Source organism: Bacillus sp. FSL K6-0994 (assembly GCF_038630815.1).
GTDB classification, from domain to species: Bacteria; Bacillota; Bacilli; order Bacillales; family Bacillaceae; genus Bacillus; species Bacillus safensis.
Map to the genome: position 1 here is coordinate 2,467,279 of NZ_CP152043.1, position 922,746 is coordinate 3,390,024.

Below are 922,746 nucleotides of genomic sequence, written 5' to 3' on the forward strand. Positions count from 1 at the left end.
AGGTAAGAACATATTTTTTTCTTCTCTTCTTATATTATTATCTATATCATTTTTGAATTCATTTGTTTGGAAATACGAAGGTCACAAAATTTCATCAATAACTCCTAAAGAATACAAACAATTAAAAGAAGGAATGACACCAGAAGAAGTTAAAAAAATCGTTGGTGGTTCCGCTATGTCAGAAGAAATAGATGGTGATAATGATTTTAATTGGGGATACGAAGGAGAAAATGGAATTGAAAATGATTCGTCAGCTCGCTTATATTTCGAAGATGACCAGCTAAGCTTTAAAATTGAAAGTGGTTTGCTGACAAAACACAATGAAACAGATTCCGAAGAAACAGAAGCAGCAGATGAAGAAGATGAATTAGAATCTTTGAAGAGTGATGCTGAATATGAAATTGAATCTATTATAGAAGATAATTACACTACTGCTTCAATTGAAAAAATTGAAATTAATGAAGATATGGGTGCGGATGAGCCGAATAAATTAATTGCTCTTGTTCACTTGTCATTTGATGCAAAGAATTCTGCTCAAACATCTTATAATATGACGGAAATGTTTAGTGAAGATTTAGCTGCTAAGATTGGATCGGATAATGACTCAATTTCGCAGTTATCCGTATTCTGGAAAGTGCCATACATAAGTGATAAGAACGCATCCAAATTCTCCTATGAACGATCAGAGGATAACATGATAATTAAAAGTAAATCAACCATTCTAAAATAGTCCTTCGACTTGAAGGGCTATTTATTCCCGTTTATAATCGAACGTATATTCTTATTTCAGGAGGGTATACCATGACGGATCTTGAAAGGAAGTTATACCGAATCATTTATAATATGAGCCGATTTCGCAAGAACCCTTCGATGGATGACCTTAAAAGGAAAACGGGGAAGGATGAGCCAGCAATCCGTAAGGCGGTTAAGAACCTTATATCAAGAAATGAACTTGAATGGGATAAGGAGAAGAAGGAATGGCGGTTTAAATAAGAACATTTCACAATTTCGTCACAAACGGCGGGATTTTCATTTAGTCTATTTTTACCATTTTTATAAAAAGTATGGAAAATAAAACCTGTTAATTGTTACCATACGGGTGTAGGACAATACTTTTAGGGGGAGGATGTTTAGTATGAACGGTTTATTGCGCAAGCTAAATGTAAAACTTACACTTGTATTAACACTTATTGTGACTCTTGGAATCACTTCTGCTTTTGGGCAGGCATCAGCCAAAGAACAATGGGACCCTCAAAAACAACAAAGAATTGCACAGGCTATTTTTGAAGCTGCTACATACAATGAAGTAGATAAAACTTTTTCCTTTGATGAATCCAAAGTGATCAATGTTGGTTTACCAAAGGATATTTCATTAGAGATCAAAAATCATTTAGAATCATTGGCCGGAACTGATGCTGAAAAAGTGTATCAAGATCAATTAGTTGCACAGAAAAAAGGCGAAATTACAACTATGGTTGCTCCGCTAGTGATATGGGCGGCCAAAGTATTGGCTGGCGCAGGTCTAGCATGGTTAGGTAAAAAGCTTTTAGATATGGGCGGCCATGAATTTTGCAAACGTTACAAGAATGAAAATAAAACAACCAAGTATGTTTGCAAATTCCTTTAATTTTTGAAAGGAAGTGGTTTAATTGAAAAAAACAAATTGGTTTCTGTCTGTGTTTATAACTGCTTTAATCTCCTTTGTAATTCAATCGGGATTAAGTAAATTTGGTGTTATTAACATGTCCAATATTTGGGCAGACTTAGTTAGTTGGATTATAATTTTCTTTGTCGTTTTCATTGGCGTTGAAGCATCTTTTAGGACGATCAATAAAATGAAGCATCGAACTGAATAAAGACAAACAAAAAAAGCCCCTCCAATGGGACTGACCCCTGTTTTTGAGACAGGGATCAAAACACCTTTATACAGCCAATTGCCGATAGTTTATCGGTGATTGGTTGTTTAGTTTCGTTTGAATACGAATGTTGTTATAATAATAAATGTATTCTTTGACAGTGCGTTCTACGATGGTGGTTGTAGTGCGATCAATCCTGTTAAGATAGAACGTTTCAGACTTTAGTGAGGAATGAAACGATTCGATGGAGGCATTATCAGCGGGTGTCCCTTTACGGGACATGCTCATGGTAATGCCTTTTATATGAACAGCTTTCTGATACTCGTAAGATGTATACACAGAACCTTGATCGCTATGTAACACGCAATTCTCAGGCAGTGCTGGGAGCTGATTAAGTGTGTTTAAGATAAAGTCTGTGTCCTGCTTATCACCAATCGTAAAAGCAATCACTTCTCCATTATATAAATCCAATATACTGGAAAGGTACAATTGTTTCTGTCCATAAGGCAAATACGTGATGTCCGTGACTAGTTTTTCAAGAGGGCGATCAGACTGAAAATTCCGATCCAGTATATTACCGGCTACGGCATAAGGCTGCCCATTCTTCTTACGCTTTTTCATTTTAACCCGGCATTGCCACTGGTTTTTCTGCATGATACGTTGAACAGTTTTATGGTTAATACGCATTTTCATTTTTAGTATGGCTGTGATTTTCCGATAACCATATCGATATTTGTGCTTTCGGCACAACGTGCCGACCTGTTTCTCTAGTTGTCTTTTAGAATGATTCTGATTCTGAGTCAGATTCTTTTTCCATCTATAATACGAAGTACGTAAGATGCCTAAATGGACACAGATGTCCTGTACCGTCATCGTTTTGCACAATTCTTCTACCAGTTTGATTGACGTTTCCTTATCAACTTCCTTTCCAATTCGTTGTACTTTTTTAAAACCTCATTCTGTTGACTCAAATAGCGATTTTCTGCCTGTAGTCTCTCTAATTCAGAAGAGTACTCGGGACCCTTTCCATAGGTATATTGTTTTCCAACAGGTTGTTCGAACCTGTGTGTATCCCCAGTTTTATGCCATCTCACCCATGTCTGAACCTGCGTCTTATTCTTGATATTCAATTCCTGCATGATCTCTTTCATAGGTACGCCTGCCAATCTCATTTCCACAGCCTTCTGTTTGACTTCAACCGGATAACTCACTCTTGTCCCCATAGAAAAAACACCTCCATGTTTTATTTCGGATCACAACGATCCGTTTTCAAACTTGAAGGTGTTTTTTATTTGTCTCATCTTAGGGGGTCAGTCCCAATATAAAGGAAGGGCTTTTTCATTTTACTTTTGTTTTACCTGAACATATTTTGTGGCAGCTGTGATATAAAGACCTGATTTAAGCTTATACATTTTTGCCCCGTTGACCGTAACGGTCTTATCAATCGTAAATGCTTCACCCGGCTTTACTTTTTTGTGCTTTGCTGACCAATTCGGCTTATCATAGACCCATAGCCACCCATCAGCATTCGGCTTCACTACGGCCATTTTAACACCCTTTGGTGTCGTTTCTTTTTTAGGGCTTGTTTTAGATGATGATGAAACCTTTTTTAAACCGACGGCTGCCGCGATCCCTTCTGCGTGTCCCTCAGCCAACAAGTCAAGGAAAGATTCTTGTTTGAGCAGCGCAGCATCTTCTTTACGGTCGATGAAAAGGTTCTCTGTTAGGACTGCTGGCATTTTTGTCTCGCGCAATACTGCAAGATCCTTAGACTTGGTTCCGCGGTTCCCTGCTTTACCTTTAATTTTTCTATAGATCGCATCATGTACGATTTTTTGCTGCTTGCCAGTCCCGGATGATGCAGATAATTCGACGTAACGAAACGACTCAAAGCCTGTGCCACCAGCTGCATTGATATGGATAGATGCAAAATAATCAGCGCCCCAATTATTTGCTAGTCTCGATCTTTGGGACAAATCAATATAAACATCAGTTGATCGTGTGAGCTTAACGGATGCCCCATACACCTTTTCAAGAATCGCTTTAGTTTTCTTAGCGATCTTTAATACAAGATCCTTCTCTTTCAGACCATTTTCTACTGCGCCCGGATCGTGCCCACCGTGTCCCGGATCAAGCATAATTTTCTTTGTCATGTTCATCTACTCCTTAATTTGTTTTTATATAGAAAAAGCCGCCGATTACTCAGCAGCTTTCTTTTCCTCTTCTTCTTTTTGGCTGTCAGACTCGATCACATGGAGACGGTCTGTGATAGAAGCTGGAATTTTCACGCCGATCTGTGCAAGGTTTTCTGTGATAGAAAGCCCTTCGTTTGCGATGTAAAACAACACTGTCCCGAAGGTCAGCACTCCATTTAAGCCCATGATCTGGTCAATGATGTTAGCAACAATCACGACAACAAAACTAAGCATTTTCCTTACGTAGCCAAACCATGCCGTACGGCTGCGTAGTTTGCCAACTTTCCACGCTTTGATGATACCCGTCAGAACGTCAATAACACTTAGCAGCAAGAGCAAGTCCAAAAATTTCACTCCGCCAAATAAATAAGTCTTCGCTAAATCTAAAGTTTCAAAGTTAATAAACACTATCGTTTCCTCCATTTCTTTAATCACCTCCTTTCGAAGGCAAAATAAAAAGCACCTGTTAAGATGCTGTTGTTCCTAAATCTACTGAGACAGCAGGCTTGTCGAACTTCAAACCTGTGATCTCTTCAAATTCTGTTTTAGTGATAACTTTCAACGAAACATACTCCCTCATGATTTCAGGCGTATACACGCCCCAATTCCAAAATACTTTGATATCGTCAGCCGTCGGGTATATCATGATGACCCGCCTCTCTGCAGCTGCGAAAATTGTAATGTAAGAAGAGCCACTTGTTTTTTAAGCATCATTACATCATCTGGCGGCCGCGGATCAGGCTGCAAACTATCAATGTATTCTTGAGATGCCGCCTCGAACCACTCTTCTTTTTTGGGATCATACTTTGCAATAAATAACCCATCAGGTGGCTGTTTATCTGTATAGCCTTTGGGGATTTCCTCTCCGTTTTCTACATCTATTAAGATGTCTTTGTCTGCTTGCCAAATGTAGTTTTCATCATATTTATACACCCAAATCATGTCCGCACCTCCCACGTTTACTTTGCTTTAAAACGGACCCCAAACGTAATAAATTCATTTGGGTTTACCGTATTAGAACAAGATTGAACACAAACTCGACCATCAGTACCTATATAGGTTCGGTGATATTGTGGTACACCCGGTGTCCCCAAACTGGATGCTACACCAATAAAGTGAAATGACTGCAAAGGAAAAAACCCTTCAAGTAATGTAAACGCCTCGACATCATTACCAATCACACCACCAGTAATAGACCCGATGATCTCCACCACTCCCGAAGCATCTTTTGAATAGCGTAACGTGTGCGGAAATCCATCTGATGATACATATTGCTTCCATCCTTTGGACAATGAAGGTGTTTTCCAAATGACTGCAGCATCTCCGTCTGTTATGAGACGTTTCCAACCTCGAAAGCCTTGTGCATGGAACGTGCCAATCCAAGTCATATTATCAAATGATCTCGTGGCAATAATCCTTTTGTAATTAATTTCATTTTGGACATATGATGTTTCTAAAACTTCAATGTAATAGAAACTGGAATCATTCTCTACAGGCAGATTTAACAGATTTGCTCCCATATAAAAACCCGTTGGCAGTAAAAAAATATCAGTACCGTTTGGCAACCTTGCAACTTTACCGTCGTTAGGTGTAAGCCTGTGCAGCTGGCCGTTATTCCAGTTACTTTTTTCTGATTCTGTTACGTGAATCTTTTTGTTTTCAAGGTGCGGATCGACGTATTCTTTTGCCGCTTCCAGAGCCGCTGCTACTTTATCTTTTGCACCTGCAGGTGTTTCCGCGTGATCATCCGTGTATTTTTTAGCTGCCGCAAGTGCTGCATCTACTTTAGACTGCGCACCCTGTTTTGTTTCGATCTTTTCCAAGTCCTCAAACTTGTCTCTCAGATCATTAATCGTTTGTATAGATTCTTCATACAACGCGTTTATTTTCTCTCTTAGTGCCTCGAACTCATCCACATAATACTCAGTGATCGGCACAATATCTTGATCTATAAGAGACATAGATATATGGAAAGAGAATTGATGTACGGACATAGATTGATCATTTGCATAATACAAATTCAGCTCAGCTTGTACACTTCCATAATGCTTAATCTCTTGATCAGACAAGATGTATTCCGCTTGCCCCTCCACTCGATCAATAATATTTATGTCTCGAATAAATCGGCTGCCATCAGACATAACTAATACAAGTTTCCCTGTGACAGCTGCTAGAGGCAAAGGGACTCCATCTTTCGTGAGTTTGAATACGAGCCTTGCTGTCTGACGGTCCTGCGTCCAAAAATTTATGCTGGTTGATACACTTGAACTGGTATATGCGTTTACATCAAAATCAAGTGGACCGTTTTTGCGAATCATGTTATCACCTCTCTCATGTTACATTCTCAATCGTTTTAATTGGATCGACACTATTATCTTTCAAGCTGCCTTCTGCACCAGCACCTTTAAGTCTGTTTCCAAAATGCTGAATCCTTGAACACTTGCTAGTCATATACATCGCGTATCTGCATTTCTTTCCGCGCACTTTGTTGAATCTTGCTGCTGAATCCGTGACTCCATCCATGAAGATAATTCCGTAATAGGGATTAGATGTGGAAGTTCTTTTTCCCGCATTTTCGATGTCACTAAAATCAACGTTAATATTTTCAGAATCACCTGAAACAGAAATCCCTGAATATCCCACTTCTCGTAAAGATGTGTTTGTGACATCAATATTTTTACAACCTAATTCCACACGCACCCCGTTTCCTTCGATGTCTCGTCCTACGTTTAGATCAGCTTTACCATTGCTGCAGCGTGTTAAGAGTACCCCGTGATGCTTGATGTCTCTAAATTGATTGCGAGACACCAAAAAGCCATCCACATCTGATAAATGGATAGCATGCTTGACCTTTACGCCATTGATTTTATTGTCGGAAACGTCCACGTCATCAATTTTTTGAATCCCTTTACGGCCATATACCTGAATGGCATGACGCTCTTTAATGTTTGTGAAAGTGTTATCTTTGACTGAAAGACGTTTTACTTTGTTAACCCTGTTTGTAGGATTGCCGTTTGCGTCTTGCGTGTAGACAGATTCTACGCTAGGAATCATTAGCCTTACACCGGATGCACAATCCTTAAATCTGTTCCCTTCTATCAGAACATCTTCCCATTTGTTGCCTGACACCGCATATTCCAATGTGTCCTCAAAATCATTATTAATAATGCGGATGTCACTATACCAAAAACCGTCAGTGCTCGTGTGTGAATCTACACCGCGTGCATACCCTCTTAGATTCTCTGATCTGCTGAAATAGCAGTCTCGAATAGTGACATGCTTGCTGACGGTTTGATCATACGCTCCAAATGCGCCGAAGTTGCCCGCCGATCTCATCAAGTCAAGTTGAATTGCAGCAGAAAACCACCTGTCTCCTTTATAATCAGCGAAACCTTTAAACCAGACATTTTCTATTAAGACATGCTTATTGCCTGCACAGTCAAAGGCATGACCACCGCATACATCCTTGATAGTGATGTCCCGTATGATAATACGCTCAGCATGAGCGAATCCCAAAACTGAACATTGTTCTTTGATTTCACCACCTGCGCTATCAAACATGCCCTGCCCATCAATCAGTATGTTCCCGTGGCCGTTATAACCTTTTGTCTGATCGTCTTTATCTCCATTTACAAGCATTGATCCTACAAAGCCACGTTTAATAAAGGCACCAGCTTGTAAGGTCAAATGAGTATTTTTATAAATACGGGCTGTCTCCATCAGCTTGTATTTACCGGGAGGCACGACAATATGCACCGGATATAATTTCGCAAGACTTAGTGCTGCCTTAAAGCCCGCTGTGAAGCTCCCATATTTCTTGATGAATTTTTTGAGATTGAGAGAAACTGCAGAATCTTCAATTTCTTGCTCAAGAATTTGAAAGTCATAATCGAGACGATCTTTTGCAGTGGGATGAATGGATGCATCCCTAGCAACACGAATATCTACGACTTCCTTTACGTCTTTTCCATCATGATTCAATACAAGATTGATAATCCTAGACCATAAGTTGTCTATACGATTCGCGACTGAATGCAAGCCGTGTTTGATTTGATTTGACGTATGAGCAATATCGCTTGTTTTATGTCGTTTCAAATCATCTTCATTCTGATTCAAATGATTTTCTATAGACTGCATATCTTCTCGAAGCTGCTCTGCGTATTTCGAGTTTCGTCTAGTGTCATAGTCCTTTCTAAGCCTCACCATGTTCTCACTCTCCTTTTTTGGCGAAAATAAAAAGACCCTATCTAAGCGTCTTGAGCATGTCGTTTATATATCGTTGTAAATTTTTCACTTGTTTTACTTGATCTACTGTTATTCGTTGTATGTCCTTGCGATAATTCGCAAATGTTATCGTTGGGCTACTATACGGATTGAGAGGGTTATGCTGAATTGATACCACCCTCAGATCGTCCTCAAAGGTTATTCCGTCTGCAGTGTCGGCAATGACATGAATTGTATCACCTAACCAAAAATCTTGTTCGATTTCAAGCAGCTTCGGTTCATAGATTTTTTGGAATTCAACTTCTACAGTCATTTCAGGATAAGGATTTACATGCTTCTTTAAGGCCGAAATGATGCTGCTAGATTTTTTGTACCTCTCATCTTTAATCGGCTCTGCCCAACGTGGTTTTCCTTCAATGAGAAATTTATCTTCATCAGGATGAATATAAAGAACTGGATCAAATACATACTCAGGCTCTTTCTCTTCATCTTTTGTCGCTGCTTTTTCATCTTCTGTTGTTTTGTCATCCTTTGATTGAGAGACGGACTCTGTTTCTTTTTGTGCGCCGTATCCCCACGCACGAGTGGTACAATTCTGGGAATCAGTCGTAATAGTAATGCCGGGCATGTTATAGCGACTATCAAGCACAAAGTCTATTTCTCGGCCCATCTTTTTGTAAACATGGATTTTGTAATTATCTACATCTAACTCTATGTCATAATCTTCAATGATTTCATCCATAAGCTCTGTGGAATTTTTTTCACCGAAGTTTTCTTGTTCCGCAGAAGAAATTTCACCATCTTTTGCATGAATGACATATTTGAAATCAGTTCCTTTGAGGGCAATATCAAGCGCTTCTTTAATGCTTAACTTCTTAGAAACTGTTTTTTCAATCCTGTTATTAATCAACAGGACGGAGAAGATATGTGCAGCAGTAACCGTTTTTGTTAGCATTCCATTTTCTTGATGAAGACTCACGTTGGTAATGTAGTATTTTTGATGATTATATTTCTTTTCATCAAGATATAAAATGTTGTCCACAACCAATAACTCAAACTCTGCGGCATTTTCCTGCGTACGCGGCAATGTGAAACTGAATGATTTTTTACCTGTTGGATCGGCCGTAAAATCAACAGACACACCCGTTATCTCTATGACTTCCTTTCCGTCCTTGCTCGAAACATGAAGCTGTGGAAAATCCACATCGGACGGTAAATTTTGATTGAGTGGCATGTCTTTCCCATCGTATTCCTTGCTTGGATAATCAGGACCAGTTGGTGTTTCTGGTTCACTCGGTTCTTCTGGTAGATCATCCAAATTATCATATTGTGTGAGTTTGTAAGTAAAAATGATGCTGTTTAATTTTGTAGCATAATTGATATCAGTCGCATAACCACCCTTTGCAACAGCAGCTGTAGCTTTTTGGTAGTCTTTTTCACCGACCACTGCCTTATAACGACTGAGCCTAGTATATAGGCTCCCCAAATCTTCTAGGCTTTCCGCAAATGAAGGATACTTCCTAAATGGAGCTTTCACTCTGGTTTCGTTACCGTGCTTATCCTGTTCTTTGGTCCACATCAGGACATACTTTCCTTTGTATGACCCTTTCACTCCAAATAGATTATAGGCTTGCTGTGACAGGTCACTTGCTCCAAAACCACTTTCAAGGCACCCTTGAGCGATGACAAGACTTGCAAGGACATTATATTTTTTGTAGACTTTTTTCGCTCCAGGTGCTAGTTTTTTGATAAAGTCAACCGCAGCCATGTCATCCCTCCCTATGCATAATAGAACCTTGTGTCAAACACAATTTCAATATCGCTCGCGTTTTGGATTTCGAAATCGTTTCGGCCAATATCAAGTGAGGGAAGCCTACCAGATGTCTTGAGACGCTTCTTGTTAGCAATGGTGTATTGTTTGACAAAAGAAACTTCCCTTGATTTAGTTAATTCATCTTCAATTTTCAAACGCTCACCTGTCGTATGATTGATGATGGTTACACCTTTTCCCTTGGCTTTCAACGTCACTTGGTAATCATGTCTAAGTGGATTGATCCTAAAGTCTCCAATGTTATATATGCTGAATGTTTTTTTATTCTTGAATGAATACTCTAGGTCGTCACGCATCTCAATATTCATTCCGGGACTCCATCGTTCACCCTCAAACGATTGACGATTTAATGATGTACTTTTCGATTCAGCAGCACCCAAAACGTCGATAAATTCAACGCTAAAAACAGCATGATTCTTTTCTTTTTCCTTTGGAATTGAAAAATTCCCATCACAAGTCACTAGAAAGCGCCTGTTTGGGAATAAATCGCAAGCAATATAGTATGGATACGGTTTAACTAATAAAGCATAAAGCTCACTTCTATAGCTGTAGAAATTTTCAGCAATGATTGAGTTCATATATATTTCAAGCTGAATCTGTCTCTCTTTGTACTTCACATCCCGTGGATGTTGCGGCAGTACAATACCGTTAATTCGTGGCAATGACACTGTCTCAAATTCAACAATTGGTGAGGCAGGTGTCAGACTCAACGGATGGAAATGAGGAAGCAAGTCATTTAGACTTTGTTCACCCAATCCATTGTTAAAATCAATATATAATTCCATCTACCTCACCCCACTCATAAATGCTTCTTTTCTAAAACGTTCACCTGTCGTTTGATCAAGCTTTCGACCGTCCATGTAGTTGTTGCTATCTTTTGAAATTAATTGTTCAAAGCCTTTTTGCAGCATCATTAATCCTTGAGACAGCAGGTCTATTTGTTGAGCCATGAGACCAATTTGTTTGTTTTGATTCTCAATCATCTGTCTCATGTCAGATCCATCTTGCTGCCTGCTCTGAGGCTTGTCTCCTTTGTTACTAATGCGCTCAAGCATCTGTAAAGCCTTGGAGATCATGCCATCCCCGAAACTAGGCACTCCAAGCTCTTTGCCAAGGTTAGAATACAACTGTAAAGAGCGTTTACGATACTTTGGCTCAGTAGTAATTGCATATTCGCGCCAGCCGTTTTCTCCTAACTGTGCAATTTGGTGGCTGTCGATAACACCACCAGATGCATAACCGATATAAGGGCCACCGCGCGCCATAGATTTTAATCCCGGATGATTATAGATGCCGCCATAACGCTTGTTAAGATAGTTAATCGCAGCAACAATTTGGTGTACTGGATGTTTGATGTTTCCATATCCGGGCTTTTTGTATGCTGCGAATGTTGTCGGAATAAACTGCATGAGTCCTTGTGATGGATGTCCCGCCTTCCAGTTACTATCCCACCTGTTAACTAATGTCGGGTTTCCGCTTGATTCCTTCATGGCAATGGTTTCTAATGCTTTTGCATAGGATGGAGAAATCCCAGTGATGCTGATAGCTTGTGCAACCCACTTTTTGACCGCAGCACTACCACCTACACCTTTAAATGATCCGCCATCTCCTCCAAAATCACCTAACGATTTTGTAAGAAATCCTAAAGCACCTTTTTGAATCGTTTTTAAAATACCTGTCCCAAGCCCGTCTATTCCTTTACCAGTTTTAAATGGGATAAGACCACCGAATATATTGCTGATAATTTTCTTTGGTCCGGCCATCACAAGGTCAAAAATATCTGATCCAAAATCTTTCACCTTGCCGACTACTTCACCAGCTTTTTTAACGCCTTTTTTGACGCCTTTTTTGAAGAAATCACCAACGCCGCCAGCATAACCCGGTAAGCCCTGTGAAGTGATTTTTTTGGTCTGATCATGAGGAAGAACCGATGTTCCACGCGGTAGATCCCAAATCTGAGGACCACCAACGCCAACCATATATGTTCCAATACCCGGAGTATGAGCAAGCTCATATCCTTCCTCACCGACCAATGCACGACCGCCCGGATGGTAGTCAGTTCCTTTTGCATATGCCATGCCGGGGGCAACATTCATGGCTTTTTTCTTCCCATTGTGTCCGCTTGGTTTCCATTCTGGGATTGTCGGCATATTCATGAATTTTAGTACTTCATTGATACCGCCCGTAATGGTGTTAACTACACCTGCTAAATCAACAAGTAATGTATTAAATCCATCTAACACTTCGCCAGTCTCCCAATCAACTTGATCAATGTGTCCTTGTGCTTGTTTCTTTGCTTCTTCAACAACACCTTTATGAGTTTTTTCAGCTTGCTCTATTGTTTTTTCTTTTTGATCTTTTGCAGCTTTAACTGTCGCATCATGTTCTTCTTGGCTAATAGTGCCTTTGACGTAACACTGGTCATCTGCAGCTTTCACAACTGCATTGTATTGTTCTTCAGCATCACTAATAACTTTGTCTTTTGCTGATTTACTATTTTTCACCGTTGCGGCAGCCTGCTTCGCAGACAAATTGGACGATTCAGCTTTTAGCTTTTTGGAGATGAGTGTTTGTTCATCCTTGCTTTTTGTAAGAGCCGTTTCAATTTCTTTATTCATTGCTTGTGTATGTTCTTTGACTTCTTTCCATTCTTCTTTAGTTAATTCACGGTGTTCTTTAGCTGCTTTTTCATAGATTTTTTTTACTTTATTCTCGTGTTCCTCTATTGCCTTTTGCTTTTTCTGATTACCTTTTTCGATGCTCTTAAGAATTCCCTGCTCGTCTTTATCTTTAAGGGCATCATTTTCCGCATAGAATTTACCCAAAACATCTAAGGCTTTATCAGCACTGTCTTGGTAACCTTTTTTCAACATGCCTGCCATCTCTGAGAATTTATCTGTCATATCTTTGGCTAGATCATCTGTGATCTTTGTTTGATTTCGATAAAGGCTGTCTAATTTTGCATTGGATTTTGTCTCCATGTCTTTATATGCATTTACAGCTTTCGAAGTGGATTCAGACACTTTATCACCAAAATCTATTGTTGCTGGTAAGACGCGTTTTTTTAGGTTGTCATAATATTTAAACCCTGCTTCGCCTAGAAGCGTGACACCCGTTATTAACATGCCTACAGGACCACCAAGCACAGATAGTCCGCCTCGGAGTAAACTTACAACACCTGCACCTTTTTTAAGGATGTTAAACAGGCAAAAGCCGCCCTTTGCAAGTTTCATAAAACCGCCTGCGCTTTTCACGGCGTTTATCCCAGTCATAACAATACCTTTACCGAATTTAAGTATCTCAGGAAGAAAAGAGAGTGCAAGACCCCCAATCATACCCATAGGCCCACCAAACATCATTAAACCACCGCCAGCAATACGAGACGTACCGCCAAGTCCACGCATTGTCCTTGATGTTCTTGTGGCAGTTTGATTTAGACGGCCCATGCGTGTAGTCGCTAGACCAGTGTTTTGTTGTAAACGTCCCATACGAGTAGACATAACGGCCGTTGAGGCTGCAGCTGTGTTAATGCCAGTCGCCGCAGTTCTTGAAGCGACACCCGCAGCTGTAACTTGTGTCGAGTATACGCCTAGACTTGCTGATGATCCTCTGACAGTGCCTGTCAGATACGTGCCAGCAGTACGAAGCACTCTCCATCCCTCGGCCATTCTAGGAATGACACTCATTAATAATAAAGAAGCCCCGCCTAAAAGACTGAAAGCAGTAACGGCAGCACCAGTCACGGCAATTGTTTGCATAACAGAAGGAGGCAGGTGATCAAACCAATTCACAACTTTTGTTAACACATCTGTTGTGGATCGAATCACTGGAATAAATTGATTTCCTAATGAAATGACAGCGTTATTTGCTGCGGATTTGAGGTACTCCATTGACCCAGCAAGGTTGTCCATTTGACCTTTTGCCACTTTTTCAGCGACACCGCCACTGTTTTCTATCTGTTTGGTGAATTTGTCGATCTTATCACCGCCCGCATGAAGCAAAGTGATAAAACCAGATAAGGCATGCTGACCAGCCAATTGCTTTGCGATACGGATTTTTTCGGTTTCCGTATAGTTTTTCGTCTTTTCGTTAATCTGATCTATGATGTTTGATAAAGGTTTCATGCGGCCGTTTGCGTCAGTAATACTCAGGCCAAGCTCATGTATTGCGTTACCAGCTGGCTTTGGAGGTGCCGCAAGCCTTGTTAATGTGGATCGTAATGCAGTACCTGCCATATCTGCCTTGATTCCACTGTTCGCCATGATACCTGTTGCGGCCGCTAACTCTTCCATGCTGACACCTGCAGTTTTTGCCGCAGGGCCAGCGTATTTCATTGTCTGTCCAATCTGTTGGAGTGTGGCGTTTGAATTGGTGAACGTGTAGGTCATTGCATCTGCTACCCGGTTTGTATCTTCTGCAGCAATATGAAACTCTGTGAGGATGTCAGATACAATATCTGCTGTTACACCTAAATCTGTTTGCCCTGCTGCCGCAGTAGCAAGCAAGCCCGGCATGGCACCAATGATGTTATTTGTTTTATAACCAGCCATTGCAAGGTACTGCATTCCTTCGGCAACTTGTCCGTCTGTAAATTGTGTCGTAGCCCCCAAATGACGCGCCGTTTCTGTAAGACGGCCCATCTCGTCATTCGATGCATTCGCCACAGCACCGACCCTGCTCATAGCCTTTTCAAAGTCTGCGGCCACTTTAACCGCGCCGCCAATTGCAACGGTGCCTGCTACACCGATTCCTGTTAATGCCTTCCCTGCCATTCCCGCAGCAGAGTAGACAGATTGTAACTCTTCTGATACTTCCCCAGCGTTCTTCTTAAAAACAGAAAAAACACCAGCTGCTTTATTGCCGGTGCTTTGCAAATGCTCAAATTCTTTAGATACATCTCGTAATTCTTTTTCTAGCTTTTGATGAACAGCGATAGAGTCATTCAGTTTGCGGGCATGTATTTGTGTTTCTCGCGCATCACGGCCCTTTTCCCTGACAAGCTGTTCATATCGTTTTCGGTGTTCTTGAACAATTCGCCCTTGAAGACGATATTTGTTGTTAAGCCCCTCTACTTGTGATTGTAATTGCTTTGACTTATCACCAGTATTTTTATAAATGGCCGCAGATGCCTTCATTTCAGAGTTGGTCAATCTTAATTGCCTTTGAAGCCCTGTTATACCTCTATTAAAACCCGAATCATCCAGATTGACCTTAGCGACCATATTGCCAATTGCTTGAGTCATTTATGTACCACCCCGCTTCCCTGACGTGGATTTCAAGACTTAGAATATTTGATCAATCGTTACTTCTTTTGTTTTGCTCGATTCAGCGTTCAATTCTAAGAAATGAAAAATATCCATTTGATCAATTTCATGCATCTTCCAACCTTGCTCAAGTAAAGTGGTATAGATTTTATTTAATTGATCTTTGCCGTTTTTTAATGGTTCATTTACGCCTTCATGTCGGGCAAAAAATCTTTTTCTTCCTGCGTTTCCGCCACTTTAAATCCCATGATTTCCATCATGATTTTTCTTACTGCATCCGCAATTTCAAAAGATTGAAAGCCTTCTAGAAACTGATCGTAAGTAAATTGATTCTGAAATACACGTACAATGAATTTGATTCGTTCATTCATGCTTTTAACAATCTCTTTTGCATTCTCCGCTGCTGCTGCTTTTTCATCTAGCTCAAAAGCCTCATAGAGTGTTTTTGCGTTTGTTCTTGGCGCAATAAACGTTTTGTGTTTTTTCTCATCTTCGAACCAAATAGAGATAGAAATTTGTTTTTGAGTCATAGTGACTCCCCCTTATTTTTTATTTTCCAATTAAAAAAGAGAGCTTTTCAGCCCTCTTAAGCACCTTTTCCAATATCAACGCTGCTACCGTTTTCTGTTTTATCATCTTTGTATGCTTCTCCAAAAACAGACTTGTAAAAAGCATCAAGATTAAAGTTTTCAGCATCTTCATCAGTAACAACCTTGAAAACGTCATCCTGCTCTCGATCAACAAATTCAGCTGACAATTTAACCGTTTGGAAATCTGTCTTTTCTTCCTTCGTCTTCCATTCATCGCCCGGCAGAGAAAAACGCCCTTTTACTAAACCGACATGACGAGATTTACCGTTTGCCTTTGGACCTTCAAACGTCATTGCGACCCACGGTGCGATAATATTCTTCTTATACAAGTACAAACCATTCTCATCCGGTTCAATACCCAGCAGTTTCGCAAGAATTTCCATAGGAAGATCCCGCATTTCAATTTCTAGTTTTGTTGAACCTGTAGAAACAACCAAATCAACCAGTTTGTCATCTGCATACTGCTTTTCAGTTGATGTCTCAGTTTCCACCTTCATATTGATTGCGTACTCATACTTTAGAATTTCAGTAGGCACAAAGAATTTACCTTTCTTTTGCAATGGTGCAAACTGAACATTTTCCAAACCAGTTACTGAACTGTACTCAGCCATAGTTAGCCTCCTAGTATTATATTTTTTTCAAAACGATACCCTTTTCTTATCAATCTCTCTTTCTCTAAAAAGTCATTGATAGGTATAGTTGGCGCAAAATCTAAACGCTCCATCACATCCCCGATTGCAGCCATGATGGGTTGCGGATCGGCATTGTGATAAACATCTATTTGATAGGTTGCGCTATCTTGTATAGGCCGGTTATCAGCCCATTTGATCGGTTTATAGTTGATTTCTTGCAGCACGACATACGGTGGACTCGACTTTGTACCCTCTGGCACTGCAAGCTCATAGATGTCATCTTTGTCTATTAAAAACAAAAGCGCTGGATCATTCTCCAACGCTTCAAAAATGGCATTCTTGCAAGTATCTGCACGCCTTATTAAGTTTTGATTGATCATAATTTGCTCAGCGCCTGTCGGTATTTATCTGCTACTCTTCGTATAGCCTCGTCCCATTTCTGTTCGACAGTTCTCGTAAAGAATTTTTGCGCAGGCTGATGTAAGGTGCCGAATTCAGGAAAGTGTATTCTCCATTGTGTGTCCTTACGTGACTTGGATTTCGGCCAACCAACAGCCACATATTTCACTCCGTCACCATCAGTGCGTAGCCGGGTAATATCAAGATCATCCTGCATGTGTTTTTGTTCCTTGTCTGATCTCGGTGTATTTGGGTGAAGTTCATCTTTTATCACTGTTGCGCCAGCTGTGAGAGCTTCTTTATGCATTTTGCTTACTTTTCTTTGCATGTTTCCAATGGCATTTTCTAATTCCTCTAAGCCGTCAATTTGCAGGTTAAACATCACGTCACCGCCTTTGCCCTCACTGTAAGAAAATGAAGCCTTGAATAATTCGGTAATATAGACTCAATTTCATAAGTTTTCCCTTGGAATAGGAGTCTCATGTGCTCGTCGATATCTTCCCTGTGGCGTATGGTGAATTTGATTGTATGTTCTTTTTGTATAGCGGCTGCAGCATAATATTCAGCACCTTTTAATCCCTCTGCTTTTGCCCAGCACTCTACCACAGTTTCCCAGCCATTGTCACCATCGACAGGCAAACGGTTCTTTTCATTTTTCTGCTGAAACTGAATGCGGTGTCTCATGTCATTCAGCATCTTTTTCACCGTCCACAACCAAGTATTTGAGTTGATTGACCATTGTTGTGAGCACCCCGTCAAGATTTGATGTCGTGCCGGATATTTGCCTATTCTCATACCAGTGAGTTGTAAATGACATGACCGCTAACTCTGCTTGCGCTAAATTGTTAGGGAATTTTAAACCCGTTGCATTCGTAATGTACTCTTTTGCTGCAGCGATGAAATGTAAAATCAAATCATCCTCCGCATCACCATCAATGCGGAGGTATTTTTTCGCTTTTTCAAGCTCTTTTTGCTCTGCCTCAGTCATCCGGCATCACCTTTATTCAGATTTTGGGTTTTCTATTGCTTCGACTTTTTCTTGAAGGTCAGTGATCATTTTCTGTACTTCTGAATTGATATTGTCCCATTTGACACTACCTTTCCCGATTGTCCGGGAATTAACTGAACCATCACCTAAATGTTCATTTTTAATTGAGCCAGCCTCAATTACTGCATCGTCACCCTTATCACCTTTCGGCCCCTGCTCTCCTTGATCCCCTTTTTCACCTTTTGGACCTTGAGGACCTTGTTCACCAGGATCACCTTTCAATCCCTTAACAATAAGAGGATTTTCTTCGCTGTTGTCTCTGATAGAAACAGGCGTGATAGGTTTACCGTCAGGCCCAGCCTCTGCAGATGTGTATACTCCATTACTTTCATTCAAAAAATCTTTAGCCATGATAAATCAATTCCTTTCAATTTTTCTTATTTTCCAGCGTCTACGGACTTATCTTCAGAAGGTGTTTCCACTTCTGCTTCCTCACCTACAACTAAATCAGTAACAATAACTGCGGCTTCTGGATCAACTACTTTTCCGTCAAATCGTTCAATACCTCTGAAATATGTTTGATCTGTTAGGAATGCATCTGAGCCGATGTCAGTTGATTTGATCTCGAATTTTTGACGATCAAACATAAAGTATGCATTTTTAAAATCACCGAATAGAATATGAGTTTTTTGTTTATCGTCTGTGACAATCTCGTCATACACTTCAACAGGTCTACCGAATAGAAGGAAGCTATCCTCATTGCGCGGGTCCTCGGCTAAAATCCCGCGACCGTTTTTATCTTCAATGTTTGCTAACGTTTCAAATGCCTCTGTATTCATCACCCATTTTGCATTTTTGCGATAGCCTCTTTTAATTTGATTTTTAACTTTTCTCAAGAACTTAATTGTAATTAGAGAAGGGGCTTTGAGAGATTTAAATTTTTTGCTTGTGATAATCCCTTCTACGCTGTTTTCTCCGCCTTTTCCATAGAAGACTTCATCATTTTCAGTTACAGTTGCAGATTCAGAGAGCCATTCAACAATCTCCCTCACAAAATTAAGGAAAGAATCATTCAATAATTCGTTTGAGATAGGCAAAAAGCCGGCAAACTTTTTGACGTTATATGTGATTTGGTCAAACTCCATATTTTTGAGTTCTTTGATCGCTTCTTTTTCCGCAATGTTGTATAACTTTCCAGCAGCTCCCTTTCTTACTGGATAGCTGCCTCCTGGTGCCGTCTTTGGTACAACCCGTACCAAGTTGCGAACAGAATTTAATTCTTGAATAGACTTAATAATCTGTTTTGAAATGTCATCCGGTACTGTATACCCGCCATCCTTATCACTTTTAGAGGAAAGTTGTCTGTTTTCTTTTAGAACTTCCTGCAGCATTTTTCGTTCTTCGTTCCCCAATTCATCTTCACGGCCAGTCAAAACCTTGAACCATGCGTTTCTATATTCTTGGGTTCCTGTTAAACTGCGTTCTTCCTCAGTTAAATCAGATTCAGGATCTCTTTTTTGTTCCGGTACATAATGTCTGTCCTCTTGAACGTCTGGTGCATCCAGCTCTCTTTCCTCAGACATCATTTCAATTCTTTTTTGCAGCGCCTTTGCTTCATCAAGCATAGAGCGTGCTTCTTCATCTTTGCCTTCACTTATTAAATTTCTAGCTTCTTGCTTTTTCTGTGTGAACTGTTGGCGCAATTGACGTTCCTCTTTACTCATCATTACTGGCATAGATCTTCCTCCTTGATTTTGAGCATAAAAAAAGACCCACTATATAGTCAGGTCTAATAAGTCTAGTTCTAGCTCAATCCTCTTATTTGATGTGTTTTTTTGTCTTTTTAAAACTTCTACTTTTTCTAGACTTCTTTCTCCTACAACAGCTTCCGTATCGCTATATGCAGGAGTTGTAACAAGTGAAATGTCAAAAATGCGATTGATGCGATTGATTCGGCGCTCGTATAACTTTTCTTCTTCATTTTTTGTCCATTCATCAGGTTCTTCATCACCTGAATGATCAAGAGAAAACGAAAAAGAGCATTGATTAATCACGCCTGCTCTCAAATTCTTCATCAAATCTTGTCCGTAAGTGGTGTCTGTTGGCTCAAATCTAAATTTCAACCCTATTGCATCAACAGTTAATTGGAGACTACCAGCGCCCGTTGAAACAGTGTTTCTTGCTAATGGATAATCAATTTTATGATTAAATAAAGCAATTACATTGGACATATCTGCTTCGTCCAACGCTTCACGGCTGATGATTTCCTTAAACCACCCAAGACGCTCAGACCACTTTTCAAATTTAAGGGCATAACCCTCTACATATTCACTTTTGTTTTCATCATCAAGTGACCTAACTTCAATTTCCGTCGTTAGCTGTCTGATTTCCTTCGGCATTATTCGGATCACCTCCTTTATGGCCTGCTTTAGCCATCTGATATTGATCTAGCATATCTAAGAAAGTGTAATTCAGTGAAACTAGGTGCCTATCCCCATCAGGAATTGCATTCTTTGACTCAAGAGCACGAATTTCATTTATATTCATAGCTCCTATTCGTTCCATAATTTCATAGAATTCAGCTCTTGATTTTGAATCACCGCGCAATTCACTATTAACATTAAATTGAACATATAGCCCTTGTCTGATTTCAGCATCAGTAAACAGCTTTGTATTGATTTCTTGTTCAAAGGAAACGATCCACGGCTGTAAAGTGTTCTTCACATATTCTATAGATTGATGTTCGATATTACTGAATGTAGCGCGATCCAATTCGTTTATCTTATGAAGAGGAACTTTGAATATGGAAGCAATTTGAGCCTTATTGAATTTCATAGACTCTACAAATTCGGCATCTTTTAGAGGCATTGATATAGATTGATAATCGAGACCAGCATCGACAATCGCAATGCTTTCTCCCGCATTTACTCTCATCCATTCTTTTCTTGCAACCTCTTTTGCCTCTGGTTGTAACAGGGTTGGGATTTTCAAAATACCTCTTGGTGTTGCATCATTTTTGTACAATTTCGCGTTAAACTTTGTTGCGGCAGATTGAGCACCAATATGTTCCCTTGCAACCTGAATTGGACTGAGACCAACCATACCGTCTTCGGTCATTCCTTTAAAGTGCAGAACTTCCTCCGCATGTAATTCAGCTCGTTTGTTATTAATTATTGTTTCATACCACAAATCCCCTGTGTTTGGATCAAGATAAGGATGGGTATTCGCTGGATTAAGAGGGATTAGTGTTGTGATATCACCTCTTTTATCTGAAAGAATCAAAGAATATGCATTTCCCCACATACAAACATGCGTCATCATTAATTTTTTCCAAGTAAAAGCTGTCATATATTGATTGGGCTTTAAATAGAGCAATTTAAAAACAGGATGGTCACGTTCTCCAGAAATATTTTCTCCCAGCTTCCTAAACATATGGACAGATAATTTTGCTATATCATCTGACAAAACATTGATACAAGAAAAAACGTCAGGATGTTTTAATGAGGTCGATTCACTCACTTTCTCTCCGCTTGCTGTTTTACCACCACCGAAAATATCAAACACCCATTGCGGGACCTGTGACACTCCCCAACCACTGTCTGAATCTGCTGATCTCTTAGAAAACATACCTTCTAATAACAATTAATCACCTCCTTCGGCTCATTAAAATTGCTGTAAATATTAAAAAACCACCTGTCACTAAAAGACCGATGATTTCATGTATTTTATAAGCTGCTATTGTAATAAAGATTGCCCCAGCAAAGAATACTAGGTCATTTAAGATTGAGTACAGAAAAATCATAACTTGCTTAATGATATTTTTCATTAGAATGAAAAGCCTCCTGACAAAATATACTCATTCAAATCTAAATGACCATCATTTTGACTAGCTCTCACATGAGCGTTTATAAGTGCAGCTGCTGGGTCAATACGTTGTGACGATTTTGATTTATCAAGCATGATATTCTCCTGCGCGTCAATCTTTGTGATGGCATTCCCCATCGCCCAAGTCAGAAGGTCATTATTATCATGAATAATCTTTCGCGCTTTGACTTTCTCTCGGAAATCTTTTGTCGGCTCAGACAAGGTTTGCACCCCTTGCCTAATTTCGATCATAACGTAACCATCCGCTTCCATCTGCTGCGCAAACTGCGTAGCATTATATGGATCATAACCAATCTCTTTAATTCTCCACCCTTTTTCTTCCTCAAGTCGTTTGATATAAGCACGTATATAGTCGTAATCAACGACAGCACCATCAGTAAGCGTGAGCCAGCCTTTCTTGACCCACAGATCATAAGGGACACGATCTGTTTTCATTCGCTCATGAAATGTGTCTTCGGGCATAAACCCATGTGATGTCACATAATACATACCGTTTTCAAGTTGGAATTCAAAACTTGCAGCAGTTAAGTCAATTCGTTTTGACAAGTCGATGCCTACATAACACTCTTTACCATAAAGATCAGGAAGACTCTCATGTTTCCCGCAATCAGACCACGCTTGCATGTCCATATATCCACCATCACGCATATTAACCCAGATGTTCATGTTTTTGGTTAAGAAATTACGCATTTTTTCTGGAACTGCAAGGGCCACCTCTAACTCTCCGCGCAAGAAATTCAAGCCATGTTCATTAGCAGCAACAATCGGATTTGATTTAATCCAATTTCGTTCATCTTTGATGTCATCACCTGGATCAAGTTCATTAATCATGACAAAATATTGATCGTTTGTTTCTACATTGTTTGGATCGACAATTTTTGAAACATATTGGTACTCTACTCTATACGCAGGATTATTTAATTCAAATCCAGCTGTCGTAATAATCATCATGAGTGGTTGTGTTCTTGTTACCATCCCTGATGCAAGAACATCATATATTTCAGATGTTTTATGAGCATGATATTCATCTATAATGCCGCATTGAGGGTTAAAACCATCCCCTGTTTTTCCTGCATCTTTTGATAGCGCCTCTATTTTTGACAACGTTTTAAGGTGTTCTATTTGTCCATAGGCTACCCGGTATTTTTTTTCAGGTACATTAAGCAGCTCACACTTGCTGATTTGAGCTTTAATTTCATTCCAGCATATCTTGGCTTGCTCTGCTTTTGTTGCACCTATATAGACCTCAGACATGTATTCGTCATTAGCGAATGCCTCAAACGACCCCACACAAGCAAGGCTTTGTGTCTTAGCATTTTTACGGCCGACTTGCCAGTAAGCTTTTTTGAATCTCCTGTATCCCGTATCTTTATGTACCCAACCGTAAATATTACCGAAAATAAAAATCTGAATCGGTTCAGGAACAATATTTTCTCCTTGCAATGGACCTTTTGTATGTTTAAATTGTGTCATCCAGAATAGGAATCGTCTTGCCTTCTCGTCATCAAAGAAATAAGGGAAATCTGCTGTTCCTTCTCTTTCAATATCTTTTAAAAAACGTTCACAGGCCCATTGGTGTTTTTGACACGCCAAAATTTCCCCTGATATAACATCACGGGAATAACCAATCATAAATTGTTTAATTGTCATACATTAAACTCCTTTTCCGCTTCCGTCTTTTCTCTGATCTCCTGTGTTTTAGTGATCGCTAGTTTTGCACGGGCTGATGGAGTAAGACCAAAATCATTTGCAGCTGACTTCATTTGATCAAAGAAGTTCTTTTGTCTTTTCAATAATGGGTGTTCTTCTCCAATCAATTCAATTGGATTTCCGTCCTCATCAAATCCATCTTTATGAACCATGAGTCCATCTTCTTCTATCACCTTGGTAATAGAAATATATTGAGAATAGGCATTACAATAGGCGGCCAACATGCTGATATCTGCCTCCGTTATAATGTCCACTTCCTTTAATAGCTCGGCAATCCGTTTGAATTCCTTTTTAGCAACCTTATCCAACCAGGATGGAGGTTTAATGTTGTTTGATCTCATTTTCATTTTCTGTTCTTGTTCAGCACGCATCGCAAGTTCATCTGTGTTTTTCTTATTTGGATTGCCCTGTATTAATTGAAGCGTTGCGGATTTTGCAGGTCTCGGCATATTTTTCACCTCATTCCGTTTCATTTTTTTGAAATATATGCTTGTTTTTGAACGAAATCATGCTATGATCGAATTAACAACAAAACCAGTCGTACCAAGCCCTCTCGGTATTTTCGCCGAGGGGGTTTTTCGTGTTTTTGGAAACTTTGAAAAGCGGTGTTTGTTTGTAGACGACGGCTCACCGATCTTCACAAAGCCGTTTTATAGGGATTTAATGCCGGGGGTACTATGACCCTCGCTTGCCATGAACCTTGTTGTGACAGCTATTACACATGCTTTCGAGGTTATTTAAATCTAATCGTTTGTTCCAATCCTGTTTTAGCTCCACTATGTGATGAACCATGACAGCAGGAACGACACGATCTTGCTTTAAACAGCTTTGACAAAGGTAATTGTCTCGCATTAGAGCAAGTTGTCTTGTCTGTTTCCACTCTTTCGATTTGTAAAAGCTTGTTGATTGTTTATCTCGAACATGTTTGTTGTAATACTTTGCTTCCTGCTGCTTGCCGTCAGCATGAGCAGGACAATAACCATCCCTCGTTAACTCCCTGCATCCTCGCACCTTGCACTCTCTCAATGGTTTAGGTGGCATTGGATTCACCAGCTTTCCTCTCATCTATCATCGCAAACAAAACAAAGGCATGAAGATGCCCTACTTTCTGTACAGCATAAATTTCCCTGTGCTGCCTTTGATATGATGCTAGATAGGATCGTGCTGCTTCATAGGACAGAGTCTGGCTGACATATAGAAGGCTGTCTATAGCTTGCCTATCCCTCACACCATAAGAGCCAAGCATCCCTAATCCCCTGATGATCTCCCCATCTGCCCATATGCATCCCCTTTTATTAAGGGCTTTAAGACCATTATACAATTGGTCTGTCCTTATTGCGTGTCCAATTGCTGTGTTGATGATTAGTTCCCTGATTGAGTTGTCCACGTTTTGTCCCTCCCCAAAATAAAAAGCACCCCGAAGGATGCTTTAATATATCATTTTTCATTTTTTCTTCTTTTTCTTTCCCCTTCTTTTTTTTTACTGGGTTCTTTTTCTACCTGATCTTTATTGTTTTGTTTTGAGTCTTCCATGGCTAAGTCTTCCATGGCTTTAATTGAACTGGAAGCAGCATGAGTTAAAAAAACTTGATTTAAGTTATAAATTACACTTTTCATTTCTATTAAGGCATAGACCACCAAAATCACATAAAGACTTGTAAAAAAAGCAGATAAAACTTCGTTTATATTTTTGCTAAGTAAACCTAAATAAAAAGTTGAGGGCATGAATTTAAAAGTGAGTATTAAGACAAAATTAAGGATTATAATAAATAAATAAAATAACGCAACTCCATAGAAATAAAGGTTAAATTTTTTAAAAGCACTCCCATTTGTTTTACCAGATGTAATTAAGTTGATAATTGTTGGCCCATTAGATAAAGCTTGAAAAATAGCATAAGCAGTTACTATAATCGCAAATAATGGGATTGCAATTACGTTAACATTCGATGTTATTTCTAAAATAACATCGATGGCACTAACTACTTTGTAAATAAAAAATTTCAGAAATAAAAATGAAGCCATAAGCAATATAACCAGTAAATATCCTCTTGTTTTTGATAATGTAAAATCTTTCAAAGCCAATAGGAATATTTCATTTGATTTTAACTGCTTATATTTAACTAAGTCATGGGTGTTAGCGTACAACCTTTCTCTTTGTTCCTGATCCATTTAATCACCTTTAAAACCGATTTTTTAAATTATTATATGCTGTTTCAAGCTTTGTATATACTCTATGGTAAATTGAATTATTCTCTTCACTTGTTTCAATGAATTCATCCTTATTAATAACCTTCCCCGTAATATCATCAATATGCTCATTAAATGACATTTCATCATCTAATGGTATACTCATTACCTCAGTAAAGGAATCATCTTTCAAAGTTACTTCAGTGTCGTTGTTAAATTTAACTCTAATTGTAGGTTGCAATAGGCCCTTTGTGTCTTTAATAATAGCTGCCACGTTCTCTTTATTGGTTGGTGTGTTGAAGGTTATATTTCCTGTTTTAGAACCCAGTTTCTCCAATGATTCAGTTAAATGATCCACAGTTTCATTATCAATGATATCCCCATTTAACGGATAAAATCTCAGTTTCACATTTTTGACTTTCTTTACTTTCTTTAATTGTTCTTCAATAGCCCCTGTAAATGGAATGGCCACAACATTCAATTGGACGTCTGGTAACAGTTCTTTTCTAGATTCATTTTTATTTCTAATATATTTCTTGATTTTATCTCTTGCTGTTACAGAGAAGTTCTTTAAAGTTGGACTACCTTTCTGATTTTTTACTAATACCATCCTATGATTTTTTAAATTTATTATGAAATATGAGTAAGGATCTGATGGATGCATTTCATATGTTTTTTCTAAACGCCCATCTATAAATTTCGATCTCACTTCTAAAGTTGTTCTTTTAACTATTAAACCAGCAAGAACAAATTCACCTTTCACATTAGTTAATTTAACATTGTTAAAAAAGTATTCAGGCTGATTTTTGGGAGAAGGTTTTTCCCCTTGAGCATCATCTTCTAAAAAAGCAGGGAGTATGATATCAAAAAAATAATCTAACATGGGTGCATCTTCTTCTCCAAAAGTACAGTTGAAATTTGCGACATAAGAATTTTTTTTATCTAGCAACTATAATATCCTCCTTTTTGCACTAACAAATAAACAATTTCGACAATAAAAGGAAAATACCTGCATCTTTTGACATTTTATTTCACAAATATATTTTTTTAGTATACATCCAATCATTTTTCAATTACAGAATACTCTATTAATCTGTGATCACACTCAACCTATCACCTAATACCATCATAACTACTCTCAGACAAAATGCTTTGCCAAGATCGTGCCAAAAGTGTGCCATTTCTACTCAATATCTATTCAGACAATGTTGATAACCTTTTCTAAATCTCCGAAACTCATCTCTATTCATTCTTCTGACAAACCCAGAATAATTAACTATAAGACGAAATGCATCATAAATCTCTATCACTTCAATAAGTTTTTCATCTTTGTATTTTATTAAATCGTATTTGACTTTTTCAAATTCGTTAAAATTAAAATGCCTATCAGAAAAATTGCCAGAATACGACGCATAATCTAAATTTCCATAGATCACTTGTTTTTCAAAGGAATCATTTTTCATTTCCCTAAAATTAACTTTAATCTCTTGATCAATAAATCTTTCAATTATTTTTTTACGAAAATCAATATCCTCTTGTTCGAGCAGCTTACGTTCTGCATCTTCTTTTTCACGTTTTCTTTCAAAAGCTACTTCATTTTTTTTGATTTGAAATCTTACACCTATGTAAGTTGCTGCCGCAGTCATAAGACCAACTATTATTGTTACCGCCCCTTGAATGAGTGCAATTGTTAATTCCTGATCCATGAATACACCTCTTTATAAAATTTTATTCATTATACAACATTTCTTATATGTACTTATCCACACTATCCACCAATTCACCATATCTAATATTGTGTCTAACTCAGGGAATCGCTGAATCCTTTGCCCCTCTTGCTTTTCAGCCATTTCCCTAAAATGAGTTGGACATTTTCTCATTTTGGTTAGTTTATTAAAATGCAAATAAAAAAACGCCCTTTTTAAAGAGCGTTTGAAAATCAACTAAACTAGTTCATTTACTAAGAAAAAGATTATTTCAGATCCTTTAAACAGCTGGTTGACTATGTCCCTGAGTTGGTCAGAATCTTCAGTATTGTTACCACCGTTACTAATTAAATCCAATAAGCTCAATATTGCTTGAAGAATAACATCAGTAGCTTCTATGTACTTCTTCCAAAGTTCAGGATCTACTTCTCTAAATTCGTGCTTACTGGAGTGGATTTTCTCCATACTCCTGACCAGGTTACTGCAAGATGTAAACAATTCATTATCTTTAGATGTAATGTCTACAATTTCACCCTTAATAATCCCATTAATTGAATTAATTAATAAATCAACTGATAATGAAATTTCCTCAATATTCTTCAGTAAAAGTTCAATAAACTCATCTTTCGAAAGGTTTTCGCTCATCGTTTATTACCCCTCCCACTTCCACACTGCGGACAGAAATTATTTTTTACTGAATGAATAGTCTTACACCCAGAACATTTTTTGCTGTGCACTCGATTACATTTTCCGCATTTTAAGCCGCCAGGTCTTAGTGGAGTTTCGCATTTTTCGCATAAGTTCAACCCAAAAGAATGAATGATAGCATCTTCAACTTTTTTTAACTGAGAATTGTTTTTGAAAGTTCCCATTCTAACATGTAATCTGTTTTTGCTTATGGCTCTAGCTTGATTACAAAGCAAGAATCCTCCCTGATTTGCAAAACTATTCCCCATCTTTTTTATACTTTGAATAGCCTCTGTATCTATTATCCAATCACCGCTATCAAACTGTACATTAAATGGATAATTTTTAACTTTCTCACCATCTCTAGTGATAGGGACACAAATGCAGATTGGAGCAGTTTGGTTCATAAGATTATTAGACACAACAAAAACCGGTCGAAATCCTCCTTGCTCAGATCCCTTAACCGGTTCTAGATCAGCCCAGTATATATCCCCTCTTGAGGGTTCCATACGCCCCATCTAGTCTTTATTCTCCTTAAGCAATCTGTCTACTTCTAATGAAATACTGGAAAACATCTCTGAATATTCTTTATCAGTTTGATCTTCTGAATATGCCTGTGCATACATTTCGTAATATTCTCTGTCTTTTCTTTTTTCTTCTGCTACCGCTAAATGGTGTGTGTATATTTTTGCAATTGAAGCTTTTAAAGCCATGCCTGTTACAGTTAGCTTTAAAAATACATCGCGATTATGTTCCACATAAGTCGCCATTAACCTCAACCTCCCTTTGTCCACATTATCACCCAGCTTTCTATTTCTGTCAATTATATTATTTTAAGAACAGTTATCTCCTTAGAGAATCATTTTATTCATAATGGTTCAGAAAAATACGCACTTTTAACTTAATATTCAAAATAAACTCACCCGCCATTTAAACAGATGAGCCTATAAGCCAAAGTCGTCCATTGTTCTATCCATTGTGTCTTGTGTGATCCCAATATATCTCAATGTAATATCTGGGCTTGAGTGGTTGAATATTTCTTGCAGCAAGGCCACATCCTTGAACTTCTTATAATGCCAGTATCCAAATGTTTTCCTTAATGTATGTGTACCTATGCTATCAAGCCCGACATATTCCGCTGCTTCTCTCAAAATATTGTATGCACTGCTGCGGCTGATAGGTTTGTTGAGTCCTTCTCTACTTTTAAAAAGATACTCTTGATCATCTTTGTCTTTAATATATTGATCTATCGCTTTTCGAAGCGTCTTGTTTATTTTGATTCTTTTCTCTTTACCTGTTTTTTGTTCTCTAAGGGATACGTACTGTTTTCTCACGTTCTTAACCCTTAATTCCAGTAGATCGGATATGCGCAAGCCCAGATTGATTCCCGCCACAAACAGCAGCAAGTTTCTTTTGTTCCGCTCTCCAAGATATTTCTTTATATAATGGATCTGATCAAGGTCCCTTATCGGCTGAACAAAATTCATGATTTATCCCCCTGCTTGTACACTTCTTCTCTCAAAGCAAAGGCCAGTCTATAATATGCTTTATTTTTAACACGATAATAATTCCTTTGGCTGAGGCCCATTTCAGCGTAAATCTCGTAATCATACATTTCTTCATCCTGCATATAGAGCATAACTAAAATACGGCGCTCTTTTTGCGTAAGACGATTAATACCCTTTTCAATTCGCTTCATATATTTTTCACGCTCAATCTCCCACTCCATCTTTTTAATAGCTGCATCCTCGGTCGATGAATGAAACTGATTGGAAAAGCTAGGCGGCGTAATGGTATATGTTGTTGTGATCTTTGGAAGAAAGTCTTCTGGCGTTTGCAACCTAAGCATTTTATATTTTCCCATCATCTTTTCCATTTTGAATCTTGTTTTTTCCTCGTCGATCTGCGGAATGTCTAAGCTTGTTTGATTCATGATAATTCCCCCTTTATTTTCTGCGCATTGCCCCGCCTTTGGCTCGTTTGAGTCTTTGCATGTTTTGCCCCATAAGCTCTCTTAAATCTCTGTCAGTGAGCTTCTGCGACTGTTTTTTCGGCTTTTCTTTCTTCATGGCTGCTCCTTTCTGACAAATAAAAAACGGACACCAACCAGCACCCGTAAAAGGTGTTGATCAGTGTCCGCAGGCTCTCCGTCTTGGACTATCTATGTCTATTTTTTTCAACTTTGATTATCTTTCCATATAAATCTTCCTTTTTGAGAAGCATGGTTTTATTACATAATAGGTAATCTTTATTATCCCCTACCAAGAATGAATTCTTATCTATTAAATGAATCAAATACCATTTGTTTTTTTCGTTATCCTCCCAGTAAAGCCCTTTAGTTTCATACCATTCTAAAAGTATTAAAACAGGTTTCATTAAAAAAGGTACTGGCAAAGTTAATAAAAATAAGATTAATCCTATAACTAAAGCTCCTCTAAATGTTCCACCGTTATCAATGTTTAAAAACATCTTATAAGTTGAACAATATACAAATAGTAAACATATAATAAAGGATATAACAACAGTAAATTTCCACAATTTATTTGATACTACTTTTTTCGGAATACCGCTTTCTTTATTTGTTTGAGTAGAAAGAATAAGTAACCACAAAAGCTCCCCTAAAAATAACATGACCAAAAATACATTTTCATTTATATCTACTAGCATAAATGTTGCCCCAGAAAATATTACACACGCCCATAAAAATGTGTGTAAAAAGAGCTTGCCAGTTTTAAAAAAAAATAATTTTTCTTTAGAAAAAAATTTTCTTTCAACGATTCCTGCTGAAATAAATGAAATCGGCTTTAAGGTACCAAGAAAGAAGATAATCGGCAATACGATACCTGGAATTTTTATATACTCGCTTATTTCCTTTATAAATTCTTTTAAATCCATTTAAATCTCTCCCTTTTTATTTTTTTAGTATAGAAGGATTAATGACAAATATGTCAAATTAAAGATAATTGTACCAAAAAAAACTTTAAGGAAGGGGGTTAAATAATGAATTGTATTTACTGTACTAGTGAAACGTCTTTTACAACAATTAATCATGATTATATTTGTGAACCGTGTGCAACTTCGAATAATTATGAGACGTGTACTAATTGTGGGAAGTATTTTGAAAATGGCTCATCAAATAGTTCCTCTTGTACAAGTTGTGAAGAAAAGGGCTTAGATTAAAAGCTTTAAAGTTTTAGAAACGAGTCTTAAAAAACATATTTTAAGACTCGTTATTAATTTCAATTAGATTTTTGAAAATAAAATTGTCATTTCGCTTGGTGAAAGATTTATTTAAAAGATTTTCATTCGTTCAATGATTTGCCGCTGTTGCTTTTTATTGAGCTTCATCGTGCTTCCTCCAATAGATCAGGATCTTCATAAATGTTCCCGACAACTTCGATATGCTGATGCTTGTTGAAATACTCATGAGCATTCCAATTTCCGAACATGTAGCAGCCCCTATACATACACACCTTTTGCATGATTGGATGAAGGTCATTGCGCATTCGAAGTGAGCCTTGAACTATATCCCCTTCATAAATCTCATCGCCTTTAGAATCTCTCAATCCGATAAACTGCATTTTGTGACAGCTTGAATAATAATCAAATTGATCGCTAGCTTCGGCATAATCTGGTATAGAATAAGGAATTCCCTCTGGTGTCAAACCTACTTCATAGACCATTTCTTGAGCATTGTCATCCCAAACACGGAATTTAGTATCTCTCATCAGTACCCCTCCTGCTGCCGCTTATGATTGACGGCGTTCTTTTCCATGTATGCTTGTTCTATTTGTTCATGTGTACAGGTACGCATAGTTCAGGTAAATTCGCCCTTACCAGCTGCTCTGCGAATGGTGGAGGTACAGCATTACCACATCTAGCAACCTGTTTTGTTTTCGGATAAACATTGCCGTCACAATCACGATCAATTACATAATTAGTTGGAAAACCTTGTGCGGCGAATAATTCATGTGGTTGTAACATCCTCATACCGATATCCACTATTTGATATTCTTCTCCTTTTACGGTGACTAACCCGAATCTATCTTTAGTTGTTATGGTGTGTAATGGCTCGTTTATCTTCTGGCCGACATCTGAACCGTAATATTTTGTTAAAAATGCTTTGACCAAGCCGAATCTATTTGAAGTTGGTATTGTTGCAATTGGTTCGCCTAGCGTTTGGCCCCTGACACCGTTTTCCGTGGTTTCTGTATAATAGGTTGCTAGAAAGGGTGTTACTAATGCATGATGACCACCTGTTGTAATTGTCTTAATGGGCTGATCAACTCTGCTTCCTACATGTCCTGTTGTGTTAACCATAAGCGTTGGTGAAACCAAACAATGCTCCTGTTTAGTTGTGATGGTTGTTAACGGCTTTGTTAACTCGTATTGCAGGCGATCACCAGCGAATCCAGTTTGACCGATACGAACAATAAACGGGTTTGGGTTATTGACAACAAATCTTTGAATGCCCCGTGCAATGCGTCTTAAAGTATTATCCGCAAGTGGCTTTTTCCGATTGAAGATGGATGGTGTTCCTATGCTCCAATCAATAATTTCACCAGCTGTTCTCCACGGTTTCAGATTTCCGACTTGAACAGATAGACTGTTTGGATCGCCATGTGTTGGCTTCGGCCAAACAATGGGTTTACCATCACAGCGGGCTATCATGAAAAAGCGTTTCCTGGTTGTCGGTGCGCCATAATCGCAGGCTTTTAATTCTTTGAATTGAACTTCATACCCTAACGCCTCAAGTGATTTTACAAATGATTTAAAGGTTTCGCCTTTTTTCTCTTTGATTGGGTACCCTGCATCATCTAACGGACACCATGTCTGAAACTCTTCTACGTTTTCCAGCATGATGACTCTTGGTTTTACAGCAATGGCCCATTTAACTGCGATCCATGCTAGACCACGAATGTTTTTATCCTTTGGTTTACCTCCTTTTGCTTTAGAAAAGTGCTTACAGTCAGGGGAAAACCATGCTAGACCGACTTTTCGACCTTTAACAGCTTCTTTCGGTTCGACATCCCAAACAGATTCACAATAATGTTCCGTTTCAGGATGATTCGTTTTATGCATTGCTATGGCAGCAGGATCATGATTGATGGCTATATCAACTGATAACCCTGTGGCAAGCTCGATTCCTGTACTCGCTCCCCCGCCACCTGCAAAGTTATCCACTATGATTTCTCTAAATAGATCGATCTGTTTCATTGCATCAACCCAGCAACAAAGATGATCGCCATGAACCCAAGCACCGTGAGTATGACAGGCCCGTTTGATTCCCTTTTCGCCATGACCACATTGCCCTCTATGATCAAGTCTGGGCAATAATCAGCAAGCACTGGTACGAAAAACTTCGGTACACCTAGAAATGCAGCTGCATCATCTATTGTCATCGCTTGATTTTTGCAGGCTTTGACGGCTTGTGACAGTTCGATGTGTTTTGGTAGACTCATTATTTTCCCGCCTCCATTAGCAAAGATCGTTTTAAGTTTTTTAGTTCAATGGTGACATCGCCTAGTTTTTCAGTTGCTCTGTTTGCCTGTGTTTCAGCTTTTTTCCAATCGTTCAAAAACTGCTCATTCTTTTTGTTTGAGAACCTCAATTCTTGCTTTAGGCGCTGAATCTCGTTGTATAGATCCATTTCTGACTCAATGACAGGCACGTCTACTTTTTGTAGAAATTCAGTAGCAAAGTGTCCTGAAAAACCTTCTAAGAAAACAACAGAGACACTTCGAGTGATTTCGTCAGTTGCACACTTCCAAACTCTTCCCTCGTTCAATTCCGCTTCTAAAGATGTATGCATGACGACTAGATCACCTTTTTTGAGTTTTTCTCTCATATCTCTCACCCTCCTTATCATCACAAAAACATTCACTTTCACGTTCCCCGCACGATTCGCATTTCTTCGACGGCCTGTAAAAGCTCGATATGTTTACTTTTTTACCGTCCAATCGCTTCATAAAAGCAAACTCATATTGCTTCTCGATGTTTTTCATGGCTGCTAGCCCGCCTCTGTAAAACTCATCTTTAGTTCTTTCGAAATGTCGCTGCTCCCAATTCAGTTCGTTTAAGAAAAGCTTTGAGAATCCGTCGATCTGATAATTCTTTTTATCTATTTCTCTTTTTAAACGTTCGACCTCATCCAAAAGGTCCTCAACGTTTATTTGATCTTTTGATAACATTGCAATTCCTCCCCCGCAGGGGATGAACCCCTGCTATTTTTTAATTTTATGGCTGAAATCAAACCTAACTCGGTCAAAACTGCCTTTAATCGTTTCAATGATTGTGTGACCATGTTCGGGAGCCTCTATGTAATGCGCTGTATTGTTGATCCCGTCCAGCACGATCACTTGTACCTTGCCTTGTTCAACTAATGTTGTGAAAGGCTCGTTTTTTGTTAATGAGATAGTCTGTGGTCTATTCACAATCTTCACTCCAATGTGATATAATTAAGGTTCATAAGTTTAATCACTCACATTGAACTGATGTGAATTCTACCGCTGAGACTCGACGGATTGATCTGTGCGCTGCCAACGCCAGTCTTTACGTTTGAGTCTCTTTTTATATGGCTTGGGTGGATGTTGCTGCCTATAAGCTACTAGTTCATCCTCTGACATAACCCACGCTTTCACTGGACCTGCTTTGTATGGATTCACTACAGTCTCCAATATGCTCACCTCCTTTTATTCGTCACGCTGCGGAACGTTGAGATTAAAGATTCTTTCGAGTTCTTCGTCAGTCAGTTTCTCGCAATGCTCCCGCCCATAAGCCCCATTTTTAAGACTCAACCACTCGATCAAAAATTCTCTTTCTGATGTTGTCATCACTTGATGCCTCCCCTCTTCTTGAGGTGGCGCATGGCTGCTGTCTTTATCCGTTTCGGACAATCTTCATATCTCGCAATGACTTCCAGCTGGCGTGCTGTCGCTTTCTCAAATGGCAACAGGATGCTTTTTCTTTTCATGCTTGTACTCCTTTCCAAGTGCGCCGCCTTTACGTTGTTCGATCTTGCCTAACTCAGCCTGATCTATAATAAGCAACAGGATGTCATCAACCTTGCGTGCTAAACGGTTCGCTATGTGTCTGACCGGTTCATGGTCCTTCCACATCTTCCGAAAAGCTACGATGTCCCTTTCACACCATATAAAATCGTTTTGCGGGCAAGCGTAGTAAACCGGTTGTTGTTCAAACAGCTTTCGCAAATCTCTTTTTTTGTAGCTCATTGTGCATTTTTTGATATACATAGGCTCGTTTGCGCCGACACCGTTCGGTCGCTCCTTGATTTTTCCTCTTTTTGAAAAATCAATCATCAGTAGCAACACTTCTTCTGATGGTCGGTTAAATAACTCCGCCATCTCTTCGATCGATCTACCTTCGTACCAGTAATCAAGAAAACGTTTAAGGCCAACAATCGTCCATTCAAAATTGACATGATCCAAAATGATTCTAGTGACACTCATTTTGCAATTTCCTTTCTGCGACCGACCTCTTTATGTACAACGTGCACAGATGTCGTCAAATTCTTTTCTACGAGCCAATAAAGTGGGTTTAACCCATTTACCACTAAAATCTTCCTTTCGGCTCTCGTGGGCTTTCTACCGCCTTTTTTCATGATCGTTCCTCCTTGTGTTTTTTATAGGCTATTAAACTAGCAATTTGGGACGCTATTGAATTGCTGATGGTCATAGTTCTCTCCTAAAATGGCAATTCTTCGTCACGCTTATCAAAGGTGTCTTTAAACAAAATGTATTTAGACTTTTTTGTCATGCGTGATACAAGTTTTGTGTCGTACATTTGTTTTAGTTTGTCCCCTGTTAAATTGGATGTGTAAATCGTTGTTTTATCCTGTCTAGCTGATGTGACTGCATAAAGTATCTTGTGAATAAAGTTGGTGGCTTCGCTCTTTGAATGTTCAGATCCCGTTTCAGCACCTACATCATCAATCACTAGATAATCCACATCACCAATAAGCCCTGTTACATAACTTTGTGTGAATTTACTTTCTTTGTTGTTGAAAGAGTCTTGAATTGCAAAAGCAGCATCAGCAAGGTTTACAAATAAGCATGATTTCCCCATATCCTCAGGGTTGTCTGGATCAGGTGGCACATTGAGAGCTTTAAGTGCTGCGTAAGCTAGATGACTCTTCCCTACTCCTGGATGACCTTGCAGAAAGATATTAAACACTTTTCCTTGTTTCAAATAACCAACAAGCTCCATCATGAGGCGTTTATTTGCCGTTTCCTCAGGCTCAGTTACTTTGTAATTATCAAACGTTGCATTCGCAATGGTCCTGTCTCGGAAGATGCTACGTTTCTCCAGCATATTGAAATTTTTTGTCCGCTGGCTAAACTCGATCTGCCTCTCCAAGTCTTTTTGGATCTTCTTCTCATCTGCCTCCAGCTCACATCTTGGGCAGATTATTTTGCCATTGAGGATCATCATGCGAACAGGCTTGATGACATCCTCGTTCCCTCTTGTGAATGTGTGTTTATTGCAGTATTCAGAATGGAAGGTCATTCTTGCGTTTAAGGACTCCGCCGCCACTGATTTGATGCTCTGCATTTTTTATCACCCCCACACCTTCATTCAGGTATCCTTCAAACTTCGTTCCAAACAATGTTGATGGCTGCAGGTATTTATTCATTTTGTCGTCTTTAAGCCATTGATGAGTCTTTGTAAGAATCACTGTTTTAAAGTCTTCAAATCTAAATCCGTCATTCCAGCGTGCTTTAATTAATCTTTGTGTAGCTGCAGATGAATGTCTGAATGACTTCCCTGTTACTTTGTTCAAAAGATCAACAATCAGCTTGAATGGAATTTCAGATTCTTGAGTTTCAGGATCATCAGTCGGGTTGCTCGACAATATATCTTTTAATTCTTTATCTTTATCTAGTTCTTTATCTATATCTGTTGCGTGACTTGGTGTGACGTTGATCGTGACGTCACGTGACATGTTATTTTTTGGTTGTGGCAGACTCTGTTTTTTGCGTTGTTTTTGCTTTCTCAATCGGTTCTGCTCCCTGATCTTTTCGAGAGCATCTAAATTCTGATGTTTCTCCCAATTACATATACTGATATAATTCTGTTCATTAATTTCTATCATGCCGAATTTCCTGAATGTGTCTAAAGCCATACGAACAATTCCTAATGGTCTTCCAAAGATATGCGCTAACATTTCGTCTGTGTAAGGCACGTTTTCGCTTAGATAAATAAAACCAGATGCGTTAGTTTTTCCTGCTTGAGCAAGTAATTTAACCCATATAATCAACAGAGTGTCAGATTCAGGCATTTGTTCAATGAGTTTAATTTTTTCATCATCGAACATCTGGGTGCTTAGCTTCACCCATTTGACTTCACCCATCTTCAAAATCCTCCTAATGTTTTTGATAAATAGTTTTTCTAATTGAAGCTTGTCCTTTAAAAAAAGGTGAAACAAATGTTTCAAGCCTCTTTAGTTTTTTTGTTCTTTTCTTTTTTTACTGGTGTATAATAAGGCGCCACAGCCTCAGTAAAAAGTTTTTCTCTGTCTTCAGTTCCAAAGAAAACTTCTCCAAGAAACAGGTTGCTTTTTCTCTTTTGCTTTTTCTTAGCCATAAAGATCACCTCGACACATAATATGCAATGTGGACAGTAGGACTACCCACCAAAAAAATCGGCAGTTTCAAATTTGAATATCCCAACCATTATTCCTGACAGGTATTAAATTATTCAAAAAAAAGCTTGGCTTTTATGCCAACTTGTTCTGAAATTCTCTCTAAGCTTTTAAAAGTAGGAGAAATTTTTCCGTTTTCTAGTCTCGATATATAAGAACCCGTAAAACCCATCACTTCTGCGAATTCTTCTTGAGAAAGACCACTCTCTTTTCTTTTCGTTTTCAACATTTTAGCTAGTTCATCCAGGTCAATCACACAGCACCCCCTAATATTCCTGTCAGGAATGAATATACCACACAGGAATATTATTGGCAAGTCTTTTCCAAAAGAAATATTCCCGTCTGGAAAGTCAGTATGCTATAATTATTATGTAATTTTGGTTAAACTGTTACGATCAAAGGTGGTTTAAAAATGGAGAATAGAAAAATCGGTTTTGCTGTAAAGCGTCTACGTTTAAAAAAGAAGAAAACTGTAGAAGAGGCAGCTAAGGAAATTGGTATATCTCAAAGCTATTTATCTAGAATTGAGAATAACTCACAAATTCCCTCCGTTAAAGTTATAAATAAAATAGCAGATTATTTTGATGTACATAGTTCATATTTATTTTTGGATGAAGAAAGCATAAATAGCTTTACTGAAAAAGAGAACGAATTATTCTCAAGCAAACATATTAATATAAATGACCTTGAAAAATTAAACATTGTTCATGACAACGGCTCTAAAATCACAAAAGAAGAAATTAATTATGTAATTGATCGCCTAAAGGAACTAAGAGAATTAAGAGAAAATTATTTAAAAGGAAAAGAATAATTTATTTTTTTTTGCTTTCTTCTTCAAGTTTCTTTATTTTAGATATTTCTCTCTCTATTTTTTCAATAAGTTGTTCGTAACTAGACAATATACTTTCCCCCTAATTTAACTAGTGTTTCCTGTTTTATTGTTTTCCCAAAACAGGAAACACCTCTTTAAAACACGAAAGACGATACCATTTCTGGTAACGTCTTTTTTTACATCCCTACTCTTACTTCTTTTGTTTGAATAATCATTTCTTTTTCACTCTTCATATCAGCGTCCTTCACTCCGGCTGGTAAAAGAAAAATTGTTATTATAAATAAGCTAGTTAATACTTTCATACTTTCACCTCCCCTGACCTTTAAAGTGTAAGATCTAAATCCATTTTTTTCAACTGGATTTTCGGGATATTAGCTCTAAAGTAATCACGCTGTTCAGAGAAAAAGTGTAAAGATAATAAAATTTTATCTGTCCTTACCTCTCTAATTCCATCAAATAGATATGCATAGGGGCGTAAGGATTTATCTAAGTAATACAGTTTAAGTGAACTGCCTTCACTTAGAACCTGTGTGAAATGTGTAACATTATAATCTTCATCAATTTTTTTACACCAGTAATATTGAAGAATAGCAATCTCTTCTTTATTTTGGATAACTTCTTCTTCTCTCTCTGGAAACTCTTCATATAATTTCAAAAGTTGCTTGTAGTAATTTAGTGATTTCTTATACGACTCAAAAAAATAGGATAGACCAAGTAAATATGTTGCGGTCATGACATGGCTTTTGCTAATACCTGTTTTCATTAAAGACATTGCAGAATCTCTTGCTTTTTCAATATTATTTTCTTGTTTCAGGTACGTGTTTGCAAGAATTTCATCAATTCTCGCTTTAAAGCTCTTCTTTAGATATGGATCATTAATTCCTTTTAAAAATTCCTTGGCTCTATCAATTGAATACAAACTTAAATCGTACTTCCCGATATTGTAATAGACATATGATTCAAATATTTCAAGTAATGTTTTACCTTCTATAGTTTTTGCTTTAAGATTGTTTAATGCTCTTTGGTGTTCAAGCGGTTTAAAAGATTCTCTAAAGTTCAAAGCAAAGCGGTAAGCATTACAAGCGTCTGCTGCTACAGAAGAATAATTATCAATTATATATCTTATTTCATTAAACATCTGATTGGTGTAATAATATTCCAAAGCGCTATAAATGTATTTCTTATCGAAGCCACTTTTAGAGTATTCTTTCATCAATTGTTTTTCTTCACTAGGTGAAATTTCCCTTACTGTTTCTATGACCATCCAAAAAGCTATTTCTTTTCCCGAAAAAAATTTACTCATATAACCTTTTGTAATCCCGATCGCTTTGGCGATACTATTTTGGGATTTCTCCATTTTATCCAGGTGTTTTTTCAGAACGTCTCTTATATCATCATTTTTAACTGTACTGTGCATACGCTCACCTTTCAAAATCAATTTAGCACTCTAAAGTCGAAAATGCTGTCACAAAATGTCGAATAAGTATGAATTTTTAATCTAAAATTAAAAACAATCCTTTTCTGTTAATTCAATTATAATCCTTTTAAGGTTTATATTAACATATAACTTTTGGAGGAGTTATATGATGCGAGCTTTATTTGTAAATATGAGTAGGTTTATTATCAAGTAATTTCCAACATGATATAATTATTGTTATTGATTAAGATTAAGTGTTATTAAATTGGGGTGTCTTTATCTAATGGATTATAAAAAAAACGAAATAATCGGAATAAACTTAAACAGACTAAGAAACAAGCAAAAACCTAAACTATCAATAAGACGTCTCGCTGAAGAAGTTGGTTTGAGTAATGGGTATTTATCAAAGCTTGAAACCGGTAAGATTAAAGGTCCGTCTTTGGAAGCCATGATGAAACTTTCTGATTTTTTCAATGTGGATCTCAGCTTTTTTATTACCGATCCTAGATATATTGATAACAAAGGCAAAGATGTAGAGACGAATCAAGTTTATGTGAATGGACTGACTCTTGATACAATCAAAAATATGAACATTATAGATGATGATGGAAACCCATTAACAGATGATGAACGAAATTTCATGCTTGAAGCATTAAAGAGTTATAGAGCCACTAAGGTCAAATTCTTCACAAGTAATATTTCATCGAATGACGATTGATTTTAAGCTTCTTTTTTCCACTCCTATTTCTTTCCCCTTCCTCTAAGCACTTTGTTTCTACACTTATTCAAGGATTTATTGTTAGTTTGCAAAAGGTATGCTTAGCATTCGAAATGTGATTTCGAACAGTCTTTTCGCTAATAAAAAGCTCGCTTGCAATTTCTTTTGTTGTTTTATCTTGGACGAGCAATTCGAATACTTCTCTTTCTCTTTTGGTTAATAGCGGCTTGGATTGAAACTCTTTCTCCTTCAAGTATTGTAACCCTCCTTGCTAAGGTGAGAGCTCTAGTCTCTATAGAATGGGATTCTGTATAGTCGAGATATCATATGCCGGGTGCCTGAGGTAGGTGACGTTAAAATCAAGAAATCCCGCATATCAGCGTCCAATTTCTACGCTTTCATCCACGCAAAAAAGGACGAGTCTCCTCCCCGAGACATCGCCTTTTTTTGCGTGGTATTTAAAAGATTGAAATGGCGCCTGTTAACAATGCAATAAGTGTTGTAAAAAGGGCAGTTAACACGGTCCATAGCAGTGCATATTTTTGCAAATCACCAATATCTTTGTTCAGCATACTGACAAGCAGCAGTGTTGAAGCGACAAGCGGACTCAGTAAGTGAACAGGCTGCCCTATGATAGAGGCACGTGCAATTTCCACCGGATCAATCCCATAAGCTGCGCCGGCTTCAGCCAGGATTGGCAGCACTCCGAAATAGTAAGCATCGTTTGAGAGCACAAATGTAAATGGCATACTCGTCAAAGCCACAATCAGCGGAAAAAATGAGCTGTAGGAATCCGGAATCATGTAAATGACCAAATGGGCAATGGCCTCAACCATTTTTGTTCCAGAAAAGATCCCTGTAAAAATCCCTGCTGCAAATACAAGTGTAATGACCGTTAATGCGTTGCCTGCATGAGATAAAATTCGCTCGCGCTGATCTTCAACCTTTGGATAGTTGATCATAAGAGCGATGACAAATCCAATTAAAAAGAGTACAGGAATTGGTATGATATCCATGACGAGTGTGACCATGACAGCAACTGTAAGGAAGAAGTTAATCCAAATCAGATTCGGTCTCTTGATATCGGCTACTCCATCTTCAATTGACGCAGCCAATTCAGGAGAAATGGACACCTCTTCTTTGTGCTGAATTTCTGCAATCCCAATCCGTTTTCTTTCTTTTTTCCCAAGTACATAAGCAGTAAAAAGTATAAAAAGACCGCCTCCAACCATCGTTGGGAGTAATGGAATGAAAAATTCGCCTGCATCTAATCCAAGCGCCGCGATTGCACGAGTAGCCGGACCGCCCCATGGCGTCATTCCGCTCATAATTCCTAATGATAATAATGAAATTGTTCCTAAAATTAATGGGTTCATCCCGATTCTTAAGAAAAGTGGCAGCATCGCTGATACGGTAATCATGTACGTTGTGGTTCCGTCACCATCTAATGCAACAAGCATAGACAAAATTGCTACCCCAAAAGCAATTTTGACAGGATCACCTTTTACAATACGTAGAATGAGTTTAATCAGAGGATCAAACAATCCAGCATCCAGCATGACACCGAAGAATAAAATCGCAAATAACAATAAAGCAGCTGATGGTGCAACAGTTTTCAGTCCATCAAGCATCATGTCCCCTAACCCTTTGTTAAAGCCGCCGATCAATGCAAATATGATAGGTACAACGGTTAGAGCCACCACCGGATGCATACGTTTTGTCATAATGAGAAATGTAAATGTCAAGACCATCAAGATCCCTAAAATAGCTAGCACTTTATATCCCTCCATCCTCTTCTTTACATGATCTGCAAGCGCCCCCTTGCACTTGCGATCTATATGTTAGCGCTTTCTATTCCAAGGATATAATAGCTTTTTTTATAATGAAAATATTGATTTTTTCGTATATTCAATAAATTTCTTTTATAATCAACCTTGCTGATTTCTTAAAAACTCAATGAACGCTTTCACCACAGACAAATGAAGTGAGTCTGGCTGGTACATGAGCCATGTATCTCTTAAAACAGGCTGTCCATCTTTATACGAAAGTCCTTTTACAAATAACTCATCACTTGGTCTGAGGCAAATTTCTGGGACAATGGCATAGCCTAAACCATGCTTCACCATCTCTTTTGATGTATCCTGACGGTCTGTCTCCATCGTGACAAGCGGAGGCATTGTGAATGTTTCCTGCCACCATCTGTTAATCAGCCGTTTTAATGAACTGTCTGTATGATAGTCAATGAGCGGCAGATTCGGGAGATCCTTTAGCTGAATCTCTGATTTTGAAATAATGCAAAGACGCTCTTTATCAAGCAAAAAACGCTCTCCATTCCAGTCATAATCACCTCTTAAAATCCCTAAATGCACACTTGATGTTCCTAATAAATCCATTACCTTTGTGCTCCAGCCTGTGTTGACCATAAATTGAACATGTGGATACTGCTTAGAAAATTCTTTTAATATTTCTGGCAGTTTATATTGGGCAAAGTTACTTGAGACCCCCAACCGGATCGTTCCTTTGACCTTTTTTTGCATATTGAGCATGCCATCTTTCGTTTGCTGCAGCTGTTTGAGCATGTCATTTGCGTATTTAGCCAAGTATTCGCCCTCTGATGTAAATTCAATTCCTCGTTTTCTTTTAAAGAAAAGCTTCATATCAAACTCCTCTTCAAGCTGTTTCAATCGATAGCTTAAGGCAGGCTGAGAGACAAATAATTTTTCTGCCGCTTTTGTGATGTTCTTTTCTTCATAAAGTACCTTTAGAAACCGCCAATCTTTTTCATCCATTGTATGCCCTCCATTTTTACTAATTATAAAATATTTTTATTGATTTCTCTTAAAATAATGTATTTAACTTATTCCTTATTATACTTTACCATTTTGGTTAGATAAACAGTTCATTAAAAATTGAGGGTGAGAGTCATGAGAAAAGTTCCAATCACAATCATGCGAGGCGGTACAAGCAAAGGGGTATTCATTCACGCAAACAATGCACCATATGAACACGATGAGCTCGAGGCATTTCTATTAGACATTATGGGCAGCCCTGACCGGCTGCAGGTCGATGGGATCGGCGGCGGTAATTCTTTAACAAGTAAAGTGGCCATTATCGATAAAGCCACACGCCCGGATGTGGATGTGAACTATACATTTGCACAAGTCAGTATTAATGAGAGATATGTCGACTTTAAAGGAAACTGCGGGAACATCTCATCAGCCGTTGGGCCGTATGCGATCATTAAAGGACTTGTTCAAGCGGTTGAGCCCATTACGACTGTACGTATTCTCAATACCAATACAAATAAAGTCATTACGGCAGAGGTCGAAGTCGAAAATGGGGAAGTTAAATTTGAAGGACAGGCAGAAATTCCAGGCGTAAAAGGAACCGGTTCTCCCATTTATTTATCCTTTGAGAAACCTGAAGGCGCTGTCACAGGTAAAACATATCCGACTGGAAACAAAATGGATACGATTCAAACAAAATTTGGAGAGATTCCCATCTCGATCGTTGACATTGCAAATCCAATTGCCTTTATTCGTGCCAAGGATATTCAATTAAAAGGAACTGAATTACCTGAAGAGTTTACAGATGAATTACTGGATGATTTAGAAGAAATTCGTTCTCTCGCTGCTGAAATGTGTCACTTTGCACCAAAAGAAATGGCCACATTACAGTCTCCAGCTGTTCCAAAGCTTGCGCTCATCAGCGAGCCTGCTGATTATGTAGATACAAATGGAATCTTGAGACGAGCAGAAGATATGGACATCATCGTTCGTATGCTATCAATGCAAAGACCGCACCAAGCACTTGCCATTACCGGCTCTGTCTGCGTGACAGCCAGCTGTTTCCTGGATGAAACGCTTCCTTCTCAGCTGTTCCAAGGTCAAGATGACACCCTTCGTATTGGGCATCCTGCCGGGATTATGCAAACGGAAATTGACATCTCTCAAAACAGAGTCAAAGTCATTCGAACGGCAAGAGAAATTCTAGACGGAGTTGTTTTCACAAAACAAGACTATGTGATTCAGCCTCATATTAAAAGAGAAGCTTAAAGCAGACGATGTTCTCGTCTGCTTTTTTTAATGCTGAAGCGGTGCATCGATATCTCCGGCAGAATGAGCTTTTATCTGCCCTTTCTCATCTTTTAGCTGGAGATGACCGTAGCGGTTGACTCCGCAGCAAATTCCCTCTTCCCATGTTTGTTTTTCACGGTCTAACGAGATCCGCAGCGGTTTAAGAAGACGATATAATCGTTTGTTGTAGAGGGCCGTGAGTGCTTCAAACCCTTCATTCTTCCAGCGTGTATGATATTTTTCAAAAGCGGCGACAAGTTCTTTCACAAGCTGATCAGCTTTTACCTCTGTAAGCTCTGATAGGCAAATGGTTTTGTACGGAACATGCTCCGGCTTTGTCTTCACATTGATGCCAACCCCGATATAAATGGCGGTACGGTCCGCTTCAATCAATGTGCCTGATACCTTTGCTTCATTGATGAGAATATCATTTGGCCATTTGATCGCCAGCTGATCCTCAGCCCTCATGAGAGGTTTGAGAACATCGTAGATCGCTAGTGCCGTCAGCGGAGCAATCGTTGACTGGGTGGAGAGTTCTTCTGGCGGCAAAACTGTCATGGTCACAGCGACATTCCCTGCAGGCGTTTCCCACGGTCTCCCTAGCCTGCCTCTTCCTGCTGTCTGCTGATGTGCATAGACAGCAAATGAAGGTTTTTCTCCTTGCTGAATGAGCCTTTTCGCTTCATTATTTGTACTATCAATGGTGTCATATTGAAAAATCTTCATGTGTTCTCCTTTTGTTCTTCTTGATATGATCTTTTTATTATAACAAAATGAAGCTTACACGTTGCTGAGGCTGCATGCTATCCATTTCGCTGAGCTTGAAATGTATCTTTTTCTTCCTCTGTAAATGGGACAGGTGCGCCTGTTTCTTTATTAATTTGCACCATAGTGACTGAGCCGGTAAAGCATGGTTCCTGCTGCTCGTTTTCTCCTAAATAATGAAGGATGAGTGAGCTCGATCCGACTTTTTCCGGCTTTACATACACACGAAGCCGCTCCCCTATCTCCACCTGTTTGATGTAATCACATTGCAGGTTTGCCACGACTGTAATTGTTTCTTTCACTCGTTTCATTCGTTTATCAACAATTCCCGTTTTTTGAAAAAAGGCGATCCGTGCTTCTTCAAAATACACAAATGGAGTGACATTGTTCATATGGCCAAACATATCCGTTTCTGAAAAACGGACAGTCGTTTCGACATAAAATCGAAAGGATGCTCTCCATTCTTCAAATGGTTCCTCAATATATGATGGAAGTCTCACTTCATCATCTCCTTATTCATCAATAAACGCCTCTCCCATATTGGAAGAGGCGTTTATTTTGTGTTCCATCCAGCCTCTTTTAAACACTCATCATGATTGGCAAAGAGGACTGAATGTGATGTTATTCTGCGTGATCGCTTCCGAAGAAGTTACGGAAAGCTTGTAATGTTGTATCTCGGTTAAGTGCTGCAATTGACGTTGTCAGCGGGATTCCTTTCGGACAAGCCTGCACACAGTTTTGAGAGTTCCCGCAGTTCGCAAGACCGCCGTCTCCCATAATTTCTTCTAGACGGTCTGACTTATTCATCGCACCTGTCGGATGTGCGTTAAATAGACGAACTTGCGAAAGCGGTGCAGGGCCCATAAAGGAAGACTTATCATTCACGTTTGGACAAGCTTCAAGGCAGACACCACATGTCATACATTTAGAAAGCTCATACGCCCATTGACGTTTTTTCTCAGGCATTCTTGGTCCAGGTCCAAGATCATATGTGCCATCGATCGGCACCCATGCTTTTACTTTTTTCAAGGAGTTGAACATGCGGCTTCTATCAACCTGCAAGTCTCTCACGACCGGGAATGTCTTCATCGGCTGAAGACGGATCGGCTGATCTAACTTGTCAATCAAGGCTGTACATGACTGGCGCGGTTTTCCATTAATGACCATAGAACAAGCTCCGCACACCTCTTCAAGACAGTTCATGTCCCAGTTGATCGCCGTTGTTTTTTCACCTTGTTTATTGACCGGGTTACGTCTAATTTCCATGAGTGCGGAAATGACGTTCATATTTGGGCGGTAAGGGATTTCGAATTCCTCATCATAAGGCTTTCCATCTGCTGTATCTTGACGTGTGATAATGAATTGAATTGTGTTTTTTTCACTCATCTTATTTCTCCACCTTTTTCTTCGAGTAATCTCGTTTACGAGGTGCAATTAACGATACATCGACGTCCTCATAGTGGAATGCAGGCTTTTGATTTTTCCCTTTGAACGTAGCCATCGTTGTTTTAAGGAATTCTTCATCGTTTCTTTCTGGGAATTCCGGTTTATAGTGTGCGCCTCGGCTTTCATTCCGGTTATATGCCCCAATCGTAATGACTCTTGCCAGCTGAAGCATGTTGTCAAGCTGACGTGTGAAGGCAGCGCCTTGGTTGCTCCATGATGCGGTATCATTGATGTTGATCTTCTTGTAGCGCTCCATTAGTTCTTCAATCTTCTGATCTGTTTTTAAGAGTTTGTCATTGTAACGAACCACTGTCACGTTATCCGTCATCCATTCTCCAAGCTCTTTATGAAGCACGTACGCATTTTCTGTTCCGTCCATGCTGAGGATGTTGTCCCATTTCTCCTGCTCTTTCTTCACGGCGCTGTCAAATAGTGCAGAAGAAAGGTCTTCCGCAGATTTTTCAAGACCGCTAATGTACTTCACCGCATTTGGTCCAGCGACCATTCCGCCGTAAATCGCAGAAAGAAGTGAGTTTGCACCAAGTCTGTTTCCGCCGTGCATTGAGTAATCACATTCTCCGGCAGCGAATAGACCTTTGATATTCGTCATTTGATCATAATCGACCCATAATCCGCCCATTGAGTAATGAACAGCTGGGAAGATTTTCATCGGCAGCTTACGCGGGTCGTCACCCATGAATTTTTCATAGATTTCAATGATTCCGCCAAGCTTAATATCAAGCTCTTTTGGATCTTTGTGAGAAAGATCGAGATATACCATGTTCTCTCCGTTGATGCCAAGCTTTTGCTCGACACATACGTCAAAGATTTCACGCGTTGCAATGTCACGCGGTACAAGGTTCCCGTATGCTGGGTATTTTTCTTCAAGGAAGTACCAAGGCTTCCCGTCTTTATACGTCCAAACACGTCCGCCTTCACCACGAGCCGATTCACTCATGAGACGAAGCTTGTCATCTCCTGGGATCGCTGTCGGGTGAATTTGAATGAATTCTCCATTTGCATAATGCGCACCTTGCTGATAGACGATGGACGCAGCAGATCCAGTGTTAATCATGGAGTTCGTTGATTTACCGAACACGATTCCAGGACCGCCTGTTGCCATGATGACTGCATCTGAACGGAAGGATTCAATTTCCATTGTCGTCAAGTTCTGCGCGACAATCCCGCGGCACACTTCCTCGTCATCTAAAACAGCGCCAAGGAATTCCCAGCCTTCATATTTCGTGACAAGTCCTGCTACTTCATAGCGGCGAACCTGCTCATCCAGTGCGTATAATAGCTGCTGGCCTGTTGTAGCTCCAGCAAACGCTGTACGGTGGTGCTGTGTTCCCCCGAAACGGCGGAAGTCCAATAATCCCTCTGGTGTTCTATTAAACATAACACCCATACGATCAAGTAAATGGATAATGGACGGCGCTGCTTCACACATTGCCTTTACTGGCGGCTGGTTGGCTAAGAAATCTCCGCCGTATACCGTGTCATCAAAATGCTCATAAGGTGAATCCCCTTCACCTTTTGTATTAACCGCTCCGTTGATTCCGCCCTGTGCACATACAGAATGCGAACGTTTCACAGGTACGATTGAAAATAGTTGAACAGCTGTTCCCGCTTCTGCTGCTTTAATAGTTGCCATGAGACCAGCTAAGCCGCCTCCGACAACGATGATGCTAGAATTACTCATTGTAGCCCCTCTCCCTCTTCTACTAATCTATTTCCTCTTAAACAAAAGCGAAAATTGCTCTTAGCCCTACATATGAAAGCGCTATAAATATACCTAATGTCACATATGTGGAGATTCGTTGTGAGCGTGGTGAAACAGTAATTCCCCAGCTGACAGCAAATGACCACAAGCCATTAGCAAAGTGGAAAATAGTAGATAAAACGCCGACAATATAGAAGCCTAGCATAAATGGAGAGCTTAAAATATTCGCCATCATGTCATAGTTGACTTCAGCTCCAAGCTGAGCTTGAATTCGTGTTTCCCATACGTGCCAAGAGACAAAAATCAATGTGATAATACCTGAAATCCTTTGCAGTCTGAACAGCCAGTTTCTTAAGTAACTGAAGCGAGACGTGTTGTTTTGTGCCGTAAAGGCTATGTACACCCCATAAACAGCATGATAGATCAGTGGTAAGAAAATCACGAACAGCTCAAGTGCATATCTGAAAGGAAGCTGTTCCATAAAGTGTGCAGCTTTGTTAAACGCCTCAGGTCCATTCGTCGCAAAGTGGTTAACCACTAAGTGCTGTATTAAAAATAGACCGACCGGAATGACGCCAAGCAAAGAATGCAATCTCCGATAAAAAAATTCTTTGTTCCCCGACATTACTTTACCCCCTAGTAAAAAAAGTGCAATTGCTTGAAAATTGTCTTACCCCCGCTTCTTTCAATTGTAAGCACTTTATTCAAATTTATTGACAATTTCATTTTACTCCTATGTCAAAAAAGCGTCAAGAAACCGCGTACATAAATTAAAATTTTCCGAAATTTAAAAGTTTTAAATCAAAATTCGTTTTACTACAATAAGAATTTCTTAGACTTCAGGGAAAACTCTGTCATCATATGCCCACATAAGCTATAATAAATTGTTGAAAGAGGGGAGCCGTACAATGAATAAATTCGAATCTAACTTAGAACAGCTAAAAGAAATTGAAGTCAATGGATTTGCCTACGAGCTGATACGCGAAGTTCTGCTGCCTGATATTCTTGGTCAGGACCATTCATCTATGATGTATTTTGCGGGTAAACTGCTTGCTCGTAAATTTCCTCAAGAGTCATGGGAGAAGATCCCCGAATTTTTCCATGATGCCGGATGGGGGACTCTCACAATGGTCCATTCGAAAAAACAGGAAATTGAGTTTGAGCTCGAAGGTCCACTAGTATCAAATCGACTCACCTATCAAAAGGAGCCATGCTTTCAGATGGAAGCGGGTTTTATTGCTGAACAAATTCAGCTTCTGAATGAGCACGTGGCTGAATCCTATGAACAAGTGAAAAAGCGTGCTGAGAAAGTCATTTTAACCGTTAAATGGGATTTAAGAGACCCTAGCTAATACTCTTGATAAAAGGCGCGACTTCAGGTCACGCCTTTTTTATATGTCTACATCTATCATAGCATACTTAATGAATGGGTCTACGCCCGTTTCAGCCGTTTCCATATAGAAAAAAGAGGCGCCCCTCTTTCATGAGAGCACCTCTTTACCTTTTTAAGAATGAGCAGCGGCGCTCACCTTTGATAAATCAAACGCATCATGCAGCGCTTCAACCGCTTTGACCATATCATCACGGCCGACCACTGTTGAGACTTTGATTTCAGACGTACTGACCATTTTCACTTGAATGTCTTTTTGCGCTAACACAGCAAACATTTCAGCAGCTACGCCTGGATTTGAGACCATCCCGGATCCCACAATGGATACTTTCGCTAATTTGCTTTCTGTCTCAATCTGCTCGTAGCCAAGCGCCCCTTTATATTCTTCTAATACTTCAACTGTTTTGGACAAATCATCCGTTTTGACAGAGAAAGAGATCGACGTCTGGTTGGTGCTTGTGACAGACTGAATGATGATATCAACATTGATATTCTGTTTCGCAAGCGTCGTAAAAATGGTCGATAATGTTGTTAAACCGCTTGAAAGTCCGCACACTGTCACACGTGTAATCTGATCTTCAAATGCAATGCCTCTGACGACTAAATTTTGTTCCATGGATGATTCCTCCTCAATTAACGTACCCGATTCATTTTCAATACTAGAACGGACTTCTAGCGGAACTTGATAATTTTTCGCAAATTCAACAGCTCTTGGATGCAGAACGCCAGCTCCTAAATTAGCCAGCTCAAGCATCTCATCGTATGAAATGCCTGCAAGTTTCCGCGCAGATGGTACATAACGCGGATCTGTTGTAAACACTCCTGGTACATCTGTGTAAATATCACATTTATCAGCTTTCAGTGCGGCAGCCAGTGCCACAGCTGTTGTATCTGATCCGCCGCGGCCAAGAGTTGTGATATGTAAGTCATCTGCAATTCCTTGGAAGCCTGCCACAACAACAACTTTCCCCGCACTTAATTCCTCTTTTATTCTTGATTCATCAATGTCCACGATTCTTGCATTTCCGTGTACATGCTCTGTTTTCATACCAGCCTGCCAGCCTGTAAAGGAAATGGCATCATAACCTCTTCTTTGGAGCGCCATCGCTAATAATGAAATGGTCACCTGCTCACCAGTTGCGAGCAGCATATCCATCTCTCTTTTGCTTGGATCGTCTGTGAGTTCTTTCGCTAAGTCTACTAGAACATCCGTTGATTTGCCCATCGCTGATACAACCACAACCACATCATGTCCTGCCTCGCGTTCAGCGATCACTCTCTCTGCGGCATTGCGGATTTTTTCTGCCGACCCAACGGAAGTTCCGCCAAATTTTTGTACAATTAGTCCCATGTCTACCACCCTTTTTCAAAAGTTCACGTGTGAGAGAAGAGGCAGCTTTGGAGACTGCCCGCTCACTGCAAATAAAAAAGCAATGAGAGAACAAATCTCCCATTGCTTTAAAATCATCATTAAACGATGCAAACAATGAGATAGCCCTCCAAGAAATCAATTCTTGACAGCCCTACATTTCTTCAATGTACAGCCAGCGAATAAAATGAGTGGATTTTATTCACTTCGGCGACGCTCCCCTTTCAGCCCTCTTCTTAGATCCCATCGATCTCCGAAGGCTTACTCTTGAAGTTCGCACCTCTATCTTCAACAAACAACACGTTCATTTATTAAATTAGTCACATCTTAACAGACTTTTGGTAAAAGTACAATCTATTTTTTTAATGCTTCCATTAAAAGTTCAGCCGTCTGTTTCGGAATGCCAGCCTCCTGAAAGTCTTGGATAGAGGCTTCTTTCATCTTTTTCACAGAGCCAAAATGTTTGAGGAGCTGCTTTTTACGCTTCTCTCCGATACCCGGTACATCGTCTAAAATAGACTGGAATGCATTTTTTCCGCGCAGCTGCCGGTGAAAGCTAATGGCGAACCGGTGCACTTCATCTTGAATGCGCTGCAATAAGTAAAAAGCCTGGCTATTCCGCTCCAGCGCAACAATTTCAAGTGTATCTCCCATCATGAGATTCGATGTCCGGTGTTTTTCATCTTTTACAAGACCTGCGACTGGGACAGACAGATTCAATTCATTTTCAAGCACATCGATGGCTGCGTTGATCTGTCCTTTTCCTCCGTCAATTAAAATTAAATCTGGCAGCGGCAGTTCATCCTTTAACACGCGGGTATATCGTCTTCTAATGACCTCACGCATGGATGCATAATCATCTGGCCCTGAGACAGTTTTAATTTTGTATTTTCGGTATTCCTTTTTATAGGGCTTCCCGTCCTGAAAGACGACCATGGCAGAAACCGGGTCTGCTCCTTGAATATTTGAGTTATCAAATGCCTCGATTCTGTATGGCATATAAATATTAAGTGCATCCCCGAGCTGTTTCACCGCACCAATTGTCCGCTCTTCATCACGCTCAATGAGCGAAAATTTTTCTTTTAAGGCGATTTTGGCATTTTGATGGGCAAGTAAAAGTAAATCCTTTTTCTTTCCTTTTTTCGGCTGGTGAACGTTCGTCTCAAGCAATTGCTCAATCATCTCTTGATCGACACTGTCAGGCACCAAAATTTCCTTCGGCAGAAAATGGTTGTTCTTTTCATAAAATTGCCCCATAAACGTGAGGAACTCTTCCTCAGGGTCCTGATACATTGGAAACAGGCTGACATCACGTTCAATCAATTTCCCCTGTCTGATGAAGAAAACTTGGACACACATCCAGCCTTTATCATAGGCATAGGCGAAGACATCTCGATCTGATAAATCACTCATCGTCATTTTCTGTTTTTCCATCGTTGAGTCGATATATGCGATTTGGTCTCTTAGTTCCTTTGCCCGTTCAAACTCTAAATTTTCAGCAGCTTCCTGCATCTTTTCGGTGAGTTCTTTTTTGATTTGCTGATGTCCTCCGTTTAGAAACCTTGTGATTTCATCCACGAGCTGCTTATTCGTTTCTTCGGAAATGTCATACACACATGGCGCAAGACATTGTCCAAGGTGATAATAAAGACAGACGCGGTCAGGAAGGGTGGCGCATTTTCTCAGTGGATATAAGCGGTCGAGCAGCTTTTTTGTTTCTCGAGCTGCTTGTACGTTTGGGTATGGACCGAAATATTTCCCTTTGTCCTTTTTTACATTGCGGGTGACGATCAGCTTGGGATGGCGTTCATTCGTAATTTTTATAAAAGGATACGTCTTGTCATCCTTGAGCATGACATTGTATTTTGGGTCATATTTTTTGATTAAATTCAGCTCTAAAATGAGCGCCTCGATATTAGAAGAGGTGACAATGTATTCAAAGTCTTCAATTTCACTGACAAGCCGCTGCGTTTTGGCGTCATGTGATCCAGTGAAATAAGAGCGCACCCTATTTTTTAAAACCTTTGCCTTTCCCACATAAATGATCGTATTTTGTCTATCTTTCATTAAGTAACAGCCTGGTTGATCCGGCAGGACTGACAGCTTTTCTTTGATTAGTTTGTTCATCTTTTCATCCGTCCTTGTTTTCCTCTTTCACTCCTTCTAGTGTATCACGAACATTTGTTTTATACCATGTTGAAAGAAAAGCGGCTCTCGTCTTTACGAGAACCGCTTCAATGATTATGCCGCTTGAGCATAGATTGGTTTATAGATGTTTGTTGACAAGCTCAGCAAGTGCTTCTTTTGGTTTGAAACCAACAGAAGTTTCTACAACTTCACCGTCTTTTAAAACAAGAAGTGTCGGGATACTCATAACGCCGTATTTACCAGCAGTTTCTTGGTTATCGTCTACATCAATTTTTACAATTTTCATTTTGTCGCCCATTTCTTGATCAAGTTCTTCAAGAACTGGAGCAATCATTTTACAAGGTCCACACCATGGTGCCCAAAAGTCTGCAAGAACAACACCTTCTGCAGTTTCTTGTGAAAATGTTGCGTCAGTAGCTTTTACGATTGCCATTATTCATTCCTCCAATGTAAATTATGCTTTTTAGTATAGCATCTACCAATGTGACTTGCGAATGAAATGCTTACGAATCATTTTTTAGGAAATGAATTAAAAAACAAACCGTATAATCGCACCAATAACAACAATCGCACCGATGATCATAAGAATGGTTCTAAGCATATGACATGACACCCTTTCCGCTTCATTTACAATGTATGATGCCCCAACATTCTTCTCATCAAACATCGAAATATGCAATTAAGCGAGGTCGACAGTTATCATGACCACTGACATTGGCGGCAGCTCCACCGTTAATTCGCCGGACTTTACAGCCATTTGCTCAAAGTCTTTTGGCTGAACAGAATGAGGATCATCGAATGTATTATGGGCATTCATGCGATCAGCCGTCAGTACACGTCCAGTGACTTTCGTTTGTTCTTCAATCCCTGCAATGGCAAGGGATATCTCTGTTTGTTCATGCGGATTCAAGTGACAGTAGCTAATATGCATCTTACCTGATGAACGCGAGGCTGACACACTGACCTGAGGAATTTTTTCACCTCTTCGTTCATACGGCGGTGAAACGAACTCCACTTCAAGCGCTTCTTCCTCTTGATGCACTTGAAACATGTGAAATACATGATACGTAGGTGTCAGAAGCATCTTTTCGTCCTTTGTTAATACCATCGCTTGCAGCACATTGACCGTCTGAGCAATATTTGCCATATGAATCCGCTCGCAATGGCGATGAAAAATATGAAAATGGAGTGCGGCCACAAGGGCGTCTCTTAGTGTGTTTTGCTGATATAAAAACCCAGGATTTGTCCCTGGCTCTGGGTCATACCATGTCCCCCATTCATCAATAATCATCCCGATTCGCTTGTCTGGGTCATAACGATCCATGATTTCTCCATGGTCTTCGACAAGCCGTTCCATCTCATAGGCCTTTTTCAGCGTGATAAACCATTCATCCTCATCGAATTCAGTCGCTGATCCTTTCTTCTCCCATGTACCAGGTACGGTGTAATAATGTAAACTGAGCCCATCCATCCACGGTGCAGCCCGCTCCATCAATACTTTCGTCCAATTCACGTCATTAGAGTTCGCGCCGCAGGCGATTTTGTAAATACGCTGCCCTGCAAACTCTCTTACGTACGTTTGATAGCGTTTATATAAATCTGCATAGTATTCAGGTGTCATATTCCCGCCGCAGCCCCAGCTTTCATTGCCTACACCAACATAGGTCAGCTTCCAAGGTTCTTGTTTTCCATTTTTAATGCGCCAATCTGACATAGGTGTCCCTTTTGGAAATGTCATGTATTCGACCCAATCGGCTAATTCTTGAACAGACCCGCTTCCCACATTGCCGCAAATGTAAGGTTCACATTCAAGCAGCTCACACAATGCCATAAATTCATGCGTACCAAATGCATTGGATTCAACCGTACCACCCCAATGGGTGTTGACCATTGGCTTTCGTTCACTCAGCTCACCTACACCATTTGCCCAGTGATACTCGTCTGCGAAGCAGCCCCCCGGCCATCTCAGCACCGGAATATGTAATGCTTGAAGGGCCTTCAGTACATCGGTACGAATCCCTTCAATATGACCAATCTCTGAGTCTTTTCCTACCCAAATCCCGTCATAAATTCCTCTTCCTAAATGCTCCTGAAAATGCCCATAAATGTGTTTAGAAATGCGTCCAATCACGTCATTGACTTTTACTGTCCCCTTCACTTGTCAACCGCTCCTTTTCTTCTTGATCACATACAAAAAAACCCAGAATACCTAGGCATTCTGAGTGTATGAGCGTTACGAGTGGATATTCATCTTTTTTAACTCTTCATTCAAAAGCGGGACCACTTCAAACAAGTCACCAACAATTCCATAATCGGCGATTTTGAAGATTTCCGCTTCTGGGTCTTTGTTAATTGCCACAATGACTTTACTGTTAGACATTCCCGCTAAATGCTGAATCGCTCCTGATATCCCGCATGCAATATAAAGATCAGGTGTGACGACTTTTCCCGTTTGACCAATTTGCAAAGCATAATCACAATAATCAGCGTCACAGGCTCCGCGCGAAGCTCCGACTGCTGCCCCCAGCGTCTCAGCGAGTTCATTCAGCGGTTCAAAGCCTTCCTTGCTCTTAACCCCGCGCCCTCCAGCAACAATGACCTTTGCTTCGGATAAATCTACACCTTCTGACGTTTTTTTAATGACTTCCTTCACGATCGTCCGAAGGTTTTGAATGTCGACAGAAACTGGTGTGACTTCTCCGCCTCGTGACGTATCCCGCTCAAGTGGTGCCACGTTATTTGGCCGGATGGTTGCTAGAAGCAGACGGTCTGTCGAAATGACTTTTTCGAAGGCTTTTCCAGAGTAAATCGGTCTAGTGAAAACAAGATGTTCACCGGTAACGCTTACATCAATCGCATCTGAAATCAAGCCAGTCTGGAGACGTGCGGCTATTTTCGGCGACAAGTCTTTTCCGATAGATGTATGGCCAAAGAGCACAGCATCTGGATCAACCTGATCTAATATGGCTTGAAGCGCCTGCGCAAAACCATCTGACGTATAATATGAAAGGTGCGGATGCTCCACAATCATGACATGATCCGCTCCATAGTAAAGCAGTTCATCTGCTAGGCCTTTGACGTCATCCCCTATTAACACGCCAATGACCTCGCCGCCCTCTGCCACTTTGTGAGCGGCAGCAATGGCTTCAAATGTCACATTTCTTAATTTACCGTCACGACTTTCTCCAAGTACAACAACTTTTTTACTCATCTTCAAGCTCCTCCTTGTTCTCGTGATATCGTAAAGTGGATGTTTAGATGACTTTTGCTTCATTTCTGAGTAGATCTGTCAGTTCTTTGACTTGATCCTGAAGCTCGCCGCTCAGCACCTTGCCACCCTCTTTTTTCTCCGGTAAGAAACGTTCAATTGTTTTGATTTTATATGGTACATCGTCTTCATCTAAATCTAAATCATCAAGTTCCAATTCTTCTAAAGGCTTTTTCTTTGCCTTCATAATGCCTGGTAATGATGGATAGCGAGGCTCATTGAGTCCTTGCTGAGCTGTGACGACAAGCGGGAGTTCGGCAGAAATGACTTCCACATCCCCCTCTGCATCTCGTTCAATCGATACAGAGCCGCCGTCAATTTGGATACTTGTTATCGTAGTCACATATGAAAAACCGAGTAATTCAGCAAGACGCGGGGCTACCTGTCCAGAGCCGCCGTCAATTGCTACATTCCCTGCTAAGATCAAGGAAGCCTCTTTGTCTTTTAAATAGTGATAAAGAATGGTAGAAGCAGAATATTGGTCCCACTCTTCTAAGTCATCCTCCACATTTAATAAGACGGCCCTGTCACAGCCCATAGCAAGCGCTGTTCTCAGCTGTTTCTCTGCATCCTCACCGCCAACTGTCACAACGGTCACTTCTCCCCCGTGCTCATCGCGAAGCTGAATGGCTTCTTCAATGGCATACTCGTCATAAGGATTAATAATGAACTCTGCTCCATCTTCTTGAATTGCACCAGACTGAATCGAAATTTTCTCTTCCGTGTCAAACGTACGCTTCATCAAAACAAATATATTCATTTATTTCTCCCCCTTGTGTCGTACTTATCCCTTATTCCCCTTTAAAATTCGGTTTGCGCTTTTCAATAAAGGCCTGGATGCCTTCTTTGGCGTCATTTGATTGGAAAACCTCACCAAATTTTTTGGCTTCCAGCTTCATTCCGCCGTCATATGAATACAGTTTTGTGGCGTTCAATAAATCAAGCACATATTCAAGTGATTTAGGGCTTTTCGCGGCAAATTTCCCCGCAAGTGTTTTGGCCGCTTCGAGCGCTTCTTCCTCTGTTTCTGCCAGCTTTGTAACAAGGCCGCACGTAAATGCTTCTTCACCTGTAATCGGTTCAGCTGTTCCCATCATTTCAAGTGCTTTAGCAGAACCAACGTAGCGCGGGAGACGCTGCGTGCCGCCGAATCCTGGAATAATGCCAAGGTTTAGTTCTGGCAGTCCAAGCTTTGCATCTTTTGTTGCGATTCGGATATCACAAGACATAGCAAGCTCAAGGCCCCCGCCTAATGCTGCTCCGTGAATCGAGGCAATGACTGGCTTTGGACACTGTTCAATCCGTTCAAAGACTTGCTGTCCTCTATCAGCGAGGCTTGCATAATCAGACTCTTCCTGTAAAGTCGTAAATTCTTTAATATCAGCACCTGCTGAGAAGAATCTGCCTTCTCCGTGGATCACAATCGCTCTTACTTCTTCATTCTGTTCGAGCTTATCGAACATGTCATTAAGCTCAGTGAGCAGCTGAGAGGATAAGGCATTTGCAGGCGGGTTCTGAATCGTGATGAGCGCTGTCTGTCCTTCATGATGTAAGCTGAGTATTTTTTCCATGTCAATCATCCTTTTTCACATTGTCTTTAGGATTGATGTATTCCGTTTAACAGCAGATCATGTACACTTTCTGCGAGTGCAGGCAGATCATATTTTTGATCATTCATGACCCATGTTGTTGCGGTTTCATCAATCGTCCCAAATACCATTTGTCTTGCTAAGCGGACATCTAAATTTTGTCTGAATTCTCCTGTTTTCTTTCCTTCTGTTAAAATCGACTCGAGCATATTTAAATACCCTTTTAGCACCTCATTGATTTTTTGCCGCAGCTCAAGGTTTGACTGCCTGAGTTCAAGCTGTGTCACAAGAGCCAAATGATGATTTTGCGCCAGCATGCGAAAATGCTCCTCGATCAACAGTAGAAGCTTTTCTTTTGCAGACGGCTTCTTTTGAATATCTGTCTCCATCCGTTCGATGAATTGTCCCATTTTTTCTTTGAACAATGAGATGAGAATATCCTCTTTGTTTTTGAAATAAAGATAAATGGTTCCGTCTGCCACCCCTGCTTGTTTCGCAATCTTTGAAACTTGTGATTGATGATAGCCGTTCTCCGCAATCACCACAACTGCAGCATCAATAATTTGCATGTACTTCGGTCTTTTCTGCTTCAATGTGCTTCGTCCCTTTCTAAATTGAATGAGCATTCATTCATAACTTTATGTTAAAAAGAAACGGGTGATTTGTCAAGTGATCTTCTTCTTTCTTTTCAACCTTTATCATACCAGAGCAGACGGTCATCATTCAAATCATCCGGCCGCTCGACCGGATGATGAAGGTCGTTATTTCTTCAATTGATCGACAGGTGTCTCAGATGATGAAGCTTGCTTTCTTTTTTCTTCTTCAATTAATACTCTGCGCAAAATTTTTCCGACAGCCGTTTTAGGCAGTGATTCTTTAAATTCATACACGCGCGGTACTTTAAATGAAGCAATTCTCGTTCTGACAAAGCGATCGAGTTCATCCTCTGTTAAATAAGCATCCTTTTTCGGCACAACAAACGCTTTTACTGTTTCTCCTCTATAAGGATCTGGTATGCCTGCGACAACGGCTTCTTGTACAAGCTCATGCTCATAAAGGGCTTCTTCGACCTCTCTTGGGTAAATATTATAACCGCTCGCAATAATGACATCTTTTTTCCGGTCAACGATATAGAAAAAACCGTCCTCATCCATATACCCAATATCTCCAGTGAAAAACCATCCGTCCCTTAATACAGCTGCTGTCTCCTCTGGCTGATTCCAGTAGCCTTTCATGATCTGCGGTCCTTTGACGATAATTTCTCCGTGCTCATACGGCTCTTTAAGGCCACCCGTTTCCTCGCAATAAATACCTGCGTCTGTCCCAGGCCACGGACAGCCAATGCTGCCTGTTTTGTTCGCTCCCCATAAAAAGTTAGAATGGGTCACTGGCGAAGTTTCTGAAAGACCATACCCCTCAACTAAACGCCCTCCTGTTAATTTCTCAAAGCTCTGTTTGACTTCAACAGGAAGAGCCGCCGAGCCGCTTAAACATGCAGTGATGGACGACAGGTCATACTTTTCAATGTTCGGATGATGCAGCAAGGCAATATACATGGTGGGTGCACCTGGAAAGAGTGTCGGTTTCTGTTTTTCAATCGTTTTGAGGGTATCAGCTGCGTCAAATCGCGGAAGGAGAATCATTGAATGCCCTTCTTTCACAGCAAGGTTTAATACGGTCGTCATTCCGTATACATGAAAAAACGGAATGATGCCAAGGATTCGTTCTTTTCCTCTTGTCGTTTTATACATCCAAGAAGCGCACATTTCAGTATTCGCTAAAATATTTTCATGCGTCAGCATGACCCCTTTTGGTAAACCAGTCGTTCCGCCTGTATATTGCAAAACAGCGACATCCTCTTTCGGTTCAAAGGCAAGAGCCGGAATCTGTTCTCCTGACGATTCTTTCATAATTTGTGAGAAGTGATGAATGGTCTCGCTTTTCTCTACTTGGATGACCATTTTATTTTTTCTTTTTTGGACGATAGGAAACAGAATGTTTTTCGGAAATGGTAAATAATCCTGCAGTTTGGTGATGATCAAGTGCTCCATACTTGTCAGCGCTTTCATTTTATAGGCCTTTGGATACAATAAATCCAGTGTAATCAGCACTTTTGAGCCGCTGTCCTCCATTTGATATGCCAGTTCTTTCTCCGTATAAAGCGGGTTCGTTTGAACAACGATGCCGCCTGCAATTAAAACAGCATAATATGAAATGACAGATTGAGGACAGTTTGGCAGCATGATTGCTACTCTGTCGCCTTTTTTCACGCCAATTTTCATCAGGTGACCAGCTAGTTTCAATGCTTCTTCCTGGAGCTGTTCATAGGTGATGTTTTTTCCTAGAAAATGAATGGCTGTATGCTCAGGTGCAGCCTCTGCGGAGCTGAATAAGTAAGATTGTAACGTCTCATTTGGGATGGTGAGTTCGTGGGGAATTTGATTCGGGTAATGCAGAAGCCAACGTTTATCTGACTGCATAAAAACCCTCCTTCCTGAACTTTCGTACTATTTTATTATAGCAAACTTTTCCTTAAGGCAGTTTTCTTTTTTCAAATAGAGCTTGGTTCCATGGCATCTTTACTTCTTTGCCGGTGTTTCGATCGATGCTCTTTTTCCTTCATGATGCCACTGTTCATATAATCCACCGATTGCACGAAATGACTCATTTACTCTCTCCACGATCTGTTGATGGATACTCGGGTCATTAGGTAAATGCGTCTGGATGTTGTCGACTTGATACTGCCTCATCATATCTATGTAGACTGTAAGAAAGATTGTGTCTTCTAAAATCCAGTAAATGACTTCATCCGCCGCTTTTGTTCTTTTATGCAGCATTTGGATTCCTCGTTCATATTGAATGAGAATATAGCCACTCGGATCGATTTGAATATAAGGGCTCAAATCATCAAAAAATCCAGTCGTTTGAAATGGACGTGCAATATACGGTTCGTATATGTCTCTTGGCAGGGAAGTCATTTGGAGACAAGTATCAATTCGCTTTATGAGTTCGTCTTTTTGCAGAATTTGCTTCATGTGATTCACCGCCTTCTGGTGAGATAAAAGCTGCCAAGGAATCCCTGACAGCTTTCTCACTTTGTCTTATTCATTTCACAGGAACATGTAAACGGCACCAATGACCGCAAAAGTGCAGGCAACTACGATTAATACTTTTGCTAGCTTTTCCATGTCGTCTCCTTAAATGCCGGCTGCTACTACATAAGACAGCCCAACTGAAATAATGAGTGAAATAAACCCGACCGCTCTATTATCATTCTCAATTTCTTTGTCTACTTTAAATCGTGGTGTTAAAAATTCAAAAATGAAATAGCTGACAAGCAGCATCACAAAGCCGTATACGCCCCATCCAATCATTTGCAGAAGGGAATTGTGCTGTGCGATAGAATGCTGAAACACATTCGCAATCCCAAAAATCTTTCCGCCTGTTGCCATGGCAACAGCTAAGTTCCCCCGCTGGATCTCTTCCCAGTTTTTATAGGAGGTAACGAGTTCAAAAATGGTTAGAAATAAGACAAGACATAGGACGGCCACGCTGTAATAGGCGGCAATTTCCACAAGTTCATTTTCCCAAAAGGCTTTCATGCGTTTTCTCCTTTTTACTTTAATTCGACGATGGTAACGCCTGATCCTCCCTCGCCTTGTTCCCCAAAACGAGCATTTTTCACACTTCGGTGCTGTTTCAGTAATTCCTGAACCCCTTTTCTAAGGGCGCCAGTTCCTTTTCCGTGAATGATTGACACACGCGGATAACCAGCTAAGACAGCATCATCTAAATATTTCTCGACTCTGCTTAAGGCATTTTCATAACGCTCTCCCCTTAAGTCAAGCTCAAGCGATACATGATAGTCTTTTCCTTTGACTGCCGTAATGGCTTTCTCCTGCTTAAATTCAGGTGCTGATTTGATAAATTCCATGTCTTTTTCTTTTACTTTCATTTTCAGAATGCCCATTTGGACACTCCATTCTTTGTCACCTGTTTGTTCAAGCAGCGTTCCTTTTTGCCCGAAGGTGAGCACTTTCACTTCGTCGCCTGATTTTAGCTGTCTTGCTGCTTTTTTCACCGGCTCTGGCTTTTTCTTCCGGTCAAACTCAGGGACTGCTTCTTCAAGACGCTTTCTCGCATCGATGAGTTCATGTTCTTTAAATGATCGATGCTCATTTTTTATCGAACGAAGCTCTTGAATGATGTCTTCTGCTTCTTTTGAGGCTTGTTCAATTTTTTCTGCCGCTTTTTTTTCAGCTTCTTCAAGCAGTTTGTCCTTTTGCTCATTCCATTCAAGAATTTGTCTCTGCAATTCTTTATGAAGCTTTTCTGCTTCTTTTCTATAGACTTCTGTCTCATGCAGCTCTTCTTCTGCTTGTTTCTTGCTTTCTTCTAATGAAGCAATCATTTGGTCTACTTCATTATGCTCGGCATGCATATCCGCTTTTGCACGGTCAATGAGGTGATCTGGCAACCCAAGACGTTTAGAAATTTCAAATGCATTACTTCGTCCGGGCACACCGATGAGCAAGCGGTACGTTGGTGATAAGGTTTCAATGTCAAACTCCACGCTCGCATTTGTGACACCTTCCCGGTTATATCCGTAAGCCTTCAGCTCAGGATAATGGGTCGTTGCGATGACGCGTGCATTTGTTTGATGCACTTCATCTAAGATACTCATGGCCAGCGCGGCACCTTCTGCAGGGTCTGTTCCTGCCCCTAATTCATCAAATAACACGAGTGAGTTAGATGTCAAATTCTTTAAGATATCTACAATATTGACCATATGAGATGAGAACGTACTCAAGCTTTGCTCAATAGATTGTTCATCTCCAATATCAGCAAAGACTTGGTCGAATACAGCCACTTCCGAGCCTTCTTCAACTGGAATATGAAGGCCTGCCTGCGTCATCAGCGTAAGAAGACCAAGCGTTTTCAAGGTAACTGTCTTACCCCCTGTATTTGGGCCAGTAATAACGATGGTTGAAAAATCTTTGCCGAGCTCAATGTCATTTGCCACAACCTGATCCCTAGGCAATAGAGGATGTCTTGCCCGCTTTAAATAAATCTCCCCTTGATCGTTCACAGCAGGCTTTGTGGCTTTTTCTGCCTTTGCATATTTGGCTTTAGCAAAAATAAAATCTAACGTCTGAAGCTCTTTTACATTGTGAAGCAGTTCCTCAATGTGTTCTGACACGCTCGCTGTCAGCATTTGCAGGATCTTTTCGACCTCTTGTTTTTCTTTTAAACGGGTTTGCTGCAAGGTGTTATTTAAATCCACGACCACTTGCGGCTCGATAAATAGGGTTGCCCCAGATGATGATTGATCGTGAACAATTCCGCCGTAATTCGAGCGGTACTCCTGCTTTACCGGAATCACAAACCGATCATTACGAATGGTAACAATCGTGTCTGACAGCATTTTTGAAGCAGATTGTGAGCGAATCATGGATTCTAATTTATCTCGCACTTTTGATTCTAATGAACGTAATTGCGTACGTATTGTTCGTAGCGCCGGAGTTGCATGATCAAGCACTTCTCCATTATCACCAATACAGCTTTCGATTTCTTTTCTGACTTCAGGCAGTAATATCAGCGTCTCTGCATATGTATGAAGGCGAGGTATGTCTACACCATCTTCATACAGGGACGTGAGAAAGTGCTTCATATTTTTCGCAGTGTATAACAGCGCTGCAATTTCCATGAGCTCAGATGGGCTTAATGTACTGCCGATTTCTGCCCGTTTGACCCCGCGTCTAATATCCGTCAGCCCGCCAAATGGCGCCGATCCCTTTAAGCGGATGACATCCTGTGCTTCTGCTACCTCTTCCAGCAAATGCTGAATGGTTTCTATATCCGTCAGCGGCGTTAAATCCTGCGCTCTTTCTTTTCCTAATGAGGATGCGGTATAGGACATGACTTTTTCTTTTACTTTATGAAATTCTAATGATGCTAACACTTTTTGTTGCAGCATGGTCCAGCCTCCTAACGACTACCTGTCACGCGTTAAAAACTTTTTGATCTCGCTTAGAGAAAAAGTATTCACGACATTTGCTTTTGGTGTCCAGCCTTTTCTTGCAGCTGTTACACCAACTTCCATATGATCCAGCATGGCGATATTGTGCGCATCTGTATTGATCATGATGTTCACACCTGCTTCGTTTGCTTTCATTAAATGCTCTGTTTTTAAATCCAGTCTTGACGGGTTGCTGTTGAGCTCTAGTGCAGTTCCCGTTTTCTTCGCAAGCTCTATGAGCTGATCTATATTTAAGGCATAGCCGTCCCGTCTGCCGATCAAACGGCCTGTTGGATGTGCAATTAAATCCACATGCTGATTCCGCAGGGCATTTTCAAGGCGCTCCATAATGACTTCTTCCGGCTGAGAAAAGCTCGAGTGGATAGACGCAATGACAAAATCCATGTCTGCTAAAAAGTCATCATCATAATCTAATGATCCATCCGGGAGAATATCCATTTCGACCCCTTTGAAAATGTGAAAATGCTCGAATTCTTGATTCAGCTTGTCAATTTCTTTTGCTTGCAGACGTAAACGTTCTTTTGTTAAACCGTTTGCTACTTTTAAATATTGCGAGTGGTCTGTAATCGCCATGTATTCATAGCCTTTTGCGATACATGCCTCTGCCATTTCGCGAATAGAAAATGCGCCGTCACTCCATGTTGAGTGCATATGAAGGTCGCCTTTGATATCTTTTAACTCTACAAATTGCATACTTTCTTTATACGTATCAATCTCCGCTCCGGTTTCACGAATTTCTGGCGGAATGAGCGGAAGTTGAAAATGCGCATAAAAAGCGGCCTCGTCTTCAAACGTTTTGACTTCTCCAGTTTCAATTGTTTCCACACCATATTCACTAATACGCTCTCCGCGTTCCTTCGCAAGCTGACGCATGCGAATATTGTGATCTTTTGAGCCAGTGAAATGGTGCAGCGTTGTTGCAAATTGATCTGTTGTCACAAGCCGGAAGTCTACACTGATCTCAAAATCAAGGGCAAGAATGACAGATACCTTCGTATCACCGCTTGCAATGACGTCTTTGACATCATCAAGTGCAACGAGCTGCTCTCTGACTTGTTCAGGATCGCTGGTCGCAATGATATAATCTAAATCTTTGACAGTTTCTCGTGCACGTCTTAGACTGCCAGCTCTAGAAAAACGAATAATCCCCTTCATCTGTTCTAGCGCATGATCAATCCGCTCTGCCACATCTAATGCAAAGCCAATTGGCAGTCGTTCTGGCTGCTTTCCGGCCTCCTCAAGAGCAGCGAGAATCTTCTCTTCTGTTTTTTTACCGAAGCCTGCAAGCGCTTGTACTTTTTCCGCTTCACATGCTTCTTTTAATGACTGGGCATCATGGACACCAAGCTCTTGGTAAAGCTTCGCAATCTTCTTCCCGCCAAGCCCTTGCAATTTCAAGAGCGGGACAAGTCCTTCAGGCACTTCCTTTTTTAATTGTTCGAGTGTTTCTGATTTTCCTTTTTCGATATACTCTGTGATCACAGCAAAGGTTCCTTTTCCAATGCCGGGTAATGCTAATAGATCATCTATTTGAGAAAGGCTGCGGTCGTCTTGTTCCAGTGCCGCTGCTGCTTTACGAAAGGCAGAAATTTTAAAAGGATTATCTCCTTTTAGTTCCATATATACTGCAATTGTTTCAAGAAGTTTGATAATATCTTTTTTATTCATCTCTCATCCTCCAGCCGCTTTCGCATCTTCCTATATAAATATACAAACTTTCCCTTCATCCTACAACTTTCTGTCATGGAATGAGAAAAAACTTCTCCAGAAAAGGAGAAGTTTTTAAACTCCATACGTCGACCATAGGTCTTTGACAAGACCGGACAGGTAAGGGGTGTTGTTTACGATCACATCTGCTAACATTGATTTGCTCATCATTGTTTGGAGCGCATCTACTGGAAGTAATGCAGCGACAAACAATAGAATAAACACAAATAAATAGGTTTCAAGAAATCCTAAAACACCGCCAAGCAGTTTGTTCACCTGTTTAATCACAGGTATACTTGCAATGGTTGTGAGCAATCCGCCAATGATGGCGAGCAGGATTTTGGTCAAGATAAACAGAATGATAAACGCAATGGTATTATAATAAGCTGTTTCTAGATTCCCGCTAAAGAAAGCGAGCTGCGGTTGACCGCCGCTAAAATTAGGTGACGGAATCCACGTAAGCTGTGGTGCAAGTGACTGATAAAACATGGAAGCCACTAAGATAGAAACAACAAAGCTGATCAATTTAATAAATTGAAGAATAAACCCGCGTTTTAGACCGACAAGCGTTCCCATAAGAAGCAAAAACAAAATGATGATATCGATCACGGTAATTTCATTCCTTTTCTTTTAGCTGAATCTCTAATTTTTCGTATTGCTCTTTTAATTTCAAGTAGTCGTGGACGACATTGACTGCTGTCAGTACAGCTAATTTGTTTATATCAAGATATGGATTTTTTTCATTTATTTCTCTCATTTTATCATCAACAATTGACGCAACATGTCGCATATGCATCTTCGTTTCTTGTCCGATGATCGTATAGGACTGTCCGTAAATCTCAACTGTTGTTTTCGTTTTACCGCCGTCAGACAACGTTTCTCCTCCATTCCACGAGAATCCTAGTCTCTATCATAACATGTTTAGACATTGAATGGAAAGACGAGCCCTTCCCTGTTATGGTACACTTTAGAAATCAATGATATCAAGGTAAAAAGGAGTTATCCACTGTGCCCCAATCCGTTTTAAAAGCAACATCAGAAGACCTCAAAAAGATGAAGAGCGCGTATGCGCACCATTTAACAGACAATTTGCCGCCAGGCGCCCTCTTTCAAGCAAAAGTCCCTGGCTGTACGATTACAGCCTATCGATCTGGAAAAGTATTGTTTCAAGGACAAAAGGCAGAAGCTGAAGCCAGTCAATTCAGCCACTTGCAAGCAGCTGATACGAAAAGTCAAAAATCACCTGCTGTTACAAAATACAGTCCGCCGCCCGGCATTGCTTCCATGTCGGTCATCGGTTCAGATGAAGTAGGTACAGGTGATTATTTCGGACCGATCACAGTCTGTGCGGCCTATGTTGATGCTAGCCAGCTTGCTTTAATGAAAGAGCTTGGCGTAAAAGACTCAAAAGGGCTAAAGGACCCGCAAATTCTCAACATTGCCAAGGATCTCATCAAAACCATTCCGTTCAGCCTTCTCGTTCTCCGAAATGAAAAGTACAATACGATGCAGGAAAAGGGCATGAGTCAAGGAAAAATGAAGGCACTGCTTCATAACCAAGTCATCACCTCTGTGCTAGAAAAACTGGACGGACAGCAGCCTGAAGCCATTTTGATTGACCAATTTGCAGAACCAGGGATTTATTTCAAGCATCTTGCCGGGAAAAAAATCATCCGGGAGCGGACGTATTTTAGTACAAAAGCAGAAGGCATCCATTTGTCAGTCGCTGCAGCTTCCATTATCGCAAGGTACGCCTTTTTAATTGAAATGGACAAATTATCACAGGCTGCAGGCTTTGACATCCCAAAAGGAGCCGGTCCTCATGTAGACAAGGCCGCCGCCAAGCTCATCAAGCTGCACGGTGAAGATGCTTTACGTCAATTTACAAAGCTGCATTTTGCCAACACACAAAAAGCGAAAAAAATGCTATAAAAAAAGCTAGGGCCATGAGGCCTTAGCTTTTTTTCTTTAACCGCGTAAGACGGCTTGATACGTATCTTCTAGTGCTTTCAAAACTTTTGTGTGAACAGCTGTGACTTCTTCCTCGGTCAACGTTTGTTCAGGATTTAAATATTGAAGAGAGAATGCAACAGATTTTTTGCCTTCTTCCATATGCTCCCCTTCGTACACATCAAATACAGATAGGTCTGTGAGTAGATGACCGCCTGCTTCATAGATGACACGCTCCAGCTGTCCGCTTGAGATATGCTGATCGACAACAAGTGCGATGTCTCTTGTCACAGCAGGGAATCTCGGGATCGCTGTATATTTCATATCCTTCGTTTCAGATGTCATCACATCTGTTAAATCAAACTCGAAGACATACGTTTCTTTTAAATCCAATTCCTTTTCAACGACTGGATGCAGTGCGGCAACAAAGCCAATGACTTGACCATTTAAGTGAACATCTGCAGTTCGCCCTGGGTGAAGACCCTCACGCTCTGCTTGAACATAAGTGATTTGGTCTGACACACCAAGCTTTTCGAACAATCCTTCAGCAATTCCTTTCGCTACATAAAAATCGACGGCTTTTTTCTCGCCCTGCCAAAGATTTTTATGCCATAAGCCTGTCAGCGCACCAGCGACATGTTCTTTTTCCACTGGTTTTGCCCCTTCAGCTTCTGCTAAGAAAACAGAGCCCGTTTCATAAAATCCAAATGAATCAGCTTGTCTTGCCAAGTTATATGCAACAGAATCAAGTAAGTTTGGCAGAAGACTTTGTCTCAGCACACTGCGTTCCTCACTCATTGGCAGAGAAAGTCTCGTTTCATAGGCTGGATGCAAGGCAAAAGCTGTGGACTTATGCTGATTCGTCAATGAATACGTAATCGCTTGAGAAAGTCCTGCGCCCTCTAAGAAACGTCTTACCTTTCTGCGCTTCACTTGGTATGGCGTGAGACCGCCAACGGTGCCAGCTGTTGCAGGCAGTGTAGATGGAATATTATCGTAGCCGTATAATCTTGCAACTTCTTCAATGAGGTCTTCTTCAATCGTAATATCCATTCTGCGGGAAGGAACTGTTACGACAAGAACATCATTTGATTCGCCCACTGTAAAGCCTAATTTGTTGAAAATCTGAATCATATCTTCTTTTGAAATGCTCATTCCAAGCACCTTGTTCACACGCTCAGTTGACACGTGGATGACATTCATACTTGCTTCAAGGTGGTTTTCCTCAACTGTACCGCTTAGCACTTCGCCGCCTGCATACATGCTGATCAATTGAGCTGCTCTTTCTGCTGCCGGCTTCGTACGCTGCGGATCGAGTCCTTTTTCAAATCGTGTGCTTGATTCACTGCGAAGTCCTAAGTCTCTAGATGCTTGACGGACTGTTTGACCGTTGAAATATGCCGTTTCTAAAAGAATCGTCGTCGTCTCATCACGCACCTCTGATTCAAAGCCGCCCATGACGCCTGCTACCGCGTGCGCTTTCGTTCCATTCGTGATGACAAGATGCTTTGATGATAATGTACGCTCTTGCTCATCCAGTGTTTGAATGATTTCGCTGTCAGACGCTTTACGAACGACCACCTGCTTTGAACCAAAGCGGTCATAATCAAAGGCATGAAGCGGCTGACCGTATTCAAGCAGTACAAAATTTGTAATATCCACGACGTTGTTAATTGGACGAATGCCTGCATTCATCAATCTTGTTTGCATCCAAAGCGGTGCTGGTCCAACCTTTACATTTTTAATGATCTTTGCTGCATAAAGTGGATTCGCTTCTTGATCCTCAATTTTAACAGAAATATAGTCTGCTGCTTTTTCGGAAGAAGTGTCATGTGCTGTATCAGGAAGCTTGATGTCTCTTCCTAAAATGGCCGCAACCTCATAAGCGACACCTAGCATATTCAGGGCATCGGCACGGTTTGGTGTTAAGCCAAGCTCAAGCACCGCATCATCTAATTGAAGTGCTTGAAGGGCATCATCTCCTGGTTTCACGTCGTTCGGGAAAACAAAGATGCCTTCTGCATATTCCTTTGGTACGAGCTTGCTCTCTACGCCTAATTCTTGCAGAGAACAAATCATGCCATGAGACTCTTCACCGCGCAGTTTTGCTTTTTTAATTTTAAAGTTGCCAGGAAGGACTGCGCCCACCGTTGCGACGGCCACATACTGTCCTTTCTCCACATTCGGAGCCCCGCAAATAATTTGCACTGGTGCTTCTTCGCCGATATCAACAAGACATTTGTTTAATTTATCTGCATTCGGATGCTGTTCACGTTCAATGACGTGTCCAACGACAACTCCTTTGATGCCTTCGCCTTTATATTCAACGGCTTCCACTTCAATTCCGCTTCTTGTGATTTTTTCTGCTAATTCATCCGGCTTGATGCCTTCTAAATCGACATAGTCTTCTAACCATTTATATGAAACAAACATGTTGATTTCCTCCTCTTAGTCCTGCTTGAATTGCTTTGTGAATCTAATGTCATTTGTGTAGAAATGGCGAATATCATCAATGCCGTATTTCAGCATCGCAATCCGTTCCACACCCATTCCAAAAGCAAAGCCTTGGTAAGTTTCTGGATCAAACCCGCTCATTTTCAGGACATTCGGATGAACCATTCCTGCACCTAAAATCTCAATCCAGCCTGTTCCTTTACATACAGAGCAGCCCTTCCCGCCGCATTTAAAGCAAGACACATCGACTTCGACAGATGGTTCTGTGAATGGGAAAAAGCTTGGACGCAGTCTAATTTCACGATCTTCACCAAACATTTTTCTTGCGACTGTCTCCAGTGTTCCTTTTAAATCACTCATGCTAATATTGTGATCGACGACAAGCCCTTCAATTTGCATAAATTGATGTGAATGAGTCGCGTCATCACTGTCACGTCTATATACTTTCCCAGGACAGATGATTTTCACAGGACCTTGTCCTTTATATTTCTCAAGTGTACGTGCTTGTACTGGTGATGTTTGTGTTCTCATCAGTGTATCTTCGGTAATATAGAAGCTGTCCTGCATATCACGTGCCGGATGCTCCTTTGGAAGATTCAGCGCTTCAAAGTTATAATAATCCGTTTCTACCTCAGGACCTTCCTCAACGGTATAGCCCATGCCAATAAATAAATCTTCAATATCTTCGACAACAATCGTTAATGGATGTCTTGCTCCCATTTTGATTGGACTTGCCGGTAAAGTAACATCGATCGTTTGAGACGCAAGTTTTTTCTTCACTTCTTCTTTTTCCAGCTGTTCATTTTTTTCAGCAATGGCACCAGCAATCTGCTCTCTTACTTCGTTAGCAAGTGCACCCATTTTCGGTCTTTCTTCTGCGGAGAGCTTGCCCATTCCGCGAAGTACTTCTGTAATCGGTCCTTTTTTCCCTAAGTATTGAACACGAATGTCATTGACCTCTTTGAGCGAGCTAGCTGCTTCAACCTTCGCTATCGCCTCTGTTTCAAGCTGTTTTAACGTTTCTTGCATGAGTGTAATCCTCCTTTTGATATACAAAACCGCTCGGATAAACGGCTGTTTGATCGTTTGAAGACAATAAAAAAACTCGTTCCTCCATAAAAGAAGGGACGAGTTGTGGTCGCGGTACCACCCTTGTTAAGCACAAATGCATGTGCGAATAAGCTTCATTGACATAACGGAATCAAACGAATCCGGTTCACCTTTACGCAAAGCCTGCGGTCCCGGTGACAACTCCAGAGGTGAATTCCTGTTTCAGCATTCCTTAAATGCACTTTCAGTCTACGATGCATTCTCCCTAAAAGGCCGCTTCTTGAAACAATCTTCCTCTATCATGGTTTTTAAATATTAGTTTCATTATAGTGAAAATGAGCACTTGATGCAACACTATCCGCGCAAATGATAGACTAGAACAGCTGCTGCAACAGCGACATTTAATGATTCTGCCTGCCCATACATTGGCACATATAAATTTTGATCTGTCATTTGCAGAATCGCTGGATCAATACCTGCTCCCTCATTTCCAACAATTAATGCAAACGGACCTTCTGCCGTTACGCTTCTATACTCTTTCGCATCTTTTAAGGCACTCCCGTATACAGGTATGCCTCGTTCTTTCAGTTCGGTGATCGCCTGTTGAAGGGTTTGCTTTAAGATAGGCAGGTGAAAATGAGACCCTTGTGCCGAACGGAGCGTTTTTCCGTTAAACGCATCAACTGTTCCTTCTCCTAAGATCACAGCATCAAGACCAGCGGCATCTGCTGTTCGAATGAGTGTGCCTAAATTCCCCGGGTCCTGCACTGCGTCTAATAGAAGAATTCGTTCAACCTTCTTTTCTTCAAAAACAGGAACTGTACAGACTGCGGCAATGTGCTGAGGCGTTTCTGTTTCTGTCATGGCAGAAAAGGCCTCTTCGCTCAGTTCATAAAGCTCAATGTCAGGCTGGATATGAGAAGGAAGCATATCGGGCGAGGTGACCATTAATTCCTTCACGATCCCGCTCTTTAATGCTTCTTCGACTAAATGTATTCCCTCAACGAGAAATAGCCCCGTTTTCGTTCGTTCTTTTTTCGTATGGAGCTTCTTCCACTGTTTAATGTTTGTGTTTTTAGCTGATTCTATATATTTCAAGCGACGTTAACTCCTTTAATTATCATGAATTTATTATATCTCATGCACACTACATAATAAACCTGTCTTTGAGACAGAATAGGGCTATTACCATCAAAAAAGGAGTGTGGGCAATGGATTTTAATTTAAGAGGCGCAGTCATTCAAAACATTACTGGCCATAATCAAGAACAGCTTGAACATACGATTTTAGATGCGATTCAAAGCGGCGAGGAAAAAATGCTGCCAGGCCTTGGCGTGTTGTTCGAGGTGCTTTGGCAAGAAGCATCAGAAAACGAGAAAAATGAGATCCTTGAAACATTAGAGCAAGGCTTAAAGCCTCAACAGCAGCAATAAAAAAAGCCGGTTTGCTTATAAAAGCAAGCCGGCCTTTTTCATTTAGCCAGTGATAGGCGTTTCCATTCGAAGCGCTGGATCACGCCAGATTTCGACCCATTTTTTTATCGCAAACACAATAATCACAAAACCTAAGATCAGCATGATGATCGACAGCACCGCATTCAGCACGCTGTAACCGGATGCTTCAGGATTGAGATATACATTTGCTACCATCCAATAGCCTGCATAATTCACCGTCACATATAAGTAAGCAAGCGGAATTAAACAAGTCAGCATATATCGTCTTTTATCTGCAATTTTTAATACAACGGTTGCCCCGATGATCAACCCAACCGAGGCCATTAACTGATTTGAAACCCCAAACAGCGCCCAAATAGACCCGATGTCCCCTGAGTAAAGTAAGTATCCCCACATAAAACAAGCAAGCGCACTTGCAAACACCGAACCAGGTATCCAGTCAGTTCGTTTAAGCGGTTTATATGCTTCACCTAAGAAGTCTTGAATCAAATAGCGTGCCACACGTGTCCCCGCATCAATAGCAGTTAAAATAAAGACAGCCTCAAACATAATGACGAACTGGAAGAAGTAAGAAGCCAAATGACTAAAGAACGGAATCCCCGTAAAGATATACGCCATCCCTACCGCTAATGTTACGGCACCACCCGTTCTTCCTTCTAAGTCAAGGCCGATTTCCTTACTCAGCTGCGGAAGGTTTTCGACACTCATACCGAGTGTACGGAACACTTCGGGTGTACTGTTTATCGCAAAATAATCTCCTGGATGCAGAGCAGTAGCTGCAATTAAAGCCATAATCCCAACTAAGCATTCCACAAGCATTGCGCCAAACGCAACAGGCTTCATATCACTCCATCGGTCCAGCATCTTAGGTGTTGTCCCTGAACCAACAAATGCGTGGAAACCAGAAATGGCACCGCAAGCAATGGTAATCGAAATAAATGGCCAGACAGGACCAGCTAATACAGGTCCTCCTCCATTCACAAACTCTGTAAACGCGGGGAATTGAATGGACGGATTCACGACAAAGATACCAGCAATCAGCGCAATGAATACACCAATTTTCATAAAACTACTTAAATAGTCCCTCGGTGCAAGCAGCAGCCAAACTGGCAGAGCCGCAGCAAAAAAGGCATAGATCGGCAGGGCAAGAGCAAGCGTTTTTGTATCAAGTGTTAAAAAATCACCTAGTGCCGTTCCTTGAATATTTGGACCAAGGAATACCCCAAACATCAGCAAAATAAATCCCGCAGATGTCGCCAGCTTTAAATTGCCTGTTTTTTTATAATACAGACCAACCCCCATCGCAATCGGAATCGTGATTCCAACTGCAAATGTCCCCCAAGGGTTACGTTCTAAAGCATGAAGCACAACCATAGACAAACCTGCCATTGTGATTGTAATAATAAACAGCATCGCAAGCCCTGTACAAAACCCGGCAACAGGTCCCAGCTCTTCCTTCGCTACCTCTGATAATGATTTCCCCTTTTTTCGCATCGATGCAAATAAGACGACTAGATCATGTACAGCTCCGCCTATGACTGCTCCAATTAAAAGCCAAAGGAGACCAGGTAAATACCCAAATTGAGCGGCTAAAATCGGACCCACTAACGGACCAGCAGCTGCAATGGCAGCAAAGTGATGCCCAAATGTGACCCATTTATTTGTCGGCACATAATCTTTCCCGTCCTCTAGCGTGTGAGCCGGTGTAGGATGATCATCTGTGACCTTTAATACCTTGACCATCATAAATGTGCCATAAAGACGATAGGCAATCGCTAAAATACACATAGATCCTATTACAATTGTAACCGCATTCATTTAACCATCCCCTTTGTATAAACAATTTGTTACAAATATAACATAAATTGATTGATTTTTCTTTCTTTTAAAACCAAGTTGACAAATAAGAATAGTATGTTTATTCTTAAGGTAGCTTCACCTACTTCCATAAACTCTCTTTTGACAGGGCATTCTATGGCTCTGTCCTTTTTATTGCTTTCATCTTACAAAAATAAACGCTCGATCACATGTGCCTTATTCACTAGGAAATATTCTCCTTTTTTACTGAAAATAGTTCTTTTGACTCACTTTGAACACACCGTTCATTTCCTGGGAAATTCAATAAAAAAGCCTTTCCCCTGTACTGAGGAAAGGCTTTCTTACTTAAGAACCGTACGTAATCTGTTCAACGGTTTTTTGATCAAGTCTTTTGATCACTTCTGTTAAAAGCTTCACTGCATTTTCATAATCATCTCGGTGAATCATTGCGGCATGGGTATGAATATATCTGCTCGGAATTCCGATAGATAGTGATGGAACACCATGGCCTGTTAAATGAATACCGCCAGCATCTGTCCCGCCGCCAGGCATTGAGTCATATTGATAAGGAATGTTCAGTTCATCAGCTGTTTGGACAACAAAATCACGAAGTCCTTTATGAGAGACCATTGAAGCATCAAATACAACAATCGTTGGGCCTTTGCCAAGTTTGCTAGTTGCTTCTTTCTCAGTGATGCCCGGTGTATCTCCTGCTACACCTACATCAATGGCAAATCCAATATCAGGCTGAATCGTAGCCGCTGCTGTTTTAGCTCCGCGCAGGCCTACTTCCTCTTGGACAGTTGCGACGCTGTAAGCAATATTCTCATGCTGAGCATTGTGCAAATTTTTCATGACATCAATGGCGACTGCACAGCCAATGCGGTTGTCCCATGCTTTTGCAAGGAGCATTTTTTCATCATTCATGACTGTAAACTCAAAGTAAGGAACGATTTGATCTCCAGGCAGCACGCCCCACTCCATTGCCTGTTCTTTGCTTGACGCCCCAATATCAATAAACATATCCGTAATCTCAATTGACTTTTTACGAGCTTCAGGTGACAAGACGTGTGGTGGCTTTGAACCAATTACCCCTGTGATCTCTCCCTTTTTCGTCACAATGGTGACACGCTGGGCGAGCATGACTTGTGACCACCAGCCGCCGACTGTTTGAAAACGAATGTAGCCTTTGTCATCAATTTTTGTCACCATGAATCCTACTTCATCTAGGTGACCAGCGAGCATAATTTTAGGTCCGTTAGCGTTTCCTTCCTTTTTAGCGATCAAGCTGCCAAGGCGGTCTGTAGAGACTTCATCTGCATATGATTCTATGTATGTCTGCATGACTTTTTTGACATCACGTTCATTTCCTGGAATCCCTTTTGCATCCGTTAGGTCTTTGAGCATAGTTAATGTTTGATCGAGCTTTGTCATTCCATTTATCCTCCTTTATCTTCATGGTGCATTCTTATTATACAAAACCTCTTTCGTTCAATACGATCTTTTTATGAATATTTTTTCGTTTTACGAAATATTTTTTTAAAAAAAGTTGAAACCTTTTGGCGTTTTCATTCGTAGTACATCAGATAACGGTATTGGAGGTGCATCCTGTCATGTTTGTAATCCTCATGAGACTAGCTCTTGTTGCACTGCTTGTCTACATCTTCTACATGGCGGTAAAATTCTTCTCAAATCCGAGAAGAAAGCTGAAACAAGCACAATTAAAAGAAGGCTTTTATTTTATGGATGAACAGCAAAATGCGCGCAAAAATTTTAATTTCGTCTATAAAGGTGTCTTGTTTGAAGGGGAGAAGCATGTTCCTTCTAAGGATCATCCTCTGTTTGTCCACTCCATTTACGTTTGGACGGAGTCACCTGAGAAGCTGAGTGAATTTACATTAGAAGACTTTGAAAAACTGGAGGAAAACATTATCGAGCGTTATCCTCAAACAAAAATTGATTGGGATCAGCCCATAAAAAAAATCAAACAAAAAAAAGGAGCAGACACGCCGTCCTAATGGCGTCTGCTCCTTTTTCAAAGGCATGCCGATTTGAAAGGCAGGATGCTTTGTTTTATGCCGGAAATACTGCATTCCTAGATACGACCCGGCAGCGCCAAAAAGAACCGCAACACTCCATAAATGCGCCTCTGAAATTCTCCATTTATGTGCTTTGGCCCGGCGTTTGTCTTCACCCATGAGAAAAAAGCCATAGCCATTCACCAAAATAAGCAGCAGGATCAAAGCCATATTCATTCATTTCACCTCAGAAAAAAGATCACCCCTCGAAGGAATGATCTTTTATAGAACTTACTTGTCTAGTTGTGCTTTTGCAGCATCAGCAAGCTGATTGAATGCATTTAGGTCATTCACAGCAAGGTCAGCAAGCATTTTGCGGTTTACTTCGATACCAGAAAGCTTTAAGCCATGCATTAAACGGCTGTAAGAAAGACCGTTCATACGAGCTGCAGCGTTGATACGAGTGATCCATAGTTTACGGAAGTCACGTTTTTTCTGACGACGGTCACGGAAAGCGTAGTTTCCAGATTTCATCACCTGTTGGTTTGCTACTTTGTATAATCTATGTTTTGAACCGAAATAACCTTTTGCTAATTTAAGAACCTTTTTACGACGCTGACGCGACACAGTTCCGCCTTTTACTCTTGGCATTGTAATTCCCTCCTATGATTCCTATTCCAAATTACTTAATGTTTGCAAGTTGTTGTTTGATACGTTTGAAATCTCCAGCACTTACGATTGCACTCTTACGCAATTTACGTTTTTGCTTTGTAGATTTGTTAGCGAACAAGTGACTTGTGTACGCATGAGAACGTTTAAGTTTACCAGAACCTGTTTTTTTGAAACGTTTAGCAGATCCGCGGTGAGTTTTCATTTTTGGCATTGGATGTTTCCTCCCTCTGTTACTTTACTTTTCGACTTTTGGTGCAAGCATGAGGAACATGCTGCGTCCGTCCATCTTAGGTTTTGTTTCTACTGTTGCTACTTCAGCGCAGGCTTCAGAGAAACGGTCTAACACGCGCTGTCCGATTTCTTTATGCGTAATCGCACGGCCTTTAAAGCGGATAGAAGCTTTCACTTTATCTCCCTTTTCAAGGAATTTGATTGCATTACGGAGCTTCGTGTTAAAATCATGTTCATCGATTGTCGGGCTCAACCGAACTTCTTTTAAGCTAATGATTTTTTGATTCTTACGTGCCTCTTTTTCCTTCTTCTGCTGTTCGAATCGGAACTTACCATAGTCCATGATTCGGCAAACAGGTGGTTTTGCATTTGCAGCAACTAACACAAGGTCAAGATTGGCTTTCGTAGCAATTTCCAGAGCTTCCTGGCGGGTTTTAATCCCAAGCTGATCGCCATTTTGTCCGATCAAACGAACTTCACGCGCACGAATACCTTCATTAACTAATTGATCTTTGCTAATAGTGAGCCACCTCCATGAGATTTTGAATTGAGTTCACAATTCATTTGACCATTTCGTTGTATGTTTTACAGGCAAACAAAAAGTGTGGGCATATAAAACACCCACACTGCGAACATTTGCATGAAAAAATAAATGTACGGTCAACCTGTCAACTACAAACATGTGTCAATCAGGTGAGAAGCGGGTGCTTCTGCTTGTGATATCTATTCAATTCGTTAATTATTCTACACAATTTTCATTCGTCCGTCAAGTAACCGAACTCTTGAAACAACTTTTTCAGTTTAACATGATGAGACGAATTGGGCAAGACTTTTTCACACAATGACGCCATCAAAGAATCAACTGCATAAAGATTGGAATGACGATAACGGTCACAACTCCTACGACCACAACGGCGATACTTGCCATCGCTGCTTCTACTTCTCCCATCTCAATTCCAACAGAAACCCCAAGCGCATGTCCTGATGTACCAAGTGCAAGACCTTTTGCCACTGGGTTTTTAATGCGAAATAATTTTAAGAAGAAGGCACCTAGTGCATAGACAATGACTGCGTTAAATATGACCGCAAAGGCTGTGATATCTGCGATTCCGCCAATATCCTTTGCAATCGGAAGAGCAATCGCTGTTGTCGCTGCTTGTGGAAGCATGCTTTTCATCACAGCCGCATCTAAATGAATCCCTTTCGCTACGAGATATACGATCGTAATGGAACAAAGTGAACCTACAAAAATAGCGGATAAAATTTGCCACCAATATTTTTTAAGCAAGGCTCTCTGCTTATAAAGCGGGATAGCGAAAGCAATCGTGGCAGGCTCTAAGAAAAATTTGATAATCTTGCCGCCCTCATTATAATCTGCGTAGGAAAAACCGCCAACTTTCAAAAATAAAATGCCTAGTACCATCGCCACAAACAGCGGGGTGAACAAGAAGAAACCTTTTGATTTTTTAAATAAGAATGTCCCTATCCCAAAGGCGACTAATGAGACGACAATGCCAAAATAAGGACTCATTGTACTTGTACCCATTTTGCATCTCTCCTTTAATGCGTACTTGAAGCTGGTTTATTTGAATGAGAAGGAGCAGATTTACTCTCCTTTGTCTCTTTACGTTTCTGCGGTCTTTCTGATAATTGCATGAGAAGCTGCGAAAACAGCCCTGTCGCTGCAAGTAGCATAATGGTTGCAATGATAATGACGCCGACTACTTGCACACCTACTTCTTGCATGACACCTAGTGATTGAATGACTGAGATTCCAGAGGGAACAAATAGAAAGCTAATGAGTCCTGTCAATGATGTTCCTAATTGCTCCACCTGCTCCAGTTTAACGATTTTCGTTGTTAACAAAACAAATAATAGAACCAAACCAATGACGGATGCGGGCATCGGAATCGGTAAATACATTGAAATGAGATTAGAAACAAACATTACGGTTGCAAAAATAAATGCTTGAGATAGAAATCCATATACTTTCGTGGCACTCATGCCGCTTCACCTCTTTCTTCGACTGCCCTCAGTATAAGGCATGAAATAAACGAATGAAGCGTTTACAATAAAACTCGCTCGATTCAATGACTGAAATGCAAAAAACGAGTATTGAAATACAAACAAAAAAAGCCCTCCTACTCTAGCAGGAGTGACTTCTTTAATTCTTTGGCATATGTGCGGCTGACAGGAATGATAGACCCGTCTGTCATATGCAGATTATACGTCGAATTAAACCACGGCTGTACTTCTTTCATATGAGAGGTATTCACGATATAGCTGCGATGGACCCTCATAAAGTAAGCCTCAGGAAGTTTCTTTTCAATGACCACCAGCGGTTCTGAGACCTCATACTCGTGATCCTTTGTTTTCACGACCTTTTTCCCCTCGCTGAGTCCTACATACATGATCTCTTCAACTCGCAGGATCACAATTGAGTCATCGACTGAGATCGCTAATTTTTGCTGGTGGGGCGCTTTCTCATCTGACAGCTGGTGATCTTGCGTCTCAACAGATTTCCACTTTTTAAACTTTTGAATGGTCTGGAGCAGCCGCTCTTCATCAAATGGTTTTGTTAAGTAATCAAGGGCACTTACCTCAAACGCCTTCAGCGCATATTGATCAAAGGCTGTCGCAAATACAACCGCTGGCGGATCAGACATCCGGTTGAGCCTTTTGGCAATATCAAATCCGTTCTCACCAGATAAATCAATGTCTAAAAAGAGCAGATCCGGCTTATGATCGACCATCCGGTCAAAAGCAGATTCTATATTTTCTGCTTCCTGTATTTGAACATCCTCTTTCGTTCTTCGTAATAAGTATTTTAATTCATCTCTTGCTAACACTTCATCATCTACGATTAATACTTTCATCAACGAGAATCATCCTTTTTTACATAGTCCATCGGAATGCGAAATGAGATGTCAGTGCCTTGGTCACTATAAATGGATAAAGCGGCTTGTCTGCCAAAAATCCCTCTTAACCGCTGATCTAAATTAAAAAGGGCTGTTCCTGTTCCTTCTAGTGATTCGACAGGCGCTTTTAATAGCTGAGCCATCTTGTCATCATCGATCCCTTGTCCATTATCTGTCACTTTCATATAAACATGCCCATCTTTCATCAAAGCGGATACGATGACTTCACAATTCTTTTGATGTTTAGGAAAAGCATGCCTCACTGCGTTTTCAACAAGCACCTGAAGCACAAAGGGCGGAATCATCACCTGCTCCAGCTCCTTTTCGATTTGAAAGGTCACATGGTATCTATTTGGAAACCTTGCTTGTTCGAGTGATAAATATGCCTCCACATGCTGAATCTCCTTCTGCATTGGAATCAGCAGCTGGCGGGCGCCTTGCATATTTGAACGGAAATAAATACTTAGCTGAAGCAGCAGCTTCCTTGCCATCTCCACATTGGTTCTGCATAAAACAGAGATGGTATTAATAGCGTTAAATAAAAAGTGCGGGTTCACTTGTGCTTGAAGTGCTTTGATCTCTGCATCTTTTAAGAGGCGGCTTTGAGTTTCCGCCTCCCCAAGCTCAAGCTGTGTGGAAAACAGCATCGCCAAACCTTCTGCAAGCTCCTCTTCCACCCTGCTTAATCCGACCGGAGAATTGAAATACATTTTTAACGTTCCGATCGTTTGACCGTTAGAAGTGAGCGGCAGCACGATGGCCGCTTCAAGAGGGCAATGGGCGACTGAACAATTGATTTCGCCCTTCGAATGCGCCTTCATAATCTTGCCGCTCATCAAGACCTGTTTCGACAGCCCTGTAATCAGGCTTTTAGATGGAATATGATGATCTGTTCCATCTCCGACATGCGCTAAAATCTTTTCCGTGTCTGTTAAGGAGACCGCATCTGTTTCAGTCAACCGATGAATGATCTCCGCCACACTTTTACATGACTGTTCATTTAACCCTTGGCGGAAAAAAGGCAGTGTTTGATCGGCGATCGAAAATACACGATGTGTCTGCATCGCTTTTGCCTGCTCTTCTTGCCGAATGACTGACTGTAAAATAGATAAAAAGATAAAGCTGCCGATTCCATTCACAAAGATCATCGGCAGGGCGATGATACTGACAAGCCCCCATGCATCCGCAAATGGCCTTGCAAACAGAAGGATAATGATCATCTGTAATGATTCCATCGCCACACCAAAAAGAGCTGCTTGGCGAGGTGTCACCATTCGATTCCTCCGCTTAAACCTGCTGCCGACATAGCCTGCAATGACACCCGCTAAAATGGAAGAAATCGCACAGCTGAGCGCGGTGCTTCCTCCTAAGGAATAGCGATGAATTCCAGCTAAAAGCCCTGCGCCAATCCCTACAAACGGCCCCCCGATTAAACCACCCATTTCGATCCCCATAATTCTCGTATTGGCGATAGAGCTTGACGAGCCAAGGTGATAAGAAAACTCATGATTCATGACAATTTGCTGCTGAATTTCAATTCCTGTGTAATTGCTGATAATACTAAAAGAAGCAAAAATGAAGACAAGAATTGCCTTTTTCCGAAACCCTTGATTATGTAGCAATAGATTGCGAAAGCCCTTCACATGGGCAAGCACAAATCCTAAAATAACGATGATTCCCACACGCTCGATCATCATGATAATTAAATGAAGCAAACCGGCCACCTCAAATGATGTATGTCATATCTACTGTCTTTCTATTCTATCATGTGCGGTCAATGATCAAATATCTCTCAAATCTTTTCTTTATTGCCCTCTTCTTCTATTGTAAAATGAACATGAGCCTGTCACTTGCAATTGAAGGTAACACATACATAACAAGGGAGAAGATCATGAAAGCCGTATTTTTCGATTTAGATGATACTTTGCTTTGGGATGAAAAAAGCATTCATACAACTTTTCAGGAAACTTGCCGGGAAGCGGAAAAGAAATATGGACTTGATCCAGAATCGTTTGAACAGATTGTACGTGAAGAAGCAAGAAAGCTGTACTCTTCCTATGAAACATATGATTATACTGTCATGATCGGCATTAATCCTTTCGAAGGACTGTGGTCGAATTTTAGTGAACCGATTAGCGAAGGCTTTCAAAAGCTGAACGCCCTTGCACCTGAGTATCGCAAAAACGCTTGGACCAATGGCTTAAGGGCAGCGGGAATTGAAGATGAGGCATTTGGACAATATTTGGCTGATTTCTTTGCAGCAGAGCGCAGAAAACGCCCATATGTCTATGAAGAAACATACCCTGTTTTAAACCGCCTGAAAGGCAGCTACGAATTGCTCCTTTTAACAAACGGAGATCCTAGCCTTCAAAAGGAAAAACTGGCAGGTGTTCCTGAGCTTGCCCCTTATTTTAACGAAATTGTGATTTCAGGAGACTACGGGAAAGGCAAACCTGATCCGGGTATCTTTGAGCACTGCCTTCAGCTGTTAAACTTAACAAAAGACGAAGTGATCATGGTTGGAGATAATCCGAAAACAGATATTCTCGGCGCATCTCGCGCTGGCATCCAAACCGTTTGGATCAATCGCCATGGCAAGAAAAACGAAACAGATGTGACGCCTGATTATGAAATCAAAGACTTACATGAATTGTTTGATATATTAAAATAGAACAAAAAAACACCCTTCTCCTGACGACGAGATTGGGTGTTTTTGTAGTCTTAGAGCTATATGATTGCCGCTAGACTTTGCGCTTGCCGGTCTAAGCCGCGTGCTGCTTCTCCTACAATGATGAATTCCTCACTTGCCTGCTTTACAAGATCCCGGTTAGTAAACACGGTTGTCTGTGCCCGGCTTGTTCCGCTGCTGACTTTCTCTACTTCTGCATGAATCGCCTTCACGTATTGATCTACCTTGACGATCGCTTCTTTTGAATTTGTCGCTAGCTTTCGAATTTCTGCTGCCACTACACTAAAGCCATTTCCATAGGAACCCGCATGTGCCGCTTCTATTGCCGCATTTAAGGCGAGCAGCTGGGTTTGTGAAGAAATGCTGTTAATGCTTGCAGCAATGGAGCTGATGGACTCTACCTGCTCGGTTAATCCTTTTAGCAAGCTCATATTTTGATCGGTTTCGTTTGCTATATGATCAAAGGAGGCATTGACACTTTGACTATGCTGAATGCCAACTTCTGCTCGTTCCATTAATTTTGCAGACATCTCCTTTAAGTCTTCTACGACTTGCTTCATTGTATGTTCTCTCTCCGTAATATCTGTCGCCACTTTCACAACACCTACTACAGTTCCTTCTTCATCTCGAACAGGTGAATATGTCGCTTCAAGCCATAAGCTGCTGCCGTTTTTCGTGATCCGCTGCACTTTTTCTTGAAAAACTTGACCTTCTCTCAAACGCTTCCAAAACATGTGATAGCTCGTGTGTTCTGTAATATGCGGAGGACAGAACTGTCTATGTTGAAGACCGATCATCTCTTCTTTAGAATATCCCATGGCTTTTGCAAAAATATTGTTCACCCATAGAACTTCACCTGTCACATTAAATTCAATCATTGCCAGCGAGTGCTCTAATGCACGAAGAACAGCTGATTGCTCCAATACATGTGACGATAAATTGTTTGTTGTTTGCATCATCGCTTTCATTCCCCCAATTTGTCTCGAACCAATAGTACATACTTACCCTTACTTTTGTACTATCTAAACGTCTCTTTTTAGGAATTGGATCACTAGTGGAGGTGTTCTCCAAAAAGAAAAAGCCAGTGATCTAAAGAGAATCACTGGCTGTGCTTATTATTTCTTTGCTTCTGCTACTGCATGTTTCACAAAGGCTTCAAGATCCATTGTTTCTGAATCTTGTTCCCCGTACTTTCTTACATTGACAGCGCCATTTTCTGCTTCTTGATCTCCGACGACAAGCATGTACGGAATCTTTTGCATTTGCGCTTCTCTAATTTTGTACCCAATTTTTTCATCGCGGCTGTCAAGTTCTACACGAAGGCCTTCAAGCTGCAAACGTTCTTGTACTTTTTTCGCATAGTCTAAATGAACAGACGGTGAAACTGGGATGACTTGGAATTGTACAGGTGCCAGCCATGTTGGAAGGGCTCCTTTGTATTCTTCAATTAAGAAGGCAACGAAACGTTCCATTGTAGAAACAACGCCTCTATGAATCACGACTGGACGATGGTGCTTTCCATCTTCTCCGATATATGTGAGATCAAAGCGTTCTGGAAGTAAGAAATCAAGCTGTACAGTGGATAATGTCTCTTCTTTTCCAAGAGCTGTCTTCACTTGTACATCAAGCTTCGGCCCATAAAATGCCGCTTCGCCTTCTGCTTCATAGTAGTCGTGACCAAGCTCGTCCATTGCATCCTTCAGCATCGATTGTGCTTTATTCCACATCGCATCGTCATCGAAATACTTCTCAGTATCTTCCGGATCACGGTAAGATAAGCGGAATGTGTAGTCATTCAAGCCAAAGTCTTGATACACTTCTTCAATTAAGCGAACTGTACGGATGAACTCGTCTTTAATTTGATCTGGACGAACAAAGATGTGTGCATCGTTTAATGTCATACCGCGAACACGCTGAAGGCCGGATAAGGCACCTGACATTTCATAGCGGTGCATTGTACCAAGCTCTGCAATACGAATTGGCAATTCGCGATAGCTGTGCGGCTCGTTTTTGTAAATCATCATATGGTGCGGACAGTTCATCGGACGAAGAACAAGATCTTCGTTGTCCATTTCCATTACTGGGAACATGTCTTCTTGATAATGCGCCCAGTGTCCTGATGTTTTATACAATTCAACACTTGCAAGAACTGGTGTGTACACATGTTCATAGCCAAGACGCACTTCTTTATCGACAATGTAACGCTCAATGACGCGGCGGATTGTAGCACCTTTTGGCAGCCAAAGCGGAAGTCCTTGACCAACCTTTTGGGAATTCGCAAACAGTTTCAGCTCTTTTCCAAGCTTACGGTGATCGCGTTCTTTCGCTTCTTCCAGCAGACGTAAGTGCTCATTTAAATCTTCTTTGCTGAAGAAAGCTGTTCCGTAAATACGCTGAAGCATTTGGTTGTTACTGTCGCCTCTCCAGTATGCACCGGCAAGGCTTAACAGTTTAAACTCTTTGATTTTTCCTGTAGACGGCAAATGAATCCCGCGGCAGAGGTCAAAGAATTCCCCCTGCTCATAAATCGTCACAGCTTCACCTTCTGGAATCGCCTCTAACAGTTCAAGCTTTAATTCATCACCAATCGCTTCAAAGCGCTTTTTCGCTTCTTCTCTTGATACTTCAATTCGCTCAATTGGCAGATTGCTGTTAATGATTTTCTTCATTTCTTTTTCAATCTTTGGTAAGTCTTCAGGTGTGATGGCAACATCGATGTCCACATCGTAGTAGAAGCCATTTTCGATGACAGGACCTACGCCAAACTGAACGTGATGCTCTTTTCCATACAGGCGTTTGATCGCCTGCGCTAGCAAATGTGCTGTGCTGTGGCGCATAATGTCGAGTGCTTCTTCACTTTTATCTGTGATGATCTCGATTGTCCCACTTTCTAATAGCGGCGTACGCAGATCTATTTCTTTACCGTTCAATTTACCGGCAAGTGCTTTTTTCTTTAGGCCCGGGCTAATTGATGCCGCGATGTCTTCTGTTGTAGCTGTTTTGTCAAACTCCTTGACTGCTCCATCTGGAAATGTAAGTTGAATTTGTTCTGACATCTCTGGTCACTCCTTTTTTTGGCAATATAAAAACCCCGCCCCCTGGAAAGGGACGAGGTTGAATAAACGGAATCGTGGTTCCACCCTTTTTCCCGTACTTGCAGCTTGCTTTTTCATAAGCAAATACGGCTTGTGTTTCGATAACGGGAATTCCCGTCAGCCATTACTAAAATGTTCACAGCTGATGTTCAAAGGTGGTAAAGCAAATGGTCCTCTGCTAGGAAGCTTTCAGCCGCGGCTTCCCTCTCTTTAAGCGGGTGTTCATTTGTTCATGTCCTTATCAATACGGTCTCTGTATGAAGTTACACCGTATTATAAAACGTTTTTTCGTGAAAATCAAGAAAGCTTTTCACTTTTCTTTTCGAAATGGTCATGTACAAATTGAACATTCTGCTCTTGGAATGAATGAGACGGGAACACCTCGACCCTTTCTTGAAAAATATTTTGAATGGTTTGCACCATCGAGTGACCTGTATCATTTGTAAACAGGTCAATTTTTTGCGGTGCAATGGAGACAAGCGGTGCAATCAGCTGCGAATCAATATACATTGGATGCTCTCTTACAAACTGTCTGTCTATGTATTGTTTTTGATCACGCTCAGAAGCGTAGCGAAATTCCCAAATCACCAGGCGGTCCTGATGCACAACATGTACTTTTTCGAGCCTAGGCTCTCTTGCCATCACATAGTCTCGAAGCGATTGAATGAAGTTTTGATACTCTTGCTCCATTTTGTATTCTTCAATGGACACTTCAACATAGTTCTTCAGCCTTCGGTCATACTCTGACAGCCTAAATGTCATAAATGAACCAATTGAAAAAACACCTTGCTGTAAAGAAATCGCCTCAAGCTCCTTTTTTAAAAGGGCTTCTCTTGACGGGTCTTGCTGAATGCCGGGAATATCATCTAAGTCCCCATTCATGATACTGTGTGCGATGGAAAGAATTTGGTGCTGCTCTTCGGGATCTTTAAACAAATAGGTGTTTTCAAGGATGCTGCGCATGCGCTCATTTTCTTTGCATTCCAAAAAAAAGTGAACCAATAATGGCCGCACAATGTGCTCAAGTGCTTCTTCGGATTCCTTCGCCTCTATGAGAAGCCGGTCTTTCCCTTGTTGAATTGACATGTGATGCCGACTGTCTAAGTGTTCAGCAAGATGTAAAAAAGCGGCGGTATCATATTCATCTTCAAAGATTATTTCAAGCATGTTTGTCCCCCCTAACGACATCTGTTACATATATATGGGGGGAACATAAAAAATAGACGCCTAAAATAAATCAGGCATCTTTCTTTTTAAAATGAGTGGAACAGAGATAAAGATCAAATAAATCAAACAAACAACCGCTAAGGCGGCATAATTGCCGCTGACAAAGCTTGAGCCAAGAACATTTAACGCAATTGTACCCGGTATTAAGCCTAAAAAGGTGGCTGTCACAAATGCACGATAATTTGCACGTGAAGCAGCTGCCGCATAGCTGACAAAATCAAAATGAATCGGTGCAATACGCAATAACAAAATATAAAGAAATCCATGCTCCTGAATACGGGACGTCACCGCTTTCAGCTTCCGGCTGTTTGATTCCGTTTCCTTCTTTTTTGCTCGAAAGGTTGAAGCAATCATGAAGGAGCCTGTTGCCCCGGCTGTAGCTCCAATAAGGGCATAAATCGTCCCAAGGACACTGCCGAATGCCAAACCTGCCGCAAGCGAAAAGACCGTAATTGGGACGAGAACAAACGGGCGGAAAAGAGATAAGAAAAGAAAAACAAAGGGAGCCAGCATCCCAAATTGAAGCACCCAATTCTTCACATCTTTCGGCGCCAGCTGAAGATGCTGTTTATTCAGCCACCACAGCGCAGCAGCAAGAATGCCAATCACAAGAAAAAGCAGCCATTTTCTTTTGTTCATTTCATTTGCTCCTCCTTCAGGTGACATACGCTTTTATAAATGACGGCGGTTTTCTCCTTCGAGCAAGACAGGCTCTGCTAAATAGAGAATCCGTTCCATTAAACGAGCGGCTTTGACCTCTTCCTTTTCCCCCCGCTGTGAGTACGTAAAGTGATGCTTCAGCTCATTTGGTGAGAAATTAGAAGAGAAAAATGTCGGCAGCTGCTCTGCCATACGGTATTGTAAGATCGTACCGAGCAGTTCATCTCGCACCCAGCTTGTCATCGATTCTGCCCCAATATCATCAAGCATTAAAATAGGAGTGGATTTAACCATATTCAGCTTTTCTTCTAGCGTATGATCAGCTAATGAATTTTTTAACTCTCTTACAAATTCAGGCACGTAAACAAGGAGAGATGGGTACTCTTTTTCCGCTAGCTGCTGCGCAATAGCTGCTAGTATATACGTTTTTCCTACTCCAAACTTTCCGTGTAAATACAAGCCTTTTCCTTTTCCAGTCTCATCATAGCTTTGGAGGAATTGACCTACTTTTTGAATGACCTCTTGTCTTCCCACAACGTTCAGATCAGCGAACGTCGCTTGAAGGACATTTTGCGGAATATACATGCTTTTCATCAGCTCTTGCTGTTTCTTCTGTCTATCGAGCCGCAGCTTGACCAGGCAAGGAGAATATTCAATATCAATACTCTGACCTTTGATCACAAGCTTCGGGTGATACCCATCTAAAATGGCATTGACGTTTTCGTCATCTAAGCAGTAAGAGCAGCCCTTCGACTGCTGCACATATTCAAAGAGCCGGTTCAAGCTGCGATTGATCATGTCTTCATGTATCTCTTCTTGATGCTTCTGTAAAAATGCCTTCACATCTTCATCAGACAACACACTTTCTTTAATCTGATTGTATCTCACGCGAAAATCTACTCGTCCTTTTAGCTGTTCAAATGAACGACCGATCGGTTTCATCCCAACTCACCTCACCTTAATGTGCATTGTACTTTTTCATATTTTTAAACTGATCTAACAGTTTTTCTTTTTCTCGTTCAAGGTCTTCTGTAGACAGATTGTCCGTTTGCTCTTTTGCCGGCTGTTCTTTTGTTTCGGTTTCTTTCATCCAGTCAGGCAGTTTCTCTTCCCGGACGACTTTTCCTGAACCATATGGGCTGCGCTGCTTTTTCTGTTGCGCCCACTCTGTCATTTGTCTGTTCTCTTCTTTGGCAATTTTCATGGCCGCAGCAACGGTTTTGATTTTCTTTCTCACCCAATGAGAAGCGATTTTTTGCATATATGCTTTCGACAGCTTCATATCTGTTTTGAGTAATGTATAGTAGATGAGAACATTCATGACACCTGGCTCTAGCTGCTGCTCGATCATGATATCTTCGACAATTCTTAAGTCGGCATATGTTGGCTCAATGCCATCTGCCATGTCTTTTAGCAGCTCCCTAGGCGAAATATGATCCAGCTTTTCAATCAATTTTGCATCTGGAGTATCTGCCGCCTGCGTCTTTGAAGCATCTTGGCGCAAGTGTCTTGGCTGTTTTTGATCAATCAGCTTTGGCTGTTCGCCTCTGTATTCAATTTGGTACCAGTCTCTTGCTGCTTTTCTCAGCTCTTCTGTTGAGATCATTTGATCCGAACCGCATGCACCTGCTACAATATTTTGCATTTGAAGCGGGGTGATGCCGTATACAACAGCTAACTTCTTAATTGTTTCTTTTACCTGCTTTGTCAAAGCCTTTCTTGGAATCATCATGTCAGACATACCGGCTAATAATAGATCGAAATCAAAGGATTCGTCCGAGAGCGGTGCCGGCTGACTCGATCCAACGGTCACATATTCATAGCCTTGATCAAGCGATGACGCCTGATGAATTTCTTCTGTCATCTTGCGCTCGCCTGGCTGCAATACGTGAAACACTTCTTCAAATGACCGTGAAATGTTCTTTGCTTCTGCAGGAACACCCGGATAAGAGAAATAATCACGCAGCTGCATATATTTTGCTTTTTCTACACGATGGTACAGCAGGACATTCAGCATACCATCTTGGAAAAACTCATCTGGTCTTAGCGGCGGTACAAGCTCATATGTAAACAGTCTGCCTTCTTCCGTTTCCTGTTCATATGTGCGGAGTAAGCCGATCGCTTCAAGCTTTAAACGTTCCTCAAAAATATCATTTAAATTCGTTTGCAGCATGACCATGAGCTGCCGATGAGGTGCAGGTTTCCCCCACATACGATTTTGTTCCAGCTCTCCCCACAGCGTCATGTATAAGCTGAAAGCGGACATGCCAATAAGCGGCTGATATAAAAGAGTGATGAGCTGTCTATCGATGTCACCGAGCAATGAAGCGCTTTTGACGACATACGGATCGACGGCTAGCACTTCCTTCCAATGCTCTGTCATATGCTGATCCTCCCCATGAATTGCGATTGTTTCCATTGTACACTCTTTTTACGTTTTACGCTTTACGCAGGAAAAAGAGCATGAAGAATCTCCAGCTCTTTTTAGCGTTCTTTCTTTAATAGGTCTTTTAATTCATCAATAAAGACATTGATGTCTTTAAACTGCCGGTAAACCGAGGCAAACCTGACGTATGACACTTCATCAATTTTCGCCAGCTCGTCCATGACCATTTCACCTACAAGCTCGCTTTTCACCTCTGACATGCCTTGATTGCGCAGTTCTTTTTCAATATTAAAGCAGACATCCTCCAGCTGCTTTAAAGCGACAGGACGCTTTTCACACGCTTTGATGAGTCCTCTCAGCATTTTTTCGCGGCTGAATTCTTCTCGAATTCCTTCTTTTTTCACCACAATCAGCGGTAATTCTTCTAATTTTTCAAACGTCGTAAAGCGATATTGGCAGCTTTCGCACTCTCTTCTGCGACGGATGGATTTCCCTTCATCTACTGGTCTTGAATCAAGCACCCTTGTGCCAAGGTGCTGACATGTGGGACATTTCATTTCATCAGCTCCGATCTATTCTTGGAAGTTGTTTGTCTAGTTCATCATAAAGGGACAGAACGGTCTTTTGACTATAGCCGAAATCTGTTGGCAGGGCCGTTTCTGTTGTTACATTAAAATCGACAGCTGTTTCAAAAGGACGAATTGAAATGACAGTCGCCACGAGAAAGGCTTTTTTCGGCAATCGTATGTTTGCGCTGATTTCACCTCGTTCTGCTGAAACAGATGTCACTTGATAAGAATCGCTTCGGGAAAGAATGGTTTCCACCGCTTGAAAAACTTGTGTATTCGTCGATTTGTAGTAATGGCTTTTCAGTTCTGACACTGGATGCTCGTCAGATGTTTCTGTATGGTTTGACATGAACCGTTTAAACTTTTGTCTTAAAGTCATACACGTATCCCCTTTGCCATAATGCCTCTTTCTTTATTTTATAAAAAAAACCTTTGTTTTCCTAGAACAAAAGTATAGACAAGCTGGGGAATGTTGGATTTTTTATCAAAAAAAATATAAAAAGGAGCATAACACAAAGGCATTCAATGCTTTTGGCCAGCTCCCATTGCAATCTTTTTTATGTTTACAGTGCTTTGGCTTGTGCCTGTTTTACTTGTACAGGTCCCATGCCTCGAGGAATTTCGATGTTTTCTCTTGTTTCAGCACCTAATTCATCTCCGATATGATCTGCTGCAATATTCGGATCTAGGTCACCGCAAGTATAAACATCTATGCTCGCATAACCATGTTCAGGAAAGCTGTGAATTGTCAGATGAGATTCAGAAATAATGACAACTCCACTTACTCCTTGAGGTGCAAATTTGTGAAAAGCAACCTCTCTTACCTCAGCTCCTGATTTCAAAGCTGCATTTACAAACGTTTTTTCAATAAAATCCATGTCGTTCAGTTTATCACAGTCGCATCCCCATAGCTCGGAGATAACGTGACGTCCGATTGTTTCCATCATGGACCCCCCTTTAAACAAGAATGAAAGAGTGAAGTTCTAAGCAGCCGGACCGGACATATACCACGGGGGAAAGTTAGTCCTAAGAGGTCCTAACCCTTTAAGTATACCCGAATGAGTCTGCGAACAAGAAGTTCACGAAAAATAGTATACTTTGTTTAGACCCATTTTGCAAGCTGTGTTTTTAGTGGGATTTTCTCTCATTTCTTGAAAAGGGACGATCGTCTTCTTCATTTCAAACAGCAGACAGCTCTTTCATCTGTGCGCCGACAAACTTTACAAGGTCAACCACTCGGCATGAATAACCCCATTCATTGTCATACCATGCAAGAACTTTCACTTTTCTCCCTTCCATTACCATCGTTGTCAGTCCATCAACGACTGCTGAATAAGGATTTGTGTTAAAGTCCGTAGAGACAAGCGGCTCATCTGTGTAATCTAAAATACCGGCAAGAGATGTTTTAGATGCATTCGAGAAGGCTGCATTGACTTCTTCTGCTGTGACATCTTTTTTCAAGTCAACGACAAGATCAACCATCGACACATTGGAAACTGGTACGCGGAGTGCAAGTCCGTGTAATTTCCCTTTCATGTGCGGAAGCACTAAAGAAAGCGCTTTAGCGGCACCCGTCGTAGTTGGAATAATGGACTGAGCACATGCTCTTGCCCGGCGCAGATCCTTATGCGGGTTATCGATATTTTTTTGATCATTTGTATAAGCATGAACCGTTGTCATTAAACCATTGTCGATGCCAAATTCATCATCTAACAGTTTCACAACTGGTGCTAAACAGTTTGTTGTACAAGATGCGTTTGAAATAATGACGTGCTTTTCAGGATCAAGATCATCCTCATTGACACCCATCACAATCGTAATGTCTTCATTTTTACCTGGAGCTGTTAGAACGACTTTTTTCGCTCCGGCATCTATATGGCCCATCGCTTGATCTTTTGAATTAAATTTACCTGTTGCTTCAATGACGATATCAATCCCAAGCTCTCCCCATGGAAGCTGCTTCGGGTCTCTATTATTAAGCAAAAGAACTCTTTTGCCATTCACAATCAAGGCGTCATCTTCTGCTGTCACATCACATTCGTAACGTCCATGATTTGTGTCATATTTAATTAAATGTGCTAGCGTTTCGGCAGGATAGCTTGCGTTCACCGCTACAATTTGAATTTGATCATCAAGCATTGCTTTTCTGAAGACCATGCGTCCAATTCTGCCAAACCCATTGATCGCTGCTTTTACCTTCATGAACAGGTCACTCCTCTATTATGTGTTATACTCAATAAATTTATTTATGAAATTAGTATATCACATTAGAATGTAATTGCCAGTATATAAACGTATATTTTCTAAAAAGGGCTGTTCTTTTCTAAGGAAATCAGAATAAAGCATAAAAAAAGAAGAGTACGTGTATGTACTCTTACTTATCTGTATGTTCCCATTCATTTAATATGTTCTGCAATTGCTTTCTAATAAACGCGAGATCTTGTGTGTTCTCTATCACGCGGTCTGCTTTTTTACATTTCTCCTCAAGAGGCTGCTGAGAGTGAATACGATTCAGCGCTTCTTCCTCGCTGAGGTCATTTCGATTCATGAGCCTCGACAGCTGCAATTCAGGCGTTGTATACACCACAATGATGCGGTCGACGAGACTTTCCAGCTGACTTTCAAATAAAAGCGGGATATCGAGGACGACGAAGGTTTCCTTCTGACTAACCCCTTCATCTCTCTGTTTGAGCATTTCTTTTCTCACTTCAGGATGAACAATCGCATTCAACTGCTTTCTTTTCTCTTCATCAGAAAAAATGACGGCTCCAAGCTGCTGCCGGTTCAGCTCCCCATTTGGCAGGAGAACATCCTCACCAAAGGTTTGAACGATTTGTTGAAGAGCTGGTGTTCCTTTGGCAACCGCTTCTTTTGCAATGACATCTGCGTCCACGACCCGGATGCCCTGCTCTTTTATCATTTGCGAGACGGTGCTTTTTCCACTAGCAATCCCGCCTGTTAATCCAATGACAAGCGTCAATTGATTTCCTCCTTTACAGCTTCCACACCCCAATTAAAATGAGCAGAAGCCCTGGTAAGCATGCAAGTTTATCAATCCAGCGCCAATTGGCCAAGTAATGACCAGAACGGAGCCCGATACACACAAAAAGTGAGCTCATCACGGCCACAGTGATACTCATGACAATTGGAGAAAAGCCTAGAATCGCAGCGCCAATCCCTGCGCCAAATGCATCAATGGATAAAGCAATCCCAAGAAGCACCGCTTCTATTCCATTGATCGTCCCAGAACGGTCAATATCTGCACTTGTCGGCTTTCGCAAAATTTGAATGACAAGACCAAGCGATTGCACTTCCACATTGAGCAATGTCTTTTCATGAATAAGCAAATCACGCTCTTTCGCTGGTTTGTAAAATTGATAAAGGACCCAAAGTCCAATGGCGATTAAAATGCCTCCACCAAGTTTATCTGTCACTGAGACAGGGAGGAATGTCGTCAGCAGGCTGCCAATCAGCATGGAAATGAGCAGCACAATCCCTGAACAGCACGCAATAATGACAATCGCTTTAAATGGAATCTTCATTTTACGAAGTCCATACGTAAATCCTACAGAAAAGCTGTCAATGCTGACTGCAATAGCTAAAAACAGGAGCGAAATCGAAATCATACCTGAACTCTTCCTTTCTGTTCATGCAACGATGATCAAGAGTCTCTAGGCGTCCTTAGACTCTTCTTCACTATATGAAGAGCAGGTGGGCTGTGTGTCAGTCTACACCTTGCTGAAAAATGAATGTTTTTTATCGTATGCACAGCAAAAAGGAAGCATGCTGATGGCTGATTTTTATTGAGGACGCTTTTGGCAGGTCACACAAAAATGAGTGCCGCGCCCTCCGACTACTGTTTTCTCAATGATGCTTCCGCATGTTTGACAAGGCTCTCCCCGCCGGTCATACACAAGAAGCTGCAGCTGAAATGTTCCAATATCACCTTGTGAATTGATATATGAGCGAATCGTGCTTCCTCCTGCATCTACCGCTACTTGAAGTGTATCGATAATATGCCTGTGAAGCACTTTGCACGATTCAAGGCTGAGCTGATTCGCTTTTGTTTCTGGATGAATGCCTGCTTTAAACAAAACCTCATCTACATAAATATTACCTAGTCCCACGACAATCTTTTGATCAAGCAGCGCTGTTTTGACCACACGGGAAGTTTTTTTCAATTGCTCCCATAAATATTCCGGAGTGAATTGATCATCAAAAGGCTCATACCCCAGCTGCGAGAGCGGGAGTTCCTTTTCTTCTTCACCCGGATGAAATAAATGCATCGTGCCAAATTTACGCACATCATGATACCGAAGCTCAGTACCGTCTGTAAATGTAAAGACGACGTGTACATGTTTATCGTATGGCTCATGCGCTTCATGTACACGGTATTTCCCTTCCATCCTTAAATGGGAGACCATTACGTAGTGGTCTAAATGAAAGAGCAGGAACTTTCCTCTTCTTTCAATGGTTTGTATCGTTTCTCCTACCATCCTTCTTGCGAACTCTTCCGGCTCCCCAGGACGTTTGATGATATTTGGCCATTTGATATTGACCGTTTCAATCGTCTTTCCTTCGACTAACCGCTTGAGTGTGCGCCGGACGGTTTCAACTTCTGGTAATTCCGGCATGCTCCTCGCTCCTTTTTCTCTCTCTATTATTTTGCGTCGTACCAAGATGGCCCTGAAGCAAAATCAACTTTTAGCGGCACATCTAGCTGAAGTGCATTTTCCATGACTTCAGGAACAATTTTTTCGAGTATGGCAATTTCTTCTTTCGGCGCTTCGAAAATCAATTCATCGTGCACCTGTAATAAAAGATTTGCCTGCAAGTTTTCTTCTTTTAATTTACGCGCCATATCAATCATGGCCTTTTTAATAATATCAGCTGCACTTCCTTGGATCGGTGTGTTCATGGCTGTTCGTTCGGCAAAGCTTTTGATATTAAAATTACGGCTTGTGATATCCGGGATATACCGTCTGCGTTTGAGAAGCGTCGTGACATATCCTTTTTGTTTCGCTTCCTGCACGATCTCTTCCATATAGGTTTTCACGCCTTTAAAGCTTGTTAAATAGCGTTCGATAAAGGCAGCTGCTTCTTTTCTTGTGATCCCAAGGTTTTGAGATAACCCATAATCACTGATCCCATATACAATACCGAAGTTGACAGCCTTGGCTTGTCTTCTCATAGAGGAAGTCACTTCTTCTTCTGAGACATGGAACACGTCCATCGCTGTCTTCGTGTGAATATCCATATCTTGCGTAAACGCTTCGATCAAATTCTCATCCTGAGAAATATGAGCGAGTACACGCAGCTCAATTTGTGAATAGTCAGCAGCAAACATGAGCCAGCCTTCTTTTGATGGAACGAATGCTTGTCGAATCTTTCGTCCTTCTTCTAAACGAATTGGGATGTTTTGCAGGTTTGGGTCTGTTGAGCTTAGTCTTCCTGTTTGCGTGAGCGCTTGATTAAATCGTGTATGCACTTTATGGGTATCCTTGCGCGTTACTTTCATTAAGCCTTCCACATAGGTCGATTGGAGCTTTCCAATTTGGCGGTAATGCAGAATGGACCGAATGATCTCGTGCTTATCATCAAGCTTTTCAAGAACATCCGCAGATGTCGAGTAGCCCGTCTTTGTCTTTTTAATAATCGGCAGTCCTAATTTTTCAAAAAGAATCACGCCAAGCTGTTTAGGAGAATTGATGTTAAATGTTTCACCTGCTAAGCGGTGAATGGTTTCTTCATATTCTTTCAGCTTTTCCATTAACTCTTCACCCATCTTCTCTAGGCGCTCAATATCTACCTTTACCCCAAGGGATTCCATTTCACCTAGGATGAGGGCAAGCGGCAGCTCTAAGTCTTCATATAGTTCATGCTGATCATTTTTTTCTAACGCTTCAAGTGTTAAATCATGCAGAGCAGAGATCGCCGCTGCTTTTCGTCCAAGATGTTCCTTCAGTTCATCTTCAGGTGGAATCGCCTGCTTTGCTCCTTTTCCGTACACTTTTTCATCAGAAAGAGCGATGTTAAGACCATATTCCTTCGCCACACTTGCGACGTCCTCATACGATTTCTGAGGGTTGACGACATAGGAAGCGAGCAGGACATCGTTATCGACACCTTTTAGATCGACATCATGCCATCTGAGGGCGACAACTGCTCTTTTTGAATCAAAGACCCATTTCTTCTTCGTTTCATCCTGTACCCATTGTTTAAATGCGTCTGATTGAAGCGCATCTTCTTTCGTGATAAAAAACGCACCATTTTCATTATGGATCGCAAACCCAATCAAATCTGCTTCATGATAATTATCTCCAAGCTGCTCTACCACAAGAGCAGCTTGATCTGTCAGCATCTCATCCGTTACTTCGGTCATTTTTTTCACTTCTAATGCTTCTACTTCGACCTGTTCACCTGTTTCTGGTGCTTCTCCTAGACGCTCTAGCAGCGTTTGAAAGCCTAGTTCTTTATAAAGAGAGATCACTTGATCCATATGAGGACCTTCATATGCGAGATCCTTGCTTGATACATCTATTGGCGCTTCTACAAGAATCGTTGCGAGTTTTTTACTCATCACCGCTTGCTCTTTATATTCTTCAAGCTTTTCTTTGAGTTTTTTACCGCTGACTTCGTCAATATGTTCAAGCAGGTTTTCAACCGTTTCAAACTGCTTTAACAATTTAATCGCTGTTTTTTCACCTACACCCGGCACCCCTGGGATATTATCTGAGGAATCTCCCATCAAACCTTTCATATCGATGATTTGATCTGGGCGCAGGCCATATTTCTCTTCAATATGAGCCGGTGTGTAATATTCTACTTCTGTAATGCCTTTTTTCGTAATTGCTACCGTCGTATGGTCTGTTGAGAGCTGCGTTAAGTCCTTATCTCCTGAGAAAATTTTGACTTCAAAGCCGTCTTTTTCTGCCTCCACAGCCAATGTCCCGATAATATCGTCTGCCTCGTATTGAGGAAGCTCGTACCTTTTCACCTGATAGGCATCTAATAACTCACGGATAAACGGCATTTGTTCTGATAGCTCTGGCGGTGTTTTTTGTCTTCCGCCTTTATATTCTTTAAATGTCTCGTGGCGGAACGTTGTTTTTCCCGCATCAAATGCGACAAGCATATGGGTTGGCTTCTCGTCCTCGAGCATCTTCATTAAGATCATCGCAAAGCCGTAAATGGCATTTGTATGGACGCCTTTATCATTTGATAATAGCGGCAAAGCAAAAAAGGCTCGATATGCGAGACTGTTTCCATCCACTAGTACTAATTTCTTTTTGTCTGTCATGTTTTAATCCTCCATCGGCTGAGCCATTTCAGCCGTCTCTTTCACACATTGTATCATCATTTTATCAAAGTTTATTTTGAAAAGAAAATAGTCGAACCTGCATAAAAAAAGGGACGAAAACAACAAGTGTTTTCGTCCTTACAAAATTGGCTCCTTGGATGAAGGGGTTCCTATTCATCCTACCAATGATTGTTTAACTAAACATGAATCCATTGTAAAGATCATGTAAATTTTAACGCGACTTTCCTTTTTTCCCTATTTTGATTTCAGGCTCACTGTAAAAGTCGTTCCTTTACCTTGTTTGCTATGGACCGAAATCGTCCCTTCATGCGTCTCCACAAGGTGTTTGACGATGGCAAGACCAAGTCCTGTACCGCCTGAATTTCTACTTCTATCTTTATCAATTCGATAAAATCTCTCAAATATTCTTGGAATCTCGCTTTTCTTCATGCCGATTCCTGTATCTGCTACATCAAATTCATAGGCGCCTTTCCGCGGTCTTGCCGAAATGGTGACACTCCCTCCCTCTGGTGTATAGGTAAGGGCATTGTTCACGAGATTGAGGAAGATTTGTTTTAACCTTAGCGGATCTGCCATCACATAGACAGGCTCTTTCGGGATACGCACTTGTAGTTGAATGCCTTTTTCTGCGGCCTTTTGTTTTAAAAGGACTTCAATCTCTTGAATGATTTCTGTCGCATTGGCGTCTTGAATATTCAGTTTGAAATGCTGCTGCTCGATTTTGGAAAGATCGAGTAAATCTTGAATGAGTGTTTCGAGACGGACACTCTCTTTTAGAATGATGGAAAGGAATTGTGTCAGCGCTTCTTTGTCATCAATCGCTCCATCAAGAAGAGTTTCGGAGAATCCTTTAATCGACGTAATCGGTGTCTTTAACTCGTGAGACACATTGGCGACAAAATCTTTTCGCATCTGCTCCAGCTGCTTTGTTTCTGTCACGTCATGAAACACAAGGACTATTCCTTTCCATTCATCGTCTGTACTTAAAATGGGAACACCATCCACCTGGAAGTAGCGCCGTTCAATGTCAACGGCCAGGCGTAAAAACTTCCGCACCTTCGTTTCTGTCATGAAAATTTCGTCAATCAGCTCAATAATTTCTTCATGTGTAAATGCTTCATGATACAGCTTGTGCATGTAAATGTGCTTTTGCACCTTAAACTGCTTGCGGAAAGTTCGATTGACTAGGTTAATATACCCCATCTTATCAATCAAAATAATCCCTGCTCCGATGTTTTCAATGACTGTTTGCAGACGGTCTCGCTGCATCTCCCCAGTGCTTGTCATTTCTTGAAGGCTTTCTGCCAGGCGCTTCATTGATGTATTAAGCTCACTTGTTTCAATGATGAGCTCTTCATAATGATTGGTATCATAGTTCCCTCGTTCCAGCTGTTTGGCTACCTTTGTGGCATAATCTATCGGTTTTACATATTTCATCGACATGCGGTATCCAAAGAAAACGATAATAATAATCGCCGTTCCAAGACAAACGGCTAATGCGAGCCAAAGCTGGCCGTCAATTTCATTTAAAGGCTGGAATGACGCATGGAGAAATAAATAGCCTGCCGATTCATTTTGTTTCAGGATAGGGACTGCGTAATGAAACAGCGCATCCTTTTCATCCTCAATGACGACTCCTTTTGTTTGAAGGCGTTCATTGTTCAGTGTGTTTTGAATGATGCCCCTTTGCTCCGCTTGACCTGTTGTATGTATGATATTCCCCTTCAGGTCCACAATTGACGCATTCATATCGAGATGCTGCTTTGCCTGATTGAGGATCTCCTTGTTTTGCTTCGCCTGCAGATCATCACCATCCATGGAAGAAAGAAGAAAGCTCGATTCATTTTCCATTCGTTCCGTTAATTTAGTTTCATAAAAAACATGGAACATGTGATCCAAAAAAAGGCCAAGTGCAACAAACACAATAAAAAGGAGAAAAATAAGTCCCGAAAACAGGCGGGTTCGAATTTTACTCATTTGGCTTTGGCTCCTCCAATTTGTAGCCTAAGCCGCGAATGGTTTTAATGTATGTTGGTTTTTTCGTATTCTTTTCAATTTTGTCCCGCAAGTGGCTGATATGTACATCCACAATACGAGTGTCACCTGCAAAGTCATAATTCCAAACGGCACTTAGCAGCAGATCACGTGTGAGGACACGTCCTTTATGCTTGGCCAAATAAAGCAGCAGTTCAAATTCCTTCGGCGTAAGCTCTAGGCGTTCTTCTTGGAAGTAGACTTCATAGTGTTCTGGTAAAATGCGCAGTTCACCAATTTTAATTTGGTCTGCAATGACCTCTTCCCTCTCCTCTTGCGCGGGGACAGGCTGAGATTGCTGCGCTCTTCTCAAGATGGCTTTTACCCGAGCACCCACTTCTCTAGGACTGAATGGCTTTGTCATGTAATCATCGGCTCCAAGTTCAAGACCGAGCACCTTATCAAATTCATCGTCCTTTGCTGTCAGCATTAAAATAGGGAACATCATTTTTTGAATTCTCAGTTGTTTGCACACTTCAATACCGTCCATTTTCGGAAGCATTAAATCTAATACAATGAGATCAGGCTGTTCACTTGCTGCTTTTTCAAGCGCTTCTTCCCCATCTCTTGCTGTGACGACATCATAGCCCGCCCTTTCAAGGTTATAGCTTAGAAGTGTTACAATCGATTCTTCATCATCCACAACTAATATTTTTTTATTCATGTTGTGCCTCCAATTAGTGATTTCCCCTGCATCCGTTTTTTTGTATCTTATGTGAAAAGCGAGAAGTCATGCTTTCTCTTTCATTTTAACGAAAGCTTAACAAGAGGACAATTTAAAATTTCGACAAGATTGGTTTTGTAAACAAAAAGAAGGCCCCTCATAAGAGAAGCCTTCTTTTTTTCATATTAAGACAATACTTTCATGACGTTCTTAACAGATTCAACAGAACGGTCAAGCTGACTTCTTTCTTCTTCTGTCAGCTCAAGCTCAATGATCTGCTCAAGGCCGTTTCCACCTACGATTGTTGGTACACCAAGGTAAATGCCTTCGTAGCCATATTCACCTTCAAGGTATGCAATCGTTGGGATCACGCGGCGCTGATCTTTTAGAATCGCCTCAACCATTTCTACTAGTGAAGCAGCAGGTGCATAATAGGCACTACCGTTACCTAATAGGTTTACGATTTCGCCGCCGCCTTTTCTTGTTCTTTCAACAATCGCATCAATACGATCTTTTGGAATCAATGTTTCTAGCGGGATACCGCCTGCGTAAGAGTAACGAACAAGCGGAACCATGTCATCGCCATGTCCACCAAGCACAAAGCCCGTCACATCTTTGACAGATAGGTTTAATTCTTGAGCAACAAACGTACGGAAGCGTGCTGTATCAAGAATGCCCGATTGTCCAATGACTTTTTCTTTTGGTAATCCTGATTCTTTATAAACGGCATATGTCATTGCATCAACAGGGTTTGTTAACACAACAATAATGGCTTCTGGAGAATATTTAACGATTTCGCGTGTCACGCTGCGCATGATTTTTTCATTTGTTGACACGAGATCGTCACGGCTCATTCCCGGCTTTCTTGCAATTCCTGCCGTAATGACCACGACATCAGAACCGGCTGTATCTTCGTAGTTAGAAGTGCCTGTAATGTTCGCATCGAAGCCTTGAACAGGGCTTGCTTCCAGCATATCAAGAGCTTTCCCTTTTGTTGGGTTCTCAAGCTGCGGGATATCAACTAATACGACATCCGCTAATTCTTTTTGAGCCGTTAGAAATGCTGTAGTTGCTCCTGTAAAACCTGCTCCGATGACAGATACTTTTTTACGCTTGTTTGCCATTTCCTTTTTCCCCTTTAACTTTAAAGTTTAAGAATCAAGACAAGTTTTTGATGAGCTCGTCAGCAAACTCAGAACATTTCACTTCTGTTGCGCCATCCATTAATCTAGCAAAATCGTATGTGACGACTTTAGATGCAATTGTTTTTTCAACAGATTGAATCACTAGATCAGCTGCTTCCTGCCAGCCAAGGTGCTCAAGTAAAAGCACGCCTGATAGAAGAACAGAAGATGGATTCACTTTATCAAGACCAGCATATTTTGGTGCTGTTCCGTGAGTCGCTTCAAAAATAGCGTGTCCTGTTTCGTAGTTGATGTTTGCACCTGGTGCGATACCAATTCCACCAACTTGAGCTGCAAGTGCATCAGAGATGTAATCTCCATTTAAGTTCATTGTAGCCACAACATCGAACTCAGCTGGACGAGTTAGGATTTGTTGAAGGAAAATATCTGCAATGCTGTCTTTGACAATGATTTTGCCAGCAGCTTCTGCTTCACTTTGCGCTTTGTTTGCCGCATCTTTTCCATCTTGTTCTACAATACGATCATATTGTGCCCATGTAAAGACTTTGTCGCCAAACTCTTTTTCAGCCACTTCGTAGCCCCAGTTTTTGAAGGCACCTTCTGTAAATTTCATGATGTTTCCTTTGTGAACAAGCGTCACAGATTTACGGCCTTGGTCAATTGCATATTGGATAGCCGCTCTGACAAGACGGGATGTTCCCTCTTCAGAAACTGGCTTGATTCCGATACCTGACGTTTCTGGGAAACGGATTTTATTCACACCTAATTCGTTTTTCAAGAAGTCAATTAATTTCTTCACTTCGTCTGAACCTTTTGCATACTCGATACCAGCATAGATATCTTCTGTGTTCTCTCGGAAGATCACCATATCTGTGTCTTCTGGACGTTTCACAGGAGAAGGTACCCCTTTGAACCAGCGAACAGGACGCAAGCATGTGAATAAATCAAGCTCTTGTCTAAGTGCCACGTTTAATGAACGGATTCCTCCGCCAATTGGTGTTGTTAGTGGCCCTTTAATCGCAATTAAGTATTCGCGAATGTCTTCAAGCGTTTGCTCAGGAAGCCACTCTCCAGTTTTATTGTAAGCTTTCTCACCTGCATATACTTCTTTCCAAGTGATTTGCTTTTCACCTTTATATGCTTTTTCTACAGCTGCTTCAAGTACTCTTGATGCTGCTTTCCAAATGTCAGGACCGATTCCGTCCCCTTCAATAAACGGGATAATTGGATTATTTGGTACATTCAATACGCCGCCAGTAACTGTAATTTTTTCGCCTTGTGACAATGATATTACCTCCCAGGTTATGTAGTGAATATTTGAAACTTCTTGGCTTGATGTCTGCAAACAAAGAAGTTTTTCACGTGATTCGTTTTTTTGTTGATATGGAGGCTGATTGGCCTTTTGAAATCAGCCCCCGCTTATTCTATAAACATTAGTCTCTTTCACTGATCGGAACAAAGGTTTGAAGATCAGGTCCAATGTAGTCAGCTCTTGGACGGATAAGACGGTTGTTGTCATATTGCTCTAGAATGTGAGCAATCCATCCAGAGAATCGGCTGATCACGAAAATTGGTGTAAACAAGTCATGATCAATCCCAAGACTGTGATATACAGATGCAGAATAAAAATCAACATTTGGTGGAAGATTTTTCTCTGATGTCACGATTTCCTCTGCGCGAACAGACATTTCATACCATTTCGGCTCGCCAGTGAGGTTTGTTAAACGCTGGCTCATTTCTTTTAGATGCTTTGCACGCGGGTCACCTTGACGGTATACACGGTGGCCAAAGCCCATAATTTTTTCTTTCTTCTCTAGCTTACCATGAATATAGGAATCTACGTTTTCAACTTCGCCAATTTCTGAAAGCATCTTCATCACGCCTTCATTAGCGCCGCCATGAAGCGGTCCCTTCAGCGCACCGATAGCCGCTGTCACACCAGAGTAGATATCTGATAGTGTAGCAACACATACACGTGCTGTAAATGTCGATGCGTTTAATTCATGATCCGCATGGAGAATAAGTGCCTTATCAATGGCTTCAATTTCTACTGGTGACGGCTCTTCGCCATTTAGCATATACAAGAAGTTTGCAGCATAGCTGTATTCTTCTTTTGGCTGTACAGGCTCAAGCCCTTTGCGGATGCGTGAAAACGCAGCGACTAGTCCAGAAATTTTCGCCTGTAAGCGAATCGCCTTTCTGTAATTCGCTTCTTTGTCCATAATCTCTGATTCGTCATCAAGTAAACCTAGTAAAGATACTGCTGTACGAATCGCAGACATTGGATGAACCCCATCAAGCGAATAAGATTTAAAATGCTCAATGATTTCTTGCGGAATCTGAGCATTTTCATTGAGCTGCTGTTTTAATTCACTCAGCTCCTGCTCATTCGGCAGCTTTAAGTGCCATAACAGGTAGACAATTTCTTCGAATGTAGCTTTTTCAGTTAAATCATCGATATTGTACCCTACATAAGTAAGAGTATCATCAATAATTGAGCTTACGGATGAAGTGGTTGCCACGATACCTTCAAGACCTCTTGTTGCTGTCATGTTCAATCTCCCCTTTTTAAAAAGATTCCCCTTCGTTGCAGAATTCTCACTTTTTGAAAGCGCTATCCAATCCGGATAAGATAGCAGGCTCAGAAAAGAAAATGCTTACATTTACCTATACGGTTAGAGCGCTTTTAGCCTCATATCTCTTGTGTGATCAATGAGTTCAAAATTAAGCCTATTCCCATTATAAACAATAATCAGACATTTGTTAAATGTTTAACTATAATTTTTTTTGATATTTTTTTTTCCAGTCTCCCATATCAGGCATGGAATAAAGGGATTTTGCTTCTTTTAATATATTTAATTATGTTTTTTTGCAAAAGCTCACGCAAGAAAAAATTTAAAAAAGAAAGTGGCAGGAACCACTCTCTTTTCACCCGCTGAAAAATTTCACAGCCTGCATCGCCAAATAAGCAATTCCAGCCCCGATAAGCGGTCCAACTGCCACACCTTTAAATAAGCTGACTGCCAAAATGGTACCGAACACAAGCGCTGCCGTAATATGCGGATCATTTTCGAGTAGCACAATCCCGTTTTTTGCAATTAATGCTACTAATATACCCGCTCCAAGAGCTATCCAAGCATAGGAAGATTTCATCGCTTCTCCAAGCTGCTTAAATCCAATGTCACCTGTTGCAATCGGGACCAGAACTGCAATGGTAATAACGGTGACCCCCCAATTAATGCCTTTAGATTGGAGAACCGGGAAAATTTTTTGATCCAGGCCAATCAGCTTAATCGCGATCAGCACAGAGACTGCTACAATTAACGAATTGTTTTTTGCAATAAGTGCAATAACGAGTAAAAGAACCAAAAACAAATTTGCTTGAGTAAACATACGCCGCTCCTTTCTTTCTTTTTATTGCGACCTTTTCATATTACTAATCTTTTTGAATAAAATGAAGTATCGGACATGCTTGTTTTTTGGAGGGGATTGTGTGAATCACGCCTATGTGGCCATTTTTCTTCGAAGTTTGATGATGATCAGCATTGCTGTTTTTGCGGTTGTCTTTTTATATCAGTCTTTTCCGTTTTTATATCCTTTTTGGATCGCCCTTATCGTGTCTTGTTTAATTCATCCTGCCGTCTGCAAAATCGAAGAGATCACCGGGATGCCAAGAGGATTTGTTGTGGTCATTGTGCTCTTGCTCTTTTTAGTCGCAGCCGCCGGCTTAATGACGCTTTTAGTTGCGGAAATCATTTCAGGAAGTGCTTATTTGGCAAAGGTGCTGCCCCGTCATCTTGATCAAATGATTGGGATTGTAGAGCAATTTTTCACAGACAAGATTCTGCCTTTATATCATGATGTGACGGCCCAATTTAATACGCTTCAAGCAGGTCAAAAGGAATCGATTTTGGGACAAATTCAAGCACTTGGTGATGAAGCGGCCGCAAAAATCGGGTCTTTTCTTTCAAAAACATTCGAGCTTATTCCGGCTTTTTTAGGTCTTTTGCCTGATGCAGCAGCCACACTGTTATTTTCTGCTCTGGCGACTTTTTTTATCACGAAAGATTGGTTTACGTTAAAAACATATGGCTCACGTATCTTTCCCGCAAAATGGATGCAGCATACACGCGCTATTTTATCTGAAATCAAAAAAGCCATTACCGGCTTTATGAAGGCTCAGCTTCTGCTTGTTGCCATGACGATTGGTATTGTATTGATTGGACTCATCATTTTAAAGATCAAGCATGCCTTCGTTATCGCTCTATGTATCGGGCTCGTCGATTTACTTCCATATATCGGGAGCGGCACTGTTTTTCTACCGTGGATCATTTATTCTGCTATGACAGGAAATCTTTCCCTCGCCATTGGACTGGGCATTTTGTATATTGTCGTCCTCATTCAAAGACAAATATCAGAGCCAAAAGTCTTAAGCAAATCCATCGGACTTAATCCTTTAGCAACGCTTGTGGCGCTATTTGTAGGGTTAAAATGGTTTGGTTTTCTAGGACTTGTGATTGGCCCTGCTGCCCTTGTCGTGTGGCAGGCATTCCGTAATGCAGGAGTTTTCAGAGATATTTATGAGTACATTCGGTATGGAATGCAAAAATAAAAGAGACCTTCAGCTGAAGGTCTCTTTAACGAATGATCGTGTAGCGGTTGCGATTAGACATGTTTCTAAGCCAGCGTTCAAAGAGTGGCTTGATTCCCTTTCTCGTCACCGGAATGAGCAGCAAAGCCCCAATGAGATCCGATAAGAAGCCTGGAATGAGCAGCAGCAGACCGCCGATTAGAATACAAAAACCATCGACAATCGCTCCCCCTGGCATCTTGCCATATTGTAAATCTCGCTGCACTTTTTGGAAGGCTTCTATACCTTGTTTTCTTGCAAAATAAGCACCTAAGGCACTTGTCAGCACGATGAGCAGCATGGTTGGCAAAATGCCAATGATTTTACTTGAGATTAAAAATAAACTAATTTCCACCGCAGGGAACAGAATTAATAATAGTAGAAAATATTTCTTCAACCATATCACCTCATGGGGTATCTTTCATCGAAAGCTGTTTACTTTTTTTAGTGTAACATAAAAAAAGAGAGGAGTCAGACAACTCCCCTCTTGGATGATTTAAAGGACGCTCGCACGGCCTTTGTAGATCGCTCCGCGTGCTGGATCTACTGTAATCTCTTCGCCTTCTTTTAATAGTGTCGTTGCGCTGTCAAGACCAACAATCACTGGAATGCCGAGGCTTAGTCCAACAACTGCTGCATGGCTTGTTAAACCGCCTTCTTCTGTGATAAGGGCAGATGCTTTTTCTAAAGCTCCCATCATATCACGATCTGTGCAGTTTGCAACCAGGATCGCACCATCGTACATTTTTTCTTCTGCTTCTTTTCCGCTTTGTGCAATGACAACCGGTCCAAATGCAGATTTACGGCCAATACCTTGACCTTTCGCAATGATGTCACCGACAACATATACTTTCATTAAGTTCGTCGTACCTGTTTCACCAACTGGCACACCTGCTGTAATCACGATTAAATCGCCGTGTCTTACATAGCCTGTTTCAATTGACTTTTCTACTGCATTCTCAAGCATTTCATCAGTAGACGTCGTTTTTGATCCGCTCTTTGCAAATACACCGAATACAAGTGAAAGCTTTCTCGCCACTGATTCGTTTGCAGTAACTGCTACGATTGGTGCTTTTGGTCTATATTTTGAAATCATTCTTGCTGTATGTCCGCTTTCTGTCGGTGTCACAATCGCTGCTACATCAAGCTTCATTGCTGTATGTGCAACAGATTGACCAATCGCGTCTGTAATGCTGACTTCTACTTCTTCGCTTCTGCGAGAAAGAATGGCTTTATAGTTTAGTGCTTCTTCTGAACGTGATGCAATGTTATGCATTGTTTGTACGGCTTCTACTGGATATGTTCCTGCTGCTGTTTCACCAGAAAGCATAATCGCATCTGTGCCATCAAAAATAGCATTTGCCACGTCACTTGCTTCCGCACGGGTAGGACGTGGGTTACGCTGCATGCTGTCCAGCATTTGAGTCGCTGTGATGACAGGCTTGCCTAAACGATTGCATTTTTTGATCAGCATTTTTTGAACAAGCGGTACTTCTTCTGCCGGGATCTCTACACCAAGATCTCCACGCGCAACCATTAAACCGTCAGATACCTCAAGGATCTCGTCGATGTTATCAACACCCTCTTGGTTTTCAATCTTAGGGATGATTTGAATATCAGTCGCATTGTTCTTTTCAAGAAGCTCACGAATTTCAAGAACATCAGAAGCTCGTCTCACAAAAGAAGCTGCGATGAAATCGACGCCTTGTTCAATTCCAAACAGAATATCATTGGCATCCTTTTCTGTAATACCTGGCAGGTTCACACTGACGCCAGGTATGTTGACGCCTTTTTTGTTTTTGAGCGTGCCTGTATTCATGACTTTAGTGACGATTTCTTTGCGGTCCTTGTTAATTTCTTTTACTTCTAAACCAATCAGACCATCATCTAATAGAATCGTTGAACCTACTTCTACATCATGAATTAAATCTTCGTATGTCACACTAATTTTTTCCGTATTTCCAACAATGTCTTCCATACTCACGATAAGATCAGCACCAGCGACTAGCTCAATTGAGCCGTTTTCAACTGTACGTGTACGGATCTCTGGACCTTTTGTATCTAGAAGGATCGCAATGTCCTTGCCTAATGTTTTACCTGCTTTACGTATGTTTTCAATGCGTGCACCATGCTCTTCAAAATCTCCATGGGAGAAGTTGAGTCTGGCTACATTCATTCCTGCTTCAATCAATTCAGTCAGCTTTTCAATGCTTTCACTTGCTGGACCGATTGTACAAACGATTTTTGTCTTTCTCATTACTGTTCCTCCTAAGGTCTTCTCGTTTTATATAGAGAGCTCTTGTGAAAGTCGGTACATATTTTTATCGACTGTATGTTTTTTATCTAAGATTTCTAAAATATCGTGATGAACGAGTTCATTGCTTTGAATGCCTACACAGCGTCCGCCTTGTCCTTCAAGAAGAAGCTCGACTGCATATGCTCCTAAACGGCTTGCCAGCACTCGGTCAAACGCACTCGGAGAACCTCCGCGCTGAATATGTCCTAAGACAGATACACGTGTTTCAAGGCTTGTCTCCTCTTCAATCCGCTTACCAAATTCAACACCGCTGCCTACGCCTTCTGCAACGATGATGATACTATGCTTCTTGCCGCGCTCGTGACCTCTTCTTAACCTAGCAATAATTTCGTCCATGTCATAGTCTGCTTCAGGAATCAAAATAGATTCGGCTCCGCCCGCAAGACCTGACCAAAGGGCAATATCACCAGCATGTCTTCCCATTACTTCCACTACGTATGTACGTTCATGAGATGTGGCTGTATCACGAATTTTATCAATGGCATCAATGACAGTATTCAGTGCTGTATCAAAGCCAATAGTGAAATCAGTACCTGGAATATCGTTGTCAATCGTGCCTGGAACACCTACACATGGAAAACCGAGCTCTGTTAATTTCTTCGCTCCCATAAATGACCCGTCTCCACCAATGACTACAAGTCCTTCAATACCGAATTTTTTTAAGTTTTCAATTCCTTTTTCACGACCTTCAACTGTCTTGAATTCAGGACATCTTGCCGTGTAAAGTTTTGTTCCTCCACGATGAATGATATCGCCTACTGAACCTATTTCGAGTTTCTCAATTTTACCGTTAATTAGACCTGAGTATCCATTATAAATACCGTAAACTTCAACATTATGGTAAATTGCTTTCCTTACAACTGCGCGCACAGCTGCATTCATTCCTGGGGAATCCCCACCGCTTGTTAAAACTCCTATACGCTTCATCTTTTTCACCTCAGAGACCATATATGAATTAAACATACCATTTCCACTGCTTGAAAACAATCATGAGCAAATTTGGATGTTTTCAATACGAATTTCTAAAACCGTACTTATTATACAATTAAATAAACCGTTTTTAAACAAAAGTTAAGAACGTCATGAAAGCAAATCTCTCTGAAACCTATGAAGGGAGGTGCTATAAACCTTATCATATCAAGGTTTTCAGACGTTTCAAATTTTATGAAAACAAAAGAAAATTATTTTCAAATAGCGCTTACATGAAGTCGGTTTTCATGAAAAAAGATGAAAAAAAATAAACGCCAGCCAAAATGGCTGTACGTTTATTTAGTTTACCCCAATATATTGATTTTCAATCGATACTTTCCCGATTGCTTTATATTTTTCATATCTTTGTTCGACTAGTTCTTCAGGTGTTAGTTTGAGCAAAGATGTAAGTGACTGTTTTAATGTTTTTTCCATGTAAGCTGCTTGTTGTTTCACGTCTCGATGTGCTCCACCTTGCACTTCTTTAATAACATCATCTATAATATCTAATTCTTTTAGGTCTGGAGCGGTAATTTTCATTGATTCTGCAGCTTTTTTCGCAAGTGATGAGTCCTTCCAGAGCAGCGCTGCTGCACCTTCAGGTGAAATCACTGAATACGTTGAGTTTTCTAGCATGAATAGGTGGTTTCCTACGCCTAAGCCTAGTGCGCCGCCGCTTCCGCCTTCTCCAATGACAATACAGACAACTGGTACACGAAGTCCTGCCATTTCGAATAGGTTTTTCGCAATTGCTTCACTTTGTCCGCGCTCTTCAGCTGCTTTACCAGGATAAGCTCCTTTTGTATCAATAAAGCAAATGATCGGGCGATTAAATTTATCTGCTTGTTTCATCAAGCGCAGCGCTTTACGATAGCCTTCTGGATGAGGCATTCCGAAATTACGGCGCAAGTTTTCTTTTGTATCTTTACCGCGCTGATGGCCAATAACAGTGACAGGAAGCCCTTTAAACGTGGCAATTCCTCCAACGATCGCTTCATCATCACCATAAAAACGGTCACCGTGACATTCGAAAAAGTTGTCAAACAGCTCTTGAATGTAATCGAGAGTTGTTGGGCGCATCGCATGCCGAGCAATCTGCACTCTGTCCCACGGCTTTAAATTTGTATAAATGTCTGCTTCAAGCTTGCTCAGACGTGTTTCAAGGCGCTCAATTTCTGCACTTAAATCCATTTCTGAGTTTTGTGTGAACTTTTTCAGTTCATCAATTTTCGCTCGAAGTTCAATGACAGGTTTTTCAAATTCTAGTTCTCCAGCCACTCTCGTTCACCTCCTGTGCTGTGTAGTGCTAAGATTCGGCCTAGTGTTTCTTTCATTTCTGCACGATGGATGACAGCATCAAGCTGTCCATGCTTCATTAAAAACTCAGCCGTCTGGAAGTCCTCTGGTAGGTCTTCACGAATCGTTTGTTCAATGATTCTTCGTCCTGCAAAACCAATTAAAGCACCAGGTTCTGCAAAATTGTAATCACCGAGAGACGCAAAACTAGCTGATACACCGCCAGTTGTTGGGTTCGTCATCACAGAGATAATCAAACCTTGATCCTCGCTGAACAGTTTTAATGCTGAACTTGTTTTTGCCATCTGCATGAGACTAAGAATTCCCTCTTGCATTCTCGCTCCGCCAGAAGCAGTAAAGATAATAAATGGCACCTTGTCCGCTTTTGCTTTCTCGATCGCCAGCGTGATCTTTTCACCAACAACGGATCCCATACTGCCCATACGGAACGTGGCATCCATGACAGCAATCACAGCACTTTGGCCTTCAATTTCACCTTTACCTGTGACAATGGCTTCATTCAAAGATGTCTTTTCTCTGTCTTTCTCAAGCTTTTCTTCGTAGCCTGGGAAACCGAGCGGGTTTGCTGAAATGAGGTGCCCGTTAAATTCTTCAAATGTGCCTTCATCTACAAGGCTTTCAATACGCTGTTTTGCATTCATTTGCAAATGTCTGCCGCAATTCATACAAACACGTAAATTTTTATCTAGTTCTTTGGTGAGCATTATTTTTTTACATTGCGGACATTTGGTCATGATGCCTTCAGGCACATCTTGACTTGCCTGTTCAGAGGGTACAGATGCATATTTTTTCTTTTTACTGAAAATATTCTTGATTGACAAATGACTACCTCCCTTTTTGAAGGGTTTTTTCTTTACACGCACATCCACTATTATAGGACATGTCATAACTGTACCGAAACTATTGTACTTTTTTTGTCAAACGCTGTCATCCTTCATTCAATTTTTTCAGTGGGGAATTGATGAGAAATGAGTATGTGTTTGGGGCGCTGAGCAGTTGATATGTTTGAATTGTGAACGTCTACAAAAAAATCTCATTCCGGATGAAAAATTTTTCGCATAAGAGAGGAAATGGTGCACGTTTTTCCTCCAGTTTCAGAAAGAACGTGCACACTTTTCCAGTTGATTATTCGCCGATAATCGTTAATTTTCTTGTTTTTTCAGCGACAGCTTCTGGGTCGACCTTGATTCTTGCAACGCCAGTTTCCATTGCTGCTTTTGCCACCGCTTTTGCTACCGCTGGTGCTACGCGTGCATCAAATGGTGCAGGGATGACATATTCAGCTGACAATTCTTCATCTGAAACAAGAGACGCAATCGCTTCAACAGCTGCGATTTTCATTTCTTCGTTAATGTGAGTCGCACGTACATCTAATGCTCCGCGGAAAATTCCTGGGAATGCCAGTACGTTGTTCACTTGGTTCGGGAAGTCAGAACGGCCAGTTCCTACAACACTTGCACCTGCTGCATGTGCATCTTCTGGCATGATCTCTGGATTTGGATTAGCCATAGCAAAGATGACAGGATCTTTTGCCATTTTTCCAACCATTTCTTTTGTTAAAGCGCCTGCTACAGAAACCCCGATAAAGACGTCTGCACCTTCAATGACTTCTTCTAATGAACCTTCTTTGCGGTCTTGGTTCGTGAATTTAGCTACTTCGTTTTTCACTGCATTCATACCGTTCGGGCGGCCTTCGTAAATAGCACCTTTCGTATCACACATAATGATATCACGTACACCGAAATGATAAAGAAGTTTGATAATTGCAATTCCTGCTGCCCCGGCGCCGTTTGCCACTACTTTGATTGAAGACATGGATTTTCCAGATAGCTTCAGTGCATTCACAAGTCCTGCTACTGTCACAATGGCTGTTCCGTGCTGATCATCGTGGAAAACTGGAATGTTTGTCTCTTTTTTCAAGCGCTCTTCGATGATAAAGCAGTTAGGTGCTGCAATATCTTCAAGGTTCACACCGCCAAAAGTCGGCTCAAGAAGCTTCACTGTTTCAACGATTTTGTCAACATCGTTCGTTGCAAGCGCGATTGGGAAAGCATCCACGCCTGCAAAACTTTTGAATAATACAGCTTTCCCTTCCATTACTGGAAGAGATGCTTCTGCACCAATATTTCCAAGCCCTAAAACAGCGCTTCCGTCTGTGACAACAGCGACCATATTGCCTTTCATTGTATAATCATACACTTTGCTTGTGTCGTCATAAATATCTTTACATGGTTCTGCAACACCAGGTGAATAAGCCAAGCTCAAGTCTTTCGCATTTTTCACTTGTACTTTTGATTTTGATTCGAGTTTGCCTTGATTCTCTTTGTGCATATGTAATGCTTCTTCTCTTAATGACATGTGATGAACACTCCTTCAAGTGGAAAATGATTTAATGATTTGCTAAGTTGATAAGCACATACTGGCAGTTTTAAATACACAGAATCTTTAAAATGATAACACAATAGGTGAATTTGTAAAACATATTCAGGCGATTTGTCATCATTTAATCACAACGTTTTGTTCACCGAGCAGCTCTTTTAACTGGAAAATCACAGCATGATTTGCATGAACTTTGTATGCATCTGGAAGTCTCATCGTCTTTTTTTGCTTCTCATAATACAAATAGACATCTGCTTCTCCGCTGTGCATCGAGAGGACTCGTTTTACTTGCTCTAGCAGCTCCTGCGTATGATTCTCTTCTTTGACCCGAATGTAGACAGACTCTTTTCTTTTTGCGTCCATCTCTTCCAGCAAAGCAGCTTCTTGCACGATGATTTGACTGCTGTCATTTCTGACCTCTACTCTGCCTTCAACATAAAGCATGGTGCCCTCCTCAAGTAAGGGGGACAGCTTTCTAAATTGCTCTGGAAAGACGACGCCTTCCATTTCTCCCGTTTCATCCCCAAATGTAACAAATGCCATCGATTGTCCATTTTTTGTCCGAATCGATTTCACTTTTGTCAAAAGACCACCCATTGAGATTTTACGCTTTATATAGGAAGAAAGTCTGATGATTTCCACTGCACCATTCTCTCTTAAGCGGTCTCGGTACGCTTGTACTGGATGATTTGATAAATATAAACCGAGTGCCTCTTTTTCAAATTGCAGGAGGTCAACAAGCGGCATTTCTTCTATCTCCGCATATTTTGGCTTAATGGAGAAGGTTGTATCCCCAAGAAAGTCCAGCTGATCCTCTGGATTTAAAAATGACACGTGGTCTAACGCAATATCTATCGATGCTAATAACGAAGCACGATTGGGATAAAATTCATCCATCGCCCCTGAAAAAATGAGCGCTTCAATCGTTTTTCGGTTGACACTCTTTGGTGATACTCTTGCGCAAAAATCAAATAAATCTTCAAACGGCTTTTCCTGTCTTGCTCTGTATATATCCTTTACAGCTGACACTCCGACATTTTTGATCGCTCTTAAGCTGTAGCGGATCTCCCCTTTTTCAACCGTAAATGGAAACTCACTCTTATTAATAGAAGGCTTCAACACAGATATCCCTTTTTCCTTCGCCTCATAGAAATATTGAGCAACTTTGTCTTCATTTCCAATTACACTCGTTAAAAGACCGCACATAAAATATAACGGATAATGCGCTTTTAAATAAGCAAGCTGAAAGCCAATCATGCTATATGCAACAGCATGGCTTCTATTAAAACCATAGTTTGCAAATTTGACGATTAAGTCATAAACGTCATTTGCAATGTTAACAGGATACTCCTTTTTTAGGCATCCTTCAACAAAATGGCTTCGCTCTTCATCAAGGACCTTTTTATCCTTCTTCGAAACAGCTCTTCTTAATAGATCTGCCTCGCCCAGCTGAAAACCAGCCATCTTCGCTGCAATCAGCATGATTTGCTCCTGATAGACGATGACCCCATATGTATCCTTTAATATGTCATACAAATCAGGATGAGGATAGGAGACCTTGACTCTGCCATGCTTTCGGTCGATAAAAAGCGGGATATTTTCCATTGGACCTGGACGATAGAGGGCATTGACCGCCACGATATCTTCTAAACTAGACGGCTTCAGGCGTCTCAGCACCTGTCGCATTCCCTGTGATTCAAGCTGGAATATTCCAGTTGTATCTCCGGCGGATAACAATTCAAACGTTTTCTGATCCTCGTATGAAATGTCACTAAAGTTAATGTGGACGTTTTCCTGTCTTTCAATCTGGTTTTTAATGGATTCAATTAATGTTAAGTTTCTGAGCCCTAAGAAATCCATCTTTAAAAGTCCAAGGTCTTCTAAATAATTCATGGCGTACTGCGTTAAATACACACCTTCATGGCCGTCTTGAATCGGAACGACCTCTGTCAGCGGCTCTTCGCTCAGCACCACGCCGGCTGCATGTGTCGAGGTGTGTCTTGGCAAGCCCTCTACTTTTAAAGCAGTTTGGAAGACCTTTCGAAGCTCTTCGGATTGCTGAAGCATCGTTTTTAATTCAGAAGATGCAGTCACCGCTTCTTTCAGCGTCGTTCCTGGCTTTGATGGAATCAGCTTGGCAAGACGGTCCGCTGCTTTTGAATCAATTCCCATCACACGTCCAACATCCCTTAAAGCAGCTTTTGCTGCAAGTGTTCCAAACGTGACAATTTGCGCCACATGCATGTCTCCGTATTTGTCTTTTACATAAGAAATGATTTCATCTCTTCTCGTATCGGGGAAATCAATATCTATATCTGGCATACTGATCCGCTCTGGATTTAAGAAACGCTCAAATAAAAGACCGTGACGGATCGGATCGACATCCGTAATAAACAGAACATAAGCAACAAGTGAACCCGCTGCTGATCCCCGTCCAGGGCCTGTGACAATCCCTTTGTCATGCGCATACTTCATAAAATCCCACACAATGAGAAAATAATCACTGAAATTCATTTTTTGGATAATGCTCAGCTCATATTCAAGCCTTTTAACATACATGTCATTTGAAGCAATCTTTCTTTGCTTCATCCCTTCTGCGCACACTCTGTGTAAAAACTGATCTGCTGTTGATTGATCAGGAGTTGGATAGGATGGAAGTTTTGTCTGCCCAAGATTTAAATCGACTTCACAGCGGTCTGCAATCTCCACCGTTCTTGTCAGCAGCTCTCGATCATCTCTATACCATTCAAACATTTCATCAAAGGATTTGAAATGCTTTTCTCCTCGGTCTTCCTCTATCTCTGAAAGCTGCTTACCTGCTTTAATCGCCTTTAAGCACGTATAAGCCATTTTGTCTTCTCGATTGATATAGTGAACATCACCCGTCGCAACAAGAGGAATGTCCGTACTTTGTGAGACGTCCCGCAGTTTGCCGGCGAGCGATTCGTCCTGCTGAAATGGCTGAAGTGCGATATACACATGTCCCTCGCCGAATATATGCTTCAATTGTTTGGCGGCTTCACGCGCTTCTTCTAACTGATCATGCTGCAAAAGCGTTTCAATATACCCAGATGCGCCTGGTGTGATGGCAATGAGCCCGCGGTGATAGCTTTTGAGCCATTTCTCTTTCAATCCGGCTTTTGATTTTGATTTCAGCACACTGCTGATTTTGATCAGGTTTTGATAGCCTTCATTGTTTTTTGCAAGGAGTACCAAGGGATAAGCCTCTGTCTCTTGTTCATCTATGAAGACAGAAGCTGTTAAACCGATAACCGGCTTGATGCCATGTTTTTTACATTCCTTATAAAATTCAACCGTGCCATACATCACATGGTCATCGGTAAGAGCAAGCGCCTTGCAGCCAAGTTCTTTTGCTTTCAGCACAAGCTCCTTTACTTTAGCTGCACTGCTTAATAAGCTGTATCCACTGTGGACCTGAAGATGAACATAAGACATGCTTAATCCACTCCTTTCGTCTAAAGTCATTCTTTCATTATAAAACGCGATGCGATGAGAAACAAATGTTCTTTCTTTTCTGTCCGTTCATACTTGTCCAGCACACGCCATATATTGAATAGAGTGAGGTGGACAAAATGGATGTGAAGGAAGCTTTTATTCCGAATTTTATCAGCTGTTATTTTATCGCCCTTGGGGTCATTTTGGGTGGTGCTATCATAGGCGGTGTTGGTGCGTATTTATCTGGTCAGCCGCCTTTATCCATTATTACTAGTCTTGCCAACCGTTTAAAGATTTGGGCGCTTGTCGCCGCTATCGGTGGAACATTTGATGCTGTTTATAGCTTTGAACGAGGCATTTTCGAAGGAAACACGCGTGATATTTTCAAGCAGATTTTATTAATTATCTCTGCCATGGGCGGTGCACAAACGGGGTATCTCATTATTACGTGGCTCACCCAGGAGCATGTGTCATCATGAGGGTGCCGGAGCTGTATAAACGCCCAGGCTGGCAGCGTTTTTTTGCAGGAATGATGTTTGGTGCGATTGTAAGCTGGCTCATTTTTCTCTTTACATACGGAACCTTTCAGGAAAAGCAAGTGACACTGCTGAGAAGCCAGCAGCATCATATGGACAGTTTGAAAGAACAAATCACACTCTATCGGGAAGATTTGCATAAGTTAAATGAGGATAATAAGAAGCGGCTGCTGATTCAAAGCGTAGATGTTCATCTCGTGAATCGTGAGCAGTATAAAATCCCAGAGCCAGATACGCTAAAGTTTGAAGATCAGGTCAAGGAGGATATCTCAGAAGTCATTACAAAGGATATTGAAAGTGTCTATAAAACAAAGGAATTACTAAAACGGACAGTGGAAAATAAAGAATATACCATTCGGGAAAAGGCATATCGCGCGAAAGTGACAGAGCTGACAATTTATACGAAGCTTTCACTTGAAGTACGTATTTCATTTGCTGAATAAGGAGGTTGTGGAATTTTTATGAATTTCTGCCCTCAATGATCGCTTTTCACGCTTCATTTTTATACACTAAAAGTAGAACGAGATCTTAAATAGAAAGAGGTGAGGACAATGGAGGTTTACAGCTATCGTCAAATGGCACGAGACAAAGCAAGCCGGATCAAAGACGGCATGTGCGCCTATGCTGAGACAGAAATGATGGCTCATTTAATTAAAAAAGAATTAAAGCATCAAAATCTCCAAGCCTATGAAGATTCAACAGACATCGGCTGCTGGTTTATCCCTGTATGCAAGTAACCCTTTTCTCCATGACAAAAAAGAGAGAAGGGACTTAAGTATCCCTCCTCTCTTATGATGATGATTTACATACTTCCTCTAAATCACGCAAAATCTCATCTGCTACTGCCCAATCATAAATGGACGCACCGGCTGCAAGCGGGTGGCCGCCGCCATGATATTTTTTCGCAATGGTGTTAATGACGACGCCTTTAGAGCGGAATCTAACACGAATCTGATCGTTTTCTTCCACAAAAAAGACCCATGCCTTAATGCCTGCAATATTTCCTAGTGTCCCAACAAGCTGTGAGGCTTGCTGCGCTGTTGTTTGGAACGATTCCAAAATTTCACGCTTAATGAAAACAGATGCAACCCCGTTCTCTGACAAAGAAATATGTTGAAAAATATAACCATTTAATTTCACGACATTCAAATCTGTCTCATACAATTGATTGAAAAGATCTGAAGATGAAAATGGATATTCGATGAGTTCACCTGCATATTTGAGTGTCTTTTTCGTTGTGTTTGGGAAAAGGAAGCGGCCTGTGTCTCCTACAATGCCGGCATAGATCAATTCAGCCGCCTTTGTATTCAGCTGATATCCTTCTTCTTTCCCCTCTAAGTACAATTCATAAATCATCTCGCTCACAGAGCTTGCCTCTGTATCCACCCAAAGCAAATCACCATAAGGATCTTCATTTGGATGATGGTCGATTTTCATCAGCTTATCGCCCATTAAATAGCGCTGATCATCGATTCTTGCTTGATTGGCCGTATCACAGACAATGACAAGGGCCCCTTTATACACGTCGTCTGGTACCTCATCGAGTTCATATAAAAATGAAAGGGATGGCTCAGGCGTTCCTGTCGCATAAATATTTTTTTCTGGATAGGTGGCACGCAAGATTTCCGTAAGGCCGCACTGCGATCCATACGCATCAGGATCTGGTCTTACATGTCTATGGATGATGATGGTGTCATATAATGATATGGTTCTAATCAGTTCTTTTTTCATAAAAACTCCTTCTCATGCGATACTCTTTTTATTATTAAATCATAATCTATCGTGACGGAAAAGTGAGGAATAGACAATTTATTCTAGTAAGCAAGCCTATTTACGTTTAAAATAGGGTTGTAACCACTTACAATGGAGGCTTGGCACATGCTTGTTTTGATTGTGTTTATTATTTGTTCTGCCATGTTTTATTTATACTACAAAGCAAAAAATGTCCGTACGAACCGGCCAGTCGAGAAAAAATTCTGGTCGGCGAAATCCAGTATGGCACTTGGCTGCTTTGTCCTGCTCTTCGGTGTGAATCAATTATTTTTAAACCGCTCGTCACTCGCATTTGTCATCGGATTTATTTTTGTTGCCGTCGGTATCGGCAGTACTTGGGCTGGGTATAAAGCCTACAAGCATTACCTTCCGCTCTTCTTAAAGGAAGGCGAAAAAGATCACGCGTAATAAGGAAAGGGGCGACATAAGTTCGCCCTTTTTATCATTATCCCCTCTCCATCAGCTGCACCATCAGCATCGCTTTGCCTACGATATTCGATTGGTGATAAACCTCCACTTCCAGCTTTCCAAACTTGCGTCCTACTTCTAAAATATTCGGCTTAATCTGGATTGTGGATTCCATTTGGACCGGTTTTAAGAAATAGACAGAGAGACTCTCGACGATCAGTTCGCCCTTTTTATGAGATTTTAAGAAGCGGTTGGCAGATTCGATTAAAATTTGTGTGAACACCCCATATGAAATGTTTCCAAGCTGATTCGTCATTTGCGGGGTAACCTCGTATTGATAAACCGCATCCGCTTTTGGTTTCTCTGTATCGGTTTCTTTAAACCCTCTTGAGACAACATCATCCAGCTTTTCTCCGACCTGCGGCTGCTTTTGAATCATTTGGAGCGCCTTGAGCACATCCTGACGGCTGATCATACCGATCAGCTTCGCAAAATCATCCACAACTGGCAGCACCTCAATGCCTTCCCACACCATCATTTGTGCAGCTGAGGCGACAGATGTCTTGCCAATGACCGTCAGCGGATTTTTCGTCATCACTTTTTCAATCGGTGTGGAGCGGTCATGCCCCGCAATATCCTTTGAGGTGAGGATTCCGTGAATCTTCATTTGATCATCTGCGACCGGGAAACGGCCGTGGCCAGTTTCATAATTCTTTTCATACCATTTTTCAAGCTTATCCTCTGGTGATAAATACACGGTGCGTTCAATCGGCGTTAAAATATCTTCTACAAGCACAATTTCTTTTTTAATTAATTGGTCATAAATGGCTCTGTTAATGAGGGCCGCTACGGTAAATGTATCGTAGCTTGTCGATAAAATCGGCAGCTCCAGCTCATCTGCGAGCTGAATGATTTCATCATCTGTTGAGAATCCGCCTGTGACCAGCACAGCCGCCCCTGCCTCTAATGCCTGTCTGTGGGCATTGATTCGGTTTCCGACGATGAGCAGGTTGCCAGCAGCCGTATAGCGCATCATTGCGTCCAGCTCCATCGCTCCAATGACAAATTTGTTTAACGTTTTATGTAATCCGGCGCGTCCTCCAAGGACCTGGCCATCAATGACATTGACCACTTCTGCATATGTCAGTTTTTCAATATTTTCTTTTTTCTTTTGTTCAATTCGAATGGTGCCGACTCGTTCAATGGTACTGACGAATCCTTTATTTTCAGCATCTTTGATGGCCCGGTAAGCGGTGCCTTCACTCACTTTCATTTCTTTCGCTATGCGCCGGACAGAGATTTTCTCCCCGACTTCTAATGAATCAATATACGATAAAATTTGCTCATGCTTTGTCGCCAATCCCGTTCACCCTTTTTGTTTTCAGCGTTTTCATCTATGTTTCATTATAAGGGCAGGAGGCTTTTAATAGCAATTTGTCTTTTCTTTCAGCAGATGAAGGCAAATAAAAAAAGCCGGCATTTGTTTGCCAGCTTTATTCATATGAGGATTAAATCTCGATTGATTCCCCGCTGTTTAACACATGCCCGACGCCGCCATGCAGGCTGTCTGCAAATGCATGCGGATCCTGTTCAATTGGCGGGAATGTGCTGTAGTGGATCGGAACGACCTGTTTTGCCCGCAGCCATTCTGCTGCGATTCTTGCATCTTCCGGTCCCATCGTGAAGTTATCACCAATTGGAAGGAATGCGAGTTCAATATGATTCAGTTCACCGATCAGCTTCATATCTGAAAAGAGAGCAGTGTCTCCAGCATGATAAATGGTTTTGCCCTCTGCCGTGAATAAAATACCTGATGGCATCCCTGTATACGTAATTGTCTGTGCCTCTTCATCAATGACAGCTGAACCATGGAACGCTTGCGTGAGCTTCACTTTACCAAATTCAAACTCACGGCCGCCTCCAATAGAAAGCGGGTGCGTTTTCACCCCTTGCCAGCTTAAATACGTGGCAAGTTCGAAGGGCGCGACAACAAGTGCATCATTGTTTTTAGCCATTTCAATGGTGTCGCCGATGTGATCTCCATGTCCATGTGTCAGTAAAATGACATCCGCTTTCACATCTTGCGGTTTGATCTCTGTGTGCTTATTTCCATTTAAAAATGGATCAATCCAAATATGGTATCCGTTTGTTTCAATGTGTACAACTGAATGTCCATGATATGTAGCTTTCATGTGAGTATATCCACCTTTCAATTTTTGATCTCATATCATTTATTCCCTCTATAAAAAGCTGAAAAACTTAATGCCTGTGAATCACACTTAAGACCACCTGTTGCTTCAATGACGGTCCCTGTAATAAGATCTGAACGGTCATCGCATAGAAATGAGATGATACGTCCTATATCCTCTCCAGTACCAGACCTGCCTATCGGCGTTTCATCGTCTTTGATTTGACGGGCTTCCTCTATTGTCGATTCTTTCATGTCTCCAACGATTTTGCCTGGACACACCATATTGGCCGTGATACCATTTTCGGCTTCTTCAATCGCAATGGTTTTCGTCAATGACGCAAGGCCCACTTTTGCCGCTCCAAAGGCTGATCTGTGCATCCAGCCTGGCGCATGGTCTGCACCTTGGAAGCCATAAGTGATAATGCGGCCAAAGCCTTGTTTTCTCATCATTGGGATGACCATTCGGAACAAATGGAATACTGCTGATAGGTTGCCTTCCATCATTTGATACCATTCATCCTCAGAATAATCCGCCAGTTTTTTTCGTTCAAAAATATAAGGGCCAGCATTGTTAATCAGGGCATCAATCCGCCCAAATCGCTCTGCTGCCAGCTCTACCATGTTTTTCAAATCTTCTTTTTTTGTCACATCACCTTGGACAAATTGAAGCTTATCTTCGTACTGCTGTAGTTCTTCTTTCATCTGCCGGACAGCTTCATCATCACTTCGATAATTCACTGTCACAGAATACCCCATATTCAGTAAAGACTCGGTGACTTTCCGGCCAAGTCCTTTAGAACCCGCTGTTATTAATGCGTGTCGCACACAATCTCCTCCTAAAGCAAAGGTTGCAAGTTCACGTGTTTCTTTTGTTATCTTTACTTTACTATAAACCGGCATCTGGCGCACTTATGAACCCTTTATCGATATGAGTCAAACAGTATAGGGTGATTCATCCACTTTTTCAAATCCCATGAGCCATGGATATCGAGCAGCAGCGAAACAAAACGATAGCATTCTCTCACCTCATGAAGCTCGCGAGGAAGCGGGCAAATCTCTTCATAGCCCAATTGAACATTGCGGGCAGCTTCTTTCGTCAAAAGGTATTCCAATGCAATAAAATCAAACGCAGCTGGTCCATATACGACATATTCGGTATCAACTAAACTCGTCACTTGATCATCATTTTCAATATATTGAGACGGATCTAAATCAATTAAAATAAGACTGGCTGAATCAGGCGTCCTTAGCTTTTCAATCTTTTGCAGCACAATTTCTGCATAACAGTGAAATTCAGGCTGATCAGCGTAATAGCGGTCTATGAGTTTGGATACAGCCTTTTTTAACACAGCATGGAATTCTCTCAAATGCTTCTTATCAGCTCCGTAGACTGCACCAAAAAAGTCAGTACGATATGAATGAAGTTGAGCTAGTTTCCTCCCATAATCCTTATAAAAGTCTGATGAACGTCCCTCAAAAGATGTATAAGGTGTTCCTTCTACTTTTTCCATTACATAAAAATGTCTCCCTGCCTTCTTCACTTTACGAACAACTTCTGGAATATGAAAGGAATTCGTACGAGACAGCTTTTGATTGATTTGATCGATATGCTCTTGTACAGTACGGTCATCTACTCCATAGATCATCTTGATCCCAAACACAAATTCACTTTCTTCTCTTGCAGTTTTAGGAGATTTGACTACATATTCCGTTTTATCTTGTAAGGAGATCAGCCACACATCATTAACTCGTCCGTCATATTGTTCTCCTAACGTTTTCACTGATACGATTGGTTGATGAAACAAAGCCTCAAGCGTTTTCTTCATGATCTGCTGTCACTCCCTCTTCTGCTTGACGCAGGTATGCTTTCATTTCTCCAATGATCATCAATCTCCTTTTTCCATGACAAAAAAACCATCCGTATAAACGAATGGTTTTGATAAGTTATGCCAGGCAGGCTTTTGCTTTTTCTAAAGCGAGCTGAATTTGTTTGAATCCAGTTCCGCCTGCACTTGTTCTTTTTTCAACAGCAACATATGGGTCAAGAACTGTGTAAATGTCTTGTTCAAAAAGTTCGCTTGCTTCTGTAAATGTTTCAAAAGGAAGATCACTTAGATAGATGCCTTTTTGAATACATGTATACACAAGCTTGCCAACGATTTCGTGTGCTTCACGGAATGGCATGCCTTTTTTCGCAAGGTAGTCTGCCACTTCTGTTGCGTTTGAGAAATCTTCTTTTGTTGCCTTTTTCATGACATCTTCGTTCACTGTCATCGTTTGAATCATGCCTGTGAAAATTTGCAGGCTGCCAGCGATGGTTTTCACTGTATCAAACATGCCTTCTTTATCTTCTTGCAGGTCTTTGTTATACGTAAGCGGCAAGCCTTTCATAATCGTGAGAAGCCCCATCAGATTGCCATACACGCGGCCTGTTTTCCCGCGGATTAATTCAGCCATATCCGGGTTTTTCTTCTGCGGCATCATGCTGCTGCCTGTTGCATACGTGTCATCGAGTTCAATGAATTTGAATTCTTGCGAGCACCATAAAATGATTTCCTCACAAAAACGTGAGAGATGCATCATCACAAGGCTGCTATTAGATAAAAACTCTAAAATGAAGTCCCGGTCACTCACACCATCGAGGCTGTTTTCGTAAATGTGGTCAAAGCCAAGCTGCTCTGCTGTATATTCACGATCAATCGGGAATGTCGTTCCTGCTAACGCTCCGCATCCAAGTGGAGACACGTTAATTCGCTTCAATGAATCTTGAAAGCGCGCTTTGTCACGCTCAAGCATCCAAAAATAGGCGAGCATATGATGGGCAAACGAAATAGGCTGTGCACGCTGCAGGTGCGTATATCCTGGAAAAATTGTTTCAACGTGCTGTTCTGCCTTTTCTACAAGCACCGTTTGAAAGGAAGAGATCAGCTCAATAATATGCTCGACTTGGTTATTCAAATATAAGTGCATATCGGTTGCAACCTGATCATTCCGGCTTCTCGCTGTGTGCAATTTGCCGCCAAGCGGACCAATCTCATCAATGAGCATTTTTTCAAGGTTTAAATGAATGTCTTCATAATCGACTGAGAATTCCAGTTCATCCGCCTCTGCCTTTTTCATGAGCGTATTTAGTCCGTCTTTGATGGCAGCGGCCTCCTCATCGCCGAGGATACCGCATTTATTCAGCATACTTGCATGAGCAAGGGAGCCGGTCAAATCTTCTTTGACTAATTGTTTGTCGAAATGAATGGACGCGCCAAACTCATCGACCCATTTTTCTGGTGTTTTTTGAAATCGGCCTCCCCAAAGCTTTTTCATGCTTTAACCTGCTCCTTTTTATTCACGATGCTGTTTACTTTTGTCGGTAAGCCCCAAAGGTTAATAAATCCTACAGCTGCATCATGATCGAATTCGTCTGCTTTTGTATAAGTTGCTAGATTTTCATCATAAAGTGAATATGGTGATTTACGTCCTTCTACAATGGCATGACCTTTAAATAGTTTCACACGTACAACACCCGTTACGTTCTGCTGTGTTTCTTGTAAGAATGCATCTAGTGCTTCTTTAAGCGGTGAGAACCATAAGCCGTTGTATATTAATTCAGCCATTTTTTGTTCAACGATTGGTTTAAAGTGTGCCACTTCCTTGACAAGCGTTAAGTCTTCAAGCTCTTTATGTGCTTTAAGAAGTGTGACAGCACCTGGGCACTCGTACACTTCACGGGATTTGATGCCAACAAGACGGTTTTCAACGTGATCGATTCTGCCTACACCATGCTGACCAGCGACTTCATTTAAATGAAGGATGAGATCAGATAATGAATATTGGATACCATCAATCGCAGTCGGTTTTCCTTTTTCAAACGTGATCTCAATGATTTCAGGTGTGTCAGGGGTTTTTTCAAGTGGATTTGTCAGATCGTATGCACCCTCTGGCGGCGCAGCCCAAGGATCTTCTAAAATGCCACATTCGTTACTTCTGCCCCAAAGGTTTTGGTCGATTGAATATGGGCTGTCTAAGTTAATCGGAATTGGAATACCGTGTTTTTGTGCATAATCGATTTCTTCATCACGAGACCATTTCCATTCACGCACTGGTGCAAGAACTTCTAGGTCTGGATTCAATGCTTTAATGGATACTTCGAAACGAACTTGGTCGTTCCCTTTTCCAGTACATCCATGAGCAACTGCTACTGCATTTTCTTTTTCTGCCACTTCCACTAATTTTTTTGCAATAAGCGGGCGGGATAGTGCAGATACTAGTGGATATTTTCCTTCATACATTGTGTGTGCTTGTAATGCAGTGAGCGCAAACTCTTCAGCAAATTCTTCTTTTGCGTCAATCATGTATGATTGAACAGCTCCGACTTGAAGTGCTTTTTGTTGAACGAATGCTAAATCTTTTCCTTCACCTACGTCCAAGCAGCAAGCAACGACTTCGTATCCTTGCTCTTGTAACCATTTAACTGCAACAGAGGTATCAAGACCTCCGGAATATGCTAATACGACTTTTTTATTTTGTGACATGATTGAAAAGCTCCTCTCGCTTGTTTTGATTCTGTGAATGTTTTTGCATAAAAATAAGTTTTAATTTATAAACATGCATTTAGTATGTATACACTGTAACAAGGAAAAATTGTTTTTTCAACCCCTTTATGAAAAAAACTCTGCCAAATTTTCTTGGCAGAGTCATTTTGGGCTATTTTTGATCCTTTTCAAGCTCTCGTAAGACATGAGGAAGCTCTGGAATCACGAGTTTGGTCATGGCTAAACGAACGGCTCCGGTAGATCCCGGCGTGGCAAAGACAGCCTTTTGATTGACGACCCCTGCCGTTGCCCTGGATAAAATAGCAGCTGAACCTATGTCTTCTGTATAACTGAGCATGCGGAAGATTTCGCCAAAGCCAGGCAGTTCCTTGGAAAAAAGAGGGGTGATTGCTTCAATGGTCACATCCCTTGCAGCAATTCCTGTGCCGCCATTTAACAAGACGGCATCTATTTTCGGTTCGCTTGTTCCCTCCAGCACAGCGTCTTGAATCGATCCTATATCATCTTTTACAATATCGTATGCAAGAACAAGATGTCCCTGTTCTTTGAGCAAATCAATCATCAGACGGCCGCTTTTATCTGTATCTTTCGTTCTTGTATCACTGACCGTAATGACTTTCACATAAAGCCTTTCTTTCGCCTCACGTTTATGTTCTGTCACGCTCATCTTTCGCACCGCTCCCTTTTGCTTCATATTGGACAACATTATAGCATGCTGCTTTTAACAGAAAAAAGCTCTTTTCCTTATTGGAAAAGAGCTTCTCAAACTTGATTACGCTAAACGCATAACGTCTCTTGCAATCATTACTTCTTCGTTTGTTGGGATGACGATTACTTTTACAGGTGAGTGCGGGTAGCTGATGAATGCTTCTTCGCCTCTCATGTTGTTTAGGGATGGATCCCAGTAAACGCCCATGAATTCTAGACCACGAAGTACACGTGCTCTTACTTCTGAACTGTTTTCACCGATTCCAGCTGTGAAGATGATCGCATCTACGCCATTCATTCTAGCTGCATAAGAGCCGATGTATTTATGAATACGGCTCGCAAAAATATCAAGAGCAACTTCTGCACGGTCGTTTCCTTCTTCTGTTGCTTCTTCGATATCACGAAGGTCACTTGACAGACCAGACACACCTAAAAGACCACTCTTCTTATTCAAAGTAGAAAGCACTTCTTCAGCAGTATGTCCTGTTTTTTCCATAATAAATGGAATAAGGGCAGGGTCAATGTTACCAGAACGTGTACCCATTGCAACACCAGCAAGTGGTGTAAAGCCCATAGATGTATCAATTGATTTTCCGCCTTCAACTGCTGCGATACTCGCACCATTTCCAAGGTGGCAAGAAATCAGACGAAGCTCTTCTAGTGGACGGCCTAATAGCTCGGCTGCACGCTCTGTTACAAACTTGTGGCTTGTCCCGTGGAATCCGTATTTACGAATACCAAAGTTTTTGTAGTAGTCGTACGGAAGGCTGTATAGGTAAGACTGCTCTGGCATAGTTTGGTGGAATGCTGTATCGAACACAGCAACCGCTGGTACGTCAGGCAGAATTTGTTTGAATGCTTTGATTCCTACAACGTTTGCAGGGTTGTGAAGTGGTGCAAGCTCTGAAAGCTGATCAATGTCATTGATCACTTCATCAGTTAAAAGAACAGAATCGCTGAATTTCTCTCCGCCGTGAACAACGCGGTGTCCTACGCCATCAATTTCATTAAAGTCTTTGATGATGTGAAATTCAGTTAGTTTTTCAAGCAGCATTTTGACCGCTACTGCGTGATCTGGAATATCTGTCACTTCTGTTTTCTTTTCTCCATCTACAGAGATCGTGAAGATACTGTTGTCCATTCCGATTCTTTCAACAAGCCCTTTTGTTAAAACGGTTTCTTCTGGCATGTCGAACAATTGGAATTTAAGAGATGAGCTTCCTGCGTTGATTGCAATAATTTTGGACATTACTGTCGCTCCTTTTACTCAGTTGTTATATAAGGTTTCACGTTTTTTCCGGTGCTATATTCAACCTGTTTGACGGGTCTTTTATAGTTTAACGATAAGTCCGAAAAATATCTGACTTTTTCATTTAAACATTGAAAACTTTGCATTTCAAGTGCACCTTCAAACTGTTATCGCTTACATCAATAAGTCGTTATTTTCTGAATAGTAAAATAGCCAGAAATCACTCTGGCTATTGTTTCGTTTCTTTTTCTTCTATAAACCACTGGTCTAGTTTTCTCATCACACCGACCATTGCTTCCTTCTGTGAGAAAGATGGAAGATTGGCAAACAGCATTCGTTTTGGGGCTTCCAGCCCTTCTTTTTTCTTTTGCATCACAAATAAGCTTTTGGCGTGTTTTTTATCCTTAAACATGGACACCGGCAGCTGAATTAACGCATTCATATACGCATGATCTTTGATGAAATCCTTTAATTGTACGCTCTCTTTTCCTTCAAACAAATCGTTTGGAATGATGAAGAATAGGAAGCCGCCTTCTTTTGTGTAGCGAAGGCTTTGTTCAATGAATAAATAATGTGCAAAGGCATGTCCTTCTTTTGCCTTTAATTCAAAGTCTGCTGCACGCTCATCATTTGGATAATAGCCGACTGGGAGACTGCATACAGTGACATCTGCCGGTGAGATCAGAAGCGGCTCAAGACTGTCCTGGTGGAAAAGCTCAACTTCTTTCTCCTCTAAATTCGCCTGCGCCCAAGCAATTTTAATGAGCACATCATCAATTTCAGACGCAAAGCCGCGTTTTGTTTCTGCAGTGAGATTATTTAAAACTGCAAGAAGTAAGTTTCCTGTTCCCGCTGCTGGATCAAAGACTACAAGCTCTTTTTGACCATCTAAAAATTTGTTCACCAAATAGCTGACAAACAGTCCAATCGTATCTGGTGTCATCTGGCGATTTGGATGAGAAATATCCTTTTGACCTTTCAATACGGCGAGCTGAAACGCTTTACGAATCTGCTCATGATCATAAGAAGCAAAATCTGCTTTCTCTATTAAATCCTTTAATAAACCGTTTCGATCATTTGCTTGGAAAAAGGCTTCTCCTGCTTCTGCCAATGCTTCAATATAAGAAATGCTCTGTTCCTTTTTTAATCGAATAGAAGCTGTATCGAGCAGTTCAAAAATCGTACTTACTTGATCTTTCTGCAATGCTTTTCTCTCCTCGCTTTGTTAAAAGCTATATGTTCTCATTGAAAAGAGCCCCAGGATGAAGCCGGAGCTCTTGTCGATGCTGCTTTTATAACAGTGATTTTGCAGCTTCAATGGCTTTTTCATAATTTGGGTGATTCGTTGCTTCACTTACGTATTCAGTGTAAACCACTTTTCCGTTAGGGTCTAATACGAAGACTGCGCGCGCCAATAAACGCAATTCTTTCATATACACTCCGAATGCTTCACCAAATGACATATCTCTGTGATCAGATAATGTTTCGACATTTTCAATTCCGTTTGCTCCGCACCAGCGTGCTTGTGCAAATGGAAGGTCTGCACTAATCGTATAAATATTGACAGGACCTAAACCCGCTGCCTCTTCATTGAAACGTCTTGTTTGTGCGTCACACACACCTGTATCAATAGAAGGAATCACTGAGATGATCGTCACTTTTCCTGCTAAATCAGAAAGTGAAACTTCTCCAAGTGAGTTCGTTAATACCGTAAAATCAGGAGCCTGCTCGCCTACTTTTACTTCATTTCCTACAAGCGTGACAGGACTTCCTTTAAATGTGATCGATGCCAAAACAATTCCTCCCTTTTCAAATGTATGGTTCTATCATAGTAGAGAAAGCAAAAAACTGCAAAGCCTAATCGTCCATTTTGCAAAAAAAGTTAACTGCAGCGCAGCTAACTTTTTAAAGGTCTATGTCATCTAGTTTTCGTTCTTTGTGACGGTGCTCCCGCTCATCCTTCTTAAACATGTGCTGAAGACGTTCAATTGCTTGAGGAGCAGAATCCAATATTTTATCGAGCAGATGTGTGTGTTCATCCAAATGAAGCATTCGAACTCCGTTTGTTCCTACAATTAAGAAGGCGATTGGTGTAATCGACACCCCGCCGCCGCTTCCGCCGCCAAATGGGAGTCTCGGTTCTTTTCGTTCCTGTTCATCAGAACGCTTTTCTTTCTTTTGGTTCCCGTTAAATTCACTGCCGCCGGCTGCAAATCCAAAACCAACCTTTGACACAGTGAGAATGACACTGCCGTCAGGGGTTTCGACTGGATCGCCGATGATTGTATTCACATCTATCATTTCTTTTAAGTTTTCCATCGCTGTCTTCATGAGACCTTGGATTGGATGATCTGCCATTTTCGGGTTCCTCCTTAAACAGATGATTCATTCTTCGTTGCTTGAAGAGAGGCACTTTTTCTCGCCTTTCTTCCTTTTAACCAATGGACAAGTAAACGAATGGCTGCAAGCATAGCATGTCCAATACGGAAATAAGCTATACATGTAAACTGAGTCTGTGACACATTGTGCTGAAAGGCCGGAATGACTTCATATATCGGTTTATGCTTAAAGGTGAGATGCTCCTGCATAAAGGCAAGCAGTGCTCCTTTAACTGACCATACACCGCCGGCTGCTACACCTGTTAAAGCGGCGTCTTGAAAGCCGATCCATGTCGACCAGTGAAACGAGTCAATCTTTACGTGGATGAAGAACTTGCGCATGATCCGGTTTAAATCGACAATCTCTTTTGTGATGCGCTCCATTTGATGAAGGATCTGCTTCATATCACGTTTTCCTACTTTTTTATGCATCGATTCTTTTTCGTGATCAGGCGTTTTGGCGCTCTTCATTTTCTTTTCACGAATATCAATCGTTTGGTCTTCTGGATTGACCCTCACCATCGGAATCTCTTTTTTGAGTCTGACCAATCCATATAAGGTGATGACCTTCAGTGCAATGTGGTCATTGTCGTTTGTATGCGAATAGTCCAGCGAAATGGTTACTTTCATGAAAATCAACAAGATCACAAGAAACAAAAACGCTGCGATCCAAACGTAAAGCACTGTGCTCACTTCCTCCATAACAAATGATGCTTCCCCTACGATTATGGCTCTCATTCTGGATTTTATACCCAATCAACAAAAAAGAGTTTGACCGTTACGGCCAAACTCCCTCTGATTATACGTTTGATTCTGTTTTTTCATATAAATGTTCATGGACGACCACCGTATCGGCAAAGTAATCATGAACCCCTTGCTTTTTCGGTGAGAACCCAACGATAGCATAGAGAATAAAGATCGTATTAATGTAGCGTCCCACAATCTCTCTAAAGAAAATAACATCCCATGCCAGCTTCTTCTCAGGCTGAAGTGAGACCACTTTAATCCCAAACACCATCTTGCCAAGTGTTTGTTGAAAGATTTTCGTCATGATGGCGAAATAAAGGAGGAATACAATCGTCGTTGTGACGGAAAATGGAGAAAACCATCCCCCTCCTTTGGACCAGCCAAACAGACTAAAGATTGGAGAAACCGTCAAATGGTTTACACCCCAGACGACGAGCCAATCAAGAATAAATGCCCAAAATCTAATCCAAAAACCTGCAAACGCCTGTGCTTCAATTGAAGCGCGCTTCACAAAGGCCGGCTTCGATTCTTCCTCTTGGCTGCGGCTTTCGCTTACTTCATCGAATGTAGAATCCATCTATGATCCCTCCTTTATTTTGAATAGAGATACATCGGTTTAGACCCATTTGAGCCAGCCAGTGTTTCTTTTAAATTCAGAAAATCAATTTCGCTTTTAAAGAGCTTGCTTGCACTCATGTTGAAAAGAGAGTTCCAGCCAAAGCTTTGAGAATAGCTGACCACTGTTGCTCCTTTTAAGCCTTTTTCATTTTTCTTCATCGCTTTTAATGCATCTTCATAATACCCAAGCTCATCGACTAATCCGTTCGATTTTGCTTGTGTCCCGTCATATACCCGGCCGTCAGCAATTTTCTTGACTTCCTGTTTTGACATGCCGCGTCCTTCAGAGATCACTTTGACAAATCCTTCATAAGAGTTGTCGACCATGCTTTGCATGATGTTGCGCTCATCTTTTGTCATATCACGGTTTGGAGACATGATATCTTTGAATTTCCCGCTCTTAATCGTTTCATATTTAATACCCAGATTATCTGCGAGCTTTGAATAATTCAAGCTTTGCATGATGACACCTAACGATCCTGTTAATGTTTCAGGTGAAGCAAAGATTTTCTTCGCTGGAGTTGACACGTAGTAGCCGCCTGAAGCTGCCATGGATCCCATAGATACGTAAATCGGCTTCTTCGCTTTTTTCACTTCTTCTAATTTTTTATGTATTTCAGCACTTTCATAGACACCGCCGCCAGGAGAGTTTACGCGCAGAAGTACACCTTTTACAGAAGCATCCTCTTTCGCTTTATCTAGTTCTTTGAGGAATGCACGATGATCATAACCTTCTCCGCCTAATAGGCTCGATGCGCCGCCATTATCTTGAATGGTTCCATTAATCTCAAGAACAGCAATCTTGCCTGCACCGCTGCCATTCTCTAGTACCTTCTCTTCTATTTCATCCCCGAATTGATAGCTCATTTTATTGTCATTGAAGCTATCGAACAAGGCCATCGTGACACTAATCACAATTGAAAATCCGAAAACACCAAGTGCAATAATTAGTGCTACCCATCTTTTCGCATTCATCTTTTTCTCCTCCTTTTTATCTCACTTCATTCATACGAATGCCCACACGAAATGTTTCACAGGAATTGTGGTTTTTTTACATTTCATGTAGGCATATGATAGCACCTCTCTTAAATAACGATCAACTTTACATCGTCTACTTAGACATGCGCATGACGAAAAATTGGCTTTTTTATCCTCTCCCTGCACCTAATAGGCTAGATCTTCACCGCAACGAAACACCTAAACCATTCTTTCATGAGAAAACGGCTATTCAATTATGCTCAGGATTCAGCCATTTCAAATCACTCACATCGACTCATTTCTCATAAAGCAATCCGATCTTCAGATGGTTCTTTCTAAAATTTTTACTTTCATATGAAAAAAGTGTAAAATGTGAGCAAGGGTTTTCATGTAAGCCCTTTATCATTGAAAATTATTTTTGACAGCAAAGGGGAGAACGTCAATGACAGACAATCGTCGCAATGTATTTTTCTTTTACAAAAAAGATCATGAATTGGATGGACACATTTCTTCTCTCGAGAAGCTCGCTACTGATCAAGGCTTTCACGTCGTCAAGCGTGCAGAGGATGCCCACATTATTGCTTCTATTGGCGGGGATGGCACATTTCTTCAAGCAGTACGTAAAACAAAATTCCGGGATGACTGCTTGTATGTAGGGGTATCAAAATCAGAGAATACGCACCTATACTGCGATTTCTCGTTAGAGCATTTTGATAAAATGATTGATGCCATGAATACTGAACAGCTTGAAGTGAGAAAATATCCGATCATCGATGTAAGCGTTGACAGCACAAACCAGTTCCATTGCTTAAATGAACTGTCAATCCGCTCCAGCATTATTAAAACATTTGTGATCGATGTGTATATAGATGATTTCCACTTTGAAACTTTTAGAGGCGACGGCATGATTATTTCCACTCCGACTGGCTCAACGGCCTACAATAAATCCGTGAGCGGCGCCGTGGTTGATCCGATGCTTCCTTGTATGCAGGTCACAGAACTTGCATCGCTGAATAACAACTCTTACCGTACATTAGGCGCTCCTTTCATCTTGAGCAGTGACCGCAAGCTGACGCTGAAGGTAGTGCAGGATGGAAACGATCATCCAATTATCGGGCTTGATAACGAAGCACTCGGCACAAAACACGTCAAACAAATTGACATTGGCCTTTCAGGAAAAGTCATTAAAACGGTGAAATTAAAAGACAACTCTTACTGGGAAAAAGTAAAACGCAGATTCCTTTGAGAATTTGTCCGCACGCTGAAAGCTCCTTTACGGGGCTTTTTTCTATGTCTTTTCATTCACGGTCATGGTTATGGTATGATGTCACAAGTATGAATGTACGAAAAGGAGAACACGATGACATTACAACATTTTGATCAATATCCATTAAGTGATGAATTGAAACAAGCGTTAGAAGCGCTTCACTTCCATACACCAACACCTGTTCAGCACGAGACATTATCAATTGCTTTTTCAAAGCAGGATTTAATCGTCAAATCTCAGACTGGGAGCGGCAAGACTGCAGCCTATGGTCTGCCGATTTGTGAAATGGTTGATTGGGCTGAAAATAAACCTCAAGCCCTCATCCTCGTTCCAACACGAGAGCTCGCCATGCAGGTCAAACAAGACCTCACAAGCCTCGGGCGATTCAAACGAATCAAAGCCGCAGCCATTTATGGAAAAGCCCCTTTTCAAGCGCAGAAAGTAGAGCTTTCACAGAAAAACCATATTGTGTGCGGGACACCAGGCCGCATTTTGGATCACCTTGAGAAAGGCACCCTTTCTTTAGAAAATCTCAAATTTTTCGTGTTAGATGAAGCGGATGAAATGCTGAACATGGGATTTATCGATCAAGTCTCTTCTATTATTCAGTATCTGCCGCCAAAGCGCATGTCGATGCTGTTTTCAGCGACAATGTCTGATGACATGAAGAAATTGAGCGAACAGTTTTTACAATCACCCAAAGTCATTGAGATCGCACGTGAAGAAACGTCTGTACAGCAAATCACTCACACCGTGATTGAAACAGAAGAAGAATCGAAATTCTCCCTTCTTCAGCGTACGATCGTCATTGAAAATCCAGATAGCTGCATTATTTTCTGTAATACACAAGACCGGGTGAATGAACTCACGCTGAAGCTGGACGAATGGGATGTGCCCTGTGACAAAATTCATGGCGGCATGAGACAGGAAGACCGCTTTGATGTGATGGATGAATTTAAAAAAGGTGAATTCCGTTATCTGATCGCAACAGATATAGCAGCCAGGGGAATTGATGTCAGTGATATGACGCATGTCATTCATTATGATCTTCCTTATGAAAAAGAGCGCTATATTCACCGGACTGGCAGAACAGGCAGAGCGGGGAAAAGCGGGAAAACGATTGCGTTTATGACAAAGAATGCAAAGCCGCTTATTGATGAATTAAAGCAGGATGCCGGCATAGATTTTCAAACTCAGCCTTATCCGACAAAGGAAGAAGCAGAAAAGCATGTAGAAAGCTTTGAAGAAAAGATTGAAACGCCTATTCAAAAGGAAAATAAACAGGCAGGCGTTGAGAAGGATATTATGAAGCTTTATTTTAACGGCGGAAAGAAAAAGAAACTGCGGGCTGTTGATTTCGTTGGGACCATTGCCAAAATAGAAGGCGTTGCATTCGATGACATTGGGATTATTACGATTCAAGACACAAAAACATATGTCGATATTTTAAACGGCAAAGGCCCTCTTGTGCTGAATGCTATGCGCCACACAACCATTAAAGGCAAGCAGTTAAAAGTACATGAAGCTCGTTCATAAAAAGTAAAGGCCCAGCGCCTTTACTTTTTTTATTGATGAGAAATAAACTCAAAACCGTGATCCCATCAGCCTTTTTGAGGTCAAACATGACAAATGTCATATTGAATACATGATGGGTGCTACTATGAGTATGACACCTTTCCTTCTATACTTTGAAGAAGAAAGAAACGGAAAGGACTTGAACGTTCATGACGACTTCAACAAACACACAGCAGCAAGCCTCTTTAAGAAAACAAGTTGGCCAATTCTCTGGTGCTGATTCAAAAAAAAGTATCATTCAACTCTTTAATACATTCATTCCATTTTTGGGGCTTTGGTTTCTTGCCTATTATAGCCTGAACATCTCCTACCTTTTAACCCTCTTTTTTGCGGTTATTGCAGCTGGTTTTTTAGTACGTGTCTTTATTATTTTTCACGACTGCTGCCATCAATCCTTTTTCAAACAGAAGCCGCTGAATCACCTGTTCGGTTTTTTAACGGGCGTACTCACCCTTTTCCCTTATCTTCAATGGCAAAGAGATCATTCAATTCACCATGCCACAAGTAGTAATTTAGACAAACGAGGTACTGGCGACATTTGGCTCCTGACAGTCAAAGAATATCAAGAAGCATCAGCATGGACAAAATTTCGCTACAGATTTTACCGTAACCCTTTTGTGATGTTTATTTTAGGTCCGATCTTTGTCTTTCTCTTAAAAAACCGTTTCAACGTCAAAAATGCTCGTAAAAAAGAGCGCTGGAACACGTATTTCACAAACGTGAGCATCATTGCGCTAGCAGCTGCAACGTGTCTTCTTTTTGGCTGGCAGGAGTTCCTGCTTGTCCAAGGTCCAATCTTCCTGATCTCAGGATCAATCGGTGTATGGCTGTTTTATGTTCAGCATACGTTTGAGGATTCTTACTTTGAAGCAGATGAACATTGGAATTATGTGCAGGCAGCGGTAGAAGGCAGTTCTTTTTACAAATTGCCAAAGCTTCTTCAGTGGTTAACAGGCAATATCGGTTATCACCATGTCCATCATTTAAGTCCGAGGGTACCGAATTATCACTTGGAGCATGCACATGATCATAGTGAGCCGCTTCAAAATGTTCCAACCATCACTTTAAAAACAAGTATTGAATCAATGAAATTTAGACTTTGGGATGAAGAAACGAAAGCATTCGTTACCTTTAAAGAAGCACGGCAATCTAAGAAGATGCCCGCACCTGTCATTAAAGGAGACATTCTAAAGAAAAATGCATAATTGGTGCAAGCTCTTTCTTACACTAGAAGGAGCTTGTTGTCATTTACAGGATGCAACCATAAGTTGAATTTGATAAAGTAAGGAAAAAGAACGAAAACGGAAAAGGTGGCACACGGATGAAAAAACAGTTTAAAATTCAAAAATTGCATGGGATTTCTCCCTATATATGGGCCATTTTTTTCATCCTGCCCTTCTATTTTATCTTTAAAACACCTTCGACTTTAGGTATTGTGATCGGCATTATTTTGAACGTCGTCTTTTTCGCTGTTTATCGTTTTGCCTTTGTCGCAAAAGGCTGGTCTTTATATGTCTTCGGTCTTTTATTGATCGGTATTTCAACTGGTTATGTGATGCTCTACAGCTATATTTATTTCGCTTTTTGCATCGCCTATTTCAATGGGCATATTAAAAGAAAAGTACCTTTTTATATCTTATACTATATTCATCTAGGGAGCGCCGCTATAGCGGTGAACTTTAGTTTGATCTTAAAAAAGGGCTGGTTTCTCACACAAATTCCTTTTGTCGTGATCACCCTGATTAGTGCCATTCTTCTTCCTCTCAGCATTCGGAGCAGGAAGGAACGTGAACGGCTTGAGGAGAAATTAGAATATGCCAATGAACGGATTGCTGATCTTGTGAAGCTTGAAGAAAGGCAGCGCATTGCACGCGACCTGCATGACACCCTTGGACAAAAGCTTTCTTTGATCGGGTTAAAAAGTGATCTTGCCCGTAAACTCGTGTATAAAGACCCTGAACAGGCCCGTGCCGAACTCAAAAGCGTCCAGCAGACCGCCAGAACGTCTCTCAATGAAGTACGGAAGATTGTTTCCTCCATGAAGGGGATCCGAATCAAAGAGGAAATGTCGAACATCGAGCAAATTCTCGATGCAGCTGGCATTGAGTTGATCTATGATGAAAAGGAAGCACCGAAACACATCTCACTTCTGAACGAAAACATTGTGAGCATGTGCATCAAAGAGGCGGTGACAAATGTCGTCAAACATAGTGACGCGACTGTTTGTAAAATCACCATTCACCAAAAATCAAAGGAAGCCATCATCACCGTTGAGGACGACGGAACATTTAAAGGCGACTATCCGCCCTCTCAAACGAAGGGTCACGGCCTTTTAGGAATAAGAGAAAGATTGGAATTTGCAAATGGCCGCCTGCGTATTGAAACAAAAGACGGGACAAAGCTCATTATGAGCATTCCAAATGATTCAGCAGCAAAAGAAAAGGAGGGGATGAAATGATCAACATCTTTATCGCAGAAGATCAGCAAATGCTGCTTGGTGCACTCGGTTCACTTCTCGATTTAGAAGACGATATGACGGTTGTTGGGAAAGGTACGAACGGCCAAGATGCCATCGATTTTGCCAAAACACACCCTGTTGATATTTGCTTAATGGATATTGAAATGCCGGGAAAGACCGGGCTTGATGCAGCGGAAGAGCTTAAAGGATCAGATGTGAAAATCATCATTTTAACGACCTTTGCCCGCTCCGGTTATTTCCAAAGGGCGCTAAAAGCTGGCGTCAGCGGCTACATGCTGAAAGACAGCCCAAGCGAGGAGCTGGCAAGTGCCATTCGCAGTGTGATGAAAGGGAAAAAGGTGTACGCACCTGAATTGATGGAAGACTTATATAGTGACGAAAACCCTTTAACGGAGCGGGAGAAATCGGTTCTTGAACTCGTCGCAGATGGTAAAAACACAAAAGAAATTGCAAAAGAACTGAGCATTAAAAGCGGCACTGTCCGGAACTACATTTCCATTATTTTAGATAAGCTGGAAGTGAAAAACCGCATCGAAGCCATTACACGATCAAAAGAAAAAGGCTGGTTTAAATAGAAAAAAGATCAGGACACATGCTGCCTTGATCTTTTTTTTATCGAAAATCCCCTCTTTATTTTTTATCACCAGCTATCAAAATGTCATTGACAACAGCCCACAGTTCTATGATATGATATCCAAGTGATAATAATTATCATTATCACTAATACCACCAATATCCGGCTTATGTGCCGATTTCAAAGGAGTCTACATTCATGAAGAAAATATTGTTCCCTCTGATGCTCATCTTTGTACTTGCATTGAGCGCATGTGGCAATAGCAGCACCTCTTCCTCAAATAAAGGAAATCAATCCACATCATCAGACAAAATTACATATCAATCAGAAAATGGTCCTGTGAAGCTGCCAGCGCATCCAAAACGTGTCGTTGTTCTCGGCTCTTACACAGGGAATGTCATGTCACTTGGTGTGAACCTTGTCGGCGTTGACTCTTGGTCAAAAAAGAATCCGCGCTTCCAAAAGGAATTAAAAGGTGTGGAAGAAGTATCGGATGCCAATATAGAAAAAATCATGAAGCTAAAGCCTGACGTCATCATTGGCTTAAGCAATACTAAAAATGTAGAAAAGCTCAAAAAAATCGCACCAACCGTTTTATTTACGTATAACAAAGTTGATTACCTTCAGCAGCACATTGAAATTGGAAAAGTATTAAACAAAGAAAAAGAAGCAAAAGCTTGGGTTAAAGATTTCAAAAAACGCGCAGCTGAAGCTGGAAAAGAAATCAAAGCAAAAATCGGCGAAGATGCAACCGTTTCTGTCTTTGAAAGCGGCACAAAAGATCTTTACGTCTTTGGAGATGCATGGGGCCGTGGAACAGAAATTCTTTATCAAGCCATGAAACTGAAAATGCCTGAGAAAGTGAAAGAAAAAGCATTAAAAGCCGGCTACTACGCGGTTTCACAGGAGGTCATCCCTGAATTTGCAGGAGACTATATGATCATTAGTAAAAACAGCGAAATGGACAATTCCTATCAAAACAGTGAAATTTACAAGTCCATCCCGGCTGTCAAAAAACATCGTGTGTATGAAGCCAATGCAGAGGAATTCTATTTTAATGACCCACTCACACTTGAATTCCAACTATCATTCTTTAAAAAGCACTTTTTAGGTAAATAAGCTGAAGCAAGGGACCTCTTCCCTTGCTTTTTTCTTGTCTGCTTCTAGCGGCAGGGACTTTTTTCCGCTACAATGACAACAAGCGAATACAAAAAGTGTGGTGCTGATTTTGTTTAAGATTCTACTGATTGAAGATGATACAACCCTCTTCCAAGAAATCAAAGAACGTCTAGTCAACTGGTCCTATGATGTCTATGGGATTCAAGATTTTCATCAGGTGCTGCAGGAATTTACGGATGTCCAGCCTGATCTCGTCATTATTGATATACAGCTGCCAAAATACGATGGCTTTCACTGGTGCCGGATGATTCGGCATCATTCAAATGTTCCGATCATCTTCCTCTCCTCAAGAGACCACCCTGCTGATATGGTCATGTCGATGCAGCTCGGAGCCGATGATTTCGTGCAAAAGCCCTTCCACTTTGACGTACTCATTGCCAAAATTAGTGCTGTTCTTCGCCGCGTGCATGATTATAATGCAGAACCGGCCAGCCTAAAGGTATGGTGCGGCGCTGCGATTGACCTAGAAAAAAACACCGTAACAAATGATCACGGTGAGGTTGAATTAACGAAAAATGAGTTATTTATTCTCAAGGAATTGATTCAGCATAAAAATCATATCGTCAGCCGTGAATCACTCATTCAAGCATTGTGGGAGGATGAACGGTTTGTCAGTGACAATACACTGACTGTAAACGTCAACCGCCTCAGAAAAAAACTAGACGAGATCTCCCTTGGCGCCTTCATTGAGACAAAAGTGGGTCAAGGCTATCTTGCAAAGGAAAAGGATGATCAATGATGCTGCAAGCATTTTTAAAAGAACGAAGAAGCTGGATTCTTTTCTTTCTTAGTTTGCAGCTCCTCATTCTGTTTGTTGCTTATTTGGATACGACCATTCCAATCGCTTCTCTTTTTTATATTGTGCTATTGTCTACATTTCTCATGATTGTCTTTCTCTTTTTTCGATACCGAAAAGAAACGGATTATTATGAGAGGCTCAAAGAATGGGATGATGACATTGAACATCAAATGCGGCTAACCCCCTCTTCCCCATTTGAGCAGCTCATCCATGATGCGACGTCAGAGCAAATTGCACGCTACCGGCAGATGGCGGCAGAGCAGAAAATCGCTCTTGAAGAAGAAAAAGATGAATTGCTCTCTTGGATACATGAGGTCAAAACACCGCTTACAGCGATGCGCTTAATGATTGACCGCTTAACAGATCAGCAGCTGAAATCAAATATGACGTATGAGTGGCTCAGAATCCATTTATTACTTGATGCCCAGCTGCACCAAAGCAGAGTACGTCATATCGAAAATGATTTATTCATTGAAAAGCTGGACCTGCAAAGCATCATAGCGAAAGAAATCAAAGCGCTCCAATCCTGGTGTATGCAAAAAGGAATCGGCTTTGAGCTGACGCTGGAGGAACGTACCGTATTAAGTGATATAAAATGGTTATCCTTTATGATTAGACAGGTACTCACAAATGCAGTCAAATACAGCCATTCTTCCGATATTGTCATTGAAAGCAAGCAAATAGATGAAAAAGTCATGCTGACGATCACAGATCAAGGCAGAGGAATTGATCCAAGAGACATCTCTCGTATTTTTGAAAAAGGCTTTACCTCAACAAGACATCACAATGACACCGCCTCAACAGGAATGGGGCTCTATTTAACGAAAAAAGGAGCAGACGCTCTTCATATCACGATCGAGGTCAACTCCACGATAGATGAAGGTACAACCTTCACCTTCATCTTTCCGAAAAAGAATGATTTTGTTTATATTGCGAGCATGTAGCAATCGCAATCTCTTCGCGGCTGTCAAAACTTGCGCGAAGAGATTGCGGTGGTTTACTTAGGAAATACTCCCCGCTTCTTGGCGAAAAACATCTCCCATCTGTCTCCGTCTATAAATACTTAAGATCAGCCCAACAGCCATCATTTCTAGAAGAATATGTGAACCTCCATAACTCATGAAAGGCATAGACACTCCAGATAAAGGCAGAAAGCCAAAGTTTGTGAAAATGCTTAAGAGACATTTTGCTGCAAACACAGCGGCTAAACCTGTCATGACCATTTTGCCATAAGCCATTTTCACTCGTTTTGCTGTATGAAATACTCTGTGAATAAAGATGACAAACAACATGAGCGCAATGAGCCCTGCGAACCAGCCAAATGAATAAATGATATATGTAAACATCCAATCCGTGTGAACTTCAGACATGGCATAAGGGGTGATCTGAAGCCCGTTTGAGCTGAATTCATGAATTCTATAAAAGGAAAGGTGCCCATCTGCTTGAAAAAGAGAAAATAATTCAACCATCAGATATAAAATGCCTGCTGCTGTCAGCATAATGATTTGCCATAAACTTGCGCTAGACACATACATCACGGTTAAGCACATGACCAGACAAATAACGGTCGCAGGAAGAAAACCAATCGTACTGATTAAAATAATCGGTAAAGCCATAATCCCTACTCCAAGCCAAGCTTTGAGCCCATTCTCCCAACTCCAATTGTGAAAGATACCTGCTAAAGAAATAGCTAGAAGAAAAGGCATAATCTCAGTCAAATTTATTGATACATCACTTATTCTTAAAAAAAGTATACCGTTCACTCTTGCCCCGAACATCATCGAAAAAATCAGCATTCCGAGTGTCCCAATGTATAAATGCCAAGAGTATTTCAATAAGCGCCGATAATCGAATGAAAACAAACCAAACATAAGCACTAGACCCACTAAATAAAAGGCAAGGATTTTATAAAAAATGTTCATGTTTTGAAGATTTGTAAAATCTGAATGAAACTGCAAAAAGTACATCACAAACAGCCCGCAAAAACAAGTGGCTAACACTAGAAGAATCATTTTAAAATCCATTTGGGTTTTATGAGTTTCATGAAGCTGCATTCCAAGAATTTCCGCATCACCAATTTGGTTCAACGCTTGATCTACCGCCTCTTCTTCAGACACCCCAGCATTCATTGCTTCCTCTTTTAGTGTGTATAAATGATCCATCAGTTCAAGCTTTACACTCGAATGAACATCTTTATTTTTAATTCGTTTACATACACTTTTGACATACTTCTCGAACTTTTTATCTAATCCCATGCGATTTTCTCTCCGTTCAAAACGCCTTCGACTGCATGTTTGAATACGTTCCATTCTTCTTTCTTTTCCTGCATCAATGCTTTCCCTTGTTCATTGATTTTGTAATACTTTCTTTTCCGGTTGCCACTCCCTTCGCCCCAGTAAGATATAATGAATTCTTTCGCCTCCAAATTGTGCAAAATAGGATAGATTGTCCCTTCTTTAAAACTGAAAATCCCTTCCGACTTCGTCTCCAATTCTTTAATCATTTCATATCCATACATTGGTCTTTCATTTAATAAGCTTAATATAAGGGTAGATGTACTTCCCTTTAGAAGCTCTTTACTCACTTTCATTCTTAGTTACCTCCAATACATAGATTTACTATGCATATATTCAATATGCATATCATACATGAATAAAATGACCATGTAAAGCTTCCAAACAACATCATGACATGAAAAATCAGAGAAGATTGATCCATAAGAGTGAAAAACAGATAAAATAAATGGGGAAAGAAAACTCACCCTGAAAAGAAACTGGTTTACATACAATTTGTTTAAAAAACAAGCATGTGACAACAATGTCACATGCTCGTCTATTTTGTTCGCCAAATCGAAGGACGTCTAGCAGGCTTCTTTTTATACTAGAGATATCAATTAAAAGAAAAAGGGGTTCAGCAAATGAACATTTTAGAAGCTCGCAAAATTTATAAAAGCTATGGAAATAAATTCAACAAACAAGAGGTGCTGAGCGGCATTGATTTGACCATTGAAGCCGGGGAATTTGTCAGTATTATGGGGCCATCAGGCTCGGGGAAAACAACCCTTCTGAACGTATTGTCATCAATCGATCATGTGTCCAGCGGATCCATTCGTATTGCAGATGCTGAGATGACGCAAATGAAGGATCAGCAGCTTGCGGAATTTAGAAAAAAGCAGCTTGGCTTTGTTTTTCAAGATTATAATTTACTTGATACACTCACGGTCAAAGAAAATATTCTTTTGCCTTTATCCATCTCCAAAACACCAAAAAAAGAAGCTTTTGAACGTTTTCAGCAGCTCGCGGAAGACATGGGGATTTATGAACTAAGAGACAAATACCCGAATGAACTCTCTGGCGGACAAAAGCAGCGGACATCGGCGGTTCGTGCCTTCATTCATGAACCAAGTCTTATTTTCGCTGATGAACCTACAGGGGCACTTGATTCCAAATCTGCATCTGACCTGCTCAACAAGCTGCAAGATTTCAATCGTAAACGAAAAGCGACCATTGTGATGGTGACACATGATCCTGTCGCAGCCAGCTATTCAAGCCGCGTCATTTTTATCAAGGATGGACAGATTTATACACAGTTGAATAAAGGCGCTTTAGAAAGAAAAATGTTTTTCGAGGATATTATGAAAACGCAAGGTGTCTTAGGCGGTGTGAAGCATGAACATTAATCAGCTCATCTTCCGTAACCTGAAGAAAAATTTGAAGAATTACTATTTGTATGTGTTTGCTCTCGTGTTTAGTGTCGCGCTCTATTTTTCCTTTGTCACCTTGCAGTACTCACCAGCACTTGATGATGTAAAAGGCTCCATTAAGGGCGGTGCGGCGATCAAAGCCGCTTCTGTACTACTCATTGCCATTGTTGGGATCTTCCTGTTATATGCGAACAGCATTTTTATTAAACGCAGAGGGAGAGAAATAGGCCTCCTTCAGCTCATCGGCATGACGAAACAAAAAATTGCTAAACTGCTTAATGCAGAAAATTTTATTCTATACGTATTCTCCATGGGTGTTGGCATCATAGCTGGATTTATCGGTTCAAAACTCATGCTGATGGTGCTATTTAAAGTAACCGGCGTCAGCGCCATCGCCAACCTGCACTTTTCAGGCATGGCCCTTTTACAGACACTTATCGTCTTTTTCATCATCTATGGATTAATCATGTTAAGAAATAGATGGTTTATTAATAGACAGACCATTTTATCTTTGTTTAGAACAACATCTTCGACAGAACAGCGTGTGAAAAAGATCTCTGTGTTTGAAATCATCATTGGGGTTTTCGGTATTGTCTTGATCAGCTCAGGCTATTATATTTCTTCTAAGCTTTTTACCGGGTCATATACGTCGATGCTTGAGTTACTTTTAGCTATGATTTATATTTTAGCCTCTGTCATCATCGGTACCTTTCTTTTTTACAAAGGCTCTGTTTCTTTCATTGCCAATATCGTACGCAAAAGAAAAAATGGCTATCTCGCCATTCACGAAGTGTTATCTTTGTCATCCATTATGTTCCGGCTAAAATCAAATGCACTGCTTTTAACGATTATTACAACCGTATCTGCACTTGCCATCGGTTTGCTGGCTCTAAGCTACATTTCCTATTACTCAGCAGAAAAAACCGCTGAGCAGCAAATTCCAGCTCATTTCGTCATGGGCTCAGAAAAAGAAGCAGCAACTTTCACTCGTGCACTTTCTGACAAACATATTGCTTATGATCAAAAGCAGGTCAAAGTGATTCAAGCAAAATTTGATGCGAAAAAAATCATGGATTCAGAGTTGAAAAATATGAATAATGATCCAGGCGTATTGACACTGCCTGTGATCAGTGAGAAAAACGCACCAAATATTCATGTGGAGAACAACGAAGTGATCTTAAGCGGCTACAGTGATCTATTAAAGAAATTCATGCCGATTCAAAGCTCAGGCAATGTGAAACTTCTCATCAAAAAGCCTGTTGATTTGAAAGTCATGGATATGAAGAAAGATTATCTCATTTCTTACAACTTCACTTTTGGCGGTCTGCCTGTTGCCGTCGTGAGTCAAAATGTTTTTGAGCAGCTCGACAAGCAGAAAGATCCAAAGCTGCAGCTTAAGAATAGCCAATATAACGCAGTCAATATAAAAGATGATAAAAATCTTGAACAAGCAAATAGCGTGTTTACATCTTTAAAACTAAGTGACAAAAGCATGTCTCAATTAGCTTCAGCTCAGCAGCAAAAACAAACAATAGGACTGATGATGTTTGTGGTCGGATTTTTAGGTCTCAGCTTCCTTGTCACATCAGGCTGTATTTTATACTTTAAACAAATGAATGAAAGTGAAGAGGAACAAAGCTCCTACACGATCTTGCGTAAGCTTGGTTTTACTGAGAAGGATCTATTAAAAGGCATCCGGCTTAAACAGCTGTTTAATTTTGGGATTCCGCTCATCATCGGATTGCTGCACAGCTACTTTGCTGTACAATCAGGCTGGTTTTTGTTCGGCGGAGAATTGTGGACTCCAATGCTCATCGTCATGTCGATTTACACTGCCCTCTATTCTGTCTTCGGATTTCTGTCTGTCCAATATTATAAAAAGGTCATCAAAGAATCCTTGTAAACAATTCCCCATAGGCATCGCCTATGGGGTTATTTTATTTACGAAGGTGTTGATTCAAACTTGTGTGATAAAATATGGTCTCTTGCTGCATAAGCTTTTCGTTTGACCTCTTCTAGGTTCACATCAACAAGCTTTCCGTTTCGTTTCACTGCTTTCCCAGCCACATAAACAGAATCAACATTTGAAGGGTGTGCCGTTTGGACAACCGCGCCAGCCGGATCTGTCATCGGCAGAAGATTCATGCTTGTCCGGTCGATTAGGATGAAATCAGCTTCTTTCCCAGGTGTAAGCGACCCAATTTTATGATCGAGCTGTAATGCACGAGCCCCATTGATCGTCGCAGCTTCAAGCATTTGATAAGCAGACAGCCCAAGTTCAGGCCCCGGCATGATCCCATCCATTAATAACGATTGATTTTGGATCGCGCGCTCTGCTTGAAGTCCGAATTTCATTTGGGCAAACAAATCTCCTCCTGTCGCTGTCACTACGTCTACACCGAGCGTTGGAAGAACACCTTGTGCAATCGCAAGTCCTGTGACAGGATAACCGTGACCCATCATCATTTCAATTTCAGGGGTAATGGATATGGAGCTTCCGCTGTCTGCCAGCATCTTCATTTGATCCGCATCAATTGCATTAATATGCACCATGTTCAAATCCGGTCCGAGTAACCCTTCTTTATGAAGCCGCTCAATCGATCGATCCTCCGCTCCCCAATTCCCAAAGCCGATGTGCATACTGCATAGAGCATCTAGAGACCGGGCTGTTTCAATTTCAAATACCGACGTCTCCCATAAAGAAAACTCTGGTCCACGAATCGCAAGTCCCATTGTTAAAAGCTGATCTGATGATTGAAAATGCGCTTTTTTCACACGTGCTGCGTCCTCCATATTGGTGAGCGTACTCTCTCTATCCCAATATTCAGCATCTCCAGAGGACCCAAAAGCAAAAACAGCTCGTATGCCCGCATCTTTTAATCCTTCAATGAGCTCTTCTGTATGATCCATTGAATTGATCATCGTCCAGTCTAAAAACGTGGTCACACCTGCATCTAAAGCCTCTAATGCCCCTAAATAATTGGCGATGCGATCGTCGGATGGACGCCTCATCGCTCCATAGTTGCCATAATAGATTTTGCTCAAATATGTCTGCAAAGACCAATCTGTTCCTATGCCCCGGATGACAGACTGCCACACATGCCGATGTGTATCTACAAGACCTGGCATGATGACCATATCAGATGCATCAACAATGTCAGCATCGCTTACTTCAATTGAAGGTCCAACTTCTAAAATATGTTTCCCTTCAATTAATAAATCTCCCTTTTCAAGAAAACCTAAAGATGGATCCAGTGTTAAAAGAGCTGCATCTTTAAACAATGTTTTCTTCATCCATATCCCCCTTTTCAAATGACGAGGATGAGTGACCCCGCCTCAATGTCATTTTAAAACAGAACAGGATCAAAATAGAAGAAAAGTGACTTATCCCAATATATGAAAAGCAGACGTTTCTGAAATAGTTCTTTCGATCATCCCAAACTCAAAGAATTTCATAGGTTTGATTCCGATATATTGTAAGGCTGCTACACTTCCAACATAAAAAAAGCGCAGGATCATTACGTCCAAACGCTTCTTTGTTTGATTCTCTATGTACCTTACACAATCAATTGATACGCAATGTATAACGCAACCAGCCAGATCATGACCGCCGAAGCCTTATTAATACGGTTCATCCATTTGCCGTTTGTATCTAACTTTCCTAACATCTTCCCTAAAAGGGCGAGTCCAATAAACCATAACCAGGACACGATGATACAGGCAAGTGTAAACGCCAGCTTTTCTGCGCCGCTATATTGCAGCGAATTCGTACCAATGACACCAATTGTATCGAGAATCGCATGGGGATTTAAAAGAGAAACTGAACAGGCGAATACGATTTGTTTTCTTGCAGGCATTAATTTCTGCTTCTCTTGATCACCTGATGATGAGCTTGTGTTCCATACGGTCCATCCCATATAAACTAAAAAACAAAAACCAATGATATAAAGACCCATTTGCAGCACTGGAATGGTAAACACCACAACAGAAACACCTATGACAGCTAAAGCAATTAAAAGTGTGTCACAAAGAGCAGCCGTGATGACGACAGGCATTGCTCGATATAATCGAGGCTGCAGCGCTCCTTGTTGAAATACAAATACATTTTGTGCGCCCAAAGGTAAAATAAGACCAAAGGCAAGTACAATTCCATGAATGATCGCAATGGACATCTACTAACATTCTCCTTTTTCAGCAATTCCTACACATTTTAACATAAAACATTATGCTCACTTTCAACGAATTTGATTTTCCATACAAAAAAGCGCTGGATGCTTCCATCCATACGCTTCTCTCTTCTTTATGATTGACCTTTTCGTGCAAGCTCTCTTTCTCTCAGCTCTACACGGCGAATTTTCGCTGACGGTGTTTTTGGCAGTTCGTCAATGAATTCGATTTCTCTTGGGTATTTGTATGGTGCTGTTGTGTTTTTCACATGTGTTTGCAGCTCTTTGATCAATTCATCACTTTGCACAGTTCCATCACGAAGGACGACGTATGCTTTCACGATTGATCCTCTGATTTCATCCGGGCTCGCCACAACTGCACATTCCTTCACTGCTGGATGCTTAATCAGCGCATCTTCTACTTCAAACGGTCCAATCGTATAGCCTGAGCTGACAATGATGTCATCTCTGCGGCTTTCAAACCAGAAGTACCCATCTTCGTCTTTTTTCGCGCGGTCACCCGTAATAAAGTAATTGCCGCGGCGCTGCGCTTTTGTACGCTCTTCGTCTTTATAGTATTCCTTAAATAAAGCCGGCGTTTCAAGATGGACCGCAATGTCACCAATTTCTCCAGGTGCGCAGACGTTTCCATCCTCATCAATGATATCTACTTCGTTGCCAGGGGTTGGTTTTCCCATACTGCCTGGCTTGATGTCCATTCCTTTTAGCACCCCTACGAGCAGTGTGCTTTCAGTTTGGCCATAGCCGTCTCGTACTTCTATATCGAAATGCTTTTTGAATGTATCAATGACTTCACGGTTCAGCGGCTCTCCCGCAGAAACAGCACTATGCAGCTTCGGCAGCTCGTACTGACTTAAATCATCTACTTTTGCCATAAAGCGATATTCTGTCGGTGTACAGCATAGGACATTGATTTCATTTTTTTGAAGCAGCTCTAAATATGTATTTGGATTGAATTTTCCTCCATACACAAAGCCTTCTGCTCCACTTCCTAACACAGATAAGAGGGGACTCCACACCCATTTTTGCCAGCCTGGTCCTGCTGTTGCCCATACTTTATCTCCTTCACTAATGGAGAGCCATGCTTTGGCAGCTGTGCGTAAATGTGCATACGCCCATCCGTGTGTATGAACAACCCCTTTAGGGTTCCCTGTTGTACCTGATGTATAGGATAAAAACGCCATGTCTGTGCGCTTTGTATCTGCCAACTCAAGTTCGTTTGATTGCTCTTCTTTTTGCGCTAGAATGTTTCTCCAGCCATGATCGTTTTCACCGATTGAGAATGTTATAAAATCGTTTGGCTGTTTGGTTCCGTCGAACGATTGAATGAATGAAGAGTAAACGATCGCTCCCTTTGCTTCTGCATGTTCAATTCGATAATCTATATCTTTTGCACGCAGCATTTCTGAACAAGGAATCACGACCATTCCTGTTTTCAAAATCGCTAAATAAATGCTGTATGCCTCGAGCATGCGCGGCACCATCACAATGATTTTATCGCCTTTTTTGAAGCCTGCTATTAATAAAACATGTCCAATTTTATTTGCCTCTTCCACTAATGCTGCATACGTCACATGCGCTTCGTGGCCATTGCCGTCCTGCCAGTGCAGGGCCATTTTCTCCTTGTCATGACTGAACGCTTCAATCTCGCTGACTAAGTTATATTGTTCTGGTGCAATTAAGTCTTCTCTTTTCATGGTACAGCTCCTTTTAGCCTCTTTCTTATGAAACGAAACATGTTTCAATTTACCTATTCTAACACTCATAACTGAAAAATGCTTGAATTAGGACCTACTCCTAGTATTATGCCATAATTTTTTTCATCCGTCTTCTTTTTTAAAAATATTCTAACTATTTATATGTACAAAAAGAAAAGAGCGGGAAGGATCCCGCTCATAAGCCATAGCTTTTAAATTGTGTGTCTTAGAAAGATCCGCCACCCATATGTTGTTGAGCGTAAGATACAAGACGCTTAGTGATTTCTCCACCAACTGATCCGTTAGCGCGAGATGTAGTTTCTGCACCAAGGTTTACACCAAATTCAGAAGCGATTTCGTACTTCATTTGGTCGATAGCTTGTGCAGCGCCTGGTACTAGTAATTGGTTAGAACTGCTTTGTCTGTTTTGTTGAGCCATGTGTTCTCACCTCCTTGTGAATATAGAATGTGTAGAAACACATGACTTCATGCGATTGATTTTATGGTAATTATTATGAAATTTTCATTTTAGAATAAATCAGCGAATTCGTCTGCCGCTTTCTTTTCATTTGTCACAATAATTGTTTCAATTTGCTCTACTGCCTCGTCCAGCATCGGCTCGAAATCAGCAAAGCTTTCGTAGCGTTCTACCTTCTCAAGCTTTGGTTTTGTTTTAGGGGACGGCGGCGTAAAGATCGTACAGCAATCCTCGAAAGGCTGAATGCTTGTATCGTATGTGCCAATTCTTCTCGCTTCATCAATAATGTCATTTTTATCGACAGCAATGAGCGGGCGGATGATTGGTGTATTGGTCACATGGTTAATGGCATACATGCTTTCAAGTGTCTGACTTGCCACTTGACCAAGGCTTTCTCCGGTAATAATCGCAAGGGCATCGCGCTTTTCTCTTATTTTGTCAGCTATTTTCAGCATCATTCTTCTTGTTGATGTCATCGTATAGTTTTCAGGTACTTGTTTGTGAATCAGCTCTTGAATTTTTGTAAAAGGTACGATGTGAAGCTTCACTTCGCCTCCATATGCTGCCAGGCATTCTGCAAGATCAATGACCTTTTGTTTGGCACGTTCACTTGTATACGGCGGACTAAAGAAATGCACAGCTTCAATTTCAATTCCGCGTTTCATTGCTTGATAGCCGGCAACCGGGCTGTCAAAGCCGCCGGAAAGCATGAGCATCGCTCTTCCGCTAGAACCGACCGGCAGGCCGCCTGCACCTTTAACATCTTTAAATGTAATGTACGTTGCGTTCTCTCTGATTTCTATGCGTAAATGCACATCCGGCTGTTTCACATTGACCGTTAAGTTTTCCGTATTCCTTAGAACATGTCCGCCAATTTCACGGTTCATTTCATTTGAATCAAGTTCAAATTGTTTATAAGAGCGTTTCGTTGAGACTTTAAATGTATTTCCTTGTTCATACACTTCCTGTACCGCTGTTAGTGCCGCTTCTTTAATCGCATCTAGATTCGTCTCACATTTAACCGCAAGACTAAAGCTCTGAATGCCAAATACACTTTTGAGCTGTTCTGAAATTGGTTCAGGGTCTTCTCCGTTCAGCATAATCGTGATGCGGTCTCTATCAGATGCAACCTTTAATGCTTCAAAATCCTTTAGGACGAATCGAATGTGCTGTCTTAGTTTTTCAATAAATTTCTTTCTATTCTTCCCTTTTGTTGAGATCTCACCAAAACGGACTAAAATATGATCATATTTCATGCTGTTATCTCATTCCTTTTAATTTTTTCACACTTTGTGCGATCGATGTGATGATTTGCGGCGTTAGCTCTGGTCCTTGTCCATACGTCAAGCTGATTCTCATACTGCTTTTGGCTACTTCCTCTGGTTTTCCCATTGCCAACAGGATACGGCTTGGCTCTTTTTTCTTAGCTGAGCAGGCAGAGGTTGTAGAAACATATATGCCTTCTTTTTCAAGCATATGGAGGAGGACCTCAATTTGAATACCCGGCACTGAAAAATTCACAATGTGCGGCGCACTTTGCGCCCTCGGTGTATTCATCACAATACCTTCTATCTCTCCAAGCTGTTTTTGCAGCTGCGTTTTTAAGTTCAGCATCTCATTATGATACTTGTCAAGCTGTTCAAATGATTGTTTCATGGCTTTTGCTAAGCTGACAGCTCCAGCAGGGTTTTCAGTACCTGAACGAAGTCCTAATTCCTGCTCTCCCCCAGTAATGAAAGGGGCGAGAGTGACATCTTTCTTTAAAAAGAGTGCTCCAGTGCCTTTTAAACCATGAATTTTATGGCCTGACATTGTCAAAATGTCTACATCCAGCTGTTTATTGAGTGCCACCTTGCACATTCCCTGCACCCCGTCGACATGAAAAAGTGCGTTTTCGGCATGCTCGCGAATAATGCCAGCAGCTTCTTCAATTGGCTGGATGGCACCGGTTTCGTTATTGACGTGCATCATGCTGACAAGCACTGTATCAGGGCGAAGCACTTCTTTTAAATGAGTCATATCTGCATGGCCATGCTCATTTACTTGAATATAGGAGATGTCAAAGCCAAATAACGCCTTCAGCTGTTCAAACGATTCAATAACAGAAGGATGCTCTATTTCTGTGGTCACAATATGCTTGCCCCGGTTCATTTTGGCAAGTGCTGCCCCTTTAATGGCAATGTTATTCGCTTCTGTTGCACCAGAAGTAAAAATAATCTTATATTGTTTCAAGCCCGTGTAGTGAAGCATTTGTTTTCTCGTTTCATTTAACAGCCGGCTTGCATCAATTCCGAGCTGATGAAGCGAAGATGGATTTCCAAAATAACGTTCACTCACTTGCTGATATACTTGTAAAACCTCAGGGTACGGTTTTGTGGTTGCACTATTATCAAGATACATCATGGCGAAACTCCTTATCCTCTTGCGTTTAACTAATATGATCCGAATTCCTTTTATTTCAATATAAAGCGGTATATTGACAACCTCATCAATTCACTATATCATGCATAGTGCCATTGTCATATTTTTTCCTAAATTGACAGAATATTTAAACATGGCGGAAAAATAAAATAATAGGGGGATAACCTTATGAATAATAAGTTAAGTCAAACAGACACATTAGCCATCGGCTTAATGTTGTTTGCACTCTTTTTCGGCGCAGGCAATATGATATTCCCTCCTGTACTTGGACAGTACGCAGGTGAAAACGTATGGCTTGCGATCGGTGGATTTTTACTGACAGGAGTTGGACTTCCGCTCTTAGGTGTCATCGCCGTTGCCCTGACAGGAACTGGAGCAAAAGGGCTTGCTGACAAAGCTCATCCTACATTCGGTACCATTTTCACCGTCATTTTATATTTATCCATTGGGCCTTTCTTTGCGATCCCTCGTACTGGAACGGTTTCTTATGAAATTGGGCTGGCGCCGTTTCTGACTGAAGCGCAGTCTGAATCATGGATTCCATTATTCTTGTTTTCGATTGCTTTTTTCGGCATTACTTATGCTCTTGCTTTAAATCCATCGAAACTCGTTGACCGAATCGGTAAAATTTTAACACCAATTTTACTCGCTGTCATTGCTTTAATTGTGATCAAAGCGATTGCGACACCAATGGGTGGAATTGGCAGTCCGCATCCAACCTATGAAGGAAGCCCGCTCTTTACCGGGTTTTTAGAAGGCTACAAAACGATGGATGCTCTTGCTTCAATCGTTTTCGGAATTGTCGTTGTCACGGCTGTGAAAGAACGTGGTATGACAGAACGAAAATCGATTGCAGCAGCCTGTATTAAAGCAGGGCTTGTCGCAGCTGCTGGACTAGCTCTTGTGTACATATCACTCGCTTATGTCGGGGCGTCAAGTCCTGAGGCTACAGGCATGGTCGGGGCAAATGACGGAGGGAAACTCCTTTCGCTTGCGGCAAACTTTTTATTTGGTTCTGCTGGAAATATTGTGCTAGGGGCTGCGATTTTATTTGCATGTTTGACCACAAGTATTGGACTGGTTTCATCCTGCGGGGAATATTTTTCTTCACTATTTCCACGCTTTTCTTATCGTACAGTTGTTTTAGTTGTATCTTTATTCAGTACAGTTGTAGCAAACCTTGGACTAGCGCAAATTATTTCGCTCTCTGTTCCGGTTCTTGTTGCGATTTATCCGTTAGCCATCGTGATCATTCTCTTATCTTTTCTTGATCGCTGGATCAACGGAAGACGGATTATTTATATCGCTTCACTCATTTTTACAGGTATCTTTGCCGTAATCGACGGGTTAGTGGCAGCGAAGATTCCTCTTGGCGGATTAAATAAAATTTTAGAAGCTACTGTTCCTTTATACAAACTTGGGATAGGCTGGGCTATCCCTGCCGTACTTGGAGCCATTATTGGTCTTCTTATTTCTTTGTTTACGAGTCCACCTAAACAGCCTGCTTAATCAAGCATCAAAACTAAAAACATCCCTTTCCATAAGAGAAAGGGATGTTTTTTTATGTTCTTCATATACTAAAATAGAAAAATTCATGACTTTTGTATGAAAACACATGTTGACATCAGGCGTACATCCTTTATAATTAGTGAATGTTAATGAAGAACCGTTTTAGCAGCTAATTAACAGAATATTTCAACATAATATTGGAGGCTTTATATTCAATGAAGGCAACATTGTCGACGAAAGATACGATTATTATAGGTTTTATGTTATTTGCTTTATTCTTCGGCGCCGGAAATATGATTTATCCACCAGAGCTTGGGCAATATGCCGGAACAAATGTATGGAAAGCAATGGGCGGATTTTTATTAACAGGTGTCGGTTTACCTCTACTCGGGATTATTGCAATTGCTTTAACAGGGCGTGATGCAAAAGGACTTGCAGATAAGGCTCACCCAGTGTTTGGAACAGCATTTACCGTTATTTTATATTTATCCATTGGGCCGCTTTTCGCTATTCCGCGTACAGGAACGGTTTCGTATGAGATTGGCGCATTACCATTTTTATCAAGCGTACCAGCTTGGCTGTCCCTTCTTTTATTTACACTCGTCTTTTTCGGTATTACGTATTACCTTGCTTTAAATCCAACGAAAATCGTGGATCGTGTAGGTAAAATATTAACACCGATTAAATTTACGATTATTTTTATTATCATTGTAAAAGCCATTTTGACGCCGATGGGCGTGATTGGTACACCAGATGTATCTTATAGCAACGGATCGTTTTTCAAAGGATTTTTAGAGGGCTATAAAACGATGGATGCTCTTGCTTCTATTGTATTTGGAATTGTTGTCATCAACGCGATTAAAGGACGCGGTGTGACAAGCAAAAAGGCACTGGCTTCTGCTTGTATCAAAGCGGGTTTGATTGCAGCTGCTGGATTAACCTTCGTTTACTTATCGCTTGCGTATCTAGGCGCTTCTAGTACACATGCCATTGGATTCGTTGGAGATGGAAGCAAAATCTTAGCTCAGTCTTCTCAGTTCCTTTTCGGCAGTCTAGGAAATATTGTGTTAGGTGCTGCCATCACAGTCGCTTGTTTAACAACAAGTATCGGTCTTGTCACATCATGCGGAGAGTATTTCTCAAAGTTACTTCCTAAGCTTTCTTATAAAATGGTCGTGACACTTGTTACAATATTTAGTTTCATTATTTCTAACTTTGGACTTGCTCATATTGTTGCTTTCTCTGTTCCAGTCTTAACAGCGATTTATCCGCTGGCGATTGTGATCATCGTTCTATCACTTGCTGATAAATGGCTTGGACATAGAAGACCTGTGTATGTCCTCTCGTTAATTTTAACAGGGTGCGTGAGCTTATTTGACGGCTTAGCAGCAGCAAAGCTTCCAATCGGTCCAGTAAAAGACATTTTCCAAACAGTGTTGCCTTTTTATGACCTTGGCATTGGCTGGCTTGTCCCTGCGATACTTGGGGTCGCCATTGGGTTCGTGATCTCACTTTTCACTTCTTCTGCTTCAGAAGAACGCCAGAAACAGGCATCATAATACAAAAAAAGCTGAAGTCCTATCAATGGACTTCAGCTTTTTTATTGATGCTGATATTCTTTTTCGTGCTGAGCTAATAGCTTCTGAACGGCTCCAGGTGATGCTTTTTCAACAGCTGAGGCTGCTACATCAAATGAACCATTATAATCATACGCATAAAATCTTCGCTCTGCCTCTTTTAATTGTTCTGAAAGAATATGATTTTGGCTTCTAAAACGATTGCCATATTGAATGATTCGTTCAATTTGATCCACTTTAGTGAGCATTTCTTCCGTCTCATTCACAGCATGTCTCACTGTGTCAGAGGCTTCTTTTAATTGCTCATTCACAGCTGGCATGTTGAGCGGCAGGTTCTCCAGCTGCTCGTGCACTTGCTGAATCATCTCCTGCGCTTTTTCAGCCTGCTCTTTCATGTCAGCAGGTACACCTGGAATATTGCTTTTTTGCAGCTGACGCACTGTATCTGTCAGCATCGTTTTGAGCTCAGCCAGTGTTTCTCTCGCTTGCAGCTCTTCTTTTCTTAATGATTGAAGATGATCCTTAAATGTATCATGCAATGTTTTTGCATCATCGATAAAGGTCTCAAGCTGATTGATTTCATTCATTAATAGTGAATATGCGACATGATCACGATCAAGCTTCTCGCGAATTTGTTTCATGAGCTTTTCAATTTCTTCTAGGCGTTTTTCGAACGCCTTCTGTTGATCAAGCTCTCCGGCTGTCAGTTTGTAACTTTCTTTTACAAGAGCTGTTTCCGCCTTGGTTTGGTTGTGATCCTGCTCGAGCTTTTCAAATGCTTCCGTCAGCTCAGGCATTTTACTTTTGATTTCCTGACCTGCTTCTACTTCCGCTTCCAGCTGATCATACAGCGTCTGAATGGCATCATCAATCATTTGCAAAATGCTTGATGCTTCTTCCAGATTGAGTTCATCAATCAGTAGTTTTTCCGCACGGGTCAGCTGTTTGTTTAAGTTCTCAAGCTCTTTAGTGATCTGGATGTGCTCGAGCTTGTAGCCTTTGTCTGTCATTTCTTTATATCCGTCTTTCAGCTTCGTCAGCTGGCCTGGTACGGTTTGTTTACAGTCTGCAATGAGCTTCGGTACATCATTGATATACAGCTGAAGCTGATCGAGTCTGCGGTCTTGTTCAAGCAAAATCTTTCTTGCTTTCATATAGTTGCCGTTTTCTGTCTCTTCTTCGTACTGCTTGATCCCTTCCCAGGCTTCATCTAAGTCCTGCTCCATTTTGTCATAAAGGGTGCCGTATAAATGGCTGTACGCAAGCAGATTTTTTCGAACTGTTTGATATTGTTCTTTGACCTTTTCAATGTCCTTGCGATTTTGCTCCTCGCTTGTGACAAGGTCTGCAATCTCTTTTAAAATGTCTTCAATGTTCGAATCAGCAGCACTCAGCAAGTCCTCAATGTGCGTAAGAACCTGCTTGGCTTTGGAGAATCGATATTTATCAGAATACTCTTCTGCATCATATAATAGCTCCTCTACCTTTGGAAGATGGGCTGTGACGATATCGTCCCACTCTGCACGCCATCTTTCAAAAAATTGCTCTGTTTCTCCGGTCATTTTTAAATGTTTGATCTTTGAAATTTCTTCTACAATTGATCTGTTTAAAATTTCAATTTTCCATGCTTCCAATCGGTCAATCTCTTTATATATATTTTTTCGCAGGAAATAACCGACTGAAAACAAAGCAAGCAAAATGACAATTAAACCGATGATTAACTCCATAATGAGCCCCCTTGTTGTGATCTAAGTGATGTCAGGGTAAAAGTGTCCCGAGTAGACCTGAGAACCCTTTCGTGTCCGCTTTGCATTTGTTTTTTTATAAGCAGGATCGTATGTTTTCCAATACCATCCATTCACGGTTTTATGTATGTTTTTTCAAGAAAGTATTTGTGCGCTTTCTATCATTTGATCACACGTATCAATGTGACCTGCTTTTTATGTATGCGGAAGCTGTCGTTTTCATTGTTATTATGATACCATGTAACCAGCATTTTTGGTCATGATTTTTCATTATTTTCGCTGATAAACATCACGTTTTTCAAAATATCGACAAGAGGTGACGACATGCTGAAACAAGATGCACATCTACATACACCGTTTTGCCCGCACGGTTCGCTTGATTCTTTTCATTCTTATATTGAAAAAGCCATTAAAAAGGGATTTGATTCCATAACCTTTACCGAGCATGCCCCGCTGCCTCCATCGTTTCAAGATCCAACACCTGAGCAGGATAGTGCCATGAAGCTCCAAGACCTTGAAGCGTATATAACGAAACTGGCTCAGCTGAAACAAGAATACAAAGGACAATTAATAGTAAAAACTGGGCTTGAGGTTGACTTTATCAAAGAGTATGAAGAGGAAACAAGAACCTTTTTAGACTGCTACGGTCCGGAACTAGACGACGCCATTTTATCTGTTCACTTTCTTCCTGCTGGCGATGATTATATTTGCCTTGATTTTGACGAGCATGCCTTCCAGCAGCTAATAAGCATCTATGGCAGCATCGAACAGGTCTATCAAAGCTACTATGACCAAATTCATTCTTCTATTCTATCATCTTTAGGCCAATATAAGCCAAAGAGAATCGGTCATATCACCCTTGTCCAGAAATTCAAACAGCTTTTTCCATATGAAATGTCACCTGAACTTTGTCAAAAGGTCACCCTCTGCCTTGAAGAAACGGCAAAAAAAGGCATGTCCTTAGATTTTAATACATCAGGTCTTCGTAAAACATATGCCAGAAGTATCTATTTAGATCAATGGATGATAGACCTTGCAAAAAAGAAAAAAATTCCGCTCATATTCGGCTCTGATGCCCATCAAGCGGAAGATCTCGGATATGCGTATGATCAATTCGAGGACATCATGAGGTTCAGATGAGAATCTAGTGCCGGCTCTTTTGGTTCTAACAGATAATGAAGCGAGCGGCTCAGCTCCTTAAAGTACATTTGATAGAAATAGGGTTCACTTGGGTTCAAATAAAGCACCTCTGTTAAATATTGCGGCTGTAAATATGGCATCATGAGAAGTGATTTAAGCTGAATCATAAAGGATGCGAGTGAAAGCTGCTCACAAATGACATGGGTGCTTTTTCCTTTTTCAATGATAAGCTGAAACAAATATTTTTCTTTCGTTAAATATGTCGACATGATTTCTCTGATGAGTGTCGAATCAATCGTCACCTCCCGATAAACGAAACGGGTTAATTGACGGTGCTTGTGCTGATAAGATAAAATATCAAAAACCACATGTAGTAAGCATTCTTTTGCATGACGGGTTTCCATGTGATGGAGATGTGATTCAATCATGTGAATGTAACCTTCATAAAAATCGGATACGAGCTGCTCAAGCAGCCCTCCTTTTCCTTGAAAGTAATAAGAAATGTGGGCAACGTTGACGTTTGCTTCCTTCGCAATCTCACGGACAGAGGTTCCAGAAAATCCTTTTTGGTTAAAAAGTCTGATGGCAGCATCCATAATACGGTCTTTTGTTTGCACGGTTGTTGATGTTTTCATCCGCTCACCCCTCTTCATGTGTACATACTTCAAGATGAAGGCGGAAGTTCCTTTTACAATTGCTCGACAAATCCCACATGCGAGACGCAAGTTATGTATTTTTAAGATAGAAAGTAGGAGATTTTCATGTTTCATGTCGAAAAACAGTCTGGCGATCCTTCAAAAGACTATCAATTGCTTGTCAAACAGGTAGAAGCCATTACAAATGGTGAACCTGATCTGATTGCCAACTTGGCAAATGCAGCTGCGCTACTCTATCACTCACTTCCTGAAGTCAATTGGGCCGGGTTTTATTTAGCAAAGGGCGGCGAGCTTGTGCTTGGACCATTTAACGGACTGCCTGCATGTGTGCGCATCCCTTCTGGAAAAGGCGTTTGCGGTACAGCCTTTGCGACAGGTGAAGTGCAGCGTATCGCTGATGTCCATGCATTCCCTGGACATATTGCCTGTGATGCCGCATCGCAATCTGAAATAGTCATTCCGCTCAAGGTCAATGGACAGATCATTGGGGTACTCGATATTGACAGCCCTGTGAAAGACCGCTTCAGTGAAGTAGATGAGACCTACCTTATTCAATTTACAGAAATTCTCCAACAGGCGTTATCCGTCTCTACGGATGCGTAATCATGCAGAAAAAGCAGGCACATTGTCTGCTTTTTTATGTTTCTTTATATAATGGAGAACGTCACCTCTGTCTCTAAATAGGTTGACTTCTCCTATCCAGCGTCATATAATAGAGTTTGTGTGAAATATGGCAGCCTTTTTGTTCGGCTTTTTTGTATCATTTTGTTCCTTCTATATTATGAAGGTGCATCTTGTAACTCCCTGCTGCTGGAGCGAGGATGCATGAAAACATAATGACGAAAAAGAGGAAGAACAGACGGTTTTTATTTTTCACAAATAAAAACAATAAGGAGGAGTCACATTATGGCTCGCTATACAGGTCCAAGTTGGAAGATTTCCCGCCGTTTAGGCATTTCATTAAGCGGAACAGGTAAGGAACTTGAAAAACGCCCTTACGCTCCAGGCCCACATGGTCCAGGACAACGCAAAAAACTATCTGAATACGGTTTACAATTACAAGAGAAGCAAAAGCTTCGTCACATGTACGGTGTCAACGAACGTCAATTCCGTACACTATATGACAAAGCTGCTAAACTTCCTGGTAAACAAGGTGAAAACTTCATGATCCTTCTTGAAACTCGCCTTGACAACCTAGTATACCGTCTTGGCCTTGCTCGTACTCGCCGCCAAGCTCGTCAGCTAGTAAACCATGGTCACATCCTTGTTGATGGAAGCCGTGTAGACATCCCATCTTTCTCTGTGAAACCAGGTCAAACGATTGCTCTTCGTGAGAAATCTCAAAACCTTGCAGTAGTGAAAGAATCAGTTGAAGTAAACAACTTCGTTCCTGAATACCTTTCTTTCGATGCTGAAAAGCTTGAAGGAACTTTCACTCGTCTTCCAGAGCGTTCTGAATTAGCGCCTGAAATCAGCGAACAACTAATCGTTGAGTTCTACTCTCGTTAATTTCTTTACTTCTCTAAGAGAGAGCAAACAAACCCTAGATCCCTTGATTGTTCAAGGATTTCTAGGGTTTTTTGTATGTTCTCAATTATACATGAAATCATTTGAAGTCATCTTCCATTTTCAACACTTATTTTCCCCGGCTGCCCGCTCCATTCTTACTTCAATCAAACCTGTCTCTATTTTTATATACAAATATAGGAAACATTTCATTGAAGTGCCTTTTATCTATTGGTACAATCATGATAGATGACATATCAGTCGTTTGGTCTTCTATAGTACGCAGATGGAGGAGTTCCATGTATAGTATTAAAATCATTCTATTCTTACTTTTAATCTTGGCAGTGATTGCCTATGCTCTTCTAAGAAAAAAACAGATTATCGATGAGCCACCCAATAGATTTGCTGCAAGTCTGTTTATCTTCCTGCTCTTTTTTTCTATCTGCTTTGTGATCGCGGTTCCATGTGTATTGCTATACATCGTCGTTTTAGGCGTGAATTTTCTTTTTGGAGAAACCATCACGTATGATTCGTTTCTTTCTTTGATCTCTTTCTCTTTGTTCGTGAGTGTTATCGTCGTTTTTTGGTCACCTGTCCTTCTATTCATAGGAAAAGGACTGGCTTATCTCCTTAAACTTCCTGTATGGCTCACTTATGCTTTGGAATGGGTGAGTTCTTGGATCGTTTTACATCTCTCTATCAAGTATGTCCTTTACTTAAACTTAATGAATGTATCGATAAAGGATTCCGGCATATTGATTTTATCATTCTTTGTCAGTTTTTTATTTATTGAGATTGATCTCGTTTACTCACGTATGAAACAACGCAAACAATCGCTTAATACGCAAAAAAGCTCCTAGATATCTTTCTAGGAGCTTTCAATCGTTCATTCTTGACTTGTCCATTTTCTGATAAGCTGCTCTGTTGTCATAACAGTCGCAAATTCATCATGCAGGGTTGCAAGTGAGAGCCGGTGGATTGTTTCTGGGTCAAAATATGTACCGTTTTGATCTGTTAGTCCAAAGGCGGCTGTTGCATCTGAGGTCAAGTACGTATCAAAGCCAAGATTTCCACTCATTCTTGTAGTCGTTGATACGCAGTGAGGTGTTGTTAATCCTGCGATCACGACCGTGTCAATCTGGTTTGATCTTAGATGTTCCTCTAAGTTAGTGCCAATAAAGCTGCTGTTGACTTTCTTTTGTATGACCATTTCTTCATCTAGCGGTTTAGCGATATCTTTGAAGGAATGCCCTTCATTTGCCGGATGAAATACAGAGTCCGAATTGTCGGATGTATGCTGAATATGAATCAGTTTCCAGCCTTTCTCTCTCCAAAACGTTAATAGCCGGCTAATATTCTCCTCTGCATCTAGGTTATTGCGTTCTCCCCATTTTTCATGCTCGAACGCTTTTTGTACATCTACAATGATGAAAGCCTTTTGATTCGTTTTCACAAACGCCCACCTCCGAAGATTCTTATTCACTACATGTAGTGTAAGGAATGGTGATCGTTTTGTACATGTTTTTATTAAATTGAAAAAAGAACCTAGAAGTCATTTGCAGACTTACCAGCTTCTTTTTCAATGAATTTAATTTATTCTATTAGCATCTTTAAATTTGGACTGAAGTAAAAAAACAAAAAATACACTGACAATTATATAATATATTCCAATGATTGATGTACTGTTAGAAAAAACATCAAATAGTTTATCTGATTTGACCATAAACATCCATATGAAATAGATGATGAAAAAAGATAAAGGGAAATAAAGGAAATAACCTAAGAAATATAACTTTAGTTTTTGCATCATTGTCTTCCTCCTATTATATTAAGGCGATTAATTATGCCCATGGACCTCTTCCCTCCATGCATTTAGCTGAATACCAAGTAAGGAAGGCTACTAAACCGATAACATTTCCCCCAATGCCAATCTTCAATAAAAGCTTAGCAGCTTCTTTATAAGCCTTCTTTTCAAGATAGCTCCAAAGACCACCAGTTAAAGCCACTTCTATCATTGCCACCCCAAAATGATCCTTTAATGAATCAATCATACAATCGCCCCAAGTTCCTTTAGCATCCTGAGTTTTTAAATCTGAAGACTTTTCTAATTGAATTCCACTTTGTTTTATTTCATTTTCTAAGATTGTAAATTCTTTTGTATCTCCAAATCTCTCTCTTAATTTTTCAAAATTAAAGCCAACCAACTGATTATTTTGATCATATATACTAGCTGTCTCCATTAAAAATTTTAAATCTTTAGCCAGTAAATTCACACTTTCTTCATTAGAGTTTGATTTGGCAGCTGCGATTGGTGAAGCAATAACGGAAAAACCCAAAAATAATGCTATCATAATAAAAGTTGTTTTTTTAAAGAATAATTTGTTTCTCATTATATCCCCCTTGAAATGCAATATTTAAAAATTCATATGTATTCTAAAGAGTGAACTTCTTCGATGAAACATTCGCTTTCCCCCTAACATCTACATACTATAACATCCTTTTCCATTCATTTATTGAGATAAAAGTTTTATTCTATATTGTATTATTTTCATATTTATATGCTCATACTAAAATTAAACCAATCAGCAAGTATAGAGCACCTCGTACATATTATTTATTAAACATACTAGTTATTAATCACTAGTCAAAACAACTACTATTATAATGATATTGTTATTACAAAGCGGGACTTTAATCTCTCTCTAGATTCATATTAAATATAAAAAACAATCTTTTTTCACCGATAACAAAAAAAGACAGCATATGCCGCTGTCTTTTTCGTTTTTTAATTCGTATTCTGTCCTCCGCCGTTCAGTCCTTCTTTAATATACCCTTTCACTTGGCTTGAGGTTAATAGACCGATATGACCAACGCCATGGATCAGGATGTTTCTTGCGCCAATTAAACGAGAGAGGCTGTTGACGACAATAAGATCTGCTGAGCTATAGACGGATGTGTAAAGAATTTTTTGATTTGGATCTGTGCCTGGTAATGCTCTGCTTGAAACGAGTCCGTTTGCTCCACCAATTGTGACAACGTTCTCAATTTTATCGCCGCCATCTAGATTCTTGATATAGTATAGCGTGTTCGCTCCGCCCATACTATGAGCCACAATATCTACTTTTTTGGCACCCGTTTTGTCTAACACATCTTTGACGAATCTCGATAGACGCGGACCATTGTTGCGGTTATTTCCTGTTTTGTCTATGAAATCAATAGCATATAATTGGTTTCGATCCCAGCCTTGTGTGGCCAAATAACTTTTAATAGAAAAAAAGTTATAAGAGGCACCGCCAATGCCGTGCACCATCACAACCGGATTATGCTCAGCCGCCTTCGCCTCTTTCGGCTGGATAAACGCTATTGAACCAATCACCAATGCAAGCGCAATGAGAATTTGCAAACTCCTTTTCTTAACAAAAATCACTTTCATTCCCCCTTATTCATCTTATACGACTCTATTTTATACAAGAAAAATATGTCAGAAAAGTGAACAAGGTAATGTTTATGAGATGATTTTACAAAAATATAAATAATCAAAAAGCACCTTGGACTTTTTTAAATTAAAACAAAAAGACTACGAGACCTTCTTTCTTTCATATATAATATCAATAGACTAAGTAGGTTCTACTAGATGCTATTTACTCAAACACCTGCACCACCCTACTACGCCGCGATTTTCACATCAAAACGAACAAATGTCGAGCAGAAAGAATACGCTGCAGCTGCTCAAAAAATGGAAGAATTAGCGAAAGATCTAGATGGGTTTCTTGGAATGGAAAGTGTACGAGATGAATATGGTGTTGGAATCACTGTCTCTTACTGGGATTCATTAGAAGCCATCAAAGAATGGAAAGCACATACAGCACATCAGCGTGTTCAAAAAAAGGGGAAAAAAGATTGGTATGAATCCTATACAACCCGAATTTGTAAGGTAGAACATGCTTATACAAACAAAGATTCACTACTTGAACAAGAAGCAGACGAATGAGCTACTTCTACATAAAAAAGAAAAGCACCTCAATGTATACGAACATTTGAGGTGCTTTTCCATGATGCTTACTGTTTCATACTTTATTTATACGTCACGAGGAAGTATTTCTTTTTCCCTCTTCTTAAAACGGTAAATTGGTTTTCAATTCGGTCGTCAGCGGAAAGAACATAATCTTTATCTGTTTGTCTCTCTCCGTTGATGGAGACAGCACCATTTGTGATATCTTCACGTGCTTGACGCTTTGATGGAGACAGCTTTGATTCCACAAGGATATCGACTAGTGTTAATTCTTCTGTGCTGCTTTTCTCCATTGATGGAACATCCTTAAAGCCTACTTTCACTTCTTCAGCTGTAAGAGATTTGATCTCACCTTTGAATAGTGCATTTGAGATGTTAACAGCCTGTTCTAGTGATTCACGGCCATGTACAAGTGTTGTCACTTCCTCTGCTAGACGGCGCTGCGCTTCACGCTTTTCAGGTGCTGTTTGCACTTTTTCTTCGTACGATGCGATCTCTTCTTTTGATAAGAACGTAAAGTATTTTAAATATTTCACGACATCACGGTCATCTGTGTTGATCCAGAATTGGTAGAACTCATATGGAGACGTTTTTTCTTTATCTAACCAGATGGCGCCGCCTTCTGTTTTACCAAACTTTGTGCCGTCTGCTTTTGTGACAAGCGGCATCGTCAGACCAAATGCTTTTGCCCCTTCTGCTTCAGACTTACGGATCAGCTCAAGTCCAGATGTGATATTTCCCCACTGGTCACTACCGCCGATTTGCAGCTTACAATTTTCATTTCTGTAAAGGTTTAAGAAGTCTAAAGACTGCAGGATGACGTAGCTGAATTCTGTGTAAGAAATCCCTGTTTCGATACGTGAGCTCACGATATCTTTTGCCAGCATGAAGTTTACACCGAAGTTCTTTCCAATATCACGAAGGAACGTGATGACATTCATTTGGCTGATCCAGTCGTAGTTATTCACGATGACGGCTGGATTCTCGCCTGCTTCAAAATCAAGAAATTGAGACAGCTGTCCTTTGATTTTTTCTGACCACTGTTCGACGATTTCTGCTGGGTTGAGTGAACGTTCTGCTTTTTTGAAGCTAGGGTCGCCGATTAGTCCAGTTGCGCCGCCAACAAGAGCAATCGGATGATGACCTGCTTCTTGGAATCTGCGTAATGTTAAAATTGGCAATAGATGACCAATGTGTAAGCTGTCAGCTGTCGGATCAAAGCCGGAGTATAGTTTGATTTTTTCTTCTGCTAATAATTTTGTTAAACCTTCTTCATCTGTTTGCTGCTGGATTAATCCTCTGAACGATAGCTCTTCCATCAATTGACTCATTTCCAAATCTCCTTTTTTTACAATTCAACAAAAAAACGCCCCTTCGAATGAACGAAGGGACGATATATATCGCGGTACCACCCTGCTTAAAAGACAAAAAATCTCGTCTTTTCACTTACACTGATAACGGACAGATCCGTTCTTTCACTAATCAGGGCATGCTCCTTTTCGTAAAAGCGGTTCGTGAGGGTAATTCGAATATCTCTTTGTACTGACTCGCACCAGCCGTCAGCTCTCTTCAACAGGGAAAGATCATTCTACTGAATCTCAGTCAAAACCTTTTCATATTCAACTAATGTCATTTTTAACACACTTTTGATATCAAGTCAACTGATGAAAAAATTTAATCTTCCATTGTCGAAAGGTCGCCAGCAGGTAAATTCAGCTCCCACGCCTTTAGCACACGTCTCATAATTTTTCCGCTTCTCGTTTTCGGCAGTTTGTCTTTAAACTCAATTTCTCGCGGTGCCGCATGTGCTGCGAGTCCTTTTTTCACAAATGTACGAATCTCTTCTTTCAGCTCATCTGTCGGCTCATATCCGCTTCTAAGCGCTATAAATGCTTTAATAATTTCACCGCGGACCGGATCTGGCTTTCCAATGACACCAGCCTCCGCAATAGCTGGATGTTCGACCAGTTTACTTTCCACCTCAAATGGACCGACCCGCTCTCCTGACGTCATGATGACATCATCGACACGTCCCTGGAACCAAAAGTATCCGTCTTCGTCCATATAAGCTGAATCTCCTGAAACATACCAATCTCCCGGCATAAAGTAAGATTCATATTTTTCAGGATTGTTCCAGATCGTATGCATCATAGAAGGCCAGCCTTTTTTAATCGCAAGGTTGCCCATCCGGTATGGCGGAAGTTCATTTCCTGCATTATCGACAATTGCCGCTTCTACGCCTGGAATCGGTTTTCCCATCGAGCCTGGCTTGATGTCCATGCATGGATAATTACAAATCAGCTGTGCACCCGTTTCTGTCATCCACCAAGTGTCGTGAATTCTCTTGCCAAAAACAGCATCTCCCCAGCGGATGACTTCTGGATTAAGCGGCTCTCCCACACTTAAGACATGGCGGAGCGAGCTGAGGTCATATTTTTGAATGAGATCATCCCCTGCCCCCATGAGCATTCTAAAGGCGGTCGGGGCACTGTACCAAACGGTTACACCGAGTGATTCAATGGTTTCATACCACGTATCAGGATTAAACCGGCCGCCTAAAATCACATTCGTCGCCCCATTTAACCACGGTGAAAAAATACCGTACACTGTGCCTGTAACCCAGCCTGGATCAGCTGTACACCAGTAAACGTCATCCTCTTTCAAGTCAAGCACCCATTTACCAGTCTGGCCTTGCTGGACCATTGCACCATGGACATGAAGCACACCTTTTGGCGTACCAGTAGATCCTGATGTGTAATGAAGCAGGAAGCCGTCTTTTTCATCCATCCATTCAATCTCAAGCTCCTTTGCTGCCTCCTCAAACGCCTTTTCATAGTGAATTGTCCGCACACCATCGACGTCTTCGTTTTCACCGCCGACAATGACGACAGATTCAAGCTTCGGAAGCTCTGCAAATGGAATTCGCTCAAGCAGATCAGGTGTTGTCACGATCACCTTTGCCTCACTATTCTCTAAACGGTCTTTGACAGCACCTTCCATAAATGCCTCAAATAACGGGCCAACGATCGCTCCAATTTTAACCGCACCAAGCAGAAGAAAATAGAGCTCAGGTGATCTTGGCATAAAGATAAACACGCGATCCCCTTTTTCTACATGTGCCTTTTCTCTGAATAGATTTCCCGCTTTATTTGTGTTGATTTTCATATCCCTGAACGTATACTTTTCATCCCGCTGTGAATCTTTGTAGTGAAGCGCCACCTTGTTCTGACGAAACGAGTCCGCATGTCTGTCAATCGCTTCATAGGCTGCATTTATTTTTCCTGTTTCATACCAGGAGAAGTTTTTTCTAGCTTCCTCCCATGAAAAATCTTTGTATGCCTGCTCATAATCATTTAAATAATAATCCCCTTCTACTGATGGTAGCGTTTCCAATTTCATCAAACAGTCCCCCTTTGCATACGTTTACAATGACCATTATAGTATAGATGACTTTTTTTCTCAATTTTTAAAAAACTTCTGATGAAACCGTTTTAATTATTGCAAGTTTTAAGATAGAATAGAGACGACTCACTAGAATTAGGGGCGGTGGATACGTGGAGCATCCTAAAACTTATTATTCAAAAACCATTGAGCGAGAAACAGGTTCCATCCTGGTTGAAGGACCGGTACCTGCATCAGAGCTTGCGAACTATACGTTTCATGAAGGACTAACGGCATTTCGCACGCCTGAGGAACAGAAACAAGCACTTGTTGAAATAGCAGATCTTCCAGAAGGACGTATTATCATTGCAAGAGCGAATGAGCTTGTCGTAGGCTATGTCACGTATTTGTATCCTGATCCACTTGAGCGTTGGTCAGAGGGCAAAATGGACAATTTAATTGAGCTTGGCGCGATTGAGGTCGCTCCTCCATTTAGAGGATGCTCACTTGGCAAGCATTTGCTTGATGTGAGCATGATGGATGAACAAATGGAGAATTACATCATCATTACAACTGAATATTACTGGCATTGGGATTTAAAGGGGACAAAGAAAAACGTTTGGGAGTACCGCAAAATGATGGAGAAAATGATGAACGCAGGCGGTCTTGTCTGGTTTGCAACAGACGAGCCAGAAATCAGCTCACATCCAGCCAATTGTTTAATGGCAAGAATTGGGAAACATGTGAGTCCTGATTCGATCGAGCGTTTCGATCGTCTTCGCTTCCATCAGCGCTTTATGTATTAACGTTCAATTCGTTTTTTTGGCAAAGGGGATTGGTAAACAATGATGATTGAACAAATTATGGAGCGTGATGTGATCACGCTGCGAAAAACCGATACGATTGAAGAAGCCATTCAAAAAATGAGTGCACACCACATCCGGCATATCCCGATCGTATCTGATCAAGGGTCTGTCATTGGGATGGTGACAGATCGGGATATTAAAAATGCCAGTCCAAGTATTTTTGAAACAGAGAAAAGGAAGCTCTTTATTCAGCGGCCAGTAGAAGAGATCATGGTATTAGAGACGATCACTGCTCACCCGCTTGATTTCGTTGAGGAGATATCAAGTGTCTTTTTTGAGCACGGAATTGGCTGTCTTCCAGTGGTGAGACGCGGCAAGCTTGTAGGCATTATCACAAAAACAGATCTGCTTCGTACGTTTGTAAGACTGACAGGTGCAGATCAGCCTGGGTCGCACTTAGAGGTTGAAGTGGAGCAGATGACAGAAAGCCTCGCAGATATTACAGCCATTTTAAAGGAGCAGCATATTCAAATGCTGAGTGTGCTCGTGTACCCGCATGCCAATGAGGCATCTAAAGTGCTCGTATTCCGCCTTCAAACCATTCATGCAGATCATGTGACGAAGCTGATTCGCGCAAAAGGCTATAAAGTGCTCTGGCCTATGGAGCAGACGATCAAATGAAGGAAGCGACCTTTGTTTTTTCACCATCTTTTCAAACGTACCAATTTAACCAAGATCATCCCTTCAATCAGCTTCGTGTCTACTTAACTTATGATCTTCTTCAAAAAATGAAGGCGTTAACAGAGGATGAAATCGTTGCACCGCGTATGGCTACTCTGGAGGAATTAAAGCTCGTCCATACAGCAGATTATATCCAGGCTGTGCAGCGGGCAAGTGAAGGAAAGCTGTCTACGGCAGAGGGTGAACGGTACGGTCTTGGCACTGAAGATACACCGATGTTCGCAGGCATGCATGAGGCGGCATCTCTCCTTGTTGGCGGAACATTAACAGCGGTTGACCAAGTGATGCTCGGTCATTCGCAGCATGCCCTCAATCTTGGCGGCGGGCTTCACCACGGATTCAAAGGGCGTGCATCTGGCTTTTGTATTTATAATGACAGCTCTGTGGCGATTCAATATATTCAAAAGACATATGGCGCTAGAATTTTATATATTGATACGGATGCTCATCACGGCGATGGTGTCCAGTTCAGCTTCTATGACGACCCAGAGGTATGTACGGTGTCCATTCATGAAACGGGACGCTACTTATTCCCTGGAACCGGACAAGTACAGGAAAGAGGCCACGATAAAGGCTATGGCTATGCTTATAATATTCCACTAGATGCATTTACGGAAGATGAATCGTTTCTCGAAGCATACCGAACAGCAGTGACTGAGATTGCTGCTTTTTTTAAACCAGATGTGATTTTGACGCAAAACGGGGCAGATGCACACTACTATGACCCGTTAACTCATTTATCTGCCACCATGAAAATATATGAAGAAATTCCTAGACTTGCTCATGAGCTTGCACATCAATATTGTGACGGCAAGTGGATCGCTGTTGGCGGAGGGGGATATGATATTTGGCGCGTCGTTCCAAGAGCGTGGAGCCGCATTTGGCTTGAGATGAAAGGCATTACACCGCCAGATGAGCTCCCTCAGGACTGGATACAGTCATGGAATAAGCAATCGCCTGTTACCCTTCCACCTACATGGAAAGATCCTGACGATTTATATCCACCGATCCCAAGAAAAGCAGAAATCACAGAAAAAAATGCTCAAACAGTAGAAAAAGCACTCATGCCTGTTAGAAGAGAAAAGAAAAAGGCATAAGAAAAGCAGGCTTTCCCTCATGAGGTAAGCCTGCTTTTTTTGTTTTATTTTGTTGATTGTCTTTCTTCAATTCTGTGCGGAAGCTCAACAATTTGATCGTCCACTTGTTCTTTGTTCATCAGTTTTGTGAGCAGTCTCATGGCAACAGCACCAATATCATATGTCGGCTGAACAACTGTTGTCAGCTGAGGACGCACCATGAGAGAAAGTCTTGTGTTATCAAAGCCAATCACTTCTAAGTCTTCAGGAATAGATACCCCTCTGTCTTGTGCTCCGTGAATGACACCTAGCGCCATTTCATCTGTAGCTGCGATAACAGCTGTCGGTTTGTCAGACTGCTCAAGCAGATGAGCAAGTGCTTCAATTCCAGAGTCATAAGAGTAATCGCCTTCAGCAACAAGTGCATCGTCAAACGCGATACCCGCTTCTTCAAGCGCACGCTTATAACCTGCAAGCTTTCTCACGGAATTAATCGGCTCTGACATTGGACCAGAAACAAACGCAATTCGTTTATGTCCTTTTTCAACTAACAGCTGAACGGAATCATAAATCGCCTGCTCATAGTTGATGTTAACAGATGGTGTTTGAGCCTGTTCTTCAACAGATGCTGCAAGCACAATCGGTACAGGAGAGCGCTTAAATTCTTCCACATGCACATCTGTGATGTTTCCGCCCATAAAGACAATTCCGTCTACTTGTTTGCCCAGCATCGTATTTAACAAATGAAGCTCTTTATCCGTATTTTGATCTGAGTTACTTAAAATGATGTTGTATTTATACATCGTGGCGATATCTTCAATACCGCGTGCTAATTCTGAATAGAAGATACTAGAAATATCAGGGATGATGACCCCAACTGTCGTTGTTTTTTTACTTGCTAGGCCTCGAGCCACTGCATTCGGACGATAGCCAAGGCGGTCAATCGCTTCAAGCACCTTTTTTCTTGTTGTTGGTTTTACGTTTGGATTACCATTTACTACGCGTGATACCGTTGCCATACTTACATTTGCTTCTCTTGCTACATCATATATTGTAACATTATTCACATAAATCACTCCTTCAAATACACTTCATATCTATAGCATTCACCAATTGGATAGAGACATGTCAGATACGAGGAAAATAATATCCTATTTGTCATTAAAACGATGAAAAGAGACACATAATTTTTCAATCTACATCAAAATGACATTCTTTTATGAAATTATACACGTTTTTTTGTCATATGAAAACGTTCCCTTTCTTTTTATAACTAAATTAAACAAACTTTAATCAGCTTGTTACCTGTAAATTGAATCATATTTCATAAAAAAACATTGAGAACGCCAGCTATGACAATGATCTTAGCAGATTCTATCGAATTTTAAAAATGAAAACATTGTGAACAAGCACTTTTTAGGGTTGCAATGTGCTTTCTTCCTTTCATTCCCAAACTTCATGGTATTTCTCCATCAAAAAACCGCCGGGCAGTTATCCGGCGGCTATTTCTATCTATGATTACGCGTGAATATTCACAAGTGGTCTTAACGCATCTAACCATTTTTCGAATTGTGGAATGTCCATTTGCTGCGCTGAGTCAGACAGTGCAACAGATGGATCTGGATGTACTTCTGCCATGACACCGTCTGCTCCAATCGCAAGAGCTGCTTTTGCTGTTGGAAGGAGAAGATCTCTACGTCCAGTTGAGTGCGTCACATCAACGAAGACTGGTAGATGTGTCTCTTGTTTTAAGATTGGCACTGCCGAGATATCTAGTGTATTTCTTGTCGCTGTTTCGTATGTGCGGATACCGCGCTCGCAAAGGATGATTTGATCATTTCCTTGGGCGATGATGTATTCAGCTGCATTGATGAATTCTGAAATGGTCGCTGCAAGACCGCGTTTTAAAAGAACTGGTTTCTTCACGGAACCGGCTTCTTTTAACAGCTCGAAGTTTTGCATGTTACGTGCCCCAATTTGGATGACATCGATATGCTCAATCGCTTCTTCAATATGAGCAGGATTGACAATTTCACTAATGACAGCAAGACCGTATTCATCCGCTACACGCTTTAGAATCTTTAGACCGTCTACACCAAGTCCTTGGAAGTCGTATGGACTTGTGCGAGGTTTAAATGCACCACCACGAAGTAGTTTTAATCCCTGCTGTTTCGCTGCTGCCGCTACTTCTGCGACTTGCTCGTAGCTTTCAACGGCACATGGTCCAACGATGAAACGCTGCTTTCCATCACCGATCGCTTCCCCATTGATATTCACGATTGTGTTTTCTGGCTTTTTCTTACGAGAAACAAGAAGTGCTTTGCTGTGGTCATCTTCTTGAAGCTCTAGACCTGCTTTGAAAATCTCTTTGAAAATATGCTGAATCGTTGAGTTTTCAAATGGCCCATCATTTTCTTCAAGAATTTGGTTCAGCATTGTGCGCTCTCTGACAGGATCATAACGGTTGACACCTTGCGCTTCTTTTGCTTTTCCAATTTCTTTGACAATGTTTCCTCTTTCATTGATCAGTTTTAGAATTTGAAGATTTAGTTCATCTGCTTGCTGCCTCAATTTTTCTAGTTCATTGTTGCTCATTTTTGTCATCCTTTCCTCTGCCTGCTCTCGCTTTTTATTTTTTCATTCTTGCATGATAGGGTTTATTATAAACAAAGATTTCGGAATTGTCACGAAAATTTTCTTTATTACCCAAACGCTTTTAAGCGATAAAGTATTGTATGTAAGATTATAGCATACTTTTTGTTCAAGTAAACCTTTTTTATAAAAAAAACGTCAGCCGCTGCTGACGTTTCTTTCTTTTACAGATTATGTTCAAGCGCTTCTTTTGTAATGCTTGAGTGAGAAGCATGCCATTTTACTTTTCCACCGCTAAAGACGAGTGCCTGCGGACTTTCGTGCTTTACACCTGATTTTTCAGCCACGTAGGATGAAAGCTCTCTCGTGTTTTGAATTTGCAAGAAATACGTTGGCACGTCTTCATGTGCAGACGCAAATGCTTCAAACTCTTGAAAAGCCGCTTGGCTGATCGGACATGTCAAACTGTGCTTAAAAAAGACAAAGGTCCCATCTTGATTCGTTAATTGATCAAACTGTTCTTCTGTTTCAATGAGTTGTTTTGACATGATGTTCTCCTTCTTCACTTCGAGCAGTGAGAGTTAGCCTTTAGTAGATTGTTCTACTTTTTCTTTGACATCTTTGATGCCGTCTTCAATTTCTGATTTTGCTTCTTGTGCTCTTACTTTTGCTTCATCTGCTACATCAGATGCTTCGCTTGCCAAATCCGCTGCCGCATCTTCTGCTTCATTTTTCACATGATTAGCTTTTCCAGCCGCACGCTCTTTTATGTCTTTCACTTTGTCTAAAATCTGGTTTGACTGCTCTGCTACAAGCTGAGACAATTCAGACGTTTTATCTTTTGCAATCGTCACATATTCAGTGCCTTTTTCTTTTGCATCTGTTGTGAGCCGGTCTGTTTTTTCTTTTAACGCATTCGCTTGGGTGTTCAAATCATCGCGAAGCTCTTTCCCTGACTTCGGTGCTAAAAATAATGCTGTTGTTGCACCAACAATTCCACCAATAAGTGTTCCGATCAAAAAGTCTTTGCTATTGATTCCGTCTTTGCTCATGATTATTCCTCCTATGCGAATATGGTTTATTTTTGATGTTTACGCTGTTTCCATTTTTTATAAATTTCAAGTGCTGCGTTACTCCAGCTTACCACATCCGTCACTTTTTCTTGATTTCTTTCAACGGATGAAGAAACCGCACCAGCTGCCTGCTTTATGCTTGTATTAAATTGGTTGATCGAGCCGCCAATTCCCTGCACCGCATCCACAACTGTGTTAAGTTTTGCTGATTTGTCTTGAATATCTTCAGCAAGCTGATTCGTCTTATGTAGCAACTGTGCTGTCTCTGTGGTGATGCCTTGCATCTGACCTTCAAGACCTTCTAAAGTTGATGCAACATTCTTTAATGTCAGCTGTAAGGATTTTAATGTTTTGGACAAATAGATGACAAGAATGAGGAAAGCAATTGCGATCAGTGCAACGCTTAGATATAGAATAATAATCATCTGATACCTCCTTTGCTGCGGGCATATTCAATTCATTACCCTCTCGTTGTATCATTCAAACATCGCCTAGAATGACCGATTGAATAATAATTCTACACTTATTCGCTAATTCCTGTCCACAGCGAACGAAAAAAAGCGCCGCATGTTGACACATTTAGCCCTTTTGTCACATTTTATTCAAAATAAAAAAAGTGCCGTGTGAAACGGCACTTTTTTAAAGCATTTATACAGCGACTTTTTCATAAGCACGCAAATACTTCTGAATGTCTCCTGCTCCCATAAAGATCAGAATCGCATCTTCGTGCGTTTTCAGCACAGATGTATCTTCTTCCTCAATTAATTGGGCCTGCGGGATTTTTTCTCGTAAATCTTCAATGCTCAGCTTCCCAATGTTTTCACGGGCTGAACCGAAAATATCACAAAGGTAGACATAGTCGGCTTTCTTTAGACTGTCAGCAAATTCACTTAAGAATTGCTGTGTACGTGTGAACGTATGCGGCTGGAAGACAGCCACAATATCACGGTCCGGATATTTTTGGCGAGCTGCTTCAATCGTGACTTCAATTTCAGTTGGATGATGTGCATAATCGTCAATTAAGACCTGCTCACCGACCACTTTTTCATTAAAGCGTCGTTTCACACCGCCAAATGTCGTTAATGCGCCTTTGATAAGCTCTACATCAATGGACTCATAGTGACATAATGCAATGACAGCTAACGAGTTGAGGACATTATGATTTCCGTAGGCAGGAATGTAGAAGGTATCATAAAACGTATTGCGTACAAATACATCAAATGTGGTACCTTCCGTATTTTTCACAACATTGCGTGCTTGGAAATCATTTTCTTCGTTGAAACCGTAGTACACAACAGGTACCTTCGCTTGAATCTTTGGCAGATGCTCATCATCACCGCAGGCAATAATGGCTTTTTTCACTTGAAGCGCCATGTTTTGAAACGCATCAAACACGTCATCAATATCCGAGAAATAATCAGGATGATCAAAATCAATATTGGTCATGATCGCATAATCTGGATGATAGCTGAGGAAGTGTCTGCGGTATTCGCATGCTTCAAAAACAAAATACTCGCTGTTTTCTTTCCCCATTCCAGATCCATCACCGATTAAGTACGAAGTAGGTTTGGCTGCCTGCATGACGTGAGCAAGCAGTCCTGTTGTCGATGTTTTGCCATGAGCACCAGTAATCGCAACGTTTGTGAATGAATCCATGTATTCTCCAAGGAATTTATGGTAACGAATGACAGGAATCCCTTCAGAAAGGGCGCGTTCAATCTCAGGGTGTGTATCAGGGAATGCATTTCCTGCAATGACCGTCATCCCTGGCTGAATATTATCTGGGTCAAATGGTAGAATTTTAATATTTCGTTCTTCTAACGCTTTTTGTGTAAAGATATGTTTTTCGATATCCGATCCTTGGACAGTATACCCAGTATCATGAAGAATTTGGGCCAGTGGACTCATACCTGTCCCTTTTATTCCAACAAAATGATAAACAGTCATAATTGTACCTCCAACAAACGTCTATCTGACTTACAGTATATGACGCTCATTTCAATTTGCAACTTGTGATTTTGCCTCTAGCTGATCACAGATCGCAGCTCCAAATAAAGATTTTTTCCGATCTTCCTATTCTAATCAATATTAACTATGATTAGTATCCGACAACTTTCCCATTTCTAACACCTGTTTCCGCTTATTTTACATAAAAAAGCGCTCTGACAGACATGCGAAAAGCGTCCAATTACAAAATTTCACCTATGTGCTATCATACCATGTTTATGAAAAAAATGAAGTGGTTTGTTTAGATCAACTGTTCTAAGTCACTCAGTGTCATGAGCACTTCTCTTGGCTTACTGCCTTTCGCACCAGAGATCATGCCCTCGCGCTCCATCATGTCAATCAACCTGGCTGCACGGTTGTAGCCAATTCTAAATCTTCGCTGCAAACTTGATGTACTAGCGCTATTCTGCTCGATGGCAAAACGGCAGGCATCCATAAACAATTCATCTTCGTCTGTAATCGCAGAGCCCTGCAGCATGAGTTCCTCCTGTTCAAAAAGGAACACTGGCTTGCGCTGCTTTCTCACATGTGCCACCACTTGATCAATCTCACGGTCTGATACAAAGTTCCCTTGCAGCCTTGTCGGTTTGCCGGAGCCATTTTCTAAGAAGAGCATGTCTCCTTTTCCGAGAAGCTTTTCTGCACCTGCCATGTCAATGATCGTTCTTGAATCCACCTGACTTGAAACAGAAAATGCAATTCTTGTTGGAATATTAGCTTTAATGAGACCTGTAATGACATCAACAGAAGGTCTTTGTGTCGCAATCAATAAGTGAATGCCGCATGCTCTTGCTTTTTGTGCAATTCGGCAGATGCTTTCTTCGACTTCATTTGGTGCGACCATCATTAAATCAGCCAGCTCATCGATCACCACGACGAGATAAGGCAGTTTTTCTCCCATTTGTTTTTCTTTCACAAGCTCATTGAATCGTTTAATTTCTCTCACGCCAGAGTGTGCAAATAGTTCATAGCGTCTTTCCATTTCATCCACTACCCATTTCAGAGCAGCTGTTGCTGTCTTGGCATCGGTAATGACGGGACTCACAAGATGCGGAATGTGATTATACGGCGCTAATTCAACCATTTTAGGGTCAATTAAGAGCATTTTCACTTCATCTGGTGATGCTTTAAACATGAGGCTCACTAAAATCGTATTAATGCAGACGCTTTTTCCTGAACCAGTGGCTCCGGCAATTAAGCCATGGGGCATTTTTTGCAGATCAACCACGACAGGCTGGCCTGAAATATCTAATCCGAGTGCCGCTGTTAAAGGAGATGGATTGTCTCTAAACGCACTGCTTCTGATCATTTCTCTTAAGAACACCATTTTACTGTGCAGGTTTGGCACTTCGATCCCGATTGTGTTCTTTCCTGGAATCGGGGCTTCAATTCGAATATCCTTTGCGGACAAACTAAGTTTAATATCATCTGATAGGTTCGTGATTTTGTTCACTTTGACACCTGGTTCTGGATGTACTTCAAACCTTGTCACAGAAGGGCCCTGTGTGACATGAACCACACTTGCTCTTACATTGAAATTTTTAAGTGTTGCATTGAGCAGCTCAGCCCGCTCTTTCACCCATGTCCCGTCCTCTTCTTTTTGAGCTGGCGGTACGTCTAAAAGGGCGAGACTTGGAAAAACATACCCTTGTGTATCGGCTGCTTTCTTTTGCCCTTGCACGCGCTGATCGCTTTTTAACATCATGACATTAAACGGAACCGTAGAGGTTTGGCCGCTTGTGCGTTGTGGCTGCGGAGATGTCTGTTTTGGTTCTTCTTTCTTGACTTCCTGCGTTTGTTCTTGCTGCTCTGTCTGCTCTATAACCGTTTCTGCCGGTTCAGATGCAGTTTGTTCCTCTCTTACTTGTTCTACTGACATCACTTCAATTTCAGCTTCTTGAACCAGCTGATCTTCCTGCAGGTCATGTTGGACTGGCTCAGCTTCTTCAAATGCTGCCGCTGGCGCTTCTTCTTGTTTGTTTTCTATTGGATCAGCTTCTACTTCTTCCACCGGTTCTGCTGAAATGTTTTCTGTTAACACCGCTTCTTCTGCTGGAATGTCTAATTCCATTTCAATCGCTGGCTGCGAAGGTTCCGGTGTTTCGAAGGTCAACATCTCTATTTCCTCAGTATGCTCTTCAAACTGATGGACAGACTCGTCCTTTATTTCTTCTTCATCACTGGAAACAGCCTGTTCCGGCTCAGACTCTACCGGCTGCTTCTGATAGACTTCGGCTTGCTGCTTATGTAAATCAGCTTCATGATGAACTTCTGGCTCGATGAAAGGCTCGTCAGTTAAACGTTCCATCGTCGATTGAACATGATCTTGATAAGCGAGTTCCTCTTGCAATGTATGCGGGGTTACTGCTGGCTCCTTATCTGCTCTCTCTTCTGCTGACGCAGAAACCATTTCCTCGATACGTTTTTCTTTCTGTATTGACGGGATGTTCATTTGCTGTCTGACATTCCGTTCACGCTCTGCCTCTTCTGATAACAGTGTGACACGCTGCGCCGTTTCTTCTGCTGCTTTCCTTTGAACTGAAGCTGTTTCTTCTTTTGCATCTGCCCGTTTTGGACGCATATCCTGATGATAGCCATAGATCGGTGATGGAATTTGTTCTGGCTTGAATGGCTTTTTATTCATATCAGGCTGAAGCGTTTGTTTAGGCTGATAGGTTTTCTGCTTTGCCTTTGGCTGGCTTGGTTTCACGCGTCTTCTCTCCTGCTTCACTCCATCACGCTGGGGTTCATCTGGAACGAGCGGAAAGCGAAAGTTCCCTTTTGGATATTCATAATACACTTTCGTATCTTCGATTTTTTTATATTCTTTATGCGGTTCAAAAGCTGGCTGCTTTGGTGCAGCTAGATCTTCTTCAGGTCTTGCAGCTTTTTCTTCTTTCTTTTCTTCTCCTAAAAATACACTGAAAAATTTATCTAACCAACTCATCATTTATCACTCACTTTAACTCCCCTTACGTTTTCTTGGGCGATTTTTAGTATACCATTGCTTTTTCATGCAGAAAAGCGAGAAAAGTGCCGCTTTATGCTGTTCATGCTGTTGTAGATGAAAAAAAGTCACTAAGTACGTACTTAGTGACTTTTGGTATAACACATTCTTCGCTCCTATGTGCCCGTTTATGGGAGGTTACGCTTTAAAGGGTTCGCCAGCTTGATGGCTTCCATCTAAAACAAGAATCCCTTTTTCAGCAGGTGCGTCTGGAAGATCTAACTCTTTTGCAGAACAAATCATGCCGCTTGATGGAACGCCTCTTAGCTCAGCATCTTTGATGACCATACCGCTTGGCATCACTGCACCGACCTTCGCCACCACAACATATTGGCCTTGGTCAACGTTTGGTGCACCGCACACGATTTGTAAGGTTTCATCGCCCACATCAACTTGGCAAATGTTTAATTTATCTGCATTCGGATGCTTTTCTTTTTCCTTTACATAGCCGACAACAAATTTTGGTGATAGATCCACAGTCAACGTTTCACTGACACCGTTACGGTTTAAAATTTCATTGATATCTTGAACAATGGTTTCAGAAAGCGGAACAGATCCTTTTTCTTCAATTTTCATGTAAGTGGATGCATTGAAGATATTAAAGCCTGTTGTTTCTTTTGTTTCTTGATTGAAGATTCGTACAACATCTCCAAACGTCTCATGACCTACTTCTTCTCTCGTCACATCTTTCAATGAAATAAGGAGTGTGTCGCCTACACCTTCTGCATTATAAAAAACGTTCATTCTTCAAAATTCCCTTCTACTGCTGTTTTGGTCTGCTTTTTGCAAGTATAAAGATCGGTTCAAGCTTACCCTCGTCATATAAAAATGACAATGCGGTAATCGGAACCGTGCCGCTGGCGAAGAAGCTCATCGACATCTGTCCTAAAATATCATAGCCTGAATCATTGCGAACATCAGCAATGATGAATACATCTTGATGGGGAACAGAAATCGCCATTTGTCCTTCTATTTTTTGCGCGTATTCTTGTAATAACGATTCATTTAAAAGTCTGCTGGCGTCATACCCGTCATTTGCACGGAAGAAATAAAACCGGTTGCCTGCCACTTCATCCATTTTCACTACTGTTTCTAGAGAACGGACGTTGAAGCTTGCAGTTTCTCTGATTCGCTCTTTTGTCCAGTTTTCCTTTTGGAGCATCTTTTCATCAATTAGTCGGTAGGTGCTTCCAAGGTCAAGCGCATAGTAGATTCTCGTTTCTGCTGTATGCTCATCAAACACAAGCGGAATCCCATCACTTGATGCCTCAGGAAAGGAAGTGGAACGAATGACCGGATAGATCTGCTTTTCTTTTCCTGAGATGTGCTGCGCTTCGCCTTTCATGGCACTCAGCGCTTCTTTCGCATAATAGACGATCTCATCGATTGTTTCATCAGGCTTTACTTCCCACTTTGCAATAATTGGCGGGAGTTCTAGTGTGATGCCTTTGCCTGTTTGTTTATCTTCAATACGAAGCGTATCTTTTTCCCGGTCAAACTCGTGTGACCAGCTGTCGTTCGTCAGACGGCTTTTGAGTTCATTCGCAAGCTGTCTTGATGTCATTTTTGCCATCGTTTTAGACTCTCCTTTCGTTATTTAGAAAGAGAATCTGTTAAAAATGCTTCAATCTCTTCCTTTGTCTTACGATCTTTGCTGACAAAGCGGTTAATCTCTTGTCCGTTTTTAAAGACTAAAAAGCTTGGAATACCGTAAATTTCCCACTCTGCACAAGTGTCAATGAACTTGTCTCTATCGACATAGAAGTACTCAAATTCTGGGTAGTTTGCTTCAAGCTCTGGCAAGAATGGCTCAATAAATGTGCAGTCCGGGCACCAGTCAGCCGAAAATAGCAATACGGTTAAGTCTTCTTGAATCACTTTTTGTAATTCTTCGTTTGATTCAATTTTTTTCATGTTTCATTCCTCCAGTTTGTATGGTTAAATCTCCGAATTGTATATAGCCTTTCTTTCTCATCCATTCTGATACTACCAAACTAATCACTGCCGGGCCAACGATATGCAAGAGAGCGATCGCCAGAAATACAGATGGATGAAACCCCATGACGGTCAGCGTCATGAGTTGTCCAACAAGCCCGCTCGTTCCCATTCCCGCTCCTGCCGCATTATTGACCATCCCAAAGCCAATAATACCAATTGGCGCGAGAATCAGACCAGCAATTGTCGGCGGAATCAGGATGAGGGGGTTTTTCACAATGTTCGAAAGCTGCAACTTTGACGTTCCAATGCCGACAGCCGCAAGACCGCCAAAGCGATTTTCTCTAAAGCCTGCAGCGGCAAAGCCGACCATTTGAGCACAGCAGCCAATCGTTGCAGCACCAGCAGCTGACCCGCTTAAGTCAAGCATGAGCGCAAGTGCAGCACTTGAGATCGGAGAACTGAGAGCAAGTCCAACAATGGTCGCTACCAGCATGCCCATGATCAGCGGGCTTTGATCTGTCCCCCACATGATGAGCCTGCCGAGCCCTGTCATCATGGCTTCAATTCCAGGTCCGATTAGGGCAGCGGTGAAAAAGCCAGTGATAATGGTGACAAGCGGCGTTAAAATAATATCAATTTTTGTCTCACCACTGACCAGCTTGCCTAGTTCCACACCAATTAATGCTGCGGCAAAGCTTCCAGCAGGCCCCCCAAGCTCTGCTCCTGCAGCGCCTGAGACAACACTTGCAAAAATGATCAAAGGAGATGCATGTAAACGGTACGCAACTGCTACGCCGATCGCCGGTCCCATGAGCCCCATGGCAAGGGTTCCCATTTTAATGATGAGTGGAAGTGATAACAGACCGCCTGCTGTTTTTAAAATCAGACCTACCACTAATGTAGCAAATAGACCTAAAGCCATATAAGAAAGTGCATCAATGAAATACACCTTTGGCGAAAGGGAGATCCCCTTTCTTTTTAAATAAGTCATCAACGTCGTCTTCCTGCTTTCTCATAGGAAAGACGAAGAGGCCTGTCCTTCCCATTATATGTAGTATTCTTGCGATGAAAAATAGTCTCTACCATGAATATCATAATCATATTTTTTTTGCTTTATCAAGCACTTCTTGTGTAACATGAAAAGAAACAGGACAAACCTTTACTAAGTTTGTACAAAAGGAGGAGATCGTTATGCAATTAACTGTCTATTTAGCTGGAGAAATTCATAGCCAGTGGCGTGATGAAATCAAGGAGAAAAGCCAATCTTTGAAGCTGCCGGTGACATTTGTCGGTCCAATGGAAAATCATGACCGCTCAGATAACATCGGTGAGGATATTTTAGGTGAGCAGCCGAATGCCATTTTCAAAGATGATGCTGCTTCTGATTTGAACAATTTCCGCACTGAAATTCTATTAAACAAAGCAGATGTCGTCATTGCGCGCTTTGGTGAGAAATATAAGCAGTGGAACACAGCCATGGATGCATCTGCTGCGATTGCAAAAGGTAAACCTCTTATTTTAATCCGTCCAAAAGAGCTGCACCATCCGTTAAAGGAACTATCAAACAAAGCAAATATCACTGTGGAAACCGTAAACCAAGCGATCAAGGCGTTATCTTATGTGTTTGAACAGCAATAAGAAAAAAGGCTGCTCTCATTGAAGAAGCAGCCTTTTTCTATTCTATTTATACTTGTTGGTAAATAGAATCCACTGTACTTTGATCACAATTTTTGACAAGGCGGACAATTAACTCTTTTGCCGCTGCGTAATCATCCACATGCAAAACAGAATGACTTGTATGAATGTAGCGTGCACAAACTCCAATGACAGCAGAAGGCACACCTTGGTTTGAAATATGAACACGTCCAGCGTCCGTACCACCCGGTGATACGAAATATTGATATGGAATGTTGTTTGTCTCAGCAGTATCAAGTACAAAGTCTCTCATTCCGCGGTGCGTAATCATTGTCCGATCAAAAATACGCAGAAGTGCACCTTTTCCAAGCTGGCCGAACTGTGTTTTGTCACCTGTCACATCGTTTGCAGGACTCGCATCTAAAGCGAAGAAAAGATCTGGCTGAATCATATTCGCAGCTACCTCAGCTCCTCTAAGCCCAACTTCCTCTTGAACAGTTGCTCCTGAGTACAGCTGACATGAAAGTGATTCGTCTTTTAATTCTTTTAATAATTCAATTGCAAGGCCGCAGCCATAGCGGTTATCCCAAGCCTTCGCTAAAATCTTTTTTGGATTCGCCATTGGGGTAAAAACCGTTGCAGGAACGATTTGCTGTCCTGGACGAACGCCAAGCTCTTTTGCCTCTTCTTCACTGTCTGCACCAATATCAATGAGCATATCTGACGGCTTCACAGGTTTGCTTTTTTGTTCTGGCGTGAGAAGGTGAGGAGGTGTACTAGAGACGACACCAGGAATTGGCCCGTGATCGGTATGGACGTCCACACGCTGCGCCAGCATGACTTGACTCCACCAGCCGCCAAGTGTTTGAAAACGAATCATCCCGTTTTTCGTAATCGATGAGACCATGAATCCGACTTCATCCATATGACCCGCTACCATAATTTTCGGTGCGTTTTCCGGTCCCTTGCGTACGCCAAACACTCCGCCAAGACGGTCTTGAATGAGTTCATCAGAATATTTCTCAAGTTCCTTTTTCATAAAAGCACGCACATGGTGCTCATTTCCTGGAGTTCCCTGTAATTCTGTTAAATTTCGGAAAAGCGACAATGTTTCTTCGTTCATTCTACAGTTTACCTCGTTTCTATGTAATGACCATATATATTCCTATAAAAATAACACTCACTTTATACTATAAGAATTCTTTCGGTTTTCCAAGTATCTCTCCAGAAATTTTGAATATGCTTTCAAGTATTCGGATTCCTTAACATCGTTGGACAAGTTTTGTATAATGGAAAAAACAGCAATACGGAGGTGCAGCACGTTGAAGTTAAAACATGTTCTGATTGGTGCGAGTATTGGCGTAGCCGCTGCAATTGTTGCAAAGAAAGTATTTTTCCCTACGTATATCTCATCTGAAAAAGCATTAAAAATTGTGAAATCTGCTTTTAAACAGCGCGGCCCAATTGATGGCTCTTGGATTTATACTGTACCAGAACCGTATACCGTAAATGGCGAAACGATTGATGTATACAAATCTGGCATTACCCGCTCTGCATTTGGTGAGCTTGAACAGTATGAAGTGATGATTGATGCCAAAACTGGCATGATCGTGGATGTAATTGATTCTGTTGCTTGATCAAGAAAGCTTCGCAAAGACATGTCCTTGCGAAGCTTTTTTTATATGGCTTTGATTTTTTTGTAGACAGGATGCCACATAGCGTCCTGCACAGCCTGAATGAGATCATCAGGCGTTTCTTCTGCAATTCCTTCATCAATTGCTGCCTGCGCCACACGGACGGCCACTGTCGCTGAAACGGTTCGAAGCTGATCGACACTTGGCAGCATCGCTGCACCCGGCTTCCCAACATTGACCATGCTTGCAATGGCTTCAGCACTCGCAACAAACATACTATCTGTCATGAGGCGTGCTTTTGACACAATTGTGCCTAGACCAAGGCCTGGGAAGACAAGGGCATTATTCGCTTGTCCAATTTCATATGTCACGCCGCCATATTCGACAGGATCAAATGGACTTCCTGTTGTCACAAGGGCACGTCCTTCAGTCCACTCGATCAGATCTTGCGGCTTTGCTTCTGAAAGAGGTGTCGGATTCGACATCGGTAAAATCGCAGGACGCTCCACGTGTGACGCCATTTCTTTTACAATTTCCTCTGTAAATGCTCCTCCGACCGTCGAAGTGCCAATTAAGATTGTTGGTTTCGCCTGCTTGACGACCTCTAATAGATCAATCGAATGCTTTGGACCATTACGGGCATAATCCTTTACTTCGTCAGAGCGCCTTGCATACGGCTTTTGAAATGGCTGAATGTCAGGTGAATCATCTGTGAGCAGCCCCGTTTTATCAATACACCAGAAATGATCGTAGGACTCCTCTTCTTTGACTCCATCTCTGACAATGGCATCACGGATTTGCTCGGCTATGCCAATACCTGCCGTACCCGCTCCAAAAATGACAATACGGTGATCTTTCAGCGGAACCTTCGAAGCTTTTGCACATGCCAGAACTGCAGCAAGTGAAACGGCGCCAGTCCCTTGAATGTCATCGTTAAATGTACAAATACGGTCCTTATATTTTTCCAATATCGCACGGGCATTCTTTGTCCCAAAGTCTTCCCAGTGAAGGAGTGCATTTGGGAAAGTAGCGCGGGCGAGCTCGACATATTGATCAATGAACTGATCATAGCGCTCTCCTCGAACGCGGGAGTGCTGGTTTCCAACATAAAGCGGATCATTCAAGAGACTTTCCTGGTTCGTTCCGGCATCAAGCACTACTGCCAGCACGCGGCTGGGATCAATGCCTGCTGCAGCTGTATAAACAGCAAGTTTTCCAACTGAAATGGCAATCCCGCCAACGCCCCAGTCTCCAATACCTAAAATGCCTTCTGCATCCGTTGCAACGATTAAGTCGATTGATTCATCGACACCATAAGAGGCAAAAATCTCCTCCATGCCTTCCAGATCATCAATCGATAAATAGAGCCCTCTCGGCTTTCGATACTCATGGCTATAACGCTGAATAGCCGTTCCTACAGTCGGCGTGTAGACAATCGGAAGCATTTCCGCCAAGTGCTCATTTAGCAGTTTGTAAAAAAGCACTTCATTTCTGTCATGAAGCGCTGTTAAATACACATTTTTCCCCAGTTCATCAGGCTGTGCCTTGAACTGTTCATATGCACGCTTTGCCTGATCCTCTAAGGTTAAGACCTTAGGCGGAAGAAATCCCTTTAACCCGAGCTCCTCCCGCTCTTCCTTTGTAAATGCAACCCCTTTGTTTAAATAAGGGACTGACATGACTTCCATCCCTCTTAATGGTGTTTCGATCACATCACCATGTACACGATAAAATTGGTTCACCTGCACTCTTCCTTTCACAAGTTCATTTTGTCGTTATTTTGTGTGAAAGGTGAAAAAAACATACAGATGATCTTTTATCTTCCTGTTTCTCTTTTAATTTCGTGTGTGATCTGCCCGTCTTCGTCCCATTTTACAGCACGATAAATGGCATCATGATAAAACAAGTACCACGCATTTTTTTCTTCTGCAAATGCCTGCCACTTTTGCTTGGCTGGAATCGAGGTCATTGGGTAATCATCATATGCCAAAACCCAAAGTGGATTTTTATGAGCATGTGTTGGCATGATATCAGCTAAATGAATCGCTGTTTCTCCCTCACTTGTGAGCGTTAAAATGCTATGACCATTGCTATGGCCGCCTGTATGATGCAGCTCGATTCCTTCTGTCACTTCGATGCTTTCTTCAAATGTGACGACTTGATCTGCCACAGGCTCCCAGTTTTCTTTCCAATATGTATTTCTTGAGCGAATGTTTGGCGCTCTCATTTCATCCCATTCGATTTTCGATGTGATGATTTTTGCCTGCTGAAAAACAGACACAAGCTTATCGCCTTCACGTTTTGTTAATCCGCTGGCATGATCAAAGTGCAGATGTGTCATCAATACGTAATCAATATCTGCTGGGCGCAGGCCAAGCGCCGCTAGAGATTCTTCCAATTTGGTTTCCTCTGTCACGCCGTAATTGCGTTTTTGTTTATCTGTCAGCTTCCCTGATCCGATGCCGGAATCCACTAACAGGTGAAGACCCTTCCACCGAATGAGAATTGGATCACATCGTAATTCAATTTGATTGCGGTCATTTACCGGGTATTTTTTTGACCATAATGGCTTTGGCACGACACCAAACATCGCTCCGCCGTCCATGTGCGTATCTCCCCCGTTTAACCAAAACAGTTCCATTTCACCTATTTTCATTGTCTCCATTGCTGTCATCCCTCCTTTTTCTATCGTAGCAAATACAGCCAAAAATCGCATGCACCAATCTTTTCATAAAAAAAGCTGACTGCCATTTTTCTATTGCAGCCAGCTTGATATCACTTGTTATTCTGGGAATTTGACTTCTGATCGATAGATCGGTTGTCCCATAGACGAGAATTTCTCTTCATATTCAGTCATCACGTTTCCTTCTAAGCCGTCCTCATGTAAATCTAGGCTGACATACGTTAAAAGAAGGCCATATGCAGAAAAACTTTTTAAGGAATATTCAAATAACCCGCGGTTATCTGTTTTGAAATGTAACTCACCACCTGGACGGAGTATATGTTCATATCGCTCTAAAAAGGTTTTAAACGTCAATCTGCGCTTTTCGTGTCTTGCTTTTGGCCACGGATCAGAGAAATTCAAATACACCCGGTCAATCTCATTTTCCGCAAAAACATCTGTCAGCGTCTCAGCATTGATGTTCAAAAGCTTTACATTTTCAACATCTGTCTCTTTGATTTTATCTACTGCCGTCACAATAACACTTTTAAATAATTCAATGCCAATATAGTTGATATCAGGATGAAGCTTGCCCATTCCAGCAATAAAGCTCCCTTTTCCTGTCCCAACTTCGATATGGATTGGATGATCATTTCCAAACAGCTCATGCCATTTCCCTTTATATTGCTCGGGACTTGCTAAAGCAATATGAGCATTCTCAGCTAAGTAATCATCCGCCCATGGTTTATGTCGCATTCTCAATTTGATACACCTCTATTTTCTTTACATTTTATCAAGATACCATGAAACATAAAGACCCGCAAGACAGCATCTTCTATGTCCATATAAAAAGACCAGCCCTTCGCTTGAGCTGGTCTGCCGCATGTATAAATTGGACGCTGAATGCACAGTTTAACCTCATAAATGACACGCAGGAAAGGAGCATTTGTATGGGTTTAAACCGTCAACATCAGCTTCAATTAATCAAAGATATTTTAACCGATCACCAGCTGGATTGCTGCGGGACTGTTGCAGAATATGAACAGGTGGGACGCGTGATTCAATTAATGCTGGCAAAAGAAGATCTGGATGCCGACATTCGTCAGCTGTTAACAGATATTTATGATTACAGCCAAAAGGGCACCTCTGTCAGTTCAATTGATGCACATATTGAGGAGCATCAATCACATCTGTCTGAGTGGGTCGAGAACATTCCACTGTCTTAATGGATGTTTAACCGTTTTAAGAGTGCATTTAGCTCCGCTTGCACTTCTTTTTGCGCCTTTTCATTCCCTTTTCGTTTATGCCAAACGACAAACGATACGGTTTCAGCGAGCACGTACCACGCCATGCGCTTTCGCAAATTGTCCGTCAGCGGGGCGCCGTACATAGAGAGCCAGCTTTCCCAGTTCTCTTCCTCAACATAATGGTATAAAAGCGGTCCAAGATCAATCGCTGGGTCTGCAATCATCGCCCCATCCCAATCGATCAAATAGAGCTGGTTTTCATCTGTCAGCAGCCAATTATTATGATTGAGATCGCAATGACAGACGACCTTGTCCTCAAAATGGACAGCCTCCACATGCTTCTCTAAATACTGGATGGCACGCGAAATGTCTTGTGAATCAATTTGCTCGTTTAATATGGACTGTTTCAGATGCATCAGAATGGATTCTGGGTCTAGAGAGTGCTTCTCTAATCGTTTCAGCATATCGAGCAATTCTTTTGATGTATGGATTTTTCTTAGCTGCTCTGCTACAGGACGATCATTCATGTCCTTTGGCTTCAGCTCTCTGCCGCTCAGCCAGTGCTGTGCAGTAATCACATCTCCATTTTCCATCCGTTTTGTCCAGACAAGCTTCGGCACAATGCCTTCAGCTGACAAAACCGCAAGAAACGGTGACGTATTGCGTTTTAAAAATAGCTTTTGGTCATTGTGTGTTGCGAAGTACGCATCTCCCGTAGCGCCTCCAGCCGGAGAGATATGCCATTCGCTACCTAATATTTGTCCCAACCAGTTCATATCAATTTTCAACCCATCATTTCTTAAAATATTTTAAATCTTGCTTTTTTAGTCGACAAAATTCAGCCGATTGAGGATCAATTGGCTGTTTCTTTTTTTATTTATATGATCATAAAAACAAAAAGGACAGCTATTGAGAATGAGATGCTAAACAATAGCCGTCCTATAGATTTTATCGTTACCTTCTTATACTCGTCAAGCAAAACTAAAAAATCAGGACAAGAACCTTACGAAAAAGAAGGCTTTTTTCATGGTTCTTTGACTAAGGATATACCGCAAGTTATTTAAGCACGTAATTTTAAGGATCGTTCACTTGCCTTTACAAAGACAGGCGTTGCGCCGATCACTTCTCCATCTGCGTGAAATAAGATTTTTTCATCTGCTTCTAAAAACGCTTCCTCATGCTGAAACAGGGTAACCCCCTTCATCCCAAGGTGCTTTCGGAACACCATCGCGCTTAGAAACAAGAGGACTTTGAATGGATTCAAATCTGTGACAACCAACGTTTGAAAACCTGGCTGCCTCGCACTCACTTCCGGTGCCGCTTCCAGCCCTCCCCCGTAATACGGGTGATTGCAGACGATCACAAACCACACTTGGCGAAAGACTTTCTTCTCATTTTCAATAAATAACGCAAGATCAAACGGCTTAAACGACCATAAAGAATGGAGAAATGACAGAGGGTAGATGATAAAGCCAAGCCCCAGCCGTTTCAGCCACTTTTTCCCTCTAAAATGCACCGTTTTCCTCAGTACATGTGCGTCAAACCCCGCGCCGATATGATTGAGAAAGAGAACAGATTGCGGACTTTCGGCATGATCTTGAAAGGAGCCGAGAGAAAATGTTTTGGTGAGCATTCTCTTTTGCTTTCTCACTTCTTTTAGGACATCATGACGATGGATACCGAGACCCTTCGCAGCATCATTCCAATGACCAGCAGGGACAAAACTAAGCTGCACATGATCGATTTCCTTTAAGCCATTCAGTACTTCATGAATGGTGCCGTCACCGCCAATAACAATCAAGCGCTTCAGCCTGTCATCCTGCATGGCACTGATTTGTCTTGCCAAAACTTCTGCATGGCCTTCATGCTGGGTGAGAAATGATCGATAAGAGACCTCCACCTTTTGTAATTCTTTCTCTATGCTCCTCCATGTGCGGAGTCCTTTTCCATGTCCTGCTTCTGGATTAACGATAAAGTACCATTCATTCATATATTAGCTCCACTCAGGTCTCATTTTTCGTGACCTTCCATCATGCCTTTAATCGAGCCATTCCTGTCTTCTTTTGCTGTCTGATTCACCATAAGCAAGCAATGCCTTTGTCGCCTTAAATTGCTGATGCTTTGTCGGCGCCGTATTTTTCCGCTGCTTTTCAAACCACTCTTCTGCCTTCTTCTTATCGATAACCTCCATCCCATATGGAACTTCAGGTAAATCAATATAAGAGGTTCGGCTGATGAGGATTTTTTTCACAGGAAGGTCTACACCACTTTGCTGTAAGATCTTTGACACGACGGTGCCAGATCGCAAAAGGCTTGCACAAGGATTCAAGACGGACTGAACAGCTTTCCCAGTCGCCCGTTTTTCCCAAAAACGTTCCTTCGTTCCGATATAGACGCTGTCTGGCTCAGCCTCTAAGAAAGATAAACAGATCACTTCGATCGGCGTGATGAGTATCGGACATAATTCCATCTCAGCTTTTTGAATAAGAAGCACCGGCTTGTACATCACAAAATAAGAATCCGGAAGCTGCCTTGCAAGCATCCGCAGCTTTTCATCATACCGAATATGATGGGAAACGGTTGAAATATGGGAAATCGTCGAACTCGCCCATTTTAATTGCACTTCAAAGAGATGATCCTTAAAAAAGTGAATCAGCTTCGTTTCATCGGTAGGAACGTTTCTGAAAACCCCTTGCTCTATATCTGTCGGCTCGTTAAAAAGACTCAGGTCCCGTTCCTTTTTCATATCGGCTTCTTTTTGCTTTCTCTTTAAGGAGAATTTCTTTCTCTTTTCTTCCTCTTGTTCTGGAGCTTGTTGAGGAATTTGATCAAACGGTTGCTGCGCCTCCTCTTTTGAAGCCTTTTTTAACTCGTCCCATCTTTGTTTTTTCAACCGATTGAATTGATTGATATAGTGATGCGGGTCTTGTTCATATCGTGATATATAATCTTGAATTTTGATAATTTGCGCCATCTGCTGCTCACTCCAACTTCTAGAATCATTTATGTAGTGTAAATTGTTTGATTGCGTGATAACGAGGGGTTTCCTTCGGACGTATTTCAAATAAAGTGATACGAGAAACCTCCATCACATATGGCTCTTTGCGTAAAGGTGCTTGCTTTTCATAAGGGTCATCCGCATTCCATTTGCGCGCAATCGTCATATGCGGATGAAACGGTCTCTTTTCAACAGGGTGTCCTGCTGACAAAACGGCTTCCTTTACCTTTTCTCTTAAATGCATGAGCGGCTCACTTTCATGAGGCTTTGCAAAAAAGACTCTTGGGCGTTCTTTCGCACCAAACTGCCCTACCTCATTCAGCTCTAGTGGAAATGCAGACGCTTCATTTGAAAGGATGTCAAGCAGCTGGATGATCTTTTTTAAACGCTCTTCTGGAATGGCTCCTAAAAAGATAAGGGTCACATGATAATCATGTGGTGCTGTCCATTTTTGAAAGAACAATCCGCTCCTTTGATCAATGTCCTGTTTGATTTGATGCGCAAGTTGTTCAGGGATGTGAATCCCTATAAAATAATGACGGCTTTCTGACACAATATCACCTGTCCTTTTTTAACAAACTTTACGAATCCCCATTGATGATAGTATAACTAAAGAAATGCGGAATGAGAAGAAAGGGTGTCATCTGATGAAAGTAGCACAAAATATAGCTGAGCTGATTGGCGATACACCACTTGTCAAATTACAGCGGCTCCAGCCAGAAAATGCGGCGGCTGTTTACTTAAAGCTGGAATCATTTAATCCGAGCGGAAGTGTAAAAGACCGCGCGGCTTACAATATGATCGTCGAGGCAGAAAAACAAGGGAAACTCACAAAAGGAGCAACCATTATTGAGCCTACGAGCGGGAATACAGGGATTGGTTTAGCCATGAATGCCGCCGCAAGAGGCTACAAAGCCATCCTTGTCATGCCTGATACGATGACAAAGGAAAGAATCAATATTTTGAAGGCATACGGGGCGCAGGTCGTCTTAACCCCAGGAGAAGAAAAAATGCCGGGCTGCATCCGCAAGGCTGAGGAACTGGCTGCTCAAATTCCTCACAGCTTTATTCCCATGCAGTTTGACAATAGAGCGAACCCAGATGCACATAGAGGCACAACAGCAGTCGAAATTATGGAAGCTGTGAAACAACTTGGACAGCCTCTTGGAGCCTTTATCGCAACAGCTGGAACTGGCGGTACTATTACAGGAACTGGAGAGGAATTAAAAAAGGCATTCCCTCATTTAACCATCCGTGTGGCAGAGCCTAAGGGCTCCCCTGTCTTATCTGGCGGGAAACCTGGGAAGCATAAGCTCGTTGGCACAAGCCCAGGATTTATCCCCCATATTTTAAACGAGCACGTCTATGATGACATCGTTCAGGTAAGTGACGAAGATGCGTACCACATCACACGGCAGCTCGCTCAGCTTGAAGGAATTTTGGTAGGCCCATCCTCTGGGGCGGCTTGCTATGCAGCCATTGAAACAGCCAAGCAATTGCCGGCAGATCAAATTGTGATCTGTATGACAGCAGATACGGGCGAACGATACTTATCCAGTGATGTTTTTCAAAATTAAAAAAGGAACAGGGCGATGAATCCCTGTTCCTTTTTCTTCATTTCACGGTTAAGATGCTTTGACAGATTTCACTTCAGCCTGTTCCCCTCTGATAAGTAAAGCCTGTTCATCAGTAAGCGGACATAAATCAAGCGTCTGCTGATGCTTCTCTGTGATTTGCTGCGCAGCCTCGCCTAAATAGGTATTGTGCATATGCGGTACTGGATAGCGGCTTATTTCATTGAAAGCTTGATATGATGAAAGCTCCGGTGCCTTCTTTTGATCATCCATCAGAGAGATATATTCAATGCTTGGCGCCATGATAACACTCCCAGCAGACTCTCCGATGTACAGCTTGCCGTTGTTGATTTCTTCTTTCAACACGTCATCGAGACGATGCTTTCTTAATTCCTGCAATAAATAAAACGTGTTGCCTCCTGACACGTAGATCACATCATTTTGTTTGATCATTTGCGAGATCTCTTCAGCGGACTGTTCATTTATTTGCACAGTCTCAAGCAGCATCCCTAATTGCTGAAAGGCTTCCTTCGCTGCCTCCACATAATGCGTGACTTCTTCCACAGCACTTGCCGTTGGAAAAAAAGTCACACGCTTTCCTTTTAATGATTCCCCCGCAAAGTCAGATAAGAGAGAATAGCTGTCTTTGAATGAAGAGCATAAGAACATTTTTTTCACTGTGAATTCCCTCTTCTCTTTTCCATTTCTATTTTGCTAATTCATACATAGCTTGTGCGTAAAGAGCTGCTGCTCTCAGTAAGTCATCAATTTCAATATATTCATCCTTTTGATGGGCGCAGTCTGGCCTGCCAGGAAATAAAGGTCCAAAGGCAACGCCTGCTTCTAAAGATCTTGCATACGTTCCTCCCCCAATGGCAATAAGGGTTGCAGGATCTCCCGTTTGTTCCTCATATACCCGCTGCAAGGTTTTCACAAGCGGATGATCTTTTGAGACGTGGTGCGGAGGGCTGTCTTCGAATTTTAGCAGGGCTGCCCCTTTGATGCTTTCAATTCCTTTTTTGACGTCCTTGCCGTCTGCTGTTACTGGATAGCGGACATTTAACCCTAGCTTTGCTGCCTCATTCTGTTTATAGCGGATTGTCCCAACATTCAACGTCAAATCTCCACTAATCTCATCTTTGCAAGCAATTCCCAGCTTTTGTCCTCTTGTATCCTGATCAAATAAAGCGTTGATTTGGGAAGTAAAGGCAAGTCCCTGCTCATCTAATTCGTGTCCGCATAAGAAATTCGCCATATGAATGCCCGCATTTGTCCCATGCGCCGGCTCCATGGCATGAACGGACACCCCTTTTAATGTAAAATGCTGTCCATCTGCTGCGCTTTTTACCTCGCCAGATAATTGATGATCAGCAAGATAGGCTTCGAAGGCTGTTTTTAATGATTCAGCATCGTGTTCCTGTGCAGCAGTTACAGTAGCAGCTGCCTCATCCGGTACCATATTGAGCCTCATACCCGATGTAAATTGCTTCAGCGTATAGCGCTGATGATTCGCTGTTTGTTGATATGTAAATGACACAACCGCATCAATGATCCCTTTTTCCGCATGAATAATTGGAAAATCGGCATCTGGTGCAAATCCGATTTGCGGCATCGCCTCATGCTTGAAATAATGGTCCACACAGCGCCAATCGCTTTCTTCATCTGTTCCAATGATCATGCGTATTTTTTTCGACAGCTGCAGACCAGTATCTTTTAAGATCTTCAGCGCATAAAATGCCGCCATTGTTGGGCCTTTGTCATCAATAGCCCCGCGTGCAAAGATTTTATTTTCTCTGATGTCAGCTGAAAATGGCGGGGTTGTCCAGCCGTCACCAGCAGGCACCACGTCCACATGGCAAAGCACACCTACAATGTCATCGCCTTCCCCATATTCAATATGACCCGCATAGCCGTCGACATTCTTGACTGTGAAGCCTTCGTCTTCCCCTTTTTTCAGCATATACTGCAGGGCATCATCGACTTTTTCACCAAATGGCTTTCCTTCTTTGCCGCCTTCTTCATCAAGGACACTTTCAATTTGTAAAAAAGATTGTGTGTCCTTGATCAAATCGTCTTTTTTTCGTATTACTTCAGCTTCCCAATTCATTTTTCCATTCCTCCTTGAAAAAAGGTTGCAATCCACCCTTAAAACGAATATTATATTAATTGTTTTGTAATAATGTTCGTAAATGGAGGATTTTATGTTTCAGTTAAAAGAAAATCAAACCAACATAAAGAAAGAAATAATCGCTGGTATGACGACATTCTTTACTATGGTCTATATTGTTGCCGTCAACCCGGGAATTCTTTCAAAAGCAGGTATTCCTTTTGACCAAGTCTTTACTGCAACAATCATCGCTGCTGTTGTCGGTACGCTCTGGATGGCACTATTTGCAAACTATCCGATTGCCATTGCACCAGGCATGGGGCTGAATGTCTATTTCACCTTTACCGTTGTCGGCGGTGGCGGCATCAGCTATCAAACAGCGTTTAGTGCGGTATTTGTTGCTGGTATACTCTTTATTATTTTATCGTTAACATCCCTTAGAAAACAACTGATTCAAGCCATTCCAGATAATTTAAAGTACGGCATTACAGCAGGCATCGGGCTTTTCATTGCATTCATCGGCCTCCGTCAGTCTGGAATCATCGCTGCTGATCCAGAAAACCTTGTGAAGCTTGGCAATTTAAGCTCGCCTGTTGTCATTTTAACGCTTGTCGGCTTAATGATTTCGGTTATTTTAATGGTTCTGCAAATAAATGGTGCACTGTTTATCGGTATGTTAGCGACCACATTGATTGCGCTCGCAACTGGCCAGCTTCATTTCCCTAAAACACTGATGGACATCCCTGCACTGCCTGAAGGCATGCTGATTACAAATCCAATCTCTGCCTTTGGTGACGTGTTCTCTCATCATTTGTATGCCGTCGTCTTCTCCTTCTTACTGGTGACGATTTTTGATACAACAGGCACGATGATCGGCGTTGCAGAACAAGCCGGATTAATGAAAAATGGCCAGCTGCCAAAAGTGCGCAGAGCCCTGCTCGCTGACTCGGCTGCAACGACGGTTGGTTCTATGTTTGGTACAAGCCCAACCACTGCTTATATTGAATCATCATCAGGAGTTGCTGCTGGCGGAAGAACTGGGCTGACGTCTCTAACGGTCGCTGCACTGTTTATTGTGGCATTATTTTTTGGCCCGCTCGTTCAAGCGATTTCTTCTTTACCATCCATCACATCACCTGTTTTAATCATTGTTGGCTGTTTGATGATGAACTCAGTGTCACGCATTCGCTGGAACGAACTAGACGAAGCATTCCCTGCTTTTCTTGTCATTCTTTCGATGCCGCTGACTTCTAGTATTTCTACAGGGATTTCACTTGGATTTATTTCATATCCGCTTGTGAAATTGGCGAAAGGGAAATGGAGAGAAGTACATGTGCTTGTTCTCATCTTTGCGGTCTTATTTTTCATTCAGCTCTTTTTCTTAGAAGGATAACAGAAACAAAAAAGGCACATCCTCACATGGAATGTGTCTTTTTGCTTTTCACTGAATTTTTTATTTTGTAAATTTTCTGTGTTTATTTTTTGGACATTTGAAAATGTCAGCTCCAATCGCATCCCTTATCATTATTGGGTTGTAACCGGATTCAAATCATGATATATACCATATTTCATTTCATGAAGACAAGTTTAAAAACACGTAAAGTTGACTTTTTGGTGGAACTAGATGCATAATAACGTGTATAATAGAATAAAACATTAACAAACACGAACATTTACCATTGTTGCATGTCCTTATTTCGCAGTTTTAGTGTAGTAAGTTGTGGTTAGTCAAGTCCATCCGATCTTATTGATAGGGAGTGGTTTTTTGAAACCTTCAACAAACCGTATGATGACTCGAATCAAATCAGTCTATATGTTCATTCAAGAGAAAGGTCTTGTGACGACACAAGAGCTGGTTGATGAATTCGGGATCACACCTAGAACCATTCAAAGAGACTTAAACGTGCTTGCCTATAACGATCTTGTTCATAGTCCAAGCAGAGGCAAATGGGAAACAACGAGAAAAAAAGTAAAAATATCATCTTAAGCGTATAATGAATTGTCCATATAACAAAAAGAACCGGCGATATGCCGGTTCTTTTCTTTTGTTCTTATGTTATTCGCGATTCATTAAGCTGTCTAATTCTTCATCCGTCAATTCACGGTACTCTCCAGGTGCTAGATCTTCATCTAAAGAGACAGCCCCCATCGAGAGCCTTTTTAAAAAGATCACTTCATTTCCCACCGCTTGCGCCATCAGCTTCACTTGATGGTACTTCCCTTCAGTAATCGTTAAACAAATGCGTGTATCTTCGTCTTCATTCGCATCTACTTCCACCTTCGCCGGCTTCGTGTGATAATCATCTAAGATGACAACGCCCTCTTCAAGACGCTTAATGTCTTGATCTCCTAAAGGATATTTCAAATGAACCTCATACGTTTTTGGCACATGCTTTTTTGGAGAAAGTAATTGATGAGCAAGCTGTCCATCATTTGTGAGGAGAAGGAGACCGACCGTATCCTTATCCAGTCTCCCCACAGGGAATGGCTCCCTTGCGATATCCTCCGGCTCAAGTAAATCGACAACCGTTTCATCCCGCAGATCTTCAGTTGCTGAGATCACCCCGTCTGGCTTGTTCATCATTAAGTAAATGAATTCTTTATATTCTACACGCTCTCCGTGTACGAGCACTTCATCATTTGATGGATCAACATGATCTTTCACCTGCTTTGCCACTTCTCCATTCACTGTGACCGCCCGGGCCTTGACAAGCTTTTTCACATCTTTTCTTGAACCAAAGCCGCTGTTAGCAAGTAATTTATCAAGCCTCATGAATATCTACCTCTTCTTAACTCTTTTTTCTTAAAAATTTCGGCATACGGCTGCCAAGTACACGCTCTAGTAATCCCACCTTATAAGACAAGAACATATACACACCGCCGCCAGTGATCATGGAAATCAAAATGACGATACCCGCTTGTACAATTCCGCCTTCATAAGAAATCACTTGGCTCACAAGTTGACTTGTCACATATGCCACGACAGCCATGATCGCCGTTAAAATACCAATGAGAATAAAACGTTTGAAAATTCTGCGGAACGAATAGCCGGCATGGCGTTTAATCATGATAAACATATACAAGATGGACGCACTGTAGCCTAATGCTGTTGCAAGTACAGAACCATTTCCTTGCAGCCAGCTGATCAGCGGGATGTTCAGAACCGTTTTAATAATGATCCCTAACAAAAGACTGACGATGGCAAATTTTTGTTTGTTGATCCCTTGCAGAATCGCTGCATTAATGGTGAATAAAGAAAACAATAATGCAACAGGTGCATACCAGAACAAAATGGAGATCCCAATCTCAGGATGAACAGACGGATAGAAAAACCAATAAACCGGTCCAGCCAATGCTGAGATACCAAATGATGCAGGCAGCACGAAAAATAAAATGACTTGCATCGTCTGATCAATTTGTCTATTGAGCAGCTTGTAATTACGTGCTGTAAATGATTCCGTTATCGTCGGAATCAAGGTTAAGCCAAACGCTGTTGCAAGTGACACAGGAATCATCACGAGCTTCGGTAAATATAACGTCACAATGGACAATACCGCTGTGCTAATATCCTGATGTCCTGATGCAATCATGGCTCTGTTAATTGTGTTTGTATCGATATAAGAATAAATTGGAATCGCAAGTCCAACAAATACATACGGCGCTGCATAGCTAAACAGCTCTGTAAACATTTGCTTATAAGATAATTCAGAGTGAGCGCCTGTATTCGGCTGCATAGATAAGAGCCGGTCTTTCCGCTTCAGCCAATATAAATAAAGCGTGAATAAACCGCCAAATGCACCGATCAGTGCGGCAAATGTTGCATATCCGACAGCAATGACAAGCCCGCCGTCAAGCACCTTTAAAATAATAAACGTCGCCGTTAATAGGAAGATGATTCTGACAAGCTGTTCAATCACTTGGGAAACAGCTGTCGGTCCCATCATGGAGTGTCCTTGGAAGAACCCACGTACAAGACTCATGATCGGTACAACCAAAAGACCTAAGCTGACCATTCGAATCACATATACTACTTGATCGACAGTCAAACCGCCTGTTTCATTTGATCCGCCAAGCTGAATTTTGGCAAAAATCGGTGCGGACAAATATAAAATAGAAAAGGCGATAATCCCGGTGACAAGCATGACCGACATACCCGCCCTGAACATTTTTCTTGTTGTCTCATAATCGCCGATCGCATTATATTTGGAAACAAATTTTGATACCGCTGTTGGAAAACCAAGCGTAGCAATACTTAAAAAGATCGTATATTGATTGTATCCATATTGGAATAACGCTCCACCAGTTGCTCCAACCATTGCGCTAAATGGAATTAAATAAATCATACCCAGAATACGAGAGAGATACGTCCCTATCGTTAAAACCAACGTACCACGAAGCAGTTTATTAGACATGCGCTTAACCACCATTTTTCTAATGAATATTCAACTTAACTATTTTACCACATCAATTCAACACACAGGTAACAAATCCAATACGGAAGTCACAAAACCAATCAATTCATATTTCAGCCTTCCCTAATCTTCGATATAATAGAAAAATGACTGAAAGTAGAAAGAGGAATGTAACATGAAACATTATGATGTCATTGTCATTGGCGGCGGACCTTCTGGGCTGATGGCCGCAATTGCATCAGCAGAGCACGGCGCTACTGTTTTGTTAATTGACAAAGGAAACAAACTTGGCAGAAAGCTGGCCATTTCTGGCGGCGGACGCTGTAACGTCACCAATCGCCTTCCAGTAGAAGAAATCATCAAGCATATACCCGGAAACGGCCGTTTTCTATATAGTGCATTTTCTGAGTTCAACAACGAGGATATTATTTCGTTTTTTGAAAACCTTGGCATTGAACTAAAAGAAGAAGACCATGGACGTATGTTCCCTGTCTCAAACAAAGCACAATCTGTTGTGGATGCCCTTCTAGACAGGCTCCGAGCCCTCAATGTCACCATTCGAACGAACGAAAAAATTAAAACAGTTCTGTATCAAGACGGACAAGCAGCTGGAATTGTTACAAATAATGATGAAAAAATTTCAAGTAAGTCTGTCGTCATTGCTGTCGGCGGAAAAAGTGTGCCGCATACCGGCTCTACTGGTGACGGCTATGCATGGGCAGAAGCAGCCGGTCATACCATTACAGAGCTCTTCCCAACAGAGGTACCGGTCACATCCGATGAACGATTTATTAAAGAAAAAGTGCTTCAAGGTCTTTCTTTAAGAAGTGTGGCTGTCAGTGTCTTAAATAAAAAAGGGAAACCCGTCGTCACACACGTCATGGATATGATCTTTACTCACTTTGGTTTATCAGGTCCAGCTGTTCTTAGATGCAGTGGATTTGTTGTGAAGGAATTGAAAAAACAGCCGAGTGTACGTCTTCAAATTGACTTATATCCGAAGCTGAATGACGAGGAGCTGTTCCAAAAGCTTCATCGCGACCTAAAAGATGAACCGAAGAAAGCCATTAAAAATGTCCTCAAGTCTTGGATGCAAGAACGCTATTTATTGTTTCTGTTAGAACGGAACGGGATTGATCCACAAGACACATTCTCTGGTCTAGCCAAGGATAAACTGCGTGCATTTGCCCATGATTGCAAACATTTTATTGTGCATGCAAATGGTACGCTATCCTTGGACAAAGCGTTTGTGACAGGAGGCGGCGTTTCTGTGAAGGAAATTGAACCGAAGAAAATGGCGTCTAAAAAAATGCCCGGTCTTTATTTCTGCGGAGAAATTTTAGACATCCATGGCTACACAGGCGGCTACAATATCACATCAGCACTTGTGACAGGCAGGCTTGCCGGCATGAATGCTGCACTAGAAGCAAAGGAGAGAGATCAATGATCAGACGTGCATTACCGATTGTTCTTGCGGTCGTTATCAGTTTGACAGCTGCTGTTTTCTTGAAGCTGTCCATTACCCCGTTAAAAGTCGCCATTGTTTTGGCGTTTACCATTTTCGCAGTATGTTTAAAAGAATATGTCTACCGTCTTCGTAAACGAATTGAGGAAAAATCGTCTTCCCATATCGATAGTTGATAAATGAAAGCAAAACATGTTACGGTAAAGTAGAGGTCGAGTGAGAAGCTCGCCTCTTTTTGTTTGAAATAAGTTGAGTTAGGGGATATTAAGCGAAGTCCTCTGCTTAAACGTGTAGAACAACAGGAGAGTGAGATGGTGTGAAAAACGTATCAAGTGTATTTTGGATTGTGATTGCGATCACATTTGTTGCCGTGATGTGGGGAGCGTTTTCTCCAGACACATTGCAAAATGTCACAGATCAAATTCAAACATACATTACAAATGACTTTGGCTGGTATTACTTGTTAGTGGTATCACTGCTTGTCGGCTTTTGTCTATTCTTTATCTTTAGCCCAATCGGTAAGATTACGCTAGGAAAACCCGGGGAAGAGCCTGAATTTGGTTTATTTTCTTGGTTTGCTATGCTATTTAGTGCCGGTATGGGAATTGGTCTTGTTTTTTACGGAGCAGCTGAACCGATCAGCCACTATGCTATTCAGTCACCAACAGGAGAGACTGAAACAGCTCAGGCCTTCCGCGATTCCCTTCGCTATACATTTTTCCACTGGGGGCTTCATGCATGGGCTATTTATGCCATTGTTGCACTTTGCATTGCTTACTTTAAATTTAGAAAAGATGCACCTGGCTTAATCAGTGCAACGCTGCAGCCCGTTTTAGGAAATAAAATTCACGGATGGATCGGTAAAACCATCGATTGTATTGCAGTATTTGCAACTGTGGTTGGTGTTGCAACAAGCCTAGGATTAGGCGCGGCACAAATAAATGGTGGATTGAATTACCTTTTTCATATTCCAATTGCCTTTAGCACACAATTGATCATTATTATCATTGTGACAGTGCTTTTTCTTGCATCTGCTTTAAGCGGGATTGGAAAAGGCATTAAATACTTAAGTAATATCAATATGGTATTAGCAGCTGTTCTGATGTTTTTCTTACTTTTGGTAGGTCCAACTGTTTTTATCTTAAATTCTTTTACTGATTCGATTGGACAATACTTATCCAATATCGTTCAAATGAGCTTTCGTCTATCTCCCAATGATCCTGAAAAGAGAGAATGGATTAATGGATGGACGATCTTTTATTGGGCATGGTGGATTTCTTGGGCTCCATTTGTCGGGATCTTTATCGCTAGAGTGTCACGCGGGCGAACAATTCGCGAATTTTTAGTGGGTGTCTTAGTCGCTCCTTCCATCCTAGTATTCCTATGGTTCTCGATTTTCGGTGTATCTGCAATGGACTTACAGCAAAAGAATATTGTCGATGTTGCAGGTCTTTCAACTGAAACGATGCTCTTCGGTGTACTGAATGAATATCCGCTGGCGATGATCACATCGATACTGGCACTCATTTTAATCGCCGTATTCTTTATTACATCGGCTGATTCAGCTACATTTGTGCTTGGAATGCAGACAACCTACGGATCATTGAACCCTTCTGGCAGTGTCAAAGTCAGTTGGGGCATTATCCAATCGGCTGTTGCTGCTGTACTTTTATTTTCAGGGGGACTTGAAGCCCTGCAAAATACAGCCAAGCTCGCAGCCTTACCGTTCTCCGTTGTCATTATATTGATGATTGTCTCGCTGTATAAATCACTAAATGATGAACGAAGAATCATCAAACAAACCAATCAAGTCAATAAACCAAGAAGTCCAAGAGTAAAAAAAGCATAATCGCAAGCGAGAAAAAGCCGTTCCTTATCCGAACGGCTTTTTTCTATATATACAATTTAAGATTGTCGCGAGCTTGAGGATTCCTTTAAAATAGTGATGAATCATCACTTTCTACATAATGGAGGTTTATATGACGTTACCTACGTTCAAGTACAACCCAGATCCAGTTTCGTTAAACGTGATCAAAAAAGAGCATACGACATGTCCTATTTGTGAGAAAGTAAGAGACGCCAGCTAACCAAAGAAAAAGGACACTTCAAGCAGGTCCTTTTTTGAAGCCGTCTATTTTTTATATAAAATGAGTGCAGAAAAACAGTAGAGCTGTTCCCCTCCCTGCTCACAGATCACCGCTACATTGTACTTGATGTCAATGATTTGGTCGTCATCCATTCCTTTTAAAAAATGATTGATTTCACTCTGCAAATCTTTCTCATGCTCTTCATCAAATACAGCTACCTTTAGCACCTATGCCACTCTCCCTTCTCTCGCTACTCTATCTTTATGCAAATAGAAAGAGGCATATGAACAAAAAAACCTTTCATCGTTAAGATGAAAGGCCTTCTATTTACAGCTTCGGTTTTATTTCTCCTGTCCAAGCAAGCATCCCGCCAACGACATTTGTCGCTTGGTAGCCTTGATCTTCTAGGTAATAGCAGACATTTTCACTACGTTTACCAGAACGGCAAATAATATAATATTCCTGCGTTTGATCGAATGCATCCAGCTTCTCAGGGATATCGCCCATTCGAATGTGGATGGCTTCCGGGATCATACCTTCTGCTACCTCTTCATCCTCACGTACATCGATAAGCTGAATGGCGTCTTCCTGCTCCAGCTTTTGTTTTAATTCTTCTATTGAAATTTCTTTCACTGACACGACTCTCATCTCTCCTTTTCATTACGGTGACACCATTATAGCAAATGATTCACTTCACTGCGTATTCACCCGCTTTGATTGAAGGAAAGACGGCAGCCGCTTCTTCACTTCGGCTGTCTCGTGCTCAATTTCAAACTCTACCTTTTTAAAGACTTGATAGGCCAGCCACATATGACCATAGGCGAGTATGCTCACACTGAAAAACGGCACGATTCCCGGTAAATAAGCAAACAGAACAAACAGCACAGCCGAGAAAACAAGCATAGAGAGTGTATATTGCAAATATGAGATACCGAGCAGAAGAGAGAATTTCAGATAGAGACGTTTTTTCCAATCGTAATGCGCAAGCAGCGGAAAAATATAAAATAAGCTCACAATAAACAGAAAACCGAAAATATATATAGCAAAGCGAAGCACATGTAAGAGCCAGCTCGCCGGATAGATATAAGCAAGGTCGACATAAATAATCGTTCCAATGATGAACAGCACCACTCCAATGATGTTAGAGCGTATAAACTCCTCCCTGAATACCTTCCAAAAAGTGCGGAATACATTGACCTGCTCATGCCCTTGAATCCACTTTCTCATCACGGAAAATAATGCAGTAGTCGCAGGCATCAAGCCAAATACGCCAAGCCCCAGGATGATGAACAAAAGCCATAACAAATTCGTATAGGCGAGCCTCATCACCCACTCACACATCCTCAGCATTCTGCTCATTGAACCATCATGATCCATCTCTTTCCCCTCCTCTCTTTCTCTTTACACCGTCTCTTTATGAAACAATTCATCGATTTCAATTGGGCGCTTTTCTGCGACAGAGCGCCACATGCCTTCCCCAAGAGCAATCGAATAAGCACCAGCCTCTGCTCCTGCTAAGATGTCATAGTGAATCAAGGGATCTTTTCCTATAAATAAATCAGCCAAAAGCAGAGGATCTCCTCCGCCATGTCCGCCTGGCTGCTTTACGACTTCAATCGTCTCCTTTGATCCAAACATCGGGTAATAAGAAATTGTTTGTTCTGGGAATTGAAAAGGAATTCTTGATGGCACATGAAACTCATTTGTTTCAATACGCCCCTTCGTCCCATTAATGGCAAGACGATAGCCTTCATATGGGGCTGAGAATTGAATCGAATAGCTGAGCAAAGCCCCTTGGTCATAAGCGACTGACGCCACATATGTATCCTCAATATCAATTTCCTGATCAAAAATGCAGGCATCAGGGCGATAGTTTGAGTACTGCTGCGTTTGCTCCTGACCGGATTCAATATGGTCGTCCTCCACCTTCGAGCGCTCAACCCGCGGATTCCACCTTGCTTCATAGTGACATATATCCTTCACATGACATGTTCCGCAAAATCTTTTTTCCTCCCCCTGCAAGGGATTCCAAGGGCTTTCGCTGCCGTAATAGTTCAGCGCCCCGTAAGCAAATACTTGCTTCGGCTTTTGATCAATCCACCAGTTGACCAAATCAAAATGATGCGTCGACTTATGAATGGACAGCCCGCCAGAAAATTGACGTGTGCGGTTCCACCTTTTGAAATAACTAGCACCATGGTACGTATCAATGAGCCAGCTCAGTTCAACAGATGTGACCCTCCCAATTTTCCCGTCTAAAATAAGTTCTTTTACTTTTCGATGGAAAGGATTGTAGCGATAATTAAAGGTGACCGTGACCTTCCCTTTACTTTCCGCCTCTTTATCCACCACTTTTTTGGCGTCTTTTGCTGTTGTCACCATCGGCTTTTCAGTGATGACATCTAGATCATGGTCAAGTGCCTGCATGATATATGTGACATGTGTGTCATCCCTGCCTGCCACAATGACGATATCTGGCTTTGTTTCCTTGACCATCTGATCAAATGCATCTTCATGAAAAAACGAAACGCCCCGGAGTGATGGAAAACGCTCCTGACAAAGTGTATACCGCTGATGATCTATATCTAGGAGTCCTGTAATCCGATAATGCTCATTGAAATCCTCTGTGAGCGGTTTAATAAACATATTGAACGCACGATGGCTCAGCCCGCAAATCACGACCCGTTTCACATTCCCCACCCCATTTTCTATTGGTTTTCACGAAGCTGTTTCATAAGAGACAGCGCCTCTTCCGTCTTATCAGCATACATGGGAATGAAAGCGACCATATCCCGGTGTAATTGAAAGGTATAGCCGTTGAGTTTTTTCTTTCCTTTATTGATTTGAACCGCATAATCGACCGTTTTCCCTGTCTTTTTGTCCTCGACCGTATATGGTCCTGCTGCTTGACCGCCTATTTCCATCTCTTCCAGCAGCTGAAAGCTTTCAGGATCATCATACGTTCTAAACATTTCTTCTGGAACAAACATCACGTCCCCCTCTTTTGAGGTAATTTCAACAAGAAGCTTTTCAGGAATCGCCGGAAAGATGTGGACGCTATACGTCTCTTGTTCCGGCTGAAAAGCCTTCTCCACTAATTGATCCTTCATCCCCTTTGACATATCAGAAAAAATCAGGACATCGATCCCGTTTGTTTTCCCCTGACAGGCAGATAAACAAATGGCAGCGATGAAACTGATGAGCCATACGACGGCTCTTTTTTGCCTCCTCATGCCTTTTGAAAAACAGACAGCTTTTCTAGCTCAGTTAACGCCATAATAAAAGCGCCTGCCCCGTGCAAGTCATTAGTGCTCCGCTCTCTTCCAACGTAGTAATCATAAAATCCCGCAGATGTTCCAATACAAATATCATTGATAGTAAAATCACCATTTTCTTTCTCAGCCGTCTTATGCTGAATCAAGCCTTGATATGCTCTGACCACATGATCAACATAACGGAGGCTCACATACCCTTCATTCATGGCCTTTGCCATGGCGTATATGAATAAACACGACCCCGAGCTTTCAAGCCAATTGTCACTGTGATTTCCTTTATCAATGATTTGATGCCAGAGACCTGTCTTTTGATCCTGGTACTTTGCCACACTTTCCAGCATGTCTGTCAGCGTTTCCTTCCACACCTTCCGCCTTTCATGCTGCTCGGGCAAGTCCTCGATCATATCTGCTAATGCAAGGACATACCAGCCAAACGATCTTGCCCAAAACTCTGGGGAACAGCCGGTCTTTTGATCAGCCCATGGCATCGTTTTTCGTTCATCCCACGCGTGATAATACAGACCTGTTTGTTCATCTTTCGTATGCTTTCTCATGAGATGCTCTTGATGGATGACCATATCCACTAGTGACTCTTCACCTTTAAGCCGAGCATACTTTAAGGCAAAAGGACCGCCCATGTAGAGACCATCGAGCCACATTTGATAAGCATAATTGTCTTTATGCCAAAATCCGCCCTCAGACGTGCGGTTTAGCGTACGATATAGTCCGCGCAGCTTCTCCGCCGCCAGCACATACCGCTTCTCTCTCGTTCGTTCGTAAAGAGGGAATAAAATGAGTCCTGCTTGAATGGCATCAAGCTCATCCCTGCGAAATAACAGATTACCGTACTCATCAATGAGGGAGTCCGCATAGTTTTTCACATAATCGAAATACGCCTCGTTCCCTGTTGCCTCATATAGCTTCATGACGCCGCAAAGGAAAACGCCTTGATGATAATGCCATCTTCCAGCTGGCGGCAGCTCAATTGGTGTATACGCTTTCATAATGGTTTGTGCTAATTTCTCTGCATGCTCAAGCGGTGATCCCTTTTCAATCGATAAAGTCATTCTTCCTCATCTCCCTTTTTAATAAATACCTTCTTCCCCGAATTTCTTCGCTAAACGGTTTGCCAGCATGACCAAAATAAGTCCAACAGCTGCTTTAAATAAACCAACAGCGGTACTATAGCTGAATTGTCCTTGCTTAAGACCTGCTGTATAAACGTACGTATCAAAAATCTCTGCTACTTCCCGGTTCGTTGCGTTCAGTAATAGATAGACATGCTCAAAGCCAAGCTCAAGCGTATCACCGATTTTTAAAATAAGCAGAACCACAATGACACTTTTAATGGCAGGAAGTGTGATGTGCCACATTTGTCTCAGTCTCCCGGCCCCATCCATTTTTGCTGCTTCATATAGCTGCGGATCTACCGCTGTAATCGCCGCAAGGTAAATGATTGTTGACCATCCTGCTTCCCGCCAGATGACCTGTAAAATGTACATCGGTCTAAACCATTCCTGACTAAGAAGGAAGTTAATCTTTTCTCCACCAAAGAAAGCAATCAATTCATTCATTAACCCGCCATCTACTGTTAACAAAACAAAAGATAAGGACACGACAATCACCCATGACATGAAGTGAGGAATATAAATCATCGTCTGTACAAATTTCTTAAACAATGCCAATCTCACTTCGTTTAAAAGAAGCGCTAATAAGATCGGAATTGGAAAGAAAATCACGACATTCATGGCAAATAAAATCAGTGTATTTTTTAATAAGATGAAAAATGTTGGTTCTGTAAACAATCGAATAAAGTGTTTGAAGCCAACCCACTCACTGCCAAGAATGCCGAGAAACGGCTGGTAATCTTGAAAGGCAATGATGAGCCCCCACATTGGCACATATTTAAAAACAATAAAATAAATGAGCCCCGGCAAAATCATTAAATACAAAAACTTTTGACTTAGCAATTGATTAAGTAAGCGCTTTCTTTTTTCGCTTTTCAAAGCTGCCGCAGGCACACCCTTGGCAGTGACATCCTCTGTTTTCATTGATAAAGCCTCCCCTCATGCTAATGCATGTGTTAACTGTATCTTAAGGATGAAAAATCCGTCTACAATCATATCAACAGATCATATTTTCATAGGTGATGCTGATCAAAACGTTACATAAAACATAAGAAAATGATCCTAATCTCAGAAAATGATTATTGACAAACCTACCAGATTTTTGGATTAATAAATTAAGGGGAAAAGATTGTTTTGTTTGAAATGGGGGGTTTTATGAAAAGAAGGCAGTACAAATTTTATTACAAGCTAGTGACGTTTTTTTTCATACTTAGTACGATTCCTGTTATCATTGTCGGCATTTTTTCTTATCAGCATTCGCAAAAAACAGCACTTGAAAATATCTCAAATGAAAAGCTCGACAGCGTCAAACAAACGCAATCCAATATTGAGCATATTTTAAAAACTGTTGATCATTCTCTCACTCACTATGTCAGTTCGCCGCCTCTCCTTCAAACACTGGCAGAACCTTTAAATCCAGACCAATTTCAGCTTTATAATCAAGTACAGCAGGAACTGAACTACCTGCAAACCTTTGACACCGACCTTTCCAATATTACACTCGTCAGTAAAATGGAAGACTGGTACATGAACAATTCGGGGCTTTATCATGTCACAAGCGAAGACCAAGAAAAAGCGCTGACCTCTTACCTCAATATACCAAGTCACTCCAGCTGGGCACTTGAAGAGAATAATCCACTTGTTGCGACAAAAGAAGGAAAAGCATCCTTTTGTAAGTACAATGTGAATTTAATCAAACAACTGCCTATGAACAGCGTTCAAAAAAAGGGAATCGCTGTCGCCAGCATTCCAAGCTGCGTAATTGCTGATAACATGCCTGACTTCTCTCAATCAGATAGTATGTTTGTCATCGATACCAACGGAAAAGTGCTGCTACATAACCGCAAAGAACAAATTGGTGAATCGCTGAAACATCAGGATTTCGTCAAGCATGTGCTCTCACTTGAAAAACGATCAGGGCAATTTGATATGAAGATCGACGAACTCAACTATCAAATCACATTTCAAAAATCAGATTATAATGAATGGACGTACCTATCCTTCGTTTCTATTCCAGAGCTTAAACAGCAAACGAAATCAATTGGGTGGATTACCTTTATTATCTGCACCATTTTGTTAGCGCTTTCATTACTATTTTCATGGTTTGGTTCCAGACACTTTTATAAACCAATCCGCTTATTATACGAGTCATTTGCACGTAATGAATCATTTTTGCAAAAACAGCCTTTTCAAAATGAATTTGAGTTGATTGAATCGAGTATTAAACAAATGAAAGATCAAAACAATGATTTAGAGGAACGGATTGAGCAGCAAGTGACACACTTACAGCAATACTTTATGGTACGGCTGCTGCTTGGAAAGCTGACAGATGAAGAAGTTAACAACCGGTTCCAAAGCTTAGGCTTTCCTCAGGGCTGGTCTCATTTGTCTATGCTTGTGACCCAAATCGATACGTTAAAAGGAACACCTTATGAAAAAAAAGATGCTGACTTGCTTTTATTTGCGATCAATGGACTGATCGAGCAGATTATTCCGCAAGAGGAGCACCTTCAGCCAACCGTTGTCAATCAGCATCAAACAACGATTATCCTCAACCACTCAAAGTCAGATGAAGAGTTTACTGAATATTTAAATCAATTAGCAGAAAGCATTCAGCAGCGTATTGAAGAAGAGCTCGGTTTATCGATCAGCATTGGGATCAGCCGCCAGTTTAAGGAACTCACGATGGCAAAACATGCTTACATTGAAGGAAAAGAAGCCTTAAAATACAGACTCAAAGCAGAGAAAAAGTCTATTATCTTATATGAGCATATCCAGCAAGGAAAGACGTTCAAAACCCATTTTCCAAAGCAGCTGCAGCATGATTTATTTGATGCGATGAAAGCTGGAGATCAAGGCAAAGCGGATCACTATTTACATGTGCTCCTGCAATCCATTTTTTCTAAAAATGCAGGACCGCACGAATACCATATCGCCCTCGCTCGTTTCTTAAACAATTTAATTGAGCTGATGCATTTGCTGGGCATTGAATTATTTGAGGTTGAAGATAACAAAATGCTCTATGATACGATTTTTGAATTTAAAACCTTTGAAGATACGGAAGCATGGCTGAAACATGAAATCATTCGGCCAATTATTGACCAGCTTGCTGCACGTGAAGACTCACAATACAAAAACATCTCAGAAAAAATCATTCATATTATTCATCAAGAATTCGACTCAGATCTCACATTGGATGAAATCGCCACACGTCTGCATTACAATCCCAATTATTTAAGCAGCATTTTCAGAAAGGAAATGGATATCTCCTTTAGTGAATATCTCTCTTCCTACAGACACCATGTCGCTAAAAACTGGCTAGTAGAAACCGATATGTCCGTCAAAGAAATTTCGGAAAAACTGAAATATAAAAACCCGCAAAATTTCATTCGGTCCTTTAAAAAGCTGGAAGGTACTACTCCTGGGAAATACCGCGACCAGAAAAAAGGCATGTAAGACAAAGAGTCCCGCTCTCACAAGAAAGCGGGACTCTTTTATTTAAACTGTTCATTTAAGATGCTGTCTTCCAGCACGGAAAGCGGCTCTCCATACACACGTTCAATATGAGCTGCCCCCCAATCGCATAGCGCATTGAGAATTCTTTCGAGCGACTGTCCGTATTCACTTAATTCATATTCCACTTTAGGCGGCACCTGTTCATAGACGATCCGGTTAATGACCCCATCACTTTCAAGCTCTCTCAGCTGCTGCGTGAGCATTTTTTGTGTGATGTTTGGCATGAGCCGCTTCAATTCGCTCGTCCGTTTTTTCCCGTGTGTCAAATGACATAAAATCACACACTTCCACTTCCCGCCTATGACCTCAAGCGTTGCTTCCACAGAGATATTATATTTTTTCTTTTCCATCGAATGTTCACTCCTCTTTGTACGAACAGGCACTTTTTAGTACCTATATTACAAAAAAGTACGTACTTTTTTTTTCGTCATCTATGTTAGATAATAACTCTTGCCGGTCGGCTTCGTCTATCAAAATGTCATCACAGAAGGATGTGAACTTACTTATGAAGAAAAAGCAAAACCATTTTGCTCTTCTCGCACTAGCGATTAGTGCTTTTGCTATAGGAACAACTGAGTTCATTAGTGTCGGTCTTTTGCCAATGATCTCAGAGGACTTTGGAGTGAGCGTCAGTCAGGCAGGCTGGACTGTCTCTTTATATGCACTTGGTGTGACATTTGGCGCGCCTATATTGACTTCCCTTACTTCCACGATGAAAAGAAAGACATTGCTTTTGCTCATTATGCTCGTCTTTTTGATTGGTAATACACTTGCCACCATTGCCCCGACTTTTTCAGTGCTGTTAATCGGCCGGGTGATTTCAGCCTTGTCCCATGGAATCTTCATGTCTATCGGCTCTACGATTGCTGCAAGCCTTGTCGTGAAAGAAAAACGGGCAAGCGCGATTGCCTTTATGTTCACTGGTTTAACAGTAGCGACTGTGACAGGTGTGCCATTCGGGACATTTCTTGGTCACGAGCTCGGCTGGCGGACATCATTTGGTGTGATTGTGATCATTGGTCTGATCGCACTGATAACCAACTATTTTCTTGTGCCGTCTCAATTAAAGCAGGGGGTGAAAACATCTTTTAAAGATCAAGCTGTTCTATTAAAAACAAAAAGAATTTTGCTTTTATTCGTCATTACAGCCACAGGGTATGGAGGAACCTTTGTCGTCTTCACGTATTTATCTCCTCTCTTGCAGCATGTGACAGGTCTTGCGCCTGGGGCTGTGGCCTTGATCCTGCTTTTATACGGAATCACGATCGCAGCCGGAAATGTCATTGGCGGAAAAGCTGCTAATGAACAGCCAATGAAAGCACTGATCTATATGTTTATCATCCAAAGCATTATCTTGTTTATCCTTAGCTTCACTGCTGGATTCACAGTGTTAGGCATTGGAACCGTCATTCTGATGGGACTGTTTGCTTTCATGAATGTACCTGGGCTGCAAGTAGCCGTCGTTGACTTTGCAGAAAGATACACACCCGGAGCGGTCGACGTCGCATCTGCTATGAATATCGCTGCCTTTAATGCCGGTATTGCCATCGGCTCATTTTTAGGAGGCATCGTGACAGATACACTTGGTCTTGTGCATACAGGCTGGGTCGGCGGCATCATGGTCCTCATCGCAGCCATTCTTACGATGATCAGTTATCAAATGGAACAAAAAGAACAAACACAAACCATTTAAAGGAGTTTTTATGATGGAACATTTACAAAGTACAAAAACATTAAACAATGGGGTCCTCATGCCAGGCTTTGGCCTTGGTGTATTCAAGGTGGAAGATGGAGCAGAATTAGTTGATGCTGTCAAAACAGCCATTCAATTAGGCTATCGCAGTATTGATACAGCGGCTATTTATGGAAATGAAGAAGGTGTTGGACGAGGCATACAGCTTGGTTTAGCAGAAACAGGACTGCGCCGCGAGGATATCTTTGTCACATCAAAAGTGTGGAATGCCGATTTAGGATATGAATCTACCCTAAATGCATACGAAGAAAGCTTAAAAAAGCTTCAGCTTGACTACCTTGATCTGTATTTAATCCATTGGCCGGTTGAAGGAAAATACAAAGAAGCTTGGCGTGCACTGGAAACCTTGTATCGTGAAGGAAAGGTCAGAGCCATCGGAGTGAGCAACTTCCAGCCGCATCACCTAGACGAACTATTAAAAGATGCAGACATCAAACCAGCGATCAACCAAGTAGAATTTCATCCAAAACTAACGCAGGAAACACTCTCTACGTATTTGAACTCTCATGGCATTCAAATGGAAGCTTGGTCACCGCTGATGCAGGGTGAACTGCTGCATCACCCGCTGATCACAGAGCTCGCAGACACATACGGTAAAACACCTGCTCAAATTATTTTGCGCTGGGATGTACAAAAAGGTGTCATCACCATCCCAAAATCAACGAAAGCACATCGTTTAAAGGAAAACGCTGATATATTTGATTTTGTCTTATCTGATGAAGATATGAAACGTCTTTCTGACTTAAATGAAAACAAACGTATAGGTCCAGATCCAGATAACTTCGACTTTTAATGAAAACACCCCCGCTTTTTTGCTTTGCGGGGGTGTTCCTATTGGTCATTTTGATTTTTTAAAGGAAGCTTCATATTCTTCTATGATTTTATTCCCACCATTGGATTTCCACTTCTCTACATCCTTCTGAAATTGATCTTCACTGATGTCTCCAAGAATGAACTTATACGTCGCATCATCGATGATTTTCTTCAATTCGTTTCCACGCTCTGATGCTGTTTCTGAATACAGGCTTTCAGCAGGATTGGCAACGATGATGTTTTGATTGTCTTCTTCTAGCTCTTCATATTTAGAACGAACTGCATCCCCTTTATTTTTCAAGTAACGTTTATCAATTCCTACAAGACTGACAAGCGGCTGTACATCTGTCTGCCAGCTTTTCACTTGGCTTTCTTCCCTGACAAATGTATTTCCTTCTTCTTTCTTATAATGCTGGCCATCTATACCGTACGTCATGAGACCATATACATCTTCTTCGGCAATGCGGTCAAAGAAGGCCAAAATCCGCTTTAATTCTGCCTCTGATTTCACGCTTGTTTTAGGGAATGCGAAGATGCCATTATGACCACCTGATGCCCACACACGTTCTTTGCCATCTGGGCCTTTGATTCGGTTGATAATATCTACTTTCATGTTTTTATCTGTCGCATCATCTCTCAGGTTCACGGCATCTACCATATTTCCAACATAGATGCCTGCTTTTCCTTGTGAGAATAATTCCTGCTGCTGTGTTTTGCTTGTCACTGGGAAGTCTTTGTTAATATAGCCATTGTCGCGCAGCTTTTTCATGTATTTCATTGTATTCATGTACTCATCCGTCATAAAGTCTGGCGTGAATTTCCCGTTTTCTTCTTTCCAGTCTGTGGGCATTCCTTCATATGAACCAAGTGTTTTAAATGCGCCATAAATTAAATCGTTCCGATCCGTAAAGCCAATTGTAGCCGCTTTTCCATTTTGATTCGGGTCTTTTTCAGTAAAGGCTTTGGCTACTTCATATAGATCATCCAATGTTTTTGGTGTATCCAAATTTAAATTTTCAAGCCAATCCTTTCGAATGACAATCCCTTGTCTTGAAAGTGGTCTCTCTCTATAGATGCCATAAAGCTTCCCGTCTATAGAGGCGTTTTTATTAATCAATTCGTTCATCTTACTTAAATTTGGATAATCCTTTAAATACGGACCGACTTCCCAAAACATGCCTGATCTGAACGCATTAATCGCAGACGAATTTTTAATGTCTTGAATCGTCACAATTTGCGGCAAATTCCCTGCTGCAAGTGCGGAATTTAACCGATCTTCCTTCACAGCATCAGGCACCCATGTAATATCAAGCTCTGTATTTGTGAGCTTCTCAATCTCTTTTAAAACGGAATCCTTCGGCGGCTGCTGATGATATAAAATCGCCATCCATGTCAGCTTTACCTTTTTGTCTAAATCAACCTTCTCATCTGATGAGTTTGCCCCTTTACTTGAACACGCTGACAGAATACCGCTTGCTGCAAATAACAGGACAAACGCAATCAGCCATAATTTCTTTCTCCCCATAAGATCCCTCCGTTGTTCCATCTTTTTAACCCTTTACAGAACCTAGTAATGCCCCTTTGTTGAAATGCTTTTGAATAAATGGATAGACAAGCAGAACCGGAATGGTTGCCACAACGATCACAGCCATTTTAATCGTCTGGTCTGGCGGTGGTGTGGATGAGCCCATATCCGACATATCTCCCTGCATTCCGCTTGAGACAATGACAATCTGTCTCAGCAGCACCTGAATCGGCCACTTCACTGAATCATTTAAATACAGAATGGCAGTCATATACGTATTCCAATACGTCACGGCATAAAAAAGTGAAATGGTTGCAATGGCTGGCAAAGAAAGTGGCAGCACAATTTTAAAGAAAATCCCTAAATCGTTACAGCCGTCCATCTTCGCTGATTCCTCAAGACTTGCCGGTATGTTTTGAAAAAAGTTTTTCAAAATGATTAAATTGAACGCATTGATTGCAACCGGTAGAATAAGTGACCAATACGTATCAAGCAGACCAAGTGTTTTCACCACAATAAACGTCGGAATCATCCCTCCGCTAAACAGCATCGTGAAAACAACGAGAAACATCAGTGTTCTTCGGCCTTTTAGCTCCTGGCGAGACAGCCCGTATGCCATAAGCGAGGACAAAAACATGCTGACAGCTGTTCCAACGAGCGTCACAAGAATGGATACAATGAGGCTGCGATACACAATATCTGTAGAAAAAATATATCGATATGCCTCTAAAGAAAACGTCGTCGGGAACAAGATAAACTTCTTCGTGATGACCTCTTCTACTGTTGCAAAAGAGGCGGCAATGACATGGATGAACGGAAGCACACATATTAATGCGAACATGAGTAGAAAAGAGTAATTAAATAAATTGAACAATCGGCCTTTAATAGAACGATCTATGTTCATCACGCCCTTTCTTTGAAAGCGTTATCATTTCATCTGAAAGTAAGCTGCAGCCTGTGACGATATCGTGATTAAAATGTAACAAACGGGGGAAGAAAGCGTCTATAATCATTTTGACAGACCAACTGGATAGATCATATCAGCCGTGCTTTTATGCTCATGAAACAAAAGAATAAGATCATTAGCTCATGACATGATTATGCCCTATGCTTGATCATTGTCTCCGAGGATCTCCGTCGTATTGACATCTGGTTCATAGCCTAACTCCTGCTTCGTTTTCTCAGTAGACCACGGCTTTTCTTCATTCTCTGATACAGCATAATAGGTCCCAAAGGAGATATTCGTTTCAATCGCTGCCTTTATCATACCTGCAAGATCTTCATGTGACAGCAGTGTTCTTTTTGTTCTTTGTTTTTTGTGTAATGCCGTCATCTCATCTGTCACCACTGTTCCAATTCTTAAATTGATGACAGACATTCCCGTTTGATCGTGGAACAAACGCCCTAGCTGTTCGGAAGCAAATTTTAAAATGCCATAGACATTTTTAGTCGCAGGCACATCGTCAGTTGTAATCTGCCGCCCAAGTAAGGAGCGTCCATCCTCTTCATAACGATCTGTCACATGGTTGCTGCTTGCAAAAATGACTTTTCGAATTCCTAGCCGCGCGGCTGAACGAAACATATAATAGGTACACCTCCAAAAAATATCAGTCATTTTTGCAAATTCTTCATGATCCATCACATCATGCGTCATGTCCATGTTTAGAAGATGCAAGATGACATCTGTATCCCGCGGAATTGCCTCATATACATTCTGTTCATTCGCTGCATCGGCTAAAATGACTCCTTCTACACAGCTTGTTAGATCAATAATCGTGACGCTGTACTCATCAGAGAGCGCTTTTGTTAAAAGACGTCCAATCACACCGCATCCGCCAATGATGGTGATTTTTTTCATCTGTCTCCTCCTTTCTTTTGACGTAGTATGTCCAAGCATTTCTTGATTACAGCCACTTTTTCAAAAATCGTGTCGCCTCGTGTCGCATAGCGGCTGTTTCAAAATGACCTGCATGAAGACGGGTAAGCTGATATCGTTCTTTCAATGAAGCAGCTTCATAGGTTTGACTCAATACCTTTTGAATCCTTCCAACGCCTTCAGCAGGCGTGAGCTGATCAAGTTTTCCAACTAAGCTTAAATGCGGTCTTGGAAAAATCATTTCTTGAATGTCCGCTGCTGTAAAATGCTTCGCCAAGCTCGGTACATAGTAATAAAAGCCATGTCTGTCCAAATTGTTCGTTTCAATTAATGTATGATGGTCCACCTGTGCACAAAGATCAATACACACACTGACCCTCTCATCAAGTGCAGCCGTCCACCAGGAAAGAAGACCGCCCATTGACATCCCAAAGACAGCTAACCTGTCCGCCAGCACATCAGATCGAGACAGCAAATAATCAATCGCACACATACTTTCATACAGCATCATGCCCCACATCACTTTTCCTGTTAAAAGCATTTCCTTAAAAATTTCACTTTCTGTTCTTCCTCTTCTCTCACCGAACCCTGCATGATCAATGGCCAGTACACTATAGCCTTTAGACGTAAACTCTTTTGCATATGAAGGCGTTTGCAAATAATGAGCACCTTTTAACAGCTCGTCCTTCCCATTCACGTAATTCCCGCCATGTGAATGCTGGAACAGTACAACGGGTCTTTTTTTCACCGTATCCTTCGGTTTCACGAAATAAGCAGGGACTTCCTCTTCACCATTCATGGAGAGAATGAGCGTTTCCACTACATATGATTCACGTTCTTCCATTTTTAACGTATAAGCCTCCACGCGATGACGTTCTGGCATTTCTCCTAACAGACTGAGCAGTTGTTCACGTTTGCTTTCCTTTTCCATTGACGTCACTCCTCATTTTCTTGATCACCTGTTAAAATACGAGACCGATGCGGGAATCACCTTGTTTTCGACAAAATTATGTCCCGGGAAATAAAGAACACCCACCGGTTCATACCGATGGGTGTCATCATTAGTTTGCAACAATATTGACAAGCTTCCCAGGAACTGCAATCACTTTACGAATGGTTTTCCCTTCAAGCTGTTCTTTTACACGTACCTCATTTTTCGCGAGCTCTTCTAACTGCTCCCTTGTTGCATCAGCAGGAACGGTTAATTTTGCTTTTACTTTACCGTTAAGCTGTACGACAATTTCTACTTCATCGTCGACAAGTTTTGACTCATCATATTGAGGCCATGCTTCATAAGAAATAGATCCTTCATGACCAAGTTTATTCCAAAGCTCTTCTGCTAAATGCGGTGCAATTGGAGAAAGAAGCTTTACAAAGCCTTCTGCATATTCTTTCGGCAGTGTATCAGCTTTATAGGCATCGTTGATAAACACCATTAATTGTGAAATGCCTGTATTGAAACGCAAGCCTTCATAATGATCCGTTACCTTCATGACTGTTTCATGATAGCTGCGTTCTAATGCGCCGCCAGATTGCTCTGTCACTTTATCACTGAGTGAGCCATCTTCATTTGTAAAGAGACGCCATACACGATCAAGGAAACGACGAGCGCCATCAAGTCCTGTTTCAGACCAAGCAATTGACGCATCTAAAGGTCCCATGAACATTTCATAAAGTCGTAATGTATCCGCACCATGAGATTCTACGATATCATCCGGGTTGACCACATTTCCTTTTGATTTACTCATTTTTTCATTGTTTTCCCCAAGAATCATACCTTGGTTGAACAATTTCATGAAAGGTTCTTTTGTTGGAACAACACCGATATCATACAAGAACTTATGCCAGAAGCGCGCATATAGAAGATGCAGTACAGCGTGTTCTGCTCCGCCGATATACACATCAACTGGAAGCCATTTCTTCAGCTTCTCAGGAGAGGCAAGCTCTTCTGTGTTATGAGGATCAATATAACGTAAGAAATACCAGCAGCTGCCTGCCCATTGCGGCATTGTATTCGTTTCGCGGCGGCCTTTTTTACCTGTAACAGGATCTACAACCTCAACCCAGTCTTTAATATTGGCTAATGGTGATTCACCTGTACCACTTGGCTTAATCTCTGTCGTCTTAGGCAAGATCAGTGGAAGCTCTTCTTCTGAAACAGCTGAAGATGTTCCGTCCTCCCAATGAATGATTGGAATCGGCTCACCCCAGTAGCGCTGACGGCTGAACAGCCAGTCTCTTAAACGATATGTGACTTTCTTTTCACCTTTTTGATGTTCTTCAAGCCATGCAATCGCTTTTTCAATCGCTTCTTCTTTTCCTAAGCCATTTAGGAAATCAGAGTTAATGTGCTTTCCATCACCTGTGTAGGCTTCTTTCTCAATGTCTCCGCCTTCTACAACTTCTTTAATTGGAAGATCAAAGGTTTTGGCGAATTCATAGTCACGTTCATCATGGGCCGGAACCGCCATAATGGCTCCAGTTCCATAAGTCGCCAGCACGTAATCGGCAATCCAGATCGGCATCTTTTCACCATTTAAAGGATTGATGGCATACGCTCCTGTGAAAATACCTGTCTTCGTTTTAGCAAGATCTGTCCGCTCTAAGTCACTCTTTGATTGAATCTCTTTGATATACGCTTTGACAGCTTCTTTTTGAGCATCTGATGTAATTTTTTCAACAAGTGCATGCTCTGGTGCAAGCACTGCATATGTTGCGCCAAATAGTGTATCAGGACGCGTTGTGAAAACCGTAAACTGTTCGTCATGTCCTTCTACTTCAAAATGAACGTGCGCACCTTCAGAGCGTCCGATCCAGTTACGCTGCATATCTTTGATGCTTTCAGGCCAATCAATGTCCTCTAAATCTTCTAACAGCCTGTCCGCATATGCTGTAATCTTTAGCATCCACTGCTTCATAGGACGTCTTTCAACAGGATGCCCTCCGCGTTCACTTTTTCCATCAATGACTTCTTCATTTGCAAGCACTGTGCCAAGCGCTGGGCACCAGTTCACTGGTACTTCATCGATATAGGCCAATCCTTTTTCGTACAATTTTAAGAAAATCCATTGTGTCCATTTGTAGTAATTCGGATCTGTCGTGTTGATTTCTCGATCCCAATCATACGAGAACCCTAGTGATTGAATTTGGCGGCGGAAGTTATTGATGTTCTCTTCTGTAAAAGCCGCCGGATCATTTCCTGTATCAAGTGCATACTGTTCTGCTGGGAGACCAAATGCGTCCCATCCCATTGGATGAAGAACATCATATCCCTGCATGCGTTTCATGCGTGATAAAATATCCGTTGCTGTATAGCCCTCAGGGTGCCCGACATGAAGCCCTGCTCCTGATGGATATGGAAACATATCAAGTGCATAAAACTTCGGTTTATCTTCCGAGTCAGATGTGGCGAATGTTTTATGTGTCAGCCAATAATCCTGCCACTTCTTTTCAATTTCCCGATGCTGAAAACTCAATGTGAAAACCTCCTTTAATATGTACGGCTTTATCTGCTTAGATGACCACTGCAAGAATTCAGATTTTTCTAAAATCAACAAAAAACCCTCATCCCTGGAAAGGGACGAGAGATTTTTTGGTTCCCGCGGTACCACCCTTGTTAGCGTAACATGCTGTTCGTACGCTCACTTAATATCTTTAACGCAGACATGCGACAGAAGCTTTAACGCAACTGCAACTCTGAGGCGAGTTCAGAAGCAGATTTGATTGACTTTCACCAGCCGTCAATTCTCTAAAGACAAATACTGCTTTCCTACTACTCCTCTTCACTGTTCTTATCGTAACCGTCATCTAAGTAGTATTTTATAGAATTATGATCATAAGTGCAAGCAGGTTTGTATACAATGGGAATGTACCCTAGACTAGGGTAAAGTGAGGATATTATTCGTGTGGAGATCGGTTATGACGGTTGGAGCCTGCATCCTGTGAACGTTCTTCTCTCACAAAATCGAAGCTTCGCAGAACTGCTTCTCCTCCGTAACCTGAAATAATGGATAAGATGATCAAGTGCAGACTAGATTCGGGATTTGAGGATAAGACAAGCAGTGTAGCGGCAATCATCCCAACGAGCCAATCTTCAATAAACCCTAAGTAAATAAACTTTTTTGTCATTCTGGGCTTCTCTAGCCTGCCTTTTTTCTTTACGTGACCGAGAATGCCCATGACCCCTCCAATGGCGCAAGCAATAATGACTTGTTGCAGCATTTTCATCACCTTCCTAAAGCCCTTAGAATAGTAAAGCGACTTCAGGCTGTCCAGCCCCCTGTAATGCCATTCTGCTGTTCCGTCATAATCCATGTAAAAGGTCTATTCTCTCTAACGAAGAAAAAAAGCTTGTTTCTTCCATTATATGTGAATGACCTAAAAACAATCTTGATGCATTGGAATCATTTTTACCTAATCCATATTAACTATTTTTGTCATTTTATGAATGATGAGTAATTGATTCCTTCTTTTTCTAATGAAAAGTCTCCTTACTTACTCTATTCTAATGGAGGACAAACTATGATGACAAATTTAACAAAGCGTTTGCAATCGTTGAAACAGAACATATGTTATGTTACGTTTAAAAGGATTCATTTGATTGAAAAGACAACCATTTGATATGTCTTATAGCAGCAAAGGAGGGTAATATGGTCAGCTCGAACATTTTCGGCTTGCAAAAACAGCTTGAACTCATCAAAAAAGCGCTGGATCATGCGCGGATCGGTGTTGTCATTACAGACCCTTCCTTAGAGGATAACCCTATCGTTTATGTGAATCACGGCTTTACACAAATGACTGGATACAAACCAGATGAAATTCTTGGTCGTAATTGTCGATTCCTTCAAGGAAAAGACACGGATCAAAAGCAGCTTGCTTTAATTCGTCATGGAATTCAAAACAAAACACCTATTACCACACAGCTAAAAAATTATAAAAAAGACGGCACTTTTTTTTGGAATGAACTCAATATAGATCCTCTATACATTGAACAAGATGACAAAACATTTTTCATTGGTTTTCAAAAGGATATTACGAAACAGAAAGAATATGAACAGCTCCTAGAAGATTCCTTACAGGAAGTCACCTCTCTTTCGACGCCAATCGTCCCAATTAAAAATGGTGTATCTGCTCTTCCGCTTATCGGAAAATTATCTGAAGAACGCTTTGATGCTATTGTCGCTAAGTTAACCTGTATATTAGATGATTCAAAGGATGATTATTTAATTGTCGACCTTTCTGGTTTAATCGAGGTCGATGATTCCGTCGCAGCACGTATTTTCAAACTGCATCATCTTCTCAATCTAACTGGAACCGAACTGATCATCACTGGGATTAAGCCGCAGCTTGCGCTGAAAATGAAAGACCTCGATACAGATTTCCAGAATACGATCACTTATTTGACAGTAAAAGAAGCCATAAAAGGATTACCATTAGCTGAAAACCCTGTGTAAACAGGGTTTTTTTAATTGAACCGCTCCCCAAAATGGAAAAATGAGGTATGATAGGTGTAAATAGCAATTTAGGGGGGCTGTTAGATATGCTGTTACTCATATTAGGTCTTTTATGTGTTTGTTTTGCCATCGGATATGCTGTCAATTTCTTCTTACTCAAACACCAGAACGAGCTGATTTTTTCAAAGAAACTTTTTTATCCTTTTTTGATCATTGGTCTCTTCTTTTCCATTATGTCATTACCGCTTACTGCTGGAAATGCGCCAAAGGCACAAGCCGATCCATCTTCCGAACAGCTGTTAAAGGATCAAAAGGAACTCTCATCTGACATTTCGCGCTTAAAAGCTGATAAAGAGTCGCTTACCTCCTCTTTAGAAGATGCGGAGAAGGAAAAAGAAAAGCTGGAAAAAAAGCTAGAAACCATCACCTCAGAAAAAGAAACGGTCAAACAGCAAGAAAAGACCATTCAATCGCTTGAAGAGAAAATAGACAAGCTCACCTCCAGCAATGAAACACTCAAACAAGAAATCAAGAATAGCAGCAGCGATACGAAGTCTTCCACCGTCCAGCGCTCCGCACCTAAAGATGAAGGAAAAAGCACAGGCGGTCATGAATCACAAAAGGAAACAAAAAAAGAATCGGCTGCCTGTAACATTAAAGGGAGTGTCAACGGTATTTACCACACACCAAGCAGCAGATACTACTCTAGAACAAAGAATGTAACCAAAATGTTCTGCTCAGTAGAAGAAGCAGAGCGTGCCGGATACAGGGCACCTAAGCAATAGCGATGTTTAATTAAGATAAAAAAGAACCTCCTGAGCACCCAATCGGGTTTACAGGAGGTTCTTTTTTAGATTTCTCTTCTTAAAGCTGCTAATACATTCGTTTTTGTTGCCTTACGTGCCGGGTTAAGCCCTGAGATGATCGCTACCCCTGCGCTGATCACTGTCGCTGTAATGACAAGGCTGAGTGGAATATAGGAAAAAGTAATCGAGAATTGATCGCTTGATCCTCCCTCAGACATGGACGACAAAATGGCTGGGATGATTAAATTAACGGCGAAACTAATCAAATATGAGATGATAATACCGATGATTGATCCGATTACTCCAATATAAGCACTTTCCATTAGGAACATCCGCTTGATAATGGATGGATTCGCGCCAATGGCTTTCATAATCCCAATCTCTTGTGTTCGCTCTGTTACCGCCATGGTCATCGTATTGAAAATTCCGATGGCAGAAATAATGACTGCAATACATCCGACAAAAATGAGTCCAATTTTGAAGACCGTAAAGAACATATCCATTCCTTCAAGCTGGTTCGTCACAGAGATGACTTGATAGCCCTCATCTGTCAGTTTATTCGTGAGCGTACCGACATTGTCGAATTTATCTGCATAAACAGAGGTCATTTTCTCGACATTTCCTGCTTCAGGAGACAGGTCGAGTATTTGACCAAATTCTTTTTCATAAGCATTCGGAATCAGAATTTTATGATCCTCCTGCCACTCCAAATTCGGCTTTTTCAAAACGCCTACTACACGGAAATCAAATGTTTTTTCTTTAACGACTTCACCTTCTTCATTTAGTTTTGGCACTTTGATTTGAATCACTTTATTTAAAATATCCTTCGTGTAGCCTTTTGGCTCCTTCGGTGTTTCTTCCCCATTTGACGTCTGGTTTAATTCTTTTTCATAGGCTTCGCGTTCTTTTTTTGTCCACAGTTGCTGCGCCATATGATACCCAACCACAATTTCGTTCGCTGATGTTGGGACTTTTCCTCGGTCTAGTTCAAGACCTGCTTCTTTTTCTTCTTTCATATCAGTCAAAGCAGCCTGCGTTTCACTTGAACGGTTATCGAGCTCGACGTTAATCGAAGGATTGATTGCCGTTCTTGAGACGACAGATTTCACATGATCATATTTCTTTAAATCATCAATCTTAACGTCTCCTTTTTCTTTTCCTAACACTTTAATTTCTGTGATGATTTGCTGCTTCATAATTTCATCTTGAGCTGATTTTTGCAAACCAAAACCGACAGACGCTAGAACGATTAAGAAAGAGCATGCCATTGTCGTCGCAAGAATGGTCATAAACACACGCAATCTATTTTTCTTCATATTTCTTCTAATGAATTTGACCTGATCTCTAAATTTCAATGGATTGTTCCCCTTTCTTTAATACACCGTCGTGAAGCTGGAACGTTGTGTCTGCGATTGAAGCGACTTCATCGTCATGTGTAATGATGACAAATGTAATTCCTTTTTCGCGATTGAGCTGCTGGATAAAGGCTAAAATTTCTCCTTCAGTTTCTGAATCCAGACTGCCTGTTGGTTCATCTGCTAAAATAATTGATGGATTTAAAATCAAGGCTCTTGCAATACTCACACGCTGCTGCTGTCCGCCTGACAGCTCATTTGGGTAATGTCCTGCGTGATGTTCAAGTCCTACTCGTTTCAGCATTTCTTTTACTTTCGCCTTTCGTTCAGACGGCTTCACTCCTTTTAAAGTGAGCGGAAGTTCAACATTCTCATACGTTGTTAAGCTCCCGATCAACTGAAAGCTTTGAAAGATAAAGCCAAAGTGATCTAAGCGAAAGTCTGCCCATTCTTTTTCATTAAAGCCGGTCACATCGGTGCCATCAATGACAATTTTTCCGCTCGTTGGCGTAATATAGCCTGATATTAAGTTCAATAAAGTCGATTTCCCCGAACCACTTCGTCCAACAATACAAGCAATATCGCCTCTTTTGATGGACAGGTCAATCCCTTTCAGCACAGGAATTTCATTTTCCCTGCCCTTTTTACCAATTTTAAATACATGATCTAATGCTTGAATCTGAATCATCTCTACTCCCCTGCTCTCTGTTTATCTTTTTCTATAGATTAAGAAATAACTCGTTAAGGCGCCTACGACTCCACCGATGAGCATGCCAACGATATAACCAAATATGGAATTATCTGAAGAAAAACCAAACCATCCAAACCCTAGAACACCGAAGACGATGACCATAATCTGAATAGGTCTATCCATACTTGAGTAAAGGAAGAAGCGGCCATTTCTTTCAATTGGATGTTTTATAAAGCTAATTAAGCCAATTAGATAAAACAGAACCACCATGACAATAGGTATAATGATTTTTTCGCCTGAGAACCAAAGAGGATAATCAGATCGGAAAGGTTCATCTATAATATAGTTGATTGGAGATATAGGCGATATCAAATAAGCGAAGCTCTTATCTAACCAACTCCCACTTGTCTTGATGATAAAATCTACATGAACAAGCGGTAATCCGATCACTAAAAAGGGTAAAATAGCTGTGCTGAACCCAACGATTGCTTGCGCAATGGAACTTCCGGTTAAAGTACCCGCTGCAAAAAATAAACTATAAAACATCAAGGAGGACACAAGCGAAATGATATAAACGCTATGAAAGCCAGGTGTCTCTAGTGGGTTAAGTCCTAAAATAAGTAAATAAGTAAGAACATAAGAAACGGCATGAGCGACTGCTATGATTCCAGCACCTAAGAAAAACTTTGTGTGATAGATTGTACTTCTGCTAAATGGCAAGGATAAGGTAAAATCCATCTGCCCTTTATTTCTCTCAAATCCAAGCTGCATGACAGCAAAGAAAATTCCCATTAGCCATGAAAGGGAGAGGAAAGGATCCGTCTTAAAGATATAAGAAAAACGTGGTGCATCCGTAATACATTCTGTATCGTTTAGGCACGTTTGAAAAGACGAATATTCCATTAAGAATGCAAAGGGCGTCGCAAGCGCAGCAACAATCATCACTAAAATGAATGTCAGCTCTGATTGCTTCCACTCCTTATATAATAATTGCCGCTTTACCATCTGCGTTTCCCTCCAAACTTCGCAATGAATACTTCTTCTAAATTCACAGGCAGTTCATGCCATACTTTTGGCTTCAGTGACTTCAAGTACTCTTTAGCTTCTTCGTCGGTTTTTAGAACAAGCGCTGTATAGAAAACGCCCGCTTGATCCAAAATCGCAACGCCATTTTTTCGAATACTTAAGTTCATATCTTCTTCAAAGGCCATTTGGATTTTGACATAGTCATTCTTTAATTCATCTAAATCCATGACACTTGTGAGCTGATTTCCTTCTAAAAATCCAATTCGATTACACATGCGCTCAATGTCCTCTAAGCGGTGAGATGTAATTAAAATCGTTGTTTGTCGTTCTGCCACCTCGTCAATCATCAGCTGAAGAACGTCATTTCTTGTGACCGCATCAATACCATCAGTCGGCTCATCTAATAAAATGACCGCTGGTTTGAGGGCAAAGCTTAAAATTAATGACAGCTGTTTCTTTAACCCTGTCGACAACTCACGATACTTCACTTTTTCCGGAATTTCATAGCGGTTCACAAGCTCATTGGCATAGGTCACGTCAAACTTTGGATACATATGCTTTAACAGCTGGACAAGCTGTCCGTAATTGTATCTGTCAAAGTAAGGATTCACGACCGGCATGAATACAATATTTTGCTTTACTAAAGGGTGGTCTTTCACCAGCACATCTTTAAAATAAATCTCTCCTTCATCCGGAAGAAGAATTTGCTGAATCAATCTGAGAAGTGTTGTTTTCCCCGAGCCATTACGGCCAAGCAGACCGAAGATCTCACCTTCGCCTATTTTGAAGGAAACGTCGCTGAGTACTTCGCGTCCATTTAATTTCTTTGATACATTTCTAACCTCAATCAACTTGTTTTCCTCCTTTTAGACTTGAGCCGATCTCTTCCAGCCATTCCTTGAGCTGATGAATATCTATACCAGCATGATGAGCTTCTATGATGAGTTGTCTTAACTGTTCTTTCATCTGGAGCACCTTCCCTTCATTCAGCTTTAACTGAGCACCTTCTGTTACATACGTACCGCGGCCCCGCAGAGTTTCAATAATCCCTTCCCGCTCTAGCTCTTTATACGCTTTACTGACGGTGTTTGGGTTGGCAATGATAATGGTGGCGAGCTCTCTGACAGAGGGCAGTTTGTCACCAGGCTTCATCACGCCTTTTAAACATAAAATTTTGAGCTGCTCAATGATTTGTTCATATATTGGCGCAGCGCTTCTTGGATCTATTTGAATCATGATGACTCCCTCTTTCCTCATTCATGCTTTTGCAGTCCTATCGCTTGTTCATGTCCTTGCATTAAAGGAACTGAATTGGGTATCAAATCTTTTTGAACTTCAAAACCAATGAAAACAAGAACGAAAAAAAATGTACATGCTAACGCAACAGCCAGCACCATCCACTTCAAATTAATTGGGTTTTTTTCTTTTTTCATGGTTGAACACCTTTCTTCACTTTAAGTGTCTATAGTGTATTAGTTGATGTAGTACACTTAATACAATATAGATACCCAGCATAAAAGTCAATAACTTATTAAGAAAATAAAAAACAGACCCTTAAAAGAAGGATCTGTTCATCATTCATTATCGTAAGAAATCCCTAAAATCATTTGATTTTGTAAGCTCTGAATTTGAACACGTGCCCTGTCTAATCGTTCTCTTTGCTGGTCATTGGCGACATCTTTTAATTTTTCTAATTCGTTGACCGTATTCTCAAGCATGAGCTGTGCTTTAGAAAACTCTTCCTCATTATAATGTTCCTGACGTGAGCTCAAATCAAATTGTTCACTTGCAAACTCAAGGGTTTCCGTACTTTTTTGAATAAATTCATCAATCGACTGCCTTGTTGCCATCTTACATTCCCTCCATTTCATCATCGCTCCCGCCTATTTTGCCCATGTAAAGCTTTTTCACTAAAGAAAATGTTGGACAGATTCAATTGTCCTCCTTCGTGATTTTTGTTAAACTTTAAGGATGCCTATTATTATGCAAGGAGGTTACTGACTTGGATCAGCATAACCCTTTTTTATATTCAAACAGCGAAAAACGTTATCACACATGGAACTACCATTTGCGTGAACACTTTGGTCATAAAGTATTTAAAGTAGCCTTAGACGGCGGCTTTGACTGCCCAAACCGTGATGGTACTGTAGCCCACGGCGGCTGTACATTTTGCAGTGCCGCTGGATCTGGTGATTTTGCAGGAAACCGGGCTGATGATCTCATCACTCAATTTAACGAAATCAAAGACCGGATGCATACAAAATGGAAAGACGGAAAATACATGGCGTATTTCCAGGCGTATACAAACACACACGCGCCGCTTCCTGTCCTAAAAGAAAAATATGAAACCGTCATGAATCTGGATGGTGTCGTAGGTCTATCCATTGCAACAAGACCTGACTGTCTGCCGGATGACGTAGTGGAGTATTTAGCCGAATTAAACGAACGCACTTACCTATGGGTAGAGCTTGGTCTTCAAACGGTACACGAACGGACAGCTATGCTCATTAACCGTGCTCATGATTATGAATGCTACGTTGAAGGTGTAGAAAAACTGAGAAAACACGGAATTCGTGTCTGCTCACATATCATCAATGGATTGCCTCTTGAAAACCGAGACATGATGATGGAAACAGCAAAAGCTGTTGCGGATTTAGATGTGCAGGGAATTAAAATTCATTTGCTTCACCTTTTAAAAGGGACTCCAATGGTCAAGCAATATGAAAAAGGAAAGCTTGAGTTTTTAAGCCAGGAGGAATATGTTCAGCTTGTTTGTGATCAGCTGGAGATTCTGCCGCCAGAAATGATTATTCACCGTATTACAGGGGACGGCCCAATTGAATTAATGGTTGGTCCAATGTGGAGTGTTAACAAGTGGGAAGTGCTCAATGCCATTAATGCTGAGCTCGAAAGACGTAACAGCTACCAAGGGAAACGTTTCGTCAGATTGGAAGAAGCAGCTAAATGATTTTGAAACGCATGCTTCCTTTTAGTAAAGAGCTGTTAGAACGCGCTTGTCAAAAAGGCGACATCGTCATAGATGCAACAATGGGAAACGGCCATGATACACTCTATTTAGCGGACCTTGTAGGAACTGAAGGACAAGTGTTTGCATTCGACGTGCAAGAGGAAGCCTTGCAGCAGACAAGCAAAAGGCTTGGCGGTCAATATCCTTACGTTCACCTCATCCATGATGGACATGAAAAACTGGCGGATCATCTTCCGAAGGATGTTTATGGACATATATCTGGTGCAGTGTTTAACCTTGGGTATCTGCCAGGAGGCGATAAAGCCGTCACCACTCAGGCTCATACAACCATTGAAGCCATCAAGCAGCTCCTCGAATGGCTCAAACCCGGAGGACTGATCGTCCTTGTGATCTACCATGGACATCCCGAAGGTAAAAGAGAAAAAGAAGTGCTTCTCGACTATTGCAGATCACTCCCTCATGAAGAGGTACAAGTTTTATCATATCAATACATGAATATTCAAAACGACCCGCCTTTTGTGGTCGCCATTGAAAAAAAGCTAAAATGATGTGCATTTTAGCTTTTTTCTTCTTTTCAGCGTGATAGAAAACCTTTGCAGTCTAGGAACGAGCGAGCACCGGAACGGAGCGAATTTGACATTCGTGAGTACCGGCGCGCAGACCTGACACCGAATGCGAGGGTTTGTCTACACGCTGAAGCTCAAATCCTAATGGATTTGAGCTTTTTTATGATGATTTCATCCAAGGCATTTTCTGATAAGTCCGATAGGCTCTTCCGTTAATATAGAAAAAGAACGATGTTTTCCCGCTTGATTTGATAAGCCTTTTTGCCAGCTTGTTCATCTCTTTTTGGGCTGTCACTTTTTCATCGGACAAATAGACCGCCAGTAATCCTCTGTTAATCAATTTGTGAAAGTTTTCATGCGGAATGCCTTTCAGCTGCTCATCCGCTTTTTCAATAAAATGCTGAAGTCTATCCATCATCTCATGATGAGAATCATAGTATGAGCAAAAGTTCAGATCTCCCCCAAGCCTGTCCTCTTCTTGGTCTATTAAATAATCGAGTAAAATGTGCAGACCTTGAATATAAGGGAAATAGCTTTCGTAAATTTGCTTCGCCTGCTTTACTGTAAAATCAGGCTGCAGCGCATACGCCACAAGACAGAATATCCCTAACGTTGATCCCGCACAAGCTGAAAACTCATACCATTCCATCTTCGGCAAATCTTTTTCATATTGGCGGAACCATGACTCTAGCCGTGGTACACGCTCATGGGGAACAACGTGCTTATGTACTTGCAGGTCACTATAGTAATCACACAGCGTGTGTAAATATGGCTGAATGATCGGATAATGTCGAACACGCGTAAGCACATCTTGGCATGTGCGGACAAGCGCATGTAAATATCCATGATCCTCTTGATCATCACGGAATTGATAGTATGGCTTGAGCTCAGCATGAATATCAAGCGCATCTCTCATCGCTTGATGCAGCATATGGAAATCCTTTGGATCAAGCGACGTGCTGCGGTCACAAAGGTTATCTAAGTAATCACTAATGGTTTGATACGCCACAATGAATTCAATACATGTTTCTTTCTCTTCACCTGCCAGAAGAGATAAAATACCTCCGCCTTCACAGTGAAACGTTTTACTCGATATGCTCGCTAGTGCCTGCGTTCTCAGTTCTTCATTTTCAATCATTTCGGCATGAGCCCGCCACTTTTTCAGCTCCTGATGAACAAGCGGAAAAATATCTTTATACACCTTTGTCATCAGTGCAAAAGGACGCTCTGGTACTGACAAATCACTCCACCCCCAACTTAAAGCTCACAATCAAATATATTGATCTGTAAAGGCTCTTGCCGCCTTAAACACATCTTCTCTTTCTGGTTCATTAAAAATTTCGTGATACAGCCCTTCCCATTCACGGTATGATTTATTGGTTGATTCTATGCCATTGAACCATTTAATCACCCTCGTTTTATCCACGATCTTATCATCGCCCGCCTGCATTAAAAGGAGCGGGATCGATTTAAAGACATTCGTCGGCTGCATCGCCGCATCGATATTTTTGATCAGCTCTCGATACCAGCGAACCGACACCTTTGTTACGTAAAGAGAATCATTTGAGTCTGCCTCAATGACCGCCTGATTTCGTGTGGCTAGTTCAATCGACAGCCCTGACTCCACTTTAAAAGACGGTGCCAGCACATTTAGACCTTTTGACGCAAAATCCATCAGCTTCTTCGGTTTAAATTGCAGACCTAAACAAGGTGATGATAAAATAAGGCCATTCAACTTCGTATGGGTATACTGCTTCATCCACTCAATTGAAATGAGTCCACCCATACTGTGTCCAAGTAAAAAAGTAGGAAGCCTGAATGATTTCGCATGCTCGATCCATTCATCGACTGTATCAATGTATTCTTGAAACGAACGAATGTGGCCTCGCGCACGTGTCGATGTGCCTTGCCCAGGCAAATCACCCATGACGACGTGATAGCCTGCATTCCGCCACATTTCAATCAGCCATTTATATCGGCCGTGATATTCACTCGCACCATGTACAATGACAATTGTACCAACTGGTCTTTCAGCATGCCAAGTCCACAAAGTAAACACCTCACAAATGTTGTATTAAGAAAGGAAGTCGAAAAAGTGATTTATCCATATCATCAGTTTACACCTGAGATTCATGAATCGGTCTTTGTCGCAGATAACGCCACCATTACCGGTGATGTCACAATTGGAGAATATTCGAGCGTTTGGTTCCAAACCGTGATCAGAGGCGATGTTGCACCTGTGAGAATTGGAAAGAACGTCAACATTCAAGATTTATCGTGCCTGCATCAAAGTCCTGGAAAAACACTTCTTATTGAAGATGGTGCTACCATTGGACACCAAGTCACATTACATAGCTCAATCATTCGAAAAAATGCCCTCATTGGCATGGGGTCTATCATTCTCGATGGTGCGGAGATTGGCGAAGGCGCCTTTATCGGTGCAGGAAGTCTTGTCCCTCAAGGAAAGGTCATCCCAAAAGGATCACTCGCTTTTGGCCGTCCAGCCAAAGTCGTTCGGCTGTTAACAGATGAAGATATCCAAGACATGGACCGAATCCGCAGAGAATATGTAGAAAAAGGACAATACTATCGTTCCCTTTTATCTCGTTAACATCATACGTGTATCTTCACTTTATCATGTTTTTTTCAGGATATTAAGCAATAACTATGAACTGCTTGTTATTTTACCCTTTTCCGCCACTTTCTATCATGACAAAAAAGGTTTTCAGCACAAAGCTGAAAACCTCTTTTCATTAACTGAAGATGACTTCTTTCGGTTGATGATTCAATTGCTCTGGATCAATACTGCGCTCGACATAAATGCTGTGCCAAATCATAAAAATCAGGACGGTCCAAATCTTACGGCTATGATCTGCTTTACCAGCACAATGTTCATTTAATAAATCAAGCACATACGCTTTGTTAATATATTCGTCAGTTTGACTGTTTTTAATGATGTCTTTCGCCCAAGCGTTCATCTCATTTTTCAGCCAATGACGAATTGGAACAGGGAAGCCAAGCTTCTTGCGGTTTAACACATGGTCAGGCACAATGCCTTCTGCTGCTTTACGCAATAAATATTTCGTTGTGCCATCTTTTGTTTTCAGCTCTTCTGGAATTTTAGAAGCCGCTTCAAATACGACCTTATCAAGGAAAGGAACGCGAAGCTCAAGAGAATTCGCCATTGTCATCTTATCTGCTTTCAGTAAGATGTCCCCGCGCATCCACGTATGAATATCAACATATTGCATTTTGTTAATATCACTGTAGCCTGCACTTTCCTCGAAGTATGTCTTCGTCACATCACGATACGTAATGTTCGGATCATACTGCTTTAAGAGGTTTTTCTTTACTGGCTCTTCAAAGATTTTCGCATTACCGATATAACGTTCCTCTAATGGTGTACAGCCGCGGACGATAAAGCTTTTTCCTTTCATTCCTTCTGGCATTAAGCGCGCCAGACGAAGAAGAAGCTTTTTCAGCATAGATGGAACAGATTCAAATGGTTTAAGAGAAAGCGGCTCACGGTAAATATTATATCCACCGAACAGCTCGTCTGCTCCCTCACCAGAAAGAACGACCGTCACTTGTTTCTTCGCTTCCTTTGCCACGAAATACAATGGAATCGCCGCCGGATCAGCTAAAGGATCATCTAAATGCCAAACAATTTTCGGAAGCTCATTCATATATTCCTCAGGAGAAATTACCGCGCTGAAGTTTTGTAAGCCCAGCTTATCAGCCGTTTCCTTCGCTACATCAACTTCACTAAAGCCATCCTGCTGGAAACCAACAGAAAACGTCTTCAGCTCAGGATGAAATTCCTTTGCGACAGATACGATGAAAGAAGAATCGATACCACCTGATAGGAATGAACCAACAGGTACATCACTTCTCATATGAACTTTCACAGAATCATAGATTGCATCGCGGACTTCTTCAATCAGCTTTTGTTCTTGAGTTTGCTCAGGCTTGAATTGAACCTTCCAGTAAGTCTTAAATTCAATCTCCTGTCCTGGGCGTAAAGTAAACTGATGACCAGGCTCTACTTTGTGCACCTTTTGATCAAGTGTATTTGGCTCAGGTACGAACTGGAATGACATGTATTGCTGCAAAGCAGTCTCATCAAATAAAATGTTCTCGTTCACTGCCATCAAGCTTTTGCGTTCAGATGCAAAGTACACTTGCTCATCCATTTGTGTAAAATAAAGCGGTTTGATGCCGAAAGGATCTCTTGCGCCATATAATAATTGCGCTTCTTTATCCCAAATTAAAAATGCAAACATGCCGCGAAGCTTAGAAGCCGCTTCTTCTTTATAATGACGGTATGTAGCAAGAAGTACTTCCGTATCAGAATCTGTGCTGAACGTATAGCCTTTTTTCACAAGCTCTTCCTTCAGCTCCACATAGTTATAAATTTCTCCGTTGAAAATAATCCAATACTTTTCATCTTCATAAGAAAGCGGCTGCTTTCCGTGCTCAACATCTATAATACTTAAACGTCTAAATCCAAATCCTACATGCTCATCATGAAAGTAACCCTCATCATCCGGACCACGATGAACGATGAGACGATTCATTTGTTTAATTAGCTCTTCCTGTTCAGTAGTTTCGGACAATGGACGGTGATTAAATACACCAACAAACCCACACATATTATTGCCTCCACGTTATGTTATTTCTTAAAAGTAGACCTATAATTAGACAGTATTTTGTCCGATTTTGTTTCACATTTTTTCGCTTTTTGAAGATTTTTTTTTAATCAAAAGGAAAACCGCTTAAAATAAGCGGTTTTTTATGTTGTTATTGTCCCAATGCTTCTTTGCGAAGTGTATCGGCTTTATCCGTTTTTTCCCACGGAAGATCTAAGTCGTGACGGCCGAAATGTCCGTATGCAGCTGTTTGTTTGTAGATCGGACGGCGCAGGTCTAGCATTTTAATAATGCCAGCTGGACGAAGATCAAAGTTTGCACGAACCACTTCAATTAATTTTTCTTCTGAAGCTTTTCCTGTCCCGAATGTATCAATTGAAATTGATACAGGCTGTGCAACCCCAATTGCATAAGCAAGCTGTACTTCACAAGAATCTGCAAGGCCGGCAGCTACGATATTTTTCGCTACGTAACGAGCAGCGTATGCCGCAGAACGGTCAACCTTCGTTGCATCCTTACCTGAGAAAGCACCGCCTCCATGACGAGCGTATCCGCCATACGTATCAACGATGATTTTACGTCCAGTTAAACCAGCATCCCCTTGAGGTCCACCGATCACGAAACGGCCAGTTGGGTTAATGAAGTATTTTGTCTGTTCATCAATCAGTTCACTTGGAACGACAGGACTGATGACATGCTCTTTTAAGTCACTTTGAATTTGTTCAAGCGTCACTTCTGGTGCATGCTGCGTAGAAATAACCACTGTGTCAATACGAACTGGTTTGTTTTGCTCATCATATTCAACTGTGACTTGTGTTTTTCCGTCTGGACGAAGGTATGCAAGTGTTTCATCTTTACGTACTTCTGTTAAACGGCGAGATAATTTATGCGCTAGTGAAATCGGCAGCGGCATGAGCTCTTCGGTTTCGTTGTTGGCAAAACCAAACATCAATCCTTGGTCACCTGCACCAATCGCATCAATTTCTTCTTCCGTCATTGTTCCTTCACGTGCTTCAAGCGCTTTGTCTACACCTTGCGCAATATCAGCAGACTGTTCATCAATTGATGTAAGTACAGCACATGTTTCCGCATCAAAACCATATTTCGCACGTGTGTAGCCAATTTCCTTAATTGTGTCACGCACCGTCTTTGGAATATCGACATAAGTAGACGTTGTAATTTCACCGCTTACTAATACGAGACCGGTTGTAACAGAAGTTTCACAGGCAACACGTGCATTTGGATCTTTCTTTAAAATTTCATCCAAAATGCTGTCTGAAATTTGATCACAGATTTTATCCGGATGTCCTTCTGTCACTGATTCTGAAGTAAATAAACGACGATTTTGACTCATAATGGCTATTTCCTCCTGTACAAGACCACATCATCCCAAGATGAGGCCTCCAATATGATACGGAACTCGTTCCCTCTTATATTTGAAAACGTTTATATTAGAGATGTTATTGGCAATTTGTTCATATGATATCCCAAAAATAAAAAAACCATTTCCTTCATTGCGAGGAAAGGGTCTGAGATCGCATGCCTTTCACTCTTATCGCTCAAGGTGTTCTTGTACCTTGCATCAGGTTAGCACCTTGGTTTCTCAGCATTTTCATGCCTTTTAAATAAGAAACCGGTTGCTGGGCTTCATCGGGCCTGTCCCTCCACCAACTCGGGATAAGAGTATCCGTTCAATAAGATATCTTATCTTAAACCCTTGCGTCATGTCAATGCTTCATAAGAATTATCTCCCTCTTTTTTCTCCTCACCATTAGCATCACCAAAAAGCATATTTTCATAGCAGAAATGAAAAAACACACACAAAAATTTTTAAATAGTATAGACTATTATTATTAATGTGTTATACTAATCGAAACAAACAAATTCAACGGTAAAGGAAGGGTTTTTTTATGAACTCAGTGGATTTAAAAGAAGATTTGCAGTCATTGCTCTCATTAGAAAATACGCACCAAAATTTATCTGTTCCGAAACTTGTTGAAAAGATTTTGGCACGTAATGAAGGCGTTTTAACATCAACTGGAGCTGTCCGCGCTACAACTGGAGCCTACACAGGACGTTCGCCTAAAGATAAATTTATCGTCAAAGAAGAAAGCTCTGAACATAAAATCGATTGGGGTCAAGTAAACCAGCCGATCTCCAAAGAAGCATTTGACCGTTTATATACAAAGGTTGTGTCATACTTAAAAGAACGTGATGAACTATTCGTCTTTGAAGGGTTTGCAGGCGCTGACGAAAGATATCGTATGCCGATTACAGTTGTAAACGAATTCGCATGGCACAATCTTTTTGCCAAGCAGCTATTTATCAGACCTGACGGGTCAACACCTTCTTCAAACGAAAAACCTTTCACCATCTTATCTGCACCGCACTTTAAAGCAGATCCTGCAACAGATGGCACAAACTCTGAAACGTTTATCATCGTTTCTTTTGAAAAACGCACGATTCTTATAGGTGGAACAGAATATGCAGGAGAAATGAAAAAGTCCATTTTCTCTGTGATGAACTACCTGCTTCCTGAGCAAGATATTTTATCCATGCACTGCTCAGCAAACGTAGGTCAAGAAGGCGATGTCGCCTTATTCTTCGGGCTTTCAGGTACTGGGAAAACGACGCTTTCTGCAAGCGCAAGCCGCAAGCTGATCGGAGACGATGAACACGGCTGGTCTGGCACAGGGGTCTTCAATATCGAGGGCGGATGCTATGCGAAATGTGTGAACTTAAGTGAAGAAAAAGAACCTCAGATCTACAAAGCGATCAGCTTCGGATCAGTTCTTGAGAACGTTGTGCTTGATGAAGAAACACGTGAAGCGGATTACGATGATACTTTCTTTACTGAAAATACACGCGCTGCTTACCCAATCGAAATGATTGATAACATCGTGAAACCAAGTATCGCAGGACATCCATCTGCCATTGTCTTTTTAACAGCGGATGCGTTTGGCGTCTTACCTCCAATCAGCCGTTTAACAAAAGAGCAGGCAATGTACCATTTCTTGAGCGGGTACACAAGTAAATTAGCTGGAACTGAGCGCGGTGTCACATCACCAGAAACGACATTCTCTACTTGCTTCGGTTCACCATTCCTTCCGCTTCCAGCTCACGTCTATGCTGAAATGCTTGGCAAAAAGATTGATGAGCACGGTGCAAAAGTATTCCTTGTGAATACAGGCTGGACTGGCGGAGGCTACGGTACAGGCAAACGAATGAATCTCGCTCATACAAGAGCAATGGTGCAGGCAGCAATCGAAGGTGACCTTGACAATGCCGAGATGATTACTGATGACATCTTTGGCTTACACATCCCGCTTCATATACCTGGTGTACCAGATGAAGTGCTTCAACCTGCTAAAACATGGGATGACCAAGAGGCTTATCAAGAAAAAGCACACTTCCTTGCCAATGAATTTAAAAAGAACTTCCAAAAATTCAGCCACGCGGCAAGTGACATTGAAGCCAAAGGCGGTCCACTCGTATAATCAAATGACAAAAGCTGAGGGGAATCATTCCCTCAGCTTTTTTGGTTAGTTTGTTGAATGTAATGAAACGAGTCGGTAAGTGACCTTTGTCACATTGTCTGTAAGCTCCAGCTTTTCAACGTGTGCTGTCCCTGTTTTTTCTCCGTCTTTCGTTTTACGCACCTCAAGCGGAATATTTAATGGATAAATGCGGTATCCTTCCTTCATGAGTTCAAATACATTCTCTTCAATTCTTGTCTCTTTTCCCTTCGTGACAATCATTGTATTAAATTCAACAGGCATTCCCATATTGAAAATCCCCCTACTTTCTAAATTTCGTTATACTGCTTATTTTACCACATTTCCGCTTTTCCGGCTGTGCATCCACGTCGTCAGCCTCCTGACAATTTCCCGATTATGCTGCGGGGGAAAATAATGGTTGTATCCATGAAAATACCAAGTCTCCACTGACTTTCCGTGCTGGCGCAGCGCATCTTCTAATAAATATGCATGCTCAATGGATACATTCTGATCCTCTTCTCCGTGGATGATGAGAACAGGCGCTTCAATTTTGTCCACATCATTTAAAGGCGTTCTGTCCTCATAAGCCTCTGGCACCTTGTGCGGGGGACCGCCAATCACACGTTTCATCATCCTTCTCATATCCACACGCTCTTCATAAGTCAGTTTCATATCACTGACGCCTCCCCATGTGACAAAGGAAGCTGCCTCCTGTTTCATTTCAACAGCGGTCCAGATGCCCATAATACCGCCTCGCGAAAAACCAAAGATATGAATGCGGTCCTTCTTCACTTTTTTGTGCTGTTTTAACAGCTGAAAGGCAGCGAACGCATCTTTTCGATCTTCTCCGGCAAAATCTTCGTTCCCTTCGCCTCCTTGGTTTCCCCGGTAAAAGGGAGCAAAGACGACAAAGCCCTGCGCGGCAAATTGCACAATCCGGCCTGGTCTGACCATCCCCACATTTTTAATGCCGCCTCGTAAATACAAAAAGCCGTCGTAGAAACCTTCTCCGGCCGGTTCAGCGAGCAGCCCTTTCATCCGAAGTCCATCTGCCTCATAGGTCACTGTATATAAGTGAATATGCGGATGGGGCGACGGAAACCTTCTTTTTTCCACAATCACTCGATTTCTCTCCTTTTCATCTTTGATTACGTCCATTGCTTCAGTATCGCTTCTGCGACAAGCTGGCCTGATTTTGTCACCATCGGCGTGCCGCCGCCTGGATGACTTGTTCCTCCAACAAACCAAAGTCCTTCAATGTCCTTTGACTGATTATTGATGCGAAAGAATGCCTGTTTGAACGAGTTTGAAGACATGCCATAAATGGCTCCACGATATGCACCTGTTTTCTGCTGCAGATCAAGCGGGGTTTGAACCGCTTCATATTCGATAAGCTCATCCAAATCAGAAAGACCTTTTTCCATTAATTTGTTTTTTACATGCTGACGATATGTCTCCTTTAGCATGTCCCAATCTTGCTCTTTTGTCATATAAGGTGCATTGGCCAGTACAAACAGGTTGCTTCTTCCCGGTCCTCCGCTTAAAGCTGGTTCTGAATAACCTGAATAGCATATGTAAAGCGCTGGGTCTTGAGGCAGCTGTTTTTTCTGAAAAATATCCTTGAATTCTTGCTCATAATCCTCAGGGAAAAACACATTGTGATGGGCCAGCTGTTCATAGACTTTAGGTACACCTAATAAGAGAACAAAGCCCGACAACGACGGTTCAATGCCAGACAGTTTTTGATTTAAATAACGAGGACGGTTTTTTTCATCTATGAGATGACGGTATACAGTCAGCGCATCTGCTCCTGCAATGACTTGATCTGCCTCATACATCTGCTGATCCGTTTCCACTCCTTTGACCTGCCGATCCTTCACATGAATCTTGTTCACTTGTTCATTGAGGTGAATCTGAACACCTAATTCTTTTGCCAGTATCTCAAATGCCTCAACTAAACGATATGTACCGCCCTGTATTCCATAAATCCCTTTCTCCCCTTCTAAATACGCCATCATATTAAAAATAGCCGGTGCCTCGTAGGGAGAGGAGCCAATATAAGTAGCATACCGTCCAAACATCGCCAATGTATGGGGGTGACGGAAATATTGACGCAGCAGGCGCTGAACGGATGTGAACGGTTTGACAGCGAGAAGTGCTTTCATCAGCTTTAAATCCGCCTTATCCTTCCAGCTCAATAACAGACGATTTAAAAACTGCTCCTCTGCCTTTTGAAAAAGCGCCTTTGATTCCTGCAAAAATGCACGGTATTGCTTCGCATCTTCAGGACTGAATGCAGCAATTTGTGATTCCATTTGCTCCATATTCGGCGTAAACTCGACCGTATGTCCATCTGGAAAAAAATTTTTGGTAAGCGGAGAAATCGGATAAAAGGTCACATAATCCTCCATCCGTCTATGACAGGCTGTAAACACTTCTTCAAAATATGTCTTCATTGTAATGGTACTCGGTCCTAAATCAAAAGAGTAGCCTGCTCCGTGATGGCGCTGCAATTTCCCGCCTAAAGCCGCTTCTTTTTCTAAAATGGTGACCTGAACCCCGCGTGACTGGAGACGGATCGCGGCTGATAATCCGCCAAGTCCGCCGCCGATGATGATCACTTTTTTCATTGGTACCTTCTTCCTTTCCATTCATACCCTTCTTTTTTCAGACCGATTTTCACAGAAGCAAAGCCAATGGCGATCAGGCTTAAAATACTGAGCGGCAATAAAAAAGCCATTGCAGAGGTCCGCCCGTTTTCAATATCAATTGCCGCTTTAATCGATACACCCAGCCCATAGCAAAGAATGGCTAAGCATATGCTCAAAACATCCAGCTGAAACAATGCGATCATGAAACAAATGACAGGAACCAAATAAAGGAGGGTGTATAAACAAAAGACACTGCTTAACAGAGGAATGCTTCGATTCACACCCGGGAACAAATTTTTCCGGTAACCTTCCCAAACCTCTTGTCCACTTTCATACATTCTCATATACACAAATGGATGAATGCTTGCAAGTGTGAACGGAAAGCCTTTTTCCTTCACCCGTTTAGCCAAAGCCATATCATCAACGAGTGAATCCTTGATCGCTTTATGCCCGCCAATGTCGTGATAACAATTCTTTTCAATGGCAATAAAACCGCCATGTGCTGCGGCAAAAGCGGGATTCTTAGATTTTCTTATCCATTTCACTGGCAGATGACAGCCAATGGTAAACATCATCATAGGAACCACAAGATGCTCAAACAATGTGCCTGTTTTTTGTTCTGGAAAACCTGACAGCATGCCCGTTTTTTGCATGCATAACTGCTTGTATACTGATTCAACTGCCCCTTTTTTTAATCGGACATCCGCATCTAAAAATAGCAGCCAGTCAGAAGCTGCTGCCTCAGCGAGCTGAGAGCAGGCATATGATTTACCAAGCCAGCCCCGCTTTAATGGCTGACCTGAAAGGAGACGGATCCACGGATATGTTTCTGCGAAGCGCTCCACCATCGCTCTTGTCTGATCTGTCGAATGGTCATCAAGTACGATAAGCTCTTTCGGGTAAAGACGTTGATCAACGATCGACTGAAGACAGGCTTCTATCCTTTTTTCCTCATTTCTCGCTGGAATCAGAATCGATAACGAAATAGGTTCACCCGGCGAAAAGGATGCTGGCTTTAAAACAGGAAGCTGCCTCATATTCCATATGGTGAAAATAAACTGACAGAGCAAGAGTACGCTGATCACGGTTAAGAAGACCGCCATGTTTTCACCCACTTTTTAAAGGAATCAAACGCATCACTTGTTGATTGACTTGTCCTTGTCATCTGTCTAAATTCTTGATTGGTTGAAAAATCAGGGTCAGCGATGACCTGTGCTTGATGTGCGTTTAACTGCGTTTCAAGGAGATCCCTAAGCAGATGCGTCACGTCCTTGCTTCGAAGTTCTCCGCCAGATACAAAGGTATCTTCACCAAACACAGCAGATACTGTCGGCTTTTGAAATTGATTAAATGTATAATGCAAGGTCACAGGCTTCACCACGACTTGCTCAAATTGTCTCACTAAAAAAGAAGCCCCGCCCTCCAATTCAAGCGGCCGCACATCCTGATGCATGATTTTCCCCTGTGGAAAAAGCCATACAGCCCTGCCAGCCTGCATGTTCTCTTTTGCCATCATTAATGCTTGCTTCACACTTTTCAGATTCTCTTTCTGAACCGGAAAGGCACCAAGCTTTCGGAAAAAGGCATATTGCTTCAGCTGTTTCTCCTCCATCATCATATAGTGATCGCGTTCGGACGCTTTTTCTGTTAAAAGAAAGATGATCAGTCCATCCCACCAGGAGCTATGATTAGCGAGATAAAGAACAGGCAGCTTCTCGTTTGGGTCCACAGCGCCTTTCATCATCACGCAGCGGAAATGTTTATGAAGTAAATACCGCTCAAGATAAAGAGAAAATATACGTCTAAACGATCGGCTTTTGTCGTTTTCTTTCAAATTGAACCCTTCCTTCACACAAAATAACAATGATTAGCGCTAAATAAAAAATGACATCGAGCCCGCCCTTTAATGCCAGCACACCAAAAAAGAACACCATTGCCTGATAAATACGGCTCGTCCAGCTGAGGGCCTTTTGATCAACCTGAACAAGCGGGAAGAGAAAGGAAAGTCCTGCTCCAATCATACCCCAGCTCACAAAATTCTCAAAAGGAATACCATAAAAACCACCGCCGTCATACCACACCCAAAATTTCCGTTCAGCCGCTACTGGATCTAATATGAGGTCAAGCAAGACAATCCATATCCCCGTTTCGACAGCTCGTTTCCATTTCGACTGCTGAGTGGATAAAAAAAGGCTGTTTAAAAACACACCAACCCATGCAAAAGCAATGGTTAAAGGCACTCCTGCCACTAGAAAACCTAACGTCGGATAATAGTCATAGGCCCCGAAAGGAAAACCAGTTGTGATCCCTATCCATTCAACCGTAAATGTCAGCACACCGACAATGGCTGCCCTTTTGATCACACCAACCCATGCCCCATAAATATTTCGCCCAATCTCTATCACACAGCAGGCATACAGCACAAGGAAAATGCCATTTGCAAACTGAAGCCATGCTGGCACTTCAAAAGAGACCATTAATATGAGCCCCACTAAATACCATCCAAGAAATACCCAACTCACTCTATACACGAAACCGCCCCTTTATTTCTTCCAAATTCAAGAAAGTATTCATGCATCTAGTATAGAAAAAAAGACACGTTCTATAAATAAACAATGCGCTTCTTATTTTCATCTAGGCACTCACCAAAAATCCCTTTTGACATACTTTAATTAGTGATCTAGAACAAAGGAGGCGAATTACTCTTGAATCGTTCCATCAAAGTCAGACTGGCATTCATCGTCGTTGTCCTGCTCTTTATTCCATTTGTCGCCTGTAAAAAAGAACAAGAGCAGACCGTACAAGTAGCCGAGGTGACCCATTCGGTTTTTTATGCTCCGCTCTATGTTGCCTTATCTGAGGATTTCTTCAAAGAAGAAGGGCTAGAGGTTGAATTAAAAACGACCTGGGGCGGCGATAAAACGATGACAGCTCTCTTATCCGGCGGTGCAGATATCGCCCTGACCGGATCTGAATCCTCTATCTATGTAGAGGCTCAAGACACAAAAGACTCTGTCATCAACTTTGCACAACTGACACAAACAGACGGTACATTTCTTGTTTCAAGGGAGAAAGTGAGTGAATTCTCTTGGGATCAATTAAAAGGAAAAGACTTTCTTGGACAGCGGAAAGGCGGCATGCCGCAAATGGTCGGTGAATATGTCCTGAAAAAGGAAGGCATTGATGTAAAAAAGGATCTCCGCATGATTCAAAATATTGATTTTGCCAACATTTCAGGTGCTTTCTCCTCTGGAACTGGCGATTTTGTGCAGTTATTCGAACCGACAGCATCCTTAATTGAAAAAGAAGGCAAAGGGTACATTACCGCCTCCTTTGGAGAGGCTTCCGGAAAGGTGCCGTATACCACCTTCATGGCAAAGAAGAGTTACTTAGAGGAAAACAAAGAAACAGCTGAAGCCTTCACTCGCGCCATTTACAAAGCGCAGAAATGGGTAGAAGCCAAGCAGCCGGAGGAGATTGCCAAAACCATTCAATCTCATTTTCCTGACACAGAACTTGATGTTTTATCAACTGCCATTAAACGCTACAAACAGCAGGACTCCTATGCAGCAGATCCCCTTCTGAATGAAGAGGAATGGAACAAATTGCAGGAAATCATGAAGGAGAGCGATGAATTGCCGAGATTTATCCCGTACAAACAACTTGTCGATTCATCCATTGCAAAGAAGGTCACAGAACACAAATAGAATAGGAGGTAGCACATGTCTTTCCTTCAAATTGACCATGTGACCCACACGTACTTCTCTTTAAAAGAAAAAACAACGGCCATACAGCATATCAATATGGAGATAGACCAAGGAGAATTTATCTCATTTATTGGTCCCAGCGGCTGCGGGAAAACCACCCTGCTGTCTATCATTGCAGGAATAACGCCGCCATCTGAAGGCCGAATTTTAATCGAAGGAAAAGAGCCGAATCAAAAGGAGCATCAAATCGGCTACATGCTCCAGCAAGATTATTTGTTCCCTTGGAAAACCATCAAGGAAAATATCATTCTCGGGTTAAAAATTACCAAGCAAGATTCACATGAAGCCACCTCCGCCGCTCTTGGCTTACTGCCTAAGCTTGGCCTTCATGATGTAGAGGAAAAATACCCGAAGGAGTTGTCAGGCGGCATGAGGCAGCGTGCGGCTCTCGCCCGAACGCTTGCAGTGAATCCCGGTCTGCTTTTACTAGATGAACCCTTTTCAGCTCTAGACTACCAAACCAAACTCACTTTAGAGGATCTCGTCTTTCATACACTCAAAAACTATCAAAAAACAGCGGTCCTTGTGACACATGACATCGGCGAAGCCATTGCAATGAGTGACCGCATTTTCTTATTCTCAAAGCATCCTGGCTCGATCCAGCGAATCTTTACTGTTCCAGATGATCTGAGGACTCTTTCTCCTTTCAAAGCGAGACAGACCCAGAGTTTCCAAGAGCTCTTTCAAACGATTTGGAAGGAGCTGAAAACAGTTGAAACACAGTGACCTTTTACATGAAGCCTATCGCAAAAAATACCGAATGGAAAAACGCATGACCCGAATCTATCAGTTCATTATTTTCGCCAGCTTCTTTTCGCTTTGGGAGCTTGCCAGTCATTTTCGCCTTATCGATCCACTGATATTTAGTTCACCATCAGCAGTCTGCCAATTGTTTGTACAAAAAATATCCGATGGGTCTTTAGTGAATCATATGAGTATTACATTATTTGAAACGGTGCTCGGATTTCTACTTGGTACCTTTTGCGGCATTTTGCTTGCTGCCGCCTTATGGTGGTCCACCCGCCTGGCAAACGTTCTTGATCCTTATTTAGTCATTTTAAATGCCATGCCAAAAGTTGCCCTCGCCCCGATTTTAATTGTTGCCCTTGGGCCTGGCATGATCAGCATCGTTGCCATGGGCGCAATCATTAGTGTGATCATTACGACAATCGTCATTTATACAGCCTTTCAAGAGGTCGATGAGAATTATTTAAAGGTGATGAAAACCTTTGGTGCGAAAAAAAGCGTCGTCTTTCGCGAGGTCATTTTGCCAGCTAGTATTCCAACGATGATTTCTGCGATCAAAGTCAATGTCGGCCTTTCTTGGGTTGGGGTTATCGTAGGGGAATTTCTTGTTTCCTCAAAAGGGCTCGGCTACATGATCATTTACGGTTTTCAAGTCTTCAACTTTACACTCGTTTTCTTAAGTCTTTTCATTATTGCCGTATTTGCGACCATCATGTACCAGCTTGTGGAATGGCTCGAACGCCGTTTTCTTCAAAAATAAAAAGCACAGGGATTGTCACCCTGCGCTTTTTTTAACGAATCAAACCGTTCTTTTCTAAATAAGCAAGACTTTGTCTTAACACATCATCTTTCATAATAAAACTGAAATTCTTATTTTTTGCGATGGATCTTGGCAAGTCTGCGAAAAGAACGGGTCCTTTCGTTTCAAAATACGTGTCTTGCTTCACTAGCTTTTCAATATCAGCGAAATAAATATTCTTGACAATGACCTTTTCTCTGCCCAGCACCTGATATTGACCAATATACGTTAATTCACGAACAACAGCACCCGTCTCTTCTTGAATCTCCCGTATAGCGGCTTGGTCTGCTTCTTCATCCGGCTCAACTTTCCCTCCTGGAAACTCATAGCCCCGATCCTCATGTTCAGTGAGCAGCCATTTCCCTTGGTAGCGGCAGATGGCCCAAACATGCTTAGGATGACTTGAAAAAGGCTTCTCCTCAAAAGAGAGCTTGACCGTATTATGATAATAGTCTTTAAATACATGCATGTGAAATCCCTCATATCCTGTCCTTGCTTCTTGTAAAACATCATACCACAGATCACATTTCTCTGAAGAATTTTTATCAAAAGTGAAACAAACGAGTGGTTCTAACTCGTCTGTATCTAAAATGAGGTATTGTTGCTAAAACCTTTTTATTATTTCCAACTTCACCCAATTTTAATCATGAAACCTTTTATCCCTATATAACGTAAATGAATCAGTGTTGGTCCTATGACAACGAGGAGGAAATCAGCATGAGTATAAAAAATGGGTCAAAACAAGACGCACCCCATGAGGTGATCAAGAAACACCTCGTGAAAGGGCAAAAGTTAGATTTAACAAAAGACAACCCAGCGATCGACCAAATTCATATCGGGCTTGGCTGGGACCTGGCTGGTCAGCCAATTGATTTAGATACGCAAGTGTTTCTTTTAAATGAAGAGGACAAGCTGTTGTCTCCTAAGCATCTGATCTATTATCACCAGCAGCAAAGCTTAGATGGAGCTGTGCGTCATCTTGGGGATCATCAATTTGGCGGAGGGTATCGAGACAATGAAATGATTATTATGCAATTAAGCAGAGTCTCACCTGACATTCATAAAATTGTTGTCACAGCCACAATACATGATGCACACGAACGCCAGCATCATTTTGGACAAGTCACCAATGCCTATGTGCGCCTTACTGATCAAATCTCGCAGCAAGAGATTTGTACCTTTCAGTTAACAGAGGATTATTCGTATTGTACATCCATTATATGCGCTGAACTCACGAGAGATCAGGAGGAATGGAAGATCACTGCGACCGGGCAAGGGACTACTTTAGATTTAAACGATTTATGCCGCATCTATGGATTCACATCTTGACGCAGGAAAGGAGCCGGCACCTATGGGATTTCATTTCAACACAATAGAAGAACTTACCTTACAAGCAGAAGGCAGCGGAATCTTTTTTGCCAAAAAAGGCGCCATGATTGCGGATCAAGGAAGTTTCCAATACCGCAAGCGATTACTTGGAACGAATAAAGGAAATATGGTCAGCCAAGTATTTAACCATATCAGCAGGAAATTCACAGGTGAAAACCTTGAGATGATGGAAGTGAGTGGACAAGGTACTTGCTACTTGGCGGATGCAAGCGAGCATGTAACTGTGATTAACCTTGAGCCAAGCGGACCTTGGCAGCATGTAAGTGTAGAAAGTGAAGATTTACTTGCCTTTACTGAGGAATGCCATTACGGCGTCACACCAGTAGGCGTTGGTATTTTATCACAGAAAGGACTGTTTACATCAAAACTCTCTTATCAAGGGCACGGAGCGCAGGTCGCCATCAAAACGAATGGAAATCCGCTCATTTTAAAAGCCCCCTGCCGTGTAGACCCTGACGCGATTGTCGCTTGGACAGGCAAAGCCCCGAAGGTCAAACTAGATGTGAACTGGAAGACTTTCATTGGACAAACATCTGGCGAATCCTACTTATTTGAGTTCCAGGAACAAGATCAAATCGTCATTATCCAGCCATCTGAGCGCACATCTGGGTTACGGGTGGGTTTAGATGATAATCGCTACAAACCTCAGAGCCAGAGCTCCTCTCATGAGTTCACCAATTCACAGCAAGAAAATAGAGGCGGCGGGATCAGCGATTTGATCGGAGGCATTTTACAACCGCGAAAATAAAGCATGTAGAGATTCTCTACATGCTTTTTCAATTCATCAAACCATTTGTCTCAATAAAGCTCCTTGTCTCTTCATTGCCGAGCTCATAAATCATTGTGTAAATTTCTTTTCTTTTTCTATCCATTTCATCATTTGGACTATCATAATGATATTCAAGAAACGGAACATGCGCCCGAAAGAAGCCTTTCCAATCTGTCATATACTGTTCATCGAAATAGTCTCTCAGCTGCAAAATTTGATCATCATCTGCTTCTATTTGAAATTGCCAAGCCGCTGCATCTCTATGCTGCGATATCGATCCATCTTGTACGGATACATAGTACGTGTGTCTCGCCATCTGAATCATCCTTTTTTCTTTAGTATGACCAGATATGAGGAAATTACGGCTTTTTGCGCAATTTATTTTTCAACATGTCCAATACATCAATAAACAACTGTGGAATGGGAACTCCAAGGGCTCTGGCTGTCGAGACGATTTGATAAGATTCATAAATAATATAAAAGATGATCGCTAAATCCTTAATCGCCCCATTTGTCTTCAGCATGACATCGAAGAAATGCGCCATCGATATTAAGGAAACTGTCACGATCTTTCGAACAAGCCGCGTAAAAAACCGCTTCATTGTGAGCTGCCCAGTCAAAGATTCTCTTAGGCTTGAACAAATTAATTCAATAGCCATCAACGTCACTAAAATCATCAGTAAATATCCTGCTCCACCAAACAGAAAGCCCATCGCCGACAAACTCACTGTAACCAACGAAAAGATGCCTAAATCCTTGCTCACTTGGCATCAACATCCTTTCAAAGTGGAACTCCTTACCTCAATAGTATATGCCGAATTCTCGCAATAGCTTGGACGACAAAAAATAAAGGCGCTGTTATGTCCTCAGGGAGACGAATGAAACCAAAAAAGCCGCCCCATAAGGCGGCTTCTCTTTTTAGACTCTGACATCAATAAATGAAGCATCTGAATCCTTTGGCTGAACAGCTTGAGGCTGCTGCTGCACTTGATCCAGCATCACCATAGCTTGTGCTGTATTCGTAGCAAGCTGTGAATTCAACAAACTAATATTGAGTGTCTTTTGAATGCTCGCTACTTGCTGACTCATCATTCCTGCAATAGAAGACATCTTCTTCCCTCCCTTCTCTTTTCTCTTCGGCTGAAAGCCCTATGATTTCAATGGGCTGTCTGTCCCGATTCCAATAAAAAAGAATGTCGGTCTATTTATGACCGACATTCTTTTCACATACGTGTATTATCCTAAATATGCTTTAAGCATCCAGTTGTGTTTTTCAATGGATTGATGAATCGCAAGCAGCATATCACCTGTAGTTTCATCGCCAACCTCTGCAGCCAGCTCCATTCCTTGCTTTAATTCCTCAGCGATATTGGAGAAATCATCATATAGATTTTTCACCATTTGCTCCGCTGATTCTTTGCCCTCTGCTTCTTGAATGCTGGAAATTTCTAAGCACTCTTTCATTGTCGCAACAGGCTGTCCATTTAAAGCAAGCATACGCTCAGCCAAATCATCAATATATGTAGCTGTTTCTGTATATAGTTCCTCAAATTTTTCATGGAGTGTAAAGAAATCTTTCCCCTTTACATACCAATGATAGTTATGTAATTTCACGTAAAGCACAGTCCAATCAGCTACTTGTTTATTGACGACGTTTAATAATTGTTCAGACATATTTATTCCTCCTTATGTAATTGCGTTTAGTATGAGAATACCCTTTTCTTATTATACTGAAACCTGCCGTCAATTTCTTCTATTTTGACTGCATGAAATATATGTTAATATGGAAATAAGGAGGGAGTTAGATGCTGTTACTTGGGATTATCAGCTTTATCATTATCTCAATCGTTGTCTTTTTATCATTGTGGACGACATCGAAGGCTTATGAATATAAGCATAAAGTCGATTCACCACAGGATGCAGAACCAAATCAACGTCCTAATCCAAAATAAATCCGCTTTTAATGATGTGAGGTTTCTTCAGTAGATGAACTCTCTTTTTTCACCTCACCTACGTGGATGTTCGTTTTCGGCATATTGTGCTGCTGTTTAGCTGTCACATGGACTTGTATGATATAAAGGCCATCTTTTTTGAAGGCTGTGTGCAATTCGTATACACCCTTGTTTTCTTTCTTTGGCTGAATCATCTTGCTGTTATCCTTGTCGCCATCTTTCCACACTTCAAATTGAACATCATCTGCATCATCAACAGGCGTATCACCATATGTGACAGCTGCTTTTACTATAACGCTTTCATTTTTCTCCACTTGCTCAGGTCCTGTGAGCTTTACTTCTAATAGCTCAGGCACTTCCCCTTTGCCGCTATTTGCTGCAGAGTTTCCACATGCACTCAATAACGTGAGCATCAGAATCATTCCCAACATTTTTCGCATCCTGCGTTTCCCCCTTCTTTTACTGACATGTCCATTTTAACAAATATCCCCTATTTTGACATCTCTGTTTAAATTCAAATAAAAAACCGGACATCTAAATGTCCGGTTCATCCTTCTATTAACCAAATACTTTTAAAAGCTCTTCTTGATCCTGAGAAAGCCAGAAACGCATTAAACGTTTTGCCCCTTCAAGATCATGAAGCTTCGCTTGGCCGCATTGCTCTTCGTTTGCAGCAGGAATTTCTGTTACTTCAACCGCATCCTTGAATGTTGCATCAAGAAGTTCAACGATCTCTTTTGGAGTTGGTGCACCACTGACAACTAAATAGTAGCCTGTCTGGCAGCCCATTGGAGAAATATCAATGATATCAAAATGATCATATTTCTCTGAGTGTGTTCTAATATTAAAGGCAAGCAAATGCTCTAATGTATGAATCGTATCAGGTTTCATCGCCTGCTTGTTGGGCTGACAAAAACGAATATCGAATTTATTTACTTCCCCATCTGATCCCACTTTATGAACGCCGCAATGACGAACATATGGCGCTTTTACAGCATTATGATCAAGTTCAAAGCTTTCGACTGAAGGCATAATCACCACTCCTATAATTGCAATTTCCTATATTATAACATATTTCTCCGACCAGTTTAGTTTATAAAACTTTCCTTCCTTGTCCTTTTTTCTTATACTGTGGAAGACAGACAAGGAGGAACCTCTATGAAACAAATTTTTATCGGCATGATACGCTTTTATCAAAAATGTATTTCCCCTCTTACACCGCCAAGCTGCCGGTTTTATCCAACATGCTCAAACTATGGACTAGAGGCAATCAAAACGCATGGCGCGATCAAGGGCGGCTGGCTCACCATAAAACGGATTTTGAAATGTCATCCGCTTCATCCTGGCGGCATCGATCCTGTTCCGCCTAAAAAGGAAAAATAACTTACTTTTCTTCATATCCGTTGACAACTAAGTCAAGCTTCCCTGTTCCAGGATCAATGACAAGCCCGTGTACAGGTACATCTGATGGAAGAAGCGGGTGATTTTTCACTACGGACACACTGTCCTTCACGCTCTCTTCGACTGAACTAAAGCTTTTGAGCCACTGTTTAAAATCAATTCCTGAGTATTCCAGTACTTCAATACGTTTTTCTGGAATACCGCGCTCAACGGCTTTATTTAAAAGTGTCTGGCTGTCTATTTTACTCATCCCGCAATCATGATGCCCAATGACATATACCTCGTCAGCATTTAATTCGTAAACAGCAACTAAAATGCTTCGCATAATACTTCCAAATGGATGAGAAACAAGCGCCCCAGCACTTTTGACAATCTTAATATCGCCATTTTTCATGTTCATGGCACGCGGAAGCAGTTCAACAAGTCTTGTATCCATACACGATAGAATGACAGCTTTTTTCTGTGGAAACTTTGTTGTTGTAAATTCTTCGTATTTCTTTTCTTCAATAAATTGTTGATTATATTCGATGATTTCATCTAAAAGTTTCATACGTTTGTCCATTCCTTTATCTTTTTTTAAAAATAAATATAGCACAATGTAAGAAATTTCGTCACGTTTTGCAGCTTATTTTTTTAGAGGAAACATCTGCTGACGAAATTTTTTTATTTTCCTCTTTTCAAATCGTAATTATTACGATACAATAACTCAGGACATTAAATCGTAATCATTTCTATCTATTAGATTGAGAGGAGACATTTTCTACATGAAAAAAATCTTTTTTATTTTAACAGCTGCTTTATTCGCGATCGGTCTTGCCGCTTGCTCAAGCAGTGCGGGCACTAATGCTTCAAAAGGTAAGGCAGACGGGAAACTAATCATTTACACCACGATCTTCCCAATCCAAGATTTCACTGAAAAAATTGGCGGCTCTCACGTTCATGCTCAAAGCGTGTATCCTGCAAATGCAGATGCACACAGCTTTGAACCAAGTTCAAAAACAATGGTTGAAATGGCTGAAGGTGATGCCTTTATCTACAGCGGCACAGGGGCTGAAGCATTCGCAGACAAAACTGCTGCCACTTTAAAAGACCAAGGTGTGAAAACAGTCAAAGCAGCCGAAGGCATCAAATTGTTATCGACAAATGAAGAACATGCACATGAAGAAGGCGAAGATCATGACCATGAAGGTGAAGATCATGTCCATGAAGGTGAAGACCATGATCATGACGGGCACGATCACGGAGATAAGGACCCTCATGCATGGTTAGACCCGGTTTATGCACAGCAAATGGCGAAAAACATTAAAGACACACTCGTCTCATTAGATCCAGATCATAAAGATGAATACACAAAAAACTATGAACATCTAAAAAAAGATTTACAATCATTAGATCAAGAATTCAAAACAACGTTATCTAAAGCGAAACATAAAGAAATTCTTGTTTCTCACGCAGCTTATGGTTATTGGGAAAAGCGCTATGGCATTGAGCAAATCAGTGTTTTAGGGTTATCCGCTTCTGAAGAGCCATCACAAAAACAGCTCGAAAACATTGTACAAAAAGCGGAAAAACATCACATTCAATACGTTATTTTTGAAAACAACGTGAGCAGCAAAGTATCAGATACAATCCGCAGTGAAATTGGGGCAAAAAGCTTGACCCTTAAAAATCTGGAATCCATTACTGAAGATGATGCCAAAAACGGCGAAAGCTACGTCAGCTTAATGAAACAAAACTTAAAGACCTTAAACACCGCTTTAAATGATTAATGCTTTGAACCCCGGCTGATCACCCGGGGTTTTTTACTGTCAAAAAAAGCACACCGTTATCAGGCGTGCTTTTTTGATTACATTTGATATTTTTTCTTAAACTGCTCGGCTCTTCCGCCTTTTTCTCCGAATTTTTGGCGCCCTGTATAAAAAGGATGCGTATCAGAGCTTGTTTCTACTTTAATGACAGGATACGTTTTCCCATCTTCCCACTCTACTGTCTCGTTTGATGTCTTTGTTGATCTACTCAAGAAGCGGTAACCGCTGTTTACGTCCATAAATACAACTTCATGTGAGGTTGGATGAATATCTCTTTTCAATGTCAAAACTCCTTTCGTTAATAAAACGTAATGGTTACGTTTTATATTTATATTCTACTCCCTCTTTTACAACTTGTCAAAAAACAAGCTTTCTTAGTCAGGAAGAATAATCTAAAAATGGTGGAGAATAATAAGCATCATGAAAAAGAGAAGCGATAAGAAAGGCGGAGAAAAAATTGACTGATCTCGTTTTAGCTAGAAGCCTGTTCGGCACAACCATGGGCTTTCATATTATTTATGCCTCGCTTGGCGTTGGCATCCCGCTAATGATTTTGTTAGCTGAACTCATCTTTCAAAAAACGAAGGACCCTCATTATGCCATCATGGCCAAGCGGTGGACAAAAGCACAGGCTGTTCTGTTAGGGGTCGCCATTCCAACAGGTACAATTGCTGGTACGCAGCTTGCCCTTTTATGGCCAGGTTTTATGGAGGTCATCGGAAAGGTCATGTCACTGCCATTCCAGATTGAAATTTATGCGTTCTTTATAGAAGCATTATTTATGTCTATTTATGTGTACGCAGCGGATCGCCTATCAAATGCAATGCGCATCATTACCGTTATTTTTATTGTTATTGGTGCAGCTGCATCAGCGATTCTAATTACAAACGTACATGCTTTTGAAGGGACACCTGCTGGCTTTCAGATGGTGAATGGAGAAATCACAAATATCGAGCCTTGGAAGGCCTTTTTCAATCCAAGCTTTGCTGTAACTGCTACACATGTTGTGCTGTCTGCTTTTACAACAGGTGCTTTTGTGATTGCTTCAGTTGCAGCTTTTAAAATGCTCAAAACGAGAAAAAATGAGAAGCTCTATACATTTCATCGAAAAGCCCTTTTTCTTGGACTCATTGTAGGAGGACTTTTCTCCTTTCTAACAGCCTTAAATGGTCACGAATCCGCTCAGCTTCTGTATGAATATCAGCCTGAAAAGCTGGCTGGAGCTGAAGGTTTATTTGAAACGCAATCACATGCGCCTCTTGCAATAGGAGGTTTTACGGATGCTGATTCGCAGGAAATTAAAGGTGCGCTCGAAATTCCTTGGGCGCTCAGTTTTCTGGCAGGAAATAGCTTTGATACAGTGGTCAAAGGCTTAAATGATTTTCCTCGTGACGAGTGGCCGCCTTTATTTATACACACATTATTTAACGGCATGGTCATTATTGGATCGGTGCTCATTCTATTTGCGGTATTAGCCCTGCTTTACCGTAAAATTTTAAAACGGGACAAATTTCCGAAGTGGCTTCTTTTTCTTTACTTATTCGGCGGGCCTCTTAGTCTTTTGGCTATTGAATTTGGCTGGATCTTTGCTTGTACAGGCCGCCAGCCATGGGTCATTTATCGAATGCTCAAAACCTCCGAGGTTGTCACATCATCTGGCTCGATCGGAACACTTTTTATCCTTTTTGCCATTGTCTATCTCATCTTAGGCATAGCAACCGTTATTGTGCTGACGTACTACTTTAGGAAAAATACGATTGAAGAAGACCTACGGTTAACAGAATCTTAAAAAAGGAGCGATCTTGATGCAAATGGATGTTACAACTGATGCGCTCATTGCAATCACCATCTTATGGGGATTCGTTTTTATCTATGCAGTGATGGCATCAATGGATTTCGGCGCAGGATTTTGGTCGATGATTTATATGAATAGAGAACAAACAAAAGCTGCTAATATCGCAAATAAGTACCTTTCTCCAACATGGGAAGTGACAAACGTCTTTATTGTCGCCATCGTTGTCGCATTGTTCAGCCTGTTTCCAGGTGCGACCTTTGTACTTGGCACCGTTTTATTAATACCCGGCAGCATCATATTATTACTTCTTGCACTGCGAAGCGGGTTTCTCGTGTTTTCTCATTCACTGCCTAAGAAATACCGAAAAGCGGTGACGTATATTTCAGGGATCAGCGGCTTTATCATTCCGTCCATCCTGATCATGGTTCTCCCAATCACCCATGGTGGCTTTATCTTTCAGGAGAACAACGTCTACTCATTAGATCTTGGACTGGTCTTTACAAGTGCAAATGTCTATTCTTTTGTCGGCTTTGCCATTTTCAGCACCCTTTTTCTTTCGTCCTTGCTTTTAGCTGATTTCTCTAATGTAGCTGATGAAGATGAAGCTTACAGCATTTATAGAAGAGGAGCGCTCATTACGGGTCCACTTTCACTTATGATGGCCTTTTTTATCATGCTGACATTACGAAGCGAGGCCAATTGGCTGTTCACAAAAATGATGCAGAACATCCCTATTCTTCTTGTATCTCTCCTAATGTTTCTGCTCGCAGGACTGGCTCTATTTTTACCAAACAGCCGGTTTAAGCACCGGAAAGGAAGACCACGCCTTGCCGTCATTGCGATTACCATTCAATATTTCTTAGCAAGCTATGTGTATGGACGTGCCCATTTGCCTTACATGGCTTATCCAGATATTACAATCATGTCTGGATTTACAGATCCTGTCACATTTAGGGCATTATTTATCACCTATATTGTAGGTTTTATCATCTTGTTTCCCGGATTTTATTTCTTCTGGAAATTATTTATGAAGGATAAGCGCTATATTCGTCAGGAAGATTAACATGAATGGACGAGCTTCATTTCGGTTACATTATAGATGAAAGACATACTCAAAAGGAGGTCATCTGTATGAGTCAAAAAATCCTTTGTGAAGTCAATAACTGTTCCTATTGGAATGCTGGAAACCGCTGTGGTGCAGATGCAATCTATGTCGTCAGCCACACAGGAAATACGGCTGAGAAAAGCGAAGAAACGGATTGTAAAACGTTTAAACCACAAGACCTTTAAGTCTCATTAAAGGAGGCGCTTCATTTTGAAACATGATCGGCTGCTTCAAACGTTTTTTGACGAAATTCATGACGCGGATGAAGACGCATTCCACCAAGCCGCTCACTCCTTTTTAAATCTTTGGGATTATGAATATGGACATGCATCAAACATGCCAAATGAAATTCATCAGTATATCGGACAGCTTGCTTATGACAGCGAGCTGGTTGAAGAGTAAGAAAGAGCGGATCACCGCTCTTTCTTTTTTGTTCAGACAGGAAGGAAAAACTTTCTCTCACTATACCTAGATTCTATTGTGGATGCAAAAGGTGATTCCTTCGTTTTTATCTCACAAAATCATGTTTTGTAAACACGTCGATTTTATCTGAAAACGAACGGAGCGCTTGGTAATCAACTTCCACGCCCATTCCTGGGGAGCGAGGCACCTCAATAAACCCATTTTCAACCTTAATTTCAGGAAAAATGATATCCTGTTCCCAAAATTTTGACGAAGCTGAAATATCACCGGGAATCGTAAATTGAGGAAGCGAAGCAAGTGCCACGTTCTGCGCTCGGGAAATACCTGTTTCAATCATCCCTCCGCACCATAACGGAATTTGATTCTCCTTACTGAACGTATGAATTTTAAGAGCCTCTGTCAGTCCGCCAACTCGTGAAGGCTTCACATTAATAATTTGACAGCTGCCAAGCTCTACAGCTTTTCTAGCATCATCTAAAGAACAAATACTTTCATCTAAACAAATCGGCGTTTTTAAATGCTTTTGCAAATGGCGGTGGTCCACAATATCATCTGCAGCTAGAGGCTGTTCAATCATTAATAAACGAATATCATCGAGCTGCTTAAGCTTGCTAATATCTTTTAATTCATAAGCAGAGTTTGCATCTGCCATTAATGGCAGATCAGGAAAAGACTCTCTGATCTTTTGAAGAAGTCCAATATCTTGTCCCGGTTTAATTTTCACCTTCACCCGCTGATAGCCTTGGTCAACAAATTGCTGAATTTGCTCAAGCATATCGTCAATAGGGCCTAACCCCGCCACAACACCAGATGGTATTCTATCTTTTGTACCGCCTAATACATCGCGTAAAGACTTATTCTCACGCTTCGCATAAATATCCCAAACAGCCGCTTCAATGCCTGCTTTCGCCATCCTATTGCCTTTAAAATGATACAGACTGTCAGGGATTTCTGAAGGATGTGTAAAGGTGCGCGTCAGCACGTTCGGGATAAAGAAAGCCCTCAGCATATGATAGCAAGTCTCAATTGTTTCTTCTGTATACCACGGAGAAGAAAAAGCAGATACTTCTCCCCATCCAGTCAATCCTGTCTGATCTTTTACTTCAACAATAATAAACTCACGCTCTGAAATGGTTCCAAGACTTGTTGTAAATGGCTTTTTAAGCTTCATCGTGACATGATATAAAATTACTCGTTCAATTTGAATCATTTGAAAACCCCTTTGATCTGAGTCTGTGCCTTTGCAATTTATTCGACGCATTTCTTGGCAGCTCGTCCACAAAGTGAAAAGCGGTGGGCCATTTATATTTGGCTAAATGCGACCCACATAAAGCATAGAGCTCATTCTCCGGTATCTTAACATCTGTTACAAGGAAAGCAGCAGGTACCTCTCCCCATCTATCATCATACATACCCGTTACTCCGGCTTCCTTTACATGCGGATGTGTTAGCAGAACCGCTTCAATTTCCGCAGGATAAATATTTTCTCCGCCAGAAATAATTAAATCTGAACGGCGGTCAAGCACAAATAAGAACCCTTCCTCATCCACATAGCCAATATCACCCGTTTTCAGCCAGCCCTCATCAAAGGCAGCCGCGGTCGCTTCTTCACGGTAAAGGTATCCTTTCATCACATTTGCACCTTTCACCATAATTTCGCCATGCTCAAAAGGACGGCAAATGCGATCACCGTCTTGAATTTTCAGTTCACACCCAAAAAGAGGTTTTCCCGCTGAACCAAGCTTCTCTACACTAAATTCGGGCGCAAGGGTCACAATTTGTGAACAGGTTTCCGTCATCCCGTACGATTGAAAGACAGGAAAGCCCTTCTCTTTGCTTTCTTGGAGCATCGCATAAGGCGCAGGGCCTCCTCCTAATAAAAGACAGCGCAAAGAAGATGGACATTCTGCCAATCTGCTTAATAAACGAGATAACATCGTCTGCACAACGGAAATCATCGTCACACGATGCCGTTCAATAGAATCCTTTACTTCATCGACGTCAAACTTCTGATGAAGCACGACTGTCATTCCATATATCACAGACTTAAATAAAGCAGATAAGCCGCTAATATGAAAAAGAGGCAGGGCAATGAGCCAGCGGTCATCCTCTCTGAGACCCAGATTCAGTGCAGAGGATACAGCACTATGAAAATGATTGCCATACGTTTGCTCTACCCCTTTTGGACGTCCTGTTGTCCCAGATGTATACATGATGGTCGCTGTTTCATTCAAATCAAATTCACTCTCGATCTTGTTGATATGGCCTTGCCCTGGTTCAGGTAAAGTTTCCATTGTATAAACGGGTAAATCACCCTCATGATCGCTTGCATAACTAGATTCTGTTAATAACGCCGCGGCTTTTGCATCTTCTAGCTGATAGCGCCTTTCAGCTTTTGTCAGCTTATTATTCAATAGCACAATTTTTAACCCTAATAAAAAACAGGCATGTACAAGCATCACCATATGAGGATGATTGTTCATCAAAAGCGCAACCGTTTCCCCTTTTTTCAATGATGCCTGAGCAAGTCTATTTGAAAGCACTTCCGCTTCTTGAGCTAATTCGTGAAATGTCCACTCCTTCTCTTGATAAATGAGTGCGACTCGATCTGGCGTTAAATAGGCACGGTGCAGCAGCCAATTAGGTTGCTTCATCATGACACCTCCTTTTTGTAAAAGAAAACAGCTTAGTCTGATGCACTAAGCTGTTGTTCATTGATATCATTGAATCAAGGGAAACGCGGGAACTGGCCGAAGTCCGGCTTGCGTTTTTCCTTAAAGGAATCGCGTCCTTCTTTTGCTTCATCTGTTGTGTAATAAAGAAGTGTCGCATCTCCTGCAAATTGTTGAATTCCAGCTAATCCATCCGTATCTGCGTTAAATGCAGCCTTCAAGAATCGTAAAGCAGTCGGGCTCTTTTCTAGCATCTCCTCACACCACTTCACCGTTTCCTCTTCAAGCTGATCTAATGGGACAACTGTGTTAACAAGTCCCATATCAAGCGCTTCTTGTGCATTGTATTGACGGCATAAGTACCAGATTTCTCTTGCTTTCTTATGACCAACAATACGTGCAAGGTAGCCTGAACCATAACCAGCATCAAAGCTGCCTACTTTTGGACCTGTTTGTCCAAAAATCGCATTATCTGCTGCAATCGTCAGGTCACACACAACGTGAAGAACGTGTCCTCCGCCAATCGCGTAACCTGCTACCATTGCGATAACTGGTTTTGGAATGACACGAATCAAACGCTGCAAATCTAATACATTTAGACGTGGAATTTGATCGTCTCCTACATAACCGCCATGGCCGCGAACTTTTTGGTCTCCACCAGAACAGAATGCTTTTCCGCCAGCACCTGCAAGAACAATTACACCAACTTCTGAATTATCACGAGCCCGTGAAAATGCATCAATTAATTCACTAACAGTCTTTGGGGTAAACGCGTTATGTACGTGTGGACGATTAATCGTAATCTTTGCGATCCCATTGTACGTTTCATATAAAATTTCGTCATACTGACGCTCTGTTTGCCATTCAATAGCCATCAATATTTCCTCCTCTAATCTTGCTCTAAAATAAACTCACTTACTATTTTACCAAAAAAATGTGGTTGTTCCACATGAACTGTATGCCCGGCATGCTCAGCCAAAATGAATTGACTTCCTTTCAGCTCCTGCTGCATACGTTTGCCGATATGGCAGAACTTTTCATCAAGCGTTCCGCAAATGAACAAAGCAGGCAAATGAATATGCTTTAACGCCTTCCAAACAGACGGCTGTGAACCTGTTCCAATTCCTTCTAAGCTGCGAGCCAGTCCAAGAGGATTGGCTTTGAGTCTTCCCTCTCTCAGCTCAGTCTGCCTTTCAGCTGATAAAGTTTTCTGAGACGCAAACAAAGGAATGCTTTCCCAAAAATCCACAAACTTCACTAAGCCTTCATGTCTAATCTTTTGAGCAAGCTGATGATCATGCTTTAGTCTTGCCATCCGCTCTTTAAAAGTGCGAAGCCCAGGAGACGTACTCTCAAGGATCAATTTATTGACACGATCTGGATAACGAGCGGCAAATGATAAAGCAATACGTCCTCCCATAGAATATCCGAGAATATTCACTTTGTGAAGCTTTAATTGGTTTAAAATCTCTACAAGATCTGCCAGCTGCTGAGACATTGCATATCTTCTCACACTTTCTGGCGAGTCCGTACGCCCATGTCCGAGCAAGCTGACCTGAATCAGTCTTGTATTCTCCAAATAAGCATTCAAGAACGTCCAAGACGCTGCACTTCCAGTGAATCCGTGTAAGCATAGTGTAGCATTTGCTGCCGAAGGGTTCTGGTCCACCACTTCGTACGCTACCCCATCACGCATTCTTATGATGAGAGAAGGCATTCTTTTTTCACTTCTTCCAATATGTCATCCATCATTTGACGATGCTTGTCTACACGGGAATGACGATCTGTTTCAATTTCAATTAAATGAAGACCAGGTTCATCGATATGCGCCATGTACACATCATGTAACTCTTGTTTCGTTGCCGGTTTCGAATAGGTTCCCCCATATAACTTCGATGCATACTCAAAATTCAGTCCTGTCGGCGTACCGAAGAGCTTTTCATAATACGGTTTATCAGACGCCTGCGGAAGGAAAGAAAAGATACCTCCCCCATCATTGTTTATCAAAACAACTGTCAGCGGAATGTCCATCAGCTTAGCTGCAAGCAGACCGTTCATATCATGGTAAAATGATAAATCTCCAATGACTAAAGTGACTGGCTGCTTCAATGCTGCATACGTGCCAAGTGCTGTGGACACAACGCCGTCAATGCCATTTGCTCCGCGATTGGCCATCATTCGAAAAGGCTTGGACTGAGTTTCAAAAAATGTATCTACATCACGAATCGGCATACTATTTCCGATAAAAAGGACACTCTCCTTTGGCAAGAGGTGCTGAAGCTGACGGTACACATTCCCTTCAAAGGACAAATCCTCATCTGAATAGCGGGCTGCATGCGTTCTGAATGAAGAATTAGCATTCTGCCAGCAGTTTAAGAAGCTTGTCTCTTTACGTTGTACTGCTTGATTTAATGCTGCTTCTACAAAAGCAGACACAGTACTTTCAATGACGTATGAAGCACTTAACCCAGGATCACGAAAACCTCCGGCTGCATCTACAACAATCTGCTTCACTTCCGCATGTTTTTCCAGCCACTTGAATAAGGGCTTAGATACAGGCATCGGTCCAAAACGAATGACCATATCCGGCAATAGGTGCTGCTGTAATGCTTCATCTTTTAATAAAGAATCATACGCATCGATAATCAGATCTTCATTTACATGTCCGTTGCGCAAAAGAGACAGCGGGTCAGCTAAAATAGGTAAATGAAGAGCTTTCGAAAGGCGTAAAACTGCCTCTTTTTCTTCCTGTGTATGAAGTTCACCAGCCACAATCAGTCCCTTTTTGCAATGGTTCATGACGGTTACGATTTCAGACATCACTCGATCATTTGGGAATGTCTGACCTGATGCTAATACCTTTTTCGTGTCTGATTCTTCTCTCGCGAAAGGATCAATAGACAGATCAGGAAGCAATGGTTCTCTCAGAGGTACATTAATCTGAACAGGCCCCTTTGGCTCCTGCATCGACATGTGATTTGCTCTCGCAGCTGCTGTCTGAACATATCGCAGCATTGTTTGACTTTCCTCTGGCAGAGCTAAGTCTGTGAACCATTTAACAAACTTACCGAATAAGAATTGCTGATCAATCGCTTGAGGTGCTCCAACTTCCCTCAATTCGTGCGGCCGATCAGCAGTTAAAACAATAAGAGGTACACGAGAATAATGCGCCTCTACAATGGCTGGATAAAAATTAGCAGCTGCTGTACCTGATGTACAAATAAGCAGCACTGGTGATTGACTTGCTTTTGCAAGACCAAGCGCATAAAAAGCAGCAGACCGTTCGTCCACTAAAACATGGACATGGATGTCTTGATGAGCAAGAGCCAGCATCGCAAGCGGAGTTGAACGAGAACCTGGACAGACAACTGCCTCTTTCACACCACCTTGTACGAATTCATCCATCAATCTGCCTATATATGTTGTCATGATGTGATTATTCAATAGGATGACCTCCAAGAGCAGACAGCATTGGTCTTAACTTCACTTGTGTTTCCTCATACTCCTGCTTTGCAAGGGAATCCTCTACAATTCCGCAGCCAGCGAATAAACGAACATGATCTTCCTCAATAAGACCTGACCGAATGGCTACAGCAAATTCTCCATTATCCTGAGAATCAATCCAGCCTACCGGCGCTGCATACCAGCCGCGCTTAAGCGGTTCGATTTCACGAATCACTTCTATAGCCTTTTCCTTCGGATATCCGCCTAGTGCCGGCGTCGGATGAAGCTGCTCAATTAATGAAAAAAGGGAACAGCTGCTTTTAATTTCTCCCACAATCGGTGTAAACAAATGCTGAATGTTTTTTGTTTTATAAAGAATTGGTTGATTTGGTTTATGCACATGAAGGCAATTCGCTTTAAATGCTTGCTCAATCATATTGACGACAATTTGATGTTCAATCAAATTCTTCTCATCATGCAGCAGTTCCTCGCCTAATGCGTGATCCTCCGCTTCATCTTTTCCGCGAACAATGGAACCTGCTAAACAGGATGAAAAGACCTCTCCGCCGCTTTTTTTCACTAAGCGTTCCGGCGTTGCTCCGACAAATGCTTGTCTTCCCTGTTCAACCGCAAATACATAACTTGTTGTTTGATGCTTTAATAATTCTGCTAATAGTGGAGCAAGTTCAATTTGATTTTTATAGTGAAGCAAGACTTCTCTTGCTAAAACAACCTTTTCATATTCGTTTGCACGAATGTGGTCTGTCGCTTCTTGGATCGCCTTCATCCATTCGTTCACATCCAGCTCTTCCATATGAACAAGTTCAGCTTGTCCACCAGTCCGTACTGGTAATGTCTCGAAACGAGAGGCCTTTTGTTCTAATTCTTGAATAAGCTGATGAACATTCCCGTCCACCTGCTTCCACTCATTGATCGTAAGAAAGCTGCCTTCTTTTGAAACAGTCAGCATGATCGATGGCACAAAAAAATGAGCCTCGCCAAATGCTTCCCAATGACGCGCCTTCTCTTCGTGCGGATCAAACGAGAATCCTCCAAATAAAAGCGGACCAACAGCCGCTTGCTTTAACTCCTTCTCATCATGAAAATGGAACATGTGCTGCTTTAGCTGTTCCCATTCTTGATGGACTATATCGAATCGTTCCTTGCCTTGCTCAGATGATTTAATGACGGCCGCTCTGCCAAGTCCAGAAAATATCATTTGGCTTTCTGGATCAGACCAAAAAAACCGCTCGCCTAAAAAATCCGCTTCGCCGCTTTGGAAAAAGGCAAGAGGATCCAGATCGTCAACTCTTCTGGAGTAGCTTATCAAAACAGCATGGTTGACGTTATTCGCTTCTTCTAATGTCGCGAGCGCTTCCTGCCGGAAAGTACTTTGCACTGTTGTCACCATGATACATTCCTCCAAAATCCATGAAATAACATAAAAAAATAAAACCCATAATGAAAAAATACATGAACATTCGAATATGTCGAATGACCTGCTTTTCTATTATAAACCTTAACAGATGAACTTAGTAAAGAAAACAGCTTTTAAAACCTCGAATCCTTATTATATCACGCTTTCAAGATTTTTTCGCTCCTGCTTATTGAAACGAGAGCATCAAAGGTAAAATGGCAGGACCTGTTCTAAAATCAAGCTTTCCTTCGATATGGCAACGATTAGCAAACATCTTTTTCCCGATTCATCGCATCAATATATTGACACCTTTTTGAACTTTGCTAAACTGGAATTTGGACGTGTACGTATTTTTTTATTTAAAGGAGTATATTTTATGCAGCATCAATCGATATCAGATCAGCTTTCACCAATAAAGCCTGATAAAAACTGGCGAATTTGGTGGAATTTACTACGACCGCATACACTAACAGCGGCATTTATTCCCGTTACTTTAGGAACTGTTTTAGCACTTCCAAGTGGTCAAATACATGGTGGGCTATTTTTAGCCATGCTGTTCGCATCTATGTTTATCCAAATCGCAACAAACATGTTTAATGAGTACTTTGATTATGTTCGCGGGCTGGACAACGAGAAATCTGTCGGCATCGGCGGAGCCATTGTAAGAAACGGTGTGAAGCCAAAGACAGTCCTCACCCTCGCTTATGCACTATTTGCGGTTTCTTTATTACTTGGGGTATATATTTGCATGATGTCTAGCTGGTGGATTGCACTAATAGGTCTTATTTGTATGGCAGCAGGCTATTTCTATACTGGCGGCCCTGTACCAATTGCATATACACCGTTTGGAGAACTTGTTTCAGGTGCTTTTATGGGATTAGGAATCATCCTGATTAGTTTCTATATCCAAACAGGCACACTGACGTCTAAAGCTGTTCTCGTCTCACTACCAATTTCTATTTTAGTTGGTGCCATCTTACTGTCGAACAATATCCGTGATTTAGACGGGGACAAGGAAAATGGACGAAGAACACTTGCCATTCTTGCTGGACGCAAAGCTGCAGTGAACATTTTACTTTCCATGTTTTTGGTATCATATGTACTCATTTTTGTTTATATCTTCACAGATATCGTCGGCCTTTGGAGTCTTCTTGTTTTACTCAGTGTGCCAAAAGCCTATACAGCCATTAAAGAGTTTAAACAAAAAGAAAAACCGATTGAATTAATGAATGCCATGAAATCTACAGCTCAAACCAATACATTTTTTGGTTTTCTGCTGACGATCGCTTTGATCTTACAATACTATATCGCGTAACAAAGAACGCCTGCAGCCGCAGGCGTTTTTTTAATAAGGAATTGCTTCAAATTGGAACTAGTCTTACATACAAAATTGCTCATACTAACAATATGTTTGATATGAAAGGATGATCGCTTTGTTGTCTAAAGACGAATTACATCATTTGAAGCAGCGCCTTCTCGATGAAAAGAAAGAACTTGAAGCCAAAAGCCATGACGATGAACAGAAAGTATCCTTTCCTTACGATTCGATCGGTGAATTGTCTGCCTATGATAACCACCCGGGTGATCAAGGGACAGAGCTGTTCGAGCGGGGGAAAGATATTGCTTTAAACAGCTTGGAACATGAACATATGTTAGACATCAATGAAGCACTCCAAGCCATTGCAGACGGCTCTTATGGTCTGTGCAAGGTCTGTAAAGCCCCTATTCCAAAGGAACGCTTAGAAGCCCTGCCTACTGCCGTCACATGCACAGAGCATTCAAAAGAACAGACCGTTTCACAAAACCGTCCGATTGAAGAGGATTTATTAAGTCCTCCCGCGGGACAATTTGAAAATGAAGAAAGTGCTGCGTACGATGGAGAGGATGCCTACCAAGACGTAGAACGCTACGGAAACTCTGAGACCCCGTCTGATATGGAATTCCCTCCTCTAACATACGATGATGTGTATACACAATCAGAAGATGAAGATTATGTGGAGGATTACGAAGGATTCGCAGCTGCTGATATTGAAGGAAAAGCCAGCAAGGTGTATCCGAACAAAGCACACGAGGCCTATGAAGAAGCATTAGACGAAGAAGGTGTCATGACGGTATTTGGTGACTTGAAACCGTACGAGGAAGAACCTTATACAGAAGAAAATCATTAGTCCCCTCATATTGGGGGCTTTATGTTTATATCATGTAATTATTGGGAAATCATTTTAAGAGTGAATTTGATTGGAGGAGATTCTTGATGGCTAGAAAAAGTATCATTTGGGCGATTGTCGTCTTCTTTATTACATACGCAATATTCTCTATTGCCGGATTCTTGTTCCCCATCGACAGAGAATGGTATGACGCATTGAATAAACCAGAATGGACGCCTGGTGGCGGTGTCATTGCTGCTGTGTGGGCTGTCTTATTTGCACTCATCTCATTGTCCGCAGCGATCATTTATGGAAAATATGGGTTCCAAAAAATCACTTTACCATTTTGGATTCTTTTCCTTTTAAATTATGTTTTCAATCAAGCCTTTAGCTTTTTTCAATTTACACAAAAGGATTTGTTTGCAGCTACAATCGACTGCCTGCTCGTCGCACTGACAGCACTTGCACTTGTCATCGTCTCACGTAAACTAAGCAAAGTCGTTCCAATTTTACTGATTCCTTATGTCTTATGGGGCTTCTTTGCCACATACTTGTCTTATACGATCTATTCCATGAATATGTAAAAAAAGACCGCCATGATGCGGTCTTTCGTTTTGGAGAAAATAAAAAAGAGATCTTTGACAAGATCTCTTTTAAAAATGACCCGTACGGGATTCGAACCCGTGTTACCGCCGTGAAAGGGCGGTGTCTTAACCGCTTGACCAACGGGCCAGATCAATGGCGGAGAAGGAGGGATTTGAACCCTCGCGCCGCTTACGCGACCTACACCCTTAGCAGGGGCGCCTCTTCAGCCACTTGAGTACTTCTCCATTTGGCTCCGCAGGTAGGATTCGAACCTACGACCGATCGGTTAACAGCCGATAGCTCTACCACTGAGCTACTGCGGAAGATCATGGTGGGCCTGAGTGGACTCGAACCACCGACCTCACGCTTATCAGGCGTGCGCTCTAACCAGCTGAGCTACAGGCCCATGAACAGATATACAAATGGAGCGGGTGATGGGAATCGAACCCACGACATCAGCTTGGAAGGCTGAGGTTTTACCACTAAACTACACCCGCAAAATATGTATGGGGCGATTGATGGGAATCGAACCCACGAGTGCCAGAGCCACAATCTGGTGCGTTAACCACTTCGCCACAACCGCCATACTATGAATATTTTGATAAAAGTGGCTCGGGACGGAATCGAACCGCCGACACACGGATTTTCAGTCCGTTGCTCTACCAACTGAGCTACCGAGCCAAGTATTCTTTTGAAAAATGGCGGTCCGGACGGGACTCGAACCCGCGACCTCCTGCGTGACAGGCAGGCATTCTAACCAACTGAACTACCGGACCATTTTGGTTGCGGGGGCAGGATTTGAACCTGCGACCTTCGGGTTATGAGCCCGACGAGCTACCGAACTGCTCCACCCCGCGATGATATGGGTTTTAAAAAATATGGCGGAGGAAGAGGGATTCGAACCCCCGCGGGCTTTGACACCCCTGTCGGTTTTCAAGACCGATCCCTTCAGCCGGACTTGGGTATTCCTCCGTATAGATGGTGGACCTTGTAGGACTCGAACCTACGACCGGACGGTTATGAGCCGTCTGCTCTAACCAACTGAGCTAAAGGTCCTTTATAGCGGCGGAGGGGATCGAACCCCCGACCTCACGGGTATGAACCGTACGCTCTAGCCAGCTGAGCTACACCGCCATGATCAAAATAATCTTTTAAAAAGTGGAGCCTAGCGGGATCGAACCGCTGACCTCCTGCGTGCAAGGCAGGCGCTCTCCCAGCTGAGCTAAGGCCCCATAAAAGATGGTCGGGAAGACAGGATTCGAACCTGCGACCCCTTGGTCCCAAACCAAGTGCTCTACCAAGCTGAGCTACTTCCCGATCTTAATGGCGCGCCCGAGAGGAGTCGAACCCCTAACCTTTTGATCCGTAGTCAAACGCTCTATCCAATTGAGCTACGGGCGCTTATTTATAATGCCGAGGGCCGGACTTGAACCGGCACGGTAGTCACCTACCGCAGGATTTTAAGTCCTGTGTGTCTGCCAATTCCACCACCCCGGCGTGGATGGTATAAGCGGAAGACGGGATTCGAACCCGCGACCCCCACCTTGGCAAGGTGGTGTTCTACCACTGAACTACTTCCGCATTACAGGATTTCTTTATTTTATTTAGCAATGCGGGTGAAGGGACTTGAACCCCCACGTCATAAAGACACTAGATCCTAAGTCTAGCGCGTCTGCCAATTCCGCCACACCCGCATGAAACATGGTGAGCCATGAAGGACTCGAACCTTCGACCCTCTGATTAAAAGTCAGATGCTCTACCAACTGAGCTAATGGCTCGCTTTAAAAGCGACTTGTCTATCTTACCATATGAAAGTGGTGCCGGCAAGAGGACTTGAACCCCCAACCTACTGATTACAAGTCAGTTGCTCTACCAGTTGAGCTACACCGGCTTTATCTATCCTAACATTATGTAAGAATAAATATGGTGGAGGATGACGGGCTCGAACCGCCGACCCTCTGCTTGTAAGGCAGATGCTCTCCCAGCTGAGCTAATCCTCCACTATGTAGGAATCTCTCGATCCGACAAAGATTATTATATACAGGTTTTAATCATTTGTAAAGGCTATATTAAAAAAATTTTATTTCAATTTTCATTGCGTATTTCTTTTAACAAATGATCGTCATTTCTCCTATTCAAACAGCTGCTGTTCCACGTTCAGCAGCTGAACTTCTCTCTTCTATATTCTCTTTTAAAACGTTCGATTCCTTCAGAAATATTAGCAGTCCCTCATTTTTATACTTTAATGATATATGTATCTCTTTAGCCGTAAGCATTTATAAAAAATCATAGAGGCTTACACATCTTTAATTTCCCTATATAAGCTGATACTCTGTCTCTCTATTGTTTTTTTATAGATAATGGTTTATGCGATAGACTCTTTTTCTCTTTATATCCAAGTATTTCACACGCTGCTTGTGGACATAAAATGAAGCCACGATCTTTTATCAAACAAGTGAATGTACCCTCAACTTGCACAAAAAAGACCAGTTCCGACTGGAACTGATCCTTATAGAAGCTTGGCGGCGTCCTACTCTCACAGGGGGAAACCCCCAACTACCATCGGCGCTGAAGAGCTTAACTTCCGTGTTCGGTATGGGAACGGGTGTGACCTCTTCGCTATCGCCACCAAACCTGATGGAGAGAATGTTCTCTCAAAACTAGATAACAATGTTCATGCTTCACATTAGAATATAGGTTAAGTCCTCGATCTATTAGTATCTGTCAGCTCCACGTGTCACCACGCTTCCACCTCAGACCTATCAACCTGATCATCTTTCAGGGATCTTACTTCCTTGCGGAATGGGAAATCTCATCTTGAGGGGGGCTTCATGCTTAGATGCTTTCAGCACTTATCCCGTCCGCACATAGCTACCCAGCGATGCCCTTGGCAGAACAACTGGTACACCAGCGGTGCGTCCATCCCGGTCCTCTCGTACTAAGGACAGCTCCTCTCAAATTTCCTGCGCCCGCGACGGATAGGGACCGAACTGTCTCACGACGTTCTGAACCCAGCTCGCGTACCGCTTTAATGGGCGAACAGCCCAACCCTTGGGACCGACTACAGCCCCAGGATGCGATGAGCCGACATCGAGGTGCCAAACCTCCCCGTCGATGTGGACTCTTGGGGGAGATAAGCCTGTTATCCCCGGGGTAGCTTTTATCCGTTGAGCGATGGCCCTTCCATGCGGAACCACCGGATCACTAAGCCCGACTTTCGTCCCTGCTCGACTTGTAGGTCTCGCAGTCAAGCTCCCTTGTGCCTTTACACTCTGCGAATGATTTCCAACCATTCTGAGGGAACCTTTGGGCGCCTCCGTTACATTTTAGGAGGCGACCGCCCCAGTCAAACTGCCCACCTGACACTGTCTCCCTGCCCGATAAGGGCAGCGGGTTAGAAGGTCAATACAGCCAGGGTAGTATCCCACCGATGCCTCCACCGAAGCTAGCGCTCCGGTTTCCAAGGCTCCTACCTATCCTGTACAAGCTGTACCAACATTCAATATCAGGCTGCAGTAAAGCTCCACGGGGTCTTTCCGTCCTGTCGCGGGTAACCTGCATCTTCACAGGTACTATAATTTCACCGAGTCTCTCGTTGAGACAGTGCCCAGATCGTTGCGCCTTTCGTGCGGGTCGGAACTTACCCGACAAGGAATTTCGCTACCTTAGGACCGTTATAGTTACGGCCGCCGTTTACTGGGGCTTCAATTCGCACCTTCGCTTACGCTAAGCGCTCCTCTTAACCTTCCAGCACCGGGCAGGCGTCAGCCCCTATACTTCGCCTTACGGCTTCGCAGAGACCTGTGTTTTTGCTAAACAGTCGCCTGGGCCTATTCACTGCGGCTTCTCGGGGCTTTAACACCCTAAGAAGCACCCCTTCTCCCGAAGTTACGGGGTCATTTTGCCGAGTTCCTTAACGAGAGTTCTCTCGATCACCTTAGGATTCTCTCCTCGCCTACCTGTGTCGGTTTGCGGTACGGGCACCTCTCACCTCGCTAGAGGCTTTTCTTGGCAGTGTGGAATCAGGAACTTCGCTACTAAATTTCGCTCGCCATCACAGCTCAGCCTTTACGGGAAACGGATTTGCCTATTTCCCAGCCTAACTGCTTGGACGCGGATATCCAATACCGCGCTTACCCTATCCTCCTGCGTCCCCCCATTGCTCAAATGGTGAGGAGGTGGTACAGGAATATCAACCTGTTGTCCATCGCCTACGCCTTTCGGCCTCGGCTTAGGTCCCGACTAACCCTGAGCGGACGAGCCTTCCTCAGGAAACCTTAGGCATTCGGTGGACGGGATTCTCACCCGTCTTTCGCTACTCATACCGGCATTCTCACTTCTAAGCGCTCCACCAGTCCTTCCGGTCTGGCTTCACAGCCCTTAGAACGCTCTCCTACCACTGTTCGTAAGAACAGTCCGCAGCTTCGGTGATACGTTTAGCCCCGGTACATTTTCGGCGCAGAGTCACTCGACCAGTGAGCTATTACGCACTCTTTAAATGGTGGCTGCTTCTAAGCCAACATCCTGGTTGTCTAAGCAACTCCACATCCTTTTCCACTTAACGTATACTTTGGGACCTTAGCTGGCGGTCTGGGCTGTTTCCCTTTCGACTACGGATCTTATCACTCGCAGTCTGACTCCCAAGGATAAGTCATCGGCATTCGGAGTTTGACTGAATTCGGTAACCCGGTAGGGGCCCCTAGTCCAATCAGTGCTCTACCTCCGAGACTCTTACCTTGAGGCTAGCCCTAAAGCTATTTCGGAGAGAACCAGCTATCTCCAGGTTCGATTGGCATTTCACCCCTACCCACACCTCATCCCCGCACTTTTCAACGTGCGTGGGTTCGGGCCTCCATTCAGTGTTACCTGAACTTCACCCTGGACATGGGTAGATCACCTGGTTTCGGGTCTACGACCACGTACTCATGCGCCCTATTCAGACTCGCTTTCGCTGCGGCTCCGCATCTTCTGCTTAACCTTGCACGGGATCGTAACTCGCCGGTTCATTCTACAAAAGGCACGCCATCACCCGTTAACGGGCTCTGACTACTTGTAGGCACACGGTTTCAGGATCTATTTCACTCCCCTTCCGGGGTGCTTTTCACCTTTCCCTCACGGTACTGGTTCACTATCGGTCACTAGGGAGTATTTAGCCTTGGGAGATGGTCCTCCCGGATTCCGACGGAATTTCACGTGTTCCGCCGTACTCAGGATCCACTCTGGAGAGAACGACATTTCAGTTACAGGGCTGTTACCTTCTTTGGCGGGCCTTTCCAGACCTCTTCGCTTATATCATTCCTTTGTAACTCCGTATAGAGTGTCCTACAACCCCAAGAGGCAAGCCTCTTGGTTTGGGCTGTTCCCGTTTCGCTCGCCGCTACTCAGGGAATCGCATTTGCTTTCTCTTCCTCCGGGTACTTAGATGTTTCAGTTCCCCGGGTATGCCTTCTCATACTCTATGTATTCAAGTATGGATACTACTCCATTACGAGCAGTGGGTTTCCCCATTCGGAAATCTCCGGATCAAAGCTTGCTTACAGCTCCCCGAAGCATATCGGTGTTCGTCCCGTCCTTCATCGGCTCCTAGTGCCAAGGCATCCACCGTGCGCCCTTTCTAACTTAACCATTTCTTACTTTAGAAAGAATCACTATGTGTGATGAACTTTGCATTGCATTCAATGTGAATGTATTACTTATTGTTATCTAGTTTTCAAAGAACAATCCTGTCTCGCTAGAGACATGTTTTGAAGGAATGATCCTTCAAAACTAAACAAGACGAAAACGTACGCTGCTCCATATATCCTTAGAAAGGAGGTGATCCAGCCGCACCTTCCGATACGGCTACCTTGTTACGACTTCACCCCAATCATCTGCCCCACCTTCGGCGGCTGGCTCCATAAAGGTTACCTCACCGACTTCGGGTGTTGCAAACTCTCGTGGTGTGACGGGCGGTGTGTACAAGGCCCGGGAACGTATTCACCGCGGCATGCTGATCCGCGATTACTAGCGATTCCAGCTTCACGCAGTCGAGTTGCAGACTGCGATCCGAACTGAGAACAGATTTATGGGATTGGCTAAACCTTGCGGTCTTGCAGCCCTTTGTTCTGTCCATTGTAGCACGTGTGTAGCCCAGGTCATAAGGGGCATGATGATTTGACGTCATCCCCACCTTCCTCCGGTTTGTCACCGGCAGTCACCTTAGAGTGCCCAACTGAATGCTGGCAACTAAGATCAAGGGTTGCGCTCGTTGCGGGACTTAACCCAACATCTCACGACACGAGCTGACGACAACCATGCACCACCTGTCACTCTGTCCCCGAAGGGAAAGCCCTATCTCTAGGGTTGTCAGAGGATGTCAAGACCTGGTAAGGTTCTTCGCGTTGCTTCGAATTAAACCACATGCTCCACCGCTTGTGCGGGCCCCCGTCAATTCCTTTGAGTTTCAGTCTTGCGACCGTACTCCCCAGGCGGAGTGCTTAATGCGTTAGCTGCAGCACTAAGGGGCGGAAACCCCCTAACACTTAGCACTCATCGTTTACGGCGTGGACTACCAGGGTATCTAATCCTGTTCGCTCCCCACGCTTTCGCTCCTCAGCGTCAGTTACAGACCAGAGAGTCGCCTTCGCCACTGGTGTTCCTCCACATCTCTACGCATTTCACCGCTACACGTGGAATTCCACTCTCCTCTTCTGCACTCAAGTTTCCCAGTTTCCAATGACCCTCCCCGGTTGAGCCGGGGGCTTTCACATCAGACTTAAGAAACCGCCTGCGAGCCCTTTACGCCCAATAATTCCGGACAACGCTTGCCACCTACGTATTACCGCGGCTGCTGGCACGTAGTTAGCCGTGGCTTTCTGGTTAGGTACCGTCAAGGTGCGAGCAGTTACTCTCGCACTTGTTCTTCCCTAACAACAGAGCTTTACGATCCGAAAACCTTCATCACTCACGCGGCGTTGCTCCGTCAGACTTTCGTCCATTGCGGAAGATTCCCTACTGCTGCCTCCCGTAGGAGTCTGGGCCGTGTCTCAGTCCCAGTGTGGCCGATCACCCTCTCAGGTCGGCTACGCATCGTCGCCTTGGTGAGCCATTACCCCACCAACTAGCTAATGCGCCGCGGGTCCATCTGTAAGTGACAGCCGAAACCGTCTTTCATCCTTGAACCATGCGGTTCAAGGAACTATCCGGTATTAGCTCCGGTTTCCCGGAGTTATCCCAGTCTTACAGGCAGGTTACCCACGTGTTACTCACCCGTCCGCCGCTAACATCCGGGAGCAAGCTCCCTTCTGTCCGCTCGACTTGCATGTATTAGGCACGCCGCCAGCGTTCGTCCTGAGCCAGGATCAAACTCTCCGAAAAAGTACAAAACCGAAGTTTTGCTTTTCGCCAGTTTGACTGACTACCTATGAAGTTACATAGGATTTTTTTATAAAAACTCGAATTAACAGGTACGTTTTGTCTTGTTTAGTTTTCAAAGATCATTTTCGTCGTCTCTCAGAGGCGACTTTATTAATATAACATTCTATCAAGATAAAGTCAACAACTTTTTTCTTAATGTTATTTATCAACCGCGCTGTTTCAGCGGCGAATACAAATATAACACCTTTTGAAAGAAGAAACAAGTATTTTTTCTAAATAATTTATTTTTCCTTATCTCTTCCTATATATTGATACAAATGCTGATTATCTCGGGAATTGTCTATTGTTGATCCTGCAGGTCTTTAGTATATTTATAATAGATTGAAACTAAATAACCGCAGGGGGAGCTTTGTGCTGAGAGTGAACATTCGTTGTTCTGACCCTTTGAACCTGTCAGTTAATACTGAAGTAGGAATGTGGAATCACTTGAATACATACGGTGTATTCAAATCGATATGTTTTTCTATGAATAACATACTCATCCTTACACGGTCTCTCCTTGCTCAATTCATGAAAAAGGAGATTTTTTTATGCAGCAATCAAATCAATTGGTACGACTGATGGAAATCGCGATTATGACTTCACTTGCACTTGTATTAGATTACTTATCAGGTCTCTTTTTAAGAATGCCCAATGGCGGTTCTCTTGCGCTGATTATGATTCCCGTCATTCTCATGTCTATTAGATGGGGAATATCTACCGGATTTATCATCGGTGTGTTAATCGCAGGTCTTCAGCTGATGAATAGCCCGATCATCGCTACACCTGTTCAAGGATTCCTCGATTACTTCGTTGCATCTGTTGTCATTTCTTTAAGCGGCCTGTTTTCTGGACTGATCAAAAAAGCCATTCAGGATCAAAAGCGAAAACAGCAATTCTTCTATATTACCTTAGCTGTTTTTGTTGCTAGTTTATTCAGACTGCTAACGTTCTTTATTTCTGGCGTCGTTTTCTTCTCTCAATATGCACCGAAAGGAACACCAGGATGGGTCTACTCTTTAATTTATAACAGCACATATATGGTTCCTTCATTTATTATTTGCAGTATCGTTCTTTGTATACTCATCCCAAGTGCATCTCGTTTGGTTTTTCCTCATCAAAAATAACCGGCTGATTTCAGCTGGTTATTTTTTTATGCATAATTTGCTGCTCTATGGAATCTATTAATAATAGAAGATTTCATGCTGGAGGTACGACAATGAGCCCTTACTCCATTATGCTGTGCTGCTATATTCTCAGTCTTGCTTATTTTTTGGCAGGTTTCTATGAAGCTTTAAAAATAGCAGGCGTGAAAGGAAAAGTAGAAGCTTCACCGTTTATTTCTTACATGCTGCTTGCTGTGCTCTTCACTTTTTTCTCTCATTATTACTGGAAGCTGACGATTTAATCCGCTGTACATGGTTATTCAATATAGACAGCTCCCATCCATACCCTATTTCATTATGGTTCTCGCCAGCCAGCTCGAACTGGCTGGTAACGACAAAACTAGGTTGAAGTTTTTGATAAAATTGTTTTGCCGAATTTTGTTCAAACACCCATAGCATCAACCTCTGATACCCTTTTTCTATTAAATAATCGACACCTTTAGCAATTAAAGCAATACCCGCACCTGATTTCTGTTTCTGTTGTAATAAATAGATGGCATACAGCTCTCCATCATATGTAGAATAACGTTCGTCACGTTGTTTTCCGAAAGAAGCAAAACCAAATACGCCATCCGCATCTTCTGCGACAAACGTGCCTTCAAGCGATCTTTTTCTCCAGCTCTCTTTCCGATCTTTTATATTTAAACCATCCAAATAATCCTGATTAATAATGCCTTGATAAGTCGTTTGCCAGCTCTTCACATGTATTTCGGCGATTTTAGGAATATCTTGATGTACAGCATGTCTCACCTTCATCCGCACCACTCCTTTTAGTTTTTTACACCCTATCTTCATTAACATAAATTCCTATTACGTAGAATTCAATGGTCTGTATTTCAATGGTTAAAACTTCTTCTATAAAAAATAGACACCTTCTGCTGGAAGGTGTCTATTGATTTTATTCTTCTATTTGAGTATCAGCGATCTCTTTTTTTCTTGGTTGTTTGATTTCATTGGTTAGTTCTTGAATGCTTTGCTTCACATTTCCTTTGCCGGAAAAGTTCTCAATTATTTCTTTCACATCTATTCCAGAGGATGCTTTCAGGCTTTCTTGCAGACTGGACATGAGGTTTGTGGCATAGCCTGTAACTTTATTGGCACCGCTGCCTTCCCCGTTACCGCCCGTATCCACAACAGTAATTTTATCAATGTTAGAAAGTGGTGCAGATACTTGCTTCGCATATTCAGGTAGCATTTTCACAATCATATCAAGGATCGCTGCCTGACCATACTGTTCGAATGCTTCAGCGATTTTCTCTTTCGCTTCCGCTTCTGCAAGTCCTTTTAGTCTAATGACTTCCGCTTCTGTTTCCCCTTTTGCACGATCCGCTTCCGCTTTGGCAAGTCCGTCAATACGAACTTTCTCAGCTTCTGCTTTTGCCATTGCTTCAATGCTGTATTTCTTCGCATCTGCTTCAGCAAGGCGTTTCGCTTTTTCCGCAGCAGCCGACTGCTCAACAGCATAACGGTCCGCATCTGCTTTCTTTTTCACTTCAGAATCGTATTGACGTTCACGACGCTGAATCTCTTTTTCTTCTAATTCAATTTGTTTCTGACGCTCAATGATTTTGACTTGCATTTCTTGTTCAGTTACGTGCTGACGGTTACGAGCTGTTTCTAGATCGTACGCTTGGTCAGCACTTGCTTTCGCCGTATCCTGTTCACGTCTGAATTCTGCTCTTTTCAGCTCATTGATCTTTTCTGCTTCAGCGATTTCAGTAGCACGCTCAAGCTCAGATTTCTTCGCATCTTTATCTGCTTCGGCACGTTTGATACGTGTTTCTTTATCTGCTTCAGCTGTTGCAATATCTGCATCGCGTTTTACTTGGGCAATTCTTGGTTTACCTAGAGATTCTAAATAGCCATTTTTATCACGAACATCTTTAATCGTAAACGATACAATGACAAGACCCATTTTCGCTAAATCTTGAGAAGCGACACGTTGTACTTCTTGAGAAAATTTCTCTCTGTTTTTATAAATCTCTTCAACTGTCATTGATCCTAAGATGGAACGAAGATGGCCTTCTAATACTTCTCTTGCTTCGTTTTCGCGGTCTTCTTTTGTTTTACCTAAAAATTGCTCTGCAGCAGTAGCAATTTCTTCAATCGATCCACCAATTTTTATGATGGCCGTTCCATCCGCCATGACTGGTACACCTTGTTCGGTATAGACTTCAGGGGTTGAAACATCTAGCTTGCTAGATAGTAAGCTGAGCGGTTCGGCTTGTTGAAAGACTGGAAGTACAAAGGTACCGCCGCCTCTTACAATCTTAATCTTGTTTCCACCTTCATCCACGTGGACATTTTTACTTCCTAGGTAACTTCCTGTAACGATTAATGCTTCATCTGGACCTGCTGTCCGGTATTTAGAAACAAATACACCAATAAGTGCAATAAGAATCACAAGCACAATTCCAATGATCACTAAAATAGTTGTTCCTGGCATAGCATTCCCTCCTAGATTTCTTCATTTGGTATAACAGATAAGACGCCTTTGTTCACTTCGACAACTAGCACACGGGTTCCATATGGAATCTCCTCTTGGTCGAAACTGACAGCTGGCTTTGAGATTTTCCCGCTATTACTGATTAACAGCACTTCTCCAAATCCGTCTTTTGGAACAGATACAATGATCTCCCCAGTTCTTCCTTTTAAATCGGCTTCCGTATAAGAGAGAGATTCTTCAGCAGAGGAAAGCGGGACTAATACAAATACATTCAAACAGGTCACAAGGATCACTGCGAGGATGGCAGATAATACTGCGCCAAGCCCACTTCCTACAATTGCTGTTTTTTCAGAGATAAACCCTCCAGCCGAGAAAAAGGTAAGAAATGCGAGGATCAATGTTGGTTGAAGGAATGGAACAGGGATCGCTTCAAATAATCCATCAAATACATCGCCGAAAAAGACGAAAACAAGTGTCAGGATTCCTGATATCATTAATATGTATAAATACAGCGTCTGAAGAGGCAGCCCGAACACATCCATCTTCCTCATCCTTTCTTCATGAAATGAACATCTTTTGTTTCATTTAGACCACACCCACCTCCAATGTATTCCTTCTAACAGGTAATACGAACCACTTTTGTAAAGGTTTCATATTTCATCACAATTCTTCAAAGGGATTTTCGGATAGCTCAAGAATGATTGTCATGTACCATTATGTTAAAATTTGATCTTGAGGTGATGAGAAAATGAGTATATTACATGAAGCGAGACAAGAATTGTGGCACGAGCTGCAAGGTTTGAGCGAAGAACAATTGAACCAAAAATTATCTGATGATACTTGGAGTATTCAAGAGGTAGCAGATCATTTAAAGAAAATGGACCTAGTTGCAGCAAAACATCTAGCTGCTGAGGGTAAAAAAGCACCGATTAAAGAATATGAACCAAAGCCGGTAGAAATGGCAGAGGACCGTTCGAAAAAAGCCACTGCGCCTAGTATTGTTGAGCCTGAACGCAAGCATGTAACACCTACACATTTAAAGGATGAGCTCGATACTGCACGTGAGCAGCTCAATCAAATTTTATCAACATTTACTGAGGAAGATTTCAAACGCGTCATTGCACATCCTGTGTTTAAAGAGCTATCCCTTAAGCAATACCTTGATTTTATCGGCGCACACGAAAAACGCCATATTCATCAAATCAAAGAAATTAAAGAACAACTATAGGCATAAAAAAGACTCCCTTTTGGGAGCCTTTTTTCATTATTATACCGTTTTAGGTGTTAACTCAAAGCAGCGAGCATAAATCCAGTTGTACGCTTTTTCGTTTAAATCTCTTGGGTTTCCAACTGTTTGCGGGTCTTTCATCGCTTCTTTAGATAAACGATCAATCATATCTTTTGATACACCTTGTTCTTCTAATGAAGGAACTTCTAAATCTTCTACTAAATCATACATCCAGTTCACAGCTGCTTTGGCTGCTTCCTCTGTTGACATTCTGCTTGTATCAATACCAAACGCTTGCGCAATTCGAGCGAATTTTTCCGGATACCCTTTCCAGTTATACTCCATCACTGGTCCCATCATCGCTGCAACACACTGCCCGTGCGCTACAGGAATAATGCCTCCGAGTGTTTGACTCATCGCATGTGCAGCTCCTGCTGATTCACTTCCATAAGAAAGCCCGGCAAGCATCGCAGCTTGTGCCATTCCATATCTGGCTTCTAAGTCCTCGCCATCGGCAAAGGCACGGCGAATATAATGAGCAGCATATTCAATCGCCATGAGCGCTACCGCATCTGTAATGGGCTGAGCAAATTTCATCGTATAGCATTCAATCGCGTGAGCAAGCGCGTCAATTCCAGTCATTGCAGTCACATGAGGCGGCATGGATACATGAAGCTCTGGGTCAATCACTGTAAGGTGAGCTGCAATGAGAGGTCCACCTGTATTGAATTTGAATTCTCTTTCTTCATCAGTAATGACCGCCCACTGCGTCACCTCTGAACCTGTACCAGCTGTTGTCGGAATAGTAGTTAAAGGCGGGATTCTGTTTTCAAGCGGTTTTTTCCCCTCTGCTGCTTCGTAATCAAGGACTGAGCCTTCATGAGTCGCCTCTACTCCGATTGCTTTTGCTGTATCCATTGAACTGCCGCCGCCTACTGCGACTAATCCATTACAGCCTTCTTTTTCATATAAAGCAGATCCTTCGTTCACTAAACGGACTGGCGGATTTGGCTCTACTTTATCAAATAGAACGACATCGATTTGCGCTTCTTTTAATGAAGCAACTACGGGGTCCACCACGCCGGCTTGATAAATACCAGGGTCTGTTACAAGCAATACCTTTGAAACGCCGTATGCTTTCACTTCTTCCCCAACATGTTTCACTGCACCAATGCCGTGTTTGATGACAGTTGGAATTTCAAATGTATGAAATTTCTGCATGCTTTCAATTTTCATATTTAGTGTCATATAGAATCTCCTCCAAATGCGTAATTTTTATTTAAACCAATGAACCGCTTCAGGTTTTGTATTTCGATATAAATGCTTCAGCTCCGTATATTCTTCAAGTCCCGTGCGTCCTAATTCGCGCCCAATGCCTGATTGCTTATAGCCACCCCAAGGTGCTTGAGCGAAATAAGGGTGGAAGTCATTGATCCAAACCGTGCCCAACCTTAATTGTCGAGCCACTCTTTCGGCCTTGCTGATATCAGAAGACCACACAGCTCCTGCTAATCCATAAATCGTATCATTTGCCAGCTTGATGACTTCTTCCTCTGTACGGAAGGATTCGACTGTCAGGACGGGTCCAAAGACTTCTTCCTGAACAATCCGCATATCTGACGTGCAGCCTGAGAAAATGGTCGGCAAGTAGAAGAACCCATTTTGCAGCTCCTCTGCGTCAGGTCTTTTTCCGCCTGTCTCTAACTTAGCGCCTTCTTCTAAACCGATGCTGACGTATTTTTCTACTTTTTCTCGATGCTCAGCTGAGATGAGCGGCCCGCTCTGGGTGTGTTCATCAAAGCCGCTGCCTAGCTTGATTTTTTTCGTACGCTTCACCAGTTCTTCTAAAAATTCATCATGAATGGATTCTTCCACCAGCAAACGTGAACCTGCTGAACACACTTGCCCTGCATGGAAAAACACAGCATTCATCGCCTGGTCAACCGCTACGTCTAAATCAGCATCTTGAAACACAATATTCGGATTCTTTCCGCCGAGCTCAAGGGCTATTTTTTTCACATTCCCGCTGGCTCCCTGCATAATTTTCTTCCCTGTTTCAATACCGCCTGTAAATGAAATCAGATCTACTTGATCATTTACAGCAAGCTCATCTCCAACGGTTGCCCCAGGTCCAAGCACTAGGTTTGCAACACCTGCTGGAACGCCCGCTTCTTCCATGAGTTTAAATACTTTTATTGTGGTGAGTGGTGTGATTTCACTTGGCTTTAAAACGATTGTATTTCCCGCCGCAAGTGCAGGAGCGATTTTCCAGCTTGCTTGAAGCAATGGATAGTTCCAAGGAGTGATTTGTCCGCATACACCGACAGGCTCTCTGACTAATTCACTTTTCGAGTTTGGAATTGGCGATGCAATGATTTCCCCGCCCTCTTTATCAGCCAGACCTGCGTAATATTGGAACACGTTCGCAATATCGTCCATATCTGCTTTGCTTTCCTCTAATGTTTTGCCTGTATCAAGCGATTCCAATTTGGCTAGTTCATCGAGATCACGTCTAATCAATTCAGCTATCTTAAACACAATATTTCCTCTTTCAAGTCCAGGCATGTTTGCCCAGTCCCCTTGATCGAAGGCTTTTCTCGCTGCTTTAATGGCTAGCTGCGCGTCATTTCTAGATCCTTCGCTGACTGTCGCGATCACTTCTTGATTGAACGGATTGATGATATCCCGCGTGTCGGTACTTTTAGCGCCAACCCATTGTCCGTCTATAAATAGTGTTTGACTCATAGAAGGAACCTCCTCTGATTCTCTTTGGTAAGTTTGTTAAATAAAAATTTAACGTTTTGAACATAATTAACTTATCATGTTCAAATTTTTCTGTCAAAGGGAGATATGCTTCATTTATTTTGACATTTTGTATTCTTTCGTTAACATATAGTCCATAAAGATTTTTTTGAACGGATTGAATTTTCTTAATAGAAAGCAGGGACAAAATGAAAAAGCAGGAAAAGCCGCAAACAGAAGATCGTATTTTAGCTGCTAAAGATCTAGTCATTGATTCCATAGCTGAAACGATGGATCTCTATGGCATTACAAGAAGTGCAGGTATTCTATATGGGACGATGTATTTAAATGAGGAAATGACACTGGATGAAATGCGTGAAGAGCTGCAAATGAGTAAGCCGAGTATGAGCACGAGTGTGAAAAAACTGCAAGACATGAATATTGTCAAAAAGACGTTTCACCGGGGCCGAAGAAAACACAGCTTTGTTGCGGAAAAAGACTTTTTTAAGTTTTTCACGAACTTCTTTCCGCAAAAATGGGAACGTGAGGTCGAGGTCAATTTAGCGGCAATTGAAGAAGCGCAAGAGCGGCTTCAAGAGGTGTCGCGTGATGATCAGCTGGAGGAACATGTAAGAGAGGAAGCGCAGCAGCTCATTGAGCAGCTTGAAAGCTCAAAAGCCTATTATGACTGGCTGAGACGATTAGCCCATTCTGTTCATTCTGGCGAAATTTTTGACTATATTCCAATTGAGCAGAAAGAAAAATAGACGATGTGTTTACGTTTTACAGCTTGAATTTCACAGGAGGATTGATTATAATAAATTATGTCGTCATACCTCGGGGCATTAGCTCAGCTGGGAGAGCGCTACGCTGGCAGGGTGAACGACATCACCCGAAGCAAACAGACGTTCTCTGAAAAAGACTGATTTAACAAGGTTCTATGATGAGCCTTTCTGAATAAATATTTTCATTTCTGAACAAAACTGAAAGGGTTGGTCCCCAATCCGTCCCCATAAAAAAACAGACCATGCAGGGTCTGTTTTAATTTTGCCTATACGTTTTGAGAAGTTGTGTTTCGATCGATCATAGTCGTGTTTCGATCGATTTTTTGTATTTCTATCGATGTCGTGTTTCGATCAGTTGCAATAGTGTACACTCCTGCAGCTGCAACCACAGTAAGAGCAATCATCGTAAAACCCTTCTTAAAACTCATACAAACAATCCCCTCTCTGAATTTTGAGTTGTGTTTCTAATACCTTTTGATAAGCAGCTGTTGCTTCTTCAAATTGACCTTGTTTCCCATACTCATCTGCATACACTATATAGCATGCCTCAGCGTAAGCGAAAAGCTGTTTCTGTTCTAGATACTGAAACACTTCGGCCAGCTGCTCCTCATTTATATTATTAACATAAACCGCTTCTAAGAAGGTAAATAGGTTTTCATAAAGCTTATTAGGGGCTTCCTCAAGTATATTAGTTCCTTGTTTTAAAGATGCTTCTCCTTCTTTAAGTCTTCCTGCTTTAAATTGCGTACAGCTAATCGCAAAATACAATTTGGTAAGAAGCTCAGAATCATCATCTGCCTTTTGAATAGCCTTCTCAAAATAATTGATAGCTTCATCCCATTGACCATCTCTATCAAATGTATGGCCAATATTCAAAAATGCTTTAGTTAGGATTTTTTGATCTCCAATTTCCTCTGCAATTTTAATTGCATTCTTTAGATGAGGAATTGATTTATCGTGTCGAGCCAAATCATCATAATTTCCTGCTATTACAAATAAGCATTGAATTTTTCTCACTTTATACAGATCGTATTGATCGTAGATTTCAAGCGCTTTTAAAATATGATGCATAGAAACATGAGTTTGTTTCATAATATAGTAGGCTTCAGCCACCTTGAAGTGAAACTCGGCTTGCTCAATATCATCTATAACTAGCGTAAGTTGTTTCTCGGCCATTTTATAGTATTGGATGGCCTGTACATATTCTTTTATACTGAACTCATACATCCCACGAAAAAACGCGTTGTAATACTGCAGCATGCCGGACAATTTATGGTTGGAATTTTCTATTTTATCAACTAAGTCTGCAATGGATATAGAGCGCTGCTCTGAGGGTTTAATATAATCAAGCATAAGCTGATGACGAAAGCACATCAATTGATAGTAAATCAGTAAATCCTGGTCTTCTTCCATTCGTTCAATTTCTTGTTCTACCTCTGCTTTCAAAATCTCAGCATCTGGAACACTGAATTGCCGAATCATTTTATACCATTCATTTATTTTCACACCAACATGTGAAGAAAGAACTTTCTCCATCCCTTACTCCCCTTCCACGAATTTCCCTTATATTACATATATTATTACATACAGAAATTTACAAAGCACCGAAAAGATACCGCAAATAGAACAAAAAAAGAGCTCCTGCAAAGGAGCTATCTAAGTTATAAAGGGGACGTTTAAAATCATATTAGTCCAATAAATTTAAAGTCTTTGTCCCAAAATGTTGCTATAAATATAACCCGTTATTCCACCAAGGATAGCTGGAAGGAACCACCCAATTCCCATGTTATACATAGGTAAAAGCTGTGTAAAGAAATGATCTATTATTTCAATTTTTATCCCAGCTGAATTGAAACCTTCATATAGACTAACTATAAATGTAAAAAACAAACTAAATTGATATACTTTAGTTCTTCCTTTAAAGAGTGGATGTAAAAGTGTTAAGAAAATTAGAGTTATAGCTATTGGATACATAGTCGTTAAAATCGGAATTGATACTTTAATTAATTGAGTTAACCCTATATTTGAAACAAACGTACTAAATAGCGATAAAATAATTGCTATTTTTCTATAAGAAATTTCAGGAAATAATTCATGAAAAAATGAAGAACACGCTGTAATTAATCCAACGCTAGTTGTCAGACATGCTACCGTTATCATTAAACCTAAAAAGATTGAACCATAAGATCCGAAATAATAAAATGACACATTAGAGAGAACCTCTGCACCATTTTCTAAAACACCGAATTTTTCAACGCTAGAAGCTCCCATATAAGAAAGAGCAGTATAGATAAGCGCTAAAAGCACAGCTGCAATTGTAGCTGCTTTTGCACAAATAATCATTAACTGTTTTTTTGTAGTTGATCCTCGATCTTTAAGTGCATTTACTATAATAATCCCAAATACAAATGCTACAAGGGCATCCAAGGTCAGGTATCCTTCCTGAAACCCTTTAAAAAATGGATTTGTTGCATACTCTTTTGATGGTAAATGAATGTTTCCGATTGGGTGAATAAAAGTTATAACTACAAGTGATCCTATAAAAGTTAATTTTATTGGTGTCAAAAACTTTCCAACTACATCAATTATTTTTGAAGGATTAAGTGATAGCAAGCAAGCCAAGGAGAAAAACACTATTGTAAATAATAACATAGATAAAGTTTGCGCATCATTTGACAAAAAGGGTTTCAGCCCTATTTCAAATGATACATTTCCTGATCTTGGTATAGCGAAGAAAGGGCCAATGGCCAGATATAGTAATGTTGTAAAAACCACTCCAAATATTGGATGTACACGACTTGCCAGTGATTGCAAATTTTTTTTACCAGAAAAAACAAATGCCATTATAGCAAGTAATGGTAAACCAACACCGGTAACTAAGAAACCGGCGTTAGCACTCCAAACATTTTTTCCAGCCATTTGACCTAACATGGGAGGAAAAATGAGATTTCCTGCTCCAAAAAAAAGAGCAAATAGCATTAACCCTATAATTACGATATAGGAAGAAGAAATTTTCTTTGACATCATACATCCTCCAATAATTACTGTAAATACTTATTTGAACGATCAGTAAAAAATACCATGCTATTTGCATATTAGTTGTACTGAGCCTCAATTCAGTTTATTTTCATTCATTTCAATAAAATAATGATCTTTGCGATAAGACACAGCATCCATAGTTGCAATCAAATTTTCCCCATGTAAAATATCGATTCGATAGAAACCAGTACGATAGTTTCGTTTCACTTCTGTTGCGCGAGCGATAATTTGGTCACCTGCTTTTGCTGACTGAATAAACTGGATGGTTGTCGAAATTCCTAACGATGTTTTTCCATACGCATTGCATGCTACGGAAAACGCATGATCTGCTAGAGCATAAATCACAGCTCCATGAACAGTGCCATAAGCATTCACCATATGACTTTGAACCTCAAGCCTTGCCTCCGCAATATCAGCTTCGAAAGTGATCAATTCAATCCCCAATGACTGGGCATACGGATCATTCTTTACCTGCTTGTAAATCTCTTCACGATATTGTTTAAAAATTTGATTCTCGTCAATTTTTTTATTCATTAGTCCCAACCCCTTATAAAAATATGTTTAAAAAACCAATTGCACTAAAACCATATAAACAACAGTTCCTCCTGCTATCGATAGAAGCATACTTTTTTTCCAAAAATGGAGTAAGATCACTGTAGCCGCTCCTATCAATTCAGGAACACCATGATTATCAGAATATAAATTGACATCCTTGAAACAATAAATAACTAGAAGTCCAATAACTGCTGCTGGTAGCACTTTCCCCAAATATTGCACATATTTTGGAGTAGGATTACCAGAAGGAAATATTATAAATGGAAGGAACCGTGTAATCATTGTTCCAAAGACCACCATAGCAATGATCAACATTTGCTGCGTCATCGTCATACAGAAACCCCTGCTTTCTCCAAAGGTTTCCTAAGGATCGTCAAAAATCCTAAAATCCCCAACATTGCAGGAATGATAAATTGACTTTCTCCAAATAACATAAGACTGACTACTGAAAGCCCAAGTCCTGTAAGAGCACTGTAATGTTTTTTTTCTTTCATCCATTGTTCTATGAAAATGACAATAAATAAGGCAGTCATTACAAATTCAAGTCCTTCTGTATTAAAGTTTACGTAAGAACCAAAAATCCCTCCAATTGCTGCTCCTGCAACCCAATACAAATGATTAAATAGCGTCACGAAAAACATAAACCATCCTTTGTCAACATTAGCCGGAATTTCAGCTGTATAATTTATAGCAAAAGATTCATCACACATCCCATAAATCAAATAAAACTTTTTCTTTCCAGTTCCTCTGTATTTATCAAGCATGGAAATACCATAGAACAAATGCCGAGCATTTATCATGAGTGTTATAAAAAGAACATTCATAAGATGAAACTCACCAAGCAAAAAATTCGCTGCAACAAACTCCATTGATCCTGCAAAAATCAAAAAGCTCATGATGATTGGATAAATAGCGCTAAATCCTAAAGAATGCATAAAAATTCCATAAGCTATTCCCAAGAAAATAAACCCAGCTAAAATAGGAAGAGTATGTGGAAATGCAGCATGAAAAGCTGTTTTCATTTTACTTTTATCCCTATTTTCAAGAGATATATTAGTAAATATTTCATTCGTTTTTCTCACATTATGCACCTCCTACATTTCATCAATTGGCACACTAACAGTTCTCTTTTCTGTGCTCATAACCATACTTGTATCTACTCGACTGATGGCAGGGTTCTGCATTAATGAATCAATAATGAAATCCCTATAACTTTCCATATCTTTTGAAACAATCTTTAGCAAATAATCATGACTTCCTGTCAGGGTGTAGCACTCTTGAATCTCTGGAAATTTGCCTATATCCTCTAAAAATGAATGAATTGTTTCTCTATTCAAGGGCGATAAGTTAATGAGAGCAAATGCTGTGACTTCGATTCCAAGTTTTTTCTCATCAACAATTGTCGTAAATTTTTTAATAATCCCGGCTTCAACTAGACCTTTTGTTCTTGAAAGACATGCAGAAGGCGAAAGCCCAATTTTTTTAGATAATTGTAAATTTGATATTGAAGCATCTTCCTGTAATTCCCTTATGATTGCTTTATCTGTATTATCAAGTATAATTGCCATAGCACACCTCATAAAATTATATTTCATTTATTTAAATATTAACAGATTATTATTTTTAAATAAACCCGAAATGCAAAATTTAATTCAAAATAATCCTTATACAGTATAATTTCATTCAAAATAATCCTTATACAGTATAATTTCATTCAAAATAAAAAAATCCCTAGTCAATTAATTGACTAGGGCGGGAATTCTTTTACTTATAGGGCTTTTTCAATTCAAAGCTTTTTCTAAAGTCTGTTTTGTTTTTGGACCATAAATTCCGTCTGCAACCAGACCATGCATGAGCTGGAATCGTTTAACTGCATTTGCTGTCTTTGGCCCATAGTAGCCATCAATCCCGTTATTTTTTGCGCCTTTGTCCGGGTAATAATACACAGCAGCCAGAGCCTCCTGCAATGCTTTTACTCCAGCGCCCTTTGTCAAAGGGTTGGTTACTTTAATAATGCCAGATGGTAAGTTAAATGATTTTTTAGGCTTACTCGCTTTTGGCTTGGATGGTGTATTTTTGACAGGTGACGCTTTCACAGGCTTTGCTGTTGCCTTTTTTCCTGTATGGGCGGTTGCGATACCCGCTTTGAAGCTGTCCCAACGATTAAGCAGTTTACGAGGGCATTCTTTGCCGCTCCATCTCTTGTGCGGTACAAGGTTGGCCAATGGAATGCCTTGCTCTGTCATGAGCTGACGAATGAGCCATTGAGCATTTTCAACCGCTTTTTCAAAATTGCCGTCTGCGTTTTCGCAAATCTCAATTCCAATTGACTTCATGTTCCCGGTTCCTCGTCCATCTCCTGCATGCCATCCGTTTTCATTTAGCGGCAGGTGTTGATAAATACAATTTTCATCCACCGTATAGTGCCAGCTTACACCTGTACTAGATCGTTTCACAAAAGATGCGTGACTCGCTGCGTTTGCCCCTTTTGCTGTGTTAGCTGTGTTATGAACCGTAATATACAAAGGCTTCATATAGTTTCCTGGTCTGTTGCGGTTACTCTTTGGAATAAAATCTTTAATGATTTTCACCATGTCCATCGTCTCCTCTGATCAATTTAATATAAAAAGAGCTACCTCGTGGCAGCCCTTCATTTCGTTAATCCTTTTTGTTTTAGGACTTCTTTCTGCTTCTGTCCTTTAGGTGTCACATAGTTGTTTTTGAACCATGCGACAAGGGTTGTTGCGATTGTGAAGATCATTGAACCAGCAAGGTACAATGTTTCAGCCAACGAAGTGACTTGATCCTCACTGATCGGCAAGATTGGCTTGCCAAATATAATTAATGCTTGGTTGATCAATGCCATAAATAGAAGCACCGTGCGGATCACCGTGCCTTTGTCGAAGTTTTTCATAAATGTTCCCTCCTATTTTAAATTCCGTTCAATTTTATCGAGCTTGTCGATCACGACATCATACTTTTCACTGAACTTTGCTAACACTTCATTTTGCGCTTCGATTTGTTCATTGAGCTTGTTTTCTCTTTCCTTTGTCGTGTTGAGAACATAAAACAATACCCAACAAAAAAGAACCGCAAAGGGTCCTTGCGTCATCAAGTATTGCGCCAAATCCATTTCCACCATACTCACCTACTCCTTCACTTTGTCCACCTCCTTAAAGAAGGCAAAATAAAAAGCCTTTCTACTCGGCTTCTGGCGTTTTATATACTTCACCGGTTATTTCTTTGTATTGATCATGTGTAACATATTCCTCTTGAACGCCCTCTTCTAGTTCTTCAATTGAACAATCCTTAAACGACATTGCTTGTTTAACCATTTCAGTAGTGGCCCATTTATAAAATAACGCTAACACCCAGAAATTAAGATTCATCTGTAAACCCTCCCTTCAATTTAAGGATTTCTATTCGCATTTCTGCAAGCTGCTGCCCTAACGTTGCATTTACTCTTTCTGTCTGTTGGCGAGCGATTTTTTCTTTCGCTAACTGTTCTCCAATAAGAAGCAATTGTTTTTCAACCTGAGTCATAGGCTGTTCATTGTCTAATTTCAAATACTCTTGCCATGCAGCATCCAACTCTTCATCTGAAGGTATAGGTTCGGCTAATAACCACTTGTCTATAAATTGTCCTTCTCCATCATCTCGAACCGAATAATCCTCACCTAGTTCCGCATTTGGGTATAAATATTTGATCGCTAGCGCCTTATTCATTTTTTCCCTCCTATCTCAACTGAGACATGGTAACGTAAGCTGTGGTTATTGATACTGTTTTGTTGGTCCCTCTTGGGGTTATATAAAAGGTTACCTTATCTCCAGCTTTAAATTTTTGTAATAAATAAAGCACGCACGTATTTGATGATGTCGCTGGATTCCAGTTTCCAAACCTTTGATACTCTGATCCATTGACATAACAGGCTAAAATATTATCTGATCCAACTGTAATGTTATTACTAGTGACATAAAGTCTGATCAAATAAAGCCCACTGTTTTTCAGTGTGATTTCAGCACGAGAGCGGTTATACTCTGATAATTCATCCGCTCGTGTTGCGCCAAAAACAAGCTTTGTTGCAACATTTTCTGCGGCTGAAATAGATGAATTATCTTGATCATAAGTATCAACAAAAGTGCTGTTTGCCATATCCTCCACTGTTAAAACTTGTTTCCACCCTTTAAAGACGCCGCCAGTATGAACGGTTCCGAACCAGTACAGATTGTCAAAACTTCTACATAAACGAATGTCTTTTCTTGTTTCTGCGCCCTCAACATCAATATTGAAGTACGATGAATCGTTTGTCGTCGGTTTGTTTGTAAGGTATTGACCTGCTGCATAATAACGACCAGGTGGTAAAGACAAGATATCGGTTCCATTCAAAACAGTTGGAAGCGGCTTGCGATCCCCGGAATCTTGCGTCAGTTTATAGAGTTGGCCACTGTTCCATTTATCTTTTTCAGCTGCTGTCGGAAGCTGCGTCCAAGTGATAGATATATGGGTAGAATTATAGTAGAAGTAATAGGCATTACCTGACGTGTCTACCGCAAAACCGGTTCCGATGTTGTTTTGGCCAACAGTCTGTATTCCTCTCAAATAGGCGTTACTAGGCGCTGGAGAATCCTCTACACCTGGGGCTGCAATGAAAGTACAGGTCCCTTTGTCTTTAATAGCATCATAAATATTTTTGTCAGCTGGAACAGAAATCAAGTATTTGCCGTCATCAGCTGTGATCTTATATATCTGCGATTCATTCCATTTCTTCTTCTCTGCTTCAGATGCATGCGGCTTAGTATCTTCAATATGGCCAACGAATTGTTCTAACAGCCCGGCATCATTTTCAAGTAATACCTTCACCATGTCATTGAACAGATCCGCATGAGCTTTGTCGCTTGTTTCAAACACTTTAGGAGATTTAATATCCATCGATGAGCACTCCTTTCCTAGTAAATATCATCAATCTCAAAGATGAATTCAATGTCACCATCTTTTTGCTTGTCTGTCATGGTACGGATGGCCGTAAACTTTCCATCTTCATCAACAAGAGCCAATTCGTTGATGACTTCTCCAGCAAGCTCTCCTTCAGCAATGGTGCAGGTGTAGCGAATTTTGGCTGGTTCCATGAAGGTAAAAGAGTCAATTTCTTTTTGAATAAGCTCACTCTTTAATTCTTGTTCTGTGCCATCCAAGGAGATTGGTTTCCCGTCCTTCGTTCCGCCATTCCCAAAAGCCATCTTGACCACTTTCGTGAGCTTAGTTCCCTCCGCTCTAGCCTTTGCCATTTGTTGGCGAGCATAAAGCGTTGTAACGGTTAATTGATCAGCCATTATGATCCTCCTTTATAAATCTATTTTTTTGGACGTGGCAGCTAGATATTTTGAACCGTCTAGCGGTACCGATCCATCAAGCGTCCAATATTTCTGCTTAATGGTTACACTTCCGCTTTGCTCATTTGATACATAAGCAACCATACGGAATGTCATTTTCTTTTTTTCTTTCAGTACATTTTTTAAACATGATCGAAGTCTAAGAGACGCTTGTTGATTAGTTTCGTGTTTGGCTCCTACCATGACATATTTTGTACGTCCAAGAACTTTCATTTCTTTTTTCAGCTTCATGGCCATCTTTAAAGATTGTCTAAAACGTACTGGAATATATGTTGAATTGCGCGATCCACTAAGATAAAACGTACCATTTAGTAAAAATTCACCATTGAGTAAAATGGGAATGTGATCAAAAAAGCCCACTCTGCTGCGCAGTGTGAGCCTGTTATGATAGTCTTTAATTTCTTTTACATCCGTATGATGAACGCTTGTGAATTTGTAAGCCAAATGAGCCGGCTTCAAGTTTTCAAGCGTCTCTACAATGTATCTGGTGTTCTGCAGGTCATCCAAATTAACACGAAGGGAGAAATGATAGCGGCCAGTTGTTAGACGAACCACTGCGCTAGGATTCTTCAAGAACCGGTTGACTGCCCTCTCTAAAGAAGCATAAGTGATCGGTGGAATGTTGGACATGAGATTCAAAATACGTGCCCTGCGCAGCTCAATTGAATCACCTGACTCCCGCTGCACTTTCAGCATCCTTTCCCATCGATTAAGCCCCCACGTGGCAGTGAGCGGAAACAGTTGATCAGTCATATCAAAAATAGAATCATCTAGCCTTTCCATCTCTGGAGCCTCTGATTTCATTAATTCATCAAATTCAGTGATCTCCGTTAGATAGGAAGGTAGATAGGCTTTCATTTCGTCAAGCTTGCTCAATAACGTTCACCTGCCCTAGACGCGGAATCTCAATGTCCTGAAGCGGTAAGTTTTTTGCCTCACCGTTGATCAATACATCCGCATAATCAGACACACTATCCGCATGATACAAAATGTCATTGATCGCTGACATTCTGATCACATTTTCTTCAAAGGCAAGTGATTTTAGAAGCGCTTTGACCTTCTCTTCAATTTCCTCTTGTGCATCCTCAATGGAGTAATCCATTTTAAGCTCCACAGATACGGACACCTCAACATCTTTCCACTTGGCGCTTTCAATAGTGGCAGTAGCCCCGATCGGTGCTTGCCCTTCTCCTTCTCCTGGAACCGGATCAATGTACTCTTTGACCTTATTGACGAGCAGATCCGTCGCAACATCAAAATTCCCATCTGTGATGACAACTTTTACTGTGCCTTCCCCGTTCCAAAGCGGGAACACCTTCGCCCTGCCAACTCCTTCAACTTCTTCAGCCCACTTTTTATAGTGAGCTTTGTTGGCACTGACAGCTTCACGTCTTGCTCTCATTAAGTATCGTTCATACAGAGCTTCATCGTCTTCTTCCTCTTGACCTGGTATCTTCAATTCTTCAAAGATGACAGACTCTAGTCCTGGTATGTTATCAAGTGATAGAAGCGGCAGGTCTGCAAAATTCCCATTGCCTACAGCACCAGTCGTTTCACACTTCAAAGTGCCGTCAGATTGATATTGAAAGTACAGATTGTCGATATAGAATCTTGATCCCGTTGGTATTCTGATAGTTTCAGGTGTCACCTCAACAGACCATACAGCACTTGTGGCCGCTTTACGAGTGATCCCCACTTCAGCGGCTCGTCGATCTAAAAATTCTCCCTGCGCTGTATCCGCAAAAACAAGATCGAATACTTGGTCAAGCCATATATAAGATTGAGCAAGTTCGGCAGCTGCAGGAGCCAACGCATTCCATATGACGCTGTTTTCACGTTTATCAATATCATCGGGTATACGTTCCAACATGCGTTCCATGATGGCTTCATACGATTGTTCCTCAAACATCTCCGATCACCTCCTCAATCTCCAAGGTCCCTTCATCTGTCACCACGTTAAAGAGCACTTTAAAGGTTGCCCCTTCTTTTGTGACCTCAAAATCTTGCACACTTTCAATTCTCTCATCAACAAGAAGTGCTTCTTCTATTAGACGCGGAATCTCCATCTCCTTGTATTCGTCCGTTGATTCTTCATCAGACACAGCTTCTTGAACCTCACATCCTACGTCATGGCTATAAACAGCATGCGAATATCGTTCAGTTCTTAGGGCCATATATACAAATTGGCGAATGGCATCGAGACCATTAATCTTTTCATTGGTTAAACGGCCAGACTCAAAGTCGATTCGGTAGGTAGTCGAAGGTTCAACAATATCCTCTTCATCTTCCTCAAAATCTTCAATTTCTTCTTCTGGAGAGAGTGCCATCATGAACCACCTCCTACTACTTTATCTAAGATGTAAAACGTTTGGCCGCCTGTCATCGCAAGGACCATGACACTATCGCCTTCTTGTAGCTCATCATCTTCTCCCTCGTCTAAGCGGGCTGGCCAGATAAGAAGTTCTTCAGGAATGATGAGTTTGTCATTTTCGTTGAGCCTAACACTAAGAGGAGAAACAGACACAACATCACCGAGTATCAATTCCATTGGCGATTGTGCATCAACCGCATTGACGGCCAATCGCTTAATTGCATCGCTTAGTTTCATGACTGATTCCCCGTTGGAATTGTATTTTTTTCAACGACATCAATCGTCATGGTGTGTTTGGTCCCTTTAAATTCATGACTGTCTTGATCGATCCAGTACGTTTTTTCGATGCCTATATCCGGAATAATGATCTGGACTGGCATGCCGCTTTGTAATCCAGGAATACCTAGAGCTTGAATACTTTTGAGTTCTTTTTTCACGCCCTTTTTCTGTGAAAGACGAACATCAGCCCTCTTTTGCAGCTGTGCTTGGTTGATCTCCCCTGACACTCTTTCAACGTGCTGCAGGATGCCGTATTTACTTCTAGCAGCATTATCATTCGCCAAAGCCAGCATCTCAATCTCTTTCTTTTGCGTGACAGTTTTCGGCTTCGTAGGTTTGGTCGTTTTCTTATCTTTTTCTTTATCTTTGTCAGTAGTCTTAGATTTCTTTTTTTCCTTCTTCAGCACCTTAATTTTTTCCACATGTGTCGCTCTCATCTTCACACGTGTGGCTGTTTCCTCAATCGAGGTACTGTACTGATAATCAATGAGATTCACGCCTGATTCAATGACCCATACTTCGGACGGATCAGGCCAAGCTCTCAGCCCCATCTTGCCTTTAGCAGAATAGATTTGATAGTTACGTCCTGTTTGCTTCTTTGTTTCCCTTAGAGCCTGCAAGATGATGTCATAAAGGCTTGTATCGTTTTTGAATACAAGCGATTTAATGACATGGCCAGTGTTAGCGATTGACGTCATCGGGATCTGAAAATCTTGACCAAGCCGCTTCATTATCTGATCAGCCCGCTTGTTTGCAAAGACATATACATCCTGGTTCTTCACCAAATACTGAAGCATGTCGTAAGCAGTAAAAGTGAGCTTTTCATCTTTGGGCGTCCTTGCAAAGACTGTTCCTCGAAAGAGTTCTTTTCCTTTCCACTTGAAAAGAACAGTGTCTCCTTCTTTGATGCTGTAATACTTTTGACTGCCTTGTTTAGTGATAATATTTGCTTGAATAGAGCGGGGGGCCTGATACCTTTGCCCCCGAAGTGTCACACTTTCTGTCACAAGCTCGTACATGGTGCCGCTTCTGATGGCAAAAAGTTCAATCAATGTCAGCCCCCCTATTGTGGTATTTTTAATTTTTGACCAGGGAAAATCCAATGCCCTGGTTGTCTAATATTTCGTCTACTTCGTTTGATCATCGCGGCTTTATTCGCATTCCAAATGCGGCGCCATTTCGTACTATCACCATAAAATCGGCCTGAAATATCCCACAAGGTATCACCCTTTTTAACGGTGTACACTTTTGGTGCGCCTTTTGAACTGCGTTTTTTGCTGCTCTTTTTGGCTTTCCGTTTGATTTTTCTAGGTGATGCGGTTTTGTATTCTTTCAGCTGCAGCGTGAATTCACGATCACCGACGTCATACGTACCTTCATTGTGATTGAAACTTTCTACGCTGCATTGCATATTGATTTTGGTTCCAGTAACGATAAAGCGTACAGGCTTCTTTGAACGCATCATTCGTTCAATTTTCGCTATCGCATTCTCTGGTGATGGAATGCTTTTATACTCAGCGATCGGTGTATACTTCTTCGGAAAAAAGGCTGTAAATGAAATTTGACGAGCCCCTGGTACATCCAAGAATGTGAGCTCGCCAAATTTTGATACTTTGATAGATTCATTTTGTACGTTGTTATTGAGTTCTAATTTCTCTGGAAGGACAGGGAATCGTAATTTGTCCTTCCCTTGCGAAATCCACAATTGATATTTTGATTTAGCCATCGATCACGACTCCCTTCGTTCCTGTGTTGATCTCTACTTCTAGTTCTTCGACTAATGATCGTTTGATTTTTTCAACCAATGAATCTTCATCTTGTCCATTATGGAAGTGCTGATCACCGTTAAAATTGATAATGACTTGTTTTGATCCACCAGAAGCAGACGGTGCATTCATTGTGCCAGCTGTTACTGTTTGCACCTGATCTTGTGAAAGCTCAGATGATGCAGTGTTGGATGGATCATAAACATCCATTCCAAGTGCCTGTGCAGCTTGCGCCAACAAGTAGCGGCCACGTATGCCGCGTTCTTCCGGTATAATCCATTCACGCTTGTTTCCTTCACCGACTCTAGCGATTTGTTCTTGTGTGATTAGACCGCCGTTTGCATAACCCTTATATGGTCCACCGTTTCTGATACTTCTTAATCCAGGCGTGTTGAAGACTGATCCATATCTTCCCTTAATGTAGTTAATGGCCGCAACAGCATTATGAATTGGGTTCCAAATGTCATTCATACCCTTGCCTTTATTAGAGTTAAATGTCGGCCCAATGGTTTGCATTAAGCCTTTAGATGGTGTTCCCTTTTTGGCGTTGGAATCCCATAAGTTTATTGCTCTCGGATTTCCATTTGATTCGTGCTGAGCGATCGTCATCAAACCAGGTAGCCAGCTCATTGATGTGCCGGTTGCCATTAGAGCAGCCATGAGCCATTGTTGAACACTCAGGTTAGATGCACCCATGCCACTAAATGCAGCGATTAAGGAACCGGCTTGATTCTCTGCGAATTTCTTCACGTCAACTGAATCAAGACCTTTGACGACACCGATCGATGCGAATTTTCCAAGACTCATCATGACACGTGAAGGAGAATGAATGTCTAATTCTTCGCGGAAGGCTTGTTCCACTTTCTTGGCCATGTCCTTGGCTGCTTGTGTCACTTCACTTCCTTTGGAACGCATGCCGCTGTTAAATGCATCAATTAGTCCAGCGCCCCAAGTAGGTGATTCTTGTCGAGCAGATAGGAAAGGTTGTCTTACATTTTGATCTAAGAACTGACCTGTGCCAGTTGGTGTCATGTTTTGACCTGCAGCAAAGCCGGTGACAGTTTGAGCACCATACAACGGAGTCGCTGCCTGTATTTGAGAAAATGGTTGATTAATATTTGCCTGTTTCCATTTCTCCATGGAAATGACTTTATTATTTAGTCCCTTCTCGAATTCAGACGTGAACTGTTCTCCGTATTTTGATGCGTTGCCTGCGTCTCCAATTGATACCGTTCCGCTTGCAGACGTGGAAACTGATGAAGCAGCTGCCGGTCTCATAGGAGAAGATGAACCAGCTTGAGAGGTAGGTGATGCACCGTTTGGCACTACGGACATTCCAAGATGAGAAGCTGCTTGTGCAAGCAACATTTTCCCTCGCCCTTTGTTGTTTTCGGTCGGGATGACAAACTCCTTGCCCGCCTCGCCGATCCATGAAAGTGTTGGCTTTGTGATATAACCACCGGTGGCTTTCTGATCTGGTTTTTTTCCCTTGGTAGGGATTTTTTTATAACCTGTCTTTTCTTCACCTTTTTTTTCAAAAACTTTAAATACATTTCCGGTAGTTTCTTTAATTTTGCCGACTACATCTCCTACAACTCCAAAGATTCCTTCCCATGTCTTTTTTAAGTTTTCAGCATGTTTTTTTAGTGGATTAAACACTTTCTCTTCAAACCAGCTGCTTACTGTCTTCCATATACCTTTGATGATTCTCCATGCATCCTGAAATTTCTCCCACACAAAGGAGATTGCGGGCTCAGCATACTTTTTATATGGTTGCCACACATACTCATCAAACCAAGTTGCGAGCACCACCCACGATGTTTTAATCCAGTTCCACGTGCTTTTAAACAGGTTCCAAATAAACATGATAGCTGGCAATCCAACATTGATGAAAGGCTGCCATACGAAGGTATCAAACCATACCGCAAATGTGCCCCATACGAATTGAATCCAATTCCAGAACTCCGTCAACTTAGTCCACACCCAGACAATGGCTTCAATTGCCACTGATCCAAATGGTTCCCAGACGTAAGTCATAAACCATGCTGAGAAAACGGACCAGGTGATTTGTATCCAGTTCCACAATTCAACGATCTTGTTCCAGACAAGGGTGATAGCAGTAACCGCCACTTGTCCGTAAGGAGTCCATACATTGTCCATGAACCATGTTGATGCAGCTCCCCATACGGAACTAATCACTTCCCATGCAACGACAAAAACACCAACTACAAAGTTGATGATTGGAACTGCAAAGTTATAAATAGGGAGCCACACGTTGTTCATAAACCAAGAGGAAAGCTGACCCCATTTCTCTGTGATCCAGGTCCATGTATCTTCGAAGAACGTTGTAATAGGAGTTAACACATTATCATTGAACCAACCGGAAACAGTGCTCCATGTTTCTTTAATCCATTGGACTGCATTCTCTGCACCTTTGACAAGCCCATCCCATTTCTTCTTGATGGTCCCGTCATCGAACATCTTGCCGATCCAATTACCGAGATCGCCGCCAAAGATGCTCCCTAATACTCCACCGATAGCTGTTCCGATACCAGGGGCGATCATTGTTCCGATTGCCGCTCCACCGATACCGCCACCTAGATTCCCGACAAATCCACCGATCTTCTCGCCTTTATTGTCATTATTCATGCCTAGCAGTTCTGTACCTGCTATTGCTGTACCGAGAATAGGGATACGTTTTCCGATGCTCTTTGCACCTTTACCGACTTTACCTAACAATCCACCGCCACGCCCTTGGTTTGGCGTTGTTGGTCGTACCGGCTCACCTCTATTGATCCAAGGCTGACGATATTCAGGAGTTCGTGGGTTCCTCGGCGGTCGTCCTGCTCCTCCAGCTCCACCGATTACACCACCGCTCGTTCCTGCTCCCATCCCGCCTCTTAAACCTTTGCCCCATTTATAGACAGCAAAGGCTCCTGACAAAATGGATTTGAGCGGCTTTAATAAAGTGGCCACTTTTCCGAGGAATGCGAGCGCGAATGCATTGGCAATCAAAGCACCAGCAATTGATCCTTCTCCAGTAAGGGCATTCCAATTGATCTCACCAATCTTCTTGGCGATCCGAATGCCTAATTGTGCAGGATCAAGGGCTTCTAAAAATGATTCTATGAAAATACGCCCTGCTTTGGCTCCTGCATCAGTGAAACTGTCCTCGGATGATTTGTCATCAATACCAAGTAGACCGTTGATCACACCGTTTATGATGCCACCGTAAGTCTTCCCGACATTCTCGGCCATTTTGAAAAGACCAGGCTTTCCTGTCTTTTCCCACCATTGGCCAAAAACGTCTTTCGTATTATCCAGGACGAGCTTCCACCGAGTTTCAAAGTCCATTTTTCTGTATTTTTCTAGCTGTTCAAAGTGCTTCTTCAGCTTAGGGTTGTCTTTAAACTTGACCTTCAGTTCTTGTGTCTGCTTTTTGGTTAATTTCTCACCAGGAAACAAGATTTTGAACTGATCACCAATAAATCCGAATACGCTTTTGGTCGGATCAAGGAAACTGTTAGCAAATTTCTTACCCGCCTTTTCAGCTTTATTGGAAAGGTCGGTCAGCACAAAGGAGTATTCCCCACGCCACGTTCTAAATGCTTCTAGCGCAGGTTGGAACGCAGCTGCAAGTCCTTTACCCCAAGGCATCAAAATAGAGTTGTTGATGAATGATTTGACACCGAGGAATAAGTTGGCCAGGTTGTCGGACATTTTGATCATCATGTCGTTGTATTTGCCGAATTCCTTCGTGACTTCTGGCCAAGTTTGTTTTATGTCCTTGCCGCTCTTTGCAAGTTTTTCGAGCTTACCTCTGGCATCACCAGAGATTGCCCCCATTTCCTGAAGCGCTGCCGTTGCGTCACCGATAGGACGCCCCGATTTAATGCCGTCATATAAACGCCCCATCCATAGCGCAACTTCTGAAAATGGCCGTTGAACACCTGCAGCAACGTCCCCGACTAGCTTCATACCTTCTGTAGTTGATAGAGCGTTCCCTGTGAATACTTGGAGGACACGACTTGACTCATAAATCTCATCACGAGTAAATGGTGTTTGACCAGCAAAGGCTGTCAGCTCGTCCAGACGTGCATCTGCTTTTCCTCTGCTGCCGAGCAGTGTTTCAAAAGCCGTGGTCATGTTCTGTCGATCCGCTACCATTTTAAGCGGCACGACAATACCACCTGTTGCACCGGCTCCTACTCCAAGCAAACCAAGCGTACTGGTGACAGCTGAAACGATCCCTCTCAATGGCTTTGTGATTAGGTCAAGGACCTTAATTGTGGTTGTGTAAGTCCGTCCCAAATGGGTATTTGCAAATGAGACAGCGCCACGTACTGGAGCGGTGAAACGATCGATCGCATTGATTGCTACCCTGTATTCAGTACCTAACGTGTGCCGAGTATAAGACGCTATACGGCTGACTGTTCGTCGAACCATATCAACGGCTCTAATGGTATAGCTGTATCCTCGGCCAAGCTGACGCGCTGCATATGATGCAATACGTCTGATTCCTGCGGTTGCACGATCATGAACCGTTATGGCAAAGCGTTCTACTTTGCCAAATTTCCGATCGATGTAACGACGCAACCGGACAAGCCCTGGTGTTGCCTGATCTTTAATACGCATCAGCACACTATGAGTACGCGGCATCTTGCGTTGTAAAAAGCCATTGAACTTTCGTAGTGCTTTTGTAGCCAGATCATTTACATCCAGTGTCAGCTGATATGTTCGAGCAAGGTCACGCAAGACGAAACGCTGCACACGTCTTAATGCGATTGTTGCATTGTCCCTGATTCTTAAAGTGATTGGCCGCTCTGATCTGCGGCGCAATCTATCAAGTCGCTCTAGGTCCCCTCTGATCAAACGCAATTTACGCGTGATCCGGTCTTGTAATTCAAACCGAGCAGTTAAACGAGCCATGTCTTATCCTCCTTTCTTCGATTCCTTTTCAAGCACTTCAAGTTTGTGCCTGATGAGGCCATATAAGAATGCTTTGAATTGTCTTGGTGCTTCATAGACCTCTAAAAGCTGGGACGGGGAATAATGAAGCTCATGCATGCAGTAATACAGATACACCGCCTCTTTATTCCCGTCCTTTATTAGTTTTTTGCTTCAGTTTCAAGGTCCTCAATTTCATCTTCAAACCCGTTGACCTCAATGGCTTTGTTTAACCAGTTCGCATATTCACCACCAACAGATAGGACACGCTTTGCCACTTCGACTGGATCTTGTGTGCCGTATGCTTCGCGCAATTCTTTTGATTTGAAATCAGGATAGATAGTAGATTCAACCGCAATACGTGCATAAAAGCGTTGAGAATCTAAGTCTTTCACACGTCCACGACCTTTAACATTCTTGTAAGTCGTGTTTTCTTTCTCCAGTTCATCAATACGTTCAGTTGTAATGGCTTTGAATACGAATGGAATCACTTCACCCTTTTTATCAACAAAGCGCTTTGAAATGATTGATTTAATTTCTTCTGTCTCAGCTGTTTGTCCTGGCATAAAGAATGAAAGATCATATACGTTGTTTGTTTGTTTTTCGCTCATGTTTAAAAACTCCCTTTGATTTGTTTTTTTGAATGCAAAAAAGCACATCCATTTTTTGAATGTGCTTTCCAATCTTTTCATGTATAATATAATTCGTACAATTGAACGGCTTGCTCAAGGGTGTCTGGCTCATCCCCGATAGGAAGGGGGTGATGCTCATGTCAACGTTCCAAGCGATTTCCCTAATGCTTTTATTCGGGATGTTTATCCTTGCTTTGTTGACGTATATAAACAAAAAATAGACTCCCCTTGAGCTTTGGACGGTTGAAGGGAAAGTCTATCCTTAAAACTATCTAATTGATAAGCCAGCCCCTTGAAGGGCCTCATTGTACATTGCCGGGATGTTGGAGCATCCTGGCTTCTTTTTATTTTATGCAAATTGCTTTGCATGTAAACGAATTTTTTCTAGAAAGTTAAATGGGTTATTTTTATCCCATTTATCCTATTTATCAAAAGTATACCATATCGAAGACTGAAATAAAAATAACATATATTTTAGTCATTCGTAATACCTTTCTGAAATTAAAAAGAATCCTTCAACTTCTCAGGAAGATCAAAGTCCTCAAACGTGAAAGGAACCTCTTCTTCCAGTGCTTCTGAATCCACATCAAGCCCTGCGATCTTTGCAGAATCAAAGTTCACATCAAACAATGTGACACGCTCTGTGCCGCGGCCGGATGATTTGTCATCCAGTACAGCTTGAATGGTGAAGTACGGATCTTGTCCCTTCTTCACGTAATTCAGCATGAGCTGCACAAAGCGCGATGTGACTTTATAGAAAGTCGCTGTGCCAGTACCATTCGCACCGGTTGTCTTGTGACCGGTCATACGACGGCCCATGACATTGACCTCTGATTTGTTTTTCTCCACGTTCGCTTCAAACGTTTTGATGAACGCCATTTCCTCACCGTCGAGAAAAAGACGCCCTTCCTTACCTGAAATGGTATTCTGCGCTTTAAAAGCCATCTTATTTCACCTCTACATTGAAATAGAATTTTTCAGCTGCATCAACAGGTTGAACAGCTAGATCAATCAAGAAACCGTCACGATCTTCATTTAAAGCGATCATGATGTCAGTCTCAGAATCAAAGCCAGTGATTCCAGATCCATCTTGGAGCTGTGTGAGATATTGCGTGATGAGTGTTTTCACCAACTGCAGACCATCATCCGATGCCGGAATGTCATTGCCATTTGCTTTGCGTAATTTAATTAAATCCTTCAATTCACGTGTGAGATCATTGTTGATCGCATCGAGCACACGAATGATTTTGTTTTTAGCGAATGTCTTGTTCTTCTCGGTTGTATAAGTCGTTAAGGAGTTAATGTCCTTCTCAACGCTCACTGTGCGATCTCTCGCATCAAACGTGAACAAGAATTCGCCTTGTGACAAGCGGTATTCCACTTGATCATTATCAAGACGCTCTAATGTATCAACAGCCCCTTCATATTCAACAAAGGTTAACGACTGATTGAAGTTTGCTCCTGCAGATGCACCGGCCACCCATGCAGTTGCTTTGGCTGGCGTGATCTCTGTGCCGTCTTCTAGCAGAACACCGCTTGTGACATTGATAATTCCTTCATGATCAGCCGGATAGTTTGCCAAAACACCTTGCACCTTACGTCCTTGATCATCACGCAGCCGCTTGATGAAAGCCACAAATGTCGCTTTTAACTGCTCGCTAGTGTTATTAGGTAGCGCAATTACGTCAAAGTATTCTGTTTCAGCTTCTTCAAGGAATGCTGTGTAATCTGCCACGCTTGGCACGCCGTTTTTCCCGCCGCTTAGTGTTACACCAGCAGTGATCGTCACTTCACCTTCACCAGAGAACGAAACATATTTGTTTTGCTGCAGTTCTTTGACATCAGTGACAACCTGCTTATCGACAATGTCTGTACCCACGTAAGTCACCACATCACGCTTGGAGCTATCCAATACGTTTTCAGTGACTTGGATCGTGACCTCATTCCCTTTCTGTCCACCATAATTAGCAAGAACGTTGAAATTCTCGCTGATCTGAGCCTTTGCTGGCTCTCCTTCATTCAGACGGTAAAGTAAAACCGTTTGTGCTTTTTTCTTCGCTTCTCGGAAAAGAAGCAGTGATTTGTCATCGATGTTTAATCCGACTTTTTTATTTAAGTCCTCGATGCCTGAAATAGAGATGAACGTCTTAGGCTCTCCCCAACTCATCGTAATCGGAAGTGCCACCGTACCTCGATCGCCTAAAGTAATTCGCTGCTGTGCTGTGGTTTTGAAATTGAAGTAGATACCAGGACGCTTTTTCTCTGTACCTGGTGTAAAAGTACCTCCATTCATGCTTAAACCTCCTTAGACAAAAAAGCATCAATCTGCTTCTTTGCTTCTGTTTTTGTAATTGGTTGATCTTTGATATAAAAAAGAGCACCTTCAAGGATTTCAGGCTTTACGCCAAACAATTCCTTGCTGTGCTCTTTCAAGGCTTCAAATGAAAATGCTGCTTCTTTAGGAAGAACCGGAGCGGCTTTCTCTTCTTTCACCGGCTCGCTTTTATTCTTGGCCACTTTTTATCACCCCATCTGAAAAATTTATGTCGTCTAGGCTTGGTTGCTCGTCTCGGTTGTACCAATAGGCACTATCCCATGTGAAGACGATCGTTGCCACGCCTTGATCGCCATTCCTAGTTTCCGCCCTCTTGATTCGCACATATTGATCGAGCGGTTCACCTTCTACACTGACCATCTGAATGATATTCCGATCAGCTGACAAGGCATCTACAATCGATTCAGCTGCATCATGAGCCTGTCCAGAGTCCTTGTGAAACACTTTTATATGCAGCGTGTATGTTTTGAGGAACGTTGAAACAGTATCGTTTTTTGTGTTTGTCCATGCTGCAGGAAAGTACATCGATGGGATCTGAAACTGTTCAGGAATCTCTTTTTCATATACTTTCACCGGAAATCGCTTGTAACAATAATTCATGATGGCGCCGACTTCTTGATTCATTCCATCACCGCCCAAACTGTTCATCGATCCATTGCTGCAGCTTGCGGTCCAATGATTGTTCAAACATCTGTTCAAAAATTGAAAGTGCATTATCCCAATAGCCGCTACCCTCAACCCATTGAAATTTCAGGAGCATCCCTGTTTCGGCATTTGGGTCATATTCAAAACGATCACCAACCCATCTACCAGGAACCCATCGTCTATCCTGATTCTTGGAAGGATCAATGGTAAAATGACCATCATTTGTGTACGACGCGTATTCTAGGTTTGTCCCTACATCCAACGTCAGACCCCCACTGCTCATCGAAAAGACGTTTTCTTGATCGCCTTTTTGGAATGAGTTGAGCAAACGACGAGCATCCACCGTTTTTGTACGGATAACTTCATCTTGAACGATGTCTAGGAACTCATAACCCATCGCTTCCAACCATTCTTCATATTCAGCTTGCAAGCCGCCATTAACAGCTGCATTCAAGTCCTCAATGAATTGATCAAGACCATCAATCCTCATAGGCTTTCACTCCTCATCGCTACCACCTCAATATGATGATTTTTGATCCTTCTGGGCTTTTGCAGTTTCAATGTCACACCTTCCCATACCACTTTATCGTTCAGGCGGACATCGGTATTACTAGGAAAATGAACAAGGTACGATTGATGAATGGTTGCGTTTGGCTCCTGCTGTGTGATGGATTGGTTTTTCTCCGTAAAATAACATGGCTGCGCAACTTGATCAGGCTCATCAGGATATGAAAAGACCGGCTGCGCATCGTGGACAGGTATTCCATAGTGATTGCCTGTTTTTTGCTCTTCCTGCAGGTGATATATGTCGCATCGATCCGTTAATAATGATTGATAGCTCATAATGATCTCAACCTCATTCTTACACTTGCCGGATCTACCGGTGGATCAATTGGCTCAATGAAATCTATTAACAGGTTATACACATCTGGCTTTGAAACGGCGTTACCGTCTGCCAAGGTGTATGAATAGTCACCGATCTTTTCCGACTTGTACCCTTTTATGATTGATTCATCACCGTTGATCAACGCGAAGAACTGCGCCATTTTAATCAATGCGATCTTCGCCTTTTCAGGAAGCGGCTGATATTTTTCACTTGTGAAATCATGACCTACGATCTTAAATACCTCAGCTTCAGCTTCGATGATGTCACTTTCCAATAGTTCATCCGAGCGGTTTTTCACAGATTCAAAGACTGTATATGCCCTAACATCTTCAGGAGAGATCAGCATCAGCCTTACTCTCCTGTTTTTTCTTGTTGCTGTTGATTTTCAAGGATGAAGGCAATTCTTTCACTTTCATTCTTGAACTCAGACGGATCGCCGCCAAGATCAACAATAACGGCTTCTTGTCCATCTTTTTTCATATCCTTCAATTCAGTTTCAGTGTAGATTTTTGCTTCTAGTGACGGTTCTTCTCCCTCTTTTGTCTCTTCTTCCTCTTCGGACGGCTTTTCTTTTGGTTGATCATCTGTTTTAGGATCATCAGCAGGAACATCAAGCTGCTTACAATCAAAGAACTCATTTCCATCGAGATATTGAAAGACCTTTTTCTCAATCTCTTTTTCCTGATTTAAAAGAAAGACATGACCCATTACAGAGTATGTCTTTCCCTTGATCAATTCAGCTGTGTACATATTGATCACTCCTTGACCTTGATGATCTTAGCAACAGCATCCTCTTCCTCAAATTTGCTGTCGAGCTTCGCAGTAAGGACGATAATGAACTTACGATTACGGATGTCTTTATCAACCTCAATACGGATATTACGAGAGAAGCCCAAGATGATGTTTTTTGGATGAGTCAATAAAATGTCTGAAACATCTGTGCCGTCCGCATCATACGGTTGCATGTTTGCAATTCCTTTGACTGGAACACCGAATGCAGAAGAAAGCCCACCTTGTACTGCTGCATCTCCTAAATTCGTTTGACGATCCGCTACTTTATCTTTCCATTCGACCTCTTGCCCCGGGGAAGAATAGAAGCGGAACTCTTGTGGGACTCGCAAATATTTTGGTGGAACAGCTTTGTATCCTTGTTTGAATACTTGGCGTGTAAGTGGTTCACCAGCAACATCTACGATATGAGATGTGGCTTGCTTGCGGATACCATCCAGCTGCGCAAGGTAAGTATCAGATGACGATGTATCACCATTTAAGATCAATTCTTCAATATCTACTGCAGCTCGTTCAGCCAGCATTTGCATGATGGTGTTTTGCAAAGCATCGCCCTCGATGTTGTTTTCAAGTGTGTCATACGTAATATTCACTTCTGCGATGACTTCTTTTGCGTTAAGCTCCACAGTGCTTGTTGTTGGTGCAACTCGATCACTTGCTGGAACTGCTTTTCCTTCCACACCAGGACGAAGAATCCGCTGACCAAAACCGATTTTTTCGATTTTTTGTGCATCACTATCCATTGGAATAACACGTGCATCTTGTAGCAGTGTTGGTGCATTTTGCACCATACGAATAAATGTGCTAGATTGGGTCGGATTCATGAGACCGCCTGTTTTTAAAGTCGCAAGCGTCACTTCCGCCTTGTTAATTACCTCTTGATTTCTCACGTTAGTTCCTCCTATCTGGGCTTAAAGTAAGCCATCCCATACTGCTTCAGATTTTTGTAAGTCCTGTTGTTGTGCATCTCCTACGCCATTACCTTGCGGACGTGCTTTTTCAAGGGCTTCGACTCTTTCAACAACTGGAGCCAATGCCTTTTCTACAGCTGCGGCCATTTCTTTTGCAACCTCTTCATCAATTTGTTTTTCTTGCGGATCAGGCTGACCTTCGCCTTCTCCTTTTTCAAGGTCATCCAGACGCTTTACAACCGGTGCAATTGTGTCATCTAGCATCTTTTGCAGATCTTCTTTTTTCACTTCTTCATTCTCCTCCTTCTCTTCCGCTTGACTCAACAGATTGTCGATAGCGGCTCTTGCATTTTTCAATTCAGTTAAGTTAGCAGCTGAAAACTTCCGGCCAGCTTTTGCGACTTCTTCAGGTGGATCAGTTTGGATCCCCGCTAAGTCATCAGTAAGCAAAATCTCTTGTGTAATTTCCACAAAGTCTTGCAGTGCTGACCTAACCTTGTCAGGATCAGTCTCCAAGTCTTCATCGTCGTAAGAATCCCATTTATACAAAACGGAATTCAGTGCATCTTGTGCCGCCCAAAACTCACGACGCATGCGGCCTTTGTCGTATCGGTTCTTTACTTCTCCTTTTGATAAAAAGAAGTTTTTGAGCAAAGAAAAAAGCCCCTTCTCTTCAGAAGCTGGCTCACGCTCTTGTTTTCCTATGTCTGCTGTTCCGGCCATTGAATATCCGGTGATCTCACCCTTTTGAATCTGTTCCCAGATTTCATCGGAAGCCTTCGTCACAAGGACCCACGATCCTTTCTTGATAACTTCATCACCCATTTCAAAGTCAGACGGAGCAATGTATGATTCAACGACTTCCCCGACACCGCCTTGGAAATCATGCTGCTTATCAATCTCACGTGCATCTTTCAGGAACCCATGAGCGGCTTTTTCGATTTCTTCTGGTGTCATATAGTCTCCATGCGCATCCGCAACGTTTGGTTCGTATACAATACCGTATACAAGACGCTGCGCATCATCAGCCTTCGCAATTACCTTGATCTCTTTTTGAAAGTCTGGCTGCTTTTCTGACTTCATAAAAAAGAACTGCTTTTGATTAGCAGCCTTGTCTACATATGAAACGTGTGTGATCTTCGCATTAATCAATTCGCGTGGCAATTCATTCACCTCCTTTCAAAAGAAAAAGCCTTCTTTTTAAGAAGACTCACTAAGAATATAATTTAGTCTATTATTAAGATATGCCTCTATATGTTGTAAATTATCCGCAAATCGAGATTCAATATCTTTAGGCATTTGTTTTGAATAATGATTACTGAGATTTATAGAATCATTAATTAATTTAGCCATTCTCCTATTAATAATTGTCCTCTGTTGTAAAATAGCCATAATAAACGATAATTCCATCTGTTCAATATTGATCTTTTGATCTTCTTCGTCCTGATTGGATGCTAAGTACAGTTTACGAAGAACTTCATCAACTTGAGCTAATCTGTAATCTAAACTATTACTTTTTGACATTTGCTTTACAGGCAATTTTACTTTACTTTTATTAACATTCTTATTTTCATCTGTTTCCAATTTGGGATCATTCTCCGATTTTAATTCTTCTTCAATTTCCCCTTCCATTTCTTCTAGCTTGTTCCTAATGAAATTAAGTTCAAAGCCCCCATATTTTATTGTTGCTATATCTTGAATAAGATTAGTAATAGGCTTTTTCAACATACCAATAGCAATAATTAATACAATTGGCCATATCATTGCTGTATAAAAAGACATAAATCCATTAAACATAGAAGATATTAATTCATAAACATTCATAATTTCCCCTCATTCTCAAAGTAATGAGGATATTATACTATTTTATTCCATGTTCTGTAATACTCTTCTTCTAATCTCTTCTTTTTCCTCAGCTGACAATCCTAGAATAACAGGATCAACCACAGGGCCAACCGCACAATGACAGTTCACTCGCTCTTTGGGAGAAAGCTTGGTATCTCTCGGAAACATACACCGCTCTCCGCTTCCTGGTATCTCAAATTCTTCATCGAGAGGGATGATAGTTCCATCCAGCTGCACATGACTTTCTCTTGACTGATTCTTTTTCCCTCCACTATGCTTCCACTTCTTCCCCGTTACAGCTGGAGATTGTACATATGATTCATGTTGAGCGACAGAAGAAGCGGTCAACACTTCAGTTACAGCTGTCACACGTGCACGCTTGCGGCTGAATTCAGGAAGGTCCTTAAGCTCCAACTCAATCTCCTGGATAGAGCGGCCTTCTTTTATGCCATCTTTCAAGGTTTGTTCAATAGCCTCATGAGTATTCAGCTTCATCAGCTGCGCCAACTCTTGCGACCACGATTCGATCCACTCAGCGGTTCTTTCAGATAAAACCTTGAATGGAATATCTGCATCGATGGAATGCATGATCTTCTCAGCCAGCTGCGTGACGGTAAGTGTTAGAAAGACAGCCGTTTCTTTTCCGAACAACTCCGCAAATTCATCTGAAGTGAATAGATCATTATTAAAAAACGCCAGAATGGATTCTAACGTCTCTGAATCGTCTTTGGATATAAAACCATTCAGTTCATTCAAAAACATCCTACGTTGCAATCTGAACAATCTAGCAATGGTTTTCTCATAATCCTCCACCAAAGAAGGGATATCCTCCAGTTCAGGGAAATCAGCCACTGCCGCTTTGAGTTCCTCGACCTCATCTGCCTCCGCTTTTTGTACAAAGGTATTGATGTTTTTTATCAGCTGATCGATCTTGCTCATTTGCGGATCTCCTCTAATTCATCCCTAAGGTCTTTGAGGATAGATACCAATTCATTGTTAGTACCCGCAGACTTTTGAAGAACCGTATCAAGCAAGCTAGTTGATGCCTTCGGCTTCGCTTCAATTGGTCGGTGATATTCTTCCTCTGGCCATTCTTCAAGTGTCTTACCAAGAATACGGCCAGCCAGATCTCGCAAATCGTTTGGTGACACTGCTCCTGCTTGAATAAACGGCGTAAGAACCTTAGCGATTTCGAGCGGATCACGAAAATCAGGACCATTTAATATGAGTCGCACATGCCAGAGATCGAGATCAGGAAGAAAGAGTGTATTGAGCTTGCCAGTGATGATCATTCTTTCCGGCTGAAATACCTGTTCCTCAGTTGTCTTACGAGCGGTGTCAGCTGTCGCCTTGTTATAATCCTGTGATTCACCTGTGTAGATCGGCGGCAGACGGAAAGAAGAACGTATCTTGTTTCTCGTCTTCTCGTCGTATTCAAGGAACAGCGCATCCTCCTGAAGAATCTCGGCCAGGGATTTTATATCTACCTTTACATTCGCCGGCTCTTCATCGTTCGATAGTTCATCCTTTTTGGGAATACCTTCGACTTCCAACAAAAGAAACTTATGTGCATTGTCTGATCCCTCGATGCCGTTCATGTATTCCTGCAGCTGCTCATACGAAGATTCAGAAAGCATTCCATTCTCTACAGTAATTGCAGCCGGCACATGCCGCCCTTGTTTAAAGTACAGATAGTTCAGCTCTTCAGCTTTGCGGGCTCCATACATATTGACGATGTTACCAATCCAACGAGGAACACCATATGTATCACTGCCTATCTTGAAGTGAATGACTTCGCTTGCTACAAGATTAGAAGGGGTGTCTTCGCTGTATTCTCCCGTAGCAGCATTCAATGTTCTAGGATCGCCGTACTCCTTGAAGAATACTTTTTTAGTGTTTATCTGCTGCACATACTTTCTGAACCGCTTCATTCTTTTGAGAGATTTGACTTGACCCTGATCGGTATATTTAAAGTCAATTTCGACAAGATCGCCTATCTTACATATTCGCATGTGTTGAGCATCTAAATATTCAATCCCAGCTGGTTGCCCTGTACCATTACGTAACACTTCAAGAAAGCCATTCCCTGTCCGCTCCCGATCTTCTATCACATACCCTAGAACCACTTCGGCTGATTCATCATAGTTCATGTATCGCACAAGCTCCTCAAGCCTCGTCCATTCTTTTTCAGCAGCGCCTTTCTTTCCTTCTGGTGCATCCTCAGCGTTGAAATCAAAGACATATTCGATTCCCAAGCCGAATCCTAGAATATTCGTTTTATACGCATCGATGCATTGTTGAAGAATAGTAGAATACTCGGCCATTTGTTTGAGCTCTTGGATATTGTATGGCGGTTCGATTATTCCATCAGCCTCGTAATTAAATCCATCCTCATAAATCTGCTTAGTGGTTGCAGACATATTCGCTTTTATTACTGTCGCTTTGACTGTTCCCATCAGCGTGACCTCCTTTCTCTGTTCGGACGCTTACGCTCTTTAGGCTGCTCTTTTAGATCGGTGACCTCATAATCATCTAGCGCATACCATATGGCTGAAAAGGTATGAGGATCAATCTTAAACTCGTCCTCTATGATATTGCCATTCTTGTCCGTCTTGTACGTGAGCGGCTGAAGCTCATAGATTGTGTTTTTGCATGAGTCGGAACAAATGATTTTCTTAAACCGCTTGATCTTCTTGGTGTACTGCAAGCGTGATCCTTGGAATTTATGAGCGGCCACCATGTTGTATCCCATCTTGCGGAAATACGCGATTGTCTTTTGTTCATTGTCGGCCTTTATGAGCTCTTTTGTTTCAATGAACTCTTTCAAGTCCTCGACAGTAACATCATCAGTCTTGCCACGATCGTAATACTCCCAATAGATGTATAGATACTTCTTCTCGTGATCTACAGCTAGTCGAATCAAAGCGTTATATGAATCAACGAAACCAAAGTCCATGCCTGCTCTAAGCAAAGGACGATTGATATTTGAGATGGCCAGCATCACATCTTCATGTGGCTGCACCTCAAATTGCGGCAGCACTCGAATTCCATTAATGCCAAAATGACCTTTTCGAGCTATGCGATAAAGGTCGGGATCATATTCCTTTAGTTCATCCAGCTGCTTTATATAGCTGACTGGAAGGAATAAGTTGTCTTCAGCTGTAGAATGATGATAGTACGTATCATTGATAGCGATGGTGCGTTCTTTATATAAAGTCTCGTCATCCAGGATAAATCGGTTGTTCTGATCATCCTTAAAGAAATGTCTGTATGTCCAATTATCCTGCCCGACGGGGTTAGTTGATAGAATCATATGCAGCTGCAATGTCGGATGACGCAAACGACCAAGCAGCTCCTTGAATCCCTCGTACTTCACTTCTGAACACTCTTCAATCCATATGATCGAGATGTTGTTGATCGACTTCAGCTTGGCTGGCTTGTCCAAGCCTTTGAAAATGATCCGGCTCCCATTATGGAATTTAAGCATGAGCGGTGATGTCCGGCATTGAATGACATGATCGAGTCCAAGATCATTCACGATCTCTTCAAATAAAGAAAATGTGGAATCTCTGTGCGTGTCATAGACTTCACGAATCACAAGGGCTGTTCTCTTTTCATCTAGTAGTTTCAGAATGAGCTTCAGGGCAATATGATAGCTTTTGGAGGAGCCATAGCCGCCCACCAAGAATTGAAACTTCTGATCCCAATCAAAAAGAAAGTCCTCAAAATGTGGATTGACTTCCTTCTCCATCATTTGAACCATCAGCCATCACCTTTATTCTTCCGCTTAATCGTTATCTGTACTGAGTCATCAACAGGTCGAGCGGTGATCCGCTCCAGCTCTGCTTCTCGTGTTCTATTAGCAAGATCGAGTCCACGAAGTCTCAATTCATATTCAGACATAGTTTTCATTATGTCGACTTTCTGCCTAATGGCTTTATCACGTTGTGCGGTCACACGTGTCAGAGCATCTTCTATGCTCAATATCTTCTCTAGCAGCGGTGAGTCTGTCTCCTCAATTTGGACCACTGCTAGACGTTCATTAGTTATCGGAACAGCTTTAATCAGACCATTTTTATCTGGAGCCTGTACAACGTCTTTCATCTTCCGCATTTGCTGCAAGACTGTCCGCTGCTTATCAGTCAATCCATTCTCGTATTTAGTGATCAAGCGCATCATTCTTGTTTCACGAACGCTCAATAATCGAATTGATAAATCAATTTGGTACAGAGGATCAGTCTCAACTTCAGTAAAAAGCTTCTGTTCCTTTTCATCCATGTACTCAAACATGATCGTTTCATATTCACCGGTCTTGAATGAATTCTTGTTCCCTTTAGGAGCTGCGCCACCCCTATTGCCTTTAGCATTTTGGTTACCAGGTGGCGCTTTACCTCCTTTATTCCCTCTGGCGTTTTTACTCCCTTTCGGAGCGCCAGGACGTTTAGTAACGTTACCATTGGATTTCTCTTTTGGTTTAGTAACGTTACCATTCAATTTCTCATCCCAAGAGTCTTGGTTCTTCCATTTGCGGATAAGCGTTTGAGAACACTCTAATTCTTCAGCAATGTCTTTCAGTAAGCGGGTTCCATTGCTTTCTTTCCACAATTGGAATGCCTGATCTCTTTTAGGATTTCTCGGTCTAGCCATTACATATCACCCACCTCCGAGCTGTTGAATTAAGTTTGAGTTTGTTTTCAAATATCGTCATGCTTCTGTAGATCGATGTCGAGTTCTATGAGCTTCTTCAGATCTTCCACAGTAGACAATTTGATATTTCCTGCTTTAAAGTCTCTGACCCATTGAGAGATTCCAGCTTGAGCGATTTTACGATAGTTTTCTTTTGATTTATCTATACCTTCAGCCTGTTCAGCTTGAAGGATCATAAGCATTTCTTTCTTTTCTTCGTCAGAAAGGGAACGTGTGTTTGTATTATCTATTGTCATTCTCCCTTACCTCCATTACAATAGTGGATGAGAGCGTGATATTTTCCCACAAACGCGGCCGCGTCTTGATCACGCTCTTAGGCAGGGAGGTTCTTTCTGTCTTTGAAGGGAGGGTGTTGTCAGCACCCTCTTTTTTTATTTATAAAGAAGAAACCAACTCAGGTTCAATTCCAGTAAATTCAGCGAATCTCTTTTTAATTACATCGCAAAAATAAGGATCAAGCTCCAAAAGAAGGGCCTCTCTGTCCGTTTGTTCACACGTCATCAGAGTTGATCCGCTACCTCCAAAGAAATCTACCACCCGATCACCTTTTTTGCTGCTGTTACTTAATGGGATATTAATAAGATCAAGCGGCTTCTGTGTGGGATGAACATATTTTGTAGTATCACCGCGGGAAACTTCCCAAATTGTTGCTGGTTCTCCTTCTTCAGAGGTATCCGCTCTCCAAACAGTAACTTGTTTTCTATCTCCATACCAATTAGGTGAATAGCCTTTTTTGAATGCATAGAAAACCGGTTCGTGCATGTATTTATATTGCGCCCATCCGAATGTTGGTGAGTTTTTCACCCAGATACACTGCGATCTAATATCAATATCTGCGTGACGCATCTCATTCTCAAAAGTGCGTTGATATGAAGCAGCATGAAAAACATATATAGCTGCCTTTTCGTTCATGATTCTTGAATAATTCAGGAACACTTCTCTTAAAAATAAATCAAACTGACCATCATCCATAGAATCGTTTAATATCGATGCATGGCCATCATCATTTAACTTTTTACTATCACTTTTCACCGCTACATTATAAGGTGGATCAGTTATGACTAGATCTGCTTTATGGCCAGACATCAATCGGTCAACATCCTCTATCTTTGTCGCGTCTCCACACACTAGGGTATGCCGGCCAAGCCGCCAAACATCCCCATACTTTGTTTCAGGTTCTTTTATATTGTCTAGTGCCTCTTGCACATCAAAATTATCTTCCTCAACAATTACGATCTCATTTTCAATAGAAACACTGTCTAATAGATCTTCATATTCTTCTTCAGTAAATCCAATAGTTTCTAGATCAAGATTGTTATCCTTTAGTTCTGTTAGAAGTTTTTCAAGTTTATTTTCATCCCAATGGCCACTGATTTTGTTTAATGCTACGTTCAGAGCCTTTTCATCCTGGTCATTTAAAGAAACTACTGACACTAGAATTTCAGACGGTCTATCTTCCATTAATATTTTGAATCGTTGATGACCTCCAACAAGATGTCCTGTTCTTTCGTTCCAAACTAACGGATCAACGTATCCAAATTTCTTCATGGAATTTTTAAGAGCATCGTACTCAGGATCTCCTGGCTGCAGATCAATTCGGGGATTATATGGTGCAGGGTTAATTTTATGTACGGGGATTGTTTTGATATTCATGATGGCTCTCCTCCAATTAAAAAAACACCTTATCTCTAAGGTGTCCGGTACTTATTTAAAACTTCTATTTGGAATTTCATCTAAACATTCTTGTAGTAATCGTTTATATCTAATCAATAATTTGTTCTCTTTTCTATCAACAAAGTTTTGCATGTACCAAATTCCCAAAGTTAAAAAAGAAACATACAAGATCATAAATGTAGGCGCATGTACATTTAATTTTTCAACTATAGTGATACCATGATTCATCATAATTCCAAATAAAAAAGACATGATTGAAAAAAGTGCTGTAATGTAATGCTTATTAGATTTCTTATTCTCTATAATATCTTGAGTCCTACCCAAAAGCATTTGAATCTCTTTTCTATTATGCTGCTTTTTTATTTTCTCTTTAAATGCTATTTGTTGATTAATAGTTGCTTTATGCATCTTTTCCCCAAATTGTTTCAAATAAATCCCGATGTATTTACTCTGTTCAAATGATGTAAATTCGTTGGTTTCGTTAATCTCATTCATAAGAAATCACCTCCTAAACATATATCGGAGGTGATTTGGAAATTTTCAGGTGTTTACTGAATTAGTTCTACTTAACGTAAAATTCGCTAGTGTAGAATGTACCGACAGTTTCAACATGGTTGCCATGTTTGTCGTATCGCTCTACATCCACCTTGAATCGATACGTACCTTTTTTGTTACCTAGTGATTCCTTGATATCGAATTCATCATACTTTTTCTCTGCTGGGTTAAGCGGGTTAGGTGAATTCGTTTTGATTGTGACCCATTTCCCTTCAACCTTTCTTTGAGGAATAAGGTTTGGCCCACAAATGTAATCATTGTGATTCTGAATCGCAACAACCACAACCTTGTCCTTTCCTAAAGTATGATTCGCTTTTTTCGGATTAGCAGATACACCAAACTTTGATGCCATGCTCATCATCTCCCTTTTTATATTTTTGCGCTCCTATCCCTCACCAAAGCACCTGCAGCCATACACCCAAAAGACGACTGTTCCCAAAATTTATCGTTTTCTTCGGATACGGCCGCCTTGTCGTTGGTACGTTTCGCGTCTCGTTCCCATAATTTCTTCCCAATCCCTTTTCGTAATGGGATCAGCATCGTTCTCCTTCTTTCTATTAGAACCAGGAGCAATGCTTTTAAATTGCTTTAATGTCTCTTTAGAAACAGAATCCCTGATCTTCATTTCACTCGCTCCTTGCCGAATAAGCACCACCTTACGCTATTCGCTTAAATAGATTTTGCAATGATGACTACACTCCGAGAGGATGCCAAGTACAGCCAATCATCAAGTAAAATGAAAAACTGTCCTCGATACGGCCGCCGCAGACCAGCTGCTATCCAGGCTCAGAATGTCCCTCTCGTATGGCCACATTCCTCAACACCTTTGTTCCGTATCCAGATACGCCATTGATAAGGGAAAGACGCGTCTCCCAATAAAAAAAGCGGACACCAATCAAGGCACTTAAAGTGCTCAATGATCAGCGTCCGCAGGTTCTTCCTTCTGGACAAAATATTCACGTTCGTTTTGCTTGTCTCTATCATACGATGATCCACTTAGGAAAAAAGGTCCCCTTTTTATCCCCCTTTTTGTCGGCTTTTTCTCGGTTTTTTCTCGGCAATGCAAATAAAAAAGTGCCCATAAAGATGGACACTCTAGTTTTAAAAATCATGTTCAAAATCGATGTCATATAAATCAACCCATTCAACAAAATCAGGCATAGTTTTTGTACTTAAAAAGTGTTGAACAATTCTATATGCTTCTTCTCGACTTACATAACTGCATGATGGTACTTTCATTGGTTCTCCACCAACCAAATGCTCTATTGTTTCTATTTCAACATCCTTTTTCAAAGGGACTAAATAATTAGGATGTCTCATGATAAAGAATCCATATGGCTCATCATAAAAGAAAATAAGCCATTCATCTTCTCCTTCTACCTCAAAACAAGAATCTCCACTTCCTTGTTTCCAATAATCCGCTTCTTTTTCAAAGAAAATATTTTTAATAAATTCTTCTCCTGGGTTTTCAATTGGTTCTTCAACTGGTCCATTATATACAATCACGAAATTTCCTCCTTATTTAGTTGCTTTGATAACTAAAGGTTTTTCTAATCCACCACTATAAACTTCTAATTCATCAACCCCCAACCTTTTTAGCAAGGCTGGCATTTCCCCTCTACAAATATTGCACGTCTTCCTATCTACAAACATAGTTACTTTTTTCGGTAATTGACCTTCCTTTTCAAAAGCTCTAATTAATGAATGAGATTCTGCATGTGTCAATGACTGAGCATGGCCTAAATGTTTAGGGGAACTCTTTTTAGGTGGAACCCATTGTACCTCTTTTAACCACTTTTGTCTTAGCTCCCTTGTTGCTTTTTGAGACTCTTTAGTGATCGTGGAATTCACTCCAAAAAATGTCCTATCGTTAACTTTAACTGCTGCTACCGTATCACCAGAATCAATAGCATAAGGTTTTAATCCTGCTTTTTCCCTGAATCTCTTTATTTCATCATAGCTTTCACTAATTTGTTTATTTGACTTTTGGATAACTCCTGGAGTTTTCTTTATAGTTCCTTTCATACCAAACGGTAAAAGCATTGCAAGCGCAGCATTCATACTTGCTTCCTGCTGTTCTTTCGAGACCTTGTTTCCAAACATGTCTCGACCTGTAATCGCTTCGCTGAAGCCGTTGGTCGCGGTGAGCCCGTATAAACCTTTTTGGGATGTCTTTAGGGCATCAAAAGATTTTTGTGACGTCTTATAGATGTCGACCGCTCTGACTGCGGCTGACGTGGCTTGGGTGGTTTTATAGACGGCTTTCCCGCCTTTAAAAATGCGTCCTGCCCAGCCGACGATAGGGATATAACCGGCTGCTGCCATGCCACCTGCAGCGACTCGTTGGCCTGCCGTAAGCTCTTCACCTGTGATTGGATCGACGCCCGTAGCTGCACGTTTAGCATCATTCACACCTGTTAGCTCATTGACAATGTTTCCCCCATAGTCAAGGGCTTTTTCATACCAAGGACGGTTGGCGAGGGCTTCTTGTTCCTTTGCGATCTCGCGGGCTTCTTCTTGTTCTTTTTTGATTTTGAGATATTCAGCAGTTTGCTTCTCAATATCGCTTTTCGCCTTGTAGATTTCACTATCTTGAAATGCTTTTTTGTCAAAATTCATAGGTGAAATGGATTTCCCGTCATTCGTGGCATTCATCATTTCTGCGTACAATGCCATTGTAGCTTGCTGCTCCGTCTCTGACAAAGCATATTCATCTTTTAAATTTTGATCAAGCTCTATTAAGTCTTTTACTGTCTTTTTTCGTTCATCTTCCGCATCTTCTATTTTTTCATCAAAGGTTTGGCTATCAAATACCTCCAAAGAAATAAGGTCATCGATATCTTCAAATATGGTTTTGAGTGCCTTTTTTTGATCCTTTACAATGCTTTTGGCATTTTTGATACCCATATGTACAGCGTTGTCTAAAAAGTGCTCTTCTACAAAAGTATCACCGCCAAAGCTCGTATCATCAAGTGTCCCAGACACACCTTCATGAAAAGCTATTTGCTTATCAATGAAGCTGATAAACATGTCCACATTCCCAGCTAGCTCTTTATAAAAGCTTTTTATATTATCGGCACCTTTACCAGTGAAATCATCACCGAGGTTTGCCACACCTTGTAATGCCTTTTTTAAATCTACCATTTGTTCGCGGAGTTCCTGATAGTGTTTCGCTCTTGTATCCATGGCACTTGTTAATGCTTTAGCATCAAGTATCTTCCCCAGAAGAAGTCACTCCCTCCTATTCATTGACAAGGTCAATTTTACCAACACAAAACTTGTCATTAAATAGGAATAAAGATACAAAAAACAGCACTCATATGATTCCGAGTGCTGTTGAAAGATTAAACGTGGCTTGCTTCTTCAATTTATAATACCGGTCTTTCTTCAGACCCAGTTCTTCACACACCTCCAAATCCTTCACCACACGTGATGTCAGGTATTTCATCCGGATGATGTCTTGCTCAATTTCATCTAGGCTGTTTTCAAGAGCTCTTTCTATCTGACGGACCTTCAGTTCATTTAAAACTTCCTGGTTCCTGAGAGAAGGGAAAAGGCCTGTTGCACCATTTGCCTCCTGTTCCTTTCTGTTTTCCTCCTTCACCTTCAGGGCTCTATAAACCTTCAGCTCTTTGATCAGAGCATTTCTGACTTGTTTCTCATCGATCCCCGGCAGTAAACACAATTGTTCTGCTACCATTTCCTCAACCTCCTATATACAATGAAAGACATAGACCAGGGCGTTTTTGCTCCGATCTATGTCATGATTTATTCTTCTATTCGTTTTGACGAGCCAATGAGTCCACGCGCTCGATATAACCTTTATCGATCCAAGAACTATGAGGATGATATTCTGTGTCTCCCTCTCTCATATAAGCTGTATGAACTGGTGTGCCAGCCTTTCGATCAGGATGCTTCTTTTCTGTTAGTTTAGTCCATACCCAATTGTTTTGTTTTTTCATTTCTTTACCTCCTCGGCATATTCTTGTAACTGCCTTTCTATAGTTTCCACATGTACAAGTGGAAAAGCAGTCTTTTCCCACAAGATGAATTCACACTGCTTATCATCAGCGTCAGGGAAATACTTTGTAATTAAGTCGTGCCATGTTCTGATTGTCATTTCCGCACCTCGAATGACGGCGTATAGACATGGCCTTTTACGCCTGTCCAGTTTTTGTTTTTGTAAATCGTCATTTTGATACGGTGCGTGCCGGATGTATGATTGACTGTGTAAAATTCCTTTGCAGGTGTGGCGGTCTTGAACGATCCCACTAGACTAAACCGCTGATCCTTCCAAACACCACCTACTCGTTTTTGCAAAGTGAAACGATAATATACCGTTTCAGAACCCGTTTTACGTGCTGTCACATCGATTGATTTAGCTCGCGGCGTATATGAATTTGCATCCGTTGATACGCTGACTTTATGCCCTCCAATTGTTTTATATCCGCTCGTTACCGCCGCAGCAGACGGCGCACAAAGCACCGCAGCCACAATGATAGATAGTGTGATTAGTAGTTTCTTCATTGTTTACTCTCCCTTTTCAATTCGCCAATTTTAGAATATATTGCTGCCATCACTATGCCTGTTTTAGTGATTTCAGGATCATTAGCAATTAACTTGTTTTGATTTAACCTTACTAATTGCTGTCTGGTGATGAGTTGCAAATTGTCTAGTTTTACATTGAGCTTATTCCCGTCTAAAAAAATTAAACAATGGCCACTTGGGATCGGTCCGTTTTCTTCTTCCCAAAGCACCTTATGCTTATGTTTCCATCGTTCTTGCGAAGGCCCATCATCAGACACCTTGATCAATATATAACCGTCTCGATCAACTCTTTCATAACCTACAGGCTTGTAATTTGAAGGCCTGTGTCCTGGTTTGAAAGATGTTTTATTTCCGCCAACATTATAAATGCCTTTTGTACCTTTATTGAGCGGTGCATGCCCTTTGGGGAAATAACCGCTTAAACCGCTAGAAATTTTACGATTATGCTTCCAGGTCTTCACTTGTTGTCTAGTAACATTTAAACCAAATTTCTGGTTGATCAAATCTGCTAGTTCTTGATTGAGTAAACCTGCAGCATGTGAACGGATGAAAGATTCTTGTTCTTCAGTGAATAACCTCACCTTTATCCCTCCAGCATTTTCGGTTTCTCAAGATCTTTTGATTTGTACTCTGTATGAAATTTTTGCGCTTGTAATACTAGTGCTCCATTAGAAATTATGCGATTGGCCACATCAGTAACAGCTTTGGAACGTTCAATTTCTTCTTGAAGTTCCTCACCTTTTAATTCTTCGTCACTCAACCGCTCCAACTGCGCAAATAAATGGTTGTTCAAGTCTCCTAATGTATTTCTCATCTTCATTCCCCTTTCTCATATCAAGTTACCGTCTCTTCCCAGAACCATTTCATTATCGCTAGTCATATCCTCAAGCACTTCTTTAACCGATAACGGTTTTCCATCCTCACCAACTGTTCGACTGTGTCTGATTGCTACATAGGTTTCAGTGACTTCGGAAATTTTCAATTCGTCTCCGTCATCTGCAACGTCATTATTATAAATCTCCTTTGCACGTTCGATATTGCGCGCTTTGATTAATGCATAATAAGGCTCGTGCGTCTCATAAAACTTCATTTCTTCTTTACCTTGTTCTTGATGACTTTGGACTAAAGTATCTATCACATAGTCTTTGTCCACTACAATATTATTTGATCCATACAGCCCTTCACTGTTTCGTCTGATGATTTCGCCTGATGGTAAAGTTATTTGAAATTCTTTGTATTCGTTCATCGCGCTTCCTCCTCATGTCTTGCCTTGATTCTTTCAAATTCTTCGATTGTATAATCAACATGAGCAGGATCGTAACAGTTTTTGAGATCGTTAATATCAAGAGGAGCATTGTGTTGAGACACAAGGTTGTAAAAATCGGTTAAATCTTGATCACTTGGCTTCTCACAATCTTTTCTAATGAGACACAACGCATCTACAATTTCTTTTACATCTCCGTTAGGATCGGTTAAATCCATAAAATCAGGTCCATAACTTAGATAGCGGGCAGTGTGTTTATTTTTAAATACAATCGCTGGCACAGTTTTCATATCAGAAGCCCTCCTGCAAATCTTGTATATCGCCTTGATAAAACGTGTTTTGCTTAATGACTTCAAAAATAATTGGCCGTTCTCCTAATTTAGTACAAGATCCATACATATCAATTAATGCCTTTCGCATTTCGTCCTCGCTAGGATAGTGATCCCATCCTCCCAAAAGTCTTATGCCTTGTACGTTTAAATAAAAAATGCTTCTCAGTTTCACAATGATCTTCCTTTCTTATTTCAATTTTGCTTGCGCCTGCTCATTAAATCGGCGCAGCAGCTCATCTTTAATTGTTTCAGCTTTCTTCTTTTGCGTTTTGATGTATGGGTTACTGATGCGATCACCAGACAGCACCGCATCCCCTATACGCCGTTTGATGTCATCCAGCGCCATCCAAAGCCCTTCATATGACATGTTTTCAGATGGTTTAAACTCCATATGATCCTCCCTCAGAACAGTGTCAGCTGTTCCTGGTGTTGTTCTTTTTGCTTTATCAAAAAATGCCTGGCTTCAAATGCTCCATAGTGTGAGCCAGGACTATCAAATTTTGATACATAATAATGAGCGGCACCAAGAGGAAAGAGAAAGTATTCTACTCCCTTTTCTAGCGGTGTAAACTCATCAGTGAGACATATTCCCTTCAAGCTCATGCCACGCTTTCCCATGGCAACCGTTCGACCCTTTTCATGCTTCCAGCACAGCCGATTTTACCAAGATTCCGACGTGCTGCTGGATAGGATTGATATGTGTCATACTCGCTCCATTTTGCATCTGTTAATAGATCAGAACGCCAATAGGCAACATATCCGCTCGCTGTATTGACGATACAAAATTCAGCAAATGGTGATTTTGAATACCAGATTTCTTTCATTTTGACTGCCTCCCAGCAGGAGGAAGCTCCTGCTATTTTATTTTGTGTGAACTTGAGTAATTTAAGTTTGTGAATTGGCCGTCACGTGTAGTGATTTCTGTTTTCCCGTAAATGGGTGCTTCAGCTATAAACGCTTCGTTGGAATGGCCATCTAGGATGATGACTTTAACTTCTCCTTTTTCAAAAAGCTGATCAATTGAGATGTTAGAGTCTATATGTTTGTAAGGATTATTCATGCGCACAAGGCCTCCCATGTTATAATGAATTGTCGAGATTCATTAGAGCCGGAGCCTTGTGCTTAGGCTCTTTTTATTTGCGCTGGAGAGCTTGCAAATCACGCACACACATTCTAAATAGGTGTTCGTCATTTAAGTCTAAGGACAAGTCAATCAAAGCCTTCAAATCATCTTCAGTGATCGTTACATCCAGGTTTTTAGCCCAATGTTTAGGAACGGCTGCTGATTCTCCTTTAAGCGGCTTCACTAAAATATTTCTGTCAGTAACTTTAAGTACGTAACCAGATATATGAAACATTCTGCGTGCAACTTCACCCAAAGCTTCCACCCAATCGCCTTCTACAATCTTTTTCATTTCCTGAAGCTCCTTCCGCATTTAGTGCAAATTGGACCATTAAAAACCCGCGTGCTAAATTCCAGCCAATAACCACGTTGCACAGAAACTATATTTCTACATTTGAAGCAGAAGAAGTGTTTGTGTTTGAAGAAAAACTTGATTTTATTAATCATCTGACAACCCTCCATCCTTTCCTGATCCGACTGTGCAGTTCATATTTTTTAAGTGGTTCATAGAGGTGGACGTGCTGTCCATCCTCTTCGCGATAAAGCAAGAACCACCGTTTTGAGCGTTTGCGTGCCACCTTATGCAGCCCCATCTTCCTCATCTTTTTGGTCATCTTTAGGAAGATCGTATTCATCTGAACCCTTTTCATCTTCAGCTGCTTCTTCTTCAGCATTTTCCTTTTGCAATGGTTCAGCTTCGTTGGCTTGATCCTCTTTCCAATCCCACCATGCTTCAGCAAGCGGAGCCACTGCTGCTCGGTAGTCATTGATCAGATCAACGACGGCACCAGATGACATCTCAAGCTCTGTTGCCAACTTACTGTAAGATTCTCCTTCAATACGTCGCTTGGTGATCTCTGCCATATTCTCAGGGAAACCTTCCTGTTTTGGAGCCATACCTTCAATGATGAATTGATCCACCACTTCACGCTTAATCTCCATCGGTTTTTCTTCAATTTTTGGTTTTTCTGCAGGTAAGCCCAATTCAGCCTCTAACTGTTCCGGCTCAGGATCAGCTATGTGAACCACGCCGCTCTGATCCACTTGATAATTTACAATTGGTCGTTCTGTGTTTGCATTGATCTGCACGTTATAGCGGACAATGTCACTTTCAATCTCTACTTTCACATCGTTATCAATCATTTCAGCAAGGTTTTGAATGCTGTTTCCTAGCTCTTTCGTTGAAATCTCAAGAACCAATTCGGTGACACCTTTAGGCTTGTGATTCACTTTTTTTACGAATCCATTAAAATTTATAAAAGACATATTTGTTCCTCCTAGTAATTAAGAAATTTTTTTCAAAGCCTCTTGTTGATATTTTGTTAAATCCACTTTTGTTTTTAATGAACGTGCTATTTGAGCCAAGACGAATGCGTCTATCACGTTGTCACTTTTATGTTCAAATCCCCAACGTTTATAAACAGGTACAGGTATTTGATCTTTTTTAACGTTTCCTTTTCCTGTTGCGAACTTCTTTAAAGTGGTTGGAGGAACGTCTACATAATCTATTTTTTTGTTTATAAGTCTCGCTCTTATCAGCCAACCAATGCCATATTGAATGTCTACTGACGCTCCTTTAGAACCGTAAGAAAACCCTTCAATACACACAAAGTCATTCGGTTCTATTAAATTAATTATTTGGCTGGCCAAGTCCATAAAGCGTTGCGGATCTCCTTTTATTGCTGAGGTTATTTCTTTGTCAAGAATCACATTCCCATTTGCATCTTGAATCACGAGCCCTGTTTTCGTTGAAGGATCAATGCCGACAAATCTCATTGTTCCTTTCCTTTCACGATACCAGCGATATCAGTATGGATTGCTTCTTCTGTCCTTCTAACAGGAGACGGAACAGAACGTGGAATCCTTTGTACTCCGTTTTTATTTAAAGGCCCACCATGCATGTATGTGGCTAATTGAATGATCATACGACCACACTCTTCAGCTGTGTAATTCTCTGCTTCAAAATTCACTTCTTTACCCGTATTGCTGTTCTTGATTTGCAATTTAATCATTCTGCTTCCTCCTCGATTTCCATCCTGGCATTGTAAGTTTCGATGCTGTTCCCTCGCTCACTCTTGGCTGAAATGACTAGCATTTCGAGTTCATAGAGAGTTTTATCTGCGAGACTTGCAATCTCATTCGCTTTATATCCAATGCGCTTCAATTCTTTCAGCAAGAACTGTTTGCGCTGTTTGCTATTGATTGACATATTCATTCCTCATTTCACATAGCGGCTTCCATTTGCCGCGATAGATTTAAAAATTTTCCATACTCTTTCACAAATGCTACGTTAACTGTTCCCGTTGCACCGTTACGATGTTTAGCAAAAATGACTTCAGCAATATTTTTAACTTCACTTTGCTTATCATAATAGTCATCACGATAGAGGAACGTAACGATATCGGCGTCTTGCTCAATGCTCCCTGAATCTCGCAGATCAGACATCATAGGTCGTTTATCATTTCGACTTTCTACGCCGCGTGAAAGCTGCGACAACAAGATGATGGGAACATTGAAACTTCTGGCCATATTTTTAAGTTCTCTTGTAATCTCACCAACCTCATGGTTTTTGCTCTCGGATTTACCAATTGGTGTAATCAGTTGAAGATAATCAATAATTACCAAATGATCCTGATCTGGGTGATCTTTCTTTGTCTTCCGGATTTTAGAGCGGATGTCTGCGACGGTTTGAGTGGGTTTATCGTGAATATAGATGTCTAATTTTTCGTATTCACCCATAGCTTTGCTGGCTTTATCATAATCATCTTCACTAAAGAACCTCTTTGGATTTCTCCACTTCGTATTCTCAATGCTTCCAATGCTACTTAACATGCGATGAGTCAGTTGGGTATCAGACATTTCTAGCGAAAATATGTCGGTTACTCCACCATTTAATGCATTATTACGACCAAGGTTAAGAGCGAACGCTGTTTTACCCATCGATGGACGGGCAGCCACAATAATCAAATCACTCTTCTGCCAACCGCCTGTCATGGCATTCAGATCCGCAAGACCCGTGTTGACTCCAGTCAGATCACCATGATCTTCTTCCATGCTCATATATATATCTGTTAGAACATCCATTTTCGTCCGAGTCTCTTGTACGCCTACTTCTTGAGCTTCAATGGTTTTTTGATAAAGCTCAGTGATGCCCTCATCAGTAGGGGAGCTGGCAAATGCTAAAGCAGCACTTTGCACATCTCTAAGTCTAAAAGCCTCGTAAATTAATGTTTCATAGGTTTCAAATGAATGAGTAGATGGAACAGCGCTTGCTAGGTTGGTTAAGTATTCGAAACCCCCAACTGCATTTAAAGTGTCCCCCATAGATGCAGCGATATTGGCCATTTCTACTTGTTTACCTAGCTTGTCCACTTCCCTCATCGCGGCAAAAATTTTCTTGTGACGCTCTTCAGCAAAATGCTTAGACTCTAAAGCTGTTTCCTTGATTAGATCGCCTTCAAGGATGATGCAACCCAGTAGAAACTGTTCAGCTTCGCTGTTTCGCAAATTTTGCATTCTTTTCCCACTCTTTCTGCTGCTCTAGAAACTCGTTTTTCTCTGGTTGATGTACTTGTATCTCCGCAATAGCAGGAGGGAAACGTTTTTCAGCGATATGTTGATCAACTTTTTTTGAAACTGCCTCATATGGCAGTGCCGTTAAATGCTCTAACCAAAGCCTGATTCTTTCTTTTCCAACGGTGTCAGTAGTAAGTTCAAATCTTGGGTACGCAGCTGCTATCCTGGTTAAGATAATCATCGCTTGTTCTTCAGTCATGCTTATCCTCCTCCAAATTTAATGCCTTTTTCTTTGGCATAAGCCTCTAATGCTGATAAGTTGTCTTGTTGTTTCTTAGGTTTAAATTCAGATATGTTGCTAGGTTGATTGTTTTTGGCATGCCATCGATCAAGAATTCCCTTCTCCAGGTAAGAAAACGATTTGATGCCATCCGCTCTATGTCTTGGTTGATAATGATCGAATATCTCGTCGATCCACTTCAATATGTCTTCAAGGGGTATCTTCTCCTGAATGATCCTCTTAATGGCTTGAGTATCATTAGGAGTGATCATCAACCCTCCACCCCTTCGTGATAAATACTTGTCTTCGATTTGTTGGAAAGGAGAATCATTTCCTACTGGCGATCTCTCTTCTTCCTCTTCATATACATTCTTTACATTCTTAACATTCTTGTTTGTGATCATTTGATGTTCACTTGATGATCTTTTGATGTTCATTTGATGTTCATTTTGGTGATCAACTTCGCTGTTTTCTTGTTGGTAAAGCGCCCATTTATTAATGGTTACAACAGAAAATTTGTTGCTCTTTTTGATGCTCAGAAAATTCATTTCCTCTAATTTTTCAAGCCACCGATACACTGTAACTTTTCCAGTTACTTGATCACTTTTCCTAAGCCCTTTGTTAAACATTTCAGCAATATCGTACCTGCCAGTTACAAATTGACCAGGCTCTAATTCAACCACCTGATTACCTATCATCTGCTGATGATGTTTATGGCTCGCTTCAGTAAGACAGATGAGCCAAAGCCTAAGCAGGTTAGGGTTATTGAATATTGGATTTTCACGTAATTTTCGATGTAATTTGATCCACCCTCGCAAATGAATTCCTCCTTCCCAACTATTTGCTTTTAAGTTTACAAATAGCGTATTTGCCTTCAATTTTTACTACTTCGAGATGCGGTTCATACTTGGCCATATATGTCCTGATATACATAACCAATACCTTTTTCCGCATCTGCGGAGCGACTGATCTGGCCATCGTAATAAAACAATAGGGATAAGCTGTTTTAAAAAGCTCGCTCATTTCGGAACATAGACAACCTTTCCTGTTTGTTTTGCTATTTCTTGTTTGAATAGTTGCTCATCACTGTTAGTGTCAGATAGATGCAACAACCATATTTCCTGCACTTTTGACAAGTCATTTGCCGCAAGGAATGTCTTTACATTCTCTAAGCTGAAATGCGACTGGATGAGCCGGTTACGCATGCTTTTATGGATGCTCCCATTGTCGATATTTGCATCCAAGATCGCTTCAGAGTAATTGCACTCAACCATGATGTGCGTGAGTCCAGGAAACTTATATTTGATGTAATAGGTGTCAGTGGCAAAGAGCAGCTTGTCTCCGTCCTCATTAGCCAATAGGAAGCCATATGGCTCTGATACGTCGTGTTGCACATCAAAGGGCATAATAAGCCACGTGCCGATCCTAACCGCCTGTCGAGCTTTTACAAGATTGATTCTGTGGTGATTTTCCACTCCAAGAGCTTTTGCCGTTCCATGAGACATATAACAATCGATTCCTGCACGCAGAACATCTTTTAAAGCCTTGCAATGATCACCATGCTCATGAGTGATGAGGCAACCAGCGAAGCTCATCTTAAAATCAAAAGCACGTTGCATCTCTTTAAAGGTGATACCACACTCCAAAAGGAGCGGGGTTTTACCATCAGTCACCCGATAGCAATTCCCCTTACTACTTGATGAGACAGCGTTTATTTCAATCAAAATGGTGGTTCCTCATTCAATGCAGACGGCTTTAAATCATGTTCATTTGATGGTTTTGGCTCAGGTTCTTCACGCTGCTTTATTTCAGGTGTTTCTTGATGCTGTTCTGAGTCTTCAGGTTCATTGAAACCAACATCAATAATTTCTGAATTAGCATTCTCGCTAATCTCTTTTTTCACTTCATCCGGGGTAACATCCACCCGATCGTTGTCATACTCATTTTCAGTAGAATTATTAATTGCTTGGACAAGGAGATCACTGTCATCGCTAGTGTTTATAAAATTCTTCGCTGCACGATTGATAACGGTTCTTTTGGCCATTTCCTGTGGAAACTTATTCTGAACGCCTTTTGTTTTTGCTTGGCTCCAGGAAGTTTCAATTTCTTTTTTTGTCATGACGGTTAGCAGTTCCATATCATCAATGGTCTTCACTATTGCATAAGCCCCGATGATCGGCTTATCTCTGTTCTCAAACTTCGTTTCATGCTTGATAAGTTTTTCCCGACCTCCATCAATCTCATAATCAAATACATCGCCTTCAAAGATCACGTTTGCCCATATATCCTTAACATTGGTCAAGCGTTTCAAGACTGCTTGTGTACCAAAATATGAACGATTTAGTTGTAATTGCTTTCCGTATGGAATGAAGTAACATTGTGTTTTTGCAGGGCTTAAACCTTGTACCACCATATCCAATAATGAATTAGCAATAGATTCACGAGAGCAACTTTCTAATGCAGGTCTTCCATCTTTATCCTTCAGATCTTGAAGTTTAAAAAATGCACTCTTTAATGCATTGCTAGCATTATAGTTAGATGGAAGAACCAATCCTTCATCTTTTAACCTGCTTAAACTATTGTTCACATCATCTGTAATATTTTTTTGTAAATGTGCCAATTGATTCTGATTACTCATTCGTATCCTCCTCATTTGTTATCACTCGAAGCTCCTTGTCTTGCCTAGAAACGATCAAGCTAATAACTTGAGCATTCACATCGATTAGATTCGTGACCGCCTCGCTGTTATCAACGAAGATCGGCGCAGAAATACCATAATGCTCATTTAACGTATTAATGATGTCTAAACCGACATTAATACGTGCCGCATTGTTTAGGCCTTTAGAGTAAGGCACACCTTCATACAGCGTTTCGCATGTTTCTGTTAAACCGCCGTTGACTTGCTCTTCAAAAAGCTTGAAGCGGGCATACTTGAATTTGCTGTTTATCCGTTCTTCCATAAGGTTCATCTTGGTTCTGATGAACTCTTCAATCAGGAATGACTCTTGCTCGACCTCATTGTAGTCATCAGCCATTTTACGTTCTTCATCTTTTAGCTCTTCAATCCGTTTCAGAGCTTGTTTGGCTTTATCAATGCAAAGTAGATCATTAAGAACCAATTTCATTTCTTGCTTTTTTTCCTTGATCTGCTCATTAATCGTTTGAACAGCTCCACTTGTCTCCTGCTCATCTGACTGGATCTCGTTATTGATCTTTTCGAGCTCCTCGATCTTGGCTAGATACAATGGATTTTCGGAAAGCGGAGCAATGGACGCTTCAGCTTGCTCCATATCTTCTTTCAGTTTTTCTACAGCTGAAGCCTTAAATTTCTCTTCCATATTCAACTTTTGAATTTGCTCGTCAACTTCATACAACTCATTTGCCTTATTTTCATATTCAATTCCTAATTTTTTCCCCTTATCGACTATTCGCTCTAGGGCTTCACTTTTTTGTAAATTGAATTTCTCAATAGCAGCTTGAATTTTTTCTTCCGGCAATGCTTGTCCACATGTTGGACAATCTGTTTGATGATCCTCAAACGATTCTTCATACTTTTTAGACCATTCTTCTCGTAACTCCAAACGTTCTTTATCTATTTGAGAGAGAAAAGATGTTAAGTGCTTCTTCTTCGTGATCAAGTTAATGAGATCATTTTGGGTTTGAGTAAGACTGTTTTTCTCTAGGTAGTAGGCTTCTTTCTTTTTGTTAATGACCTCAAACCGTTGAGAGTCATGTTCGTTTTTGATTTGCTGTAGCTCCCCTTCGAGTTGAAGCATGCGTTTCTTACGATCTGCACCTTCATCTGCTTTGATAGAGCGAACTTTCTCATCCAATGCCATAAGTGATGACTCCAGAGCTTTTAGCTCTTCTTTCAGTTGTTCATGGTCAAGATCACTGACATCATCAATAGAGCGGTTGATTTCATCTATCCTTACCGGATATTGCTCTAGGTTCTTAGTGATCTTTTTACGTTTTTCAGTAAGAATGCGCTTTTGCTCATCCAGACTTTTTCCATCTAAGATGGATTGAAGCTTTGACAATGAATTGTTTTCTGAAATAACGTCCTCATCAGTCACAGCACCACCGATCTCCATGAGAACGTTTAGGCGATCCTGCCACTTCATTTGTTCATTGAAATAAGAAGGAGAAGTTATCAGTTTGAAAATGTCCTCAGAGATAATGTCATTGACCTTCTCAGTGAACTCTTTTTTCTTAACTGGCACGCCATTGACATAATAGTCAGTGGTATGGCCAGAAAAGACTTGCTTTGCTGATCCCCGTTTCTTGGTCCATTTCTCTGAATAGACCTTTTTCAATTCGACAGAATTTCCGTCGATTAAGAGTACAGCCGATACCTCATGATCCACGCCACTTACTGCTTTGTTATCCTTGGAGAGCGTCTTGATCTCAAAGTCTTTTTTGTTTTGGCTGTCTTTATCAAAGAGCAGCCACATAAAACCATCAAACAACGTTGTTTTGCCTGTGGCGTTATCACCATAGACCCTCGCGCTTTCTCCACCTGTTTCAAGGATGAATGATTTTACACCCTTGAAATTTGATAGATGGAGTTCTGCCAACTTGATATTTTTGGTCATGAACAAGCCTCCATTGATTTACAGTGCCAACCTGCTATAATAGGGGTTGACACTTTTATTTTCTTTTTTTGTAATTGGTTCACTTGTGGGAGTGGACCTTTTTATTTTGCATTCACAAAGGTGAAATCCAGTTGCTCCTTCAGATAGCGTTCCAAGTTATCAACTAGAATCATTTCCCCAACATTCTCATCAATGACATACTCATCATTAGAAAAAATCTCATCCCCAAAATAGTCAGTTCCAACGACATCAACCACTTCAATTCCTTTTGGATAACCAGTAGCATTTATTTGAGTAATCATTGGATGTTCAATGTTCATGCTAAAACACCAACCTTTCTTCGGATCGCGTCGGCTTTTAGCTTTTTGAATTTCTCAAAAGCCTCTTGATTAGGGAAATAGAAGTGAGGTTTTCCATTGTTGTCCATGAGAATGGAGCCATTTACTTTAGATAGTCTTACTTGATCGCCAGTGTGATCACTGAATGGTTGTATAACCGCTTTTTCAAAAAACATAATCTTCTTCCTCCTATTATTTATTGATGCTTATTCGCATCGTCCGACTGCGGATGGTGCATGATTTGAGGGGATGGGGTGTGTGCGTAATGCCCATCCGCAAGCCGGACGACAAGAATAAAACTTGTCGTGCTCTTTAAAGAGCGATATAATTCATATTGATCAATTCGTTATTCATGAACTAAGCAGTGAGTGTAGGAGCTTGCTGCTTTTTTCTTTGTCCTAAACCTAGTTGAGACTTTAAACGGGTTTCAGTTTGAAAATTAGAGATCTTCACATCCTCGTCATCACGTAACTTACACATTTCCTTTACTTCCTTAGCCTTCATCAACTTGCTTGCAGTGAACATGTATTTCATTTAAATCAATCCTTTCATTTTGTTTTTTAATGATTTTGGATATGTTACTGGCGTAATCTTTGCAGCTGACATCAACAATTGCACCTTTGCTTGTTTTTCATACCGCTTGATTTCTTTTAAAGATTTAGATATATCTTGATGAGTCGCTAATGCCGTATCGGTATCACTTTTCTTTAAAGCTTTCATCAATCGTTTTTGCAGTTCTTCGATGCAAATCATTTCTCTTGTTATTGCATCGTTATTGATATTTTTGAAAATCGTATTTCGTTTCTTCATCTTCATCCTCCGAATAGGGCCATGATAGCCGTTATTTGCTGTGTGACAGCCAGTGGATCAATGCCGCATAATGTTGCAATCATTGCCTCTTTTGCATTTGTCGCTTCCATCCACCGTACATATGTAGGTACATCAAGTACCTTCTGATCATTTTCAATCTTTGAGATGCAACTGCGAGAGCGGCTAAGCATTTCCGCTAACTTCTCTTGGGAAATGCCTGCTTGCACTCGGGCTTTACGAAGCACCACACCCAACTTCAAAACCTCTCCACCCCCTCTCAATGTTCCTATCTGGAACATGTTCCGAATTGGAACAGCAAATCTCATATATCCGCTTTATTCTAAGGTGGTAAATTCTTAATCATTCACTGGCTGAAAGTTGGATTCCATTTGTGACATTTGCCATTCTTCTAGAACTTCTCGTGTAAAGAAAATTCTTTTCCTTACTCGGAAGAATGGTATTTGCCTCTCCTTAACCATTGTGTAAACCGTGTCATGATGGACTCCAAGAAAATCAGCCGTTTCTTGAACACTCATAGTTGATTTTGTTGGCATTTTGAGAACCTCCTTCAGAATTTGTAAACCATAAGAACCGCAAAAATCATTTTATTAACAGGTATTCTCTTTTTCATTTTGTAACTCTTGTGTACCACTCGACTCAAAAAAAATATCCCTTGGATCTTTATTTAAAACACTTGCAATTCTCAGCATAGTGAAACCAGATGGCTCTTGTCCGTGAAGCTCAATTTTCGTAATGTTTGCGCGAGACATTTCAGTTCTTCTTGCCAATTCAGATATTGACATTCCAACACCTTTTCTGATCTCACGTAATCTGTTAGTGAAAACCATGTGTTACACCTCCTTGAACAAATAGTAACACAAGGTTTACAGTAGTGTCAATCATGATTTACACATTTTCTGTTTTAAAGAATTTAAATATAATGTAAACTACGTATTACAGGTGATGCTAATGTCCAAACTTGGAGAATATTTGATAAAAGCAAGAGGAAAAATGTCTCAAAGAGAAGCTGCCAAACGAATTGGCATAAGCCATACCTATCTTGGGAAAATTGAAAACGGAAAAGACCCAAGGACAGGTAAAGAAATCAAACCAACTCCAGAAACACTAAAATTAATTTCTAAAGCATACCAATGTGATTATGAAAAATTAATGATCATAGCTGGTTACATCGATGAGAATGAGACAAGTAATTCTGAAACTCCTAAACTTTCTGAGCATCAACGAAAGATTTATGAGTGGGCAAAATCCCATGACGGATTATTCTTCGATAGTAAGCCAGAAGATGTGGAAGAATTAATTGAAGAATTTGAAGTGGTATACGAGTTGTTTAAAAAGAGAAAAGCGAGAGAGAAAAAACAGAACAAATGATTCCTTTAGGGGGCAATTATGAGGAAGAAATCAATGTTTGTAATTTGCCTATCATTGCTCGTTTTCTTAGCTGGATGTAACTCAACTAAGACAGCGGATGAACCTTCGGCAAACTCACAAGAAAAAGTTTCAGAGAAAAAGCAAAAAGAAACTAATGAAGAACAGAAAAATGACAGTTACAAAGATGATCAAACAGGAGAATTATTTAATTACTTAAAAAGCCAAGAACAAATTGAATCACAGAAAATGGGCCCGCTTAATATAAATTTTGAACATGTCAACATAATGAAGTTGTCAAATATTCCTGATGATCGCCTAAGTGACTATCAAAGTTTAACGGATATTGATTTAACAAACCCTTTTCATTTTATTGATATTAAATTTTCTGTAGAGAATACAGATAAAGAAAATATCAATTTTTCTGGTATTAGTCATTTAATTTTAGACACTAAAGAACAGATTAAGGTCAGTAGTAATAACCTTTATACTGACATCGAACAATATGATATGAAACTTTTTGGTAATGCGAAAAGAGATTATCAAATTGCTGTACCTATAGAATCTGATGTTTCTAAAATAAAAAGCGTTAGAATTGTGATGAGTGCACCATTTGACGAAAATTTGGATAGCGTTTCCGAACCAAAAGAATTAACAGTTAATTTAAAATAAATGCTCAATAAGAGTATTTATTTTTACCCAAAAACAGAACACTAGTTCCTAAAACTAACTTGAAGGAGCTTATTAAATTGAAATATACCTATACTCATTTAGAAGATAACGTTAATAGACTATATGCAGAAATGAAAATCTTAAATCCTTCTGAACAATCCATTGATACTATTTCTGAAAAATTAGGGATTGAAGTTTGTTATAAAGAAATTTCATCAAGAGCCATAATTAATCAGGATATCCAAATTATTATCTTAGATAAGAGATTGAATAAAAGCATTAGATGGGAAAAGTTTTGTCATGAAGTTGGCCACATTCTTTTTCATAAGGGAAATCAACTTATGATGCCTGATTCATTTAGGTTATATCAAGAATGGAAGTCGAATAACTTTATGTACCATTTTGCAGTACCAACTTTTATGTTGAGATCAGTAAATATACCTTTAGACCCTGACCAAGCAATTCAATTTTTAACTAAAACTTTTAAAGTTACTCCATCATTTGCAAAGCATCGATTAAACCTTTACAATCAAAAAGTTTTTTCTCAGACAAGGAGCGTTTTATATGGCTAGCATTGAAAAAAGAGGAAGTAATTCTTTTAGATTAGTTGTTGAAACTGGATATGATGCTAATGGAAAAAGGTTAAGAAAATATAAAACTATTCGTATAGAAGATCATAAACTGTTAAAAACAAAAAGAAAATTACAGGAGTACCTCTCTGATCAGCTTTATCAGTTCAAGATGGAAGTCAATTCTGGAGAATACATAGAACCTGAAAAATTAACATTTGAATCTTTTATCGCTAAGTGGAAAGAAAAAAAGCTCTATCAAAAGAGCGGAAAACCGTATTCTCTGACAACATCAGACGTTTATTGGCGTCACTTAAAAAATCATATCCTCCCCGTTTTTGGACATATGAGGATAGAACGAATAAAGAGTTTACATATCGTAGACTTTTTAGATGATTTATCAAAGGATGGTGCGAGAAAAGATGGTAAGCCAGGGGGGTTAGGAGAAAGAACAATATTAGATATTTTTAAATTACTACAGGTGGTTTTTAAAACCGCAGCTGAAGAATGGAAGATTATCAAGATTGATCCAATGAAGGGATTGCCCTTGCCAATTAACGAGAAGAAGGAAATGAACTATTTTGAAGCTGATGAAGCTGCTCAATGTATTAAGATTCTATATGAAGAAGTTGATATTAAATGGAGACTTTATTTCTTAGCAGCCATGATAGGAGGATTGAGACGAGGCGAAGGTCTAGCGCTTGAATGGCATTTAGACGTGGATTGGGATGCTGGTGGATTTAGAATAAACCGATCTCTTTCAAAGACCATTCAAGGTAAACCGCATGTGAAAGACCCTAAGTCAAAAAGTTCAAAACGATTTGTTCAGATGCCAGATTGGTATATGAATGAATTGTCTCTATACTATCATATGTGGAAAAGAGAGAAGGAAAAGCTAAAAGATGCCTGGGAGGGTGGAGATCATCAATACATCTTTCATAGTGGGTTTGGAAAGCCTTATTACTTTACAACACCAACGACCAAATGGAATCGAATTACACAAAAGTATAGAATAAAAAATATCCGTTTACATGATTTGCGTCACACTATGGTTGCTTTATTGATGGAAGCCGGTGAGAGCATAAGTGCTATTCAAAGACGTGCAGGACACGCTAGCTCCCGAACAACATCTGATATATATGGCCATGTAACAGATGAAATGAAAAAGAGTGCAGCGAATCACTTTAACAAGTTTGATCCTAAACATCTGAGAAACACAAATTCAGAGATAGGAAATTTCCGTCCCCAAGTCGTCCCCAAGGTTAAAAATAATGCATAATACAAAATTGAAAGATTTCTCATCAAAAATAAAAAAATAGCCTTCCCCCTTGTATTCTAAGGGGGAATTAAATATAATAATATTTGTTGAAACATCCCGGGGCATTAGCTCAGCTGGGAGAGCGCTACGCTGGCAGCGTAGAGGTCAGCGGTTCGATCCCGCTATGCTCCATACGAAAAACCATTCTTGTAAAATCAAGGATGGTTTTTTTATGTACATATCTCTTACAGTTCTGTTTGTTCTTTGTTTTTTCTTAATAACTTTATGATGCGGTATGTGATCACAGAAAGATAAGTTAGGATGAGAATGATTGTATAGGACACAGGGAAGTCGCTCGTCATTTCGTGATAAATGAAATAGATGAGTAGCACTGACAGCATAATGATCTGGAGCAGTTCTTTTTTCATTTTTCTCTCCTCTCATGATAGGGATTTGGCCAATTATATCACAAATGATGTCATTTTTTGTTAGCTATCAGCAAGGAAGCATTTCCTCACTTGCTGATAGCTTTTTTTATAGATCATCATTTCTTCTGTAATTGTTCGATTTTGTTCTTCGTCTTCGGTCCGTAAATTCCGTCTGCAGCTAAGCCGTTCATGAGCTGGAACCGCTTGACCGCATTCGCTGTTTTCGGTCCATAATAGCCGTCAATCCCATTGTTTTTTGCCCCTTTGTCTGGGTAAAAATAGAGGGAAGATAAGGCTTTTTGCACAGCTGTGACTTGAGGGCCTTTTGTTAAGGGCTTGGTGACTTTTAAAATGCCAGATGGCAGATTTGACGATTTCTTTTTGGAAATGGGTGCTTTGTGGCTCAAGCTTTCTGCCTGAACAGGTTTTCTTGTGCTTTTGCTGCCAGTTTGTGCTGTGGCTATTCCAGCTTTAAACTGATCCCATCGTCCGAGAAGTTTCCTTGGACACTCTTTCCCGCTCCAATGTTTATGAGGCACTACATTTGAAAAAGGAATTCCGAAATCTCCCATCAGCTTTCGAATGAGCCATTGAGCATTTTCGACTGCTTGTTCAAAGCTGCCGTCTGCATTTTCACAAATTTCAATACCAATTGATTTCATATTGCCGGTGCCTCTGCCATCCCCTGCGTGCCAGCCGTTTTCGTTTAACGGTAAATGCTGATAAATCACCTGATCATCAACGGTGTAATGCCAGCTCACCCCGGTACTTGAACGTGCAACAAACGCTGCATGACTGGCCGCATTAGCGCCTTTTGCACTGTTAGACGTATTATGCACTGTAATATAGAGCGGCTTCATCGTGTTTCCTGGTCTGTTGCGATGTTGTTTTGGAATCAATGCTTGAATGATTTTTACCATGTCGTTTCTCCTTCAAGTATTATTTTGTTAGCCCTCTTTGTTTCAGAGCATCTTTTTGTAATTGGCCTTTGTAGGTCACATAATTGTTTTTAAACCAAGCGATAACAGCTGTAACCATAGTAAAAATCGTAGAACCTGCCACATAAAGTGCCTCACCAACGGTTTGTACTTGCTCCTCACTAATCGGCAGCACCGTCTGTCCAAACATGATAAGCGTTTGATTGATCAGAGCAATAAAAAGAAGCACTGTGCGAATCACAGTGCCTTTGTCGAATGTTTTCATGAGTTTTCCTCCTATTTTAAATTTCGTTCTATTTTGTCGAGTTTGTCGATCACGACGTCATACTTTTCACTAAACTTTGCTAACACATCATTTTGCGCCTCGATTTGTGCATTGAGCTTGTTTTCTCGTTCTTTTGTTGTGTTGAGAACATAGAACAGAATCCAGCAAAAGAGAACGGCAAATGGGCCTTGTGTCATTAAGTTTTGAACGACATCTACTTCCATTGGAATCACCTTCTTTCCGGCAAAAAAATAAAGCCATTAGGCTTCATATTTGTCTCCTGTTATGTCTTGATAGTCATCTGCCGAGATCCAGCCGATGCTTACATAAAATGCAATGTCCTCTGGGCCGTAACACTGCCAGTCTCAAAATTGTTTGATATCTGCTACAGTTGGAAACATCATTTTGAAGTCCCCCCTTTTTGCATAGCCAATAACTGCGTTAATTGTTTAGATAATAAGGCATTTTGTTTCTTTAAAAGTTCTATATCACTTGGCGGGAGTGGGGCTGGTTTTAAGCTATCTATATATTCCAGTGTCGCTGATTCATACCATTGTTGTTTTTCCACATCAAAAGCTGCTTTATAAAAAGAAGGATTATTGGGTGGAGCAATTGTTGTGCATTGATCTGGAATGATATAATTTCCTTCATCATCCCTCTCAAACACTACTATAGGTCTGACCAATTCATTTTGATGATTGTACTCATAAACTTGTATCATACTATCACTTCCTTAATTTAATGGGACGACTGTGTCTAAATAGTAGCCAGTTACTGCACTTTCATTCGCTGCCAGTAAACCAGTTAGCTTTAGCTCTCCTGTCTTATATATAAGTAATTTACTATGACCCGTTGTACCTGATACGGGAACTGACACCACAAGACCTTTCTCTGGTAAACCTTCGGCTGGAATCCGTCCACAGGTGATTTCTCTATTTGCTTTTAGATGACCTCTCAGCAACAACAAATTTCCCCATTTTACATATTCAACTGGTCTATCCCCTATAGATGAACTTTTGTCTAAGGTAACACTAAGCCACGTGACATGTTCAAACTCAGCATTTGTCACTAGCTGTTTCCAGCCCCTGAAGATTCCATCAGTATGAGTAGTTCCGTACCAATGGCTGTTATCATAGCTTCGACTCACATGAAAAGTTTTGCGGTTATTTCCCGTTTCTAAAATATCTACATTAAACCAAGAAGCATCGGTCGTTGATGGCATATTTACTGCATTCGTTCCAGAGACATAATAAAAACCAGAAGGCAGAGTGAGTATATCTGTACCAGTAGGAATAAGCATTCTATTTCCATTCGCTTTCAATAATGGATGCTCGTTCAACCTCTTCCAGCCGCTCCATTCTTGCTGAGTACCGGTAACATCTGTCGTCGATCGATTGATGTATACATCGCCTGTATTATTCGCGCCAATGATCCAACCATAAGTATTTTCACTAAAGACTGATAAGGCCCTCATAGAACTTTTTGTAGGCAGATCGGGGTGTGCTTCATGAATATACCAAGAATGCACGCCCGGTAATTTGATAAGTTTATCTAAAATACTAGGATCGTTTGCATTAATTCTTTCATAAGCTTTTCCATCGTCAGCAGTGATTTTAGATAGTTGTCCTGCGTCCCATTTGTTTTTTTCATTTTGTGTCGGCAATTGGAGCCAGTTAATTCCGACGTCATTCACATGATAGGAAAAACAAAATGCATTGCCTGATGTGTCAATCGCGATTCCTACGCCAATATTATTTTGACCTACAAGCTGAAAGCCTCTTAATGCAGCATTACCTATAGCAGGAGAATCGACTACTCCAGAACCTCCCGGAGCATAGAACGAGCAGGCACCTAACGATTTAATCCCGTTATAAATACTGCCGCCAGCAGGGATATTCACCAACTGGGACCCGTTATCATTTGTCATTTTATATAACTGAGATTGATCCCATTTCTGCTTTTCTGTTACAGATGCATGAGATGTTGCATCATTTTTGTGTTGATTGATTTGATCCAAAAGTCCAACATCATTTTCAAGAATAACCTTGATCATGTCATTAAACAGATCTGCATGGGCTTTGTCACTGACTTTAAAAGAACGAGGTGTCTTTATCTCCATGAACATTCTCCTTTTATATTTCAGCTCTAAATATTGGTTTTATTAGTTTCACCTTGTGCTGAACTTAAAACCAAATGTAATAAACTCAGTGGGATTGGCGTTATTTGAAGATGATTGTACACATACATTACCCTCTTTATCTATTAAGGTACGATGGAATTGTGGTACTCCTGGAGTCCCTATACTAGAAGCGACTCCTACAAAATGCATTGCCTGTTTCGGCCGATATTCTTCAGGCAAATTAAACACTGCATTATTTCCTAATGTCCCACCTTTTACAGCTCCTACTATCTCAACTTCACCTAGGAGATTCTTGCGATATTTTACTGGTAAATTAATAGGGTCATATTCCTTCCAATTGCTTTTAATCTCTTTAGGTGTTTCCCAAGATCCTTCTAATAAATCTGATAGCGTGATTTGCTTCTCCCATGGTGTCCATGATTCTGCATTGTGTTTAAGAACTCTAAAGTATGTGTTCTTCCCATAAACAGATTCGTATGCTATTTGCACTAATGTACTGCCATAACTCATGACCAATAAAAACACTCGATTAATGGAAGGGGATGGGCCGTTTATTCCTGCATTATATATGAGATACATCCCTGTCTGAGTAAGGGTATTATAGTCTGTCTCGCTAGCAAACCCATGATAAATGGGCTTTCCATTATCTTGTGTGATTTTTACTAATTGACCGTTATCCCATCTGTTCCTATCACTTTCTGTAGGCAGCTTTGTCCATGTAATCGACGTATGTCCAGCATCATAATAGAAAAAATAAGCATTACCTGACATATCAATTGCAAAGCCAGATCCAATATTTTCTTGCCCTACTGTCTGCAGCCCTCTTATTGATACATTCGGTAAGGCAGGTGAATCCTCCACACCAGCAGCTGCATAAAATGTACATGTTCCTTTGTCTTTTATCGCATCAAATATACTTCCCCCGGCTGACACATTGATAAGCTGTCTTCCACTATCAGCCGTGATCTTATAACTCTGGGATTCATTCCATTTTTTCTTTTCTGTTTCAGATGCGTGTACTCCGCCATCATTTGTATGTTTTAAGAGATGCTCTAATAATCCAGTATCATTTTCAAGTAGTACTCTGACCATGTCATTAAACAGATCTGCATGCGCTTTATCATTCACGTTAAAAAGTTTTGGTTCTTTTATTTCCATTCGGTTTTCACTCCCTTGCCTTGAAATTTGGTTCAATCTCTTGCAGCTGCTCTAAAGTGAGTATCCTTTGCTCGTATCCTGCATTTAGATCTTCCATTGAACAATCACCTAGTTCAATTGCCTGTTTGACCAATTCAGGTGTCACCCATTTGAAATATAATGCCATTACCCAATAACTCATCTACTACTCTCTCCTTTAATGATCTCATTTTTTAGCGCTTTTAGTTCGTTTGATAGAAGATCACATTGATGTTCAAGCTGTTTTCTCATCAGCTTTTCTTTTGCTACTTCTTGTGCTAGATAATCTAGCGGGAGCGGTGGTTGATACCTTGGATTGGCTTGTGATTCCTCCCACCATTTTTTCAACTCTTTCTCTGTTGGTTTGGGCACATCAAGATACCATTCATCTATATACGAACCAGCACCGTCATTTCTTAGTTCAAAATCCTTTTGCGGATCCGCATCGGGATATTTATATTTTATGGCTTCATATAAAATCATCAAAACCCTCCTATACTCGCGGGAAATTTCGGCCGCCTACTTCTGTAATGTCAAAATAGTTGTACCAGCCTGAGTTATCTGATATATAACGACTAACGTCTCCGTCATATCCTGCGTACATGTAAATTTCTAAATAATCCCCTTTATTAGCCGGTACATTGGCAGAACCATAAAGTCCCATACTAAAACTCAACGTATCAGATGGGCTTGTCGGACTTTGTCTTTGATGTGAAATATTTTTATATCTTTTTCCATTTAAATAGATCGATAATTCAAAGTTTGCATACCGTTGAAAGCTTTCAATATACACACCAGCATTCACTGAATACATTCCGTTTTCAGGGCAGATGAAGCGATTATTTTTGATATCAAAATTGTTATGACTGTCTTTTATCTTTCGATTAAAAAGGACTTTTTGATACTCTCCCTTGGTTAATAACTGCTTCCCAGTTGTACCTATATTGGCATGACAGAACCCAGAGAGTTTATGCCAGTCGGTCCAACCCGATCCTGTCCACCAATGACGGCACCACGTCCCTGTGCTATCAAAATAGCTGCCTGCTTCGTTTCCAGTCCCATAGTAATATTGAACAAATCGAAAGTTACTATATTTTTCATTTTTCACAAAGCCGAATCTTGTAGGGTATCCCGTATCATTGGCTTGACCAATATCCATGAATGTAATACCTATTGGATATTCCTCACCGCTGACTGTCGCATCTTGAATGGCTTGATCCCCTGTTAGTTTGAATAAGCTTTCATTTGTGATCCCTGCTATTTGTTTACTAAGCGCATTGTCATTTTCCACAAGTGTGTCGACCATCCGGTTAAACAAGTTGGCATGGGCTTTGTCAGTGGTTTCAAACGGTAAAGGTGATTTTATCTCCACTTCTTTTCCCTCCATTAATAAATATCATCAATCTCAAAAACAAATTCGATGTCGCCGTCTTTTTGTTTGTCTGTCATGGTGCGGATGGCGGTGAATTTGCCGTCTTCGTCGACAAGTGCTAGTTCGTTGATCACTTCTCCTGCCAGTTCTCCTTCGGCGATCGTGCAGGTATAGCGGATTTTTGCTGGTTCCATGAAGGTAAACGAATCAATATTTTTTTGGACTAGTTCTTTTTTGAGTTTTTGTTCAGTGCCGTCTAGTGAGATCGGTTTTCCATCCTTCGTTCCCCCATTTCCAAAGGCCATTTTGACGACTTTTGTGAGTTTTGTTCCTTCGGCTCTTGCCTTTGCCATTTGTTGACGTGCATACAGTGTTGTTACGGTTAATTGATCAGCCATTGTGATCCTCCTTATAAATCTATTTTTTTAGAAGTTGCTGCTAGCATTTTTGATCCGTCGAGCGAAACAGATCCATCGAGAATCCAGTAATGATCCTTGATCAGTAAGCTTCCATCCTGCTCAGTTTGGACATGTACTGGCAGACGGAACGTCATCTTCTTCTTTGTTTGATGCTGGAGCTGATTTTTTGCGCGTAAAGTCAATGCCGCTCCTTGCTTCGTTTCATGTACCGCTCCAGTCATGACATAGTTCATGCGATATGCTGTTTCTGACTGATGTTGAAGCCGCATTCTCATGTTTAATGAATGCCGAAAACGAGCAGGCACATCCGTTGTACCTCGTGTTCCGCTGAGATAAAACGTACCATTTAAGACAAATTCACCATTGAGTAAAATCGGGATATGATCGAAAAAACCCACTCTGCTGCGCAGTGTGAGCCTCCCGTGATGATCATTTTTTTCATGTACGTCGGTATGATGAAAAGCTGTGAACGTATAAGCCAAGTGTGCAGGTTTTAACGTTTCAAGTATTTCTACAATATATCTCGTGTTTTGCAGATCATCTAAGTTCACACGTAAGGCGAAATGATACCGATTGGTTGTGAGACGGATGACAGCACTTGGATTCTTGAGAAAGCGATTGACTGATTTCTCTAATGAAAGATACGTGATTGGCGGAATATTTGACATCATATTGAGTAAGCGTGCCCTTCGCAGTTCAATTGAATCATCTGATTCCCGCTGCACCTTCAGCATTCTTTCCCATCTGTTTAATCCCCATGTCGCAGTTAAAGGAAAGAACTGATCCGTTAAGTCGAAAATGGATTCGTCCAATTGCTCAAATTCCGGTGCCTCTGTCTTGAGCAGGTGATCCACTTCATAAATCTTTGTAAAATATGGCGGCAAGTAGTTTTTCATTTCATCCTGTTTGCTCAATAACCTTCACCTGCCTAAGACGCGGAATCTCAATGTCCTGTAATACTAAGTTTTTCGACTCCCCATTCAATAACACATCTGCATAATCTGACACACTTTCTGAATGGTACAGAATATCATTTAAGGCAGACATTCGAATGGTACTCTTTTCAAATGCGATTGATTTTAACAGCGTCTTGACCTTTTCTTCTATTTCTTTCTGAGCTCCTTCAAGGGTCCAGTCCATTTGAAGTTCGACAGCCACTTCTATGTCGATATCCAGCCATTTGGCGCTTTCAACGATTGCTTTTGAGCCTATAGGCGCTTGTCCTTCTCCTTCACCTGGCACTGGGTCGATATATTCCTGTACTCTTTTGACAAGAAGGTCTGATGCAACATCTAGATTGCCATCTGTGATGACAATTTTGACCGTCCCTTCTCCGTTCCAAAGCGGGAACACTTTCGCTCTGCCAACACCGGGCACTTCTTCAGCCCATTTTTTATAATGCGCCCTGTTGGCACTGACAGCCTCCCGCCTCGCACGTATTAAATATCGATCATATAAAGAAGCGTCATCTTCCTCCTCTTGACCTGGTATCACCAGTTCTTTCATCTTAATCGATTCAAGTCCTGGAATTGTATCAAGTGACAGCAGCGGCTGATCTGTTAACTGAACATTGCCGGCTTTACCAGGTGTCTCGCATTCTAGCGTGCCATCCTTCGAATACTGGAAATAAACGTCTTCAATAAAAAAACGTGAACCAGCTGGAATGTTGATATTTTCTGGCTGAATGGCCGCTGACCAAACTGCTTTAGTGGCTGGTTTTCTTTCAATTCCTACTTCAGCAGCCCGCCGATCTAGAAACTCTCCTTGTGCTGTATCTGCAAAGACCAGCTCAAACACTTGATCAAGCCAAATATAGGACTGGGCCAATTCAGCGGCAGCAGGTGCCAAGGCATTCCAAATCACGCTGTTTTCTCTTTTATCTATATCATCTGGCAGTCTATCCAGCATTCTTTCCATTAATGCTTCGTACGTTTGTTCCTCAAACATCGCCCTCCATCACCTCCTCTATTTCTAATGTGCCCTCATCTGTGACAATTGCTAGTTTGACATGAAATGAGTCATTTTGCTTTGTGACCTCTAACTCTTCAATATGGTCAATCCGCTCGTCAACGAGCAGTGCTTCCTCTAGCAGCCTTGGAATTTCCATTTCTTTGTATTCATCCGTGGCTTCTGTATCCGTCAACAGCTCCTGAATTTCAGTACCAATATCGTGGCTGTAGATAGGATGTGCATACCGCTCTGTCCTAAGTGTCATATAAACGAATTGCCGAATTGCCTCGATGCCTGAAATGGTTTCGCCTGTCAGCCTGCCAGTTTCAAAATCTATTCGATACGTCGTCGAGGTTTCGACCTCTTCATCTTCTTCTGTTTCCTCGATTTCTTCCTCTGGTGAAAGTGCCACGTTCATCACCTCCCTTACAATTTGTCGATGATGTAAAAGGACTGGCCTCCTGCCATTGCAAGCACCATAATACTGTCTCCCCTTTTCAGCTCATCATCCTCACCCTTATTTAAGCGCTTCGGCCAAATCAGTAATTCTTCTGGAATGATCAGCTTATGATTTTCATTTAATCGGATGCTCAGAGGGGAAACTGCCGTGACTTCTCCGATGACAAGATCAATTGGAGATTCTGCGTCTACTGCATTCACTGCCAATCGTTTAATCGCTTCACTTAATCTCACGCTTGATCACCCTTTGGCATGGAATTTTTCTCAACAACATCAATGGTCATGGTGTGTTTCACCCCACTGAATTCATGTTTGTCTTGATCGATCCAGTAAGTTTTTTTCACGTTGATTTCAGGAATTTTCAAATAGATTGGGAGACCGCTTTGCAGCTCTGGAATTCCTAACGCTTGTATGCTTTTGACTTCTTGTTTGACGCCTTTTTTCTCTGCCAGCCGTACTTTGGCTCTTTTTTGCAGCTGCGGCTGGTTGATTTGCCCTGTGACTGTCTCAACATGCTGTAAAATACCGTATTTATTCTGACCGGCTTTATCCTGTTCAATCACCACAATCTCGGATTTACTGCCTTTTTTCTTATTCTTCCCCTGTTCATCAGCAGACGTACGCATCTTGACTCGAGTGGCTGTCTCTTCAATCGAGGTGCTGTATTGATAACTGATGAGATTGACGCCTGATTCAATGACCCAGACGTCCTCTGGATCAGGCCAGGCTCTCAGCCCCATCTTGCCTTTAGCAGAAAAGATTTGATAGTTTCTTCCTGTTTGCCGCTTCGTTTCTTTCAATGCTTTCAATATCATGTCATACAGGCTCGTGTCATTTTTAAAGACTAGTGATTTTATGACATGTCCTGTATTGGAGATAGAAGTCATTGGAATTTGAAAGTCGGCTCCAATCCGCCTTAAGATTTGATCTGCTCTTTGATTTGAAAAAACATAGACATCTTGGTTTTTCACCAAATATTGGAGCATATCGTATGCAGTAAACGTCAGCTTTCCTTCAACCGGCGTCCGCGAAAAAACAATGCCTCTAAACAGCTCTTTTCCTTTCCATTTAAAAAGAACCGTGTCCCCTTCCGAGACACGGTAATATGTTTGACTGCCTTGTTTTGTGATAATATTTGCCTGAATTGAGCGAGGGGCTTGATACCTTTGCCCCTGAAGTGTCACACTCTCTGTGACAAGCTCATACATGGTGCCGCTTCTGATGGCAAAAAGCTCGATCAATGCCAGCCCCCCTATTGTGGTATTTTCAACCTTTGTCCAGGGAAAATCCAATGCCCCGGCTGCTTAATATTGCGTCTGCTACGTTTAATCATCGCTAATTTATTGGCATTCCAAATACGCCGCCATTTTGTACTGTCGCCATAAAACCTGCCAGAAATGGCCCATAGCGTATCCCCTTTTTTGACGGTGTACATTTTTGGTGGTGTTTTTGAAGGTCGTTTCTTTTTCGTTTGTTTTGCTTTTTTCTTACGTTTTATTTTCCTAGGAGATGCAGTTTTGTATTCCTTTAACTCGATCGTAAATTCACGATCTCCAATATCATATGACCCTTCCTTGTGGGTGAAGCTTTCAATGCTGCACGTCATATTGATTTTTGTTCCAGTTACAATCAACCGCACGGATTTCTTTGAACGCATCATTCGTTCAATTTTCGCGATAGCATTCTCTGGTGATGGAATGCTTTTATATTCAGCAATCGGCGAATATTTCTTAGGAAATAATGAGGTGAATGATACTTGTTTAGCCGATGGTACGTCAATAAAGGTCAGTTCTCCAAAAGAGGCGACCTTTACCGTTTCATTTTGTACGTTATTTGTGATTTCGAGTTCGGATGGAAGGACAGGGAATCGCAACTTGTCCTTTCCTTGGGAAATCCACAATTGATACACTGATTTACCCATCAATTACGACCCCCTTCGTTCCTGTATGAATCTCTACTTCTAGTTCATCTACAAGCATTTGTTTAATTTTTTCGACTAGCGATTGCTGATCTTGTCCATTATGGAAATGCTGATCTCCATTGAATTGAATCGTAATCTGTTTATTACCTGGCGAAGTTGTACTGCCAGTAGACTGAGCTGAGGTAACTTGCTGCATCTGTGCTTCCGGTAAAGGAGCAGATGCATTTGATGGATCATATACTTGCATCCCAAGTGCCTTGGCTGCCTGCGTCAATAAATACCTTCCGCGAATGCCTCTTTCCTCTGGAATGATCCATTCGCGTTTATTTCCTTCACCGACTCTAGCCACCTGCTCTTGAGTAATCAATCCGCCATTTGCATAGCCTTTATAAGGTCCGCCTCTTCTCATACTTCGTAATCCCGGCGTGTTGAAGACTGTTCCATATCTTCCCTTAATGTAGTTAATAGCTGCTACGGCATTATGAATTGGGTTCCAAATGTCATTCATGCCTTTGCCTTTATTGGCGTTAAACGTCGTTCCAATGGTTTGCATTAAGCCTTTAGAAGGGGTTCCCTTTTTGGCGTTGGAATCCCATAAGTTGATCGCTCTCGGATTTCCACGTGACTCATGCTGCGCGATGGTCATCAGACCTGGAAGCCAGCTCATTGATGTACCAGTTGCCATGATAGCCGCCATGAGCCATTGTTTAATATTAAGCCCTGAAGCTCCCATACCGCTGAAGGCACCGATTAATGAACCAGCCTGATTTTCAGCAAATTTTTTCACATCAACTGAGTCAAGCCCTTTGACAACACCGATTGACGCAAATTTCCCAAGACTCATCATGACGCGTGAAGGGGAATGAATGTCTAATTCCTCTCTAAACGCCTGCTCTACTTTCTTCGCCATTTCTTTGGCTGCTTGCGTGACTTCGCTTCCTTTGGAACGAATGCCGCTGTTAAAGGCGTCAATCATTCCAGAACCCCAGCCTGGTGATTCTTGTTTTGCTTGCAGGAATGGTTGTTTGATGTGCTGATCTACGTATTGGCTAGTACCAACTGATGTGGCATTTTGCCCTGCCGCAAAACCACTAACCGTTCCAGAACCCCAAGTTGGTGATGCCGTCATCACTTGTTGGTATGGTGCTTTTACACGACTTTGCAAGAAGCTATCTGTTCCTGTTGGTGTCATCTGCTGACCATTTGCAAAGGCAGAAACCGTTTGCTGACCATACTTACCTGAGTCTGATGTCAATTGACCAAAAGGCTGCTGAATATTCTTTTGTTTCCATTGATCAAGAGAGATGACTTTACGGTTTAACCCTTGTTCAAAATCGTTATTAAATTGCTCGCCAATGCTAGAGGCTTGAATGTTCGCATTCATCGAGACTGATCCGCCTCCGCTCATTGAACCTACAGAAGATGTTAGAGTTGTAGGTGCTGGGGAGCTTGACACTGGATTTCCTGCCGCTCCGCTCGGGACAACAGACATTCCAAGTTGAGAAGCAGCCTGTGCAAGCAGCATCTTACCGCGCCCTCGGTTATTTTGAGTTGGAATGACAAATTCGTTACCAGCTTCACCGACCCATGATAAGGTTGGCTGGGTGATATAGCCGCCTGTGGCGTTATTTGCTGCTTTCTCAGACGGTTTCAAACCTGTTTTTTCTTCACCTTTTTTAATAAAGATATTAAGAAATTTCCCACCAATTTTTTTAGCCGTATCAAATACATTTCCTACAACGCCAAAGATACCTTCCCATGTTTTCTTTAAAGTTTCAGCATGCTCTTTCAAAGGATTAAATACTTTCTCTTCGAACCATGAACTCACTTTTTTCCAGATACCCTTGATCGTTTCCCATGCTTCATTAAATTTTTCCCACACGAATTCAATTGCTGGCTTGGCATATTTTTGATAGGGTTGCCATACATTTTCATCAAACCAAGTTGAAACTTTCTCCCAGGTAGTTTTAATCCAGCTCCATGTATTTTGAAACAAATTCCACACAAAAGTAATGGCTGGCAGGGCATAAGTTTTAAACGGTGTCCAAACGTATTCATTAAACCACTCAGAGAATGCACCCCATTTTTCTTGAATCCAGTTCCATGTATTTTGAAACAGATTCCATATAAACATAATTGCAGGTATTGCATATGTTTTAAAAGGCGTCCAAACGTATTCATTAAACCATTCAGCGAATACACTCCATGTCTCCTGAATCCAGTTCCACGTTTCAACAAGTTTATTCCATACCCAGCCAATTGCTTCTATCGCATATTGACCAAATGGGTCCCAAACATTTGTTAAAAACCATTCAGAGAATACACCCCATGTTTCCTGAATCCAATTCCATGTGTCAACAAGTTTATTCCATACCCAGCCAATTGCTTCTATCGCATATTGGCCAAATGGTTCCCAAACATAATCCATGAACCATTTAGATGCTACTGCCCAAATATTTTTGATAATTGTCCAAGCAACATCAAATACACCAACTACAAAATTGATAATCGGGACTGAAAAATTATAAATAGGCAGCCAAACTTTTTCCATGAACCAAGAAGAAAGCTGTCCCCATTTTTCAGTGATCCAATTCCATGTCTCACCGAAGAACGTTGTAATAGGAATTAAAACATTATTATTGATCCAGCTCGAAACTGTGTTCCAGATTTCTTTAATCCACTTAACTGCATTTTCAGCACCTTTGACAATGTCATCCCATTTTTTCTTCAAGGTTCCATCATCAAACATTTTACCGATCCATTTTCCTAAGCTTTCGCCTAAAATACTACCTAAGATTCCGCCAATTGCTGTGCCAATACCTGGTGCAATCATTGTTCCTATCGCGGCACCACCCATACCACCAGCGACGCCCCCGCCGAATCCTCCTACTTTTTCGCCTACATTTTCTTTTGTTGTGCCGATTAATTCTGTTGCACTAAGCAAGGGCCCAAGAATTGGTACCTTTTTTAATAGCTTACCTGCTCCTTTACCTAAATTTTTAAATGTATCTCCTAAGCCTTTTAGCTTATCGGTATCTTTGAGCATCCCAGCGAGCCCTGCGATAGCCATAACACCTGGTATTTTTTTGGTTAGACCACCTAATTTAGTTGGGAGCTTTCTATTCTTTTCCACCCTTGAAGTTCCCGTTGGATTATTCGGTTGGTTTTTGGGTCCATTTCTATTATCTGTTCGGGCAGTTCCCGTTGGATTTAAACCTTTTGCACAACAAGAACAGCAGCTTACTCTAAATAAACCTTTTTCATTTTGCGTTTGGTCTGAGTTCTGGTTACCCGGTTGCCCTGATGAAGCATTATTATTAGATCCACCCGAGTCATTCGTTTGATTTTTCGGACCAAGGATCCAATCTAATCCTTTGTTAACCCATTTATCTAAATAATCCTCAGGATTGATTTTAATCTTCTCACTAATTCGTCCGATCACTTCTTGCTTGTATTCGTCGATTTTTGTTTCAATCCAAGGTAGCGCCTTCTCATCCCAAAATTTTCTAGGACTCAATTTTTCCTTCAGCTTATCGGTAACGTCACCTGCATATTTTTCAATTTCTTTTAGTGCCTTATTTCCCAAATTACCCAACCAGCTCTGTTTGTTTTCATTCGTTTTTGTAGCAGCAGTTGCATTAGGTTGCTTTTTTACTTTCTTTTCTTTCACAACAGACTCTGCCTGATCTCGTTTTTTCAGCTTACTTTTTGCATTGTCTTGAACAGACACTCTGATTTCGTGTTTGGACATCGTCAAGCTTTTGAGTGTCTTTTTGATTCGTTGAATTGCAGCCGTGGCTTGGTCAACCATGTTTAATCTCATATAGTACGTTCTGTTGATGAGCTGAAGGATTGATTTTTTGATCGATGACATTTTCGCTGACAATTGATCGTTTAGTTTAAACGTCAGCATAATGGAACTTGTCCCCATTTGTTTCAAACGATCTATGTTGGATTTAATGACATTCAGCCCCTTCGCTTGAAAGGATATGACCAGATGATTTGGAATCATATTTAACTGATTGTTCAATGCTTTTAGATCCCGATAGATTCCTTGATCCAGCCTCATAGAAAATACTGAAACTTTCCGCAGCGATAAAGTGAGGTTTCTTAATTTCTTTTCATCCATTTCCAGACTTATTTTCACTGGTTTTCTAAATGGTTTGAGCTGCTTCTCAAACGTTTGAAATCGTTTTTGAATGCGTAATAACTTCTTCGACACCCGGTCTTCTAATTCAAATCGTGCTGTAAGTTTCGCCAATTATTTACCTCCTTTCTTTGCTTCTTTTTCTAGCATGTCTAGCTTGTAGCTGATGAGTCCGAAAAGGAATGCTTTGAACGGTCTTGGGGATTCGTATAATTCCAGGAGTTCAGATGGGGAGTAGTGAAGCTCGTGCATTGCGTAATATAAAAACACCGCTTCTTTATCCCCATCTTTTATTAGTTTTTTGCTGCTTCTTCTAAATCTTCAATTTCATCTTCGAATCCGTTGATTTCGATCGCTTTGTTTAACCAGTTCGCATATTCACCGCCGACTGACAGGACCCGTTTTGCTACTTCAACTGGATCTTGTGTGCTGTAGGCTTCTCTTAATTCCTTTGAGCGGAAATCTGGGTAAATCGTCGATTCAATCGCAATACGTGCGTAGAAGCGCTGGCTGTCTAAGTCTTTCACACGTCCTCTGCCTTTGACATTTTTGAAGGTTGTGTTTTCTTTTTCCAATTCATCAATACGTTCAGTTGTAATGGCTTTAAAGACAAAAGGAATGACATTCCCTTTTTTATCAACAAAACGCTTAGAAATCGGTACTTTGACTTCTTCCGCTTCTACTGTTTGTCCTGGCATAAAAAATGAAAGATCAAATGTTTGTTTTTCACTCATGTTTAAAAACTCCCTTTGTTATGTTTTTTTGAATGCAAAAAAGCACATCCATTTTTTGAATGTGCTTTCCAATCTTTTCATGTATAATTTAAATTGTACAATTGAACGGCTTGCTCAAGGGCGTCTGGCTCATCCCCGATAGGAAGGGGGTGATGCATATGTCAACATTTGAAGCGATTTCCCTTATGCTTTTATTCGGGATGTTTATCTTTACTTTGTTGACGTATATAGACAAAAAATAGACTCCCCTTGAGCTGTGGAAGGTTAAAGGGAAGTCTACCTAAAGAACCTATTCGAAAAGCCAGCCCCTTGAAGGGCCTCATTGTACATTGCCGGGATGTTAGAGCATCCTGGCTTCTTTTTATTTTATGCAAATCGCTTTGCATGTAAACATATTTTAATGAATCGAATACAAGACGTCACCAGAAGAAATGAAGACGGCTTCAAGACGGTTGTATTACAACTGCATTATAGCATATTCAGTTATTATTTTGCTAATTAATTAGCTAATTTCCTCCACTTTTCTTAGAATGTATTCTTCAGCTTTTCAGGCAGATCAAAGTCCTCGAATGTGAAAGGAACTTCTTCTTCAAGCGCCTCTGAATCAACATCCAATCCAGCGATTTTAGCAGAATCAAAGTTGACATCAAATAATGTCACACGCTCAGTGCCACGGCCTGATGATTTATCGTCAATGACAGCTTGAAGAGTGAAATATGGATCTTCTCCTTTTTTCACATAATTGAGCATTAATTGAACGAAACGGGACGTAACTTTATAGAATGTTGCCGTTCCTGTTCCGTTTGCTCCAGTTGTTTTATGTCCAGTCATTCGGCGGCCCATGACGTTGACTTCTGATTTGTTTTTCTCCACGTTTGCTTCGAAGGTTTTAATAAATGCAAGCTCCTCACCTTCTAAGAAAAGACGACCTTCTTTACCTGAAATTGTATTTTGCGCTTTAAAAGCCATCTTACTTCACCTCCACATTGAAATAGAATTTTTCTGCTGCATCTACTGGTTGAACCGCTAAATCGATGATAAATCCATCACGATCTTCATTGAGACCGATCACGATATCTGTTTCTGAATTAAAGCCTGTAATGCCGCTGCCATCTTGAAGCTGTGTAAGATACTGAGTAATCAGTGTTTTCACAAGCTGCACACCATCATCTGATGCTGGAATGTCATTGCCGTTGGCTTTACGTAATTTAATCAGATTTTTTAATTCGAATGTTAAATCATTGTTGATCGCATCAAGCACACGAATGATTTTATTTTTCGCCAATTGCTGGTTCTTTTCAGCTGTAAAGCTAGTCAAGGAGTTAATATCTTTTTCAACACTCACGGTACGATCTCTCGCATCAAAGGTGAAAAGGAACTCCCCTTGCGATAATCGGTATTCTACTTGATCATTGTCAAGACGTTCTAATGTATCGACCGCTCCTTCGTATTCAACAAAGGTCAGTGACTGATTGAAATTTGCTCCGGCACTTGCACCTGCGACCCATGCTGTTGTTTGTGCAGGTGTTAGTTCGGTGCCATCTTCGAGTACAACACCGCTTGTCACATTGATGATTCCTTCTTGGTCAGCTGCATAATTAGCCACAACCCCTTGCACCTTACGTCCTTGCTTATCACGTAGACGCTCGATAAATGAAGCGAAGGTTGCTTTTAATTGCTCACTATTATCGACTGGAAGAGCAATGACATCGAAGTATTCTGTTTCTGCTGCTTCTAGGAAAGCTGTATAATCTGCGACACTTGCCACGCCGTTTTTCCCGCCGCTTAGTGCCACACCTGCTGTGATGACGGCTTCACCTTCACCAGAAAATTGAACGTATTTGTTTTTCACAAGGTCTTTGACATCAGTGACGACCTGTTTATCCACAATATCTGTTCCAAGATAAGTGATCACATCGCGTTTTGTGCTATCAAGTACATTTTCTGCGACTTGTACTGTGATCTCATTTCCTTTTAGGCCGCCATAATTTGCTGTGACGACAAAATTTTCAGCAATTTCGGCTTTGGCCGGCTCTCCTTCATTTAGGCGGTAAAGCAAGACCGTTTGCGCTTTTTTCTTTGCTTCACGGAAAAGAAGAAGTGACTTATCATCAATGTTGAGTCCAACCTTTTTATTTAAATCTTCCATATTTGAAACGGAAATAAAGGTTTTGGGTTCTCCCCAGCTCATCACAAGGGGAAGTGCCACTGTACCTCGATCGCCTAAAGTAATTCGCTGCTCTGCTGTTGTTTTAAAATTAAAGTAAATACCAGGACGCTTTTTCTCTGTACCTGGTGTAAAAGTGCCTCCGTTCATCCTTTAAACCTCCTTGGACAAAAAAGCATCAATGTGCTTTTTCGCTTCTGTTTTTGTAATTGGTTGATGTTTGATATAAAAAAGAGCCCCTTCAAGGATTTCTGGTTTGACCCCAAAAAGATCCTTACTGTGCTCCTTTAAGGCTTCAAATGAAAAGCCAAATTCTTTTTCTTCGCCGGCTGTTTGAGCGGGCTGAGCATGTTTAGTCTTGCTCACGTTTGATCACCCCATCTGAAAAGTTGATATCTTCAAGGCTTGCCTGTTTATCACGGTTGTACCAATAGCTGCTATCCCACGTCAGGACAATCGCTGCTACGCCTTGATCTATCATTCTTGTTTCCACTCTTTTTATGCGGACATAATCATCAAGCACCTCTCCGTCTTCACTCATCATCTGAATGATTTGACGATCAGCAAGCAATGCATCAACGATTGATTCTGCCGCATCATGTGCTTTTTCTGTATCAATATGAAAGACTTTCACTTGCAGCGAATAAGATTTCATAAAGGTAGAAACCGTATCTGGACCACTGATCACTGTCACAGGCGGCACGTAAACGGATGGCACTTGAAAGCGTTCTGGCAAAAGACGATCATACATTGTCACAGGAAAGTGTGTGTAGATATAATGCATGATTGCCCCGACTTCTTGATTCATTCCATCACCTCCCAAAATGTCGATCGAACCAGCTTTGCAGCTTTCGATCCAGCGACTGGTCAAACATTTGCTCATAGAGCATGACAGCATGATCCCAGTAGCCATTGCCATCAATCCATTGAGAGGCAAGCATCATTCCTGTACTTGCATTCGGATCATATTCAAAACGGCTACCAGTCCATCTGCCAGGCACCCATCTTCGCTCTCCACTTGAAGACGTGGCATGTCCATCATTGACATAGGAGGCATATTCAAGCTGCGTTCCCACTTCAAGTGTGAGACCGCCTTTTGAAATGAGAAAATGATTCTCCTTATCGCCTTGTGTAAAGGATCTAAGAAGCCGGCCTGTATCAACAGCATTCTCCTTGATTAATTCATCCTGAATGATGTCTAAAAACTGCAGGCCCATGTCCTTCAGCCAATCTTGATATTCTGCCTTTAAGCCGCCATCACCCGCTGTCTGCAGTTGTGAAATCAGCCGGTCAAGTCCATCAATTTTCATAGATTTTCCTTCCTGACTGCCATCACTTCGATGTGATGATTTTTCACTTTTTTAGGCTGCTGTAATTTGAATGACACGCCATTCCACACCATTTTGTCATGCAAACGAATATCAGTTTCTAAAGGAAAATGGACAAGATAGGATTGATAAATGACTGTATTCGGCTCTTCTTGCACAAGTGACTGGTTCTTTTCTATGACATAACAAGCTAGATCGGTCAGGCTGGGAGCATCGGGATAGGAAAGTGTTATTTGTAAATCATCAGCTGGAATTCCAAATTTTCCGCGGGCAGACTCCTTATGCTCAAGGTGAAAAAGATCACAGCGATCTGTTAATAGAGTTTGATAGCTCATAATGATCTCACCTTTAGTTTGGCACTGCCGCCGGTCAATGTTGGTTCAATGTAATCTACAAGCAGGGCATATACATAGGGTCTGCCTTTGACTTGATCAGCTGCCTTCGCATATGAATAATCGCCCATTTTCTCTGACGTAAAGCCTTTCATCATAGATTCGTCATCATTCAGCATGGCAAAATATTGGGCCATTTTTAATAATGCGATTCTTGCTTTTTCAGGGAGGGGCTGATATTTTTCGCTTGAGAAATCGTGACCTACGATCTGAAATACCGCAGCTTCTGCTTCGATAATATCTGCTGTCAGTCTTTCCACAGATCGATTTTTCACACGATCAAAGACAGAATAGGCTTGCAGTTCTTCAGCAGAAATGATCATGGCCTGCCGTCACCTACTCTTTCACTTTCATCACTTTTGCTACAGCATCCTCTTCCTCAAATTTGCTGTCTAGCTTCGCTGTGAGGACAATAATAAATTTACGGCTGCGAATATCTTTTTCTACTTCAATTCGAATATTACGAGAGAAACCTACGATAATATTTTTAGGGTGTGTCAGCAAAATATCTGATACGTCTGTTCCCGCTTCGTCATATGGCTGCATATTGGCAAGACCTTTGACCGGCACACCAAATGCAGAAGAAAGTCCGCCTTGAATGGCCGCATCTCCAAGGCCTGTCTGACGGTTTGCTACTTGATCCTTCCACTCAACCTCTAAGCTTGGAGATGTGTAGAAACGGAAATCCTGAGGTACACGTAAATATTTTGACGGCATCGCTTTATAGGCTTGCTTAAACATTTGGCGGCTAATTTCCGCTCCATTAGCATCTACGATATGAGATACCGCTTGTTTTCTCACGCCATCCATTTGAGCTAAAAACGGATCTGCTGAAGTCGTATCGCCATTGACGATGAGCTCTTCAATGTCAACTGCTGCTCGTTCAGCAAGCATTTGCATAATCGTCTGCTGAATTCCGTCTTTCTCAATATTGTTTTCAATGCTGTCATAGGTCATATGAATCTCTGCGATGACCTCTTTCGCGTTTAGCTGGACAGTGCTTGTCGCTGGGACAACACGGTCTTTCGCATCAAGTGCTTTGCCTTCTTCTGCTGGGCGCAAAATACGCTGGCCAAAGCCGATTTTTTCGATTTTTTGTGAATCACTTTCCATTGGGATGATACGTGCATCATTTAAAACGGTTGGTGTATTTTGCATCATTCTAATGAATGTGTTGGATTGGGTTGCGTTCATGAGACCGCCGGTTTTTAAGCTGGCAAGTGTCATTTCGGCCTTGCGAATCAACTCTTGATTTCTCACACTGTTTCCTCCTTATTTAGGCTTATAGTAAGCCATCCCATATGGGCTTTGTACTGTCATTTTGTGTATCGTGGATTGTTTGTTTTGACATACCGCGCGCTTTTTCAAGCATGTGAATCCGCTCTGAAATAGGCAAAAGCTGCTGCTGAAGCACTTGCTCAAGCGCTGCTTTTTCTCTGCTGGCTGATTTCTCTAAGGAAGAAAGCTGATGATGAATCGGTGCAACGACTTGCTCAAGCACCTTTTGGACAGGTTCTTCCTCTGTTTGATCTGTTTCCTGCTGTTCTGCCTGCTGTAAGACGTTTTCAATGGCCATTTTTGCTTTTTCAAGCTCTTGTACTTGCTCCGTTGTCAGAGCGGCATCTTGTTTTTGTACGGAGGCTGGCCTTTCACCAATCGTTTGAAGCACATCCTCTGTCTTCAAAATGTCCTGCACGATTGGCAGCAATTGCTCAAGCGCTGATCTTACACCCGCCTCATCACCATCACTTGACTGTAAGGCTTCCAGCAGATGGTCTAAAACGCTCCAAAATTGTTGTGACATGTTTGCACCTTCCTCTTTCAAAAAGAAATTTTTCAGCAAAGAAAAAAGCCCTCTCTCATTCGTGCTTTGAGATAGGAGCTGATCTTGTTCTTCTATTGCTACGATGTCTGCCGTTCCAGCCATTGAATACCCTGTAATGTGGCCTTTCTGGATTTGATCCCAAATCTCTTGGGAAGCCTTTGTTACAAGTACCCAAGATCCTTTTCGAATCAGCTCACCGCCTACCTCAAAATCAGCGGGGGCAATGTATGATTCAACAACCTCGCCCACACCATGTTGAAAATCATGCTGCTTGTCAATGCGGCGGGCATCCTTCATAAAACCATGTGCCGCTCTTTCAATTTCTTTGGCAGACATAAAGTCTTGGTGTGCATCAGGTGTATTCGGTTCATACACGACACCATACACAAGACGATGAGCATCTTCTGCCTTTGTCAGCACACTAACCTCCTTTTGAAAATCAGGCTGGCTTTTCTTTGCCTTCATCAAAAAGAATTTCTTTTTGTTTGCGGCTCTGTCCACATAGGAAACATGCGTAATTTTTGCGTTTTTTAATTCTCTCGGCATATGTTCACCCCCTTTCAAAAAAGCGCATGCGCTTCGGTTTATTTCTTCAGCTGATTCGCCTCTCGTTGAGGCTCTTGTTCGGCTGATGTCATGCGGCTTTCTAAAGGTCTGTAATAGAGATCCTCCGGCCATTCCTCTAACGTTTTCCCAAGGATACGTCCTGCTAGATCTCGCAAATCGTTTGGTGACACTGCCCCAGCCTGAATAAACGGTGTCAGAACCTTGGCAATCTCTAATGGATCTCTAAAGTCAGGACCATTTAATAGGAAACGAACATGCCAAATATCAAGATCCGGCAAGAAAAGGGTATTGAGCTTTCCTGTGATGAGATGCCGTTCAGGCTGAAATACCTGTTCTTCTGTTGTTTTTCGCGCCGTATCGGCTGTCGCTTTGTTATAGTCTTGAGACTCACCTGTGTAAATAGGCGGCAGGCGAAAAGCAGAGCGGATTTTGTTTCTTGTTTTTTCATCGTATTCTAAAAAGAGTGCATCTTCTTGCAAGATCTCTGCTAGGGATTTGAAGTTCACTTTGACATTTGAGACATCTTCTTCTCCAGTTAACCCTTTTTCCGTCGGGAGACCTTCGACTTCAAGCAATAGAAATTTATGTGCATGATCAGAGCCTTCGATATCGTCCATATAATCCTGAAGCTGCTGATAGGAAGACTCAGACAGCATTCCATTTTCGACAATGATGGCACCAGGTACATGCCGCCCTTGTTTAAAATAAAGATAGTTCAACTCTTCTGCCTTGCGTGCCCCATACATATTGACGATGTTGCCAATCCAGCGGGGAATCCCATACGTTCCACTGCCGATTTTAAAATGAATCACTTCTGTTGCGCGCAGCGGCTCTGGGGTGGTGTCATCGTATTTGCCTGTTTCACAATGTAAAATGCGCGGATCACCATACTCCTTGAAAAAGACTTTCTTTTCATTGATCACCTGCACATATTTACGGAATCGTTTCTTTCGATTCATTGTTTTCAATTCGCCGTTTTCTGTATACCGGAATTCAACATCAACTGGCTCACTAAGCTTGCAAATACGGATATGGAGCGCATCTAAATACTCGATTCCTGCCGGCTTTCCCTGACCATCTCGGAGAACCTCTAAAAAACCATTCCCCGTTTTCTCCCGGTCTTCGATGATATAGCCAAGCACCACATCAGCAGACTCATCATAGTTCATGTATTTCGTAAACTCTTCAAGTCTTGTCCATTCCTTCTCTGCTGCTTTCTTTTTTGCCGGTTTCACACCTTCTGCATTAAAGTCAAAGGCATATTCTACGCCAAAACCAAAGCCTAAAATATTGGTCTTATACGCATCAATACATTGCTGAAGAATGGTTGAATATTCTGCCATGCTTTTTAATTCATTGATATTGTAAGGCGGGGGAACAATGTCATCTTTTTCGTAGGAAAATTCATCTGCATACATTTGTTTTGTATGATCAGACATGTTTGCCTTCATAATGGTTGCTTTCAATTGTTTCATTGTATGGACCTCCTCTCTCTGTTTGGACGGACACGCTCTGAGGCGGTCTGTTTCAAATCTGTCACTTCATAATCATCCAGCGCATACCAGATGGCTGATAAAGTGTGCGGATCGATTTGAAATTCATCTTCCTCTAGACGTCCATCCTTATCTGCCTTATAGGTTAGTGATTGAAGTTCATAGATGGTATATGGACAAGCATCAGAACAAATAATTTTCTTAAACCGTTTGATTTTTTTTGTATACTGCAAACGTGAGCCTTGGAACTTATGTGCCGCTACCATTTGAAATCCGCGCTGCCGAAAATAGTGAACGGTTTTAGGTTCGGCTGCGTCAGCTTTAATCAGTTCCTGTGATTCAATGAACTCTTGCAGGTCAGTGGCTGTTTCATCATCTGTTTTCCCGCGGTCGTAATATTCCCAATAAATATATAAGTACTTTTTTTCATGATCGACAGCTAACCGAATGAGCGCATTGTATGATTCAACAAATCCAAAATCCATGCCAGCTCGTTTCAGCGGTCTGTCAATCTGCTGAATGGCTTCTAATACATCAGAATGGCTTCTCACCTCAAATTGAGGAAAAACCTTTGTGCCATTAATGCCGAAATACCCCTTCCTCGCAATGCGATAGAGATCTGGGTCATACTCTTTCAGCTCATCCAGCTGCTTCACGTAGCTTTTAGGAAGGAATAGGTTATCTTCCGCCGTGGAGTGATGGTAATACGTATCCTTGATGACAACGGTTCGCTTTTTGTATAATGTTTCGTCATCTAAAACAAATCGCTTCAGCTGTTCATCTCGAAAAAAATGTCTGTACGTCCAATTATCCTGACCAACGGGATTCGTCGATAACATCATATAAAGCGGTAAGGATGGATGCCTCAGCCTTCCAAGCAGCTCTTTAAAACCTTCATAAGAAACCTCTGAACATTCCTCAATCCAAATGATCGAGATGTTGTTGATCGATTTCAATTTTTCAGGCTTGTCCAGTCCTTTAAATAAGATGCTGCTGCCGTTTCGAAACGTTAGTGCAAGCGGCGAACTTCGGCACTTTACCACGTGGTCGATGCCGAGGTCGCTAACGATTTCTTGTAATAAAGAAAAGGTTGATTCGCGGTGCGTATCATACACCTCTCGAATGACAAGTGCTGTCCGCTTTTCTTCCAGCAGTTTTAAGACAAGCTTTAAAGCAATGTGATAGCTTTTGGAGGAGCCATAGCCTCCGACTAAAAATTGAAACTTTTGATTCCAATCGAATAGAAAGTGTTCAAAGTGAGGATTGACTTCTTTTTCAATCAATGGCGTCATGAGTCTTCCTCTTTTCGCTTGATCATGATTTGAAGATCTTCCTCTTTTTCTTCACGCACTGCTTTTTTCGTTTTTTCGATCGTCAGTTCAATTTGCTTCAGCCTTAATCTTCGTTCATCCTTCGCATGTGCGAGCTCTTCAAACTGTTTTATTAAACGCCTGAGTTCACCCATTGCACGGGATTGTGCATTTAAAAACGTCGCATGCCGATCCCATGAAAATTGAAACGAGTATTCTTCTGAGGTCATGTCTAGTTCTGTCTGAATGCCTTCGCCTGTTTCTTCTAATGAAGAAGGCATGTATGCCGCCTTTTTCAGCTCTTTGATCATGTCCTCTTGATCTGCTACATACATGATTCGCTGCGCCCGAATAATGGCTGCATATTGAATTTGAATTTGGTCCCAGATTAAATCAAGCGATGTGCGTCCATCCATTTTCTCCATGATTTCAATCGTTTCATCTGAAAGAAATTGATTAAAAATCGAGTGTGCTTGCTTTGACGAAGTTTTTTGTCTTTGCCATCCGTATCGTCTTTTCCACGATTTGACGGTATGGATCGAGACATTGTAATGATCAGCAATTTGCTGGTACGTCATCCCCTTCATATAATCCTGCTTGGCCTCTATCCGTTTATCTTTCATTTACATTCACCTGCCGCCTCCTTTTAATTCGAATGATTCCCTCTGAAGGAATCATTTGTGTAGGGCTAGCAAACATTCGTTTGGTCTTTCTAACTATAGGTGGCAACTGTAAGACAAGCTTTAGCTGATTTATTTTTGAACAGAAAAAACACCTATTCAGCAGCTCTGAATAGGCGTTCTTGTACTTTTTTGGACATTTTCGTCCGCGCTCTTTCCATATGTTTTTGCACAGTTCCTTTTTTGACATCCAGCATGTCCGCAATCTCGCTAAACGATAACCCTTGTGTTGTGTGCATAAAGAATACGTCCTTTTCTCGATCTGTTAAAACAGACAAAGCGTCATCAATTCTTTTTTTGTCTCTCTCACTGACTTCTCTTTCTTTCTCTTGAATAAGGGTATATTCATGTGATAAAGCCTCTAACACTTCTGGATTTGCGAGAATGGTACGCTGATAGACTGAACGTCTGTCTAATCCTCTGCGCGCACCTGGCTCTCTTCCGATTTGGAGCCATTCTACTACGTATTCCAGATCGCTTACCATACTGGCGATCATTTTTTTATCATGCTTGTCTTGAACGGACAGCTGATGTTCTTCTTTTTCTTTAAATGGTTCATATTGTTTTCTAGCATTCTTTAAAGCTCTTTTATATTCAATGAGTAAATCTTGCATATTGGCTCTCTCCCTTTTTTAAGAAAATAAAAAACGGACACCAATCAGGCCCCCTTTAGCAGGGTCTTGATCAGTGTCCGCAGGCTTTCCGTCTTGGACATATTGTGCTTTGATGTGTTCAGTCAGTTAGCTGATTTTAAAACCAATCTCGTGATCTACTCTTGCAAAATGACCTTTTGCCGTTTGAATAATGGTTTTTCCATGTTCAGGTACATCCATTTTATAAGCCGTTCCTACATTCCCATCTAACACGATGACTTGAATTTTTCCTTTTTCCATCTCACCGACAAATGTTTGGTTTTCTTGAATGAATAGTTGTTTTGGCTCGTTCATCTGCTTGTCTCCTTTTTTGGTGTTGGCCTCGTGCCACCACCTACCGTATTGATAATGATTTCAACTCTTGGACACATACTATAAAACTGAGAAACTCTTAAATCGACCATCTGCAGAGGGACTTCATCGGCTATAGAATGAAGTGCTTCTTGAATATGCTGTAGATTCGGCTGAAAGATGCTGACGTGTACTGGGCGTATCAACCCTTTTTCTGCGTATGTACGCTTTTTTTGGCAGTCAGCTATGTCAAACGGCATGTGATCAAATAAACGAATTTCAAGTGATAGTGCGCCTTTTAATTTTTGCGGGCATTGCCCTTTTGCAGCTGATCGTATTCTTTTCATCAATGTCTCTTTTGTTAACAAATGCTCATGTTCAATGATTAAATGGATGACCATGTTATGATCTCCCGTCATCCTTTGCCCACTGGCGGATGTCTTGTTCGTTTTTACTCGCTTTGAGCAAGCATTTCAAAAATGTCATGATTTGCTTCCATCGTTTCACGTTGACCTGATTCCTCCTTTTTTGTATCATCAACCTTAGCTTCCAGGAGGGTCATATATGTCTCTTTCTCTTCTGATGTGGCAAAAACAAACATCGGTGTCTGATGATGAAAGGCGATCCAGCCGCCAGCTTGGTCTAAACAAAGCTGCGCTTCTTTTCTAGCATCAAACGTCAGCTGATGTCTCATCTTCTTCAGCTCCCTCCAAGCTGTCCTCAATTTCTGTTTGGTATCCATATCGTTTCATGTCATATAACCAATAACTTTTTGGATAACCAAAGTCACTTATCTGAGTCACCATTGGATGTTCAATATTCATTCTGCTCGTCTCCCCTTTTCTAAGAACCGATCTTCTCTTAAACAATTACTCTTTTCGTGTAACTTTTGGCCAAAAAAAAGCTCTTGAACCCCGGTATTCAGCAGATCTGCAATATGCTTTGCTGTTTCTAAGCTAGGCTTCGTTCTGCCCATTTCGATATTCGCATAGCCGCTTGTGTACTTATATCCCAATTTTTTCGCCATATAGGTTTGTGTTTTTCCTTGCAATATGCGCTCTTCTCGTAAATTTTCAAGTTTCATCTTTCCACCTCTTACTCAATATGTGTAAGTTATATTCATTATGATAATATACACGAAACGAGTAAGTCAATCATATTTTTATTCTTTTTGTGTATTTATTTATCTTTTCCGTGTAATTCATGATAAAATTTACTCATAACATGAAAAAAGGTGTTTCTGATGGATAATTTGACTGGGAAGATTCTAACTGAATTAAGAGAGAAGCATGGATGGAGCAAGTCAACAGTTGCTAAAAAACTCGGATTAAAGGCGATGTCCACTTATGCAAACTGGGAATACGGCTTGAGAAAACCCGACGGTGAAATGATTGTGAAAATTGCCGAATTATATGGGGTCTCAACCGATTATCTTCTCACAGGTAAGGACAAAGGCAGGCCCGATGACGATCTTGCAGACGATCCTGATTTGCAAATTGCGTTTAAAGCAGCATCAGATTTTTCCGAAGAAGCACGAAGACAAACCATCGATTTTATTAACTACATTAGAGAGAAGGAGAAGCAAAAAGGTCGTCAGCCAAAAAAGCGAGACGACAATTGATCATCTCTTTTCATCTGCTTTACGCTGGGACGAACCCAGCTTTTTTTATACCTCTTTTTCCCTTAAAAAAGAAATAGCATATGAATAAAAAATCATGTCTTTTCCAACATAATATGTGACAATTTTCGCCATAATTACTCTTTTTTCACATATTTTAATTGACAAATAATTCTATTATTATTAATATATGTATATACCAAAAAAAGGAGTGTTACCGATGAAAAAATTCATGAAAATCTGTACATTGTCTTTAGCTGCTGTAGGTGCTCTTACATTCTCTCAAACTGAAGGTGCTCATGCAGCTGCACAGCCAAAAGAACCAGTCATAGCAAAAGCTCCTATTATGAATAAAGTAATTACGGTGAACCGTACGCTTTCTGTAGGTTCTTCAATCGCCGTCTCTCTTCCAGCAAGCCAAATTTCTGTGTCGGGTGCAACGTATGCGATTCAATTAGATCAAACAGCTCCAAACTTCACTTGGATTCGCGCTGTACAACGCGGTTCTGTAACAGTTTCCTACTATAATTCACTAGGCGAGCTTGTGATTAACTATATTACTGTTCGATAAACAATCTAGCTTTACATATCTAAAGGCGATGACATGAAATCATCGCCTTTTGGTGTTTAGAGTTGGTTTCATCTGAAACATGATTGCCAACATCCGCTCAATATGTTAACTTTTAATAAATATAAGTTAACATATTGAGGGGGCATTCATGATGAGAGAGCAGCTGTCTTTGTCTTGGGAAGCAATAGCGGAGAAGGCGATGAAAAATGAACCGATCACGGCGCAAGAGGGTCTAGACATTCTTGAAGCTGACGATAGAGAATTGTTACCTATTATGCATGCAGCCTATCAAGTGCGATATCATTTTTTTCAAAAAAAGGTGAAATTAAATATGATTTTTAACGCGAAAAGTGGATATTGCCCTGAGAACTGTGGATATTGTTCACAGTCGATGATTTCAAAAGCACCAGTTGAAAGATATACAATGCTTGATCAAAAGACCATTGTAGCTGGTGCGCGTGAGGCTCTCAAAAGAAAAGCCGGGACTTATTGTATTGTGGCAAGCGGGAGAGCGCCTTCTCATAGGGAATTAGATGAAGTCACAGCAGCAGTCAAGGAAATCACTGAAACGATGCCTTTGAAAGTGTGTGCCTGTCTTGGGTTATTAAATGAAGAAAAAGCGAAGCGGCTGAAGGAAGCGGGTGTTCATCGGTATAATCACAATATCAATACACATCATGATCATCATGCTCACATTACGACAACTCATACATACGATGACCGCGTGTCGACCATTGAGCAGGTCAAACAATCTGGCATGTCACCTTGCTCAGGGGTCATTATTGGAATGGGTGAAACCAATCAGCAAATTGTTGAAATGGCTTTTGCGCTCAGAGCACTTGATGCGGATTCAATTCCAGTCAACTTTCTTCATGCCATTGAAGGAACACCGCTTGAGCATCAAAAACGAACACACCCGATCAAAGCATTGAAAGTGCTGGCAATGATGAGATTTGTCAACCCAACAAAAGAAATTCGGGTATCTGGAGGCAGAGAGTTTAATTTACGGACACTCCAGCCGCTCGCACTGTATGCCGCAAATTCCATTTTTGTTGGTGATTATTTAACAACAAAAGGCCAGCAAGTCCAAACGGATCATCACATCATTGAGGATTTAGGGTTTGAAATAGAAGAATGTGCGTTATAAAAAAAGTCTGCCGATTCACCGGCAGACTTTTAAGATTAGAATCTTTTATGAAAATCGACAGTTCCGCTTCCATCTTCTCGGTCAAAGCTGCCAACAAACGTCCAGTTAATATATCCACCGTCACCATTGTTGACAAACGTACCATCTTCAAATACCCAAATACCAAACGTAATACCGTCATATTCAACACTATCATAGTAGACAACATTGTTCAGACCGCTAAAGTCGTGGTCTTGGCTTAAGTTTTGGACAACTACGTTGTAGTTTTGACCTGCTTCATAGAACGCACTGTATGCCGCATTTTTTACGAATCCATCACGATTTTGAGATGATTTTACTGCTTGTTCAATTTTATCGGCAATGGCTACTGGATCAATTGAGACACTTCCATCAACACCTGTTGTTGTAGCAGCTTCAGCCGTTTGACCAAAAGTCGTAAGAGATAGAGGGGCAGCAATCATTGACGTAGCGATGACAGAACCAACAAACATTTTGCTTGTTTTTCTCATTATTTCTAACTCCTCCTTTAATTGGTATGTTTATGTACTACCCCTTCATCTGTCTCTTAAACACTAATTTATGAAAAAAATTCTTATTCTACCAATTAAGAGGGTATTTTTACTGTTTAATTAGGCGAAATAACAAAAAAACTACTCTTATAAAAGAGTAGTTTACAGTATTACATGAACAGGATAAATAAAATCACACCTAGGATAATTCGATATATCGCAAAAGGCACCAGTTTGATTTTATTGATCAGTTTTAGGAAGAATCGAACAACAAAGAGAGCCACAACAAACGCACTCACAAAGCCGACGATAAAGAATGACAGCATATCCGGTGTTAAATATTCGGCATTTTTCACAAGGGTTAACAAGCTTGCTCCTGCCATAATCGGCATCGCCATGATAAATGTAAAGTCTGCCGCAGCACGGTGATTCAAACCAAGAATAACCCCGCCTGCGATCGTCGAACCTGAGCGCGAAAATCCTGGCCATAATGCTAAACATTGAAACAGTCCAATATAAAGCGCCTGTCTGTAAGTCATGTTATCGACAGAGCTTGTTTCTGATTTCCGTTTATTGATCCAGTCAGCGACAAGCATCAGAACTGCCCCTAAAATCAAACCGACAGCGACTGTTCTGACGTCAAATAAGTATTTATCAATATAATCTTCAAATAGAAATCCTAAAATGACGGCTGGAACAAGTCCAACTGCAATTTGGGCGATGGTCAGTTTATGCCCGCTGCGCTTTTGCTCTTCGGTGATATTTTTCTTTAAGCCCAATAAGTTTAAAATACGATCTTTAAACACGATCATGACAGCTAAAATTGAGCCTAACTGAATCACGACTTTAAATGTGTTGGCCGCTTCTGGCGTAATAATTTCCTTTGATTTTAACCAAAGATCATCGACAATGATCATGTGACCTGTAGATGAAACAGGTGCGTACTCTGTTAATCCTTCGACAATTCCTAAAACCAGTGCCACGAATAAATCCCATAGATTCATGATTTTCTTTCCTTTCAATTCTGATCTTTTGAACACGCCAAACATCTATGTCCACATAAAGACAAGCTTCCTTCATCGAAAGCTCGTCTTTATGATACTATATTTTTTTCAAAAAAAGATTATGACATCAAACCTTTTCTTCTTTATACAAATTGGACCGCATTTTGAACCAATCAAATAAGTGAGTCGTGATGACCTTCAGAACGGCATACGTCGGAATAGCGACAATGATGCCGACCACGTTGAACAATTTACCAGCTGTTAATATAACAAAAATAATCGTAATGGGATGAATATGAAGGTTTTTCCCCATCACCTGAGGAGAAATGAATTTCCCTTCAACGAGCTGAACCACTGTCCAGACTATAATAAGTTTTAGCAGCATTACTGGTGACGTCACAAGTGCAATCACAATCGCTGGTGTAATCGCAATTGTTGGACCAAGGTAAGGCACTATGCTTGTACATGCAGCAATGATAGCGAGCAGCAGCGCATAGTCAAGTCCAATGATCATATAACCGATTAACAGAAGAACACCGATACAGAAGCTGACAATGATCTGTCCGCGAATATACGAGCTTAGACGGTGGTTCATTTCGTGAAGCATGATATGTGTATGTTCCCTCATTTTACTTGGGAAAAATTTCAATAGATAGTCAGGCAGCTTTTTGCCGTCTTTTAATAGATAAAACAGAATAAACGGCACAGTCACGATCGAGATAATGACTTCTGTGAGCGCCCCTAAGAATGTTCCTACACCGGTAAAGGTGCTTTCCAAAATCTTCGTCGCTTGACTGGATGCTTTACTTACCAATTCAGACACGTTAAAGTTCATCGAGTTTTGCACTTGATTAATAAAGTTACTTCCTGTTAATTGTCTAATTTGATCTTCTACCGTATCGACGTATTTCGGAAGATTATGAAATAGACTCATGGTTTGAGCTTGTAAAAAAGGAATAATGGACACGATGGTCACTGTAATAATCCCAATAATGACAATATATAAAAGCAAAATGGAATAGATCCGCTTGATTCTTGCTTTCTCTAACAAGTTAACAATTGGATTTAATAAATAATACACGACTCCCGTTAAAATAATCGGTAAGGCAATGGTTTTGACGAGTACAATGAGCGGTGTGAAAATAAATGATGTTTTCATGAAAACAAGGATATTCAATCCAATTAATAACAGGACGAGTAAAAAGAGAACAAACTTGTTATCAAGAAAAAATTTTCTAAATCGACTGCTCCACATTTGCATAGAATTCATATTGTTCCTCCAAACACGGGCTATTTTATGAGTAAATTGTACACTACTTGATCATGATTATGGTCGTCATTGTTTGAGCTTTTTTTCCCATTTTGCAATGGACATTGCCCATACAATGAGAATCGGCTGTCCAATAAGCCTTATCCATAGCAAGGCTTGTTCTGTATTTTCTTGACCTGGAAATGGTATTCCCTCACGAGCAGCAAATAAGTTTGCAGGGAAAATGAGTACAAGATAGACAGCAATGGATTTTGCCGCTGCAATCCTGACATTTGGCAAAAGCAGCAGCACGGCCAGCAGCCATTCAAGACATGCAGTCGCATAGACCATTACATATGGAAATCGCCAGCCTGGCATCATGCGGGCAAAGCCGCTCGGCTCTATCACATGAAAAATACCAGCCGCTATGAATAAAAGCGCAAAGATGTATGTACTTCCTATATGCAGGACGCGCTTCATGTTTCCTCCTCTCCCTTCTATCCTGAGTATTACCCGAAGAAGGAAGAAACTACCCACTTTTCGTACATTTATATCCTTTATGTAAGACGCATCAGCCTATATAAAGGTTTCATCCGCTTTGCAATAAAAAGAATATTCTTTCATACAAACGCTTTCAAAGCATGTATAATCAGAGAAAAGCAGAAGGAGGGAATCACATGATTCGATTTGCTGTCATCGGAACGAACTGGATTACAGATCGGTTCTTACAAGCTGGTGAAGAACTAGCTGATTTTACATGTACAGCCGTCTATTCACGGTCCGCTGAAAAAGGACAGGCCTTTGCCGAAAAATATGGGATTGATACGGTTTTTACGAACTTACAACAAATGGCGGAAAGTGATACGTTTGATGCCGTGTATATTGCGAGTCCAAATGCCCTTCATAAAGAGCAAGCCATGTTGATGATGGGGCATCAAAAGCATGTTTTATGCGAAAAACCATTCGCCTCTCATCGAAAAGAAGTGGAAGAAATGATTGCCGCAGCGAAAAAACATCAAGTGTGTTTGATGGAAGCGATGAAAACGACATTTCTGCCTAATTTCCTTCAAATCAAACAGCATCTTGATCAGCTTGGACCTATCAGGCAAGTGGTCGCGCATTACTGTAAATATTCTTCAAGATACGATGCCTATCGAAGCGGCGAGCTTCCAAATGCCTTTAAGCCTGAGCTATCCAACGGTTCTTTAATGGATATCGGGGTGTACCTCGTTTACCCAGTCATATACTTATTTGGTCTGCCGAATCAAATCACCGCAAGAGGCTATAAGCTTTCTTCTGGTGTGGATGGGAACGGTTCAGTCCTTTTACAGTATGACGGGCATCAAGCACTTCTTTTTCATTCTAAAATTTCAACGTCTCATTTATCGGCTGAAATTCAAGGCGAGGATGCCACCATGGTGATTGATCAATTCCACCGTCCTTCACGAATCACGATACACGACCGTGACGGACATCAAACTGACATCTCTCTCAAAGATGATCAGCCAGCTATGTCTTATGAAATCAATCATTTTATTGAGTGTATTCAGCAGGGAATGGGGCAGTCTCCCGTTAATACATTTGCCCTATCTGTTCAAACCATGTCCGTAATGGACGAAGCGAGAAGACAAATGGGCGTGATGTATCCTGCCGACAGACAAAATGTATAGGGCATGAAATGATGAACAAAGGGCGAATGATTGATTTGTTCGCCCTTTGTTTTTTATGTTTCGTGTCAGTCGTTTATTTTGCGGCTAACACATCCGCAAATGCTTTCACATACGGCGGAAGGTCCGGCGGGCGTCTGCTGGAGATGAGGTGGCCATCTGTGACAACTGCCTCATCGAACCAGTCCGCACCAGCATTTGTCATATCATCTTTAATACCAGGTGTACTTGTCACTTGTCTGCCTTTCAGGATTCCTGCTGATATCAGCACCCAGCCGGCATGACAAATCTGACCGATTGGTTTTGCCTTCGCATCAAATGTACGGACGATGTCTAATACTTCTGGATAACGGCGCAGTTTATCAGGCGCCCATCCGCCAGGGACTAGCACAGCATCATAATCATCAGCTTGTATGGAATAAAAATCTGCATCAGATACCGCCGGCACACCATACTTCCCGATGTACTCATGATTTGCTTTTTCACCTACAAGATGGACAGTCGCCCCTTCTTCTCTTAAACGCAGAACCGGATACCATAGCTCTAAATCTTCAAAATCATCGCTGACAAACGCAATGACCTTCTTATCTGATAAACGCATACTATCTCTCCTCTTCTTTCGATTTCCTCTATTGTACGAGATGTCCTCTTAAAAAGAAAAGCGGTTCCCCTTGAGGAGAACCACTTGACCTTATTCGCTGATCTTGAATTTTTTAATTAAATCACGTAATTCTTCCGCCATTTGGGAAAGAGTTGTGGATGAAGAACTAATCTCTTCCATAGAAGCAAGCTGCTCTTCAGCAGATGCTGCGATATCTTGGATGCTTGCTGAACTCTCTCTTGATACATCTGCAATTTCATTTACTGCTTTAGAAATTTGCTCAGATCCTTTCGACAGCTCGCGCACCGTTGTATTCATTTCATTCATTCTTGCTGCGATTTCCGCTGTTTGCTCATTTATTTGTGAGAAACTTTCTTTCGTTTGATCTGTAATAGTAAGACCACTTTTCACTTCTTCATTCACTGCTTTGAACATATTTTGAGATGTTTCGATTTCAGTAACGATTTCATTCACAAGCTTTTCAATCTCTTTTGCTGAATCCGATGATTGAACCGCTAGTTTACGCACTTCTTCCGCAACAACAGAGAAGCCTCTGCCTGATTCACCTGCGCGTGCTGCTTCAATGGCAGCATTTAGTGCAAGTAAATTCGTTTGATCCGCAATGCCGTTAATCACGCCTAGGATGTTTGTGATATCTTTTGATTTATGCTCTAGCCCGTTGATCACGCCTTCAGCTTCTTTCACTGAATGGTCAATCGTCTTCATTTGGCCAACAGTCTGCTCCACAAGCTGTCCGCCTGTTTCTGCGACTGTTTTTGATTGAACAGATGACGCTGTGATGACATCAGACGTTTCGGCAACTTCGTTCAGTCCTTCATTCATTTGTTTTAAATGAACCGCGCTTTGTTCCACCATTTCGTTTTGATTTTCGTTGCCGTTAGAGAATGTTTCAATAGATGATGTGATATGTTCGGTTGCTTTAGTTGTTTGACCTGCGCTTGCCGTCAGTTCTTCAGATGATGAAGCAACATTCTCAACAGATGTTTGTACTGCTTGAATGACATCTCTTAGGGACTCACTCATTTCATTAAAGCTTGTGCCAAGCTGTCCAATTTCATCTTTTGAGCGGACATCAATTTTTTCTGTTAAATCTCCCTGACTGATCTTCTTCGAAGAAGAGACAAGAGTGGAAAGTGGTTTTGTAATGGAACGGATGATAAAGAAGATCAGAATCCCGCCAATGATAAGCGCGCCGGCTAAAATGATGGCGGCCATGTTAAAGACTGGCTGTGCAGCTTCTTCTACTTCACTGACAAACATCGTCCCGACAATTTTCCAGCCAGTCGCCTTGTTTGTGGTGAACTCCATCTGCTTTTCTTTTCCTTCAAACATATAGCTCATAGATCCGTTATCTTGTGAATACATTTTTTCTAACCATTCACCAGATAATTTTGTTCCTGCTTTTTTCGTTGGATGTGCCACATATGTACGGTCTGGACTTCCAATAAAGGCATAGCCTTGTTTCCCAATGTTAATGCTATTGGACTCTTTAACTAGATTCGCAATGTCTAGGTTCATCGCGATGACGCCTGATCCATCCTCTAGTTTTTTAGAAATGGTTACCACAAGTGTACCGGTTGAAGCCGTTGCATATGGGGCTGAAACAGACAGCTCACCGTTTTTCGCCCAGCCGTCTTTGTACCAATCCCTCTCAGTTGCGACATAACCTGCAGGCATTTTTTGATTAGGATATCTTGAAAACACTTTGCCGTCACTTGAAGCGACAAAAATGCCTTCTGTGTCATCATTCATACTCATGAACTGCTCAAAGCGTCCTTGAATATCGGTCGTTCCTTTTTGCTTGAGCTTTTTCTCCGTGATCCATTTGCTAAAGAAATCGGCTGCGTCTGTTTTCACTTTGACAACCTTCGTAATATTTTTATCTAGCTGCTCTACGTTTTCCTTTGCACTTTGCATAATTTGATCATTTAAAGAGGTGCTTGCCGTATGGTATGAAGAGAATGCCAATACAATGATTGGACATAAAAGAATAAATAAGAAAGAGAATACGAGCTTTTTTGAAATAGATGGCTTTCTGAAATACTGTATGAATTTCATAAAAAAGAAAACTCCTTTTAGTAAGATAGTATATATATCGGAAGTACTACTAGGTTCTTTACTTTTTTAACTTATTAAAGTCTAAATAAGTCCAAATTACCCAATTTATATGCATCGAATGGAAAAACACCTGACGTTTTGGCGTCAGGTGCTTAAGATTGTTGACAAAGGGCTAAAATGTTCTTGATTTTAGCCCTTTGTCTTCTTTTTCAGTGTGATAGAAAACCTTTGCAGTCTAGGAAGGACGAGTACCGGAGCGGAGCGAATAAAAGATTCGTGAGCACCGGCACGCAGACCTGACACCAAATGCGAGGGTTTGTCTACACGCTGAAACACCTGACGTTTTGGCGTCAGGTGTTTCGCTACTCTCTTACATTTTAAATTGTTTAATAAGCTCCCTTAGTTCTTCTGCCATCTGAGATAAAGTGGCAGAAGATGAGCTGATCTCTTCCATAGATGCAAGCTGTTCTTCTGCTGATGCCGCGATATCTTGGAAGCCTGCTGAGCTTTCTCTTGAGAGCTCTTTGATTTGATTCACCGCATGAGAAATATCATTTGAGCCATGCGATAGCTCTTCGGCTGATCTGTTCATTTGTTTCATTTGTTCTGTCATTTCTGATGTTTTATCAGTGATTTTCTCAAAACTCACTTTCGTTTCATCTGTAATGTTTAATCCAGATTGTACTTCACCTGCTACTTGTTTAAACATTTTCTGCGATTTTTCTATTTCCTCCACAATTTCGTTCGTCAGGCTTTCAATTTCTTTTGAAGAGCTTCCTGACTGCTCTGCCAGCTTGCGGACTTCTTCTGCGACAACAGAGAAGCCTCTGCCTGCTTCACCTGCTCGTGCGGCTTCGATCGCAGCGTTTAAAGCAAGGAGATTCGTTTGATCCGCAATACCGTTGATGACCCCAAGAATGTTTGTAATATCCTTTGATTTCTGCTCCAAGCCTGCAATGACAAGCTCTGCTTCTTTTACTGCCTGCTCAATCGTTTGCATTTGACCTGCTGTTTTTTGAACGAGTTCTCCTCCAGCCTGAGCAGTTTTGCTCGATTCGATCGACGATTCCATCATATGAGAGGTTGTGTCGACCATATGCGATAAGCTCCGATCCATTTCGTTTAACTGAACTGAGCTTTTTTCGATCATATCATTTTGATGTTCAGTGCTGTTTGAGAACTGTTCAATAGATGATGTGATATGCTCGGTCGCTTGAGCTGTCTGTCCTGCACTTGCCGTTAACTCTTCAGACGAAGCAGCAACATTTTCAATGGAATTTTGGACAGCTTGAATGACTTGCTTCAGCTTTGCTGACATGTCGTTAAAGCTTTGCGCTAGCTTACCAATTTCATCGTGCGTACGAACTTCAATATGCTGGGTCAAATCACCTTGACTGATTTTTTCAGCCGATTCAGAGAGCTCTATCAGTGGCTTTCGAATCGATTTAATAATAAAATAAATCGCGATTCCGCCAATGGCAATCGCAGCCGCAAGAATGATCATTGTTAAGTCGAGCACTGGCTGTGCGGCTTCTTTTACTTCATTCACATACATCGTTCCAGCAAGCTTCCAGCCGGTTGCTTCATTTGTGTCAAAAAACATTTGCTTCGGCTGGCCATTGTATTCATATTCAAAGCTGCCTTCTTTTTTATCATATAGTTTTGAGATGAAGTCACCAGTCAGCTTTGTCCCAGCCTTATCGGTTTTATGGGCCACATAACGCTGATCTGATGTGGCGATAAACGCATAGCCTTCTTGGCCAATTTTGATGCTGTTTGTATCTTTTACAACCGTATTTAAGCGTACATTCACCCCGATCACACCAGATCCATCTGCTAGCTGTTCTGATATTGTGATGAGCAGGTCATCTGATGACTTATCGGCAAAAGGATCTGAAATGATGAGTTTCTTCTCTCCCATCGATTTCTGAAACCAAGTTTCATTTTTTGCGCTCTTTGCATTACCTTTGTGAATCTCCGAATATTCAGTTAGTTTACCATTTTGATCTGCAACAAATACTTCTACTACATCGTCATCTGTTTCCGATAATTGCTCTAATTTCACTTTGAGTAAATCTTTGTTTTTAGCAGTCAATTCACCCTTTTTGATCGATTTAGATAAGTATGAAACCATGTCAATTTTAGGCTGTATATCTTTATTAATGAGTTCGTTTAATTGTTGAACACCATTTGCAGCACTAGACATAATCTCATCATTAAGAGACTTTGATGCCACTTCATAAGAAAATGCAGCCAATACGAGAATTGGCACTAGGAGAATCGCTAAGAATGCAGTAATTAATTTCTTCGACATCGTAAAGTGCTTAAAAAAGTTGATTTTTTTCATGACTCTACTCCTTTTGATTTATGATTTGTGGTCTTCCTCTTCTATTCTTAGGTAATATGAATTATTTTTCAAGGAATAATGTTCAAAAAACCCAAAAAATAAGTATAATTACCCATTTCTTTTGATTTACTCAATGAAAAAGAGCCTCTATCTGGAGGCTCTTTTCTTCCTGTCTATTCAACCTTAAATTTGCTAATTAAATCGCGTAATTCTTCTGCCATCGAAGAGAGTGTGGCAGAGGACGAGCTGATTTCTTCCATTGATGCCAGCTGTTCTTCTGCTGAAGCCGCAATGTCTTGAATATTTGCCGAGCTTTCACGTGATACGTCTGCGATCTCACGAACAGCCTCTGACACATGTGCCGAGCCTTTTGAAAGCTGAACAACGGTTTGATTCATCGTTTGAAGCTGGTCAGAAATTTCTTTTGTCATTTCGAAAATATTGTGGAAGCTTACTTTCGTTTGTTCAGTGAAGCTTAGGCCTGATTGAACCTCTCGATTCACCGCAGTGAATACTTCCTGTGATACGTCAATATCTTGTACGATTTCTTTAATCAAATTCTCAATTTCTTTTGCCGAGTTGGCAGATTGAACCGCCAGTTTTCTTACTTCTTCTGCTACAACGGAGAATCCTCTGCCAGATTCACCAGCTCTTGCTGCCTCAATCGCTGCATTTAGCGCAAGTAAATTCGTTTGATCGGCAATTCCATTGATGACACCGAGAATTTGGGTAATGTCTTTCGATTTACTTTCAAGTGCACTGATGACATTCTCTGCTTTTTTCACGGACTGATCAATGACATTCATTTGAGAAGCGGTTTTTTCAACAAGCTGGCCGCCTTCCCCTGCGATATCTGTTGATTTGATCGATGAAGCAGTAATGGATTCAGCCGATTCATTCATATTCTGAAGACCGCGGTTCATTTCCTCTAACTCTTCTGAGCTCAATTCGACTTTATCATTTTGGCTTTCATTTCCGCTGGAGAATTGTTCAATGGCTAGTGTAATATGCTCTGTTGCTTTACTTGTTTGTCCTGCGCTGGCAGTCAGTTCTTCTGATGAAGATGCGACATTCTCGACTGAAGTTTGAACGGCTCCAATGAGAGATCGCAATGAGTCAATCATCGTATTAAAGCCTTTACCAACTTGTCCAATTTCGTCATCTGACTGGATCTGAAGCTTATCGCGTAAATCACCTTCGCTGACTTTTTTCGAGAAGCGGGCAAGATTGGATAATCTTTTCGAAATAGAGCGGACGATAAAGAAAATGAGGGTTCCTGCAACAATGAGTGTGACACTGAATACGATAATGGCTGTATTGAAAACGGGCTTTGCCGCTTCTTCTACTTCAGATACGAGCATCGTTCCACCAATTTTCCAGCCGGTTAATTCATTGGTGACATATGCAACCTTTTTATCTGTTCCTTTGAGGGTATAGCTGCCGCTTCCTTCTTTATTTTTAAAAATAATACTGGCCAGATTTTCATTGACTTGACTTCCTGGCTTTTGGGTTGGATCTGCTAAAACTGTTTTATCTTTCTCCATGATGAAAGCATAGCCTTTTTGCCCAATTTTGATTTCTTTTAGTTTTTGGAGCAGGCTGTCAATTTCCATATCAAGACCAATGACACCTGAACCATCTTTCATTTTTTGGGCAATTGTGATAACCATTTTGCCCGTGGATGCTGCTACATATGGTTTTGTGATGACTTGTTTGCCGTTTTCTGCTTTCAATGCCTCTTGATACCATGGACGTTCTCTTGGATCGTAGCCATCTGGCATCTTTTGAACTGGATATTGCATAAACAATCCCTTTTCAGAGCCTGCATAGATTGCGGATACATCTTTTTCATTAATTTTTCCAAATTGCTGTAATTCTTTAATCGTCGCATTTCTATTTTTTTCTTGAAGATTAGACGCTTTGAGCGAGTCTGAAAACAGTGTCACAGCATCTGATTTGTTGCCAATATTCTCATTGATTAAGGTATCAAATGCATTAACTTGACTCATCGCACTGCCCATAATCTGTTTGTCTAGCTCTGTCTTTGATGTAAAAAACGCACTAATTGTCAGTGCCACAGTTGGCAGAATAAGGACGACCAAAAAGGCAATGATTAATTTCTTTGAAATGGATGGTTTTTTGAACCATTGGATCATTTTTCCCATTTTAACTTTCCCCCTTTACTTCTCTAAAGTTATTATCGGATGAAAGGTTTATTTTTAGAGGCTGGAAATGACGTTTAAAAATAAAAAAAATACCCAGACAATTCTGGATACTTTTTCATCATTATTTAATTAATTTTAAATTGACTTGTGAGCTCTTTTAGTTCCTCTGCCATGTTGGCAAGTGTCACAGAGGAAGATGTGATTTCTTCCATAGATGCTAGCTGCTCTTCTGCAGAAGCCGCAATGTCCTGAATGTTTGCTGCGCTTTCTCTCGAGACTTGGCGCATCTCCTGCATCGCTTGTGAAACAAGCTTTGAACCGCTTGATAGGTCAATGGCTGTATCGTTTAATTGCGACAGTTTTTTCGACATTCCTTCTGCCGCCTCATAAATGTGCTGGAAGCTTTCTTTTGCTTCCTCTGTCATACCGAGTCCTGCGTTTACTTCTCGATTGACTGCTTTGAACATATCTTGAGATTTAGCAATTTCTAGCACAATTTCTTGGATGAGCTTCTCAATTTCTTTCGCTGAATCTGCGGATTGGACTGCTAGTTTTCTCACTTCTTCTGCAACGACGGAGAATCCGCGTCCTGATTCACCTGCTCTTGCTGCTTCAATTGCTGCATTAAGCGCAAGTAAATTCGTTTGATCCGCGATGCCATTAATGACATTTAAAATACTCGTAATATCTTTAGATTTGTATTCTAATTCTTTCATGACCTGCTCTGCTTCTTGTACAGATGTATCAATATGTTTCATTTGGCTTGCTGTGCTTTCAACAATTCGGCCGCCTTGACCAGCAGCTTCTGTTGATTGAATAGAGACAGCAGCCACTTCAGATGAGGTTTGTGACATATCTTGTAATCCTTCGTTCATTGCCACAAGCTGATTCGTACTAGATTCGACTTTCTCGTTTTGTGCTTCATTTCCATTTGAAAATTGTTCAATTGACATCGTGATATGCTCTGTTGCTTGACTTGTTTGGCTGGCACTTGCCGTCAGCTCCTCTGAAGCCGAAGCCACGTTGTCGACAGATTGCTGTACAGCGCGAATGACGTCACGAAGAGATTCACTCATCTTGCTGAAGCTTCTTGTGAGATCTCCTATTTCATCCTTCGATTTGGTTTCGAGGGTTTCTGTTAAATCCCCTTCACTCACCTTTTCTGAGAAATCAACAAGCCTTCTCAGTCCAATGGTAATCGAGCGAACAATGAAGAAGATAGCGACACCGCCAAGGATAAATGAAGAAATTAAAAGAATAATGGCAGAATTCCAAACTGGCTGTGCTGCTTCTTCTGTTTCTGATACAAACATCGTTCCAGCAATTTTCCAACCTGTTAAATCATTTGTGACAAAAACGATACGTTTTTGTTCTCCTTTATTCTCATAAGTTGATGTTCCTTCTTTGCCGCTGTAAAGGATTGATGAAATATTTCCTGTGACCTCAGATCCTGACTTTTCTTCTGGATGGGCTACAATTTGTTTGCTTTTATTTGCAATAATTGGATATCCTTCTCGTCCAATTTTAATTTCTTTGATTTTATCAACAATGTCTTGCACATCAATGTCGATTCCGATCGCTCCCGACCCGTCCTTCAGGCGCTGGGCAATCGTGACCACCATGCCGTTTGTTGTAGCAGAAATGTATGGATTGGTGACAACTGGCTCACCTTTTTCATCCTGCATCGCTTGCTGATACCAATCGCGTGTTGTTGGGTCATAGCCTTTTGGCATGTCTACTTTAGGAAACTGAATGAAATCATGATTTTTACTTGCTGCATAAAATCCAACTACATCATCTTCGTTGATTTTGCTGTATATTTCAAAATGCTCATACAGTTCGTCCTGGTTTTTCTTTTTAAAGTCTGCAGCAGTAGTTGTTTGAGTAAAAAGTTTCACCGCGTTTTCTTTATTCAAAAGCTTTTGCTCGATCATGTCATTCATATCATTGACTCTTGCTTTTGCTCCGTACATGATTTCATGATCTAATTCTTCTTTGGCAATCTGATATGAAATCGTACTGAGTGTAATGATTGGCAAGACGAGAACAAGTGTGAATGAAATAATCAGTCTTTTGGAAATAGATGGTTTTTTCAACCATTTTATTGCACTTTTCATGTTTTTCCTCCTTTTAAACGATATGTTTTATATCGGACATCTTCATAGTATTTTCATGTTTTTCAAATAAAAAGGATGCTATTTTGTTTATTTTCACAAATTGATTCCTTGCCCAAGCACCCTGCATACGCTAATACAAAAGGGGGCGCTTTTCATATGATTATCCTTTCAGGACAGCCAGTGACAAATGAGCAGCTGGCATCGTTTCAGCTAGAGGGACAAAAGCGGATCATTTTGATGCAGTTACAGGCCTCGAATGATACGTTCCGCTATAGGCAAGCATCTGATTTGTTATTTGAGGTCACTTTAAGATCGAACATTATGAATGCTGCAAGAGATTTGAATAAAAGCGGTGCCTCATTCGCCATCTTTCAAAGGTCGCGTGCAAATGATGCGTTTTGGCGTGTGTCGGAAGCAGGAGCACTAGAGCTGCGCTATCAAGTGGAGCCATCAAGAGGCATTCAAGACATTTTTGAAAATGGCTCAAAATATGCATTTGAATGCGCAACAGCGATTGTCATTGTGTTTTATATGGGGGTTTTGCAAACAGTAGGAGAGGAGAAGTTTAATCGAAGACTTCGCAGTTTAACACTGTATGACTGGCACTATGATACTTTGTCGATTTATACAGAGCGCGGGAATGATTTTATCTATGGGGATTGTTTATATTTCGAAAATCCAGAGTTTAGCTATCAGCAGTCGCAATGGCGCGGGGAAAATGTGATTTACTTAGGAGAAGATCAATATTACGGTCATGGACTTGGAATTTTAACAGCGGCAGAAATTATCGACAAACTGAATAAGAGAAGACGGCCAGGTGCGGTTCAATCCGCTTATTTATTACCGCAGACTACCCGGATGGATGTAATTTATCTCAGGCAAATGTTTGGCAGCTAAAAAAAGCCTCTTGTCTATTGGTTATGACAAGGGGCTTCTGTATGCCTTGCGTTTACGATAATTTTGGAGTGTGCCAAGCATCGTGTTCGCAAGGACCTCCATTTCTTCTAAATCTTTTCTTGTGACCGGCGAGTCGTGCCGGCTCCATTTCACGTATCGAACAAAATAGTAATGACGAATGGGCGTAAGGACAGCAGGAGAATGAGGGAAATCATCAAACCAAAATTCAATCTGGCCTTTTTTTCGGTAGGAATGTTTTAAGATGTCCATCCTGTCACACCACCCATCATGATTTTATGTCTGCGTCAGTTCGTGCATAATGTCTTCAACGCTTAAAATCGAGTGAATACGTCCAACGCCTTGTCCTGCCCACAGAGCCATTTGATCAGGGTTACCTCCGGCAGCAGCTGCTTTTCGCATCGGTGTTGTGCATACATGCTGAACTGGGTAAGGAAGAACCCTATCTTCATGCAGACTTTCATCCTCCATCCACTGATTCACAATACCTCTCGCTCTTTTCCCAGAAAAAAGCCTTGTCACCCTCGTTTCACTGCCTTCTGCCTGTAAAATGGCTTTCTTGTATACCTCTGCCGCAGCACTTTCCTGGCTGGCTAAAAATCGTGTGCCGATTTGAACCGCATCCGCTCCAAGCGCTAGCGCTGCTTTCATACCTAATCGGTCCGTGATGCCTCCTGCTGCTATCAAAGGCACACGGCAGAGCGGTTTGACGTCAGAAATCAGACTGATCAGCCCCACCAAGGCGTCTCCTTTTGCACGTAAAAATGTGCCGCGATGTCCCCCTGCTTCACTTCCTTGCAGAACAATGGCATCCATTCCTTTTTCCTCTAGAAGCAGTGCTTCCTCTTTTGTTGTCGCCGTTCCGATTAAAAAGATTCCCTCTTGTTTTAGGTGGTGAATCGTTTGTTCATTTGGACAGGCGAATGTAAAGGAAACGATCGGAACGTCTTCTTCCAGATTAATGTTGATTTTCCGTTCAAAATCATCCCACAGCTCTTCTTCGCTTGGCATCCTATGAGCTTCGGGCCATACAGGCAGTCTCTTCTCCCAAAACGCCACATCCTCATTTTTCACATCTGGAATTGGCTCTGGTACAAACACATTGACCTGAAACAGGCGAGATGTCAGCTGTTTGACCTGTCTAATCTGCTGTCTCAAATCGTCAGGCTGCACATATCCACTTGCCAAGCTGCCAAGCCCTCCGTAATTTGAAACAGCGGCTGCCAGCTGCGGTGTCACAGCTCCTCCTGCCATTGGTGCTTGGATGATTCCATGTTCGATTTGCAGTAACTTTTTGATGTCCCCCATTTATTTCCCCCATCTCTTACTCGTTTGACGACACTTGTACATAAAAATGACGATGCCTCGGCCCGTCAAACTCACAGAAATAGATTCCCTGCCACGTGCCAAGCACAAGATCTCCATCATGAATGAGAACATGCTGAGACGCCCCCATATAACTCGCTTTCATATGTGCAGCCGTATTTCCTTCCATATGGCGATCCTTTGGGTGTTCCCACGGAAAAACTTCATCAAGCCGGCGAAGCATATCTCGTTTCACATCTGGATCCGCATTTTCATTAATGGTGATCCCTGCTGTCGTATGTGGACAATAGACGATGACAGTTCCGTTTTGTATGCCTGTTTCCCTGACATATTGGAGAACCTCATGTGTGACGTCGATCATATCATCGCGTCTGTCTGTTTGTAGATTGATTTTTTTCATATGAGCTGCTCCTTTTTCACGTTTCTATAAAAACCATACCCTTTTTATGTGAAACAAATCTTCTTATCTAAAGTTTACCAAGCAAAAAAACCTCGTCAAGCAATGCGAGGTTTTTAAGAAAAGTGAACCTTTTTGACTTCAATGGTTCGAATATGGTGGTCTTCAGCATCAATGATCGTAAATTCACAGCCTTCTGCTTCAATCGTATCCCCAATGTCAAAATCAAATTTATGCGTCATCATCCAGCCAGCAATTGTATCAACATCATCATTCTCAATGGCTAAATCCAATAAATCATTTACTTCATCAATCAATGCTTTCCCATCCATCACATAATGAAAATCACCTTTTTTAACGATGTGAGGTGTTTCATCCTGATCATATTCATCTCGAATCTCTCCGACAATTTCCTCTAATATGTCCTCCACAGTGACAAGTCCCGCTGTACCTCCGTATTCGTCTACGAGCACTGACATATGAATCCGTTCCTTTTGCATCAAAATGAGCAATTCTTGAACAGGGGTGCTTTCAATCACTCGGATCACCGGACGCATTAAGTCTTCAATCGATACATCTTGATTTAGAAAGCTGGCCTTAAATACATCTTTGCTGTTAATAACACCAATCACATGATCTTTGTCTTCTTTAATAACAGGGTAGCGTGTGTACCTTTCGTTCAGCATATAATGGGTCACGTCTTCTAATGTCTGTTCAATCTCTATAGCTGAAATTTCTGTACGCGGAATCATGATCTCTCTTGCCACTCGGTTATCAAATTCAAAGATTTTATTCACATATTTGTACTCAGATTGGTTAATCTCACCCTTCTCATAGCTTTCAGATAAAATGAGACGCAATTCTTCCTCACTGATCGCCACTTCATGTTCTTTGACAGAATGATAACCAAATAATTTCACGATGCTTCGTGCAGCCCCATTTAATGCCTTAATAAACGGGTACATGACTTTATAGAAAAAGATGAGTGGTTTTGCTGTCACAAGGCTGACCGCCTCTGCCTTTTGAATGGCAATTGTTTTAGGCGCGAGTTCTCCCACAACGACATGTAAAAATGTAATGATCACAAATGCGATGATAAACGAAAGGATGTCAGTCAATGCAGAATGAAGCCCGATTTTTTCAAACAGCGGATGCAGAAAATGCTCCACCGTCGGCTCACCCAGCCACCCTAGACCTAAAGCCGTGATGGTAATGCCAAGTTGGCAGGCGGATAAATACTCGTCAAGATTTGATATCAGCTTTTGAACATGAATGGCTCTCTTATCCCCGCTTTCGATCAGCTGGTTGATTTTAGAGCCTCTAATTTTCACAATCGCAAATTCAGTGACAACAAAAAATGCTGTCGCAGCAATGAGTAATATGACTAAAAATACGTTTAAAATGTACAAAAAAACCCTTACCTAACAATGGTAAGGGCTCACCTCCTCTGGCATCAATTAATCATTACGGCCATTTAGGAAGATCATTACAAAACGGAGCAATTCAAACAGGGAGACAAGGGCCGCTGCTACGTACGTCAGAGCTGCAGCATTTAACACCTTGTTCACGCCTCTTTCTTCACTGCTTCTAATGATTCCTTCTGAAACAATGATATCTTTTGCACGAGAACTTGCATTAAACTCGACAGGCAATGTCACAAGCTGAAAGAATACAGCTGCTGAGAACAAAATGATCCCAAGCCCGATTAAGTTAAGGCTGCTGAGCAAAATTCCACCAAGGAAAAGAAGCGGAGCAACACCAGATGCAAAGTTCACGACAGGAAAGATCTTATGTCTCAAAACAAGCGCACCATAGGATTCCTGATGCTGCAAGGCATGTCCAACCTCGTGTGATGCGACTGAAATGGCCGAAATGGAGTGGCCGTAGTACACAGGTTCAGATAAACGAACCACACGCTGCGTCGGGTCGTAATGATCAGTCAAAGTTCCTCTTACCGGTTCAACAGGCACGTCGTATAACCCGTTGCGATCTAAAATATATCGAGCGGTTTCAGCACCTGTTTTCATACTGGATGCTTCCACCTTTGAATACTTTTCAAAATTATTCTTCACTTTAAATTGTGCCCAAAATGATAAACCCAATGCGGCAAACGTTAAAAAATAAAAAAACAGCATGCTCATCAGCTTCCTTTTTATTTTATATATTTATTTACAATTTTAATGACTTTTATGTACCATGTACAGCAAAAAGCACTAGGTCTTTTTTAGGGGAATAACCGCACCAATGAAAAAGAAGAACACACCTAAGCAAGCTGTATAAAAGGTCCCTGTACCATAAAGGTCTTGAAAAAAGTGCAGCCATGAAAAATCATTCATAAAATGATTCACAGCATTTAAATCAAACACGAGTAAGATGACAGCTGATGATAAAAAGTGCACACCAATAAAAAGAAGTACGGTCTTTTGAACAAACGACATTCGAATTCCCTCCTTCTTCTCCCTTATTTTAAGATATGGGTTCTATTTCAATACATGACGAAGATGAAAAAATGTTTCCTCAATCGGGCATACTGACATTAGCAGTCTCCTGAAAGGAAGAGTCCGATGAAATCAAACCGTATCTTTATCGCTTGGCTAAGGTGGCCACTTTATCTTCGAATTGCCATTATCATCTGTTTCTTGCTTCTCTTTTTTGGACAATTAATCGTTTTACTTGAACCGAAGCAGTATCATACGATCTTTGATGGGATCTGGTGGGCACTCATTACAGTCTCTACGGTTGGCTACGGTGATTTTGTGCCGCAAACCATGCCAGGGCAGGTGGCAGGTATGGCGCTCATTTTTATCGGAGCCAGCTTTGTCACCGCTTATTTCGCCACACTTGCCGCCGCTGTGTTCAGCAAGCAGCACCATTATGTTGAGGGCAAGGTAGCCTTTAAGGGGAAAGGACACCTCATTATCGTCGGCTGGAATGAGAAAACGAACAAACTGCTTCAGTCGTTTCAAACGATTGATCCAGCCATGCCGATTGTGCTGATTGATGACTCCTTGAAAGAAGGGCCTCTTTTGGAAAATGTTCATTTTATTAAAGGACATGGGACCGAAGATGTCACACTGCGTAAAGCCAACATTACCGGTGCAGATGCAATCATGATTACCGCGGATCAGCATGAAAATGAAGTGACAGCCGATATGCAGAGTGTTTTAACCTTACTTGCAGCAAAAGGATTAAACCCTTCTCTATATTGTTTAATTGAAATCTTAACAGATCGTTACGTGAAGAATGCCGAGCGTGCTGGCGCCAACCAAGTCATTCATACCTCTGATGCTGTCAATCATTTAATGGTTGAACATTTTCTGATAAAGGAACAGCTTACGGCGTTTAAGAAAAAACGACATATGACGCTGCATAAACACGTCACCATCATACCTGTACCGGCTTCATTGGCTGGAGAAACATTCCTAACGGCGCTCCATCACTTTCTAGAGCATCATGTAATTATCGTTGGCGTACAAAAAAAAGAAGGACCCATGATGAATCCTCCCTTTGGCTATGAGCTTCATCCAGAGGATGAATTGATCAGCCTTTAAAGCAGTGCGTCTTCTAATTCCTTGACGAGCGAAAAGCCAATCTCAGCATAAGCCTTTGATACATCCCCATCTTTCTCTTTTGGTTCTTGGAATTGATTAAAGGATGCACCCACATTTCCAACCATCGCATGATCATCTAACTTATCTTGATAGACATGCTTTAAGAGAAATGGATGTCCCATTTTCACCACAACACCTGGCTGATCGAGCTGGCCTTTCTCGGCTGTAAAAGGAACTCTGAGAAAGGTATAGCCATCACGGTTATCAATTTTATAATCAAAATACCCGTGATCATAATCCCAGTTGCCATTAATGACATAACCGAGCGGCTTCATCGTTTCTTCTAAATGGTAAAGTGAAAAGCTTTCACCAGGCAGCCTGGATGGTACATGAATCATACGAAACCCTCCTTTTTGTATAGGGTTCGTTAAAGAGAGGAATTCATACATTTCCCCCTCGTGATTTGTACATTGTTTGTAAACGCGGCATCAAACAGGCTTTGATTGGATGATTGATTCGTCTCGTTATCACTGCCGGAACCCGCTGTTTCCTTCGTAGCACTCTTAGAACAAATGCGTCCGACATTGCCAAAGTTAACGATCGCCTGCCCAGAAATATCATGAATATATATATGATTCGTCCTCATTTTTCACCCTCCTCTATTCATTATTCTATGTACAGCACAATGGAAAGCTTGCACAGGAACCTGAAGAAAACAAAAAAGGCACACCTTTATGAAAAGGTGTGCTTTTTGTTCTTATGATTGTTTTAAACGGCTTTCAAGCTCTGCTTTTTTCTCTTCGAAGCCTGGTTTTCCTAGTAAAGCAAACATATTCACTTTATAAGCTTCTACTCCAGGCTGATCAAATGGATTGACGCCTAGTAAATATCCAGACATCGCACATGCTTTCTCAAAGAAGTACACGAGGTATCCGAATGTATAAGCATCCATCTCAGGAATTGTCACGATAAGGTTCGGTACTTTTCCATCTGTATGGGCAAGCATCGTTCCTTCAAATGCTTTTTTATTGACGAAATCAACCGTTTTTCCTGCCAGATAGTTTAAGCCATCAAGGTCTTGTTCTTCTGCTTCAATTACAAGCTCATGTCGAGGCTTGTCTACACTCACGATTGTTTCAAACAAGTCTCTTCTTCCTTCTTGAACATATTGACCAAGTGAATGGAGATCTGTTGAGAAGTTAGCAGATGAAGGATAGATTCCTTTTTCATCTTTCCCTTCACTTTCACCGAATAATTGCTTCCACCATTCTGCGAAATATTGCAGACCTGGCTCATAGTTAATCAGCATTTCAATCGTTCTGCCTTTATTGTAAAGGACATTGCGGACGACAGCATATTGGTAAGCCGCATTTTCAGAAAGCTCCGATGAAGCGAAGTCTTCGCTTGCTTTTGCTGCACCTTCCATCATCTGATCAATATCTGCACCGCTCACAGCGATTGGCAAAAGACCGACTGCTGTTAATACTGAATAGCGTCCACCAACATCATCCGGGATGATAAATGATTCGTAGCCTTCTTCAGTTGCTAATGTTTTAAGTGCACCGCGTGCCTTGTCAGTTGTCGCATAAATACGTTTTTTCGCTTCTTCAGCACCGTATTTTTCAATGAGGAGCTTTTTAAAGATGCGGAACGCAATGGCTGGCTCTGTTGTTGTACCAGATTTTGAAATCACGTTAATGGAGAAATCTGCATCCTCCAATAGATCCATTACATCTGTTAAATAAGAAGAACTGATGTTGTTTCCAATAAAAATGATTTGCGGTGTCTTGCGCTTGCCTTTTGGCAAAGTGTTATAGAAAGAATGGTTCAAAAATTCAATCGCGGCACGTGCCCCTAGATATGACCCGCCGATTCCGACAACGAGCAGGACGTCAGAGTCAGATTTAATTTTGTCTGCACTTTTTTTAATGCGGGCAAATTCTTCGCGGTCATATTGCTTCGGCAAGTCCACCCAGCCTAAATAGTCACTGCCTGCACCCGTTTGTTCATGAATATTATGATGGGCTACCTTCACAAAATCTTTTAAATATGTAAGCTCATGTTCTTGAAAGAAAGGTAACGCTTTCGAGTAGTCAAATTGAATATGTGTCATCGCTTGTAAGCCCTCCATTACGTTAGTTCTGTCCCTTTCACTTTAGCGGAACTAGCTTTTGAAATCAAGTGATCGTCACTGGCATGGCAAAAAGCCGCTTCTCTTGATGAGAAGCGGCAATCTGGATTATAAAGAAGCTTTCAAAATGGATAGAATATCATCACGGTTAAGTTTCATAAAGTTACCAAAACCACCGTATTCCATTTCTTTTGCTGCAATGTCGGCAATTTTGTCCAGCTGATCTTCACCAATATCATAATCCGCTAAACGGCTTGGTGCACCGAGACTTGTCCAGAACGCTGACAGTTTGTCGATCCCTTCTAATGCGATGTCACGATCTGACTTTCCGTCTGTTTCGATGTCAAACATGTTCAGCATAAGGTTTTTAAAACGTTCTACATTATGATCGAGCGTGTGGCGCATCCAGTTTGGGAAGAGGATAGCAAGCCCGCCTGCATGCGGAATGTCATAGACAGCCGATACAGCATGCTCAATCGTATGGGACGCCCAGTCGCCAAAGTAACCCATTTGCAGCGTGCCATTTAAAGCAATCGTTCCTGCATATAGAATCGTTTCACGATGCTCATAGTTTTGTAAGTCTTCCAGCAGTTTTGGTGCTGTCTCGATGACTGTTTGAAGAACAGCAAAACACATCCGGTCCTGTAAAGGCGTGTTTTTCACATTATGGAAGTATTGCTCAAAAACGTGGCTCATCATATCGACCATACCATACACCGTCTGGTTTTCTGGCACAGAATACGTATGCTCAGGGTCTAGAATTGAAAAAGCAGGGTGAGTGACAGAGCTGCCCCACACATATTTTTCATTCGTTTCCCAGTTTGTGATGACAGAGTCTGGATTCATTTCCGAACCAGTTGCTGCAAGTGTCAGCACTGTGCCAAACGGCAGTGCTTTTTGAGCGGTTGTTTTTTTTGAAATAATATCCCACACATCACCGTCATACTCTGCTCCGGCTGCAATTGCTTTTGTACAGTCGATCACACTTCCGCCGCCAACGGCTAATAAGAAATCAATGTTCTCCTTTTGGCAGATATCGATTCCCTTTTTCACTGTTGTGAGGCGCGGGTTTGGTTCAACGCCAGACAGCTCAAACACTTCTGCATCTGCTTCATTTAACGCACTGATGACATTGTCATAAAGACCATTTTTCTTAATGCTGCCGCCGCCATATACAAGTAACACTCGTTTTCCATAACGAGCGAGTTCGCTTTTGAGTCCTTCTAGCTGTCCTTTTCCAAACATCAATTTTGTTGGATTATAGTAAATAAAATTCTCCATCTGTTAAAACATCTCCTTAAAACGAATATATCCAAAAACATGAAAGACTACTGTAACATATGTACACGACGAACTCAAAAAAAGATAACTGCCCGCGAGCAGCTATCCCTTTATTGTTCAATTATAAAGAAGCGTTCAAAATGGCTAAAACATCTTCTTTGTTCAGCTTTTTAAATTGACCAAATTCACCGCGTGCCATTGCACGGTCTGCAATTAAATCAATTTTCTCATCGTTGATGTCATAATCCGCTAAACGACTTGGTGCACCAAGACTTGTCCAGAAAGCTGACAGCTTGTCAATTCCTTCTAAGCCGACTTCTTCATCTGTTTTGCCCGCAGGATCTACATCGAATACACGGACCGCTAATTGTTTAAAACGGCCTGGGTTTTCTTGAATCACATGTTTCATCCAGTTCGGGAACAAGATTGCAAGACCGCCTGCATGGGGGATATCATAAACAGCTGATACTGCATGCTCAATGTTATGAGAAGCCCAGTCACCACGTGCCCCCATTGAAAGCATGCCATTAAGCGCAATTGTGCCAGTGAATAGAATCGTTTCACGGAGCTCATAGTTCTCTAGATCGTTGATCAACTTCGGTGCCGTTTCAATGACAGTGCGAAGAAGTCCTTCACACATACGATCTTGGTAAGGTGTATTTTCTGTGTGATGGAAATATTGTTCGAACACATGTGACATCATGTCAACCATGCCATAAATCGTATGGTTTTTAGGCACAGTGAATGTGTTGACTGGATCAAGAATAGAGAATTTCGGGAAAACTGCTGGACTTCCCCAGCCATACTTCTCATTTGTTTCCCAGTTTGTGATGACTGATCCAGAGTTCATTTCAGAGCCTGTTGCGGCAAGTGTTAACACAGTACCGAACGGAATAGCTTCCATTGGGACGTGCTTGCGTGTCACGATATCCCAAGCATCTCCATCGTACTTCGCACCAGCTGCGATTGCTTTCGTCGCATCAATGACACTGCCGCCGCCAACTGCCAAAATAAAATCAATGTCGTTCTCTTTGCAAAGTTCGACCCCTTTTCTTACTGTTGTTAAGCGCGGGTTAGGCTCCACACCAGCAAGTTCAGTGATTGCAGCTCCTGATTCTTTTAGGATGCTGACAACTTGGTCATAAAGGCCGTTTCGTTTAATACTGCCTCCACCATATACAAGTAATACGTTTTTTCCGTAGTGTTTGAGTTCATCTGAAAGGGCTGATACTTCTCCCTTTCCAAAAATTAATTTCGTTGGGTTCCAATAAGTAAATCGATCCATGTGATCTCCTCCTCGCGCTACATTATGCGCCTCATTCATTCCAAAAGTAAAGTAATTTGCTTTCATCCATTTTCTTACGCATAGTTTGGCTAAAAATCTGCAAAATATAAATGTATTGATGCTGTAGCGAAAGGAGGAATCACGATGAGTGCTATTCAGCGTATTGCCCTCGTGCTCACGATTATCGGTGCTATTAACTGGGGACTAATCGGCTTTTTTCAATTTGACTTAGTAGCAGCGATCTTTGGCGGACAAGGTTCTGCATTATCACGTATTATTTATGGTCTTGTTGGAATTGCAGGTCTTGTCAACCTTGGTCTGTTGTTCAAACCAAGCGAAGAAGCTGTTCGCCGTGACGAGCCGAACCCAGAAGTTCGTTAAATAAAAAGACATAAAAAAGGCTGCCTACATGAGGCAGCCTCAGCATGTAGACAAACCCTCGCATTCTTTGTCAGGTCTGCGCGCTGGTGCTCACGAATTCTAAATTCGTCCGCAAAAGTGCCCGCTTTTCCTAGACTTCAAAGGTTTTCTATCACGCTGAAAAAGAAGACAAAGGGCTAAAATTTTAGCCCTTTGTCAACAATCTAAGGCACCGTTTGGAGCGGTGCTTTTTTATTATTTCTTGATAAGGTCTTTACGGTTTGATTGCTCAATCCACTCTTCAAGTTTATCTTTAAGCGTATTGAAACCTTGTGGTGCAGCAGCTTCTTCTTTCACTTGCTGTGGTCTTTGTTTCTTTGGTTTGCTTTCTTTTCTTTCAGGTGCATCTTGTGTCGCACGGATAGAAAGGCTGATTTTACCTGCATTTTCATCAACAGAAAGAACTTTTACTTGTACTTCGTCACCAATTGAAAGGTGCTCGTTGATGTCTTTTACAAAGCCATGTGTTACTTCAGAAATATGCACAAGTCCTTGAGTTTCTTCATCTAATGCAACAAACGCACCATACGCTTGTAATCCTGTTACTTTACCAGTGTAAACACTGCCTACTTCAAACTTTGTCGCCATGATAACAACTCCTAAATAAATGTTTTAATATTCGTTTATACGCAATTAAAAACTATATCACAGAACAGGCAGTTACGCAAAATATTTTTTAAATGGGTTTAGATGAGATCAAAAGGGGGAATACCTGAAAACAAGAATGCTTTCTAGTATTCCCCCCTAATTTGTGAGGCATGAGTCCATTTGGATTGATGCCTTTTTTTATTTTAAGATGGCTGATGCTTCTTCCTTCACTTGTCGAGCCTGCAAAAAGCGCTGTATTCTTGAAAGTGATTCCTGAAGATGATCAAGTGACGAAGCATATGAACAGCGAATATGACCTTCACCGCTCGGTCCGAAAACATTCCCAGGAACAACGGCCACTTTTTCGCTTAGGAGCAGCTCCTCAGCAAATTGTTCTGACGTCATGCCTGTGCTTTTAATCGATGGGAACGCGTAAAACGCTCCATTTGGCTGGTGGCATGTGAGTCCTAGTTCATTAAGGGAGCCGACAAACAAATTACGGCGCCTTCTGTAGCTTTTTTTCATTTTCTCCACATCTTCAAGTCCATTTTTTAATGCTTCTTCTGCCGCATATTGTGCCATCGCCGGCGCGCACATCATAGAATATTGATGTATTTTCAGCATGGCATCGCGCAGTACAGGTGGTGCTGCCACATATCCTAAACGCCAGCCCGTCATGGCAAACCCTTTAGAAAAGCCTGAGATCAAGATCGTTCTTTCCTTCATATCTTGAATAGCCGCCACGCTTGTAAAAGCTTCATCGTATGTCAGCTCTGCATAAATCTCATCCGTAATAATGAGCAGGTCATGCTCTTTCGCAAATTGAGCAATATCTTCAAGCTCTTCCTTTGAATAAACAGACCCAGTCGGATTTGATGGCGAGCAAAGCAAAATGGCTTTTGTCTTCGGCGTCAGCTTTGTGCGAAGATCAGCAGAATCTGCTTTGAAATCTTTTTCAGCGGTTGTACTTAAATAGACAGGCACGCCGCCTGCAAGTGTCGTAAGTGCCCCGTATGCTACGAAACAAGGCTCTGGAATGATCACTTCATCCCCGCTGTTTAAAATCGCACGAAAGGCCAAATCAAGTGCCTGGCTTCCGCCAACTGTGATAATGAGTTCTTCTTCTGGACTGTAGTTAATGTGAAACCGCTTATATAAATAGTGGCTCAGTTCTTTTCGCAAAGAAATTAAACCTGCATTCGCCGTATAAGAGGTCAGCCCTTGTTCTAATGACATAATACTTGCCTCTCTGACATTCCAAGCTGTCACGAAATCTGGCTCGCCGACACCAAGGGAGATAACCCCCTCCATTGTGGCAGCCAAATCAAAGAATTTCCGAATACCTGACGGCTGAATGCTTTGTACCGTTTCAGATAAATAAGACTTTTTCATTTAAGGAGACACCACGATTCTTTTGTCATCGTCTCCTGTTTCAAACACTTTCCCATCATGTTTATATCTTTTCAAAATAAAGTGGGTAGTTGTTGAAACAACGGAATCAAGTGTCGATAATTTTTCAGATACGAAGCGGGCAATATCAGACATTGATCTTCCGCGGATCACAACGGAAAGATCATAAACACCTGACATGAGATAGACAGACTCCACTTCCTGAAACCGATAAATCCGTTCAGCAATTTCATCAAATCCGACGCCTCTTTTTGGTGTCACTTTTACATCAATCATTGCTGTAACGCCTTCATGACCATCCACTTTTCGCCAGTCAATCATGGTTGAATAATCAATAATGACTTTTTGATCTTCAAGTTTTTGAATGATGGCTTCGGCTTCTTCTGTTGTCACGCCTGCCATTTTTGCAATTGTATTTAAATCGGCGCGGCTGTTTTCATCTAAAATCTCTAATATTTCAGTTTCTTTTTCTGTTAGTTTCATTTGATTTCACACCTCAGATTATAAAAGCTAGTTTTAAAAAATCTTCTGAACATTATAGCACGTTTTTCCCATTATGCTAAGCAGGGAAAAGATTCTATTAATAGCTTAAAATCCACTTTTTAGGGTACAATACAGTCACCTAACAGAGAGAGTATCAAGTATCGGAGTGAAGAATGTGGACATTGTTCAGCCAGCTTATATGAAAAGTACATTCGGTTTAGACATCTATTACGAGTACTATCCAAATGAGGGCAAGAAGACATTGATCTTAATTCACGGTCTCTTCTCTTCTACCTTCAGCTATCGAAAGCTCATCCCGCTTCTGAAACAGGATTTCAATTTAATTGCAATTGATCTGCCGCCATTTGGACAGTCCGAGAAGTCGAATACGTTTATTTACAGCTATCGCAACATGGGAAAAATTATTATAGAGCTAGCTGGTTATTTACAGATTCGGCATGCGATTCTAGTGGGTCATTCAATGGGTGGACAAATCGCCTTATACGCTGCATCTGAACGGCCGGACCTATTTGAAAAGGCGGTTCTATTGTGCAGCTCTGGCTATTTGAATAAGTCAAAAAGATCACTTGTTTACAGCACATATATTCCTTATTTTTATCTGTATCTAAAAAGAAAGCTTTTAAAACAGGGCATTATGAAAAATTTAACGGCTGTTGTGCATGATCATTCCATCATTGATCAAGAGATGGTCGACGGCTATTTAAAGCCGTTTTCAGATGATCAAATCTTTCGGGGGATATTTCGTTTGATTCGGCACCGGGAAGGAGATTTGACCTCGGACGTTTTAAAGAAAATGGAAACACCCGTGCTGCTCATTTGGGGCGAGGAAGATCGAATCGTTCCCATTCAAATAGGCGAAAGACTGCACAAAGATCTGCCAAATTCAACCTTGCATGCATTAAAAAAAACCGGGCACCTCATTCCTGAGGAAAATCCGGTCTTTGTGTCTGATCAAATCGGACAGTTCAGCCTGTCTTAGCGTGAACAGGAGCTGCTGTCTCTTATGGCAAAAAGCTGATTCGCTGTATGCTGACAGCTCTCTAGCGGAAGAAGCTGTTCAAATGAGTGATGGTAGATGGCTTGAATCTCTTTTGCTAAAGATAACGGGTCTTCTGCGTCGTATAATGCACTGATGACGTCAGCAGGCTCCGTTTCATAAAAATCCTCTCCATAATGAAAAGGGTCCCATGCCTTAATGAATTGAATCATCTCTTCTACAGCTTGACTATCTTTCATCGGTATCACCGCTTATAATAAATTTTGTGATGTTTATTTTAGCACAACCAAGAATGGTTGAAAAACAGCTAGAGGTGGGTTTCATGAATTTCGACGAACAGATCATACGTAAAGGTTCAAAATCAGTGAAATGGGATCAAGCAGAGTCTTTGTTCCTGACAACAGATGCCCTCCCGATGTGGGTGGCTGATATGGATTTTAAAGCGCCGCAGGTCGTCCTTGATGCATTGAAAGAGCGATTAGACCACGGTGTATTTGGCTATGCATTTCAAGATCAGGATACGCAGCAGGCAGTCGCTGGATGGCTCAAAAGAAGACATGGATGGACAATTCAGACAGATGCCGTCACCTTCACACCAGGAATTGTAACGGCACTTAGTTTTGCTGTTCAAGCCTTTACAGCACCGCACGACGAAGTAGTTATACAGTCACCAGTGTATACACCTTTTTATCAAATGATTGAACGAAATGGACGTACAGTCTCAACCAATCCTTTAAAAATAGAAAACAACCGCTATATGATGGATTTTGATGATTTAGAGAAAAAACTGAGCAGACCACAAGCAAAGCTCATGTTCCTTTGCCATCCGCATAATCCGTCCGGAAGAGCATGGTCAAAAGAGGAATTAAAGCGAGTCGGAGACCTATGTGTGAAGCATGGAGTCACAGTCGTTTCAGATGAGATTCACTCGGATTTGATGCTTTACGGGAAGCAGCATGTGCCCTTCGCCAGCCTTTCTGACGACATTGCACATATCACGGTAACGTGTATTGCGCCGAGTAAAACCTTTAATCTAGCAGGGCTCCAGGCATCTGCTATTATCATTTCAGATGAAGAAAAAAGAACCCTTTTCACGAATGAAGTGCAAAGAAACGGACTGTCCAAACTGAATGCCTTTGCGATTCCAGCGATGGAAGCAGCATACCGCCACGGGGATGAGTGGCTTGATGCCCTTGTTCTTTATCTCGAAGGCAATATGAAAACGGCGATGGACTATATCGACGAAAATCTTCCAAATATGCGTTATATGAAACCAGATGCTTCTTATTTATTGTGGCTGGACATTCGGGATTATCAATTCAGTCAAGCGGAATTGAAACGGAATCTGCTGAAAAAAGGGAAAGTGATCCTAGAGCTTGGCCACGTGTACGGACACGAAGGAGACGGCTTTATTCGGATGAATCTCGGCTGTCCTGCTGAAACAGTCAGAGAAGGACTGAAACGTCTCCACCAAGCGTTCACGCTATCAGCTGAATAAGACCTATACGATAGAAAGAACATCCTAACGGGTGTTCTCAGCGTGTAGACAAACCCTCGCATTCTTTGTCAGTCCTGCGTGCTGGTGCTCACGAATGTCAAATTCGCTCCGCGCCAGTACTCGTCCTTCCTAGACTTCAAAGGTTTTCTATCACGCTGAAAAGAAGACAAAGGGCTAAAATCAAGATCATTTTAGCCCTTTGTCAGCAATCTGAGAACATCCTAACGGGTGTTCTTTTTAAAGAAAAAAACCCTCCTTTTATCATATCTACTTTGTAAATGAAATGATATAATGAGAGGAATTACAATTATTTACGAGGAGAGCATTTAAATGGAAATGTTCAAGGATTTTCTGCTCCATGTATCTTTTATTCTATTTCCAATCTTTTTATATCATGCGCTATGGCTAAGCCGGACCCCTGCTCATTTCCCAAAAACGAATAAACTGCTCATCACAGTATTCGCATCCATCTCTTCAGCACTATGTATTATGTATCCAGTTGGTTCGATTTTAGATTTGCAGACTGGGCTTCAATCTATTCCCCTTGTGCTTGCTATTTTATACGGAGGATACATGGCGGGGATCGTTGCCATCTTGATAAGCATCATTGTCAAATTCGTGATGTACGGCTCTTTCTTATGGATTGGGCTCATCGTTGTCCCAATTTACTTTTTCATCCCATTCCTGTTCTACCGAAAATGGCATCAATATTCGAAGCCAAATAAGCTGTTTTACGGAGTGCTTATCGGTTTATCCAAAGGATTCTTTATTTACATTGGCCTGCTTGCGGTCAGCTTAATGGCATACAGCCCAGCTTTTATTATGCAGCAAAAGCTCCTTGAGTTATTTTTCTCAACTCTTTACTACATATTCTTTCTTGTGCTCAGTATCTATTCCATTGAATTCGTGAAAGAAAATGCGGAAATGAGATCACAGCTTGTCCAGTCAGAAAAACTGACCATTGTAAGTGAACTTGCTGCAAGCGTTGCCCATGAAGTACGCAATCCGCTGACAGTTGTGAGAGGCTTTATTCAATTGCTCTTTTCGAGTGATAATACAAAAGAACCACCTGCCAATAAAGATTATAAGAATCTCGTTCTGTCCGAGTTAGACCGTGCGCAGGACATTATCACGAGCTATCTTGACATTGCAAAACAAAACTATTATCAAATAGAATCTCTTAATCTCTCTAAATTACTTGAGGAATGTGCATCACTGATGACATCCTATGCGAATTTTAAATCGGTCACAATTCATCAATCCATTGAACCTGATTTATACATTCAAGGGGATGTAACGAAGATCAAGCAAGTCATGATTAATTTAATCAAAAATGCGATAGAAGCGGCTCCTGAACATGAAGGGAAAATAGAACTTTTTGCTTCAAAAGAAAATCATAAGATCTGCCTTTATTTCGTTGATAACGGTGTAGGTATGACAGAAAGCCAAATGAAAAAGCTTGGCGAACCCTATTACACCTTGAAAAATAAAGGGACTGGGCTTGGGCTGACAGTGACTTTTTCTATTATTGAAAATCACCATGGAACCATTCGTTTCAAAAGCTCGCTGCAATCTGGAACAACCGTCACCGTGAAATTTCCTGAAGATACAAGAAGAAAATGATTAATCCATTTTTTTTGTTCTTTTTTCATCTATGCGCTCCTGCTTCTTAGATGCACGAACGATGAGCCGAAAACAAATAAATGCAGCAATAAAGAAAATCACCGTGGTGATAGCCGCTGGGATGTACTCCCTTTTATCTTCAGGAAAATATAGTAGAAAAAGTACGATGAACGACATCATTCGCCATTCCCCCCCTTTTGCTCGTTTACTTCACTATATTGGCTAAAAGAAATGAAATACCTTCCGATAAGAAGGAAATGGAGGAATTTCACATGACAGACATTCAAATTGGACAAGTTGTGAAAGGTTTTTATAAAACAGGTGTATACGTTGGGGAAGTGACAGCAGTGAAACCATCGACCTATCTCGTTCAAGTAAAAGCCGTTCTGACACATCCCACTCAAGGCGACCTGCATCATCCGAAAGAAGCAGACGTGCCTTTTTTCCAAGAGAGGCGGGCTTTGGCCTATAGAGAACAGACAAATATCCCTCATCATATGGTGAAGCCTTATGATGGCGATATACCTGATTATGAAGAGTCACTGAAAGAAGCTGTAGATAAATTGAAACAAGCACTCCGTGCGGATGATTCTAAATGGGCTGAAAAATCAAGAGCGTGCCTATCTTCTCTTGAAAAAGATTATTTTCCAGAAGACGTCCGCTAATCAGCCGAATCAAAAAAATGTGAGAAATCGATCAGCTCACCAATTTTGGTTGTTTGCGGATTTTCCACATAGGCTCTGTCTTTTTCAAAAAGGGTGAACAGCTGATAAGTCGTCATGGCATCATCGAGTGCTTTATGATGCTTACCAGCTCCTTCACTGCCGTATTCCTTTGCCGCTTTTCGAAGCCCTGTCAGTGTGCGGTCACCAAAAAAGGTTTTATATTCAAAAGCCAGATCCCTCAGCTTCCCCTTAAAAGGAAAGGTAATATGATTGAGCATACAATTTTGCTTCAGTACCTTCATGTCCATGTTGCCCCACGTAATAATCTCACAATTCTCTCCCCCATCAAGTGACACGAGCTTCTCGATAAACGCCTCAAATGAAATCCCGCTCTCTACATCCTCCTGCGTAATTCCGAGGAAAGATTTACAGCGCTTCGTCAGCTTCGGGAACTTTTTCGGTTTGACGTAGCTAGAGAATGTGTCTATGATCGTTTCATCTGCTGCTTTCACTACCCCAGCTTCAATAATTTCAGGAAAAAAGTTTTGTGGATGATATTTTCCATCAGGCATCGTAAATTCAAAATCGACCACAAGCACCGTCTTCTGTTCCACCAGTTTCACCTCACTTTTTCGTCAGCTTTTCATTCTCATACCATTATATTAAGACGGACCTTGAAATCACTTCATTTTCGTGAAAATAATGCAGATTCACTATGCCCAACCTATTCATCTGATGAAAGATCGTTTATTTTCCTTTATAATTATTAAGGAACACGAAATAAATAAAGAAGGTGGTCTCTATCACAAACAGGAAGAAAAACTTGTACATCATGTGGTTTGTGAACTTTTTTGTATCTGCGAGTATTACAATGATCGTCCCTTTTTTATCACTTTACATAGAATCTCTTGATAGCAGCTATTCAAATGAATTTGTTCAAAGATGGAGCGGATATGTCTTTGGGGTCACGTTTTTAACAGCCTTCCTGATTTCTCCGATTTGGGGGCGGATTGGCGACCGGCATGGCTATAAAAAGATATTATTAATTAACGGTATTGGCATCGCCACAAGTATTCTATTAATGGGGCTTGTGCACACCGTGTATCAGCTATTTGCACTAAGGCTCTTCATGGGGCTTGTCACAGGCTTTATCTCGACTTCAATGGCACTGATTTCTGCACAGACTGAAAAGGCAACTGCTGGTAAAACCCTTGGAACGATGCAGATGAGTAATGTCGCCGGAGGATTGTTTGGTCCGTTAATGGGCGGATTCATGGCAGACAGCGTCGGATTTATTTATACGTTTTTCCTCACAGCGGCTGTCATTTATGTGTCAGCTATTGTGATTGTCTTCGGAGTAAAGGAACAGCCGATCCGGTCAAAAGAAGCAAAGCGAGTTTCTTACTCACGGAAGGATGTACTCATTCACATTTTCAATCAGCCTTTGCTTGTGGTCACGATGCTTTTAACGTTTATTACGCAGGTAGGGAACTTTAGCATACAGCCGCTTTTGGCTTTATACATTCATGATTTACATGGTCCTGTCAATCTCGCTTTTTATGCGGGGCTTGCTTTTTCTGCAACTGGACTTGGCAATTTGCTGTTCACGCGAAAATGGGGGGATCTCGGAGATCGAATTGGTCACGACAAGGTGCTGCTTGCCCTTCTCATCCTCTCCTCTATTTTATTCATCCCGCAAGCGATGGCGGATTCATACGTCATGTTAGTCATTTTCCGTTTCCTATACGGGATGGCACTTGGCGGAATTATTCCGTGTACGACGGCGTATATCCGGATCAAAGCACCTGCTTCTATGCAAGGGGAAGTGCTCGGATACAATGTCAGCTTCCGTTTTCTTGGGAATGTCGTCGGTCCGGTGATCGGCGGCATTGTGGCGAGTCATTACGGGATTCCAGCTGTCTTTTATGTCACTGCCGGCATTTTTCTGTTTGGTGCGTTATTTTTATGGGCGGTCCGCTCGCATGCGAAGACGAATGAAAGGAGTGTCTGATCATCTTCAGATACTCTTTTTTCTTGCGTAAAAGCCTTATTCACTAGACTTCACGCCCATTCTTTTCTAAAAATAACCTTCTCGTATTCGCAAAAGAATGGTACGATATGGCTAGAAAATTGAAGAAAGTGAGTGACCTCATGTTTCGTGCAATCATTGGTTGGTTATTACTTGCTGCCCTCATCCCACTATTTGTTCTGACTTTTTATCTATCAAAGGAAGAAGCTGCAAGTGTAAAGCCTGTTAACGAAGTGCTTGATCAAAAAATCAAGCTGGAAAAGATAGATTTTTCCCAAAACAGTTATATGTATGACCGGGATGGTTCTCTTATCTCCGAGATCGTCTCAAACGATGAGAACCGGGTGTTCGTGAAATACGATAAAATCCCTGAACCTGTGAAGGAGCTGTTCCTTCGTTCAGAGGACCGCAACTTTTATGACCATAAGGGAATTGACTTTATGGGGGTTGTTCGTGCCCTTGCTGCAAACGTCAAAAACCATGGCATCAGCCAAGGAGCGAGTACGATCACACAGCAGCTGTCCCGCAACTTATATTTAAGCCATGAACGTTCGTTCAGCCGAAAGTTTACGGAGCTGCTCTATTCCTATGAACTTGAGCGGAAATTCTCGAAGGATGAAATTCTCGAAAGCTATTTAAATACGATTTATTTCAGTAATGGTGTTTACGGTGTCGGTTCTGCGGCTAATTACTATTTTGATAAGCCGCTTAGTTCTTTAACACTTGCACAAATGGCATTTATCTCTGCTATTCCAAACAACCCAACACTGTATGACCCATTAAAGCAGTTCAAGCACACAAAGAAACGCCAAGAACGACTGCTTGGTATTTTGAAGAAAGATGGCGTCATCACCAAAAAGCAATACAAAAAAGCCGTCAAAGAAAAAATCAGCCTTTCTTTAAGTGAAAAGAAAAACCTATACCCTGACTATGTGACATATGCCAATGAAGAGTTTACCGATCTTGTGTCTGATCAGGAGGGCTTTACAAAACGATTGAAGAAAGCCAAAACAACTGAAGCGAAAAAGGCGATTCAAAAAGAATTATCCGAAAAGGTCAGTGCCCTGCTCCAGGATGGTGTGAAAATTTATACGGCGCTTGATCCTTCCTTACAGCAAAGAGCCGTCTATCAGCTCAATGCTCAATTGCCTTACCAAGGTGTGGAAGGCGGATCAGCCGTCATTAATCATGAAACGCATCAAATTGTTGCACTTGCTGGCGGGAAAAACTATAAAAAATTTGATTTTAACTACGCTTATCAAGCGCAAAGACAGCCTGGTTCTGCAATTAAACCGCTTTTAGACTATGCACCTTATATTGATCTAACCGGCGCAACGGCTTCAAGCACCATCAGTGCCGGCAAGTTTTGCAGCAGCGGATACTGTCCGCAGAACTATAATCATAAAACGTATGGTACAGTCACACTTGAAACAGCCTTTAAACATTCTTACAATACCCCTGCGATCCGAATGCTGGATACAGTAGGTGTCAAAAAAGGCTTCAGCTATTTAGAGAAGTTCTCATTTGAGCATATTGTAGCGGATGATTACCGCCTTCCTTCTGCACTTGGCGGATTTACGAAAGGCTTCTCACCGCTAGAAATAACAGATGCATATACCGTCTTTGGCAACCAAGGAGCCTACACACAAAGTCATTCGATCACAAAAGTGACAGACTTAAACGGTAAGACCCTTTACAAGTGGAAAGAGTCGCCAAAGCAAGTATATTCTCAGCGTACAAATGAAACGATGCGTAAGCTGCTTACCTCCGTTGTGAAAAGTGGGACAGGGAAAAAAGCGAATTTCAATGCCCCTTACATCGGTGGTAAAACAGGGACATCCAATGACTACAAAGATATTTGGTTTGTGGGACTGACAGATCAGTACACAATGGGTGTCTGGGTCGGAAGAGATAGAGGAACGGTCGAATCGATTTACAATTCAAGCCCGCACTTACGTATTTGGAAAAATACGATGCAATACGCCAGATAAACAGGAGGTTTGATTGCGATGCATTCAACACATCCACCCCATTTAATTTTATTTGACGGTGTCTGCAACGTGTGCAGCGGCGCTGTTCAGTTTGTGATTAAGCGCGATCCGAATGAACGGATGATGTTCGCTTCATTACAATCAGATACAGGGCAGCGTATTTTAAAGGAAAACGGTTTGCCTTTAGATGAGTTCAATTCATTCATTTATATCGAAAAAGGGACCCTGTATACGAAATCGACAGGCATCTTAAAAGCCGCGCGGCATTTAAAAGGAATCTACAGATGGAGCTTTTTACTCCTTGCCATACCTCGCCCAATCCGTGATTGGTTTTATCAGCTGATGGCAAAAAATCGCTATAAATGGTTTGGTCAAAAAACATCTTGTATGATGCCTACACCCGATATTCAAAAGCGGTTTCTTTCATAAAAAAAGCATCCTCCATCATTGGAGGATGCTTTCTTTGTCTGCTTATGAAGGCAGACTTGCCATCACACTGTTATAAAGCTTAATAAATAAGTACAAAATACCGATCAAAAACGTCGCCCAAAACAGCAGAATAAACATCATAAATCCAATCAAATTCAGCATAGAAAGCGATTGATAAATGCGAACCACAACCCAGATAAAATAGACAAGACTTGCTAATGCAAAAAGTCCAACAAGCAGAATGAGCTGCTGCGTCAACAGAAATGCTAGCAAGCTGGCAAATAAATAAACAACGGATGCAATCCGAATTTTCTTTAAGTTCTCCCCTTCAGGGTCCTTAGCGAAAAAGAGCAGCGCCAGCTCTAATACCGTATCTGCAATCAGTTTTAAGGCAGATAAGATCATAAAATAAACAAGTGCAAAAGCAGCAAAGAGAGCAAGACGAATGCCCTGTTCAGAGAAAAATTCAAGCATTCCTTTTAAAATGCCTGCTTGAGTCAAGAAATCAGTCGTGATACCTACTGTGAAAATCGAAAAAGCAGAGCTGAATAGTAAAATTGAAATCAGCGGAAAATATCCAGTCAAATATGTATTTTTCATAAATAGATCCTTTCTCATAAGCTCACATTTATTATGGCTCACTTAAAACGGATTGACAAGATGCTTTCAAAGTAAACTGACAGCAAAATCAAATTTATGATTTTGCACGTACATTCCTTCACAAACTTACATTTTCCCGTTAAAGTATTACTGTTACGAAAAAATCGTGCGTTAGGGGTATACTCGTGAAAAAAACTTTAAGACTGCAAACACGGCTGACGATCTTTGTGTGCATCGTTGTCCTGATCTCCCTTTGTATCACATTCTTTACGATATGGTCGGAAACAGCCAAGAACATCCATCAGCAGGAACGTGACATTGCTCTCTCTACTGCCAAAATGGTCGCAGAGGCACCGATCACCGCACAATCATTAGAAAATCATTCATATTCCGCATTACGAAAATATACAACAAGTGTTCAGCAAATCACCAAAACCGAATTCGTTGTCGTCATGGATATGAACGGTATCCGCAAAACACACCCGAATCCGCAGAAGATTGGAAAGCGGTTTGCCGGCGGTGATGAAAAAGCAGCATTACAGGGAAAAGAACATATTAGTACGGCTTCTGGAACACTCGGCAGATCCATGCGTGCTTTTGTTCCTGTTTATGATCAAAATGGAAAGCAGCTTGGGGCTGTGGCCGTCGGGATTACGTTAAAGGAAATTGACTTGATTATTCATCAAAGCTTACTTCCACTCTACTTCGTCACATCACTCAGCCTTCTATCTGGCATCATTGGAGCACTCATCGTGGCAAGAAAAGTGAAGAAGATTATGTTTGGACTTGAGCCGGATGAGATCGCTACATTGTTAAAAGAACGAAGTGCCATGCTAGAATCAACAAAAGAAGGGATTCTTGCCGTCGATCAGCACGGTAAAATCAAACTGGCCAATGCAGAGGCAAAACGGCTCTTTCATAATATGGGCATTATGGTTGATCCTAGAGAACAAGATGTTCAAACTCTCCTCCCTTCAAGCGGCTTAAAACAGGTCATTGAAACACGCAAGCCGCTGCTTGATCGTGACGTGAGAATGAATGGACTGGAGCTCGTCTTTAATGAAGTGCCAATTACGGTAAAAGGTGAAATTGTCGGAGCCATCGCCACCTTCCGTGACAAAACAGAAGTGAAACATCTGGCTGAGCAGCTTAGCGGGGTCAAAATGTATGCGAATGCGCTCCGTGCCCAGTCACATGAATTTATGAACAAGCTGCATGTCATTTTAGGGTTGGTTCAGCTCAAAAACTACGATGACCTTGGCACCTATATCAAAGATATTGCGATCTATCAGCAAACGGAAACAAATGAAATCATCAACCATGTGAAAAACTCTGTTTTAGCAGGATTTTTACTAGGAAAACAAAGCTATATCAGGGAACAAGGCGCTGCCTTGGAGGTTATTTGCAGCACACAAGTGCCAAATACGGAGGACCCGGCAGTGACGCATGATCTCATTACCGTGATTGGCAACTTGTTAAATAACGCACTCGATGCTGTTTCACATACTGACACGAAAAACATCTCGATCTCCTTCAGATACGTCCATGAGCAGCTTCACATTGAAATCACGGACACAGGTGTTGGTCTCACGAAAGAAGAACAAGACATCATGTTTGATCAAGGCTTTTCAACTAAAGGAGAAGACCGAGGGTTCGGACTCTACTTCGTTGACCAAAGCATCAAGAAATTGAACGGACATATGATTGTCACGAGTGAAAAAGGAGAAGGAACGACCTTTAGTCTCCGCATTCCATATAAACAAAAGGAGGATTCACATGATTAATGTGTTAATAGTAGAAGATGATCCAATGGTTGGGGAGCTGAACAAACGCTACCTGACCCAAATCGACGGCTTTGAGTTAAAGGGGATTGCCACCTCCTTTCAGCAGGCACTTGAAGTGTTAAAAACAGAAGTCATACACCTCGTCCTGCTCGATATTTATATGCCTGGTCAAAATGGACTGGCATTACTAACAGAAATTCGCCAGCAAAATCATGCCGTTGATGTCATTGTCATTTCGGCTGCAAATGAAGTCGATGTTGTACAGCAAACGATGCGAAACGGAGCAGTTGATTATTTAATTAAGCCTTTTGAGTTCGAACGATTCCAATCAGCACTGGCAGAGTACAAACGGAAACACGCCCTGTATCAATCCATGAACAGCATTTCGCAAAATGATTTAGATGCGAAGCTTTTTCATAAAAAAGCAGAGGCGGAAAAAGTCCTCTTGCCAAAAGGACTGACCAAAAGCACACTTAAACTCATCTGGACAAGCATTCAATCATTTGGCCAGCAGGCTTTCACAACTGAAGACCTAGCCAATCATACAGAAATCTCTCAAGTCTCCATTAGAAAATACTTGAAGTTCCTTGAGGATATCGAAGTGGTGGATGTTGAAATGGCATATGGGACAATTGGACGTCCTGTTTTCCAATATAAACTGAACACGAGCAATATGAATTTGATTCAGCAATATCTTTAAAATACTACATCTGACCTTTCACAAAGGCCAGATGTTTTTTTATGGCATACGATGTAACAAACCCCTTGATATCAGTAGTTCTGCTGTAGCGGAGCACATCACAAAAGCGGCATTATATCATATTTCAGCAGATAAAAAGACATCAAATAAACCCATTTAACATTTTTTTAAAAATAAAACAAATTTCTATTTATTTATTCGATCGGAAATGATAAATTATGATTGATTAGTTCAACGAGATATAAGTCTGATGTCTTACATCTTCTCTCCTGCCCTCCATAAGTTTCATGAGAAAGCAGGATAAAATACCCTCTTCAGAAGGGTGAGAAGTGATAGTTCGGTCTTTTTTCGCGAGACTTTTCTGAAACTTTTAAATTTTATAGGGGGTTATGTTTTGAAGAAGCGCAAAATTGGACTAGCATTGTCCTTAGTCGTAGCAGCAGGAACCATCCTTGGAGCATGCGGCAACTCTGGCTCAAACAGCGGTGAAAGCAAAAAAGATAAAGATCAATTCACTGTTGCAATGGTAACTGATGTCGGTGGTGTCGATGACAAATCGTTTAACCAATCAGCTTGGGAAGGTTTACAAGCATTTGGGAAAGACAACAATCTAAAAAAAGGTAAAAACGGCTTTGATTACTTACAATCTAAATCAGATGCTGACTATACAACAAACTTAAACACACTTGCTCGTGAGAAATTCGACTTGATTTACGGAATTGGTTTCTTAATGGAAGATGCTATTTCTGAAATTGCGGATCAACGTAAGAAAAACCACTTTGCGATCGTTGATGCAGTCGTGAAAAAAGACAACGTAGCCAGCATTGTATTTAACGAAAACGAAGGATCATTCCTTGTGGGTGTTGCGGCTGCTCTTTCTACAAAATCAAACAAAATTGGATTCGTAGGCGGCGTTGATTCTGAATTAGTCAGAAAATTCGAAGTTGGCTTCCGCGCAGGTGTTGAAGCAGCTAATCCGAAAGCAAAAGTTGAAGTGAAATATGCCGGTGCATTCGATAAGGCTGACATCGGGAAAGCAACAGCTGAAAGCATGTACAAATCTGGCGTCGACATCATCTATCATGCTGCTGGCGGCACTGGAACTGGTGTCTTCACAGAAGCGAAAAACCTGAAAAAAGCAGATCCTAACCGTAAAGTTTGGGTTATCGGTGTAGATAAAGACCAGTATGACGAAGGAAAAGTACCTGGAACAAAACAAAGTGTCACCCTTACTTCTATGGTTAAGAAAGTAGACACAGCGGTACAAGACTTAACAACGAAAGCAAAAGAAGGTAAGTTCCCTGGCGGTGAAGTGATCACATACGGTCTGAAAGAAGGCGCTCTTGACATCTCTCCATCTAAGGAAAACCTTGATAAAGATGTATTAAAGAAAGTTGAAGAATGGAAACAAAAAATCATCAAGGGTGAAGTGAAAATCCCTGCAACACGTGATGAACTAAAAGATTTTAAAGCTTAATTTGAGCAGCGGGATAAGCGTGCCTTATCCCCTTGCCTCTCCTTTACCTCCTCTTTATTCGTAAAAGGTGGTAAAAGAAAAGCTGCAGCCTCGTTTTGCAGCTTTTCTTTTGCTAGTTTTTATCTTCATCAGCACCCTAAAAAAGGAGCGGTTAAACCTGTGGATTATGTCATTGAAATGTTGAATATACGCAAAGAATTCCCTGGCATTGTAGCAAACGACAACATTACGCTGCAGCTAAAAAAGGGCGAAATTCATGCGCTGCTTGGTGAAAACGGCGCTGGAAAATCAACGCTCATGAACGTGCTTTTCGGACTGTACCAGCCTGAAAAAGGTGAAATCAAGGTACACGGAAAACCTGTGACCATCTCTAGTCCAAATGATGCTAGTGATTTAGGCATCGGAATGGTGCATCAGCACTTTATGCTTGTCGATACCTTCACTGTCGCTGAAAACATCATTTTAGGTAAAGAGCCCAAGAAGTTTGGAAAGATTGACAAAGAACAAGCCATACAGCAAGTACAAGAGCTTTCTGACCGCTATGGTTTGAAAATAGATCCTGCCGCAAAAGTATCTGACATCTCTGTCGGCATGCAGCAGCGTGCAGAAATTTTAAAAACACTTTACCGCGGCGCTGACATTTTGATCTTCGACGAACCAACGGCCGTTTTAACACCTCAAGAAATCAAAGAACTCATACAAATTATGAAAAACTTAATCAATGAAGGCAAATCCATTATTTTAATCACCCATAAGCTGAAAGAAATTATGGATGCCTGTCATCGCGTGACCATTATCCGAAAAGGCCAAGGCATTCGTACACTTGATGTGGCAAGTACAAATAAAGACGAACTGGCAAGCCTCATGGTTGGCCGTGAAGTGTCATTTAAAACAGATAAAAAAGCTGCTTCTCCAGCTGAGGAGGTTCTTCAAATTCAAGACCTCACAGTAAAAGACGCCAGAGGAATTGAAGCGGTCAAACAGTTGAACCTCTCAGTGAAGGCTGGCGAAATTGTCGGAATTGCTGGGGTAGATGGCAATGGCCAGTCTGAATTAATTGAAGCCATTACCGGTCTAAAGAAATCAGAATCTGGCACGATCATGCTAAACGGGAAAGCCATTCAAAATCTCCCGCCTCGTAAAGTGACCGAATCCGGGATTGGACATATTCCTCAGGATCGTCATAAACATGGACTTGTACTCGATTTTTCAATTGGAGAAAACATTTCCTTACAAACGTATTATCAGCGTCCTTATTCAAAATTCGGATTATTGAATATGAAAAATATTTATCAAAAAGCAAAACGAATCATTGCGGAATATGACGTCAGAACACCGAGTGAATATACAGAAGCGCGCGCTCTGTCAGGCGGTAACCAGCAAAAAGCCATTATCGGCCGTGAAGTTGACCGCAATCCTGATTTATTAATTGCCGCTCAGCCGACACGTGGACTTGATGTTGGTGCGATTGAATTTGTTCATAAACGTCTAATCGAGCAAAGAGACGCAGGCAAAGCCGTTTTGCTCATCTCCTTTGAGCTTGATGAAATTATCAATGTCAGTGATAAAATCGCTGTTATTTTCGAAGGCAGCATTGTGGCCATTGTTGATCCAAAAGAAACAACAGAGCAAGAGCTTGGTCTATTAATGGCTGGAAGTACGCAACAGGAAGTGGGGAAAGAAGCAAATGTCTAATCGCTTAACAAATCTGCTGATTCCGCTTATAGCCATTGTACTTGGTCTTTTGGTTGGGGCCATTATTATGATGGCAAGCGGTTATAGTGTCATCGAAGGCTATAGCGCCCTTTGGAATGGCGTTTTCGGTGAAACCTATTATATGGGAGAAACCATCAGGCAAGTGACACCTTATATTTTATCAGGGCTTGCTGTTGCCTTTGCATTTCGGACAGGCCTGTTTAATATCGGTGTAGAAGGTCAAATGCTTGTTGGCTGGGTAGCTGCTGTATGGATTGGAACAACAGTCCATGCACCTATGTATATTCATCTGCCGCTTGCACTCATCACCGCAGCTGCTGCAGGTGCTTTATGGGGCTTTATTCCTGGATTTTTAAAAGCTCGTTTTTATGTGCATGAGGTCATCGTTACTATCATGATGAACTACATCGCCCTTCATGTCACAAACTATTTAATCTCAAATGTCTTAACAGATAATAAAGATAAAACAGATAAAATCGATGCCACTGCGTCGCTCCGCTCTGGATTTTTTGAGCAGATCACTGATTTTTCCCGAATGCATAACGGTATTTTTGTTGCCATTATTGCTGCGGTCGTAATGTGGATCATTATTCAAAAAACGTCTAAAGGGTTTGAATTACGAGCAGTTGGTATGAACCAGCAGGCATCACATTATGCTGGTATGAACGTTCGCCGCAATATCATTTATGCGATGCTCATTTCAGGTGCTTTTGCAGGTCTTGCAGGCGCTATGGAAGGTCTTGGTACATTTGAATATGCTTCTATTAAAGGCTCGTTTACAGGCGTAGGTTTTGATGGAATTGCAGTCGCTTTATTAGGTGGAAATACGGCTGTTGGTGTTGTCCTTGCTGCATTATTGCTTGGTGGATTGAAGGTCGGTGCATTAAATATGCCGCTTGAATCAGGCGTACCGACTGAGGTTGTTGATATTGTCATTGCGATCATCATTCTTTTCGTCGCCTCAAGCTATATTATCCGTCTTGTGATTCAACAAATGAAGAAAAAGGGGGGAAAATAAGTGGGATTTCTGCAAATACTTGAAATCATCGTCCCAGCTACACTTGTTTATGCTGCACCACTTATTTTAACCGCTCTTGGAGGCGTCTTTTCAGAAAGATCAGGTGTTGTCAATATCGGTCTTGAAGGGTTGATGGTCGTCGGAGCATTTTCCAGTATTATCTTTAACTTATTTTTTGCTGATACGTTTGGAGCCTTGACCCCGTGGCTTGGGCTTCTCGTCGGAATGGCCGTTGGCGGTTTGTTCTCACTGATTCATGCAGTGGCGACCATTACCTTCCGAGCTGATCAAACGGTCAGTGGTGTGGCGATTAACATGCTGGCACTTGGCGCAACATTGTTTGTCGTCAAACTGATTTATGGGAAAGCACAAACTGATAAAATTACAGAGCCTTTCTATAAAGGAGATATCCCCCTTTTAAGTGACATTCCGATCATTGGTGATATTTTCTTTAAAGATGTTTATTATACGTCTATACTCGCCTTAGCTCTTGCGGTTGTTGCTTGGTTTGTTTTATTTAAAATGCCGTTTGGTCTTCGTCTTCGTGCAGTCGGAGAGCACCCAATGGCAGCTGATACAATGGGTATCAAAGTGTATCGGATGCGTTATATCGCTGTTTTCATTAGTGGACTGTTTGGCGGTCTTGGCGGAGCTGTTTATGCCTCAACGATCGCGCTTGATTTCTCACATGCCACCATTACTGGACAAGGCTTCATCGCACTAGCTGCGCTTGTATTCGGTAAATGGCATCCATTTGGCGCAATGGGCGCCGCTTTATTCTTTGGATTTGCTCAAAGTTTAAGCATCATTGGCTCTCTCCTGCCGCTGTTCCAAGATATACCGAATGTGTATATGCTCATAGCACCATATGTGCTCACCATTTTAGCACTTACTGGCTTCATCGGACGTGCCGATGCACCGAAAGCACTTGGTACGCCTTATCTAAAAGGAAAACGATAAATACGATGTATGATCAATCCTCTGAAGGACAAACTATCTTCAGGGGATTTTTGTATGATAAAAAACTCAAAAACTCCTGTTTATTTTACTTTTATTACACTTATTTTAGTTTAATAAATAGAAGAGTGTCATTGAATCTTCTACAATTGAGACAAATAGCATTTGGGGGTGTTTATGTGGCTAATGCACAACAATTGAAATCGATTACAAACGATTCTGACAATAATAAAAGCGTTTTCCGTAAGATCATGTCTTGGAAAATTGGTGTTATTGATCTACCTGTGTATTTAGTACTTGCAGCGATTATTTTAACTGCCGCTTATTTTAATAAAATTCCAGCAAATATGCTTGGTGGTTTCGCTGTTATTATGATTTTGGGGATTTTCCTTGGAGATGTAGGACAACGTATTCCAATCTTAAAAGATATTGGTGGACCGGCGATTCTTTCTTTATTCGTACCATCGTTCCTGGTCTTTTTTAATGTTCTGAATCCGAACTCATTGGAAGCGGTTACGTCTCTTATGAAAACGTCGAACTTCCTTTACTTCTATATTTCTGCTCTTGTAGTAGGTAGTATTCTTGGGATGCAGCGAACGGTTTTAGTACAAGGCCTTATTCGTATGTTTGTTCCTCTAGTTGCAGGTACAATTGCAGCTGTGAGTGCTGGTATCCTTGTTGGCCTTTTAGTTGGTTACACACCGCATCATTCATTCTTCTTTATTATTGTACCGATTATTGCCGGTGGTGTTGGTGAAGGGATTTTGCCATTATCTATCGCTTATTCACAAATTCTTGATGTGTCAGCAGAGTCATTAATTTCTCAATTAATTCCTGCGGCTGTCATTGGGAATGTCATTGCCATTATCTGTGCTGGTGCAATGAAAAAGCTTGGTGAGAAACGTCCTGAACTGAACGGGAATGGCCGTCTTGTGAAATCTAAAGAAGCAAACGAAATTTTCGAACAGCCAGATATGGATGCAAAAGTTGATTTCGGGTTAATGGGTGCTGGTGTACTCGTTGCTTGTACAACCTTCATCTTTGGTGGTTTGTTAGAAAGCTTTGTTCATATTCCAGGTCCAATCTTAATGATTGTTCTTGCTGCTTTAATCAAATACTTAAACGTAATGCCTCAGCATCTTCAAAATGGCTCACAGCAGTTCTACAAGTTTGTATCAAGAAGTTTTACATGGCCGCTAATGGTTGGTCTCGGTATTCTGTACATTCCACTTGATGATGTAGCAACTGTCATCTCCATTCCATTCGTATGCGTATGTATCGCTGTTGTACTCGCAATGGTTGGTTCTGGTTACTTCGTTGGAAAACTAATGAACATGTATCCAGTAGAATCAGCTATTGTCACTGGCTGTCACAGCGGACTTGGCGGTACTGGTGACGTTGCCATTCTTTCAGCTTCTGGGAGAATGGGTCTTATGCCTTTCGCACAAGTATCTACACGGCTTGGCGGAGCAGCAACAGTCATCTGTGCAACGATCTTACTCAGAATGTTTAGTTAAACATTCACACAAAAAAAGCATGGGCTCTCACATGGACCCATGCTTTTTTTATATTTCTTTTCTCCTATAGGATCTTATTCATCAGCTAATACAATTCGTAAATATTCCCTGGGCTGAAAAGGATACAGCTTGGTTTCTTGATAGCTCATGTGAAGAAGATGCTCAGAAAACAGCGGCCATTCACTCCCGGCCTGCCACCTTTTTTGATCATTTCGGTCAATCAAGAATGCTCCTCCTAAAATCGTGCAGAATAGGCTTAAGCTGATGGCGATCTTTCGTTTCATTTGATCAGCTCCTTTAAGAAAAGCATGTACGAAAAACAAAACAATATACAATGAGTATCATTTTTGATAAAATTATTTTGTGGTCAAAAGAACCTAAAATAAATACAGTTTGCTTGAAATCGTTTCAAACCAATGCACTATGGCTGTATTTACGCTATAATTTTAATTACCAGTTCTTTAGAACGTGAATTTATATTGATCAAAGGAGGTTCATTTTCTTGCAGCTTATTCACTTCGCCATCCTATCACCTTTTTTACTCGCTTTTGTTGTACCTTTCCTTTACAAATATGTGAGACGTATACATACAGGATGGTTTGTTCTCATCTTGCCGATTCTTTTATTTACCTATTTCATCCAAATGTTACACATCACTTCGAATGGACGAACGCTTTTCTCACAGGCTGAATGGATTCCATCTTTAGGGATGAATTTCACTGTGTATGTCGATGGTCTCAGCCTGTTATTTGCTTTATTAATTACAGGTATCGGCTCATTAGTGGTGCTGTACAGTATTTTCTACTTATCAAAGGAAAAAGAACAGCTTGGCTCTTTCTACACGTATTTGCTCATGTTTATGACCGCGATGCTGGGTGTCGTTCTTTCTGACAACATGGTCGTTCTATACTTGTTTTGGGAGTTAACGAGTATCTCTTCCTTCCTCTTAATTGGGTATTGGTATAAGCGGGACCGCTCTAGGTATGGAGCAACGAAATCACTGCTTATTACTGTTTTTGGCGGATTAGCTATGCTTGGCGGCTTCATCCTCATTTACCTGATTACTGATTCATTCAGTATTCGTGAAGCAGTGAATCAGCTTCAGCTCATTATGGCATCACCTTATTTTATCCCTGCCATGATCCTAATCTTACTAGGTGCCTTTACGAAATCAGCGCAGTTCCCATTCTATATCTGGCTGCCTGATGCAATGGAAGCACCGACCCCTGTGAGCAGTTATCTGCATTCTGCTACGATGGTGAAAGCCGGTATTTATCTTGTTGCCCGCTTCAGTCCAATCTTTGCTATATCAGAGGTATGGTTCTGGACCATTTCCATCGTGGGACTTGTCACATTATTCTGGGGATCATTCCACGCCGTCCGGCAAAACGATTTGAAAGCCATTCTGGCCTATTCGACAGTGAGTCAGCTCGGCATGATTATGCTCATGCTTGGCGTCGGCGCAGCTGCGATTCATGAAAACAATCCTGCCTTTTTTGGCGCAGCCGTTCTTGCAGCTATTTTTCACCTCATTAACCATGCTACGTTTAAAGGCAGTCTCTTTATGGCAGCTGGTATTATCGATCATGAAACAGGAACTCGTGACATTCGGAAATTAGGCGGATTAATGACGATCATGCCGATTACCTTCACCATTACGTTAATCGGTACATTTTCAATGGCCGGATTACCGCCATTTAACGGTTTCTTAAGTAAAGAGCTATTTTTCACAAGTATGATACGGATTTCCGATATCAGCTTTACGGACGTTTCAACATGGGGTGCCATCTTCCCAGCACTCGCTTGGCTCGCTAGTGTCTTTACGTTCATTTATAGTATGATGCTCCTCTTTAAAACTTTTAGAGGCCGTCTGAATATAGACCAATTGGAGAAAAAACCGCATGAAGCACCGATCGGCATGCTCATTCCGCCCATCATTCTAGCTGCACTTGTGGTCACCTTCTTCTTTTTCCCTAATATTCTTGCCTATTCTGTCATTGAACCCGCAATTGCGGCGATCATTCCTGAAGCGATTGAAACAGGAAGCCGGTTTTCTGTAAAAATTGAAGCATGGCATGGCTTCCAGCCAGAACTCTATATGACAATAGGTGTTGTTGTACTCGGCACAATCGGCTACTTGACGCTTTCAAAATGGCGTCCAATATACAACATCTTTAAGGAAAAATGGTCATTTAACGCTTTATACGACCGCTCTCTTATCGGTTTGGAAAAAGGTTCATACCGCCTGACAAACAGTTATATGACTGGTTTTCTTCGTGACTATCTTGTCTATGTGTTTGGGTTCATGATTATCGTCATTGGCGGCGTGATGTTTTATCAGCAGGCCTTTTCATTTCAAACAGATCAGGCTGCCTCAATTGGCACGTATGAGGTGATTCTTTCACTTGTGATGGTGGCGGCGACGATTGCCACAGTATTCGCAAGCTCACGATTAACAGCTATTATTGCTCTAGGTGTAATGGGCTACACGCTGTCACTATTCTTCGTGATTTTCAGAGCACCTGACCTTGCGCTGACGCAGTTGATTATTGAAACGATTTCAGTCGCACTGTTTTTGCTTTGCTTCTATCATTTGCCGAAGCTGAGCTTAAAGCAAAAAACGAGAAGATTCAAAATGACCAATTTCATCATTTCTTTAGGTGTTGGGGTTGTTGTCACTTGTCTAGCCTTCGCTTCCACAAGTCAGCAGTCACTTGACACCATCTCAACTTACTTTATTGAAAACAGCTACAAACTTGCTGGCGGTGACAATATTGTTAATGTCATTCTTGTAGATTTCAGGGGCTTTGATACCCTTTTTGAAATTACCGTGCTCGCCATTGCGGCACTTGGTATTTATGGGTTATTAAAAACACAAGTAAAACGGAAGAGAGGTGTGCGGCGATGAGAAAGATTGATACGAATGATATGCTTTTGCAAGTCACAACAAAAATCACAGCATTCATCATCTTGCTTTTCTCCCTTCACCTATTTCTTGCAGGACATAACAATCCTGGCGGCGGATTCATTGGCGGCCTGATGAGTGCTGCGGCTGTCGTTCTTCTGCTTTTAGCCTATGATCTGAAAACAGTAAGACGCATTTTGCCATTTGACTTTATTTATGTAACTGGAGCCGGTTTGCTCGTTGCGATCCTGACAGGTATGGGATCCTTTCTATTCGGTGCACCTTTTCTATCCCATGCATTTGATTATTTTCAATTACCGTTTTTAGGAAAAACAGAACTAGCGACAGCCGTCCTGTTTGATATCGGTGTGTATTTGGTTGTTGTCGGTGTCACCATGACCATTATTCAAATGATTGGAGAGAAGGAATAATGGAATTTCTAATGTCTATTATCGTCGGAATTATTTTTATGGCGGCGACCTATTTGATGCTGTCAAAGAGCCTTCTGCGGGTCATCGTCGGTACTGCTGTTTTGAGTCACGGCGTCCACTTGCTTCTTTTAACAATGGGCGGTTTAAAAAAAGGAGCGCCTCCCGTTCTAAAAGAGGGGCTCACATCCTATGTAGATCCATTACCACAAGCATTAATTTTAACAGCCATTGTCATTGCTTTTGGTGTGACATCCTTATTACTTGTCATGGCCTTCCGTGCCTTCCAAGAGCTGCGAACAGATGACATGGATCAAATGAGAGGAAATGATCAGCATGAATAATCTCGTGATCCTGCCTATTTTAATTCCATTACTAGCTGCTACACTGTTGATCTTTATGAATAAAAACATCATGCTGTCAAGAGTCTTTAGTGTCTTGGCATCTCTTTCAGCCATTATATGTAATGCATATTTGGTTCAAACGATTTTCACAAATGGGATACAAACCCTTTATTTGGGCGGCTGGAAAGCACCATTTGGGATTGCCCTTGTGGCCGATCAATTTGCTGCACTCCTTGTACTGACCGCTTCCGTTGTCGGGCTTGTGACAGTCTTCTTCTCCTTTCAAACGATTGGGAAAGAAAGAGAGCGTCTCTTCTATTATTCTGGCGTGCAGTTTTTGTTAGCTGGCGTGAGCGGAGCCTTTTTAACAGGAGATATTTTCAACCTGTTTGTATTCTTTGAATTACTGCTGATGGCGTCTTATATGCTCATTGTATTAGGCGGATCAAAGCCTCAGCTTCGTGAATCACTCAAATATATTGTGTTTAATATCATCTCGTCGGCATTATTTATTGTCGGAGTCGCCTGTTTATATGCAGTGACGGGTACGCTCAATATGGCTGATTTAAGTGTGAAAATAGCTGAATCAGGGCAAACAGGGCTAATCACTGTTATTTCCATCCTGTTCCTCATTGTATTCGGCTTAAAAGCTGGGATCTTCCCGCTTTATTTCTGGCTGCCAGGATCGTATCACGCGCCGCCAGCAGCGATTTCAGCTCTATTTGGGGCTTTGCTGACAAAGGTTGGCTTATATGCGATTGCCAGAGTCTTTACATTAATTTTTATACACGATACAGGCTTCACCCATACACTCATGGCGTGGCTTGCCGCACTGACGGTGATATTCGGTGTGATAGGCTCGATCGCCTATTCTGATGTGCAGAAGATCGTGATTTATAACATTGTCACAGCTGTTGGGGTCATTTTGTTTGGATTTGCAGCCAACACACCTGCATCACTCCAAGGTGCCATTTATTATCTCATTCACGACATGGTGATCAAAGGGGCTTTATTTATGCTGGCAGGTGCCCTCTTTGTGTATGCTGGTACAAATCAACTGAAAAAAATGGGCGGACTGATTCAATCCCAGCCTCTATTAGGATGGATGTTCTTCATATCGGCTTTATCGCTTGCAGGAATTCCGCCGCTGAGTGGCTTTGTTGGAAAACTAAAAATTGTGGAAGGTGGATTTTCTGCTGGACACATGACGTTTTCTATCCTGATCTTACTGTCCAGTCTTCTTGTCCTCTACTCTATTATGAAGATTTTCATGTCCGCATTTTGGGGCGAGGAACAGGATATGCGAAGAAGAAAGCCGTCAATTAAAGGAATGGTGTACCCTGGCGTACTGCTTGTCGTCTTATCGCTTGCCATTGGGTTAGGGACAGAGTTCATTGCCCCTTATATCAATCAAGCAGCGGAAATGCTCTCTACACCAGAAAAATATATTCAAGCTGTGCTGAAGGAGTAGATGAACATGGCCTTTCAAATATTACTAAACGCACTCCTCGCCTTTACATGGATGTTTATGAATGATACATACAGAGCCGCAGACTTTGTATCAGGTTTTGCATTAGGGATGATCGCCATTTTTATGCTGCGTCGATTTTTCCCGCAGCGTTTTTACGGCTATGCCCTTTATGCGATTTTCAAGCTGATCATCATTTTTATTCGCGAGCTGCTTCTTGCCAATTTAAGTGTATTAAAGACCGTATTATCTCCAAAGCTCACGATTAAGCCCGGTATTTTCGCCTTTCGTACGGACTTGAAAACAGATTGGGAAATCACCATACTGGCAAATATGATTACATTGACACCAGGTACACTAGTGATTGATATTTCCGATGATCGGTCCATTTTATACATTCATGCGATGGATATTGAAGATGCTGAAAAAGCCATTCACGATATCCGGGTTTCATTTGAAAAAGCGATTCAGGAGGTGAGCGGTAAGTAATGGAACTCATTTTGCAAATGTCACTTGGCATTCTTGCGCTGTCTACTTTGCTTTTTGTGATACGAGTGATCAAAGGTCCCTCTATTCCTGATCGCGTGAGTGCACTTGATGCGATAGGAATCAATTTAATTGGGATGACAGCCATCGTTTCAATTTTACTGAAAACCACTGCATTCTTTGAGATTATTTTACTGCTCGGCATCCTTGCCTTTATCGGTACTGTCGCTTTTTCCAAATTCCTTGAGAAAGGGGAAGTGATTGAAAATGATCGTCATCGCTAAAGCCATCGTGATTTTCTTTATCCTGCTAGGCGCTATCCTCTGTTTAATTTCAGCCATTGGTGTCCTTCGCCTGCCGGATGTTTACACACGTATGCATGCTGCATCAAAAGCATCGACCCTTGGCGTTGTTCTGATTTTAGTAGGTGTGTTTTTTCACGAATGGTTTCTTGCAGGCGTTATTTCTGCAAAAATCCTTCTCGGGATCGTATTCATCTTCCTGACAGCACCAGTCGGCGCGCACTTGATCGGAAGAGCCGCGTACAATACTGGTGTTAAGCTCGACAAGCGCAGTGTCCAAGATGATTATGGCGGTTTCCGTAACTTTGTGATTAAGCGAAAAGAAGATTCTTATTTATAAAAAGCAAAAAAGAATGGCCTGCCATGTTGGGCCATTCTTTTTTTATCGCTCAACAGCATACAAAAAAAGCTTCCGCTGCACCGGGAGCTTTTTTATATGCGATCAATGACAGCAAGTGTGCATCTTGACGTACAGATGTGCCGGTCTCGATCATCTTTTATATCGATTTGAAATACCATTGTACGCCGTCCTACATGTACTGGAACAGCTGTCGCTGTCACCACTCCATCGCGTACAGATTTTAAATGATTGGCATTGATTTCAATACCTGAGCAAACTTGCTGCGTTAAGTCCAAATGAGCAGCAGCCCCCATGCTCGCCACTGTTTCTGCTAGAGCAGCAGATGCTCCCCCGTGCAGCAGTCCAAATGGCTGTTTTGTTCTGTGATCGACTGGCATTGTTGCAACGCATCGTGATTTATTGCACTCTACAATCTCAATGCCTAGTGCCTCAAGCAGAGTATTTGATCCGCTCACATCCATTAAGGCCCTCTCCCTTCACACGTTTACAGCACACTTTCAGACTTGGCAATTAACACCGCTTCTGTACGAGATCCAACATTCAGCTTATTAAAGATGGATGTCAAACTGTACTCAATTGACCGTTTGCTCAAATGAAGCACATCGGCAATCTCCTGGTTCGTGTATCCTTTTTCCACTTCTCTAAGGATCAAACACTCCCGTTCGGTTAAGAGCTCGTGATCAGTCTGCTGCGCCTGTTCTGGCTTTTCTTGCTGCTGTGAAATTAATTTCTTTAAATAGGACAGCTGAATGACAACTTCCCCTTGCAATGTGCGGTGTATGTATTCAATAATTTTGTCTTTCGTCTCTGTTTTACTAATTGCACCGTGTAATCCAGCCCGAATAGCCTCTTCAAAATAATCATCTACTTCATACCCTGTATAAATGATAATTTTCACTTGATGGTTGGTTTCTAAAATTTGTTTCGCAATGTCCATTCCATTGATATCCCCGAGATTTAAATCCATTAAAATCACATCATAGATGGAAAAGTCATGCGTCTTTAAAAAGGCGGCTTCTGCATCAGGACTTAAACAATCGACTGATAGCTGCTGGTCTGATTCTAATATGCTTTTTGTCCCTTCCATGACAGCCGGATGATCATCAATGACCAATATCTTCTTCATGTCTTCCTCCCTTTAAATCACTCACTTCCATTTTATATAAAAGACTTGGCTGATGCCAAGTCTTAATCCTTAATAAATCGTTACAATTCCATTTCAATTTTCACCTTGAGCCCTTTTTCCGGGGCTGTGTGAATTTGAAGCTTTCCATTTAACGCTTTCACTCTTTCTCTAATTCCCGACAGACCCATGCTCATTGTGTGCTGATCAAGATGACTGGCATCAAAACCGACTCCATCATCCTCATAGTGAAGAACAACCTGATCTTTAATACAAATCAGCATCACTAACACTTGAGTGGCTTTTGAGTGCTTCAGGGCGTTGGATAACAGTTCCTGAACAATTCGGTAAATATTCAGCTGTGAATCAATATCAATGTCCAATTCTTTATCAAAGCGTGTCGTATTCAGCCTAATATGAAACGGTGCTTCCTCCTGGATTTGAGAAGTCAGCTTCGATATCGCCTTTACTAAACCTAAATCATACAGCAGCTGCGGCCGAAGCTCATGACACGTTTCTCTCGTCGTTTGAATCACTTTGGACATTTGATCATTCCAAGAGATAAGCGAATTTTCAATAGATGTCGGGCATTGGTTGTTTTGGAAATTCGTTAAAAACATCTCCGACTGCCTTTTTAGTGATATCAAGTCCTGCAGCACGGAATCATGAAGATCTCTCGCTAAATCTGAACGCTGCTTTTCTTCCATAGCAAACATGATTTTCTTCAACCATGCAGGATTGGCCTCGCGCTGTTTCAAATCGTCAAGGTGCTCCATCAATTCTTCGATCTTGACGACATTTTCTAAACTGACACTTGTATAAAAGGCTAATGTTTTTAGCCAAGAAATCTCATCACGCGTTAATTTCGGTGTCCGTAAATTAGATAAACAGCAAATCACAAAAGAGTGACCGCCCCGCTCACCAATTTTCATCATGAATCCTTTATCAAGCGCAATGATTTTTCCAACTTCATCTAATATATCTTGAAATTGATCCACATAATCTTTCCATAGCTGGCTTTCTTCTATTGATTCATCAATTTCAACAATTTGTCCATCTGCCTTCACTTCAAGCACAAAGGCTTTGTTCACAACAAGTACTTCTAAGATGATGTATTTTAAATGATACAATACTTGATGAAGTGATGATGCCTCACGAATAAGCTGTGTAAATTTAAATACACTATCCTGATAATTATGCTTCTCTGAAAAACGCTTCAATCGAAAACGGAAATCGATAATTTCTTTAAAGTAGAAGACGGTGAGCATAAGAATGTACGTGATAATCGTAAATTTCACTGTATAGAAATTTGCATTTGGCTTTTGAATAAAATCAAAAATAACAACCACTAGTATTGTTGGTGTAATCGCTAATAAACCGTAGTATTTAATCCTCCCCATAAAGAAATCAACATTATACAGCTTATTTGACATAAATTGATAGACTAAGAAAAAAGGAATTAAAAGAACAAACGATGCAACAACATAAGGTGAAATAAAATATATACCAAAAAAATAAGGAATGATAAAAAATAGCATGAATGGACTGAATGCTGAGATTAAAATGAGTGCAAATGCTCGAAGTACATTGCTGACTTCATTGTCTTTCAATTTTTTAGCAGCCCTTATAGTGATAATAATCGAAAAGAAAGCCAGAACAAAAAATGAAAGTAAATTGACATATGCTAATATATCTACTGGTCCTGCTTTATTTTTATAGAATAAAACTAATAAAACGTTAGTAACTGGAACTAGATACAAATAAAAAAGAACTCGACGACGAATAATTTCTGTTCCTAATTCTTTTAAATATTGATACATAAAGTGCATATATAGTGGAGGTACACTATTCATTGTAACGATTACAAGAATACGACTGATAGCCTCTCCTTTTCCAGAGCCACCAGAACTTACATAACCTATAGACACCGCCAAAAGAAATAAAGCTAAAATATAAGCTGACTCTTTTTGGTTTGCTTTATTCATTTTTAAAATCATAAATATACAAAATAGACAGATGGAATAAAGAATGACTGGTATTAGATAAATAAACAGATTCGCTTGACTCAATAACCTTACATTCTCTAAATCAATTTTATCACCATGTCTATCAACGACTAAACTTTTAACATTAGCTAAAAAACCTCTTTTAACTTCTTCAACTGGTTTTTTATTCCCATTCACTTCAAGTATGATATCGCCTTTCCTAACTCCAGCTAGATAGCTATCTGTAAAATTATCGACATCCACTACCTCAAGTTGACCGTGACTATTTTCCTTAACAGCTGCTCCAACAAAAATATTAAATACGTTGATATAAGAGATGTAAATCACATAGATGAAGCTAAGAATTACTAATATAACTGTTAACTTAGAGTAAAACTTTCTCATAATATATATCTACTCAAGCAGTTGACCATATGATTGCTTTAATAACGTCTTCTTTCTGGAATCCGTCAACAATTATACTTGCAGTTTCTTGATCAACGTGAAGCAATGATGCGTTCCCATTAACGATTTGATTTAATGTTGAAGGATTCTCCACTAAATAACTAACCAATTCCTGAATTTTCATCTTCTCCATCTCCAATTAAAAAGAGTATCAGTTTTTTCTTTTTTGAAGCCTCTAAATGAAGTTTCTTGAACGCTTCTTTACACTTATTTCTGAGAAGGTTTCTCATAATAAATACATATTGTTGAGCACCTGATTTCTTTAATTTATCCTTTAATTCTTCAGAGCCGACGCTCTTATCCTTTGATTGAAAATAACTGAGCAAGTCTGAACTAGATGGATTAAACTCATTTTTCAAATAAACTAGCGGTAATGTTTGCATTCTTTTAAAGTCAATATTATCTTTATTAAAAAGACCTAGATAGTCATTTTCAAGCTGCTCTGCCATGCCTAGATAATAAGCATATTGTTCTACATTTTTTTCAAAAGAACCTGTTGCCAAGATAACCCCTAACATACAGGGTAACACAAACAGTGATCCTGCCTTTAATCTCATGATATTTAAACAATCCTGCTCATTCTCCGGCTCCACTGTCATATCCAAATGCTGTCCTTGCATTGACTGAATGGAATAAGAGTATACACTGTTTAAAAGCTCCGTTGCATGATCAAGCTTTGAAAAGACTTCAAAGCTCAATGCAAAAAGAACATTTGCCGCATTCATCGCAACTCCGCTCTGACACTTCATCCAAGGATACGAATCATTGTCCTGATCTTCAATATCATCTAATATATCGGCAGCTAAGATGAGAAGTTCAATCCCTGCTGCCAGTTTTGTAATCGCTTGCTTGTCTTGACCGCCAAATGCCACATAATGCTGGTAAGCCAATTGTCCAAAAGGAAATTCATTCTTTATATCTGTAAATTCATGAAGCAGCTTTTGTAAATCATTCTGCCTGACTGCATGTTGAATAAAATCAGACATATTCTGCTTGATTTTTGTATTCTCTAGATAGTTTAGCATACTCGATCTTGTACCTCACCCTTCCGCCTTTTATTTTACTAAAAAGACATGAGCAAATGTCCACTGACATCACTATTTAACAATTATATAATAATATATCCTTTTTTTGTATGTATTTGGATAAAAAAAAGACTTGATGATTATCAAGTCTTTAAGAAATTTTCACATATTCATATTTGTCGTATTGATCAATGCTTTTGTTAATGTTATGAAGAGAAGCCGTTGTTTCTCTGATTTCGTTTTCAAGTTTCCATAATAATTGTTTAAGTTCTTCGATTTCATACTTTTCCATCGATTCCACTCTCCTTTTTTGGAAGATCAATGTATTTGTGTATGGTGATTGGGTCATAAGTATTTGATCTGTTACTAACAGTGTAAATGTAATTGAGTATTTTTTCACCGAAAAGTATACACAAAACGTGTGCGCGATACCGCAAAATTCAATAGGTCTTTTTTCATCATTTTCTGACTTTTCAAATCATACTTTTATCTCAATTTCAAAGGAATTGCGTCATTTTTGCGACAGGAATAAGCATCATTCGTCACACTTCTCTCCCGATAGAACGTACGATCCCCTCTGTATCTTCGGTTTTGCGTGTCATAGGTCAGACGACAGATGCTATTGTGGACACCGCAATTTTTTGGCGACATTCACCGAAATTGACCGCAAAAGTACCTATTTTTATGCTGGAATTACAAAGATAGAAAGATCATTTTGATTCTTTATTCTGATTTTCTACATACATTTAGAACAGATATCCGTCCAATTTCACGTCAATGAGAGAAGAGGTGACCATGTGTTTTACTATGTTCCTTATCCTGCTTTGCAGGTTCCCGCAATGAGCCGCGCATACCCGCCGCGCACGCCAATGACTTTTCCTCCAGTAGATGCCCACTCATTTCAACGAGCCGCAAAAGAATCAGCCCGCCTCGTTGCTGATGCTTCACTCATTACACAGCAAATTTCAAGCTCCCTTCTGTTTGCGCAGCGCATCATGGAGGCTGCTGAGCGCTCTGATTCAACAAGTGTCGTCCGAATGCTGAAGCAAATCGGTGTGAAAAGCGGCATTGATATCCGCTTTAGTCCAGAAGGGATTCGAATCTACTTGTCTCTTGCCTCCAGCAGACTTTTCCTTCTTTTAAAGTGGGCATGACAAAGAAAAAGCCGCTCTCACGCGAGCGGCTTTTCTTAAGATTCAAACATTTTATGGCACCATTCAATGGCTTCTATATAACAGCCATAGGCTTCCTGTTTCGGGAGATTTCCATCTAATATCTCATCATCCCATTCATTTCGTTCAATACGTTTGGCCACACCTAGTACAAAAGAATAATCATTTTCATAGCCAAGCAGTGCCTCGCCAACTTCATCAGAAAGCGGCAGTTCCTTCACAAGTTCTGTGATATCTGCCCTGACAAGCGTATCAATGAGAGAAAACATACCTGTCAGCATATAAGAGGCGGGGTGCTCTCGTTCAGTACGAGAAGCAATCAGTTCACACGTTTTGGCACGAATGAATGACATTTTGATGATTTCTTTTTGGCTTGAATTAGCTTGGACATTCAGTTCTTTAAATGAAAGGATAAAGATCCAGCGCCGAATTTCATTAAACCCAAGCAGGATAATCGCCTGCCGGATACTTTTAATTTGATAAAGACGTCTCATGCCGCCTGAATTCAGCATTTTTAATAATTGATATGATAGCGAAAGGTCACTTTCAATAAAATGGGTCACGGTCTGGATATTCGGCTGGTCCTTGCTTAACTCATTTAAAAGCTGATGGTACGCATGGAAGCTGGTCGATAATGCTCGTCCCGATATCACATGCGGCTCACTAAAGAAATACCCTTGAAACAAGTGGAAGCCCGCTTCAAGCGCCTCTTCATATTCTCTTCTCGTTTCTACCTTTTCTGCTAGGAATCGAAGGCGATACTTTTTATACGAATGCAGAATATCTCTTCGTTCTTGCGTTGTGGTTTTCAGAAAGTCAATTTTTAAAATATCTATGCAGTAGAGGAGTTCCTCAAGCAGCTTGTCACTATAATGTGTTCCGTTTAGGAAGAAATCATCGAGTGCAATCGTATATCCCCATTTTTTTAACTGCTTACATCTCATAATAAGTGCCGGGGTAATCGGTACATTTTCTAATATCTCGATCACAAGCTGATGCGGATCAAAATAGGTGAGCAGATCAGATGAAAGCAAGCTTTCGGTGAAATTAATGTAGCATCGTTTTCCTTCTGTCAGTGTTTCGATGCCGATATTTAGAAAACTGTTGATAATGAGGTCCGTTGTCGCTTGATCACCGTCTTCAGCGCTATATGTATTGGTTTCACTATCTCTATAAAGCAGCTCATATGATACGACTTGTTCTTTTCTGTTAAAAATAGGCTGTCTCGCAACAAACACCCTCAACTGCTCCAATCCTCCTTTATGCCATGACAAACAAGATGTGCTTTCAGTATACCAAATGATTGCACTTTTAGTTCAATTTCAATCGGTCAAAATAAAAAAAAGAGACCACCTGGCTTGATGGTCTCCCTTTCTTCAAATCATTCGCTTTCATAAAGCTCTTTTTTGATTTTATTTTTCACATCATGGATAAACTGCATTTTATTATCCCAGCATTTTTGACTCAAATCGACTGGATATTCTTCTGGTTTGCTGATTCGTTTGTATTCCTCCCAGAAGAGTCCAAGACTGTCCTGCACGTAGGCTTGAATCGTTTGAATATCTGGATTGTCATAGACAAGTTTTCCTTGATCAAAAATCGGGACGTGAAGATCTTTCGCCACAAAGTTTGTCACGAATTTACTAATAAACGTATGCACAGGATGGAACATTTTTAGTTTATCCTCACTATGAACATCTTCCTCTTCAAGTGCAATGTAGTCGCCCTCAGAATGATGATTCAATTGATTGATAATCCGGTACACACGTTTACGGCCTGGTGTTGTCACTTTCTCTGGGTTGGATGAAATTTTGATGGTATCATTCATTTTGCCGTTTTCTTCAATGGACACCAGCTTATATACTGCACCGAGGGCTGGCTGATCGAATGCTGTGATCAGTTTTGTCCCAACACCCCACACATCAATTTTGGCGCCCTGTGCCTTTAAATTCATAATGGTGTGTTCATCAAGATCGCTTGATGCAATGACTTTAGCATCATGGAAACCTGCTTCATCAAGCATTGTTCTAGCTTTTTTAGACAAGTATGCAAGGTCTCCGCTATCAAGTCTGACACCAATGAAGTTGATTTTATCTCCAAATTCTTTCGCTACCTTAATCGCATTCGGAATACCTGATCTGACGGTATCATACGTATCGACTAAAAAGACGCAGTCTGTATGTGTTTCAGCATATTTTTTAAATGCCGTATATTCATCGCGGTATGCTTGTACAAGTGCGTGGGCATGTGTTCCTGATACTGGTATGTTGAAGCGTTTCCCAGCACGAACATTACTTGTCGCCTGAAAGCCGCCGATGAGTGCCGCTCTTGCTCCCCACATCGCTGCATCCATTTCATGCGCACGTCTTGTTCCGAATTCTAATGCTGTCTCATCTTCTATGATTCCTTTAATCCGGGCCGCTTTTGTTGCAATCAGCGTCTGGAAATTCACGATATTGAGCAATGCCGTTTCGATTAACTGAGCTTCAACAAGCGTTGCTTCGATGCGCATAATCGGTTCATTCGCAAAGACAATTTCCCCTTCTCGCATTGAATGAAGTGTACCTGTAAAGGACAATCCGCTTAAATAGTCAATGAAATCGCTTTTATAACCGAGTTCATCTTTTAAATACGCCAGATCGCTTTCGGTGAAGGAAAAGTCCGATAAATATTCAATCGCTTTCTCTAAGCCAGCAAATACAGCGAAGCCATTGTCAAATGGAAGCTTTCTAAAGAAGAGTTCAAAGACTGCCTTCTTCTCATGAATGCCGTCTCTCCAATACGTTTCTGCCATGTTAATTTGATAAAGATCTGTATGTAGTGATAAACTGTCGTCATTAAACCGATGCTCCAACTTCCATTCTCCTTCCCTTACTTAACCACTTTCGCACCAAGCGACTGCTCAAAGTGAGAAAGTGCCCACTCGTGCCCCGCTTCATTAAAACTCGCCACAGCATTTTGATGAATCACAAGTTCGAAGCCTTTATTGTACGCATCAACAGCTGTATGAAGTACACAAATATCGGTACATACGCCGGCTAAGTGAAGTTCCGTGATGCCGCGCTCGCGCAGTTTCATTTCTAATTGAGTGCCTGCAAAAGCAGAGTATCTTGTTTTTTCCATATAGTAGACATGTTTTAAATGTTTTGACGTGTGAAATAGTGAACTTAGTTGTCCATAAAGTTCAATACCCTCTGTTCCGCGAATATTATGGGGCGGAAATAACTTTGTCTCTGGATGATAAGGGTCCTCTTCTTCATGATGATCGACAGCAAAGACGACAAAGTGGCCTTCATCAATAAATGAAGAAGTGATTTCTGTGATCTTAGACTCAATCGCCTGTCCAGGCTTTCCGCATGTCAGTTTTCCATCGTCTGCAACAAAATCAACTGTATAATCTATACAAATCAACGCTTTGCCCATCCGCATCTCTCCCATATGCTCTTTTGAATCATTATAGCTTATTCATTTCACTAGGGAAACCTATTCAACAGATTCATGAGAAAAAGCTTTTTGAAACAGCTCATCCTCTATATAGATATGCTCCTGATTGACCGCATCAGGCATCTCTATGACAAGACCAAAAGGAGAGTGCGCTTCGTGATGATTCACCACTTTAAAGGAACATCCAGCGGCATTTGCCATTTTGACATATTGAGAATAAGAAGCATAGGAAAGTTCACCATTTAATAGAACTGTGGCCTGGCGATTGGCCTTCAATATTTGTTCGACTTCTTGATACGGTTTATTTCTTGATACCTGTCCCTTTGTCAGGGCGAGAAGCGCTCGTTCCCTTAATGAACCAAGAAACATTCTTCGTTCATCGGGTTTTGTTTCAGCATGTCCAAATATCCCTTGCTGCAAATAAAAGTCTACGGATTCTTCTTTCATCGCTGTGTTCACTCCTGGTTTCTAAATTTACATTTCTGTGACCCAGTGCACAATCTTGAGTGCGAGGTCACGGGCTTCGTCTGTTTCTACTCTTTCCATTAAGGATTGTTCAAGCGTATGGATGAGCTGCTCCTTTTCGTCCTCATACGCAATGGAAATACTCCATTCAATGTCAGGTACGGCTACAAGCGTTTTATATTCTTTTTTATTTTCATGTAAATATACATTGTAGGTCTTTGGTTGTCCGCTTGTGATGTGTGCTTTTCTAATTTTCATTTGACTCAGTTCACACCTCTTTTTTCTTCTTACATCCATATCCATTGTACCATAAAAAAAGACAGCTTCTGAAAAGGAATTCCCTTTCAAAGCTGGCTATGCATTAAAGCTCTTTTGCTGGCTGATCAGGTCTATATCCCACATAAACGTAACGTTTGGACTGCTAAAAAATTGGACAAAGTCCCCTGCATTATAGGTACCTGATCCACCGGCGGAGTGATCGACACTTTTTGGCGAAATGGCAAAAACATCACCGAAATGTGCAGAACCATTTCCAATCACACGGTCAATATGAATAGGCCCAACAATCGCTGGCATCTTTCCACCACCTTTTCTCCCCACATCATATGCCCAGCTCAAAAATACGTGTATGAAAAATAAAAAAGACAGCTGATCTGTGACCATCAGCTGCCTTTCTATGCGTTAAATGATTGAGGCTGGCCAAACAATGTAAAGTCCCAAAGCATCGTGGCATTCGGATCACTTGTAAGTGACATATAATCACCTGAATTAAAGGCTCCCGCACCGCCAGTAGAGTGGTCGACAGCCAAAGGAGCAATGGCCAGGACATCACCGAAAGTAGCTGCACCGTTTCCTCCTAACGACTCGATATGAATAGGTCCAACGATTGCAGGCATCAGAATCTCCCCCTATCTGCTTATCTCAATCATCTTATGCAAGAAGGGAAAAGGTGTGCATCTGTCCTAGACGTTTAAATGCTGTTCTTTGCGAGATCGCTGACGCAGCTGCACCAATCTGACAATATTCAAGGTGATGGCTTTGAGCAGTGCATAGACAGGGACCGCAAAAATCATGCCAAGGATTCCGCCAAAGCTTCCTGCCCCAATTAATAGCAGGATGATGGTCAAAGGATGTGTGTTGAGACGTTTCCCAATGATCAATGGAGAAATGACATTTCCGTCAATTTGCTGAACGACAAGAATGACAATGACTGTCACCACCGCTTTTCCAGGCGAATCAAGAAACGCAATAAGCACAGCTGGTGCCGCGCCAAGATATGGCCCAAGGTACGGAATCACATTTGTGACCGCAATGATAATGCCGAGAATGAGCGCATATTTCACACCGATTAATAAGTATCCGATAAAACAAGCCACTCCAACAAATAAACAGACAACAATCTGCCCTTGTATGTAAGCTGCAAGCGTATCGTTTAATTCTTTAAAGATTTTCAATCCTTCCTTACGGTAAGGCATTGGCAAAAATTGAACGAGCTTGTCCGGAAACTTATGTCCATCTTTCAACATATAAAACAAAATGAACGGAACTGTGATCACAGCTAAAGCAATATTGGCAATCACACCAAACACAGCAGACATGCTTGAAGCAATATTTTCCGGCAAACCTTTTAATGTCGAAACAATTGTCTGTTCAAACTTCGAGACGGAGACATAATCTTGGTTCATCATCCAAGTAAATGTTTTAGAATGCGAGAAGTCGTTGATAAATTTCTGCATATCCGTCACATAACCAGGGAAGCTTTTGACAAGTCCACCAACCTGCGTGACAATAACCGGTCCCGCAGCATTCACAATGAACGTGATGAGTCCGATGAACAAAAGATAAATGATCAGGATAGCAAGTGTCCTAGGAATTTTCCTGGACAAAAATCGAACAATTGGATTAAAGATGAAAAAGAGAATTCCAGCCAGCAAGATGGGAACAAACAAGGTAGATGCAAATAAAATAATCGGCTGAAATAAAAACGAAACCTTTGTAGATACATAAACAATGAGTAAAACAAGTAATATTTGGAATGTCCAAAAATGAACTTTAGATTTTAACAAAGATGCTCCTCCTGTTACGTATTGATCTTATTAAAAAACTACTATTCCACCCACCTTCTGTCAACTGCTTCTTGTTTTAGAACCTTATTTTTTGTAAAAAAAAGAACAATTGGTATATCATGCACTTTTTCCAGATATACATTCTATAAGCGTGAAAAAAGCAGACACCTTTGCGTCTGCTTGTTACACTCTTTCACTGTGATCAGGCATCACCGATACAATTTGCTGGATCCGCACATAAAAAACTGATTTTGTCCCCGCCTCAATGACAATATGATCCGGCATGACTTCCTTCAATTTTCCGCGCACTGTATCTTTCACTGTTTGAACAATCAATCTCATACCGATCACTTTCTGCAATGTTTGATAAACATATGGATCAACTAATGAAACAAGCTGCGGACTTCCTTGTTGTGCCATCCTACCTGCCCCTTTACTTGTGTATTTACCCACATCGTATGCAATGACCCATGTGAATGTCACTCAGGGCAAACCTACAACTCAAATACCATATTTTAACATTTTATTTAATTTTACATCTTTTGGAAGTATAATAAATTGGTGCTGCCAACAACTTAAATCATTTGAAGAGGTGAATGATCTTGAAAAAACTCATCTGTCTCGCTGCTGTCATGCTCTTTTTTTCCTTTGCAAGTTATGCGTATGCAGGATCAATTGGAGATGAACCTGGGACACCAGGAAAGTGGTTTAAAGGAGAAGAGCCGGTTCAAAAAGACGAGTCAAAACCACCACTTGTTTTTGTTCACGGCATTAACAGCTCCTCCTCCACATGGTTCGACCGAAACGACATGGCAAAGCAAGCTGTTCTGAACGGATACGAAAGCGCATTCATAGATTTGTATCCAGATCAGGATACGAAAAAGAATGGCAAACTATTAGCAGAAAAGTTAAAAGAAATCTATGATGTGTTCGGTCGAAAACTTATTGTGATTGGTCATAGTAAAGGCGGGGTGGATACACAGTCCGCACTCGTGTATCACGATGCCCCTCCATATGTAGAGAAGGTCATCACACTCGGCTCCCCTCATTACGGGACGCCGCTGGCAGATTTAGCGTATAGCAAGGGCGGAAGCTGGCTCGCAGAAATTCTTGGACAAAAAAGCGACGCGCTCTATTCTTTGCAAACGGGGCTCATGGCGGCTTTTCGAAGTGAAACCGACAAGCTGGAGAAGTTTCCTCAAAAATACATCACGTATTCGGGATCGGAATGGGGAACATTTGGCGGGGTGCTGTATTTAGGCGGCATGTATTTAAAGAGCTTTGGTGCAAATGATGGCGCCGTCACAGTAAGCAGCACAAGACTATCATATGCAAACAATATTTTAACAGGGAAATGGGATCACAACTCCATTAAAAACGGCACAAGCATGTTCCCTGTGTTTCAGCATCAGCTGCTGGCAAATGCCGCAAGCGCTGAAAAAGAAAATATAGAGGGCCCCAACTCTACTGAGCTGAATACAGATGTTTATGTGAAAGGCGGTGAAAGTGAAAAGGATAAAACAGAAGCGTTCTATGTAGAGGAAGGAACGAATGGCTTATCGATTCAGTGGTTAAATGAAAGTCATGAGGCGCGGCCGGAAATCATCGCCCCAAATGGAGACGTCTTAACAAATCTGAAGACATCGGAAGCATCTTTCCCATATGAAGGCGCGTTTTCGCACCATGTACAAATCAATAAACCCGTTCCTGGAAAATGGACGATTCGATCAAATTCAGGAAAAAAGGCTCCTTATTTGCTGCTCGTATCCTTTGATTCACCATTAAATGACGAAATCAAAGCAGAGGCAGCGAAATCAGGGGATGATGCATCGACCCATTCAAGCGGTCTGATTAAACGATTAAGCAAGAAAGTCGAAACCTTTTACTTTAAGGATGCCCAAAAAGATCATCCACTCAAAACAACTGCTTCATCAGCTGTTCAATTGAAAAAAGAAGGTGCTTATTCTGTCACGGTTCATTACACCGGACTCACTGCATCAGGTACATCTGCATTTAACCGTACCGTTATTCGCACATTGTATGTCGATCAGGATGGAAATATTCATGGAGACATTCCATACTAAACAGAACGTTTCATGGGCTGAAGTGCCTGCTGCACTTTCTGATCCAATTCCGTGATTTTTTTCATTGCAAGTGATTCGTCTATTTGTCTGTAATGGTGATGTCCGCCAGGCTCTTCATCCATTTCATCTGCCTTCTTGACGATTTGCTGAAGTGTGTCCTTATGAAGGTCGCCCTCTGGCAAATATGAATCTGTATGAAGCAGAATCGCAAGCGCAATATCTTTGGCTGCCTTTGGTTCCTCACCGAGGCGTATGAGCAGTTTGTGAGCCCGCTCTGCGCCTTTAATGGCATGGATATCATTCCGTCTATATGTCTCGTAATCCCATTCTCCGCCAGCTGTATACCATTCATAGTGGCCGATGTCATGCAAGAGGGCTGCTTTCACAGCGAGATCTGGATTAATCCCAGCCTGCACCGCCAGTTTGAATGCGTGATAAGCACAAGCAATCGCATGGGCTTTTCCTGAACGATTTAAATATTTTTGAGCGACTGGATGGGTGTAAACATCCATTAATGTAACCTTTCTCATGGAAACCCCTCCTTATCTATATTTTTAGCATCCTAACATATTCTGAAAAGAAACTCAAATGTTCTGTTATATTTTCTATGAGTCTCAAGAACAGCTTATGTCAAATGAGCTGTTTTTGCTTGTACAATACGAAAAAAGCAGTCACTATGACTGCTTTTTTTCTCCTTTTCAGCGTGATATGAAAACCCTTGAAGTCTAGGAAGACCGAGTACTGGCGCGGAGCGAATTTTAGATTCGTGAGCACCGGCACCGAGGCCTGACACAGAATGCGAGGGTTTTTCTTCACGCTGCAGCAGTCGTTATGACTGCTTTTTCACATACTCACGTGCATCGTAGACACATCCGCCAGCTGGATCATCCGCTAAAAGTTCGAGCAAAATACCTGCGACTTCATCTGGGCTCTTCAGCGTGCCTGTTTCATATAATTGCTGAAAACGGTCTATTTGTTCAAAGTCTTGTTTTGATGACTTCCGAATTTCCCCCTGCATATCTGTATCGATCGTGCCGGGTGAAAAGGAAAACGTGTTGATCGGATGCGCCTCGTCCTGTTGTTCCTCATGAAAAGTCCTCATAAACATATCGAGTCCTGCCTTTGAACTGCAATACGCACTCCAGCCTTTGTATGGGTTTTTCGCCGCTCCAGAAGAAAGATGAACGATCGTTTTCTTTCCGTTAAATGATTGAGTCTGCTTAGCAAACATATGGCTCAGTAAAACAGGAATGACAAGATTCAACTTGTAATGCTGATGAAGCGTATCCTGTCCGCCTTGTCCAACGCGCTTGATAGGTGTGACCATTCCTGCATTGTTGACAAGTAAGATGTCATCAGCATCTGCCAGAGTTTGCGGCGTGAGACTATCTTGAATCCATTTGGCCGCTGCTTCTTCATCGGTCAGATCAACCTGGGTATGTGTAAGCTTCGGATGGGATATCGGCGATGCACTTCTTGCTGCTGTGTACACATGATCCCCGCGTGAAAGCAGCCTGTTCACAAGTGCTAAGCCAAAGCCTTTTGATCCGCCTGTAACGATTGAAATTCGAATGACAATCTCCTCCCTTGATATCACTATTTTACGTAGTGAAACGGTATGACATCAAGCAATCTGCATAAAGAAAAGCCTGCCTCTATTAAAAGAGACAGACTATTTCTTTTCAGCCTTCACATTCACCTTTGGAATCAGGATAATCATCACAACGAGACCAAGGGCTATCAAGAAACCAAAGATCATCGGAAGCAGTGCCGATGTCTGCTTCTCATGATCATCCTCAGAAGGTGCTGATACAGCCGAATCACTAAAAGAGATATTCATCTCTTTCATCATACGAGCCGGTGTTTTGGGCGGGTTCTCCTTTAGATCACTAAAAAGCTGCGGAGAAAGAGATCCCCCCGGGGCTTTGGGCGGTTCAGCAAAATGAATGTCTGTTTTGATTTTTGACGTCGTTTTGCTTTGTTCGTATTTTGTTTGATCCCTCAATATACTCGAGTTAATATTAAGTTCCTTTTCCTGATATTCATTCGGCTTGACATTCGTATCCGTATCTTCACCAGCAGCGAAAGCAGCAGGGATGAGGAGAAAAAGGGAAACGGCAACGAGTGCCGCCCCTTTCACGAATAGATTAAGCTTCATGAGTCACATCACGTTCCTCTGTTTTATCTTTCCATAGCTTTTTCACAAGCGGTACGACCATGAAAAGGACAGTTAAAATCACTAACCCTGTGACGCCCATTCCAAAGGTGTCTCCATTTCCATATTGGATCGACAGGTACACGTCTGTCACTGGATTGGTAAAGTGGAAATTCGGCATCACCAAATCAATTAACGGTGCGACAAAGAAGAAAATCAGTGCCGTTGCTGCCATCCATCCGGCAATGGAACCGAAAAGGAAGGCCGTGCGAATAAAGGCAGAGCACGCCACTAACAACAAAATGGTGAAGATCGACCATTGAATGGCTTGATCATCTGCAAGTTTGTAAATGTTCAGTCCAAACAAGCTGATCATGAGTCCGACTAATAGATTCAAGATGCCAAACAGTGCACCTTTGACCAGCATCGGAGCTGACGCATAATACGAGCTGAAAAAGCCAATTAGCAAACTGCTGATCATCACAATAACCAAAATGACGACCGGCGGTACAGTCTGCGTTTTTTCTTCCGGCACATCGCCGCTGATTTTCAGCGGATTGGCTAAATGGTTATACACATAGTTGCTGTTGCCTTGATCACTTAATGTATTTCCTAAAATACCCTTTAAATCTTGCTGAACAAGCTTTGTAGAATCGACATTCTTGCTCCAGTTTTCATTCAGCGTATCTGCTTTCTCTTGAACTGTTGTGACACTCTCTTCAATGTTATTCGTATAATCCGCCACCCCTTTTTGGCGGTCGGTTAACGAACTCATATTTTCAGAAAGACGAAGCACTTCCTGACCAATTGAATCCTGTGCACTGACAACAATTGAACTGCCTGCAAGGTCTGCTGTATACACCGCATCTCCTTGATCAGCCATTTGCTCAGCTACATTGTCCGCACTTTCAGAAATTGTCTGTAATTCCTGTTCCATGCTTGCCTGCTGAGTCGTAATGTACTCCGCATAACCATCTGAAAACTTCTGCATCTCATCAATAAAAGTAGACACATCATCGTTTGATGTCAGCATCTGGTTTTTGAGCTTATCCCAGTTTTCTGTTTCTTCTTTTTTGATGGAGAGGATGGATTGGATATTCTCTTCTTTTGCGTCATATAGAGAAGAGTTATTAGATGGTTGATAGACATTTGCGATCATCAGCTCTAGCTGAGAGAGTTGATTTGAATAGTCCATTAATTTTTTAGTTCTTGTTGATTTTGTTTCGAACTTTTTCTCAAAAAGATTATCGCTAAAGGCATTACTAATCGGTGAGTTCCTGCGCTTCAGCTCTTTTACTTTGTTTAAAATAGAGGATTCCTGATTTTTGATTTCATTCTGAATCACATCATATCGATCTTGTAACCGTAGGATGGTCTTTTCAAGCTTTTCTACTTTTTTTGTGAGTTTCTCAAGCTCTTTACTCATCTGAGTCACTTTGTCTTTTAATTCGTCATTATGAGCGTTCGCTTTTTCTTGAATTTTCTTTTTCACTTCATCTAGACGAGTAGCGAGTGCTTTTAGATCATCCTTCGATGTATTCGTGCTGCCGGTATCTGGCTGAGCAGGATCATCACCGGTATTATCATCATTGTCATCTCCAGTAGGCGGCGTCTCCTGATCTGCTAATTGATCCGCAAGGTCGTTCATTTCTATTGAAATCTGTGAGAGCTCATTTGTTTCTTCCTCTAGGTTAATCCCAATTTCTTCTGGGTTTTCATTATCTTGATCTGATGGCCCGTCTTCATCAGAGTCAGCTGGCGGTTCAGGCTCGTCCATTAACTCTTGCCTTTTTGCCAATAGCTTTGTCTGCAAGACTGATATTTTATTTCGATAATCTTCTAAGTAACGATCTTCATAGTTTTTAATCAGTTCCTTCTGAGACGCTATCACAAGTTCCGTTAACCCCGTGGATTGCTTAGGAATAACGTCTTCTCTCGACTTTTGAACAGATTGGATGGCGCTGTCCGTTGTTTTCAGCTGACTTTGTACCCCGTTGATGTCTGTTTTGAGTCCGCCCATTTGATCACTAAAGCTGCGGGCATTTTGGTTTTGAATGTCAGCGAGCTGTTTGAGCCCTTGCTGGATTTGCTTTTGACTTGCTGATTGCGCTTTGATCAAGAGATCCTTTTGTTTGTCTTGATACTGCTGATATTGATCGACTGCTTTCACAAAGTCCTTTAACTGGTTCTTTGCCTCTTCTGTGGTACTCAAGCCGTCTTTATACTCTTTCTGTGAATCGGCCATCGCATTTTTTAATTCTTCTATTTGTTTCTTCTGCTGCTGGACGGCATCTGATAGTTTGTTTGAGTTCGGTTTATAGAAGTTGTACATCGTGTTTTGGAATTCGACTTCTTTTCCGACAATATGCTCAAACTCTTCTCTTACATTGCCGATTTCCTGTGATACAAAACTCCAGTATAGCGTCGACATCTGTTCATTCATTTTCTTTTGTGCATTTTCCAGCTCTCTTTGCACTTTCTCTTTATTGACTGCATTGAGCTGATCTTGAATTGAAAATTGAATGGACGCCTTTTCAGGATGGTCTTTATCATAGCTCAGCACATTTTTAGAGAAATCAGACGGAATATAAAGGACAGCGTCATATTTTCTGTTTTTCAGTCCATTTTCCGCCGCACTGCGATTCACTACAGTCCATGTATAATCAGGACGTTCTGACAATGCTGCCACAACATCCTGTCCGAAACGAGCCGTGTTTTCACTTTCGCTCGCTCCCATATCCTCATTGACCACTGCAATATTTCGTGTGGCATTCTTCTTCTGTTTTGCCGGGTCATCTCCAATCAGGTGGAAAAATAAAACCGGCAGCACAAGAATCAATATCATGGTGGATACGATTTTGATGGAGCTTTTTTGCTGCTCTGTCATTGAACACTCTTCCTTTCTACCGCACATAAAGGAACCTGGATTTTCTTCTCTTTTCCGTTTTCAACCAAATACCCGAAACCTGGCTGAATCTCTGGTTCTTGTCTTGCATACGGGAGCGGTATGATGTTTTGCTCTGATTTTTTCATGAGTAACATGGCATGACGAACTTGTTTGATTTCGTTTGTGAGTGCATCATAGCCCTTACTGAACTCGGTATGATTCCCTGATGCAATCAGGCTGAAGCCTAGGTGTGCATATGACTTCATGAAATCAGCCAATTGATCTTGAAGACGCGGATCGATCGTCTGCTGAAAACGCGTAATGCCATCGATCACAAGCACAATTTGAGGAAATGACAGCTGATCGGTCTCCCCTTGGCGCACAGCTTCGACATACATTTCTTCCCGCACCTTGAATATGCGGTCCATTTCTTCTGCCCATTCGGTGATATCATCCTTTGTTTCAAGGTAATCAATGTTCTCTTCTTTTGCATAATGGGATAGACCTCGATCAATTGAATCAAAGACAGCCAGCTTTTCAGGCTTTGCCACTAAAAGCTGATCGAGCATCAGTTTTGTCACATTTGTTTTCCCGCGCTGCGTTTGACCGATAATGAGGCAATGTTTATTCTTTTTCAAGTCAAAATAAACAGGTGCCACAGATTCCTCATCTAATCCGACTGGAATGTCATAAGGCGGTTTTTGTTCATCTAAACGACTCTCAAGCTCCCAAACTGTCAGCTTATCAGGAAGCATTGGCACAGGCTTTGGTTTTTCGGATGCTTCAAAGCGGTTATGAAGAAGCTGTATCTCTTGTTTCAAATGCTCAAACAATTCGAGATCGTTCTCTCCTTCAACTGGCAGAAACATTTGCGCAAAATAAAGCTCTTCTTTGTTAATAATGACTCGTCCTGGGATCGGCTCTAAGCTGAATTTCGGTCTGCCAATAATCGAGTACGCCTCTCCTTGATCCATTAAGTAATGGACAATCTTTGTTTTCAAATTGTTCATCAGCGATTGACGCACTGCATTTACCCGGGTTGCTGTAATCAAGAAGTATATACCTAGTGATTGTCCGTCACGGCTCAGCTGAATAAATTCAGATTCGAGATCATGCATTTCGTCTTTGACAATGTCAAAGTTGTCAATCACGATAAAAATGAATGGAAGCTTTTTCTCATTTAAGGCGTTGTACATTTTGATATGACTCATTTCTTGCTGTCTAAATAACCGCTTGCGATATTCAACCTCTTCCCGCAGACGCTTCATTGATTTTTGGATCTTTCTCATCTGATCCATTAAGAAATAATCCGCCGTATGCGGCAGTTTGGCTAACGGAAGCAATGTTCCGTTTCCGAAATCATAAATATATGCGTGCCATTCTTCAGGTGAATACCTCTCCGCAAAGCTCGTCAGCAGTGTTGTAGCAGCAAGTGATTTGCCGTAGCCGGAGGAACCGAAGATGCCAATGTTCCCATCTTCCATCATTTGATAAGAAAGTGGATGCTGGCTTTGCTGATCTGGTTCATCAACAAGCGCAAAATGGAAGACATGCTCTTCACTCGACGCATAACGCGTTTTTGGAATCCGTTCTTCAAGCGGTGGAAGCCATGGACTTGGCAGCTTCTCAATTCCAAGCTCCTGCTGCATACGTTCAATTTCATCCACAACAGCGGAAATCTCCGTCACTGTCTCTTTTTTCACTGCTGGCTCTGTGCTTACCCCTGATAACGGAATAAGACCAGTATCTGTCACAATGGCAATGTCATCTTCTGAGCCGTAGCCATCTTCCATATATGGTGCACCGCTCCAAGCCGATTGGAACAATTCATAAATTTCATTGTTGCCCACTTGTAAATAACCGCGGCCTGTGACCGTAATGGACGCTGCATCACTATTTTTCAAAATTTCCTTACTGTCTGACGCATCTTGTACTTTTAGTGCGACCTTAAAACGGGAGTTACTCCAAATCTGGTCATCAATGACCCCGCCTGGCTTTTGGGTAGCCAAAATGAGATGGACCCCAAGGCTTCGGCCGATACGTGCAGCGCTGACAAGCTCCCTAATAAAGTCTGGCTCTTCACTTTTTAATTCAGCAAACTCATCAGAGATTAAGAACAAGTGAGGCATTGCCTGCTCAGCCTTTTTCTCCTTGTAGAGCTTCGTATAATCATTGATGTGATTCACATGATACTGATCAAACAGCCGCTGCCTTTTCTTCAATTCACTTTTAATTGAGGCAAGCGCTCTTTCACTAAAGTTCTTGCTGCCTTCAATATTGGTGATCGTTCCAAGTAAATGAGGAATATTTCGAAACGGCTGCGCCATTCCGCCTCCTTTATAGTCAATCAACAGAAAAGCAACTTCATGCGGGTGAAAATGTACAGCGAGCGATAAAATATACGTCTGTAAAAATTCACTTTTCCCTGATCCCGTTGTCCCCGCCAACAGTCCGTGAGGGCCATGTGCTTTTTCATGCAGGTTCAGATCGACAATGTCGTTTTTCCCCTTATAACCGATTGGCACTGATAATGATTTGGCCGTTTCTGAAGTCAGCCATTTTTCACGAATGCCAATGTCATCTACCTGTTTGGCATGGAAAAGATCAAGGAATGAGACCGTCTCAGGAATCGAATTGGTCATACCGACTTGATGATCTAATGTTCTCAGTGTTCTGGCAAACAGTTCATTGTCCCCGCGCTGATGTGTATCAAGCTGAAACGGAATTCGTACTGCCTTTTTGTGCTGAATGAGAATATCTCCTTCTTCTTCGTTAATATAACGGACAAGCGTCGAAATATTTTCAGCTAAGCTTTCCTTTGTTTCTGCTGCAAAGAGAATGGAGATACCAAGGTCTGTCCGGCTGCCTTCTAAGTATTCTAAAATCACATGCTCGGCAATGAGCTCATGATTTGTCACGATGAACACAAAATGAGGCGTAAAGAGTTTCTTCTCTTTTTCTTCTTCTAAATCACGCTCGCGTAAAATTTCATAGATTGAGGACAACAGCTGATCGCGTGTTTGTTCGTTGTAAATAAACCCTTTGCCATATGTATGAGGCAGCTGGAAGTGCGGAAGCCATTTCATCCATTCCCAATTCTCATACTCCTGTTCATGAAAGATAAAGACAAATCTCAAATCGTGATAGCTGTGCGAGAAAGCAAGCTGTCCAACAAGCTGATGAAGCTCATTTTTCACAATCGCAGGCTTCCCAATTAATCCTGTTGGACCATCCGCAAGACCGAATGTAATCGGGACATTCTTCACTTCACGATATACTTTTTGCATGTGTTGCGTTTGTTCCATTAAGTCATCAATATCTCGATTGGCCATATCGCCGCCGCTCATCGATAATTCGTAGCTTGATGGGACTGCGCCTGTGCCAAGACGCAGGTGCAAGAAGTCGTCACTCACAAGCGTCTTTTCCCAAATGCGTCCGCTGATTTCTGATGTTAAATACTTCATTTGTTCAAATGACGGATAATGATACGTCAAAATATATTGCTGGCGGTCATACAGCTCCTGCAGCTCTTTCCGCTTATTTTCTAAATAAAGAGAGTAGACTCGCTGCCGCTTCTCTTCTCGTCTTTTGCGCTGTGATTTTTCCTTAAAGTATTGAACGGACGATGTAATTAACGTCATGATAAACATCGCCATCGACACGATAATAAAGATTCCGCGCGGCTGGATTAGGGCAACAATCCCCATCACAAGGAGCATCACAAGCGGCGGAAGGACAACAAGCCAAAGCCCTCTGCTGTTATTTTCACTCTCCTGCGAAGGAAAGCTAAAGGATACCCTGTCATCTGGCAAATCATAAATCAAACGCGGTGTACGTCTGTATGAAGGGTATTTTTGTTTTGTTTCCGTACTTGGCGGTCTTGTTTTTTCCAAACGTGTATGAAAAGGTTCGTAAGCTGTCACCTGTAATAAATCATCGTCTTTAAATGTCACCGTCAGAAAGTTCCAGAACAGCTCATCTCCTGCATATACCTCCTCTGGACCGTGAATTTTCTTTCCGTTCACGTAAATCTTCTCGTCTTGAGGCATGACATACCATGTTCCTTCAATTTTCTCTAAAGTGAACTGGCTGGCATCTTGAAACATGGAATGGGCTTGTTCTTTCCACACATCTATCTCATCTTTCTCTTCACGTGAAAAAGACAGCTCAACTCTATTTCCTAGGTAATAAATATGTTGATCATGATGTGCATCCATTAAAATAAGTGTAAGTGAACCAAGCTGATATGGTTCATGTGGAAGTAATTTGCCCTTCTTCTCATCTCCCTGATAAATATAAAAACCATCATTCGGTTCTTCAGGAGATAAACGAATGACCCCTTCATCAAACGAAAGTGAAGGGATTGTCACCGTATGCTCTATTTCAGGTCCTATCAGAGCTTCTCGATTGAACTGCTCATCTAAACGGACAGTTTGATAATCCTCCTCATAAAAAACCCAAAGAAGACTCAAACGCTCCACCTCCTCATGGGACAGCACCAACTGTCAGTTGTATCGAAAGAATTATTTTTTCTCATCTTTTTTCGTCTGAGAGGTTTTCTTTTTCGCTTCAGATTCTTTCTCTTTTTTCTCTTGATCGGCTTTTGACTCTTTTTGTTCAGCTGTTTCATCTGTTTGGCTTGCGTCTGAGGAGTCACTTGTGCTTGTCTCGGTTGTTTCTTTTTCTTCATATTTCGCCATTTCCTTAATGATCGGATCTAGCTGTTTTTGTTTTTCTTCAGCAGAAAGGCTGTCATCGTTTTGAATTTCATTGCGGTAGGCGACGAGTGCCGTAAATATGTACCTGTCGTCTCCAAGCACCCGTGCAATATCAAGTGCTTCCTTGCTATTGCCTTGTCCAATATGAATCCAGAATAGGAAGTATTGCGGATCTGTCTGCAATGTGTACGTTTCTGTGATTTCTTTTTTATGCTGATCAAGCAACAAACTGCCTTGGTTCGTTTGTACATACGAAATGGCCAGTTCATATTGTAGAGAGACTGGCATTTGATTGGCTGGATATTTCTCTAACGTATCCACCACTTGACTGTACTGCTTGTTGAGATAATATTTGTTTGCCTCGACGTACGCTTCTTGTTTTGGCATGGCAAAAAAGAAGGTGTAAATGGTGTACACCAATGCAGGGATTAACAGGACAAGCAGACCTAATCCGATGTATCGCTCGATCTTCCATTTCTTTTTAGGTATGGTTAAGAGCGTTTTTTCTTTCGCATCGATTGCTTTGATCTTTTGCTCAATCAAAGCTGACAATTCTTCCAGCGACTTCGTTTCACTAATTTCTTTTGCCAGCTCAGATAATTTCAACGTTTCATTGTAAGCCGCATATTCTTCAAATTGATATTCATGGTCGACCACTCGAAGAACAACAGCCTTGACCTCTTTTAACAGGCGATACTCATCGGTTTCATATGGCGGAATGCTTTCTTTAACCCCATAATGCAAAAATGCAGGAGCTAAGCCTTGATGAAAAACAATGTTTTCAGGAGAAACAATAGGATGCAGCCGTTTCACATCGTGTTTAAGAACTGCATCGACAAGCTGGTATGAAAAAATCCATTTGCTTTTTTCATCCTTTGCATGGATGAAACGAAATTCCTGATAGGCAGGAGGCGGTTGTATAGAAATGATGACCTCATCTTCAGTTAATTGAATCTCTTTCTGAAATGAAGGATTGATGTCTTTGATCGGTGCCGCTTCTAAACCGTCTAAGAGTTTAATCGTCTCTTTTTGAAAAATAAAGGTATAGGTGCCTCCCTCTTTTTTCATGACTGCTTCTAATTGTTCTTCTAAATAGGAACTCTTTTTATCTGCCATTTACAAAAGTCCTTTCATAGTATTTCCAGCCTGTCTCCTGTGGTAATTCCACAGTCTGACAGCTTATATTCGCCTGAAAACACAGCTTTCTTATTGACTACTCGCACCCATCCGCCTTCTCGCTTTGGAAGTGAGATTTGTTTTGCCTGCCAGGCGATATGGATGACTTGTTTTATATGTAAATAATTTGATAGTCTCAAATCAAACACACTGCCATCATAATTTTTTAAGTCGATGGTAATATCGATATACACAAATTTCCACCTCACAAAATAGAAAGAGCGCCGGCATCCATTGACAGACTCGGCGCTTTTTCTGCATTTCACACTTAGAAAGGAAATCCCTTTGATTAGCCGCGGATTTGGCTTGCGATGTCTTGGTCAGTGCTTTCAAGTGTATTTGCCGTTTGATCAAGCTGATTGCTGACATCTGTTAATAGATCAGACATTTTGATAAATGAAGGCTTAAGCTGCTCGTACTGATCAGCAAATGCTTCACTAGAAGCACCTTCCCACATTCCTTTTAAATCAGAGATCATTCTATTTAGACGATCAACTTGGTTTAACACTTCTTGACTTTCAACACCATATTGCTTAGCGGTCGCTCTTAGTTCTTCTGGGGTTACGCGAATAATTCCTGACATATTCCTCATTACCTCCCGTGCATAGCCGCCATATAATGGGCTAATCCACTTATTTTTTGACGTTATTATTATAAAAACAGAAATGATACACAGTCAAACAAATCTGTTTTTATTTTACAAAATGAGTCTATAGAATTACTGTTTTTTCGCTTTTTATCTAGTATTTAACAGTTTTTTAGTCATATATTCTTAATAAGTATGCACCTGCTTCGGTGGACCTTTCCGCCTATTGATTTTTTACTACGTTATTATTGTACTATTTCTTTTTCAGCGTGCTTCAACATCCATTTGCTTGCTTCTCACACTTTTTGTTTTTTTAAGTTTATGGCAGTTTTTTGTTGATTTACGTACCTCATTCTCTTCATAATGTAAGTACGTGAAATATTCGAAAAAGCAGGGGTTTTTTATGACAAAAAAGACAGATCCGTTTAAGTATAGTCTTGATCGTTTAGAGGATGTGGCAGACCAAATTAGTGATGTGCTCAATTGCCCTATTACTATAGAAGATACTCATCATCGATTATTGGCATATAGCACACACAATGATTTTACTGATCCCGCCAGAACTTCAACCATTATCTCCCGCCGAGTACCGGAAAAAGTCATTAATCGGCTTTGGAAGGACGGCATCATTCCTACACTCCTTAAAACAGACGAACCGCTTCGTGTCCCTCAAATTGCAGAGGTGGGTTTATCTAGCAGGGTCGCCATTTCGATCTGGAAGGACAAAGAAGTGCTCGGATTTATTTGGGCGATTGAATCCGCACAGCCTTTTTCAGAAGAAGAAATGGACCTTCTCAAAATGGCAGCGCATGCCGTGAAAAACAAATTACTCAATTTACAAATTCGAAAAACGAAAACAGAAGAACGTAATCAGGAGCTTTTCTGGAAGATGCTCACGGGTCATATTCATGAAAAGGATGAGATGCTTGACCTATTTTTAAGGCTTGGCATCAGATGTCCAGACACATATGCCATCATCATCTTCCGTCTTCGTGACGAACTCACAGAGGAGACAGAAAAAAAGCTGTCCTATCTGCTTGAAACAACACAGCAAGTACAGGTACTGTTAACGACTGTTGATTTTCACGAATTCATTATTCTTGTCTCACCAAAAACAGAACATCCGCTTCAAGATATTAAGCAATTCACAAGCGGCATGCTGCAGCAGCTTGCGGACCGGTATCATATTCAGCATGTTCAGGCAGCAATTGGAGGAATTTACGATAACATCTCTCAAATTCAGCCTTCCTATAAAGAAGCACTGGCTGTATTAAAGACGAAAGAACGCTTTCCAGTTGAAACAGAACGTTTAAACAGCTTTTCTGAACTAGGCATTTATCAATATCTTGATGTGCTTGCTGAGAAGCGAAAGGGATCTTCTTACTCCAGTTACTCTTTATCAAAGCTGGAGGATTACGACCTGAGGCATCATTCCAACCTTGTCGAAACCCTTGAGCGGTTTATTGACTGTGACAGCAATGCCAATATTGCCGCAAAGCAATTAAACATCCACATCAATACCTTAAATTATCGATTAAAACGGATTACAGACATCGCAGAAATTGATTTAAAAAACATGAATGAGAAAATGACCATCTACCTTGATATGAAGCTAAAAAACGTCCATTTGTGAAATTTCACAAAGAGGCGTTTTTTTATTTTTTATTTCAACCGAAGAATTTTCTAAACTTTCCGGATACACTAGACATACAATATCAATAGATAAGCATAGGAGGAATAAACATGATCATCGGCATTCCGAAAGAAATTAAGAACAATGAAAACCGAGTGGCTTTAACACCAGGAGCAGCTTCTCAATTGCTTTCAGCTGGACATCAGATTTTAATTGAAACAAACGCTGGTTTTGGAAGCGGATTCACTGATGACGATTATGTATCTGTTGGTGCAGAGATTCTTGATCAGGCGAAAGATGTATGGGCATCTTCTGATATGATCATGAAAGTAAAAGAACCATTACCTGAGGAATATCCTTATTTCAGAGAAGGACTCATCTTATTTACGTACCTGCATCTAGCCGCAGAGCCCTCCTTGGCTGAAGCATTAAAACAAAAAGGCGTTACAGCCATTGCTTACGAAACAGTAACGGACGGAAAATCACTCCCTCTTCTCACACCTATGTCTGAAGTAGCAGGCAGAATGGCCGCTCAAATTGGTGCACAATTTTTAGAAAAGCCAAAAGGCGGAAAAGGTATTTTACTTGCAGGGGTACCAGGGGTATCAAGAGGAAAGGTTACCATTATTGGCGGCGGTGTTGTTGGAACAAACGCAGCGAAAATGGCGATCGGACTTGGCGCAGATGTCACCCTGATTGATGTAAACGCAGAACGCCTGCGTCAGCTGGACGACCAATTTGGCCATCAAATGAAAACGTTAATGTCCAATCCTGTCAACATTGCAGATTCAGTCAGTGAAGCTGATCTTCTCATTTGTGCTGTGCTGATTCCTGGTGCCAAAGCACCGACGCTAGTGACAGAAGAAATGGTGAAACAAATGAAGCCTGGTTCTGTCATTGTGGATGTAGCGATTGATCAAGGCGGCATTGTCGAAACCATTGATCATATCACAACCCATGATCAGCCTACTTATGAAAAACATGGCATTTTACATTATGCTGTCGCCAACATGCCAGGCGCCGTTCCGCGGACATCAACTGTTGCGTTAACGAATGTCACTGTTCCATATGCGCTGCAAATTGCGAATAAAGGCGCTGCAAAAGCCATTAGAGAAAACAATGCCATCGCAGAAGGTGTCAATGTCATGAACGGACATATCACGTACGAAGCGGTCGCTCGTGATCTCGGCTATGATTACGTACCTGTCAGCAAAGCCATCGATGCCACTTTTATGACCGAAGCTTAATCAGCTACCCGCCCTATTGATGGGCGGGTTTTATTGTTAACCTAAAATAAAAACAAGTTGACAAAAATCCTTCTTCCCCTTAATCTATTTGTACAGATAAGACAGGGGGAAACATCATGCAAAAGAAGACAAGAACTGCTGACTTTGTGCTAGTGGGAATGTTTGCTGCACTCATGGCTATCGGAGCCAATATCACATCCATTGTGCCGTTTTTACAGGTCGGCGGAATTCCACTTACGATGCAACCGTTTTTTTGTGTGCTTGCTGGTCTCTTACTCGGCAGACGGCTTGGCGCATTAGCTATGATTGTCTATGCCTTGGTCGGAATTGCTGGTGCACCTGTATTCGCCCAGTTCTCTGCGGGCTTTGGGGTCATTTTAGGCAAAAGCGGCGGCTTTGTATTATCGTACATCCCTGCTGCCTGGCTTGCCGGATTCATTCTAGAAAAAAGAAAAAACCCTGGCTTTGGCCGCTTTTTGCTTGCAGCCATTGCTGGTACGACCGTGATGTATGTGATCGGAACCACCTATACATACCTCGCATTAAATGTATGGCTCAATGCACCGATTTCCTATCAAACCACGTGGTTCTTTATGATCTGGTTTATGGTAAAAGACTACGCATTGACCATATTACTTGCGATGCTGGCACCTAAAATTTATCGCTCTGTTTCCAAAGCCACATCCTTTCGAAAACAAGAAGCTGTATCATAGAAAAAAGAGCCTGTCTTCATTCAGGCTCTTTTTTCATCATTACTCAGCGTATTGGTCTATGATTTCTTCCAGCATTCCTTCAAGCACTTCTACATTCTCAAGATCTGATGGACTGAAGCGGTAGCGTACAAGCTGTTCTCCATCATTATACATCTCCTCAAGCCAGCCTCTCAGGCCTCTTGCTCTACGGTCGACTTCGAAAACAATGTCTAATCCGCCTTCATCTATCAGAAAAATCAGCTCTAACTCATCAAGCATATAGCGATAGTAGTCTGATGTCGGAATGAACTCGAATTCTTGGACGAATGGCAGGCGCCGCTGGAAGTAAGGTGCTTGCTCACAGTCTGCTTCGTTCAGGTGGAAACCTAGATTGCTAGTGGCTTCCAGCACATTTTTCACCCAAGGATGTGCTTCAACGAAAATACGGTCATAGTCAGATTTATCGATTCCGCCTTGGATATCAAGGTCTGTCATTACTGCAATTTCTACTTTTCCGATCGTCATCGGGGTATCGATAGGAAGAATAAATGAAAACGGAAATTCATGCTTTTCTCCAGGCTGGATGGTAAAAGAATCCGTCACCCGTAAAGTAAAGATATTCACATATTTTCTATGCTCTTCATCATCTTTCACAATCACATACTGTGTTTGAATCTTGACATTGATATAACGGATGTCCTGAGCAATTTTTCCGCCCTTTACATGGACAGTTCCCGTTACTTCTTGTCCTGGATAATAAGCGTTTTTCTCTAAAATGGTATCTACTTTTGCCGCACCAATTCCTGCACTTGCCGCTAGCTTTTTAAAAAATGACATGTCCCATCTTCCCCTTTTCATTTTTATCAGCATATATACGTAAGATAGAGGAAGAAAGATTCATTTAATTCATACTTTTGTCCTAATTATTTTTCATCTGCGAACAACAAAAAAGCTTATAGAAAAAACATCATCGTTTTCTCTACAAGCTTTTCATCTTACAGAATAATCGCCGCCAGCCAGCCGAACAGAACAAGCGGAATATTATAATAGATAAAAGTTGGGACACAAGTTCCCCAAATGTGGTGATGCTGTCCATCCATATTCAATCCAGATGTTGGTCCAAGTGTACTGTCACTTGCAGGTGAACCTGCATCTCCAACAGCCGCAGCAGAGCCAATAATGGCAATGGTGGCCATTGGACTAAATCCTAAGTGTAAGCAAAGTGGAACAAAGATGGTTGTAATAATCGGAATCGTTGCAAATGATGATCCGATTCCCATTGTCACAAGCAGACCAACGAGCAGCATTAAAATCGCCGCAAGACTCTGGCTGTTTCCGATAAATTGGGAAGATGCTTTGACAAGGGATTCAATGTCTCCTGTTTTTGTTAACACGTTGGCAAATCCAGCCGCAACAAGCATGACAAAACCGATAAATGCCATCATATTCATTCCAGATGTAATCAGTTCATCTGCTTCATCACGTTTCATCATTCCTGTCACAAACAAGACAAGCAGTCCTGAGAGTGCACCGAAGATCATTCCTTCCACACCAAGGCTTTGCGATAGATAAAGCTGGACAATCAACGAAACAAGAATAGCAAGACCGGCAAAGAATAAGCTTTTTTTCGTATAAGCCGATTTTTCTACATCTGTAATTTCACGATCCTCATATACCTTCGGCTTTCGATACACAAAAATGGAAACGATCAAACCAAGAACCATACCCGCAACAGGAATCAGCATGGCATATGGAATATCTGCTAAGTTTACAGTCAGCCCCGCTTCCTTCATATTGTCACGAAGCATTCCGTGGAAAATCTGTCCGAAACCAACTGGAAGTAATATATATGGTGCAGTGAGTCCGAAGGTCATGACACACGCTAGCAGTCTGCGGTCAATCTGAAGCTCGTTAAACACCTTTAATAACGGCGGAATTAAGACTGGGATAAAGGCAATATGAACAGGGACGACGTTCTGTGAAAAACAGGACACGATCAAAATGACAAGAACGATGAGCACTTTTGATAGTGTTTTCCGTCTTGAATCGCCTTCTTTTCCTAGAAGCTTCACTGCTCCTTCAACCATAGCATCTGGTAGACCTGTTTTCGTCAGCGCCGCAGCAAAAGCCCCTAATAGCGCATAACTAATCGCCACTGTTGCATTTCCTCCGAGTCCGTCCGTAAAGGCGTCCACTGTTCCTCCCAAGCCTAATCCACCTGCAAGTCCGCCAGCTAAAGCGCCTATAGCCAGCGCAATCACGACATTGACCCGCAGCAAGCTTAATATCAACATTAAAACAACCGCTAAAACAACTGCATTCATGGTGAAACCCCCGAAATCCTTTAGTTTACTAATGTAGTAGATAATTAAAGTACCAACGTATGTTACCATAGAAAAAAAACTTCGTCAAATGGCGTATGTCCTACATAAAAAAGCTCTGCCACTTGGCAGAGCCTTCTCCTTTATTTCTTTCCTTCAAATCGTTCCACAAATGTTGCGAGTGATCTTACCATTACACCTGTTGCCCCTGTTGGTCCAAAGCATGAAGGTTTTTCTGTTGTAGCTGTTCCTGCAATATCTAAGTGAACCCAAGGGGTATCCTCTGCGAATTCGCCAATGAAAGCACCTGCCATGATCGCATGACCATCACGGCCTGGCGAGTTATTGAGATCCGCCATTTTGCTGTTTCGTACTCTTTTTTTATCTTTTTCCGTGATGGGCAGCTGCCAGATCATTTCACCGCATTCTTCTGATGCTTCTTTAAACTGAGCGTACAGCTCATCGTTATTGGTCATCGCGCCTGTTGTCTCATTTCCAAGCGCCACAATGACACCGCCTGTTAATGTGGCCACATCTACAAGGACAGAGGCACCGTGCTGCTTCGCATATGTCACCCCATCTGCTAAAACAAGACGGCCTTCTGCATCCGTATTGAGCACTTCGATTGTTTTACCGCTTAGTGACACAATCACGTCGTCCGGCTTCATAGCGTCTGCCGAGATCATATTATCGGTTGAGGCAATGACCGCAATGACATTTTGCTCTGGACGAAGTTCGCCGATGATTTCCATTGCACCTAAAACAGACGCTGAGCCGCCCATATCTGTTTTCATGCCAACCATACTCGCTCTTGGCTTTAAAGAATAGCCGCCGGTATCATACGTGATGCCTTTACCGACAAGGCCGATGACGTCTGTCCATTCTTCCTTGCCTTGATATTTCAATACGATGAGCTTTGGCGGTTCTGTTGAGCCTCTATTGACGGCTAAAATACCACCCATTCCGAGCTCTTCCATTTGTTCTTTATCTAAGATTTCAATCTCAAATTCATATTTATATGCAAGCTCTGCCGCATACGAAGCCAGATCAGAGGATGTGAGCATGTTTGGCGGCATATTCACAAGGGTACGAGCTGAATTGACTGACTGTCCGTACACTTCGCCGACTTTCAAACTCGCCTGAATTTCAGCTTGATCATGCTCTGTCGTTGCATAAACAAACTCGATAAAACGATCCGGTTCATTTGTTTTATGTTTAAAATCCTGTAATTCATATGTAGCTAAAAGGCAGCTTTCAGAAAGGGCATGAGCTGCATCTTGAGCAGGCAGATCCTTTCCAATAAACGTATCCAGCAAGACAGAAACCGCTTGCTTTTTATCTTGATGAAGCTTTTTGAATAAATGGGCAAACACTTCTTTTGCCTCTTCAAACGTGTAATCTGATTCCTTCCCAAGCCCGACAAAATAAATGCGTTTGATGCCTGTTTCAGGGGATGGGAAAAACTTCGAAAGCTGATTTCGTTTGGATGAAATGTCGCCTTCTTTTAATAATTCAGTGATTCTTCCTTCAAGTAATTCATCCATTTCTTTTGCTTTTCCTGATAATTGGCTCTTTTGAAAAAGTCCGATCGCCAGTGTATCTTTATGCTGCAATTCATTTGTCGAGAAAAACATATTTATCACACGCTCCTTAATGAACTCCATTTTTCACATTGGAACTTCTATTATATCAAAATTTGCGTGCCTATACGATCATTGCCAGTCTGTCTTTACTTGATGAACATTTATATTTTCACACGCGGAAGGGCATCATGAAAAAGCGGCGAAAACCTGAGCAGCCTGTCCGTGTTCTCCTCGTTCCACATCTACTTTCTTTAATGTTATAATGAACATGGACTTGGCAGCTTTTTTTACTGCTATCATTTTTTCATCATACTAGGATTTTTAGTTCATCATTTCGCACGATATTTTTTCTTAAAGAGAGGATGTTTCTTGTTCATGAGCGTACTGACGAATTTTCCGCTGCTTGCCAGCCTAGCAGCCATCTTTTTTGCACAATTTGTAAAAGTACCGATTCAATTTATCATTTCTAGACGACTAGATTGGTCGCTCATTACAAGCACAGGCGGAATGCCAAGTTCACACTCCGCAGCAGTAACAGCACTCTCCACAGCAGTGGCTTTAGAGCACGGGCTAGATACATCTATCTTTGCCATTTCCGCCATCTTTGCCATTATTACCATGTTTGATGCGACAGGCGTTCGCAGACAGGCAGGAGAACAGGCGACTGTTCTCAACAAGCTCGTAACAGATTTTAACCGATTTGTTTCCGAAGCAAAGAATTTCCCAAATGCGGAAGAAAAAGAAAAGCAAAAGAAATTAAAAGAGCTTCTTGGTCATAAGCCGATTGAAGTCTTCTTCGGCGGCTTAACAGGGATCTTGCTGACACTCATCTTAGATTATTACTTTATGTAGAAGCGAAAAAGCTTTGGACCTTAAACGGCCCAAAGCTTTTTTATTCTTTATTGGCTTGAAACTGCTGACGGAATACTTGCATCGATTCTGCTTCATTGAGCTGATTTAAGTCTTTTTCCGTTAACGTCCCTTCACCCTTTTTGATGATATACACATCGAGCACTTTTTTACCCCATTCTCTATACACATCATCAACGGTTTCATAGTATAAATCAAGCTTATGACCTTTAATGGCTTTCCCGGTATCTGCAACCACACCGTAGCCATAGTTCGGGATAAACAGCACCGTTCCAATCGGAAAAACAGATGGGTCGGCTGCCACTGTTGAATATAAATCACGTTTCACTTTAACGCCTGAATATGTAATGCCATATGCATGATGTTCCTTCGTTTTGCCTGTTGATTCCACACCTGCTGTATAGCCGGTTGCCACAACCTTCTGTTTCGGGTAATCGTTCCAATTAAACGCCTCTTCGAGAGAAACAGACCGCGCATCTTCACTTTTGAGTGCCATCGTTTCCCTTTTTGGCTGCTGAAAAAAAGAAGATACTTGCCTGCCCGCATCGGTCTCTTTCACCCACGCAGCTAAATCACTTGGTTCGACTCCAGATATGCCCGTAAAGCTTGTCAAAAGTGCAAGCATGAATAGGGCTGTCATGAACAATCGTTTCATCCATGTTTTCATCTCTATTTGTCACTCCTCTACCCATCTATTTGTTTCCAAACAAAATGGAAACTATGCAAAGGAGAAACAAAAAAACCCACTTGCGTGTCCACAAGTGAGTTAAAACATTTGATACCCTCTTTTTCGAAGTGCATTAATGACAAAACCTGATGTGATTGCACCGATCAAGCCGCTTAATAAAATGATGATATCTGCCGCAGCGAGTGAGACGATCCGGTCTCCTATTCCTGAAAAAGCGGTGCCAGGCTCTCTTACATAAGCGATCATCTTTTGATTGTTGATAATGAAAAGGCATACAATTGGATATAAAATAGCCATAATCCATGACATTCTCAGCAGCATATTGAGCAAAAAGCCAATGCCGAAGAATAACACGAAAAATAAAATAACTGAAATGATAACGACTGGTAAACTGATCACTTCATCTCCACCCCCAAATATCCCATCATTAGTTTAACTTGGAAATAGAGATGAAGTCAATCAATGGAAAAAGCAGATCGATTAACGCTTCTTTCCTGTCCCTTTACATTCCTCACACGTTTCAGATCCGCCGAGCAATAGCTGAAAATACCCTTTTCCTGAACAATATTGACAGGTTGATGTTTTTTCCTTTGTTTGTGCATTCATATTGCTCACTCCTTAATCTAAATTTTCTGATAATTTATCATAACATATTTTGCTGCCGATGACCAAGTGAGAAAATATACCACAACTTATAAAAAAACGTGTATCACGAGGATACACGTTTTTGTCTATAATGGTTTAGAAGAACTTGAATTTTCCTTTTTTCAGAACAAGTCCTGGTCCGCCAACCATGAATAAAGAACGGTTGTCGATGATTTTCTTCATTGCAGAAGCTTTTGTTCCTTGAAGTTTTTTACCAAACGCAACACCTACAGCGTCGTGTTCACCAAGAGAAGCAACTGTTCCTTTGATGTCTGGCTTAAAGCTTTCAAGAGAACCGCCTTTTACTAGTGCTGCAAGGTTTTTCGCTACTGTTTCACCTTGCTGCATAGCGATTTGTGCAGTTGGTGGGTATGGACGGTTGATTTCTTCATTGATAATCAATGAACAGTCACCAATGATGAAGACATCATCATTTTCTGGTACACGAAGATCTGGAGACACTTTTACGCGGCCGCGCATGTTTTCAAAACCAGCTTCTTCAACGATTGGGTTACCGCGTACACCTGCAGCCCAAACAACAGTTGCAGCTTTGATTTCTTCTGTATCATCGTCTTTTCCAACAATGATCCCCTCAGGCGTACATTCTTTGATCGCTGTACCAATTTTGAACTCAACACCTTTACCTTGAAGGTAGTTCATCGCATAGTCGATCAATTCTGGATCGAATCCAGGAAGAGCTGTTGGCGCAGCTTCTACACAGATGATACGCACGTCTTTTTGATCAATGTCATACTCTTTGCAAAGCTCAGGCACACGGTTTCCAAGCTCACCAAGGAACTCAATACCTGTGAATCCTGCGCCGCCGACAACGATTGTCAAACGCTCTGGACGTTTTTCAGCATCCGTATTATACGTCGCAAATTGAAGCTCAATGTGCTCACGAAGCTGACGAGCAGAGTTGATGTTAGAGATTGAGAATGCGTATTCTTTCAGTCCTGCAATACCAAATGTTTCAGGAACAGCACCAAGTGCAACAACAAGGTAGTCATAAGAAAGTTCGCCCTCTGATGTCACAACTTTCTTTGCTTCCTTATCAATGCTTTCAACTGTTGCTTGTACAAAGTTGACACGGGAACTGTTAATCACATCTTTGATTTGATAACGACAGCGGTCATGATGAAGAGTACCTGCACTTGCTTCATGAAGCCATGTTGTTTCGTAATGATAATTATGCTTGTTCACAAGAGTAATGTCCGCATCATTTGTGCCAAGCTGTTTTGTTAATCTTGTTACAGTCATTAATCCGCCATAACCTGCACCTAATACAACGATTTTCGGTTTATTCACTGGAATCACATCCACCTTTTTTAAATTTGCTGTAAAACGGATAAAGAATTACATATCGTTATTCTCAACCGCTTTGCGGCATTTTATGAAATTTAAACAAAAAAATAAGTATGTGAAAATCTGAACTTTCACCTACATAAAACGAAAGCATTTGACCGTATCCGACAAAAATTCATAAAAAATTAATATTTAGTTCCCTTAACAATAATAGCGAGTTCTGCTCCAATTTTCAAGGCTTTAAACTGAAAATCCTTATGATAAACGGTCTTTCTCACTTTTTCCTCCTTTTCAAAGCTTCAGCATCAAAAAACGACAAGTTTTTCAAAACAAGTCAAACGACGATATGTGGTATGATATGATATAGTGATAACAATTTTCATTTGGGAGGATTAAAGGAATGCAAGAAGATTCTAAGGTATATGACATTACCGTTATCGGGGGCGGCCCAGTTGGATTATTTACTGCGTTTTACGGAGGCATGAGACAGGCAAGTGTGAAAATCATTGAAAGCCTTCCTCAGCTCGGCGGTCAACTTTCCGCTCTTTACCCTGAAAAATATATTTATGATGTGGCTGGATTCCCAAAAATCCGCGCACAAGAATTAGTTGATAACTTAAAGGAACAAATGGATAAATTTGATCAAACCATTTGCTTAGAGCAGGCAGTTGAAACGGTTGAAAAACAGGCAGATGGGATCTTTAAACTTGTGACAAATCAAGAGATTCATTATTCTAAAACAATCATCATCACAGCTGGTAACGGTGCATTCCAACCGAGAAAGCTTGAACTAGATGCAGCAGAATCATTTGAAGGAAGCAACCTGCATTACTTCATTAATGACTTGAACCAATTTGCCGGCAGACGTGTTGCCGTTCTTGGGGGCGGAGACTCTGCGGTGGACTGGGCACTTATGCTTGAACCAATCGCAAAAGAAGTATCCATTATTCACCGCCGCGATAAATTCCGCGCGCATGAGCACAGTGTAGAAAACCTGCACAACTCGAAAGTCAATGTACTGACACCATTTGTACCAACTGAGCTCATTGGTGAAGACCGCATTGAACAAATCGTGCTCGAAGAAGTCAAAGGCGACAAAAAACAAGTGCTTGATGTGGACGACGTGATCGTCAACTTCGGTTTTGTTTCCTCCCTTGGACCAATCAAACAATGGGGCCTTGAAATCGAAAAGAACTCCATCGTGGTGAAATCTACAATGGAAACAAACATTGAAGGCTTCTATGCGGCAGGAGACATCTGTACGTATGAAGGAAAAGTCAAATTGATTGCAAGCGGATTTGGTGAAGCACCAACTGCTGTCAACAATGCGAAAGCTTACATGGACCCGAAAGCCCGTGTACAGCCTCTCCATTCCACAAGCTTATTTGAAAACAAATAAGAGCGGATCAAAAAAGGAGTTCCCACTCGCGGAACTCCTTTTTCGTTTATTTAAAAATCCCAATATAGGCATTTGCCATCCCAAGTACCATTGCAGCAAGCAGCACCACAACAATCCCTGCCACAACCAAAATCACCCGATCCTTCACACGTTCCTTTTTCGGAAGCGGCTTCTCAATCCCGCAAGACGGACACGTTTTGGACCGATACGGAATCAGTTCATGACAGTTCCTGCAATTGATTTGTTCACTCAAACCTCAGCAACCTCTTTTCTGACTACAGTTTATGTTTGGTTCTCATGATACTCTTTTCGAGTGGAAATAGCCAGTTGTTCGTGCCAGCTGTAACAAAATTGAGCGATTTGCGAGAAAAAAACATAGCTCCTTGAATCCGCTGCTTCAAACAAGATCAACAATCCATGATTTAAATTTTAAAAAAGATGATTGACCCTAACGCAACGTCATATTTTATAGTGGATATCAAGAGAGGTGAATTGAAATGAAAGTAAAAGAAGTGGCTGAATTATTTGGTATTAGCATTCGTACACTTCATCATTACGACAAGATTGGTTTATTGACCCCAAGTGAAGTCACAGATAATCGTTATCGACTCTATTCAGAAGAAAACCTTGAAACATTGCAGCAAATATTATTTTTCAGAGAACTTGGATTTCCATTGAAGGAAATCCAAAAGATGATGCACAATCCTTCATTTAATAAGAAAGAAGCATTTATGCTACAAAGAAAAATGTTAATAGAGAAACGAGATAATCTCGATAAAATGATCGGTAATATTGATAAGACGCTGCAGCATTTAACGGGAGTAACTCAATACACCTATAAAGAAAGGTTTGAGAATATGAATATGAATTTTAGCCAATATGAAGAAGAAGCTCGTCACCGTTGGGGAAATCAAGCTGTTGATGAAGTCAGCTCAAAACTAAATCATTTGTCTAAAGATGAACAAATTGAATTATCTGATAGCTGGGATAGCATATTGAATAAACTAGCCTCTCTTCGCAGCCAATCCCCTAAATCCAAAGAGGTGCAAATCGTCATCAAACAATGGTACGACTTTTTAAACGAAAACTTTCGTTATTACTCTCTTGATGCTTTTTACGGTTTAGGCCAACTCTATATTCAAGATGAACGTTTCACAAAGAATATAGATCGTTATGGTGAGGGCTTAGCATCATTTATGAGCGAAGCCATGAAAGTCTTTACTACTCTTCATAAAAGAGAGAACAGCTTTGAAAATGATGATTGAGAATACAATCGATTAACACGAAACGTTATTCTAAACGAAACACAACATAGAACATTTTTTCCGACACACCATGATGAAACCTTTTGAAAAGATGTGGAAGATGAACAGAGGAAATACTAAGAAACTGCGAGCTTTTTTCTAATTAAATATCTTTATAAAGAGGACGTGCTGAGTGATTGAAGTCATGTCCTTTTTTTGCATCTTTAAAAACAACACAAAAAACCTCCTCAAGAAAATGATTAATATGAGGAGGTCTTCATTATACAAATGGTTTTACAGAATGAATCGTTTTAACCCTTAACACTCTTCCGGCGTACCGGTATTCGTCGCTGTTCTGAAAGAAGAACCGCACCCGCATGACGCGATGGCGTTCGGATTGTCAATCGTGAAACCGCCGCCCATGAGTGACTGTTTGAAATCAATGATAGTTCCGTTCATGATATCAAGGCTTTCGGAATCGACAAGGACATTGATGCCGTGCTGTTCGAACTGCGTGTCTTTCTCTGAGACTTCATGGTCAAAGCCCATGCCGTATGAGAGACCGCTGCAGCCGCCGCCTTTTACGCCCACTCGAAGGAACGCATTTTCTTCTTCATGTTCTTTCATCATATCTTTAATCTGCAGTGCAGCAGCTTCTGTAATGGTTACTGGTGTACTCATGATCATCCCTCCTTTTGACTGGATGTTTCTTTTCAATTATAAACGTGATGATGCCTTTTCTCAAATAAATGGTTTAGAGATAAAATGTGCCGTCACAAATCGTTTCAGCAGGTCCTGTCATGAGCACGTGGTCATTGTCTTTCCAGCGAATGATGAGGTCTCCGCCTGCTAAATGAACGGTCATGTCTGTTTCTTTTTTCGCCTGACCATTCACGATTGTGGATACAGCCGCAGCGCAAGCCCCTGTTCCGCAGGCTTGGGTAATCCCTGAACCTCTTTCCCACACACGAAAATGAAGTTCTGTTTCACTGACAACTTCTACAAATTCTACATTGACCCCTTCTGGGAACATGTCGTGTTTTTCGATGATTGGTCCAAGTGTATGAAGCGGTGCTTTTTCAATGTCCTCTAAATAAAAAACGATGTGCGGGTTTCCCATTGAAACGGCTGTTCCATTTAAATTCGCAGTGCCAAAATCAAGTGGCTCATTAATCGTTGTGCTGGCCGGTTCACCAAGCATTGGCATCGCTTCTTTTTCAAAACGTGGTTTTCCCATATCTACTGTGACTAGCTGAACGTGACCATCCTGACCGTGAACGGTAGCTTCAACAAGTCCTGACAATGTCTCAATCTGGAATGTTGTGTCCGTCACAATTTGATGCTCATACACATACTTTGCAACGCAGCGCAGCCCGTTACCGCAGTTTTTGCCCTCTGATCCATCATTGTTGAAAATGCGCATCTTCACAGGTGCAACATCTGATGGACAAATAAGGATCATCCCGTCAGAACCGATTCCTGTATAAACAGAAGAAACGCGGATCGCTATCTCTGATAGCTGCTCTTCTGGAAGCTGTTCCTTCATCTGATTGACGTAAATATAATTATTTCCTAATCCGTGCATTTTCGTGAATTGAAATGATGTCATGAGCTTCCTCCAAAAATGTTGTTTCTTTATAGTATAAAAGGAGTCGATTCAGGAGACAATCTTATCATCCCCCGTTTTTCATACATAGAAGCTCTTTGCTGTCATGGCAAAGGGCTTTTATTATGCATATGCCTCTTTTTCTCTCGTGTGATGCTTCATATTGATGATATTTTATTAGCATAACATATTGGATGCGCTTTCTATTAATTCTCCTTAAAAATGGAAGATGAAAATGTGAAAAAAATGCACCTCATGACCCATGTGGTGCATTTAAAACATGTCGTTTTCCTCTATAAAAGCATAAATACGCTCGACTAGCTGCTCTGCATTTTCTCCTGAAACAAATTCTCCATTCACAAGTGCAAATGGGGAGTCCATACATTTGCCGCAATAGCTTAAACAGCCGTATTCCATTACGTCTAGGTTTGGGTCTTTTTCAAGCTTCTCTTTTGCTTCTTGAGACCCTTGTGCAAGATTACTTACACAAAATTCGATCAGTGGAAACACTGTGCTTCACCTCACATTGCCTTACCATCCTACCGAAATTCCTTGTATTAGTCAAAATATGAGCTTCATCTGTATCGTTACGCCTATTCCTCGTAAAATGTTTTACTATTTAGGACTAACTGATGAATATGTAGGTTATTTTGAAACAATTATTGTGGTTTCACAGTAAATTCGATATAATTTTATTTGGTATTTTAACTTAAAGTTTTTTAGTATAAGTGTTTTTCAATGTCTACGGGGAAAAGGAGAATCGTCATGAAAAATTTAGTCTTGATCGGCGGAGGTTACGGGAATATGCGGGTTCTCCACCGCTTATTGCCAAATCAATTACCTGATGATGTCACTATCACATTAATTGATCGAAATCCTTACCACTGTTTAAAAACAGAATATTATGCACTTGCTGCTGGAACGATCTCTGATCATCACATTCGAGTATCTTTTCCAGAGCATCCGAAGCTGGATATTCAATACGGGGAAGTAGAAAAAATTGATATTGAAAACAAACAGATTTTATTCAGCGACCGTGAACCGATTCCGTATGATGACACGGTGATTGGACTCGGCTGTGAGGACAAGTATCATAATGTCCCTGGTGCGAAAGAACATACATACAGCATTCAAACCATTGATCAGTCAAGACATGCGTATAACAAATTAAACAATTTGAGCGCAGGTGCAACGGTTGGCATCGTCGGTGCTGGACTTAGCGGGGTAGAGCTGGCCAGTGAACTAAGAGAAAGCCGTGCTGATTTAAACATTATTCTTTTCGACCGCGGAGAGCTGATTCTATCGAGCTTCCCAAAAAGATTAAGTTTGTATGTGCAAAAGTGGTTTGAAGAAAATGACGTAAAGATCATTAACTGTGCCAATATTACAAAGGTTGAAGAAGGTGTCGTTTACAACCATGATGACGCGATTGAAGCAGATGTCATCGTGTGGACAGCAGGAATACAGCCAAGCAAAGTGGTACGTGAGATGGATGTTGAAAAAGACGCACAAGGCCGCGTCGTATTAACTCCTCATCACAACCTCCCAGGGGATGAGCATGTATATGTTGTAGGTGACTGCGCAAGTCTGCCGCATGCCCCAAGTGCACAGCTTGCTGAGGCGCAGGCAGAACAAATTGTCCAATCGCTGCAAAAACGCTGGAAAAATGAGCCGCTTCCTGAGGCTTATCCACAGTTTAAGCTAAAAGGTGTTTTAGGTTCTTTAGGGAAAAAAGCCGGCTTTGGCTTAGTGGCTGATCGTCCACTTGTTGGGCGGGTGCCAAGACTCCTGAAATCTGGACTCCTTTGGATGTACAAACATCACAACGGCTAAAATTATGTGAATTTTTTCTCAAAGCTCCTTCATGATGAGGGAGCTTTTTTCTATGAAACGGCATGTGCCGATGAGTGGGTCCATTTGATCGGAGCAAGGGCAAGGATGCAGTCTTTACGAAAGGTTCTCATCGTCTTTTTCGATAAACAATATGCTTGGATGAGCTGATCCGTTTGACGGTGGACAATGATTTTTCTCTTTGTGCACTCTCCATTTTTCTTCATATAAATCATCTCAATCGGTATTTGCTGATGAAGAGATTGTTTCAGTAAATAATTCATGATGCTCACGCTCCTTTCATTTCATTATAAACGAACAAACGTTCTTTTTCAACACAAAATGGAACGTTTGTTCTATTTTCTTCCTCAAAAAAAGAACAGCTTATTCACTGCTCTCCTTGTACCCGTATTTCTCCATTTCTTGATAAATGTCTTTTAATTTTGGATTGCCCTCTCCAACGATTTGATCCTCTACTAAGACAAGCGGATAAAAGAATTCATCATCAAGAATTCGTTCAGACAATTCCTTTTGTTGTTCATTTTCTGGCGGGTGCTCAATATCAATATATGTGATGCGAAATGGCTGATTCGGATATTTTCGTTTTAATGCTGCATCTAACCATTCAAACGTATCTTTTGAAGAAGGCAGATTCACGCAGCTGGCGCACAGTACATCTCTTCCATAAACATAAAGATCGACGGTTTTGTTCATTTGACAAGCCCCCTATTCTTACTTCATTTTAGCTGAATTTTCTGGATGAAAAAAGCAAAAATCACTTTTTGTTTCAAGATGAGATTGTGCTATAATGAAAAGGAAACTTTGAAACCAATCAATAGATTTTTATCGTCCAGATGAATATAATGGTGATATGTTGTGAAAGGAGCGATTATATCTAATGACTGAAGTCGAAATGAAAGACCAAGTACAGGAAGTACTGGACAAACTTCGTCCATTTCTATTACGTGATGGTGGAGACTGTGAGCTTGTAGACATTGAAGATGGCATTGTGAAATTACGTCTTCTTGGTGCATGCGGCAGCTGCCCAAGTTCAACCATTACATTGAAAGCCGGTATTGAGCGCGCATTATTAGAAGAAGTGCCTGGCGTTGTAGAAGTTGAACAGGTTTTCTAATTCATATATGACATGAAAACGACCCGATTTGGGTCGTTTTTTTCATGATTGACAAAGGCTTTAGCCCTTTGTCTTCTTTTCAGCGTGATATGAAAACCCTTGAAGTCTAGGAAGGACGAGTACTGGCGCGGAGCGAATTTTCTATTCGTGAGCACCAGCACGCAGGACTGACACCGAATGCGAGGGTTTGTCAGCACGCTGAAGGGTCGTTTTTTATTAGGCTAGCTTTTCTCTAAACCATTCCTTTATAAAAGTCAGTCTTTGAATACGCTGCCCCGGGTGGCCGCTTCTGGATAAATCATGAGATGCCTTCGGGAATTTGACCAATCTTGTGTCTTTCCCAAGCTCCTTCAAGGCCACAAAAAGCTGCTCTGCTTGATCAACTGGACAGCGATAATCTTCATCACTGTGCAAGATGAGCAGCGGCGTGTTCATCTGCTTCACATATTTTAGCGGCGAACGATCCCATAGCTTATCGACAGAATCATAAATATCCCCATCAATCTGCCACCTTGTAAAGAAATAACCAATATCACTGATGCCGTAAAAGCTAATCCAGTTTGAAATGGAGCGCTGTGTGACCGCTGCGCGAAAGCGGTCGGTCTGACCGACAATCCAGTTGGTCATAAAACCGCCATAGCTGCCGCCTGTCACGCCAAGCCTTGTTTCATCAAGGAAATCATAGGCTGTGAGCACATGATCAACAGCCTGCATGACATCGTCATAATCAACGTCACCATAGCTTCCTCTCACGCGATCGGTAAACATCTGTCCATACCCATGACTGCCGTGCGGATTGATATACACGATGGCATAGCCTTCAGAAGCGAGCATTTGAAATTCATGAAAATACGTATGACCATACATCGCATGCGGTCCGCCATGAACCTCTAGAATGAGCGGATATTTCTTTCCCTCTTCCATCTTGGAAGGCTTCATAAACCAGCCATGCACCTCGTCTCCATCTTTTGACTGAAAAGAAAATGGTTCAGGTTCCGATACGATATGCTCCTTTAGAAAATCATGATGCTCGAATGTGATTTGCTTTAGTTCTGTCTCCCCTAATGTCATCTCATACAGCTCACTTGGTGAGACAGGTGAAAGCCGGCTGAGCAGCAGTTTGGATTCATCTGGATGAAGGCTGAAATTGGTGATATGTTCCGCCTCTAGTCGAACAGGATAGGCTAAACCTTCAATAGAGAAATAATAAATCCCTGTACTGCCTTGATCAGAAACAAGCGCATAAAACCCTTGGCTGTCCTTTGTCCACTGCGGAAGCTGATAGACCTCTCCCATCACGCTATCTCCTGCCATACAGTTCCCAACATACATATCGAGCATTTCTGACAGTTGAACCGTCTTTTCTTCCTTCAGATCATACAACCATAGTGATGGGAAGGTGGCATTTTGAAATTCACGCTCATGTCCAATATACAAAAGACTCTCTCCATTCGGAGAAAAAGATACGGTGGAATAAGCGCCATTTGCTTGTGTGATCTTTTTTGTCTGACCATCTTCTAATGACAGAAGACACACGTCACTTATGTAAGGTATCTGTGGATTTAATTGAATAAAGGCAAGCCATTTGCCGCAAGGAGAAATCGTATGATTCATATGATGAACCTGCTCGCTCGTGACAGGCTCTATCTCTCCTGAATCGATATCCACCTTCACGATCTGCGTGACACGCCCATCTAAAAAGCCTCTTCCATCAGCTTTATAGGTCAAATCATCATATACCGCTGGAGCAAAGTCATCTTGCTCTTCCTTTTTTTCATCATGAACAGATTCTGATTGTTTCAATGACACAGCCGCATAAAGAAAAGCACCATCTGGAGAAAAGACAGGATGAAATACTCCGTAAGGAATCGTCGTTAAGGTTCGCACGCCGCCTCCTTCGCTATTCATGAGCGCCAGCTGAGGGACTTCCTTTGGCTTTTGTAAAATAAAAGCAAGCTGCCTGCCGTCTTTTGACCAAACTGGCTGATGATGCTTTCCATCCTCAAATGTCCATTGTGCCAGCTCCTCTGTCTCTTCATCTCGAACCCATAAATGGATGTTGTAATCGTCTTTTTTCTCATTCACAGTGACTTTTGTAAAGACTGCCTTTTTTCCATCTGGTGAATAAACCGGATGGGAAACAGAAACAATCTTCGTTAAATCTTCTGCCGTCATCAATTTCTTCATGAACGTATCTCCCCCTTTTATGCTTAAAAAATAGTTCGATCCTCTAAATAATAATCCCTGCTTCTTCCCATAAAAACAAGCATAAAAAAAGAACGTGCAGATTCACAGCACGTTCTTTACTTGATTAACAGGATAATGCTGCACGACAACACCTTCTACTGGCACCGTCAGCAAATCGACTTCGCAATGCGGGAAGTTTTGGGCAAGCTGTTCTTTCAGCGCTTCTCCCTTCCCTTTTTCCACTAAGGTGAGGATCGTCGGCCCAGCACCGCTCAAAGCCGTTCCATAGGCTCCTTTGAGAGAAGCGACATGCTCTACCTTTGACAGCTCTGGCACAAGCATTGTGCGGTAAGGCTGATGAAATAAATCCTTATTCATCATTTCTCCAACAAGCGGCCAGTTTTGCGTCATTAAGGCGGCCACTAGGACGTTGCTCACAGCACTCGCACTGACGGCATGTTTATAGGAGAAATCCTCTGGCAGGACATCACGGGCATCCTTTGTCAGCACTTCATAAAAAGGAATCACCACGACGACATCTACATCCACATGCTGCACTTTCACGACATGTGTTTTGTCTTCTTCGTGGAGACCAATCAGTAAACCACCGAATAAAGAGGCACCCGCATTATCTGGATGACCTTCTACCTCACTTGCATAAAAGAGCTTCTGATCATCTGTCATGTTTAATTCAAGAAGCTGATTGGCAAGTTCAATGGCGGCCACGATGGCAGCAGCACTGCTGCCAAGCCCCCGTGCCAATGGAATATCACTCCACACTTTGACATGAACAGGCGGGAGTGTTTTTCCAAAGTCATCTGCGACCTTTTTGGCTGTTTGGTAAATCAGGTTGTCGGTGCCTGATGGAATCCCAGACACAACATCTGTTTCTGCTTCAAACAGCCAGCTATCATGGTCAAAGACCGATAGCTTTAAATAGCGGCTGAGCGCCATTCCAACTGAATCAAAGCCTGGTCCTAAATTGGCAGTGCTTCCCGGTACTGTGATTGAAAAAAGCATGGAGGCTTCACTCATACGCGTGCGGCCTTTTCTAAGTGTTCAAGAATTTGATCTTCATCTGCATCGAGTGTGACCGGCTTGATTTGTGAAATATCGATAGCCGTATTTGGATCTTTCAGCCCGTTGCCTGTTAGTACCGCAACAACTTTACTGCCTGGCTTGATTTCTCCAGATTTCACCTGCTTTAGAACGCCCGCAATCGACGCACATGAGCCCGGCTCTGCAAACACACCTTCTTCACGTGCAATCAATTGATATGCATGAAGAATTTCTTCATCAGTCACTTCATCAATCTTTCCGTTTGATTCATCTGCGGCTGCCACAGCTTGTTTCCAGCTCGCTGGATTTCCGATACGGATAGCCGTTGCCACTGTTTCTGGCTGCTCAATCACTTCATTTCGAACGATTGCCGCTGCACCTTCTGCTTCAAAACCGCGCATGACAGGCAGTCCTGTTCCCTTTTTCTCATGATATTCCTTGAAGCCTTTCCAGTAGGCCGTGATGTTCCCGGCATTTCCAACAGGAATCGCCAGTACATCCGGGGCAGAGCCTAGCTGCTCACAGATTTCAAATGCCGCTGTCTTTTGTCCTTCAATTCTATAAGGGTTGACCGAGTTCACAAGGGCAATCGGCGCTTTTTCACAGATGCTGCGGACGATTTTCAGTGCATCATCAAAGTTGCCGTCAATGGCAATGATTTCTGCTCCGTACATGACGGCCTGTGCAAGCTTACCGAAGGCAATTTTCCCGTCTGGAATGATGACAATACATTTCATATCAGCACGGGCTGCATAAGCCGCTGCTGCTGCAGAGGTATTCCCTGTTGAGGCGCACATGATCGTATCATTGCCTTCTTCTTTCGCCTTTGCAACGGCCATGACCATTCCTCGATCCTTGAAAGAGCCTGTTGGATTGACGCCTTCTGTTTTCACATGAAGCTCAATCCCCAGCTTTTCTGAAAGCTTGGCGAGGTGGACCAGCGGTGTATTCCCTTCATTTAATGTTAGTTTAGGTGTAGATTCGTTTACTGGTAAGAATTCTTGAAATTCTTCAATGAGTCCATTCCATTTCATCGGCTTAAACCGTTCCCTTCTACTCGGTACGTGCTCTTCACTTGAACCACCACGTCGAGGTCGTTTAATTTTTGCAGGATATTTGAGAAATCTTCTTCTGAGGTCTGATGTGTAATAATCACAATTTCAGCCAGCTCATCATGTCCTTTCACAGGAAGCTGAAGGATCTTTTCAAAGCTGATGCCTCTTTCAGAAAAAATAGATGTAATGCGGGAGAATGCCCCGACTTGATCTCTAACATGAATTCTTAAAAATTGCTGAGCAAATATTTCTGATGAGGATTTGATCTTCTTCTCAAACTGCGGTGCGATAAATCCGCTTCCGTTCACGCCAAGGCGCATGTTTTTCATTACTGCGACTAAGTCTGATACAACAGCTGTTGCCGTTGGCAGACTTCCTGCTCCAGGTCCGTAAAACATCGTTTCTCCTACAGCACTTCCGTAGACATACACCGCATTGAATTCATTGTTGACGGATGATAACGGATGATGATCAGGAAGTAAAGTTGGCTGAACGCTGACCTCTACTTTCTCTCCGTCCCTCTGAGCAATGCCGATCAGCTTCATTGTATAGCCAAACCGCTTACTGAAATTAATATCCTCATCAGAGATATCAGAAATACCTTTCACCTTTACATCCTCTAAATCTACATTCATGGAAAAGCCGAGCCTTGCAAGAATCGCCATTTTCCTTGCTGCATCCAGTCCTTCTACATCAGCTGTCGGATCTGCTTCTGCAAAGCCTAGATCCTGTGCTTCTTTTAAGACATCCTCATATGCGCTTTTATCGACATTCATTTTCGTTAAAATAAAATTCGTTGTACCGTTCACAATCCCCATCATCTTCGTGATTCGGTCAGAGGCCAGCCCTTCCTCCAGCGTACGCAGAATCGGAATTCCTCCGGCGACACTTGCTTCATAATAAAGATCACAGCTATTTTCTTTCGCTACATGTAAAAGCTCCGTACCGTAAAGCGCCATTAAATCTTTATTGGCTGTAATGACATGCTTCTTCTCATTCAACGCATCTATTAAATATTGTTTTGTCTCTTCAATGCCGCCCATCACTTCAATGATGACGTCGACCTCTGGATCTCTAATCACATCGTATACTTCAGTTGTGAAGACCTCTCTTGCGACATCCACATCTCTTTTTTTATCGGGATTGCTCACAAGCACTTTTTGTATTAATACCGGACAGCCGATTTGGTGCATTAATTTATCCTGATGGTCTTGGATAATTTTTACGACACCGCTTCCCACTGTTCCTAATCCTAATAGCCCAACTCGAATTGCCTTCACCTGAAATTCCACCTTTCTACGTAAATGTCCTCTCTAAAAAGACATTTGTTAACCTTACACAGACATTCAATGTACACACATTATAAAGGGGTATCCTCATTTTGACAAGGTAATAAAATACGAGATTGTCATAATGAAACCGCTTAACAGCTATTTATATCAAGATTCTATATTTTCAAAATATTTTTGTCAGAAAAGATCCCGAACACCGGGAAGCCTTCTATTATGAACGAACCGGCGTTTTGGCTGGCTCGTCTTGTAAGACAAGCGCAATATTTTCAGCACATAAACGCATCATCGTTTTTCTCGTTTCGACACTAGCACTTCCAATATGAGGGAGGACTGTGACGTTACGTAATGTCGTTAACGGATGAGACGGACTGACAGGTTCCTGTCTAAATACATCCAGACCAGCGCCGGCAATTTTTCCTTTTGTGACAGCCTCGTATAAAGCATCCTCATCCACAGTCTGTCCTCTTGATACGTTAATGAAATAAGCAGAGTTCTTCATCAGATCAAATGCTTTTTCATTAAACATGTCTTTCGTTTCCGGGGTTAACGGCGTCAGACAGACGATGAAATCAGACTGCTTGAGCAGTTCCTCAAAAGCCGCATAGGTCACGCCAAGCTGCGCTTCTGCTTCGGGTTTTCTTGAACGATTATGATAAAGGACATTCATATTAAAGCCTTTGGCCCGCTTGGCAAGTGCTGTTCCAATGCTGCCCATTCCGACAATCCCGAGCGTTTTGTGATGAACATCAGCACCGGCAAGAAGAAGCGGCCCCCAGCCTGTCCAGTTTCCATTCTTAATCCAATCACTCGCCTCGACAATGCGTCTAGCTGACGCCATAAGAAGAGCAAAGGCTAAATCCGCCGTCGATTCTGTTAAGACGTCTGGTGTATGACATACGGTGATTCCGTGCTTTTTGGCTGCTTCAAGATCAATATTGTCATAGCCAACAGCAAGGTTTGCAACCACCTTGATATTCGGAGCCTTTGATAAAAGCGGCTCATCTATTTGATCTGACAGCATGGTGAGAAGCGCATCCGCTTTAGCAGCTTGTGTTTCTAACTCTTCTCTTGGACACGGCTCATCCTCGCTTGGCCACATCTCAACATGAGCGACTTCTTTTAATGGTGTAAGTGATGCTTCATCCAGCTTTCTTGTGATATAGACATAAGGTTTTGGCAAGAAGAACACTCCTTTAATTGATTTCTTTAAGCATAACGAAAAACGTCTCAAGAGAAAAGAGACGTTTCGTCTGTTCACTAAAACTTCAAATCAGCTGCAGGCTGAATCCAGCCAACAGCCGGAATGGGGGTCCCGCCGCTTCGCATGGCACTCATTTCTTGAAAGACCTTTAGAAAGTATTCATAGCGATTGGCATCATTTAAGACGTAATCTAACCGCTCTTCATAGTATGACTTTTCATTTTCTCCCGACATATAGTAGCCTTCCACAATTTCAAAGTAATGAAGCGGGAACAGCAGGCGGCTGTATAACAAACGCTTTGAAAAGGAGGAAAGAGGTGTCACCTCCTCATATTGCTGAAGAAAGGAAAAGCCTTCTTCAATTAAATCCTCCTTATGCTGTACAAAGGTCTCTCTTAAGTATTCGGCAATATCACGGGTTGGATGATCAAAGACCCAATCCACAGGTAAACGCAGCGGCTGCTCATGCGGCCATGTCATACGTGAAAAGCGCTGATGACAGACAGTGCCTGAGTCACCTTCTTTCGGTTCATCATCAAGCTCAGTATCGACTAAATATTGAATGGCATTCTCCGTTAATCCAAGATAATACGGAAACGATTCAATGAATTTTTGTTCAAACCGTTCCAGCGGTTTTTGATGCATTTGCTGCATCCAAAAGCCTTCGAGCTGATCTAATCGTTTTGCCCATAATTCCTTCCAGGCACCGACACGTTTTGTTTCGGATACTTCATATGGAAAGCCTCTTCCCCTGACATGAAAGGCTGCCAGCTCTGACGCTTGCTGAAACGAGCGGCTTGAGAGCGGTGGCGCCGCTTTTAATAAAGCGTACTGCTCCTTTCCATGAGTAAAGGTGGGCTTCTCTTCATTTGTTAATTCAAACACAGCGACGTATGGGTCTCCAGCATTCAGTAAATACTGACTGATATGATACAACTCCGAGAGTTCTTCTTCTCGCAAATGAGACACAGGAACAATGAGGAAGAGAGCCTCCGCCGTTTGAAAGCTCTGATAACTGCCATATGGCGTAAATTGACGAACATCAATACCAAATGTGTGATAAATGGTTTCTTTCATGTTTTCACCTGCGTTCCTATGATCAATCTCTTATCATATCGTAGTCGCAGGTTGAGGGATTTATGAATACTATTTACTATCCGAAGCTTTTTACACGTTGTGGACAAATTACGAGGATTGGGTGAGGAATACATGCCGCATCATCATGAGATGAACGAAGTAGAAAAAACAGCAAGACGCCGTTTACAAGAACGAGGCGTAACCATTCAAGATATAGCAGACCTTGTCTACTTTTTACAGGAAAAATATCATCCTGGCTTAGACATGACAGAGTGCATCCACAATGTGGAGCGTGTCATCGCAAAACGTGAAGTCCAAAATGCGATATTAACGGGCGTTGAACTAGACGTACTCGCCGAGCAAAAGAAGCTGACTGAGCCGCTTCAATCAATACTTGAAACGGACGAAAGCTTGTATGGCGTTGATGAAATTTTATCCTTTGCTATCGTCAATATTTATGGTTCAATCGGCTTTACAAATTACGGATATATCGATAAAGAAAAACCAGGTATTCTGGGGAAACTCAACGATAAATCCACAGGCGAATGCCACACCTTTTTAGATGACATTGTTGGCGCTATTGCTGCTGCCGCATCAAGCAGGCTGGCACATAGTGCAAGAAATGCAGAATAAAGAAAAAGAGGACGCGCGCATAACGCTTGTCCTCTTTTTTTATGATAATCGCTCGATCCACTCGGATAATGAATCAATGACATAGGTTGGCTGCTTTTCATACTTCTGAAGCAGCTCTTTTGTTGTCACACCTGTATGGACGAGTAATGTGTCCATTCCTGCATTCATTCCTGCCATAATATCCGTATCATAATTATCACCCACCATGAGCGTCTCAGACACATCTGTCCCAAGCACACGCATCGCTTGTTCCATAATAATGGATTCCGGCTTTCCGATAAATGTCGGCTGAACCGTTGTCGTCACGGTCAGTACGGATGTTAACGAGCCGTTCCCTGGCAAAAGCCCTCTTTCTGTTGGAATAGCTATATCTCCATTTGTTGAGACAAATTGTGCGCCTTGACGAATGGCAATCGCACCTACTGCTAATTTTTCATATGTAATGCCCCGATCAATTCCAACAACAACGAAATCTGCGTCTTCCTGACCAAACGTCAGCCCCTTTTCTTCAATGGCCTGCTTGATTCCTTCTTCACCGATCACGTAAACTGACGCATCTTTCTTTTGTTCAGCAATATAATTGGCCGTCGCCATACTTGTTGTAAACACTTGTTCTTCTGTTGCTGGGATATCAAATGAAACGAGTTTTTCCGCTACCTGCTTTGGCGTACGTGATGAGTTATTCGTGACAAACAAGTAAGGGATGTTAAATTCATTTAACTTTTGAACAAATTGACCTGCTTCCTCGATCTTTTCTGTTCCTTTATACATGGTCCCGTCTAAATCAATTAAATAGCCTTTGTATTTCATGATGCATACAACTCCAATGGTTTATTTAAACGCTGATACTGGGCCAAGCTCCTGTTCCAAGTAGGTACGGATGCGGCTTGGAAAGACCTCTAGCGCCTGCTCTACTTCGCTGATCACCTGCAATAAGTCATGATGAACCACTTCCTGATATTGCTGCACAAGTGTTTTGCGGGATGAGACAAGCTTTTTCAGCTGACTTCCTTCCACTTCTGGTACAACCTTTTCATCAACAAGTATATCCATGATGTCATCATAGCTTCCTGGGTCACGCATAATAAAGCCATCAATCATGTCATTTCCAGTATCAAGAATACATTCGACGAGCAAATGAACAATTCGTTCCAGCGCTTTTTTCTCAAGAGGACTTGTCCATGTTTGATGACTCTGCATCAATCCATATTGCTCCTCGAAAAAACGTAATGTCTCTTCAATCTTTTTTCTGTCTACGAAATACATTATGACGCTCCCCTTTGCGTTATTTTCTGATTCGCTTTAAGACAAAATAGGCACAGCCAAAATTACAGTATTCATAAATGTATTCATCGAGTGTGCTGATTTTAGTATCAAATGTGGCCTTTTGGTTTTGGTCATCAAAGAACCCTTTCAGCCTGAGCTGATTATAGCCCCAGTCCCCCACAATATAATCATACTTATTTAAAATATCTGAGTACCTTGCTTTAAACGCTTCTTCATTAAAGCCGTCTTTGATATCTCTTACAAGATCAAAGGTAGCATTCTGAACGACGATCATCTTCTCACCTCTTTTTAAACGATCCATCTTTAATGATAATTCATTGGAAGAACTCCATCAATTGCTAAAGCATGTTTTTTCCGATTTAGACGAAGCTAAAGGAAAAAGGAGGTCACATTTATGAAGAAACAACTGACAGCCGCGATTCTCCTCAGCATGCTTTTAGGCGGGTGCGGCTTTCAATCAGGTATGAACCGGCAAGTGGATGAAGATTCTTCAAGTAAAACCATCCGTCTGTCGGATCGTCATGAAGGAAATAATTCCAACATACCAGAAGCAGATACAAACAGAGCAGGATATGTTCGTTATCAGCGCCAGCAAGTAACGGATCAAAAAGAAAGAACCCCTGCTTTAAATCGTGAGCATCTTGCCCACGTGATTACAAGTTTAACGGTGCAGCTGCCAAACATCAAAGATGCAGCCACACTTGTGACAGATGAGGATGCACTCATCGTGTATCGAACAGGAAACAAAAATCGTGATGAATCTGCCGATCAAGTAAAGAAAACGGCGGTTTCTGTTCTCCCTCGTTATTATCATGTATACGTCTCTGATAATCCAGAGCACTTTCAATCCATTGCCAATTTTTCACGTCTTCAAACCAATTCACGTGATTTTGACCAAATTTTAACCAAAACGATTCAGCAAATGAAGTATTCTCCTCAAGGCGGGAACATATCGAATCAAGAAGATGCAAATGGGATGACGAATTCCGACCGTACGATGAGAAGAAACGCCCCTTACGGCCAAAATTAATACGAGAAAAACGCCAGAGAGCTCTGGCGTTTTCTTTGTTATGCTTGCGCCTGACGTTTTTTAGACGCTTCGTTTACTTGTTCATCTGCATGGTAGGAAGAGCGCACAAGCGGCCCAGCTTCACAGTGGCTAAAACCTTTTGACATCGCAATTTCCTTCAGCTCTGCAAACTCATCCGGATGGTAGTATTTTTGAACTTTCAAATGCTTTTTCGAAGGCTGTAAATACTGGCCAATCGCCATAATATCCACATTATTGGCAAGAAGATCATCCATGACTTCAATGATTTCTTCCTTCGTTTCACCGAGTCCAATCATAATGCTTGATTTTGTTGGAATGTCGGGCTGCATTTCTTTTGCACGACGCAAGAATTCTAATGAACGATCATATGTAGCACGCGCACGAACTCTTGGCGTTAATCTGCGAACTGTTTCAATGTTGTGATTTAAAATGTCAGGACGAGTGTCCATTAACGTCTTCAAGTTATCATAATTACCGCCCATATCTGAAGGGAGAACTTCAATGGTCGTGAATGGGCTTTTTCTTCTAATCGCACGAACGGTTTCAGCGAACACACCTGCTCCGCCATCCTTTTGATCATCCCTTGCAACCGCTGTTATGACAGCGTGCTTTAAATTCATTAAAGCTACTGAATCTGCCACGCGTTCTGGCTCTTGCAGGTCAAGCTCAGTCGGAAGTCCAGTTTTCACCGCACAGAAACGGCATGCGCGCGTACAAACAGATCCAAGGATCATAAATGTAGCGGTTCTTCTCACTGCCCAGCATTCATGAATATTCGGACATTTTGCTTCCTCACAAACGGTATGCAGGTTGTTTTCCCGCATCATTTTCTTTAAACCGGTATAGTTTTCATTCGTATTCAGCTTAATTTTAAGCCAGTCCGGTTTTCTTACGTGCTCTTCCTTCTTTGCCAATTCCATCATCTCCATATGAATTCGTTAAAGGTGCATCTACAAAAATCTTCCTGCTATATACGATGGATGCAGCCAAGAAGCTGCAAAAAATTGAATCTTCGGCCTAAAGCCTTTTCTTTAGACACTTTAACATAGTACAGATTGAACAACAAGGGAATGAGCTGCAAAAATACCCAAAAGCCTCCTAAAAAAACAGAAGAAAATTACTAACATTTTCTTCTTATGAAATAGAGTGATCTAACCACACTAAACGGTAGAAGACGATGCTCGATGAAAGGAGATGGACGTTTGTGAAAGTGGTTTTAGCCATCATGATTGCTCTTTCAATGCTCCCTTTACCTGTTCATGCAAAAGGGACGGGCAAGCAGCCAGATGAATTGAAGCAAAGAATGGCCCTATATGAAAAAGTCTCCATCACAACACAGGTTCCATGGTATGTACTTGCTGCAGTTGATCAGTATGAACACAATATTCGAAAAAGCAGAAGAGATTTACCGAAACAAAAAGGCGTCATTGGCATCTACATTCCCCGGGAAATGTGGATTGGACCAGAAAACCCGAATAAACAGGATACCTCTCCTTTAAGCATTAAAGTGTTTGACGGAATTGGTCTTGATGGAAATGGGGATGGCAAAGCAAGCAGCGATGACGATGAGGATGTATTGTTCACGTTTGCTCAATACTTGCTTCACTACGGCAGCAGCATTGATCAATTAAAAATTGGCTTATGGGACTATTATGGACGTGATCAAACCGTTGGAATCATTTCATCTTTTATGAAGCTATATAAGCACTACGGCCATCTTGATCTTGGAAAGCATGCTTTTCCTCTTCCAGTTGGAGCTGACTACAGCTACCGAAGTACATGGGGAGATGCGAGAGGGTTTGGAGGCAGAAGAATTCATGAGGGAACCGATTTATTTGCCCATTATGGACTTCCCGTTCGTGCGACATCGTATGGCGTGATTGAAATGAAAGGCTGGAACCGTTTTGGCGGCTGGCGGATAGGTATCCGAGATATTCATAATCATTATCATTACTTCGCTCACTTAAATGGCTTTGCGAAAGGACTCAAGACAGGTCAAATTGTTGAACCTGGCCAGGTGATTGGATCTGTCGGAAGCTCCGGTTACGGTCCTCCAGGCACTGCAGGAAAGTTTCCGCCGCATCTTCACTATGGCATGTACAAAGACAACGGCAGAACGGAATGGTCATTTGATCCATATCCTCATTTGAGGGCGTGGGAAAGAGCTGAACGGAAACGAAAATAAATAACAGCCCAATCATTGTTGGGCTGTTATTCCTTTTTCTCCTTTTTCTCTGGGAGAACAATTGATGGAGCACCTGAGTTTGTTCCGCTGCCATTATAATAATCTGGTACGTCTCCTTGAACGGCTTGTATGGAGACAGGAACAGAGTTTTTAACTACGATTGTTTCAGAAGCAAATGGGATAATGACTCTTACCTTGACCTCGATCAGAACACTAATATCAATCAAGGCATTGTTGATGCCATAAGGCTTAATGTTTTTTTCAACGTCCGTATGCGGATCACCAATCACACTAAAGCGCACAGGCACTTTTGGTCCGAGGTTGGCGATGAGTGCATTTCCGGATGCTTGCCCAAGCGGAATGTTATATATAATGCCGTCATGTCCATCTGTTTGATCCTTTAATGCTTCTTTTGCCTCTTTTTGAAAGTTCCCCTTTTCAATGTCCTCTAAATTTTTTTGAAGATGACGCGAGAGGTCAGCCATTGCTTTCGATGTTGCTTGCGCATTAAAATCGATGGTCGTCACTTTTCCGTTCTCACTTGTATTCATGACCACCATATCCTTCATATTCTCCTGATCATCTGCAAAGTCTTGCACTGAATATTGTATGAGGTGATTGGCGATGCGCTCTGTTTCTAGTTCAGCAATGTGAATAAGGGTAGGTTTAATGGATCGGTTGATAAAAAATAAACTAATTACGGTTGAGAGCACAAAGAATAAGATCGCAAGCAGCATGACGTAACGAAATGGCAAAGGGCCCTTCTTGTAGGGGCGATAACGGCGGTTCATTCTCAATAAAAAATCCCCCCTTCTCCATTACATGTGTATGCAGACAGGCGGGGGGATAGGAATCATCTCTCTATTTTATTTCACCATTTTTAATAATGCATCTCTTCCAATTGTTCCAGCTGAGATGCCCAGCGCTTCTGCGGCGTATGTCACAGATTCTAAAGGAGCATCGAGCAATTGCTCAATGGTTCTTACACCAACTGCTCTTCCTGCAATAATTCCTCTATCTGCAAGCTTTTCATTCAAGAGCCCGACATCCAGTGCACCGCACATAATATACCCATGTTCATTTGATACTGCCATAAAATTTGTCTTCGGCAGCTTGACGGTGACCGCTGTAAAGGAATGGCCATCAATTGTAATAGGTGTTAAATTCACCAAATCCCTTCACTCCTCTCATCACAATCTATGTGAAAAGAGGGCGCGTGTTGTTAGGCTGAAGCGGATTTCAAGTGGCTTCCTTCAAGCGCCATGTCAGAACATCACGTAAAAATTCAGGCATGAAATATTCAATGTGTTCGTGATCACGGATATGAGGAAAAAGAGAGCCTAATGTATACATATCGACTGTGCCAACTGTATAGGAGGCGTCTTTTTTGATCAATTGACCATGTACAAAGACATCCTTCACCCGTTTGGCATCGCCTTCTTCTAACGTATAGCTGAGTCCGCTATATAGCATTTTCCCCATTAGCTCACCTCTAAATCCGAAGCCTTTGATGCGCAGCTGTTCCATTTTTTCTTCACAGCCCCGTCGAACTGTTTCGATCAGCTGTTGACCGGTAAGCGTCACCCGAATGGGATTAATGGGATGCGGACATATCCGGTGGATTTCTTCTCTTGTGACGATCCCTGCCTCTAATGAATCAAGCACCATTCCTGCATTCATCATGCCAATATCTGCTCCGCACCAATCTTTAATGGCATCTGTTAAGAGCTGCGGAAGCGGAGATTCGTCGAACCATTTCGTTTCTAGCTTCGACTCAATCGTTGTCACTTTTTCCTGCATGAGTGCTTTCGCTCTTCTTTCTGCTTGCTGTAAGGTGGTGATGGCTTCATCTGATTCACTGATGAGCTGATCTACTGACTGTACTGTCGCTTTTTTCTCTATCAGCTCTTTGCGCGCTGTATCGATTGTCAGCTCAACACAGCCAATATAATGCCCATACTTTTCAGCGCATGCAAGCAGCACACCATTGTCCATTTCACCTTGTTCTAACAGATGATGCGTGTGTGAGCCTAGGATGATGTCGATGTCAGGGAAATCACGGGCGACCTCTCGATCATGGATGATACCAAGATGGGATAAAAGCACAATGACATCTGCCTGTCCCTTCACTTCCTGCAGCATGTCCCGTATGCTGTCAAACGGATCAGTAATGTTCCAGCCCAGCTTTTCATATACAGGTGTATACGCAATGGTCACGCCTAAGAGACATATCTTCAGTCCGTTTTCCATTGTGATCATATGATAGGGCTTTGCCCATGATGGCCTTTTGCCTTTCTCAAATAAATTAGACAGGACCACTGGAAATTGTGCATTCTCATATAAGTGATCCAGCTGATCATGGGGCAGCGTAATGCCTTCATTATTCCCGATCGTGACTCCATCATAGCCAAGCTGATTGAGGAGCTTGACGTTTACCTTTCCATAATCCGCTTCGGATACGAGGTTCACTCGATCCATATGGTCGCCAATATCAAACAAGAGCATCTGATCGTGAACTTGACGCTTTTCTTCAATATAAGCTGCAATTTTTGGCCAGTTCTCAAAGTGGCTGTGCAAGTCGTTTGTATGATATAACCATAGCTTCTGCAACATGTTGATCTCTCCCTCAAGTTGTCACTGACCGTCTCATTCAGGTTGAAAGCTTCAGTCAGCTCTCGGTTAACTAAATAAATCTAACTGCTTCGGAGACAGGTTTGAATAGGTGATATCCAGCAAATCAATCATCTGCTGGCCATTCGCCGCTGCATCTCCGCCAGAGTTATTATTAAACACGACATAGACATCTTTCGATTGCTGATGCAGGATGTCGAGATTCTTTTTCCACTCTTTTAATTCAGCTTCATTATATAAATATAAGTATCTTACTTCACGCCAATTCTCATGGTCTGCCGGGTGAAGCCAGCCCTGTTTATTCCTCCCGTGAAATCGGACCAAGGTTTTATCACGGTGTGTAGCTTGTATGACTGGTGGAATGGAGCCTTCTCCGACTTGCGGTTCATCACAGACGGAATGAATCCATCCTTCCTTTTCCATAAAGGACAAAGTCTGCTCATAAAATTCCTCTGAAAACCATGTACGGTTTCGGAATTCGAGAGCACATGGAATAACGCCCATCTTCTCCTTACACCATCTTAAATAGTGAACGTGCTCTTTTTTGCAATCAAACCAAGGTGGAAATTGAAAGAGCACCATGGCCAGTTTCCCTTCACGAATGAGCGGAGTCAGCGAAAGAATAAATGCATCAAACATGTCCTCCTTCGAAGCAAACGGAATCTCGCCCCTTTGATGTCCAGTCATTCCTTGGTATGCTTTCACAACAAATTGAAAGTCATCTGGCGTATCCTTTATCCACTTTTCATGATTACGCTCAGGCTGAACCGCATAAAAGCTGGCATCCAGTTCCACAATCGGAAACGTTGATGCGTAGTGAAACAGCTTTTGCGCGCTGCCGATTCTCGGCGGATAAAGACTGTCATGATCTCCCCAGCCAGTTAATCCGATATAAATCATGTTTCTCACCTCTTGCCACTCTCATGTATAGACGGCTTCCTCACATCAAAGCCTTTATTCCTTGTGATACCCATATTTCTGAAAGAAATTCTTCTGTCTACAACATATCATATTTGCTCGTAATTCTGAATGAAGATGACTGGCGGCACGTGATTTTGTCCTGACGCTCTGTTTGTTTGTTATATGAATTGACAACTTTCTATCTAAAATGATTTTAGCTGATAACATAAAATGCATATCAGAGATGTTGACAGTGATTGTCCATTTTTTTATTCATCTTCACCAATAAAGGAGACCCAGTGGATATGAACATAGACGATAATCAGTTTGAAATTTTACAAAAATTGGCCAAAAAGATTCACAAGCCCATCTATTTGTTTAACCAGCATGGACGTATTCTCTATACCTCGCACCCCATGATCACGAGCCTAGAATGGATGCACATTCTCCCCTTTTTCCAAAGCAGGACAACTCATTCTTTTTCAATGATACATGCAAAACAAACCTTTTCCATCTTTCCAATTGATCTAAACGAACAAACATGTGATTATCTGGTCATCCTTGCTTTCATTCACCCGCAGAATAAAACTTTGCATGGGATCATTGCAAAAGCAGTAAACGAAATGTCGATTGCACGTATGAGACAATATGCCGCCCTGCAAACGGCCAAGCGTGCCAGAAATGAGGGCTTTCGCAAATGGATAGAGAGGGCATCGTCTTCCCAGCAAGATCCCTTACATTTCGCTCAGGCATTTGGATTAAACGCCGAATGCCGCTATCTATGTATGATCTGTCAGCTTGACGAGCGCAGTGATTCCACATGTTTTATGAAGCAGCAAATGGTTTTGGATCAAGTGGTTGATCTGCTCGAAAGTGCACTTCCAAGCTGCCCATTTCCTGCTTTTCTGTTTGTCAAAGGTGATATGGGTGTTGTATTGATGGAGGAGACTGGCAGTTGGCCAGAGGTTAGCGGCAGGCTCAGCTCTTTTTTAAAACAGTTGCAGATGCTTGTTAAACTGCAAGTGAATCATACTATTTCTTTTGGGGTGAGCTTGACGGGCTGCCTCATCTCCCATCTGTCTGAAAGCTACAATGAAGCATTAGAGGCTCTTCAAACAGGACATCTCTCATCGCGTACTGAATATATTCAATTTTATCAAGCGAAGGATGTGCCAGATTTACTAAGGCTCATTCCAAGAAAGGATATGATCACGTTTCACCAGCTGCACCTTCACCCGTTATCTGAACCATCACAAGTCGATCAAAGCCTTCTTCACACCTTATCTGTCTATTTAGAAACCCATTGCCACATTTCAGAAACAGCCAAACGATTGTCCATTCATCGCAACACGGTCATTTATCGCCTCGAGAAGTGTGAAGAATTGCTTCGAATCAGCTTAAAAGATTCTGACGCAACATTGCGGCTGCGCTTAGCATTCCGTATTCAAATGTTTCTCTCATCCCATCCTGATTGAATTTTTTCTTCTGAAACTTCATATAGTTTGGAGGAGAAAAATGAGACTCAAGGAGGGATGATAAATGGATGATGAGCTCCGTCACATCCCGCAGCCCATTCGAAAGGATGGCGCGGGTGCCACCGACTTAGGCCCGCGCGATGTCCTTCGAGATATAGAGAACCCAGATATGCTCGTTCCCCCTAAAACCGATGCCGGAACAATCCCCAATTTAAAATTTTCATTTTCTGATACACACATGCATTTGAATCACGGCGGCTGGTCGAGGGAAATTACAAAGCGGGAGCTGCCGGTTTCAACAACGATTGCAGGTGTCAATATGCGGCTCACACGCGGAGGTGTTCGTGAGCTTCATTGGCATAAGCAGGCGGAATGGGCATATATGATTTTAGGCAAAGCTCGCATCACATCTGTAGATGCAGAAGGGCGAAATATGATGGCTGATATAGAAGAAGGCGATTTGTGGTATTTTCCACCTGGTATCCCGCACTCTATTCAAGGACTTGAGGATGGTTGTGAGTTCCTTCTTGTATTTGATGATGGCGATTTTTCTGAATTTGATACATTCACGATCACAGACTGGTTTGCCCATACACCGAAAGAGATTCTCTCCGCCAATTTTGGTGTTCCTAAGAAATTGTTTGACCATATTCCGAAAAAGCAGCGCTATATGTTTCAAGGCTCGCCGCCGTCATCCTTAGAAAGCCAAATGGTATCTGATCCATACGGCAGCATCAAGCCGCCATTTACGCACCAGCTTCTTCGTCAAAACCCGATAACGACCTCTGGCGGAACCGTCCGAATTGTCGATTCACGGAATTTCCCGATTTCAAAAACGATTGCAGCTGCACTTGTTGAAGTAAAACCTGGCGGCATGAGAGAAATGCACTGGCACCCTAATAATGATGAGTGGCAATACTATTTAACAGGTACAGCTAAAATGACGGTCTTTGGAGCAGGAGGTACTGCCCGCACCTTTAATTACAGAGCCGGTGATGTTGGATATGTTCCTTTTGGCATGGGGCATTACATCCAAAATATCGGCCAAACGAGCATTTGGTTTTTAGAGATTTTTAAAAGTGACCGGTTTGCAGATATTTCGTTGAATCAGTGGATGGCCTTAACCCCGCCTCAATTAGTGAAGGAGCATTTACACGTAGATGAAGCGATGATTCATGCACTTCATAAAGAAAAATCACCTGTCGTGAAATATGAAAGATGATGCCCATCATAAAAAACCGATCAATTCGTCCTGATCGGTTTTTTATCAGCAAATTTTAAGAAGCTGCCGAAGCATGCTGCACTTTTTTCCCCCACACGATGGATGCAGCGAAGCTTACGCAAAGCACCAGTGTTCCAAACATAAAAGGAAACTCAATATTCATATCAAATAATATACCCGCAAGACTCGGTCCGACGATATTGGCAAGGCTCATAAAGGATGTATTGAGACCGCCTGCTACCCCTTGCTGATTGCCTGCCATCTTGGACAGCAATGTATTGAGGGCTGGACGGACGAATGACGTAGCCGATAAAAATAAAATCGAACCTGTAAAAATCAACCAAAAGGACGGCGCAAAACGGCAGGCGATCAGCATGAAAGCCGCACCTAACAGCGCATAACGCACGACTCTCATCTCCCCAAATCGTTTCACACAGGCATTCACTAACGCACCCTGGACAAGCACCCCGGCAAGACCTGCAACCGTAATCACAAACGCAATATCTTTAGGTGAAAATCCGTGTTTTTGGTCTACATATAAGCCGAAAATCGATTCAAAATGAATGATTCCGAAATTGAGGACAAAGGCCAATATAAACAAAAAGCCGTACGATGTCCTTAGAGCCTCGATCATTTGTACAAAAGGATTGAAATGAATATCCTTGTTGAGCCGCGCCTCTTCCTGTTTTTCCTTTGTTAATGTTTCAGGTAAGAAGAGGATGGATAACAAAGTAGAAAGAGCAGCAAAGGAACCGGCAATCAGAAATGGAAATGCGATCCCGTACTCAACCAAATAGCCGCCTACGCCAGGCCCAATGACAAAACCTAGTGTCATCGCTGCACTGAATAGACCCATTCCTTTCCCTCGATCCTTTTCACTTGTGATATCAGCGATGTATGCAAACATGGCCGGCATGAGCAAAGCCCCGGCAGCACCGCCTAAAAACCGAGACACGAACAGCATCCAAAGCTGATCAGCAAAAGCAAAAATAAACTGAGCAATCGTAAAACCCGCAATCCCCGCAATGATCAATTTTCTTCGTCCAAATCGATCGGTCAGTGCCCCGGCAACCGGCGATAACGCAAATTGTGTAAAACCTGTTGCAGCGACAAGAAAACCGAGTGTTTTCCCTGTTGCACCAAAGGCTTCGATGTAACTCGGCATAACAGGTACAATGAGGCCAAAGCCAAGCATGGCAATAAAAATATTGAGCATCAAAATGTATAATCTGCCCATCTTCTTCATATAAAAACCTCTTTCTGCAAAATAAATGAAAATGATGACAAAAATGGTGAGAACTTCTCCAGTATAGCGATAACCTCATCTATAAGTCTAGTTTTTCAAAAATTAGCGTTCTTTTCCAAAATAAAAACACCCGCCAATGGCGGGTATTTTAGATATCGTTATTCAGCTTGTTCATAGATAGAAAGAGCCGCCTGAAGCCCTGCTCCGCAATGGATAGACGCACCATGTTTGATGAGGATCGCTTCAAGCCCTGCTAACACAAACAGCACATTTTCCTTTCGGCAGCTGTAGCCCATTGTCCCAATTCTCCATATACGGCCGGCAAGTGGTCCAAAGGAGCTTGCAATCTCAACCCCAAAATGATGGAGCAGGTCGGCACGGACCGCTTCTCCGTCAATACCACTTGGAATGACAATACAAGTCACAACCGGCATTTTACAATCTGGATCACCAAACAATTCAAGCCCCATTGCTTCAAGACCTTTCATCAAGGCTTTCTCATGAAATGCGTGCCTTTGAAAACGTTCAGACAGCCCTTCTTCCAGCACAAGACGAACCCCTTCTCGCAGTGCATAGAGCATCGTTGTCGCTTCTGTATGATGATTTAATCGTCTTGGGCTCCAATAATCCTGAAGCTGGCTTAAATCAAAATAATTGGTTTTGATTGGAGAAATGTCCATTTGTTTTTGTAATTCATCCTGTGTCGCAATGCCTTTTTCTACTTTCTTTCTCGATTCAATGACAGCTGCGACCCGGTCATTATACGTAATAGGTGACATACCTGATGGAACAGATAAACATTTCTGCGTGCCGCCAATCGCCGCATCAATTTTCCATTCATCCACTTTTACCTCGACACCGCCAATGGTTGCCACAGCGTCTACAATGAACAGCGCATCAAGAGCCCGGCATGCTTGCCCGATTTGCTTGAGCGGCTGTAATCGCCCGGTGGATGTTTCCCCATGAACCATGGCAACGATTTTAGGCTTGACCTGCTTTATTTCTTTGATGATGTCTTCAGGGTCAAAAACCGTCCCCCATTCACATTCCATTGTATGTACCTCAGCACCGTAGCGCTGTCCTATTTCAATGAGCAGGTGACCGAAACGGCCAAAGACAGGCACAAGCATTGAATCTCCCGGCTCAATCACACTGGCGAGCACAGCTTCAAGCCCTGAACGGGACGTACCGTCAATTGGATAAGCCCATCTGTTTTCTGTTTGAAAAAGTGACCGCAATAAGGTCATTGTTTCATTCATAATGTGTGTAAATGCTGGATCAAATTGACCGAGAATAGGCGTGCTCATTACACGGAGTACTCTCGGGTCTACTTCTACGGGTCCCGGTGTCATAATCGTTCTTGAAGGTGTTTGCAGTTCTTTCACGTGATCCATCCTCTCCCTTGCTGTCCATCCTTATAAGCCCACTTATACAGGAATGCGCTTAAAATAGCAATCTCTTTTCCTACGAACTTATTACATAAAATTTACGAGAAATCCATTTATTTCTTCATGGCAATATGATAGAAATAAAGAGAATACATTCCCTATCAAGGAGGAAATCGAATGAAAAGAACTTTATTTGGAACTGTGGCCGCCGGAATCATGATATTCGGCACATTCGCCGCCCCGCTGCCTCCAGCTGCAAATGCTCAAGTTTTCAATCTGAGTGAACCTAGTCAAACGATCACCTTTTCCCCGTTACAGCTTCAAAACGAAACATCTGCACAACAAACGCAAACTGCCGCCACAAGTCAAATCGATTCCTATTACCAATCTGCTGCTGGCAAGTCAGGACCCGCTCTTAAGAAAGCCTTACACGATATCATTGATGATCATACGCAGCTCTCCTACAGCCAGGTTTGGAATGCATTAAAGGAAACAGATGAAGACCCCAATAACCCAAACAATGTGCTGCTGCTTTATAGTGGTGCCTCCCGCTCAAAGCAGTCGAATGGCGGAAATGTGGGCCAGTGGAACCGGGAGCATGTCTGGGCCAAGTCTCACGGCAATTTCGGGACAAGCCAAGGGCCTGGGACAGATCTCCATCACCTTCGTGCGACAGATGTGCAAACGAACAGCACACGCGGAAATTTAGATTTTGACACGGGTGGTAATGAATACAAAGGAGCGCCGGGCAACTTCTACGACAGCGACTCATTCGAACCTCACAGCCGGGTCAAAGGAGATGTCGCGAGAATGCTCTTTTATATGGCGGTTCGCTACGAAGGCGATGACCGCTTTCCAGATTTAGAATTGAACGACAAAGTGAATAATGGAAGCTCTCCCCTTCACGGCAAAATGTCTGTACTTCTCAAATGGCACAAGCAGGACCCAGTCGATCAAATCGAACGGAACCGCAATGAGATTATCTATCAAACGTATCAGCACAACCGCAACCCTTTTATTGATCATCCTGAATGGGCAAGCGAGATTTGGGAATAAAAAAAGGGCACTGCTACGAGCAAGCAGTGCCTTTCTTTTGTTCAAGCGGACAAACAAGACAATAATCGAGACTCTCCGATTTTTTCTCAAGCTTATAATACATACAGCAGGTCTTCCGGTTGGATGTTTCTAGTAAACTGTCGTCTAGGTTTAGGCTGTGCTGAAATGGATTTTGCTGAGCTCCGAATACATCACCAGCCGCTTGCTTCAGATACAGATAATCCTCCCGCACACGCTGCTTCACCGCAGGTTCTTCCGCTTCCCGCATCATGCTTCGATAAAGAGAGTTGATTCGTACCGCTACATTTTCCCATAAAATACGATAAGAGAGTTTTGATGTGCGGTTCAGCACGTCTAAAAGAGGCGTGACACACTCCGTAAACAGTGCACGCACGACCTTCTCTCTCCACTCATGCCGGTCTCCTTCTAGTGGAACAAACGAAGACGCCGTCTCATCCAATTCAATTTTCCGATCCTCTCTAAATGCACATGCTGCTGGTGGAAACTGATAGACACCGTCATACAGCGTCATCAAGTATAAAGAGGAACTGACGGCTAAGTAGGCGTACCGCTTTGAAAACATAGAAGCTGCTACCGCCAGATTCGGTGCATGCATCGCTTCCTTTTCAGCTTCTAATAAACGCATGACGGCTGCTTCTGAAAAAAGCGCAGCAAGTGTGCGATCAGATGTCATTGGTCCATTTGTGATGTGTACCCCAAAATCAAGTAATTCTCTCTCAACCCACTCTGGCCTCATATCAAAACCCCCATCTTCTGTTTATCGATTTCGCTGTTGATATAACAAATAAATAAAGAATGGTGCACCAATGGCCGCCGTAAATACACCTGCTGGGACGTCTAACGGTAGAAATGCGGTTCTAGCCACAAGATCAGCCAGCATCACGAGAATACTTCCAACAAGCGCAGATGCTGGGACAAGTGCTATGAAAGAACGGCCAATAATCATCCGTGCAACGTGCGGCGCCATGAGTCCAACAAATTCAATGCCGCCTGCAAATGCGACTGCAACACCAGCCAATGTCACACTCATCAGGAGAAAGAATAATCGTTTCGCCTGCACTTTTACCCCGAGACCTGTTGCAAGATCATCGCCAAGTTCTTTTACATTCATCGTTCTTGCTAACACCATGACAATCGGTAAAATGATCATCACCCAAGGAAGCATCGCAGTGACGTCTTTCATCGTAGAACCATATAAGCTGCCCGTCAGCCAGATGTATGACTTTGTCGTTGTCATCGTATCACTAAGTACAAGCGTAAACGTCACACATGCCTTCATAATGGCAGAAATCCCGATTCCCATCAGGACAAGTGTGATCGGCTTGACCCCTTTTTTCCATGAAAGCAAATAGATCAGGCACGATACTGCAAAAGCACCCGCAATCGCCCATAAGGATTGATAAGCAATGGGCACAGTACCCATCCAAAAGACAATGAACATAATCGCACCAAACGAAGCACCACTTGTAATTCCAATGATGTCAGGTGATGCCAGCGGGTTGCGGATCAATCCTTGCAAAATAAGCCCTGATACCGCAAGAGCGGCTCCGACTAAGACAGCCAGCAGCGTTCGTGGAATCCTCAGCGTATTTAACACAAAGGAATTCCCCTCTCCCTGACCGATTAAATGAAGCAGCACATCGACCGGCTGAATGAACCGGCTTCCCATACTGAGACTGAGAATAAATAAACAAAAGGCAATGGCCGTCAATAAAAGTAAAATCAAAAATGTCCGCTTTGAAAATTGAAATGAAATGCGCCCGCCTTTAGAACGCACTGTATATGTTTTAGCCACCTGTCTTCAACCCCTTGCGCACGAGATAAACAAATAGAGGCGCTCCTGCTACCGCCGTCATGACACCAATGGGCACTTCCTGCGGCATGATCAGAAAACGAGCCGCCAGATCCGCGGCAAGTAAAAGCGACGCCCCCACTACGGCACAATACGGCAGTACCCAGCGGTGGTCAGGCCCGACAAGCTTTTTCACAATATGCGGCACAAGAAAACCAACAAAACCAATTGAACCAGCAACAGCGACGGAACCACCTGCTAAAAAGACAACGAGTACACCCATCGTTATTTTCAGCAGCAGTGTACGCTGGCCAAGTCCTTTGGCAATATCGTCTCCCGACAAAAGAACATTAATAGAACGTCCCAGAAGCAGCGCCACAATAGTCGCACCTAAAATATAAGGCAAAACAGGGATTAACATATCAATGCTTCTTCCAGACACTGAACCAGCCATCCAGAACAGAATACTTTGAATCGACTGTTCATTCACGATTAAAAGACCTTGTGTAAAAGACGCAAACAGTGCAGATATCGCCGCACCTGCAAGGACAATTTTGACCGGCGTCAATCCATCTCTTCCAATGGAGCCCAATAGAAAAACGAGCATCCCAGCAATCGCTGCGCCTAGAAAGGCTGTCCACATATAGCCTGTTAACGACTCTGTTGAAAAGAAAACAATCGAAATCACGATAAAAAATAGCCCGCCTGCATTAATTCCTAATAAATCAGGCGCCGCAAGCGGATTTCTTGTCAATGCCTGCATGAGTGCACCTGAAATCGCCAGGCTAGATCCAACGACCGTTGCGATTAAAGCTCTTGATAATCTGGATGTCATGACAATGACACTGTTTGGATCCGATTCATCAAATTGAAGAAAAGCATGGATGGTGGCTTTGAGGGAAATAGAGGTTTGCCCAAGGGAAATACTGAGCATAAAAAAGACCAACATCAATACAATGAATCCAGCAAAAAGCAGTGCCTTGCTTGAATCCTTTTTTAATAAACTTCTCATCTGATTCCCGCTTTCAATCTGTTATGGAAAAAAGGAGAAAATGGTATGTTCACATTTTCTCCTCTGTTATGTCTTATTTATCAATTCCTAGACGATCGTAAATATCATCAAGCATCATGTTTGCTGCGATAATACCGCCGCCCATGTTCCAAGTGATTTCATCTACTTTATGCACTTGTTTCGCTTTCACTGCGTCAAGCTGCTTCCATAAAGGATGACTTGTCCACTCTTTATATGCTTTTGCAACTGCTTTATCCTTTTCATCCATAAAGTAATAGATCACATCTGCATCCATTTGCGGAATGCTCTCTTTATCTGTAAGTGTAATGATGTCTTGCTTTTTATCTTTGACATTCTTAGGTCCTTCAAAGCCTAGCTCTGTTAAAATGGACCCTGCGAAACCAGTTTGATAGATTCTAGCATGATCTGCACGGAAGTTCACCACAGATACACTCATCGGCCAGTTTTTGATGTCTTTTTTCGCTTTTTCTTTGAAATCAGCGACGCGGTCATCCCACTTCGTCAGCAATTCTTTTGATTTGTCTTGCTTGTTTAATGCTTCACCCATTAATTTCACTGTGTCTTTAAAGGTGAACACTGTTTCTGTTGCAACAGTTGGAGCGATTTCTTTCAGCTGATCAAAAATTTGCTCGTGGCGGATTTTCGATGCAATGATCAAATCAGGCTTGAGCTTTTCAATTTCCTCTAAGTTTGGCTGTGTTTCCTGCCCAACAATTTTAACATCCTTTAAGTCATCTCTTAAATATTTATACGTAGGTGCTTCAAGCCATGATTCAACAACACCTACTGGTTTAATGCCCATAGCGACTGCTGCATCCGTTGCTCCTTGGTACAGTGTCACCACACGTTTAGGCGATCCTTTAATTTCAGTTGAACCGATAGCGCTTTCAACGGTTCTTGTTTTCTCTTTACTATCTGACTTGCCGTTACTGCCATTGCTGCCGCAAGCTGCAAGTAAAACGATGGAGAGCACAACTAAAAGCGACCAAAAAGATTTCTTGAACATGTACCTCACCTATCCATTCTATATGTAGTCATATCGTTTGATAACGATTCTCATTATCACACTATGATTTTATCATAGAAAAGGATGGTGTCAATGTAAATTTTTAAGAAAACGGGAGAGTGTTGACTAGTTGTTCATGCTAAATAGAATGATTCCACACTTGGATAGTTCCTCCAATCTGTTTTCCCACTTCTAGTAGAATCGACAAATGAGTGTGTCCATCCAGCACTTGATAGACTGATTGTTGTTGGATCGATTCATTTGGCAGCTCATGATAGGCAGGAAATTTTTCTATATCAAACAGTTCATCCTCGCTGCCTACTAACATCGCATATGGCCGATCCATTCTCGCAAATTGTTTTTTAGGTGCTGATGGGGTTAAGGCAAAAGATAGTTTGACGGTGATGGCTGTCAATAAAAGCGGATCCTGCTCGACTGCCCATTTTGGATAATGAAAACGTACGGCTTCATAATGACCCATCATCATTCCTTTTGTCATAGCAGACAGAACGAATTTCCATACTTGAACGGCCGCAAAAGGAATTTGATCTGGCCTCGCAGTATCTGATTGATAGCCAAATTCAGGTGCAATAAAAAAGTAGCCATCAACCTCTCTTTTTTCTTGCCAAGATAGATAGTTTAACAGCAATCCCGCTCCAGATGAATGACCGCAAAGATAAACGGCTCCTTTATGCTTCTGTTTAACCGCATCCACGATCTGCGAAATATCCTGCCACACATCCGTGATATTAGGTGTATCACCCTTTTTTCCATCCGAATGGCCGTGACCTCTTAGATCGAGCAAAAACGTATTCACATGAAATTCATGCTGCAGCGTATGGGCGATATGCTCATAACCAGCCAAACTATGAGCACCACCGCCATGAATTAAGATCACATTGGCCTGCGTCTTCTTTTCTGATAAAAATGGATAATACGCAAGGCTTGTACCATCATGTGATGAAATGTATTGTCTTTCTGGAATATGTACAGGGACTGCCTGCTGCATACTTGCAAACGAGAATGGTTCGGTCTTGATGTCTGTCAATTTTTTCGCTCCTTCAAACAGAAACAAGAATGGCCAGCCGCGCTAGTCATCCTCATTTCTATTTCTTATTCATTGCACTCTTTCAAAGGAAAGGTATTACTTTCAATAATCGCGACAATTTGGTTTAACGCTTTTTTTGCTTCTGGTATAGGGAAGACAGGAAACACGTGATTCATTTTAGGATATTCTATATAGTTTATTGGAACCCCCTGCTTATCTGCCATCTCTTTGAATTTACGGGCATCTGGGAGGAAGAATTCGTGAGTGCCTATAAAAACAGAAATTCGTCCCAGTGACTTGATCTCTCCATAGATTGGACTGACGAAGTAGTGTGTTTCATCCATGTCACCCGCATATCTTTTTCCTGCTTCAATTAATAATGCTAGATTGAGCATTGGTTCTTTTGGAACCATAGCAGCGATATCAGGGTTACTTAATGTAACATCTAGCCATGGTGATAAAAGAATGATATTCCCTGGCTGCGGCAATCCCTTTTTTGCCAAGTATTGAGCAAAGGCTAACGATAAACCTCCGCCAGCAGAATCACCCATGATGACGATATTTTCAGGCGTTCCTTTCTCTAAAAGAGCTTGGTACACAGGAAGGACACTTTCGATCGCATCCATATACTGATGGTTTGGTGCTTTTGGATAAACCGGCACATACACCGTACTATTTAATTGCTTCGTCAATCGGTCTAAAAAACGCCAATGCCAAGTCAAAGGCTGTTCAATATAGCCGCCACCGTGTATAAACAACACTTGATGGTCATCCGGCTGGACATTTGATTTCAGCATATACGTATCGACTGGAAACGAGTGATTTTGAGTGATTTTGTACTTATTCTTAAGTTTTTCAGGCAATTCATAAGGTAATTGATTTGCCCTTCTTCGTTCTTCTAGATAATCATTTACGTTGAGTTTCTTTTTCGTCAAAATAAGCAGCTGTTCTACTAAAAAACTTTGAATACTTCGCATATGATCGACCCCTGTTCATAGAATCATGATGATCGATGCCGATGGAAAGATAAGGCTTCTAAAGCATACCATATGAAGACGTACATCAGGAAAAACCTTTTATCCAGCTGATCACTCACCACAACAAACACTTATTCATTAATGAGCAACTGTTTATTTATTGTTACTCATATTCTACTTTTTAGACGCATGACAATCAATTGTCAATCTGACCCTAACCGTTCATTAATAGACAGATAACGACCGAGTGTTCATCTCGTCAATGTCCAGACATGAAAAAAGACGAACTGGACAAGTTCGTCTTCTTAATTGAGTACGATTAAGGCTGCAAGCTTAGGATTTTTTGAATCGTATGCATGACCCCGCTCTCTTCATTTGAAAGCGTAATAAAATGAGCAGCATCTTTTACCTCTTGGATGGCATTTCTTACAGCAAAACTGTATTGAGCGGATTCCATCAGTTCTAGATCATTACGACCATCACCGAATGCCATCGTTTCCTCTTCTGTCACACCCAATATGTGCTGAAGCTGTTTCACGGTGGTTCCTTTGTGAACGCCAATATTGGCAATGTCGATCCACGTACCCTCTGAAGCAACAACATATACTTGTTCAAAGAATTCACTTATTCTCTCCCTTGTCTGTACGCATTTTGCCTCAGGATCATGAACGGTAATTTTCACAAAGTCATCTTGTATGTCTGCAAAGTTTGATACCTTGAGTACATTTGTATAAGAGCCCGTCACAAATCTCATTTCACTCTCAGATAAATGCTCATTGACCACTGCACCATCTTTCGTACATGCAATGATCGTCTGCTCTTTGCTTATCTCCTCCAGCTTATGGATGATCGATAAACCTAGATCATTTTTTATTAATGATTCATAAACAAATTGCCCATCCTTTTTAATTCGCGTTGCACTATCCCCTAAAATCCAAAAATCCTTTGCATCATCACCAAACAATGCCTCTACTCGTTCACACTGCTTACCCGTACAAGGAGCGAACGCCACATTTTTCTCTTCCATTAATGCTTTTATTTTCTGAAATAAAGCTTGATCAAATGATCCTTGGCGGTTTAAAAAGGTGCCGTCTAAATCCGTAATAATTAATTTAATCATGTTCTTCCTCCAATTCCTTAGCTGAACAAACACTATACGATGAAAATTGTATATGTGTACGTGTCAGTAAGTAAATAAGCCAGGAACATGTTGTTTGTCATCACACATAAAGGCACTTGTTACATGTACATCACACGGTGTTTCATGAATCATTCTATACATAAAAGACGAACGGTCATCGTTCGTCTTCTTTCCTTACTTCACTTCATCATGCTCTTGAGCAGCATTTCTTTTGCTCGCGATAAAGAGTGCACAGGTCATGGCAAGAATGGCCAGCGCCCACCAGAATGTCGATACTGCCTCTTCATGATCAATGATAATCAAACGGATGACAGCTGTGATCCCTATATAAATAAAATAACGAAGCGGAAAATGAAAGTTAGATTTAAAGTATTTAATAATTAAGGCAATAAACTCAAAGTACATAAAGAAGATCAGCAGTTCCCCAAGCATTCCATAATAGCTTTCTCCTTTGTTGAACAGTGTCTTATAAACAAATTGGACAATGTACCATGTTTCACTGATTAAGAGAACGCTTAAAGCGATGGCCAAAAAGAACAAACAGATATTGAGAAGGCCTTGCAAGAGATCAGGTATCTTTTGGAAATTGTTGAATCGTTTCATTGGGCTGTCTCTCCATTCCAGTATATTCATTTGTTTTCTACATTTTGATGTTCCAAAATCGCAGCACGATGTAGTAAACATCGTTCCTTTCTATACTTTCAAACTGCCCGTGCATGCGGGTCATCATTCGTCTGATACTTCGTTCACCAAGTCCATTGCTTTCCGGCGTAACCTTTGTCTCTTTTATCGCATTGCTGACATGGATCTCAAAGATTTCTTGATCGGATAAAAACGTGAGATTGATATCCTTTTTAGGATCTGCGTATTTCCGTAAATTGGACATCACATTATCAAATACTCGGCCAAGCAGTTCGACATTCACATTGATATAGCTGTCAGGCAGCTCTCCTAAAAGATGAACCTTAAAGTTCTCTTGATGCAGGATGGCCACCTGATCTGACAGAAGATCGTAAATCACCTCTTTGACTGCAACGGTCTCAAGCTCAGATTCATGTTCTTTATCCAGCAGAAAATAGGCAAACAGATTGTCAGACAGATTTTTTAATTGCAGTGCTTTCCCGTAGGCACTCGCTATATATTGATCCTTACGGGTATCCGCTCCAGTCTCCTCTTTTTTCGCAAACTCCAGATTCATCATCAGCGACGTCAGCGGTGTCCTCATATCATGGGACATTTCGGTGACCAAGCTGCGGCTCTCTTCTTGCAGCTCATCAATGGCTTGAAGCTTGTCCAAAAAGGCTTTACGCAGATCCTCAATACTTTTGGCAATCATCGCTAATTCATCATGCCCTTTTACCGTCATTTCATAGTCCAGCTCTCCGCCTTCAAGAATATGAATCTCTTGATGAATCGTTTGCAGATAGCGCAGACTTTTGCGAATACCGAGAAGAACAATGAGGAGAAAAATAAGCGTCGCCCCGAGCAGCTCGAGTGTAAAGGCAAGATCGTGGTAGCGAGATGAATAGAAACCGTCCACCATGACGCAGCCTTTACCGTCGCTAAACTGAACCGGATATGAATGATGCTCAGCGTACTGGGTCATCCTTTCTTTTCCGTACGCCGATTCATCGTCAGCGGAATAAATAGAGTCATATTGCAGCACTTGATCCTTGAAGATGGTCAAATTAATGTAATTTTCTTTTTTCACCCACTCGCCAAACGCTTTTCGATCCGTTGAAGACAGCTCATTCTCAGACACATAGCGGCTGAATTTTTGAATGTACTTGGCTGACTCCTGCTCGTAATACTCGTCTGAACTCAAATATCCATCGATCAAATCATTGGTGATCTTTTGCAGCGTCAAAAAGACAATACCACTCACGATTGCAGCCGCCAAAATCAGCAGTGACAGCTTTTTGGCCAGTGTATATTTACGATGTGCCAAATCGGTATCCTCTTCCCCATTCAGTTTTGATATATACAGGACGCGCAGGATCATCTTCAATTTTGGCACGAAGCTTTCGAATATGCACCATCACCGTATTGTTGGAACAATAGAAATAGGGCTGTCCCCACACGCTTTCATAAATATTTTGGGCAGAAAATATTTTGTTTCGCCTGCTCATGAGCAGCTTTAACATCCGATATTCTAGATCAGAAAGCTTAATTTGCTGGCTTTCTTTCCATACTTCATTAAATTCTTCACTTACCCTCAGCTTGCCCCCGACAAGAAACGTATCTTCCTGCTCCCTTTTTTCCTGATAAATGGTATATCTGCGTAATTGTGCAATGACTCTAGCATGAAGCTCATCTTCTGAGAAGGGCTTTGTCATATAATCATCCCCGCCGGCAAGTAATCCTTCAGTTTTATCGAAAGTGCTCGACTTGGCTGTCAGAAATAGAATCGGAACGTTAGATGAGGCTCTTATGTGTTGGCATGTTTCGATGCCTGAGAGCCCCGGCATCATCACATCTAAGATCACCAAATCGAGCGAATCCTCCACAAGCTTCAATGCTTGCTCGCCATTCATCGCTCTTAGCACCTCATATCCTGCACGTGTAAGGGATTCCTGCAGAAGGTCACCAATATCCTGATCATCTTCTACGACTAATATTCGATGGGTCATGTCTCTCACCTCATGTAATGTGATGCTCTTTCTTTTATGTCTTTACTATATATCATCTAGCTATATGAAAAGATACAGCATAAACCTTAACAGTTTATGAATTTGACCATCTGCCATCAATTCGTCACATTCATTTTCAAAAAATTGGATCTTCATAAATTGTTAAGAATTGGGCCGTATATTGATTCATTGTAAGGATCGATGAATTGATCCGCATTACATTTATCATAACAAGAAAAGGAGCATGGATATGAATGCAAACAAAGTAGCACACGGACAACCGATGAGTCTGCGCGAACGGGTTCATTTCTTGGACATTGTACGAGGATTCGCCTTAATGGGGATTATTCTAGTCAATTACTTTTTGATCGTGGATTCAGCCAAGGGATTTGACATGCTGTCAAATGATGTCTTTCACAATGTGGTGAATTGGTTTGCCTCGGGGAAATTCATTACACTGTTTTCCTTTCTATTCGGGGTTGGTTTTATGATTTTTATGGACCGAGCTGCTCAGAAGGTGGACAGCCCGAACAAGCTGTTTGCCCGCAGATTAACCATTCTCTTAGGATTTGGCCTTCTGCATTTGACCTTTGTTTGGATTGGTGACATTTTGGCCTATTATGCAGTCGCTGGCTTTTTATTGCTTTTCTTTTACAAACGCACAGCTAAAACCATCCTATACTGGCTGATTACACTATTTGTGATTCAATTGCTTACACCTTTTTTCACGATGCTGTTCAATACCATGAACACAGCATCATCAGCCAAGCCGGATTTTGCTGATTTCGAGCTGACCAGCCACAACAGTCTGACTTATTTAGCATCAATTAGTGATCGGTGGACAGATATGGTCACAATGGCTTCCAGTTCTTTTTCCACCGTCTATTCTATGTTTTTCATGTTTTTACTTGGTGTGTATTTTGTGAAAATGAAGTTTTTCAAAAACATGGAGGCGAAAAAAGCGATTTGGAATCGCATTTGGATCATTTTTGCTATCGCTTTTCTCATCACCCAAGGCAGTACGATCATAGCAGCGGTCAATCCTTTTGAAAATACACTCTGGATGAACATAGCCTCTGCCCTTGAACAAAACGGCGGATTAACAGGCAGTATGTTCTATATGAGTACACTTGCGATGCTGTTTCTTCACGTCCCTCAGCTGCGTGGTGCTTTGATGGTCTTTACCAAAGTTGGACGGATGTCATTGACCTGCTATTTGCTTCACTCCATCATTGGCACAACACTATTTCTGAAATACGGAGCCGGACTTGCCGATCATCTTCAGCCCGCTGGCACGTTTATGATTGGACTCGGGGTTTATATCTTCCTCTTGCTCTTTAGTACATTATGGTTAAAGCGGTTTAAATACGGCCCGATGGAGTTTATCTGGCGTCAGCTGACGTATGGGAAGGTTGATGATCAACCGAAAACAAATACATTTCATGCAGCGAAGTAAAAAAAAGAGGCGAATTGCTATAATTCGCCTCTTTTAATATGTGAAGTTTTTTGTGATTCAGAGACAATTCGTTTACTTTCAATACTGATCAATCACTTCTCGCAATTGATTCAAATAACTTTCTTTCAATTCATCTGGGTATTCAATTTTCACATGTTTCCCAAAAGACATCAAATAGTGTGTCATATACGATAATTCTTCTTGGTTGTACCCACCCACAATATAAGGAATCTGATCAATGATCTCCAATCTCATATTTGGGTAATGATGCTTCAAAAACTTTTCTTTTCCTTGTTCCGTTAATCGACATTTAAATGAGATATCATGATAAGTTTTTTCGTACTCGAGCTGCAGTTCTTTTAATTCATCCTTCGTAAATGTGTCTCTCATTTCTTCTTCAATCATCATGTCCTTCATAAAGTCACATCTATAGATGCCCCACTTTTTATTTTGAACATCATATGCTTGAGAAAACCAAATGCCATTTCGATAAAACAACTCAAGAAATTGCAGCCTGATCCATTTATTTTCATATTGAGTGTACGTCATCTTCACGATTTGATCTTTCATCATTGCCTGTAAAATCAATTCCAAATGATTTTGTTCACTAACTGGTGCGACATTATAGTAATGAATCACATCCAAAGTCTCCGTAATCATTTGCTTTCTCTCATCAGACATTGTGGCAAACAACTTTTGCCGAATTTGTGAGTAGGATTTTTTAAATGGTGTTGCTGACACCAGGTCTAGCGCTTTAAGAGCGAAAAAAATAGCTTGGACTTCTTCAATATTGAAATAAATAGGAACCAATGGAGATTGATTCACCAGTCGATATCCTCCATGTCTGCCATTTTCAACGTAAAAAGCTAAACCCATTGACTCCAGCTCTTCTATATCTCTTAAAGCCGTCCTTTTAGAAATGCCAAATTCGGACTGTAAGTCCTTTAACTGAAAAGAGTGTTTATCGCTTAAAAAAATAAGTTCTTGGTTTAATCGTTCTGATTTTTTCATTTGTTTTCCCTCTTAAAAGGGTGCCTTCTTTTGTCACCTTTATCATTTATACTCAGCTTATCAAAAGAAAAGGAGCATGTACATGCAAACATTAATCATTAACGCGCACCCAGATTTCACTCATCGAGAAAGTTATTCAAACAAACTGCAAACACTATTTTTAAAACAATTTAAAGAAAGGTTTCCTCATGAGGAACCAACCATTTTACATTTATATGGAACTGAAATTCCTCGTATCGAAAAAGAACAGCTGCTAGGAATTTGGGATAAGCAAGCATCCAAACAAGCATTAACGGCTGCCGAGGAAAAAATCGCCGCTGCTTCATCTGCTTTATTGGCTCAATTCAAAGCACATCATCGAATTGTGATCGTGTCACCTGTTCATAATTTCAATGTGACTTCACGAATGAAAGATTATATAGATAATATCTTTATTGCGAGAGAAACGTTCAAATATACAGAAAATGGTTCTGTTGGTCTGATGACTGACGATTATCGTGTACTTTTACTTCAAGCAAGCGGCTCAATTTTCACAAATCACGATCGATATACACCTATGGAATTTTCACATTATTATCTAAAAGAAATATTTCAAAACTTGATGGGGTTTCATCAATTTCATATTGTCCGAGCACAAGGAACCGCGATTTTAGAGCAAGATGCGATCTTACAATCTGCATCTGATGATATGACGAAAACCTTAGAGGAGTTTTATGCACCTAATTAACCTCTATTTAATCAAAAAGACCCAAAACGAAAAATCGTGCTTTTTTTAATAAAAATCACCTTTTTCGTTTTAGGGTGCTATATAATCTTTCAGTTGATGCGGGCATCGGCGGGACCACAAGCAATGCGATTTTTCAATTACGACATACTTTATTTATCCCACATTCTCAACTGCTAATAAGACTATTTTTTATAACCAATGCTGCCGTTTCACTCGGATGGCTAAGAGGGAAATGATGACCATATGGGACAACATCAACTTTTCCAAAATGCGATGGAGCAGAATATCCTCTGTCATACTCCCCCCAGATAATATGAAGATTATCCTTTCTTACGTCGTTGAATTCCCCTTGATTGTTTTTCAATAGTAACTGGTTAAGCTGAACCGTCGTATTTAAAATTCTAGGAGAAGTAAAGCTGTTTCTGATTTTTTCAATATAATGTTCAGGGATGCTCTCCATCCTTTCAAACAAACCATTACTTAATAAATAACGCTCTATCATTTTAGGAGTTGCTAATTTTAAAGACCATTTGTTCATCCATTGTGGAACATTTAGCGATTTAGCATTTTTTTTAGCAACAGGCGGCTGAAGTAAAGTGATTGAATACTTCTTATCTATGTACCCTTGTCCCAATGCTTCTAGTAAAATAAACGCACCAAATGAATGGCCAATTAGATGTGCACCATTAGCCGCTTTCTCCAATACCTTTTTCACTACATTCAAATAGATATCTAGAAGATGTTTCTCTCGTTTAAATGGAGAACGTCCCAAACCTGGAAGATCCAATATCCATACCGGTTGACCCGTTTTTTCATGAAGCTCTTGTGCTAAAGGAAATAAATCCTCTCCATCACTCAATAAACCATGTAATAAAATAAATGGTTTCCCCTCTCCTTTTAGTTGGTAAAGGGTATTGTTATCGCATAATGTTCGCTCAAATACATGATGATGCTCACCATGTTGATCCATCATTCGATAATCTAGATCAGCTGCTACGGCAGGGAAAAAGTTCATGACACTCGTCTTCTTAAACCAATCGTCTCCCATTATTTTTTTCGCTGAAACATTTGAGAATGTTCGTTTTGTCATAAAATTCAGTCCGTCAGAAGGAATTTTAGTGATTTTGTTTACGCCACTATTCATAACAGCTTTCATTAGTGGCATTGGGACAGAGATTTTTGGTGCCCTCATATTCATACTTTCCGACATCACACTTAATAATTCAGCAATGTTCTGATCATGCTTTTTGTCTTCAACAAGTGTAAATGTTTGAATAGCCGGCTGCTCCATCCTGAAAACCTGCACAATAAACTTCGCAAACTCATCGTTTGAAATCAGTGGCAGCCTATATCCTTTACCTCCAGGAATCACTGGCATGAGCCCTCTTCGCATACTCTTTACAAGCAAACCTAATCCTGCTATCTGCTCTGTACTCCCTGTTTTACTACTACCGACCACAGTTGGCGGATTAATGACAGACAGCGGATAACCTATTGCTGATGCCTGTTGACGGATATAAAGATCTGCTAAAAATTTTGTTCTCTCATATGGATTTTTTATTTTCAAATAGCTGTTTCCTTCTTTAAACACATCAATTGTAACCTTGCTATTTTGATCATCAAAGGGACTCATATAACCAACAACATGAATAAATTGATGCAAGCCCTTCGATTGATGAATACTTTTAGCTAATTCACTCATATGTTTGGCGCCATTTAAAAAGACGGAAGCTGCCTCATTACTTGTCGCTTGAATATCCATGGGGCCTCCTGCGTGAATGATCACATCCGTTTTCAATACCCTTTCCTTATCTTCAGCACTTAGACCTAAATCTATTTTCGTCAAATCACCTTCAACAAAGTGCATCACTGACTCTTTTAAAATGCCTCTTTCTTGAAAAATGCGTGTCGCTTTACTTTTCGACCTCACTAAAAGAAGAATGTTCACATCCTCTTTGGCTAATTCTTCGACTAATTGCTTTCCGATAAAGCCTGTTCCACCAATTAAAAATACTGTTTTCATATGAAGGCTCCTTTTTAGTACTACATAGTACTAATTTGATGTAAAAAAAATGCTTCTTTATCGAAGCAAGTTAAATAAATGATCTGCTGTTTTTGTGATGACAGTGGCATCCTTCAGTGTTTCTGAAATAAATAACGCCCCTTCAAGATTTGTAATAAAAAGTGATGCCACCTCATCAATCTGAATCGTATCTCTGAATTCCCCGTTCTCTAGACCTTGTTTCAGTAATAGAGAAACTTTCTTTTGTAATCCTGTAAAAAAAAGACCTATTTTTTCTTTTATTTGCGTGGCCTGTGCAGGACTTTGAATATAAAGAGTAATAAATGGACAGCCTCCCTGATACTCTCTCGACTGGACGCCTTGTGATAATTGCTTTAAAAACATTTGGATACGATCTTCAACTGAAAATTGGGTCTGAGACATTACGTCGTCTATTGCAGCTTGATACATATCAATCCAATAATCAACGACCCCTTCTAATAATTCCTCCTTATTAGAAAAGTGATAATACACATTCGACTTTGACACTTTGCTTACACGTACCAATTCATCCATACTGGTATAAGCAAACCCTTTTTCTAAAAATAATGTCGCAGCTACTTCAAGTACACGCTTTTGATTCATTAATTTTGCCTTTGTCATAATTAGAACTATACAGTACTAATTTATATGTTGCAAGTATTTATGTTCGTTTAGAGAAAAGTTTGATTCCATTAGAAAATATGATGGCTTAATGATGATGTGATTGGAGGGATGGACCTGACTACATGATCTAGATTAATCTGTCGTTCCATCATGAAGTGAGTAAGCGCCATTTGTTGAGGATAAACACTATATACTTCTGCACACCCACATATAAAAAACACAACGCCATGAAGGCTTTTCATTAACAAGTGGTGTGACTCGAAAATAAATTCCCTCAAAAAGCGTTGTGCATCAATGTTTTGTATTAACCAATAGAGCCTTCCATTTCAAACTTGATTAATGTTGCTCGAAAAGTCATGAAATAATCTATAAAAAGGGCGGTCAAACCCCTATATAAAGGTATTTCGGACTTGGCATGAACTTTGCACGATAAATCAATGAAATAACCGAAGAAAGTCCATTATTTAGCTCGCAGTAATTGCGAGCTTTTTTTAAGCTCACTTTTCTAACATCTTCTCTATCAGCTTTATCTTTTGCTGTTTTATACATGTGAATTACTGTTATACTACATTTGCTTTTGATAGAAGGTTTCAAATTTTTTGTTGCTTGCTTTGTTAGTTTAATTAAGGGTCAAAAGATAATAAATAGTGTTATATCAATAAAAATAAGAGTGCGAAACGCCAAGCGATTTGCACTCTTATTTTGTGAAATTTACCATTTTTTCAGACCATCTGAACGCGTTAGTAACATCTCTTTTTCTTATTTATTACAAAAACCATTTACCCTTTTCTTTGTCCCATTTCACATAAGGTTCAAAAACATCAATAATACTCTTATATTTTGAACTAAGTTCACCTAACCAGTTGTTTTGTATTATATATTCCATTAATCCGTCATCCATCAATTGTGTCGTAGTTAATGAACCTTTATTTTTAAGTTCAAATTTAACATGAGTGACAACATTCTCAACTATTTCATCTAGCGTTTCTGCTTCAATTACTTCGTAGTCTCTTTTTTCATTTATAAAAAATAAAATGGAATCACCTTGGAGTGATTTTTTAGGACTTAGGATATTTTTAAGTGTCAGTTTTTTATAAACATGAACTTGGCCTAAAAAGTGCAACCCGTGTTTCTTCGTAATATTTATTAGCCTGTTCCATACATCTAAATTACTGTCATGAAAATATATGCACATTATTTTTCCCTTTTTAAGTTTTTTGGTTGTTTTCCTAAAGCTCTGGTCAAGTAAATCGAAATAAGATTTTTCATCTTTATTCCTCCCCTTTGCATTGGATATAACAATTTCATCCTCTAGATTGAAATTCAGATCTAAAAATGGATAATATAACTGCATATACTCAGAATATAGCACTTGTCCTAAGTATGGCGGATCGGTTATGACTAAATCTATACTATTATCAGGAATGTCCTCACTATTAAGGTGCTGAGTGCCTTTATTTAATATCAGGTAATTTCCATCATCAGACAGTTCTTTGAAATCTGATACTTTCTTTATTGTTTCATTGAAATTTTTATCAACAAAATCATACGATTCATAAACTAACCGAATTCGTCTTTTAATTACATCAATGGCATTTTTTTCTAAACAATTTTCCTTAGGCGTCCAGAGTGGCCATTGTGAATTAGATTTCAAATCTGTAATTTTTATCAAATGAAGTGAACTCATTAAAATGTATCTAATTATGTCCTGATAATTTCGGTCATCTAAGCTAGCTTCATACCCTAAGATATCATCAATTACACATAATGCTCTTGGTGTAAAAAGTGAAGCTACATTTTGTTCTTCATGAACTGCTAAACGACTATTTGGCACCATCACATAATCACGTATAAATTTATAACCTTTATTTAAAGAAAATTGTTCAACATCAAAAATATCTGGCTCTTTTATAAAGTTGGTTCTGTTTCCTTGATGCTGATAGTGTATTTCCTTAATTATAGGTTCAGCGAATGGTGACTTCCTATCAAATATTACTTTTTTTATAATTCCATGATCATCATTTTCAACTGACCATGTTTTATAATATTTGTTTAACCCATTTACAAAATCTTCAAAATCCTTAAGGAAATTCTCAAGCTTCTCTATGTTTTCTATTTTTTGTAATAGTGTATCCACAATGAAAATCGGTAATTCGTTTATTTCCACACCTACTGACTTACGGTTTAGCAAAACTGACTCAATAATACTTACACCCGAACCCATGAATGGGTCAAATACAATATCGCCTTCTTCAGTAAGTTCTTCAATTAACAAATCACTGATATTAAAAGGTTTTTGTGACCAATACAAATGAGATTGATAAAGAGGGTTACGATTTGTTGGCTTTACCCCTGAAATCTTCTGTTTTAGTGAGTATAAATCCATTTTTCATCCCCTCTTTTCTATGGTGTATACAGTAATAAATATTCGAGTACTTTCTTAGAATTGCTATTGCGATTATTTGAATGACTATAGTCTTGAGTATAGTATTGGAAATCATCTTTAAATACACTTTTCCCATAGTCAATTAAATCTAATATGTTTAAAACATAGCGATTAGTCGGTTGACTATCTGGATCAAAAGGATATGCAAAACTAAATGCAAGTCCAATTTTTTTATTCTTACAATAGTCAAACAGGTGTTTATGATAATCAATCGCTTTTGATTTTTGACTTAAAGGTGACTGGAATCTATTTTCAGTATATAGGCCTTTAGATAAATTCCCCCTGTACATTGTCATTTCTGGATACTGATAATTTACTAACGTATTTAGCAAGTGGAAATACCGAGAATACTGCATATCTGTATATGGTGGATCAGCATAGATGAATCCTACATCATTAAATAATTCCGATTTATTGAATAACAACTCGTCAAAAGTATAATTAAAAACTTTATTACCTTTATCCTCCGTTAAAAAACTAGCAGAATAAAAGTCTGTTACCTTTGAAACAAATTTTTCATAAATCGATACATTTCTTCTTTTAAATAACTTCTCCAAGTTGTTACTTAATCCAAGCGGCTGAGCCATGTGACCGTCCTTACTAAAAACCGCTTCTTTCATTGCATAAAACAATGCTGAAAGGAGCATATTTTTAGTTTTAACATTTATGTCAGCTTTCTCTAGTGCATACCTTATGCTGTCTATTTCCACAGATTGATACACGCCAAAATAATTCCCCGAATAGTAACTAGTAAAAAGGCAATAAAAAGGGAGTGTTCTCAACGTTTCAATAGTCACTTCCATATTATTCAAAATCACATTTCCCTTCCATACATTAGGGAAAGACATATAAAACTGTTCAATCTCATCAAATTTTAAGGACTCTAACAATTCTTTTTCTTTATTAATCCAATCGCTATATATACTTATTAATTTCAGCTTATTAAAATCGCTAAAATGATCCATTTCTTTTAATAATTCATCAATCTTATTGTTAGGTTGGAATTTTAATAACGCATTTAGTATTACAGATGAATACTGTTCTGAATCATTTGCATATACTTTAAATCTATCTTTATAAAAGTATGAAACCGCTCCACTACCAGCGAATATATCAAAAATTGCCTTATCTTTCGGAATATGGCTAGTTATATATTCATCAATAAAGCTTAGCAAGTTACGTTTACTGCCTGGATAATTAAGTATTGGGAATTCTTTTTTCATTGTTCCACCTCTAGTCTTCAAACAATCATTATATCTTAAAATTCTACAACAATAAATCATTTTCCTCGAATTGTTCATTTTCCTTAAATCGATCATACCACGAAATTCCACTATAAGTAACAAATAATCGTTGCTATTTGAAATAAACTGATAACAACTTAAAAAATTTGGAGTGTTTCGGTTGGATTACCAATTTAAAAAAATAGTTGATATGAAAAAAGATGATGTAAAAGAACATGTGTATACCAATATCAATTTTCTTATTAGACATTATAGGTGGTCTAAAAACAAAGATTTCTTTGAAAGCATTAGTGAAAAAACAGGCATTCCTTATCGTACAATTTCTAGCTGGTACTACAAAGAAAAGCTTCCAGAACTTCATCGTGCGGAAATAACTATGCTAACAAGTAGCTTGAAAGTTCATTTTTCCGATTTTGTATCCACGCATATTACTGAGGATAGTATTTTATCGCAAAGTCCAGATATTTTCATACCATCAAATGTTGCCAAACAAAACATTCTGAAACTCTTAATTGATCATGACATTCAAAATCCAGACAAGTTTGAGAGCTTTTTCGAAAGTAACTACTCAAGTAACTATTTCTATGTACTACAAAGAAAGCGAAACCACCAAAGGAACTTGTCATGGACTTTTATCGTTACAGCTGCACACTATTTCAACATTTCTGTTGGTGATTTATTTAAAAATGAGGGGGATTAATATGGAGAATCATATTTCATACCAATCAATGGCTTCAAAAGCCGATCCAAAGGTTATTGAAAAAACCTTAATGTTAAGAAGGAAACTTCGTGATGTAAAAAGTAGAGTACCAACCCTTTTAAAAAATCAATTTAATTTTAAAGGGCGTAAATCCCCCGAAATAGGAAAAATTATAATGGACATACTTACCGACACTGACGGCATTGTTCTTGATCCTTTTATTGGTTCAGGTGCTTATATCAATTCAGCTTGCGCAAGTAATAAAACATTCTATGGAAGCGAACTAGATAACTATACATTTGACGTAGTAAATACTCTTTATCATACTGCAAATTTAAGCCATTTATTAAAGTTGTTTAATCAAGTTAAAGAACAATGTTTCGAAGAAATACGTTCTCTCTACGAAACCCGTTGCTGTAATACAAAAAACTATATTAAAAAGCTTCATTTTGACCCTGAAACTGATAATTATCTCCATCCTAAAGCACACCGTGATATAAAGGATGGGAAAAATATAATAATGATCCACAAGTGTCCTGAGTGTGGAAATACAACAAAACAGTTTGACTCATTTGACAAGCAAAAAATTAAATCCCTTGAAAAAAGTGATGTTTCTAAATTCCCAAACCATAAACTAATAGAAAATAGTAGGATTAACATTACAAAAGGCTCTGGCGCTGACAAATATGATACTAATTTTACAACCCGTAACAAATTGGCATTGTTGAAATTACAAGAAGCAATTTCATCCTTGCCAGAGTGTCACGAGAAGAATTTGCTCCAACACTTCATAGTTGCTAGCTTGACCCTTTCTAGGATTGCGCAATATGGATCTGGCTCTGAGTATATCTATCAGGTTATGCGTGAACAAGCCCAGGAAATGAATGTCTGGTACCTGTTTGAAGAAAAGTACAACAAATACAAGCAGTTTCACAAAAAATATATTGAAGAAAACGAAGAATGGCTACAGAACTGTTTTACATTTGTGAATTCTGATTACAACGATTTTATGTCATCAACCTTCATAGGGGATAATAAAGTGGATTTAATTCTAACTGACCCCCCTTACCACGACCAAGTCCCTTATTTGGAACGAAACCAGTTATACCGGGACTGGCTATATCACTTCGTTGATAAATCTACGTATGCTTTAAAAGGTGAACTACTAGAAAAAGAAGTCGTTGTTTCAAACGCACCAACCAGAAAAAGAGATAAAGATTACGAACATCATGTAAGTGATATTAACAAAATGTTTGGTGCTTTTAGCAATAGCATCAATACCAACGGCTTTGTGGTATTAGCCGTAAACCTTGGACAGAAAAAGTATTTCGATTTACTTTCTCAGTATATCTTAAAGGCTAGACAAAATGGGTTTGAATATATAACACGGATTGATAAGACAATATCTGACCCTACATTACGCAAGCAAGCAGCATTTAAAAGCACACTTTCAAAAGAAATGTACTTGATCTTTACTAAGTTACCTGAAAACCAGAGATACTGGTTTATTAGTGATAAGAATGTAGAGTTTGACATTAAAAAGTTTGTTTACAAGAAAATCCAAGAGAGCTCTGCCCCGTATAGCTTGAGTAAGCTAATAATCGATATCGAAAGTGAAGTTACTAAAAATCGTACTACCGCAAATTCTCCTCAACAGGAAAGAGTTAAGCGGATTATAAAGGATAATTTTAAAATTGATTTTAAACATAGAGTTTACCTTGATGAAGATAAACTCTATGTTGACCTAGAAGATTCTGAAACCCTGTTTGTAAAGCTTTATGATATTATTCCTGTTATTATTGAAAATCTACTGGTTAAACAAAACGGTATTTTTGCTTTGGAAGATATCTATTTTGAAATAAGTGATAAGCTTTGCAACGGAGACCCTGGATTGCTTGAAGAAATAATTGACTCAAAATCTAAAGAATCAGATATAAACAATCTCATTTTAAATTTTTGCGAAGAAACAGAACGTGGTTATATCAGAAAAGAATCCTATAAAAATCAATATGGTGAAAACTTGTTTGACCTGAGGACAATTGACCCTTATGGTTTAGAAGAGTTAATAAAACAGTTGCTTATTAAGGAAGGTTACCAAAATGTTGCTCGAATGGGTGGAGCGGGTGACCGTGGAGTGGATCTGGTTGCAACAAAATTAAATATACGTACTAATAAGCAAGAAAGGTTTATTTTCCAAGTGAAAAGATGGATTGGAAATGTTGGAAGTGAACCAATCCAACGTCTAAACAGCGTTAAAATGACCGACGGTTTTACTCAAGGTATTTGTATTACAACTTCTGATTATACACCAGCTGGATTACAAGAAGGTAAATTAACAGGTGTAGAATTATTAAGAGGCTCTGACCTTCTCGAAATGCTAAACAAACACTTCCCTGACAAATATTTTATTAGTGAAATTAATTAATGACTAACAATTAAAGTCAATTTCTAAAACGTTAGGAGAATTTAAATCCTAACGTTTCCTATTGTACCTCCTAGAGTGATTCTAATTTACAAAAAAACTTTTAGAACTTCTGCTTGGTCGGAAAAGGTTCCCTTACCGCTGTTTTTCCCATTATGCTATAAAAACATTACATAGGGGGGATTCCAAAAGAGGATGTTCAAGTACTCAAGTAAATGTTTGTTTAACAATTTGGCAAGCATTCTTGACGATCTTTCTTTACTTTTTCTAACAACTCTCTGTCTTTCAGCTCTTTATCCAACTGTTTTATAACTTCTCTCGTAATTCTTTATACGGTATTAGTTGTACCGGTATCTTCTTATTATCATGCCTGAGGTGCCTTCCTATCGCACTATCAAAATAGACTATGATATAGTCCGTGAATTAAAGAAATTCAAATTAAAGAAAAATGAATTAATTTTAGGAAATGAAAAATTTCATAAAAATGAAGATAGTATCATTTTTCAAAATTGTCACCGTCATTATTTAACACCCTCTACTATCTGTGATACAATGCAGAGTTATTGCGCAAAAAAGCTGTTGTTGATTATAAAGGCAACTATGGCTTTAGACATAGACATATCCATGCGGTTCTGCAACGTGAATCAGGTGCAAGCCTTAAATATGTATCAAATCGATTGGGCCATAAAACCATCAAAACAATAGCGGATACTTATCTTGATATTACTGAAAAAATAGAAGAAGACGAACTTCAAAAGTTCGCCTCCTACACTAAAAGATAAAATCATATCGGCACAAAATCGCCACTCCGACAAATTTACATTTTATAATAACCCCTTAAACCCTTGATACACAAAGGCTTCTTCTATCTTAACCAATAGAACCTTCCATTTCAAACTTAATCAAACGGTTCATTTCAACGGCGTATTCCATTGGCAGTTCTTTTGTGAATGGCTCGATGAAGCCCATGACGATCATTTCTGTTGCTTCTTCTTCAGAAATTCCGCGGCTCATCAAGTAGAATAGCTGTTCTTCTGATACTTTTGATACTTTTGCTTCGTGCTCTAATGAAATGTTGTCGTTTAAGATTTCATTGTAAGGGATCGTATCAGATGTTGATTTGTTATCCATGATGAGTGTATCACACTCGATGTTTGAGCGTGCACCCTCTGCTTTGCGTCCGAAGTGAACGATTCCGCGGTACGTCACTTTACCGCCTTGTTTCGAAATCGATTTCGATACGATTGTTGAAGATGTGTTTGGTGCAAGGTGAATCATTTTCGCACCTGCATCTTGGTGCTGACCTTTACCTGCTAGGGCAATACTTAATGTCATACCACGAGCGCCCTCACCTTTTAAGATGACCGCTGGGTATTTCATTGTCAGCTTAGAACCGATGTTTCCATCAATCCATTCCATTGTTGCATTCTCTTCACATACTGTACGTTTTGTCACAAGGTTGAAGACGTTGTTTGCCCAGTTTTGAATCGTTGTATAACGGCAGTAGCCGCCTTTTTTCACGATGATTTCAACTACCGCACTGTGAAGTGAGTTTGTTGTGTAAACTGGTGCTGTACAGCCTTCTACGTAATGCACATGTGCGCCTTCATCAACGATGATCAGTGTACGCTCGAACTGACCCATGTTTTCAGAGTTGATACGGAAGTATGCTTGAAGTGGAGTATCTACTTTTACGCCTTTTGGTACGTAGATAAATGAACCACCAGACCATACAGCCGAGTTAAGCGCAGCAAATTTGTTGTCAGTCGGAGGAATGACTTTTGCCCAGTGCTCACGGAAGATGTCTTCGTTCTCTTTTAATGCGCTGTCTGTATCTTTAAACACAATTCCTAGATCTTCAAGATCCTGCTTCATGTTGTGATACACAACTTCAGATTCATACTGAGCAGATACACCAGCTAAATATTTTTGCTCTGCTTCTGGGATACCAAGCTTATCAAAGGTTTGTTTGATTTCTTCTGGTACTTCATCCCAAGAACGCTCAGAGCGCTCTGATGGCTTTACGTAGTACGTAATTTCATCAAAGTTTAATGCATTTAAATCTCCGCCCCATTGTGGCATCGGCATGTTGTAAAAGTGCTCAAGAGATTTCAAACGGAAGTCGAGCATCCACTGAGGCTCTTCTTTCATACGAGAAATTTCTTCAACGATCTCTTTTGTCAGTCCGCGCTCTGAACGGAAAATGGAAACGTCTTTATCAGAAAAGCCGTATTTATATTCACCAACATCTGGCATTTTTTTAGCCATCCATTTTCACTCCAATCTTATGATTTGCCGTTATCTTCGGCAGATGCGCCTTTTTCAAGCGCCTTCCATGATAATGTTGCACATTTGATGCGGGCAGGGAATTTTGCCACTCCCTGCAGCGCCTCAATGTCACCAAGATCAATGGAATCGTCGTATTCTTTTCCTAGCATCATATCGGAGAAAATCTGAGACATTTTCAAAGCTGTTTCAATATCTTTCCCTTTAATCGCCTGCGTCATCATCGAGGCAGATGCCATCGAAATCGAGCATCCTTCTCCTTCAAATTTCGCATCCGTGACTTTATCGTCTTCGATTTTCATCGTAAGACGAATGCGGTCACCACACGTTGGGTTGTTCATATCGACGACAATGCTGTCGTTTAGCACACCTTTGTTTCTCGGATTTTTATAATGATCCATAATCACTTGTCTGTACAGTGTGTCTAAGTTTACATTAAAAGACATTCGTAAAATACTCCTTTGTCTTACGGAGCGCTGCAATGAGCCGGTCAATCTCTTCTTCTGTATTATACAGATAAAAGCTTGCTCTTGCAGTCGCTGATACACCAAGCCATTTCATGAGCGGCTGTGCACAGTGGTGTCCAGCACGAATGGCGACACCTTCCGTATCCAGAACAGTTGATGCATCATGCGGATGAACATCGTCTAAGTTAAACGTCACAAGCCCAGCTCGGTGCTGCGGTCCATAAACAGTCGCACCGTCAAGCTCCTTAAAGCGCTCAAGCGCGTAAGTCGCAAGCTGATGCTCGTAACGGCTGACTTCCTCCATACCAATGTCATTTAAGAAGTCAATTGCTTTTCCTAGTCCAACTGCTCCAGCAATAATCGGTGTTCCCGCTTCAAATTTCCACGGCAGCTCTTTCCATGTAGAATCATATAGATCCACAAAGTCGATCATTTCACCGCCAAACTCAGCAGGCTCCATATTATTCAAAAGGTCCTTCTTCCCGTAAAGCACACCGATGCCAGTCGGTCCACACATTTTATGCCCAGAGAATGCGAAAAAGTCACAATCTAGATCCTGAACATCAATTTGCATGTGCGGAGTGCTTTGCGCACCGTCGACGACAATGATTGCCCCATGATCGTGGGCGATTTTGGCGATTTCTTTAATCGGGTTGATGGTTCCTAATACGTTTGAGACATGTGTGACAGCGACGATTTTCGTTTGATGTGTGATCGTTTGCTTCACATCTTCAAGCGATAGCGTGCCGTCTTCCTGTAACGGAATGTATTTCAATGTGGCGCCAGTTGCTTTTGCTGCTTGCTGCCAAGGGATGATATTCGCATGATGCTCCATATGCGTAATGACAATCTCATCGCCTTCTTTGAGGTTGGCTCTAGCATAGCTGATCGCCACTGTGTTTAGCGCAGTTGTTGTACCTCTAGTAAAAATAATCTCCTGAACAGATGAAGCACGGATGAATGCACGAACTTTCTCTCTCGCACCCTCGTATGCGTCCGTTGCTCTTGTGCCAAGGGTATGAACACCCCTGTGGACGTTCGAGTTGTAAGACCGGTAATACTCATTCATTGCATCAATGACCACTCTTGGTTTTTGAGAAGTCGCTGCACTGTCCAAATACACCAAATCATGTCCGTTCACTTGCTGATGAAGGATTGGAAATTGCTCACGAACGTCTTTGATATTCATTATTTTACTTTCCTTTCAATCACAGAAACAAGCTGCTTTTTAACTCCTTCAATCGGCAGTTCTTTTACAACTGGATTTAAGAAGCCGTAAATCACAAGTCTTTCTGCATCTTCTTTGGAAATCCCGCGGCTCATGAGGTAGTACAATTGAATTGGATCGACACGTCCAACAGAAGCGGCGTGCCCTGCTGTCACATCATCTTCATCAATTAAAAGAATGGGGTTTGCGTCACCGCGTGCTTTCTCACTCAGCATGAGGACACGTGATTCCTGCTCTGCATTTGACTTCGTTGCGCCATGCTCGATTTTACCAATTCCGTTAAAGATAGAGGATGCTTGATCCTTCATCACACCATGCTTCAAGATATATCCTTCAGAGTTTTTACCGAAGTGGATGATGCTTGTTGTGAAGTTTTCCGTTTGGTTTCCTCGGCCGACAACAACTGATTTCGTATCACCGAATGTACCGTCGCCCATCAGTTTTGTGATGTTTTCAGATACGACGTCTCCATCATTCATCAGGCCAAGCGCCCATTCGATTTTACTGTCACGGCCATTTGCCATACCGCGTCTGTTTACATATACTGTGACTCCTTCTGCAAGGTTATCTACAGCACCGTATGTGACGCGGGCGTTAGCGCCTGTGAACACTTCAGAAACGATATTGAAGATCGCTTCTTCCGGTTTTGCTGTACTGATGTAGTTTTCTACATATGTCACAGCACTATGATCGTCTGCTACAACGATGACATGGTTGAACAAAGTCGTTTCGTTATTTTCATGAAGATAAACAGCTTGAATTGGTGCTTCAAGCTCTACGTTTTTCGGTACATAGAGGAAAGCCCCGCCATTCACTAAAGCAGCATGTAAAGCTGTTAGTTTATGCTCATCCACTTTCACTGCATCTGTCATGAAGTATTGTTTCACTAATTCTCCATGCTCGCGGATCGCTGTATGAAGATCAGTGAAGATCACACCTTTGTCTTTCGCTTCAGCTGAAAGAGACAAATAGGCCGGCGTTTGATCACGCTGAATGTAAACTGTCTTATCTGTGTCCTCTAAATCAATAAGAGATTTCACTTCTTCAGGAAGCTCTTCTAATGATCCAAATGGCGCACTTTCGACTGTATGCTGTTTGAAATTCGTTAAATTCCATTTTGAAATATTCGTTTTATCAGGCTTTGGCATTGGGAGGTCTTCTGCTTTTTCAAGAGCCTGTAAGCGAAGGGAGCTCATCCATGCCGGTTCCTGATGCTTCTCGGAGAAGCTTTTGACATAATCTTGATCTACTGATAATTTCGTTTCTAATGTCATCAATAATCCTCCTAACGCTTACGCTTCTTGACCAACAGTTTCGTCTTCAATTCCTAACTCTTTTTTAATCCAATCATAGCCTTCTGCTTCTAGACGCTGCGCAAGTTCTGGTCCGCCAGATTTCACAATACGGCCTTGCATCATGACATGAACGTGATCTGGTGTGATGTAGTTCAGCAGGCGCTGATAGTGAGTGATCATTAAGCAGCCGAAGCTTTCGCCGCGCATTTTGTTAATTCCTTTAGAAACAACTTTCAAGGCATCGATATCAAGACCAGAATCGATTTCGTCAAGGATGGCGATCTTTGGTTCAATCATCATTAATTGAAGAATTTCGTTGCGTTTTTTCTCCCCGCCTGAGAAACCTTCGTTTAGGTAGCGCTGTGCCATATCTGGATCCATTTCAAGGAACTCCATGTTTTCGTCCATTTTGCGGATGAATTTCATAAGAGAGATTTCATCGCCTTCTTCTCTGCGTGCGTTAATTGCAGAACGAAGGAAGTCAGCATTTGTAACACCGCTGATTTCAGATGGGTATTGCATCGCAAGGAAAAGACCAGCTTGAGCGCGCTCATCTACTTCCATTTCAAGGACATCTTCGCCATCAAGCAAGATGCTGCCTTTTGTTACTTCATATTTAGGGTGACCCATAATGGCAGCAGATAAAGTAGATTTACCTGTTCCGTTAGGTCCCATTACTGCGTGGAATTCTCCACCTTTTATCTCGAGGTTTACACCCTTTAAGATTTCTTTCCCTTCAATCTCAACGTGCAAGTCCTTAATTGTTAATGTCGAAGCAGTCATATATCGATACCTCCAAAATAATCATTATTCTCAATTTATTCTCATTCTAATTTTATAACAAATTAAAACTGAATACAACACATTCACGATAAGCGTGAGAGGATGCTCTCAAAATTCTAACAAAAAAAGCAGGTAGATAAAAGGATTTATGTCGAAAAGACTGTTTTCATAAAGAAAGGGCGGGAAACTGTTCTCCCCGCCCCTCAGCTATTATTAGCCTCGTATATTCATTTTTGCGAGCTGTCTTTTCTCATCTCGATAGGACTGCTCTCGTTTATATTCCACTTTCATCCGTAAGTCATGGTCTCTTTCGTACTCTGCATAGCTCATGCCATGAGCTTGATGCATGGCCTTTTCCATCTCGGCGGTATAATCCAATCCTAGTGTACTATGGTCCGAACAAATAATAAACCATTCCCTTCCTTGAGTGTAGCTTTATTGTAGCAAACGTATGCGGCTTCACTCAAAAGGGATATGACACCCTATGCTGGCATATTTTCTCACACAAACGGATGAGAAGCGCTCAACTCCCTGATATGGAAAAATACCGTGTTATGCTTCCCTTAATGCGTCTGTCCTCCAAATTCATCAATACATTGCTGAACGACAGTGATTCCTTGGCTTAGTGCTGCCCCGCCGCCAAAAGCTGCTGCTACGCTGACAACCTCCAGCAAATTCTCTTCTGTCGCCCCTTGATCGAGCGCTCCCTTTGTATGATAAATCATGCAGTATTCGTCCTGTGCATGAATACTGATGCCAAGGGCAATCATTTGTTTTTCTTTTTGCGTTAATGAATCGCTTTGGAAGCACTGCTCCGTAAATTCATTGAATTTCTTTCCAAACACCGGCATTTTCTTCTGGAATTCACCCATTGCGGTTTTATAATCAGTCAGTGATTGCTGCATGGATCCGCTCATATGCTGTTCATTCATCTTGATTCCATCCCTTCAGGTCATTTGTACGTTTTTATTATGAGCGAGATTTGAAAAAATACACAAAAAACCTCGCTTTGGTAGAAGCGAGGTTGCAGATTGTTGATAAAGGGCTAAAATGATCTTTATTTTAGCCCTTTATCTTCCTTTCAGCGTGATAGAAAACCTTTGCAGTCTAGGAAGGGCGAGTACCGGAGCGAATTTGACATTCGTGAGCACCGGAGCGCAGAACTGACAAAGAATGCGAGGGTTTGTCTACATGCTGAAACCTCGCTTTGATAGAAGCGAGGTTAAAATGTTGTTATTCAGATACAGGCAATACTGCACCGTCATATTTTTTGTCGATGAATTCTTTGATTTTATCAGAGTGAAGAACTTCCATTAGTGCCTTGATCTTATCTGATTTTTCGTCACCTTTGCGAACCGCAACGATGTTTGCATATGGGTTGTTCTTTGTTTGCTCAAGTTCAATTGAATCTTTTTTCGGATTCAATTTATTTTGGATCGCATAGTTGACGTTGATGAATACAGCATCGCCTTCACTGTTTTCATAAGCTTTCGCAGTTAATTCAGGCGCGATTTTTTTGAATTTTAGGTTCTTTGGGTTTTCTTTAATGTTTTTTACTGTTGCGTTGATTGTATCAACCTTTGGATCAAGCTTGATGACACCAGCATTTTGCAGCAGGGCAAGCATACGGCCTTGTTCAGCTACGTTGTTTGTCATGATGATTGTGCCGCCGTTTGGAATATCTTTTACAGATTTGTATTTCTTAGAGTAGATACCGAAAGGCTCAAGGTGAACCGCACCAGCACTCACTAGGTTATAATCTTTGTTTGATTTATTTTCTTCGTTTAAGTAAGGGATATGTTGGAAAAAGTTCGCATCCACTTCTTTTTCAGCTAACGCTTTGTTGTACATTTTATAATCGCTAAGCACTTTCACTTTTAAATCGTAGCCTTTTTCTTTTAGAAGTGGTTTTGCTTCTTCAAGAATTTCGGCATGAGGCGTTTTTGAAGCGGCAACCGTAATGGTTTTGCTTTCACTTGCGTTATTTGATGAACCGCACGCAGCTAAAATACCTGCAAATGCTAGAAATAGTGCACTTAATATCAATTTCTTCATGAATAAATCCTCCCTTAACGTTTATCAATTTTATTTGTAATCAAATCACCGATTATTTGAATAATAAAGACGATGATGAGAATAAACACAGTAGCTACAAGTGTGACATCTGTATTACCAGATTGGTACCCTTCCACATAGGCGAGGTCACCAAGTCCGCCTGCTCCAATTGCACCTGCAATCGCAGTAGAGCCAATCAGAGCAATTGCTGTTACGGTAATACCTGAAATAAGGGCTGGCAATGATTCTGGCAGCAATACTTTGAAAATGATTGTCGACGTTTTCGCTCCCATTGATCGTGCTGCTTCAATGACTCCTTTGTCTACCTCACGCAGTGCAATTTCGACAAGACGTGCATAGAATGGAGCTGACCCTATGACAAGGGCAGGGAGTGCTGCATTTGGGCCTAGAATCGTATGCATTAAGAATTTCGTGAACCCTAGTAATAGAATAATTAAAATGATAAAAGGAATCGATCTGAAAATGTTGACGACAGCGCCGATGACAGCATTTATCGGTTTATTTTCCCAAAGACCGCCTTTTCCTGTAAGGAAGAGCAGGAGCCCTAAGATAATCCCGATTGCAAAGGCAAATGCCAATGAAATCAGTGTCATATACACCGTTTCACCTGTTGCACTCCAGATGACGTCTAAATCAACGTTCGGAAACCATTTCTCAAACATGTGTCATCACCTCGATTTCAACCTGTTTGCTTTGGATATAGGCGATGGCTTTTTCTACCTCAGTCTCTTCTCCATTAATGTGGATAAAGAGTGTTCCAAACGCGCCTTCCTGCGTTTGAGAAATCTTCCCTTGAAGGATATTCACATCGACATTGAAGGATCGAATGATTTCAGTGATCAGCGGCTGCTCGGCAGAGTCTCCAATAAAGGACAACCGTACGACCTGACCTTCTTTTACTCGTTCTAAGACGTGCTCGATTGTTTCTTTCGCTTCCTCTGGTTCTGCAAGCTGTTTCACAAATCGTTTCGTCATTTCTTCCTTCGGTTGTCTGAAGACGCGTAATACTTCGCCTTCTTCGACAATGCGTCCATTTTCCATGACCGCAACGCGATGACAAATTTTGCGAATGACGTGCATTTCGTGTGTAATGAGCACAATCGTGAGCCCTAATCGTTTATTGATATCCGCCAAAAGCTCAAGGATCGAATCGGTCGTTTGCGGATCTAGCGCAGATGTCGCTTCGTCACATAGAAGAACCTTTGGATCATTCGCTAATGCTCTCGCAATGCCGACACGCTGTTTTTGCCCGCCGCTCAGCTGAGACGGATACGCATTTTCTTTTCCTTCTAAACCGACCAATTTAATCAGTTCATTCGCACGCTCTCTCCGTTTTGATGTCGGTACACCTGCGATCTCAAGCGGGAACATAATATTTTGTCTCACCGTTCTTGACCAAAGCAAATTAAAGTGCTGGAAGATCATGCTGATTTCTTGTCTTGCTTTCCGAAGTTTCGCATTCGATACTTCATTGATCCGGTTGCCTGCCACTTCAACAATTCCTTCTGTTGGCAGCTCCAGACCGTTTAATAGGCGAATAAGCGAGCTTTTTCCTGCACCGCTATACCCGATAATTCCGAATATTTCACCTTTATCAATATCCAGGTTGACGTCTTTCACGGCATCAACATTTCCGCTTTTTGAATGGTACGTTTTTGATACATTCTGTAAATGGATCACAGTCTGATCACCTGCTTTCTTGCTGAATCTATAGGTTGCCATCACATACGTTATTTATTCTTCTTTCTGTCATGACTCTAGCCTGGCGCCAGGTCAGTAAAAAAGACCTAACTGCAACGCAAGCAGAAAGGCCTTTTATGTCAATTACGCCTTTCTCTCATCTTTCAAAGCGCTGCGGCTTTGAGTGAATTGGCACCAATTTCAGCTATGCTGACGGTTGCCGGGTTTCATAGGGCACGTCCCTCCACCTCTCTTAATAAGAGAAAATATGTTGTTTTATGTGATGTTCATGTTTTTACTAACGTAGAATATCATGCTACCCGAGATATGTCAACGCTGTAAATCGCTAATTTCCAAGTAAACAACTACGTTATCATTTTTCGAAAAAAGCCGTTCGTCAGCCAAAGCACTGCCTCTAGTCTAAGGAGCGCACGGAATGACCCTTTGACTTTGACTTGTCCCCTGCTGATTAACTGCTGTAAGGACATATCTCCGTCTAATAATTGAAGAATTTCTTTCCTCTCACCATAAAAGATGAGATCCGATAACTCAATTGCAGGTAGTTTCTTCACTTCACCACGTTCATCCACAATCAATGTACAAGAGTCAGTTTCCGCCTCAAATGTAATCTTCAAGGATGATGATGAGAGCAGCGGCTTTAATAATAAACGCTGCCCTGTGTTACCATGGGCTTTCACATTTTCCACATGTATAACCTCCCTGTCATTTGGTTATACATAACATTTCTCTACAAACATCTTCTTGTCCTTTATAAATAACTCGACAAATTTTCAAATGAATTTCTTGAAATATGACAAAAAACCGCTTTATTTAGCGGTTTCAATCATTTCATGAAGATATGGAACTGAGTGAAAGGCATAGCCTTTTTGCACCAATTCACCTTTTTTAAACAGGAGAAAGCAAGGAACACTCTCGATTTCAAATGCTTTCGCAAAGCCTGGTGAATAGTTTAAATTGTTTTCGTAAAATGGTACATCCGGCTGCATAGCGTCTACGACTGCCAGCATTTTCTTTGCCAGCTGGCATGTTCCGCAAAACGGTGTATATAAGTATAAAAGAAATAAATCGTCCTCTATCTCCTTGAATTCGTGTTCTTCAATCTCTTTCATATACGTCCACCCTCATAAATATTTCGAATGAACATCAATGTTTGCAGCTAATAGGATAGATGCAATGTGGGCTGAGGGTGAAGCGGCCACTTCGCGGTACGTTCTGTCGACAAAAAGATGAAGTGCTTCAGGGAATTCTTTTCGAAATTGCTTCCGCAGTTTGTCGCCTGCATCGTCACTGTCAGCTAATATGTAAACGTCTTTCCCCAATAAATCGTCCACAAGCTGATCCAGCTTCGATGTACTGATCGTGCCATTGGTGCAAATGATGGTAACAGGTTCACTTATGACTTCTTTTAGCTTTTGTTTGTCTGTTTTACCTTCTACAATGATGACCTTTTCTATCTCGACATTCATCACGATCACCCGGCCCTTTTGACGTTGATTCACTTCTTCCTTAGATTACAATCTTTCATTCAGGTTGTAAAGATTGAGCGCCTCGTCATCAAAAAGACTGCAGCTTCTGTTCACTGCAGTCTCATCTGTGATTAGCACCAGCCATTTTCATCGTCACAGTCAACATATTTTTCTGTCCCATCGGTTAATGTGTCCGTTAAACGATAAAAACGATTTTGATCATAGGAATATCCCGATTTCAGCTCATATTGGTTTTCACTAATCATCGTGCCAATCTCTTCATTTTGATGATAAAGCACCATGCCGCTTTCTTTGAATCGTCCAGTGACATGCTCTGTTATATCCACGTGTTCTTTTTGAAAAGACAAATTGGACACCCCCCATAAAGGTAGAGTGTCCAATTTCTCATGAATTAGTCTTCTTTTGTCATTTCTTCATATTGCTCAGCCGTCATTAAGTTCTCAATTTCAGAAGCATCAGCTGGTTCTACAACGATCATCCATGCTTTTTCGTATGGAGAGTCGTTGACGAATTCTGGGCTGTCATCCAGCTCATCGTTCACTTCAACAATTGTGCCATTGATCGGTGCATAAAGTTCAGAAACGGTTTTCACTGATTCTACACTTCCGAAAGGCTCGTCCGCTGTAATTTTGTCTCCTACTTCAGGAAGCTCAACGAACACGATATCGCCTAGCTCAGATTGAGCAAAATGCGTAATACCGATACGCACCTTATCTCCTTCTACTTTGACCCATTCATGTTCTTCTGAATAACGTAAATCTTTTGGTGTGCTCATTCAATACCCCTCCAGTCTTTTCTTACAATCTATATTGAAGATACCACAATCTGAATGAAAGTTACATCATTTCCAGACGCTTTTAAATGTATCTTCGTTAAATCCTACCGTGACTCGTTTTCCGTCTGTTGTAATCGGGCGCTTAATCAGCATTCCGTTAGACGCGAGTAATTCTAGCTGCTCGTCCTCTGACATTGCAGGAAGTTGATCTTTCAGCTGCAGCTCCCGGTATTTTTGCCCGCTTGTATTAAAGAATTTCTTCAGCTCTAAACCGCTTTTTTCGTAAAGGGCTTTTAATGTTTCTTTATCAGGCGTCTCTTCGACGATATGTATGCTGTTGATGTCTTTATTGTGTGCTTCCAGCCACTTTTTTGCTTTTCGGCATGTACCGCAAGATGGGTATTCGTAAAAATCTAAAGCCACCATTTTCACCTCCTGCAAATTGTGACAACATTTTATCACAAAATATTTTAAAAACCTAAATGTATGCTTACAAAAAGGTGCGGTTTGTTATCCGCACCTCAGATTGTTGACAAAGGGATAAAATGATCTTTATTTTAGCCCTTTGTCTTCTTTTCAGCGTGATAGAAAACCTTTGCAGTCTAGGAAGGACGAGTACCGGAGCGGAGCGAATTTGTCATTCGTGAGCACCGGCACGCAGACCTGACAAAGAATGCGAGGGTTTGTCTACACGCTGAGGTGCGGAGTGATATCCGCACCTTTTAAGCAGTCCTTATACGATATATTTCTCTGCTTCAAAGATTCGTTTTGCCGCTTCGCGCTTTTTGGCGATGACATTGATCGGCGTAAATCTTGTCAGCTTGCGAAGGGCTGACAGGCTCATGCGGAGTGAATCTCCTTCCTCCATCGCAATCAAAGATTCTTTTGCATGGGCTTCAATCTTTAAGAAAGCTTCCTGCGTGAAAATTTGTGTGTAAGCAAGCTTTTGTTCATTCTTTTCTGCCCCTGTTGCAGCGATTGCCTTTTCTGTACGCAGAACCGCTGATTCAGCAGCAAAAATTTCATTGACGATATCGGCTATGTTCACAAGAATTTCTTGCTCTTTGTCTAAGGCTTTCCCGTATTTCATGGCTGCCATACCAGCCACCATTAAGGCGATCTTTTTCGCATGAGCGAGCAAATATTTTTCTTGATCGAGCGGCTGATCGCCTGGCTCTTCCGGCATCATCATCATCAGCTCTTCCTGTAAGGTTTGCGCTTTTTGAAGCAGCGGAAGCTCTCCTTTCATCGCTTTCTTCAAGAATGTACCTGGTACAAGCAAACGGTTGATTTCGTTTGTCCCTTCAAAAATCCGGTTAATTCGTGAGTCGCGATAGGCTCTTTCGACCTCGTATTCTTGCATGAATCCATATCCGCCGTGAATCTGCACGCCTTCATCCACAATATAATCTAACGTTTCAGAGCCGAGCACTTTACAGAGAGAACATTCAATCGCATATTCCGCAATGGATTGGGCAATTTGTTTGCCGTCTTTTTGCTCTTCATCACTTAAGAGCCCCATCCGCTGTTCAAATAATCCAACCGTACGGTAAACAGCACTTTCCATCGCATAGAGCTTTGCTGACATATTGGCTGCTTTTTCACCAATTAAGCTGAATTGAGAAATTGGTGTTTTGAACTGCTTACGCTGGTTCGCATATTCTGCCGACAATTGAATAACGCGTTTTGATGCACCGATTGTGCCGACTGCCAGCTTATAGCGCCCAATATTCAAAATGTTAAACGCAATCACATGACCTCTGCCAGCTTCACCGAGCAAATTCTCCTTCGGTACTTGGGCATCTTCAAGAATCAATGTTCTTGTCGATGATCCTTTAATGCCCATCTTTTTCTCCTCAGGTCCCGTTTTGACACCTGGAAAATCCTTTTCGACGATAAAAGCAGAGAAGTGTTCACCATCAATCTTCGCATACACAACAAAGACATCGGCAAATGCGGAGTTTGTGATCCACTGCTTTTCTCCATTCAGGACATAATGGGTACCTGCTTCATTCAGAACTGCGGTTGTTTTTGCTCCAAGAGCGTCAGAGCCTGATCCTGGCTCAGTGAGTGCGTACGCCGCAATGGTTTCACCAGAGGCGAGTCCAGGCAGGTACGTTTCCTTTTGCGCTTGATTTCCGAAGAGCACGATCGGCAGAGAACCAATACCGACATGAGCACCATAGGAAAGTGAGAAGCTTCCTGCTCTAGCGAATTTTTCAGTAATGATCGCTGAACTGATTTTATCTAATCCAAGCCCGCCGAATTCTTCCGGCACATCGGCTCCTAAAAGTCCAAGCTCACCAGCCTTTTTGAGAAGCCTGACCGAATGCTCGAACTCATGGTTTTCAATTTGATCAATATGCGGAACAACATCCTGTAAAATATAATCCTCTGTTGTTTTTCCAATCATTTGATGTTCATCAGAGAAATCCTCCGGTGTAAAAATATGCTCATAATTCGTCTCATCAATTAAAAAGCTTCCACCCTTTTTTACATCTTCCAATGCTTTCATCCTGATTTCCCCCTTTAGATCAATTCAAAAATTCCTGCTGCTCCCATGCCCCCGCCGATACACATTGTGACAATGCCAAATTGCTCGTTTCGCCGTTTCATTTCATGAATAAGTGACAGCGTTAGTTTCGTTCCTGTACAGCCGAGCGGATGTCCGAGCGCAATGGCCCCGCCGTTGACATTCACCTTTTCTTCATCAATCCCTAGATGGCGAATGACTTGAATTGCCTGAGAAGCAAACGCTTCGTTTAATTCAAACAGCCCAATATCCTTCAGCTCAAGTCCAGCGATTTTCAGCGCACGTGGAATGGCTTCAACCGGACCGATCCCCATCACCTCAGGCGGTACACCGCCGACAGCAAATGCTCTGAATTTAGCGAGCGGCTGAAGAGAAAGTGAGGATGCTTTCTCGCGGTCCATCATCATCACACACGCAGCTCCGTCACTTGTCTGCGAAGAGTTACCTGCGGTCACCGTGCCTTTTGTTGAGAAGGCTGGACGCAATGTGGAAAGAATCTCCTCCGTTGTGCCTGCTCTCACACCTTCATCCTGTGAGAACGTGAATTGATGCTCTTCTAATTGATATTGCTCTCCTACCCGTCGCTCTGTTACATCAACGGGTACAATTTCATCTGAAAATTTCCCTTCTTGAAGTGCCTTTGCTGCCTTTTGATGACTCCTCACCGCAAAGGCATCCTGATCTTGACGTGTGACCTGATACTTTTGCGCCACTTGCTCTGCCGTGTGACCCATGCTCATGTAGTATTCAGGTGCTTGCTCTGTCAAGAGAGCATTTGGACGAATAGAATGACCCATCATCGGCACCTGCGACATTGATTCGACTCCTCCGGCTAAAATCGTGTCTGCCTGCCCGAGCATAATACGTTCACCCGCATAAGCGATAGATTGAAGACCAGACGAGCAGTAACGGTTTATGGTGATGGCAGGTACTGTATAAGGCAGTCCCGCTAATGCCCCAATATTCCGCGCCACATTTAACCCCTGCTCTGCTTCTGGCGTTGCACAGCCAATGATTAAATCATCTATCTGTCCGTCGTATTCACCGGCACGCTTTAACGTTTCTTTTACACATAATGCGCCCATATCATCAGGCCGGACATGTTTTAACGATCCTTTTTTCGCCTTTCCTACTGGTGTTCTTGCGCCAGCGACAATGACTGCTTCTCTCATTTTGACTCCCCCTTAGTTACGTAAAGGTTTTCCTTTGACGAGCATGTGCTGCATACGTGCCTGTGATTTCACTTCTCCTACAAGACTTAAAAAGGCTTCTCTTTCAAGCTCTAATAAGTATTGCTCCTCTACCTCGGTTCCAAATGGCAGTTTCCCGCCGGAAATGACATGAGCTAATTTTTTTACAATGGTCATGTCATGCTCTGAAATGTATCCTGACAGTCTCATATTTTCAGCAGCCAAAATCATCGCTGCATATCCTGTTTCTCCCATGACCGGCACCTTTTGCTTGAGCGGCGCACGATAACCGGCTTCATCAAGAGAGAGCACCAGTTGTTTTGCATCATAGATCAGGTGATCGCCGTTCATACTGATCCGGTCACTCACGCGGAGCATGTTCATATCCCGCGCATCCTCAGCTGAAGTCGATACTTTTGCCATTGCAATTGTTTCAAATGTTTTCAGCGTGGCATCCTGTATAGCCGTCTGCGACGGCTTCGCTGATCCTTGCAGGTGACGAAGATATAACTCTTTGTTTCCGCCGCCTCCTGGAATCAGTCCAACTCCCGCTTCCACAAGTCCCATGTAAGTTTCGCTGGACGCCTGAATAGCTGCTGCCGGCAGACAAACTTCTGTTCCGCCTCCTAATGTCATCCCAAATGGGGCGGCTACGACTGGGCGATTGCTATATTTCACCTTCATCATTGCCTGCTGGAAGCGTCTGATCACAAAGTCAATTTCAAAGAAATTATCGTCCTGTGCTTCCATTAAAATCAGGGCAAGGTTAGCGCCAACACAGAAGTTCTTCCCTTGGTTTCCGATGACAAGCCCTTTATAATTCTTTTCTGTTTCATCAACAGCACGATTGATCATATCAATGACATCTAGTCCAATGGCATTGCTTTTAGAGTGAAATTCGAGCAAGGCGACGTCATCACCAATATCGATCAGGCTCGCACCAGAATTTTTGAAGATAACGTCGTGTTTCTTTTTCAATCTAGCTAAAGAAATATGTTTGTCGTTCCCTTTTTCCTGTTCATAAGCCCCGTTATGATAAAACGCTCGCACTCCATCAGCATTCTCTTGATAGAATGTCTCGTGTCCTTTTGACAGCATGTCTTGCACCCACGCTGGGATGCTGTGACCTTCTGCTTCCATGCGCTCGGCGGCTTTTTTGACACCAATTGCATCCCACAGCTCAAATGGTCCATGCTGCCAGCCAAATCCCCATTTCATTGCGTTATCGATGGAAAGAATATCATCCGCAATTTCACCTTTTAGATGAGCTGAATAAAGAAGCACGGGCGCTGTCATATTCCAAAGTAATTGCCCTGCACGGCCATCCTGATAAATAAGCGCTTTCAACTTTGCTTTTGCACCCTTTTGCTGTTTCGCCATCTCAATGCCTGGATCTTTTAGCTTTGTGCGTTCTCCATATGTGAGCGTCACTGGGTCAAGCTCTAAAATGACCTTCCCATTTTTTTGATAAAAACCTTGCCCTGCCTTGCTGCCAATCCATCCTTTTTCGAGCATTCTTTCAATAAACTCAGGCAGCTGAAAAATCTCTTTTTCCTTTCCTTCTACCTGTTCATATACGTTTCGGGCCACATGAGAAAACGTGTCGAGCCCCACGACATCAAGTGTACGGAAGGTCGCACTTTTCGGTCTTCCAATGAGGGGTCCTGTGACCGAATCCACTTCTCCGATGGTGTATTTGTTCTCAAGCATTTCACGCACTGTGACAAGAAGTCCATAAGTGCCAATGCGGTTTGCAATAAAGTTCGGTGTGTCCTTTGCTTCAACCACACCTTTGCCGAGTACATCCTCGCCAAATGTTTTCATAAATGACAATACTTCTGTATCTGTTTCTTGAATAGGAATGATTTCTAAGAGCTTTAAATAACGAGCTGGGTTAAAAAAATGTGTGCCTAAAAAGTGGCGTTTAAAATCATCTGATCGGCCTTCTGCCATTTTTTCAACTGAAATACCGGATGTATTGCTTGATACGATGCTTCCTTCTTTGCGGTGTTCGTCGATGAGAGAGAATACGTGTTGTTTGATGCTGAGCTTTTCAGTGACGACTTCAATGATCCAGTCAGCATCGTGTAATAAGGAAAGGTGGTCTGTGAGATTTCCCGGTGTGATGTATGATAGGTTTTTTGCTGAAGTAAGAGGTGCTGGCTTTTGCTTTAATAATTTTTTCATCGCTTCTTGACTTAATCGATTCCGAACACTAGGGTGATCAAGCGTCCGCTTTTTCGCCGTTTCTTCCTTTGTCAGTTCATTTGGCACAATATCTAGCAGTGTAACTGGTATCCCAATATTGGCTAAATGTGCAGCAATGCCTGAGCCCATGACACCTGAACCAATGACAGCCGCCTTGCGAATATGTTTGCCCATAAATATCCCCCTAAACATTTTGAATGAACAGTCATTCATTTTTTGTCCAAAAAAAAGCAATGCCTCTTTCTTTATCTTAAAAGATTTTCCGAAACAGTTCAATAGCAGATTTCAAAAATTTACACATTCTCGTGTGCCTCCGTTTGCGGCGTATGAATTACAGATGAGAGGGAATTGTAAGAATGGAGGTGATGTCCACATGTCTCGTTTGAAGAAAAACCCATCGAAAGCAGGCGTAAGTGCTGCAAGTGTAAAAGGAAACGCAGGTCCATCACAGGAAGCAGACCTTGGCGGGAAAAAAACCAGTCAAAATCAGCAATATAAAAAGAATCAGTAAGGAAACAAATTCGTAAGGAGGAACACATGTTGAATAATCAGCAAATGAATATGCCCCCAGAAGTCATTTCAGTGAAGGATTCCTTGTACTTAGAGGATATGCTCAACTGGAACTTGATCGCCATGAAAAAGGCTCATTTTATGGCCGAGCATTGCCAGGACCAAACATTGAAACAAGAATTAAATCAAGTTGGCCAAATGCATCATCAGCATTACACACAAATTCTTCAGCATTTAGGCAGCTCAGGGCAAGGCCAGTCTACTGGCTTTATGCAATAGGAGGAAAAAACATGGAACAGCAAAACCAACAAAAAATCGGGAATCCACAAACTCCGGTTCCCACAACAACCAACATGAACGATCGTGATTTTGTCACAGATCTCTTGTCGACTGAAAAATATATGACAAACGGATACAACACAGCGCTCAATGAATTCAGTCATGAATCTCTTTATCAGGATATTCAGCGAATTGCACTGGAAACACAGAAAACACAAAGACATTTATATGATGTCATGTTCCGATATGGCTGGTATTCTGTTGAAGCCGCTGATCAGCAAAAGCTCCAGCAGGCACACCAGAAATTCCAGCAAACACTGACAGATCAATCGCCGTACGGTTCATCACAAATGTCATAAGAAAAAAACTGCCAGTCTAGTGCTGGCAGTTTTTTAACGGTCTTTATTGGCGCGATGAGCTTCGTTCAACTGTTTGATCCGTTGAATCGTGTGTTTGATTTCTTCTTTTGCTTCTGGATACGTTTCATTGAAATGCTTTGCTAGCGGCGGCATGCTTTTTGCAATATGAGAGTAGATCACCCACTGTTTCACATCTTGTTTCAGCTCGTCTGTTGATTCACCGAGCAGCAGCTCTGTATATTTATCAAGCAAGCCTTCCAGCTTTTCATCTAATTCATTTCCCATTGATATTCCGCTCCTTTTTCAGAAAAAAGCCTGACTCTGTGAGATACAGATGTCAGGCTTTTGACATACGATTATCTTGCAGCAAGAAATGTTTCAGCTTGCGCTTGCTGCACAATACAGCGTCCTCTACCGTGCGGAATACATAATGGTGTTCCAAATAAAGGATCTGTTGTCACTTGGCAATTCATATCAAAGACATTTTTCACGAGATCACAATTAATCACTGTTTCTGGTCTGCCTTCTGCATAGATTGACTTGTCTTTAATCGCCACAAGATGATGAGCATATCTGCATGCAAGATTGAGGTCATGAAGAACCATCACAATTGTGCGCTGCTCTTTCTCATTTAAATCAAACAGAAGGTCCAAAATTTCGATTTGATGCGTCATGTCTAAATATGTCGTCGGCTCATCTAACAAAATAATATCGGTCTCTTGGGCCAGCGTCATCGCAATCCATGCACGCTGCCTTTGTCCACCTGATAATGAATCAACGGTCCGATCAGCAAGGTCTTCCATCTTTGTTGACTTTAATGCGCGGTTCACTGCTTCTTCATCTTGCTTCGACCACTGCTTCAGCCAATTTTGATAAGGATATCTGCCTTGCTTCACTAACTGATGCACGGTTAATCCTTCTGGCGCTTCTGGTCCTTGTGGAAGAATGGCGAGTTGTTTTGCTACTTCTTTTGTAGGTAATTTTGCAATGGAATGACCTTCAAGCAGGACAGAACCACCCATTGGCTTCATGAGACGGGCCAAAGAGCGAAGTAGCGTGGATTTACCGCATCCATTACTGCCAATAAATACTGTGATTTCACCCTTAGGGATTGATACATTTAGTTCATCGATGATCATTGTTTCTCCGTAGCCTAAGCTTAAACCTTCAGTAGAAATGGCACTCATTCCGCTCAAACGCTCCTTTTCTCATCCAAATTTTTATATGAAATATCGTCTATGTACAGACGTAAAAGATCACTTATCTCAATTTAGTGTATCAGATTTAAGTGATCTTGAAAATCATTTTCAATTAAAAAATGAGAAACTCTCGTTTATTTCTTCCTTTGGAATGTACGTTTGGTCCCATCTTCTAGCTTCAGATCGATCTGTATCCGCTGATAATCATCATCTAAATTAAAAGCAGCTAATAGTTCCTTTACATACACTTCATTGATCTTTTCACTAGGAATCGACATATCATTCAGCTTCATCTTCATTTCGCGCAAGGCTTCTTCTCCTTCATAGCGGACCCCATTCATATGATCACGGATGATCGCTTCCTCTTTGCCTCTTGCCTGACGATAAGTCGCTTCGTATAATTCGTTTTTCTGTCCATATTGTACATGCAGATGCACATGCTGAAATGGCAGTTCCTTCATTTGAACAGCTGACAGACTTTCTGCTTCTGCTTCATGTGTTTGTTGTAACGGTTCAACTGATTGACAGCCGGACAGCATAAAGAGCAGCACTCCTATTCGTCCCGCCTTCTTCCAACACATCATGTGTTTCCTCCTATTTCACAGCATCGCTTTTTATTCTTCTCCAAGCTCCTTTTCGTTATTCAATAAAACATCGCACTATGATAAATTGAAACAAAAAGGAGAATGGGATGATGAAAAGAACAGCCATTGTAACTGGTGCCAATAGCGGCTTTGGCAAGCTCATCACGATGCGTCTCGCCAAGCGGGGCTATACAGTGATTGCCGGCGTCAGACAGGAAACCAATGCCAAAAAGCTCGCTGAAGAAATTGATCAAGACTCTTTATCTGGCATGATACATATTGAAGCGTTAGATGTGACCGATACGCAGTCGATTCAAGCATTTCAGAAGAAGCTTCATGCCTATGCACCCATTACCCTGCTTGTGAACAATGCGGGAACAGCCTTTGCTGGTTTTGCGGAGGAGGTTCCTGTCGACACGTACCGCCAGCAATTTGAAGTGAATGTCTTCGGTGTGATGGAAATGACCCAAGCAGTGCTGCCGTTTATGACGAGTGGTGCAAAGATTTTCAATATGAGCAGCATCAGCGGATTAATGGGGATGCCTGCACTTTCTCCATATGTATCGTCTAAGTTTGCGTTGGAAGGCTATACAGAAAGCTTGCGGATTGAACTGGCTTCGTTCGGTATACAGGCGGCCTTGATCGAGCCAGGCTCTTTCCAGACGAATATTTGGAACACCTCCATGAACGAGCAAATGATTCAGCCAGCAGAAGGATCGAAATACACAAAACTCTATCAAAAGATGATGGCCCATATTGATGCCCAGAAATCCAACTATGGAGATCCTCGTGAAGTGGCAGAGCTTGTTGTACGATTAGCAGAAAAGAAGCGGCTGAAACGGCTGAGATATCTTGTTGGAAAAGGCGTACGGCTTTCATTCACAGCAAAGCAGCTTCTGCCTTGGAACATGTGGGAACGGATCATACTACGTACACTCTCTTCAAAAAAATAAGCACAAAAAAACAGGTGGATATGTTGACATCCACCTGTTTTTTTATTTATTCGCTATCTGACTGTCCAAGGGTAATATCTAGATTTTTGTTCTTTCCTTCACGGATGACAGTCATTGTGGTTTTATCGCCGACTTTTGTTTCTTTGTAAAGAATTTCTTTCAGCTGAGAGCTGTTCACTACGTCTTTCCCTTTGAACTTGATGATGACATCTCCAGATTTCAAGCCTGCTTTTTGTGCAGGTGAACCTTTTGAAACATCCTTTACGTAAATGCCTTTGCCGATTTGTTTATCAAATAAGCCGAGCGTATTTTCCTGATATGTCTCAGGCACTTGCTCAAGGTCAATCATTTGTACGCCAAGGTATGGACGTTCAACTTTTCCATTTTTCAACAGCTCATCTACAATCGGTTTGACATCGTTACTTGGGATCGCAAATCCGAGTGATTCCACACCGCTTTCGCTGATTTTCAAGCTGTTGATGCCAATGACTTGACCGTCAGTATTGATCAGTGGCCCCCCGCTGTTTCCTGGGTTAATCGCTGCATCTGTTTGCAGCACATTCATCTCCACCGTACCAGATGACGTATTTGCTTCTACAGTACGATCAAGACCACTAATAATTCCTTCTGTCACAGTACCTGAGAACTGTGCACCGAGCGGATTCCCAATGGCAATGACTTTATCTCCAGCACGAAGCTTAGAAGAATCACCAAAGCTCGCCACTTTATCAATACCGTCTGCGTTCATTTCAACAACGGCTAAATCTGTCATGACATCACTGCCGACAAGCTTTGCGTCTTTCGTTTTTCCATCATAAAGGGTGACCTTGATTTTATTGGCACCTTCGACAACATGGTTATTTGTAATAATGTACGCTTTTTTGCCATCTTTTTTGAAGATGACACCAGAGCCTGTTCCAGCTTCAGCTTCTGTTTGATCACCGCTCAGGCCAAACGAATTTTGTGTAGATTGATAGTTTGAGACCCCAACAATGGTTGGCTCTAAATCTTCTACCATATCAGCCACATTTGTGGCATTGGTGATTTGTTTTGTCGAGAAATTATCTGAGGCTGCCGGCTCGCTTGATGCTGTCTGCGTTTGCGTGTTGGCAGCTGTATCCTGTGACTGCGGCAAAAGCGGTGTAATGCCAAGTACAAGACCACCGCCAATAATTCCTCCAAGAATCGGGCTCAGCCATGCCGCCTTCCGCTTTTTCTCTTTTTTCGACGCACGGTCATCCACCATTTGAGGAGAATGATTTGTCACACTCTCATGGGTGGCAGATGCTTCGTTTTCATGCTGGTGAAAAACAAGTTCCTTCTCTTTTTCTGGTGCGTCTATTTGTTTCTCATTCTCTTGATGGGTATCTTTTTGATGATTCATTTCATTGTCTTGATTTTCTGGATGATTCATCTTATTCTCTTCATCTTCTCTTCGGAAATCCATCGCTTGCACTCCTTTACATCATGTTTCATTCATATGTCTAGATAGGACTCAGGTCCTCTTAATGGAAAGATCATTGAAAAATACTTTATGGCAATATGTCAAATTATATAATACTTATTCATAGAAAAAAAGCAAGGTGCGCACATTGATGAAAAGCACCTATTCATCCGCCTTTTGTCTATGCCCTTTTTTCCCTTGACCTTATCATAATCAAACATTATGGGATAATGATGAGAAGAATATGTGAAATTGTGAAAAAAGCGTGTGATTGTTGACATGCCGCCTTTGTATCCCGTTATAATGACGTTGAGAGGATGTGGAAGACTTTGTCGTACACCATTTATTTAGTTGAAGATGAACAAAATTTAAATGAACTGTTAACCAAATATTTAGAGAGTGAAGGTTGGAATGTCTCCTCTTTTTTAACCGGAGAAGCGGCACGCGAGGCAATGAACAAGCCGCCGCATCTATGGATTTTAGATATCATGCTACCTGATACAGACGGCTATACCCTCATAAAAGAAATTAAAGCCGCATCACCTGACGTACCGGTCATTTTCATTTCAGCCCGGGATGCAGATATCGACCGTGTCCTCGGTTTAGAGCTGGGAAGCAGTGATTATATTGCGAAGCCGTTTCTTCCGCGTGAGCTGATCATTCGGGTTCAAAAGCTGCTGGAGCTTGTGTATAAAAACAGCGATACACCGCAGCAAAGCGTCACTTCAGTTTCTTCTTATGTCATTCATGAGGATGTAAGAGAGGTCTATGAAGAGGGACAGCTCATTAACTTAACTTCTAAGGAATTTGACTTGCTGCTTTTATTTACACATCACCAGGGACATGCTTTTTCTCGTGAAGATATCCTCGTCAAGATTTGGGGACACGATTACTTCGGGACAGATCGAGTGGTGGATGACCTTGTTAGACGGCTGCGCAAAAAAATGCCCGACTTAAAGGTCGAGACCATCTATGGATTTGGCTATAGGATGCTTAAAGGATGAAGAACAAACCGCTCGCTTTTCAAATTTGGGTCGTGATCTCTGGCATTTTGCTCACCATTTCCATTGTCCTGATTATTCTATTTTCCAATACATTACGTGACTTCTTCACAAATGAAATTTATAAAAATATCGAAAATGAACAGCAAGTGCTGACAGAATATCCATTGAACCGAGACGGCTCGCCAAAATCGACACCGGAAAACCGCTCCGTGCAGCACATTTTGATCCCATCAGATGAATTAGATCAAATGGCGCAGTTTTTTCCGCATGCTTTTATTGAGAAAATCCAATCGTTTGTGAAAAAACAAAAAAGCGCAACGAAACGGTATTCTGAAGAGGTGAACGGCCAGCATATCTTTTTTGTCATCAAAAAGGTATCATCAGGCAATACACAATATATTCTTCTGTCCTATGCACCAGATTCTTATCGAGATGACCTGTCCTTTACGCTGTTTAAACAGCTGATCTTTATCTTAGGCACCGTTATTTTACTAAGCTGGATTCCATCGATTTGGCTTGCCCGCTATTTATCCCGACCAATCGTTGCGTTTGAAAAGCACGTCAAACGGATTGCCCAAGAGGACTGGGACGATCCTGTCATCGTTGACCGGCAAGATGAAATTGGCAAACTTGGTCATACCATTGAAGAAATGAGACAAAAACTCATTCAAAAAGATGAAACAGAACGGACACTTTTGCAGAATATTTCACATGACTTAAAGACACCTGTCATGGTCATCCGCGGCTACACTCAGTCCATTAAAGATGGTATTTTTCCTAAGGGAGATCTTGAACAAACGGTGGAAGTCATTGAAGGTGAAGCGGAAAAGCTTGAGAAGAAAATCAAGGATCTGCTGTACTTAACAAAGCTTGATTATTTATCAAAACAACATCCCGCACATTCTTCCTTCCTACTCAGTAATACGATGCTGGAAGTGGTCGACCGAATACGCTGGTCGAAAAATGAATTGCAGTGGAACGTGGACTTAGATGATGAGGCTGCTCTTGAAGGCGATCCAGAACAATGGAGCAAATTATTTGAGAATGTACTAGAAAATCAACTTCGGTACGCAAAAAGTAAGATTGATATTCAGATGAAACAGGAAGAGGATCAAATCCGCATTGTCATTCGTAATGACGGTCCTCCAATTGAAGAACATATGCTGTCCAACCTATACGAGCCTTTTAGTAAGGGAAAAAAGGGCGAATTCGGTATTGGATTAAGCATTGTCAAACGAATTCTTTCGATGCATCAAGCGTCCATATCTATTGAAAATGATGATCTAGGTGTACGTTATACAATTATGGTTCCAAAGAAGAGACTGTAGGTTTTTGACCGCAGTCTTTTTTAGATGAATGAATACCCATTGAAATCACGGTATGTGGCTTTGATCTTTTTGCCAGCTTGATACATCCATTTCTTTTCAATGGTTGTCTCTTTCGGCATTTTGACTTTTTCTACTTGAATCCCTTTTGTTCGCAGGCGTCTAATCATATCATCGATTTCTCTCATGGAACATCATCCTTTCACATATTTTGACCAGTTGGTCACCTTACTTTATAATATAAAGAATTACACTGTAAAAAACAAGTTACAATCTGATTAATTTTTGAAAACTTTCGTCGTTTATGACCGATAAGTCACATCTCTTTGCGCACGTTTCCTAAGACATTTGTCTCTCGGTAAGAAAGGATGACATTCATTTTGAAAAAGAAAGAAAAAATGATCATTGAGGCTGGCATGAAATTATTTGCCAGCAAAGGCTATAACACAACGTCTGTTCAGGAAATTGCAGATGAATGCCACATGTCAAAGGGTGCTTTTTATCTTTATTTTAAATCAAAGGAAGCACTGCTCATTTCGATCCTTCATTACTATTACGATAAGGTATTTACCCGGATTCATGAGGTTCAAACAGAGGGCGGCACACCAAAAGAAGCCTACCGCAAACAGCTCACTGTCTATTACGATAATATTTTGCAGCAAAAGGATTTTATTAAAATGCAGCTGAGCGACAGGGCGCTTCCATTGAATGAAGAAACGCAGCAGCTCGCAAAACAAATTAGGCTTGCAACCATCCAGCTTCACATCGATAACATTAAACAAGTGTATGGAGACGCTGCTATTCCATATATGGCTGATTTATGTTTGACGATTGAGGGCATGAGCCACGTTTATTTCGAGCTTGCCATTTTATATGATTTTCAGCTGGAAGCAGAAGAGCTTGCCAAAACCATGATTCATCGTATCGATGATTTGATGGGCGGTATGATGAAGCGAAATGATCTTCCTCTCATTTCTGTAGATCAAGCGAGCGATTGGTTTGGTCCAATTTATGAACGGTCATTCGATCCGCTCACAGAATCTCTTTTAAAGGAATTAAGAGAGATTGCTGAAGCACACTATGAAGTGAAAGACGAGCCTGAGTTATTTGAAGCGCTTGGCATCCTGGAAAATGAATTAAACAAACAAAAACCAAGACAAGTCATCGTGAAAGGCATGCTGTACCAATTGAAATTATATGCACCGCTTCAAACCAATTCTGATTCACTTTTGCGTATTTTGAAAGAGGATCATTTGTAAACACATATTTTCAATGAAAAAACCAGGGGCAGCTGCCCCTGGTTTCTTATTTTGCTTTCGGTGTCACCATTTCCTCTGGTTTCACAAATTGCTCGAATTGCTCTTCAGTTAACAGCTCTAATTGAAGTGCTGCTTCTTTTAGTGTTAATCCTTCTTTGTGCGCAAGCTTCGCAATTTTTGCTGCATTTTCATATCCGATGTGCGGGTTAAGTGCCGTCACAAGCATCAATGAATTGTTCAAGTTTTTCTCAATCGTTTCAAGGTTTGGTTCGATTCCAACTGCACACTTGTCATGGAATGAGTTCATGCCGTCAGCAAGTAGTTCAACTGATTGCAGGAAGTTATAAATGATGACTGGCTTAAATACGTTCAGCTCAAAGTTTCCTTGGCTTGCCGCAAAACCGATTGTGGCATCATTCCCCATGATTTGCGCTGCAATCATAGTTAATGCTTCACTTTGGGTTGGGTTAACTTTTCCTGGCATAATGGAGCTTCCCGGCTCATTTTCAGGAATGATCAATTCGCCAATTCCGCAGCGAGGACCACTTGCAAGCCATCTTACATCATTGGCAATTTTCATTAAATCAGCTGCAAGTGCTTTTAAGGCACCGTGTGCATACGTAATTTCATCATGGCTTGTCAGCGCATGGAATTTGTTTGGTGAAGAATTGAAAGTTTGACCTGTCAGCTGGCTGATTTCCTCAGCAACATATTGACCGAACTCAGGATGTGCGTTAATTCCTGTACCAACAGCAGTTCCGCCAATGGCTAATTCTCTCATTTTTTCAGTTGATTCTAGAATCATTTCTTTTGAACGATCCAGCATGTATACCCAGCCGCTAATCTCTTGACCAACTGTCAGCGGTGTTGCATCCTGCAAGTGCGTACGGCCGATTTTCACAATCTCTTGATACGCTTTTGCTTTCTCATCAAGAGTTGTTCTTAACTGGTCAATTGCAGGCAGCAATTTTTTGTACACAGCTAAAACAGCTGCCACGTGCATAGCCGTTGGGAATGTATCATTTGAGCTTTGGCTGCGGTTAACGTCATCATTCGGGTGAATGCTGAACTCGCTATTTTTATCTTTCAAGTAAGCAGTTGCTCTGTTTGCAACGACTTCGTTCATGTTCATGTTACTTTGTGTTCCACTGCCTGTCTGCCAAACAACAAGCGGGAAATGCTCGTCATACTTTCCGCTGATGATATCATCACATACAGCAGCAATTGCTTCTGCTTTTTCGCTTTCAAGGTTGCCAAGTCGTTCGTTCGCAATCGCTGTGCTACGTTTCAAAATTGCAAACGCATTCACAACTTCCTTTGGCATTTTCTCAGAACCGATTTTGAAATTTTCTTTGCTTCGTTGTGTTTGTGCACCCCAGAACTTGTCCTTCGGCACTTTGATTTCGCCCATTGTGTCTTTTTCGATTCTAAATTCCGTCATTATGTATCCCTCCATAGCTTCTCATCACTCAACTCTATTCTATACAAAAAACGAAAATCCTTTAAGCGTTTTCAATTAAAATTTTATCTTTATTTTAATTTTAGTTCAATATAAACGCGAACATCCTTCGAATATTTATATTTTGGGTTCGTTTTTCCGTAATCCTTTGATGTATAGGTCACCTCATAATGCTTGTCAAACGACTGTAGAATACGGTCGATCTCCTCTTTTGTTCCTGCTAAACGAATCTGTGCCATCTTGTTTCCTCCAAAACCCTCATTCTTTCTTTTACCACAAAATAATGTAACACAGAATATTGTTTTTTCAAGCAGGTAATGCTAAGAAAAAGATTTGAGGCGGGTGATCCAAATGAACCAAACTCCATTAAAAGAGCACTTATACGATAATCTCTCCGTCATCCTTCCACAATTAAAAGAAATGGACGATTTGGTCCATGAGAAAAAAACACTGCCTCACGGACAGGTGGTTTACTATTTATACATAAAAGAAATGAACGAAACGATGGAGATTCAAACCTTTTTAAAGCTGCTTCTCCAAGATCATACGTCTCTCACAAAAGAGAAGCTGGAATCCAATTTATCGATGATGACCACCCGTTCGGTGAAGACCTCCGAGGAATTGGTCGATGCGATTTTTGAAGGGCATTGTGTGGTACTGATTAACGGATTTCAGCATGCGTATATTTTAGAAACGCATGGAACGAAGAAACGCAGTATAGGTGATGCTACCTCTGAAACAATTGTGAGAGGTCCGAAAATTGGCTTTATTGAAGATTTAGATACGAACTTAGCTCTTGTGAGACAGCGCTTGAAAAACCCCAATCTTAAAACCGTCGACATGAAAATTGGTCAAAAAAAGTACACCCAAGTGACCATCATGTACATTGACGGTATGGCTCAATCGTCTGTTTTAAAAGAAGTGAAAAAAAGGCTCAAACAGGTCACGATTGATGATATACAAGATTCTGGTGTTCTTGAGGAACTGATTGAGGACAATGTGTACTCGCCTTTCCCGCAAATCCAAAACACAGAACGGCCGGATAAAGTGGCATCTGCTTTAAATAATGGACGTGTCGCCATTTTTGTTGATCATTCACCTTTTGTGTTAATTGTACCTGCTTCTCTCGCGACGATTATGCAATCACCTGATGATTATTATGAAAGGTGGATCGCCGCCTCTCTCATTCGTATGCTGCGGTTTACCTCTATCTTTCTGACATTATTTTTATCAGCCATTTATATTGCGCTTGTGTCCTTCCATCAAGGACTTTTACCAACAACACTGGCTATTTCGATCTCAAGTACAAGAGAAAATGTCCCCTTTCCGCCTATTGTGGAGGCACTCATCATGGAGATAACGATTGAGCTGCTGCGGGAAGCTGGTTTAAGGCTGCCAAATCCGCTCGGTCAAACGATTGGACTTGTAGGCGGAGTCGTCATTGGGCAGGCGGCCGTTCAGGCTCATATTGTGAGCTCGATTATGGTGATAATCGTCAGTGTGATTGCCCTTGCTTCCTTTACTGTGCCTCAATACGGGATGGGCATGTCGTTTCGCGTGCTCCGCTTTGTGTCCATGTTTACGGCAGCTACTTTGGGTTTATATGGGATTGTGCTGTTCATGCTCGTTCTCCTTACCCATTTAACACGGCAAAAAAGTTTTGGTACGCCTTATTTTTCGCCAGACTTTGTGTTCAGCTATAAAAATGAAGACAATTCCATCATTCGATTGCCTTTGAAAAATCAAAAGAAAGGAGAACGATATGGTCAATCATAAAGAGTCGATCACCAGCTATCAGGCAAGTACCATTATTGCCAATACAACATTAGGTGCAAGTATGATGATTCTGCCCAGAGCAATGGCACAGGCTGCAACTACACCTGATGGCTGGATTGCACTCTTACTCATGAGCGTCATTTACATTGTATTTATTTTTGTGAATGTCCTTATGATGAAAAAAGTCCCCTTCTCCTCTTACTATGATTATACAAATGAGGGGCTTGGAAAGTGGATTGGTGCTCTTGCTAACCTGCTCATTATTGTTTATTTTCTTGGCGTTGCCAGCTATGAAGTACGGGCTATGTCAGAAATGGTGAAGTTCTTTCTGCTTCAAAACACACCTGTAGCGGTGACAATGATCAGCTTTATTTTGGTTGGTCTTTATCTCGTAGTCGGCGGGATTGGTGATTTTGCCAGACTGTGCCCTTTTTTCCTCATTGTGACCTTGATTATCTTATTTGTTGCATATGGACTCAGTGTTCAAGAATTTAAGTTAGATAACCTCCGGCCTGTTTTAGGAGAGGGATTCTCCCCTGTCTTCAAATCCCTTAACGCATCAGCCATTTCGTTTGTCGGCATTGAAATGATGCTGTTTATGCCTGTCTATATGAACACGCAAAAACACACCTTTGCTTATGGCGCAATCGGCTTTTTGATTCCTGCGATCATCTATATTTTCACCTATATTCTTGTCGTTGGTGCGTTCACCGTGAAAGAAACTGCGACGTTGACTTGGCCGACGATTGCTTTATTTCAATCGTTCGATATACAGGGGATTTTTATTGAGCGAATTGAATCTTTTTTGCTTATCGTTTGGCTTGTTCAGCTTTATACGAGCTTTGTAGGATATACGTTTTTTGCTGCAATGGGGGTATCCAAACTAACAAAATTACCAAAAAAGATCGTGCTCGCGTTGATGGGAATTGTCATCTACTTTGCCGCCGTTTTCCCAAAGGATGTTGATACAGTGCGTGATTATTTAACCTATGTGAACCATTTATTTTTCCTTTTATTCGGCATCCTCCCGTTTCTCTTATTTATCATCGTGTTTTTTAAAAGGAGGCGGAAAGCAGCATGAAAAAAAAGGCGGCCTTTGCATACCTGGCCCTTGTTCTATTAAGTGGATGCTGGGATAGTACCAATATTGAGGAGCTCAACATGGCGATTGGTTTTGGCTTAGATAAAGGAGATGACGGTCATAAGCTTAAAATATCTATGCAAGTCCTTGTTCCTCAAAAAATTGAGCAAGAATCCAGCGTAAAAGACCCAACAAAGATTATTGAAACTAGTGGTGATTCCGTACATCAAATATTCCGAACAACAACGCTCAAGAGTCACCGGATTTTCGCCCAGCAGCTGAGGGTGTATTTATTTTCTGAGGAGCTCATCAATGAGAATAATTTCGACCTCGTCATTAATCAATTTATTCGCGACAATGAAACACGGAGAGGAAGCCTTGTCTTTATGACTTCTGAGAAGCCTGGGGACTTGCTGAAAATCAATGACGATGGACAGCCAGCTTCTTCTACATTATATGATATTTCTAGGAATACTAAATCGACTATACGTATGCTCAAGCCCGCTTCATTAGGAGATATTTCTTCTGCTATGCAAAACAACGTATCTTTTGCTGTTCCGAAAGTCGGTGTGGATCAAGGGAAATTAATGCTGGACGGAGCCTCTATTATAAAGAACAGACGATTTCTCACCAACATCTCTCCGTTAGCCGTGCAGTCGTATAACCTGTTGACCGGAGACGGAGAAGGCGGAGTCATTGAATTTGAATATGATCACAGCATCTATTCTTTTGAGATTTTTAAACTGAAACACAACATTGAAACGAATAAAACAGCCAGCGGAAAATATCAATTTAATGTGTCAGTGGCGCTTGAAGGAAGATTATCTGAGGATTGGAATGAGCGGGAAAATGCATTTAATGAAAAGTATCTCCAAGAGATTGAAGGTGTTGTGGAGCGTCGATTAGAGAAAAACGTAAAAGATTTCATTGGGGAATTACAGAATGAGATCAAAGCAGATATTTGCGGGTTTTATCAAAAAGCGAGTATTGCGTATCCGAAGGACTTTCGAAAAGAAGCGAAGCATTGGGATGAAATATTTAGTGAATCGGACATTCGTTACAAAGCAAATGTGAAAATCCGTGACTTCGGGACTAAGGGCGCAACACAATCTTTATAGAGTATGTTAAAATGGTAAGAAAAAAAGGGTGTCAATCATGAAACGAGCTTTACTTTCGGCCGGCATTCTATTTTTGATTCTGGGGATACTTCTGTTAATCGTTGTATTCACGCAATCAAAAGAAGATTTCTTCATTGAAGCCGACAGCTTTTCAAGCACATTTTTGATCGTGGTTTATTATGGACAAACCCCTGCGCTCCTTCTGTTGGGAGGCGGATTATTCGTCGGACTTTCACAGATCATTGATTTGCAGGAAAAAAAAGCGGCAGCAGCAAAGGAGAGCGTAAAGCTTTTATCCGAAATGAAGAAAACCCTGGAAGAAAAACCGGCCAAGGAGCAGGAGGCTTTTCCAGTTCCTGAGCTCCATCAACTATCCGAACGTCCGATCACAGGACAGAAGGACTAATTTTACGCATGTTCTAGCAGCTTTCACTTGAAAGCTGTTTTTTTATTGAATCAGCTTATGACGGTGCGCATACACAGCCGCCTGCGTTCGATCTTCCACATCAAGTTTGGAAAGAATGTTGGTAATATGGGTCTTCACCGTTTTAATTGTAATAAATAATTCCTCGGCAATGACCTTATTCGATTTCCCATCCGCAATCAGCTTCAAGATCTCCATTTCTCTTGCCGTTAATGAATCGTGAAGGATGGACCCATTTGATGAATGACGGAGTTTATTCATGACCTTTCCAGCCACTTTTGATTCAAGTCTTGGTTCGCCGATACTTGCAGATCTGATGGCATCAGCAATTTCTCCTGCCTTGGATGTTTTTAATAAATAGCTTAAAGCACCCGCCTCAATCACTGGATAGACTTTATCATCGTCAATAAAGCTCGTCAGAACGATAATCTTGGCATCTTCAATTTCCTGACAAATTCTTTTCGTTGCTTCGATGCCATCCATCCCCTCCATGACAAGATCCATTAAAATCACATCTGGCTTTAATTCAACGGCTAGCTCTACACCTTTTTGTCCATCTGACGCTTCACCAATGACTTCAATATCAGCCTGCGCCTCTAAAAAGGCCGCAAGACCCATTCTCACCATTTCGTGATCGTCGATTAAAAGCACTCGAATCATCGAACGTTCTCTCCTTTTCCTTCATCAAAAATGGGAACCTTCACATCAATTTGTGTGCCTTTTCCCTCAAATGACATAATCTCTGCGACACCGCCTACTTCACTTGTTCTCTCTCGAATCGATTCAAGTCCGTAGGAGGCTGTCTTCACATGGTCTGTTTGAAAGCCGATACCATTATCAATAATCTTTAGCTGCACTTGCCGGTTTCTTATGAGCAGGCGCACAGTTACCTTTGTCGCCTTTGCATGCCTAAATACATTAGACAGGGCTTCTTGCACAATTCGGAAGAGGTGGTCCTCTACTCCTTTAGATAACGGAACATCATCTTCGATTTCCCAATCAATATCAATCGGCTGCTTTGCTTGAAATTCATTTAGCAGCTCAATTAAGCCTTTTTTCAGGTCTTTTCCTTCTAGCGTGATCGGTCTTAGATGAAGCAGAAGAGCACGCATCTCATTTTGTGCATCGCCAGCCATTCGTTCGACAAGCTGCATTTGCTTTAATATCTTTTCATCCTTTTCCTTCATGCCTTCAAGAATAGCTGAAGTCATCATCGAAATCGCAAATAACTGCTGACTGACCGCATCATGGAGCTCTCGTGCAAGCCGCTGCCGCTCTTCTGAGACGACCGATTTCTTCATTTGAACCTGCCATTCAGCCCGTTCATTTGAAAGCTTTTGCAAAGAGGCTACTTGCCCTTCCACCCGCTTCGCCATTTCATTTAATTGATCGGCGGCTAAGCCAATTTCATCGTCGCCAAGAGACGGCAGTCTGTATGCAAAGTTTCCATTTTCAAATTTCAAAATCGACTCTACAAGCTGATCGAGGCGCTTCTTATGCTGATAGCCAAATACACTCCCGGCAGAAATCCCAATCGCAAGACTAACGATGAGTAAAATACAAAAAAACGGTATGCCAAACCAGCGGGTAGAAAGCAGGATCATCGGATCAAGCTGATAATAAAAAAACATCGGCAGTGTCGTCATCGTCACAACACCGAGCGAGATACCGACGCCAAGACGAACAGATTGCCACTGGAGGCCTAAATGGAATTTCCTCATAAGTATCTCACATCCACATCTCCGATCAATAGAGAGATGGAGATTTTCACTTTTCGTTTGCTCTCATCGTAATCGTTGGTCATCACGTACACTTTACTGCCGAACCCGCTTCTTTTTTCATCTATGATTTTCATATCACCAATCGCGGCGGAAGCACTCACACATACTTCAATATCCTGCGGTACGTAAATATCCACATCTCCGATCAGCCCGCTAATCACGATCGTACTCTCTTCTTCTGCGATGATCGCCTTTGATAAATCGATTTTAACATCGCCAATAAAACCTGAAATCGTCAAATCACTTAATTGAAACGGCTTTTTCATCAGCCTGACTTCACCGATAAAAAAGTCATGCTCTTTGCGCGGCTTTGTCTGGCTTTTTGTTTTCTTCTGATCGTCCTTTTTTTCAAGATTGACTTTCAGTGAAGGCTTCCCATCGTCTGATGTTTCCTTTTTATCGACATCAAAAACAGGTTTATTTTTCAATAAGCGATAGCCGGCATAAATCAAAAAGGCCGCAAATAAGTAACCTGTTAAACTAAATGTAATATTGAGCAGAAATTTTAAGAAGAGAAAGCCGGCAAAAATATAGGAAACTGAACCGAGCCAACGTTTGGATCGTGAGTGCAGCCAATAACCCGCCAGCGCAAAAAACACAGGCCAAAACAAATCTGCTCCGATCCCAATAATTTTGAGAAATAAATTAATACCAAATATCACGACAATGATGCCTAAAATTTGATTCCTTGTAAAACGCAGTTGACTCGCCTCCTTCCTTTCTTTCATTCATTACCGCAGCTTGAGGTTACCACTTGTCATTTCAATATCGACTAAATGTGTCCCTTTCCCCCGCGTACCTGTAAAGCCTCGACCTTCACTATCCACTTGATCAAAGTCATACGAGTGATCGACGCTTCCACTTGTTTTTTTCACCTGAACGTTGAAATCTCCGTCATCTGGCAAATTAAATTTCGCGCTCCCTGATGTCATATGAAAGGAGACAGGTGACTCAATTGTATCAAAACTTGCTGTCAACCGGCCGCTTGTCATGCCCAATTGCAGCTCGCCTTTGACATCATTAATATCGGCACGCCCTGAAGTTGCCCCAATATCACTATCCTTCGCATCGATGTGCGACACTGCCAGCCTGCCAGAGGTTGCTTTGATTTCCACATTTTTGGCTGAGAAATTCTGAGCTGTGAGGTTTCCGCTCGTTGATTTGAGTATCACATCTTGAAGGGACAGCTTTCCTTCTCCGTTCATCTCGCTGACTCCGCTTCCACCCGTAATCTTCACATTTTTATGATAATCTGTTGGAATTTTAACTAAAAGCTCTCCTTTTTCAAATTGAGTGAAAAACAAGAAGCTTTTATTTTCAGCGCGAATTTTAAAGGTACCGCCTGTTTGCTCCGCATACATTTTCCCTTTTCCATTGAGAGCAGTCACGGAAATATCGGAACGATTTTCAGGTTTTACCTTCACGCGAAACCCAGAAAGAGAAATATCTAATTGATCAATCTCCTCTTTTTTCGCTGAAGCTTTTGTCACTGGTTTTTCACGGGAAAAACTTAAATGAAAGAGATCTTCATTTTTGAAAAGCATGCCAATCATTAAAAAGATACCTACAAGTATACAAATTAGACCGATTAATCGCTTCATTCATACCATCCCTTTATCTTCTGACCTTTTCATTATAAGGAAAAGCGAAACAGAAAGAAATCAAATATCGGAAGAAAAAGCCTGCTTTTCTTCCGATGTGATCTCTATACGTTTGCTTGCTGTTGTTCAGGCTTTTTCTCGAGCTTCAGCTTCTGCCATTCTTTTTCAACCTCGTCGGCATAATCTAAATGAGCATATGCACCTTGATCCGCAAATTGTGCATAGCTGCCTGCTTTTGTTTCCATTTCTTCAATACGGTTCTCCATTCGGAGAAACTCTTTATATGCACTTTCACTGTCTACTTTATTGATGGAATCATTCATATGCTGCTTTGCCTGTGCGGCATTGGCTCTTGCAATCAGTGCCTGCTTCTTGTCTTTTATATCACGCAGCTTCGTTTCTAAGTGCTGCAATTGCTCTTTCAGCTCTTTCAATTGTTTCACAGATTGCTGGTAGGCTTCCTGATATTCGTTGTGCTTTTCTTCAAAATACTTCATTTCTGTGAGCGCTTTTCGTGCAAGCTCCTCTTCTCCCGCATGATATGCCAGCTCGGCCTGCTTCTTTCGCTTTTCAGCAAATGCTTCCGTCTCTTCTGCTTTGCGCAGGAAGCCTTGCTGAATCGTTTGCTGTTTGATGATGGCATGTTTCGCTTTCGCAACATCATCCTCCATATCACGAACGTATTGATTCAGCATGACACGCGGATTCTCCAATTTATCTAAGCCTTCATTGACAGTTGCAACAAACATATCTCTTACTCTTCTTAATACCATTTGATGTTCCTCCTTTTATTTTTTCTTTAAAAAGTCTTCCCATTCTTGATCAAAAGACGTGTGAAGCGGTTCTTCCGTATTAGGTGCCGTGTTTGGCTCCATATATGCTCTGCTTGATGATTTTTTGGTAGATTCACCATTGATCATCGACCAGCCAAAATAAAGAAGTACCCCTGCAAATGCGATGCCAAGTATAAACGGCAAAAATTGCACGACGATCAATACACCAATGACTGCTAGAATGACACCTAAGGTTTTACTGCCTTTTTCGTATTTTTTAACACCTACATAGATGAGGCCTGCCCCAATCAAAACCGGGATCAGTCCACCAAATGAACCACCAAAGAAGATGGATAAACCGACAAACAATAAAATTGAACCGATAATGGTTTTACTTGTTATTTTCATCTTCATGCCTCCTTTCTTGCTCCTTGCTTTAACTATAGTCAAAAAAGAAAGCCGGCAAAACGTGTCACAGATTGATCTTTGATTGCGACTAGAGTCGTAACAATGCTCAGACTGAGCGGCAGAACCTAACAAAAAAGCACTCTTCTATTTGAAGAGTGCTCAGATTGTTGACCAAGGGCTATTGGTCTTCTTTTTTCAGTGTGATAGAAAACCTTTGCAGTCTAGGAAGGACGAGTACCGGAGCGGAGCGAATTGAACATTCGTGAGCACCGGAGCGCAGACCTGACAAAGAATGCGAGGGTTTGTCTACACGCTGGGCACTCTTCTATTTGAAGAGTGCTTTCCTTATTTAGAACGAAACACGTCGGCACTTCGTTCATATTCAACATCAGCTTCACCAAGCCGATGATTCACGATTCGGGCGGCTGCAAATAAATAATCGGATAGACGGTTTACGTATGTGAGCGCAACAGCTGGAATCTCCTCCTGTTTCGCAAGCGTCACAATATGCCTCTCGGCTCTTCTGACGACTGTCCGCGCCACATGTAAGAGAGCAGCGCCTTCCTGACCACCCGGTAAAATAAACTTGGTGAGCGGCGCGGCCTCTTCTACATAGACATCCATCCTTTTCTCAAGGGCTGTCACAGAGGCTTCTGTTAATTTGCCTTCTTTACGTGGTTTGACTGCTGCCAAATCACCGCCACAGTCAAACAGCTCATGCTGAATAACAATCAGCTCTGACAAAAGGTCCTGAAACAATTCGCCATGCTGCCGTAATTTTGCATGCGCGAGTCCAATAAAGCTATTCGCCTCATCTAGCGTTCCATACGCCTCTACTCTCACATCATCTTTATCAGCTCTTCCGCCGATCAGGCCTGTTTGACCCTGATCCCCGGTTTTCGTATAAAGTTTCAACGGTTTGCCCCCTTTTCTACTGCTTTGTCCTTTTAGTATAACCCGAACTAAATAGGATGCAGTTGTTTTACTAAAACATGGTGAAAGAATGTCATCAATGAAAGAGAAAAGTGAACCATTTGTTAAATTAAGATATTAAATAATAGGATAGATAGTCTCTTATGAAGGCCAACCATCCTTTTTATTTCCTTATAAAATAATGATTGAAGATATAGTATATAGTGTCTAAAATGTGATTAAGACTAAATGAAGGAGGATGGTATGAGTAAATTTAGTTTATTTAACAAATTTATGGTACAAGAAGGCGGAAAGGGCATTTCATCTAATTAAAATTCAACCGTCTTAGATATAGAATTAGAACTGGCTGTCATTGTGGCAGCTTTTTTTTTATTTAAAGCAAAGATTAAGAACTATTGTAAGGACTACACATTATAGATATGTGTAGTCCTTACAATATCAACTGTTTTACTCAACTAACCTAAATATAATTGTACATTCACTTTTGAATGTCTTTCAACGTTTGAAGAAGCCCGTGCACCTTTTGTCCTAATCTTTCGTGTAAAAGGTCAGCATCTTCCGTTTCATGCGTATTGGGTGTAGCAATACAAAGATGATGGATTGGAATGCTTGTTTCTTGCTTCATGATGTGCATAAGCTGCCCCATGAGCTGAACAGCTGCTCCGTCTGTTAAAGATCGTTTCAGGATAAGCCAAATGGCCAACTCTTCTTGCTGAAGCATGCCGTAAAGGATCATATCGTCTTCGGCGTCTTCTGCGGCAAATTGTGCTAATCCGTTAGCTTGCTCGAAAAACAGCATATCTTCAGATGACTCTAGCTGCTCATGAAGCGTCTTCTTTCCCGTTCCAATAGACCTTTTCCAAAAGAACCCGCCGTTTTTCTTATGTGAGGAAAGGATGCGAAGAGGCTGATTAATGGAAAACGTCATTCCTTCTGAGCTATAAGTCCTCCAGCCATCCGCTATGTTTACAATTGATGCTTTTGAAGGGGCTGCAGGCTCAACCATCAGCTGGGGGTTAGCCCTAAATGGATGCTGGAGCGGCGTCACATTTGTTTCATACACACGGTTGATTCGTTCAGTGGTCAAGACGTGATGCGGCAGTCCTAACATGTCTGTCTTTCCTTCATGTAGTAGCAGCAGGCGATCACAATATAAACTAGCAATGTTCACATCATGGAATACGCCAATGACCGTTAACTTAGAGGAAGTCGTTTCTTCTTTAATTAAATCAAGCAAATCTTTTTGATAGGCTAAATCAAGGAAACTCGTTGGTTCATCCAGCAATAAATATTCAGGCTGCTGCGCCAATGCCTGTGCTAAATATACACGCTGCTGTTCTCCTCCGCTTAACTCATGGATGGATTGATTCTTAAACTGTGCAACACCCGTTTGTTCCATTACTTTGCTGACGACCTGCACATCTTCTCGCGTGACAGATTGCAGCCACCCTTTTTGATATGGATAACGACCGAATTGGACGGTTTCTTCCACCGTAAATGAAAAAGCTTGGTCCGTTTTCTGCGGCAGAACTGCCATCTTTTGCGCAAGCGCCTTTGGCTGATAGGATTGAATAAGGTGACCGCCGAGACGCACCTCTCCGCTCATAGGTGCTAAAATCCCTGCCATCATTTTAAGAAGGGTCGTCTTACCGCTCCCGTTTGGACCGAGTATACCGAGAAATTCTCCTTGCTTCACTTCAAGATTAATGCCTCGAATGACCTCTTTCTCTCCATATCCACCTCTGATTTCCTTCACTTGAATCATACGTGCGTCCCCCCTCTATATTTACGAATGAGGATGATGCCAAATACAGGTGCACCAATTAACGCAGTAATGATGCCAATCGGTAATTCAGTCGGCTCAATGATGGTACGGGATAACACATCTGCTAATACAAGAAAGGAAGCACCGTTCAGCATAGATAAAGGCAGCAGATGCCGATGATCTGTGATAGTGAAGAGGCGGATAAAATGAGGAATCACAAGTCCTACAAAACCGATCGTCCCTGATACCGCTACTGCACTTCCGGTCAGGATCGAGCCCGCCAGCAGCACAATATATTTGCTCCTTTTCACATGTACACCTAATAGCTTTGCCTTCTCCTCGCCATACGTCATCACATTCAAATCTCGCCCCATCAACATTAACGCAAAGGTCCCAATAAGAAAGAAAGGAAGAAAAAGCAAAATATAACGCCAGCCCCTCATGGACACACTGCCAAGCAGCCAATGAATGATCTCTTTTAGATCATCACCTGTTAAAGCAATCATCAATGAAATGAGCGCACCCAAAAAAGAGCTGAAAATCACTCCTGTCAAAATTAAAGAAGAAATGCTCATCCCCCGATGAACAAGACGCGCAAAAAAGAGAACGAGGCAAAGGGTCACAAGCGCTGTTGTCATACTGAATAATGGCAGTGTGAAACTGCCAAAAAGCGGGAGCTGCAAGCTGAAAAACAGGGTCGCTACGGCTCCAACTGATGCCCCTTGAGATACCCCCAGCGTATAAGGGTCAGCGAGAGGATTTTTTAATAAACCTTGAAAAGCTGCACCAGATAACGCAAGTGCTGCTCCGACTAATGCCGCTAATATGACTCTTGGCAGCCGAATGTTCATCATAATATTGCGATCGATGGAATCAATGGTTCCAAACTGCACTCCGAATAGTTCATGAACAAATATACGAAGAATAGAAGGAATGGGAATCCCTAAGCTTCCAAAGGAGATTCCCATTCCAACGCTCATCACAAGAAGTAAAACACTTAGTGTATATGCGATGATCAATTTATTTGAACGTGTCAGGATAGACGTTTTTCGCAAGAGCCTCGACTCCTTCAACCAATCGCGGTCCCGGTCTTGATGCGAGATCCGTATTCAATTGAAAGACTTGTTTTTCTTTCACTGCTTTCATTGCATTCCAGCCGTCTCTTTTTTTCAAATCAGCTAAGCCTGATCCATCAATTGTAACGATGACATCAGGATTTCGCTTGATGATCGATTCTTCCGTCATTTGCACCCAGCCAGTTTGATCACCTGCAGCATTTTTGGCATGGATAACAGAAAGCATTTCATCCATAAATGTATTTTTACCAGTTGTATAGATTTCAGGTGCACCTGATACTTCAACAAAGACTGTTTTTTGCTTGTCTTTCGAAATCCCCTCTGCTTGTTTCTTGATGTCATTCAGCTTTGTTTTCATTTCGTCTACAAGCTTTGTTGATGCTTCTTTCACGCCGGCTGCTTCACCGATCATATTGATTGATTTGTACACATCCTTAAAGGATGTTGCATCATTTACAGTCAGCACTTGGATCCCTGCATTTTCAAGCTGTTTAAATCCATTTTTTGATCCCATCTGAGATGCATGTGCTAAGACAAGATCTGGCTTTAAGGAAATGACCTTCTCGACATTGAATTCAAGTCCGCCAATCTTCTCTACCTTTTCGACTTCCTTTGGATAATTGTCAAAGTCTGATCGTCCAACCATTTTATCTCCAAGACCGAGTGCATAAGCAATCTCCGTATTACTTGGAATTAACGAAACAATTCGTTTAGGCTGTTCTTTGATTTCGACTGTTTTGCCAGCTGCATCTTTTATCAATACGGGAAATGCCGCAGTGGCCGTTTCTTTATTTTGTGACCCTTTTGCTTTGTGATCTGTCTCAGCGCCTGCACATCCTGCTAAAACACCCATCACAAGCAATAACGATAGCCAAATAGCTGTTAACTTTTTCATGAGTAACCCCCTGGTTTATGTACTGCTTAACGAAATCTCTTTCGTCAATTCTTTTCTAATTTCGGGAATATTATACTACAGTGCAGATAGGTTGTATATGTGATTTCTAAAAGCGTCTTTTCTGTTCATAAAACAAAAAAACAGCCTCTAAAAAGACTGTTTTTCACTCTTCAATGAATTGATTTGTTCTCCATTGATGGCGACTTTCTCAAAAGCAGGAGAAACGGCATGCTCTAAAGATAATGGATACGCCACATCATCTATGACACAATCTTTCATTTTAAAGTGAGTCACAGGAGAATGTGCATATGCGGCTATTTTCACACCATATCGTCCGCCGCTGCTTTTGAGTCCTTCCACTTCAATATGACGTACAACAGGACGATGCGGACCAGCATCTCCTTCCTCATACATCATGTCGATACAGACCACTTCATGCTTTAGACTTTTGACTGTATTGTTTTTAAAATAAATATGTTCAATGGTGCCGCCTCTGACAGAGTTGGTTTTAATACGCAGTGCCCGGTCAAGGTTCGGACTGTCCATGACATTATTTTCTGCATAAACATACTTTACCCCGCCAGAGATCTCGCTCCCGATCGTCACACCGCCGTGTCCATCTCGCATCTCATTTCTACGAATGACAATGTTTTCAGATGGAATCCCTATTCTCCGTCCATCCTCGTTTCTGCCCGATTTGATGGCAATACAATCATCTCCGTTATCAAAATAACAATCTTCAATGAGCACATTCCGGCAAGATTCCGGATTGACACCATCTGTGTTTGGTCCATGCCCAATGATTTTAACGCCGCGGACGATGACGTTATCACTTAACACAGGATGAATTTGCCACATCGGTGAATCCTTCACTGTCACTCCTTCGATTAGCACATGCTGACATTGGTATGGCTGAATAAAGCTCGACCTTAAATAATGACCTTCTCCAAATACCCTTTCTTCTACCGGTATTCTCTTTTCCGCCATTTCAAACAAAAGCTGGCGATCCCGATCCTGAGAGGGCTGGCCATTTGTCCCATACTTCCAAGGCCACCAATGATGCTCATCCCCTCTGCCATCAAGGGTTCCGGCTCCAGTTATAGCGATGTTTTCTGCATGGTGTGCATAAATGAGAGGTGAATAATTATAAAGTTCAACCCCTTCATATCTTGTCAGTACAAGAGGCAAGTAATCCTTTGGGTCTTGGCTGAATGTCACATAGGCTTTCTCATGCAGATGAAGTTCTACATTGCTTTTCAATTCTAAAGCACCTGTCATAAATGTCCCTGCTGGGATCAGCACCCGTCCCCCTTTCAACCGGTGGGCATCATCAATGGCAGACTGAATAGCATTTGTAGAAAGCTCTTGCCCTTCCGCATCTGCTCCATAATGCACCACATTCAATTCACGATCTGGGAACTGCGGTGCTTTTATCTGCTTTAGCACTTGATCAATTCCGTTTACTTTTTTATCTTTCTTCCCTTGCTTTGCTAAACGAGCAATTCCAACTCCAGTTAGTACCGTTCCTGCTGCGATATACATCAAATCCCGTTTTTTAGACACGTACTCATCCCCCAGTCGCCTTAAAGTGTGACACCTGTTTTGAAAATAGCCAGCTCTCTAAAATTGTTTTTTTCATGATTTAACAGCTTCCCGCTCGCCACATCAATGACAGTTGAAATGAATTTTTCTAATACAACATCTTCCGGTACATCTTCAAGCAGTTCTCCGGCATTAAAGTCAATCCAGTGCTTTTTTGTTTCATATAAGGCTGTGTTGGTCGAGATTTTCATTGTTGGCACAAACGTACCAAAGGGTGTCCCCCTGCCTGTTGTAAAAAGCACCATTTGACAGCCAGAAGCAGCAAGTGCAGATGAAGCAACCAAATCATTACCAGGTGCACTTAATAGGTTCAATCCCTTTTGTTTCAGCAGCTCTCCATATTTCAATACATCTTTAATATCAGAAGTACCTGCTTTTTGTGTACAGCCAAGAGATTTATCCTCTAATGTCGAAATTCCACCTGCTTTATTTCCCGGGGAAGGATTTTCATATACCGGCTGTCGATGATCCATGAAGTATTGTTTAAAGTCATTGATCATTTGCACAATATTGTCGAAAGTCGCTTCTGATGCTGCTCTCTCCATTAAAATCGTTTCAGCACCAAACATTTCGGGCACTTCTGTCAGCACAGTCGTTCCGCCTTGCGCGACAAGAAAATCGGACAGTCTGCCTAAAAGCGGATTTGCGGTAATACCAGAGAATCCATCTGATCCTCCGCACTTCAAGCCAATTTTCAGCTCAGATAACGGAATGTCTTCACGATGATCTTCTTTCGCCGCATCATAAATTTCCTTGAGTAAAGCGACTCCCGTCTCAATCTCATCTCCTACTTCTTGGCTTCTTAAAAATTTCACTCTCGTACGGTCATATTCACCTAATGTGGACTGAAAATCTTCAATGTCATTGTTTTCACAGCCAAGTCCAAGAACGAGTACTCCTCCAGCATTAGGGTGCTTCACCGCATTTTGTAAAATGGTTTTGGTATTTTCATGATCGTCCCCAAGCTGTGAGCAGCCATAATTGTGCTTTAATACAAGGGCTGTTTCAAAAGGATGGATGTTTCCACCCATTTCAGCGGTGAATATTTGGATCATTTGATCGGCGATGCCATTCACGCATCCAACGGTAGGAACAATCCAAAGCTCATTGCGGATTCCGCTTCCGCCATTTTTTCGTTTATACCCTTTAAATGTAAGATTCGTTTTTTCATAGGGGTTTTCTGATAATGAAGGCTGGTATTCGTATTCCAGCTTGCCAGATAGATTGGTTTTGATATTATGCGTATGCACCCATTCTCCAGCAGAAATGGCAGTCACTGCATGACCAATGGGATAGCCATATTTGATAATATTCTCTCTTTGCTTGATTTCAGCCAATGCAAACTTATGACCTTTGGCGACGGTCTCTTTTAAGATAATCGTATGTCCTTGATGCTGCAGCTCCTCCCCTTGCTCAAGTCCTTTTAAAGCAATACCGACATTATCTGAAGGGTGGATGACAATAAAGTCTTTCATGCTTTCTCCCCCTGACTTTCATATTGATGAAGCATCATTCGATGAACAGCTGCTCTCATCCCATGCGTCTGTATGAGGGTAAGCTGATCAGCTACAGCTTGACTCAATCCATTTATATCTGTTAAATCTCTGCCCCATAATGACTCGCATGAAAGAATTTTCGCTGCAACTCCTTCATTAGAATGGTTTTCCTCGTCCCATGCTTCCTTCATGAGCGTTAGCACAGTTTCATCATCCTTTACCCTTCCTGCATGTGCTCTGTAGAAATAAATGAGACTGCTAAGTGAAAACACAAGTTTCATTGGCAGCTGTTTCTTTCGCTCGACATAATCAAGCAATGACGGAAGATTACGGGTTCGGAATTTGGATACCCCATTCAGCGCAATATCCAGCAATTGATGCTTTACAAATGGATTGCAAAAACGATCCCAAACGGATTGTGTATAAAGAAGAAGCTCATCTTCAGGGAGTTCAAGCCCTGGCAATACTTCCTCCTCCAGCATACGCCGGATGAACGGACCAACATGCTCATCATCCACAGCTTCCTTTACAGTTTCTAAACCGCATGAATAGGCAATCGGCACCATCGCCGTATGTGCACCATTTAAAATTCGTACCTTGCTCATACGATAAGGCGCAATATCCTCTACAAAAAGTACATTTAATCCTGCTTCTTGAAAGGGGAGCTCCTTTTTCACAAAAGCGGGCGCTTCAATGACAAAAAGATGATAATATTCTGCCGTGACAAGCAATTCGTCGATATACCCTTCTTCCTTTCGTACGATGTCAGCCGCTTTCTTAGAGAATCCAGGGACAATCCGGTCCACAAGCGTATTACAAAACGTGTTGGCTTCCTTAATCCATGTAAAAAACGCAGGCGGCAGTTCCCACTCAGCTGCCATACTGATCACATATTCCTTCAATCGATCACCATTTTGTTCAACCAATTCACAAGGCAGAATGATCAGTCCTTTCTGCTCATCTCCAGCAAATGCTTTAAACCTGTGATACAAGAACGCTGTCAGCTTTCCTGGAAAACTGGCTTGCGGCCGATCCTCCAAACGATCCTCCTTTCTGAGCACAAGTCCTGCCTCTGTCGTGTTTGAGAAAACAAAGCGGAGATCCGGGTTTTCCGCTACGTGTAAAAATTCCTCGTAATCCGTATACGTACTAATTCCTCTGCTAATCGATTGAATGATCATACGTTCATTCATTTCTTGCTGATCATGATATCCCTGAATACATAATGTATACAGGCCATCTTGTTCATTTAAGGCTGCTACCGATCCTTTTCGAGGAGGAACAACAACCGCTCTTCCTTTAAAATCTGTGCAGTCGTTCAGCTTCTGGATGTGCCAATTGATAAATCCTCGCATAAAATTTCCTTCACCAATCTGCAAAATCGTTTCCGGATACTCAGGTGCTGGGTATATGGCTTTTGATAATCGTTTCAAATGGATTCCCCTCTCCAAGTATTATGCACACGTGAACATTTATCTAAGAAGGTGCAGATTACTGCACCTTTTTGACTGAATCTCTGATCATCAGCTCTGTGTGGACATACACTTTTTCCATATGATCTTCTTCTTGCTCTTCACCGTTTATCACTGAAAGGATAGCTTCTGCTCCAAGTGCACACATTTTTTCAATCGGTTTTTTCACCGTTGTCAATGCAGGTGTGGTATAGGATGAAAAGGCAATATCATCAAAACCAATAATAGAAATATCACCTGGACACGTTTTGCCTTTTGCAAATAATGCATTCATTGCACCAATCGCCATGTCATCGTTTGAGCAAAAGAGCGCTGTTGGCGGATCATCAAGGGCCAGCAGCGATTCCATTGATTCATAGCCGCTTTTCATGTGATAGTCGCCTTTCATCATATATTCTTTCTTCATAGGTATTTGGTGATCAATTAACGCTTGCAGGAAACCAGCTTTTCTTTCTTGAGTTGATTTAAAGCCTTCTTTCCCTTCAATGATGGCGATTTGTTCATGACCTTGCTGAATGAAATGGTGTGCAGCCTGGTAAGCTCCTTGACTATCATCTGCTAATATATTCATGACCTCATGACTTTCTACACGGCGATTCAGCACAATGATGGGAATGCCCTGTTTCTTCACATGATGGATAAATGCTTCATCGTGTTCGCTTTGACTCATGAGCAAAATGCCATCGTAGCGTTGTTTATGAATGGTTGTGTAATCGTGAAAGTCGTCAATTCCTCTTACAAAGAGATTATAATACTCTGTCATGACGCTGTTGACACCTTTTAACGCATCCACAAAGAAGCTTGAAGATGTGCCTTCTGTTAAACTCGTAAAAAACAGACCAATTGTAAATGATTTTTGTGATACTAGGCCTCTCGCATGGACATTCGGTGAATAATTCAGCTGTTTTGCAATCGACAAAATCTTTTGTTTTGTCTTCTCTTTAATAAAAGGACTGTTATTCAAAGCCCTTGATACCGTGGTATGAGAGACGTTTGCCAATTTTGCTATGTCTTTAATTGTGACTGTCATGCTATTCCGCCTTTTATGATTTTTTACCATCTTATCATAAAACCGCTTTCATTTTCTTCATGTCATTTTGTTTGGGTGGTGCTTGAGCTGATTTGCCCGGTCAAATTGGAAATACTGCCTGGCATTTTCATAGCTGATTCCTTTCACGATTCCCCCTAACAGCTCAAGATCATAAGGGGCTTCTCCTTTTTCTACCCAATCTCCAATGATATCGCAAAGCAGTCTTCGAAAATATTCATGCCTTGTATACGACAAAAAGCTTCGTGAATCTGTCAGCATCCCAATGAAACGGCTGATCAGCCCAATACTGGATAGAGCCATCATCTGCTCTGTCATCCCTTGTTTCGTATCATTAAACCACCAAGCTGTGCCGTGCTGGATCTTCCCAGGTGTCGTCCCGTCTTGAAAGCTTCCAGCCAATGTGGAAATCACAACATGATCCCTAGGATTCAAGGAATAAAGAATGGTTTTTGGCAGTGCCTGTTCTTGTTCTAAACGGTCCAATATTCTGCAAAGCGGCTTGGCAATGTCTTCATCATTCATCGCATCATACCCTGTATCCGGCCCAAGCCGCTCAAACATTTTCGTATTGTTGTTCCTAAGCGCATTGATATGAAGCTGCATCGCCCAGCCCCGCTCATAGTAAGCCTGACCTAGCTTTATGAATGTTTGTGTTTTAAATTTGATCTTCTCTTTTTCCGTCAATGAATGCCCCGACATTTTTTTATAAAAGATGGCTTCCACTTCTTCTTCCGTCGTTTCTTCAAACGTCATTTCGTTAATGGCATGATCTGAGATCAGGCAGCCCTGTTCATGGAAAAAATCAATTCTTGTACGGAGTGCTTTCAAAAAGTCTTGGTAGGATTGGATTGGAGTAGATGAAGCCTCTGCCAGTTCGTGAACATACGCTGTAAATAGGTGATTCGTTATATCAAGTGCCTTATCAGGCCGAAATCCGGGCAGTACTTGCACAGTGAATCCTTCTTCCCGCAGTTTTTGATGATAGCAAAGCGAGTCGACTGGATCATCTGTTGTCACGACTGTTTCAACGTTCGATTTCACAATGAAATCTCTTGCACCAAACCCCTCTCCTTGCAGCTTTTCATTTACTTTTTGCCAGATGATGTGTGCGGTTTTTTCGTTTAAAAGTTCTTCAACTCCAAAATATCGTCTCAGCTCTAAATGAGTCCAGTGATAGAGCGGGTTTCCAATGGTCATGGGAACGGTCTTCGCCCACGCCAGAAATTTCTCATAGTCTGAGGCATCCCCTGTGACGTGCGATTCGGGTATGCCATTTGCTCTCATGGCACGCCATTTGTAATGATCTCCGTAAAGCCATGCTTCGGTGATATTATGGAAGGTTTTATTTTCATAGATTTCTTTGGGGCTTAAATGACAATGGTAATCTATAATTGGAAGGTCCTTAGCAAACTCATGGTATAGCTTTTCCGCCGTCTGACTGTTGAGTAAAAACTGTTCATCTAAAAAGGCTTTCATCAAACTCCCCCATTTCTCTTATAGATAAAAATAATTTGTTCACGTTAACAATTTTATTGTAATCGTTTACAAAATTGATTTCAATCCTAAAACAGGAAAAAACGATCTCCTTTAGAAAAGAAAATCGTTTTTTGGCTATTTTACAGGTGATGATTTTTTTAGGATAATCGCAATAGTTGTTCCAGTGCCTAGTTCACTTTCAACTTGAATATCACCGTCATGCAGCAAGACGAGCTCTTTTGCTATCGCAAGCCCGAGACCTGTTCCGTTCGTTGGATCATTTGTATTTGTCCCTCTGTAATAGCGGTTAAATAGGTGATCCACCGTTTCCTGTGCCATTCCGCGGCCATTGTCTTTCATTTCGATCCGAACTTCTTCCTCTGTTTCAGATAAAACAGCTGTAATATGGGTGCCTTTTTCGTTATGCTTCACTGCATTCGCCAGCAGGTTCTCAATCACTCGTCTGAACCATGCTTTATCGATCTCAAATATGACACCATCTGTTTGATCTTCAAAGGAGCATGGATAATCCTCAGATGAAGAGCTTCTTGAAAACTCGTCCATAATGGAAGTTAAAAATTCACTGAGTTCAACCGGTTTTCGATTAATAGGCAGGGCACCATTCTTCAATCGGTATGTGAGGTTTAAATCCTCAATCAGTGTCGACATGTATTCTGATTTCTCACGAATCACCTGTCCCATTTCCATGACTTCTTCTTTGGACCATTGATATTGATCGGATTCAAGCATGAGTCCATAGCCGTAAATCGTACTTAGAGGCGTTTTCAAATCATGAGACAATCCTGCAATCCATTCTTCCCTTGTGGTTTGAATTTTTCTTCGGTTTGCTTCATTCTCTTTTAATGTAAGCGTGAGCTGATCCATTGTTTTTAGGATATCCTCAAATAATCGGTATTCCCGCTTAATACGGCCTTTTTTATTTTTACTGACTGGAATTCCCTTTCTATTTGTTGGTTCCTGCAATTTATTTTTTGATAAGAAAATCAGCCAGCGAATAATGTGATAAATTGGCAGCCCATAACGATACGAATACCACAATGTCATGACAATAATAATAGTGAGTGCAAGACCTGCAATTAAGATGGTTGTATATTGATTTAAAGCGTCTCTCTCTTTATCGTAAAGCTCGTCTGGGCTGTATACTTTATTTGGTACCGAGACGATGATATACAGGTTTTTATTCACCTTCATATAAGTGAGGTCACTTCTAAACTCCCAAGGCTTCGATTGATACTTGAGCAATTCAACATCTGTTACGTTATGTTTCAAACTAGTGTTGGCCCGAATGCCTTTTAAATATTTTCCTTCTTCATTGAACAAATGAACCGATCCATTCATTCTCTTCAAGAATTCTTTTGTTTCAACAGAATATTGAGATAATGCAGCCAAATTCTTCTCGTGCTGTTTCAGATAATTGGCTACCTTTGTGCTGTTCGTTTTGAACCCATATAACACAGTAAAACTTTCTTGATCAATCTCAATTGGCCAGAAGTACATCTTGTAATCTTTAAATTCTCTTTTTTCAAAGATCTTGATCATTTCATCCTTTTGATAAGACGTTGGAATTGATTTAGGGCGGTGATAGCTATAAACGGTATTCTTCTTTGAATCAATCACTTGCAGCCAGCCGTCTCTTTTTTCCACTGCTTGCTTGAGCTGATCGTCGGCTTCCATTTTTCCATCCTCGTTAAAATAAAGCCAGCTCATGAGTGTATCTCCATCAGCTTTTGTTAAACCAGTTTCGGTCATATTCTCATAGTATTTATTTAAATATAAGTTCTCAGAGAACGTATTGCCGATCGTCAGAATGGCAATCACAATAAACATTTGTCCGACAAAGTGAAAGAAAAGTTTTGCTCGTAAATTCATAAATTATTGAAGGACCTTTGCAGGGTGCGGTATAAATTTATATCCCATACCACGGATCGTCACAATATATTCTGGCTGACTCGGATCTAATTCAATCTTTTCCCTCAGCTTTCGAATATGAACCATGACAGTGTTGTTATCACCATATGATGGGACGCCCCATACTTTCTCATAGATTTGATCTTTTGAGAGAACCACATTCGGATGGTCACAAAAGTACTTCAGCAAAGAAAGAAGCTGAGCAGAACATGCCGTCACCTCTCCTCTTACTTTCAATTCGGCTGCATGAGGATGATAGGAGAAATGGGCATAATGATATTGGCTTTGAGTGTCTTCTTGCTCCTCCTGTAAGGAGATATAAGTTCGGTTTAGGTGAGCCTTAATTCTAGCCACTAGCTCAAGCGGGTTAAATGGCTTTGTGATGTAATCATCTGCCCCCTGTGCAAAGCCCGTCAGTTTATCGACATCAGACGTTCTTGCAGTTAAATAGAAAATAGGCACTTTCGTTAACTTTCTGATTTCAGGCAGAACGTCAAAACCAGACTTACCGGGCATCATTACATCTAGAAGTAAGAGGTGGATGTCCTCGTTTTTGACAATATCTAATGCTTCATCTGCATGGTAGGCTTTATAAATATGCTTGAATCCTTCTTTTTTTAATACGCGTTCAACCATTTTCACAATTGCTTCTTCGTCATCTGCAATCAATATTTTTGCTGTTTCCACGCATCTCTTTCCTTTCTAGCTATGATCTCTAACCGTATATTACCATTGTCTAAAGTAAAAAAGTACCTCTTTTCCGCATAAAAGCGAAAAAATATCAACTGGAGAAAATGGCAGCACGAGGAAGTTTCAAACATGCAAAAAAACCCGGCAGCTGCACCGGGTTCCTTTACATCTATTATCCATTCACAGCTTCTAGCTTTCGTTCATGATTCATTAAGTCATAGGTTAAACAGATCGGCTTATTCGTTCTAGGATCAAGCACAATTTCTGCATCAATATGGAATACCCGACTGAGTACCTCTTTGGTCATGACCTCATGAGGCGTACCATCTTTTATGACTTTCCCTTGATTGAGGGCAATCATGTAATGTGAAAAACGCGCCGCATGATTCAAATCATGGATGACCATCAACACAGTTCGGCCCTGCTCTCTATTTAAGCGTTCTAACAGCTGAAGAATCTCGAGCTGATGTGCAAGATCCAAATACGTCGTAGGTTCATCTAATAGGAGCAGCTCTGTTTCCTGGGCAAGTGCCATCGCAATCCATACACGCTGACGCTGTCCGCCGGAAAGTGCTTCAATTGGCCGATCATGAAAAGCAATCATTCCCGTTTCCTCAAGTGCCCACCTAATGATTCGTTTATCTTCATTTGATAAGCGGCCAAACCCATTTTGATGCGGGAAACGTCCATATGACACGAGCTCATACACTGTCAATCCACTTGGTGCTTCGGGCGTTTGTGGTAAGATCGCCATTTGTTTTGAAATTTCTTTTGTCGGCGTCTCATGGATAGCCTTGCCATTTAAGTAAACAGCTCCTCGATTGGACTTCATAATACGAGACATCGTTTTTAAAATGGTTGATTTCCCGCAGCCATTCGGTCCAATCAGTGTTGTCACCTTGCCTTTTGGGATGCTGACATTCAAATCTTCTACAATCAAACGGTCTTGATAACCGATACAAAGCTTTTCTGTTTCGAGCGATTTCATATGTTGTCTCTCCTTCCTCATTAGTTCGATTTCATCAATAAGTAAATGAAGTAAGGTGCGCCTAAAGCAGAAACGACAAGGCCAACTGGCACTTCTGATGGTGCAAGGATGACGCGGCCAATTGTATCTGCCAGTAATAATAACAGCGCGCCAATCAGCGCGGAGGCCGGTATCATTCCTTGATGCTTTGGCCCAACAAGCTTTCTAGCTAAGTGCGGTGCGGCTAATCCTAGGAAAGAGATACTTCCTGCAACAGCAACACTTGCACCTGCTAATGCAACGGCAATCAGCATGAGAAGACTTCTTTCTTTATGAACAGAAATGCCCAATCCATAGGACAGCTGATCACCTAAATTCATAATGTTTAAGTAGCGTGATCTGACAAGCGCTAATATAAGGAAAATCAGCATCCATGGCAGAACAGATAGGACATACGTCCAGCTCGAGCCATAAATGCTTCCAGATAACCACACGATAGCTTGGTTAAAATCATTTGGGCTCATTTTCAACTGGATGACCACAATTGCTGCTGAAAACGCAGCATTCACACCAATACCAGTTAAAATCAATCGAACAGGTGTGATGCCTTTTTTCCACGCTAACACATAGATGAGAAATGCAGCAAAGCCTGCACCTACGAACGCGAAAAGCGGCAGTATAAAAATCGTAAGATCACCTAAATTTGTCATCGTGCCTTGAAATGCAAAGATAAATAGCACAACGGCAAAGCCTGCACCGGCATTGACACCAAGAATACCTGGGTCAGCTAAACCATTTTGAGAAACACCTTGCCAAATCGCTCCTGATACAGCGATAGAAGCGCCGACAAGTAAAGCGATGACCATTCTTGGAAGCCTGAACTCGAATAATACGAGTTCATCCATTTCACTTCCGAATCCAAAAAGTGTTTTCAATGTATCCATCGGAGAAATCCGAATTTCTCCGGTATTTAAACTAATGAGAAACACAGCTACGATCGCGAAAAAAATCATGAGCATCGTTCGTTGATATTTCTTTTTCTTTGCTTGCTGCACCATTTCCATTTAAATCCCGCTCCTTTCACGTCTAGCTAAGTATAAGAAGAAAGGAACGCCTATAATCGCCGTAATGGCACCGACTGGCGTTTCAAACGGAGCATTGACCAGCCTTGCAGCAATGTCTGCATAAATTAACAATGTGGCCCCTAAGATAGCGGAGCATGGGATAATCCAGCGGTAGTCCACTCCGACCAAGAACCGAGTGACATGAGGGATCACAAGCCCAATAAAACCAATAGAGCCTGCTACCGACACGGCAGCACCCGTTAAAAGAATAACAACCACTATACCAAGCACCTTGACCGTTTTCGTATACTGTCCAAGCCCTTTCGCCAGTTCTTCACCTAAGCTTAAAACCGTGATCGAACGGGCAAGGATCATTGCAATGATTAGTCCTGCAATGGCAACTGGAATGATGATATGAATGTTACTCCAATTCACACCTGCCACTCCGCCAGCATACCAAAAGCTCATATCTTGAGCGACGTCAAAACGGATGGCAATGGCTGAGGAGATGGAGCTCAAAAGTGCTCCAACCGCTGTACCAGCTAGTGCGAGCTTTACAGGAGTCAGCCCACCTTTTGACATAGTACCAACACCAAATACAATAGAGGCACCGAGTGCGGCTCCAACAAATGACCAAAGAATTAATGTAAAAGAAGATTGGCCAGGGAAAAATGCTAATGCAATGGCAATCGCAAATGCGGAGCCATTTGTCACACCCATAATCTCAGGTGACGCAAGCGCGTTTCTCGTCATTCCTTGCATAATGGCACCTGATACGGCTAAAAAGGCACCGACGAGGGCAGCTCCAACTGTACGCGGCAGCCTCAATTCCCGAATGATTTGATGTGAAGTTTGATGTGAATCAAAATGAAAAACGGCTTCCCATACAGTCTGTAGATGAATGTTTGCCGCTCCTAATGATACTGATAAAAAAAGACCAAATGCTAAAGCGATCATTCCTATGATGATAACAGCTGCTGTTCCAAAAGGCTTCGTGACAATATCGATCGTATCATCTCTGGCTGGCAGCTGTTTATTCGATTGTGAGCCCAAAACCAGTCTCTTCCTTTCCGTTCATGTCTATTCTCTATTAGTGATAATGATTATCAATCTCGAAGTCTAGTATATCACTTTCTTTTCTTTTTGAAATCACTGTTCTGATAAATTTCTTTATTTTCCGCAAAAAATTGTGAGAATTTCATCATTTTTCTTTTGGTTCTAAATTAGCCGATGCATTTTTATTCCTATCATGGTACGATAAAATTGAAAATGAGAATCATTATCAAGTAAAAGTGAATAGGAGAGAATTTTTGTGAAAAAACGAACTGGATTTCTTTTGATTTCTTTATCCATCCTTATGATCTTTACAGCCGCTTGCGGCAGCACTTCGAATAAACAATCTGCAGCGAAAAAGAATGACATGATCACATATCAGGATGCCAAAGGAGAAGTGAAGCTTCCGAAAAATCCGAAGCGAATAGTGCTTCTTGCAGAAAGCTATTACGGGGACCTCGTTACACTCGGCAAGACGCCGGTTGCTACGACATCACCCATCTTTAAAAACCCTTTTTATAAAGGGAAAACAGATGGAGTGAAGAATCTCGGAAGGACCCCATCAGTCGAAAAGGTAGCCGCTTTGAAGCCAGATATGATTATTGCATGGGGAGAAGACGAGAAGTTTGATCAATACAAAAAAATCGCCCCAACTGTAGCGGTTAAATACAACCAATATTCCTTCAAAGACCAGCTAAAAGAATTCGGTAAAATGACAGGTACACCAAAAAAAGCAACAGAATGGATCACGAAATGGGATACTAAAATTGCTGAGGTGAAACCAAAGGTAACAAAAGCTGTCGGCAGCAAAACGGTTTCGATCGTATCGCCATTTGATAAAGGTATTTATATCTTTGGAAACACCTTTGGCCGCGGGGGAGAAATCATTTATGACGAGCTGAAATTAAAAGCACCGAAAGTCGTCAAAAAAGAAGCGATCGACAGCGGTGTCGGCTATGCAAACATTTCTCTTGAGAAGCTGCCAGAATTCGCAGGCGACTATATTTTCACAGGTCCATGGAGCGGTTCAAAAAGTAATGGTGACCAAGTCTATCAAAGCAGCATTTGGTCATCACTTCCTGCCGTCAAAAATAAACGTGTATTTGAAATAGATCCAGTCGGTTACTTCTTTAATGACCCAGTGTCACTAGAAGGTCAGCTAGAGTTCATTGTGGACCGGTTGACATCTGCGTCATAAAAAAACGTTTCTCCAGAGATGGAGAAACGTCCAAATAATTGACAAAGGGATAAAATGAGCTTTATTTTAGCCCTTTGTCTTCTTTTCAGCGTGATAGAAAACCTTTGCAGTCTAGGAAGGACGAGTACCGGAGCGGAGCGAATTGAACATTCGTGAGCACCGGAGCGCAGACCTGACAAAGAATGCGAGGGTTTGTCTACACGCTGAACGTTTCTCCAGAGATGGAGAAACGTCTTCCTTATCTTATACCGTTTCTTTGGCAAATCCTTTTGACATGAATGGATAAAGCAAAATACCCACTAAGAATAGACCGATTCCAAGACCAAAAGTTTTCAAGTCGGCTGTTCCTGAAATAATGACCCAAGCCGAATACCCCATCGCAACAAGTGCAATGATGCCGTCTCTTGTTCGATTTCCTTTTTGAAGCTCATATGTGTCACCTTGCATGATGACCTTAAAGCTGTAGATGGAAGACACAATATACGGAATAAGATACGCAAGTGTCGCTGATGTGGTTAAAAAGGTAAAAGCTTCATTAATCGTACGTGACATCACAGAGAAGATAAACAGCTGTGACATAATATTTGTAACAGTCAAAGCGAAAGCAGGGCTTCCTTTTTTGTTTGTTTTTGCAAATACTGCTGGAAAATCACCAGCCTTTGCTGCTTGATACGGTACTTCTGAACCAAGTAAAATCCAGCCAAGCATCGAACCAAACAAACAAATAATCGCCAGCAGTGCCATGACAATTCCGCCAGCCGGCCCAATAATAAGCTGAAGCACATCCACGAATGGTTTGTCAGAGCCTTGCAGTTGATCATGCGGCAGAACGCCCATTGTAATCAATGTGATAATCATGTAGATCGAAAGTGCGATTAAAAGACCTGTAATCGTCGCACGTTTCACATCACGCTGTGAGGATGCTCTTCCTGATAAAATGACAGCTGATTCAATCCCAATAAATGCCCATAGTGTGGAAATAGCCGCATGATGAATTTGGCCTCCAAGTCCGAGCACTCCTTCCCCGCCTGTTTCAACCGGGAAGTAATAATGTTCAAATAATGCCGTTTGAAAAGCAAATAATCCCGCAACAATAAAAAGGACAAATCCAAGCACCTTCGAAAAGGTTGTAATAAAATTCAATTTACTCGCAGCACTTAAGCTTGTGATTAAAATGGTATGTGTTCCCCATAGAAGAAGAGTACATACGATAAACGTCATGAGCTGGCCAAGTGTGACCGCTTCTTTTCCAAAGGTAAAAACCTCAGTCTTCACGGTGAGAATAGGGAAAAAAGTCGTTAAATAACCAGCAAGGCTTGTAATAATCGCGACATTACTAATCCAGCTTGCCACCCAATATCCCCAAACCATTGTAAAACCGGCCGCTTTCCCTTTTTTCGGATCTTTAAAAAGCGCCCTTGCATAACTTTGTGGTCCAGCCGTCAGCTGCGGCTTATGAATGGACAAATGCCCAAATACAAGCGCAATCATCAGCACACCGCCGCCTGTGACAAGCCATGCCATCGTCACACCTAAAGGACTGGCGTGCTGGGCAAGCGTACTTGGCAGCATAAAGATGCCTGAACCTACCATATTTCCGACGACAAAGGCCGTCAATAACCAAAAACCCCATTTTTTTGTCTGTTCCATTTCCGTACCTCCGTTTTATTCACTTTGGACCAGACCCGGCAGTATCTTCATTGATATATTTGTGAAGCAATGACTTGCATTCTTTATGTTCATCATGGATTACCTTTTTAACAGCATACCCTTATTTTTGTTACTCAGAACATAAAAAAAAGCCTGAACAAAAGTCCATGCTTTTCAAAACATACACCTTGATCTCCGGATAGCCCTCCACGCTTTAAAGACGTGGCAGTCCTGCATTTATTCAATGCAGACCCAGCATAAAGAAAGTTGGAGCTCTCTTTACACTTCGGCGCTGATGCCTTTTTTCTCATGATCTACGATTCCATCTCTCCTATGAGTGACTCATCATCCGCGCAACCTCTACCTCACTGAGACATAGCGTGAGGATTTCTATTCATTTTTACTACACGAAGGTTATCAAACATTCTCACATCTGTCAAAGGGAAAAACATAGAAAAAAGGCAGAGAAGTGTTTCTCTGCCCTTTACCTGCTTATTGTTGGTTGTTTTTCTTCTTTTGTACAGCTTCCTGAAGCGGGTCGCCTGCTAGCTCTTTACTTGCTTCCTCTAACAGCTGATCTACCTGCTGATGGTCTTTCTCACTTTTCGCCTTTTTATCCTTTTGGAAAAATGACATCGCTGTTTCCTCCCTTTTCATAAAATGCGATTGCCTGTTTAATTTGTGCTACAGCGCTCAGACTTATTCAATGGAAGAGGCTCAATCATCATGAAAGGTCTGTCTCATTTTTTGCAAGTACGACAGAAAGGTTTTTAAATCTTCCTTTGTGAAGTCTGACATCATATGCTGAATCACTTTTCCGAAAAGACGTGTATGCTTTTCATAAATCGCCATCCCTTTTTCCGTGACTTCTAAACGAACAAGTGATGAATCGTCCTTGTCCCGTTCTCTCTGAATATAACCCTGCTCACATAATTTATTGAGCGCAATAGAGGCTGCACCAGGGTTTAAGGAGAGTCTTTGCTTCAGCTCTTCAGCATGTGATACTTTTCCTTGTATCAAAATAGAAAGAGCATATATCTGCGGGGGCGTGATGTCTTTCTCTAACTCAAGTAACTTGCGGTTTAATTTACGGCTGACTTCATAATGTACAAGAACAATTTCTTTTAAAATGTCTGCATTACCCATCCGAATCGCATCCTTATCGTTAGTATCAACATGACTTCCCCCTTATTATAGAATGTTTTTCCATTCAGCCAACCCTTTTGGCCTCTTTTTCTTTAGAAAATAAGCCTTGCTGAATGAATCCACCCTTGATATAGTGAGTACTTGAACTAAGATAGAACAGGAGTACGCATCATGACAGGAAAAACACACATCATGGGCGGAATTGCCGCCTCCACTGCCGTTGCCTACTATTATGGATTCGACCCAGTGATAATGGCTGCCGCTGGATCAGCAGGTGCCCTGATCCCTGACCTTTGCCATACAAAAAGTAAAATCGGCAGAAAATTCCCGCTGCTCTCGGCACTGATCAGCAGTGTGTTCGGTCATCGCACGTTTACACACAGTTTATTATTTTTGCTGATCATTTATTTTCTAGCGACAACATACATTCCAAATGACAGCCTAAGTATCGGTTTACTAGTCGGGATGGCAAGTCATCTCATCCTGGATGCAGGAACAGTGAACGGGATTAAATTTTTATTTCCAGCTTCCATTAAAGTGCGTCTTCCCTTCTATGTCAAAACAGGCAGCGCAGGAGAACAAGTCGTACTGGCTGCTCTTACCGTCGTTACCTGCTATTACATCGCTGTTATCTGCGGCATATCCATCCCATTCTAATGAATCAAAAAGAGATTTCCGAAAAACACAGGATATGAATTGATCATTCCTCATTTTTTTAGTAGGTTTAAGATAAGTGTTTTTGCCTTGCAGCTGAATACAGAATGGTGAGGAGCTACATAAATGAAAGCGTTTTTCAAAGATCACTGGTTTTTAGTGTACTCCATCCTCTTCATGTGGATGAAAACATACATCATTTATCAATTCGGATTTCACATACGAACAGCCAACCTGTTTCATGAATGGCTGCTTTTGATCAATCCACTTAGCTTTTTGCTCCCCTTGTTTGGGATTGCTCTTTTTTTAAATGAAACGAAGCAAAAGATTTTTTTATTGACCGCAAATTTGATTTTGACGGCGATTCTCATATCGAATACGATTTTTTATGGATTTTATATTGATTTCATTACGATCCCTGTATTATTCCAAGCGAAAAACATGGGAGATATGGGTAGCAGTATGACAGAATTATTCCACCCGCTGTTCTTGCTGATGCTCATTGATTTCGTGGTGCTGGCTTGGCTGTTAAAGCGCAAACCTTTAGCGCCAAAGGCCTCCTTCAAGACGATCAAAACATATTATGCCGTGTGCTGCAGCTTTCTATTGTTTCATGTCAGTTCAGCCATGCTGGATCACCCTCGCTTTCTGACAAGCTCCTATGATCGAGAAGTGATTGTACGAAACCTTGGGCTGTTCCAGTTCCACCTGTATGACGGCGCTGCCCAAACAGCGCGTATTGGACAAAAAGCCTTTGCAGATGAAGATACACTTTCAACCGTAGCAAACTACACAAAGGCTGATTACAGTGCACCAAACGAAGAGTATTTTGGACTTGCTAAAGGCAAGAACGTTGTGTTCATTTCACTCGAATCAACCCAGCAATTTGTCGTTGATCAAAAGGTGAATGGACAATACATCACCCCCTTTTTAAATCAACTCGCTAAAAAGAGTTTTTATTTTGATGAATTTTATCAGCAGACTGAGCAAGGAAAGACGTCGGATTCAGAGTTTATTGTCGCAAATTCCCTCTATCCATCTAGCAGCGGCGCTGTCTTTTTCACAGCTAGTGACAACGAATACGACACGTTATACAAGCAGTTGAAAAAAGAGAACTATCAATCCGTCCAATTTCATGCGAATAATAAAACGTTTTGGAATCGTGATGTGATGTATGAATCGTTTGGGATTGACCGCTTTTATGATGTCGATTCGTATCAGGTCAATGAACAGAATTCAACTGGCTGGGGCTTAAAGGATATCGACTTCTTTGACCAATCCATTGATTATTTAAAAAAGTTGAAGGCGCCTTATTACAGCACGTTCATTACCTTGACCAATCACTTTCCATTTGAAATTGATCCAAAGGATCAATTGATCGATGAATATGATTCGTCCAGCGCCATTTTAAACCGCTATGTGACGACCGTCCGCTATCAGGATGAAGCCATTAAGAACTTTTTTGACCGTATGAAAGAAGAAGGACTGTATGACAATACAATGTTTGTTCTCATGGGGGATCACTATGGCATATCCGAGGCACATCATCAGGCAATGGCAGAGCTGCTCAAAAAAGATGAGATTACACCGTATGATGCTGTGAAATTGCAGCGTGTTCCATTTTTGATTTACATTCCGGGAGTCACAGATCAAGCACCGCAGACAATCTCTGAAACAGCTGGGCAAATCGACGTGAAGCCGACACTCCTGCACTTACTCGGTATTGAAACGAAGGATGCCATTCAATTTGGCAATGACTTATTTTCAAACGAACGGACGCCTTTTGCTGTTTTGAGAAACGGGAACTTTATTACAGATGATTATCTCTATACAAAGAACACCTGCTATGATCAAAAAACAAAAGAACCTGTTGAACAGGATGAGGTGTGTCAGCCTTATATCGAAAAAGCCAATAAAGAGCTTTCCTTATCAGACAAAGTGATCAATGGGAATTTGCTCCGTTTTTATCAGCAATAAAAGCCGCCTTCTGGCGGCTTTTTCTTTTCTCTTTTTACTGAAAGCCTATGAATGGTCAAATAAGTTTGCTTATAATAAAGGATACAGATGATATTGAATAATAAGAGGTGTGAACATGAAGTATACGTTCTTCGCCTTCATCGCCATCTGTTTGCTCCTGAGCGGGTGTCAAACAGAGATGAAGTCATCGGATACAACAACCAAAAAAACAGAGCTTGTCATTTCAGCTGCGGCAAGTCTTCAGGATGCACTTAAAGAAATTGAATCTGCCTTTAACGATGAGCATCCGAATGTGACATTAACAAATAATTTCGGGTCATCCGGCGCATTGAAGCAGCAAATTGCGCAAGGGGCAAAGGCGGATCTCTTTTTCTCTGCAGCTGAAGCGCCCTTTGATGAGCTTGTGAAATCTGGAGACATCGATCAACATTTTATCAAGGATGCCATCCAAAATGAGCTTGTACTCATTGTGCCAAAAGATCACTCTTCCTCTATTAAAAGCTTTCAAGATGTCGAGCACATAAAAGGAAAGGTTGCTCTTGGCACACCTGAATCCGTTCCTGCTGGTACATACGGCAAAGAGATTTTTACAAAACTGAACATCTGGGATCAAGTGAAAAAGAATACTGTGTACGGCAAGGATGTACGGCAGGTTTTAAGCTACGTAGAAACAGGAAATGTGGAAGCAGGTGTTGTGTATAAGACAGATGCCCTCGTTTCCAAAAAAGTAAAGATTGCGGCTGAAGCCAATCAGGACATGCATTCCCCGATCATTTACCCGGTAGGGATCGTAAAAGGGACAGAACATTTAGAGGAAGCCAAGTCCTTTTTTCAATTTCTACAATCAAAAGCAGCCAAATCCATTTTTAAAAAGTACGGCTTTCAAGTGACATAATGCCCATGCTGACTGAAGAATTTCTATCTCCCATCTGGCTGTCCGTGCAAGTTGCCGTTGTGAGCGGGCTGCTGGCAACTGTTTTTGGTACAATGATTGGCTATTGGATGGCGCGAACATCATTTAAAGGGAAAATGATCGTAGAAACACTCTTGATGATGCCGCTTGTCCTCCCGCCAACGGTTGTAGGATTTTTATTGCTCGTCATATTCGGAAGGCATAGCATGATCGGGGAAGCAATTGAATGGATCTTCCACCAGCCGGTCATTTTCACATGGTGGGCGGCGGTAATTGCATCAACGGTTGTGGCATTCCCGCTTATGTATCAATCAGCAAAAGCTGGATTTTCTACGATTGAGTCAGATATTGAAGGGGCTGCAAAAGTAGATGGTGCTCATTCATTCCAAGTCTTTGCCTATATTACAGTACCACTTGCCCTGCCTACCCTCTTGTCAGGCAGCGTCCTCAGCTTTGCCAGAGCCCTTGGAGAATTCGGGGCGACCTTAATGTTTGCCGGCAACATCCCGGGAAAAACGCAAACTCTCCCAACCGCTATCTATGTGGCGATTGATTCTGGACGAATGGAGCTCGCTTGGGCCTGGACGATTTGTATTGTGATCTTATCTTTTATCATGCTCTTGGCTGTGCGCCGAAGCAGTACGTAAAAAATCCTCTTTCTCATATAAGAAAGAGGATTTTATTATTTATTCAAACCCAACCGTCATTGTCTCTGGATTTGAGCCGACGCGTTCGTTATTGTTTAATGCATCGATTTTTTCCATGTCTTCTTTGGAAAGCTCGAAGTCAAAGATGTCTGCATTTTGTTTAATGCGTTCTTCATTGATTGATTTAGGAATTGTCACAACACCGCTTTGCAGATCCCAGCGCAAGATGACTTGAGCAACAGATTTGTTGTAGCGTGCAGCAATGTCTTTCAATACGTCATGATCTAATAGCTTCCCTTGCATCAGCGGAGACCATGCCTCAATTTGAATGCCTTTTTCCTTTGCATATTGACGCAGTTCAACAAGTGTCAGTTTCGGATGAAATTCAACTTGGTTCACAGCTGGAACAACCTCAGCATCTTTTAACAGCTCTTCTAAATGCTGAATGTAGAAATTGCTGACTCCAATGGCTCTGACTTTCCCGTCTTTATAAAGCTTCTCAAGTGCGCGCCATGTGTCTTTAAATGTATCTGCATTTGGTCCAGGCCAATGAATCAAATAGAGGTCTAAGTAATCAAGACCTAATCGGTTTAAGCTTGCGTCAAACGCTTCAAGTGCTTTGTCATAGCCTTGATCTGTGTTCCATACTTTAGACGTAATAAATAAGTCTTCTCGTTTCACGCCAGATTCTTTAATCGCTTTTCCTACGCCTGTCTCATTTTTATAAACAGCTGCCGTATCAATGCTGCGATATCCGTTTCGTATGGCTGCTTTTACGGCATCTACCACTTGATTGCCGTCCTCCACTTTGAATACACCTAAACCAAACCAAGGCATTTCGACTCCGTTATTCAATGTTACGGTATCATTCAAGCTTTTGACCATTTTAACAACCACCTTTTTTATAGATTCCATCTCTTTCATTATCTCATGTTGTACTTCAAAACTCTATTATCAGGCGTTTCTCTTCGCTTCGATGGCTAAGAGCAGCGCACCTGTCATGCCAGCCTTGTCCTCAAGTCCAGGGGAGACAATGTATGTATCAAGCGGCGGCAGGTCCACATAATCATTGACATAAGCAGCCAGCTTCTCACGAATTAGTGGGAATAGCTGCTTTTGCTTCATGACGCCTCCGCCCATGATGATGCGCTCTGGGCTTAAAATGAGCGAGTACTGCATAAGCGCCTGCGCTAAATAATCCGCCTCAAGTGACCAAACCGCTTCTTCCTTCGTAAGCTCTTTGGCAGGTTTCCCCCACCTTTTCTCAATCGCTGGTCCAGCTGCCAGTCCTTCTAAACAATTTCCATGTGCCGGACAGATACCTGCAAACGAATCCGATTCATCCTGTCTGATAAGGATATGTCCCATCTCAGGATGTGAATGGCCGTGTAGAAGCTCATTTTTCACAACAGCTCCCGCACCAATGCCTGTACCGACCGTGATATACAAACAGCTGCTTAGCCCTTTGGCTGCCCCCTTTGTTAATTCACCTAGTGCTGCGGCATTGACATCTGTTGTAAAGGATACTGGGACACCTAATTGCTTCTCAAGCTCAGGAATGAACGGATAATGCTTCCACTCCACTTTTGGCGTGTTCATGATATAACCGTATGAAGGATCATCCTTTTGAACACAAATGGGTCCAAAGGAGCCAACCCCTAATGCTGCAATGTCATGCTGCTCAAAAAATGGAATGAGCTTTTGTATTGTTTTCTCCGGGTGCTCTGTCGGAATCGTCATTTCCTCTAAGATGTCTCCATGCTCATTGCCGATTGCACAACAAAATTTTGTACCCCCAGCTTCAATTGCTCCATAATACGCCATCATTGATCCCCCCTGCTTGTTCTCTTTCTTCATCATAAAACATGGGGGAGAAGATGACAACATCACGTATTGGTGAGCAGAACAGCTTCCATGTCATTGATATACTCCCTTAAATGATGGGCAATATCACGATTGATCTCACCGTCTTCATATAAAGTTTGAATTTCATTTCGAATCGTCTGTACAGCTTGGAAGTTCAGCTCTTTTTTCTTCCGCTCAAATGAACGGTCTTTTTGCTGGAAGAAGCTTGGACCGTGTTCACAGCGGAAAATCACTTGATTGTAAAAACCAATGACTTGGTGGCACGTTTGTTGGTTTTCATCTGTCATATGATGTTTGATCGAATCTACTGCAGCTTCAGCGGTTTTCTTACGGATTTGTTTGTACGATTCCTCGTTTTCTAAAATGCCGCTTGAAATGTGCTGATTCGGCCGCCATAATTGCAGCCATTGAAGCAAGCGCAGAAACTTCACCTTTGAAAAGCGAATTTTGAAGGAGTTTGAATACAGCATTTCCAGCTCATGAAATCTTTCTTGCAGCTCATAGGCTTCTTCCTTGTCAATTTTCTCTTCCTCAATTAATTGTTGAAGTTTCATCTGTTCTGCTTTGATACCGTGCAGTCTGATTTTTCGCTCTTGTCTTCTCATCCCAAATTGGTATGGTTCACGCTGGATATTTCTCAGCTTCATTCTATAATCATTGATGAGTGAAAGAGACACTTCCCTGTTGTCCTCATTCATTCCTTCTTTTAAGGTTTTAATGGCACTTCTCAGCAGCTTTCGTTTTGCATGCTGAATCTTTGTATCCAAGTCCACGTCGACTTGCTTGTCTTTTTTCTCTGATAAAAGAGGCAGTAACACACTGGCTAAAATGAGCGTACATAAAATCACACCAGCTGCGAGGAAAATAATCAAGTGCCGCTCTGGAAATGGTGATCCGTCCGCAAGCGTAAATGGAATAGAGAAGGCACCGGCCAATGTCACAGCCCCGCGGACACCAGAGAATGTCATGAGCATCGAGGCGCGAAGCTTCGGCTTTTTCACATTTTGCTTTTTCGTTGCACTCCATTTTCCTGCCCAGAACAGCCATACCCATAAGAACCGCAGCACCATGAGACATAGTGTAATAATTAAAATGTAGCCAATCACCTGCATGTTGTTAAAGGCTTCATCCTGGAAAATAACTGTGGAAACATCCGGAATCTGCAGTCCAAGTATGACGAAAACAAGGCCGTTTAAAATAAATAAAATAATATTCCAGGTGTTTGATGAAGCAATTTGCAGCTTGGCTAAATTCGCTTCCATTCGGTCTTGCTCAATGGCATGTGTCACACCGCCAGCCACAACAGCTAAAATGCCGGATACACCGATTTCTTCCGCTGCTAAATAAATCACAAATGGTGTAAGGATTTGCAGGATGATATGCATTGTGACATCGTCCATTCCTAAACGGCGGAGGAAATAGCGAAAACGAATGATAAAAAAGGATAGAATAAATCCAGTCAATAACCCGCCTGCTGCAATCAGTACAAAACTAAAGGAGGCCTGAGCAATTGAAAAAGCTCCCGTCACCGTTGCAGCAATGGCAAATTTAAAGGCGACAAGTCCTGATGCATCGTTCATCAGCCCTTCGCCTTCCAGCAGTCTCATGATGCCCTTTGGCATATTCACACGGCTGGATAAAGCACTTACTGCCACCACATCTGTCGGTGATAAAATTGCTGCAAGCGCAAATGCGGCTGGAAGCGGTATGCTTGGAATCATCCAATGAATGGTATATCCCGCTACAATGACGGTCGCAAACACTAAACCAAGCGCTAAAAGAAGAATCGGTGCTCTTAATTTCCATAGCTCGTCCCTTGGGGTACGCTTCCCGTCATTAAATAACAGCGGCGCAATAAATAGAACGAAGAAGAGTTCAGGATTTAAAGAAATATGTAAACCTGAAGGAAAAGCTGCCACCAATATTCCTAAGCCCACTTGAATTAACGGAACGGGAATAAAGGGGACAAAACGATTGATAATATTAGATGCTGCAATGAGTGCCAGTAGTACGAGCACTGCCAAAAAAATCTCCACTAGTACATGTCCCTCCTATGTATATTTTTCGTCAAGTTTTGCTTACATGCAAAGATGTGTTCATTACATCCGTCCGCTCAGAAGTGCTTCTTTAGTATTCCGCAAAAAGTGAAACCAACACATAACAATCCATCTAGGCAAAAAAAGGCTGAATCCAGATATTCAGCCTGCTGACAAAATTTTCATCATATGTATTGTTCAAATGATGAACAAAAGACCCTGCTTTTATTTTACACGAAAACTCCATCATCTGCTGATATTCAGCTCTTATTAAACACAAAAAAAAGAGCGGAATCGCCCTTTTTCGTTTTACCCTTTATTTAAAAAATAAGACCTGGCGGGAAGGCGCCATTTGAATAAGTAGGAACAAACCCTGCATACGACGAGGATGACAAACAGCAAATATAAAGCAAGCTCTCCTTGCGCTAAGCCGAGTCCAACGAATAAGCCGCCAAGGGCTGCCCATACGGCATAAATCTCTGCTTTTAGCACAAGCGGCTTTCGCCCTGCTAATAAATCACGCACAATTCCGCCGCCGCTTCCAGTCAATATGGCTGCCACAATGACTGCACTGAGCGGGAGTTCTCTTTGCACAGCAAATAATGCGCCTTGAATCGCAAACGCTGCTAAACCGATCGCATCCGAGAAATTTCCCCATGTGCTCCAGTGCTTGAGCAAAAGCTTTGGAAAAAGAAACACAATCGTAATGGATACAAGGGCAATCGTAAACATTTTGCCCTGTGACCATAAAGCAGACACCGGAAGACCAATTAATAGATTCCGAATCGCTCCACCGCCAAATGCTGTCACAATCCCTAAAATGTACACACCAAGAATATCGTACTCTTCCTCCATTGCCACAATCGCACCACTAATAGCGAATGCGACAATGCCAATGATACTTAAGACTTCCCATGCCATTTTCCGCTTATCTCCTTACCTTTATCTGATCATCTAACACTACTCCCTTAATGTATATCTGACACAGGTGAAAAGCAATACAAATTTTCTTTAAATTTTATCTTTTTGCAAAAATAAAAAATAGCCCGCTTATAAGCAGGCTATCTCTTTCAATCTTCTTTTGCATTTAACAGCAGCATACTAATGATGATGAGAATAAATGCAATAAGAGCTAGCAGTGGAATGGTGATAAAACCAAACCAGTTCAAATAATCAACAGAACAAGGAATACCGCTCAGGCAAGGGCGAATCGATGCAAAGCCAGGTATCTTTTGTTCCATATAATGATAGATAGAAAAACAAGCGCCAATCACAGCCAGAGGCAGAACGTAATATTTCACTTTCACATCGCCTCTGAATGTCGCAATTCCAAGTAAAAGCACGAGCGGGTACATGAAAATGCGCTGAAACCAGCACATATCACATGGGATAAACTTCTTTACTTCACTTAAATACAGGCTGCTCATCGTCGCAACGATAGAAACGATCCAAGCACTGTATAAGTAAACAAGTTTATTCTTCATGATTTTTTCCCTTTGAGCTCTTGATCAATTAATTCTTTGATTTCATCATAGTCATAAAAGTTTTCGACTTGTTTATTGTTAATGAAAAGAGTTGGTGTTGCATTCACTTTATATTGGTTCACAAGCTGATCGTCTGTGTTCAGCTGCGGCTGATATGTTTTCTTTGATAGATGATCTTTAAGCTTGTCCGTATCTATTTTTGTTGTCTTTTTCGCTAGCTCTGTCAGCTTAGCAGGCGTGACCCATTCTGCTTCACTATCTGGCTGTGCTTGATAGACAGCTTCATGAAATGCCCAAAAGTTTTTCGGATCTTCTTTCCACACTTCTTCAGAAGCTAGTGCTGCCAGCACTGCGCCATCTCCATGAACAGGAAGTGGCAAGTTAATAAACGAAAATGATACATCGCCTTTATCTATGTAGTCCGCTTTCAGCTTTGGGAAAATGTCTGTTTCAAATGATTTACATGATGGACATTTATAATCCCCAAACTCGACAATTTGTACGGCTGCGTTTTTATCTCCCATGACAGGCTGTCCTTTAATAGAAGGCTTACTGTCAACCGTTTGTGCTTCTTTGCTGTTGTTATTTCCAATGACGACGAATAATCCGATGAGAAGAGCTGCGATAATGGTTAAAATGACAGCAAATTTAATGGATGATGATTGATTATTTTTTTTACTCACATAAGCACCTACCTTATCTTTTTCATTCCTTCAAAAGAAAAAGGATAATAGCTTAGAATAATGCCATTATCCAACTTCTTCTATTTTAACAAGAGGGGGTTCATTATGAAAGATGGTATTCATGAATTTTTCCTAACAATTTTATTTCATTACCCTCATGGCATTTAAAACAGCGAGTACAGTCACACCGACATCCGAGAAGACGGCTTCCCACATGGTCGCAATACCAAATGCTCCGAGTAATAGGAAAACCCCTTTAACTCCAAGAGCAAATGCAATGTTCTGCCATACAATTCTTCTTGTTCGTTTAGCGACAGCGATGGCTTCTGCTACTTTTGACGGCTGGTCTGTCATAATGACGATATCAGCCGCTTCTACCGCTGCATCTGAACCAAGTCCGCCCATCGCAATTCCTATGTCTGCTCTTGCTAATACCGGTGTATCATTAATGCCGTCCCCAACAAATAATAATTTTTCTTGAGGCGCTTTTTTCTGATCAATTTCTTCTAATTTCGTTACTTTATCCTGCGGTAATAATTCGGCATGTACTTCATCAATGCCAATTTGCTGGGCGACCGCTGTTCCAACTTGCTTGGCATCACCAGTCAGCATGACTGTTTGAATGCCAGATGCTTTTAGAGATGAGACCGCTTCAATTGCATCATCCTTTAATTCATCTGCAATCAAGATCGATCCGGCAAACTCACCGTTAATGGCCATGTACACAACTGTTCCGCTTCGTTTTTCTTTTTCATACGAAATGCCTTCTCGTTCCATCAAGCGATGATTACCCGCTAACACTTGTGAACCACTGATGGTCGCTTTAATTCCATGTCCCGCAATATCCTCATAGGCTTCGATCTGGCTTTCATCAAGCGGCGAACCATATGCCGCTTTAATCGATTCAGCAATCGGATGTGAGGAGTGAGCTTCTGCTAAAGCTGCAAAAGAAAGCAGCTCCTCTTCTGACCACTTGTCGCTCGTTGTCACGATATTGGTCACCGTAAAGTTCCCTTTTGTGAGTGTGCCCGTCTTATCAAATACAGCATAGCTCACAGAGTTTAGTGCTTCTAAATAGTTACTGCCCTTTACTAAGATGCCTCGTTTAGAAGCTGCCCCAATTCCCCCGAAGAACCCTAATGGGATGGACACGACAAGCGCACAAGGACAAGAAATCACTAGGAAAACGAGTGCCCGGTAAACCCAATCAGACAATTGTGCTGATGGAATGAGAAGCGGCGGCACAAAGGCAAGCAGCAATGCTAATACAACGACAGCCGGTGTATAGTATTTTGCAAACTTTGTGATAAAGTTTTCTGTCTGTGCTTTTCGGCTGCTCGCATTTTCAACCAAATCTAAAATTTTCGTCACGGCCGATTCACTTAGCCCTTTTTGCACTTCAATTTCAAGAATACCGTTTTGATTCACAAATCCTGCAAGAACTTCTTTCCCTGCTTCTACATCCCGCGGCACAGACTCACCTGTTAATGCAGAGGTATCCACAAGTGAAAATCCTTCAATGACAAGACCATCAAGTGGAATTTTTTCGCCCGGTTTTACGACGATACGGTCACCGACTTTTACTTCTTCCGGCTTCACTTTTTTTGTTTCATTTCCTACTTTGAGATTTGCATATTCAGGGCGAATATTCATTAATTCACTAATGGATCGTCTTGAACGATTCACTGCTGCCCCTTGGAACAGCTCTCCAATTTGGTAAAACAGCATCACTGCCAGTGCCTCTGGATATTGCTGAATCACAAAAGCGCCAGCTGTTGCAATGGTCATTAAGAAGTTCTCATCAAATACTTGGCCGCGCACGATATTTTTCAGCGCTTTAAAAACCACATCACCGCCGACTAGTAAATACGCTGCGAAAAACATGATAAATTTCAGTAAGCCATCTTCTGGTATAAAATAAGCTGCTGTTCCAATAACTGCACCGCCAATTAATTTCAGCACAATCGCTTTTAAATTCTTTGTCCCATGATCATGATCGTGGTGATGTCCCTCTTCTTTTGGTGATACACTCACATGAGGTTCGATGGACTGAACCGTTTTTTCAATACGCTTTGACATCGTTTCTTGCTTATCTGCATGTGTGACAGTCATTGTCCCTGTCGCAAAATTAACGGAACAAGCTTCAACGCCATCCATTTTGCTGACACCTGTTTCAATTTTACGTGCACAGTTTCCACAATCAAGACCGCTTAATACGTATTCATCCTTCATTTTTTTCATGTTCTCACCTTTTTTCTATATGATAAGTAACGTTCCCTGGATCGATGAAACCTATTAAAAATCAAAAACTTTATATATGAGCATATATTCATATATTAGATTACCTTTATTATATGAGGAGTTCTTGTCTTCTGTCAATCATTTCTGAAGAAATCATTGGTTTTTTGTGTCCAATTCTGTCACACGGATTTTCAATAAACCAAGCTCATGTCCCCCGCTCCCCGCATAACATAAAAACGATCATTTGCAGTTTTTCTCTTTACAAAAGAAGGACATAAGCTTAGAATAAAATAAAAGTTTCCCTAAGGAAACAAATTAGCGTTAGTGAATCATTTCATCCTTTAGTCAAAATTATTTAATGTATGCATATATCTTTAGGAAGCGCAATGATGATTGAAAGGGGCCGCAAGAGATGTCAAATGCTTTAACAATCGACCGTCTTCATGTCTCATATCACGGACAGGATGCATTAGTGAATGTCTCTCTTTCCATACAAGAAGGGACAATGACAGGAATCATTGGTCCAAATGGTGCTGGTAAATCGACGTTACTCAAGGCATGTTTGGATCTCATTGAAAAAGACCAAGGGGATATTCGTTTTTTTGAGCAGCCCTTTAAACAAGTCAGAAAACAGATCGCCTATGTACCGCAGAGAAATGATTTAGATTGGACGTTTCCGATTCATGTACTGGATACCGTACTACTTGGAACATATCCGAAGCTCGGACTAATCAAACGTCCAAAAAAAGAAGACCGGGCATATGCGTATCACTGTTTAGAAAAAGTCGGGATGCAGGACTTTGCCAAAAGACAAATCGGTGAGTTATCCGGCGGACAGCAGCAGCGTGTCTTCCTTGCAAGGGCACTTGCTCAAAACGCACAGCTCTTCTGTTTGGATGAACCATTTGTCGGGATTGATATGGCAAGTGAAGAAACGATGGTTCGCATTTTGAAGGAATTACGAGATGAAGGGAAAACCATTTTGGTTGTCCATCATGATTTGAGTAAGGCAGATGATTATTTCAGCCATCTTGTTCTGTTAAATAAAAAACTCATCAAAGCAGGGCCTGTACACGACATCCTTCGCCCAGAAATCATGCTGGAAGCATATGAAACACAGCTGCCATTCTTAAAATCAGCAGGAGGAGACGTGTAATGGAATTTTTAACCGGACTCTTTGAATATGCTTTTTTACAAAAAGCGCTATTTACATCTGTCATGGTAGGCATCATTTGCGGCGTTATCGGCTGCTTTATCATTTTACGCGGCATGGCCCTGATGGGAGACGCCATTTCACACGCCGTACTGCCAGGGGTCGCCATCTCTTATATGCTGGGAATTAACTTTTTCTTCGGGGCCGTTTTAACTGGGGTGTTAACAGCGATTGGGATCGGTTATGTAAGTCAAAACAGCCGCATAAAAAATGATTCTGCCATCGGCATTGTCTTCACAGCCTTTTTCTCAATCGGAATTATTTTGATCACATTTTTGAAAAGTTCAAGTGATCTATATCATATTCTATTTGGAAACGTTCTAGCTGTTCGATCATCTGATATGTGGATTACACTGGGAATCGGTATTTTTATTTTGCTAGCCGTCATTGTTTTCTACAAGGAACTGCTCATTAGTTCATTTGATCCGGTGATTTCTTCGGTTTACGGTTTGCCGAATCGGATGATTCATTATTTTCTCATGACCTTATTGACCCTTGTGACTGTTGCATCACTGCAAACCGTTGGGATTATTCTTGTTGTTGCCATGTTGATTACGCCGGCAGCCACCGCTTATCTCTTAACGGACCGGCTATGGATCATGATTTATTTATCTGCTTTTTTCGGTGCTGTTTCTGCTGTCGTAGGTCTAGGGCTTAGTTTTACGTATAACTTGTCATCAGGCGCTTCCATCGTGCTGGTCGCGACTATTTTATTCGGCAGTGCCTTTATCTTTTCACCAAAACAAGGCATTCTATGGAGATCATTAAAATCTAAACGAAAACGAACGCACTTAAAAAAGGAAGCGTCTATGTAAAAGGAGGACATATATGAAGAAGGTATTTGCTATCCGTTTGACCGCAGTATTCATTGCCCTTATGATCATCGCAGGCTGTTCGACCCAGCAAAGTAATTCCGGTAAAGATGACGGCACATTAAAAGTTGTCACGACCTACTCCATTCTTTATGACATTGTGAAGGAAGTAGGCGGGCAGCATGTCTCTATTCACAGCATTGTTCCCATTGGTACAGATCCACACGAATTTGACCCGCTGCCAAAGGATGTTCAGTATACGACGGATGCAGACCTTGTTCTATATAATGGCTTGAACCTTGAAACAGGAAACGGCTGGTTTCAAAAGCTGCTTGAATCGAGCGGCAAGGACGGGGATGATGCACCTGTAGCCGAGCTGAGTAAAGGCGTCAAAGTGAAGCATTTGTCATCAAAAGGCCTTGAAAGCCAGCAGGATCCGCACGCATGGCTGAATGTCGAGAACGGGATCATTTATGCCCAAAATGCCCGAGATGCGCTCATTCAAGCAGACCCTGAGCATAAAGAGGATTACGAAAAAAATGCAGAAGCCTATATCAAAAAGCTTCAAGCGCTTCACGATGAAGCAAAAGACAAGTTTGATCAGCTGCCAAAAGATAAAAAGCTCCTTGTCACAAGTGAAGGGGCATTCAAATATTTTGCAGAGGCGTATGGATTGAAAGCCGGCTATATTTGGGAGATCAACACAGAAAGTGAAGGAACACCAGGACAAATGAAGCGCATTATTCATTTTGTCAAAGATCATCAAGTTCCTGCGCTCTTTCTTGAAACAAGTGTTGATAAACGCAGCCTTGAAAGCCTCTCTGAGGAAACCGGGGTTCCGATCAAAGGAAAAGTCTTCACTGACTCTATTGGAAAAGAAGGTGAAGATGGAGACAGCTACTATAAGATGATGAAATGGAATATCGACACCATTTACAAAGGGCTGTCATCATAAGAAAAGACAGGTGGAGTGAATCCGCCTGTCTTTTTTGTCAGCCTGTTATATTTTCTGGATGTTTTTTCGGCCAAATGACGTAGCTGATGCTAATGATGAAATCAATAGTTAAGATCATCCCCCATGTATTGACAAGCTGCACCAGTGCTTCCGTCCGCTCTGGTGCTTGGATGAGATAGGTTAATCCATATAACAGCCCCGCTCCAATAACATAAGAAATGAAATGCCGCGCCCAGCCGACCATTTCATACACAGACCGCTCTTTCCCATACTTTGGTTTTCCCTTTGGCTTAGGACCTCCTGCAAATCGATAGGCAAACCTAGCATCTGCCCATTTCACCATTTGATGTCCGAAGGCAAGGCTCACACCAATATAAACAGCCGCAAGCCCGTGGATGACACTCGCCACAGCCCCTTGCCTTAAATCTATATAAGTTGCAGCAAGAAGGATTAAATCCAAAATCGGCGTACAGACAAGAAAGAAAGCACCCAACTTTTTCTGTTTAAACACATAACGCAGCGTTAAGCCCATTAGAATAAACAGCCAAAAACCAATTTCACATGCCACAATCAATAACCCGACCAATTTTTCCACATCCTTTTTAATACGATTGTATTAAATAAAAAATAACACAGATGTGTTAAAAAAACAACAGCTATGCTAAAATCAATGTATGCCAAAAATCGTCGATCACCATAAACAAAAACAAAAGGTCGCTCAAGCTGCAATGAGAGTGATTAAACAAGAGGGATTGGAAAGCGCTTCTGTACGAAAAATAGCAGTCGAAGCTGGAATTTCAGCCGGCTCTATGCGTCATTATTTTTCCACACAGCAAGAGTTATTTCTATTCTCTATGAATTTAATTCAAGAAAGAGTCAAGGAGCGGATTACAGGGCTTTCATTAAACGGTTCAACGGAGGAAAATGTCCTCACTTTATTGGAGCAGCTTCTTCCACTTGATGAAGAAAGAAAATTTGAAATGGAGGTGTGGCAGGCTTTTGCAGTCAAGGCGCTGACTGAACCAGATCTACAGCCGCTCAATGCAAAGATGTATGACGAGCTTTTCCAAACGGTCCAATATTGTTTAATGAAATTGAAAGAGGATGGGCTGCTGCTAAATGATATCGATCTTTTATTAGAAACCGAACGGCTTTATGCGGTCATCAATGGGCTTGCATTGAATGGAATCGTGCAGCCCGAACGTATACCGCCTCAGCTCATACGCTCCGTACTGCAGATGCACCTGCAATCCATCACAAAAAAAGACATGTCTCCTTAATTGGAGAGCATGTCTTTTTTTAATCTTCCATAAAAATACGTTTCGCTTCGTAGTAAAGCACCTGCACAAATTTCTTCACATTGATACGGGTGTGTTCTTCTCTTCCGCTCATCTCTTTCGTCAATTCGCTCATTTTCTTTCGTACGATGGTGAAATCGAAAAATTTAGATGCGTAATTTTCAAACGTTGGATGGGAAAAATCGGTTAGCCCAAGTGATGCGATGTGTTTCAATGATTGATTGATCGCACGCCTTACCCGCTGTTCGGCTGCCTTTGCTTCTCTTGCGATGTCTGCCGATGTGTAGGGCTCACTTAACTTATCCTCCGTAATCCCAGTGAAAATGATTTTTAAAGAAGGAAAGGAATCATGATGATCAGCATGCAGCGCTAAATACTGGTCTGTAAACAGAATCATATCTAATAAATCTTTAGACCCCTTCTCACCAACAATACCAAGCTCCGCCAGCAAAAACTGACCTGCCTCTGCAAGACTTTTCCCCCGCTGCTTCGTTTTCGTCTGACCGCGCTGCTGAAATTGCATGACCGATTTGAGTGAGTGCTGAATATTTTCAATTGAATGCTCTAAATGAAGACGTTCAATCATCAGATGGAGGACACTTAAGACCTCTACACGATTGATCGGCTTTGTCACATAATATTCGACGCCAAGCGTATACGCCTGTCCGATTAATTCCTTTGTTTCAACCTGTGACAGCATTAAGTATTTCCCATGAAACTCATCCTTGATCGCTCGAATCGTTTCAAGCCCGTCCCTTTCCGGCATCAATAGATCAATACATAAGATATCAATGTGCAAATCATTTAAGTAGCTGGCTGTTAACTCTGCGCCATCCTCTGCTTCCCCGGCCACAATGCCAAGCTCTTCATCTTCAATGAGCTGAGCCAGTGAAGAACGAACGGCTTCATCATCATCAACTATAAAAAATCTCATCTCCCAATCCCCTCTTTTCTACTGACTTGATCTACTGGTATCGTTAATGTGAAAATCGTTTGTTTATTTGGGATACTCTTCATCTCAACACTTCCGCCAAGCTTCTCCGCTGTATCCTTTACATAGGCAAGCCCGATACCGCTAGATGGATTCCCAGCCTGGTCGTATTTCAAAGTGAAGCCCGGTTTAAAAATCACATGATGATTACGTTCTTTTATGCCAGGCCCGTTGTCGCTGATCTGAAAAATCACGTGGTTTTCTTTCTGTGAAATAGAAAGTGACACCTCTCCATCTACAGGAATGGCTTCAACAGCGTTGGATACGATGTTATTTAACAAAGATAGAATGGTATACACGTGATAGGCGGGATGCTTCCCATCTTCATCATAATGAAAGACGATGTTTTTTTTAAGAGATTCTGCGTAATTTTCATGAATGCGAATGACAAGCCCAGCGATATGAGAAGGACTCTCATAAGCCTGGAAGTTTTCCTCATGAATCAGCTTTGATAAGGCAGAAAAAATCCGCTGGTTATCCTTTTTGATTTCATGCACCTCTCCTGCAATTTGCAAGGCGGTTTTACCGAGCTTTTTCAAATCCAATGATTCCGCATCCTTTGCGTGGTGAAGGGATTGATACAATTGATAGGATGTAGCCGTAATGTGCTCGGCATGTGCGAGTGTTTTATGGAAATATGTAGATTCTGTGTAAAGGTTGGACAGAAGCATCAGCAAATGTTCCTTTTCCTTTTTCATCTGACGCTCTCTCGCCTGCTCTTCATATAAGCGAATCATTGTATAACAAGCCAACACGAAAAAGCTTCTGAAAATCGCTAAAACAAATAATTGGAACAGCGTCCTCACCGTTAACATTTCATCCATCGTGCCTCGAAGTGCGATGATTTCAACAACGCTTGCGCACAGCTCCATGACGATGCCTGTTGCGCCAATCAGCCATGGCTGATCGCGGAAACGTCTGACCTTCAATAAATAAAAGAGTGTGCCATAGACAACATAATAAAGCAGGGAAGGAAATCTTAATGAAACTGCCTCTTCAAGCGGAAGATGCCCTGTCACAGCTGTATCAAGCAGCACGCGAAACGCAAAAACAGATATCCCAGCGATGATGCCGCTTGCCCATGCCGGAAATCTTTTCATTTGAAGCAGGATAAAGAAAAAGACAACGGTTCCAAAGCTGACCCGAAAGCTGTCCTCAAATGGATAAAATTTAAACTCTCCGCCAATCGGCGTCAGTACAATGAGCAGCACAATTAAATAAGGCTCTGTATTCAGCCATTTTTTCAGTAGATTCAAACGCAGTCACATCCCTAATAATTGACGATAGTATACTATGTGAGCTAAAGAAAAACAAACCTCCATGAAAAAGCGCACACCGGAACTTTGCCGGTGTGCGCTTCTCATGATGCCGCTTAATCTTCTAAACGATCCTTTTCTAAAAGTGATGCACCAGCAATACCTGGTTTTGTCATTTCAAAAGGATTTAAGATGACATCAAGCTCTTCCTCTGTTAACACATCATTTTGCAGACAAAGCTCACGTACAGATGCACCTGTAAGGATGGCTTCTCTTGCAATTCGTGCAGCCGCTTCATAACCAATGTGCGGGTTCACCGCCGTCATGACACCGGCACTCTTTTCTACATATTCTTTTAATCTAGATTCATCTGCTTTTAGGTCACGCAAGCAGTTGTCCACGAAGGATTCGAATACATTTTTCATCATGCTGAGAGATTGAAGCAGGTTGAACACTAACACTGGTTCCATAACGTTTAGTTCAAGCTGGCCAGCCTCTGAAGCAAGACAGATTGTGTGATCGTTCCCAATAACTTGGAATGCCACTTGGTTCATGACCTCAGGCATAACTGGGTTGACTTTTCCTGGCATGATGGATGAACCTGGCTGTCTCGGCGGCAGGTGCAGCTCACCAAAGCCCGCTCTTGGACCTGAAGCCATCAGACGAATATCGTTCGCCATTTTGGACATGTTCATCATACATACTTTAAGCGCAGCCGATACTTCTGTATAAGCATCCGTATTTTGCGTTGCATCGACTAAGTCTTCAGCACCAACTAACGGTAATCCGCTAATGTCAGATAGGTAGCCAACCACTTGGCGAATATACTTAGGATCTGCATTCAATCCAGTTCCGACTGCTGTTGCACCCATATTGACTTCATATAAATGCTGTCTAGACTGCTTGATACGTTTAATATCACGAGCAAGAACTTTTGCATAAGCACTAAACTCTTGTCCAAGTCTGATTGGAACAGCGTCCTGAAGATGCGTGCGTCCCATTTTGATGACATGATCGAATTCCTGCGCTTTTTCGGTCATGACTTGATGCATGTTTTCCATCGTATAAAGTAGTTTTTCAATCATATTCAATGTTGAAATATGAATCGCTGTTGGGAAAACGTCGTTTGTTGACTGCGACATGTTCACATGCGTGTTTGGACTTAGCTCAGTATAAGCGCCTTTTTCCTTTCCTAGTAGTTCAAGCGCTCTGTTTGCAATGACTTCATTGGCATTCATATTCATTGAAGTGCCAGCCCCGCCTTGAATTGGATCGACAATAAATTGATTGTTCCATTTTCCTTCGATGACCTCATCTGCGGCTTGAACAATTTTTTCTCCAAGACCAGAATATAGTCGCTGTGTATCCATATTTGCAAGTGCGGCTGCCTTTTTGACAATCCCTAATGCTTTGATGAGTTCCTCATGAATACGGTAGCCTGTAATTGGAAAGTTCTCCACTGCACGTAATGTTTGAATGCCATAATATGCTTGAGTGTCTACTTCCTTTTCACCTAGAAAGTCTCGTTCGATTCGAACTTGCTTGTCCTGTAGCTTCGTCATTTGAAAAGATCTCCTTTTTTACGCTGCTTTTGTTTGTTGTTTTAATTCCTCAATATACTTCTTCGATTTCTCTTGATCAAATACTTTTTCCCACTTAGACATGACAATGGCTGCAAGTGAGTTACCAAATACGTTCACTGTTGTACGAACCATGTCAAGAAGTCGGTCGATCCCAACGATGAAGGCAAGTCCTTCAAGCGGCAGTCCCATGGCACCAAGAGTTGTGATGACAACAACAATCGATGCACCTGGTACACCAGCCATTCCTTTAGATGTCAGCATTAAAATTAATAGTAACGTAATTTGCTCATAGATGGAAAGCGGCATGCCGTACATTTGTGCAACAAATATCGCAGCAATGGATTGATAGATGGCACTTCCATCTAAGTTAAAGGTGTAGCCTGTTGGAATAACGAACGACGTGATCGCTTTCGGGCAGCCGAACTTCTCCATTTTGTCCATTAATCTAGGCAGTACAGCTTCTGAACTTGCTGTTGAGAATGCAAGAATGATTTCTTCTTTTAATACTTTAAATAGTGTAAAGACGCTTGTTCCAGCCATTTTCGCAATAATGCCAAGTACAACAATGACGAAGAATGCCATTGTACCGTAAACGACAAGTACCAGTTTGCCTAGCGGGAGAAGCGCTCCGACCCCGAATTTGATCACCGTCACACTGATGAGCGCGAATACACCAAATGGTGCAAACTTCATCACTTTATTGGTTACCCAGAACATGGCTTCGAGTATACCCTCAAAGAATCCTAATACTGGTTTTCCTTTGTCTCCAACTGCGGCAATTCCTAATCCGAATAAGACTGTAAAGAAGATGGTTGGTAATAGATCACCTTCTGCAATGGATTGGAAAACGTTTGTCGGTACAAGATGCACCAACGTTTCTGAGAAAGTCGCTTTTTCAGAAGAAGCCTTAGATGTCTCTTCATATTTAGAGATATCGCCTTTCTCCATGTTGCTCATATCAATTCCTGTACCAGGATGGAACAAGTTTGCTGCAAGCAGTCCAACTGCTAATGCAATCGTTGTCACAATCTCGAAGTAAAGAATAGTTTTTCCACCGAGTCTTCCGATCGTTTTCATATCTCCAACACCTGCAACTGCTACAATCAATGCAGCAATAACAATTGGAAGAACGATCATTTTAATTAAATGGATGAATATATCGCCAATCGGCGTTAACACATTAATAACGGTTTCATTTTGATAAAACAGCGCTCCCACGACAACACCCAGAACAAGTGCAATGAGTATTTGAGAAGCTAACCCTAACTTTTTCATACGTGAACCCCCTTTTATTGATAACGCTTTCTTTGTTGCTTAATCGCATCTTAACGACGAACCTACAAAAAACGACAAAAAAGAACAAAAAGAAGTGAATTTTTTATGAAAAATCTTTAAAAAGGTGGGTTTTTCCACAATATTGTAAAAAAAAGACTTCGCTTTTGGCGAAGTCTCAGATTGTTGACAAAGGGCTAAAATGATGTTTATTTTAGCCCTTTGTCTTCTTTTCAGCGTGATAGAAAACCTTTGCAGTCTAGGAAGAACGAGCACTGGCGCGGAGCGAATTTGACATTCGTGAGCACCAGCGCGCAGGACTGCGGGCGAATGCGAGGGTTTGTCTACACGCTGAGACTTTGCTTTTGGCGAAGTCTTAATGATTTTGCATCTGTTCACTTGGTGTAAGTTGATTTGAAAAAAATTCATCATAAATCGTATATCCAATGAGCACAAGAGCAACATAGAGCAATGCACTAACGGTCCAAACCCATTTGACATTCATCTTCATTCTGCCACTCCCTCTCTGACTGGCTTCAATCGCTGCAATCTGAGCGCATTCAGCACAACGGACACGGAGCTAAAGGCCATTGCTGCTCCTGCAAGCCATGGTGCAAGGAAACCAAATGCAGCGATCGGTATCCCAATACAGTTATAGGCAAGCGCCCAAAATAGGTTTTGCTTAATGTTTCTCATTGTTTTTTTACTAAATTCCAGCGCATCTGCAACGGCATGGAGATCTCCCGTCATGAGCGTAATATCTGCTGCTTCCATGGCAACGTCTGTCCCTGTTCCCACAGCCATCCCAATATTCGCTGTTGCAAGAGCTGGGGCATCATTGATACCGTCTCCGACCATGGCGACTTTTTTTCCTTGTTCCTTAAGTGCCGTAATGTGAGCCGCTTTTTCTGCAGGAAGCACTTCAGCAATGACATGATCAATGCCTGCCTGTTTCGCAATCGCCTCTGCTGTTAGTTTATTATCACCTGTCATCATCACAACGTGAATCCCCTGCTCTTTCAGACGAGCGATGGCTTGAGGAGAGGATACTTTGATTGTATCTGCGACCGCGACAATGCCGGCGACTTCGCCGTCAATCGCAACAAGCATAGCCGTTTTTCCTTGCTCCTCCAGCGTTGTGACAGATGCTTCTATTTGCTCATATTGGATATGATGTTTCTGTAATAGCTTACGCGTTCCAATCAAAAGCTTGTGTCCTGCTGCCTTTGCTTCAATTCCATGACCTGGATCTGCTTGGAAGGCTTCAATTTCGACTGCTTCAAGACCTTGTTCTTTCATACCGTCTGTGATCGCCCGGGCAAGCGGGTGTTCCGACTGCTGTTCTGCCGATCCTGCTAGCTGAAGCAGCGTATCTTCTGTCCAGTTGGCATATGCCAGTACATCTGTCAGACTAGGCTCTCCTTTTGTTACAGTCCCTGTTTTATCTAACACGACCGTGTCGAGTGATTGAGTCACTTCTAAATGCTCTCCGCCTTTAAACAGAATGCCTGATTCAGCCGCACGGCCGCTGCCAGCCATAATAGAGGTTGGTGTCGCAAGGCCGAGCGCACACGGACATGCAATGACAATGACGGCTATAAAGGTTTCAAGTGCTGACGTCACATTTCCTGGGTCAACAAAGAAAAACCATATGAGGAATGTGAGCACAGCAATTCCTACAACAATGGGAACAAATATTCCTGATATTTGATCTGCCATTCTTTGAATTGGTGCTTTTGAGCCCTGCGCTTGTTCTACAACTCGGATAATCTGTGAAAGAGCGGTCTCTTTCCCGACTTTAGTCGCTTTTATTTTGATGAATCCATTTTTATTGATCGTTGCCCCGATGACCATATCTCCTGCTGTTTTATCAACAGGCAGACTTTCTCCTGTAATCATGGACTCATCTATTGCGGATGTCCCCTCCATGATCTCCCCATCTACCGGTACTTTTTCCCCGGGTTTGACAAACACAAGGTCATTCACTTTCACGTCAGAAATAGGCACAGTCATCTGTTTGCCATCTCGCTCGATAACCGCTTCTTTCGCTTGTAAGCCCATGAGCTTTTGAATCGCTTCTGATGATCTTCCTTTTGCTCTTGCTTCCATTAATTTTCCGAGCACGATCAACGTAATGAGGACAGCACTTGTTTCATAATAGAGGGCTGCCTCATGTGTGCCTTGAACCGCTGACTGAATGCTTTCATATAAACTATAGAAAAACGCGGCAGATGTCCCAAGAGCGACAAGAACATCCATATTGGCACTTTTATTTCTTAAAGCCTTATACGCCCCTACATAAAAGGGCCAGCCGACAATGAACTGCACAGGCGCTGCTAACGCCAGCTGTACCCATGGATTCATAAACGCTTCAGGCAGCCAAATAAAGGACGTAAAAGAAAAATGGCTGACCATTGCCCAAAGAAGCGGCAGTGACAAAATCATCGAGAATAAAAAGCGTGCCGTTTGCTTCTCTATTGCTGCTTGGCGGTGATCTTTCTTTCCTTCCTCTGCTTGATCTGCAGCTGGTTCAATTAAAGAATACCCAATAGACTGCACCGCATCTTTTATGTCATTTGTAGACGTTTGGCCCGGATGATATGTGACCTGAAGTGTCTCAAGCGCAAAATTTACAGACCCGTGATCGACACCGTCCATTCGGTTAATTTTTTTCTCGATTCGGTTTGCACAAGCCGCACACGTCATTCCCTCTATATCAAATTCTGCTTGCTCCATCACCACATCATAGCCAAGCGATTGAACTTTTCGCTTTAAATCATCTGGTGTTAGTTTCTCTGTTTCATAGACAATATGGGAAGTGTCAAGCGCCAAATTCACACTGGCATCCTCCACACCTTCCAGCCTGTTCAATCCCTTTTCGATACGGCCTGCACAAGCAGCACAGGTCATCCCCGTAATTTGAAAGTCAATTTCCTTTTTCATTGATCTCACCTCTCCACATACTCCATGGGGGTATTATTTTTTGAAAAAAATACGTGCTGTACTGCAGCACGTATACTTATTTATACGACATCATATCCCTGTTCTTCAATCACATCAGAAATACGGTGTAACGTGACTTGATCCGGATGAAATGAAACCTCCACCTGTCCTTTGTCTAAATGGACTTTCACAGATTCCACACCTGCTAATTCTCCTACATTTCCTTCGACTGCTTTCACGCAATGTCCGCAAGACATGCCCTGCACTTGAAGTGTTGCTTGTTCCACTTCTCATCGCCTCCATCAATCATTTTCTACAATTTACTATACCCTAGTAGGGTATCGATGTAAACATAAATGCTACGATTTTGTCAGTTTCGTAAAGACCGTCATTAACTCTTCAATGGCTTCATCCCCATTGCCGCTCTTGATAGCATCTGCAACACAATGATGTGTATGCTTTTCCATCAAATGAAGACTGACTTTTTTCAAAGCCGCATTGACTGCAGAGATTTGATTCACAACATCTATACAGTAACGATCGTTTTCAATCATTTGCTGGATCCCGCGAACTTGTCCTTCCACTCGTTTCAAGCGATTGATCAATTGGTCCTTTTCCTTTTCGGCTCTAGGCGAAGCCATATGTCTTTCTTCATGTTCTGTCATGTGATCACCTTTTTTTCATTATGACTTGTCTTTACCTAAATTAAAGCATATCTCCACCGAAAAAGGCAAAGATATGCTGAGCACCGCATATAAAGCTGTGTTTGTCCTAATTTGTTAATTGTTCGATATCCTGCAAAAGATTGACGGATTGCTGAAGCTGTTTCATCAATCCCTGCTGATCCTCCAGTATGGCGGCAACATCGATATCGCCTGCTTTCAATTGCTGTATATATGTTTGGATCTCCTCTGACAGCACTTTATTTTTTTCAATGATTTGTGCATGAAGGTCTTCTGCCATTTTTGGCGCTGTGACTTCATTAAAATCTTGAATGTCTGCCTTCAACGATTCTAGCTGCTGCGTTAATTCTGCCTTTTTGGCGGCGTTTTGCACAGCTTCTTCAGCGAGCTTTGGAAATTCCTCTGTAAATTGCTGAATGTCCGTCACATAGTCATTTGCCTCAGTGACATATGTCGTTGTATCGTTGACCTGATCAAGCAAGCCGGAGCAACCGCTTAATACAAGCGTTCCGGAAAATAGACAAGCCATCACGTATTTTTTCAAGATCGATCATCCTTTCATCTGTAGGATTAAAAGCATCATTTGTTCCGCTTCCCTATCACACAGATGCAAAAAGACCTTAAAAATAGCCAGACCTTTGCCTCATGTGTGATAGGCAAAGGTCTGGCTAACATTGTTCATGCCGGAATGGCCGAGAAACAACGAATGTTTCTGTAGTGACGACCAAAACCGTAAAAGCTACTCCCCTTTAGGAAACCGTTCAAATGTTATGTTTATCATATCGAATGTCAGGACAACAGTCAATGCGGAAGATCCTGCTCTTGATACAGCACATGGCCCTTACCAGTGGATGCATAAATCCGGTTCCGTCCTTGGCGTTTTGACATATACAAGGCCTGGTCCGCTTCAAATAGAAGTGTCTCTAATACACAAGGATCATTGGCTGTGTGAGCAATTCCAAAGCTCGCTGTCACTCGCACTTTTTCCTTATCATTCGTAAAGAAACTTGCTTCAAACGAATGTCTTATTTGTTCCGCGATATGACATGCCTCTTTAAATGACTGATGAGGCAGACAAATGGCAAACTCTTCTCCCCCATATCGTCCAAATAAATCATCCATTTGTAAATGCTCCTGACAAATAGAGACAACATGACGCAGCGCTTCATCCCCGATATGATGTCCGTGTGTGTCATTGATTTGTTTAAAGAAATCAATATCAAACAGCATAACAGCGGTATCCTGCGCATCCTCTTCAAGGATCAACTGCGTTCGTTCGATGAAAGAAGATCGATTGAAAATATTCGTCAAACCATCGATATACGCACGACGCTCCAGCTCTTCCTGCAGCAAACGCTGCTCTGTAACATCACTGATCACTATTTGCCTGCCCTCAATCTCTCCTCTTCTATTAAATAGAGAGGAAGCGGTCAGATGATAATAATAGGACTGGTCTTTTTCTTTTTTCCACATTAAATCATATTGCGAATGATCCTGCGGAGAGCGCAGCCATTGAATGAACGCTGAATCTTTGATGATTGCTGAGAAAATATCGTCGATCTTATAGCCAATTCCCTTTTTATTCGCAAGTGCTGGAATGATCGATGCAGCAGCGGGATTGTAATCAATGAGTGTTCGATATCGATCTAAAATCAAAACCCCTTCAGACATATGCTCAAACACACGCTCCATTGCAATGGGAGACAGCTTAAACAGCTGGAACGACATAATTGCCCATAAATAGAGTGCGTTGGTAATAAACATCACCACAGGAACAGGATCAATATGCAGGGGTGTAACGCCTAATAAATAAATAAAAGAAGTCAAAATTGGTAAGGACATTCCCACTAACAGTATCAGAATCTGCTTTAAATATTCTTTTTTTGTGACACGTAAAAACCAAAGCAGCATAAAAATAGCAAGCATCGAACAGCCAAACGTATAAACGCCATGAATGATATACCAATAGCCAATCGTAAAATCAGCCAATAAAAACCCATCTACTGGATTCATCGTGATGCTTCGATAAAAGAGTGAATGTAAAGAGTTGGTGAACACCATAATGGTTGTGAGAGTTGGAATCAATAAGATGAGAAGCACGCGGCGCTTTGTGAAATATTGTTGGAACCCCGTAAATTGCAGCACAATCAGCAGACTGAGCGGTGCGATAAACGGAAGACCTATGTATTGAAAACAAACCCAGAACATGATTTCTTCAGGGGTACGAGCCAATAATTCAAACGTATGCCCAAAGATATAAATCGCAGTTGCTCCAGACATGTACATAAACAATTGACAGCCAATATACCGGTGGCGGTTCGCATGAGCAATGATTGATAATATCACGGACAGAATGCCAGAAACACTCATGATCACAATAAAATGTAAAACAATCGAATCCATGTAAACGCCCCAATTTCAGTTATTTAGAACTAGTCTAATCTTACTATATATGAGGAAGTCACAAATGGGAAGATGTGATTTTGAATTGGTTGGAGGTTTTTTGTAAAATTTCAGGCGTTATCTGTTTGTGATCCCTTATATTTTCACTACTTTTTGCTTAATTTGAGGGAGAAGTATGTTGCGTCTGGAGAAATATCTGTACAATGTGGAGATCAATGGAGAGGAGACTCGAAAGGAATATGACTTTTTGGATGATTATGACGGGGCTGTTTATGTTGATTCTTTTAGAAAAACCGTTTGAAAAGAGAAGTTCTGGATTGTTATTTTTGATCAGTTATTTACTGCTGATTGCGGTTTATGTGATTCAGACAACGTTTGTGGAACTTGTACCGGATGGATTTTTGATGATGCTTGCGGTGGTTGTCGTTTTTCCTTTGTTTGTTCGGTTGGTGCAGTCTTCTTTGAGAAACCGTACATAAGTAAATAATTAAAGAAACTCCGATTATTCCTTGTAGGAATAACCCAATCAAAAATGTAAATAAATTCAAAAAACATTAAATATCAAAATCAAAACTAACTTAACTTCTTAAATTAGATAAAAAAAGCCCCTTTATAGAAAGGGGCCTTTTTAAATATTTAAAATTATGGAGACGGTGGGAGTCGAACCCACGTCCAGAGACATCGATTACTTAAGCGTCTACGAGCGTAGTCAACATATTTACGTGTTCACTCATCCTCATGCCTGCTGACGGGCGCTTGGAGAGCTAGTCTGATGGATCTCTTCTTACGTCCTCAGACGGAAACGTAAGCGTAGCCTACTTCATTGGGCTCCTCACAGACACATAGGCGATGTCAGGAAGAGCTCGCTGCGCTTATTAGGCAGCTAGTGCTAAGTTTTGGTTAAAACTTTTAGTTTTGCCAGTTACATTTAAGTGCGTGTTAACGAGATCGCCTCTCGGCTCGCAGCCTAAGCTCGAACCATCCCTGTCGAATCCGTAACGTCCCCTTGTAAAAGGGATATACGGGATGGAAACGTTCAGCTTAACTGCTTCCGTATATAACTATTATAACAATCTCATCGCTCGAAACAACTGGTGGTTTCTGTAAAAATAGCGGTGATTGTTTACTGCATAACATATTGTAGCATAATGCTTCTGCTCTCAGCAAGCCATCTGCATCAGGCTAGAATTGCTTTTGACGATCGCGGAAGGCACGTTCGATTTCACGTTTTGCATCTTTTTTCTTCAGATCTTCACGTTTATCGTATTTCTTCTTCCCTTTTCCGATTCCGATCAGCACTTTGGCAAAGCCATTTTTCAAATATAGTTTCAGAGGCACAAGTGAGTAGCCTTCTTCCTTTGTCGCACCAATCAATTTGCTGATTTGCTTGCGATGAAGCAGCAGTTTTCTCGTTCTCAGCGGATCATGGTTATAACGGTTCCCCTGTTCGTATGGGCTCACGTGCATGTTATGAAGAAACACTTCTCCTCGCTCGATTTTGGCAAAGGAATCTTTTAAATTCACTTTTCCAGCACGAATCGATTTGATTTCAGTTCCTTGTAATACAAGGCCTGCTTCGTATGTTTCTTCTATAAAGTAATCATGATTTGCTTTTTTGTTTTGGGAAACAACTTTTCCCTCTCCCTTTGGCATTGGCGTACACCCTCCTTTTGACACAAACACGGTCCAAATCGTACGGATTATTTTATCAAACAATCCAGCTTTCGACAATGCTGACGCCATGTGGTCAAAAAGCAAATAGAGCGGGATGCCCTATTTGCTTTTTGGCACGTTACTTTTTCTTTTTGCGTTTTTGTTTCGGTGCGTTTTCAAATACGCGTTTTTTCTTTTTCTTCTTTTTACGGTTTGTGAACCAGTCACTTCCGCTTTTATCCTCTTTGCCTTTTTCCCCAGAGGCTTTTTGACCTCCACGTCCTTTTTTCGCTGGTGGATCTGTCCGTTTTTTGAACTTGAAATCTTTTGGAGATTTACGGCGAGTGCCTTTCATCCCGACGATTTCAAAATCAATTGAGTGCTCATCTTTATTAACATTAACAACTTTGACAGTGATTTCGTCACCGATACGGTAGACATTCCCTGTACGTTCACCGATCATGGCAAAGTGCTGTTCATCAAAGCGATAATAGTCGTCTGTCATGTAGCTGACATGGACAAGGCCTTCTATCGTATTAGGCAGTTCAACGAATAGTCCGAAGTTCGTCACGGAACTAATCATGCCATCAAACTCTTCACCGATTTTATCTAGCATAAACTCTGCCTTCTTCAGATCATCTGTTTCACGCTCTGCATCGACTGAGCGGCGCTCCATTGTAGATGCATGATCTGCGATTTCAGGCAGCAGCTGGCCCCACTTTTCTAAGGTCGCTTCATCTGTCTTTTTCTGAATCAAATAGGTTCTAATCAGTCTATGCACGATTAAATCCGGGTAACGGCGGATCGGTGATGTGAAGTGTGTATAGAATTCCGTTGATAATCCAAAATGGCCAATGCTTTCTGGATCATACTTCGCCTGTTTCATAGAGCGAAGCATCACAGTTTGAATGACGACTTCTTCTGGTTGATCCCTGACAGCATCGAGGACACTTTGAAGTGCGCGCGGGTGAATGTTCGTTGACGTCCCTTTCACAATGTAACCAAACGTCGTTACGAACTCTAAAAAGCGCTGAAGCTTCTCAGGGTTTGGTTCTTCGTGAATTCGGTAAATGAACGGAACATTCATCCAGTGGAAATGCTCTGCAACCGTTTCGTTTGCAACAAGCATGAATTCTTCAATTAATTTCTCTGCAACGGAACGCTCACGAATGACAACGTCTTTCGCTGCGCCTTCATCATCTACAAGTACTTTTGCTTCCTTGAAATCAAAGTCTACAGCTCCGCGCTCCATTCGTTTGTCACGAAGAATCTCTGCAAGCTTCTCCATCTCTTGAAACATCGGCACTAGCGGCTCATATTTGTTTAAAAGCTCTTCGTCTTGGTCGACTAAAATCTTATTCACATCAGAATAGGTCATTCTCTCCGTCGTTTTGATCACACTTTGGAAAATCTCGTGTTTGACGACTTTTCCGTTTCGATCAATGACCATTTCACAAGACAGTGTGAGACGATCGACCTTTGGATTTAATGAACAAATACCGTTTGACAAACGATGCGGAATCATCGGGATGACGCGGTCGACGAGATACACACTCGTTCCACGTTCATAAGCTTCCTGATCAATCGGCGAATTCTCTGTGACATAATGAGAAACGTCTGCAATGTGCACGCCAAGCTTATATTTGCCATCATCCAGCTTTTGCACAGTTACAGCATCATCTAAGTCCTTCGCATCTGCACCGTCAATCGTCACAATCGTTTCATTGCGCAAGTCGCGTCTGCCTTCAAGGTCTTTTTCATCAATCGTTTCAGGTGTGTCTGCTGCCTGCTGAAGTGCTTCTTCTGGGAACTCACCTGGCAGACCGTGTTTATGAATGATCGACAAAATATCAATGCCAGGGTCATTTTTATGACCGAGGATTTCAGTCACTTCACCTTCTGCACTCATTCTTCCTTCAGGGTAGCTTGTCAGCGTCACAACGACTTTATGACCTTCGACCGCACCGTTTTTAGCGGATTTCGGAATGAAGATATCGTTTGTGATTTTTTTATCATCAGGAATGACAAAGCCAAAGCTTTTCGTTTCTGTGTAGGTACCGACAACCGTCTGAGTATTACGCTCGAGAATACGGATAACAGTTCCTTCTTTTTTCGTGCCGTTTGATTTGTGGCTGACACGAACCATGACGGTATCTCCATTCATCGCTGTGCCTAACTCATTTGGCGGGATGAAAATATCATCCTGTCCAAACTCTTCAGGCGTTACAAATGCAAATCCTTTTGCATGAGCAGACAGCTTTCCTTTTACCAAATTCATTTTTTCTGGTACACCGTAACGGTCGCTGCGCGTGCGAACGATGAGTCCTTGATCCTCCAGCGTCACAAGTGCTTTGACGAGCTCTTTATAATCATCAGGATTGGTAATCTCCATCATGACTTCCAGCTCTTGAACGGTTAACGGTTTATACGCTTCTTCTTTCATAAAAGCGAGTAATTCATCCATAAATTCTTCTTTTTGCACACTCTAACCCCCTATATATTTAAATTGACCAATCAAGTGATTCTAAGAATGCATAGACATCCTGATGAACCTTCTCCCGCTCTTTATCAAGCGTGATGACATGGCCTGATTCTTCATACCATTTCAAATGCTTATCATCTGTCTCTACTTCGTTATAAATGATATTCGCACTGTCTGTATTAATCATATGATCGTGACGTGCCTGCACAACAAAAGTAGGTGAATAGATCATGTCGACATTGTTTCTAACATCTGCAATCAGTTCTTGCAGGCTCCTCAGTGTATCCATTGGTGTTTTCTTGAACGATTCCATTTCTTGTTCAATTTGGTCCTTTGACTTACCCTCAAATTTCTTATAGTTACGGGCATAATCTAGTACACCCTGGTACATGACTTCTTCACTTTTTATGTACATAGGTGCACACATAGGTACAATTCCCTTTACAGGTACAGTGTAACCTAATTTTAATGAAAAAACTCCTCCGAGGGATAGTCCGCAAACTGCAATCTCCTCATAACCCTCATCTTTTAAGAATTGATAGCCTTCTTCAACGTCTTTCCACCAGTCAGCCGGGCCTGTATGGACAAGCTCTTCTGGCGGCACACCGTGTCCTTTATATTGAGGTGCATGGCATGTATATCCTCTTTCGTTCAAATAACGGCCAAGCATTCGAACATCGGCTGTATTCCCAGTAAAACCGTGAAGAAGAAGCACCGCCTTTTCTCCACCTTTAAACGTAAATGGTTTTGGTGTAACAACTTTCATGATGTGACTTCCTTTCCTTCTGATATGGTTTATATTTTCCACTTGTATGTATGAAACAAACACAAAAGAGTGCTGATAATAAAAAAAGGTCTGAAAAAAGATCAGACCTTCTGTTACTCGCGCTTTACACGCCTAAATATGCCAATGCAAGTGTTAAGATGAAGAAAAGCACTGACAAAATAACCGTTAATCGGTGAAGAATCAAGTCAAGGCCTCTCGCTTTTTGCTTACCGAAAAGCTGCTCGGCTCCACCTGAAATAGCGCCTGACAGTCCAGCACTTTTACTTGATTGTAGTAATACAACGATGATAAGTGCGATACTGACAATTACGAGTAATGTGATAACAAATGCGTGCATGAAAACACCTCCAGACAAACTGGTACACATAACTTTATTTTACATGAAAACAAGGTGCATGTCACGAAACATCAAAATAAAGATTTCCTATATATTGTCGACTTGATTCGTTATTTTGATACAATTTCGTTCCAAAGTGCTGATTGCAGCATTTTTATATGAAATTTTTCGGTTAAAAACACATTTTAATGAGTTGCTTCTTCCTTCAATAGCTGTTTTAATTCTACTAACAAACGTTCAGCTCCTTCAGGACTCAGCATCACGTTCCCATTTCCATAGCTTTTGTTGTACTTCGTCACTTGTCCCGTTAACAGGCAGCTCTTATCTGCATCATATTTTTTCAGCATAATGGTTTGATCTTCAATGAAAATTTCTAACAGCTGCTCTTCTTTAATATTGAGTACCTTGCGCATTTCTGAGGGCAGAACAATTCTGCCGAGAGAATCAATGTGTCTGACCATCCCAGTCCTTTTCAATGACATTTCCTCCTTGATGATGATATCATTTATTGACTTTTGTCAATATCCTCATAGTAAAATAGATCTTCAAATTTTTTATCAAAGTAATGAATCATTTTGCCAATGACAAGCTGTCCCGGTTTTCGGTGACCATTTAATACCCTGCTAAGTGTGGCAGGAGAGATGCCAATTTCATCAGCGAGCTGATTTAACGACATATCGTTCTCGATCATATACTGCATGACAAAAGCCCGCCTGATCTGAATCTTTTCGACCATCATTACAACCTCCTATGGAATCATTATGTACAACATGTAAGACTCTCACATCAAGCAGATTCATTAACTTATGTCAACACTTTTACCCCTCTGCTATTTCCTTTGGTCAATGATCATACTAAAATAAGTCATATACTGAAATGTGAGGTTCGATGTCATGAATCACTTTGGTGAACAATTACGCATTTTAAGAGAAAATAGAAAAATGTCGGTCAATCAGCTTGCCATGTATTCAGGTGTAAGCGCTGCTGGTATTTCTCGTATTGAAAATGGAAAGCGCGGTGTGCCAAAGCCTTTAACCATAAAAAAATTAGCACACGCCTTGAAGGTGCCTTATGAGGATTTAATGCTGCTTGCCGGTCATATTGAACAGGAACAAGTTCATGAAATGAAACCGAGATATGAGTCCATGTTAAAAATCTATCAAACGGCGCTTCAAAAGGATGTAGAACATCTCCCCATTTTTGACGGGGACAAATGGGAAAGGCTCTCCGCACAAGACATCAGCCAGCTGAATGAATACTTTCTCACGCTCATCAACCAAAAAAGGTGAACAAATAGCGGGGCATAAACCTAATGTACATCCACCATTAACTAATGTCAATATTTTCATGGTGTACTTATTGCCAATAGTCAACAAATCAAGTAAAATAGACATATAGAATCTATAACCATGTGAGGTTTTGCGTTAATGAACTTTGGTGCATATTTAAGAGCATTACGTGAGGAAAAGAAGCTGTCGGTGAACCAATTAGCGATGTATTCTGAGGTCAGCGCTGCCGGTATTTCTCGTATTGAAAACGGGAAACGCGGCATTCCGAAACCTCCTACGATTAAAAAGCTAGCTGGTGCGTTAAAGGTACCTTATGAAGACATGATGCAGGCTGCGGGCTATATTGAGGAAGCCGCTTCTGTCCAACAGCTCGAGGAAAATGATCTTTCTTTATCCAAAATAAAGGAAGCCGCAGCGCAATATGAACTTGGTGATCTCGAAATATTTGATGGTGACATATGGTCGACCCTTTCGAAAAAAGAAATAGAGGACCTCAACCGCTATTTGTTATTTATGTTAAACAGCCGTTCGTCCTCATAAATGTTTAAGCTTTTTGCGCCGATTTATGACAGATTTACGGTATAATGGGTTCAGATTGGAGTGAAGAAAGATGAATCAATCTGACATGTGCCCGCGGTTTGAAAAAGCAGTTGAGTTATTGAGTAAACGCTGGGTGGCACTGATTGTTTTTCAGCTTCTCTCAGGTCAGCAGCGCTTTAGTGAAATTGAGGCGGCTCTGACAAATTTAAGCGGAAGAGTATTATCTGAGAGATTAAAAGAGCTGGAAGCAGCAGGTATTGTAAAACGGGAGGTTTTTGCTGAAACACCCGTGCGCATTGAGTATTCTTTAACAGATATGGGGCGTTCACTTGCACCCGTTTTTGAGGAAATTGCGAAGTGGTCCTCTCAATGGATCACGCTTGAATCATAAACCAGCATTCGAACCGCCTGATCTTCATAAAACAACCTCCCTTACAGCGATGTAAGGGAGGTTTTGTCTTTTCAACTGCTTAAGCAGATGTGATGTTTTTTTCAGCTAACGCTTTTCTTTCTTTTTTCTTGTTTGTCGGGCTTAAATAGCGTTCGAGCCAGCCCATGACAAGGTCAGCGATAATAGCCATAAGTGCAGTTGGAATCGCACCTGCTAAAATGATGGCTGTTCCGTTTGTGGCGTTTGACCCTCTGATGATGATATCACCAAGACCTCCCGCGCCCACAAATGTTCCAATCGCTGTAATACCGATGGCAATGACCAGTGCGGTTCTTAAACCAGCCATAATGACTGATAAAGCAAGCGGTAGTTCAACCATTCTCAGCACTTGCCATTTCGTCATGCCCATCGCTTTACCTGATTCTAAATAGGCATGTTCAATGCTGACAATGCCTGTATACGTGTTTCTGATGATCGGCAGAAGCGAATACAGAAAGAGTGATAGGATGACTGTATTTGCGCCAAGTCCTAATACAAGCATCAACACGGAAAGCATCGCTAATGCCGGTATCGTTTGGATGACGTTGGTAATGGCAAAGACCCAATTGCTCAGCTTGCGGTAATGCGCGACAAAGATGCCTACTGGAATCCCGACAATCGCCGCAAACAACACCCCATACGCCGACATGAGAAAATGCCGATAAAATTCTTCTAACACATATGACCCGTTCTGCTGATAATACGTCCATAATTGCTGCAGTGTGTCCATCAGCCTTGACACCTCCCCATCTTACTCAAAGTAATTGTGTTTTTTCAGGAAATTCTTCGCAACGGTTGCTGGTTCTTGAAGCTCTCCGTCGACTTGATAGTTCAGCTCTTGCATTTGTTCTGTATCGATTTTTCCGATCAGCCTGTTGATCACCTTATCAAGCCCTGGATTTTCTTTTAAGACTTTCTCCGGGACTACTGGCGATGCATCATATGGCGGGAAGAACCGTTTATCATCTTTTAAGATTTTGAGATTGTAGGCTTTGATTCGTCCATCTGTTGAATAGGCAAGTACAATATCCATTTTTTCATTTTTTAATGCATCATAGACTAAACCAATCTGCATCGGATATGTGCTGCCAAATTTGATTCCGTATGTTTTCACAAATCCGTCATAGCCGTCGCCTTTCTTTTTGAGCCATATGTTATCGACCCCAAATCGGTAATTGGTCGCATTCTTTTTCAAATCAGAGACCGTTTCTAAATTATTTTCCTTCGCCATCTTTTGCGTCACGGCAAAGGCATACGTATTATCAAATCCATAAGAATCAAACCATTTGTAATCATAGCGTTTTTTAAATTCTTTTTGGACGATCTCCATCGCCCGCTCCGGGTCTTTTTCCGCATCCATTCCAAGCGTGCTTGTTAAATCTGTGCCTGAATATCTTGTGGCAGAAATGTCGACATCTCCGTTTTCCATTGCTTTCTGCTGCACAGTGTTGGAACCTAAGTTTTTCACAATGGTCGTCTTTTTATCAGTGTAATGTTCAATCATATCGCTAACCATATAGGCCATAATTTCTGATTCGGTAAAGTTTTGTGCTCCAATTCGCAGCGTGCCCCCTGAGGAGCCGGCTAGTCCAGGAAGTGAACAGCCGCTTATCAATAGCAAGCATCCGGCAAGCAGTGCACTGATCCATTTTGTTTTTCGATTCTTCACATAAGCCAACTCCTTATGAAACTTCCTTCAATCCTTTTAAGCCTTCAGGTGTTACTTTTTTCTCCAGCTTCATTAATGATAGGTCGATGATGACTGCTAAAATTGTGACTGGGATCGCACCCGCAATAATGAATTCCGGCTGATACAGCTGAAGTCCAATCAAAATGTAGTCACCTAGACCGCCTCCACCGATAAAGGCTGCAAGTGTTGTCCAGCCAATCAAATAAATCGTTGACGTTCTGACACCTGCCATAATGACCGGTACAGCAAGCGGGAGTTCAACAAGACGAATTTGTTCCCATGTTGTCATCCCGATTCCTTTACCGGATTCAAGCAAGTTTTTGTTCACACCTTGTACCCCGGCATACGTATTTCTTAAAATAGGTAAAACCGAATAGAAAAAGAGAGCAACGATTGCAGGTATTTTCCCAACCCCCAAAATAGGAATAAAAAAGGCAAGAATCGCTAAACTAGGGAGTGTTTGAAAGATATTCACGATACCGATGATAAAACCTGCGCCTCGCTTCATTCGTGTGAGTACCACGCCTAAAGGAACGGCAACAAGAATACCGAGCACAACAGCAATTAAGGAAATATATAAATGCTCCCACATTTTTGTGAGGAGTTCCCCGCCATTTTTCTCTAGAAAGTCGATGATTTGATCCATGTGTACACCTCCCTTACTTCATTTCAGTGACAGCTGCCGGCGTATCGTCTCCCCAAATGGAGTCGTACACAACATCTACAAGACTTGCACGTGTCACAATGCCTTTTAAGTGCCCTTCTGCATCCACAACCGGTACATATTTAATGCCGCGTATTAAGATTTTCCGGACAGTGTCTCTTAGAAGTGCGCCTTCTTGTACGGTATAGAACTCTGTATTTAAAATATCACCAACAAAAGCTGCTTTTCTGCGGTTCGCATCGATTGTTTCAATATCGATATAGCCTTTTAGCACATGATGTTCATCTACTACAAGCAAGGAATCGACCCGCTTTTCTCTCATGATGTAGATGGCATCTGTTAATGTTTTTTCAACTGTAACGGTGACTGGTGACGTGTTCATCATTTGTTCTACACGTTCCATATTCGGATTTGATTGAAGCAGACGTTCTTTGCCGATGAATTCTTCTACGAATTCATTGGCTGGGTTTCGCAGAATATCGTCAGGCGTACCTACTTGAACAATCTCTCCATCTTTTAAAATCACAATTCGATCAGCTAGTTTAATAGCTTCGTCCATGTCATGTGTGACGAATACGATGGTTTTATTTAACGTTTTTTGCAGTTTCTTAAATTCTTCCTGCAATGAATCTCGTGTGATTGGATCAAGTGCGCCAAATGGTTCATCCATGAGGATCAGAGGGGGTTCCGCTGCTAGTGCGCGAAGAACACCGATGCGCTGCTGCTGTCCTCCGCTGAGTTCATGAGGGTAGCGCTCTAAATATTCCGGTCCCATGTCGACAAGCTTCAGCAGTTCACGTGCCCGTTCTTTTCGTTTTTCTTCCGGCCATTTTAACAGCTTCGGAACAAGTGAAATGTTTTGTGCGATGGTCATATGGGGGAACAGTCCAATTTGCTGAATCACATAGCCAATTTCTCTTCTTAATTGAACTGGATCTTTTTTCATAATGTTTTCTCCCTCGATGAAGATGTTTCCTGAGGAAGGTTCGATGAGTCGGTTAATCATCTTCATGGTTGTTGTTTTACCACAGCCACTCGGTCCAATAAAACAAATAAATTCTCCTTTTGCTATTTCTAAATCAATATTTTTGACAGCTTTTTTTCCGCCTTTATACGTCTTAGATACATTCTCTAGTTTCAGCAAATGAGACACCTCCATTAGTCAAATCAATATTTTCAGAAAATTTACACCTTATTTATTATAGTGCAAACTTTATAAAATAAAAAGTTTATGATGTGTTTGTATTGCATAACATTTATTTAAAATTTTCAGTTAACGGCCTGATAGATAGAGATCTCTCCTTTTTCCTCCAAATTACGAGCAAATACTCAATATTTATTGTTTTCATCAACAAACAGGTATATGATATATTGTGTTACAAATTGTCAGTCGTGAAGGGATGAATCGGGGAGTGGACAAGCAAGCGTTAGGTGCCATTCAAAAAGCACAGGATCATTATATTGAAAAAGCTGCCGAGAACATGAATGCCTTTGGTCTTTCTTCTACAGTGGGTAGAGTGCTTGGTATCATTCACATGAACCGTAAACCAATGACGCTTGGAGAGCTATCAGAGGCGACAGGCATGAGCAAAACGAGAATGAGTCAAGTCGTTCGAGAAATGCTTGATTTGAATATTGCGGAAAAGGTTTATGAAAAAGGAATACGTAAAGATCTATATGACGTTGAGCAAGATCAATACCAAACGTTTATTTCCTTGTTTGCAGCCAATTGGTCCCGAGTTGTCAGCAAAAACCGCAAGGCACATAAGAAAACGTGCAAGGAATTGCTGGAGCTGCTTGAACAGGACGACCTGCCAGAAGAGACAGAGGATAAAATCAATCTGCTTCTTTCAGAAATCAAGGAAAGTCTTGATTACTATGATTGGATTAGCCGCTTAATTGAATTCTTTGAAAGTGAAGAAGTGTTTAAGCATGTGCCGAAACCTTAAAAAAAGCTGTTTTATTTTACATCATTGTAGAAAAAAACAGCTTTTTTATATACACTTATTGCATAAACATTGGAAACATCCCTTTTAAGCCTGCACCGATCATTTCAACTGCCACTACAGCAAGAATTAATCCCATTAACCGCGTCACGACATTCATCTCTGTTTTCCCCATTTTCCGCATAATGAAACTTGAATAATGAAAGGCATAAAAGGTCATTGCCAGAACGATGACAATGCCGATTAAAATCGTAAACATGTGAAGCATCCCTTGACTTCCCGGGGTTAAACTCATCACTGTAGCGATTGTACCGGGACCAGCGATGATCGGAATCGCCAGCGGCGTAACGGAAACATCCGCCTTTTCTATACTTTCTGCCTTTTCCTCAGAATGAGGATTTTGGACATGTGACTCCTTTGCATTCAGTAAATTGTAAGCGATACCAAAAATAAAAATACCTCCGGCGATACGGAGTGCATGAATATCGATCCCAAATAATTTGAAAATAAGCCTTCCTGCCAATAGAAAGGCAATCAGAATGATGAAAGAGACCACAATGGCTTTTTTGGCTGTCTGGGAGCGTTCTTTCTCTGTATATCCCTCTGTTAAAGTGATGAAAAGAGGCACGTTTCCAATAGGGTTTGATACAGCAAATAATGAGACCACGACATGAATCATAAAGGAAATCAACAGACACCCTCCTTTTTTCATAGTGTCTGCCAATCTGATGTGAATATTCCCTTGTGATGTTAAAACCTGTCTATATTTAACCGATGATAATAAAGGTTTTATAGAAAGGGGAATGACACATGAAGAAAACGATCACCATTATCCTTCTATCTGTTGCGGTTTTAGGAGCAGCCGGCTGGATGGTTTGGCAGCAGCAGACCATCAAAGCAGCTGAGGAAAAATATCAGCAAGAAAGCAAAACGAACGATGAGCAGCTTTCGAAGTTAACATCAGATCAAGCGGATATGAAGCATGAAAACGAAGATCAAAAAAAGAAACTGTCTACCATCACCAAAAAGCTCAAAAACGAAAAGAAAGCCTATCAAAAAGAAGTCAAGCAGCGTAAAGCGCTTGAGGCAAAAATTGACCAGCTTCAAAAAGAGCTGACAGCAGCGAAAGCCACTGCTCAAGCGAATAAACAGAGCGCACAGGCTGCAAGGCAACCAACTGTAAAAAAAGATCCAAATGTCACTCACAATCCGCCCTCACAATGGGTACAGGATCAATATGATTGGGGTGTGAAACAAGGATATATTAAAGAATAGAAAGGATGAAAAAACATGATACACATTCGGCCATTGTCAGGTGATCAATCCGTCCCTATGGATCTTTTACTCTTAGCTGATCCTTCAAAGGAAAAGGTTCTTACTTATGTGCAATCCGGCTCTTGTTATGCCGCGTATCATGATCAGGACGTGATTGGTGTCTATGTGCTTTTATCTCTGTCTCAACAGACAGTTGAAATCATCAATGTCGCCGTGAAGGAATCATGGCAAGGAAAAGGAATTGGGAAGCAGCTGATCCGCCATGCCATTGCTGAAGCGAAAGCCGCAGGCTTTCACACGGTTGAAATCGGCACAGGCAACTCGAGCATTCAGCAGCTCGCACTTTATCAGAAATGCGGCTTCCGCATGACATCTATTGACCAAGATTTCTTTCTTAAGCATTATGATGAACCGATTTTTGAAAATGGCATTCAGTGTATGGATATGGTACGGCTGTCACTCACTTTGTAAGCAGACTGATGTTTTGTTCCGTCTGCTTTTTTTATGTTCTGCGTTTTTTTACCACATGCTTCACATATTGAATGAAGAAATAAAGCACGGCGCCAGCTAAAAAGCAGACCACACATCCAAAGAGCGTCGCCTCTGAGCTGAATTGATACTCTTCAATTTTCATGATATAAAATGGCATGCCAAACAATGTTGGGCTTGATTCAACATGATTGACCTCTAGCAGCAGTAAAAAAACAGGGGTCATAAACACAGCAAATACATACAGCATCGCAAGTGTTATACCGCTGGAAAACGAATGAAATACTTTGATCATTTCTTTCTCTCCTTTATCTCTTTTAAACTGGCTGTGATATTTTTTCCGTCAGGGCAAGCTGGATGCAGCATCACCGAATTCAGTAAAGAAAAAAACAGCAGCTGATGACTTACAGGATGCTTCCATATCATAAAAAGCACAAGCGAACAAAGCACCGGAAAGAGCGGGCCTGCAAGTGCCACCATCATATTGAAGCTCGGCCGGACAAATTTCTCATGGACGACCGCCACATGCTTCCAATCAATCGTGATCACAAAATCAAAGAGCGGCCTTTTTTCGATTTTGTTACACAATATGATCATCAGCATATGACCGAGTTCATGTATCAGCACAACCGCTAGGAAACTACACACAAGTTCTATCATCGCAAGACAGGCCTCTTTAACATGACCGTATATATACAGCTATAAAATGCAAGTGAACCTAGCAGATAAGCAGTAGCGAGAAGATACACATCTGCTGAAAGCCACTTCAATAAAAGCATATCGATGAAGCTGAATACAGCAATCATCATCACGATGACAAACAGTTTATTAAACTCACTGATCTTCACGATAAACCCTGTACAGGCCGCCATGGCAGTGATCAACAAAATGGACAAACTTGCGAGGCCATGCCCTTCACTTTCAATGCCTATCACCATAGATGCAAGCCAAATAAACACAAAATATGTTAACAAATTAATAGCGTAATAAAATAAAATTCTCGACAATAAATAAGCACTCTTTGATGTATTTAACATAAAAATGGCCCTTTGATTCATATGATATTCTCTGCCAATCATCAGCGGAAGCATGATCAATATTTCCTTTAATGCATACTGCACAATAAAGGCATACATCCAGCCGGTTTCTACCGGTGTAAAAACAATAGGCAGCCCCGCCGTCAAACAAATGAGAAATAAAAACAAAATGCCCTGTTCTTTAAAAACAGCTGACCGGCTGAAATAGACCAATTCCTGCTGCAGGTGCGTCAGAAAGGAAGATTGCGTTCTGATTTTCTTGTAAGAAAACGACTTCACCTCTGTTTTCAGCTGCAAAAACATCCGATGGACATAAGAAGCCGCTACCCCCTTCAGCCAAAGCCAGCCAGCGCTTAGAAGGATCACCAGAAATATGAGATAGACTGATGGCCATACACGGATCATCTCCATTGCTTTTTTCAAAAGGAGAAACACCAATAGATTCAGCACCGCAAAGCCTAGCGTTTGCAGCAGCAAATGCTCTTTTGTTTTAGATACGAAATGGCTCACAGCAATCCGCATCACCATCCAAGAAGCAAGTGCAAGCAGCGCCAGTACACAGCAAGTCATGCATACAGCCGTTATCCAATACAAAGATGGCGTAACACCGCTGATCAAAAGGCCTAAGACAATCGGTAAAAAAAGCAGTCCTACCATGAGAAAACAAAAGAGCATCGGAAAGAAATACACACAAAGGACAAATGGCACACTTTGTATCGCACTATTCAAAAAGTAGAATTGATATTCCTGTCGCTTTAATTTATTGCGGGATAACAAAATAGCTGCACCTAAAAGTAAAAGCGTCATTTTCATCAATTGGAGGTATAGAGCAGCCGGCTCACTTTCTCCTGCCTGCATGAAAAAACGCAGGCTGATAACGACGTATATCGCGTACATGAGCAAGAAAAAAGCCGCGGCTGCGAGAAGCTGTATAGGGTACTTTTTTGCGAGCTGCTTTCCTTTCGTTGTCAGCATTCCCCATTCTATTTTATGAAGAACGTGTCGTGTCCAGATCATTGAGTAACCTCTCCACCTGCATATAGTAATCTCGATTCACTTCTTTATAAATCTCTTCAAGTGCCTGATGAGGAAATGTCAGATTCGTTTCTTGGCGGGACATATCCAGTTTGACGTCCCCATTTCTTAAGATCATGAGATGGTCATAAAGCGTATCACCAAAGCTCAAATGATGGGTTGAAATGAGAATGCCAGCGCCTTGATTTCTCAGCTTCATGAGCACCTTTTTTAAGATGATCATCATATCTGGATCAAGTCCGTTCGTTGGCTCGTCGAACACATAATAATCACATGGCCTGAGGAGCTGGGAAATGATCTGCGTTTTCTTTTGATTGCCATGAGACAGCTGAGCGATAGGCTGATCCATATATGAACCCAGCTCAAACAGTTCGATGAACGTCTCCTCCCGTGTGACATCTTGCTCATTTGGCAGCTGAAGTAATTGAAAGTATTCCCTCGGTGATAAATAATCGAACAACGAATGCTCGTCAGGAATATAGGAAACATGTTTTTTCAACAAGGAGATGTGTTCTGAGGATTGAAGGTTCAGCTGTTTACCGTGTAAAGTGACGCATCCTATAAATGGTGTCAGCCCAAACATGGATTGGATCATCGTCGTCTTTCCCGCACCATTATGCCCCAAAAGCAGCAGCATCTGCCCTTTCTCGACATTCATTTGAATATTACGGAGAGAGAAGGTGCGGCTATATGTTTTTTCTTTTAATCGTAATGTCAGCATCATATCCCTCCGTTTGTTTCAAATAGAACAGATGACCTTGCATCTGTTCTCATCCCTGTTAAAAACCGCACTGGATTTTAACGTACATGCCTAATAATTTGAACTCTCCTAAAAATTTCGAGCCCCGTCCAAAGGTCTTGCATGCCCAAATCAATGCTCCGAGTGAAATAATGCCTAATATAGCGGCAAGGACATAAATCCAAAATGCGTTTTTCTGTACATTCTTAGAAGTTAAAATTCGTTGCTTCCTTTCATCATATGCCGCCAATAGGTGAAGGACATACATATACACACCTACTGGAAAACGAAGGCTAAAAGGATTCAGCATCTCATCACCCCCTAATATATGTAAAATGATACCACCTCCTTACAGAAAGCATAAGTTCATTTCAGATCATATTTTTAGTCGATTTTTCATGATTTAGTGCTTATAAATGGAGGGGATTTTGGCTTCTTCTCTAACTGAAGGAGGATTTTTTACAGAAATAGGATAAGCCAAATGAATTAGCCACCGGATTTTCGCTCAACACAAAAAAAACGCTGCGTCCCGCTCTCATGAAAGAGCGGAACGCAGCGCATAGCTGACATTATTTATTCAAGTTATAGAATGTTGCAATGCCGTGATATTGTGCTGTTTCAGCCAATTGATCTTCGATGCGAAGTAATTGGTTGTATTTCGCCACACGGTCCGTACGAGACGGAGCACCTGTTTTGATTTGTCCAGCGTTTGTTGCAACAGCGATGTCTGCAATCGTGCTGTCTTCAGTTTCACCAGAACGGTGAGAGATAACAGCTGTATATCCTGCGCGTTTTGCCATTTCGATTGCATCAAATGTTTCAGTTAATGTACCGATTTGGTTTACTTTGATCAGGATTGAGTTACCAACGCCGTTTTTGATTCCTTCAGATAGCTTCTTCGTATTTGTAACGAACAAGTCATCTCCTACTAGCTGAACCTTGCTGCCAATGCGCTCAGTTAATAGTTTGTGACCTTCCCAGTCGTTTTCATCAAGGCCGTCTTCAATAGAGATGATTGGGTATTTCGATACCATATCTTCATACCAGTCAACCATTTCAGCAGATGTTTTCACAACACCTTCGCCTGATAAATGATATTTACCGTCTTCTTTGTTGTAGAACTCAGAAGATGCAGCATCCATTGCAAGTTTCACTTCTTCACCTGGTTTGAAGCCAGCTTTTTCGATCGCTTCAACGATTGTTTGAAGTGCTTCTTCGTTAGAACCAAGGTTTGGAGCGAATCCACCTTCGTCACCTACAGCTGTGTTTAAGCCTTTTGCGCTTAATACAGATTTCAGGCTATGGAAGATTTGAGCGCCCATGCGAAGTGCTTCACGGAAGTTCGGTGCACCTACAGGCATGATCATGAATTCTTGAATGTCTACGTTGTTATCCGCATGCTCTCCGCCGTTGACGATGTTCATCATCGGTACTGGAAGCGTTTTGGAGTTGAATCCACCAAGGTATTGATACAGTGGAATTTGTAAGAAATCAGCAGCCGCACGTGCTACAGCGATAGATACACCAAGGATTGCGTTTGCGCCTAATTTCCCTTTGTTTTCTGTTCCGTCAAGTTCGATTAACATTTTGTCAATCGCTACTTGTTCTGTTACATCAAAGCCTAAAAGCTCTGGTGCAATGATTTCGTTTACGTTGTTTACAGCTGTCAGAACACCTTTTCCAAGGTAACGGTCTTTGTCTCCGTCACGTAGTTCTACTGCTTCATATTCACCAGTAGAAGCACCACTTGGAACAAGCGCACGGCCAAAGCCGCCAGATTCTGTGTAAACTTCTACTTCAACTGTTGGGTTACCGCGAGAGTCTAATACTTCGCGTGCATATACGTCAACAATGTATGGCATATTTAATTTCTCTCCTTTTGAATCAATTTTTTTATTTCTGAATTAATGATGTTCCTGTCATCTCTTTTGGTTTTTCAAGACCAAGTAAGTCTAAAAGCGTTGGAGATAGATCGGCTAAAATACCGCCTTCTCTAAGCGTCGCACCTTTTTTCGTCACGATGACTGGTACAGGATTCGTTGTATGTGCAGTATGCGGCTTTCCTTCTTCGGTAATGAGCACGTCTGCGTTACCGTGGTCTGCCGTGATGATGGCATGTCCGCCTTTTGCCAGGATTGCGTCGACTACAGCTCCTAAGCACTCATCTACTGCTTCAATAGCTTTGATTGTTGGCTCAAGCATACCTGAATGACCAACCATATCCGGGTTAGCAAAGTTCAGGATGATCGCATCATGCTTGTCAGCATTGATGTCTGCAACAAGTGCATCCTTTACCTCATAAGCGCTCATTTCCGGCTTGAGGTCATAGGTTGCCACATCTGGTGAATTGATTAAGATGCGGTCTTCACCAGGAAATTCTTCTTCACGTCCACCGCTCATAAAGAACGTCACGTGAGGATATTTCTCTGTTTCAGCAATCCGCAGCTGTTTCAATCCGTTTTGAGAAAGCACTTCTCCTACTGTGTTATCCAAATTCACTGGTTTGAAGGCAACATAGCCATCAACCGTTTCACTGAAGTGTGTGAAGCAGACGAAGTGTAAATTCTTCGGATGAGCTTCTCCGCGGTCAAACGAGCGGAAATCTGCATTTGTGAAAGTGTTCGAGATTTGGATGGCACGGTCTGGACGGAAGTTATAGAAAATCACAGAGTCACCGTCGTTTACTTTGGCAACCGGCTCACCATTTTCTCTCGTAATGACAGATGGAATAACGAATTCATCGTAGATTCCATTTTCATAGGAGTCATCAACGACATCATAAATGTTTTGATAACTTGGGCCTTCACCGTACGCCATCGCGCGGTACGCTTTCTCCACACGATCCCAGCGTTTGTCACGGTCCATTGAGTAATAGCGTCCAGAAAGTGTTGCCACTTCACCGACACCGATTTCTTTGATTTGTTCTTCCAGCTGTTTTAAGTATACTTTGGCTGTCTTCTGACCAACATCACGTCCGTCCAAGAAGCCATGAATGTATACCTTTGTTAAGCCTTCTTTTTTCGCCAGCTTCAGCAGGGCAAAAAGATGCTGGATGTGACTGTGCACACCGCCGTCTGACAAGAGTCCAAATAAATGAAGCGCCTTGTCATTCTCTTTTGCATAAGTCATTGCATCTAGGAACGTTTCGTTTTTCTCAAATTCCCCTTCACGGATGGCAACATTCACCCTTGTTAAGCTTTGATACACAATACGTCCTGCACCGATGTTCAAATGCCCAACTTCAGAGTTCCCCATTTGACCTTCTGGGAGGCCTACTGCCTCACCTGAAGCCGTTAAGGTTTGATGCGGAAATTCGTTCCAGTAGCGGTCAAAGTTCGGTTTTTTTGCTTGTGCGACAGCGTTACCGACTGTTTCGCCTCTTAAACCGAACCCGTCTAAGATGATTAATGCAGCTGGTTTCTTACTCATATTGACCTTCCTCCAATAATTGAACGAAAGACTGAGGTTCTAAGCTTGCGCCGCCTACCAAAGCACCGTCAATATCGGATTCTGCCATATATTCTTTAATATTTGCCGGCTTCACGCTTCCGCCATATTGAATGCGAAGGCTGTCTGCCGCTTCTTGACCAAATTCGCTTGCAACGGTTTTGCGGATGTGTGCGCAAACGTCGTTTGCATCTTTCGCTGTAGAAGATTTTCCTGTACCGATCGCCCAGATTGGCTCATATGCAATCACAGATTCAGCTACTTGCTGCTTCGTTAAACCAGCTAGTGCTTTCTTCACTTGATCAGCGACAAGTTCATTTGTTTTGCCAGCTTCACGCTCTTCAAGCGTTTCACCTACACAAATGATTGGAACGATGCCATGCTTGAATGCAGCATGTGCTTTTTTGTTCACTGTTTCATCTGTTTCAGCAAAGAATTCACGGCGCTCTGAATGCCCAATCACTGAATAGCCGATGCCTAAATCTTTTAGAGCAGCAGGGCTGATTTCACCAGTGAATGCACCATTTTCTTCAAAGTGCATGTTTTGTGCACCAATTTTAAGGTCTGTTCCGTTTGAAAGGCTGTTTAACTTTTCAAGGAAAAGAGCTGGCGCACAGACAATGGATTCCACTTTGTCAGGAGATGGAATAGATGACTTGACTTCTTCAACGAAGCTGACTGCTTCGCCAAGTGTTTTGTTCATTTTCCAGTTCCCAGCTATAATTGGTTTTCTCATGATTGACACTTCCTTATAGCAGTTTTGGTCTTATTTATCGTTTAATGCAGTAACACCAGGAAGTTCTTTGCCTTCCATAAATTCAAGTGAAGCGCCGCCGCCTGTAGAAATATGGCTCATCTGATCGGCAAGACCAAATTTCTCAACAGCTGCTGCTGAATCTCCACCGCCAATGACAGAATATGTATCTTTTGCTTCTGCCAGTGCTTCTGCGATAGCTTTTGTTCCTTTAGCGAATGCATCGATTTCAAATACACCCATTGGTCCGTTCCAGACAACAAGTTTGCTGTTTTTAATAACGTCAGCATACTTTTCTCTTGTCTCTGTTCCAATATCAAGTGCTTCTAGATCACTTGGAATTTCAGAGATTGGCACAATGCTTGTATTCGCATCATTTGAAAAGTCGTCGGCTACCAGAACATCTGTTGGAATCAGGAAGTTCACACCTTTTTCCTTTGCACGGTCCATAAAGGATTTCGCTAAATCTACTTTGTCTTCTTCTAATAGAGATTTCCCTACTTCGTGGCCTAGTGCTTTCACAAATGTGTAAGCAAGTCCGCCGCCGATGATAAGGTTGTCCACTTTATCAAGAAGACTTTCAATCACACCGATTTTATCCTTTACCTTTGCGCCGCCGATAATCGCTGTAAATGGGCGATCAGGGTTTGAAATGGCTTTTCCTAAAACCTCAAGCTCTTTTTGCATGAGGAAGCCTGAAACAGCCGGAAGATAAGCTGCAATACCAGCTGTCGATGCATGTGCACGGTGTGCAGCACCGAACGCATCATTGACATACACATCGGCTAAATCAGCAAATGCTTTTGATAATTCAGGATCGTTCTTTTCTTCACCAGGATAGAAACGAACGTTTTCAAGCACTAGCACATCTCCTTCTTTTAAGTCAGAGATTTGCTTCTTCACGTTGTCGCCGTAAGCTTCATCTGCTTTTTTCACTTCTTTTCCAAGAAGCTCTTGCAGACGTTTTGCCACAGGTGTCAGACGCAGTTCTTCAGTAACTTGACCCTTCGGACGACCCAAATGACTAGCTAGCAGTACCTTTGCGCCTTGTCCTGTTAAATACTCAATTGTTGGTAATGCTGCGCGGATACGAGTATCATCCGTCACTTCTCCGTCCTTCATCGGAACGTTAAAATCTACGCGGCAGAACACAACTTTACCTTTTACGTCAATGTCTTTTACTGATTTCTTATTCATGCTCGTCAGGAGATCCTCCTTTATTCTGGTTTCCTTACGCATTGGACAAGACTCTCTTTATCCTTTTCCCATTTTGCCCTCATCAAAACGAGAAATCGTGCAGAACGGATAAAAACAGAGAAAAAGGGAAAGGGATGCTTCCCCTTCCCTTGTCCGTCTTCATTATATCGTGTCTCTAGGAAAGAACCAAGTGAGTTCCTTCAGTGTGAGAAATTAAAGACCTTGTTTTGCAATGTAAGCTGCAAGGTCAACAACGCGGTGAGAATATCCGCTCTCGTTATCGTACCAAGAAATCACTTTCACCATGCTGCCTTCCATTACCATTGTAGAAAGAGCATCGATTGTTGAAGAGTTTGCATTACCATTGTAGTCACCAGATACTAATGGCTCTTCGCTGTAGCCAAGGATTCCTTTAAGTTCTCCTTCAGCTGCTTCTTTAAGTGCTGCATTTACGTCTTCAGCTGTTACATCTTGGTTTAATTCAGCCACAAGGTCAACTAAAGAAACGTTAGGTGTTGGAACACGCATAGCGCCACCGTTTAATTTACCTTTAAGTTCAGGCAATACAAGTGAAACAGCTTTCGCAGCACCTGTAGAAGTTGGGATGATGTTTTCCGCAGCTGCACGAGCACGACGGTAGTCTTTGTGCGGAAGATCAAGAATTTGCTGGTCATTTGTGTATGAGTGAACAGTTGTCATCATACCGCGTTTGATACCAAATTTATCGTTAAGTACTTTTGCAAATGGAGCTAAGCAGTTTGTCGTACAAGATGCATTAGAGATGACATCGTGGCTAGCTGCATCGTATTTGTCTTCGTTTACACCCATAACGATTGTGATATCTTCTTCGTTAGCAGGAGCAGAGATGATGACTTTTTTAGCGCCAGCTTCTAAGTGTTTCGCAGCGTCTGCACGTTTTGTGAAGAATCCAGTAGATTCAACAACGATTTCTACGCCTTGTTTACCCCAGCTTAATTTCGCAGGGTCACGCTCAGCTGATACTTCGATTGTTTTACCGTTCACTACTAAGTTTGTACCGTCTACAGAAACCTCTGCATCTAGTTTTCCGTGAACAGAGTCATATTGTAAAAGGTGTGCAAGCATGTTAGCATCTGTTAGATCGTTAACCGCTACTACCTCAACTTCAGGATTATTTAATGCTGCACGAAATACGTTACGTCCAATACGTCCAAATCCGTTAATACCGACTTTTACTGCCATGATGTTTCCTCCTTTTATAGGTCACAATGTTTTATATTGAGGGATCAATTGACTCCCTTAATAACTCTTTTGCGGCTCCTTCGTCTGTGACGAGAACCGTTCGGCGCGGTTTTTTGAAATAAGCTTCAATCGCCCCCGCCTTTGATGATCCACCTGCAACAGCAATGATGTGTGGAATGCTTTCTAGATCATCTAGCTGCATACCGACGGAGTGCACTTTGTGTACGACCTCACCATCACGATTAAAGTAATAGCCAAAGGCCTCTGTCACTGCGTCATGCTCATCAATCTTTTTTAAATCTTCAGCTGGTGTATTTCGTCTCATCGCCATTGTTTTTGCTTCACCAATACCATGAATAAGCATCGTGGACGATTTAATCGTTTGAAGCACTTCTTTGACGGACGGCTCTTCAATAATGGAAGAGTAAGCACCTTCTGACAGCTGCCCTGGAACAAACAGCAGTTTGTAAGTACCGGAAGCTTTTTCAGCCATGTGGGCACAAATGGTGTTTGCCTGATTTTTTACATTCTCCCCAAGACCGCCTCTCGCAGGGACAAACATCATATCGCGGTTTTTGGCATCAGGGGTCATCATTTCGGCAACGGCTTCCATCGTCGTTCCGCCAGTGACGGCGACGATATTATTTCCAGTAAACCTTTTTTTCATGCATTGGACAGCAGCTCTTCCCATTTCTTGCTTCACCCACGGGGATTCGTCACTGTCACCAGAAACGATCATGACTTCTTCCAGGCCTAACTTTCTCTTTAATGTATTTTCCAAAAAGGTTAAACCTAAAACGTCCTTCATCATTCCTTCAAGCATTTCAAGCAAAGCGTGACCCTCACTCGTCAGCATCATGCCGCTCGTTTTGACATCCAGCAGATTTTGTTCTTTTAAAAACTGAACTTCAGCACGTAAGATGCGCTCGCTGAGACCAAGACTCGTCGCAAGGCTTCTGCGGCCAATTGGTTCAGCTAATCTGATGTACTGCAAAATGTCGTAGCGTTTTTGCATAACAATGAGAAGATCTGGCAATAATTTTTTTTGAGCTTCCAATAAATGATTCATGGCTAACGACCCTTTCTTTTCACGTTGGACCAAAAACGTCCCACTGTGACAAAAAACGTCCCGCCACAGCCAAAAAAAATCAATCCCTGCTTTCTTTAATTATTTTAACAGGATAATCTTGCATTTTCAACTCTTACAAACACATTTAGACAAAAAATAGACACATTTTCGCCGATAACCTGCTTGTCATCAAGGTTCTTGCTATGATATTTCTTTTCAAAATATTTATTTTCTTTTATATAGAATGTATTCACGATGAAAAATGTGCATGCTGGTGAGATCAGCATGCACATTTTTTTCAGGATTTGCTTATGTTTTTGTGATGGTTCCAAACTGTTTTGCCTCTTCCTTCGGTTTGATTTTGAGATAATAAATGATGTAACAGGCAGCCATGAACGGAATTCCGCAATAAAGACCGATTCGCTGATCCTCGATAAAAAACAAGCTGATGAGGACAATGCCAAATGCGATAAAGCCTGCTAATGGGACAAATGGATAGAGCGGTGTTCGGAAGACGAGATCCTTTACATCTCCGCCCGCCTTTATGAATTGTTTTCTAAAGAAATACTGGGACAAGCAAATAGACATCCACACCACAACAAGAACCATACCAGAAATAGAAATGAGCCACACATACACCGTTTTTGGTGCCACAACACTTGTCAGCAGAGATAGTGCAGATACGCCCATTGTCACCAATAGTGCATTGATCGGAATTTTACGCTTGGACAGCTTTTTCGTAAAGTCAGGTCCTTTCCCGTCTTTCGACAGCGCCCAAAGCATACGTGATGATGCATATAATCCAGAGTTTGCTACAGATAAGACCGCTGTGATGATGATAAAATTCATGATATCTGCAGCATACGGTATACCGACCTTGTCCAGCACGACGACAAATGGGCTGTCGACGGTGCCTGCTGTCTGCCACGGAAGAAGTGCGGCCAGAACCGCAATGGATAAAACGAAAAAGACCATCGTTCTCCAAATAATATTTCGTATAGATCGCGGCAATGTTTTTTCAGGGCTTTCACTCTCTCCTGCGGCAATCCCTACAAGTTCTGTTCCTTGAAAGGAGAAATTGACCGTGACCATGGTTAATAAAATAGCAAAAACGCCGTTAGGAAATAGTCCGCCATGATCCGTCAAATGACGAAATAGAGGAGCTGGTTCTCCATCTTTCAAATGAATCATTCCGAAAATTGCGCCAATTCCAATGATAATAAATAATAGGATGGCAGCGACCTTAATGGCTGAAAACCAAAACTCGGTTTCAGCGAAGCTGCGAGCTGAGATGGCATTCACGGCAAATAAAATCACGCTAAACGCAAGACACCACAGCCAAACAGGGATATCTGGGAACCACCTTTGGAGCAAAATGCCTGCTGACGTAAACTCCAGTCCTATTGTACATGCCCAGCTAAACCAATAAAGCCAGCCGATCATAAAGCCTGTGGACGGACCTATATATTTGGTTGCATACTCCTGAAAGGAACCCGCTGTTGGCATCGCCACTGCTAATTCTCCAAGACAGAGCATCACCAAATACATTAACAATCCGCCAATGATAAAGGATAGAATGGCTCCCCCGGGTCCAGCCTGATGGATAATGAGTCCTGACCCAAGGAAAAGACCAGTACCAATGACGCCGCCTAAGGCAATCATAAAGAGATGCCTGCTTTTCATGGAACGTTCTAGTTCATTATGCTGCTCTTGCTTCAAATCATTTTCCCCACTTTCACTCTTCTATTCATCATCCTTTGACAAAATTCGCTGTTCGTTGAAAGAGAAAGGGAGAAAGTGAAGGTTTCTCCCCCTTTGACATTTATGCTTGAAATAATGCTTCAATATGACCAATCGCCCAGTCTAAATCTTCTTTAGATATCGTGAGAGGCGGTGCAAAGCGGATGACGGTCTCATGGGTTTCCTTACATAACAGCCCTGCTTGTTTCAGCTTTTCACAATAAGGTCTCGCTGCCTCTGTCAGCTCCATGCCGATAAATAATCCGCGGCCGCGCACTTCCTTGATGACAGGACTTTGAATGCGCGTGAGTTTGTCTTTTAAGTATTCGCCAAGCTCCATAGAACGCGCTGCAAGGTTTTCGTCGATTAAGACATCCAGTGCAGCCAGCGATACCGCACACGCAAGAGGATTTCCGCCGAAGGTAGAGCCGTGAGATCCAGGGTTAAACACACCTAATATATCGCGGTTTGCGACCACACACGAGATTGGGAATACACCGCCGCCTAAAGCTTTCCCTAGAATCAGCATATCTGGCTCAATGTCTTCCCAGTCACATGCAAACATCTTTCCTGTTCGCGCTAATCCAACCTGAATTTCATCCGCAATGAACAGCACATGTTCCTTTTCACAAAGCGCCTTCGCTTCCTTCAAGAAGCCTTCTGGCGGCATGACAATTCCCGCTTCTCCTTGAATAGGTTCGATCAGAAAAGCCGCTGTTTGTGGTGTGATGGCTTCACGCAACGCTTCAATATCTCCGTAAGGAATCAGTTTAATGCCTGGAAGCATTGGACCGAAACCTCTTTGATATTCTGCTTCAGAAGAAAGGGAAACAGCCGTCATCGTTCTGCCATGGAAGTTACCGACGCACGCAATGATTTCTGCGCGATTGTCTTCGATTCCCTTGACGTCATAGCCCCAGCGTCTTGCTGCTTTGACAGCTGTTTCTACAGCCTCAGCTCCAGTATTCATCGGGAGTGCCATCTCTTTATTCGTCAGTTGACAAATTTTCTCATACCAAGGACCAAGCTGATCATTGTGAAAAGCTCTTGAGGTCAGTGTTACCCGGTCTGCCTGTTTTTTGAGCGCTTCAATAATGCGGGGATGGCGATGCCCTTGGTTCACTGCGGAATATGCACTCAGCATATCCATATATCGATTGCCTTCAGGGTCTGTCACCCAAACTCCTTCAGCCTCTGAAATCACAATTGGCAGCGGATGATAGTTTGCCGCACCGTATTGTTCGGTTTGTTGAATCAATTCATTTGTCTGTGTCATCGTCTATTCCTCCTTCTATAAGCTAGCCTCTTTTTCATTAGGTTCATCTACACACATATGATATGCAAGGATCGTGCCAACTTTCTGCCTGCATTATGGCGGTGATTGATCTGGTTTTTTATGCAAAATATTTTTGCATCTGCCAAATTTTTTAGAGGAAACCGCAAAATTTTTCATGTAAAATAGAGGTAACGTCTGGAGGTGGCGCAATGAAAGAAGATTCGTATACTGCAAAGCTCGAAAATGAGATTGATCTGTATAAACAAATGCTCGATTTAATAGATGTCGGGGTTCATGCAATTGACGAGAATGGCAACACTGTTGTCTATAATAAAAAAATGATGGAGATTGAGTCTTTGAAACGCTCTGATGTTCTCCATAAAAATGTATTAGACCTCTTCGTCTTCCAAGACGACATGCACAGTACGCTTGTCCAAGCGCTGCGTACTGGGAAACAAACCGTTCATGCAAAGCAGACGTATCATAATTACAACGGAAAAGAAATCACAACGATTAATCATACATACCCGCTCGTTCGAGACGGCCTCATCCAAGGAGCGGTTGAAATTTCGAATGATGTGACCAAGCTGGAACGGCTGATCCACCACAATATGAAGAAAAAAGGAAGCACACGCTTTACCTTTGATTCCATTATTGGACAAAGTCCTGCGTTTTTAGAGGTGATTGAGCATGCAAAACGAGCGACACGCACCTCTTCCTATGTGCTCATTGTTGGAGAAACAGGGACAGGAAAAGAACTATTTGCGCAAAGCATTCATAACGGCAGCAGCCGGTCATCTGGACCATTTATTACCCAGAATTGCGCGGCACTGCCTGATAATCTCATTGAAAGTCTGCTCTTTGGTACACAAAAAGGGGCTTTTACAGGCGCAGCTGATCAGCCCGGCCTATTTGAACAGGCGCAGGGAGGTACACTGCTGCTTGATGAGATCAACTCATTAAATCCTGGTCTTCAAGCAAAACTGCTGCGTGTTTTACAGGAGAAGCGTGTGAGAAGGCTTGGCAGCACAAAAGAAATCGCTGTTGATGTAAGAGTCATTGCCAATATGAATGAGGATCCTGTAGATGCAATCGCAGGCGGACGCATGCGCAAGGATTTATTTTATCGGCTGGGTATTGTCACATTATTTATTCCGCCGCTTTCTGAGCGAAAAGAAGACATTCCTACGTTTGTCAGTCATTTTATTCAAAAATATAATGAGCTGTTTCAAATGAAGGTGAAAGCGGCTGACGAAGAGGTACTAGCCCTTTTTCAAGCGTATGATTGGCCGGGTAATGTACGAGAACTGGAGCATGTGATTGAAGCGGGGATGAATATGATGATGGATGAGGATTACTTAAGCCTGCATCACCTTCCATATCATTTTAGATTTAAGCATGGGGAAGGGCGTCCTGCAGCGCAATTACAGACGAATCCTTTGCATCATACCGCAGCAGCTGACACGTTTATTTATACAAGCCAAGAACATACGACTGATTTTCAAACCCAAATGGAACGATTCGAAAAACAATACATCGTCCATTACTTAGAAAAAATGGACGATAATATTTCACAGACTGCAAAGATACTGGGCATGAGCAGGCAAAGTCTGCAATATCGCATGAAAAAGCTGCATATTTCTCGTTAATAATAGAGCTGTGCCCTTATTCGGCACAGCTTACTGTGGTTCTGACTCTTCTGCCGGTTCTTGAATCACGTCACTCAGCAGTTTTTCTACATTTTTTAAATGCGTGAGCATCGCTCTTTCTGCTTCTTCTGGCTGTCTTGCCAAGACGGCTTTGTAAATGTGTTCATGTTCTTTGTAAAGCTGCCGAATGGAGGCTTTTTTTGAAAACAAGACGGCTTTTCTCGTCTCACGCATCGTTTCTACCAGCAAGGTGGAGACCTGATTCATTAATGCTTTTAATAAATCATTCTTTGAGGCTGTGGCTATGGCGAGATGGAAGGAGAGGTCTGCCTCTTCACCAGTTTCTTTATGTGCTTCTGCGAGTTTCATTTGTTCGAGTGCCTCACGCAGCTGATGAAGGTCATCGTCCGTTCGGAGCAGCGCTGCCTTTTTGACAGCACCCGTCTCAATAATGGTCCTTAATTCAAGGAGCTGCGTGACATCATGCTGCTTCATCAAAAATGCAGGAGACAGACTAAATGTGAGCTGTTCAGGATCGAACTGCTTCACATATGTACCTTCCCCTTGCTTCATCTCTATTAATCCGATCGCTTTGAGAGCAGACAGCGCCTCTCTTACAGCAGAACGGCTGACTTGAAAGCTTTCTGAGAGCGCTTGAACCGAATCTAATTTTTCCCCCGGAAGAAGCTCACCTGTACGAATGGATTCAATTAATGCATCCGCAATTTCTTCATATATTTTTTTCGTTTTGATTTGTTTATATTTCAATTGGTCTCACCTCATCACTGTTGTCTATCCCTATCGGCTCATGCCCTATCTTATACTTTACCCCAAAATTTCCGATCACACGTCTCCCCTCTTTAATTTTCAAGAAATCTTCGGGCTGCCTTGCTTTCAACAAAAAAAGAAGCACGTGCCATGTTCTGGCAAGTACTTCTTTTTAATCGTATCGCTTCCGCAGCGTAGAGGACGGAAGATTCATTTGTTCGCGATATTTTGCAATGGTTCTGCGTGACGCCCGGATGCCAAAGGTTTGCTGAAGCAGCGTCATGATTTGCTGATCTGAATACGGTTTTTTCTTATTTTCCGTTTGGATGAGTTCTGCAATGTGCGTTTTGACAGTGTAGCTGGACGCCTCTTCTAGTGAATGCCCTTCTAATTTTGCTTGGAAAAATTGTTTCATTTCCATGAGACCATAAGGGGTTTGCACCATTTTCCCTTTTACAGTCCGGCTGACTGTTGACTCATGCACTTGCAGTATATCTGCAATCCGCTTCATCGTAAGCGGTTTCATTTTATGTTTCCCTGTTAGGAAAAAATCTGTCTGATGTGAGATAATCTCACGAACGACATGAGTCATCGTTTGCTTTCTTTGCTTCAGCGCTTGGACAAGCCAATTGTACTGCTGCTCTTTTTCCTTTAAATACGTGTATGCTTCATGCCGCTTTTGTTCTTGAATCATGGCGAAGTAGCCTTCATTCATTTCAACGTCTGGAAAAGCGCGCTGATTCAGCTCAAATGTGATGCGATCCTGCATCACAGTAATCGTCACATCAGGCTCTATATACAGATGCTCTTCATCATTTGAGAAATGAAGGCCTGGTCTTGGTTCAAGCTGAGACACTACATCTTGTACCGCTTGGAGTGTTTTCATTGAAACACCTGTTTTCGCCGCAATTTCCTTCCAAGCCTTTCTGGCAAAAAGAAAGAAATGCTCTTCGATGATCAGCTCGGCTTCATACCAGCGTTCCTTTTTTCTTCTCAGTTGAAGGAGGATACATTCCTGCAATGATCTTGCGCCAATACCGGCAGGCTCTAGGGATTGCAGCTGATGAAGGACGGCTTCTACTTCTTCAGCTGGGACCTCTAAGACAGCTGCCATTGCGTCAATCGGTTCATTTAGATAGCCATTGGAATCAATGGACTCAATCATAAAGTAAAAGATTCTTTGATTCTTTTCACTTAAATTTAAATCAATCGCCTGTCTCTTTAAAAACATTTGCAGGCTTTCTTTTTGATGCGTTCGATACGGCTCTGTCATTCGATCGTGTGATTTTTTATGATAAACTGGTTGGTAGCTGTCCGTGTCTTTCCGCTCAATCAGAGGGTTCTCAAGTGCTAACTGGTCAAGATACTCGCCGAGCTCTGTGCAATTCAGCTGCAGCAGCGTAATGGCCTGCCTGAGTTCTGGTGTGAGCACCTGCTTTAATACCTGTTCTTGTTGCAGTTTAAGGCTCATTGTCTCCCCTCCCTCTCATCATTTTACATGAAGATTGACGGACCGTATATACGAAATAGGAGTGATTTCTATGTCTGAACTTTTTTCCGTTCCATACTTTGTCGACAACTTGAAGCAGCACATCGCCATGAACCAAAATGAAGACAAGGTTCATGCCATGAATGCCTATTACCGCTCAGTAGTGTCAACGCTTGTTCAAGACCAGCTGACCAAAAATGCGGTTGTATTGAAGCGAATTCAGCATCTTGATGAAGCCTATCAAAAGGTGAAAAAAGAAAGCGAATGAACGAAAAAGAACACCCTTTGTCAAGATGGTAAAGGGTGTTTATCATATGCGAAAAGTTTCTGATCCAGCCTCGATTTATACATCATCAAAAAGCCAGACCGCCCGACAGTATAAATGATAAAGGCAAACCATAGGCCATGATTGTGCCAAAGGGGCGTGACCGCGGTTTGAACGACGATAAACAAAATCATCGCAAACAGCATCGAATTTCTAACAGGGGCAATTTCTGTCGCACCTGTAAATACGCCGTAAATGACCAAACCGAAACAAGCCGCAAACGGATAAAGAACGAGCCAGCCTGCATAGCGTAATGTCACATCAAGCAGATGAGGGAGATTGGTAAACAAGCCCAATATCGGCTCTTTTAATAGAAAATAAACCGACGCAATGACACATGCCATGACAAGTGCCCACTGCCTTGAAAGGGTTAAGGTTCTTTCATAGAGGGTGCGGTCATTTGCACCAACTGATCGGCCAACAAGGATGCTGGACGCATTGGCAAAACCATCGAACAAATAAGCCATGATGTAGTGAATTTGAAATAAGATGGCATTGGCTGCCAGCAGCTCTGTACCAAAAGAAGCACCTTTTGCGGTAAACATGTTGATGACCACTAGCAGACAGATCGTACGAATAAACAAATCCTTATTCACATGAAACATTTTCTGCACTGCCTGTGTATCCATGATTTTCTTAATGGAAGGCATCTGGAATCCGTTTGACGAATGCTTCATGATGATCCATGCCCCTAACACAAAAGCGGTTAGTTCAGATATCAATGTCGCAGCCGCAACTCCTTTGACTGCAAACGAAAACACATGAACAAGCAGAAATGCGAGCGCCATATTCATGACATTGATCAAGATTTGTAATGAAAGAGCTTCTTTCATTTTTGCCATCCCCATCAGCCAGCCCAATATGACATAATTCATTAAAGTAAATGGCGCTCCCCAAATGCGAATATGAAAATAGTCTGCGGCAAATTGACGGACATCAGCATCAGGAGAGATCACTAGAAAAGCAGATTGAATGATCGGCCATTGCAGAGCAATAAAACAAAGTCCGACGATGACGGCGACGAAAAAAGGTCTTAGAAAAGCAAGAACGCCTAGTTCCTCATTCTGCGCTCCGTTTGCCTGGGCGGCAAAAGCAGATGTACTGACCCGCAAAAAACCAAACAGCCAATATAATGTACTGAAAATGAGACTGCCGACCGCAACGCCTCCAATGTAAGCGGGATTTGCGAGCTGACCGACAACCGCTGTATCAACAGCTCCAAGTAATGGAGTGGTCATCGTTGAAATTGTTAAAGGAATGGCCAAAGCCAAATACGCTCGATGGTTCATCGCTGCCGCCTGCCTTTCATGAAAAATAGCCTCTTTCCTAAAAGAGGCGCAGATTGCCTGCAAAGGGCTAAAATCTTTCTTTTCGCCCTTTGTCTTTTTTTCAGCTTGAGACCTACACGCTGAGGTATTGATAAAATGAAGTTTACCGAACCGGTCTGCCAATCGTTCGTGACAAAGGATGGTCTGCGAGCATTGCATTTCTCATTTTCCGCACCGCTTCCTTTTCTGATGAAAAAAAATCATCCTTTGATTGAAACTGGGCAGCAAGCTCTCCTTGATCAAGAATCGCCAATTGATCACATAAGTGATAGGCTGCTGTTATATCATGTGTAATAAATAAGTAAGCCACACCCAGCTCCTTCTTTAATTCTACTAATAAATCTAAAATGACAGCCTGCGTCACCATGTCTAAGCTGCTGACAGATTCATCAAGCACAATGAGCTTTGGCTGGAGCAATAAGGCTCTAGCGATGTTGATCCTTTGCAGCTGACCGCCGCTGAATTGGTGCGGATATTTAGACAAATCCTTTTCACCGAGCCCGACTCTTTCCAGCCAGTGAATCAGTATGTTTTTACGTTCCTTCCGGCTCATAGATTCATAGTTTTCAAGCGGCTCAGATAAAATTTGTTCGACTGTCCACCTTGGATTTACCGCCGAATAGGAATCCTGAAACACCGCTTGCACATGCCGGCGAAAATGCTTACGTGTTGGCTGATCTGCACGATAGACATCCTGACCTTCAAAAAGAACCTGTCCAGCTCTTGGTTTCTCTAGACCAAGTATGATGCGGCCCAGTGTACTTTTCCCTGCGCCGCTTTGTCCCAGCAGCCCAAGGCAGGTGCCTTCTTCAATAGTTAAATCGACGCTTTTCAGAACAGGGGCTGCGCCTTTTTTTCTGACTAGAAACGACCGGCTGTTGTACGCATGACTGACTGCTTTCACTTCTAATAAATGCAAGGGACTTCTCACCTCAAATCGGACAAACAGCTGGGATGGATGGACGAGCTGCTAATAGTTTTTTTGTATAATCATGCTTTGGTTGTTCAAAAAGTTCAAGAACTCCCGCCTTTTCAACTATTTCTCCTTGTTTCATGACGACAACTTGATCTGCCATTTCAGCAATGACACCAAGATCGTGCGTAATGAGTAAAATGGCCGTTCCATGTTCATGACGAATTTGGTTCAGATGCTGAAGCACCCTTTTCTGATTGTGTACATCTAATGCGGTTGTCGGCTCATCTGCAATGATGAGGGGCGGGTGCATACAGGCAGCCATGGCAATCATGACACGCTGCAGCATCCCTCCGCTTAATTCAAAAGGATACTTATTGAACAGCTGGTCTGGCTGCGGCAGATTCATTTGCGCTAACGCATCTATTGCCTGTGATCGTGCCTGCCTTTTACTGACAGCAGTATGCCGGCGGATGGTTTCAACCAGCTGATGGCCGATTGTCCATACCGGCGTAAAGCTGTTCATTGGATTTTGCATAATATACGAGATGTCTTTGCCCCGAATGGAACGCATATCCTTTTCACTTATACCGATCAATTCTCGTCCCTGTAATGTGATACTGCCAGTGACTTCAGTTGTTTTTCGATCAAGCATCCGTAAGATCGACATACTTGTTACTGTTTTCCCGCAGCCGCTCTCACCGATTAATCCAAGAATTTGACCACGCCCTACTTCAAACGAGACTTCTTGAATAAGAGGGGTTGGCCCTTGAGGAGTTTTCGTCTGCACATGCAGGTTCTCTACTTGTAAAATGGACTCTTGCACATTGATCATTCCTTTACACACGGCGTTTGATGCCATATTTCTCTGAAAGGGCTTCTCCTAGTAAATTAAACAGAACCACCACAGCCATGATCACAAGACCTGGGTACAGCATTAACTGAGGATTCGTTTGAATGTACGACTTTCCTTCATGAATCATCGCTCCCCATTCAGGCATAGGAGGCTGAACGCCTAATCCGAGAAAGGACATCGCTGATATGTCCATAATCGCCCAGCCCATTTCAAGTGTTCCAATGACTGCTAATGGCGGCAGAACATTGGGAATCATATGCTTTCTCATAATGTTCCAGTGCGAGGTTCCACTGATCTTCGCAGCTGCAATAAAGTTCTGTTCTTTTAAACTGAGCACCATTCCTCGGAAGACGCGGGCATAATACACCCATTGCACTAGCATCAAGGCAAGTACGACTTGAGAAAGTCCCGGACCGAAGATGCCGACTAATCCAAGGATCAGCACCAGGTTGGGAAATGCCATGACGCCGTCACAGATTCTCATCAATACGTGATCGATCCAGCCGCCTTTGTATCCTGAAAACAGGCCGACAATTAAACCAATGAATAACGAAGAAAGAAAGATTAATAACGCACAGCCGAGCGAAACGCGCGCACCATATAAAATACGAGATAAATTGCATCGCCCTAATTGATCTGTCCCAAGAGGATACTCCCACGAAGACCCCTTTAGCTTCATCGCTAGATTGACAGCTGCCGGATCATGTGGAGCGATCCATGGTGCACATATTGTCACAATCAGCAGGAGACCGAGCAGCAAAGCGCAGATCGAGATCATCTTTTGATGAGAGAAGAGATGTTTTACTTTTGTCATCATTGCTGGCGGCCTTCCTTTCTAGAAATACGGGGGTCAATGATCAGCTGAACTAAGTCAACGATCAAGCTGCTCAAGATAAAAATACAGGCTGACATGAGGACATAAAATTGAATGACAGGCAGATCCCGGTTAAAGATCGCTTCAATAAAAAAGCGGCCAAACCCCGGCCATGAGAAAACAGCCTCTACAATAATGGTTCCGGTCAAGAGCTTGCCAAGGTTCACCCCAAGTCCGGTCAGCATCGGCGATATCGCCATTCTGAACACATGCTTGAACATGATCGATTGTTCCTTCAATCCTCTAATTCTCGCATATTGAACGAAAGGCTCTTGAAGCGCCTCACTCACACTTGACCGTAACAGCCTTGTATACGTAGCAATTAAAGGGACTGCCAGTGTGATCGACGGCAGAATGAGATGCTCCCATGTTCCAATCCCTTCAACTGGTAAGAGGTCAAGCTTCACTGAAAAAAAGAAGATGAGCAAATACCCCAAGACAAACGTCGGGATAGATGCTCCTAAGAAAGAAATGAGCCGGCTCACATGATCCACGGCACCATTTTTCCTCATGCCGCTGAAAAAGCCGAGCGGAATGCTGACACAAATAGCGATCAGCAGACTGGTAAGCGCCAATTGAATTGTCGCCGGTATTCGATAAATCACCTCATCAACGACAGGCTGATTGGACATATACGACTGGCCGAAATCAAGGTGAATGACTTTTTCAATGGTATGAAGATACTGCATATAAAATGGCTCATCTAAGCCAAATTCACTTCGTTTTTGCGCTAATATTTCATCCGTAGGCTGAATATGAGCCGCTGCTAAATATGCCTCAGCCGGGTCAACTGGCGAGAGGTGAATCATACCAGTTGTGAGCAGTGTAGCTAATAAAAATACAGGAATAATTGATAGCACTCGTTTGACGATATAGCGGCCCATTTCCTTACCTTCCTTCTGTTACTTCAGCTTAATGCCTGTGAAAGGATGTTCATCACGATTTGCAGGGAATTCAAAGTCCTTCACAGCTTTTTGATAAACGGCTGTCTTTTTAAAATAAGAGATTGGCACAATTGCCCCTTGATCCTGTAAAGAGGATAAAACAGACGAATACAGTGCTTTGCGTTTCTTTTCATTTGTTGTGGATGGAATTTCCGTCATTTCTTTGATCAGCTTTTCCTTATTTGGGTAGGCTGAAATGGCTTCTTTGAATCCAAAACCATCTGATGAGAGAACGTTCATAAATGTATGCGGATCATACGGCGCTCCGTAGTTGCTAAAGAAGTTCATATCAAACTTATTGGCTTTAAAGCGCTGAACCTGTGTGGCCAAATCCACACCCTCAAGCTTAACGCCGACACCAACGGCTGCCCATTCTGCTTGCAGCGTTTCCGCCATCGCTTTTTGAATCGATTCCGCTGAGTCATACATCATACTAAACTCAAGCTTTTTCCCATCTTTTTCACGAACGGATTTTCCTTTTGGAAGTGTCCAGCCCGCTTCATCCAGCAATGCTTTGGCTTTGTCCACATCATATTTGAAAGACTTCACTTGAATGTGTGACGTATACGGCATGTTAGTCGGCAGGATGTGATCTGCTTCATCCTCTAAACCTGAGGTGACCCCTTCTACCATTGATTTTTTATTGAAGGCATATTGAAGGGCATGACGCACTTTCTCATCTGACAGCTGATTCACTTTTGTGTTCATAACAAGCTGTCTCGTTGCAACAGGCTCTGACATTTTCGTTTCATACTTGCCGCTTGCCTCAAGCTGTTTGTAGGAATCAAGGCTAATGGTTCCTTCTCCGTAAAGTAAATCCACATCACCTTTTTCAAATGCCATGACTCTCGTTTCCGCATCTGGGATGACCTTTACCTTGATTTCTTTTACCTTTGGTTTTTCTCCCCAATAATGATCGTTTCGTTCGAAAATGGCATAATCATCTTTCTTATATGTTTTTAAAACCCAAGGGCCTGTCCCCACTGGTTTTTCAATTCCTTTTGACGTATCTCCGTTTTTAGGGAAACCTGCTTCACCTAAGAAACGAACTGGACGAACAACAGCTAATTCTTGCACAGTTGGATAATAAGGTGCTGTTAATGTGAGTTTAAATGTCTTTTTATCAACGGCTTCTGTCTTTTTGATTTTCTTAATGACACCTAACCAGCTATGTAAATCTTTATTTTTTAAAATCGTATCGAAGTTCTTTTTGACAATGTCCGCATTAAATTTAGAGCCGTCTGAGAATGTCACTCCATCTCTTAAATGGAACGTATACACCTTGCCATCCTTTGAAACATCCCATGATTTCGCTAATTCAGGTTTCAGCTTACCATTCTTTTGATAGCTGACCAATGGCTCATAAATCATTGATTGCGCAAATAATTGTGATGGGTTGTATACGTGTGGATTCATTTCACCAATATCTCTTGGCCACGCCATTGTGATCATATCAGGATGATCCTTATTGCCTTCTGCTCCATTGTTTGTTTGAGAGCATCCTACAAGTAAAAAGAAAATAAGCAGAAATGGTAATGCTGAATTTATTTTAATTTTCGGAAAATTTCTCCAAATAGACATAAGTTGTTCCTCCTAATTGATGCTGATAATCATTTTCATTTTAAGGAGGAAGGCACCTGTTGTCAATATCATATTTGATACGAAATGACAACACTTATTCCTATTTATTCCATAAATTGAGGAATTTGATAGAAAGAGAGGCAGGCTGCTTACGAATGAGCAGCCTGTGAAGAGGTAAATGTTTTTTCTCGCAGCATGTCATGGAGTATATGGATGATACGCTCCTGATCTGCATCTGTCATGCTCGTTCCAGACGGAAGACAAAGCCCCCGCTCAAATAACAGCTCAGATACAGGAGTGCCTTTTTCCGCAGTATAAAAAGGGCAATGACGAAAGAGCGGCTGCTGGTGCAGCGGCTTCCATACACGCCTTGCTTCGATTTGTTCTTTTTCTAAAGCACCAATGATATCTGCTGGAGACAATTGTGTGTCACATTCAATGGTCAAGGCCGTCAGCCAGCGGTTGGATTTCGTTTCTTGATATTCTGGCATCAAATGAAGACCCTCTGATTTTGATAAAGCGTCCTGATAACGCTGGAAAATGCGGCGCTTTTGTTCAACACGCTCGTCCAGCACTTCCATTTGAGCAATCCCGACCCCTGCTAAGAGGTTGCTCATGCGATAGTTGTATCCCATCTCTTGATGCTCATAGTGCATCGCTTGTTCTCTGGCCTGTGAAGCAAGAAAGCGGCATCGTTCAATCGCAGCTTCATCATCACTCACAAGCATTCCGCCCCCTGATGTTGTAATGATTTTATTTCCATTAAAAGAATAGATACCGAACCTGCCCATTGAGCCGCTTTTTCTTCCTTTATAAAGCGCGCCTAACGATTCAGCCGCATCCTCAATGACTGGTACATCATATGCTTCACACAAAGCCATGATCTCGTCCATTTTTGCACTTTGCCCATATAAATGGACAACGATGACCGCGCGAGGTTTTTTACCAAGACGTTTTGATTCAACAAAGGCTTTCTCTAAAGCAAGCGGGCACATATTCCATGTCTCCCTTTCAGAATCAATAAAAACGGGCTCAGCTTGTTCATATAAAATCGGATTTGCCGTTGCAACAAACGTGAGGGTGGAACAAAAGACAATGTCTCCTTTTTGTACACCTATCAGCTTTAAAGCAAGGTGAATCGCTGCTGTTCCTGAGGATAAAGCCGCTCCTGACTTCACTCCTGCATAGTCCGCCACTGCCTGTTCAAATTCATTCACAAGCGGTCCAAGCGGCGCAATCCAGTTGCTCTTGAAGGCTTCCTCTATTTTGAGAGACTCTTTTCCGCTCATATGCGGAGGAGATAAGTAAATTCGCTTCCTTTTTTTCATCACTTCCCACCTTCTCTCCGGTCTTTGATTTCAATTGCAGGAATTCCTACAGCGACCTTATGATCATGTATATCTCTTGTCACTGCCGCTCCAGCGCCAATGACCGTCCAGCATCCGATCGTTGTACCGGGTGTCACCACGGCACCAGCCCCAATATGGGCACCTTCCCGCACGGAAACACCGCCAGTCAGCACCGCGCCTGGTGACAGGTGCACAAACGATTCGAGTTTGCAGTCATGCTCGACGATAGACCCTGTATTTATAATCGTATGCTCACCGATGGCTGCATCTGCTTGAACCACTGCCCTTGCCATCACGACAGTCCCCCTTCCAATGACAGCTGACGGACTCATCACCGCCTCTGGGTGAATGAGTGTGGCAAACGCTGTATCTTCAAATGAGAGGCGTTCCTTGATGAGCTGTCTGATCTCATTTTGTCCGATCGCAATCAGCCATTTCATATGAGGCATTGTCTCTCTCAGCTGCTCACTCATGGAGATCGGTCCATACAAAATCCCGCTTTGAGTGACCGCCTCTTCAAATTGATCATCTAACACCGCACATAATGAGTAATCGGCATGTGCAAAAATGAGATCTTGGATGACTTTGCTATGTCCTCCGGCCCCAATTAAACCAATGGTTTTCTTCTTATATATCGGTTCCTTTGAATTTTTCAGCTGTGGCATGATCCGGCTGCTGCACCCCCTCTGTTTTCATGACCTTCAGCAAGGTCATCCATAAAATTTTCATATCGAGCCAAAACGATTGATGCTCGACATACCAAAGATCATAGGTGAATTTCTCCTCCCAGGTAAGCTTGTTCCGGCCGTTCACCTGTGCCCATCCTGTTATGCCTGGCTTCACAAGATGACGCCTTGCTTGTTCTTCTGTATACATAGGCAAATACTCCATCAAAAGCGGTCTTGGCCCTACAAGACTAAGCTCTCCTTTGAGTACATTGACAAGCTGCGGCAATTCATCAAGACTAAGCTTTCGAATCAAGGCGCCGGTTTTTGTTAATCGCAGATGATCTGGCAGCAGCACCCCATGTTCATCGCGTTCATCGGTCATCGTCCGAAATTTATATAGCATAAAAGGCCGGCCATACAGACCAGGCCGCTTCTGCCGAAACACCACAGGCGTTCCAATTTTCCATCTAATCAGTCCATAGATGAGAAGAAAAAGAAGACTGCCTGCGATGAGCAGCGTCAATGCTACCGTCACATCTATCATTCTTTTCATCATTGCATCTCCTTTTCATATTAGCGGGAGACCGCATGTTTTACCTTACGCATCAGCTGCATCCGCTCTCGTTTCGTTCCTGCAAACAGATACAAGTAGCCCATATAGAGAATGAAACAAAGCCCGCCAATACAAAACAGCTCCCACCATGAAGTCACGTTATATACCGCCTGAATCCCCGCACAGATGCCCCAAATAAATAGCCCTCCAGCAAGTGGAACCAGTGTATGCTTGTAAAAGATAGTGCGTTTCTGATTCGTGATCCTGGCTGTATAAAATGGCAGAAACACAATATTTTTAATCAATAAAACCATTGCCCCCGCTGATGCAATGCCATATAAACCAAGCTGCAGCATATGAGTCAATCCATAGGCAAAAAGCACATTAGAGACACCTAATATAAGGGTGACAACTGCAGGAACTTTCAATCGATTAAACACAGTCGGCACATATGTGAGCGGTAAAAACATCAAGGTCAAACATAAATAAGCCGCATGAATCATAAGAAGCCATTTCAGTTCTTCAAAGGCAGGCCCAAGCCATAAAAGCATGAGCGGACCAGCGAGACCTCCTAGAAGTGCGGCTGGGAACGCAACAAATAAGCCGCTCCACTTAATGGCGTTTGCAGCATATTGAATGAGTCCCTCTTTGTCCTGATTCGAATAAAATTTCGTGATCGTTGGTGCAAACACAACGGCCAGTGTCCCTGCCAGTGTGCGTAATAATAATGGGAACTGTAAAATTGCCGCATACTGGCCCGTCGCTTCCGCTCCAATGAGCAAGTTGGTCATCAATAAATCAATTTGTAAAAACAACAATATCCCCATTTGCTCAAATGAATGCCAGACCCCTGATCGAACAAGAGTGAGACTAGACGATAATGAGACGTGCCGCCACTTGAACGAAAACCATGGGATGAGTTTCTTAAAATAATAGATACCGATTCCCATAGCCGCTAAGCTTCCAATGACGGCCGCAAGCGGGATATGCCAAATGGCTGGTGTCGTCCATGTAAACAGGATGACAATCATCAGCGCCCTCAAAAACATTTGAATCGCCTGTCCAACACTTGATACATAGAGCTTATTCGCATAAAACGGTGCAGCCCCAATGCCAGACATGACGAAATTGAGCATAAATAAAAGACCCCCTAAAATAAAGGCGGTCTGTGTATCTTTCGCGAGATGAAAAGGCACATGAAGCCACTCAACCAGCTGTTGAGATATGAAAAGACAAAGCAAAAAGAGACTGATCGATAGTAAAAACGAACTGACGAAATAGGAAGCGAGATAGCGCTGCGCCTTCTCCATCTCTCCTTTATGAGCCGCCACAGAAAAAAATCGCACAACAACCGCACTTAACGAAGCCGTAATGACCGATAAATAGTTGATCATATTTTGTGTCAGATGGATTAAGCCGAATGCTTCCACCCCAAGCGTACGAACAATATAAGGTGTTAAACATACAGACATAAGCATCATTAGGACAAACGTGATTAAGTTCGCACTGGCATTGTAAAGAAACGCTCGATTCATTGTGCTTTCACGCAGCGTTTAAGAGCCCTCATCCAGCTTCCTCTCCCTTTTGACCGGTTGTTTTCATCAGCTGATGAACTGCCTCTTTCGCAGCTGCCTCATTTGGTTCTTTTAAAAGGGTCATAAACGGAAGGTGAGCCACCCACTCAAATCCCTCCATCACCTTATGATCAAACGATCTAAGGACAACACACGGTGTATGAGTGATCGCACAAAAAATCATGCCATGCAGACGATCTGTCACGACGACCTGTGCTTGTTTAAACTCCGTCCACAAATCCGTTAATTCATCTAATCGAGTTGTTCGATCGACTCGTCTGCCAATTGTCGTTGTGATCAAACCGACTTGATCATATGTCTCTTGGATATGCTGCTGCAGCTGCTGGCGCTCCTTCTTTGTGAGATACGCTTCTTGATCCTCACGCAGACAAAGCAAAACCCCTTCACGTGTTTCATCCTTTGATGATTCGTCTAATGACAGCACCATATCAGGCTGTTTCCACACATCTTGATCAGGAAAATGAAGCTTCATCCATTCATAGGTTGTTTGATCTCTTGCCATGAGGAGTAGTCTTGGATGCTGACTATACGTGTAAATGGCGCGGCGCTCCTCTCGTTTCCCTCTCTTTGTTTCTGTAAAATGTACAGTAGCAGGCAGCTGGATCATGGGATAGGACTTGAAGGTCTTGATGATAAATTGTCTCGTCCATTCTTCGTACCGGTATAAATCCCCCATATTGCCCCCGCCGATCATACAGACGATGTCTTCTGGATGCCGGCTGCGCTTTAGCGGACGGGCAAGGCGATAGATATCCTTCATGTCCACTTCTATGATGTCATAGGCTGGAAAGTGTTTCTTTAAAAAACAATAACTCGCATAGGCAATCGCATGATCCCCTAAATTATCATGGCCCGGCAGCAGCGTGAGAATGATTTTCTTCTGATGACTCAGCTCTGGCAGCCTTTGGCGGCTCAGTCTATACTCAAGCGGATATTTGACCTTTAAAAGCAGCCACTCTGCGGTTTTTGCCTTCAATTGCTGCACTGTCAATCCCATCACCCCTATTTCCTTGTCTGATATTCGATCCATTTTTGATAGCTAGAAGCCGCGGCAGAAAGCGGATAAACCAATCGGCACTTAGCAAGAAATAAAATCATTCGCTTTCGAACCGTGAGCTTCGATAGTTCCACCTGTTTGACGGCATGCTGAAAAGCATCATGTGTGATCATTTCACGCATGTGATCAAGCTTTTCCTGAATAGAGAGATCATTTTGGCTCTTCCATTCGTTGAGCATACAATGAAGCGTATGATTGACGATAAAAAAGTCTAATGCTTTCTCATACAGAGAGATGTCATCATGCTCTTTTAAAAAAGAGCGCTGTGCATGATAAAAGCTCAGTCCATGATGAAAATACTGCTTCTGATATCGCTGCACAATAGATGACAGATGAACCCTGTAATAATAAAGGGGCTCATGAACAAAAGCGATGCTGCGTGATAAAGAAAAACAGCGCAGCGTCACATATTGATCTTCAATGTTCTCAAGTTCACCCCGCAGCGGAAATCGAATGTGGTGTTCCTCCATAAAGGCACGCCGATACAGCTTATTCCATGAGAATCCAGTCAAGTCTCCGTGTAATAACGCTTTGATTAAATCCGTTTTTTCGGCTGAGCGCTTGTCTAACAGCGTCGTTCCTATCGTTCGCTTTGACTGTTCAAATTGAATCCAATACTCGCTCACAATAAGATCTGCCCCGGTCATTTCGGCTTTTTCATACATAGCTTCACAGTAATGAGGAGCGAGAATATCATCTGAATCCACAAAGGCGAGATACGTCCCCTTCGCTTCCTCGATGCCCCGGTTTCTCACAGCGCCTAACCCTTGATTGGGTTGATGGATTACCCGGAAACGCTCATCACGCTCAGCAAATGCTTCAAGCCATTCACCGCTGCGGTCGGTCGATCCATCATTGATAAGAATGACTTCTATATCAGAAAAGCTTTGATCTGCAATTGATTGAAGACATTGCTCCACATATTGACTCGTATTGTAAACTGCGACCAATAGACTGATAGCTGGCATTACAGCATGCCCCACCTTTCTTCAAATCTACTTTGTAAATATCGTTCTATACGGCAAAACCGAAGAATCAAACGGCATCAGCATGATGCTGTACAGAATATAGCAAACAGCAATCCCTACATACATAAACACATTAGACCGCTGATCAAAAATGCGTGTGAAATATGGCAGTAAAATGAGCTGATACAAGCCAAAATAAATATGAAATCTTGCATAAATGACATCCTTCGTTGCAAGGATGCCAAACAAGAAACCAAGCAAACAAAAATTCACAATGTAATCACTCTCAGGCGTCAGCTCACGAAGTCGTTTTCGATAAAAAAAAGCAAGCAGAAGCGGCAAAATCAAGACACCGATTTTTGTCACATTCATTCCATTCGTATTCGTTGTGAGCCATTCCTCGTAATGACCATATGAACTGCCTTGCAGCATCACGACAAACACTGAGACAAAACGGTCATAAAGAGCGGTTAAGCCTAAGAACACCAGGCATAAGACCAGCATCATCCAAGACCAAGCCTTTGTTCTCACAATAAAATACACAGGAATCATGATGAGAGCGGATGAATGAAACAATGAACATACAAGGACGAGCGGAAAATACAATTTCCACTGTCCATTGATCACCAACCGGACGGCATAAAAAAGAATCGCTGCCACCATATACTGACGCATGCCATTAAATGACGCATAATAATGAAAGGTCCCAAGAAAAAGCAGCATACTCAGCTCAAATGGACGGCCATATTGAATAAGCGTCTTTATGATAAAAAAATAAGTAATGGCCCCGACTGAGATATACATGATTTGCGGATCATGAGACAGTTGATTAAGCATCCATAAAATAAACGTAAACCCTGGATCCGTTGCGGCCTTATCCACACCGAATCCAAATATATGCCAAGGCTTTTCGTAATTGATGGAGAACTCATACATCTGGCCATATGTGACAAAATCGGTTCCTACTTTATACCGAATACCAGCTACGATACAAAGAAACAGAAACGGAAAAAACACCAGAAGCTTATTAGGCCGCCATCCGCTTTGAATGGTATCATCACGCCTGCCGTAGAATGCGGCAAAGCTCGACCATAAATAGACCATGATCATATTCACCAAATAAACCGCCATCTGCTCTTCCTTCCTTACAGTCCGTATAGATTCATCACACGTGTAATATTCTGTTTCACATCAAATCCTCTTTTTTCAAGCTGAGAGGTAATGGTCTCTTGAAGAGGAGGTTCTGCATGATATGCTTCAAGCACCGCCTTCATCCATTCATGCGCGGAATCTCGCAGCGACTTCCTTTTCACAAGCCCGCAGCCTAAATCTACTTCCTCTGTAATATGATCTGAAATCACACAAGGCAGACCAGACGCCTGTGCTTCCACTAATACAAGCGGAAGACCTTCAAACAAGGAAGGCATCACAAATACATCAAATGCTTTCATATACTGCGGAACGTCTGATACGACACCTGTAAAGACAACGACATCCATCAAGCCTGCCTTCTCCGCATACGATTCGACTACTTGCTTCAGCGGTCCATCCCCTACGAGGACAAGCTGAAATGAAACTCCTTGCTTCTTTAAGGTCTGTGCCAGCTCCATAAAAAAAACATGATTTTTTTGCTCATGGAACCGCCCAATATGACCGATGACCATGTTTTTTTCGTGAAGATGGAGCTGCTTTTTCATCTCTGCCTTTTCGTCTGGATCAGGCTGAAAAAAAAGGGATAAATCTATCCCATTTGGAAGCACCTCAACTTGCCCGTTCTGCATTTTTTTCTGTCCAAATAAAAAGATACCGGCATCCTCGCCGCATGCAACAAGCTGTGTAGAGAATGTAAAGATCAGCTGGCGAAACCCTTTGAGCATCATATGATCCAGCCAGTTTGGCGACGGCTTCCACGCTGTATTATGTGAATGGCAAATGCGCACCTTCACCCCCGCTAGTTTGGCAGCAAGTGCGGAGAAGCCTGTCTGAAAATCCGTATGTGCATGCACTGCCTGATAGGGCCCTGTTTGCCTAATTGTCTTGGTCAATGTTTTCACAAAAGCAACCGGAGAGGACGCCCCAATACTTGGGACGTAAAAGATGCGTCCCCCAAGCCGGCGAATTTCCTCATCATAATCACAGACGTCCTGCCGGTGGGTAATGAAATCAAATTGAAGGACATTCCTGTCGAGTGCACGATAAATGTTCATAATCATCGTTTCAGCTCCGCCGCGGTTCATCCCGCCCACAATATGAAGCACGCGCTTTGGCTCACTCATCCCGAACCGCCCTCCTCTTCAGCATAGACGACGCCAGCTTCCGGCGATGATAAAGCTTCATGATCTTCGGTGACAAGCAAGCACGGACCACTGGCTTTAGAGCAAATAAATAGTCAAGCGGCGACAGCTTTAATAGCCAGCATGCTTTCAAAACGAGCCAGGCATTATCTATCGAATATCGAAACTTCCGCCGCTGAAAAGCCGCATCATCCTCTCTCACCAGATATAACGGCTCTTGTAAATTAAAGCCTTTTCTCCCAGCAGCAAAAAAGCGGATCCAAAGATCGATATCTTCCATCCGCCTTGTTGTTTTCACAGAGCGATATCCATGTAAAGCCTTGTAAGCAGAAGCCCTCATCATAATGGTCCCATGACAAAAAGGAGTCCCTCTTGCCATCACCTTCCGATCGGGCTCTGAAACAAGTGCCCGCACACCCTTTGTTCCAGATTCATCAAAAACCGTCATCGCCGTACCGACCACATCATATTCAGGATATGTATCGAGGAAATGAACCTGTTTTTCTAAACGAACAGGCACTGATAGATCGTCGCCATCCTGCCTTGCAATCAACTCTCCCCTCGCTTCAGCCAGGCAGCGATTGAGACTGGCAGCGAGTCTTTGATTTTGTTTATTGCGGATCAGGCGAATTCTTTCAGGATGTCGTTTTGTATAAGACAGCACTTTCTCATAAGTGCCATCTGTTGATGCGTCATCACATATGATGAGCTCCCAGTTTTCATATGTTTGATGAAGAATAGATTCAATGCTTTCTTCTACTGTCTCTTGGCAATTGTAGACGCCCATGATCATAGACACCTTTGGTTTATGCATGCTGTATCACCTTCTCTGCTTGATCCATATAGATTGTATAAATTTCTTCCATTGCACTGACCGTCTGCTCCTGTGCAAATGCATGAGCCATAGAGCGTCCCGCTTTCCCCATGAGGGGCAGCTGATCTTTTTTGTCGTAGAGCTGCTGCAAGTAATCAGCTAAACTATTCACATCTTGCGGTTTAACTAAAAAACCATTGACGCCATGTTTGACAAGCTCACAATGTCCTCTATTCTCCGTTGCAATCACAGGTTTTTCTGCCGACATCGCTTCAAGCAGGTTCATGCCGAGCCCTTCTCTCAAGCTGGTGGAAACACATACATCGCTCATATGCATCCATTCCTCTATTTGTTTGCAGAACCCAGCAAAGTGGACATGATTTTCAAGATGGAGCTGGCGGGTAAGCTTTTCATAGTTCGGCCTCATTGTCCCTTCCCCCGCAAACACGATTTTTATATTTGGTATTTTCCTAGACAGCTGCGCACATGCTTTGATGAGCATCCCTTGATTTTTATTCGTATTTAATTCACCAGCACACAGCACGATAAAATCTTCCGAGGAAAAGCCATAGGCTGCGCGAAGGCGCTGCTTCTCTTTTTCATCGACAGGTGCGAACCGTTTCATATCCACACCCATACCGGGCACATAATAAACAGATGTCCGCTCTTTGGATAGACGGTCGGCTCTTTTAAAATCTTCTCCATTAATGGTGATCAGAGCGTCTGTATAGCGGGCTAGAAATCTCTCTATTGGATAATAGAGCAGCCAGTTTTGAAGCGGCGCCCCCTGCCAAAAGTGAAAGCCATGTGCCGTGTAGAGAACCTTCGTTCCTTTTTTGCGCGTACCTTTGGCTGCGAGCCTGCCAATGACACTTCCCATTGGTGTGTGGCAATGGATGAAATCATAGTGCTCTTTTGCTAACAGGTTCTTCAGTTCTACATACGCAAGCCGGTTGCGTACATGAAAAGGAGAGCGCTGAATCGGAATTGAGTGAGCTTGATTCACATAGGGCAGCTTCAGCTGGCCGTTTGCCGCTGTATGCACTTCCCATCCTTGTTCCTGAAACCACCGGAAATACGGAAGATGAAAGGCTTTAAAGTGATAATCAACCGTTGCGCAAAACAAGACTTTTTTCTTCATTGACAAGCGGCTCCTCCTCTCGTTTCATCTGTTCGGACAACATATCATGTGACTCAATGGCAGCAAATAATGCTTGTCTCATTTGCTCTTCGCTCATCATGTCAAATTCATGGATAAAGCGGTTCAGCACATATGGGTCACCATCCAGCGCATGGCCGATATGAATTTTCGGGAAGATTTGCTCCTGTGCTTTTTCATGCTGGTTGAGTAATTCCTCGTACATTTTCTCTCCAGGACGAATGCCTGTGAAAGTGATCGGAATCTGGTCTGTGGTGTAGCCTGAGAGGTGAATGAGGTTTTCTGCGAGGTCCACGATTTTCACTGGTTCCCCCATATCTAAAACAAAAATCTGTCTTCCTTCTGCCAGTGCACCTGCCTGAATCACAAGCCTTGATGCTTCTGGGATGGTCATAAAATATCTTGTCATGGCTGGGTGCGTGACCGTCACCGGCCCGCCTTGCTCGATTTGTTTCTTAAAAATAGGGATGACGCTCCCTCTGCTTCCGAGTACATTTCCAAATCGAACGGCAACAAATTTTGTTTCGCTGCTTGCCCCCATTTGCATGATCAGCATCTCAGCAAACCGCTTTGTGGCTCCCATCACATTGGCAGGGTTGACCGCTTTGTCAGATGAGATGAGGACGAATGTTTCAATGCCGTGCTCGTGTGCGGCTTCTGCGACATTTTTTGTCCCGATAATATTGTTTTTCACAGCTTCTTTCGGACTGATCTCCATGAGCGGGACATGCTTATGTGCCGCAGCATGATAAATCATATCCGGCTGAAATTGACCAACGATTTCACTCATTTTCTGTTTATCTTGAATATCCGCAATTTGTGGATAGAGTCTGATGCTGCCTCCATATAATTCTTTCAGCTCTAGTAAAATAGAATGAATGCTAAATTCTCCATGTCCCACAAGTACAATCGCTTGAGGAGCAAACACACAAATTTGACGGCAGATTTCTGATCCAATTGATCCGCCTGCCCCTGTGACCATGATTGTTTTTCCCTTTAAATGAGCAGATAGACGGCTCGTATCTAATTGAATCGGTTCTCTCCCTAGTAAATCCTCTGGCTGTACATCCCGTAATTGATTCAGCGCATGGGTTCCTTTTAAAATCTGCTCCATTTCCGGCATGATCTGTGTTTTGACTCCGGTCGCGACACATTCCTTATACAGCCCTTTTAAGGTGTGGCTGCTTTTGGACGGAATGGCGATGATGATCTTCTGAATATCCATCATGACGACAGCTGTTTGAATTTGTTCTTTTCCTCCTATGACTGGCAGACCCATAATTTCAAGCCGATGTTTCGTCTTGTCATCATCGATGAAGGCGACTGGCTCAATATGTACATCACTCGATTGCTGAAGCTGACGAACGAGCATGGTCCCCGCTGATCCGGCGCCAATAATTAATGCCCGCTCTTTTTCTGCTTGAAGCCGTTTTGCCCCATCATGAAATAGCCTAGAAGCCATACGAGATGCACCGATGAATAAGATATGAAAAAGCCACACGATGAATAAAAACCGAAATGGCCATGTCTGCACGAAAAGGTACAGCATCGTCATCGAAAATAAAAAAGAACACACAAAGGTCTTCATTAAAGAAAATAACTCTCTTACTCCTGTATAAGCCCATACTTGCTTGTACACATGAAACATGCAGGCAAATATATGGTGCCCAATGAGCAGACTGAGTGAAGAAATGGCGAGCATTTCAAATGTATAAACGGTTAAAGCCGCCTCTTGGACAAATTGAAAACCAAAAAAGACGGCAACTAAGATGAGATATGAATCTAGTGCTACGATGATTGATAATCTTTGGGCGTAAGTCAACGCTCCTCCCCCTTTTTAAAGCATCACTATTCTTACGTAACATGGGCATCAAACCCGTCCTCACATCCCACTACTGATGACGAGCATCTAAGGCACGGTTATGCCCACAGCAGGATCGAGTGCCTCCATTGTTAAAGATTAGGAGACATCACCTATCAATCTTTTTAATACATATACAGCCTGCCCTTTTTCTCTTTCTTGCCATTTAGCATAGCTCCAAGCAGTTTACTTGTTGTTCCTTCTAATACTTCTTTTGATTTCTTCACAGCAGCAATCTTTGTTTTGCCGCTTAAGACAACGAGAATGCTCCCATCCGTCCGGTTCGCCAAGATCTTTGCATCTGCAACTGGCAGAAGCGGCGTGGAATCAACAATCACCATGTCATATTGCTGTTCAATCTCATAAAAGAGCTGCTTCATCACAGAAGAGGAGAGCAGCTCAGCTGGATTCGGCGGAATGGTTCCACTCGGAAGCAGCTCTAAATGCTCGATCGGTGTCGGTAAAATGGCTTCTTCCAAGCTGCAATTATTTAATAGCACATTCGTCAAACCGGTATGATGACTCAGGTCAAAATATTCATGGACGGCCGGCTTTCGCAAATCAGCGTCCATGAGCAGCACCCGCTTGTTCTGCTGTGCAAAAACAGCTGCTAAGTTTGCAGCCGTAAATGATTTCCCTTCCTTCGGTAAGGAGGAGGTCACTAATATCGATTTCAGCCTTGTTTGGATCGATGTGAATTCGATGTTTGTTCGGATCGTACGAAATTGTTCCGCAATGACAGAGTGAGGATTTAATACAGAAATACAGGATAAATCTCTCTTTTCTCTTTTCTTCCTCTTAAAGATCAATGTTCTGTCCTCCCGTTATGACGGACTGCTTGTCTTTTTTGGCCCTCCTGTCTGCCTGCATCTGATAGACACTGCCAAGCGACGGCAATCCGATCTCTTCTCTTATTTGATGTGTTCGTTTTACAGTATCATCGAGTAAATTCATTAAGAAAATGAGTGTCATGCCTCCTAATAAAGAGGCGCCTAGTGCCAGAACGATATGAACGAATTTCCTTGAATTCATCAGAATCGTGTTGGACAGCTTGGCTTCAGACAAAACATTAATGCGATCCATATTCATTGTTTTTTTGATTTCTTCTTGCAGCACCTCTGTTGCGGTATTCGCAATGGCGACTGCCTTCGCGCGATCCTCATCTTGTACAGAAATATTGATGACCTCAGACTCATTTTCTGTACTTGTGGCAATTTTGTGCTTTAGTCCTTCTGCTGATTCTGTGAGATGGAGTGTTTCTTTTACTTTTTCAATGACGATTGGGCTTTTTAATAAAACTTGAAAGGTACGTGTATATTGAAGGTTCATCTGAATATCGTTTAAATCTGCTTGTGCGTCATTGCTGCGTTTATGAACAAGAATTTGAGTGGTTGCCTGATATACAGGAGTCGAGACATAGAACTGATAATAGGCTGAAATGCCCGTTACGATCAGGACAATCAGGATCAGAAGGGCCATTTTCTCTTTAATGACAGAAAACAGCTGCTTAAAACCTATATTCTCATTCATAGATACCTCCCGATTTCATCATAAAAAGGTTATATATGGTTTCTTTTTGTTAATGATTGGATTATAAAAGATAATACCCGCAAAGAAAAATGTCATAATAGGTCTTATAGTTCTCTTTAAAGAACGAAATCGTTCGTTTTCTTTTGTTTACTTCCTGATTCTTACGTTTTTGAATTTTATAAAGAACAATTTATTTCTTATAATGAACGAAAAGGTCGCAGAACTATTCGCCGGGGAGAAGGGAGATCATTGATCGAATGATAGGCAAGGTGATACGCATTTACCGAAAGAGAAAAGGATACTCGATTCAGCAGCTGGCTGAGGATGCTCATGTCTCTAAGTCATATTTGAGCAAAATTGAGCGTGGTGTCCACAGAAATCCATCTGTCCAGTTCTTAAAAAAGGTATCCTCTTCATTAGAGATCGATTTACAAGAGCTGTTTGATGCAGAGACGATGATGTTTCATTATGCTGAGGGTGGTGAACACGAATGGCGGGAGCATATTGTGAGTGCCGTCCAATCAGGCATGCCTAAAGAAGAGCTCTATCAGCTGCTCCAAACGTACCGAAAGGAGCAGGAAGAAAAGTCGTTACATGTCACCCATAGAAAGCTGACTGATTCAAATATCGCAGAGTGGAAGCGTCTAATGAGTGAAGCGAAGGCAATTGGTTTAAGCATTGAGGAAGTAAAAGCTTTCCTCAACAACATGGGAGAACGCCGGGCGTAAGCCTTTCAGGAAGAATGATTGCGGGGAGAGGCGTTTGACGCTTCGATGAAAAAGAGCCTTTGATTCATGAAAGGCTCTTTTTTCTTTTATTCTTCTTTTTTTGTTCGTGCTTTTTTCGTTATATCATTGTTTTTCCAATAGGCCCATAGTGATGTAATTCCCAGAAAAGCCAGCGTGATAAATTGCTGAACGCCTTCTTCATCAATAGGAATTGGGCTTTTTCCCGCAGCGGTTAGCGCACTGTTAACAAGCGCCAGTAAAAGCAGCACAAGCCTTGCAATTGTACCTGCACTAATTTTTTGAACCTCCAACTGTAACCCCTCCCTTTCCTCTTCTTACGGGCGGTATTGCTTGTTCTCTCTCATATGTATGCAGCCGCCGAATGAATAGAAGAACGAATCAAAAAAAGAGACATCATTCCTACATGCGGAATGATGCCTGATTTCATTTGCTATTATTTAGAAAACATCTCTTTTGCTTCATCCAATGCCATTTTATTGCCTAGAGCTGAATAATCGAGCCACGGCTGATCGGCAATCGGATAGACTTGGTTTTTCTTCACTGCTTTTAGACCCTTCCAAATCGGAGTCTTTTCTAATTGCTTGAATGCCTGCTGCGCTTTATCATCACGGTTGACAACGACAAAGATCGCATCAGCATCATAATCAGGAAGAACCTCTTGAGAAATCACTTCAAATGGGCGCTTGCTGTCCAGCTTTTTCACACCATCGACAGGTGTCAGGCCTAAATCCTCGTATAAAATAGGACCCATTGGGCGCTTCATGCTAAATACACGAAGCTCCTTTGCTGTCACACGGATCGCCATGACTTTCCCGTTTCCAATCTTTTTCTTGATGAGCGATTTGACTTCTTTTGCTTCTTGATTGTAATTCTTAATATATTGATCCGCTTCTTTTTCTTTATTGACGTGTTTGGCGATTTTTTTCAAATGATCCCGCCATGTGCCATCATTTAAATTAAACACTTCTGTTTTAGCGATCTTTTTATATTTCGATAAGTCTTGTCCGGCTAATTCTTCATCAACATAAATGACATCTGGTTGTAACGCAAGCAGTGATTCCATATCTGGATCAGCTGCAATGCCGAGCTTCTTCGTCTGACTCAGCTGCTTTTTCGCATGTGGAAGGAAATCTTTTAAGTCTCCTCCTACAACAGAGCCCGCCGGCTTGATACCTAGTGCTAATAAGTCATTTGTTAAATGAATAGACAAGGAAGCAATCTTTGGTGTTCCATTGGTCTTTTCATTTGTTGTATTCTTTGTTTCCTGTTGTCCGCCGCAAGCGGCAAGCAGCAAGAAACAGAGCGTTAATCCAAACACTAGTAATTTTTTCATGATGAGTTCCTCTTTCGTGTTTATTTCGTTTTAGTTAATAAATAAAGAAAATATGGGGCACCGATAAAGGCCACGACCACACCCGCCGGTATCGCATTTGGAGCAAAGATGGAACGTCCGATTGTATCGGCACTGACCAAAATCAACAAGCCAAGCAGCGCACTAACTGGTAAAAAATACTGATGCAATGAACCGACAAGCCGTCTAGCCAAATGCGGGGCGACTAGGCCTATAAAGCCAATACCGCCTGTCATTGAAACACTTGCACTCGCGAGGCCTACCGCTAAGGTCAGCAAAAGGAGACGTTTACGCTGGACACGTACACCTACACTTGAGGCGACAGCATCTCCTAATGTCAATGCATTGAGCGTGTTTGACTGCATCAGCGTAAGCGGCACAAGGCATACAATCCAAGGCAGAAGCGCCAGCACATGAATCCAGTCTCTCCCCCATACATTGCCCACAAGCCATCTTGAAGCAAACGTATATGTATCTTCATCCAGCTTCAATGACAAATATAAGGTGAGTGCACTAAATCCCGCAGCAACCGCAATGCCAACTAAGATCAGCCGGATAGGAACAAGCCCTTCATGCCGGTCATATGCAAGAAGCACGATGACCGCTGCCGCGAGCAGTCCGCCGCCAAACGTAAAGAGCGGAATAAGAAGAGACGGATTGCCTTCAAGTGCGTGAAAATATGTCACAAACACAATTAAGCCAAATGCCGCCCCTGCATTCAGTCCAATTATCCCAGGATCGGCCAGCGGGTTACGGGATAAGCTCTGCAAAATGCCGCCCGCAATGCCAAGACCAATACCAGCTAACATCGTCACCACAATTCGAGGCAGACGATAGTCAAACAGCACCGTTTCACTTTGAAAATCTCCAAAGCCAAATAACGTCTTGACGACCATGACAGGGTTTAGTTTCAGCGTACCGGTATTTAAACTATACAGCACAACAGCCGCACTCAGGCAAAGCAAAACGACTGTCACGACAAGAGCACGCTGTTTCTCTCTCATGACAGGTTCCTCCCTTCTTTTCTGGCAATGTATAAGAAGAAAGGAACACCAACAAGTGCCACCATCACGCCAATGGCAAGCTCTCTTGGCGGATTGACTGTACGGCTGGCAAGGTCTGCAAAGACAAGCAGCATTGCGCCTAATATCGCTGACATTGGAATGACGAAACGATAGTCTACACCAACAAGCTTTCGTGCAATATGCGGGATGACGAGACCGACAAACCCAATCGATCCAACTGCTGATACAGAAACCCCTGCTAATAACACAGCAGCGGCCATTCCTAGTATTCGCACTTGTCGTGTTTTCACCCCTAAATTTGCCGCTGTATCTTCACCGAGCGATAGTAAGGAAAGGGACCGGCCTAATAGTATGGCCCATACGATCACAATCAGAATAACTGGGGCGAGAATCGTCAGCTGCGGCCATTTCACACCAGCTACCCCGCCTGCATACCAAAAAGCCAGATCCTGACTCAGGTCAAAATAAATCGCGATCCCAGAGCTGAGCGCATGAAGCAATGCAGCTACAACCGCTCCTGCTACAGTGAGGCGCAGCGGTGTCAATACGCCGCCAGCCGCTCCAATCGCAAAGATCAGCAGCGTACTGAGCACAGCACCAATAAAGGAAAAAAACATCAGTGCTGAATAAGGCATTCCTGGGAAAAAAGCAAAACAGAGAGCGACCACAAACATCGCACCGCCATTAATGCCCAAAATCCCCGCATCTGCCAGTGGATTTCTTGTGATGCCCTGCATAAGAGCACCCGCTACGGCAAACGCCGCTCCCACTAGAGCTGCCCCTAAAACACGTGGAAGTCTTAATTCATGGATGATCTGCTGCTCTGTAACATTTGACTGGTAGTCAAATACAGCTGTCCAAACCGTTTGCAGAGACAATGTTTTTGCACCGTATGACACAGCAAAAAACATGGCAGCCGCTAAACCAATGACGGCGAGAAAAAATATCAAAAAGAACAGAATATGTGATGATCGTTTTTGTTGAGGTTTTCGCTTATCCTGCAAAATCGGTGTCATCCTTTTCTTCATTAAAAGTCAGTTTGAAAATGAGAATCATAATCAACAAAATTATAGCCGTCAGCCTCTAAAAAATCAATGTACACCCCTTTTTTTAATTAATGAAGGTATGTGCGGAGCATCGGGGTGGGAGGTTCTTTTTGCCGCTCAGTACGGCCTATCATTTTTTCTCATAGTTTAATAGGAAAATAGTTGACAGTTCGCATGAATATCCCCTAAAATTACAAAAGTAAGTCAAATGTTATAAAAATATTACAAACAGATGTCAAACTAATAAAGAATGACCCGTCATGAGAGGAGATTTGAAAGTTGTGTCAGTAAAGGGAAAATGGAGTATCGTCCTATTTGCGCTTGCAGTCGTCATTGGAGCAGTTGCTTTCTTTCAAAATCAACAAGCAAGCGGTACAGAGAAAAAAAATGTAAAGCAGGATACGAACTATAAAGACGTAGAAATTGTCACTCTCGTAAATGACGGGAAATTTATGAGATATGCAGTCAACTATCCTCTTTTTCATCAAAAAGAGCTAGATGACAAGATTCAAAGCTATGCCAATTCAGCATTAGAGCATTTCAAAAAAACATTCAGTGAAGCAAAGGATATTGATGAAAATAAACGCTATGAACTGAATATTGATTATGAAATGGTGCATTATGCGAAGCAGTCTGCTGCCATTCGCTTTACGACCTATACGTATACTGGCCAGCAAAATGGAACCACCAATCATCTCACGATTAACTTTGATTTTCAGAAAAAAGCCTTTCTTGACACCAAAGATTTATTTCTGCCTAAAACCAATTATTTAAAGAAATTATCCTATATTACATATACAGAGCTTCGGAAGGACAAAACCTTATCTAAGGATCAGCCTCTCCTTCAGAAAGGAACAGCCCCTGATGCTCAAAACTTCAGTCAATTTGCCTTGAAAGACAAATATGTAGAATTTTATTTCCCTGCATCTCAAGTAGCCGCAGAGGATCTTGGTCCGCAAACACTCGCAATCAAAAAGACATTGCTGAAGGACATATTAAAGCCAGAATATATGGATAAACTCAAAAATAAAAATGAAATGAAAGAACCGAATCCAAAAAGAAAAGCCGTCAAGCTGCCGCAAAAATCAAAGCTTGACCCGAATAAAAAAGCCATCGCACTCACATTTGATGATGGACCGAATCCAGCGACAACCTCAAAAATTTTAGATGCGCTGAAGAAAAATAAAGGACATGCCACCTTTTTCGTATTAGGCAGCAGGGTGCAATATTATCCTGGAATGCTTGCCGATATTTTAAAAGGCGGGAATGAGATCGGAAACCATTCCTACAATCACCCTTTATTAACAAGACTGCCTTTAGAAGAAGCCGTGAAACAAGTGAAGGACACCCAGCAGCTGATTGAGAAAGCAAGCGGATATACACCTACGCACTTTAGACCGCCATATGGCGGTACAAATCAAGATATCAATCATGCAATTGGGATGAAGGTCACTTTGTGGGATGTTGATCCTGAGGATTGGAAAATCCGCAACAGCCAGCAGATCACAAACCGCGTTCTCTCACATGCAGCCGATGGCAGAACAGTGTTAATGCACGATATTTATGAAAGCTCAGCCCAAGCAGCAGTAAAGATCATCCATGAACTCACCAAACAAGGCTACCAGCTCGTCACAGTGAGTGAACTTGAACAATTAAAAAAAGAACGACATGAACAAACCCCTGTAGAGTAAACACTTTCAGCGTGATGGAAAACCTTTGAAGTCTAGGAAGGACGAGTACCGGAGCGGAGCGAATTGTACATTCGTGAGCACCGGCACGCAGGACTGACAAAGAATGCGAGGGTTTGTCCGCGCGCTGAAACCCCTGTAGAGTAAACAGGGGTTTTCTTTTATGACTCCAAAGACTTTTTTTGTTTCAATAATGCTTGAAATGCCTCTTCAAGCTCTTGCGACGGCTCAATACTTAAACGGCTGAGCACTTCAGACAGCTGCATATCAATTAACAGAAGCTCCTCTTCTCTATTTGTCACAGCTGGTTTTTCTTCCTTTTGTTTATAGGCTTCATATGTGCCGTCAAATGCTTCAATACGTTCCTCATGAATATGGAAAATACGAGTGGCAACCTCTTCAATCAGCCTGCGATCGTGGGAAACAAACACAACGGTACCTGGGTAATCCTTCAATAGACCTTCAAGTGCTTCAACTGCCGCCAGATCTAAAAAGTTCGTCGGTTCATCCAGCATGAGAACATTGGCATCACTGACGAGTAAGGACGCAAGCATCGTCTTCACCCGTTCTCCCCCGCTTAATACCTCAACAGGCTTGTGCACATCATCCCCTCTAAATCCTAGTCTCGCCAAAACCGTTCGAACCACTGTCTCATCTTGAACCGCCTCTTTGAGCGCATTTTGTAAAATCGATTCATCTGCCTTCAGTCCTGAAAGATCCTGACGAAAATAGGCTAGCTTGACAGCCTCTGAACGAGTAACTCCGGGGTGTCCATTCACTAACATGCGGAGAAATGTCGTTTTTCCGCTCCCGTTCTTTCCGATAATGGCAACCTTGTCTCCGCCCCTCACTTCCACATTCGCCTGCTTCCAAAGCACTTTATCGCCCGCCTTGCCATCTACATTTTCCACTCGCAAAATGGTACGGCTTGCTACTTCCTTCATCGTATGCTGAGACATTTGAATCGGCTGAATGTCCTTTACCTTCTCCACCTTTTCTAATTTCTCCATCCTTGTTTCAATGGATTTGGCTGTTTTTTGCAGCTTTTTTTGCTTATTTGCATAGTAGGGCTTTGCAATTTTAGGCCCTGAGGATTTCACCTTTTGGGAGGGCTTTGTCGCTTTGTCCGCCTTTTTCTTTTTCTTTTCCAGTGCATGCTCTAACTGTTTTTTCTTTTGTGTATAGGCTTCATACGCTTCCACCTGCTGACGATGTGCCAGCTCTTTTTGCTGTGCAAAATGTGTGTAATTGCCTTTGTAATGATGAAGCTTCCCATGATCCAGCTCCCAAATCTCCGTACATATTGCATCTAAAAAAGCACGATCATGTGAAACAACAATGAGAGCTCCTTGATAATGACGCAGCTTATCTTCCAGCCACTCAATATGCTCCGTATCCAAATGAGTGGTCGGTTCATCTGCTAATAAAAGGGCAGACGGCCGGCTTAATGCTCTTTCAATATAAGTCTGGGTCATTTCACCGCCACTCTGTCTGCCATCTCCTTGTTTCAATTGAGGAAGCAGCGTACAGACCGCTGTGGCGGCAACCGTGCCGCTGTCTGGTGTTTCCTGCCCCGCCAGCACATGCAATAAAGTCGTTTTTCCGCTGCCATTTGTCCCTACAAGACCAATGCGATCACCTTGATGGATGGCGAGCTCCTCAATATCAAATAACAAGCGATCTTTTCGAAATACCTTTAACTGATTGGCTTTTAATAACATCCAATCCTCTCCTTTCATATCAGGAGACATGAAAAAGCCTCCCATTCTCAGAATAGGAGGCAAAATGGTGTACAAAAATAAGCGGATTGATCCAGTATGGAGGGCTGTTCCTATTTGAACACACACATCCCGCGTATCAATCACTTCATTTTTTGATTCCCAAGCTGTACCATCCTATTCCGAAGCTAAAAAATGAAAACGCAGCAAACATGGCAAACGGATCGTTTGCTCACTGCCTTCGTTCGTTCATTTTGCTTACAGGTCATAGGATTAGTACTTCATTGCATTGGGTCACCCTTCCGTCGTTTGTTACATATACGATAAAAGATTGGTTATTTTTTGTCAAGCTGAAATGGCATAAGTGAGTCAATTAACTGGAGTGTAAATGGATGGGACACTTCAAACAGTTCGTCCTTTTTGCATTCTTCCACTAGGCTTCCTTCATGTAAAAATAGGAGGCGGTCACATAGATACACCGCTGCTTCTACATCATGAGTAATGAGAAGCATGGTCATGTCTAGCTCTTGTTTTAATGTCTCAAGCAGCTCCAATATTTGTACTTGAACAGAGACATCCAGTGAGCTCAAGACTTCATCTAGTATGAGAATGGCTGGATGCGTCGATATGGCTCGTGCGATGCACACTCGCTGGAGCTGACCACCGCTTAGCTGATGAGCATATTGATTCAGTACAGACGAGGGCAGCCTGACTTGCTCAAGTAATGACAAAACCTTCTGATCCAGATTCTGATTCTGCTTTAACAAACGCATCGGTTCTGCTATGATCTCTTTCACGGTAAAGGAAGGGTGAACAGAAGATAGATAATCTTGAAAGACAACACTCATTTTCCCCCGATTCACCCTCCGCCATTTGTCAGCTGTCATACCATCAATCTGTACCTCTCCTCCATCTATTTTTTCTAAACCGAGCAGGATACGTGCCAATGTACTTTTGCCACTGCCGCTCTCACCGACTAATCCGGCACATTGTCCTTTTTCGATTTGAAACGAAACATTTGATATGCGGTCTTTTGATTTCCTTTGATTTGAAAAAAGACCTTTCTTCTCACCGTGTTTGACTAGATCGATAGCTGTGATCAACATGGAAACGCCTCCACTCTCTTCTGCCGCCGCAGTGCTTCAGTAGGGGCAGATAATCGAAGCCTCGTCTCAAGTAAATGCTTTGTTTGGGGATGCTCGGGTGATGTGAACACTTCCTTGGCTGACCCATGCTCAAGCATTACTCCTTGGTGCATAACCATCAATTCATCAGCGATTTCCTGAACTATGCCTAGATCATGCGTTATGACGATTAAGGTAACACCCGTTTCTTCCTTTAAACTGTGTAATTGTCTGATGACTTCACGCCGATTAAAGGCATCAAGTGATGCAGTTGGCTCGTCTGCAATGATCACATCTGGAGAAAGCATCATCGTGATGCCAATCATCACACGCTGAAGCATTCCTCCAGACAGTTCATACGGATATTTTTTCATCAAATCATATGGATTTTTTAAATGGACACGTGTAAGCCCAGCCATAGCATGTGCTTTCCCTTCTTTCCCTCGTAAGCCCAAATGCTGCTGAAATGTTTCCACCATTTGATGACCAATCGTTTCGATAGGGTTGAATGCATTCATGACATCCTGTGAGATGAAACCTATTCGTTTCCCCCGCCATTGATGCGCTTCTTGATTTGTTAATGTTTTGCCGTCAAAAATGATCGTTCCTTCCACTTCTAGCGAAGGGGCGACAAGATCAATTAACGCTTTGGCGACAGTTGATTTTCCACTGCCACTTTCCCCAATGATGGCTAAACAGCGTTGTTGATGTAAAGAAAATGTGATATTCGTCACTATATTCTTTTGCTGCTGTGGATCATGTACGGACAGATTTTTTACGGCGATTAAAGGCAAATGGCCTCACCCCTTTCTTTCTGGTATGATGCATGGCAGGATTCGCGGCATGCTGAAGGCTGTCTCCTAAAAAGCTCAACGCCATGACCACAAACAAGATGGCAAGTCCAGGCGCAAGCATATGAGCTGGATGTGTCACCATGACATTCTTCGCCTCGTTGAGCATCATGCCCCATTCTGGTGTAGGTGCACTCACACCTAATCCAAGAAAAGACAGTGCTGATATATTTAAGATCACCCAGCCCGCATCAAGTGTCGCAAAAACAGCCATTTCTCCTGAGATGCGAGGAAATAGATGTCTCCTCAATATGTAAAGGGGTTTGCCGCCTGTCACCTTTGCAAATTGAACAGAAGGTTCATTCGCATATTGAAGGACAGACGACCGAATCATTCTTGTATACCAGGCCCATTTCGCTAGGACATTGGCCAAAATAATATTGAATAGTCCAGGTCCGAGTATTCCCACAACCGCAAGAATCATCACCTCTGCTGGAAAGGACAGCATGACATCACACAGCCTCATCAAAACCCCATCCGTCTTTCCTCGAAAGAAGCCTGCCATGAGTCCAAGTGCGCTGCCAATGAGCATCGTGATACACATCGTCAGCATAGCCGCAAGCATTGTTGTCCGAATGCCATATAAAAGCCGCGATAATACACATCTCCCCAGATGATCCGTTCCGAGTGGGTAAGTAAGACTGATACCGGCATATTTTTGAAGAATGTTCGTATTTGTTGGGTCATGTGGTGCTAACATTGGAGCAAACAGTCCAGCTAATGCGACAAGCGCTAACAGCCAGATTGAAAGAATCGCCATACGGTCTTTTCTTAATTGATGCCACCCTATCATTGTTGTCATACCTCCTTTCGCAATTGCGGATTCATGGTCATTTGCATCATATCAGCGATGAGATTGCACATAACAAACAGGAACCCCATCACAAACAAATAGGCTTGAATAATGGGGAAGTCAGCATGGAAAATAGCCGTTACACACAACCGGCCAACCCCTGGCCAAGCAAAAAGGTTCTCAATAATGACGGTTCCCGCAATGAGCTTTGGAATAGACATGCCAAGTGCTGTTACCGCTAATTGCAGGGCATGCCTCATGACTTTCAGTTGAACGGTTCGTTCCTTTAAACCACGTGCTCTTGCATAAAAAACAAAGGGCTCGTGCTGAAATTTTAGAATTTGATTCCGTATCAGTCTCATATAGGTCGATAAGTAGCCAAATGATAATGTGACAGCTGGAAGAAGAATCGATTTGAACCCTTCCATTCCACTCGTATTAACCCAATTGAATTTGACAGAAAAAAGCCAAATCAACAAAATCCCCAGCCAAAAACTAGGCATTGAAGCGGCGATAAACACAAAGGCTCTCAATAAACGGTCCACCCAAGTGTGAGCAGCATATGCACAGATCCCCCCGAACAATAAACTGAGCACTATGATAAAAAAGAGCGCTGCTCCTGCAAGCTGCAGTGTCGCAGGCAGCGCCTCCATGATAAGATCAAAAACTGCCTCCTGCGTGACATAGCTCCTGCCAAAATCACCTGTTAATCCATTTTTAAGCCATGTCGCATAGCGGATGAAAAATGGCTGGTCTAAGCCTAACTCCTGCCGCATCGATTCAATCATTTCTTCTGTTGGAGTGACTTGATTCACCCGCAAAGCGACTTCTGCTGGATCACTTGCCCGCATCGTCAGCAGTACAAAAGCAAAGAAGGTGATGAAGATCATAAGCGGAAAAAGCATCAGTATTCGTTTTAAGAGATAGCGAGTCATGTCTCTACCTCCGTTTTATGACGCAAAATACATACGGTCAAATGGGATTTCATACTGAGACACATGAAAACCTACGCCTTTCAGGCGCTTATTATAAACAGCCTTTGTCACAGAATAAGAGATTGGGAGGTAGACATTTTCATCATGGATATACGTCAATATTTCTTGATACATTTGTTTCCGCTTTTGCTCATCTGGTTCTACTAAAACTTCCGTAATCGTCTCGTCCAGCCACTTTTTCTTTTTCAGTCCTAATTGAGCTTGATAATCAGCATGGGATGCTACACGGAATGAAGAGACATAAGTTTGTGGATCATAAGGAAGCCCCCAAGACAGCGAGTACATCAGATCGAACTTTCCTGTTTTTTGGCGATCTAAGAATGCCTGTTTTTCTTCTCCTCTAATATCCAGCTTGATCCCCACCTGCTTGAAATCTTGTTGAATCGATTCACTGATCGTTCTTTCCCCTGCATTATCGGAATTATAGTAAATAGCCACACTCAGCAGTTTGCCATTTTGATAGCGATACCCGTCTTCTTTCATCCTCCAGCCTGCCTCATCCAATATTGCCTCTGCTTTCTTCTTTTGATAAGTTTTCTTTTTCAGTGGAATATCTGCGTAAGGGACAGAAGGAGCAAGCAATGTGTGTGCCACCTTTTCCGTTCCATTTAAAATACCTTCTGTGATCATGTCCTTTTGAATGGCGTATTGAAAAGCTTCTCTTATTTTCGGATCTTTTGTGATTGGCTGGTTTGAATTAATCACAATCGATCTTGAACCAACAGGAGGGCTCATGGTGACACCATATTGCCCTGCTTCTTTTAAAGCCTGGAATGAGTCTCCATCAATCATGTCACCATCTGCTCCAAATAAAAGATCAATCTCTCCTTTTTGAAGCGCAAGTAAGATGGTTTGGTGATCCGGCATGACTTTCCATTTCACAGTTGAAATTTTCGGCTTTTGTCCCCAATAGTGGTCATTCATTTCAAAAACGGCATATTGATTTTTCTTATGTTCCTTTAGTACATAAGGACCTGTACCCGCATAGCTTTTAACTCCTTTTGCAGTCGTTCCATCAATGAAGCTTTTTGGAGAAATAAAACGGAAGGGGCGTGTTAAGCCCAACTCTTCTAACGTAGGATAATAAGGCTCTTTCAACGTGAGAACAAATGTATCGTCATCTACCGCCTTTGTGGATTTGATTTCAGATACGAGATTAAGCCAAGCGTTCTTTTCAATATTTTTGACGACAGCATCAATATTCAATTTCACTGCCTTTGCATTAAAAGGCTCACCATCTGAAAAAGTCACACCTTTTCGAAGATGAAAGGTGTAGGTCCTTCCATCCTTTGATATGTCCCAGCTTTTCGCTAAGGCAGGCTGAACGCCCTTCTCTGTATTGACGACAAGCGATTCAAACACCATATTTTGAGCAGCCATCTCTCCGCCGTATAGATGGGGATTGATGTCCCTGATATCTTTTGTACTTGCATACACGAGCTCATCTTTTTCTCTATCATTGCTGGAAGATGCTTTGTTTTCAGAGCATGATGCCAATAAAAAACAAGCCATCACTGAAAACAGCATCAAGGTGTATGTCACATAGGGATGCCTTTTCTCATATTTCTTTTTTATGTAAACAGGTTGATCCTTCATATGTACTTCCCCCAATTCAAAATTATCGTAATCATTACGATTATTAATCGAAATGATTACGAATTGAATATTAGCATACAGAAATGGGAAATACAACGTCTTTTCATAAAAAAAACAGACTCATGATTGAGTCTGTTTCGCTTGTATAAATTGGTCGATCACCTTTAATGCTTTTTCTGTTCCACCTGCCGCTTGGAAGCTTTCTTCAATTTTCTCAATCCCCGCACGGTACGTGTCACTGCCTAAAACCTTCTCAACAGTTTCTCTTAGCTGCTTTGGTGTCAGCTGATCTTTATCAAGTGTACAGGCAGCAGATAATTCGGTCAGTCTTTGTGCCACCATCGGCTGATCTTTATCGACTGGAATGACGACCATCGGAACGTGGTAATGAATACCTTCATTGACACTATTCATCCCGCCGTGCGTTATAAACACATCTGTCAGTTCGAGCACTTCAAGCTGCGGCACATAAGGCTCGATCAGAAAATGAGCAGGCGCCTCTTTTAAGAGAGAACGATCTACTTTTTCACCTGTTGCGATAATCACTTTTCCGTCAAAGTCTTCGAAAGCATCTATACACATATTAAAAAATGCTTCTGTATCCCCAAGAACGGTGCCCATGGAAATGAAAACGACTTTTTCTTGCTCAAGTGCTTCCAGCGGGAAATCATGCTGGTCGGCTCTTTTTAGAAAGCTCGGTCCAATGAAAACAAACGAATCGTTTAATGAATCAACAGAAGGCTGGAAATATTCACTTGTATAGACGATATTCAGTTCTCCACGGTTTTTCATAAATTGCATCAAACGCGTCGGCTGAACGCCAAAACGCTCTTGTATTTTTTCTAACAGATGATCGGCTTTCTCATCCTTTCTGTATAGCGGTGTATCAAAATGCGCCTCTTGCAGCACAAAAGATGGATTGGAACCGATGCTTGGAATGTGCAAGTAATCTCGAACAAGCTCCCCTGCCCCAAACATATCAAAGTAGACCAAATCAAATGAATGCTTCTCAGAAAGTGTTTCCACCACCTCTAAAATATCATAGGATGTTTGCAGCATGGCATGAAAGAACGGCTGCATAGAATCTAAATCTCCTTCTTCCACATGTAATGTCCGAATATAGTCTGGGTGTATATGTACGTGAGCGCCTAAGCGTTTGATTCGTTCCTCATAATGTACAGTTGTGACCGCATGCACTTCATCGCCTCGATCCGCCCATGCTTTAATCATTCCTAACATAGGGTTCACATGTCCTTCAGCTGGAAACGTAATCAATAAAATCTTCGCCACAAGAAATTCCTCCTCATTGTCAATTCCCTTCCATGTTAATCATATACAGCAAGCCGGCTCAACAAATACGCCTGAAAAGGGAAGAAATGAGTCTTACGTCCAGTATTTCATGGAGGGACATGAACATAACGCCTTCTCACGAGCAAACATCCAATATAACCCTTTATTATTTATTTTTGTATAATTAGTCATAATATTATTTTCAGCTTCATATTGGAGGGATATTTTGTGAAAGTCTTGGAGAAATACAGTTATTTAATTATCATTCTTTGTCTAGCGGCAATGATCGTGACAAACTTCACCGTGAATGACAATACAATAAAAAATACTGTATCAGTAATCGGAATTATCATCGTTCTTCTAACAATTATACCTGCGGCTATTTACAGGAAAGGCCAGAAAGGCAGGTAACTCCTTTATAGCAATAACCCCCATTCTTATGTTAAGAGTGGGGGTTATTTTATTATATTCGGATAGATGTTGCTGGCTTGCAACCAGATCATTTTTTCACTTCCCTCACCCTAGTGAACGATAAACCCGAATGAAAACAAAAAAACCTCTCTCCATATGAAGAGGGGTTCATGAAAGACCTTTAACATCGTAAGCAAGGTCAAGTACGCGCTCGGAGGGATTCGAACCCCCGGCAGACGTGGTACCGGAAACCACCGCTCTATCCAACTGAGCTACGAGCGCACGATATGTTTTTTGAACGTCAGCATATCAAATTATAAGGGAAATGCTGCAAGAAAGCAATGATTAATCATTCGTCATGATGATGTATTTTCTTACTTTTTATTCATACACTAATATGATGGTTTGAAGTGGAATGATTTTGGGGAAAATGGATAGGGGTATTTGAATTTAGGTCAGCGTTTTGTTTGACCTTTATTGACCAAAAATGTATCATTGAATTACATACTTACCTAAAAGGTGAAGGAGGAACATTATGAATTTAATACCTACAGTCATTGAGCAAACAAATCGTGGGGAAAGAGCTTACGACATTTATTCTCGTCTTTTAAAAGACCGTATTATCATGCTTGGTTCTGCGATCGATGACAATGTTGCCAACTCCATCGTGTCACAGCTGCTTTTCTTAGAAGCTGAAGATCCAGAAAAAGATATTTCTATCTACATTAACAGCCCTGGCGGTTCAATCACAGCTGGTATGGCCATTTACGATACGATGCAATTTATTAAACCAAAGGTATCAACTATTTGTATTGGTATGGCTGCATCTATGGGTGCGTTCCTGCTTGCTGCTGGTGAAAAAGGTAAGCGTTATGCTCTTCCAAACAGTGAAGTCATGATTCACCAACCACTCGGCGGTGCCCAAGGTCAAGCAACTGAAATTGAAATTGCGGCAAAACGAATCCTTTCTTTACGCGATAAACTGAACCAAGTACTTGCTGAACGTACTGGTCAGCCAATTGAAGTCATTGAGCGCGATACAGATCGTGACAACTTCAAAACAGCGGAAGAAGCACTTCAATACGGACTCATTGACAAAGTCTTGACCCGTAATACAGAAGACCAAAAATAATCATCACAACAAAAACCGTCTGTTCCTGAACAGACGGTTTTTTTTTCATCATACTTTAAGACAGCTCCGTCCATTTCTGCTGAAGAGACGGTGTTTGATAAGAAGCCATCTGCGTGATTAATTCCTCCGGTTCACTCGAAGCATGTAACAATTGAAGGTGAGATTCATTCGAAAAACCTTCCTGTACAATGAATTTCACCATGTCTATGAGCGGATTAAAGTAGTCATTCACTTGATACAATCCAATCGGCTTTTGATGGATGCCGATTTGTGCCCAGCACAGCACCTCAAATAATTCTTCATATGTACCAAAGCCGCCTGGCATCGCAATAAACCCATCGGCCAGCTCGCTCATTTTCGCTTTTCGTTCATGCATGCCTGTTACCTCAATTAGCTCTGTCAGCTCTTGATGCACGACTTCTCCTCTAAAAAGCCCCTTAGGCATGACTCCGATCACTTGTCCGCCATGTCTCATGACCTCATCGGCAATCGCGCCCATTAACCCAATACGCGATCCGCCGTAAACAAGACGAATGCCCTGCTTCGCCATATAAGCACCCAGCTCTACAGCCTTTTGTTTGTAGACATCATTTACACCTGGATTCGAACCAGCAAACACACAAATCGTTTTCATCAAAACCGCCCCATCTCTCTCTATGATTTCTTCCCCCACTCATTCTACTATAATGATTTGTAAAGAAACAGCCGTTTCTTCTATATATAGTGTAAAATCAAAAGAGTGAACACCATATAAGGAGCTGTATAGAGAGAATGCAAACAACCGAGATGGAGAAGTGGATCAAGGATTTTTATCAAACGAGAAATTGGACAGAATACGGACCGTTTATCCGGTTAGGCTTCTTAATGGAAGAAACGGGAGAACTCGCTCGTGCTGTTAGAGCAATAGAAATCGGACGAGACCGGCCTGATGAGCAGAGACAGGAATCATCAGAGCTGAAGAAAGAACTCATTGAAGAAATGGGAGATGTTTTAGCAAATCTCCTCATTTTAGCGGATCAATATGATGTCACAGTAGAAGAGGTCTTCAGCGCTCATCAACAAAAACTCAACAAACGCTTTTCTGGAGAAAAAGAGCCAGTAAAAAACACGTGACCAAGATGTCACGTGTTTTTTTACGCCTTAAAGATGCTGTGGTGAGATGTCATCCGTTCGTTCAAAGAAATGCTGTTTTCCGATATGATGGAATAGACCTGTTCGATGCAAAAGCTCCTTAGGCTGTGATTGAAGTCCAACGATCATCAGCTTTCCATTATGATGCTTTAATCGATTGGAGATATTCATTAGAACCGCTTCTGCCGATGTGTCCATATAATTGACTTTATTCATAAGCAGAATGAGCGTTTTCGGTTTTGTTTGGACATGATCCAATATCGAATTTTCTAATGAATCTGTTGTTCCGAAAAAGAGCGGCCCTTCAATGGAATACATACTGATCCCTTTCTCCTCTGTCTGTTTTTCTAAAGCAGCTGCTGTTTCCATTTGAGGAACAGCGACATTGGTATGAATATTGGTCGTCTGGCTCATTTTTTTGATAAAGGCGATAAACGCTAAAATGAGACCAGCAGTGACGCCAATAATCAAATCACCGATCACTGTGAGCAGGAAGGTCACGACCAGTACAAGCGAATCAGCATTTTTCACTTTCAAAATATTGATAAACTCTTTTCTCTCACTCATATTCCAAGCAACAAACATTAAAATCGGTGCCATTGCAGCAAGTGGAATCATCGACGCATACGGCGCAAATACCATTAAGATCAGTAAGACGACAACGCCATGCACCACACCAGAAATCGGACTTGCCCCGCCATTTTTTATGTTCGTTGCCGTTCGGGCAATAGCTCCCGTCGCTGGAATTCCTCCGAAAAGCGGTGCCGCCATATTGGCAATTCCTTGCCCCACAAGCTCTTTATTGCTGTCATGCTTAGAGCCTTTCATATTATCAGCGACCATTGCGGATAAAATCGATTCCACGCCGCCTAAAAGCGCAATGACAATTGCTGGAGGCAGGAGGTATATCATTTTTTCAATCGTCAATTCAGGAAAAGCGAAGGTTGGCAGCTGACGAGGGATTTCACCATATGCAGAGCCAATCGTTTCAACTTGTCCTTGAAAAAAGAGAACGGCTAGAAACGTAGAAGCCAATAAACCTAATAGAGCACCAGGTATTTTGGGAATGTATTTTTGTGCCGCCAAAATCACGATGAGCCCGATGACGGCTGTGATAATGGCGAGACTGTTTGTGGTACCAAGATGGACCACGATTTCTCTCATATTGAGGAAAAAGCTTTCATGTTTTTCAACACCCTTTAATCCGAGGAAGTTGGCAATCTGTCCTGAAAAAATAATGACAGCAATGCCAGCAGTAAAACCGATGATAACCGGACGAGGAATAAATTTCATGAGCTTTCCTAGTTTGAATATTCCGAATAATACAAGCATACAGCCTGCCATAAAACCGGCAATGAGCAAGTTTTCAATACCGTACTGGCTGACGATCCCGAATAAAATGGGAACAAACGCCCCGGTCGGCCCGCCGATCTGATACTTTGAACCACCAAACAATGAAATCAAAATGCCGGCAACGATGACTGTGTATAATCCATATTCTGGTCCGACACCAGATGCAATGGCAAATGCCATGCCTAAAGGAATTGCCACAACGCCCACGACAAGCCCAGCGATTAAATCGCGTCTAAACTTTGATGAATTGTACCCTTCAAATCTTCCATAAAAACGCATGGTATGTGTTGGCCTCCTTCAAGTATGTGTAGATGATTTAGGTATACTGTGGGTCAATTTGTTTGTCTTTCACTACGACATCCAGCTTTCCTGTCGCTGGGTGAATCACCAGTCCATGAACTGCCACATCACTTGGCATCAGTGGATGCTCTTTCACTAATTTCACACTTTGGGCCACGCTTTCTTCAACTGAATCAAAGCCTGTCAGCCAGCCCTTTAAATCAACTCCTGAGTTTTTCACAATGCTTAAGCATTTCTCTTCGATTCCGCGTGCTTTCGCCTTTTCAAGTAAAGGGTCCGCCGCAAGACCTGCCATTCCGCATTCATGATGCCCTACAATGCATACTTCCTCTGCCTTTAGTTCATAGATGGCTAGCAGGATACTCCGCATCACACTGCCGAACGGATGTGTCACGATGGCGCCTGCATTCTTAATGATTTTTGCATCCCCGTTGCGCAGCCCCATAGATTGCGGCAATAATTCCAAAAGACGGGTATCCATGCACGTTAAAATAACCAGTTTTTTCTCAGGAAATTTCCCCGCTTTGTAAGGCTCATAATGTCTCTCATTCACAAACTCTGAATTGTGCCGAAGAATCTGTTCTAATTTTGACTCCATTTTGCCATCTCCCATCTTTTTTTAAGTAACGTAAGCTCGTGCCTGTCCTCCTTTTCTTTCTTGTGTTCTCAAGAATAGAGAAGAAAAATGATAGAAAAAAAAGAAAAAAATGAGAAAACGATGAGAAGAAATATCATCATTTTCTCTATTTTACGCTGCATCCCAACGGCTTCGCGGGTTTGTTTTCAATCTATTGTTCTCATCACACCAAAAGACAATAAAATGGTTTAGTAGAAAATGACCATCCCGTTTAATACATTTCAAATATAATAAATTTTCTATCAAAAAGTCTCGATCTATTTTCCAGTTTGTCAGATAATCTCTCGTAAAATTTTGCAATTTCACATGTCTCATCTACTATCAGCTTATTTTTATATAGATAAAAAATGCATCAGATGGCATAAGAATCTACTTTTTCACTAAGAAAATGTCTTTCTTTACCGTTATTTCAGTATATTAAATATTGAGCTGCTAACATTCAAACGTGTTCTGCCGAAATCGTTGCTATATAATAAAAGGAGTAAGATGACCATGTGAAAGGAGCGAATTGACTGTGACACCACACATTTTTGTCGCCAAACCCTTACCTGCCTCTTTTGAAGAAATGCTAAAGGAACATTGTACATACGAAGTTTGGCAATCCAAAGACCCTATTCCAAGAGACATTTTGTTTGAGAAGCTGCAGCATGCTGATGGTCTTTTAACGTCTGGAACAAAAATCGATCAAGAGCTGTTAGATCACGCACCAAAACTCAAGGTGGTGAGTAATAACTCTGTCGGCTATGACAATTTCGATATAGAAGCGATGAGGCAAAGAGGCGTGATTGGTACGCACACTCCTTATACCCTCGATCATACCGTGGCTGACCTTGCCTTTTCGCTCATTCTCTCCTCTGCGCGAAGAATCGCCGAGCTTGACCGTTTTATCCGTGAAGGAAAATGGACGAAATTCGTACAGGAGGAAGAGATCTTTGGGATCGACGTACATCACCAAACGCTCGGTATTATTGGCATGGGGCGTATCGGAGAACAAGTGGCCAAACGGGCAGCACATGGTTTTGATATGAACGTTCTTTATCATAACCGAAGCCGGAATGAAAAGGCTGAATCAGCGTATGGCGCTGTCTATTGTGCACTTGATGAACTTTTAAAACAAGCTGATATCATCGTGTTGATTACACCGCTGACCGAGGAAACGTATCATATGATTGGGGAACGAGAATTGAAGTTAATGAAGCAAACGGCTTTATTTGTAAACATTTCCCGCGGAAAAACAGTGGATGAAAAAAGCCTCATTCAAGCACTTCAGGAGGGATGGATCAAAGGCGCTGGTCTTGATGTGTATGAGCAGGAACCGCTTCAAGAGGATCATCCTTTCAAAGAGATGAACAATGTCACCCTAGCCCCTCACATCGGTTCCGCTACTGAAACAACAAGGGATCTCATGCTGAAACGAGCCATTCATAATGTGATTCATGGAATAGATGGGAAGGCGCCTGTTGATGTTGTGAAGGAGCTTGCTTCATCTTGAGACAGAAAAGACGCAGAAACTGCGTCTTTTTATTTATTTCTTTTAGGAGACATCAGGAGAAAAGACTCATTTTAGCAAATATCCTGATTCTTTACATTTCCTTTATGTTCGGGTGCTATAATATGAGCTAGACAAGCATCAAGAGGACGGCATCCGATTTCCTTAATAGGAGGATGAAGATGAAAAGATTAAGTTCGATTTTTACTATGTTCGCTCTGATCGCTGCTATTCTGTTTTCTGGATTTGTCCCGCAGCAAGCTCATGCAGAAACACCTCTTACACCAACAGCCACAACTGAAACTGCTTCTATTCAGCTCACGCCGGATGTGCGTACCCTTGCCGTCATTAATACGTTTGATGGTGTAGCAGATTATTTAATTCGCTACAAACGACTGCCTGATAACTACATTACAAAATCACAAGCAAGTGCTCTCGGATGGGTGGCATCTAAGGGAAATCTAGCCGAGGTGGCTCCAGGTAAAAGCATTGGTGGAGATATTTTCTCAAACCGGGAGGGACGTCTTCCTTCAGCAAGCGGCCGAACATGGCGTGAGGCAGACATCAACTACGTTTCAGGCTTCCGCAATGCTGACCGTCTTGTGTATTCAAGCGACTGGCTCATTTACAAAACAACAGACCATTATGCGACTTTCACACGTATTCGATAATCAATAAAAAAGACAGCCCCTTTTGATCTAGGGCTGTCTTTTCGTATGGTGGTTTACGGTATAAGCTTTTTTACATAATCCTCAAAAGGAATCGGAAGCGGCTTTTTCGACACTTCTTCATGCTCATGTGTGGTGACATGATCCTCAGTAACGACCACACGTCCTGTTGGCGTGAGCTTTGAGGCAAGCGGTCTTTTGTTAAAAGTAGAGGATTCATTTTCATAAATCTCGTGTCTCAATTGGCACAATGCATCCTCATCCACCTCGTTCAAAGTGAACGCATAGCCTGTTTCAGCGCCATCTCCTTTATCTAATTGGAGCAGATGTGTCCCTTTTTCGGTTTCCTTTGCTTTGACGCGAAACCGAATAGACGCTCCTTCCACCCAATCTTCTGTAAAAGGCACAGGCTGGAGAGGTAAATTCACACCAAATCCCGCATCAATGAGAAAGCGTTCGTTATGATGTTTCAACATGATGGCTACATGCGTGCCATCAATGGCCCACGTATCCGCTTCTTTGATATACACTGTTCCTTGAAGAAGCTGTACAGAGAGCCCAGCCTCTTTTAACACATAGTATAAGAGAGGATTGAGATCGTAACAAAGACCTCCTCTGTTTCCTTCAAGTAGATGCTGCTTCAACCCTTCTTGATTCAAAGCGTAGGATTGTTTGTTCAGAACAGCTCTATTTTCAAACGGAAAGGTAAAGGCCATTTTTTTTAATACTACAGGCAAGTCATCAAAGGTGATGGACTGGCCTTCATATTCGATCTTCTGTAAAAAAGCTGTTTGAATCATGACATTCCCTCCTAAAAAAACTGAGCCTTTGAAGAGACTCAGTTTTCTTGATTGATAAAATCCGTTAACGCCTCAATGGCTTCTTGCTCATCCGCACCATCTGCAATCAGTGTGACAGTAACCCCAGAGCTGATCGCAAGACTCATGAGACCCATAATGCTTTTCGCATTGACTTTTTTCCCATCTTTCTCTAGAAAAATATCAGCACCAAAGCGATTGGCTTCTTGTACGAACAAAGCAGCTGGACGTGCCTGCAAGCCTGTTTTCAGCTGGATGGTGACCGTTTTTTCCACCATATGATCTGCCTCCCTTTTTCATTCTCCTATTTGAGTGTAACAGCTTGTCCGTTTCGTAATTGTTCTGCGATTTGATCTAGCTTTCTTAAACGGTGGTTAATCCCTGACTTGCTGATCTTGCCGCTTTCCACCATTTCTCCAAGTTCCTTCAGCGTGACCTCTTGATAGTCGACTCGCAGTTTGGCAATTTCACGAAGCTTTTCCGGCAGGGCATCAAGTCCAATTTTTTCATCAATGAATTGAATGTTCTCGACCTGACGCAGTGATGCACCAATCGTTTTATTCAAGTTTGCTGTTTCACAATTGACGAGCCGGTTGACGGAGTTCCTCATATCTCGGACGATCCGCACATCTTCAAAGCGGAGCAGTGAGTTATGAGCGCCCACAACACTTAAGAATTCCGTGATCTTTTCTGCTTCCTTCATGTACGTAATGTACCCTTTTTTGCGCTCAAGTGTTTTACTATTAAGATGAAATTGATTCATCAGTTCACAAAGGGCATCATTATGTTCTTTATATAGTGAAAAAATTTCAAGGTGATAGGAGGACGTTTCTGGGTTATTCACAGAACCGCCTGCTAAAAAAGCACCTCTCATATAGGAGCGCTTGCAGCATCTTTTCTTCACAAGCTCTTCTGAAATATTGCGCTCAAATACAAATTGCTCACCTAATATTTTCAAATCCTCTAAAATGGTTCTCGCTCGTTCTACCAGTCTGACAATATACACGTTATTCTTTTTCAATCTCATTTTTTTACGGACGAGCAGTTCGACTGTCACATCGTATTTCTTCTTGAGCAGCGTATAAATCCGTCTTGCAATGGCTGCGTTCTCTGTCTGTATATCTAAAATCAATTTTCGATTAGAGAAAGATAATGAACCGTTCATACGGATGAGGGCAGAAAGCTCTGCTTTTGTGCAGCAGTCCTTCACGTCCAGATTAGTCAGCTCTTTTTTTGTTTCGGATGCAAATGACATCCTTGCCACCCCCATTCCTATTTTTTCTGATGCAGCAGGTCGACAAGCAGCGAGGCTACTTTCAGCGTGTCATGACGAATGACATGCTGGTCATATGTAATGATTTCTCCAGGAATCACTTCTAGTCCCATTGCTTTCAGTGCATCTGTGTCGAATTGGACAGGCTGTGCCTGTTCTTCTGCATATTTTGCTTTGATTTCTTCTGGAATTTCTTTATTGTTCACAAAAATCGTATCGATAAATGGACGATCCATATGATCATTTAATGCCTGAACATGATCAGCTGCACTGTAGGAAAGCGTTTCCCCCGGCTGCGTCATGACATTGCAAATATATACTTTTTTCGCCTTAGAGCGAATCACTTCTTCTCCAATATGCGGGACAAGCAAGTTTGGTAAAATACTTGTATACAGGCTGCCGGGCCCAATGACGATCAAATCCGCCTCACGAATGACTTGAATGGATTCTGGCAGCGGTTCAATCGTATCGGGTGTGAGGAACACTCGTTTGATTCGCTCACCATAGGTGGGAATTTTCGATTCTCCTGTCACCATTTGCCCATTTTCTAATTCAGCATGAAGAACAACACTTGAATTTGCTGCTGGCAATACTTTTCCTCTCACATTTAAAACCTTACTCATTTCAGTGACGGCATGAAAAAAATCACCGGTTATATTTGTCATGGCCGCAAGAATGAGGTTGCCGAGTGAGTGGCCTGTTAAGTCATTCCCTTTGTTAAAACGGTGCTGAAATAGATCTTCTACTAGCGGTTCCACATCAGAGAGAGCCGCAAGGACGTTTCGAATATCTCCTGGAGGGGGAATATTCAAATCATGCCGCAGTCTGCCTGAGCTGCCTCCGTCGTCAGCAACCGTTACAATAGCGGTAATGTCCACTGGCTTCGTTTTAAGCCCTCTGAGCAAAACAGATAAGCCAGTGCCCCCGCCAAGAATGACCACCTTTGGTAGTGTCGTCATCTATTTTCTGCTTCTCTTTTCAATGTCCCGGTGAGTGACATGTGTATAGTAATCGTTTTTAAAATACTCCGATAAATAGTTGGCCAGTGTCACAGATCGATGCTGTCCGCCTGTACAGCCGATGGCAATCACAAGCTGGCTTTTTCCTTCCCGTTTATAGGACGGAAGCATAAAGCTGAGGAGATCGATTAATTTCTCTGTGAATTTTTGCGTTTCACTCCATTTCATCACATAGGAGCGCACTTCTTCATCGTTTCCAGTCTGTGGACGCATGCTCTCAATATAGTAAGGATTCGGCAGGAATCTCACGTCAAAGACAAGATCAGCATCAATCGGCAGGCCGTATTTAAAACCAAAGGACATCACATTTACTGTAAACACCTGTCCTTGATTGGTGGCAAAATGCGTGACAATTTTTTCTCGCAGCTGTTTCGGTTTTAAATCCGATGTATCAAAAATCATTTGAGACCGGCCTTTTAACTCCTCTAACAGCTCGCGCTCCATTTCAATTCCTTCGAGCGGCAAACCTGTTGTCGCAAGGGGATGCGAACGTCTCGTTTCTTTGTATCTTGAGACAAGCACCTTATCATTTGCATCTAAAAATAGAATTCTTGGCGTGATCCAGTCAAGATCACTCATTTCATCTAAGGCGGCAATTAAGCTGTCAAAAAATTCGCGTCCGCGCAAATCCATCACAAGAGCGACCTTGCTCATCTTGGAATTCGATTCCTTCATGAGCTCTAAGAACTTCGGTAAAAGTGATGGCGGCAGGTTATCAACACAAAAGTAGCCTAAATCTTCAAAGCTTTGAATGGCGACGGTTTTCCCCGCACCTGACATTCCTGTAATAATCACAAGCTGAATATCTTCTTGTTTGTGTGTATTCATGCCTGCTTCCTCTCCTTCTTTATGAAAACGGTTCATGTATTATTCTCCCTGAGGATCTAACCGATAAGCAATCAGCTCAAAGTCGGGTGTATACGTAAAAGTGCCGTGCAGTAGTCCTTTTCCTTTAAGCATGAAATCAAGAATATGGGAATCTCCTGGGGCCATCGGCAAATCAGGCACATCCTTTACGTCATGCCATTTTAAAACGCCTTCCTCTGACTCTGTTACGTTTTTTCCGGTAAATGAATCTGCCATGAAGGTGAACATCATCCACTCTTGAACGATTTGATCGCCTTCTTTTATGATAAAGGTAAAAACACCTTTCAGCTGCGGATTTAAAATATAAATACCTGTTTCTTCTCTATATTCTCGAACGACTGAATCCTTGACCGATTCTCCGCTTTCCATTTTGCCGCCCGGTGCTACCCACCAGCCCCGCCTTGGCTTTTGCAGCAAGAGAACTTGATCTTCGTGATGCAGCACACAATTGGTTACTCGTTGCATCAGCTGTCACCTACTCTTTTATGTCTTTAACTTATTATACAGGTTCAACCTGACTCCCACAATGAACATGCCCGTTCTTCCCCGAAAACAGACCGGTTTTCGTTTGAATCGTGTAACGGGCAATTTCTCTACTCTTTATTTTACAGCATCTAATGGTTCTCCATGCGTCATTTGTGAACATCTCGTGAATTTCTGATTTCAGGCAAAAAAAAGGACACGGATTCACATCCGTGCCAAACATGTATTCCTTATAAAAGGGGGTCAATTACTAGTTTTATCATAACGGAAAATTATTTCACCCGTGTTACATTCCAGTTAAAAGCCCATGACGCTATATTAAGGATTTACGACAGCCTTTTATTTCGTTGCTTTGAGTTTTTCAGCAAGCTCTTCTACATAATGCTGTGCGCTTTGTGCTGCAATACTTCCGTCACCTGTTGCTGTCACAATTTGACGAAGTGTTTTTTCACGAATGTCACCAGCTGCGAAAATACCTTCCACTCTTGTTTCCATTCTTTCGTTTGTCTCGATGTAGCCTTCTTTATTTGTAATGCCGAGATTTTCAAATGGTTTAGACAGCGGCAGCATTCCGATATAGATGAAGGCACCGTCTGTTTTAAACTCTTCTTCTTCACCAGTCACCGTATCAACCAATGTCACACTGCCGACTTTCCCGTTTTCTTCATTGATCTGTTTGACGGTTTTGTTCCACTTGAAGTCAATTTTTTCATTATCAAAGGCACGCGCTTGTAAAATGCTTTGTGCACGAAGTTTATCGCGTCTATGGATAATCGTTACTTTAGAAGCGAAGCGTGTGAGATACACACCCTCTTCTACCGCAGAATCACCGCCGCCAATGACGACAAGCTCTTTGTTTTTAAAGAAAGCCCCGTCACATACTGCACAATATGATACGCCGCGGCCGCCAAGTTCTTTTTCACCTGGTGCCCCGATTTTTTTGTATTCAGCCCCTGCCGCGATAATGACAGAGCGTCCTTTGTATTCTTTTGAGCCGGCTTTGACGATTTTGTATTCTTCACCGTTCACGATTTCTTTAATATCGCCATATGCATACTCTGCACCGAATTTCTTCGCATGCTCAAACATTTTATTTGAAAGTTCCGGCCCTAAAATACTTTCAAAGCCAGGATAGTTCTCGACATCTTCCGTATTCGCCATTTGTCCGCCTGGAATTCCTCTTTCAATCATTAATGTTGAAAGATTTCCCCGTGATGTATAAACAGCGGCTGTCATTCCGGCAGGACCCGCTCCAATGATGATCGTATCGTAGATTTTTTCTTCTGACACAACTGTCACTCCCTCTTCAATTGCTGCTCGCATTTCTTATTAGAATGCCCTTGGGTGATGCTTCCATTCATGACAGAGAGCATCATTCCCACTCTTAGCTTTTATTCCTTACCCATATCCTATTAAATCTGCGGGGAATAAGCGAATCATTTGCTCATATCTTCAAAAAAAGAAAAAGCTTCCTTAAAATGCTGTTTAAGGAAGCCTGTTTACGGTTATATAAAAAGTAATGATTTATTCAACGACTCTTCTTACAACGCCATTGAAAGCTTTTTTCCAGTATACGTTGTTCATTGAGTCAACTGAAACACCGCGAGAGCTGTTATCGTTCAAGAATGAACCGTTTCCTAAGTAAATACCAACGTGTCCATTTACTTTATACGTATCAAAGAACACAAGGTCTCCGCGTTTCATGTCAGATGCACTTACAGCTCTTCCTTTACCTACAAGCGTATCTGTTGTTGTACCGCCAACTGGTCCAAGGTTGATGCCTGCTGATGCAAATGCCCAGCGAACGAATGAAGAACAGTCAAAACGACGTGCGTCAATATCGGCTTGTGATCTGCCGCCGCCCCATTTATATGGAGATTGTCCAACAATCGTAGAACCTGTGCTGATCGCACCTTCAATTCCGCCTACGTTACTGCTGACAGGTGATCCACCGCCAGAAGATGGCTTCTTGCTTGGTGAACTGCTGTTGCTGTTATTGTTGTCATTAGATGATCCACTGTTACTTGAAGACGGGCTGCTATCGTTATTTGAGCTGTTGTCTTCCGCTTGAACACTAGCTTGACGCTGCTGCTGTTGTCTTTGCGCTTTTTCTTCTTTTGCTTTTTGAGCTGCTTCTCTTGCTTCTTTTTCAGCTTGTTTTTGTGCAGCGATTGTTGCGTCTTTTTCAGATGCAATGCTGTTAGCCTCACTGTTTAACTCGCTGATTTCAGAAAAAGCACTTCCTTTTTGCTTTTTCACTTGCTTGAATAGCTTGTCTTTTTCATCAAGCTGTTTATTCAAGTCTGATTGAAGCGTTTCAAGCTTTGCAAGTGTGTTTTGCACATTTTCAAGCTTTGTGTTTAATTCGTTTTCAGACTTTTGAAGTTCTGCTTTGTCTTTTTCCTGCTCTTTAATGATTTCACTGTCTGCGTTGATCAGTGTAGATACTGCACCTGCACGGCTGATGAAATCGCTAAAGCTTTTTGCTCCTAGTAATACATCTATGTATTTCGTAGAACCGCCGCTCTCTTGAAGAGCACGTACACGCTTTTTCAAGAACTCGTTTCTTTCTTCAATACGTTTTTCTGTATCAGCAATTTCTTTTTTCAGTGCTTTGATTTCTTTTTTTGTTTTTTCATTTTCTTTTTGTTTTTCTTCGATTTGATCACTTGTTTTTAAAGCTTTCTCATCAATATCCTTAAGCTTTTGTGCAAGTGCCTCTTGTTTTGCTTCAAGCTTTGAAAGCTCTTCTTTTTTCTTTTGAAGATTCTTGTTTACCTCAGACTGCTTGCTGTCTAGTTCTTGTTTCTTTTGTTCAAAGTTCTGTGCGTTTGCTTCATGCGTAAATGGAATAAATAAACCGCTCGCTCCGATCACCGAAGCTAAACCGAAAGTAATAAACTTTTTCACGAATAGTTCCTCCTTTGACAATTTCCCAAGCGACATTAGAAAGCAGCAAATTCTCTGCGACCAATCTGTGCTCTCTATGTCTTTCTTCCTGATTGTTCAGTCAGATGTTGACCAGATTGTTTCTATCACTAGGTGTTTCATTATGTATAGTAAAATATTTAAATATCTATCTTTGTTTTAATCCACGATTTTCATTATACATGAGACATCGACAAAATGAGCTAATATTTTTATTACATTTATGTTTCAAAAACATGTCGTGATTGTCATACTTCGCCAATTCCTTGCAAATCACACCTTTTTATCCAAGAAAAAAGCATGACCTTTTCGGCCATGCTGGGATGTTCTGAATCTATTTACCTATTTAATCGATTAACGTACAGATCTCTCGTTCGTATTTAGACAGTGTTTGAACACTGATCTGAAAAGCGGACGCAACGTCTTTTTTGCTGACAGCTGCTTCTTCTTGTTCATTCATCCATAGATAATAAGATGCTGCTGCCCAGGCAGGCGCATTTTTCTTATCAATACCAGAAGCACGTGCCTGCTGAATAATATGGAATAACCAAAAATAAGGCATATGGCTGTCAGGCTGAACCGCTTCCTCCAGACTGGATGCCGCCTGTTTTGCAAAAACAGCATCTTCTGAAAAAGACTTTTCTTTCATTTCATCTTCATACAAAAGCAGTTCTATAAATTGCTGTTCAAAGGCCGTTTTCGCTGCGCGTGCATCAAGGACAGACTGCAGAACGTCACGTTCCCCTTTTTGTTTACTGACATAGTACGCAGTCAGCCGTTCCTCAATCGAGACCATTGGCTCAGTCTCCTCAGGTTTATCCTGCCACGGCTTGATTTCATCTGCGTCGATATCTTCTTCAACCATCTTATCCCAAACCGTTTGGGCGAGCGTTTTGTGGCCTGTATGATAGGCTGCGCTTGCAAGCCAGTATAAAAATGTACTATCTCCCTGAAAACCTGTTTTGTACAAAGAATAAAGCCATTTAAAGGCCCATTCAAATTCTCCCACAAGGGCAAATGTTGCGCCAAGCTTATAACGCTGTTCACTTAGTATTGGATACACGTGCGTTAATTGCTTCGCTAACATGTTGACCTTCTCTTCTTCTTTCTCATAATGGTAGAAGACAAGCTGATTGCAAAGGGCATGCAGATTACCGGGATTTTCAAGAAGGACCCGGTTCAACATTTCTTTCGCCTGATGGATTCGGCCAGAATAAAAATAGGCCAAAGCAAGATTATTATACGCTGACCAAAATTCTGGATACTCAACAATCATCTGTTCCAGCATCTCAATGGCTTCATCGAGTCTGCCGCTTTCTAGCAAATGGTTTGCTTGATCCTGCTTCACAATCAGGTCATCCTGATCATAAGGAAAATCTTCGTCCTCTTCGTCGCTCATATCGAGCAGGTCAAGAAGGTCTTCATTTTCATCCGCAAATTCCCCGTTCTCTTCCAGCGCGGCATAAGCAGTAGCTGATTTATATGCCTCTTGAAACAGTCCGAGATTCGCATAATTATTGGCTTTAAAATAGTGGCACTCAGACATGTTTTCATCGATGTGTTCAAGGATAAAATCAAGCAGTTCGTTTGATTGCTGGTAATGACCCATTTCAGTATAGATAATGGCAAGCTGTGACAGCATTTCTACATTTTCAGGCTCAAGTACGATGGCCCGCTGTATCAGCTTACTTGCTCTGGACAGATTTCTTTCTCTATATGCTTTAAGACCTTTATGAAAAAAGTAATGCCCATCTTGAAATAGCTGGACGACTTGTGTGTGATTATTTTGAGAAGTGTATTTACTCACCGATACCCTCCATTTCGAACAGTGTACCGTGTGTAGTATAACATACTTCACCAGTCGTCACATAGAACAAAAAGAAAGGAAGGATTTGTTTTTCATTTAAAATAAAAAAGCCAGGGATATCCCCCGGCTTTTCATTCACCTTGATGACGTTTTTTTAATACCTTTAATACATCATCAAGCGGCAATTGCTGTTCGCGTAATAATACAAGAAGATGATAGAGGAGGTCAGCAGTTTCCCATTTCAATTCTTCTTGATCCCGGTTTTTCGCTGCAATGATCACCTCAGACGCCTCTTCCCCTACCTTTTTCAGGATTTTATCGACCCCTTTTTCAAATAGATAGGTTGTATAAGCCCCTTCTGGCATTTCCGCCTGACGCTTTGCAATGACCTGTTCAAGTTCATTTAATATCGCAAAACGATCCTGCTCTTCGCTTTGGCGCTTCACGCCTTCTTCCGAAAAACAGCTATAGCTGCCAGTATGGCAGGCTGGGCCGCTTGGCGCGACAAGGACAAGCAGAGCGTCCTTGTCACAGTCATATCGAATAGAAATCACTTGCTGGGTATGTCCAGAGGTGGCGCCTTTGTGCCAAAGCTCGTTTCTCGACCGGCTATAAAACCATGTTTCACCTGTCTCCAGCGTTTTTTCATAGGATTCTTGATTCATATACGCAAGCGTCAATACTTCCTTACTTTGAGCATCCTGTACAATCGCAGGAATCAGGCCTGCCTCATTAAAGGTTAATTCATTTGCCTGTTTCATCTGACCTTCACCCCGTGTTCTCTCAAATATGTCTTCACCTCATGAATGGAGGTTTCTTTATAATGGAAAATAGATGCTGCTAATGCTGCATCAGCTTCTCCTTTTGTAAAGGCCTCGAGCATATGCTGGGCATTGCCAGCGCCGCCAGAAGCAATAACTGGCACATTGACTGCCTCTGATACAAGCTTTGTCAATCGATGGTCAAAGCCTGTCTTTTCACCATCGGCATCCATACTTGTCAGCAAAATCTCTCCTGCCCCTCTCTGCACAGCTTCCTTCGCCCAGTCGCTGACCTCTAAATCTGTTTGACGGCGTCCTCCGTGTGTATAGACCATGTATGCTTTTTTCTCTTCATCGTATTTTGCATCAATTGCAACAACGATACACTGGGAGCCAAAAAAGTCAGCACCTTCTGAAATCAGTTCCGGCCTTAACACAGCTGCTGTGTTGACAGATACTTTGTCTGCACCCGCTCTTAATATACGCTTCATGTCATCAAGGTGGTTAATCCCGCCTCCCACCGTAAATGGTATCGCAAGAGTGGACGCGACTTGTTTGACCACATCCACCATCGTTTTCCGGCCTTCATGAGAAGCGGAAATATCAAGGAAGACAAGTTCATCCGCCCCTTCCTCATCATAGATCTGCGCTAATTCGACCGGATCACCAGCATCCTTTAAGCCTAGGAATTGCACCCCTTTGACAACACGCCCTTCCTTCACATCAAGACATGGGATGATTCGTTTTGTCATCATATGCGGTCAAGCCCTTCAAATGCTTCTGCTAAAGTAAACTGCTTTGTGTAAAGTGCTTTTCCAACGATCGCACCAGACACACCAGACTGTTTTTGCGCTGACAGCTTTTGAAGATCAGCTACTGCGCTGACACCACCTGAAGCAATCACTTGTTTGCCGGTTGCTTCTGCTAAGCGAACCGTGCTTTCTACATTGGGACCAGACAGCATGCCATCCATTTGAATATCGGTGAAAATAAAGACCTCTGCGCCTTCCTTTGCCAATTCCCTGCCGAGTTCCTCTGCCTTCACTTTAGACGTTTCAAGCCATCCTTCAGTTGATACAAAGCCATTTCGCGCATCAATTCCAATTGCGATTTTCTCTCCATATTGCGCCAGCATTTTTTTCACAAAGACTGGGTTCGAAACAGCTGAGCTGCCGAGAATCACTCTATCTACGCCGCTCTTTAAATAAAAGGCAACGTCTTCTTCCGTCCGAATACCGCCGCCGATTTGTACCTTCACATCTAAGGAGGAAGCAATCGCCAGCACATGCTCATGATTGACACGTTTCCCTGCTTTTGCACCATCTAGATCGACAAGATGAATCCATTTTGCTCCTTCTTTTACAAATTGCGCGGCCATGTCGAGCGGTGAATCTCCATAAATGGTTTCTTGATCATAATCTCCTTGCACAAGACGTACACATTTGCCATTTCTCATATCAATCGCTGGATATAATGTAAACTCACTCATTTGTTCACCCTCTGTTCGTTTGCTAATTGAATAAATTGTTTGAGCAGCGCCATTCCCGTTGTACTGCTTTTTTCAGGGTGAAACTGTGCTCCAAGCACATTTCCCTTGCCAACAACAGCTGGTACTTGAACACCATAGTCCGCGCTTGCTAATTGCTCATCTGGATTCATATCACTCACATAATAAGAGTGAACAAAGTACGCAAATCCTTCTGGCACACCGTCAAACAATGGGGCGGGCTGATGAAACGTGAGCTCATTCCACCCCATATGAGGTACCTTTAGCCTTTGCCCGTCCTGATCACGATCCTTTAAAAGAACGACACGCCCTTTTAACAGACCCAATCCTTTTGTGTGTCCTGCCTCTTCGCTTTCTTCAAATAACAGCTGCATGCCAAGGCAAATGCCGAATAACAGCTTTCCTTCCTCTACTACTTGATGGATAAACGCCTCAAGTCCAGTCTCTTTTAACAGCTGCATTGCATCATGAAACGAACCGACCCCAGGCAAAATATAAGCATCTGCTTTTTTCAGCTCCTCTACATCAGAGGAGACGATATAGCGGGCACCTGCTCGTTCCAGTGCTTTTGATACGCTGAACAAATTTCCCATTCCGTAATCAATGACTCCGATCATTAGAGCATCCCCTTTGTTGAAGGAATTCCTTTCACACGTGGATCAATGGTTGTTGCTTCATCTAAGGCACGTGCCATCGCTTTAAAAATGGCTTCAATTATATGATGTGTATTGGTTCCGTAGTGAACAATGACATGAAGGTTGATCCGGGCTTCAAGTGCAAATTTCCACAGAAACTCATGCACTAGCTCTGTATCAAAGGTACCAACCTTTTGACTCGGAAAGGCCGCTCTCATTTCCAAATGAGGACGATTGCTTAAGTCAACCACGACCTGGGCAAGTGTTTCATCCATCGGAACAAAGCTTGATCCATACCGCTTAATTCCCTTTTTATCGCCTAACGCTTCCTTAAACATTTGCCCAAGTACAATGCCGATATCTTCTGTTGTGTGGTGATCATCAACATCCGTATCTCCTTTCGCATCGACGGTCAAATTAAAGTGTCCATGCTTCGTAAATAAATCGAGCATGTGCGTCATAAAAGGGACATCTGTTTGAATATCCGCTTTTCCTTCTCCATCAATTTCTAGCGCTAATGAAATGTTCGTTTCATTAGTTTTTCTCGATGTTTTCGCCTGTCTCATTACGATTCCTCCCGCTTTCTCGCTTCAATCGACCTTGCATGTGCTTCAAGCCCTTCTAATCTGGCAAAAGCCGCAATGCTTTCCCGGTGTGTTTCAAAGGCTTCTTGACTATATGAAATAATGCTCGTTTTCTTTTGAAAATCAGTCACACCAAGCGGACTGGAGAATCGAGCTGTTCCGTTTGTTGGCAGCACATGATTCGGTCCTGCAAAATAATCGCCCACCGGCTCTGGACTATAGCGTCCCAAGAAAATTGCGCCAGCATGCTTGATTTGACCAAGAAGTGCTTCTGGGTATGCTGTCAGCACCTCTAAGTGCTCTGGTGCTAATTGATTGATGACGTCTACTGCACGATCGATTGATTCTGTCACGTAAATACGGCCATGATCTTGTATAGATTTTGCTGCGATTGATTTTCTCGGTAAACTATCAAGCTGCTTTCTTACTTCAGCCTGCACGCTTTCAGCAAGTGTCTTAGACGGTGTCACCAAAATACTAGATGCCAGCGCATCATGCTCTGCCTGCGAAAGTAAATCCGCCGCTACCTCATGCGCGACTGCTGTTTCGTCTGCTAGGACTGCAATTTCACTTGGCCCTGCAATCATATCAATGTCTACCTGACCAAATACTTCCCGCTTTGCCAGCGCGACATAAATGTTGCCTGGACCTGTGATTTTATCAACAGGTTTGATGCTTTCCGTTCCATAGGCAAGTGCCGCAACCGCCTGGGCCCCGCCCATTTTATACATCTCAGAAATACCAAGCTCCTTCGCCGCAGCCAAGACAGCGTCAGAGAGACAGCCATCTTTCCCAGGGGGTGTCACAAGAACGATTCGTTCAACGCCTGCGACTAGCGCAGGGATCACATTCATTAATACTGATGATGGATAGGCAGCTGTTCCACCGGGGACATACACACCTACTGCATCAAGCGGTGTTACCTTTTGTCCTAGCATTGAGCCGTCCTTTTGGTGATAAAACCAAGAGGACGTCAGCTGGCGCTCGTGGTATGTGCGAATATGCTTGATAGCCGTTTGGATAATCTGAATCATCTCTTTGTCCAAGCGGTCACAGGCTTTTGCCATTTCCTCCTCTGTAACAAGTGGATCTTCAATCAACACCCCGTCAAATTGCTTTGTAAAAGACCGTACAGCTTCATCACCATTTGTTCTTACTTCTTGTATAATGCGCTGAACAGCCTGACGCTGCTCTTCTGTTCCAGTATCTAAAGACCGTTTGAGTGAGAGAGTATCTGTCTCACCTTCTTGTATGCAGGTGATGTTCATGATGATTCCTCCCCTTCTCCTTCAATGATTCTTGCAAGACGCTGCGCCATTTCATCGATCACCTTATCCTTCATCCTATAGCTCACAGGATTGACAATAAAACGTGACGTGATATCACAAATATGCTCCGTTTCCACAAGGCCATTTTCCTTTAGTGTTTGACCTGTGGAGACAATGTCCACAATGCGATCGGCAAGCCCAATGAGCGGTGCTAATTCAATGGAACCATTCAGCTTAATGATCTCCACCTGCTCCCCTTGCTCTCTAAAATAGGACGATGCAACATTTGGGTACTTTGTCGCCACACGCGGTGCGACACCACCCCAGCTCGCTCCTGGCAAGCCAGCAACAGCTAAATGACATTTACTGATGTTTAAATCGAGCACTTCGTACACATCACGAGCTTCTTCAAGCATGACATCCTTCCCTGCAATGCCAACATCCGCCACGCCGTGCTCTACGTAGGTGGTCACATCCATTGGCTTGGCTAAAATAAAGCGTAGGTTTTCTTCTGGTACATCAATGATTAATTTTCTTGAATCCTCGAATTCCTCTGGCAGCTGGTACCCCGCCTGTCTTAACAGCCCTGCTGCTTCTTCAAATATCCGGCCCTTTGGCATCGCCATCGTCAACACTTTACCCATTTTGCTCTTCCTTTCTAGCACCGATAAAATAAGTCACCTGCTCAAATGCCTTGGTCATCGCGTCAATATTTTCAATCCCCGCTAAGTCTTGCAGGACGATCTTTTTCCCTTTTGACCGCTCCTTTTCTGCAAAAGCAAAAGCTTCCAGTCTTTGTTCTTTGCTAAAAATCACAGCCTCCTGCGGCTCAACAATTTCTTTTGCATCGAGCGCTTCAAGAAGACGGTCTAGTCGAAGTCCGAACCCTGTAGCTGGTGCAGGTGCATCAAAATGAGCAAGCAATTGATCATATCTCCCGCCGCTTCCGATGACCGACCCAACATGATCTGCAAATACTTCAAACAAAATACCCGTATAATAGCTCATATGACTCACCATGCTTAAATCTAAACGGATATATTCTGTACAGCCGTAATCTTCAAGTGTCTCCCAAAGCGACTTTAACTGTGCGAGCACTTCTTTTCCTTCTTGTGAAACGACGATTTCCTCTGCCCGCCCTATAACCTCTTGGCCGCCTCTTAACTCTAAAAGCTGTAACAGCCTCGTTTTATCGATGGAGGAGAGCGGTAATTGTTTCACATGCTGACGGTATCCCACATAATTCTTTTCATATAAGAAGCGGCGAAGGACATTTGCACGCTCTGTATTTCCGAGTACATCGACAAATAACGTCTCTGCTAAAGCGACATGCCCGATCGCAATTTTGAAGGACCTTAGCCCGGCATTTTTTAAGGCAAATACGGCAAGCGCGATGACTTCAGCATCTGCACTAATCGAACCATCACCAATCAATTCAATTCCCACCTGCTCAAATTCTGACGGCCTTCCTCCTTCTCTTTCCTGCGCCCGGAACACGTTGGCTGCATACCCAACACGAAGCGGATACGCCTGCTGGTGAAGCTTGGAGGCCGCCACTCTTGCAATCGGACCCGTCATATCAGGTCTCAGTACAAGGGTTTGCCCGTTTTGATCAAGCAGCTTAAAGAGCTGTGTATCTGTAATTGCCGATTGAACACCGACTGTATCGTAAAATTCAAGCGTTGGTGTCTCCATCAAACGGAAACCCCAACCAGTCATGACCTCTGTTAAAGAATGTCTCACTTTTTTCTTCGTCTCATACAATCCAGGTAATGAATCTCGCATACCATATGGTTTCTCAAACATAAACATGTTCTTCCGCACCTCCAACACATTAAAACAAAAAATTCCGAATCCTTTAGTTCGCTAATATGATAATATGCTAACAAAATAAAGCGATTAAATCAATCATTTTTATTTCCCCCTATTTTCATCAACATATTCTGGAATTATTACATTCAAGTGACACCTGTGCCTTTTCTGTATGTTCGAAGAAAGAACGTGCTATAATACTTAAAAATATTGAATAACACAGGAGATTAACAGTGAAGTTCATCCAGACATTCATCTTAACTTTGTTGTGCGCATGTCTTGTTTATTTCGGCTTTATATACGTTTCGCAAATCGATGAAGTCAAGAAAACAGCTTCGCCGCAAAAAGCAGCAAAAGAAAACGATACGGCACTTGCAGCTGAAGAAACTCGTTCAACGAAAAAAGCAGAAACCACACATCATTCATTAAAAGGAAGCAAAAAAGCCATGGACGTCACCCTCTACAATCAAATGGATGCGCCAAGGCTTTATAACGGATGCGAAGTCACGAGCTTAGCGATGCTGCTTCATTACAGCGGCTATGAGCATGTAACGAAAAACAAGTTGGCAAATGAAGTAAAACGTGTTCCGCTCAATTATGAAAATGGCTTAAAAGGAGACCCTCATGACGGGTTTGTAGGCGATATGGAGAATGGGCCGGGTCTTGGTGTTTACCACGAACCGATTTATCAGCTTGCGAAAAAATATGCAGGCGATCAAGTTGTCGACTTAACCGGAAAGCCTGTTAAAAAGGCCATCTATCAATCACTTGAAAAGGGCTATCCTGTCTGGGTGATTACGACATCCACCTTTGACAAAACAGATAACATCGAAACTTGGAATACACCGAATGGCAAAATAAATGTAAGCTTTAATATGCATAGCGTGGTCATCACAGGCTATGACAAGGAGCATGTCTACTTGAATAACCCCTATGGAGAAAAGAATCAAAAAGTCGACCGTGATCAGTTTGAAGATTCTTGGGAACAGATGGGCAGTCAGGCGATTATCATTAAAGCGTAAAAAAACAACCTCTATCCGCATAGAGGTTGTTTTTGAATGATTTATTTTTCTAGTAATTCCTTCAGGCGGTCTTCAAGCTTTTCAGCTGTCATCGCACCTCCGCCCAAGCTGAAGTATTCATCCCCTCTTTTTAATAAAAGTGTAGGATAGCCGTTCACCTGAAGTTGATGAACCTTCGCAAAGTCGGCATACGCATCATTCATCGCTTCTTTTGTTTTCATGCGTTCAATGACTGCGTCAGGATCAAGATGATGCGCCAAAGCGATCTCCCGATACGTTTCTTCATCGCTCAGGCTTTTTCCGTCTTGATAAAAAGCCTTTTGCATCGATGAAGCCAAGTGCAATGCGCGCTCAGGTGCGATGGATCTTAATGCAGAAAAACCAATGGCCGCAGCCTCAGAGTCTAAAAGAAACGTTCCGTTTGCTAGCAGCTCCTGATAACGTTCACCAAACTCGACACCAGTCAGCTGACTAATACGCTGATTTGCTTCTGAAATGTGTGGATAATCCTTTATTGGAAGACTTCTTTCCCCTACAAATAAACCACCCGACACAAGTGTTAATGATATCTCCGGATGATTTTCATGCAAAGTGCGGATACTGTTTGAAAATCCATAACACCAGCCACAATATGCATCCCATACATAGATGAAAGACAATTCTTGCTCATTCATACGTTAGACTCCCCATTTATCATTTTTAGGCGGTCATGAAACTGCTTATTCAGCTTCAGATACAACGGTAAAACGTTCTCCAACATGGGCTGCCTGCTCCACCTCATCAACCAGCGCAATGGCGTAGTCAGCATAGCTCACATAGCTGTCACCTTTAGAATTGACAATCAGATGGTCTTTCCCTTTCACGTAAGAACCTGTACGTTTGCCAGCTGGATTAAAGAATGCAGCTGGACTGAGGAAGGTCCATTTTAATCCCTCTGTCTGTTGAAGATCTTTTAGGTTTTCTCCTTGCTGTGAAGCCGTAGCAGCATATTCTTTAGGAAACTCTGGTGTGTCCACTAGTCTTGTTGTTTTCGCCTCATCTACAAATAGACTTCCTGCTCCGCCCACAACGATCAAACGAGTCTCAGGTGCCTCTTTTAAAATATCGATCAGCTTTTTCCCAGCTTCTACGTGCAGGTGCTCTTTTCCAGCAGGTGCGCCAAATGCATTTACAATCACATCAAAGCCTTTGATGTCTTCTGCTTGCAAGTGAAACACATCCTTCTCAAGAACAGCTAGTGATGAATCTGTCACCTTTTGTGCATCTCGGACGATCGCCGTTACTTCATGTCCTCTTGATTGAGCCTCTTTCACAATTTCTTGTCCTGCTTTACCTGTTGCGCCAATAATTCCAATTTTCATGTTAACTCCTCCTGCAATATGGTTTTATGTTGATAAAGAAAGGTGTAACTAATACGGTTACAACAGAGGTAAAAAAAATTGAATAGATCATCCAATTTTTTTGATTAGCACATGCGTTAGTTCACTTAATTTGATCTCAGCAAGTACTTGCTCCATCGCACTTTGAGCGCGGCATAAAATTAATTCAAGCACCGCTTGAATATTTGCACCGATCGGACAGTCAGGATTTGGGCTTTCATGAATTTGAAACAATTCTCCCTCATCCACGACTTCAACCGCTTTATACACATCGAGCAGTGTGATGTCGTCTTCACTGCGGTTCAGCTGAGAACCACCTTTGCCAAGACTCGTTGAGATTAGGCCTGCTTTTTTTAATTTACTCATAATGCGGCGGATGACCACTGGGTTTGTATTCACACTTCCTGCGATATCCTCCGATGTCTGTAATGATCCTTTTTCAAGTGATAGCAAGGCCAGAATATGGACAGCGACAGTAAATCTGCTGCTGATTTTCATGTTTTCTCACCTCTGTTGTAATCATTATAGTTACACCATGTCACATTGTCAACAAAAAAGTCTGCCGAGCTACTCAGCAGACGTAGATTGACGTGCATCCATTTCTTCTTTCGTATAAATCATGCGCATTGGATTTCCTCCAACAAATGAGCCTGCTGGCACATCCTTATGAACAAGTGTACCAGCCGATACGATCGCACCATCCCCAATGGTCACACCAGGTAAAATAGTTGAATTAGCTCCAATTAAAACTTCATCACCAATATAGACTTCCCCAAGTCTGTACTCTTTAATCAAATACTCATGGGACAAGATGGTCGTATTATAGCCGATCACACTATTTCGACCGACAGTGATTTTCTCAGGAAACATCAGATCAACCATCACCATTAAGGCGAACGCCGTATCCTCGCCGACCTTCATACGAAGAAAGGTTCGGTATATCCAATTTTTCATTCCCATAAAAGGCGTGTACCTTGCCATTTGAATAAAAATGAAGTTTTTCACCACTTTGAAAAAGGGAACTGTCTGATAGACTTGCCGCAGTGAATTAACCCCTTTTACAGGATAACGATCTGTTTTTCTCAACTTAATCAGCTCCAACAATCGCCAGGAGATCACTCATTTTCTTCAGCATGAAATCAGGGCGATGCTTTAAAAGCGCCTCTTCTCCCTTAATAGACCAAGCAACACCTGCCGTTTTTGTCCCTGCCGCTTGACCAGACAAAATATCGTGATAATTATCACCGACCATCACCGCTTCATGCGGATCACTGCCAAGCTTTGATAATGCCAGCTGAACAGGCTCCGGATGCGGCTTCTCATTTTGCACATCATCGAGCGTCACAATGACCTCAAAGAACGGCTCTAAACCGGTCAGCTTCAATCCCATTAAAACCGTATCCCGTATCTTCGTTGTGACAATACCGAGCTTAAATCCTCGATCCTGCAGGACTTTCAATGTGTCGATAACGGTCTCATATTCAGTCACAAGCAGATCATGCTGCTTATGATTAAACGTGCGGTACATCTGAATCATATCATCCGTCAAATCAGGGTCCATCGCAGAGAATGTATCAAACAAGGACGGACCAATGAAATGAAGAATATCCTCACGGCTGTACTGACCAGGGTAATAATGATCCAGCGTATGCTGAAATGAAGCAATAATTAATTCATTTGTATTGATTAATGTGCCATCTAAATCAAATAGCACTGTGTTGATCGTCGATTCGTTCATATGGCTTCCTTTCTAACAGCTGCAAGTTCCCGCTTCCGCCAAATATAGCTAATAGCAGCTGTCAATAAAATTGCAGAAATCAGGCGGATGACAAGAAGCGGCCATACTGGAATACCAAGTGGTATAAAAATCAGCGTATCTTCGACCACCGCATGGCAGGCAACGAGGAAAATAAAGGCAAGAGTTAAGTCCTTTTTACTCACACCGTCCTCTTCCACTGCCTTCATCATCACGCCGGCTCCGTACGCCAGACCAATCGTTAATCCAGCCACCATCGTCATAGATGTATTTTCTTTCATTCCAAGCATTCTAGTAAAAGGTGACAGCCACTTAGACAGTGTATGAAGCCACCCTAAATCTCTCATGAATTGAATGATGATCATGAGAGGGATGACGATACAGGCGAGCTGGAGCACACCGAGTACAGCTTTTTGTAAAGCAAGCAGGACGATCATGTACCAGCTGGAAGGCACATCAGCCGCCTGAGCTGCCGTCAGTAGTCCATATTGCGCCGGCTCCTCGCCTCCCTGCCAAACGAGATGAATGACAATAGCCGAAATAACAGCAAGACTGATTCTGACCAACAAAATCACAGACACTCTCAGTCCAACCTTTGCTGCCACTGTCGATTCGATGATCAGGTTATGGCAAAAGGACAGCATCACTGCCAAAATAAACACTTCCTTCACAGGAAGCTCTAATGTCAAAATGGCTGCAATCCCCGCATACAAGTTCAGCATATTTCCTAATACAAGCGGAATAGCCGCTTCTCCCGAAAGACCAAACACCCCCATAAATGGCCGAATGAATTGTATGATCCAACCCATTACAGGCGTATGCTGCAAGATACTGACGAGAATGGTAACTGGAAAGATGACTTTGCCAAGTGTCCAAGTTGTCGATAGCCCTGCCTTCAAGCCGTTTTTCCATGTCTCTCCCATCTCTTATGATCCCCCCTGCTTAATTCGATGAGTTGTTCTCTTTATACGGAATCGATGCGTATCCTTTCATTCTTCTAAAGAAAATCAGTAGAACAGCCACTACGAATATCGCAATCGAAATCATCTGTGCGATTCGAAGATGCTCTGTCAGCATTAAACTGTCTGTTCTCATCCCTTCTATGAAGAAACGGCCGATTGAATACCAAATTAAATAAGACAAGAAGATTTCGCCTCTTCTCAGCGATGTTCTGCGTAGTAAAATCAATATGACAACACCGGCAAGATTCCATAATGATTCGTATAAGAACGTCGGGTGATAATAGGTCCCATCAATATACATTTGATTAATGATAAACTCAGGCAGATGCAAATTTTCTAAAAAGGCTCTTGAAACCGCCTCACCGTGCGCTTCTTGGTTAATAAAGTTCCCCCAGCGCCCAATTGCCTGCGCTAGTAAAATACTAGGTGCTGCGACGTCAGCTATTTTCCAAAAGGATACCTTTCTCACTTTTGTAAAAACGATGGCTGTCAGCACGGCACCGATCAGCCCGCCGTGAATCGCAATTCCACCATTCCAAATTTTAATGATTTCGTTTGGGTGCTGCTGATAGTAATCCCATTCGAAAGATACATAATAAATTCGTGCACAAATAATTGCTATTGGAATGGCAAATAAGATTAAGTCAATAAACATATCTTTATTGATTCCTCTTTTTTCACATTCTCTCAGTGCGAGCCAGAGTCCAAGCAAGGCCCCGATCCCAATAATCACACCATACCAATGAACCGAAATAGGTCCAAGCTGAAAAGCGATCGGATCAATTGGCTGAATTGCTTCGTTCATATAGTCAACTCCTATTCATCCTGGCCATTGTCTTCAATGACATCGGCAAGTTTACTTGTAAATTGTTCTGCTGCATTATGTCCCATACGTTTCAGCCTGAAGTTCATCGCAGCCACCTCAATGATGACAGCTAAGTTTCGACCTGGCCGTACAGGGATCGTCAGCTTCGGCACATCTGTATCGATGATGCGCATTTTCTCTTCTTCAAGTCCTAAACGATCATACTGTTTGCCTTGTTCCCAAAGCTCAAGGTTCATTACAATCGTAATTCTCTTATAGCTTCTAACAGCGCCTGCTCCAAATAAGGTCATCACATTAATAATACCTAACCCGCGGATTTCCAAAAGATGTTCAATCAGCTCTGGTGCGCTCCCGACTAATGTATCCTGATCCTCTTGACGGATTTCCACGCAATCGTCTGCGACCAGCCGATGTCCCCTCTTCACTAATTCTAAGGCTGTTTCACTTTTTCCTACTCCGCTTTTCCCAATTAATAATACACCTACACCATATACATCTACGAGCACACCATGAATAGCAGTCGTTGGTGCAAGCTTACTTTCTAAAAAGTTGGTCAATCGACTCGAAAGTCTTGTCGTTTTTAGGCTAGATCGTAAAACGGGCACGCCATTTTCATTTGATGCTTCGATTAATTCCTTCGGGACATCACGATCTCGTGACAAAATAATGGCAGGGGTAATATCTGTACAAAGAGACATCATTCTCTGCTTTCGTTCGCGTTCTGGGAGCTGTTCAAAAAAAGAAAGCTCTGTTTTCCCTAAAAGTTGAACTCTTTCTTTTGGGTAATATGTAAAATAACCAGCCATTTCAATACCTGGTCTGGAAAGATCACTGATTGTAATGGGACGATTAATCCCTTCTTCCCCACTTACCAGTTCAAGATGAAATTGTTCCATTATGTCCTTCGTACGAACTTTCGGCACGCTTCTTCCTCCTTTTATCACAGGCGATTCAGAAATACAGCTCTATTTTATCACTTTCAATGATGAACCCAAAACAGTATTTTATCCTGTTCCTGTTTGACCGCCCTAACTGGTATAGACAACTATACTTAAAAAGAGTAAACTTAAAGTAAAGATAACGAATAAGGGGGCTCAAACATGAGCGGTTCTTTATTGCTCTCCAATATTCATATTGTGACAAAGACAAAGATCATTGAAAACGGTTTTGTCGGTTTACGCGATGGCAAGATTGACTATATTTCAACATCTCCACCGACAGGAAATTATGAAAAAGTATATATTTCCCGGGAAAACTTTTATTTACTCCCTGGAATGATTGATATTCACATCCATGGCGGATATGGTGCAGACATGATGGATGCGACAGCAGAAGCAATGAATACACTCGCTGACAACCTTCCGTCCGAAGGAACGACAAGTTTTTTAGCGACAACCATCACACAAAACCATCATGAGATTGAGCAGGCACTTAAAAATGTCGCTCAGTGGAAACAAAGTAATGAAGCACAAGCAGGAAGTCAGGCACAATGTATAGGAATCCACCTAGAAGGTCCATTTATTTCTAAAGATAAGGCAGGGGCACAGCCTGTTCAATGGATTAAACAGCCCGATATTCCGCTTTTTAAAAAATGGCTGGATGCTTCTGAACAGCTCATTCGAATTGTCACGTTTTCGCCTGAGGAAGACACAGATTTTGCTTTCCTTTCCATGTTACAGGAAATGAACATGATCCCTTCTATTGGACATACGAATGCCCGTCATGACATGATGAATTTAGCAGCTAAGCATGGTGCACGCCATGTAACACACCTTTATAATGCACTGAGTTCGTTTCAGCATCGTGAACCGAATGCTGTAGGTGCTGCTCTTACGAATGAGAACCTTTATACCGAGCTGATCACAGATGGAATTCACTCCCACCCTCTTTCCATCAAGCTTGCGTATTTGGCAAAAGGAAGTGATCGTTTGATCATGATCACAGACTCAATGCGTGCAAAAGGTCTTGGGGATGGAACATACGAATTTGGCGGTCAGACGGTCACAGTCAGCGGCGAAAAAGCATTGCTGGACGATGGTACACTTGCAGGATCAATTTTGCGAATGAAAGATGGCGTCAAACGGATGAAACAGCTCACAAATTGTGAATGGACAGAGATTGCGAAGATGACCTCAACTAATGCAGCCGCTCAACTGGGTCTTGACCAACAGCTCGGTTCCATCGAAATTGGAAAAATAGCAGATTTGGTGATTTGGGATGAATCTGGTGAACTGATGATGACGATCTGCCGTGGACAAATCGTCTTTGAAAAAAAGGAGGCCAACCACTCATGAACATCATCGAATTTGAAAGCAAAGATCAATTAGGAAAAGAAGCAGCTGCCATCATTGCAAGGACAATAGCTGCTAAACCCGATGCCGTACTCGGCCTAGCAACGGGCGGTACACCTATTGAAACTTACAAAGAGTTAATTCAACTTCATCAAGCGAATCAACTGTCTTTCAAGCAAACAAAAACAATCAATTTAGATGAATATGCAGGACTCAATCCAGAACACGAAAATAGTTATATGACCTACATGAAACGTCATTTATTTGACCATATTGATCTCCCTCAAGATCAGTATTTTCTTCCAAATGGCAAAGCAGCTCATTTAGAAAAGGAATGCTTAAGATATGACCAGCTCATTGAGGATGTAGGCGGCATCGATCTTCAGCTCCTTGGAATCGGTCAAAATGGGCATATCGGTTTTAACGAACCAGGTACCCCTTTCAACTCAAAGACTCATGTCGTGCAGTTAGATGAAAACACGAGACAGGCTAACGCAAGATTCTTTTCTTCTATTGATGAGGTACCTACACATGCCATCACAATGGGAATCGCGAGCATTCTTTCAAGTAAAAAGATTCTCCTTCTTGCTTCGGGAAAATCAAAAGCGAAAGTGATACAATATTTAGAACGGGCAGAGATTCATCCGGACTTCCCAGCGTCTGCACTGAAACTTCATGAAGATGTAACGGTTATGATTGATCGAGAAGCTGGATCACTACGCTAAAAACGAGAGGATTTTCACATGTTTATTGATAAGCAGTCACCTATTCCGATGTACCATCAGATTATGGAGAACTTGAAAAAGCAGATTGAGGATGGAACATTAGCACCTGATACACTCATTCCTTCTGAAAGAGAATATGCCGAACGCTTTGGTATTAGTCGAATGACTGTCAGACAAGCCTTATCGAATCTTGTGAACGAAGGATATTTGTATCGTCAAAAAGGAAAAGGCACCTTTGTTAGCCGGAAAAAATTTGAACAGCCGCTTCAAGGCTTAACAAGCTTTTCAGAGGATATGCGCCAGCGTGGGCTCAAAGCATCAAGCCAGCTGATTGACTTTAAAAAAACCGCATGTCCAGAGCACTTGCTGCCCGTCTTACAGCTGACTAATAGTGATGCTGTATTTGAACTAAAACGGATACGCCTTGCAAATGATGAACCGATGGCGATTGAAACGAGCTATATACCTGAAAGATTTGCAGGAGATTTAACAAAGAAACATTTAACTGGCTCTTTATATGAATATATTGAAACTCACACTGGCCATGTCATTGCTCATGCCAAACAGGAGCTTGAAGCCAATGTTGCCTCAAAGGAAGAAGCACACTTGCTGTCTATTCTAGCAGGAGACCCTGTGCTGTCCATAACAAGAACGACTTTTTTTCAAAAAGACATTCCATTTGAGTATGTTGTTTCCGTTTATAGAGGGGATCGTTACAAGCTCATTCATACAATGGAAAGATAAACAGTGCCCCTGACACGGAGCACTGTTTTTTTATTTCCTAAGAAATTTTATTTCGTCATCATCTTTTGTATGAATTTTCCATATTGGAGAAATGGCTTTTCCTTGAAAACGATCTTTTGCTACAGTGTACCAATAATAATCTTCATTTGGCTTTAAGCCCTTCCACTCAAAGCTCGCTTTTTTGCCGCTTTTTATGCCTCGAGCCTCTCCTAGAAGAACATTCGTATACACATTGAGTTCAAAATAATTGGTTTTGACAGATTTCATTTTCGGTGTCAAATCCACATCGATTGAAAATTCATCTTGATCTCCATACGTTTTAGGATCATAAAAATGCTCTTGATTCAAGTAAGGTGAGTATGTCGTAAAATGAAGCTGATTTTTTTCTTGATCGGCTGTTATTACCCTCATAAACCCTTGACCACCTTCAGGTCCTGACTGATAATCGGCGAGTATTTGATATACTTTCCTGTCTACTTTTCCATCATGGTCATCATCAAGCTCATCTACTTTCCTGCTTGCTCCATGGTAATGGCCGCTAAATACGGCCACAATATTAGGATGGCGTTTCACCACTTGATGGAAGATGAGGTCGCCAATCGGGCTTCGGTTGCCGCTCACTAACAAATACTCATGGAAATTTAAAATGACGATACGATCTGGATGCTCAGAAATGACACGGTTTAACCAATCAATTTCATCTTGCTTAATCCCCCAGCCCATGTACACCATCATATAATCATTGCCGCCGGCAGAGATGAGATCATAATGACCTTTATTGTTTCGATAGGATTCACCATAGTAAGGCTTATCCGCAAAGCGTTTTTCCCCGAAATATTTTCCGTATTCCGCATATAAACCATCCTTGTGTCTAACATCATGATTTCCTGCTAAAACACCATAGGGAATGTGATTCTCATCTAATACACGCATAAACGTATCAGCACGGTGCCATTGCTTATCCTTTGAATCATCCACAATATCGCCTGTATGGAACACATATTGAATGTTTAATTTTTCCCTTTGATCTCTGATCCATTCGACCATTTGTTTAAAGATATGAGGATAGCTCTTTGCATAATATTGAGTATCAGACATCCATATCATCTTATATGGCTTTTGCGATTTGCTGATTTCATCCTGTACTAGCAAATCAAACGTTTGATTCTTCATGTACTGTCTCACTGACAGCAGCCCTTTCAGGTAAAATTCCTTTTGATCCTTGGCAAAGTGATGAGTGATTTTATCCCACTTTTCCTGCTGGTGATTCCACGCGTACATTGTCACCTTTCTCCCTGACAAGGAACTCCCTTTCCATACAGCTTCGACGACATCCTTTTCACGTACATCATGATGAACCTTAATTTGAAAACGATGATAAGGAAAGCGCTGTAAATCCTTCGTTTCAACTGACTTCCCATCAACAAATGCAATGCGGTTCCTTTCTTGATCAGAAAAAATCATTTCTCCTTTTTGGAGATAACTCTTAGGCGGTTCTGTCTCTGCTGCATACTTAAAAATCTTCATTGAAGGATGCAGCGATGTATATTGATAGGCACGATAAAAAGAGTAATCTAACTTATCATTCGTTGGATCCTTGGTTAGCACAGTTTGTTTTGATGATTTCATTTTCGTCTTATCTGCCACCCGCTCTGGTGTTTCAGGATGCTCATGTACCGTCTTGAACTCTTTTTTCAACGTCGACATGTTCCCGGCAGCGTCTTTTGCTTTAATTGTAAACGTGTGCTTTCCAGGCTTTAATTCACTAGAGGACGTCTGATATGGCAAAGAAACTGGTTTGCCATCTACATATGCCTTCAACTCCTCTATGTCACTCCAGCGATCCGTTACTTTTGCTTTTAATGTAAAGGCGCCTTTATATTGATCCTTTGCTTTTACGTTGGTCTTAATTCTCGGCCCAGTGTTATCAACTTTCACACGTACTGAAGCGTACTCGTCTGAGGTTTTGGCCTCAATCAGGTGCGGCCCTTCTTTCAGCCTTTTTGTGTCCCACTTTATATAGGTTGAGACATACGCCTCTTTTGGAATCTCAAATTGAAACGTTCTCACCTTTTTTGCGTTCCCGCTGTCTCCCATTCTCCATTCTTTTAGCGGCTTCGCATTGATTGGCGGAATTTGTGTTCCATTTGATAAAATCATCCTGACGTTTTTCAATTCAAAATCATCATGATTCTCTCCAGGCAGCCGGTCCACCGGAGAAGACTTTGTACCAGCGTGAAAAGAGATCGTTTGGAGACCTGCCTTTTTTATCTCTTCTTCGGGTATTGGCATTGTATAGGTACGGTACACTTTTGTCGAATCATCAAAAATAGAAAGTAAACGCCTACCTATATACACACCATTTTTAAAATATAAATTTGTTCCTTTGACATCAAATGCGATATATGGATCTGCTTCAAGGGCAGAGGATACTTGCTGATTCCGTTTTCCATCTATCCGTAATTCGATGCTTTTTTTCTGATCAGACGTTGCCTTTAATGAAAATAAACCTGATACCGTATCTCCCTCTTCTACATTGAATCGCAGACCGTGGGCTTTACTGACTTGTTCCACATCAATCGTTTTTTTCAACGTCTTGGCTTCATTTTCGCCGTCTGACGCTTCAAGCTGATACTCCAATTGTTCTTTCCCAATCAACTCAGGTGAATAAATAATATGATGAAATAGCCGGTCATTATGGTCTTTTTGCAGCAGTATTTCCTTAAACGGATCTTTTCGATTCGTTCGATAGCGCAGCTTGACGGTTTTTACGGCCTGATCATCTTGGACATCTGCTTTAATCTCTACACTTTCAGTTGGTTTCACCGGTTTCCTTACCGTCATATCTTCAATCACAGGTTTATGGATATCTTGAGAAATTTCCTTTTTTTCCGATGGAATTTGTGCTTTTAGCACTTTACCTGGAGTGGGTTCTTCCTCAATTTTCGAAATCAGCTTCGTCTGCGTCGTACCATCCATTGGATACTTAAACAGCAAGGATTTATGCTCGCTAAACCATGATGGCTTCAAACGAAATGCGGCAGAAGAAATCTCTTCACCTATATTTGTTGTGATCGAAACAAGACGAGATTTTGAGTTGGACAGCCCTTTGCTCTCGATAATGGATAGATGCTCGCCCTCTTTTAATTGGCTTTTGTACATGGCATTAAAGTCCGCTGCCGTTAAATGCTCCTGCCCTTTTTTTCTCAGCCAGAATACATAAGGTTTTCCAGGTGAAATGGTGACTGGATTTGTGTGAAAGGAATATACATCATCCATTTCAATTCCCTGTGCAGGATTGCGGTAGCGGAGCTGATAATGTTTAAGAGAGATAGGCGCCTGTGTCGTGTTATACACTTCGATAAACTCAAAAGCATCTTTGCCTTTTCGGTTTTTTGAATTGACGACAATTTCTGTGATGAATAAGTCCGGAATATGTGAAAGATCTTCTTCAAATCCATTTAAATGAACCGATTTCTCAGCCGTTTTGATGACTGATTTTTGCGTAAGGAACTCTGTATAGTAACGAACAGTTGGATTCCATAATTGATCTGGCGGAATTTTCGCTGTAAATTCTGGCTTCATCCCTGGCAGCCGTTCCATTGGAATCAAGCGATACCCCAGTTCATCACTTTGTTTATAATACAAGTTCGCAGACAAAATCTGTTCTTGGTCACTAATGGACGCACGAAACTGTAGATCATGGCTTTTTCCTAGAACCGGGCGGACGTCCACATGAAATTGGTCAAAGATAAAAGGCGAAAAAGGCTTGTCCGGTACATTCACTTCTGTTTGAAGAAAAGGTCCTGCTGAAGCAGGCTGACTGAAACAAAAAAGAATGATAAAAAAACATAAAAGCATGATTTGTCTGCTCACGTTCACCATCTTGCACCGCCTCCCTTCGGATATTGTGTCTCCTGAAGGTCGTTTTTATGTCAGATGGAACGGAGAAACGATGCAAATTTGCACAAAAAAACCGTTAGCTTTTTTTCGCTAACGGCTCTACAATTCCTTTTTGTATCAACAGGTGGAAAATGGATAAAATGACAGCCATCCAAATGGCCGTTCCGAATCCATCAATGTTAAAGCTATCTCCCATAAAGCTCGATGTCATCATGAGTGTAATCGCATTGATGACAAATAAGAACAATCCTAGTGAAAGAACGGTCACTGGAAGCGTTAAAATGATCAAAAACGGCTTCACTAAAATATTGAGCAAGGACAAAATGATACTTGCCACAATGGCTGCGCCAAAACCTTCAATATACACGCTCCCGAGTCCAGGCAGAATGCCCGAATCAAAATATCCAGCAATGACGATTAAAAGTAATGCATTTACTAAAATACTGACGATCCATCTAAGCATTTATTTAGTGCCTTCTTCCGGAACAACAAAATACCAGATGAAGTAGATCAGGAAGATCGGCATAAATGCTGTCAAAAATCCGATGATGACGGTTAAAATGCGAAGCAGGGATGCATCCACACCTAAATATTCCGCAAGTCCACCAACAACACCCGCTATTTTTTTATCTGTTGCTGAACGATAAAGCTTCTTCATGTAGAATCACTCCTTGTCTGATTGGTGCTTTACTTGTATTGAGCCTGTTTTTGTTTCTGCAAAAATGGATATACTGTGCACCGCTTGTTGATTGGCTTTGATCATTTTCTCTTTTTGTAATGTTTCATTTTTCTCTTTAATCATCTCTGCATCAAGTAAATCGTGAGAGATAGACCCGAGATTGCTTTTCAGCTCAGCGGTCACTGCACAAGCACGCGGGATTTGAACGTCCACACTGCCTGTTGTCGTTTTCGCATAGATGGAACGGCACTTTTCATCTGACAGCTGAACAGCAATATTTCCATTAAAGCTTTGGGCATCAATTGATTCACTTTTCCCACGCAGGTCTATGAGCCCATTGATGGTTTCTACCTCAATCATACCACACTCATGATCTGCCAGTTTGATTTGTCCGTTTGCTGTTTCAATTCCGACTTTTTCTGCTTGTAACGAAGCAAAAGAGACAACCCCATTTGTCGTTTTCGCGGCAAGTTCTTTTGTCTTTAGCTTTTCCCCGCGAATCGGTCCATTAAACAGCTTGACCTTAATCTTATCGTATTGGATACGAGGTACGTATAATGTAACATTGACTTTCATCGTCTTCTTTTCGGTTCGAATAAAAAATTTATCTCCTTCAAGCCCGCAGTCCAATTGATTGAGAAATTGCTGTCTTGCCTGCTCTCCATCCTCTGCACGGTAGATTTTCGCATGGCACTCAGCTCGAATATCTCGATCGTCCCAAGGCATCACGTTGAGACTGCCGTTCGCCAATTGAATATCTAAATGAGAAAGCGATGCATCTTTGAACTGAAAAATGTGCTCAACATCAACTGACTGTCCAAAGTTCAAATCAAGATCCACGTCTTTTACCTTTTTCACCGCAGAATCTAACCAGCCAAACAGCTTTGCACCAAGATTTTCGGTACCATTTCCTTTGCTCTCTGCTCCAGCTTTTTCTTCATGAAAGCTGTGATCAGCCGTAGACTTTTCTAATGAGACTGACTGACCTTCTTCTAGTTTTTCCAGCAGCGTAATTGCTTCTTTTGCTGATAATACTCCGTCTTCTACTAATTTTAAAATTCGTTCTTTTTCATTCATACAAAGCCCTCCTAAGATTTGATGGATTGAAGTACTTTAATACCTTGAATGATATTCCAAATGACAGAGATCAAAAAGCCAATAACTACTAAAAAAGACAAGATGAACACCGTCATGACTGGAATGAGCGAGTCGCCTGCCTGTGTCGCCAATAAAAATGGGATAGACCCAAAAACCAACAGAATGCACGCTGCGACTGGCAAAAGATGTGACCATAATGCCCGCATCGCGTGCCGCTTCGTTTCCTTTTGATCTACTACAAAAAACGCCACGATCGGTACGATAAACGGCATAAACAATACACTAAAATAACAAATAGAAGCAATAATCGACTGATCTCTATTCATATATATTCGCTCCTTCATAACGAAAATTCCTTTCTAACTCATACGTTTATTGCGTATAAAAAGTTTCAAAATCATTCGATTTACATATGACCTTAGACACAAATTATTTCTTTTTGCACCTAAGAGTAGATTCTTCACAGATTACCCTTTAAAATATGTTGAAAAGATGGTGATTATCATTATAGGGGGTAATTATTTTGACAGATCATCATAATTCAAACCACACGGCTCAAACGCTTTTAGACCTTATACAGAAACAAAAAAGCATGAACAGCGATATGATCAAGGAGCTTGAGACCATTCATCCGTCTCATCCAAAGTATGGTGATATCCGTTATTTAAAGGTACTGCTCGACAGCAGCAGCACCCATATTTTAAAGGATTTAACGCACCTCAGTAATTTAATGCCGAAGGAAGATGTGCAATAAAAGAAAACCCCTCTTATCGAGGGGTTTTCTTTATGAAGAAGTCACACTTTCCGTTTCTTTAACCAGTTGTTTCATGCGTTTACGGTCACGCTCTAAAATAGGCTTCAAGTATTTTCCTGTGTAAGATGCTTCTTCTTTTGCAATGTGCTCAGGAGTGCCAGAGGCAATGATCGTTCCGCCGCCTGCACCGCCTTCTGGTCCGAGATCAACAAGGTAATCAGCAGCCTTGATAATATCAAGGTTGTGCTCAATGACCAACACCGTATCTCCATTTTCAACCAAACGCTGAAGCACTTTTAATAAACGGGCAATATCATCCACATGCAAACCTGTTGTCGGCTCGTCCAAAATATAAAGAGACCTTCCGTTTGAACGGCGGTGAAGCTCAGATGCCAATTTCACGCGCTGCGCCTCTCCTCCGGACAATGTCGTTGCAGGCTGTCCAAGTGTAATGTATCCTAGCCCCACATCATAAATCGTTTGAAGCTTCCGCTTAATTTTCGGGATATTCTCGAAAAATTGGAGTGCATCCTCCACGGTCATTTCAAGCACATCAGCAATGTTTTTTCCTTTATATGTGACCTCGAGTGTTTCGCGGTTATAACGTTTCCCGTGACACACTTCACAAGGCACATACACATCTGGCAAAAAGTGCATTTCAATTTTAATGATGCCATCCCCGCGGCACGCCTCACAGCGGCCGCCTTTGACGTTAAAGCTGAATCTGCCTTTTTTATAGCCTCGTACCTTTGCTTCGTTGGTTTGTGCAAACACATCCCGCACATCATCAAAGACACCTGTATACGTGGCAGGGTTGGATCTTGGTGTACGGCCAATTGGAGATTGATCAATATCAATGACCTTATCCAAATGATCCATTCCTTTGATTTCTTTGTGCTGCCCTGGCTTCGCCTTCGCTCTGTGCAATTTTTGTGAAAGTGATTTTAATAGAATTTCATTCACAAGCGTACTTTTCCCTGAGCCGGATACTCCGGTCACAGCTGTAAAAACGCCAAGAGGAAACTTCGCATTCACGTTTTTCAGGTTGTTTTCTTTTGCACCTTTTATCTCAATATAGCGGCCGTCAGGCTTTCTTCTCTCAATTGGCAGCGGGATAAATTTCTCACCAGATAAATATTGTCCTGTTAAGGATTTCGGGTCCTTCATGACTTCTTCTGGCGTTCCAGCTGAAATCACTTCTCCCCCATGAACTCCTGCTCCAGGTCCAATATCTATTAAATAATCAGCGGCTAGCATAGTATCTTCATCATGCTCCACGACAATTAGTGTGTTCCCGATGTCGCGCATGTTTTTCAACGTCCCGATCAACCGGTCATTATCGCGTTGATGCAGACCAATGGATGGTTCATCTAATATATAAAGAACACCTGTCAGCCTTGACCCGATTTGAGTCGCCAGGCGAATCCGCTGCGCCTCTCCGCCTGATAGTGTGCCAGCGGACCGGCTCAAATTCAGATAATCTAATCCCACATTATTTAAGAAGGACAAACGCTCTTTGATTTCACGTAAAATGAGCTGGGCAATCTGCAAATCTTTCTCAGACAACTCAATTTTTTCATAGAAATCAAGGGCATCAGAGACAGACAAATCGGTGATTTCTCCGATATGCTTGCCATTGATGAGAACCGCCAGCGTTTCTTTTTTCAGACGATATCCTTTACATGTCGGACATGGCTGATTGGCCATATATTTTTCCATTTGTTCACGAATATAATCAGAGCTGGTTTCCTTATAACGCCGTTCAATATTACGAAGAACGCCTTCAAACTCAATTTCATTTTCACGTACCTGACCAAAATCATTTTCATATTTAAAATAAATCCGTTCAGATCCGCTTCCATATAAAATTTTATCAAATAAATGCGATGGGATATCTTTCACTGGAATGTCCATGTCGATGCCATAATGTGTACAAACAGCCTCAAGAAGCTGCGGATAGTATTGCGAGCTTTGCGGCTCCCATGGTGCAATGGCATGCTGCCGTAAAGTCAGATCCTTATTAGGAATGACAAGCTCAGGGTCGACTTCCAGTTTTGAACCGAGCCCATCACAGCTCGGGCAGGCACCAAAAGGACTATTAAATGAAAACATTCTCGGCTCAAGCTCACCAATAGAGAACCCGCAATGCGGACAAGCATGATGTTCGCTGAATAACAGCTCTTCTTGTCCAATCACATCAATCATCACTCGGCCTTCGCCCAGCCGCAGAGCCGTTTCAAGGGAGTCAGACAGCCGAGCAGCAACGCCTTCCTTCACGACAATTCGATCAATGACTACTTCAATGGAATGCTTCTTGTTCTTTTCAAGCTCGATATCTTCTGAAAGGTCTTCCATCTCTCCATCGACTCTCACTCGTACATAGCCCTGCTTCCGAATTTGATCAAGCACTTTCACATGTGTTCCTTTGCGGCCGGATACAACTGGCGCAAGCACTTGTAATTTCGTTCTTTCAGGATACTCTAAAATACGATCTGTCATCTGCTCAATCGTTTGTGACGTAATTTCAATCCCATGTATAGGACAAATAGGTTTTCCGACTCGAGCATACAAAAGACGCAAGTAATCATAAATTTCAGTAACAGTACCAACTGTTGATCTAGGGTTTCGGCTCGTCGTTTTCTGGTCAATACTAATCGCCGGAGAAAGACCTTCAATGGCATCTACATCCGGTTTATCCATCTGCCCAAGAAATTGGCGTGCATACGCTGAAAGAGATTCAACGTACCTGCGCTGACCTTCTGCATAAATCGTATCAAAGGCAAGCGACGATTTTCCTGAACCAGATAATCCCGTAATGACCACTAGCTGGTCACGCGGGATATTGACATCAATATTTTTAAGGTTGTGGGCTCTAGCACCTTTCACCTCTATTCGTTCCATAGCCATCAGGCAATCATCCTTCCGCTTTTAGCTCTAGCAGTAGATCTCTTAATTCTGCTGCTTTTTCAAAATCAAGCGCTTTTGCTGCATCTTTCATTTCCATCTCGACTTTTTCGATCACTTTTTCTCGTTCTTTTTTGCTCATTTTCGAAAGTTTTGGTGCTGCTTTTGTTTCATATTCTTCTGAATCCTCATGTATCTTTGTCGCCTTAATGACATCTCGAATTTTCTTATGGATCGTTTGCGGTGTAATCCCGAATTTCTCGTTATATGCTTCTTGCTGTTCTCGTCTTCGCTTCGTTTCTTGAATCGCAATGTCCATCGATTTCGTCATATTGTCTGCATACATAATGACCCGGCCTTCTGCATTTCTCGCTGCACGGCCAATCGTCTGGATGAGGGATATTTCAGAGCGTAAAAAGCCTTCTTTATCCGCATCTAAAATGGCCACGAGCGACACTTCTGGAATATCCAGTCCTTCACGAAGAAGGTTGATTCCAACAAGCACATCATATTTACCGAGACGCAGATCACGGATAATCTCAATCCGCTCAAGGGTCTTAATCTCTGAATGCAGGTAATTCACCTTGATTCCGATTTCTTTTAAGTAATCTGTGAGATCCTCAGACATTTTCTTCGTCAGTGTTGTCACGAGCACACGCTCATTTTTCTCAACTCGTGCATGAATTTCTCCAATTAAGTCATCAATTTGTCCTTCAATCGGACGAACTTCAATAATTGGATCAAGTAATCCTGTTGGACGGATAATTTGTTCCACAACCTCTGGTGTTTTCTCAAGCTCGTATGGACCAGGCGTTGCTGATACATGCACAATATGATTGATATGCTTTTCAAACTCATCAAAGGTGAGCGGTCTGTTATCAAGTGCTGATGGCAGGCGGAATCCGTGATCAACCAACACTTGCTTTCTAGCTTGGTCCCCGTTGTACATGGCGCGGATTTGCGGAATCGTCACATGCGACTCATCGACAACAATCATAAAATCATCTGGGAAATAATCAAGCAGTGTGTAAGGTGTTGAACCAGGAGGACGCAAGGTCAGATGTCTTGAATAGTTCTCAATTCCTGAACAAAAGCCCATCTCTCTCATCATCTCAAGGTCATATCTTGTCCGCTGCTCAAGGCGCTGCGCTTCAAGCAATTTTCCATTTTCACGAAGCTTTTCAAGCTGTTCTTCTAGCTCTTGTTCAATATTAATAATGGCTTTTTCCATTTTTTCTTCTCTTGTGACGAAGTGAGATGCTGGGAAAATCGCCACATGATCACGATCACCAAGTATTTCTCCAGTCAGCGCATCCACTTCACGAATACGTTCAATTTCATCACCGAAAAACTCCACTCTGATACAATGCTCATCTCGTGAAGCAGGAAAAATCTCAACGACGTCTCCTCGGACTCGGAAGGTTCCGCGCTGAAAATCTATATCATTACGAGAATACTGAATATCCACCAGCTTACGAAGAAGCTGATTGCGTTCAATCTCCATTTCAGTACGCAAAGACAGCACAAGCTCTCTGTATTCCTCTGGCGAACCTAAGCCATAAATACAGGACACACTGGCAATGATGATGACATCTCTTCTCTCAAATAACGAGGACGTAGCCGAGTGTCTCAGCTTATCAATCTCATCATTGATGCTGGCATCCTTCTCAATAAATGTATCGGTCTGAGGCACATATGCCTCTGGCTGATAATAATCATAGTAACTCACAAAATATTCAACAGCGTTATTCGGAAAAAATTCCTTAAATTCGCTGTATAACTGACCGGCAAGTGTCTTATTATGCGCAATGACAAGTGTCGGTTTGTTCACTTCTTTAATCAGGTTGGAGACAGTAAAGGTCTTTCCCGTACCTGTAGCACCTAACAGCGTTTGATGCTGTTTCCCCTGATGGATCCCCTCAACAAGCTTTTCAATCGCCTTTGGCTGATCTCCTTGGGGCTGATAGTTAGAAACTAATTCAAAGCGGTCACTCACATCAAAGCCTCCGTTTCGTTTACGAAATCTATCTAATGAATATATTATCATAAAAGAACACAAAAATACGAACTAAAGTTCGGCTCTTACTTGATTTTTATTTCCAATACAGTCATACCCTCTCTCCCATGGCAAATAACCCTCTTAAGAAAACCTTCCTTTCAGTATGGAACATTTTGGAGTGAGATATTCGATGGGCAGAAAAAGAAAGCTGCGCTTACTAGAAATCGTAAGCACAGCTCTTGTTTAAAACATGTCAATTTTCAGCCATCATGCTCTTGATGGCGATGACATCATTGATTTTTTTCAGCTTTCTCTCTTTTTTCGATTTCTTTCTTAGCCATAAACAAAGCCCCAGCTACTAAAGAAATAATATCTAATCCCACAATAAAGTAGGTTTCTGTATATCCCTTCATGTACGAAGCAAATAAAAGCGCTGCTGTTAACGCAATGCCCACGTAATGATTGTAAGTAACCTTTGAAAATAAAATAACGAGCAGGAAAGGAAAAACTAGTGCAAATATGGCTTTTGTAATCACAAAAACCCTCCCTCTTCATGGTCTACTTCCTTGATTATAGTAAAGATTGGCATAATGAACAATTCACAGTTTTCAATTTCGCCTTTTTTCTTCATGTTCGGAGACTTTTGTTGTAGAAGAAGAAGGAAATTAGTGAGATTGTCCCCTTTGTAAAGATAGGTCTTTCCGTCTTTGACAATAACATCCAATCAATTCTATGATTAAAATGATAGTGCGCACTATCATTTTGAAAAATAGAGAGACATACAAACCATTGGCTATTTGGATAAGGGGGCATTCCCATGTATTCAGTTTTATTTCATGCGGCTGAAGAATCCGCATCACTCGCAGGGGCAAAAGGCCTGAATTTAATCAAATTAAACAATCACGGCCTGCCAGTCCCAGATGGATTTATTATCAAAACCAACAGCTTTGCAAGCTTTCTTTCATATCACAATCTGCAGCCAGCAGAACAAAACCTTTCTCAAAAAATCAAAGAAGCATCGTTTCCTTTACAAATGGAAGCAGAGCTGCTTTCGTCCTTTCAATCCTTGCGGAAGACTTACCCCTCAGTTGCAGTCAGATCCTCTTCTGTTGCTGAAGATCTCGAAGGCGCCTCATTTGCAGGACAGTACGAGACCTATTTAAATATCAAAACAAATGAAGAGTTTTTACAGGCAGTCAAAGAATGCTGGTCTTCTTATTTTGCAGCGAGGGTCACAGAATATAAGGAAGAGATGAATGAAAACGAGGAAGAGATGCCGCTCATGGCCGTTGTCGTTCAAGGATTGATCCATTCTGACGTCTCCGGTGTCATCTTTAGTGAGAATCCCGTATCGGGGAAAACAAATGAAATGATGCTGACCGCAAGCTACGGATTGGGAGAAGCAATTGTCTCCGGTCTTGTGACACCAGACACGTTTATTGTAGATAAAGAGAACTTTTCGATTGAAAAAACACTTGGGGCGAAAGAGCTGCAAATTGTTCCTTTCCAAGAGGGTGTCATCGAGGAGCCGGTATCGGAGGAAATGGCTGGCCAGTTTTGCCTGAACGATGATCAATTGAAAGAAATCACACAAATCACGAAACAAGTAGAAGAACTTTACGGACATGGAGTCGATATCGAATTCGGAATTGCAGGTGGGTCGTTTTATTTACTTCAAGCAAGGCCGATTACTACAGCTCTTCCAAAAGCAGTAAATGAAACAGCAGGTGCTTCTTTTCAAATGAAACCAGAAGAGCTTCAGGATTTCTGGATTTCAATGGATGATCATATGCCTGGTCCAACGAGCCCTCTTTTCTCAAGTCTGATCATACCAGCCTTAAAAAGCGGGATGAAGAAAAATGGAGAAAAGTATCAAGTACCTGATATGAACATCAAAGATATTAAGCTTTACAGAGGCCACCTATACTCAGCACCGGATCTGCCACAAGCGGAAGAGGGAGCTGCACCCGTTTTTGATGAAAGTATATTTGAGTTATTTCCACATTTAAGTGAACGGATGTATGAGATTCTAGAGAAAAATTTCTTTCCATTTTACGAAAAACTCGATCGCCAAATGAATGAACCTATGACCATTGAAAAAGCCATCATTGGCTTTGAAGAATTAAAGGATTTTTATATCCAAGCATATGATGATCATTTTGATATCGTCATACCACAAGTCATTCTATCAGCCATCATTGAAGACATGCTTGTCACGTATACTGGTGACCAAACCCAAGTCGTCTTGCTTCATGAAATGATGATAGGTGTGATGAACAAATCTCTTGAAACAGACAAGGTGCTATCTGATATCGCAAAGGATGTCCTTCAAGATCCAGAACTTCACCAAGCATTTATTCATCATGAAAAGAACTCGGAGCTGTTACATGCGCTCAATCACTCGGAAAAAGGAAGGCATTTCATTTCGAAATTGGAGGGTTTTCTCCAAGTTTACGGCTGGCGATCTATTAAAAGTCATGACCTTACAGATGAGACTTGGGCAGAAAACCCAGAGTTTATATTAGATATCATCAGAAATAATATCCATTGCCATTGTGATTTTGATGAAGAATTTGCAAAAGCAGTTATCAAAAGACAAGAGACGTATAAACATTTTATCAATCAAGTGAAGGATGAATCGTTTAAAACAAAATTTGAGACGCTGTATCAATTTGCCCTTCAAGCAGCGAATATCCGAGATGACCACCACTTCTACATTGATGCCATGTTAGATGCAAAGGCCCGGGTATATCTATTAAAAATTGGTGAACTTCTTGTACAAAAAGGAGCCATTCCTCATCAAGAAGATCTTTGGTATCTCTACGATGAAGAGGTACAAAAAGCGCTCACAACGTCTATCTCATTTAATTCGGTTATCCAGCAAAGAAAGATAGAAATGAAGGAAAATGAAGACATTCAACCACCGGCTTACATTGGCACACCAACTGAAGCTGAACTGCAGCAAGTAGAAAGAATGCTTGGTTCATTAAGAGAAAATGAAAACAACACACACGATGTGATCCATGGAATTGGCGCATCCAGCGGTATTGTTTCTGGAAGAGTAAAAGTCATTACATGTGCTGACGAATTCTCACAATTTCAAAAGGATGATATTTTAGTTTGTAAAACGACCACACCTTTATGGACGAGCTTATTTAGAGATGCAAAAGCAGTCATCACCGATGCTGGAGGCATTTTATCTCATTCAGCTATTATCGCAAGAGAGTATATGATACCAGCTGTCTTAGGTACTAGAATAGCAACTGAAACACTTCAATCCGGTGACCTTGTGACAGTAGATGGCAGCAATGGACGCATTCAGATTTTAAAGCAGCATTCGCGTGTATAAACTTATCATTTTGGATGATATTGGCGGCCATAGGTTTTATCGGTATACTTACTTTGTTGCAAACACATTCATAACCTGAGGTGAGTATGCTTGTTAAAATCTACAAATCAACGAATCATTCGCGCAACAATGGATTTATTAACTGAAAAGGGCTATCAAAAAACAACAACCAAAGAAATAGCGACAAAAGCGAATGTGAGTGAAGCAACTATTTTTCGCAACTTTAAAAACAAACGCGGCGTCATTGCTGCCATTATGAAAATGAAATCAACACCGACAAAAATCCTAGAAGCAGAATTCAAAGGCGATTTATACACCGATTTGAAGTTTCTCGGTACCTATTTCCTTGAAGATTTGACTTCCAAAAAAGAATTTATTTATATCAGCATGCGAGAACCGGCTATGTTTAAGGATTTAACCAGTCATGAAAAGATTTACCCTCAAGAACTGAGAGAAATGCTCATACAATATTTCAAAAAGATGGGTGCCGAGCATCATGTATTAAAAGGAAATGAAGACATTTATGCAGACATCTTCATTAGTACGTATTTCGGATTTTTCATTCAGCAGCTAGAGCAAGATTTTCAACTCGTTCTCACACAAAAAGAAGATTTTATTGAAATATGCACACACATTTTCATGAGAGGAATTTCTCCCGCTTAAAGGGTGGAATTCTTCTTTTTTACAAAAGGTGGTATACACATTGAGGTTAAAAAAAGAGAGTTTCGTCATCTATTCTTTGTTGCTTGGAGCTATACTAGTTCCCGTCAATTCAACGATGATCGCTGTCGCTCTATCATCCATATCAACTTATTATGATCAATCTCTTGCAAACATCACTTGGGTTGTCACGATTTACCTTATTGTCATGGCAGTCACTCAACCTATCGCTGGTAAGTTAGGAGATATATACGGACACAGGCGAATGTATTTAATTGGGGTCATGCTCTTTTTAATTGGCTCAATTGGATGTGCTTTAGCTCCTAATCTAGCTTTTCTCATCACTTTTCGTTCCATTCAAGCAGCTGGCGGTGCTATTTTAACACCGAATAGCATTGCATTGATTCGTGCAACAGTATCCCCCGAAAAACTGTCTAAAACAATGGGGTATTTTGGATTTGGAGCCGGTATTGGTGCCGCACTTGGACCTTTTATTGGTTCGATTCTTATTCAGAGTTTTGATTGGCACTCTATATTCTTTGTCAATATCCCATTCTTGTTCCTTACACTTGTTACCGGCGTATTACTCATTCCGAAAACAAAGCATACCCGCTTACAAGCAAATGTAGACATCACTGGTTCAATATACTTAACCATCGGGATTGCCACACTCATTCTATGCACTAAAAGCCAATTGCTAAATGAATACTTGATCTATGGAATTCTAGCGTTGATCGTGATTCCTTTATTCTTTAAACATGTACGGAAAGTAAAAAATCCGATCATCGATTTGTCACTTTTTAAAAACAGTTCATTTACAAATGCGAACCTGTCAATCATGCTAAGTAATTTTGTGATGTATGCCATCCTTCTGATTATGCCGCTGTTTATGGAGCAACAACTTGCACTTTCTCATACACAAAGCGGTATTATTCTATCAGTATTTTCTCTTTGCATGTCTATTAGCGGCTTGTTAGGGGCAAGACTCCATCCGAAAAAAGGCGCGAAAAAAATGATTGGCTTTTCATTTCTCTGCCTCACTTTATCAGGCATCATGTTAATCACACTGAGTCAGTACCCTACCTTACCTCTGCTTATCGTGACACTTGTCGCAGGTGGAATTTCATCAGGTATTGGGATGACCAGTATGCAGATGGCTTCTTTAACGTCTGTTGATCAAAGCTTATCTGGTTCAGCATCTGGTATTTTCTCTACCTTTCGATATTTTGGCAGTATCATTTCGTCTACATTGATTGGGATCATGAGTGGTTTTCAATCTTTATTTATTGTATTAATGGGTGCAGGCATTCTTGGTTTCTTTTTATCTCAACGTGTAAGAACCAAATCCACCTCCCCATCATCCGAACATTCCGCCTAATGACTCCCTTGCTCTATGTTTCTTTAGAGCGGGGAGTTTTCGTCATTTGTATCACTGTAAACTATAGCGAGTGCATCCATCAAATCCTGAAAATCATCTTTTAAGAAAGAAAAAATGGCATATGATCCAGACAAAAAAGGAACTTCAGGTACAAATGGTCTCCCTCACTTACCTAAAAGCTTTTTTTCATTCTTTCAGCATAGATAACTTCAATTTTTTTTCACAATTTTTGTGGTATGATTTTGAAAATAGAGAAAGCAAAGGAGCGGAAGAATGGAACGTGTGAAATATGTTTTGATCTGTTTATCAGCTCTACTTTTATTCGTTACAGGCTGTGGAAAAGAACAGCAATTTACGCCGCCAGGCAGCTCTCAATCCATCGCTGTCATCTCTCAATTAAAAAAAGCCTCCTTTTCAATAGTTGATATACAAAAAAATAAAATGCTCTCTTCTGTGGATTTAAAACACCCACTCACTGATCTTATTCAAATCAATAAAGACGTCATCATCGCTACTAGTAAAGAGGGAGAATCCCTTATCGAAATTAATCTAAAACACGGGACAGCAGCAGATTATATGAATGTGGATAAAGGACTGACTTCCCTTACATATGATGCAGCTTCTCATACATTAATCGCTGCCAACTCACAGAAAAATGTCGTTTATTTTATTGATACGGAGCGCAAAAAAATAAAATCGACTGTAAAAACTGGAAAATCACCTTCTTCTATGACTCTTTCTTCGTCAGGTATTTTATTTGTTTTAAATGCAGAAAGTCATACTGTCTCCGTCATAGATATTGAAAAGGAAAAAAATATACGTACGTTTTCTGTACTTGAACGGCCTTCTGGGATTCATTTTGATGGACAGTCCATTTGGATCGGCGGTCATGGTAAACAAGGCACCTTAAATAAGAGTATTTTTGCTTATGACCCTAAAACAGGCAAGAAACAGCGAGAAATAAAGCTAGGCGTTATGCCTGTTGCATTTTTTCCAGAGAAAAATTCTTCTACTTTATATGTACTATGTCATGGAGATCATACGCTATACAAAGTAGATACCAAAACAAATAAACAGCTTGCTTCTGTTGAAACTGGTCAAAATCCGAATTATATCACTGCTGATACGTCATCAATTTATGTGAGTAACTTGGATGACAATTCAGTATCCATCATCGATAAACACTCATTTATCATGAAAAATCAACTGAATGTCCCATCAGGACCTTACGCTATCGTGTTGGAGGAAAAGAAATGAAGGAACAAATGCGTATTTTAATCGTAGATGATGAGCTTGATATGCTTGAGTTAATCGGATCTTTTTTAAAGAGACATGGCTTTCACATTATCACTGCGAATAATGGAAAAGATGCCTTGCATCAGCTTGAAAAGGAATCTGTTGATCTTGTTGTATTAGATATCATGATGCCTGACATGGATGGATTTGAAGTCTGTCAGCGTATTCGACAAACATCTCAAATACCGATTTTATTTTTAACAGCGAGGAGTTATGAAGAGGACCGTATTAGAGGACTTGAAATTGGAGCGGATGACTACATCATGAAGCCTTTCAGTCTGCGTGAGCTTGCAGCAAGAATTGAAACAACCCTGAGACGAATTAGAGGTCTTTCGCTAAAGCGCAACCGAATACAGATTGGTGACATGGAGATTGATCAAGATGGCAGACAAGTTTACCTCCATCAACAGCCCGTTAATTTAACAAGAAGAGAATTTGATTTACTCATGTTTCTTTTGCTCAACCAAGGACAAGTGTTTTCACGAGAACACCTTTATCAAAAATTGTGGGAATCACATTCAATGAGCGGCTCTTTAAGAACAGTCGATACACATATCAAAACGCTGCGACTAAAGTTAAAGGAAGCAGAACGATATATTAAAACCGTTTGGGGTGTCGGCTATAAGTTTGAGGAGGAAGAATGAAGCCATTATCGATTAAAAAGAAAGTACTCTTCTTAATTCTTGCAGTGATCGGAATCGTTGCAGCCTCAGCGCTTGCCCTTACCTTTTACTTATACCAGCACTTATATATTGATAAACAGATTGATTCCTTAAGTTTGCAAGGTAAGAAGCTTGCAGAAATCTATCACACACACGGGAAAGACAAGTATTTTACCGACAGAATGAAATGGGCAAATGACTCAAGTCAGGCGAACGTTATTTTCACAGATGATCCAATGGAGCTTTCAAGCGGTCTTCCTTTTGATACGAACACAAATGATAATCTCATTACGTTCAAGGAACGCCAAAAGCTCCTTCAAGGTGAAACCGTCGTGTTAATTAGAGAACACCCACAGTTTCACCAAGATATTCTTGGCATCGCCATCCCTGTTTTCTCAAGCAATGATGATCTATCGGGAACTATTTTCCTCTCCATGCCATTATCAGATGTATATGAACCCTTTGTCCAAATTAGATTGACGCTGGCTATATCCATCTCATTGATTCTGCTCCTGATATTTTTAATCGGATATAAGAGCTCCAATCACATTGTACAGACAATAAATAAAATGAAAGAAATTGCAATGGAAATGGAATCTGGTGATTTCTCAAAACGAATGGCCGTAACCAAAAAAGGAGACGAGTTAAACCAGCTTAGCCGCTCCTTTAATAAACTGTCTTCAACCCTCGAAAAAGTTGAGCAGCACCGCAGGGAATTTCTTGCGAATGTCTCTCACGAACTTAGAACGCCTTTAAGTTATATGAAAGGCTATGCAGAAGGAATTGAAGAAGGGGTCATTGATCAAAAAAAGGGGATGCAAATCATCCAAGATGAGGCCACACGTTTAAGCCGGCTTGTGCACGATCTTTTAGATCTTGCACAGTTAGAAGGTGACTCTTATCCACTTACGATGGAGCCAGTCGTCTTTGCACAGCTCATCCACGATGTTCTTGATCAAATGGCATTCATCGCTGACAAAAAAAGCATTACTTTCAAACGAACGCTTGAAGAGGATTGTATTGTTTATGGTGATAGCGACCGTCTCCAACAAGTGATACGTAATTTACTGGACAATGCCATTCATTACACGCCATCTGGGAAATCAATATCGATTGAATTACAAGTTCACCAAGGTGTTGCTGAATTGAAAGTGACCGACGAAGGCAGCGGTATTCCAAAAGAAGATCTTCCACATGTTTCTGAGCGATTTTATCGTGTAAATAAAGCACGAACAAGAAAGGATGGCGGCTCTGGCCTTGGACTAGCCGTTGTCTATCAAATCATCAAAAAACATCATGGAACATTCGACATTCAATCTGAGCCTGGCATTGGTACGACAGCCATCATTCAGCTGCCAAATACTCCTTTCACTGAAGACGTGCCAACCAAATAACAAAAGAGATGAAGACTACCTATGAGAATCAGCTGTCTACATTTGAACAGTCTTCTTAACAACCACTATTTTTAATCCCTTTTTCATCACATATTCTATTTTTCAAAAGGGAGAGCTGAATGCTTCATTCACGAAATACTATCTCAAAAAAAGCGTGCAAGACCTTCTTGAGAACGTCCTGCACGCTTTTAAATCAAACAGCTGTTTCAAACCGCTTTCTGTTGATGAAGAAAGAAAGAGTAATAATCAGATAAATGCCCATTGTGACCATCGTTTGGACAATTGGAGTTGTTGACACAACGCCGATGAAAATGGCAATGATCGCAATCACAGAAAACCATGTTGTGAAAGGATACAGCTTCACGCGATATCCTCCTGGTTCTGCTACACTTCGAGATTTTAAATGACCGACAGCAATAATAAACCAAATGAATAAGACCGTATAGCTTAAAGATCCCATTAAATAATTAAAGGTTTGACTTCCTACAAAAAGAGAAATCAATACAGCAGCATACAATGTAGATGTACACACTAGGATCGCTCTGACAGGCACCTGCTGTTTTGATAGCTTTGAGAAGCCCTTCCATATACGCCCATCCATCGCTTGCGTATAAAGTACCCTTGAGGATGCGTACAGCCCAGAGTTCATAGAAGACAAGATCGCTAATAAAATGATACCGTTCATGATGTCACTTGCGTATGGCACGCCAATCGTTGCAAACACGGTGACGAATGGACTCACTTGCTCATTGTTTACTTGATTCCAGGGAATCAAGCTGACGATGATGAAGAACGGCAGTACATAGAAACCGATGATTCGTACAAATGTACTTTGAATGGCCTTTGGGATGACTTTTTCAGGGTTTTTTGTTTCTGCTAATGTGACCCCGATCATTTCAGTCCCGCCATATGAATACACCACCACAAGCATGGCCGCAATTAAGCCGCCTGTTCCATTCGGGAAAAATCCTCCGTGGTCGGTTAAGTTGGATAATCCCGGTGCAGCATGCTGACCAAATGAGACAAACAGCATGGTTAACCCAATGATAATAAATAAAATAATGACAGCAATTTTAATAGAAGCTAACCAGTACTCCGTCTCAGCAAACATTTTAACAGAACAAACATTGATCAATGTCACAACAAGTGAAATGATTAACACAAGTATCCAAATCGGCACCTGTGGGAACCAGTACTGAATAAAGATCGCAGATACGATTGCTTCTGCTGCAATGTTCAGCACCCACATTTTCCAGTATATCCAGTCTAAGAAATAAGCCGGATATTTCCCTAACACCGGTTCAATTAAATCACGGAATGTTCTTGCGCCAGGTCGTGCAACCGTCATTTCGGCAAGTCCTTGCATAATAAATAATAAAATAAGACCACCAATCATATATGCCAAAATGACAGCAGGACCTGCGATATCAATAGCGGAGCTGCTTCCTTTAAACAGACCAGCACCTATTGCACCACCAAGTGCGAGCATCATAATATGCCTTGACGTCATTGTTCGTTTTAACTGCACATGTTCCTTTTCCATTTTCTATAGCTCCTTTAAATTTGAATCTTCAGACAAATATAGGATAAAAACATATAAAAAGGCCAGTCATCTCCTTGAAGAGACGACTGACCTTGCAACCGCGTTACCACTCTAATTGATTCAGCCATAGCTGAATCCAACTTAAAACCCGTTAACGGAGGTCACACGTAAAGACTTACTATTCATTCAGTCTTACCGCTCTTTGAGCGAGTTCAATGATTCGTTTTACTGCGTTGCACCAACCCGCAGCTCTCTTAAAAAAACGGATGTTCATCTACTATTCTCAAGTCAAAGCGTTTATAGTCAATTTGTATATTCATCAAAGATTTTATTTTTTAAATATACTGACTAACCACGCAATTGTCAACATCCTTTTTCAGACATTCTCTTTTAACGAATCCAAACAGCTACTTCATCCATTGGACGGCGCGTTTTGCCGCGCTTTGGCTCGGTGACACGATAACCAAAGGCTGCCATGACAGAAATATCATACTGGCCATCCTCAAGCAGCCCTTCTTCATCTAGAATGCGATGAATCTCATCGTAGCTGAATCCCTCGACTGGGCATGAATCAATGCCAATTTGTGCAGCAGCTGTCATCATGTTTCCAAGGGCAATATACGTTTGTTTTGAAGCCCAATCAAAGAGCGTACGTTCATTTTCTAACAAATGAAGATCATTCTCTTGGAATTCTTGGTAGCGTCCCTTCACCATCTCGAACGTTTCGTCTGACATTCCTTTGATTTGCTTGTTGATGTATTCTGCATATGCTGAATCATAACGGGCGTCTGTTCTTGCCAAGATGATCACAAAATGGCTGGCAGTAGGAAGCTGCTTTTGCGCTCCCCATGTATACTCTTTTAATTTTTCTCTAAATGCTTCATTTTGAACAACGAGGAACTTCCAAGGCTCAAACCCTACAGAGCTTGGGGAAAGTCTTCCTGTTTCTAAAATAAATGCAAAATCATCCTCTGGTATTTTTTTCGTTGGATCAAACTCTTTTGTCGCATGGCGGAACTCATACGCCTCAATGATTTCTTTTTTTAATTGCTCTTTGTCTCGCATTGTATTCATCCTTTCTATTAACCAATTAGGGCGTTAGTTTCATCAATCCAATTTCTTTCCATTCTCATTTAGAAATTGTTATGATAAAAAAACAACAGCCCGAATGTGTGATGTGATATCTCTATGGTATAAGAAAAGCTTCGAGTGATTCAAGTACGCACATTTTTGTTCGTTAGTTACCATCTTGTTCGTGTATCACCAAATTTGTCTTAGAAAGGAGTGTTAAGATGAGTGCACCATCCAATCCAGTCAGTATTGTCAATCATGGCTGTCCCGTTTCAGTGACGACAAGTGTCATCGGAGGGAAATGGAAAGGAGTGATCCTTTATCATTTGACTTGCGGACCAAAACGCTACAATGAATTGCGCCGGCTGCTGCCAAGAATTTCTCAGCGTGTCCTCACACTGCAATTGCGTGAGCTTGAACAAGACGGCGTTGTCCATAGAGAAGTCTATGAGGAGGTCCCCCCTCGTGTCGAATATTCACTCACTTCTCTCGGAAATACATTAAAGCCTATCATCTTCGCCATGCGTGAATGGGGCGAATCCTACGGGAAAGAAGCGCGCCCAAAAGAAAAAAGCTGCCATCTCTAGCAGCTTTTTTTAAGATGAAATTGCCGTTGGTTCTTGCTGTGGATCATCCTTCACAAACAGGATGCCAAGCTGATGATGCTCCCCTTCGTAAGAAGCACGTTTCTCAAATCTTGTCTGACCATTTAAGCCAATGATCTCGAGCTTTGTTAGAGCACGATTGGTTTGAAGGGCTTCATAAAATTCCGAAACGGTTTTGACTTCAATTCCATTCACTTTTGTGATGACTTCTCCGATCTCAAGCTTTAAATCAGCCGCTGGTGTATTTGGAATAATCCCCAGCACCATCAGCCCTTGATTACGCTTAGAGAAGTAGAACGGAGCAGCATTGTCATTGACCCTCTGTTTCCATGAGAGAAAGGCTCTTCCTATCACCGCAATCAATACAGCTCCCCAAGCAATCGGTTCAAACCAAATACTTGCAGCACCTAATAAGGCGACAGCGAGTCCGAGCATGAGAATACGCCGCGCTGTAATTTGAATACTAACAATTGGCAGTGAGCCTTGAATTCTCTGACCGAATCCGATGATATATGGAATCAAAATAAATGAAAAGCTTTGATCATGTACTTGAAGCACCGGCCACCATGGCAGAGAAGAAGTGAATTCACCTGCCGGCATCAGCAAAACAAGCGGTAAAAGCCACAGACGGTTTGCCCGCTGCTGACCAATTAAAAGTCCTCTCGCACTCATCACCATAGCAGGCGATGTACGTAAATGCGCCGTTCGATAGGCTAGAATCCCCTCCGTCATTAATAGAAGTCCTAGCAGAATGACAACGGCTGATGCATTCATCATTGAGAGCTGCGGCAGCCAAGAATGACTCACTTGGAAATGCATCAGTCCAAGTGCCGCAATAAAACTGAAACCGAGTGTGTATGCAGACGAAAGCGCACTCGCCTTAAAGAATAAAGAGAAAACGATGGTCATCGCTGCAATCAGCACGATGAATCCAGGGGGGAGGGCAATCCCTAAGCCTACTGAAATAACGGATAGGCAAATCCCTAGAATCCATCCCTTTGAATATGTAAATTTAAGTTCATCGTATACATCTTCTATTCTTGTTTGAAACGCTTTTCTCTCCCGCTTTACGCGGATGTAGCCATGCAATAGGCTGATTAATATCATGAAATAAAAAAGAGGATGGATTAAAAACAGACCGACCGCTTTTAATCCAGCTCCCATCCACTCCGAGCTCATTATCGTTCACCGCCCAAGTCAAGCATTTTCTCTTATTCTATCAAATAAATCGATGCTTGACATCAGGTTTATTTCTCCTGATTCATCCAAAGTGTGACATTCGACAGTGAAAAATCTTTTAAGTAGTGATTGACATCTACATCTAGTATGCCGCCGAGCAGCTGCATCGACCTCTTGATGTCGGTTAAGTTTATACCAAGTCTCTTATGATTATCCATTAAATAATTGAAGTATATCTCAGCACAGTCTTCATCGATTTCGTCGACTGATTCTACCGTTGTGTAATTGACCAAGTACCTGCTTAACAGCATGAGCAGACTTAATGCCTTTGTAGCGGAAAACGTCACATCTTTCGTACGACTCTTAAGTTCCTCTACCAACTCGTAATATTTTTTCTCTCTCACAATACTTGCCCTTTTCAATTGTGTACCCCCATTTACTAGTTCTTTTAAGAAAAGCGCAAACCTCGGTACAGCTTCATGCTCAAGCTGAATATCCGCAAAAAATAAAATATTTAAAATGAGTGCTACTTTTTATTGTAAGAATTATTTATGTAACATACAACTTTCAAAAGTTTCATTTTCATGACATGTTTAAATCAACAGAAAGTCTCTTATATACATATGTTATCGGGTAAAATTGAAGGAATGTTATGTTTTTTGTAAAATAAATGAATATATTTCTCGATATAATTTATTTTTAATCATAAATTATTACATGTTCATGACACTTATGAACCAAAAAAAAGAGGCTATTATTCGCCTCTTTATTTTTTAAGATATAGTGCTTTTAGTGCAGTCTGTAATTGAAGGTCATTTTTTTCGTATGATTTCACTTCATCCACCATTTTGTTCATCATTTCCGCTGTTTTCAAATTAATGACACCTGATTTATCGAGATTGTATGTGCTTTGGAAGGCAAGTACGGCCTTTTTCGTTTCTTCATCAAAGTATCCATCTACTCTGCCAGGGTCAAATGACAATCCCTTTAACAGCGTCTGCGCTTGTCTCACTTCTTCATTGTTCATATCAAGCTGAAGCGGTTCTTTTAGCTGAAGCGGACCTGCGGTAAAGTAATCCGGCTGATGAATCGCAATTGTCGGTACGACCCCTTTTTTGTGAATCCAATTGCCTTTTGGCGTGAGCCATTTATACAGCGTTAATTTAATATTACTTCCATCTCCCATCGGAACCGCCTGCTGCACAGTTCCTTTTCCAAAGGAGACATCACCGACGACTTCATACTTTCCAGCTTCTTTCATGGCCCCAGCAAGTATTTCCGAAGCGGAAGCACTGCCTTTATCAATTAAGACATTGACTGGATAAGGCTTTTGTTCTTTCAGTTTTGAAAAATACCGTTTCCGGTCGCCATTCCGTTCTGCGATTTGAATATAGGGCTGATCCTTCGTAATAAAATGCTTCAAAATATCTTCCACACTTTGCAGATAGCCACCAGGGTTTCCTCTCACATCCAGTACAAGGCCTTCTATGCCCTTTTTCTCGAGCTGTTTCAAGCTTGAAGTGAAATCCTTCGCCGTATCTTCAGAGAAGCTGGAGATCGCAATGTAGCCTGTTTTATGACCATTTACCTCTTTTACAGAGGAAGTCACTGTTTCAAGCGGGATTTCTTCTCGTTTGATATGGAACGTCAGCTCTTTTTCAATCCCGTTTCGTTTGATTGTTAAGGCGACAGACGTTCCTTTTTTTCCTCTTATTTTCAGTACAGCATCGTTTAAGCTTTTTTCTTTCATCGGCTCACCGTCTATGCTGATGACTTCATCTTTCGGCTTTAGACCTGCTTTTGCCGCAGGGGATTTTTTAAAGGCGGAGACAATAATGATCTTTCCTTCATCCATCCCCACTTCTGCCCCAATTCCCTCAAAGGAAGAATCAAGCGAATCAGAAAATTGCTTTGCGGTTTGCTTGTCCATGTATACTGAATACGGATCGTTTAAAGTCGAAAGCATTCCTTGGATCGCGCCTTCAAGCAGCTTTTGCCGATCCACTTCCTCTACATATTCATTTGAAATAAGGTCATAGGCTTTCTCGATCTTTTCCATCCCATTCTCTTTCGCCTTATCACTTGATTGAGCTTGTCCAGCCATTGCAGCTGCTGCTTGCGGTGACTCCGCATGAGTTCCCTCTTTATGCGTCATCACACCTGCACTTATTAAGAGAACGACACTTGCCATAATAGATGCGACTTGTTTTTTCATATTTGGCCTCCTTCTTCAACTCTTCCTGATGACCTGAGTTATTATATGCCAGAAGAAGGGATTTCATGTAAAGACATTCTCCCGTGAAGGCTTGACGAATCATTTTATTAGGTGTAATTTTTATTTTGTTATGATTGAGAAGGAGTCTTCGCTATGTATATTATCTTGACGATGCTTTTATTAGGAATTTTATTAGGTTTTGTAGGAGCAGGCGGGGCAGGATTTGTCATCGCATTGCTTACATTAATTTTTGATATCCCTATTCATACCGCACTCGGGACGTCATTAGCCGCTATGGCATTTACGACACTATCAGGTGCATACAGCCACTACCGGGAAGGGAACATTCAGCTGAAATCTGGTTTGATTGTCGGGGCACTTGCTTGTATCGCTTCTTTTGCTGGGGCTAAGGTTGCTCCTTTTATTCCAGAAGAGAGTCTGCACTATTTAACAGCAGGGATGCTTTTTTTATCCGCTGTTTTTATGATGATCAAACTATTTGTTCTTAATGAAGAGGCTGAGCAGCAGCCGCTTTCTTCTCGTCAGCTGATGACAAGAGGCATTATTTTAGGCCTTGTGTCTGGGATGCTGTCAGGCATGTTTGGTATCGGGTCTGCACCATTCATTCAAGTAGGACTTTTGATTTTACTGAAGCTGTCGATAAGGCAAGCCGTTGGCACGACCATGCTTGTCATTATTCCGATTTCCATCGGCGGTGGAATTGGATATATTTCAGAGGGCTATGTTGATTTTATCTTGCTGATCCAAATATTAATTGGCACCGTATTAGGCGCATTTATCGGCGCGAAATTCACACGCCTTGCACCGAAGCTCTTATTGAAATCAGCTGTTCTGTTAACACCTATTATTGCCGGATTACTGCTGTTATTTTAATTCTATCTAGGTCAAAAAAGCCGATAACATCATGTTATCGGCTTTTTGATTAGCGGATATATTGCGCTGGATTGACTGCATTTGATTTTGCGCCATTCCATAATCCTTTATGAATTTCAAAGTGAAGATGCTGACCATGCGATTGGCCGGTATTTCCCATATATCCAAGGAATTGTCCTTGTTCGACTCTCTGTCCAGTTGACACACTTCTTGTAGACAGGTGGGCGTATACAGTTTGATATGTCTGTCCATTGATATTGTGCGTAATGAACACAACATTTCCGTAGCTCGATGAGTAGCTGGAGTTCGTGACTGTTCCAGATGCTGCTGCATAGACAGGAACTGTGCCTTTTGCTGCAATATCTAATCCGAAGTGGTTTCCGCCAGAACGTCCGCCAAAGCCAGATGAGAAACGCCCTGCAGCTGGTTTAATAAAGCCAGAGCTGCTTGCTGGTGTATCAGATACTTGATCTGAGCCGCCGCTGTGAGGTGCAGGTGCATTTTTTTCAGCTGCTTGTTTTGCTTTCTTCGCTTCTTCCTTTTGTCGGTGTGCTTCCTCAGATTTCACAGCCGCTTTTTGGTTCGCTAGGATTTCTTGTTCATTCTCAAGCTTGCCTAGTTCATCATGTGCATGATTTTTTTTATCTGTCACATCACCTAAAATGTGTTCTTTTTCTTTGTGCTTCTTAGATAAATCTTTTTTCAGTGCTTCTAGCTCTTTCAGAGATGTTTCAAGTCCGCTTAGCTGATTATTTAGCTCTGCTTCTTTTTGCTCCACCAGCTTTAAATCATTTTCATGTTCTGTAATCATGTCTTTGTCTGCTTCGACAATTGTTGTGACAGCTCCAACACGACCGACAAAATCACTAAAGCTGCGAGCACCTAGCAGCACATCTAAATAGTTGATCGTACCGCCGCTTTTTTGCATTGAACGAATCCGGTCTTTGAAAATGGCTTTTCTTTTTTCAATTCGCTCATTGATGACTTGAATGTCTTTTTTTAGCTTCTTGATTTCTTGCTTCGTTTTTTTAACTTCTTTCTCTTTTTCAGCGACTTTTTCAGTTGCAGTACTTACCTTTTGGTCAATTTGTTCAATTTCTTTCTTGAGCTTTGATTCTTTCTTTTCAAGCTTTGCCAGCTCTGATTTCTTCTTCTTCAAGCTTGATTCAGTCTTCGATGTTTTCTCTTCGATTTGTTGACGTTTTTGATCTAGGTCTTCGTATGCGAATGCACGATTCTCGTTCCCTGGAATGTATAGCCACGTTGTTCCAATAAACGCTGCCATTCCAGCCATCATCAGCTTTCTTTTCAAAACGATATTCCCCTCCCATGACAACTGTCGACATGAAGAGCCGACCGGATGAATCGGTTCAACCGGTCACATCTTCTATAGAATCCTCGAATGCTGCCATCAAAATATATTTATACTTTTAAGAATTTACGGATAGACGTTAAGCTTCCCCATACACCAATGATTGCACCGATCACTAGCAGGACCAGTGATACTTGATAGACAAACGGATTGTATGGAAGCATGGAAATAAATGAGCCTTGTACTCTCGGTGCGACCCAGCCAACTGCATATTGATACGTGCCAAGCAATAGGGCAATTGGTATAATGGAACCAAATACACCAAGCAATAATCCTTCAATGAAGAATGGCCAGCGGATAAACCAGTTCGTTGCACCTACCAGCTTCATAATCTCAATTTCTTTACGTCTAGCAAAAATCGTAATTTTGATCGTATTGGAGATTAAGAACATAGCTGTAAATAACAGCCCAATAATGAGCACAATGCCGACATTACGCGCTACTCCAACTACATTGAAGAGTCGGCTGACCTCTTCTTTTCCATAGGTTACTTTATATGTACCCTTTAGGTTTTCTAATTTCTTTGCTACTTTTGGTGTATCGTGAGGATCTGTTGTTTTCACAATAAACGCATCGTTTAATGGATTTTCTTGATCAACAAGTCCCATGGATTGTCCATTTTCTCCGAAGCTTTTAATCAGTGCTTTCAGTTCGTCATCCTTAGATGAGTACTTCACATTACTGATTTCAGGAATCTTTTCAATTTCTGCTTTTAATTCATCCTGTTGCTTTTGATTCGCCGTTAATTCGATTAATACTTTTACTTCTACTTCTTTTTCAGCGTTCGATGCCATGTTATTCAAGTTGAGCATAATCACAAGGAAAACCCCAACTAAAATCAATGTGACAGTAACCGCACTAATTGATGCAAATGTCATCCACGTGTTTCTTCCAAGTGAACGGAAGCTCTCACGTAAATGCCGCGAGAGAGTTTTAATCATAAATTCCGTACTCCCCTCTTGCTTCGTCACGCACAATCATTCCATCTTCGATTGCGATGACGCGTTTCTTCATGGTGTTTACAATTTCTTTGTTGTGTGTCGCCATAACCACTGTTGTTCCGCGGTTATTAATCTCTTCGAGCGTCTTCATGATTTCCCAAGAAGTGTCTGGATCAAGGTTTCCTGTCGGCTCATCTGCAATGACGACCTCAGGGCTATTAACAATCGAGCGGGCGATAGACACACGCTGCTGTTCACCGCCGGACAGCTGGTCAGGAAATTGACGCGCTCTGTGCTTTAGCTGAACCAGATCGAGAACATCAAGCACTTTTTTCTTAATGATATGAGGCTGTTCACCAATCACTTCAAGAGCAAATGCTACGTTCTCAAACACAGTAAGAGTTGGGAGCAGCTTGAAATCTTGGAATACTACGCCAATTTCTCTTCTTACGTAAGGAATTTCTTTTTCCTTCATTGAGCCTAAATCTTTGTTATTAATTAAGATTTGCCCTTTGGTTGGCTTCTCTTCACGATACATCATTTTGATGAAAGTGGATTTACCAGCACCACTGGGACCAACAACATACACAAACTCTCCTGGATGGATAGAGACATTGATTCCATTGATCGCCTTTACGCCATTAGGATAGATCTTGTAGACTTCCTTCATTTGAATCATGTAATCACCTAATCTTTTCTTATTCGCTGACTAACAGCTTATCATGATGTTTTGACACTTCTCGTCAAAAAACGTTATGTATGGTCACGCACATACCCTTCGATACTTACTAACAATTTATGTCCTTTTCATCCAAAAAGATGAAAAAATTGAATCGTCTAAATTTCAACAACTCCAATTATACGTCATGAATCGACGCAATGGTATTACATTTATATTTCAAAACTTATAAATAAAAGGTAAATAGAACAATCAAAACCGAAAAACATGCCTTTATACCCTTATTTTTTAAATAAAATTTAATATAATGCGTTTTCATACTATCCAAAAGTCTTTTTCTACATATAAAAAAACAAAAAAACCTTGTCGATTAGACAAAGGTTTTATTTTTTCTCTGCAAGCCATTTTGCTACTTCTTTTGCCTGCTTCTCATCTACCATACCGCTTGGCATAGAGCCTTTACCGTTTTGCGCAATATCTGCGATTTGGCTTTCATTATATTTCTTCCCTACTTCCTTCAGGCTTGGACCGCCTCCGCCAGATAGGTCTTTCCCATGACAGCCGATACAGTTTTGCTGATAGATCTCCTCACCACTGCTCACAGATGATGCACTTTTGCTGCCTTCTTTGTCGCTGCTGCTTGAATTTCCTCCACAAGCCGCGAGAACAAGAAGCATCGCTGCAAACAGCATCGTTAATCCGCTTTTTTTCATCTATTTCCCTCCCTTACAATCATTTGGTCAACGCTATTATATCCTTGTTTATGCCCTTTTAAAACCCTCACCAAGCACCTCTTTTGCATCCATCACGATGACAAATGCTGATGCATCGATTGCTTTCACCACTTGTTTCAACTTTGTGAATTGTGACTGCCCAACGACACACATCAAAATTGGGCGGTCATGATCGGTATATCCTCCGACTGCTGAGATCTTCGTCACACCGCGGTCAATTTGATCAAAAACCGCCTGTCTGACCTCATCTTCATGCCCTGTAATGATCATTGCCATTTTTGAATGACTGAAGCCAGCCTGTACCACATCAATCGTTTTACTAGAAATAAACACACCAATGACCGCGTACAGCCCCTCTTCAATTCCAAAGACCGTCATCGCAGCCAGAACAATCAAGCCATCCATCATCGCTAAACAGGTGCCTAGCGTGAGTCCTGTGTACTTATTGATGATTTTGGCAGCGAGTGCTGTTCCACCCGTTGATCCATTCCCAAGGAACACGAGCCCTATTCCGATCCCAATGACCACACCGCCAAATATAGCCGCCAGCAGTGCTTCATGTGTGACAGGTGCAATATGTCTTGTGACAAACACCATGAAAGGTAAAAAAATCGAGCCAACGAGTGTTTTCACTCCAAATGTACCGCCTAATAAATAAAAGCCAGCGATAAACAGGGGAATATTAAGCCCCCATTGCACATACGCCGCTTCAAAGCCGAATGACTGCATAATGGTACTAATGCCGCTCACACCGCCTGCTGCAATCTGATTCGGTAATAATAACGTATTAAAACCAATCGCCACGATGGCAGATCCGATTAAAATGAACAAATAATTTTTCACTTCGATCCAAAATTGTGAATGTCCCTGCTTCATGTCTTTCTTCCTCCGTTACTTCTGAATGCACACCTATTTTAATCCCTCTTAAAACGATTGTAAATAACAGCCAAATGCAGTGCTAATGGATTAATACTTTATCACACAGACGGAATAGCGTACTTGCCGGTTGGCATAGGATGAATTGATGGTATATTTAATATGTACATGAGAAAGAAGGGGCATGCGATGAAGAAAATACTGAAGATAACAGGTATGACATTACTTGCACTGATCATCTTAGCTTTTGGTGCTTTCTATACATGGAGCCGCTTTACATATGGACCATCAGAAGCATTAAAAAAACAAGTAAACATGGAGCAAGTGGAACATAAAAACAATGTTTATACATTTGAAGCATCAAAAAGTGATACTGGCATCATTCTCTATCCTGGGGCAAAGGTGGAACCACTTGCGTATGCCTATATCGGGGATACGCTGATGAAAAAAGGCTACTCTGTCTTTATCCCTGACATGCCATTTTCCTTTGCGATCTTCAATCCAAACAAAGCGCAGGACATCATCAAAGATCACCAATCGATCAAACACTGGTATATTGGCGGACATTCACTTGGCGGGGCAGCTGCCGCTATGTTTGCAGAAAAAAATCAGAGCAAGCTCGATGGACTCTTTTTCCTAGCATCTTATCCAGCATCAGATGACCTGAAACAATCGTCACTAAAAATCCTTTCTATTTCAGGTGAAAAGGATGGGCTGGCAACACAAGAAAAAATCGAAAAATCGAAAGCAAATCTGCCGTCTCAAACCGTTTTTCATGAAATAAAAGGCGGAAATCATGCGCAGTTTGGCATGTATGGCAAACAAAAAGGGGATCAGCCAGCGGACATTCCAGCCCTGTCGCAGCAAAATGATCTCATCCAGACAATGCTTGACTGGCTGAAGCCAGCAAAAAAGCTCCCATAATAGGAGCTTTTCATTTTTTATTTTTTTGTCACCTCTAAAAATTCTTCAGCATCTGCTACAGCCAAACGAATGGCTTCTTCCCAAAATGCTTTTTGGGTAAGGTCAACGCCTAGATGCTTTTTGGCTAAATCTTCTACTGTCATTGAAGCAGTATCCTTTAATAATGCAATGTATTTCTCTTCAAACGATGTACCAGCCTGCAATGCTTTTGCGTAAATTCCTAACGAGAACATGTATCCAAAGGTGTATGGAAAATTATAAAATGGAACATTCGTGATATGGAAATGCAGCTTAGAAGCCCAGAAATGCGGATGGTATTCATCTAATGAGTCACCGAACGCTTCCTTCTGCGCTTCGACCATCAATTCATTCAATCTGTCAGCCGGCACTTCTCCTTGTTTACGCTCTTCATAAAAGCGCTGTTCAAATAAGAAACGAGATTGAATGTTCATGAAGAAAGCTACACTGCGCTGCAGCTTATCCTCTAACAGGCTGAGCCGCTCCTCTTCATTTGCGGCTTCTTTTAATGAGGCATCAGCTACAATCATTTCTGCGAATGTCGACGCTGTTTCAGCTACATTCATTGCGTATTTGCGATTCAGTATGCGAACATCCTGCATCACTTCCTGATGGAACGAATGACCAAGCTCATGCGCTAGTGTCGCCACATTGGATGGACTTCCTGAGAAAGTCATAAAAATACGTGATTCTCCGCTGTCAGGGAAATTTGTACAAAAGCCGCCTACCCGTTTGTTTGGACGGTCCTCAGCTTCTACCCAGCGTTCATTAAAGGCTTTTTCTGTAAAAGCAGCGAGCTCTTCTCCAAATCCTGCGAAATGTTTCACAATAAAAGCAGCTGCTTCTTGATAAGGATAGATTTTGGTCTCACTGCCGATAGGAGCCCCAACATCGAACCAGCTCAGTTTATCCACTCCAAGCATGTCAGCTTTTCGGTGTAAATAATCAATGAATGGCTGCTTATGTTCATCAATCACAGACCACATTGCATCAAGGGTTTCTTGTTTCATCCGGCAAATTTCAAGCGGTTCTTTTAAAATGTGATCCCAGCCCCTTGCTTCATACACTTGCAAACGAAAACCAGCAAGGTGATTGAGCGTACTAGCAAATAAATGTTCATCCTGCTTCCATGCATGCTCTAGGTTGTGATAAACGGCCTTTCTGACTTCACGATCTGAATCATCCATAGCATTTTCTGCTTGGCCTACAGAGATCATCTGCGTTTCTCCATGCTGTTCAAACGGAATGGTAATTTTATTGACTAAGCTGGAATAAAGCTCATCCCACGCATGGTACCCATCTACAGCCAGCTTTTGAATCAGCGTTTCTTGTTCAACAGGTAATTGATCCTTCACACGGTCTCTTCGCTCATTTAATATGTAGCGGACATCTGAAAAGGCTGCTGAATTCATCAATTCTTCCCACTTGTTTGCAGGGATAGCAGCTAGCGCTTGATCAAACAGTGCAAGGATGGTTCCTAAATCAGCTTCTAGGTTGGCAATCGTACCTCGAAGGCTGCCTGCCTTCATATCCTTCGTATTTTGAGCTTGTAGGCAGGATACAAATGAACCTGCTTGAGACAATTTTTTATATGTAGTTTCATACGCGTCAAGGACAGACGTTAATTGGCTTTCAATGTGTGTATTTTCTTTTGAAAAGGCCTCCACCTTTTGTAGTAATTCATCTAGTAGCTGCTGAATGTTTTGCAGGTATGTCTTAAATTCTGGTGAAGAACTGCCTCCTTTAAAAAAGGCATCTAAATCCCACGTTTCTTGCAATGGTGTTAATCCCAAAATATTTCCCCCTTTATTTGCTAATTTCATCATACAAAGGATATAGAATCAGTATGTCGTATGTATACCTTTATATTCATTATATTTTCTCACAATTAAAAAAACCCGGCAAGAAGCCGAGTTTTTATGATAATTTCGAACGTAAGTACGCATCGATAAATGAATCTAAATCTCCATCCATCACCGCTTGAACATTTCCCATCTCCGTATTGGTTCGATGGTCTTTCACAAGAGAATAAGGGTGGAATACATAAGAGCGGATTTGGCTTCCCCAGCCAATTTCTTTCTGCTCTCCTCTGATTTCATCCAATTCTGCCTGCTGTTCTTCGATCCGTTTTTGATAAAGTTTCGATTTCAGCATTTTCATCGCACGTTCTCTGTTTTTAATTTGTGATCTTTCTGTTTGGCACGTCACGACGACATTCGTTGGAATGTGTGTGATACGAACAGCAGAGTCCGTCGTATTGACGTGCTGCCCGCCTGCTCCGCTTGCACGATACGTATCTACCTTGATATCCTCTGTCCGAATATCAATATCAATTTCTTCATTGAATTCCGGCATGACATCACATGAAACGAAGGATGTATGTCTGCGGCCAGAAGAATCAAAAGGAGAAATACGAACCAAACGATGGACACCTTTTTCAGCTTTTAAGTAACCGTACGCGTTATGCCCTTTGATAAGCAAAGTCACAGACTTAATTCCTGCTTCATCACCTGGAAGGTAATCAAGCGTTTCGACCTTAAAGCCTCTGCGCTCTGCCCAGCGAGTGTACATTCGCAGAAGCATAGAACCCCAGTCCTGTGATTCAGTACCGCCTGCACCTGGGTGAAGCTCCAGAATGGCATTGTTTTTATCATAAGGTTCGCTTAAGAGAAGCTGCAGCTCAAATTCGTTAAACTGCTTCGTTAAGTTCTTCAGCTCTTTTTCAAGCTCTGCATGAAGCTCCTCGTCATAATCTTCCTTTAATAAGTCATGCGTCATTTGCAGCTCTTCATGCGATTCACTGAGCTCATGATAGGAATTCACAGAATCCTTCAGTGCATTGGCTTCATTGATAACGCCTTGAGCCTTTTGCTGATCATTCCAAAAATCAGCCTCTGACATCGTCGCTTCAAGCTCTGCGATTTTGGCCTCTTTTGTTTCTAAGTCAAAGAGACCCCCTAAAATCAGCTAGCCTGCTAGCCATATTTTCAAGCTCTTGTCTAATTTCTACTAATTCCATATCCTTCACCTCATAGATGTATGGGGGCTGACATGAATAGAAAGAGGTTTTCACCTCTTTCCATTACTTATTCTGTCTTCCCATGACAATTTTTATATTTCTTGCCGCTTCCGCAGTGACATGGGGAGTTTCGTCCAATGTCTACGACTTTACGTACCGGCTTCTTCTTCACTGTCTTCTCCTCATCGCCCTCTTGCGGCTGATGAGCCGTTGTTTGACCTTGAACCACTTCTTCACGTTCTAGGTTGTTTTGGATTTCTGATTTCAAGACATACTTGGCCACGTCATCTTCAATTGAAGCAACCATATGCTCAAACATCGCAAATCCTTCCATTTGGTATTCACGAAGCGGATTCGTTTGTGCGTACGCACGTAAATGAATCCCTTGACGCAGCTGATCCATTGCATCGATATGGTCCATCCACTTCGAATCCACCGCACGAAGAACGATGACTTTTTCAAATTCACGCATTTGTTCTTCGCCAAATGTTTCTTCTTTTGCATCGTATTTTTCTTTAATACGATCCATGATGAAGGTTGTGATTTCATCTGCTTCTTTACCGAAGATATCTTTGACCGTAATGGCACCTTCGTCTAAATAGTTCGTGTTGATTAATTCAACAAGACCATCTAGTTTCCATTCTTCAGGCAGCTCCTCTTTTGGCGTATAAGATCCCACCGCACGCTCAATTGAAGATTGGATCATATTGATGACAATTGATTTTAAGTTGTCAGAATCGATGACTTCAAAACGCTGTTTGTAGATTACTTCACGCTGTTGACGAAGCACATCGTCATATTGCAGAAGCTGCTTACGGGAATCAAAGTTGTTCCCCTCTACACGTTTTTGAGATGATTCAACGGCTTTAGACACCATTTTACTTTGGATTGGTGTAGAATCATCCATGCCAAAGCGGTCAAGCATCGCCATCGTCCGCTCTGCACCAAATCGGCGCATCAATTCATCTTCCATGGAGAGATAGAATTGGGTAATCCCTGGGTCTCCTTGACGTCCAGAACGTCCGCGAAGCTGGTTATCAATACGACGGGATTCATGACGCTCTGTCCCGATAACAGCCAGACCTCCAAGTTCTTTTACACCTTCGCCAAGCTTGATGTCTGTACCACGTCCTGCCATGTTTGTCGCAATGGTCACAGCACCTTTTTGACCAGCCTCTTCAATAATTTGTGCTTCACGCTCATGGTTTTTTGCGTTTAACACTTGATGAGGAATGCCTTTATTTTTAAGCAGCTTAGAAATAAGCTCAGATGTCTCAACTGCAACTGTTCCGACAAGAACTGGCTGCCCTGTCATATAGCGCTGCGCAACATCCTCAGCCACTGCTTTAAATTTACCATCCATTGTGCGGTAAATTAAATCAGGTCTGTCATCACGAACAACTGGCTGGTTGGTCGGGATTGAGACAACCTGCATGTTGTAAATGTTACGGAATTCTTCTTCTTCTGTTTTTGCTGTACCAGTCATACCAGATAATTTTTCATACATACGGAAGTAGTTCTGGAACGTAATTGTTGCTAGTGTCATGCTTTCGTTCTGCACTTCAAGACCTTCTTTTGCCTCGATGGCTTGATGCAGACCTTCACTATAACGGCGTCCTTTCATTAAACGTCCTGTGAAGGAGTCAACGATGACTACTTGGCCTTCTTCTACTACATAATCCACGTCTTTTTGCATCGCAACATGTGCCTTCAGCGCCTGAGCGATGTGATGGTTCAGCGCGACATGTTTGACATCAAACAAGTTCTCAATGCCGAATGCTTTTTCCGCCTTCGTCATTCCGCTTTCAGTCAGCTGCACACTTTTTGTTTTAATATCATACGTGAAATCATCTTCGATTTTTAATGTGCGGACAAATGCATTGGCTTGTACATAAAGCTTTGTTGATTTCGCAGCTTGTCCAGAAATAATAAGAGGTGTTCTCGCTTCATCAATTAAAATGGAGTCAACCTCATCGATCACGGCATAATGAAGTGGTCTCTGAACCATTTGCTCTTTGTAAAGCACCATGTTATCCCGTAAATAGTCAAAGCCGAGTTCATTGTTTGTTGAATACGTGATATCAGCGGCATACGCTTCTCTTTTTTCATCTTTGTCTAAGCTGTTTAAGTTTAAGCCGACTGTTAAACCAAGAAACTCAAAAATTTTGCCCATTTCCTGCGCATCACGGCTTGCCAAATATTCGTTGACTGTCACGATGTGGACGCCTTTTCCAGAAAGAGCATTTAAATAAACAGGCATTGTTGATGTCAATGTTTTACCTTCACCTGTTTTCATTTCAGCGATGTTACCTTCATGAAGCGCGATGCCCCCCATGAGCTGCACCTTAAACGGGAACATTCCTGTTACGCGGCGGGATGCCTCGCGAACCGTTGCAAATGCTTCAACCAGCAGGTCATCCACCGATTGTCCTTTTTCAAGTTTTTCTTTAAATTCAATCGTTTTATTTCGTAAAGCCTCGTCAGATAATTTTTCAAAATCTTGAGCGAGAGCTTCGATTTCATTTGCCTTTTTTTCATATCGGCTGATCGTACGTTTCGTAGGATCAAACACTTTGTTTAAGATTCCAAGCATATAATAACGCTCCTCTATTTCATGCAATTTTTCGGCATGTCCAAAAGTTTGACAGGTCCATATTTACCTGCATTTATCATACCATACCTTCTTTCATTTCCAAAGAATTTGCCATAATTTCGCACAAAAAACCCGCCCCTTATGAAGGGAACGGGTTTACTTTATTTAGGTTGTTTTTGAATCAGCATCAACTGATATTTAAGCGTTTGGCTCAATGAGTCCATATTTACCGTCATTTCGGCGATAAACCACATTGGTCAAATTTGTCTCAGCATTTGTGAAAACGAAGAAACTATGACCTAACATGTTCATTTGGAGAATGGCCTCTTCACTATCCATCGGCTTTAAGTTGAAACGTTTTTGTCTGACGATTTCTGTTTCATCAATCTCTTCGTCATCTTGAACTGCTACTTCAGCCGTACCATTTCCTCCAGCAAATAAGTGCTTTTTGGCACCTTGCTCGCGGAATTTACGGTTTACTTTTGTTTTGTGTTTTCTAATTTGACGTTCTAATTTACTGGTTGCTAGGTCTACTGCATTGTACATATCCTCATTATGCACCTCAGCTCGAAGTGCTAGATCAGTCATTGGAATGGTAACCTCAACTTTAGATTCTTGATCGTTGTAAAACTTCAAGTTCACGTTGACTGAAGCATCTACATCTGTCTCAAAATAACGCTCCAGCTTTCCAATTTTTTTCTCGACATGATCTCTTAGTGCAGGTGTTACGTCGATGTTTTCTCCTCTGACATTGTAATTCATGTAAAGAACGCCTCCTTTAAAATTAAGGATATGTAAACCTATTTCTACTTTTCCCTCCTTTTCTCCTGCTCAAACGTAAAAAAAATGTGAATATTTATTGAAATTTGTCGAATTTTGCGGTGCTTCAACTGTTGCTTGATAGGTGATGAATATATATTCGGCTGATTCTTGAAAAAGACCAGCGTACATTAAATGGTAAAAGATGAAATCGATGTTTTCAGCGATTGAGATAAGGATTTTAGATCCTCCGCAGCCGCTTTCATCTCTTCATTGGCCGCTAATGATTCTTCAACAGCAGCAGACATGTACTCTGTTTCTTCTGAGTTTCGTTTCGCACCTTCTTCAATGAAACCAACCGTTTGAGAAATTTCCTCTGTACTAGCAGAAATTTGTTCTGCAGTGGCTGACAGCTCTTCTGCTTTCATTGAAATATCACGAATAGATTCCAAGATTTCATGGAAGCTTTGTTCAGATAATTGTGATACTTTTACACCCTCTGCTACATCCCGCTCAACCTTCGTCATCGATTGTGATGACCTTTCTGTATCTTTGTTCACGTTCTCGAGTAATTGACTAATTTGATCTGTCAACTGACTAGATTCTTCTGCCAGTTTCCTCACTTCATCTGCTACAACTGCAAAGCCTCTTCCATGTTCTCCCGCTCTTGCTGCTTCTATAGCTGCGTTTAAAGCAAGCAAATTCGTCTGGTCAGCAATGGCATGGATATGACCTAACAGATCTTGAATGCCTGTAAACTGCGCTTGCACATGGGCCATTGTGGAATGGTGTTCATTCACAGACTCTTTAATAGAACTCATTTGTTGCACAAATTGTTGAATGAGGGCGGCACCCTCTTCAGCCTTTTCAGTCACTGAAATTGAGTGACCCGAAACATCGGACGTGTGTACAGCTGCATTTTGCATGCCAGTCGACACTTCCTGAATGGCGGATGCCACTTTTCCGACCGCATCTGATTGTTCACGTGAAGCTTCACTGACCTGTTCAATCGAGCTAGATGTCTGCTCACTAGCCGATATCGTTTGACTGATGGTTTCCTCAAATTGAGCAGCAGAATCAGCAAGCTGTCTTGATCCGCTTTGCACCTGCAAAATAAGCTGACGCAAATGAGCCGTCATTTGATTAAAGGCTGTGCCGAGTTGACCAATCTCATTTTTAGAGGTCACTTCAATCTCTTCAAGGGTAAGATCACCATCTGCCATCCTTTTTGCGGCATTTGTGACAGAAACAATTGGTTTTGTCATGCGATGAACAAATCTGATCCCAATCACCAAAAGGCCAACAATAATCGCTGCACTGACCAAAATGAGTGTAAGCAATAATTGATTACTATCTTGATTGAGCTGATTGATTTTTTGATCACGTTGTTTTAGCTGATTTTGAGCGAATTCTTTTGTAAAGGTATGTATTTCTTGTTCGATAGGTTGTAATTCTTGACTGAGGCGGGTGTTGAATTCTTTTTGATTTTGCATATTTAATGAATTAAATAATCGATTCGTTGAGGTGTAGTAGAGATAATTTTTTTCTGAGATTTGATCTAATAGATTTTTTGCTTGTTTGACCGTACTCATTTTCGAAGCTTCTGCTGTTTTCTTATTAATATCTTCATATGTTTGCTCAATTTTCTGCAAATTTTCAGCATCTTGCACGACGACATATGTTTTAATCTGTGCTTCCTGCTTTTGCAGAAGGGTTTCTAATTCCAGCGATGTCTGATAAAGCTTCACTTCCTTGCTTAATAGCGCTTTATAGGATTGATCTGTTTTGTAATAGAGAAAGCTTGAGAATCCTAACATACTGACAAACAATACACATATGACAATAAGCCCAAATAAAAATTGATTTTTTAGTCTCATAATTTCCTCCGAATGGTCTGAATTGGACAAAAATTAATGAATGACATACGGCCTCATACAGGCATGTATTTCATCCATCCACTTTCTATATTCAGGTATAAAGTATGTTTTCAGGAATGATTGGAAGTGATTTGAAGGGAATGTATAGAAAGCTAGTACATCAAAACTTAAAAATATTTGATCAAACGAACGAATCGTTTTGGCAAAGTGATCATTTTCAATAATTGAAAGCAGAAGGGGATGTGTTGTGTCTAAATGAAAGAAGGCATGGATCAGATCATTAAAGATCCGATCCCCTTCTGTTTTGTCAAAATCCTTCTCAATTTCATCTAAATAGTTTAGACTCTCTTCTATTGTGTATAGAAGTTCATAATATGTGGTTAATAAAATATAGTCATTTGAACGATACGCCACAGGTCTCACCTATTTATTTCCGTTTATCGTAGTATACGCCGTCACTTGTTATGGGCTGGTATGGATTTTGATAATTCAGCTGTTTTGTTTTCTTTTTTTGTATGGCTTGAATATCTGCCTTTATTCCATTTTGGATAACCGTTAATTGCTTCGCCATCTGTTGATCTGTTTGGATGATTTCGCGGATTTTCTCTTTTTCTTGATCCGTCAATTCATGCTGTATATCTCTCATTAATTCGTCTCTCTCAATTAAAAAGGCATCAAAGTCTTCAACCAGTGTGTCACTTTGCGGATTTTCCGCTATTTCGGCTGCCATTTTTAATGTTTGATCATGCAGCTGGTCCACAATACTCATAGAGAGCCCCCGATAGAGTGGTGACGGCCTTTTCGATCGGTTTGAATGACTTCCTTCCACGCATCACGAAAATCAGTGACGTACTCTTCTACTTCATTCAATATCTCTTCGTCATTTTGAAGATTGGCTTCTATCAGTCTGCGATAAATGTAATCATACATACTTGCCATACTCTTTGATACGTCATAGGAACGATTTAAGGTGACATTTAATTCTTGAATGATGTTTTGAGCCTTTTTCAGGTTCAAGTTTCTCGTTTCTGCATCCTCTTTTTGAATGGCATGCTTCGCTATTCTGATGAACTTTAAGCAGCCTTCATAAAGCATAAGCGTCAACTCGGCAGGTGTTGCGGTCTCAATAGAATTTTTTTGATAGGCGGCATAAGGGTTCTGTATTGCCATATGTTATAAACCTCCAATTATTGTCCAAGCAGTTGAGAAAGGTAGCCAGATTGGTTGTTTAGCTTTTGAATTGCACTATCCATGGCGTTAAACTTTTTGTAGTAACGGGCTTCAATCATCTTCAAACGGTCTTGGAACGTACTCATTCGTGTGGTCAAAGATTCAAGGTCCTTACCAAGTAAGTATTCCTTTGATGCCATCGTTGTGCTACCAGCCTTTTTTTGAATGCTCTTCGTGAAGGCAGATAAGGAATTTTGGACACGATAGATGATTCCTTGTTCTTTATATTGCTGCTGCGCTTTTTCTTTATCCTTTGAATCCACATTTAAACTACCTGAGATGAACATTTGACTGATCTTCTGTGGATCTGCTTCAATGGCTTCTTTTAGTTTCTTTTCATTAATTACAAGCTTTCCGCCATCTTTATATTTATCTGAAGTGGTAATTCCGATTTGTGTAATATGAATTTTATTTGCTTCACTTGTCGTAATTTCAGCATAAAAGTCACTTCTCATTTTAGAGGCACCAGATCGTAAAATGGAATCACTTCTCAGCAAGCCAGACTTCGCGGTCGTTTCCCATAGCTCCACTTCTTTTTCAGACATCGCTTTTTTCTCTTCAGCCGTTAATGGATGATAGTCTCTGTTTTTCTTTTCATTGACTTTACCATTAATCTGCTCAACAAGCTCATTGTATTTATCAACAAATTGTTTAATCTTATCAAAGATTGCATCAACATCTGTTGAAACGTTTAAACTGACAGGCTTATCCGTTGTTCCTTTAAGCTCGTACGTAATACCAGCTTGTGTAAAGGTATTGTTGTTATTCTCCATTTTCAGGCCGTTAATCTCGTATCGCGCCTTCTGTCCTTGAGTGGTCGCAACCAATTTGTTATCTACATCTACTTGAAAACCTAATTGAGTGAAGAATGAAGCCGAATTGCCATCAGCTGCTTTTATACTGACACCTTCACCCGTTGTCCGAGAAGTAAGAGCGATCGTATCCACGTAGCTAGTTCCATCAAAAATTTGGCCTTTGTAAGCCGTCACACCTAATTGCGAGTTGTTCAGCTTTTTCACGATGTCATCAATTGTATCGGTATCAGAAGTATTGATTGTTACCATTTTTGGTTTTGTTGAATCTGGTGTCGTCACTTCAAACGTAAACGTACCATTTGTTGGTGTAAATCCAGATGTACCAGAGGATTTGAAGACAGATGCTGTCGCTAGTTGAGTGACATGAATAGAGCCAGAGGTCGCATTTGTTGATCCAGTTGCTGTAACAGCAGATTCATTTGAGCTTGTCACTTTTTTAGCGCCATATGTGCTTGGACGACCTAATTCTAATTTATAGATCAAATCATCTAATTCTTTGACTTTTGAGGTAACCTCGCGATAGCTGTCTCTTTGCCATTCAAGTGTTTGTTTCTGACGCGTCATTGTATCAAGTGGTGCTTGCTCCGTTTTCATCAGCTTTGATACGATTTCATCAATATCGAACACATTTGAAAATCCAGTAATACGATTGACCATTATTTATGTTCTCCCTTCATTTACATTCTTTTATCTACAAATAAACCGACAATTTCTGTCATTGCTGCATAGAAATCAAGCCATTCCTTGGAAGGAATTTCTCTAATGACTTCATCTGTTTGGTTATCTACGACTTTGACATAATATTCGTTGAGTTTTTCATGTAATTCAAATTGAAGATGAAATTGAGTAGGTTCAATCAGCTTGTTTGCCCCTTGAAGCGTTTTTTCAATTTCTTCTTTTGAAACAGCCCTGCCATTTGCTTGTGAGTCAGAGTTTACATTGTCATTCTGGTTATTAGACACACGGGTTTGAAATGCATCGATAATTGGCTCTAGCGATGTCAACTTACCAACAGACATAGTTATTCAGCTCCTGTGCTTTAATCTATCTTTTATATCGGCTTTGAATTTGCAAATTAAATATAGATGGACCGATTTGTTAAAGTTTCCTATAGATCATGAACATCTGTATCGAAACGCTTTCACACGGAGAAGGACAGCTGAATGCGATAAAAAAATCCTCACTTTTTTTGTGAGGATAATTGAGAGAGGAGATCTAAGGATAAACTCGCAGCACGATTGTTCTCTTCTTGAATTGACAGGTACACTTCTTTCCTGTGAATATCGATGTGCTTAGGAGCCTCAATCCCGACTTTCACTTGATCGCCTTCGATTGAAATAATCTTGACTTCAATATCATCGCCTATTTGAATCGACTGGTTTAATTTACGAGACAGCACTAACATGAGGATGCCACCTCTAACAAATGTTTTGTATGATAGGCTGAATCATGCAAAATCACCTGCTTGGCTTTCATGTTTTTCCGGTTCACAATAATAGGCGCTCTTAAATTGGCTGTTGTTTTTTCAATAGATGATTCCATTGTTAAAATAACCATTACTTCCACATCATTGGCATCTTCTACTTCCAGAATGTCTACAACCGTTTCGTCTAAATCAAATTCGTATTGATTGAAGAATAAAAACGGGCTGCTGACGATAAAACCTAATGCCGAGTTATTTAATGATTGAAGAACTAAAAATGGAGACTCTTCTGATAAAGGCAAAATGACAAACTGTTTTTGATCCAGAAATCCTGGTATCCCGTTAGAGAAGTGAATGATTTGCTCCTCTTTGATTGTCACTTCACCATGGTATTTTGTTTGAATGATCATAATTCACGACCTTTTTCGTTTTTCTTAACTATACCTTATCACCATTTTGGCCCGTTTCGTCAACTTCTATTTTTAATTCTGGGTATTGTAACATATCAATATTGACCTTACCTGGCTGGTAGTTAACGATTGGTTTATGAGGTGTGGCCTCTATGATAGCTTTTTGCGGCTCCACATCAATTTGAAGCTCAGAAGGCTGATAGTGAATTTTCACACTAAAGAATGAAGGTATCACACCAATGGTGAATTGTTTTGCTGGGGGACTGCCATTGATTTTGGCAAACTCAGCAATCGCATTCCCACCATTCTCGATCTTGATGAGTTCACTTCCTTCTTCCGCTCTTCGACCCATTCCTTCTCCAACAGCACGCTTCCCCTCAGCTGCCCATTCCTCAGAACGTCTAAAAATTGACTTGATGTCCATATCGGCAAACGCCTCGGTTTGATCAATGGTTAATTTCGACGGTGTCCTTTTGATATTCATGACAGCTCGTGGCTGCTGTATCTCAAGATCAGCTAGTGGCTGCTCTAATTCTTGCCGGGAAGGAGTTGTCGACATTTGAAGTTTTGCATAGGTTTGCTGCATTAACAATCTAGGGATTTGCATATGTTCACCTCCATGATGCAAAAAAGCACCCATCGGATGCTTTTTATTATCTTAAGAAATCAACAAGGGATGGCTGAATGACTTTAGCTGTTGTCGCTAAAGCAGCTCTATTCACCGTCTCTTGTTGAAGAAGATCAAGAATTGCCTTTTCGCTTTCAACATCTTCATTATCTGATTTAGCATTTTTCAGTACTTCAAATTGTGAAGTCAAACGACTTCCTACTAAGTCAACACGATTCGAACGCGCTCCTAAGTCAGATCGCTCAGCACTCATCACTTCTTTAAACTGATCGATACTTGCTAATGCATCATCAGAATTCGCGAACGTTCCATTTTTCAATGAGTTTTCTAAATCAGTCAGCATTTCAATGACATTTTGACCGTTAGCCTGTCCGCCAAACGCTGAGATTGGATTTGAGTTTACATTTAAAGTGATACCATCAGAAATATTCGCTTGAACAGCATTCGCATCTGTATAATTTTCGAAGTTAAATGTATACGTTCCGTCTGCATTCTCAACAACTGGTTTAACATTTGTATTTGTCCCATTAAATACGAACTTACCTAGCATTTGAGTGTTCATTGCATCAATGATTTGATTCTTCATCTGGCCAATTTCCACTCCGATAGCTGCTAAATCTTCGGGCTGCTTTGTTCCATTTGCCGCATCAAGCACTTTATCTCGTATATTTGACATAATATCAATGATTTCAGTGACACTTGTTTCAGATGTATCAATCCAGTTTTGCGCTTCATTTAAGTTATTTTTATATTGTTCATTTCGGAACAAGGCAGTACTATATTGAAGGCTTTTTACTGCTGCAACAGGATCATCAGACGTTTTTGTAAAACGTTTGCCTGTTTGTGCCTGCTCATTAATTTTAGAAAGTTTTTCATAACTTTTACTAATATTTCGAAGTGAGTTTTGAGAAATCATACCTTGTGTGACTCGCATCCGTTATCCCTACCTTCCTACGACACCCATGCCGTTTATGACCTTATCCAATACTTCATCTTGTAATGTCATAATTCTCGCAGCCGCATTATATGCATGCTGAAATTGGATCATATTCGTCATTTCTTCATCAATGGAGACAGCGCTAGTCGACATTCTACGTTCATTGGCTGAATTGACAAGAGCAGCTGAACTGCTTTCAAGCGTCATGTTCTTTTTCCCTTGTACCCCCATCTCAGCAATCACATTTTGGTAATAATCCTGAATTGTCGTTGTATTTCCGCCGATTGGTAACTTTAAGTCTTGTATATTAGCTAATTTCGTAGCATTCGAACCGTCACCTTGTGTTTGATTGAGAGATGCAGCAATATTATCTGTTGATGCTAAAATGACATCGCTCACTTTAATACGAGCTGCCAAACCTTTATTCAACTCATTGTTATTTTCGATATCAAAAAAGTCTTGTCCACTTGCACCATTTAACGTGTACCCCTGCTTATGTACATCGTTAAATGTATCCATGAATACTTTTGCTACTTCATCCAGCTCTGCAAGCATATCTGGATACATGCCTTTTTCAGCACCGTTTGACATGTAGCCATAAGCTTCAACAAGTGCTTTTACTTTACCGTTCACTTGTAATTGATCCGCTGCAATTGTTGTTGTTCCGAATTGAAGTGAGTTAACAAGTCCCGTTGTATTATCGTAAGAGATTTGCAGTTCAGACTTTTCGTTCGTAATACCATTCAAAATGTTTCCAGCAGATTGTCCATTTGCACCGATAATGTCGATGTTGACAGTTCCTTCAGCAATTTTGAGTGCATTACCGCCAGGTGGATTGTAGCTGACCTTAATATCAACAAGTGAGGATAATTGATCGACCAAAGTATCACGTGTATCATAAAGATCATTTGGAAGATATCCATTTGGCTCAACTGCTGCAATCTGTTTGTTCACTTCATCTATTTGAGATAAAAGAGTGTTTACATCTTTGGCTGTTGAATCGAGTTCCGTTTTTAAATTCTTTTGTATCGTTGTTAAAGAAGAATTGAGCAGACGGAATTGGTCAACTAAAGCCTGTGCACTTGTTTTAACAACTGTACGTGCAGAAGCCGTATCAGCATTTTTTGATTCCGATAAGACCTGTAATGATTTCCATAGATTATCAAAAGCTCTGTTCAAGCCCTCATCCGTCAAATCATTCATAACCCCTTCCATCTGTGAAAGGGCATCTGACTTCGTTGAGTAGTAAGATAAGTTATTATTATGATCTCTGTATTGTAGATCTAAAAAGCTGTCTCGAATTCTTTCAACGGTTCCAACTTGTACACCTGTCCCCATTTGGCCATACGTTTTGCCGTCATAAACAGAAATGACTGGATAAGGATTTTCTGCTTTAAAGGTCACTCTTTGTCTTGAGTAACCCTCCGTATTTGCATTGGAGACGTTGTTTGATGTGACATAAAGCCCTGCACGCTGGGCTGTGATGCCTCTTTTTGCCGTTTCTAGTCCCATGAATGTAGAACCCATTGGTATCCTCCTTGTTTACGCCTTTGAATCAAACAAAGCCCTTTGCTGTTTAGGCTTTGAACTCTCAAGACCATTTTGTCCGTAATTCATATTTTCTTTATTAGGGTTAACGAGATCGAATGTCAGTGAAATAAATTGAAGTGACTGCTGAATAAGCTGCTTGTTCAGTTCATTTACATCTTTTAGTTCCACCATGATGTCATTTAGTTTCTCATATAATGAAATGAGCTCTTCTTGATCTGTACCTTCAGCCTTTTCGATACATGCAGTGATGGTTGGTGATTGATCACTTTGTAAAAATTGAACGGTCGCTTCAATTCGTTTTTCTTCTAATTGAGAAATGGCCTGAATATACTTTTGCTCTAAATTCAGAACCTCTGAAAGAGCATCAATCTCATTGCTTTTCAGCATTTCTGTTTTATCCTTAGACAACTTTAAAAGCTGTTCATGCAATCCATAGAGACGATGCAGTTCTTCAATAATTATTTTAACTGACATTCACGCTGCTCCCTTTTGTTATTGTTGTTTATAAAAATTCAGCATTTTATCTGCAATGCCTTTTGTATCTACTTGATATGTTCCGGCTTCAATGCTTTTTTTAATTTGGTCAATTTTATCTTGACGTTCTCTCATAATATTCGGCACCTTTTGCATTTCGATTGCCTTTTTAGAAATTTCGACTTTATCAGTTGATTTAGCTTGATTCGATTGCAACGTTTGTTTCTCATATGTTTTCTTGTAAGGATTTACTGGTTGTGTTCCATATCGATTAATTTTCACGGGATTCCTCTCGCTTTCCGTTACAGTCTGTCTTGATTCTATCCATTTTATCGACCAAACTGCAACTTAGTTTAGGGAATCAGTCGTTTTTAGGATTAATGGCATAATAGGTGTCTTTTCTCCTAGATTCAATCTCCCTTTTACGCTCCTCTTCTTGGTTCATTTGGCTGATTTGCGAATGAATATCCTGTTCACATTGGCTGCATAGCTTGTTTTTCCTGATCGCTTTGCCACATCTTTCACAAGGATAATTAATATTTGGAAATTGACTAATTTGCAGTCTTTTCAAACGAATAAATTTCAAGATTAATTCTTCATCAACGTCTGTTGCTTCTACTATTTCAGCGATCGTTGATTGTCTATTACTTTGTTTTCTCAAGAATTTATATACGATATCAAAAGAACGTTCTTCTTCTTCAAAGCATTTGTTACAAACCGTTTGGATGGTGGTTTTTAAAAATAGCTGATTACATTGTGGACAGTTTGCCAATTGATTCATAACCAAAACCCCTTACGTTATTTTCTTTTCTTATTATCGGTTAATTATCATGATTTTTAACTACGTATCAACGTAAAAGAAGAAACACTTTTAGCACCTGCGTCTTTCAAAATTCTTGCCGCATCATAGATGGTTGCTCCCGTTGTATAGATATCATCAACTAATATAATATCCCTTTGAACAATCGCATCTGTTTGCTTGATTTGAAACAATCCTTTTTGATCTAGGCGTTCATTTTTCTTTTTTTTAGACTGCTTACTTTGATGTATTTTCACGAGTGGCTGCAATATTGGCTTATCTAGCAAAGAAGCGATTATCACGGACTGATTAAATCCTCTTTCTTTTAGTCTTTCATGACTTAAAGGGATCGGTATCAGCAATGGGTCTTTTATGCAGAAGGAATGTTTAAATGCTGCTTGTACATCTCTTTTAAACAGCTCAGCTAAAGCCGTATCACCCCGAAATTTAAAACGGGCAAGGACATCTTTCATCAAATCATTGTAAGTATAAACTGACCTATTTTTTACAAGGACTTTAGTAGAATCAGAGCGTTCATTCCAACTATTACAGTCCTGGCATAATCGGTCATTTGACTGCGCCCTTCCGCATGTTGGACAAATAGGATGCTCAATCTTTACTAAGTGATTCTTACATGCTACACAAAGACGATCATCATTTAATAGTAGGAATGATTTCCATGTAAAAGCAGGCACAAAATGTCCCTCGCAAATTTGACAAATCAATTGGTTTCCTTGTTCAGCAGCAGACGATTTTCACACCTTGGAAATGCGGAAACCTTGGAAGCTGCTTCTGTCAGAATGACCAGCATCGCAGTATTCTTCTGTTTATCCACCATCTCAGATTTACTGTAAGATATTTTATCGATATCTGTTATATATTGTGGTTTCACTTGATTCAGTGAAATCGCTAATACATCTTCCATACACTTTTCACAATGACAAATCATGTTTAATTGGTTGAGATATTGATTGAGAATTTCCTTGAGTAGTATTTCTTTTGCATTGAGTAGCATATTTGTCTCTCCTGCCATTTGTGTATTGTGAATATAATGTACCATGATTTAGTTGAACCCACACTGTTTTTCAGAAAACTCTTTTGCAGCCGTATCATTCATTTTTGCGATATGCTTCTTTGCTTGTTTCATACTTCTCGTTAAACCAAAATGAAAAAGGAAAACATCTCCTGTACAATAATCCGGATGTCTGCCTACCCGTCCAGAAATCTGAACAAGTGCACTCTCTGTAAAAATAGTAGATTCCGAACCTAGTACCCCCACTTGAACATTTGGAATGGTTACGCCTCTTTCTAGAATAGTGGTTGTAACTAGTACATCGTATACGTAATCTCTAAAGTGCTGAACCTTTTGTTTCCTATCCGGATCATCGGCAGATACTCCCTCCACGTTTAAGGATTGTTCTCGAAGAATCTTCGTTACCTTCTTCATGACAGCAATTGAAGGAACAAAAAGTAATATTCTTCTCTTGTTTGCAATATGTCTCTGCATCCAATTCATCACTTTAGGGGGCAGCTGGTTCTTTTTTAATCTCTTTTTCCAATGTCCGATCCAATGAAAGGTCGGTACGGGTAATGGGTGCTCGTGAAAACGCAAAGGAATTTTTATCGCTTCCAGTTTTCCGCGAGAAACCTCTCTCGTCATTTTTTTAGAGGGTGTCGCACTTAAATAAATCCTAACCCCTCCGTTCTTTCTCATCGCCTTTAGAACAGCAAATTGGAGTCGCTCATCCATTGAATAAGGGAAGGCATCGACTTCATCTACAATGAGCACATCAAAAGCATTTTTGTATCTCATCAGCTGGTGTGTTGTGGTGATCACAAGCGGTGCTATTTGAAACCTTTGAGAACTGCCTCCATAAAGTACGGTAATTATCACCCCTTGAAATGCTTTTCTAAGCCGCGGTTCGAGTTCAAGCACAACATCTGTTCTAGGTGTCGCAATACAGACACTCATTCCTTGATTTAATGCATATTCGATTCCGTGAAAAAGCACTTCCGTTTTCCCTGCTCCGCAAACCGCCCAAACAAGTAGATCAAATTTGTTTTTAATAGCTTCAATCATTCTTTCTGACGCTCTTTTTTGTCCTTTAGACAGCTCTCCCTGCCATGTTAATTCGGCTCGACATGTTTCTACCATTTGTGGACCTGTCCATTCATAAAGAAACCCACATTCTGCTGCTTTTCCCATCATGATGCATGATCTACAGTACACGCAATCCTTTTGACACACCTCACATGGAGAATGAGCGAAATACCGCTTGTGTGATACACCGCACCGGCAGCATGTAAAACCATTTGCTTTCCTCTCAATGGCTGGAGACCGATTGACTAAGCCCTTCTCCTCCAGCCAATCTAAATTGGACTGTGGGCACTTTGTTTCAACGGTGAGCAGATGGCGTGAATGCAGCCGCCCCATTAGTTCCATTGCTTTGTCCATATTCATCTTCACCAAACACCTTTCAATTGATGTTTGGCTATTATGCGCAAAGACATGACCTTTCGTCCAACAGGTAAAATCAAAAAACAAAACCTCTTTTCTATACGAAAAGAGGTTTTTTAGGAATTATCTAATCACCCAGCCAAGGGCTAAAGAGCCTTCACCTAGATGGGTGCCGATCACGGCACCAAAGTAACTTTTATAAAATTCAACATGAGGATATTTTTCTGATAAGTGCGCAATTAATTCTTCTGCTTCTTCTTCTCTATTACCATGTATCAGTGTTGCTCTCATCGGAACACCACGTGATGCATCTTCATCAAATAATTCAAAAATACGTGAAATGGCTTTTTTACGTGTGCGAATCTTCTCAAAAGGAACAATTAGCTTGTTGTCAAAATGCAAAATAGGCTTTACCTTTAAGAGGCTTCCAATAAAAGCCTGAGCACCATTTAATCTGCCGCCTCTTTGCAAATGAGTTAAATCGTCTACCATAAAATACGCCCGCTGACTTTCTTTCAGGTAATTTAGATGTGCTAACACTTCTTCTAAAGAAGCACCTTCTTGGATTTTTTCAGCAGCTTCTAACACATAAAAACCTTGTGCCATACAGCTTGTTTCTGTATCAAACGGGTAAATATCAATCCCGTCAACTAGATCATTCGCTGAGACCGCACTATTATACGTTCCACTAATTCCACTTGAAAGGTGGATACTAATCACGGCGTCGTATGTTTCACTTAGTTTTTCATATAAGGCTATTAATTCACCGAAAGCAGGCTGAGAGGTTGTTGGAAGATCTTTGTGTTTTTTGATTTCTTCATAATATGTCTTCCAGTCCATTTCTATTTCTTCACGGTATGATTCACTGCCGAAGATGACGTTAAGGGGGATCATATGAATATTATGTTTATCACGCAGCTCTTGTGGTAGATAAGCAGTACTGTCTGTTACAACGGCTATTTTCATTCTTAAATACCTTCCTTATTCGTTAAGTTACTCTTTTTTATTTTAAAAGAATAATCATTTTTTCATTAGATTTATAATAGTAATCAAAAAAGCCTGCCTAATCAATAGGCAAGCCCTCTATATCCGAAAAAGAATCCTTACCCTGTCTATCATTTCCCTTCACCTAAAATGTGAGAGAATAAAAACAGGCGAAAAAGGAGTACTTGTCCGGAACACTATCTCATTTCTACCCAGCCATTTTTAATAGCTACAACAACAGCTTGTGTACGGTCGTTTACATTCATTTTTTGCAAAATGTTACTCACGTGGTTTTTGACTGTTTTCTCACTAATAAAGAGCGATTCACCGATTCCTCTGTTGCTCTTTCCGTCAGCTAACATTTGAAGAACTTCACATTCACGTCTAGTTAAGATATGAAGTGGTCTGCGAATTTCAGGATATACCTCGTGCTGTGGATGTGCTGAAACGCCGCTAGTCGCTAGGCGTCGGAATTCATTTACTAAGTTATGAGTGACTTTCGGATGTAAATAAGAGCCTCCATCAGCTACAACTTTCACTGCTTCGATGAGTGTGTCTGCATCCATTTCTTTTAACAGGTAGCCTCTCGCCCCTGTTTTCAATGCATGTGTTACATAGTTTTCATCGTCATGAATAGATAGAATAATGACTTTTGATTCGGGATAAAGCTCAACAAGCTGCTTTGTAGCCTCAACACCATTTACATTCGGCATATTAATGTCCATAATGACAACATCCGGATGATAGTGTTCTACGATACGTGCAGCTTCGTCACCGTCGTCTCCTTCTGCAACTACTTCAAAAGTAGGTTCAAAATCTAAAATCCGTTTGACACCTTCACGGAATAATTGGTGGTCATCAATAATTACAATATTTACTTTAGTCACAAGCTACGCCTCCCCATGTTTATTGTTCTACACCTGAACTTTATGGTCAATATGTCTTTTGACTCTATTTTACAATTTTATTTTGCAATGTTAATGGCACGCGAATCATGATGAATGTCCCTAGACCTATTTTTGAGTCTATGGTCATTTTACCTTCCAGTAAGTCTACGCGTTCTTTCATGCCAAGTAAACCGAAGGATTTGTTTTTGTTTGTTTTTACATCTTTCATATCAAAGCCTTTTCCATCGTCTTTAATAATTAAGGTCACAAAGTCTTTCGTTACTTCTACTTTGACAGAGATTTCTTCAGCTTCAGAATGCTTTAATGAATTTGTGACAGCTTCTTGGGCTAGTCTAAACAGTGCTACTTCAAATTGAGAAGCAATTCTTTCGCTTTCTGTATCACCTAGGCATTGGAACGTAATTTTGGTTTTTCCATCATATTCTTCAATTGTGTTTAAGTATTTTCTCAGTGTCGGAATCAGACCCAAATCATCTAAAGCCATCGGTCTTAAATCATAAATGATTCTTCTCACTTCGTACAGTGCATTTCGCACATTCTGTCTGAGACTTCTAATTTCTTTAAAACCTTCTTCTGTACCGCGGTCTCTAAAAATCCGTTCAATTAATTCGGAACGCATCATCACGTTTGCCAGCATTTGAGCAGGGCCGTCATGAATTTCCCGAGACACTCTTTTGCGTTCTTCTTCTTGGGCTTCAATAATTCTGAGACCAAAATCTTGTTTTGCCTGAGCATCTTCAAGTAAAACGCCGACCTGGCGTAAATCCTGGTTGAGATAGTTGAGAACCACTGTAATCTGACTCACAAGCGTTTCAGAGCGTTCAATGACGTCTTGTAAACTTAATAACCGTCTTTCCAGATCGTCTCTTCTTTCTCTCAGTTGCTTCTCGCGCTGCTGAATCATGGTGAGTTCCACTTGCAAGTTATGTGCTTTTTCGTAGGCCTCACGTATTTCTTCTTCGCTGAATTTGTTGAAGTTTCTGCTGACCTCAGATAAGCGGTTTCTAGCATGTCTTGTATGGACTTCCAGCTTATCCCCAAAATCAATTACTTCGTTTACTTGCTGTTTGATTTGCTTCAGCTCTTCTACTAGGCTTTCATATTGTTGACGGGACTGTTCGCCTATTCTAAATACTTCGTCCTTGCTGCCATCAACTGTACTTAGCATTTTCATGATGATTGAATCCAATAATTTCGGATCCATTTTGGGTGTTGTCATGGCTTTTCCCTCCCGTAACAGTGATGTCATCTTTTTTTATTATAAATGTCATTGATCTGCATTTTATGTCGAATTATAATGAAAGAATGCGTATAATCATGAAGTTTTTATGACGACCCTTTTTCCGCTCCTATCATCATAACAAAATACGCTGTAAAATTCTAAAACCAATGCAAATTTTCACTAGTCTTACAATTTGCTTGTCAGGAGGGTATGTCTTTTGCTGAATCGCTATCTTACAGTAAAAAGTCGTGGCGAGCATGAGATCGTCATTGAAAAATCACGTTTTATTTGTCATATACAGCGTGCTGTCTCAGAAGAAGAAGCACAAGCATTTATACAATCCATTAAAAAACAACATTGGAATGCCACACATAATTGTTCAGCCTATCTCATTGGTGAACATGACCTGATTCAAAAGGCGAATGATGATGGTGAACCAAGCGGTACAGCAGGTGTGCCAATGCTTGAAGTGCTAAAAAAACGGAAGCTGAAAGATACAGTCGTTGTGGTCACTCGTTATTTCGGCGGTATCAAGCTTGGTGCCGGTGGATTGATTCGTGCCTACGGAAAATCTGTATCAGAAGCTATCAACCATGTTGGAATGGTAGAGCGCTGTTTAATGCGTACAATGCACACAACAATAGATTATACATGGCTTGGAAAGGTAGAGAATGAGCTTAGAGCCTCATCTTTTCAGCTAAAAGAAATCCATTATGCAGAAGATGTTATTTTTGAGACATATGTCGAAGAAACACAAACAGAGCAGTTCATTGAGTGGATGACTGAGCTGACAAATGGAAAGAGTGTTACAAAAGAAGGCGAACTGATTTATTTAGAAAAGGACATTGGTCCGATAAAGGAGACAGATGAATGGCACAACGAGTAAAAGTGCGTGTACGAAAGAAAAAGAGTAAGAAGAAGAGAATTATCAAACGTATTCTGGTCTTATTTTTGCTTCTTATCATCTGCATGGGCGGATTTGCAGTATATAAAATCGTCAATACTCTTCAAGCTGCTGACAAAACATATGATGAACTAAACCGTGGAGAGAAATCGAATCTTCGTGATGCTGTCATTGATATTAAGAAAAAACCTTTCTCTGTACTATTTGTCGGAATTGAGGATTATGCCACAAAGGGTGATCATGGCCGTTCAGATTCACTCATTGTCGCAACGATAAACCCCCAAGACGAAACGATGAAAATGGTTAGTATTCCTCGTGACACACGCGTACAGCTTGCAAGTGATACAACAGGAAGTAAAGAAAAGATCAATGCAGCATTTGCTAAAGGTGGTAAAGACGAAACGATCGAAACTGTCGAACAATTCTTGCATATTCCGATTGATAAGTATGCAACCGTTGATTTTGACGGATTCAAGGATGTCATTGATGAAGTCGGCGGAATTGATATCGATGTTCCATTTGACTTCAATGAAAAAAGTGATGTTAAAAAATCGAAAAAGATTTACTTCAAAAAAGGCAATATGCATTTAAACGGGGAAGAAGCACTTGCTTACGCACGGATGAGAAAACAAGATCCACGCGGTGATTTCGGACGTAACGATCGTCAGAAACAAATTTTACGTGCAATGATTGATCAAATGGCGAAGCCAAATAACATTGCGAACGTCGATAACATTGCGAAAGAAGTCAGTGATCACATTACGACCAATTTCCGTATCACAGAAGGTCTTGCGCTTCAGCAAATCTACAGCGGATTTAAAGGAGACGACACAGAAACTCTTTCTATTAAGGGATCAGACCTTTATTTAGGGCCAAATCGCACGTATTACTTTGAGCCAGATCCGACCAATTTAGCTAACGTACAAAATGAATTACGCACGCATTTAAAGCTGCCTGCTGAATCTTCAACTGAAACAGATTCACAAACCAATCCGTCCTCTGGTGAAACGGGGACAACTGATACAACTAACTCTTCGACCAGCACACCTGGACAATAATAAAAACAGCCCAGTTCCTAGGAACGGGCTGTTTTTTATTGTCTTTTGACCATTCGTTTATAAAATTTCGTGAATGGTTTAAACTCTTCATTCACCAATCCTGTTACTTCCGCAATCACTTGCATGAACATGACCAGTAAAAAGATAATAATCAGTGATAACCATATGGTGGCACTTGTCAGCAAAATGGCACTTAAGCTAAAGACTAAGCCAATCATATAAATCACGATGACAGCCATGCGATGGGACAAGCCAAAGGCCATCAGTCTATGATGAATATGAGATTTGTCAGGTGCTGAAATCGGCTGTTTGTTTAATATTCGTCTAATGATGGCAAAAGTGGTATCGAAAATAGGGACACCTAAGATGATCACTGGGACAACAACACTAAACAAAGTGACACTTTTGTACAGCCCTAATAGTGACAGTACCGAAATCATATAGCCTAAAAAAAGCGAACCGGTGTCACCCATAAAAATCTTCGCTGGATGAAAGTTGTAAAAGAGAAAGCCGATGGTACTGCCAATGACAACAAGGGATAATGAAAGAATCAAAATTTTATCAGCTGAAAATGCCATCACGGCAATGGTTGATAAACCGATGACAGAAATACCGGCAGCCAGTCCATCAAGGCCGTCAATTAAATTAATAGCATTTGTGATTCCGACAATCCATAACACGGTTAGGGGATATGCCATCCAGCCTAACTCAATTCGATCTGTTAAGAAAGGAACAGAGAAAAAGTCCATTTTTAAGCCTGTGCTTACAATCAGACAAGCAACAAGAACTTGTACGAGAAATTTAAATCTTGCACTTAAATTATATTTATCATCAAATATACCTAGAATGACGATAAGTACGGCACCAACTGAAATTGCTGTAATTTTATTATGTAGAAACAGCCCGCCTGCTAATGCTCCAGCCGCTACCCCAATAAAAATTGCCAAACCGCCCATTCGAGGCATTACTTTATCATGAACTTTTCGTTTATTCGGCTGGTCCACTGCACCAATCTTAATTGCAAACTTTTTGACGATTGGTGTCACAATTAAAACTGTAGCCAGAGAGACAAAAAACGCTAATAAGGCGCGTTCGTAATCCATAGGTCAGTCTCCTTCTAAATTGAAATCTGTATTTTGTATATTGGCCGCTCTTTCCATTATACAATTGAATAGAGGATGATCACAAGCTCCCCCTGTGAAGAAGAAACAAATAAAAACGCACAATCCCTGATGAATTATGCGTTTTCTTTAATATTCGTTAGTTCCACCATGTTTGTGAACAGCGCGTGCCAATCTTTTTTCTTCGCACGGCTTTGTCTTAGATGTCTATAGGTCATGTCGTCTTTTTTGCTGATCACTTTTTGGCAGGCTTCTACGAAGAGCGCAGGATCCTCGCCTTCTAAATATTCATACACATCATTCTCTTTTAGCCTTTCCGTTGACGGAAGATTTAAACCAACAACCGGTATTCCTGCGGCTAAAAATTCATATAGCTTGAGCGGAAACACAGCTTGATTGTAAGGAGATTGTTTGTATGGCATCATGCCTACATCAATCAGCTTCATATACGCAGGCACTTCTTCTGGTGCAACAGCACCTGTCCAAATCACATTCGGCAGTTTAAGTGCATGCTGAAAAGATGGATCACCATTTGTTCCATCCGGACCGACAAATAAAAATGTCCAATCAGGCTGCATGCGGGCAGCTTCTGCTATCATGTCAAAATCGAGCTTCGGCTTGATGCCTCCAATAAAACCAAGAACAGTTCCTTCTCTACCTTGCAGCACATCCTCCTTACATGGAAGATTGCTTTTTGCAAACACATCGTACTCGACGCCATTTTCAACTGTAAAGACATCTTTCGGTTCACCCATGAGACGCTTTTTGATTTGATCGTGTAAGTATTGAGAAGAACATGTAATGCTGTGTGCGTATTTGATGATTCGATTTTCTGCTTTCACAATGACACGCTGTCTCATATAAGAAAGCAAATTATTTTTGCCGCTTATCGGCTCTCCCCACAGGTCACTGCAATCATAGACAATATGTTTCCATTCAAATAAAGAAGATAAGAGCGGAAAACCCGGAAACGTATACCATAAGCAAACAGCGATTCCCTTCTTTTCCTCCTGCCGCAAATGCTCAAGAAGAGGGGACAATTTATGAATATAGAACATGTCTTGATATCGACCAAAACGGAAAAATTTGCTCTTGAGCACATCAGGAATGGTCAATTGCTTCATTCGATCGGTTATGGGCTGAAAGGGAGCTGTGTGACGGGATGCAGATGGGCATACCCAGATGACCTCTTTCGTTTCTGGATCAGATGCTAGAAATTCCGCCAGTCGATGCCGTCTGTACCTCAGGCCGTCCTGTCCCCATTCTCCCGTCGCTACGATAACATGTATGATCGAGTCTGCTTTCACCTTTATCACCTTTTTTCCCTTCTGTTTATAAGCGCTTCTTCACAGCATTTGTCGCATAGTGCATAAAACACCAAGATGCTTTGACAAAATGAAGCTGCTCAATTTCTCTGTAGACGAACCACGTTTTTTTCGCTGCTTTCCACTTGTTACTAGAGATCGAGTTTCCAACGATGCGGTATTCACTGAGCGGTTCACTCATGCCATAGGCTGTAAATCCCCTTTTTAATATGGACAGCCATGTAGCTAAATCCTGTCTTGTGCGGATGTTCGGCATTTCTACATGTCCTATCTTCTGTACATCAAGCATCACCGTTAAACAGCCGATAATGGTATTTTTCAAAGCTTCATCATAAGTTAATCTTGCTGGTGCAGTGACGGTTTTTTCTAACGGTTCTCCATTTTCTGCAATGATGTCATATGCCGTGAATGTAAAGGCATAATCGTTTGTCAGCATGAAGTCTACCTGCTTTTCGAGTTTCGTCTCTTTCCACTTATCATCACTGTCTAAAAAAGCGATAAAGCGGCCTTTTGCCTGTTTGATGGCTGCGTTTCTGGCGATGGCAGCTCCCCCATTTTGCTCTAAATAAATGACGTTGATTCTGTCGTCTGCTTCACTTAAGTCCCCAAGCAGCTTCCTTGTTCCATCTGTTGAACAATCATCTGCGATGATCAGTTCCCAATTAGAATAGGTTTGGGCAAGGACGGAATGAACTGTATCCGTTAAATAACGTTCCGCATTATAGGCCGGTGTAATGATTGATACTAACGGTTGATTGTTCACCTAAGACTCATCTCCAGTTCATCATTAAGATTCTTTGAACACTTCGGGTAAGACCACAAACATGAGCGAGATGCTAAAGCCAATGACAAGTCCAAGCAGTGCCCGCTTTTTCGCTGACATGCCTTTATTGCCTTCATCAAGAACTTGGGCAGGATCAACAATCTTCGCCTGCTTCATTCCAAGCTTTGTAGACTCCAATTCATATAAAAATCGTTCTTTATCTACTTTGGAATCGTTGCTGACAGATTCGTCTTCTAGAGCAGATAATCTACTTTCAATCACCTGCTGCCTTTTTGTAAATAATGCTTTGTCTTGCTTCAGAAATGTATCCGACACCTGCTTCACGACAGCTAAAGCATGATCCTTATCAGCATCTGTGAAAGACAGCTGTAATTGTGTATCTGATTGATTGGTGAGGATGAGGCGGCTTTTCACATCCTGCCTTTCTTCTTCTTTAACATCACTGAGTGCTTCATTCAAAAATGCATCGCTTTTTAATAGAGATGTCACTTCTGCGATATTGTTATACACTCCGTCATCATATTTACCAAGTGTGAGGGTAACGGCAGCTGTGTAACTAGACTGCTGCGCTGTTCCTTTGGCAAAAAAGAATCCAAAAGCGCCTAATACGACAGGCAGCAGCACGAGCCATACGATATACTTTTTGATTCGCTTCCCTATTCTAGATATGAAACCAGACATGTTCATTCTCCCAACATTGACGTATTTGCTTTTTCATTAGTGTAGCCATACCAGCGCAGCATCACACACGGTTTACCAAGAGCTGTTTGTTTTTCAACATATTCACCGCTGCGATTACGAGCCCTAAAAAGACCCAGTGGAAATATAAATTCGAGACCGAACTAGGACTGATACTTGAAACGAGAAAGCTCAGCATGGCAGCAAACAAACCTTCAATGATCATTTTTGCTGATCTTGTGTCCGCCCATTGGTATTGTTTATACAGCGTGAACATGAGATAAGCGTAGACGGAGATATAGCCCAGCATGACCGCAAATCCAAAGTTCGTCATCACTTCCAGCAGCCAATTGTGCACTTCAACGACTTGATCTGTATCAAAGATCGAAAAGTGGGCTAAGTAGTAAGACACATTACCCGCTCCGACACCAAACCCGTATGAATCCGTAAAGAAATGCCATGCATTTTTGATCAAATTCGCTCTCGCAATGTTGGATGGGAGTGGTTCACTAAAAGAATGCGCGACCTGAGAAGCGAGAAACAAGTCATAAAAGACTGAATAAATCTTGGCTGAAAAAACAGCGATACAGATGACACCAAGTCCGCCTGCTGCGATGAGTGACCACTTTTTGAGAAAGCGCGGCATGAGCAGCCACACATAGATGGCCGCTCCTGCAAATATGCCAAGCAGGCTCGCGCGGGATTCTGTTAACAAAATGAGATACAGTGCTGCGATGGCGCCAAATAATCCAAATGCTTTGATATAACCATTTTTCATTTGCCACATACACGCTAAATACAAGAAAAAGCTAATCGATAAAAACGTCGCAAAGTCATTTTGATTAAAAAAGACAGCTGTAGGATAGTGCTGTTTATACGCCGGCCCAAGATACAGTGAAGTATTCGGTAAATGGTTCAAAGTAAAGTGATTATAAAACCCTATCCCCATGACAAATACAGTCATGACGAGCCAAATGCTATAAAAGGTGACCACTTGATCCATTCGCTGAATGTACATGACCACAAGAAAGACAAAACCCATCCCCATAGCAAGCAGGGACATATATTTGAGACCGTCTGTCACCGAGTGAGCCCACAGCAGTGAGATAAGCCCGTAAAGAAACCATGCAGCGAAAAAACCAAGAATGCCTTTTACACGAATCTGCTGCCACTGCGATATGTACGTTCCCTTATCTCTCATCCGCCATATAAATAAAGCAAAGGCGGCAATGAGCATGATACGGTAGAGAAAAAGACTAAAGAACCCGGCACTAATTGAAAAGAAAGCGTTGTTGAGAAAGGTCAATGCAATTAAAAGATATATGGCTGACATGAACACTTGCTCACCGTTCATGTATAGCTTCATCAACACGAGAAAAGCTGTCAGAACCAAAAGCAGGACCGGAATGGCGACGATCTTTTTTAACCCGGCGGGCTGCGCAGACGCCATTTGTACAAGTCCTAGCCCTGCTGCAAATAATATACAACCGATCATGATTTGCCATGCTGTTTGTTTCACACTCATACCCATTTTCCTCCTAAGCAACCCATCCGATTTGAGGGATTAAGCCTTGACTTCCTGTTTATAGTAGGAAATGGTACGAGCCAAACCTTCCTGTAAACTCACAACAGGCTCCCATGCTAAGACTTGTTTCGTTTCCTCATTTGCCAATGTACTATGCACGATATCTCCTGCACGCTGCGGCTTGTAAATCGGTTCAAGCTGTGATCTCGTTACCCGTTTCATCGTTTGAAACAGTTCATTTACAGTGATGGAATCACCACACGAGATATTTAAACAAACGTTTGATTGGGCTGTTAAAGCCGCAACATTCGCTGCCGCTAGATCACCCACATAGATGAAGTCTCTTGTTTGTTCCCCATCTCCAAAGATAAAAGGGGCCTCATCCTTTGCAAACTTATCAGAGAAAATAGAGACAACACCGCCTTCTCCAAGTGCGTCTTGGCGCGGACCATATACATTGCTGTATCTGAGAATACAATAGTCCACATCATAGAGTGATTTTGCCATTTCTAAATAGCGCTCTACTGTCAGTTTTGCTAAGCCATATGGTGAACCAGGCTTCAGCCGGTGAGCGGTGTCCACTGGCAGATACACTGGGTCTCCATAGACAGCTGCTGATGAGGCAAAGATCACTTTCTCCACTCCTGCTTCAGCCGCGGCTTTCATGACGTGCAGAGATCCTTTTATATTAACTTCTTCGTCATATACGAAATCCTGAACGGAAACGGCTACACTTACTTGTGCTGCAAGGTGAATGATATAATCCGGTGCGATTTGTTTGATCAAATCAATCGTCGCTGGCTTTGTAACATCTGCCTCCATGCATTGCACGGAAAGATGGGCAATATTTTCTCGAGATCCAGTTGAAAAGTTATCAAGAACGATGGGCTCATAGCCTTTTTCTAGTAAAGCCTCTACCGTATGTGATCCAATAAATCCGCTTCCCCCAGTAACCAATACTTTCTTCATCCAAGCTCCCCCTGTTATTGTGCCTTCGATACCAATTCTGCTTCCCATACACTCGGGCGGCCGATAGACTGGTAAATAAATCCTCTCTCTTTCATTTCTGCTGGATCAAACAAATTCCTTCCATCAATTACAATCGGTGAACGAAGCAGCTGCTTGATCTGGTCTTTATCCATCTTCTGTACGTCATCCCATTCTGTTAGGATGAGACAGGCATCCGTATCTTTTACTGTTTCATACAGATCATTGCTGAAGATCGCCTGCGGGCCAAGCTCACGTTCAGCTTCTACATAAGCAATCGGATCATAGGCTTTCACAAAAGCCCCCAGCTCTCTCAGCATTGGGATAATATCTAGTGCAGGCGCTGAACGCATATCATTCGTATTCGGTTTAAAGGCGAGGCCTAAGACAGAAATGGTTTTTCCTTTAATATCACCGAACACACTCATCAATTTGCTGACAAGGTGGGCTCTTTGGTTGTTGTTCGTTTCAATGACAGATTCGATCAGCTTGAACCGGTATCCGGATGTTTCGGCAATTTTGAGAAGAGCCATCGTGTCTTTCGGGAAACAAGAACCTCCAAATCCAATGCCTGCTTTTAAAAATTTATGCCCGATTCGGCTGTCTAATCCAACTCCTTCACTGACTTTTTCAACGTCAGCACCTACCCTTTCGCAAATATTTGCAATGTCATTAATAAATGAGATTTTTGTGGCAAGCATGGCATTTGCAGCATACTTAATCATTTCAGCACTTTCTAAGTTGGTCTCTACAACCTCTGTTTGAAACGGATCATGCAGCCTTTTGATGATGGTAGAGGCATGAGTGCTAGTCGAACCAATGACCGCCCGCTCCATATTCATCGTGTCTTGAATCGCTGAGCCTTCTCGGAGAAACTCTGGATTGGATACGACGTCAAAAGGATATTTGCTGCGCGATGCCTTTTCCACAATGGCTTGAACGAGACGGCCTGTTCCAACGGGCACTGTACTTTTATTGACGATGATTTTATAGCCATTCATGTGTTCACCGATCGTTTGAGCGACAGCCTTCACATACGTTAAATCTGCTTCCCCCTGTGGTGTCATCGGTGTCCCTACGGCAATATAGATAATCTCTGATTCCCTAATAGCTGCAGGAATATTCGTTGTAAAAAACAGTCTTCCTTCTTCTGTATTCTTTTCAATCAATTCCTTTAAACCTGGTTCATAAATGGGAACGACACCACTTTTTAAGCTGTTGATTTTTGATTCATCAATGTCACAGCAGATGACACGATTTCCGATATCAGCAAAACAAGTACCCGATACTAACCCGACATAACCTGTTCCAATCACAGCAATTTTCTTCAACATTTTTCATCCTCTCAGTAAAAGCATATTGTCCGTTCCAAGCTGTTTATCTATCTATCATTCTTTGCACATTTCATCTTGTTTAAACGATGGATGTTGATTGATTGAGCACCTTCTCATATTGCTGAATGAGATGCTTCGCATTATGTTCTGATGAATATTCTGTATGAACTATTTCATGAAGAACGTTCTTCACTTCTTCATTCCAGCTGTTTTCATAAAGGCAGGCGTGAATCGCCTCTTTCAGCTGACGCGTCGAACGCGGTTCAACGAGCAGGTGTTGATAGGTTGAAAATAAGGATGGGAGACCACCAACCCTTGTTGCAATGACAGGTACCTTTAAAGCGAGCGCTTCTAGAACGACGGTTGGCATTCCTTCGCTGTAGGAAGGGAGTGCAAACAGATCAGCTGCCATTAAGTAGTCTCTCACCTGCTCATTCGGCACCTGGCCTGGGAGTATAATAGATGCTCCCGCCCGTTCTGTGAGCTCCATTGCAAGGGGCCCTTTTCCAACAAAGACTGCTTTCACTCCATCCATGCTGCTGACAGCATCAGCTAATTCAAGCAAGCCCTTCTCTTTCACTAAACGCCCGACGAAAACAACGAGCTTATCTTGAAGCGGTAAACCTAAGTGCTTTCTGATGCCTTCTTGACCTTCTTCCGTTCTGGAAAATGATCGGAGCGGAATACCAAGCGGAAGACATTTTGCTTCTACCTTCGTCATCTCATTTGTCTTTTTAGCCAGCTCCTCACTCACTGTCAGAACAGCAGATGCCTGCCTCACCGCCGTTTCAAAGGCTGCCTGTGCCCCTTTGCTATAGTTCGGATATACGTTCACATCACTGCCGTGCAAGGTCAGAAGATAAGGGATTTTCGTTTCTTTCTGAATAACAGCCGCCGCTCCGCCAGACGGCATGGCAAAGTGCGCATGGATAAAATCTGGTGACAGCTGATGACGCTGCATTGCTCTGAGAACGGAAGCCGCTATTCGTTTACTCGGCTGCGCCCATTTCAGCTGTCCTGGGAGCGCTGGATAAGGCGGTCTGTAAACTGTCACTCCGCTTCTCACTTCCTGTTCAGGCAGATCCCTTTTCTGCCGATAGGATGCCTTCAGCATCCGTAAAACCGGTGGATTCACTGGATTTGGGCAAATGACAGTCACTTCTATTCCTTGTTTGAGCAGCTCCTGCACTTGCGTTTCATGAAACACGCCCTCACTCGGATGTTTTTCACTAGGATATACACTTGTCAGCCATAACACCTTCATGACGAACGACCTCTTCTCAATAATTTGCCTGCAGCCTGCGGATACATTTTGATGAGCAGCAAGCCATACAATGCAGCACTGACACAAACAGTCAGTAGTAATTGAAGTGAAATATCTGCTGTCGTCAGCTTCATCCCTTGATGTAAAGCTACCGCACAGACAGCCATGAGCAGCGTCATGACAGCAGGTTTTCCAAGTGATTTTAAATACACCTTCATATCAAGCTGAATGACATATGCCATGAGCCATCTGCCGACAATAAAGTTGAGCAGGCTGACACCTGAGTAGATCCAAGCTACTGTGAGCAGACTGCCTGTAGTCACACCTGCATATAATGCGCAGCCATACACGATGAGCATTCCCGTATCCCAATAAAAGGCTAAGTCCGCTCTCCCTTTTGCAAGAAGTATTGAACCGTTTGGATTCATCAGCACACGCAGCAAGCCGACAATGCACAATATATTTAGAACCGGAACCGCTACTAGCCATTTCTCTCCAAACACGACTTCTATAAAGCTGTCTGATACGGCAGCAAGGCCGATTAATAATGGAAAACTAACCAATGCGAGCATATTCGTCATACTTAGGAAGCCCTCTCGCAGCATGGAGTGATCCCGCTGACTTTTTGCGAAAACTGGGAAAGCCACTCTCGTCACAATCGGATTTATCTTCAGCACGGGTATTGTTACAATTTGATACGCCAAGCTGTAAATACCTAACGCTTCCGCTCCAAGAAACCGGCCGATTAAAATCATGTCGATATTCGATCCTGCTCGGTTGACCAGTCTGGATGCGAGCTGGAATGCACCGAATGAGAAAAATTCCTTCACCTCTCCTAATGCAAAAACAGGTGCTGGACGCCACTTCTTCCAATAAGCCGCTGCATACATGAGACCTTTTCCTGATTGCAGCAGCACTTGAGAAATGACATAGGCGATAATCGGATTCATGAAGAAGGCGAAAACGAGTAAAACGAGCAGCGATATGATGGTTGCAATGGTTTCAATGGTGCTTAATGTTTTAAAGGCTAAGTCTTTTTGCATCATATACTGGTACTGCTGGCCAATCGGTGCGATCAGAAACATGATCGATAATAGCTTGAGCAGACCTTCTAGCTCTGGCCGGTTATAAAAAGCGGCTATCATTGGGCTTAGCAGAATGAGCAGACAAAACAAGATAATCCCTGTGAGCAGGTTAATCCAATATAATGTAGATAATTGACGTTCTGTCGTTTGTTCCTTTTGAATGATTGCTGCCCCAATTCCTAGATCTAGTAAAATCTGCGTAAATATTGTGACAGTTGTGATCATGCCAACAAGTCCAAACTCCTTGAGTGTCATCACGTTCCCTAAAAAGGCGAACTGTGCGATTTGGATAATGGTGATGATCAATGCGGACAAGCTTGTCCATTTTGCCCCGCCTAGCATGCGTTTTTTCATACTTGCCATTTCTCTTCCCTACTTTACTTATCTGGCTCCGTCACCAGTCATGATGACTTTTAACGTTTTTACCATAATCTTCGTGTCGAGAGAAAATGTCAAGTTTTGAATATACTGTAAGTCATGTGTTAATTTTTCACTTGGACTCATTTCATATCCGCCATTTACTTGAGCAAGACCTGTCAGCCCCGGCTTTACCGCCAACCTTTTTGTGAAGCCTGGAATCGTCCGATTAAATTCTGCGGTAAACATCGGTCTTTCTGGACGAGGGCCTACGATACTCATTTCTCCTTTTAACACGTTGATAAATTGCGGAAGTTCATCAATTCTTGTTTTACGGATGAATGCCCCCACTTTGGTAATTCGAGGGTCATTTTTTTGAGCCCATTTCGCTCCTCCGCTTTCTGCGTCAGTTCTCATCGATCTGAGCTTCCATAATTTAAAGTAAACACCGTCTTTCCCAACCCTTTCCTGCATATAAAAGGCTGGCCCTGGTGTTTCCAGCTTAATCAAAAGAGCAAACAGCAAAATGATTGGCGTACTCAACATCAATCCGATGAACGAGAACATTAAATCTATGAAACGTTTTGCAAATAAATAACGAACCATATGTTCTGTTAAGGCAAAAGAGTGATTTCGTCTCACTTCATATTCTCTGTAAAGATTCATCGCTTTCTCTGCACTCACTGACCTGCACCTCACCATTCAAAGTAGTTGTTGTGTAAAGAGATGTTCTATGAAAGTCAGTTTAGCAGAGCAACATTAAGCAAATGTAAATGCGCTGTTAAGTCTTGTAAAACTGTGTTAAGAATGTGCACTTATATCAAGTTATGCCCTTTTGAACGTAAAAAAGACCCGCAATTCTGCGGGTCTCCGGGTCTTTTCTTTATTTTGCTTTTACAGATTCGATCGTTTTTAATCGAAGTGTTCCGTTTGCATCTTTTGTATAGGTTACTTTTACTTTTGATTCTTCTTTTAAGCTGTTCACTTGTTTAGAAAATGTATTTCCGAATTGAATAGCTACTTCTTTTCCATCAATGTTGACAGCAATTGTATGTCCATCAGCCAAACCGACATATGTGCCTTCTTTGGTGATTTCATTTTTCTTACTAGCCGTTGATTCTTTCTTTGTTTTAGAGTCACCTTTTGAGTCAGCTTTTGATTGGTCTTTAGCAGGTTCTTCTTTTGTAATTTCTTTGCTTGAGCTGTCTTTTGCCTCTTCATCAGATTGACTTGCCGGCTCTTCTTTTTGAGCAGCTGTTTCTTTACTTTGATCATCTGCTTTTTCATTTGATGATTGATCTTCTGATTTTTCGTCCGCAGCCTTATCTTTGTTTTGATCGGCTGCTTCAGTTGTTTCTTTTTTGCTGTCATCCTTTTTGTTATCGCTTGATTGATTTGTTGTGCCGCACGCTGTGAGCAATACTCCTAGAAGCAATACTAGAAACGGCATTGTGATTAATTTTTTCAAGATCGTCACCTCTTCATGATTTGTCGGTTTGCTGTCGTTTGAAGATTTATGTGTAAACCATTCACCTTCTATGTTTCAATTATAACAAACATAACCAAAAATAAAATGTATTTTTAACTTGACACATCATTCATGATTCATTTTACGTCAAAGTAGTTGGACACACCCGTTGCAATTCCAGAAGCCAGCCGATCCTTTGCAGCGGTAGATTTTAAAATACTCGCATCGATTGGACTTGTTACAAAGCCGGTTTCTAGCAAAATACTCGGCATTCTGGAATATTTGATGACGTGAACCCTGCTGTTTTCACTCCGCGATCTTTTGTTCCAAGGGCACTGACCATTCGGGGCTGCACCTGTTGTGCCAGCTTGACACTATGAGCAGCCGCATATGTTGTATCATAATACGTCTCTGTTCCATTCGCACCGCTGTTATCATTTGCGTTGGCGTGGATACTGATGAATATATCAGCACTTGCCTGGGCTCCTTTACTGACACGTGTCTGCAAGGAGTCAAATGTATCAGAAGTTCTCGACATGACAATAAGGGCACCCGCCTGGTGAAGCCTTGACCGCAGCTTTAATGCTACTTCTAAATTGATGTTCTTTTCAAGCAGCCCATTCCCTACCGCTCCAGCATCCTGCGCACCATGACCTGGATCAATAAAAATTGTTTCGCCTAACACCGCATTTTTCAACTGTGTGATGACATTTGATTGAATGGTTGATGTTCCGCCTACCACAGAAAATGCTGACATCTGTTTGGCCCCAATGACTTTTCTGATAGCATCCGGCACCGTTTGAACATCTGTGAGAAGAAGGGTTTGTCCCTGTTTCGCTGCTATACTTGCCGCAGCGGCTGCATCTGCATAGGCATACCCATGACTCATAAATGTGTGACTTGTCTTCATTGGATACGTTTTAGCAATTTGGGCAGCCACCTCATACCGATTGGCTCCGCTTATTCTGACTGGTGAGGGAAGCTTTTGAAAAGCAGTTTTATTGATACTTGCTTCTCCGCCGATCACAATGGTCCGCTTGACTGCTTTGTTTTTTAATAGATTGGCTGTTTCCTCGCGCAGTCCTTTCGCATCTGTTAATAAAATGGGATAGCCTTGTTTGGCAGCGTACGGAGCAATCGCGACAGCATCAGCATAAGCAGAACCATTCACGACGACAGCCGCACTAGCACTCTTCATGTGCTTAGCCACATTTGCCGCCAATTCATAGCGGTTCTTTCCTTGAATACGGAAAACGGATAGATTCATCGCTTTTAGCTGCTTCACGACTTTTTCAGAAATACTCGCAGTCCCGCCAAGAATCGTTACACGCTTCGTTTTCAGCTGCTGCAACCCTGTCTTTACAGCACCTGAAAGACTGCCAGCATTCGTTAACAGGACTGGGGCCCCTTGCTGGTAAGCATAAGGCACAGCACTCAGGGCATCTGCATAAGCATCACCGCCCACAAGAACAACGGCAGGCGCTTCCTGCCAGCCCCTTTTCGCGGTATTTACAGCCACCTCATATCGATTGCTTCCTTCTATCCTCGTTACAGCGTGCTGGGCAAAAACGGATGGTGTATATAAACATAGTGAAACAGCAATCAGTAACATACATTTGATATCAAAACGCATGAAGTCAACCTCCTTGGTTTGAACCCTTCTTCACCCAGGAGCTTCATGAACTTTTGAAAAAAGGCTGCCGAGTACGTTCTCGAGCAGCCTATCTGAGGCACCCCTCAGTTTTGTGTTTTCTTATCTAAAATAACCTGACACACCGCTTGAAATACCTGACGCTAATCGATCTTTATACGTAGCAGATTTCAAGATGTTTGAATCAACTGGACTGGAAACAAAACCAGTTTCTAAAAGAACGCTCGGCATCTTAGAATATTTAATGACGTAGAAGCCAGCTGTTTTCACACCACGGTCTCTTGTACCTAGTGCGCTGACCATTTTAGGCTGGATGTTTTGCGCCAGCTTCAGGCTGTTTGCAGCCGCATAGGTTTTGTCATAATACGTTTCTGTTCCATTTGCACTGCTGTTATCATTTGAGTTCGCATGGACACTGATAAAGATATCTGCATTTGCTGACGCACCTTTGCTCACTCGTGTTTGAAGACTATCAAATGTGTCTGATGTTCTTGACATGGTCACAAGTGCACCAGCGTTGTTTAATTTCGTATTTAAACGCTTTGCTACATCTAAATTCAAATTCTTTTCATATAATCCGTATCCTACAGCTCCTGAATCATGCGCACCATGACCTGGATCAATGAATACTTTTTTACCAACAGCCGGGTTTTTCAGCTGGTTCACAACAGTTGGTGTCACTGTATTTGTACTGCCTACGACAGTAAATTTGGTGATTTTCTTACTGCTCACTGTTGCTCTCGTTACTTTTGGCAGCGTCTTTTCATTCGTTAGAAGCAATGCTTTGTTTTGCTTCGCTGCAATGCCTGCAGCAGAAGATGAAGTGGCGTAACCAAATCCTCTTCCTACATAGGTATTATTGACACTCATATTGTACTTTTTCACAATATTTGCCGCGACATCATAACGAGTCGAGCCTTTGATCCGCGTTGGTGATTTCAATTGGTTATAAGCTGCTTTTGTGACGTAATTCTCTCCGCCGACTACAATGGTTTGTTTCACATTGCTTGCTTTTGCAACAGAAGCGATTTCAGAACGAAGTCCCTTTTTATCTGTGTATAGAATTGGGAATCCTTTTTGAGCTGCTACAGGTGCAATCGCAATCCCATGTGCATAGAAAGAACCCTCAACGACAACGACGCCTGCTGGCTTTTTCATTTTTTTCGCGATATTGGCAGATAGCTCATATCGGTTTTTTCCTGAAATACGCTGTGTGGAGATGCCCATTTTCTTCACTTGGTTGACCACGTTGTTTGACACACTTGATGTGCTGCCTAAAACGATCACCGTCTTTGTTTTTAATGAAGTTAAGGCTTTTTTTGTATCACCCGAAAGGCTTTTACTGTTTGTGTAAAGAACTGGTCCATTTTTTTGGTATGCAAGTGGAATTCCTGCTGTTGCATCTGCATACGCAGTTTTCCCTACTAAAACGACTGTACTTGCAGTTCCCCATCCTTTTTTCGCTACGTTTGCCGCTACAGCATATCTGCTCCCGCCATCAATTCGTGAGACTGAATTGTCTGCCAAGGCTGTTGGAACGATAACGAAAATGGCGATGAGGCTGAGGATGGCTGTTTTCATCATTGAGCGCATCTTCTAAGTCCTCCTTTTACCCTTTAATAGTTTGTTAGTTTTGTACCTGGATAGTAGAACGAGAGTATGGAAGAATATGAGTTTCCAGATTCCGCTCTCGCTTTGGCTCCGTATTGGCTCATACCAATGCCGTGGCCATATCCTTTTCCTGAAATCGTGAAGTCATTTGTGTTGTTTTTGACTGACGCAAACGTGCTTTTCACCTTTGTTGCGCCCATGACTGATCGAAACTCGGTCATCTTCATACTTGCCGTTGTGCTTTTGTTTACCGAATATGTGCCTGTTTTGTTTTTCAGATGGTATGTCAGTTTGATCGATACCGTCTTCGCTCGCTGGCCTTTTGTTTTCCCTGAGAACGTCAGGCTTGAGATGGATGCGATTTTCATATCAGATGCAGCGGTTTCTTTGTTTTTGAGCAGCCATGATTTCAGGCCTGCAAGGTCAGCTGCATTTGTCTCTTTTGCTTTAGACCACTCAGATGCTGCTGTGCTGGCAGTCAATGTCGTGCCTAGTTGTTTCTTAGAAAGTTTCAGTGTCCATGGATTGACTGGATCTTTTGGATCCTTTTTGGCCACTAAGTATGGCAGTGCATTTCCCCATACTTCTTCACTTGCCTCTGTATAACCGCCATTGCTAGAGTAATAGGTTGCTGAAATAAGCTGATTGTTGTATTTCAGAACCTTTCCTTTTGTAGCATCGACAGCTTTTGTTGAATTTGTGTACCAGTTATATCCTCCATATACTTGGAAGGCTGTTGTATCAGGGACGACTTTTCCAATACTTTTCACCGAATACGTTCTAGCGGCAACCGCCTGTGCTTTTAACGCTTCAACATTCCAGCTTGCAGGCATTTCATTTGGCACTACACCTTTTAAATAGTCTTCAAATGGAATATTTTCGAGAGTCGGCCTGATATACCCTGATTCAATTGCAAAGTTTACGCTGCCTAAATACGGCTTTCCTGCAATTTGAAGGACATTTTTTGTTGAATATTTCTCAGGAACAACTCTTACTGTGTTATACGTTTTTATGCCTTTTAATGAAATTTTTCCGTTAGAAATATTCAATTGGTAGTTTTGATTTTTTTTCAGATAGACTTGTTTGGCTAATGAATTTTTCAAGCTATCTTTAATTGCACTTGTGCTGCCAGCAAGATGATAAGCATATGTACCTTTTTCCTTCAGCAGTGCTTTTAAAGACGCTGTGACAGAATCGGGTTTCACATACACAACCGTACTGTTAGATTTTGCAGCCAATTGCGACAGCGGCATCGCATAAATATAGCTAGAGGCTTTTGCCAAATAAACTTTATCTGCATTAATATTTAATTTCTTTATAATATTCACAGATAATTCATAGCGATTGGCCCCGCTGATTCTTGTCACCTGTGAGGTTTTTTTGATTTGATTTTCAACTTTTTGTCCAGTACTTTTCGTACTGCCGATGATGATCACTTTACTTGGCATTCTATAAGACGGAATGGAATCTTTTTTTGTTAACAGGATAGGGTATCCCTTTCTCGATGCGTAGGATGCAATGGCAATCCCATTCATAAATGAGTTCCCGCCGACAACGACAGCTTGCTTATAGTTACCCATTTCTTTTGCGATTTTTTGGGAGATTTCAAACTTATCTTTTCCACTAATACGTCTGACTTTGCCATACTTTTTAATAGACTTCTCAGCAGCTGTTGAAATGCTTTTCGTATTTCCGACAATCAGAATGTTATCCGGCTTCATTTTCTTCAGCTGGTTTTCTGTTGTTTTCGTCAGTTTTTCAATATTCGTATACAAAATAGGTGCGCCCAGTTTGTATGCTAACGGCGATACAGAAATTGCATGATCAAATGCATCACGACTGACAATGACAACAGTTGATGGGTTTTTCCAGCCAGCAGAAGCGATGCTGTTGGCTACTTCGTATCTATTTTTGCCGTCATATCTTTTTGTCACAGCAACATTTGATCCTGATAGCTTGTATTCCCCAGTTGTTGAGATATCCATACTTGTTTTGTTTCCGATATAATTAGACAATTTCACTGAAATTGCCGTGCTTGCCATGGCAGACTGAAAGGGTGCAACTAGTAGAGTCAGTATCATGAGAACGATTAGTGTAACGCCTGTTTTCTTCAATTTTGTTCATCCCGCCCATCTTTTTTACTTCTGTTTTTCAATCTTCTGGATTTCCTTTTGACCACTGTCATTAATAAAGTAAGAGATTTCTACTGTGTCTCCTGGTTTAAATTCATTTAACACATCTTTAAAATTATCCGTAAATTCATAGCTTAGGGTCGTATTCACTTTTTTCACTTCGACTGTATGTGCATCAGCCATTCCAATAAATTCAGCTTTCTCTTCCAGTACCTGAGGAGTTGAACTGCTTGTCTTGTTTTCTCCTGAGGACTGCTCGGCCGTTCCACATGCTGTGAGCACGATACCTAGTAGCAGTATTAAGAACGGTAAAACGACGATTTTCTTCATTTTTTTCACCTCATGTCTTTGTATCGTCTTATAAGTTATTATTTTAAGGTAAATTTAAGGTTTTTTGAAACCTTTTTTTTGTTACAACGTCTATATCTAGGTTCAGAGTAAAAAAATAACTTGTTTATCAAGATTCGTAAACCTATAATCATGGAAGAATCATAGAAAAGGTGAGGGACATTATGAGAGCTGAAAGAAAAAGAAAGAAGAAAAAGGTTCTTTGGATTGTTTTATCGATTATTGGCTTATTCGTATTAGCAACTGGCGGATACGCATATCATCTTTGGAACACAGCAGCATCGACCGTCGCAGGCATTCAAGAAAATTTAAAGAAGTCAGATAAGCGTGACAAAGATGTCGATTTAAGTAAGAAAGACCCGATTTCTATTTTAGTCATGGGTGTCGATGAACGAAAAAATGACCGAGGCCGTGCAGATACATTAATATACATGACAGTAAATCCGAAAACAAAAACGACCGAGATGGTGAGCATCCCGCGTGATACGTATACGAAGATTGTCGGAAAAGGCACAATGGATAAAATCAACCACTCCTATGCATTTGGCGGTACACAAATGGCAGCAGATACTGTAGAGGAACTGCTTGATGTACCTGTTGATTACTTCGTTAAAGTCAATATGGAAAGCTTCAAGGATATTGTTGATACACTTGGCGGTATTACAGTAAATAGCACGTTTGCATTTAGCTATGACGGCCATTCATTTGGTACAGGAGAAATTAACCTGAATGGCGATCAAGCCCTTGCCTACACAAGAATGAGAAAGCAAGATCCAAAGGGTGACTTCGGACGTCAGCAAAGACAGCGCCAGGTCATTGAAGGAATCATTGCAAAAGGTGCCAACATTTCATCTATTACGAAATTCGGCGATATGTTCAAAGTCGTGGAAAATAATATGAAGACAAACATGTCATTTGACGATATGTGGATGATGATGAATGATTATCGTGATGCAAGACAGCATGTGGAGCAGCACGAGCTGAAAGGATCAGGCACACGTATCAATAACATTTATTACTACCAGCTTGATGACAGCAGTCTTGCCAATGTGAAGAAGGAATTGAAGGAAAGTTTGGAGCAGTAAATAAAGAAGACTACAGAAATGTAGTCTTCTTTTTTTATGATTGAAATGGAACTGGTTTTTCTTCACTTAATCCAAAACGATGGAGAAGCTCTTCGACAATTCGTTTTGACGCTTGTCCATCACCATATGGATTAGACGCCTTCGACATGTTGTCGTACTCTTTCTGATCGACTAACAGCTGTTTTGCCATGTTGTAAATGGTCTCTTCATCTGTACCCGCGAGCTTCAGCGTGCCAGCTTTCACACCTTCAGGGCGTTCTGTTGTATCGCGCAGAACTAATACTGGCTTCCCTAGAGAAGGCGCCTCCTCTTGGACACCCCCAGAATCCGTTAATATAAAGTGTGAGGCAGCAGCGAAGTTATGGAAATCAACGACTTCAAGCGGCTCAATTAAGTGCACACGATCAAGATCACTGAATTCTGTTTGAGCCGCATCACGAACAGCAGGGTTTAAATGTACAGGATATACAACCTGAACATCTTCAAACTCTTCTACAATACGTCTAATCGCTCTAAACATGTTTTTCATCGGCTGGCCGAGATTTTCTCTGCGATGAGCCGTTAACAAAATCATTTTATCTGTGCCTATTTTCTCTAAAATAGGGTGTTGATACTGCTCTGTAACCGTTGTTTGCAACGCATCAATCGCAGTATTCCCCGTCACACAAATCGTCTCTTCTTTTTTATTTTCAATTAAAAGATTCTGCTTTGCCTCATTTGTAGGAGCAAAATGAATATCGGCAATCGTACCTGTCATTTGTCGGTTCAATTCCTCAGGGAACGGCGAGTATTTATTGTGTGTTCTTAAACCCGCTTCAACGTGACCGACTGGAATTTGGTGGTAGAATGCGGCCAAGCTTCCTGCAAAGGTTGTTGTTGTGTCTCCATGAACAAGGACAATATCAGGTTTTTCCTCTTGAAATAGTTGATCTAGTTTCAAGAGTGCATTTGATGTGATTTCAGATAATGTCTGGCGCTGCTTCATAATGTTTAAATCATGATCTGGCGTAATAGAAAAAGCCTCAAGGACTTGATCAAGCATTTCTCTATGCTGAGCTGTTACAGTAACAATCGAATTTATCTGTGGATGTTTATTCAGTTCAAGGACAAGTGGTGCCATTTTGATTGCTTCAGGTCTAGTACCGAAAATAGTCATTACATTTAGTTTTTTCACTTGTTTATGCCTCTTTCCTAGTATAGTACTTTCAATTATACACAATTGGGAGGATAAAATTAATGATATAAAAAAAGAAATTTACATTGAATTAACGTTAAATTTCTCTTACCTTTACATTTAACATATAAAATATGAATTATCTAAAAGTCATTTTAGTGAAATCATTTGTCTTTCCTATGATTTGTAAGTTACACTTTAAACAGACGACCAAGAACAAACATTGAAATATGAAATCGGTTATCTATGTAAGGAAGGTGCAAAGTTCATTGAAAAAAGTACGTAAAGCCATTATACCAGCTGCAGGTCTTGGGACACGTTTCCTCCCTGCAACAAAAGCGATGCCTAAAGAAATGCTCCCAATCGTTGATAAACCAACCATTCAATATATTATTGAAGAAGCTGTTGAATCAGGAATCGAAGATATTATTATCGTCACCGGAAAAGGAAAAAGAGCCATTGAGGATCATTTTGATTTTGCACCAGAGTTAGAGCGCAACCTTGAGGAAAAAGGAAAGAGCGAGCTTTTAGAAAAAGTGAGAAAATCCTCTAACATTGCTGACATTCATTACATACGTCAAAAAGAGCCGAAAGGACTTGGACACGCCGTTTGGTGCGCACGTAACTTTATTGGCGATGAGCCTTTTGCTGTTTTATTAGGTGATGACATTGTGCAAGCCGAAACGCCTGGGCTTCGCCAGCTGATGGATGAATACGAAAAAACCCTTTCATCTGTCATCGGTGTTCAGCAAGTAGCAGACAGCGATACGCATCGCTACGGGATCATTGATCCTCTTACACAAGAAGGACGCCGCTACCAAGTCAAAAACTTTGTTGAAAAGCCGCCGCAAGGAACAGCACCATCGAACCTAGCCATCTTAGGGCGCTACATTTTCACGCCAGAGATCTTTATGTACCTCGATCAGCAAGAGATTGGTGCAGGCGGAGAAATTCAACTGACAGATGCCATTCAAAAGCTGAATGACATCCAGCGCGTCTTCGCCTATGATTTCGAAGGAAAACGATACGATGTCGGCGAGAAGCAAGGCTTCATTGAAACGACGCTTGAGTTTGCTCTTCAGGATGAAGAATTGAAAAAGAAACTCATTCCATTTATGAAACAGCTTCTCGAAAAAGAAGAAGTGAATTAAAAAAAGCTGCCGGCATCGGCAGCTTTTTTATTTAATGACTGAAATAGTCAGTGTATGCTGTTCATTATCAATGACAAACAGGTTGTTTTCGCCCTTCACTGCGAATTTTGTTCGTTTCTCATTCATCCAGACATTTTGTTCTGTCAGCCCAAGTGTGGAAGGAGAGATTGGCATAATGCCGCGAAACACAATCGTGTTTGCCTGACCATTTTGAATGACATAGTCGGTTTTCTCTGTGGTCAATCGCTCAATCGTATCTCCTTGGTCATTTTTCACTGAACTCAGCGTTTGCATTCTCTGTTTCAGCACAGATTCTTCTTTTCCAAGGAAAGAAAGTAAATACTCATACGAACCTGCCGATGCAGGCGATACATAGGAATTAAACTGTCCTGGCCTAATAGATAATGACTTTAATTCCTCTGCATTTTGAAGCGCAGCAGGTTTAACAAAATACGTTTCTGACGCTGTTTTAATTTGAACGGTTTGTTTATTTTCAGCCACAGCCTGTACTTCTAGTCCAAATGGCAAAGTGACATCGGCCTTTTTTTTCATGGCTTGGTCTTTGTAAACCATAAGTGGATCTGCCGTGACTATCAGCTGTTGATCCACCATTTTCATATCAGGTGCTCCTTTGGTCTGCGGGTTCTTCGACTGAGGCGCTTCTGTCTTATCTGATGGGATTGCGCCAAATGTCGCCAATGTACGAAGCGGGCGATCTGAAAACATCGATAAGGCTAGCAATAGCGTTAAGACCGCTAAAACTGTCACTTGAAATGCGGAGCCAAACAATGAACGCCGTTTGCCGTTCTCTTGATAACGAGACACCTTTTCTGTCTTCTGTACGCCTTTGCGGCCTTCTTTATGTTTCAATTGATATTCTTTTTTCTCTTTCTTGGAAAGCTTGTTAAACCAGTCAACAAACTCCTTATATTCCTTCACGACCTTTTTCGTATCATCAAACATACGAAGCTCACCATAATGCATCCAAGCCACCCGATCACAGATTTTTTGGATTTGGCTAATGGAGTGACTGACAAAAAAGATCGTCTTTCCTTGTTCCTTGAATTCTGTAATGCGGTCCACACATTTTTGATAGAAGGTTTGGTCTCCAACAGACAGTGCTTCATCAATAATCAGGATATCTGGATCGATATGCGCTGAAATGGCAAAGCCAAGGCGTGATTTCATTCCGCTTGAATAGCTCTTAACCGGCTGGTCAATAAAGTCACCAATATCCGCAAACTCTACGATTTTTTCATAAAGCTCGTCTATCTCTTTATTCGTCAGCCCCATCATTAAGCACTTTAAACGAATGTTGTCTTTTCCGCTTAATTGGTTGTTCAGCCCTGCAGCAATGGCAATTAACGAAGGCTGGCCGTCCATATCAATTTCACCACTTGTCGGTGGAATGATTTTCGCTAGAAGGTTCGACATTGTCGATTTTCCAGACCCGTTAATCCCTACAAAACCAATTGTCTCGCCTTCATAGACATCAAAGGACACATCACGGACAGCAAAAAAACCTTTTTCATTTTTATTAGGAAAAAACAGCCCTTTAATCTTATCTGACTGCTTTTTATATAGGACGTATTGCTTGGATACGTTTCGAAACGAAACCTTTAGTTTCATCGTATAATCTCCTTACTTTTTAAAGAAAATCGACAAATTTATCCCTAAATTTCATATGAAGCAATGAACCGACTGTTAAAAGAAGAAGCGTGATCAGCCAAAAATAAAGTGTGTATTTGACATCATGGAAGAACCATTCTCCCTTTAACAAACTATTTCTAAAACCATCAATAATGTAGAAAAGAGGATTCAATTTTAATATGTCCCCAATCCACGCTTTGTCTCCAGTGAGCTTCTCTGAGATATTCCAAAAAATCGGCAGCAAAAAGAAAAGTAATCGTGTCACGGATTGTAAAAGAAATTGATAGTCTCTCACGAGTACGCTAATCGTGGAATTAAACAAACTAAACGAAAACATAAACGCGATCATACAAATAAGATAGTATATATATTGCAGCCAATGTGCGTCAGGATAGATGCCATAGGAAATCAGCACAATCAAATAGACGCCCATCATGACAAAGTAGCTGAACAAGTTGGACATAATCACCACAGACGGCAGCGCACTAATCGGAAAATTCATTTTCGATACCATATTAATGCGTTTAAACACACTGTTTGATCCATCAAGAATGGTCGGACTAATAAAGAACCACGGGATTAATCCGGCAAGCATCCAGATGATAAATGGAATCTCCACGCCGCCAATGACAATTGGCTGTCCTCCGCGAATTCCCATACCAAAAACAAACCAGTAAGCCAGCATTTGAATCAATGGATTTAAAAACTGCCATAAAACACCTAAATAATTCATCTGATATTTTGATTTTGTTTCATAAACAGCAAGTCGCATAATCAGCGGAAAAGAGCTGATTTGCTCCTTTAGTATCGTCAACATTGCGTTCATTCTAATCTTCCTTAGATATAAGTTTTTGGGATTACTTTTTTAAAAAGCACCGCTCATAATTGTAACAGATAACGATGCACATTTCATCTTATAACAAAAGTCATGCACGTCAAACTAGAAGACAAAAAACCCCTGAATCCTTTCAATCATAGATTCAGGGGGCATAAGACATTAGATAATTTGATGCTCTTTTAAGAAATCTGTAATTCTTTTCGTATTTTGATTATCGTTAAAGCTGTTAATTTTCAAGTATTTTTCTTTATATTCATCTTCCACGACATACTCATTCTCAATCGCATGTTTGACAATACGAATCAGCTCTTGAGTATTATATGCAATCGGTCCTGGTGCATTTTCTTCGTTTACAGGAGGAATCGCTTTATACTGTCTAATCAAGTAATCTTTTTCTTCCCAATAAAAAATAGGGTATGCTCCTCTATATTGTGCATCATAAATAGCAGAAGAGTAATCAGTGATAAACACCTTTGATACTTTTAGCGCTTCTGATGGATTATCAGAAATAATATGTTTATACTGAGGCAGGTTTTGATAAACGTACTGAGAAAATTTGTTATGCGGTACAATTAACAGACGATCAAGAAGACCTGCTTCTTCAAAGCTTTTAATGATTTTAATCAGAACTCTATAGTAAGATGTTTCTTCGATTCTATTTGTATATATTAGCCCCTCTTCCCAATAGCGGTAAGTTGGCATAAAGGCGATCTTATCTGCACCGTCTACTAATTTGGCATGATCAAAAGTTGCGAGGCCTGTCAAAATCAAATCCTCACGGTCATATTTCATTTTGTAGAATTCACCAGCCTCTAGTTCAGAACTGATGACTGATTTATAAATATTATATTGGTTCTTGTCTTTATGGAATCCAAAGGCCATTGGATTATCAACTGGTTTCGCAAACATTATTCCATGCTGCAAAAAGACAAGTGGTACGCTCATAATTCTCTCTCTAAGATGATCAATATATAATCTATCGTTCAGAACATGGTTAGATAACTCACTTGAAATAAAATAGCTGGCATTGAAGATACTTAAATAATGTCTCAGACTATATTTCGGAATGATTCCCTTTCCATACTTAGCTTTAAGTGCCGGATAAGCACTTGATTTCTTATTAAGAATAAAGTAATTTCTTGAGTCTGTTTGACAATTCTCTTGTACATAGTCATACACTCTAATAGCGGATTCATCTGCTTTATCACTCTTTTTCTCAAAAAACAAATTCACATGATAATTCTTGTCTTTATAGAATGATGATAAGATACTCGCTATTTTTATTTTTACTTTACTAAATAAAGAATATTCCTGTGAATAAGGAATAATGGTAGATGTCACATTTCCAAATAGATTTGTTCTTAGTACTTGAAGCTTGTCCCCATTCTTTTTCGTGATATATGTTTTCACCTTTTTATCTCTTTTTTTCAGCCTTAAACTATGGATAATTCGGTTATTATTTCCAACGAATAAGTTATTATGGATTCTGCTGTCTAAGTCAAGATCATTTAACGAAATTTTAAAGAAACCATACCTTTTTAAGAATTTGATCTTTCTAAATGGTCTTATAAATTTCGCCACCTGATGATCAGAATTTCTAATGTACAGATATTCATACTTTTGGTCTGAATTATACGCGTAATGTGTCAGTCTTCCATAAACATAAAAGCTATTAAACAAACTAAAAATACGTAGTCTTGATGTATGTTTTGTAACAAGATAAGGGTTTCCTCTTACTAAGTAAACACCATTCGTTCTTACATATATGTAATACCTTTGTTTATTAATCACCAAAATATTGAGGATATTATCTTCTTTGAATTGCTCTAATGTATCTTTACCAAAAACTTTGAGCGGCTGATATCTAGGAACAAGTCTAAAGTTGACGATTTTCTTTTGCTCAGTCACCTTATTTAAAATTTTGATTTGATTACGATTATTCACAGTCACTTCAATATCTTTATGTTCCTGCATCACATCAAACAAAATTTTCCTTACATTTAGTTCTTTATTTTGGCAATCATACGTAACAACAAAGTTGAAGGGACTATATTGGATAAAGGAGATGTCTACAAATCTTCTTTCTGCCCCGTGAATCTTCAAATCCATTTTATAATTCCGATTGATCTCATCAACGTTCAGCAGCCCTGAGAATAATAACAGTTCCTCTTCGCCTCTATATAAGCCATAGCGGTCTAACCCTAATTGTTTGACATATATATCTTCAGATTGATTGTTAATGTCAATAGGATGTATTTGATTTGATTGAAGGATGTCAGAGCTTTCTTTGACAATATACAAGTTCTGATCCTTAGAATAGAGATAGATCATTTCATTAGAATGATCTATTGAAGATTCAAAAATCATCTGATCCTTAACATTAATTTCACAAATCTTCTTTGATTCGTTTACAATTAGCTCTTTAAATTCAAAAGTACATAACTTCTCTATGTCATCAATATATAACACTAACTTTTGTTCATCTAAATTAAGAATTTCAATAAAATTATGATAAAGTTTGTACATTGAAGCACCTCTATATTATTTTCAGCATTTTTACAGTACCGGATAATCTTATCTAAATTTAGCATGTTTACTGTTAAATTTCTATGTTTTTTTATTTTTACCATTACATTTAAATATGTGTACAATGGAATAAAAAAAACAAAAAAGTACCGTTCTACTAAGCGAAGAACGGTACTTTTTAAACTATTTTTCAGAAAACACTACTTCCACGACCCGCTTCGAAGATTCTCCAGTCTCTAAGTAACAGAATTTCTCATAAAACGGTGCAAATGATTCTGGTAGTGTAAAGTCTGGCTGTTCTGTTTCTCTCACCCAGTCAATGACACTTGCTGTCTCTTTCACAAGTGGTCCAGGTGCTTCTTGTTCAAAGTCGAAGTAGAAGCCTCTGAGCTTGTCACGATATGTTTCAATGTCTGGCACATAGAACAGCATCGGACGTTTGAGGTTTGCATAATCAAAGAACACAGATGAGTAATCTGTGATGAGCAGATCTGAAATCATATAAAGGTCTCTAATGTCTTCGTAATGAGAGAAGTCATAGGCAAAGCCTTCATAAGGCCCTAAATCAAAGTTTTCAGCAACTAGATAGTGCATACGCAGAATGATAATATACTCATCTCCGATAGCAGCTCTCATCTCATGCAGGTCAAGGTCTAAATCAAATTTGTACTGCCCTTTTTTATAAAATTGATCGTCTCTCCATGTCGGTGCATATAAGATCAATTTTTTATCGAGCGGCAGGTTCATTTTTTGTTTCAGTGCTCTCATCGTTTCTTCATTGTTTTGATTGTGAAGGAAGTCATTTCTCGGATATCCTGACTCAATCATGGTCTTTTGAAATTGGAATGCACGTGTAAAGATTTCAGTCGAGTAGGCATTTGGAGAAATGAGATAATCCCAATTCGATGCTTCTTTTGTGAAATTCTTTTTGTATTTCTTCGTGTTTGTTCCAGGCATATGCACCTCGTCCATGTCCATTGCCAGCCGTTTTAACGGCGTACCGTGCCAAGTCTGCAAGTATGTTGTGTGATCTGGCTTGGGGACCCATAGCGGCAAACGGCTGTTTACGACCCAATACTCGGCTCTTGCCATCGCAAATATCCATTTCAATGACAGACGATTGATATAGTAGATGCCTTTTTCCTTAAACGGTGCTTCATGACCCTTTTTAACGCTCCAGATCATCGTATATTCAGGGTGATGTTCTTTCATATACTCATAAATCCCACGCGGGTTACAACTAAATTGTTTTCCATTAAAGCTTTCAAAAACAACCGTTTTCTTTTTCACAGACAGCTTACTCGCCAGTTTAAAGGTCGTTTTAAACGTTCTTGTCACAAGGCGGTTACGGACTTTTTTGATTTTACTGATCTTCTTTTTGAATTTCTTCCACTTGCTTTTGACGTAATACTTGGCACGTGTTTTCATTGTGTAATCATTAATACGGATGCCAAGCGTTTGTCTTTTTTTCTTTCGGTACACTTCATATCGAATCGGTACATCGTTTCGTTTATGAATTTGAACAAGTCCTTTGAGTTTGTTCGAGCGGTCTCCAAGCACTAAAGAAGTGGTTGTTAATGTTTCCTCTGCTCCGTTTACATCACAGATAAATTCAAGATAGAAGCGATATACAAAGCGTTTGTTTAATGAATAGGTCAATTCCTCTAAAGGGACTTCTGCTAAAAATTGATAAAGCTGTGGTACATGTTGATCATCACGGTATTCGATCACTTCGTCTTTTATATGGGTGATATTGACCGGAAAACGATGTTCAATTGGTTCTTCACCATTTTTCTTCAATAGAAGCTTTGCTTCTTTGATCTCATACGGATGTTCTGCACTTAGTACACCTGCATACCCGGATAAAGATAACATATACCCTTTGTTGAGCTCGATATGATTGAATTTCACAACCTTTAGCTCACGCTTGATTTTCAAAGAAGCATTCCCTTTGTCTGTACGGTATGGAATGATACACAGCATGGCGTCTTTATTTTCTAAAAAAGTCAGCTCAGGCTTTTCTATTTCCATTTTTAAGCGGCGTTTATAGTTTGACGTTTTCTCTTCAGATTCAATATCTGTATTGATATCCGCTTCTTTTACTTCTTCTTCCTCTTCTTCGGAATCAGAATCATAAGCCGAGTCCTCAAGCTCGTCCTCATCCTCTTCTTTGTTTGTGCTCAAATAGTCTGTGACATACAAGTTATATGTCTGGCCTTGCTCTAACGCAAGCGGCAGCGATGCTTCATTCAATACCAATTTGAATAGATTCTCTTCTTGATGAACAAGCGGAAGGAAAAGTTCTTGTTTCGAAACTCTCTCCCTCATAAACAAATAAAATTCTCTATCTGTTAATGGCATGTCATCGTTGATGCGAATCAGCATTTCTAGTTTCTCATGGTGATTTTTTAACCCTTCAACGACACTCTTCTTATGAATTCCCTCTTCAATCATTAATCGTTAATCTCCTCTGTTCAGAAATCTTACCGTTGTGTTATATCACTATTTTACTTTCCATGAATAGTTTCCTTGTTTCGTTTGATATGACCATCCATCGATCGATGATGGTTTATTCGTAAGCAGCTCACCTTCTATTTCTAGACGCTGCAAAACCTCTTGAAGTTCTTCTGTTTTAAAACGAATGTAAAAATCCACAAATTTCGTTTGGTTGATTTCAATGTTTTTCTTTGTTTGAAAATGGCCGATTGGGAAGCTGACTTGATGGTTCTCATCGATTGTTTGAGAGATGATTTCAGCTCCATTCACTCGATCATATCCTGCGAAATCAATTTGCACATGATCCGCATGACTCATTTCATCTTTTAACTCAAGTTGAAGGTGAAGAACATGATGCTCAGAGCTTAGATCACGCAAGACCCATTTCATGCTGTCAACGATCCCTCTCAGTTCATCTTTATGCTCACGATTTTCGAGCATATGATGAATCGCCGTATTCCAAACAGTCTCTTCGTCAGAAGGAACAAGATAAAAATAGGCTTGTTCTCCCAATAATTTTTCGACATCTTCTTTATGTTTAGTATCCCCAAAAAAGACAGCGTCCACTTGCTGTTTTCTTATTTGTTTAAATAATTCTCCATATTGAGAATTGACTTGATGCAGATCTTCTTCATAATGTGCGTGATGCACAAATGCAGCGTAATAAGTTGTTTCAGGCTGCTCAATTTTAAACAGGTGGCGGTCTTGATCACGGTCCTCTGTGATCATCAGTTTCAAACGGTCATTTTGTGATTGAATGCTGGATAGCCATAATTGTTTAATATCCGTCTTCTTTGTAAATGTTTGAATTCCTGTTTTTTTATACCAATTAATATGCCGAACTGGATTCTTTTTTGCATCACCAGGATAAATGATCTCCATATAGATGCTGCCGTCGTCATTGATTAATTCCTCTAAGTATAGAGCACCTGAATGTGGAACAAAGCTTTGTACTCTGCACAAAATGCCCTGCCAATTGTATTCTTCCCTCTTCACTAATTGCTGCTCTTCATTATATTGATCAATATAACAAATGGGGGAAGAAGGAAATTCATATCTCGTCACTTGAATCGTGGATGCACCTTCTGGAAAAGTAGCTTCATTGATCTGATGTGATGATTCACCGGCAATAAATTCTGAGTAACGTCTTTTACTTCCGCTTTCCGGTAAGATATAGTGTTCAAATACATTCAAGATGTCCACTTGGTTAGGAAATGTCTCCTCCAAGCTGTGAATACGTTCTTTCACATTTGCATCGTAATTTAAAGTTAAAATTGCAGTACGTTTATGCTGATCAGCCAAAGGCTTAATTCTTGCCTTTAAAGATTTCGTTAAGCTCTCATCCTGTTTTGGCACATCACCCATAATAAAGTAATAGTCCATATCAGGCACGTCCATTGATGCCATTGTTTCATGTTGTTCAGATTGATCCAATGTGTCTTCAACTTTTTTCTTCATCCAATTTTGAAACAAAGGAAGCTCTCCTTAAAAATAATGATGACTTGCTCATTGTATTTTACATGAAAAAGTACTTCTCACCAAAAGATAAGAAGTACTTTTTTTCGATCTATTAAAGTCCCGCAATTTCTTCCTTAATTTGTGTTGTCGAGATGCCTTCTGTTCTCTTCAAGTATACGACTTCGCAATGTTCTTTTAAGAAATCGAATTTACCTTCCCAGTCATCTCCCATGACAAACACATCGATATCGTGCTCTTGCACGTCACGGACTTTTTGATCCCAGCTGTTTTCTGGAATGACTTCGTCTACATAACGAATGGTTTCAAGAATCAGCTTTCTATGCTCGTAGCTGTGATAAGCTTTTTTAGATTTTTGTAAATTAAACTCGTCTGTAGAGATGGCCACCACTAAGTAATCTCCGAGCTGCTTTGCACGTTCTAGCAGCTTAATGTGCCCCCAGTGTAATAAATCAAATGTACCGTAAGTAATAACTTTCTTCATTGCAAACATAAACTCCTTTCTTCAATCCTTATTCGACTGCATTCGTGCAGTAATTTATCCGTAATTCTGTGATATTCGATTCGCTCTTCGGAACCTCATTATATCACAGCGCCCACCAAACGTTAAGCGGATGTAAAGACAAACTATTTCCAATTTATTGGGCGCAGGAGGAAAAGTCCGAAGAATCAATGTTTCACAAAGGATCGTCGAGATGAAATGATGAAAATGTCATGAAATTTAAAGGTTTGTAAAGTTATTGTTAATATTTCGTGGAGCATCTGTGATAAAATGATGAGTAGGCGAAGAATGAATTTACAATGAACGTTCATAGATAACAAGTTAAAAAGGAGGTCTAAACAATGCAAACAGAAGTGGTCTCTAACCTTTCTTATGTAAACGGCGACTTAGATGAATTTATCAGCTATATGAACCAGCATCATATTTCTCAGAGAAGAGGCGCCATGATTGCGACTGTCAATCCAGAGATAGGCTATGCCGTCATGAAGGATCATGCGTACCATCAAGTCGTCTCATCTGCGGATTATGTACTGCCGGATGGCGTAGGCGTCGTATTGATGTCCCGCATGACCCAAAGTCCGCTTAAGTCAAGAATTGCCGGCTTTGATGTCTTCATGTCTATGCTTGACCTAGCAAACAAGCAGTCTAAAAGAATCTTTTTATATGGTGCGAAAAAAGAAGTGCTTGAGGCTGTGAAACAGCGAATTGATACGGAATATCCAAATGTGGTCCTCGCCGGAAGCTGTGACGGCTATCAAGCCGATAAACGTTTCGTAGCGAAGCAAATCGCGCGCTCGAAACCTGATATGGTGTTCGTTGCATTAGGTTATCCAAACCAAGAGAACTTTATTTACGAATACCGCCATTTATTCCCGCAGGCTGTTTGCATCGGTTTAGGCGGAAGCTTTGATGTATTTAGCGGAACGGTGAAGCGTGCACCACGCTGGATGATTAAGACAAATACAGAATGGCTGTACAGATTGATTGTGAATCCATGGAGATGGAAACGAATGCTCAATATTCCTAAGTACGCTTTTGCCGTATTGAAAGAAAACAAAGGAAAAAAACGTTACTATCCTGAGCAGGTAAAGGATCAGACGAAGCAGCTGTGAAAGACTGATAAATGATGAATATACGCTCAATGATGATTTCATGTTACGCAGCTTTTATTTCTTTCATTGGATGGCTGATGAGCGGCGTGAAACCTCGTGAAAACCAGGTGACGCTGCTTGTTTCATTCCAAGAGAATGCGGCTGCTCTCATTCATACTTATCAACAACAGGCGAACATGACAATGAAGCTCACTATCCTCTATACGAAGCATGCTTCTGCGATAGAAAAGGACGGGCCTCATCTGTCATTTCGCTATTTTCATGAAAAAAATCCTCTCCATCTCATTCAATGTATATATACGATGTTTAAAAGCAAGGTTGTCGTGACGGATAATTACTTTCTCATGACGAGTGTGCTAAGAAAACGGCCTTCTACAACTTGTATTCAAGTTTGGCATGCCAATGGGGCATTGAAAAAGTTCGGGCTTGAAGATGCTTCAAATTCTGACAGGAGTCCACGTGATATCAAACGCTTCAAACGCGTCTATGCGTCTTTCGATTACATCGTGACAGGCTCAGATCACATGCGTGAGATTTTCAAGACCTCGTTTGGGGTCAAAGATGAACGCTTTTTACCAACTGGTGTACCACTGACGGATGTGTACTATGAACAGCACCAGCCTTCCTTGAAGCTGAATGATGTTCCAAAAGGGAAAAAGATCCTGCTCTATGCACCGACCTATCGAGACTTTGCAATGGACGGTCTTGTGCTGCCTTTTTCAAAAGAGCAGCTGCAAACTGAGCTGAATGGCGATTACATTCTGCTCGTCAAGCTTCATCCTGCGGTCAAACATTTAGCGAAAGCAGAAACTGACGGTGAATGGATATTTGATGTGTCCGATCAGCCGCTCTATCCATTGCTTTGTGCTTGTGATGTCCTGGTGACAGATTATTCGTCCATTGTGTTTGAGTATGCACTGCTCGAAAAGCCTGTCTTGTTCTTCACTTATGACTTAGACACTTATCGGGAGAAACGCGGCTTAGTCGACCGGTATGAAGACATCATTCCTGGTAAGGCTTGCGTCACTCAAGACATGCTCTTGCAGGAGCTTTTGCACCTAAACGCATTAAACAATAAAGAACGAATCAAAACCTTTGCTGAGGAATGGAACCAATATTCAAAGGGACAATCAAGTCAGCAGCTCCTCTCATTTATTGAACAGCAGCTGCTCCTACACAAAAAACGTCCGGCTTCTCATTAGGAAGCACGGACGTTTTTTTATTTGTTATACACCGGGATATCGTAATACAGCGTATAGTCATCAAGCAGGTTATACAAACTATACATGCGAGTGACTTGCTTAGAAGCCCAGCCAATATCTGTTGCATATTGATGAGTCGCTGCAGCCGACCAGCGCATTTTATAAATGGTATCTTGCTTGTATGTGGCATTATTGATATAGCTGTTGCCAATGAATTTTGCTCCGCCAATAATGGCAGCCTCTGGCGTGAACCATTGCTGTTCATACGCATACTTTGCACCAAGATAATTCGGATTGCTGTCATATGCGCCAATGCCATACATGTTATAAACTTTCTTTCCATTATACATTGTACCATTCGCTAAAATGGAACTTCCGTTACCCGTTTCAAGCAACGCATGAGAAATAAGATAAATTTCGTTGATATGATACGTTTTTGCTGCTGTAATAAAGGCCTGTCCTTTACCCGCAAGAATCCCTTTTCCTGCTAAAATCTTTGAATTGACCTCTGCTGGATTGAGATTCGCAGCTTCAGAGAGTTTCAGAAATTGAAAATAAGATTGCGTGCCTTCTGCAATATTAGCTGGATCTACATATTTTTGCACCTCTGCTGCACTTGCATTTCTCCAGCCGAGGTTGATCCTGATCCAGTTCCCTTCTTTCCCAAGCTGTTTTACTTTTGCTCCTTTATTGAGCTGTGCCACAATGTTGCTTGCAGAGCTCGAATCAGGTGTAGAACGGACATTTAAGCCATCCGTATTCACTGTCGATGTTGCTTGGTCTACATATGCTGCATAGACATAGGCCGCACCATCTGTCTGTGGTGACACCTTCATTTGTTTGTTGACCATCTCATTGACAGTAAGGTTGTAGTTCGTTTGCATGACCATTGGGCCATTTTTAATTTTTACGGCTGTGGCGGTCCAGCCATATTGGCTTTTCACAAAAGCAATGGCTTCATTTACAGTTGGTAATCCTGTAAATTGCTGCGTAATGTTGATTTTGTAAGTTGGTTTCGTTGCTGTTGTATACGCTGCGGTTTCATTCCGTTTTTTGAAAAATGCCATGCCTTGATCACGCAGTGCAGCGGTTGAGATGGCACCTGTTTTGATCTGATATTGAGCATAATCGGCTGCGCCTGTTTTTTGAGCAGCGGCCTTCATTTTTTGTTTCGTCAAATAGCTGAGTGCTTGATTCAGTTTTGTCTGATTCACTGTCGGCTCTGTCGTGATACGGTATTGCTTGACCGCTTCTGTCAGCGTTTTTGTACTGCTGGCAACGCCATTTTTCTTGATGATCTCTTGAGCCTGTTTCACTTTACTTTGTTCAAATACAGGTGTTGTTTTGAGACTATACGTTTTGCTGACAGCCTGTCCCTTACTTGTGGTTATGCTGCTTGTCAGCTTCTGCGTATTTAAGTAGGCGGCACCTTTATTCACTTTCGCTTGGTCCACTGCTTGATTGACCACGAGTCGATACGTGCTGTCTGATACCTTGCCAGTTTTTTTCGTTGTCGCAGATACTTTTTTCTTTTGGAAGAAAGCCGCTGCTTTTTTGACTTGGTCATCTCCTAAAAGGTTTCCCGTCACGACTTGATATGGCTGTGTAGAAGAAATCTTTTTGGACGTGTAGCGCCATTTCTTTTTCTTGAAAAAAGCTACCGTTTTGGCGTAAGCTGTATCGTTTAATTGATTGAGCTTCACGATATAATTTTTTGTTTTTCCCACGCGCTGCACAGTACCTGCAGCACCGGTTTGTTTCTTAATCTGAGCTGCAGCTGAAGCTGCTTGTTTGTTGTCTTTAAAATAGCCTGATTCCAAGCTGTAGACATTTTTTAAAGCACCTGTCTTTTGAATCTTCCCGCTGATCTTTGCTTCCTTTTGCAGTTGAGTAAGAAGCGTCTGTGCTTTCGACTGGTTCGCTTGTGCAGCGGATGTGACGATGTAATACGGCTTACCTGCTGTCACCGTTTGAAGCACTGCTGTTAAGCCGGATGCCTTTTGAAAGCCTTGCAGAATGGTATTCGCCTTACTTTGTCCAACAATACCGCTTGAAATCAGCTGATACACAGTGCCAGCTTTCGTTTCGGTTTGGTATGTACTGGTGACGCCTGCCTGCTTTTGCAGCTCGGTTTGAATATTTTTCACTTTCGTTTCAGAATCAATGGCTCCTGATATGACCTGATAAGAAGGTTTGCTTTGATTGATGACTTCATAGGAGCTATTGAGCCCTGATGTTTTCGTTAGTTCGAGTGAAAGCTTTTTCGCCTGACTTTCATCATTAACTGGATCAGATACTATCTTTTGTAAAGGAAGGCGGTCACCTACTGGAGACACCGTACCGCTCATGCCCACTTCTTTTTTTAATGCAGCTGCACTTGCATTCGCTGCTGCTTGCGAATCATATCCTGAAGCAGTGAGCTGATAGGTCGACGTATTTCCTGAGGTTTGATAAGTGGCTGTCCACTTTTTGTCTTTCTTCAGTGTTTCCACTGCTTTTTTCACTTCTGCTTCTGTTGTAAATACTTTTGAGGTGTTCATCGTATAAATGGATTGATCGACATAGGAGGCTGCTTGCGCTTCTTTACCCGTGTGTAATGTCATACCAAAGGCAGCTGCGAGTAACATAATCTTGATGGTTTTTTTCACGTTCCCTGTCCCTCTCTTAACTTTGCATAATAGTCTACTAATCTCTTTATCGACAAAAACAAGTACTCTTTCAAGTCATTTATGCAACAGAAAAATAGAGGACCCCCTCGAAGTCCTCTTTTCCTTATATATGCGACACAATCAGTTCACAAGATCCTTCAATTGAGAAGCTTCCTGTTTCAGCCGGCAGAATAAAATGAGCGCCCTTTGGCAGTGGATATGTGTTTCCGTCATGCTCTAAAGACCCTTCTCCATGAATCACACTGCATAGCAAAAACGGATAATCCTGCGAAAGCTCTACTTTTTGATCAATTTCCCATTTATACACAGAGAAATATTCTGCTTCGACAAATGTACGAATGGTCACTCCCCGGCGTGTTTCAACTGATTCATCTGCATACCCATCTACATGAGGAACCGTTGTGACATCAATCGCTTGCGCAAAATGAAGTTCACGTTCATTGCCATCCTGGTCTTTTCGTTCATAATCATATACGCGATAAGTTGTATCTGAGCTTTGCTGCGTTTCAAGGACAAGCGTTCCTTCGCAAAGCGCATGAATGGTACCGCTTGGCACATAATAAAAATCACCAGGCTTAATCTTCACCCGCCGCAAAAGACCTTCCCAATCTCCACTATTCATCATGGTGACAAGCTCAGTTCTTGTTCTTGCATTGTGCCCATAGATCATTTCTGCTCCTTCTTTGCAGTCAATGATATACCAGCACTCTGTTTTTCCAAGCTCGCCATTTTCATGTCTTTCCGCATAATCATCATCTGGATGTACTTGCACGGACAAGTCTTGGTTTGCATCTAAAATTTTGGTTAACAGCGGGAAGCGGTCGCCTTCTATCCCCCCGAACAATTCTCTATAATTGTCCCAGAGTTCGATCAGCGTTTTCCCTTTATATGGACCGTCTTGTACGACACTTGGCCCGTTTGGATGAGCAGAAATTGCCCAGCATTCTCCCGTTTGATCAGAAGGAATATCATAGCCAAATTGATCCCTTAAGGCTGTACCTCCCCATATTCTCTCCTTCAATTCAGGCAGTAAAAAAATTGGTGACTGCTTCATTCAGGATGACTCCTCCCTTTGCTACCCTTTGATAATCCTTACCTAGCTTGATGAAAACTAGTAAGTCTCAACTTTTATTATGACGCTATCTAAAGAGAAGTCAATCCTTTCAGTACACCGAATGAAAACGATAACACAAAAAATATTTTACCCTTTGACAGAGCCTGCGAGAAGCCCTTTGACAAAGTATTTTCCAAGAAGTATATAGACGAGCAGGGTCGGCAGCGCAGCCAATATCGCCCCTGCCATTTGGACGTTCCATTGCACAATTTGACTGCCTGATAGATTTTGCAAGGCAACCATCACCGGCTGATGCTCCGCAGTGGTCATCGTGACTGCAAATAAGAATTCATTCCACACATTTGTGAACTGCCAAATGGCCACCACAACAAATCCTGTGATCGAAAGCGGCAGAATCATATGTCTGAAAATCCCGATAAACCCTGCGCCATCCATTTTCGCCGATTCAATCATTTCATCTGGGATGCTCACATAGAAATTTCGGAACATGAGTGTTGTGATCGGAAGCCCGTATACGACATGGACAAGCACAAGCCCTGGAATTGAATTATACAATCCGACTTCACGCAAAAATTGAATGAGCGGGATCAGAATACTTTGATATGGAATAAACATCCCAAACAGCATCAGCGTAAAGACGACTTCTGATCCTTTGAAACGCCATTTTGATAATACATAGCCATTCATTGCACCTAATACAGCTGACAATAAAGTAGCAGGAATGACAAGATAAAGAGAATTCATTAAATTGGGCGCCAGCTTTTCAAACGCGATTTGATAGCTTGAAAAATCAATAGTAGATGGCAGCGACCACATTCGCTCAAGGGTGACTTCACCTAATGGCTTCAAGCTTGTGACGAGCATGACATAAACAGGCATCAGAAAAAAGAGACTGCACAAAATCAATAAAGCATAAAGAACTGGACGGACAAACCATCTGGCTGTCATGATGAAGCCCCCTTCCGGCTCGACAGGAGATATGGCACGATAAAGACCGCAACAGAGATCAGCATGACAACCGCAATGGCGGCACCGCCTGCATAATGGTTTCCTCTAAAGGTCATTTCAAACATATACACGCCCGGAACATCCGTGACAAAGTTCGCACCCGGCCCTGTCATCGAGTAAATCAAATCGAAGATCTTTAAAGAAATGTGAGCCATGATGATGACAACACTTGCAGTAATCGGTTTTAAAAGAGGGAAAATGATTTTCCAGTAAATCTGCCACTCCGTTGCACCATCCATTCTAGCAGCCTCTCTTACTTCCTCTGGAATTCCTCGCAGACCCGCCAAATACATCGCCAGAGAGAAGCCTGTCATTTGCCAAACAGCTGCAATCACAACAGCAATCATGGCCGCAGGTACACCAAACTCAATTTTCCCCCAGACAAATCCGGCCAATATATTCGTATCCGTATACCACTTAGGCTGGATACCAAGCGTTTTCAAAAATAAATTTACCCCAGTTGACGGGTTTAAAATCCATTGCCATACGACTCCTGTGACAACAAAGGAAAGGGCCATCGGAAAGAAGAATAAATTCCGAAAAAGAGATTCCCCCTTGATCTTCTGATCTAGTAAAATCGCAAGTGCAAGACCAGAGATAATGACAGCCCCAATAAAAAATAAAGTGAAAAAGACCGTGTTTCGAAGATCTGATTGAAAGCGGAAATCTTGAAACAGCATGACATAATTGCGAAGACCTGCGAAAGAGAAATCAGGAACAAGCGTGGTCCAGTTTGATAATGACACATATCCTGTCCAGCCGATAAAACCGTAAACAAAGATGAATAATAAAACTGCTGACGGGGCTAAAAAGAGCAGCGCCAGCAGCTGGTCTCCATTCCATTTTTTCCGCATACGTTTAACTTTGGGCACAGGTGTTTTTGTCATCGGCGATGTGTCTATGCTCATGAAACTACACTCCTTTTTAAAAAAGAGGCGGTGCCTAGCCGCCGCCTCCTTCGTCTTTATTTCATTGCATCTTTTAAAGATGAAACAAACTGACTGCTGTCTTTTTGTGTCACGAAGATATTGACGGCTTGATTCGCTTTTGTCACAAACCCTTCTTCAGCAGCTGAGCCATGAGCAAGAGACGGCGCCAGTTTTGACTCTTTAAATGCCTTCATCGCCGATTTTCCGTATTCATCATATTTTGATACATCTGCATCCACACGTGCTGGAATCGATCCTTTTAACGGATTAAACGCATCCTGTCCTTCCACAGATCCTAAAACGGATAAGAATTTCTTCACGTTTTCTGGCTGTTTCACACCCTTTGGCAGTCCAAATGTATCGGTGATCACCATAAAGCTTCCTTCCGTTCCAGGAGTCGCCGCGTATCCAAAGTCTTGATTCACCTTCAAATCAAGATCATTCACAAAGTACCCCTTCGCCCAGTCGCCCATGACATTCATTGCCGCTTCTCCTTTTGCCACGAGCTGTGAGGCATCCTGCCAGTTACGTGAACTGTGATCGTCATTGACGTATTCGAGCATACGTCCAAAGATGTCTGCCGCTTCCTTCACTTTTGCGTCATCCATTTTCATATCGCCAGCCCAAAGTTTTTGATAATCATCTGCACCTAATACACCCAGCAAAACACTTTCAAACAAATGAGTCGCTGCCCAAGGCTCCTTATCTCCAAGTGCAAGTGGTGTGATTCCTTTTTTCTTTAATGCATCTGCTGTTTTGAAAAATTCATCAAATGTCGTTGGCGGCTCTAAGCCTGCATCATCAAATACTTTCTTGTTATACCAAAGCACATTGCCCCTGTGAATGTTCACTGGCACGGAATAGATTTTCCCATCTTTGCTGACAAGATCAATCAGTGATTTTGGAAATTTGTCTTTCCAGCCTTCTTTTTCATATAAATCATCCAGCGGCTCCATTTTGCCTGCCGCGACCCAGCTCTCATTCAGCTCCGCCCCGCCATGCACTTGAAACGTAGCAGGCGGATCATTTCCCTGCATCCGGCTAGTCAGGACAGCCTTTGCATTTGTACCAGCACCACCTGCGACGGCTGCATTTTCAATTGGAATGTCTTTATTCTCCTCTTCAAACAATTGAATGAGTGCCTTCAGCCCGTCTTCCTCACCTGCTCCTGTCCACCAAGAGAAAATTTCGAGCTTCTCCGCTCCGCCTTCTTTTTTTGCCTCTGAATTCGTCGATGAGCTGCAGGCAGTGACGATAAGCATACAGAGTGCCAGCAGTGTAAAGCCTAATTTGAACTTCATAATTGATCCCCCTATCCCCATTTTGTAAGCGTTATCAAAATAAGTATAATGGCAGATCCTTGCTTTTTTTCAGGCAAACTTCTTCACTTTTTTATGAAATTCTTCATTTTTTTACGGCCTGTTTTCGATATTCCTTCGGTGAACAGCCGACCATCTTCTTAAACACACGGCTGACGTAATTAGGATCTGTATATCCTGCCTGAAAGGTAATTTCTTTTAAGCTAAGCGTACTGTCTTTGAGGAGCTTTTTGATTTTATCCAGCCGGCAGGCTGTCACATACTCTTTAAATGTCAGACCCGTCTCGTCTTTAAATCGTTTTGTGAAATAGGTTGGACTTAAATCAACATAAGCGGCCGTTTGCTCAAGTGTGATTTGTTCACAATAATGCGTTTTGATGTAACGTTTTGCCCGCTCGATGTCATTGATGGTCTGTGTTCTCGCTTCATACACGTCAAATAGGTGTTCACAGCACTGGCGGCATTCAGCAGCGGTGCTGATTGTCAATATCGATAGGTCTGTACGGAGGCGTGATTTGAAGAGAATCAGCAGTTCTTTTACCTGCGAAATCGCCGCCCCCTCTAATTCAAAGGCATCAAATAAAGCCAGCGCATCCTCTCTTCTCCCTTCCTCGAGCGCCTGCATCATGCTGTCTGCAAGCTCCGGCAGATGAATCAATGGGCGGGGCTTCACTTCTGTTTGGTAAAAGCCATAACGAACAACGCCGCCACTCTTTTTTCGCTGATAATAGGAAAGCTTCGCCTCTGCTGCACTTTTCTGAAGATGAAGCGGGTTTGAGACTGGATGCCCTATGCCAACGACAGGTGAAGGCTGACCGTTTGTCATGGCAGCTCGAATGGCTTGCAGCACCTCTGCCTTTAGCTGACCTGGTCCCTGCTGACTATAAATGAGACATGTAAACAGTTCTCCCCCCATCTGAATCGGCACCGTATGAAATCGTGCAGATTTCTGTAAATCGATCAACAGCTGATCTCCTTCTGTCCGCTGCACAGCAATGATAAGACCTGCTTCATATTCGGAAAATAGTTGTTGAAACTCCATTTCGGTATAAGATTGACCGTTCATGACATGCGCTTCAAGCCACTTTGACTGCTGATCGGCCGCTGCCTCCTGCCGTAGAGACGCCTCCTGCTGAATCTCTGCTGCTACAAATCGAATGGCTGCGATGGTTTCATCCTTGTCAGCTGGTTTGACGAGGTATTGTTTCACCCCTTCCTGCATCGCTTGCTTGGCGTAATCGAATGTATCGTAGGCTGTCAGCATAATGAATTTTGTATGAGGACTGCTTGCTTTGATCTGTTTGATCGCTGTCAGTCCATCCATGCCAGGCATCTGAATATCCATGAGCACAAGATGAATGGGCTCAGACTGCACGAATTCAACCGCCTTCTTTCCATTTTCCGCTTCTCCCGCTATATGACACTCTGGAAGCCATTCGGTTAAGAACTTCCGCATCGCTAGCCGTTCTATTTTTTCATCATCGACAATCAGCACGTTCAGCATGCCGGTCCCTCCTTTATCGGAATAGCCAATTGTATGGTGGTGCCTTCGTTTGGCTTTGAATCAATTTGAAGGGCATCTTGCACCCCGTAAAACAAGCGCAGTCTTGACATTACATTTCGAAGACCGATTCCTGTCGAGTGGCCTTTACTCAGTATGATCGGATCTTCCTCTTCTTTTTCTGACAGCAATCTTCCTTTCTCCTGTTCATTGATGCCCATCCCATTGTCCTGAATCTGAATCATCACATAGCCGCCTTCTTGATAGATCGAGAGCTCAACAAGTCCCTCTTCCTCCTTTGGTTCAACGCCATGAATGAAGGCATTTTCGACAAGCGGCTGTAAGGTAAGACTTGGGATATGCACAGATAAACATGATTCATCGATGGAGGTTTTGCACGTAATACGATCGGCAAATCTCGTTTCTTGTATATGAAAATATTCTTTCACCACTTTCACTTCTTGTTCCAATGTAACGGATGTACTTAGAGCAGACAGCGAATACCGCATCAGCGTGGAAACGGATTGAATCAACCTTGATGTGGCTTCTGCTGATTCTAAGTAAGCCATCCGTGAAACGATGTTTAATGTGTTAAATAAAAAATGCGGGTTCATTTGGTTTTGCAGCGTTTTTAGCTTCATGTCTTTGATTTTTTGATCTAATGCTGCCTTTTGTTTGATCTCTTCAATCATCATTTTCATCTCTTGCCGCATTCGCTGAAAGGCTTCATTTAAAACAGAGATTTCATCCTTTGTGGTAACATGCAAATTCGCTCCATCAAAATTTCCTTCTGATACTTCTTTTACACTTCGGGACAGATGAACGATGGGTCTTGAGATCCCGCCAGCAATCATATACGCCATCCATAAGGCGACCCCGATTGATAACGTAAACAGGCATAAGGTAAAGAACGCATAGGTTTGATGTCTTTTTTGAAGAGATTGATAGAGTATCTGATACTCAGACAATTCATCATCAAGCAGGGTCATCGTCTGCTCTTGTATATAGGAGGAGACGGTTCTCACTTCCTTCACACTTGCAGCATATTCTTCGATTTTCCCTTCTTTCACATGTGTCATGGTCGCATCACTTTCATTGATGAGCGTCCGCATCATATATTGATATTTTTCAATAGAAGGAATTGCCGCATGAAGACCGGCATCCTTTCGCAGCGCTTGATCGTATGATTTCATTTTCTGTTTTGACGTAAGATATTCTTTGGCAAACTTCCGATCCTTTTCAATGGCATAGGCATTAACCTTTTCATACATCGTTTTCGCCTCTGTTGATATATCATTGAGCAGGAGAAAAGAACGGAAGCTCCGGCTATATTCTGATGTGATTTTTGAACTGCTCCAGTAGACAAAAAAAGCGGCTACGTTGCCAAGAAGCACAAGGATTAAAAATGCTAATAACAGCTTACTTCGAATCTTTCTCATGGCTGCATCCCCTGCTTTCTGTCTGTTTGCTGAAGAGGCAGATCCCCGCGCCGGATCACACTCGTTCCCGTGTACTGGAGCGGTTCTTCTTTTTCACCTTTCTGCAAACGAACAAGCGATTCAACCGCTTGATAGCCCATTTCATAAGGATGCTGCACGACGACGGCATCAATTGTCCCATCATCAAGCGCCTGAATCGTATCAGGCAATGTGTCAAATGCAAGCACATAAAAATCAGTGGATGATCGATACTGTGCAATTGCTTGGATGATGCCTGCACCATCTAATGCACTTGTGCCATAAAATGAGGTGAGCTTTGCATGATCGTTTAATAGTTTATAAGCGGCACCTGAGGCACCTGACTTCGTAATGGCTGATTCTTCTATTCCAGCAATATGAATGCGTTTTTCAGCAGAGACGGCATCTCGAAAGCCCTTGACGCGCAGCTTTTGATGAATGGCATCCAGCCTGCCTGTGACAATTCCTACATACTGTTCACCTTTTGTATCTGCGATGAGTGCCTGTCCTGCGATAAAACCTGAATAATAATTGTCCGTCCCTACATACACTTGACGCTTGCTCCCCTCTGCATCCGTATCGACGGTGACAACATCAATGTCTTTTTCCCTCGCCTTCTGAAAAAGCGGTTTGTATTTCTTAGCATCAAGTCCCTGCGTCATAATGCCATCAACATGCCCAGCGATCGCCATATCAATGGTTTTCAGATGATCGTCTACATCCGCCTGTTTTGGGCCCAAATATTCTAGATATACGTGATGAACGTCTGCCGCATCCGCAGCTCCCTTTTGTACAAGCTGCCAATATTCGTTATCAAGTTCCTCCGGTACAAGAACAAAATGATATTGATACGTTGACTCCGCTTTTTCGGAAACGCTTTCAATTTTAAATAAATCTTGACCTAATAACGTTAAGAAGATGACAGATACCACACAAAATGTGAAAAATGCGCCCATTCCAATCCACTTAGATAATCTCACCGTGTCCTCCTCCTTCCCACTATTTCCGCATAAAAAAAAGAGCTGCTTATAAGCATACTCTCTCAACCTCTATAATTCCTTTGTCATAAATAAACTGTTTGGATCTTCTTGATATGTACCAAAAGGCGGACAATACTGAAATCCAGCGCTCTCATATAGTTTTCTTGCTGGTTCAAAGAAAGCCATTGCCCCTGTCTCTAAGCTGATACGTGTATACCCGCGCCGTTTTGCCTCTTGGAGAAGATGATTCAGCATATACCTCGCTACACCTTTTCGCATATGGAGGGCTGCGGTTCTCATCGATTTGATTTCCCCATGTTCACTTGACAGTTCCTTTAACGCTCCGTAGCCAAGAAGCTCCTCTCCATCTCGCACACTCCACACCGTGACATCCTGTTTTTTTAAATCAGTTAATGCAAGGGCATGAATGCTTTCAGGCGGCGAATGCTCCTTCATCTCTTCTATATGTGCGGTGATCAGCTGGTCAATTCGTCCATCTGTAAGTTCATCTTGTAGAATGTACATTTTCCATCACTCCTTTACGAACATTGTACGTGAAGAGTTGAAATTTCATCTGCTGTTATGTCAGATAAACGAACAAACAACCGGCATCCACGAGCTAATTGTTTGTTCGTTTGACAAGTATTTATGAGGAAAGAACGGCTTGTAATTCCTCTGCTGTACTGCTTTCAAGCTGACTTCCGACACCGACAGCCACCGCGCCTGCTTTGAGCCACTTTGGAACATCAGCTGGATGAATGCCGCCCGTAGGAATAAATTCAATCTCTGGAAATGGACCTTGCAGGTTTTTCATATAGGATAAACCGAAGGAGCCGCTTGGAAATAGCTTGAGCAAGCAGTAGCCATCTGCTTTCGCCTGCATGATTTCACTTGGGGTGAGGACACCTGGTACATAGAGTGTGTCGTAAAATGAGAGATGTTCACCAATCATAGGAAGATATCCTGGACTAACGATAAACTGTGAGCCTGCCTCAATGGCTGATTGTGCCTGCTCCAGCGTCGTAATTGTTCCCGCTCCTACAATGATGTCCTGTTCCTCTTGGAAGGATGCGATGATGCGTTCAGCATTTGGCGTGGTATACGTCACTTCAATGGCACGGACTCCTTTTTTCTTTAAACGCTCAATCATTTCAATACCTTCTGCTTCACTATCCGCTCTCACCACTGCGATCAATTTACAAGACTCGAGCTGCTTTTTAACGCTCAAACTTGCTGACTTTCCCATATCTCTCATCCCCTTTCATGTACTCCCGCCTTTGATATCGCTTGGCTTCTTTCATAAAAGCCTGAAGCTCCTCCCTGGTAGGCAGTCCGTCCTTATCGCCAGGTGACATCACTGCAAGTGCCCCAACCGCATTGCCTCTTGTCACAGATTTTTCATCTGATAAGCCGTCAAGCAAGCCGCTGATGACCCCCACTGCAAATCCATCACCAGCTCCAACTGTGTCTACGACATCCTGCACATAAAAGCCATTCACAATTCCCTGACCGGCTGCACTTTTATAAAAGGCGCCTTCTGCCCCTAGCTTAATGACCACTAGTTTGACACCTTTTTGCAAATAAACATCTGCAATCTCTTCTGGCTCTTGATAACCCGTGAGCCTTTGCCCTTCTGCAAGCCCTGGAAAAAACCAATCCACTTGCGAAGCGATATGATTCACCGTATGAATCATATCTTCCTCCTCTTCCCACAGCTGAAGCCGAAGATTTGGATCAAATGAAATGGTTTTGCCAGCTGCTTTCATTTCTTGAAGAGCACGAATAGAAAACGCTCTCATTCCACTGGATAAGGCAGGCGGAATACCAGTCATATGAAGGTGGCCTGCCTGTTTGAAATAGGCGGCGGGAAAGTCGCTTGGACTCATTGTGCTCGCAGCAGAGCCTTTTCGATAATACGTGACGTCAGGATCTCCATCCATCACTTTTGATTTAAGTAAGATTCCCGTTTGAGACCCATCATTTGAACGGAGTACTGCACTTGTATCGACTCCCTCTTTTTGAAGCTCTTCTAAAATAAATGTGCCAAGTGAATCTGCTCCGACTTTGCTCATCCATCCCACACGAAAGCCCAGCCTCGCCAAGCCGACAGCCACGTTACTCTCTGCACCAGCAAGCGCCTTTTGGAATGTATGCACTTGATGAAGCTCTCCGGCTTCCTTTGCATAAAACATCGCCATTGATTCCCCAAATGTGACCGCATCCAATGCTTTCACTCATTTCTCCCCTTCCTCGGTACCGGTTTCAAATCAGTTGAAAAAGAGAGAGCATGCACGTATGTATACTCTTCTCTGCCTATCGTTTATAAAGATTTCCTCACAATGATTTCTCCATCAAGCTGAATGGTTTGGGGCGCACTTTCATCCCCTTCTAGCCGTGTCTTGATTTTTTGCATGGCTGCTTTCCCCATTTCATGAGATGGCTGGGCAACCGTTGTGATTCCAGGTCCAATCAGCTTATACCATTCTGTATCATCAAACCCTGCAATGCCTATCTCTTTAGGAATCTTCACCCCAAGCTCTACAAGTTCACTAATCAGCTTCAGCATGAGTAATCCATTACCGGCTAAAATCGCTTTTTTCTGTTCGTTTGATTGTAAAAAACGGACAATCTCTTCGCGCATTTGTTCCTTTTGCTTTAAATCAATCTCTGCAATGATCGGCTTCTTATGTTTACTCAAAGCTGTCTGTTCATATGCTTCCTTTCGTTCTTCACGAGGGCTGATTCCATCGACAGGCTCAGTAAAGAAAGCGATATGATTATAGCCTTTCTCATACATTTGTTGAAGCAGCCGGATGGTGATATCACGGTTATTCGTGGTCACTGTGTCGACTTTCAGTTCAGGCAGCTTCCGGTCCACAAGAACAATCGGCACACCATTTTTCTGAAAATCCTCCAGAATGTCATTGTTCTGTCCTGTCGTATTGATGATGAGCCCTTCAATATAATGTGCATTCAGCTTTAGGAGCATTTCCCGTTCTTTTTCTGGACGATTATCTGTGTTGCACACCATAATGCTGTATCCATATTCATCACAAATCTCTTCGACCCCGCGAAGTGTTGCCACAGAGAATGGATTCGTAATGTCGGCTACAATAAACCCAATGACCTTGCTTTTTCTAACTTTCAATCCTTGAGCAAGCTGACTCGGACGATAATGGAGTTCCTCAATGGCTTTCTTGATTTTTTTTACCTTTTCTGAAGAAATTTCATTTGTTCTGCCATTGATATATCTGGATACAGTTGATTTTGAGACCCCTGCATAAGCTGCAACTTCATTAATGGTGACTTTCGTTTGCTTTTTCTCTTTCATTCAAAAAACTCCCACAATTGATCTTCTCATTTGGTTCGAAACCGATTTCAAATAAACTTAAAAAAAGCATATCATAATTGAATGCATTTCAGAAGATTTTTTTGCATGATGATGGCAAAAATTTGTCTAACCAGAGAAAGAGAAAGCGATTTCAAATTAACGGTTGACGGCGCTCTCTTTTTCCTCTAGAATTTTCCTTGAAACCGATACCAAATAAATATCAATATTTGTTTCAGATGGAAAGGGAGGCTTATCCAAATGGAAAATCGTTATGCTGTACATCCTGAGCAGGTCAAACGTTTTACAACAGAGGAACTTCGTCGTCATTTTCATATTCCTACGCTGTTTGTCAGTGGTGAATTAAAGCTCTATTACTCGCATGAGGACCGCGTGGTGATTGGCGGAGCCATGCCGGCAGCAGAGCCGATCACACTAGATGCCGGAGACTTTTTACGGACGGAGTATTTTCTTGAAAGACGAGAAATCGGGATTGTAAATGTCGGCGGACAAGGAACGGTCACTGTTGATGGTGAGGCCTTTGTGCTGGAGCATAAAGATTTCTTATATATTGGTCTTGGTCACGAAGATGTACAGTTCGCTAGTTCATCAGGCGAGCAGGCCAAGTTCTATTTAGTATCAGCCACGGCTCACAGGGCGTATCCTACGCAAAAAGCAGCCATCGCTGAATTAACACCAAACCACTTAGGGGAAGCAGCTGCTTCCAACGTACGAAGCCTGTATCAAGTCATCCATGCAGACGGCATCCAAAGCTGTCAGCTCATGATGGGCATCACTCAGCTTGAAACCAATAACACATGGAACACGATGCCCGCTCACATTCATGATCGCCGGATGGAAGTGTACTTATATCTTGATATCGAAGAGGATGCGCGGGTCTTTCATTTTATGGGAGAGCCATCTGAGACAAGACATCTTGTTGTGGCAAATGAAGAAGCAGTCATTTCACCTGCATGGTCCATTCATTCAGGCTCAGGTACAGCGAATTACTCATTTATTTGGGCAATGGCGGGAGAAAACTATACATTCAAAGATATGGACTTTGTCCCAATGGATCAGCTGAGGTAACGAAAGTGATGACAACTTCATATGCAGCGTCCCTCTTTTCCCTTGAAGGAAAAACAGCCCTTGTGACAGGCCCTGGAACCGGTATTGGGCAAGGCATTGCCGTGGCGCTTGCCAAATCAGGAGCAGATATCATCGGCACATATCACCATACACCGCTTGAAGAAACAAAGGCACTTGTCGAACAGGCAGGCCGATCATTTCATGCGGTTCAGGTTGACTTTTCTAACCCTCAGTCTGCAAAGCAGGCTGTCGACGCCATATTAAAGAAGCATACGATTGATATTTTAATCAATAATGCTGGAACGATCAAAAGAGAGCAGGCGGCTCACTATTCAGAGGAAGATTGGCATACGGTCATGGATGTGAATATCAACAGTCTCTTTTTCCTCACACAAAAGATTGGACAGCAGATGCTGAAAAATGGGCAAGGGAAAATCGTCAATATCGCCTCCCTTCTATCGTTTCAAGGCGGCGTCTTTGTCCCTGCTTATACAGCAAGTAAGCATGCTGTCGCAGGGCTGACGAAAGCTTTTGCCAACGAATGGGCGAGCCAGCATATTCAAGTGAATGCGATTGCGCCTGGGTATATTGCGACCAATAACACACAAGCCATTCGTGACGATGAAAATCGAAATGAAGAGATTCTGAAACGAATTCCAGCCGGGCGCTGGGGAAAGCCTGAGGATCTAGCCGGTGCGGCTGTTTTCCTTAGCTCACCAGCTTCTGATTATATGAACGGCCACATTTTAGCTGTTGATGGCGGCTGGCTTGCAAGATAAATATACGAGAGAATTCCTATTAGGGGATTCTCTTTTTTCTATTTGCATAATTCTCCACCTTCCGAGTCACTCTATAAAAAACATGTGATGAGGGTGAGGTATTATGAAAAGTCGTATTGAACAAGATATAGCGTCCGTCATTAAGCGTGTCAAAAGCTTTGCCGGAAGAAGTGATGATATCGTGTTCCACTCTTTTTCATTTGGTCCTTCCACTATTTCTGCATGTCTCGTGTACGTTGAAGGACTCACAGAATTTGAGATGCTTTCTAAGCAAATCATTTCACCTATGCAAAAGGAACTCGACATCACCGAGGTTGGTTCTGCTACACTTTCCTCCCTTTCAAAAACGTTCTTTGGCATTCAAAGTGATGTGCTGGATGATATGAACCTTGCCATCGAGCAGTTATATAGCGGCAGGGCTATTTTATTTGTAGATGGAGCGGCTCAAGCGCTTGCGCTCCATACGAATCTTTTTCAATTTAGAGAAGTAGAAGAGCCACAATCTGAAGTTCTTGTAAGAGGACCGCGGATCGGATTTATTGAGAATCTTGAAAAAAACACGGCTTTACTCCGTGAGCGGGCAAACGACCCTCACCTTGTGATTCAAAAGGTGAGTATAGGTACTCGAAATAAAAAATCCGCTGCTCTTGTGTATGTTCGTGATATTGCTGATCCTAAACTAGTAGAAGATGTGCTATCACGCATGACCGAAATCAAAATGGATGATATCCCTGAAACCGGCTATATTGAACAGCTGATTGAGGACAGTCACATCTCCATTTTTCCACAAATACAAAACACAGAACGTCCTGACCGGGTGATTGCATCTGTGCTTGAAGGCAAAGTCTCGATTTTGCTCGATGGGACTCCTTTTGCCCTCATTTTACCTATGACACTTACAGCTTTGATGCAATCTCCGGAGGATTATTATCAGAGGTGGACAAGCGCGACTCTTTTACGTTTACTTCGTTATATTGCCGTGCTGCTCACGATTTTTTTACCCGGCCTTTACATTGCACTTGTCTCTTATCATCCCGGTTTATTACCGACAAGAATGGCACTCACCATCGCAGGCAGCCGGCAGAATGTTCCCTTCCCTCCTGTTGTCGAAGCCATTCTCATGTCTTTTACGATAGAGTTGCTGCGGGAAGCTGGACTACGGCTTCCAAGAGCCATCGGACAGACAATTGGACTCATTGGCGGCGTTATTATTGGTCAGGCGGCTGTCCAAGCCAATATCGTCAGCGCCTTAATGGTGATTATTGTGTCGCTGACCGCACTGGCTGACTTCACAGCACCGTCATATGACTTTAGTTTCCCACTGCGTATTTTGCGGTTTATGGCCATTTTTAGTTCAGCATTGTTTGGGTTATACGGCTTAATCATGTGTTATTTATTTGTACTTTGCCACCTGATGCAGTTAAAGACTTTTGGTTTTGACTATTTCACACCAGTGCTTTCTTCACCGTTTTCAGATTTAAAGGATACGTACGTTCGTTTACCAATCGGGCTATTTAAATCCAGACCAAAAACAGCAAAAATAAAAAATCTCAAAAGACAAGGAGATTAAACGATGTACAGACCTGAAAAGCTATCATTGTTACAAGTCACCATTCTGTGCAGCTCTACAATGATAGGCGCTGGAATTTTAACCATTCCTCGCAGTTCTGCCAATTCAGGAGTCCCTGATGGCTGGATCATTGTATTAATACAGGGAGTCATCTTTGCTTTCGTTGCTTTTTTGTTGGGCTGGATTGCTGAAAAGAATGCACCAGACACCATTTTTGAGTCAAATACAAAAGGAGCAGGGGCATTTTTCGGCACGATCTTTAATTTAATGCTGGTCGCCTATTTACTAGGAATTGTCGGCTTTGAGGCACGTGTTCTCGGCGAAGTGGTCCAGTTTTTCCTGCTGCAATCGACTCCCATGGCAGTGATTGTTATGATTTTTCTACTTGTGGCGATCTATCATTTGAAAAGCGGTATCTTTCCAGTTGTCAAAATGGTGACCTATATTTATCCAATCACCATGGTCATTTACATAGCGCTCATGCTGTTTTGTTTGAAAATATTTGATTTTGATTATTTGCGTCCTGTGATGGCGCATGGTTTTGAAGATTTTAGTAAACTGTTCTCTCAAACCTTTATTCAATTTACAGGCTTTGAAGTGATTTTGTTTGTCGTGCCGCTCATTTATAAAGACAAATGGTCGAAGGCAAAATGGGCAGCTGCCATCGGCGTTGGCATTACGTCTCTCGTGTACTCTCTCACACTCTTTATAGTGATTGGCTCCATGACCGTGGGTGAAACGAAATCTCTCACCTGGCCAACGGTTTCCCTCATTCAAGCGCTTGAACTTGAAGGGGTGTTTATCGAACGATTTGATATTTTCTTACTGACGATCTGGACCTGCCAGCAGTTCATTTGTATGCTGGGCTTTTTCCAATTTGCGATTAAAGGCTGCTTCACCGTTTTTAAAACGACCAATATAACGAGACTGCTCTGGCTGTTATTTTTAATTACATCAGCACTCTCACTTTTTCCAAGAAATATCAATGAAGTCTTTTACTACTCTACTTTACTTGGCTACGCATTGTTCGCAGTTTTAGCCATTCCTTTTATTACAGCTGTCCTGCTGATGATACGCAAAAAATGGGGAGGTCGTTCTGCATGAGAGGAAGACGTGTACTTTTATTCTTTTTGTCCTGCTTTCTTTTCCTTCTATCAGCAGGATGCTGGGACTTAAAGGATATTGAAAAACTATCGTTTGTACGCGGTGTTGGCATTGATGAACAAGATGAGAATGGAGTTAAGCTGACCTATCAAAACCTTGTACCGAAAACAGGCGGAACACAAGAAGCCGATTCTCCCGGCTATGTGAATGTCGTCTCGAAGGGAAAAAATGTGCTGGAGGCTGTCAGTAATGTCGCCTTGAAGGACCCGCCGATCTATAGTGATCACCTGAAAATCTTCTTGTTCGGCAAAACCCAGGCGGAGCATCACGATATTCAAGGAACACTCAATCATTTTATTCGAGATGATGAGGTTCGGCGCAGCAGCTATCTCCTCGTGTCACGAGGTGATGCGTCAAAAGTCATCAATCAAAAATTGAAATCACAGCAAAAGGTTCCGGTTGAACATATCTTCGAAACATCCAAAAACCGAAGCTTTAACGGGAAGATCGCACTGCCAACACGTATTGGCCGGGCATCTGATTATTTTCAGATGGGCATTAGCTTCCTTGTACAAAGTGTAGATGCGGTAGACGGTGAACTTATTTATGATGGGGCAGGTATCATTCACGGAAAAACAAGAAAGCTGATCGGTTTCATCTCTGCACAAGATGTACAATATTTAAACTGGGTGATGGACCGTATCGCAGGCGGCGTTGTACCTGCCACCTATAAAGGCTTTCCGATTACGTATGAAATTAAGAAAGCCAAAACCAAGATTGAACCCTACCTGAAAGACGGAAAGGTTTCATTTAACGTTAGTGTACAAACAAATGGAAAATTGTCAGAGGATCAATATCCCCCGGAAAACTCATACGATGAACAGTACATTAAACGATTTGAGAAGATTTTTTCTCATAAAATTAAAGAGCGCATACAAAAAACGGTCAGTCATATGCAACATGAAGTAGGTGTTGATCCTATTTTTTTTAGCCGGCAGTTTCGTATTAAGTATCCTGAATATTGGGATCAGCATCGAGATGAATGGGACAAACTATTTCAAGAAGCAGACATAACGTATGACATCAAAGTGAGCATCTTGAACTTTGGTGCAGAAGGTGCAACGAAAAGCTTCAAATGGTAATACAAAAAGGCGGTTATCCCAAAAGAGAGCCGCCTTTTTTACGTACGACAATGAGAAGCTGATACAAAGTCACTTGATCAGACAACGCTTTTGTTTGAAAGCCAAGTGATGCTCCTATCCTCGCCACCTCGTCAAAAAACAATTGGATGTTTTGATCAATCTGTACATTGATCCGCTGCTCGATCACGCGTTCAAATAATTGGTCTGGGAAAAGCGCACGCATGGTGTTTGGTGTGAAGAACCGTATATGGGTTCGGTCTAAGATTCCTACATCTTGATAAGTAAAATCACCTGTCATCAAAGGAAGAAGCACTTCTGCATGCATCATGTTAGGCAGGCAGCAAATGATAACACCGCCTGGCTTTAAAGAGGCGTGCGCTTGCTCAATGATGTGCCAAGGATCTGACACATGCTCTAAAACATCCGAAAAAATGACCGCATCAAAAAAGGCCTCTTTCTCTGACCATGGGTATTCATCTGCATTTGCCTCGATGACTTCTTCATAATACGCCTTTGCGACCGCTGCTTTTAATGTATCTGCCTCTACCCCGTACATGTGTACCGACTGCCGATTCATCAGTTCAAGCCCAGTTGCGCCCGCTCCGCACCCAACATCCAGCACGCGAGCAGCGTCCTCAGGGAGTAATTCCGCAAAATACGGATGAGGAGTGATCAAATTTAGATCTATGCCCCACTTATCTAAAAATCGAAGTCTATTCTCAGTAAACAGTGTAGAGATGTTCGTTGCTTGATTGGCATTGAAGGTAGCATGACCATGATGATGCACAAAGGAATCATGCACAATTTGCAGCTGATATCCTTTTAGTAATGACCGCAAACATAGATCGTCATCCTCAAATGATCCATATACGAACCGCTCATCAAATAATCCCACATCCTCGATCAGCTTTCTTTTCACGAGCAAGCAAAACCCTACAAGCCGGTGCACATAAGTTCTCTGACCTTTTCTCTTAGACGTATACTCCTTAGCAAAGGCTGGGAGCTCCTTCACATCTGTATACGATGGCTGGACCATCTGAGGGCCGCTTACATAATTAGAGACGGGCCCCACCATCCCAATCTGTTCTGAAGCGAATAGCGCCTCTTTTAATGGAGGAAGCCAATTTTCCGTCACGATCGTGTCATTATTTAAAAAGAGAATGCTGTCTCCTGAAGCTTTTTTTGCCCCTCGATTACATCCCTTTGCAAAACCTTCATTCTCTTCATTATCAATGAAAATCACATCATCCAGCTCTCTTACATATTCCTTCGTGCCATCAGTTGACGCATTATCGACGACGATGAGTTCATATTGGCTGCTGTTCGTATGCTGTTTAATGCTCTCGATACATTTTTTCGTCAAATGCAGTTCATTGTAAGTCAGCATGACAATGCTTGTTTTCCCTTTCATCTCATTTCCACCTTTCTCCCGCCTGTTCCATATGTATGTGATAGGCAGCACGTTCAGAAGATGAGGGAATGTCCTTTCTTGATTAAACGTTTGTTTAACATAGAAAAACCAGCTGCACACGCAGCTGGCCATTGTTCATACCGTTTTCCCTTCGCCACTTGCGACGGCACGATTTCTCTTTTTTAAATCTTCTTCAATTTCTTCAAGACTTTTCCCCTTCGTTTCGGTCACCAAGTATTTCACAAATAAGAAGGCGCCTACGCCAATGCCCGCATAAATGAGGAAGAGATTACTGATGCCAATCGCGCTTAATAAAGCTGGGAATGTCAGCGAGATGATTAAATTTCCTGTATGAAGAAGGAAGGTCGAGACACCTGTACCGATTCCCCTGACATGTACTGGGAACAGCTCTGGAAGCATCACCCAAACGACAGGACCCCAGCTGACAGCAAAGATGACGATAAAGAGACCCAAACAAATAACGGTTGTCCATCCTGCTGCTGTTGATCCTTCAAAAAATCGGTTGACCACTGACAGGACAATTAAACTAAGGACCATTCCTGCATTCCCAAATAGGAGCAGCGCTTTACGCCCTACACGGTCAATGATTCTAATGGCAACAAACGTCATGATGACATTCACTGCACCAATTCCGACAGTTCCTAAAATCGCTGCTGAATTCCCAAAACCAACACTTGTGAATGTTTTTGGTGCATAGTAAATGATCGTATTTGTACCGATAAACTGCTGCAGAAAGGCAAGGCCGACACCAGCAATCAATGCTGGGCGTACCCATGGCTCAAATAATTCCTTAAAACCGCCTTTCTCTTCACTTTCCGCCTTTTGAATATCTGAAATTTCTTCTGCCACTTCTTGCTTACTTTTTCTGAGTTTAGATAATATCTCCTTCGCACGGTCAGCCTGTCCGTGGACAAACAGCCAGCGGGGACTTTCCGGCATAAACAAAATCCCGAATAATAAAAGAACAGAAGGAACAACCGCAATTCCAAGCATCAAGCGCCATGCCTCTGCATCCGCTAAAGCGTAGTTCACAATATAGGCAAGAAGAATACCAAATGTGATCATGAGCTGGTTTAAAGAGGACAGTGCCCCTCGTGATTCCTTTGGCGCAAGTTCAGATAAATATAATGGAACAATCGTTGTCGAGCACCCGACAGCGAGCCCTAGTACAATTCGGAATAAGATCATCACTTCCGTATTCGGGGCAAGAGCTGTACCAAATCCACCGATAATAAACAAAATAGCTGCGGCGATGATGGCTTTTTTCCGCCCAAATTGGTCTGTCAGCTTTCCAGAAAGAGAGGAACCAAGCATCGCCCCGATTAAAATCGAGCTGACGACAAGCCCCTCTGTAAACGCATTTAAACCTAAATCTTCTTTCATAAATAAGATGGCGCCAGAGATGACACCTGTATCATAGCCATATAAAGCACCGCCAAGGGCGCCGAAGAAATAAAGCCATCCATTCCGATTTTTCATATACATAACCCCACTTTTGTCTCTGTACTCTATGAAAAGTCATTTTCCTCACTTCCTGTCATTTCAAACATTTCGATGTTTTATGACAAATATATTTCATTTGTGTATCTTTGAAACTTTTTACGAGAAGGAAACGTCAATTAAGCGTTAGTGAAAAAAATGTCGCACTATATCCCGTTTTAAGGTATATTTGTTTTAGTTTGTAAGCAGAAAGAAGGACATCTTTACTATAAAATCATAGCGAGGGTTTAAAATATATGGATCAATCACGAAGTAAACGCAAAGGAAAAAAGCGTTTAAAACCATGGGTGAAAGTCACTCTTTTTATCATTAGTATTCTTTTACTGACAACGGCTTCAGTCACAGGCTATGCCTACTATAAAATAACCAATGCTGCTAAAAAGGCTCAAGTATCTCTTGATCGCGGCGCACAATCTGTGAAACGAATTGAAGCATTCGATCCAGGAAAAGACAGTTTTTCTGTCTTGCTGCTTGGAATTGACAGCAGACCGGGCGAAACAGTGAAACAAGCACGAAGTGACGCAATGGTGTTGGCAACCATTAACCGCACAAATAAAACCGTTAAATTATTAAGCATTCCTAGGGACTCATACGTTAATATTCCAGGCCACGGTTTTGATAAAATTACTCACGCACACGCATTTGGCGGTGCAGATTTAACAGTGAGCACAGTTGAAGATTTACTAGATATTCCGGTCGATTTTGTCATTCAAAGTAATTTCGTAGCGTTTAAAGAAATCGTCAACGAATTAAACGGTGTTCCTATTAACATCAAGGATGAGTATCTTGTGAAACAGATTAAAAAGGATACAAAAGGCAAGGTTGTGCTTCAAACTGGAACTCATACACTAGATGGTGATCAAGCGCTCGCATATGTGAGAACAAGAAAAGCAGATAGTGATTTAATGCGTGGACAGCGTCAAATGGAAGTGTTAAAAGCCATTTTTGATAAATCAAAATCATTAACATCTATTCCGTCATACGACAATATCATTGATACACTCGGCGATAATGTGTCAACCACCCTTTCAATGAAGGAGTTAGTCGGTCTTTTCCCGCTTCTGACTTCATTGAAATCGGTTGATACCATTCAGCTTAAAGGATCTGATTACCAGCCAAACGGTGTTTATTATTTCCAATTGGATCAAAACCAGCTGAACGAAGTGAAAACTGAATTGAAGAAGCAGCTTGAATTATCATAAATAAAAGCGTCCCTATGGGGCGCTTTTTCTTATTTCCTTGATCATTCACTCATTTTTGTTTAGCCTTGATAGAGAGGAATCAACCTTCCTTTTTTATGAGAATGAAGGAAATCGTACATACTTTGAAGAGGCTAGTGCATGAATGAAGGAGGATTTGACAGCGATGAAAAAAATGATTGCAATTGATTTAGACGGTACACTCTTAAATACAAAAAGTGAAATATCCGCTCAAAACCGTGAGGCATTGATTCGTGCGAAGGATGCTGGCTATATTGTGACCATCTGTACAGGTCGGGCAACTTTTGATGTAAAGGAGCTGCTTGGAGATTTGGACATCCCCATTATTGCGGCAAACGGCGGGACTGTCCATACAGAAGGATACGAGCTCTTCAGCCGTATCACATTGGACCAAGAAGCGGGCAAGCGGGCTGCAAAGGCATTAGTGGAACGAAACATTTACTTTGAAGTCTATACAGATGATGCTCTCCTCTCTCCTTTTGATGGAAAAGAGAAGCTGAAAGCAGAATTTGATCTGATCAAAAGCGCAAACCCAAATGAGGATCTCGCTGATCTATGGGAAGGAGCCATGACGCAATTTAAACAATTTGGCATCAAACCAGTGGATGATATCCGTGAGATTTTTGAGTCGAACGAACCGACCTATAAATTACTCTGCTTCTCGTTTGATATGAACAAACTGAACGAAGCACGAAATCTTCTGGCAGACATGCCCGAGCTTTCATTGACCTCGTCTGGTAAACATATTATTGAGGTGCTGCCAAAAGAGTCTGGAAAAGGACATGCCCTGAAAAAGCTCGCAGCCCATTATGGTGTAGACCGCTCACATATTTATGCAATTGGTGACAGCCCAAACGATCTTTCTATGTTTGAAGAAGCAGGCCACCGCATTGCAATGGGGAATGCTGTTGATGTCATTAAAGAAAAGAGCACCTTCATCACAAAAGGAAATCATGAAGATGGTGTCGCTTATTTTATTGATCTTCTTTTACAAAATCAATTCTATGAAAAAAAGACGCTTGTCTGATCAGCGCCTAGAGAGAAGTGCAGAAGTCCGATAGTATTGATCGGGCTTTTTCTTTATTTTTTGATTCTAACAGCCGTTTCATATTTGTCCTTCCAGTACGTACTTGTTTTCATATTGGTTAAGACAACACCGTTTGAGACAGTCACATGAATGACTTGATTGGATCCTGCATATATCGCCGGCATCAATGATGTTCCGCTGAAGAAGACAAGATCTCCCGGCTGAAGTTCAGAACGTTTCACAGGTGTACCTGCTTTGATTTGACCTGATGCATAGCGGGGCAGCTCAATGCCAAGCACTTCTTGATACACGTACTGCGTGAACCCTGCTGTATCAAACCCTTCCTTTGGGTTCGTACCGCCTTTGACATAAGGGACTTCACCAATATACGTAGCGGCTTTTGATACGATAGGGTCCTCTTTCGCAAGCTCCAGATCTGTTAATCGTTTCGCACCTGTCCATTTCTCGCGCCAATACGATTCAGACAAATAAGAAATTGTCACACTTTCAGAACGGCTCGCATGAATAAAGCGATCGCCTCCAATATACATACCTACATGAGAAATTCCGGGCTTATATGTGTTACTAAAAAAAACAAAATCCCCAGGGCGGATATCGTCTAATGCCACTTTTTCTCCAACGATCCACTGCTGTTCAGCACTTCGAGGTAAATAGATTCCAAGTGATTTTTCAAATAAATACTGTAAAAATCCTGAGCAGTCGAATCCAGTCTTTGGATCTGCTCCTCCAAACACATAAGGAATTCCCAAGTAGGTCATCGCATCTTTCACAAGAGGGTCATCAGAAATTTCTTGTGTGCCAGGCAGTCGTTTGACCGCATAAAATCGATCAGTCCAATATTTGCTTTTGCTGACATCTGTTTTCACCACACCTTGACTAAGCGTGATGTGGATAACCTGATTGTTCCCAGCGTACAACGCCACATGTGTTGGGATATCCTTCGTTTCTTCAAGGCTTCGGAAATACACAAGGTCACCGGGCTGCGCTTTATCCCATGATACCTTTTTTCCAATCTGATATTGATCGATGACCTTCCGCGGTAAATCAAATGTTTCGGATGTTTTGTACACATATTGAATAAAACCAGATGCATCAAAGCCCGTTTTTGGATCGGTTCCTCCTTTATGATAAGGTGTTCCAATCAGCTTTTCCGCTTGCTCCAAAAGAGATGGTGTTTGAGCAGAAACCGCTGTTTGAGACATGAACATCAGCCCTACAAGCGCACACCCTCCAATTAACATTCCTTTCCATTTCATGATCCTTTCCCTCCTTTCTTCTATAGTTTCGACATGACACCTTTCATTTTACACCGTATTTCGACAAAAAAAGAGCACGCGATGTGCGTGCCCTTTATCCTTTTTAGGTTATTTACCTGCTTCCGCTTTTGACTGCTTTTGCTGTTCAATTTTCTGCATTTCAACCGAAATCTTTTGTTTTTCGTGATCTGTCAGACTGTCACTAAATTTAAAAGCAGACATAAAGACAAAGACTAAAATTAACGCAACAAACGGCCAGCTTGCTTTTAGGAATTTCATTTCTTCTCTTTCCCTCCGTTTTCTTTTAAGTTTTTAACTTTATCAGCGTGATCTACTTCAAAGAAAATGTGTCCGTCTTTTTCTTTCCAATCCGCATTCGTTCCATTGGTCAGCATACGGATAATGGCTTTTGATTCTAGAGATCCTGCTTTTACTGGAGCAGGTGTTGCTTCTTTGATGTACATTGGGACAACTTCAAATGTCGCTTTTCCATCTTCATTCAGATGATACTGAACAAGTGCAGAATCACGTGTTCTTGACCAGCCTTGATCAAAAATAAAGTTGCCTAGGCTATAGAAAATCGCTGTTCCGTTATAGACTTCCATTGGTTCAAGGACGTGCGGGTGAGCACCGATAATGATATCAGCTCCGGCCTTAGACATCGCTCTTGCCAATTCTCTTTGTCTGTCGTTTACTTCATTGTTGTACTCCTGTCCCCAGTGAGCATGAACAACGACGAGATCTGCCTTTTCAGCAGCCTGCGAAATCATCGGAATAAAGATAGATGGATCGGCTGGCAGAATACCCGCCTGGCGATTCGTTGCTTTGAAATCTTTCCCATACACATCTGTAAAACCAAGTGTAGCAATTTTGACACCATTTACTTCTTTGTATGAAATGTTCTGCTTTGCATCTTGGAGGTTACGGCCTGCACCTGTATAATCCATGCCATTTTGTTCAAAGGCATTGATCGTGTTGTTCAGCCCTTTTTCACCATAGTCTGCCGCATGGTTATTCGCAAAGTTTAAGACAGAGAAATTTAAATTCTTCAACGCTTGGACAGAATCTTCATCTGTTTTTAAATGAATATTCTTTTGGGCTGCCTGCTCCTTATCTGAAGCGACAGGATGCTCAAAGTTGCCTGTCACATAATCTGACACATCAAAATATGGCTTGGCATAACGAAAGAGATGCTCTTTTCCATAGCGGTCTGTTACTTTTTCTACGTTTCTTCCAAACATAATGTCACCGACAAACGAAGCGGTCAGGATGTTTTCTGGATTCTTTTGTACAGTTGGCACTTTTGCTTGCCCGATAAACGTAAATAGAAATGTACAAGCAATAACGATCGGTAAAGCAATCAGTACATGTTTATTCGTCTTTTTCTTTTGATTCTTTGTGATTTTCAGCAGCTTTTCCTGAAAGCTCAATTTTTTATTCATCATTGGACACACCTTATCTTAAAATAGATAGTAAACATACATGATGGCAAATGTTGCACCACTTAGAAGTAACGTGCTTCCAAGGGTAATTGTAAGACCTTGCTTTTGAATCGTATTCGCAATCAATCCAGGAACGATGATTCCAATTCCGCGGAATTCTGCTATTTCAAATGGGACCACTGGATAGAAGAAATCAAATATCAGTTTCAAAGCAATCCCTGTAATCAGCATCGCAGCAAACTTTCTGCGTCCGTATAAAATCATAAATTTTGATAGACCAAAGCGAACGATGACGTACGTAAGCAAGCTGACAGATAAGACGACTAAAATGAAGACTGGCTGGTTAAATACAAGCGCCAGATAACCCGGAACAACAAGTCCAGCTGGTACGATTCCTGTTTTTTCTGCAAAGATTAAACTAAGTAGAACACCTAAAATTAACGAGATATAAAGATCTGATCCGAACATTTTCTATATTTCCTCCTAGCTGACAAGCTGCTTAATTTTGTATTCTTGAATTTTTTCGATTAACGGTTCAGCGGCACCATGGATATTGCCGACTCCATAAACCACTCGATTATGAAGCTTTTTCTCAAGCATATTCATAATTTCTTCTGTAGATTGATATTCAAGGTTGTGTAAGTGGTCAGCCGGAATTTTCCCTTCCTCATATGCCTTCACAATTGGATCTGTTGTTTCACCAATTAAGACAAGATCACTTGCTTCAATATATGGAAGTACATCCTCCGCAAACTGGATCGTTCTATCTACCCGATCCGCACGGCAGTTCATAATAATAATCGGTTCATCTGTTGGATATCCAATTTCTTTCACACGCTTCCAAATGTTCAATGTAGATGCTGCGTCATTTGCCGCAAATCCATTTACAAAGTGTCCAGGCGTTTTCGCGTCCATTAATGGAAGAATTCTCATCGCTCCTGGATCAGGCGGCGCATTTAACATTCCTCTGAATGCCGTATCTTCATCAATCCCTAATGCTTGGGCAACACCAAGTGCCAGTGAAGCATTATCTGGGAAAACCATGTACTCAAATTTCCTTAAAAACTCATCGGAAATCTTGGAATTATCTGCAACAATGACTTCTGTGTTGCGTTTTTTCGCAATCTCTTTAAAGAAATCCGTATATTCACTATCCGTAATAACCAAGTGTCCATTGTAAGGAATTGTCGCTGTAAAGGCTTCTGCTATTTCATCAAGTGTCGGCCCCATGACGTCCATATGGTCTTCAAGAACGTTTACGATCACGCCAATGTTTGCTTGAAGCAGCTCTTCCTGAAAGATAATTTGGTAATCTGGATTTACCGCCATACATTCACTGACGATAGCATTTGCTCCTCTTTCAACTGTTTCTCTCATAACTTCTTTCTGCTCTCCGATATTCGGTCCTTGCGGTTTCCTTTTAATCGGTTTCTCCTCTGGCGTATCCCAATAAATCATTCTTGCATCCGTTCCCGTTGTTTTACCGACAGTTTTATAACCTGCCTCCATTAAGATACCGGTTGTCAATCTTGTGACGGTAGACTTTCCGCGAATACCATTAATATTGACGCGCACCGGCAGGGCATCGATATTTTTCTGATGACGCTTCTTTTCAATAAAGCCAATCCCTAACATGATGACACAGGCTATAACGATTAACCACATCGCTATCTACATCTCCTTTTTTTATGAGTGTGATATGTAAATTCAATCAACAGTATATCTGTTCAGCATAAAATCACAATCGGTATTATGTAACATAATCTTTCACTTCCTCGTATGCCAAATTCCTCTAATCAGAAGGCTTTTTTGCCTACCCATCCTTTAAATGAAAAGGCCAAAAGGCGGACAAAAATCAGTCTGAATTTCCGCTGAATTCATGAGAAAGCGTTACCATCAATGATCCGAAAATCTTTTGTCCTTTTCTCCCTAAATTTTTTGACAATTATTAAGATGTATTTTGAATCAATGTTTTAAAGCCCGCTCTTCTCTATAACAACAGTCATATCAGCGCTTTAAATGAATAGTGCGTGTTTTGGAATGTTTTATATTTTTGAATGAACAGGTTAGAAAGTCATTCTCATTGGTCAGATCGCTGTGTGTTGACCTATGACAAAGGTCACCTCTAAAAAAATCAAGTCATCTGCTTATTTTTAGGTCACGAAAAATTGGGATAAGATGTAAATATTTGATCATTTTGGTGTACCTTCTCTTTACGAGATTCGCATCTTATGACCTAAACAATGAAACATTATTCATTTGTTTTTATCAAGATTCATCATTTCTTAACATTTTTAATGTGAATTTAGTTGAAAGTTGTCAGCTTATGTCAGGCTTTCCCCAAAGGAGACGAATAAAATTCGCTTCTCCGCTTACACTATGGGTAAAAAATCTGTGAGAGGAGGCTAAAGATGCCAAACACCAATGAGCAGACACGCCTGCATTTTTTATCAGGCAGCTTCGAGGAAAAAATCCGTATCCTAAAAAAAACATTTCAGCAAAGCGGCGACTTTGAGTACCGAGAGTTGATGGTTAATGAAACGAAATCTGCACTGTTTTTTATTAAAACAAGAATAGATGAAGGAAAACTAAATGATTTCATTATCGGTAACTTGTTAGGCTCTCCTGGAAAGCAGAATTATATAAAATCTCTTAGCACACTTGAAACAGGCGACTTGACACTGATCACAGACAGTATTATTGCGGGAAGTATTGCCTTTCTTGATGAAAACTCCTCGCAAATCAAGCTATTTGCTGTCGGACAGCCTCCGCTGCGTTCTATTTCTGAACCTTCTTCTGAAAGTATTATCGCAGGCGCACATGATGGATTTGTTGAAAGTCTTGATACCAATATCTACTTACTGCGTTCGCATTTAAATGATCGGAAGCTCGCCATTCAATATCATAAGGTCGGTACAAAATCAGAAACAAAGCTTGCGACGGTTTATATATCTGATATTGCCAATCAAGAAAAGGTTGAAGAGGTCAACAGACGGATTTCTTCTATTAAAGTAGACACACTGATAAGTCCTGGCTCTATCGTTGAGGCAATTGAGGATGATTCATTTTCTATTTTCCCGCAGCTGATTGATACAGAACGTCCGGATAAGGTGAGATCTGCGATCCTTGAAGGCAGGATCGTCGTACTCATGGATGGCAGTCCAATGGCCATCATTCTGCCTATCACGTTCTTTAGTTTTTTTCAGTCGCCAGATGATTATAACAGCCGCTGGATTCCTGCTACGTTTATTCGTATTCTTCGTTATCTTGCCTGCATCATTGCAGTCATATTGCCATCTTTTTATATTGCTGTTATTGCGTTTCATTATGAGGTTGTCCCAGATGAACTAGCCATTACGATGAAGAACTCTATTATCGGAATTCCCTTTCCTCCATTGATAGAGGCCATGCTGATGGAGATCACGATTGAACTTATACGTGAAGCTGGGGTGCGTCTGCCTAAACCAATCGGGCAAACCATTGGGATCGTAGGTGGTTTGGTTATTGGGGATGCGGTTGTACAAGCAGGACTTATCTCGAATGTCCTAGTCATTGTAGTCGCTGTGACGGCTGTGGCTTCATTTGTACTTCCGTCGTTTGAAATGACGTCCACCATCAGGATGCTTCGTTTCCCGCTCATGTTTATGGCATCGATGTTTGGATTTATTGGCATTTCATTTGGACTGGCCATTATTCTCATGAATTTATGCCGATTAGAATCACTAGGGGTGCCATATTTATCACCTGTTGCTCCATTTAACTGGCAGGACTTAAAAGATACTGTGATTCGACTCCCAATGTGGATGTACAAAAATCGACCTGTTTATTTAAATCCGCAAAAGAAAAAACAAATTGAACAACTGAGAGGGTGGACAAAGAAAAATGAAAAATAAAATATCTCCACCTCAAGCTGTTTTTTTTATCATCCAGTCTCAAATTGGTGTTGGTATTTTAGCGCTCCCCCATTTGCTGATGAAAGACATGGGGCACGATGGCTGGATAGCGATTATTTTAGCTTGTTTTTTCATCCAAATCATCAATACCATTTTTCTTTATATTATCTACAAGTATCCAGAAACGTCATTCTTCCAAGCACTGATTGAGGTCTTTGGAAAATGGATTGGACACGCCTTGGTCGTGCTCTATACGGTATACTTTGCCTCGGTTTGCATCGTTGTCCTTTCTATATTCACAAGGATTCTTGGCATATGGGTGCTCCCGCTCACACCAAACTGGGTGATTAACCTATTACTGATGATATGCATTATCTATATCGCAAAGGAGCAAATTACAGCCATTGTCAGGTTTAACTTTATCTTAACTCCCTTTTTGCTCATGCTCTCTCTATTGATGTTCTATGCATTGAAAGGAACCAATATTGATTACCTCCTGCCTGTTTTCCAAACGGGTATCTCTCAATTTCAGCTTGGATTGAAGGACGTAGTGCTGTCAATGAATGGATTTGAGATGATTTTGATCATCTCTCCACTGATGAAGGGCACCATTAAGGAACGATATAAAGTGATGACCATTTCAAATATATGCACGACACTTTACTACCTATTTATTACATTGATTTGTTTTATGTTTTTCAGCCCGGCTGAGCTTGATGTGATCCCGAATCCTGTTTTGTATCTATTAAAAACCATTACATTCGGTGTCATTGAACGCACGGATTTAATTTTTCTGAGCTTTTGGGTCTTTGTCATTTTAGCCACACTGAGTAATTATCTGTACTTTTGTGCAAATGGTGTGTCCAGTATGCTGAAGAAAAAAAATCACAAAAAATATGTCTACTATTTTGCCATTTTGATTTACGCTGCAAGCTGTTTTCTTTCAACTGATAACTTTAGAATTCAGCGCTTCAATGACTTTACCACCGTTGCACAATATTCATTTATTTACACACTTCCGATCATGATGGCCATTATCATCTTGATCAAACACCGCAAAAAGAAGGTGAAATCACATGAATCATAGGTACATGTTGACACTGCTTATGTGTGTTTCCCTCATTTTCATGCCTGGCTGCTGGGATCAAAACCTATTAAAAGACATCTCTCTCGTATTAACTTCAGCTGTTGATCAAGGAGAGGATGACAATGCGAGATATTCGATTACCTATCGAAAGGTGCAGCAGTCTCAAAGTATGCAGCAAGGGAATTCTGGCAGCTATTTAACCACTGTTCTCACAACCGATGCGCCTACTTTAAGAAAAGCAAGAAGCAACTTTAGCCGGAGTGTAGACCAAAAAATTGATATGTCGAAAATGAGGGTGCTGCTGATCGGTGATGAATTTGCCCAAAACCGGCTGCTTCCTTACTTAGATATGTTTTATCGCGATCCCAAAAGCCCTTTGCTCGCAAACTTGGCAGTGGTGCAAGGGGGGAGCTGTGTGGACTTAATCAATTCTCTGCTCAAGGAAAAACTCATTGTGAGCGACTATTTAAACAACCTGATCACTTCCGCATCACGCTCCTCACAAGTTGCACCTAAGAACATTCAAAATATCCGGTCCAAAATGCTGCAAACCGGCGAGGATTTCACACTGCCGTTACTCTACTACGATAAGTCAAAAAAGTTAACGAGTGTGAGAGGGGTTGCCTTATTTGATAATGAGAAAAAGAAAGGTGAACTGTATGCACAGGATGCCATTCTGCTCACCATTATGGATGGAAAAATGGGCAGTTATGCAAACTTCACGAAAAAAGTAAGAAGTGATATGAAATCAAAGGAGAACAATTACATCACCATTCAAGTAACGGATGCAAAGAGAGACATAAAAATCGTCAATCCTGATCATCGAAACGTAACCTTCTCTCTTGACTATGAATTCACCACCTCTGTTGTTGAATATCCGAAAGACAATTTAGATACAGACAAGAAAATCGAAATGTTAAATAAAAGGCTGTCAGCTATTTTTACAAAAGATGCCGAAAAAGTCATTGCAGCCCTGCAAGAGGCGAATTCTGACGTCCTCAGCCTTGGCAGAAAATATCGGGTCAGACACTATGATGAATATATGAAAATGAACTGGGTCACCGATTATCCGAAGGTGAAAATCATTCCAAAAGTGAAAGTGAACATTACACAAACAGGTATCATTAGTTAAGAAAAGGAAGAAGCCATCTTTCTTTTCTTTTTTTATTTTTTTAGATTGTCATTTCGATGCTTTCGTGATAATCTATGTGTGTAAACGGTTACACATTCATGAAGGGAGGCTCTCCATTGGCTACAATTAAAGATGTTGCAAAAGCTGCACAAGTGTCTGTTGCCACTGTTTCACGCGTGCTCAATGATACTGGATATGTTCATTCAGATACGAAAATCCGCGTGACACAAGCGATGCAGGAGTTGAACTACTTTCCCAATGAAGTGGCTAGATCCCTTTTTAAAAGAGAATCACGCTTAATCGGCTTAATCTTGCCTGATATCACAAATCCCTTCTTTCCTCAGCTTGCTAGAGGCGTTGAGGATGAGATTCATGCGCACGGTTTTCGGTTATTATTCGGGAACAGTGATGAAGATCGAGCGAAGGAAATGGCTTACTTACAAACCTTTAAACAAAATCAAGTAGTCGGTGTCATCGCGGTCACAAATGAACCTGAATCAGATATATACAATGATGATGATCTACCTGTTGTGTTTTTAGATCGAACGGTCCCACATGCACCTTCTGTTTTTGCAGATGCTGCAGCTGGCGGGAAAATGGCGGCAATGGAATTAATCAGACGCGGCAGCCGGCAGATCACACTGTTAAAAGGACCTGCCCATCTGCAAACAGCGCGGCAGCGATTCAAAGGCGCACTCGATGTTCTCACGGAAACAGGCGTCGACTTTCATGTGATGTCTAATGCTTCATTTTCCTTTCAAGAAGCCCGAAAAAGCGCCAAGGCCCTTTTCCAGCTGTACCCTGAAACAGATGGAATCATTGCCAGCAATGACATCGTCGCAACAGCGGTCATCCATGAAGCGCTTCGGATCGGAAAAGCCATTCCAGGAGACGTTCAAATCATTGGATTTGATGATATCCCGCAAAGTGAGCTGCTCTTCCCTTCCTTATCGACCATTAGGCAGCCCGCCTATGAGATGGGAAAAGAAGCGGCACAGCTGTTAATCAAAGCGATTCAGAAACAGCCGATAGATCAACCAGTTATTCAAATGCCCGTCTCTTTTATTGAACGAGAGACCACAAGAAAGGTGGATTCACAATGAGTCATATTGTTGTAGTAGGAAGCTGTTCAATGGATTTAGTCGTCACATCAGATAAACGGCCAAATGCCGGTGAAACGGTTTTAGGTGAATCGTTTAAAACCGTCCCCGGCGGAAAAGGTGCCAATCAGGCAGTCGCAAGCGCCAGACTCGGTGCAGATGTATACATGGTCGGCCGAGTTGGTGATGACGCTTATGGTCAGGATATTCTCAGCAATTTAGAAACACAAGGTGTCCGCACCTCATATATGAAACCGGTTACTGAAATGGAGAGCGGCACAGCTCATATCATTTTAGCAGAAGGTGATAACAGCATTGTTGTGGTCAAAGGGGCAAATAATGAGGTCACTCCTGACTATGTAAGAGAGGCCTTTTCTACAATTGATAATATCGGGATGGTTCTCATCCAGCAGGAAATACCTGAAGAAACGGTCGAAGCGGTCTGCGCCATTTGCAGTGAAAAAGAAATCCCTGTCATTTTAAACCCTGCACCAGCCCGCAAAGTATCGCAGCAGGTTTTAGAGCAGGCTGCTTACATTACACCGAATGAACATGAAGCTGTTCTAATGTTTGATGGTCTGCCAACCAGTGATGCCTTGCGTCAATACCCTAACAAATTATTGATCACAGAAGGAAAAAATGGGGTTCGATATTTTGATGGAACGAAAGACGTGTTGGTTCCAGGCGTTCCTGTCGAAGCAGTCGATACAACAGGAGCTGGCGATACCTTTAACGGAGCCTTGGCTGTCGCTCTAACAGAAGGCAAATCCCTCTATGACGCACTTGCCTTTGCCAATCTTGCCGCATCAATGTCCGTCACAAAGTTTGGCGCACAAGGCGGTATGCCAACAAGAGAAGAATTGGAGAAAAAGAAATGAAAAAAAATGGCATCCTAAACAGCCATATCGCCAAGGTGCTTGCTGATCTTGGCCACACAGATACAATCGTCATCGCAGACTGTGGTCTCCCTATCCCAGAAGGTCCAGTCAAAATCGACTTGGCGTTATCAATCGGCATACCATCATTTCAGGAGGTCACCTCCCTCCTTCTTCAGGAAATGGCCGTTGAAAACATCACTGTAGCTAGTGAAATCAAAGAAGCCAATGAACGAGATCATTTATTTCTTAAGAAAGCGCTCTCAAAACCGTTACATGAAGTAGACCACGAGACGTTCAAAGACATGACCAAACAGGCAAAAGCAGTCATTCGAACGGGTGAAGCCACCCCATACGCAAACTGCATTCTTCATGCCGGTGTCATCTTTTAAAAGGAGGAGCCAGATATGAACATAGAGATGCATAACATCCATAAGGCTTTTGGAAAAAACACCGTTCTCTCCGGGGTCTCCTTTGACCTCGTCACAGGTGAAGTCCACGCACTCATGGGTGAAAATGGTGCGGGAAAATCAACTTTAATGAATCTGCTTACAGGTCTTTATTCTTTAGATCAAGGAACGATACAAATCGACGGAAAAGAAACCGCTTTCAAAAATCCGAAGGAAGCGGAACAGCACGGCATCGCCTTCATTCATCAGGAGCTCAACATATGGCCGGATATGACCGTCTTGGAGAATCTATTCATCGGGAAAGAAATCTATACGAAACTCGGACTGCTAGATACTAAGAAAATGAAGACCCTCGCCCAAACGCAGCTGGACCGTTTATCTGTGAATCTCTCACTTGAACAAGAGGCTGGCAGCTGTTCTGTTGGACAAAAACAGATGATTGAGATTGCAAAAGCATTAATGACCGATGCAAAGGTCATCATCATGGATGAGCCGACAGCAGCTCTTACGGAACGGGAAATCGAGAAGCTCTTCCAGGTCATTGAATCTCTCAAAAAAGAAGGCGTTTCCATTGTCTATATTTCTCACCGTATGGAGGAAATCTTTGCAATCTGTGACCGGATTACGATCATGCGTGATGGGAAAACGGTCGATACGAAAGCCATACCTGAAACGAATTTCCATGAAGTCGTCAAGAAAATGGTCGGCCGTGAATTGACAGATCGATATCCCGAGCGAACGCCTTCTACAGGAGACATTGTCCTTGAGGTGAAACAAGCGTCGAGAAAAGGACGATTTCAAGATATCAGCTTCTCAGTTAAGGCTGGAGAAATCGTCGGTGTTGCAGGCTTAATGGGTGCTGGCCGAACCGAAATGATGCGGTCACTGTTTGGCCTTGATCCTCTTGACCAAGGAGAAATCTGGGTTCATGGAAAAAGGACTGTTATTAAAAAACCAAGTGATGCCGTCAAGCTCGGCATCGGCTTTATCACAGAGGATCGCAAGGATGAAGGGCTCATGCTTGATGCATCCATCCGAGAAAACATCGGTCTGCCAAACTTAAAAAGCTTCTCTCCAAAGGGATTGATTGATAAGAAAACTGAACAGGATTTTGTCGACCTGCTCATTAAAAGACTGACGATTAAAACGGCTTCCTCTGACATCTCTGCCCGAAGCCTGTCTGGTGGAAATCAGCAAAAAGTCGTCATTGCCAAATGGATCGGCATACAGCCGAAGGTCTTGATTTTAGATGAACCGACACGAGGTGTCGACGTCGGAGCGAAACGAGAAATCTATCAGTTAATGAATGAATTGACCGATCGAGGCGTTGCCATTTTAATGGTCTCCTCTGAACTCCCAGAGATACTCGGGATGAGCGATCGAGTGCTCGTCATTCATGAAGGAACCATCAGCGGAGAATTAGAAAAAACAGAAGCAACGCAGGAACGAATTATGACACTAGCTACAGGAGGGAAGTAACATGAAACCACTTACTTCAAATGGACGATTTGATCACATCATGCAAAAGCTTGGGCCATTCTTAGGACTCATCATCCTTGTCGCCATTGTTTCTATTTTAAACCCGGCCTTTTTAGAGCCATTAAACATCTTAAACTTACTGAGACAAATCTCCATTAATGCCCTCATTGCCTTTGGGATGACGTTTGTTATTTTAACTGGAGGCATTGATTTATCTGTCGGTGCCATTCTTGCACTGTCCAGTGCCCTGACTGCCGGCTTTATCGTTTCTGGCATGGACCCGATTTTAGCCATTATCGTCGGCTGTATCATCGGTGCCGTTCTTGGGATGATCAACGGTCTTTTAATTACAAAAGGAAAAATGGCTCCTTTTATCGCAACGCTTGCCACGATGACGATTTTCAGAGGTTTGACACTCGTTTATACAGACGGAAACCCAATTACTGGGCTTGGCTCTAACTATGCCTTTCAGTTATTCGGCCGCGGATATTTCTTAGGCATTCCTGTTCCAGCGATCACGATGCTTCTCACCTTTATCGTACTTTGGGTACTGCTTCATAAAACACCTTTCGGCAGAAGAACATATGCCATCGGCGGGAATGAAAAAGCGGCTCTCATCTCAGGAATCAAAGTACCGCGCGTGAAAATTATGATCTATTCATTAGCAGGCTTCATGTCTGCCTTAGCAGGTGCGATCTTAACGTCTCGCCTAAATTCAGCGCAGCCAACAGCTGGTACGTCCTATGAGCTTGATGCCATTGCTGCCGTCGTACTTGGCGGGACAAGCCTGTCCGGCGGAAGAGGACGAATTGTCGGCACACTCATCGGGGTGCTCATTATCGGTGTCCTGAACAATGGTATGAACTTACTTGGTGTTTCATCATTCTATCAATCTGTTGTGAAAGGGATTGTCATCTTGATTGCAGTCCTGCTAGACAGAAAGAAATCTGCTTAAGGAGGCAGCTGCTATGAAAAAATATCTTATTCTCATCCTGACTCTCTCTTTGTTTCTGCTTTCTGCCTGCTCGCTTGAACCGCCGGAGTGGGCCAAGTCATCTAAGGATGGCAAGAAAAAAGACATCAAAATCGGTCTGTCGATCTCGACATTAAATAACCCATTCTTCGTTTCTCTGAAAAACGGTGTGACAAAAGAAGCAAAAAAGCTTGGCATTGAAGTCGTGATTGCAGATGCACAAAATGATTCAGCTAAACAAACAAGTGATGTAGAAGATTTAATTCAGCAAGGTGTCGACGCATTGCTCATCAACCCAGCGGATTCATCTGCCATATCAACCGCTGTCGAATCAGCAAACGCTTCAGATATACCTGTCATCACATTAGACCGCTCAGCCGAAAGTGGAAAGGTAGAAGCACTTGTCGCCTCAGATAACGTCAAAGGCGGTGAAATGGCAGCTAACTTTATCATCGACAAAGTTGGCAAAGGAGCAAAAGTCGCTGAATTAGAAGGCGTACCAGGCGCTTCCGCTACACGTGAGCGTGGAAAAGGGTTCCATCAAATAGCGGATAAAGATCTAAAAGTGACAGCAAAACAAGCTGCTGACTTCGACCGGACAAAAGGACTGAATGTCATGGAAAACCTTCTTCAAGGAAACCCTGACATCAAAGCCGTTTTTGCCCACAATGATGAAATGGCTCTCGGCGCACTAGAAGCGATTCAAAGCTCTGGGAAAGACATTCTTGTCGTTGGCTTTGACGGCAACGAAGATGCACTCAGCTCGATCAAAGCAGGAAAGCTCTCTGCAACGGTTGCGCAGCAGCCAGAGCTGATCGGTCAACTGGCAGTCGGTGCTGCAAACGACGTATTAAAAGGGAAAAAAGTACAAAAGAACATCGCAGCTCCACTCAAACTAGAACAGAAGAAATAAACAGAAAACCCCCGATATCCCTCGGGGGTATTTTTCTATTACTGTGGTCTTTTCAGCACAAATGACGTGCCTAAATGGGCATAATCATTACCTGCTAGGCGAGCGACTGGTTTCAGTTCATTAGTAGAAACATAGCCTTTTTCTGCATCATAAACAGCCTCATCTAAATGTGCACATACAACCCGGCCAATGATATGATCAACTGTGATCTCCCCTTCATCATTTTGAAAGGTCAGATGTTTTTCCAGCTGACATTCAAAACGAATGCGTGCTTCCTTGATCCCCGGCACCGAAATGACATGACTCTCTACTTGATGAAGTCCGGTACGATCCAGCTCACTCTCTTCCCTAGGCAGAGTAGCAGCTGTTTCATTAATATCTTCTATCATGTCTTCATCACTCACATGAACCACAAACTCTTTCTTATCGATGATATGCTGCGCAGTATCTTTCATCTGACCATCACGTCGTCCGATAGAAACCGCAATGAGCGGCGGGTGTCCGCTGATGACATTAAAGAAACTAAATGGTGCGGCATTGACGACATTTTCTTTAGATAGACTTGTAATAAATGCAATCGGTCTTGGAACGATAGATCCAGATAATAATTTATATGCCTCTTTTCGTGACAGCTGATCCAGTAGCAATGTAATCAATTCAGGTACGCCTCCTTTTAATGTAACGACATCATACCATAACCCTTTCTCTCTACCTCTTATTCCAGCTCGGTGCGATGCAGGATATGGTGGACCAGATGAAATAAAGCAGGATTATGATTTTCACGCCTATAGGAAATCGTCCATTCCGCTAGAAGCTGTTCATCCTCAATGGAGCGATATACAACATCCAGATTAAATAAACGCCGGGCTGATTGTGGAATCACTGCAATACCGATCCCTGCTGTGACAAGGCCAATGATCATTTGATATTCCGCCGCTTCCTGCACGATATTTGGAGAAAATCCGTACTTTTCACATAGCAGGACAAAGTGCTGATAAAGAGACGGCCATGATTCCTGTGATAAAGAAATAATCGGTTCATGACGGATATCTTCAATCGCGACCGTCTCTTTTTTAGCCAATCGATGATTTTTTGGAATCGCAAAAATACATTCACTTTGCTTCATCAAACGACTGACTAATTCTTCATGCGGCGATGTAGGGTGTAAAAAACCGATATCAATCTCACCATTTAAAAGTGCCTCTAGCTGCTGCGGAACGGAAAGCTGCTGCAGCTCAATACTGACAGAGGGATACAGCTCCCTGAATTCACGTACAACGGGCGGCAGAATATCATATGTCGCAGTTCCAACAAAGCCTATGATGATTTTCCCCAGCTCTCCTCTTGCTGTATGACGTGCATGATCAACGGCTTTATCAAGCTGCTGCAGCACTCCCCGAACCTCCTGTAAAAAGACCTTTCCAGCTGCTGTTAGCTCCACCACCCGCTTCGACCGGTGAAATAAAGGAAAACCCAATTCTTCCTCAAACTGCTTAATTTGCTGACTAAGTGGAGGCTGTGTCATATTCAACCGCGCGGCTGCTCTGCCAAAATGCAGCTCCTCCGCTACTGTGACAAAATACTGCAAATGTCTCAGTTCCATCCTTTCACTCCTCACACACTTATTCGTGAAACATATCAAAACTACGTTAAACATATATTGGAAAATTTATTTTATGAAATGTATAGTAAATCATATCATGAAAATATATTTTCATAAAAAATTTTACTTGCCGAAAGGAGTGCGGGGTAAATGAAATCTCAAGCACAACCCCTAACAAGACGAGGAGCAGAGTTGATTGTTGATACGCTGATTGCTCAAGGTGTGACCCATGTTTTTGCGATTCCAGGTGCAAAAATTGACGCTGTATTTGATGTATTAAAAGACAGAGGTCCAGAGCTTGTCCTATGCAGACACGAACAAAATGCAGCCTTTATGGCAGCTGCTGTCGGACGTTTAACTGGCAAACCAGGTGTTTGTCTCGTCACATCAGGTCCTGGTGCATCTAATTTAGCAACAGGTCTATTAACAGCCAATACAGAAGGTGATCCTGTTGTCGCAATCGCTGGAAACGTCATTCGTGCAGATCGTCTGAAACGAACACATCAATCACTCGACAATGCGGCATTATTCAAACCAGTCACAAAATATAGCGTTGAAGTACAAGACGTAAACAATATACCAGAAGCATTAACAAATGCTTTTCGCGCGGCACAAAAAGGGCAGGCTGGAGCAGCATTTATCAGCTTTCCACAAGATGTCGTGACAGAACACACCACACAAACACCAGTGTCTGCTCACCCTTCTCCAGAATTAGGTCCTGCACCAGATGCTCTCATCAGTTCGGCTATCGCCAAAATTCAAAATGCACACTTACCTATTGCGATTGTGGGAATGAAAGCTAGTCGTCCAGCTGCTGCAAATGCCACAAGAGCATTATTAAAAACACTTGGTATCCCATTTGTTGAAACGTACCAAGGAGCCGGCGTTCTCTCAAGAGAGCTCGAGTCTCAATATGTAGGCAGAATCGGCTTATTCCGTAATCAGCCGGGTGATCTTCTCATTGAACATGCAGATGTCCTTTTGACCATTGGCTTTGATCCAATTGAATATGATCCGAAGCATTGGAATCTTCAGCCGCAGCAGCGTCAGATCATCCATGTTGATGATATGCAGGCAGATATTGACCATTTTTATGAGCCAGCGCTTGAGCTTATAGGCAATATTTCTGAAACCGTCAAACATCTAGCGCATGACAGTGTTCCCCTTTCTTTAAGCAAAGAGAACATAGAATTAGTCACTGAATTACAGGAGCTATTAAGCGACATCGAAAAGACACCAGAAAGAGAAAGTCATCGATCTCACCCACTGGATGTCATTCATACATTGAGACGTCTGATTCCTGATGACACGAAGGTCACGTGTGATATCGGATCTCACGCGATTTGGATGTCCCGTCACTTCCGCGTCTATGAACCGAACTCATTCCTGGTGAGTAACGGCATGCAAACATTAGGCGTCGCATTACCATGGGCAATTGCGGCTTCTATCATGAATCCAGATGAAAAGATTATCTCGGTCTCAGGTGATGGCGGTTTTCTCTTCTCCGCAATGGAGCTAGAAACAGCAGTCCGGAAGAAAACAAACCTCGTTCACCTTGTTTGGAACGACAGCACATACGACATGGTCGCGTTCCAGCAGGAAATGAAATATGACCGCACATCCTGCGTTGAATTCGGGCAGATCGATTTAGTGAAATATGCGGAAAGCTTTGGAGCAACTGGACTAAGGGTCAACTCACCTGAGGAGCTTTCAACCGTCCTTCAAAAGGGTATAAACATAGAAGGACCCGTGATTATTGATATTCCGATTGACTATCAAGACAACCCTGACCTCGCCAGTCAAAAATGGCCAGAAGTCTTTCGCAAAAAACATGCAATGAACGTCAGATAAGACTTCGATACATTACATTAAAGGAGTGAGCGGTTATGGGTATGATGCACCCAATGAATCAACAGAATGACACAAGACAGCATGACAAACAGCAAGAGGTCTATCAAGTATCGACAATGACCTCCCTGCTGGAAGCCGTATATGATGGAGATTTCTCCCTCGCACATATTCCTGAACACGGTGATTTTGGCATCGGTACATTCAATCAATTAGATGGAGAGCTGATCGGCTTTGACGGCGCATTCTACCGGCTGCGCTCGGATGGAACAGCGACACCGGTCACCAATCAAGATTATTCACCATTCTGCTCTCTAGCATTCTTTGAAACAGATATCGTTCATCGAATTGATGCACCTATGACGTCCAAAGAACTTGAAGAAGAAATCGACCGCATTTTACCAAGTAAGAATATCTTTTATGCGGTCCGCATTGATGGATCATTCAAAAAGGTTCAAACACGTACGGTTGAAAAACAGGAAAAACCTTACGTTCCGATGGTAGAAGCAGTCAAGTCTCAGCCTATTTTCGACTTTGAGGATATTCAAGGTACGATCGCAGGCTTCCGTACACCGCAGTATGCACACGGCATTGCGGTGAGTGGATATCATCTTCATTTTATTGATGAAGATCGAAGTGTTGGCGGACACGTATTTGATTACACCGTTGATCAAGTCACCATCCGCATTTCTCAAAAACGCCATATGAATTTACACCTGCCAAATACGCAGGAATTCTTCCAAGCAGACATTGATCGAGCTGATCTTGCACAGCAAATTGCCAGTGCAGAAAGCAGCCCAGATCAATAAATGAAGACACCCCGTTGATTCCGGGGTGTTTTTTTATGCACAAAGATGATTTCTTGCACGTGATGTTTTCGTTTCGATAGCAAAATAGAAATTATCCAGTCTATTCGTAATAAAATATGATAGAATATCAACAGAAGAAAGGTGGTTATACGGTGTCAAAAGACTATAGCATTCCAAACCTAACATTAGACGAAAGAGATAAACAAATTCTATCCCTATTACACGAGGACGGGCGCATGTCTTATACAGATCTCGGCAAACAGGTCGGTCTGTCACGTGTAGCCGTACAAGCCCGCATTCAGCAGCTCATTGAAGCAGGGGTCATTGAACGATTCACCGCTGTAATTAACCCCGCGAAGGTTGGCATTCATGTCTCTGTCTTCTTTAATGTAGAGGTAGAGCCAAAATTTTTAGAAGCGGTTGCCCTTCAGCTTGAAAAGGAAACGGCTGTCACAAGTCTTTATCACATGACAGGACCAAGCAAGCTGCATATGCATGGCATTTTTCAACATGAACAGGAAATGGAGACTTTCCTGACAAAAAAGCTATACCCCTTAGAAGGCGTCGTCAGTGTGGACTGCCAAATGCTCATTAAACGATACAAAAGCCGCATGGGCATGAAATTGTAGACAGGAGTTGAACCACTTGCAATCATATATCGAACTCATTATCGCTATGGTGCGAACCGGGATTCTCGGTTTTGGCGGAGGCCCTTCCGTCATACCGCTTATTCGCCATGAAGCGGTGGTGAAATATCAATGGATCAACGATGACGAATTCGGAGAAACACTCGCCATCGCCAATGCCTTACCAGGCCCGATCGCAACAAAAATGTCAGCATACCTCGGCTATCGATTAAAGGGTGTATCTGGCGCAATTGTTGCCACAGCTACTCATATTTTACCTACTTGTCTCGCCATGGTAGCCCTTGTCACACTTGTCAGCGTCTTAAGCTCCTCACAAATCATTCAAAATATGATTGGCGCTGTGACCCCTGTCATAGCGGTTCTGTTAGGCCTCATGGCATATGAATTTGGACAAAAAACGCTGAAAGGATTCGGCATGATCTTCGGGATCGCTCTATTCCTTCTTGCCTTTATTGGACTGCAAGTACTGTCCATTCATCCAGGAATCATTGTGATGATCTTTTTATTTTATGGCGCTTTTCATTTTAAACTGAAAAATCATTGGAATCGGCCAAATAAAGAGAAAGGAGTGTCTTCATGATCCTGATTCTCTTTTTATTCTGGGCATTCTTTTTATCCAATCTATTAGGATATGGCGGTGGGCCTGCATCAATCCCGCTCAATTATGAAGAAATCGTCAATCATTTTCATTGGATGACGAACGAAGGATTCTCCAATATGCTGGCTTTAGCCAATGCACTGCCGGGGCCAATCGCTACGAAGATTGCAGCATATGTCGGTTATGACGTCATGGGCTGGCCAGGCTTTATCGTGGCACTGCTTGCCACTGTCCTGCCGTCTGCTGTTGGGCTGATTTTATTGCTCAAGCTGATTGACCGCTTTCGTCAATCTCCCGTCGTTAAAGGCATGACCTTATCCGTTCAGCCTGTCATTGCGATGATGATGCTTTTATTAACATGGGAAATCGGCGGAGATGCAGTGAAAGCCATCGGCTGGACGCAATCGCTCGCCATTGCCGCGATCTCCTTTTTCTTCATGACCAAATTCAAGCTGCACCCTGCCTTTCTGATTGTGGCTGCTTTCTTATATGGCGGATTCATTCTGCCGCATTCATAAAAACCGATAACATTCACTGTTATCGGTTTTCTTTCACGTATAAATTGGAGAAACTGATCTGCGCCCAATCGAATGATACTCGACCCCAGCTTGTTCTGCCGCTTCAAGTGTATGACAGTTTCGTCCATCGAAAATAAGCGGCCGCTTCATCCATTTCTTATAGGAAGCAAGTGGAAACGACTGTATATCCGCCCACTCTGTTAATAGACAGACCGCATCAGCATCCTTGATCGCTTCTTCAATCGTTTGAGCAAATAAGACTTGATCCGGCAGCTCGCGAGCTGCATGCCTGGCAGCAACAGGATCATATGCCACAAGCTCCGCACCTAATTGATGGAGCTCATGAGCGATCGGAATAGATGGTGCCTCCCTCATATCGTCTGTATTCGGTTTAAAGGACAGACCAAGAAGCGCAATTCGCTTCCCTTCAAGAGCTGCCCCCAGCCGATCCTGAATATTTCGGATAAAACCTGCCCGCTGCTCATTATTTACTTTGATGACAGCCTTTAGCAGCTCAAAATCATGGGACACATGCCCTGCAATTTGGACAAGGGCATTTGTATCCTTTGGAAAACAAGAACCACCGTAGCCAATGCCCGCTCTGAGAAAGGACGAACCGATCCGCTGATCAAGCCCCATTCCCTGCGACACCCATTCAACATCAGCACCTGTTTTTTCACAAATGGAGGCAATCTCATTCATAAAGCTGATTTTTGTCGCAAGAAATGCATTTGATGCATACTTGATCATTTCAGCACTTTTACGGTCTGTTTTGACCATTGGAAGGTGGAAATCAGCATACATCTCCTCCAGCTGATCTAATACGACTTTTGTTTCAGCTCCAATCACAAGCCGGTCCGCCCTCAATGTATCTGAAATGGCAGAGCCTTCCCGTAAAAATTCTGGGTTAGATGCAATCGCTAGCGGCTCCTTCCGTCCTAATTCTTGATGGATCAACTGATCGATTTGATCACCAGTTCCAACAGGCACCGTACTTTTCACCACAAGGATCGCCCCTGACTTTGCTTTTATCCCCATCTCTTTTGCAGCCTGAAACACATACTGTAAATCAGCTTGGCCATCTGCCTGCTGCGGGGTGCCGACTGCAATCATTAACACATCTGCCCGCGAGTAGACTTCCGCTCCATTTATGTGAAAATGAATTCGTCCCTGCTCAAGATTGCGTTTCAATAGCTCTTTTAACCCTGGCTCATACATTGGGGGATTTCCTTGTTTCAGCTGCATGACCTTTCGGCGGTCAATATCAATACACGCGACATCATGACCTGCCTCCGCTAAACACACACCTGTCACAAGCCCCACATACCCACAGCCTGCAATCGCAATATTCATGACACCATCAGCTCCCCATACTCCTTATGCTTGTAATGACATCGTATGCCGGGGGCGTTCATTCCATTCTTAAAAGCATACAAAAACCCCCTGCCATCACTAGCAGGGGGTCACTTTTATGAAACAAGACCATTTCGAATATGAGCAATCAGATTTTCAAGCATTTCTTTTGTTGTGACATCATTTGAATTTTCACCAATATCATGAGCGTACATCAAAATCTTTAAAAATTCTTCTTGATTTAAACCCTTATTATCCATGTCTGTATCCTTTCGATTCCACTAATTTCATTATTATATGCTGTAAGGTTGGTTTATGCAATACTCTATTACATCATTCGACAGCTTTTGAAATTTATGACCATTTTCATGAAAAACTTTTTTATGAATCCCCATTGAGCTATAATAAAAGAATTGGAATCTTTTACTTGGTTAGGAGCGGATCAAATGCTTCAGCACAACATCAACGAAGAAGAAATCAAACAAACTGCCGAACAGATCAAAGAACTTCTTCCTGCAACAGATGAGAACAAACAACTCATCAAAAAAGCATTGATTACTTATAGACAGGACAGCGTATATCGGCTCAAGCAAGAGTCTGATACCGAATGGTCAGCTTATGTACATGATGTCGTGGCAGCAAGAGTCCACCTTCATGTGCTGTTTCCTGTGAGAAGCAGCTGCTCATGTCCAGCAGATGGACTTTGTAAACACATTCTTGCTGTCTTCTTTTCGCTATACGCTCAAGTAGAGAGTGTGACCGGGTTTACAGAACATTGGTCAGAAAAAGATGAATTACAGCGCAGCAAAGAACTGATTCGCCAGCACTTCCAAGTGAAGCGCCCAGACGAACAATCACTCCAAAGCTGGCTGACTTTTTTCCAAGAGGAATTTAACCTCTGGCTGAAACGGACACCGAAGCACCAGCAAACACCGCAGCATTTATATTACGGCTATTTATCGATCCTAAAAAAACACGCACCTGCTTCACCTGAATTCAAGAGCTTGTATGCAATTCATACGTCGATCGATGTATGGCTGAGGCTTCATGAACTCGTCGACCTCGGCCGGCTTGATGCCGAAAAAGACTTTTATTCCATGAATCCCTATGTAGAACAGCTCATGAACACCATTTTCGATTCAGTGGATCATTTGAAGACATACGCCCTTTCCTTTTCCCTCGATCCGTTTCTTGAAAACACACCAACTGCCGTTCGCACACTTCTTCAAATCAATGGACCTTTCCAGCATGAACGAGTAGCGGTCTTTATGGAGATTTGGGGCACCATATTAAATAGAGGGAAATGGGTCAAAAAAGAAACAGAATTACTAAAGAACGCCCAGAAGAAAGAACAAACGGTTGAACGTACCATCGGGCTGATGCACATGGATTATTTACTGAAAGAAGACGAAAGCCTCTTTCAGCAATTACAGCTGCTTAATGCGGATATGCTGCCAAATGTGCTCAATTGGCTGAAGGATCTCACAAACCGAAAGGACTGGAAGCGGCTCAAGCTCTGGTATCATGAAATCACCTATATATTAGAGGAATATTGCCAGCTCGACCTTTCCTACAGAGAACTGCGGGGAGCCGTCAGTGATTTCTTCTTTTATTTAGATGCATACTTTAAGCAAACGAAGGATCATCATTTATATGAACGCTACCTACAAATCTGTATGCCCTATGCGTTTACAGAATACAGTCAGCTTTTGTATGCACAGCAGCGTTATGCGGAATGGATTGAGATTCACAGCCTTGTTGGTTTCTCCATTAGTGAACTGGAGAAGGATTTGATCAAACAGATTGCAAAAGAGGAGCCGGAAGCCCTCATTCCATCGTACCACCGTGAAATCTCACTGCTTCTCGATCAAAAGAATCGAAGTGCTTATCGAGAGTCTGTGAAAATGCTGAAGAAACTGCGTACGCTTTATCATAAAACGAAAAAAACCGTGATCTGGGAAAGGTATGTAAAGCAGCTGCAAGATTCAACAAAACGGCTGCGTGCGTTCCAAGAGGAAATGAAGAAAGGAAAATTGATTGATGACACGCCATAAACAAATTGTCATTCATGCAGAACAAACTGAAGATTTCTCTTTCACCATTTCAGCGCAAGCAGAGGACGGACACCCTGTTCCGCTTAATGAAATGAAGAGGCAGCTTTTCCAATGGCACGAATCTTCTTTCTACGGAACATTCTTAGAAGATGTCAGCTTTATCGGCACACCTGCCTTCCTGTTAAGCCCTTGGATGACCGTTGAATTGCTGGGAAAAAATTCATTTAATACGTTTAGTCATGTGACATTAACGGATGAAACGGAACCACTGATGAAGACTGCCTCCACCATTTACGAATTCATTGAGGACGAAGATTTCGTTCCCGATTATGAGGCTTGGACAAAAGGCGAACTTCGGTTTAAAGATAAAGAAGGCCTATTAGATGGCTATACGGCTGATTGGTTCTCCTTTGCTGTACAGGATTACATTCAATATGATGATGCCTTGCAGCACAAATGGAACCGCATGACCGCACAATCGCCTGCGCTCTCATCCTTCCAAGGACATTTTCTAGATGAGCAGGATTTCCTGGAGACGATTGGCTGGATTGATGACGAGACGCCGTTCACTGTCGGCTTGCGCTTAAACGAGCCGGATTTTGACGGAGATGATTGGAAAATCGAATTGTTTTTGCGGGACAAGAAAAACAGTGACCTTCACTTTTTTGAAGGCATTCGTTCATTGAAAAGGTCTTGGCATCCATATCAAGATAAAATTTCAAGAGAGCTGGAACGATTCAGTCAAATCGTCCCTTGGCTTTCTTTCACATCTGGCACCACACTCATGTCAGAAGAAGAAGCGTGGCTCTTCCTATCTGAAGCAAGTGAAACACTTGTCAATATGGGCATTGAGATTCTGCTCCCATCATGGTGGCAAATTGTCAAAGACAGCACGATGATGTTAAAAGCAAGGATTTCTTCTACACCGCGAGGCGAATCGCATGTCGGAATGGACGCATTAATGGACTTTAATTGGCGCTTCGCTACAAACGGGATTGAACTGACAGAAGATGAGTTCAACGAGCTTGTCCAAAGCAAACGACGCCTTGTCAACATTCGAGGACAATGGATCAAAATAGACCCGACCTTCATTCAGCAAATGAAAAAGTGGATGGAGCGTGCCGAAAATGAAGGACTTCACATGTCTGATATTTTGTCACGCGAACTGGCAGATCAAGAAGCTTCCTCTGAATCGATTCCAGAGCTTCTAGACAGTTCAGCATTTGCCCATATTCAATTTGAACTTTCATCGCAATTAAGAGGGCTTGTCCACCAATTAAATGATACGCACGAGCTGCCTTCATACGAAATGAGTGAGTCCTTCAAAGGCACACTGCGTCCGTATCAGCAGCATGGCGTGAATTGGCTTTTATTTTTAAGATCTCATGGATTTGGAGCTTGTTTAGCAGATGATATGGGACTTGGAAAAACGATTCAAATGATCGCGTATTTCACGTATTTGAAGGAGCAGGAGCAAAATGCCGCTCCATCTCTCATCATTGCGCCGACCTCTGTTTTAGGAAACTGGCAGCGAGAGCTTGAAACATTCGCACCACATTTGAAGGTTGCCCTCCATTATGGGCCATCGCGTCCACAGGGAGAGGACTTCACAAAAGCATACGAGTCAACAGATATTGTTCTGACGTCCTATGGACTCTCACATTCTGATCGTGATGAGTTAACGGCAGCAAAGTGGAATACCATTTGCTTAGACGAAGCCCAAAACATCAAGAACGCCCATACGAAACAATCGAGAGCGATTAGGCAGCTCAAAGGACAGCATCACATTGCCCTCAGCGGGACACCAATGGAAAACCGTTTGACAGAGCTTTGGTCCATATTCGACTTCGTCAACAAAGGATATCTCGGCAGCCTGACCAGCTTCCATAAAAAGTTCGTCCTTCCGATTGAAAAAGACCGTGAAGAAAAAAGGATTGAACAGCTCCAGCAGCTGATCAAACCATTTTTATTAAGACGAACAAAACAAGATGAAGAGGTTGCCCTGAACCTGCCTGAGAAACTCGAAGAAAAAGAATTCATTCCGCTCTCCGCTGAGCAGGCGTCTTTATATGAACAGCTCGTGAAAGATACCTTTGAACATATGGCATCATTAACAGGGATGCAGCGAAAAGCCATTATTTTAAGTATGCTTGGCAGACTCAAACAGATTTGTGATCACCCTGCGCTCTATTTAAAAGAGCGTGGAACAGATGTGAAACTGCTGAAACGTTCGTTAAAAATGGATAAACTCGCAGAGCTGTTAAAAGCGATACATGAGCAAGGAGAAAGCTGCCTCATCTTTACGCAGTATATTGAAATGGGCAACATGATCAAGCAGCTGGCAGAAAAGATGTTTGGAGAACCAGTCCAATTTTTAAATGGCAGTCTCTCAAAACAGGAGCGGGACAAAATGGTGGACCGCTTTCAGAAGAAAGAATTCAATATCTTAATTCTCTCTTTAAAGGCAGGAGGAACAGGACTCAACCTAACCGCCGCAAACCATGTCATTCACTACGATAGATGGTGGAATCCTGCTGTGGAAAACCAAGCGACAGACCGAGCTTATCGGATTGGACAAAAACGTTTTGTTCACGTCCATAAGATGATCACAACGGGCACAATCGAGGAAAAAATCGATCAAATGCTCGAAACAAAACAAACATTAAATGATCAAATTATCCAAAGCGAGAGCTGGATTACAGAGCTATCGACAAACGAACTAGAAGACTTATTTACCTTAAGTGCCGCCGCTCAATCATCTTAATCACAGCAAAAAGAGGACTTTTCATTAATCTTGAGAAAAGTCCTCTTTTTCATTTCATATAACGTACGCTAAATGTTCAGTTTTTTCAATGCAGATTTCACATTCATATACGTATTTAATTCACGGAAGTCCTCTCTCATTTCTCCCATCTTCATTGCAAGATTCGGTTTAATTCCTGTCACAATGAGTTCAGTACCCGTCATTAAAATCAAATCATTCAGCTTAAAGATCGCATCTGCCACAAATGAATCCACTGCTAATAATCCGGACAGATCGACAATAAAATAATCATCCTTGGATTGAGAGATATAGGTGGAGACCGTTGAAATGATCTTATCAAATCTAGGCGCTGTTAACGTACCAATGATCGGTAACACAGAGATACCATCTTTCACAGGAACGATTGGGACCGAAATATTCAGCACTTCATCAATTGATTGCTCAAGAAGCTCCTGCTGTTCCTTCTCTTTCGTGACATCCTTTTGCAGACCAACGAAATAAAGACGTTTTCCTTCCTTTTCGTCAATCCAAAGAGGAGCGACACTTAACTCGTTCCAAAACATTTGTCCAGATTTTTTATAATTTTTCAGCTGAACCGTGACAGCCTCTTTGTTCTCAATGGCTGTTCTAATTTGTTTGAGAGCGATTTGCTCAGTTTCATCTCCCTGAAGGAAACGACAATTCCTCCCCAATACTTCGGTTTCTTGATAGCCTGTCATATCTAAAAAGCCCTTGTTCACATATATTAAAGGATTATCAGGTAAAGACGGGTCCGTCACCGTCAGGCCAACCTGAGTATAGTCCAAGGCTTCCTTGATTAAATGCAGATTTTCGGACTTATAAGATTCCAGCGCCATTCGTTTACTCTCCTTATTTTCCTTACAAGCGGGTTATATTCATAATTAAATTATATGATGTTCCACATCATGTGTAAATAGAAGTGGTTCTGAATTCCTCTTTTGTAGAATGCGCTTCATCCTATGTGATTTATACCACGACATCTGATTCATCTATTTCAAAAGGTGACGGATCATATGCGCGACACCATGTTCATCATTTGATAACGTCACGTGATCAGCGATTTCTTTTATATCCTGTCTCGCATTCCCCATTGCAACCCCAACACCAGCAGCTCGAAGCATCGATTCATCATTTAAGCTGTCCCCTACAGCCGCTGCCCTACTTAAAGGAATACCTAGTCTTTCTGCCAGCCTTGTTAATGCCTGCCCTTTAGACGCGTCCTTTGAACCAATTTCAAAGTTATGATCAGCCGAACTGACCAATGTTACATCTGAATCATCACCAAACATCTCCCATCCAGCTTTCAATCTGTCCTGAAAGAAAGAAAAACCTAAGATATTGTAAAATGAAAGCTTTCGATCCTCACGAAACAATTCTTTATATGTATCAATATAAGAAAAACCCGACTGGCTGTATTGAACTTCTGCCGCTTGTTTTAAGACATTTTGATCCGTTTCTGGATTTGCACTTTTTAAACGGTCCATTTCAATCGCAAGAAGCTCTCTGTTACGATTTGGTGTGAAAATGGCTTCGTTTGTAAAGACTTCATAATAATAATCACGTTCTTCAAGCCATGACAATATGTGTTTAGCCTTTTCTTCTTGTAAAGCAGCTGAATGGTACACTTGTCCAGTTGGATCATGAATCACAGCTCCATTGGCACTAATCACCCATGTATTCATACCAAGCTGGTCAAAAATAGACCTCACATCAAAATACGCTCTCCCTGTTGACACGACAACCTCAATTCCATTCGCAGCTGCTTCCTTTAATGCCTGCTCGTTTTCCTTACTCACTTTGTGTTCACTGTTCAATAAAGTTCCATCTAAATCCGTTGCGATTAATTGAATGTTTGTCATCGTTCTCTCCTTTTTGTCTTTATTTTCAACCGACATACCGTTAACAAAATCCATCATCATTATGAAATGAGTATCCACTATTTGCAAGAGCTGATCGGTTAAACAGTGAATAAAAGGGTATCCGGCCACGCAAATATGACCGGATACACACAAAGGGGATTCACAAGGGGACACATGACCTATACAAAGAAGCATTGGTTCTATATTACGCAGTGTTCATATGAACAAGGCAGCATCTATCAGCTTTAGCTAGAGGGGGGCTGTCAGATGATAGACATTACCTTTTGATTCGGGACTTGCCTCCTTTCCTTTCAGCTACCCCTAGTCTACGGAGAAAGGCCGTATGTGACAAAACAGGAAAATAGCAAAATAGGCCTTCAAATTCTCTATATCCTCATTAATTTCTGTTTTTTACCGCTTGCGTATAAAACATCATCTTGTTTTGTTTGATAAAATACTTATTTTTCATAAATTGATAAAAAATATCTGAATGAATCCAATTACTAGAAGGCATGTGAATATAATCAGATCCATCCCACGCAAACCAATAAAAACAAAGCCGGCCATCATGAACCGACAACTGAAACTCAAAACAGTCCATTTGATCCTCGGTGACATATTGAAACGTGAGTGACTCTCCTTCTTCCATATACACATCACAAAATGAAAGAATATCTCCCCACGAATAAACACGTATATCACTCTTTGCCTTGTCGTCGCCAATATGAATGTTTCTCAATTGATAGGACTCCATAAAACATCTCCTTTCACTCATGTGCAGCTAGTTCTAAGCAGGCAGCGGTTTCATTTATACAGATGTTGTATGCTATAATAATACTTACGAATAATGAACGCTTGTGAGGTGATAAATATGAAAACCTTTAGGCTGATTGATTTAAAAATTGAACTTGATCCACAGCAAGATAAAATGTCCAGCATTCCCCTTCGTGACGGTTTAATCATTAATAAAGAAGACGGTGAAAATCACTGGATGATCGAGGCACTCATTCCAAAGAAACATAGACAGGTGTTTGAGGTACTCTTTCAGCAGCACACAGAAGTGAAGATTCTTGTAACGATCACTAAAGAAAACAACCGCCCTGTTCATCTATCTGTCCAAGTCAAAAACATCGTTGCCTTAGAAGAAAACATTTCTGTGTTACTCGATGGTAAAATGATTACAAATCGTTACAGAACAGAAACTGAAGAAGTATTAAAAGACCTCGTCAAAGAGGGGCTGTCAGGAGAAAAACTACTGGATGCTTTTAAACAAAACACATAAAAAAGAGCGGGATCAGCCGCTCTTTTTCTATTGCACATCTTTAGACTGGCTTTGATTTTTCAATAGATCTCTAATTTCAGTTAGCAAAACTTCCGTTTGATCCGGCGTTTCCACAACCTCTTCTTCCTCAACCTTTTTCCGTTTTAACTTATTCAAATAACGAATAAAGATAAAAATGGAAAACGAGATAATTAAGAAATCAACCACTGTTTGAATAAAGTTCCCATATAAAATTTGAGCGGCTCCGATTTTAATGGATAAACCGCTAAAATCATGCCCTCCAATAATAATACCGACAAGCGGCATGATTAAATCATTCACAAGAGAAGTGACAATTTTGCCAAATGCTCCCCCAATGATGACACCTACTGCCAAGTCAATGACATTGCCCTTGACGGCAAACTCTCTAAATTCTTTCAGCATCCTTTATCACCTTCATCTTTTTTTGTCTAATATGACGTTTTTTTGTCAAAATTGCAAGTCCTTATCCGTTCTAACTGAACGTTTCTAAATAAAAAAGCGATTCATGCTTGATGAACCGCCAGAAAAATCATGATACTTTAGGACCAATTGAAAATGTCAGTTCTGCTTCACATGCAACCTCGCCATCTACCGTCGCTACTGCTTTTCCTTTTGCAACCGGCCCGCGGAGGCGCGTCACTTCAACCTCTAAACGAAGCTGGTCTCCAGGCTTGACCTGTCTTTTGAAGCGGCATCCGTCAATCCCTGCAAACAAACCGATTTTTCCTTTGTTTTCTTCCTTGCCTAACATAATCACACCAAAAACCTGTGCGAGTGCTTCTACTATAAGCACACCCGGCATGACTGGGTAACCAGGGAAATGGCCATTAAAAAATTCTTCATTCACTGTGACATTTTTAATTCCAACCGCTCTTTTTTCTCCCTCGACCTCTAAAATACGGTCGACCAATAAGAATGGATAACGGTGTGGAATAATGTCTTGAATTTGCTGAGCATCAAGCATATCTTGATCTCTCCTTCTTTTCTATATCGCTGATCTTCATTTGATTCCTATAGAAGTATATTATGAATGCTGGCATTTTTCAATATTCGCCTTATGCATATGGTAAAAAATAGTATCTATCATTACCAATTGTCATCAAATATAATCCACACTACACTCAATGTTTTTTCACAAATATGGTAATATATATTACATCATTGATTGAATAAGAGGGTAAAAATGAATTTTATGAGCGATAAATCCGTAAAAAAACTTCTCCATTCCTGGTATACAATGCTAAAGCATCGACATTTTTCGAAGGCTGAAGAAATCAAAAAAACACTGCTAAAATATAAACGGAAATTATCAAAAAAACAAGAACTCTATTTCCATTATCAGCTGATGCTTTTCCGTCACCAGCTCTGGATGAATCAGACAGAGGACTTAGAAAAACTCAAACATGAACTGCTGCCCCACAAAGATGAAATGAACGAAGAACTGCAATATTATTTTTATTTCTTTCTCGGATTATATGAATCTTTAAAAAGTGATCAAAATGATGCGATTCATTATCTCGAAAAGGCTGAGGAACGACTGCCATTACTTAACGATGAGCTGGAGGAAGCAGAGTTCCATTTCCGTACAAGCGGTGTTTATTATAACAACCGTTACTCGTTGTTATCGATTCGTCATGTTCAAAAAGCCATGGATATTTTTGCAAAGCACGGTGATCTCCATAGCATCTATCGGTGTAAAATTGTGCTCGCTCTCAACTATAGCGACCAAAAAAAATATAAGGAAGCGGAAGATATTTTCATTGAAATTATTGATTACGTGAAAAAGATTGATGATCAAGAGCTGCTTGGTATCGTTTATTATGATGCTGGCTTTATTCAGTCAAGACAAAACCGTCATAAGGAAGCGCTGGAATACTTCAAAAAAGCGCTTCGCCTTCCAGCATACCGAAAGTCAGCACACTCCTATGTATCGTGCCTATACGAAACTGTGCGTTCCTGTTTTAAAGAAAATTTAACCGATGAAGGGATGAAGTATATTCAAAAAGGTCTAAAAGAAGCTGTTGCTTCCCAGTTTGATATATTAAGAATGAAGTTTCAAATCTTATCTCTTCTCTACAGCCAAACGCCAAAGGCAGATGAGCAGATCGCCACGCTCGTCACATGTCTTGAACGAAAAGAAGCCTGGATTGATCTTGAGGATCTTCTTGCTGATGTCTCAGATTTTTATAAAAAAAAGGGCGACTTTGAGCGAGCCGCCTTTTTTATCATGAGAGGCTAATACCAGCCTGCTGATTATCGAATTGTATTAATTAATCCCAGCATTTGATCGCCCATCGTAATTGTTCTTGAATTCATCTGATAGGAACGCTGTGTTGTCATGAGGTCTGTTAATTCTTTCGACATGTCCACATTTGATGTTTCCAGTGCACCTTGCTGAAGCTGAATCGCCTCTCGGTTTGCTCCATTTAGTGCTGTTAATGCACCTTGATAGGTTCCATCGACTGAGAACAAATTATCTCCTTCAGAGACAAGTGCTGACGAATTATTGACTTGTACAACGCCCAGATTCACTTGCTGATTGGGTTGATTGTCTCTTGAAATCGCCGTAAGCCGCCCATTTTTATCGATTGAAATATCACGGAAATTTGCATTTAAGACGATCGCATTTCCGTTTTCATCAAGAATCGGATAGCCTTCGCTCGTGACAAGCTGCACTTGATTACGATTATTGCCCGGCTGCAAGTAAAGTGAACCATCTCTTGTATAACGGATATTACCGCCGGCGTTGACCTGCAAATACTGCGACGGCGCTCCGAAGGCAACATCAAGATCACGTCCTGTTTCTTTAATAGAGCCTTGCAGCGAGTTAATGGACGCATTGACCATTGTCCCCGTGCCAAGCCTTAACCCAGCAGGTGTCAGACGACTGTTTGCCACCTGCTCATTTTTTTCATCTACCTGATTAAACTGCTGTCTGATCAGCTCTGAGAAACGGGTGTTTTTCGCGCGGTACCCTGTTGTTTCACTGTTCGCGATGTTGTTGCTGATGATGTCAAGCTGCTTTTGCACTTCATTCATCGATACAGCTGCGTTTATCATCGTTCTAAGCATGAGAATCCTCCTTTCTTTTTCATTTCTTGATTAGTACACTCTGCCAATTTCATTCACTGCTTTTTCTAAGCTTTTATCATACGCCTGAACCACTTTTTGATTTGTTTCAAATGCTCGGTAGGCCGTTGTCATATCTGTATATGATTTCGTCACATCCACGTTCGAGAGCTCCGATACGCCTTGGCTTAACGTATAGGACATTTGACCGTTATTGACTGCACTTGGCAAGGGCTGGTTATCAGCTGTACGGTATAAATCATTTCCTTCACGCGCTAGGTTTCTTGTATCCATCGCAACACGTACATCGATTTGACCAAGATTTTGCCCATTTTCAGACACAGTACCATCTGCATTCACTTTGAAATTCTCACTCTGAACCGTAATCGGCTGACCCGTCACGGAAAGAAGAGCGCGGCCATTAATCGTCAATTGATTTTGTGCGTTCAATGTAATGGAGCTGCTTTTCGTATAACGAACGCCTTCTGGTGTGTTGACGGCATAAAATAGCGCTGATTTCTGATTGGTCTCCGGATTGATCGGCACATTATTTTCAACTAGTGCTATGTCTGTTGTTTGATCTGTTGTTTTTAAAGTTCCCTGTGTAAATTGAGGGATTAATTCCTGCATATATGTCCCAGTATTGATTCCACCAATCGGCGATTGCAGTGGAACGCTAAAGCCTTTGCCTGAGGATGTTTGGAAACGTCCTGATTCCATTCGGCTCAGCAGCATTTCTGGAAATGCACGCATTGCCCCTTCATCCGCTTTATAGCCTGGGGTATTCGCATTTGCGATATTATTTGAAAGCATTTCTGTCCGCCGCTCTTGAGCGATCATGGCAGATGTTGCGGTGTATAGTCCTTTTAACACGTGCTCACCTCATTCAAATTCTTTCACATGACCTAAACACAATCTTCTATGAAATATATCGGCTGATTAGCAGGGTTCTTTAATAAAAATCCCCCATTCTTTCTAAAAAGAATGAGGGAAATCATTAGCTGAGTTTACGCTTTGGCAGCTTGTCCATATTATCTAGCATCACGCCAGTACCAACTGCTACACAGTCCATTGGATTTTCAGCAACGAAAACTGGTACTTTCAGCTCTTCTGCAAGCAATTGATCAAGCCCGTTTAGAAGAGCTCCGCCACCTGTAATGATGACGCCGCGATCGATAATATCAGCTGATAATTCAGGCGGTGTTCTTTCAAGAACTTGTTTCGCAGCCTGAACAATCGCAGATACAGATTCACGCAATGCTTCTTCTACTTCTTTGCTTGTGACGGTAATCGTTCTTGGTAATCCTGTCACCATGTCTCGTCCACGAATCGAAATCTCTTCGTGACGTGCGTCTGGGAATACCGTTGCAACTTGGATCTTAATATCCTCAGCCGTGCGCTCACCGATCAACAGCTTGTACTCTTTTTTAATGTAGTTTAGAATTTCCAGATCAAATTTGTCTCCAGCCATTTTAATAGAAGAGGCGGTTACAATGTCACCCATTGAGATGACAGCGATATCTGTCGTTCCGCCTCCAATATCTACGACCATGTTTCCACTTGGCTGAAAAATATCCATACCAGCACCAATCGCTGCTACTTTTGGCTCTTCTTCAAGAAATACATGCTTACCACCGCTTTTTTCAGCAGCTTCTTTGATCGCCTTCTGCTCAACAGATGTAATATTTGTCGGGCAGCAGATGAGCATACGCGGCTTAGAGAACAGCCCTTTCACATTTAATTTGTTAATAAAATGCTTGAGCATCGCTTCAGTTACTTCAAAATCAGCGATTACGCCGTCTTTTAATGGACGAATCGCAACAATATTCCCAGGCGTACGTCCAACCATACGTCTAGCCTCTTCTCCAACAGCCAAAACTTTTCCGCTGTTTTTGTCAAGAGCTACCACAGATGGTTCATTTAACACAATTCCTTTTCCTTTGACATGAATCAGTACATTGGCAGTACCAAGATCAATTCCAATATCCCTAGCAAACATCTATATATATCCTCCTTGAAAATCTGTTTCCATAGCAAATACCACATTCTGCCCTAATTATATATTCTATCATAATTTGCAGAAAAAAAGATATTTCTTTACAAAAGTCTTTACAAAATTTGTGGTTAGAAACTACCGATATGAGGAAGATATATATATCATGTTTATGAACAAAGAACTAAGCTTACTGTTTCACAGGTTCGCCTTCTAAAATTTCTTCTTTTTTATACTTTAACTTGGTGGCTTCTCCTCCTCGCAAGTGGCGGATTGATTTATGATAATCCAGTATCTCCTTTACTTCATTAGCCAGATCTGGATTAATTTCTGGCAGTCTTTCTGTTAGATCCTTGTGTACAGTACTTTTAGAGACTCCAAATTCTTTCGCAATAACACGAACGGTTTTCTTTGTCTCCACGATATACTTTCCTATCTTGATTGTTCGCTCTTTGATGTAATCGTGCACACCACTCGACCTCCCTAAAATGGATGTGAGAAGTGTGAAATGAGATCCGTATGAAGATTATCCATTTTCAGCGGCGCTTGTTCGTCGTAATTTCTCATCCATTAGGTAGTAAATGCCAAACACGATCCCTCACCTCAAACACTCTCTTTGTCAGGTTTGTAACAGTGTATTAGCATTGAATAGGGAATATGCTAAAAATGAAGATGGGACAAGGGATTTATCAGAAAAGGCAAAACAAAAAATCATTTCGGGGCGCGAAAATTTTCACTTTACAAGAAAGAGTTCAGCACGTAAAATAGAAAAGGTGAATTTATTTACCTAGCTAAATATTTAAAAAAGGTGAGCATATGGATACGTTAAATAGAGAGTGTTTACATCAAATACATCAAGGCGCACGGCTGCTGTCTAAAAAGGCGAACGAAGCGCTTGCTGCTTATGACTTGTACATGTCCCAGTGGACTGTGCTTTTTTGTTTGGATACATTCGGCCCGAAAACCCAAAAAGACATCTGGACATATTTGAACGTCGAAGCACCGACCATCACCAGAACCGTCACCCGTTTAGAAGCAAACGGCTGGGTGAAACGTGTACAAGGAAAAGACAAACGTGAGAATCTGATCGTGATGACAGATGATGCAAAAGCCCGATTTGAAGAAATCAAACGCACGATGGAACAATTTGAAGAAGAATGTCTTTCAGATTTTACCTACGAAGAAAAACAACTCCTCCATACACTTTTACACAAATTATCAACTGAATAGGAAGTGACATACATCATGAACGAACGTATATGGACAAAAGACTTTATCATGATTGTCCTGGTGAATTTATTTACGTTTACCTCTTTTTATGCCCTTTTGACATTACTGCCCATTTACACAATGGATGAACTAAATGGAACAGAATCACAGGGCGGTCTCCTTGTGACGGTCTTCTTATTATCTGCTATTGTGACAAGACCGTTTTCTGGAGCCATTATTGAGAAATTCGGCAAAAAACGGATGGCGATTTTCTCTTCTACAGCCTTTGCCTTACTCACTTATTTATACATCCCGATTGATCAATTCCAAACGCTTCTTATGCTGCGTTTCGTACAAGGGATCTTTTTTAGTATTTTGACGACAGTCACCAGTGCCATTGCAGCTGATATGATCCCGAAACATAAACGCGGGGAAGGACTCGGATACTTTGTGATGTCTATGAACCTCGCTGTTGTCATCGGTCCGTTTATCGCACTGAATCAAGTAGGAAAAATAGGATTTCATTCATTATTTCTTCTCTTTTCCATTATCGTGACCATCGGAGCCGCTTTTACGATGCTGATTAGACAGCCAGAGCCTGAAAACGGTGGAAGCATTGTCTTCCGATTCACGTTTTCTCACCTGTTTGAAAAAGGCGCATTAAAAACAGCGGCCGTCGGCATTATTATTTCCTTCTGTTATTCGCCGATTATTTCATTTATTTCAGTTTATGCCAATTCACTTCATTTGATGGGTGCAAGCAGTTATTTCTTTATTGTATTTGCGGCTGCAATGCTTGGATCACGTCCATTTACAGGCAGACTTTTTGACCGGGTTGGAGCTCACGTTGTGATCTATCCTTCGATTGCCCTTTTTGCCATTGGTTTATGGATGCTGACAGCGACACATTCAGCTACAATGCTTCTTCTATCAGGCGCTGTGATTGGACTTGGCTACGGTTCGCTCGTGCCATGTTTACAAACACTTGCGATTCAGCACTCTCCAGCTCATCGTACGGGATATGCGACGGCTACTTTCTTCACCCTGTATGATACAGGTATTGCTGCCGGCTCATTTGTCTTTGGACTCCTTGTCAGTTTCACAGACTTTTCAAATGTGTACCTCATTGCGGGTATTGTGGTCTTACTGAGTATGGGCGTTTTTTATTGGAGCGAACGAAAACCTCAGGAAGCAAAAGCACAAAAGGTCTCCCTTTCAGAATAAAAGGGTACTATTTTAAACTTCGCCGGAAACATGCTAAAATATAGGATATTCCAAATAGAGCATACAGGCTTTGTTGAAAAATAGTTAGCATTAAGCGAAAGTATAGGTGATGTTTTGAATTACGAATTGTTTAAAGTCATACACGGGATGGCTCACCATTCTGAGTTTTTAGATCAGGCCATGATCTTTATTACGAAAAAGGCCATTCTTGTGTACGCCCTTGTCTTATTGATTTGCTGGTTTTTAGGGAATCACAAATTTAAGAAGCATGTCTTCTTTTCCGGTGTAACAGGCATTGCAGCACTTATCGTCAACTTTGCCATTACATTGTTTCATTATGAAGAGCGGCCGTTTGTGGCGCATAAAGTCGACACACTCATCCCGCACTCAGCAGATGCTTCCTTCCCAAGTGACCATACAACAGGTGCATTGGCTCTTTCACTTGCCATTCGATCCCGTAATAAAAAGCTCGGCAACATCTTGCTCGTCTTTGGATTACTTACAGGATTCTCCCGCATCTGGGTCGGTCATCATTATCCATTTGATGTTTTAGGCAGCTTGGTCGTATCGATTGTGGTTGTCTTTATCATGAATAAATTATGGAAGTTCTTTGACTCTCCTATTGATCGTATCGTGACATTTTACGAGACATTTGTAGGGAAAATTTTCAGAAGGAAGACAAAGGATCAGGGCTCAGACCTGTCCAACTCTTAAGCGGACTTGCGATAACGTGATGAAGATTCTTCTTCCACTTATCGCGCCGCTTTTTTTATTGGCTTTCCCCCTCTAACCATACTCGAAAAATAAAGACTGACACCAATGCCAATAAGAGAAATGATGATCAATGTCCAGCCTAACTGCGCAAAGTGAGCACCAGCAATTTCATCCCCAAACAGCATACCAAGCACAGCAGACGACAGAATAGAACCAAGGTAGCGGCATGTTTGAAAAAGTCCAGAGGACGTGCCAATCATGTGCTGAGGACTTGCCTTGAGCATCGCTGCTTGGAGCGCAACATTCCCAATCCCATAACTGAGCCCAAGCAGAGCTAGAACCAATCCTTTCCCCCATAATGGCGCAGGAATAAAAAAGAAAGTCATGGCAGACGCTCCAGCCAGCATCAATACAGCACTCGCTAAAACTGGATGGCGTTCATCCCCGCGATCCACCCACTTTCCAGTCAGCGGTGACACAATAATACTCACCCCTGACATACACAGCATAAAAAGACCCGTCATCTCCACACGCCAGCCTAACTCATCCTGAAAATAACTCGGCAAACCAAAAAAGAGACAATAGAAAAAGATATTTAAAATGATAAATTGCACATACACAAGTGACAGCCGCTGCTCCTCCCTGAACATCCGTATTTGAATAAACGGTTCATCCACCTGATACTCCCACCAGATAAAAGCGCCTGCACTCAGGAGACAAAGAATACCCTGAACATATTGAATGCCATCACCCAGTGATAATAAAAATGAAAGCAGGAGAACAATGCAGACGGTAAAAAGAAGCATCCCTGGCAAATCGAGTGTTCGCACAGTTTCGCCTATGCGGAGCTTTTTCTTCTTCTGCTCCTTCGGAAACAAAAATAGGCCGAGAAAGAAACTGATCAAAATAAAAGGCAGATTCACTAAAAAGACAGCCGGCCAGCCGCCAATGGTCATCAAAAATCCGCCAAGCGTCGGTCCAAGCGCCGTCATCGCTGAAGCAAAAATGGATAATACCGCTAACGCCGAAGCCTGTCTTTCTTGAATATGATCCCGAATGAGTCCGACCCCAGAAGGATAAATGGCACTGCTTCCCATCGCCTGTAACAAACGGATCACAATCAGCACCGCAAACGTTGGGGCAAACGGCGCGCAAATGGCTGAGACTGCGACAAGAACCAGACCGAATAAAAATAAGGTTCTCCGGCTCATGACATGATCCCCAATCCGGCCGCTCACCGGCTGCGTCACTGCACTGGCTAAATAAAAAGAAGAAATAAGCCAAGATACGGTCGTAAACGACAAACCGAATTCATGCTGAATTTGATGCAAGGCCAAAGAAATCATTGATGAATTCAATGGATTCAACATCGTGCCAAAGGCAATAGCGGTTAAAAAAACTTTTCGGTTGTCTCTCCACTTGTTCATACACTGACCTCCTTTTTGCAATCCTTTCGTTATTATGAGATTCATTTCCCCTTTTTACCCTAATCAATTCAAGTTCTCTCTTAGAAAAGCAAGACATACATTCTAAAAAGGACGATTGTTGGAATAACACATATAAAATTGAGAATATGAGGAACAAATGGTAAGATGCTACACATATTGAAAAGCCTACTTTCTCCTGATATGGAGAACGGCTGAAAAGGGGGAGAAGCTTATTATTAAAAAAAGACGGTTTTGGGTCCCAGCCCTTTTCTCGGTTGCAGTATTACTTCTGTCTTCGTGTGGTTCAAATGAAACAAATGGGAACGGAGATAAACGTAATTCTACAGCGAAAGGGTCGCCAATTTTGGAGGATGGAAAATTTATTTTTGCAGCATCAGGTGAATTTCATCCGTTTAGTTACATGGATGGAAATCAGATGTCCGGCTTTGATATCGACGTAGGCAATGCGATTAGTGACAAACTAGGTCTCGCACCTATACAGAAAAAATATAAATTCGCAGGCATCGTCGAAGGCGTGAAAGCAGGTAAATTTGATGCGGCAGTTGCAAGTCATACCATCAATGAGGAACGAAAAAAACACGTCCTTTTTTCTAAGCCATATTACTACTCTGGTCCGCAAATTTTCACAAGACCCGGATCAGACATTCAACATGCGGATGACTTAAAAGACAAAGAAATTGCTGTATCCAAAGGGTCGTCCTACGCTGATATTGCCAAGGAACATAGCGGGCAAGAACCAAAATATTATGATAGTGATGTCGTCGCCTTAGAAGCACTGGCTAACGGAAAACACGATGCAGTCGTGACAGATTTCGCCACAGGCGCAGAAGCGATGAAGAAAAAATTAAAAATCACAGCGCAGGAAAGACTCGGACAAAGTGAGCAGGCAATTGCTGTTTCAAAAGAAAATGAACAGCTCATAAAAGAGATCAACAATGCGATTGACGCACTAAAAAAAGACGGAACATTAAAACAAATTAGCGAAAAGTACTTTGATGAAGACATCACGGTCAAACAAGATTAAAACCACGATTGTGCGCCCTTTTTATAGGCGCACTTTCTTCAAATGGAGATGATTGTTTTGCCTACCCTATCACACTTTTTTCAGACACTCATTGATTCAAGAGGTATTTTCTTAGAAGGAATGCTAATCACCTTACAGCTGACGGTGATCAGCATCTTCATCGGTATGTTCATCGGGCTTTTCTTTGCTTTATTGAAAATATCCCGCATAGCCGTTTTCGGTTATATCGCCAATGCTTATATCTTTCTTGTACGCGGAACACCACTTATTGTTCAGATTTTCATCCTATATTTCGGCCTCACAGAATTGAATATACCCGACTTCTGGGCTGCTTCCATTGCGCTCGCCTTTCATAATGGCGCCTATATAGCCGAAATATTCAGAGGCGCCATCCAATCCATTGATCACGGGCAAAAAGAGGCAGGACGATCTCTTGGTATGGGTCGTTTTTTAACAATGAGGCGTATCATTCTCCCTCAAGCGATGCGGCGTGCTCTTCCCCCTCTTGGCAACCAGTTCATTATCGGCTTAAAAGACTCATCACTCGCCGCCTTTATCAGTGTCAATGAACTATTTAACATCGCCACCACGCAAGGCTCCAACAGCTTTGACAATATGACGTATTTACTTGTTGTAGCCGTCTATTACTTAGTTCTTGTCCTGCTGTTAACATTCGCTGTCCAAACCTTTGAGAAGAAACTATCAGCCAGTGACCAATAGGAGGAGAAGCATGACAGAATCAAAGGAAATCATTCGTGTTGAAAAACTCAATAAATACTTTGGAGAGCTTCATGTTTTAAAAGATATCGATCTCACCGTATATGAAAATGATGTGGTCGTCTTAATTGGTGCAAGCGGTTCTGGAAAAAGCACCTTGCTCCGCTGTATGAACTTTTTAGAAATAAAAAATGATGGAGATATTATCATTGAGGGCAGCCCTGTTCATCCAAAGCGAGATCAATTAAACGAAATGAGACAAAAAATAGGAATGGTGTTTCAGCATTTTAATCTTTTCCCGCACAAAACTGTGCTTGAAAATATCATCGAAGCGCCTGTTATGGTGAAAAAAACAAAGAAAGCGCAAGCCATCGCTGAAGCCAGCACCTTGCTAGAAAAAGTCGGACTTGCGGATAAAGCCAACGTATATCCTTCTAAACTATCAGGCGGCCAAAAACAGCGTGTAGCCATAGCCAGATCTCTCGCCATGAAGCCTGATGTCATGTTATTTGACGAACCTACGTCTGCCCTTGACCCAGAACTTGTAGGCGAGGTGCTGCAAACGATGAAAAGCCTCGCAAAAGAAGGCATGACCATGGTCATTGTCACACATGAAATGGGCTTTGCGAAAGAAGTTGCCGATCGTGTCGTCTACATGCACGAAGGCCGCATCGTCGAAGAAGGCGTCCCTTCGGAATTGTTTGATTCTCCTAGGGAGGAACGTACAAAACTGTTTCTCAGTTCCATTTTATAGGTCAAACGCCCTTCATTTTTAGTGCTTAACTTACGTTTTTGCTCATTTTTTACGAACTTTTCATCCATTTATATTGAACTTAACCAAAAACCATGTCAGATAAACTTCCATGTATATGTTATATATGACTTTTCTCTCTATAATGAAGAATTAAGAAAACAATAATTCTGAATGATTCGGGGGAATGCAGCATGCAAATGGGTGATACAGTATTTATGTTCTTCTGCGCACTACTCGTGTGGTTAATGACACCGGGTTTAGCTTTATTCTACGGAGGACTCGTGAGAAGTAAAAACGTGTTAAGCACAACCATGCACAGCTTAACGTCACTAGCGATCGTTTCAATCGTATGGATCGTATTCGGTTATTCCTTAGCTTTTGCACCAGGCAATGCATGGATCGGAGGATTAGACTGGGTGGGCCTGAAAGGCGTAGGCTTTGAGCCTGGTTCCTATAGTGAGACCATTCCACATTCATTGTTCATGATGTTTCAAATGACCTTTGCCGTCTTAACAACAGCCATCATCTCAGGGGCCTTTGCTGAACGGATTCGCTACTCAGCAGTCGTTGTATTTACACTCCTTTGGGTCACATTTGTATACGCTCCAGTCGCACACTGGGTATGGGGCGGCGGTTGGATTGGCGAGATGGGTGCGCTTGACTTCGCAGGCGGAAACGTGGTTCACATCTCATCCGGTGTTGCAGGTCTTGTCGTGGCAATTGTGCTCGGGAAGCGTAAAGAAGCAGCAAGCTCTTCTCCGCATAACTTGATCTACACCCTTCTTGGCGGAGCTGTCATCTGGTTTGGCTGGTTTGGTTTTAACGTGGGTAGTGCTCTTACATTAGACAGCGTGGCCATGTATGCCTTTATTAACACCAATACAGCTGCTGCTGCAGGAATCATCGGCTGGCTGTTAGTAGAGTGGATGATCAACAAAAAACCGACCATGCTCGGCGCGATCTCTGGAGCCATCGCAGGTCTTGTCGCCATTACACCTGCCGCAGGCTTTGTTACACCGTTTGCTTCTATTATAATAGGAATCATTGGCGGGATCGTCTGTTTCTGGGGGGTCTTTTCACTCAAAGCCAAATTTGGCTATGATGACGCACTGGACGCATTCGGCCTTCACGGAATTGGCGGTACTTGGGGAGGAATTGCAACAGGACTCTTCGCCACAACTTCTGTCAATGACGGCGGAGCCAATGGCTTATTTTACGGAGATCCCAGCTTACTTTGGAAGCAAGTGGTCGCGATTGTTGCCACGTACGCTTTTGTTGCCGTTGTGACATACGTGATCATCAAAGTGGTCAATGTCTTCTTCAAAATTCGTGCAACCGAAGAAGAAGAATCAGTGGGTCTTGATTTAACCATGCACGGTGAAAAAGCTTATCAAGATTAAAGAAAAAGGGGTGTCTCTATGAGCAAAATGTATAAAGTGGAGATTGTCACACGTCCAGCTAATTTTGAAACATTAAAGGTGGAGCTTGGAAAGATTGGTGTCACCTCGATTACCTTTTCAAATGTACACGGCTGCGGCTTACAAAAGGGACATACAGAGCTATACCGCGGCGTCAAAAAAGAAAGCAACGTGTACGAACGATTAAAGATCGAAATCGTCCTAAGCAAAGTACCTGTCGAACAGGTCGTTGAAACAGCTCAAAAGGTACTTCGGACAGGCGAACCAGGGGATGGGAAAATTTTTATATATGAAATAGCGAATACAATCAACATTCGGACAGGTGAAGAAGGACCTGCCGCCCTATAGTGTATCCTCCGCCGAGTGGCGGAGGATCTTTTTAAGCAGAAAAAACCTCTGCATATTTATATACACAGAGGACCTTGTAAAACATTAAGATTGTTTTGTTTCTTCTGACTGACTGCTGTCTTTAGAGGAATCAGAAGACTTTTCTTGATCAGAGGATTTCCCCTTCTCATCAGACTTTTCTTCAGATTTTTCTCCAGCTGGCTCTTTGGCTTTATCTTCAGCAGCAGGTTCCTTCGTTTTTTCCTCAGTCTTTGGCTGAGCAGGTTCTTTTGCTTGTTCCGTCACTTCTTGCGCTGCTTTTTCAATTGTAGAAACAGGCTTGTCAATGAAGCTAAGCGGATTAAGCGCTAAACCTTCCATACGAATTTCAAAATGTACATGGTTGCCGCTTTCAGCACCATATAGATTTTTACCAGCAGCACCAATGACATCATTCTGCTTGACTTCATCGCCTTCTTTGACACTCACTTGTGACAACGATTGATAAACAGTCGATAATCCATCTTCATGTTCAATTTCAACAACGTGACCGAGGACTGGATCTTTTTTCGCTTGAACCACTGTTCCACTAAGAGCAGCTGTGACGTCAAACACTTTGCCATCTTTATCTGCAAGATCAATACCTTTGCTCAAGGTATAGGTGTTATTATAGTTTACAAGTGCTGCTTCTTTTTCTTTTTGGTCAGCATCTGCTTCATAGAACTTTTTCACGACAGAAACATTATCAGAATTCTGGACCGGCATTGCGACATTTTCAATTGGCTTTCCAACTTCAACGGCATCATCGCGCTGTTCTTGCCCTGTTTGATTTCCATCAGATAGTTGGTCTTTTACATCTTTTGATACAGCTTGATACCAAAGAACGGCTGTTAACACGACCGCTGCGCTGACCAAGTAAATAGCAGGGAATACCCAGCGCTTACGGAAAAATTGCTGAACTTTTGTGATTTTGGAAGTACGTTTCTTTTCTTCCTCTCTCATTTTTCATCACCTCAGCAACATTCTGAACACTTTTCAAAAAATATATACACACGAAATCATTTTTCTTTTTATTTTGCGCAATCGCATCAATAATATGTATGATAAATGAAAAAAAAGATGGGGGACTTAATTGTGAAAACTTTCAACCGCATAGCAACAGAAGATGACCTCAAAGCCATCGTTGATATATACAATTCAACCATTGCTTCAAGAGAAGTGACCGCTGATACAGAACCAGTTTCTGTCGAGGACCGCCGGCAATGGTTTTTGAATCATTCCGAGAAAAGACCTCTCTATGTGAAAACAGATGAGGATGGAAATATCTACGGCTGGCTGAGCTTTGAAACGTTTTACGGAAGGCCTGCATACAACGGGACCGTTGAAATGAGTATCTATTTAAACCAAGACTATCGAGGAAAAGGCTTAGGATCACTTTTCTTGCAAGAAGCCATTGATTTAGCACCCTCATTAGGCATTCGAACGTTACTTGCCTTTATTTTCGGGCACAACGAAGCCAGCATTCGACTATTTAAAAAGCACGGCTTTGAGACATGGGGCCACCTGCCACGCATCGCAGAAATGGACGGCAGCAGATACGATTTAGATATCCTAGGAAAAGAATTATAAAACGAGCGTCTCCCTGAAAAAGAGACGCTTTTTTTATGACGCAAGTAACAGCTGTAAAAAAAGTGAAGTGAAGAGAGAAACAATTGAATCAATCAACATTCACTCTTCCTAAAGCACTACTTACTCAAGTATGATAAAGAGTGAATACATAAAGGAGTGAACACCATTGCAACAAACTGAGAAAATCATTCAATCTCTTCATTCAATCGTAAAGTGGGGAAAGGTTGGTAGTATCTTTCTCTATATTTCAGGCGGTCTGGCTATTCTTATTGGTTTTTGGCTTGTTCTTCCTGCAGCCCTTGGCGTCTTCCTCATTATGATGGGGATCCATGTACAAAAATCTGTAAAAGCAGCTGAACACTTGATTCAGGCTCCAGATGCTTCTTACGAAGAATTATTAGAACAGTACGCTAAGATGATGAAAATGCAAACACTGTTTGCCATTTCAAGTATTGCCGCAGTTATTCTTTCATTCATTGCTATCGTTTTGATACTTATACTAGGCGGGTTAGCCTTCCTTCAAGAAATTCCTTATGATGTCCAGCAGTATGAAGGTGATTACGAACAAGAACTCGGTGACTTTTATTAATGGAGAGGGGTATCAATAGTCATTCGATACCCCTCTTGTTTTTATCATTTGACTTGGATCATTCTCCTATGCTTGACATTCAGTCTTGATCATTTTAAAATACAAATCGTAACTATTACGAATTAAAGGAGGATCCTATTACTTATGCGCGTGAATATTACGTTGGCCTGTACTGAAACAGGTGAAAGAAACTACATCACAACAAAAAATAAAAGAACGAATCCTGACCGATTGGAGTTAAAAAAATATTCTCCTCGATTAAAGAAATATACCCTTCATAGAGAAACAAAATAAATTTTTTATATTATAAATCGTAATGATTACTTTTTAAGTGAGGCGGAAAACAAAATGATCGTTTTCAAAAGGACAAAAACAAATGAATAAGCGTGTACCTGTTACAGTATTAAGCGGCTTTTTAGGAGCAGGAAAAACAACGATATTAAATCATGTTCTTCAAAATCGCAAAGGATTAAAAGTGGCTGTAATCGTCAATGACATGAGCGAAATTAATATTGATGCAGAACTAGTCAAACAAGGCGGCGAGCTTTCTCGATCAGATGAGAAACTCGTTGAATTATCTAACGGCTGTATTTGCTGCACTTTGAGAGAAGACTTGTTAATCGAAGTAGAACGCCTTTGTAAGGTGGGTAATATTGATTATATTGTCATTGAATCAACCGGAATTAGTGAACCAATTCCCGTCGCTCAAACGTTTTCTTATATTGATGAAGAAATGGGTATAGATTTGACCCGCTTTTGCCGTCTAGATACGATGGTCACAGTAGTAGATGCAAATCGTTTCTGGACTGATTTCCAGTCAGGAGAGAGTTTATTAGATCGTAAAGAAGCGGTTTCCGATGACGACGAGCGAGAAATTTCCGATTTACTCATTGATCAAATTGAATTTTGTGACGTGCTTATTATCAATAAATGTGATCTAGTATCTCCCTCTGAATTAGATCGACTTGAGCATGTGCTGAACAAACTACAACCAGAAGCATCTATCATCAGAACCTCAAAAGGTATAGTACAGCCAGATGACATTTTGAATACTGGTTTATTCGACTTTGAAAAATCAAGTGCTTCTGCTGGGTGGATCAAAGAAATCAACGCAGGACATGTTCAGCATACACCGGAAACAGAGGAATACCAAATTTCATCTTTTGTTTACGAAAGAAGACTCCCTTTTCATACTGGCAGACTGAATGCTTGGTTAGATCAAATGCCTGAGCAGATCGTTCGTGCGAAAGGTTTTACTTGGCTTGCCACACATCATGATTTAACCATTTTAATTTCACAAGCTGGGAAATCTGTTGCGATTGAACCAATTGCATACTGGATTGCTGCTTTGCCTGAACAAGAAAAAGCACGGATATTAAATCAGGAACCAGAGCTTCTAGATGAGTGGGACGCAGAGTTTGGTGATCGCCATACAAAACTTGTGTTTATCGGTGTTGATTTACCTAAAGCAGAAATCATTCGTACTCTTGATCAATGCTTGCTTACACCTGAGGAATTTGATCAAGATTGGACTACATTTGAGGACCCCTTTCAATGGAAAATACAAAATTAGGCCAGGAGGGTTTTAATTGGCAAAGAAATCTAAGATTGCTAAAGAAAAAAAACGACAGCAGCTTGTATTGAAATATGCAGAATTAAGAAAAGAGTTAAAAGAAAAAGGTGACTATGAAGCTTTACGAAAATTACCTAGAGACTCTTCCCCTACCCGCTTAAAAAACCGCTGTGAATTAACGGGCCGTCCCAGAGGTTATTTACGAAAATTCAAAATGTCTAGGATTGCTTTTCGTGAGCTTGCCTATAAGGGTCATATCCCTGGAGTGAAAAAGTCGAGCTGGTAAAGAATGATTTGATCTTATCACAGCACTCGTAAAAGTAAAGCCGCACACAATGAGAGAAAATCTATTTTCCAATCTTATCTCAATCTTTTTGAAGTGCAAAATAGCAATTTAAAAACCAGCAGAGATTCTGCTGGTTTTTATAATGACTGAGTTCATAAGATAAAATGGCCTGTTTTCAAAAAAGGATTTTCAGCAACGATTATGACATTTTTTCTTCTTTTCAAAAATACATGATCATGATACTTTGTTGTCATTAACCACCGATGTATGACATCTCAACCTTTTTCTGATCTTTTTTCTGCTCTCTCTCGGCTGAATATTGGTCATGTCTATTCGACCATAATTCCTTTAACCTGTTCGTTAATTCTTCATTATCTTTTGTCGTACGAATCATCTGTTTCAGATCAAAACCTGATGAAGCAAACAGACATGTAAACAATTCCCCCCTTGCAGACAACCTTGCTCTGTTACATGTTCCACAAAAAGCATCTGAAACGGAAGAAATAATACCTATCTCTCCTGAACCATCTTTGTAAAAAAATCGTTTGGCTACTTCACCTGTATATTGAGGAGGTTCTGGTTTGATAGGATATGTTGAATCAATTAATTCAATTATTTCTTTCTTTGTCATGACATGTTCTAGATTCCATTTATTCGTATTACCGACATCCATAAATTCAATAAATCTGAGAACGTGTCCTTCTTTTTTGAAGTAAGCTGCCATTGGTAAGACATCCTGATCATTCACACCTTTTTGAACAACCATATTAATCTTGATAGCAAGTCCAGCCTTTTCTGCAGCCTCAATACCATCAAACACTTTTTGGATAGAAATATGCCTTCCGTTCATTTGCTTAAAACGGTCGGGATTTAATGAATCTAAACTAATGGTGACTCTATTGAGACCAGCTCTTTTCAACTGATCAGCATATAAAGGTAAAAGTGTTCCGTTGGTTGTCATCGCAATGTCTTCAATCCCTGGAATGTTTGCGAGCTTTTCTATTAAGACAGGCAGATCCTTCCGCATTAACGGTTCTCCGCCCGTGATGCGTATTTTTACCACACCTAGGTTCTTTACAAAAAGGGTAGCAAGTCGTTCAATTTCTTCGAAACTAAGCAGTTCTTCTTTTTTCAAGAAAGGATAATCCGGTCCAAAAATTTCAGCAGGCATACAGTACGTACATCTAAAGTTACAGCGATCAGTTACTGATATTCTTAAATCGCGCAATGGTCGATGTCTTTTATCTAAAATACTGACCATACTTTGCCTCCTATTCTGTAATACGATGAGGATGCGTGTAAATGTTAAAGGATTTTCCTCTGACGAATCCAACTGTCGTAATATTTAATTCTTCTGCCATTTTAAGCGCCAGCTCAGTAGGTGCTGATTTTGAAATGACGATAGACACTCCTAGTTTTGCTGCCTTCAATAGAACTTCTGACGATATCCGGCCGCTAAAAACAAGGATTTTATCTCTAAGTGGAATTCGCTGAAGTAAACAGTATCCATAAATTTTATCTAAAGCATTATGTCTTCCTATATCAGTTCTAGTGATGAATAGCTTCTCTGTGTCACACAGTCCAGCATTATGCACTCCGCCAGTATGTTGAAATAATTGGCTTTCTTCTTGCAAACACTTCATGAGATGCATACAGGTTTCAGCAGAAATACTGATTCGATCAATGGCTGTTTTTGCCGTCTTCACATCTTGAAGGAAATAAAAGTGTCTTCCTTTCCCGCAGCATGAACCAATCACTCGTTTTGTAAAATCTGATGAATCAAATCCACTTGAGTGAACTAAATCAACATAGGCAAAACCCATACTTTCATCTATTGTAAACCTTTTAATCTCTTTTTCAAATCGAATGACCCCTTCTGAAGCCAAAAAGCCGATAACCAATTCTTTCAAGTGCTCTGGTGAACAAACAAGGGTCACAAATTCTTCTCCATTTACCATCACAGTTAAAGGATATTCTTCTACAATTTCATCAGTTTTGCAGGTAAACTGGCCTTCATTGTATTGGTGTATGACTCGTTTCTTTTTAACAGAAGGATTCATTGTATGATCTTCCTTTCAATGCAAATTTAGTTATATGATCCAATCAAATTGTGATATTATTTTAAAAAGTCATAAAAATGTAACATATTTCTATCTTATCAAACTTCTTGACTGCTTTATATGGGGGGAACAAAATGAACAAATCGAAAAATCGCTGGCTCATCGCAGCAAGTGCTGTAGGAATTCATTTATCTATTGGGTCTGTTTATGCTTGGAGTGTTTTTACGAATCCTTTACATGAAGCCTTTCAGTGGTCATTAACAGAAATAAGTCTCACCTTCAGTATTGCTATTTTATTTTTAGGTTTATCTGCTGCTTTTATGGGACATTTCGTTGAAAGGTATGGTCCAAGGGCATCGGGGCTCTTCTCAGCTATTTTCTTCGGCATCGGAATGACTGGGTCAGGATTCGCTGTCCACATGTCATCACTGCCTCTCCTCTATTTATTTTATGGTGTACTCGCTGGAATAGGGTTAGGGGTAGGCTATATTGCACCTGTATCAACTCTAGTCAAATGGTTTCCGGATCGAAGAGGTCTTGCAACCGGCTTAGCCATTATGGGGTTTGGGTTTGCTTCTCTTATTTGCAGCCCAATTATTCAATATCTCATTGAAAAAGTGAATATCGCAAATACTTTTTATATTCTTGGAATCTCCTATTTTATCATCATGGTGATCTCATCTCTTTATTTATCACCACCAACACCTGATGACGTCAAACAATTTGATGTATTCAAAACAAAGAAAAGAAAAATCCCTCAAGATTTATCACAGCTTACAGCAAATGAAGCGATCAAAACAAGACGTTTTTATTATTTGTGGCTTATGCTTTTTATTAATATCACATGCGGAATCGCTATTATTTCAGTAGCGTCACCTCTTGCTCAAGAAAGTGTCGGGTTCACTGCAGGTGCTGCAGCTACTCTTGTGGGCATTTTAGGTGCTTTTAATGGTTTAGGACGCATTGGCTGGGCATCGTTTTCAGATTATATAGGAAGACCGAATACGTATACGATTTTTTTCAGTATCCAGCTCATTGCTTTTCCTTTACTCCCCTATTTAAAAGAACCGTTCATCTTTTCAATCGTCATGGCGATCATTTATACGTGCTATGGAGGAGGATTTGCTTCAATTCCAGCCTATATTGGGGATTTGTTTGGTACAAAGCAGCTTGGTGCCATACATGGTTATATTTTGACTGCTTGGGCCGCTGCGGGATTAGCAGGACCACTATTTTCATCCTTCATCCGAGATATAACAGGTAATTACACACAAAGCCTTATGGTGTTCTCTGGCTTATTTTTCATTGCTTTTATCATATCACTTCTGATTCGAAAGGATATTCAGCAGCTAAGAGAAAAAAACCTATCTGCTGCTTCCTCTGTCTCAGCCCGATCTTAATTTGAATTTGACAGAATCACAATCTAAAGGTAATTTTTAGATATGAAAACGCTTTACAAAGTATTAGGAGGGTGATGATCTCATGGGGAAAACAAAACATAAGGGGCCTGTTAAACTCAATAAAAAACCCTCACCAAAGCTATGGGCGTCTTTTGTACCAATGGGGCTTGGCAAAGTGAAACCGAAACACATTCGAGATACGATGAAAGTGGCATGGGAGAACAAAGATAACCTTCCCTACGCGTACCGTATTTTAACGCAGGGTGTTTGTGACGGCTGTGCCCTTGGCGTCTCAGGACTGTATGATCAAACGCTCGCAGGACCTCATATATGCACCACAAGACTAAATGTGCTTCGTCTTAACACAATGCCAGCTATTGATCCAAAATGGTTTGAAGATATTCATCAGCTAAAGCAAATGGACAGCACCTCTCTTCGCAAGCTTGGGCGGATTCCTTATCCATTGATCCGAAAAAAAGGTGACAATGCCTTTACACGAATTTCTTGGGATGATGCACTAGATCAAATCGCAGCTAAAATCCAATCAATTGATAAACGGCAGCTTGCTTTCTATTTAACCGCCAGAGGAATTACAAATGAAGTTTATTATACGGCTGCAAAGGCTGCTCGATTTATAGGGACGAATCATATTGATAATGCTTCTCGCATTTGCCATTCACCAAGTAAAACCGCTCTTAAACGGTCCCTTGGCATCGGTGCTTCCAGCTGTAATTACAGTGATTGGATTGGAACGGATGTATTAATTTTTTGGGGATCTGTCGCAGCAAACAATCAGCCTGTTTCCACTAAATATATGTACGCTGCTAAAAAGAAGGGAACAAAAATTATCGTCATCAATCCGTATAAAGAGCCTGCTATGGAAAAGTATTGGGTTCCTTCTATTCCAGAGAGTGCTTTATTCGGTACAAAAATTGCAGATGATTTTTACCAAGTCAATATAGGCGGAGATATTGCGTTTATGAACGGTGTCATCAAGCATTGGTTTGACATGGAGCAGCATGCTCCCCATTCGGCTCTTGATCACGAATTTATTCAAAAACATACAACAGGCATACAGGATTTAAAGCAGCATGTCGCACAATTGAAGTGGGAGGACCTAGAAGCATCATCAGGTTTATCAAAAGAAAGAATGAAGGAATTTGCGACACTTCTTGCCAATGCTAATTCAGGCATTTTTATTTGGAGTATGGGCCTTACTCAGCACCGCTTTGCAACTGATAATATATCACAGGTTGCCAACCTTGCCATGCTGCGCGGATTTATCGGCAGAAAACATTGTGGTGTCATGCCAATTCGGGGGCATAGCGGCGTCCAAGGTTCTGGTGAAATGGGCGCTGATCCATTCGTTTTGCCGGGTAGTGATTTTGATGAAGAGAATATTGAAAGAATCGAACGTATATGGGGGTTTGACATTCCTAAATGGCATGGTGACACCATTGGGCAATCCTTTGAAAAGATGGCTCTCCCAAAAGACCATCCACAAAAACTCAAAATGCTGTTTACGAGTGGCGGAAACTTTTTAGAAACGATGCCAAATCCGGAAGCGATCGAAAAAGCATTATCTGAACTTGAACTCCGTGTTCACCAAGATATTATTTTGAATACCTCTACGCTGGTAGACGCTGAAGAGGCGGTGATTGTGCTGCCTGCTATGACAAGGTATGAACAACCAGGCGGCGGCACATCAACCAGTACGGAACGCATGGTATATTTCAGTCCAGAAATTGAAGGACCTCGTATTGAGGAAGCCAGAGCGGAATGGGACATTTATGTTGATCTTGCGAAAAGAGTCCGGCCAGAAGATGCCGAGCTGATACATTTTGAAACAGCTGAAGACATTCGTCGTGAGATTGCGGTCGCCAACCGAAATTATGATGGCATCCAGCATTTACGTCACAAGGGAGACGTTTTTCAATGGGGAGGCGCATGGCTTTGTGAAGATGGCGTGTGTCCAACACCAGACGGCAAGGGACATCTTCTTCCTGCCCAGCTGCCTCAATATCGAAAAACCGAAGGACATTTCAATATCACGACAAGAAGAGGAAAGCAATTCAACTCCATGATCTACAGTGAAAAGGATGCCTTTAATGGTGGAAAACGTCATTCTATCCTAATGAATGAAGAAGATGCAAAAGAGCTTTACGTCCAAGAAGGTGATCCAGTTGTTCTCTTTAATCAATATGGATCCTATCAAGGAGTGGCTCAATTCGGAGAGTTGAGACGCGGCAATATCGCAGTTTATTGGCCGGAAGGGAACGTTTTAATTCCTAAAGGTGTGTATGAGAGCTACTCACAGATTCCCGAGTATAATACGGCTGCCATATTAGAAAAAGCCGAAACCTTCCATGCAAGAAAGGATCAGCATTATGTGGAGAAACGAATTGATGAATTAGAAACGACTTTGAATTAATCGTCAACTTAAAAACAGCTGGGGTTGTTTTCCCCAGCTGCCATTCACTCTCTACCGACCAAAAGCGCTCGCTTCCTGTTGAAGAATATGGTTCAATTCTTCGGCATTTGCAGCCGGTTGATATTGTCCTCCACCCGCTTTTGCAACAGATTTAAGACTTTTTGCTTCCTTTTCATTCACATCGAAGCCAATGATATTGACGATTGTATCTATTCCGTCTTCATGTAATTCCTTTGCTGCTTGTGAAGGGCTTCCACCACAAGTTTCTTCACCATCACTGACAACATAGACAATATTTTTCCCTTCAGCTTGGTGATCTTCAAAATCTTGTTTCGTATCCGTTAATGCTTTTGCAAGTGGTGTCCAGCCAGTTGGCTTATACACATTCAGTGCTTGCTGAAAGGTTGATGGCTCATATGCTCCAAATCCGTAAACAGCTTCAGAACTTGAACAAGAAACAGCTTTCCCTGCATTTTTATTGGTTCCTTCATGACCAAACACACGAAGCAGAACTTGTGTATCTTCTGATAAAATGCTCGCAAAGCTTTGAATAGACCGTTTGGCGATTTCAATTTTCTTTTCACCTTCAACTGATTGTGCCATGCTCCCGCTTAAATCGAGTAATATCACCACATGCGCAGGCGGCTCCTGTTTTGTTACAGCATGAGCTGGTGAAGAAAGAAGCAGGACAAGACTAGCCAAAATGGTTAATACGATGTTTTTTTTCATCAATAAAAACCTCCCTTTTTTACTTTTGTACAGAAAAAGAGAAACGAAAGCATGAATCAATCGTTTCCCTTTTGTTCAGCAAGTTATTCGTGTAGTTTTAATGATTCTGCTGAAAAGATAGAACCCATTTCTTTACCAGTGCTTGCTTGGTAGTAATGGCCTTTACCAGCTTTGGCTACTTGCTTCAATTGACCTTCATAGCCATCGTTAAAGTCTAATCCGATCACATTTACAACAGTTGATCCTTTTGAGTTATGCAATTCTTTTGCTACTTTTACTGGATCTCCGCCACAAGTTTCCTCACCATCAGTGATTAAGTACACAATATGCTTTGTTCCTGCAGTAAGCTGCTCATCCGCTTGCTTTGCATTTTCAAGTGCACGTGCAATCGGTGTCCAGCCAGTTGGCCCAAGTCCGTTTAAAGAGTTTTCGAAGCTGTCCTTTTCATAAGGCTGTACGCCGTAAACGCCTCTAATGACTTCACATGATTGAGCTTTACCTGAATTTTTGTTGTTTCCTTCAGAACCAAACAAGCTCATACGAATTTTAGCGTCTTTTGGAAGTGACTGAGCAAATTTAAATACCTCTTGTTTAGCAAGATCAAATTTGCGCTCTCCCTCAACTTTTCTTGCCATGCTTCCACTTGCATCAAGCAAGATTGTGACTCTTACATCTTTATTATGTTTTTTGACTGTAGATGCTTCTGCAAATACTGGTGAAGAGATTGACATAGATAATGTCAATACAGCTAAGGTTACGAGTGAGAATACTTTTTTCAACATAATTTTCCTTCCTCCTTATGTATTTGATTGAAACATCTTAATCGTAAATTATTCTGTCTTGGAATGGTATAGGACTCGGTCCCTTTTTCTCTTTCATCAAAATCACTAAAATTCTGTCAGATGTCTAGATATTTTCACCTAACACACCCATTATTCTCTCGTTTTCTCTGTCTTTCGAGGGACTTTGTATCAGCCATCAGTTCTTGTCAGGACATAAATGTTTAAGATTTCCTGGTCTGCGTCTTAAGTCGCGATTTGACACATTCTGTTCAAATCTCTTTGAACACACAAAAAAATGCCTCATTTCTGAGGCACCTTTGCTTTATTTTTTAGCCATATACGTGTTGAGAAAACGATCGGCTGATTCGATTTGAATTCCTTTATAATAATGCTTCACGATGGCATCTACTTTTTTGCCTGCCTGCGCCATATAATGCGCACCATATTGACTCATGCCTACACCATGACCATATCCTTTTGTTGTAATGACAATCTGCTGGCCCTGGCGTTCCCATGTGAAGTCCGCTGAATGAAGGCCTAGTGATTCTCGAATGTCTCGGCCTGACATTGTTTTACCGTTGATCACGGCTTTCGCTACCTGATTTCCTGGTGTCCGTTCTACAATCTGTCCGACCTGAGCCTGCTGAGTGAGCGTCACACCTAATTTTTGCTGAAATTCACTGACCGAGATGGTTTTCTTATTTTGAAATTTTGGCGATTTTTCGTCCCATTTACTTGAGACACTTTTCAAATAAGGGATTTCGTTTTTCCAATAGGCTTCGGCATTTTCCGTTTTTCCGTTACTTGTTGAAAAGAATGAAGCATCAATTGGTTTCTCGTCATAAGTCAGCACTTTTCCTTGTGTGCTGGCGACAGCTTCCGTGACCTTTTTTAATTTCCAATTGTACGCTTTCCCCCAAATTTTCTTGAGTTCCTGTTTGTTTTTGTAAACTTGGAACATTTGGGTATCATCTACAAGAGAGCCCTTAGGTGATTTGACAGTCTTATCACTGATCATTTGTCTGACGATATACGTTCTTGCTGCGAGCGCCTGTGCCTTGAGTGCTTCCATTTCAAAATCAGCTGGCATTTCAGATGCTACGACACCGATCACATACTCTTCTAAGGGGATGTTTTCTACCTGCTGATGAGCTGAGCGATAGACGGGGATAGCGACGGGTGATTGCTTCAATTTGACTGAACCCTTCACTTCTTTTTTAACTGATGGTTCTGCTGCTACGTGCTGGCTGGCCGCCGGCTTCCCTTGGAACGTCGGCAACACAAGTAATGTTGGAATCATTAAAATGATGATGCATATTCCTGCGATTGTCCATATCATTGGTTTCATATTTGGCTGCCCCCATTTGTCATTGAATCTCTTTTATCCTATGGGCAGGGACAAGCTAATATGACAGCTTCTTTCATTTAGTGGACAAGTCTTTTATGAAGGTATGGGCCTGTTCTTAGAATGGATTTTACTGTTCGTCTGTATGAATAAAATTTAAGATGGTTGGATACACTAATGATAAGCTTCGTGAAATGAGGCATTCTATGATTCTAAAAAAAAAATCAGCATGCCCCAATGGACACACTGATTTCTTTCATGATTAAGCGTTCAGATCTGATACAACTTGTTCTTGTGTCACATCTGCTGATTCATCGTTTACTCTTTCAATATCTGCACCGATTGCTGCAAGCTTTTGGTGGAAGTTCACATAACCACGGTCAATATGCTTCAACTCAGTGACACGTGTATGACCTTCTGCCACTAATCCAGCAAGTACAAGTGCTGCTCCTGCTCTTAAATCAGTCGCTGCCACTTCAGCACCTTGAAGTTGAACCGGCCCATTGATAATGACAGAGCGACCCTCAATTTTAATATCGCCATTCATGCGGCGGAATTCTTCAGCATGCATAAAGCGGTTTTCAAACACCGTTTCTGTGATCATGCTTGTTCCGTTCGCACGAAGCAATAGCGCCATCATCTGAGATTGCATATCCGTTGGGAACCCAGGATGCGGCATTGTTTTTAGATCGATTGGCTTGAGCTCAGATGGTCCAATGACTCTTAAACCTTCTTCTTCTTCAATGATCTGAATACCCATTTCTTCCATTTTTGCCACAAGTGATGTCATGTGCTCTGGCACTGCGCCTTTTACAAGAACATTTCCTTCTGTAATGGCTGCTGCCACCATGAAAGTACCTGCTTCAATTCTGTCAGGGATGATGTTGTGTTTTGCACCGTGAAGTGTTTCCACACCTTCGATTTTGATTGTACCAGTACCAGCACCGCGAACCTTACCGCCCATGGCATTGATGTAGTTTGCTAAATCAACAATTTCAGGTTCTTTTGCTACGTTTTCTAAAATCGTTGTTCCTTCAGCTAATGCTGCTGCCATGATGATGTTTTCAGTTGCCCCTACACTTGGAAAATCCAAATAGATTTTTGCACCTTTTAAACGGCCTTTTACTTCAGCCTCGATGAAACCATTACCTACTTGAATTTTAGCTCCCATTGCTTCAAAGCCTTTTAAATGCTGATCAATTGGTCTTGAACCAATCGCACAGCCTCCAGGTAATGCAACTCTTGCATGACCTGTTCTTGCTAAAAGTGGTCCCATGACAAGCACGGATGCTCGCATTTTACGGACATACTCAAACGGAGCCTCAGTTTCTAGTGCATGAGATGCATCAACTGATACTTCGTTATTTTCAAAATGTACTTCTGCTCCTAAATGACGTAACACTTCATTGATTGTATATACATCGGAGAGCGTAGGTACATCACAAATTACGCTTTTTTCTGTACTTGCTAACAAAGATGCAGCGATAACTGGTAAAACGGCATTTTTTGCGCCTTCTACTTTAACTGTGCCGTTTAACTTTTGACCGCCGCGGACGATGATTTTTTCCAAGGTCTTCCCCTCCGCGTCCCAAATTCTCTATATTAATATTCAGTCGTTACGATTGGTGTGCCAACCGTAATCGTATGATTTTCGTTCATTTCCGAACTTCTGATGGCAATTTGAACATTCATTTTATCATTTGAAGTCATAATGAACTGTTCCCACTTATCTGTGTAAGCGGAAAGCGACACAAAATTAGACTCAACGAGATACTCAACTGGTTTTGCTTGAAATTCATTTGCTAACATTTCAGCTTTTTTTTGCAAAACAACATCCATCATACCATTTACATGACCATCGAGACAAGTAAAAATTACAATTTTCTCTTGTAATATGCTTTTTGCATGACGTACGAACTGATCATATGTATGCTCCCAGGTATTCAGTGGGCGAGCACCTTTTTGCTCATATAATAAATACGACTTTTGATTGGATTTTGTGTCGGTCTTCACGAGTAAAATTTTCGATTCTGTATCATTTTTTTCATCTTTGTAAATTCCTGTGACTTTGGTGACATGTTGTTCTTTTTTTTCGGTCCACTCATACTGTCGTAGTTCGTCTTTCAAACGTTTCACTTTTTTTGAAAATTGTTCGGATGAAATATCTGCATTTGTCTTGGCATGAAGGGTCCATCCATCGACTTCAATTTGCTGGTTTTTTAGACCTTCTGCTATTTGAGCGAGCGGGGAAGATTCTTCCGCACGAACACCTTGAATCATCAGAACAAAAAAAAGAATAAACGCAAATAATGGCCAACCTTTCAAATACTTTCTCACTTGTCATTCCCCCTTGCTACAAGTGTTGCCGCAAGGAGGTCAATGCATACGTGGAAAAGTCAACAAAAGGCGAGCCTTTTGACCCTTCTTTTTACGTTCCCGCAGAAGGCTGTGACCAAACCTTTTATGTTAGAACATATAAGGAATTTGTCTCGAGAAATTTAAGTAATCAAGGAAGAAATTGCTGACTGCAGATGCGATAGCAATGGTAATGAGCATCATCAGCAGCCTTGCTTGAACGATTTTCCCTTTTTTAATGAGTGGATCAATATTTACAGCAAGCAGTGCCCACCATGTAACCGCGATAAAAAATAGGTGGATCACAATGCCCACGATTGCTTGTTGTCCTACGTCTTCCATACAGTTGAATCCTCCTTTTATTTATTTCTGTAAAGGAAAACTCCCTTTCATTATATCCTCGAAAATCGGAAAGATGAATCATTTGGAAAAAAGAGCTACATTTAGTGTGAATCCCCTCTTATCCTGATGCCAAGGAGATGATATACTGCGTGTGGAAGGAGCTGAACACATTGAAAGATTCTTTTCCTGACTTTGTTGATTTGTACGGAGAATTGGTTCCCTCATTTGATCATGAATGGGAGGCCATTGCTTTCTACTTTGATTATAGACAGACACAGCTAGAAGAATTAGCACAATTGTGTCATTTTCATAACATTTCTTTGGATTACTCTGAGGAAAGCTTGTATCAGTTAGAATCACTATACTTTGATGCATTGACCAAGCAGCTGTTCGCTGAGTGGAAAATGCCGATAGATGCATTAGAAGCGATGATGAGTGTGTATATAGGAGAGGTTGTCATCCGTCATCATTCAGATGCTGACTGGGTGGTGCGGCCTTATATGGATTCTCCGCACAAATATACGCTTGGCTTACGCAGAAATAATAAAACATGGCATTGTAGTACGCAATTTTGCGAGCACTTATATCTAGAAAAGCAAGCATCTCATCCTTATGTGTCGATGTATCAATCTCTCATGTCATCCTAAAAAAAATCCTTCTTATCACAGTGATAAGAAGGATTTTCTGTTTTATTTCCCTGCTACATTTAAACGGTTTAACGCCCGTTTTAATGCGAGTTCCGCCCGGCGTACATCACTTTCATTCGGGTGGTTCAAATGCTCTTCAGCACGCTGCTTCGCTGATTTAGCACGATCGACATCAACTTTATCTGATGTTTCAGCGGCCTGAGCAAGAATCGTTACTTGTTCAGGGCGGACTTCAACAAATCCGCCACTTACTGCAACCAATTCAGTTGATCCACTATGTTTTAAGCGAACTGCACCGATTTTTAGCGGGGCAACCATTGGAACGTGGCCAGCTAAAATACCAAGCTCACCGCTTTCTGCTCTTACACTGACCATTTCCACATCCGCTTGATATACTGGGCCGTCGGGAGTAACGATATTGACTTGAACGGTCTTCATGCTTTTACCCTCCTAAGGACCAGATTAGGCCTCTACACCCATCTCTTTGGCTTTTTCAATCACTTCTTCAATGCGTCCAACTAAGCGGAATGCATCTTCTGGAAGGTGATCGTATTTACCAGACAAGATTTCCTTGAAGCCTTTAACAGTTTCTTTCAATGGCACATAAGAACCCTTTTGGCCAGTGAACTGCTCTGCTACGTGGAAGTTTTGAGATAGGAAGAATTGAATACGACGCGCTCTGTGTACCACAAGCTTATCGTCCTCAGATAATTCATCCATACCTAAAATGGCAATAATATCTTGAAGCTCTTTATAACGCTGCAATGTTTGCTGCACTTCACGCGCAATCGCATAATGCTCTTCACCAACGATCTCAGGTGCAAGTGCACGAGATGTTGAAGCAAGAGGATCAACCGCTGGGTAAATACCCATTTCAGTCAGCTTACGCTCAAGGTTTGTCGTTGCATCAAGGTGAGCGAATGTTGTTGCTGGAGCTGGATCCGTATAGTCATCCGCAGGTACATAGATCGCTTGAATCGATGTAACCGATCCTACGTTTGTAGACGTGATACGCTCTTGCAGCTGACCCATCTCTGTTGCAAGTGTCGGCTGATAACCTACCGCTGAAGGCATACGTCCAAGAAGGGCTGATACTTCAGAACCTGCTTGTGTAAAGCGATAGATATTATCGATGAAGAACAATACGTCTTGACCTTGTTCATCACGGAAATGCTCTGCCATTGTCAAACCAGTTAGGGCAACACGCATACGTGCACCTGGCGGCTCGTTCATTTGACCGAAGACCATGGCTGTTTTTTCGATAACGCCAGAATCTTTCATTTCGTAGTAAAGGTCGTTTCCTTCACGTGTACGCTCTCCAACACCAGCGAATACAGAAATACCGCCGTGTTCTTGTGCGATGTTGTTGATCAATTCTTGAATCAGAACGGTTTTACCTACACCAGCTCCACCGAATAGACCGATCTTTCCACCTTTGATGTAAGGAGCAAGCAGGTCAACAACTTTGATACCTGTTTCAAGAATTTCAACTTCTGTAGAAAGTTGATCAAAAGAAGGCGCTTGTCTGTGGATTGGATCTCTTTGAGCTTCCACACCAAGTGGCTCATCTAAGTCAATGTTATCTCCCAGTACGTTGAATACACGTCCAAGTGTTACGTTACCAACTGGTACTGAAATTGGTTTTCCAAGGTCTACAGCTTCCATACCGCGCTTCACACCGTCTGTTGATGCCATTGCGATGGTTCTCACTGTATCGTCACCTAAATGTAGTGCTACTTCTAAAGTTAAGTCGATATCAACTTCACTTTCGCTTTCCGCTTTATGCGAAACTTTGATCGCATTATAAATCTCAGGCAAGTGACCGTCTTCAAAACGAACGTCTACGACTGGTCCCATGATCTGACTGATGCGTCCTGTTTTCATTGCATTCCCTCCTGACAATTATTTCTATTCTAAGGCAGCTGCTCCGCCGACAATTTCTGTAATCTCTTGTGTAATCGCTGCTTGACGAGCACGGTTGTAAGAGAGTGTCAGGCTGTCGATCAATTCTTTTGCGTTGTCTGTTGCACTCTTCATTGCTGTCATTCTTGCAGCATGTTCACTTGCTTTGCTGTCAAGAAGCGCACCGAAAATCAAACTCTCTGCATATTGAGGAAGGAGAACTTCAAGAATTTCTTCTTCAGAAGGCTCAAACTCATAAGATGCGGAACGTTTATTTGGTGTCGCTGCGGCCGAAAGGTCCGTTAGCGGCAATAATTTCTTCTCTGTTACTTCTTGTGAAATCGCACTGACAAAGTGGTTGTAGAACATATAAAGTTCGTCAAACGCTTCATCAGAGAACATTTGAACTGTACTGCTTGCTAATTCTTTAATATCAGCAAACGCTACTTCGTCTCCAAGCCCTGTTACTTCAGAAATAACTGGAATACCACGCTTTTTGAAGAAGTCGCGTCCGATTTTACCAATGACAATCACCGCATATTCATCAGCGGATTGATGACGAGATTGAATGGTTTGGTAAGCGGCACGCAAAATCGAGCTGTTAAAAGGTCCTGCAAGCCCTCGATCAGATGTAATGACGAGATACCCTGTTTTCTTGACAGGTCTTGAAAGAAGCATTGGGTGCTTAGCACTTGTTCCAGTTGCGATTGCAGCAACCACTTCCTGGATTTTCTCCATGTAAGGAACAAAAGACTTCGCATTGTTTTCAGCACGATTCAGTTTCGCAGCTGATACCATTTGCATCGCTTTTGTGATCTGACTCGATTTTTTCGTTGACGTGATCCTTGACTTTATATCGCGTAATGAGGCCAAAGATTTCACCACCTTTTTTCAGGAATCCGTGTTCATTTACGTGAAAAGAGAGAAAAAGAGAATCTTTTTCTCTCGGAAAGATTACTAATTAGTTGCTTGGTGCAAACGTACGTTTAAAGCCTTCGATTGCTGTCTTCCACTCTTCATCAGCAGGCATATTTCCTGTTTGAGAGATTGTGTCAAACAAGCCTTTATGGTTTTCTTCAATGTACAAGAATAACTCAGCTTCAAAACGTTTAACATCAGCAATGGCAACATCGTCTAAGTATCCTCTTGTTAGTGCGTAAAGAATCGCTACTTGTTTTTCAACTTTAAGCGGTTTGTTCAAGTCTTGTTTTAAGACTTCAACTGTTCTTGCACCACGGTTTAATTTCGCTTGAGTGGCTTGGTCTAGATCAGATCCAAATTGAGCGAATGCTTCAAGCTCACGATAAGAAGCAAGATCCAGACGAAGTGTACCTGCTACCTTTTTCATCGCTTTGATTTGTGCAGAACCACCTACACGGGATACAGACAATCCTGCGTTTACTGCTGGACGTACGCCTGAGAAGAAGAGGTCAGATTGTAAGAAGATCTGTCCATCTGTGATTGAAATAACGTTTGTTGGGATATATGCAGAGATATCGCCAGCCTGCGTTTCTACGAAAGGCAATGCTGTGATAGAACCGCCACCCTTTGCGTCACTAAGCTTCGCTGCACGTTCTAATAAACGAGAGTGAAGATAGAAAACATCACCAGGGAATGCCTCACGACCTGGAGGACGACGAAGCAATAGTGAAAGCTCACGGTAAGCTGCCGCTTGTTTAGAAAGGTCATCATAGACAACAAGTACGTGCTTGCCGTTATACATGAATTCCTCACCCATCGTTACACCTGCATAAGGAGCAAGGTAAAGAAGTGGAGCTGGCTGTGATGCAGAAGCTGTGACAACGATTGTGTAGTCAAGCGCACCATGCTTACGAAGTGTTTCAACAACACCACGAACCGTTGATTCTTTTTGTCCGATCGCTACATAAATACAGATCATGTCTTGATCTTTTTGGTTTAGAATCGTATCGATTGCAACAGATGTTTTACCTGTTTGACGGTCACCAATGATCAATTCACGCTGTCCGCGGCCGATTGGAATCAAGGCATCAATTGCTTTAATTCCTGTTTGAAGCGGCTCATGTACAGATTTACGATCCATAACGCCAGGTGCTTCACTTTCGATTGGACGTGTTTTGCTTGTTAAGATTGGACCTAGTCCATCAACAGGCTGACCAAGCGGGTTCACAATACGTCCGATTAACTCTTCACCTACTGGAACCTCCATGATACGACCTGTACGTTTTACATCGTCACCTTCGCGGATATCTTTGTAAGGTCCTAAAATAACGATACCTACGTTAGACTCCTCAAGGTTTTGAGCCATACCCATTACACCGTTAGAGAACTCAACCAGCTCTCCTGCCATAATGTTGTCAAGGCCATGTACACGCGCGATACCGTCCCCTACTTGAATGACTGTACCGACATCTTTTACTTCAATTTCTGATTGATAGTTTTGGATTTGCTGCTTTATCAGCGCGCTAATCTCTTCAGCTTTGATACTCACTAAGGTTTCACCCCTTCTAACGATTTTCGCCTGCAAGCTGACGTTCAATGCGGGAAAGCTTTCCGCTGACACTGCCGTCATAAATGCGGTTTCCGATACGGATTTTCACTCCGCCTATTAGATCCTTGTCAATCACATTTTCAACACGCAGTGATGTGACTCCGGCTTTTTTGGCAAATACTTCAGATAAAGATTGAATTTCAGCACCGCTCAGCGGTTTCACTGAATACACGACCGCATCGTCTATTTGTTTCGTGCGGTTTGCAAGTTTCACAAACTCCGACGTCATTTCAGAGAAAATATTCGTGCGTCCGCGGTCAATCAGTAAATACATTGTGTGCAATACATAAGTAGAAACACCTTTGAAAGCTTCTGCAATCAACTGTTTCTTTTTGTCTGCAGTAATCTTTGGATGAACAAGGAAGTCATTGAGTTCTTGATCAGCCTTTAGAACTTTTTTGATCTCATTCAGCTCTTTTTCAGTTTCGTCTACTGCCGAAGAAGCAAGAACGATGTCAAAAAGAGCAGAAGCGTAACGCTTAGAGACAATAGTTACGCTCATCGGCTTTCGCCTGCCTCTTTAAGGTACTCTTGAATCAATTTCTCTTGTGCCTGCTCATCAAGTTCTTTTTCAATCACTTTAGATGCAATCAGCACAGATAGTGATGCAACCTGCTCACGCAGTGCAGCCACAGCTTGTTCTTTTTCTTTCACGATTTCAGTTCTAGCAGACTCTTTCAAACGCTCTGATTCTTGACGTGCTGCTTGAATGATCTCTTCTTTTTGTTTCTCACCAATTTTTTTCGCATTTTCGATGAGTGTATGTGATTCTTCGCGTGCTTCTTTCAATAAGACACGTTGTTCTTCAAGAAGCTTTTCAGCTTGAACGTGCTTTTCTTCAGCACTTGAAATTTCATTTCCTATATAATCTTCACGCTGTTTCATAATCCCTAATAAAGGCTTAAGCGCAAATTTCTTTAAAAGTGCAAGCAAGATGAGCATAGCGATAAGCTGGAATAACATATCACCGGCGTTGAAGCTTAAGCCCCCTGCTCCTAAAACCACTGGTAACTGAGACATTTAGTACGGCAACTCCCTTCTTTAAATAATATGTTAAGAAACAAAACATAAAGGAATGGCGAAGTTTCGAACTAATCTGATCTTCGCCATTAAAATTCATATTAGAACGCTTCTCACATATTAACCAAAGAATGCCAAGAATGCGATAACGACAGCGATAATTGGAAGTGCCTCAACTAAAGCGACCCCGATGAACATAAGTGTTCTTAGTTCTCTACCAGCTTCTGGCTGACGAGCGATTCCTTCAACTGTTTTAGATACGATTAGACCGTTACCAATACCTGCTCCTAGTGCTCCTAAACCGATTGCAATTGCTGCTGCTATTAAATTCATTAAAAAGCTCCTCCTTTAAAATAACGTCCTTTTTGGACTCTCAATTTTTTAGTGTTCGTCGCTGACTTTATGGGAAATGTACACCATTGTCAGCATGGTGAAGATAAATGCCTGGATTGTTCCGACAAACAAACTGAATGCCTGCCATACAATCATCGGCACGATGGCACCTAATGTACCAACGATACCAAGCGCAATATTTTGCGTGTAGAAATTGGTCGCAAGTCCTGCAAGTAACCCAAGAAGAATCTCTCCAGCGAAAATATTTCCGTAAAGACGCAAACCAAGTGTTAGCGTGTTTGCAAATTCTTCAATGATTTTCAGCGGCACTAAATATGGGATTGGCTTGAAGAAGTCTTTCGTATATTCCTTGACTCCTTTTGCCTTGACACCGTAGAAGTGTGTAAGTCCCATGACCATAATTGCTAGTGTCATTGTGATTGCAGGATCAGCAGTTGGTGATTTCCACCACAAGTTGTGATCGACCGTAATCGAGAACGGCAGTCCAAGCATGTTTGAAACAAATATGTACATGAGTAATGTAACGCCAAGCGCTAGAAATGGGGCTCCTGTTTTCATGTCCATCGAACTACCTATGATATTTCGAACAAAATCAACGATCCATTCCATGAAGTTCTGCGCCTTAGTCGGACGAATAGACAGAACACGAGTAGTCAGCACCGCTATGAGAAGAACGATGATACTAGCAATCGTAATCATGAGAACATTGGATAAGTTGAACGTTAACCCTAAAAATTCTGTAGTTTTTGAACTGTGACCCAAAGAGTATTCACCTCTCTTCCATAGTAGAACGTTTAAGTTGAATGAAGGAATCTATCATAATGACAGGATATATTGTCATTAATCCTATAACAACACCTGCCAGATGAACTTCATTAGGGTAACGCCAAGCAATCGCTACTGCGAGAATCGCGTTGGCCCACCTGGCTGTACTTCCCATTGAACGAATGGATTTTCCTTTTTTAACCGCTCGATCAAAAGCGTGCATTCTCCGTATAAGTAGGAATAAATTAAAGAAAGCAAAAATTGTGCCGATAATGAAACCAAGAAACAGTGGTTTAAAACCAGGCATGGCATAGCCAAACACAAAAATTGCCAATAGATAGAACATGTATTTACTCTGTCTGCGGAAAATCGCGTTTGGATCGTTCATTCATCTGACTCCCGATGAAAAGTATTGTAAAAAAGGTGATAAATGGTGATGAAAACTGCGTAGAAGACGCTTATGATAAGCCGTCCTATTCGAAAAAAATCAATCACCCATCGGTCTAATTGCACAATCAGACTTGAAATCTTTAGATCTATGGGATGCTGCTTCATTCGTTGATACAAACCCTGATTATTAAAGGGTTCACAATGAGGATTAGTAGAGTGCTATAGGCTATGAAAACCTTACCATAATACCCTCGTTTAGCATACAATAGCGTCTATGATGTGTCAATCGGTTGAAAGTTAAAAAACTTTTCTATAGTGATAGAGCACACAAAATGTTCACAATTTCATCAAACTTTAGGAGAGATGTGACAATCATTGAAAAAAACAGCCAATGTTCAGTATACATTGATTTTTCTAAGAACGGTATCAACCGTTTGTCATATATTTCAAAAAGCCCACATGCACGTTTGCATGTGGGCTTTTATTAAGACTTTCTTATTTCGTTCCGTACATACGGTCACCAGCATCACCAAGACCTGGGATGATGTAACCTTTTTCGTTTAGTTTCTCATCTAATGCTGCAATGTAGATATCAACATCTGGATGATGCTTTTGCATTTCCTCTACACCTTCAGGGGCAGCAATCAGACACATAAAGCGAATGTTTTTCGCACCGCGTTTTTTCAAGCTGTTTAACGCTTCGACTGCAGAGCCGCCAGTTGCAAGCATTGGGTCTACTACGATAAATTCACGTTCTTCCACATCAGATGGAAGCTTCACATAATATTCAACAGGCTTTAATGTTTTCGGATCACGGTATAAACCAACATGTCCCACTTTAGCAGCTGGAATGAGTTTCAAAATCCCGTCTACCATTCCAAGACCTGCTCTTAAAATTGGCACAACACCGAGTTTCTTCCCTGAGATCACGTTTGATTTCGCTACTTGTACAGGTGTTTCTACATCTACCTCTTCAAGCGGTAAATCTCTTGTGATTTCAAATGCCATTAATGTTGCAACTTCATCCACTAGCTCTCTAAATTCTTTAGTTCCTGTATGAACGTCACGAATATATGTAAGTTTGTGCTGAATAAGCGGGTGATCAAATACATAAACCTTTGCCATTGCTTGCTACAACTCCTTTTCTGTCATCTTCCGGTGAACTTTGCACACTTCCTACAATTCTACATAAAAAGACATCATCTTTCAATATGATTCGCAAATCCTACAAAAAAAACCCACATGCCAAATATAGGCAAATGGGTCTGTTTTTTAATAATCTAATTCGTTATATAGAGGGAAACGGGCCGTAAGATCAGATACACGCTTTTTCGCCTCTTCTAATTTCGCTTCATCTTCATGATGTTTTAGCGCAAGTGCAATAATGGAACCGACTTCTTTCATCGCTTCTTGATCAAAACCGCGGCTTGTTACTGCTGCTGTACCTACACGTACACCACTTGTGACAAATGGTTTCTCTGGATCATAAGGAATTGCATTTTTGTTCACTGTAATACCGATTTCATCAAGAACGTTTTCTGCAATTTTTCCTGTGATGCCAAGAGAACGCAAGTCGATGAGAACAAGATGGTTATCTGTTCCGCCAGATACAAGCTGAATATCTTCAGATAAAAGAGTTTCAGCTAGTTGTTTTGCATTATCAATGACGTTTTGTGCATATGTTTTGAAATCTCCGTTCAATACTTCACCGAAAGAAACAGCTTTTGCAGAGATGACATGCATCAGTGGTCCACCTTGAATACCAGGGAAAATCGATTTGTCGATCTTTTTACCAAACTCTTCACGGCATAGAATCATTCCGCCGCGAGGTCCGCGTAATGTTTTGTGAGTTGTCGTTGTCACAAAATCTGCGTAAGGAACTGGATTTGGATGAAGACCTGCTGCAACAAGACCAGCAATGTGAGCCATGTCGACCATAAAGTAAGCACCGACTTCATCAGCAATCTCACGGAACTTTTTGAAATCAATTTGACGTGGGTATGCACTTGCACCCGCAACGATAAGTTTCGGCTTATGTTCACGTGCTTTTTCAAGTACATCTTGATAGTCGATATGCTGAGTTTCTTTATCTACACCATATTCTACAAAGTTGTACTGTACACCACTAAAGTTTACAGGGCTTCCGTGTGTTAAATGCCCGCCATGTGATAAGTTCATGCCCAGTACTGTATCGCCATGCTCAAGAATTGTAAAGTATACGGCCATGTTCGCTTGAGCACCTGAGTGAGGCTGTACGTTCACATACTCAGCGCCAAAAATTTCTTTTGCGCGGTCACGTGCGATATCTTCCACAACGTCTACATGTTCACAGCCGCCATAGTAGCGTTTACCAGGATAGCCCTCAGCGTATTTGTTAGTTAATACAGAGCCCTGTGCTTCCATGACTGCTTCGCTTACGAAGTTTTCTGATGCAATTAATTCGATTTTGTCCTGCTGGCGTTTCCGCTCTAGTTGAATTGCTTTGAATACTTGTGCGTCTTGCTCAGGTAAATGTTTCATCAGCGAAATCCTCTCCAATCTATTTCCATTCGATGTTTTCACCATCTCATTGTACACGGTTTTTGAGTAAAATGTAAAAGTTTTTTTTGGAAAATCGACTTCTTTATTATGAAAACCCGAATATTCAAGTGGTAAAGCGTCTTCATCATTCAACATTATATTAGAAATATATCGAAGCTATGATCTTGTATAAACGGCTCGTTCTCCGCCAATCAGCTTCGGACGCGTTTTCGCAAAAGTCACATGTGCATGTCCTAATCGATGACGACTGAGGCGGACAGGTACAGCGACTCTCTTTAAGTGCATCCCAATTAACGTATCGCCGATATCAATTCCAGCATGTGCCTCAATGCATTCGACTAATACAGGATGTTCCATTTGCTGATACGCATGCGCCGCCATCGAACCACCTGCCTTGCGGACAGGTACTGCAGCTACGATCTCCAGGTTAAAACGGAAAGCCGCTTCTTCTTCAACAACAAGGGCACGATTCAGATGTTCACAGCATTGAAAGGCGAGCTCAATGCCGGTCTCTCGTCTTAACTGATCCAATTCTTGATAGATAGAGGCAGCAATTTGCTCACTTCCTGCAGTACCAATATGCTCACCAGCCACTTCTGACGTACTGCAGCCAATGACTAAGATTTGCCCGGCACGCAATTCAACTGTTTGATGAAACTCTTTTAACATTTCAAGCCAATCTTGACCAATGTTCATGTTAAGCGCTCCTTATAGGTGCTTTTCTTCGTAATCAGCAATTTTGCCAATCCGCACAGCATGGCGTCCTGCTGTAAACTCTGTCGTCAGCCAAATGTGCGCAATCTCACGTGCTAATCCTGGCCCAATCACTCGCTCTCCCATCGCAAGAACGTTCGTATCATTATGTTCTCTCGTTGCTTTCGCACTAAATGTATCATGAGCCAATGCACAGCGAATTCCTTTTACTTTATTTGCTGAGATGCTCATGCCGATGCCTGTCCCACAAATTAAAATGCCGCGGTCGACTTCTCCGTTTGCCACCATATTGGCTACAGGGAAAGCATAATCTGGGTAGTCTACAGAACCTGATCCGCATTCACAACCCATATCAATGTATTCAATCTTCAATTCATCCATCAGTTGTTTGATTTCTTCACGAATATTCGTTCCGCCGTGATCGGATGCAATGGCTACTTTCATCGGGCAATTCCTCCTAAGGGTGAGTTGATCTGTTATGTCTTACATTCATTCTTTATTTACAGTTATATTTTAACCTCTGCCTAGTGATTTGCAAACAATAGCAGAAAAACCGTTGAGGCAACGGTTTTACAGGTTATCTATTATGATGATCTTTTTTCAGCTTCTCAGCAAGCTGATACAGTAAGGCTTCTAGTTCATCTCGTGTTTCCTGATAAACAGAAAGACTTCCTCCAAACGGATCGGATACATCGCCTTCTGTTCCTGTCGCAAATTCCTTTAAAGTGAAGACCTTGCCTTTTGCATGCGCATATTGCTCTGCAATCAACTGTTTATGCTGCATCGTCATCGTGAAGACGTAATGAGCTTCGCGCAGAAGATCCTCTGTCAATTTTGATGATGAGTGATTTAGTGGAATGCTTTTCTCAAATAATGCTTCGATCGCTTGAGGAGAAGCCTTCCCTTCATCGGAGGCAAAAATGCCCGCTGATTTTACAGTGACCTCTAAACCTTTTTCATCTGCAATTGAAGCAAAAAGGGCTTGAGCCATTGGACTTCTGCATGTATTTCCCGTACAAACAAATAAGATTTTCATCTTTCGCCCTCCTTTTCTTCTATTATATAGCATTTCATTCTACATGTTATGTAAGGAGATTGGCTAGAGCGGAAATAATAATTTGATACCAAAGGCTAGTAAAATGATTCCGCCAAGCGCGCCGCTATATGAACCAACCCATGACCGAACCTGTTTACCGAGTAATAATCCGAGCCATGTGAGGAGCATACTAAAAAAACCAAACAATAATATAGTCATCCACACCCGGGAACCGTAAATCCCAAGACTTAAACCAACGGAGAAGCTGTCTAGGCTTACACTTGTAGCAAAAAGAACGAGACCAGCCCCAACAGGTGCGATAAAGGGCTTATCCTCTTTGCGGATAGAAGCAACAATCATTTGCAGTCCCAGCACCAAAAGCAGCGCCCCACCGATATAGGTGGCAAGTAGACCGAGCCATCCGGATAAGAGCTGACCTGTCAGCATGCCAAAAAGCGGCATAAACATATGAAATATCCCAATGACAAGTCCAATATAAATGATCTGGCGGAACCTCAGCTGAATCATCCCCATACCAAGTCCAACCGAAAAAGCATCCATCCCAAGTGCAAAAGCCATGATGCTGAGTGTCAGCAATTCGCCAGCTAGTTCGTTCATGTAAATCCCCCTTGGACACACATTCTCCTTTAACCTATGTTTGTCCAAGAAAGGTTAGAACTATTGGAACGAAGGGAGTGTACGCCCTCCTGCGGCTTTTTGAAGACGGTTCATAATGGCAGAACCAACTCCCTGCTCTGAGAAGGCTTCTGAAATAATCAAGTCTACATCTGTTTCATCAAATTGTCTCAGTACACGATAAAGGTTTGCAGCAACCGTTTCAGGTTTTTCTCTATATCCACAGCTGTACACAACATCTGCCGCAAACAGCGATTTCTTTTCTTCTGTTGTCAGCACTCCGACTTTTAGACCTTCAGCTTTGTATTTCTGAATGTGACGCTGCATGTCTTCATCACTTCCATGAAAGATATACATCTGGGCTTCAGGTGCATAATGTGTGTATTTCATTCCCGGCGATACAGGCGCTTCGTCCTTTTTTGTCAGCCCTGGGTCCACACTCACCGTCCCCACGACCTCTTCTAATGCTTCTTTTGTAATTCCGCCTGGTCTTAAAATCACTGGGGTCTCACCGGCACAGGATACAACCGTTGACTCAACGCCAATTCCAGTTGAACCGCCATCCACAATCCCAGCGATTCTCCCTTCGAGATCACTCGCTACATGGTCAGCTTGTGTTGGTGAAGGTTTTCCCGAACGATTGGCACTTGGTGCAGCAATTGGCAGACCAGCTGCTCGAATCAGCTCAAGCGCAATGGGATGGTCAGGCATTCTCACACCTACTGTGGATAAACCTGCTGTAACCTGCTTTGATAAAGTGCCCGGCTTACACGGAAGAACGATGGTTAAGGCGCCCGGCCAAAAGGCATCCATCAGCGCCTTCGCTTTTTCGCTTTCTATTTGTGCAAATTCGTGAAGCTGCTGAACCTCCGCAATGTGAACAATCAACGGATTATCACTCGGACGCCCTTTTGCTTCATAAATTTTCATAACGGCTTCTGTCTCTTTCGCATTTGCCCCGAGTCCGTAAACGGTCTCTGTCGGGAACGCAACCACTTCATTTTGCTGCAGCAGATCGGCCGCCTGTTTAATTTGTGGATAGTATGTGGATAAATCCTTTTCTAAATCCACAGACCACCTTTTTGTATTTAACATCATACAAACTCCTTTTAAAAAAAGATAAAACTGTTGATATATCTCAATTATCCTTTTGAAAGTATAAAAGATGATGATCAATAAAACAAGCGTTGTCCACAATTTGTGGATAACGCTTGTTTAGTAGTGGATAAGTATGTGTATAAGTCCATCATTTTGTGATTAACTGCCTTTTTTTTGCAGGACCACAGCCTGTTCTTTCCCCAATGTCTCTTTTGCATGTGCTGAGCTCCATATGCTTTCTGGAATTTCCTCTAAAGGCGTAAAGCCCATTAATGCCAAAAAATCATGGGAAGAGGAATGGTTTGCGACGACATAAAAAGTATCCACACCCATTTTTTCACCGAGCGTTTGAACACTTTGGAACAAAGAGACAATGTGTCCCTGACCGAGCTTATCTGATATGACAAGAGACCGCAGCAATCCCTCTTGTTCATTGAGCTGTTCAAGACCTAAGCAGCCTGCCAGCTGACCATCCGCATCTTCCATCACTACAAATGCCGTTCGCTCCGCAAGCATTACTCCGCCTTTTGCTTGTCCCTTTTCAAGAAAAGCATTGATCGCCGGGACATCTTCTACTGTGGCTATTCTTAATTGATAATACATGCTTTCACCTCTTTTTGTTCTCTTACTTCAACTCTATGAGGCAAAAACCGATTTATACCTTTTTTAAGAGAAAAGACTAGAGACCCATTCAAACAAAAAGAACTTCACTTCACCTGTCTCTTCTTCCCCTTCTTTCACCACTTCATTAACAGACTCTTTCGTTTGCTGCGCTGTCACTTGTTTATCATCATCCCCTTCTGGTGAGGCGATGGCTTCTCCGTTTGAAAAATCGATAAAGCAGAGCGGCGGAAATAACACACACCACCAGTTGGCTCCGTCTCCTTCTCCAAGCGTAATTAAAATGGCTTCATATTTCCCAGCAGGGTAGACGAAACTTCCATAGAGCTTTGTTGGAAATGAAGCTTTTTGAAAACTGACCGATACGGATTGATCTATGTGCTGTTCCTTCAATTTCGCTTTAGCAATACGATTGATTTCTGGCAGCTTTGATCGAATGACACGTCTTGCTTCTTCAATGGATGTGAGGTCTTTCACCCACTCTGTCATACTCGCATTGACCTCGTCACGAATACTTCTTTTCACATCCTGATCCGCTGAACGATCACTATTTGCTAAAATGCGTAATCGAATCGCTTCATCTGGTATGACAACAGGCTGATTTGCAGAAGCAGCCGCTGTCTCCTCTCTGCCAAGATTTGCAAAAGCACCGCATAATAATAGAAACATATAAAGACAAATCATCGTTTTACTTTTCAACATTGTGTGTTCCCCCCACTTTTTCTCTTCGCTACAAACATTGTGTCCAGGAAACCCATCTCATAAACAGTCAACATGATTTTTTTAATAGATTATGAGTCAAAAACAAAAAAGCCGTTCTCATTAAGAACGACTTTTGAGTGAGGATTGGTAGTCAGAAGGGTATAGTCTCCCATCCCAATCTCGGCTGATTTTTAAACCAGATTCTGTTTTGATGACAGTCATGGCTCCTTTTTTCTCGATTTCTTTTTTGACTTTTCCTTTTTGATCGATAAATTGGATCACCATTTCATAGTTAAATTCAATTCTATCATCGCTTTCATCTGAAGGCGTAAACATAATTTTCTTCAGCTTAATTTGACAATCTTGATCCTTAGCCGCTTCTAATATGCTCGGGAACATGCTGTCTTGTGTATATTCTTGATATTCATGTTCGGTTAAATAAACCTTCAGCTTCTCTTTCATGTCAGATAGGTCATCCGTTCGATTCACTGTGTATTGTGCTTTTTTATAGCTTTCTCCAAATGCTGCTGCCTCTTTTTTAAAGCTCGGTTTACCACAAGCACTCACAATCAATAGTACACTGACGATGACCAACACCATCGCATACCTTTTGTTCACACCATTCGCTCCTTCAAAACAAATTTATGTAAAAAATCATGATCAGAATGTTCATTCTTCTATATATACGTTTCTCTTTTACCATAAGTTTCATCTTTACATAATAAAATAGTCCGGCTTTCTTCAGCCGGACTTTCCGTTTTGAATGTGTGCACAAACAGCTCGATCTTTTCCGTTAATATCTTTGACGATACAGACATCCGCTTTAGGAAATGCCTGCTCAAGAAGCGCTGTGACATCTTGACCTTGCGTATGTCCAATTTCAAAGACAACAACTGCCTGATCACTCAGCACGCTGGGAAGATCATGAACGAGGCGCTGATAAAACCACAAGCCATCACGTCCGTCTGTCAGCGCATTCACCGGCTCATGCTTTGTCACAATCTCAGACAAACTGTCCATTTCTTCCGCCGCAATGTAGGGTGGATTGGAAATAAATACGTCCACTTTCATGCCTTGAGCTATAACCGGTTCAAGCAAATCTCCATGTAAAAAATGAACGTCTGCACCGAGCGCTTGTTGATTCCGTTTTGCTACCGCAAGTGCTTCTTGCGAGATATCAGTCGCTGTGACAGATAGTGATTTTTTTTCAAGAGCCAGCGTAATCGCAATGGCCCCGCTTCCTGTGCCAACGTCAACTGCTTTGAGCGGCTGATCGGGCGGGAAAACGTCACCTACTAAATGGAGCGCCGCCAAAACAACTTCTTCCGTTTCAGGACGAGGGATGAGAACATGCTTGTTCACCTCGAAAGGACGTCCGTAAAAGAATTCAACTCCCGTTAAATGCTGAACAGGAACACCCGCCTTGTGCTGCGTCACAAATTTGCTGAACAGGTGATCTTGCTCCTCAGGCAGCGAATCATGAAAACGTGCAAGAAGCTCACTTCTGCTCCAGCCAAGTACATGCATCAAAAGAAGCTCTGCTGCATTTTGGTCTCTTCCAGCTTCCGTTAACAAAGAAGAAGCCCATTTAAGGGCTTCAAAAATTGTTCGCTCTTTATTTTGCATTTTGAAGCTTTCTTGCTTGGTCTTCCATAATTAATGCATCAATGACCTCGTCAAGTTTTCCTTCTAAAATTTGATCAAGCTTTTGAATCGTCAACCCGATACGGTGATCTGTTACACGGTTTTGCGGGAAGTTGTACGTACGGATACGCTCTGAACGATCCCCTGTTCCAACCGCAGATTTACGCGTTTGATCATATTCAGCCTGTGCTTCACGCTGGAATTTATCATAAATTCTCGCACGCAGTACTTTCATGGCTTTTTCTTTGTTTTTGATTTGCGACTTCTCATCCTGACAGGATACAACCACACCTGTTGGAAGGTGAGTTAATCGAACTGCAGACATGGTCGTATTGACACTTTGTCCGCCAGGTCCGCTAGATGTGAAAGTATCTACACGGATGTCTTTTTCATGGATATCAATTTCTACTTCTTCAGCCTCAGGCAATACAGCAACTGTCGCTGTTGATGTATGAATTCGTCCGCCTGATTCCGTTTCCGGAACACGCTGCACGCGGTGTGCGCCGTTTTCAAATTTAAGTTTGGAGTACGCGCCTTTCCCGCTGATCATAAAGATAATCTCTTTATAACCGCCTGTGCCTGTGACACTCGCTTCCATCACTTCCGTTTTCCAGCCTTGCATTTCAGCATAACGACTGTACATGCGGTAAAGGTTTCCGGCAAAAAGAGCAGCTTCTTCTCCACCCGCTGCACCACGAACCTCCACAATAACGTTTTTGTTGTCATTCGGATCTTTCGGGATCAGCAAGATTTTCAGCTCGTCTTCTAAACGTTCCGTTTCCTCTGTGAGCTCTGAAATTTCTTCTTTGACCATGTCGCGCATCTCGGCATCCAGCTTCTCTTCCAGCATTGCTTTCGCGTCATTCAGCTGGTCGTATGCCGCACGATATTGTCTATATACCTCAACAGTTTCTTGAATATCGGATTGCTCCTTTGAATATTCACGAAGCTTCGTAGGGTCGTTCACCACTTCAGGGTCACTTAAATATTCATTTAGCTTTTCATAGCGTTCTTCAATTGATTTTAAACGGTCTAACATGGTCTTCACCTCTGTTTTGTGCGTAACAGTCTAATTATAGTATAGCGGGGTATGACAGTCAAAAAAATTTCCAAAACAATTGATTTCCTGCAATTTTTCGCTAGAAAACACGATCTTTGGCGATTGGTTACTTGTTTTGTCTAACGTGAAGGAACAGATCCTCCTTAAAGAGAATGGTACTTGTAATTGATAAAAAGGGAGGGCATTTGGTTTGAATACAAATGAGGTTGCAAAAGAAATTGGTGTTTCTTCAAAGACGATTCAGCGTTGGGTCAAACAGCTCAACATCCCTGTCGCCCGGAATGAACTTGGACATTATGAATTTCATGAAGACATTGTACAGCTGCTCAAAGAGGTCAAACACCAGATGAGTGAAGGTGTAATCCTCCAAGACATTCAACTGCCAATCCATAAGGAAACCGTCCGTCAATCAGCACCTGCTGCCCAAACTGATGTCTCCATACAACGGATTGAAGCATTAGAAAAACAGGTGAAAGAGCTTATTCAGCAGCAATTACACGTCACTGATGTAGAAGACCGCCTGCAAGAGCTTGAACGGAAACTAGCTAAAAAGGCAGATGAAGGTGTATCGTATCAGCTGCTCCAGCACCGCAGGGAAATTGAAGATTTATCCAATAAATTTGACCGCCTCGCCGCAACCTTGAAACAACCGTCACAAGTAGAAGAAAAAAAGGAAATCGCACACCCTGACATCAAAAAAAAGCGTGTACTCTTCCCTCTGTTTCATTCATTTCGTTAAGAAAGGCTGCCTCGATAGGCAGCCTTTCTACTATATTATACGGTAAGTGCAATAATGATCGGTAATGTGATGAGTGACATGATGGCACTGATCACAAATGCGGATGCAGTTTCCGCCTCTTGTTTTTCAAATCGTGTTGCGATCATCGCTGCAACAGCTGAACCTGGGAAGGCAACAAGCAATACAGCTTTTGTAATTTCATCAGCCGAAAGACCCATAAGAACGGCAATAAAATACATAAGTAATGGTTGTACAGCTACTTTTAGCAATGCAATACTGAAGGCTGGCAAGCTTAATTTAATTTTTCGGATACCAACAGTGACACCGACTGCGAATAGCGCAACCCCTGATGTAACGCTGCCAATTTCCTCCAACATTTCATGTCCGATTGCAGGAAGTTTAAATCCTAAAAGAACAAGAATGATACTGGCTAACGGCGCAAGTGCAAGCGGCTCTGATAAACCGTGCAAAATTGCTTTTGTCGTCATTTTTAGGAAACTTTCGCCTTCTTTAGCTTTTCCTTTTGTTTTTTCACCGACAGTTGACACAATAATAGCAATTGGATCAAGCAATGCATTTACAACTATTCCGGTAATCGCAATCGGAATTGCGACTTCTTGAGCCCCAAATAAACTGCCCAAGACCGGAATCCCCATAAATGCAAAGGTCGGTTGTGCTGAGTTTAATGAGAAAACAGAAGAATCTGTTAAATCATATTTAAAAGCAAATTTTGTAACTAAAAGGATAATGATATAAAAACCAACGATTCCGAAAATCAATGCAACGAAAAATGGAATTTGACTATAGAATTTATCTTTTGGTGTTGACAGAATACTGGCGATAAAGTGCGCTGGTAAAGCATACTTTGTAACAAGTGTACTTACACCTTTTGCAGATTTAGCGTCATAGCTGCCGAAGTTCCCTGCGAACCAACCCAGCGCGATAACGAAAAAAATCGGTGCTAGGAGGATCAAAATATTTAAAAAGTCCACCTTACTCTTCCTCCTTAAATCCTTTACGTGTTTCTTTTTTTATTGCGGCATTGCTTAAATTACCCGAAGCAATGCCGCGTTACACATTTTATTATGCTCTTACAATTTTTTTATATTCAGGAATCCACATTGCGTCTTTCACAGCTTGTTCGATGTTATCAGGTGTTCTTCTAGCGACACCATCTTTAATTGCTGCTTTCGCTACTTCAACAGCCACATGAATTGACACTTCTTGCAATTTATCAATACTTGGAAGAAGACCAGCACCTGGTTTCTCATGATCAACCATTTCAGCAATTGCATTCGCAGAAGCAACGAACATGCCTTTTGTGATGATTTTTGATTCTGTTACGATTGAACCAAGACCAAGTCCAGGGAAAACGAACGCATTGTTGGATTGTCCGATTTCATGTTCAATTCCGTTATACTCAACGTTTTCGAACGGGCTTCCTGTTGCAACAAGCGCACGGCCGTCAGTCCATTTGAATAGATCCTCTGGCACAGCTTCAGCAAGCGGTGTTGGGTTAGACATTGGCATGATCACTGGACGCTCTGTATGAGCTGCCATTTCTTTAATGATTTCTTCAGTGAATGCGCCGCCTTGACCTGATGTACCGATAAGGATCGTCGGCTTCACCCTGCGAACAGTTTCAGCAAATGAGATTTGTCCTTTTTCATCGCGTGCCCAGCCTTCTACTTCATCAGAAGTACGAAGGTATGGTTTTTGGAAATCAAGCACTTCATCTTCAAATTGATCTGTTAGCAATCCTCTGTAGTCTAATGTCCAGAATGCATTGTTTGCTTCTTCTTCTGTTAGACCTTCAAGAACCATTGTGTCACGCATTTGATCTGCAATTCCGATACCAGCTGATCCAGCTCCGAAGATGACAACACGGTGATCTTTCAATTCAGTACCAGTTTTCTTGACAGCTGCAAGAACACCCGCTAAAGTAATGGCACCAGTACCTTGAATATCATCGTTGAACGTTAAGATGTTATCGTTGTATTTTTTCATGATGTTACGCGCATTTTTGTTTCCAAGGTCTTCCCAGTGAAGCAATGCTTTCGGGAAGAATTTAAGTGCTGCTTTCACGTAAGCATCAATGAATTCTTCGTATTTTTCACCTTGTACACGTTTGTGATGGTTCCCGATGTATAATGGATCATTCAATAATTTTTCATTGTTTGTTCCAACATCTAATACAACTGGAATCACGCGGCTAGGATCAATACCTGCTGCAGCCGTGTAAACAGCTAATTTACCGATTGCGATATTGATACCACCAACACCCCAGTCACCAATTCCAAGAATACTCTCAGAGTCAGTTGCAACGATGAGGTCAATATCTCCAGCAGTTGCGTGCAAGTTTTCAAATGCTTTCTCGATTCCGTCAATATCGTCGATTGAAAGATAGACACCATGAGGTCTTCTGTATTCATGGCTGTATTCTTGAATCGCTTCACCAACAGTTGGTGTGTACACAACTGGAAGCATTTCACGAAGCTTTTCTGTTAGAAGCTTGTAGAACAATACTTCGTTACGGTTTTGCAAATCACTTAAGTATACGTTTTGACGAAGACGATCCGGCTGAGCTAGAAACTGCTTGTACGCTCTTTCTGCTTGCTGTTCTAAAGTTAGAACCGTTGGAGGTAGTAAGCCTTCTAGTCCAAGCTCTTGTCTTTCTTCTTCAGAGAAAGCAACGCCTTTGTTCAACGTTGGAATCGATAATACATCTTTACCTGTCAAAGTGGTTTCGAGGTACCCTTCTTTTGTTTTCTTCACGTTGTTCATCAAAAACTACCCTCTTTCTAAAATATAAATAAAGTGAACTATTAATCCAAAGAACGATTAAGGAGAAAAATCCTTAATCAAAAAAATTATGACAAGAAATCGAACTTTTCGTTTAAATGCTTTACACTACAGTTAGTCATTTTATGCCTGCTTATGACAAAACGCAAGCGTTGAAAATTAGATAATTTAATCGTAGTGTTATTTAATTTATTTAAGTACAAATGATGGGTGTTCAGCCAAAATCTCGAAAAACGAAACACAGCGGCATTTGCTATTTTTTATTTGTCAAGTGTTGTACCAACATCAAGTCTTGGTACTTCATGGTGATGTCTGCATCGTGCTTCGTATGATTCCTGCGCACCTACTAAAATAATAGGATCATCATAGGATGCGGGTTTACCGTCGATCAAGCGTTGTGTTCTACTCGCTGGGGAGCCGCATACCGAACAAACTGCTTGAAGTTTTGTTACAAGCTCTGCACATGCCATTAAATGCGGAACAACACCAAATGGCTCTCCTCTGAAGTCTTGATCCAGGCCTGCAACAATGACTCGGTAGCCTTGGTCAGCCAATTGAGTGACAATGTCAATGATTGTCTCATCAAAAAATTGCACCTCATCAATGCCAATGACATCGGTTCTTTCTGATATGTGCGTTATTATGTCTTTTGGTGAGGCTACTGCAATCCCATCTAATGATGAACCGTTATGTGACACAACTGAGCTTGTACTATATCGGTTATCAATTGCTGGTTTGAATATTTTTACTTCTTGTTTGGCAAAGGTGGCCCTTTTGGCTCTCCGAATCAATTCTTCCGACTTTCCAGAAAACATACTGCCGCAGATGACTTCAAGCCAACCGCTTTGTTTCATCACATACATAAGGTCTTCTCCCCCGTTTTAAAGTTCCATCAATCCACGTAAAAAAACAGGCAAGAACGGATTCCTGCCTGTTTATTGTATCTATTATTACTTAAGACCGTATTTTTTGTTAAAGCGGTCAACACGTCCATCAGCAGAAGCGAATTTTTGACGGCCTGTATAGAAAGGATGGCACTCAGAGCAAATCTCGATGCGTACCTCTTCTTTTACTGATCCAGTTTCAAACTCATTTCCACAAGCGCATTTGACTGTAGCTTTTTTGTAGTTAGGATGAATTCCTGTTTTCATCTACTGTCATCTCCTTCCGCCCTGAATCCAATTCGGAAACAGAGTTAATATCTCAGAAATAAATTCTGAAACGCACATGATAAAATTATAACAGTGTGAGTCTATGATTGCAAATGTATTTTTTCAGGGAAGCTATCTTCTTGATGCAGACATATTGGCTTGTTTCCATTCTTGCGTTAAAATATCGAAAAATTCTTGGTTTGTCTTTGTTTTTCTCATTTTGCGCATGAACTTCTCAGCGAAGTCAGGTGTATCTGACATCGATTTTCTCATCGCCCATAAACGATCAAGATGCTCTTTTGGCACAAGCAGTTCTTCTTTTCTCGTACCAGAACGGCGAATGTCGATCGCAGGGAAAATTCTTCTTTCGGCCAAAGAACGGTCCAAATGAAGCTCCATGTTTCCAGTTCCTTTAAACTCCTCATAAATCACGTCATCCATACGTGATCCTGTATCAACAAGTGCAGTGGCTAAAATCGTCAAGCTTCCGCCTTCTTCAATGTTACGCGCAGCACCAAAGAAGCGTTTTGGACGATGAAAAGCCGCAGGATCAATACCGCCTGAAAGCGTTCGGCCGCTTGGCGGAATCACAAGGTTGTATGCACGAGCAAGCCTTGTGATGCTGTCCATTAAGATGATGACATCTTTCTTATGTTCAACAAGACGCATAGCACGCTCTAAGACAAGCTCTGCTACTTTAATGTGGTTTTCCGGTACTTCGTCAAAGGTTGAACTAACAACATCCCCTGCAACAGAACGTTCGATATCTGTTACTTCTTCTGGGCGTTCGTCAATCAAAAGGACAATCAGCTCTGCCTCTGGGTGATTTTCAGAAATGCTGTTGGCAATTTCTTTAAGCAAAATGGTTTTTCCAGCCTTAGGCGGTGCAACGATTAAACCACGCTGTCCAAATCCAACTGGCGCCATCATGTCCATAATTCTAGTAGACAGGTGATTAGGCTGTGTTTCAAGAATCATTTGGCGGTCAGGAAATAGCGGTGTGAGTGCAGGAAAGTGAACACGTTCCTTTGCTGATTCTGGGTCGTCCCCATTTACCGCTTCTACATGAAGGAGGCCATAGTAGCGTTCATTTTCTTTTGGAGGTCTTACCTTTCCAGACACCTTATCTCCATTTCGTAAATCAAAGCGTCTGATTTGTGAAGCTGAAATATAAATGTCTTCAGAACTTGGGGAGTAGTTAATCGGTCTTAAGAAACCAAATCCCTCAGACTGAATAATTTCAAGAACCCCTTCCATAAATAAGAGATCCTCTTGCTCAGCGTTCGCCTTTAAGATGGCAAAAATTAATTCTTTTTTTGTTAGTTTGCTGTAATAAGAGATTTTGTATCGCTTTGCTAACTCATACAGCTCTTTTAATTTCATATTTTCCAAAGATGAAATCGAAACATCTTTCAATATGGACACCACACTTTTCTAGTCAATGTATTTCTTTACAAATGCATGACCATTGTATTTGATTAGCTTTTAATTCCGTTGTTGTTGGAATGACCTCGCTCTGTTGGTAACGCTCCCACTCGTTTTATCGTGAAAGATAGGAACAATGTGAAATAGAGCTTTGTCAACATAGAGAAGGATAATGAGTATATCGTCATGATGCGGCAGTATTTAAACTTGTTGAAGCTTAAAAGAAGTAAATTCGCAGAAAATTTCGCAGCACTCTTTAGTTTTACCTCATTTGCAGAGAATATTCAACTTTTAAAAGAAAATGATATACATTTGACACCTATATGAAAAGCGGGTAATGAATACCCGCTTTCAGATTACGGACGAATGACAAGATTCGGTTTTTTCTTTAAGCTGTGTCTGCCGTCTACGAAACGAACCGTACCTGATTTCGCACGCATGACAACACTATGTGTTGTTCCAACAGAGCCTTTGAATTGAACACCTTTAAGTAATTCGCCGTCCGTTACACCTGTCGCTGCAAAAATGGCGTCATCTCCTTTTACGAGATCTTCCATTCTGAGGACTTTCCCAACATCCAGCCCCATTTTCTCACAGCGTCTGAGTTCTTCTTCACTTTGAGGAAGAAGCTTACCATGAATTTCGCCACCAAGTGCCTTTAACGCAACAGCAGAAAGGACACCCTCAGGCGCTCCTCCTGAACCAAATAGAATATCAACACCTGTGTGATCAAATGCTGTATTAATGGCTCCTGCAACGTCACCATCGTCGATCAGTTTAATTCTTGCTCCTGCTTCTCTCAGTTCAGCAATAATTTTCTCATGTCGATCTCTGTTTAAAATCGTTGCAACCACATCTTCAATATCTTTGTTTTTTGCTTTTGCAACAGCGCGAAGATTATCAATGACAGGCGCTTCAATGTCGATGCAGCCTACCGCTTCTGGACCTACTGCGATCTTATCCATGTACATATCAGGTGCATTCAGCAGATTGCCATGATCTGCAACTGCAATGACAGCTAAGGCATTCCAGCCGCCGCTTGCCACAATGTTTGTTCCTTCTAATGGATCAACAGCGACATCCACGCGAGGTCCATATCCGTTCCCAAGCTTTTCCCCAATATAAAGCATTGGTGCTTCGTCCATTTCTCCTTCGCCAATGACCACTGTTCCCTTCATCGGAATGGTGTCAAATACATCACGCATTGCACTTGTTGCAGCATCATCCGCTTCGTCTTTTAATCCTCTTCCCATCCAACGGGCAGATTTTAATGCAGCTGCTTCTGTCACCCGTACTAGTTCCATCGATAAACTTCTTTCCATTTTTGTCCAAATCTCCTCTCACAGTCAAAGCCTTATGAATTTTGAAGTTCTTCTATTTCTTGGTCATTCAGCTTTTCACGCCAGATGGTTGCACCCAAGCCTTCAAGCTTCTTCTCAAGCAAACTATATCCTCTGTCTATATGTTCAAGCCCTGTGATTTCGGTCACACCGTCTGCCATTAACCCTGCGACAACAAGACAAGCGCCTGCACGCAGATCACTTGCTTTGACCTTTGCTCCTTGGAGCTGCGTTTGTCCGGTAATAATAGCAGATCTTCCTTCGACCTTCATGTTTGCACCCATTCGACGCAATTCGTCAATGTGCTTAAAGCGTGCTGAGTAGATCGTATCTGTGACCACACTCGTGCCTTTCGCTTTTGTTAACAGTGCCGTCATCGGCTGCTGAAGGTCAGTTGGAAAGCCCGGATACACAAGGGTTTTGATATCGACAGGCTTGAGCCCTTCGTTTCTGCCAACGATCAGCATCTGATCGTTGCTCGTTTCAATGGTGAACCCCATTTCTCTAAGTTTCGCCGTAATTGATTCTAAATGAGTTGGGATCACATTATCAAGTACAACTTCATCCCCCATCGCTGCACCAGCTATTAAAAATGTTCCTGCTTCGATGCGGTCAGGGATGATTGAATGCTTACAGCCATGAAGAGATTCTACACCTTCGATTCGAATGACATCGGTACCCGCACCTTTGATTTTAGCTCCCATGCTTGCAAGCAGTGTCGCTACATCAATAATTTCGGGTTCCTTTGCAGCATTTTCAATCACGGTTTTTCCTTCAGCCAGTACGGCTGCCAGCATGATGTTGATCGTCGCACCTACACTGACAACATCAAGATAAATCCGGGCTCCGACTAATTTTTCAGCACGCAAATAAATTGCACCCTGCTCGTTTGTCACCTCGGCTCCAAGTGCTTCAAAGCCTTTGATATGCTGATCGATCGGCCTAGGTCCTAAGTGGCATCCTCCTGGCAGTCCGATGACAGCCTGCTTAAATCTGCCCAGCATGGCGCCCATTAAATAATAGGATGCACGCAGTTTCTTCACTTTTCCATTAGGAAGCGGCATACTAATCATGGAAACAGGATTAACAACCATTTCACCTTTTTCAAAAGTGACCTTTCCGCCAATTTCTTCTAACAGATCCCGTAATGTGTCGATATCTGATATATGCGGAAGGCCTTCAATGGTTACTGGAGAATCAGCGAGAATCGTGGCAGGAATCAGTGCTACAGCACTATTTTTCGCACCACTAATATGTACGGTCCCGCGCAAGGGATCACCGCCGGCAATGTTTAACTTTTCCATATTTGTCTCCCTTCTTAAAGAAGATCACTGTTGGAGTTATACTGTTTGTGGATGTCGCGCTTTAAAAGGTCTTGTCCAAAATTTAGCCAATATCAAGAGAAAGAATACAGGTTAAACGAAATTTGTCGGAAGAAAAATAATCGAAGCTTTGCGAGGCTGTGATGTTCTCTTCTTTGCACAAAACATTTCTTAGCGTTTATAAGGAAAACTATGGCAAACGAGAGACGATCCCGCCTGCCACAATCATTTATTTATTCCAGTCTGCTAAAAATTGCTCAATGCCTGCATCCGTTAATGGGTGTTTCGTCAGCTGCTTGATGACTTTCAGCGGCATTGTGCCGATATGAGCACCTCTAAGCGCAGCTTCTGTCACATGCTGCGGATGACGAATAGATGCAGCAATGATTTGTGTATCTAATCCATGAACATCAAAAATAGTTTTCACTTCGCTGATGAGATCAAGACCATTTTGGCCAATGTCATCTAAGCGGCCAAGGAATGGAGAGACATACGTCGCACCAGCTCTAGCTGCAAGAAGTGCCTGGTTTGCACTAAAAATCAATGTGACGTTTGTTTTAATTCCAAGGTCTGTTAATGCTTTGACAGCTTTAAGGCCATCTGTAGTCATTGGAATTTTGACCGTAATATTTGGTGCGATGGCAGCAAGCTCTTTTCCTTCTTCAATCATTTCCTCTGCTTTTAGGGAAATCACTTCTGCACTGACAGAACCTGATACCACGTCAGTGATTTCGCGAAGGCGGTCGTGGAATGATACGTCCTTTTCTTTCGCTACTAAACTAGGGTTTGTTGTGACGCCTGCTAAAATGCCAAGCTCGTGCGCCTCTTTGATGTCCTCAATATTCGCTGTATCTACGAAAAATAACATAACTGTGCCACTCTCCTATCAATAAATTGTCTGAAATGTAAATTTGATTGCGCTTTCTCAAGATATGGAGAAAACCGCCTGTGACTCAGGCGGCTTTCGGTTCTCATCAAATTATGCTTGGTTAGAAGAACCAAATTCGCGCATTTTGCCGATAACAGTCGCTTTAATTGCGTCACGAGCTGGTCCAAGATATTTACGTGGATCATACTCTTCTGTTTTTGCAGCAAGTGTTTCGCGTACTGCTTTCGCAGAAGCAATTTGGTTTTCAGTGTTGACATTGATTTTTGCTGTACCAAGTGAAATTGCACGCTTGATGTCAGCAGTTGGGATACCTGTTCCGCCGTGAAGAACAAGTGGAAGACCAGTTGTTTTACCAATCTCTTCCATTTCAGCGAAACCAAGGTTTGGTTCACCTTTGTATGGACCATGTACTGAACCTAATGCAGGTGCAAGGCAGTCAATACCAGTGCGTTCTACAAGCTCTTGGCACTCTTTTGGATCAGCATAAATAACGCCTTCAGCGATGACGTCATCTTCTTGCCCACCAACAGTTCCAAGTTCAGCTTCTACAGACACACCATGGAAATGTGCAAGTTCAACGACTTTCGCAGTTGTTTCCACATTCTCATCGAATGGGTGGTGAGAAGCATCGATCATGACAGAAGTAAATCCTGCATGAATCGCTTTTGCACAAGATTCAAAGCTTGAACCGTGATCTAAATGAATCGCAACAGGGACTGTTACATTATATTCTTCGATTAACGCTTTAACCATTGCGACAACTGTTTTGAAGCCGCCCATGTAGCGTCCTGCTCCTTCAGATACTCCTAAGATAACAGGAGATTTCTCTTCTTCAGCAGCTTGTAAAATCGCTTGCGTGAATTCTAAGTTATTTAAGTTAAACTGTCCAACAGCGTAACCTTTTTCCTTTGCGTCTTTCAACATTTCTGTCATTGAAACTAAAGGCATGATGAAAAATCCTCCCTATGTAGCTAATTTGCTTGCTAAAAAAAGCTCTCCACCCTAGCATGACCAGAATTTCTCGCCATATGTAAACTTTCAAAGTCAGATCGCTTTCTTCTTCCTTTCTAGGATACCAATTATTCGACAAATCGGCAACAGAATGACTCGATTCAATCATTTCCATCTAGCCATTTGTTTCAAGCGGCAGGTATTCTTTGACAGCATCTCGGATTTCATCAATATCAAAAGGTTTAGCGAAGTGCGTCAATGCACCGAGTTCTTTGGATTCTTGGATCATATCTAATTCGCCATAGGCTGTCATAATAATGACACGGATGTCTTCATCAATTAATTTCATCCGTTTTAAAATTTCGATACCATCCATTCCGGGGATTTTCATATCAAGCAGGACAAGGTTCGGTCTATGGTTTTTCACAATATCTAATGCCTGTAGTCCATTGGCAGCTTGGAAGGTTTGATAGCCTTCTTTATGAAACACTTCATTCAATAATATTCTAATACCGTACTGATCATCGACAATTAAAATTTTCTCATTCATCTGTTACACCCCATTGCTTTCATTTTTCGCCATAAAAAGAGCTGTTGTTAAATAATTCTGTTTGATTTTCACATTTCCTTTAATTATAATAGTTTACTTTACGACATTTTCTGAGCATTTTTCCTAATATTCTCTTTATATTCTATTATAAAATGATCTGACCGAAGGAGGAAATGAGTCTTGTTAAAAATTTTTACGACCCAGTTATCAGGTATTTTTTCACGTATTGGAGAAAAACAGGCTGAAGCGATTGAGGACGGTGCACGCCTTCTTGCACAGGCTGTTGTCAGTGGACATGCCGTTTATTTTCACGGAAAGAATGAACTGGCTGCTGTCGCCCTAGAGGCATCTGAAAGCAAGGAGCCGTTTCCCGGTGCGAAGGTGCTGCCGCTCGATCAAAAGGAGCGCAGCTTACTTCATCCAAGTGACAGGGTGCTGCTATTTTATTCAGACCCAGAAGATCAAGAAATTCAATCTCTTGCAAAAGAACTGCACGAACAAGGTACGCCCGTTGTTGGTGTAGGGCCGGCACAAAAGGAGCCGTCTACGATTGAAGAGCATTGTGATGTCCACATTGATTTCCAGCTCAAGAAACCGCTTGTGCCCGCTGAAGATGGGACAAGGTTTGGTTATCCTGCTTTAATGACCTGCTTATACGTCTACCACGCTCTATCGTTTACTGTGAAGGAAATCGTCGAGGAATATGAATAAAAAAACTGCCGAGAAGTGATATTCCCGGCAGTTTTTTGTTTTATTTTGATTCAGATGCTTGAAGTGAAGCACCAACGAAATCTCTAAATAATGGCTGTGGTCTTGTCGGTCTTGAAACGAATTCTGGGTGGAACTGAGAAGCAAGGAACCAAGGGTGATCCTTCAGCTCGATAATTTCAACAAGACGACCATCTGGGCTTGTACCAGAGAAGACAAAGCCTGCTGCTTCCATTTGCTGTCTGTATTCGTTATTAAACTCGTAGCGATGGCGGTGGCGTTCGTAGACCACTTCGTCATTGTATGCAGCAAATGCTTTTGAGTCTTCATTTAATTTACAAGGATATAGACCGAGACGAAGTGTTCCGCCTAGATCATCTACATCCTTCTGTTCTGGAAGAAGGTCAATGATTGGGAATGCTGTTTCAGGATCAATTTCCGCTGAATGAGCTCCCTCAAGGCCTAATACGTTTCTCGCGTATTCGATAGATGCCACTTGCATTCCTAAGCAGATTCCGAAGAATGGCACTTTGTTTTCACGGGCATATTGTGTAGCAATGATTTTCCCTTCTACTCCGCGGTCTCCGAAGCCTCCAGGAACAATAATGCCGTCCACATCTTGTACGAAATCAGCGATATTCTCTGCTGTCACTTCTTCTGCATTGATCCATTTAATTTGAACATCTGCATCAAACGCATAACCAGCATGACGAAGTGATTCAACGACAGAAATATAAGCATCTTGCAGCTCAACATACTTCCCTACAAGACCAATTGTGACTTGTTTCGAAAGGTTTTGCACTTTATCAACAAGCGCTGTCCACTCCGTCATGTCCGCATCTTGGCAGTCAAGTTTCATATGTTCACATACTAGCTTGTCCAGCCCTTGTTTTTGTAAATCAAGCGGAATGGAGTATAGCGTGTCTGCATCCTGACATTCGATAACAGCTTTTGTATCAATATCACAAAATAGCGCAATCTTGTCCTTCATATCTTGTGCCAATGGCATTTCCGTTCTGACCACAATGACATTTGGCTGAATACCAAGACTGCGAAGTTCTTTCACACTATGCTGTGTTGGTTTTGTTTTCAATTCACCTGCTGCACGGATGTAAGGAACAAGGGTACAATGAATGTACATCACGTTTTCACGGCCGATGTCACTCTTCATTTGACGAATGGCTTCAAGGAATGGAAGGGATTCGATATCTCCTACTGTTCCGCCGATTTCTGTAATGACCACATCTGCACCCGTTTCTTTTCCGGCACGGTACACGCGGTCTTTGATTTCATTTGTAATGTGGGGAATGACCTGTACTGTTCCACCTAAGTAGTCACCGCGGCGCTCTTTCTTCAGAACAGTAGAGTAGATTTTACCAGTTGTGACGTTGCTGTACTTATTTAAGTTAATATCAATGAAACGCTCGTAGTGACCTAAGTCAAGGTCTGTTTCAGCACCATCATCTGTGACAAAAACTTCACCGTGCTGGTATGGACTCATTGTCCCTGGGTCTACGTTGATGTATGGATCGAATTTTTGAATGGTGACATCCATCCCTCTATTTTTCAGAAGGCGGCCTAACGATGCAGCCGTGATTCCTTTTCCAAGTGAGGAAACAACTCCTCCTGTTACAAAAATATACTTTGTCATTTCGTATGCTCCTCTCTTTTTTACCCTTGCATGTCTAGACATGCACAGCTTCATCCTTTTTAGAGTGTATCCCTAAATCTCTTGAAAAATAAGAAAGCTCCCTTTCAAATAAATGAAAGGGAGCGTAAATGAACGTATCTTTACGTACTCTTTTTTAGAGAGCCCAAAATACATACTACATAGTTCGCTCTCGAAAGTCAAGACGGTTTTGTCCTGTTTTGAAGACCGGTTTGAGAGGGTTATTTGTCTTCCTCATCATCGTCTAAATCGTCTTCATCAATCTCCGTTAAGCCGTCATCATCTTCATCGTCATCTTCGTCGAAGTCTTCAAGATCTTCTTCAATTTCTTCATCATCGTCTAGGTCGAGATCATCGTCGTCTTCAACAAGGTCAAGGTCTTCTTCAAGCTCGTCGATTTCTTCTTCCTCTTCGATCTCATCGAAGTCGTCTTCAACGACAGCTGCTTTTGATTTTTTCTTTTTCGCTTTTGTTTTCACAGCTGGCTGAACTTCTTCTTCGATTTGATCAACTGGATACCAGCTGCGAAGTCCCCATCTCTGATCACCTAACGAAATAAAGCGGCCATCTATATTTAAGTCTGTATAAAATTGAGCAAGTCGATCATCAAGATCGGATTTTTGTATTCCTTGCAAACGGATAATTTCATCTATTAACTCGGAAAACGTAATTGGTGTTTTGCTGTCTCTGAAAATTTCATAAGCAAGTTCAACTAAAGACATTTGTTTGAGCTGTTCCTGTGAGTATTCTTTCAAACTCAAGGTCAGACACTCCCTTTCTATTACATGTATGTATCCATTTATCAGTGAAATAATAAGTATTTATACCTTATTCTTACGACAAACCATACCTCTCATTATAAACAAATTGGGGGAGTTTATGCCACCTTTATTGATGTTAATTTTTGATTTTTCTCACGGGGAGCACCTAGAGTGGGTACGGCATGCTTTTTGTCGTTCAGTTTTTTCTCGTCTGTTTTAAAATGGGATGTTCTGAATGAGTGAGACAACGACAGGAATCGTGAATAACATTCCAGCAGACATGAGTACGATTAGTTTTCTCCGGCTGTTTTCTTTTTCTTCCTGCTTTTTTGGAGATTTCGAAAGCTCCGCGGACACCATGATCCAGATCACCATCGTGACGATTGCCAAAATGCCCATAAATGTTGAGTTCATCATCATAACCTCCATATTGATATTTTCCCTAATTTTAACATGACATGATGATATGGATGAACATTAACAATACGCTTACGTTTGAAAACTGCATGACGAACGAAAACAGACCGCCTCACGTTCAGGCGGTCTATGCTTGTTTTCTACATATCTAGCAGTTTCCTTGAGATGACCAGGCGCTGGATTTCCTGAGTTCCTTCATAAATTTGAGTGATTTTCGCATCACGCATGTATCGTTCGACTGGGTAATCCTTTGTGTAGCCGTACCCGCCGAAGATTTGAACCGCCTCTGTCGTCACCTTCATTGCTGTATCACCAGCAAAGAGCTTGGACATGGCTGATTCCTTTCCATACGGAAGGCCTTTCGTTTCGAGCCATGCCGCCTGGTAAGTAAGCAGCCTTGATGCTTCAATCGCTGTTGCCATATCAGCCAGTTTAAAGGCGATCCCTTGCTGCTGAATGATTGGTTTGCCAAATTGTTTACGCTCCTTGGCATAATCAACCGCCGCATCAAGAGCACCTTGCGCAATCCCAACCGCCTGTGCAGCAATGCCGTTTCTGCCGCCATCGAGTGTCATCATGGCTATTTTGAACCCTTCTCCTTCTAGACCGAGCCGGTTCCTTTCATGAATTCGGCAATCTTCAAATCGAATTTCAGTTGTTGGCGATGAACGTATGCCCAGTTTGCTTTCCTTCTTGCCAACGGAAAAACCAGGCGTCTCTTTTTCTACAATAAAAGCAGTTGTATTTCGAGACGAAGCTTCTTGGTCTGTGACGGCAAACACAATATAATAATCTGCAATGCCTCCATTTGTAATAAAAATTTTAGCCCCGTTCAGGACATATTCACTGCCTGCCTTGACGGCCGTTGTCTTCATTCCGCCGGCATCTGAACCAGATCCGCTCTCAGTGAGCGCGTATGCTCCTATCTTCTGCCCTTTTGCAAGCGGCTTTAAGTAGTTCTCTTTTTGTTCCTTTGTTCCGAATGTAAAGATTGGCCATGAAGCAAGAGATGTATGAGCGGACAGGGTGACGCCTGTAGAGGCGCACACTTTTGAAAGCTCCTCAACTGCTATGACGTAGGCTAAATAGTCACTGCCAATTCCGCCCACGTCTTCCGGCCAAGGGATACCCGTTAAACCGAGCTCCGCCATTTTGCGGAAAATAGATGGATCATATGTCTCTGTTTCGTCTCGTTCTGCTGCTGTTGGCTCCACTTCATTTTTCGCAAAGTCTCTCACCATTTTTTGAATCATTTCATGTTCATCACTTAATTGGAACTGCATCGTGAGCCACCTCGTTTCATATTAGCTGTTTACAGATGACCAGCCTTTGAATTTCACTTGTTCCTTCATAGATTTCACAAATTTTCGCATCACGAAAGTAACGTTCTGCTTGATAGCGATTCGTATAACCATCCATGCCTAGCAAATGGATCGCTTCTGTACTGATCTCCACCGCCGTTTTTGACGCAAATAGCTTTGCCATTGATGCTTCCTTTGTGACCGGTCGATTTGCCTCTTTGAAAGAAGCCGCTTGATAGACGAGCAGTTTTGCCGCCTCAAGCTTCGCCGCCAAATCGCCCAGCCGAATGGTTGTTTCAAGACCTGCTGGATGCTGCTTTAAATAGACCACTGCCTCGGTTAATGCGGCTTCTGCAATGCCAAGGCTTTGAGCCGCAATTCCGATTCTCCCTGCATTTAAGCTGGACATGGCAATTTGAAAGCCCTCTCCTTCTGCACCGAGCAGCTGATCTTTTGGAATCCGCACGCCTTCAAAATGAAGCGTGACTGTTTTTGAACCGTGCAGTCCCATCTTTTTCTCATCTTTTCCAATCGTAAATCCCGGCGTATCTTTCTCGACAATGAACGCCGATATATTTTTTCTCGCAGAAGCCGGATCGGTCACCGCAAAGACAAGATACAGTTCTGCTTCTCCGCCGCTTGTGATAAAGATTTTCGTCCCATTTAATACATAATCGCCGCCCATCCGCTCTGCTCTTAACTGAATACTGGAGGCATCTGATCCAGCCTTTGGTTCAGTCAGACAAAAGGCGCCCAGCTTCTTCCCGGATGCAAGCGGCGGGACATAAGTTTCTTTTTGTTCCTTCGTTCCAAAAGTCAAAATAGGCATCGTCACAACAGATGTATGAACGGACACAATGACACCGATGGTCGCACTCACTTTCGATAATTCATGGATTGCAATGATATACGTTGTAAAATCTGCTCCTAAGCCTTGATACGAAGCTGGTATTGGAATCCCTAGATAGCCTTGCCGCCCCATTTCACTTAAAAGGGTGTTTGGAAACCGGCCTTGTTCCATGGCTTCTACTTCAGGGAATATACGCTGGCGTGCAAATTCTGCTGTCTGTTCTCTCCAGAGACGCTGTTGATCCGTAAGCAAAACATCCATCTTGACTCCCCCTATGAGTGGTCGTGGTATGTGTAAAAACCTCTCTTTGTCTTTTTGCCCAGCCAGCCTGCATTCACGTATTTTTTCAAAAGAGGACAAGGTCGATATTTGCTGTCTCCAAGTCCCTCGTGAAGGGTATTCATAATAAATAAACATGTATCCAGTCCGATGAAATCAGCTAGACGAAGCGGCCCCATTGGATGATTCATCCCAAGTGTCATCACGCCATCAATGCTTTCTGCATCTGCTACGCCTTCATACAGGGTGTAAATGGCTTCATTGATCATTGGCATCAATATGCGGTTTGATACAAACCCTGGGAAGTCTTCCACTTCAATTGGGGTTTTGTTTAATGTCTTCGCTGTTTCATAAACAACTTGATATGTGTCATCACTCGTTTGCAGCGCTCGAATGACTTCAACCAGTTTCATGACAGGAACCGGATTCATAAAATGCATGCCAATCACTTTCTCCGGTCTCCCCGTAACAGCTGCTAATTCTGTGATCGATAAGGAAGACGTGTTTGTCGCAAATATTGCCTCAGCCTCTGCAAATTGATCAAGTGTTTCAAAGATTTGTTTTTTCACACTCATTTGTTCTGATGCGGCTTCTATGACTAAGTGAGCCTGCTGTACGTCTTTTAAATCTTTGGAAACGGCAAGCCGCTGCGTAATATCTCGGACTGCCTGATGTGCCAGCTTTCCTTTTTCTGCGCGCTTCGTCAGTTGTTTGGTCATGGAGGAGATCGCTCGATGAATCTGCTTTTCTGATGCATCATGGAGCAGAACTGTATAGCCTGACTGAGCAAACACTTGAGCAATGCCTGATCCCATTTGACCGGCTCCAACGACCATAACGGTCTCTTCTATACTCATCAATAAACGCCTCCCTTTTCATCTACCTTTATCATGATGGCGTCTCCTTGACCGCCTCCGCTGCAAATCGCCGCAATGCCAATGCCTCCGCCTCTTTGTCTTAATGCATGAATCAATGTCAATATCACGCGTGTTCCGCTTGCCCCAATCGGATGACCGAGCGCGACAGCCCCTCCGTTGATATTCATTTTCCGCCGGTCGATCCCAGTTATTTTTTCACATGCCAGAGCCACAGCTGAAAAGGCCTCATTGATTTCAAACAAATCAATATCCTCTAGGCGCTTTCCTGTTTTCTTTAAAAGCTTCTCGATAGCAAAGGCTGGTGTTTTCGGAAAATCCTTTGCCTCTACAGCAACCTGAGCATGACCGAGAACGACTGCCATTGGCTTTACGCCATGCCGTGCAGCATACGTGTCTTTCATTAAAAGGAGCGCACTTGCACCATCATTGACACCTGGTGCATTTCCAGCAGTGATGGTACCCTTCTGATCAAAAACAGGCATGAGCTTTGACAGCCGTTCATATGACGTATCACGCCGCGGAGATTCATCTTCTGTAATCAGCCGTTCTCCCGTTTTTGTTTTGACGGTGACGGGGGCGATTTCATGTTGAAAAAAGCCGTTTTTTTGCGCTTCGATGGCCCGTTCATGACTTCTGAGTGCCCACAGATCCTGCTCTTCGCGCGTGATGCCGAGCTCCTTTGCAGCCATACTTCCATACTCACCCATATGAACGCCTGTAAACGAACAGGTCAATCCATCTAAAATCATCGCATCTTGTACTGCACCATCACCCATTTTGTAGCCCCATCGCGCTTTTTTTAGCAGATAAGGAGCGTGAGACATGGATTCCATACCGCCCGCTGCGATGACCTCAGCATCTCCGGCTCGAATGATTTGATCTGCTGCGGTCACACTGCGCATGCCTGAAGCACAGACTTTATTGATGGTTTGTGTTGGAACAGACCAAGGAAGATCAGCATATCTTGCTGCTTGCCTTGAAGGAATCTGCCCTTGCCCTCCTTGTAAAACACTTCCCATAATGACCTCATCTATTTCATGAGAACCCGAAACTCTTTCCAGTGCAGCCTTGATCGCTATACCGCCTAGTTCTGCGGCAGTCAAACCACCGAGAGCGCCGCCTAGTTTCCCAAATGGTGTTCTTGCTCCAGATACAATGACCGTCGTACTCATATATGCCCCTCCCCATTTGTTACCGCTTACATATGATTTAGGCAGCTGATGAAACAGCGCCATGGATAAGCCGATGAACATCCTATTCATCGGCCTGTCATCTTTACGACACCTGTTTTCCAGGCTCGCCAAACACTGATTTTTCAAGAAGTTCGGCGACATCAAATGTGCCTACCTGCTCCTCTACTTCCTTCGCCTTCGTCCCATCTCCCAGCATCGTTAAGCAATAAGGACACCCTGAGCTGATGATGGACGGCTGGACCTGTAACGCCTGCTCCGTTCGTGCAGTGTTAATCCGGGTACCCGTCTCTTCTTCCATCCACATTAAGCCCCCGCCTGCACCGCAGCACATACCAGTTTCACGGTTGCGCTCCATTTCTTTCAGCGTCACACCTGGAATGGCTTTTAAAATGTCTCTTGGCGGGTCGTACACTTCGTTATATCTGCCTAGGTAGCAAGAGTCGTGGAAAGTAATCACTTCGTTCACTTCATGTACAGGTGTTATTTTCCCTTCTTTCACTAACTCTGCCAGTAATTCTGTATGATGGTATACTTCTGCCTCAAGTCCGAAGTCTGGGTATTCATTTTTAAATAAGTTATAGGCGTGTGGATCAATCGTGACGATCTTTGTGACGCCGTTTTTCTGGAATTCTTCAATGTTTTTTGCAGCAAGCTCTTGGAATAAAAATTCGTTTCCGAGTCTTCTTGGCGTATCGCCTGAGTTTTTCTCTTTATTGCCTAGGATGGCAAAGGATACTCCCGCTTCATTGAGGAGCTTTGCAAAAGCAAGTGCAATCTTTTGGCTTCGATTGTCATATGCCCCCATTGAACCAACCCAGAATAAATAATCAAAGCTTTGATCTGTTTTTTTCAACTCTTTCACTGTTGGCACATGCACATCTTCTCTCAGTTCACGCCAATTTTCTCTTTCTTTCCGGTTCAATCCCCACGGGTTCCCTTGGCGCTCAATGCTTGTCATGGCACGCTGTGCATCCGCGTCCATTTTTCCTTCGGTCAGCACAAGATATCTGCGCATATCAATAATCTTGTCGACATGTTCATTCATGACAGGGCATTGGTCTTCACAGTTTCGGCATGTCGTACATGCCCAGATCTCTTCTTCTGTAATGACCTCTCCAATAAGAGAAGGATGATATATAGAGCTGGCAGCCGACTCTTCCGCACCTGCTCCTCTCGCCTGCAGTGCCAGCTGGTTTCCTGTTGTCTGTTTGAAGGCAAGCTGCGGGACCCAAGGTGTCTTTGATGTAATAGCGGCCCCTTTATTGGTTAAATGATCTCTTAACCTTAAAATCAAATCCATCGGAGACAGCATCTTCCCTGTCCCTGTTGCCGGGCACATATTCGTGCAGCGCCCGCATTCCACACAGGCATAAAGATCGATCAGCTGAGACTGACGGAAGTCTTCAATTTTTCCTACACCGAAGGTCTCTTGTGACTCATCTTCAAAATCAATTTTTTGCAGCTTGCCTGGCGGGTCTAATCTGCTGACAAATACGTTCACAGGCCCTGCAATCAGATGGGCGTGCTTTGACTGCGGAACGTATACTAAGAATGTCAGCAAAATAAGAAGATGCACCCACCATGCGGCATAAAAAACAATCGCAGCCGCAAGAGGTGAAATTCCGCCCAGCAAGAAGGCAATACCAGAAGCGATTGGCTCAGTTGGTGATAGAGAGTGTCCATGCCAGATGATGTTCATGCCGTTCCCAAGTAAGACTGTCAGCATTAAGCCGCCAATAAATAAAAGCACTAGTCCCGATTTGAAGCCTCGTTTTAAACGGACAAGCTTTTCCACGTATCTTCTATGGAAAGCCCATACAACGGCCACTAAAATGAGAAGTGTGACCACCTCTTGGAAAAACGTAAAGACCCCGTACACCGGACCTAAAGGAAGCCCGCTGTCTGGAATAAGCCCCTTCAGAATAAAATCAAGGGCTCCGAACTGTACGAGGATAAATCCGTAGAAAAACAGCACATGAATGATGCCGCTCTTCTTGTCCTTTAACAGCTTCTTTTGCCCAAATACATTGACCCAAACACGCTCTAAGCGTTTCTTCATGTCTTGTTGAAACTCTTCTTTTTTACCAAGACGAATATACGCCGCTCGTGTTCGAATGAGATAAACAAACAAATACACAGCGTAAGCGGTCACCGCCGCAAATGCGATCAAGTTGATGATTAAAAGGCTATTCATCTTGCTCCCCCTTTCATTCCCCAAAACCCTCTTTGTTCCGTTTCCATGTTGTACCTCTATCATAAATAATGAATGAGTATTCAGTCAATATTTTTTACACGTTTGGGTACACTATTGAAATATGCAAAAAAGGAGGAAGTTTCATGATCGCATTGATCATCCTACTCGTACTCATTGCCATCGTTTTGCTCGTGATGTTAGACCTTTATATGGGAAGGAAATATTTTTCTACTCACGCATTTGAACGGTCTTTTGACCAAACAAGCGGCGATGCTGCCTTTTATCATGATGGCGAACCATTTTTCGATCAGCTGATTACCGATATACAGCAGGCCTCTTCTTCTATTCATATGATGTTCTTTATTGTAAAGAACGACAAGATTGGTCAAAGGGTCTTACAAGCATTGAAAGCCAAAGCGGAGCAAGGCGTTTCCGTCTTTTTGCTGACCGACCGATTAGGCTCCTATCCGTTTGATCAAAAGGCGATTGACATGCTAGAAAGAAGCGGCATTCAATTTTACTTTTTAAATAAGCCTCGTTTTCCTTTTTTGATTTACCGTTTAAACATGAGAAATCACCGTAAAATCACGGTGATTGATGGGAAAATTGGCTATATTGGCGGATTTAATATAGGCGATGAATATGTTGGAAAGAAAGGCCGCTTTGGCATTTGGAAGGATTATCATTTGCGGATGACTGGACAGGTTGTCGCAGATCTCCAGCATGTGTTTCTGAATGATTTGTACCGGTCGTCTGGCATTCATCAGCTGCAATATGAGGTTTTCCCTGCATTGGAACCGGGAACATTACAATGCACAACACGCGCGACTGCTGGCTTTTCTTTAGAAGCTTTATTTCTCCAAGATATTCAGCAGGCGAGGAAACAGATCATCATCTGTACGCCTTATTTTATTCCATCTTCCCCTCTTCTGAAGGCGCTGCTTGATGCACGAAAGCGGGGCGTCACAGTTGAAATCATCATTCCAATGAAAGCGGATCATCCACTTGTCAAAGAGGCTGGCTTTCATTATTTGAAGGACCTCATTGCCTCTGGATGTCTTGTTTATCGTTTTTATAAAGGGTTTTATCATTCGAAAGCCATTTTGATTGATTACAGCCGCTGTATGATCAGTACCGCGAATTTTGATAAACGAAGCTTGTTTTTAAACGAAGAAGTAGATGTAGCCATTGATGATCCCGACTTTACTGCACACGTAGAGGAAAAAATTCGGGAGCATATGGAAGTATCTGAGATCCTGACAGAAGAAACATTGTCAAAGCGCCCTCTTTTCACACGGCCGCTTGAGTGGGTTGCCGCCATGTTCTCGTATTTTTTATAAAGGAGATGACCTATGCGTTATCGATTTGGTTATGTATCCAATGCCGTCACCTTGTGGGAAGCTTCTCCTGCCAAGTCGCTGACCTTTGCAAGATACAGCAAGCTCGCTAAGGAAGAAAGAAAAGAGACTTTATTGCGAACAACAAAAGCCAATCTCGTGAATACATTAAGAACGCTTTATTTCGCCATTGCTCATGATATCCCGCTTTACCGTTTTTCAAGCTCGATCGTCCCGCTCGCGACCCATCCAGAGGTGCGCTGGGACTTTGTGACACCTTTTCACAAAGAATTTCTTGAGATCGGCAAGCTGGTGAAACGGCACGGCTTACGGGTCAGCTTTCACCCCAATCAATTTACCTTGTTTACCAGTCCAAAACCTTCGATTACAGAAAATGCCGTCATCGATATGACATACCATTATCAAATGCTTGAGGCGATGAAGCTCGATAAGGAAGGCTACATGAACATTCATGTAGGCGGGGCGTACGGCGATAAAGAATCGGCTCTTCAACGCTTTGATGAAAATATCAAACAGCTTCCGGCTCATATCAAGGCGAGAATGACACTTGAGAACGATGACAAAACATATACGTCGCTGGAAACGCTTGGTGTATGTGAAAAGCATGACATTCCGTTTGTTTTTGATTACCATCATCATGTGGCAAATAAAGATGATGATGCCGCACTCGATGACATCCTGCCAAGAATGTTCGACACTTGGACAAACACTGGCATTCCACCCAAAATCCATTTGTCTTCACCTAAATCAGAAAAAGCCATACGCAGTCATGCAGATGGAGTAGATATGAACTTTGTCTTACCGCTTTTTCAAGCATTAAAACCGTATGGTCGTGATGTAGATTTCATGATTGAAGCAAAATTAAAGGATCAAGCTCTGCTCCGTCTAGTCGAAGAGCTGTCAGCGATAAGGGGCAATCGGCGGACGGGCGGGGGAATCATTGAGTGGAAAACATAGAGAAAGGTTTACCTTTGTGCAAATGGGGGTAACAAAGCTATTGTGAGAAAGTAATTAACAGGAGGATATGAAGATGTCTCAAATCTATTCAATCCGAATCGCTGCGAAAGCGTTGAATTTACATAAGCTTATTTCTCTTTATGAAAAGTGCCAGCAGGCTCAGCATCGTTTATATGTGTATTCTAAAAAGACAATGTGCAGCATTAAGAACATCGTAGAGCTTGAAACCTTCAGGCTCACTCATTTAGAATCTGACTACTTAATTGTCGTGGAGGGGAAAAAAGCGCAAGACCTCCTACAGCCATTTGAAAAAGAGAAGGTTTCATAAAGAAGAGCAGCCGCGGGCTGCTCTTTCAGATTGGTTGACAAAGGGCTAAAATGATCTTGATTTTAGCCCTTTGTCTTCTTTTCACGTGATTGAAAACCTTTGCAGCCCTAGGAAGGACGAGTACCGGCGCGGAGCGAATTTGACATTCGTGAGCACCGGCACGCAGGCGTGACAACGAATGCGAGGGTTTGTCTACATGCTGGGAGAGCAGCCGCGGGCTGCTCTTTTGCTATATCCACTCTTTTGTTAACCAAACTTGTTTGGAAGCTGCATCCATTTTCACTTGTGCCCCTATTGGCATCGTAAGCATTGGGTGCGTATGAGCACAGTCAAAATCAGCGATAAGTGGTCTTTTTGTCTCTCCGAGTACCTCAAGTAAAATCTCATAAGGCTCTTTGCCCGTCCCTTCATCATCAAACAGCTCATGTTTTCCTAAAAGAATCCCAGAAACCCGTTCAAACACGCCATTTACTTTCAATAAAGAGAAGTTCTTTTCTACAACCGACGCGGTTTTCATACAATCTTCAATGAGAAGGATGTCTCCGTTTTGGATGGCTGGCATGAACTCACTTCCCCATATGCCGTACATCGCATTCAAGTTCCCGCCGATCAATCTGCCTTCTGCTTGTCCCTCTATGACGCACAGCCAATCATTTGGACGCTGCTTTTTATCACCCGTCTTTTCTTCCCAATTGATTCGTTCATCTGTCCAAAAAGGCGGTTTTTCAATCTGATAAGGAATGGTTTGATGGGACATCAGGATGTCCTCAAACGACTGATATGTATAAGTGACAAACGGTTCAAACTCGCCAAAAGAAGGAACAAGCGCCGGTCCGTAGAAAACAGGCAGTCCCGTTTTTTCGTAGGCCGCTAAAAGAATCGCTGTCGCATCTGAATAACCAATCATGATTTTCGGATGTTGTTTCAGCAGGTCAAAATCAAGATAAGGCAGCAAACTATTTGAATTCGTCCCGCCAATCATTGACATGATGCACGCCAAGTCCTCTCTAGCCATCAGCTCATTCAGCTCATCTGCTCGTTCTTGAATTGTACCTGAACGGTAGTAATCCTCTTTCCCTGTTAATGATCCTGGAACCACAATGAATCCTTTTTGCTCAAGCCACTTCTTCGCCCGCTCATACCTAAGAGGCGAGGTCGCTGAAGCAGGACTAGAAGGTGAAAATATACCGATCTTATCGCCCTTTTGTAATCGCCGAAGCCCCTTCATTCCATCAGATCCTTCCTACAAACGTTTTTTCTATCCTAACAAAAAAAGCCCTTTATCAAAAGGGCTTTCTTTTCAATGACCAAACTGCGCTTCATGCAGTCTGCTGTACACGCCTCCCATTTGAATAAGGTCTTGGTGGCGGCCTTGTTCTTGGATGCCTTCCTCTGTCACGACGATGATACGATCGGCGTGTTTAATTGTTGCCAGGCGGTGGGCAATGACGAGTGTTGTCCTTCCGACAGCCAGTTCGCTCAGTGCATCCTGTATAGCTTTTTCTGTTTCTGTATCAAGTGCTGATGTGGCTTCATCTAAAATAAGAATCGAAGGATTTTTTAGGAACATCCGCGCAATCGACAGACGCTGCTTTTGACCTCCCGACAGTTTGACGCCGCGCTCGCCTATGACTGTATTTAATCCTTCTGGGAAACGCTGGACGAGTTCCTCTAAATGCGCACGACGTACAGCCTCCCAAATCTCTGCATCGCTGGCTTCTAAGTTGCCGTACGCAATGTTTTCTCGAATGGTGCCTGAGAATAAAAAGACATCCTGCTGCACAATGCCGATCTGCTGTCTTAAAGAAGACAGGGTCATCGATTTTGTACTTACACCATCAATCGTAATCTCCCCTTTATCCACATCATAAAAACGTGGCAGCAAACTGCAAATCGTCGATTTCCCGGCTCCTGAAGGCCCGACAAACGCAACAGTTTCTCCTTGTTTGATCTTCAAATCGATGTCCTTTAACACATGGCTGTGCTCATCGTAGCCGAATGTCACGTTTCGATATTCAATTTCACCTTTCAGTCCGAATACATCACGAGCTCCCTCTGTATCCTTTACATCTGGCTCTGTTTCAAGTAAGTCGACATAGCTTTTAAAGCCCGCAATTCCTTTTGGATACATTTCAATCACTGTGTTGATTTTATCAATCGGTCTGAATAAGACGTTTGTAATGAGAACAAATGCGATAAATCCACCTGCCGTTAATTGCCCCTGCAGAACAAACCATGTCCCTGCTAGAAGGACAAACAGTGTCACAAGACGTGTGAGAATGTAACTGATTGAGCCGTTCACCGACATGATTTTATATGAAAGAAGCTTCGCTTTCCGAAAGCGGTTGTTGTTTTCAGCAAAACGCTTTTTCTCGAAATGTTCGTTGGCAAAAGCTTGAACAAGACGAATGCCGCCAATATTGTTTTCAACCCTTGCATGAAAGTCTCCAATGTCATTGTTCAGCTGTGTAATCGCCTGTGTCATCTTCTTATTAAAATGAAGGGCAAGCCAAATGATGACAGGCATGATCAAGAAGGTTAAGATAGCAAGCTGCCAGTTAATCATCAGCATGACAGCAAACGCGCCAAGAATCGTCATAATTGCAATAAACAAATCCTCAGGTCCGTGATGAGCCACCTCACCAATGTACATGAGGTCATTTGTCATTCGAGACATAAGCTTACCCGTTTTGTTGTTATCAAAGAACTTAAATGAGAGACGCTGAAAATGATCAAACAGCTTCTTCCTCATATCTGTTTCAATATTGATGCCAAGCATGTGCCCCCAGTACGACACAATAAACTGCATAACCGAGCTGAGTGCATAAATGATAAACAGAGCAAGTGCGGTCCAGGCAATGACCGTCCAGTTCCCTGTTGGTAATAATGTATCAATGAAGTAGTTCACGATCAGCGGGAAACCTAGCTCCATCAGTCCAACTGCGACAGCGCAAAAGAAATCTAAAAAGAACAGACCGCGATAGGGCCTGTAATAGGCGAAAAAGCGTTTTAGCATATGTAAAAGAACCTCATTTCCTCTATAATTGATAATCATTTTCAATTATAGAGGAATCCTCTTCAAAATACTAGATCAGGAAATGATTTCTTTGGCTGGAAATCCTCATAATACGCCAGAAAACAACCGGGCAAATGATTCCTTCAAACGCTCTTTTAAGCCTCTTTTATAAAAATGAACAGGGCCCATTTGCTCACATTCCTTCATATCTTCCTCATAGTGGGCCATCAATTGCTCAATTGGCTTTTTCGCAGCTGTAAAGACATTGACCTCAAAATTGAGCTGAAAGCTTCTCATATCGACATTCGCGGTACCGACAGAGGCGAGTTCTCCATCTGCGATCATCACCTTTTGATGCATGAATCCTTTCTGATAGTGATACACCTTGATGCCCTCTTTTAGAAGCTCAGAAAAATAGGATCGTGTGGCGTATTGTGTGAGAAATCCGTCATTGATCTCTGGAACCATCACCCGCACATCCACCCCTCTTGTGGCAGCGATTTTGAGCGCAGTGCGAATCGATTCGTTTGGTACAAAGTAAGGTGTGGCAATCCAGACAAATTGTTTCGCATTAGAAATGAGGGCATCATATAAATCACTCATACTTTCTTTCATATCAGGCCCAGTTGGTACAACCTGAATGACATCCTCGCCTGTCACAGAATGCGGCGTATGGTACCTCGGATCATCAATTAATACTTCATCTGATACATACTCCCAATCCAGCATAAAAACGGAGTGAAGGGTCTGAACAGCCTCACCCTTTAACATGGCATGCGTATCACGCCAAAAGCCGATCTTTTCATCCCGTCCTACGTATTCCTTGCCGACATTTAACCCGCCGACAAACCCTGTCTCTCCATCAATAATGACGATTTTCCGGTGATTTCGGAAATTGAATTTTTGATTAAAGAATCCATATTTTAAAGGTAGAAAAGGAGCGACCTTGACCCCTGCCTGCTTCAAGCGTTTAATATCTTTTCGGGAGAAGCGGATGCTGCCTGCCGCATCATATATAAAACGGACCTCTACCCCTTCTTTCACTTTTTCAATCAAAATCTCCATCATCCGGTGGCCGAGGAAATCGGATTTGAACATGTAATATTCAATATGAATGAACGATTTTGCCTTTTTTAACTCTTCAAAAATTCTGGGGAACGTCTCCTCCCCATTCTTTAAAATCTCCATATCACTATTTGTGTTCACATGCATGCCTGTTGCTTTTTCTGTGTAATGAAAAAAAGCACGCTGATTATCGGTTAAACGTGACTCATTCGGCTTACTCTCAAGCTCAGAGATTCTGCGTAATTTCTCGCGGTTATACATTCTCTTTGATTTGAATAAATGACCCTTTACATAGAGCTGCCCTGAGAACAGATAGAACATATAGCCAATGATCGGGAAAAAAATGAGCACATATATCCATAACAGCGTGTGCTGTGATGTACGGTTCTCCAGCATGAGTGAGATGATACTAAATAAAATAATGGCGATATAAATTGCTGCGTACAGCTGAACGCTCCACGCCGGCACAGTCCACCAATACACCACATATGCCCCGAATATCATAAAATATAAAAATAAAAATTCCAGTCTTCTCTTTTTCACATTCTCCGCCCTCATTCTGTCTTTTTCTCTTCCATACCCTTTGTACAGCTTGTATGAAACGCACGACCCATTCCTTTCTCCTAGCCTTTACAGACTGACGCTATTTGATCCGATATAATGGAGAAATACGTGATGGAAAGGAAGATTTGTTTATGCATACACCCCCACCTTTAAAAAAAGGCAGCCATATTCGGGTCATTGCCCCAAGCCGAAGTGCCAGCATTTTATCAAAAGAAGGAATTTCTCAAGCGAAAAAACGTCTGGAGTCTTTAGGGTTCACTGTCTCTTTTGGACAGCACGTCTTTGAATGTGACCTTCATTCCTCATCGTCTATTGAACACCGCTTGTCTGATCTGCATGAGGCGTTCAAAGATGATGAGGTCGATGGTATTTTGACAGCCATCGGAGGCTTCAACTGCAATGAGCTTTTGCCTTATATTGATTACGACTTGATCCGACAGCATCCTAAAGTCCTTTGCGGCTATAGTGACATTACAGCACTTGCAAGCGCCATTACAGCGAAATGTGATATGGTAACATATTCTGGCCCCCATTTCTCAAGCTTTCAAATGGAGCAGGGGCAGGAGGAGCAGACCGCTATGTTTCAAGCTTGCTTGATGAACGGCAGCGAACCGTTTGATGTGATTCCTTCGACAAAATGGAGTGATGACGCGTGGTATCTCGATCAAGCGAACAGGCAGTTTCATCCGACGAAATGGAACATATATCAGGAAGGAACAGCTGAAGGCACCTTGTTTGGCGGAAATCTTTGTACACTGAACTTACTGCAAGGGACATCGTTTATGCCGAATGTAAAGGATGCGATCTTATTTGTCGAGGATGATGAGCTGGTGTTCCCTGAAATGTTCGCCAGAGACCTTACCTCCCTCCTGCAGCATGCAGAAACAATCAAAGGGTTGATCATCGGGCGCTTTCAGAAGAAATCCAAGATGACAGAAAAACATTTAAGATTCATTTTAGATAAACATCCAATGCTCAAACACATCCCTGTGATTTATGATGTCGATATCGGACATACACAGCCAGTCTTCACTTTCCCGATTGGTGGAAACGTTCAGCTAGCGTGTACAAATGGAGACGTGAAGCTGCGCATTCATTCATAACGAAAGGCCAAAAAGCACCCGAATAGGCGGTGCTTTTTTCTATGCCATCATCTTTTTTGAAATTTTTTTAGAAAAAGTGATCCAACCCTCTATCCCCTTCGTTAAGTAGATGTAAAAGAAAAGAGAGGAGGCAAAAATATGTTTTCTGATGTACTTAGCCAATTATTCGATTCTATTTCTAACATAATTAATACGCTTGGATAATGTAAAAAACCCCACTCATTCAATAGAGTGGGGCTTTCTTTTATTTCATTACATCTTTTCCGGAGCCGATACACCAATTAGTTTTAATGCATTAGCAAGCGTGATTTGTGTTGCTTTCATGAGTGAAAGACGTGCTGTTGTTTTTGTTTCGTTTTCTACGTCAATGACCTTCTCGGCATTGTAGAAGCTGTGAAGGGCTGATGCAAGGTCATAAATATAGTTCGTCACGCGGTGTGGAATACGCTTTTCAGCTGCTTCTGCTACAACTTCTGGGAAGCTGCCAATGATTTTCAGAAGATCGTATTCTTTTTCCGATTGAATGTGAGAGAAATCGGCTTTTTCAAGGTTCGGTTCATAGCCTTTTTCTTCACCTTGACGCAGCATGCTGCAAATTCTCGCATGCGCATATTGTGCATAGTACACAGGGTTTTCGTTAGACGTAGAAATCGCTAAGTCTAGGTCAAAGTCCATATGTGTCGCCGCACTTCTCATCGCAAAGAAATAACGAGTCGCATCTAAGCCGACTTCTTCAATCAAGTCACGCATTGTGACGGCTTTTCCTGTACGCTTACTCATCTTCATCTTTTCACCGTTTTTGTAAAGGTGAACAAGCTGAATGATTTCGACTTCAAGCTTGTCAGCTGGATATCCAAGTGCTTGAATCGCCGCTTTCATTCGAGGGATATAGCCGTGATGGTCCGCTCCCCAAATGTTAATGAGCTGGTCAAAGCCTCTGTCCAATTTGTCTTTATGATATGCGATGTCTGGAAGCAGGTAAGTGAAGCTGCCGTCTTTTTTAATCAGCACACGGTCCTTGTCATCGCCAAAATCAGTTGAACGCAGCCACGTTGCGCCGTCTTCTTCAAAAACATAGCCTTTAGCGCGAAGTGTCTCCAGCGCTGGCTCGATTTTTCCGTTTTCATATAAAGAGGTTTCTGAATACCATACATCAAATGGGACACGGAAATTCTCAAGGTCTACACGTAATTTCTCTAATTCGTATTTCAAGCCGTATTCACGGAAGAACTTCATACGCTCTTCTTCCGGTTCATGCACGAAACGGTCGCCAAATTCATCCGCAAGTTTTTGTCCGATGCCTTTGATGTCTTCTCCTCTGTAGCCGTCTTCAGGCATTTCTTTTTCAAGACCGAGTGCCTCAAAATAACGTACTTCTACAGATAAAGCGAGGTTATTGATTTGATTTCCTGCATCGTTGATATAGTATTCACGGCTCACATCGAACCCTGCTTTATCAAGGATGTTGCAAAGGGAATCTCCTACAGCTGCTCCGCGGGCATGTCCAAGGTGAAGGTCACCTGTTGGGTTGGCTGAGACGAATTCGACTTGCACCTTTTGACCGCCACCTGTATTCGTTTCGCCATAAGCTTCTTTTGCCTCAAGGACAGCTGGAATGAGTTTTGTTAAATACTGATTGTTCATATAAAAGTTAATGAACCCTGGACCTGCGATATCCAGTTTTTCAATGGAAGCTTTCCCTTTATCAAATGCATTGACGATGTCCTCTGCGATTTGACGAGGTGCTTTTTTCGCAATGCGGGCAAGCTGCATCGCCATGTTGGTCGAGTAATCACCGTGAGTTTTGTCTTTCGGCACTTCTAAAAGGACATCTGGCACCTGGCTTTCATCGGCAAGTCCTGCTTTGACGACTGCCGCTATGATTTCTTCTTTTAACGCATCTTTGACCTGTTCTGCGATATTCATGAACGTAAATCCTCCTTATACGAAATCGATAATGTATGTAAATGCTTTTGATCTTCTCCTGTCAGCATATCGTACGTAATGTGCAGCAGCCCCTTGTCCACATCGAGATCAATACCATGTGTGTGCACATCTAGCTGAAGTGTACCGAATGGCATCGTGTAATGTGTGACGGTTGTTTCTCCAATGAGAAAGCGCTGCTTCATTTGAATAGCCCCTGATCTCATCACAAAAATTTCTTTTTCACTCATTTTCACAACGGTTTTTACTTGACCCATTTCATGTTCTTCATGGTAAGTGAGATACGTTTTGTCATTCTTCTCTTGGTACGTTCCAGTCGTGCGGAATTCGATCGTTTCAGCCGGCTCCGTCTCTGGTTTCATCACTGACTTTACATGAATTGAAATTTGGTTTTGTGTCATTTTGCACTTCCTTTGCTAAGACCCGTTTAACTAAAATAGTATACCATATTCACGATCGCCTATCATACCATCATTTCTCTTCTTCATGGCGATTAAACTTCGTTTTTCATCTTCAGCCTTCCCTTTAGAAAAAAAGAAAAATACAACTGACCAATATGACAAGTCCAGCCTTTACGCCTAAGTCTTTTCTTTTCATTAAGTAAAAAAGAGCCTGTATGCCTGAACTTGCCAAAAATGCCTGAAAAAAATCAAATGGTGCGATTTGATCCTTTTTAAATATCACATGCATGAATAACGCAATGGCCGTCTGATAGAAAAAGCCTCGATCGTGAAACAGCCCCAGCATCTCTTCCTTTGCTTCCTTTTTCGAAGCAAAAACAGGCGGATCAGCTGCGAGCTCTCGTTTCAGTGTGAGAAAGCCTGCCCCTAACACACATAAAGCGAGGAACACCATCAATATGGACGAAAACATGAACTGCCTCCTTTATTTTTTGACCAATGTAAAAAAAGAGCTTGTCCATATGAGATGACAAGCTCCTCTATCAACTGATTATTTCACAAACCCAAGCAGCATTTCGCGTAAAAGCTTACTCGCTGTATTCGCTGTTTGGTCTGAATGATCATATACAGGTGCTACCTCGACAAGGTCAGCCCCGACGACTTGGACGTCAGATCCTGCAATTGCATGAATGGATGCAAGCAGCTCTTTTGATGTAATACCGCCAGCATCTACCGTTCCTGTACCAGGTGCATGAGCTGGATCAAGTACATCAATGTCGATCGTCACATACACTGGACGCCCTTTTAGCTTTGGCAATACTTGCTTCAATGGCTCCAGCACTTCAAATTTAGAAATGTGCATACCCGCTTCTTTTGCCCATTCAAATTCTTCTTTCATTCCAGAACGGATGCCGAAAGAGAATACATTTTCAGCTCCAATCAGTCCTGCAGCTTTACGAATCGGTGTTGAATGTGAAAGCGGCTCCCCCTCATATTCCTCACGAAGATCCGTATGTGCGTCCATATGGATGATGGCCAAATCAGGGTATTTCTTATACATCGCACGGAAAACCGGCCAAGACACGAGATGCTCGCCGCCCATTCCTAATGGAAACTTTCCTTTTTCTAAAATGCTGTCGACATACTCTTCAATTAAATCTAAGCTCTTTTGTGCATTCCCAAAAGGAAGTGGGATGTCACCCGCATCAAAGAATGGCACCTCGTGCAGTTCACGATCTAAATAAGGGCTGTATTCCTCTAAACCGATCGATACTTCACGAATGCGGTTCGGACCGAAACGTGAACCTGGGCGGTAGCTGACTGTCCAGTCCATCGGCATGCCGTATAAAATGACCTTTGCATCTTCCCATGTCGGATGACTTCCAATAAACACTTTTCCTGAATAAGCCTCATCGAATCTCATGCAAGATTCCTCCTTTTACGCTTCAAAAAATGCGCAAACCGTCATTTGCGCATGTCCATTTCGCTTGATTTATTTGATTAAGTCGCTCACAAATTTCGGCAGAACGAATGCCGCTTTGTGCAATTCTTTTGTGTAATATTTCGTCTCAATATCAAAGAAACGGCTGTCTTCTACAGCAAGTGGATCATATTTTTTAGAACCGATGGTGAATGTCCAAAGACCGCTTGGATACGTTGGAATATTCGCTGTGTAAAGCTTCGTAATTGGGAAAATTTCTTTTACATCACGCTGTACATTTGTAATCAGCTCAGGTGTGAACCAAGGGTTGTCCGTTTGTGCAACGAAAATACCGTCTTCTTTCAGTGCTTTTGCGATTCCTGCGTAAAATCCTTTAGAGAACAGGTTCACAGCTGGTCCAACTGGCTCAGTAGAGTCAACCATGATGACATCATACTCGTTGTCAGCTTCAGCAATGTGCATAAAACCGTCTCCTACTTTCACATCTACACGAGGATCGTCTAGTTTCCCAGCGATAGAAGGAAGGAATTTCTTCGAGTATTCGATGACCTTTCCGTCAATATCAACAAGTGTCGCTTTTTTCACACTTGGGTGTTTGAGGATCTCACGAATGACACCGCCGTCTCCTCCACCTACAACAAGAACATTTTCCGGGTTTGGATGAGTGAAAAGAGGAACATGTGCCACCATTTCGTGGTATACAAACTCATCTTTCTCAGACGTCATCACCATGCCGTCTAAAAACAGCATATTGCCAAACTCTTCTGTTTCTACCATTTCTAAATGCTGAAAGTCTGTTTGTTCTGTGTGAAGGGTTTTGTTCACCTTCAATGTAATACCAAAATTCTTCGTTTGCTTCTCTGTATACCAAAGTTCGCTCATTGTTCATCTTCCTCTCATCCAATAATAAACAAACATCTATTGTTAGCGCCTTTTATCGGCTTTGACTATATCGATTGTCCAAGAAAAAAGTATAGTGGATTCATATCAAATTGTAAAGAACCGCATGAGTTCTCTTCATTTTTTAAAGCGCTCCAGCAATCGCTTGTTTAAAACGGTTTTCTTTGTTCCATACTGATAAAAAACCGTCAAAATGGGGGCTTTGCATGGACACAATCATGAGTAATAAAAAAATCCGCATGACCGTGAAAACGATTCGAGCCTGTTTTTTTATCGGCTTGCTCGCTTTTCTATTTGCAGGTACCGTCTTTTTGACGATTCTATTAATAGCTAAATGGCAAGGTGCCCCTTCTGTTCAAGTTCCCCAATCCACGACCATTTATGCAGCCGATGGCTCAAAGCTTGGAGAATCCAGCTTTGGAGAAAAGAGATATTGGGTGCCATTAAAGGAGATGTCTCCTCATATCAGACAGGCAGTTGTCGCTGTTGAAGATAAAACCTTTTATGAGCATCATGGCTTTGATGTGAAACGGATGGCAGGTGCTGCGGTGGCCGATATTCGTGCCATGGCTAAGGTGCAAGGTGCCAGCACGATCACCCAGCAATATGCACGAAACCTTTATTTAGATCATGATAAAACGTGGAAACGGAAGTGGAATGAAGCCTTTTACACGATTCGTTTAGAACAAAACTATACAAAAGATGAGATTTTAGAAGGATACTTGAACACCATTTATTATGGTCACGGAGCGTACGGTGTGGAAGCAGCGTCCCGTCTGTAT

954 protein-coding genes, 23 tRNA genes, 3 rRNA genes, 1 other RNA gene, 6 pseudogenes, 5 riboswitches and 5 other annotated features (2 of these 997 cut by a window edge) are annotated in these 922,746 nt (G+C 41.6%); of the genes and pseudogenes, 231 read left to right on the plus strand and 756 right to left on the minus strand.

Annotation, left to right across the window (positions count from 1 at the left end; all coding sequences use genetic code 11):
* From MHB69_RS12750 to MHB69_RS12760, 3 genes are all read left to right on the plus strand, one after another.
* Window positions 1–730, plus strand: partial view of a hypothetical protein gene (locus MHB69_RS12750; RefSeq protein WP_342495625.1) — the 3' portion only. It extends 92 nt beyond the left edge of the window; the window shows 730 of its 822 coding nt (coding positions 93–822); its start codon lies beyond the left edge, outside the window; its stop codon occupies window positions 728–730.
* Between the two features lie 71 nt (window positions 731–801).
* Window positions 802–993 carry a hypothetical protein gene (locus MHB69_RS12755; RefSeq protein WP_342495626.1) on the plus strand — a complete coding sequence of 64 codons (192 nt, stop codon included), beginning with the start codon at window positions 802–804 and terminating at the stop codon, window positions 991–993.
* A 142-nt stretch (window positions 994–1,135) separates the two neighbouring features.
* Window positions 1,136–1,627 carry a hypothetical protein gene (locus MHB69_RS12760; RefSeq protein ID WP_327862353.1) on the plus strand — a complete coding sequence of 164 codons (492 nt, stop codon included), beginning with the start codon at window positions 1,136–1,138 and terminating at the stop codon, window positions 1,625–1,627.
* A 295-nt stretch (window positions 1,628–1,922) separates the two neighbouring features.
* On the opposite strand, the gene MHB69_RS12765 is transcribed toward MHB69_RS12760, so the two are convergent.
* The 51 genes and pseudogenes from MHB69_RS12765 to MHB69_RS13015 form a co-directional block, all read right to left on the minus strand.
* A protein-coding gene (locus tag MHB69_RS12765) for an IS3 family transposase (protein ID WP_342495627.1) occupies window positions 1,923–3,079 on the minus strand; the annotation gives its coding sequence in 2 pieces (ribosomal slippage) (window positions 1,923–2,806 and window positions 2,806–3,079; 1,158 coding nt in all).
* A gap of 120 nt (window positions 3,080–3,199) precedes the next feature.
* Window positions 3,200–4,009 carry an N-acetylmuramoyl-L-alanine amidase gene (locus tag MHB69_RS12770; RefSeq protein WP_342495628.1) on the minus strand — a complete coding sequence of 270 codons (810 nt, stop codon included), beginning with the start codon at window positions 4,007–4,009 and terminating at the stop codon, window positions 3,200–3,202.
* Between the two features lie 45 nt (window positions 4,010–4,054).
* Window positions 4,055–4,474, minus strand: coding sequence for a phage holin family protein (locus MHB69_RS12775; RefSeq protein WP_342495629.1), 420 nt, complete (start codon window positions 4,472–4,474; stop codon window positions 4,055–4,057).
* A gap of 43 nt (window positions 4,475–4,517) precedes the next feature.
* On the minus strand, window positions 4,518–4,697 hold the full coding sequence (locus MHB69_RS12780; protein WP_342495630.1) for an XkdX family protein: 180 nt from the start codon (window positions 4,695–4,697) through the stop codon (window positions 4,518–4,520).
* Window positions 4,694–4,993: a hypothetical protein gene (locus MHB69_RS12785; RefSeq protein ID WP_342495631.1), complete on the minus strand. Its 300-nt coding sequence runs from the start codon at window positions 4,991–4,993 to the stop codon at window positions 4,694–4,696. Before MHB69_RS12785 ends, MHB69_RS12780 begins: the two co-directional genes overlap by 4 nt.
* 17 nt (window positions 4,994–5,010) lie before the next feature.
* Window positions 5,011–6,369, minus strand: a complete 1,359-nt coding sequence (locus MHB69_RS12790) for a BppU family phage baseplate upper protein (protein WP_342495632.1) — start codon at window positions 6,367–6,369, stop codon at window positions 5,011–5,013.
* 13 nt (window positions 6,370–6,382) lie between these two features.
* Entirely contained in the window at window positions 6,383–8,257 is a 1,875-nt protein-coding gene (locus MHB69_RS12795; protein WP_342495633.1) for a right-handed parallel beta-helix repeat-containing protein, read from the minus strand.
* A 37-nt stretch (window positions 8,258–8,294) separates the two neighbouring features.
* The gene (locus MHB69_RS12800; protein WP_342495634.1) at window positions 8,295–10,043 is read right to left on the minus strand and encodes a phage tail spike protein; all 1,749 of its coding nucleotides are present in this window, start codon (window positions 10,041–10,043) and stop codon (window positions 8,295–8,297) included.
* Window positions 10,044–10,054: 11 nt separating this feature from the next.
* Window positions 10,055–10,891, minus strand: a complete 837-nt coding sequence (locus MHB69_RS12805) for a phage tail domain-containing protein (RefSeq protein ID WP_342495635.1) — start codon at window positions 10,889–10,891, stop codon at window positions 10,055–10,057.
* Complete coding sequence (locus MHB69_RS12810) at window positions 10,892–15,349, minus strand: phage tail tape measure protein (protein WP_342495636.1); 4,458 nt, start codon at window positions 15,347–15,349, stop codon at window positions 10,892–10,894.
* Window positions 15,350–15,555: 206 nt separating this feature from the next.
* A complete protein-coding gene (locus tag MHB69_RS12815; RefSeq protein WP_342495637.1) occupies window positions 15,556–15,900 on the minus strand; it encodes a hypothetical protein in 345 nt (114 codons plus the stop codon).
* A gap of 56 nt (window positions 15,901–15,956) precedes the next feature.
* Window positions 15,957–16,571, minus strand: a complete 615-nt coding sequence (locus MHB69_RS12820; protein ID WP_342495638.1) for a major tail protein — start codon at window positions 16,569–16,571, stop codon at window positions 15,957–15,959.
* Window positions 16,572–16,573: 2 nt separating this feature from the next.
* Window positions 16,574–16,972, minus strand: coding sequence for a DUF3168 domain-containing protein (locus MHB69_RS12825; protein ID WP_057079043.1), 399 nt, complete (start codon window positions 16,970–16,972; stop codon window positions 16,574–16,576).
* Window positions 16,969–17,373: an HK97-gp10 family putative phage morphogenesis protein gene (locus MHB69_RS12830; RefSeq protein ID WP_342495639.1), complete on the minus strand. Its 405-nt coding sequence runs from the start codon at window positions 17,371–17,373 to the stop codon at window positions 16,969–16,971. The genes MHB69_RS12825 and MHB69_RS12830 overlap by 4 nt, the downstream gene beginning before the upstream one ends.
* Window positions 17,373–17,687: a phage head closure protein gene (locus tag MHB69_RS12835; RefSeq protein ID WP_178930498.1), complete on the minus strand. Its 315-nt coding sequence runs from the start codon at window positions 17,685–17,687 to the stop codon at window positions 17,373–17,375. The genes MHB69_RS12830 and MHB69_RS12835 overlap by 1 nt, the downstream gene beginning before the upstream one ends.
* Window positions 17,677–17,979, minus strand: a complete 303-nt coding sequence (locus MHB69_RS12840; RefSeq protein WP_099682823.1) for a head-tail connector protein — start codon at window positions 17,977–17,979, stop codon at window positions 17,677–17,679. Before MHB69_RS12840 ends, MHB69_RS12835 begins: the two co-directional genes overlap by 11 nt.
* Window positions 17,980–17,991: 12 nt before the next feature.
* The gene (locus MHB69_RS12845; protein ID WP_047947239.1) at window positions 17,992–18,390 is read right to left on the minus strand and encodes a collagen-like protein; all 399 of its coding nucleotides are present in this window, start codon (window positions 18,388–18,390) and stop codon (window positions 17,992–17,994) included.
* A 26-nt stretch (window positions 18,391–18,416) separates the two neighbouring features.
* The gene (locus MHB69_RS12850) at window positions 18,417–19,715 is read right to left on the minus strand and encodes a phage major capsid protein (protein ID WP_342495640.1); all 1,299 of its coding nucleotides are present in this window, start codon (window positions 19,713–19,715) and stop codon (window positions 18,417–18,419) included.
* 39 nt (window positions 19,716–19,754) lie between these two features.
* On the minus strand, window positions 19,755–20,378 hold the full coding sequence (locus MHB69_RS12855; RefSeq protein WP_342495641.1) for an HK97 family phage prohead protease: 624 nt from the start codon (window positions 20,376–20,378) through the stop codon (window positions 19,755–19,757).
* Window positions 20,341–21,621, minus strand: a complete 1,281-nt coding sequence (locus MHB69_RS12860) for a phage portal protein (RefSeq protein WP_342495642.1) — start codon at window positions 21,619–21,621, stop codon at window positions 20,341–20,343. The genes MHB69_RS12855 and MHB69_RS12860 overlap by 38 nt, the downstream gene beginning before the upstream one ends.
* Window positions 21,622–21,625: 4 nt before the next feature.
* Window positions 21,626–21,805, minus strand: coding sequence for a hypothetical protein (locus tag MHB69_RS12865; RefSeq protein ID WP_342495643.1), 180 nt, complete (start codon window positions 21,803–21,805; stop codon window positions 21,626–21,628).
* On the minus strand, window positions 21,805–23,514 hold the full coding sequence (locus tag MHB69_RS12870) for a terminase TerL endonuclease subunit (RefSeq protein ID WP_342495644.1): 1,710 nt from the start codon (window positions 23,512–23,514) through the stop codon (window positions 21,805–21,807). The genes MHB69_RS12865 and MHB69_RS12870 overlap by 1 nt, the downstream gene beginning before the upstream one ends.
* The gene (locus MHB69_RS12875; RefSeq protein WP_342495645.1) at window positions 23,511–24,023 is read right to left on the minus strand and encodes a phage terminase small subunit P27 family; all 513 of its coding nucleotides are present in this window, start codon (window positions 24,021–24,023) and stop codon (window positions 23,511–23,513) included. The genes MHB69_RS12870 and MHB69_RS12875 overlap by 4 nt, the downstream gene beginning before the upstream one ends.
* A gap of 226 nt (window positions 24,024–24,249) precedes the next feature.
* A complete protein-coding gene (locus tag MHB69_RS12880; RefSeq protein ID WP_342496239.1) occupies window positions 24,250–24,615 on the minus strand; it encodes an HNH endonuclease in 366 nt (121 codons plus the stop codon).
* Complete coding sequence (locus MHB69_RS12885) at window positions 24,605–24,961, minus strand: hypothetical protein (protein WP_342495646.1); 357 nt, start codon at window positions 24,959–24,961, stop codon at window positions 24,605–24,607. Before MHB69_RS12885 ends, MHB69_RS12880 begins: the two co-directional genes overlap by 11 nt.
* Window positions 24,962–25,011: 50 nt before the next feature.
* Window positions 25,012–25,743 (minus strand): hypothetical protein, encoded by a 732-nt coding sequence (locus MHB69_RS12890; protein WP_342495647.1) that lies wholly within the window; start codon window positions 25,741–25,743, stop codon window positions 25,012–25,014.
* A gap of 10 nt (window positions 25,744–25,753) precedes the next feature.
* Window positions 25,754–26,710 carry a hypothetical protein gene (locus MHB69_RS12895; protein WP_342495648.1) on the minus strand — a complete coding sequence of 319 codons (957 nt, stop codon included), beginning with the start codon at window positions 26,708–26,710 and terminating at the stop codon, window positions 25,754–25,756.
* 238 nt (window positions 26,711–26,948) lie between these two features.
* Entirely contained in the window at window positions 26,949–27,467 is a 519-nt protein-coding gene (locus MHB69_RS12900; RefSeq protein ID WP_342495649.1) for a hypothetical protein, read from the minus strand.
* Window positions 27,468–27,704: 237 nt separating this feature from the next.
* The gene (locus MHB69_RS12905) at window positions 27,705–28,112 is read right to left on the minus strand and encodes a hypothetical protein (protein WP_342495650.1); all 408 of its coding nucleotides are present in this window, start codon (window positions 28,110–28,112) and stop codon (window positions 27,705–27,707) included.
* Window positions 28,109–28,672, minus strand: a complete 564-nt coding sequence (locus MHB69_RS12910; RefSeq protein WP_342495651.1) for a type II toxin-antitoxin system PemK/MazF family toxin — start codon at window positions 28,670–28,672, stop codon at window positions 28,109–28,111. The genes MHB69_RS12905 and MHB69_RS12910 overlap by 4 nt, the downstream gene beginning before the upstream one ends.
* Window positions 28,673–28,924, minus strand: a complete 252-nt coding sequence (locus tag MHB69_RS12915; RefSeq protein ID WP_342495652.1) for a hypothetical protein — start codon at window positions 28,922–28,924, stop codon at window positions 28,673–28,675. It lies immediately after the preceding gene.
* A gap of 174 nt (window positions 28,925–29,098) precedes the next feature.
* Window positions 29,099–29,641 carry a site-specific integrase gene (locus MHB69_RS12920; RefSeq protein WP_060596944.1) on the minus strand — a complete coding sequence of 181 codons (543 nt, stop codon included), beginning with the start codon at window positions 29,639–29,641 and terminating at the stop codon, window positions 29,099–29,101.
* Window positions 29,638–30,087, minus strand: a complete 450-nt coding sequence (locus MHB69_RS12925) for an ArpU family phage packaging/lysis transcriptional regulator (protein WP_339205834.1) — start codon at window positions 30,085–30,087, stop codon at window positions 29,638–29,640. The genes MHB69_RS12920 and MHB69_RS12925 overlap by 4 nt, the downstream gene beginning before the upstream one ends.
* 13 nt (window positions 30,088–30,100) lie before the next feature.
* Entirely contained in the window at window positions 30,101–30,223 is a 123-nt protein-coding gene (locus MHB69_RS12930; protein WP_342495653.1) for a hypothetical protein, read from the minus strand.
* An 88-nt stretch (window positions 30,224–30,311) separates the two neighbouring features.
* Window positions 30,312–31,049 carry a hypothetical protein gene (locus tag MHB69_RS12935; protein WP_342495654.1) on the minus strand — a complete coding sequence of 246 codons (738 nt, stop codon included), beginning with the start codon at window positions 31,047–31,049 and terminating at the stop codon, window positions 30,312–30,314.
* Between the two features lie 449 nt (window positions 31,050–31,498).
* Window positions 31,499–31,882, minus strand: coding sequence for a YopX family protein (locus tag MHB69_RS12940; RefSeq protein ID WP_342495655.1), 384 nt, complete (start codon window positions 31,880–31,882; stop codon window positions 31,499–31,501).
* Window positions 31,882–31,956 (minus strand): annotated as a pseudogene (locus tag MHB69_RS12945) (dUTP diphosphatase); the annotation flags it as partial. The pseudogene MHB69_RS12945 and the gene MHB69_RS12940, both read right to left, overlap by 1 nt.
* Entirely contained in the window at window positions 31,941–33,371 is a 1,431-nt protein-coding gene (locus MHB69_RS12950) for a DNA cytosine methyltransferase (RefSeq protein ID WP_342495656.1), read from the minus strand. The gene MHB69_RS12950 and the pseudogene MHB69_RS12945, both read right to left, overlap by 16 nt.
* The gene (locus MHB69_RS12955; RefSeq protein ID WP_342495657.1) at window positions 33,368–33,616 is read right to left on the minus strand and encodes a hypothetical protein; all 249 of its coding nucleotides are present in this window, start codon (window positions 33,614–33,616) and stop codon (window positions 33,368–33,370) included. The genes MHB69_RS12950 and MHB69_RS12955 overlap by 4 nt, the downstream gene beginning before the upstream one ends.
* Window positions 33,616–34,002: a hypothetical protein gene (locus MHB69_RS12960; RefSeq protein WP_342495658.1), complete on the minus strand. Its 387-nt coding sequence runs from the start codon at window positions 34,000–34,002 to the stop codon at window positions 33,616–33,618. Before MHB69_RS12960 ends, MHB69_RS12955 begins: the two co-directional genes overlap by 1 nt.
* The gene (locus MHB69_RS12965; protein ID WP_342495659.1) at window positions 33,977–34,345 is read right to left on the minus strand and encodes a hypothetical protein; all 369 of its coding nucleotides are present in this window, start codon (window positions 34,343–34,345) and stop codon (window positions 33,977–33,979) included. Before MHB69_RS12965 ends, MHB69_RS12960 begins: the two co-directional genes overlap by 26 nt.
* A gap of 33 nt (window positions 34,346–34,378) precedes the next feature.
* Window positions 34,379–34,588: an XtrA/YqaO family protein gene (locus tag MHB69_RS12970; RefSeq protein WP_220554121.1), complete on the minus strand. Its 210-nt coding sequence runs from the start codon at window positions 34,586–34,588 to the stop codon at window positions 34,379–34,381.
* A 69-nt stretch (window positions 34,589–34,657) separates the two neighbouring features.
* The gene (locus MHB69_RS12975; protein ID WP_200831233.1) at window positions 34,658–34,831 is read right to left on the minus strand and encodes a hypothetical protein; all 174 of its coding nucleotides are present in this window, start codon (window positions 34,829–34,831) and stop codon (window positions 34,658–34,660) included.
* 15 nt (window positions 34,832–34,846) lie between these two features.
* Window positions 34,847–34,987, minus strand: a complete 141-nt coding sequence (locus MHB69_RS12980; RefSeq protein ID WP_108611783.1) for a BH0509 family protein — start codon at window positions 34,985–34,987, stop codon at window positions 34,847–34,849.
* Window positions 34,987–35,127, minus strand: coding sequence for a hypothetical protein (locus MHB69_RS12985; RefSeq protein ID WP_342495660.1), 141 nt, complete (start codon window positions 35,125–35,127; stop codon window positions 34,987–34,989). The genes MHB69_RS12980 and MHB69_RS12985 overlap by 1 nt, the downstream gene beginning before the upstream one ends.
* Complete coding sequence (locus tag MHB69_RS12990) at window positions 35,096–35,623, minus strand: hypothetical protein (RefSeq protein WP_342495661.1); 528 nt, start codon at window positions 35,621–35,623, stop codon at window positions 35,096–35,098. The genes MHB69_RS12985 and MHB69_RS12990 overlap by 32 nt, the downstream gene beginning before the upstream one ends.
* Window positions 35,620–35,775: a hypothetical protein gene (locus tag MHB69_RS12995; RefSeq protein WP_167550613.1), complete on the minus strand. Its 156-nt coding sequence runs from the start codon at window positions 35,773–35,775 to the stop codon at window positions 35,620–35,622. The genes MHB69_RS12990 and MHB69_RS12995 overlap by 4 nt, the downstream gene beginning before the upstream one ends.
* 83 nt (window positions 35,776–35,858) lie before the next feature.
* Complete coding sequence (locus MHB69_RS13000; RefSeq protein ID WP_342495662.1) at window positions 35,859–36,725, minus strand: ATP-binding protein; 867 nt, start codon at window positions 36,723–36,725, stop codon at window positions 35,859–35,861.
* Complete coding sequence (locus MHB69_RS13005) at window positions 36,664–37,524, minus strand: phage replisome organizer N-terminal domain-containing protein (RefSeq protein ID WP_142155681.1); 861 nt, start codon at window positions 37,522–37,524, stop codon at window positions 36,664–36,666. Before MHB69_RS13005 ends, MHB69_RS13000 begins: the two co-directional genes overlap by 62 nt.
* An 80-nt stretch (window positions 37,525–37,604) precedes the next feature.
* On the minus strand, window positions 37,605–37,757 hold the full coding sequence (locus MHB69_RS13010) for a hypothetical protein (RefSeq protein WP_017367805.1): 153 nt from the start codon (window positions 37,755–37,757) through the stop codon (window positions 37,605–37,607).
* 110 nt (window positions 37,758–37,867) lie between these two features.
* Entirely contained in the window at window positions 37,868–38,071 is a 204-nt protein-coding gene (locus MHB69_RS13015; RefSeq protein WP_142155682.1) for a helix-turn-helix transcriptional regulator, read from the minus strand.
* 156 nt (window positions 38,072–38,227) lie between these two features.
* Between MHB69_RS13015 and MHB69_RS13020 the strand changes: the two genes are divergently transcribed.
* A complete protein-coding gene (locus MHB69_RS13020; protein ID WP_058015859.1) occupies window positions 38,228–38,626 on the plus strand; it encodes a helix-turn-helix transcriptional regulator in 399 nt (132 codons plus the stop codon).
* Window positions 38,627–38,823: 197 nt separating this feature from the next.
* Here the strand turns inward: MHB69_RS13020 and MHB69_RS13025 are convergent, their stop codons facing one another.
* Window positions 38,824–38,949 carry a hypothetical protein gene (locus tag MHB69_RS13025; protein ID WP_263490599.1) on the minus strand — a complete coding sequence of 42 codons (126 nt, stop codon included), beginning with the start codon at window positions 38,947–38,949 and terminating at the stop codon, window positions 38,824–38,826.
* A gap of 20 nt (window positions 38,950–38,969) precedes the next feature.
* Entirely contained in the window at window positions 38,970–40,085 is a 1,116-nt protein-coding gene (locus tag MHB69_RS13030) for an AimR family lysis-lysogeny pheromone receptor (RefSeq protein WP_342495663.1), read from the minus strand.
* A 262-nt stretch (window positions 40,086–40,347) separates the two neighbouring features.
* Between MHB69_RS13030 and MHB69_RS13035 the strand changes: the two genes are divergently transcribed.
* Window positions 40,348–40,782: a helix-turn-helix transcriptional regulator gene (locus MHB69_RS13035; RefSeq protein WP_142155684.1), complete on the plus strand. Its 435-nt coding sequence runs from the start codon at window positions 40,348–40,350 to the stop codon at window positions 40,780–40,782.
* Between the two features lie 67 nt (window positions 40,783–40,849).
* On the opposite strand, the gene MHB69_RS13040 is transcribed toward MHB69_RS13035, so the two are convergent.
* The 3 genes from MHB69_RS13040 to MHB69_RS13050 all read right to left on the minus strand — a co-directional run bounded on the left by MHB69_RS13040 (window position 40,850) and on the right by MHB69_RS13050 (window position 43,571).
* Window positions 40,850–41,035, minus strand: coding sequence for a LuxR C-terminal-related transcriptional regulator (locus MHB69_RS13040; RefSeq protein ID WP_342495664.1), 186 nt, complete (start codon window positions 41,033–41,035; stop codon window positions 40,850–40,852).
* A gap of 205 nt (window positions 41,036–41,240) precedes the next feature.
* Entirely contained in the window at window positions 41,241–42,557 is a 1,317-nt protein-coding gene (locus tag MHB69_RS13045) for a citrate:proton symporter (RefSeq protein ID WP_342495665.1), read from the minus strand.
* 153 nt (window positions 42,558–42,710) lie between these two features.
* Window positions 42,711–43,571: a LysR family transcriptional regulator gene (locus MHB69_RS13050; protein ID WP_024423208.1), complete on the minus strand. Its 861-nt coding sequence runs from the start codon at window positions 43,569–43,571 to the stop codon at window positions 42,711–42,713.
* A gap of 135 nt (window positions 43,572–43,706) precedes the next feature.
* Between MHB69_RS13050 and MHB69_RS13055 the strand changes: the two genes are divergently transcribed.
* Entirely contained in the window at window positions 43,707–44,837 is a 1,131-nt protein-coding gene (locus MHB69_RS13055) for a PrpF domain-containing protein (RefSeq protein ID WP_111926349.1), read from the plus strand.
* Window positions 44,838–44,864: 27 nt separating this feature from the next.
* Here the strand turns inward: MHB69_RS13055 and MHB69_RS13060 are convergent, their stop codons facing one another.
* From MHB69_RS13060 to MHB69_RS13080, 5 genes are all read right to left on the minus strand, one after another.
* Window positions 44,865–45,584 carry a biotin--[acetyl-CoA-carboxylase] ligase gene (locus MHB69_RS13060; RefSeq protein WP_211043135.1) on the minus strand — a complete coding sequence of 240 codons (720 nt, stop codon included), beginning with the start codon at window positions 45,582–45,584 and terminating at the stop codon, window positions 44,865–44,867.
* 77 nt (window positions 45,585–45,661) lie between these two features.
* Complete coding sequence (locus tag MHB69_RS13065) at window positions 45,662–46,123, minus strand: thioesterase family protein (protein WP_101676790.1); 462 nt, start codon at window positions 46,121–46,123, stop codon at window positions 45,662–45,664.
* A 121-nt stretch (window positions 46,124–46,244) separates the two neighbouring features.
* Window positions 46,245–47,009, minus strand: a complete 765-nt coding sequence (sdhB, locus tag MHB69_RS13070; protein ID WP_034279749.1) for a succinate dehydrogenase iron-sulfur subunit — start codon at window positions 47,007–47,009, stop codon at window positions 46,245–46,247.
* A 1-nt stretch (window position 47,010) separates the two neighbouring features.
* Window positions 47,011–48,771 carry a succinate dehydrogenase flavoprotein subunit gene (gene sdhA, locus MHB69_RS13075; protein ID WP_034279746.1) on the minus strand — a complete coding sequence of 587 codons (1,761 nt, stop codon included), beginning with the start codon at window positions 48,769–48,771 and terminating at the stop codon, window positions 47,011–47,013.
* Window positions 48,772–48,808: 37 nt separating this feature from the next.
* Window positions 48,809–49,417 (minus strand): succinate dehydrogenase cytochrome b558 subunit, encoded by a 609-nt coding sequence (locus tag MHB69_RS13080; protein WP_024423213.1) that lies wholly within the window; start codon window positions 49,415–49,417, stop codon window positions 48,809–48,811.
* A gap of 283 nt (window positions 49,418–49,700) precedes the next feature.
* Between MHB69_RS13080 and MHB69_RS13085 the strand changes: the two genes are divergently transcribed.
* Window positions 49,701–50,144, plus strand: coding sequence for a YslB family protein (locus MHB69_RS13085; protein WP_024423214.1), 444 nt, complete (start codon window positions 49,701–49,703; stop codon window positions 50,142–50,144).
* A 153-nt stretch (window positions 50,145–50,297) separates the two neighbouring features.
* Here MHB69_RS13085 and MHB69_RS13090 read toward each other — a convergent pair whose 3' ends face one another.
* The 15 genes from MHB69_RS13090 to zapA form a co-directional block, all read right to left on the minus strand.
* The gene (locus MHB69_RS13090; protein ID WP_034279740.1) at window positions 50,298–51,533 is read right to left on the minus strand and encodes an aspartate kinase; all 1,236 of its coding nucleotides are present in this window, start codon (window positions 51,531–51,533) and stop codon (window positions 50,298–50,300) included.
* Window positions 51,534–51,666: 133 nt separating this feature from the next.
* Window positions 51,667–51,844, minus strand: a riboswitch (Lysine riboswitch).
* Between the two features lie 61 nt (window positions 51,845–51,905).
* On the minus strand, window positions 51,906–53,678 hold the full coding sequence (gene uvrC, locus MHB69_RS13095) for an excinuclease ABC subunit UvrC (RefSeq protein ID WP_024423216.1): 1,773 nt from the start codon (window positions 53,676–53,678) through the stop codon (window positions 51,906–51,908).
* 139 nt (window positions 53,679–53,817) lie between these two features.
* Window positions 53,818–54,132: a thioredoxin gene (gene trxA, locus MHB69_RS13100; RefSeq protein WP_007501629.1), complete on the minus strand. Its 315-nt coding sequence runs from the start codon at window positions 54,130–54,132 to the stop codon at window positions 53,818–53,820.
* 246 nt (window positions 54,133–54,378) lie between these two features.
* Entirely contained in the window at window positions 54,379–55,857 is a 1,479-nt protein-coding gene (locus MHB69_RS13105; RefSeq protein ID WP_061109446.1) for an alpha-N-arabinofuranosidase, read from the minus strand.
* 75 nt (window positions 55,858–55,932) lie between these two features.
* A complete protein-coding gene (locus tag MHB69_RS13110; protein ID WP_041115051.1) occupies window positions 55,933–56,910 on the minus strand; it encodes an electron transfer flavoprotein subunit alpha/FixB family protein in 978 nt (325 codons plus the stop codon).
* A gap of 43 nt (window positions 56,911–56,953) precedes the next feature.
* Window positions 56,954–57,727, minus strand: coding sequence for an electron transfer flavoprotein subunit beta/FixA family protein (locus MHB69_RS13115; protein WP_024427173.1), 774 nt, complete (start codon window positions 57,725–57,727; stop codon window positions 56,954–56,956).
* 31 nt (window positions 57,728–57,758) lie between these two features.
* On the minus strand, window positions 57,759–58,538 hold the full coding sequence (locus tag MHB69_RS13120; RefSeq protein ID WP_025092456.1) for an enoyl-CoA hydratase: 780 nt from the start codon (window positions 58,536–58,538) through the stop codon (window positions 57,759–57,761).
* A 26-nt stretch (window positions 58,539–58,564) separates the two neighbouring features.
* A complete protein-coding gene (locus MHB69_RS13125) occupies window positions 58,565–59,149 on the minus strand; it encodes a TetR/AcrR family transcriptional regulator (RefSeq protein WP_024427175.1) in 585 nt (194 codons plus the stop codon).
* A 168-nt stretch (window positions 59,150–59,317) separates the two neighbouring features.
* Complete coding sequence (locus MHB69_RS13130; RefSeq protein WP_070326352.1) at window positions 59,318–61,036, minus strand: AMP-binding protein; 1,719 nt, start codon at window positions 61,034–61,036, stop codon at window positions 59,318–59,320.
* A 99-nt stretch (window positions 61,037–61,135) separates the two neighbouring features.
* Window positions 61,136–61,591, minus strand: coding sequence for an immunity 63 family protein (locus MHB69_RS13135; RefSeq protein ID WP_034280732.1), 456 nt, complete (start codon window positions 61,589–61,591; stop codon window positions 61,136–61,138).
* Window positions 61,592–61,753: 162 nt separating this feature from the next.
* Window positions 61,754–62,158 carry a DUF350 domain-containing protein gene (locus MHB69_RS13140; protein ID WP_008345990.1) on the minus strand — a complete coding sequence of 135 codons (405 nt, stop codon included), beginning with the start codon at window positions 62,156–62,158 and terminating at the stop codon, window positions 61,754–61,756.
* Between the two features lie 14 nt (window positions 62,159–62,172).
* Complete coding sequence (locus tag MHB69_RS13145) at window positions 62,173–64,530, minus strand: endonuclease MutS2 (RefSeq protein WP_342496240.1); 2,358 nt, start codon at window positions 64,528–64,530, stop codon at window positions 62,173–62,175.
* Window positions 64,531–64,551: 21 nt separating this feature from the next.
* The gene (gene polX / locus MHB69_RS13150; protein WP_268414145.1) at window positions 64,552–66,264 is read right to left on the minus strand and encodes a DNA polymerase/3'-5' exonuclease PolX; all 1,713 of its coding nucleotides are present in this window, start codon (window positions 66,262–66,264) and stop codon (window positions 64,552–64,554) included.
* Window positions 66,265–66,378: 114 nt separating this feature from the next.
* Entirely contained in the window at window positions 66,379–66,912 is a 534-nt protein-coding gene (locus MHB69_RS13155) for a CvpA family protein (protein ID WP_046312011.1), read from the minus strand.
* Window positions 66,913–66,919: 7 nt separating this feature from the next.
* A complete protein-coding gene (gene zapA, locus MHB69_RS13160) occupies window positions 66,920–67,177 on the minus strand; it encodes a cell division protein ZapA (protein ID WP_012010831.1) in 258 nt (85 codons plus the stop codon).
* Between the two features lie 134 nt (window positions 67,178–67,311).
* Between zapA and rnhC the strand changes: the two genes are divergently transcribed.
* Complete coding sequence (rnhC, locus tag MHB69_RS13165; RefSeq protein ID WP_101676782.1) at window positions 67,312–68,235, plus strand: ribonuclease HIII; 924 nt, start codon at window positions 67,312–67,314, stop codon at window positions 68,233–68,235.
* A 36-nt stretch (window positions 68,236–68,271) separates the two neighbouring features.
* Here rnhC and pheT read toward each other — a convergent pair whose 3' ends face one another.
* The 3 genes from pheT to MHB69_RS13180 all read right to left on the minus strand — a co-directional run bounded on the left by pheT (window position 68,272) and on the right by MHB69_RS13180 (window position 72,855).
* Window positions 68,272–70,686, minus strand: a complete 2,415-nt coding sequence (pheT, locus tag MHB69_RS13170) for a phenylalanine--tRNA ligase subunit beta (RefSeq protein ID WP_254001402.1) — start codon at window positions 70,684–70,686, stop codon at window positions 68,272–68,274.
* A 15-nt stretch (window positions 70,687–70,701) separates the two neighbouring features.
* Complete coding sequence (gene pheS / locus MHB69_RS13175) at window positions 70,702–71,736, minus strand: phenylalanine--tRNA ligase subunit alpha (protein ID WP_034279699.1); 1,035 nt, start codon at window positions 71,734–71,736, stop codon at window positions 70,702–70,704.
* 375 nt (window positions 71,737–72,111) lie between these two features.
* On the minus strand, window positions 72,112–72,855 hold the full coding sequence (locus MHB69_RS13180; protein ID WP_046312017.1) for an RNA methyltransferase: 744 nt from the start codon (window positions 72,853–72,855) through the stop codon (window positions 72,112–72,114).
* A gap of 113 nt (window positions 72,856–72,968) precedes the next feature.
* Between MHB69_RS13180 and sspI the strand changes: the two genes are divergently transcribed.
* Window positions 72,969–73,190: a small acid-soluble spore protein SspI gene (gene sspI / locus MHB69_RS13185; RefSeq protein WP_024425725.1), complete on the plus strand. Its 222-nt coding sequence runs from the start codon at window positions 72,969–72,971 to the stop codon at window positions 73,188–73,190.
* Between the two features lie 42 nt (window positions 73,191–73,232).
* Here the strand turns inward: sspI and cstA are convergent, their stop codons facing one another.
* Both cstA and MHB69_RS13195 read right to left on the minus strand, forming a co-directional pair.
* Window positions 73,233–75,029, minus strand: a complete 1,797-nt coding sequence (gene cstA, locus MHB69_RS13190) for a carbon starvation protein CstA (protein ID WP_046312019.1) — start codon at window positions 75,027–75,029, stop codon at window positions 73,233–73,235.
* 345 nt (window positions 75,030–75,374) lie between these two features.
* A complete protein-coding gene (locus MHB69_RS13195) occupies window positions 75,375–76,463 on the minus strand; it encodes a M42 family metallopeptidase (RefSeq protein WP_024425723.1) in 1,089 nt (362 codons plus the stop codon).
* A gap of 179 nt (window positions 76,464–76,642) precedes the next feature.
* Between MHB69_RS13195 and MHB69_RS13200 the strand changes: the two genes are divergently transcribed.
* Complete coding sequence (locus MHB69_RS13200; protein ID WP_024426127.1) at window positions 76,643–77,047, plus strand: hypothetical protein; 405 nt, start codon at window positions 76,643–76,645, stop codon at window positions 77,045–77,047.
* Between the two features lie 21 nt (window positions 77,048–77,068).
* On the opposite strand, the pseudogene MHB69_RS13205 reads toward MHB69_RS13200, so the two are convergent.
* From MHB69_RS13205 to MHB69_RS13240, 8 genes and pseudogenes are all read right to left on the minus strand, one after another.
* Window positions 77,069–77,284 (minus strand): annotated as a pseudogene (locus tag MHB69_RS13205) (DUF1294 domain-containing protein); the annotation flags it as partial.
* A gap of 54 nt (window positions 77,285–77,338) precedes the next feature.
* Window positions 77,339–77,698: a 50S ribosomal protein L20 gene (rplT, locus tag MHB69_RS13210; RefSeq protein ID WP_007501659.1), complete on the minus strand. Its 360-nt coding sequence runs from the start codon at window positions 77,696–77,698 to the stop codon at window positions 77,339–77,341.
* Between the two features lie 31 nt (window positions 77,699–77,729).
* Complete coding sequence (rpmI, locus tag MHB69_RS13215) at window positions 77,730–77,930, minus strand: 50S ribosomal protein L35 (protein ID WP_003216324.1); 201 nt, start codon at window positions 77,928–77,930, stop codon at window positions 77,730–77,732.
* Window positions 77,931–77,954: 24 nt separating this feature from the next.
* A complete protein-coding gene (infC, locus tag MHB69_RS13220; RefSeq protein WP_024718649.1) occupies window positions 77,955–78,470 on the minus strand; it encodes a translation initiation factor IF-3 in 516 nt (171 codons plus the stop codon).
* Window positions 78,471–78,540: 70 nt separating this feature from the next.
* Window positions 78,541–78,672 (minus strand) — a sequence feature (ribosomal protein L20 leader region).
* Between the two features lie 128 nt (window positions 78,673–78,800).
* The gene (gene lrgB, locus MHB69_RS13225; RefSeq protein WP_024425719.1) at window positions 78,801–79,496 is read right to left on the minus strand and encodes an antiholin-like protein LrgB; all 696 of its coding nucleotides are present in this window, start codon (window positions 79,494–79,496) and stop codon (window positions 78,801–78,803) included.
* 14 nt (window positions 79,497–79,510) lie between these two features.
* Window positions 79,511–79,954, minus strand: a complete 444-nt coding sequence (gene lrgA / locus MHB69_RS13230) for an antiholin-like murein hydrolase modulator LrgA (protein ID WP_024425718.1) — start codon at window positions 79,952–79,954, stop codon at window positions 79,511–79,513.
* Between the two features lie 137 nt (window positions 79,955–80,091).
* Window positions 80,092–80,829 (minus strand): LytTR family transcriptional regulator DNA-binding domain-containing protein, encoded by a 738-nt coding sequence (locus tag MHB69_RS13235; protein WP_211043124.1) that lies wholly within the window; start codon window positions 80,827–80,829, stop codon window positions 80,092–80,094.
* Window positions 80,826–82,583 (minus strand): sensor histidine kinase, encoded by a 1,758-nt coding sequence (locus MHB69_RS13240; protein ID WP_101676778.1) that lies wholly within the window; start codon window positions 82,581–82,583, stop codon window positions 80,826–80,828. The genes MHB69_RS13235 and MHB69_RS13240 overlap by 4 nt, the downstream gene beginning before the upstream one ends.
* Before the next feature lie 176 nt (window positions 82,584–82,759).
* Between MHB69_RS13240 and MHB69_RS13245 the strand changes: the two genes are divergently transcribed.
* Window positions 82,760–83,539, plus strand: a complete 780-nt coding sequence (locus MHB69_RS13245; protein WP_081124654.1) for an HAD family hydrolase — start codon at window positions 82,760–82,762, stop codon at window positions 83,537–83,539.
* A gap of 56 nt (window positions 83,540–83,595) precedes the next feature.
* Here the strand turns inward: MHB69_RS13245 and MHB69_RS13250 are convergent, their stop codons facing one another.
* The 20 genes from MHB69_RS13250 to MHB69_RS13345 all read right to left on the minus strand — a co-directional run bounded on the left by MHB69_RS13250 (window position 83,596) and on the right by MHB69_RS13345 (window position 106,051).
* A complete protein-coding gene (locus tag MHB69_RS13250; protein WP_342489551.1) occupies window positions 83,596–84,516 on the minus strand; it encodes a methyl-accepting chemotaxis protein in 921 nt (306 codons plus the stop codon).
* 156 nt (window positions 84,517–84,672) lie between these two features.
* A complete protein-coding gene (gene thrS, locus MHB69_RS13255) occupies window positions 84,673–86,613 on the minus strand; it encodes a threonine--tRNA ligase (protein ID WP_024426134.1) in 1,941 nt (646 codons plus the stop codon).
* A 45-nt stretch (window positions 86,614–86,658) separates the two neighbouring features.
* Window positions 86,659–86,906 (minus strand) — a binding site (T-box leader).
* 43 nt (window positions 86,907–86,949) lie between these two features.
* A complete protein-coding gene (ytxC, locus tag MHB69_RS13260; protein WP_046312028.1) occupies window positions 86,950–87,819 on the minus strand; it encodes a putative sporulation protein YtxC in 870 nt (289 codons plus the stop codon).
* Window positions 87,820–87,879: 60 nt separating this feature from the next.
* Window positions 87,880–88,518 carry a TVP38/TMEM64 family protein gene (locus MHB69_RS13265; protein WP_046312323.1) on the minus strand — a complete coding sequence of 213 codons (639 nt, stop codon included), beginning with the start codon at window positions 88,516–88,518 and terminating at the stop codon, window positions 87,880–87,882.
* Between the two features lie 33 nt (window positions 88,519–88,551).
* Window positions 88,552–89,481, minus strand: coding sequence for a primosomal protein DnaI (gene dnaI, locus MHB69_RS13270; protein ID WP_034279671.1), 930 nt, complete (start codon window positions 89,479–89,481; stop codon window positions 88,552–88,554).
* A gap of 16 nt (window positions 89,482–89,497) precedes the next feature.
* Window positions 89,498–90,922, minus strand: a complete 1,425-nt coding sequence (locus MHB69_RS13275) for a replication initiation and membrane attachment family protein (protein ID WP_340892024.1) — start codon at window positions 90,920–90,922, stop codon at window positions 89,498–89,500.
* A 101-nt stretch (window positions 90,923–91,023) separates the two neighbouring features.
* Window positions 91,024–91,482: a transcriptional regulator NrdR gene (nrdR, locus tag MHB69_RS13280; protein ID WP_003216720.1), complete on the minus strand. Its 459-nt coding sequence runs from the start codon at window positions 91,480–91,482 to the stop codon at window positions 91,024–91,026.
* 4 nt (window positions 91,483–91,486) lie between these two features.
* A complete protein-coding gene (locus MHB69_RS13285) occupies window positions 91,487–91,873 on the minus strand; it encodes a hypothetical protein (RefSeq protein ID WP_034279668.1) in 387 nt (128 codons plus the stop codon).
* Between the two features lie 184 nt (window positions 91,874–92,057).
* Complete coding sequence (gene speD / locus MHB69_RS13290; RefSeq protein WP_003216492.1) at window positions 92,058–92,438, minus strand: adenosylmethionine decarboxylase; 381 nt, start codon at window positions 92,436–92,438, stop codon at window positions 92,058–92,060.
* Between the two features lie 235 nt (window positions 92,439–92,673).
* Complete coding sequence (locus MHB69_RS13295; protein WP_024425707.1) at window positions 92,674–93,696, minus strand: glyceraldehyde-3-phosphate dehydrogenase; 1,023 nt, start codon at window positions 93,694–93,696, stop codon at window positions 92,674–92,676.
* Window positions 93,697–93,868: 172 nt separating this feature from the next.
* A complete protein-coding gene (gene coaE, locus MHB69_RS13300) occupies window positions 93,869–94,474 on the minus strand; it encodes a dephospho-CoA kinase (RefSeq protein ID WP_034279663.1) in 606 nt (201 codons plus the stop codon).
* A 13-nt stretch (window positions 94,475–94,487) separates the two neighbouring features.
* The gene (gene ytaF / locus MHB69_RS13305; RefSeq protein WP_342495666.1) at window positions 94,488–95,120 is read right to left on the minus strand and encodes a sporulation membrane protein YtaF; all 633 of its coding nucleotides are present in this window, start codon (window positions 95,118–95,120) and stop codon (window positions 94,488–94,490) included.
* Between the two features lie 174 nt (window positions 95,121–95,294).
* On the minus strand, window positions 95,295–96,128 hold the full coding sequence (mutM, locus tag MHB69_RS13310) for a DNA-formamidopyrimidine glycosylase (protein WP_081124656.1): 834 nt from the start codon (window positions 96,126–96,128) through the stop codon (window positions 95,295–95,297).
* A gap of 26 nt (window positions 96,129–96,154) precedes the next feature.
* Window positions 96,155–98,794 (minus strand): DNA polymerase I, encoded by a 2,640-nt coding sequence (gene polA, locus MHB69_RS13315; RefSeq protein ID WP_342495667.1) that lies wholly within the window; start codon window positions 98,792–98,794, stop codon window positions 96,155–96,157.
* 255 nt (window positions 98,795–99,049) lie between these two features.
* The gene (locus tag MHB69_RS13320; RefSeq protein ID WP_342495668.1) at window positions 99,050–100,792 is read right to left on the minus strand and encodes an ATP-binding protein; all 1,743 of its coding nucleotides are present in this window, start codon (window positions 100,790–100,792) and stop codon (window positions 99,050–99,052) included.
* The gene (locus tag MHB69_RS13325; protein WP_342495669.1) at window positions 100,785–101,513 is read right to left on the minus strand and encodes a response regulator transcription factor; all 729 of its coding nucleotides are present in this window, start codon (window positions 101,511–101,513) and stop codon (window positions 100,785–100,787) included. Before MHB69_RS13325 ends, MHB69_RS13320 begins: the two co-directional genes overlap by 8 nt.
* Window positions 101,514–101,698: 185 nt before the next feature.
* Window positions 101,699–102,637 carry a malate dehydrogenase gene (gene mdh, locus MHB69_RS13330; protein ID WP_008356047.1) on the minus strand — a complete coding sequence of 313 codons (939 nt, stop codon included), beginning with the start codon at window positions 102,635–102,637 and terminating at the stop codon, window positions 101,699–101,701.
* 34 nt (window positions 102,638–102,671) lie between these two features.
* Window positions 102,672–103,943, minus strand: coding sequence for an NADP-dependent isocitrate dehydrogenase (gene icd / locus MHB69_RS13335; RefSeq protein WP_024424789.1), 1,272 nt, complete (start codon window positions 103,941–103,943; stop codon window positions 102,672–102,674).
* Between the two features lie 148 nt (window positions 103,944–104,091).
* Complete coding sequence (citZ, locus tag MHB69_RS13340; RefSeq protein WP_024424790.1) at window positions 104,092–105,210, minus strand: citrate synthase; 1,119 nt, start codon at window positions 105,208–105,210, stop codon at window positions 104,092–104,094.
* A gap of 376 nt (window positions 105,211–105,586) precedes the next feature.
* Window positions 105,587–106,051 (minus strand): DUF441 domain-containing protein, encoded by a 465-nt coding sequence (locus tag MHB69_RS13345; RefSeq protein ID WP_024424791.1) that lies wholly within the window; start codon window positions 106,049–106,051, stop codon window positions 105,587–105,589.
* Between the two features lie 100 nt (window positions 106,052–106,151).
* Between MHB69_RS13345 and ytvI the strand changes: the two genes are divergently transcribed.
* Window positions 106,152–107,270, plus strand: a complete 1,119-nt coding sequence (gene ytvI / locus MHB69_RS13350; RefSeq protein ID WP_342495670.1) for a sporulation integral membrane protein YtvI — start codon at window positions 106,152–106,154, stop codon at window positions 107,268–107,270.
* Between the two features lie 25 nt (window positions 107,271–107,295).
* On the opposite strand, the gene MHB69_RS13355 is transcribed toward ytvI, so the two are convergent.
* From MHB69_RS13355 to dnaE, 7 genes are all read right to left on the minus strand, one after another.
* Window positions 107,296–107,685 carry an FxsA family protein gene (locus MHB69_RS13355; protein ID WP_024424793.1) on the minus strand — a complete coding sequence of 130 codons (390 nt, stop codon included), beginning with the start codon at window positions 107,683–107,685 and terminating at the stop codon, window positions 107,296–107,298.
* Between the two features lie 99 nt (window positions 107,686–107,784).
* On the minus strand, window positions 107,785–109,545 hold the full coding sequence (pyk, locus tag MHB69_RS13360) for a pyruvate kinase (protein WP_024426143.1): 1,761 nt from the start codon (window positions 109,543–109,545) through the stop codon (window positions 107,785–107,787).
* Window positions 109,546–109,572: 27 nt separating this feature from the next.
* Window positions 109,573–110,532: a 6-phosphofructokinase gene (gene pfkA / locus MHB69_RS13365; RefSeq protein WP_024424794.1), complete on the minus strand. Its 960-nt coding sequence runs from the start codon at window positions 110,530–110,532 to the stop codon at window positions 109,573–109,575.
* Between the two features lie 342 nt (window positions 110,533–110,874).
* Window positions 110,875–111,852 carry an acetyl-CoA carboxylase carboxyl transferase subunit alpha gene (accA, locus tag MHB69_RS13370; RefSeq protein WP_024424795.1) on the minus strand — a complete coding sequence of 326 codons (978 nt, stop codon included), beginning with the start codon at window positions 111,850–111,852 and terminating at the stop codon, window positions 110,875–110,877.
* Window positions 111,837–112,712 carry an acetyl-CoA carboxylase, carboxyltransferase subunit beta gene (gene accD / locus MHB69_RS13375; RefSeq protein WP_034279640.1) on the minus strand — a complete coding sequence of 292 codons (876 nt, stop codon included), beginning with the start codon at window positions 112,710–112,712 and terminating at the stop codon, window positions 111,837–111,839. The genes accA and accD overlap by 16 nt, the downstream gene beginning before the upstream one ends.
* 304 nt (window positions 112,713–113,016) lie before the next feature.
* Window positions 113,017–114,249 carry a malic enzyme-like NAD(P)-binding protein gene (locus MHB69_RS13380; RefSeq protein WP_025092260.1) on the minus strand — a complete coding sequence of 411 codons (1,233 nt, stop codon included), beginning with the start codon at window positions 114,247–114,249 and terminating at the stop codon, window positions 113,017–113,019.
* A 141-nt stretch (window positions 114,250–114,390) separates the two neighbouring features.
* Window positions 114,391–117,726, minus strand: a complete 3,336-nt coding sequence (gene dnaE / locus MHB69_RS13385) for a DNA polymerase III subunit alpha (RefSeq protein ID WP_176966881.1) — start codon at window positions 117,724–117,726, stop codon at window positions 114,391–114,393.
* Window positions 117,727–117,863: 137 nt separating this feature from the next.
* On the opposite strand from dnaE, the gene MHB69_RS13390 reads away from it, so the two are divergent.
* From MHB69_RS13390 to MHB69_RS13400, 3 genes are all read left to right on the plus strand, one after another.
* A complete protein-coding gene (locus tag MHB69_RS13390; protein ID WP_024424798.1) occupies window positions 117,864–118,205 on the plus strand; it encodes a YtrH family sporulation protein in 342 nt (113 codons plus the stop codon).
* Window positions 118,202–118,705, plus strand: coding sequence for a sporulation membrane protein YtrI (gene ytrI / locus MHB69_RS13395; protein ID WP_003216226.1), 504 nt, complete (start codon window positions 118,202–118,204; stop codon window positions 118,703–118,705). The genes MHB69_RS13390 and ytrI overlap by 4 nt, the downstream gene beginning before the upstream one ends.
* A gap of 108 nt (window positions 118,706–118,813) precedes the next feature.
* Window positions 118,814–118,999, plus strand: coding sequence for a hypothetical protein (locus tag MHB69_RS13400; protein ID WP_003216400.1), 186 nt, complete (start codon window positions 118,814–118,816; stop codon window positions 118,997–118,999).
* Between the two features lie 52 nt (window positions 119,000–119,051).
* Here MHB69_RS13400 and MHB69_RS13405 read toward each other — a convergent pair whose 3' ends face one another.
* Window positions 119,052–119,993: a bifunctional oligoribonuclease/PAP phosphatase NrnA gene (locus tag MHB69_RS13405; protein WP_024424800.1), complete on the minus strand. Its 942-nt coding sequence runs from the start codon at window positions 119,991–119,993 to the stop codon at window positions 119,052–119,054.
* Window positions 119,994–120,140: 147 nt separating this feature from the next.
* On the opposite strand from MHB69_RS13405, the gene MHB69_RS13410 reads away from it, so the two are divergent.
* A complete protein-coding gene (locus MHB69_RS13410; RefSeq protein WP_003216665.1) occupies window positions 120,141–120,443 on the plus strand; it encodes a YtpI family protein in 303 nt (100 codons plus the stop codon).
* Window positions 120,444–120,480: 37 nt separating this feature from the next.
* On the opposite strand, the gene MHB69_RS13415 is transcribed toward MHB69_RS13410, so the two are convergent.
* From MHB69_RS13415 to sppA, 14 genes are all read right to left on the minus strand, one after another.
* Window positions 120,481–121,803 (minus strand): CBS domain-containing protein, encoded by a 1,323-nt coding sequence (locus tag MHB69_RS13415; protein WP_342495671.1) that lies wholly within the window; start codon window positions 121,801–121,803, stop codon window positions 120,481–120,483.
* Between the two features lie 148 nt (window positions 121,804–121,951).
* The gene (locus tag MHB69_RS13420) at window positions 121,952–122,635 is read right to left on the minus strand and encodes a metal-dependent hydrolase (protein WP_041115017.1); all 684 of its coding nucleotides are present in this window, start codon (window positions 122,633–122,635) and stop codon (window positions 121,952–121,954) included.
* Window positions 122,636–122,670: 35 nt separating this feature from the next.
* Complete coding sequence (locus MHB69_RS13425) at window positions 122,671–123,459, minus strand: SDR family oxidoreductase (protein ID WP_342495672.1); 789 nt, start codon at window positions 123,457–123,459, stop codon at window positions 122,671–122,673.
* A 95-nt stretch (window positions 123,460–123,554) separates the two neighbouring features.
* Window positions 123,555–124,460 (minus strand): aminoglycoside phosphotransferase family protein, encoded by a 906-nt coding sequence (locus MHB69_RS13430; RefSeq protein ID WP_342495673.1) that lies wholly within the window; start codon window positions 124,458–124,460, stop codon window positions 123,555–123,557.
* 118 nt (window positions 124,461–124,578) lie between these two features.
* Window positions 124,579–125,952, minus strand: a complete 1,374-nt coding sequence (gene argH / locus MHB69_RS13435) for an argininosuccinate lyase (RefSeq protein WP_024424805.1) — start codon at window positions 125,950–125,952, stop codon at window positions 124,579–124,581.
* Window positions 125,949–127,160, minus strand: a complete 1,212-nt coding sequence (locus tag MHB69_RS13440) for an argininosuccinate synthase (RefSeq protein ID WP_024424806.1) — start codon at window positions 127,158–127,160, stop codon at window positions 125,949–125,951. The genes argH and MHB69_RS13440 overlap by 4 nt, the downstream gene beginning before the upstream one ends.
* 172 nt (window positions 127,161–127,332) lie before the next feature.
* Window positions 127,333–127,848, minus strand: a complete 516-nt coding sequence (locus MHB69_RS13445) for a MogA/MoaB family molybdenum cofactor biosynthesis protein (protein WP_024426150.1) — start codon at window positions 127,846–127,848, stop codon at window positions 127,333–127,335.
* A 105-nt stretch (window positions 127,849–127,953) separates the two neighbouring features.
* A complete protein-coding gene (locus tag MHB69_RS13450) occupies window positions 127,954–129,138 on the minus strand; it encodes an acetate kinase (protein ID WP_024424808.1) in 1,185 nt (394 codons plus the stop codon).
* Between the two features lie 229 nt (window positions 129,139–129,367).
* Window positions 129,368–130,342: a class I SAM-dependent methyltransferase gene (locus MHB69_RS13455; protein ID WP_342489555.1), complete on the minus strand. Its 975-nt coding sequence runs from the start codon at window positions 130,340–130,342 to the stop codon at window positions 129,368–129,370.
* Window positions 130,343–130,430: 88 nt separating this feature from the next.
* On the minus strand, window positions 130,431–130,931 hold the full coding sequence (tpx, locus tag MHB69_RS13460; protein WP_024424810.1) for a thiol peroxidase: 501 nt from the start codon (window positions 130,929–130,931) through the stop codon (window positions 130,431–130,433).
* A gap of 112 nt (window positions 130,932–131,043) precedes the next feature.
* Complete coding sequence (ytfJ, locus tag MHB69_RS13465; RefSeq protein ID WP_007501733.1) at window positions 131,044–131,496, minus strand: GerW family sporulation protein; 453 nt, start codon at window positions 131,494–131,496, stop codon at window positions 131,044–131,046.
* Window positions 131,497–131,510: 14 nt separating this feature from the next.
* Window positions 131,511–132,218, minus strand: coding sequence for a DUF2953 domain-containing protein (locus tag MHB69_RS13470; RefSeq protein ID WP_176966878.1), 708 nt, complete (start codon window positions 132,216–132,218; stop codon window positions 131,511–131,513).
* 97 nt (window positions 132,219–132,315) lie between these two features.
* On the minus strand, window positions 132,316–132,840 hold the full coding sequence (locus MHB69_RS13475) for an RDD family protein (protein WP_024424812.1): 525 nt from the start codon (window positions 132,838–132,840) through the stop codon (window positions 132,316–132,318).
* A gap of 14 nt (window positions 132,841–132,854) precedes the next feature.
* Window positions 132,855–133,856, minus strand: a complete 1,002-nt coding sequence (gene sppA, locus MHB69_RS13480; protein WP_024424813.1) for a signal peptide peptidase SppA — start codon at window positions 133,854–133,856, stop codon at window positions 132,855–132,857.
* A gap of 445 nt (window positions 133,857–134,301) precedes the next feature.
* Between sppA and MHB69_RS13485 the strand changes: the two genes are divergently transcribed.
* The 8 genes from MHB69_RS13485 (at window position 134,302) to MHB69_RS13520 (ending at window position 142,676) form a co-directional block, all read left to right on the plus strand.
* The gene (locus tag MHB69_RS13485; RefSeq protein WP_034279604.1) at window positions 134,302–135,105 is read left to right on the plus strand and encodes an NAD kinase; all 804 of its coding nucleotides are present in this window, start codon (window positions 134,302–134,304) and stop codon (window positions 135,103–135,105) included.
* 114 nt (window positions 135,106–135,219) lie between these two features.
* Window positions 135,220–136,662, plus strand: coding sequence for a DEAD/DEAH box helicase (locus MHB69_RS13490; protein ID WP_041115008.1), 1,443 nt, complete (start codon window positions 135,220–135,222; stop codon window positions 136,660–136,662).
* Window positions 136,663–136,850: 188 nt separating this feature from the next.
* Window positions 136,851–137,906 carry a fatty acid desaturase gene (locus tag MHB69_RS13495; RefSeq protein ID WP_034279598.1) on the plus strand — a complete coding sequence of 352 codons (1,056 nt, stop codon included), beginning with the start codon at window positions 136,851–136,853 and terminating at the stop codon, window positions 137,904–137,906.
* A 116-nt stretch (window positions 137,907–138,022) separates the two neighbouring features.
* Entirely contained in the window at window positions 138,023–139,159 is a 1,137-nt protein-coding gene (locus tag MHB69_RS13500; protein WP_034279595.1) for a sensor histidine kinase, read from the plus strand.
* Window positions 139,156–139,755 (plus strand): response regulator transcription factor, encoded by a 600-nt coding sequence (locus MHB69_RS13505; protein WP_041115006.1) that lies wholly within the window; start codon window positions 139,156–139,158, stop codon window positions 139,753–139,755. Before MHB69_RS13500 ends, MHB69_RS13505 begins: the two co-directional genes overlap by 4 nt.
* Window positions 139,756–139,952: 197 nt before the next feature.
* The gene (locus tag MHB69_RS13510) at window positions 139,953–140,873 is read left to right on the plus strand and encodes an iron-hydroxamate ABC transporter substrate-binding protein (RefSeq protein WP_070326337.1); all 921 of its coding nucleotides are present in this window, start codon (window positions 139,953–139,955) and stop codon (window positions 140,871–140,873) included.
* Window positions 140,874–140,982: 109 nt separating this feature from the next.
* Complete coding sequence (locus tag MHB69_RS13515) at window positions 140,983–141,672, plus strand: response regulator transcription factor (protein WP_120208785.1); 690 nt, start codon at window positions 140,983–140,985, stop codon at window positions 141,670–141,672.
* Complete coding sequence (locus tag MHB69_RS13520; RefSeq protein WP_183002039.1) at window positions 141,672–142,676, plus strand: sensor histidine kinase; 1,005 nt, start codon at window positions 141,672–141,674, stop codon at window positions 142,674–142,676. Before MHB69_RS13515 ends, MHB69_RS13520 begins: the two co-directional genes overlap by 1 nt.
* Before the next feature lie 57 nt (window positions 142,677–142,733).
* Here the strand turns inward: MHB69_RS13520 and MHB69_RS13525 are convergent, their stop codons facing one another.
* Both MHB69_RS13525 and MHB69_RS13530 read right to left on the minus strand, forming a co-directional pair.
* Window positions 142,734–143,987: an FtsW/RodA/SpoVE family cell cycle protein gene (locus MHB69_RS13525; RefSeq protein WP_120208790.1), complete on the minus strand. Its 1,254-nt coding sequence runs from the start codon at window positions 143,985–143,987 to the stop codon at window positions 142,734–142,736.
* Window positions 143,978–144,322, minus strand: coding sequence for a PadR family transcriptional regulator (locus tag MHB69_RS13530; RefSeq protein WP_120208793.1), 345 nt, complete (start codon window positions 144,320–144,322; stop codon window positions 143,978–143,980). The genes MHB69_RS13525 and MHB69_RS13530 overlap by 10 nt, the downstream gene beginning before the upstream one ends.
* Before the next feature lie 327 nt (window positions 144,323–144,649).
* On the opposite strand from MHB69_RS13530, the gene MHB69_RS13535 reads away from it, so the two are divergent.
* Together MHB69_RS13535 and MHB69_RS13540 are read left to right on the plus strand one after the other, a co-directional pair.
* Window positions 144,650–145,411, plus strand: a complete 762-nt coding sequence (locus tag MHB69_RS13535; protein ID WP_024426158.1) for an ABC transporter ATP-binding protein — start codon at window positions 144,650–144,652, stop codon at window positions 145,409–145,411.
* A complete protein-coding gene (locus MHB69_RS13540; protein WP_061109472.1) occupies window positions 145,401–147,338 on the plus strand; it encodes an ABC transporter permease in 1,938 nt (645 codons plus the stop codon). The genes MHB69_RS13535 and MHB69_RS13540 overlap by 11 nt, the downstream gene beginning before the upstream one ends.
* A 38-nt stretch (window positions 147,339–147,376) precedes the next feature.
* Here MHB69_RS13540 and MHB69_RS13545 read toward each other — a convergent pair whose 3' ends face one another.
* The 6 genes from MHB69_RS13545 to MHB69_RS13570 form a co-directional block, all read right to left on the minus strand.
* Window positions 147,377–148,729, minus strand: coding sequence for an amidohydrolase family protein (locus tag MHB69_RS13545; RefSeq protein WP_342495674.1), 1,353 nt, complete (start codon window positions 148,727–148,729; stop codon window positions 147,377–147,379).
* 263 nt (window positions 148,730–148,992) lie between these two features.
* The gene (locus MHB69_RS13550; RefSeq protein ID WP_061109474.1) at window positions 148,993–149,607 is read right to left on the minus strand and encodes a LysE/ArgO family amino acid transporter; all 615 of its coding nucleotides are present in this window, start codon (window positions 149,605–149,607) and stop codon (window positions 148,993–148,995) included.
* A gap of 128 nt (window positions 149,608–149,735) precedes the next feature.
* The gene (locus MHB69_RS13555; RefSeq protein WP_342495675.1) at window positions 149,736–151,319 is read right to left on the minus strand and encodes an acyl--CoA ligase; all 1,584 of its coding nucleotides are present in this window, start codon (window positions 151,317–151,319) and stop codon (window positions 149,736–149,738) included.
* 226 nt (window positions 151,320–151,545) lie between these two features.
* Window positions 151,546–151,758, minus strand: a complete 213-nt coding sequence (locus MHB69_RS13560; RefSeq protein ID WP_024424829.1) for an alpha/beta-type small acid-soluble spore protein — start codon at window positions 151,756–151,758, stop codon at window positions 151,546–151,548.
* A gap of 89 nt (window positions 151,759–151,847) precedes the next feature.
* Window positions 151,848–153,053 (minus strand): tRNA uracil 4-sulfurtransferase ThiI, encoded by a 1,206-nt coding sequence (gene thiI / locus MHB69_RS13565; protein WP_034279564.1) that lies wholly within the window; start codon window positions 153,051–153,053, stop codon window positions 151,848–151,850.
* A gap of 4 nt (window positions 153,054–153,057) precedes the next feature.
* A complete protein-coding gene (locus MHB69_RS13570) occupies window positions 153,058–154,200 on the minus strand; it encodes a cysteine desulfurase family protein (RefSeq protein WP_034279560.1) in 1,143 nt (380 codons plus the stop codon).
* A 186-nt stretch (window positions 154,201–154,386) separates the two neighbouring features.
* On the opposite strand from MHB69_RS13570, the gene brnQ (MHB69_RS13575) reads away from it, so the two are divergent.
* Window positions 154,387–155,727, plus strand: a complete 1,341-nt coding sequence (brnQ, locus tag MHB69_RS13575; RefSeq protein WP_342495676.1) for a branched-chain amino acid transport system II carrier protein — start codon at window positions 154,387–154,389, stop codon at window positions 155,725–155,727.
* A 215-nt stretch (window positions 155,728–155,942) separates the two neighbouring features.
* A complete protein-coding gene (gene brnQ, locus MHB69_RS13580) occupies window positions 155,943–157,286 on the plus strand; it encodes a branched-chain amino acid transport system II carrier protein (RefSeq protein ID WP_342495677.1) in 1,344 nt (447 codons plus the stop codon).
* 41 nt (window positions 157,287–157,327) lie between these two features.
* On the opposite strand, the gene ezrA is transcribed toward brnQ (MHB69_RS13580), so the two are convergent.
* A complete protein-coding gene (ezrA, locus tag MHB69_RS13585; RefSeq protein ID WP_342495678.1) occupies window positions 157,328–159,031 on the minus strand; it encodes a septation ring formation regulator EzrA in 1,704 nt (567 codons plus the stop codon).
* 342 nt (window positions 159,032–159,373) lie between these two features.
* Between ezrA and hisJ the strand changes: the two genes are divergently transcribed.
* Window positions 159,374–160,189 carry a histidinol-phosphatase HisJ gene (hisJ, locus tag MHB69_RS13590; RefSeq protein WP_034279551.1) on the plus strand — a complete coding sequence of 272 codons (816 nt, stop codon included), beginning with the start codon at window positions 159,374–159,376 and terminating at the stop codon, window positions 160,187–160,189.
* Here the strand turns inward: hisJ and refZ are convergent.
* A complete protein-coding gene (gene refZ, locus MHB69_RS13595) occupies window positions 160,159–160,824 on the minus strand; it encodes a forespore capture DNA-binding protein RefZ (RefSeq protein WP_024426169.1) in 666 nt (221 codons plus the stop codon). The genes hisJ and refZ overlap by 31 nt on opposite strands.
* A gap of 126 nt (window positions 160,825–160,950) precedes the next feature.
* On the opposite strand from refZ, the gene MHB69_RS13600 reads away from it, so the two are divergent.
* From MHB69_RS13600 to MHB69_RS13610, 3 genes are all read left to right on the plus strand, one after another.
* The gene (locus MHB69_RS13600; RefSeq protein WP_046312074.1) at window positions 160,951–161,448 is read left to right on the plus strand and encodes a GAF domain-containing protein; all 498 of its coding nucleotides are present in this window, start codon (window positions 160,951–160,953) and stop codon (window positions 161,446–161,448) included.
* A 303-nt stretch (window positions 161,449–161,751) separates the two neighbouring features.
* Window positions 161,752–162,354 carry a 30S ribosomal protein S4 gene (rpsD, locus tag MHB69_RS13605; protein WP_024424838.1) on the plus strand — a complete coding sequence of 201 codons (603 nt, stop codon included), beginning with the start codon at window positions 161,752–161,754 and terminating at the stop codon, window positions 162,352–162,354.
* A 296-nt stretch (window positions 162,355–162,650) separates the two neighbouring features.
* A complete protein-coding gene (locus MHB69_RS13610) occupies window positions 162,651–163,211 on the plus strand; it encodes a hypothetical protein (RefSeq protein WP_342495679.1) in 561 nt (186 codons plus the stop codon).
* A 26-nt stretch (window positions 163,212–163,237) separates the two neighbouring features.
* Here MHB69_RS13610 and MHB69_RS13615 read toward each other — a convergent pair whose 3' ends face one another.
* From MHB69_RS13615 to MHB69_RS13625, 3 genes are all read right to left on the minus strand, one after another.
* Window positions 163,238–163,804, minus strand: coding sequence for a cysteine hydrolase family protein (locus MHB69_RS13615; protein ID WP_342495680.1), 567 nt, complete (start codon window positions 163,802–163,804; stop codon window positions 163,238–163,240).
* A gap of 388 nt (window positions 163,805–164,192) precedes the next feature.
* The gene (locus tag MHB69_RS13620) at window positions 164,193–164,741 is read right to left on the minus strand and encodes a hypothetical protein (RefSeq protein WP_024424843.1); all 549 of its coding nucleotides are present in this window, start codon (window positions 164,739–164,741) and stop codon (window positions 164,193–164,195) included.
* 395 nt (window positions 164,742–165,136) lie between these two features.
* Entirely contained in the window at window positions 165,137–165,778 is a 642-nt protein-coding gene (locus tag MHB69_RS13625) for a triacylglycerol lipase (protein WP_342495681.1), read from the minus strand.
* Window positions 165,779–165,985: 207 nt separating this feature from the next.
* Between MHB69_RS13625 and MHB69_RS13630 the strand changes: the two genes are divergently transcribed.
* A complete protein-coding gene (locus tag MHB69_RS13630; protein WP_268417669.1) occupies window positions 165,986–166,342 on the plus strand; it encodes an antibiotic biosynthesis monooxygenase in 357 nt (118 codons plus the stop codon).
* Between the two features lie 83 nt (window positions 166,343–166,425).
* On the opposite strand, the gene tyrS is transcribed toward MHB69_RS13630, so the two are convergent.
* A complete protein-coding gene (tyrS, locus tag MHB69_RS13635) occupies window positions 166,426–167,694 on the minus strand; it encodes a tyrosine--tRNA ligase (protein ID WP_024424846.1) in 1,269 nt (422 codons plus the stop codon).
* 52 nt (window positions 167,695–167,746) lie between these two features.
* Window positions 167,747–167,978, minus strand: a binding site (T-box leader).
* Between the two features lie 59 nt (window positions 167,979–168,037).
* Window positions 168,038–169,762, minus strand: a complete 1,725-nt coding sequence (gene acsA / locus MHB69_RS13640; protein ID WP_342495682.1) for an acetate--CoA ligase — start codon at window positions 169,760–169,762, stop codon at window positions 168,038–168,040.
* A gap of 155 nt (window positions 169,763–169,917) precedes the next feature.
* Here acsA and MHB69_RS13645 point away from each other — a divergent pair, with 155 nt between their 5' ends.
* From MHB69_RS13645 to MHB69_RS13655, 3 genes are read left to right on the plus strand one after another with little or no spacing between them, the layout of a single operon-like run.
* A complete protein-coding gene (locus MHB69_RS13645; protein ID WP_034279534.1) occupies window positions 169,918–170,550 on the plus strand; it encodes a GNAT family N-acetyltransferase in 633 nt (210 codons plus the stop codon).
* Between the two features lie 39 nt (window positions 170,551–170,589).
* Window positions 170,590–171,231 carry a CBS and ACT domain-containing protein gene (locus MHB69_RS13650; RefSeq protein WP_034279532.1) on the plus strand — a complete coding sequence of 214 codons (642 nt, stop codon included), beginning with the start codon at window positions 170,590–170,592 and terminating at the stop codon, window positions 171,229–171,231.
* Window positions 171,228–172,388: an acetoin utilization protein AcuC gene (locus tag MHB69_RS13655; RefSeq protein WP_149126376.1), complete on the plus strand. Its 1,161-nt coding sequence runs from the start codon at window positions 171,228–171,230 to the stop codon at window positions 172,386–172,388. Before MHB69_RS13650 ends, MHB69_RS13655 begins: the two co-directional genes overlap by 4 nt.
* Window positions 172,389–172,432: 44 nt before the next feature.
* Here MHB69_RS13655 and ccpA read toward each other — a convergent pair whose 3' ends face one another.
* The 11 genes from ccpA to MHB69_RS13710 all read right to left on the minus strand — a co-directional run bounded on the left by ccpA (window position 172,433) and on the right by MHB69_RS13710 (window position 183,975).
* Window positions 172,433–173,434: a catabolite control protein A gene (gene ccpA, locus MHB69_RS13660; RefSeq protein ID WP_024424851.1), complete on the minus strand. Its 1,002-nt coding sequence runs from the start codon at window positions 173,432–173,434 to the stop codon at window positions 172,433–172,435.
* A gap of 451 nt (window positions 173,435–173,885) precedes the next feature.
* Window positions 173,886–174,962 carry a bifunctional 3-deoxy-7-phosphoheptulonate synthase/chorismate mutase gene (locus MHB69_RS13665; protein ID WP_034279528.1) on the minus strand — a complete coding sequence of 359 codons (1,077 nt, stop codon included), beginning with the start codon at window positions 174,960–174,962 and terminating at the stop codon, window positions 173,886–173,888.
* Window positions 174,963–175,183: 221 nt separating this feature from the next.
* Window positions 175,184–175,507, minus strand: a complete 324-nt coding sequence (gene ytxJ, locus MHB69_RS13670; protein WP_046312088.1) for a bacillithiol system redox-active protein YtxJ — start codon at window positions 175,505–175,507, stop codon at window positions 175,184–175,186.
* Window positions 175,508–175,540: 33 nt separating this feature from the next.
* Window positions 175,541–176,011 carry a YtxH domain-containing protein gene (locus MHB69_RS13675; protein WP_034279523.1) on the minus strand — a complete coding sequence of 157 codons (471 nt, stop codon included), beginning with the start codon at window positions 176,009–176,011 and terminating at the stop codon, window positions 175,541–175,543.
* 26 nt (window positions 176,012–176,037) lie between these two features.
* Window positions 176,038–176,457, minus strand: coding sequence for a DUF948 domain-containing protein (locus tag MHB69_RS13680; protein ID WP_024424855.1), 420 nt, complete (start codon window positions 176,455–176,457; stop codon window positions 176,038–176,040).
* 223 nt (window positions 176,458–176,680) lie between these two features.
* A complete protein-coding gene (murC, locus tag MHB69_RS13685) occupies window positions 176,681–177,979 on the minus strand; it encodes a UDP-N-acetylmuramate--L-alanine ligase (protein WP_025092288.1) in 1,299 nt (432 codons plus the stop codon).
* A 301-nt stretch (window positions 177,980–178,280) separates the two neighbouring features.
* Complete coding sequence (locus MHB69_RS13690; protein ID WP_342495683.1) at window positions 178,281–180,989, minus strand: DNA translocase FtsK; 2,709 nt, start codon at window positions 180,987–180,989, stop codon at window positions 178,281–178,283.
* Window positions 180,990–181,184: 195 nt separating this feature from the next.
* A complete protein-coding gene (gene ytpR, locus MHB69_RS13695; RefSeq protein ID WP_342495684.1) occupies window positions 181,185–181,790 on the minus strand; it encodes a YtpR family tRNA-binding protein in 606 nt (201 codons plus the stop codon).
* A gap of 16 nt (window positions 181,791–181,806) precedes the next feature.
* Window positions 181,807–182,619 carry a DUF1444 domain-containing protein gene (locus tag MHB69_RS13700; RefSeq protein WP_342495685.1) on the minus strand — a complete coding sequence of 271 codons (813 nt, stop codon included), beginning with the start codon at window positions 182,617–182,619 and terminating at the stop codon, window positions 181,807–181,809.
* A 20-nt stretch (window positions 182,620–182,639) separates the two neighbouring features.
* Entirely contained in the window at window positions 182,640–182,960 is a 321-nt protein-coding gene (locus MHB69_RS13705; RefSeq protein WP_024424860.1) for a thioredoxin family protein, read from the minus strand.
* Window positions 182,947–183,975 (minus strand): PTS sugar transporter subunit IIC, encoded by a 1,029-nt coding sequence (locus MHB69_RS13710; RefSeq protein ID WP_046312093.1) that lies wholly within the window; start codon window positions 183,973–183,975, stop codon window positions 182,947–182,949. Before MHB69_RS13710 ends, MHB69_RS13705 begins: the two co-directional genes overlap by 14 nt.
* 200 nt (window positions 183,976–184,175) lie before the next feature.
* On the opposite strand from MHB69_RS13710, the gene MHB69_RS13715 reads away from it, so the two are divergent.
* Window positions 184,176–184,622, plus strand: a complete 447-nt coding sequence (locus MHB69_RS13715; RefSeq protein ID WP_024426182.1) for a YtoQ family protein — start codon at window positions 184,176–184,178, stop codon at window positions 184,620–184,622.
* A 46-nt stretch (window positions 184,623–184,668) separates the two neighbouring features.
* Here the strand turns inward: MHB69_RS13715 and MHB69_RS13720 are convergent, their stop codons facing one another.
* A complete protein-coding gene (locus MHB69_RS13720) occupies window positions 184,669–185,742 on the minus strand; it encodes a M42 family metallopeptidase (RefSeq protein WP_034279511.1) in 1,074 nt (357 codons plus the stop codon).
* Between the two features lie 199 nt (window positions 185,743–185,941).
* On the opposite strand from MHB69_RS13720, the gene MHB69_RS13725 reads away from it, so the two are divergent.
* A complete protein-coding gene (locus tag MHB69_RS13725; RefSeq protein ID WP_003217759.1) occupies window positions 185,942–186,256 on the plus strand; it encodes a PepSY domain-containing protein in 315 nt (104 codons plus the stop codon).
* A 41-nt stretch (window positions 186,257–186,297) separates the two neighbouring features.
* On the opposite strand, the gene MHB69_RS13730 is transcribed toward MHB69_RS13725, so the two are convergent.
* The 3 genes from MHB69_RS13730 to trmB form a co-directional block, all read right to left on the minus strand.
* Window positions 186,298–187,995, minus strand: coding sequence for an NAD-dependent malic enzyme (locus MHB69_RS13730; protein ID WP_081338903.1), 1,698 nt, complete (start codon window positions 187,993–187,995; stop codon window positions 186,298–186,300).
* A gap of 74 nt (window positions 187,996–188,069) precedes the next feature.
* Window positions 188,070–188,918, minus strand: coding sequence for an MBL fold metallo-hydrolase (locus tag MHB69_RS13735; protein WP_081124685.1), 849 nt, complete (start codon window positions 188,916–188,918; stop codon window positions 188,070–188,072).
* 117 nt (window positions 188,919–189,035) lie between these two features.
* The gene (gene trmB / locus MHB69_RS13740; RefSeq protein WP_024424866.1) at window positions 189,036–189,677 is read right to left on the minus strand and encodes a tRNA (guanosine(46)-N7)-methyltransferase TrmB; all 642 of its coding nucleotides are present in this window, start codon (window positions 189,675–189,677) and stop codon (window positions 189,036–189,038) included.
* 188 nt (window positions 189,678–189,865) lie between these two features.
* Here trmB and MHB69_RS13745 point away from each other — a divergent pair, with 188 nt between their 5' ends.
* A complete protein-coding gene (locus MHB69_RS13745; protein ID WP_024424867.1) occupies window positions 189,866–190,141 on the plus strand; it encodes a YtzH-like family protein in 276 nt (91 codons plus the stop codon).
* On the opposite strand, the gene MHB69_RS13750 is transcribed toward MHB69_RS13745, so the two are convergent.
* From MHB69_RS13750 to thpR, 4 genes are all read right to left on the minus strand, one after another.
* On the minus strand, window positions 190,138–190,938 hold the full coding sequence (locus MHB69_RS13750; protein WP_024424868.1) for a phosphotransferase family protein: 801 nt from the start codon (window positions 190,936–190,938) through the stop codon (window positions 190,138–190,140). The genes MHB69_RS13745 and MHB69_RS13750 overlap by 4 nt on opposite strands.
* 284 nt (window positions 190,939–191,222) lie before the next feature.
* Window positions 191,223–192,152, minus strand: a complete 930-nt coding sequence (locus MHB69_RS13755; protein ID WP_034279500.1) for a YegS/Rv2252/BmrU family lipid kinase — start codon at window positions 192,150–192,152, stop codon at window positions 191,223–191,225.
* Between the two features lie 48 nt (window positions 192,153–192,200).
* Window positions 192,201–193,136, minus strand: a complete 936-nt coding sequence (locus tag MHB69_RS13760; protein WP_041114966.1) for a hypothetical protein — start codon at window positions 193,134–193,136, stop codon at window positions 192,201–192,203.
* A 25-nt stretch (window positions 193,137–193,161) separates the two neighbouring features.
* Window positions 193,162–193,713, minus strand: a complete 552-nt coding sequence (thpR, locus tag MHB69_RS13765) for an RNA 2',3'-cyclic phosphodiesterase (RefSeq protein ID WP_034279495.1) — start codon at window positions 193,711–193,713, stop codon at window positions 193,162–193,164.
* Window positions 193,714–193,804: 91 nt separating this feature from the next.
* Here thpR and cysK point away from each other — a divergent pair, with 91 nt between their 5' ends.
* On the plus strand, window positions 193,805–194,737 hold the full coding sequence (gene cysK, locus MHB69_RS13770) for a cysteine synthase A (RefSeq protein WP_169737547.1): 933 nt from the start codon (window positions 193,805–193,807) through the stop codon (window positions 194,735–194,737).
* 48 nt (window positions 194,738–194,785) lie between these two features.
* Here cysK and MHB69_RS13775 read toward each other — a convergent pair whose 3' ends face one another.
* Both MHB69_RS13775 and pepV read right to left on the minus strand, forming a co-directional pair.
* Window positions 194,786–195,412, minus strand: coding sequence for a Type 1 glutamine amidotransferase-like domain-containing protein (locus tag MHB69_RS13775; RefSeq protein ID WP_144496318.1), 627 nt, complete (start codon window positions 195,410–195,412; stop codon window positions 194,786–194,788).
* Window positions 195,413–195,440: 28 nt separating this feature from the next.
* Entirely contained in the window at window positions 195,441–196,841 is a 1,401-nt protein-coding gene (pepV, locus tag MHB69_RS13780) for a dipeptidase PepV (RefSeq protein ID WP_144496319.1), read from the minus strand.
* A 94-nt stretch (window positions 196,842–196,935) separates the two neighbouring features.
* Here pepV and MHB69_RS13785 point away from each other — a divergent pair, with 94 nt between their 5' ends.
* On the plus strand, window positions 196,936–198,234 hold the full coding sequence (locus MHB69_RS13785; protein ID WP_034279487.1) for an NCS2 family permease: 1,299 nt from the start codon (window positions 196,936–196,938) through the stop codon (window positions 198,232–198,234).
* 372 nt (window positions 198,235–198,606) lie between these two features.
* A complete protein-coding gene (locus MHB69_RS13790) occupies window positions 198,607–198,828 on the plus strand; it encodes a DeoR family transcriptional regulator (RefSeq protein ID WP_008356419.1) in 222 nt (73 codons plus the stop codon).
* A gap of 69 nt (window positions 198,829–198,897) precedes the next feature.
* Here the strand turns inward: MHB69_RS13790 and MHB69_RS13795 are convergent, their stop codons facing one another.
* Both MHB69_RS13795 and MHB69_RS13800 read right to left on the minus strand, forming a co-directional pair.
* Complete coding sequence (locus tag MHB69_RS13795) at window positions 198,898–199,614, minus strand: pseudouridine synthase (RefSeq protein WP_144496320.1); 717 nt, start codon at window positions 199,612–199,614, stop codon at window positions 198,898–198,900.
* 16 nt (window positions 199,615–199,630) lie between these two features.
* Window positions 199,631–201,253 carry a polysaccharide biosynthesis protein gene (locus MHB69_RS13800; protein ID WP_065214506.1) on the minus strand — a complete coding sequence of 541 codons (1,623 nt, stop codon included), beginning with the start codon at window positions 201,251–201,253 and terminating at the stop codon, window positions 199,631–199,633.
* Between the two features lie 175 nt (window positions 201,254–201,428).
* On the opposite strand from MHB69_RS13800, the gene MHB69_RS13805 reads away from it, so the two are divergent.
* The 4 genes from MHB69_RS13805 to MHB69_RS13820 all read left to right on the plus strand — a co-directional run bounded on the left by MHB69_RS13805 (window position 201,429) and on the right by MHB69_RS13820 (window position 204,805).
* On the plus strand, window positions 201,429–202,700 hold the full coding sequence (locus MHB69_RS13805) for an NAD(P)/FAD-dependent oxidoreductase (RefSeq protein ID WP_034279477.1): 1,272 nt from the start codon (window positions 201,429–201,431) through the stop codon (window positions 202,698–202,700).
* On the plus strand, window positions 202,697–202,894 hold the full coding sequence (locus tag MHB69_RS13810) for a hypothetical protein (RefSeq protein ID WP_024424878.1): 198 nt from the start codon (window positions 202,697–202,699) through the stop codon (window positions 202,892–202,894). The genes MHB69_RS13805 and MHB69_RS13810 overlap by 4 nt, the downstream gene beginning before the upstream one ends.
* A gap of 140 nt (window positions 202,895–203,034) precedes the next feature.
* A complete protein-coding gene (locus MHB69_RS13815; protein ID WP_034279475.1) occupies window positions 203,035–204,567 on the plus strand; it encodes a BCCT family transporter in 1,533 nt (510 codons plus the stop codon).
* A gap of 130 nt (window positions 204,568–204,697) precedes the next feature.
* Complete coding sequence (locus MHB69_RS13820) at window positions 204,698–204,805, plus strand: CbrC family protein (RefSeq protein WP_342495686.1); 108 nt, start codon at window positions 204,698–204,700, stop codon at window positions 204,803–204,805.
* Between the two features lie 44 nt (window positions 204,806–204,849).
* Here MHB69_RS13820 and MHB69_RS13825 read toward each other — a convergent pair whose 3' ends face one another.
* From MHB69_RS13825 to MHB69_RS13855, 7 genes are all read right to left on the minus strand, one after another.
* Window positions 204,850–205,032, minus strand: a complete 183-nt coding sequence (locus MHB69_RS13825; protein ID WP_024424881.1) for a sporulation protein Cse60 — start codon at window positions 205,030–205,032, stop codon at window positions 204,850–204,852.
* Between the two features lie 100 nt (window positions 205,033–205,132).
* Window positions 205,133–205,444, minus strand: a complete 312-nt coding sequence (locus tag MHB69_RS13830) for a rhodanese-like domain-containing protein (protein WP_217008764.1) — start codon at window positions 205,442–205,444, stop codon at window positions 205,133–205,135.
* A 54-nt stretch (window positions 205,445–205,498) separates the two neighbouring features.
* Window positions 205,499–206,182, minus strand: coding sequence for a YesL family protein (locus MHB69_RS13835; RefSeq protein ID WP_342495687.1), 684 nt, complete (start codon window positions 206,180–206,182; stop codon window positions 205,499–205,501).
* A gap of 24 nt (window positions 206,183–206,206) precedes the next feature.
* Window positions 206,207–207,496, minus strand: a complete 1,290-nt coding sequence (locus MHB69_RS13840; protein WP_342495688.1) for a Gfo/Idh/MocA family oxidoreductase — start codon at window positions 207,494–207,496, stop codon at window positions 206,207–206,209.
* A gap of 17 nt (window positions 207,497–207,513) precedes the next feature.
* Window positions 207,514–208,038, minus strand: coding sequence for a lipoprotein YteS (locus MHB69_RS13845; RefSeq protein ID WP_342495689.1), 525 nt, complete (start codon window positions 208,036–208,038; stop codon window positions 207,514–207,516).
* On the minus strand, window positions 208,035–209,147 hold the full coding sequence (locus MHB69_RS13850; protein ID WP_342495690.1) for a glycoside hydrolase family 105 protein: 1,113 nt from the start codon (window positions 209,145–209,147) through the stop codon (window positions 208,035–208,037). The genes MHB69_RS13845 and MHB69_RS13850 overlap by 4 nt, the downstream gene beginning before the upstream one ends.
* 18 nt (window positions 209,148–209,165) lie before the next feature.
* Window positions 209,166–210,131 carry a sugar ABC transporter permease gene (locus MHB69_RS13855; RefSeq protein WP_024424886.1) on the minus strand — a complete coding sequence of 322 codons (966 nt, stop codon included), beginning with the start codon at window positions 210,129–210,131 and terminating at the stop codon, window positions 209,166–209,168.
* A 231-nt stretch (window positions 210,132–210,362) separates the two neighbouring features.
* Between MHB69_RS13855 and MHB69_RS13860 the strand changes: the two genes are divergently transcribed.
* Complete coding sequence (locus tag MHB69_RS13860; protein ID WP_034280716.1) at window positions 210,363–212,663, plus strand: helix-turn-helix domain-containing protein; 2,301 nt, start codon at window positions 210,363–210,365, stop codon at window positions 212,661–212,663.
* A 38-nt stretch (window positions 212,664–212,701) separates the two neighbouring features.
* On the opposite strand, the gene MHB69_RS13865 is transcribed toward MHB69_RS13860, so the two are convergent.
* A complete protein-coding gene (locus tag MHB69_RS13865; RefSeq protein ID WP_003217763.1) occupies window positions 212,702–213,073 on the minus strand; it encodes a winged helix-turn-helix transcriptional regulator in 372 nt (123 codons plus the stop codon).
* A gap of 155 nt (window positions 213,074–213,228) precedes the next feature.
* Between MHB69_RS13865 and MHB69_RS13870 the strand changes: the two genes are divergently transcribed.
* Together MHB69_RS13870 and MHB69_RS13875 are read left to right on the plus strand one after the other, a co-directional pair.
* The gene (locus MHB69_RS13870) at window positions 213,229–214,416 is read left to right on the plus strand and encodes an MFS transporter (protein ID WP_342495691.1); all 1,188 of its coding nucleotides are present in this window, start codon (window positions 213,229–213,231) and stop codon (window positions 214,414–214,416) included.
* Window positions 214,417–214,426: 10 nt separating this feature from the next.
* Window positions 214,427–215,269 (plus strand): aldo/keto reductase, encoded by an 843-nt coding sequence (locus tag MHB69_RS13875; protein ID WP_034279459.1) that lies wholly within the window; start codon window positions 214,427–214,429, stop codon window positions 215,267–215,269.
* Between the two features lie 45 nt (window positions 215,270–215,314).
* On the opposite strand, the gene MHB69_RS13880 is transcribed toward MHB69_RS13875, so the two are convergent.
* The 6 genes from MHB69_RS13880 to MHB69_RS13905 all read right to left on the minus strand — a co-directional run bounded on the left by MHB69_RS13880 (window position 215,315) and on the right by MHB69_RS13905 (window position 222,917).
* The gene (locus MHB69_RS13880) at window positions 215,315–216,814 is read right to left on the minus strand and encodes an extracellular solute-binding protein (protein ID WP_342495692.1); all 1,500 of its coding nucleotides are present in this window, start codon (window positions 216,812–216,814) and stop codon (window positions 215,315–215,317) included.
* Window positions 216,815–216,839: 25 nt separating this feature from the next.
* Window positions 216,840–217,700, minus strand: coding sequence for a carbohydrate ABC transporter permease (locus MHB69_RS13885; protein WP_087976618.1), 861 nt, complete (start codon window positions 217,698–217,700; stop codon window positions 216,840–216,842).
* 219 nt (window positions 217,701–217,919) lie between these two features.
* The gene (locus tag MHB69_RS13890; protein WP_342495693.1) at window positions 217,920–218,672 is read right to left on the minus strand and encodes an NAD(P)-dependent oxidoreductase; all 753 of its coding nucleotides are present in this window, start codon (window positions 218,670–218,672) and stop codon (window positions 217,920–217,922) included.
* A gap of 46 nt (window positions 218,673–218,718) precedes the next feature.
* Window positions 218,719–219,621, minus strand: coding sequence for a dienelactone hydrolase family protein (locus tag MHB69_RS13895; RefSeq protein ID WP_046312137.1), 903 nt, complete (start codon window positions 219,619–219,621; stop codon window positions 218,719–218,721).
* 130 nt (window positions 219,622–219,751) lie between these two features.
* Window positions 219,752–222,166, minus strand: coding sequence for a leucine--tRNA ligase (gene leuS, locus MHB69_RS13900; protein ID WP_342495694.1), 2,415 nt, complete (start codon window positions 222,164–222,166; stop codon window positions 219,752–219,754).
* A 97-nt stretch (window positions 222,167–222,263) separates the two neighbouring features.
* Window positions 222,264–222,485, minus strand: a binding site (T-box leader).
* 102 nt (window positions 222,486–222,587) lie between these two features.
* Complete coding sequence (locus MHB69_RS13905) at window positions 222,588–222,917, minus strand: DUF4257 domain-containing protein (protein WP_008343006.1); 330 nt, start codon at window positions 222,915–222,917, stop codon at window positions 222,588–222,590.
* 422 nt (window positions 222,918–223,339) lie between these two features.
* On the opposite strand from MHB69_RS13905, the gene MHB69_RS13910 reads away from it, so the two are divergent.
* Together MHB69_RS13910 and MHB69_RS13915 are read left to right on the plus strand one after the other, a co-directional pair.
* The gene (locus MHB69_RS13910) at window positions 223,340–224,143 is read left to right on the plus strand and encodes an STAS domain-containing protein (RefSeq protein ID WP_024426208.1); all 804 of its coding nucleotides are present in this window, start codon (window positions 223,340–223,342) and stop codon (window positions 224,141–224,143) included.
* An 86-nt stretch (window positions 224,144–224,229) separates the two neighbouring features.
* Window positions 224,230–224,928, plus strand: a complete 699-nt coding sequence (locus tag MHB69_RS13915; protein WP_342495695.1) for a hypothetical protein — start codon at window positions 224,230–224,232, stop codon at window positions 224,926–224,928.
* A 65-nt stretch (window positions 224,929–224,993) separates the two neighbouring features.
* Here the strand turns inward: MHB69_RS13915 and MHB69_RS13920 are convergent, their stop codons facing one another.
* The 7 genes from MHB69_RS13920 to MHB69_RS13950 all read right to left on the minus strand — a co-directional run bounded on the left by MHB69_RS13920 (window position 224,994) and on the right by MHB69_RS13950 (window position 229,871).
* Window positions 224,994–226,304, minus strand: coding sequence for an ABC transporter permease (locus tag MHB69_RS13920; protein WP_061109505.1), 1,311 nt, complete (start codon window positions 226,302–226,304; stop codon window positions 224,994–224,996).
* The gene (locus MHB69_RS13925) at window positions 226,294–226,992 is read right to left on the minus strand and encodes an ABC transporter ATP-binding protein (RefSeq protein WP_024424897.1); all 699 of its coding nucleotides are present in this window, start codon (window positions 226,990–226,992) and stop codon (window positions 226,294–226,296) included. Before MHB69_RS13925 ends, MHB69_RS13920 begins: the two co-directional genes overlap by 11 nt.
* Window positions 226,993–227,013: 21 nt before the next feature.
* On the minus strand, window positions 227,014–228,000 hold the full coding sequence (locus tag MHB69_RS13930; RefSeq protein WP_061109506.1) for an ABC transporter permease subunit: 987 nt from the start codon (window positions 227,998–228,000) through the stop codon (window positions 227,014–227,016).
* On the minus strand, window positions 227,994–228,872 hold the full coding sequence (locus MHB69_RS13935; protein ID WP_144496324.1) for an ABC transporter ATP-binding protein: 879 nt from the start codon (window positions 228,870–228,872) through the stop codon (window positions 227,994–227,996). The genes MHB69_RS13930 and MHB69_RS13935 overlap by 7 nt, the downstream gene beginning before the upstream one ends.
* Complete coding sequence (locus MHB69_RS13940; RefSeq protein ID WP_024426212.1) at window positions 228,865–229,257, minus strand: GntR family transcriptional regulator; 393 nt, start codon at window positions 229,255–229,257, stop codon at window positions 228,865–228,867. Before MHB69_RS13940 ends, MHB69_RS13935 begins: the two co-directional genes overlap by 8 nt.
* A gap of 17 nt (window positions 229,258–229,274) precedes the next feature.
* Entirely contained in the window at window positions 229,275–229,454 is a 180-nt protein-coding gene (locus tag MHB69_RS13945) for a hypothetical protein (RefSeq protein WP_024426213.1), read from the minus strand.
* 141 nt (window positions 229,455–229,595) lie between these two features.
* Window positions 229,596–229,871 (minus strand): YtzC family protein, encoded by a 276-nt coding sequence (locus tag MHB69_RS13950; RefSeq protein ID WP_024426214.1) that lies wholly within the window; start codon window positions 229,869–229,871, stop codon window positions 229,596–229,598.
* Window positions 229,872–230,023: 152 nt separating this feature from the next.
* Here MHB69_RS13950 and MHB69_RS13955 point away from each other — a divergent pair, with 152 nt between their 5' ends.
* The gene (locus MHB69_RS13955; protein WP_017358356.1) at window positions 230,024–230,989 is read left to right on the plus strand and encodes a TIGR01212 family radical SAM protein; all 966 of its coding nucleotides are present in this window, start codon (window positions 230,024–230,026) and stop codon (window positions 230,987–230,989) included.
* The gene (locus MHB69_RS13960) at window positions 230,986–231,558 is read left to right on the plus strand and encodes a class I SAM-dependent methyltransferase (protein WP_024426215.1); all 573 of its coding nucleotides are present in this window, start codon (window positions 230,986–230,988) and stop codon (window positions 231,556–231,558) included. Before MHB69_RS13955 ends, MHB69_RS13960 begins: the two co-directional genes overlap by 4 nt.
* A 178-nt stretch (window positions 231,559–231,736) precedes the next feature.
* Here the strand turns inward: MHB69_RS13960 and MHB69_RS13965 are convergent, their stop codons facing one another.
* Both MHB69_RS13965 and MHB69_RS13970 read right to left on the minus strand, forming a co-directional pair.
* Entirely contained in the window at window positions 231,737–232,816 is a 1,080-nt protein-coding gene (locus MHB69_RS13965; protein ID WP_065214492.1) for a tetraprenyl-beta-curcumene synthase family protein, read from the minus strand.
* A 30-nt stretch (window positions 232,817–232,846) separates the two neighbouring features.
* On the minus strand, window positions 232,847–233,626 hold the full coding sequence (locus MHB69_RS13970; RefSeq protein WP_065214491.1) for an alpha/beta hydrolase: 780 nt from the start codon (window positions 233,624–233,626) through the stop codon (window positions 232,847–232,849).
* A gap of 45 nt (window positions 233,627–233,671) precedes the next feature.
* Between MHB69_RS13970 and MHB69_RS13975 the strand changes: the two genes are divergently transcribed.
* The gene (locus MHB69_RS13975) at window positions 233,672–234,187 is read left to right on the plus strand and encodes a gamma carbonic anhydrase family protein (RefSeq protein WP_024426216.1); all 516 of its coding nucleotides are present in this window, start codon (window positions 233,672–233,674) and stop codon (window positions 234,185–234,187) included.
* A gap of 142 nt (window positions 234,188–234,329) precedes the next feature.
* Here the strand turns inward: MHB69_RS13975 and asnB are convergent, their stop codons facing one another.
* Together asnB and metK are read right to left on the minus strand one after the other, a co-directional pair.
* Window positions 234,330–236,228 carry an asparagine synthase (glutamine-hydrolyzing) gene (gene asnB, locus MHB69_RS13980; RefSeq protein WP_046312154.1) on the minus strand — a complete coding sequence of 633 codons (1,899 nt, stop codon included), beginning with the start codon at window positions 236,226–236,228 and terminating at the stop codon, window positions 234,330–234,332.
* A 148-nt stretch (window positions 236,229–236,376) separates the two neighbouring features.
* Window positions 236,377–237,579 carry a methionine adenosyltransferase gene (metK, locus tag MHB69_RS13985; protein WP_034279424.1) on the minus strand — a complete coding sequence of 401 codons (1,203 nt, stop codon included), beginning with the start codon at window positions 237,577–237,579 and terminating at the stop codon, window positions 236,377–236,379.
* Between the two features lie 195 nt (window positions 237,580–237,774).
* A riboswitch (SAM riboswitch) is annotated at window positions 237,775–237,909 on the minus strand.
* A gap of 226 nt (window positions 237,910–238,135) precedes the next feature.
* Between metK and pckA the strand changes: the two genes are divergently transcribed.
* Window positions 238,136–239,722 carry a phosphoenolpyruvate carboxykinase (ATP) gene (gene pckA, locus MHB69_RS13990; RefSeq protein WP_024424910.1) on the plus strand — a complete coding sequence of 529 codons (1,587 nt, stop codon included), beginning with the start codon at window positions 238,136–238,138 and terminating at the stop codon, window positions 239,720–239,722.
* 45 nt (window positions 239,723–239,767) lie between these two features.
* Here the strand turns inward: pckA and MHB69_RS13995 are convergent, their stop codons facing one another.
* The 6 genes from MHB69_RS13995 to MHB69_RS14020 are packed head-to-tail and all read right to left on the minus strand — an operon-like array spanning window position 239,768 to window position 244,904.
* Window positions 239,768–240,010, minus strand: coding sequence for a DUF2584 domain-containing protein (locus MHB69_RS13995; protein WP_003217584.1), 243 nt, complete (start codon window positions 240,008–240,010; stop codon window positions 239,768–239,770).
* 39 nt (window positions 240,011–240,049) lie between these two features.
* Complete coding sequence (locus tag MHB69_RS14000) at window positions 240,050–240,844, minus strand: prolyl oligopeptidase family serine peptidase (protein ID WP_144496325.1); 795 nt, start codon at window positions 240,842–240,844, stop codon at window positions 240,050–240,052.
* Between the two features lie 26 nt (window positions 240,845–240,870).
* Window positions 240,871–242,352: a phytoene desaturase family protein gene (crtI, locus tag MHB69_RS14005; protein WP_144496326.1), complete on the minus strand. Its 1,482-nt coding sequence runs from the start codon at window positions 242,350–242,352 to the stop codon at window positions 240,871–240,873.
* On the minus strand, window positions 242,349–243,476 hold the full coding sequence (locus MHB69_RS14010) for a glycosyltransferase (protein ID WP_144496327.1): 1,128 nt from the start codon (window positions 243,474–243,476) through the stop codon (window positions 242,349–242,351). Before MHB69_RS14010 ends, crtI begins: the two co-directional genes overlap by 4 nt.
* Window positions 243,461–244,207 carry a lysophospholipid acyltransferase family protein gene (locus MHB69_RS14015; protein ID WP_144496328.1) on the minus strand — a complete coding sequence of 249 codons (747 nt, stop codon included), beginning with the start codon at window positions 244,205–244,207 and terminating at the stop codon, window positions 243,461–243,463. The genes MHB69_RS14010 and MHB69_RS14015 overlap by 16 nt, the downstream gene beginning before the upstream one ends.
* A complete protein-coding gene (locus MHB69_RS14020) occupies window positions 244,176–244,904 on the minus strand; it encodes a carotenoid biosynthesis protein (protein ID WP_034279410.1) in 729 nt (242 codons plus the stop codon). The genes MHB69_RS14015 and MHB69_RS14020 overlap by 32 nt, the downstream gene beginning before the upstream one ends.
* Window positions 244,905–245,078: 174 nt before the next feature.
* Here MHB69_RS14020 and MHB69_RS14025 point away from each other — a divergent pair, with 174 nt between their 5' ends.
* Genes MHB69_RS14025 through MHB69_RS14035 form a run of 3 tightly spaced genes read left to right on the plus strand, consistent with a single transcriptional unit; the run spans window position 245,079 to window position 247,647 of the window.
* Window positions 245,079–246,080 (plus strand): ABC transporter substrate-binding protein, encoded by a 1,002-nt coding sequence (locus MHB69_RS14025; protein WP_034279408.1) that lies wholly within the window; start codon window positions 245,079–245,081, stop codon window positions 246,078–246,080.
* 15 nt (window positions 246,081–246,095) lie between these two features.
* On the plus strand, window positions 246,096–246,866 hold the full coding sequence (locus MHB69_RS14030; RefSeq protein ID WP_034279407.1) for an ABC transporter ATP-binding protein: 771 nt from the start codon (window positions 246,096–246,098) through the stop codon (window positions 246,864–246,866).
* Window positions 246,853–247,647 carry an ABC transporter permease gene (locus MHB69_RS14035; protein WP_039180873.1) on the plus strand — a complete coding sequence of 265 codons (795 nt, stop codon included), beginning with the start codon at window positions 246,853–246,855 and terminating at the stop codon, window positions 247,645–247,647. The genes MHB69_RS14030 and MHB69_RS14035 overlap by 14 nt, the downstream gene beginning before the upstream one ends.
* 31 nt (window positions 247,648–247,678) lie before the next feature.
* Here the strand turns inward: MHB69_RS14035 and ytkD are convergent, their stop codons facing one another.
* Complete coding sequence (ytkD, locus tag MHB69_RS14040) at window positions 247,679–248,155, minus strand: RNA deprotection pyrophosphohydrolase (RefSeq protein ID WP_025093666.1); 477 nt, start codon at window positions 248,153–248,155, stop codon at window positions 247,679–247,681.
* Between the two features lie 248 nt (window positions 248,156–248,403).
* Between ytkD and MHB69_RS14045 the strand changes: the two genes are divergently transcribed.
* Together MHB69_RS14045 and MHB69_RS14050 are read left to right on the plus strand one after the other, a co-directional pair.
* Window positions 248,404–249,015, plus strand: a complete 612-nt coding sequence (locus MHB69_RS14045) for a TerD family protein (protein ID WP_065214484.1) — start codon at window positions 248,404–248,406, stop codon at window positions 249,013–249,015.
* 22 nt (window positions 249,016–249,037) lie between these two features.
* A complete protein-coding gene (locus tag MHB69_RS14050; protein WP_024424922.1) occupies window positions 249,038–249,823 on the plus strand; it encodes an AIM24 family protein in 786 nt (261 codons plus the stop codon).
* Window positions 249,824–249,851: 28 nt separating this feature from the next.
* Here the strand turns inward: MHB69_RS14050 and MHB69_RS14055 are convergent, their stop codons facing one another.
* The 4 genes from MHB69_RS14055 to MHB69_RS14070 form a co-directional block, all read right to left on the minus strand.
* Window positions 249,852–250,160 carry a hypothetical protein gene (locus tag MHB69_RS14055; protein WP_024425787.1) on the minus strand — a complete coding sequence of 103 codons (309 nt, stop codon included), beginning with the start codon at window positions 250,158–250,160 and terminating at the stop codon, window positions 249,852–249,854.
* A gap of 43 nt (window positions 250,161–250,203) precedes the next feature.
* Window positions 250,204–250,608 carry a phage holin family protein gene (locus tag MHB69_RS14060; RefSeq protein ID WP_064497782.1) on the minus strand — a complete coding sequence of 135 codons (405 nt, stop codon included), beginning with the start codon at window positions 250,606–250,608 and terminating at the stop codon, window positions 250,204–250,206.
* 154 nt (window positions 250,609–250,762) lie between these two features.
* Complete coding sequence (locus MHB69_RS14065; protein ID WP_024424925.1) at window positions 250,763–250,954, minus strand: hypothetical protein; 192 nt, start codon at window positions 250,952–250,954, stop codon at window positions 250,763–250,765.
* A 126-nt stretch (window positions 250,955–251,080) separates the two neighbouring features.
* Window positions 251,081–251,518: a Dps family protein gene (locus MHB69_RS14070; protein WP_024424926.1), complete on the minus strand. Its 438-nt coding sequence runs from the start codon at window positions 251,516–251,518 to the stop codon at window positions 251,081–251,083.
* 131 nt (window positions 251,519–251,649) lie between these two features.
* Here MHB69_RS14070 and ytzI point away from each other — a divergent pair, with 131 nt between their 5' ends.
* A complete protein-coding gene (gene ytzI / locus MHB69_RS14075; RefSeq protein ID WP_003217544.1) occupies window positions 251,650–251,796 on the plus strand; it encodes a YtzI protein in 147 nt (48 codons plus the stop codon).
* Window positions 251,797–251,804: 8 nt separating this feature from the next.
* Here the strand turns inward: ytzI and MHB69_RS14080 are convergent, their stop codons facing one another.
* Together MHB69_RS14080 and MHB69_RS14085 are read right to left on the minus strand one after the other, a co-directional pair.
* Window positions 251,805–252,236 carry a FixH family protein gene (locus tag MHB69_RS14080; RefSeq protein WP_144496330.1) on the minus strand — a complete coding sequence of 144 codons (432 nt, stop codon included), beginning with the start codon at window positions 252,234–252,236 and terminating at the stop codon, window positions 251,805–251,807.
* Between the two features lie 118 nt (window positions 252,237–252,354).
* Window positions 252,355–252,828 (minus strand): S-ribosylhomocysteine lyase, encoded by a 474-nt coding sequence (locus MHB69_RS14085; RefSeq protein WP_003217624.1) that lies wholly within the window; start codon window positions 252,826–252,828, stop codon window positions 252,355–252,357.
* Between the two features lie 126 nt (window positions 252,829–252,954).
* On the opposite strand from MHB69_RS14085, the gene yidD reads away from it, so the two are divergent.
* The gene (gene yidD / locus MHB69_RS14090) at window positions 252,955–253,179 is read left to right on the plus strand and encodes a membrane protein insertion efficiency factor YidD (protein WP_041107381.1); all 225 of its coding nucleotides are present in this window, start codon (window positions 252,955–252,957) and stop codon (window positions 253,177–253,179) included.
* A gap of 1 nt (window position 253,180) precedes the next feature.
* Here yidD and MHB69_RS14095 read toward each other — a convergent pair whose 3' ends face one another.
* Complete coding sequence (locus MHB69_RS14095; RefSeq protein WP_024424929.1) at window positions 253,181–253,747, minus strand: carbonic anhydrase; 567 nt, start codon at window positions 253,745–253,747, stop codon at window positions 253,181–253,183.
* Window positions 253,748–253,961: 214 nt separating this feature from the next.
* Here MHB69_RS14095 and MHB69_RS14100 point away from each other — a divergent pair, with 214 nt between their 5' ends.
* The gene (locus MHB69_RS14100; RefSeq protein WP_144496331.1) at window positions 253,962–254,966 is read left to right on the plus strand and encodes a zinc ABC transporter substrate-binding protein; all 1,005 of its coding nucleotides are present in this window, start codon (window positions 253,962–253,964) and stop codon (window positions 254,964–254,966) included.
* A gap of 77 nt (window positions 254,967–255,043) precedes the next feature.
* Here MHB69_RS14100 and MHB69_RS14105 read toward each other — a convergent pair whose 3' ends face one another.
* Window positions 255,044–255,286 carry a type B 50S ribosomal protein L31 gene (locus MHB69_RS14105; protein ID WP_024424931.1) on the minus strand — a complete coding sequence of 81 codons (243 nt, stop codon included), beginning with the start codon at window positions 255,284–255,286 and terminating at the stop codon, window positions 255,044–255,046.
* A gap of 176 nt (window positions 255,287–255,462) precedes the next feature.
* Between MHB69_RS14105 and MHB69_RS14110 the strand changes: the two genes are divergently transcribed.
* From MHB69_RS14110 to MHB69_RS14125, 4 genes are all read left to right on the plus strand, one after another.
* The gene (locus MHB69_RS14110; protein WP_101676734.1) at window positions 255,463–256,794 is read left to right on the plus strand and encodes a cytochrome ubiquinol oxidase subunit I; all 1,332 of its coding nucleotides are present in this window, start codon (window positions 255,463–255,465) and stop codon (window positions 256,792–256,794) included.
* Window positions 256,795–256,816: 22 nt separating this feature from the next.
* A complete protein-coding gene (locus MHB69_RS14115; protein ID WP_170871266.1) occupies window positions 256,817–257,863 on the plus strand; it encodes a cytochrome d ubiquinol oxidase subunit II in 1,047 nt (348 codons plus the stop codon).
* A 68-nt stretch (window positions 257,864–257,931) separates the two neighbouring features.
* The gene (locus tag MHB69_RS14120; RefSeq protein ID WP_008360682.1) at window positions 257,932–258,090 is read left to right on the plus strand and encodes a DUF1540 domain-containing protein; all 159 of its coding nucleotides are present in this window, start codon (window positions 257,932–257,934) and stop codon (window positions 258,088–258,090) included.
* Between the two features lie 25 nt (window positions 258,091–258,115).
* Window positions 258,116–258,307, plus strand: coding sequence for a hypothetical protein (locus MHB69_RS14125; protein ID WP_034279382.1), 192 nt, complete (start codon window positions 258,116–258,118; stop codon window positions 258,305–258,307).
* Window positions 258,308–258,413: 106 nt separating this feature from the next.
* Here the strand turns inward: MHB69_RS14125 and menC are convergent, their stop codons facing one another.
* The 6 genes from menC to MHB69_RS14155 all read right to left on the minus strand — a co-directional run bounded on the left by menC (window position 258,414) and on the right by MHB69_RS14155 (window position 265,855).
* Complete coding sequence (gene menC / locus MHB69_RS14130; RefSeq protein ID WP_034279379.1) at window positions 258,414–259,538, minus strand: o-succinylbenzoate synthase; 1,125 nt, start codon at window positions 259,536–259,538, stop codon at window positions 258,414–258,416.
* A complete protein-coding gene (locus MHB69_RS14135) occupies window positions 259,525–260,985 on the minus strand; it encodes an o-succinylbenzoate--CoA ligase (protein WP_144496332.1) in 1,461 nt (486 codons plus the stop codon). The genes menC and MHB69_RS14135 overlap by 14 nt, the downstream gene beginning before the upstream one ends.
* A 71-nt stretch (window positions 260,986–261,056) precedes the next feature.
* Window positions 261,057–261,875: a 1,4-dihydroxy-2-naphthoyl-CoA synthase gene (menB, locus tag MHB69_RS14140; RefSeq protein WP_024424937.1), complete on the minus strand. Its 819-nt coding sequence runs from the start codon at window positions 261,873–261,875 to the stop codon at window positions 261,057–261,059.
* 14 nt (window positions 261,876–261,889) lie between these two features.
* Window positions 261,890–262,717, minus strand: coding sequence for a 2-succinyl-6-hydroxy-2,4-cyclohexadiene-1-carboxylate synthase (menH, locus tag MHB69_RS14145; RefSeq protein ID WP_034279373.1), 828 nt, complete (start codon window positions 262,715–262,717; stop codon window positions 261,890–261,892).
* Window positions 262,699–264,444 carry a 2-succinyl-5-enolpyruvyl-6-hydroxy-3-cyclohexene-1-carboxylic-acid synthase gene (gene menD / locus MHB69_RS14150; protein ID WP_144496333.1) on the minus strand — a complete coding sequence of 582 codons (1,746 nt, stop codon included), beginning with the start codon at window positions 264,442–264,444 and terminating at the stop codon, window positions 262,699–262,701. Before menD ends, menH begins: the two co-directional genes overlap by 19 nt.
* Window positions 264,437–265,855: an isochorismate synthase gene (locus MHB69_RS14155; protein WP_070326290.1), complete on the minus strand. Its 1,419-nt coding sequence runs from the start codon at window positions 265,853–265,855 to the stop codon at window positions 264,437–264,439. The genes menD and MHB69_RS14155 overlap by 8 nt, the downstream gene beginning before the upstream one ends.
* Before the next feature lie 382 nt (window positions 265,856–266,237).
* Between MHB69_RS14155 and MHB69_RS14160 the strand changes: the two genes are divergently transcribed.
* From MHB69_RS14160 to MHB69_RS14170, 3 genes are all read left to right on the plus strand, one after another.
* Window positions 266,238–267,176 carry a 1,4-dihydroxy-2-naphthoate polyprenyltransferase gene (locus tag MHB69_RS14160; RefSeq protein WP_034279366.1) on the plus strand — a complete coding sequence of 313 codons (939 nt, stop codon included), beginning with the start codon at window positions 266,238–266,240 and terminating at the stop codon, window positions 267,174–267,176.
* 118 nt (window positions 267,177–267,294) lie between these two features.
* Entirely contained in the window at window positions 267,295–268,029 is a 735-nt protein-coding gene (locus tag MHB69_RS14165) for a TraR/DksA C4-type zinc finger protein (protein WP_041107397.1), read from the plus strand.
* A gap of 86 nt (window positions 268,030–268,115) precedes the next feature.
* Window positions 268,116–268,592, plus strand: coding sequence for a tryptophan-rich sensory protein (locus MHB69_RS14170; protein WP_144496335.1), 477 nt, complete (start codon window positions 268,116–268,118; stop codon window positions 268,590–268,592).
* A gap of 76 nt (window positions 268,593–268,668) precedes the next feature.
* Here the strand turns inward: MHB69_RS14170 and MHB69_RS14175 are convergent.
* From MHB69_RS14175 to MHB69_RS14290, 24 genes are all read right to left on the minus strand, one after another.
* Window positions 268,669–268,740 (minus strand) — tRNA-Glu (locus MHB69_RS14175).
* Between the two features lie 7 nt (window positions 268,741–268,747).
* Window positions 268,748–268,838 (minus strand) — tRNA-Ser (locus tag MHB69_RS14180).
* A 3-nt stretch (window positions 268,839–268,841) separates the two neighbouring features.
* Window positions 268,842–268,916 (minus strand) — tRNA-Asn (locus MHB69_RS14185).
* Window positions 268,917–268,922: 6 nt separating this feature from the next.
* Window positions 268,923–268,999 (minus strand) — tRNA-Ile (locus MHB69_RS14190).
* Between the two features lie 17 nt (window positions 269,000–269,016).
* Window positions 269,017–269,090, minus strand: a tRNA-Gly gene (locus MHB69_RS14195).
* A 10-nt stretch (window positions 269,091–269,100) separates the two neighbouring features.
* A tRNA-His gene (locus MHB69_RS14200) sits at window positions 269,101–269,176 on the minus strand.
* A 25-nt stretch (window positions 269,177–269,201) separates the two neighbouring features.
* Window positions 269,202–269,274, minus strand: a tRNA-Phe gene (locus tag MHB69_RS14205).
* An 18-nt stretch (window positions 269,275–269,292) separates the two neighbouring features.
* A tRNA-Asp gene (locus tag MHB69_RS14210) sits at window positions 269,293–269,369 on the minus strand.
* A gap of 4 nt (window positions 269,370–269,373) precedes the next feature.
* Window positions 269,374–269,450, minus strand: a tRNA-Met gene (locus MHB69_RS14215).
* 22 nt (window positions 269,451–269,472) lie between these two features.
* Window positions 269,473–269,565 (minus strand) — tRNA-Ser (locus MHB69_RS14220).
* A gap of 7 nt (window positions 269,566–269,572) precedes the next feature.
* A tRNA-Ile gene (locus MHB69_RS14225) sits at window positions 269,573–269,649 on the minus strand.
* A gap of 4 nt (window positions 269,650–269,653) precedes the next feature.
* A tRNA-Met gene (locus tag MHB69_RS14230) sits at window positions 269,654–269,727 on the minus strand.
* 25 nt (window positions 269,728–269,752) lie between these two features.
* A tRNA-Ala gene (locus MHB69_RS14235) sits at window positions 269,753–269,825 on the minus strand.
* An 8-nt stretch (window positions 269,826–269,833) separates the two neighbouring features.
* Window positions 269,834–269,910: transfer RNA gene (locus tag MHB69_RS14240), tRNA-Pro, on the minus strand.
* A 7-nt stretch (window positions 269,911–269,917) separates the two neighbouring features.
* Window positions 269,918–269,994, minus strand: a tRNA-Arg gene (locus tag MHB69_RS14245).
* Window positions 269,995–270,004: 10 nt separating this feature from the next.
* Window positions 270,005–270,090 (minus strand) — tRNA-Leu (locus MHB69_RS14250).
* A gap of 12 nt (window positions 270,091–270,102) precedes the next feature.
* Window positions 270,103–270,174 (minus strand) — tRNA-Gly (locus MHB69_RS14255).
* Between the two features lie 30 nt (window positions 270,175–270,204).
* Window positions 270,205–270,287 (minus strand) — tRNA-Leu (locus MHB69_RS14260).
* Between the two features lie 8 nt (window positions 270,288–270,295).
* A tRNA-Lys gene (locus MHB69_RS14265) sits at window positions 270,296–270,371 on the minus strand.
* Window positions 270,372–270,408: 37 nt separating this feature from the next.
* Window positions 270,409–270,484: transfer RNA gene (locus MHB69_RS14270), tRNA-Thr, on the minus strand.
* Between the two features lie 33 nt (window positions 270,485–270,517).
* Window positions 270,518–270,593 (minus strand) — tRNA-Val (locus MHB69_RS14275).
* A gap of 517 nt (window positions 270,594–271,110) precedes the next feature.
* Window positions 271,111–271,226, minus strand: a 5S ribosomal RNA gene (rrf, locus tag MHB69_RS14280).
* Between the two features lie 61 nt (window positions 271,227–271,287).
* Window positions 271,288–274,218, minus strand: a 23S ribosomal RNA gene (locus MHB69_RS14285).
* A 182-nt stretch (window positions 274,219–274,400) separates the two neighbouring features.
* Window positions 274,401–275,949: ribosomal RNA gene (locus MHB69_RS14290) — 16S ribosomal RNA — on the minus strand.
* Together the 16S, 23S and 5S rRNA genes form the textbook arrangement of a ribosomal RNA operon.
* Window positions 275,950–276,339: 390 nt before the next feature.
* Window positions 276,340–276,441, plus strand: a riboswitch (TPP riboswitch).
* A gap of 98 nt (window positions 276,442–276,539) precedes the next feature.
* Here MHB69_RS14290 and thiT point away from each other — a divergent pair.
* A complete protein-coding gene (gene thiT, locus MHB69_RS14295; RefSeq protein ID WP_034284310.1) occupies window positions 276,540–277,115 on the plus strand; it encodes an energy-coupled thiamine transporter ThiT in 576 nt (191 codons plus the stop codon).
* 92 nt (window positions 277,116–277,207) lie between these two features.
* Window positions 277,208–277,396 carry a hypothetical protein gene (locus tag MHB69_RS14300; protein ID WP_024423229.1) on the plus strand — a complete coding sequence of 63 codons (189 nt, stop codon included), beginning with the start codon at window positions 277,208–277,210 and terminating at the stop codon, window positions 277,394–277,396.
* Here MHB69_RS14300 and MHB69_RS14305 read toward each other — a convergent pair.
* The 3 genes from MHB69_RS14305 to MHB69_RS14315 all read right to left on the minus strand — a co-directional run bounded on the left by MHB69_RS14305 (window position 277,356) and on the right by MHB69_RS14315 (window position 280,142).
* Window positions 277,356–277,910 carry a GNAT family N-acetyltransferase gene (locus MHB69_RS14305; RefSeq protein ID WP_034284309.1) on the minus strand — a complete coding sequence of 185 codons (555 nt, stop codon included), beginning with the start codon at window positions 277,908–277,910 and terminating at the stop codon, window positions 277,356–277,358. The genes MHB69_RS14300 and MHB69_RS14305 overlap by 41 nt on opposite strands.
* A 142-nt stretch (window positions 277,911–278,052) precedes the next feature.
* On the minus strand, window positions 278,053–279,600 hold the full coding sequence (locus MHB69_RS14310; protein WP_034284308.1) for a flotillin family protein: 1,548 nt from the start codon (window positions 279,598–279,600) through the stop codon (window positions 278,053–278,055).
* An 11-nt stretch (window positions 279,601–279,611) separates the two neighbouring features.
* Window positions 279,612–280,142, minus strand: a complete 531-nt coding sequence (locus tag MHB69_RS14315) for a hypothetical protein (protein WP_034284306.1) — start codon at window positions 280,140–280,142, stop codon at window positions 279,612–279,614.
* 206 nt (window positions 280,143–280,348) lie between these two features.
* Between MHB69_RS14315 and MHB69_RS14320 the strand changes: the two genes are divergently transcribed.
* Window positions 280,349–280,828 carry a DinB family protein gene (locus MHB69_RS14320; protein WP_024425883.1) on the plus strand — a complete coding sequence of 160 codons (480 nt, stop codon included), beginning with the start codon at window positions 280,349–280,351 and terminating at the stop codon, window positions 280,826–280,828.
* A 39-nt stretch (window positions 280,829–280,867) separates the two neighbouring features.
* Here the strand turns inward: MHB69_RS14320 and MHB69_RS14325 are convergent, their stop codons facing one another.
* Complete coding sequence (locus MHB69_RS14325) at window positions 280,868–282,076, minus strand: iron-containing alcohol dehydrogenase (RefSeq protein ID WP_070325936.1); 1,209 nt, start codon at window positions 282,074–282,076, stop codon at window positions 280,868–280,870.
* Window positions 282,077–282,103: 27 nt separating this feature from the next.
* Complete coding sequence (betB, locus tag MHB69_RS14330; protein ID WP_070325937.1) at window positions 282,104–283,573, minus strand: betaine-aldehyde dehydrogenase; 1,470 nt, start codon at window positions 283,571–283,573, stop codon at window positions 282,104–282,106.
* A gap of 206 nt (window positions 283,574–283,779) precedes the next feature.
* Between betB and MHB69_RS14335 the strand changes: the two genes are divergently transcribed.
* Window positions 283,780–284,337 (plus strand): GbsR/MarR family transcriptional regulator, encoded by a 558-nt coding sequence (locus MHB69_RS14335; RefSeq protein ID WP_065215257.1) that lies wholly within the window; start codon window positions 283,780–283,782, stop codon window positions 284,335–284,337.
* Between the two features lie 284 nt (window positions 284,338–284,621).
* Here MHB69_RS14335 and MHB69_RS14340 read toward each other — a convergent pair whose 3' ends face one another.
* From MHB69_RS14340 to MHB69_RS14445, 22 genes and pseudogenes are all read right to left on the minus strand, one after another.
* Entirely contained in the window at window positions 284,622–284,783 is a 162-nt protein-coding gene (locus MHB69_RS14340) for a RapH phosphatase inhibitor (RefSeq protein WP_178897158.1), read from the minus strand.
* Window positions 284,773–285,891: a Rap family tetratricopeptide repeat protein gene (locus tag MHB69_RS14345; protein WP_326241620.1), complete on the minus strand. Its 1,119-nt coding sequence runs from the start codon at window positions 285,889–285,891 to the stop codon at window positions 284,773–284,775. The genes MHB69_RS14340 and MHB69_RS14345 overlap by 11 nt, the downstream gene beginning before the upstream one ends.
* Before the next feature lie 165 nt (window positions 285,892–286,056).
* Complete coding sequence (gene brnQ / locus MHB69_RS14350; protein WP_256688616.1) at window positions 286,057–287,379, minus strand: branched-chain amino acid transport system II carrier protein; 1,323 nt, start codon at window positions 287,377–287,379, stop codon at window positions 286,057–286,059.
* Window positions 287,380–287,466: 87 nt separating this feature from the next.
* Complete coding sequence (locus MHB69_RS14355; RefSeq protein WP_256688617.1) at window positions 287,467–287,928, minus strand: hotdog fold thioesterase; 462 nt, start codon at window positions 287,926–287,928, stop codon at window positions 287,467–287,469.
* Window positions 287,929–287,955: 27 nt separating this feature from the next.
* Entirely contained in the window at window positions 287,956–288,282 is a 327-nt protein-coding gene (locus MHB69_RS14360) for a branched-chain amino acid transporter permease (protein ID WP_256688618.1), read from the minus strand.
* Window positions 288,279–288,971, minus strand: coding sequence for an azaleucine resistance protein AzlC (gene azlC / locus MHB69_RS14365; RefSeq protein ID WP_342496241.1), 693 nt, complete (start codon window positions 288,969–288,971; stop codon window positions 288,279–288,281). The genes MHB69_RS14360 and azlC overlap by 4 nt, the downstream gene beginning before the upstream one ends.
* Window positions 288,972–289,043: 72 nt before the next feature.
* Complete coding sequence (locus MHB69_RS14370; RefSeq protein WP_256688619.1) at window positions 289,044–289,517, minus strand: Lrp/AsnC family transcriptional regulator; 474 nt, start codon at window positions 289,515–289,517, stop codon at window positions 289,044–289,046.
* 213 nt (window positions 289,518–289,730) lie between these two features.
* A complete protein-coding gene (locus MHB69_RS14375) occupies window positions 289,731–290,543 on the minus strand; it encodes an N-acetylmuramoyl-L-alanine amidase (RefSeq protein ID WP_256688620.1) in 813 nt (270 codons plus the stop codon).
* A gap of 56 nt (window positions 290,544–290,599) precedes the next feature.
* Window positions 290,600–290,863, minus strand: a complete 264-nt coding sequence (locus tag MHB69_RS14380; RefSeq protein WP_342495696.1) for a phage holin — start codon at window positions 290,861–290,863, stop codon at window positions 290,600–290,602.
* A gap of 12 nt (window positions 290,864–290,875) precedes the next feature.
* Complete coding sequence (locus tag MHB69_RS14385) at window positions 290,876–291,088, minus strand: BhlA/UviB family holin-like peptide (protein WP_025092921.1); 213 nt, start codon at window positions 291,086–291,088, stop codon at window positions 290,876–290,878.
* 61 nt (window positions 291,089–291,149) lie between these two features.
* Window positions 291,150–291,338 (minus strand): XkdX family protein, encoded by a 189-nt coding sequence (locus MHB69_RS14390; protein WP_106156812.1) that lies wholly within the window; start codon window positions 291,336–291,338, stop codon window positions 291,150–291,152.
* Complete coding sequence (locus MHB69_RS14395) at window positions 291,328–291,675, minus strand: XkdW family protein (protein ID WP_106156813.1); 348 nt, start codon at window positions 291,673–291,675, stop codon at window positions 291,328–291,330. Before MHB69_RS14395 ends, MHB69_RS14390 begins: the two co-directional genes overlap by 11 nt.
* A 10-nt stretch (window positions 291,676–291,685) precedes the next feature.
* Entirely contained in the window at window positions 291,686–292,879 is a 1,194-nt protein-coding gene (locus MHB69_RS14400; RefSeq protein WP_335350964.1) for a hypothetical protein, read from the minus strand.
* 17 nt (window positions 292,880–292,896) lie between these two features.
* Window positions 292,897–293,280, minus strand: coding sequence for a phage tail protein (locus MHB69_RS14405; protein WP_342495697.1), 384 nt, complete (start codon window positions 293,278–293,280; stop codon window positions 292,897–292,899).
* Window positions 293,281–293,775: 495 nt separating this feature from the next.
* Window positions 293,776–294,216 (minus strand): annotated as a pseudogene (locus MHB69_RS14410) (YmfQ family protein); the annotation flags it as partial.
* The gene (locus MHB69_RS14415; protein ID WP_342495698.1) at window positions 294,203–295,249 is read right to left on the minus strand and encodes a baseplate J/gp47 family protein; all 1,047 of its coding nucleotides are present in this window, start codon (window positions 295,247–295,249) and stop codon (window positions 294,203–294,205) included. The pseudogene MHB69_RS14410 and the gene MHB69_RS14415, both read right to left, overlap by 14 nt.
* Window positions 295,242–295,667, minus strand: a complete 426-nt coding sequence (locus MHB69_RS14420; protein WP_144484817.1) for a DUF2634 domain-containing protein — start codon at window positions 295,665–295,667, stop codon at window positions 295,242–295,244. Before MHB69_RS14420 ends, MHB69_RS14415 begins: the two co-directional genes overlap by 8 nt.
* Window positions 295,667–295,948: a DUF2577 family protein gene (locus MHB69_RS14425; protein WP_144483247.1), complete on the minus strand. Its 282-nt coding sequence runs from the start codon at window positions 295,946–295,948 to the stop codon at window positions 295,667–295,669. Before MHB69_RS14425 ends, MHB69_RS14420 begins: the two co-directional genes overlap by 1 nt.
* Window positions 295,945–297,042, minus strand: coding sequence for a phage portal protein (locus MHB69_RS14430; RefSeq protein ID WP_342495699.1), 1,098 nt, complete (start codon window positions 297,040–297,042; stop codon window positions 295,945–295,947). The genes MHB69_RS14425 and MHB69_RS14430 overlap by 4 nt, the downstream gene beginning before the upstream one ends.
* Before the next feature lie 11 nt (window positions 297,043–297,053).
* Entirely contained in the window at window positions 297,054–297,716 is a 663-nt protein-coding gene (locus MHB69_RS14435; RefSeq protein ID WP_306011600.1) for a LysM peptidoglycan-binding domain-containing protein, read from the minus strand.
* Entirely contained in the window at window positions 297,709–302,685 is a 4,977-nt protein-coding gene (locus MHB69_RS14440; protein ID WP_342495700.1) for a transglycosylase SLT domain-containing protein, read from the minus strand. The genes MHB69_RS14435 and MHB69_RS14440 overlap by 8 nt, the downstream gene beginning before the upstream one ends.
* A gap of 179 nt (window positions 302,686–302,864) precedes the next feature.
* A complete protein-coding gene (locus tag MHB69_RS14445; RefSeq protein ID WP_087977386.1) occupies window positions 302,865–303,314 on the minus strand; it encodes a phage portal protein in 450 nt (149 codons plus the stop codon).
* A 185-nt stretch (window positions 303,315–303,499) separates the two neighbouring features.
* Between MHB69_RS14445 and MHB69_RS14450 the strand changes: the two genes are divergently transcribed.
* Window positions 303,500–303,556 carry a putative holin-like toxin gene (locus tag MHB69_RS14450; protein WP_229200408.1) on the plus strand — a complete coding sequence of 19 codons (57 nt, stop codon included), beginning with the start codon at window positions 303,500–303,502 and terminating at the stop codon, window positions 303,554–303,556.
* A 280-nt stretch (window positions 303,557–303,836) separates the two neighbouring features.
* Here the strand turns inward: MHB69_RS14450 and MHB69_RS14455 are convergent, their stop codons facing one another.
* The 50 genes from MHB69_RS14455 to MHB69_RS14700 form a co-directional block, all read right to left on the minus strand.
* Entirely contained in the window at window positions 303,837–304,280 is a 444-nt protein-coding gene (locus tag MHB69_RS14455; protein ID WP_044139480.1) for a phage tail tube protein, read from the minus strand.
* A 1-nt stretch (window position 304,281) separates the two neighbouring features.
* The gene (locus MHB69_RS14460; protein ID WP_342495701.1) at window positions 304,282–305,628 is read right to left on the minus strand and encodes a phage tail sheath family protein; all 1,347 of its coding nucleotides are present in this window, start codon (window positions 305,626–305,628) and stop codon (window positions 304,282–304,284) included.
* Between the two features lie 2 nt (window positions 305,629–305,630).
* Window positions 305,631–305,828, minus strand: a complete 198-nt coding sequence (locus MHB69_RS14465) for a hypothetical protein (protein WP_187704580.1) — start codon at window positions 305,826–305,828, stop codon at window positions 305,631–305,633.
* A 10-nt stretch (window positions 305,829–305,838) separates the two neighbouring features.
* Window positions 305,839–306,294 (minus strand): DUF6838 family protein, encoded by a 456-nt coding sequence (locus MHB69_RS14470; protein WP_216889100.1) that lies wholly within the window; start codon window positions 306,292–306,294, stop codon window positions 305,839–305,841.
* A 4-nt stretch (window positions 306,295–306,298) separates the two neighbouring features.
* Window positions 306,299–306,805, minus strand: coding sequence for an HK97 gp10 family phage protein (locus tag MHB69_RS14475; RefSeq protein WP_106039773.1), 507 nt, complete (start codon window positions 306,803–306,805; stop codon window positions 306,299–306,301).
* Window positions 306,802–307,158, minus strand: a complete 357-nt coding sequence (locus tag MHB69_RS14480) for a DUF3599 family protein (RefSeq protein WP_125586417.1) — start codon at window positions 307,156–307,158, stop codon at window positions 306,802–306,804. The genes MHB69_RS14475 and MHB69_RS14480 overlap by 4 nt, the downstream gene beginning before the upstream one ends.
* Window positions 307,155–307,547, minus strand: a complete 393-nt coding sequence (locus tag MHB69_RS14485; protein ID WP_342495702.1) for a DUF3199 family protein — start codon at window positions 307,545–307,547, stop codon at window positions 307,155–307,157. Before MHB69_RS14485 ends, MHB69_RS14480 begins: the two co-directional genes overlap by 4 nt.
* Before the next feature lie 5 nt (window positions 307,548–307,552).
* On the minus strand, window positions 307,553–307,951 hold the full coding sequence (locus MHB69_RS14490) for a YqbF domain-containing protein (RefSeq protein ID WP_342495703.1): 399 nt from the start codon (window positions 307,949–307,951) through the stop codon (window positions 307,553–307,555).
* A gap of 5 nt (window positions 307,952–307,956) precedes the next feature.
* Window positions 307,957–308,880: a phage major capsid protein gene (locus MHB69_RS14495; RefSeq protein WP_342495704.1), complete on the minus strand. Its 924-nt coding sequence runs from the start codon at window positions 308,878–308,880 to the stop codon at window positions 307,957–307,959.
* A 21-nt stretch (window positions 308,881–308,901) separates the two neighbouring features.
* On the minus strand, window positions 308,902–310,065 hold the full coding sequence (locus MHB69_RS14500) for an XkdF-like putative serine protease domain-containing protein (protein WP_342495705.1): 1,164 nt from the start codon (window positions 310,063–310,065) through the stop codon (window positions 308,902–308,904).
* Window positions 310,066–310,101: 36 nt separating this feature from the next.
* The gene (locus MHB69_RS14505; protein WP_342495706.1) at window positions 310,102–310,725 is read right to left on the minus strand and encodes a hypothetical protein; all 624 of its coding nucleotides are present in this window, start codon (window positions 310,723–310,725) and stop codon (window positions 310,102–310,104) included.
* Window positions 310,726–310,767: 42 nt separating this feature from the next.
* Window positions 310,768–311,685, minus strand: coding sequence for a phage minor head protein (locus MHB69_RS14510; RefSeq protein ID WP_342495707.1), 918 nt, complete (start codon window positions 311,683–311,685; stop codon window positions 310,768–310,770).
* The gene (locus MHB69_RS14515) at window positions 311,682–313,202 is read right to left on the minus strand and encodes a phage portal protein (RefSeq protein WP_342495708.1); all 1,521 of its coding nucleotides are present in this window, start codon (window positions 313,200–313,202) and stop codon (window positions 311,682–311,684) included. Before MHB69_RS14515 ends, MHB69_RS14510 begins: the two co-directional genes overlap by 4 nt.
* Window positions 313,202–314,497 (minus strand): PBSX family phage terminase large subunit, encoded by a 1,296-nt coding sequence (locus MHB69_RS14520; protein WP_342496242.1) that lies wholly within the window; start codon window positions 314,495–314,497, stop codon window positions 313,202–313,204. The genes MHB69_RS14515 and MHB69_RS14520 overlap by 1 nt, the downstream gene beginning before the upstream one ends.
* A gap of 11 nt (window positions 314,498–314,508) precedes the next feature.
* Entirely contained in the window at window positions 314,509–315,393 is an 885-nt protein-coding gene (gene terS / locus MHB69_RS14525) for a phage terminase small subunit (RefSeq protein WP_342495709.1), read from the minus strand.
* Between the two features lie 47 nt (window positions 315,394–315,440).
* Window positions 315,441–315,689: a hypothetical protein gene (locus tag MHB69_RS14530; protein WP_061419691.1), complete on the minus strand. Its 249-nt coding sequence runs from the start codon at window positions 315,687–315,689 to the stop codon at window positions 315,441–315,443.
* Between the two features lie 139 nt (window positions 315,690–315,828).
* Window positions 315,829–317,106, minus strand: a complete 1,278-nt coding sequence (locus MHB69_RS14535) for a site-specific DNA-methyltransferase (RefSeq protein WP_342495710.1) — start codon at window positions 317,104–317,106, stop codon at window positions 315,829–315,831.
* 51 nt (window positions 317,107–317,157) lie between these two features.
* On the minus strand, window positions 317,158–317,622 hold the full coding sequence (locus MHB69_RS14540; protein WP_342495711.1) for a hypothetical protein: 465 nt from the start codon (window positions 317,620–317,622) through the stop codon (window positions 317,158–317,160).
* A 67-nt stretch (window positions 317,623–317,689) separates the two neighbouring features.
* Window positions 317,690–318,034: a structural protein gene (locus tag MHB69_RS14545; protein WP_327823345.1), complete on the minus strand. Its 345-nt coding sequence runs from the start codon at window positions 318,032–318,034 to the stop codon at window positions 317,690–317,692.
* A 90-nt stretch (window positions 318,035–318,124) separates the two neighbouring features.
* Window positions 318,125–318,307: a hypothetical protein gene (locus MHB69_RS14550; protein ID WP_165379089.1), complete on the minus strand. Its 183-nt coding sequence runs from the start codon at window positions 318,305–318,307 to the stop codon at window positions 318,125–318,127.
* A gap of 476 nt (window positions 318,308–318,783) precedes the next feature.
* Window positions 318,784–319,188 (minus strand): hypothetical protein, encoded by a 405-nt coding sequence (locus MHB69_RS14555; protein ID WP_342495712.1) that lies wholly within the window; start codon window positions 319,186–319,188, stop codon window positions 318,784–318,786.
* 12 nt (window positions 319,189–319,200) lie between these two features.
* Complete coding sequence (locus MHB69_RS14560; protein WP_342496243.1) at window positions 319,201–320,907, minus strand: T7SS effector LXG polymorphic toxin; 1,707 nt, start codon at window positions 320,905–320,907, stop codon at window positions 319,201–319,203.
* A 91-nt stretch (window positions 320,908–320,998) separates the two neighbouring features.
* Window positions 320,999–321,382 carry an ArpU family phage packaging/lysis transcriptional regulator gene (locus tag MHB69_RS14565; RefSeq protein WP_342495713.1) on the minus strand — a complete coding sequence of 128 codons (384 nt, stop codon included), beginning with the start codon at window positions 321,380–321,382 and terminating at the stop codon, window positions 320,999–321,001.
* Between the two features lie 76 nt (window positions 321,383–321,458).
* A complete protein-coding gene (locus MHB69_RS14570) occupies window positions 321,459–321,644 on the minus strand; it encodes a hypothetical protein (protein ID WP_342495714.1) in 186 nt (61 codons plus the stop codon).
* Between the two features lie 154 nt (window positions 321,645–321,798).
* Complete coding sequence (locus tag MHB69_RS14575; protein ID WP_342495715.1) at window positions 321,799–322,209, minus strand: hypothetical protein; 411 nt, start codon at window positions 322,207–322,209, stop codon at window positions 321,799–321,801.
* Window positions 322,206–322,811 (minus strand): HNH endonuclease signature motif containing protein, encoded by a 606-nt coding sequence (locus MHB69_RS14580; protein WP_226650602.1) that lies wholly within the window; start codon window positions 322,809–322,811, stop codon window positions 322,206–322,208. Before MHB69_RS14580 ends, MHB69_RS14575 begins: the two co-directional genes overlap by 4 nt.
* Window positions 322,812–322,813: 2 nt before the next feature.
* The gene (locus MHB69_RS14585; RefSeq protein WP_041085526.1) at window positions 322,814–323,044 is read right to left on the minus strand and encodes a hypothetical protein; all 231 of its coding nucleotides are present in this window, start codon (window positions 323,042–323,044) and stop codon (window positions 322,814–322,816) included.
* A gap of 15 nt (window positions 323,045–323,059) precedes the next feature.
* Entirely contained in the window at window positions 323,060–323,476 is a 417-nt protein-coding gene (locus MHB69_RS14590) for a hypothetical protein (RefSeq protein ID WP_340719378.1), read from the minus strand.
* Window positions 323,473–323,784 carry a hypothetical protein gene (locus tag MHB69_RS14595; protein WP_342495716.1) on the minus strand — a complete coding sequence of 104 codons (312 nt, stop codon included), beginning with the start codon at window positions 323,782–323,784 and terminating at the stop codon, window positions 323,473–323,475. The genes MHB69_RS14590 and MHB69_RS14595 overlap by 4 nt, the downstream gene beginning before the upstream one ends.
* 1 nt (window position 323,785) lies before the next feature.
* On the minus strand, window positions 323,786–323,998 hold the full coding sequence (locus MHB69_RS14600) for a hypothetical protein (RefSeq protein WP_306011578.1): 213 nt from the start codon (window positions 323,996–323,998) through the stop codon (window positions 323,786–323,788).
* A gap of 15 nt (window positions 323,999–324,013) precedes the next feature.
* A complete protein-coding gene (locus MHB69_RS14605) occupies window positions 324,014–324,217 on the minus strand; it encodes a DUF6877 family protein (protein WP_268453796.1) in 204 nt (67 codons plus the stop codon).
* Between the two features lie 208 nt (window positions 324,218–324,425).
* The gene (locus MHB69_RS14610) at window positions 324,426–324,650 is read right to left on the minus strand and encodes a hypothetical protein (RefSeq protein ID WP_203143981.1); all 225 of its coding nucleotides are present in this window, start codon (window positions 324,648–324,650) and stop codon (window positions 324,426–324,428) included.
* 32 nt (window positions 324,651–324,682) lie between these two features.
* Complete coding sequence (locus MHB69_RS14615; protein WP_203143978.1) at window positions 324,683–324,886, minus strand: XtrA/YqaO family protein; 204 nt, start codon at window positions 324,884–324,886, stop codon at window positions 324,683–324,685.
* A gap of 73 nt (window positions 324,887–324,959) precedes the next feature.
* On the minus strand, window positions 324,960–325,241 hold the full coding sequence (locus MHB69_RS14620) for a hypothetical protein (protein WP_203143976.1): 282 nt from the start codon (window positions 325,239–325,241) through the stop codon (window positions 324,960–324,962).
* 287 nt (window positions 325,242–325,528) lie between these two features.
* On the minus strand, window positions 325,529–326,215 hold the full coding sequence (locus tag MHB69_RS14625; protein WP_342495717.1) for a hypothetical protein: 687 nt from the start codon (window positions 326,213–326,215) through the stop codon (window positions 325,529–325,531).
* Between the two features lie 18 nt (window positions 326,216–326,233).
* A complete protein-coding gene (locus MHB69_RS14630) occupies window positions 326,234–326,725 on the minus strand; it encodes a hypothetical protein (RefSeq protein WP_342495718.1) in 492 nt (163 codons plus the stop codon).
* A complete protein-coding gene (locus MHB69_RS14635) occupies window positions 326,722–326,961 on the minus strand; it encodes a hypothetical protein (protein WP_342495719.1) in 240 nt (79 codons plus the stop codon). Before MHB69_RS14635 ends, MHB69_RS14630 begins: the two co-directional genes overlap by 4 nt.
* Window positions 326,958–327,158, minus strand: a complete 201-nt coding sequence (locus MHB69_RS14640; RefSeq protein WP_342495720.1) for a hypothetical protein — start codon at window positions 327,156–327,158, stop codon at window positions 326,958–326,960. Before MHB69_RS14640 ends, MHB69_RS14635 begins: the two co-directional genes overlap by 4 nt.
* Window positions 327,159–327,172: 14 nt before the next feature.
* Window positions 327,173–328,465, minus strand: a complete 1,293-nt coding sequence (gene dnaB, locus MHB69_RS14645; RefSeq protein WP_342495721.1) for a replicative DNA helicase — start codon at window positions 328,463–328,465, stop codon at window positions 327,173–327,175.
* Complete coding sequence (locus tag MHB69_RS14650; RefSeq protein ID WP_342495722.1) at window positions 328,437–328,724, minus strand: replicative helicase loader/inhibitor; 288 nt, start codon at window positions 328,722–328,724, stop codon at window positions 328,437–328,439. The genes dnaB and MHB69_RS14650 overlap by 29 nt, the downstream gene beginning before the upstream one ends.
* 2 nt (window positions 328,725–328,726) lie before the next feature.
* A complete protein-coding gene (locus MHB69_RS14655; RefSeq protein WP_342495723.1) occupies window positions 328,727–329,563 on the minus strand; it encodes a hypothetical protein in 837 nt (278 codons plus the stop codon).
* A 201-nt stretch (window positions 329,564–329,764) separates the two neighbouring features.
* Window positions 329,765–330,469, minus strand: a complete 705-nt coding sequence (locus MHB69_RS14660; protein ID WP_342495724.1) for an MBL fold metallo-hydrolase — start codon at window positions 330,467–330,469, stop codon at window positions 329,765–329,767.
* On the minus strand, window positions 330,466–331,383 hold the full coding sequence (locus tag MHB69_RS14665) for a RecT family recombinase (protein ID WP_342495725.1): 918 nt from the start codon (window positions 331,381–331,383) through the stop codon (window positions 330,466–330,468). The genes MHB69_RS14660 and MHB69_RS14665 overlap by 4 nt, the downstream gene beginning before the upstream one ends.
* Window positions 331,376–333,340, minus strand: coding sequence for a hypothetical protein (locus tag MHB69_RS14670; RefSeq protein ID WP_342495726.1), 1,965 nt, complete (start codon window positions 333,338–333,340; stop codon window positions 331,376–331,378). The genes MHB69_RS14665 and MHB69_RS14670 overlap by 8 nt, the downstream gene beginning before the upstream one ends.
* A gap of 101 nt (window positions 333,341–333,441) precedes the next feature.
* The gene (locus tag MHB69_RS14675) at window positions 333,442–333,660 is read right to left on the minus strand and encodes a hypothetical protein (protein ID WP_342495727.1); all 219 of its coding nucleotides are present in this window, start codon (window positions 333,658–333,660) and stop codon (window positions 333,442–333,444) included.
* Complete coding sequence (locus MHB69_RS14680; protein WP_256688663.1) at window positions 333,657–333,854, minus strand: hypothetical protein; 198 nt, start codon at window positions 333,852–333,854, stop codon at window positions 333,657–333,659. Before MHB69_RS14680 ends, MHB69_RS14675 begins: the two co-directional genes overlap by 4 nt.
* A 358-nt stretch (window positions 333,855–334,212) precedes the next feature.
* Window positions 334,213–334,488, minus strand: a complete 276-nt coding sequence (locus MHB69_RS14685; protein ID WP_165379107.1) for a hypothetical protein — start codon at window positions 334,486–334,488, stop codon at window positions 334,213–334,215.
* Window positions 334,489–334,490: 2 nt separating this feature from the next.
* On the minus strand, window positions 334,491–334,748 hold the full coding sequence (locus MHB69_RS14690) for a helix-turn-helix transcriptional regulator (protein WP_234712496.1): 258 nt from the start codon (window positions 334,746–334,748) through the stop codon (window positions 334,491–334,493).
* A gap of 96 nt (window positions 334,749–334,844) precedes the next feature.
* Window positions 334,845–335,042, minus strand: coding sequence for a helix-turn-helix domain-containing protein (locus tag MHB69_RS14695; protein ID WP_061409410.1), 198 nt, complete (start codon window positions 335,040–335,042; stop codon window positions 334,845–334,847).
* A gap of 54 nt (window positions 335,043–335,096) precedes the next feature.
* On the minus strand, window positions 335,097–335,336 hold the full coding sequence (locus MHB69_RS14700; RefSeq protein WP_342495728.1) for a helix-turn-helix transcriptional regulator: 240 nt from the start codon (window positions 335,334–335,336) through the stop codon (window positions 335,097–335,099).
* A gap of 121 nt (window positions 335,337–335,457) precedes the next feature.
* Between MHB69_RS14700 and MHB69_RS14705 the strand changes: the two genes are divergently transcribed.
* The 5 genes from MHB69_RS14705 (at window position 335,458) to MHB69_RS14725 (ending at window position 338,565) form a co-directional block, all read left to right on the plus strand.
* A complete protein-coding gene (locus MHB69_RS14705) occupies window positions 335,458–335,877 on the plus strand; it encodes a helix-turn-helix domain-containing protein (protein WP_165379109.1) in 420 nt (139 codons plus the stop codon).
* A gap of 18 nt (window positions 335,878–335,895) precedes the next feature.
* Window positions 335,896–336,546 carry a hypothetical protein gene (locus MHB69_RS14710; RefSeq protein ID WP_342495729.1) on the plus strand — a complete coding sequence of 217 codons (651 nt, stop codon included), beginning with the start codon at window positions 335,896–335,898 and terminating at the stop codon, window positions 336,544–336,546.
* A 77-nt stretch (window positions 336,547–336,623) separates the two neighbouring features.
* Window positions 336,624–337,118, plus strand: coding sequence for an ImmA/IrrE family metallo-endopeptidase (locus tag MHB69_RS14715; RefSeq protein WP_165379111.1), 495 nt, complete (start codon window positions 336,624–336,626; stop codon window positions 337,116–337,118).
* The gene (locus MHB69_RS14720) at window positions 337,111–338,394 is read left to right on the plus strand and encodes a site-specific integrase (RefSeq protein ID WP_342495730.1); all 1,284 of its coding nucleotides are present in this window, start codon (window positions 337,111–337,113) and stop codon (window positions 338,392–338,394) included. Before MHB69_RS14715 ends, MHB69_RS14720 begins: the two co-directional genes overlap by 8 nt.
* 98 nt (window positions 338,395–338,492) lie before the next feature.
* Window positions 338,493–338,565, plus strand: a tRNA-Ala gene (locus MHB69_RS14725).
* 53 nt (window positions 338,566–338,618) lie between these two features.
* Here MHB69_RS14725 and MHB69_RS14730 read toward each other — a convergent pair.
* From MHB69_RS14730 to MHB69_RS14920, 39 genes and pseudogenes are all read right to left on the minus strand, one after another.
* Entirely contained in the window at window positions 338,619–338,801 is a 183-nt protein-coding gene (locus MHB69_RS14730) for a hypothetical protein (RefSeq protein ID WP_034282447.1), read from the minus strand.
* Window positions 338,802–338,917: 116 nt separating this feature from the next.
* Window positions 338,918–339,721 (minus strand): N-acetylmuramoyl-L-alanine amidase, encoded by an 804-nt coding sequence (locus tag MHB69_RS14735; protein ID WP_065215256.1) that lies wholly within the window; start codon window positions 339,719–339,721, stop codon window positions 338,918–338,920.
* Window positions 339,722–339,740: 19 nt separating this feature from the next.
* Entirely contained in the window at window positions 339,741–340,004 is a 264-nt protein-coding gene (locus MHB69_RS14740) for a phage holin (RefSeq protein ID WP_034282451.1), read from the minus strand.
* A gap of 11 nt (window positions 340,005–340,015) precedes the next feature.
* Complete coding sequence (locus MHB69_RS14745) at window positions 340,016–340,228, minus strand: BhlA/UviB family holin-like peptide (protein WP_211043393.1); 213 nt, start codon at window positions 340,226–340,228, stop codon at window positions 340,016–340,018.
* A gap of 36 nt (window positions 340,229–340,264) precedes the next feature.
* Window positions 340,265–340,357, minus strand: a pseudogene (locus tag MHB69_RS14750) (XkdX family protein); the annotation flags it as partial.
* 47 nt (window positions 340,358–340,404) lie between these two features.
* Complete coding sequence (locus MHB69_RS14755; RefSeq protein ID WP_046313427.1) at window positions 340,405–340,725, minus strand: hypothetical protein; 321 nt, start codon at window positions 340,723–340,725, stop codon at window positions 340,405–340,407.
* A gap of 12 nt (window positions 340,726–340,737) precedes the next feature.
* Entirely contained in the window at window positions 340,738–342,123 is a 1,386-nt protein-coding gene (locus MHB69_RS14760; protein ID WP_342495731.1) for a hypothetical protein, read from the minus strand.
* Between the two features lie 48 nt (window positions 342,124–342,171).
* Window positions 342,172–343,302, minus strand: coding sequence for a pyocin knob domain-containing protein (locus MHB69_RS14765; protein WP_342495732.1), 1,131 nt, complete (start codon window positions 343,300–343,302; stop codon window positions 342,172–342,174).
* Between the two features lie 7 nt (window positions 343,303–343,309).
* Window positions 343,310–343,483, minus strand: coding sequence for a phage portal protein (locus tag MHB69_RS14770; RefSeq protein ID WP_046313421.1), 174 nt, complete (start codon window positions 343,481–343,483; stop codon window positions 343,310–343,312).
* Complete coding sequence (locus MHB69_RS14775; protein WP_342495733.1) at window positions 343,480–343,803, minus strand: XkdW family protein; 324 nt, start codon at window positions 343,801–343,803, stop codon at window positions 343,480–343,482. Before MHB69_RS14775 ends, MHB69_RS14770 begins: the two co-directional genes overlap by 4 nt.
* A 10-nt stretch (window positions 343,804–343,813) precedes the next feature.
* Window positions 343,814–344,692 (minus strand): hypothetical protein, encoded by an 879-nt coding sequence (locus MHB69_RS14780; RefSeq protein ID WP_342495734.1) that lies wholly within the window; start codon window positions 344,690–344,692, stop codon window positions 343,814–343,816.
* Window positions 344,693–344,706: 14 nt separating this feature from the next.
* A complete protein-coding gene (locus MHB69_RS14785) occupies window positions 344,707–345,090 on the minus strand; it encodes a phage tail protein (RefSeq protein WP_024423249.1) in 384 nt (127 codons plus the stop codon).
* A gap of 11 nt (window positions 345,091–345,101) precedes the next feature.
* Window positions 345,102–346,025: a YmfQ family protein gene (locus MHB69_RS14790; RefSeq protein ID WP_342495735.1), complete on the minus strand. Its 924-nt coding sequence runs from the start codon at window positions 346,023–346,025 to the stop codon at window positions 345,102–345,104.
* Window positions 346,009–347,058: a baseplate J/gp47 family protein gene (locus MHB69_RS14795; RefSeq protein ID WP_144496348.1), complete on the minus strand. Its 1,050-nt coding sequence runs from the start codon at window positions 347,056–347,058 to the stop codon at window positions 346,009–346,011. The genes MHB69_RS14790 and MHB69_RS14795 overlap by 17 nt, the downstream gene beginning before the upstream one ends.
* Window positions 347,051–347,473, minus strand: a complete 423-nt coding sequence (locus MHB69_RS14800) for a DUF2634 domain-containing protein (protein WP_041115871.1) — start codon at window positions 347,471–347,473, stop codon at window positions 347,051–347,053. Before MHB69_RS14800 ends, MHB69_RS14795 begins: the two co-directional genes overlap by 8 nt.
* A 14-nt stretch (window positions 347,474–347,487) precedes the next feature.
* On the minus strand, window positions 347,488–347,754 hold the full coding sequence (locus MHB69_RS14805; protein ID WP_024423253.1) for a DUF2577 family protein: 267 nt from the start codon (window positions 347,752–347,754) through the stop codon (window positions 347,488–347,490).
* Window positions 347,751–348,761, minus strand: coding sequence for a phage portal protein (locus MHB69_RS14810; RefSeq protein WP_101676420.1), 1,011 nt, complete (start codon window positions 348,759–348,761; stop codon window positions 347,751–347,753). The genes MHB69_RS14805 and MHB69_RS14810 overlap by 4 nt, the downstream gene beginning before the upstream one ends.
* A gap of 11 nt (window positions 348,762–348,772) precedes the next feature.
* Window positions 348,773–349,441 carry a LysM peptidoglycan-binding domain-containing protein gene (locus MHB69_RS14815; RefSeq protein WP_034282467.1) on the minus strand — a complete coding sequence of 223 codons (669 nt, stop codon included), beginning with the start codon at window positions 349,439–349,441 and terminating at the stop codon, window positions 348,773–348,775.
* Window positions 349,434–353,702, minus strand: coding sequence for a transglycosylase SLT domain-containing protein (locus MHB69_RS14820; RefSeq protein ID WP_342495736.1), 4,269 nt, complete (start codon window positions 353,700–353,702; stop codon window positions 349,434–349,436). Before MHB69_RS14820 ends, MHB69_RS14815 begins: the two co-directional genes overlap by 8 nt.
* Window positions 353,703–353,840, minus strand: coding sequence for a hypothetical protein (locus tag MHB69_RS14825; RefSeq protein ID WP_095357030.1), 138 nt, complete (start codon window positions 353,838–353,840; stop codon window positions 353,703–353,705).
* A gap of 41 nt (window positions 353,841–353,881) precedes the next feature.
* Entirely contained in the window at window positions 353,882–354,322 is a 441-nt protein-coding gene (locus MHB69_RS14830; protein ID WP_012011040.1) for a phage portal protein, read from the minus strand.
* Between the two features lie 525 nt (window positions 354,323–354,847).
* Window positions 354,848–355,291 carry a phage tail tube protein gene (locus MHB69_RS14835; RefSeq protein ID WP_024423257.1) on the minus strand — a complete coding sequence of 148 codons (444 nt, stop codon included), beginning with the start codon at window positions 355,289–355,291 and terminating at the stop codon, window positions 354,848–354,850.
* Between the two features lies 1 nt (window position 355,292).
* Window positions 355,293–356,639, minus strand: coding sequence for a phage tail sheath family protein (locus tag MHB69_RS14840; protein ID WP_034282473.1), 1,347 nt, complete (start codon window positions 356,637–356,639; stop codon window positions 355,293–355,295).
* A 3-nt stretch (window positions 356,640–356,642) separates the two neighbouring features.
* Window positions 356,643–356,855, minus strand: coding sequence for a hypothetical protein (locus MHB69_RS14845; RefSeq protein WP_034282476.1), 213 nt, complete (start codon window positions 356,853–356,855; stop codon window positions 356,643–356,645).
* Window positions 356,842–357,297 carry a hypothetical protein gene (locus MHB69_RS14850; protein WP_034282479.1) on the minus strand — a complete coding sequence of 152 codons (456 nt, stop codon included), beginning with the start codon at window positions 357,295–357,297 and terminating at the stop codon, window positions 356,842–356,844. Before MHB69_RS14850 ends, MHB69_RS14845 begins: the two co-directional genes overlap by 14 nt.
* A gap of 4 nt (window positions 357,298–357,301) precedes the next feature.
* The gene (locus MHB69_RS14855) at window positions 357,302–357,799 is read right to left on the minus strand and encodes an HK97 gp10 family phage protein (protein ID WP_070325947.1); all 498 of its coding nucleotides are present in this window, start codon (window positions 357,797–357,799) and stop codon (window positions 357,302–357,304) included.
* The gene (locus MHB69_RS14860) at window positions 357,796–358,152 is read right to left on the minus strand and encodes a YqbH/XkdH family protein (protein ID WP_070325948.1); all 357 of its coding nucleotides are present in this window, start codon (window positions 358,150–358,152) and stop codon (window positions 357,796–357,798) included. Before MHB69_RS14860 ends, MHB69_RS14855 begins: the two co-directional genes overlap by 4 nt.
* Window positions 358,149–358,532 (minus strand): DUF3199 family protein, encoded by a 384-nt coding sequence (locus MHB69_RS14865; protein ID WP_024423261.1) that lies wholly within the window; start codon window positions 358,530–358,532, stop codon window positions 358,149–358,151. The genes MHB69_RS14860 and MHB69_RS14865 overlap by 4 nt, the downstream gene beginning before the upstream one ends.
* Before the next feature lie 13 nt (window positions 358,533–358,545).
* Complete coding sequence (locus tag MHB69_RS14870) at window positions 358,546–359,469, minus strand: phage major capsid protein (protein WP_024425904.1); 924 nt, start codon at window positions 359,467–359,469, stop codon at window positions 358,546–358,548.
* A 22-nt stretch (window positions 359,470–359,491) separates the two neighbouring features.
* Entirely contained in the window at window positions 359,492–360,580 is a 1,089-nt protein-coding gene (locus MHB69_RS14875; protein ID WP_070325949.1) for an XkdF-like putative serine protease domain-containing protein, read from the minus strand.
* A 38-nt stretch (window positions 360,581–360,618) separates the two neighbouring features.
* Window positions 360,619–362,076: a phage portal protein gene (locus MHB69_RS14880; RefSeq protein WP_284384138.1), complete on the minus strand. Its 1,458-nt coding sequence runs from the start codon at window positions 362,074–362,076 to the stop codon at window positions 360,619–360,621.
* Window positions 362,073–363,374, minus strand: a complete 1,302-nt coding sequence (locus MHB69_RS14885; RefSeq protein WP_186365579.1) for a PBSX family phage terminase large subunit — start codon at window positions 363,372–363,374, stop codon at window positions 362,073–362,075. Before MHB69_RS14885 ends, MHB69_RS14880 begins: the two co-directional genes overlap by 4 nt.
* Window positions 363,375–363,382: 8 nt before the next feature.
* Window positions 363,383–364,027: a phage terminase small subunit gene (gene terS / locus MHB69_RS14890; protein WP_070325950.1), complete on the minus strand. Its 645-nt coding sequence runs from the start codon at window positions 364,025–364,027 to the stop codon at window positions 363,383–363,385.
* Window positions 364,028–364,179: 152 nt separating this feature from the next.
* Entirely contained in the window at window positions 364,180–364,698 is a 519-nt protein-coding gene (locus MHB69_RS14895; RefSeq protein ID WP_034282498.1) for a sigma-70 family RNA polymerase sigma factor, read from the minus strand.
* A gap of 126 nt (window positions 364,699–364,824) precedes the next feature.
* Window positions 364,825–365,031, minus strand: a complete 207-nt coding sequence (locus MHB69_RS14900) for an XtrA/YqaO family protein (protein ID WP_024423268.1) — start codon at window positions 365,029–365,031, stop codon at window positions 364,825–364,827.
* Complete coding sequence (locus tag MHB69_RS14905) at window positions 365,028–365,429, minus strand: hypothetical protein (RefSeq protein WP_034282500.1); 402 nt, start codon at window positions 365,427–365,429, stop codon at window positions 365,028–365,030. Before MHB69_RS14905 ends, MHB69_RS14900 begins: the two co-directional genes overlap by 4 nt.
* Before the next feature lie 50 nt (window positions 365,430–365,479).
* On the minus strand, window positions 365,480–365,722 hold the full coding sequence (locus tag MHB69_RS14910; RefSeq protein WP_080701215.1) for a hypothetical protein: 243 nt from the start codon (window positions 365,720–365,722) through the stop codon (window positions 365,480–365,482).
* Entirely contained in the window at window positions 365,700–365,852 is a 153-nt protein-coding gene (locus tag MHB69_RS14915; RefSeq protein WP_169737554.1) for a hypothetical protein, read from the minus strand. The genes MHB69_RS14910 and MHB69_RS14915 overlap by 23 nt, the downstream gene beginning before the upstream one ends.
* Complete coding sequence (locus MHB69_RS14920; protein ID WP_034282502.1) at window positions 365,849–366,112, minus strand: helix-turn-helix transcriptional regulator; 264 nt, start codon at window positions 366,110–366,112, stop codon at window positions 365,849–365,851. Before MHB69_RS14920 ends, MHB69_RS14915 begins: the two co-directional genes overlap by 4 nt.
* Before the next feature lie 159 nt (window positions 366,113–366,271).
* On the opposite strand from MHB69_RS14920, the gene MHB69_RS14925 reads away from it, so the two are divergent.
* The 3 genes from MHB69_RS14925 to bioB all read left to right on the plus strand — a co-directional run bounded on the left by MHB69_RS14925 (window position 366,272) and on the right by bioB (window position 368,364).
* A complete protein-coding gene (locus MHB69_RS14925; protein WP_024425910.1) occupies window positions 366,272–366,649 on the plus strand; it encodes a helix-turn-helix transcriptional regulator in 378 nt (125 codons plus the stop codon).
* Between the two features lie 217 nt (window positions 366,650–366,866).
* Complete coding sequence (locus tag MHB69_RS14930) at window positions 366,867–367,217, plus strand: hypothetical protein (protein WP_024425911.1); 351 nt, start codon at window positions 366,867–366,869, stop codon at window positions 367,215–367,217.
* Between the two features lie 151 nt (window positions 367,218–367,368).
* A complete protein-coding gene (gene bioB / locus MHB69_RS14935) occupies window positions 367,369–368,364 on the plus strand; it encodes a biotin synthase BioB (protein WP_041115849.1) in 996 nt (331 codons plus the stop codon).
* Window positions 368,365–368,399: 35 nt separating this feature from the next.
* On the opposite strand, the gene MHB69_RS14940 is transcribed toward bioB, so the two are convergent.
* The 4 genes from MHB69_RS14940 to MHB69_RS14955 all read right to left on the minus strand — a co-directional run bounded on the left by MHB69_RS14940 (window position 368,400) and on the right by MHB69_RS14955 (window position 371,606).
* Window positions 368,400–368,873 carry a hypothetical protein gene (locus MHB69_RS14940; RefSeq protein WP_024423274.1) on the minus strand — a complete coding sequence of 158 codons (474 nt, stop codon included), beginning with the start codon at window positions 368,871–368,873 and terminating at the stop codon, window positions 368,400–368,402.
* Between the two features lie 170 nt (window positions 368,874–369,043).
* Window positions 369,044–369,877: an undecaprenyl-diphosphate phosphatase gene (locus MHB69_RS14945; RefSeq protein WP_034282702.1), complete on the minus strand. Its 834-nt coding sequence runs from the start codon at window positions 369,875–369,877 to the stop codon at window positions 369,044–369,046.
* A 127-nt stretch (window positions 369,878–370,004) separates the two neighbouring features.
* A complete protein-coding gene (locus MHB69_RS14950; protein WP_024423275.1) occupies window positions 370,005–371,147 on the minus strand; it encodes an AI-2E family transporter in 1,143 nt (380 codons plus the stop codon).
* A gap of 66 nt (window positions 371,148–371,213) precedes the next feature.
* Window positions 371,214–371,606 carry a DoxX family protein gene (locus MHB69_RS14955; protein ID WP_342495737.1) on the minus strand — a complete coding sequence of 131 codons (393 nt, stop codon included), beginning with the start codon at window positions 371,604–371,606 and terminating at the stop codon, window positions 371,214–371,216.
* A 197-nt stretch (window positions 371,607–371,803) separates the two neighbouring features.
* On the opposite strand from MHB69_RS14955, the gene MHB69_RS14960 reads away from it, so the two are divergent.
* Entirely contained in the window at window positions 371,804–372,796 is a 993-nt protein-coding gene (locus tag MHB69_RS14960) for a Gfo/Idh/MocA family oxidoreductase (RefSeq protein WP_070325954.1), read from the plus strand.
* Window positions 372,797–372,869: 73 nt separating this feature from the next.
* Here MHB69_RS14960 and MHB69_RS14965 read toward each other — a convergent pair whose 3' ends face one another.
* From MHB69_RS14965 to MHB69_RS14985, 5 genes are all read right to left on the minus strand, one after another.
* The gene (locus MHB69_RS14965) at window positions 372,870–373,394 is read right to left on the minus strand and encodes a type 1 glutamine amidotransferase domain-containing protein (protein ID WP_024423278.1); all 525 of its coding nucleotides are present in this window, start codon (window positions 373,392–373,394) and stop codon (window positions 372,870–372,872) included.
* A 90-nt stretch (window positions 373,395–373,484) separates the two neighbouring features.
* A complete protein-coding gene (locus MHB69_RS14970) occupies window positions 373,485–375,473 on the minus strand; it encodes a methyl-accepting chemotaxis protein (protein WP_342495738.1) in 1,989 nt (662 codons plus the stop codon).
* A 370-nt stretch (window positions 375,474–375,843) separates the two neighbouring features.
* A complete protein-coding gene (locus MHB69_RS14975; RefSeq protein ID WP_041115845.1) occupies window positions 375,844–377,820 on the minus strand; it encodes a methyl-accepting chemotaxis protein in 1,977 nt (658 codons plus the stop codon).
* 173 nt (window positions 377,821–377,993) lie between these two features.
* A complete protein-coding gene (locus tag MHB69_RS14980; RefSeq protein WP_041115843.1) occupies window positions 377,994–379,985 on the minus strand; it encodes a methyl-accepting chemotaxis protein in 1,992 nt (663 codons plus the stop codon).
* Between the two features lie 125 nt (window positions 379,986–380,110).
* A complete protein-coding gene (locus MHB69_RS14985; protein ID WP_046313378.1) occupies window positions 380,111–382,102 on the minus strand; it encodes a methyl-accepting chemotaxis protein in 1,992 nt (663 codons plus the stop codon).
* Window positions 382,103–382,258: 156 nt separating this feature from the next.
* Here MHB69_RS14985 and MHB69_RS14990 point away from each other — a divergent pair, with 156 nt between their 5' ends.
* Window positions 382,259–382,999: a protein-glutamine gamma-glutamyltransferase gene (locus tag MHB69_RS14990; RefSeq protein ID WP_041115839.1), complete on the plus strand. Its 741-nt coding sequence runs from the start codon at window positions 382,259–382,261 to the stop codon at window positions 382,997–382,999.
* Between the two features lie 21 nt (window positions 383,000–383,020).
* Here the strand turns inward: MHB69_RS14990 and MHB69_RS14995 are convergent, their stop codons facing one another.
* The 6 genes from MHB69_RS14995 to MHB69_RS15020 form a co-directional block, all read right to left on the minus strand.
* Window positions 383,021–383,269 carry a hypothetical protein gene (locus MHB69_RS14995; RefSeq protein ID WP_034282525.1) on the minus strand — a complete coding sequence of 83 codons (249 nt, stop codon included), beginning with the start codon at window positions 383,267–383,269 and terminating at the stop codon, window positions 383,021–383,023.
* A 24-nt stretch (window positions 383,270–383,293) separates the two neighbouring features.
* Entirely contained in the window at window positions 383,294–384,325 is a 1,032-nt protein-coding gene (locus MHB69_RS15000) for a nitronate monooxygenase (RefSeq protein ID WP_342495739.1), read from the minus strand.
* A gap of 16 nt (window positions 384,326–384,341) precedes the next feature.
* On the minus strand, window positions 384,342–384,743 hold the full coding sequence (locus MHB69_RS15005; RefSeq protein ID WP_034282527.1) for a secondary thiamine-phosphate synthase enzyme YjbQ: 402 nt from the start codon (window positions 384,741–384,743) through the stop codon (window positions 384,342–384,344).
* Between the two features lie 113 nt (window positions 384,744–384,856).
* Window positions 384,857–386,149 (minus strand): hemolysin family protein, encoded by a 1,293-nt coding sequence (locus MHB69_RS15010; RefSeq protein WP_024423287.1) that lies wholly within the window; start codon window positions 386,147–386,149, stop codon window positions 384,857–384,859.
* A gap of 48 nt (window positions 386,150–386,197) precedes the next feature.
* Entirely contained in the window at window positions 386,198–386,872 is a 675-nt protein-coding gene (locus MHB69_RS15015) for a zinc metallopeptidase (protein ID WP_024423288.1), read from the minus strand.
* Window positions 386,873–386,953: 81 nt separating this feature from the next.
* Entirely contained in the window at window positions 386,954–387,178 is a 225-nt protein-coding gene (locus tag MHB69_RS15020; protein WP_024423289.1) for a hypothetical protein, read from the minus strand.
* Between the two features lie 126 nt (window positions 387,179–387,304).
* Here MHB69_RS15020 and MHB69_RS15025 point away from each other — a divergent pair, with 126 nt between their 5' ends.
* Window positions 387,305–388,291 (plus strand): potassium channel family protein, encoded by a 987-nt coding sequence (locus MHB69_RS15025; protein WP_046313373.1) that lies wholly within the window; start codon window positions 387,305–387,307, stop codon window positions 388,289–388,291.
* Here the strand turns inward: MHB69_RS15025 and MHB69_RS15030 are convergent.
* From MHB69_RS15030 to MHB69_RS15050, 5 genes are all read right to left on the minus strand, one after another.
* Window positions 388,288–388,689, minus strand: a complete 402-nt coding sequence (locus MHB69_RS15030; protein WP_024423291.1) for a YugN-like family protein — start codon at window positions 388,687–388,689, stop codon at window positions 388,288–388,290. The genes MHB69_RS15025 and MHB69_RS15030 overlap by 4 nt on opposite strands.
* A 29-nt stretch (window positions 388,690–388,718) precedes the next feature.
* Complete coding sequence (locus MHB69_RS15035) at window positions 388,719–388,937, minus strand: spore germination protein (RefSeq protein WP_046313371.1); 219 nt, start codon at window positions 388,935–388,937, stop codon at window positions 388,719–388,721.
* A gap of 111 nt (window positions 388,938–389,048) precedes the next feature.
* Complete coding sequence (locus tag MHB69_RS15040; protein ID WP_041107612.1) at window positions 389,049–390,404, minus strand: glucose-6-phosphate isomerase; 1,356 nt, start codon at window positions 390,402–390,404, stop codon at window positions 389,049–389,051.
* A 126-nt stretch (window positions 390,405–390,530) separates the two neighbouring features.
* The gene (locus MHB69_RS15045) at window positions 390,531–391,703 is read right to left on the minus strand and encodes an iron-containing alcohol dehydrogenase (RefSeq protein WP_034282532.1); all 1,173 of its coding nucleotides are present in this window, start codon (window positions 391,701–391,703) and stop codon (window positions 390,531–390,533) included.
* Between the two features lie 121 nt (window positions 391,704–391,824).
* Window positions 391,825–392,988 (minus strand): iron-containing alcohol dehydrogenase, encoded by a 1,164-nt coding sequence (locus MHB69_RS15050; RefSeq protein ID WP_034282535.1) that lies wholly within the window; start codon window positions 392,986–392,988, stop codon window positions 391,825–391,827.
* Window positions 392,989–393,132: 144 nt separating this feature from the next.
* Between MHB69_RS15050 and MHB69_RS15055 the strand changes: the two genes are divergently transcribed.
* Complete coding sequence (locus MHB69_RS15055; protein WP_003212952.1) at window positions 393,133–393,369, plus strand: DUF378 domain-containing protein; 237 nt, start codon at window positions 393,133–393,135, stop codon at window positions 393,367–393,369.
* Between the two features lie 234 nt (window positions 393,370–393,603).
* On the opposite strand, the gene yugI is transcribed toward MHB69_RS15055, so the two are convergent.
* The 3 genes from yugI to MHB69_RS15070 all read right to left on the minus strand — a co-directional run bounded on the left by yugI (window position 393,604) and on the right by MHB69_RS15070 (window position 395,889).
* Window positions 393,604–393,996 (minus strand): S1 domain-containing post-transcriptional regulator GSP13, encoded by a 393-nt coding sequence (yugI, locus tag MHB69_RS15060; RefSeq protein ID WP_007500519.1) that lies wholly within the window; start codon window positions 393,994–393,996, stop codon window positions 393,604–393,606.
* A 198-nt stretch (window positions 393,997–394,194) separates the two neighbouring features.
* Complete coding sequence (locus MHB69_RS15065) at window positions 394,195–395,388, minus strand: aminotransferase (RefSeq protein WP_034282537.1); 1,194 nt, start codon at window positions 395,386–395,388, stop codon at window positions 394,195–394,197.
* Window positions 395,389–395,889, minus strand: coding sequence for an Lrp/AsnC family transcriptional regulator (locus tag MHB69_RS15070; RefSeq protein ID WP_003213765.1), 501 nt, complete (start codon window positions 395,887–395,889; stop codon window positions 395,389–395,391).
* 199 nt (window positions 395,890–396,088) lie between these two features.
* On the opposite strand from MHB69_RS15070, the gene MHB69_RS15075 reads away from it, so the two are divergent.
* Window positions 396,089–396,889, plus strand: coding sequence for an alpha/beta hydrolase (locus tag MHB69_RS15075; RefSeq protein ID WP_227001743.1), 801 nt, complete (start codon window positions 396,089–396,091; stop codon window positions 396,887–396,889).
* Here the strand turns inward: MHB69_RS15075 and MHB69_RS15080 are convergent.
* Window positions 396,886–397,146, minus strand: a complete 261-nt coding sequence (locus tag MHB69_RS15080) for a DUF1871 family protein (protein ID WP_034282542.1) — start codon at window positions 397,144–397,146, stop codon at window positions 396,886–396,888. The genes MHB69_RS15075 and MHB69_RS15080 overlap by 4 nt on opposite strands.
* Window positions 397,147–397,229: 83 nt before the next feature.
* Between MHB69_RS15080 and MHB69_RS15085 the strand changes: the two genes are divergently transcribed.
* Together MHB69_RS15085 and MHB69_RS15090 are read left to right on the plus strand one after the other, a co-directional pair.
* Window positions 397,230–398,405 (plus strand): MalY/PatB family protein, encoded by a 1,176-nt coding sequence (locus MHB69_RS15085; RefSeq protein WP_034282544.1) that lies wholly within the window; start codon window positions 397,230–397,232, stop codon window positions 398,403–398,405.
* Window positions 398,406–398,735: 330 nt separating this feature from the next.
* Complete coding sequence (locus MHB69_RS15090; RefSeq protein ID WP_034282546.1) at window positions 398,736–400,028, plus strand: HAMP domain-containing sensor histidine kinase; 1,293 nt, start codon at window positions 398,736–398,738, stop codon at window positions 400,026–400,028.
* Here MHB69_RS15090 and MHB69_RS15095 read toward each other — a convergent pair whose 3' ends face one another.
* On the minus strand, window positions 400,029–400,208 hold the full coding sequence (locus MHB69_RS15095; RefSeq protein ID WP_034282549.1) for a hypothetical protein: 180 nt from the start codon (window positions 400,206–400,208) through the stop codon (window positions 400,029–400,031).
* Window positions 400,209–400,300: 92 nt separating this feature from the next.
* On the opposite strand from MHB69_RS15095, the gene MHB69_RS15100 reads away from it, so the two are divergent.
* Window positions 400,301–400,693 (plus strand): kinase-associated lipoprotein B, encoded by a 393-nt coding sequence (locus tag MHB69_RS15100; protein WP_025094193.1) that lies wholly within the window; start codon window positions 400,301–400,303, stop codon window positions 400,691–400,693.
* Here MHB69_RS15100 and kapD read toward each other — a convergent pair.
* Window positions 400,690–401,307, minus strand: a complete 618-nt coding sequence (gene kapD, locus MHB69_RS15105) for a 3'-5' exonuclease KapD (RefSeq protein ID WP_046313361.1) — start codon at window positions 401,305–401,307, stop codon at window positions 400,690–400,692. The genes MHB69_RS15100 and kapD overlap by 4 nt on opposite strands.
* Window positions 401,308–401,525: 218 nt before the next feature.
* Here kapD and MHB69_RS15110 point away from each other — a divergent pair, with 218 nt between their 5' ends.
* The 3 genes from MHB69_RS15110 (at window position 401,526) to MHB69_RS15120 (ending at window position 405,142) form a co-directional block, all read left to right on the plus strand.
* Window positions 401,526–402,704, plus strand: coding sequence for an MFS transporter (locus MHB69_RS15110; RefSeq protein WP_269199624.1), 1,179 nt, complete (start codon window positions 401,526–401,528; stop codon window positions 402,702–402,704).
* A gap of 107 nt (window positions 402,705–402,811) precedes the next feature.
* Entirely contained in the window at window positions 402,812–404,713 is a 1,902-nt protein-coding gene (locus tag MHB69_RS15115; protein ID WP_051627354.1) for a transglycosylase domain-containing protein, read from the plus strand.
* A gap of 18 nt (window positions 404,714–404,731) precedes the next feature.
* A complete protein-coding gene (locus MHB69_RS15120; RefSeq protein ID WP_024425932.1) occupies window positions 404,732–405,142 on the plus strand; it encodes a thiol-disulfide oxidoreductase DCC family protein in 411 nt (136 codons plus the stop codon).
* A 42-nt stretch (window positions 405,143–405,184) separates the two neighbouring features.
* Here MHB69_RS15120 and MHB69_RS15125 read toward each other — a convergent pair whose 3' ends face one another.
* On the minus strand, window positions 405,185–405,742 hold the full coding sequence (locus MHB69_RS15125; protein WP_024423305.1) for a YufK family protein: 558 nt from the start codon (window positions 405,740–405,742) through the stop codon (window positions 405,185–405,187).
* A 185-nt stretch (window positions 405,743–405,927) separates the two neighbouring features.
* Here MHB69_RS15125 and malK point away from each other — a divergent pair, with 185 nt between their 5' ends.
* From malK to MHB69_RS15160, 7 genes are all read left to right on the plus strand, one after another.
* Window positions 405,928–407,526 carry a malate sensor histidine kinase MalK gene (gene malK, locus MHB69_RS15130; protein ID WP_024425933.1) on the plus strand — a complete coding sequence of 533 codons (1,599 nt, stop codon included), beginning with the start codon at window positions 405,928–405,930 and terminating at the stop codon, window positions 407,524–407,526.
* Entirely contained in the window at window positions 407,519–408,226 is a 708-nt protein-coding gene (locus tag MHB69_RS15135) for a response regulator (protein ID WP_024423307.1), read from the plus strand. The genes malK and MHB69_RS15135 overlap by 8 nt, the downstream gene beginning before the upstream one ends.
* Window positions 408,227–408,620: 394 nt before the next feature.
* Window positions 408,621–409,703 carry a BMP family protein gene (locus MHB69_RS15140; protein WP_024425935.1) on the plus strand — a complete coding sequence of 361 codons (1,083 nt, stop codon included), beginning with the start codon at window positions 408,621–408,623 and terminating at the stop codon, window positions 409,701–409,703.
* Window positions 409,704–409,862: 159 nt separating this feature from the next.
* Complete coding sequence (locus MHB69_RS15145) at window positions 409,863–411,398, plus strand: ABC transporter ATP-binding protein (protein ID WP_024425936.1); 1,536 nt, start codon at window positions 409,863–409,865, stop codon at window positions 411,396–411,398.
* Entirely contained in the window at window positions 411,391–412,437 is a 1,047-nt protein-coding gene (locus MHB69_RS15150) for an ABC transporter permease (RefSeq protein WP_034282555.1), read from the plus strand. The genes MHB69_RS15145 and MHB69_RS15150 overlap by 8 nt, the downstream gene beginning before the upstream one ends.
* The gene (locus MHB69_RS15155) at window positions 412,438–413,397 is read left to right on the plus strand and encodes an ABC transporter permease (RefSeq protein ID WP_024423311.1); all 960 of its coding nucleotides are present in this window, start codon (window positions 412,438–412,440) and stop codon (window positions 413,395–413,397) included. It abuts the gene before it with no gap.
* Between the two features lie 176 nt (window positions 413,398–413,573).
* Window positions 413,574–414,911 (plus strand): 2-hydroxycarboxylate transporter family protein, encoded by a 1,338-nt coding sequence (locus tag MHB69_RS15160; protein WP_034282557.1) that lies wholly within the window; start codon window positions 413,574–413,576, stop codon window positions 414,909–414,911.
* Window positions 414,912–414,985: 74 nt separating this feature from the next.
* Here MHB69_RS15160 and MHB69_RS15165 read toward each other — a convergent pair whose 3' ends face one another.
* Complete coding sequence (locus tag MHB69_RS15165; RefSeq protein WP_024423313.1) at window positions 414,986–415,195, minus strand: hypothetical protein; 210 nt, start codon at window positions 415,193–415,195, stop codon at window positions 414,986–414,988.
* Window positions 415,196–415,413: 218 nt separating this feature from the next.
* Here MHB69_RS15165 and MHB69_RS15170 point away from each other — a divergent pair, with 218 nt between their 5' ends.
* From MHB69_RS15170 to mnhG, 7 genes are read left to right on the plus strand one after another with little or no spacing between them, the layout of a single operon-like run.
* Complete coding sequence (locus tag MHB69_RS15170) at window positions 415,414–417,819, plus strand: Na+/H+ antiporter subunit A (RefSeq protein WP_034282561.1); 2,406 nt, start codon at window positions 415,414–415,416, stop codon at window positions 417,817–417,819.
* On the plus strand, window positions 417,816–418,247 hold the full coding sequence (locus MHB69_RS15175) for a Na(+)/H(+) antiporter subunit B (protein ID WP_024423315.1): 432 nt from the start codon (window positions 417,816–417,818) through the stop codon (window positions 418,245–418,247). Before MHB69_RS15170 ends, MHB69_RS15175 begins: the two co-directional genes overlap by 4 nt.
* Window positions 418,247–418,588 carry a Na(+)/H(+) antiporter subunit C gene (locus MHB69_RS15180; RefSeq protein ID WP_024423316.1) on the plus strand — a complete coding sequence of 114 codons (342 nt, stop codon included), beginning with the start codon at window positions 418,247–418,249 and terminating at the stop codon, window positions 418,586–418,588. Before MHB69_RS15175 ends, MHB69_RS15180 begins: the two co-directional genes overlap by 1 nt.
* Entirely contained in the window at window positions 418,581–420,059 is a 1,479-nt protein-coding gene (locus MHB69_RS15185) for a Na+/H+ antiporter subunit D (protein ID WP_034282562.1), read from the plus strand. Before MHB69_RS15180 ends, MHB69_RS15185 begins: the two co-directional genes overlap by 8 nt.
* A gap of 6 nt (window positions 420,060–420,065) precedes the next feature.
* Window positions 420,066–420,545 carry a Na+/H+ antiporter subunit E gene (locus tag MHB69_RS15190; RefSeq protein ID WP_024425941.1) on the plus strand — a complete coding sequence of 160 codons (480 nt, stop codon included), beginning with the start codon at window positions 420,066–420,068 and terminating at the stop codon, window positions 420,543–420,545.
* Window positions 420,545–420,826, plus strand: coding sequence for a Na(+)/H(+) antiporter subunit F1 (locus tag MHB69_RS15195; protein ID WP_024425942.1), 282 nt, complete (start codon window positions 420,545–420,547; stop codon window positions 420,824–420,826). The genes MHB69_RS15190 and MHB69_RS15195 overlap by 1 nt, the downstream gene beginning before the upstream one ends.
* Window positions 420,810–421,184 carry a monovalent cation/H(+) antiporter subunit G gene (mnhG, locus tag MHB69_RS15200; protein ID WP_024423320.1) on the plus strand — a complete coding sequence of 125 codons (375 nt, stop codon included), beginning with the start codon at window positions 420,810–420,812 and terminating at the stop codon, window positions 421,182–421,184. Before MHB69_RS15195 ends, mnhG begins: the two co-directional genes overlap by 17 nt.
* A 92-nt stretch (window positions 421,185–421,276) precedes the next feature.
* Here the strand turns inward: mnhG and MHB69_RS15205 are convergent, their stop codons facing one another.
* The 6 genes from MHB69_RS15205 to degQ form a co-directional block, all read right to left on the minus strand.
* A complete protein-coding gene (locus tag MHB69_RS15205) occupies window positions 421,277–421,666 on the minus strand; it encodes a hotdog fold thioesterase (protein ID WP_024423321.1) in 390 nt (129 codons plus the stop codon).
* A 23-nt stretch (window positions 421,667–421,689) separates the two neighbouring features.
* Window positions 421,690–422,331, minus strand: a complete 642-nt coding sequence (locus MHB69_RS15210; protein WP_034282566.1) for a response regulator transcription factor — start codon at window positions 422,329–422,331, stop codon at window positions 421,690–421,692.
* Between the two features lie 80 nt (window positions 422,332–422,411).
* A complete protein-coding gene (locus MHB69_RS15215) occupies window positions 422,412–424,718 on the minus strand; it encodes an ATP-binding protein (protein ID WP_339240207.1) in 2,307 nt (768 codons plus the stop codon).
* 13 nt (window positions 424,719–424,731) lie between these two features.
* Window positions 424,732–424,911, minus strand: coding sequence for a competence pheromone ComX (comX, locus tag MHB69_RS15220; protein WP_313960228.1), 180 nt, complete (start codon window positions 424,909–424,911; stop codon window positions 424,732–424,734).
* The gene (locus MHB69_RS15225) at window positions 424,880–425,803 is read right to left on the minus strand and encodes a polyprenyl synthetase family protein (RefSeq protein WP_342495740.1); all 924 of its coding nucleotides are present in this window, start codon (window positions 425,801–425,803) and stop codon (window positions 424,880–424,882) included. The genes comX and MHB69_RS15225 overlap by 32 nt, the downstream gene beginning before the upstream one ends.
* A 151-nt stretch (window positions 425,804–425,954) precedes the next feature.
* The gene (gene degQ / locus MHB69_RS15230; RefSeq protein ID WP_003213123.1) at window positions 425,955–426,095 is read right to left on the minus strand and encodes a degradation enzyme regulation protein DegQ; all 141 of its coding nucleotides are present in this window, start codon (window positions 426,093–426,095) and stop codon (window positions 425,955–425,957) included.
* A gap of 505 nt (window positions 426,096–426,600) precedes the next feature.
* On the opposite strand from degQ, the gene MHB69_RS15235 reads away from it, so the two are divergent.
* On the plus strand, window positions 426,601–426,957 hold the full coding sequence (locus tag MHB69_RS15235; RefSeq protein WP_061110019.1) for a hypothetical protein: 357 nt from the start codon (window positions 426,601–426,603) through the stop codon (window positions 426,955–426,957).
* 35 nt (window positions 426,958–426,992) lie between these two features.
* On the opposite strand, the gene MHB69_RS15240 is transcribed toward MHB69_RS15235, so the two are convergent.
* The 9 genes from MHB69_RS15240 to MHB69_RS15280 all read right to left on the minus strand — a co-directional run bounded on the left by MHB69_RS15240 (window position 426,993) and on the right by MHB69_RS15280 (window position 433,370).
* On the minus strand, window positions 426,993–428,219 hold the full coding sequence (locus tag MHB69_RS15240) for an HDOD domain-containing protein (protein ID WP_061110020.1): 1,227 nt from the start codon (window positions 428,217–428,219) through the stop codon (window positions 426,993–426,995).
* Window positions 428,220–428,356: 137 nt separating this feature from the next.
* Window positions 428,357–429,829, minus strand: a complete 1,473-nt coding sequence (locus MHB69_RS15245; RefSeq protein WP_041115814.1) for a nicotinate phosphoribosyltransferase — start codon at window positions 429,827–429,829, stop codon at window positions 428,357–428,359.
* A gap of 17 nt (window positions 429,830–429,846) precedes the next feature.
* A complete protein-coding gene (locus MHB69_RS15250; protein WP_024425949.1) occupies window positions 429,847–430,398 on the minus strand; it encodes an isochorismatase family cysteine hydrolase in 552 nt (183 codons plus the stop codon).
* A 60-nt stretch (window positions 430,399–430,458) separates the two neighbouring features.
* Window positions 430,459–430,866, minus strand: a complete 408-nt coding sequence (locus tag MHB69_RS15255) for a YueI family protein (protein ID WP_034282575.1) — start codon at window positions 430,864–430,866, stop codon at window positions 430,459–430,461.
* A gap of 27 nt (window positions 430,867–430,893) precedes the next feature.
* Window positions 430,894–431,142, minus strand: a complete 249-nt coding sequence (locus tag MHB69_RS15260) for a YueH family protein (RefSeq protein WP_024423330.1) — start codon at window positions 431,140–431,142, stop codon at window positions 430,894–430,896.
* A 96-nt stretch (window positions 431,143–431,238) separates the two neighbouring features.
* A complete protein-coding gene (locus MHB69_RS15265) occupies window positions 431,239–431,460 on the minus strand; it encodes a spore germination protein (RefSeq protein WP_024425952.1) in 222 nt (73 codons plus the stop codon).
* A gap of 98 nt (window positions 431,461–431,558) precedes the next feature.
* Window positions 431,559–431,780 (minus strand): spore germination protein, encoded by a 222-nt coding sequence (locus MHB69_RS15270; RefSeq protein ID WP_003213446.1) that lies wholly within the window; start codon window positions 431,778–431,780, stop codon window positions 431,559–431,561.
* 66 nt (window positions 431,781–431,846) lie between these two features.
* Window positions 431,847–432,950 (minus strand): AI-2E family transporter, encoded by a 1,104-nt coding sequence (locus tag MHB69_RS15275; protein WP_034282578.1) that lies wholly within the window; start codon window positions 432,948–432,950, stop codon window positions 431,847–431,849.
* A 183-nt stretch (window positions 432,951–433,133) separates the two neighbouring features.
* Window positions 433,134–433,370: a YuzF family protein gene (locus MHB69_RS15280; protein WP_034282580.1), complete on the minus strand. Its 237-nt coding sequence runs from the start codon at window positions 433,368–433,370 to the stop codon at window positions 433,134–433,136.
* Window positions 433,371–433,546: 176 nt separating this feature from the next.
* On the opposite strand from MHB69_RS15280, the gene MHB69_RS15285 reads away from it, so the two are divergent.
* Window positions 433,547–435,034 (plus strand): alpha/beta hydrolase, encoded by a 1,488-nt coding sequence (locus MHB69_RS15285; protein WP_342495741.1) that lies wholly within the window; start codon window positions 433,547–433,549, stop codon window positions 435,032–435,034.
* Here MHB69_RS15285 and MHB69_RS15290 read toward each other — a convergent pair.
* The 8 genes from MHB69_RS15290 to MHB69_RS15325 form a co-directional block, all read right to left on the minus strand.
* A complete protein-coding gene (locus MHB69_RS15290) occupies window positions 435,031–435,564 on the minus strand; it encodes an HD domain-containing protein (protein ID WP_024423336.1) in 534 nt (177 codons plus the stop codon). The genes MHB69_RS15285 and MHB69_RS15290 overlap by 4 nt on opposite strands.
* Window positions 435,565–435,863: 299 nt before the next feature.
* Window positions 435,864–436,607, minus strand: coding sequence for a (S)-benzoin forming benzil reductase (locus MHB69_RS15295; RefSeq protein WP_340892037.1), 744 nt, complete (start codon window positions 436,605–436,607; stop codon window positions 435,864–435,866).
* A 99-nt stretch (window positions 436,608–436,706) separates the two neighbouring features.
* Complete coding sequence (gene essA, locus MHB69_RS15300; RefSeq protein ID WP_041115809.1) at window positions 436,707–437,192, minus strand: type VII secretion protein EssA; 486 nt, start codon at window positions 437,190–437,192, stop codon at window positions 436,707–436,709.
* Window positions 437,182–440,076 carry a type VII secretion protein EsaA gene (esaA, locus tag MHB69_RS15305; protein ID WP_342495742.1) on the minus strand — a complete coding sequence of 965 codons (2,895 nt, stop codon included), beginning with the start codon at window positions 440,074–440,076 and terminating at the stop codon, window positions 437,182–437,184. The genes essA and esaA overlap by 11 nt, the downstream gene beginning before the upstream one ends.
* Complete coding sequence (gene essC, locus MHB69_RS15310) at window positions 440,073–444,548, minus strand: type VII secretion protein EssC (protein ID WP_342495743.1); 4,476 nt, start codon at window positions 444,546–444,548, stop codon at window positions 440,073–440,075. The genes esaA and essC overlap by 4 nt, the downstream gene beginning before the upstream one ends.
* A 51-nt stretch (window positions 444,549–444,599) precedes the next feature.
* Window positions 444,600–445,910, minus strand: a complete 1,311-nt coding sequence (essB, locus tag MHB69_RS15315; RefSeq protein WP_326135731.1) for a type VII secretion protein EssB — start codon at window positions 445,908–445,910, stop codon at window positions 444,600–444,602.
* A gap of 14 nt (window positions 445,911–445,924) precedes the next feature.
* On the minus strand, window positions 445,925–446,164 hold the full coding sequence (locus tag MHB69_RS15320) for an EsaB/YukD family protein (RefSeq protein ID WP_003213579.1): 240 nt from the start codon (window positions 446,162–446,164) through the stop codon (window positions 445,925–445,927).
* A 95-nt stretch (window positions 446,165–446,259) separates the two neighbouring features.
* Complete coding sequence (locus MHB69_RS15325; RefSeq protein WP_003213769.1) at window positions 446,260–446,553, minus strand: WXG100 family type VII secretion target; 294 nt, start codon at window positions 446,551–446,553, stop codon at window positions 446,260–446,262.
* Window positions 446,554–446,959: 406 nt separating this feature from the next.
* Here MHB69_RS15325 and MHB69_RS15330 point away from each other — a divergent pair, with 406 nt between their 5' ends.
* The 3 genes from MHB69_RS15330 to MHB69_RS15340 all read left to right on the plus strand — a co-directional run bounded on the left by MHB69_RS15330 (window position 446,960) and on the right by MHB69_RS15340 (window position 450,149).
* Window positions 446,960–448,189, plus strand: a complete 1,230-nt coding sequence (locus tag MHB69_RS15330; protein ID WP_024423341.1) for a PucR family transcriptional regulator — start codon at window positions 446,960–446,962, stop codon at window positions 448,187–448,189.
* Between the two features lie 110 nt (window positions 448,190–448,299).
* The gene (gene ald, locus MHB69_RS15335) at window positions 448,300–449,436 is read left to right on the plus strand and encodes an alanine dehydrogenase (protein WP_034282594.1); all 1,137 of its coding nucleotides are present in this window, start codon (window positions 448,300–448,302) and stop codon (window positions 449,434–449,436) included.
* A gap of 116 nt (window positions 449,437–449,552) precedes the next feature.
* Window positions 449,553–450,149, plus strand: coding sequence for a biotin transporter BioY (locus MHB69_RS15340; RefSeq protein WP_034282595.1), 597 nt, complete (start codon window positions 449,553–449,555; stop codon window positions 450,147–450,149).
* A 39-nt stretch (window positions 450,150–450,188) separates the two neighbouring features.
* On the opposite strand, the gene MHB69_RS15345 is transcribed toward MHB69_RS15340, so the two are convergent.
* The 3 genes from MHB69_RS15345 to MHB69_RS15355 all read right to left on the minus strand — a co-directional run bounded on the left by MHB69_RS15345 (window position 450,189) and on the right by MHB69_RS15355 (window position 454,083).
* Entirely contained in the window at window positions 450,189–450,965 is a 777-nt protein-coding gene (locus MHB69_RS15345) for a sporulation protein (RefSeq protein ID WP_101676441.1), read from the minus strand.
* A 158-nt stretch (window positions 450,966–451,123) separates the two neighbouring features.
* Window positions 451,124–452,452 (minus strand): Na+/H+ antiporter family protein, encoded by a 1,329-nt coding sequence (locus tag MHB69_RS15350; protein WP_034282597.1) that lies wholly within the window; start codon window positions 452,450–452,452, stop codon window positions 451,124–451,126.
* Between the two features lie 140 nt (window positions 452,453–452,592).
* The gene (locus tag MHB69_RS15355) at window positions 452,593–454,083 is read right to left on the minus strand and encodes a leucyl aminopeptidase (protein ID WP_034282598.1); all 1,491 of its coding nucleotides are present in this window, start codon (window positions 454,081–454,083) and stop codon (window positions 452,593–452,595) included.
* Between the two features lie 324 nt (window positions 454,084–454,407).
* Here MHB69_RS15355 and MHB69_RS15360 point away from each other — a divergent pair, with 324 nt between their 5' ends.
* Window positions 454,408–454,884 (plus strand): divergent PAP2 family protein, encoded by a 477-nt coding sequence (locus tag MHB69_RS15360; protein ID WP_024423347.1) that lies wholly within the window; start codon window positions 454,408–454,410, stop codon window positions 454,882–454,884.
* A gap of 40 nt (window positions 454,885–454,924) precedes the next feature.
* On the opposite strand, the gene MHB69_RS15365 is transcribed toward MHB69_RS15360, so the two are convergent.
* The 4 genes from MHB69_RS15365 to MHB69_RS15380 all read right to left on the minus strand — a co-directional run bounded on the left by MHB69_RS15365 (window position 454,925) and on the right by MHB69_RS15380 (window position 457,549).
* Window positions 454,925–455,569: a 3D domain-containing protein gene (locus MHB69_RS15365; RefSeq protein WP_034282599.1), complete on the minus strand. Its 645-nt coding sequence runs from the start codon at window positions 455,567–455,569 to the stop codon at window positions 454,925–454,927.
* A 99-nt stretch (window positions 455,570–455,668) separates the two neighbouring features.
* A complete protein-coding gene (locus MHB69_RS15370; protein WP_024423349.1) occupies window positions 455,669–455,989 on the minus strand; it encodes a YuiB family protein in 321 nt (106 codons plus the stop codon).
* Window positions 455,990–456,070: 81 nt separating this feature from the next.
* Window positions 456,071–456,196, minus strand: a complete 126-nt coding sequence (locus MHB69_RS15375; RefSeq protein ID WP_157840088.1) for a YuiA family protein — start codon at window positions 456,194–456,196, stop codon at window positions 456,071–456,073.
* Window positions 456,197–456,331: 135 nt separating this feature from the next.
* Complete coding sequence (locus tag MHB69_RS15380; protein WP_170825856.1) at window positions 456,332–457,549, minus strand: NAD(P)/FAD-dependent oxidoreductase; 1,218 nt, start codon at window positions 457,547–457,549, stop codon at window positions 456,332–456,334.
* Window positions 457,550–457,940: 391 nt separating this feature from the next.
* Here MHB69_RS15380 and yumC point away from each other — a divergent pair, with 391 nt between their 5' ends.
* Window positions 457,941–458,939 carry a ferredoxin--NADP reductase 2 gene (yumC, locus tag MHB69_RS15385; protein ID WP_034282604.1) on the plus strand — a complete coding sequence of 333 codons (999 nt, stop codon included), beginning with the start codon at window positions 457,941–457,943 and terminating at the stop codon, window positions 458,937–458,939.
* Window positions 458,940–458,985: 46 nt separating this feature from the next.
* Here yumC and MHB69_RS15390 read toward each other — a convergent pair whose 3' ends face one another.
* Window positions 458,986–459,192, minus strand: coding sequence for a hypothetical protein (locus MHB69_RS15390; RefSeq protein ID WP_024425965.1), 207 nt, complete (start codon window positions 459,190–459,192; stop codon window positions 458,986–458,988).
* A 244-nt stretch (window positions 459,193–459,436) separates the two neighbouring features.
* On the opposite strand from MHB69_RS15390, the gene MHB69_RS15395 reads away from it, so the two are divergent.
* Entirely contained in the window at window positions 459,437–460,204 is a 768-nt protein-coding gene (locus tag MHB69_RS15395) for a MerR family transcriptional regulator (protein ID WP_342495744.1), read from the plus strand.
* A 297-nt stretch (window positions 460,205–460,501) separates the two neighbouring features.
* Here the strand turns inward: MHB69_RS15395 and MHB69_RS15400 are convergent, their stop codons facing one another.
* From MHB69_RS15400 to MHB69_RS15410, 3 genes are all read right to left on the minus strand, one after another.
* Window positions 460,502–460,864, minus strand: coding sequence for an iron-sulfur cluster assembly accessory protein (locus MHB69_RS15400; protein ID WP_024423354.1), 363 nt, complete (start codon window positions 460,862–460,864; stop codon window positions 460,502–460,504).
* Between the two features lie 73 nt (window positions 460,865–460,937).
* Window positions 460,938–461,792, minus strand: coding sequence for a diaminopimelate epimerase (gene dapF, locus MHB69_RS15405; RefSeq protein WP_342495745.1), 855 nt, complete (start codon window positions 461,790–461,792; stop codon window positions 460,938–460,940).
* 270 nt (window positions 461,793–462,062) lie between these two features.
* Entirely contained in the window at window positions 462,063–462,299 is a 237-nt protein-coding gene (locus MHB69_RS15410; protein ID WP_008346813.1) for a YuzB family protein, read from the minus strand.
* A gap of 255 nt (window positions 462,300–462,554) precedes the next feature.
* On the opposite strand from MHB69_RS15410, the gene MHB69_RS15415 reads away from it, so the two are divergent.
* A complete protein-coding gene (locus MHB69_RS15415; protein WP_034282611.1) occupies window positions 462,555–463,622 on the plus strand; it encodes an NAD(P)/FAD-dependent oxidoreductase in 1,068 nt (355 codons plus the stop codon).
* 50 nt (window positions 463,623–463,672) lie between these two features.
* Here the strand turns inward: MHB69_RS15415 and MHB69_RS15420 are convergent, their stop codons facing one another.
* Both MHB69_RS15420 and MHB69_RS15425 read right to left on the minus strand, forming a co-directional pair.
* Complete coding sequence (locus MHB69_RS15420) at window positions 463,673–463,903, minus strand: hypothetical protein (RefSeq protein WP_046313316.1); 231 nt, start codon at window positions 463,901–463,903, stop codon at window positions 463,673–463,675.
* Window positions 463,904–464,003: 100 nt separating this feature from the next.
* On the minus strand, window positions 464,004–464,333 hold the full coding sequence (locus MHB69_RS15425) for a YuzD family protein (RefSeq protein ID WP_034282615.1): 330 nt from the start codon (window positions 464,331–464,333) through the stop codon (window positions 464,004–464,006).
* A gap of 121 nt (window positions 464,334–464,454) precedes the next feature.
* Between MHB69_RS15425 and MHB69_RS15430 the strand changes: the two are divergent.
* A pseudogene (locus MHB69_RS15430) lies at window positions 464,455–464,754 on the plus strand (NifU family protein).
* Window positions 464,755–464,970: 216 nt separating this feature from the next.
* Here the strand turns inward: MHB69_RS15430 and MHB69_RS15435 are convergent.
* The 6 genes from MHB69_RS15435 to yutH form a co-directional block, all read right to left on the minus strand.
* The gene (locus MHB69_RS15435; RefSeq protein ID WP_342495746.1) at window positions 464,971–466,941 is read right to left on the minus strand and encodes a S9 family peptidase; all 1,971 of its coding nucleotides are present in this window, start codon (window positions 466,939–466,941) and stop codon (window positions 464,971–464,973) included.
* Window positions 466,942–467,043: 102 nt separating this feature from the next.
* Window positions 467,044–467,976 (minus strand): homoserine kinase, encoded by a 933-nt coding sequence (gene thrB / locus MHB69_RS15440; protein WP_342495747.1) that lies wholly within the window; start codon window positions 467,974–467,976, stop codon window positions 467,044–467,046.
* Window positions 467,973–469,034, minus strand: a complete 1,062-nt coding sequence (gene thrC / locus MHB69_RS15445; RefSeq protein WP_034282619.1) for a threonine synthase — start codon at window positions 469,032–469,034, stop codon at window positions 467,973–467,975. The genes thrB and thrC overlap by 4 nt, the downstream gene beginning before the upstream one ends.
* Window positions 469,031–470,335, minus strand: coding sequence for a homoserine dehydrogenase (locus MHB69_RS15450; protein WP_340890500.1), 1,305 nt, complete (start codon window positions 470,333–470,335; stop codon window positions 469,031–469,033). The genes thrC and MHB69_RS15450 overlap by 4 nt, the downstream gene beginning before the upstream one ends.
* A gap of 223 nt (window positions 470,336–470,558) precedes the next feature.
* A complete protein-coding gene (locus MHB69_RS15455; RefSeq protein WP_342489053.1) occupies window positions 470,559–471,527 on the minus strand; it encodes a D-glycerate dehydrogenase in 969 nt (322 codons plus the stop codon).
* Window positions 471,528–471,604: 77 nt separating this feature from the next.
* On the minus strand, window positions 471,605–472,624 hold the full coding sequence (gene yutH, locus MHB69_RS15460) for a spore coat putative kinase YutH (protein ID WP_034282627.1): 1,020 nt from the start codon (window positions 472,622–472,624) through the stop codon (window positions 471,605–471,607).
* Window positions 472,625–472,756: 132 nt separating this feature from the next.
* On the opposite strand from yutH, the gene MHB69_RS15465 reads away from it, so the two are divergent.
* Entirely contained in the window at window positions 472,757–473,257 is a 501-nt protein-coding gene (locus tag MHB69_RS15465; protein ID WP_025094161.1) for a phosphatidylglycerophosphatase A, read from the plus strand.
* 39 nt (window positions 473,258–473,296) lie between these two features.
* On the opposite strand, the gene MHB69_RS15470 is transcribed toward MHB69_RS15465, so the two are convergent.
* The 3 genes from MHB69_RS15470 to MHB69_RS15480 are packed head-to-tail and all read right to left on the minus strand — an operon-like array spanning window position 473,297 to window position 474,818.
* Window positions 473,297–474,070, minus strand: coding sequence for a TIGR01457 family HAD-type hydrolase (locus tag MHB69_RS15470; protein WP_342496244.1), 774 nt, complete (start codon window positions 474,068–474,070; stop codon window positions 473,297–473,299).
* Between the two features lie 18 nt (window positions 474,071–474,088).
* Entirely contained in the window at window positions 474,089–474,523 is a 435-nt protein-coding gene (locus MHB69_RS15475) for a DUF86 domain-containing protein (protein WP_034282630.1), read from the minus strand.
* Between the two features lie 19 nt (window positions 474,524–474,542).
* Window positions 474,543–474,818 (minus strand): YutD family protein, encoded by a 276-nt coding sequence (locus tag MHB69_RS15480; protein ID WP_024423368.1) that lies wholly within the window; start codon window positions 474,816–474,818, stop codon window positions 474,543–474,545.
* 120 nt (window positions 474,819–474,938) lie between these two features.
* Between MHB69_RS15480 and MHB69_RS15485 the strand changes: the two genes are divergently transcribed.
* On the plus strand, window positions 474,939–475,574 hold the full coding sequence (locus tag MHB69_RS15485) for a YhcN/YlaJ family sporulation lipoprotein (RefSeq protein WP_342495748.1): 636 nt from the start codon (window positions 474,939–474,941) through the stop codon (window positions 475,572–475,574).
* A gap of 38 nt (window positions 475,575–475,612) precedes the next feature.
* Here the strand turns inward: MHB69_RS15485 and lipA are convergent, their stop codons facing one another.
* On the minus strand, window positions 475,613–476,509 hold the full coding sequence (gene lipA, locus MHB69_RS15490; protein ID WP_008360456.1) for a lipoyl synthase: 897 nt from the start codon (window positions 476,507–476,509) through the stop codon (window positions 475,613–475,615).
* 326 nt (window positions 476,510–476,835) lie between these two features.
* Between lipA and MHB69_RS15495 the strand changes: the two genes are divergently transcribed.
* A complete protein-coding gene (locus MHB69_RS15495) occupies window positions 476,836–477,780 on the plus strand; it encodes a M23 family metallopeptidase (RefSeq protein ID WP_229137106.1) in 945 nt (314 codons plus the stop codon).
* A 26-nt stretch (window positions 477,781–477,806) separates the two neighbouring features.
* Here MHB69_RS15495 and yunB read toward each other — a convergent pair whose 3' ends face one another.
* From yunB to MHB69_RS15515, 4 genes are all read right to left on the minus strand, one after another.
* Complete coding sequence (gene yunB / locus MHB69_RS15500; protein ID WP_080701219.1) at window positions 477,807–478,577, minus strand: sporulation protein YunB; 771 nt, start codon at window positions 478,575–478,577, stop codon at window positions 477,807–477,809.
* A 69-nt stretch (window positions 478,578–478,646) separates the two neighbouring features.
* Window positions 478,647–478,952, minus strand: a complete 306-nt coding sequence (locus MHB69_RS15505) for a DUF1805 domain-containing protein (RefSeq protein ID WP_034282637.1) — start codon at window positions 478,950–478,952, stop codon at window positions 478,647–478,649.
* Window positions 478,953–479,019: 67 nt separating this feature from the next.
* Window positions 479,020–480,393, minus strand: a complete 1,374-nt coding sequence (locus MHB69_RS15510) for a bifunctional UDP-sugar hydrolase/5'-nucleotidase (RefSeq protein ID WP_061110035.1) — start codon at window positions 480,391–480,393, stop codon at window positions 479,020–479,022.
* A gap of 66 nt (window positions 480,394–480,459) precedes the next feature.
* The gene (locus MHB69_RS15515; protein ID WP_342495749.1) at window positions 480,460–481,311 is read right to left on the minus strand and encodes a DUF72 domain-containing protein; all 852 of its coding nucleotides are present in this window, start codon (window positions 481,309–481,311) and stop codon (window positions 480,460–480,462) included.
* A gap of 305 nt (window positions 481,312–481,616) precedes the next feature.
* Here MHB69_RS15515 and MHB69_RS15520 point away from each other — a divergent pair, with 305 nt between their 5' ends.
* Both MHB69_RS15520 and MHB69_RS15525 read left to right on the plus strand, forming a co-directional pair.
* A complete protein-coding gene (locus MHB69_RS15520) occupies window positions 481,617–482,786 on the plus strand; it encodes a helix-turn-helix domain-containing protein (RefSeq protein WP_342495750.1) in 1,170 nt (389 codons plus the stop codon).
* A gap of 64 nt (window positions 482,787–482,850) precedes the next feature.
* Window positions 482,851–484,008 (plus strand): oxalate decarboxylase family bicupin, encoded by a 1,158-nt coding sequence (locus MHB69_RS15525; protein WP_342495751.1) that lies wholly within the window; start codon window positions 482,851–482,853, stop codon window positions 484,006–484,008.
* Between the two features lie 55 nt (window positions 484,009–484,063).
* On the opposite strand, the gene MHB69_RS15530 is transcribed toward MHB69_RS15525, so the two are convergent.
* Together MHB69_RS15530 and MHB69_RS15535 are read right to left on the minus strand one after the other, a co-directional pair.
* Window positions 484,064–485,254, minus strand: a complete 1,191-nt coding sequence (locus MHB69_RS15530) for an MFS transporter (RefSeq protein ID WP_211043440.1) — start codon at window positions 485,252–485,254, stop codon at window positions 484,064–484,066.
* Window positions 485,255–485,412: 158 nt separating this feature from the next.
* Complete coding sequence (locus MHB69_RS15535) at window positions 485,413–486,648, minus strand: alanine--glyoxylate aminotransferase family protein (protein ID WP_342495752.1); 1,236 nt, start codon at window positions 486,646–486,648, stop codon at window positions 485,413–485,415.
* Between the two features lie 171 nt (window positions 486,649–486,819).
* On the opposite strand from MHB69_RS15535, the gene MHB69_RS15540 reads away from it, so the two are divergent.
* Entirely contained in the window at window positions 486,820–487,698 is an 879-nt protein-coding gene (locus MHB69_RS15540; protein WP_342495753.1) for an endonuclease, read from the plus strand.
* Between the two features lie 13 nt (window positions 487,699–487,711).
* Here MHB69_RS15540 and MHB69_RS15545 read toward each other — a convergent pair whose 3' ends face one another.
* The 10 genes from MHB69_RS15545 to MHB69_RS15590 all read right to left on the minus strand — a co-directional run bounded on the left by MHB69_RS15545 (window position 487,712) and on the right by MHB69_RS15590 (window position 497,346).
* Window positions 487,712–488,455, minus strand: coding sequence for an IucA/IucC family C-terminal-domain containing protein (locus MHB69_RS15545; protein ID WP_034282655.1), 744 nt, complete (start codon window positions 488,453–488,455; stop codon window positions 487,712–487,714).
* Window positions 488,456–488,476: 21 nt separating this feature from the next.
* Window positions 488,477–489,514 (minus strand): iron ABC transporter permease, encoded by a 1,038-nt coding sequence (locus MHB69_RS15550; protein ID WP_034282658.1) that lies wholly within the window; start codon window positions 489,512–489,514, stop codon window positions 488,477–488,479.
* Entirely contained in the window at window positions 489,507–490,523 is a 1,017-nt protein-coding gene (locus MHB69_RS15555; protein ID WP_034282660.1) for an iron ABC transporter permease, read from the minus strand. Before MHB69_RS15555 ends, MHB69_RS15550 begins: the two co-directional genes overlap by 8 nt.
* 73 nt (window positions 490,524–490,596) lie before the next feature.
* Window positions 490,597–491,550, minus strand: coding sequence for an iron-siderophore ABC transporter substrate-binding protein (locus MHB69_RS15560; protein ID WP_342495754.1), 954 nt, complete (start codon window positions 491,548–491,550; stop codon window positions 490,597–490,599).
* A 139-nt stretch (window positions 491,551–491,689) separates the two neighbouring features.
* Complete coding sequence (locus MHB69_RS15565; protein ID WP_342495755.1) at window positions 491,690–492,598, minus strand: alpha/beta fold hydrolase; 909 nt, start codon at window positions 492,596–492,598, stop codon at window positions 491,690–491,692.
* Window positions 492,599–492,663: 65 nt separating this feature from the next.
* On the minus strand, window positions 492,664–493,575 hold the full coding sequence (locus tag MHB69_RS15570; RefSeq protein WP_342495756.1) for an alpha/beta hydrolase: 912 nt from the start codon (window positions 493,573–493,575) through the stop codon (window positions 492,664–492,666).
* Window positions 493,576–493,894: 319 nt separating this feature from the next.
* The gene (locus tag MHB69_RS15575) at window positions 493,895–494,695 is read right to left on the minus strand and encodes an HAD family hydrolase (protein WP_061110044.1); all 801 of its coding nucleotides are present in this window, start codon (window positions 494,693–494,695) and stop codon (window positions 493,895–493,897) included.
* A gap of 195 nt (window positions 494,696–494,890) precedes the next feature.
* Window positions 494,891–495,319, minus strand: a complete 429-nt coding sequence (psiE, locus tag MHB69_RS15580) for a phosphate-starvation-inducible protein PsiE (RefSeq protein WP_041115758.1) — start codon at window positions 495,317–495,319, stop codon at window positions 494,891–494,893.
* Window positions 495,320–495,356: 37 nt separating this feature from the next.
* Complete coding sequence (locus MHB69_RS15585) at window positions 495,357–496,664, minus strand: HAMP domain-containing sensor histidine kinase (protein WP_061110045.1); 1,308 nt, start codon at window positions 496,662–496,664, stop codon at window positions 495,357–495,359.
* A complete protein-coding gene (locus tag MHB69_RS15590) occupies window positions 496,651–497,346 on the minus strand; it encodes a response regulator transcription factor (RefSeq protein WP_061110046.1) in 696 nt (231 codons plus the stop codon). Before MHB69_RS15590 ends, MHB69_RS15585 begins: the two co-directional genes overlap by 14 nt.
* A gap of 250 nt (window positions 497,347–497,596) precedes the next feature.
* Here MHB69_RS15590 and MHB69_RS15595 point away from each other — a divergent pair, with 250 nt between their 5' ends.
* Window positions 497,597–498,802, plus strand: a complete 1,206-nt coding sequence (locus MHB69_RS15595) for a DUF418 domain-containing protein (RefSeq protein ID WP_342495757.1) — start codon at window positions 497,597–497,599, stop codon at window positions 498,800–498,802.
* 78 nt (window positions 498,803–498,880) lie between these two features.
* On the opposite strand, the gene MHB69_RS15600 is transcribed toward MHB69_RS15595, so the two are convergent.
* Entirely contained in the window at window positions 498,881–499,813 is a 933-nt protein-coding gene (locus MHB69_RS15600; RefSeq protein ID WP_061110048.1) for a WYL domain-containing protein, read from the minus strand.
* 82 nt (window positions 499,814–499,895) lie between these two features.
* On the opposite strand from MHB69_RS15600, the gene MHB69_RS15605 reads away from it, so the two are divergent.
* Complete coding sequence (locus MHB69_RS15605) at window positions 499,896–500,540, plus strand: NAD(P)H-dependent oxidoreductase (protein WP_342495758.1); 645 nt, start codon at window positions 499,896–499,898, stop codon at window positions 500,538–500,540.
* A gap of 166 nt (window positions 500,541–500,706) precedes the next feature.
* Here MHB69_RS15605 and MHB69_RS15610 read toward each other — a convergent pair whose 3' ends face one another.
* The 4 genes from MHB69_RS15610 to MHB69_RS15625 form a co-directional block, all read right to left on the minus strand.
* Entirely contained in the window at window positions 500,707–502,563 is a 1,857-nt protein-coding gene (locus MHB69_RS15610) for an alpha/beta fold hydrolase (protein WP_342495759.1), read from the minus strand.
* Between the two features lie 57 nt (window positions 502,564–502,620).
* Complete coding sequence (locus tag MHB69_RS15615; protein WP_342495760.1) at window positions 502,621–503,187, minus strand: TetR/AcrR family transcriptional regulator; 567 nt, start codon at window positions 503,185–503,187, stop codon at window positions 502,621–502,623.
* A gap of 787 nt (window positions 503,188–503,974) precedes the next feature.
* Entirely contained in the window at window positions 503,975–505,594 is a 1,620-nt protein-coding gene (locus tag MHB69_RS15620; protein ID WP_214755393.1) for a DNA methyltransferase, read from the minus strand.
* 17 nt (window positions 505,595–505,611) lie between these two features.
* The gene (locus MHB69_RS15625) at window positions 505,612–506,877 is read right to left on the minus strand and encodes a DNA adenine methylase (protein ID WP_214755392.1); all 1,266 of its coding nucleotides are present in this window, start codon (window positions 506,875–506,877) and stop codon (window positions 505,612–505,614) included.
* 181 nt (window positions 506,878–507,058) lie between these two features.
* Here MHB69_RS15625 and MHB69_RS15630 point away from each other — a divergent pair, with 181 nt between their 5' ends.
* Window positions 507,059–507,598 carry a hypothetical protein gene (locus MHB69_RS15630; protein ID WP_214755391.1) on the plus strand — a complete coding sequence of 180 codons (540 nt, stop codon included), beginning with the start codon at window positions 507,059–507,061 and terminating at the stop codon, window positions 507,596–507,598.
* A 1-nt stretch (window position 507,599) separates the two neighbouring features.
* Window positions 507,600–510,023 carry a restriction endonuclease gene (locus MHB69_RS15635; RefSeq protein WP_342495761.1) on the plus strand — a complete coding sequence of 808 codons (2,424 nt, stop codon included), beginning with the start codon at window positions 507,600–507,602 and terminating at the stop codon, window positions 510,021–510,023.
* A gap of 867 nt (window positions 510,024–510,890) precedes the next feature.
* Here the strand turns inward: MHB69_RS15635 and sufB are convergent.
* The 19 genes from sufB to MHB69_RS15730 form a co-directional block, all read right to left on the minus strand.
* Entirely contained in the window at window positions 510,891–512,288 is a 1,398-nt protein-coding gene (gene sufB / locus MHB69_RS15640; RefSeq protein ID WP_007500362.1) for a Fe-S cluster assembly protein SufB, read from the minus strand.
* A gap of 17 nt (window positions 512,289–512,305) precedes the next feature.
* The gene (sufU, locus tag MHB69_RS15645) at window positions 512,306–512,752 is read right to left on the minus strand and encodes a Fe-S cluster assembly sulfur transfer protein SufU (RefSeq protein WP_041115744.1); all 447 of its coding nucleotides are present in this window, start codon (window positions 512,750–512,752) and stop codon (window positions 512,306–512,308) included.
* Window positions 512,742–513,962, minus strand: a complete 1,221-nt coding sequence (locus MHB69_RS15650; protein WP_046313268.1) for a cysteine desulfurase — start codon at window positions 513,960–513,962, stop codon at window positions 512,742–512,744. The genes sufU and MHB69_RS15650 overlap by 11 nt, the downstream gene beginning before the upstream one ends.
* Entirely contained in the window at window positions 513,962–515,275 is a 1,314-nt protein-coding gene (gene sufD, locus MHB69_RS15655) for a Fe-S cluster assembly protein SufD (protein ID WP_061110052.1), read from the minus strand. The genes MHB69_RS15650 and sufD overlap by 1 nt, the downstream gene beginning before the upstream one ends.
* Before the next feature lie 18 nt (window positions 515,276–515,293).
* Window positions 515,294–516,079, minus strand: coding sequence for a Fe-S cluster assembly ATPase SufC (sufC, locus tag MHB69_RS15660; RefSeq protein ID WP_007500355.1), 786 nt, complete (start codon window positions 516,077–516,079; stop codon window positions 515,294–515,296).
* 213 nt (window positions 516,080–516,292) lie between these two features.
* Window positions 516,293–516,427 carry a hypothetical protein gene (locus MHB69_RS15665; protein ID WP_254965641.1) on the minus strand — a complete coding sequence of 45 codons (135 nt, stop codon included), beginning with the start codon at window positions 516,425–516,427 and terminating at the stop codon, window positions 516,293–516,295.
* Between the two features lie 215 nt (window positions 516,428–516,642).
* Window positions 516,643–517,011: a carboxymuconolactone decarboxylase family protein gene (locus tag MHB69_RS15670; RefSeq protein WP_003212803.1), complete on the minus strand. Its 369-nt coding sequence runs from the start codon at window positions 517,009–517,011 to the stop codon at window positions 516,643–516,645.
* 301 nt (window positions 517,012–517,312) lie between these two features.
* Window positions 517,313–518,134, minus strand: a complete 822-nt coding sequence (metQ, locus tag MHB69_RS15675) for a methionine ABC transporter substrate-binding lipoprotein MetQ (protein ID WP_024423400.1) — start codon at window positions 518,132–518,134, stop codon at window positions 517,313–517,315.
* Window positions 518,135–518,148: 14 nt separating this feature from the next.
* Window positions 518,149–518,817 (minus strand): methionine ABC transporter permease, encoded by a 669-nt coding sequence (locus MHB69_RS15680; RefSeq protein WP_024423401.1) that lies wholly within the window; start codon window positions 518,815–518,817, stop codon window positions 518,149–518,151.
* Window positions 518,810–519,835, minus strand: a complete 1,026-nt coding sequence (locus MHB69_RS15685) for a methionine ABC transporter ATP-binding protein (protein WP_024423402.1) — start codon at window positions 519,833–519,835, stop codon at window positions 518,810–518,812. The genes MHB69_RS15680 and MHB69_RS15685 overlap by 8 nt, the downstream gene beginning before the upstream one ends.
* A 154-nt stretch (window positions 519,836–519,989) precedes the next feature.
* Window positions 519,990–520,098: riboswitch (SAM riboswitch) on the minus strand.
* A 102-nt stretch (window positions 520,099–520,200) separates the two neighbouring features.
* Window positions 520,201–520,542, minus strand: coding sequence for an SCP2 sterol-binding domain-containing protein (locus MHB69_RS15690; protein WP_024423403.1), 342 nt, complete (start codon window positions 520,540–520,542; stop codon window positions 520,201–520,203).
* Between the two features lie 120 nt (window positions 520,543–520,662).
* On the minus strand, window positions 520,663–520,965 hold the full coding sequence (locus MHB69_RS15695) for a thioredoxin family protein (RefSeq protein WP_024426005.1): 303 nt from the start codon (window positions 520,963–520,965) through the stop codon (window positions 520,663–520,665).
* Window positions 520,966–520,977: 12 nt separating this feature from the next.
* A complete protein-coding gene (locus MHB69_RS15700; RefSeq protein ID WP_034281437.1) occupies window positions 520,978–521,322 on the minus strand; it encodes a toprim domain-containing protein in 345 nt (114 codons plus the stop codon).
* Between the two features lie 131 nt (window positions 521,323–521,453).
* Window positions 521,454–521,690, minus strand: coding sequence for a YusG family protein (locus MHB69_RS15705; protein ID WP_024423405.1), 237 nt, complete (start codon window positions 521,688–521,690; stop codon window positions 521,454–521,456).
* Between the two features lie 44 nt (window positions 521,691–521,734).
* Window positions 521,735–522,118 (minus strand): glycine cleavage system protein GcvH, encoded by a 384-nt coding sequence (gene gcvH, locus MHB69_RS15710; protein ID WP_008347039.1) that lies wholly within the window; start codon window positions 522,116–522,118, stop codon window positions 521,735–521,737.
* Between the two features lie 66 nt (window positions 522,119–522,184).
* Entirely contained in the window at window positions 522,185–522,541 is a 357-nt protein-coding gene (locus tag MHB69_RS15715; RefSeq protein WP_024423406.1) for an arsenate reductase family protein, read from the minus strand.
* 310 nt (window positions 522,542–522,851) lie between these two features.
* The gene (locus tag MHB69_RS15720) at window positions 522,852–524,633 is read right to left on the minus strand and encodes an acyl-CoA dehydrogenase family protein (RefSeq protein WP_342495762.1); all 1,782 of its coding nucleotides are present in this window, start codon (window positions 524,631–524,633) and stop codon (window positions 522,852–522,854) included.
* A 14-nt stretch (window positions 524,634–524,647) separates the two neighbouring features.
* Complete coding sequence (locus MHB69_RS15725) at window positions 524,648–525,823, minus strand: acetyl-CoA C-acetyltransferase (protein ID WP_342495763.1); 1,176 nt, start codon at window positions 525,821–525,823, stop codon at window positions 524,648–524,650.
* Between the two features lie 12 nt (window positions 525,824–525,835).
* Window positions 525,836–528,223 carry a 3-hydroxyacyl-CoA dehydrogenase NAD-binding domain-containing protein gene (locus MHB69_RS15730; RefSeq protein ID WP_342495764.1) on the minus strand — a complete coding sequence of 796 codons (2,388 nt, stop codon included), beginning with the start codon at window positions 528,221–528,223 and terminating at the stop codon, window positions 525,836–525,838.
* Window positions 528,224–528,422: 199 nt separating this feature from the next.
* Between MHB69_RS15730 and MHB69_RS15735 the strand changes: the two genes are divergently transcribed.
* From MHB69_RS15735 to MHB69_RS15745, 3 genes are read left to right on the plus strand one after another with little or no spacing between them, the layout of a single operon-like run.
* Window positions 528,423–528,560: a YuzL family protein gene (locus tag MHB69_RS15735; RefSeq protein WP_003212904.1), complete on the plus strand. Its 138-nt coding sequence runs from the start codon at window positions 528,423–528,425 to the stop codon at window positions 528,558–528,560.
* Between the two features lie 26 nt (window positions 528,561–528,586).
* Window positions 528,587–528,838, plus strand: coding sequence for a hypothetical protein (locus tag MHB69_RS15740; RefSeq protein ID WP_048237393.1), 252 nt, complete (start codon window positions 528,587–528,589; stop codon window positions 528,836–528,838).
* An 11-nt stretch (window positions 528,839–528,849) separates the two neighbouring features.
* Window positions 528,850–529,197, plus strand: a complete 348-nt coding sequence (locus MHB69_RS15745; protein WP_041088340.1) for a spore coat protein — start codon at window positions 528,850–528,852, stop codon at window positions 529,195–529,197.
* A 33-nt stretch (window positions 529,198–529,230) separates the two neighbouring features.
* Here the strand turns inward: MHB69_RS15745 and MHB69_RS15750 are convergent, their stop codons facing one another.
* The 3 genes from MHB69_RS15750 to MHB69_RS15760 all read right to left on the minus strand — a co-directional run bounded on the left by MHB69_RS15750 (window position 529,231) and on the right by MHB69_RS15760 (window position 530,977).
* Complete coding sequence (locus MHB69_RS15750) at window positions 529,231–529,482, minus strand: YusU family protein (protein WP_024423411.1); 252 nt, start codon at window positions 529,480–529,482, stop codon at window positions 529,231–529,233.
* A gap of 71 nt (window positions 529,483–529,553) precedes the next feature.
* Entirely contained in the window at window positions 529,554–530,384 is an 831-nt protein-coding gene (locus MHB69_RS15755; protein WP_008347057.1) for an ABC transporter ATP-binding protein, read from the minus strand.
* A gap of 146 nt (window positions 530,385–530,530) precedes the next feature.
* Window positions 530,531–530,977, minus strand: coding sequence for a YusW family protein (locus tag MHB69_RS15760; protein WP_176544474.1), 447 nt, complete (start codon window positions 530,975–530,977; stop codon window positions 530,531–530,533).
* A gap of 113 nt (window positions 530,978–531,090) precedes the next feature.
* Between MHB69_RS15760 and MHB69_RS15765 the strand changes: the two genes are divergently transcribed.
* Window positions 531,091–531,933, plus strand: a complete 843-nt coding sequence (locus MHB69_RS15765; RefSeq protein ID WP_098677575.1) for an oxidoreductase — start codon at window positions 531,091–531,093, stop codon at window positions 531,931–531,933.
* Window positions 531,934–531,979: 46 nt separating this feature from the next.
* Here the strand turns inward: MHB69_RS15765 and MHB69_RS15770 are convergent, their stop codons facing one another.
* Window positions 531,980–533,380 (minus strand): trypsin-like peptidase domain-containing protein, encoded by a 1,401-nt coding sequence (locus tag MHB69_RS15770; RefSeq protein WP_098677574.1) that lies wholly within the window; start codon window positions 533,378–533,380, stop codon window positions 531,980–531,982.
* 326 nt (window positions 533,381–533,706) lie between these two features.
* Between MHB69_RS15770 and MHB69_RS15775 the strand changes: the two genes are divergently transcribed.
* Entirely contained in the window at window positions 533,707–534,381 is a 675-nt protein-coding gene (locus tag MHB69_RS15775) for a response regulator transcription factor (RefSeq protein ID WP_034280861.1), read from the plus strand.
* Window positions 534,378–535,709, plus strand: a complete 1,332-nt coding sequence (locus MHB69_RS15780) for a HAMP domain-containing sensor histidine kinase (protein ID WP_034280863.1) — start codon at window positions 534,378–534,380, stop codon at window positions 535,707–535,709. Before MHB69_RS15775 ends, MHB69_RS15780 begins: the two co-directional genes overlap by 4 nt.
* Before the next feature lie 20 nt (window positions 535,710–535,729).
* On the opposite strand, the gene spxO is transcribed toward MHB69_RS15780, so the two are convergent.
* Window positions 535,730–535,894 carry an anti-adapter protein SpxO gene (gene spxO, locus MHB69_RS15785; RefSeq protein ID WP_003212782.1) on the minus strand — a complete coding sequence of 55 codons (165 nt, stop codon included), beginning with the start codon at window positions 535,892–535,894 and terminating at the stop codon, window positions 535,730–535,732.
* A gap of 192 nt (window positions 535,895–536,086) precedes the next feature.
* Here spxO and MHB69_RS15790 point away from each other — a divergent pair, with 192 nt between their 5' ends.
* Window positions 536,087–536,965, plus strand: a complete 879-nt coding sequence (locus tag MHB69_RS15790; protein ID WP_034280864.1) for a TetR/AcrR family transcriptional regulator — start codon at window positions 536,087–536,089, stop codon at window positions 536,963–536,965.
* A gap of 46 nt (window positions 536,966–537,011) precedes the next feature.
* On the opposite strand, the gene fumC is transcribed toward MHB69_RS15790, so the two are convergent.
* Entirely contained in the window at window positions 537,012–538,406 is a 1,395-nt protein-coding gene (fumC, locus tag MHB69_RS15795) for a class II fumarate hydratase (RefSeq protein ID WP_024423418.1), read from the minus strand.
* 89 nt (window positions 538,407–538,495) lie between these two features.
* The gene (locus MHB69_RS15800) at window positions 538,496–538,663 is read right to left on the minus strand and encodes a YvzF family protein (RefSeq protein ID WP_003213147.1); all 168 of its coding nucleotides are present in this window, start codon (window positions 538,661–538,663) and stop codon (window positions 538,496–538,498) included.
* Window positions 538,664–538,775: 112 nt separating this feature from the next.
* Between MHB69_RS15800 and MHB69_RS15805 the strand changes: the two genes are divergently transcribed.
* The 4 genes from MHB69_RS15805 to MHB69_RS15820 are packed head-to-tail and all read left to right on the plus strand — an operon-like array spanning window position 538,776 to window position 542,805.
* Window positions 538,776–540,200, plus strand: coding sequence for a spore germination protein (locus MHB69_RS15805; RefSeq protein WP_065215188.1), 1,425 nt, complete (start codon window positions 538,776–538,778; stop codon window positions 540,198–540,200).
* Window positions 540,187–541,281 (plus strand): endospore germination permease, encoded by a 1,095-nt coding sequence (locus MHB69_RS15810; protein ID WP_061110063.1) that lies wholly within the window; start codon window positions 540,187–540,189, stop codon window positions 541,279–541,281. Before MHB69_RS15805 ends, MHB69_RS15810 begins: the two co-directional genes overlap by 14 nt.
* Window positions 541,278–542,399 carry a Ger(x)C family spore germination protein gene (locus tag MHB69_RS15815; RefSeq protein ID WP_144496375.1) on the plus strand — a complete coding sequence of 374 codons (1,122 nt, stop codon included), beginning with the start codon at window positions 541,278–541,280 and terminating at the stop codon, window positions 542,397–542,399. Before MHB69_RS15810 ends, MHB69_RS15815 begins: the two co-directional genes overlap by 4 nt.
* A gap of 37 nt (window positions 542,400–542,436) precedes the next feature.
* Window positions 542,437–542,805, plus strand: a complete 369-nt coding sequence (locus MHB69_RS15820) for a hypothetical protein (protein ID WP_034280872.1) — start codon at window positions 542,437–542,439, stop codon at window positions 542,803–542,805.
* A 42-nt stretch (window positions 542,806–542,847) separates the two neighbouring features.
* On the opposite strand, the gene MHB69_RS15825 is transcribed toward MHB69_RS15820, so the two are convergent.
* The 20 genes from MHB69_RS15825 to MHB69_RS15920 form a co-directional block, all read right to left on the minus strand.
* Window positions 542,848–543,483 carry a response regulator transcription factor gene (locus MHB69_RS15825; protein ID WP_024423423.1) on the minus strand — a complete coding sequence of 212 codons (636 nt, stop codon included), beginning with the start codon at window positions 543,481–543,483 and terminating at the stop codon, window positions 542,848–542,850.
* The gene (gene liaS / locus MHB69_RS15830) at window positions 543,480–544,544 is read right to left on the minus strand and encodes a two-component system sensor histidine kinase LiaS (RefSeq protein ID WP_034280874.1); all 1,065 of its coding nucleotides are present in this window, start codon (window positions 544,542–544,544) and stop codon (window positions 543,480–543,482) included. The genes MHB69_RS15825 and liaS overlap by 4 nt, the downstream gene beginning before the upstream one ends.
* Window positions 544,541–545,332, minus strand: coding sequence for a cell wall-active antibiotics response protein LiaF (liaF, locus tag MHB69_RS15835; protein WP_170825847.1), 792 nt, complete (start codon window positions 545,330–545,332; stop codon window positions 544,541–544,543). The genes liaS and liaF overlap by 4 nt, the downstream gene beginning before the upstream one ends.
* Before the next feature lie 3 nt (window positions 545,333–545,335).
* Window positions 545,336–546,205 (minus strand): DUF4097 domain-containing protein, encoded by an 870-nt coding sequence (locus tag MHB69_RS15840; protein ID WP_217008748.1) that lies wholly within the window; start codon window positions 546,203–546,205, stop codon window positions 545,336–545,338.
* Between the two features lie 104 nt (window positions 546,206–546,309).
* Window positions 546,310–546,978, minus strand: coding sequence for a PspA/IM30 family protein (locus MHB69_RS15845; RefSeq protein WP_024423427.1), 669 nt, complete (start codon window positions 546,976–546,978; stop codon window positions 546,310–546,312).
* A gap of 15 nt (window positions 546,979–546,993) precedes the next feature.
* Window positions 546,994–547,386, minus strand: coding sequence for a membrane protein (locus MHB69_RS15850; protein ID WP_041115718.1), 393 nt, complete (start codon window positions 547,384–547,386; stop codon window positions 546,994–546,996).
* Window positions 547,387–547,731: 345 nt separating this feature from the next.
* The gene (locus MHB69_RS15855) at window positions 547,732–548,301 is read right to left on the minus strand and encodes a cob(I)yrinic acid a,c-diamide adenosyltransferase (protein WP_061110065.1); all 570 of its coding nucleotides are present in this window, start codon (window positions 548,299–548,301) and stop codon (window positions 547,732–547,734) included.
* 496 nt (window positions 548,302–548,797) lie between these two features.
* Entirely contained in the window at window positions 548,798–550,084 is a 1,287-nt protein-coding gene (locus MHB69_RS15860) for a heme ABC transporter ATP-binding protein (protein WP_342495765.1), read from the minus strand.
* Window positions 550,081–551,139 carry an iron ABC transporter permease gene (locus tag MHB69_RS15865; protein WP_070326018.1) on the minus strand — a complete coding sequence of 353 codons (1,059 nt, stop codon included), beginning with the start codon at window positions 551,137–551,139 and terminating at the stop codon, window positions 550,081–550,083. Before MHB69_RS15865 ends, MHB69_RS15860 begins: the two co-directional genes overlap by 4 nt.
* Window positions 551,105–552,055 (minus strand): ABC transporter substrate-binding protein, encoded by a 951-nt coding sequence (locus MHB69_RS15870; protein WP_061110076.1) that lies wholly within the window; start codon window positions 552,053–552,055, stop codon window positions 551,105–551,107. Before MHB69_RS15870 ends, MHB69_RS15865 begins: the two co-directional genes overlap by 35 nt.
* Before the next feature lie 147 nt (window positions 552,056–552,202).
* Window positions 552,203–553,618 carry a glycoside hydrolase family 28 protein gene (locus tag MHB69_RS15875; protein ID WP_061110077.1) on the minus strand — a complete coding sequence of 472 codons (1,416 nt, stop codon included), beginning with the start codon at window positions 553,616–553,618 and terminating at the stop codon, window positions 552,203–552,205.
* A gap of 20 nt (window positions 553,619–553,638) precedes the next feature.
* Complete coding sequence (locus MHB69_RS15880; RefSeq protein WP_061110078.1) at window positions 553,639–555,132, minus strand: altronate dehydratase family protein; 1,494 nt, start codon at window positions 555,130–555,132, stop codon at window positions 553,639–553,641.
* Window positions 555,129–556,586 carry a tagaturonate reductase gene (locus tag MHB69_RS15885; RefSeq protein WP_061110079.1) on the minus strand — a complete coding sequence of 486 codons (1,458 nt, stop codon included), beginning with the start codon at window positions 556,584–556,586 and terminating at the stop codon, window positions 555,129–555,131. Before MHB69_RS15885 ends, MHB69_RS15880 begins: the two co-directional genes overlap by 4 nt.
* Window positions 556,587–556,644: 58 nt before the next feature.
* Window positions 556,645–557,655, minus strand: a complete 1,011-nt coding sequence (locus MHB69_RS15890) for a LacI family DNA-binding transcriptional regulator (RefSeq protein ID WP_034280892.1) — start codon at window positions 557,653–557,655, stop codon at window positions 556,645–556,647.
* Window positions 557,656–557,712: 57 nt separating this feature from the next.
* Entirely contained in the window at window positions 557,713–559,152 is a 1,440-nt protein-coding gene (uxaC, locus tag MHB69_RS15895; protein ID WP_041115693.1) for a glucuronate isomerase, read from the minus strand.
* A gap of 135 nt (window positions 559,153–559,287) precedes the next feature.
* Window positions 559,288–561,042: a HAMP domain-containing sensor histidine kinase gene (locus tag MHB69_RS15900; RefSeq protein ID WP_034280895.1), complete on the minus strand. Its 1,755-nt coding sequence runs from the start codon at window positions 561,040–561,042 to the stop codon at window positions 559,288–559,290.
* Between the two features lie 3 nt (window positions 561,043–561,045).
* Window positions 561,046–561,768 carry a response regulator transcription factor gene (locus MHB69_RS15905; protein ID WP_024423448.1) on the minus strand — a complete coding sequence of 241 codons (723 nt, stop codon included), beginning with the start codon at window positions 561,766–561,768 and terminating at the stop codon, window positions 561,046–561,048.
* 175 nt (window positions 561,769–561,943) lie between these two features.
* Window positions 561,944–562,759 (minus strand): ABC transporter ATP-binding protein, encoded by an 816-nt coding sequence (locus MHB69_RS15910; RefSeq protein ID WP_041115691.1) that lies wholly within the window; start codon window positions 562,757–562,759, stop codon window positions 561,944–561,946.
* Between the two features lie 20 nt (window positions 562,760–562,779).
* Window positions 562,780–563,802 (minus strand): iron ABC transporter permease, encoded by a 1,023-nt coding sequence (locus MHB69_RS15915; RefSeq protein ID WP_034280896.1) that lies wholly within the window; start codon window positions 563,800–563,802, stop codon window positions 562,780–562,782.
* Window positions 563,803–564,855 carry an iron ABC transporter permease gene (locus MHB69_RS15920; protein WP_034280897.1) on the minus strand — a complete coding sequence of 351 codons (1,053 nt, stop codon included), beginning with the start codon at window positions 564,853–564,855 and terminating at the stop codon, window positions 563,803–563,805.
* 259 nt (window positions 564,856–565,114) lie between these two features.
* On the opposite strand from MHB69_RS15920, the gene MHB69_RS15925 reads away from it, so the two are divergent.
* Window positions 565,115–566,053 carry an iron-hydroxamate ABC transporter substrate-binding protein gene (locus tag MHB69_RS15925; protein WP_070326020.1) on the plus strand — a complete coding sequence of 313 codons (939 nt, stop codon included), beginning with the start codon at window positions 565,115–565,117 and terminating at the stop codon, window positions 566,051–566,053.
* A 243-nt stretch (window positions 566,054–566,296) separates the two neighbouring features.
* Here MHB69_RS15925 and MHB69_RS15930 read toward each other — a convergent pair whose 3' ends face one another.
* From MHB69_RS15930 to MHB69_RS15940, 3 genes are all read right to left on the minus strand, one after another.
* Window positions 566,297–567,703 (minus strand): amino acid permease, encoded by a 1,407-nt coding sequence (locus MHB69_RS15930; protein WP_034280899.1) that lies wholly within the window; start codon window positions 567,701–567,703, stop codon window positions 566,297–566,299.
* A 192-nt stretch (window positions 567,704–567,895) separates the two neighbouring features.
* Window positions 567,896–568,074: riboswitch (Lysine riboswitch) on the minus strand.
* A gap of 121 nt (window positions 568,075–568,195) precedes the next feature.
* Complete coding sequence (gene sspJ, locus MHB69_RS15935) at window positions 568,196–568,339, minus strand: small acid-soluble spore protein SspJ (protein WP_034280900.1); 144 nt, start codon at window positions 568,337–568,339, stop codon at window positions 568,196–568,198.
* 81 nt (window positions 568,340–568,420) lie between these two features.
* Window positions 568,421–568,849, minus strand: a complete 429-nt coding sequence (locus MHB69_RS15940; protein WP_034280901.1) for a MarR family transcriptional regulator — start codon at window positions 568,847–568,849, stop codon at window positions 568,421–568,423.
* 171 nt (window positions 568,850–569,020) lie between these two features.
* Here MHB69_RS15940 and MHB69_RS15945 point away from each other — a divergent pair, with 171 nt between their 5' ends.
* The 4 genes from MHB69_RS15945 to modB all read left to right on the plus strand — a co-directional run bounded on the left by MHB69_RS15945 (window position 569,021) and on the right by modB (window position 573,040).
* On the plus strand, window positions 569,021–569,506 hold the full coding sequence (locus MHB69_RS15945) for a metal-dependent hydrolase (protein ID WP_034280902.1): 486 nt from the start codon (window positions 569,021–569,023) through the stop codon (window positions 569,504–569,506).
* A 123-nt stretch (window positions 569,507–569,629) separates the two neighbouring features.
* Window positions 569,630–571,480 (plus strand): LTA synthase family protein, encoded by a 1,851-nt coding sequence (locus tag MHB69_RS15950; RefSeq protein WP_144496378.1) that lies wholly within the window; start codon window positions 569,630–569,632, stop codon window positions 571,478–571,480.
* Between the two features lie 115 nt (window positions 571,481–571,595).
* A complete protein-coding gene (gene modA / locus MHB69_RS15955) occupies window positions 571,596–572,375 on the plus strand; it encodes a molybdate ABC transporter substrate-binding protein (RefSeq protein ID WP_046313201.1) in 780 nt (259 codons plus the stop codon).
* Window positions 572,375–573,040, plus strand: coding sequence for a molybdate ABC transporter permease subunit (gene modB / locus MHB69_RS15960; protein ID WP_070326021.1), 666 nt, complete (start codon window positions 572,375–572,377; stop codon window positions 573,038–573,040). The genes modA and modB overlap by 1 nt, the downstream gene beginning before the upstream one ends.
* A 39-nt stretch (window positions 573,041–573,079) precedes the next feature.
* Here the strand turns inward: modB and MHB69_RS15965 are convergent, their stop codons facing one another.
* From MHB69_RS15965 to MHB69_RS15995, 7 genes are all read right to left on the minus strand, one after another.
* The gene (locus MHB69_RS15965; protein WP_039181397.1) at window positions 573,080–573,925 is read right to left on the minus strand and encodes an aldo/keto reductase; all 846 of its coding nucleotides are present in this window, start codon (window positions 573,923–573,925) and stop codon (window positions 573,080–573,082) included.
* A gap of 69 nt (window positions 573,926–573,994) precedes the next feature.
* Entirely contained in the window at window positions 573,995–574,864 is an 870-nt protein-coding gene (locus MHB69_RS15970) for an ROK family protein (RefSeq protein ID WP_034280908.1), read from the minus strand.
* Window positions 574,865–574,926: 62 nt separating this feature from the next.
* Window positions 574,927–576,942, minus strand: a complete 2,016-nt coding sequence (locus tag MHB69_RS15975) for a Na+/H+ antiporter (protein WP_046313196.1) — start codon at window positions 576,940–576,942, stop codon at window positions 574,927–574,929.
* A 309-nt stretch (window positions 576,943–577,251) separates the two neighbouring features.
* Window positions 577,252–577,863 (minus strand): trimeric intracellular cation channel family protein, encoded by a 612-nt coding sequence (locus MHB69_RS15980; protein ID WP_024423463.1) that lies wholly within the window; start codon window positions 577,861–577,863, stop codon window positions 577,252–577,254.
* 149 nt (window positions 577,864–578,012) lie between these two features.
* Window positions 578,013–578,426 (minus strand): disulfide oxidoreductase, encoded by a 414-nt coding sequence (locus tag MHB69_RS15985; protein WP_024423464.1) that lies wholly within the window; start codon window positions 578,424–578,426, stop codon window positions 578,013–578,015.
* The gene (locus tag MHB69_RS15990; protein ID WP_034280910.1) at window positions 578,423–579,109 is read right to left on the minus strand and encodes a DsbA family protein; all 687 of its coding nucleotides are present in this window, start codon (window positions 579,107–579,109) and stop codon (window positions 578,423–578,425) included. Before MHB69_RS15990 ends, MHB69_RS15985 begins: the two co-directional genes overlap by 4 nt.
* Before the next feature lie 141 nt (window positions 579,110–579,250).
* Window positions 579,251–581,350: a heavy metal translocating P-type ATPase gene (locus tag MHB69_RS15995; protein ID WP_342495766.1), complete on the minus strand. Its 2,100-nt coding sequence runs from the start codon at window positions 581,348–581,350 to the stop codon at window positions 579,251–579,253.
* Between the two features lie 412 nt (window positions 581,351–581,762).
* Here MHB69_RS15995 and MHB69_RS16000 point away from each other — a divergent pair, with 412 nt between their 5' ends.
* The 3 genes from MHB69_RS16000 to MHB69_RS16010 are packed head-to-tail and all read left to right on the plus strand — an operon-like array spanning window position 581,763 to window position 584,330.
* Window positions 581,763–582,506, plus strand: a complete 744-nt coding sequence (locus tag MHB69_RS16000) for a metal ABC transporter ATP-binding protein (RefSeq protein WP_081124837.1) — start codon at window positions 581,763–581,765, stop codon at window positions 582,504–582,506.
* Complete coding sequence (locus MHB69_RS16005; RefSeq protein ID WP_024423468.1) at window positions 582,506–583,378, plus strand: metal ABC transporter permease; 873 nt, start codon at window positions 582,506–582,508, stop codon at window positions 583,376–583,378. The genes MHB69_RS16000 and MHB69_RS16005 overlap by 1 nt, the downstream gene beginning before the upstream one ends.
* A 13-nt stretch (window positions 583,379–583,391) precedes the next feature.
* Window positions 583,392–584,330: a metal ABC transporter substrate-binding protein gene (locus MHB69_RS16010; protein WP_034280913.1), complete on the plus strand. Its 939-nt coding sequence runs from the start codon at window positions 583,392–583,394 to the stop codon at window positions 584,328–584,330.
* A 37-nt stretch (window positions 584,331–584,367) separates the two neighbouring features.
* On the opposite strand, the gene MHB69_RS16015 is transcribed toward MHB69_RS16010, so the two are convergent.
* Entirely contained in the window at window positions 584,368–584,916 is a 549-nt protein-coding gene (locus tag MHB69_RS16015) for a hypothetical protein (RefSeq protein ID WP_041115665.1), read from the minus strand.
* An 88-nt stretch (window positions 584,917–585,004) separates the two neighbouring features.
* Between MHB69_RS16015 and MHB69_RS16020 the strand changes: the two genes are divergently transcribed.
* Window positions 585,005–585,610, plus strand: a complete 606-nt coding sequence (locus MHB69_RS16020) for a TetR/AcrR family transcriptional regulator (protein ID WP_034280915.1) — start codon at window positions 585,005–585,007, stop codon at window positions 585,608–585,610.
* A 19-nt stretch (window positions 585,611–585,629) separates the two neighbouring features.
* Here MHB69_RS16020 and MHB69_RS16025 read toward each other — a convergent pair whose 3' ends face one another.
* The 10 genes from MHB69_RS16025 to MHB69_RS16070 all read right to left on the minus strand — a co-directional run bounded on the left by MHB69_RS16025 (window position 585,630) and on the right by MHB69_RS16070 (window position 596,759).
* Complete coding sequence (locus tag MHB69_RS16025) at window positions 585,630–586,562, minus strand: response regulator (RefSeq protein ID WP_034280916.1); 933 nt, start codon at window positions 586,560–586,562, stop codon at window positions 585,630–585,632.
* Window positions 586,559–587,875, minus strand: a complete 1,317-nt coding sequence (locus MHB69_RS16030; RefSeq protein WP_034280917.1) for a sensor histidine kinase — start codon at window positions 587,873–587,875, stop codon at window positions 586,559–586,561. The genes MHB69_RS16025 and MHB69_RS16030 overlap by 4 nt, the downstream gene beginning before the upstream one ends.
* 116 nt (window positions 587,876–587,991) lie before the next feature.
* Window positions 587,992–589,437, minus strand: a complete 1,446-nt coding sequence (gene aspA / locus MHB69_RS16035; RefSeq protein ID WP_024426050.1) for an aspartate ammonia-lyase — start codon at window positions 589,435–589,437, stop codon at window positions 587,992–587,994.
* Between the two features lie 18 nt (window positions 589,438–589,455).
* Window positions 589,456–590,733 (minus strand): cation:dicarboxylase symporter family transporter, encoded by a 1,278-nt coding sequence (locus tag MHB69_RS16040; protein ID WP_024426051.1) that lies wholly within the window; start codon window positions 590,731–590,733, stop codon window positions 589,456–589,458.
* A 373-nt stretch (window positions 590,734–591,106) separates the two neighbouring features.
* A complete protein-coding gene (locus MHB69_RS16045; protein WP_255290992.1) occupies window positions 591,107–591,241 on the minus strand; it encodes a hypothetical protein in 135 nt (44 codons plus the stop codon).
* Entirely contained in the window at window positions 591,238–593,673 is a 2,436-nt protein-coding gene (locus tag MHB69_RS16050) for a heavy metal translocating P-type ATPase (RefSeq protein ID WP_034280920.1), read from the minus strand. The genes MHB69_RS16045 and MHB69_RS16050 overlap by 4 nt, the downstream gene beginning before the upstream one ends.
* 80 nt (window positions 593,674–593,753) lie before the next feature.
* Window positions 593,754–593,960 (minus strand): copper chaperone CopZ, encoded by a 207-nt coding sequence (copZ, locus tag MHB69_RS16055; RefSeq protein WP_024423475.1) that lies wholly within the window; start codon window positions 593,958–593,960, stop codon window positions 593,754–593,756.
* 72 nt (window positions 593,961–594,032) lie between these two features.
* On the minus strand, window positions 594,033–594,338 hold the full coding sequence (locus MHB69_RS16060) for a metal-sensing transcriptional repressor (RefSeq protein WP_012011272.1): 306 nt from the start codon (window positions 594,336–594,338) through the stop codon (window positions 594,033–594,035).
* Window positions 594,339–594,444: 106 nt separating this feature from the next.
* Window positions 594,445–594,900 (minus strand): DUF6376 family protein, encoded by a 456-nt coding sequence (locus MHB69_RS16065; RefSeq protein WP_034280921.1) that lies wholly within the window; start codon window positions 594,898–594,900, stop codon window positions 594,445–594,447.
* 257 nt (window positions 594,901–595,157) lie between these two features.
* Window positions 595,158–596,759 (minus strand): histidine kinase N-terminal 7TM domain-containing protein, encoded by a 1,602-nt coding sequence (locus MHB69_RS16070; RefSeq protein WP_034280922.1) that lies wholly within the window; start codon window positions 596,757–596,759, stop codon window positions 595,158–595,160.
* A gap of 239 nt (window positions 596,760–596,998) precedes the next feature.
* Here MHB69_RS16070 and MHB69_RS16075 point away from each other — a divergent pair, with 239 nt between their 5' ends.
* Window positions 596,999–597,238: a hypothetical protein gene (locus tag MHB69_RS16075; RefSeq protein ID WP_034280923.1), complete on the plus strand. Its 240-nt coding sequence runs from the start codon at window positions 596,999–597,001 to the stop codon at window positions 597,236–597,238.
* 163 nt (window positions 597,239–597,401) lie between these two features.
* On the opposite strand, the gene ssrA is transcribed toward MHB69_RS16075, so the two are convergent.
* The 7 genes from ssrA to MHB69_RS16110 form a co-directional block, all read right to left on the minus strand.
* Window positions 597,402–597,765: a transfer-messenger RNA gene (ssrA, locus tag MHB69_RS16080) on the minus strand.
* 176 nt (window positions 597,766–597,941) lie between these two features.
* Window positions 597,942–598,412, minus strand: coding sequence for an SsrA-binding protein SmpB (gene smpB / locus MHB69_RS16085; protein ID WP_012011279.1), 471 nt, complete (start codon window positions 598,410–598,412; stop codon window positions 597,942–597,944).
* A 139-nt stretch (window positions 598,413–598,551) separates the two neighbouring features.
* Window positions 598,552–600,894 carry a ribonuclease R gene (gene rnr, locus MHB69_RS16090; protein WP_041115651.1) on the minus strand — a complete coding sequence of 781 codons (2,343 nt, stop codon included), beginning with the start codon at window positions 600,892–600,894 and terminating at the stop codon, window positions 598,552–598,554.
* A 19-nt stretch (window positions 600,895–600,913) separates the two neighbouring features.
* Window positions 600,914–601,660 carry a carboxylesterase gene (locus MHB69_RS16095; protein WP_342495767.1) on the minus strand — a complete coding sequence of 249 codons (747 nt, stop codon included), beginning with the start codon at window positions 601,658–601,660 and terminating at the stop codon, window positions 600,914–600,916.
* Window positions 601,661–601,784: 124 nt separating this feature from the next.
* Complete coding sequence (secG, locus tag MHB69_RS16100) at window positions 601,785–602,018, minus strand: preprotein translocase subunit SecG (RefSeq protein WP_003212746.1); 234 nt, start codon at window positions 602,016–602,018, stop codon at window positions 601,785–601,787.
* A 185-nt stretch (window positions 602,019–602,203) separates the two neighbouring features.
* Entirely contained in the window at window positions 602,204–602,494 is a 291-nt protein-coding gene (locus MHB69_RS16105; RefSeq protein ID WP_024423481.1) for an AbrB/MazE/SpoVT family DNA-binding domain-containing protein, read from the minus strand.
* Between the two features lie 29 nt (window positions 602,495–602,523).
* Window positions 602,524–602,757, minus strand: coding sequence for a helix-turn-helix transcriptional regulator (locus MHB69_RS16110; RefSeq protein ID WP_024426059.1), 234 nt, complete (start codon window positions 602,755–602,757; stop codon window positions 602,524–602,526).
* 154 nt (window positions 602,758–602,911) lie between these two features.
* On the opposite strand from MHB69_RS16110, the gene MHB69_RS16115 reads away from it, so the two are divergent.
* The 3 genes from MHB69_RS16115 to MHB69_RS16125 all read left to right on the plus strand — a co-directional run bounded on the left by MHB69_RS16115 (window position 602,912) and on the right by MHB69_RS16125 (window position 604,238).
* Window positions 602,912–603,307 (plus strand): helix-turn-helix transcriptional regulator, encoded by a 396-nt coding sequence (locus MHB69_RS16115; RefSeq protein WP_342495768.1) that lies wholly within the window; start codon window positions 602,912–602,914, stop codon window positions 603,305–603,307.
* A gap of 138 nt (window positions 603,308–603,445) precedes the next feature.
* A complete protein-coding gene (locus MHB69_RS16120) occupies window positions 603,446–603,847 on the plus strand; it encodes a transcriptional regulator (RefSeq protein WP_144496382.1) in 402 nt (133 codons plus the stop codon).
* A gap of 70 nt (window positions 603,848–603,917) precedes the next feature.
* Window positions 603,918–604,238, plus strand: a complete 321-nt coding sequence (locus MHB69_RS16125; protein ID WP_342495769.1) for a helix-turn-helix domain-containing protein — start codon at window positions 603,918–603,920, stop codon at window positions 604,236–604,238.
* Window positions 604,239–604,317: 79 nt separating this feature from the next.
* On the opposite strand, the gene MHB69_RS16130 is transcribed toward MHB69_RS16125, so the two are convergent.
* The 4 genes from MHB69_RS16130 to MHB69_RS16145 are packed head-to-tail and all read right to left on the minus strand — an operon-like array spanning window position 604,318 to window position 607,775.
* On the minus strand, window positions 604,318–605,007 hold the full coding sequence (locus MHB69_RS16130; RefSeq protein WP_034280931.1) for an ABC transporter permease: 690 nt from the start codon (window positions 605,005–605,007) through the stop codon (window positions 604,318–604,320).
* A gap of 21 nt (window positions 605,008–605,028) precedes the next feature.
* Window positions 605,029–605,946, minus strand: a complete 918-nt coding sequence (locus tag MHB69_RS16135; protein ID WP_061110093.1) for an osmoprotectant ABC transporter substrate-binding protein — start codon at window positions 605,944–605,946, stop codon at window positions 605,029–605,031.
* 13 nt (window positions 605,947–605,959) lie between these two features.
* Window positions 605,960–606,613: an ABC transporter permease gene (locus MHB69_RS16140; protein ID WP_034280933.1), complete on the minus strand. Its 654-nt coding sequence runs from the start codon at window positions 606,611–606,613 to the stop codon at window positions 605,960–605,962.
* A 13-nt stretch (window positions 606,614–606,626) separates the two neighbouring features.
* Window positions 606,627–607,775, minus strand: a complete 1,149-nt coding sequence (locus tag MHB69_RS16145; RefSeq protein ID WP_076840049.1) for a betaine/proline/choline family ABC transporter ATP-binding protein — start codon at window positions 607,773–607,775, stop codon at window positions 606,627–606,629.
* A gap of 268 nt (window positions 607,776–608,043) precedes the next feature.
* Here MHB69_RS16145 and MHB69_RS16150 point away from each other — a divergent pair, with 268 nt between their 5' ends.
* Entirely contained in the window at window positions 608,044–608,580 is a 537-nt protein-coding gene (locus MHB69_RS16150; protein ID WP_024426065.1) for a GbsR/MarR family transcriptional regulator, read from the plus strand.
* 55 nt (window positions 608,581–608,635) lie between these two features.
* Here the strand turns inward: MHB69_RS16150 and MHB69_RS16155 are convergent, their stop codons facing one another.
* Complete coding sequence (locus MHB69_RS16155; protein WP_212051166.1) at window positions 608,636–609,268, minus strand: NAAT family transporter; 633 nt, start codon at window positions 609,266–609,268, stop codon at window positions 608,636–608,638.
* Window positions 609,269–609,387: 119 nt separating this feature from the next.
* On the opposite strand from MHB69_RS16155, the gene MHB69_RS16160 reads away from it, so the two are divergent.
* Both MHB69_RS16160 and MHB69_RS16165 read left to right on the plus strand, forming a co-directional pair.
* Window positions 609,388–609,852 (plus strand): hypothetical protein, encoded by a 465-nt coding sequence (locus tag MHB69_RS16160; RefSeq protein WP_342495770.1) that lies wholly within the window; start codon window positions 609,388–609,390, stop codon window positions 609,850–609,852.
* A 15-nt stretch (window positions 609,853–609,867) separates the two neighbouring features.
* On the plus strand, window positions 609,868–610,323 hold the full coding sequence (locus MHB69_RS16165) for a GNAT family N-acetyltransferase (protein WP_342495771.1): 456 nt from the start codon (window positions 609,868–609,870) through the stop codon (window positions 610,321–610,323).
* Window positions 610,324–610,354: 31 nt separating this feature from the next.
* On the opposite strand, the gene MHB69_RS16170 is transcribed toward MHB69_RS16165, so the two are convergent.
* The 13 genes from MHB69_RS16170 to MHB69_RS16230 all read right to left on the minus strand — a co-directional run bounded on the left by MHB69_RS16170 (window position 610,355) and on the right by MHB69_RS16230 (window position 623,856).
* On the minus strand, window positions 610,355–610,636 hold the full coding sequence (locus tag MHB69_RS16170) for a hypothetical protein (RefSeq protein ID WP_024426069.1): 282 nt from the start codon (window positions 610,634–610,636) through the stop codon (window positions 610,355–610,357).
* The gene (locus tag MHB69_RS16175) at window positions 610,633–611,001 is read right to left on the minus strand and encodes a hypothetical protein (protein ID WP_342495772.1); all 369 of its coding nucleotides are present in this window, start codon (window positions 610,999–611,001) and stop codon (window positions 610,633–610,635) included. Before MHB69_RS16175 ends, MHB69_RS16170 begins: the two co-directional genes overlap by 4 nt.
* Window positions 610,998–612,395 carry a hypothetical protein gene (locus MHB69_RS16180; RefSeq protein ID WP_342495773.1) on the minus strand — a complete coding sequence of 466 codons (1,398 nt, stop codon included), beginning with the start codon at window positions 612,393–612,395 and terminating at the stop codon, window positions 610,998–611,000. Before MHB69_RS16180 ends, MHB69_RS16175 begins: the two co-directional genes overlap by 4 nt.
* On the minus strand, window positions 612,367–613,134 hold the full coding sequence (locus MHB69_RS16185) for an ABC transporter ATP-binding protein (RefSeq protein ID WP_327827502.1): 768 nt from the start codon (window positions 613,132–613,134) through the stop codon (window positions 612,367–612,369). Before MHB69_RS16185 ends, MHB69_RS16180 begins: the two co-directional genes overlap by 29 nt.
* Before the next feature lie 58 nt (window positions 613,135–613,192).
* Window positions 613,193–613,462: a hypothetical protein gene (locus tag MHB69_RS16190; RefSeq protein ID WP_024423498.1), complete on the minus strand. Its 270-nt coding sequence runs from the start codon at window positions 613,460–613,462 to the stop codon at window positions 613,193–613,195.
* A gap of 259 nt (window positions 613,463–613,721) precedes the next feature.
* Window positions 613,722–615,014, minus strand: a complete 1,293-nt coding sequence (gene eno / locus MHB69_RS16195) for a phosphopyruvate hydratase (protein WP_081124847.1) — start codon at window positions 615,012–615,014, stop codon at window positions 613,722–613,724.
* Between the two features lie 31 nt (window positions 615,015–615,045).
* Complete coding sequence (gene gpmI / locus MHB69_RS16200; protein ID WP_024423499.1) at window positions 615,046–616,581, minus strand: 2,3-bisphosphoglycerate-independent phosphoglycerate mutase; 1,536 nt, start codon at window positions 616,579–616,581, stop codon at window positions 615,046–615,048.
* Window positions 616,574–617,335: a triose-phosphate isomerase gene (gene tpiA / locus MHB69_RS16205; protein WP_065214785.1), complete on the minus strand. Its 762-nt coding sequence runs from the start codon at window positions 617,333–617,335 to the stop codon at window positions 616,574–616,576. The genes gpmI and tpiA overlap by 8 nt, the downstream gene beginning before the upstream one ends.
* A gap of 30 nt (window positions 617,336–617,365) precedes the next feature.
* On the minus strand, window positions 617,366–618,550 hold the full coding sequence (locus tag MHB69_RS16210) for a phosphoglycerate kinase (protein ID WP_024426073.1): 1,185 nt from the start codon (window positions 618,548–618,550) through the stop codon (window positions 617,366–617,368).
* 213 nt (window positions 618,551–618,763) lie between these two features.
* Window positions 618,764–619,771, minus strand: coding sequence for a type I glyceraldehyde-3-phosphate dehydrogenase (gene gap / locus MHB69_RS16215; protein WP_007500174.1), 1,008 nt, complete (start codon window positions 619,769–619,771; stop codon window positions 618,764–618,766).
* 31 nt (window positions 619,772–619,802) lie between these two features.
* Window positions 619,803–620,840: a sugar-binding transcriptional regulator gene (locus tag MHB69_RS16220; protein ID WP_034280955.1), complete on the minus strand. Its 1,038-nt coding sequence runs from the start codon at window positions 620,838–620,840 to the stop codon at window positions 619,803–619,805.
* 309 nt (window positions 620,841–621,149) lie between these two features.
* Window positions 621,150–622,523: an amino acid permease gene (locus tag MHB69_RS16225; RefSeq protein ID WP_051149965.1), complete on the minus strand. Its 1,374-nt coding sequence runs from the start codon at window positions 622,521–622,523 to the stop codon at window positions 621,150–621,152.
* 139 nt (window positions 622,524–622,662) lie between these two features.
* Entirely contained in the window at window positions 622,663–623,856 is a 1,194-nt protein-coding gene (locus MHB69_RS16230) for an ornithine--oxo-acid transaminase (protein ID WP_034280960.1), read from the minus strand.
* Window positions 623,857–624,065: 209 nt separating this feature from the next.
* On the opposite strand from MHB69_RS16230, the gene MHB69_RS16235 reads away from it, so the two are divergent.
* Window positions 624,066–625,505, plus strand: a complete 1,440-nt coding sequence (locus MHB69_RS16235; protein WP_046313160.1) for a sigma-54-dependent Fis family transcriptional regulator — start codon at window positions 624,066–624,068, stop codon at window positions 625,503–625,505.
* Window positions 625,506–625,535: 30 nt separating this feature from the next.
* Here the strand turns inward: MHB69_RS16235 and MHB69_RS16240 are convergent, their stop codons facing one another.
* Both MHB69_RS16240 and rpoN read right to left on the minus strand, forming a co-directional pair.
* Window positions 625,536–626,273: a FadR/GntR family transcriptional regulator gene (locus MHB69_RS16240; protein ID WP_046313158.1), complete on the minus strand. Its 738-nt coding sequence runs from the start codon at window positions 626,271–626,273 to the stop codon at window positions 625,536–625,538.
* Window positions 626,274–626,445: 172 nt separating this feature from the next.
* Window positions 626,446–627,744 carry an RNA polymerase factor sigma-54 gene (gene rpoN, locus MHB69_RS16245; RefSeq protein WP_214755383.1) on the minus strand — a complete coding sequence of 433 codons (1,299 nt, stop codon included), beginning with the start codon at window positions 627,742–627,744 and terminating at the stop codon, window positions 626,446–626,448.
* Between the two features lie 70 nt (window positions 627,745–627,814).
* Between rpoN and yvfG the strand changes: the two genes are divergently transcribed.
* Window positions 627,815–628,030 (plus strand): protein YvfG, encoded by a 216-nt coding sequence (gene yvfG / locus MHB69_RS16250; protein ID WP_024423509.1) that lies wholly within the window; start codon window positions 627,815–627,817, stop codon window positions 628,028–628,030.
* 20 nt (window positions 628,031–628,050) lie between these two features.
* Here the strand turns inward: yvfG and MHB69_RS16255 are convergent, their stop codons facing one another.
* The 19 genes from MHB69_RS16255 to MHB69_RS16345 form a co-directional block, all read right to left on the minus strand.
* Window positions 628,051–629,376 carry an MATE family efflux transporter gene (locus MHB69_RS16255; protein ID WP_214755382.1) on the minus strand — a complete coding sequence of 442 codons (1,326 nt, stop codon included), beginning with the start codon at window positions 629,374–629,376 and terminating at the stop codon, window positions 628,051–628,053.
* Window positions 629,377–629,518: 142 nt separating this feature from the next.
* Window positions 629,519–630,334 (minus strand): nickel import ATP-binding protein NikE, encoded by an 816-nt coding sequence (gene nikE, locus MHB69_RS16260; protein WP_034280968.1) that lies wholly within the window; start codon window positions 630,332–630,334, stop codon window positions 629,519–629,521.
* A 13-nt stretch (window positions 630,335–630,347) separates the two neighbouring features.
* Entirely contained in the window at window positions 630,348–631,163 is an 816-nt protein-coding gene (gene nikD, locus MHB69_RS16265; protein ID WP_181566857.1) for a nickel import ATP-binding protein NikD, read from the minus strand.
* Between the two features lie 4 nt (window positions 631,164–631,167).
* Window positions 631,168–632,001 carry a nickel ABC transporter permease subunit NikC gene (gene nikC, locus MHB69_RS16270; protein WP_070326035.1) on the minus strand — a complete coding sequence of 278 codons (834 nt, stop codon included), beginning with the start codon at window positions 631,999–632,001 and terminating at the stop codon, window positions 631,168–631,170.
* The gene (nikB, locus tag MHB69_RS16275; RefSeq protein WP_061110100.1) at window positions 631,998–632,942 is read right to left on the minus strand and encodes a nickel ABC transporter permease subunit NikB; all 945 of its coding nucleotides are present in this window, start codon (window positions 632,940–632,942) and stop codon (window positions 631,998–632,000) included. The genes nikC and nikB overlap by 4 nt, the downstream gene beginning before the upstream one ends.
* A gap of 18 nt (window positions 632,943–632,960) precedes the next feature.
* A complete protein-coding gene (gene nikA, locus MHB69_RS16280; RefSeq protein WP_335370802.1) occupies window positions 632,961–634,583 on the minus strand; it encodes a nickel ABC transporter substrate-binding protein in 1,623 nt (540 codons plus the stop codon).
* Between the two features lie 149 nt (window positions 634,584–634,732).
* Window positions 634,733–635,911, minus strand: a complete 1,179-nt coding sequence (locus tag MHB69_RS16285; RefSeq protein ID WP_034280979.1) for an aminotransferase class I/II-fold pyridoxal phosphate-dependent enzyme — start codon at window positions 635,909–635,911, stop codon at window positions 634,733–634,735.
* Window positions 635,911–636,597, minus strand: coding sequence for an acetyltransferase (locus MHB69_RS16290; RefSeq protein WP_342495774.1), 687 nt, complete (start codon window positions 636,595–636,597; stop codon window positions 635,911–635,913). The genes MHB69_RS16285 and MHB69_RS16290 overlap by 1 nt, the downstream gene beginning before the upstream one ends.
* Window positions 636,560–637,153, minus strand: a complete 594-nt coding sequence (locus tag MHB69_RS16295) for a sugar transferase (RefSeq protein ID WP_080943491.1) — start codon at window positions 637,151–637,153, stop codon at window positions 636,560–636,562. The genes MHB69_RS16290 and MHB69_RS16295 overlap by 38 nt, the downstream gene beginning before the upstream one ends.
* A gap of 20 nt (window positions 637,154–637,173) precedes the next feature.
* Window positions 637,174–638,688, minus strand: coding sequence for an MATE family efflux transporter (locus MHB69_RS16300; protein WP_342495775.1), 1,515 nt, complete (start codon window positions 638,686–638,688; stop codon window positions 637,174–637,176).
* A gap of 28 nt (window positions 638,689–638,716) precedes the next feature.
* Complete coding sequence (locus MHB69_RS16305; protein WP_342495776.1) at window positions 638,717–639,745, minus strand: polysaccharide pyruvyl transferase family protein; 1,029 nt, start codon at window positions 639,743–639,745, stop codon at window positions 638,717–638,719.
* Window positions 639,746–639,750: 5 nt separating this feature from the next.
* Entirely contained in the window at window positions 639,751–640,773 is a 1,023-nt protein-coding gene (locus MHB69_RS16310) for a glycosyltransferase (protein WP_034280986.1), read from the minus strand.
* Window positions 640,774–640,800: 27 nt separating this feature from the next.
* Entirely contained in the window at window positions 640,801–641,904 is a 1,104-nt protein-coding gene (locus MHB69_RS16315) for an EpsG family protein (RefSeq protein ID WP_034280988.1), read from the minus strand.
* Window positions 641,905–641,918: 14 nt separating this feature from the next.
* Window positions 641,919–643,049 (minus strand): glycosyltransferase family 1 protein, encoded by a 1,131-nt coding sequence (locus MHB69_RS16320; RefSeq protein ID WP_342495777.1) that lies wholly within the window; start codon window positions 643,047–643,049, stop codon window positions 641,919–641,921.
* On the minus strand, window positions 643,042–643,881 hold the full coding sequence (locus MHB69_RS16325) for a glycosyltransferase (protein WP_046313141.1): 840 nt from the start codon (window positions 643,879–643,881) through the stop codon (window positions 643,042–643,044). Before MHB69_RS16325 ends, MHB69_RS16320 begins: the two co-directional genes overlap by 8 nt.
* Complete coding sequence (locus MHB69_RS16330) at window positions 643,874–645,022, minus strand: glycosyltransferase family 4 protein (protein WP_046313137.1); 1,149 nt, start codon at window positions 645,020–645,022, stop codon at window positions 643,874–643,876. The genes MHB69_RS16325 and MHB69_RS16330 overlap by 8 nt, the downstream gene beginning before the upstream one ends.
* Entirely contained in the window at window positions 644,988–646,862 is a 1,875-nt protein-coding gene (locus tag MHB69_RS16335) for a nucleoside-diphosphate sugar epimerase/dehydratase (RefSeq protein WP_061110108.1), read from the minus strand. Before MHB69_RS16335 ends, MHB69_RS16330 begins: the two co-directional genes overlap by 35 nt.
* A gap of 164 nt (window positions 646,863–647,026) precedes the next feature.
* Window positions 647,027–647,710, minus strand: a complete 684-nt coding sequence (locus tag MHB69_RS16340; RefSeq protein WP_024423527.1) for a CpsD/CapB family tyrosine-protein kinase — start codon at window positions 647,708–647,710, stop codon at window positions 647,027–647,029.
* Window positions 647,700–648,431, minus strand: a complete 732-nt coding sequence (locus MHB69_RS16345; protein WP_024423528.1) for a Wzz/FepE/Etk N-terminal domain-containing protein — start codon at window positions 648,429–648,431, stop codon at window positions 647,700–647,702. The genes MHB69_RS16340 and MHB69_RS16345 overlap by 11 nt, the downstream gene beginning before the upstream one ends.
* Window positions 648,432–648,688: 257 nt before the next feature.
* Between MHB69_RS16345 and MHB69_RS16350 the strand changes: the two genes are divergently transcribed.
* Window positions 648,689–649,159, plus strand: a complete 471-nt coding sequence (locus MHB69_RS16350; protein WP_024426096.1) for a helix-turn-helix domain-containing protein — start codon at window positions 648,689–648,691, stop codon at window positions 649,157–649,159.
* Window positions 649,160–649,245: 86 nt separating this feature from the next.
* Here the strand turns inward: MHB69_RS16350 and MHB69_RS16355 are convergent, their stop codons facing one another.
* From MHB69_RS16355 to MHB69_RS16370, 4 genes are all read right to left on the minus strand, one after another.
* Window positions 649,246–649,470, minus strand: a complete 225-nt coding sequence (locus MHB69_RS16355) for a phage holin (RefSeq protein ID WP_024423530.1) — start codon at window positions 649,468–649,470, stop codon at window positions 649,246–649,248.
* Between the two features lie 143 nt (window positions 649,471–649,613).
* A complete protein-coding gene (locus MHB69_RS16360) occupies window positions 649,614–650,513 on the minus strand; it encodes an iron-hydroxamate ABC transporter substrate-binding protein (RefSeq protein WP_080701164.1) in 900 nt (299 codons plus the stop codon).
* Between the two features lie 20 nt (window positions 650,514–650,533).
* Entirely contained in the window at window positions 650,534–651,535 is a 1,002-nt protein-coding gene (locus tag MHB69_RS16365; protein ID WP_061110110.1) for an iron ABC transporter permease, read from the minus strand.
* A complete protein-coding gene (locus MHB69_RS16370) occupies window positions 651,532–652,560 on the minus strand; it encodes an iron ABC transporter permease (protein ID WP_176967187.1) in 1,029 nt (342 codons plus the stop codon). The genes MHB69_RS16365 and MHB69_RS16370 overlap by 4 nt, the downstream gene beginning before the upstream one ends.
* A gap of 323 nt (window positions 652,561–652,883) precedes the next feature.
* Between MHB69_RS16370 and MHB69_RS16375 the strand changes: the two genes are divergently transcribed.
* Window positions 652,884–654,293: a polysaccharide deacetylase family protein gene (locus MHB69_RS16375; protein ID WP_342495778.1), complete on the plus strand. Its 1,410-nt coding sequence runs from the start codon at window positions 652,884–652,886 to the stop codon at window positions 654,291–654,293.
* A gap of 158 nt (window positions 654,294–654,451) precedes the next feature.
* Here MHB69_RS16375 and abc-f read toward each other — a convergent pair whose 3' ends face one another.
* The 8 genes from abc-f to MHB69_RS16415 all read right to left on the minus strand — a co-directional run bounded on the left by abc-f (window position 654,452) and on the right by MHB69_RS16415 (window position 663,350).
* Window positions 654,452–656,011, minus strand: a complete 1,560-nt coding sequence (abc-f, locus tag MHB69_RS16380) for an ABC-F type ribosomal protection protein (RefSeq protein ID WP_193510701.1) — start codon at window positions 656,009–656,011, stop codon at window positions 654,452–654,454.
* A gap of 332 nt (window positions 656,012–656,343) precedes the next feature.
* Complete coding sequence (locus tag MHB69_RS16385) at window positions 656,344–657,114, minus strand: dipeptide/oligopeptide/nickel ABC transporter ATP-binding protein (protein ID WP_041115617.1); 771 nt, start codon at window positions 657,112–657,114, stop codon at window positions 656,344–656,346.
* Window positions 657,108–657,926, minus strand: a complete 819-nt coding sequence (locus tag MHB69_RS16390; protein WP_041115616.1) for an ABC transporter ATP-binding protein — start codon at window positions 657,924–657,926, stop codon at window positions 657,108–657,110. Before MHB69_RS16390 ends, MHB69_RS16385 begins: the two co-directional genes overlap by 7 nt.
* Window positions 657,889–658,776 carry a nickel/cobalt ABC transporter permease gene (opp1C, locus tag MHB69_RS16395; RefSeq protein ID WP_070326046.1) on the minus strand — a complete coding sequence of 296 codons (888 nt, stop codon included), beginning with the start codon at window positions 658,774–658,776 and terminating at the stop codon, window positions 657,889–657,891. The genes MHB69_RS16390 and opp1C overlap by 38 nt, the downstream gene beginning before the upstream one ends.
* 5 nt (window positions 658,777–658,781) lie before the next feature.
* Window positions 658,782–659,711 carry a nickel/cobalt ABC transporter permease gene (opp1B, locus tag MHB69_RS16400; RefSeq protein WP_342495779.1) on the minus strand — a complete coding sequence of 310 codons (930 nt, stop codon included), beginning with the start codon at window positions 659,709–659,711 and terminating at the stop codon, window positions 658,782–658,784.
* Window positions 659,712–659,726: 15 nt separating this feature from the next.
* Window positions 659,727–661,367 carry a nickel ABC transporter substrate-binding protein gene (nikA, locus tag MHB69_RS16405; protein WP_342495780.1) on the minus strand — a complete coding sequence of 547 codons (1,641 nt, stop codon included), beginning with the start codon at window positions 661,365–661,367 and terminating at the stop codon, window positions 659,727–659,729.
* A gap of 120 nt (window positions 661,368–661,487) precedes the next feature.
* Window positions 661,488–662,657 (minus strand): macrolide family glycosyltransferase, encoded by a 1,170-nt coding sequence (locus MHB69_RS16410; RefSeq protein WP_070326049.1) that lies wholly within the window; start codon window positions 662,655–662,657, stop codon window positions 661,488–661,490.
* A 617-nt stretch (window positions 662,658–663,274) separates the two neighbouring features.
* Window positions 663,275–663,350: transfer RNA gene (locus tag MHB69_RS16415), tRNA-Arg, on the minus strand.
* A gap of 253 nt (window positions 663,351–663,603) precedes the next feature.
* Here MHB69_RS16415 and clpP point away from each other — a divergent pair.
* Window positions 663,604–664,200 (plus strand): ATP-dependent Clp endopeptidase proteolytic subunit ClpP, encoded by a 597-nt coding sequence (gene clpP / locus MHB69_RS16420; RefSeq protein ID WP_024427684.1) that lies wholly within the window; start codon window positions 663,604–663,606, stop codon window positions 664,198–664,200.
* A 55-nt stretch (window positions 664,201–664,255) separates the two neighbouring features.
* Here the strand turns inward: clpP and MHB69_RS16425 are convergent, their stop codons facing one another.
* Entirely contained in the window at window positions 664,256–664,834 is a 579-nt protein-coding gene (locus MHB69_RS16425) for a TIGR00730 family Rossman fold protein (protein ID WP_342495781.1), read from the minus strand.
* Window positions 664,835–664,971: 137 nt separating this feature from the next.
* On the opposite strand from MHB69_RS16425, the gene MHB69_RS16430 reads away from it, so the two are divergent.
* A complete protein-coding gene (locus tag MHB69_RS16430) occupies window positions 664,972–665,313 on the plus strand; it encodes a MazG-like family protein (RefSeq protein ID WP_034281021.1) in 342 nt (113 codons plus the stop codon).
* 27 nt (window positions 665,314–665,340) lie between these two features.
* On the opposite strand, the gene MHB69_RS16435 is transcribed toward MHB69_RS16430, so the two are convergent.
* Complete coding sequence (locus MHB69_RS16435) at window positions 665,341–666,963, minus strand: SulP family inorganic anion transporter (protein WP_024423544.1); 1,623 nt, start codon at window positions 666,961–666,963, stop codon at window positions 665,341–665,343.
* Window positions 666,964–667,000: 37 nt separating this feature from the next.
* Window positions 667,001–667,582 carry a carbonic anhydrase gene (locus MHB69_RS16440; RefSeq protein WP_041115915.1) on the minus strand — a complete coding sequence of 194 codons (582 nt, stop codon included), beginning with the start codon at window positions 667,580–667,582 and terminating at the stop codon, window positions 667,001–667,003.
* 553 nt (window positions 667,583–668,135) lie between these two features.
* Here MHB69_RS16440 and MHB69_RS16445 point away from each other — a divergent pair.
* Both MHB69_RS16445 and MHB69_RS16450 read left to right on the plus strand, forming a co-directional pair.
* Window positions 668,136–669,113, plus strand: coding sequence for a D-glycerate dehydrogenase (locus tag MHB69_RS16445; RefSeq protein ID WP_265193271.1), 978 nt, complete (start codon window positions 668,136–668,138; stop codon window positions 669,111–669,113).
* Window positions 669,114–669,292: 179 nt separating this feature from the next.
* Complete coding sequence (locus MHB69_RS16450; protein ID WP_041115611.1) at window positions 669,293–669,781, plus strand: ribonuclease; 489 nt, start codon at window positions 669,293–669,295, stop codon at window positions 669,779–669,781.
* Between the two features lie 53 nt (window positions 669,782–669,834).
* On the opposite strand, the gene MHB69_RS16455 is transcribed toward MHB69_RS16450, so the two are convergent.
* The 17 genes from MHB69_RS16455 to MHB69_RS16535 form a co-directional block, all read right to left on the minus strand.
* Complete coding sequence (locus tag MHB69_RS16455) at window positions 669,835–670,578, minus strand: arylamine N-acetyltransferase (protein ID WP_342495782.1); 744 nt, start codon at window positions 670,576–670,578, stop codon at window positions 669,835–669,837.
* A 38-nt stretch (window positions 670,579–670,616) separates the two neighbouring features.
* The gene (locus tag MHB69_RS16460; RefSeq protein ID WP_024423549.1) at window positions 670,617–670,874 is read right to left on the minus strand and encodes an HPr family phosphocarrier protein; all 258 of its coding nucleotides are present in this window, start codon (window positions 670,872–670,874) and stop codon (window positions 670,617–670,619) included.
* Window positions 670,875–670,900: 26 nt separating this feature from the next.
* The gene (gene whiA, locus MHB69_RS16465) at window positions 670,901–671,851 is read right to left on the minus strand and encodes a DNA-binding protein WhiA (protein WP_034281025.1); all 951 of its coding nucleotides are present in this window, start codon (window positions 671,849–671,851) and stop codon (window positions 670,901–670,903) included.
* Between the two features lie 17 nt (window positions 671,852–671,868).
* On the minus strand, window positions 671,869–672,828 hold the full coding sequence (locus tag MHB69_RS16470) for a YvcK family protein (RefSeq protein WP_034281026.1): 960 nt from the start codon (window positions 672,826–672,828) through the stop codon (window positions 671,869–671,871).
* Entirely contained in the window at window positions 672,829–673,716 is an 888-nt protein-coding gene (gene rapZ, locus MHB69_RS16475; RefSeq protein WP_034281443.1) for an RNase adapter RapZ, read from the minus strand. It lies immediately after the preceding gene.
* Between the two features lie 39 nt (window positions 673,717–673,755).
* Window positions 673,756–674,220, minus strand: coding sequence for an 8-oxo-dGTP diphosphatase (locus MHB69_RS16480; protein ID WP_034281027.1), 465 nt, complete (start codon window positions 674,218–674,220; stop codon window positions 673,756–673,758).
* A gap of 357 nt (window positions 674,221–674,577) precedes the next feature.
* Entirely contained in the window at window positions 674,578–675,528 is a 951-nt protein-coding gene (gene trxB, locus MHB69_RS16485; RefSeq protein ID WP_087976242.1) for a thioredoxin-disulfide reductase, read from the minus strand.
* Between the two features lie 234 nt (window positions 675,529–675,762).
* On the minus strand, window positions 675,763–677,148 hold the full coding sequence (locus MHB69_RS16490; RefSeq protein ID WP_034281030.1) for a C40 family peptidase: 1,386 nt from the start codon (window positions 677,146–677,148) through the stop codon (window positions 675,763–675,765).
* Window positions 677,149–677,512: 364 nt separating this feature from the next.
* Window positions 677,513–678,973, minus strand: a complete 1,461-nt coding sequence (locus tag MHB69_RS16495) for a tetratricopeptide repeat protein (RefSeq protein ID WP_061110121.1) — start codon at window positions 678,971–678,973, stop codon at window positions 677,513–677,515.
* Window positions 678,974–679,104: 131 nt separating this feature from the next.
* A complete protein-coding gene (gene hisIE, locus MHB69_RS16500; RefSeq protein WP_041115607.1) occupies window positions 679,105–679,734 on the minus strand; it encodes a bifunctional phosphoribosyl-AMP cyclohydrolase/phosphoribosyl-ATP diphosphatase HisIE in 630 nt (209 codons plus the stop codon).
* Complete coding sequence (hisF, locus tag MHB69_RS16505) at window positions 679,731–680,489, minus strand: imidazole glycerol phosphate synthase subunit HisF (RefSeq protein ID WP_034281034.1); 759 nt, start codon at window positions 680,487–680,489, stop codon at window positions 679,731–679,733. Before hisF ends, hisIE begins: the two co-directional genes overlap by 4 nt.
* Window positions 680,486–681,223, minus strand: coding sequence for a 1-(5-phosphoribosyl)-5-[(5-phosphoribosylamino)methylideneamino]imidazole-4-carboxamide isomerase (hisA, locus tag MHB69_RS16510; RefSeq protein ID WP_061110122.1), 738 nt, complete (start codon window positions 681,221–681,223; stop codon window positions 680,486–680,488). Before hisA ends, hisF begins: the two co-directional genes overlap by 4 nt.
* Window positions 681,220–681,858, minus strand: a complete 639-nt coding sequence (gene hisH / locus MHB69_RS16515; RefSeq protein WP_041115605.1) for an imidazole glycerol phosphate synthase subunit HisH — start codon at window positions 681,856–681,858, stop codon at window positions 681,220–681,222. The genes hisA and hisH overlap by 4 nt, the downstream gene beginning before the upstream one ends.
* Window positions 681,858–682,442, minus strand: a complete 585-nt coding sequence (gene hisB / locus MHB69_RS16520) for an imidazoleglycerol-phosphate dehydratase HisB (protein WP_041115604.1) — start codon at window positions 682,440–682,442, stop codon at window positions 681,858–681,860. The genes hisH and hisB overlap by 1 nt, the downstream gene beginning before the upstream one ends.
* Window positions 682,442–683,728, minus strand: a complete 1,287-nt coding sequence (gene hisD, locus MHB69_RS16525) for a histidinol dehydrogenase (protein WP_342495783.1) — start codon at window positions 683,726–683,728, stop codon at window positions 682,442–682,444. The genes hisB and hisD overlap by 1 nt, the downstream gene beginning before the upstream one ends.
* A complete protein-coding gene (hisG, locus tag MHB69_RS16530) occupies window positions 683,725–684,372 on the minus strand; it encodes an ATP phosphoribosyltransferase (protein ID WP_034281039.1) in 648 nt (215 codons plus the stop codon). The genes hisD and hisG overlap by 4 nt, the downstream gene beginning before the upstream one ends.
* A complete protein-coding gene (locus tag MHB69_RS16535; RefSeq protein ID WP_034281040.1) occupies window positions 684,365–685,540 on the minus strand; it encodes an ATP phosphoribosyltransferase regulatory subunit in 1,176 nt (391 codons plus the stop codon). The genes hisG and MHB69_RS16535 overlap by 8 nt, the downstream gene beginning before the upstream one ends.
* Before the next feature lie 233 nt (window positions 685,541–685,773).
* On the opposite strand from MHB69_RS16535, the gene MHB69_RS16540 reads away from it, so the two are divergent.
* The gene (locus tag MHB69_RS16540; RefSeq protein WP_342495784.1) at window positions 685,774–686,562 is read left to right on the plus strand and encodes a C39 family peptidase; all 789 of its coding nucleotides are present in this window, start codon (window positions 685,774–685,776) and stop codon (window positions 686,560–686,562) included.
* Between the two features lie 41 nt (window positions 686,563–686,603).
* On the opposite strand, the gene MHB69_RS16545 is transcribed toward MHB69_RS16540, so the two are convergent.
* From MHB69_RS16545 to hprK, 8 genes are all read right to left on the minus strand, one after another.
* Window positions 686,604–687,236: a DsbA family protein gene (locus tag MHB69_RS16545; RefSeq protein ID WP_342495785.1), complete on the minus strand. Its 633-nt coding sequence runs from the start codon at window positions 687,234–687,236 to the stop codon at window positions 686,604–686,606.
* 45 nt (window positions 687,237–687,281) lie between these two features.
* Window positions 687,282–687,923, minus strand: coding sequence for an NAD(P)-dependent oxidoreductase (locus MHB69_RS16550; protein WP_061110127.1), 642 nt, complete (start codon window positions 687,921–687,923; stop codon window positions 687,282–687,284).
* A gap of 87 nt (window positions 687,924–688,010) precedes the next feature.
* Window positions 688,011–688,439 (minus strand): Rrf2 family transcriptional regulator, encoded by a 429-nt coding sequence (locus MHB69_RS16555; protein WP_024423567.1) that lies wholly within the window; start codon window positions 688,437–688,439, stop codon window positions 688,011–688,013.
* Window positions 688,440–688,508: 69 nt separating this feature from the next.
* Window positions 688,509–689,027 (minus strand): acyltransferase, encoded by a 519-nt coding sequence (locus MHB69_RS16560; protein ID WP_342495786.1) that lies wholly within the window; start codon window positions 689,025–689,027, stop codon window positions 688,509–688,511.
* A 1-nt stretch (window position 689,028) separates the two neighbouring features.
* Window positions 689,029–689,679: a pyrophosphatase PpaX gene (gene ppaX, locus MHB69_RS16565; RefSeq protein ID WP_024423569.1), complete on the minus strand. Its 651-nt coding sequence runs from the start codon at window positions 689,677–689,679 to the stop codon at window positions 689,029–689,031.
* A complete protein-coding gene (locus MHB69_RS16570) occupies window positions 689,676–690,620 on the minus strand; it encodes a nucleoside recognition domain-containing protein (RefSeq protein WP_070326061.1) in 945 nt (314 codons plus the stop codon). Before MHB69_RS16570 ends, ppaX begins: the two co-directional genes overlap by 4 nt.
* Window positions 690,621–690,639: 19 nt before the next feature.
* Window positions 690,640–691,464, minus strand: coding sequence for a prolipoprotein diacylglyceryl transferase (lgt, locus tag MHB69_RS16575; RefSeq protein ID WP_041115595.1), 825 nt, complete (start codon window positions 691,462–691,464; stop codon window positions 690,640–690,642).
* Between the two features lie 11 nt (window positions 691,465–691,475).
* Complete coding sequence (gene hprK, locus MHB69_RS16580) at window positions 691,476–692,408, minus strand: HPr(Ser) kinase/phosphatase (protein ID WP_024423572.1); 933 nt, start codon at window positions 692,406–692,408, stop codon at window positions 691,476–691,478.
* A gap of 177 nt (window positions 692,409–692,585) precedes the next feature.
* Between hprK and nagA the strand changes: the two genes are divergently transcribed.
* The 3 genes from nagA to MHB69_RS16595 are packed head-to-tail and all read left to right on the plus strand — an operon-like array spanning window position 692,586 to window position 695,245.
* The gene (gene nagA / locus MHB69_RS16585) at window positions 692,586–693,779 is read left to right on the plus strand and encodes an N-acetylglucosamine-6-phosphate deacetylase (RefSeq protein ID WP_176967179.1); all 1,194 of its coding nucleotides are present in this window, start codon (window positions 692,586–692,588) and stop codon (window positions 693,777–693,779) included.
* On the plus strand, window positions 693,776–694,501 hold the full coding sequence (nagB, locus tag MHB69_RS16590; protein WP_176967178.1) for a glucosamine-6-phosphate deaminase: 726 nt from the start codon (window positions 693,776–693,778) through the stop codon (window positions 694,499–694,501). Before nagA ends, nagB begins: the two co-directional genes overlap by 4 nt.
* Window positions 694,502–694,519: 18 nt before the next feature.
* Window positions 694,520–695,245 (plus strand): GntR family transcriptional regulator, encoded by a 726-nt coding sequence (locus tag MHB69_RS16595; RefSeq protein WP_176967177.1) that lies wholly within the window; start codon window positions 694,520–694,522, stop codon window positions 695,243–695,245.
* Between the two features lie 30 nt (window positions 695,246–695,275).
* Here MHB69_RS16595 and MHB69_RS16600 read toward each other — a convergent pair whose 3' ends face one another.
* The 5 genes from MHB69_RS16600 to MHB69_RS16620 form a co-directional block, all read right to left on the minus strand.
* Window positions 695,276–699,130, minus strand: coding sequence for a metallophosphoesterase (locus MHB69_RS16600; RefSeq protein WP_342495787.1), 3,855 nt, complete (start codon window positions 699,128–699,130; stop codon window positions 695,276–695,278).
* 94 nt (window positions 699,131–699,224) lie between these two features.
* Window positions 699,225–699,611 carry a phage holin family protein gene (locus MHB69_RS16605; RefSeq protein ID WP_024423577.1) on the minus strand — a complete coding sequence of 129 codons (387 nt, stop codon included), beginning with the start codon at window positions 699,609–699,611 and terminating at the stop codon, window positions 699,225–699,227.
* On the minus strand, window positions 699,612–699,806 hold the full coding sequence (locus MHB69_RS16610; RefSeq protein WP_024427656.1) for a PspC domain-containing protein: 195 nt from the start codon (window positions 699,804–699,806) through the stop codon (window positions 699,612–699,614). It abuts the gene before it with no gap.
* Between the two features lie 6 nt (window positions 699,807–699,812).
* A complete protein-coding gene (locus MHB69_RS16615) occupies window positions 699,813–700,904 on the minus strand; it encodes a DUF4097 domain-containing protein (protein ID WP_034281057.1) in 1,092 nt (363 codons plus the stop codon).
* A gap of 11 nt (window positions 700,905–700,915) precedes the next feature.
* A complete protein-coding gene (locus MHB69_RS16620; RefSeq protein ID WP_081124890.1) occupies window positions 700,916–701,251 on the minus strand; it encodes a DUF4870 domain-containing protein in 336 nt (111 codons plus the stop codon).
* Between the two features lie 197 nt (window positions 701,252–701,448).
* On the opposite strand from MHB69_RS16620, the gene MHB69_RS16625 reads away from it, so the two are divergent.
* Complete coding sequence (locus MHB69_RS16625; RefSeq protein WP_034281058.1) at window positions 701,449–701,679, plus strand: hypothetical protein; 231 nt, start codon at window positions 701,449–701,451, stop codon at window positions 701,677–701,679.
* Window positions 701,680–701,709: 30 nt separating this feature from the next.
* Here the strand turns inward: MHB69_RS16625 and uvrA are convergent, their stop codons facing one another.
* The 3 genes from uvrA to MHB69_RS16640 form a co-directional block, all read right to left on the minus strand.
* Complete coding sequence (gene uvrA, locus MHB69_RS16630; RefSeq protein WP_025093988.1) at window positions 701,710–704,586, minus strand: excinuclease ABC subunit UvrA; 2,877 nt, start codon at window positions 704,584–704,586, stop codon at window positions 701,710–701,712.
* Between the two features lie 7 nt (window positions 704,587–704,593).
* Complete coding sequence (gene uvrB, locus MHB69_RS16635) at window positions 704,594–706,579, minus strand: excinuclease ABC subunit UvrB (RefSeq protein WP_342495788.1); 1,986 nt, start codon at window positions 706,577–706,579, stop codon at window positions 704,594–704,596.
* A 293-nt stretch (window positions 706,580–706,872) separates the two neighbouring features.
* Entirely contained in the window at window positions 706,873–707,118 is a 246-nt protein-coding gene (locus MHB69_RS16640; protein ID WP_034281059.1) for a CsbA family protein, read from the minus strand.
* A 281-nt stretch (window positions 707,119–707,399) separates the two neighbouring features.
* On the opposite strand from MHB69_RS16640, the gene MHB69_RS16645 reads away from it, so the two are divergent.
* The 6 genes from MHB69_RS16645 to MHB69_RS16670 all read left to right on the plus strand — a co-directional run bounded on the left by MHB69_RS16645 (window position 707,400) and on the right by MHB69_RS16670 (window position 715,321).
* Window positions 707,400–709,931 carry a PEP/pyruvate-binding domain-containing protein gene (locus MHB69_RS16645; protein ID WP_101676514.1) on the plus strand — a complete coding sequence of 844 codons (2,532 nt, stop codon included), beginning with the start codon at window positions 707,400–707,402 and terminating at the stop codon, window positions 709,929–709,931.
* Between the two features lie 90 nt (window positions 709,932–710,021).
* Window positions 710,022–710,594 carry a TetR/AcrR family transcriptional regulator gene (locus tag MHB69_RS16650; RefSeq protein WP_034281062.1) on the plus strand — a complete coding sequence of 191 codons (573 nt, stop codon included), beginning with the start codon at window positions 710,022–710,024 and terminating at the stop codon, window positions 710,592–710,594.
* 40 nt (window positions 710,595–710,634) lie between these two features.
* Window positions 710,635–711,969 carry an MFS transporter gene (locus MHB69_RS16655; RefSeq protein WP_101676515.1) on the plus strand — a complete coding sequence of 445 codons (1,335 nt, stop codon included), beginning with the start codon at window positions 710,635–710,637 and terminating at the stop codon, window positions 711,967–711,969.
* Between the two features lie 273 nt (window positions 711,970–712,242).
* Window positions 712,243–713,226: a YncE family protein gene (locus MHB69_RS16660; protein ID WP_144496408.1), complete on the plus strand. Its 984-nt coding sequence runs from the start codon at window positions 712,243–712,245 to the stop codon at window positions 713,224–713,226.
* Window positions 713,223–713,909, plus strand: a complete 687-nt coding sequence (locus tag MHB69_RS16665; protein ID WP_101676518.1) for a response regulator transcription factor — start codon at window positions 713,223–713,225, stop codon at window positions 713,907–713,909. The genes MHB69_RS16660 and MHB69_RS16665 overlap by 4 nt, the downstream gene beginning before the upstream one ends.
* Window positions 713,906–715,321 (plus strand): HAMP domain-containing sensor histidine kinase, encoded by a 1,416-nt coding sequence (locus tag MHB69_RS16670; protein WP_101676519.1) that lies wholly within the window; start codon window positions 713,906–713,908, stop codon window positions 715,319–715,321. Before MHB69_RS16665 ends, MHB69_RS16670 begins: the two co-directional genes overlap by 4 nt.
* A gap of 193 nt (window positions 715,322–715,514) precedes the next feature.
* Here MHB69_RS16670 and MHB69_RS16675 read toward each other — a convergent pair whose 3' ends face one another.
* Both MHB69_RS16675 and MHB69_RS16680 read right to left on the minus strand, forming a co-directional pair.
* Window positions 715,515–716,864: an amino acid permease gene (locus MHB69_RS16675; protein ID WP_070326073.1), complete on the minus strand. Its 1,350-nt coding sequence runs from the start codon at window positions 716,862–716,864 to the stop codon at window positions 715,515–715,517.
* A 75-nt stretch (window positions 716,865–716,939) separates the two neighbouring features.
* Window positions 716,940–717,165, minus strand: a binding site (T-box leader).
* Window positions 717,166–717,254: 89 nt separating this feature from the next.
* The gene (locus tag MHB69_RS16680; RefSeq protein WP_024423594.1) at window positions 717,255–717,929 is read right to left on the minus strand and encodes an NAD(P)H-dependent oxidoreductase; all 675 of its coding nucleotides are present in this window, start codon (window positions 717,927–717,929) and stop codon (window positions 717,255–717,257) included.
* Between the two features lie 227 nt (window positions 717,930–718,156).
* Here MHB69_RS16680 and MHB69_RS16685 point away from each other — a divergent pair, with 227 nt between their 5' ends.
* Window positions 718,157–718,522, plus strand: coding sequence for a winged helix-turn-helix transcriptional regulator (locus tag MHB69_RS16685; protein ID WP_024423595.1), 366 nt, complete (start codon window positions 718,157–718,159; stop codon window positions 718,520–718,522).
* 9 nt (window positions 718,523–718,531) lie between these two features.
* On the opposite strand, the gene MHB69_RS16690 is transcribed toward MHB69_RS16685, so the two are convergent.
* From MHB69_RS16690 to MHB69_RS16700, 3 genes are all read right to left on the minus strand, one after another.
* Window positions 718,532–719,719, minus strand: coding sequence for a PDZ domain-containing protein (locus MHB69_RS16690; protein WP_024426241.1), 1,188 nt, complete (start codon window positions 719,717–719,719; stop codon window positions 718,532–718,534).
* 68 nt (window positions 719,720–719,787) lie between these two features.
* Window positions 719,788–720,141 carry a swarming motility protein SwrAA gene (locus tag MHB69_RS16695; protein ID WP_007500014.1) on the minus strand — a complete coding sequence of 118 codons (354 nt, stop codon included), beginning with the start codon at window positions 720,139–720,141 and terminating at the stop codon, window positions 719,788–719,790.
* A 344-nt stretch (window positions 720,142–720,485) separates the two neighbouring features.
* The gene (locus MHB69_RS16700) at window positions 720,486–721,934 is read right to left on the minus strand and encodes a S41 family peptidase (RefSeq protein WP_342495789.1); all 1,449 of its coding nucleotides are present in this window, start codon (window positions 721,932–721,934) and stop codon (window positions 720,486–720,488) included.
* Window positions 721,935–722,087: 153 nt separating this feature from the next.
* On the opposite strand from MHB69_RS16700, the gene MHB69_RS16705 reads away from it, so the two are divergent.
* Window positions 722,088–722,828 (plus strand): sulfite exporter TauE/SafE family protein, encoded by a 741-nt coding sequence (locus MHB69_RS16705; protein WP_024423598.1) that lies wholly within the window; start codon window positions 722,088–722,090, stop codon window positions 722,826–722,828.
* Window positions 722,829–722,877: 49 nt separating this feature from the next.
* On the opposite strand, the gene MHB69_RS16710 is transcribed toward MHB69_RS16705, so the two are convergent.
* The 5 genes from MHB69_RS16710 to MHB69_RS16730 all read right to left on the minus strand — a co-directional run bounded on the left by MHB69_RS16710 (window position 722,878) and on the right by MHB69_RS16730 (window position 727,430).
* Complete coding sequence (locus MHB69_RS16710; RefSeq protein WP_024423599.1) at window positions 722,878–724,140, minus strand: M23 family metallopeptidase; 1,263 nt, start codon at window positions 724,138–724,140, stop codon at window positions 722,878–722,880.
* Window positions 724,141–724,250: 110 nt separating this feature from the next.
* On the minus strand, window positions 724,251–725,141 hold the full coding sequence (ftsX, locus tag MHB69_RS16715) for a permease-like cell division protein FtsX (protein WP_034281079.1): 891 nt from the start codon (window positions 725,139–725,141) through the stop codon (window positions 724,251–724,253).
* Window positions 725,134–725,820, minus strand: a complete 687-nt coding sequence (gene ftsE / locus MHB69_RS16720; protein ID WP_024423601.1) for a cell division ATP-binding protein FtsE — start codon at window positions 725,818–725,820, stop codon at window positions 725,134–725,136. Before ftsE ends, ftsX begins: the two co-directional genes overlap by 8 nt.
* 383 nt (window positions 725,821–726,203) lie before the next feature.
* A complete protein-coding gene (gene cccB, locus MHB69_RS16725; protein WP_024423602.1) occupies window positions 726,204–726,533 on the minus strand; it encodes a cytochrome c551 in 330 nt (109 codons plus the stop codon).
* A 48-nt stretch (window positions 726,534–726,581) separates the two neighbouring features.
* Window positions 726,582–727,430 (minus strand): YitT family protein, encoded by an 849-nt coding sequence (locus tag MHB69_RS16730; RefSeq protein ID WP_024426245.1) that lies wholly within the window; start codon window positions 727,428–727,430, stop codon window positions 726,582–726,584.
* A gap of 189 nt (window positions 727,431–727,619) precedes the next feature.
* Between MHB69_RS16730 and MHB69_RS16735 the strand changes: the two genes are divergently transcribed.
* Entirely contained in the window at window positions 727,620–728,354 is a 735-nt protein-coding gene (locus MHB69_RS16735) for an alpha/beta fold hydrolase (RefSeq protein WP_144496409.1), read from the plus strand.
* Window positions 728,355–728,371: 17 nt separating this feature from the next.
* Here MHB69_RS16735 and MHB69_RS16740 read toward each other — a convergent pair whose 3' ends face one another.
* The 24 genes from MHB69_RS16740 to MHB69_RS16855 all read right to left on the minus strand — a co-directional run bounded on the left by MHB69_RS16740 (window position 728,372) and on the right by MHB69_RS16855 (window position 750,456).
* On the minus strand, window positions 728,372–730,165 hold the full coding sequence (locus MHB69_RS16740; RefSeq protein WP_144496410.1) for a M3 family oligoendopeptidase: 1,794 nt from the start codon (window positions 730,163–730,165) through the stop codon (window positions 728,372–728,374).
* Between the two features lie 124 nt (window positions 730,166–730,289).
* Window positions 730,290–731,391, minus strand: a protein-coding gene (gene prfB / locus MHB69_RS16745; RefSeq protein ID WP_098677688.1) for a peptide chain release factor 2 whose coding sequence is annotated in 2 segments (ribosomal slippage) — window positions 730,290–731,318 and window positions 731,320–731,391 — 1,101 coding nt in all. Because the reading frame shifts where the segments join, the coding sequence is not laid out codon by codon here.
* Window positions 731,392–731,458: 67 nt separating this feature from the next.
* Entirely contained in the window at window positions 731,459–733,984 is a 2,526-nt protein-coding gene (gene secA, locus MHB69_RS16750) for a preprotein translocase subunit SecA (RefSeq protein ID WP_034281086.1), read from the minus strand.
* Window positions 733,985–734,182: 198 nt separating this feature from the next.
* Entirely contained in the window at window positions 734,183–734,746 is a 564-nt protein-coding gene (gene raiA, locus MHB69_RS16755; RefSeq protein ID WP_340890739.1) for a ribosome-associated translation inhibitor RaiA, read from the minus strand.
* A gap of 188 nt (window positions 734,747–734,934) precedes the next feature.
* Complete coding sequence (locus MHB69_RS16760; RefSeq protein ID WP_046313069.1) at window positions 734,935–736,620, minus strand: methyl-accepting chemotaxis protein; 1,686 nt, start codon at window positions 736,618–736,620, stop codon at window positions 734,935–734,937.
* 33 nt (window positions 736,621–736,653) lie between these two features.
* Window positions 736,654–737,034 (minus strand): hypothetical protein, encoded by a 381-nt coding sequence (locus MHB69_RS16765; protein WP_046313067.1) that lies wholly within the window; start codon window positions 737,032–737,034, stop codon window positions 736,654–736,656.
* A gap of 13 nt (window positions 737,035–737,047) precedes the next feature.
* Complete coding sequence (gene fliT, locus MHB69_RS16770; RefSeq protein WP_046313066.1) at window positions 737,048–737,389, minus strand: flagella biosynthesis regulatory protein FliT; 342 nt, start codon at window positions 737,387–737,389, stop codon at window positions 737,048–737,050.
* Complete coding sequence (gene fliS / locus MHB69_RS16775; protein ID WP_024423612.1) at window positions 737,386–737,790, minus strand: flagellar export chaperone FliS; 405 nt, start codon at window positions 737,788–737,790, stop codon at window positions 737,386–737,388. The genes fliT and fliS overlap by 4 nt, the downstream gene beginning before the upstream one ends.
* Window positions 737,791–737,807: 17 nt before the next feature.
* Complete coding sequence (locus MHB69_RS16780; protein WP_342495790.1) at window positions 737,808–739,322, minus strand: flagellar hook-associated protein 2; 1,515 nt, start codon at window positions 739,320–739,322, stop codon at window positions 737,808–737,810.
* A gap of 20 nt (window positions 739,323–739,342) precedes the next feature.
* A complete protein-coding gene (gene flaG / locus MHB69_RS16785) occupies window positions 739,343–739,684 on the minus strand; it encodes a flagellar protein FlaG (protein WP_034281093.1) in 342 nt (113 codons plus the stop codon).
* 161 nt (window positions 739,685–739,845) lie between these two features.
* Window positions 739,846–740,070 carry a carbon storage regulator CsrA gene (csrA, locus tag MHB69_RS16790; protein WP_008360181.1) on the minus strand — a complete coding sequence of 75 codons (225 nt, stop codon included), beginning with the start codon at window positions 740,068–740,070 and terminating at the stop codon, window positions 739,846–739,848.
* Window positions 740,064–740,498: a flagellar assembly protein FliW gene (gene fliW / locus MHB69_RS16795; protein WP_024423615.1), complete on the minus strand. Its 435-nt coding sequence runs from the start codon at window positions 740,496–740,498 to the stop codon at window positions 740,064–740,066. The genes csrA and fliW overlap by 7 nt, the downstream gene beginning before the upstream one ends.
* A 28-nt stretch (window positions 740,499–740,526) precedes the next feature.
* Entirely contained in the window at window positions 740,527–741,105 is a 579-nt protein-coding gene (locus tag MHB69_RS16800; protein WP_342495791.1) for a DUF6470 family protein, read from the minus strand.
* Window positions 741,106–741,151: 46 nt separating this feature from the next.
* Window positions 741,152–742,060 (minus strand): flagellar hook-associated protein FlgL, encoded by a 909-nt coding sequence (gene flgL, locus MHB69_RS16805; RefSeq protein ID WP_342495792.1) that lies wholly within the window; start codon window positions 742,058–742,060, stop codon window positions 741,152–741,154.
* A 9-nt stretch (window positions 742,061–742,069) separates the two neighbouring features.
* Window positions 742,070–743,590 carry a flagellar hook-associated protein FlgK gene (gene flgK, locus MHB69_RS16810; protein WP_024423618.1) on the minus strand — a complete coding sequence of 507 codons (1,521 nt, stop codon included), beginning with the start codon at window positions 743,588–743,590 and terminating at the stop codon, window positions 742,070–742,072.
* 15 nt (window positions 743,591–743,605) lie between these two features.
* Window positions 743,606–744,088: a flagellar protein FlgN gene (locus MHB69_RS16815; protein ID WP_024423619.1), complete on the minus strand. Its 483-nt coding sequence runs from the start codon at window positions 744,086–744,088 to the stop codon at window positions 743,606–743,608.
* A gap of 18 nt (window positions 744,089–744,106) precedes the next feature.
* Window positions 744,107–744,370 carry a flagellar biosynthesis anti-sigma factor FlgM gene (gene flgM / locus MHB69_RS16820; protein ID WP_024423620.1) on the minus strand — a complete coding sequence of 88 codons (264 nt, stop codon included), beginning with the start codon at window positions 744,368–744,370 and terminating at the stop codon, window positions 744,107–744,109.
* A gap of 79 nt (window positions 744,371–744,449) precedes the next feature.
* Window positions 744,450–744,869: a TIGR03826 family flagellar region protein gene (locus MHB69_RS16825; RefSeq protein ID WP_061110142.1), complete on the minus strand. Its 420-nt coding sequence runs from the start codon at window positions 744,867–744,869 to the stop codon at window positions 744,450–744,452.
* Window positions 744,870–744,925: 56 nt separating this feature from the next.
* Window positions 744,926–745,582 (minus strand): ComF family protein, encoded by a 657-nt coding sequence (locus MHB69_RS16830; RefSeq protein WP_267542716.1) that lies wholly within the window; start codon window positions 745,580–745,582, stop codon window positions 744,926–744,928.
* Between the two features lie 26 nt (window positions 745,583–745,608).
* Window positions 745,609–745,902, minus strand: a complete 294-nt coding sequence (locus MHB69_RS16835) for a competence protein ComFB (RefSeq protein WP_024423623.1) — start codon at window positions 745,900–745,902, stop codon at window positions 745,609–745,611.
* A gap of 48 nt (window positions 745,903–745,950) precedes the next feature.
* A complete protein-coding gene (locus MHB69_RS16840; RefSeq protein ID WP_267542717.1) occupies window positions 745,951–747,348 on the minus strand; it encodes a DEAD/DEAH box helicase in 1,398 nt (465 codons plus the stop codon).
* A gap of 120 nt (window positions 747,349–747,468) precedes the next feature.
* Window positions 747,469–748,311 carry a DegV family protein gene (locus tag MHB69_RS16845; RefSeq protein WP_024423625.1) on the minus strand — a complete coding sequence of 281 codons (843 nt, stop codon included), beginning with the start codon at window positions 748,309–748,311 and terminating at the stop codon, window positions 747,469–747,471.
* 215 nt (window positions 748,312–748,526) lie between these two features.
* Entirely contained in the window at window positions 748,527–749,216 is a 690-nt protein-coding gene (gene degU, locus MHB69_RS16850; RefSeq protein ID WP_008348273.1) for a two-component system response regulator DegU, read from the minus strand.
* A gap of 64 nt (window positions 749,217–749,280) precedes the next feature.
* Entirely contained in the window at window positions 749,281–750,456 is a 1,176-nt protein-coding gene (locus tag MHB69_RS16855; RefSeq protein ID WP_003213166.1) for a sensor histidine kinase, read from the minus strand.
* A gap of 220 nt (window positions 750,457–750,676) precedes the next feature.
* Between MHB69_RS16855 and MHB69_RS16860 the strand changes: the two genes are divergently transcribed.
* Complete coding sequence (locus tag MHB69_RS16860) at window positions 750,677–751,345, plus strand: YigZ family protein (protein WP_012011434.1); 669 nt, start codon at window positions 750,677–750,679, stop codon at window positions 751,343–751,345.
* Window positions 751,330–752,421 carry an LCP family protein gene (locus MHB69_RS16865; RefSeq protein WP_342495793.1) on the plus strand — a complete coding sequence of 364 codons (1,092 nt, stop codon included), beginning with the start codon at window positions 751,330–751,332 and terminating at the stop codon, window positions 752,419–752,421. Before MHB69_RS16860 ends, MHB69_RS16865 begins: the two co-directional genes overlap by 16 nt.
* Before the next feature lie 35 nt (window positions 752,422–752,456).
* Here MHB69_RS16865 and MHB69_RS16870 read toward each other — a convergent pair whose 3' ends face one another.
* From MHB69_RS16870 to MHB69_RS16940, 15 genes and pseudogenes are all read right to left on the minus strand, one after another.
* Complete coding sequence (locus tag MHB69_RS16870) at window positions 752,457–753,524, minus strand: MraY family glycosyltransferase (RefSeq protein ID WP_024423627.1); 1,068 nt, start codon at window positions 753,522–753,524, stop codon at window positions 752,457–752,459.
* A gap of 134 nt (window positions 753,525–753,658) precedes the next feature.
* Window positions 753,659–754,855 carry a glycosyltransferase gene (locus tag MHB69_RS16875; RefSeq protein ID WP_041108506.1) on the minus strand — a complete coding sequence of 399 codons (1,197 nt, stop codon included), beginning with the start codon at window positions 754,853–754,855 and terminating at the stop codon, window positions 753,659–753,661.
* A 19-nt stretch (window positions 754,856–754,874) separates the two neighbouring features.
* A complete protein-coding gene (locus tag MHB69_RS16880; RefSeq protein WP_034281105.1) occupies window positions 754,875–755,630 on the minus strand; it encodes a glycosyltransferase family 2 protein in 756 nt (251 codons plus the stop codon).
* Between the two features lie 24 nt (window positions 755,631–755,654).
* Window positions 755,655–756,332, minus strand: coding sequence for a hypothetical protein (locus tag MHB69_RS16885; RefSeq protein ID WP_048237565.1), 678 nt, complete (start codon window positions 756,330–756,332; stop codon window positions 755,655–755,657).
* A 61-nt stretch (window positions 756,333–756,393) separates the two neighbouring features.
* Window positions 756,394–757,854, minus strand: a complete 1,461-nt coding sequence (locus MHB69_RS16890) for an O-antigen ligase family protein (protein WP_317221805.1) — start codon at window positions 757,852–757,854, stop codon at window positions 756,394–756,396.
* 39 nt (window positions 757,855–757,893) lie between these two features.
* Window positions 757,894–758,823, minus strand: coding sequence for an NAD-dependent epimerase/dehydratase family protein (locus tag MHB69_RS16895; protein WP_024423632.1), 930 nt, complete (start codon window positions 758,821–758,823; stop codon window positions 757,894–757,896).
* Between the two features lie 14 nt (window positions 758,824–758,837).
* Complete coding sequence (locus MHB69_RS16900; protein ID WP_034281112.1) at window positions 758,838–760,175, minus strand: UDP-glucose/GDP-mannose dehydrogenase family protein; 1,338 nt, start codon at window positions 760,173–760,175, stop codon at window positions 758,838–758,840.
* Between the two features lie 79 nt (window positions 760,176–760,254).
* Complete coding sequence (locus MHB69_RS16905; RefSeq protein ID WP_120207801.1) at window positions 760,255–761,439, minus strand: glycosyltransferase; 1,185 nt, start codon at window positions 761,437–761,439, stop codon at window positions 760,255–760,257.
* Window positions 761,436–762,887 (minus strand): MOP flippase family protein, encoded by a 1,452-nt coding sequence (locus tag MHB69_RS16910; protein ID WP_041115567.1) that lies wholly within the window; start codon window positions 762,885–762,887, stop codon window positions 761,436–761,438. Before MHB69_RS16910 ends, MHB69_RS16905 begins: the two co-directional genes overlap by 4 nt.
* An 18-nt stretch (window positions 762,888–762,905) precedes the next feature.
* Complete coding sequence (locus MHB69_RS16915) at window positions 762,906–763,565, minus strand: exopolysaccharide biosynthesis polyprenyl glycosylphosphotransferase (RefSeq protein WP_034281119.1); 660 nt, start codon at window positions 763,563–763,565, stop codon at window positions 762,906–762,908.
* 199 nt (window positions 763,566–763,764) lie between these two features.
* Window positions 763,765–764,358 carry a hypothetical protein gene (locus tag MHB69_RS16920; RefSeq protein ID WP_231293933.1) on the minus strand — a complete coding sequence of 198 codons (594 nt, stop codon included), beginning with the start codon at window positions 764,356–764,358 and terminating at the stop codon, window positions 763,765–763,767.
* Between the two features lie 128 nt (window positions 764,359–764,486).
* Window positions 764,487–765,982 (minus strand): annotated as a pseudogene (locus MHB69_RS16925) (cell wall-binding repeat-containing protein).
* 120 nt (window positions 765,983–766,102) lie between these two features.
* Window positions 766,103–767,593, minus strand: a complete 1,491-nt coding sequence (locus tag MHB69_RS16930; protein ID WP_024423639.1) for an N-acetylmuramoyl-L-alanine amidase — start codon at window positions 767,591–767,593, stop codon at window positions 766,103–766,105.
* A gap of 23 nt (window positions 767,594–767,616) precedes the next feature.
* Window positions 767,617–769,725, minus strand: coding sequence for a SpoIID/LytB domain-containing protein (locus MHB69_RS16935; protein ID WP_342495794.1), 2,109 nt, complete (start codon window positions 769,723–769,725; stop codon window positions 767,617–767,619).
* A gap of 24 nt (window positions 769,726–769,749) precedes the next feature.
* Window positions 769,750–770,073, minus strand: a complete 324-nt coding sequence (locus tag MHB69_RS16940; protein WP_024423640.1) for a hypothetical protein — start codon at window positions 770,071–770,073, stop codon at window positions 769,750–769,752.
* A 182-nt stretch (window positions 770,074–770,255) separates the two neighbouring features.
* On the opposite strand from MHB69_RS16940, the gene MHB69_RS16945 reads away from it, so the two are divergent.
* Window positions 770,256–771,176 (plus strand): LytR family transcriptional regulator, encoded by a 921-nt coding sequence (locus tag MHB69_RS16945; RefSeq protein ID WP_046313060.1) that lies wholly within the window; start codon window positions 770,256–770,258, stop codon window positions 771,174–771,176.
* A 34-nt stretch (window positions 771,177–771,210) separates the two neighbouring features.
* Here the strand turns inward: MHB69_RS16945 and wecB are convergent, their stop codons facing one another.
* Window positions 771,211–772,350: a UDP-N-acetylglucosamine 2-epimerase (non-hydrolyzing) gene (gene wecB / locus MHB69_RS16950; RefSeq protein WP_342495795.1), complete on the minus strand. Its 1,140-nt coding sequence runs from the start codon at window positions 772,348–772,350 to the stop codon at window positions 771,211–771,213.
* 269 nt (window positions 772,351–772,619) lie between these two features.
* Here wecB and galU point away from each other — a divergent pair, with 269 nt between their 5' ends.
* Window positions 772,620–773,501 carry a UTP--glucose-1-phosphate uridylyltransferase GalU gene (gene galU / locus MHB69_RS16955; RefSeq protein WP_008343198.1) on the plus strand — a complete coding sequence of 294 codons (882 nt, stop codon included), beginning with the start codon at window positions 772,620–772,622 and terminating at the stop codon, window positions 773,499–773,501.
* Between the two features lie 27 nt (window positions 773,502–773,528).
* On the opposite strand, the gene tagH is transcribed toward galU, so the two are convergent.
* From tagH to tagD, 6 genes are all read right to left on the minus strand, one after another.
* Complete coding sequence (gene tagH, locus MHB69_RS16960) at window positions 773,529–775,130, minus strand: teichoic acids export ABC transporter ATP-binding subunit TagH (protein ID WP_342495796.1); 1,602 nt, start codon at window positions 775,128–775,130, stop codon at window positions 773,529–773,531.
* Between the two features lie 19 nt (window positions 775,131–775,149).
* Window positions 775,150–775,977, minus strand: a complete 828-nt coding sequence (locus tag MHB69_RS16965) for an ABC transporter permease (protein WP_024423644.1) — start codon at window positions 775,975–775,977, stop codon at window positions 775,150–775,152.
* Window positions 775,978–776,148: 171 nt separating this feature from the next.
* Window positions 776,149–778,515 carry a CDP-glycerol glycerophosphotransferase family protein gene (locus MHB69_RS16970; RefSeq protein WP_342495797.1) on the minus strand — a complete coding sequence of 789 codons (2,367 nt, stop codon included), beginning with the start codon at window positions 778,513–778,515 and terminating at the stop codon, window positions 776,149–776,151.
* Between the two features lie 183 nt (window positions 778,516–778,698).
* Window positions 778,699–780,969, minus strand: coding sequence for a CDP-glycerol glycerophosphotransferase family protein (locus MHB69_RS16975; protein ID WP_342495798.1), 2,271 nt, complete (start codon window positions 780,967–780,969; stop codon window positions 778,699–778,701).
* 48 nt (window positions 780,970–781,017) lie between these two features.
* On the minus strand, window positions 781,018–782,484 hold the full coding sequence (locus tag MHB69_RS16980) for an alpha-glucosyltransferase N-terminal domain-containing protein (RefSeq protein WP_061110153.1): 1,467 nt from the start codon (window positions 782,482–782,484) through the stop codon (window positions 781,018–781,020).
* Between the two features lie 97 nt (window positions 782,485–782,581).
* Window positions 782,582–782,971: a glycerol-3-phosphate cytidylyltransferase gene (gene tagD, locus MHB69_RS16985; protein ID WP_008343212.1), complete on the minus strand. Its 390-nt coding sequence runs from the start codon at window positions 782,969–782,971 to the stop codon at window positions 782,582–782,584.
* Window positions 782,972–783,330: 359 nt separating this feature from the next.
* Here tagD and MHB69_RS16990 point away from each other — a divergent pair, with 359 nt between their 5' ends.
* Together MHB69_RS16990 and MHB69_RS16995 are read left to right on the plus strand one after the other, a co-directional pair.
* Complete coding sequence (locus tag MHB69_RS16990; protein WP_176967165.1) at window positions 783,331–784,101, plus strand: WecB/TagA/CpsF family glycosyltransferase; 771 nt, start codon at window positions 783,331–783,333, stop codon at window positions 784,099–784,101.
* 11 nt (window positions 784,102–784,112) lie between these two features.
* Complete coding sequence (locus tag MHB69_RS16995; protein WP_081338885.1) at window positions 784,113–785,303, plus strand: CDP-glycerol glycerophosphotransferase family protein; 1,191 nt, start codon at window positions 784,113–784,115, stop codon at window positions 785,301–785,303.
* Window positions 785,304–785,320: 17 nt separating this feature from the next.
* Here the strand turns inward: MHB69_RS16995 and MHB69_RS17000 are convergent, their stop codons facing one another.
* From MHB69_RS17000 to MHB69_RS17055, 12 genes are all read right to left on the minus strand, one after another.
* Complete coding sequence (locus MHB69_RS17000) at window positions 785,321–787,951, minus strand: N-acetylglucosaminidase (RefSeq protein ID WP_342495799.1); 2,631 nt, start codon at window positions 787,949–787,951, stop codon at window positions 785,321–785,323.
* A gap of 124 nt (window positions 787,952–788,075) precedes the next feature.
* A complete protein-coding gene (manA, locus tag MHB69_RS17005) occupies window positions 788,076–789,026 on the minus strand; it encodes a mannose-6-phosphate isomerase, class I (protein WP_342495800.1) in 951 nt (316 codons plus the stop codon).
* A gap of 147 nt (window positions 789,027–789,173) precedes the next feature.
* Window positions 789,174–789,995: a carbohydrate ABC transporter permease gene (locus tag MHB69_RS17010; protein WP_024426281.1), complete on the minus strand. Its 822-nt coding sequence runs from the start codon at window positions 789,993–789,995 to the stop codon at window positions 789,174–789,176.
* On the minus strand, window positions 789,992–790,963 hold the full coding sequence (locus tag MHB69_RS17015; protein ID WP_046313043.1) for a sugar ABC transporter permease: 972 nt from the start codon (window positions 790,961–790,963) through the stop codon (window positions 789,992–789,994). Before MHB69_RS17015 ends, MHB69_RS17010 begins: the two co-directional genes overlap by 4 nt.
* 56 nt (window positions 790,964–791,019) lie before the next feature.
* Window positions 791,020–792,285: an ABC transporter substrate-binding protein gene (locus MHB69_RS17020; RefSeq protein WP_065214845.1), complete on the minus strand. Its 1,266-nt coding sequence runs from the start codon at window positions 792,283–792,285 to the stop codon at window positions 791,020–791,022.
* Between the two features lie 103 nt (window positions 792,286–792,388).
* Window positions 792,389–793,807, minus strand: a complete 1,419-nt coding sequence (locus tag MHB69_RS17025; protein ID WP_041115557.1) for a response regulator — start codon at window positions 793,805–793,807, stop codon at window positions 792,389–792,391.
* Window positions 793,801–795,243, minus strand: a complete 1,443-nt coding sequence (locus MHB69_RS17030; RefSeq protein WP_342495801.1) for a sensor histidine kinase — start codon at window positions 795,241–795,243, stop codon at window positions 793,801–793,803. The genes MHB69_RS17025 and MHB69_RS17030 overlap by 7 nt, the downstream gene beginning before the upstream one ends.
* Window positions 795,240–796,241, minus strand: coding sequence for a sugar-binding protein (locus tag MHB69_RS17035; RefSeq protein ID WP_342495802.1), 1,002 nt, complete (start codon window positions 796,239–796,241; stop codon window positions 795,240–795,242). Before MHB69_RS17035 ends, MHB69_RS17030 begins: the two co-directional genes overlap by 4 nt.
* Before the next feature lie 69 nt (window positions 796,242–796,310).
* Window positions 796,311–796,766 (minus strand): GNAT family N-acetyltransferase, encoded by a 456-nt coding sequence (locus MHB69_RS17040; protein WP_342495803.1) that lies wholly within the window; start codon window positions 796,764–796,766, stop codon window positions 796,311–796,313.
* A 121-nt stretch (window positions 796,767–796,887) separates the two neighbouring features.
* Window positions 796,888–797,487 carry a bifunctional 4-hydroxy-2-oxoglutarate aldolase/2-dehydro-3-deoxy-phosphogluconate aldolase gene (locus MHB69_RS17045; RefSeq protein WP_342495804.1) on the minus strand — a complete coding sequence of 200 codons (600 nt, stop codon included), beginning with the start codon at window positions 797,485–797,487 and terminating at the stop codon, window positions 796,888–796,890.
* Complete coding sequence (locus MHB69_RS17050; protein WP_342495805.1) at window positions 797,459–798,475, minus strand: sugar kinase; 1,017 nt, start codon at window positions 798,473–798,475, stop codon at window positions 797,459–797,461. Before MHB69_RS17050 ends, MHB69_RS17045 begins: the two co-directional genes overlap by 29 nt.
* 86 nt (window positions 798,476–798,561) lie before the next feature.
* Window positions 798,562–799,572 (minus strand): LacI family DNA-binding transcriptional regulator, encoded by a 1,011-nt coding sequence (locus tag MHB69_RS17055; RefSeq protein ID WP_342495806.1) that lies wholly within the window; start codon window positions 799,570–799,572, stop codon window positions 798,562–798,564.
* A 258-nt stretch (window positions 799,573–799,830) separates the two neighbouring features.
* Here MHB69_RS17055 and kduI point away from each other — a divergent pair, with 258 nt between their 5' ends.
* From kduI to MHB69_RS17080, 5 genes are all read left to right on the plus strand, one after another.
* The gene (kduI, locus tag MHB69_RS17060; protein ID WP_342495807.1) at window positions 799,831–800,658 is read left to right on the plus strand and encodes a 5-dehydro-4-deoxy-D-glucuronate isomerase; all 828 of its coding nucleotides are present in this window, start codon (window positions 799,831–799,833) and stop codon (window positions 800,656–800,658) included.
* An 8-nt stretch (window positions 800,659–800,666) separates the two neighbouring features.
* On the plus strand, window positions 800,667–801,437 hold the full coding sequence (gene kduD, locus MHB69_RS17065) for a 2-dehydro-3-deoxy-D-gluconate 5-dehydrogenase KduD (protein ID WP_046313029.1): 771 nt from the start codon (window positions 800,667–800,669) through the stop codon (window positions 801,435–801,437).
* Window positions 801,438–801,540: 103 nt separating this feature from the next.
* Window positions 801,541–803,007 carry a spore germination protein gene (locus MHB69_RS17070; RefSeq protein ID WP_034281156.1) on the plus strand — a complete coding sequence of 489 codons (1,467 nt, stop codon included), beginning with the start codon at window positions 801,541–801,543 and terminating at the stop codon, window positions 803,005–803,007.
* Window positions 803,008–803,010: 3 nt separating this feature from the next.
* A complete protein-coding gene (locus MHB69_RS17075; RefSeq protein ID WP_061110162.1) occupies window positions 803,011–804,111 on the plus strand; it encodes a GerAB/ArcD/ProY family transporter in 1,101 nt (366 codons plus the stop codon).
* Window positions 804,108–805,253, plus strand: coding sequence for a Ger(x)C family spore germination protein (locus MHB69_RS17080; protein ID WP_034281158.1), 1,146 nt, complete (start codon window positions 804,108–804,110; stop codon window positions 805,251–805,253). Before MHB69_RS17075 ends, MHB69_RS17080 begins: the two co-directional genes overlap by 4 nt.
* 13 nt (window positions 805,254–805,266) lie before the next feature.
* Here MHB69_RS17080 and MHB69_RS17085 read toward each other — a convergent pair whose 3' ends face one another.
* Together MHB69_RS17085 and MHB69_RS17090 are read right to left on the minus strand one after the other, a co-directional pair.
* Window positions 805,267–806,664: a bifunctional glycosyltransferase family 2 protein/class I SAM-dependent methyltransferase gene (locus MHB69_RS17085; protein ID WP_342495808.1), complete on the minus strand. Its 1,398-nt coding sequence runs from the start codon at window positions 806,662–806,664 to the stop codon at window positions 805,267–805,269.
* A 135-nt stretch (window positions 806,665–806,799) separates the two neighbouring features.
* Window positions 806,800–808,164: a sugar porter family MFS transporter gene (locus MHB69_RS17090; RefSeq protein WP_342495809.1), complete on the minus strand. Its 1,365-nt coding sequence runs from the start codon at window positions 808,162–808,164 to the stop codon at window positions 806,800–806,802.
* A 257-nt stretch (window positions 808,165–808,421) separates the two neighbouring features.
* On the opposite strand from MHB69_RS17090, the gene MHB69_RS17095 reads away from it, so the two are divergent.
* Both MHB69_RS17095 and MHB69_RS17100 read left to right on the plus strand, forming a co-directional pair.
* The gene (locus MHB69_RS17095; protein ID WP_025093927.1) at window positions 808,422–809,387 is read left to right on the plus strand and encodes an LCP family protein; all 966 of its coding nucleotides are present in this window, start codon (window positions 808,422–808,424) and stop codon (window positions 809,385–809,387) included.
* Window positions 809,388–809,550: 163 nt separating this feature from the next.
* The gene (locus MHB69_RS17100) at window positions 809,551–810,432 is read left to right on the plus strand and encodes a Cof-type HAD-IIB family hydrolase (RefSeq protein ID WP_342495810.1); all 882 of its coding nucleotides are present in this window, start codon (window positions 809,551–809,553) and stop codon (window positions 810,430–810,432) included.
* 53 nt (window positions 810,433–810,485) lie between these two features.
* Here MHB69_RS17100 and MHB69_RS17105 read toward each other — a convergent pair whose 3' ends face one another.
* The 5 genes from MHB69_RS17105 to pgsB form a co-directional block, all read right to left on the minus strand.
* Window positions 810,486–811,709, minus strand: a complete 1,224-nt coding sequence (locus tag MHB69_RS17105) for a C40 family peptidase (protein WP_342495811.1) — start codon at window positions 811,707–811,709, stop codon at window positions 810,486–810,488.
* Window positions 811,710–811,817: 108 nt separating this feature from the next.
* Window positions 811,818–811,988, minus strand: a complete 171-nt coding sequence (locus MHB69_RS17110; RefSeq protein ID WP_087976066.1) for a hypothetical protein — start codon at window positions 811,986–811,988, stop codon at window positions 811,818–811,820.
* Window positions 811,985–813,151: a CapA family protein gene (locus MHB69_RS17115; RefSeq protein ID WP_342495812.1), complete on the minus strand. Its 1,167-nt coding sequence runs from the start codon at window positions 813,149–813,151 to the stop codon at window positions 811,985–811,987. The genes MHB69_RS17110 and MHB69_RS17115 overlap by 4 nt, the downstream gene beginning before the upstream one ends.
* A gap of 18 nt (window positions 813,152–813,169) precedes the next feature.
* Complete coding sequence (gene pgsC, locus MHB69_RS17120; protein WP_007497520.1) at window positions 813,170–813,619, minus strand: poly-gamma-glutamate biosynthesis protein PgsC; 450 nt, start codon at window positions 813,617–813,619, stop codon at window positions 813,170–813,172.
* A gap of 15 nt (window positions 813,620–813,634) precedes the next feature.
* A complete protein-coding gene (pgsB, locus tag MHB69_RS17125) occupies window positions 813,635–814,816 on the minus strand; it encodes a poly-gamma-glutamate synthase PgsB (RefSeq protein WP_024423670.1) in 1,182 nt (393 codons plus the stop codon).
* 746 nt (window positions 814,817–815,562) lie between these two features.
* On the opposite strand from pgsB, the gene MHB69_RS17130 reads away from it, so the two are divergent.
* From MHB69_RS17130 to rbsB, 9 genes are all read left to right on the plus strand, one after another.
* Window positions 815,563–817,044 carry a spore germination protein gene (locus MHB69_RS17130; protein ID WP_342495813.1) on the plus strand — a complete coding sequence of 494 codons (1,482 nt, stop codon included), beginning with the start codon at window positions 815,563–815,565 and terminating at the stop codon, window positions 817,042–817,044.
* The gene (locus tag MHB69_RS17135; protein WP_065214857.1) at window positions 817,034–818,131 is read left to right on the plus strand and encodes a GerAB/ArcD/ProY family transporter; all 1,098 of its coding nucleotides are present in this window, start codon (window positions 817,034–817,036) and stop codon (window positions 818,129–818,131) included. The genes MHB69_RS17130 and MHB69_RS17135 overlap by 11 nt, the downstream gene beginning before the upstream one ends.
* Window positions 818,121–819,263 (plus strand): Ger(x)C family spore germination protein, encoded by a 1,143-nt coding sequence (locus MHB69_RS17140; protein ID WP_342495814.1) that lies wholly within the window; start codon window positions 818,121–818,123, stop codon window positions 819,261–819,263. Before MHB69_RS17135 ends, MHB69_RS17140 begins: the two co-directional genes overlap by 11 nt.
* 116 nt (window positions 819,264–819,379) lie before the next feature.
* A complete protein-coding gene (locus tag MHB69_RS17145) occupies window positions 819,380–820,366 on the plus strand; it encodes a LacI family DNA-binding transcriptional regulator (protein ID WP_065214859.1) in 987 nt (328 codons plus the stop codon).
* Complete coding sequence (gene rbsK / locus MHB69_RS17150) at window positions 820,363–821,241, plus strand: ribokinase (protein WP_070326100.1); 879 nt, start codon at window positions 820,363–820,365, stop codon at window positions 821,239–821,241. The genes MHB69_RS17145 and rbsK overlap by 4 nt, the downstream gene beginning before the upstream one ends.
* Window positions 821,238–821,630 (plus strand): D-ribose pyranase, encoded by a 393-nt coding sequence (gene rbsD, locus MHB69_RS17155; protein WP_081124929.1) that lies wholly within the window; start codon window positions 821,238–821,240, stop codon window positions 821,628–821,630. The genes rbsK and rbsD overlap by 4 nt, the downstream gene beginning before the upstream one ends.
* A 15-nt stretch (window positions 821,631–821,645) precedes the next feature.
* Window positions 821,646–823,127, plus strand: coding sequence for a sugar ABC transporter ATP-binding protein (locus MHB69_RS17160; protein ID WP_342495815.1), 1,482 nt, complete (start codon window positions 821,646–821,648; stop codon window positions 823,125–823,127).
* Between the two features lies 1 nt (window position 823,128).
* Window positions 823,129–824,082, plus strand: coding sequence for a ribose ABC transporter permease RbsC (gene rbsC, locus MHB69_RS17165; protein WP_024423678.1), 954 nt, complete (start codon window positions 823,129–823,131; stop codon window positions 824,080–824,082).
* 13 nt (window positions 824,083–824,095) lie between these two features.
* On the plus strand, window positions 824,096–825,013 hold the full coding sequence (rbsB, locus tag MHB69_RS17170) for a ribose ABC transporter substrate-binding protein RbsB (RefSeq protein ID WP_070326102.1): 918 nt from the start codon (window positions 824,096–824,098) through the stop codon (window positions 825,011–825,013).
* A gap of 38 nt (window positions 825,014–825,051) precedes the next feature.
* Here the strand turns inward: rbsB and MHB69_RS17175 are convergent, their stop codons facing one another.
* Both MHB69_RS17175 and alsR read right to left on the minus strand, forming a co-directional pair.
* A complete protein-coding gene (locus tag MHB69_RS17175) occupies window positions 825,052–825,669 on the minus strand; it encodes a flavin reductase family protein (protein WP_034281182.1) in 618 nt (205 codons plus the stop codon).
* 59 nt (window positions 825,670–825,728) lie between these two features.
* Window positions 825,729–826,616: an acetoin biosynthesis transcriptional regulator AlsR gene (gene alsR / locus MHB69_RS17180; protein ID WP_211043591.1), complete on the minus strand. Its 888-nt coding sequence runs from the start codon at window positions 826,614–826,616 to the stop codon at window positions 825,729–825,731.
* A gap of 150 nt (window positions 826,617–826,766) precedes the next feature.
* Between alsR and alsS the strand changes: the two genes are divergently transcribed.
* The 5 genes from alsS to MHB69_RS17205 all read left to right on the plus strand — a co-directional run bounded on the left by alsS (window position 826,767) and on the right by MHB69_RS17205 (window position 831,036).
* Entirely contained in the window at window positions 826,767–828,467 is a 1,701-nt protein-coding gene (gene alsS / locus MHB69_RS17185) for an acetolactate synthase AlsS (protein WP_081124939.1), read from the plus strand.
* A 35-nt stretch (window positions 828,468–828,502) separates the two neighbouring features.
* On the plus strand, window positions 828,503–829,273 hold the full coding sequence (gene budA, locus MHB69_RS17190) for an acetolactate decarboxylase (RefSeq protein WP_024423683.1): 771 nt from the start codon (window positions 828,503–828,505) through the stop codon (window positions 829,271–829,273).
* A 152-nt stretch (window positions 829,274–829,425) separates the two neighbouring features.
* A complete protein-coding gene (locus MHB69_RS17195) occupies window positions 829,426–829,902 on the plus strand; it encodes an Lrp/AsnC family transcriptional regulator (protein ID WP_024426311.1) in 477 nt (158 codons plus the stop codon).
* A 16-nt stretch (window positions 829,903–829,918) separates the two neighbouring features.
* The gene (locus MHB69_RS17200; RefSeq protein ID WP_342495816.1) at window positions 829,919–830,500 is read left to right on the plus strand and encodes a chromate transporter; all 582 of its coding nucleotides are present in this window, start codon (window positions 829,919–829,921) and stop codon (window positions 830,498–830,500) included.
* On the plus strand, window positions 830,500–831,036 hold the full coding sequence (locus tag MHB69_RS17205; protein WP_046313475.1) for a chromate transporter: 537 nt from the start codon (window positions 830,500–830,502) through the stop codon (window positions 831,034–831,036). Before MHB69_RS17200 ends, MHB69_RS17205 begins: the two co-directional genes overlap by 1 nt.
* Window positions 831,037–831,069: 33 nt before the next feature.
* Here MHB69_RS17205 and MHB69_RS17210 read toward each other — a convergent pair whose 3' ends face one another.
* Window positions 831,070–832,389, minus strand: coding sequence for a UDP-glucose/GDP-mannose dehydrogenase family protein (locus MHB69_RS17210; protein WP_342495817.1), 1,320 nt, complete (start codon window positions 832,387–832,389; stop codon window positions 831,070–831,072).
* Window positions 832,390–832,505: 116 nt separating this feature from the next.
* Window positions 832,506–832,649: a hypothetical protein gene (locus tag MHB69_RS17215; protein ID WP_003214884.1), complete on the minus strand. Its 144-nt coding sequence runs from the start codon at window positions 832,647–832,649 to the stop codon at window positions 832,506–832,508.
* Between the two features lie 186 nt (window positions 832,650–832,835).
* Between MHB69_RS17215 and MHB69_RS17220 the strand changes: the two genes are divergently transcribed.
* Window positions 832,836–834,443 carry an SWIM zinc finger family protein gene (locus MHB69_RS17220; RefSeq protein WP_041115535.1) on the plus strand — a complete coding sequence of 536 codons (1,608 nt, stop codon included), beginning with the start codon at window positions 832,836–832,838 and terminating at the stop codon, window positions 834,441–834,443.
* On the plus strand, window positions 834,430–837,207 hold the full coding sequence (locus tag MHB69_RS17225; RefSeq protein WP_111926848.1) for a DEAD/DEAH box helicase: 2,778 nt from the start codon (window positions 834,430–834,432) through the stop codon (window positions 837,205–837,207). The genes MHB69_RS17220 and MHB69_RS17225 overlap by 14 nt, the downstream gene beginning before the upstream one ends.
* A gap of 68 nt (window positions 837,208–837,275) precedes the next feature.
* On the opposite strand, the gene MHB69_RS17230 is transcribed toward MHB69_RS17225, so the two are convergent.
* From MHB69_RS17230 to MHB69_RS17240, 3 genes are all read right to left on the minus strand, one after another.
* The gene (locus tag MHB69_RS17230) at window positions 837,276–838,064 is read right to left on the minus strand and encodes an STAS domain-containing protein (protein ID WP_034281190.1); all 789 of its coding nucleotides are present in this window, start codon (window positions 838,062–838,064) and stop codon (window positions 837,276–837,278) included.
* Between the two features lie 153 nt (window positions 838,065–838,217).
* Complete coding sequence (locus MHB69_RS17235) at window positions 838,218–839,078, minus strand: Cof-type HAD-IIB family hydrolase (RefSeq protein ID WP_342496245.1); 861 nt, start codon at window positions 839,076–839,078, stop codon at window positions 838,218–838,220.
* A gap of 406 nt (window positions 839,079–839,484) precedes the next feature.
* Entirely contained in the window at window positions 839,485–839,841 is a 357-nt protein-coding gene (locus MHB69_RS17240; protein WP_034281192.1) for a hypothetical protein, read from the minus strand.
* Between the two features lie 117 nt (window positions 839,842–839,958).
* On the opposite strand from MHB69_RS17240, the gene MHB69_RS17245 reads away from it, so the two are divergent.
* Window positions 839,959–840,369: a YwpF-like family protein gene (locus tag MHB69_RS17245; RefSeq protein WP_024423692.1), complete on the plus strand. Its 411-nt coding sequence runs from the start codon at window positions 839,959–839,961 to the stop codon at window positions 840,367–840,369.
* A gap of 27 nt (window positions 840,370–840,396) precedes the next feature.
* On the opposite strand, the gene mscL is transcribed toward MHB69_RS17245, so the two are convergent.
* On the minus strand, window positions 840,397–840,792 hold the full coding sequence (gene mscL / locus MHB69_RS17250; protein WP_024423693.1) for a large conductance mechanosensitive channel protein MscL: 396 nt from the start codon (window positions 840,790–840,792) through the stop codon (window positions 840,397–840,399).
* Window positions 840,793–840,919: 127 nt separating this feature from the next.
* Window positions 840,920–841,354 carry a 3-hydroxyacyl-ACP dehydratase FabZ gene (gene fabZ, locus MHB69_RS17255; protein WP_012011512.1) on the minus strand — a complete coding sequence of 145 codons (435 nt, stop codon included), beginning with the start codon at window positions 841,352–841,354 and terminating at the stop codon, window positions 840,920–840,922.
* A gap of 219 nt (window positions 841,355–841,573) precedes the next feature.
* Between fabZ and MHB69_RS17260 the strand changes: the two genes are divergently transcribed.
* The gene (locus MHB69_RS17260) at window positions 841,574–842,629 is read left to right on the plus strand and encodes a tetratricopeptide repeat protein (protein WP_342495818.1); all 1,056 of its coding nucleotides are present in this window, start codon (window positions 841,574–841,576) and stop codon (window positions 842,627–842,629) included.
* A 14-nt stretch (window positions 842,630–842,643) separates the two neighbouring features.
* Here the strand turns inward: MHB69_RS17260 and MHB69_RS17265 are convergent, their stop codons facing one another.
* The 4 genes from MHB69_RS17265 to spoIIID form a co-directional block, all read right to left on the minus strand.
* Window positions 842,644–843,462, minus strand: coding sequence for a flagellar hook-basal body protein (locus tag MHB69_RS17265; protein ID WP_034281197.1), 819 nt, complete (start codon window positions 843,460–843,462; stop codon window positions 842,644–842,646).
* Window positions 843,463–843,492: 30 nt separating this feature from the next.
* Window positions 843,493–844,332 carry a flagellar hook-basal body protein gene (locus tag MHB69_RS17270; RefSeq protein WP_034281198.1) on the minus strand — a complete coding sequence of 280 codons (840 nt, stop codon included), beginning with the start codon at window positions 844,330–844,332 and terminating at the stop codon, window positions 843,493–843,495.
* A gap of 124 nt (window positions 844,333–844,456) precedes the next feature.
* Window positions 844,457–845,458: a cell shape-determining protein Mbl gene (gene mbl, locus MHB69_RS17275; protein WP_007497573.1), complete on the minus strand. Its 1,002-nt coding sequence runs from the start codon at window positions 845,456–845,458 to the stop codon at window positions 844,457–844,459.
* Between the two features lie 184 nt (window positions 845,459–845,642).
* Window positions 845,643–845,921, minus strand: a complete 279-nt coding sequence (spoIIID, locus tag MHB69_RS17280; RefSeq protein WP_008343327.1) for a sporulation transcriptional regulator SpoIIID — start codon at window positions 845,919–845,921, stop codon at window positions 845,643–845,645.
* A 347-nt stretch (window positions 845,922–846,268) separates the two neighbouring features.
* Here spoIIID and MHB69_RS17285 point away from each other — a divergent pair, with 347 nt between their 5' ends.
* The 3 genes from MHB69_RS17285 to MHB69_RS17295 all read left to right on the plus strand — a co-directional run bounded on the left by MHB69_RS17285 (window position 846,269) and on the right by MHB69_RS17295 (window position 848,599).
* Complete coding sequence (locus MHB69_RS17285) at window positions 846,269–846,682, plus strand: MarR family transcriptional regulator (RefSeq protein ID WP_024423697.1); 414 nt, start codon at window positions 846,269–846,271, stop codon at window positions 846,680–846,682.
* A gap of 15 nt (window positions 846,683–846,697) precedes the next feature.
* Window positions 846,698–847,885, plus strand: a complete 1,188-nt coding sequence (locus tag MHB69_RS17290) for an MFS transporter (protein WP_034281200.1) — start codon at window positions 846,698–846,700, stop codon at window positions 847,883–847,885.
* Between the two features lie 114 nt (window positions 847,886–847,999).
* A complete protein-coding gene (locus tag MHB69_RS17295) occupies window positions 848,000–848,599 on the plus strand; it encodes an undecaprenyl-diphosphatase (RefSeq protein ID WP_070326107.1) in 600 nt (199 codons plus the stop codon).
* Between the two features lie 38 nt (window positions 848,600–848,637).
* Here MHB69_RS17295 and MHB69_RS17300 read toward each other — a convergent pair whose 3' ends face one another.
* Complete coding sequence (locus MHB69_RS17300) at window positions 848,638–850,026, minus strand: MFS transporter (protein WP_070326108.1); 1,389 nt, start codon at window positions 850,024–850,026, stop codon at window positions 848,638–848,640.
* 196 nt (window positions 850,027–850,222) lie between these two features.
* Between MHB69_RS17300 and MHB69_RS17305 the strand changes: the two genes are divergently transcribed.
* The 5 genes from MHB69_RS17305 to MHB69_RS17325 all read left to right on the plus strand — a co-directional run bounded on the left by MHB69_RS17305 (window position 850,223) and on the right by MHB69_RS17325 (window position 854,308).
* Window positions 850,223–851,071 carry a transporter substrate-binding domain-containing protein gene (locus MHB69_RS17305; protein WP_342496246.1) on the plus strand — a complete coding sequence of 283 codons (849 nt, stop codon included), beginning with the start codon at window positions 850,223–850,225 and terminating at the stop codon, window positions 851,069–851,071.
* A gap of 42 nt (window positions 851,072–851,113) precedes the next feature.
* Window positions 851,114–851,791 (plus strand): amino acid ABC transporter permease, encoded by a 678-nt coding sequence (locus MHB69_RS17310; RefSeq protein ID WP_081338887.1) that lies wholly within the window; start codon window positions 851,114–851,116, stop codon window positions 851,789–851,791.
* Window positions 851,792–851,801: 10 nt separating this feature from the next.
* Window positions 851,802–852,542, plus strand: coding sequence for an amino acid ABC transporter ATP-binding protein (locus tag MHB69_RS17315; RefSeq protein ID WP_034281207.1), 741 nt, complete (start codon window positions 851,802–851,804; stop codon window positions 852,540–852,542).
* Between the two features lie 191 nt (window positions 852,543–852,733).
* Window positions 852,734–853,942: an ammonium transporter gene (locus MHB69_RS17320; RefSeq protein ID WP_034281208.1), complete on the plus strand. Its 1,209-nt coding sequence runs from the start codon at window positions 852,734–852,736 to the stop codon at window positions 853,940–853,942.
* 18 nt (window positions 853,943–853,960) lie between these two features.
* Window positions 853,961–854,308, plus strand: coding sequence for a P-II family nitrogen regulator (locus MHB69_RS17325; RefSeq protein ID WP_034281209.1), 348 nt, complete (start codon window positions 853,961–853,963; stop codon window positions 854,306–854,308).
* An 84-nt stretch (window positions 854,309–854,392) separates the two neighbouring features.
* Here the strand turns inward: MHB69_RS17325 and MHB69_RS17330 are convergent, their stop codons facing one another.
* Complete coding sequence (locus MHB69_RS17330) at window positions 854,393–855,289, minus strand: M23 family metallopeptidase (protein ID WP_065214872.1); 897 nt, start codon at window positions 855,287–855,289, stop codon at window positions 854,393–854,395.
* A gap of 117 nt (window positions 855,290–855,406) precedes the next feature.
* Here MHB69_RS17330 and MHB69_RS17335 point away from each other — a divergent pair, with 117 nt between their 5' ends.
* From MHB69_RS17335 to rpsN, 5 genes are all read left to right on the plus strand, one after another.
* A complete protein-coding gene (locus MHB69_RS17335) occupies window positions 855,407–855,916 on the plus strand; it encodes a GNAT family N-acetyltransferase (protein WP_029706351.1) in 510 nt (169 codons plus the stop codon).
* A gap of 166 nt (window positions 855,917–856,082) precedes the next feature.
* On the plus strand, window positions 856,083–856,505 hold the full coding sequence (locus tag MHB69_RS17340) for a DUF5362 family protein (RefSeq protein ID WP_070326111.1): 423 nt from the start codon (window positions 856,083–856,085) through the stop codon (window positions 856,503–856,505).
* Window positions 856,506–856,649: 144 nt separating this feature from the next.
* Entirely contained in the window at window positions 856,650–856,799 is a 150-nt protein-coding gene (gene rpmG, locus MHB69_RS17345) for a 50S ribosomal protein L33 (RefSeq protein WP_070326112.1), read from the plus strand.
* A gap of 82 nt (window positions 856,800–856,881) precedes the next feature.
* Window positions 856,882–858,078 carry a GTP-binding protein gene (locus tag MHB69_RS17350; protein ID WP_070326113.1) on the plus strand — a complete coding sequence of 399 codons (1,197 nt, stop codon included), beginning with the start codon at window positions 856,882–856,884 and terminating at the stop codon, window positions 858,076–858,078.
* Between the two features lie 16 nt (window positions 858,079–858,094).
* Window positions 858,095–858,364 carry a 30S ribosomal protein S14 gene (rpsN, locus tag MHB69_RS17355; RefSeq protein WP_025093900.1) on the plus strand — a complete coding sequence of 90 codons (270 nt, stop codon included), beginning with the start codon at window positions 858,095–858,097 and terminating at the stop codon, window positions 858,362–858,364.
* A 253-nt stretch (window positions 858,365–858,617) separates the two neighbouring features.
* Here rpsN and moaA read toward each other — a convergent pair whose 3' ends face one another.
* Both moaA and fdhD read right to left on the minus strand, forming a co-directional pair.
* Window positions 858,618–859,625, minus strand: a complete 1,008-nt coding sequence (moaA, locus tag MHB69_RS17360; protein ID WP_034281212.1) for a GTP 3',8-cyclase MoaA — start codon at window positions 859,623–859,625, stop codon at window positions 858,618–858,620.
* Window positions 859,626–859,635: 10 nt separating this feature from the next.
* Window positions 859,636–860,424 (minus strand): formate dehydrogenase accessory sulfurtransferase FdhD, encoded by a 789-nt coding sequence (gene fdhD / locus MHB69_RS17365; protein ID WP_034281213.1) that lies wholly within the window; start codon window positions 860,422–860,424, stop codon window positions 859,636–859,638.
* Between the two features lie 134 nt (window positions 860,425–860,558).
* Here fdhD and MHB69_RS17370 point away from each other — a divergent pair, with 134 nt between their 5' ends.
* Together MHB69_RS17370 and MHB69_RS17375 are read left to right on the plus strand one after the other, a co-directional pair.
* Entirely contained in the window at window positions 860,559–861,824 is a 1,266-nt protein-coding gene (locus MHB69_RS17370) for an OFA family MFS transporter (RefSeq protein ID WP_046312982.1), read from the plus strand.
* 82 nt (window positions 861,825–861,906) lie between these two features.
* Window positions 861,907–864,255: an FdhF/YdeP family oxidoreductase gene (locus tag MHB69_RS17375; protein ID WP_070326114.1), complete on the plus strand. Its 2,349-nt coding sequence runs from the start codon at window positions 861,907–861,909 to the stop codon at window positions 864,253–864,255.
* Between the two features lie 51 nt (window positions 864,256–864,306).
* On the opposite strand, the gene MHB69_RS17380 is transcribed toward MHB69_RS17375, so the two are convergent.
* The 6 genes from MHB69_RS17380 to MHB69_RS17405 all read right to left on the minus strand — a co-directional run bounded on the left by MHB69_RS17380 (window position 864,307) and on the right by MHB69_RS17405 (window position 869,808).
* Entirely contained in the window at window positions 864,307–864,984 is a 678-nt protein-coding gene (locus MHB69_RS17380) for a VWA domain-containing protein (RefSeq protein WP_070326115.1), read from the minus strand.
* A gap of 83 nt (window positions 864,985–865,067) precedes the next feature.
* Window positions 865,068–865,766 (minus strand): VWA domain-containing protein, encoded by a 699-nt coding sequence (locus MHB69_RS17385; RefSeq protein WP_065214878.1) that lies wholly within the window; start codon window positions 865,764–865,766, stop codon window positions 865,068–865,070.
* 322 nt (window positions 865,767–866,088) lie between these two features.
* A complete protein-coding gene (spoIID, locus tag MHB69_RS17390; RefSeq protein WP_041115518.1) occupies window positions 866,089–867,114 on the minus strand; it encodes a stage II sporulation protein D in 1,026 nt (341 codons plus the stop codon).
* Window positions 867,115–867,373: 259 nt separating this feature from the next.
* Complete coding sequence (gene murA / locus MHB69_RS17395) at window positions 867,374–868,681, minus strand: UDP-N-acetylglucosamine 1-carboxyvinyltransferase (protein WP_024423722.1); 1,308 nt, start codon at window positions 868,679–868,681, stop codon at window positions 867,374–867,376.
* Between the two features lie 32 nt (window positions 868,682–868,713).
* A complete protein-coding gene (locus tag MHB69_RS17400; protein ID WP_144496422.1) occupies window positions 868,714–869,448 on the minus strand; it encodes a YwmB family TATA-box binding protein in 735 nt (244 codons plus the stop codon).
* Window positions 869,449–869,577: 129 nt separating this feature from the next.
* The gene (locus MHB69_RS17405) at window positions 869,578–869,808 is read right to left on the minus strand and encodes a DUF1146 family protein (protein WP_024423724.1); all 231 of its coding nucleotides are present in this window, start codon (window positions 869,806–869,808) and stop codon (window positions 869,578–869,580) included.
* A gap of 170 nt (window positions 869,809–869,978) precedes the next feature.
* Between MHB69_RS17405 and MHB69_RS17410 the strand changes: the two genes are divergently transcribed.
* Window positions 869,979–870,455 carry a hypothetical protein gene (locus tag MHB69_RS17410; protein ID WP_024426339.1) on the plus strand — a complete coding sequence of 159 codons (477 nt, stop codon included), beginning with the start codon at window positions 869,979–869,981 and terminating at the stop codon, window positions 870,453–870,455.
* Window positions 870,456–870,497: 42 nt separating this feature from the next.
* On the opposite strand, the gene MHB69_RS17415 is transcribed toward MHB69_RS17410, so the two are convergent.
* The 21 genes from MHB69_RS17415 to prfA form a co-directional block, all read right to left on the minus strand.
* Entirely contained in the window at window positions 870,498–870,893 is a 396-nt protein-coding gene (locus tag MHB69_RS17415) for a F0F1 ATP synthase subunit epsilon (protein ID WP_003214592.1), read from the minus strand.
* Window positions 870,894–870,917: 24 nt separating this feature from the next.
* A complete protein-coding gene (gene atpD, locus MHB69_RS17420) occupies window positions 870,918–872,339 on the minus strand; it encodes a F0F1 ATP synthase subunit beta (protein WP_024423726.1) in 1,422 nt (473 codons plus the stop codon).
* A gap of 24 nt (window positions 872,340–872,363) precedes the next feature.
* A complete protein-coding gene (locus MHB69_RS17425; protein WP_024423727.1) occupies window positions 872,364–873,230 on the minus strand; it encodes a F0F1 ATP synthase subunit gamma in 867 nt (288 codons plus the stop codon).
* Between the two features lie 88 nt (window positions 873,231–873,318).
* Complete coding sequence (atpA, locus tag MHB69_RS17430) at window positions 873,319–874,827, minus strand: F0F1 ATP synthase subunit alpha (RefSeq protein WP_034281219.1); 1,509 nt, start codon at window positions 874,825–874,827, stop codon at window positions 873,319–873,321.
* Between the two features lie 16 nt (window positions 874,828–874,843).
* The gene (locus MHB69_RS17435) at window positions 874,844–875,389 is read right to left on the minus strand and encodes a F0F1 ATP synthase subunit delta (RefSeq protein ID WP_024426340.1); all 546 of its coding nucleotides are present in this window, start codon (window positions 875,387–875,389) and stop codon (window positions 874,844–874,846) included.
* Window positions 875,386–875,907 carry a F0F1 ATP synthase subunit B gene (atpF, locus tag MHB69_RS17440; RefSeq protein ID WP_034281220.1) on the minus strand — a complete coding sequence of 174 codons (522 nt, stop codon included), beginning with the start codon at window positions 875,905–875,907 and terminating at the stop codon, window positions 875,386–875,388. Before atpF ends, MHB69_RS17435 begins: the two co-directional genes overlap by 4 nt.
* 120 nt (window positions 875,908–876,027) lie before the next feature.
* Window positions 876,028–876,240 carry a F0F1 ATP synthase subunit C gene (gene atpE, locus MHB69_RS17445; protein ID WP_003214968.1) on the minus strand — a complete coding sequence of 71 codons (213 nt, stop codon included), beginning with the start codon at window positions 876,238–876,240 and terminating at the stop codon, window positions 876,028–876,030.
* A 48-nt stretch (window positions 876,241–876,288) separates the two neighbouring features.
* The gene (atpB, locus tag MHB69_RS17450; RefSeq protein ID WP_024423730.1) at window positions 876,289–877,023 is read right to left on the minus strand and encodes a F0F1 ATP synthase subunit A; all 735 of its coding nucleotides are present in this window, start codon (window positions 877,021–877,023) and stop codon (window positions 876,289–876,291) included.
* A gap of 7 nt (window positions 877,024–877,030) precedes the next feature.
* Window positions 877,031–877,414 carry an ATP synthase subunit I gene (locus tag MHB69_RS17455; protein WP_024423731.1) on the minus strand — a complete coding sequence of 128 codons (384 nt, stop codon included), beginning with the start codon at window positions 877,412–877,414 and terminating at the stop codon, window positions 877,031–877,033.
* Between the two features lie 497 nt (window positions 877,415–877,911).
* Window positions 877,912–878,541, minus strand: a complete 630-nt coding sequence (gene upp, locus MHB69_RS17460; protein ID WP_003214553.1) for a uracil phosphoribosyltransferase — start codon at window positions 878,539–878,541, stop codon at window positions 877,912–877,914.
* A 147-nt stretch (window positions 878,542–878,688) separates the two neighbouring features.
* Window positions 878,689–879,936, minus strand: a complete 1,248-nt coding sequence (gene glyA, locus MHB69_RS17465) for a serine hydroxymethyltransferase (protein WP_034281450.1) — start codon at window positions 879,934–879,936, stop codon at window positions 878,689–878,691.
* A gap of 177 nt (window positions 879,937–880,113) precedes the next feature.
* Window positions 880,114–880,653 (minus strand): TIGR01440 family protein, encoded by a 540-nt coding sequence (locus MHB69_RS17470; protein ID WP_034281221.1) that lies wholly within the window; start codon window positions 880,651–880,653, stop codon window positions 880,114–880,116.
* A gap of 12 nt (window positions 880,654–880,665) precedes the next feature.
* Window positions 880,666–881,115 (minus strand): ribose 5-phosphate isomerase B, encoded by a 450-nt coding sequence (rpiB, locus tag MHB69_RS17475; protein WP_003214714.1) that lies wholly within the window; start codon window positions 881,113–881,115, stop codon window positions 880,666–880,668.
* A 133-nt stretch (window positions 881,116–881,248) separates the two neighbouring features.
* A complete protein-coding gene (locus MHB69_RS17480; RefSeq protein WP_024423734.1) occupies window positions 881,249–881,707 on the minus strand; it encodes a low molecular weight protein arginine phosphatase in 459 nt (152 codons plus the stop codon).
* 63 nt (window positions 881,708–881,770) lie between these two features.
* Window positions 881,771–882,325 carry a manganese efflux pump gene (locus MHB69_RS17485; protein WP_048237647.1) on the minus strand — a complete coding sequence of 185 codons (555 nt, stop codon included), beginning with the start codon at window positions 882,323–882,325 and terminating at the stop codon, window positions 881,771–881,773.
* A 60-nt stretch (window positions 882,326–882,385) separates the two neighbouring features.
* The gene (locus MHB69_RS17490) at window positions 882,386–883,438 is read right to left on the minus strand and encodes an L-threonylcarbamoyladenylate synthase (RefSeq protein ID WP_081279482.1); all 1,053 of its coding nucleotides are present in this window, start codon (window positions 883,436–883,438) and stop codon (window positions 882,386–882,388) included.
* A gap of 162 nt (window positions 883,439–883,600) precedes the next feature.
* Entirely contained in the window at window positions 883,601–884,044 is a 444-nt protein-coding gene (locus MHB69_RS17495) for a general stress acyl- n-acyltransferase (RefSeq protein ID WP_144496423.1), read from the minus strand.
* Between the two features lie 63 nt (window positions 884,045–884,107).
* The gene (gene spoIIR / locus MHB69_RS17500; protein WP_144496424.1) at window positions 884,108–884,764 is read right to left on the minus strand and encodes a stage II sporulation protein R; all 657 of its coding nucleotides are present in this window, start codon (window positions 884,762–884,764) and stop codon (window positions 884,108–884,110) included.
* A gap of 120 nt (window positions 884,765–884,884) precedes the next feature.
* A complete protein-coding gene (locus MHB69_RS17505) occupies window positions 884,885–885,364 on the minus strand; it encodes a hypothetical protein (RefSeq protein ID WP_024423739.1) in 480 nt (159 codons plus the stop codon).
* A gap of 141 nt (window positions 885,365–885,505) precedes the next feature.
* Entirely contained in the window at window positions 885,506–886,390 is an 885-nt protein-coding gene (prmC, locus tag MHB69_RS17510) for a peptide chain release factor N(5)-glutamine methyltransferase (RefSeq protein WP_144496425.1), read from the minus strand.
* On the minus strand, window positions 886,380–887,447 hold the full coding sequence (prfA, locus tag MHB69_RS17515; RefSeq protein ID WP_034281226.1) for a peptide chain release factor 1: 1,068 nt from the start codon (window positions 887,445–887,447) through the stop codon (window positions 886,380–886,382). The genes prmC and prfA overlap by 11 nt, the downstream gene beginning before the upstream one ends.
* A 211-nt stretch (window positions 887,448–887,658) precedes the next feature.
* Here prfA and racA point away from each other — a divergent pair, with 211 nt between their 5' ends.
* Window positions 887,659–888,207 (plus strand): chromosome-anchoring protein RacA, encoded by a 549-nt coding sequence (racA, locus tag MHB69_RS17520; RefSeq protein ID WP_070326120.1) that lies wholly within the window; start codon window positions 887,659–887,661, stop codon window positions 888,205–888,207.
* Window positions 888,208–888,242: 35 nt separating this feature from the next.
* Here the strand turns inward: racA and MHB69_RS17525 are convergent, their stop codons facing one another.
* From MHB69_RS17525 to MHB69_RS17570, 10 genes are all read right to left on the minus strand, one after another.
* A complete protein-coding gene (locus MHB69_RS17525) occupies window positions 888,243–889,199 on the minus strand; it encodes an AEC family transporter (RefSeq protein WP_024423743.1) in 957 nt (318 codons plus the stop codon).
* A 91-nt stretch (window positions 889,200–889,290) separates the two neighbouring features.
* Window positions 889,291–890,991, minus strand: coding sequence for an oxaloacetate-decarboxylating malate dehydrogenase (malS, locus tag MHB69_RS17530; protein ID WP_034281228.1), 1,701 nt, complete (start codon window positions 890,989–890,991; stop codon window positions 889,291–889,293).
* A gap of 278 nt (window positions 890,992–891,269) precedes the next feature.
* Complete coding sequence (locus MHB69_RS17535; RefSeq protein ID WP_024423745.1) at window positions 891,270–891,872, minus strand: thymidine kinase; 603 nt, start codon at window positions 891,870–891,872, stop codon at window positions 891,270–891,272.
* Window positions 891,873–891,959: 87 nt separating this feature from the next.
* A complete protein-coding gene (gene rpmE, locus MHB69_RS17540; RefSeq protein ID WP_003215407.1) occupies window positions 891,960–892,160 on the minus strand; it encodes a 50S ribosomal protein L31 in 201 nt (66 codons plus the stop codon).
* A gap of 132 nt (window positions 892,161–892,292) precedes the next feature.
* A complete protein-coding gene (gene rho / locus MHB69_RS17545; protein WP_008354975.1) occupies window positions 892,293–893,576 on the minus strand; it encodes a transcription termination factor Rho in 1,284 nt (427 codons plus the stop codon).
* Between the two features lie 365 nt (window positions 893,577–893,941).
* A complete protein-coding gene (glpX, locus tag MHB69_RS17550; RefSeq protein WP_012011567.1) occupies window positions 893,942–894,907 on the minus strand; it encodes a class II fructose-bisphosphatase in 966 nt (321 codons plus the stop codon).
* A gap of 32 nt (window positions 894,908–894,939) precedes the next feature.
* A complete protein-coding gene (locus tag MHB69_RS17555; protein WP_024423746.1) occupies window positions 894,940–896,229 on the minus strand; it encodes a UDP-N-acetylglucosamine 1-carboxyvinyltransferase in 1,290 nt (429 codons plus the stop codon).
* 247 nt (window positions 896,230–896,476) lie between these two features.
* Window positions 896,477–897,115, minus strand: coding sequence for a fructose-6-phosphate aldolase (gene fsa / locus MHB69_RS17560; protein ID WP_024426351.1), 639 nt, complete (start codon window positions 897,113–897,115; stop codon window positions 896,477–896,479).
* Between the two features lie 111 nt (window positions 897,116–897,226).
* The gene (locus MHB69_RS17565) at window positions 897,227–898,084 is read right to left on the minus strand and encodes a class II fructose-bisphosphate aldolase (protein WP_024423748.1); all 858 of its coding nucleotides are present in this window, start codon (window positions 898,082–898,084) and stop codon (window positions 897,227–897,229) included.
* A 178-nt stretch (window positions 898,085–898,262) separates the two neighbouring features.
* On the minus strand, window positions 898,263–898,637 hold the full coding sequence (locus MHB69_RS17570) for a response regulator (protein WP_003214681.1): 375 nt from the start codon (window positions 898,635–898,637) through the stop codon (window positions 898,263–898,265).
* Window positions 898,638–898,817: 180 nt separating this feature from the next.
* Here MHB69_RS17570 and MHB69_RS17575 point away from each other — a divergent pair, with 180 nt between their 5' ends.
* Window positions 898,818–899,348, plus strand: a complete 531-nt coding sequence (locus MHB69_RS17575; protein WP_046312941.1) for a DUF2529 domain-containing protein — start codon at window positions 898,818–898,820, stop codon at window positions 899,346–899,348.
* Between the two features lie 40 nt (window positions 899,349–899,388).
* On the opposite strand, the gene pyrG is transcribed toward MHB69_RS17575, so the two are convergent.
* From pyrG to MHB69_RS17615, 8 genes are all read right to left on the minus strand, one after another.
* Window positions 899,389–900,996, minus strand: coding sequence for a CTP synthase (glutamine hydrolyzing) (gene pyrG / locus MHB69_RS17580; RefSeq protein ID WP_034281230.1), 1,608 nt, complete (start codon window positions 900,994–900,996; stop codon window positions 899,389–899,391).
* A 239-nt stretch (window positions 900,997–901,235) separates the two neighbouring features.
* Window positions 901,236–901,775, minus strand: a complete 540-nt coding sequence (gene rpoE / locus MHB69_RS17585; protein WP_034281231.1) for a DNA-directed RNA polymerase subunit delta — start codon at window positions 901,773–901,775, stop codon at window positions 901,236–901,238.
* 216 nt (window positions 901,776–901,991) lie between these two features.
* Window positions 901,992–902,189: a hypothetical protein gene (locus MHB69_RS17590; RefSeq protein WP_034281233.1), complete on the minus strand. Its 198-nt coding sequence runs from the start codon at window positions 902,187–902,189 to the stop codon at window positions 901,992–901,994.
* Between the two features lie 143 nt (window positions 902,190–902,332).
* Window positions 902,333–903,475: an acyl-CoA dehydrogenase gene (locus tag MHB69_RS17595; protein WP_251232401.1), complete on the minus strand. Its 1,143-nt coding sequence runs from the start codon at window positions 903,473–903,475 to the stop codon at window positions 902,333–902,335.
* A 16-nt stretch (window positions 903,476–903,491) separates the two neighbouring features.
* Window positions 903,492–904,604, minus strand: coding sequence for an acyl-CoA dehydrogenase family protein (locus MHB69_RS17600; protein ID WP_065214886.1), 1,113 nt, complete (start codon window positions 904,602–904,604; stop codon window positions 903,492–903,494).
* An 11-nt stretch (window positions 904,605–904,615) separates the two neighbouring features.
* Window positions 904,616–905,479 carry a 3-hydroxybutyryl-CoA dehydrogenase gene (locus tag MHB69_RS17605; protein WP_144496427.1) on the minus strand — a complete coding sequence of 288 codons (864 nt, stop codon included), beginning with the start codon at window positions 905,477–905,479 and terminating at the stop codon, window positions 904,616–904,618.
* Window positions 905,479–906,672 (minus strand): acetyl-CoA C-acetyltransferase, encoded by a 1,194-nt coding sequence (locus MHB69_RS17610; RefSeq protein ID WP_065215048.1) that lies wholly within the window; start codon window positions 906,670–906,672, stop codon window positions 905,479–905,481. The genes MHB69_RS17605 and MHB69_RS17610 overlap by 1 nt, the downstream gene beginning before the upstream one ends.
* A gap of 103 nt (window positions 906,673–906,775) precedes the next feature.
* Window positions 906,776–908,887, minus strand: a complete 2,112-nt coding sequence (locus tag MHB69_RS17615) for a heterodisulfide reductase-related iron-sulfur binding cluster (RefSeq protein ID WP_065214888.1) — start codon at window positions 908,885–908,887, stop codon at window positions 906,776–906,778.
* 143 nt (window positions 908,888–909,030) lie between these two features.
* Between MHB69_RS17615 and cls (MHB69_RS17620) the strand changes: the two genes are divergently transcribed.
* From cls (MHB69_RS17620) to MHB69_RS17630, 3 genes are all read left to right on the plus strand, one after another.
* Complete coding sequence (gene cls, locus MHB69_RS17620) at window positions 909,031–910,227, plus strand: cardiolipin synthase (protein ID WP_144496428.1); 1,197 nt, start codon at window positions 909,031–909,033, stop codon at window positions 910,225–910,227.
* Window positions 910,228–910,239: 12 nt separating this feature from the next.
* The gene (gene uvsE, locus MHB69_RS17625) at window positions 910,240–911,202 is read left to right on the plus strand and encodes a UV DNA damage repair endonuclease UvsE (RefSeq protein ID WP_144496429.1); all 963 of its coding nucleotides are present in this window, start codon (window positions 910,240–910,242) and stop codon (window positions 911,200–911,202) included.
* Window positions 911,203–911,275: 73 nt separating this feature from the next.
* On the plus strand, window positions 911,276–911,530 hold the full coding sequence (locus tag MHB69_RS17630; protein WP_034281244.1) for a hypothetical protein: 255 nt from the start codon (window positions 911,276–911,278) through the stop codon (window positions 911,528–911,530).
* Window positions 911,531–911,759: 229 nt separating this feature from the next.
* Here the strand turns inward: MHB69_RS17630 and MHB69_RS17635 are convergent, their stop codons facing one another.
* The 3 genes from MHB69_RS17635 to cls (MHB69_RS17645) all read right to left on the minus strand — a co-directional run bounded on the left by MHB69_RS17635 (window position 911,760) and on the right by cls (MHB69_RS17645) (window position 916,154).
* Complete coding sequence (locus MHB69_RS17635; protein WP_041115504.1) at window positions 911,760–912,758, minus strand: S66 peptidase family protein; 999 nt, start codon at window positions 912,756–912,758, stop codon at window positions 911,760–911,762.
* 72 nt (window positions 912,759–912,830) lie between these two features.
* On the minus strand, window positions 912,831–914,546 hold the full coding sequence (locus MHB69_RS17640; protein WP_024426361.1) for an ABC transporter ATP-binding protein: 1,716 nt from the start codon (window positions 914,544–914,546) through the stop codon (window positions 912,831–912,833).
* 105 nt (window positions 914,547–914,651) lie between these two features.
* Complete coding sequence (gene cls, locus MHB69_RS17645) at window positions 914,652–916,154, minus strand: cardiolipin synthase (RefSeq protein WP_041115905.1); 1,503 nt, start codon at window positions 916,152–916,154, stop codon at window positions 914,652–914,654.
* Between the two features lie 152 nt (window positions 916,155–916,306).
* On the opposite strand from cls (MHB69_RS17645), the gene MHB69_RS17650 reads away from it, so the two are divergent.
* Window positions 916,307–917,278: a S66 peptidase family protein gene (locus MHB69_RS17650; RefSeq protein WP_046312915.1), complete on the plus strand. Its 972-nt coding sequence runs from the start codon at window positions 916,307–916,309 to the stop codon at window positions 917,276–917,278.
* A 252-nt stretch (window positions 917,279–917,530) separates the two neighbouring features.
* Here the strand turns inward: MHB69_RS17650 and argS are convergent, their stop codons facing one another.
* From argS to speE, 5 genes are all read right to left on the minus strand, one after another.
* On the minus strand, window positions 917,531–919,204 hold the full coding sequence (gene argS, locus MHB69_RS17655; protein ID WP_070326129.1) for an arginine--tRNA ligase: 1,674 nt from the start codon (window positions 919,202–919,204) through the stop codon (window positions 917,531–917,533).
* Complete coding sequence (locus tag MHB69_RS17660) at window positions 919,201–919,623, minus strand: DUF1934 family protein (RefSeq protein WP_003215400.1); 423 nt, start codon at window positions 919,621–919,623, stop codon at window positions 919,201–919,203. Before MHB69_RS17660 ends, argS begins: the two co-directional genes overlap by 4 nt.
* A 124-nt stretch (window positions 919,624–919,747) precedes the next feature.
* Entirely contained in the window at window positions 919,748–920,095 is a 348-nt protein-coding gene (locus tag MHB69_RS17665) for a hypothetical protein (RefSeq protein WP_061110202.1), read from the minus strand.
* A gap of 78 nt (window positions 920,096–920,173) precedes the next feature.
* Complete coding sequence (speB, locus tag MHB69_RS17670) at window positions 920,174–921,046, minus strand: agmatinase (protein ID WP_061110203.1); 873 nt, start codon at window positions 921,044–921,046, stop codon at window positions 920,174–920,176.
* 69 nt (window positions 921,047–921,115) lie between these two features.
* A complete protein-coding gene (gene speE, locus MHB69_RS17675; RefSeq protein ID WP_025093862.1) occupies window positions 921,116–921,946 on the minus strand; it encodes a spermidine synthase in 831 nt (276 codons plus the stop codon).
* A gap of 224 nt (window positions 921,947–922,170) precedes the next feature.
* On the opposite strand from speE, the gene MHB69_RS17680 reads away from it, so the two are divergent.
* A protein-coding gene (locus tag MHB69_RS17680; protein WP_061110204.1) for a transglycosylase domain-containing protein crosses the window boundary here: on the plus strand, window positions 922,171–922,746 show its start. It continues 1,494 nt past the right edge of the window; 576 of the gene's 2,070 nt are visible here — the first part of the coding sequence; its start codon is at window positions 922,171–922,173; its stop codon lies off the right edge, out of view.

Coding starts and splice junctions, on each gene's coding strand:
- MHB69_RS12935 (WP_342495654.1), bottom strand. CDS start 31,049: ATGGATTTAAAAGAATTTATAAAGGAAATAAGCGAGTATATAAAAATT.
- MHB69_RS16665 (WP_101676518.1), top strand. CDS start 713,223: ATGAAGGAACAAATGCGTATTTTAATCGTAGATGATGAGCTTGATATG.
- MHB69_RS15665 (WP_254965641.1), bottom strand. CDS start 516,427: ATGCATCAAGCTCATGGCATGAGCTATGCAGAGTACGAAAGAGACCAT.
- MHB69_RS16385 (WP_041115617.1), bottom strand. CDS start 657,114: ATGTTGATCACAGCTATCGATCTAGTCAAACACGGTGAGAAGAAAGGT.
- gpmI (WP_024423499.1), bottom strand. CDS start 616,581: ATGAGTAAGAAACCAGCTGCATTAATCATCTTAGACGGGTTCGGTTTA.
- MHB69_RS16235 (WP_046313160.1), top strand. CDS start 624,066: ATGAAAGAAGATTCGTATACTGCAAAGCTCGAAAATGAGATTGATCTG.
- essA (WP_041115809.1), bottom strand. CDS start 437,192: ATGAAGCTTAATCTATTCGTGAAAGGGGCGGCACTCGTTGCCGTTTCC.
- sufB (WP_007500362.1), bottom strand. CDS start 512,288: ATGGCTAAAAAAATGCCAGATGTTGGTGAATATAAATACGGCTTTTCT.
- hisG (WP_034281039.1), bottom strand. CDS start 684,372: ATGGGTAAAGTGTTGACGATGGCGATGCCAAAGGGCCGGATATTTGAA.
- MHB69_RS16045 (WP_255290992.1), bottom strand. CDS start 591,241: ATGAAGATGAATGTCAAATGGGTTTGGACCGTTAGTGCATTGCTCTAT.
- betB (WP_070325937.1), bottom strand. CDS start 283,573: ATGAGTCAAACACTATTTATAGACGGACAATGGGTTGGCGCTAAAAGT.
- MHB69_RS12875 (WP_342495645.1), bottom strand. CDS start 24,023: ATGCCGAGACCTGCAAAATCCGCAACGCTTCAATTAATACAGGGCAAT.
- MHB69_RS13930 (WP_061109506.1), bottom strand. CDS start 228,000: ATGGTAAAGCGGCAATTATTATATAAGGAGTGGAAGCAATCAGAGCTG.
- MHB69_RS12985 (WP_342495660.1), bottom strand. CDS start 35,127: ATGAAAAGAAAAAGCATCCTGTTGCCATTTGAGAAAGCGACAGCACGC.
- MHB69_RS14880 (WP_284384138.1), bottom strand. CDS start 362,076: ATGAAACAATTGAAAGCAACCATTATGAAGGCAAACATGTCTGATCAT.
- MHB69_RS16855 (WP_003213166.1), bottom strand. CDS start 750,456: ATGACAACACCCAAAATGGATCCGAAATTATTGGATTCAATCATCATG.
- MHB69_RS15810 (WP_061110063.1), top strand. CDS start 540,187: ATGGTCAATCATAAAGAGTCGATCACCAGCTATCAGGCAAGTACCATT.
- MHB69_RS17590 (WP_034281233.1), bottom strand. CDS start 902,189: ATGAACTCAACATTTATGGGCATTTTGGCAATCGTCACGATGGTGATC.
- MHB69_RS16900 (WP_034281112.1), bottom strand. CDS start 760,175: ATGTTGAAGAAAATTGCTGTGATTGGAACAGGTTATGTCGGGTTAGTA.
- MHB69_RS17045 (WP_342495804.1), bottom strand. CDS start 797,487: ATGGGAAAGTCAGCAAGTTTGAGCGTTAAAAAGCAGCTCGAGTCTTGT.
- MHB69_RS15475 (WP_034282630.1), bottom strand. CDS start 474,523: ATGTATTTCGTAGACAGAAAAAAGATTGAAGAGACATTACGTTTTTTC.
- yvfG (WP_024423509.1), top strand. CDS start 627,815: ATGTCTGAACTTTTTTCCGTTCCATACTTTGTCGACAACTTGAAGCAG.
- ytzI (WP_003217544.1), top strand. CDS start 251,650: ATGCTGTTACTTGGGATTATCAGCTTTATCATTATCTCAATCGTTGTC.
- mscL (WP_024423693.1), bottom strand. CDS start 840,792: ATGCTGAAAGAATTTAGAGAGTTTGCCGTCAAGGGCAATGTCATTGAC.
- MHB69_RS13820 (WP_342495686.1), top strand. CDS start 204,698: ATGACGTTACCTACGTTCAAGTACAACCCAGATCCAGTTTCGTTAAAC.
- MHB69_RS14455 (WP_044139480.1), bottom strand. CDS start 304,280: ATGGCTTTTAAAGCGCAGAATACCATTTCAGGTAAGGAAGGGCGTCTT.
- alsS (WP_081124939.1), top strand. CDS start 826,767: ATGAAATCTCAAGCACAACCCCTAACAAGACGAGGAGCAGAGTTGATT.
- MHB69_RS12995 (WP_167550613.1), bottom strand. CDS start 35,775: ATGAAAAAAGGCGGTAGAAAGCCCACGAGAGCCGAAAGGAAGATTTTA.
- fdhD (WP_034281213.1), bottom strand. CDS start 860,424: ATGAATCCTTCTGTTAAAAAGAAACGAGTCATACACCAATACAATGAA.
- MHB69_RS16595 (WP_176967177.1), top strand. CDS start 694,520: ATGTTTATTGATAAGCAGTCACCTATTCCGATGTACCATCAGATTATG.
- acsA (WP_342495682.1), bottom strand. CDS start 169,762: ATGAAATTGGAAACGCTACCATCAGTAGAAGGGGATTATTATTTAAAT.
- mutM (WP_081124656.1), bottom strand. CDS start 96,128: ATGCCGGAATTACCAGAAGTTGAAACCGTCCGGCGCACACTCAAGCGG.
- MHB69_RS14395 (WP_106156813.1), bottom strand. CDS start 291,675: ATGAATAAGGCGCTAGCGATCAAATATTTATACCCAAATGCGGAACTA.
- MHB69_RS13550 (WP_061109474.1), bottom strand. CDS start 149,607: ATGTCCATTGCGATCATTCATGGAATTGTACTTGCCTTTGGTCTTATT.
- MHB69_RS17640 (WP_024426361.1), bottom strand. CDS start 914,546: ATGCTAAAACGCTTTTTCGCCTATTACAGGCCCTATCGCGGTCTGTTC.
- MHB69_RS13795 (WP_144496320.1), bottom strand. CDS start 199,614: ATGAGGCTTGATAAATTACTTGCTAACAGCGGCTTTGGTTCAAGAAAA.
- MHB69_RS17030 (WP_342495801.1), bottom strand. CDS start 795,243: ATGAGAAAGATTCGAAGTAAGCTGTTATTAGCATTTTTAATCCTTGTG.
- MHB69_RS14530 (WP_061419691.1), bottom strand. CDS start 315,689: ATGACAATAGATAATACAAACACACGTTCCCTTTCTGACGAAGAAAAG.
- MHB69_RS12990 (WP_342495661.1), bottom strand. CDS start 35,623: ATGAGTGTCACTAGAATCATTTTGGATCATGTCAATTTTGAATGGACG.
- sdhB (WP_034279749.1), bottom strand. CDS start 47,009: ATGAGTGAAAAAAACACAATTCAATTCATTATCACACGTCAAGATACA.
- fliT (WP_046313066.1), bottom strand. CDS start 737,389: ATGAGTATTGTGGACCAGCTGCATGATCAAACATTAAAAATGGCAGCC.
- MHB69_RS16125 (WP_342495769.1), top strand. CDS start 603,918: ATGAATCAATCTGACATGTGCCCGCGGTTTGAAAAAGCAGTTGAGTTA.
- MHB69_RS14355 (WP_256688617.1), bottom strand. CDS start 287,928: ATGAATAAAAAAATTGACGAGAATCAAATTTTTAAACAATATCGTGAA.
- MHB69_RS14795 (WP_144496348.1), bottom strand. CDS start 347,058: ATGTTTGAGGAACAAACGTACGAAGCATTAATGGAAAGAATGCTGGAT.
- eno (WP_081124847.1), bottom strand. CDS start 615,014: ATGCCATACATTGTTGACGTATATGCACGCGAAGTATTAGACTCTCGC.
- MHB69_RS12955 (WP_342495657.1), bottom strand. CDS start 33,616: ATGAGTCTACCAAAACACATCGAACTGTCACAAGCCGTCAAAGCCTGC.
- MHB69_RS15070 (WP_003213765.1), bottom strand. CDS start 395,889: ATGAAACTAACAGAAAAAGAAACTGAAATATTAGAGATTTTAGATGAA.
- argH (WP_024424805.1), bottom strand. CDS start 125,952: ATGAAAAAGCTTTGGGGAGGCCGATTTCAAAAAACACCAGAAAAATGG.
- MHB69_RS13410 (WP_003216665.1), top strand. CDS start 120,141: ATGCTTGTTTTGATTGTGTTTATTATTTGTTCTGCCATGTTTTATTTA.
- thrS (WP_024426134.1), bottom strand. CDS start 86,613: ATGTCAGAACAAATTCAACTTACATTTCCAGATGGAGCAGTCAAGGAG.
- MHB69_RS12775 (WP_342495629.1), bottom strand. CDS start 4,474: ATGGAGGAAACGATAGTGTTTATTAACTTTGAAACTTTAGATTTAGCG.
- MHB69_RS15465 (WP_025094161.1), top strand. CDS start 472,757: ATGCCGCATCATCATGAGATGAACGAAGTAGAAAAAACAGCAAGACGC.
- MHB69_RS17210 (WP_342495817.1), bottom strand. CDS start 832,389: ATGAATATTGCGATTGCAGGCTGTGGGTATGTGGGGCTTGTGACAGGT.
- MHB69_RS17075 (WP_061110162.1), top strand. CDS start 803,011: ATGTACAGACCTGAAAAGCTATCATTGTTACAAGTCACCATTCTGTGC.
- polX (WP_268414145.1), bottom strand. CDS start 66,264: ATGAATAAAAAAGATATTATCAAACTTCTTGAAACAATTGCAGTATAT.
- MHB69_RS14170 (WP_144496335.1), top strand. CDS start 268,116: ATGGCTAGAAAAAGTATCATTTGGGCGATTGTCGTCTTCTTTATTACA.
- MHB69_RS15195 (WP_024425942.1), top strand. CDS start 420,545: ATGGAACTCATTTTGCAAATGTCACTTGGCATTCTTGCGCTGTCTACT.
- alsR (WP_211043591.1), bottom strand. CDS start 826,616: ATGGAACTGAGACATTTGCAGTATTTTGTCACAGTAGCGGAGGAGCTG.
- MHB69_RS13630 (WP_268417669.1), top strand. CDS start 165,986: ATGCTATTTACTCAAACACCTGCACCACCCTACTACGCCGCGATTTTC.
- MHB69_RS15780 (WP_034280863.1), top strand. CDS start 534,378: ATGAAGAACAAACCGCTCGCTTTTCAAATTTGGGTCGTGATCTCTGGC.
- MHB69_RS13430 (WP_342495673.1), bottom strand. CDS start 124,460: ATGAAGAAAACGCTTGAGGCTTTGTTTCATCAACCAATCGTATCAGTG.
- MHB69_RS15525 (WP_342495751.1), top strand. CDS start 482,851: ATGGATGATGAGCTCCGTCACATCCCGCAGCCCATTCGAAAGGATGGC.
- ytfJ (WP_007501733.1), bottom strand. CDS start 131,496: ATGGCAGATCATCCAATCCAAGGTCTCATGAAGACAGCGATGGAAAAC.
- MHB69_RS13745 (WP_024424867.1), top strand. CDS start 189,866: ATGGGTTTAAACCGTCAACATCAGCTTCAATTAATCAAAGATATTTTA.
- MHB69_RS15225 (WP_342495740.1), bottom strand. CDS start 425,803: ATGCTAAACTATCTAGAGAATACAAAAATCAAGCAGAATATGTCTGAT.
- MHB69_RS13705 (WP_024424860.1), bottom strand. CDS start 182,960: ATGAAAAAAATTGAATCAAACGAAGAATTACAAAAAGTGATTCAAGAA.
- MHB69_RS12830 (WP_342495639.1), bottom strand. CDS start 17,373: ATGTTTAACCTGCAAATTGACGGCTTAGAGGAATTAGAAAATGCCATT.
- MHB69_RS13655 (WP_149126376.1), top strand. CDS start 171,228: ATGAAGGAAGCGACCTTTGTTTTTTCACCATCTTTTCAAACGTACCAA.
- MHB69_RS13025 (WP_263490599.1), bottom strand. CDS start 38,949: ATGAAAGTATTAACTAGCTTATTTATAATAACAATTTTTCTTTTACCA.
- sppA (WP_024424813.1), bottom strand. CDS start 133,856: ATGAATGCGAAAAGATGGGTAGCACTAATTATTGCACTTGGTGTTTTC.
- MHB69_RS14740 (WP_034282451.1), bottom strand. CDS start 340,004: ATGAAAACATTCGACAAAGGCACTGTGATTCGCACAGTGCTTCTTTTT.
- MHB69_RS14965 (WP_024423278.1), bottom strand. CDS start 373,394: ATGCGTTTATCAGATAAGAAGGTCATTGCGTTTGTCAGCGATGATTTT.
- ftsE (WP_024423601.1), bottom strand. CDS start 725,820: ATGATTCAAATGAAGGAAGTCTACAAGATCTATCCTAATGGCGTAAAG.
- pyrG (WP_034281230.1), bottom strand. CDS start 900,996: ATGACAAAGTATATTTTTGTAACAGGAGGAGTTGTTTCCTCACTTGGA.
- MHB69_RS17570 (WP_003214681.1), bottom strand. CDS start 898,637: ATGAATGAGAAAATTTTAATTGTCGATGATCAGTACGGTATTAGAATA.
- MHB69_RS13285 (WP_034279668.1), bottom strand. CDS start 91,873: ATGACTTTAAGACAAAAGTTTAAACGGTTCATGTCAAACCATACAGAA.
- MHB69_RS16120 (WP_144496382.1), top strand. CDS start 603,446: ATGAACTTTGGTGCATATTTAAGAGCATTACGTGAGGAAAAGAAGCTG.
- speD (WP_003216492.1), bottom strand. CDS start 92,438: ATGGAAACAATCGGACGTCACGTTATCTCCGAGCTATGGGGATGCGAC.
- MHB69_RS17015 (WP_046313043.1), bottom strand. CDS start 790,963: ATGAGCATAGACACATCGCCGATGACAAAAACACCTGTGCCCAAAGTT.
- MHB69_RS13600 (WP_046312074.1), top strand. CDS start 160,951: ATGTTTCATGTCGAAAAACAGTCTGGCGATCCTTCAAAAGACTATCAA.
- MHB69_RS13440 (WP_024424806.1), bottom strand. CDS start 127,160: ATGTCACAAAATAAAAAAGTCGTATTAGCATATTCCGGAGGTCTTGAT.
- tpiA (WP_065214785.1), bottom strand. CDS start 617,335: ATGAGAAAACCAATTATAGCTGGGAACTGGAAAATGAACAAAACACTT.
- MHB69_RS13680 (WP_024424855.1), bottom strand. CDS start 176,457: ATGATTATTATTCTATATCTAAGCGTTGCACTGATCGCAATTGCTTTC.
- MHB69_RS16945 (WP_046313060.1), top strand. CDS start 770,256: ATGAGAGCTGAAAGAAAAAGAAAGAAGAAAAAGGTTCTTTGGATTGTT.
- thiT (WP_034284310.1), top strand. CDS start 276,540: ATGCAGCAATCAAATCAATTGGTACGACTGATGGAAATCGCGATTATG.
- degQ (WP_003213123.1), bottom strand. CDS start 426,095: ATGGAAAAGTATGAAATCGAAGAACTTAAACAATTATTATGGAAACTT.
- MHB69_RS12790 (WP_342495632.1), bottom strand. CDS start 6,369: ATGATTCGCAAAAACGGTCCACTTGATTTTGATGTAAACGCATATACC.
- MHB69_RS16050 (WP_034280920.1), bottom strand. CDS start 593,673: ATGAAAAAGGAAATTGACTTTCAAATTACGGGGATGACCTGTGCTGCT.
- MHB69_RS16885 (WP_048237565.1), bottom strand. CDS start 756,332: ATGTCTGGTTTCATATCTAGAATAGGGAAGCGAATCAAAAAGTATATC.
- MHB69_RS14665 (WP_342495725.1), bottom strand. CDS start 331,383: ATGAGTAATCAGAATCAATTGGCACATTTACAAAAAAATATTACAGAT.
- MHB69_RS16690 (WP_024426241.1), bottom strand. CDS start 719,719: ATGAGCTCGGAGTGGATGGGAGCTGGATTAAAAGCGGTCGGTCTGTTT.
- MHB69_RS13800 (WP_065214506.1), bottom strand. CDS start 201,253: ATGTCTAATAAACTGCTTCGTGGTACGTTGGTTTTAACGATAGGGACG.
- MHB69_RS16020 (WP_034280915.1), top strand. CDS start 585,005: ATGCCAAAAATCGTCGATCACCATAAACAAAAACAAAAGGTCGCTCAA.
- MHB69_RS15075 (WP_227001743.1), top strand. CDS start 396,089: ATGAAAAGTACATTCGGTTTAGACATCTATTACGAGTACTATCCAAAT.
- rpmI (WP_003216324.1), bottom strand. CDS start 77,930: ATGCCAAAAATGAAAACTCACCGCGGATCTGCTAAACGTTTCAAAAAA.
- MHB69_RS14390 (WP_106156812.1), bottom strand. CDS start 291,338: ATGAATCTTAATTTCTGGGTGTTAGCGTTATTTTATAAATGGGCCACT.
- MHB69_RS17265 (WP_034281197.1), bottom strand. CDS start 843,462: ATGCTTAGAACGATGATAAACGCAGCTGTATCGATGAATGAAGTGCAA.
- MHB69_RS16730 (WP_024426245.1), bottom strand. CDS start 727,430: ATGAAGCAGGGACATTCACAATTTTGGATCGAAGTGAAAAATTATTTG.
- MHB69_RS13345 (WP_024424791.1), bottom strand. CDS start 106,051: ATGTTTACTCAAGCAAATTTGTTTTTGGTTCTTTTACTCGTTATTGCA.
- MHB69_RS15845 (WP_024423427.1), bottom strand. CDS start 546,978: ATGGTATTAAGAAGAGTAAGAGATATGTTTGTTGCAACTGTCAATGAA.
- MHB69_RS13020 (WP_058015859.1), top strand. CDS start 38,228: ATGGAGAATAGAAAAATCGGTTTTGCTGTAAAGCGTCTACGTTTAAAA.
- MHB69_RS14550 (WP_165379089.1), bottom strand. CDS start 318,307: ATGAAGATCAGGGATTCTGTTTCTAAAGAGACATTAAAGCAATTTAAA.
- MHB69_RS12850 (WP_342495640.1), bottom strand. CDS start 19,715: ATGCCAGTAATGATGAGTAAAGAGGAACGTCAATTGCGCCAACAGTTC.
- MHB69_RS13925 (WP_024424897.1), bottom strand. CDS start 226,992: ATGATTCAGATTCAAGCATTAGATCATGTATTTAAAATTGGTAAAAAG.
- MHB69_RS16140 (WP_034280933.1), bottom strand. CDS start 606,613: ATGGATCAAATCATCGACTTTCTAGAGAAAAATGGCGGGGAACTCCTC.
- sspI (WP_024425725.1), top strand. CDS start 72,969: ATGGATTTTAATTTAAGAGGCGCAGTCATTCAAAACATTACTGGCCAT.
- MHB69_RS15890 (WP_034280892.1), bottom strand. CDS start 557,655: ATGACAGTCACAATTAAAGACATAGCAAAATTGGCAAACGTCTCTCAT.
- MHB69_RS16615 (WP_034281057.1), bottom strand. CDS start 700,904: ATGAATGAAAAAGAACGAATTTTAAAATTAGTAGAAGACGGAGTATTA.
- MHB69_RS16305 (WP_342495776.1), bottom strand. CDS start 639,745: ATGGGATTGACAGTGCAGCAATTGAAGGCAAAAACCGCAGAGTGGCTG.
- MHB69_RS14315 (WP_034284306.1), bottom strand. CDS start 280,142: ATGGATGTGTTCGGGCTGCCTCTTCAGACGCTGTATTTATACATATTA.
- MHB69_RS15085 (WP_034282544.1), top strand. CDS start 397,230: ATGAATTTCGACGAACAGATCATACGTAAAGGTTCAAAATCAGTGAAA.
- MHB69_RS13250 (WP_342489551.1), bottom strand. CDS start 84,516: ATGATGCAAACAACAAACAATTTATCGTCACATGTATTGGAGCAATCA.
- MHB69_RS14535 (WP_342495710.1), bottom strand. CDS start 317,106: ATGAATATCAAAACAATCCCCGTACATAAAATTAACCCTGCACCATAT.
- MHB69_RS14135 (WP_144496332.1), bottom strand. CDS start 260,985: ATGATGAAGCAACCTAATTGGCTGCTGCACCGTGCCTATTTAACGCCA.
- MHB69_RS15175 (WP_024423315.1), top strand. CDS start 417,816: ATGAGAAAGATTGATACGAATGATATGCTTTTGCAAGTCACAACAAAA.
- ytkD (WP_025093666.1), bottom strand. CDS start 248,155: ATGCATGTATTTAAAGACTATTATCATAATACGGTCAAGCTCTCTTTT.
- MHB69_RS12810 (WP_342495636.1), bottom strand. CDS start 15,349: ATGACTCAAGCAATTGGCAATATGGTCGCTAAGGTCAATCTGGATGAT.
- upp (WP_003214553.1), bottom strand. CDS start 878,541: ATGGCAAAGGTTTATGTATTTGATCACCCGCTTATTCAGCACAAACTT.
- csrA (WP_008360181.1), bottom strand. CDS start 740,070: ATGTTAGTGCTGTCTCGTAAATTAAACCAGTCGATTCAAATAGGCGAT.
- MHB69_RS13500 (WP_034279595.1), top strand. CDS start 138,023: ATGAAAAAACAGTTTAAAATTCAAAAATTGCATGGGATTTCTCCCTAT.
- MHB69_RS15730 (WP_342495764.1), bottom strand. CDS start 528,223: ATGGGCAAACATATTCGCAAGGCGGCTGTCATTGGTTCAGGTGTCATG.
- MHB69_RS15880 (WP_061110078.1), bottom strand. CDS start 555,132: ATGAAAGACTTTATTGTCATCCACCCTTCAGATAATGTCGGTATTGCT.
- MHB69_RS13510 (WP_070326337.1), top strand. CDS start 139,953: ATGAAGAAAATATTGTTCCCTCTGATGCTCATCTTTGTACTTGCATTG.
- MHB69_RS14440 (WP_342495700.1), bottom strand. CDS start 302,685: ATGGCTCGTTTAACTGCTCGGTTTGAATTACAAGACCGGATCACGCGT.
- yumC (WP_034282604.1), top strand. CDS start 457,941: ATGCAAGAAGATTCTAAGGTATATGACATTACCGTTATCGGGGGCGGC.
- MHB69_RS15970 (WP_034280908.1), bottom strand. CDS start 574,864: ATGGCGTATTATGGAGCAATTGAAGCTGGGGGTACAAAATTTTGTTGT.
- MHB69_RS16320 (WP_342495777.1), bottom strand. CDS start 643,049: ATGAGTGAGCCAAAGCGCGTGCTTCATATTGTGGGCGGGATGAACCGC.
- MHB69_RS15255 (WP_034282575.1), bottom strand. CDS start 430,866: ATGAAAGAAGAATCCGTAGACTTTTATTTGCAGCAAGGGATATTTGGA.
- MHB69_RS15850 (WP_041115718.1), bottom strand. CDS start 547,386: ATGAAAATAACAAGTAAAACCATTATCGGTTCAATTTTATTGTTTGTC.
- opp1C (WP_070326046.1), bottom strand. CDS start 658,776: ATGATAGGGTGGCATCAATTAAGAAAAGACCGTATGGCGATTCTTTCA.
- MHB69_RS15695 (WP_024426005.1), bottom strand. CDS start 520,965: ATGAAAGAGATTGAAGAACACGAATTCAAGGAGATAGAGGACGATTTA.
- MHB69_RS14735 (WP_065215256.1), bottom strand. CDS start 339,721: ATGGTAAAAATCATTCAAGCATTGATTCCAAAACAACATCGCAACAGA.
- lrgB (WP_024425719.1), bottom strand. CDS start 79,496: ATGGGTACAAGTACAATGAGTCCTTATTTTGGCATTGTCGTCTCATTA.
- MHB69_RS17105 (WP_342495811.1), bottom strand. CDS start 811,709: ATGAAATGGAAAGGAATGTTAATTGGAGGGTGTGCGCTTGTAGGGCTG.
- ytxJ (WP_046312088.1), bottom strand. CDS start 175,507: ATGTCAAAACAACTCATTGAAACAGAAGAACAGTTTGATCAATTAACG.
- MHB69_RS16910 (WP_041115567.1), bottom strand. CDS start 762,887: ATGGCAAGTATGAAAAAACGCATGCTAGGCGGGGCAAAATGGACAAGC.
- MHB69_RS14910 (WP_080701215.1), bottom strand. CDS start 365,722: ATGAGACATCAGCTGACGTTTGATGCTAGAAAAGAAGCGCAGCTTTGT.
- MHB69_RS14310 (WP_034284308.1), bottom strand. CDS start 279,600: ATGCCAGGAACAACTATTTTAGTGATCATTGGAATTGTGCTTGTGATT.
- clpP (WP_024427684.1), top strand. CDS start 663,604: ATGAATTTAATACCTACAGTCATTGAGCAAACAAATCGTGGGGAAAGA.
- MHB69_RS15350 (WP_034282597.1), bottom strand. CDS start 452,452: ATGAATGCAGTTGTTTTAGCGGTTGTTTTAATGTTGATATTAAGCTTG.
- MHB69_RS17245 (WP_024423692.1), top strand. CDS start 839,959: ATGAAAACCTTTAGGCTGATTGATTTAAAAATTGAACTTGATCCACAG.
- MHB69_RS14320 (WP_024425883.1), top strand. CDS start 280,349: ATGAGTATATTACATGAAGCGAGACAAGAATTGTGGCACGAGCTGCAA.
- MHB69_RS16840 (WP_267542717.1), bottom strand. CDS start 747,348: ATGAATATGGACAAAGCAATGGAACTAATGGGGCGGCTGCATTCACGC.
- MHB69_RS13650 (WP_034279532.1), top strand. CDS start 170,590: ATGATGATTGAACAAATTATGGAGCGTGATGTGATCACGCTGCGAAAA.
- modA (WP_046313201.1), top strand. CDS start 571,596: ATGAAGTATACGTTCTTCGCCTTCATCGCCATCTGTTTGCTCCTGAGC.
- ytpR (WP_342495684.1), bottom strand. CDS start 181,790: ATGAACGTTTTTTATAATGCAGAAGGTGTAGGCGACACACTCCTTATT.
- MHB69_RS17600 (WP_065214886.1), bottom strand. CDS start 904,604: ATGGATGTTTTGCTTACGGATCAACAGCGTCTCTGGAGAGAACAGACA.
- MHB69_RS14785 (WP_024423249.1), bottom strand. CDS start 345,090: ATGGCTGATCAATTAACCGTAACAACACTGTATGCACGTCAACAAATG.
- secA (WP_034281086.1), bottom strand. CDS start 733,984: ATGCTTGGAATCTTAAACAAAGTGTTTGATCCTACGAAACGTACGATC.
- sdhA (WP_034279746.1), bottom strand. CDS start 48,771: ATGAGTAATTCTAGCATCATCGTTGTCGGAGGCGGCTTAGCTGGTCTC.
- MHB69_RS14460 (WP_342495701.1), bottom strand. CDS start 305,628: ATGAATGGAGGTACTTTTACACCAGGTACAGAGAAAAAGCGTCCTGGT.
- MHB69_RS17215 (WP_003214884.1), bottom strand. CDS start 832,649: ATGGATAATAAGGGTTTAAATCAAGAAGAATTTTTAAAGATTTTGATG.
- rbsC (WP_024423678.1), top strand. CDS start 823,129: ATGAAACCACTTACTTCAAATGGACGATTTGATCACATCATGCAAAAG.
- MHB69_RS15110 (WP_269199624.1), top strand. CDS start 401,526: ATGTGGTTTGTGAACTTTTTTGTATCTGCGAGTATTACAATGATCGTC.
- MHB69_RS14515 (WP_342495708.1), bottom strand. CDS start 313,202: ATGGGAACAGTCAAAGCGACAGTAATAAAAGCGAATATGTCTGCAACC.
- MHB69_RS12865 (WP_342495643.1), bottom strand. CDS start 21,805: ATGAAAAATATCATTAAGCAAGTTATGATTTTTCTGTACTCAATCTTA.
- MHB69_RS15945 (WP_034280902.1), top strand. CDS start 569,021: ATGACAGGAAAAACACACATCATGGGCGGAATTGCCGCCTCCACTGCC.
- MHB69_RS14375 (WP_256688620.1), bottom strand. CDS start 290,543: ATGGTGAAAATCATTAAAGATTTTATTCCAAAGAGTAACCGCAACAGA.
- MHB69_RS16995 (WP_081338885.1), top strand. CDS start 784,113: ATGATGAATATACGCTCAATGATGATTTCATGTTACGCAGCTTTTATT.
- MHB69_RS16330 (WP_046313137.1), bottom strand. CDS start 645,022: ATGAAGAAAAAAGTCTTGTTTTGCGCAACGGTTGATTATCACTTTAAA.
- MHB69_RS15965 (WP_039181397.1), bottom strand. CDS start 573,925: ATGGTCAAAAGCTTGAATGATACCGTAACATTGAATAACGGAGTCGAA.
- MHB69_RS14520 (WP_342496242.1), bottom strand. CDS start 314,497: ATGGAGAAGGAAGTCAATCCACATTTTGAGGACTTTCTTTTTGATTGG.
- MHB69_RS16455 (WP_342495782.1), bottom strand. CDS start 670,578: ATGATTCAAACAGCTTTTTTACAGAAGATCGAATATGAAGGCCAGTCC.
- lgt (WP_041115595.1), bottom strand. CDS start 691,464: ATGAACGAAGCAATTCAGCCAATTGATCCGATCGCTTTTCAGCTTGGA.
- MHB69_RS15330 (WP_024423341.1), top strand. CDS start 446,960: ATGACAAAAAAGACAGATCCGTTTAAGTATAGTCTTGATCGTTTAGAG.
- gcvH (WP_008347039.1), bottom strand. CDS start 522,118: ATGAGCACACCAAAAGATTTACGTTATTCAGAAGAACATGAATGGGTC.
- fliS (WP_024423612.1), bottom strand. CDS start 737,790: ATGGCAATACAGAACCCTTATGCCGCCTATCAAAAAAATTCTATTGAG.
- MHB69_RS15610 (WP_342495759.1), bottom strand. CDS start 502,563: ATGAAAACAGTATTTTTAATTGGTGGAACAGGCTTTATCGGAAAGCAA.
- MHB69_RS13560 (WP_024424829.1), bottom strand. CDS start 151,758: ATGGCTCAACAAAACAGACAAAGCAGTTCTAACCAATTACTAGTACCA.
- MHB69_RS13805 (WP_034279477.1), top strand. CDS start 201,429: ATGAAACATTATGATGTCATTGTCATTGGCGGCGGACCTTCTGGGCTG.
- MHB69_RS14835 (WP_024423257.1), bottom strand. CDS start 355,291: ATGGCTTTTAAAGCGCAAAATACAATTTCAGGTAAAGAAGGTCGTCTT.
- MHB69_RS14895 (WP_034282498.1), bottom strand. CDS start 364,698: ATGCAAGATTTACTCATTGAATATAAAAGAGCTTTAAAGAATGCTAGA.
- budA (WP_024423683.1), top strand. CDS start 828,503: ATGGGTATGATGCACCCAATGAATCAACAGAATGACACAAGACAGCAT.
- MHB69_RS16175 (WP_342495772.1), bottom strand. CDS start 611,001: ATGATAGAACTTGTGTGTAGTTTCCTAGCGGTTGTGCTGATACATGAA.
- MHB69_RS15290 (WP_024423336.1), bottom strand. CDS start 435,564: ATGAGAAAGGTTACATTAATGGATGTTTACACCCATCCAGTCGCTCAA.
- MHB69_RS15760 (WP_176544474.1), bottom strand. CDS start 530,977: ATGTGTTGGAAGAAGGCGGGACGAATAGGAGTGCTGCTCTTTATGCTG.
- MHB69_RS12805 (WP_342495635.1), bottom strand. CDS start 10,891: ATGGAATTATATATTGATTTTAACAATGGATTGGGTGAACAAAGTCTA.
- MHB69_RS13700 (WP_342495685.1), bottom strand. CDS start 182,619: ATGGCAAAAATGACATCAAGACAGCTTGCGAATGAACTCAAAAGCCGT.
- MHB69_RS15820 (WP_034280872.1), top strand. CDS start 542,437: ATGAAACGAGCTTTACTTTCGGCCGGCATTCTATTTTTGATTCTGGGG.
- MHB69_RS13530 (WP_120208793.1), bottom strand. CDS start 144,322: ATGAAAGTGAGTAAAGAGCTTCTAAAGGGAAGTACATCTACCCTTATA.
- MHB69_RS15950 (WP_144496378.1), top strand. CDS start 569,630: ATGAAAGCGTTTTTCAAAGATCACTGGTTTTTAGTGTACTCCATCCTC.
- MHB69_RS14850 (WP_034282479.1), bottom strand. CDS start 357,297: ATGAATCAAGAAGTCGGGGCAATCATGCATTATATCTACACACACTTT.
- MHB69_RS15035 (WP_046313371.1), bottom strand. CDS start 388,937: ATGAGGACGAATCATATATATATTCATGATATTTCTGGGCAGGCGATC.
- MHB69_RS16905 (WP_120207801.1), bottom strand. CDS start 761,439: ATGAAGGTGTTATGGCTGACAAGTGTATATCCTAGTGAAAAACATCCG.
- MHB69_RS16645 (WP_101676514.1), top strand. CDS start 707,400: ATGTATTCAGTTTTATTTCATGCGGCTGAAGAATCCGCATCACTCGCA.
- MHB69_RS16345 (WP_024423528.1), bottom strand. CDS start 648,431: ATGAATGAGAATATAGGTTTTAAGCAGCTGTTTTCTGTCATTAAAGAG.
- MHB69_RS17110 (WP_087976066.1), bottom strand. CDS start 811,988: ATGAAATTCCTAAAAGCAAGCTGGCCGTTTGTTGCGTTAATTTTAGTC.
- MHB69_RS15765 (WP_098677575.1), top strand. CDS start 531,091: ATGAAAAGAACAGCCATTGTAACTGGTGCCAATAGCGGCTTTGGCAAG.
- MHB69_RS13720 (WP_034279511.1), bottom strand. CDS start 185,742: ATGAACGAAGAAACATTGTCGCTTTTCCGAAATTTAACAGAATTACAG.
- MHB69_RS17085 (WP_342495808.1), bottom strand. CDS start 806,664: ATGAAAGGGAAAACAAGCATTGTCATGCTGACTTACAATGAACTGCAT.
- MHB69_RS12755 (WP_342495626.1), top strand. CDS start 802: ATGACGGATCTTGAAAGGAAGTTATACCGAATCATTTATAATATGAGC.
- MHB69_RS16160 (WP_342495770.1), top strand. CDS start 609,388: ATGAAGAAAACGATCACCATTATCCTTCTATCTGTTGCGGTTTTAGGA.
- hisIE (WP_041115607.1), bottom strand. CDS start 679,734: ATGAAACAGGCAAATGAATTAACCTTTAATGAGGCAGGCCTGATTCCT.
- MHB69_RS17130 (WP_342495813.1), top strand. CDS start 815,563: ATGCCAAACACCAATGAGCAGACACGCCTGCATTTTTTATCAGGCAGC.
- MHB69_RS17315 (WP_034281207.1), top strand. CDS start 851,802: ATGACAGAATCAAAGGAAATCATTCGTGTTGAAAAACTCAATAAATAC.
- MHB69_RS15560 (WP_342495754.1), bottom strand. CDS start 491,550: ATGTTCAAGAAATCTTTTTGGTCGCTTTTAGTTGTGCTCTCCATCGTT.
- lrgA (WP_024425718.1), bottom strand. CDS start 79,954: ATGAGTGCCACGAAAGTATATGGATTTCTATCTCAAGCATTTATTTTT.
- MHB69_RS15745 (WP_041088340.1), top strand. CDS start 528,850: ATGGAACAGCAAAACCAACAAAAAATCGGGAATCCACAAACTCCGGTT.
- MHB69_RS14975 (WP_041115845.1), bottom strand. CDS start 377,820: ATGAAAAAAATCAACTTTTTTAAGCACTTTACGATGTCGAAGAAATTA.
- psiE (WP_041115758.1), bottom strand. CDS start 495,319: ATGAAACGATTCAACAATTTCCAAAAGATACCTGATCTCTTGCAAGGC.
- MHB69_RS13850 (WP_342495690.1), bottom strand. CDS start 209,147: ATGACTTTATCGATTGAAAAGGGATCACCGCTTGAGCATGCAGAGAAA.
- MHB69_RS13995 (WP_003217584.1), bottom strand. CDS start 240,010: ATGGGAATGCCTGTTGAATTTAATACAATGATTGTCACGAAGGGAAAA.
- MHB69_RS17010 (WP_024426281.1), bottom strand. CDS start 789,995: ATGACAGCCAGATGGTTTGTCCGTCCAGTTCTTTATGCTTTATTGATT.
- MHB69_RS15750 (WP_024423411.1), bottom strand. CDS start 529,482: ATGGGAAATGAATTAGATGAAAAGCTGGAAGGCTTGCTTGATAAATAT.
- glyA (WP_034281450.1), bottom strand. CDS start 879,936: ATGAAACATTTACCTGAGCAAGACGCACAAGTATTCAAAGCAATTCAA.
- MHB69_RS14325 (WP_070325936.1), bottom strand. CDS start 282,076: ATGACACTAAATATGAAAATTGAAAGCATGCAGAAATTTCATACATTT.
- menH (WP_034279373.1), bottom strand. CDS start 262,717: ATGCCTTCTCTCATCATAAGAATGCGTGATGGGGTAGCGTACGAAGTG.
- MHB69_RS13525 (WP_120208790.1), bottom strand. CDS start 143,987: ATGGGATTAGATAAAAAGTTCGAGAAGTATGTCAAAAGTGTATGTAAA.
- MHB69_RS14010 (WP_144496327.1), bottom strand. CDS start 243,476: ATGGCGGTCTTCTTAACCGTGATCAGCGTACTCTTGCTCTGTCAGTTT.
- MHB69_RS16825 (WP_061110142.1), bottom strand. CDS start 744,869: ATGAATCAATTGGCAAACTGTCCACAATGTAATCAGCTATTTTTAAAA.
- MHB69_RS13380 (WP_025092260.1), bottom strand. CDS start 114,249: ATGTCATTAAGAGAAGAAGCATTACATATGCACAAAGAGAATCAAGGC.
- MHB69_RS14345 (WP_326241620.1), bottom strand. CDS start 285,891: ATGGAGAAAGTTCTTTCTTCACATGTTGGTGTGAAAATAAATGAATGG.
- MHB69_RS15180 (WP_024423316.1), top strand. CDS start 418,247: ATGGAATTTCTAATGTCTATTATCGTCGGAATTATTTTTATGGCGGCG.
- pgsC (WP_007497520.1), bottom strand. CDS start 813,619: ATGTTCGGATCAGATCTTTATATCTCGTTAATTTTAGGTGTTCTACTT.
- MHB69_RS17650 (WP_046312915.1), top strand. CDS start 916,307: ATGCATACACCCCCACCTTTAAAAAAAGGCAGCCATATTCGGGTCATT.
- MHB69_RS16605 (WP_024423577.1), bottom strand. CDS start 699,611: ATGCTTAGATGGATCGTCAGTATTTTAGTAAATGCATTACTTTTAATC.
- hisJ (WP_034279551.1), top strand. CDS start 159,374: ATGCTGAAACAAGATGCACATCTACATACACCGTTTTGCCCGCACGGT.
- pgsB (WP_024423670.1), bottom strand. CDS start 814,816: ATGTGGTTAATCGTTATAGCCTGTGTCATCATGTTAGGGATTGGCTTT.
- MHB69_RS13265 (WP_046312323.1), bottom strand. CDS start 88,518: ATGAACAAAAGAAAATGGCTGCTTTTTCTTGTGATTGGCATTCTTGCT.
- MHB69_RS17435 (WP_024426340.1), bottom strand. CDS start 875,389: ATGAGCGTAACTATTGTCTCTAAGCGTTACGCTTCTGCTCTTTTTGAC.
- MHB69_RS16870 (WP_024423627.1), bottom strand. CDS start 753,524: ATGGATTACGAACGCGCCTTATTAGCGTTTTTTGTCTCTCTGGCTACA.
- azlC (WP_342496241.1), bottom strand. CDS start 288,971: ATGAAAACAGCTTTTCATGCTGCATTTCCACATACTCTTCCTATTTTA.
- murC (WP_025092288.1), bottom strand. CDS start 177,979: ATGACTGTTTATCATTTTGTTGGAATAAAAGGGACAGGTATGAGTCCA.
- nikA (WP_342495780.1), bottom strand. CDS start 661,367: ATGAAGGATCAACCTGTTTACATAAAAAAGAAATATGAGAAAAGGCAT.
- argS (WP_070326129.1), bottom strand. CDS start 919,204: ATGAATATCGCAGAACAGGTCAAAGATGCGTTAAAAGAAGAAATCATA.
- MHB69_RS14635 (WP_342495719.1), bottom strand. CDS start 326,961: ATGATTAAATTGCAAATCAAGAACAGCAATACGGGTAAAGAAGTGAAT.
- MHB69_RS13080 (WP_024423213.1), bottom strand. CDS start 49,417: ATGTCGGGGAACAAAGAATTTTTTTATCGGAGATTGCATTCTTTGCTT.
- MHB69_RS15515 (WP_342495749.1), bottom strand. CDS start 481,311: ATGATTTATATCGGATTAACTGGCTGGGGAGATCATGACAGTCTTTAT.
- MHB69_RS16230 (WP_034280960.1), bottom strand. CDS start 623,856: ATGACACAGACAAATGAATTGATTCAACAAACCGAACAATACGGTGCG.
- MHB69_RS15045 (WP_034282532.1), bottom strand. CDS start 391,703: ATGGAGAATTTTATTTACTATAATCCAACAAAATTGATGTTTGGAAAA.
- MHB69_RS17480 (WP_024423734.1), bottom strand. CDS start 881,707: ATGAAAATCTTATTTGTTTGTACGGGAAATACATGCAGAAGTCCAATG.
- MHB69_RS15570 (WP_342495756.1), bottom strand. CDS start 493,575: ATGCGAAGTATTCAAAGTTTTTTAGTAGAACAGCTGCTTATTTTGACG.
- MHB69_RS15770 (WP_098677574.1), bottom strand. CDS start 533,380: ATGGATTTCCGAAGAGAAGATGAAGAGAATAAGATGAATCATCCAGAA.
- dnaE (WP_176966881.1), bottom strand. CDS start 117,726: ATGTCTTATGTTCATCTTCAGGTCCACAGTGGATACAGCTTATTAAGC.
- comX (WP_313960228.1), bottom strand. CDS start 424,911: ATGGAGAAGATGAAAATTCAGGAATTGGTTAGTTATTTAGTGGAGAAT.
- MHB69_RS17240 (WP_034281192.1), bottom strand. CDS start 839,841: ATGGAGTCCTATCAATTGAGAAACATTCATATTGGCGACGACAAGGCA.
- MHB69_RS14615 (WP_203143978.1), bottom strand. CDS start 324,886: ATGAATAATCCTTACAAACATATAGACTCTAACATCTCAATTGATCAG.
- hisF (WP_034281034.1), bottom strand. CDS start 680,489: ATGATGACAAAACGAATCATCCCATGTCTTGATGTGAAGGAAGGGCGT.
- MHB69_RS14470 (WP_216889100.1), bottom strand. CDS start 306,294: ATGAATCAAGAAGTCGGCGCCATCATGAATTATTGTTACAAGCGATTT.
- MHB69_RS15365 (WP_034282599.1), bottom strand. CDS start 455,569: ATGAAAACATGGATGAAACGATTGTTCATGACAGCCCTATTCATGCTT.
- MHB69_RS14945 (WP_034282702.1), bottom strand. CDS start 369,877: ATGAATCTATGGGATTTATTCGTGGCACTGGTTTTAGGAATTGTCGAA.
- MHB69_RS13545 (WP_342495674.1), bottom strand. CDS start 148,729: ATGAAGAAAACATTGTTTAAAGATGCAGCTCTTTTAACACTGGATCCA.
- MHB69_RS14900 (WP_024423268.1), bottom strand. CDS start 365,031: ATGAACGAGCCAAAACAACTATTCATTCAAGAAAACCAAACATTTGTC.
- MHB69_RS16310 (WP_034280986.1), bottom strand. CDS start 640,773: ATGCCAGCTATCAGTCTATTGGTCGCAGTTTACAATACGAGTCAATAT.
- MHB69_RS17375 (WP_070326114.1), top strand. CDS start 861,907: ATGGGGAAAACAAAACATAAGGGGCCTGTTAAACTCAATAAAAAACCC.
- MHB69_RS17310 (WP_081338887.1), top strand. CDS start 851,114: ATGGAGATGATTGTTTTGCCTACCCTATCACACTTTTTTCAGACACTC.
- MHB69_RS15840 (WP_217008748.1), bottom strand. CDS start 546,205: ATGAAGCGATTAATCGGTCTAATTTGTATACTTGTAGGTATCTTTTTA.
- MHB69_RS13485 (WP_034279604.1), top strand. CDS start 134,302: ATGACAGACAATCGTCGCAATGTATTTTTCTTTTACAAAAAAGATCAT.
- brnQ (WP_256688616.1), bottom strand. CDS start 287,379: ATGTCAAAGAAAATTTCTTCTTCCTATATCGTAATTATAGGGTTAATG.
- MHB69_RS14605 (WP_268453796.1), bottom strand. CDS start 324,217: ATGGAGTTTAAACCATCTGAAAACATGTCATATGAAGGGCTTTGGATG.
- asnB (WP_046312154.1), bottom strand. CDS start 236,228: ATGTGTGGGTTTGTTGGTGTATTTAATCACCGTCCATTGTCCGAAACT.
- metQ (WP_024423400.1), bottom strand. CDS start 518,134: ATGAAGAAATTGATATTAAGTGCACTATTTCTAGCATTTGCAGGTATT.
- MHB69_RS14120 (WP_008360682.1), top strand. CDS start 257,932: ATGAGTCAAAAAATCCTTTGTGAAGTCAATAACTGTTCCTATTGGAAT.
- fabZ (WP_012011512.1), bottom strand. CDS start 841,354: ATGCTTGATGCTCAGCAAATTCAAGACATTATTCCACACCGTTATCCA.
- MHB69_RS17320 (WP_034281208.1), top strand. CDS start 852,734: ATGCAAATGGGTGATACAGTATTTATGTTCTTCTGCGCACTACTCGTG.
- MHB69_RS13845 (WP_342495689.1), bottom strand. CDS start 208,038: ATGAGGAGGCAAAAAAGAGCCGTCGTATGGCTCATCAGTTTCATCGCT.
- metK (WP_034279424.1), bottom strand. CDS start 237,579: ATGAGTCAAAATCGTCGTTTATTTACTTCAGAATCAGTGACAGAAGGA.
- MHB69_RS14930 (WP_024425911.1), top strand. CDS start 366,867: ATGAAAAAATTCATGAAAATCTGTACATTGTCTTTAGCTGCTGTAGGT.
- MHB69_RS13060 (WP_211043135.1), bottom strand. CDS start 45,584: ATGAAGATTTTTCAATATGACACCATTGATAGTACAAATAATGAAGCG.
- MHB69_RS13035 (WP_142155684.1), top strand. CDS start 40,348: ATGGATTATAAAAAAAACGAAATAATCGGAATAAACTTAAACAGACTA.
- MHB69_RS16220 (WP_034280955.1), bottom strand. CDS start 620,840: ATGAATCATTTATTGGAAGCTCAAAAAAAATTATTGCCAGATCTTCTC.
- MHB69_RS13785 (WP_034279487.1), top strand. CDS start 196,936: ATGTTTCAGTTAAAAGAAAATCAAACCAACATAAAGAAAGAAATAATC.
- MHB69_RS15540 (WP_342495753.1), top strand. CDS start 486,820: ATGAAAAGAACTTTATTTGGAACTGTGGCCGCCGGAATCATGATATTC.
- MHB69_RS13055 (WP_111926349.1), top strand. CDS start 43,707: ATGAGAAAAGTTCCAATCACAATCATGCGAGGCGGTACAAGCAAAGGG.
- nagA (WP_176967179.1), top strand. CDS start 692,586: ATGAGCGGTTCTTTATTGCTCTCCAATATTCATATTGTGACAAAGACA.
- MHB69_RS17630 (WP_034281244.1), top strand. CDS start 911,276: ATGTCTCAAATCTATTCAATCCGAATCGCTGCGAAAGCGTTGAATTTA.
- liaF (WP_170825847.1), bottom strand. CDS start 545,332: ATGAAAGAAAGGAAGGAGGCGAGTCAACTGCGTTTTACAAGGAATCAA.
- MHB69_RS17555 (WP_024423746.1), bottom strand. CDS start 896,229: ATGGAAAAGTTAAACATTGCCGGCGGTGATCCCTTGCGCGGGACCGTA.
- MHB69_RS16470 (WP_034281026.1), bottom strand. CDS start 672,828: ATGACGACACTACCAAAGGTGGTCATTCTTGGCGGGGGCACTGGCTTA.
- MHB69_RS13555 (WP_342495675.1), bottom strand. CDS start 151,319: ATGAAAAGAGAAGACTTAATTGCACCAGAACAATATAACTTAGTCAGC.
- MHB69_RS17285 (WP_024423697.1), top strand. CDS start 846,269: ATGGATACGTTAAATAGAGAGTGTTTACATCAAATACATCAAGGCGCA.
- MHB69_RS14625 (WP_342495717.1), bottom strand. CDS start 326,215: ATGTCTTTTATAAATTTTAATGGATTCGTAAAAAAAGTGAATCACAAG.
- MHB69_RS16110 (WP_024426059.1), bottom strand. CDS start 602,757: ATGATGGTCGAAAAGATTCAGATCAGGCGGGCTTTTGTCATGCAGTAT.
- MHB69_RS14840 (WP_034282473.1), bottom strand. CDS start 356,639: ATGAACGGAGGCACTTTTACACCAGGTACAGAGAAAAAGCGTCCTGGT.
- MHB69_RS17300 (WP_070326108.1), bottom strand. CDS start 850,026: ATGAACAAGTGGAGAGACAACCGAAAAGTTTTTTTAACCGCTATTGCC.
- rbsB (WP_070326102.1), top strand. CDS start 824,096: ATGAAAAAATATCTTATTCTCATCCTGACTCTCTCTTTGTTTCTGCTT.
- MHB69_RS14080 (WP_144496330.1), bottom strand. CDS start 252,236: ATGCGAAAAATGTTGGGAATGATTCTGATGCTCACGTTATTGAGTGCA.
- MHB69_RS12815 (WP_342495637.1), bottom strand. CDS start 15,900: ATGACTCAAAAACAAATTTCTATCTCTATTTGGTTCGAAGATGAGAAA.
- MHB69_RS13905 (WP_008343006.1), bottom strand. CDS start 222,917: ATGAAAATGCTGCAACAAGTCATTATTGCTTGCGCCATTGGAGGGGTC.
- MHB69_RS14915 (WP_169737554.1), bottom strand. CDS start 365,852: ATGAATATTGAACATCCAATGGTGACTCAGATAAGTGACTTTGGTTAT.
- MHB69_RS15670 (WP_003212803.1), bottom strand. CDS start 517,011: ATGAATGAACAGCATATGAGCGGATCCATGCAGCAATCACTGACTGAT.
- MHB69_RS12785 (WP_342495631.1), bottom strand. CDS start 4,993: ATGATTTGGGTGTATAAATATGATGAAAACTACATTTGGCAAGCAGAC.
- MHB69_RS15000 (WP_342495739.1), bottom strand. CDS start 384,325: ATGGGGGACATCAAAAAGTTACTGCAAATCGAACATGGAATCATCCAA.
- MHB69_RS14300 (WP_024423229.1), top strand. CDS start 277,208: ATGAGCCCTTACTCCATTATGCTGTGCTGCTATATTCTCAGTCTTGCT.
- MHB69_RS14980 (WP_041115843.1), bottom strand. CDS start 379,985: ATGGGAAAAATGATCCAATGGTTCAAAAAACCATCCATTTCAAAGAAA.
- MHB69_RS16940 (WP_024423640.1), bottom strand. CDS start 770,073: ATGAAGAAAATCGTCGTTTTACCGTTCTTAATACTGCTACTAGGTATC.
- MHB69_RS14670 (WP_342495726.1), bottom strand. CDS start 333,340: ATGACCAAAAATATCAAGTTGGCAGAACTCCATCTATCAAATTTCAAG.
- MHB69_RS17615 (WP_065214888.1), bottom strand. CDS start 908,887: ATGAATAGCCTTTTAATCATCAACTTGATCGCATTTGCGGCGGTGACC.
- thrB (WP_342495747.1), bottom strand. CDS start 467,976: ATGAGTGAAGCCTCCATGCTTTTTTCAATCACAGTACCGGGAAGCACT.
- ppaX (WP_024423569.1), bottom strand. CDS start 689,679: ATGAACGAATCGACGATCAACACAGTGCTATTTGATTTAGATGGCACA.
- MHB69_RS16190 (WP_024423498.1), bottom strand. CDS start 613,462: ATGCTGAATCCTTTTAGCCTTCGTTTTCCAGTAGGTGTGTATATGTAT.
- MHB69_RS14340 (WP_178897158.1), bottom strand. CDS start 284,783: ATGAGTTTTAAGAAGGGTTTTACGATGATTGCTCTTACTGTGGTTGCA.
- MHB69_RS14445 (WP_087977386.1), bottom strand. CDS start 303,314: ATGAGCGAAAAACAAACAAACAACGTATATGATCTTTCATTCTTTATG.
- MHB69_RS15590 (WP_061110046.1), bottom strand. CDS start 497,346: ATGACCCATCGAATATTAGTCGTAGAAGATGATCAGGATATTGGTGAC.
- MHB69_RS12930 (WP_342495653.1), bottom strand. CDS start 30,223: ATGAAGAAAGAAAAGCCGAAAAAACAGTCGCAGAAGCTCACTGACAGA.
- MHB69_RS16835 (WP_024423623.1), bottom strand. CDS start 745,902: ATGCTACTCAATGCAAAAGAAATACTACTCAAGGAAATTCTCAATCAA.
- MHB69_RS12925 (WP_339205834.1), bottom strand. CDS start 30,087: ATGAATCAAACAAGCTTAGACATTCCGCAGATCGACGAGGAAAAAACA.
- MHB69_RS15280 (WP_034282580.1), bottom strand. CDS start 433,370: ATGGCACAACAAGGAAGTCCGCAGCTTGTTTCATTAGTTGATCCATAT.
- pckA (WP_024424910.1), top strand. CDS start 238,136: ATGAACTCAGTGGATTTAAAAGAAGATTTGCAGTCATTGCTCTCATTA.
- MHB69_RS17160 (WP_342495815.1), top strand. CDS start 821,646: ATGAACATAGAGATGCATAACATCCATAAGGCTTTTGGAAAAAACACC.
- esaA (WP_342495742.1), bottom strand. CDS start 440,076: ATGACAGAGCAGCAAAAAAGCTCCATCAAAATCGTATCCACCATGATA.
- aspA (WP_024426050.1), bottom strand. CDS start 589,437: ATGACGAAGCTACAGGACAAGCAAGTTCGAATCGAACGAGACTTTCTA.
- MHB69_RS15435 (WP_342495746.1), bottom strand. CDS start 466,941: ATGAAGAAATTGATGACGGCAGAAGATTTAACGAAGATTGTTTCTGTT.
- MHB69_RS15735 (WP_003212904.1), top strand. CDS start 528,423: ATGTCTCGTTTGAAGAAAAACCCATCGAAAGCAGGCGTAAGTGCTGCA.
- yugI (WP_007500519.1), bottom strand. CDS start 393,996: ATGGCGACAAAGTTTGAAGTAGGCAGTGTTTACACTGGTAAAGTAACA.
- cstA (WP_046312019.1), bottom strand. CDS start 75,029: ATGAATGCGGTTACAATTGTAATAGGATCTATGTGTATTTTAGCGATT.
- uxaC (WP_041115693.1), bottom strand. CDS start 559,152: ATGAAAGCCTTTTTAGATGAACAGTTTTTACTCAACAGTCAGACGGCG.
- dnaB (WP_342495721.1), bottom strand. CDS start 328,465: ATGCAAAATTTGCGAAACAGCGAAGCTGAACAGTTTCTACTGGGTTGC.
- hisH (WP_041115605.1), bottom strand. CDS start 681,858: ATGATCGGAGTCATTGATTACGGAATGGGAAATTTGTTCAGCGTATCA.
- bioB (WP_041115849.1), top strand. CDS start 367,369: ATGAGAGAGCAGCTGTCTTTGTCTTGGGAAGCAATAGCGGAGAAGGCG.
- MHB69_RS16430 (WP_034281021.1), top strand. CDS start 664,972: ATGCAAACAACCGAGATGGAGAAGTGGATCAAGGATTTTTATCAAACG.
- MHB69_RS14860 (WP_070325948.1), bottom strand. CDS start 358,152: ATGAGCTATCAAACTCTATTAACAGATCGCTGTGATCTTTTTCACCTT.
- MHB69_RS13120 (WP_025092456.1), bottom strand. CDS start 58,538: ATGGAAAAAATACTCAGCTTACATCATGAAGGACAGACAGCGCTCATC.
- MHB69_RS16435 (WP_024423544.1), bottom strand. CDS start 666,963: ATGCGTTTTTATGGAAGATTTGAAGGGTACAATTCATCAAAGTTTAGA.
- MHB69_RS15090 (WP_034282546.1), top strand. CDS start 398,736: ATGGAAATGTTCAAGGATTTTCTGCTCCATGTATCTTTTATTCTATTT.
- MHB69_RS14435 (WP_306011600.1), bottom strand. CDS start 297,716: ATGGCTAAATCAAAATATCAATTGTGGATTTCGCAAGGGAAGGACAAA.
- flgK (WP_024423618.1), bottom strand. CDS start 743,590: ATGGGTTCTACATTCATGGGACTAGAAACGGCAAAAAGAGGCATCACA.
- spxO (WP_003212782.1), bottom strand. CDS start 535,894: ATGAGAGAAATCGATGATATGATTAGACGCCTGCGAACAAAAGGGATT.
- prmC (WP_144496425.1), bottom strand. CDS start 886,390: ATGCAAAATAAAGAGCGAACAATTTTTGAAGCCCTTAAATGGGCTTCT.
- MHB69_RS16550 (WP_061110127.1), bottom strand. CDS start 687,923: ATGAAAATTGGAATTATTGGCGCAACAGGTAAAGCAGGACAAGAAATT.
- MHB69_RS16290 (WP_342495774.1), bottom strand. CDS start 636,597: ATGCCACAGCTGAAAAATTCAAAGGAACCGATATATAAGAAGAAAACC.
- MHB69_RS12890 (WP_342495647.1), bottom strand. CDS start 25,743: ATGGATCAGGAACAAAGAGAAAGGTTGTACGCTAACACCCATGACTTA.
- MHB69_RS13760 (WP_041114966.1), bottom strand. CDS start 193,136: ATGGCGCAAATTATCAAAATTCAAGATTATATATCACGATATGAACAA.
- MHB69_RS13325 (WP_342495669.1), bottom strand. CDS start 101,513: ATGAATAAAAAAATATTAGTTGTGGATGATGAAGAATCGATTGTAACA.
- opp1B (WP_342495779.1), bottom strand. CDS start 659,711: ATGACTCGCTATCTCTTAAAACGAATACTGATGCTTTTTCCGCTTATG.
- ytaF (WP_342495666.1), bottom strand. CDS start 95,120: ATGATTTCGATTTCGCTCCTGTTTTTAGCTATTGCAGTCAGCATTGAC.
- MHB69_RS16180 (WP_342495773.1), bottom strand. CDS start 612,395: ATGATCTGGACACGACACGTTCTTCATAAAATAGAATGGGGAATGCTG.
- brnQ (WP_342495677.1), top strand. CDS start 155,943: ATGAAGGCAACATTGTCGACGAAAGATACGATTATTATAGGTTTTATG.
- MHB69_RS13715 (WP_024426182.1), top strand. CDS start 184,176: ATGCAATTAACTGTCTATTTAGCTGGAGAAATTCATAGCCAGTGGCGT.
- MHB69_RS13540 (WP_061109472.1), top strand. CDS start 145,401: ATGAACATTAATCAGCTCATCTTCCGTAACCTGAAGAAAAATTTGAAG.
- MHB69_RS14480 (WP_125586417.1), bottom strand. CDS start 307,158: ATGAGCTATCAATCATTATTAACGGATCGATGCGACATATATCACCTG.
- MHB69_RS12940 (WP_342495655.1), bottom strand. CDS start 31,882: ATGAGAGATACTAAATTCCGTGTTTGGGATGACAATGCTCAAGAAATG.
- hisA (WP_061110122.1), bottom strand. CDS start 681,223: ATGAGTGAGTTTACATTATATCCAGCGATTGATATGAGAAATGGCAAA.
- MHB69_RS12760 (WP_327862353.1), top strand. CDS start 1,136: ATGAACGGTTTATTGCGCAAGCTAAATGTAAAACTTACACTTGTATTA.
- mdh (WP_008356047.1), bottom strand. CDS start 102,637: ATGGCAAACAAGCGTAAAAAAGTATCTGTCATCGGAGCAGGTTTTACA.
- MHB69_RS15215 (WP_339240207.1), bottom strand. CDS start 424,718: ATGAGAAAGTTTTACTCTAAGTTAACAGTTATATTAGTAATTCTTAGC.
- prfA (WP_034281226.1), bottom strand. CDS start 887,447: ATGTTAGACCGTTTAAAATCAATTGAAGAACGCTATGAAAAGCTAAAT.
- MHB69_RS16425 (WP_342495781.1), bottom strand. CDS start 664,834: ATGAAAACGATTTGTGTGTTTGCTGGTTCGAATCCAGGTGTAAATGAT.
- MHB69_RS15025 (WP_046313373.1), top strand. CDS start 387,305: ATGAAATCAAACCGTATCTTTATCGCTTGGCTAAGGTGGCCACTTTAT.
- sufU (WP_041115744.1), bottom strand. CDS start 512,752: ATGTCTTTTAATGTAAACTTAGACACACTGTACAGACAAGTGATTATG.
- MHB69_RS13390 (WP_024424798.1), top strand. CDS start 117,864: ATGGATGTGAAGGAAGCTTTTATTCCGAATTTTATCAGCTGTTATTTT.
- MHB69_RS15995 (WP_342495766.1), bottom strand. CDS start 581,350: ATGAAAAAAATGAAGGATGAATACGTATTAAGCGGTCTTGATTGTGGA.
- MHB69_RS12920 (WP_060596944.1), bottom strand. CDS start 29,641: ATGAATTTTGTTCAGCCGATAAGGGACCTTGATCAGATCCATTATATA.
- thiI (WP_034279564.1), bottom strand. CDS start 153,053: ATGAAATATGATCATATTTTAGTCCGTTTTGGTGAGATCTCAACAAAA.
- MHB69_RS15260 (WP_024423330.1), bottom strand. CDS start 431,142: ATGAAAATTAGAAAAGCACACATCACAAGCGGACAACCAAAGACCTAC.
- MHB69_RS17350 (WP_070326113.1), top strand. CDS start 856,882: ATGAATAAGCGTGTACCTGTTACAGTATTAAGCGGCTTTTTAGGAGCA.
- MHB69_RS17025 (WP_041115557.1), bottom strand. CDS start 793,807: ATGCTGAACGTGCTGATTGTCGATGATGAAAAAATAGAACGGCTAGCG.
- MHB69_RS14700 (WP_342495728.1), bottom strand. CDS start 335,336: ATGGTTTTCACTAACAGATTACGTGAGATCAGAAAAGGTGTTGGAATG.
- MHB69_RS14475 (WP_106039773.1), bottom strand. CDS start 306,805: ATGAGGATTGATGGTCTTGATCAATTCATTGAGGACTTGAATGCAGCT.
- nikB (WP_061110100.1), bottom strand. CDS start 632,942: ATGGGCCGCTATATCGTCAAACGAGTGCTATCAATTATTCCTGTATTT.
- MHB69_RS16970 (WP_342495797.1), bottom strand. CDS start 778,515: ATGTACAAACTTTATCATAATTTTATTGAAATTCTTAATTTAGATGAA.
- MHB69_RS13130 (WP_070326352.1), bottom strand. CDS start 61,036: ATGCAGTCAGATAAACGTTGGCTTCTGCATTACCCGAATCAAATTCCC.
- MHB69_RS17220 (WP_041115535.1), top strand. CDS start 832,836: ATGCTTCAGCACAACATCAACGAAGAAGAAATCAAACAAACTGCCGAA.
- MHB69_RS16675 (WP_070326073.1), bottom strand. CDS start 716,864: ATGGAAAAGGAACATGTGCAGTTAAAACGAACAATGACGTCAAGGCAT.
- MHB69_RS15520 (WP_342495750.1), top strand. CDS start 481,617: ATGAACATAGACGATAATCAGTTTGAAATTTTACAAAAATTGGCCAAA.
- MHB69_RS15900 (WP_034280895.1), bottom strand. CDS start 561,042: ATGAATTTACGAGCAAAACTTTTCTTTCACTTTGTCGGACAAATGTTT.
- MHB69_RS16660 (WP_144496408.1), top strand. CDS start 712,243: ATGGAACGTGTGAAATATGTTTTGATCTGTTTATCAGCTCTACTTTTA.
- MHB69_RS12800 (WP_342495634.1), bottom strand. CDS start 10,043: ATGGCTGCGGTTGACTTTATCAAAAAACTAGCACCTGGAGCGAAAAAA.
- MHB69_RS15985 (WP_024423464.1), bottom strand. CDS start 578,426: ATGAAGAATAAACTTGTTTACTTATACAGTGCTTGGATCGTTTCTATC.
- MHB69_RS15680 (WP_024423401.1), bottom strand. CDS start 518,817: ATGTTTGAGAAATGGTTTCCGAACGTTGATTTAGACGTCATCTGGAGT.
- refZ (WP_024426169.1), bottom strand. CDS start 160,824: ATGAAAACATCAACAACCGTGCAAACAAAAGACCGTATTATGGATGCT.
- MHB69_RS15480 (WP_024423368.1), bottom strand. CDS start 474,818: ATGATCGTCGTTCAGAATGCTACCTTTGATCTTGTAAGAGATATCAAA.
- MHB69_RS17020 (WP_065214845.1), bottom strand. CDS start 792,285: ATGAAGTTCAAATTAGGCTTTACACTGCTGGCACTCTGTATGCTTATC.
- MHB69_RS14370 (WP_256688619.1), bottom strand. CDS start 289,517: ATGGCAATTATACTTGATAATACAGATAAAGCAATCATAAGGGAATTA.
- MHB69_RS12795 (WP_342495633.1), bottom strand. CDS start 8,257: ATGGTGAGGCTTAGAAAGGACTATGACACTAGACGAAACTCGAAATAC.
- MHB69_RS14505 (WP_342495706.1), bottom strand. CDS start 310,725: ATGAATGTTTATGAATTAATATCTTCTATGTTTAATGGATTTATGTCT.
- MHB69_RS13405 (WP_024424800.1), bottom strand. CDS start 119,993: ATGAAAAAAGAACTGATTAGAACCATATCATTATATGACACCATCATC.
- MHB69_RS13750 (WP_024424868.1), bottom strand. CDS start 190,938: ATGAACTGGTTGGGACAAATATTAGGTAGCGAATGGCATATCTCTCCG.
- tagH (WP_342495796.1), bottom strand. CDS start 775,130: ATGAAACTAAAGGTTTCGTTTCGAAACGTATCCAAGCAATACGTCCTA.
- MHB69_RS14380 (WP_342495696.1), bottom strand. CDS start 290,863: ATGAAAAACTTCGACAAAGGCACGGTGATCCGCACGGTGCTTCTATTT.
- manA (WP_342495800.1), bottom strand. CDS start 789,026: ATGAAGCAGTCACCAATTTTTTTACTGCCTGAATTGAAGGAGAGAATA.
- rbsK (WP_070326100.1), top strand. CDS start 820,363: ATGAGTCATATTGTTGTAGTAGGAAGCTGTTCAATGGATTTAGTCGTC.
- MHB69_RS16025 (WP_034280916.1), bottom strand. CDS start 586,562: ATGAGATTTTTTATAGTTGATGATGATGAAGCCGTTCGTTCTTCACTG.
- MHB69_RS14685 (WP_165379107.1), bottom strand. CDS start 334,488: ATGAAGAAACGAAATACGATTTTCAAAAATATCAATAACGATGCAATA.
- MHB69_RS14825 (WP_095357030.1), bottom strand. CDS start 353,840: ATGCACGAGCTTCACTACTCCCCATCTGAACTCCTGGAATTATACGAA.
- MHB69_RS15420 (WP_046313316.1), bottom strand. CDS start 463,903: ATGAATTATTTACTGAAACAATCTCTTCATCAGCAAATACCGATTGAG.
- MHB69_RS17635 (WP_041115504.1), bottom strand. CDS start 912,758: ATGAAGGGGCTTCGGCGATTACAAAAGGGCGATAAGATCGGTATATTT.
- MHB69_RS16225 (WP_051149965.1), bottom strand. CDS start 622,523: ATGAAAAGCAGGCATCTCTTTATGATTGCCTTAGGCGGCGTCATTGGT.
- MHB69_RS16300 (WP_342495775.1), bottom strand. CDS start 638,688: ATGAATCGAGCGTTTCTTTACAATGCCAGTGCGAACTTAATCACGTTT.
- MHB69_RS14710 (WP_342495729.1), top strand. CDS start 335,896: ATGAGGAAGAAATCAATGTTTGTAATTTGCCTATCATTGCTCGTTTTC.
- MHB69_RS16295 (WP_080943491.1), bottom strand. CDS start 637,153: ATGAAAAGAATGATAGATGTGACGGTAGCATTGACGCTGCTCATCGCA.
- MHB69_RS15800 (WP_003213147.1), bottom strand. CDS start 538,663: ATGGCACAGATTCGTTTAGCAGGAACAAAAGAGGAGATCGACCGTATT.
- MHB69_RS14485 (WP_342495702.1), bottom strand. CDS start 307,547: ATGCTGATCTCTCCTGAAGATGTTAGGGCATATACAGTCTTTGAATCT.
- MHB69_RS17565 (WP_024423748.1), bottom strand. CDS start 898,084: ATGCCTTTAGTTTCAATGACAGAAATGTTGAAAGACGCAAAGGAAAAA.
- MHB69_RS12880 (WP_342496239.1), bottom strand. CDS start 24,615: ATGCCACCTAAACCATTGAGAGAGTGCAAGGTGCGAGGATGCAGGGAG.
- MHB69_RS15555 (WP_034282660.1), bottom strand. CDS start 490,523: ATGAGAAGTTTATTAAAAAAGGATTCAAGCAAGGCACTGCTTTTTGCT.
- MHB69_RS13690 (WP_342495683.1), bottom strand. CDS start 180,989: ATGATGAGTTGGTTAGATAAATTTTTCAGTGTATTTTTAGGAGAAGAA.
- MHB69_RS15265 (WP_024425952.1), bottom strand. CDS start 431,460: ATGCCAGCGATTGTTGGGCCTATTCATATTGACCGTGTGATTGGAAAT.
- MHB69_RS17595 (WP_251232401.1), bottom strand. CDS start 903,475: ATGCAGTTCCAATTAAGTGATGAACATGAAATGATTCAAAAAATGGTG.
- MHB69_RS13010 (WP_017367805.1), bottom strand. CDS start 37,757: ATGGCTAAGAAAAAGCAAAAGAGAAAAAGCAACCTGTTTCTTGGAGAA.
- MHB69_RS14160 (WP_034279366.1), top strand. CDS start 266,238: ATGCAGCATCAATCGATATCAGATCAGCTTTCACCAATAAAGCCTGAT.
- MHB69_RS13860 (WP_034280716.1), top strand. CDS start 210,363: ATGAAAAGAAGGCAGTACAAATTTTATTACAAGCTAGTGACGTTTTTT.
- MHB69_RS15940 (WP_034280901.1), bottom strand. CDS start 568,849: ATGGGTAATGCAGACATTTTAAAAGAAATTGTTCTTGTACATTATGAA.
- MHB69_RS15605 (WP_342495758.1), top strand. CDS start 499,896: ATGCAAACATTAATCATTAACGCGCACCCAGATTTCACTCATCGAGAA.
- rpmG (WP_070326112.1), top strand. CDS start 856,650: ATGCGCGTGAATATTACGTTGGCCTGTACTGAAACAGGTGAAAGAAAC.
- MHB69_RS13050 (WP_024423208.1), bottom strand. CDS start 43,571: ATGGATGAAAAAGATTGGCGGTTTCTAAAGGTACTTTATGAAGAAAAG.
- spoIIR (WP_144496424.1), bottom strand. CDS start 884,764: ATGTTGAAAAGTAAAACGATGATTTGTCTTTATATGTTTCTATTATTA.
- MHB69_RS14610 (WP_203143981.1), bottom strand. CDS start 324,650: ATGAAAGAAATCTGGTATTCAAAATCACCATTTGCTGAATTTTGTATC.
- MHB69_RS15725 (WP_342495763.1), bottom strand. CDS start 525,823: ATGAGAGAAGCAGTCATTGTCGCTGGCGCAAGAACACCAGTAGGAAAG.
- ytrI (WP_003216226.1), top strand. CDS start 118,202: ATGAGGGTGCCGGAGCTGTATAAACGCCCAGGCTGGCAGCGTTTTTTT.
- MHB69_RS15720 (WP_342495762.1), bottom strand. CDS start 524,633: ATGAAAGCATTGGAAGATGTAAAAAAGGGTGGAAGCTTTTTAATTGAT.
- MHB69_RS13870 (WP_342495691.1), top strand. CDS start 213,229: ATGAAGAAAAAGCAAAACCATTTTGCTCTTCTCGCACTAGCGATTAGT.
- MHB69_RS15120 (WP_024425932.1), top strand. CDS start 404,732: ATGCATTCAACACATCCACCCCATTTAATTTTATTTGACGGTGTCTGC.
- gap (WP_007500174.1), bottom strand. CDS start 619,771: ATGGCAGTAAAAGTCGGTATTAACGGATTTGGACGTATTGGACGTAAC.
- pheS (WP_034279699.1), bottom strand. CDS start 71,736: ATGCAAGAAACGTTAAAACAGCTTGAAACAGAGGCGATAGCGAAGGTT.
- MHB69_RS15600 (WP_061110048.1), bottom strand. CDS start 499,813: ATGAAAAAATCAGAACGATTAAACCAAGAACTTATTTTTTTAAGCGAT.
- cls (WP_144496428.1), top strand. CDS start 909,031: ATGATCGCATTGATCATCCTACTCGTACTCATTGCCATCGTTTTGCTC.
- MHB69_RS14950 (WP_024423275.1), bottom strand. CDS start 371,147: ATGAATTCTATGCAAATGTGGAGCAGTCGATTTAGAAAATTTTTTCTT.
- MHB69_RS16005 (WP_024423468.1), top strand. CDS start 582,506: ATGGAATTTTTAACCGGACTCTTTGAATATGCTTTTTTACAAAAAGCG.
- MHB69_RS14630 (WP_342495718.1), bottom strand. CDS start 326,725: ATGAGATTTGTCGGCATTGATCCTTCAACGAAAACAGGGCTCGTGATT.
- brnQ (WP_342495676.1), top strand. CDS start 154,387: ATGAATAATAAGTTAAGTCAAACAGACACATTAGCCATCGGCTTAATG.
- MHB69_RS14640 (WP_342495720.1), bottom strand. CDS start 327,158: ATGTCAATCAATAGCAAACAGCGCAAACAGTTCTTGCTGAAAGAATTG.
- MHB69_RS14575 (WP_342495715.1), bottom strand. CDS start 322,209: ATGAAGAAACTACTAATCACACTATCTATCATTGTGGCTGCGGTGCTT.
- MHB69_RS14595 (WP_342495716.1), bottom strand. CDS start 323,784: ATGAAAACTGTGCCAGCGATTGTATTTAAAAATAAACACACTGCCCGC.
- MHB69_RS14765 (WP_342495732.1), bottom strand. CDS start 343,302: ATGGAAATAAAAGAACCAAAACTTTTTAACGTGAATGATAAAGCGCAT.
- MHB69_RS13140 (WP_008345990.1), bottom strand. CDS start 62,158: ATGAAAGCCTTTTGGGAAAATGAACTTGTGGAAATTGCCGCCTATTAC.
- MHB69_RS15355 (WP_034282598.1), bottom strand. CDS start 454,083: ATGTTTTTCTCGACAAATGAATTGCAGCATAAAGATACACTGGCGATC.
- MHB69_RS13085 (WP_024423214.1), top strand. CDS start 49,701: ATGAATAAATTCGAATCTAACTTAGAACAGCTAAAAGAAATTGAAGTC.
- tyrS (WP_024424846.1), bottom strand. CDS start 167,694: ATGAGTCAATTGATGGAAGAGCTATCGTTCAGAGGATTAATCCAGCAG.
- MHB69_RS17535 (WP_024423745.1), bottom strand. CDS start 891,872: ATGTATGTGATGAAACAAAGCGGTTGGCTTGAAGTCATCTGCGGCAGT.
- MHB69_RS15700 (WP_034281437.1), bottom strand. CDS start 521,322: ATGAATGTCGAGATAGAAAAGGTCATCATTGTAGAAGGTAAAACAGAC.
- MHB69_RS16365 (WP_061110110.1), bottom strand. CDS start 651,535: ATGAGAGAGAAACAGCGTGCTCTTGTCGTGACAGTCGTTTTGCTTTGC.
- cccB (WP_024423602.1), bottom strand. CDS start 726,533: ATGAAAAAAAGCGGATTAACGATGCTGTTTGCAGCGATGCTTCTTGTT.
- MHB69_RS15805 (WP_065215188.1), top strand. CDS start 538,776: ATGAACCAAACTCCATTAAAAGAGCACTTATACGATAATCTCTCCGTC.
- MHB69_RS17485 (WP_048237647.1), bottom strand. CDS start 882,325: ATGAACGAACTAGCTGGCGAATTGCTGACACTCAGCATCATGGCTTTT.
- MHB69_RS16095 (WP_342495767.1), bottom strand. CDS start 601,660: ATGAAAGTTGTTACACCAAAACCATTTACGTTTAAAGGTGGAGAAAAG.
- MHB69_RS14095 (WP_024424929.1), bottom strand. CDS start 253,747: ATGAAACTTTTAGATGAAATCATCGAATATAATCAACAATTTATTGAA.
- MHB69_RS14585 (WP_041085526.1), bottom strand. CDS start 323,044: ATGAGAAATACATTAGGAGACTTGAACAACCATTTATTTGCGCAGTTG.
- ald (WP_034282594.1), top strand. CDS start 448,300: ATGATCATCGGCATTCCGAAAGAAATTAAGAACAATGAAAACCGAGTG.
- MHB69_RS15360 (WP_024423347.1), top strand. CDS start 454,408: ATGAGCGTACTGACGAATTTTCCGCTGCTTGCCAGCCTAGCAGCCATC.
- MHB69_RS14115 (WP_170871266.1), top strand. CDS start 256,817: ATGGATGTTACAACTGATGCGCTCATTGCAATCACCATCTTATGGGGA.
- tagD (WP_008343212.1), bottom strand. CDS start 782,971: ATGAAGAAAGTTATTACTTACGGTACATTTGATTTATTACACTGGGGG.
- MHB69_RS15910 (WP_041115691.1), bottom strand. CDS start 562,759: ATGAAATCGCTCGAAACAGAAAAGCTTTGTATCGGTTATCAAGACCGT.
- MHB69_RS15345 (WP_101676441.1), bottom strand. CDS start 450,965: ATGTCATTTTTTAAAAAGCTAGCGGCAAGTGCAGGAATTGGTGCGGCA.
- MHB69_RS12910 (WP_342495651.1), bottom strand. CDS start 28,672: ATGGGGCGTATGGAACCCTCAAGAGGGGATATATACTGGGCTGATCTA.
- dnaI (WP_034279671.1), bottom strand. CDS start 89,481: ATGAAACCGATCGGTCGTTCATTTGAACAGCTAAAAGGACGAGTAGAT.
- MHB69_RS16210 (WP_024426073.1), bottom strand. CDS start 618,550: ATGAATAAGAAATCAGTAAAAGACATTGACGTAAAAGGTAAAGTTGTG.
- MHB69_RS14905 (WP_034282500.1), bottom strand. CDS start 365,429: ATGGTCATCCATTTAATCATTGAACATGAGCATTTGTTAACAAAAGAG.
- MHB69_RS14155 (WP_070326290.1), bottom strand. CDS start 265,855: ATGGTGACAACAGTGCAAAGTACTTTCCGGCAGGAAGCGCTCGCGACA.
- MHB69_RS17610 (WP_065215048.1), bottom strand. CDS start 906,672: ATGAGTACGACGGTCATTGTATCTGGAGCAAGAACACCATTTGGGAAA.
- MHB69_RS13610 (WP_342495679.1), top strand. CDS start 162,651: ATGTATAGTATTAAAATCATTCTATTCTTACTTTTAATCTTGGCAGTG.
- MHB69_RS12915 (WP_342495652.1), bottom strand. CDS start 28,924: ATGGCGACTTATGTGGAACATAATCGCGATGTATTTTTAAAGCTAACT.
- MHB69_RS16845 (WP_024423625.1), bottom strand. CDS start 748,311: ATGAAAATAGCCGTTGTAACAGACAGTACTGCTTATCTACCACAAGAG.
- MHB69_RS17230 (WP_034281190.1), bottom strand. CDS start 838,064: ATGGCGCTGGAATCTTATAAGTCCGAAAATCTGCATTTAATCAAGGAA.
- MHB69_RS16545 (WP_342495785.1), bottom strand. CDS start 687,236: ATGAATGAGCAAGAATTGTCTTTCATCTATGTATGGGATGCATATTGT.
- MHB69_RS13810 (WP_024424878.1), top strand. CDS start 202,697: ATGATCAGACGTGCATTACCGATTGTTCTTGCGGTCGTTATCAGTTTG.
- MHB69_RS12900 (WP_342495649.1), bottom strand. CDS start 27,467: ATGGATCAGGAATTAACAATTGCACTCATTCAAGGGGCGGTAACAATA.
- thrC (WP_034282619.1), bottom strand. CDS start 469,034: ATGAAATGGAATGGACTCATTGAAGAATTTCAAGAATTCTTACCAGTA.
- MHB69_RS13320 (WP_342495668.1), bottom strand. CDS start 100,792: ATGAGTAAAATTCGAACCCGCCTGTTTTCGGGACTTATTTTTCTCCTT.
- MHB69_RS15100 (WP_025094193.1), top strand. CDS start 400,301: ATGACAGACATTCAAATTGGACAAGTTGTGAAAGGTTTTTATAAAACA.
- MHB69_RS16315 (WP_034280988.1), bottom strand. CDS start 641,904: ATGGCGGTTTATTTGGTGAATATGATCATGGTCTATTTATGGTCGAGC.
- MHB69_RS13735 (WP_081124685.1), bottom strand. CDS start 188,918: ATGGAGACAATGAAAATAGGTGAAATGGAACTGTTTTGGTTAAACGGG.
- MHB69_RS12840 (WP_099682823.1), bottom strand. CDS start 17,979: ATGACTGAGGCAGAGCAAAAAGAGCTTGAAAAAGCGAAAAAATACCTC.
- MHB69_RS17415 (WP_003214592.1), bottom strand. CDS start 870,893: ATGAAGACCGTTCAAGTCAATATCGTTACTCCCGACGGCCCAGTATAT.
- MHB69_RS16800 (WP_342495791.1), bottom strand. CDS start 741,105: ATGCAAATCCCTAGATTGTTAATGCAGCAAACCTATGCAAAACTTCAA.
- MHB69_RS14680 (WP_256688663.1), bottom strand. CDS start 333,854: ATGTTTTTTGAAAAAGCGGTTATACAACCATTCAGTGATCACACTGGC.
- rapZ (WP_034281443.1), bottom strand. CDS start 673,716: ATGAATACACACAAACAAGAAGATATTCAGCTTGTGATTATTACAGGA.
- MHB69_RS15425 (WP_034282615.1), bottom strand. CDS start 464,333: ATGAACAAAACCGTCGATCTTTATGTTTATGGAAGAGATGTACTGTGC.
- MHB69_RS14760 (WP_342495731.1), bottom strand. CDS start 342,123: ATGGAGATAAAGACACCTCGTTCTTTTAAAGTCAGTGACAAAGCCCAT.
- MHB69_RS13195 (WP_024425723.1), bottom strand. CDS start 76,463: ATGACAAAGCTCGATCAAACATTAACTATGCTCAAAGACCTAACGGAT.
- MHB69_RS16165 (WP_342495771.1), top strand. CDS start 609,868: ATGATACACATTCGGCCATTGTCAGGTGATCAATCCGTCCCTATGGAT.
- MHB69_RS15185 (WP_034282562.1), top strand. CDS start 418,581: ATGAATAATCTCGTGATCCTGCCTATTTTAATTCCATTACTAGCTGCT.
- MHB69_RS13835 (WP_342495687.1), bottom strand. CDS start 206,182: ATGGATCATGATGGTTCAATGAGCAGAATGCTGAGGATGTGTGAGTGG.
- MHB69_RS14985 (WP_046313378.1), bottom strand. CDS start 382,102: ATGAAAAGTGCAATAAAATGGTTGAAAAAACCATCTATTTCCAAAAGA.
- MHB69_RS16705 (WP_024423598.1), top strand. CDS start 722,088: ATGTATATTATCTTGACGATGCTTTTATTAGGAATTTTATTAGGTTTT.
- MHB69_RS12870 (WP_342495644.1), bottom strand. CDS start 23,514: ATGACAATTAAACAATTTATGATTGGTTATTCCCGTGATGTTATATCA.
- MHB69_RS15285 (WP_342495741.1), top strand. CDS start 433,547: ATGATCTTGAAAAAACTCATCTGTCTCGCTGCTGTCATGCTCTTTTTT.
- MHB69_RS12780 (WP_342495630.1), bottom strand. CDS start 4,697: ATGATATACCCGACGGCTGACGATATCAAAGTATTTTGGAATTGGGGC.
- MHB69_RS16460 (WP_024423549.1), bottom strand. CDS start 670,874: ATGGTGGAAAAAACGGTCACCATCCAGCTGAAAACAGGCTTGCAGGCA.
- glpX (WP_012011567.1), bottom strand. CDS start 894,907: ATGGAAAGAAGTTTATCGATGGAACTAGTACGGGTGACAGAAGCAGCT.
- MHB69_RS15415 (WP_034282611.1), top strand. CDS start 462,555: ATGAAAAATTTAGTCTTGATCGGCGGAGGTTACGGGAATATGCGGGTT.
- MHB69_RS16760 (WP_046313069.1), bottom strand. CDS start 736,620: ATGAGACTAAAAAATCAATTTTTATTTGGGCTTATTGTCATATGTGTA.
- MHB69_RS15055 (WP_003212952.1), top strand. CDS start 393,133: ATGAGTGCTATTCAGCGTATTGCCCTCGTGCTCACGATTATCGGTGCT.
- MHB69_RS13890 (WP_342495693.1), bottom strand. CDS start 218,672: ATGAAAAAAATCACCATCATTGGCGGATGCGGTGTGATTGGACGTCTT.
- MHB69_RS17100 (WP_342495810.1), top strand. CDS start 809,551: ATGAAAAAAATGATTGCAATTGATTTAGACGGTACACTCTTAAATACA.
- rplT (WP_007501659.1), bottom strand. CDS start 77,698: ATGCCAAGAGTAAAAGGCGGAACTGTGTCGCGTCAGCGTCGTAAAAAG.
- MHB69_RS15050 (WP_034282535.1), bottom strand. CDS start 392,988: ATGGATCGATTTACTTATTGGAACCCAACGAAATTAATTTTTGGAAAG.
- MHB69_RS13915 (WP_342495695.1), top strand. CDS start 224,230: ATGCTGTTACTCATATTAGGTCTTTTATGTGTTTGTTTTGCCATCGGA.
- menB (WP_024424937.1), bottom strand. CDS start 261,875: ATGGCTATTGAATGGCAAACAGAGCGTCAGTATGACGAAATTTTATAT.
- MHB69_RS15625 (WP_214755392.1), bottom strand. CDS start 506,877: ATGAAAAAAGAATTCCCAATACTTAATTATCCAGGCAGTAAACGTAAC.
- polA (WP_342495667.1), bottom strand. CDS start 98,794: ATGACAGACAAAAAGAAATTAGTACTAGTGGATGGAAACAGTCTCGCA.
- MHB69_RS14070 (WP_024424926.1), bottom strand. CDS start 251,518: ATGTCTGAACAATTATTAAACGTCGTCAATAAACAAGTAGCTGATTGG.
- MHB69_RS14940 (WP_024423274.1), bottom strand. CDS start 368,873: ATGAGAAAAACAAGCAAAATGTTTGTTGGTTCTGTCATCGCTACGTCA.
- secG (WP_003212746.1), bottom strand. CDS start 602,018: ATGCACGCATTTGTTATCACATTACTCGTAATTGTCAGTATCGCACTT.
- MHB69_RS13895 (WP_046312137.1), bottom strand. CDS start 219,621: ATGGAAAAGGAAAGCAAACGTGAACAACTGCTCAGTCTGTTAGGAGAA.
- MHB69_RS16865 (WP_342495793.1), top strand. CDS start 751,330: ATGGCACAACGAGTAAAAGTGCGTGTACGAAAGAAAAAGAGTAAGAAG.
- MHB69_RS16000 (WP_081124837.1), top strand. CDS start 581,763: ATGTCAAATGCTTTAACAATCGACCGTCTTCATGTCTCATATCACGGA.
- uvsE (WP_144496429.1), top strand. CDS start 910,240: ATGCGTTATCGATTTGGTTATGTATCCAATGCCGTCACCTTGTGGGAA.
- MHB69_RS15575 (WP_061110044.1), bottom strand. CDS start 494,695: ATGATTAAATTAATTATTACGGATTTAGACGGCACCTTTTTAAACCGC.
- raiA (WP_340890739.1), bottom strand. CDS start 734,746: ATGAATTACAATGTCAGAGGAGAAAACATCGACGTAACACCTGCACTA.
- MHB69_RS17455 (WP_024423731.1), bottom strand. CDS start 877,414: ATGAACGATCCAAACGCGATTTTCCGCAGACAGAGTAAATACATGTTC.
- MHB69_RS17665 (WP_061110202.1), bottom strand. CDS start 920,095: ATGTTTTCGTCCATATTGATGGTGTTCCTCGCTTTATGTGTGTTAGGG.
- rpmE (WP_003215407.1), bottom strand. CDS start 892,160: ATGAAAACAGGAATTCATCCTAACTACAAAAAAGCTACAGTCAAATGC.
- MHB69_RS12950 (WP_342495656.1), bottom strand. CDS start 33,371: ATGAAACAGATCGATCTATTTAGAGAAATCATAGTGGATAACTTTGCA.
- nikC (WP_070326035.1), bottom strand. CDS start 632,001: ATGATGACAAAAGTAAAACATCTCTTCTCTCATCAAAAGATGATCTCG.
- rpsD (WP_024424838.1), top strand. CDS start 161,752: ATGGCTCGCTATACAGGTCCAAGTTGGAAGATTTCCCGCCGTTTAGGC.
- MHB69_RS13000 (WP_342495662.1), bottom strand. CDS start 36,725: ATGCAGAGCATCAAATCAGTGGCGGCGGAGTCCTTAAACGCAAGAATG.
- MHB69_RS13090 (WP_034279740.1), bottom strand. CDS start 51,533: ATGGGACTAATTGTACAAAAATTTGGCGGAACTTCCGTTGGGTCGGCA.
- smpB (WP_012011279.1), bottom strand. CDS start 598,412: ATGCCAAAGGGAGAGGGAAAAGTTGTTTCCCAAAACAAAAAAGCAAAT.
- fsa (WP_024426351.1), bottom strand. CDS start 897,115: ATGTTATTTTTCGTAGATACAGCGAATATTGAGGACATCAAAGAGGCG.
- MHB69_RS13490 (WP_041115008.1), top strand. CDS start 135,220: ATGACATTACAACATTTTGATCAATATCCATTAAGTGATGAATTGAAA.
- MHB69_RS15080 (WP_034282542.1), bottom strand. CDS start 397,146: ATGAAAGATAGTCAAGCTGTAGAAGAGATGATTCAATTCATTAAGGCA.
- MHB69_RS13910 (WP_024426208.1), top strand. CDS start 223,340: ATGGTCAGCTCGAACATTTTCGGCTTGCAAAAACAGCTTGAACTCATC.
- MHB69_RS16680 (WP_024423594.1), bottom strand. CDS start 717,929: ATGCGAGACAAAGAGCAATTAAAAAAAGAAATCATTGAGGCGTATGAG.
- MHB69_RS16010 (WP_034280913.1), top strand. CDS start 583,392: ATGAAGAAGGTATTTGCTATCCGTTTGACCGCAGTATTCATTGCCCTT.
- MHB69_RS17040 (WP_342495803.1), bottom strand. CDS start 796,766: ATGTACATTCTACAAGATGAACTTACAGATGGACGAATTGACCAGCTG.
- MHB69_RS15030 (WP_024423291.1), bottom strand. CDS start 388,689: ATGATTCATGTACCATCCAGGCTGCCTGGTGAAAGCTTTTCACTTTAC.
- MHB69_RS15615 (WP_342495760.1), bottom strand. CDS start 503,187: ATGAATCAAAAGCGTGTACTTGAAGTAGCTGCGACATTATTTTTAGAA.
- MHB69_RS16060 (WP_012011272.1), bottom strand. CDS start 594,338: ATGACAGAACATGAAGAAAGACATATGGCTTCGCCTAGAGCCGAAAAG.
- MHB69_RS14960 (WP_070325954.1), top strand. CDS start 371,804: ATGATTCGATTTGCTGTCATCGGAACGAACTGGATTACAGATCGGTTC.
- MHB69_RS14335 (WP_065215257.1), top strand. CDS start 283,780: ATGAAAAAGCAGGAAAAGCCGCAAACAGAAGATCGTATTTTAGCTGCT.
- whiA (WP_034281025.1), bottom strand. CDS start 671,851: ATGTCATTTGCATCCGAAACAAAAAAAGAGCTGACTAATCTGGACGTG.
- mbl (WP_007497573.1), bottom strand. CDS start 845,458: ATGTTTGCTAGGGATATTGGAATTGATCTTGGTACTGCCAATGTACTG.
- MHB69_RS14720 (WP_342495730.1), top strand. CDS start 337,111: ATGGCTAGCATTGAAAAAAGAGGAAGTAATTCTTTTAGATTAGTTGTT.
- uvrA (WP_025093988.1), bottom strand. CDS start 704,586: ATGGCTATGGAACGAATAGAGGTGAAAGGTGCTAGAGCCCACAACCTT.
- speE (WP_025093862.1), bottom strand. CDS start 921,946: ATGAGCGAACTTTGGTATACAGAGAAGCAAACGAAGAATTTTGGTATT.
- MHB69_RS17135 (WP_065214857.1), top strand. CDS start 817,034: ATGAAAAATAAAATATCTCCACCTCAAGCTGTTTTTTTTATCATCCAG.
- MHB69_RS14775 (WP_342495733.1), bottom strand. CDS start 343,803: ATGATTTTATATGAAGCCATAAAATATAAATATCCCGATGCGGATCCG.
- MHB69_RS16255 (WP_214755382.1), bottom strand. CDS start 629,376: ATGAACCATCGAGCGTATTTGGCTTTGGCCATTCCTTTAACAATTTCA.
- crtI (WP_144496326.1), bottom strand. CDS start 242,352: ATGAAAAAAGTGATCATCATCGGCGGCGGACTTGGCGGATTATCAGCC.
- MHB69_RS14990 (WP_041115839.1), top strand. CDS start 382,259: ATGATTATCCTTTCAGGACAGCCAGTGACAAATGAGCAGCTGGCATCG.
- MHB69_RS15115 (WP_051627354.1), top strand. CDS start 402,812: ATGGCTAGAAAATTGAAGAAAGTGAGTGACCTCATGTTTCGTGCAATC.
- MHB69_RS13110 (WP_041115051.1), bottom strand. CDS start 56,910: ATGAGTAAAAAAGTTGTTGTACTTGGAGAAAGTCGTGACGGTAAATTA.
- hisD (WP_342495783.1), bottom strand. CDS start 683,728: ATGAACATCACCTGCATACAAGAAGGTGAGACAGATACTCTCTCACTC.
- MHB69_RS16555 (WP_024423567.1), bottom strand. CDS start 688,439: ATGAAAATCAGCAGCAGATTTACTGTCGCTGTCCATATTCTGGCCTTG.
- MHB69_RS12965 (WP_342495659.1), bottom strand. CDS start 34,345: ATGTTATCAAAAGATCAAATAAACGTTGAGGACCTTTTGGATGAGGTC.
- MHB69_RS13620 (WP_024424843.1), bottom strand. CDS start 164,741: ATGAGAAACAAATTATTCTTTAAAAAAACAACTTTTATTATGATAGCA.
- MHB69_RS14770 (WP_046313421.1), bottom strand. CDS start 343,483: ATGAGTTATTGGGTAATGGCATTATATTTCAAATGGGTGACACCTGAA.
- MHB69_RS13855 (WP_024424886.1), bottom strand. CDS start 210,131: ATGAAAACAGAGGATGTCACTGCCAAGGGTGTGCCTGCGGCAGCTTTG.
- ftsX (WP_034281079.1), bottom strand. CDS start 725,141: ATGATTAAAACTCTCTCGCGGCATTTACGTGAGAGCTTCCGTTCACTT.
- MHB69_RS15095 (WP_034282549.1), bottom strand. CDS start 400,208: ATGATGTCGTTCATCGTACTTTTTCTACTATATTTTCCTGAAGATAAA.
- MHB69_RS14055 (WP_024425787.1), bottom strand. CDS start 250,160: ATGGCGAGACACACGTACTATGTATCCGTACAAGATGGATCGATATCG.
- MHB69_RS16285 (WP_034280979.1), bottom strand. CDS start 635,911: ATGAAAAAAAGGAAGCGAATTTACTTATCTCCTCCGCATATGAGCGGA.
- MHB69_RS13495 (WP_034279598.1), top strand. CDS start 136,851: ATGACGACTTCAACAAACACACAGCAGCAAGCCTCTTTAAGAAAACAA.
- MHB69_RS17070 (WP_034281156.1), top strand. CDS start 801,541: ATGAAAAGTCGTATTGAACAAGATATAGCGTCCGTCATTAAGCGTGTC.
- MHB69_RS13675 (WP_034279523.1), bottom strand. CDS start 176,011: ATGAGCAAAGACGGAATCAATAGCAAAGACTTTTTGATCGGAACACTT.
- pyk (WP_024426143.1), bottom strand. CDS start 109,545: ATGAGAAAGACAAAAATCGTTTGTACAATCGGTCCAGCAAGTGAAAGC.
- rbsD (WP_081124929.1), top strand. CDS start 821,238: ATGAAAAAAAATGGCATCCTAAACAGCCATATCGCCAAGGTGCTTGCT.
- MHB69_RS15190 (WP_024425941.1), top strand. CDS start 420,066: ATGGCCTTTCAAATATTACTAAACGCACTCCTCGCCTTTACATGGATG.
- MHB69_RS12980 (WP_108611783.1), bottom strand. CDS start 34,987: ATGACAACATCAGAAAGAGAATTTTTGATCGAGTGGTTGAGTCTTAAA.
- MHB69_RS15980 (WP_024423463.1), bottom strand. CDS start 577,863: ATGGCATGGGAAGTCTTAAGTATCATTGGCATTGTCGCATTCGCTATT.
- MHB69_RS15340 (WP_034282595.1), top strand. CDS start 449,553: ATGCAAAAGAAGACAAGAACTGCTGACTTTGTGCTAGTGGGAATGTTT.
- MHB69_RS14050 (WP_024424922.1), top strand. CDS start 249,038: ATGGGATTTCATTTCAACACAATAGAAGAACTTACCTTACAAGCAGAA.
- MHB69_RS14400 (WP_335350964.1), bottom strand. CDS start 292,879: ATGGATATTAAATCTCCTAAAGTGTTTGAAACAAGCGACAAAGCTCAT.
- MHB69_RS13400 (WP_003216400.1), top strand. CDS start 118,814: ATGGAGGTTTACAGCTATCGTCAAATGGCACGAGACAAAGCAAGCCGG.
- MHB69_RS12845 (WP_047947239.1), bottom strand. CDS start 18,390: ATGGCTAAAGATTTTTTGAATGAAAGTAATGGAGTATACACATCTGCA.
- MHB69_RS17115 (WP_342495812.1), bottom strand. CDS start 813,151: ATGAATAAAAAATTGAGCTTTCAGGAAAAGCTGCTGAAAATCACAAAG.
- MHB69_RS16130 (WP_034280931.1), bottom strand. CDS start 605,007: ATGGACACACTGCAGCAATTATGGACGTATTATCAGCAGAACGGGTCA.
- MHB69_RS14830 (WP_012011040.1), bottom strand. CDS start 354,322: ATGAGTGAAAAACAAACATTTGATCTTTCATTTTTTATGCCAGGACAA.
- MHB69_RS15860 (WP_342495765.1), bottom strand. CDS start 550,084: ATGATTCAAGTGAAGGAAATCAGAGGTGGATATGGAGAGAAAGAGGTC.
- MHB69_RS16325 (WP_046313141.1), bottom strand. CDS start 643,881: ATGCATAAACCAAAGGTGTCTATGATCATGGGCGTCTACAATTGCCAA.
- MHB69_RS15400 (WP_024423354.1), bottom strand. CDS start 460,864: ATGAGTACACCAGTAACCATTACAGAAGCTGCTGCACTGCAGATTAAA.
- MHB69_RS14570 (WP_342495714.1), bottom strand. CDS start 321,644: ATGAAAAAACAAAACAATTGGGTATGGACTAAACTAACAGAAAAGAAG.
- MHB69_RS14045 (WP_065214484.1), top strand. CDS start 248,404: ATGAGTATAAAAAATGGGTCAAAACAAGACGCACCCCATGAGGTGATC.
- MHB69_RS13115 (WP_024427173.1), bottom strand. CDS start 57,727: ATGAATATATTTGTTTTGATGAAGCGTACGTTTGACACGGAAGAGAAA.
- MHB69_RS15535 (WP_342495752.1), bottom strand. CDS start 486,648: ATGGATCACGTGAAAGAACTGCAAACACCTTCAAGAACGATTATGACA.
- MHB69_RS14620 (WP_203143976.1), bottom strand. CDS start 325,241: ATGAAAAAGATTGTAGAAGGCGATTGGGTGGAAGCTTTGGGTGAAGTT.
- fumC (WP_024423418.1), bottom strand. CDS start 538,406: ATGACGGAATTTAGAATCGAAAAAGACACAATGGGCGAAATCAAAGTG.
- speB (WP_061110203.1), bottom strand. CDS start 921,046: ATGAGATTCGATGAGGCTTATTCAGGAAAAGTGTTTATTGGAAGTCAT.
- MHB69_RS16895 (WP_024423632.1), bottom strand. CDS start 758,823: ATGAAGAAAGTATTGGTTACTGGGGGAAGCGGATTTATTGGATCACAT.
- MHB69_RS17370 (WP_046312982.1), top strand. CDS start 860,559: ATGAACAAATCGAAAAATCGCTGGCTCATCGCAGCAAGTGCTGTAGGA.
- MHB69_RS12820 (WP_342495638.1), bottom strand. CDS start 16,571: ATGGCTGAGTACAGTTCAGTAACTGGTTTGGAAAATGTTCAGTTTGCA.
- rpoN (WP_214755383.1), bottom strand. CDS start 627,744: ATGAGCCTTAAACTGCAACAAGAACAGGTATTAAAGCAGGTGCTCACA.
- MHB69_RS14815 (WP_034282467.1), bottom strand. CDS start 349,441: ATGGGTAAATCAGTGTATCAATTGTGGATTTCCCAAGGAAAGGACAAG.
- terS (WP_070325950.1), bottom strand. CDS start 364,027: ATGAAAGATAAACGGATAGAGGCCAAGCAGGATTATATGAAGGGGATG.
- MHB69_RS14510 (WP_342495707.1), bottom strand. CDS start 311,685: ATGAGCAAGATCGATCAGCTGATAAAAAACATCAATACCTTTGTACAA.
- MHB69_RS17140 (WP_342495814.1), top strand. CDS start 818,121: ATGAATCATAGGTACATGTTGACACTGCTTATGTGTGTTTCCCTCATT.
- MHB69_RS13710 (WP_046312093.1), bottom strand. CDS start 183,975: ATGACTTATTTAAAAAGAAAGGGGATCTCCCTTTCGCCAAAGGTGTAT.
- MHB69_RS15635 (WP_342495761.1), top strand. CDS start 507,600: ATGGAGAATCATATTTCATACCAATCAATGGCTTCAAAAGCCGATCCA.
- MHB69_RS14405 (WP_342495697.1), bottom strand. CDS start 293,280: ATGGCTGATCAATTAACCGTTACAACGCTTTATGCTCGCCAACAAATG.
- MHB69_RS14855 (WP_070325947.1), bottom strand. CDS start 357,799: ATGAAAATTGATGGACTTGACCGGCTGATTTCACAACTGCAGACAGCG.
- nikA (WP_335370802.1), bottom strand. CDS start 634,583: ATGTCTATTTGGAGAAATTTTCCGAAAATTAAAATAAATTCAGCATTA.
- MHB69_RS13875 (WP_034279459.1), top strand. CDS start 214,427: ATGATGGAACATTTACAAAGTACAAAAACATTAAACAATGGGGTCCTC.
- sspJ (WP_034280900.1), bottom strand. CDS start 568,339: ATGTCATTTTTCCAAAAGGATAAAAAGGCGAAAAGTGAGAAAGACCAT.
- MHB69_RS14650 (WP_342495722.1), bottom strand. CDS start 328,724: ATGACTGAAGAACAAGCGATGATTATCTTAACCAGGATAGCAGCTGCG.
- MHB69_RS16480 (WP_034281027.1), bottom strand. CDS start 674,220: ATGCAACGAGTAACCAATTGTGTGCTGCATCACGAAGATCAAGTTCTC.
- MHB69_RS13950 (WP_024426214.1), bottom strand. CDS start 229,871: ATGGCAACAAGGCAGTCGATTGATGAATTTATTCAAAAAAGTACGGAA.
- MHB69_RS14875 (WP_070325949.1), bottom strand. CDS start 360,580: ATGCCGAGAGAATTAAAAAACGCAAAAATTACGCATGTTTCCTATGTG.
- MHB69_RS16930 (WP_024423639.1), bottom strand. CDS start 767,593: ATGCGCTCAATGATGAAAACAGCCATCCTCAGCCTCATCGCCATTTTC.
- pepV (WP_144496319.1), bottom strand. CDS start 196,841: ATGAATTGGGAAGCTGAAGTAATACGAAAAAAAGACGATTTGATCAAG.
- MHB69_RS17335 (WP_029706351.1), top strand. CDS start 855,407: ATGGGGGACTTAATTGTGAAAACTTTCAACCGCATAGCAACAGAAGAT.
- MHB69_RS15595 (WP_342495757.1), top strand. CDS start 497,597: ATGAATGCAAACAAAGTAGCACACGGACAACCGATGAGTCTGCGCGAA.
- MHB69_RS15825 (WP_024423423.1), bottom strand. CDS start 543,483: ATGATTCGAGTGCTTTTAATCGACGATCACGAAATGGTGAGAATGGGT.
- MHB69_RS12770 (WP_342495628.1), bottom strand. CDS start 4,009: ATGACAAAGAAAATTATGCTTGATCCGGGACACGGTGGGCACGATCCG.
- pfkA (WP_024424794.1), bottom strand. CDS start 110,532: ATGAAGCGTATAGGAGTTTTAACAAGCGGTGGGGATTCCCCAGGAATG.
- abc-f (WP_193510701.1), bottom strand. CDS start 656,011: ATGTTATTAAAAGCCAATCAGTTAAAGGTATTTCGAAAAGATCGCTTG.
- MHB69_RS14545 (WP_327823345.1), bottom strand. CDS start 318,034: ATGGCATCAAAGTTTGGTGTATCTGCTAATCCGAAAAAAGCGAATCAT.
- MHB69_RS17380 (WP_070326115.1), bottom strand. CDS start 864,984: ATGAAAAAAAACATCGTATTAACCATTTTGGCTAGTCTTGTCCTGCTT.
- MHB69_RS17490 (WP_081279482.1), bottom strand. CDS start 883,438: ATGTTAAATACAAAAAGGTGGTCTGTGGATTTAGAAAAGGATTTATCC.
- yutH (WP_034282627.1), bottom strand. CDS start 472,624: ATGAAAGAAACCATTTATCACACATTTGGTATTGATGTTCGTCAATTT.
- MHB69_RS13940 (WP_024426212.1), bottom strand. CDS start 229,257: ATGATTCAAATAGATCCAAGAAGCGCTGCGCCAATATATGAACAAATC.
- MHB69_RS16685 (WP_024423595.1), top strand. CDS start 718,157: ATGAGTGCACCATCCAATCCAGTCAGTATTGTCAATCATGGCTGTCCC.
- mnhG (WP_024423320.1), top strand. CDS start 420,810: ATGATCGTCATCGCTAAAGCCATCGTGATTTTCTTTATCCTGCTAGGC.
- MHB69_RS14970 (WP_342495738.1), bottom strand. CDS start 375,473: ATGAAATTCATACAGTATTTCAGAAAGCCATCTATTTCAAAAAAGCTC.
- spoIID (WP_041115518.1), bottom strand. CDS start 867,114: ATGAAACCAATGATATGGACAATCGCAGGAATATGCATCATCATTTTA.
- MHB69_RS15125 (WP_024423305.1), bottom strand. CDS start 405,742: ATGAAAAATACATATTTGACTGGATATTTTCCGCTGATTTCAATTTTA.
- MHB69_RS15530 (WP_211043440.1), bottom strand. CDS start 485,254: ATGAAGAAGATGGGCAGATTATACATTTTGATGCTCAATATTTTTATT.
- MHB69_RS14360 (WP_256688618.1), bottom strand. CDS start 288,282: ATGACGATGACGCAGCAAATGTTGATCATTGCTATGGTGGTCTTTGGA.
- MHB69_RS17385 (WP_065214878.1), bottom strand. CDS start 865,766: ATGTTGAAAAAAGTATTCTCACTCGTAACCTTAGCTGTATTGACATTA.
- MHB69_RS15915 (WP_034280896.1), bottom strand. CDS start 563,802: ATGGAAATGGTGCAGCAAGCAAAGAAAAAGAAATATCAACGAACGATG.
- MHB69_RS16735 (WP_144496409.1), top strand. CDS start 727,620: ATGAAGAAAATACTGAAGATAACAGGTATGACATTACTTGCACTGATC.
- moaA (WP_034281212.1), bottom strand. CDS start 859,625: ATGGTCAGTATTTTAGATAAAAGACATCGACCATTGCGCGATTTAAGA.
- MHB69_RS12855 (WP_342495641.1), bottom strand. CDS start 20,378: ATGCCGAAGGAAATCAGACAGCTAACGACGGAAATTGAAGTTAGGTCA.
- MHB69_RS17055 (WP_342495806.1), bottom strand. CDS start 799,572: ATGAAAGAGAAAAAGCAAACGAAAGTCACCATTAATGAAGTTGCAGCT.
- MHB69_RS16360 (WP_080701164.1), bottom strand. CDS start 650,513: ATGAAAAAATTACTAGTGTTTGGATTAACGCTCTGTTTCTTGCTGCTT.
- MHB69_RS15165 (WP_024423313.1), bottom strand. CDS start 415,195: ATGAAACGAAAGATCGCCATCAGCTTAAGCCTATTCTGCACGATTTTA.
- MHB69_RS16600 (WP_342495787.1), bottom strand. CDS start 699,130: ATGGTGAACGTGAGCAGACAAATCATGCTTTTATGTTTTTTTATCATT.
- MHB69_RS14955 (WP_342495737.1), bottom strand. CDS start 371,606: ATGAAGCGCGTCCTGCATATAGGAAGTACATACATCTTTGCGCTTTTA.
- MHB69_RS16040 (WP_024426051.1), bottom strand. CDS start 590,733: ATGAAAAAGTTAGGGTTAGCTTCTCAAATACTCATTGCACTTGTTCTG.
- MHB69_RS14085 (WP_003217624.1), bottom strand. CDS start 252,828: ATGCCTTCAGTCGAAAGCTTTGAACTTGATCATAATGCTGTAAAAGCG.
- MHB69_RS14565 (WP_342495713.1), bottom strand. CDS start 321,382: ATGGTAGCAGAACAATTGTGTTTACTGCCGGGGATCGATGAGAAACAA.
- flgL (WP_342495792.1), bottom strand. CDS start 742,060: ATGCGAGTCACACAAGGTATGATTTCTCAAAACTCACTTCGAAATATT.
- MHB69_RS13960 (WP_024426215.1), top strand. CDS start 230,986: ATGATTTTGAAACGCATGCTTCCTTTTAGTAAAGAGCTGTTAGAACGC.
- rpiB (WP_003214714.1), bottom strand. CDS start 881,115: ATGAAAGTAGCCATTGCATCCGATCACGGCGGAACGAATATTCGTGAA.
- MHB69_RS14100 (WP_144496331.1), top strand. CDS start 253,962: ATGAAAAAAATCTTTTTTATTTTAACAGCTGCTTTATTCGCGATCGGT.
- MHB69_RS17090 (WP_342495809.1), bottom strand. CDS start 808,164: ATGAAAAATCGGAATGGATGGCTTTATTTCTTCGGCGCCCTTGGCGGT.
- MHB69_RS13520 (WP_183002039.1), top strand. CDS start 141,672: ATGCTGCAAGCATTTTTAAAAGAACGAAGAAGCTGGATTCTTTTCTTT.
- MHB69_RS17325 (WP_034281209.1), top strand. CDS start 853,961: ATGAGCAAAATGTATAAAGTGGAGATTGTCACACGTCCAGCTAATTTT.
- MHB69_RS16990 (WP_176967165.1), top strand. CDS start 783,331: ATGCAAACAGAAGTGGTCTCTAACCTTTCTTATGTAAACGGCGACTTA.
- MHB69_RS15620 (WP_214755393.1), bottom strand. CDS start 505,594: ATGGATTTATACTCACTAAAACAGAAGATTTCAGGGGTAAAGCCAACA.
- MHB69_RS14745 (WP_211043393.1), bottom strand. CDS start 340,228: ATGGAAGTAGATGTCGTTCAAAACTTAATGACACAAGGCCCATTTGCC.
- MHB69_RS14420 (WP_144484817.1), bottom strand. CDS start 295,667: ATGGCACTCTCTCCAGAAGAAGAAATTGAAGATTTTGAGGAAGATGAA.
- MHB69_RS17495 (WP_144496423.1), bottom strand. CDS start 884,044: ATGTATTATCAATTAAGAATAGCCACAGTAGAAGATGTCCCGGCGATC.
- essB (WP_326135731.1), bottom strand. CDS start 445,910: ATGGCAGATAAAAAGAGTTCCTATTTAGAAGAACAATTAGAAGCAGTC.
- MHB69_RS17470 (WP_034281221.1), bottom strand. CDS start 880,653: ATGAACATTGGTCAAGATTGGCTTGAAATGTTAAAAGAGTTTCATCAA.
- MHB69_RS15650 (WP_046313268.1), bottom strand. CDS start 513,962: ATGAATATCAAAGACGTTCGTGAGCAATTTCCAATCCTTCATCAGCAA.
- MHB69_RS12825 (WP_057079043.1), bottom strand. CDS start 16,972: ATGATCAATCAAAACTTAATAAGGCGTGCAGATACTTGCAAGAATGCC.
- MHB69_RS13245 (WP_081124654.1), top strand. CDS start 82,760: ATGAAAGCCGTATTTTTCGATTTAGATGATACTTTGCTTTGGGATGAA.
- MHB69_RS17095 (WP_025093927.1), top strand. CDS start 808,422: ATGGATCAATCACGAAGTAAACGCAAAGGAAAAAAGCGTTTAAAACCA.
- MHB69_RS15485 (WP_342495748.1), top strand. CDS start 474,939: ATGAAGAAACAACTGACAGCCGCGATTCTCCTCAGCATGCTTTTAGGC.
- MHB69_RS15755 (WP_008347057.1), bottom strand. CDS start 530,384: ATGAGTGCCATTTCTACTGAAGGTTTAAGCTTAGGCTACGGAGAAACA.
- trxA (WP_007501629.1), bottom strand. CDS start 54,132: ATGGCAATCGTAAAAGCTACTGACGCAACATTTTCACAAGAAACTGCA.
- MHB69_RS13865 (WP_003217763.1), bottom strand. CDS start 213,073: ATGGAAAAGAAAAAATATAATATCTCTGTGGAAGCAACGCTTGAGGTC.
- MHB69_RS14590 (WP_340719378.1), bottom strand. CDS start 323,476: ATGAACGAATACAAAGAATTTCAAATAACTTTACCATCAGGCGAAATC.
- MHB69_RS16535 (WP_034281040.1), bottom strand. CDS start 685,540: ATGTTTATGTTTGAGAAACCATATGGTATGCGAGATTCATTACCTGGA.
- MHB69_RS16975 (WP_342495798.1), bottom strand. CDS start 780,969: ATGATTGAAGAGGGAATTCATAAGAAGAGTGTCGTTGAAGGGTTAAAA.
- nagB (WP_176967178.1), top strand. CDS start 693,776: ATGAACATCATCGAATTTGAAAGCAAAGATCAATTAGGAAAAGAAGCA.
- MHB69_RS13945 (WP_024426213.1), bottom strand. CDS start 229,454: ATGAAAAAAGAAAAAAACCCAATTAATTTGAAGTGGATGGTGCTGGCT.
- MHB69_RS15210 (WP_034282566.1), bottom strand. CDS start 422,331: ATGAAGAAGATATTGGTCATTGATGATCATCCGGCTGTCATGGAAGGG.
- MHB69_RS15135 (WP_024423307.1), top strand. CDS start 407,519: ATGATTAATGTGTTAATAGTAGAAGATGATCCAATGGTTGGGGAGCTG.
- MHB69_RS13275 (WP_340892024.1), bottom strand. CDS start 90,922: ATGACAGAGCATTGGAAGGAAGTGCTAGCCGTCGATCCGTATGTCGTC.
- kduD (WP_046313029.1), top strand. CDS start 800,667: ATGACAACTTCATATGCAGCGTCCCTCTTTTCCCTTGAAGGAAAAACA.
- MHB69_RS14755 (WP_046313427.1), bottom strand. CDS start 340,725: ATGATACAAGTTTATGAGTACAATCATCAAAATGAATTGGTCAGACCT.
- MHB69_RS16075 (WP_034280923.1), top strand. CDS start 596,999: ATGACTTTTTGGATGATTATGACGGGGCTGTTTATGTTGATTCTTTTA.
- MHB69_RS15545 (WP_034282655.1), bottom strand. CDS start 488,455: ATGAGGCCAGAGTGGGTTGAGAGAGAATTACTTGATTTTGGGGTACAC.
- MHB69_RS13295 (WP_024425707.1), bottom strand. CDS start 93,696: ATGAAGGTAAAAGCAGCGATCAATGGGTTTGGCAGAATTGGACGCATG.
- yidD (WP_041107381.1), top strand. CDS start 252,955: ATGAAACAAATTTTTATCGGCATGATACGCTTTTATCAAAAATGTATT.
- MHB69_RS14865 (WP_024423261.1), bottom strand. CDS start 358,532: ATGATCATTTCTGCTGAAGAACTGCAAGCCTATTCTGTCTTTGATCGT.
- MHB69_RS16780 (WP_342495790.1), bottom strand. CDS start 739,322: ATGGTCAATCGTATTACTGGATTTTCAAATGTGTTCGATATTGATGAA.
- menC (WP_034279379.1), bottom strand. CDS start 259,538: ATGATTCAAATTGAACGAGTAATTTTATATCATGTCACGATGAAGCTT.
- MHB69_RS15870 (WP_061110076.1), bottom strand. CDS start 552,055: ATGAAAAAGTTAACAGCTATTTGGCTATCGTTATTGCTTGTGATGGGT.
- MHB69_RS16570 (WP_070326061.1), bottom strand. CDS start 690,620: ATGGGAGAGACATGGAAAAACGGCTTGAAGGCAGGGCTATCGACAACT.
- MHB69_RS16440 (WP_041115915.1), bottom strand. CDS start 667,582: ATGGAGTCAAAATTAGAACAGATTCTTCGGCACAATTCAGAGTTTGTG.
- MHB69_RS13535 (WP_024426158.1), top strand. CDS start 144,650: ATGAACATTTTAGAAGCTCGCAAAATTTATAAAAGCTATGGAAATAAA.
- fliW (WP_024423615.1), bottom strand. CDS start 740,498: ATGATCATTCAAACAAAATACCATGGTGAAGTGACAATCAAAGAGGAG.
- MHB69_RS15815 (WP_144496375.1), top strand. CDS start 541,278: ATGAAAAAAAAGGCGGCCTTTGCATACCTGGCCCTTGTTCTATTAAGT.
- pheT (WP_254001402.1), bottom strand. CDS start 70,686: ATGTTTGTTTCATATAAATGGTTAGAAGACTATGTCGATTTAGAAGGC.
- MHB69_RS16965 (WP_024423644.1), bottom strand. CDS start 775,977: ATGAACGCAATGTTGACGATACTAAAGGAGCAAATCAGCTCTTTTCCG.
- MHB69_RS17225 (WP_111926848.1), top strand. CDS start 834,430: ATGACACGCCATAAACAAATTGTCATTCATGCAGAACAAACTGAAGAT.
- MHB69_RS14705 (WP_165379109.1), top strand. CDS start 335,458: ATGTCCAAACTTGGAGAATATTTGATAAAAGCAAGAGGAAAAATGTCT.
- MHB69_RS14425 (WP_144483247.1), bottom strand. CDS start 295,948: ATGAAACTAAGCGATGCAATTAAGCGATTGGCCGTCAATGCGGTTGAT.
- MHB69_RS13005 (WP_142155681.1), bottom strand. CDS start 37,524: ATGGGTGAAGTCAAATGGGTGAAGCTAAGCACCCAGATGTTCGATGAT.
- MHB69_RS15005 (WP_034282527.1), bottom strand. CDS start 384,743: ATGAAAAAAATCAATCTACAAACAGACAGACGCGATGATATGATCGAC.
- MHB69_RS15375 (WP_157840088.1), bottom strand. CDS start 456,196: ATGAATGCACAAACAAAGGAAAAAACATCAACCTGTCAATATTGTTCA.
- MHB69_RS16700 (WP_342495789.1), bottom strand. CDS start 721,934: ATGAAAAAACAAGTCGCATCTATTATGGCAAGTGTCGTTCTCTTAATA.
- MHB69_RS13755 (WP_034279500.1), bottom strand. CDS start 192,152: ATGAATGAATGGTACTTTATCGTTAATCCAGAAGCAGGACATGGAAAA.
- ezrA (WP_342495678.1), bottom strand. CDS start 159,031: ATGGAGTTAATCATCGGTTTAATTGTCATTTTGCTTGCTTTGTTTTCA.
- MHB69_RS14675 (WP_342495727.1), bottom strand. CDS start 333,660: ATGAACATTGAACATCCAATGATTACTCAAATAAATGCTACTGGTTAT.
- MHB69_RS13135 (WP_034280732.1), bottom strand. CDS start 61,591: ATGAAGCAAATTCTGCAAAAAGACGAACTCATAAAGCGAATTGATACT.
- terS (WP_342495709.1), bottom strand. CDS start 315,393: ATGGCTAGACCGAGAAATCCTAAAAGAGATCAGGCATTCCAATTGTGG.
- MHB69_RS15250 (WP_024425949.1), bottom strand. CDS start 430,398: ATGGGCAAAGCGTTGATTTGTATAGATTATACAGTTGATTTTGTTGCA.
- MHB69_RS16815 (WP_024423619.1), bottom strand. CDS start 744,088: ATGTCAGTTAAAATAATTATTGAAGAACTGCATCGTCTCTATGGATTG.
- MHB69_RS14995 (WP_034282525.1), bottom strand. CDS start 383,269: ATGGACATCTTAAAACATTCCTACCGAAAAAAAGGCCAGATTGAATTT.
- MHB69_RS15065 (WP_034282537.1), bottom strand. CDS start 395,388: ATGAAAAAGTCTTATTTATCTGAAACGGTACAAAGCATTCAGCCGTCA.
- MHB69_RS14920 (WP_034282502.1), bottom strand. CDS start 366,112: ATGAAACTTGAAAATTTACGAGAAGAGCGCATATTGCAAGGAAAAACA.
- MHB69_RS14415 (WP_342495698.1), bottom strand. CDS start 295,249: ATGTTTGAGGAACAATCGTATGAAGCCATCATGGAACGCATGTTGGAA.
- MHB69_RS14540 (WP_342495711.1), bottom strand. CDS start 317,622: ATGAATGAGATTAACGAAACCAACGAATTTACATCATTTGAACAGAGT.
- MHB69_RS17505 (WP_024423739.1), bottom strand. CDS start 885,364: ATGGTGTTGGTCATCGTCAGTGTACTATTGATTGTGAGTGCTTGTGGT.
- MHB69_RS13470 (WP_176966878.1), bottom strand. CDS start 132,218: ATGGAGGAAGTGAGCACAGTGCTTTACGTTTGGATCGCAGCGTTTTTG.
- MHB69_RS14030 (WP_034279407.1), top strand. CDS start 246,096: ATGTCTTTCCTTCAAATTGACCATGTGACCCACACGTACTTCTCTTTA.
- MHB69_RS15495 (WP_229137106.1), top strand. CDS start 476,836: ATGCTCCCTTTACCTGTTCATGCAAAAGGGACGGGCAAGCAGCCAGAT.
- MHB69_RS17330 (WP_065214872.1), bottom strand. CDS start 855,289: ATGAGAGAGGAAGAAAAGAAACGTACTTCCAAAATCACAAAAGTTCAG.
- MHB69_RS16350 (WP_024426096.1), top strand. CDS start 648,689: ATGATAGGCAAGGTGATACGCATTTACCGAAAGAGAAAAGGATACTCG.
- MHB69_RS13665 (WP_034279528.1), bottom strand. CDS start 174,962: ATGAGCAACAATGAACTAGAAAAATTGAGGCAGCAAGCAGATGAACTA.
- atpF (WP_034281220.1), bottom strand. CDS start 875,907: ATGTCTCAGTTACCAGTGGTTTTAGGAGCAGGGGGCTTAAGCTTCAAC.
- MHB69_RS15040 (WP_041107612.1), bottom strand. CDS start 390,404: ATGACACATATTCAATTTGACTACTCGAAAGCGTTACCTTTCTTTCAA.
- ytxC (WP_046312028.1), bottom strand. CDS start 87,819: ATGCTTGAAATAATCTTTGAAGATGAATATGATACCGCCGCTTTTTTA.
- MHB69_RS15930 (WP_034280899.1), bottom strand. CDS start 567,703: ATGGAACAGACAAAAAAATGGGGTTTTTGGTTATTGACGGCCTTTGTC.
- uvrC (WP_024423216.1), bottom strand. CDS start 53,678: ATGAACAAACTAATCAAAGAAAAGCTGTCAGTCCTGCCGGATCAACCA.
- MHB69_RS16450 (WP_041115611.1), top strand. CDS start 669,293: ATGAAAAGATTAAGTTCGATTTTTACTATGTTCGCTCTGATCGCTGCT.
- MHB69_RS17290 (WP_034281200.1), top strand. CDS start 846,698: ATGAACGAACGTATATGGACAAAAGACTTTATCATGATTGTCCTGGTG.
- MHB69_RS13445 (WP_024426150.1), bottom strand. CDS start 127,848: ATGAGCGTGACAGAACATAAACGTGAGGCGAAAGAAAGGCTTTATGTG.
- MHB69_RS16115 (WP_342495768.1), top strand. CDS start 602,912: ATGAATCACTTTGGTGAACAATTACGCATTTTAAGAGAAAATAGAAAA.
- atpD (WP_024423726.1), bottom strand. CDS start 872,339: ATGAAAACAGGACGCATCAGTCAGATCATGGGACCAGTCGTAGACGTT.
- MHB69_RS13570 (WP_034279560.1), bottom strand. CDS start 154,200: ATGATGTATCTTGATAATAGTGCAACCACAAAACCGTACCCTGAGGTT.
- MHB69_RS14925 (WP_024425910.1), top strand. CDS start 366,272: ATGGATAATTTGACTGGGAAGATTCTAACTGAATTAAGAGAGAAGCAT.
- citZ (WP_024424790.1), bottom strand. CDS start 105,210: ATGACAGCAACAAGAGGTCTTGAAGGTATCGTGGCAACCACTTCATCC.
- MHB69_RS16890 (WP_317221805.1), bottom strand. CDS start 757,854: ATGAGTGTGAAACAAACAGCATGGCAAATCATGATCGGTTGTATATTA.
- liaS (WP_034280874.1), bottom strand. CDS start 544,544: ATGAGGAAATTCCATTTAGGCCTCCAGTGGCAATCTGTTCGTCTTGGC.
- MHB69_RS13505 (WP_041115006.1), top strand. CDS start 139,156: ATGATCAACATCTTTATCGCAGAAGATCAGCAAATGCTGCTTGGTGCA.
- MHB69_RS14695 (WP_061409410.1), bottom strand. CDS start 335,042: ATGCCAACAAAATCAACTATGAGTGTTCAAGAAACGGCTGATTTTCTT.
- dapF (WP_342495745.1), bottom strand. CDS start 461,792: ATGACATCATTTCAATTCACGAAAATGCACGGATTAGGAAATAATTAT.
- flaG (WP_034281093.1), bottom strand. CDS start 739,684: ATGTCTGTTGGTAAGTTGACATCGCTAGAGCCAATTATCGATGCATTT.
- MHB69_RS14305 (WP_034284309.1), bottom strand. CDS start 277,910: ATGAAGGTGAGACATGCTGTACATCAAGATATTCCTAAAATCGCCGAA.
- MHB69_RS16620 (WP_081124890.1), bottom strand. CDS start 701,251: ATGAATAGAGATCAGTCGATTATTGCTTCTATTTGTTATTTTAGTGTA.
- MHB69_RS17260 (WP_342495818.1), top strand. CDS start 841,574: ATGAATTTTATGAGCGATAAATCCGTAAAAAAACTTCTCCATTCCTGG.
- MHB69_RS16670 (WP_101676519.1), top strand. CDS start 713,906: ATGAAGCCATTATCGATTAAAAAGAAAGTACTCTTCTTAATTCTTGCA.
- MHB69_RS16610 (WP_024427656.1), bottom strand. CDS start 699,806: ATGAAGAAGCTTTATCGTTCAGCAACAGATAAAAAAATAGCGGGTGTT.
- MHB69_RS13475 (WP_024424812.1), bottom strand. CDS start 132,840: ATGGATTCTACATTCGATGAAGTAAGCGAAAGCCGCAGCCAAGAGGAA.
- MHB69_RS16170 (WP_024426069.1), bottom strand. CDS start 610,636: ATGATCAAAGTATTTCATTCGTTTTCCAGCGGTATAACACTTGCGATG.
- MHB69_RS17660 (WP_003215400.1), bottom strand. CDS start 919,623: ATGACACAAAACCAAATTTCAATTCATGTAAAGTCAGTGATGAAACCA.
- nrdR (WP_003216720.1), bottom strand. CDS start 91,482: ATGAAATGTCCCACATGTCAGCACCTTGGCACAAGGGTGCTTGATTCA.
- MHB69_RS12835 (WP_178930498.1), bottom strand. CDS start 17,687: ATGCTGAATGACATGAGACACCGCATTCAGTTTCAGCAGAAAAATGAA.
- MHB69_RS15020 (WP_024423289.1), bottom strand. CDS start 387,178: ATGTCGTTTGTTCAAAAGACCGTACTTCTTTTTATTGGTGTGCACTTT.
- kduI (WP_342495807.1), top strand. CDS start 799,831: ATGGAAAATCGTTATGCTGTACATCCTGAGCAGGTCAAACGTTTTACA.
- MHB69_RS13880 (WP_342495692.1), bottom strand. CDS start 216,814: ATGGGGAGAAAGAAATTATGGCTGATTGCGTTTGTCCTGTTATTTGCA.
- MHB69_RS12960 (WP_342495658.1), bottom strand. CDS start 34,002: ATGAGAGAAAAACTCAAAAAAGGTGATCTAGTCGTCATGCATACATCT.
- MHB69_RS15740 (WP_048237393.1), top strand. CDS start 528,587: ATGTTGAATAATCAGCAAATGAATATGCCCCCAGAAGTCATTTCAGTG.
- sufC (WP_007500355.1), bottom strand. CDS start 516,079: ATGACTGCTTCGACATTAACAATTAAGGACTTGCACGTTGAGATTGAA.
- hisB (WP_041115604.1), bottom strand. CDS start 682,442: ATGAGACAGGCGAAAACATCGAGAAAAACTAATGAAACGAACATTTCA.
- MHB69_RS12905 (WP_342495650.1), bottom strand. CDS start 28,112: ATGAGCGAAAACCTTTCGAAAGATGAGTTTATTGAACTTTTACTGAAG.
- MHB69_RS14730 (WP_034282447.1), bottom strand. CDS start 338,801: ATGAAAAAAGAACTGCTCCAGATCATTATGCTGTCAGTGCTACTCATC.
- MHB69_RS16070 (WP_034280922.1), bottom strand. CDS start 596,759: ATGGATTCGATTGTTTTACATTTTATTGTGATCATGAGTGTTTCTGGC.
- atpE (WP_003214968.1), bottom strand. CDS start 876,240: ATGAATTTAATAGCAGCAGCAATTGCAATCGGTTTAGGAGCACTAGGA.
- MHB69_RS15150 (WP_034282555.1), top strand. CDS start 411,391: ATGTCTAATCGCTTAACAAATCTGCTGATTCCGCTTATAGCCATTGTA.
- MHB69_RS15270 (WP_003213446.1), bottom strand. CDS start 431,780: ATGCCTGCAATCGTTGGACCTATTCATATCGAGTCGTTAGGAGGAAAC.
- MHB69_RS13450 (WP_024424808.1), bottom strand. CDS start 129,138: ATGTCCAAAATTATTGCAATCAACGCAGGAAGCTCATCTCTTAAATTC.
- MHB69_RS16185 (WP_327827502.1), bottom strand. CDS start 613,134: ATGCTGACATTACGATTAAAAGAAAAAACATATAGCCGCACCTTCTCT.
- malS (WP_034281228.1), bottom strand. CDS start 890,991: ATGAACAACGTGAAGAAAACAAAAGAAGGGTACCTCGAAACCACTTTG.
- MHB69_RS14065 (WP_024424925.1), bottom strand. CDS start 250,954: ATGTCTTCTATTGCAGGAATGATGAGTCAGCAAGTAGCGAGCATTCAA.
- MHB69_RS17605 (WP_144496427.1), bottom strand. CDS start 905,479: ATGAGTATAGAAGAGACCGTTATGGTCGTTGGAGCCGGTCAAATGGGA.
- MHB69_RS14490 (WP_342495703.1), bottom strand. CDS start 307,951: ATGTACACAGCTGAATTGATCAAGGGAAAGACATACTCTGTAATGGGT.
- MHB69_RS17405 (WP_024423724.1), bottom strand. CDS start 869,808: ATGGAAGACGTAGGACAACAAGCAATCGTGGGCATTGTGATCCACCTA.
- MHB69_RS15325 (WP_003213769.1), bottom strand. CDS start 446,553: ATGTCAGGAATTATTCGCGTAACCCCAGAAGAACTAAGAGCGACCGCT.
- MHB69_RS17080 (WP_034281158.1), top strand. CDS start 804,108: ATGAGAGGAAGACGTGTACTTTTATTCTTTTTGTCCTGCTTTCTTTTC.
- nikD (WP_181566857.1), bottom strand. CDS start 631,163: ATGATCAATGTGCAAGAGTCCATTTTACAAGTAGAGAACCTGCATGTG.
- MHB69_RS15205 (WP_024423321.1), bottom strand. CDS start 421,666: ATGGATGTGAGCGGATCAAATACTCTGCTTGAGGCACTAGGCATTGAG.
- modB (WP_070326021.1), top strand. CDS start 572,375: ATGCCCATGCTGACTGAAGAATTTCTATCTCCCATCTGGCTGTCCGTG.
- MHB69_RS15395 (WP_342495744.1), top strand. CDS start 459,437: ATGAAAGTAAAAGAAGTGGCTGAATTATTTGGTATTAGCATTCGTACA.
- sufD (WP_061110052.1), bottom strand. CDS start 515,275: ATGACATTAGAAACGAAATTATCAGTAGATCAAGATTATGTCAAAAGC.
- MHB69_RS13200 (WP_024426127.1), top strand. CDS start 76,643: ATGTTTGTAATCCTCATGAGACTAGCTCTTGTTGCACTGCTTGTCTAC.
- MHB69_RS15510 (WP_061110035.1), bottom strand. CDS start 480,393: ATGTTGCAGAAGCTATGGTTATATCATACAAACGACTTGCACAGCCAC.
- MHB69_RS13420 (WP_041115017.1), bottom strand. CDS start 122,635: ATGAAAGCTACATATCATGGACATTCAGTTGTACACATTGAAACAAAC.